815 protein-coding genes, 20 tRNA genes, 1 other RNA gene, 8 pseudogenes and 1 riboswitch (2 of these 845 only partly in view) are annotated in these 902,560 nt (G+C 66.3%); of the genes and pseudogenes, 476 read left to right on the plus strand and 368 right to left on the minus strand.

Translation table 11 applies throughout. The annotated features are described in order from the left end of the window. A protein-coding gene (locus tag ACSDHM_RS04045) for an alpha/beta hydrolase family protein (protein WP_151354644.1) crosses the window boundary here: on the plus strand, positions 1-930 show its 3' end. Its footprint begins 1,059 nt before the window's first position; 930 of the gene's 1,989 nt are visible here — the last part of the coding sequence; the start codon falls outside the window, past its left edge; it ends in the stop codon at positions 928-930. A 56-nt stretch (positions 931-986) separates the two neighbouring features. Here ACSDHM_RS04045 and ACSDHM_RS04050 read toward each other — a convergent pair whose 3' ends face one another. Together ACSDHM_RS04050 and ACSDHM_RS04055 are read right to left on the minus strand one after the other, a co-directional pair. Further along, entirely contained in the window at positions 987-2,741 is a 1,755-nt protein-coding gene (locus ACSDHM_RS04050) for a peptide MFS transporter (RefSeq protein ID WP_151354645.1), read from the minus strand. A gap of 79 nt (positions 2,742-2,820) precedes the next feature. After that, positions 2,821-3,969, minus strand: a complete 1,149-nt coding sequence (locus ACSDHM_RS04055) for a DUF1624 domain-containing protein (RefSeq protein WP_439426677.1) — start codon at positions 3,967-3,969, stop codon at positions 2,821-2,823. 200 nt (positions 3,970-4,169) lie between these two features. On the opposite strand from ACSDHM_RS04055, the gene ACSDHM_RS04060 reads away from it, so the two are divergent. The 3 genes from ACSDHM_RS04060 to ACSDHM_RS04070 all read left to right on the plus strand — a co-directional run bounded on the left by ACSDHM_RS04060 (position 4,170) and on the right by ACSDHM_RS04070 (position 9,829). Further along, a complete protein-coding gene (locus ACSDHM_RS04060; RefSeq protein WP_072168689.1) occupies positions 4,170-6,134 on the plus strand; it encodes an OPT family oligopeptide transporter in 1,965 nt (654 codons plus the stop codon). Positions 6,135-6,365: 231 nt separating this feature from the next. Beyond that, positions 6,366-8,444 carry an alpha/beta hydrolase family protein gene (locus tag ACSDHM_RS04065; RefSeq protein ID WP_072166932.1) on the plus strand — a complete coding sequence of 693 codons (2,079 nt, stop codon included), beginning with the start codon at positions 6,366-6,368 and terminating at the stop codon, positions 8,442-8,444. 140 nt (positions 8,445-8,584) lie between these two features. Then, entirely contained in the window at positions 8,585-9,829 is a 1,245-nt protein-coding gene (locus ACSDHM_RS04070; protein WP_088496843.1) for a DUF819 family protein, read from the plus strand. An 87-nt stretch (positions 9,830-9,916) separates the two neighbouring features. Here ACSDHM_RS04070 and ACSDHM_RS04075 read toward each other — a convergent pair whose 3' ends face one another. From ACSDHM_RS04075 to ACSDHM_RS04095, 5 genes are read right to left on the minus strand one after another with little or no spacing between them, the layout of a single operon-like run. Then, the gene (locus ACSDHM_RS04075; protein WP_088496150.1) at positions 9,917-10,396 is read right to left on the minus strand and encodes a hypothetical protein; all 480 of its coding nucleotides are present in this window, start codon (positions 10,394-10,396) and stop codon (positions 9,917-9,919) included. 46 nt (positions 10,397-10,442) lie between these two features. Next, entirely contained in the window at positions 10,443-10,703 is a 261-nt protein-coding gene (minE, locus tag ACSDHM_RS04080) for a cell division topological specificity factor MinE (RefSeq protein WP_005408532.1), read from the minus strand. A 2-nt stretch (positions 10,704-10,705) separates the two neighbouring features. Further along, the gene (gene minD, locus ACSDHM_RS04085) at positions 10,706-11,515 is read right to left on the minus strand and encodes a septum site-determining protein MinD (protein ID WP_072166930.1); all 810 of its coding nucleotides are present in this window, start codon (positions 11,513-11,515) and stop codon (positions 10,706-10,708) included. 35 nt (positions 11,516-11,550) lie between these two features. Continuing rightward, entirely contained in the window at positions 11,551-12,396 is an 846-nt protein-coding gene (gene minC / locus ACSDHM_RS04090; RefSeq protein WP_049413254.1) for a septum site-determining protein MinC, read from the minus strand. Beyond that, a complete protein-coding gene (locus tag ACSDHM_RS04095) occupies positions 12,342-12,938 on the minus strand; it encodes a GNAT family N-acetyltransferase (RefSeq protein ID WP_019659316.1) in 597 nt (198 codons plus the stop codon). Before ACSDHM_RS04095 ends, minC begins: the two co-directional genes overlap by 55 nt. 151 nt (positions 12,939-13,089) lie before the next feature. Between ACSDHM_RS04095 and ACSDHM_RS04100 the strand changes: the two genes are divergently transcribed. The 4 genes from ACSDHM_RS04100 to ACSDHM_RS04115 all read left to right on the plus strand — a co-directional run bounded on the left by ACSDHM_RS04100 (position 13,090) and on the right by ACSDHM_RS04115 (position 16,712). Then, complete coding sequence (locus ACSDHM_RS04100; protein ID WP_072166929.1) at positions 13,090-14,286, plus strand: sensor histidine kinase; 1,197 nt, start codon at positions 13,090-13,092, stop codon at positions 14,284-14,286. Then, a complete protein-coding gene (locus ACSDHM_RS04105; protein WP_006424175.1) occupies positions 14,286-14,927 on the plus strand; it encodes a response regulator in 642 nt (213 codons plus the stop codon). The genes ACSDHM_RS04100 and ACSDHM_RS04105 overlap by 1 nt, the downstream gene beginning before the upstream one ends. Before the next feature lie 235 nt (positions 14,928-15,162). Beyond that, entirely contained in the window at positions 15,163-16,236 is a 1,074-nt protein-coding gene (locus tag ACSDHM_RS04110; protein ID WP_005415686.1) for an SRPBCC family protein, read from the plus strand. A 104-nt stretch (positions 16,237-16,340) separates the two neighbouring features. Then, positions 16,341-16,712, plus strand: a complete 372-nt coding sequence (locus ACSDHM_RS04115; protein WP_061480384.1) for a DUF423 domain-containing protein — start codon at positions 16,341-16,343, stop codon at positions 16,710-16,712. A 409-nt stretch (positions 16,713-17,121) separates the two neighbouring features. Here ACSDHM_RS04115 and ACSDHM_RS04120 read toward each other — a convergent pair whose 3' ends face one another. Genes ACSDHM_RS04120 through ACSDHM_RS04140 form a run of 5 tightly spaced genes read right to left on the minus strand, consistent with a single transcriptional unit; the run spans position 17,122 to position 19,820 of the window. Next, positions 17,122-17,931: a M15 family metallopeptidase gene (locus ACSDHM_RS04120; protein ID WP_439426678.1), complete on the minus strand. Its 810-nt coding sequence runs from the start codon at positions 17,929-17,931 to the stop codon at positions 17,122-17,124. A 9-nt stretch (positions 17,932-17,940) separates the two neighbouring features. Further along, positions 17,941-18,534 carry a PH domain-containing protein gene (locus tag ACSDHM_RS04125; RefSeq protein ID WP_072166927.1) on the minus strand — a complete coding sequence of 198 codons (594 nt, stop codon included), beginning with the start codon at positions 18,532-18,534 and terminating at the stop codon, positions 17,941-17,943. 3 nt (positions 18,535-18,537) lie between these two features. After that, positions 18,538-18,717, minus strand: a complete 180-nt coding sequence (locus ACSDHM_RS04130) for a DUF4177 domain-containing protein (RefSeq protein WP_005415690.1) — start codon at positions 18,715-18,717, stop codon at positions 18,538-18,540. Beyond that, positions 18,714-18,893, minus strand: a complete 180-nt coding sequence (locus tag ACSDHM_RS04135; protein ID WP_005415691.1) for a hypothetical protein — start codon at positions 18,891-18,893, stop codon at positions 18,714-18,716. The genes ACSDHM_RS04130 and ACSDHM_RS04135 overlap by 4 nt, the downstream gene beginning before the upstream one ends. Before the next feature lie 45 nt (positions 18,894-18,938). After that, a complete protein-coding gene (locus ACSDHM_RS04140) occupies positions 18,939-19,820 on the minus strand; it encodes an SPFH domain-containing protein (RefSeq protein ID WP_061480381.1) in 882 nt (293 codons plus the stop codon). 137 nt (positions 19,821-19,957) lie between these two features. On the opposite strand from ACSDHM_RS04140, the gene purT reads away from it, so the two are divergent. After that, positions 19,958-21,145 (plus strand): formate-dependent phosphoribosylglycinamide formyltransferase, encoded by a 1,188-nt coding sequence (purT, locus tag ACSDHM_RS04145; protein WP_088496145.1) that lies wholly within the window; start codon positions 19,958-19,960, stop codon positions 21,143-21,145. A 376-nt stretch (positions 21,146-21,521) separates the two neighbouring features. Beyond that, positions 21,522-21,932: an immunity protein YezG family protein gene (locus tag ACSDHM_RS04150; protein ID WP_439426679.1), complete on the plus strand. Its 411-nt coding sequence runs from the start codon at positions 21,522-21,524 to the stop codon at positions 21,930-21,932. A gap of 68 nt (positions 21,933-22,000) precedes the next feature. Here the strand turns inward: ACSDHM_RS04150 and ACSDHM_RS04155 are convergent, their stop codons facing one another. Next, positions 22,001-23,209: an endonuclease/exonuclease/phosphatase family protein gene (locus ACSDHM_RS04155; protein WP_353080156.1), complete on the minus strand. Its 1,209-nt coding sequence runs from the start codon at positions 23,207-23,209 to the stop codon at positions 22,001-22,003. 37 nt (positions 23,210-23,246) lie between these two features. Further along, complete coding sequence (locus ACSDHM_RS04160) at positions 23,247-24,002, minus strand: arginyltransferase (RefSeq protein ID WP_188241181.1); 756 nt, start codon at positions 24,000-24,002, stop codon at positions 23,247-23,249. 156 nt (positions 24,003-24,158) lie between these two features. Between ACSDHM_RS04160 and ACSDHM_RS04165 the strand changes: the two genes are divergently transcribed. Next, positions 24,159-24,719 carry an EF-hand domain-containing protein gene (locus ACSDHM_RS04165; protein ID WP_061480377.1) on the plus strand — a complete coding sequence of 187 codons (561 nt, stop codon included), beginning with the start codon at positions 24,159-24,161 and terminating at the stop codon, positions 24,717-24,719. Positions 24,720-24,770: 51 nt separating this feature from the next. On the opposite strand, the gene ACSDHM_RS04170 is transcribed toward ACSDHM_RS04165, so the two are convergent. From ACSDHM_RS04170 to ACSDHM_RS04185, 4 genes are all read right to left on the minus strand, one after another. Continuing rightward, positions 24,771-25,988: an RNA polymerase sigma factor gene (locus ACSDHM_RS04170; RefSeq protein ID WP_061480376.1), complete on the minus strand. Its 1,218-nt coding sequence runs from the start codon at positions 25,986-25,988 to the stop codon at positions 24,771-24,773. 182 nt (positions 25,989-26,170) lie between these two features. Beyond that, positions 26,171-26,665, minus strand: coding sequence for a pathogenicity-like protein (locus ACSDHM_RS04175; protein ID WP_088496141.1), 495 nt, complete (start codon positions 26,663-26,665; stop codon positions 26,171-26,173). 4 nt (positions 26,666-26,669) lie between these two features. Further along, positions 26,670-27,590, minus strand: a complete 921-nt coding sequence (gene tesB / locus ACSDHM_RS04180; RefSeq protein WP_005408551.1) for an acyl-CoA thioesterase II — start codon at positions 27,588-27,590, stop codon at positions 26,670-26,672. A gap of 127 nt (positions 27,591-27,717) precedes the next feature. Beyond that, entirely contained in the window at positions 27,718-28,494 is a 777-nt protein-coding gene (locus ACSDHM_RS04185) for an enoyl-CoA hydratase/isomerase family protein (RefSeq protein WP_072166921.1), read from the minus strand. 34 nt (positions 28,495-28,528) lie between these two features. On the opposite strand from ACSDHM_RS04185, the gene ACSDHM_RS04190 reads away from it, so the two are divergent. After that, positions 28,529-28,975, plus strand: a complete 447-nt coding sequence (locus ACSDHM_RS04190) for a copper chaperone PCu(A)C (protein ID WP_334272259.1) — start codon at positions 28,529-28,531, stop codon at positions 28,973-28,975. Positions 28,976-29,047: 72 nt separating this feature from the next. Here ACSDHM_RS04190 and ACSDHM_RS04195 read toward each other — a convergent pair whose 3' ends face one another. The 3 genes from ACSDHM_RS04195 to uvrA form a co-directional block, all read right to left on the minus strand. Further along, positions 29,048-29,773, minus strand: a complete 726-nt coding sequence (locus ACSDHM_RS04195; RefSeq protein ID WP_439426680.1) for an enolase — start codon at positions 29,771-29,773, stop codon at positions 29,048-29,050. Between the two features lie 95 nt (positions 29,774-29,868). Beyond that, positions 29,869-30,276, minus strand: a complete 408-nt coding sequence (locus tag ACSDHM_RS04200) for an acyl-CoA thioesterase (RefSeq protein WP_061480767.1) — start codon at positions 30,274-30,276, stop codon at positions 29,869-29,871. Then, entirely contained in the window at positions 30,276-33,269 is a 2,994-nt protein-coding gene (gene uvrA / locus ACSDHM_RS04205) for an excinuclease ABC subunit UvrA (protein ID WP_061480766.1), read from the minus strand. The genes ACSDHM_RS04200 and uvrA overlap by 1 nt, the downstream gene beginning before the upstream one ends. A gap of 339 nt (positions 33,270-33,608) precedes the next feature. Between uvrA and rplU the strand changes: the two genes are divergently transcribed. The 3 genes from rplU (at position 33,609) to cgtA (ending at position 35,429) form a co-directional block, all read left to right on the plus strand. Then, a complete protein-coding gene (gene rplU, locus ACSDHM_RS04210; protein ID WP_005408557.1) occupies positions 33,609-33,917 on the plus strand; it encodes a 50S ribosomal protein L21 in 309 nt (102 codons plus the stop codon). Positions 33,918-33,935: 18 nt separating this feature from the next. Continuing rightward, a complete protein-coding gene (gene rpmA / locus ACSDHM_RS04215) occupies positions 33,936-34,199 on the plus strand; it encodes a 50S ribosomal protein L27 (protein WP_005415704.1) in 264 nt (87 codons plus the stop codon). Positions 34,200-34,376: 177 nt separating this feature from the next. Then, positions 34,377-35,429, plus strand: a complete 1,053-nt coding sequence (cgtA, locus tag ACSDHM_RS04220; protein WP_439426681.1) for an Obg family GTPase CgtA — start codon at positions 34,377-34,379, stop codon at positions 35,427-35,429. 216 nt (positions 35,430-35,645) lie between these two features. Here the strand turns inward: cgtA and rpsT are convergent, their stop codons facing one another. Further along, on the minus strand, positions 35,646-35,915 hold the full coding sequence (gene rpsT, locus ACSDHM_RS04225) for a 30S ribosomal protein S20 (RefSeq protein ID WP_005408560.1): 270 nt from the start codon (positions 35,913-35,915) through the stop codon (positions 35,646-35,648). A 117-nt stretch (positions 35,916-36,032) separates the two neighbouring features. Here rpsT and murJ point away from each other — a divergent pair, with 117 nt between their 5' ends. From murJ to ACSDHM_RS04260, 7 genes are all read left to right on the plus strand, one after another. Further along, positions 36,033-37,637, plus strand: coding sequence for a murein biosynthesis integral membrane protein MurJ (murJ, locus tag ACSDHM_RS04230; protein ID WP_151354802.1), 1,605 nt, complete (start codon positions 36,033-36,035; stop codon positions 37,635-37,637). 75 nt (positions 37,638-37,712) lie between these two features. Continuing rightward, positions 37,713-38,660 (plus strand): bifunctional riboflavin kinase/FAD synthetase, encoded by a 948-nt coding sequence (locus tag ACSDHM_RS04235; protein WP_069139084.1) that lies wholly within the window; start codon positions 37,713-37,715, stop codon positions 38,658-38,660. Next, entirely contained in the window at positions 38,657-41,488 is a 2,832-nt protein-coding gene (gene ileS, locus ACSDHM_RS04240; protein WP_227836624.1) for an isoleucine--tRNA ligase, read from the plus strand. Before ACSDHM_RS04235 ends, ileS begins: the two co-directional genes overlap by 4 nt. Next, positions 41,488-42,012, plus strand: coding sequence for a signal peptidase II (lspA, locus tag ACSDHM_RS04245; protein ID WP_005408564.1), 525 nt, complete (start codon positions 41,488-41,490; stop codon positions 42,010-42,012). Before ileS ends, lspA begins: the two co-directional genes overlap by 1 nt. A gap of 27 nt (positions 42,013-42,039) precedes the next feature. Then, a complete protein-coding gene (gene ispH, locus ACSDHM_RS04250) occupies positions 42,040-42,990 on the plus strand; it encodes a 4-hydroxy-3-methylbut-2-enyl diphosphate reductase (RefSeq protein ID WP_111201649.1) in 951 nt (316 codons plus the stop codon). 200 nt (positions 42,991-43,190) lie between these two features. After that, positions 43,191-45,074 (plus strand): M61 family metallopeptidase, encoded by a 1,884-nt coding sequence (locus ACSDHM_RS04255; protein ID WP_439426682.1) that lies wholly within the window; start codon positions 43,191-43,193, stop codon positions 45,072-45,074. Then, the gene (locus ACSDHM_RS04260; RefSeq protein ID WP_227836626.1) at positions 45,071-45,760 is read left to right on the plus strand and encodes a lysoplasmalogenase; all 690 of its coding nucleotides are present in this window, start codon (positions 45,071-45,073) and stop codon (positions 45,758-45,760) included. The genes ACSDHM_RS04255 and ACSDHM_RS04260 overlap by 4 nt, the downstream gene beginning before the upstream one ends. Positions 45,761-45,819: 59 nt before the next feature. Here the strand turns inward: ACSDHM_RS04260 and ACSDHM_RS04265 are convergent, their stop codons facing one another. The 5 genes from ACSDHM_RS04265 to ACSDHM_RS04285 are packed head-to-tail and all read right to left on the minus strand — an operon-like array spanning position 45,820 to position 51,827. Beyond that, entirely contained in the window at positions 45,820-46,527 is a 708-nt protein-coding gene (locus ACSDHM_RS04265; RefSeq protein WP_072166914.1) for a hypothetical protein, read from the minus strand. Further along, a complete protein-coding gene (locus ACSDHM_RS04270; protein WP_111007992.1) occupies positions 46,524-47,480 on the minus strand; it encodes a hypothetical protein in 957 nt (318 codons plus the stop codon). Before ACSDHM_RS04270 ends, ACSDHM_RS04265 begins: the two co-directional genes overlap by 4 nt. A 44-nt stretch (positions 47,481-47,524) precedes the next feature. Next, entirely contained in the window at positions 47,525-50,323 is a 2,799-nt protein-coding gene (locus ACSDHM_RS04275) for a TonB-dependent receptor plug domain-containing protein (protein ID WP_188241175.1), read from the minus strand. Positions 50,324-50,334: 11 nt separating this feature from the next. Beyond that, a complete protein-coding gene (locus ACSDHM_RS04280) occupies positions 50,335-51,303 on the minus strand; it encodes a FecR family protein (protein ID WP_072166911.1) in 969 nt (322 codons plus the stop codon). Beyond that, on the minus strand, positions 51,300-51,827 hold the full coding sequence (locus ACSDHM_RS04285; RefSeq protein ID WP_088496450.1) for an RNA polymerase sigma factor: 528 nt from the start codon (positions 51,825-51,827) through the stop codon (positions 51,300-51,302). Before ACSDHM_RS04285 ends, ACSDHM_RS04280 begins: the two co-directional genes overlap by 4 nt. A gap of 236 nt (positions 51,828-52,063) precedes the next feature. On the opposite strand from ACSDHM_RS04285, the gene ACSDHM_RS04290 reads away from it, so the two are divergent. The 3 genes from ACSDHM_RS04290 to ACSDHM_RS04300 all read left to right on the plus strand — a co-directional run bounded on the left by ACSDHM_RS04290 (position 52,064) and on the right by ACSDHM_RS04300 (position 56,165). Beyond that, on the plus strand, positions 52,064-54,937 hold the full coding sequence (locus ACSDHM_RS04290; RefSeq protein WP_439426683.1) for an autotransporter domain-containing protein: 2,874 nt from the start codon (positions 52,064-52,066) through the stop codon (positions 54,935-54,937). Between the two features lie 97 nt (positions 54,938-55,034). Further along, positions 55,035-56,039: a 2-hydroxyacid dehydrogenase gene (locus ACSDHM_RS04295; RefSeq protein ID WP_439426684.1), complete on the plus strand. Its 1,005-nt coding sequence runs from the start codon at positions 55,035-55,037 to the stop codon at positions 56,037-56,039. 50 nt (positions 56,040-56,089) lie between these two features. After that, positions 56,090-56,165, plus strand: a tRNA-Thr gene (locus tag ACSDHM_RS04300). Between the two features lie 64 nt (positions 56,166-56,229). On the opposite strand, the gene ACSDHM_RS04305 is transcribed toward ACSDHM_RS04300, so the two are convergent. Continuing rightward, positions 56,230-56,562, minus strand: coding sequence for a hypothetical protein (locus ACSDHM_RS04305; RefSeq protein ID WP_072166894.1), 333 nt, complete (start codon positions 56,560-56,562; stop codon positions 56,230-56,232). 20 nt (positions 56,563-56,582) lie between these two features. Beyond that, positions 56,583-57,218 (minus strand): GyrI-like domain-containing protein, encoded by a 636-nt coding sequence (locus ACSDHM_RS04310; RefSeq protein WP_072166893.1) that lies wholly within the window; start codon positions 57,216-57,218, stop codon positions 56,583-56,585. A 353-nt stretch (positions 57,219-57,571) separates the two neighbouring features. Between ACSDHM_RS04310 and cyoA the strand changes: the two genes are divergently transcribed. From cyoA to cyoD, 4 genes are read left to right on the plus strand one after another with little or no spacing between them, the layout of a single operon-like run. Further along, a complete protein-coding gene (gene cyoA / locus ACSDHM_RS04315) occupies positions 57,572-58,612 on the plus strand; it encodes a ubiquinol oxidase subunit II (RefSeq protein ID WP_005415723.1) in 1,041 nt (346 codons plus the stop codon). 2 nt (positions 58,613-58,614) lie between these two features. Then, the gene (gene cyoB / locus ACSDHM_RS04320; RefSeq protein WP_088496440.1) at positions 58,615-60,612 is read left to right on the plus strand and encodes a cytochrome o ubiquinol oxidase subunit I; all 1,998 of its coding nucleotides are present in this window, start codon (positions 58,615-58,617) and stop codon (positions 60,610-60,612) included. Next, positions 60,609-61,247 (plus strand): cytochrome o ubiquinol oxidase subunit III, encoded by a 639-nt coding sequence (cyoC, locus tag ACSDHM_RS04325; protein ID WP_005408583.1) that lies wholly within the window; start codon positions 60,609-60,611, stop codon positions 61,245-61,247. Before cyoB ends, cyoC begins: the two co-directional genes overlap by 4 nt. Then, positions 61,247-61,588, plus strand: coding sequence for a cytochrome o ubiquinol oxidase subunit IV (gene cyoD, locus ACSDHM_RS04330; protein ID WP_005415725.1), 342 nt, complete (start codon positions 61,247-61,249; stop codon positions 61,586-61,588). The genes cyoC and cyoD overlap by 1 nt, the downstream gene beginning before the upstream one ends. Positions 61,589-61,746: 158 nt before the next feature. On the opposite strand, the gene ACSDHM_RS04335 is transcribed toward cyoD, so the two are convergent. Next, a complete protein-coding gene (locus tag ACSDHM_RS04335) occupies positions 61,747-63,804 on the minus strand; it encodes a putative bifunctional diguanylate cyclase/phosphodiesterase (RefSeq protein WP_252745493.1) in 2,058 nt (685 codons plus the stop codon). Positions 63,805-63,955: 151 nt separating this feature from the next. Between ACSDHM_RS04335 and radA the strand changes: the two genes are divergently transcribed. From radA to ACSDHM_RS04355, 4 genes are all read left to right on the plus strand, one after another. After that, a complete protein-coding gene (gene radA, locus ACSDHM_RS04340) occupies positions 63,956-65,332 on the plus strand; it encodes a DNA repair protein RadA (protein WP_439426685.1) in 1,377 nt (458 codons plus the stop codon). 202 nt (positions 65,333-65,534) lie between these two features. After that, on the plus strand, positions 65,535-67,391 hold the full coding sequence (locus ACSDHM_RS04345; protein WP_088496954.1) for an ATP-binding protein: 1,857 nt from the start codon (positions 65,535-65,537) through the stop codon (positions 67,389-67,391). 49 nt (positions 67,392-67,440) lie between these two features. Further along, a complete protein-coding gene (locus ACSDHM_RS04350) occupies positions 67,441-69,747 on the plus strand; it encodes a tetratricopeptide repeat protein (RefSeq protein WP_065178089.1) in 2,307 nt (768 codons plus the stop codon). 92 nt (positions 69,748-69,839) lie between these two features. Beyond that, positions 69,840-70,298, plus strand: coding sequence for a hypothetical protein (locus ACSDHM_RS04355; protein ID WP_088496956.1), 459 nt, complete (start codon positions 69,840-69,842; stop codon positions 70,296-70,298). Between the two features lie 41 nt (positions 70,299-70,339). On the opposite strand, the gene ACSDHM_RS04360 is transcribed toward ACSDHM_RS04355, so the two are convergent. After that, positions 70,340-71,134 carry a cytochrome C assembly family protein gene (locus tag ACSDHM_RS04360; RefSeq protein WP_005415730.1) on the minus strand — a complete coding sequence of 265 codons (795 nt, stop codon included), beginning with the start codon at positions 71,132-71,134 and terminating at the stop codon, positions 70,340-70,342. A gap of 122 nt (positions 71,135-71,256) precedes the next feature. On the opposite strand from ACSDHM_RS04360, the gene ffh reads away from it, so the two are divergent. From ffh to ACSDHM_RS04410, 10 genes are all read left to right on the plus strand, one after another. Further along, positions 71,257-72,633 (plus strand): signal recognition particle protein, encoded by a 1,377-nt coding sequence (ffh, locus tag ACSDHM_RS04365; RefSeq protein WP_005408591.1) that lies wholly within the window; start codon positions 71,257-71,259, stop codon positions 72,631-72,633. Between the two features lie 148 nt (positions 72,634-72,781). Continuing rightward, on the plus strand, positions 72,782-73,858 hold the full coding sequence (locus ACSDHM_RS04370; protein WP_072166886.1) for an NAD(P)H-dependent flavin oxidoreductase: 1,077 nt from the start codon (positions 72,782-72,784) through the stop codon (positions 73,856-73,858). Next, positions 73,855-74,667, plus strand: a complete 813-nt coding sequence (locus ACSDHM_RS04375) for an aminotransferase class IV family protein (RefSeq protein ID WP_072166885.1) — start codon at positions 73,855-73,857, stop codon at positions 74,665-74,667. The genes ACSDHM_RS04370 and ACSDHM_RS04375 overlap by 4 nt, the downstream gene beginning before the upstream one ends. 87 nt (positions 74,668-74,754) lie before the next feature. Continuing rightward, a complete protein-coding gene (gene rpsP / locus ACSDHM_RS04380; RefSeq protein ID WP_005415733.1) occupies positions 74,755-75,015 on the plus strand; it encodes a 30S ribosomal protein S16 in 261 nt (86 codons plus the stop codon). Positions 75,016-75,059: 44 nt separating this feature from the next. Further along, positions 75,060-75,572 (plus strand): ribosome maturation factor RimM, encoded by a 513-nt coding sequence (gene rimM, locus ACSDHM_RS04385; protein ID WP_005415734.1) that lies wholly within the window; start codon positions 75,060-75,062, stop codon positions 75,570-75,572. An 8-nt stretch (positions 75,573-75,580) separates the two neighbouring features. Then, positions 75,581-76,339 (plus strand): tRNA (guanosine(37)-N1)-methyltransferase TrmD, encoded by a 759-nt coding sequence (gene trmD / locus ACSDHM_RS04390; RefSeq protein WP_005415735.1) that lies wholly within the window; start codon positions 75,581-75,583, stop codon positions 76,337-76,339. A 154-nt stretch (positions 76,340-76,493) separates the two neighbouring features. Beyond that, positions 76,494-76,895, plus strand: a complete 402-nt coding sequence (gene rplS, locus ACSDHM_RS04395; RefSeq protein WP_005415736.1) for a 50S ribosomal protein L19 — start codon at positions 76,494-76,496, stop codon at positions 76,893-76,895. 82 nt (positions 76,896-76,977) lie between these two features. Further along, positions 76,978-77,358 carry a DUF6404 family protein gene (locus ACSDHM_RS04400; protein ID WP_072166884.1) on the plus strand — a complete coding sequence of 127 codons (381 nt, stop codon included), beginning with the start codon at positions 76,978-76,980 and terminating at the stop codon, positions 77,356-77,358. Positions 77,359-77,436: 78 nt separating this feature from the next. Next, on the plus strand, positions 77,437-77,871 hold the full coding sequence (locus ACSDHM_RS04405; RefSeq protein WP_227836634.1) for a DUF1801 domain-containing protein: 435 nt from the start codon (positions 77,437-77,439) through the stop codon (positions 77,869-77,871). A gap of 38 nt (positions 77,872-77,909) precedes the next feature. Beyond that, complete coding sequence (locus ACSDHM_RS04410) at positions 77,910-78,317, plus strand: DUF1801 domain-containing protein (protein WP_072166882.1); 408 nt, start codon at positions 77,910-77,912, stop codon at positions 78,315-78,317. A 68-nt stretch (positions 78,318-78,385) separates the two neighbouring features. On the opposite strand, the gene ACSDHM_RS04415 is transcribed toward ACSDHM_RS04410, so the two are convergent. Further along, on the minus strand, positions 78,386-79,858 hold the full coding sequence (locus tag ACSDHM_RS04415) for an MATE family efflux transporter (RefSeq protein ID WP_151355313.1): 1,473 nt from the start codon (positions 79,856-79,858) through the stop codon (positions 78,386-78,388). Positions 79,859-79,920: 62 nt separating this feature from the next. Here ACSDHM_RS04415 and ACSDHM_RS04420 point away from each other — a divergent pair, with 62 nt between their 5' ends. Both ACSDHM_RS04420 and ACSDHM_RS04425 read left to right on the plus strand, forming a co-directional pair. Continuing rightward, positions 79,921-80,160 (plus strand): hypothetical protein, encoded by a 240-nt coding sequence (locus ACSDHM_RS04420; RefSeq protein WP_439426686.1) that lies wholly within the window; start codon positions 79,921-79,923, stop codon positions 80,158-80,160. 9 nt (positions 80,161-80,169) lie between these two features. Then, positions 80,170-80,577 (plus strand): RNA-binding S4 domain-containing protein, encoded by a 408-nt coding sequence (locus ACSDHM_RS04425; protein ID WP_005415742.1) that lies wholly within the window; start codon positions 80,170-80,172, stop codon positions 80,575-80,577. Between the two features lie 219 nt (positions 80,578-80,796). On the opposite strand, the gene katG is transcribed toward ACSDHM_RS04425, so the two are convergent. The 4 genes and pseudogenes from katG to ACSDHM_RS04445 all read right to left on the minus strand — a co-directional run. Next, on the minus strand, positions 80,797-83,034 hold the full coding sequence (gene katG, locus ACSDHM_RS04430) for a catalase/peroxidase HPI (RefSeq protein ID WP_439426687.1): 2,238 nt from the start codon (positions 83,032-83,034) through the stop codon (positions 80,797-80,799). 147 nt (positions 83,035-83,181) lie between these two features. Continuing rightward, positions 83,182-83,781, minus strand: a complete 600-nt coding sequence (locus tag ACSDHM_RS04435; protein ID WP_061479156.1) for a DUF937 domain-containing protein — start codon at positions 83,779-83,781, stop codon at positions 83,182-83,184. Positions 83,782-83,987: 206 nt separating this feature from the next. Further along, positions 83,988-86,579, minus strand: a complete 2,592-nt coding sequence (mutS, locus tag ACSDHM_RS04440; protein WP_072166879.1) for a DNA mismatch repair protein MutS — start codon at positions 86,577-86,579, stop codon at positions 83,988-83,990. A gap of 131 nt (positions 86,580-86,710) precedes the next feature. Next, positions 86,711-86,821, minus strand: a pseudogene (locus tag ACSDHM_RS04445) (ribonuclease inhibitor); the annotation flags it as partial. A gap of 437 nt (positions 86,822-87,258) precedes the next feature. Between ACSDHM_RS04445 and ACSDHM_RS04450 the strand changes: the two are divergent. The 7 genes from ACSDHM_RS04450 to ACSDHM_RS04480 all read left to right on the plus strand — a co-directional run bounded on the left by ACSDHM_RS04450 (position 87,259) and on the right by ACSDHM_RS04480 (position 105,158). After that, positions 87,259-88,947: a ShlB/FhaC/HecB family hemolysin secretion/activation protein gene (locus tag ACSDHM_RS04450; protein WP_439426688.1), complete on the plus strand. Its 1,689-nt coding sequence runs from the start codon at positions 87,259-87,261 to the stop codon at positions 88,945-88,947. A gap of 21 nt (positions 88,948-88,968) precedes the next feature. Beyond that, a complete protein-coding gene (locus tag ACSDHM_RS04455) occupies positions 88,969-101,673 on the plus strand; it encodes a hemagglutinin repeat-containing protein (RefSeq protein WP_439426689.1) in 12,705 nt (4,234 codons plus the stop codon). Continuing rightward, on the plus strand, positions 101,673-102,191 hold the full coding sequence (locus ACSDHM_RS04460; protein ID WP_143592499.1) for a hypothetical protein: 519 nt from the start codon (positions 101,673-101,675) through the stop codon (positions 102,189-102,191). Before ACSDHM_RS04455 ends, ACSDHM_RS04460 begins: the two co-directional genes overlap by 1 nt. A 177-nt stretch (positions 102,192-102,368) precedes the next feature. Further along, positions 102,369-102,635 carry a hypothetical protein gene (locus tag ACSDHM_RS04465; protein WP_143592500.1) on the plus strand — a complete coding sequence of 89 codons (267 nt, stop codon included), beginning with the start codon at positions 102,369-102,371 and terminating at the stop codon, positions 102,633-102,635. A 257-nt stretch (positions 102,636-102,892) separates the two neighbouring features. After that, positions 102,893-103,297 carry a hypothetical protein gene (locus tag ACSDHM_RS04470; RefSeq protein WP_088496389.1) on the plus strand — a complete coding sequence of 135 codons (405 nt, stop codon included), beginning with the start codon at positions 102,893-102,895 and terminating at the stop codon, positions 103,295-103,297. A 470-nt stretch (positions 103,298-103,767) separates the two neighbouring features. Continuing rightward, positions 103,768-104,139 (plus strand): ribonuclease toxin immunity protein CdiI, encoded by a 372-nt coding sequence (gene cdiI / locus ACSDHM_RS04475; RefSeq protein WP_141239355.1) that lies wholly within the window; start codon positions 103,768-103,770, stop codon positions 104,137-104,139. A gap of 674 nt (positions 104,140-104,813) precedes the next feature. Beyond that, positions 104,814-105,158, plus strand: a complete 345-nt coding sequence (locus tag ACSDHM_RS04480) for a DUF596 domain-containing protein (protein WP_065196596.1) — start codon at positions 104,814-104,816, stop codon at positions 105,156-105,158. Between the two features lie 18 nt (positions 105,159-105,176). Here the strand turns inward: ACSDHM_RS04480 and ACSDHM_RS04485 are convergent, their stop codons facing one another. Then, entirely contained in the window at positions 105,177-105,368 is a 192-nt protein-coding gene (locus ACSDHM_RS04485; RefSeq protein ID WP_088496390.1) for a hypothetical protein, read from the minus strand. A 29-nt stretch (positions 105,369-105,397) separates the two neighbouring features. Between ACSDHM_RS04485 and ACSDHM_RS04490 the strand changes: the two genes are divergently transcribed. The 7 genes from ACSDHM_RS04490 to ACSDHM_RS04520 all read left to right on the plus strand — a co-directional run bounded on the left by ACSDHM_RS04490 (position 105,398) and on the right by ACSDHM_RS04520 (position 112,274). Continuing rightward, on the plus strand, positions 105,398-105,877 hold the full coding sequence (locus ACSDHM_RS04490) for a hypothetical protein (protein ID WP_146257850.1): 480 nt from the start codon (positions 105,398-105,400) through the stop codon (positions 105,875-105,877). A 180-nt stretch (positions 105,878-106,057) separates the two neighbouring features. Next, positions 106,058-106,939: a DUF2628 domain-containing protein gene (locus tag ACSDHM_RS04495; RefSeq protein WP_065196528.1), complete on the plus strand. Its 882-nt coding sequence runs from the start codon at positions 106,058-106,060 to the stop codon at positions 106,937-106,939. A 55-nt stretch (positions 106,940-106,994) separates the two neighbouring features. Beyond that, complete coding sequence (locus ACSDHM_RS04500) at positions 106,995-107,249, plus strand: hypothetical protein (RefSeq protein WP_138952904.1); 255 nt, start codon at positions 106,995-106,997, stop codon at positions 107,247-107,249. Between the two features lie 143 nt (positions 107,250-107,392). Then, positions 107,393-107,785 (plus strand): hypothetical protein, encoded by a 393-nt coding sequence (locus ACSDHM_RS04505; protein ID WP_065196526.1) that lies wholly within the window; start codon positions 107,393-107,395, stop codon positions 107,783-107,785. A 210-nt stretch (positions 107,786-107,995) separates the two neighbouring features. Continuing rightward, complete coding sequence (locus tag ACSDHM_RS04510) at positions 107,996-110,218, plus strand: methyl-accepting chemotaxis protein (RefSeq protein WP_088496410.1); 2,223 nt, start codon at positions 107,996-107,998, stop codon at positions 110,216-110,218. 168 nt (positions 110,219-110,386) lie between these two features. Then, positions 110,387-110,755 carry a glycine zipper 2TM domain-containing protein gene (locus ACSDHM_RS04515; protein ID WP_005415760.1) on the plus strand — a complete coding sequence of 123 codons (369 nt, stop codon included), beginning with the start codon at positions 110,387-110,389 and terminating at the stop codon, positions 110,753-110,755. A 4-nt stretch (positions 110,756-110,759) separates the two neighbouring features. After that, complete coding sequence (locus ACSDHM_RS04520) at positions 110,760-112,274, plus strand: hypothetical protein (protein WP_181503444.1); 1,515 nt, start codon at positions 110,760-110,762, stop codon at positions 112,272-112,274. Between the two features lie 51 nt (positions 112,275-112,325). Here the strand turns inward: ACSDHM_RS04520 and ACSDHM_RS04525 are convergent, their stop codons facing one another. From ACSDHM_RS04525 to ACSDHM_RS04545, 5 genes are all read right to left on the minus strand, one after another. Beyond that, positions 112,326-113,447: an ABC transporter permease gene (locus tag ACSDHM_RS04525; protein ID WP_439426690.1), complete on the minus strand. Its 1,122-nt coding sequence runs from the start codon at positions 113,445-113,447 to the stop codon at positions 112,326-112,328. Next, positions 113,444-114,631, minus strand: a complete 1,188-nt coding sequence (locus tag ACSDHM_RS04530) for an ABC transporter permease (RefSeq protein WP_439426691.1) — start codon at positions 114,629-114,631, stop codon at positions 113,444-113,446. The genes ACSDHM_RS04525 and ACSDHM_RS04530 overlap by 4 nt, the downstream gene beginning before the upstream one ends. Further along, entirely contained in the window at positions 114,616-115,629 is a 1,014-nt protein-coding gene (locus ACSDHM_RS04535; protein ID WP_439426692.1) for an HlyD family secretion protein, read from the minus strand. The genes ACSDHM_RS04530 and ACSDHM_RS04535 overlap by 16 nt, the downstream gene beginning before the upstream one ends. Next, positions 115,622-117,028: a TolC family protein gene (locus ACSDHM_RS04540; RefSeq protein ID WP_072166864.1), complete on the minus strand. Its 1,407-nt coding sequence runs from the start codon at positions 117,026-117,028 to the stop codon at positions 115,622-115,624. The genes ACSDHM_RS04535 and ACSDHM_RS04540 overlap by 8 nt, the downstream gene beginning before the upstream one ends. Positions 117,029-117,106: 78 nt before the next feature. Beyond that, positions 117,107-118,000 (minus strand): LysR family transcriptional regulator ArgP, encoded by an 894-nt coding sequence (locus ACSDHM_RS04545; protein ID WP_053498160.1) that lies wholly within the window; start codon positions 117,998-118,000, stop codon positions 117,107-117,109. Positions 118,001-118,106: 106 nt separating this feature from the next. On the opposite strand from ACSDHM_RS04545, the gene ACSDHM_RS04550 reads away from it, so the two are divergent. Continuing rightward, positions 118,107-118,721 carry a LysE/ArgO family amino acid transporter gene (locus ACSDHM_RS04550; protein ID WP_065186715.1) on the plus strand — a complete coding sequence of 205 codons (615 nt, stop codon included), beginning with the start codon at positions 118,107-118,109 and terminating at the stop codon, positions 118,719-118,721. On the opposite strand, the gene map (ACSDHM_RS04555) is transcribed toward ACSDHM_RS04550, so the two are convergent. From map (ACSDHM_RS04555) to ACSDHM_RS04625, 15 genes are all read right to left on the minus strand, one after another. Next, the gene (map, locus tag ACSDHM_RS04555) at positions 118,718-119,500 is read right to left on the minus strand and encodes a type I methionyl aminopeptidase (RefSeq protein ID WP_172412105.1); all 783 of its coding nucleotides are present in this window, start codon (positions 119,498-119,500) and stop codon (positions 118,718-118,720) included. The two genes, ACSDHM_RS04550 and map (ACSDHM_RS04555), sit on opposite strands and share 4 nt — an antisense overlap. Before the next feature lie 10 nt (positions 119,501-119,510). After that, positions 119,511-119,723, minus strand: coding sequence for a ParD-like family protein (locus tag ACSDHM_RS04560; protein WP_005415768.1), 213 nt, complete (start codon positions 119,721-119,723; stop codon positions 119,511-119,513). A gap of 67 nt (positions 119,724-119,790) precedes the next feature. Then, a complete protein-coding gene (locus ACSDHM_RS04565) occupies positions 119,791-120,150 on the minus strand; it encodes a bleomycin resistance protein (RefSeq protein WP_072166862.1) in 360 nt (119 codons plus the stop codon). Positions 120,151-120,292: 142 nt separating this feature from the next. After that, positions 120,293-121,177, minus strand: a complete 885-nt coding sequence (locus ACSDHM_RS04570; protein WP_088496395.1) for a hypothetical protein — start codon at positions 121,175-121,177, stop codon at positions 120,293-120,295. Between the two features lie 3 nt (positions 121,178-121,180). Continuing rightward, positions 121,181-122,245 (minus strand): GNAT family N-acetyltransferase, encoded by a 1,065-nt coding sequence (locus tag ACSDHM_RS04575; RefSeq protein ID WP_088496396.1) that lies wholly within the window; start codon positions 122,243-122,245, stop codon positions 121,181-121,183. A gap of 28 nt (positions 122,246-122,273) precedes the next feature. Further along, positions 122,274-123,674 carry an aspartate aminotransferase family protein gene (locus ACSDHM_RS04580; RefSeq protein ID WP_061479537.1) on the minus strand — a complete coding sequence of 467 codons (1,401 nt, stop codon included), beginning with the start codon at positions 123,672-123,674 and terminating at the stop codon, positions 122,274-122,276. Between the two features lie 64 nt (positions 123,675-123,738). Continuing rightward, positions 123,739-124,455, minus strand: coding sequence for an MtnX-like HAD-IB family phosphatase (locus ACSDHM_RS04585; protein ID WP_061479536.1), 717 nt, complete (start codon positions 124,453-124,455; stop codon positions 123,739-123,741). A 174-nt stretch (positions 124,456-124,629) separates the two neighbouring features. Beyond that, positions 124,630-125,832, minus strand: coding sequence for a DegT/DnrJ/EryC1/StrS family aminotransferase (locus ACSDHM_RS04590; protein WP_439426693.1), 1,203 nt, complete (start codon positions 125,830-125,832; stop codon positions 124,630-124,632). Between the two features lie 10 nt (positions 125,833-125,842). Then, positions 125,843-126,241 (minus strand): DMT family transporter, encoded by a 399-nt coding sequence (locus tag ACSDHM_RS04595; protein WP_134970296.1) that lies wholly within the window; start codon positions 126,239-126,241, stop codon positions 125,843-125,845. Then, positions 126,238-126,597: an EamA family transporter gene (locus ACSDHM_RS04600; protein WP_021202495.1), complete on the minus strand. Its 360-nt coding sequence runs from the start codon at positions 126,595-126,597 to the stop codon at positions 126,238-126,240. Before ACSDHM_RS04600 ends, ACSDHM_RS04595 begins: the two co-directional genes overlap by 4 nt. Before the next feature lies 1 nt (position 126,598). Continuing rightward, the gene (locus ACSDHM_RS04605; RefSeq protein ID WP_439426694.1) at positions 126,599-127,435 is read right to left on the minus strand and encodes an alpha/beta hydrolase; all 837 of its coding nucleotides are present in this window, start codon (positions 127,433-127,435) and stop codon (positions 126,599-126,601) included. 80 nt (positions 127,436-127,515) lie between these two features. Further along, positions 127,516-128,895 carry an ATP-binding protein gene (locus ACSDHM_RS04610; protein ID WP_188241161.1) on the minus strand — a complete coding sequence of 460 codons (1,380 nt, stop codon included), beginning with the start codon at positions 128,893-128,895 and terminating at the stop codon, positions 127,516-127,518. Beyond that, positions 128,892-129,575, minus strand: a complete 684-nt coding sequence (locus tag ACSDHM_RS04615; protein ID WP_008265770.1) for a response regulator — start codon at positions 129,573-129,575, stop codon at positions 128,892-128,894. Before ACSDHM_RS04615 ends, ACSDHM_RS04610 begins: the two co-directional genes overlap by 4 nt. Positions 129,576-129,707: 132 nt before the next feature. Continuing rightward, positions 129,708-130,835: a metallophosphoesterase gene (locus ACSDHM_RS04620; RefSeq protein WP_252745352.1), complete on the minus strand. Its 1,128-nt coding sequence runs from the start codon at positions 130,833-130,835 to the stop codon at positions 129,708-129,710. 73 nt (positions 130,836-130,908) lie between these two features. After that, complete coding sequence (locus tag ACSDHM_RS04625) at positions 130,909-131,358, minus strand: winged helix-turn-helix transcriptional regulator (RefSeq protein ID WP_111202235.1); 450 nt, start codon at positions 131,356-131,358, stop codon at positions 130,909-130,911. Positions 131,359-131,433: 75 nt separating this feature from the next. Between ACSDHM_RS04625 and ACSDHM_RS04630 the strand changes: the two genes are divergently transcribed. Further along, the gene (locus ACSDHM_RS04630; protein ID WP_438914697.1) at positions 131,434-132,651 is read left to right on the plus strand and encodes an MFS transporter; all 1,218 of its coding nucleotides are present in this window, start codon (positions 131,434-131,436) and stop codon (positions 132,649-132,651) included. A gap of 99 nt (positions 132,652-132,750) precedes the next feature. Here the strand turns inward: ACSDHM_RS04630 and ACSDHM_RS04635 are convergent, their stop codons facing one another. Next, positions 132,751-134,166, minus strand: a complete 1,416-nt coding sequence (locus ACSDHM_RS04635) for a diguanylate cyclase (protein ID WP_439426695.1) — start codon at positions 134,164-134,166, stop codon at positions 132,751-132,753. Between the two features lie 286 nt (positions 134,167-134,452). Here ACSDHM_RS04635 and ACSDHM_RS04640 point away from each other — a divergent pair, with 286 nt between their 5' ends. Together ACSDHM_RS04640 and ACSDHM_RS04645 are read left to right on the plus strand one after the other, a co-directional pair. Further along, the gene (locus ACSDHM_RS04640; protein WP_088496951.1) at positions 134,453-136,702 is read left to right on the plus strand and encodes a TonB-dependent siderophore receptor; all 2,250 of its coding nucleotides are present in this window, start codon (positions 134,453-134,455) and stop codon (positions 136,700-136,702) included. A gap of 140 nt (positions 136,703-136,842) precedes the next feature. Beyond that, positions 136,843-137,823, plus strand: coding sequence for a cation diffusion facilitator family transporter (locus ACSDHM_RS04645; protein WP_065179784.1), 981 nt, complete (start codon positions 136,843-136,845; stop codon positions 137,821-137,823). Positions 137,824-137,861: 38 nt separating this feature from the next. On the opposite strand, the gene nfi is transcribed toward ACSDHM_RS04645, so the two are convergent. Further along, a complete protein-coding gene (nfi, locus tag ACSDHM_RS04650; protein ID WP_227836645.1) occupies positions 137,862-138,536 on the minus strand; it encodes a deoxyribonuclease V in 675 nt (224 codons plus the stop codon). Positions 138,537-138,630: 94 nt separating this feature from the next. On the opposite strand from nfi, the gene gpmA reads away from it, so the two are divergent. Together gpmA and ACSDHM_RS04660 are read left to right on the plus strand one after the other, a co-directional pair. Beyond that, positions 138,631-139,380, plus strand: a complete 750-nt coding sequence (gene gpmA / locus ACSDHM_RS04655; RefSeq protein ID WP_005415787.1) for a 2,3-diphosphoglycerate-dependent phosphoglycerate mutase — start codon at positions 138,631-138,633, stop codon at positions 139,378-139,380. Positions 139,381-139,589: 209 nt separating this feature from the next. After that, a complete protein-coding gene (locus ACSDHM_RS04660) occupies positions 139,590-141,683 on the plus strand; it encodes a M13 family metallopeptidase (protein WP_088496911.1) in 2,094 nt (697 codons plus the stop codon). A 68-nt stretch (positions 141,684-141,751) separates the two neighbouring features. Here the strand turns inward: ACSDHM_RS04660 and ACSDHM_RS04665 are convergent, their stop codons facing one another. The 4 genes from ACSDHM_RS04665 to ACSDHM_RS04680 all read right to left on the minus strand — a co-directional run bounded on the left by ACSDHM_RS04665 (position 141,752) and on the right by ACSDHM_RS04680 (position 147,527). After that, positions 141,752-142,369: an HD-GYP domain-containing protein gene (locus tag ACSDHM_RS04665; protein ID WP_088496912.1), complete on the minus strand. Its 618-nt coding sequence runs from the start codon at positions 142,367-142,369 to the stop codon at positions 141,752-141,754. A gap of 45 nt (positions 142,370-142,414) precedes the next feature. Beyond that, the gene (mfd, locus tag ACSDHM_RS04670) at positions 142,415-145,879 is read right to left on the minus strand and encodes a transcription-repair coupling factor (protein WP_439426696.1); all 3,465 of its coding nucleotides are present in this window, start codon (positions 145,877-145,879) and stop codon (positions 142,415-142,417) included. A 149-nt stretch (positions 145,880-146,028) separates the two neighbouring features. Then, complete coding sequence (locus ACSDHM_RS04675; protein ID WP_438914694.1) at positions 146,029-146,574, minus strand: GNAT family N-acetyltransferase; 546 nt, start codon at positions 146,572-146,574, stop codon at positions 146,029-146,031. A 95-nt stretch (positions 146,575-146,669) separates the two neighbouring features. Beyond that, the gene (locus ACSDHM_RS04680; protein ID WP_438914693.1) at positions 146,670-147,527 is read right to left on the minus strand and encodes a 23S rRNA (adenine(2030)-N(6))-methyltransferase RlmJ; all 858 of its coding nucleotides are present in this window, start codon (positions 147,525-147,527) and stop codon (positions 146,670-146,672) included. Positions 147,528-147,562: 35 nt separating this feature from the next. Here ACSDHM_RS04680 and creB point away from each other — a divergent pair, with 35 nt between their 5' ends. The 7 genes from creB to ACSDHM_RS04715 all read left to right on the plus strand — a co-directional run bounded on the left by creB (position 147,563) and on the right by ACSDHM_RS04715 (position 155,452). Then, a complete protein-coding gene (creB, locus tag ACSDHM_RS04685) occupies positions 147,563-148,288 on the plus strand; it encodes a two-component system response regulator CreB (RefSeq protein WP_438914692.1) in 726 nt (241 codons plus the stop codon). Positions 148,289-148,291: 3 nt separating this feature from the next. Beyond that, a complete protein-coding gene (gene creC / locus ACSDHM_RS04690; RefSeq protein WP_334271681.1) occupies positions 148,292-149,752 on the plus strand; it encodes a two-component system sensor histidine kinase CreC in 1,461 nt (486 codons plus the stop codon). Positions 149,753-149,833: 81 nt separating this feature from the next. Beyond that, complete coding sequence (creD, locus tag ACSDHM_RS04695) at positions 149,834-151,153, plus strand: cell envelope integrity protein CreD (protein WP_252745364.1); 1,320 nt, start codon at positions 149,834-149,836, stop codon at positions 151,151-151,153. Between the two features lie 10 nt (positions 151,154-151,163). Then, positions 151,164-151,574, plus strand: a complete 411-nt coding sequence (locus ACSDHM_RS04700; RefSeq protein ID WP_012479575.1) for a hypothetical protein — start codon at positions 151,164-151,166, stop codon at positions 151,572-151,574. Between the two features lie 155 nt (positions 151,575-151,729). After that, a complete protein-coding gene (locus tag ACSDHM_RS04705) occupies positions 151,730-153,322 on the plus strand; it encodes a M20/M25/M40 family metallo-hydrolase (RefSeq protein WP_151355047.1) in 1,593 nt (530 codons plus the stop codon). A gap of 200 nt (positions 153,323-153,522) precedes the next feature. Beyond that, a complete protein-coding gene (gene gltX / locus ACSDHM_RS04710) occupies positions 153,523-154,926 on the plus strand; it encodes a glutamate--tRNA ligase (RefSeq protein ID WP_439426697.1) in 1,404 nt (467 codons plus the stop codon). Between the two features lie 34 nt (positions 154,927-154,960). Further along, positions 154,961-155,452: a Fur family transcriptional regulator gene (locus ACSDHM_RS04715; protein WP_005415799.1), complete on the plus strand. Its 492-nt coding sequence runs from the start codon at positions 154,961-154,963 to the stop codon at positions 155,450-155,452. A gap of 94 nt (positions 155,453-155,546) precedes the next feature. Here ACSDHM_RS04715 and ACSDHM_RS04720 read toward each other — a convergent pair whose 3' ends face one another. The 4 genes from ACSDHM_RS04720 to ACSDHM_RS04735 form a co-directional block, all read right to left on the minus strand. Further along, positions 155,547-156,701 (minus strand): HlyD family secretion protein, encoded by a 1,155-nt coding sequence (locus tag ACSDHM_RS04720; RefSeq protein ID WP_439426698.1) that lies wholly within the window; start codon positions 156,699-156,701, stop codon positions 155,547-155,549. Between the two features lie 10 nt (positions 156,702-156,711). Beyond that, complete coding sequence (locus tag ACSDHM_RS04725) at positions 156,712-158,385, minus strand: MFS transporter (protein WP_227836651.1); 1,674 nt, start codon at positions 158,383-158,385, stop codon at positions 156,712-156,714. Then, positions 158,385-158,951 (minus strand): TetR/AcrR family transcriptional regulator, encoded by a 567-nt coding sequence (locus tag ACSDHM_RS04730; protein ID WP_005415802.1) that lies wholly within the window; start codon positions 158,949-158,951, stop codon positions 158,385-158,387. The genes ACSDHM_RS04725 and ACSDHM_RS04730 overlap by 1 nt, the downstream gene beginning before the upstream one ends. Before the next feature lie 254 nt (positions 158,952-159,205). Then, positions 159,206-161,413, minus strand: a complete 2,208-nt coding sequence (locus ACSDHM_RS04735) for a TonB-dependent receptor (protein WP_439426699.1) — start codon at positions 161,411-161,413, stop codon at positions 159,206-159,208. A 135-nt stretch (positions 161,414-161,548) separates the two neighbouring features. Between ACSDHM_RS04735 and ACSDHM_RS04740 the strand changes: the two genes are divergently transcribed. Together ACSDHM_RS04740 and ACSDHM_RS04745 are read left to right on the plus strand one after the other, a co-directional pair. Beyond that, entirely contained in the window at positions 161,549-161,962 is a 414-nt protein-coding gene (locus tag ACSDHM_RS04740) for a MerC domain-containing protein (RefSeq protein WP_005415804.1), read from the plus strand. Between the two features lie 110 nt (positions 161,963-162,072). Continuing rightward, positions 162,073-162,252 carry a 30S ribosomal protein THX gene (locus ACSDHM_RS04745; protein ID WP_004150462.1) on the plus strand — a complete coding sequence of 60 codons (180 nt, stop codon included), beginning with the start codon at positions 162,073-162,075 and terminating at the stop codon, positions 162,250-162,252. Between the two features lie 132 nt (positions 162,253-162,384). Here the strand turns inward: ACSDHM_RS04745 and ACSDHM_RS04750 are convergent, their stop codons facing one another. The 3 genes from ACSDHM_RS04750 to ACSDHM_RS04760 form a co-directional block, all read right to left on the minus strand. Continuing rightward, positions 162,385-163,635 (minus strand): ectonucleotide pyrophosphatase/phosphodiesterase, encoded by a 1,251-nt coding sequence (locus ACSDHM_RS04750; protein ID WP_439426700.1) that lies wholly within the window; start codon positions 163,633-163,635, stop codon positions 162,385-162,387. Positions 163,636-163,884: 249 nt separating this feature from the next. Continuing rightward, positions 163,885-164,376, minus strand: coding sequence for a methylated-DNA--[protein]-cysteine S-methyltransferase (locus ACSDHM_RS04755; protein ID WP_439426701.1), 492 nt, complete (start codon positions 164,374-164,376; stop codon positions 163,885-163,887). Then, positions 164,373-165,851 carry an AlkA N-terminal domain-containing protein gene (locus ACSDHM_RS04760; RefSeq protein WP_353080173.1) on the minus strand — a complete coding sequence of 493 codons (1,479 nt, stop codon included), beginning with the start codon at positions 165,849-165,851 and terminating at the stop codon, positions 164,373-164,375. Before ACSDHM_RS04760 ends, ACSDHM_RS04755 begins: the two co-directional genes overlap by 4 nt. 533 nt (positions 165,852-166,384) lie before the next feature. Between ACSDHM_RS04760 and ACSDHM_RS04765 the strand changes: the two genes are divergently transcribed. The 4 genes from ACSDHM_RS04765 to ubiM all read left to right on the plus strand — a co-directional run bounded on the left by ACSDHM_RS04765 (position 166,385) and on the right by ubiM (position 169,812). Then, positions 166,385-167,548, plus strand: coding sequence for a hypothetical protein (locus ACSDHM_RS04765; protein WP_061479514.1), 1,164 nt, complete (start codon positions 166,385-166,387; stop codon positions 167,546-167,548). Positions 167,549-167,607: 59 nt separating this feature from the next. Further along, entirely contained in the window at positions 167,608-168,153 is a 546-nt protein-coding gene (locus tag ACSDHM_RS04770; RefSeq protein WP_088496919.1) for a DUF4019 domain-containing protein, read from the plus strand. Between the two features lie 11 nt (positions 168,154-168,164). Next, the gene (locus tag ACSDHM_RS04775) at positions 168,165-168,554 is read left to right on the plus strand and encodes an MAPEG family protein (protein ID WP_072166838.1); all 390 of its coding nucleotides are present in this window, start codon (positions 168,165-168,167) and stop codon (positions 168,552-168,554) included. Between the two features lie 79 nt (positions 168,555-168,633). After that, the gene (ubiM, locus tag ACSDHM_RS04780) at positions 168,634-169,812 is read left to right on the plus strand and encodes a 5-demethoxyubiquinol-8 5-hydroxylase UbiM (RefSeq protein ID WP_088496920.1); all 1,179 of its coding nucleotides are present in this window, start codon (positions 168,634-168,636) and stop codon (positions 169,810-169,812) included. A gap of 11 nt (positions 169,813-169,823) precedes the next feature. On the opposite strand, the gene ACSDHM_RS04785 is transcribed toward ubiM, so the two are convergent. Continuing rightward, positions 169,824-170,045: an RNA-binding S4 domain-containing protein gene (locus ACSDHM_RS04785; protein WP_014036469.1), complete on the minus strand. Its 222-nt coding sequence runs from the start codon at positions 170,043-170,045 to the stop codon at positions 169,824-169,826. Positions 170,046-170,313: 268 nt separating this feature from the next. Between ACSDHM_RS04785 and ACSDHM_RS04790 the strand changes: the two genes are divergently transcribed. The 6 genes from ACSDHM_RS04790 (at position 170,314) to ACSDHM_RS04815 (ending at position 179,915) form a co-directional block, all read left to right on the plus strand. Beyond that, positions 170,314-172,260 carry a DEAD/DEAH box helicase gene (locus ACSDHM_RS04790; RefSeq protein WP_053497041.1) on the plus strand — a complete coding sequence of 649 codons (1,947 nt, stop codon included), beginning with the start codon at positions 170,314-170,316 and terminating at the stop codon, positions 172,258-172,260. A 218-nt stretch (positions 172,261-172,478) separates the two neighbouring features. Next, positions 172,479-174,902, plus strand: coding sequence for a putative bifunctional diguanylate cyclase/phosphodiesterase (locus ACSDHM_RS04795; RefSeq protein WP_439426702.1), 2,424 nt, complete (start codon positions 172,479-172,481; stop codon positions 174,900-174,902). A gap of 108 nt (positions 174,903-175,010) precedes the next feature. Continuing rightward, positions 175,011-176,675 carry a sensor domain-containing diguanylate cyclase gene (locus ACSDHM_RS04800; RefSeq protein ID WP_334271688.1) on the plus strand — a complete coding sequence of 555 codons (1,665 nt, stop codon included), beginning with the start codon at positions 175,011-175,013 and terminating at the stop codon, positions 176,673-176,675. Positions 176,676-176,709: 34 nt separating this feature from the next. Further along, positions 176,710-177,432: a pseudouridine synthase gene (locus ACSDHM_RS04805; protein ID WP_019659152.1), complete on the plus strand. Its 723-nt coding sequence runs from the start codon at positions 176,710-176,712 to the stop codon at positions 177,430-177,432. Between the two features lie 134 nt (positions 177,433-177,566). Beyond that, positions 177,567-178,637, plus strand: a complete 1,071-nt coding sequence (locus ACSDHM_RS04810) for a sensor domain-containing diguanylate cyclase (protein WP_151355428.1) — start codon at positions 177,567-177,569, stop codon at positions 178,635-178,637. 117 nt (positions 178,638-178,754) lie between these two features. After that, a complete protein-coding gene (locus ACSDHM_RS04815; protein WP_061479505.1) occupies positions 178,755-179,915 on the plus strand; it encodes an AAA family ATPase in 1,161 nt (386 codons plus the stop codon). A 30-nt stretch (positions 179,916-179,945) separates the two neighbouring features. Here ACSDHM_RS04815 and ACSDHM_RS04820 read toward each other — a convergent pair whose 3' ends face one another. After that, entirely contained in the window at positions 179,946-180,893 is a 948-nt protein-coding gene (locus ACSDHM_RS04820; RefSeq protein ID WP_005415820.1) for a DMT family transporter, read from the minus strand. 79 nt (positions 180,894-180,972) lie between these two features. On the opposite strand from ACSDHM_RS04820, the gene ACSDHM_RS04825 reads away from it, so the two are divergent. Next, positions 180,973-181,587, plus strand: coding sequence for a Pr6Pr family membrane protein (locus ACSDHM_RS04825; RefSeq protein ID WP_072166832.1), 615 nt, complete (start codon positions 180,973-180,975; stop codon positions 181,585-181,587). Here the strand turns inward: ACSDHM_RS04825 and ACSDHM_RS04830 are convergent. After that, positions 181,508-182,380, minus strand: a complete 873-nt coding sequence (locus tag ACSDHM_RS04830; RefSeq protein ID WP_111008399.1) for a DUF72 domain-containing protein — start codon at positions 182,378-182,380, stop codon at positions 181,508-181,510. The two genes, ACSDHM_RS04825 and ACSDHM_RS04830, sit on opposite strands and share 80 nt — an antisense overlap. Continuing rightward, on the minus strand, positions 182,377-182,820 hold the full coding sequence (locus tag ACSDHM_RS04835) for a VOC family protein (RefSeq protein WP_439426703.1): 444 nt from the start codon (positions 182,818-182,820) through the stop codon (positions 182,377-182,379). Before ACSDHM_RS04835 ends, ACSDHM_RS04830 begins: the two co-directional genes overlap by 4 nt. Before the next feature lie 110 nt (positions 182,821-182,930). Here ACSDHM_RS04835 and ACSDHM_RS04840 point away from each other — a divergent pair, with 110 nt between their 5' ends. The 3 genes from ACSDHM_RS04840 (at position 182,931) to ACSDHM_RS04850 (ending at position 186,898) form a co-directional block, all read left to right on the plus strand. Then, positions 182,931-184,493 (plus strand): serine hydrolase, encoded by a 1,563-nt coding sequence (locus ACSDHM_RS04840; protein WP_088496926.1) that lies wholly within the window; start codon positions 182,931-182,933, stop codon positions 184,491-184,493. A 155-nt stretch (positions 184,494-184,648) separates the two neighbouring features. Further along, positions 184,649-186,481, plus strand: a complete 1,833-nt coding sequence (smrA, locus tag ACSDHM_RS04845) for a multidrug efflux ABC transporter SmrA (protein ID WP_061480683.1) — start codon at positions 184,649-184,651, stop codon at positions 186,479-186,481. 180 nt (positions 186,482-186,661) lie between these two features. Further along, positions 186,662-186,898, plus strand: coding sequence for a hypothetical protein (locus ACSDHM_RS04850; RefSeq protein ID WP_088496928.1), 237 nt, complete (start codon positions 186,662-186,664; stop codon positions 186,896-186,898). 84 nt (positions 186,899-186,982) lie between these two features. Here the strand turns inward: ACSDHM_RS04850 and ACSDHM_RS04855 are convergent, their stop codons facing one another. Continuing rightward, complete coding sequence (locus tag ACSDHM_RS04855; RefSeq protein ID WP_072166826.1) at positions 186,983-188,791, minus strand: DUF885 domain-containing protein; 1,809 nt, start codon at positions 188,789-188,791, stop codon at positions 186,983-186,985. Between the two features lie 112 nt (positions 188,792-188,903). Between ACSDHM_RS04855 and ACSDHM_RS04860 the strand changes: the two genes are divergently transcribed. Further along, positions 188,904-189,260 carry a GFA family protein gene (locus ACSDHM_RS04860; protein ID WP_072166825.1) on the plus strand — a complete coding sequence of 119 codons (357 nt, stop codon included), beginning with the start codon at positions 188,904-188,906 and terminating at the stop codon, positions 189,258-189,260. Next, the gene (locus tag ACSDHM_RS04865; RefSeq protein ID WP_111008401.1) at positions 189,257-190,069 is read left to right on the plus strand and encodes a DUF4349 domain-containing protein; all 813 of its coding nucleotides are present in this window, start codon (positions 189,257-189,259) and stop codon (positions 190,067-190,069) included. The genes ACSDHM_RS04860 and ACSDHM_RS04865 overlap by 4 nt, the downstream gene beginning before the upstream one ends. A gap of 31 nt (positions 190,070-190,100) precedes the next feature. Here ACSDHM_RS04865 and ACSDHM_RS04870 read toward each other — a convergent pair whose 3' ends face one another. Both ACSDHM_RS04870 and ACSDHM_RS04875 read right to left on the minus strand, forming a co-directional pair. Beyond that, positions 190,101-190,394, minus strand: coding sequence for a hypothetical protein (locus ACSDHM_RS04870; protein WP_005415831.1), 294 nt, complete (start codon positions 190,392-190,394; stop codon positions 190,101-190,103). Between the two features lie 68 nt (positions 190,395-190,462). Next, entirely contained in the window at positions 190,463-191,407 is a 945-nt protein-coding gene (locus ACSDHM_RS04875) for a LysR substrate-binding domain-containing protein (protein ID WP_088496930.1), read from the minus strand. Positions 191,408-191,522: 115 nt separating this feature from the next. Here ACSDHM_RS04875 and ACSDHM_RS04880 point away from each other — a divergent pair, with 115 nt between their 5' ends. Next, positions 191,523-192,395: a DMT family transporter gene (locus tag ACSDHM_RS04880; protein WP_439426704.1), complete on the plus strand. Its 873-nt coding sequence runs from the start codon at positions 191,523-191,525 to the stop codon at positions 192,393-192,395. A 158-nt stretch (positions 192,396-192,553) separates the two neighbouring features. Here the strand turns inward: ACSDHM_RS04880 and ACSDHM_RS04885 are convergent, their stop codons facing one another. Together ACSDHM_RS04885 and ACSDHM_RS04890 are read right to left on the minus strand one after the other, a co-directional pair. Next, positions 192,554-192,685 carry a hypothetical protein gene (locus ACSDHM_RS04885; RefSeq protein ID WP_439426705.1) on the minus strand — a complete coding sequence of 44 codons (132 nt, stop codon included), beginning with the start codon at positions 192,683-192,685 and terminating at the stop codon, positions 192,554-192,556. Between the two features lie 291 nt (positions 192,686-192,976). Then, the gene (locus tag ACSDHM_RS04890) at positions 192,977-193,879 is read right to left on the minus strand and encodes a peptidylprolyl isomerase (RefSeq protein ID WP_353080181.1); all 903 of its coding nucleotides are present in this window, start codon (positions 193,877-193,879) and stop codon (positions 192,977-192,979) included. 136 nt (positions 193,880-194,015) lie between these two features. Here ACSDHM_RS04890 and ACSDHM_RS04895 point away from each other — a divergent pair, with 136 nt between their 5' ends. Both ACSDHM_RS04895 and ACSDHM_RS04900 read left to right on the plus strand, forming a co-directional pair. Further along, complete coding sequence (locus ACSDHM_RS04895; protein WP_004150914.1) at positions 194,016-194,381, plus strand: PadR family transcriptional regulator; 366 nt, start codon at positions 194,016-194,018, stop codon at positions 194,379-194,381. After that, the gene (locus tag ACSDHM_RS04900) at positions 194,378-195,367 is read left to right on the plus strand and encodes a sensor domain-containing protein (RefSeq protein WP_061480675.1); all 990 of its coding nucleotides are present in this window, start codon (positions 194,378-194,380) and stop codon (positions 195,365-195,367) included. The genes ACSDHM_RS04895 and ACSDHM_RS04900 overlap by 4 nt, the downstream gene beginning before the upstream one ends. Positions 195,368-195,477: 110 nt before the next feature. Here ACSDHM_RS04900 and ACSDHM_RS04905 read toward each other — a convergent pair whose 3' ends face one another. Together ACSDHM_RS04905 and ACSDHM_RS04910 are read right to left on the minus strand one after the other, a co-directional pair. After that, positions 195,478-196,785, minus strand: a complete 1,308-nt coding sequence (locus tag ACSDHM_RS04905) for a polyhydroxyalkanoate depolymerase (protein WP_061480170.1) — start codon at positions 196,783-196,785, stop codon at positions 195,478-195,480. A gap of 93 nt (positions 196,786-196,878) precedes the next feature. Next, a complete protein-coding gene (locus ACSDHM_RS04910) occupies positions 196,879-197,469 on the minus strand; it encodes a class I SAM-dependent DNA methyltransferase (RefSeq protein ID WP_439426706.1) in 591 nt (196 codons plus the stop codon). 187 nt (positions 197,470-197,656) lie between these two features. Between ACSDHM_RS04910 and ACSDHM_RS04915 the strand changes: the two genes are divergently transcribed. Then, entirely contained in the window at positions 197,657-198,112 is a 456-nt protein-coding gene (locus ACSDHM_RS04915) for a CopD family protein (protein WP_053497082.1), read from the plus strand. A gap of 275 nt (positions 198,113-198,387) precedes the next feature. Here the strand turns inward: ACSDHM_RS04915 and ACSDHM_RS04920 are convergent, their stop codons facing one another. From ACSDHM_RS04920 to ACSDHM_RS05035, 24 genes are all read right to left on the minus strand, one after another. After that, positions 198,388-199,347 carry an acetyl-CoA carboxylase carboxyltransferase subunit alpha gene (locus ACSDHM_RS04920; RefSeq protein WP_072166817.1) on the minus strand — a complete coding sequence of 320 codons (960 nt, stop codon included), beginning with the start codon at positions 199,345-199,347 and terminating at the stop codon, positions 198,388-198,390. A gap of 113 nt (positions 199,348-199,460) precedes the next feature. Next, positions 199,461-200,330 carry a hypothetical protein gene (locus ACSDHM_RS04925; RefSeq protein WP_088496935.1) on the minus strand — a complete coding sequence of 290 codons (870 nt, stop codon included), beginning with the start codon at positions 200,328-200,330 and terminating at the stop codon, positions 199,461-199,463. A gap of 56 nt (positions 200,331-200,386) precedes the next feature. Then, complete coding sequence (dnaE, locus tag ACSDHM_RS04930; RefSeq protein WP_072166815.1) at positions 200,387-203,974, minus strand: DNA polymerase III subunit alpha; 3,588 nt, start codon at positions 203,972-203,974, stop codon at positions 200,387-200,389. Between the two features lie 237 nt (positions 203,975-204,211). Continuing rightward, on the minus strand, positions 204,212-204,871 hold the full coding sequence (locus ACSDHM_RS04935) for a ribonuclease HII (RefSeq protein ID WP_049416727.1): 660 nt from the start codon (positions 204,869-204,871) through the stop codon (positions 204,212-204,214). Next, complete coding sequence (lpxB, locus tag ACSDHM_RS04940; protein WP_227836671.1) at positions 204,868-206,070, minus strand: lipid-A-disaccharide synthase; 1,203 nt, start codon at positions 206,068-206,070, stop codon at positions 204,868-204,870. Before lpxB ends, ACSDHM_RS04935 begins: the two co-directional genes overlap by 4 nt. A gap of 53 nt (positions 206,071-206,123) precedes the next feature. After that, positions 206,124-206,915 (minus strand): acyl-ACP--UDP-N-acetylglucosamine O-acyltransferase, encoded by a 792-nt coding sequence (gene lpxA / locus ACSDHM_RS04945; protein WP_005415844.1) that lies wholly within the window; start codon positions 206,913-206,915, stop codon positions 206,124-206,126. A 16-nt stretch (positions 206,916-206,931) separates the two neighbouring features. Further along, on the minus strand, positions 206,932-207,390 hold the full coding sequence (fabZ, locus tag ACSDHM_RS04950) for a 3-hydroxyacyl-ACP dehydratase FabZ (RefSeq protein ID WP_005415845.1): 459 nt from the start codon (positions 207,388-207,390) through the stop codon (positions 206,932-206,934). Then, positions 207,387-208,409: a UDP-3-O-(3-hydroxymyristoyl)glucosamine N-acyltransferase gene (gene lpxD / locus ACSDHM_RS04955; protein ID WP_252745321.1), complete on the minus strand. Its 1,023-nt coding sequence runs from the start codon at positions 208,407-208,409 to the stop codon at positions 207,387-207,389. The genes fabZ and lpxD overlap by 4 nt, the downstream gene beginning before the upstream one ends. A gap of 447 nt (positions 208,410-208,856) precedes the next feature. Beyond that, a complete protein-coding gene (gene bamA / locus ACSDHM_RS04960) occupies positions 208,857-211,220 on the minus strand; it encodes an outer membrane protein assembly factor BamA (RefSeq protein WP_188241143.1) in 2,364 nt (787 codons plus the stop codon). Positions 211,221-211,294: 74 nt separating this feature from the next. Then, entirely contained in the window at positions 211,295-212,653 is a 1,359-nt protein-coding gene (rseP, locus tag ACSDHM_RS04965) for an RIP metalloprotease RseP (RefSeq protein WP_061480177.1), read from the minus strand. Positions 212,654-212,708: 55 nt separating this feature from the next. Continuing rightward, entirely contained in the window at positions 212,709-213,899 is a 1,191-nt protein-coding gene (locus ACSDHM_RS04970) for a 1-deoxy-D-xylulose-5-phosphate reductoisomerase (protein WP_439426707.1), read from the minus strand. A 2-nt stretch (positions 213,900-213,901) separates the two neighbouring features. Next, positions 213,902-214,738: a phosphatidate cytidylyltransferase gene (locus tag ACSDHM_RS04975; protein ID WP_061480179.1), complete on the minus strand. Its 837-nt coding sequence runs from the start codon at positions 214,736-214,738 to the stop codon at positions 213,902-213,904. Next, positions 214,735-215,502: a polyprenyl diphosphate synthase gene (gene uppS, locus ACSDHM_RS04980; RefSeq protein ID WP_049412139.1), complete on the minus strand. Its 768-nt coding sequence runs from the start codon at positions 215,500-215,502 to the stop codon at positions 214,735-214,737. Before uppS ends, ACSDHM_RS04975 begins: the two co-directional genes overlap by 4 nt. A gap of 5 nt (positions 215,503-215,507) precedes the next feature. After that, positions 215,508-216,062: a ribosome recycling factor gene (gene frr, locus ACSDHM_RS04985; RefSeq protein WP_005415853.1), complete on the minus strand. Its 555-nt coding sequence runs from the start codon at positions 216,060-216,062 to the stop codon at positions 215,508-215,510. 96 nt (positions 216,063-216,158) lie between these two features. Then, positions 216,159-216,887, minus strand: coding sequence for a UMP kinase (gene pyrH / locus ACSDHM_RS04990; RefSeq protein ID WP_005415854.1), 729 nt, complete (start codon positions 216,885-216,887; stop codon positions 216,159-216,161). 120 nt (positions 216,888-217,007) lie between these two features. Then, positions 217,008-218,543, minus strand: a complete 1,536-nt coding sequence (locus ACSDHM_RS04995; RefSeq protein WP_005415855.1) for a GGDEF domain-containing protein — start codon at positions 218,541-218,543, stop codon at positions 217,008-217,010. Positions 218,544-218,802: 259 nt separating this feature from the next. Next, entirely contained in the window at positions 218,803-219,678 is an 876-nt protein-coding gene (tsf, locus tag ACSDHM_RS05000; protein WP_053463562.1) for a translation elongation factor Ts, read from the minus strand. Positions 219,679-219,802: 124 nt separating this feature from the next. Next, positions 219,803-220,609, minus strand: coding sequence for a 30S ribosomal protein S2 (rpsB, locus tag ACSDHM_RS05005; RefSeq protein WP_005408748.1), 807 nt, complete (start codon positions 220,607-220,609; stop codon positions 219,803-219,805). 219 nt (positions 220,610-220,828) lie between these two features. Then, positions 220,829-221,527, minus strand: coding sequence for a fimbrial biogenesis chaperone (locus tag ACSDHM_RS05010; protein ID WP_334271697.1), 699 nt, complete (start codon positions 221,525-221,527; stop codon positions 220,829-220,831). After that, positions 221,527-221,853, minus strand: a complete 327-nt coding sequence (locus ACSDHM_RS05015) for a hypothetical protein (RefSeq protein WP_245884942.1) — start codon at positions 221,851-221,853, stop codon at positions 221,527-221,529. Before ACSDHM_RS05015 ends, ACSDHM_RS05010 begins: the two co-directional genes overlap by 1 nt. A gap of 42 nt (positions 221,854-221,895) precedes the next feature. After that, on the minus strand, positions 221,896-222,933 hold the full coding sequence (locus ACSDHM_RS05020) for a Csu type fimbrial protein (RefSeq protein WP_072166810.1): 1,038 nt from the start codon (positions 222,931-222,933) through the stop codon (positions 221,896-221,898). Next, positions 222,930-225,302, minus strand: a complete 2,373-nt coding sequence (locus ACSDHM_RS05025; protein ID WP_188241140.1) for a fimbria/pilus outer membrane usher protein — start codon at positions 225,300-225,302, stop codon at positions 222,930-222,932. The genes ACSDHM_RS05020 and ACSDHM_RS05025 overlap by 4 nt, the downstream gene beginning before the upstream one ends. Positions 225,303-225,309: 7 nt before the next feature. Beyond that, entirely contained in the window at positions 225,310-226,059 is a 750-nt protein-coding gene (locus tag ACSDHM_RS05030; protein ID WP_072166808.1) for a fimbrial biogenesis chaperone, read from the minus strand. Further along, positions 226,059-226,589: a Csu type fimbrial protein gene (locus ACSDHM_RS05035; protein ID WP_072166807.1), complete on the minus strand. Its 531-nt coding sequence runs from the start codon at positions 226,587-226,589 to the stop codon at positions 226,059-226,061. The genes ACSDHM_RS05030 and ACSDHM_RS05035 overlap by 1 nt, the downstream gene beginning before the upstream one ends. 230 nt (positions 226,590-226,819) lie before the next feature. On the opposite strand from ACSDHM_RS05035, the gene map (ACSDHM_RS05040) reads away from it, so the two are divergent. The 8 genes from map (ACSDHM_RS05040) to ACSDHM_RS05075 all read left to right on the plus strand — a co-directional run bounded on the left by map (ACSDHM_RS05040) (position 226,820) and on the right by ACSDHM_RS05075 (position 237,275). Beyond that, complete coding sequence (gene map / locus ACSDHM_RS05040; RefSeq protein WP_032955117.1) at positions 226,820-227,605, plus strand: type I methionyl aminopeptidase; 786 nt, start codon at positions 226,820-226,822, stop codon at positions 227,603-227,605. Between the two features lie 2 nt (positions 227,606-227,607). Further along, a complete protein-coding gene (locus ACSDHM_RS05045) occupies positions 227,608-230,235 on the plus strand; it encodes a [protein-PII] uridylyltransferase (protein ID WP_111007616.1) in 2,628 nt (875 codons plus the stop codon). Continuing rightward, the gene (dapD, locus tag ACSDHM_RS05050) at positions 230,235-231,314 is read left to right on the plus strand and encodes a 2,3,4,5-tetrahydropyridine-2,6-dicarboxylate N-succinyltransferase (protein ID WP_439426708.1); all 1,080 of its coding nucleotides are present in this window, start codon (positions 230,235-230,237) and stop codon (positions 231,312-231,314) included. The genes ACSDHM_RS05045 and dapD overlap by 1 nt, the downstream gene beginning before the upstream one ends. A 2-nt stretch (positions 231,315-231,316) precedes the next feature. Continuing rightward, positions 231,317-232,183: a hypothetical protein gene (locus ACSDHM_RS05055; protein ID WP_111007614.1), complete on the plus strand. Its 867-nt coding sequence runs from the start codon at positions 231,317-231,319 to the stop codon at positions 232,181-232,183. Between the two features lie 31 nt (positions 232,184-232,214). Beyond that, positions 232,215-232,586 (plus strand): arsenate reductase, encoded by a 372-nt coding sequence (locus ACSDHM_RS05060; RefSeq protein ID WP_172412123.1) that lies wholly within the window; start codon positions 232,215-232,217, stop codon positions 232,584-232,586. Further along, positions 232,583-233,710, plus strand: a complete 1,128-nt coding sequence (dapE, locus tag ACSDHM_RS05065) for a succinyl-diaminopimelate desuccinylase (protein WP_072166803.1) — start codon at positions 232,583-232,585, stop codon at positions 233,708-233,710. The genes ACSDHM_RS05060 and dapE overlap by 4 nt, the downstream gene beginning before the upstream one ends. 377 nt (positions 233,711-234,087) lie before the next feature. Beyond that, positions 234,088-235,779, plus strand: a complete 1,692-nt coding sequence (asnB, locus tag ACSDHM_RS05070; RefSeq protein ID WP_072166802.1) for an asparagine synthase B — start codon at positions 234,088-234,090, stop codon at positions 235,777-235,779. A gap of 101 nt (positions 235,780-235,880) precedes the next feature. Continuing rightward, positions 235,881-237,275 (plus strand): cation:proton antiporter domain-containing protein, encoded by a 1,395-nt coding sequence (locus ACSDHM_RS05075; protein ID WP_439426709.1) that lies wholly within the window; start codon positions 235,881-235,883, stop codon positions 237,273-237,275. 82 nt (positions 237,276-237,357) lie between these two features. Here ACSDHM_RS05075 and ACSDHM_RS05080 read toward each other — a convergent pair whose 3' ends face one another. Continuing rightward, entirely contained in the window at positions 237,358-239,685 is a 2,328-nt protein-coding gene (locus ACSDHM_RS05080; RefSeq protein ID WP_439426710.1) for a penicillin acylase family protein, read from the minus strand. A 123-nt stretch (positions 239,686-239,808) separates the two neighbouring features. Here ACSDHM_RS05080 and bfr point away from each other — a divergent pair, with 123 nt between their 5' ends. Continuing rightward, a complete protein-coding gene (bfr, locus tag ACSDHM_RS05085) occupies positions 239,809-240,297 on the plus strand; it encodes a bacterioferritin (RefSeq protein WP_111202195.1) in 489 nt (162 codons plus the stop codon). Between the two features lie 252 nt (positions 240,298-240,549). Here bfr and parC read toward each other — a convergent pair whose 3' ends face one another. Continuing rightward, on the minus strand, positions 240,550-242,793 hold the full coding sequence (gene parC, locus ACSDHM_RS05090) for a DNA topoisomerase IV subunit A (protein ID WP_072166797.1): 2,244 nt from the start codon (positions 242,791-242,793) through the stop codon (positions 240,550-240,552). Positions 242,794-242,852: 59 nt separating this feature from the next. Then, positions 242,853-243,734 carry a helix-turn-helix domain-containing protein gene (locus ACSDHM_RS05095; protein ID WP_180890278.1) on the minus strand — a complete coding sequence of 294 codons (882 nt, stop codon included), beginning with the start codon at positions 243,732-243,734 and terminating at the stop codon, positions 242,853-242,855. 172 nt (positions 243,735-243,906) lie between these two features. Here ACSDHM_RS05095 and emrR point away from each other — a divergent pair, with 172 nt between their 5' ends. Genes emrR through emrB form a run of 4 tightly spaced genes read left to right on the plus strand, consistent with a single transcriptional unit; the run spans position 243,907 to position 248,630 of the window. Then, on the plus strand, positions 243,907-244,350 hold the full coding sequence (gene emrR, locus ACSDHM_RS05100; protein ID WP_005415875.1) for a multidrug efflux system transcriptional regulator EmrR: 444 nt from the start codon (positions 243,907-243,909) through the stop codon (positions 244,348-244,350). Beyond that, complete coding sequence (gene emrC, locus ACSDHM_RS05105; protein WP_072166795.1) at positions 244,347-245,840, plus strand: multidrug efflux transporter outer membrane subunit EmrC; 1,494 nt, start codon at positions 244,347-244,349, stop codon at positions 245,838-245,840. Before emrR ends, emrC begins: the two co-directional genes overlap by 4 nt. Before the next feature lie 11 nt (positions 245,841-245,851). Then, entirely contained in the window at positions 245,852-247,033 is a 1,182-nt protein-coding gene (gene emrA, locus ACSDHM_RS05110; RefSeq protein ID WP_061480663.1) for a multidrug efflux MFS transporter periplasmic adaptor subunit EmrA, read from the plus strand. 7 nt (positions 247,034-247,040) lie between these two features. Beyond that, positions 247,041-248,630, plus strand: coding sequence for a multidrug efflux MFS transporter permease subunit EmrB (gene emrB / locus ACSDHM_RS05115; RefSeq protein WP_072166793.1), 1,590 nt, complete (start codon positions 247,041-247,043; stop codon positions 248,628-248,630). A gap of 157 nt (positions 248,631-248,787) precedes the next feature. Here emrB and ACSDHM_RS05120 read toward each other — a convergent pair. Together ACSDHM_RS05120 and ACSDHM_RS05125 are read right to left on the minus strand one after the other, a co-directional pair. Next, positions 248,788-248,872 (minus strand) — tRNA-Leu (locus tag ACSDHM_RS05120). Positions 248,873-248,922: 50 nt separating this feature from the next. Then, positions 248,923-249,822, minus strand: a complete 900-nt coding sequence (locus ACSDHM_RS05125) for a LysR family transcriptional regulator (RefSeq protein ID WP_439426711.1) — start codon at positions 249,820-249,822, stop codon at positions 248,923-248,925. Positions 249,823-249,921: 99 nt separating this feature from the next. Between ACSDHM_RS05125 and ACSDHM_RS05130 the strand changes: the two genes are divergently transcribed. Next, positions 249,922-250,668, plus strand: coding sequence for a sulfite exporter TauE/SafE family protein (locus ACSDHM_RS05130; protein ID WP_088496950.1), 747 nt, complete (start codon positions 249,922-249,924; stop codon positions 250,666-250,668). An 84-nt stretch (positions 250,669-250,752) separates the two neighbouring features. On the opposite strand, the gene ACSDHM_RS05135 is transcribed toward ACSDHM_RS05130, so the two are convergent. Together ACSDHM_RS05135 and ACSDHM_RS05140 are read right to left on the minus strand one after the other, a co-directional pair. After that, positions 250,753-250,837: transfer RNA gene (locus ACSDHM_RS05135), tRNA-Leu, on the minus strand. A gap of 205 nt (positions 250,838-251,042) precedes the next feature. Further along, a tRNA-Leu gene (locus ACSDHM_RS05140) sits at positions 251,043-251,127 on the minus strand. Positions 251,128-251,255: 128 nt separating this feature from the next. Between ACSDHM_RS05140 and rnr the strand changes: the two genes are divergently transcribed. From rnr to rlmB, 3 genes are all read left to right on the plus strand, one after another. Continuing rightward, positions 251,256-253,721 carry a ribonuclease R gene (rnr, locus tag ACSDHM_RS05145; protein ID WP_088497682.1) on the plus strand — a complete coding sequence of 822 codons (2,466 nt, stop codon included), beginning with the start codon at positions 251,256-251,258 and terminating at the stop codon, positions 253,719-253,721. A 123-nt stretch (positions 253,722-253,844) separates the two neighbouring features. Continuing rightward, on the plus strand, positions 253,845-254,327 hold the full coding sequence (locus tag ACSDHM_RS05150; protein ID WP_439426712.1) for a GFA family protein: 483 nt from the start codon (positions 253,845-253,847) through the stop codon (positions 254,325-254,327). A 94-nt stretch (positions 254,328-254,421) separates the two neighbouring features. Next, positions 254,422-255,165, plus strand: coding sequence for a 23S rRNA (guanosine(2251)-2'-O)-methyltransferase RlmB (gene rlmB, locus ACSDHM_RS05155; RefSeq protein WP_005408775.1), 744 nt, complete (start codon positions 254,422-254,424; stop codon positions 255,163-255,165). Between the two features lie 81 nt (positions 255,166-255,246). On the opposite strand, the gene ACSDHM_RS05160 is transcribed toward rlmB, so the two are convergent. From ACSDHM_RS05160 to ACSDHM_RS05170, 3 genes are read right to left on the minus strand one after another with little or no spacing between them, the layout of a single operon-like run. Then, a complete protein-coding gene (locus tag ACSDHM_RS05160) occupies positions 255,247-256,686 on the minus strand; it encodes an efflux transporter outer membrane subunit (protein WP_111007607.1) in 1,440 nt (479 codons plus the stop codon). Beyond that, complete coding sequence (locus ACSDHM_RS05165) at positions 256,683-258,641, minus strand: MacB family efflux pump subunit (RefSeq protein ID WP_227838069.1); 1,959 nt, start codon at positions 258,639-258,641, stop codon at positions 256,683-256,685. The genes ACSDHM_RS05160 and ACSDHM_RS05165 overlap by 4 nt, the downstream gene beginning before the upstream one ends. Beyond that, positions 258,638-259,876, minus strand: a complete 1,239-nt coding sequence (locus ACSDHM_RS05170) for an efflux RND transporter periplasmic adaptor subunit (RefSeq protein WP_439426713.1) — start codon at positions 259,874-259,876, stop codon at positions 258,638-258,640. Before ACSDHM_RS05170 ends, ACSDHM_RS05165 begins: the two co-directional genes overlap by 4 nt. 204 nt (positions 259,877-260,080) lie before the next feature. On the opposite strand from ACSDHM_RS05170, the gene ACSDHM_RS05175 reads away from it, so the two are divergent. From ACSDHM_RS05175 to ACSDHM_RS05185, 3 genes are all read left to right on the plus strand, one after another. Then, complete coding sequence (locus ACSDHM_RS05175; RefSeq protein ID WP_005415886.1) at positions 260,081-260,809, plus strand: response regulator; 729 nt, start codon at positions 260,081-260,083, stop codon at positions 260,807-260,809. A 6-nt stretch (positions 260,810-260,815) separates the two neighbouring features. Next, entirely contained in the window at positions 260,816-262,225 is a 1,410-nt protein-coding gene (locus tag ACSDHM_RS05180; protein WP_072166784.1) for an ATP-binding protein, read from the plus strand. Positions 262,226-262,401: 176 nt separating this feature from the next. Further along, the gene (locus tag ACSDHM_RS05185; protein ID WP_088497688.1) at positions 262,402-265,428 is read left to right on the plus strand and encodes a ligand-binding sensor domain-containing diguanylate cyclase; all 3,027 of its coding nucleotides are present in this window, start codon (positions 262,402-262,404) and stop codon (positions 265,426-265,428) included. Between the two features lie 332 nt (positions 265,429-265,760). Here ACSDHM_RS05185 and rnt read toward each other — a convergent pair whose 3' ends face one another. From rnt to ACSDHM_RS05260, 15 genes are all read right to left on the minus strand, one after another. Further along, on the minus strand, positions 265,761-266,345 hold the full coding sequence (gene rnt, locus ACSDHM_RS05190; RefSeq protein WP_188241231.1) for a ribonuclease T: 585 nt from the start codon (positions 266,343-266,345) through the stop codon (positions 265,761-265,763). A 230-nt stretch (positions 266,346-266,575) separates the two neighbouring features. Next, on the minus strand, positions 266,576-267,097 hold the full coding sequence (locus tag ACSDHM_RS05195; RefSeq protein WP_072166783.1) for an HvfX family Cu-binding RiPP maturation protein: 522 nt from the start codon (positions 267,095-267,097) through the stop codon (positions 266,576-266,578). 25 nt (positions 267,098-267,122) lie between these two features. Further along, positions 267,123-267,878 (minus strand): HvfC family RiPP maturation protein, encoded by a 756-nt coding sequence (locus tag ACSDHM_RS05200; protein ID WP_439426714.1) that lies wholly within the window; start codon positions 267,876-267,878, stop codon positions 267,123-267,125. Further along, the gene (locus tag ACSDHM_RS05205) at positions 267,871-268,746 is read right to left on the minus strand and encodes an HvfB family MNIO-type RiPP peptide maturase (protein WP_072166781.1); all 876 of its coding nucleotides are present in this window, start codon (positions 268,744-268,746) and stop codon (positions 267,871-267,873) included. Before ACSDHM_RS05205 ends, ACSDHM_RS05200 begins: the two co-directional genes overlap by 8 nt. Beyond that, complete coding sequence (locus ACSDHM_RS05210; RefSeq protein WP_334271801.1) at positions 268,733-269,086, minus strand: hypothetical protein; 354 nt, start codon at positions 269,084-269,086, stop codon at positions 268,733-268,735. The genes ACSDHM_RS05205 and ACSDHM_RS05210 overlap by 14 nt, the downstream gene beginning before the upstream one ends. Positions 269,087-269,323: 237 nt before the next feature. Continuing rightward, entirely contained in the window at positions 269,324-270,031 is a 708-nt protein-coding gene (gene phoU, locus ACSDHM_RS05215; protein ID WP_005415893.1) for a phosphate signaling complex protein PhoU, read from the minus strand. Positions 270,032-270,107: 76 nt separating this feature from the next. Then, positions 270,108-270,938: a phosphate ABC transporter ATP-binding protein PstB gene (pstB, locus tag ACSDHM_RS05220; RefSeq protein WP_049411272.1), complete on the minus strand. Its 831-nt coding sequence runs from the start codon at positions 270,936-270,938 to the stop codon at positions 270,108-270,110. Positions 270,939-270,957: 19 nt separating this feature from the next. Further along, complete coding sequence (gene pstA / locus ACSDHM_RS05225; RefSeq protein WP_005415894.1) at positions 270,958-271,821, minus strand: phosphate ABC transporter permease PstA; 864 nt, start codon at positions 271,819-271,821, stop codon at positions 270,958-270,960. Continuing rightward, the gene (pstC, locus tag ACSDHM_RS05230; RefSeq protein ID WP_012479635.1) at positions 271,821-272,789 is read right to left on the minus strand and encodes a phosphate ABC transporter permease subunit PstC; all 969 of its coding nucleotides are present in this window, start codon (positions 272,787-272,789) and stop codon (positions 271,821-271,823) included. Before pstC ends, pstA begins: the two co-directional genes overlap by 1 nt. Positions 272,790-272,871: 82 nt before the next feature. Continuing rightward, a complete protein-coding gene (gene pstS, locus ACSDHM_RS05235) occupies positions 272,872-273,960 on the minus strand; it encodes a phosphate ABC transporter substrate-binding protein PstS (protein WP_057495933.1) in 1,089 nt (362 codons plus the stop codon). A 408-nt stretch (positions 273,961-274,368) separates the two neighbouring features. Next, positions 274,369-275,385 (minus strand): phosphate ABC transporter substrate-binding protein PstS, encoded by a 1,017-nt coding sequence (pstS, locus tag ACSDHM_RS05240; protein WP_072166779.1) that lies wholly within the window; start codon positions 275,383-275,385, stop codon positions 274,369-274,371. A gap of 222 nt (positions 275,386-275,607) precedes the next feature. Further along, complete coding sequence (locus ACSDHM_RS05245; RefSeq protein ID WP_049411264.1) at positions 275,608-276,819, minus strand: OprO/OprP family phosphate-selective porin; 1,212 nt, start codon at positions 276,817-276,819, stop codon at positions 275,608-275,610. 196 nt (positions 276,820-277,015) lie between these two features. Next, complete coding sequence (gene nth / locus ACSDHM_RS05250) at positions 277,016-277,705, minus strand: endonuclease III (RefSeq protein WP_049411262.1); 690 nt, start codon at positions 277,703-277,705, stop codon at positions 277,016-277,018. Then, positions 277,705-278,058 (minus strand): hypothetical protein, encoded by a 354-nt coding sequence (locus ACSDHM_RS05255; RefSeq protein WP_111202186.1) that lies wholly within the window; start codon positions 278,056-278,058, stop codon positions 277,705-277,707. The genes nth and ACSDHM_RS05255 overlap by 1 nt, the downstream gene beginning before the upstream one ends. Positions 278,059-278,062: 4 nt before the next feature. Then, positions 278,063-278,845 (minus strand): enoyl-CoA hydratase-related protein, encoded by a 783-nt coding sequence (locus tag ACSDHM_RS05260; protein WP_134972739.1) that lies wholly within the window; start codon positions 278,843-278,845, stop codon positions 278,063-278,065. A 167-nt stretch (positions 278,846-279,012) separates the two neighbouring features. Between ACSDHM_RS05260 and ACSDHM_RS05265 the strand changes: the two genes are divergently transcribed. The 3 genes from ACSDHM_RS05265 to ACSDHM_RS05275 all read left to right on the plus strand — a co-directional run bounded on the left by ACSDHM_RS05265 (position 279,013) and on the right by ACSDHM_RS05275 (position 281,561). Next, positions 279,013-279,714, plus strand: coding sequence for an FKBP-type peptidyl-prolyl cis-trans isomerase N-terminal domain-containing protein (locus tag ACSDHM_RS05265; protein WP_005408797.1), 702 nt, complete (start codon positions 279,013-279,015; stop codon positions 279,712-279,714). A gap of 144 nt (positions 279,715-279,858) precedes the next feature. Then, positions 279,859-280,662, plus strand: coding sequence for a CoA pyrophosphatase (locus ACSDHM_RS05270; RefSeq protein ID WP_188241130.1), 804 nt, complete (start codon positions 279,859-279,861; stop codon positions 280,660-280,662). Next, positions 280,659-281,561 (plus strand): sulfurtransferase, encoded by a 903-nt coding sequence (locus ACSDHM_RS05275; protein ID WP_072166777.1) that lies wholly within the window; start codon positions 280,659-280,661, stop codon positions 281,559-281,561. Before ACSDHM_RS05270 ends, ACSDHM_RS05275 begins: the two co-directional genes overlap by 4 nt. A gap of 303 nt (positions 281,562-281,864) precedes the next feature. On the opposite strand, the gene ACSDHM_RS05280 is transcribed toward ACSDHM_RS05275, so the two are convergent. Further along, complete coding sequence (locus ACSDHM_RS05280; protein ID WP_111007601.1) at positions 281,865-282,431, minus strand: N-acetylmuramoyl-L-alanine amidase; 567 nt, start codon at positions 282,429-282,431, stop codon at positions 281,865-281,867. Positions 282,432-282,503: 72 nt separating this feature from the next. Here ACSDHM_RS05280 and ACSDHM_RS05285 point away from each other — a divergent pair, with 72 nt between their 5' ends. Next, complete coding sequence (locus tag ACSDHM_RS05285) at positions 282,504-283,031, plus strand: alpha/beta hydrolase (RefSeq protein ID WP_024958728.1); 528 nt, start codon at positions 282,504-282,506, stop codon at positions 283,029-283,031. Positions 283,032-283,176: 145 nt separating this feature from the next. After that, positions 283,177-285,315, plus strand: coding sequence for a bifunctional 23S rRNA (guanine(2069)-N(7))-methyltransferase RlmK/23S rRNA (guanine(2445)-N(2))-methyltransferase RlmL (rlmKL, locus tag ACSDHM_RS05290; RefSeq protein ID WP_188241127.1), 2,139 nt, complete (start codon positions 283,177-283,179; stop codon positions 285,313-285,315). Between the two features lie 121 nt (positions 285,316-285,436). On the opposite strand, the gene ACSDHM_RS05295 is transcribed toward rlmKL, so the two are convergent. From ACSDHM_RS05295 to ACSDHM_RS05325, 7 genes are all read right to left on the minus strand, one after another. After that, positions 285,437-285,910 carry a hypothetical protein gene (locus ACSDHM_RS05295; protein ID WP_088497693.1) on the minus strand — a complete coding sequence of 158 codons (474 nt, stop codon included), beginning with the start codon at positions 285,908-285,910 and terminating at the stop codon, positions 285,437-285,439. A gap of 29 nt (positions 285,911-285,939) precedes the next feature. Beyond that, complete coding sequence (locus ACSDHM_RS05300; protein WP_005415908.1) at positions 285,940-286,269, minus strand: DUF3325 domain-containing protein; 330 nt, start codon at positions 286,267-286,269, stop codon at positions 285,940-285,942. Further along, positions 286,266-287,903, minus strand: coding sequence for a PepSY-associated TM helix domain-containing protein (locus ACSDHM_RS05305; RefSeq protein ID WP_072166774.1), 1,638 nt, complete (start codon positions 287,901-287,903; stop codon positions 286,266-286,268). Before ACSDHM_RS05305 ends, ACSDHM_RS05300 begins: the two co-directional genes overlap by 4 nt. Continuing rightward, positions 287,900-288,214 carry a DUF3649 domain-containing protein gene (locus ACSDHM_RS05310; RefSeq protein ID WP_053498676.1) on the minus strand — a complete coding sequence of 105 codons (315 nt, stop codon included), beginning with the start codon at positions 288,212-288,214 and terminating at the stop codon, positions 287,900-287,902. Before ACSDHM_RS05310 ends, ACSDHM_RS05305 begins: the two co-directional genes overlap by 4 nt. A 244-nt stretch (positions 288,215-288,458) precedes the next feature. Further along, on the minus strand, positions 288,459-289,745 hold the full coding sequence (locus tag ACSDHM_RS05315; protein ID WP_439426715.1) for a DUF445 domain-containing protein: 1,287 nt from the start codon (positions 289,743-289,745) through the stop codon (positions 288,459-288,461). Between the two features lie 124 nt (positions 289,746-289,869). Then, on the minus strand, positions 289,870-290,748 hold the full coding sequence (locus ACSDHM_RS05320) for a hypothetical protein (RefSeq protein WP_061478525.1): 879 nt from the start codon (positions 290,746-290,748) through the stop codon (positions 289,870-289,872). Between the two features lie 63 nt (positions 290,749-290,811). Further along, positions 290,812-292,164 carry an aspartate aminotransferase family protein gene (locus ACSDHM_RS05325; RefSeq protein ID WP_088497696.1) on the minus strand — a complete coding sequence of 451 codons (1,353 nt, stop codon included), beginning with the start codon at positions 292,162-292,164 and terminating at the stop codon, positions 290,812-290,814. A gap of 104 nt (positions 292,165-292,268) precedes the next feature. Between ACSDHM_RS05325 and ACSDHM_RS05330 the strand changes: the two genes are divergently transcribed. Together ACSDHM_RS05330 and ACSDHM_RS05335 are read left to right on the plus strand one after the other, a co-directional pair. Continuing rightward, a complete protein-coding gene (locus tag ACSDHM_RS05330; RefSeq protein WP_439426716.1) occupies positions 292,269-293,765 on the plus strand; it encodes an aldehyde dehydrogenase in 1,497 nt (498 codons plus the stop codon). 243 nt (positions 293,766-294,008) lie between these two features. Beyond that, positions 294,009-295,310, plus strand: coding sequence for an MFS transporter (locus tag ACSDHM_RS05335; protein ID WP_072166939.1), 1,302 nt, complete (start codon positions 294,009-294,011; stop codon positions 295,308-295,310). On the opposite strand, the gene ACSDHM_RS05340 is transcribed toward ACSDHM_RS05335, so the two are convergent. The 3 genes from ACSDHM_RS05340 to ACSDHM_RS05350 form a co-directional block, all read right to left on the minus strand. Then, entirely contained in the window at positions 295,291-295,752 is a 462-nt protein-coding gene (locus ACSDHM_RS05340) for a bacteriohemerythrin (protein ID WP_049416324.1), read from the minus strand. The genes ACSDHM_RS05335 and ACSDHM_RS05340 overlap by 20 nt on opposite strands. Positions 295,753-295,837: 85 nt before the next feature. After that, entirely contained in the window at positions 295,838-297,181 is a 1,344-nt protein-coding gene (locus ACSDHM_RS05345; RefSeq protein WP_049416322.1) for a diguanylate cyclase, read from the minus strand. 95 nt (positions 297,182-297,276) lie between these two features. After that, on the minus strand, positions 297,277-298,839 hold the full coding sequence (locus tag ACSDHM_RS05350; RefSeq protein ID WP_227837375.1) for an MASE1 domain-containing protein: 1,563 nt from the start codon (positions 298,837-298,839) through the stop codon (positions 297,277-297,279). 459 nt (positions 298,840-299,298) lie between these two features. Here ACSDHM_RS05350 and ACSDHM_RS05355 point away from each other — a divergent pair, with 459 nt between their 5' ends. Continuing rightward, entirely contained in the window at positions 299,299-299,787 is a 489-nt protein-coding gene (locus ACSDHM_RS05355; RefSeq protein ID WP_070489551.1) for a hypothetical protein, read from the plus strand. A 160-nt stretch (positions 299,788-299,947) separates the two neighbouring features. Here ACSDHM_RS05355 and ACSDHM_RS05360 read toward each other — a convergent pair whose 3' ends face one another. Next, complete coding sequence (locus tag ACSDHM_RS05360) at positions 299,948-301,540, minus strand: MASE1 domain-containing protein (protein ID WP_072166938.1); 1,593 nt, start codon at positions 301,538-301,540, stop codon at positions 299,948-299,950. Between the two features lie 222 nt (positions 301,541-301,762). Then, the gene (locus tag ACSDHM_RS05365; RefSeq protein WP_088497697.1) at positions 301,763-303,040 is read right to left on the minus strand and encodes an NAD(P)/FAD-dependent oxidoreductase; all 1,278 of its coding nucleotides are present in this window, start codon (positions 303,038-303,040) and stop codon (positions 301,763-301,765) included. A 161-nt stretch (positions 303,041-303,201) separates the two neighbouring features. Between ACSDHM_RS05365 and ACSDHM_RS05370 the strand changes: the two genes are divergently transcribed. From ACSDHM_RS05370 to ACSDHM_RS05380, 3 genes are all read left to right on the plus strand, one after another. Further along, on the plus strand, positions 303,202-303,963 hold the full coding sequence (locus ACSDHM_RS05370; protein ID WP_188241122.1) for a gamma-glutamyl-gamma-aminobutyrate hydrolase family protein: 762 nt from the start codon (positions 303,202-303,204) through the stop codon (positions 303,961-303,963). Continuing rightward, complete coding sequence (locus tag ACSDHM_RS05375; RefSeq protein ID WP_049416306.1) at positions 303,960-305,357, plus strand: glutamine synthetase family protein; 1,398 nt, start codon at positions 303,960-303,962, stop codon at positions 305,355-305,357. Before ACSDHM_RS05370 ends, ACSDHM_RS05375 begins: the two co-directional genes overlap by 4 nt. A gap of 91 nt (positions 305,358-305,448) precedes the next feature. Next, on the plus strand, positions 305,449-306,558 hold the full coding sequence (locus tag ACSDHM_RS05380; RefSeq protein WP_005415924.1) for a polyamine ABC transporter substrate-binding protein: 1,110 nt from the start codon (positions 305,449-305,451) through the stop codon (positions 306,556-306,558). Positions 306,559-306,601: 43 nt separating this feature from the next. Here the strand turns inward: ACSDHM_RS05380 and ACSDHM_RS05385 are convergent, their stop codons facing one another. Next, on the minus strand, positions 306,602-307,990 hold the full coding sequence (locus ACSDHM_RS05385) for a flavin-containing monooxygenase (RefSeq protein WP_439426717.1): 1,389 nt from the start codon (positions 307,988-307,990) through the stop codon (positions 306,602-306,604). A 291-nt stretch (positions 307,991-308,281) separates the two neighbouring features. Between ACSDHM_RS05385 and ACSDHM_RS05390 the strand changes: the two genes are divergently transcribed. The 4 genes from ACSDHM_RS05390 to ACSDHM_RS05405 all read left to right on the plus strand — a co-directional run bounded on the left by ACSDHM_RS05390 (position 308,282) and on the right by ACSDHM_RS05405 (position 312,634). Continuing rightward, positions 308,282-309,418: an ABC transporter ATP-binding protein gene (locus tag ACSDHM_RS05390; protein WP_111007597.1), complete on the plus strand. Its 1,137-nt coding sequence runs from the start codon at positions 308,282-308,284 to the stop codon at positions 309,416-309,418. After that, the gene (locus ACSDHM_RS05395) at positions 309,415-310,347 is read left to right on the plus strand and encodes an ABC transporter permease subunit (protein WP_049469494.1); all 933 of its coding nucleotides are present in this window, start codon (positions 309,415-309,417) and stop codon (positions 310,345-310,347) included. The genes ACSDHM_RS05390 and ACSDHM_RS05395 overlap by 4 nt, the downstream gene beginning before the upstream one ends. Beyond that, a complete protein-coding gene (locus ACSDHM_RS05400) occupies positions 310,344-311,186 on the plus strand; it encodes an ABC transporter permease subunit (RefSeq protein WP_005415928.1) in 843 nt (280 codons plus the stop codon). The genes ACSDHM_RS05395 and ACSDHM_RS05400 overlap by 4 nt, the downstream gene beginning before the upstream one ends. Before the next feature lie 83 nt (positions 311,187-311,269). Then, positions 311,270-312,634, plus strand: coding sequence for an NAD-dependent succinate-semialdehyde dehydrogenase (locus tag ACSDHM_RS05405; RefSeq protein WP_439426718.1), 1,365 nt, complete (start codon positions 311,270-311,272; stop codon positions 312,632-312,634). 75 nt (positions 312,635-312,709) lie between these two features. On the opposite strand, the gene ACSDHM_RS05410 is transcribed toward ACSDHM_RS05405, so the two are convergent. From ACSDHM_RS05410 to ACSDHM_RS05435, 6 genes are all read right to left on the minus strand, one after another. Further along, positions 312,710-313,732 (minus strand): magnesium and cobalt transport protein CorA, encoded by a 1,023-nt coding sequence (locus ACSDHM_RS05410; RefSeq protein WP_065195776.1) that lies wholly within the window; start codon positions 313,730-313,732, stop codon positions 312,710-312,712. Between the two features lie 6 nt (positions 313,733-313,738). Continuing rightward, the gene (locus ACSDHM_RS05415; protein ID WP_439426719.1) at positions 313,739-314,995 is read right to left on the minus strand and encodes a lipoprotein N-acyltransferase Lnb domain-containing protein; all 1,257 of its coding nucleotides are present in this window, start codon (positions 314,993-314,995) and stop codon (positions 313,739-313,741) included. Further along, a complete protein-coding gene (locus ACSDHM_RS05420) occupies positions 314,992-315,873 on the minus strand; it encodes an HlyC/CorC family transporter (protein ID WP_005408827.1) in 882 nt (293 codons plus the stop codon). Before ACSDHM_RS05420 ends, ACSDHM_RS05415 begins: the two co-directional genes overlap by 4 nt. A 64-nt stretch (positions 315,874-315,937) precedes the next feature. Further along, positions 315,938-316,504, minus strand: coding sequence for a hypothetical protein (locus ACSDHM_RS05425; protein WP_425520594.1), 567 nt, complete (start codon positions 316,502-316,504; stop codon positions 315,938-315,940). Positions 316,505-316,611: 107 nt separating this feature from the next. Next, positions 316,612-317,097: an rRNA maturation RNase YbeY gene (gene ybeY, locus ACSDHM_RS05430; protein WP_072166760.1), complete on the minus strand. Its 486-nt coding sequence runs from the start codon at positions 317,095-317,097 to the stop codon at positions 316,612-316,614. After that, positions 317,094-318,080 carry a PhoH family protein gene (locus ACSDHM_RS05435; RefSeq protein WP_005415936.1) on the minus strand — a complete coding sequence of 329 codons (987 nt, stop codon included), beginning with the start codon at positions 318,078-318,080 and terminating at the stop codon, positions 317,094-317,096. The genes ybeY and ACSDHM_RS05435 overlap by 4 nt, the downstream gene beginning before the upstream one ends. 441 nt (positions 318,081-318,521) lie before the next feature. Here ACSDHM_RS05435 and ACSDHM_RS05440 point away from each other — a divergent pair, with 441 nt between their 5' ends. Genes ACSDHM_RS05440 through ACSDHM_RS05450 form a run of 3 tightly spaced genes read left to right on the plus strand, consistent with a single transcriptional unit; the run spans position 318,522 to position 321,531 of the window. Then, positions 318,522-319,478 (plus strand): HlyD family secretion protein, encoded by a 957-nt coding sequence (locus tag ACSDHM_RS05440; protein ID WP_072166759.1) that lies wholly within the window; start codon positions 318,522-318,524, stop codon positions 319,476-319,478. 20 nt (positions 319,479-319,498) lie between these two features. Continuing rightward, positions 319,499-320,422, plus strand: coding sequence for an ABC transporter ATP-binding protein (locus ACSDHM_RS05445; protein ID WP_439426720.1), 924 nt, complete (start codon positions 319,499-319,501; stop codon positions 320,420-320,422). Beyond that, a complete protein-coding gene (locus ACSDHM_RS05450) occupies positions 320,419-321,531 on the plus strand; it encodes an ABC transporter permease (protein ID WP_171958405.1) in 1,113 nt (370 codons plus the stop codon). Before ACSDHM_RS05445 ends, ACSDHM_RS05450 begins: the two co-directional genes overlap by 4 nt. A gap of 79 nt (positions 321,532-321,610) precedes the next feature. Here ACSDHM_RS05450 and miaB read toward each other — a convergent pair whose 3' ends face one another. Together miaB and ACSDHM_RS05460 are read right to left on the minus strand one after the other, a co-directional pair. Then, positions 321,611-323,029 (minus strand): tRNA (N6-isopentenyl adenosine(37)-C2)-methylthiotransferase MiaB, encoded by a 1,419-nt coding sequence (miaB, locus tag ACSDHM_RS05455; protein ID WP_072166757.1) that lies wholly within the window; start codon positions 323,027-323,029, stop codon positions 321,611-321,613. A 195-nt stretch (positions 323,030-323,224) separates the two neighbouring features. Next, complete coding sequence (locus ACSDHM_RS05460; protein WP_088497707.1) at positions 323,225-323,845, minus strand: glutathione S-transferase family protein; 621 nt, start codon at positions 323,843-323,845, stop codon at positions 323,225-323,227. An 80-nt stretch (positions 323,846-323,925) separates the two neighbouring features. On the opposite strand from ACSDHM_RS05460, the gene ACSDHM_RS05465 reads away from it, so the two are divergent. The 8 genes and pseudogenes from ACSDHM_RS05465 (at position 323,926) to ACSDHM_RS05500 (ending at position 329,983) form a co-directional block, all read left to right on the plus strand. Beyond that, positions 323,926-324,894, plus strand: a complete 969-nt coding sequence (locus ACSDHM_RS05465) for a helix-turn-helix transcriptional regulator (RefSeq protein WP_072166755.1) — start codon at positions 323,926-323,928, stop codon at positions 324,892-324,894. 312 nt (positions 324,895-325,206) lie between these two features. Then, positions 325,207-325,320: pseudogene (locus ACSDHM_RS05470) on the plus strand (lytic transglycosylase domain-containing protein); the annotation flags it as partial. Positions 325,321-325,395: 75 nt separating this feature from the next. Then, complete coding sequence (locus tag ACSDHM_RS05475; RefSeq protein WP_434556928.1) at positions 325,396-325,860, plus strand: lytic transglycosylase domain-containing protein; 465 nt, start codon at positions 325,396-325,398, stop codon at positions 325,858-325,860. Positions 325,861-326,054: 194 nt separating this feature from the next. After that, the gene (petA, locus tag ACSDHM_RS05480) at positions 326,055-326,675 is read left to right on the plus strand and encodes a ubiquinol-cytochrome c reductase iron-sulfur subunit (protein WP_004151998.1); all 621 of its coding nucleotides are present in this window, start codon (positions 326,055-326,057) and stop codon (positions 326,673-326,675) included. After that, complete coding sequence (locus ACSDHM_RS05485; RefSeq protein WP_005408840.1) at positions 326,675-327,934, plus strand: cytochrome b; 1,260 nt, start codon at positions 326,675-326,677, stop codon at positions 327,932-327,934. The genes petA and ACSDHM_RS05485 overlap by 1 nt, the downstream gene beginning before the upstream one ends. Beyond that, on the plus strand, positions 327,927-328,676 hold the full coding sequence (locus ACSDHM_RS05490) for a cytochrome c1 (RefSeq protein WP_088497709.1): 750 nt from the start codon (positions 327,927-327,929) through the stop codon (positions 328,674-328,676). Before ACSDHM_RS05485 ends, ACSDHM_RS05490 begins: the two co-directional genes overlap by 8 nt. A gap of 134 nt (positions 328,677-328,810) precedes the next feature. Beyond that, complete coding sequence (locus ACSDHM_RS05495; protein ID WP_005415948.1) at positions 328,811-329,446, plus strand: glutathione S-transferase N-terminal domain-containing protein; 636 nt, start codon at positions 328,811-328,813, stop codon at positions 329,444-329,446. Positions 329,447-329,530: 84 nt separating this feature from the next. Next, positions 329,531-329,983 (plus strand): ClpXP protease specificity-enhancing factor, encoded by a 453-nt coding sequence (locus ACSDHM_RS05500; RefSeq protein ID WP_005412806.1) that lies wholly within the window; start codon positions 329,531-329,533, stop codon positions 329,981-329,983. A gap of 85 nt (positions 329,984-330,068) precedes the next feature. On the opposite strand, the gene ACSDHM_RS05505 is transcribed toward ACSDHM_RS05500, so the two are convergent. The 4 genes from ACSDHM_RS05505 to ACSDHM_RS05520 form a co-directional block, all read right to left on the minus strand. After that, the gene (locus ACSDHM_RS05505; RefSeq protein WP_072166752.1) at positions 330,069-330,419 is read right to left on the minus strand and encodes a DUF3301 domain-containing protein; all 351 of its coding nucleotides are present in this window, start codon (positions 330,417-330,419) and stop codon (positions 330,069-330,071) included. 67 nt (positions 330,420-330,486) lie between these two features. Continuing rightward, positions 330,487-331,476, minus strand: a complete 990-nt coding sequence (locus tag ACSDHM_RS05510; protein WP_072166751.1) for a DUF2272 domain-containing protein — start codon at positions 331,474-331,476, stop codon at positions 330,487-330,489. A gap of 117 nt (positions 331,477-331,593) precedes the next feature. Further along, positions 331,594-332,445, minus strand: a complete 852-nt coding sequence (gene nadC, locus ACSDHM_RS05515) for a nicotinate-nucleotide diphosphorylase (protein ID WP_438915152.1) — start codon at positions 332,443-332,445, stop codon at positions 331,594-331,596. Further along, a complete protein-coding gene (locus tag ACSDHM_RS05520; protein WP_005415953.1) occupies positions 332,442-332,711 on the minus strand; it encodes a Trm112 family protein in 270 nt (89 codons plus the stop codon). Before ACSDHM_RS05520 ends, nadC begins: the two co-directional genes overlap by 4 nt. Positions 332,712-332,769: 58 nt before the next feature. On the opposite strand from ACSDHM_RS05520, the gene purE reads away from it, so the two are divergent. From purE to ACSDHM_RS05535, 3 genes are all read left to right on the plus strand, one after another. Further along, a complete protein-coding gene (purE, locus tag ACSDHM_RS05525) occupies positions 332,770-333,273 on the plus strand; it encodes a 5-(carboxyamino)imidazole ribonucleotide mutase (protein ID WP_005412808.1) in 504 nt (167 codons plus the stop codon). Next, on the plus strand, positions 333,270-334,418 hold the full coding sequence (locus tag ACSDHM_RS05530; RefSeq protein WP_438915153.1) for a 5-(carboxyamino)imidazole ribonucleotide synthase: 1,149 nt from the start codon (positions 333,270-333,272) through the stop codon (positions 334,416-334,418). Before purE ends, ACSDHM_RS05530 begins: the two co-directional genes overlap by 4 nt. Before the next feature lie 125 nt (positions 334,419-334,543). After that, a complete protein-coding gene (locus tag ACSDHM_RS05535) occupies positions 334,544-334,885 on the plus strand; it encodes a carboxymuconolactone decarboxylase family protein (RefSeq protein WP_438915154.1) in 342 nt (113 codons plus the stop codon). 114 nt (positions 334,886-334,999) lie between these two features. On the opposite strand, the gene ACSDHM_RS05540 is transcribed toward ACSDHM_RS05535, so the two are convergent. Then, positions 335,000-335,578 carry a superoxide dismutase gene (locus tag ACSDHM_RS05540; RefSeq protein WP_032954072.1) on the minus strand — a complete coding sequence of 193 codons (579 nt, stop codon included), beginning with the start codon at positions 335,576-335,578 and terminating at the stop codon, positions 335,000-335,002. A gap of 120 nt (positions 335,579-335,698) precedes the next feature. Between ACSDHM_RS05540 and grxD the strand changes: the two genes are divergently transcribed. The 11 genes from grxD (at position 335,699) to ACSDHM_RS05595 (ending at position 349,074) form a co-directional block, all read left to right on the plus strand. Then, positions 335,699-336,019: a Grx4 family monothiol glutaredoxin gene (gene grxD, locus ACSDHM_RS05545; RefSeq protein ID WP_005415957.1), complete on the plus strand. Its 321-nt coding sequence runs from the start codon at positions 335,699-335,701 to the stop codon at positions 336,017-336,019. Beyond that, entirely contained in the window at positions 336,016-336,792 is a 777-nt protein-coding gene (locus tag ACSDHM_RS05550) for an SDR family NAD(P)-dependent oxidoreductase (RefSeq protein WP_088497715.1), read from the plus strand. Before grxD ends, ACSDHM_RS05550 begins: the two co-directional genes overlap by 4 nt. Before the next feature lie 250 nt (positions 336,793-337,042). After that, the gene (locus tag ACSDHM_RS05555) at positions 337,043-340,228 is read left to right on the plus strand and encodes a TonB-dependent receptor (protein ID WP_088497716.1); all 3,186 of its coding nucleotides are present in this window, start codon (positions 337,043-337,045) and stop codon (positions 340,226-340,228) included. 253 nt (positions 340,229-340,481) lie between these two features. Continuing rightward, complete coding sequence (gene ppnN, locus ACSDHM_RS05560; RefSeq protein WP_088497717.1) at positions 340,482-341,870, plus strand: nucleotide 5'-monophosphate nucleosidase PpnN; 1,389 nt, start codon at positions 340,482-340,484, stop codon at positions 341,868-341,870. Between the two features lie 161 nt (positions 341,871-342,031). Further along, positions 342,032-342,547 (plus strand): GspH/FimT family pseudopilin, encoded by a 516-nt coding sequence (locus tag ACSDHM_RS05565; protein ID WP_088497718.1) that lies wholly within the window; start codon positions 342,032-342,034, stop codon positions 342,545-342,547. Further along, positions 342,544-343,017: a type IV pilus modification protein PilV gene (gene pilV / locus ACSDHM_RS05570; protein WP_061478493.1), complete on the plus strand. Its 474-nt coding sequence runs from the start codon at positions 342,544-342,546 to the stop codon at positions 343,015-343,017. The genes ACSDHM_RS05565 and pilV overlap by 4 nt, the downstream gene beginning before the upstream one ends. A gap of 2 nt (positions 343,018-343,019) precedes the next feature. Next, positions 343,020-344,180, plus strand: a complete 1,161-nt coding sequence (locus tag ACSDHM_RS05575; RefSeq protein WP_061478492.1) for a PilW family protein — start codon at positions 343,020-343,022, stop codon at positions 344,178-344,180. Between the two features lie 2 nt (positions 344,181-344,182). After that, the gene (locus tag ACSDHM_RS05580) at positions 344,183-344,698 is read left to right on the plus strand and encodes a pilus assembly PilX family protein (protein WP_072166745.1); all 516 of its coding nucleotides are present in this window, start codon (positions 344,183-344,185) and stop codon (positions 344,696-344,698) included. An 11-nt stretch (positions 344,699-344,709) separates the two neighbouring features. Continuing rightward, positions 344,710-348,456 carry a pilus assembly protein gene (locus tag ACSDHM_RS05585; protein ID WP_088497719.1) on the plus strand — a complete coding sequence of 1,249 codons (3,747 nt, stop codon included), beginning with the start codon at positions 344,710-344,712 and terminating at the stop codon, positions 348,454-348,456. 38 nt (positions 348,457-348,494) lie between these two features. Continuing rightward, entirely contained in the window at positions 348,495-348,917 is a 423-nt protein-coding gene (locus tag ACSDHM_RS05590) for a type IV pilin protein (RefSeq protein ID WP_061478489.1), read from the plus strand. Positions 348,918-348,997: 80 nt separating this feature from the next. Continuing rightward, positions 348,998-349,074 (plus strand) — tRNA-Asn (locus ACSDHM_RS05595). A gap of 75 nt (positions 349,075-349,149) precedes the next feature. Here ACSDHM_RS05595 and ACSDHM_RS05600 read toward each other — a convergent pair. Further along, positions 349,150-349,722: a GspH/FimT family pseudopilin gene (locus ACSDHM_RS05600; protein WP_439426721.1), complete on the minus strand. Its 573-nt coding sequence runs from the start codon at positions 349,720-349,722 to the stop codon at positions 349,150-349,152. Between the two features lie 92 nt (positions 349,723-349,814). Between ACSDHM_RS05600 and uvrB the strand changes: the two genes are divergently transcribed. From uvrB to ACSDHM_RS05615, 3 genes are all read left to right on the plus strand, one after another. Further along, the gene (gene uvrB, locus ACSDHM_RS05605; RefSeq protein WP_439426722.1) at positions 349,815-351,839 is read left to right on the plus strand and encodes an excinuclease ABC subunit UvrB; all 2,025 of its coding nucleotides are present in this window, start codon (positions 349,815-349,817) and stop codon (positions 351,837-351,839) included. A 106-nt stretch (positions 351,840-351,945) separates the two neighbouring features. After that, positions 351,946-352,020, plus strand: a tRNA-Val gene (locus tag ACSDHM_RS05610). Between the two features lie 98 nt (positions 352,021-352,118). Further along, a tRNA-Val gene (locus ACSDHM_RS05615) sits at positions 352,119-352,193 on the plus strand. A gap of 126 nt (positions 352,194-352,319) precedes the next feature. Here ACSDHM_RS05615 and ACSDHM_RS05620 read toward each other — a convergent pair. After that, a complete protein-coding gene (locus tag ACSDHM_RS05620) occupies positions 352,320-352,622 on the minus strand; it encodes a hypothetical protein (protein WP_053500528.1) in 303 nt (100 codons plus the stop codon). 182 nt (positions 352,623-352,804) lie between these two features. Between ACSDHM_RS05620 and ACSDHM_RS05625 the strand changes: the two genes are divergently transcribed. Beyond that, positions 352,805-352,945, plus strand: coding sequence for a hypothetical protein (locus ACSDHM_RS05625; RefSeq protein WP_171955946.1), 141 nt, complete (start codon positions 352,805-352,807; stop codon positions 352,943-352,945). Between the two features lie 96 nt (positions 352,946-353,041). Here the strand turns inward: ACSDHM_RS05625 and ACSDHM_RS05630 are convergent, their stop codons facing one another. Then, the gene (locus ACSDHM_RS05630; RefSeq protein ID WP_053500526.1) at positions 353,042-353,326 is read right to left on the minus strand and encodes a hypothetical protein; all 285 of its coding nucleotides are present in this window, start codon (positions 353,324-353,326) and stop codon (positions 353,042-353,044) included. A gap of 176 nt (positions 353,327-353,502) precedes the next feature. On the opposite strand from ACSDHM_RS05630, the gene ACSDHM_RS05635 reads away from it, so the two are divergent. The 21 genes and pseudogenes from ACSDHM_RS05635 (at position 353,503) to ACSDHM_RS05735 (ending at position 375,508) form a co-directional block, all read left to right on the plus strand. Then, on the plus strand, positions 353,503-354,174 hold the full coding sequence (locus tag ACSDHM_RS05635) for a response regulator transcription factor (protein WP_049415866.1): 672 nt from the start codon (positions 353,503-353,505) through the stop codon (positions 354,172-354,174). A 1-nt stretch (position 354,175) separates the two neighbouring features. Then, the gene (locus tag ACSDHM_RS05640; protein WP_134971327.1) at positions 354,176-355,519 is read left to right on the plus strand and encodes a sensor histidine kinase; all 1,344 of its coding nucleotides are present in this window, start codon (positions 354,176-354,178) and stop codon (positions 355,517-355,519) included. Between the two features lie 59 nt (positions 355,520-355,578). Continuing rightward, a pseudogene (locus tag ACSDHM_RS05645) lies at positions 355,579-357,978 on the plus strand (DNA internalization-related competence protein ComEC/Rec2). 3 nt (positions 357,979-357,981) lie between these two features. After that, positions 357,982-358,644 (plus strand): MotA/TolQ/ExbB proton channel family protein, encoded by a 663-nt coding sequence (locus tag ACSDHM_RS05650; protein WP_061478482.1) that lies wholly within the window; start codon positions 357,982-357,984, stop codon positions 358,642-358,644. A 3-nt stretch (positions 358,645-358,647) separates the two neighbouring features. Beyond that, positions 358,648-359,070 carry an ExbD/TolR family protein gene (locus ACSDHM_RS05655; protein ID WP_005415977.1) on the plus strand — a complete coding sequence of 141 codons (423 nt, stop codon included), beginning with the start codon at positions 358,648-358,650 and terminating at the stop codon, positions 359,068-359,070. Next, positions 359,067-360,815 (plus strand): lipid A export permease/ATP-binding protein MsbA, encoded by a 1,749-nt coding sequence (gene msbA / locus ACSDHM_RS05660; protein ID WP_049438204.1) that lies wholly within the window; start codon positions 359,067-359,069, stop codon positions 360,813-360,815. Before ACSDHM_RS05655 ends, msbA begins: the two co-directional genes overlap by 4 nt. Continuing rightward, the gene (lpxK, locus tag ACSDHM_RS05665) at positions 360,815-361,834 is read left to right on the plus strand and encodes a tetraacyldisaccharide 4'-kinase (RefSeq protein WP_072166738.1); all 1,020 of its coding nucleotides are present in this window, start codon (positions 360,815-360,817) and stop codon (positions 361,832-361,834) included. Before msbA ends, lpxK begins: the two co-directional genes overlap by 1 nt. 75 nt (positions 361,835-361,909) lie before the next feature. Further along, positions 361,910-362,683, plus strand: a complete 774-nt coding sequence (gene kdsB, locus ACSDHM_RS05670) for a 3-deoxy-manno-octulosonate cytidylyltransferase (RefSeq protein ID WP_088497722.1) — start codon at positions 361,910-361,912, stop codon at positions 362,681-362,683. Next, positions 362,680-363,168, plus strand: coding sequence for a low molecular weight protein-tyrosine-phosphatase (locus tag ACSDHM_RS05675; RefSeq protein ID WP_053500514.1), 489 nt, complete (start codon positions 362,680-362,682; stop codon positions 363,166-363,168). The genes kdsB and ACSDHM_RS05675 overlap by 4 nt, the downstream gene beginning before the upstream one ends. After that, positions 363,165-364,577 carry a hypothetical protein gene (locus ACSDHM_RS05680; protein ID WP_053500512.1) on the plus strand — a complete coding sequence of 471 codons (1,413 nt, stop codon included), beginning with the start codon at positions 363,165-363,167 and terminating at the stop codon, positions 364,575-364,577. Before ACSDHM_RS05675 ends, ACSDHM_RS05680 begins: the two co-directional genes overlap by 4 nt. Further along, a complete protein-coding gene (gene uvrC / locus ACSDHM_RS05685) occupies positions 364,574-366,418 on the plus strand; it encodes an excinuclease ABC subunit UvrC (RefSeq protein WP_088497723.1) in 1,845 nt (614 codons plus the stop codon). Before ACSDHM_RS05680 ends, uvrC begins: the two co-directional genes overlap by 4 nt. An 18-nt stretch (positions 366,419-366,436) precedes the next feature. After that, positions 366,437-367,063: a CDP-diacylglycerol--glycerol-3-phosphate 3-phosphatidyltransferase gene (gene pgsA, locus ACSDHM_RS05690; protein ID WP_005412825.1), complete on the plus strand. Its 627-nt coding sequence runs from the start codon at positions 366,437-366,439 to the stop codon at positions 367,061-367,063. 235 nt (positions 367,064-367,298) lie between these two features. Further along, positions 367,299-367,374 (plus strand) — tRNA-Gly (locus tag ACSDHM_RS05695). A 227-nt stretch (positions 367,375-367,601) separates the two neighbouring features. After that, positions 367,602-368,708 (plus strand): NAD(P)/FAD-dependent oxidoreductase, encoded by a 1,107-nt coding sequence (locus ACSDHM_RS05700; protein WP_439426723.1) that lies wholly within the window; start codon positions 367,602-367,604, stop codon positions 368,706-368,708. Between the two features lie 155 nt (positions 368,709-368,863). After that, positions 368,864-369,181, plus strand: a complete 318-nt coding sequence (locus tag ACSDHM_RS05705) for a helix-turn-helix domain-containing protein (protein WP_053501247.1) — start codon at positions 368,864-368,866, stop codon at positions 369,179-369,181. Beyond that, a complete protein-coding gene (locus ACSDHM_RS05710) occupies positions 369,174-370,457 on the plus strand; it encodes a type II toxin-antitoxin system HipA family toxin (protein ID WP_088497726.1) in 1,284 nt (427 codons plus the stop codon). The genes ACSDHM_RS05705 and ACSDHM_RS05710 overlap by 8 nt, the downstream gene beginning before the upstream one ends. 114 nt (positions 370,458-370,571) lie before the next feature. Further along, positions 370,572-370,647: transfer RNA gene (locus tag ACSDHM_RS05715), tRNA-Gly, on the plus strand. Positions 370,648-371,252: 605 nt separating this feature from the next. Next, complete coding sequence (locus tag ACSDHM_RS05720; protein WP_439426724.1) at positions 371,253-372,716, plus strand: efflux transporter outer membrane subunit; 1,464 nt, start codon at positions 371,253-371,255, stop codon at positions 372,714-372,716. Continuing rightward, a complete protein-coding gene (locus tag ACSDHM_RS05725) occupies positions 372,713-373,852 on the plus strand; it encodes an ABC transporter permease (protein ID WP_439426725.1) in 1,140 nt (379 codons plus the stop codon). Before ACSDHM_RS05720 ends, ACSDHM_RS05725 begins: the two co-directional genes overlap by 4 nt. 10 nt (positions 373,853-373,862) lie before the next feature. Further along, positions 373,863-374,591, plus strand: coding sequence for an ABC transporter ATP-binding protein (locus ACSDHM_RS05730; protein WP_329846507.1), 729 nt, complete (start codon positions 373,863-373,865; stop codon positions 374,589-374,591). Continuing rightward, entirely contained in the window at positions 374,588-375,508 is a 921-nt protein-coding gene (locus ACSDHM_RS05735; RefSeq protein WP_439426726.1) for an HlyD family secretion protein, read from the plus strand. Before ACSDHM_RS05730 ends, ACSDHM_RS05735 begins: the two co-directional genes overlap by 4 nt. Positions 375,509-375,512: 4 nt before the next feature. Here the strand turns inward: ACSDHM_RS05735 and ACSDHM_RS05740 are convergent, their stop codons facing one another. After that, positions 375,513-375,962, minus strand: a complete 450-nt coding sequence (locus ACSDHM_RS05740; protein ID WP_088497731.1) for a hypothetical protein — start codon at positions 375,960-375,962, stop codon at positions 375,513-375,515. 131 nt (positions 375,963-376,093) lie between these two features. Between ACSDHM_RS05740 and ACSDHM_RS05745 the strand changes: the two genes are divergently transcribed. From ACSDHM_RS05745 to ACSDHM_RS05775, 7 genes are all read left to right on the plus strand, one after another. Next, positions 376,094-376,169 (plus strand) — tRNA-Gly (locus ACSDHM_RS05745). Between the two features lie 142 nt (positions 376,170-376,311). Then, positions 376,312-376,387: transfer RNA gene (locus ACSDHM_RS05750), tRNA-Gly, on the plus strand. A gap of 66 nt (positions 376,388-376,453) precedes the next feature. Next, positions 376,454-376,527: transfer RNA gene (locus ACSDHM_RS05755), tRNA-Cys, on the plus strand. 382 nt (positions 376,528-376,909) lie between these two features. Next, on the plus strand, positions 376,910-377,614 hold the full coding sequence (locus ACSDHM_RS05760) for a hypothetical protein (RefSeq protein WP_439426727.1): 705 nt from the start codon (positions 376,910-376,912) through the stop codon (positions 377,612-377,614). A 406-nt stretch (positions 377,615-378,020) separates the two neighbouring features. Further along, complete coding sequence (locus tag ACSDHM_RS05765; RefSeq protein ID WP_439426728.1) at positions 378,021-378,596, plus strand: hypothetical protein; 576 nt, start codon at positions 378,021-378,023, stop codon at positions 378,594-378,596. Positions 378,597-378,733: 137 nt separating this feature from the next. After that, a complete protein-coding gene (locus ACSDHM_RS05770) occupies positions 378,734-379,849 on the plus strand; it encodes a tyrosine-type recombinase/integrase (RefSeq protein ID WP_439426729.1) in 1,116 nt (371 codons plus the stop codon). A 115-nt stretch (positions 379,850-379,964) separates the two neighbouring features. Next, positions 379,965-380,636 carry a hypothetical protein gene (locus ACSDHM_RS05775; RefSeq protein WP_439426730.1) on the plus strand — a complete coding sequence of 224 codons (672 nt, stop codon included), beginning with the start codon at positions 379,965-379,967 and terminating at the stop codon, positions 380,634-380,636. A 55-nt stretch (positions 380,637-380,691) separates the two neighbouring features. Here ACSDHM_RS05775 and ACSDHM_RS05780 read toward each other — a convergent pair whose 3' ends face one another. The 14 genes from ACSDHM_RS05780 to ACSDHM_RS05845 all read right to left on the minus strand — a co-directional run bounded on the left by ACSDHM_RS05780 (position 380,692) and on the right by ACSDHM_RS05845 (position 386,828). Continuing rightward, entirely contained in the window at positions 380,692-381,027 is a 336-nt protein-coding gene (locus tag ACSDHM_RS05780; RefSeq protein ID WP_439426731.1) for a hypothetical protein, read from the minus strand. A 425-nt stretch (positions 381,028-381,452) separates the two neighbouring features. Beyond that, on the minus strand, positions 381,453-382,397 hold the full coding sequence (locus ACSDHM_RS05785) for a phosphoadenosine phosphosulfate reductase domain-containing protein (RefSeq protein ID WP_439426732.1): 945 nt from the start codon (positions 382,395-382,397) through the stop codon (positions 381,453-381,455). After that, positions 382,394-383,161, minus strand: coding sequence for a hypothetical protein (locus tag ACSDHM_RS05790; RefSeq protein ID WP_439426733.1), 768 nt, complete (start codon positions 383,159-383,161; stop codon positions 382,394-382,396). Before ACSDHM_RS05790 ends, ACSDHM_RS05785 begins: the two co-directional genes overlap by 4 nt. Continuing rightward, positions 383,158-383,397, minus strand: a complete 240-nt coding sequence (locus ACSDHM_RS05795) for a leucine zipper domain-containing protein (RefSeq protein WP_164232462.1) — start codon at positions 383,395-383,397, stop codon at positions 383,158-383,160. The genes ACSDHM_RS05790 and ACSDHM_RS05795 overlap by 4 nt, the downstream gene beginning before the upstream one ends. Beyond that, positions 383,397-384,110 (minus strand): hypothetical protein, encoded by a 714-nt coding sequence (locus ACSDHM_RS05800; RefSeq protein ID WP_439426734.1) that lies wholly within the window; start codon positions 384,108-384,110, stop codon positions 383,397-383,399. The genes ACSDHM_RS05795 and ACSDHM_RS05800 overlap by 1 nt, the downstream gene beginning before the upstream one ends. After that, the gene (locus ACSDHM_RS05805; RefSeq protein WP_439426735.1) at positions 384,107-384,499 is read right to left on the minus strand and encodes a hypothetical protein; all 393 of its coding nucleotides are present in this window, start codon (positions 384,497-384,499) and stop codon (positions 384,107-384,109) included. Before ACSDHM_RS05805 ends, ACSDHM_RS05800 begins: the two co-directional genes overlap by 4 nt. Before the next feature lie 7 nt (positions 384,500-384,506). Beyond that, entirely contained in the window at positions 384,507-384,995 is a 489-nt protein-coding gene (locus ACSDHM_RS05810) for a hypothetical protein (protein ID WP_015994725.1), read from the minus strand. Beyond that, complete coding sequence (locus ACSDHM_RS05815) at positions 384,992-385,231, minus strand: hypothetical protein (protein WP_439426736.1); 240 nt, start codon at positions 385,229-385,231, stop codon at positions 384,992-384,994. The genes ACSDHM_RS05810 and ACSDHM_RS05815 overlap by 4 nt, the downstream gene beginning before the upstream one ends. Then, complete coding sequence (locus ACSDHM_RS05820; protein ID WP_014646648.1) at positions 385,228-385,554, minus strand: hypothetical protein; 327 nt, start codon at positions 385,552-385,554, stop codon at positions 385,228-385,230. The genes ACSDHM_RS05815 and ACSDHM_RS05820 overlap by 4 nt, the downstream gene beginning before the upstream one ends. After that, on the minus strand, positions 385,551-385,823 hold the full coding sequence (locus ACSDHM_RS05825; protein ID WP_439426737.1) for a hypothetical protein: 273 nt from the start codon (positions 385,821-385,823) through the stop codon (positions 385,551-385,553). Before ACSDHM_RS05825 ends, ACSDHM_RS05820 begins: the two co-directional genes overlap by 4 nt. Positions 385,824-385,838: 15 nt before the next feature. Then, positions 385,839-386,090: a hypothetical protein gene (locus tag ACSDHM_RS05830; RefSeq protein WP_439426738.1), complete on the minus strand. Its 252-nt coding sequence runs from the start codon at positions 386,088-386,090 to the stop codon at positions 385,839-385,841. A gap of 71 nt (positions 386,091-386,161) precedes the next feature. Then, positions 386,162-386,311 carry a hypothetical protein gene (locus ACSDHM_RS05835; protein WP_180860014.1) on the minus strand — a complete coding sequence of 50 codons (150 nt, stop codon included), beginning with the start codon at positions 386,309-386,311 and terminating at the stop codon, positions 386,162-386,164. After that, positions 386,308-386,607, minus strand: coding sequence for a hypothetical protein (locus ACSDHM_RS05840; protein ID WP_439426739.1), 300 nt, complete (start codon positions 386,605-386,607; stop codon positions 386,308-386,310). Before ACSDHM_RS05840 ends, ACSDHM_RS05835 begins: the two co-directional genes overlap by 4 nt. Beyond that, positions 386,604-386,828, minus strand: coding sequence for a hypothetical protein (locus ACSDHM_RS05845; RefSeq protein ID WP_049456195.1), 225 nt, complete (start codon positions 386,826-386,828; stop codon positions 386,604-386,606). Before ACSDHM_RS05845 ends, ACSDHM_RS05840 begins: the two co-directional genes overlap by 4 nt. Positions 386,829-387,088: 260 nt before the next feature. Here ACSDHM_RS05845 and ACSDHM_RS05850 point away from each other — a divergent pair, with 260 nt between their 5' ends. Then, positions 387,089-387,613, plus strand: coding sequence for a DUF4124 domain-containing protein (locus ACSDHM_RS05850; protein ID WP_439426968.1), 525 nt, complete (start codon positions 387,089-387,091; stop codon positions 387,611-387,613). Positions 387,614-387,652: 39 nt separating this feature from the next. Here ACSDHM_RS05850 and ACSDHM_RS05855 read toward each other — a convergent pair whose 3' ends face one another. The 3 genes from ACSDHM_RS05855 to ACSDHM_RS05865 all read right to left on the minus strand — a co-directional run bounded on the left by ACSDHM_RS05855 (position 387,653) and on the right by ACSDHM_RS05865 (position 388,949). Beyond that, positions 387,653-387,967 carry a hypothetical protein gene (locus tag ACSDHM_RS05855; RefSeq protein WP_439426740.1) on the minus strand — a complete coding sequence of 105 codons (315 nt, stop codon included), beginning with the start codon at positions 387,965-387,967 and terminating at the stop codon, positions 387,653-387,655. Beyond that, entirely contained in the window at positions 387,939-388,493 is a 555-nt protein-coding gene (locus ACSDHM_RS05860) for a helix-turn-helix domain-containing protein (protein ID WP_439426741.1), read from the minus strand. The genes ACSDHM_RS05855 and ACSDHM_RS05860 overlap by 29 nt, the downstream gene beginning before the upstream one ends. Before the next feature lie 225 nt (positions 388,494-388,718). Beyond that, on the minus strand, positions 388,719-388,949 hold the full coding sequence (locus ACSDHM_RS05865) for a hypothetical protein (RefSeq protein WP_439426742.1): 231 nt from the start codon (positions 388,947-388,949) through the stop codon (positions 388,719-388,721). Between the two features lie 68 nt (positions 388,950-389,017). On the opposite strand from ACSDHM_RS05865, the gene ACSDHM_RS05870 reads away from it, so the two are divergent. The 27 genes and pseudogenes from ACSDHM_RS05870 (at position 389,018) to ACSDHM_RS06000 (ending at position 421,419) form a co-directional block, all read left to right on the plus strand. Beyond that, positions 389,018-389,548, plus strand: coding sequence for a hypothetical protein (locus ACSDHM_RS05870; RefSeq protein ID WP_015994734.1), 531 nt, complete (start codon positions 389,018-389,020; stop codon positions 389,546-389,548). A 425-nt stretch (positions 389,549-389,973) separates the two neighbouring features. Then, on the plus strand, positions 389,974-391,035 hold the full coding sequence (locus ACSDHM_RS05875; RefSeq protein ID WP_439426743.1) for a CHC2 zinc finger domain-containing protein: 1,062 nt from the start codon (positions 389,974-389,976) through the stop codon (positions 391,033-391,035). A gap of 171 nt (positions 391,036-391,206) precedes the next feature. After that, on the plus strand, positions 391,207-392,607 hold the full coding sequence (locus tag ACSDHM_RS05880) for a VapE domain-containing protein (protein ID WP_425604379.1): 1,401 nt from the start codon (positions 391,207-391,209) through the stop codon (positions 392,605-392,607). Between the two features lie 425 nt (positions 392,608-393,032). Continuing rightward, positions 393,033-393,542 (plus strand): terminase small subunit, encoded by a 510-nt coding sequence (locus tag ACSDHM_RS05885; protein ID WP_439426744.1) that lies wholly within the window; start codon positions 393,033-393,035, stop codon positions 393,540-393,542. Beyond that, on the plus strand, positions 393,539-395,629 hold the full coding sequence (locus ACSDHM_RS05890; protein ID WP_439426745.1) for a phage terminase large subunit family protein: 2,091 nt from the start codon (positions 393,539-393,541) through the stop codon (positions 395,627-395,629). The genes ACSDHM_RS05885 and ACSDHM_RS05890 overlap by 4 nt, the downstream gene beginning before the upstream one ends. Beyond that, entirely contained in the window at positions 395,626-395,955 is a 330-nt protein-coding gene (locus ACSDHM_RS05895) for a hypothetical protein (protein ID WP_439426746.1), read from the plus strand. Before ACSDHM_RS05890 ends, ACSDHM_RS05895 begins: the two co-directional genes overlap by 4 nt. Positions 395,956-396,112: 157 nt before the next feature. Beyond that, positions 396,113-396,310: a primosomal replication protein PriB/PriC domain protein gene (locus tag ACSDHM_RS05900; RefSeq protein ID WP_235304015.1), complete on the plus strand. Its 198-nt coding sequence runs from the start codon at positions 396,113-396,115 to the stop codon at positions 396,308-396,310. Further along, the gene (locus ACSDHM_RS05905; protein WP_439426747.1) at positions 396,307-397,833 is read left to right on the plus strand and encodes a phage portal protein; all 1,527 of its coding nucleotides are present in this window, start codon (positions 396,307-396,309) and stop codon (positions 397,831-397,833) included. Before ACSDHM_RS05900 ends, ACSDHM_RS05905 begins: the two co-directional genes overlap by 4 nt. Next, the gene (locus ACSDHM_RS05910; protein WP_439426748.1) at positions 397,830-400,136 is read left to right on the plus strand and encodes a ClpP-like prohead protease/major capsid protein fusion protein; all 2,307 of its coding nucleotides are present in this window, start codon (positions 397,830-397,832) and stop codon (positions 400,134-400,136) included. The genes ACSDHM_RS05905 and ACSDHM_RS05910 overlap by 4 nt, the downstream gene beginning before the upstream one ends. Before the next feature lie 82 nt (positions 400,137-400,218). Beyond that, positions 400,219-400,578, plus strand: coding sequence for a DUF2190 family protein (locus tag ACSDHM_RS05915; protein ID WP_439426749.1), 360 nt, complete (start codon positions 400,219-400,221; stop codon positions 400,576-400,578). A gap of 78 nt (positions 400,579-400,656) precedes the next feature. Beyond that, the gene (locus ACSDHM_RS05920; protein WP_171953907.1) at positions 400,657-401,088 is read left to right on the plus strand and encodes a structural protein P5; all 432 of its coding nucleotides are present in this window, start codon (positions 400,657-400,659) and stop codon (positions 401,086-401,088) included. A gap of 53 nt (positions 401,089-401,141) precedes the next feature. Next, positions 401,142-401,429 (plus strand): hypothetical protein, encoded by a 288-nt coding sequence (locus ACSDHM_RS05925; protein ID WP_262227092.1) that lies wholly within the window; start codon positions 401,142-401,144, stop codon positions 401,427-401,429. Continuing rightward, the gene (locus ACSDHM_RS05930; RefSeq protein WP_439426750.1) at positions 401,426-401,917 is read left to right on the plus strand and encodes an endopeptidase; all 492 of its coding nucleotides are present in this window, start codon (positions 401,426-401,428) and stop codon (positions 401,915-401,917) included. The genes ACSDHM_RS05925 and ACSDHM_RS05930 overlap by 4 nt, the downstream gene beginning before the upstream one ends. Next, positions 401,914-402,249 (plus strand): head-tail joining protein, encoded by a 336-nt coding sequence (locus ACSDHM_RS05935; protein ID WP_439426751.1) that lies wholly within the window; start codon positions 401,914-401,916, stop codon positions 402,247-402,249. Before ACSDHM_RS05930 ends, ACSDHM_RS05935 begins: the two co-directional genes overlap by 4 nt. After that, positions 402,242-402,724 carry a hypothetical protein gene (locus ACSDHM_RS05940; protein ID WP_439426752.1) on the plus strand — a complete coding sequence of 161 codons (483 nt, stop codon included), beginning with the start codon at positions 402,242-402,244 and terminating at the stop codon, positions 402,722-402,724. Before ACSDHM_RS05935 ends, ACSDHM_RS05940 begins: the two co-directional genes overlap by 8 nt. 13 nt (positions 402,725-402,737) lie before the next feature. Beyond that, on the plus strand, positions 402,738-403,538 hold the full coding sequence (locus tag ACSDHM_RS05945) for a hypothetical protein (protein WP_439426753.1): 801 nt from the start codon (positions 402,738-402,740) through the stop codon (positions 403,536-403,538). A gap of 53 nt (positions 403,539-403,591) precedes the next feature. After that, a complete protein-coding gene (locus ACSDHM_RS05950; RefSeq protein ID WP_439426754.1) occupies positions 403,592-404,260 on the plus strand; it encodes a hypothetical protein in 669 nt (222 codons plus the stop codon). Further along, positions 404,253-407,999: a Laminin subunit alpha-2 gene (locus tag ACSDHM_RS05955; protein WP_439426755.1), complete on the plus strand. Its 3,747-nt coding sequence runs from the start codon at positions 404,253-404,255 to the stop codon at positions 407,997-407,999. Before ACSDHM_RS05950 ends, ACSDHM_RS05955 begins: the two co-directional genes overlap by 8 nt. Next, a complete protein-coding gene (locus ACSDHM_RS05960) occupies positions 407,999-408,415 on the plus strand; it encodes a hypothetical protein (RefSeq protein ID WP_439426756.1) in 417 nt (138 codons plus the stop codon). Before ACSDHM_RS05955 ends, ACSDHM_RS05960 begins: the two co-directional genes overlap by 1 nt. A gap of 3 nt (positions 408,416-408,418) precedes the next feature. Further along, positions 408,419-412,024: a hypothetical protein gene (locus ACSDHM_RS05965; RefSeq protein WP_439426757.1), complete on the plus strand. Its 3,606-nt coding sequence runs from the start codon at positions 408,419-408,421 to the stop codon at positions 412,022-412,024. After that, the gene (locus ACSDHM_RS05970; protein ID WP_439426758.1) at positions 412,021-413,019 is read left to right on the plus strand and encodes a hypothetical protein; all 999 of its coding nucleotides are present in this window, start codon (positions 412,021-412,023) and stop codon (positions 413,017-413,019) included. Before ACSDHM_RS05965 ends, ACSDHM_RS05970 begins: the two co-directional genes overlap by 4 nt. 3 nt (positions 413,020-413,022) lie before the next feature. Then, positions 413,023-413,409: a hypothetical protein gene (locus ACSDHM_RS05975; protein ID WP_439426759.1), complete on the plus strand. Its 387-nt coding sequence runs from the start codon at positions 413,023-413,025 to the stop codon at positions 413,407-413,409. Positions 413,410-414,192: 783 nt separating this feature from the next. After that, positions 414,193-415,218 carry a hypothetical protein gene (locus tag ACSDHM_RS05980; RefSeq protein ID WP_439426760.1) on the plus strand — a complete coding sequence of 342 codons (1,026 nt, stop codon included), beginning with the start codon at positions 414,193-414,195 and terminating at the stop codon, positions 415,216-415,218. A gap of 370 nt (positions 415,219-415,588) precedes the next feature. Beyond that, positions 415,589-415,864 (plus strand): annotated as a pseudogene (locus tag ACSDHM_RS05985) (DNA adenine methylase); the annotation flags it as partial. A gap of 753 nt (positions 415,865-416,617) precedes the next feature. Next, positions 416,618-419,506: an autotransporter family protein gene (locus ACSDHM_RS05990; RefSeq protein ID WP_439426761.1), complete on the plus strand. Its 2,889-nt coding sequence runs from the start codon at positions 416,618-416,620 to the stop codon at positions 419,504-419,506. A gap of 510 nt (positions 419,507-420,016) precedes the next feature. Continuing rightward, positions 420,017-420,931 (plus strand): ADP-ribosylglycohydrolase family protein, encoded by a 915-nt coding sequence (locus ACSDHM_RS05995; protein ID WP_439426762.1) that lies wholly within the window; start codon positions 420,017-420,019, stop codon positions 420,929-420,931. Between the two features lie 218 nt (positions 420,932-421,149). After that, positions 421,150-421,419, plus strand: a complete 270-nt coding sequence (locus ACSDHM_RS06000) for a hypothetical protein (protein WP_005415995.1) — start codon at positions 421,150-421,152, stop codon at positions 421,417-421,419. Between the two features lie 22 nt (positions 421,420-421,441). On the opposite strand, the gene ACSDHM_RS06005 is transcribed toward ACSDHM_RS06000, so the two are convergent. Continuing rightward, on the minus strand, positions 421,442-422,518 hold the full coding sequence (locus ACSDHM_RS06005; protein ID WP_072166719.1) for an alpha/beta hydrolase family protein: 1,077 nt from the start codon (positions 422,516-422,518) through the stop codon (positions 421,442-421,444). Between the two features lie 184 nt (positions 422,519-422,702). On the opposite strand from ACSDHM_RS06005, the gene ACSDHM_RS06010 reads away from it, so the two are divergent. Beyond that, complete coding sequence (locus ACSDHM_RS06010; RefSeq protein WP_088497733.1) at positions 422,703-423,536, plus strand: AraC family transcriptional regulator; 834 nt, start codon at positions 422,703-422,705, stop codon at positions 423,534-423,536. 3 nt (positions 423,537-423,539) lie between these two features. Here the strand turns inward: ACSDHM_RS06010 and crcB are convergent, their stop codons facing one another. Both crcB and ACSDHM_RS06020 read right to left on the minus strand, forming a co-directional pair. Further along, positions 423,540-423,932 carry a fluoride efflux transporter CrcB gene (crcB, locus tag ACSDHM_RS06015; RefSeq protein ID WP_088497734.1) on the minus strand — a complete coding sequence of 131 codons (393 nt, stop codon included), beginning with the start codon at positions 423,930-423,932 and terminating at the stop codon, positions 423,540-423,542. A gap of 81 nt (positions 423,933-424,013) precedes the next feature. After that, a riboswitch (Fluoride riboswitch) is annotated at positions 424,014-424,077 on the minus strand. A gap of 22 nt (positions 424,078-424,099) precedes the next feature. Then, complete coding sequence (locus ACSDHM_RS06020) at positions 424,100-424,501, minus strand: helix-turn-helix domain-containing protein (protein ID WP_061478466.1); 402 nt, start codon at positions 424,499-424,501, stop codon at positions 424,100-424,102. Positions 424,502-424,612: 111 nt separating this feature from the next. Between ACSDHM_RS06020 and ACSDHM_RS06025 the strand changes: the two genes are divergently transcribed. After that, complete coding sequence (locus ACSDHM_RS06025) at positions 424,613-424,816, plus strand: hypothetical protein (protein ID WP_061478465.1); 204 nt, start codon at positions 424,613-424,615, stop codon at positions 424,814-424,816. 359 nt (positions 424,817-425,175) lie between these two features. After that, a complete protein-coding gene (locus tag ACSDHM_RS06030) occupies positions 425,176-425,412 on the plus strand; it encodes a hypothetical protein (RefSeq protein ID WP_005416001.1) in 237 nt (78 codons plus the stop codon). A 9-nt stretch (positions 425,413-425,421) separates the two neighbouring features. Here the strand turns inward: ACSDHM_RS06030 and ACSDHM_RS06035 are convergent, their stop codons facing one another. Further along, positions 425,422-426,471, minus strand: a complete 1,050-nt coding sequence (locus tag ACSDHM_RS06035; RefSeq protein WP_111007589.1) for a 4Fe-4S dicluster domain-containing protein — start codon at positions 426,469-426,471, stop codon at positions 425,422-425,424. Then, positions 426,468-426,755 carry a hypothetical protein gene (locus ACSDHM_RS06040; protein ID WP_014036651.1) on the minus strand — a complete coding sequence of 96 codons (288 nt, stop codon included), beginning with the start codon at positions 426,753-426,755 and terminating at the stop codon, positions 426,468-426,470. Before ACSDHM_RS06040 ends, ACSDHM_RS06035 begins: the two co-directional genes overlap by 4 nt. Positions 426,756-426,933: 178 nt before the next feature. On the opposite strand from ACSDHM_RS06040, the gene ACSDHM_RS06045 reads away from it, so the two are divergent. Further along, positions 426,934-427,374 carry a group III truncated hemoglobin gene (locus ACSDHM_RS06045; protein ID WP_088497761.1) on the plus strand — a complete coding sequence of 147 codons (441 nt, stop codon included), beginning with the start codon at positions 426,934-426,936 and terminating at the stop codon, positions 427,372-427,374. Positions 427,375-427,418: 44 nt separating this feature from the next. Continuing rightward, entirely contained in the window at positions 427,419-428,828 is a 1,410-nt protein-coding gene (hemN, locus tag ACSDHM_RS06050; protein ID WP_072166936.1) for an oxygen-independent coproporphyrinogen III oxidase, read from the plus strand. Between the two features lie 21 nt (positions 428,829-428,849). On the opposite strand, the gene ACSDHM_RS06055 is transcribed toward hemN, so the two are convergent. Further along, positions 428,850-428,936 (minus strand) — tRNA-Leu (locus tag ACSDHM_RS06055). A gap of 131 nt (positions 428,937-429,067) precedes the next feature. On the opposite strand from ACSDHM_RS06055, the gene ACSDHM_RS06060 reads away from it, so the two are divergent. From ACSDHM_RS06060 to ACSDHM_RS06075, 4 genes are all read left to right on the plus strand, one after another. Further along, entirely contained in the window at positions 429,068-429,502 is a 435-nt protein-coding gene (locus ACSDHM_RS06060; protein WP_088497736.1) for a BLUF domain-containing protein, read from the plus strand. Positions 429,503-429,645: 143 nt separating this feature from the next. Further along, complete coding sequence (locus tag ACSDHM_RS06065; protein ID WP_072166707.1) at positions 429,646-430,932, plus strand: nucleotide sugar dehydrogenase; 1,287 nt, start codon at positions 429,646-429,648, stop codon at positions 430,930-430,932. A 55-nt stretch (positions 430,933-430,987) separates the two neighbouring features. Then, on the plus strand, positions 430,988-432,610 hold the full coding sequence (locus tag ACSDHM_RS06070; RefSeq protein WP_061478458.1) for an FMN-binding glutamate synthase family protein: 1,623 nt from the start codon (positions 430,988-430,990) through the stop codon (positions 432,608-432,610). 100 nt (positions 432,611-432,710) lie between these two features. After that, entirely contained in the window at positions 432,711-433,172 is a 462-nt protein-coding gene (locus ACSDHM_RS06075) for a GNAT family N-acetyltransferase (protein WP_088497737.1), read from the plus strand. Positions 433,173-433,211: 39 nt separating this feature from the next. Here the strand turns inward: ACSDHM_RS06075 and ACSDHM_RS06080 are convergent, their stop codons facing one another. Then, on the minus strand, positions 433,212-434,459 hold the full coding sequence (locus tag ACSDHM_RS06080) for a TIGR03862 family flavoprotein (RefSeq protein WP_088497738.1): 1,248 nt from the start codon (positions 434,457-434,459) through the stop codon (positions 433,212-433,214). After that, a complete protein-coding gene (locus tag ACSDHM_RS06085) occupies positions 434,446-434,880 on the minus strand; it encodes an FKBP-type peptidyl-prolyl cis-trans isomerase (protein WP_188241105.1) in 435 nt (144 codons plus the stop codon). The genes ACSDHM_RS06080 and ACSDHM_RS06085 overlap by 14 nt, the downstream gene beginning before the upstream one ends. A gap of 70 nt (positions 434,881-434,950) precedes the next feature. Here ACSDHM_RS06085 and ACSDHM_RS06090 point away from each other — a divergent pair, with 70 nt between their 5' ends. From ACSDHM_RS06090 to ACSDHM_RS06105, 4 genes are all read left to right on the plus strand, one after another. Then, entirely contained in the window at positions 434,951-435,316 is a 366-nt protein-coding gene (locus ACSDHM_RS06090; RefSeq protein WP_188241104.1) for a DUF6164 family protein, read from the plus strand. A gap of 252 nt (positions 435,317-435,568) precedes the next feature. Then, the gene (locus ACSDHM_RS06095) at positions 435,569-436,336 is read left to right on the plus strand and encodes a sulfurtransferase (RefSeq protein ID WP_061478453.1); all 768 of its coding nucleotides are present in this window, start codon (positions 435,569-435,571) and stop codon (positions 436,334-436,336) included. 190 nt (positions 436,337-436,526) lie between these two features. Further along, positions 436,527-437,522 (plus strand): LLM class flavin-dependent oxidoreductase, encoded by a 996-nt coding sequence (locus tag ACSDHM_RS06100; RefSeq protein ID WP_072166700.1) that lies wholly within the window; start codon positions 436,527-436,529, stop codon positions 437,520-437,522. Between the two features lie 69 nt (positions 437,523-437,591). Beyond that, positions 437,592-438,089 carry a pyridoxamine 5'-phosphate oxidase family protein gene (locus tag ACSDHM_RS06105; RefSeq protein ID WP_005416015.1) on the plus strand — a complete coding sequence of 166 codons (498 nt, stop codon included), beginning with the start codon at positions 437,592-437,594 and terminating at the stop codon, positions 438,087-438,089. 112 nt (positions 438,090-438,201) lie between these two features. Here ACSDHM_RS06105 and ACSDHM_RS06110 read toward each other — a convergent pair whose 3' ends face one another. Next, the gene (locus ACSDHM_RS06110) at positions 438,202-438,861 is read right to left on the minus strand and encodes an exopolysaccharide biosynthesis protein (protein ID WP_053501113.1); all 660 of its coding nucleotides are present in this window, start codon (positions 438,859-438,861) and stop codon (positions 438,202-438,204) included. Beyond that, positions 438,845-440,149: a hemolysin family protein gene (locus ACSDHM_RS06115; protein ID WP_439426763.1), complete on the minus strand. Its 1,305-nt coding sequence runs from the start codon at positions 440,147-440,149 to the stop codon at positions 438,845-438,847. Before ACSDHM_RS06115 ends, ACSDHM_RS06110 begins: the two co-directional genes overlap by 17 nt. Before the next feature lie 292 nt (positions 440,150-440,441). Between ACSDHM_RS06115 and ACSDHM_RS06120 the strand changes: the two genes are divergently transcribed. Next, positions 440,442-441,068, plus strand: a complete 627-nt coding sequence (locus ACSDHM_RS06120; protein ID WP_439426764.1) for a DUF47 domain-containing protein — start codon at positions 440,442-440,444, stop codon at positions 441,066-441,068. 13 nt (positions 441,069-441,081) lie between these two features. Beyond that, a complete protein-coding gene (locus tag ACSDHM_RS06125) occupies positions 441,082-442,203 on the plus strand; it encodes an inorganic phosphate transporter (protein ID WP_049464772.1) in 1,122 nt (373 codons plus the stop codon). Between the two features lie 390 nt (positions 442,204-442,593). Here ACSDHM_RS06125 and ACSDHM_RS06130 read toward each other — a convergent pair whose 3' ends face one another. The 3 genes from ACSDHM_RS06130 to parE all read right to left on the minus strand — a co-directional run bounded on the left by ACSDHM_RS06130 (position 442,594) and on the right by parE (position 446,842). Further along, a complete protein-coding gene (locus tag ACSDHM_RS06130; RefSeq protein ID WP_353761761.1) occupies positions 442,594-444,087 on the minus strand; it encodes a S10 family peptidase in 1,494 nt (497 codons plus the stop codon). A 110-nt stretch (positions 444,088-444,197) separates the two neighbouring features. Beyond that, positions 444,198-444,776 (minus strand): GNAT family N-acetyltransferase, encoded by a 579-nt coding sequence (locus ACSDHM_RS06135; protein WP_072166935.1) that lies wholly within the window; start codon positions 444,774-444,776, stop codon positions 444,198-444,200. Between the two features lie 176 nt (positions 444,777-444,952). Continuing rightward, entirely contained in the window at positions 444,953-446,842 is a 1,890-nt protein-coding gene (gene parE / locus ACSDHM_RS06140) for a DNA topoisomerase IV subunit B (RefSeq protein WP_061478449.1), read from the minus strand. A 172-nt stretch (positions 446,843-447,014) separates the two neighbouring features. Between parE and ACSDHM_RS06145 the strand changes: the two genes are divergently transcribed. The 10 genes from ACSDHM_RS06145 (at position 447,015) to truD (ending at position 454,908) form a co-directional block, all read left to right on the plus strand. Next, positions 447,015-447,248: a hypothetical protein gene (locus tag ACSDHM_RS06145; protein WP_005408997.1), complete on the plus strand. Its 234-nt coding sequence runs from the start codon at positions 447,015-447,017 to the stop codon at positions 447,246-447,248. A gap of 400 nt (positions 447,249-447,648) precedes the next feature. After that, entirely contained in the window at positions 447,649-449,313 is a 1,665-nt protein-coding gene (locus ACSDHM_RS06150; protein ID WP_005408998.1) for a CTP synthase, read from the plus strand. An 89-nt stretch (positions 449,314-449,402) separates the two neighbouring features. Then, positions 449,403-450,233, plus strand: coding sequence for a 3-deoxy-8-phosphooctulonate synthase (kdsA, locus tag ACSDHM_RS06155; RefSeq protein WP_049412800.1), 831 nt, complete (start codon positions 449,403-449,405; stop codon positions 450,231-450,233). After that, on the plus strand, positions 450,230-450,577 hold the full coding sequence (locus ACSDHM_RS06160) for a hypothetical protein (RefSeq protein WP_072166696.1): 348 nt from the start codon (positions 450,230-450,232) through the stop codon (positions 450,575-450,577). Before kdsA ends, ACSDHM_RS06160 begins: the two co-directional genes overlap by 4 nt. Next, entirely contained in the window at positions 450,577-450,906 is a 330-nt protein-coding gene (locus ACSDHM_RS06165) for a hypothetical protein (RefSeq protein WP_151354697.1), read from the plus strand. The genes ACSDHM_RS06160 and ACSDHM_RS06165 overlap by 1 nt, the downstream gene beginning before the upstream one ends. A gap of 96 nt (positions 450,907-451,002) precedes the next feature. After that, positions 451,003-452,295: a phosphopyruvate hydratase gene (gene eno / locus ACSDHM_RS06170; RefSeq protein WP_053500065.1), complete on the plus strand. Its 1,293-nt coding sequence runs from the start codon at positions 451,003-451,005 to the stop codon at positions 452,293-452,295. A gap of 4 nt (positions 452,296-452,299) precedes the next feature. Continuing rightward, the gene (gene ftsB, locus ACSDHM_RS06175; RefSeq protein WP_005416028.1) at positions 452,300-452,653 is read left to right on the plus strand and encodes a cell division protein FtsB; all 354 of its coding nucleotides are present in this window, start codon (positions 452,300-452,302) and stop codon (positions 452,651-452,653) included. Continuing rightward, positions 452,650-453,348 (plus strand): 2-C-methyl-D-erythritol 4-phosphate cytidylyltransferase, encoded by a 699-nt coding sequence (gene ispD / locus ACSDHM_RS06180; protein ID WP_005416029.1) that lies wholly within the window; start codon positions 452,650-452,652, stop codon positions 453,346-453,348. The genes ftsB and ispD overlap by 4 nt, the downstream gene beginning before the upstream one ends. 34 nt (positions 453,349-453,382) lie before the next feature. After that, complete coding sequence (gene ispF, locus ACSDHM_RS06185) at positions 453,383-453,880, plus strand: 2-C-methyl-D-erythritol 2,4-cyclodiphosphate synthase (protein WP_061480165.1); 498 nt, start codon at positions 453,383-453,385, stop codon at positions 453,878-453,880. Next, a complete protein-coding gene (truD, locus tag ACSDHM_RS06190) occupies positions 453,877-454,908 on the plus strand; it encodes a tRNA pseudouridine(13) synthase TruD (protein ID WP_072166692.1) in 1,032 nt (343 codons plus the stop codon). Before ispF ends, truD begins: the two co-directional genes overlap by 4 nt. 70 nt (positions 454,909-454,978) lie before the next feature. Here the strand turns inward: truD and ACSDHM_RS06195 are convergent, their stop codons facing one another. Beyond that, entirely contained in the window at positions 454,979-455,518 is a 540-nt protein-coding gene (locus ACSDHM_RS06195; protein WP_072166690.1) for a Smr/MutS family protein, read from the minus strand. 209 nt (positions 455,519-455,727) lie between these two features. On the opposite strand from ACSDHM_RS06195, the gene surE reads away from it, so the two are divergent. From surE to ACSDHM_RS06220, 5 genes are all read left to right on the plus strand, one after another. Next, complete coding sequence (gene surE, locus ACSDHM_RS06200) at positions 455,728-456,507, plus strand: 5'/3'-nucleotidase SurE (RefSeq protein ID WP_005416031.1); 780 nt, start codon at positions 455,728-455,730, stop codon at positions 456,505-456,507. Beyond that, complete coding sequence (locus ACSDHM_RS06205) at positions 456,504-457,181, plus strand: protein-L-isoaspartate(D-aspartate) O-methyltransferase (protein WP_005416032.1); 678 nt, start codon at positions 456,504-456,506, stop codon at positions 457,179-457,181. Before surE ends, ACSDHM_RS06205 begins: the two co-directional genes overlap by 4 nt. 18 nt (positions 457,182-457,199) lie before the next feature. Further along, positions 457,200-457,814, plus strand: a complete 615-nt coding sequence (locus ACSDHM_RS06210; RefSeq protein ID WP_439426765.1) for a YqaA family protein — start codon at positions 457,200-457,202, stop codon at positions 457,812-457,814. Beyond that, on the plus strand, positions 457,811-458,593 hold the full coding sequence (locus ACSDHM_RS06215) for a peptidoglycan DD-metalloendopeptidase family protein (protein ID WP_005416034.1): 783 nt from the start codon (positions 457,811-457,813) through the stop codon (positions 458,591-458,593). The genes ACSDHM_RS06210 and ACSDHM_RS06215 overlap by 4 nt, the downstream gene beginning before the upstream one ends. 192 nt (positions 458,594-458,785) lie before the next feature. Next, positions 458,786-459,274: a hypothetical protein gene (locus ACSDHM_RS06220; protein ID WP_072166688.1), complete on the plus strand. Its 489-nt coding sequence runs from the start codon at positions 458,786-458,788 to the stop codon at positions 459,272-459,274. 28 nt (positions 459,275-459,302) lie between these two features. Here ACSDHM_RS06220 and ACSDHM_RS06225 read toward each other — a convergent pair whose 3' ends face one another. Both ACSDHM_RS06225 and yhbY read right to left on the minus strand, forming a co-directional pair. Further along, on the minus strand, positions 459,303-459,677 hold the full coding sequence (locus ACSDHM_RS06225; protein ID WP_061480160.1) for an Mth938-like domain-containing protein: 375 nt from the start codon (positions 459,675-459,677) through the stop codon (positions 459,303-459,305). Between the two features lie 13 nt (positions 459,678-459,690). Further along, complete coding sequence (yhbY, locus tag ACSDHM_RS06230) at positions 459,691-459,996, minus strand: ribosome assembly RNA-binding protein YhbY (RefSeq protein WP_019658872.1); 306 nt, start codon at positions 459,994-459,996, stop codon at positions 459,691-459,693. 65 nt (positions 459,997-460,061) lie between these two features. On the opposite strand from yhbY, the gene rlmE reads away from it, so the two are divergent. The 15 genes from rlmE to ACSDHM_RS06305 all read left to right on the plus strand — a co-directional run bounded on the left by rlmE (position 460,062) and on the right by ACSDHM_RS06305 (position 475,487). Beyond that, positions 460,062-460,694 carry a 23S rRNA (uridine(2552)-2'-O)-methyltransferase RlmE gene (rlmE, locus tag ACSDHM_RS06235; RefSeq protein ID WP_005409014.1) on the plus strand — a complete coding sequence of 211 codons (633 nt, stop codon included), beginning with the start codon at positions 460,062-460,064 and terminating at the stop codon, positions 460,692-460,694. Positions 460,695-460,763: 69 nt separating this feature from the next. Beyond that, entirely contained in the window at positions 460,764-462,698 is a 1,935-nt protein-coding gene (gene ftsH / locus ACSDHM_RS06240; protein WP_005416038.1) for an ATP-dependent zinc metalloprotease FtsH, read from the plus strand. Positions 462,699-462,800: 102 nt separating this feature from the next. Next, a complete protein-coding gene (locus tag ACSDHM_RS06245) occupies positions 462,801-462,986 on the plus strand; it encodes a hypothetical protein (protein ID WP_049482998.1) in 186 nt (61 codons plus the stop codon). A 678-nt stretch (positions 462,987-463,664) separates the two neighbouring features. Further along, a complete protein-coding gene (gene folP / locus ACSDHM_RS06250) occupies positions 463,665-464,561 on the plus strand; it encodes a dihydropteroate synthase (protein ID WP_164093503.1) in 897 nt (298 codons plus the stop codon). Next, positions 464,561-465,514, plus strand: a complete 954-nt coding sequence (miaA, locus tag ACSDHM_RS06255; protein ID WP_227837856.1) for a tRNA (adenosine(37)-N6)-dimethylallyltransferase MiaA — start codon at positions 464,561-464,563, stop codon at positions 465,512-465,514. Before folP ends, miaA begins: the two co-directional genes overlap by 1 nt. A gap of 96 nt (positions 465,515-465,610) precedes the next feature. Continuing rightward, on the plus strand, positions 465,611-465,886 hold the full coding sequence (hfq, locus tag ACSDHM_RS06260) for an RNA chaperone Hfq (RefSeq protein ID WP_004152891.1): 276 nt from the start codon (positions 465,611-465,613) through the stop codon (positions 465,884-465,886). Positions 465,887-465,900: 14 nt separating this feature from the next. After that, positions 465,901-467,211 carry a ribosome rescue GTPase HflX gene (gene hflX / locus ACSDHM_RS06265; protein WP_439426766.1) on the plus strand — a complete coding sequence of 437 codons (1,311 nt, stop codon included), beginning with the start codon at positions 465,901-465,903 and terminating at the stop codon, positions 467,209-467,211. A 116-nt stretch (positions 467,212-467,327) separates the two neighbouring features. Next, positions 467,328-467,828 (plus strand): CinA family protein, encoded by a 501-nt coding sequence (locus ACSDHM_RS06270; RefSeq protein WP_176698757.1) that lies wholly within the window; start codon positions 467,328-467,330, stop codon positions 467,826-467,828. A 34-nt stretch (positions 467,829-467,862) separates the two neighbouring features. After that, on the plus strand, positions 467,863-469,545 hold the full coding sequence (ubiB, locus tag ACSDHM_RS06275) for a 2-polyprenylphenol 6-hydroxylase (RefSeq protein ID WP_072166933.1): 1,683 nt from the start codon (positions 467,863-467,865) through the stop codon (positions 469,543-469,545). Positions 469,546-469,727: 182 nt separating this feature from the next. Next, positions 469,728-470,363 carry a transcriptional repressor LexA gene (lexA, locus tag ACSDHM_RS06280; protein ID WP_005416045.1) on the plus strand — a complete coding sequence of 212 codons (636 nt, stop codon included), beginning with the start codon at positions 469,728-469,730 and terminating at the stop codon, positions 470,361-470,363. A 204-nt stretch (positions 470,364-470,567) separates the two neighbouring features. Beyond that, positions 470,568-471,605: a recombinase RecA gene (recA, locus tag ACSDHM_RS06285; protein ID WP_005416046.1), complete on the plus strand. Its 1,038-nt coding sequence runs from the start codon at positions 470,568-470,570 to the stop codon at positions 471,603-471,605. A 110-nt stretch (positions 471,606-471,715) separates the two neighbouring features. Continuing rightward, the gene (gene recX / locus ACSDHM_RS06290; protein WP_061480154.1) at positions 471,716-472,207 is read left to right on the plus strand and encodes a recombination regulator RecX; all 492 of its coding nucleotides are present in this window, start codon (positions 471,716-471,718) and stop codon (positions 472,205-472,207) included. 109 nt (positions 472,208-472,316) lie between these two features. Further along, a complete protein-coding gene (gene alaS, locus ACSDHM_RS06295) occupies positions 472,317-474,965 on the plus strand; it encodes an alanine--tRNA ligase (protein WP_439426767.1) in 2,649 nt (882 codons plus the stop codon). Positions 474,966-475,112: 147 nt separating this feature from the next. Further along, the gene (gene csrA / locus ACSDHM_RS06300) at positions 475,113-475,316 is read left to right on the plus strand and encodes a carbon storage regulator CsrA (protein WP_004152909.1); all 204 of its coding nucleotides are present in this window, start codon (positions 475,113-475,115) and stop codon (positions 475,314-475,316) included. 78 nt (positions 475,317-475,394) lie between these two features. Further along, positions 475,395-475,487: transfer RNA gene (locus ACSDHM_RS06305), tRNA-Ser, on the plus strand. A 119-nt stretch (positions 475,488-475,606) separates the two neighbouring features. Here ACSDHM_RS06305 and ACSDHM_RS06310 read toward each other — a convergent pair. Then, positions 475,607-477,937 (minus strand): TonB-dependent receptor, encoded by a 2,331-nt coding sequence (locus tag ACSDHM_RS06310; protein ID WP_227837800.1) that lies wholly within the window; start codon positions 477,935-477,937, stop codon positions 475,607-475,609. Between the two features lie 223 nt (positions 477,938-478,160). Here ACSDHM_RS06310 and ACSDHM_RS06315 point away from each other — a divergent pair, with 223 nt between their 5' ends. After that, the gene (locus ACSDHM_RS06315; RefSeq protein WP_061480151.1) at positions 478,161-478,643 is read left to right on the plus strand and encodes a hypothetical protein; all 483 of its coding nucleotides are present in this window, start codon (positions 478,161-478,163) and stop codon (positions 478,641-478,643) included. 68 nt (positions 478,644-478,711) lie between these two features. Here the strand turns inward: ACSDHM_RS06315 and aceE are convergent. After that, positions 478,712-479,050 (minus strand): annotated as a pseudogene (gene aceE, locus ACSDHM_RS06320) (pyruvate dehydrogenase (acetyl-transferring), homodimeric type); the annotation flags it as partial. A gap of 327 nt (positions 479,051-479,377) precedes the next feature. Here aceE and ACSDHM_RS06325 point away from each other — a divergent pair. The 4 genes from ACSDHM_RS06325 (at position 479,378) to ACSDHM_RS06340 (ending at position 485,598) form a co-directional block, all read left to right on the plus strand. Beyond that, positions 479,378-479,893, plus strand: a complete 516-nt coding sequence (locus ACSDHM_RS06325; protein WP_072166673.1) for an RNA polymerase sigma factor — start codon at positions 479,378-479,380, stop codon at positions 479,891-479,893. After that, positions 479,890-480,912, plus strand: a complete 1,023-nt coding sequence (locus ACSDHM_RS06330) for a FecR family protein (RefSeq protein WP_188241241.1) — start codon at positions 479,890-479,892, stop codon at positions 480,910-480,912. The genes ACSDHM_RS06325 and ACSDHM_RS06330 overlap by 4 nt, the downstream gene beginning before the upstream one ends. A gap of 140 nt (positions 480,913-481,052) precedes the next feature. Then, on the plus strand, positions 481,053-483,992 hold the full coding sequence (locus ACSDHM_RS06335; RefSeq protein WP_188241242.1) for a TonB-dependent receptor: 2,940 nt from the start codon (positions 481,053-481,055) through the stop codon (positions 483,990-483,992). Between the two features lie 10 nt (positions 483,993-484,002). Next, entirely contained in the window at positions 484,003-485,598 is a 1,596-nt protein-coding gene (locus tag ACSDHM_RS06340) for an alkaline phosphatase D family protein (protein WP_088497753.1), read from the plus strand. 109 nt (positions 485,599-485,707) lie between these two features. Here the strand turns inward: ACSDHM_RS06340 and ACSDHM_RS06345 are convergent, their stop codons facing one another. From ACSDHM_RS06345 to ACSDHM_RS06360, 4 genes are all read right to left on the minus strand, one after another. Continuing rightward, positions 485,708-487,816 carry a phosphocholine-specific phospholipase C gene (locus ACSDHM_RS06345; RefSeq protein ID WP_227837792.1) on the minus strand — a complete coding sequence of 703 codons (2,109 nt, stop codon included), beginning with the start codon at positions 487,814-487,816 and terminating at the stop codon, positions 485,708-485,710. 8 nt (positions 487,817-487,824) lie between these two features. Further along, positions 487,825-490,203, minus strand: a complete 2,379-nt coding sequence (locus ACSDHM_RS06350; RefSeq protein ID WP_439426768.1) for a TonB-dependent receptor domain-containing protein — start codon at positions 490,201-490,203, stop codon at positions 487,825-487,827. 115 nt (positions 490,204-490,318) lie between these two features. After that, positions 490,319-491,245: a c-type cytochrome gene (locus ACSDHM_RS06355; RefSeq protein WP_227837788.1), complete on the minus strand. Its 927-nt coding sequence runs from the start codon at positions 491,243-491,245 to the stop codon at positions 490,319-490,321. After that, complete coding sequence (locus tag ACSDHM_RS06360; RefSeq protein ID WP_439426969.1) at positions 491,242-492,588, minus strand: c-type cytochrome; 1,347 nt, start codon at positions 492,586-492,588, stop codon at positions 491,242-491,244. The genes ACSDHM_RS06355 and ACSDHM_RS06360 overlap by 4 nt, the downstream gene beginning before the upstream one ends. A gap of 182 nt (positions 492,589-492,770) precedes the next feature. Between ACSDHM_RS06360 and ACSDHM_RS06365 the strand changes: the two genes are divergently transcribed. Further along, on the plus strand, positions 492,771-493,889 hold the full coding sequence (locus ACSDHM_RS06365; protein WP_088497757.1) for an alpha/beta hydrolase: 1,119 nt from the start codon (positions 492,771-492,773) through the stop codon (positions 493,887-493,889). 81 nt (positions 493,890-493,970) lie between these two features. Here the strand turns inward: ACSDHM_RS06365 and ACSDHM_RS06370 are convergent, their stop codons facing one another. Both ACSDHM_RS06370 and ACSDHM_RS06375 read right to left on the minus strand, forming a co-directional pair. After that, on the minus strand, positions 493,971-495,110 hold the full coding sequence (locus tag ACSDHM_RS06370) for an MFS transporter (protein ID WP_088497758.1): 1,140 nt from the start codon (positions 495,108-495,110) through the stop codon (positions 493,971-493,973). Positions 495,111-495,279: 169 nt separating this feature from the next. Next, positions 495,280-495,981 (minus strand): pirin family protein, encoded by a 702-nt coding sequence (locus tag ACSDHM_RS06375; RefSeq protein WP_005416106.1) that lies wholly within the window; start codon positions 495,979-495,981, stop codon positions 495,280-495,282. A 140-nt stretch (positions 495,982-496,121) separates the two neighbouring features. On the opposite strand from ACSDHM_RS06375, the gene ACSDHM_RS06380 reads away from it, so the two are divergent. Further along, positions 496,122-497,042 carry a LysR substrate-binding domain-containing protein gene (locus ACSDHM_RS06380; RefSeq protein ID WP_188241248.1) on the plus strand — a complete coding sequence of 307 codons (921 nt, stop codon included), beginning with the start codon at positions 496,122-496,124 and terminating at the stop codon, positions 497,040-497,042. A 577-nt stretch (positions 497,043-497,619) separates the two neighbouring features. Here the strand turns inward: ACSDHM_RS06380 and ACSDHM_RS06385 are convergent. The 10 genes from ACSDHM_RS06385 to ACSDHM_RS06430 all read right to left on the minus strand — a co-directional run bounded on the left by ACSDHM_RS06385 (position 497,620) and on the right by ACSDHM_RS06430 (position 503,579). Beyond that, positions 497,620-497,696: transfer RNA gene (locus ACSDHM_RS06385), tRNA-Arg, on the minus strand. Positions 497,697-497,728: 32 nt separating this feature from the next. Continuing rightward, positions 497,729-497,805, minus strand: a tRNA-Arg gene (locus tag ACSDHM_RS06390). A gap of 58 nt (positions 497,806-497,863) precedes the next feature. Next, positions 497,864-497,940: transfer RNA gene (locus ACSDHM_RS06395), tRNA-Arg, on the minus strand. Further along, positions 497,931-498,857 (minus strand): alpha/beta hydrolase family protein, encoded by a 927-nt coding sequence (locus ACSDHM_RS06400; protein ID WP_088496464.1) that lies wholly within the window; start codon positions 498,855-498,857, stop codon positions 497,931-497,933. Before ACSDHM_RS06400 ends, ACSDHM_RS06395 begins: the two co-directional genes overlap by 10 nt. After that, positions 498,854-499,663, minus strand: coding sequence for a bifunctional hydroxymethylpyrimidine kinase/phosphomethylpyrimidine kinase (gene thiD / locus ACSDHM_RS06405; protein WP_252744887.1), 810 nt, complete (start codon positions 499,661-499,663; stop codon positions 498,854-498,856). Before thiD ends, ACSDHM_RS06400 begins: the two co-directional genes overlap by 4 nt. A gap of 127 nt (positions 499,664-499,790) precedes the next feature. Continuing rightward, positions 499,791-500,459: a YoaK family protein gene (locus ACSDHM_RS06410; RefSeq protein WP_053500054.1), complete on the minus strand. Its 669-nt coding sequence runs from the start codon at positions 500,457-500,459 to the stop codon at positions 499,791-499,793. A gap of 12 nt (positions 500,460-500,471) precedes the next feature. Continuing rightward, a complete protein-coding gene (locus tag ACSDHM_RS06415) occupies positions 500,472-500,978 on the minus strand; it encodes a hypothetical protein (protein WP_439426769.1) in 507 nt (168 codons plus the stop codon). Beyond that, on the minus strand, positions 500,975-502,375 hold the full coding sequence (locus ACSDHM_RS06420; RefSeq protein ID WP_005409049.1) for a PhoH family protein: 1,401 nt from the start codon (positions 502,373-502,375) through the stop codon (positions 500,975-500,977). Before ACSDHM_RS06420 ends, ACSDHM_RS06415 begins: the two co-directional genes overlap by 4 nt. An 84-nt stretch (positions 502,376-502,459) precedes the next feature. Next, positions 502,460-502,939: a peroxiredoxin gene (locus ACSDHM_RS06425; protein WP_049411307.1), complete on the minus strand. Its 480-nt coding sequence runs from the start codon at positions 502,937-502,939 to the stop codon at positions 502,460-502,462. Positions 502,940-503,018: 79 nt separating this feature from the next. After that, entirely contained in the window at positions 503,019-503,579 is a 561-nt protein-coding gene (locus ACSDHM_RS06430; protein WP_005409051.1) for a glycine cleavage system protein R, read from the minus strand. A 164-nt stretch (positions 503,580-503,743) separates the two neighbouring features. Here ACSDHM_RS06430 and dapA point away from each other — a divergent pair, with 164 nt between their 5' ends. Together dapA and ACSDHM_RS06440 are read left to right on the plus strand one after the other, a co-directional pair. After that, positions 503,744-504,637: a 4-hydroxy-tetrahydrodipicolinate synthase gene (gene dapA / locus ACSDHM_RS06435; protein ID WP_061480294.1), complete on the plus strand. Its 894-nt coding sequence runs from the start codon at positions 503,744-503,746 to the stop codon at positions 504,635-504,637. 32 nt (positions 504,638-504,669) lie between these two features. Next, positions 504,670-505,185: a hypothetical protein gene (locus ACSDHM_RS06440; RefSeq protein ID WP_005416115.1), complete on the plus strand. Its 516-nt coding sequence runs from the start codon at positions 504,670-504,672 to the stop codon at positions 505,183-505,185. Positions 505,186-505,383: 198 nt separating this feature from the next. On the opposite strand, the gene fdxA is transcribed toward ACSDHM_RS06440, so the two are convergent. Beyond that, a complete protein-coding gene (gene fdxA, locus ACSDHM_RS06445; protein ID WP_005409054.1) occupies positions 505,384-505,707 on the minus strand; it encodes a ferredoxin FdxA in 324 nt (107 codons plus the stop codon). A gap of 194 nt (positions 505,708-505,901) precedes the next feature. Here fdxA and ACSDHM_RS06450 point away from each other — a divergent pair, with 194 nt between their 5' ends. Then, positions 505,902-507,326, plus strand: a complete 1,425-nt coding sequence (locus tag ACSDHM_RS06450) for a sugar porter family MFS transporter (protein WP_188241249.1) — start codon at positions 505,902-505,904, stop codon at positions 507,324-507,326. A 350-nt stretch (positions 507,327-507,676) separates the two neighbouring features. Here ACSDHM_RS06450 and ACSDHM_RS06455 read toward each other — a convergent pair. Then, a tRNA-Glu gene (locus ACSDHM_RS06455) sits at positions 507,677-507,751 on the minus strand. Between the two features lie 52 nt (positions 507,752-507,803). Between ACSDHM_RS06455 and pcnB the strand changes: the two genes are divergently transcribed. The 6 genes from pcnB (at position 507,804) to pgi (ending at position 513,405) form a co-directional block, all read left to right on the plus strand. Next, on the plus strand, positions 507,804-509,177 hold the full coding sequence (pcnB, locus tag ACSDHM_RS06460; RefSeq protein ID WP_049411322.1) for a polynucleotide adenylyltransferase PcnB: 1,374 nt from the start codon (positions 507,804-507,806) through the stop codon (positions 509,175-509,177). Between the two features lie 3 nt (positions 509,178-509,180). After that, entirely contained in the window at positions 509,181-509,666 is a 486-nt protein-coding gene (folK, locus tag ACSDHM_RS06465) for a 2-amino-4-hydroxy-6-hydroxymethyldihydropteridine diphosphokinase (protein ID WP_072168338.1), read from the plus strand. A 34-nt stretch (positions 509,667-509,700) separates the two neighbouring features. Next, positions 509,701-510,516, plus strand: coding sequence for a 3-methyl-2-oxobutanoate hydroxymethyltransferase (panB, locus tag ACSDHM_RS06470; protein WP_014646749.1), 816 nt, complete (start codon positions 509,701-509,703; stop codon positions 510,514-510,516). Then, positions 510,513-511,352 carry a pantoate--beta-alanine ligase gene (gene panC / locus ACSDHM_RS06475; RefSeq protein ID WP_061480289.1) on the plus strand — a complete coding sequence of 280 codons (840 nt, stop codon included), beginning with the start codon at positions 510,513-510,515 and terminating at the stop codon, positions 511,350-511,352. Before panB ends, panC begins: the two co-directional genes overlap by 4 nt. 161 nt (positions 511,353-511,513) lie before the next feature. Then, a complete protein-coding gene (gene panD, locus ACSDHM_RS06480; RefSeq protein ID WP_006432456.1) occupies positions 511,514-511,894 on the plus strand; it encodes an aspartate 1-decarboxylase in 381 nt (126 codons plus the stop codon). Further along, entirely contained in the window at positions 511,891-513,405 is a 1,515-nt protein-coding gene (gene pgi / locus ACSDHM_RS06485) for a glucose-6-phosphate isomerase (protein WP_072168337.1), read from the plus strand. The genes panD and pgi overlap by 4 nt, the downstream gene beginning before the upstream one ends. A 102-nt stretch (positions 513,406-513,507) precedes the next feature. Here the strand turns inward: pgi and ACSDHM_RS06490 are convergent, their stop codons facing one another. Both ACSDHM_RS06490 and ACSDHM_RS06495 read right to left on the minus strand, forming a co-directional pair. Further along, positions 513,508-514,071: a response regulator transcription factor gene (locus ACSDHM_RS06490; protein ID WP_005409063.1), complete on the minus strand. Its 564-nt coding sequence runs from the start codon at positions 514,069-514,071 to the stop codon at positions 513,508-513,510. Next, a complete protein-coding gene (locus ACSDHM_RS06495) occupies positions 514,068-515,294 on the minus strand; it encodes an ATP-binding protein (RefSeq protein WP_049414674.1) in 1,227 nt (408 codons plus the stop codon). The genes ACSDHM_RS06490 and ACSDHM_RS06495 overlap by 4 nt, the downstream gene beginning before the upstream one ends. Positions 515,295-515,408: 114 nt before the next feature. Here ACSDHM_RS06495 and ispG point away from each other — a divergent pair, with 114 nt between their 5' ends. The 3 genes from ispG (at position 515,409) to ACSDHM_RS06510 (ending at position 518,252) form a co-directional block, all read left to right on the plus strand. Beyond that, complete coding sequence (gene ispG / locus ACSDHM_RS06500) at positions 515,409-516,674, plus strand: flavodoxin-dependent (E)-4-hydroxy-3-methylbut-2-enyl-diphosphate synthase (RefSeq protein ID WP_049414673.1); 1,266 nt, start codon at positions 515,409-515,411, stop codon at positions 516,672-516,674. Next, entirely contained in the window at positions 516,655-517,434 is a 780-nt protein-coding gene (locus ACSDHM_RS06505) for a phosphatase PAP2 family protein (RefSeq protein ID WP_088496460.1), read from the plus strand. The genes ispG and ACSDHM_RS06505 overlap by 20 nt, the downstream gene beginning before the upstream one ends. Positions 517,435-517,604: 170 nt before the next feature. Further along, a complete protein-coding gene (locus ACSDHM_RS06510; RefSeq protein WP_005416124.1) occupies positions 517,605-518,252 on the plus strand; it encodes a response regulator in 648 nt (215 codons plus the stop codon). A 98-nt stretch (positions 518,253-518,350) separates the two neighbouring features. On the opposite strand, the gene eda is transcribed toward ACSDHM_RS06510, so the two are convergent. The 5 genes from eda to zwf all read right to left on the minus strand — a co-directional run bounded on the left by eda (position 518,351) and on the right by zwf (position 524,350). Further along, positions 518,351-519,010 carry a bifunctional 4-hydroxy-2-oxoglutarate aldolase/2-dehydro-3-deoxy-phosphogluconate aldolase gene (gene eda / locus ACSDHM_RS06515; RefSeq protein ID WP_049429315.1) on the minus strand — a complete coding sequence of 220 codons (660 nt, stop codon included), beginning with the start codon at positions 519,008-519,010 and terminating at the stop codon, positions 518,351-518,353. Positions 519,011-519,215: 205 nt separating this feature from the next. After that, entirely contained in the window at positions 519,216-521,132 is a 1,917-nt protein-coding gene (gene edd, locus ACSDHM_RS06520; protein ID WP_439426770.1) for a phosphogluconate dehydratase, read from the minus strand. Between the two features lie 58 nt (positions 521,133-521,190). Continuing rightward, positions 521,191-521,913 (minus strand): 6-phosphogluconolactonase, encoded by a 723-nt coding sequence (gene pgl, locus ACSDHM_RS06525; RefSeq protein ID WP_049413491.1) that lies wholly within the window; start codon positions 521,911-521,913, stop codon positions 521,191-521,193. Further along, positions 521,910-522,917 (minus strand): glucokinase, encoded by a 1,008-nt coding sequence (gene glk / locus ACSDHM_RS06530; RefSeq protein ID WP_072168335.1) that lies wholly within the window; start codon positions 522,915-522,917, stop codon positions 521,910-521,912. Before glk ends, pgl begins: the two co-directional genes overlap by 4 nt. After that, on the minus strand, positions 522,914-524,350 hold the full coding sequence (zwf, locus tag ACSDHM_RS06535; protein WP_072168334.1) for a glucose-6-phosphate dehydrogenase: 1,437 nt from the start codon (positions 524,348-524,350) through the stop codon (positions 522,914-522,916). Before zwf ends, glk begins: the two co-directional genes overlap by 4 nt. 352 nt (positions 524,351-524,702) lie before the next feature. Between zwf and ACSDHM_RS06540 the strand changes: the two genes are divergently transcribed. After that, positions 524,703-525,785 (plus strand): ABC transporter ATP-binding protein, encoded by a 1,083-nt coding sequence (locus ACSDHM_RS06540; protein ID WP_072168333.1) that lies wholly within the window; start codon positions 524,703-524,705, stop codon positions 525,783-525,785. 113 nt (positions 525,786-525,898) lie between these two features. Here ACSDHM_RS06540 and ygfZ read toward each other — a convergent pair whose 3' ends face one another. Then, positions 525,899-526,774 carry a CAF17-like 4Fe-4S cluster assembly/insertion protein YgfZ gene (gene ygfZ / locus ACSDHM_RS06545; RefSeq protein WP_439426771.1) on the minus strand — a complete coding sequence of 292 codons (876 nt, stop codon included), beginning with the start codon at positions 526,772-526,774 and terminating at the stop codon, positions 525,899-525,901. Positions 526,775-526,813: 39 nt separating this feature from the next. On the opposite strand from ygfZ, the gene ACSDHM_RS06550 reads away from it, so the two are divergent. The 10 genes from ACSDHM_RS06550 to ACSDHM_RS06595 all read left to right on the plus strand — a co-directional run bounded on the left by ACSDHM_RS06550 (position 526,814) and on the right by ACSDHM_RS06595 (position 533,844). After that, positions 526,814-526,984 carry a DUF1674 domain-containing protein gene (locus ACSDHM_RS06550; protein WP_005409075.1) on the plus strand — a complete coding sequence of 57 codons (171 nt, stop codon included), beginning with the start codon at positions 526,814-526,816 and terminating at the stop codon, positions 526,982-526,984. 56 nt (positions 526,985-527,040) lie between these two features. Beyond that, complete coding sequence (sdhC, locus tag ACSDHM_RS06555; RefSeq protein WP_005416132.1) at positions 527,041-527,433, plus strand: succinate dehydrogenase, cytochrome b556 subunit; 393 nt, start codon at positions 527,041-527,043, stop codon at positions 527,431-527,433. Next, positions 527,430-527,816 (plus strand): succinate dehydrogenase, hydrophobic membrane anchor protein, encoded by a 387-nt coding sequence (sdhD, locus tag ACSDHM_RS06560; protein ID WP_005409077.1) that lies wholly within the window; start codon positions 527,430-527,432, stop codon positions 527,814-527,816. The genes sdhC and sdhD overlap by 4 nt, the downstream gene beginning before the upstream one ends. A 31-nt stretch (positions 527,817-527,847) precedes the next feature. After that, on the plus strand, positions 527,848-529,638 hold the full coding sequence (sdhA, locus tag ACSDHM_RS06565; protein WP_014036803.1) for a succinate dehydrogenase flavoprotein subunit: 1,791 nt from the start codon (positions 527,848-527,850) through the stop codon (positions 529,636-529,638). 66 nt (positions 529,639-529,704) lie between these two features. Next, positions 529,705-530,490 carry a succinate dehydrogenase iron-sulfur subunit gene (locus ACSDHM_RS06570; RefSeq protein ID WP_005409079.1) on the plus strand — a complete coding sequence of 262 codons (786 nt, stop codon included), beginning with the start codon at positions 529,705-529,707 and terminating at the stop codon, positions 530,488-530,490. Between the two features lie 98 nt (positions 530,491-530,588). After that, positions 530,589-530,837, plus strand: a complete 249-nt coding sequence (locus tag ACSDHM_RS06575) for a succinate dehydrogenase assembly factor 2 (protein ID WP_049413478.1) — start codon at positions 530,589-530,591, stop codon at positions 530,835-530,837. Beyond that, positions 530,788-531,237, plus strand: a complete 450-nt coding sequence (locus tag ACSDHM_RS06580; protein ID WP_072168330.1) for a hypothetical protein — start codon at positions 530,788-530,790, stop codon at positions 531,235-531,237. The genes ACSDHM_RS06575 and ACSDHM_RS06580 overlap by 50 nt, the downstream gene beginning before the upstream one ends. Positions 531,238-531,260: 23 nt before the next feature. Beyond that, complete coding sequence (locus tag ACSDHM_RS06585) at positions 531,261-532,502, plus strand: lipoprotein-releasing ABC transporter permease subunit (RefSeq protein ID WP_005416136.1); 1,242 nt, start codon at positions 531,261-531,263, stop codon at positions 532,500-532,502. Beyond that, on the plus strand, positions 532,495-533,208 hold the full coding sequence (lolD, locus tag ACSDHM_RS06590) for a lipoprotein-releasing ABC transporter ATP-binding protein LolD (protein ID WP_032954095.1): 714 nt from the start codon (positions 532,495-532,497) through the stop codon (positions 533,206-533,208). The genes ACSDHM_RS06585 and lolD overlap by 8 nt, the downstream gene beginning before the upstream one ends. A gap of 186 nt (positions 533,209-533,394) precedes the next feature. Then, positions 533,395-533,844: a DUF6491 family protein gene (locus ACSDHM_RS06595; RefSeq protein ID WP_065195830.1), complete on the plus strand. Its 450-nt coding sequence runs from the start codon at positions 533,395-533,397 to the stop codon at positions 533,842-533,844. A gap of 78 nt (positions 533,845-533,922) precedes the next feature. Here ACSDHM_RS06595 and ACSDHM_RS06600 read toward each other — a convergent pair whose 3' ends face one another. The 3 genes from ACSDHM_RS06600 to ftsY form a co-directional block, all read right to left on the minus strand. Continuing rightward, complete coding sequence (locus tag ACSDHM_RS06600) at positions 533,923-534,192, minus strand: oxidative damage protection protein (protein WP_438915199.1); 270 nt, start codon at positions 534,190-534,192, stop codon at positions 533,923-533,925. A gap of 5 nt (positions 534,193-534,197) precedes the next feature. Beyond that, positions 534,198-535,322: an A/G-specific adenine glycosylase gene (gene mutY / locus ACSDHM_RS06605; protein WP_088496297.1), complete on the minus strand. Its 1,125-nt coding sequence runs from the start codon at positions 535,320-535,322 to the stop codon at positions 534,198-534,200. An 84-nt stretch (positions 535,323-535,406) separates the two neighbouring features. After that, positions 535,407-536,693 (minus strand): signal recognition particle-docking protein FtsY, encoded by a 1,287-nt coding sequence (gene ftsY / locus ACSDHM_RS06610; RefSeq protein ID WP_439426772.1) that lies wholly within the window; start codon positions 536,691-536,693, stop codon positions 535,407-535,409. 129 nt (positions 536,694-536,822) lie between these two features. Between ftsY and ACSDHM_RS06615 the strand changes: the two genes are divergently transcribed. Continuing rightward, positions 536,823-537,122: a hypothetical protein gene (locus tag ACSDHM_RS06615; protein WP_088496299.1), complete on the plus strand. Its 300-nt coding sequence runs from the start codon at positions 536,823-536,825 to the stop codon at positions 537,120-537,122. 153 nt (positions 537,123-537,275) lie between these two features. Here the strand turns inward: ACSDHM_RS06615 and htpG are convergent, their stop codons facing one another. Continuing rightward, positions 537,276-539,168, minus strand: a complete 1,893-nt coding sequence (gene htpG / locus ACSDHM_RS06620; protein WP_088496300.1) for a molecular chaperone HtpG — start codon at positions 539,166-539,168, stop codon at positions 537,276-537,278. Positions 539,169-539,669: 501 nt separating this feature from the next. Beyond that, positions 539,670-541,021 (minus strand): IS3 family transposase gene (locus ACSDHM_RS06625; protein WP_141653571.1). Its coding sequence is split into 2 segments (ribosomal slippage): positions 539,670-540,574 and positions 540,574-541,021, totalling 1,353 coding nucleotides; the frame shifts between segments, so codons are not numbered across the junction. A 222-nt stretch (positions 541,022-541,243) separates the two neighbouring features. On the opposite strand from ACSDHM_RS06625, the gene rsmD reads away from it, so the two are divergent. The 6 genes from rsmD (at position 541,244) to ACSDHM_RS06655 (ending at position 546,055) form a co-directional block, all read left to right on the plus strand. Then, positions 541,244-541,822 carry a 16S rRNA (guanine(966)-N(2))-methyltransferase RsmD gene (gene rsmD, locus ACSDHM_RS06630; protein WP_072168325.1) on the plus strand — a complete coding sequence of 193 codons (579 nt, stop codon included), beginning with the start codon at positions 541,244-541,246 and terminating at the stop codon, positions 541,820-541,822. Between the two features lie 26 nt (positions 541,823-541,848). Then, a complete protein-coding gene (coaD, locus tag ACSDHM_RS06635; RefSeq protein WP_005416145.1) occupies positions 541,849-542,358 on the plus strand; it encodes a pantetheine-phosphate adenylyltransferase in 510 nt (169 codons plus the stop codon). A gap of 59 nt (positions 542,359-542,417) precedes the next feature. Then, the gene (locus tag ACSDHM_RS06640) at positions 542,418-542,909 is read left to right on the plus strand and encodes a hypothetical protein (protein WP_005409092.1); all 492 of its coding nucleotides are present in this window, start codon (positions 542,418-542,420) and stop codon (positions 542,907-542,909) included. 132 nt (positions 542,910-543,041) lie between these two features. Further along, positions 543,042-543,323, plus strand: a complete 282-nt coding sequence (locus ACSDHM_RS06645) for a YfhL family 4Fe-4S dicluster ferredoxin (RefSeq protein ID WP_004153175.1) — start codon at positions 543,042-543,044, stop codon at positions 543,321-543,323. After that, entirely contained in the window at positions 543,320-545,050 is a 1,731-nt protein-coding gene (gene ggt, locus ACSDHM_RS06650) for a gamma-glutamyltransferase (protein ID WP_439426773.1), read from the plus strand. The genes ACSDHM_RS06645 and ggt overlap by 4 nt, the downstream gene beginning before the upstream one ends. Positions 545,051-545,167: 117 nt before the next feature. Then, complete coding sequence (locus ACSDHM_RS06655; protein ID WP_072168323.1) at positions 545,168-546,055, plus strand: MBL fold metallo-hydrolase; 888 nt, start codon at positions 545,168-545,170, stop codon at positions 546,053-546,055. A gap of 41 nt (positions 546,056-546,096) precedes the next feature. Here ACSDHM_RS06655 and ACSDHM_RS06660 read toward each other — a convergent pair whose 3' ends face one another. Next, positions 546,097-546,390: a PsiF family protein gene (locus tag ACSDHM_RS06660; protein WP_049413317.1), complete on the minus strand. Its 294-nt coding sequence runs from the start codon at positions 546,388-546,390 to the stop codon at positions 546,097-546,099. A gap of 185 nt (positions 546,391-546,575) precedes the next feature. Beyond that, positions 546,576-547,208, minus strand: a complete 633-nt coding sequence (gene upp, locus ACSDHM_RS06665; RefSeq protein ID WP_188241255.1) for a uracil phosphoribosyltransferase — start codon at positions 547,206-547,208, stop codon at positions 546,576-546,578. Between the two features lie 217 nt (positions 547,209-547,425). Here upp and ACSDHM_RS06670 point away from each other — a divergent pair, with 217 nt between their 5' ends. Genes ACSDHM_RS06670 through ACSDHM_RS06685 form a run of 4 tightly spaced genes read left to right on the plus strand, consistent with a single transcriptional unit; the run spans position 547,426 to position 553,043 of the window. Next, positions 547,426-549,939, plus strand: a complete 2,514-nt coding sequence (locus ACSDHM_RS06670; protein WP_219629295.1) for a TonB-dependent receptor — start codon at positions 547,426-547,428, stop codon at positions 549,937-549,939. Beyond that, positions 549,939-551,054, plus strand: a complete 1,116-nt coding sequence (locus ACSDHM_RS06675) for a phytase (protein ID WP_439426774.1) — start codon at positions 549,939-549,941, stop codon at positions 551,052-551,054. Before ACSDHM_RS06670 ends, ACSDHM_RS06675 begins: the two co-directional genes overlap by 1 nt. After that, the gene (locus ACSDHM_RS06680; protein WP_439426775.1) at positions 551,051-552,418 is read left to right on the plus strand and encodes a metallophosphoesterase; all 1,368 of its coding nucleotides are present in this window, start codon (positions 551,051-551,053) and stop codon (positions 552,416-552,418) included. Before ACSDHM_RS06675 ends, ACSDHM_RS06680 begins: the two co-directional genes overlap by 4 nt. Positions 552,419-552,428: 10 nt before the next feature. Then, positions 552,429-553,043 carry an inorganic diphosphatase gene (locus ACSDHM_RS06685; RefSeq protein WP_439426776.1) on the plus strand — a complete coding sequence of 205 codons (615 nt, stop codon included), beginning with the start codon at positions 552,429-552,431 and terminating at the stop codon, positions 553,041-553,043. A 19-nt stretch (positions 553,044-553,062) separates the two neighbouring features. On the opposite strand, the gene ACSDHM_RS06690 is transcribed toward ACSDHM_RS06685, so the two are convergent. After that, positions 553,063-553,647 carry an SMI1/KNR4 family protein gene (locus ACSDHM_RS06690; RefSeq protein ID WP_053499158.1) on the minus strand — a complete coding sequence of 195 codons (585 nt, stop codon included), beginning with the start codon at positions 553,645-553,647 and terminating at the stop codon, positions 553,063-553,065. Between the two features lie 109 nt (positions 553,648-553,756). Between ACSDHM_RS06690 and ACSDHM_RS06695 the strand changes: the two genes are divergently transcribed. Together ACSDHM_RS06695 and ACSDHM_RS06700 are read left to right on the plus strand one after the other, a co-directional pair. Continuing rightward, on the plus strand, positions 553,757-555,172 hold the full coding sequence (locus ACSDHM_RS06695; protein ID WP_088497190.1) for a cryptochrome/photolyase family protein: 1,416 nt from the start codon (positions 553,757-553,759) through the stop codon (positions 555,170-555,172). 139 nt (positions 555,173-555,311) lie between these two features. Beyond that, entirely contained in the window at positions 555,312-556,007 is a 696-nt protein-coding gene (locus ACSDHM_RS06700; protein WP_005416156.1) for an OmpA family lipoprotein, read from the plus strand. Positions 556,008-556,210: 203 nt separating this feature from the next. On the opposite strand, the gene ACSDHM_RS06705 is transcribed toward ACSDHM_RS06700, so the two are convergent. Then, complete coding sequence (locus tag ACSDHM_RS06705; RefSeq protein WP_439426777.1) at positions 556,211-557,242, minus strand: LysR substrate-binding domain-containing protein; 1,032 nt, start codon at positions 557,240-557,242, stop codon at positions 556,211-556,213. Between the two features lie 147 nt (positions 557,243-557,389). On the opposite strand from ACSDHM_RS06705, the gene ACSDHM_RS06710 reads away from it, so the two are divergent. The 6 genes from ACSDHM_RS06710 (at position 557,390) to ACSDHM_RS06735 (ending at position 565,217) form a co-directional block, all read left to right on the plus strand. Then, the gene (locus ACSDHM_RS06710; RefSeq protein ID WP_049414419.1) at positions 557,390-557,617 is read left to right on the plus strand and encodes a hypothetical protein; all 228 of its coding nucleotides are present in this window, start codon (positions 557,390-557,392) and stop codon (positions 557,615-557,617) included. Next, positions 557,614-558,384 (plus strand): SDR family NAD(P)-dependent oxidoreductase, encoded by a 771-nt coding sequence (locus tag ACSDHM_RS06715; RefSeq protein ID WP_053499154.1) that lies wholly within the window; start codon positions 557,614-557,616, stop codon positions 558,382-558,384. The genes ACSDHM_RS06710 and ACSDHM_RS06715 overlap by 4 nt, the downstream gene beginning before the upstream one ends. A gap of 91 nt (positions 558,385-558,475) precedes the next feature. Further along, positions 558,476-559,699, plus strand: coding sequence for an efflux RND transporter periplasmic adaptor subunit (locus ACSDHM_RS06720; RefSeq protein WP_049414417.1), 1,224 nt, complete (start codon positions 558,476-558,478; stop codon positions 559,697-559,699). A 127-nt stretch (positions 559,700-559,826) separates the two neighbouring features. Continuing rightward, positions 559,827-562,997: an efflux RND transporter permease subunit gene (locus ACSDHM_RS06725; protein WP_072168316.1), complete on the plus strand. Its 3,171-nt coding sequence runs from the start codon at positions 559,827-559,829 to the stop codon at positions 562,995-562,997. Positions 562,998-563,064: 67 nt separating this feature from the next. After that, a complete protein-coding gene (locus tag ACSDHM_RS06730; RefSeq protein WP_072168315.1) occupies positions 563,065-563,802 on the plus strand; it encodes an SDR family oxidoreductase in 738 nt (245 codons plus the stop codon). Next, positions 563,796-565,217, plus strand: coding sequence for an efflux transporter outer membrane subunit (locus ACSDHM_RS06735; RefSeq protein ID WP_072168314.1), 1,422 nt, complete (start codon positions 563,796-563,798; stop codon positions 565,215-565,217). Before ACSDHM_RS06730 ends, ACSDHM_RS06735 begins: the two co-directional genes overlap by 7 nt. Before the next feature lie 43 nt (positions 565,218-565,260). Here ACSDHM_RS06735 and ACSDHM_RS06740 read toward each other — a convergent pair whose 3' ends face one another. Beyond that, positions 565,261-565,638, minus strand: a complete 378-nt coding sequence (locus tag ACSDHM_RS06740; RefSeq protein ID WP_049414413.1) for a VOC family protein — start codon at positions 565,636-565,638, stop codon at positions 565,261-565,263. A 141-nt stretch (positions 565,639-565,779) separates the two neighbouring features. Here ACSDHM_RS06740 and ACSDHM_RS06745 point away from each other — a divergent pair, with 141 nt between their 5' ends. Next, on the plus strand, positions 565,780-566,043 hold the full coding sequence (locus tag ACSDHM_RS06745; protein ID WP_049414598.1) for a hypothetical protein: 264 nt from the start codon (positions 565,780-565,782) through the stop codon (positions 566,041-566,043). A 19-nt stretch (positions 566,044-566,062) separates the two neighbouring features. Here the strand turns inward: ACSDHM_RS06745 and ACSDHM_RS06750 are convergent, their stop codons facing one another. The 3 genes from ACSDHM_RS06750 to hchA form a co-directional block, all read right to left on the minus strand. Beyond that, on the minus strand, positions 566,063-566,920 hold the full coding sequence (locus ACSDHM_RS06750; RefSeq protein WP_353762436.1) for an endonuclease/exonuclease/phosphatase family protein: 858 nt from the start codon (positions 566,918-566,920) through the stop codon (positions 566,063-566,065). A 240-nt stretch (positions 566,921-567,160) separates the two neighbouring features. Beyond that, positions 567,161-567,865, minus strand: a complete 705-nt coding sequence (locus ACSDHM_RS06755; protein WP_072168312.1) for a PA1136 family autoinducer-binding transcriptional regulator — start codon at positions 567,863-567,865, stop codon at positions 567,161-567,163. Positions 567,866-567,869: 4 nt separating this feature from the next. Next, on the minus strand, positions 567,870-568,742 hold the full coding sequence (hchA, locus tag ACSDHM_RS06760) for a glyoxalase III HchA (protein ID WP_072168311.1): 873 nt from the start codon (positions 568,740-568,742) through the stop codon (positions 567,870-567,872). A gap of 379 nt (positions 568,743-569,121) precedes the next feature. On the opposite strand from hchA, the gene ACSDHM_RS06765 reads away from it, so the two are divergent. After that, positions 569,122-570,345 (plus strand): cytochrome P450, encoded by a 1,224-nt coding sequence (locus ACSDHM_RS06765; protein WP_439426778.1) that lies wholly within the window; start codon positions 569,122-569,124, stop codon positions 570,343-570,345. A gap of 17 nt (positions 570,346-570,362) precedes the next feature. On the opposite strand, the gene ACSDHM_RS06770 is transcribed toward ACSDHM_RS06765, so the two are convergent. Beyond that, complete coding sequence (locus ACSDHM_RS06770) at positions 570,363-572,384, minus strand: esterase/lipase family protein (RefSeq protein WP_439426779.1); 2,022 nt, start codon at positions 572,382-572,384, stop codon at positions 570,363-570,365. A 146-nt stretch (positions 572,385-572,530) separates the two neighbouring features. Between ACSDHM_RS06770 and ACSDHM_RS06775 the strand changes: the two genes are divergently transcribed. Further along, positions 572,531-572,992 carry a methyltransferase family protein gene (locus ACSDHM_RS06775; protein WP_065179498.1) on the plus strand — a complete coding sequence of 154 codons (462 nt, stop codon included), beginning with the start codon at positions 572,531-572,533 and terminating at the stop codon, positions 572,990-572,992. Between the two features lie 14 nt (positions 572,993-573,006). On the opposite strand, the gene ACSDHM_RS06780 is transcribed toward ACSDHM_RS06775, so the two are convergent. The 3 genes from ACSDHM_RS06780 to ACSDHM_RS06790 form a co-directional block, all read right to left on the minus strand. Then, positions 573,007-573,489, minus strand: coding sequence for a hypothetical protein (locus ACSDHM_RS06780; RefSeq protein WP_439426780.1), 483 nt, complete (start codon positions 573,487-573,489; stop codon positions 573,007-573,009). A gap of 218 nt (positions 573,490-573,707) precedes the next feature. Continuing rightward, positions 573,708-573,959, minus strand: coding sequence for a helix-turn-helix transcriptional regulator (locus tag ACSDHM_RS06785; RefSeq protein ID WP_439426781.1), 252 nt, complete (start codon positions 573,957-573,959; stop codon positions 573,708-573,710). Further along, positions 573,956-574,210: a hypothetical protein gene (locus ACSDHM_RS06790; RefSeq protein ID WP_439426782.1), complete on the minus strand. Its 255-nt coding sequence runs from the start codon at positions 574,208-574,210 to the stop codon at positions 573,956-573,958. The genes ACSDHM_RS06785 and ACSDHM_RS06790 overlap by 4 nt, the downstream gene beginning before the upstream one ends. A gap of 64 nt (positions 574,211-574,274) precedes the next feature. On the opposite strand from ACSDHM_RS06790, the gene ACSDHM_RS06795 reads away from it, so the two are divergent. After that, entirely contained in the window at positions 574,275-575,012 is a 738-nt protein-coding gene (locus tag ACSDHM_RS06795) for a hypothetical protein (protein WP_439426783.1), read from the plus strand. 16 nt (positions 575,013-575,028) lie between these two features. Here the strand turns inward: ACSDHM_RS06795 and ACSDHM_RS06800 are convergent, their stop codons facing one another. Together ACSDHM_RS06800 and ACSDHM_RS06805 are read right to left on the minus strand one after the other, a co-directional pair. Further along, the gene (locus ACSDHM_RS06800) at positions 575,029-575,892 is read right to left on the minus strand and encodes a hypothetical protein (protein WP_439426784.1); all 864 of its coding nucleotides are present in this window, start codon (positions 575,890-575,892) and stop codon (positions 575,029-575,031) included. Continuing rightward, positions 575,889-576,221, minus strand: coding sequence for a hypothetical protein (locus ACSDHM_RS06805; protein WP_439426785.1), 333 nt, complete (start codon positions 576,219-576,221; stop codon positions 575,889-575,891). The genes ACSDHM_RS06800 and ACSDHM_RS06805 overlap by 4 nt, the downstream gene beginning before the upstream one ends. A gap of 92 nt (positions 576,222-576,313) precedes the next feature. On the opposite strand from ACSDHM_RS06805, the gene ACSDHM_RS06810 reads away from it, so the two are divergent. After that, positions 576,314-576,532, plus strand: a complete 219-nt coding sequence (locus ACSDHM_RS06810; protein ID WP_439426786.1) for a hypothetical protein — start codon at positions 576,314-576,316, stop codon at positions 576,530-576,532. Between the two features lie 8 nt (positions 576,533-576,540). Here ACSDHM_RS06810 and ACSDHM_RS06815 read toward each other — a convergent pair whose 3' ends face one another. Continuing rightward, positions 576,541-577,305 (minus strand): DNA cytosine methyltransferase, encoded by a 765-nt coding sequence (locus ACSDHM_RS06815; RefSeq protein WP_439426787.1) that lies wholly within the window; start codon positions 577,303-577,305, stop codon positions 576,541-576,543. A 144-nt stretch (positions 577,306-577,449) separates the two neighbouring features. Between ACSDHM_RS06815 and ACSDHM_RS06820 the strand changes: the two are divergent. After that, a pseudogene (locus ACSDHM_RS06820) lies at positions 577,450-577,830 on the plus strand (DnaB-like helicase C-terminal domain-containing protein); the annotation flags it as partial. A 131-nt stretch (positions 577,831-577,961) separates the two neighbouring features. Continuing rightward, complete coding sequence (locus ACSDHM_RS06825) at positions 577,962-578,591, plus strand: hypothetical protein (RefSeq protein ID WP_439426788.1); 630 nt, start codon at positions 577,962-577,964, stop codon at positions 578,589-578,591. Here ACSDHM_RS06825 and ACSDHM_RS06830 read toward each other — a convergent pair whose 3' ends face one another. Then, positions 578,592-578,828, minus strand: a complete 237-nt coding sequence (locus ACSDHM_RS06830; RefSeq protein ID WP_439426789.1) for a hypothetical protein — start codon at positions 578,826-578,828, stop codon at positions 578,592-578,594. A 34-nt stretch (positions 578,829-578,862) separates the two neighbouring features. Here ACSDHM_RS06830 and ACSDHM_RS06835 point away from each other — a divergent pair, with 34 nt between their 5' ends. From ACSDHM_RS06835 to ACSDHM_RS06905, 15 genes are all read left to right on the plus strand, one after another. Continuing rightward, on the plus strand, positions 578,863-579,258 hold the full coding sequence (locus ACSDHM_RS06835; RefSeq protein WP_439426790.1) for a Ref family recombination enhancement nuclease: 396 nt from the start codon (positions 578,863-578,865) through the stop codon (positions 579,256-579,258). Next, a complete protein-coding gene (locus ACSDHM_RS06840; protein ID WP_439426791.1) occupies positions 579,240-579,782 on the plus strand; it encodes a hypothetical protein in 543 nt (180 codons plus the stop codon). Before ACSDHM_RS06835 ends, ACSDHM_RS06840 begins: the two co-directional genes overlap by 19 nt. Further along, on the plus strand, positions 579,779-579,994 hold the full coding sequence (locus ACSDHM_RS06845; protein WP_439426792.1) for a hypothetical protein: 216 nt from the start codon (positions 579,779-579,781) through the stop codon (positions 579,992-579,994). The genes ACSDHM_RS06840 and ACSDHM_RS06845 overlap by 4 nt, the downstream gene beginning before the upstream one ends. Beyond that, entirely contained in the window at positions 579,981-580,514 is a 534-nt protein-coding gene (locus ACSDHM_RS06850) for a hypothetical protein (protein WP_439426793.1), read from the plus strand. The genes ACSDHM_RS06845 and ACSDHM_RS06850 overlap by 14 nt, the downstream gene beginning before the upstream one ends. Before the next feature lie 129 nt (positions 580,515-580,643). Next, positions 580,644-581,420: a hypothetical protein gene (locus ACSDHM_RS06855; protein ID WP_439426794.1), complete on the plus strand. Its 777-nt coding sequence runs from the start codon at positions 580,644-580,646 to the stop codon at positions 581,418-581,420. 235 nt (positions 581,421-581,655) lie between these two features. Next, a tRNA-Tyr gene (locus ACSDHM_RS06860) sits at positions 581,656-581,740 on the plus strand. A gap of 80 nt (positions 581,741-581,820) precedes the next feature. Continuing rightward, positions 581,821-582,336: a glycoside hydrolase family 19 protein gene (locus tag ACSDHM_RS06865; protein ID WP_439426795.1), complete on the plus strand. Its 516-nt coding sequence runs from the start codon at positions 581,821-581,823 to the stop codon at positions 582,334-582,336. Beyond that, entirely contained in the window at positions 582,333-582,662 is a 330-nt protein-coding gene (locus ACSDHM_RS06870) for a hypothetical protein (RefSeq protein WP_439426796.1), read from the plus strand. Before ACSDHM_RS06865 ends, ACSDHM_RS06870 begins: the two co-directional genes overlap by 4 nt. Continuing rightward, complete coding sequence (locus ACSDHM_RS06875) at positions 582,659-582,874, plus strand: hypothetical protein (protein WP_043034789.1); 216 nt, start codon at positions 582,659-582,661, stop codon at positions 582,872-582,874. The genes ACSDHM_RS06870 and ACSDHM_RS06875 overlap by 4 nt, the downstream gene beginning before the upstream one ends. A 1-nt stretch (position 582,875) precedes the next feature. Then, entirely contained in the window at positions 582,876-583,358 is a 483-nt protein-coding gene (locus ACSDHM_RS06880) for a lysis system i-spanin subunit Rz (RefSeq protein WP_439426797.1), read from the plus strand. A 283-nt stretch (positions 583,359-583,641) separates the two neighbouring features. Beyond that, positions 583,642-584,829: a phage tail tip fiber protein gene (locus ACSDHM_RS06885; protein ID WP_439426798.1), complete on the plus strand. Its 1,188-nt coding sequence runs from the start codon at positions 583,642-583,644 to the stop codon at positions 584,827-584,829. Then, a complete protein-coding gene (locus ACSDHM_RS06890) occupies positions 584,829-585,218 on the plus strand; it encodes a hypothetical protein (protein ID WP_439426799.1) in 390 nt (129 codons plus the stop codon). The genes ACSDHM_RS06885 and ACSDHM_RS06890 overlap by 1 nt, the downstream gene beginning before the upstream one ends. Positions 585,219-585,526: 308 nt before the next feature. Further along, entirely contained in the window at positions 585,527-585,955 is a 429-nt protein-coding gene (locus ACSDHM_RS06895; RefSeq protein ID WP_439426800.1) for a hypothetical protein, read from the plus strand. A 158-nt stretch (positions 585,956-586,113) separates the two neighbouring features. Continuing rightward, positions 586,114-586,689, plus strand: a complete 576-nt coding sequence (locus tag ACSDHM_RS06900; RefSeq protein ID WP_439426801.1) for a hypothetical protein — start codon at positions 586,114-586,116, stop codon at positions 586,687-586,689. A gap of 72 nt (positions 586,690-586,761) precedes the next feature. Beyond that, entirely contained in the window at positions 586,762-587,694 is a 933-nt protein-coding gene (locus tag ACSDHM_RS06905; protein ID WP_439426802.1) for an SOS response-associated peptidase family protein, read from the plus strand. Between the two features lie 104 nt (positions 587,695-587,798). On the opposite strand, the gene ACSDHM_RS06910 is transcribed toward ACSDHM_RS06905, so the two are convergent. Further along, the gene (locus tag ACSDHM_RS06910) at positions 587,799-588,641 is read right to left on the minus strand and encodes a hypothetical protein (protein WP_439426803.1); all 843 of its coding nucleotides are present in this window, start codon (positions 588,639-588,641) and stop codon (positions 587,799-587,801) included. A 248-nt stretch (positions 588,642-588,889) separates the two neighbouring features. Between ACSDHM_RS06910 and ACSDHM_RS06915 the strand changes: the two genes are divergently transcribed. Then, positions 588,890-589,402 carry a hypothetical protein gene (locus tag ACSDHM_RS06915; RefSeq protein WP_439426804.1) on the plus strand — a complete coding sequence of 171 codons (513 nt, stop codon included), beginning with the start codon at positions 588,890-588,892 and terminating at the stop codon, positions 589,400-589,402. A gap of 3 nt (positions 589,403-589,405) precedes the next feature. Here ACSDHM_RS06915 and ACSDHM_RS06920 read toward each other — a convergent pair whose 3' ends face one another. Together ACSDHM_RS06920 and ssrA are read right to left on the minus strand one after the other, a co-directional pair. Further along, positions 589,406-590,611 carry a tyrosine-type recombinase/integrase gene (locus tag ACSDHM_RS06920; RefSeq protein WP_439426805.1) on the minus strand — a complete coding sequence of 402 codons (1,206 nt, stop codon included), beginning with the start codon at positions 590,609-590,611 and terminating at the stop codon, positions 589,406-589,408. A 163-nt stretch (positions 590,612-590,774) separates the two neighbouring features. Then, positions 590,775-591,128: a transfer-messenger RNA gene (gene ssrA / locus ACSDHM_RS06925) on the minus strand. Positions 591,129-591,348: 220 nt separating this feature from the next. Here ssrA and ACSDHM_RS06930 point away from each other — a divergent pair. Further along, positions 591,349-591,921: a hypothetical protein gene (locus ACSDHM_RS06930; protein ID WP_334271454.1), complete on the plus strand. Its 573-nt coding sequence runs from the start codon at positions 591,349-591,351 to the stop codon at positions 591,919-591,921. A 75-nt stretch (positions 591,922-591,996) separates the two neighbouring features. Here the strand turns inward: ACSDHM_RS06930 and smpB are convergent, their stop codons facing one another. Beyond that, positions 591,997-592,500 (minus strand): SsrA-binding protein SmpB, encoded by a 504-nt coding sequence (gene smpB, locus ACSDHM_RS06935; protein ID WP_005416174.1) that lies wholly within the window; start codon positions 592,498-592,500, stop codon positions 591,997-591,999. A 57-nt stretch (positions 592,501-592,557) separates the two neighbouring features. Here smpB and ACSDHM_RS06940 point away from each other — a divergent pair, with 57 nt between their 5' ends. Both ACSDHM_RS06940 and ACSDHM_RS06945 read left to right on the plus strand, forming a co-directional pair. Beyond that, complete coding sequence (locus tag ACSDHM_RS06940; RefSeq protein ID WP_061477941.1) at positions 592,558-592,983, plus strand: type II toxin-antitoxin system RatA family toxin; 426 nt, start codon at positions 592,558-592,560, stop codon at positions 592,981-592,983. Between the two features lie 3 nt (positions 592,984-592,986). Next, complete coding sequence (locus tag ACSDHM_RS06945; RefSeq protein WP_439426806.1) at positions 592,987-593,244, plus strand: RnfH family protein; 258 nt, start codon at positions 592,987-592,989, stop codon at positions 593,242-593,244. 34 nt (positions 593,245-593,278) lie between these two features. On the opposite strand, the gene ACSDHM_RS06950 is transcribed toward ACSDHM_RS06945, so the two are convergent. Continuing rightward, positions 593,279-593,671 (minus strand): outer membrane protein assembly factor BamE, encoded by a 393-nt coding sequence (locus ACSDHM_RS06950; RefSeq protein WP_005409234.1) that lies wholly within the window; start codon positions 593,669-593,671, stop codon positions 593,279-593,281. 103 nt (positions 593,672-593,774) lie between these two features. On the opposite strand from ACSDHM_RS06950, the gene fur reads away from it, so the two are divergent. Next, positions 593,775-594,191, plus strand: coding sequence for a ferric iron uptake transcriptional regulator (gene fur, locus ACSDHM_RS06955; protein WP_014646807.1), 417 nt, complete (start codon positions 593,775-593,777; stop codon positions 594,189-594,191). A 58-nt stretch (positions 594,192-594,249) separates the two neighbouring features. On the opposite strand, the gene ACSDHM_RS06960 is transcribed toward fur, so the two are convergent. Then, positions 594,250-595,494 (minus strand): SGNH/GDSL hydrolase family protein, encoded by a 1,245-nt coding sequence (locus ACSDHM_RS06960; protein WP_439426807.1) that lies wholly within the window; start codon positions 595,492-595,494, stop codon positions 594,250-594,252. Between the two features lie 97 nt (positions 595,495-595,591). Between ACSDHM_RS06960 and ACSDHM_RS06965 the strand changes: the two genes are divergently transcribed. Beyond that, complete coding sequence (locus ACSDHM_RS06965) at positions 595,592-596,509, plus strand: LysR family transcriptional regulator (protein WP_111007561.1); 918 nt, start codon at positions 595,592-595,594, stop codon at positions 596,507-596,509. A gap of 134 nt (positions 596,510-596,643) precedes the next feature. Here ACSDHM_RS06965 and recN read toward each other — a convergent pair whose 3' ends face one another. Continuing rightward, positions 596,644-598,305, minus strand: coding sequence for a DNA repair protein RecN (recN, locus tag ACSDHM_RS06970; RefSeq protein ID WP_111007560.1), 1,662 nt, complete (start codon positions 598,303-598,305; stop codon positions 596,644-596,646). Between the two features lie 115 nt (positions 598,306-598,420). Here recN and hrcA point away from each other — a divergent pair, with 115 nt between their 5' ends. From hrcA to dnaJ, 4 genes are all read left to right on the plus strand, one after another. Beyond that, positions 598,421-599,485, plus strand: coding sequence for a heat-inducible transcriptional repressor HrcA (hrcA, locus tag ACSDHM_RS06975; RefSeq protein WP_005416180.1), 1,065 nt, complete (start codon positions 598,421-598,423; stop codon positions 599,483-599,485). A gap of 63 nt (positions 599,486-599,548) precedes the next feature. Then, positions 599,549-600,064 (plus strand): nucleotide exchange factor GrpE, encoded by a 516-nt coding sequence (gene grpE / locus ACSDHM_RS06980; protein ID WP_061477936.1) that lies wholly within the window; start codon positions 599,549-599,551, stop codon positions 600,062-600,064. A 181-nt stretch (positions 600,065-600,245) separates the two neighbouring features. After that, a complete protein-coding gene (gene dnaK / locus ACSDHM_RS06985; RefSeq protein WP_005416183.1) occupies positions 600,246-602,168 on the plus strand; it encodes a molecular chaperone DnaK in 1,923 nt (640 codons plus the stop codon). 154 nt (positions 602,169-602,322) lie between these two features. Further along, positions 602,323-603,447, plus strand: a complete 1,125-nt coding sequence (dnaJ, locus tag ACSDHM_RS06990; protein WP_072168303.1) for a molecular chaperone DnaJ — start codon at positions 602,323-602,325, stop codon at positions 603,445-603,447. 122 nt (positions 603,448-603,569) lie between these two features. On the opposite strand, the gene ACSDHM_RS06995 is transcribed toward dnaJ, so the two are convergent. After that, the gene (locus ACSDHM_RS06995; RefSeq protein WP_065179663.1) at positions 603,570-604,367 is read right to left on the minus strand and encodes an AraC family transcriptional regulator; all 798 of its coding nucleotides are present in this window, start codon (positions 604,365-604,367) and stop codon (positions 603,570-603,572) included. A 72-nt stretch (positions 604,368-604,439) separates the two neighbouring features. On the opposite strand from ACSDHM_RS06995, the gene ACSDHM_RS07000 reads away from it, so the two are divergent. From ACSDHM_RS07000 to ACSDHM_RS07010, 3 genes are all read left to right on the plus strand, one after another. Then, positions 604,440-605,639, plus strand: a complete 1,200-nt coding sequence (locus ACSDHM_RS07000; protein ID WP_072168302.1) for an MFS transporter — start codon at positions 604,440-604,442, stop codon at positions 605,637-605,639. A gap of 562 nt (positions 605,640-606,201) precedes the next feature. After that, positions 606,202-607,110, plus strand: coding sequence for a pyridoxal kinase (gene pdxY, locus ACSDHM_RS07005; protein ID WP_061477932.1), 909 nt, complete (start codon positions 606,202-606,204; stop codon positions 607,108-607,110). Further along, a complete protein-coding gene (locus ACSDHM_RS07010) occupies positions 607,107-608,231 on the plus strand; it encodes a prephenate dehydrogenase (protein WP_088497661.1) in 1,125 nt (374 codons plus the stop codon). Before pdxY ends, ACSDHM_RS07010 begins: the two co-directional genes overlap by 4 nt. A 259-nt stretch (positions 608,232-608,490) precedes the next feature. On the opposite strand, the gene ACSDHM_RS07015 is transcribed toward ACSDHM_RS07010, so the two are convergent. The 5 genes from ACSDHM_RS07015 to ACSDHM_RS07035 form a co-directional block, all read right to left on the minus strand. Then, positions 608,491-608,685, minus strand: a complete 195-nt coding sequence (locus ACSDHM_RS07015; RefSeq protein ID WP_005416191.1) for a hypothetical protein — start codon at positions 608,683-608,685, stop codon at positions 608,491-608,493. Between the two features lie 70 nt (positions 608,686-608,755). After that, positions 608,756-610,528, minus strand: coding sequence for an ABC transporter transmembrane domain-containing protein (locus ACSDHM_RS07020; protein ID WP_072168300.1), 1,773 nt, complete (start codon positions 610,526-610,528; stop codon positions 608,756-608,758). Next, a complete protein-coding gene (locus ACSDHM_RS07025) occupies positions 610,521-611,117 on the minus strand; it encodes an IMPACT family protein (RefSeq protein ID WP_072168299.1) in 597 nt (198 codons plus the stop codon). Before ACSDHM_RS07025 ends, ACSDHM_RS07020 begins: the two co-directional genes overlap by 8 nt. Positions 611,118-611,157: 40 nt before the next feature. Continuing rightward, entirely contained in the window at positions 611,158-612,147 is a 990-nt protein-coding gene (locus tag ACSDHM_RS07030; RefSeq protein WP_088497660.1) for a hypothetical protein, read from the minus strand. Then, complete coding sequence (locus ACSDHM_RS07035; RefSeq protein ID WP_229298559.1) at positions 612,144-612,662, minus strand: RNA polymerase sigma factor; 519 nt, start codon at positions 612,660-612,662, stop codon at positions 612,144-612,146. The genes ACSDHM_RS07030 and ACSDHM_RS07035 overlap by 4 nt, the downstream gene beginning before the upstream one ends. A gap of 247 nt (positions 612,663-612,909) precedes the next feature. Here ACSDHM_RS07035 and ACSDHM_RS07040 point away from each other — a divergent pair, with 247 nt between their 5' ends. Then, the gene (locus ACSDHM_RS07040) at positions 612,910-615,750 is read left to right on the plus strand and encodes a bifunctional diguanylate cyclase/phosphodiesterase (protein WP_088497659.1); all 2,841 of its coding nucleotides are present in this window, start codon (positions 612,910-612,912) and stop codon (positions 615,748-615,750) included. A gap of 19 nt (positions 615,751-615,769) precedes the next feature. Here the strand turns inward: ACSDHM_RS07040 and ACSDHM_RS07045 are convergent, their stop codons facing one another. Beyond that, positions 615,770-616,363 carry a TIGR00730 family Rossman fold protein gene (locus ACSDHM_RS07045; RefSeq protein ID WP_005416197.1) on the minus strand — a complete coding sequence of 198 codons (594 nt, stop codon included), beginning with the start codon at positions 616,361-616,363 and terminating at the stop codon, positions 615,770-615,772. Between the two features lie 244 nt (positions 616,364-616,607). Continuing rightward, positions 616,608-618,104 carry an aminotransferase class III-fold pyridoxal phosphate-dependent enzyme gene (locus ACSDHM_RS07050; RefSeq protein WP_072168296.1) on the minus strand — a complete coding sequence of 499 codons (1,497 nt, stop codon included), beginning with the start codon at positions 618,102-618,104 and terminating at the stop codon, positions 616,608-616,610. Between the two features lie 210 nt (positions 618,105-618,314). On the opposite strand from ACSDHM_RS07050, the gene queA reads away from it, so the two are divergent. From queA to fabV, 6 genes are all read left to right on the plus strand, one after another. Next, on the plus strand, positions 618,315-619,382 hold the full coding sequence (gene queA / locus ACSDHM_RS07055) for a tRNA preQ1(34) S-adenosylmethionine ribosyltransferase-isomerase QueA (RefSeq protein WP_252744699.1): 1,068 nt from the start codon (positions 618,315-618,317) through the stop codon (positions 619,380-619,382). A 129-nt stretch (positions 619,383-619,511) separates the two neighbouring features. After that, the gene (tgt, locus tag ACSDHM_RS07060) at positions 619,512-620,642 is read left to right on the plus strand and encodes a tRNA guanosine(34) transglycosylase Tgt (RefSeq protein WP_014646826.1); all 1,131 of its coding nucleotides are present in this window, start codon (positions 619,512-619,514) and stop codon (positions 620,640-620,642) included. 137 nt (positions 620,643-620,779) lie between these two features. Continuing rightward, entirely contained in the window at positions 620,780-621,124 is a 345-nt protein-coding gene (gene yajC / locus ACSDHM_RS07065) for a preprotein translocase subunit YajC (RefSeq protein WP_005416201.1), read from the plus strand. A gap of 61 nt (positions 621,125-621,185) precedes the next feature. Beyond that, the gene (gene secD / locus ACSDHM_RS07070) at positions 621,186-623,042 is read left to right on the plus strand and encodes a protein translocase subunit SecD (RefSeq protein ID WP_072168294.1); all 1,857 of its coding nucleotides are present in this window, start codon (positions 621,186-621,188) and stop codon (positions 623,040-623,042) included. A 16-nt stretch (positions 623,043-623,058) separates the two neighbouring features. Continuing rightward, positions 623,059-624,039 carry a protein translocase subunit SecF gene (secF, locus tag ACSDHM_RS07075; protein WP_049413603.1) on the plus strand — a complete coding sequence of 327 codons (981 nt, stop codon included), beginning with the start codon at positions 623,059-623,061 and terminating at the stop codon, positions 624,037-624,039. Between the two features lie 853 nt (positions 624,040-624,892). Next, positions 624,893-626,152 carry an enoyl-ACP reductase FabV gene (gene fabV / locus ACSDHM_RS07080; protein WP_072168292.1) on the plus strand — a complete coding sequence of 420 codons (1,260 nt, stop codon included), beginning with the start codon at positions 624,893-624,895 and terminating at the stop codon, positions 626,150-626,152. A gap of 112 nt (positions 626,153-626,264) precedes the next feature. Here fabV and ACSDHM_RS07085 read toward each other — a convergent pair whose 3' ends face one another. The 3 genes from ACSDHM_RS07085 to ACSDHM_RS07095 all read right to left on the minus strand — a co-directional run bounded on the left by ACSDHM_RS07085 (position 626,265) and on the right by ACSDHM_RS07095 (position 630,155). Next, positions 626,265-628,334 carry an EAL domain-containing response regulator gene (locus ACSDHM_RS07085; RefSeq protein WP_072168347.1) on the minus strand — a complete coding sequence of 690 codons (2,070 nt, stop codon included), beginning with the start codon at positions 628,332-628,334 and terminating at the stop codon, positions 626,265-626,267. Between the two features lie 91 nt (positions 628,335-628,425). After that, entirely contained in the window at positions 628,426-629,610 is a 1,185-nt protein-coding gene (locus ACSDHM_RS07090) for an NAD(P)/FAD-dependent oxidoreductase (RefSeq protein ID WP_061477923.1), read from the minus strand. Further along, positions 629,607-630,155: a YaeQ family protein gene (locus ACSDHM_RS07095; RefSeq protein ID WP_072168291.1), complete on the minus strand. Its 549-nt coding sequence runs from the start codon at positions 630,153-630,155 to the stop codon at positions 629,607-629,609. Before ACSDHM_RS07095 ends, ACSDHM_RS07090 begins: the two co-directional genes overlap by 4 nt. Positions 630,156-630,279: 124 nt before the next feature. On the opposite strand from ACSDHM_RS07095, the gene ACSDHM_RS07100 reads away from it, so the two are divergent. Beyond that, positions 630,280-631,149 (plus strand): pseudouridine synthase, encoded by an 870-nt coding sequence (locus ACSDHM_RS07100; RefSeq protein ID WP_072168290.1) that lies wholly within the window; start codon positions 630,280-630,282, stop codon positions 631,147-631,149. A 13-nt stretch (positions 631,150-631,162) separates the two neighbouring features. On the opposite strand, the gene ACSDHM_RS07105 is transcribed toward ACSDHM_RS07100, so the two are convergent. Next, a complete protein-coding gene (locus ACSDHM_RS07105; protein ID WP_072168289.1) occupies positions 631,163-631,651 on the minus strand; it encodes a YaiI/YqxD family protein in 489 nt (162 codons plus the stop codon). Positions 631,652-631,953: 302 nt separating this feature from the next. On the opposite strand from ACSDHM_RS07105, the gene ACSDHM_RS07110 reads away from it, so the two are divergent. From ACSDHM_RS07110 to ACSDHM_RS07125, 4 genes are all read left to right on the plus strand, one after another. Further along, a complete protein-coding gene (locus tag ACSDHM_RS07110; protein WP_005416210.1) occupies positions 631,954-632,163 on the plus strand; it encodes a cold-shock protein in 210 nt (69 codons plus the stop codon). A gap of 188 nt (positions 632,164-632,351) precedes the next feature. Then, positions 632,352-633,041 carry a glutathione S-transferase family protein gene (locus ACSDHM_RS07115; protein WP_072168288.1) on the plus strand — a complete coding sequence of 230 codons (690 nt, stop codon included), beginning with the start codon at positions 632,352-632,354 and terminating at the stop codon, positions 633,039-633,041. Between the two features lie 32 nt (positions 633,042-633,073). Further along, positions 633,074-634,639, plus strand: coding sequence for a protein adenylyltransferase SelO (locus ACSDHM_RS07120; RefSeq protein ID WP_088496769.1), 1,566 nt, complete (start codon positions 633,074-633,076; stop codon positions 634,637-634,639). Between the two features lie 659 nt (positions 634,640-635,298). Beyond that, complete coding sequence (locus ACSDHM_RS07125) at positions 635,299-635,835, plus strand: adenine phosphoribosyltransferase (protein ID WP_088496767.1); 537 nt, start codon at positions 635,299-635,301, stop codon at positions 635,833-635,835. A 92-nt stretch (positions 635,836-635,927) separates the two neighbouring features. On the opposite strand, the gene dbpA is transcribed toward ACSDHM_RS07125, so the two are convergent. Together dbpA and ACSDHM_RS07135 are read right to left on the minus strand one after the other, a co-directional pair. Continuing rightward, positions 635,928-637,304, minus strand: coding sequence for an ATP-dependent RNA helicase DbpA (gene dbpA, locus ACSDHM_RS07130; protein ID WP_072168284.1), 1,377 nt, complete (start codon positions 637,302-637,304; stop codon positions 635,928-635,930). Between the two features lie 153 nt (positions 637,305-637,457). After that, positions 637,458-638,537 (minus strand): YeiH family protein, encoded by a 1,080-nt coding sequence (locus ACSDHM_RS07135; RefSeq protein ID WP_439426808.1) that lies wholly within the window; start codon positions 638,535-638,537, stop codon positions 637,458-637,460. A gap of 101 nt (positions 638,538-638,638) precedes the next feature. On the opposite strand from ACSDHM_RS07135, the gene ACSDHM_RS07140 reads away from it, so the two are divergent. Continuing rightward, a complete protein-coding gene (locus ACSDHM_RS07140) occupies positions 638,639-639,514 on the plus strand; it encodes a LysR substrate-binding domain-containing protein (RefSeq protein ID WP_072168282.1) in 876 nt (291 codons plus the stop codon). A gap of 166 nt (positions 639,515-639,680) precedes the next feature. Then, positions 639,681-641,564 carry an ATP-binding cassette domain-containing protein gene (locus ACSDHM_RS07145; protein WP_061477914.1) on the plus strand — a complete coding sequence of 628 codons (1,884 nt, stop codon included), beginning with the start codon at positions 639,681-639,683 and terminating at the stop codon, positions 641,562-641,564. A 356-nt stretch (positions 641,565-641,920) separates the two neighbouring features. On the opposite strand, the gene ACSDHM_RS07150 is transcribed toward ACSDHM_RS07145, so the two are convergent. Both ACSDHM_RS07150 and ACSDHM_RS07155 read right to left on the minus strand, forming a co-directional pair. Further along, the gene (locus tag ACSDHM_RS07150; protein WP_005416218.1) at positions 641,921-642,382 is read right to left on the minus strand and encodes a c-type cytochrome; all 462 of its coding nucleotides are present in this window, start codon (positions 642,380-642,382) and stop codon (positions 641,921-641,923) included. A gap of 9 nt (positions 642,383-642,391) precedes the next feature. Then, a complete protein-coding gene (locus ACSDHM_RS07155; protein WP_061477913.1) occupies positions 642,392-642,775 on the minus strand; it encodes a c-type cytochrome in 384 nt (127 codons plus the stop codon). A 205-nt stretch (positions 642,776-642,980) separates the two neighbouring features. Between ACSDHM_RS07155 and ACSDHM_RS07160 the strand changes: the two genes are divergently transcribed. From ACSDHM_RS07160 to ACSDHM_RS07170, 3 genes are read left to right on the plus strand one after another with little or no spacing between them, the layout of a single operon-like run. After that, positions 642,981-644,126, plus strand: coding sequence for an efflux RND transporter periplasmic adaptor subunit (locus ACSDHM_RS07160; RefSeq protein WP_049411461.1), 1,146 nt, complete (start codon positions 642,981-642,983; stop codon positions 644,124-644,126). Next, positions 644,123-647,644, plus strand: coding sequence for an efflux RND transporter permease subunit (locus ACSDHM_RS07165; RefSeq protein WP_439426809.1), 3,522 nt, complete (start codon positions 644,123-644,125; stop codon positions 647,642-647,644). Before ACSDHM_RS07160 ends, ACSDHM_RS07165 begins: the two co-directional genes overlap by 4 nt. Continuing rightward, positions 647,641-650,727: an efflux RND transporter permease subunit gene (locus ACSDHM_RS07170; RefSeq protein ID WP_065185171.1), complete on the plus strand. Its 3,087-nt coding sequence runs from the start codon at positions 647,641-647,643 to the stop codon at positions 650,725-650,727. The genes ACSDHM_RS07165 and ACSDHM_RS07170 overlap by 4 nt, the downstream gene beginning before the upstream one ends. 252 nt (positions 650,728-650,979) lie before the next feature. Here the strand turns inward: ACSDHM_RS07170 and ACSDHM_RS07175 are convergent, their stop codons facing one another. The 6 genes from ACSDHM_RS07175 to ykgO all read right to left on the minus strand — a co-directional run bounded on the left by ACSDHM_RS07175 (position 650,980) and on the right by ykgO (position 655,477). Further along, on the minus strand, positions 650,980-652,200 hold the full coding sequence (locus ACSDHM_RS07175; RefSeq protein ID WP_088496762.1) for a TraB/GumN family protein: 1,221 nt from the start codon (positions 652,198-652,200) through the stop codon (positions 650,980-650,982). Positions 652,201-652,204: 4 nt separating this feature from the next. After that, positions 652,205-652,735, minus strand: coding sequence for a GNAT family N-acetyltransferase (locus ACSDHM_RS07180; protein WP_005416225.1), 531 nt, complete (start codon positions 652,733-652,735; stop codon positions 652,205-652,207). Positions 652,736-652,749: 14 nt separating this feature from the next. Beyond that, the gene (locus tag ACSDHM_RS07185; protein WP_005416226.1) at positions 652,750-653,637 is read right to left on the minus strand and encodes a carbon-nitrogen hydrolase; all 888 of its coding nucleotides are present in this window, start codon (positions 653,635-653,637) and stop codon (positions 652,750-652,752) included. A 162-nt stretch (positions 653,638-653,799) separates the two neighbouring features. After that, positions 653,800-654,837: an agmatine deiminase family protein gene (locus ACSDHM_RS07190; protein WP_005416227.1), complete on the minus strand. Its 1,038-nt coding sequence runs from the start codon at positions 654,835-654,837 to the stop codon at positions 653,800-653,802. Between the two features lie 39 nt (positions 654,838-654,876). Continuing rightward, entirely contained in the window at positions 654,877-655,206 is a 330-nt protein-coding gene (locus ACSDHM_RS07195; RefSeq protein ID WP_019336279.1) for a hypothetical protein, read from the minus strand. A 145-nt stretch (positions 655,207-655,351) separates the two neighbouring features. Further along, on the minus strand, positions 655,352-655,477 hold the full coding sequence (gene ykgO / locus ACSDHM_RS07200) for a type B 50S ribosomal protein L36 (protein ID WP_005409283.1): 126 nt from the start codon (positions 655,475-655,477) through the stop codon (positions 655,352-655,354). A 197-nt stretch (positions 655,478-655,674) separates the two neighbouring features. On the opposite strand from ykgO, the gene cmk reads away from it, so the two are divergent. The 8 genes from cmk to galU all read left to right on the plus strand — a co-directional run bounded on the left by cmk (position 655,675) and on the right by galU (position 663,961). Further along, positions 655,675-656,352, plus strand: coding sequence for a (d)CMP kinase (gene cmk, locus ACSDHM_RS07205; RefSeq protein ID WP_061477909.1), 678 nt, complete (start codon positions 655,675-655,677; stop codon positions 656,350-656,352). Between the two features lie 198 nt (positions 656,353-656,550). Further along, positions 656,551-658,236, plus strand: coding sequence for a 30S ribosomal protein S1 (gene rpsA, locus ACSDHM_RS07210; RefSeq protein ID WP_005416230.1), 1,686 nt, complete (start codon positions 656,551-656,553; stop codon positions 658,234-658,236). 87 nt (positions 658,237-658,323) lie between these two features. Then, on the plus strand, positions 658,324-658,629 hold the full coding sequence (locus tag ACSDHM_RS07215; protein WP_005409286.1) for an integration host factor subunit beta: 306 nt from the start codon (positions 658,324-658,326) through the stop codon (positions 658,627-658,629). A 77-nt stretch (positions 658,630-658,706) separates the two neighbouring features. After that, entirely contained in the window at positions 658,707-658,991 is a 285-nt protein-coding gene (locus tag ACSDHM_RS07220; RefSeq protein ID WP_061477908.1) for a LapA family protein, read from the plus strand. 6 nt (positions 658,992-658,997) lie between these two features. Further along, entirely contained in the window at positions 658,998-660,176 is a 1,179-nt protein-coding gene (gene lapB / locus ACSDHM_RS07225) for a lipopolysaccharide assembly protein LapB (protein ID WP_005416232.1), read from the plus strand. 3 nt (positions 660,177-660,179) lie between these two features. Further along, on the plus strand, positions 660,180-661,169 hold the full coding sequence (locus ACSDHM_RS07230) for an MraY family glycosyltransferase (protein WP_072168278.1): 990 nt from the start codon (positions 660,180-660,182) through the stop codon (positions 661,167-661,169). A 3-nt stretch (positions 661,170-661,172) separates the two neighbouring features. Next, positions 661,173-663,086, plus strand: a complete 1,914-nt coding sequence (locus ACSDHM_RS07235; RefSeq protein ID WP_032954120.1) for a polysaccharide biosynthesis protein — start codon at positions 661,173-661,175, stop codon at positions 663,084-663,086. Then, positions 663,083-663,961, plus strand: a complete 879-nt coding sequence (gene galU / locus ACSDHM_RS07240) for a UTP--glucose-1-phosphate uridylyltransferase GalU (RefSeq protein WP_072168277.1) — start codon at positions 663,083-663,085, stop codon at positions 663,959-663,961. Before ACSDHM_RS07235 ends, galU begins: the two co-directional genes overlap by 4 nt. A 478-nt stretch (positions 663,962-664,439) precedes the next feature. Here galU and ACSDHM_RS07245 read toward each other — a convergent pair whose 3' ends face one another. From ACSDHM_RS07245 to ACSDHM_RS07255, 3 genes are all read right to left on the minus strand, one after another. After that, complete coding sequence (locus ACSDHM_RS07245) at positions 664,440-665,648, minus strand: acetyl-CoA C-acyltransferase (protein ID WP_005409292.1); 1,209 nt, start codon at positions 665,646-665,648, stop codon at positions 664,440-664,442. A 69-nt stretch (positions 665,649-665,717) separates the two neighbouring features. Continuing rightward, positions 665,718-668,090: a 3-hydroxyacyl-CoA dehydrogenase/enoyl-CoA hydratase family protein gene (locus tag ACSDHM_RS07250; RefSeq protein ID WP_439426810.1), complete on the minus strand. Its 2,373-nt coding sequence runs from the start codon at positions 668,088-668,090 to the stop codon at positions 665,718-665,720. A 39-nt stretch (positions 668,091-668,129) separates the two neighbouring features. Further along, complete coding sequence (locus ACSDHM_RS07255) at positions 668,130-668,783, minus strand: TetR/AcrR family transcriptional regulator (RefSeq protein WP_061477903.1); 654 nt, start codon at positions 668,781-668,783, stop codon at positions 668,130-668,132. A 342-nt stretch (positions 668,784-669,125) separates the two neighbouring features. Between ACSDHM_RS07255 and ndk the strand changes: the two genes are divergently transcribed. The 13 genes from ndk to ACSDHM_RS07320 all read left to right on the plus strand — a co-directional run bounded on the left by ndk (position 669,126) and on the right by ACSDHM_RS07320 (position 685,947). Beyond that, positions 669,126-669,551, plus strand: coding sequence for a nucleoside-diphosphate kinase (gene ndk / locus ACSDHM_RS07260; RefSeq protein WP_005409295.1), 426 nt, complete (start codon positions 669,126-669,128; stop codon positions 669,549-669,551). A 10-nt stretch (positions 669,552-669,561) separates the two neighbouring features. Beyond that, positions 669,562-670,767, plus strand: coding sequence for a 23S rRNA (adenine(2503)-C(2))-methyltransferase RlmN (gene rlmN / locus ACSDHM_RS07265; protein WP_005409296.1), 1,206 nt, complete (start codon positions 669,562-669,564; stop codon positions 670,765-670,767). After that, positions 670,754-671,548 (plus strand): type IV pilus biogenesis/stability protein PilW, encoded by a 795-nt coding sequence (gene pilW, locus ACSDHM_RS07270; protein WP_439426811.1) that lies wholly within the window; start codon positions 670,754-670,756, stop codon positions 671,546-671,548. The genes rlmN and pilW overlap by 14 nt, the downstream gene beginning before the upstream one ends. 18 nt (positions 671,549-671,566) lie before the next feature. Further along, a complete protein-coding gene (locus ACSDHM_RS07275) occupies positions 671,567-672,436 on the plus strand; it encodes a RodZ domain-containing protein (RefSeq protein ID WP_049413003.1) in 870 nt (289 codons plus the stop codon). 65 nt (positions 672,437-672,501) lie between these two features. After that, positions 672,502-673,140, plus strand: coding sequence for a YfgM family protein (locus ACSDHM_RS07280; RefSeq protein WP_111007939.1), 639 nt, complete (start codon positions 672,502-672,504; stop codon positions 673,138-673,140). Beyond that, on the plus strand, positions 673,140-674,348 hold the full coding sequence (gene bamB, locus ACSDHM_RS07285) for an outer membrane protein assembly factor BamB (protein ID WP_439426812.1): 1,209 nt from the start codon (positions 673,140-673,142) through the stop codon (positions 674,346-674,348). The genes ACSDHM_RS07280 and bamB overlap by 1 nt, the downstream gene beginning before the upstream one ends. An 18-nt stretch (positions 674,349-674,366) precedes the next feature. After that, complete coding sequence (gene der / locus ACSDHM_RS07290) at positions 674,367-675,764, plus strand: ribosome biogenesis GTPase Der (protein ID WP_005413118.1); 1,398 nt, start codon at positions 674,367-674,369, stop codon at positions 675,762-675,764. Between the two features lie 184 nt (positions 675,765-675,948). Next, positions 675,949-677,085, plus strand: coding sequence for a molybdopterin-synthase adenylyltransferase MoeB (gene moeB / locus ACSDHM_RS07295; RefSeq protein WP_353080079.1), 1,137 nt, complete (start codon positions 675,949-675,951; stop codon positions 677,083-677,085). Positions 677,086-677,303: 218 nt separating this feature from the next. Further along, on the plus strand, positions 677,304-679,136 hold the full coding sequence (locus ACSDHM_RS07300) for a monovalent cation:proton antiporter-2 (CPA2) family protein (protein WP_353080078.1): 1,833 nt from the start codon (positions 677,304-677,306) through the stop codon (positions 679,134-679,136). A 379-nt stretch (positions 679,137-679,515) separates the two neighbouring features. Beyond that, positions 679,516-680,394, plus strand: a complete 879-nt coding sequence (gene folD / locus ACSDHM_RS07305; protein WP_180868502.1) for a bifunctional methylenetetrahydrofolate dehydrogenase/methenyltetrahydrofolate cyclohydrolase FolD — start codon at positions 679,516-679,518, stop codon at positions 680,392-680,394. A gap of 536 nt (positions 680,395-680,930) precedes the next feature. Beyond that, positions 680,931-682,388, plus strand: a complete 1,458-nt coding sequence (gene guaB / locus ACSDHM_RS07310; protein ID WP_032958143.1) for an IMP dehydrogenase — start codon at positions 680,931-680,933, stop codon at positions 682,386-682,388. Between the two features lie 103 nt (positions 682,389-682,491). Beyond that, entirely contained in the window at positions 682,492-684,057 is a 1,566-nt protein-coding gene (gene guaA / locus ACSDHM_RS07315) for a glutamine-hydrolyzing GMP synthase (RefSeq protein WP_005413109.1), read from the plus strand. 669 nt (positions 684,058-684,726) lie between these two features. Further along, a complete protein-coding gene (locus ACSDHM_RS07320) occupies positions 684,727-685,947 on the plus strand; it encodes a hypothetical protein (RefSeq protein WP_439426813.1) in 1,221 nt (406 codons plus the stop codon). Positions 685,948-686,039: 92 nt separating this feature from the next. Here ACSDHM_RS07320 and ACSDHM_RS07325 read toward each other — a convergent pair whose 3' ends face one another. From ACSDHM_RS07325 to ACSDHM_RS07340, 4 genes are all read right to left on the minus strand, one after another. After that, positions 686,040-686,630 carry a hypothetical protein gene (locus tag ACSDHM_RS07325; protein WP_439426814.1) on the minus strand — a complete coding sequence of 197 codons (591 nt, stop codon included), beginning with the start codon at positions 686,628-686,630 and terminating at the stop codon, positions 686,040-686,042. A 34-nt stretch (positions 686,631-686,664) separates the two neighbouring features. After that, positions 686,665-687,291, minus strand: a complete 627-nt coding sequence (locus ACSDHM_RS07330) for a hypothetical protein (RefSeq protein WP_439426815.1) — start codon at positions 687,289-687,291, stop codon at positions 686,665-686,667. Positions 687,292-687,679: 388 nt separating this feature from the next. Further along, positions 687,680-690,142, minus strand: a complete 2,463-nt coding sequence (locus ACSDHM_RS07335; protein ID WP_439426816.1) for a hypothetical protein — start codon at positions 690,140-690,142, stop codon at positions 687,680-687,682. A 535-nt stretch (positions 690,143-690,677) separates the two neighbouring features. Further along, positions 690,678-691,409, minus strand: a complete 732-nt coding sequence (locus tag ACSDHM_RS07340) for a hypothetical protein (protein WP_439426817.1) — start codon at positions 691,407-691,409, stop codon at positions 690,678-690,680. Between the two features lie 739 nt (positions 691,410-692,148). Here ACSDHM_RS07340 and ACSDHM_RS07345 point away from each other — a divergent pair. Beyond that, positions 692,149-693,054, plus strand: a complete 906-nt coding sequence (locus ACSDHM_RS07345; RefSeq protein WP_439426818.1) for a hypothetical protein — start codon at positions 692,149-692,151, stop codon at positions 693,052-693,054. A 66-nt stretch (positions 693,055-693,120) separates the two neighbouring features. Here the strand turns inward: ACSDHM_RS07345 and ACSDHM_RS07350 are convergent, their stop codons facing one another. From ACSDHM_RS07350 to ACSDHM_RS07365, 4 genes are all read right to left on the minus strand, one after another. Beyond that, complete coding sequence (locus ACSDHM_RS07350; RefSeq protein ID WP_439426819.1) at positions 693,121-694,485, minus strand: reverse transcriptase domain-containing protein; 1,365 nt, start codon at positions 694,483-694,485, stop codon at positions 693,121-693,123. Then, entirely contained in the window at positions 694,482-695,081 is a 600-nt protein-coding gene (locus ACSDHM_RS07355) for an SLATT domain-containing protein (protein ID WP_439426820.1), read from the minus strand. The genes ACSDHM_RS07350 and ACSDHM_RS07355 overlap by 4 nt, the downstream gene beginning before the upstream one ends. A gap of 290 nt (positions 695,082-695,371) precedes the next feature. Continuing rightward, positions 695,372-695,728 carry a hypothetical protein gene (locus tag ACSDHM_RS07360; protein ID WP_119007842.1) on the minus strand — a complete coding sequence of 119 codons (357 nt, stop codon included), beginning with the start codon at positions 695,726-695,728 and terminating at the stop codon, positions 695,372-695,374. 548 nt (positions 695,729-696,276) lie between these two features. Next, the gene (locus ACSDHM_RS07365) at positions 696,277-697,194 is read right to left on the minus strand and encodes a LysR family transcriptional regulator (protein WP_439426821.1); all 918 of its coding nucleotides are present in this window, start codon (positions 697,192-697,194) and stop codon (positions 696,277-696,279) included. Positions 697,195-697,290: 96 nt separating this feature from the next. On the opposite strand from ACSDHM_RS07365, the gene ACSDHM_RS07370 reads away from it, so the two are divergent. Next, positions 697,291-698,130, plus strand: a complete 840-nt coding sequence (locus ACSDHM_RS07370) for a type 1 glutamine amidotransferase domain-containing protein (RefSeq protein ID WP_439426822.1) — start codon at positions 697,291-697,293, stop codon at positions 698,128-698,130. Between the two features lie 88 nt (positions 698,131-698,218). Here the strand turns inward: ACSDHM_RS07370 and ACSDHM_RS07375 are convergent, their stop codons facing one another. Next, positions 698,219-698,794 (minus strand): 5' nucleotidase, NT5C type, encoded by a 576-nt coding sequence (locus tag ACSDHM_RS07375; RefSeq protein WP_439426823.1) that lies wholly within the window; start codon positions 698,792-698,794, stop codon positions 698,219-698,221. 398 nt (positions 698,795-699,192) lie between these two features. Between ACSDHM_RS07375 and ACSDHM_RS07380 the strand changes: the two genes are divergently transcribed. From ACSDHM_RS07380 to ACSDHM_RS07400, 5 genes are all read left to right on the plus strand, one after another. Continuing rightward, positions 699,193-700,545 carry a DUF1963 domain-containing protein gene (locus tag ACSDHM_RS07380; protein WP_180884447.1) on the plus strand — a complete coding sequence of 451 codons (1,353 nt, stop codon included), beginning with the start codon at positions 699,193-699,195 and terminating at the stop codon, positions 700,543-700,545. A gap of 91 nt (positions 700,546-700,636) precedes the next feature. Next, on the plus strand, positions 700,637-701,368 hold the full coding sequence (locus tag ACSDHM_RS07385) for a hypothetical protein (protein ID WP_049430479.1): 732 nt from the start codon (positions 700,637-700,639) through the stop codon (positions 701,366-701,368). A 78-nt stretch (positions 701,369-701,446) separates the two neighbouring features. Next, positions 701,447-701,926, plus strand: a complete 480-nt coding sequence (locus tag ACSDHM_RS07390; protein WP_227837161.1) for a hypothetical protein — start codon at positions 701,447-701,449, stop codon at positions 701,924-701,926. Between the two features lie 313 nt (positions 701,927-702,239). Beyond that, the gene (locus ACSDHM_RS07395) at positions 702,240-702,782 is read left to right on the plus strand and encodes a hypothetical protein (RefSeq protein WP_172412144.1); all 543 of its coding nucleotides are present in this window, start codon (positions 702,240-702,242) and stop codon (positions 702,780-702,782) included. 505 nt (positions 702,783-703,287) lie between these two features. Continuing rightward, complete coding sequence (locus ACSDHM_RS07400) at positions 703,288-704,070, plus strand: 3-hydroxybutyrate dehydrogenase (RefSeq protein ID WP_072168959.1); 783 nt, start codon at positions 703,288-703,290, stop codon at positions 704,068-704,070. Here ACSDHM_RS07400 and ACSDHM_RS07405 read toward each other — a convergent pair. Next, a complete protein-coding gene (locus ACSDHM_RS07405) occupies positions 704,067-704,438 on the minus strand; it encodes a DUF4180 domain-containing protein (RefSeq protein ID WP_072168958.1) in 372 nt (123 codons plus the stop codon). The two genes, ACSDHM_RS07400 and ACSDHM_RS07405, sit on opposite strands and share 4 nt — an antisense overlap. A 143-nt stretch (positions 704,439-704,581) precedes the next feature. On the opposite strand from ACSDHM_RS07405, the gene ACSDHM_RS07410 reads away from it, so the two are divergent. Further along, positions 704,582-705,868, plus strand: coding sequence for an alpha/beta hydrolase family protein (locus ACSDHM_RS07410; protein WP_072168957.1), 1,287 nt, complete (start codon positions 704,582-704,584; stop codon positions 705,866-705,868). 53 nt (positions 705,869-705,921) lie between these two features. On the opposite strand, the gene ACSDHM_RS07415 is transcribed toward ACSDHM_RS07410, so the two are convergent. From ACSDHM_RS07415 to ACSDHM_RS07425, 3 genes and pseudogenes are all read right to left on the minus strand, one after another. Beyond that, on the minus strand, positions 705,922-706,380 hold the full coding sequence (locus ACSDHM_RS07415) for an SRPBCC family protein (RefSeq protein ID WP_088497286.1): 459 nt from the start codon (positions 706,378-706,380) through the stop codon (positions 705,922-705,924). A gap of 2 nt (positions 706,381-706,382) precedes the next feature. Further along, on the minus strand, positions 706,383-706,697 hold the full coding sequence (locus tag ACSDHM_RS07420; RefSeq protein ID WP_005416268.1) for an ArsR/SmtB family transcription factor: 315 nt from the start codon (positions 706,695-706,697) through the stop codon (positions 706,383-706,385). 11 nt (positions 706,698-706,708) lie between these two features. Then, a pseudogene (locus ACSDHM_RS07425) lies at positions 706,709-707,018 on the minus strand (SRPBCC family protein). A gap of 233 nt (positions 707,019-707,251) precedes the next feature. Between ACSDHM_RS07425 and ACSDHM_RS07430 the strand changes: the two are divergent. After that, entirely contained in the window at positions 707,252-707,839 is a 588-nt protein-coding gene (locus ACSDHM_RS07430) for a TetR/AcrR family transcriptional regulator (RefSeq protein WP_061477881.1), read from the plus strand. Between the two features lie 92 nt (positions 707,840-707,931). Further along, entirely contained in the window at positions 707,932-708,432 is a 501-nt protein-coding gene (locus ACSDHM_RS07435) for a hypothetical protein (protein WP_289852633.1), read from the plus strand. 11 nt (positions 708,433-708,443) lie between these two features. Here ACSDHM_RS07435 and ACSDHM_RS07440 read toward each other — a convergent pair whose 3' ends face one another. The 3 genes from ACSDHM_RS07440 to ftrA all read right to left on the minus strand — a co-directional run bounded on the left by ACSDHM_RS07440 (position 708,444) and on the right by ftrA (position 710,549). Next, complete coding sequence (locus tag ACSDHM_RS07440) at positions 708,444-708,860, minus strand: chemotaxis protein CheW (RefSeq protein ID WP_439426824.1); 417 nt, start codon at positions 708,858-708,860, stop codon at positions 708,444-708,446. A gap of 148 nt (positions 708,861-709,008) precedes the next feature. Then, the gene (locus ACSDHM_RS07445) at positions 709,009-709,452 is read right to left on the minus strand and encodes a BLUF domain-containing protein (protein WP_088497288.1); all 444 of its coding nucleotides are present in this window, start codon (positions 709,450-709,452) and stop codon (positions 709,009-709,011) included. A 95-nt stretch (positions 709,453-709,547) separates the two neighbouring features. Beyond that, positions 709,548-710,549, minus strand: a complete 1,002-nt coding sequence (gene ftrA / locus ACSDHM_RS07450) for a transcriptional regulator FtrA (protein WP_439426825.1) — start codon at positions 710,547-710,549, stop codon at positions 709,548-709,550. Between the two features lie 338 nt (positions 710,550-710,887). Between ftrA and ACSDHM_RS07455 the strand changes: the two genes are divergently transcribed. From ACSDHM_RS07455 to ACSDHM_RS07495, 9 genes are all read left to right on the plus strand, one after another. Then, on the plus strand, positions 710,888-713,464 hold the full coding sequence (locus ACSDHM_RS07455) for a TonB-dependent receptor plug domain-containing protein (RefSeq protein WP_439426826.1): 2,577 nt from the start codon (positions 710,888-710,890) through the stop codon (positions 713,462-713,464). A gap of 151 nt (positions 713,465-713,615) precedes the next feature. Continuing rightward, positions 713,616-714,197: an FMN reductase gene (gene msuE / locus ACSDHM_RS07460; protein WP_439426827.1), complete on the plus strand. Its 582-nt coding sequence runs from the start codon at positions 713,616-713,618 to the stop codon at positions 714,195-714,197. 156 nt (positions 714,198-714,353) lie between these two features. Continuing rightward, the gene (locus ACSDHM_RS07465) at positions 714,354-714,716 is read left to right on the plus strand and encodes a DUF3088 family protein (protein ID WP_065197036.1); all 363 of its coding nucleotides are present in this window, start codon (positions 714,354-714,356) and stop codon (positions 714,714-714,716) included. A 14-nt stretch (positions 714,717-714,730) separates the two neighbouring features. Beyond that, positions 714,731-715,708 (plus strand): MsnO8 family LLM class oxidoreductase, encoded by a 978-nt coding sequence (locus ACSDHM_RS07470; RefSeq protein ID WP_072168947.1) that lies wholly within the window; start codon positions 714,731-714,733, stop codon positions 715,706-715,708. A 19-nt stretch (positions 715,709-715,727) separates the two neighbouring features. Further along, positions 715,728-717,071 carry an LLM class flavin-dependent oxidoreductase gene (locus ACSDHM_RS07475; RefSeq protein ID WP_439426828.1) on the plus strand — a complete coding sequence of 448 codons (1,344 nt, stop codon included), beginning with the start codon at positions 715,728-715,730 and terminating at the stop codon, positions 717,069-717,071. Between the two features lie 4 nt (positions 717,072-717,075). Then, a complete protein-coding gene (locus ACSDHM_RS07480) occupies positions 717,076-718,296 on the plus strand; it encodes a M20 aminoacylase family protein (RefSeq protein WP_439426829.1) in 1,221 nt (406 codons plus the stop codon). Continuing rightward, positions 718,293-718,844: a GNAT family N-acetyltransferase gene (locus ACSDHM_RS07485; protein ID WP_065185134.1), complete on the plus strand. Its 552-nt coding sequence runs from the start codon at positions 718,293-718,295 to the stop codon at positions 718,842-718,844. The genes ACSDHM_RS07480 and ACSDHM_RS07485 overlap by 4 nt, the downstream gene beginning before the upstream one ends. Continuing rightward, positions 718,841-720,586: an ABC transporter permease subunit gene (locus tag ACSDHM_RS07490; protein WP_188241286.1), complete on the plus strand. Its 1,746-nt coding sequence runs from the start codon at positions 718,841-718,843 to the stop codon at positions 720,584-720,586. The genes ACSDHM_RS07485 and ACSDHM_RS07490 overlap by 4 nt, the downstream gene beginning before the upstream one ends. Before the next feature lie 16 nt (positions 720,587-720,602). Further along, entirely contained in the window at positions 720,603-721,580 is a 978-nt protein-coding gene (locus ACSDHM_RS07495) for an ABC transporter substrate-binding protein (RefSeq protein WP_072168942.1), read from the plus strand. A gap of 59 nt (positions 721,581-721,639) precedes the next feature. Here the strand turns inward: ACSDHM_RS07495 and ACSDHM_RS07500 are convergent, their stop codons facing one another. Next, positions 721,640-724,759: a discoidin domain-containing protein gene (locus ACSDHM_RS07500; protein ID WP_439426830.1), complete on the minus strand. Its 3,120-nt coding sequence runs from the start codon at positions 724,757-724,759 to the stop codon at positions 721,640-721,642. A gap of 515 nt (positions 724,760-725,274) precedes the next feature. Between ACSDHM_RS07500 and ACSDHM_RS07505 the strand changes: the two genes are divergently transcribed. After that, positions 725,275-725,772 carry a helix-turn-helix transcriptional regulator gene (locus ACSDHM_RS07505; RefSeq protein ID WP_111007959.1) on the plus strand — a complete coding sequence of 166 codons (498 nt, stop codon included), beginning with the start codon at positions 725,275-725,277 and terminating at the stop codon, positions 725,770-725,772. A gap of 27 nt (positions 725,773-725,799) precedes the next feature. On the opposite strand, the gene ACSDHM_RS07510 is transcribed toward ACSDHM_RS07505, so the two are convergent. After that, positions 725,800-726,876, minus strand: a complete 1,077-nt coding sequence (locus tag ACSDHM_RS07510) for an MBL fold metallo-hydrolase (protein WP_439426831.1) — start codon at positions 726,874-726,876, stop codon at positions 725,800-725,802. 104 nt (positions 726,877-726,980) lie between these two features. Between ACSDHM_RS07510 and ACSDHM_RS07515 the strand changes: the two genes are divergently transcribed. Then, the gene (locus ACSDHM_RS07515; RefSeq protein ID WP_072168938.1) at positions 726,981-727,592 is read left to right on the plus strand and encodes a TetR/AcrR family transcriptional regulator; all 612 of its coding nucleotides are present in this window, start codon (positions 726,981-726,983) and stop codon (positions 727,590-727,592) included. Here ACSDHM_RS07515 and ACSDHM_RS07520 read toward each other — a convergent pair. Both ACSDHM_RS07520 and ACSDHM_RS07525 read right to left on the minus strand, forming a co-directional pair. Beyond that, a complete protein-coding gene (locus tag ACSDHM_RS07520) occupies positions 727,589-729,535 on the minus strand; it encodes an EAL domain-containing protein (protein WP_188241289.1) in 1,947 nt (648 codons plus the stop codon). The two genes, ACSDHM_RS07515 and ACSDHM_RS07520, sit on opposite strands and share 4 nt — an antisense overlap. A 96-nt stretch (positions 729,536-729,631) precedes the next feature. Continuing rightward, positions 729,632-730,348, minus strand: coding sequence for an SDR family NAD(P)-dependent oxidoreductase (locus ACSDHM_RS07525; protein ID WP_072168936.1), 717 nt, complete (start codon positions 730,346-730,348; stop codon positions 729,632-729,634). Between the two features lie 249 nt (positions 730,349-730,597). Between ACSDHM_RS07525 and ACSDHM_RS07530 the strand changes: the two genes are divergently transcribed. Continuing rightward, positions 730,598-731,401: an APH(3')-II family aminoglycoside O-phosphotransferase gene (locus tag ACSDHM_RS07530; protein WP_072168935.1), complete on the plus strand. Its 804-nt coding sequence runs from the start codon at positions 730,598-730,600 to the stop codon at positions 731,399-731,401. Here the strand turns inward: ACSDHM_RS07530 and ACSDHM_RS07535 are convergent. Then, on the minus strand, positions 731,374-731,799 hold the full coding sequence (locus ACSDHM_RS07535) for a DoxX family protein (RefSeq protein WP_439426832.1): 426 nt from the start codon (positions 731,797-731,799) through the stop codon (positions 731,374-731,376). The two genes, ACSDHM_RS07530 and ACSDHM_RS07535, sit on opposite strands and share 28 nt — an antisense overlap. Positions 731,800-731,943: 144 nt before the next feature. Here ACSDHM_RS07535 and ACSDHM_RS07540 point away from each other — a divergent pair, with 144 nt between their 5' ends. The 3 genes from ACSDHM_RS07540 (at position 731,944) to ACSDHM_RS07550 (ending at position 734,669) form a co-directional block, all read left to right on the plus strand. After that, entirely contained in the window at positions 731,944-732,534 is a 591-nt protein-coding gene (locus ACSDHM_RS07540; RefSeq protein WP_072168972.1) for a TetR/AcrR family transcriptional regulator, read from the plus strand. Then, entirely contained in the window at positions 732,531-733,565 is a 1,035-nt protein-coding gene (locus ACSDHM_RS07545) for a heparan-alpha-glucosaminide N-acetyltransferase domain-containing protein (RefSeq protein WP_439426833.1), read from the plus strand. The genes ACSDHM_RS07540 and ACSDHM_RS07545 overlap by 4 nt, the downstream gene beginning before the upstream one ends. Positions 733,566-733,664: 99 nt before the next feature. Then, positions 733,665-734,669, plus strand: coding sequence for an aminoglycoside phosphotransferase family protein (locus tag ACSDHM_RS07550; protein ID WP_111007962.1), 1,005 nt, complete (start codon positions 733,665-733,667; stop codon positions 734,667-734,669). Positions 734,670-734,787: 118 nt separating this feature from the next. Here the strand turns inward: ACSDHM_RS07550 and ACSDHM_RS07555 are convergent, their stop codons facing one another. The 7 genes from ACSDHM_RS07555 to amaB all read right to left on the minus strand — a co-directional run bounded on the left by ACSDHM_RS07555 (position 734,788) and on the right by amaB (position 741,430). After that, positions 734,788-735,675, minus strand: coding sequence for a DMT family transporter (locus ACSDHM_RS07555; protein ID WP_005416295.1), 888 nt, complete (start codon positions 735,673-735,675; stop codon positions 734,788-734,790). Between the two features lie 29 nt (positions 735,676-735,704). After that, a complete protein-coding gene (gene murB / locus ACSDHM_RS07560; protein ID WP_439426834.1) occupies positions 735,705-736,766 on the minus strand; it encodes a UDP-N-acetylmuramate dehydrogenase in 1,062 nt (353 codons plus the stop codon). 8 nt (positions 736,767-736,774) lie between these two features. Beyond that, on the minus strand, positions 736,775-737,830 hold the full coding sequence (locus ACSDHM_RS07565) for a quinone-dependent dihydroorotate dehydrogenase (protein ID WP_061477858.1): 1,056 nt from the start codon (positions 737,828-737,830) through the stop codon (positions 736,775-736,777). A gap of 8 nt (positions 737,831-737,838) precedes the next feature. Next, complete coding sequence (locus ACSDHM_RS07570; protein WP_439426835.1) at positions 737,839-738,609, minus strand: class I SAM-dependent methyltransferase; 771 nt, start codon at positions 738,607-738,609, stop codon at positions 737,839-737,841. Between the two features lie 4 nt (positions 738,610-738,613). Then, a complete protein-coding gene (locus ACSDHM_RS07575; protein ID WP_005413144.1) occupies positions 738,614-738,898 on the minus strand; it encodes a DUF4190 domain-containing protein in 285 nt (94 codons plus the stop codon). Positions 738,899-739,058: 160 nt separating this feature from the next. After that, the gene (locus ACSDHM_RS07580; protein ID WP_188241294.1) at positions 739,059-739,898 is read right to left on the minus strand and encodes an SDR family NAD(P)-dependent oxidoreductase; all 840 of its coding nucleotides are present in this window, start codon (positions 739,896-739,898) and stop codon (positions 739,059-739,061) included. Then, on the minus strand, positions 739,898-741,430 hold the full coding sequence (gene amaB / locus ACSDHM_RS07585; protein ID WP_005416301.1) for an L-piperidine-6-carboxylate dehydrogenase: 1,533 nt from the start codon (positions 741,428-741,430) through the stop codon (positions 739,898-739,900). The genes ACSDHM_RS07580 and amaB overlap by 1 nt, the downstream gene beginning before the upstream one ends. 183 nt (positions 741,431-741,613) lie before the next feature. Between amaB and ACSDHM_RS07590 the strand changes: the two genes are divergently transcribed. Together ACSDHM_RS07590 and ACSDHM_RS07595 are read left to right on the plus strand one after the other, a co-directional pair. Continuing rightward, positions 741,614-741,690: transfer RNA gene (locus ACSDHM_RS07590), tRNA-Arg, on the plus strand. A gap of 78 nt (positions 741,691-741,768) precedes the next feature. After that, positions 741,769-742,233: a GNAT family N-acetyltransferase gene (locus ACSDHM_RS07595; RefSeq protein WP_188241335.1), complete on the plus strand. Its 465-nt coding sequence runs from the start codon at positions 741,769-741,771 to the stop codon at positions 742,231-742,233. 26 nt (positions 742,234-742,259) lie between these two features. On the opposite strand, the gene ACSDHM_RS07600 is transcribed toward ACSDHM_RS07595, so the two are convergent. After that, positions 742,260-742,619, minus strand: a complete 360-nt coding sequence (locus ACSDHM_RS07600; RefSeq protein ID WP_069139920.1) for a response regulator — start codon at positions 742,617-742,619, stop codon at positions 742,260-742,262. Continuing rightward, entirely contained in the window at positions 742,609-743,772 is a 1,164-nt protein-coding gene (locus ACSDHM_RS07605) for a two-component system sensor histidine kinase NtrB (protein ID WP_425520599.1), read from the minus strand. The genes ACSDHM_RS07600 and ACSDHM_RS07605 overlap by 11 nt, the downstream gene beginning before the upstream one ends. 151 nt (positions 743,773-743,923) lie before the next feature. Here ACSDHM_RS07605 and ACSDHM_RS07610 point away from each other — a divergent pair, with 151 nt between their 5' ends. The 5 genes from ACSDHM_RS07610 to ACSDHM_RS07630 all read left to right on the plus strand — a co-directional run bounded on the left by ACSDHM_RS07610 (position 743,924) and on the right by ACSDHM_RS07630 (position 750,069). Then, on the plus strand, positions 743,924-747,031 hold the full coding sequence (locus ACSDHM_RS07610; RefSeq protein ID WP_088497308.1) for a response regulator: 3,108 nt from the start codon (positions 743,924-743,926) through the stop codon (positions 747,029-747,031). Further along, on the plus strand, positions 747,028-747,852 hold the full coding sequence (locus ACSDHM_RS07615; protein WP_053499919.1) for a CheR family methyltransferase: 825 nt from the start codon (positions 747,028-747,030) through the stop codon (positions 747,850-747,852). Before ACSDHM_RS07610 ends, ACSDHM_RS07615 begins: the two co-directional genes overlap by 4 nt. After that, positions 747,852-748,427 (plus strand): chemotaxis protein CheB, encoded by a 576-nt coding sequence (locus ACSDHM_RS07620; RefSeq protein WP_438914656.1) that lies wholly within the window; start codon positions 747,852-747,854, stop codon positions 748,425-748,427. The genes ACSDHM_RS07615 and ACSDHM_RS07620 overlap by 1 nt, the downstream gene beginning before the upstream one ends. Further along, positions 748,424-749,557, plus strand: a complete 1,134-nt coding sequence (locus ACSDHM_RS07625) for a hybrid sensor histidine kinase/response regulator (protein ID WP_072169055.1) — start codon at positions 748,424-748,426, stop codon at positions 749,555-749,557. The genes ACSDHM_RS07620 and ACSDHM_RS07625 overlap by 4 nt, the downstream gene beginning before the upstream one ends. An 83-nt stretch (positions 749,558-749,640) precedes the next feature. Next, a complete protein-coding gene (locus ACSDHM_RS07630; protein ID WP_005416313.1) occupies positions 749,641-750,069 on the plus strand; it encodes a BLUF domain-containing protein in 429 nt (142 codons plus the stop codon). A 15-nt stretch (positions 750,070-750,084) separates the two neighbouring features. Here ACSDHM_RS07630 and ACSDHM_RS07635 read toward each other — a convergent pair whose 3' ends face one another. After that, the gene (locus tag ACSDHM_RS07635) at positions 750,085-750,405 is read right to left on the minus strand and encodes an ArsR/SmtB family transcription factor (protein WP_439426836.1); all 321 of its coding nucleotides are present in this window, start codon (positions 750,403-750,405) and stop codon (positions 750,085-750,087) included. Between the two features lie 74 nt (positions 750,406-750,479). Between ACSDHM_RS07635 and ACSDHM_RS07640 the strand changes: the two are divergent. The 3 genes and pseudogenes from ACSDHM_RS07640 to ACSDHM_RS07650 all read left to right on the plus strand — a co-directional run. After that, positions 750,480-750,929 (plus strand): annotated as a pseudogene (locus tag ACSDHM_RS07640) (YeeE/YedE family protein); the annotation flags it as partial. After that, positions 750,926-751,363, plus strand: coding sequence for a DUF6691 family protein (locus ACSDHM_RS07645; protein ID WP_088497312.1), 438 nt, complete (start codon positions 750,926-750,928; stop codon positions 751,361-751,363). The pseudogene ACSDHM_RS07640 and the gene ACSDHM_RS07645, both read left to right, overlap by 4 nt. A 43-nt stretch (positions 751,364-751,406) precedes the next feature. Then, positions 751,407-752,459 (plus strand): linear amide C-N hydrolase, encoded by a 1,053-nt coding sequence (locus ACSDHM_RS07650; protein ID WP_049413806.1) that lies wholly within the window; start codon positions 751,407-751,409, stop codon positions 752,457-752,459. On the opposite strand, the gene ACSDHM_RS07655 is transcribed toward ACSDHM_RS07650, so the two are convergent. After that, positions 752,456-753,235 (minus strand): DUF6491 family protein, encoded by a 780-nt coding sequence (locus ACSDHM_RS07655; RefSeq protein WP_227837194.1) that lies wholly within the window; start codon positions 753,233-753,235, stop codon positions 752,456-752,458. The genes ACSDHM_RS07650 and ACSDHM_RS07655 overlap by 4 nt on opposite strands. 81 nt (positions 753,236-753,316) lie before the next feature. Between ACSDHM_RS07655 and ACSDHM_RS07660 the strand changes: the two genes are divergently transcribed. Both ACSDHM_RS07660 and ACSDHM_RS07665 read left to right on the plus strand, forming a co-directional pair. Then, positions 753,317-754,012 carry a helix-turn-helix transcriptional regulator gene (locus ACSDHM_RS07660; RefSeq protein WP_072169059.1) on the plus strand — a complete coding sequence of 232 codons (696 nt, stop codon included), beginning with the start codon at positions 753,317-753,319 and terminating at the stop codon, positions 754,010-754,012. Positions 754,013-754,179: 167 nt separating this feature from the next. Beyond that, positions 754,180-755,130 (plus strand): DMT family transporter, encoded by a 951-nt coding sequence (locus ACSDHM_RS07665; protein WP_439426837.1) that lies wholly within the window; start codon positions 754,180-754,182, stop codon positions 755,128-755,130. Between the two features lie 9 nt (positions 755,131-755,139). Here the strand turns inward: ACSDHM_RS07665 and ACSDHM_RS07670 are convergent, their stop codons facing one another. After that, complete coding sequence (locus tag ACSDHM_RS07670; RefSeq protein ID WP_439426838.1) at positions 755,140-755,463, minus strand: hypothetical protein; 324 nt, start codon at positions 755,461-755,463, stop codon at positions 755,140-755,142. Positions 755,464-755,490: 27 nt separating this feature from the next. On the opposite strand from ACSDHM_RS07670, the gene thrA reads away from it, so the two are divergent. The 3 genes from thrA to thrC are packed head-to-tail and all read left to right on the plus strand — an operon-like array spanning position 755,491 to position 760,222. Then, the gene (gene thrA / locus ACSDHM_RS07675; protein ID WP_072169061.1) at positions 755,491-757,995 is read left to right on the plus strand and encodes a bifunctional aspartate kinase/homoserine dehydrogenase I; all 2,505 of its coding nucleotides are present in this window, start codon (positions 755,491-755,493) and stop codon (positions 757,993-757,995) included. After that, positions 757,992-758,906 (plus strand): homoserine kinase, encoded by a 915-nt coding sequence (locus tag ACSDHM_RS07680; RefSeq protein WP_072169062.1) that lies wholly within the window; start codon positions 757,992-757,994, stop codon positions 758,904-758,906. The genes thrA and ACSDHM_RS07680 overlap by 4 nt, the downstream gene beginning before the upstream one ends. A 29-nt stretch (positions 758,907-758,935) precedes the next feature. Beyond that, on the plus strand, positions 758,936-760,222 hold the full coding sequence (gene thrC / locus ACSDHM_RS07685) for a threonine synthase (protein WP_072169063.1): 1,287 nt from the start codon (positions 758,936-758,938) through the stop codon (positions 760,220-760,222). Between the two features lie 57 nt (positions 760,223-760,279). On the opposite strand, the gene ACSDHM_RS07690 is transcribed toward thrC, so the two are convergent. After that, on the minus strand, positions 760,280-761,032 hold the full coding sequence (locus tag ACSDHM_RS07690) for a Crp/Fnr family transcriptional regulator (protein WP_005416324.1): 753 nt from the start codon (positions 761,030-761,032) through the stop codon (positions 760,280-760,282). A 127-nt stretch (positions 761,033-761,159) separates the two neighbouring features. Here ACSDHM_RS07690 and hisS point away from each other — a divergent pair, with 127 nt between their 5' ends. The 18 genes from hisS (at position 761,160) to cueR (ending at position 781,841) form a co-directional block, all read left to right on the plus strand. Beyond that, entirely contained in the window at positions 761,160-762,554 is a 1,395-nt protein-coding gene (gene hisS / locus ACSDHM_RS07695) for a histidine--tRNA ligase (RefSeq protein ID WP_072169064.1), read from the plus strand. A 440-nt stretch (positions 762,555-762,994) separates the two neighbouring features. Next, a complete protein-coding gene (locus tag ACSDHM_RS07700; protein ID WP_088497315.1) occupies positions 762,995-763,303 on the plus strand; it encodes a YerC/YecD family TrpR-related protein in 309 nt (102 codons plus the stop codon). Between the two features lie 34 nt (positions 763,304-763,337). After that, entirely contained in the window at positions 763,338-764,249 is a 912-nt protein-coding gene (gene hisG, locus ACSDHM_RS07705) for an ATP phosphoribosyltransferase (RefSeq protein WP_049438529.1), read from the plus strand. Further along, complete coding sequence (gene hisD, locus ACSDHM_RS07710; RefSeq protein ID WP_439426839.1) at positions 764,246-765,541, plus strand: histidinol dehydrogenase; 1,296 nt, start codon at positions 764,246-764,248, stop codon at positions 765,539-765,541. The genes hisG and hisD overlap by 4 nt, the downstream gene beginning before the upstream one ends. Then, the gene (gene hisC, locus ACSDHM_RS07715; RefSeq protein WP_088497317.1) at positions 765,538-766,632 is read left to right on the plus strand and encodes a histidinol-phosphate transaminase; all 1,095 of its coding nucleotides are present in this window, start codon (positions 765,538-765,540) and stop codon (positions 766,630-766,632) included. The genes hisD and hisC overlap by 4 nt, the downstream gene beginning before the upstream one ends. Continuing rightward, positions 766,629-767,702 (plus strand): bifunctional histidinol-phosphatase/imidazoleglycerol-phosphate dehydratase HisB, encoded by a 1,074-nt coding sequence (gene hisB / locus ACSDHM_RS07720; protein WP_088497318.1) that lies wholly within the window; start codon positions 766,629-766,631, stop codon positions 767,700-767,702. Before hisC ends, hisB begins: the two co-directional genes overlap by 4 nt. Beyond that, positions 767,699-768,301, plus strand: a complete 603-nt coding sequence (hisH, locus tag ACSDHM_RS07725; protein WP_072169069.1) for an imidazole glycerol phosphate synthase subunit HisH — start codon at positions 767,699-767,701, stop codon at positions 768,299-768,301. Before hisB ends, hisH begins: the two co-directional genes overlap by 4 nt. Further along, a complete protein-coding gene (gene hisA / locus ACSDHM_RS07730; RefSeq protein WP_072169070.1) occupies positions 768,298-769,032 on the plus strand; it encodes a 1-(5-phosphoribosyl)-5-[(5-phosphoribosylamino)methylideneamino]imidazole-4-carboxamide isomerase in 735 nt (244 codons plus the stop codon). Before hisH ends, hisA begins: the two co-directional genes overlap by 4 nt. Next, entirely contained in the window at positions 769,026-769,802 is a 777-nt protein-coding gene (hisF, locus tag ACSDHM_RS07735) for an imidazole glycerol phosphate synthase subunit HisF (RefSeq protein WP_046985961.1), read from the plus strand. The genes hisA and hisF overlap by 7 nt, the downstream gene beginning before the upstream one ends. Then, a complete protein-coding gene (gene hisIE / locus ACSDHM_RS07740) occupies positions 769,792-770,412 on the plus strand; it encodes a bifunctional phosphoribosyl-AMP cyclohydrolase/phosphoribosyl-ATP diphosphatase HisIE (RefSeq protein WP_111007965.1) in 621 nt (206 codons plus the stop codon). The genes hisF and hisIE overlap by 11 nt, the downstream gene beginning before the upstream one ends. Before the next feature lie 148 nt (positions 770,413-770,560). Next, positions 770,561-772,150, plus strand: a complete 1,590-nt coding sequence (locus ACSDHM_RS07745) for a calcineurin-like phosphoesterase C-terminal domain-containing protein (protein WP_252744944.1) — start codon at positions 770,561-770,563, stop codon at positions 772,148-772,150. 35 nt (positions 772,151-772,185) lie between these two features. Continuing rightward, a complete protein-coding gene (locus ACSDHM_RS07750; protein WP_005409434.1) occupies positions 772,186-772,470 on the plus strand; it encodes a hypothetical protein in 285 nt (94 codons plus the stop codon). Positions 772,471-772,554: 84 nt separating this feature from the next. Beyond that, positions 772,555-773,577 carry a glucokinase gene (locus ACSDHM_RS07755; RefSeq protein ID WP_088497321.1) on the plus strand — a complete coding sequence of 341 codons (1,023 nt, stop codon included), beginning with the start codon at positions 772,555-772,557 and terminating at the stop codon, positions 773,575-773,577. A gap of 51 nt (positions 773,578-773,628) precedes the next feature. Further along, positions 773,629-774,627, plus strand: coding sequence for a N(4)-(beta-N-acetylglucosaminyl)-L-asparaginase (locus tag ACSDHM_RS07760; protein WP_072169076.1), 999 nt, complete (start codon positions 773,629-773,631; stop codon positions 774,625-774,627). Further along, positions 774,624-775,361, plus strand: a complete 738-nt coding sequence (locus ACSDHM_RS07765; RefSeq protein WP_088497322.1) for a copper homeostasis protein CutC — start codon at positions 774,624-774,626, stop codon at positions 775,359-775,361. The genes ACSDHM_RS07760 and ACSDHM_RS07765 overlap by 4 nt, the downstream gene beginning before the upstream one ends. 392 nt (positions 775,362-775,753) lie before the next feature. Beyond that, on the plus strand, positions 775,754-778,711 hold the full coding sequence (locus ACSDHM_RS07770; protein WP_439426840.1) for a TonB-dependent receptor plug domain-containing protein: 2,958 nt from the start codon (positions 775,754-775,756) through the stop codon (positions 778,709-778,711). A 161-nt stretch (positions 778,712-778,872) separates the two neighbouring features. Then, on the plus strand, positions 778,873-781,374 hold the full coding sequence (locus tag ACSDHM_RS07775) for a heavy metal translocating P-type ATPase (protein ID WP_439426841.1): 2,502 nt from the start codon (positions 778,873-778,875) through the stop codon (positions 781,372-781,374). A gap of 11 nt (positions 781,375-781,385) precedes the next feature. After that, the gene (gene cueR / locus ACSDHM_RS07780; protein WP_088497331.1) at positions 781,386-781,841 is read left to right on the plus strand and encodes a Cu(I)-responsive transcriptional regulator; all 456 of its coding nucleotides are present in this window, start codon (positions 781,386-781,388) and stop codon (positions 781,839-781,841) included. 77 nt (positions 781,842-781,918) lie between these two features. Here the strand turns inward: cueR and ACSDHM_RS07785 are convergent, their stop codons facing one another. Beyond that, entirely contained in the window at positions 781,919-782,113 is a 195-nt protein-coding gene (locus ACSDHM_RS07785) for a heavy-metal-associated domain-containing protein (RefSeq protein ID WP_049438338.1), read from the minus strand. A gap of 189 nt (positions 782,114-782,302) precedes the next feature. After that, complete coding sequence (locus tag ACSDHM_RS07790; protein ID WP_151354897.1) at positions 782,303-785,377, minus strand: TonB-dependent receptor; 3,075 nt, start codon at positions 785,375-785,377, stop codon at positions 782,303-782,305. Between the two features lie 761 nt (positions 785,378-786,138). Here ACSDHM_RS07790 and ACSDHM_RS07795 point away from each other — a divergent pair. The 6 genes from ACSDHM_RS07795 (at position 786,139) to ACSDHM_RS07820 (ending at position 796,063) form a co-directional block, all read left to right on the plus strand. Further along, positions 786,139-788,604: a GH92 family glycosyl hydrolase gene (locus ACSDHM_RS07795; RefSeq protein WP_439426842.1), complete on the plus strand. Its 2,466-nt coding sequence runs from the start codon at positions 786,139-786,141 to the stop codon at positions 788,602-788,604. A 96-nt stretch (positions 788,605-788,700) separates the two neighbouring features. Continuing rightward, complete coding sequence (locus ACSDHM_RS07800) at positions 788,701-789,750, plus strand: LacI family DNA-binding transcriptional regulator (protein WP_061479246.1); 1,050 nt, start codon at positions 788,701-788,703, stop codon at positions 789,748-789,750. A 121-nt stretch (positions 789,751-789,871) separates the two neighbouring features. Beyond that, positions 789,872-791,128 carry an L-fucose:H+ symporter permease gene (gene fucP, locus ACSDHM_RS07805; protein ID WP_227837248.1) on the plus strand — a complete coding sequence of 419 codons (1,257 nt, stop codon included), beginning with the start codon at positions 789,872-789,874 and terminating at the stop codon, positions 791,126-791,128. A 7-nt stretch (positions 791,129-791,135) separates the two neighbouring features. Beyond that, a complete protein-coding gene (locus ACSDHM_RS07810) occupies positions 791,136-792,131 on the plus strand; it encodes a carbohydrate kinase family protein (protein ID WP_439426843.1) in 996 nt (331 codons plus the stop codon). Beyond that, positions 792,128-793,354 carry an AGE family epimerase/isomerase gene (locus tag ACSDHM_RS07815; protein WP_111007967.1) on the plus strand — a complete coding sequence of 409 codons (1,227 nt, stop codon included), beginning with the start codon at positions 792,128-792,130 and terminating at the stop codon, positions 793,352-793,354. The genes ACSDHM_RS07810 and ACSDHM_RS07815 overlap by 4 nt, the downstream gene beginning before the upstream one ends. 90 nt (positions 793,355-793,444) lie before the next feature. Next, the gene (locus tag ACSDHM_RS07820; RefSeq protein ID WP_111007968.1) at positions 793,445-796,063 is read left to right on the plus strand and encodes a beta-mannosidase; all 2,619 of its coding nucleotides are present in this window, start codon (positions 793,445-793,447) and stop codon (positions 796,061-796,063) included. Between the two features lie 86 nt (positions 796,064-796,149). On the opposite strand, the gene mtnC is transcribed toward ACSDHM_RS07820, so the two are convergent. The 5 genes from mtnC to ACSDHM_RS07845 all read right to left on the minus strand — a co-directional run bounded on the left by mtnC (position 796,150) and on the right by ACSDHM_RS07845 (position 801,677). Next, entirely contained in the window at positions 796,150-796,845 is a 696-nt protein-coding gene (mtnC, locus tag ACSDHM_RS07825) for an acireductone synthase (protein WP_061479251.1), read from the minus strand. Positions 796,846-796,848: 3 nt separating this feature from the next. After that, positions 796,849-797,406 carry a 1,2-dihydroxy-3-keto-5-methylthiopentene dioxygenase gene (locus ACSDHM_RS07830; RefSeq protein ID WP_065177596.1) on the minus strand — a complete coding sequence of 186 codons (558 nt, stop codon included), beginning with the start codon at positions 797,404-797,406 and terminating at the stop codon, positions 796,849-796,851. A 92-nt stretch (positions 797,407-797,498) separates the two neighbouring features. Continuing rightward, positions 797,499-798,140, minus strand: a complete 642-nt coding sequence (locus tag ACSDHM_RS07835) for a methylthioribulose 1-phosphate dehydratase (protein WP_072169086.1) — start codon at positions 798,138-798,140, stop codon at positions 797,499-797,501. 551 nt (positions 798,141-798,691) lie between these two features. Further along, a complete protein-coding gene (locus ACSDHM_RS07840; RefSeq protein WP_053500013.1) occupies positions 798,692-800,119 on the minus strand; it encodes an amino acid permease in 1,428 nt (475 codons plus the stop codon). 82 nt (positions 800,120-800,201) lie between these two features. Further along, entirely contained in the window at positions 800,202-801,677 is a 1,476-nt protein-coding gene (locus tag ACSDHM_RS07845) for an amino acid permease (RefSeq protein WP_005416354.1), read from the minus strand. A gap of 132 nt (positions 801,678-801,809) precedes the next feature. On the opposite strand from ACSDHM_RS07845, the gene ACSDHM_RS07850 reads away from it, so the two are divergent. Beyond that, complete coding sequence (locus ACSDHM_RS07850) at positions 801,810-802,424, plus strand: NUDIX hydrolase (RefSeq protein WP_080376960.1); 615 nt, start codon at positions 801,810-801,812, stop codon at positions 802,422-802,424. A 109-nt stretch (positions 802,425-802,533) separates the two neighbouring features. Here ACSDHM_RS07850 and serA read toward each other — a convergent pair whose 3' ends face one another. Continuing rightward, positions 802,534-803,775, minus strand: a complete 1,242-nt coding sequence (serA, locus tag ACSDHM_RS07855; RefSeq protein ID WP_439426844.1) for a phosphoglycerate dehydrogenase — start codon at positions 803,773-803,775, stop codon at positions 802,534-802,536. 169 nt (positions 803,776-803,944) lie between these two features. Between serA and ACSDHM_RS07860 the strand changes: the two genes are divergently transcribed. The 3 genes from ACSDHM_RS07860 (at position 803,945) to ACSDHM_RS07870 (ending at position 807,532) form a co-directional block, all read left to right on the plus strand. Further along, the gene (locus ACSDHM_RS07860; RefSeq protein ID WP_005416357.1) at positions 803,945-805,333 is read left to right on the plus strand and encodes an FAD-binding oxidoreductase; all 1,389 of its coding nucleotides are present in this window, start codon (positions 803,945-803,947) and stop codon (positions 805,331-805,333) included. A 62-nt stretch (positions 805,334-805,395) separates the two neighbouring features. Continuing rightward, complete coding sequence (locus tag ACSDHM_RS07865) at positions 805,396-805,695, plus strand: DUF2388 domain-containing protein (RefSeq protein WP_065196996.1); 300 nt, start codon at positions 805,396-805,398, stop codon at positions 805,693-805,695. 40 nt (positions 805,696-805,735) lie between these two features. Beyond that, entirely contained in the window at positions 805,736-807,532 is a 1,797-nt protein-coding gene (locus ACSDHM_RS07870; protein WP_072169006.1) for a DUF7844 domain-containing protein, read from the plus strand. Here ACSDHM_RS07870 and ACSDHM_RS07875 read toward each other — a convergent pair. Together ACSDHM_RS07875 and ACSDHM_RS07880 are read right to left on the minus strand one after the other, a co-directional pair. After that, positions 807,510-808,586 carry an ATP-binding protein gene (locus ACSDHM_RS07875; protein WP_072169005.1) on the minus strand — a complete coding sequence of 359 codons (1,077 nt, stop codon included), beginning with the start codon at positions 808,584-808,586 and terminating at the stop codon, positions 807,510-807,512. The two genes, ACSDHM_RS07870 and ACSDHM_RS07875, sit on opposite strands and share 23 nt — an antisense overlap. After that, positions 808,586-809,302: a response regulator gene (locus ACSDHM_RS07880; RefSeq protein WP_005416361.1), complete on the minus strand. Its 717-nt coding sequence runs from the start codon at positions 809,300-809,302 to the stop codon at positions 808,586-808,588. The genes ACSDHM_RS07875 and ACSDHM_RS07880 overlap by 1 nt, the downstream gene beginning before the upstream one ends. A 129-nt stretch (positions 809,303-809,431) precedes the next feature. On the opposite strand from ACSDHM_RS07880, the gene ACSDHM_RS07885 reads away from it, so the two are divergent. The 4 genes from ACSDHM_RS07885 (at position 809,432) to ACSDHM_RS07900 (ending at position 814,915) form a co-directional block, all read left to right on the plus strand. After that, entirely contained in the window at positions 809,432-810,580 is a 1,149-nt protein-coding gene (locus tag ACSDHM_RS07885; protein WP_227837224.1) for an efflux RND transporter periplasmic adaptor subunit, read from the plus strand. 36 nt (positions 810,581-810,616) lie between these two features. Continuing rightward, a complete protein-coding gene (locus tag ACSDHM_RS07890; RefSeq protein ID WP_227837226.1) occupies positions 810,617-813,766 on the plus strand; it encodes a multidrug efflux RND transporter permease subunit in 3,150 nt (1,049 codons plus the stop codon). Next, positions 813,747-814,139 (plus strand): nuclear transport factor 2 family protein, encoded by a 393-nt coding sequence (locus ACSDHM_RS07895; RefSeq protein WP_069138645.1) that lies wholly within the window; start codon positions 813,747-813,749, stop codon positions 814,137-814,139. The genes ACSDHM_RS07890 and ACSDHM_RS07895 overlap by 20 nt, the downstream gene beginning before the upstream one ends. 83 nt (positions 814,140-814,222) lie before the next feature. After that, a complete protein-coding gene (locus ACSDHM_RS07900) occupies positions 814,223-814,915 on the plus strand; it encodes a COG3650 family protein (protein ID WP_088497770.1) in 693 nt (230 codons plus the stop codon). A 162-nt stretch (positions 814,916-815,077) separates the two neighbouring features. Here ACSDHM_RS07900 and yeiP read toward each other — a convergent pair whose 3' ends face one another. The 5 genes from yeiP to ACSDHM_RS07925 all read right to left on the minus strand — a co-directional run bounded on the left by yeiP (position 815,078) and on the right by ACSDHM_RS07925 (position 818,649). Further along, positions 815,078-815,644 carry an elongation factor P-like protein YeiP gene (gene yeiP / locus ACSDHM_RS07905; RefSeq protein WP_005409468.1) on the minus strand — a complete coding sequence of 189 codons (567 nt, stop codon included), beginning with the start codon at positions 815,642-815,644 and terminating at the stop codon, positions 815,078-815,080. Between the two features lie 48 nt (positions 815,645-815,692). Then, positions 815,693-816,463: an SDR family oxidoreductase gene (locus tag ACSDHM_RS07910; RefSeq protein WP_065196763.1), complete on the minus strand. Its 771-nt coding sequence runs from the start codon at positions 816,461-816,463 to the stop codon at positions 815,693-815,695. 100 nt (positions 816,464-816,563) lie between these two features. Further along, complete coding sequence (locus ACSDHM_RS07915) at positions 816,564-817,460, minus strand: hydroxymethylglutaryl-CoA lyase (RefSeq protein WP_227837228.1); 897 nt, start codon at positions 817,458-817,460, stop codon at positions 816,564-816,566. Continuing rightward, a complete protein-coding gene (locus ACSDHM_RS07920; protein ID WP_072169000.1) occupies positions 817,457-817,858 on the minus strand; it encodes a VOC family protein in 402 nt (133 codons plus the stop codon). The genes ACSDHM_RS07915 and ACSDHM_RS07920 overlap by 4 nt, the downstream gene beginning before the upstream one ends. Positions 817,859-817,860: 2 nt before the next feature. Further along, positions 817,861-818,649, minus strand: coding sequence for an enoyl-CoA hydratase/isomerase family protein (locus ACSDHM_RS07925; protein WP_188241348.1), 789 nt, complete (start codon positions 818,647-818,649; stop codon positions 817,861-817,863). Positions 818,650-818,768: 119 nt separating this feature from the next. On the opposite strand from ACSDHM_RS07925, the gene ACSDHM_RS07930 reads away from it, so the two are divergent. The 3 genes from ACSDHM_RS07930 to ACSDHM_RS07940 are packed head-to-tail and all read left to right on the plus strand — an operon-like array spanning position 818,769 to position 821,130. Next, positions 818,769-819,023, plus strand: coding sequence for a FeoA family protein (locus tag ACSDHM_RS07930; protein ID WP_049464336.1), 255 nt, complete (start codon positions 818,769-818,771; stop codon positions 819,021-819,023). Continuing rightward, a complete protein-coding gene (gene feoB / locus ACSDHM_RS07935; RefSeq protein ID WP_072168999.1) occupies positions 819,020-820,885 on the plus strand; it encodes a ferrous iron transporter B in 1,866 nt (621 codons plus the stop codon). The genes ACSDHM_RS07930 and feoB overlap by 4 nt, the downstream gene beginning before the upstream one ends. Next, positions 820,885-821,130, plus strand: a complete 246-nt coding sequence (locus ACSDHM_RS07940; RefSeq protein WP_065177612.1) for a DUF6587 family protein — start codon at positions 820,885-820,887, stop codon at positions 821,128-821,130. Before feoB ends, ACSDHM_RS07940 begins: the two co-directional genes overlap by 1 nt. 67 nt (positions 821,131-821,197) lie before the next feature. Here ACSDHM_RS07940 and ACSDHM_RS07945 read toward each other — a convergent pair whose 3' ends face one another. After that, complete coding sequence (locus tag ACSDHM_RS07945; protein ID WP_072168998.1) at positions 821,198-821,659, minus strand: DUF4304 domain-containing protein; 462 nt, start codon at positions 821,657-821,659, stop codon at positions 821,198-821,200. A 143-nt stretch (positions 821,660-821,802) separates the two neighbouring features. On the opposite strand from ACSDHM_RS07945, the gene dapB reads away from it, so the two are divergent. From dapB to ACSDHM_RS07970, 5 genes are all read left to right on the plus strand, one after another. Further along, positions 821,803-822,522 carry a 4-hydroxy-tetrahydrodipicolinate reductase gene (gene dapB / locus ACSDHM_RS07950; protein WP_072168997.1) on the plus strand — a complete coding sequence of 240 codons (720 nt, stop codon included), beginning with the start codon at positions 821,803-821,805 and terminating at the stop codon, positions 822,520-822,522. Positions 822,523-822,830: 308 nt separating this feature from the next. Then, positions 822,831-823,958, plus strand: coding sequence for a glutamine-hydrolyzing carbamoyl-phosphate synthase small subunit (carA, locus tag ACSDHM_RS07955; protein WP_072168996.1), 1,128 nt, complete (start codon positions 822,831-822,833; stop codon positions 823,956-823,958). 149 nt (positions 823,959-824,107) lie between these two features. After that, a complete protein-coding gene (gene carB / locus ACSDHM_RS07960) occupies positions 824,108-827,350 on the plus strand; it encodes a carbamoyl-phosphate synthase large subunit (RefSeq protein WP_188241349.1) in 3,243 nt (1,080 codons plus the stop codon). After that, entirely contained in the window at positions 827,347-827,823 is a 477-nt protein-coding gene (gene greA / locus ACSDHM_RS07965; protein WP_005409483.1) for a transcription elongation factor GreA, read from the plus strand. The genes carB and greA overlap by 4 nt, the downstream gene beginning before the upstream one ends. A 4-nt stretch (positions 827,824-827,827) precedes the next feature. Then, a complete protein-coding gene (locus ACSDHM_RS07970; protein WP_088497767.1) occupies positions 827,828-828,745 on the plus strand; it encodes a phosphoglycerate mutase in 918 nt (305 codons plus the stop codon). A 99-nt stretch (positions 828,746-828,844) separates the two neighbouring features. Here the strand turns inward: ACSDHM_RS07970 and ACSDHM_RS07975 are convergent, their stop codons facing one another. Beyond that, positions 828,845-829,885 (minus strand): DUF1176 domain-containing protein, encoded by a 1,041-nt coding sequence (locus ACSDHM_RS07975; RefSeq protein ID WP_072168994.1) that lies wholly within the window; start codon positions 829,883-829,885, stop codon positions 828,845-828,847. Between the two features lie 158 nt (positions 829,886-830,043). Between ACSDHM_RS07975 and recJ the strand changes: the two genes are divergently transcribed. The 10 genes from recJ (at position 830,044) to ACSDHM_RS08025 (ending at position 846,143) form a co-directional block, all read left to right on the plus strand. After that, positions 830,044-831,801, plus strand: a complete 1,758-nt coding sequence (recJ, locus tag ACSDHM_RS07980; RefSeq protein WP_439426845.1) for a single-stranded-DNA-specific exonuclease RecJ — start codon at positions 830,044-830,046, stop codon at positions 831,799-831,801. A 143-nt stretch (positions 831,802-831,944) separates the two neighbouring features. Continuing rightward, positions 831,945-834,857 carry a VIT domain-containing protein gene (locus ACSDHM_RS07985; RefSeq protein ID WP_336357218.1) on the plus strand — a complete coding sequence of 971 codons (2,913 nt, stop codon included), beginning with the start codon at positions 831,945-831,947 and terminating at the stop codon, positions 834,855-834,857. Between the two features lie 78 nt (positions 834,858-834,935). Continuing rightward, positions 834,936-835,184 (plus strand): hypothetical protein, encoded by a 249-nt coding sequence (locus ACSDHM_RS07990; RefSeq protein WP_172412160.1) that lies wholly within the window; start codon positions 834,936-834,938, stop codon positions 835,182-835,184. Then, positions 835,107-836,232, plus strand: a protein-coding gene (gene prfB, locus ACSDHM_RS07995) for a peptide chain release factor 2 (protein ID WP_111008336.1) whose coding sequence is annotated in 2 segments (ribosomal slippage) — positions 835,107-835,181 and positions 835,183-836,232 — 1,125 coding nt in all. Because the reading frame shifts where the segments join, the coding sequence is not laid out codon by codon here. The genes ACSDHM_RS07990 and prfB overlap by 78 nt, the downstream gene beginning before the upstream one ends. Positions 836,233-836,391: 159 nt before the next feature. After that, positions 836,392-837,174 carry a helix-turn-helix transcriptional regulator gene (locus ACSDHM_RS08000; RefSeq protein ID WP_019661470.1) on the plus strand — a complete coding sequence of 261 codons (783 nt, stop codon included), beginning with the start codon at positions 836,392-836,394 and terminating at the stop codon, positions 837,172-837,174. Between the two features lie 700 nt (positions 837,175-837,874). Further along, positions 837,875-839,260 (plus strand): NAD-dependent succinate-semialdehyde dehydrogenase, encoded by a 1,386-nt coding sequence (locus tag ACSDHM_RS08005; RefSeq protein WP_111007658.1) that lies wholly within the window; start codon positions 837,875-837,877, stop codon positions 839,258-839,260. Positions 839,261-839,323: 63 nt separating this feature from the next. Beyond that, positions 839,324-840,964, plus strand: coding sequence for an acetolactate synthase large subunit (locus ACSDHM_RS08010; protein WP_439426846.1), 1,641 nt, complete (start codon positions 839,324-839,326; stop codon positions 840,962-840,964). A gap of 146 nt (positions 840,965-841,110) precedes the next feature. Further along, positions 841,111-842,622 (plus strand): lysine--tRNA ligase, encoded by a 1,512-nt coding sequence (gene lysS / locus ACSDHM_RS08015; RefSeq protein WP_072168989.1) that lies wholly within the window; start codon positions 841,111-841,113, stop codon positions 842,620-842,622. Positions 842,623-842,826: 204 nt separating this feature from the next. After that, positions 842,827-843,972 carry a response regulator gene (locus tag ACSDHM_RS08020; RefSeq protein ID WP_049435901.1) on the plus strand — a complete coding sequence of 382 codons (1,146 nt, stop codon included), beginning with the start codon at positions 842,827-842,829 and terminating at the stop codon, positions 843,970-843,972. Continuing rightward, positions 843,969-846,143 (plus strand): response regulator, encoded by a 2,175-nt coding sequence (locus ACSDHM_RS08025; RefSeq protein ID WP_227837238.1) that lies wholly within the window; start codon positions 843,969-843,971, stop codon positions 846,141-846,143. The genes ACSDHM_RS08020 and ACSDHM_RS08025 overlap by 4 nt, the downstream gene beginning before the upstream one ends. A 70-nt stretch (positions 846,144-846,213) precedes the next feature. Here ACSDHM_RS08025 and ACSDHM_RS08030 read toward each other — a convergent pair whose 3' ends face one another. The 5 genes from ACSDHM_RS08030 to betI all read right to left on the minus strand — a co-directional run bounded on the left by ACSDHM_RS08030 (position 846,214) and on the right by betI (position 853,032). Next, entirely contained in the window at positions 846,214-847,086 is an 873-nt protein-coding gene (locus ACSDHM_RS08030; RefSeq protein WP_439426847.1) for a crotonase/enoyl-CoA hydratase family protein, read from the minus strand. Between the two features lie 161 nt (positions 847,087-847,247). Next, positions 847,248-848,924, minus strand: a complete 1,677-nt coding sequence (locus ACSDHM_RS08035) for a long-chain fatty acid--CoA ligase (protein ID WP_065177624.1) — start codon at positions 848,922-848,924, stop codon at positions 847,248-847,250. Positions 848,925-849,146: 222 nt separating this feature from the next. After that, positions 849,147-850,829, minus strand: a complete 1,683-nt coding sequence (betA, locus tag ACSDHM_RS08040; protein ID WP_072168986.1) for a choline dehydrogenase — start codon at positions 850,827-850,829, stop codon at positions 849,147-849,149. A gap of 101 nt (positions 850,830-850,930) precedes the next feature. Further along, positions 850,931-852,403, minus strand: coding sequence for a betaine-aldehyde dehydrogenase (gene betB, locus ACSDHM_RS08045; protein WP_336357402.1), 1,473 nt, complete (start codon positions 852,401-852,403; stop codon positions 850,931-850,933). Between the two features lie 38 nt (positions 852,404-852,441). Continuing rightward, positions 852,442-853,032, minus strand: a complete 591-nt coding sequence (gene betI / locus ACSDHM_RS08050) for a transcriptional regulator BetI (RefSeq protein WP_065177626.1) — start codon at positions 853,030-853,032, stop codon at positions 852,442-852,444. A 170-nt stretch (positions 853,033-853,202) separates the two neighbouring features. Between betI and ACSDHM_RS08055 the strand changes: the two genes are divergently transcribed. Continuing rightward, complete coding sequence (locus ACSDHM_RS08055) at positions 853,203-854,753, plus strand: BCCT family transporter (protein WP_061479285.1); 1,551 nt, start codon at positions 853,203-853,205, stop codon at positions 854,751-854,753. Between the two features lie 146 nt (positions 854,754-854,899). Here the strand turns inward: ACSDHM_RS08055 and acnA are convergent, their stop codons facing one another. Both acnA and ACSDHM_RS08065 read right to left on the minus strand, forming a co-directional pair. After that, the gene (gene acnA, locus ACSDHM_RS08060; protein WP_072168982.1) at positions 854,900-857,653 is read right to left on the minus strand and encodes an aconitate hydratase AcnA; all 2,754 of its coding nucleotides are present in this window, start codon (positions 857,651-857,653) and stop codon (positions 854,900-854,902) included. A gap of 377 nt (positions 857,654-858,030) precedes the next feature. After that, positions 858,031-858,390 carry an outer membrane protein assembly factor BamE gene (locus ACSDHM_RS08065; RefSeq protein ID WP_439426848.1) on the minus strand — a complete coding sequence of 120 codons (360 nt, stop codon included), beginning with the start codon at positions 858,388-858,390 and terminating at the stop codon, positions 858,031-858,033. Between the two features lie 183 nt (positions 858,391-858,573). Here ACSDHM_RS08065 and ACSDHM_RS08070 point away from each other — a divergent pair, with 183 nt between their 5' ends. From ACSDHM_RS08070 to acnB, 3 genes are read left to right on the plus strand one after another with little or no spacing between them, the layout of a single operon-like run. Then, on the plus strand, positions 858,574-858,798 hold the full coding sequence (locus ACSDHM_RS08070) for an AbrB/MazE/SpoVT family DNA-binding domain-containing protein (RefSeq protein WP_005409505.1): 225 nt from the start codon (positions 858,574-858,576) through the stop codon (positions 858,796-858,798). 6 nt (positions 858,799-858,804) lie between these two features. Further along, positions 858,805-859,203 (plus strand): type II toxin-antitoxin system VapC family toxin, encoded by a 399-nt coding sequence (locus ACSDHM_RS08075; protein WP_005416402.1) that lies wholly within the window; start codon positions 858,805-858,807, stop codon positions 859,201-859,203. Positions 859,204-859,247: 44 nt separating this feature from the next. Beyond that, the gene (gene acnB / locus ACSDHM_RS08080) at positions 859,248-861,839 is read left to right on the plus strand and encodes a bifunctional aconitate hydratase 2/2-methylisocitrate dehydratase (protein ID WP_072168981.1); all 2,592 of its coding nucleotides are present in this window, start codon (positions 859,248-859,250) and stop codon (positions 861,837-861,839) included. 144 nt (positions 861,840-861,983) lie between these two features. On the opposite strand, the gene ACSDHM_RS08085 is transcribed toward acnB, so the two are convergent. The 6 genes from ACSDHM_RS08085 to ACSDHM_RS08110 all read right to left on the minus strand — a co-directional run bounded on the left by ACSDHM_RS08085 (position 861,984) and on the right by ACSDHM_RS08110 (position 869,348). Beyond that, positions 861,984-863,459, minus strand: coding sequence for an XVIPCD domain-containing protein (locus ACSDHM_RS08085; RefSeq protein ID WP_353080024.1), 1,476 nt, complete (start codon positions 863,457-863,459; stop codon positions 861,984-861,986). Further along, positions 863,456-864,094, minus strand: a complete 639-nt coding sequence (locus ACSDHM_RS08090) for a hypothetical protein (protein ID WP_439426849.1) — start codon at positions 864,092-864,094, stop codon at positions 863,456-863,458. Before ACSDHM_RS08090 ends, ACSDHM_RS08085 begins: the two co-directional genes overlap by 4 nt. A 413-nt stretch (positions 864,095-864,507) precedes the next feature. Next, positions 864,508-865,581: a protein-glutamate methylesterase/protein-glutamine glutaminase gene (locus tag ACSDHM_RS08095; protein WP_188241355.1), complete on the minus strand. Its 1,074-nt coding sequence runs from the start codon at positions 865,579-865,581 to the stop codon at positions 864,508-864,510. Further along, positions 865,578-866,174, minus strand: coding sequence for a chemoreceptor glutamine deamidase CheD (cheD, locus tag ACSDHM_RS08100; protein ID WP_014037083.1), 597 nt, complete (start codon positions 866,172-866,174; stop codon positions 865,578-865,580). The genes ACSDHM_RS08095 and cheD overlap by 4 nt, the downstream gene beginning before the upstream one ends. Continuing rightward, on the minus strand, positions 866,171-867,040 hold the full coding sequence (locus ACSDHM_RS08105) for a CheR family methyltransferase (protein ID WP_049416359.1): 870 nt from the start codon (positions 867,038-867,040) through the stop codon (positions 866,171-866,173). The genes cheD and ACSDHM_RS08105 overlap by 4 nt, the downstream gene beginning before the upstream one ends. Before the next feature lie 37 nt (positions 867,041-867,077). Then, positions 867,078-869,348: a methyl-accepting chemotaxis protein gene (locus tag ACSDHM_RS08110; RefSeq protein ID WP_188241356.1), complete on the minus strand. Its 2,271-nt coding sequence runs from the start codon at positions 869,346-869,348 to the stop codon at positions 867,078-867,080. Between the two features lie 618 nt (positions 869,349-869,966). On the opposite strand from ACSDHM_RS08110, the gene ACSDHM_RS08115 reads away from it, so the two are divergent. Further along, positions 869,967-871,318 (plus strand): IS3 family transposase gene (locus ACSDHM_RS08115; RefSeq protein WP_439426583.1). Its coding sequence is split into 2 segments (ribosomal slippage): positions 869,967-870,414 and positions 870,414-871,318, totalling 1,353 coding nucleotides; the frame shifts between segments, so codons are not numbered across the junction. A gap of 209 nt (positions 871,319-871,527) precedes the next feature. On the opposite strand, the gene ACSDHM_RS08120 is transcribed toward ACSDHM_RS08115, so the two are convergent. The 29 genes from ACSDHM_RS08120 to ACSDHM_RS08260 all read right to left on the minus strand — a co-directional run. Beyond that, entirely contained in the window at positions 871,528-873,906 is a 2,379-nt protein-coding gene (locus tag ACSDHM_RS08120) for a methyl-accepting chemotaxis protein (RefSeq protein ID WP_439426850.1), read from the minus strand. Between the two features lie 101 nt (positions 873,907-874,007). After that, positions 874,008-874,391 (minus strand): hypothetical protein, encoded by a 384-nt coding sequence (locus ACSDHM_RS08125; protein WP_061480764.1) that lies wholly within the window; start codon positions 874,389-874,391, stop codon positions 874,008-874,010. Positions 874,392-874,526: 135 nt separating this feature from the next. Beyond that, positions 874,527-875,018, minus strand: a complete 492-nt coding sequence (locus ACSDHM_RS08130; protein WP_072166946.1) for a chemotaxis protein CheW — start codon at positions 875,016-875,018, stop codon at positions 874,527-874,529. A gap of 205 nt (positions 875,019-875,223) precedes the next feature. Further along, positions 875,224-875,997, minus strand: a complete 774-nt coding sequence (locus tag ACSDHM_RS08135; protein ID WP_005416413.1) for a flagellar brake protein — start codon at positions 875,995-875,997, stop codon at positions 875,224-875,226. A gap of 160 nt (positions 875,998-876,157) precedes the next feature. After that, positions 876,158-878,407: a methyl-accepting chemotaxis protein gene (locus ACSDHM_RS08140; RefSeq protein WP_227838166.1), complete on the minus strand. Its 2,250-nt coding sequence runs from the start codon at positions 878,405-878,407 to the stop codon at positions 876,158-876,160. 372 nt (positions 878,408-878,779) lie between these two features. Next, positions 878,780-880,768, minus strand: coding sequence for a chemotaxis protein CheA (locus tag ACSDHM_RS08145; protein WP_334271982.1), 1,989 nt, complete (start codon positions 880,766-880,768; stop codon positions 878,780-878,782). Positions 880,769-880,813: 45 nt separating this feature from the next. Continuing rightward, complete coding sequence (locus ACSDHM_RS08150; protein WP_005409521.1) at positions 880,814-881,179, minus strand: response regulator; 366 nt, start codon at positions 881,177-881,179, stop codon at positions 880,814-880,816. Next, positions 881,176-881,484, minus strand: a complete 309-nt coding sequence (locus ACSDHM_RS08155; RefSeq protein ID WP_061478730.1) for an STAS domain-containing protein — start codon at positions 881,482-881,484, stop codon at positions 881,176-881,178. Before ACSDHM_RS08155 ends, ACSDHM_RS08150 begins: the two co-directional genes overlap by 4 nt. A 289-nt stretch (positions 881,485-881,773) precedes the next feature. Further along, positions 881,774-883,033: a chemotaxis protein CheW gene (locus tag ACSDHM_RS08160; RefSeq protein ID WP_334271981.1), complete on the minus strand. Its 1,260-nt coding sequence runs from the start codon at positions 883,031-883,033 to the stop codon at positions 881,774-881,776. Further along, entirely contained in the window at positions 883,030-883,812 is a 783-nt protein-coding gene (locus ACSDHM_RS08165) for a ParA family protein (RefSeq protein ID WP_069138615.1), read from the minus strand. The genes ACSDHM_RS08160 and ACSDHM_RS08165 overlap by 4 nt, the downstream gene beginning before the upstream one ends. Before the next feature lie 4 nt (positions 883,813-883,816). After that, positions 883,817-884,833 (minus strand): flagellar motor protein MotD, encoded by a 1,017-nt coding sequence (gene motD, locus ACSDHM_RS08170; RefSeq protein ID WP_088497671.1) that lies wholly within the window; start codon positions 884,831-884,833, stop codon positions 883,817-883,819. A 1-nt stretch (position 884,834) separates the two neighbouring features. Beyond that, a complete protein-coding gene (locus ACSDHM_RS08175; RefSeq protein ID WP_049413360.1) occupies positions 884,835-885,575 on the minus strand; it encodes a flagellar motor protein in 741 nt (246 codons plus the stop codon). A gap of 90 nt (positions 885,576-885,665) precedes the next feature. Next, positions 885,666-887,525, minus strand: a complete 1,860-nt coding sequence (locus ACSDHM_RS08180; protein WP_439426851.1) for a chemotaxis protein CheA — start codon at positions 887,523-887,525, stop codon at positions 885,666-885,668. 2 nt (positions 887,526-887,527) lie between these two features. Next, entirely contained in the window at positions 887,528-888,133 is a 606-nt protein-coding gene (locus ACSDHM_RS08185) for a protein phosphatase CheZ (protein ID WP_032129220.1), read from the minus strand. Beyond that, entirely contained in the window at positions 888,133-888,525 is a 393-nt protein-coding gene (gene cheY / locus ACSDHM_RS08190; RefSeq protein WP_005413247.1) for a chemotaxis response regulator CheY, read from the minus strand. Before cheY ends, ACSDHM_RS08185 begins: the two co-directional genes overlap by 1 nt. 57 nt (positions 888,526-888,582) lie before the next feature. Then, the gene (locus tag ACSDHM_RS08195; protein ID WP_053498623.1) at positions 888,583-889,326 is read right to left on the minus strand and encodes an RNA polymerase sigma factor FliA; all 744 of its coding nucleotides are present in this window, start codon (positions 889,324-889,326) and stop codon (positions 888,583-888,585) included. Continuing rightward, positions 889,323-890,210, minus strand: coding sequence for a MinD/ParA family ATP-binding protein (locus ACSDHM_RS08200; protein WP_072166952.1), 888 nt, complete (start codon positions 890,208-890,210; stop codon positions 889,323-889,325). Before ACSDHM_RS08200 ends, ACSDHM_RS08195 begins: the two co-directional genes overlap by 4 nt. Continuing rightward, the gene (gene flhF, locus ACSDHM_RS08205) at positions 890,197-891,825 is read right to left on the minus strand and encodes a flagellar biosynthesis protein FlhF (protein ID WP_414607989.1); all 1,629 of its coding nucleotides are present in this window, start codon (positions 891,823-891,825) and stop codon (positions 890,197-890,199) included. The genes ACSDHM_RS08200 and flhF overlap by 14 nt, the downstream gene beginning before the upstream one ends. Before the next feature lie 145 nt (positions 891,826-891,970). Next, on the minus strand, positions 891,971-894,031 hold the full coding sequence (gene flhA / locus ACSDHM_RS08210; RefSeq protein ID WP_439426970.1) for a flagellar biosynthesis protein FlhA: 2,061 nt from the start codon (positions 894,029-894,031) through the stop codon (positions 891,971-891,973). 44 nt (positions 894,032-894,075) lie between these two features. After that, entirely contained in the window at positions 894,076-895,206 is a 1,131-nt protein-coding gene (gene flhB / locus ACSDHM_RS08215) for a flagellar biosynthesis protein FlhB (RefSeq protein WP_088497675.1), read from the minus strand. A gap of 207 nt (positions 895,207-895,413) precedes the next feature. Further along, entirely contained in the window at positions 895,414-897,546 is a 2,133-nt protein-coding gene (locus tag ACSDHM_RS08220; protein WP_439426852.1) for a putative bifunctional diguanylate cyclase/phosphodiesterase, read from the minus strand. Between the two features lie 278 nt (positions 897,547-897,824). Then, the gene (gene fliR, locus ACSDHM_RS08225; RefSeq protein WP_005416431.1) at positions 897,825-898,616 is read right to left on the minus strand and encodes a flagellar biosynthetic protein FliR; all 792 of its coding nucleotides are present in this window, start codon (positions 898,614-898,616) and stop codon (positions 897,825-897,827) included. Between the two features lie 13 nt (positions 898,617-898,629). Then, the gene (locus ACSDHM_RS08230) at positions 898,630-898,899 is read right to left on the minus strand and encodes a flagellar biosynthetic protein FliQ (protein ID WP_005413254.1); all 270 of its coding nucleotides are present in this window, start codon (positions 898,897-898,899) and stop codon (positions 898,630-898,632) included. Positions 898,900-898,958: 59 nt separating this feature from the next. Next, positions 898,959-899,738 (minus strand): flagellar type III secretion system pore protein FliP, encoded by a 780-nt coding sequence (gene fliP / locus ACSDHM_RS08235; RefSeq protein WP_180870867.1) that lies wholly within the window; start codon positions 899,736-899,738, stop codon positions 898,959-898,961. Position 899,739: 1 nt separating this feature from the next. Beyond that, positions 899,740-900,138, minus strand: coding sequence for a flagellar biosynthetic protein FliO (fliO, locus tag ACSDHM_RS08240; RefSeq protein WP_181357910.1), 399 nt, complete (start codon positions 900,136-900,138; stop codon positions 899,740-899,742). 17 nt (positions 900,139-900,155) lie between these two features. Then, a complete protein-coding gene (fliN, locus tag ACSDHM_RS08245) occupies positions 900,156-900,491 on the minus strand; it encodes a flagellar motor switch protein FliN (protein ID WP_005409543.1) in 336 nt (111 codons plus the stop codon). After that, complete coding sequence (gene fliM / locus ACSDHM_RS08250; protein WP_439426853.1) at positions 900,488-901,492, minus strand: flagellar motor switch protein FliM; 1,005 nt, start codon at positions 901,490-901,492, stop codon at positions 900,488-900,490. The genes fliN and fliM overlap by 4 nt, the downstream gene beginning before the upstream one ends. A 10-nt stretch (positions 901,493-901,502) precedes the next feature. Next, positions 901,503-902,018: a flagellar basal body-associated FliL family protein gene (locus ACSDHM_RS08255; protein ID WP_005416435.1), complete on the minus strand. Its 516-nt coding sequence runs from the start codon at positions 902,016-902,018 to the stop codon at positions 901,503-901,505. Positions 902,019-902,145: 127 nt separating this feature from the next. After that, positions 902,146-902,560 carry the 3' portion of a flagellar hook-length control protein FliK gene (locus ACSDHM_RS08260; RefSeq protein ID WP_353761820.1) on the minus strand. The gene runs 755 nt beyond the window's last position, so the window shows 415 of its 1,170 coding nt (coding positions 756-1,170); its start codon lies beyond the right edge, outside the window; the stop codon is at positions 902,146-902,148.

The raw sequence follows: 902,560 nt of genomic DNA on the forward strand, positions 1-902,560 counted from the left end.
GAAACCTGGTCGGGCTCGAACCCGGGCGATTTCTACGTGTACGACACGGTGGCGCGCAAGGCTGATCACCTGATCAGCCGCAGCGACTGGATCGACGTTGACCGTAGTGCCAGCGTGAAGCCGATTGCACTGAAGGCCCGCGATGGCCTGCCGCTGCATGGCTTCCTGACCCTGCCGGCCGGCAGCGACGGGCGCAACCTGCCGATGGTGGTGATGCCGCATGGCGGCCCGTTCGACATCTTCGATTCCGGCCAGTACGACCGCGAAACGCAGATGCTGGCCGCGGCCGGTTATGCCGTGCTGCAGGTCAACTTCCGTGGTTCGGGCAACTACGGCCGGGCCCACACCCAGGCCGGTGCGCAGCAGTGGGGCGCGGCAATGCAGGACGATGTCACTGATGCCACCCGCTGGGCAATCAGCGAAGGCATCGCCGACGGCCGTCGCATCTGTATCTACGGCGCCAGCTACGGGGCCTACTCGGCGATGATGGGTGCCGCCCGCGAACCCGGGTTGTATCAGTGCGCGGCGGGCTATGTCGGGGTTTACGACCTGCCGATGATGTACACCCGCGGCGACATCCAGGACCGGGGTTCAGGCGTGACCTATCTGCGCGAATGGCTGGGGGATCCGGCCAAGCTGGGTGCGGTGTCGCCGGTGAACCTGGCCGAACGGATCAAGGTGCCGGTGTTCCTGGCCGCCGGTGGCGAGGACAAGCGCGCGCCGATCCAGCACACCGAACGCATGGAAGCGGCGCTCAAGCGCGCCGGCACGCCGGTGGAAAGCCTGTACTACAAGACCGAAGGCCACGGCTTCTACACCGAGGCCCATCGCAGCGAGTACTACGACAAGTTGCTGGCCTTCCTGGCGCGCAGCCTGGGTGGCAAGACCGCGACGGCCGCGCCTGCGACCGGCAAGGACAAGGCGCCCTGAGCTGACAGGGCGGCGGATGAACGTTCCGCCGCCCTGGTTTTCCGCAAGCGCGGGGTTTACTTCACCCCGTGCATCATCTTCTTCAGCAGCGGTGCGGCGATGAAGGCCGCCAGTGCGCAACCCAGGCCGATCCACATCAGCAGCCAGAACAGGTGCGCGTAGGCGCCGGCTGCGGCCACCATGTCCAGCGATTCGCCTTCCGGCACCTCGATCGCGGCCAGCTTGCCGAACAGCGCGGCCAGCGTCTCCGAGAATGCGGTGGCCAGGAACCAGGTGCCCATCATCAGGCTCATCACCCGCGGCACGGCCAGCTGGGTCACTGCCGACAGGCCGACCGGCGACAGGCACATCTCGCCGCTGGCGAGCAGGAAGTAGGCCAGCACCAGCCACCACACGCTGGCCATCTCGCCCGTGGCGCCCACCTGCTGCGCCGCCAGTGCCAGCGGCACGAACGACAGTGCGCCGATCACCAGGCCCCAGGCCGACTTCACCGGCTTGCCCGGCTCCCAGCCGCGGCGGTCCATCCACGTCCACATCGCGGCGAAGACGGGCGCCAGCAGCACCAGGAACAGGCCGCCGAGATAGGTGAGCGAGCCGGCGGTCTGCGGGATCACCAGGCAGTCGCGCACCAGCAGCACCAGCATCAGCACGACGATGGCGGCGAAGAACGTGCGCGGTGCAGACGAGCCCGGGCGGCGCTCGGACAGCCGCGCGCTGATCACGAAGCCCAGCGGTGCCAGCAGCAGCGAGAGGATCGACCACGGCAGCGGCGTGCCGCCGGTGATCACCAGCGAGGGCACGATGTCCTTGGTCAACAGGCGGTCGGTGAAGGTCACCCACGAGCCGTAGGACTGCTCGTACATGGTGAAGAACACCAGCGCCAGGAAGATCAGAACCATCAGCGCGATCATCTGCTGGCGCTGCACCGGCGTGCACTTGCTGCCGGTGAACCAGGCGAACCAGACCAGCACGCCGCCCAGCACCACCAGCATCAGCATCAGCGCCAGGCTGATTTCACCGCCCAGCGCGAACGCGCCGTTGCCGGCAGCCCACATCAGCCACGCCACCGGCAGCACACCCAGCACCGCGCACAGATAGATGAGCCATTCGCGCGGCAGTCCCAGCACCTTCTGCTTCAGCGCGGCCGGTTGCGGCGGTTCGGCATGGCCCTGCAGGTACTTCTGGCCCCACAGGAACATCGCCAGGCCGGCCAGCATGCCGATGCCGGCAGCACCGAAACCATACTTCCAGCCATAGGCCTCACCGAGGAAGCCACACACCAGCGAAGAGAACAGCGCGCCGAGGTTGATGCCGGCGTAGAACAGCGAGAAGCCCGAGTCGCGACGGGGGTCGTCCTTGGCGTACAGCTTGCCGACGATGGTGGAGATGTTCGGCTTGAGGAAGCCGACGCCCATGATGATCAGCGCCAGGGACAGGTAGGTCACCGCCAGTGCGGAGGTGTCGCGCACCACTTCGCCGTTCACCCGGTACGCGGCGTGGCCCTCGAAGGCCATGCCGAGGTGGCCGAGCACCAGCAGGATGCCGCCGAACAGCACTGCCCGGCGCATGCCCAGCCAGCGGTCGGCCAGCATGCCACCGAACACCGGGATGCAGTACACCAGGCCGCCATAGGCACCGAGCAGGTCCAGGCCGGCCTTGTCGCCGAACAGGTGGTACTTGGTCAGGTACAGCAGCAGCAGCGCCTTCATGCCGTAGAAGGAGAAGCGCTCCCACATTTCGGTGAAGAAGCAGACGTAGACGCCCTTGGGGTGGCCCAGGAAGTCGTCGGAAGCGATAGCGGTGGAATTCATCGCGGAATTATAGGCCTGTGACCTGATCCGCTTTCAGTAGATCCACGCCATGCGTGGATTGCCGGACTGGCCTGGGCGATCACAGGTATCGCAACCAAGGCAGATCGCGCCTTCGCGCTTTGAACCGCGCGAAGGCCCGCGTCGGCGGGTACAGCACCACCGCCAGCGCACAGGCCACCAGCAGCAGGCCGCTGACCGAATCCAGGGCATACAGCTCGCCATGGGTCGGCCCCCAGGCCGCCAACGCGGCCAGGTACAGCCCCTTCAGTACGTACAGGTGCAGCAGGTAGAAGAACATCGGCGCAGCGCCGATATCGGCCAGCGGCTGTAGTGCCCGCGCCAGCGGCGGCCATTCGTACAGCCGCAGCAGCAACACTCCCACGCCCAGGGTCAGCAGCAGGAACTGCAAGGACGGCGGGTACTTGGTGACGTTGAAGATGCTCAGCCAGGTACGCAGCGTGGTGGCCTGGTACTGCCACGGTGCATCCCCGTACTGGTTGGCCAACCGCAGCAATGCGAACAGGGCCAGCGCGCTGACGCCTGCCCACAGCAGCCAGCGCTGGCGCTGCTCCGGCGCGCGCGCGCGGCCAAACCAGGGCCCCATCAGATAACCCAGCGCAATCACCCCGATCCACGGCAGTACCGGATAGGAGGTGCGCAGGCGCAGCGTGCCAGCCTCGATCCAGTCGCGCTGGTGCAGTACTTTCCACAGCACCGCCAGCAGGCCATTGCCTTGCACCCGCATGCCGTCGAACAGGTTGTGCGCGGCCACCACCGCGATTGCCAGCATCAGCAGCGCCTGGCGTGGCAGCCACAGCAGGCCGGCCAGCGCGATCATGCTCAGCCCGATGGCCCAGATCACCTGCAGGTACAGCGTGTCCGGCGGCAGCTGGAAGGTCCAGGCGAAGTTCACCAGGGTCAGTTCCAGCACCACCAGGAACAGGCCGCGCTTGAGCAGGAACGCGGCCGTGGCCCGGCGCGGATCCGCCTGGCGCTGGCCGTACAGCCAGGCCGACAGGCCGGTCAAGAGGACGAACACGGGTGCGCACAGGTGGGCCAGCAGGCGGCAGGCGAACAGCGCAGGAGAGACTGTCGCTGCATCCATCGGGTCGCTCACCTGGTGCTGCAGGAAGAAGGTCTCGCGCACGTGGTCCAGCAGCATCAGCAGCATCACGGTGCCGCGCAGCTGGTCGATGGAGGCCAGGCGAGGGGAGGGGGAAGGGGGCATGCGATGCAGTAAGAACAAGGTAGCATTAAGATATAACATATCATTTGCGGCGCGCCCATCCGGACTTTGCCGGGTCGGTCGATTGCCGGGCCACGTGTTGGCCCGTTGCGCTGCAGCGCACGCCCCCATCCTTTGGCACGCTGGACTTGATCTGCCCTGAACGCTAGCGTGACAGGGATTTTTTGCCAGCAGGGGCTTCCATGAACCACGACGCTGCGCCCAAGCAGCTCACCTTCCGCGCAGTGGCCCTGGCCATCGTGCTGGCGGTGGTGCTGTCGGCCGCCAACGCCTACCTCGGCCTGTTCGCAGGCCTGACCATCGCCACCGCCATTCCCGCCGCGGTGATTTCCATGGGCGTGCTGCGCCTGCTGGGCGGTGGCTCCATCCTTGAAAACAACATCGTGCAGACCGGCGCTTCGGCCGGTTCGTCGATCGCCGCCGGCGTGATCTTCACCATCCCCGCGCTGGTGATCATGGGCTACTGGCCGGACTTCAAGTACTGGTGGGTGCTGGGCATCGCCGGCCTCGGCGGCCTGCTGGGCGTGCTGTTCTCGGTGCCGCTGCGCCGTTCGATGATCGTCGAAGACCCGCTGCCGTTCCCGGAAGGCAAGGCGGCTGCGGAAGTGCTCAAGGCCGGTGAGAACCCGGGTCCGGGCCTGAAGATCCTGGGCCTGTCGGCGGTGATCGGCGCCTTCGTCAAGCTGGCCGCGGAAAGCGGCATGCGCCTGATCCCGGACGCCTGGGCCACCTCGGCCTATGTCGGCAGCTCCAAGGTCACCGCCTTCATCGGCACCAACCTGTCGCCTGCACTGCTGGGCGTGGGCTACATCGTCGGCCTCAACGTCGGCATCGTGGTGGTGTCCGGCTCGATCCTGACCTGGCACATCGCCATTCCGATCTACCAGGCGTTCTTCATGAACACCGATCCGGCATTGGCCGCGTCGGTTGCCGCGGCTTCCTCCACCGAGGCCGCGTTCGCCATCTGGGGCGCGAAGATGCGCTACCTGGGCGTTGGTGCGATGCTGATCGGTGGCATCTGGACCCTGATCTCGCTGCGCAAGTCGCTGCTCAACGGCGTCAAGAGCGGCTTCGCCGCGGCCCGCAAGAGTGGCGGCCCGGTGCTGGCGCACACTGAGCGCGACCTGCCGATGAAGTGGATGCTGGTCGCCCTGGTGGCGTTCGTGCTGCCGCTGCTGGCCCTGTATCAGGCCATCGTCGGCCAGTGGCACGTGTCGATCCCGATGACCCTCATCATGATCGTCGCCGGCTTCCTGTTTGTTTCGGTCTCGGCCTACCTGGCCGGCCTGATCGGTTCGTCCAACAACCCGGTCTCGGGCATCACCATCTCGACCATCCTGTTCGCCTCGGCCGTGCTGGTCGTGCTGCTGGGCGCTGACGGCCTCAAGCCGGTCGGTGCCGGCGGTGCACCGCTGGGTGCGGTGGCTGCGATCATGATCGGTGCGGTGGTGTGCTGTGCCGCTGCGGTCGGTGGTGACAACCTGCAGGACCTCAAGGCCGGTTACATCGTCGGTGCCACCCCGTGGAAGCAGCAGCTGATGCTGGGCATCGGTGCGTTCTCGTGCGCGCTGATCATGGCCCCGGTACTGAACCTGCTGGCCACTGCCTACGGCATCGGCGTGAAGTCCGAGCTGCACCCGAACGCGCTGGCTGCGCCGCAGGCCAACCTGATGGCCTCGGTGGCCAAGGGCCTGTTCGGTGGTGAACTGCCGTGGACCTTCATCGGCATCGGTGCTGTGGTCGGTGCTGCCATCATCGCCTTCGACAGCTGGCTGAAGTCACGCAACGCGCGCTTCCGCGTGCCGGTGCTGGCCGCCGCCATCGGCATCTACCTGCCGCTGGAACTGATGGTGCCGATCTTCCTCGGCGGCCTGATCGCCCATCTGGTCGAGCGCTTCCACAAGGTGCGCGCCGATGACGAAGAAGGCCGCGACCGCGTGCACAAGCCGGGCGTGCTGTTTGCCGCCGGCCTGATCACCGGTGAGGCACTGATGGGCATCGCCATCGCGATTCCGATCGTGATCAGCAGCCGTGCCGACGTGCTGGCGGTGCCGTTCCACCTGCCGGGCGCACAGTGGATCGGCCTGGCCGTGCTGTTCCTGGTCGGCTGGTTGATCTACCGCACCGGCAAGTACGCCAAGGCGTAAGGGGCGGGCTCTGACCCTGGGTGCAACGGGTAGTGCCGGCCGCTGGCCGGCAACCACGGAACCTCCAAGGGCCTTGGTGTTGCCGGCCAGCGGCCGGCACTACCGCAAAACCCCGCTTCGGCGGGGTTTGCTGTTTCTGGCGATTGCCCGCCTGCAGCCATGACCGATGGCCTTGGCAGCCCCGGCCATGCGGGCCTACCATCGGTTTTTTGCCGTCCTGCGGAGACCCCGATGAAACTGCGTCATGCCCTGCTGCCACTGAGCTTGCTGGCCGCCCTGCCCAGCGTCGCCGCTGCCCGCGGCCTGGAAGTCCGCGACATGGTGGCCATGGACCGCGTCTCCGCGCCGGTACTGACCGCTGACGGCGGCACCGTGGTGTTCGCCAAGCGCAGCGTGGACGCCAACCTGAAGGCCTCGACGGCGCTGTTCGCGCGCAACCTGCGCACCCGCGACGCAGCGCCGCCGAAGCAGATCACCCCGGCCGGCTGGAACGTCAATTCCGCTTCGCTGTCGGCCGATGGCCAGACCGTGTATTTCCTCAGTGCCAGGAACGGCAGCCAGCAGCTGTACGCGCAGCCGATCAGCGGCGGCACCCCGCGCCAGCTGACCGACTTCCCCGTCGACGTGGACAGCTACCGTGTGTCGCCGCAGGACGACCGCGTGTTGTTCAGCGCCGGCGTGTTCCAGGCGTGCGCCTCGGACCTGGCCTGCACCGAGAAGAAGCTGAAGGAAAAGAAGGACGCCAAGGCCAGCGGCCAGGTGTGGGATTCGCTGTTCGTGCGCCATTGGGACACCTGGAACGACGGTCGCCGCAATACCCTGTTCGTCGCTCCGCTGCCGGCAGCCAAGGCCGGTGCAGTCAAGGGCGCTTCGGCGCTGAGCGCGACCATCGATGGTGATGCGCCGTCCAAGCCGTTCGGCGGCAATGACGACTTCGTTTGGTCGCCGGACGGCGCCAGCGTGGTGGCCAGCATCCGCGTGGCCGGCAAGCAGGAGCCGTGGTCGACCAACTTCGACCTGTACCGCTTCGACGCCGCCGGCAAGCAGGCGCCGGTCAACCTGACGGCCTCCAACCCGGCCTGGGATGCCGGCCCGGTGTTCAGTGCCGACGGCAAGACGCTGTTCTACCGCGCGATGAAGCGCCCGGGCTTCGAGGCCGACCGCTTCGGCCTGATGGCGATGGACGTTGCCAGCGGCAAGACCCGCGAGATTGCCCCGCAGTGGGATCGTTCGGCCGGTGGCATCACCCTGTCCGCCGACGGCGCCAGCATCTACACCACTGCCGATGATCTCGGCGAACACCCGCTGTTCCAGATCGACGTGGCCAGCGGCAAGGCCACCAAGCTGATCGGCGACGGCAGCGTGACCGCGGTCGACGTGGCCGGCAACAGCGTGGCGATCACCCGCAACAGCCTGAAGAGCAACGACCAGGTGCTGGTCGGCCTGCTGCCGGCCACGGGCGAAGCCATCGGCGAACTGCGCGCGCTGACCCCGGCCGCAGGCGAGGTGCTGAAGGACGTGTCCTTCGGCGACTACGAGCAGTTCGAGTTCAAGGGCTGGAACAACGACACCGTGCACGGCTACGTGGTCAAGCCGCACAACTACCAGGAAGGCAAGTCCTACCCGGTGGCGTTCCTGATCCACGGCGGCCCGCAGGGCAGCTTCGGCAATGGCTGGAGCTACCGCTGGAACCCGCAGACCTACGCGGGCCAGGGCTACGCGGTGGTGATGATCGACTTCCACGGCTCCACCGGCTATGGCCAGGCATTCACCGATGCGATCAGCCAGCACTGGGGCGACCGCCCGCTGGAAGACCTGCAGAAGGGCTGGGATGCGGCGCTGAAGAAGTACGCCTTCCTCAACGGTGACAAGGCCTGCGCGCTGGGCGCCAGCTACGGCGGCTTCATGGTCAACTGGATCGCCGGCAACTGGAACGGCCCGTTCAAGTGCCTGGTCAACCACGACGGCGTGTTCGACCAGCGCATGATGGGCTACGCCACCGAAGAACTGTGGTTCACCGAGTGGGAACAGGGCGGCACGCCGTACCAGAAAGCCGCCAACTACGAGAAGTTCAACCCGGTCAACCACGTGGCGGACTGGAAGAAGCCGATCCTGGTCATCCACGGCCAGCAGGACTTCCGCATTCCGGTCGAGCAGGGGCTGGCCGCATTCACCGCCGCCCAGCGCCAGGGCATCGAATCGAAGTTCCTGTACTTCCCGGATGAAAACCACTGGGTGCTGAAGCCGAACAACAGCATCCTGTGGCATGACACCGTCAATGCCTGGCTGAAGCAGCACATCGGCAATTGATGATTGCAGCGCCGCCCTTAGGGGCGGCGCATTTGTTTCACCATCTGCGTTACCGGTGGGTGCCGACCGTTGGTCGGCACGCCTTCCTGATCTGCCGCCAACAGCAGCCGGCCAGCGGCCGGCTCTACCAGAGCGCCTGCATGCCTTCGACTGCCCTGATCCAGAACGACATCGTCGTCTTCGGTTTGATCGCCGCCACCCTTGGCGCCGTGTTCTGGACCGCCTCGCGGGAGCAGGGCCTGTGGAAGCGCGTCTACACCTTCGTGCCGGCACTGCTGCTGTGTTACCTGATTCCCGGCATCTACAACACTGTGGGCCTGATCGACGGGCAGAACACCCGGCTCTACAACCCGATCGCGCGCGACATCCTGCTGCCGGCGGCGCTGATCCTGCTGACCCTTGCGGTCGACATCAAGGGCATCCTGCGGCTCGGCCCGAAGCTGGTGCTGATGTACCTGGGGGCCTCGGCCAGCATCATGCTCGGTGCGGTGGTGGCGTTCCTGCTGATGCGTGCCGTGCATCCGGAAACCGTGGCCGGCGACACCTGGGCCGGCATGGCCGCGCTGGCCGGCAGCTGGATCGGTGGCGGCGCCAACATGCTGGCGATGCGTGAAGTGTTCGACGTCAATGCGACCACCTTCGGACAGTTCGCGGTGGTCGACGTGGGGGTCGGCTACGTATGGATGGCCGCGCTGATCTTCCTGGCCGGGCGCGCGGCGAAGATCGACGCGCGCAGTGGCGCCGATACCTCGGCCATCGATGAGCTGAAGGAGCGCATCGCGCGCTTCCAGGCCGAACACGAGCGCATTCCCAGCCTCACCGACCTGATGCTGATCGTGGCGGTGGCCTTCGGCGGTGTCGGCCTGGCTCACGCCATTGGCGCACCGCTGGCGGCGTGGTTCAAGGCGAATGTCAGCTGGGCTGCGCAGTTCAGCCTGGACGCGCCGTTCGTGTGGGTGGTGGTGCTGTCGACCACGCTCGGCCTCAGCCTCAGTTTCACCCGTGCGCGCAACCTGGAAGGTGCGGGCGCATCGCGCCTGGGCTCGCTGCTGCTGTACTTCCTGATCGCCTGCATCGGCATGCAGATGGATCTGCTGGCGCTGCTGGATCGCCCGTGGCTGTTCCTGCTGGGCATCATCTGGATCAGCGTGCACATCGTGCTGCTGTGGTGCCTGGGCAAGCTGCTGAAGGTGCCGTTCTTCTATTTCGCCATCGGTTCGCAGTCGAACATCGGTGGCCCAGCCTCGGCGCCGGTGGTGGCCGCGGCGTTCCATCCGGCCCTGGCGCCGGTCGGCGTGCTGCTGGGAACGATGGGTTATGCCACCGGCACGTACCTGGCCTACATCGTCGGCATTACCTTGCGGACGCTGGCCGGGCAGGGCTGATGGGGTAGTGCCGGCCGCTGGCCGGCAACCTCATGAACCCGTGAAGCATCACCTGGTTGCCGGCCAGCGGCCGGCACTACCGATGCATCACGCTAGCGGCAATCCGCGTTCGATCAACCACGCCTTCGCGTCTTCGGCGTCCTGTTCAAACCACGCTTTCGTAGATCCCAGCCGATACGTATACCCCCAAGCATCCATGTCGGCCATCAGCCGCTGGCTGCCGACACCGGGCAGCTGCCCGGCCAGCACGATCTGCAGGTAGCAGGTCGCGTCTTCCTCGGCCACCGAGTCGGTGGCATCGGTATGCACCTGCGCACGCCGCTCCGGTGGCAGTACGATCAGGTGGCAGGCCTCATGCAGCATCGAGTGCACGGGCGTGTCATCGCGCACGTACACGTTGCTGGCGATGATGCCGGCCTCTGGCTCGCCCCAGTAACTGCCGGGAATCGGTTCGCCGGGCGCCACGTGGTGCAGCCGAAGGCCATGCGCGGCGAGCAGGCGCTGCGCGTCGGCGAAGGCGATGTCGCCCACGCAGGTGATGTCCACGGCGGTTGTCGTATCGGTCATGCGGGTCAGGCAGCCCCGCCCATGCAGGCACGGGCGGGGCAGGGGATCAGGGTTTGTCCGGGCCTTCGGGCAGCGCCACGGAAATGTCCAGCACGTCGTGCTGGCCATCCTTCACCAGGTCGACCTTCACCGCATCGACGTCGATGTTCACGTACTTCTTGATCACTTCCAGCAGCTCGCGCTGCAGCAGCGGCAGGTAGTCCGGGCCACCGCGGTGGCTGCGTTCCTGCGCGATGATGATCTGCAGGCGGTTCTTGGCGGTTTCGGCGGTGGTCTTCTTCGCTTTGAGGAAATCAAACAGGCCCATGCTTACCCTCCGAACAGCTTGCTGAAGAAGCCCTTCTTCTCGACGTTGGTGAAGCGCATCGGGCGTTCTTCGCCGAGGATGCGCGCGACGGCGTCTTCATAGGCCTGGCCCGCAGCGGATTCGACATCCAGGATGACCGGCTCGCCCTTGTTGGAGGCGTTGAGCACGTCGCCCGACTCCGGAATCACGCCGATCGCCTTCAGGCCGAGCACTTCCTCGACGTCGGCGATGCTCAGCATCTCGCCGCTTTCCACGCGCACCGGGGTGTAGCGGGTCAGCAGCAGGAAGGCCGGCACGTCCTGGCCGGACTCGGCCTTGTGGGTCTTCGAGTCGAGCAGGCCGATGATGCGGTCGGAGTCGCGCACCGACGACACTTCCGGGTTCACCACCACCACCGCGCGGTCGGCGAAATACATCGCCAGGAAGGCGCCCTTCTCGATGCCGGCCGGGGAGTCGCAGATGATGTACTCGAAGCCGTCGGCGGCCAGGTCCTTCAGGACCTTGCCCACGCCTTCCTGGGTCAGTGCGTCCTTGTCGCGGGTCTGCGAGGCGGCCAGCACGTACAGGTTGTCGAAGCGCTTGTCCTTGATCAGGGCCTGCTTGAGGGTGGCTTCGCCGTGCACGACGTTGACGAAGTCATACACCACGCGGCGTTCGCAGCCCATGATCAGGTCGAGGTTGCGCAGGCCGACGTCGAAGTCGATCACCGCCACCTTCTTGCCGCGCCGCGCCAGGCCGCAGGCCAGGCTCGCGCTGGAAGTGGTCTTGCCGACGCCGCCCTTGCCGGAGGTGACTACGATGATTTCAGCCAAAGGACTTCTCCTGATGATTCTGTTTGGGGGCTGCGTCAGTCCAGCGCAGCGATCTTGATCTGGTCCTGTTCCAGCCAGACCTGCACGGCCTTGCCGCGCAGGTTGTCCGGGACATCGTCCAGTACCTTGTAATGGCCGGCAATGGCGACCAGTTCCGCATGGAAATCACGGCAGAAAATGCGTGCCGCGGTGTTGCCCTGGGCTCCTGCCAGCGCGCGGCCGCGCAGGGTGCCGTAGATGTGGATGCTGCCATCGGCGATGACCTCGGCGCCGGCGCCGACGGTGGCCATCACGGTCAGGTCGCAGTTTTCCGCGTACAGCTGCTGGCCCGAACGCACGTTGCCCAGCTGCATGCGGCCCGGCTTCGGTGCAGCCGCGTCGGCCACCTTGGCCACCGGCGTTGCCGGGGCCGGCTTCGGTTCGGCACGGGCTGCGCGGCGCGGCTCCGGTGCAGGCGGCGGCGGGGCCGGTTCGGCCTCGGCACGCTCGTACTGCGCGCGGAACTTGGCCAGCAGCGGCAGGCCGAGCTGCTGCGAGAGCAGGTCGATTGCGCTGGTGCCATAGGCCAGCGCCACCGGCAGCACGCCGGCGCTGCGCAGGCCGTCGACCAGCGCCTGCGCGGTGGCCACATCCGGCACCTGGCTCAGGCCGCCGAAGTCGAGGATCACCGCGGCGCGGCCGAACAGCTTCGGGGCGCGGGTCACGCGCTCGCGCATTTCCTGCACGAGGCGTTCGACATCAAGGGTACGGATGCGCAGGTTGGCGATGCCCACCTGGCCGATCTTCAGTTCACCGGCCTGTTCGTAATCGAAATTCACCGCCACGCTCAGGTCCCCGTCGGCCGCTGTGCCTGCGCCGGCAGCTGCCGTGCGCGTGTCCATGCCACATCCGGCAGCTTGCCGCCGTAGGTCTCCTTGACCCAGGGGTAGCTGCACAGTTCCTTGGCCAGCATGCTGGCGCGCACATCGACCTGCGGCATCGTGTTCTGGCCCAGCTCGCGGAAGCCGAAGCTGCCGTGGAAGAGCAGGGCGGCATCGGCGCCATGGTCGAGGAAGACTTCGCAGGTCATCTGCGGGTAGCGCAGCTCGGCGAAGCTCTGCGCGTCGGCATAGAACGCACGGCCGACGCCGCCGCCACGACGGCGGCTGGCGACCACGATGCGGTCGATATAGAAGAACGGGGCGTCCAGCTGCTGCTTGAACCAGGCGAAATTGCTGCTGTCGTGCTGGCTGTCGCTGCCAAAGCCGATCAGGAAGCCGGCCAGGTTGCCGTCGCGCTCGGCGACGCGGAAGTACTCAGCGGTTTCATAGAACAGGCGCAGGCGGGCCGCATCCAGGGGAAGGATGGCCAGGCCAGCATTGTTGTTCAAAGCCAGGACGGAATCGAGCTCGTGCTCGCGCACGTCGCGGATGACAATCGACATTGTGACTCCGTGGGGTAACGCGGTTGGTCCATCAAGGGACCCTGCGCACGATTATTGCATGCCCGGGGTGGGCTGCGGCATGAACAGGCGACCGCAGGGGCATGACTTCCGTGGGAGTGCGCGATGCAGGCCGGGCCCGTAGAGTGCTGGCATGTTGGGAGTCCTCAGCCATACCCGCGTCCTCCGCCTGGCCGGCCTGTTCACCTGGGTCATGGTCGGCCTGCCGCTGGCGTACTCGCAGTTCGAGAACCTGCACAGCCGCGCTGACATGGGCGGCTGGGCGATCCTGCTGTTCGTCGCCTACCTGTCCTTCGGCACGGCCTACTACTGGCTGACCCGCATCCTGCGCAGCGACAGCCACACCAGCTGGCTGGACCGCGGCCTGCTGCTGTTGCTGACGGTCTCGGCGCTGGGGGTCAGCTTCCTCAGCGGGTCGGGCCTGGGCAGCATCCTGATGATGGTGGCCGCCGGGGTCATTCCGTGGATGCTGTCGGTACGGCTGGGCGTGCTGTGGCTGCTGGTCAGCCAGCTGGCCGTGGCTCCGGTCTATTACCTGCTGCTGCGCTTCCCGCTGTTCGAAGCGGTGATGCAGTCGCTGCTGTATGGCGGCTTCTCCATGTTCATCTTCGTGACCAGCCTGGTCGCGCGGCAGCAGACCGAGGCCCGCGACGAGCAGCGCCGGCTCAATTCGGAACTGCGCGCCACCCGCGCCCTGCTGGCCGAGAGCGCGCGGGTCAACGAGCGCACCCGCATTTCGCGCGAACTGCATGACCTGCTGGGCCACCAGCTGACCGCGCTGACCCTGAACCTGGAGGTCGCCGGGCACCTGGCCGAGGGCCAGGCCCTCGATCACGTGAAGCGCTCGCACGCGCTGGCCAAGCTGCTGCTGGGCAACGTGCGCGAGGTGGTGAGCCAGCTGCGCGAGACCGGCGCGATCGATCTGGCTGCGGCGCTGCGCCCGCTGACCGAGAACGTGCCCTCGCTGGACATCCAGCTGGAGATCGAGGATCCGCTGAACGTGGAGGACCCGCAGCGGGCCCACGTACTGCTGCGCTGCACCCAGGAGATCATCACCAACGCGGTGCGCCACGCCAGCGCCCGCCACCTGTGGATCAAGGTGTACCGTGAAGCCCCCGATCGGGTGGTGGTCGAGGCCCGCGACGACGGCGTCGGCGCGGATATGGTCAATGTGGGCAATGGCTTGCGCGGCATGCGCGAGCGCCTGCAACAATGTGGTGGCCAGCTGCAGATCGAAACCCGCCCCGGTGAGGGTTTCCGGCTGCGGGCGACGGTGCCGGCAACGGTGCTGGTGGCGGCCCTTACCAAGGTTCCTGAAGGAGTGCGTTGATGATTCGCGTCTGCCTGGTCGACGACCAAACCCTGGTGCGGCAGGGAATCCGCTCCCTGCTGGCGCTCGACGACGGCATCGAGGTGGTGGCCGAGGCCGGCGACGGCCGGCAGGCGGTCGAGCTGATCCCCCAGGTACGCCCCGACGTGGTGCTGATGGACATGCGCATGCCGGTGATGTCGGGGCTGGAGGCCCTGCAGGTGCTGTCGAGGCAGGAACAGCTGCCGCCGACCATCATCCTCACTACCTTCGACGACGACCAGCTGGTGCTGGCCGGGCTCAAGGCCGGTGCCAAGGGCTACCTGCTCAAGGACGTCACCCTGGCACAGCTGGTCGGTGCCATCCGCACCGTGGCCGACGGGGGATCGCTGGTGCAGCCGGCGGTAACCCAGCGCCTGCTGTCCGGCCTGGAGCACATGCGCAATGAATTCGTCAGCCTGGACCGCCCGGACCCGCTGACCGACCGCGAGACCGAGATCCTGCGGCTGATGGCCAGTGGCTTCTCCAACAAGGAGATCGCCAATTCGCTGGGCGTCGCCGAGGGCACCATCAAGAACCACGTGTCCAACATCCTTTCCAAGCTGGGTGTGCGCGACCGTACGCGTGCCGTATTGAAGGCGTTCGAACTCCAGCTGGTCTGAGAAAAAATCTTTCAAGTACAAAGACTTGGGTCGTAGTCCGGGGTTTCCGCCAGGGTTGCCCCCTACTTGCCGGGTAGCGGTATGCGTTACCCTTCGAATCCTTTGTCCATACAAATACGCAGCCGGCAGGGAAACCGGTGCGCCAATCCCGATAAACAATGCCCGCGAAGCCTGCTAGGATTGGCGCTTCGCTTCAATCAACCCGGCCGTGGGATCGGCCCCGGAGACTCTCTGAATGACCCGTATTATCGAGTTCCTGATCGCCTTGGGGATCGTGGCTGGCCTGTTCGTCATCATTGGCGTATGTCTGCCGGGCGAGCGTCACATCACCGAAAGCATCGAGACCAACCGCAAGATGACGATCGTGTACGACACGGTCAGCAGCCTGCGCCGCTTCAAGGACTGGAACCCGCTGGTACTGCGTGATCCCGCCGTTGACCTGAAGCTGTCCGGCCCGGCCTCGGGTGTCGGTGCCACCCTCGACTTCACCTCCAAGGACCTGGGTACCGGTTCCTGGAAGATCACCGAAGCCGAAGAGAACAAGCGTGTTGTGATCGCCATCGAGGACGCCACCAAGGGTCACGACAAGGTCACCACCTTCAACCTGGAGCCGACCGGCAAGGGCGGTCGCAACGTCAAGATCACCCAGGACTACTCGGTGAAGTACGGCTTCGACCTGTTCGGCCGTTACGCCGGCCTGTATGTCAGCCGCCAGATCGGCGATGACATCAAGATGGGTCTGTCGCGCATGGCCAACATGCTCGCAACCGTGCCGAACGTGGACTACCGCACGCCGGAAGCCCCGCTGACCGACCTGGCCATCGTTGAAGTGCCGGCCGAGAACCTGCTGGTGGTCAACGCCGGCAACGTGGACCGCGGTCAGGACACCATCACCAAGTCCATCAAGGACAACCAGGAGTGGATCAAGCGCGTGATGGAGGCCAATGGCCTTGAAGCTGCCGGTCCGTTCCGCATCATCACCACCGACTTCGGCCAGGAGAAGTACGCTTTCGACATCGCCCAGCCGGTGAAGAAGAAGGGTGCTGAAGGTGCTGCTGCCGACGAGCTGACCGTCAAGATCGACGGTGGCGCTCCGGTCAAGTACGTGCACGTTGCTCCGCACCGTTCGGCGCATGCGGCCTACACCGGCCACATGGCGGGTCTGGACGTGGCGCGCAACGGCCTGCGTGCCTGGGCCGTGACCTCGGGCAACGAAGTCATCGACCGTCCGTACGAAACCTGGAAGGACGGCATCGACAAGTCGTTCACCCCGGAAGGTACCTACGACATCTACTGGGCCGTCAAGTAATCCCCGGCTGACCCATGTAGTGTTGGACACGAAAACGCGCCGCTCATTGCGGCGCGTTTTTTTTCATCCGGCGCCCGTCAAGGGGCGCTGCGCAAGGAGCCCTCATGTTCAATCTGGAACGTCGCGCACGTAAGCCTTCCCTGCTGGCCTGCCTGGGGGCGCTGTTGGCTGCCGCCTCGATCGGCCTGTCTGCCTATGCATCGCATGGCGTGGCCGACCCGTTGGCGCAGCAGCATCTGAACATGGCGGCGCTGTATGCGTTCGCGCATGGCGCGGTGCTGGTGGCGCTTGGGCCGCGCGCGCAGGGCGCGATCGCACACCTGGCGCTGTACGTGCTGCTGCTGGGTGTCCTGCTGTTTTCCGGCAGCCTGATGGGTGGGGCGTTGTGGCAGTGGCCGACGCGGATGGCGCCGATCGGTGGCACCAGCATGATGGCCGGATGGGTGTTGCTGGCGATCAATGCGTTGAGGCGGTGACGTTCGCAGGGCTGTCGCTCCGATCCATGCCGATGCGATCGTGATGGTTCATGGGCGTTACTTTTCTTTTCGCGCGAAAAGAAAAGTAACCAAAAGAAACGCGCCGCCGGCCGCGAGCCGGTGCTGCGCACCGGTCCCCTGCGCTCCTCGGCCCGTCGAGGGACGGTGCGGAGAGCAGCCGAGCGTGGCTCGGCTCTACAGAATCGCACGCACCTCTTCGCCCTCGCCGGGCCTGCGGTGCTCGGCTCGCTTGAAGGCGGACCCAACAGCCGCGCGCTGATCCGTTGTAGAGGCTTCGAGCGAAGCGACCGGCTTCTGTCTTTGCCTTCTTGTTCCATCTCGTGGTGGGCGCGCGCGGAATCCGCCCGGACAGCTCCATGAATTTCGCCTTGCGGTCGCCACGAGGGGCTCAGCCGTTGGCCGGTCTCCAGCACCAGTGCCAGGGTTCGTAGACGATGCCGTGCGGGTTGTCGCGCGGGTAGCTCAGCTGGAAGCCATGCGCGCCGGCATGCACCTGTAGCCAGGCGAACGCATCGGTAGCGTCGAACGATTCCTCGGCCGGGGCGTCGCCCGGCGTGCCGATGTCCAGCGCATGGCCGCTATGGTGTTCACTGAACCCCGGCGCGGCATTCACCTTCAGGATCTCCGTCACGCTCAGCCCGCGCGCTCGTTTCCGTTCGAAGATGCCCAGCTGGTAGGCATGGCTGCGGAAGCCGGAGATTGCATCCAGTGCGATGCCATCGCGCGCTGCATGCAGGCGCATCCGCCGCCAGCCCTGTGCAGCGCCGCGGCGCAGCCACAGCGGGCGGGCGAAGCGGTCGCGCCCAGCGAAGTGCAGCAGGCACGGTTCGGGTTCCAGCGGCAGGCCGCTGTCGTCGGCATAGCGCTGGGCATCCAGGCCGAGCTGCTGCAGGCGCTGCTGCAGGCCGGCGAGGGGCAGCCACTGCGCTTCCAGATTTGCACCGAATGGCCGGGCCGCGGCTGCATCCAGCAAGGCCAGTGCTTCCTCGGCCCCGGGCTCGCGCGCCAGGCTCGGCACCATGGCGTGCACGCCGTGTTCCACCACCGCCGCCAGGTAACGGCCATCGCATTTGCGCCGCAGCACCCAGTTCGCTCGTGACAGCAGGCGCGCGTCGAGATTGCTGCGCGCACGCAGCAGGTCTGCGGGCCACAGTTCGATGGCTTCGGTATTGATCAGCAGGGGCAGGCGTCGTTGCATCGCCGCAGCTTACTGCCGCGGGCCCGGCACGGCCACCTTGCGCAGTGCTTCCAGCAGCGCCTGTGGCCGATCGAGACTGAGCAGCAGGGTGCTGCCATCGCGGACCGGCAGGGCGAGGACGCGCGCGCGGTTGGTGACCAGCGCGAAGCCCTTGGCGCCGCCCTGCAGGCGAAAGTGGCCGGAATAGAAGCCCGGCATTGCGTAGCCGTTGGTCTTGAAGCGGATGCCATAGCGGGGGTCACGCTGCAGGTCGACCACCTCGGCCTGGTCCAGCCGCAGCTGCGCCACCGGAACGCGGCGGCGGTACATCGTCGAGCGCACATCCAGCACGTTGTCGGCCAGTTCCACCCGGCGACGGAAGAATGCTGCGCCCAACCCGATGCCGAGTACCGCGATCACCAGCAGACTCCAGGCGGCACTGCCGCCCATCCGGAACCAGGGCGGCGACAGCGTTACTTCGATCCAGGGGGCACTGGCCGGCGCCTTGTACAGCTGCGCATACAAGCAGGCCACGAAGGCGGCGAGCAGGGGCAGCACGATCCACAGCACGCGCAACGGCGAGCTCTCGGCCACCTCGTACTGTTTCGGATCGCTGGCGCCCATGGCTCAGGCCTCCTTCTTGAACACCAGCATCGCCGGGCGCATCGGTGCGGGGATGATGATGTTGACCAGCTCCCAGCCCAGTTGGCCTTGGCGGCTCAGTTCGCTCTGGATGTCCTCGGCCTTGAGCAGGCCCATCATGGACGTCTTGACCTCGATCGTCTGGTAGCTCCAGCGCTTGCTCATTCCTTGTCCTCTGAAGATGGCGTGGGTTTCGGCAGGCGGCCTGCCTTGCGCAGGGCGTCGCGCAGCACATACTCGATCTGCGCGTTGAGGCTGCGCAGCTCGTCGTCAGCCCAGCGTTGCGCGGCGGCCAGGACGTCGGCATTGATGCGCAGCGGGTAGGCTTTCTTCTCACTCATGCAAGCTCCTGGCGGGGCGGTGGGGCGCCCCGTTGCGAGGGTGGTTCAGTACAGCGAACCGGCGTTGACGATCGGCTGGGTGCCGCGGTCCGAGCACAGCACGGTCAGCAGGTTGCTGACCATGTGCGCCTTGCGTTCCTCATCCAGCTGCACCACGCCGTTCTTCTGCAGTTCGGCCAGGGCCATTTCAACCATGCCGACCGCACCGGCCACGATGCGCGTGCGTGCAGCGATCACTGCGTTGGCCTGCTGCCGCTGCAGCATCGCCTGGGCGATTTCGGCGGCGTAGGCGAGGTGGCTGATGCGTGCGTCGATCACCTGCACGCCAGCGTCGGCCAGGCGTTCGGCCAGCTCGTTCTTCAGGTGCTGCGAGATCTCGCTGGCATGGCTGCGCAGCGCCAGCTGTCCCTCCTCGTGCTGGTCGTAGGGATAGCTGGTGGCCATCGCGCGCAACGCCGATTCGGACTGGATGTGCACGAAGCTTTCGTAGTCGTCCACGTTGTAGACGGCCTCGGAGGCATCGACCACCTGCCAGACGATGACCGCGGCGATCTCGATCGGGCTGCCGTCCAGCTCGTTGACCTTCAGCTTGCCGCTCTCGAAGTTGCGCACGCGCTGGCTGACCCGGCGCTTGGCATAGAAGGGGTTGTTCCAGCGCAGGCCGTTGTCCTTGACGGTGCCGACGTACTTGCCGAACAGGCTCAGCACCGCCGCCTGGTTGGGCTGGATGGTGTACAGGCCGGCCAGGATGAAGACCGCAGCGAAGATCACCAGCATGCCGGCCAGCATCAGCAGCAGGTTCGGTGAGCCGGAACCGGTCCTGGTCGTCGCCCCGAGTACGAACAGTGCGGTACCCGCCAGCGCGACCAGCAGGGATCCGGCCAGGGTGCCCAGGCCGTTGAGGGAGGCAAGCGACTTCTCTTTCATGGCGGTACGTCCTTGAGGGTTCGAATTGAAGATATCAAATTGATATCACTTGTCGACTACCGTTCGTCGGATGCCATGGTCAGGGTGCGCGGCCAGCTAGAATGCCCACCCGCCTTCACGTCGCTGCTGGAACCGCCATGGCCAAGCTTGGAACTCCGTTGTCCCCCTCCGCCACCCGCGTGCTGCTGCTGGGCTCGGGCGAACTCGGCAAGGAGGTGGCCATCGAGCTGCAGCGGCTGGGCGTGGAAGTGATCGCCGCTGACCGCTACGCCGATGCCCCGGCCATGCAGGTCGCCCACCGCTCGCACGTGATCGACATGCTCGATGCGATGGCGCTGCGCGCCCTGATCGCCCAGGAGCAGCCACATCTGGTGGTGCCGGAGATCGAGGCCATCCATACCGAGACCCTGGTCCAGCTGGAGCAGGAGCAGGGCCTGCGGGTGATCCCGACTGCGCGCGCCGCACGCCTGACCATGGATCGCGAAGGCATCCGTCGCCTCGCCGCCGAAACCCTGGGCCTGCCGACCTCGCCCTACCGCTTCGTCGATACCGAGGCCGAATACCGCGCTGCCGTGGCCGCCATCGGCCTGCCGTGCGTGGTCAAGCCGGTCATGTCGTCCTCGGGCAAGGGCCAGAGCACCCTGCGCAGCGAAGCGGACATCGCTCCGGCCTGGGAGTACGCACAGACCGGTGGCCGTGCCGGTGCCGGCCGCTGCATCGTCGAGGGTTTCATCGACTTCGATTACGAGATCACCCTGCTGACCGTGCGCCATGCCGGTGGCACCTCGTTCTGCGCGCCGATCGGCCATCTGCAGAAGGACGGCGACTACCGCGAAAGCTGGCAGCCGCAGCCGATGTCGAGCGCGGCGCTGGCGCGTGCCGAAGAGATCTCGCGTGCGATCACCGATGACCTCGGTGGCTGGGGCCTGTTCGGTGTCGAGCTGTTCGTGAAGGGTGATGAGGTGTGGTTCAGTGAAGTGTCGCCGCGCCCGCACGACACCGGCCTGGTGACGCTGGTATCGCAGGAGCTGAGTGAGTTCGCGCTGCACGCGCGCGCCATCCTTGGCCTGCCGATTCCGGTGATCCGCCAGAGTGGTCCGTCGGCGTCGTGCGCGCTGTTGGCACACGGCGAGGGTGTGCCGTACTTCAACAACGTCGCCGCCGCGCTGCAGGTACCGGATACCGCCGTGCGCCTGTTCGGCAAGCCGAGCGTGCATGGCCACCGCCGCGTCGGTGTCACCCTGGCGCGCGCGGAAAACATCGACGAAGCACGCGCCATCGCGCGTGACGCCGCCGACGCCATCGGCGTCGAACTGCGCCCCTAAACCGATAGCGCCGGGCCATGCCCGGCGGCCGCATCCCGGTAGGTACCGACCGTTGGTCGGTACAGATTTCTGTGCGGTAGCGCCAGGCCGCACCCGCCGGCTTGCCATGAACTGTGTGAGTCTTCTGTAGAGCCGAGCCCACGCTCGGCTGCTTTTCCATGTGACGCTTTCAGCCCGACAATGGATCACATCTTCAGTCATGCGCGACGGCCTGCTGGGGCTATTGAGTGCCAGGTGCTGCCGTTAGAGGGTTTGCTGCAAAGACGTAGAGCGCTAGGCCGCAATTGCGAGCTGAAAGCGACATCTGGTTGAGCGTCAAAATCCTGCGTGTTTTATCTTCTGACGGATGAATGCCAAAGACATCTCAGGAGAAGGCTTGGACGAGCGGCTTACATCAGCGCTACCTGCCTTGTATCACCGAATTGGCCAATCACTGATTGATGCCGTGCCTACCGACCAATGCGAGATCTGGCTGAACTTCGAGATCATCAAGAATGTCTGGTCGGGTTGGGCGTTCTACCGCAAGCCGTCAGGCTCATACGGCTATCTAGAAATTCCAGATGATGCTGAAGCAGCGCTTCTGGAGATGCATCAGTTCTTTGCGCAATGGCACCATGCACTCTGGACGAGTTTGACGTTTCATCTGGATCCAGAGAACAAGATGGAGATCGAGCTCGGATATGAGCAGCTTTCCGAGGATGAGTTCATCGATTCCCCGGGCCGGGAGCAGGCTTGGCAGGACCGGTATCTCGGGGCTGACGCTCAGATTGACTGGCAGAGCTACTAAGCTTGGTTGGTTGCAGTAGCCGAGCATGGGCTCGGCTCTACAACATCTTCAGCAATCGGCCATTCCGGTTACTGCTTCACGTCCACCCACACCAGATGGTGGTCGCTGCCGTCGGCGATCTTCGCTTCCGGGCTTTCATTGGCCGGCCAGAAGATGCCGCTGCCCACGTATTCGAAGCCGGTCGAGGGCAGCACGTAGTCCAGGCGCATGGTGCCGGACTTCGGGCCGAAATCGCCGGTGGCGTGGAACGGTGCGCCCTTGCGTTCGATGCCCTTGGCCGCATAGGCCAGGCTGGTCTGCTCACCGCCGACGCTGCGCGGGGTGGGGTAGCGCAGCACGCGCGCGTTCTCGATCAGCTCGACGATCGCCTCGTGGCGGCCATCGCCATCGACCGGGTCGTTGTTCAGATCGCCGAGGATCACGAAGCGCGCGTCCTGCGCCAGGCCGCCACACTGGCCCTTGTCGTCGCACAGCCAGGGCTTCTCACCCTTGGACAGGTATTCCTGCCACAGGCGCAGTTCGTCGTGGTTACGTGCCGCGTTGCGCTTTTCCGGGCCGTCGAACACCGGCGGCGTCGGATGCGAGACCAGCGCGTGGACCACGCCGCCCGGGGTTTTCACCGGTACGTCCCAATGCGACTTCGAGGACAGGCGCAGCTGCGACCACACGTGGTCGTTGTAGAAGCTCTGGCCGGTACGCGGATCGACCGGGCGGATGGCACCGGGCATCGCACTCCACTTCAGCAGCTGGAAGCTGCGCACCTTGGTTTCATCGATCGGGTAGCGCGACAGCACCAGCATGCCGTACTGGCCCGGGTGCAGGCCGTAGCCCCACGCGTCATTGCCACGGCCGCGGCCTTCGCCGCCGACCACGCCGTTGTTGTCCAGGTCCAGGCCGCTGGGCACACCGGTGTTGACCGGCGCCAGGTAGCGGTAGGCAAAGTGCAGCGGCTTGCCGCCGCCGGGCTGGGCGACTTCCAGGTAGCGCTTCTGGAACAGATCGGCGGCGCGATGGGCATCGTCGAAATCGAATTCGTTCAGCAGCACCAGGTCCGGGCGCACCTGCTGCAGCACGGCGGCGATCTTGCGTGCGTGCTCGCTGTCGCCCTCCAGTTCCTTGATCAGGCCACCGGCATCATCGGAGTACAGCGACGTGTTGTAGGTGGCCAGGCGCAGCGCAGTGGACGGCTTCTCAGTCATCGCGGGGGACGTGGCAAAGGCGGGGGCGGTGGCGCCGCAGAGCAGGGCCAGGGCGAGGATCAGGGGTTTGGCGTTCATCCCCCTATTCTGCACCCGGCCCGGTGTCAGCGGTTTGTCAGCGCCCGTCCAGTTCGTTGTCGAAATCGTGCCAGCGGCGGCCGTCGTAGGCCTCAAGGGGATGGAAGCGGCGCTTGTAGTCCATCTTCTGGTGCCCGCGGATCCAGTAGCCCAGGTACACGTGCGGCAGCCCCTCGCGGCGCGCCCACTCGATCTGTTGGAGGATTGCGAAGGTACCCAGCCCGCGCGCGGCGTGTTCCGGGTCGAAGAACGTATAGACCGCCGACAGGCCATGCTCGGTGACGTCGGTCACCGCCACCCCCAGCAGCTGGCTGGGCTGGCCGTCGTGGCCGGGCAGGCGCATCTCCATGAAGCGGGTGTGCGACCAGCTGCCGATCAGGAACTGCTCGAACTCGTGCGGGCCGTGGTCGTCCATGCCGCCATTGGCGTGGCGGTGGGTGAGGTAGCGGTGATACAGCGCGAACAGGTCGTCGCGGGCGGTGGCGGCAGTGATCCGCACCTCCAGGTCGTCATTGCGGGCGGCACAGCGGCGCTGGCTGCGGTCCGGGGCGAAGCGTGCCACCGGGATCCGGACCGCCACGCAGGCCTGGCAGTGCGCGCAGTGCGGCCGGTAGACCAGGTCGCCGCTGCGGCGGAAGCCCCAGCTCAGTGCCAGCGGGTACAGGCCACCCAGCCGGCGATCGTGCGGGTCCAGCACCAGGTCGCGCGCCACCCGGTCGGACCAGTACCCGCAGGGGTGCTCGCCGGTCTGGAAAAGCCGCAGTTCGTCGTCTCTGTCGCCATGTATCGCCATGGGCACAGCATAGCCCCAGCCTGTCGCAGAGGCGGCGACTGTCCGGCGGATGAATGGAATCGGCAGTGGCGTCAACCGACGTCGCGCCCGGGCGTTGTTGTCCCCCGAGGGTGAAGTGATCACCCCGACGCTGTTCCCATCCCCAGGAGTGACCTCATGATCCGTACCCCCCTGCTGCTGGCCCTGCTGCTGGGCACCTCCGCTTCCGGAATCGCGCTGGCCGCCGACACCCCGGCCATGCCCGCGCAGCGCCCGGCCAAGCTGGACACCAATGGCGACGGCGTGATCGACCGCAGCGAGGCGGCTGCCAATCCGCGCCTGGCCGCGAAGTTCGACGAGCTGGACAAGAACAAGGACGGCAAGCTCTCGCGCGATGAGCTGCCGCGCTGGCAGCATGGCCGCCGTGGCCACGGCGGTGAGCGCTGGGCCAGGCTGGACGTCAACAAGGACGGCCGCATCAGCCGCGACGAGGCCAAGGCCGATCCGCGTCTGGCTGCGCGCTTCGACCGGCTCGACCTCAACAAGGACGGTTACCTGGACAAGGCCGACCGCGAGCTGCGCATGAAGCAGCATCGTGATGCCTGGTTCGCTGCCGCCGACACCAACAAGGACGGCCAGCTGAGCAAGGCCGAGTTCGACGCAGCCAAGGGCCCGATGCACGGCGGCCCGCGCCAGGGCGGTCCACGCGATGGCGGCGCACCGAAGCCGCAGCGCTGAGTGTCAATGCGGTGATCGGAGACAACGCCGGCGCAGTGCCGGCGTTGTCGGTTACAGGTGGCCGTTGCGCATCAGCACATACACCACCAGGGCGATCACCAGCAGGTTCGCCCCGATGATGCCGGTGCGACCGTACATGGATTCGAATTTCCAGTTGGTTCCGCGGCGCCCACGCCGCGCCGAATCGCGCGCGATCATCGGCGCCATCACCCGTTGCAGCGGCACCAGGCACTGGTAGTTGACCACACCCAGGCCCAATGCCAGCAGCAGCATCTGGCTCCAGATCGGAGCCTGCAACAGTGCCGCCAGCAGCATCGCCAGGCACCAGACCAGGCCTGTACCGGTGTTGAGGCGGACAAAGTGCCGAACCTGCGCGCGTTCGCGTTCGGTCTCGGTATAGGACATCAGGAAGCGTGCACCGAGGTAGCTGCCGATCGCGCCGCCGGCGACACCGGCGAGGATCGCCCCCCAGCTTGCCACTGGCAGCACATGCAGTTGGCCGAGCGTGGCGGTCAGGGTGCCCATTGCGGTACCACCGGCTACGCTGGCGCCGCCCAGGCCGAGCTTGCTGCCACCGATGCCGACGCCGGTGCCGAGCAGGATCGCGGCGCTGGCGGTGCCGGGCGCGGCCACCAGCATCATCGACACCACGGCGGTGGCGAAGGCGGCGCTCGGCGCGCTGCTGCGGGCGAATTCACCGAAGCGCTGCAGCAGGCCGTCGCGCACCAGCGCGCGCGCGCGCGAAAGGCGCTTGCGCACGGCGGCGTCGCTGAGCCCGAGCAGGTCGGCCACCTGCTGCGAGCGCTGGCCTTCGCGGTAGTACAGCAACAGGACTTCGCGGCTGTCGGCGGGCAGGGTGGAGATGATGTCCTCGGCGGCGATTTCTTCCTCCACCCGCTGCAGGCGATCGGCTGCGCCCGGGGACGGATCTGCGGCCATCCCCATCGCCACCTCGGCCGCCTCGCCGGTCAGTGGACGGCCACGCTGGGCGCGCAGCCAGTCGCGGGCCAGGTTGCGGGTGATCTGCCGCAGCCAAGGCAGGAAGCTGGTCGCGCTGCGTAGCTGGTGCAGCTGCTGCCAGCCCTTCACAAAGGCCTCCTGGGCGATGTCCTCGCTGGCCTGGCGGTCCCGGGTGATGGCCAGCGCGATGGCGGTGACCGTGTTCTGGCAGGCCAGCACGATGCGGCCGTAGGCGTGCTGGCAACCGCTGGCGGCGGCGGGCAGTTCGCGTTCCAGGGTCTGGTCGATCGATGCGGCGAACGTCGTCATGGCGGCGGCTCTCCTGCGGGGATTGTGTCCCATGACGGAGCCGCGCGCGAAGTGTGACCAGCATTCTGTGCGGTAGTGCCGGCCGCTGGCCGGCATCCTCATGACAAAAAGGGGACGGAGGGGATTAAGTCGTTTGTGCCACAAACGACTTAATCCCCTCCGTCCCCTTTTTCACCCGCGAATCACTTCGAGGGCTGGATGCGGACCCGGACTTCGTCCTCTTCCGGGGCGGCCTGCGGGGCCGGTTGCGCCTGCTGCGGCTGGGCCTGCGGGGCGGGTGCCGGGGCACCACGATGGCGCAGGCCGATGACCAACGCCACGCCAGCAATCACCACCAGCAGGGCGATGCGGATGCGCCAGGCCCAGCTGCGGCCGCCGCTGCCCGTTCCAGGCGCGTCGCGGAAGGCGAACTCGGCCGTGGGGTGGTCGCGGCGGGTGGTATCGAGCAGGCGCGCCTCGCGCAGGATTTCGCGCGCGCGCGGCTGATCGTCGGCGCGCACGATCCACACCGCCGGATAGGCACTGGCGTTGCCCAGGTCGGTATAGCTGAACTGGCCGCGGCGGCGGGTCTTGTAGGAGCGCCCGTTGGTCACCTTGACCTCGATGCCATGCCCGCGCAGGAGCTCGGCCACGCCTTCGACGGTTTCCACGCGCTGGCTGCTGAAGATCTGGCGCATGGGTTTACTCCTTGGCCGGCACGGCAGCGGCCGCGGCCTGGTCGGGAACGACGCGGATCAGGCCTTCCTGCGCGGTGCTGGCCACCAGCACGCCGTTGCGGGTGAAGAACTGGCCGCGGGCCAGGCCGCGCGAATCCTGCGCGCTGGGGCTGTCCAGCGAATACAGCAGCCAGTCGTCGGCGCGGAACGGGCGGTGGAACCAGATTGCGTGGTCGAGCGAGGCCATCTGCACGTGCGGGTGGTAGTAGCTGATGCCGTGCGGGAAGGTTGCCGTGCCCAGCAGGTGGAAGTCGGAGGCATAGGCCAGCAGCGCCTGGTGCAGCTCCGGTGCATCGCCGACCGGCTCGCTCAGGCGCAGCCACACCTGGTGGTAGGGCGGGCGCTTGGGCGGGTTCAGTTCGTCGCGCGGGTAGACGTGGCGGAACTCGAACGGGCCGCCACGCGACAGCCAGCGCTGCACCTTGATCGGCAGTCGCTCCAGCACCTCGGCCGGCAGCGGGCGATTCGGTTCGATGTCTTCCGGCTGCGGCACCTCGGGCATCTTGTGCTGGTGCTCGGCGCCGGTCTCGGCCTGCTGGAACGAGGCCGCGCAGAAGAAGATCACCTTGCCGTGCTGGATCGCGGTGACCCGTCGCACCGAGAAGCTGCCGCCATCGCGGGTGCGGTCCACGTCGTAGACGATCGGGTGGTCGATGTTGCCGGCGCGCAGGAAGTAGGCGTGCAGCGAGTGCACGTGACGGCCATTGTCGACCGTGGCCTGCGCCGCAGCCAGTGCCTGGCCCAGCACCTGCCCACCGAACACGTACTTGGTGCCGATGTCGCGGCTCTGCCCGCGGAACAGGTTGTCCTCCAGCCGCTCCAGCGTGAGCAGGTCGATCAGCTCGGAGACGACGGGTTCGGGCGTGTCGTTCAAGGGGGCGGCCACAGCAGTGAAGAGGCCCCGATTATACCGGTGCGGGCCAGCCCATCATCGGTAGTGCCGGCCGCTGGCCGGCAACCTCATGATCCTCCTGGGGCGCTTGCGGTTGCCGGCCAGCGGTCGGCACTACCGTCTATTTGCCCAGGCGCGCCACCAGGGCCTGCAGGGCGTTCTGTGCGTCCGGGGCGAACCAGGCCTCGACGAAGCGGTCGAGCTGGATCAGGTCCGGGTGCAGCGCTTCGTGCAGGTCGGCGCGAGCGATGGCGCGGGTCAGCAGCATCGGCTGCCGAGGCTGCTTCAGCAGGTTCTGCAGCCAGGCCACGGCGCGGGCCACCACCAGGTCGCCCTCAGCCAGCTCGTCGACCAGGCCGATCTGCAGCGCCTGTTCGGCCGGTACCAGCGAACCGGTGGTCAGCAGCACGCCGGCGCGGTGCACGCCTACCGCACGGCGCAGCAGGCGCTGGATGCCCTCCGGCGCGATCAGGCCCACCTGCACCTCGTTCAGGCCGATGGCATACGGCCGCGACGGATCGGCGCTGCGCGCCATTACCCGGTAGTCGCAGCACAGGGCCAGCACGCAGCCGCCGGCCGGGGCGTGGCCGGTGATCGCCGCGACCACCGGGATGCGGCTCTCGGCCAGTGTGCGCACGGCGCCAAAGAAAGCGTTCCAGGTGTCCAGCAGCTTGTGCTTGTCATCGCCATGCGAGAGCAGGTGCGGCACGTCCATTCCACCGGTGAAGATGCGCTCGCTGCCGGACAGCACGATGCCGTGCGCGTCTTCGGCCATGGCCAGTTCGATGGCATGGATCAACTGCCGGCACAGATCGGTGTCCAGTGCATTGACCGGCGGCCGCGCCAGGCGCAGTTCGCGGATGGGGCCGTGGTTGATCACCTCGATGAGCGTCGTCATGCTGCGGTCTCGTTGCGAAGAAGGAACCTGGGCGATGATAACCAAACCATTCGTTGGCGTACTGTGGGTGCTGTGTGCGGCCGCAGCATCGGCTTCGGCTGCGGAATCACGCTGCGTCACGATGGAGCAGGGTTGGGCGCGGTTGCCACCGAATCCGGCGATGCCCATGACTGCCGGCTATGGCGTGATCCACAACGGCTGCAGCAGGGCAGTGGTGATCACCGGTGCGACCAGCAGTAGTTTCGGCGACGTGTCGCTGCACGAGACCACGATCGTCGATGGGGTCAGCCGGATGCGCGCGATCGAGCGCCTGCCGCTGGCAGCCGGCGCGCGTGCCGAACTCAAGCCCGGTGGCCTGCACCTGATGCTGATGCAGGGCCGGGGGGCGCTGAAGGAGGGGCAGGCGCTGCCGCTGCAGTTGCAGCTGGAAGGTGGTGGTGAAGCGAGCGCGACGCTGGCCGTGCGCAGGGCTTCGAAATGACGAACGGGTAGTGCCGGCCGCTGGCCGGCAGCACAGGAAATGCCGGCCAGCGGCTGGCGCTACCGCAGGGTCTTACGACCAGTCGTACGAGAACAGCACCGTGCGGCTCACCGGCTCATACAGCATCACGATCGCGTCGGGGCCGGTGGCGCACCAGTTGTAGCCGGCGACTTCGGCGACGGCGAAGAACTTGTGGCCATCGCGGCGGATGATGGCCAGTTCGGCATCATCTGGAGCATGCCGGTCGTTGGCGGCGTCGGTGAATTCCAGGGTGAAGGCGGCCGGAATATCGGCCGTTTCGATCCAGTTGCCACAGGAAATCTGTCCCCCCAGCGTATCCAGATAATCGCGCTCGCTGGCCTCACCCTTGCCATAGCGCGAGTAGCAGGCGAGGCGGCCATGCGTGGCGTGGTAGTGGCGGGCCTTGGCGTAGCTGTCGCGCATCTGCGCAATGTGTTCCTGCGCGTCCTTGTCCTGTACTGCGTCGCCGATGAAATAGCCCTCGTTGCCGAGGAAGCGCATCTGGTTGCCGGTGGTCAGCTCGAAGGCGATCCAGTTGGTGGCGGTGAAATCGTTGTGGTGTTCTTCGGTGGTTTCGCCGATGCAGCCGTCGTACGGCTCGATCGGGCACAGCATCGTTGCCACCTGGCCGGCCAGTTCCGGGCGCAGCGCACCGAGGTCGATCTTCAGCAGCGGCAGCAGGTGCTTGCCGAGCCACGTCTGGTCGGCGGGGAAGACATCGGTAGGGAAGGGGACCATGCCGGGCCGCAGGTCGCGCAGTTCAGTCTGGTGGATCATCTCAGTCCTTTGAATGGGTTCGGTAGTGCCGGCCGCTGGCCGGCATGCGCGAAGCGTCTGGAGGTTGCCGGCCAGCGGCCGGCACTACCTTACCTTCAGGTGGAAGCGCTGCGGATCGCCTCAGGCAGCGGCGCGCTCCTGCCGGTCTGCGTATCCATCCAGACCACCACCACGTTGCCGTCGGAATACAGCTTCGACGCGTCCTGCTGGTCGACGATGCGGTGGCCGATGGTCACGCTGCTGTTGCCCAGGCGCTCGACGAACAATTCGACCACGATGTCGTTGGGCCACACGATCGGCAGCCGGTAATTGACGTTGGTCGCGGCCACGACCGGGGCGATGCGGTCGGTCATCGACACGCCGTCCACGCCCAGCATCCAGCGCACGCGCGCTTCTTCCAGGTAGGAAATGTACTTGGCGTTGTTGACGTGGCCCATGCTGTCCATGTCACGCCAGCGCACGCTGATCGGGATGCGGGCCAGGATCTTGTGTTCGCTGCTCATCAGGCGTCCTTCTTCTTCGACGTGCTCTTGCTGGCCTTGCCGGTGCTCTTGGCGGCCACGGCCTTCTTCGCCACCTTGGCAGGCTTCTCGGGCTTCACCTTGCGCGGCGGGCGGGCGTCGGGCTTGTTGGCCACGGCGGCCGGCTGCTCGGGGCGCGCGCTGGTGGAGGGCAGCATGCGGGCCAGGAACTGGCCGGTATACGACTGCGGGCAGGCCGCCACGTCTTCCGGCGTGCCGGTGACCAGGATGGTGCCGCCGCGGTGGCCACCCTCCGGACCCAGATCGACGATCCAGTCGGCGGTCTTGATCACGTCCAGGTTGTGCTCGATCACCACCACCGTGTTGCCTTCGTCGCGCAGCTTGTGCAGCACGCCCAGCAGCGCTTCGATGTCGTGGAAATGCAGGCCGGTGGTCGGCTCGTCGAGGATGTACAGGGTGCGGCCGGTATCACGGCGCGACAGTTCCTTGGACAGCTTCACGCGCTGCGCTTCGCCACCGGACAGCGTGGTCGCGCTCTGGCCCAGCTTGATGTAGCTCAGGCCGACGTCGACCAGCGTTTCCAGCTTGCGTGCAATCGACGGCACCGGCTCGAACAGCTTCAGCGCATCCTCGACGGTCATTTCCAGCACGTCGTTGATGTTGAAACCCTTGTACAGGATCTCCAGCGTCTCGCGGTTGTAGCGCTTGCCGTGGCAGACATCGCACGGCACATACACGTCCGGCAGGAAGTGCATCTCGACCTTGATCAGGCCATCGCCCTGGCAGGCCTCGCAGCGGCCACCACGCACGTTGAAGCTGAAGCGGCCCGGCGAGTAGCCGCGTGCACGCGCTTCGGGCACCTGTGCGAACAGTTCGCGCAGGGGAGTGAACAGGCCGGTGTAGGTGGCCGGGTTCGAACGCGGGGTGCGGCCGATCGGCGACTGGTCGATGTCCACCACCTTGTCGAACAGGTCCAGGCCATCGATCTCCTTGTACGGGGCGATCGGGTGCGAGGCGCCGTTGATCTCGTTGGCGGCCAGCGAGAACAGGGTGTCGTTGATCAGGGTCGACTTGCCGGAGCCGGACACACCGGTCACGCAGGTCAGCAGGCCCGACGGAATCGCCAGGTCCACGCCCTTGAGGTTGTTGCCGCTGGCCCCGCGCAGGTGCAGGGTCATCTTCGGGTTCGGCTTGTGCCGGCGCGCCGGGATCTCGATCGCGCGCTTGCCCGACAGGTACTGGCCGGTCAGCGAGCGCGGTGCCTCCAGGATGTCCTGCAGGGTGCCCTGGCCGACGATCTCGCCGCCATGCACGCCCGCGCCCGGGCCGATGTCCAGCACGTAGTCGGCCAGGCGGATCGCGTCCTCGTCATGCTCGACCACGATCACCGTGTTGCCGAGGTCGCGCAGGCGGGTGAGGGTGCCGAGCAGGCGTTCGTTGTCGCGCTGGTGCAGGCCGATCGATGGTTCGTCGAGCACGTACATCACGCCGACCAGGCCGGCGCCGATCTGGCTGGCCAGGCGGATGCGCTGCGCCTCGCCACCGGACAGGGTGTCGGCCTTGCGCTCGAGGGTCAGGTAATCCAGGCCCACGTCGACCAGGAAGCCGAGGCGTTCGCCGATTTCCTTGACGATCTTCGCGGCGATCTCGCCGCGCCAGCCCGGCAGGCTCAGCTCGCTGAAGAACTTCAGCGCCTCGTCGATCGGCAGCACCACCAGCTCCGGCAGCGGGCGGTCGGCCACGAACACATTGCGTGCAGCCTTGTTCAGGCGCGCGCCATGGCATTCCGGGCAGGGTTGTTCGCTGATGTACTTGGACAGCTCTTCGCGCACCGCCGGCGATTCGGTTTCCTTGTAGCGGCGCTCGAGGTTGGGAATGATGCCCTCGAAGCGATGCTTGCGCTGGGTGCGGCCACCGGCTTCGGTGAAGTAGGTGAAGGTGATCGCTTCGTCGCCGCTGCCGTACAGCACGGCCTGCTGCACCTTGTCCGGCAGCGAGTTCCAGGCCGCGTCGACATCGAACCGGTAGTGCTTGGCCAGCGAAGCGATCAGCTGGAAGTAGTAGGCATTGCGGCGGTCCCAGCCGCGCACCGCACCGGCGGCCAGCGACAGCTCGGGGTGCACCACCACGCGCGAAGGATCGAAGAACTCGGCCATGCCCAGGCCATCGCAGCCGGGGCAGGCGCCCATCGGTGCGTTGAACGAGAACAGGCGCGGCTCCAGTTCCGGCAGCGAGTAATCGCAGACCGGGCAGGAGTATTTGGAGGAGAACAGGGTCGGCGCGGTTTCCGTGTTGTCCAGGCTCTGCACCGACGCCATGCCGTCGCCCAGCTTCAGCGCGGTCTCGAAGCTCTCGGCCAGGCGCTGCTTGATGTCCTCGCGCGGGCGGAAGCGGTCGATCACCGCCTCGATGGTGTGCTTCTGGCGCAGCGCCAGTGGCGGCACCGCGTCGATCTCATGCAGCTCGCCGTCCACGCGCACGCGCACGAAGCCCTGCGCACGCAGCTGGTCGAATACCTGCGCGTGCTCGCCCTTGCGGTCGCGGATGACCGGGGCCAGCAGCATGTAGCGCTGTTCCGGGTCCAGGGTCAGCACCTGGTCGACCATCTGGCTGACCGTCTGCGCTTCCAGCGGGTAGCCGTGGTCCGGGCAGCGCGGGGTGCCGACGCGGGCGTACAGCAGGCGCAGGTAGTCGTAGATCTCGGTGATCGTGCCGACCGTCGAACGCGGGTTGTGCGAGGTCGACTTCTGCTCGATCGAGATCGCCGGGGACAGGCCCTCGATGTGGTCCAGGTCCGGCTTCTCCATCACGCTCAGGAACTGGCGCGCATAGGCCGACAACGACTCGACATAGCGGCGCTGACCTTCTGCATAGATGGTGTCGAACGCCAGCGAGGACTTGCCCGAGCCGGACAGGCCGGTGATCACGATCAGCTTGTCGCGGGGCAGGTCGAGGTCGAGGTTCTTCAGGTTGTGCGTCCGCGCGCCGCGGATGCGGATGAAATCCATCGCCATGGGGGATCCGGTTGTGGGGGCGTTGGCTGGGTGCCGGGCCAGCAGGGAACGGCAATCGGTCAGCCTACCGAGGTGACCAGATGGGGGCAATGGGCGACAATGCCAGCCCGGTGTCTCACCTTGTGAGACGGGCCGACAGCTTTGTGTAGAGCCGAGCCATGCTCGGCTGCCTGGACCCCGGACCGTTCAGCCGGGCATGGCGCGGCCCGGCAGGGCCCGGCCTCCAGGCCCTCCAGGGGTTGACTTGACCCGCGCCCGATGATCTGCGTACAATCCCGCTCCTGTCCGCCCTCGATGGCGGCAGCTCAGACCACAATAACTACAGAGGAAGGCCTGGTCATGTACGCAGTACTGGTCACCGGCGGTAAGCAATACCGCGTGGCGCAGGGCGAAAAGCTCCGCATTGAAAAGCTCGAAGTCGAAGTCGGCAGCGAGATCAAGTTTGACAACATCCTGATGCTGGGTGACAGCGACGGCGTGAAGCTGGGCGATGCGCTGAAGGGCGCTGCCGTCACCGCCAAGGTCCTGTCCCAGGGTCGTGCTGACAAGGTCCGGATCATCAAGTTCCGTCGCCGCAAGCACCACATGAAGCGTCAGGGTCACCGTCAGTACTACACCGAAATCGAGATCACCGGCATCGCCGGCTAAGCATCAGGAGAAGCAGTCATGGCACATAAAAAGGGCGTAGGCTCCTCGCGCAACGGTCGCGACTCCAACCCGAAGTACCTGGGCGTCAAGATCTTCGGCGGCCAGGCCATCGAAGCCGGCAACATCATCGTGCGTCAGCGCGGCACCCAGTTCCACCCGGGTTCGGGCGTTGGCCTGGGCCGTGACCACACCCTGTTCGCCCTCGTGGATGGCAAGGTGGAGTTCTCGGTCAAGGGCGCCAAGAAGCGTCGCACCGTCAGCATCGTCTCGGCCGACGCCTGATCCAGGCATCGCCGGCACCCGTGCCCCGGCATGGGAGTGCTGCATGAAGAGCCCCGCTTCGGCGGGGCTTTTCGTTAGAGTTGAAGCAAGACCGGCTGGGCCGGGTTGCCGGCCCACGGCCGGCATGACATTCAAGGTGGCGGCCAGCAGGCCGCGCCCATCGCAGGCATCGAAACAATGAAACTGGTAGACGAAGCAGAAATCGAAGTGTTCGCCGGCAACGGCGGCAACGGCTGCATTGGCTTCCGTCGCGAGAAGTTCATTCCGCTCGGCGGCCCGGACGGCGGCGACGGCGGTGCGGGCGGCAGCGTGTACATCCGCGCCGACGAAAACCTGAACACCCTGGTGGACTTCCGCCATGAGCGCATCTTCAAGGCGCAGCGCGGCGAGAACGGCATGGGCCGCCAGGCCTATGGCAAGGGGGGAGAAGATCTGACCATCACCGTGCCGGTCGGCACGGTGGTGATCAACGTCGCCACCGATGAAGTCATCGGCGACCTGACCCAGCACGGCGATCGCCTGCTGGTGGCCAAGGGCGGTCGTGGCGGCCTGGGCAACATGCACTTCAAGAGCTCGACCAACCGCTCGCCGCGCCAGGCGTTGCCGGGCGAGCCGGGCGAGGAGCGCACGCTGAAGCTGGAGCTGAAGCTGCTGGCCGATGTCGGCCTGCTGGGCTTCCCCAACGCCGGCAAGAGCACCCTGATCCGCGCCGTTTCGGCGGCGACGCCAAAGGTGGCTGATTACCCGTTCACCACGCTGTACCCGAACCTGGGCGTGGTGAAGGTGGAGAACCACCGCAGCTTCGTGATCGCCGACATTCCGGGCCTGATCGAAGGCGCGGCCGATGGCGCCGGCCTGGGCGCGCAGTTCCTGCGCCATCTGCAGCGCACCCGCCTGCTGCTGCACCTGGTGGACATCTCGCCGATGGAAGGTGGCGTGGACGGCATCTCGCCGGTGGAGCAGGTGCGTGCGATCGAGCGCGAGCTGGAGAAGCACGACCCGGAACTGCTGAAAAAGCCGCGCTGGCTGGTGCTGAACAAGGCCGACCTGATGTTCGAAGACGAGGCGCAGGCCGCGGCCGAGCAGATCGTTGCCGAGCTGGGCTGGAAGAAGCCGTGGTTCCTGGTCTCCGCACTGGGGCGCGAAGGCACCTTCCCGATCATGAGCCGGATCATGGCCTTCTTCGATCGCCAGAAGGAAGAAGAGCAGGAAGCCCGCGACGCGCAGTAATGCTGTTGTGGTTCCATGCGAAAAACCCGGCTTCGGCCGGGTTTTTTTTGTTCCCCGGTAGTGCCGACCGCTGGCCGGCATTCCTCGGGGTTGCCGGCCAGCGGCCGGCACTGCCGGATCGCGCGGACCCCGTGGATCGCTGGCAACAAAAAAACCCGGCCGGGGCCGGGCTTTTGTCTGCAGCCCAACCCCGAAGGGTGGGGCGGCAACGCCGGATCAGGCGGCCTTGAGGGCCTTGATGCGGTCGTTCAGGCGGCTCTTGTGGCGAGCAGCCTTGTTCTTGTGGATCAGGCCACGCGCGCTGAAGCGATCCAGGATCGGCTGGGCAACGGCGAAGGCGGCTTCGGCGCCGGCGGCATCGTTGGCGTCCAGCGCCTTGATCACTTTCTTGACAGCGGTGCGCAGCATCGAGCGCTGAGCCACGTTGCGCGCGTTGCGCACGACGGTCTGCTTGGCGCGCTTCTTGGCGGACTTGATATTGGCCACGGTGGTGGTTTCCTGAAAAAATCGGTGTTATGGGAACAGCAAGCTAGCTAGTATGATGGCGTAAGAAATGCACGTCAAGTCGATTGTCAAGAGGGACGCTGAGTGAGTTCACCCAAGTTGTTGCGGGGCCTGCTGTCGTTCAGCAGCATGACCATGGTCTCGCGCGTTCTCGGACTTGTCCGGGACTTCGTGGTGACCACCACGTTCGGCACCAACGCCATCACTGATGCTTTCTGGGTCGCCTTCAGGGTACCCAATTTCCTGCGCCGGTTGTTCGCCGAAGGGTCTTTCGCCACCGCTTTCGTGCCGGTGTTCACGGAAGTGAAGGAAACCCGCAGCCACGCCGAGCTGCGCGAACTGATGTCCCGCACCGCCGGCACCCTGGGCGGGGTGCTGATGCTGGTCACCGCACTGGCGCTGATCTTCGCGCCGCAGCTGGCCTCGGTCTTCTCCAGTGGCGTTGATACCGACCCGGTCAAGCAGGGCCTGCTGGTCGACCTGTTCCGCCTGACCTTCCCGTTCCTGCTGTTCGTCTCGCTGACCGCACTGGCCGGTGGTGCGCTGAACAGCTTCCAGCGCTTTGCCATGCCGGCGCTGACTCCGGTCATTCTCAACCTGTGCATGATCACCGGCGCGCTGTGGCTGGCACCGCGGCTGGGCGGCACGCCGGAAAAGCAGATCCTGGCGCTGGGCTGGGCGGTGCTGGCCGCTGGCATCCTGCAGTTGCTGTTCCAGCTGCCCTCGCTGAAGGGCATCAACCTGCTGACCCTGCCGCGCTGGGGCTGGCGCCACCCGGGCGTGCGCAAGGTCATGACGCTGATGGTGCCGACCCTGTTTGGTTCCTCGGTGGCGCAGATCAACCTGCTGCTGGATACGGTGATCGCGGCCAAGCTGACCGACGGCTCGCAGTCCTGGCTGTCGCTGGCCGACCGCTTCCTGGAGCTGCCGCTGGGCGTGTTCGGCGTGGCCCTGGGCACGGTGATCCTGCCGGCGCTGGCCCGCCACCATGTCAGCACCGACCGCGAGGGCTTCTCGCGTTCGCTGGACTGGGGCCTGCGCATGACCCTGCTGATCTCGGTGCCGGCCATGCTGGGCCTGCTGCTGCTGGCCGAGCCGCTGATCGCGACCATCTTCCAGCACGGCCAGTTCAGCGCCTTCGACACCCGCATGACCGCGCTGTCGGTGTACGGCCTGAGCTTCGGCCTGCCGGCATTCGCCCTGCTGAAGGTGGTGCTGCCGGCCTTCTACGCCCGCCAGGACACCAAGACCCCGGTGCGCGCCGGGGTGGCGGCGCTGGTGGCCAACATGGTGTTCAACTTCGCCCTGCTGGCCGTGCTGTACCAGGTGATGGTGCCCGACGCGCTGAAGGTGCAGGGCGTGATGGCGGCGATCGGCAAGCAGCCGGGCCTGCACCTGGCACTGGGCATCGCCAGCGCGCTCTCCAGTTACCTGAACCTGGGCCTGCTCTGGTACTGGCTGGGCAAGACCGATGTCTACCAGCGCCGGCCAGGCTGGGGCGGCTATCTGCTGCGCCTGGTGCTGGCCTGCGCGGCCATGGTTGGCGTGCTGTTGGCCCTGCTGCACTGGCTGCCGGGTTTCTCCGCGATGCGTGTGTGGGAGCGGATCGGTGCCCTGGCGTTGCTGGTCGGCGGCGGCGGCGCGACCTACGCGGTGGCCATGCTGGCGATGGGCTTCCGCCCGCGCGACCTGCGCGGGCATTGATCGCAGCCCGTGGCGGCTATACTTCAGGGTTACACCATTGAAGCGGCGGCCCCGGTCGGGCCGGAACGAGAGTTGATGAGCAGGCTGTTCAGAAGCGTCGAGGGCGGGGAGCTGTTCCCCAACGGAAGCGTGGTCTGTATCGGTGCATTCGACGGCCTCCACCTGGGCCATCGTGCGCTGGTCCGCCACGCGGTCGCCCGCGCGCGCGCCTTGGGCGTGGCCGCAGTGGCCGTGGCATTCGAACCGCTGCCGCGTGAGTTCTTCGCGCAAGGCACGCCGCCGCCGCGGCTGACCCTGGCGCGCAGCAAGGTCGAGATCCTGCGCGAGCTCGGCGTCGATGCGATCGGCCTGCTGCGTTTCGATGCCGCGATGGCGGCGATGCCGGCCGAGACCTTCGTGCGCCAGTTGCTGGTGCACCGGCTGGGCGCCCGCGAAGTCTGGATCGGGCCGGAGTTCTGCTTCGGCAACCGCCGCCGCGGTGATCTGGCGCTGCTGCAGGAGATGGGCGCCGAATTGGGCTTCAGCGCCGGCGAGATTGAAGCGGTGGACCTGCATGGCGAGCGCATCTCCAGCACCCGCATCCGCCAGCTGCTGCAGGGGGGCGATTTCGCCCGCGCCAACGATCTGCTCGGTCGCCCGTATGCGATCAGCGGGCGCGTGGTGCGCGGTCGCCAGCTTGGCCGTACGCTGGGCTTCCCCACCGCCAACCTGCGCTTCCCGAAGACCCCGGCACTGTCGGGCATCTACGCAACCTGGGTGCACGGCGTGTTCGACCAGCCGTGGCCGTCGGTGTCCAGCTTCGGCACCCGGCCGACAGTGGACGGCGTGGAGCCGCTGCTGGAGGCCCACCTGTTCGATTTCCAGGGCGACCTGTACGGGCGCCACATCGACGTGGAGTTTGTCGCCAAGCTGCGCGACGAAGAGAAATTCAATGATCTGGCGGCACTGACCGACCAGATGCACCGCGACGCCGAACAGGCGCGCGCCCTCCTTTCCGAACATAGATTGCGAGCCACTGCGTGAGCCAGGACTACAAGACCACCCTGAACCTGCCAGCCACCGAATTCCCGATGCGCGGCGACCTGCCCAAGCGCGAGCCGGGCATTCTGGCGCGGTGGGAAGCGCAGGGGCTCTACCAGCAGCTGCGTGACAACGCCGCCGGCCGCCCGCTGTTCGTGCTGCATGACGGCCCGCCGTACGCCAACGGCCGCATCCACCTGGGTCACGCGGTCAACAAGATCCTGAAGGACATCATCGTCAAGTCGCGCTACCTGGCCGGCTTCGATGCGCCCTATGTGCCGGGCTGGGACTGCCATGGCCTGCCGATCGAGATCGCGGTCGAAAAGAAGTGGGGCAAGGTCGGCACCAAGCTCGACGCCGTCGAATTCCGCCAGAAGTGCCGCGAGTTCGCCGAAGAGCAGATCAACATCCAGCGCGTGGACTTCAAGCGCCTGGGCGTGACCGGTGACTGGGACAACCCGTACAAGACCCTGAGCTTCGACTTCGAAGCCAACGAGATCCGTGCGCTGTCCAAGGTCGTGGCCAACGGACACCTGGTGCGCGGCGCCAAGCCGGTGTACTGGTGCTTCGACTGCGGTTCGGCGCTGGCCGAGGCCGAGATCGAGTACCAGGAAAAGGAATCGCCGGCGATCGACGTGGCCTACGCCGCGCGTGACGCGCAGGCCATCGGCCAAGCGTTCGGCGTGGGCGTGCCGGCCGACGTCGAAGTGGCTGTACCGATCTGGACCACCACGCCGTGGACGCTGCCGGCCTCGCTGGCGGTGTCGCTGGGTGCGGAAATCAACTACGTGCTGGCCGAGGGCCCGGCCCACAACGGCAAGCGCCGTTGGCTGGTGCTGGCCGCGGCCCTGGCCGAGCGCGCGCTGCAGCGCTACGGCGTCGAGAGCGTGGTGCTGCACGGTGAAACCACCGGTGCGGCACTGGAGAACCAGCTGCTGGCGCATCCGTTCTATCCGCAGCGCGACATCCCGCTGCTCAACGGCGACCACGTCTCCGACGAGGACGGTACCGGTGCGGTGCACACCGCCCCCGGTCACGGCCAGGAAGACTTCGTGGTCAGCCAGAAGTACGGCCTGCTGGACAAGTACAACGCCGGGCAGGTGACCCCGATCGACGGCCGTGGCGTGTACCTGGAATCGACCCCGCCGGCCGGTGAGGTGGTGCTGGCCGGCCAGCATCTGTGGAAGGCGCAGGAGGCCATCGTCGGCGTGCTGCGCGACAGCGGCGCGCTGCTGGCCTTCCACCCGATCCGCCACAGCTACCCGCATTGCTGGCGCCACAAGACGCCAGTGGTGTTCCGCGCCACCCCGCAGTGGTTCATTTCGATGGACAAGGCCAACCTGCGTAGCGATGCGCTGGCTGCGATCGACACTGTCGGCTGGTTCCCGACCTGGGGCAAGGCGCGCATCCAGAGCATGGTCGACGGTCGCCCGGACTGGACCATCTCGCGCCAGCGCACCTGGGGCGTACCGATCGCACTGTTCACCCATCGCCAGACCGGCGAGATCCACCCGCGCTCGGTGGAGCTGATGCAGCAGGTTGCCGACCGCGTCGAAGCCGAGGGCATCGATGTGTGGTACTCGCTGGACGCCGCCGAGCTGCTCGGCGCCGAAGCGGCCGACTACGAGAAGGTCACCGACATCCTCGACGTCTGGTTCGATTCGGGCGTGACCCATGAAGGCGTGCTCGCCGCGCGTGGCTTCGGCAAGCCGGCCGACCTGTACCTGGAAGGCTCCGACCAGCACCGCGGCTGGTTCCAGTCCTCGCTGCTGACCGGCGTGGCGATCGACAAGCGCGCGCCGTACAAGCAGTGCCTCACCCACGGCTTCACCGTGGACGAGCACGGCCGCAAGATGTCCAAGTCGCTGGGCAACGGCATCGAGCCGCAGGACATCATGAACAAGCTGGGCGCGGACATCCTGCGCCTGTGGATCGCCTCGGCCGACTACAGCAACGAGATGTCGCTGTCGCAGGAAATCCTGAAGCGCAATGCTGACGCCTACCGCCGCCTGCGCAACACCGCACGCTTCCTGCTCGGCAACCTGGACGGTTTCGATCCGGCCCGGCACCTGCAACCGCTCGAGCAGATGGTCGCGCTGGACCGCTGGATCGTGCATCGCGCCTGGGAGCTGCAGGAGAAGATCAAGGCGGCTTACGACGGCTACAACATGGCCGAGATCGTGCAGCTGCTGCTGAACTTCTGCAGCGTGGACCTGGGCTCGCTGTACCTGGACGTGACCAAGGACCGCCTGTACACCATGCCGACCGATTCACACGGTCGCCGTTCGGCGCAGAGCGCGATGTACCACATCGCTGAAGCGTTCACCCGCTGGGTGGCGCCGATCCTGACCTTCACCGCCGACGAGCTGTGGGGTTACCTGCCGGGCGAACATGCCGGCCATGTGCTGTTCACCACCTGGTACGACGGCCTGGCGCCGCTGCCGGCGGAAGCCCAGCTCAACGCCGCCGACTTCGACCAGCTGCTGGCCGTGCGCGAGCAGGTGGCCAAGGTGCTCGAGCCGATGCGCGCCAACGGTGCGATCGGTGCTGCACTGGAGGCGGAGATCACCATCGCTGCCAGCGAAGAGCAGGCCGCGCGCTGGCAGCCGCTGGCCGATGAACTGCGTTTCCTGTTCATCAGTGGCGACGTGCAGGTGCGCCCGGCGACCACCGACGAGGTGTTCGTCAGCGCCCAGCCGACCACCAAGGCCAAGTGCGTGCGCTGCTGGCACCACCGCGCCGACGTCGGCAGCAACGCCGACCATCCGGAACTGTGCGGCCGCTGCGTGAGCAACGTGACCGGCGCCGGCGAAGTGCGGAGCTGGTTCTGATGGCCGCGCCCCGTCCACATCCGAACGCCCTGGTCTGGCTGCTGCTGTCGGCGGCCATCATCGGCCTGGACCAGTGGTCCAAGGCCTGGGTGCTGTCGAGCCTGCCGGAGTTCCAGCCAGTGGTGGTCATCGACGGCTTCTGGAACTGGTACCGCACCTACAACACCGGCGCGGCATTCAGTTTCCTGAGCGACGCCGGTGGTTGGCAGAAGTACTTCTTCACAGCGCTGGCGATCGCCATCAGCGGGCTGATGGCCTGGTGGCTGCGCGGTACCGCCCGCGGCAACTGGAAGGCTGCGGTGCCGTATGCACTGATCATCGGCGGCGCCATCGGCAACGTGATCGACCGCCAGGTGCACGGCCACGTGGTCGATTTCATCCAGTGGTACGTGGGCAGCTACACCTGGCCCTCGTTCAACATCGCCGATTCGGCCATCGTGGTGGGTGCCATCGGCATCGCCCTGTTTGGCCTGTTCGACGGCAAGTCCGCCAAAAAGGCGGATAATGCCAATCCGAAACCGTAAGCCGGCCGCTGCCGGGAGATTGAACTGATGGATGTGCTGCTCGCCAACCCGCGTGGTTTCTGTGCCGGTGTCGATCGTGCGATCGAGATCGTCAAGCGCGCGATCGAAACGCTGGGCGCGCCCATCTACGTCCGCCATGAAGTGGTGCACAACCGCTTCGTGGTCGACGACCTGAAGCAGCGCGGCGCGATCTTCGTCGAGGAGCTCGATGAAGTGCCGGACAACAACACGGTGATCTTCAGCGCGCATGGCGTGTCCCAGGCCGTGCGCCAGGAGGCCGAGCGTCGTGGCCTGAAGGTGTTCGATGCGACCTGCCCGCTGGTGACCAAGGTTCACTTCGAAGTCGCCCGCCACTGCCGTGCCGGCCGTGACGTGGTGCTGATCGGCCATGCCGGTCACCCGGAAGTGGAAGGCACCATGGGCCAGTGGAACCGCGAAGCCGGTACCGGCCAGATCTACCTGGTCGAGGATGTCGAGCAGGTCGCCACGCTGCAGATCAACCAACCGGACAACTTCGCCTACACCACCCAGACGACGCTGTCGGTGGACGATACGCGCGGCATCATCGATGCGCTGCGCGAGCGTTTCCCGGCGATGCAGGGCCCGAAGAACGACGACATCTGCTACGCCACGCAGAACCGCCAGGACGCCGTACGCGATCTGGCCAAGCGCTGCGACCTGGTGCTGGTGGTCGGTTCGCCGAACAGCTCCAACTCCAACCGCTTGAGCGAGCTGGCCCGCCGTGAAGGCGTGGAGTCGTACCTGATCGACGGTGCACACGAGATCGACCCGGCGTGGGTGGTGGGCAAGCAGCACATCGGCGTGACCGCCGGCGCCTCGGCGCCGCAGGTACTGGTCGATGGCGTGCTGGCACGCCTGGCCGAGCTGGGTGCCACCGGCGTGGGCGAGCTGGACGGCGAGCCGGAATCGATGGTGTTCGCGCTGCCGAAGGAACTGCGGCTGCGGTTGGTCGACTGACCGGGAAGCGCGTCATCCACGCATGGCGTGGATCTACCGAAACCGCTCTGGTGGGTGCGAACCAGCACAAGGTGGGTGCGAACCTTGGTTCGCACGCCTTTGGCATGCACTGATGGGCGCACCGCCCATGACCTTTGGCCATGGGGCAGGGCACCGCACAGGCCTAGCATCGGAGGATTCTCCGCTGCTGGAAGTTGCCGATGAAGACTCGTGCCCTGGTGATGTCCGTGCTGTTCGCGCTGGCGGCCACGCCCGCGCTGGCGCAGGCCTCGCCGCCGGGGGATGCCGCAGCCGCCGGCCTGCTGCGCATCGATGTCGACGCGCGTGACCTGGCCCGGCGCATCTTCAAGGTGACCGCCACCGTACCGGTCAAACCCGGTCCGATGACCCTGCTGTACCCGCAGTGGATTCCCGGCAACCATTCGCCCACCGGCCCGATCGACAAGCTGGCCGGCCTGCGCGTGACCGCCAACGGCAAGCCGTTGGCCTGGCAGCGCGACCAGTACAACGTCTATGCGTTCAAGGTGGACGTGCCCGAGGGCGTCAGCGAGATCGTCGCCCACTTCGATTTCCTGTCCTCGCAGGGGGGCAGCCAGGGGCGGGTGGTGATGACCCCGGAGATGCTCAACCTGCAGTGGAATGCCAACTCGCTGTATCCGGCCGGCGTCGATGCACGCGACCTGCAGGCGCAGGCCAGCGTGACCCTGCCCAAGGGCTGGTCGTTTGCCACTGCGCTGGAAACCGCGCGACGCGACGGCGATACCGTGGTGTTCAAGCCGATCTCGTATGACCATCTGGTCGATTCGCCGTTGTTTGCCGGCGAGCACTACCAGCGCATCGATCTCGATCCGGGTGCAAAGGTGCCGGTGCACCTCAATGTGTTTGCCGACGAGGCCAAGTCGCTGAAGCCGAGCGAGGCACAGATCACCCTGCACCGCGCGCTGGTGCAGCAGGCCGACAAGCTCTACGGTGCGCGTCACTACAACCACTATGAATTCCTGCTGGCGTTGACCGACCGTCTTGGTGGCATCGGCCTGGAGCATCACCGTTCCAGCGAGAACAGCGCCGACCCGGGTTACTTCACCGAGTGGGACGACAACGCCTGGATGCGCGATCTGCTGCCGCACGAGTACACCCATTCCTGGAACGGCAAGTACCGCCGTGGCGCTGACCTGGCCACCGCCAACTTCAACACGCCGATGGGCGACAGCCTGCTGTGGGTGTACGAAGGCCAGACCCAGTTCTGGGGGCAGGTGTTGGCGGCACGCTCTGGGCTGTGGTCGGTCGCGCAGGCACGCGACATGCTGGCCAATGTGGCCGCGACCTATGATCGCGGCCGCCCGGGCCTGGCCTGGCGGCCGTTGCAGGACACCACCAACGACCCGACCATCGCCCAGCGCCGGACGTTGCCGTACCGCAACTACCAGATGAGCGAAGACTATTACTCCGGTGGCCAGATGCTGTGGCTGGAAGTGGAGGGCAAGCTGCGCGCGCTGAGCGGCAACCGTCGCAGCCTGGATGACTTCGCGCGTGCGTTCTTCGGCGTCGGCAACGGCGACTGGGACGTCAACCCGTACACCTTCGACGACGTGGTGGCGACCTTGAACGGCATCGCGCCCTACGACTGGGCGACGTTCCTGCGCGGGCGCCTGGACGGCCACGGTTCGTTGACCGGGGGGCTGGAACTGGCGGGCTGGAAGCTGGTCTACCGCGATACCCCGAACGACGCCTACAAGGCACAGGAGAAACGCGCCAAGGCGGCGTTGCTGGCGTACTCGCTGGGCGCGACCGTGCTCGACAGCGGCACGGTCGGTGACGTGATCTGGGACAGCGCGGCCTTCAACGCCGGTCTTGCACCCGGCATGAAGGTGATCGCGGTCGGCGGGCGCGAGTACAGCAGCCAGCGCTTGAAGGATGCGGTGGCGACAGCGGCCAAGGACAAGGCGCCGATCGTGCTGCTGGTGAAGCAGTTCGACCGCATCGAGACGATGAACATCGACTACCACGGTGGCCTGCAGTATCCGGTGCTGGAGCGCATTGCCGGCAAGCCTGATCGCCTTGCGGAGCTGTGGAAGGCGCGATGACAGCGCGCGTGCGCGACGTCGGGATCCTTCTGATGGCGGTCCTCGCCATCATCGGCGCGTTCCTGCACGGTGACGGGCGCTGGCTGCATTGGCTGGCGAAGCCGGCGACCACGCTGCTGATCGCTGCCATCGCGTGGCGGGTGCGTGATCCTGCGCAGCCGTCCTACCGGCGCGCGGTGCTGGCCGGCATGCTGCTGTCGTGCATGGGTGACATCGCGCTGATGCTGCCGATGGACGCATTCGTACCGGGGCTGGTAGCGTTCCTGCTGGCGCACCTCTGCTACATCGTGGCCTTCCGTGAGGGCCTGCGTGCCGGGCGTGGCCTGCTCGCCGCCAGCGTCCTGCTCGGCGCGTTCGCTGTACTCAATGTGCTTGGGCTGTGGCCGCACCTGCCTGCACCGATGCGTATGCCGGTGCTGGCGTACGTGATGGTGCTGGCCTCGATGGCGGTGTTGGCCTTGGCACGGCAATGGCGCCGGCCACAGCCCGCTGCCGTGGAAGCCAGCAGTGCACGCTGGGCTGCCGTCGGTGCGCTGCTGTTCGTCGCCAGCGATTCGCTGCTGGCCTGGGACCGCTTCGCCGGCGGCCTGCCACTGGCCAGCCTGCTGGTGCTGTCCACCTACTACGGCGCACAGTACGCCATCGCCCGCTCGGTGAAACAGCAAAAAGGGGACGGAGGGGATTAAGTCGCAGACGGCACCAAGGCGTAAACGACTTAATCCCCTCCGTCCCCTTTTTGCGTTGACTATCGTCGGTTCGCGTTGCCGGAACGGCCCTGTGCGTCGAACGAGAGTCGTGCGGACTGGCGATCGCCGGCGACCTCGTCCGGCAGCCACACCAGCCTGCCACCCTTGCGCACGATCACATAGACGTGGCCGACGTCACCCGGCGTGGCCATCAGCGCGTTGCGCTGCGCCTGCAGCGCCTGGGCGACGCGTGGCACCGCCTCGAAATCGATGTTGGCCAGCGCCGTGCTGCTGCGGCGCAGGGTGATGGTGGGCGCGAAGCGCTGCGGATCGACCGGGTCGCCCTTGCGCCACTGGCCGTGCTCGAAGTGGTAGCTGTCCACGTGCGTAGGTTGCTGCGGATCGACCAGGTCCAGATTGATGCGGCCATCATCGTAGAAGTGGATGCTGTGGAACACCATCAACCGGTGCCCGGCCAGGGCTGGCATCTGTTCCAGTGCCTGGCGGGCGGCCAGCAGGTAGTCCGCATCGAACAAGCGGTTGCTGCGTTCGGGCATCGGCATCGGCCGCGGTTCGGGAATCGGTGCGAGCGAAGCAGGCCGCTCGCGCGGTGGAGGCGTGGTGATCGGCGTGGTTGCGCGGTCATCCTGCACCGAATGACCCATCGTTTCGGCAAGGGTCTGCAGTGCCCCGCCGGCAACGGCGACGCCGGCCAGCAACAGCAGCACCATCGAAAATACCAGTCGCGTCGAGGGGGGCTGCTTCATACACCCTCCAGGCGAACGTTGCCGCGATCTTCCGGGTCGTACAGCAGCGTGACCTGCTCGCGTGGAAGGTTGGCCAGCTCGATCAACGGGATGAAGCGGCGCACGCTCACCTGCTGTATGCCACCTTCGCGGTCGGTGTACTCCAGCTGGAACTCCACCTGCGGCTGCTCGTTGAGGTAGGTGCCGGTCTGGCGCAGCTTCAGCACCTTCGCATCCACGCCGATGCCGCGGTACTTCAGCGCGTCTCCGCGTGCATCGGCATGCAGCACGCGCCCCAGGACGCGCAGGCCCAGGGCGTAGCCGCACAACACCAGCGGGCACACCAGCAGTGGGTGGCCGAAGGACAGGAACGTCCAGCCCAGGCCCTCGCTCTGCAGCCGATAGGCGAGCACGTAGGCGCTGGCAACCACGACGATGCCGATGACCGCGCCGGCGCCGCGGCGCCAGAGGCTGGCGACATCCAGTTCGGGCTGGGCACCGTCCAGCACCACATTGGGGAACGCACCCGGCATCCGGCTCAGGCGAACCTCGATGCGCTGGCCGGCCACGAAACGCTGCAGCTGCGGTTTGCTGTCCACCACCAGCATCTGCTCGTTGATCGGCGTGCCGGACAGGTTCTGGAAGCCCAGTTGCAGCTTCCACTGCGCGAAGCCGCGCACGTGCACGCCGGTCTGCTCGGCCTGTTCGATCAACGCCTCACGTGGCTCACCGTCGGCCAGGATGGTGCGCACCCGATGCAGCGCGCGCGGTGGGCCCAGCAGCAGGTAGTGCAGGAAGGCGAGCAGCAACGCGAGCCACAGGGCCAGCGACAGCGCGAGCAGCAGCAGGGCCAGCCATGGCGCGCTGCGGTCGGCCAGTGGCACCGGCCACGACGTGCCGAAGTAGAGGATGCAGGGGAAGGGCAACGCGAAGAACAGCAGGAACGCGCCCCAGAACCAGAGATAGGCCTTCATGGGGTGGTGGGGACCGATGGAACAGGGCGCGTAGGGTACTACGCTCAGCGGATCTGCAGGGTCAGCAGGAAGTAGCGGCCGAGTGGATCGTCCAGCCCCGGCATCTGGCCGCCATTGCCGACCAGGTAGTTCACCGGTTGCGTGTCGAGCACGTTGTGCACGTCCAGCGCGGCGACCACGCGCGGCCCCAGCCGCCTTGCCAGATGCAGGTTCCAGCGCAGCTGCCGCGGATTCATGCAATGGTTCTGCTCGCGCTGTTCTTCCGGGCACTCCGCACCGGGCAGCCAGGCACGCGTGCGTCCCACCTGGTTGCCGCGCAGGGCGATGTCCCAGTTGCTGTTCTGCCACTGCACATTGAGCACGGCGGCCATTGCTGGCGTGACATGGCCACGCAGGTCCACCGTCGCTTCGTGGCCACGCTCGCGGCGCAGTTCCTGCTGTTTCAATGCATCGACGGAGAACAGCCACTGGCCGGTGCTGCCGGTGTCGATGTGGTACTCCCCGCGCAGAACAAGGTTGCGCGACGTGGTGCGGCCGATGTTGTCGAAGGACAGGCGCAGGTTGTACAGGCGTCCATCCTCGTCCAGCTCCCAGGTGCTGCGGTTCCACACCGCATCGGCCGGTTGCAGGGCCAGGATTTCATTGCGCAGTTCGACGATGTTGTGGGTCAGCGACAGTGAAAACGCATCGGTCGGTGTCCAGGTCGCACCCAGGGAATGACTGCGCGACCGCTCCGCTTTCAGCGCATCGTTCTCCACCACGTCCACGGTTACGCTGCAGCGTCCGTTGCCGTTGCTCTGCGCGCAGTCGGGCAGTGCACTGGAGGCGGGTAGTTCGATCGCGCTGAAATAGCCCGGCGGCCGCCGTTGCTCGAACAGGCTGGGGGCCCGGTAGCCGCGCCCGGTGGCAAGCAGGAATGACCACTGCGGTGTCGGGCTCCAGCGTACGCCCACGCGGGGCGAGAAAGCCTGGTAACCGCCATCGCGGTCCCAGCGTGCTGCCAGGTCCATACGCAGCGTGCGCGCCAATGGCAGGCCGAGTTCGGCGTAGGCACCGCCACTGCGGCGTGACAGGTGGCGTTGTTCCTGTGGCAGGCCCAGCGCCAGGTCGCCCTGGCTCAGCAGCGCGTCGGGATGCGACGTCCAGCGTTCCTGGCGCAGGTCGATGCCGGTGGCCACTTGTGCAGCACCGCCGGCCAATGGCATCAACTCGCGCTGCATGCCCCACCAGCCCTGCCACTGCTCGGTGCGCCCGCGGTTGCGGATCGACGGGAACAACTGCGCGGCGGTCTCTGCCGGCAATGAGGTGAAGCCGGGCAGGAAATCCAGCGTCTCGGCCGCGCGCAGCAGTGGTTGGGCGCGCACGGTGCCGGACGTCGTCAGAGTGACATCGCTGCGCTGTGCGCTGATGCCGGCATCCCAGCTGCGGCGGCCCTGGTCGTGGCCGATGCCGAAGGTGACGTCGGCATCGGTGGCACGTACATGCGGACGCACGTTGCCGGCTTCGCGCAGCACGCTGTTGAAGGTGAACCCATAAAGTCCGATGGCTACGGCGGTCGGGCCGAGGTCGAAGCGCTGCCGGTTGTGGCTGGCCCGCGCCTCGGCGTAGGCATAGCGACCCTCGCCGCGCTCATGCCGATAGCGCAGGTAGGCCGAGGCGGTGTCCGAGGCCGGTTGCAGCGAACGCGGGCGTGCGCTGTCGAACCAGCAGGCACCATCGCGCCGTTTCAATGGCCCTTCGCAGCGCGTTGCCGGCCAGTAGCGTCCATCGCGGAACGCGCCGATCAGGTACTGCGAGGTTTCCGCATGCCATTCGCGGCGATCGCCGGCCACGTGGCCGATGCGATGCAGGTCGATGCCAGCGAACCAGCGGTCCCCTCCGTCGCGCACGCCACCGGTGGCCGCCTGCAGGCGATACTGGCCGGCGTCGCCGCGCCCGCTCAGGCCGGTCTGCAGCATGGCTTCAGGGCCATCGGCCTGGTCACGCAGGATGATGTTGACCACGCCGGACATCGCGTCGGCACCATAGATGGCCGACGCACCGCCACGCACCAGTTCGATGCGCTCGACGAAGCTGAGCGGGATGCCCCCCAGGTCGGTGAGTCCGCCCTGTTCCAGCGACACCATCGGATAGCGTGGCAGGCGCCGGCCATTGACCAGGAACAAGGTCGCACGCGGTCCCATGCCGTCCAGGCTGGTGGTGGTGGCCGCACCCACCGGCAGGTACTGCGAATCGCCACTGCGCGAGGTGCTCATTGCCGGGTGGCCGTTCATGCCCGGCAAGTGCCGCAGCAGGTCGAACAGGCTGCCGTAACCGCTGCGCAGGATGTCATCGCGGTCGATGATGGTCACCGGCAGCGTGGTCTGCACGGAGGTGCGCGGCAGCCGGCTGCCGGTGACATGGATCGGCGCCAGCTCGACCTGCGGTGGCGTCTCGGGCACCCTGCCCGGCGACGGTGCCGCGGGCATCGCACGCGTCGCGACCGGCGGGGGCGATGGCGGTGCTGGCCGGGTGCGGCGGACGACGAATCCGCCGGCAGGCGTGCGCAGGATGGTCACCGGCATGCCGGCGACCAGTTCCTTCAGGGCCGCGGCCGCATCGCGTTGGCCATGGGTGCCGGCCGTACGCAGGCCATCCAGTTCACGCGCATCGAACAGCAGGGCGATGCCACTCTGGCGCGCCCATTGCTGCAGGGCAGGTGCGAGCGGGCCTGAACCCACATCGACCTCCAGGGTGCCGGCCTGTTCGGCTGCATCGGCAGAGGGCAGCGCGGCAAAGCTCAGCGCGAAGCAGAACAGGGTGCGGAGCAGCCCCTCCCGCAGCGCGCCCGGTACTGCCTTCACTGCAGGCCTCCTCAGTACGTGCGGCGCAGTTCCAGCGCGCCATCCGGTCGCGTCTGGCCAGCCACCGACCAGCCCAGTTCCAGCGCCGACAGCAGTTCCTGCGCATCGCCGGCACGGAAGGTGCCACTCACGGCCAGGCTGGCGATCTCGGGATCGGCGATCACCAGCGGCGTGCGACCGTAGCGGTTCATGCGCTCGACCACGATCGACAGCGGCGTGGCATCGAACACCAGCTGCCCTTGCAGCCAGCCTTCGGCAGCGGCATTGGACGACAGCGCCGGGCCGGGCTGGAAGCGGCCCGAGGGCAGCACCTGCAGCTGCTGGCCGGGTGCCAGGGTGTGCTGGGCCCCGCCATTGCTGACTTCCACCGCACCTTCCAGTAGCGCGACTTCGACCAGGCCGTCGTTCAGGCGCTCCACCTGGAAGGTGGTGCCGATGTCGCGGATGGTGCTGTCGCCGGCGCGCAGCTGCAGCGCCTTGCTCGACGGTGCGACCTGCAGCTGCAGGCGGCCCCGTTCCAGCACCAGGTTGCGATGGCGCCAACCGAATCGGGCGTGCAGCGTGGTGCCCGCATCCAGCGTGGCCACGCTGCCATCGGCCAGCGTCTGCTGCCGGGGCTGGTGGGAATCGTTGGCATAGCGCAGCGCTGTGGGGTTGCCGTCGATGGCGACCATCCAGCCGATCCCGATGGCCAGGCAGACGCCTGCGGCGGCGGCCACTGCCGGCAGCCAGCGACGCTGCGCCGGCCGTGCCGCACGTGCTGCGGCGGTGCGCAGCCACGGGTCGGCGGCCAGTTCTTCGCCCCGCTGGAACAGGGTCTCGGCCTGGATCCAGGCGCTGACATGGGCCGGGTCCTCGGCCAGCCAGTCCTCGAACGCCTCGCGCTCGCCCGCCGTGCAGTCCGGAGCCTCCAGCCGCGCCACCCAGGCGCTGGCGCGTTCAAACAGCAGGGTGTCTTCCCTGGGTCTGGCGTGACTCATCCGTTGTCCCTGTCGTTGTGCAGCGGATCCGATCCGAGTTCCTGGCGCAGGCCCTGCAGGGCGCGGGCGATATGTTTTTCCACGGTCTTGGCGGTGATTCCACAGTGCCGCGCGATCTGCGTATAGCTCATGCCGGTGATCCGGTTGAGCAGGTACACCTCGCGCGCGCGCTCGGGCAGCTTGAACAGGGCCTGCCGCAGCAGGGACAGCATCTGCCCGGACTCGGCCTGGCGCAATGGATCGGGCGACGTGCTGGAGGGCTCGTCGCCGCCATCGTGTTCGGCGAGGGACAGGTGTGGCCGCGACTGCGACGAGCGGCCGCGGTCTGCCAGGCGGTTGCGGGCGATACGATACAGCAGCAACCGCAGCTCGTCGGCACTGTGCGCGCGATAGCGGATCAGCCGCTCCATGCAGTCCTGCGCGATGTCCTCGGCATCCTCCGGCCCAACGCCGCGCGTGCGCAGGAAAGCGCACAACGGCGCGCGCTCTTCCCGTACGAACGCAATGAACGCGTCCGCCGGCACGGACAGGTCCGGCGCGCGATGGATCAGAGGAGAGGGGGCGGACAGGGCTGGCCTCGGGCGTCGGTGGCGGGTGCGTCTTCGAGTTTTACGCGACGATGACCGGATGGGGAAGAGTGTGCATGGCCCCTGATTCCATTGTGAATGCATTCATGTTTCGGGGCCTGGTGCGCTGGGGGAGTTTGCGCCGCCCGGACGTTGAACTCCTGACCCGTGTGTTGCGGGTGGAGAGAGAACACATGAAGCATTCGAAGTTGAGCCTGGCCTTGGCCGGGCTGATGGGCATCTCCGCCATGGCGGCGGTTGATGACCTCATGGCAATGAATTATCACGTGCGGGACGATCGCGTCTTCCTCAGCGGCGGCGTCACCGTTGCCGATGTGGTGGCGCTGCCCGCGCTGCTGGCCAAGGCACAGGCTGAAGGCCGTCCGATCCGCGAGGTCGTGCTGCGCACATCCAATGGTGGCGCGCTGATCGCCGGCGAGTGGCTGCAGGCGGTGATCCGCACCCAGGGCCTGGACACCATCGTGTCCGGCCACTGCATCTCGTCCTGCTCGATCATGCAGTCCGGTGGCGTCAACCGTTACCTCGGCGGCGATCTGCCACTGGTCGACTCGGTGCAGATCCATGCCGCCAGCAGTGGCGGCAAGATCACCTATGCGCCGTCAGCGCGCATGACCCAGATCTACACAGGCAACTACGGCGGCGGGATGGATGCGGGCCTGTTGCACAAGGCGCTGTATGAAGTGGTTCAACCCAATGGCCTGCTGGTATTCCGCGACCCGGCGCGCACCACGGGTACGTCGGTCACCTTCGATCCGGATGGCAGCGGCAGCAAGCTGGAGTCGTTCCCGGGCCAGGACATCCGCGGCAACAACATCATCAACACGGCAGGCTATCGCGATCCGGGCGACACCCTGCATGTCACCAGCAACGTCAGCGGCGACATCAACCCGGGCTACCTGCGCACCGCGCGCCAGCTGCAGGCCTTCGTCGACGACGATTTCGCGCGCTGGAACACCGACTGGGCCAGCACCTACATCAACTACGCGGTGAGCCTGTACAACGTCTCCACGCGGGGGCCGAACGGCATCGGCACGCAGTCGCTGCAGCAGCTGCTCGCCGATCCCGACCTCCAGGAAGAGCTGCGCGGCCAGTTGCGGCTGGCCGATCTGGATGCGTCCACCCTGGGCAGTTCGGCGGGCGTGATCCGTGTCAGCAACGGCGCCACCTGGCGCACCGCCGAAACCACCGGCGCCGATTTCATTCTGGTGGACAACGGCACCATCGCACTGGAGGGTGGTGCGCTGCGCACCCCCGAACTGCGGGTGATGCCGGGCAGCATCGTGGTCGGCCACGGTGATATCGCATCGGTCGGCACCGACAGCGATGCGTTGCTGGATGGCACCGGCCCGTCCTACCGCGAAGACGGCTTCAACCGCCTGCGCGTGTTCGGCACGCTGATGCCGCGTGGTGGTGATCTGGTGACCCACGGCTACGTCAACATCATGCCCGGCGGGCAGGTGCTGTTCGACGTTACCGAAACCGGTGGTACCGGCAGTGGCCGCCTGCGCGTGGGCAGCTTCTACGATGGCGGCTCCGAGGAGGGCGCGCTGGTGATCGCGCAGGGCGCACACCTGGCGTTGAACGTCGCCCAGGGCTTCTATGCCGGCACCTACCGTCGCGACCTGGTGGAAGGACCGATCTACCAGGGGGGCTTCCAGGATGCCGTGCGGCTGGGCGATGCCGGTTACAGCGCCAGCATCACGGCCGGTGAAGTGTTCCGCCCGCGCCACAATTCGCTGCTCAGCTTCAACGTCAACCAGACCGCCGATGGCCTGTGGTTGACCGCCAATCCAGGCTTCGATCAGCTGGGCCTGTTCACCAATGGCACCTCCGGCGACGGCCTGGGGCGCGCGCTGGCCGCTGCATCGGACCGCCAGGACAGCGGCCTGAAGTCGTTGCTCGGCGCGCTGCAGTTCGCTGACCGTGATGTGATCGCACAGCAGGCTGGCGCCTTGCGCGGTGATGCGCACGCCAGCCTGCGACTGGCCGATAATGCACTGATCGGCCGCATCGGCAACGTCGTGCAGCAGCACCAGGCAGCGATGCGTAGTGGCGGCGATGCCGATGGCCTGGCCTCGCAGGCGGCGCAGTCGGTCTCGGCGCAGCCGGGCATGCGCCATGGCAGCCTGTTCAATCAGCTGGCCATGCATCTGGTCGAGCCGGCGGGCGACGCTGCTGGCGACAGCCGGGTGGCGGGGCGCAGCCATGGCCTGTGGGCACGCGGTTTCGCCAGCCATGGCCGCATCGATGCCGACGGCGGCGTGGCCGGCCTGAGCCATAACATCGGCGGCATCGTGGTCGGTGCCGACACCCGCGTGGCCGATGACCGCGTGACCCTCGGCGTGAGCGTGGCCGCCGCCGACATGTCGACCAAGGCCAGCGACGGCTCCGGCTTCAGTGGCGACGTACGCGCGCTGGATGTGGGCGGCTACCTGGATGCGACCTATTCGCGGGGCTACCTGTCGGCGGCCGTGCGCTACACCGACCTGCGGCATGACACCCGCCGCGGTGTCGGCGGCATTGATGGGCTGCAGCAGCCTCTGCGCGCGAAGTACAGCAACGATGCGATCTCCGCACGTGTTGAACATGCGTTCTCGTTCACCACCGGCAATGGCCTGGTGATCCAGCCGCTGCTGCCGGTGGTGGACTACGCGCGCACTTCGGCCACCCGCTTCAACGAGGGGCAGGGCGCCGGTGCGCTGGTTGGCCGCAGTGGCAGCCTGGAGAGCATTCGTGTGGGTGCGGGCCTGCAGCTGTTCAAGACCTTCGAAGGCAACAACGGCGAGCGCATCACCCCGCGCGCGCGCGTGGTCTGGCAGAAGGAGCTGGGTGACGCCCAGGCCCGCTACAGCACCGGCTTCGCCGCAGCTCCGGACCTGCTGTTCGGTGCCAGCAGCCAAGCCGTGGGTGAGCAGGTGCTGGCCTGGAATCTGGGCGTGACCAGCCGTGCCAGCGAGCGCCTGTCGATCATGGCCGACTACGTGGGCGAACGCCGCGATGGGCAGATCCAGAACGGCGTGATGCTGGGCCTGGGCTACCGGTTCTAAAGGGCACTCGGCCCCGGCGATATCCGTATCGCCGGGGCCATCCCATCAGGGCAGGTGCTGCGGTATGGTCGGCAGGGAATTCCCGCCAGGCCCGTCCATGCAGATCGCCGTTTTCAGTGCCCGCCCCTACGATCGTCGCTTCCTCGACGAGGCCAACCAGCGCGATGCGGCCGGGCAGGGCTTTGCATTCGTGTACTTCGATGCCGCGCTGGACGTGCATACCGCAGCGCTGGCACAAGACTGCGCCGCCGTCTGCGTGTTCGTCAACGATCGCCTGGACGCGCCGGTTCTGCACGCGTTGCATGCGCTGGGCGTACGCGCCATCCTGCTGCGCTGCGCCGGCTTCAACAATGTGGACCTGGCCACCGCGAAAGCGCTGGAGCTGTTCGTCGCACGGGTGCCGGCCTATTCCCCCGAAGCCGTGGCCGAGCACGCGCTGGCGCTGGTGATGACGCTCAACCGGCAGACCCATCGCGCCTACAATCGCGTGCGCGAGGGCAACTTCATGCTCGATGGCCTGCTCGGCCGCACCCTGCATGGGCGCACGGTCGGCATCGTCGGCACCGGCAAGATCGGCCTGGCTACCGCGCGCATCTTCCGCGGCATGGGCTGCACCGTGCTGGGGCATGACCCGTATCCATCGCCGGCCTTCGCCGGCGTGGGCGACATGGTTGGGCTGGATGAACTGCTGGCGCGCGCCGATATCGTGTCGCTGCATTGCCCGCTGACGCCCGATACCCAGCACCTGATCAACGACGCCTCGCTGGCGCGGATGAAGACCGGCGCGATGCTGGTCAACACCTCGCGCGGCGGGCTGGTCGATACCCATGCGGTGATCCGCGCGCTGAAGTCGCGGCGGCTGGGTCACCTGGCCATCGACGTCTACGAGCAGGAAAGCGCGCTGTTCTTCCAGGACCTCTCCGGCGAGATCATCGACGACGAAGTCTTCCAGCGCCTGATGACCTTCCCCAACGTGCTGGTGACCGGCCACCAGGGCTTCTTCACCGTAGAGGCGCTGCAGGAGATATCGGCAATCACGCTGGGGAACCTGCGGGATTTCGCCGAGGGGCGGGTGTGTGCGAACCGAGTGGAGGCGGGCTGAGCCAGATGGATTGACCGTCGGGGCGCGCAGCCCGTAAAATCGCGTGCTCCGCCGGAATAGCTCAGTTGGTAGAGCGGCGCATTCGTAATGCGTAGGTCGCAGGTTCGACTCCTGTTTCCGGCACCAGTTGTAGAAAAGCCCCGGCCTTTGGTCGGGGCTTTTTGTTTGGCCGATTAGCGGCGCGACGCCATCAACGCCGCGTCATACCCGCATCCTTCGCCAGCCACCACGCCAGCTGCCGGAGATAACCACCTGCTGCTCCCGCCGATGCGCCGATCATCAGGCGTGCAAGCACTCTGATCCCGCGCGCGGCCCGCTCCCGCACCCGAGGCAGTACCGCCACCACCTGCGCACCCAGCAACAGCATCAGCACGTCCAGCCCCAGCGCATCCACCACCGGCAGCAACGGCAGCAGATCCGGATTGCAGGCCAGCACGATCACCAGCGCAGCACCCAGCACGGCCATCAGGCGGCGCCCGGCGGGCACGGTGGTCCAGTGCAGCAGTCGGCTGATCAGGCGCATGGCATTCCTTGTGCCTTGTGTCATCTGCGGGAATCCTCATCAGGCCCGATCGGCCGCACCGGCTGCCGCAGCACGGTTTTCAACCGCGCCGCCGCGGTCCTGCGTGGGTCGCTGAGGTAGATCTCATGATGGGGCCCGGCAAAGGTGTATCCCAGTGCGGGCATCACTTCGTCATGCAGCTGCGCCAGGATGGGGCCTTCGTCGTCGTAGGCGCCCACGTGCAAGGTCTGCAGGCTGGGGCCCTCGGCAAGGAGTTCATGGCGAAGGCTGGGCGGAGCCTCTCCCAGCTTCGTGCGCGCCTTGCTGATCGCGGACTGCCACTGTGCAGGGCCGATGCCCTCGGGCGTGCGGATCATTACGGTCCAGGCCCACTCATCCTTGCGCCGCGCGGCGAAGCTGGCCGGGTCCTCGGCGCTCCACAGCGCTTCCAGCGGTGGCACCACGTAGTCGCGCCCTTCGGCCTTCAGCGCGAACTTCAGTGCATAGCTCACCGAATACAGCCACTGCACGGCCTGCAGGTAGGCGGGGGCCGTGTTCGGGTCGCCGCGACCATCGACCATCACGTAGGGCAGGGGCGGTACGTCCACGGTCACGAACCGGCCCATCGGGGCCTGATAGAGCGCCCGGTCGCGCTTCCTGAAGTCGATCTTGTCCACGGGCCTTCCTCCTGCGCCGAGCATCCCACGCCAGGCACCTGCCAGCACGCCTGAACAGGTTCAGATGACTTTGCCGAACGAGGGCGGAGCGCCGGCCACCACTCGATGCTAGGATGCCGCCCCCGGCTGTTTTGCCCGCCGCGCCTGCGCGGTGCGACAACGTGTCGCAGCCAGAATCGGGCCTTTCCTGCGCTCGATCATTGTCAATGCCTTTCTTAAATGGTGGGTGACGGCCTAAAATTGAAAGGCTGACTCGCCCCCACCTCCCTGCCTGTCTTCCGGACCGGTGGGACCGGCTTTGGCTGGAACAGGCAGGGACGGGGAACGGCATTCCCTCGCAATTGGATCGACCGATGATTCCGTTGAAAACCCTTGGGCGCTGGTTGCGCCCGGGCCTGCTGCTGTCGTTGCTGGTGATGCTCACCGGCTGCGATGCCGTGGCCATCCTCAGTCCGAAGGGCCAGATCGGCCAGGATGAGAAGACCCTGCTGATCACGGCCACCGTGCTCATGCTGCTGGTCGTCATCCCGGTCATCATCATGACCCTGACGTTCGCGTGGAAGTATCGCGCCTCCAACACCAAGGCCCGTTACGAGCCGAAGTGGTCCCACTCGACGGCGATCGAGGTGGTGGTGTGGTCCATTCCCTGCATGATCGTGCTGGTGCTGGCGGTCCTGACCTGGCGTTCGTCGCACGCACTGGACCCGTATCGTCCGCTGGATTCGGACGTCAAGCCGGTCACCATCGAGGCGATCTCGCTGGACTGGAAGTGGCTGTTCATCTATCCGGAAGAGAAGGTGGCGGTCGTCAACGAAATCAAGTTCCCGGTCAACACGCCGCTGAACTTCAAGATCACGTCCGATTCGGTGATGAATGCATTCTTCATCCCGCACCTGGGCAGCATGATCTACTCGATGGCTGCGATGGAGACCAAGCTCCACCTGATCGCCAACGAGACCGGTGAATTCCCGGGCATGTCCTCGCACTACAGCGGCGCGGGCTTCGCCAAGATGCACTTCACCGCCTACTCGGTCACCGATGCCGAGTACCGCCAGTGGCTGGACCAGGTCCGCGCCGGCGAGCAGACCCTGGACAAGGCCTCGTTCAAGGCCCTGGGTGAAGCACGCAACGCCGAGTGGTATCCGGTCACTTACTTCGGCAAGACCGAAGAAGGCCTGTTCGACTGGGTCATCGCCAAGCACATGGGCGACAACAAGCATTACGGCATGAAGCACTCGCATGCTGGTGCCGCCGCTGCCGATGCCGCCACCCATGAAGCGCACGAGGGCCACGCCCCGAGTGACGCGCATGATTCCAAGGAATCGGGTGAAAACCTGGATGCCACCGAACACGAACACGCAGGCCATGCCGGCCACGCGGGTTCGGGAGAATGAACATGTTGGGAAAACTCTCTCTTGAGTCGATCCCCCACGATCCGATCGTGCTGACCACCCTGGTCGGCGCGGTTCTTGGTGGCCTGGGCGTCGTCGCCCTGATCACCAAGTTCAAGCTGTGGGGCTATCTGTGGAAGGAGTGGTTCACTTCGGTGGATCACAAGAAGATCGGCGTGATGTACCTCATCGTCGCCTTCGTCATGCTGCTGCGCGGTTTCTCCGACGCCATCATGATGCGTACCCAGCAGGCCATCGCCGTCGGTGGTTCCGAGGGTTACCTGCCGCCGCACCACTACGACCAGATCTTCACCGCCCACGGCGTGATCATGATCTTCTTCGTGGCGATGCCGCTGATCACCGGCCTGATGAACCTGGCCGTGCCGCTGCAGATCGGTGCGCGCGACGTCGCGTTCCCGTTCGTCAACTCGCTCAGCTTCTGGCTGTTCGTGTCCGGTGCGGTCCTGATCATGCTGTCGCTGTGGATCGGTGAGTTCGCTGCCACCGGCTGGCTGGCGTTCCCGCCGTTGTCGGGCATCGAATACAGTCCAAGCGTCGGCATGGACTACTACATCTGGGGTCTACAGGTGGCGGGCCTGGGTACCACGCTCAGTGGTATCAACTTCTTCATCACCATCCTCAAGATGCGCACCCCGAGCATGAAGCTGATGCAGATGCCGGTGTTCACCTGGACCGCCCTGGTGACCAACGTGCTGATCGTCGCGGCCTTCCCGGTGCTGACCATCACCCTGGTGCTGCTGACCCTGGACCGTTACCTGGGTACGCACTTCTTCACCAATGACGGTGGCGGCAACGCCATGCTGTACATCAACCTGATCTGGATCTGGGGTCACCCGGAGGTGTACATCCTGGTCCTGCCGGCGTTCGGTGTGTTCTCCGAAGTCATCGCGACCTTCTCGCGCAAGGCGCTGTTCGGCTACAAGGGCATGGTCTACGCCACCGCCTGCATCGGCGTGCTGTCGTTCATCGTGTGGCTGCACCACTTCTTCACCATGGGTTCGGGTGCCAACGTCAATGCCTTCTTCGGCATCACGACGATGATCATCTCGATCCCGACCGGCGTGAAGATCTTCAACTGGCTGTTCACCATGTTCCGCGGTCGCGTGCACTTCACCAGCCCGGTGCTGTGGACCATCGGCTTCATGGTCACCTTCGTCATCGGCGGCATGACCGGCGTGATGCTGGCGATTCCGGCCATCGACTTCGTGCTGCACAACAGCCTGTTCCTGATCGCCCACTTCCACAACGTCATCATCGGCGGCGTGGTGTTCGGCATGTTCGCCGGCATCACCTACTGGTGGCCGAAGATGTTCGGCTTCCGCCTCAATGAGTTCTGGGGCAAGTGCGCGTTCTGGTGCTGGTTCATCGGCTTCTACGTGACCTTCATGCCGATGTACGTGCTGGGCTTCATGGGCATGACCCGCCGCCTGCAGAGCACCGTGAACCCGGCCTACGAGCCGCTGCTGCTGGTTGCTGCCTGCGGCGCGTTCATCGTCGGCGCCGGCATCCTGTGCCAGATCATCCAGGTGGCCGTGTCGATCCGCGACCGCAAGAAGACCGTCGACCTGACCGGCGACCCGTGGGATGCCCGTACGCTGGAGTGGGAAACCTCCTCGCCGCCGGCCTTCTACAACTTCGCGACGCTGCCGGAAGTCACCGAGCTGGACGATTTCTGGGAGCGCAAGCAGCGGGGTGAAGCCTGGCCGAAGCCGGCCAAGTACACCGACATCCACATGCCGCGCAACACCGGCACGGGCGTTGTCATCGGTGCCTTCAGCCTGGTGTTCGGCTTCGCGATGATCTGGCACATCTGGTGGCTGGCCATCGTCGGCTTCGTCGGCATGATCGCCACGTTCATCTACCGCACCTTCGACCAGGACGTGGACTACTGGGTCCCGGCCGCCGAGGTGGAACGCATCGAGAACGAACACCGCAAGCACCTGGAAGCCCAGGGCCTGGTGAAGTCGGAGCTGAAGGCATGAGCACCAATACCTCGACCCTGAGCCACGGGCACGCCGCGCATGCGGCGGCCCATGGCCATGACGACCACGAGCACCACGATACCGGCGGCAACACCGTCTTCGGTTTCTGGGTGTACCTGATGAGCGACTGCCTCATCTTCGCCTCGCTGTTCGCCACCTACGTGGTGCTGGCAGGCGGTACCGATGGCGGTCCCACCGCGAAGGACCTGTTCGAGCTGCCGTTCGTGGCGTGGGAAACCGCGCTGCTGCTGACCTCGTCGCTGACCTTCGGCCTGGGCATGATTGCCATGCACCGCAAGCAGATGGGCCAGATGTACCTGTGGCTGGGCATCACCTGGCTGCTGGGCTTCGGCTTCATGTGCATGGAAGTGTGGGAGTTCCAGCACCTGATCCATCAGGGCTACGGTCCGGACCGCAGTGCCTTCCTGTCGGCGTTCTTCGCCCTGGTCGGTACCCACGGCCTGCACGTCAGCGCCGGCCTGTTGTGGCTGCTGGTGATGTTCGTGCAGCTGAAGAAGTACGGCCTGACCCCGACCAACAAGACCCGCATGGCGTGCCTGAGCCTGTTCTGGCACTTCCTGGACCTGATCTGGATCGGCGTGTTCTCCGTCGTCTACCTCAATGGAGCGCTGTAATGGCACATGACAACCATGCACACGACCACGGCACCGGCGGCGAAAGCCACGGCAGCGTGAAGTCGTACCTGATCGGCTTCGTGCTGGCGGTGGTGCTGACCGTCATCCCGTTCTGGATGGTGATGTCGGGCGATTTCTCGCGCACCGTCAACGGTGTGGTGATCGCGGTCACCGCGGTGCTGCAGATGCTGGTCCACCTGGTGTTCTTCCTGCACTTGGACCGCTCTTCGGAAAGCCGCTGGAACGTCAACGCTGCGGCCTTCACCGTCGTGGTGATCGGCATCATCGTGATCGGCACCCTGTGGGTCATGCACAACATGAACGTGCACATGATGCACTGACGTCCTCGCGACGTTGCCACGCAGAAAGGCCGCCCCCGGGCGGCCTTTCTGGTTTTCCGTTGTCCGGTAGTGCCGGCCGCTGGCCGGCAATTGCGGGACGCCGGCCAGCGGCCGGCTCTACCCGTGGTTCCATCCCGTGCGTGGAGGAGACGCTCGCCTCATCCCACCCGGCGCAGGAACTCTTCGGCCTCCATCGGCCGGCCCAGATGGTAGCCCTGCAGCTGGTCGCAGCCGAGCTCGCTCAGGTACTCGCGCTGCGCCTGGGTCTCCACGCCTTCGGCCACCACCTGCAGCTGCAGGGTGCGGCCCAGCGCGATGATCGATGAGACGATGGCGGCGTCCTCGTCATTGCGTTCCAGGTCGTGCACGAACGCACGGTCGATCTTCAGTTCGGTGGCTGGCATCCGCTTGAGGTACAGCAGGCTGGAGTAGCCGGTACCGAAATCATCGATGGCGATGTGCACGCCCATTGCGGTCAGGTCGCTGAGGATCGCCAAGCTGGCATCGACGTCCTTCATCGCCGTGGTCTCGGTGATCTCCAGGGTCAGCCGTGCCGGTTCGATCCGGTGCCGCTCCAGCACCTCGCGCACGCTGTCCAGCAGTGCCGGCGAGGCGAACTGCAGCGGCGACAGGTTCACCGCCATTGTCCATTCCGCATGCCCGGCATCGTGCCATTCCCGCAGTTGCGCGCAGGCCTGGTCCAGTACCCAGTCACCGATCGGCAGGATCAGGCCGCTGCGTTCGGCGATCGGAATGAACACATCCGGCGCCAGCAGCCCCAGCTCCGGGTGCTGCCAGCGCAGCAGCGCCTCGGCGCCGGTGGCCGGTGCGCCCGCGGCCGGAAATTTGGGCTGGTAATGCAGGATCAGTTCGTTGCGGGCGATGGCCTTGCGCAGGTCCTGCAGCAGGCGCAACTGGCGATTGGCACTGAGCTGCATCGAGGGCGTGAAGAAGGTATAGCCGTTCCGCCCGGTTTCCTTGGTGTGGTACATCGCCGCATCGGCGTGCGCCATCAGCTCGCGCTCGTTGCTGGCATCATCCGGGTACAGGGCGATGCCCAGGCTCGCGCTGACCTGCAGTTCGGCCGCATCCAGCGTGAACGGCTCACCGGCGGCGGCAATGATGCGCTCGGCCACCACGACCGCATCGTCGGGAATGTCGATGGCCAGCACGATCACGAACTCGTCGCCGCCGAGGCGGGCGAACGTGTCCTGCGGGCGCAGCAGGCCGCCGATGCGCTGTGCCACCGCCACCAGCAGGCGGTCGCCAAGCTGATGACCATAGGCATCATTGACCGCCTTGAAGCCATCCAGGTCGCAGAACATCACCGCCACCGCATGATTGCGGCGCCGCGCCTTCTCGATGGCCTGCTCGATGCGGTCCTGCAGCAGCATGCGGTTGGGCAGCTGGGTCAAGGGATCGTGCAGCGCGGCCTGGATCAGCTTGTCGTTGGCGTGCGCCAGCGAATCGGCCAGCAGCCCGGTGCGCACGCGCATCTGCCGGTCGAACAGCGAGGCCACCAGGGCGATGCCCAGCGTGGCCACGGTGGTGACGATCACCAGCACCGCCAGCCAGCGCGTGTCGATGCCGCCACTGCCGACGGCGCCACAGAGGCTGCCTTCGGGGAAGCGCGCCGCCGCCATGCCGGTGTAATGCATGCCCACGATGGCCAGGCCCATCACCAGCGATGCGAGCGCGCGCAGGCGCAGGGTGTGGCGCTGCTCTGCGCGCAGGCGGAAGGCGATCCACAGGGCGGCGCCAGCGGCACCGATGGCCACCGCGATGGAGGCGGCAAACCAGCCCGGGTGGTAGTCGATGCCGGGCTGCATGCGCATCGCAGCCATGCCCAGGTAGTGCATGGTAGCGATGCCCAGGCCCATCAGCACGGCCCCGGCCAGCAGCCGGCGCCACGGCAGGCTGGGGCGCGATACCAGCCACAGCGCATAGGCCGAGGCACCGATCGAGACCGCCAGCGAGTACAGGGTGATGCTGAGGTCATAGCCCACCGGGATCGGCAGGTCGAAGGCGAGCATGCCGATGAAGTGCATGGACCAGATGCCCAGGCCCATGGCCGCCGCGCCTCCGGCCAGCCACCAGCGCGCCACGCGCCCCTCGGCGGTGGCCAGGCGCCCGGCCATGTCCAGCGCCGTGTACGAAGCAAGAATGGCCACCAGCAGGGAGATGATGACCAGGCTCTGACTGTAACTGCCAGTCATGTTGAATCCAGTGGGGGAGGAAGGGGGGCGCCCGCAAGGCGCACGCCCGCGACCCCTATCGGCGCGGGTGGGCAGGACTTGAGCGGTCGCAGCAGCTGCGACCCGGCTCGGCTATCCTGCCACGCCTGTTCCCGTTGCTGGAAATCCTCCGATGGCCAAAGCCCGCACCGCCTACGTCTGCAATGAATGCGGCGCCGAATTCAGCAAGTGGCAGGGCCAGTGCACCGAGTGCAACGCCTGGAACTCGTTGTCGGAAATCGTGCTGGAGAGCGCGGCGGCGGCCAAGGCGCCGGCCTCGCGCCGGGCGGGCTGGGCCGGCAAGATCGATCCGCCGAAGATCACTGCGCTGAAGGATGTGGAGCAGACCGAGCATCGCCGGGTCTCCACCGGCATCGGCGAGTTCGACCGTGTGCTGGGCGGCGGCCTGGTCGAAGGCGCGGTGGTGCTGGTGGGCGGCGACCCGGGCATCGGCAAGTCGACGCTGCTGCTGCAGGCGGTGGCGAAGATGGCCGCTGAACTGCCTGTGCTGTACGTCACCGGCGAAGAGTCACTGGCGCAGGTGGCTGGCCGTGCGCATCGCCTGGAGCTGCCGCTGGACGGCGTCAATGCGCTGGCCGAGACCGGGGTCGAGTCGATCCTGCAGCATGCCTCCAGGGCTGGGCCGCGGCTGATCGTGGCCGATTCGGTGCAGACCCTGTGGACCGAGAGCCTGACCGCTGCGCCCGGTTCGGTCAGCCAGGTGCGCGAGAGCGCGGCGCGGCTGGTGCGGTGCGCCAAGGAAACCGGCACCGCCGTGTTCCTGGTCGGCCATGTGACCAAGGAAGGCGGCATCGCCGGCCCGCGCGTGCTGGAACACATGGTGGACGCGGTGCTGTACTTCGAAGGCGAGAGCGGCAGCCGCTTCCGCCTGTTGCGCGCGTTCAAGAACCGCTTCGGTGCGGTCAACGAGCTGGGTGTGTTCGCGATGGGCGACAAGGGCCTGAAGGAGGTCTCCAACCCCTCGGCGATCTTCCTGTCCGGCGGCAGCACCCATCAGCCGGGCAGCTGCGTGATGGTCACCCGCGAGGGCACGCGGCCGCTGCTGGTGGAGGTACAGGCGCTGGTCGACGCATCGCCGCTGTCGAACCCGCGCCGTGTCGCGGTCGGCCTGGAGCAGAATCGCCTGGCGATGCTGCTGGCAGTGCTGCATCGCCATGGCGGTGTACTGGTCGGCGACCAGGACGTGTTCGTCAATGTGGTCGGTGGCATCCGCGTCCAGGAGACCGCCGCCGATCTACCGGTGCTGCTGGCGGTGTTGTCGTCGCTGCAGGATCGGCCGCTGGCGGAGAAGACCATCGCCTTCGGCGAGGTGGGCCTGTCCGGCGAGATCCGCCCGGTGCCCAATGGCGAAGACCGCCTGCGCGAGGCCGCCACCCATGGCTTCAAGCGCGCCATCGTGCCCAAGGCCAATGCGCCCAAGGGCGGTTCGGTGAAAGGCATGGAGGTGATCGCGGTGGAACGCCTGTCCGAGGCCATCGACGCGGCGTGATGCCAGCCCTGTAGAGCCGAGCCCACGCTCGGCTGCTTTCTGTGGAGTCGAGCCATGCTCGACTGGTGGTCGAACAGCAGCCGAGCATGGGCTCGGCTCTACAAGTGCCCAATGCAGTAACGGTCAGCTTCACTGTGCTAGTTTTTCCCGCTCGACGAAGTCGCCCTCTGGCGTCTTTCCGTGCCCAGGAGTAAACGATTACATGCAGGACACCGCACTCACCACCCCCAACGCCGAGATCCGTCGTGCCGGGGTCGATCTCAATGGACTGATGACGGTGCTGGGCAAGCACCTGTATTCCACCCCGGTGGTGGCGCTGCGTGAGCTGGTACAGAACGCGCATGACTCGATCATCCGCCGCCGCATCGAGCAGCCCGGCGTTGACGTGCCTTCGCGCATTTCGGTGCAGGTTGATGCCGGTGCCGGCGTGCTGCGCATCACTGATACCGGTGCTGGCCTGACCCGCCAGGAGATCCACGATTACCTGGCCACCGTCGGCGTCGGCTACACCCGTGGCCTGCGCCAGGGCGGAGAGGACGATGAAGGGCTGATCGGCATGTTCGGCCTCGGCTTCCTGTCGGCCTTCGTGCTGGCCCGCCGGGTCAGCGTGCGCACCACCTCTTACCAGACGCCGGATCTGGGCCATCTGTACGTGTCCAGCAACGCCGAGCAATACACCGTCAGCGAAGTGCCTGCACGCGCGGTGGGCACTGAGGTGGAGCTGGAGCTGCATCCGGACTTCCTGCCGCTGGCCAACGAGGCGCGCCTGCATGAGGTGCTGGGCCGCTACTGCGCGTTGCTGTCCGAGCCGATCTTCATCGGTGCTGCGGGCGAGGCGCTCAATCCCGAGCCGCCGCCGTGGCGCGGCCAGGGGGAGGTCGCCGTGCATCCGGTGCAGGCCCGCCGGCAGGCGCTGCAGTTCGCCGCGCGGTTCGAGCACGATTTCGAACCGATCGTCACCGTGCCGTTGCGTGCCGATGGCAACAGCGATGCCACTGGCCTGCTGTGGGTGCAGGACGGCGCCACCTATGGCACCAGCGACAACCGCAACCTGTCGGTGTTCGTGCGTGGGATGCTGCTGGATGACGACGCGCGCGACCTGCTGCCGCCGTGGGCCGGTTTCATCGGCGGGGTGATCGAATCCTCGCGGTTGACGCCCACCGCCAGCCGCGAAGACCTGCAGCGCGATGACCAGTACCGCGCGGTGCAGCATGCACTGCTGGAGGCGCTGATCGACGGCCTGGCCGACGTTGCGAAGCAGCAACCGGAAGCCTGGCGGCGCGTGCTGACCCGCCACAACGAGGCGCTGCTGGGTGCGGCACTGTGCGATGACCGCCTGTTCGAACTGCTGATGGAGCATGTGCGGGTGCCGACTTCGCAGGGCGACCTGCCGGCCAGTGCGCTGCCGGCGCGCGGTGCCGTGCATGTCATCCTCGACAACGGCGGTGGCTTTGAAGAGATGCTGTTCCGCGCGATGGGCGTACCGGTCGCGCATGGCCATCGCTACGCGGTGGTGCCGTTCCTGCGGCGCTGGGCCCAGGCCAAGGGCCTGCGCCTGGTCGAGCTCGGCACCGAGCAGGGCAACCGCGCACTGTTCCGCAGTGATGACAGCCTCGACGAGGCGCAGCTGGCGTGGCTGCGCGAACAGCTGGGCGACGGCGAGCAGCTGCTGCCCGCACGTTTCAGCCCGGAGGCGCTGCCGGTGGTGGTGGTGCCCGACCGCGAGGCCGAGCTGAAGCAACGGCTGGAAGACGACGAGAACGACAAGCGCGTCTCGATGGCCGCGCTGCGCCTGGCGCGACAGTTCACCGCGCGCATCGAATCACGCGCACCGTCGCGGCTGTATCTCAATCTCGACAACCCGGCGGTGCAGGCACTGCTGCGCGCCCAGCGCGAGGGCCACCCACAGGCCGAGGCCGCAGCCCGCCTGCTGCGCTCGCTGAAAGTCATCGTCGCCGCGCAGGGCCGCCCGCTGGCACGCGCGACTGCTACGCCGGGCCCGGATCTCAATGGTGCCTTCACCGATATCGCCGGTGCCCTGCAGCAGATGCTGCGCTGAGCACCGCACCTTCTCATCCAGCCTTCGCTAGACAGGAGCAATTACCCCCATGGACATCTGGAACTGGGTCGAAAAGCTGCAGGGTGACCTGCGCCAGGCCGGCCAGGCGCAGAACGCGCACCTGCTGAACCGCCTCGCCGACGAGGTCAGTGAACTGCAGATCGACCGCGTCGATGCGCTGCTGCCCGAAGCACGCGCCCTGGGCAAGGCACTGGACAACCCGTGGGTTGACGTCTATGTCGGCCACTGGGCGCTGCGCAACCGCGTCGGCAACCGCGTGGAAGGCGAGAGCGCACTCGGCGAAGCCGTAGCGCTGTTCGAGCGCGCGCACCGCGAGGACACCCTGGAATGCCCGCAGTCGATCTGCGTGACCCAGGACCTGGCCGCTTGCTACGGCAACATCGACGGCCCGGGCTGGGTGCCCGAGCGCATCGAGGTCTGCGACGAAACCCTTGGCCGCATCGATCCGAGCTGGGCCTGTTTCCAGTGCCTGAGCTGCGAGAAGGCCGATGCGCTGCTCGATGATGGCCGTGGCCAGGCGGCGCTGGATTACCTGCAGGTGCAGGCCGATGCCGTGGAAGCCTGTGGCAAGGAAGTGTTCGACAGCTTCCCGGAGATGCAGATCAAGATCCTGCTGGGCATGGGCCGTGCCGATGAGGCACTGGCGCTGATCGAAAAACGGGAAGCCGAAGTTGCTGCGTCCGGAGAGTACGAGCCGGCCAACTGCACGGTGCCGCGTCGCTTGTCCAAGGCCTGGGCGCTGGCCCAGCTTGGCCGCGACGAAGAGGCGCTGCAGCAGCTGGTGCCGTGGAGCGAGCTGACCCCGAACTACTGGCGGCTGTGGGCAAACACCGCCGCAGCACTGTGCCAGCGTGATCCCGCGCGCAATACGTGGGATCTGGGCACGCGCTTCAACACCATCATCGAGCACTTCGCACGGGTCGGTTCGCACCGCCTGCTGATCGAAGTCGCGGCGTTGAGCCTGGAACTCGCCCTGCAGCGTGGCGCGCGCTGGGTCGCACTGCGGCAGCTCGAACTGGCCCGCACCCATCTGGCGCAGCTGCGCCAGGATCGGGGTGCCGCGGCGCTGGTGGCCGGCCTGGCCGCGCGCATCGAGGCATTGCCGGACGTCGCGCCGCTGCCGGTGCCGGCGGGCGAGCTGCTGGCATGGCTGGACGCGCAGGGCGAACAGAACCAGTCGCGCGATCCCGAGCGCGAAGCGCAGTGGTTGCTGCAGGCGCATGCCGAGCTACCCGATGACGAGGCGCTGGCCGACATGGCCGCCTCGGCACTGAATGCCTGCGGCGCGCAGGCCGAGGCGCGGTCGCTGCTGTGGCGGTTCGTACGCGGCCATGTGCAGCACGATGGCCCCGCGGCCTACACGCTGATGCGCTGGCTGGCCGAACAGGGCGACGACGACGGACTGCGCCAGCTGGCCGATCTGTATCGCGGCAGCGTGCCAGTGTTCGCGCACTGGTGCGAGGTGCAGCGTGCACGCCGCGTGTCCGACTGGCCGGCGCTGGAGCAGGCGGCCCGATCGCTTCTGGAGCTGTCTCCGGGCTCGCACGGCGCGCGCGGCACGCTGGCGCGCATGTACATGGAAACCGGCCGTTTCAGCGAGGCCCAGGCCTGTTATGCACAGCTGGTGGAGCTGCTGGACGAGCCCAATGCCGCGCATTGGGACCACATGAGCGCAGCCAGCGCCGCGCGCGACTGGGACGCCGTGCGCCGCTCGGCGGCGGCGCTTGGCATGGAATTGTCCAGCCAGGACGGCGTGGTAGAGGAGCCGTGGGGCTGGGTGATCATCCGCAGTGAAGAAAACGGCGAGCCGATGGAGTACTACGCCCGTCGCAGCGGTCCGGTGACCGCGCGCATCGTCGAGAACGCGCCGTCCAACCGCGCCCAGCAGGTGGGCGACTGGGTGGTGTTCGATGCCGCGCTGGTGCATCCGGCACCAGAGGAGGAGGAAGCACGCGAGCATTTCATCCCGACCTATGCGCAGGTGCATGTGCTGGAGCGCGGCGGCTTCGCCCGCAGCTGGATGATCGATGGCGCGCACCCGGGCGAAGATGCCTGGAATGCCTTCGTCGAGGCGGCCGAAGCACAGGGCTGGAAGGTGTGGTCACACAGCCGGCCGGACTACACCGTCACCGACCCCGATGTGGAAGAGGGTACGCTGCCCGGCCTGCTGTTCACCGTGGCCCAGCCGCAGGACCACGCACCGCTGGCACTGCACCGCTTCCTGCAGCAGCACACCGCGACGTGGCCGCATCCGCATTGCTGGCTGCGCCTGGCTGAAGCCTGTGACCAGGATCGCCAGCCGCATCTGGACGTGATCGAGCGTTACGGGTTGTAGGCCGGATATCGGGTAGTGCCGGCCGCTGGCCGGCAGCACCGGGAGATCCTGTATTGCCGGCCAGCGGCCGGCACTACCTCAGGGAAAAATACATGCGAAAGACAGGGATGTTGATGATCGCCGGGCTGCTGCTGGCCCCTGCCGTGCAGGCGTCACCCGCCTGCCAGGAACCAGAGGCGGTGGCCCGCGCCTTCTACGCGGCAACGACGGGCGATGGTGATCTGCTGGAGCCACCCCCGGCGCTGGTCAGCCCTGCCTTCGGCAAGGCACTGCGTGGAGAGCGCGCCTGCCAGCAGCGCGAAGAGGGCATCTGCACCATCGATTCGGATCCGTGGCTGGATGCGCAGGACGGTGACATCGAAACCCCGGTGCGCTACAGCTGGAAGGAGGCTTCGGCCTCCGCCGGCCAGGTCGAGATGCGCTATTCGGTGTGGAAGAAGGCCTACCTGACCCGCCTGCCGATGGTGCGCCACGGGCAGGGGTGCTGGCAGGTTGATGACATCGTCACCAACAGTGGTCGTTCGGTGCGGAAGATCCTGGCCCAGCCTTGACGGTAGCGCCGGTGGGTGCCGACCGTTGGTCGGCACACCGCCTATCGCGAATGCCCGAACACCAGTTCGATCACGAACTGGCTGCCGAAGAAGGCCAGCAGCAGCAACAGCATCGCCGCCAGCGTCCAGTGCACCGCCTTCATGCCGCGCCAGCCGTAGCGCCGGCGGCCGATCAGCAGCACGCCGAACACGATCCACGACAGCACGCTCAGCACGGTCTTGTGCACCAGCTTCTGCGCCAGCAGGTCGTCGACGAACAGCACCCCGGTGACCAGGGTCAGGGTCAGCAGCGCGAAGCCGACGGTGATCACCCGGAACAGCAGTGATTCCAGGTCGGCCAGCGGCGGCAGTGCCCGCAGCCAAGGCCGGAACTCGCGGCGGCGCAGCGCGCGTTCCTGCAGCCACAGCATGATCGCCAGCAACGCGGCGATGCTCAGCGTGGCGTAGGCCAGCAGGGCCAGCCAGGCGTGGCTGGCCAGGCGCCAGCCCAGTACCTTGCTCGGTTCGTGGCCGTAACCATGGTAGGCCAGCAGCAGCACGGCGGCCAGCGGGAACACCACCACGCCCAGCGCCGACATCCGCCCGCGCGCGCCGACCAGCGACGTCAGCCAGGCCATGCCCAGGCCGACCAGCGACAGTGCGGCGAAGAAGTGCATGTCCGGCCCGCCGTTGGTGCGCATCGCCACCATCACGTGGTAGCCGCCGTGCAGCAGCATGGCGGGCAGGGCCGGCCACAGCCAGATGGGGGAGCCGGTCGTCTCATCGCGGCCAAGCGCGCGCACCAGCAGGGCACTGGCAGCCAGGTAGAGCAGGACGGCGATGAGAACGATTGTCATCGTTGCAGTTTCGCATACCCCCGTGATGCTGGCGACGGCCCCGTGGCCGCAGTCCGGGGAGACAGCCGGACCCGTTATACTGCCTGCCTTATTGTCCCCCGCTTTCAGACAGGTTGCGCCGCATGTTCGAGTCCCTGACCCAGCGCCTTTCCGGCACCATCGAGCGCCTGCGTGGCCGTGGCCGCCTGACCGAGGAGAACATCCGCGAGGCGACCCGCGAAGTGCGCATCGCGCTGCTCGAGGCCGACGTTGCGCTGCCGGTGGTGCAGGCCCTGATCGAGCGCATCAAGGTGCGCGCGGTCGGCCAGGAAGTGCTGAAGTCGCTGACCCCGGGCCAGGCGCTGATCAAGGTCGTGCGCGACGAGCTGACTGCGGTGATGGGCGCCGAAGCCAGCGACCTGAACCTCAATGTGCCCGCTCCGGCCATCATCCTGATGGCGGGCCTGCAGGGCGCCGGCAAGACCACCACCGTGGGCAAGCTGGCCAAGCACCTGAAGGAAAAGCGCAAGAAGAAGGTGATGGTGGTCTCGGCCGACGTCTACCGTCCGGCCGCGATCGAACAGCTGAAGACCCTGGCCGAGCAGGTCGGCGTGCTGTTCTTCCCGTCCAGTGCCGACCAGAAGCCGGAAGCCATTGTCCGCGCCGCCATCGACGATGCACGCAAGTCGTTCGTCGACGTGCTGCTGGTCGATACCGCCGGCCGCCTGGCCATCGACGAAGCGATGATGGCCGAGATCAAGGCCCTGCACGCTGCGGTGAATCCGGCCGAAACGCTGTTCGTGGTCGACGCCATGACCGGCCAGGACGCGGCCAATACCGCCAAGGCCTTCGGCGATGCCCTGCCGCTGACCGGCGTGGTGCTGACCAAGACCGACGGTGACGCCCGCGGCGGCGCCGCGCTGAGCGTGCGCTACATCACCGGCAAGCCGATCAAGTTCGTCGGTGTCAGTGAAAAGCCGGAAGGCCTGGACGTGTTCCACCCGGACCGTATCGCCAGCCGCATCCTCGACATGGGCGACGTGCTGTCGCTGGTCGAGCAGGTCGAGCAGCAGGTCGACAAGGACAAGGCCGCCAAGCTGGCCGAGAAGGTCGCCAAGGGCAAGAAATTCGACCTGAACGACATGCGTGACCAGCTGGAGCAGATGCAGAACATGGGCGGCATCGGCGGCCTGATGGACAAGCTGCCGGGCCTGGGCAACATCCCCGACCATCTGAAGCAGCAGGTCAGCCAGGGCAAGGAAGTGCCGCGCATGATCGCCATCATCAGCTCGATGACCAAGAAGGAACGGCGCAATCCGAACCTGCTCAACGGCTCGCGCCGCGCGCGCATCGCCAAGGGCTCGGGCGTGACGCCGGCCGACGTCAACAAGCTGATGAAGCAGTACATGCAGATGGAAAAGATGATGAGCAAGATGGCCGGCGGTGGCATGAAGGGCATGTTGCGCAGCATGAAGGGCATGATGGGCGCCATGGGCGGCCGCGGCATGCCGTTCCGTTGATGACGGCCCCGTCCGCAATCTGATGTAGCGCCCGGGCCCACGCTCGGGCGGCGGCGCACAAGCGCCGCAGCAGGCCGTCGGGCAGCAGGCTCGACTCTTCCCCTGTCCTGCGCGCACCATGGGGGCCTGTCCGAAACGATGGGCCGTCATGCAGAGTTCCGCTGTAGCTTCCCGCGCCGAGGCGTTCTGCCGGCGCTTTGGCGTTTCCGTTCCGATCCTGCTGGCACCGATGGCCGGTGCCTGCCCGGTACCGTTGTCGGCTGCGCTGGCCAACGCCGGCAGCATGGGCGCAATGGGCGCGGTGTTGTCCTCTTCGGCCGATATCGGTCGCTGGATGGATGACTTCCGCGCAGCCTCCAGCGGTCCGGCGCAGGTGAACCTGTGGATGCCGGACCCTGTACCTGCCCGTGACGTTGCCGCCGAGGCCGCCAGCCGCGCCTTCCTCGCGCAATGGGGCCCGGAGGTGCCGGCCAGCGCCGCCGACGCCACGCCGGCCGACTTCGAAGAACAGTTCGCCGCACTGCTGGCGGCGCGTCCTGCGGTGGCCTCGACCATCATGGGCGTGTTGCTGCCGCGCCACGTGCAGCAGTTGAAGGACGCCGGCATCGCCTGGATCGCCTGTGCCACCACCTTGTCCGAAGCGCGCGCGGCACAGGACGCCGGCGCCGACGCGGTGGTGGCGCAGGGCGCGGAGGCCGGCGGCCATCGTGGTTCCTTTGATCCGGCGATGGCCGAGCGCCAGCTGGTGGGACTGTTTGCGCTGCTGCCGCGCCTGGCCGATCAGCTGCAGATTCCGGTGATTGCCGCCGGCGGCATCGCCGATGGCCGTGGCATCGCTGCCGCACTCACCTTGGGTGCCAGTGCGGTGCAGATCGGCACCGCCTTCCTGCGCACGCCGGAAGCGGCGATCGCTTCGGCGTGGGCCGATGGGCTGGCCGCCAGCGAACCGGAAGATACCTGGCCGACCCGCGCCTTCAGTGGTCGCCTGGGCCGTGGCCTGGCGACGCCCTATGTGCGCGCCGCTGCCGCAGAAGGCGCCCCCGCGCCGCGTCCATACCCGGTGCAGCGCGGCCTGACCGCCCCGATGCGCAGGCAGGCGGCGCAGGACAATCGTCTCGCAGCGATGCAGGCCTGGGCCGGGCAGTCGGCGTGGATGGCACCGGCGCAGCCGGCCGCCGACGTGCTGCGCGGCATGTGGGAACAGGCGCAGGCACTGCTGCCATGATGGTGAGCTGCAACGGCCGGGCGGCGCAGGTGAAGGATCTCCTGCCGGCGCTGGTGAATTACGGCCACTTCACCTCGCTGCAGGTGCGTGGTGGTGCAGTGCAGGGGCTGGACCTGCATCTGGCGCGGCTGTCACAGGCTACGCGCGAACTGTTCGGCAGCGAACTGGACACGGTGCAGGTACAGGCATGGATGGCGCAGGCATTGCAGCAGTCAGGGCAGGTCGATGCCTCGCTGCGGGTGACGGTGTACTCGCGCCGCTTCGATTTCCGCAATCCGCTGGCGGCGGTGCCGGTGGACGTGCTGGTGGCGGTGTCAGCGCCGGTGACGCTGACCGTCGCCAAGCGCGTGCGCAGCGTGGCCTGGCAGCGTGAACTGCCGCAGATCAAGCACGTCGGCACGTTTGGTTTGTTCGCCGAACGCCGCGCGGCGCTGGCGGCCGGATTCGACGATGCGCTGTTTGTCACCGCCGATGGCGACGTGAGTGAAGGCAGCACCTGGAACCTGGCCGTGCACGATGGTGAGCGGCTGCTCTGGCCACAGGCGCCGGCCCTGCGCGGGACTGCCGAGGCACTGCTGAAGCAGCATTGGCCGGGACCTCAGGTCACTCAGCCGCTGCCGCTGGCCGATCTGGCCGGCGTGAAGGCGGCTTTTGCCTGCAACGCCAGCGGCCTGTGGGCGCTGGAGGCCATTGACGGGCATGTCCTGCCCGGCTCGCAGGCGCTGGCTGAACAGGGCAGGGTGGTGCTGGCGGCGGTGGCCTGGCAGGGATTGGGGTCAGCCCGCTTTTGCGGCACAAAAGCGATCTGACCCCCCGGGGTTGGCCCGGCCGCGATCTGCCGCTATAATCGCCCGCTTACCTCGCCATCCTGGCGACTGGGCAATAGGAAAAACACCATGGTCAAGATCCGACTGACCCGCGGCGGCGCCAAGAAGCGTCCGTTCTACCACATCATCGTCACCGACGTGCGCAGCGCGCGCGACGGCCGCAACATCGAGCGCGTTGGCTTCTACAACCCGGTCGCCCAGGGCGCCGAGAAGCGCATCGAGCTGGACCTGGCCCGCGTTGACCATTGGGTCAAGAACGGCGCCCAGCCGACCGACAAGGTCCGCAACCTGATCAAGGAAGCGACCAAGTCCCAGGCCGCTGCGGCCTGATCCTGACGGGCCACGCTTCGGCGTGGCCCTCTTGGTTGACGCAGATGAAAGATATCGAGCGCCGCATCCTGCTGGGCAGGGTTGTCGGCGCTTTTGGTGTGCGCGGCGAAATCAAGCTCGAGTCCTGGACCGAGCCTCGTTCCGCCATTTTCCGTTACCAGCCGTGGATCGTGCGCAGCCCGTCCGGCGTGGAAACCACGGTTGAGGGTGTACGCGGCCGCGACAGCGGCAAGCACCTGGTGGCCCGTTTTCCCGGGGTCGAGGATCGCGATGTGGTCGAAGCGATGCGCGGCACCGAGATCTACGTGGCCCGCAGTGCCCTGCCGCCGCCGAAGCCCGATGAGTATTACTGGGTGGACCTGGAAGGCCTGGATGTGAAGACCACCGAGGGCGTTGCCCTGGGCCAGGTCTCGCATCTGTTCAGCACCGGCGCCAATGACGTGGTGGTGGTCCGGGGTGATCGCGAGCGGATGATTCCGTTCGTGCAGCCGGACTTCGTCAAATCCGTCGATTTCGAGGCCAACCTGATCGTGGTCGACTGGGACCCCGAGTTCTGAGTGTGAGCATGCGTTTCGACGTCATCACCCTGTTTCCCGAGTTCCTCGCCCAGTCCGCTGGACTGGGCGTGGTCGGGCGCGCGCAGGAGAAGGGACTGTTCAGCCTGCATGGCTGGAACCCCCGTGATTACGCCGAAGGCAACTACCGCCGGGTGGACGACCGTCCGTTCGGTGGTGGCCCGGGCATGGTGATGCTGATCGAGCCGCTGCAGGCCTGCCTGCAGGCGATCCGAGAGGCCGATCCCACCCCGGCGCGGGTGATCTACCTCAGCCCGCAGGGCGCGCCGTTGACCCAGGCCAAGGTGCGGGAACTGGCGGCGCTGCCGCGCATGGTCCTGCTCTGTGGCCGCTACGAGGGCATCGACGAGCGTTTCCTGGAGGCCAATGTCGACGAGGAAATCTCCCTCGGCGACTACGTGCTGTCCGGGGGCGAGCTGGGCGCGGCGGTGATCATCGACGCCGTGGCCCGCCTGCAGGACGGTGCCCTGAACGATGCGGAGTCGGCGGCGCAGGACAGCTTCGAGGGCGACCTCGGTCTGCTCGACTGCCCGCATTACAGCCAGCCGGCCCAGCACCCGCTGGGGGACGTGCCGGAGGTTCTGCGCTCGGGCAACCACGCTGCCATCGCCGCCTGGCGCCGCCAGCAGTCGCTGCTCCGGACCGCCCAGCGGCGCCCGGACCTGCTGGATGAACAGGCACTGGGCAAGGCCGACCGCAAACTGCTGGAGCAGGGCCGCCAGGCCCGGAACCAGAAGGCCAGCCCCTAGCGCAGGGCTGGCTTTATCGGCTATCATGGCCAATTCCCGCCAGCCCCGGTTGGCGCGCGCAGTACCCAAAACAAACGTGCAGCACAGTCCGGTGACTGCATGAGCCCACGTTGTCGATATGACACGCCCACCCGAACAAGAATCGGTGTAACCCATGAGCAAGCTGAACAAGTCCATCGTCGCGGAATTCGAATCCGCCCAGATCACCCGTGAACTGCCGAAGTTCAGCCAGGGCGACACCGTTGTCGTCAACGTGAAGGTGAAGGAAGGCAGCCGCGAGCGCGTGCAGGCCTACGAAGGCGTCGTCATCGCCACCAAGAATGCCGGCCTGAACTCCTCGTTCACCGTCCGCAAGATCTCGCACGGCTACGGCGTCGAGCGCGTTTTCCAGACCCACAGCGCCATCATCGACTCGGTCGAAGTGAAGCGTCGTGGTAAGGTCCGCGCCGGCAAGCTGTACTACCTGCGTGGCCTGGAAGGCAAGGCTGCCCGCATCAAGGAAGACCTGGCTGCCGCTGCTGCCGCCAAGGCTGCCCGTCTGGCCGACAAGGCCTGATAAACAACTTCGGTTGTTGCCGCGACGGCCACCTTCGGGTGGCCGTTTGCGTTTCCGGCATCGCATCGGCCACGATCAGGTGATGAGCGACATCAACCCGCGCTATCCTGCCGTGATCCAGTCGGCGCTGCGCTTCCTGGACGGCCAGGGGCTGGCGCGCGTGCAGTCGGCACCGCTGCTGCATCGCCTGCTGTGGCGCCTGGGCATTGCACTGCCGCCGCCGATCCTGGCCGGATTTGCTACCAACGCGTTGGTGCAGGGCCTGCTGTTCGGGCTGTTCTGGACCGCGCTGATGTGGCTGATGCTGTGGCAGGGCAGCGAGCGCCCGCTGGCGCTGTTGCTGGTGGCCGGCCTGTCGGCTGGCGTGCTGTTCGGCATGGTGATGGCGGCGCTGATGCGCTCGCTGCGCCGCCACCGCAAGCTGCCGGACTGGCGACGGTTCCGCGCACGGCAGGCAGACTGAGCCGATGGCGCACTGCGCCGTGACCACACGGCGGGCCCGCGCTAGGCTGCAGCTTCATCCCGATGCCCGTGCCGTGCGATGCCTGCCAAGCGAACCGCACCTTCCACTGCGCCCACGCTGCTGTCCGGTGGCAACCCGCAGATCGCCAAGGGCGAGGGCGATGCGCCGGTGCAGGCATACATCGCCGCCATGCCGGACTGGAAACGTGCGATCGGCGCGCGACTGGATGCATTGATCGAGCAGGCCGTACCTGGCGTGCACAAGGCGGTGAAGTGGAACTCGCCGATGTATGCGGTTGCGCCGGGCGAAGGGTGGTTTCTCAGCTTCCATTGCTTCACCCGCTACATCAAGGTGGCGTTCTTCCGCGGCGCGGCACTGGCGCCAGTGCCGCCCGAGCCGTCCAGGAGCGCCAATACGCGTTACCTGCACATCTTCGAAGATGCCCCGTTGGATAAAACGCAGTTCCGCGACTGGGTGCGCCAGGCCGCCGCGTTGCCCGGCGAGCGCATGTAACCCCGACGTTCCGATTCCCTTCCCGACGAGAGCCGCTGATGGTCACGCATGCACCGAACCCTGCCGATGCCGGAACACCGGCCGCTGAACTGATCGACGCGCGCATCGCCGAACTGGGTGACTGGCGCGGCGAAACACTGGCACGCGTGCGCGCCTTGATCCATGAAGCCCTGCCCGACGTGCAGGAGACCTGGAAGTGGCGCGGCACGCCGGTGTGGGAGCAGGACGGCATCCTGTGCACCGGCGAAACCTACAGGCAGGCGGTGAAACTGACCTTCGCCCACGGCGCGGCGCTGCCGGACCCGAAGGGCCTGTTCAATGCCAGCCTGGACGGCAACACCCGGCGCGCGATCGATATCCATCAAGGCGCGATGCCGGATGCCGCTACGTTCAAGGCGCTGCTGCGCGCGGCGGCGACGTTCAACGCGGCGAAGAAGAAGCGCTGACCGTCTTCTGTAGAGCCGAGCCCATGCTCGGCTGACAGGCCTGTGCGGACCAACGGTCCGCACCCACCTCAACGTGGCGGCGCTGGCTCCAGTGCCGCATCCGGGTCGGCCACCGGCGAGGGTGGGCAGGCGGGAATCTCCGAGGGCGTGGCCAGCGCTTCGGCATGCGAGGGCTTGCCCATCATCTTCGCCTTGCGCCAGCCACCCCAGCGGTAATACGCCAGCGACAGCAGCATCGACACCAGCGAGCTGACCGGGAAGCTCCACCAGATCGCATCGGCGCCCCAGTAAGGCTGCAGCAGTTCGGCGAACGGCACGCGCACGCCCCACAGCGAGCCGGCCAGGATCAGCAGCGGCGGAATCACCGCGCCGGTGGAGCGCACCACGCCGGAGATCACGAAGCTGACGCCGAAGAACAGGAACGAGCCGATCACTACGTGGTTGAGGTGGCGCGCGATCTCCAGCGCCTGGCTGGCCGGTGGCAGGAACAGCGCCAGCAGCTGGCGATCGAACACCACCAGCGGCAGGATCAACGCGCCGGTCAGCAGGAAGTTGAACAGCACGCCTTGGCGCGCGGTGCCGCGCACGCGGTCCCAGCGCTGCGCCCCCACGTTCTGTGCGGCCATCGAAGAGCACGCTGCACCGATCGCCATCGCTGGCATCTGCAGGTAGTTCCACAGTTGCAGGGCAGCGCCGTAGCCCGCGCCGGTGTCGGTCCCGTACTGGTTGACCATGGTCATCAGCAGGATCACCGACAGCGAGATCAGCACCATCTGCAGGCCCATCGGCACGCCCTTGACCACCAGCGCCTTGAGGATGGTCATGTCGAGCTTGAACAGGCGCATGTCGGCGCGGCCCAGCCACAGGGTGTGGCGCTTGTGCCGCATGTACAGCAGCAGGCCGGCCAGCGACAGCGTCTGCGCGACCAGCGTGGCCCACGCCGAGCCGGCGATACCCAGCGCAGGGAACGGCCCCATGCCGAAGATCAGTACCGGGTTCAGCACGATGTCCAGCGCCACCGACACCATCAGGAAACGGAATGGCGTGCGCGAATCACCGGCACCGCGCAGCGCGGCGGTGAGGAAGGCGAACGCGTACAGCGTCGGCATCGCCAGGAAGATGATCTGCAGGTAGGCCTCGGCCAATGGCAGCGAAGCGGCCGGCGTGCCCATCGCCGCCAGCAGCGGATGGGCCATGAACCAGCCGGCGAGGGCGATGATCACCGACAGGCCGATGAAGAAGGTGGCGCTGGTGCCGACCACGCGCCGCGCCTGCGCGATGTCGCGCGCGCCGATCGCCTGGCCGATCAGGATGGTGGAGGCCATGCCGAAACCGAACACCGAGCCGATCAGGAAGAACATGATGTTGTTGGCGTTCGCGGTGGCGGTCAGTGCCGCCTCGCCCAGGAAGCGCCCGACCCAGACCGCGTTCACCGAACCGTTCAGCGACTGCGCGATGTTGCCCGCCAGGATCGGCAGGGAGAACAACAGGAGATTGCGCCCGATCGGGCCGGAGGTCAGGTCAAGCGGCGCTTTGGCCATGGAGTGGTGATCGAATCCCGGGAGGCGCACACTAGCACCAAGCCAGTTTGCGGGATGTGGCAATGCATCAACGACTGCAGGTGGAGCGGAGGTTGGCGCTGGCCTTGATCGGCGCTGTATTGGCCGCATGTTCGATGGACGACCGGCTGGGTGATACCCAGATCCGGCCAACCGACCGTCCCGAGTGCCTGGTCGGCAGCCAGCGCCAGGACCTGGCCTCCGGGATGCGGCCATTGATCGGCGGCACCGGCTGCCGCGCCGACCCGGACAACCCGCGTCCCCTCAACAAGCCACTGGAGTAGCCTGCCCCCATGCCCGAGCTTTCCCCGCTGTCACCCAGTGTCCGCCTGGACATCTGGTTGTGGGCGGCCCGTTTCTTCAAGACCCGCAGCCTGGCCAAGCAGGCGATCGAGACCGGCAAGGTCAGCGTTGCCGGGCAGCGTCCGAAATCCTCACGCGCGGTGCGCGTGGGCGAGCAGCTTCAGGTCGACCGTGGTGAAGAGCATTTCGAGGTCCAGGTGCTCGGCCTGAGCGATCAGCGCGGGCCCGCAGCGACGGCGCAGCAGCTGTATGCCGAGAGCGAGGCCTCCAAGGCACGTCGTGCCGAACAGCGTGCGCTGCGCATCGCCGCGCGTGACGGGTTCCAGCCGCCGGAGCACAAGCCGGACAAGCGCGCACGCCGGTTGATCCGCGCGCTGGGGGACATCGACGCGCTGTGACGCAGCCCCGGCGTTCGCCGGCGACATCACCTTCCGGGATACGCCGCAGCGCGGTGGCAGCGGCTTCAACGAGAGCTCGCCGGACCGTGCCTGCGTCCAGGCGCTGCGGGACGCCAGCCGAAATGGCGTACTGCTGCGGAGAGCATGCGAACCGACGCTTCGCACCCGGTGGAGCGCGCCGGTAGCGCCGGGCCATGCCCGGCGACTACCCCGATCGCCTCAACCGTGCAGGTCGTAGCGGTCCAGTTCCATCACCCGCGTCCAGGCGGCGATGAAATCCTGTACGAACTTCTTCTCGCCATCGGCGCTGGCATAGACCTCGGCCAATGCGCGCAGCACCGCGTTTGAGCCGAACACCAGGTCGGCGCGGGTACCGGTCCAGCGCACAGCGCCGTCGGTGCGGCCACGGCCTTCGTAGCTTTCGCGGCCGGTGGCCTTCCACTGCGTACCCATGTCCAGCAGGTTGACGAAGAAGTCGTTGCTGAGCGTGCCTGGGCGCGTGGTGAACACGCCGTGCTTGCCACCATCGGCATTGGCACCGAGCACGCGCAGGCCGCCGACCAGCACGGTCATCTCCGGCGCGGTCAGCGTAAGCAGCTGCGCCTTGTCGATCAGCAGCGCCTCCCCGGGCACGCTGTAGGCGCCCTTCAGGTAATTGCGGAAGCCATCGGCGACCGGCTCGAGCACCGCGAACGATTCGACGTCGGTCTGTTCCTGGCTGGCATCGGTACGGCCCGGGGTGAACGGCACGCTGACCTCATGGCCACCGGCCTTGGCCGCCTGTTCGACACCTACGCCACCGGCCAGCACGATCAGGTCGGCCAGTGACACGTGCTTGCCGCCGGCATTGAAGCTGGCCTGCACCTTTTCCAGCGCGGCCAGCACCTTGGCCAGCTGCTGCGGCTGGTTCACCTCCCAGTCCTTCTGCGGCGCCAGGCGGATGCGCGCACCGTTGGCGCCGCCGCGCTTGTCCGAACCACGGAAGGTCGAAGCCGACGCCCATGCGGTGGACACCAGCTCGGCGACGCTCAGGCCCGCTGCGGCGATCTGCTGCTTCAGCGCGGCGATGTCCTTGGCGTCGATCAGCGGGTGCTGTGCTTCCGGCAGCGGGTCCTGCCAGATGAACTGTTCGGCCGGAATTTCCGGGCCGAGGTAACGTGCGCGCGGGCCCATGTCGCGGTGGGTCAGCTTGAACCAGGCGCGGGCGAAGGCATCGGCGAAGGCCTGGGGCTCGGCGAGGAACCGGCGCGAGATCTTCTCGTAGGCCGGATCCATGCGCAGCGACAGGTCGGTGGTGAGCATGGTGGGGCGGTGCTTCTTCGACGGGTCGTGCGCGTCGGGAATCACCGCTTCGGCGTTCTTGGCCACCCACTGGTGGGCACCGGCCGGGCTCTTGCTCAGCTCCCATTCGTTGCCGAACAGGATTTCGAAGAAATCGTGGCTCCACTGCGCCGGGGTGCGCGTCCAGGTCACTTCCAGGCCGCTGGTGATGGCGTCGCCGCCCTTGCCGCTGCGGAAGCTGCTGGCCCAGCCCAGGCCCTGGTTTTCCAGCCCGGCGGCTTCCGGTTCCTTGCCGACGTTGTCGGCCGGGCCGGCACCGTGGGTTTTGCCGAAGCTGTGGCCGCCGGCGATAAGCGCGACGGTTTCCTCGTCGTCCATGGCCATGCGGCCGAACGTATCGCGGATGTCATGCGCGGCCAGCACCGGATCCGGGTTGCCATCCGGCCCCTCCGGATTGACGTAGATCAGGCCCATCTGCACTGCGGCCAGCGGGTTTTCCAGCGTGCGCGAGTGCACGTCGCCGTCGGCATCGTCATCGGATACGAGCACGCCATGGTTCTCTTCAACGCCTTCCGAGCCATGCTTGTAGCGCACGTCACCGCCCAGCCAGGTGGTTTCGCGGCCCCAGTACACATCCTGGTCCGGCTCCCAGGTATCGGGGCGGCCGCCGGCAAAGCCCAGGGTCTTGAACCCCATCGATTCCAGCGCGACGTTACCGGTGAGGATGAGCAGGTCGGCCCAGGAAATGGCCTGGCCGTACTTCTGCTTGATCGGCCACAGCAGGCGCCGGGCCTTGTCCAGGCTGACATTGTCCGGCCAGCTGTTGAGCGGTGCGAAGCGCTGCTGGCCACGACCGCCGCCGCCGCGGCCGTCGCCGATGCGATAGGTGCCGGCACTGTGCCAGGCCATGCGGATGAACAGGCCACCGTAGTGCCCGAAGTCGGCCGGCCACCAGTCCTGCGAATCGGTCATCAGCGCCTTCAGGTCCGCCTTCAGCGCGGCGTAGTCCAGCCCCTTGAAGGCCTTGGCGTAATCGAAGCCGGCATCGAGCGGATTGGAGCGCGCCGAATGCTGGTTGAGCAGGTCCACGCGCAACTGGTTCGGCCACCAGTCGCGGTTGGTCGTCGCGTCGCCGACGACGGCATGGTTGAACGGGCACTTCGCTTCGCTTTTCATGGGTCTCTACCTGTGGACTGGCGAAAGGTGGAATCGGGGGAGGCCTGACCACGATAGGTGGCGCCTACCAATGGGTAAATTCGATTGATTCAACCGATGCGATAGTGGTGAACTATGGAGCCGTCCGACTAGGACGGTCGTGTCCGATCAACGCTTCAGCAGACCCGCGCCCAGCTTCATCAAGTCACTGGCTCCGAACTGGCCGTCGCCGTCCTGGTCCAGGACGCCGCCGAGCAGGTTGCCGATGCCGCCGGACTGCTGCGTTTCCTGGCCCAATGCCTGGCTCAGCTGGCCTGCGTTGCCACCCTGGGCGAAGCGCTGGGCCAGGAAGGACATGACGATGGGGGCGAGGATTGCCAGCAGCTTGCCCGAAGTGCCGCTGTCGAGACCGGTCTTCTGCCCGAGCAGTTGTGCCGCCTGCGGTTGCTGGCCACCGAACACGTGGCCGAGGATGCCGGCGCCATCGGTGGCGCCGCTGCCGCCCCCGCCCATCACCGCGCCCAGGATCCCGCCCAGGTCGAAACCGCCGCCACCGCTGTGGTCGCGCTGCAACGCGTTGAGCAGCGACTGCGCGCCCTGCGGCTCACTGGCGTTCTGCCCCATCGCGCCGAGCAGCAGGGGCAGGGCGCTGCCGACGGCCTGGGCGGTCTGGCTGCTGTCCAGGCCGAGTTGCTGGGACACCTGCTGCAGGCCCTGGCCCTGCTGCAGCTGCTGGAAGAGGGATGCAGCGAGCGATTCGGTGTTCATGGCAGTCTCTGTTCTGTGAAGGAAGGACGGCCCGAGCATAACGCTGCGTGCACTACGGGAATGCGAAGGCAGCCGAGCATGGGCCCGGCTCTACAGACAGAGCGCGACGGGGTCGTTGTGGAGCCGAGCATGGGCTCGGCTCTACAGGCAGGGCGTGAGTTGTAGAGCCCTGCCCGCGCTCGGCCCAGGCCTGCCAGCGGGCGCGGTTACAGCAGCGTCTTCAACCGGTACAGCGCCTCAAGCGCCTGCTTCGGCGTCAACTCGTCCGGGTCGATCGCCGCCAGCGCTTCCTGCGCCTTGCTGGACGGCGCGCTGAACAGGCCGAACTGCTGCGGTGCATCCAGTGCCTGCGGTGCCAGTTCGGCCGCGTGGCTTTCACCGCCGCGCTGTTCCAGCTCGGCCAGGCGGCGACGCGCCTGCGCCACAGTAGCCCGCGGCAGGCCGGCCAGTGCCGCCACCTGCAGGCCGAAGCTGCGGTTGGCCGGGCCATCCTTCACCGCGTGCATGAACACCAGCGCTTCACCGTGCTCGACTGCATCCAGGTGCACGTTGGCAATGCCGCTGCGGCCGCCCTCGTGTTGTTCGTCGGCCAGCGCGGTCAGCTCGAAGTAGTGGGTCGCGAACAGCGTATAGCAGCGGTTCTGGTAGGCCAGGTGACGTGCGACCGCATCGGCCAGCGCCAGGCCGTCGTAGGTAGAGGTGCCGCGGCCGATCTCGTCCATCAGCACCAGCGAATGGGCGGTGGCGTGATGCAGGATGTAGCTGGTCTCGGCCATCTCGACCATGAAGGTCGACTGCCCGCGGGCGAGGTCGTCACCGGCGCCGATGCGGGTCAGGATGCGGTCGATCGGGCCGATCACCGCGCGGCTGGCCGGCACGAAACTGCCGATATGGGCCAGCAGCACGATCAGCGCGTTCTGCCGCATGTAGGTCGATTTACCGCCCATGTTCGGGCCGGTGATGACCAGCATGCGACGGTCGGGATGCAGGTCCAGGTCGTTCGGTTCGAACGGCTGCTCACGCACCGCTTCGACCACCGGATGGCGGCCACGCTCGATCTTCAGGCACGGTGCCGTTTCCAGTTCCGGCCGCGACCAGTCCAGCGCCTGCGCGCGCTCGGCGAAGGCGGCCAGCACGTCCAGTTCGCTCAGCGCAGCGGCGCACTGCTTCAACGGTTCCAGCTGTTCGCCGAGGGTGTCCAGCAGCTGCTCGTACAGGTATTTCTCGCGCGACAACGAACGGTCGCGCGCGGACAGCACCTTGTCTTCGAACGCCTTCAGTTCTTCGGTGATGTAGCGCTCGGCATTGGTCAGCGTCTGGCGGCGGGTGTAGTGCACCGGCGCACGGTCGGACTGGCCCTTGCTGATCTCGATGTAGTAGCCATGCACGCGGTTGTAGCCCACCTTCAGGGTGGGAATGCCGCTGCTTTCGCGTTCGCGCTGTTCCAGATCGACCAGGAACTGGTCAGCATGGGTGGACAGGCGGCGCAGCTCGTCCAGCTCTTCATCGAAGCCGTCGGCCAGCACGCCGCCGTCGCTCAGCTTCAGTGGCGGCATTTCGGCAATGGCGCTGGCCAGCAGCTGCGCGCACGCGTCATGCTCGCCCAGCGCGGCGTGCAGGGCCTGCAGGCGCGGCGAATCCAGCGGCGCCAGCACCTCGCGCACGGCGGGCAGCAAGCCCAGGCCATCGCGCAGGGTGGAGAAATCGCGCGGGCGCGCCGAGCGCAGCGCGACGCGGGTGAGGATGCGTTCCAGGTCGCCCAGGCGGCGGAACTGTTCGCGGATATCGGCGTCGCTGCCGCGGTCGATCAGGGTTTCCACCGCATGGTGACGCTGTACCAGAACCTCGCGCAGGCGCAGTGGGCGGTGCAGCCAGCGCCGCAGCAGGCGGCCGCCCATCGGCGTCACCGTGCTGTCGAGCACGCCCAGCAGGGTATTACGGGTATCGCCGTCGACGCGCGTGTCCAGTTCCAGGTGGCGACGGGTGGCGGCGTTCATCGCGATCGCCTCGCCAGCGGTTTCCATCGCGATCGAGGTCAGGTGCGGCAGGCGCTGCTTCTGGGTCTCCTCGACATAGCCGAGCAGGGCACCTGCGGCAGCGGTCGCGCGCGGCTTGTCATCGATGCCGAAGCCGCTCAGGTCATGCAGCTTGAAGAAGTTCAGCAGCTGGCGGCGGCCGCTGTCGGCGTCGAACAACCAGGGGGCGCGACGGCGCACGCCGGTGCGCTGGCGCAGGAATTCCGGCCAGTTTTCTTCGTCGGGCACCAGCAGCTCGGCCGGCTCCAGTCGGGCCAGTTCGGCTTCCAGGGCGTCGTCGGTTTCCACTTCGTTGACCAGGAAGCGGCCACCGGCCAGGTCGGCCCAGGCCAGGCCGTAGCCCTGCTTCGTGCGCGACAGCGCCATCAGCAGGGTGTCACGGCGCTCGTCCAGCAGCGCTTCGTCGGTGACGGTTCCGGGGGTGACGATGCGCACCACCTTGCGTTCGACCAGGCCCTTGGCCAGCGCCGGGTCACCGATCTGCTCGCAGATCGCCACTGACTCGCCCAGCGCCACCAGCCTTGCCAGGTAGCCCTCGTAGGCATGCACCGGCACGCCGGCCATCGGAATCGGTGCGCCGCCGGAGCTGCCACGCTGGGTCAGGGTGATGTCGAGCAGGCGCGCGGCCTTGCGCGCATCGTCGTAGAACAGCTCGTAGAAGTCGCCCATGCGGAAGAACAGCAGCAGGTCCGGGTACTCGGACTTGGCTGCGAAGAACTGCTTCATCAGCGGGGTATGTTCGGCGGACTTGTCTTTGGACATGGGACTCGTGGATCAGGGCATCCGGCCGCGCCGGAGGGCAGCGGCAGCGGAGCGCGTACAGGGCCGTCCATGGTAACTGCTGGGGCGCAGGGCTGCCGCCACCGGTGGCAGGCCGGTACGGCACGGAAAGGGCTCGGCCCGAGCTGCCACGCCTCGCCAGCCATGAACACGCGGTTGATCTCCGCGTACAGGCTGGCGATGTCATCGATGGCGGCGCCTTCAATCTGTAGGACGATGGTCATGCGCCGACTGTAGCGTGACCCGCGCGCAGGGCGTGTGCGGCTGAACGGAATCGCTTTGCGGGCGTGGGCCGTGCACCGCATACTTCGCGGCTGCACTTCGCTGCACGGCTGTCGTGCAGCAGCATGCGCCGCTTTGCAGGCACGAGGCGAACGCTCGTTCCGCAACCTGCCAGCGCTTTGCCGCGAGCCTTTGCACCGGGCTGACGCGCGCCCTCCGGAAATTCATCCTTCAGAAACTCCCGCGCCGGCCGATCTGTACTCCGGCATTGCGCCTGTCGCGCGATGCCGTGGCTGTCCATGGTGGCGCAGCCTCGGTTCACGTTCCTGCAGCACCGCGGCTGGCACCGCGGGCGCTGGCAGAACGATTTCGAATGGAACGTAGCGTGGAAACAGGGAAGAAGCACCCGGGGCCGAGGCTCCATCGTGGTTGGTCATTGATGCTCGCCGTTGCCGCATGGCCGGCGACCGCCCAGCAGGCCGGTGATCCCGCCGCGCAGGAACTGCTGCGGCAGCAGGAGCGCGAACGCGTGCTGCGCGAGCAGCAGGAACAACGCCCCGACGTCCGCCTGGAGCGGGACGCGCAGAAGGAGGGCGACCGCCTGCCGGCGCGGGAGCACCCGTGCGTACGCATCGATCGCATCGTGCTGGAAGGCGAAGGCAGCCAGCGCTTCGGCTGGGCACTGGCGGCGGCCGACCCGACGGACGATCCGGCCACTGGCCGTTGCCTGGGAACCGAAGGCATCAACGTGGTGATGAAGCGTGTGCAGAACGCGATCATCGCCCGTGGCTATGTCACCACGCGCGTGCTGTCGGCACCGCAGGACCTCAACCAGGGCACGCTGGCGTTGTCGGTGGTGCCGGGCCGGTTCCGCGAGGCCGTGTTCTCCGATCCGCAGGGACGGCATCCGGTCCTCGCCAATGCACTGCCGATCCGCAGCGGCGGCCTGCTCAACCTGCGTGACATCGAGCAGGGCCTGGAGAACCTGCAGCGCGTGCCCACCGTCAGCGCCGACATCAAGATCGCGCCGGCCGACGGCGAGGGCGCGGCGCCGGGCCAGAGCGACCTGCAGATCGACTGGACGCAGCGCTCGCCGGTGCGCGCCAGCGTCACCCTGGACGATGCCGGCAGCCGCGGCACCGGCAAGCTGCAGGCCAACGCGACGCTGTCGCTGGACAATCCGCTGGGCCTGAACGAGCTGTTCTACGTCAGTGCGGGCCGTGGCGTGTTCAACGGCCGCGGCAAGGACACCGACAGCTGGACCGCGCACTACGACGTGCCCTACGGCTACTGGCTGTTCGGTGCTACTGCCAGCGCCTACGACTACAGCCAGAACGTGGTCGGCGCCTTTGAACGCTATGAGTACAGCGGCCGCAGCCGCAACGCCGAAGCGCGGGTGGACCGGCTGCTGCTGCGCAATGCCAAGGTCAAGTTCAGTGCCTACGCACGCGGCTGGCAGCGCGAGTCGAAGAACTACATCGACGATACCGAGATCGAAGTGCAGCGCCGCCGCACCGCTGGCTGGGAACTGGGCCTGACCCACAAGCAGTTCATCGGCACTGCCACGCTCGATGCCAGCGTGGCCTACCGGCGTGGCACGGGCGCCTTCCACGCACTGCGTTCGCCGGAAGAGATGGCGCAGTTGTGGGACCCGACGTTGCCGCTGGAAGGCACCTCGCGGATGAAGCTGATCACCGCCGACGCGCAGTTCAGCGTGCCGTTCCAGCTGGGCAGGCAGCGCCTGCGCTACACCGCCGCATGGCGGGCGCAGTGGAACCGCACACCGCTCTCGCCACAGGATCGCTTCGCCATCGGTGGCCGCTATACCGTGCGCGGTTTCGACGGTGAAAGTTCGCTCAGTGGCGAGCGTGGCTGGTCGCTGCGCAACGATCTTTCGCTCGGTATCGGGGGCGGCCAGGAGTTCTACGTGGCTGCCGACTACGGCCGCATTGGCGGCCCATCCGCGCAGTGGCAGTCCGGCCATGACCTGGCCGGCATGGCACTGGGCCTGCGCGGCGGCTGGCAGCAGCTTTCCTGGGATGGCTTCGTGGGTTCGGCGCTGCACAAACCCGCCCATTTCCCCGCCGACTACACCACATTCGGCTTCAGCCTGGCCTGGCGCTACTGATCCGCCACAAGGACACGTGACATGAACACTATCTATCGTCTGGTTTTCAACCGCGCGCTGCGCGTCTGGCAGGTGGCTTCGGAGCTGGTGAAGGGCGGCGGTGGCCTGGTCGGCCATGTGCCGGGCCGGCAGAGCGTCGCGCTGTCGCCGCTGGGTTTCGCACTGATGTGCTCACTGGGCTGGGTCAGCCTGGGAACGCCTGCGCTGGCGCAGTCCGATGCGCGCATCATTTCCGATCCGAATGCGCCGGGCCGTGAACGGCCGACGATGGTGACCGCACCCAATGGCGTGCCGATGGTGAACATCACCACGCCGTCGGCGGCGGGTGTGTCGCGCAACCGCTATTCGCAGTTCGACGTGGGCCGCGATGGCGTCATCCTCAACAACGCCCGCGGCCAGGTGCAGACGCAGCTGGGCGGCTGGGTGCAGGGCAACCCGTGGCTCGCCACCGGCAGTGCACGGGTCATCCTCAATGAAGTGAATGGTCCGGCCAGCCGGCTCAACGGCTATGTGGAAGTGGCCGGGCAGCGCGCCGAAGTGATCATTGCCAACCCGGCCGGGATCCAGGTCAATGGCGGCGGTTTCCTCAATGCCAGCCGGGTGACCCTGACCACCGGCACGCCGATGTTCACGGGTGCAGGCGCACTTGAGGGCTATCGGGTCACCGGTGGCGCGATCCAGATCGATGGCGATGGCCTGGACACCAGCCGTGCCGATTACACCGACCTGATCACCCGTTCGTTGCAGGTCAACGCCGGCATCTGGGCCAACCAGCTGCAGGCGACGCTGGGCAACAACGTAGTCAGTGCCGACCACAGCCAGGCCAGCGCGACCGCGGCCAGCGGCGAGGCACCGGCCTTCGCGCTGGACGTTGGCGCGCTGGGCGGCATGTTCGCCAACAAGATCTGGCTGGTCGGCAACGAGCACGGCGTGGGCGTGCGCAATGCCGGCAGCATTGGCGCACAGGCCGGCGAGCTGGTGGTGACGGTGGATGGCCGGCTGGAAAACACCGGCGCCCTGCAGTCGCGGCAGAACATGCGCGTGCAGGCCAGTGGCGATCTTGCCAATGGCGGCACCATCGCGGCCAAGCGCGAAGTTGCGATCACCGCCGGTGGCACGCTGGACAACAGCGGCGGCACGCTCAATGCACAGCGCCTGCAGGTGGAGGCGCACGGGTTGCGCAACCATGGCGGCGCCATTGAACAGACCGGCGCGCAAGCGCTGGCGCTCAAGGCCGACGCAGCCAGCAACCGTAGCAATGGCCTGTTGGGTGCACTGGATGCCGTAGCGTCAGGTGGTAACGGGAGCAGCGCTGGCAGCGGCACGTCGCCCGGCAATGGCGGTGGAACACCGGGAACCGGCACGCCGGGAACGCCGGGAACCGGAGGCGGCAATGGCGGCTCGGCGGGTACGCCGACGTCGCCGGAGCTGCCCCTGGCCGAGGGCCTGATCGCCATCGCCGGTACGCTGGACAACGACGGCGGCAGCATCAGCAACGGCGGCACGGTGTCACTGGTCGCACGCAACGGTCTCGACAACAGCGGCGGTCGCCTGGGAGTGAGCGCGCTGCAGGCCGGGGGTGAGCTGCGCAATGACGGCGGCATGCTGCAGGTGCATGGCGATGCCGCGTTGCAGGTGGGCCTGTTGTCGAACCAGAAGGGTGCGCTGAGCGTGGCCGGCGACCTGTGGCTGGATGCGCAGTCGCTCGACAACCGCGGTGGTGAACTGCGCCACGCCGGCAAAGCGGCATCGTCGTGGACGGTGCAGGGCCTGTTCAACAACGACGGTGGTCTGCTGGCCACCAATGCCACGCAGCTGGCCTTGCGCGCAGGCCAGGTCGGCAATGCCGGTGGCCGTATCGAACATGCCGGTGGCGATGGTCTCGCGTTGGGTACGGGCGACTGGGCCGGCAGCGGTGGGCGACTGAGTACCCTGGGCCGCCTGCAATGGTCGGCCGGCAACGCCGATCTGCGCAACGGTTCGCTCAGTGCGGCCGGGTTCGAGATCCTGGCCGCGACGCTGGACAACCGGGGCGGCAGCCTGCTGTCGCTGGGTAGCGGGGCCAGTTCGGTGAAGGCCACGACGCTGGACAACAGTGCCCGCGGCACGTTGGCCGGCAACGGCGATCTGGCACTGGTCGCGACCACGCTGGACAACAGCAACGGCCTGGTTCAGCAGGCTGGCACCGGCACCCTGAGCGTGCAGGCCGATACGTTGCGTGGCAGCGAAGGGCGCCTGCTCAGCAACGGCGCGCTGGTGCTGTCCGGCGGGGAGTTGGACGTGAGTGGTGGTACGACATCGGCGCAGAGCGTGCAGATCCACGCCGGGGCACTGCGCAACCGCCAGGGCCAGATCGTCTCGCAGGGTGTCTCGGCGCTGGCGCTGGACGTGCGCCATGCGTTCGACAATCAGGGCGGCCAGATCGTCGGCAACGGAGGCCTGCGCATCGACGCCGGTCGCATCGACAACCAGAAGGGCACGCTGCAGTCGGCCGGCACGCAGGGTGTGGCGCTGACGGTGCGCGGCACGCTGGATAACAGCGGCGGCGCGATATCCGGCAATGGCCAGGTGCAGCTTCAGGCCGACAGCCTGGTCAACCAGGGTGGCAAGGTACTGGCCGCAGGCAGCGCTGCATTGCAGGTGCAGGTCCGCGAGCTGCTGGACAACAGCAACGGTGGCCGATTGGCCGGTACCGGTGATGTGCAGCTGCAGGCAGCGCGCCTGGACAACCGCGGCGGCGCGATCGAACACGCGGGCAGAGGCACCTTGCAGATCCGGGCCGACAGCCTGCAGGGCGCGGCGGGCCGGATCCTCAGCCAGTCGTCGCTGACGCTGGAAGGGGGCGAGCTTGTGCTCGGCGCCGGCAGCGTTACCCAGGCCGAGCGCACCGCCATCGATGCGCAGCGCCTGGACAATGCCGGCGGCAGCCTCAGTGCGACTGGCAGCGAGGCGCTGCTAGTGCGTGTGGCGCAGGCATTGGACAACAGCGGCGGCACGATCGCCGGCAACGGCGCGCTGGATGTTCAGGCCGGTGAACTGATCAACCGCAAGGGCACGCTCAGCGGTGCCGGAACGGCTGACAGCACGCTGCAGATCGTCGCTGCGCTGGACAACCACGAAGGCACGATCGCCAGCAATGCCAATCGCCTGACGGTCACTTCCGCACGGCTGGACAACAGTGGCGGCAGCATCCGCCAGGCCGGCAACCAGGGCCTGGACATCACCACCGGCCGCCTGGACGGCAGCAAGGGCACGCTGGTCTCCTCGGCCACGCTGACCCTGCGTGCTGGCGACGTGGATCATCGTGACGCGACACTGGGCGCCGATCGCCTCGACCTTGAGGCCACCACGCTCGACAACGCCGGTGGCCGCATCATCGCCAGCGGCGAAGGCGCCAGTCGCATCAAGGCCACGACGCTGGGCAATGCCGGTGGCACGCTGGCCAGCAATGGCGACCTGGCCCTGCTGGCACAGGTGCTGGACAACCGTGCAGGCAGGATCCAGCACGCGGGGAGCGGCCAGCTGCAGGTCTCGGCGAAGACCCTGCTGGGCAACGGCGGCAGCGTGCTCAGCAATGGCAGCTTCGCGCTGGACGGCGCCAACCTCGATCTGACCGCGGCAACCACCTCGGCGCGCCGCGTCGACATCACCGCCGATACCCTGACCACCGCCGGTGGCACGCTCACCGCAACCGGTGAAGACGCGCTGCGCCTGCGCGTACAGGGTGTGCTGGACAATCGCGGTGGATCGCTGGCCAGCAATGGCGCGCTGGCTGTCACCGCGCAGCAGCTGATCAATGCACAGGGCACGCTGCAGGGTGCAGGCGCGGGCCACTCCACGCTGGCGATCGGCCAGGCGCTGGACAACCAGAAGGGCCGCATCCTGCTCGGCGGTGCCGGCACGGTCACCGCGGCCAGCCTCGGCAACCAGGGCGGCACCGTGCATGCGGGCGGCAGCGCGCTGGTGCTGGGCGTTGACGGTCGCCTCGACAATGGCGAGCAGGGGCTGCTGTCCAGTACCGGCACGATGACCCTGGGCGCCGACAGTCTCGACAACCGCCACGGCACCCTGGTCGCTGGCAAGGACCTGAGCGCGACCACGGCGGCAGGCGTAGACAACAGCGACGGCGCGATGCAGGCCGGCGAACGGCTGCAGTTGCAGGGCAACGGCCTGCTCAACCAGCGCGGCACGCTGCTGGGCGGCCAGCTGGACATCGATACCCGCGGCCAGCGGTTGGACAACCGCGCCGGCACGCTGGGCACGCAGAAGGGCGCGCTGAGCGTTCGCAGTGGCGCGATGGACAACCAGGGCGGTCGCGTGCAGTCGGCGGCCGACCTGGCCATCAACACGGCCGGGCAGGACATCGACAACCGTTTCACGGCCGGCAGCGGTGGATTGCTGGCGGCCGGGAAGCTGCAGCTGGATGGTGGCGCGCTGGACAACCGTGGCGGCGCAGTCAATGCACAAGGCGATGCGCGCTTGCTGCTGGCCCGCGTCGACAACAGTTCCGGTGGAACACTTGCCAGCGCCGCGAAACTGTCGCTGCAGGCGGCGAGCCTGGCCAATGCCAGTGGTCGCGTGCAGGCCGGGCGCAACCTCGACCTGACCCTGGACGGGCACCTGGACAACGCCGACGGCGCGATCGCGGCCGGCCAGCTGCTGACCCTCACGGCCGCCAGCGTGGACAACCGCAACACCCGTGGCGGCGACGGCACGCGTGGCCTGCAGGCGGGCCAGCTGCAGTTCGGTGCACAGTGGCTGGACAACAGCCAGGGCCAGGTCGTCACTGATGGCGGTGCGCGGCTGCAGATCAACGGCCAGCTGCAGAACACCGGCGGCGTGATCAGCACCGGCGGCAACCTGGACAGCCAGGCGGACAACGTCGCCAACAGCGGCGGCCTGCTGCGCGCCGATGGCAGCCAGACCCTGGTCGCACGTGCGCTCAGCGAAGACGGCCAGGTGCATGCGCAGCGTGACCTCGGCCTCACCCTGCAGCAGGGCATGCGCCAACGTGGCGAATGGATCGCCAACGGCACGCTGTCGCTGAACCTGTCCGGCGACCTCGACAACCAGGGTGTGGTGCGCGGTGGCAACCTCGACCTCAACGCCCAGAACATCACCAATGCGGCCTCGGGTGAGATCTCCAGCCAGGGCACGACCCACCTCAATGCCCGTGGCCAGCTGACCAACCGGGGCCTGATCGATGGCGCGCTGACCCACCTGGAGGCCGGCGAAATCGACAATCTTGGCACCGGGCGCATCTATGGTGATCGCGTGGCGATCTCCACCGGCGTGCTGAAGAATCGCGCCGAAGAGGCCGGTGGTGCCACCCGCGTCGGCACCGTGGCTGCACGCGAGCGCCTGGACCTGGGCGTGCGCGAGCTGCAGAACACCGGCAAGGGCCTGATCTACAGCGGCGGTGATGCTGCCATCGGCGGCACGCTGAGTGCCGATCGCATCGCCAGCGGCATTGCCGGGCGGATCGACAACATCAGCTCGGTCATCGATGTCACCGGCAACCTGTCCATCGATGCGCAGGTGGTCAACAACATCCGCGAGAACGTGGTCATCACACAGACCACCACCGTGAACGCTCCGGTGCGCATGGATCGACCCGCCTGGTGGCGCAACGGCAAGAATGGCACCGAGGACATTCGCAGCACCAGTCACTATTCGGCGCACGAGGTGTACTACCTCAATCCGACCGATATCCTGGAAGACACGCCGCATATCACGCCGGATGGCTTCACCGTGCACCGTGCGGTGGTACGACTGACCGCGCAGACCAGTGCCTACTTCTTCGGGCGCGGTGGGCTGTATGCCGCGCTGGGTGAGCGTGCGCGGCTGAACGTGCAGGACGGCACGGTGGTGATGTACTACGTCGGCCGCCAGGACAACCAGGTCAATCCGGACCAGGTTGCCGCTGGTGCCGACGATCCGTTTGCCGAGCTGGCCACCCTGCATCCCGATTCGCCGGCATTCCGCTACGTCGATGACAAACTCACCTACTCGTCAGCGTATGGCACCTGTACGACCAACTGCGTGCAGTTGTGGACCTACAAGGACTACGATCCCGACCGCATTCTGACCAGCCCACAGTTTGCGGGCGGCAACTCCACCAGTGCCAACGAGCAGTATCGCCTGGCCACGCGCACCGTGACCGAAGATGTGTTGCAGCCGAGCGTCGGTGCCGATGCGGTCATCCGGTCAGGCGGTGCGATGCGCATCCGCAGCGATAATCTGCGCAACCACTACGGCAGCATTGCCGCCGGCGGCGATCTGGACATCATCGGCCTGACCGGCGCGGCAAAGGTGGAGAACCTGGCGGCCACGCTGTATCGCACGCACCAGTTCTCCAACGTCAGCCACACCTTCGGCGGGGATGTGATGACCTGGAGTGCTCCGGCCATTTCCGAGGTGACCGGTAAGATTGGCGGCCGCATTGTCAGCGGCGGCTCGTTGAGCATCGACGTCGGTGACCTGAGCAACCTCAACCAGGGACGGAACGCACCGAACGTGCAGAACGGTTCGGCCATGGCCAACCTCAACGTGCAGGGGCCCACGGCGCTGCCGGATGGGCCGGGCCATGGCGGTGCGCAGGGGCCGGGCCAGTCCGCCGGCACCGGTGCCGAACGCGCGCTGGCACAGGCGGCCGATGGTGCCAGTACCCAGCAAGGGAGCAGCGTCGGCGGCGTGAGCGGCAACACCGGTACGTCCGGGCCGCGCGTGGTCGCAGCCAGTGGAGGATCACCGGATCGCATCGCGATGGGTGCACCGGACACGCGCGCGCCGAGCGCCAGCCTGTTCAACGTCAATCCCAACGGCGGCCACTATCTGGTCGAGACCGATCCGCGCTTCACCGACCACAAGACCTGGCTGAGTTCGGACCATCTGCTGGGCCAGATGGGCTACTCGCCCGATACCGTGCAGAAGCGGCTGGGTGATGGGTACTACGAGCAGAAGCTGGTGCGCGAGCAGATCGGCCAGCTGACCGGTCGCCGCTTCCTCGACGGCTACGCCAGTGACGAGGCGCAGTACCGCGCGCTGCTGGAGGCCGGTGCCACGGTCGCCAGCGAATGGGGCCTTCGCCCCGGCGTGGCGCTGACCGAAGCGCAGATGGCACAGCTGACCAGTGACATTGTCTGGCTGGTCGAGCAGACCGTCACCCTGGCCGATGGCAGCACCACCACCGCGCTGGTGCCGCAGGTCTACCTGCGCCTGCGCCCGGGCGACCTGGACGGCAACGGTGCACTGCTGGCCGGCGCCAATGTCGATATCAAACTGGGCAATGACCTGGTCAACACCGGCAACATCGCCGGGCGCAAGCTGGTGACCATCGATGCCGGCAACATCGAGCATCTGGGCGGCAGCATTTCCGGCCAGTACGTCGGGCTGTCGTCGGACAAGGACATCCGTGTTGTGGGTGCCGCCGTGACGGCCACCGATGCGCTGTCGGTCAAGGCTGCGGGCAATGTCACGGTGGCCTCCACGGTGGAGACACAGCAGGGCGGTGGCACCTACCAGTACGAGACCAACCGCATCGATCGGGTCGCCGGTCTGTATGTAACCGATCCCAGTGGCGACGGCATGCTGTCGGTGGTGGCCGGTGGTGACATCAGCCTGCAGGCCGCACAGATCCGCAACGCCGGCGCCGACGGCCTGACCCAGCTGGCCGCAGGCGGCACTCTGGATGTTGGCGCGATTGCGCTGGAGGAACGCCGCGACGCCACCTTCGATGAACGCAACCATCAGCGCAGCAGCAGGACGACGCACGCTGCCACATCGGTGCAGGGCGCTGGCGATGTGGTGCTGGCGGCCGGCAAGGACATCAACCTGGCCGCCGCGCAGATCAAGGCGGCGGGCGGTCTGGCATTGCAGGCCGGTGGGGACATCAACAGCCAGGCGCTGGTGGACAGCGAGAGCCGGGATTTTGCGAACGCGGGCAAGCGCAGCTCGCTGCAGGTCAGCCAGCGTGATGAGACGGTGCGCGGTAGCACGTTGCAGACCGGGGACAATCTGCTGCTGAGCGCAGGCCGGGACGTGAACCTGACAGCCGCGTTGGTCGACAGCAATGACGGCGCGGTAAGCGTGGCCGCGGGCCGCGACGTCAACCTGCTCTCAGCCAACGAGATGCACGACTACAGTCTGGACAGCTACGACAAGAAAAAGAAGGCGCTGTCTAGTACCACCACCACGCGCAGCGTCGACGCCAGCGACAGCTATGCCATCGGCACGGCGATCCAGGGCGAGCGCATCAACATCACGGCTGGCCGCGATCTGACTGCGGTAGGTGCGGTGGTCGATGCCACCGGCAACGTGATTCTGGGGGCCGGTAACAATGTGCTGATCACTGCTGCCGAAGATCATCACAGCAGTGAGTCCAGCGAGAGCAAAAAGAAATCCGGCGTTACCGGAGGCTTCGGCAACGGCGTGGCATCGGTCGGCTACAGCAGCGCGAAGAACAGCAGCACCCGCGCCGAGCAGTCCACCACCCAGGTGGGATCGGCGATCGCCTCGCGCGACGGCAATGTGCTGATCAATGCTGGCAACACGCTGACGATCGAAGCCTCGGACGTCGCCGCAGGCGAGAACCTGACATTGGTGGGCAAGGACATTGCGCTGCTGGCGCGACAGGACACCACGGACAGCCAATCCAGTCAGGCCAGCAAGTCCAGCGGCTTCTCGGTGGGCGTGACCTACGACCCGACCAAGGCCTACCGCAGCGCCCGCGATTCGACCACCGACGGTATGGCCGATAGTGGCTCGGCGATGGGGCGGATCACCCGCACCGCCGAAGGCGCCGCCTCCGGCCTGCGCGCGGCCACCACGTCGACCGTGGTGACTGCCGGCAGCCAGCGCACCAACAGCGAACAGAGCCATTCGACCAGTGATGCCCGCGTCAGCCAGTTGGCTGCAGGCGGCGATCTCACGTTGATTGCCAACGGCGGCTCGATCCTCAGCCAGGGCACACAGATGTCGGCCGAGGGCAACGCTGTGCTGCTGGCCACCCAGGACATCGTGTTCGACGTGGCCCACAACACCGAGCGCAGCGACAGCAGCAGCCGCGGCAAGGGCTGGGGCTTTGCCAACAACACCAGCGGCCTGCCGTTCGGTACCAACAACTCGCAGAGCCAGGGCAGCGGCAGCAGTGACACCATCACCGGCACGCAGTTGTCGGTCGGCGGCGGCGTGCGCATGGCCACCACCGAAGGCAGCATCCGCCTGACCGCAGCCAACATCGCGGCCGAGAAGGACGTCAGCATCCGTGCCGCCGGTGATCTGCTGGTGCGCAGCGGGCAGGATACGGTCAGCAACGCCAATACGTCCGACAGCAAGGCGATCGGCACGGTACAGATATCGGATACCGAGAAGTTCTCCGGCTGGCACCGCGAGCAGCACCAGGACGACAGCGCGCAGGTGTCACAGGTGGCCAGCAGCATCGGCAGCCTGGGCGGCAGCGTGAGCCTGACCGCCGGGGGCAAGTACACGCAGACGGCCAGCAACGTGGTGGCCGCCAAGGACGTGAACATCACCGCCGCCGAGATCGAGTTGCTGACCGCGGACGAAAGTGGTCACTACTCGCAGAGCGACAAGGACCTGAAGATCGGCGTGTTCGCGCGGGTGAAGTCGCCGTTGATCGACCTGATCAACAACGTGGACGCGGCCCGTCAGTCCGATGATCGCCTGCAGAAGATGCAGGGCATGGCAGCGGGCGCCAACGCGTACCAGGCAGCCAGTGCGATCTCGGCGCTGTCCGGCCGAGGCGGCAGTGGCGAACTGTTCCGTGCTGAAGCAGGCATCGGCTTCAAGACCGCCAACAGCAGTGCCGATGGCAGCAGCAGGGTGTCGCGTGGCTCCACCATCCAGGGCGGCGGCAACGTCAACCTCACCAGCACGACGGGCGACATTCACGTGGTGCAGGGCAATCTGAGTGCAGGCAACACCCTCAGCCTGGATTCGGCCGGCGACATTCTGCTGGAAGCAGGCAAGGCGCATGTGGCCGACCGCAGCAAGAGCAGCAATGCCGGCGCCGAAGTCGGCGTGGGCGTCTCGGTAGGGGCGCAGACCGGCGTGTACGTGTACGCCGAAGCGAGTGTTGGCAGCAGCAAGGCCAATGCCGAGAGCAGCACCTGGCAGAACACCACGCTGACCGGCAAGAACATCTCGATGAAGGCCGAGGGCGATACCACGCTGCGTGGCGCCACGGCGACCGCTGATCGCATCGACGTCAAGACCGGCGGCACGCTGACGATCGAGTCGCTGCAGGACATCGCCGAGAGCATGTCCAGGAACAGCCAGGTGGGTGGCCGCGTGCAGGTGTCGTTCGGTACCGCGTGGAATGCCGACGGGTATGCGAGCGCAGGCAAGGCCAGCGGCAGCTATCAGGGTGTCGGCCAGCAGAGCGGCCTGTTTGCCGGCAACGGCGGCTACCACGTCGATGCCGGCCACGTGAATCTGGTGGGCGGTGCGATTGCCAGCACCCATGCGGGCAACAGTGAACTGACTGCGGGCTCGCTGACGTTCACTGACCTGCAGAACCACATGGACTACACGGCCAGCTCCGGCAGCATCAGTGGTGGTGCGGGCGGGCAGATGGATGGCTGGGCGCCCAAGCCGGGAACGGCCGCACCGCGAGGTGCTCCGGGCCTGCCGATGATGGAGAAGGGCAGCGACAGCAGCTCCACCCTTGCCACCTTGACCGAGGGCAACATCACCATCGGTGGCAAGCAGACGTCGGCGGCCGAGCTGGGCATCAACACCGACGCCAGTGGAGCGCATCGTGCGCTGGAGGCATTGCCGGATGCGAGCAAGCTGCTGGCAGACCAGCAGGCGATGGCGGCTGCGGCGGGGACGGTGATGGCCGCCAGCCAGCAGATTGCATGGGACGTTCAAGCCTATCAGAGCAAGAAGGCAACCCAGGCGTACTACGATGGCCTGTCAACCGATGATAAAAAGGCGTTCAACGCGCTTAGCGCAGCGCAACGCGATAAGGTGCTGACCGCAAACAGCCAAGCTTATAACGATGCGAAGAAGTGGGGTGATGGCGGTGAGTACAGCCGTGCCCTGAGCGCAGTGACGACGGCTGTGGTAGGGGGCGTAGCCGGCCAGGGCGCCGGTCAGGTCGCGTCCAATGCGCTGGCGCCCTATGCCGCTTACTTCATCGGCAGCAAGCTTGACTCGAACCACGGCAGCGATCCCAATGCGACTCTGCAATTGCTGTCGCACGCGGTATTGGGTGCACTGCTGGCGGAAGCCAATGGTGGCAATGCGGGAACCGGAGCGGTCTCTGCGGCTGGCGGCGAGTTGGCCGCGAAGGTGCTGACTAATACGTTGACCGGGGGAGATCCTTCCAGGCTGAGCCCGGAGCAGAAGGAGATGGTGCTGGCGTTGTCGCAGGCGGTGGGAGCACTGGCGAGTGGGTTGTCAGGGCAGGATCTGGCTGGGATTGCGTTGGATGCGGGGATTGCCAAGAATTCGGTTGAGAACAATTTCCTTGGCAATGACGATCATGCTCGGATGGTGCATCTCCGCGAGAAGGCCAAGCGGCAGGGGGGGCTGGATAAACAGGAATCCTTGGAACTGGTTCTGCTTGATGCTGCGGACCAGATGAGTGCGGGGTTGCTCCGGAAGGCGTTGGCAGGAGAGACCCTGACTGAGGTTCAAGCCGCAGATCTCGCGACTTATATCAATCGTTACGAACTGCAAAACGGTCCGCTAGACCTTCCGGAGCTACAGAAGCAGTTCCTCGCCAACAGTGGTTCTCTGAATCCTGGCGAATTGCAGGGAATCAACCCGTCGCAGTCCTATGGGCGACCCTATGTCGGTTTGGGGGCTGACCAGAAGGCATACAAGGATGCAAACTATTCGTGGTTTGAAGATTTAATCTATCGTGGCAAAGGGACAAACGAGCGCCTGTACGATGCTGCGTTGAAGCAGTCTGGGCTTGAAATAACTCGTTCCGAAGACTTGCTTCCCTCAGCAATGCAGCTTAGGAACTTCTTCGCTGTACATGACGCTCAAGCTTCAAGTGCTATCGCCAGTGCCGCGTTCATTGCCGCAACGTTGGGTGGCGCGAGCGAAGAGAATCGACGAGCGCTGACGTTGACGATGGGGGCCTTGGCCAACATCGGAGCAGTGAGATTTGTGAACAGGACTGGGCTTTTGCCTCAGACGGGCGGTCTTGGTGTAACGCGGCCACGAGCGCTCAGACCAACTGATGAGGCGTCGACAACGAATTCCGTGCCGGCTGGGTACGAGAAGGGCTTCTCTCGTCCGGAAAATTCCAATCCGCCAAAGTTACAGGTAACCAATGACGGTGGGGGTCTCAGTGCTCCAGGAAATCCAGTTCAGCGTGGTGTAGTGCTTTCGCGAGTCAATCTGGCCAACGGACGGACACGAACAACGCCTTTGCGCGACTCAGGGGCTCCGGTTTCTGCGGGCTTTCAGCATGTTCTAGATGGGCACTTTGGAAAGTCACCAACTGGAAATAGATCCATCTTCAGTATTAATCCGGATGAGCTCAAGGTGGTTCTACAAAGCGCGGTTGTTGTTCGCTCTCCTGTCTATGAAATTCCTGGAGGACAATACGTTCGTATTGTTGATGTTGGAAGGCCGATTGGGATATCTTCACTGAAGGATGGGGGGCAGCCAACCTCCGTCATCAAAGTGTTTACAGATAAGGCGGGAAACTTGATTACAACGTTTCCAATAAAGGGTGGAGAGTAATGGCTCGCTTGTCGGGAATTTTGAGGAATAGACTGATTTCAGGTCTTTCGAGCGTAAATAATAATTCGGGTGCGAGGGGTGTTGTTGAGGCACTGATCCAATGGGTTATGGAATGCGAGGGCGAGGTTCGCAGAGAACCATTCCTAAGCTATGGCTTTGACTTGATTGTGAATATGGATGGTCGATTGGATGAATATCCATTCGCGGAGATCGGGGAAGCGGATGTTGGGCGCGTGCATTCGCGTGCGACCCAGTTGAGAAACGCAAGTGATGACGGTGTCGCGCAGTTTGTCAGAGATCTGATGGAGGAGTTGGTCGCCGTCGAGATTGACAGGGTGTGTTCCCGCTGCGGGGAGGCGTATATGCGGGCATATATGGGGTTGATCAGTTTTACGCCCGCATTTCAGTGTGATGTATGCGGCTATGGCGAATTCTTGAATGGTTCGGCTTTGAGAGGTGAAAGGCTTCGATTCATTACATTGAAGGAGCTTGAGTCTTTCGGGATTTCTTGGCTGTAGATTGCATGCGATTCCTGTCATCTTTGAGTGTATCTGCAGTAATCTCATTAGAAAGGATGGTGTGAGTATGGGCTTAATAAATCGTTCTAGCTTGAGTAATGTCACTGGCGCGAAGTGGACCGTGGATACAATTTCACCAAATGAGCGTTAGACTGAGAAAGTGTAGATTAAGTTAAAGTGATTAATGATTGGTTGGATGGTCTTGATGTAAGGGGATTTATTGGTAGTGTGGGGCTTCTTGATGTTGATGTGATCTGGTGGAATTGTTTTGACTATCTTCCCGGTCTTTCGCTTGAAGAGAGGAGGCAGTTCTTCCGATGGGGGTCGGGTGCTGTTTTAAGTGAAGGGAGGGCTAGGCTCGAAGATGTGAATGGTTTTTGGGGCGGTACCGTTAATGAGCAGACTGAGCGTTTCATGGCGGCTTGGCCGCCTGAGTTGGACTGAGATCCGGACATGTTCTGGGTTGCCAAGCCTGGATATGGCTGGGTTCCTGGCGGTTTTGTCTGGAAGCTGGAAGATGGTAGCTATTTCAGTCCGTAGATCTAAGTGCTGCTGGGGGGGGCGGATCGAAGAAAAATGAATCCGAAACATGGACGAGGGTCTTAACCCAGTCGGTCGCTGACGGAATCGGAGAGGGTTTATTGATGAGTGACTCGTTTGAGATTGCCATGGAGGTCGTCCCGTGGGTCAACGAGTCCTAGGTGCTGGAATCGATCGGTCGCACGGCTGAGTCCGTCTCGCGGACCGAGCTGGATGGCGAGCCGATAGCGGTTGGCGACTGGCTTGCGGGAAATGTCGATGACTTCCCGTGCAGTTCTTGCATGATCCAGGAGATCAATGGTTTTAGGCTGGAATTCGCCGTTCATATTCCTACGTTGCTGATTCGCGTCTTTAGATTCGACAGAACGGTAATTATAGATTTCTCATTCGAGATGGATTGGTCGGATGTTGCCGTGGCCATGCCCATACTCCATAGGCATTTCCAGCAATTGAAGTTGCTAAGTGAAGCGCGCACTGTGTTTGGAGGGATGGAGCCGGCGCAGGATCTGGACACTAGATTTTTCACTGATGATGCGCGCGGCCCTTTGGGGAGTTCCATTGTCTGATCTGGAAGGGAATCGCCGCTCCGTGAGGGCTTAGGCTTGATCTCTTAGGGGATTTCAACCACTGGCGATTGCGGCAAGGGTGATTCACAAGGGTTGGGTACTACGTGAAGCTGAGTGGGATCGGTTCTACGGGTGGGGGGCGAAGTCCCGGTTGATCGATCCGATCATCAACGTCGACGCGGCTCGAAATCCCAATGATCGCCCGCAGAAGATGCGGGGCGCGCAATAACATCTCGATGAAGGCCGGGGGCGATACCGCGTTGCGTGGTGCCACGGCGACCGATGATCGCATCCTATAATGTCAGATAGGAAGGTTTTGGTGCTCGGCCAGGAAGCTGCTGTGAAGGGTTACAAGGACGCTGTTGCTGCGGGGAAGAGGATATATGAGTCCAATGCGGGAGGCGTCTCTTTCGTTGTGTACATCGATGATGCCGGTGTAGTTAAAAATTTCCACCCTAAGTGAGGTTGGTATGAGTGATCAGTTGTTTGGATCTTGGATGGATAAGAGGGATTCTGATTGGGTGGTTTTTGCTTACTTTGATTGGATTTATTCTTCGGGAGTGTTTATTCAGATGCTCGAGTGTTTATCAAGGGGCTGGGGTTTTGGCACCGATGATGTTGACTGTAGATTCCCAGATAATAGTAGCTTCGACGTGGATGATCACTTTTCTGGGGTGGAATTTTCATATGGGCTCAAGTATGACCCGGACGTTGTGATTGTTAGTGATGAAGAGTTTAGTCGATACCTGGGTATGGCATGTCTCAAGTATATAGAAAGAACTCCGGGATCGGCTGAGTACGTTCGCTCAATGCTGTGCCGGAATGAGCTGGGAAATGGCTAATCCAGACTGCGGCCCTGCTGATGATTGCAGCATCGTTGATGCGGGCGCTGTGGCTGGCGCTGTTGCCATCGCTGATGAGCCGTCTGCTTACGCATTACTGGCGAGCTCGCTGTGCCTGTGCCATCGCCAGAAACTTATTGGGTGCTTTAGGGTAGGATTTGGCCGGGATCGCGTTGAATGCGGGGATTGCCAAGAACTCGGTTGAGAATAACTTCCTTGCTGAGGATCAAGCTCGAGTAATGAAGCAGCAACTCGACGAGTATGGCAGCGACACGTCATGCCAAAAGATGGTGCGTGACGTTGCCAAGCAACTGTCGGAGCGAATGGACTGTGAGCTGCTCTCGGTTTGTACAGCGAACTCGGCGAGCCCTGCGTGTCAGGCGTTTGTGAATGCGGCTGTTTCGTACAAGTATGGGTTCGTGGCCCGGAGAGCTTGGACTGTTCGATGATTCAAACGGAGGCGGTTCTGGCGCTCTCTAAAGCGGTGGGAGCGCTGGCGGGTGGGTTGTCGGGCAGGATCTGGCGGGGACCGTGTTGAATGTGAGGATTGCCAGGAACTTGTTTGAGAACAACTTCCACGCAGGGGATCAGGCGAGCGCAATCTGGTGCGAGTTGGGCGACTGATGTGCGGGACAAGTCGATAGGTAATGGGGGCAAGTAGGGGTGAGGCTAGAATGAGGGATGAAGTCTATTCTGCAGTGATGAATTCTTCGTTTGGGTTGTCTCTTGGTGCCGTCTGGCAGCACATGACGATGGAGATGGGGGATGTTGGGATTTCTGGAAGGAGGGGCGCGTTCTTCGAGTTGATGGGGCGTTTGCTGAGAGAGCGGAAAGTAAAACTCGCATCGGACGGGAGGACCTTGGAGGGTGACTGGCGGGAACAATTGTTGTTCATCTCAAAGGCATGGCTTGAGAGTCCTGGCGAAGATGATATTGATGGATTCGGCCTTTGGTTCTTGATCGATGCTCCGGCGGGCTTGGTTTGGATTGGCGCAGATGGCCGTGAGCATTGGACGTAGCATTCCAGTCCAAATCGATCACACCTCACCATCGATGGCAAACAGATGTTGGCGGCTGAGCTGGGCGTCAACATCGATACCAGCGCAGCGCGCGGTGAAGGCATTGCTGATGGAAGTACTTTGCTGATGGACAGGCAGGCGACGGCGGCTGCCGCAGGTACGGTGACGGCCACCAGCCAGCTGATTGCCAATGGTGTTTGCAGTGCGCATGTGAGCCGGTTCAGAAGAGAGGGGGCGGGATGAGTGTTGGTGATATGGGAGATTTCAAAGAAATTTCTGTTCAGGCTGCATATGTGTTGATGTGCGTTTTCCTGCAAAATTATTTGGATAGGGGTAGTAATCAGGACGCTCTTGTTGATCTATTATCTTCGGCGCGCTCTTTTTTGTGGGCAGATGACCTGCCCAACGATCCGGTAATGTGGGATGACTGGCGCGACGCGTTTGCAGAGGTCAACACCGCTGGGGGCGCACTTAATGCTGAATTCTGTGTCGCACAAATGAGTTCATCGGGTGGGTGTTTGACGTTGCTGAATTCGTTCTCAGTAATGCTGGTATTCCTCGAGGCGATTTTTGATCGATCCGGTGAGGGTCTTCCACTGTTCGAAGTTATTGGGCGTCTCACGTCGCCTTTAAATGATTCCAGTTGCCTGAATGATTCCTCTGTCTGGGTTGAGTGGATGGAGTCGGTTGGAAAGGTTAGGTCGCAGGGGTTTGGGTAGCGGCTTCTCTGATGGCAATAGCGATTGAATGGGGTGGGGCGGGCGATGCAAGAGGATCTTGAATTCGGTTGTGAATTCGAAGTCGAGATTCTTGCCGGCCGCAGTAGGCCTCATGTTGAGGTGACAGAGGAGCCTGCCTGGAGCAAGGTTTAGTTTCGTGGCGAGTTTGGATAGAGGATAATGAAAGTAAGGATTGAACCCACCTTCGGCAGCGCCGTCGGTGAAGCGGTGCAGAGCACAGATGCAACGTCAGATGGGTTGAGCGAGAAGGAAGCACTGGCGATCGTGGTAGGTGACAGGTTCCGCGCCTATCTCCGTCACTGGAGGCTGTACGAAGCAAGCGGCAGGGCGCCAAGGCGATGGAACTGGCCGGCATTCCTGTTCTCGTCACTCTGGTTCTTCTTCCGGCGCATGCATGCGTGGGGCGCGATCTGGTTCATCCTTTCGCCGTTGCTGATGACCACCTTCGTGCTGCTGGGGCTGCCATGGTTGTCCTTGCTCTCTTTCCTGGTGTTTCGCGTACTTGCAGGAATTCTGGCGAATCCGCTGTACCTGTCGCATTGCCGAAGGATTGTCCGCAAGGTTGATGCCGAGCATCGCGGGGCACATCGGCGGCACCTTGAGCTGCAGAAGGCTGGTGGTGTCAGCTACACCGCTCTGGTGATCGCCTTGGCGGTAACGGCCTCACAGAACACCCTGATCAAACTGATCGTTGGTTCGATATCAGAGCCAACGCCCACGCAGTCTGCTGTGCACGTGGCGGCGAACCCGCCGTATCTGCCGGACCCGCAGATGGAGGAAGCAGAGCGGGTGGCGTACCAGGAGCAAATGCGTGCGATCACAATGACGGCGTGGCCAGCAGGTGTCCCCATCGAGGGCAATGCCTGCATTGTCGAGCTGCGACTGGCGCCCCCGGGGCGAGTGCTGGAGGCCAATGTTCTGGAGCCGTGCACGTTGAACGACGCCCAACGCGAGATGATGCTGGGTGAAATCAGGCGCACGGACTTCACGATCGAGGGGAAGATGCGGTTCTTCAACCGGCATACCCTCATTGGATTGTGATCGCTGACATCCGGCGAGAGTCGCTCTGGAAATGGTGCATGCAGGGAGATTATTGGTGAAAGAACAGCTCTTGACGATCGAGGAAGCTTACATGGCGATGTTCTACTTCCTCCAGATCGACTATTCCCGCGGCCCCAGCGATGAGATCGGGGGGCTGCTGGGTTCACTTGGCTGGAGTCTTAAGGAGGATCGAAGCCCCACGGATCCAGGTGCGTGGGAGGACTGGTTGGACGCGGTGAGAGCGTCCATGGGGAACAGCGAGGAGGGCATAAAGGATATGAGTGCTACCTACACTGATCTGAAGCGGTAGCCGGATTGTTGCGAGCTCCCATGGGTAAGGTGGGCAGGGGTAGTCCGTATGAATCAGGAATTCTTCAGGACAGAAATGAAGCCGAAGACGAAAGTGGCCATGCCGAGTCATGAAGCTGTTGGCTTCAGATTGATGGTTCGATAATGAGCATTTCGCTGTTTCTGGAAGTCGAAGCCGGTGCCGATCTGGGTGCCGTGCTGCACGCCCTGGATTCGATCCAGGCCGAGTACTCCGACGGTACTGACGGTCTGCGTGGATATCTTCCAGCATCCAACACTGGCTTCGGGTTCGGCATCGTCGACCCGCCGGAAGCTGTCGTAGCGGAAGGGATTGAGGCCTCGTGGCAGGTGGGCCTGCTCGGCTCGTTTCATTTCCGCGCGAGCGGGTTTGAACGTGCCTGGGAGGAAATATGCCACTTCATCAAGCGTTACGCCGCGACGTGCGAGTTCCAGTTTGTGCTCTCCTTCCAGTTCGAGAGCGTCTATGCGGCAAGTCTCGGGAAGGCTCTGGTCTTCCCGGGGCCTGTTGCCCTGTAATGCCAGATAGCGGGGCGGCAGGCCCCGGCCTTATCCTATTCTCGGTACACGTGGCGATATGCCTTCTGGATATAACGCCCTCGTGGGTCGCCCGCTTTCACACCTGTCTGCACAGTTCCAGAGTTTTGGATCGATATAATAATATCGCCCTATAAAGTTTCCCTTGCCTGCGCCGCCATCGATCATACGGCCATGATCAAGGGAATTGAGATGCTCGCCTTACGCAACCTCCGAGTGGGATCCCGGCTGGGTGCCGGGTTCGGTTTGCTGCTGCTGTTCATCGTGGCCATCGTCGGCCTGGCGCTGTACGGAAACCATCTGAAGTCTGCCCAGTTCTCGAAAGTGGTGGACGTCAACATGGTGAAGATGCGGCTGTTGAACGAGATGCTGGATACCAACAACGCAGTGTTGATGCACCGCAGGCTGATGGTGATCAAGCGCGGCGAGGATTTCGACAAGGATTATCAGAAAGCGCAGGAGCTGTCGCAGACCTACGATGGTATCTGGGCCAAGTACATCAAGATTCCACGCGACGCCACCGGCGATGCCCTGGTTGCGAAAATCGACGCGGCACGCAAGGCGACAGACGCCTCCACCCAGCATCTGCACGAGCGCATGAAGGCGGGTGATTTTGACGGTGCGGCCAAGGAACTGCTCGCCGAGCACGGACTGGCTACCGCATGGAACGAGACGATCTCGACCCTGCTGCGGCATCAGGAGACACTGACCGCGCGCAGCCGCGAGGAATACCGTTCAACCGAATCCTGGACCGGCACGCTGTCGATCGTGTTCGGCGTGCTGAGCCTGATACTGGGCTCGCTGGCCGCGTGGGCCATCACCCGCAGCCTGACCCGCCCGCTGGAAGGTGCGGTGAAGCTGGCCGACGGCATCGCCAACGGGCGGCTGGACAACAGCATCGACGCGTCCGGCAACGATGAGGTGACGCAGCTGCTCAGGTCGATGCAGCACATGCAGGCGCAGTTGCAGTCGGTGATGGCGGCGCAGGGCGAGTTGGCCCGTCAGCACGATGCAGGCAGCCTCAGCTATCGCATGGACGAAGGTGCCTTCCCCGGCGACTACGGGCGCATGGTGCACGAGACGAATGCGCTGGTCGGCTCGCACGTGCAGGTGCAGAACCGGCTGATCGAAGTGATGAAGCATTACGCCCGTGGCGACCTGTCGGTGGACATGGATCCGCTGCCGGGCGAGAAGGCGGCGATCACCCAGGCAATGGACGAGACCAAGACCAGCCTGTCGGCGATCAACAGCGAGATCCGCCGGTTGGCGACAGCGGCCGCGGCAGGCGACTTCAGCCTGCGCGGTGACGAAGGTCGCTTCGCCTACGATTTCCGCGACATGGTGGCCGGGCTCAATCGTCTGATGCAGACCACCGACGAGAACCTGGTACAGGTGTCGACGCTGCTGCAGGCTATTTCGCGCGGTGACCTCACCGTACGCATGCAAGGTGATTTCCACGGCGTGTTCGCCCGCATGCGCGATGACTGCAACGCCACCGTCGATCAGCTCAAGCAGATTGTCGGCCGCATCCAGTCCAGTGCGTCCAGCATCAACCTGGCAGCGGGCGAGATTGCCTCGGGCAACACCGATCTGTCGCGGCGTACCGAGCAGCAGGCGGCGAACCTGGAAGAGACGGCGGCGTCGATGGAGGAACTGACCTCCACCGTGAAGCAGAACGCCGAGCACGCACGCCAGGCCAACCAGCTCGCCATCGGCGCGCACAGTGTCGCGTCACAGGGCGGCGAGGTGGTCGGCCAGGTGGTCACCACGATGTCGGCCATCGAAGCCTCGTCGAAGAAGATCGCCGAGATCATCAGCGTCATCGACGGCATCGCCTTCCAGACCAACATCCTGGCCTTGAACGCGGCGGTGGAAGCCGCGCGTGCCGGCGAGCAGGGCAGGGGCTTTGCGGTGGTGGCCAGTGAGGTGCGCACGCTGGCACAGCGCTCGGCCGGTGCGGCCAAGGAGATCAAGGGCCTGATCGAGGATTCGGTCGGCAAGGTCGCCGATGGATCGGCGCTGGTCCGCCAGGCAGGCACCACAATGGGCGAGATCGTGGCGTCGGTGCAGCGCGTGACCGACATCATGGCCGAGATCTCTGCCGCGTCGCAGGAGCAGAGCTCGGGCATCGAACAGGTCAACCAGGCGGTGGTGCAGATGGACGAGACCACGCAGCAGAATGCGGCGCTGGTGGAAGAAGCCAGCGCGGCGGCACGCTCCATGGCGGAGCAGGCCAACCTGCTGGCCGAGGCGGTATCGGTGTTCCGCACCGGTGCGGCAACCGCGGTTGCAGCCGTGCGTCCGGCCCTGGCTGCGGTGGCCGCGACGGTTACTCCGGTGCGCAGGCCGGCGGCACTGTCGCCGCGCATCGAGCCGACACTGGCGGCCAATGCCGGTGGTTGGGAAGAGTTCTAGCTGGAACGTGGCATGCCGGTAGGGAGACGGCGCCCATTGCGATGGCTGATCGCGATGGGCGCAACTTTCTTCCTGAACGCGCGATGGCCGATGAGGTGGCGGACACGCGCATTTCACTTCCGGTTGCCAACCGCAGGAGGAAACTTGCGTCATACCGGAACTCAGGAGATGGCCATGAAGACCTCGACCCGATTGCTTGTGCTGGGCACCCTGCTGGCGGCTTCGTCGGTGGCCGGCGCGCAGACCTATGGCCCGCGCGATGAGGGACGCAAGTTCAATGACGGCAGCCGCGTGGTCTGCAAGAACGTGGAAGTGCAGCGCAACTCGCGCGATCCGAACCGCATTGCGGGTACGGCCACGGGTGCAGTGATCGGCGGCCTGCTGGGCAACCAGGTGGGCGGCGGCAATGGCAAGAAGCTCGCTACCGTGGCCGGTGCCGTGGCCGGTGGTGCGGCCGGTCGCCAGATCCAGGGCAACAGCCAGCAGAAGAACGGCGACCGCGTGGTCGAGCGCCGTTGCGAGCGCGTCTATCGTTGATCGGTTGCCGACAGCGCCCGTTCCCCCCTTGCACATCGCAGTACTCGAACGCCGGCCCCGCGCCGGCGTTCTTCGTTCCGGACCTGTATCGCTGACTCCGGCGTCGTGCCTATACTGCGCCGACTCAACGGATGAATGTCCAGTGAACGAATCGGCTCCAGCTCCCCAACCGGCACCGCTCGCAAGGCATGACCCGATACCGGAAGCGACTGCCCATCCCCATCGGGTGCGTGATCGCACCGATGAACTCGAGCTCTTCATTTCGGGCCTGCTGGCGTTTGCGCTGCTGGCCGTGCCGGGTTATCTGTTCGACGCCTGGGCGCGCAGCAGCCTGCACACCGAAGGCATGTACTTCCAGATGCTCTGGTTCGGTTTCAGCATCAGTGTCGGCATGTGCTATGTGCTGGCAGTGGCCTTGATCATCCACCTCACGGTGCGCGGCTACTGGATCGGGCTGATCGGCCTCAGGTCGCATTTCCCCGATGGCATTGACTGGGACCGCCTGCCAAGAATGGGGGCGGTCACGCGCGCCTTCCTGCAGGCCCGGGACGGAGGCCTCGATGGCAGCATCGAACGTGCCGACCGGCTGGCGACGATGCTGTTCTCGACCACCCTGCTTGCCGTACAGACATTGGCGGGCACCCTGGTATTGGCCGTCCTGACGCTTGGTGTGTCGATGGTGATCGGCGCGCTGTCCGGCGGCGCCGATCATGTCGCCATGCTCGCCCTGTGCACTGTGCTGGCCGCAATGTTGGCGCTGGCTGTTACCCCCGGGATCCTGGAGAAGATCGTGGCGCGGCGGCAGGCGCGCGGGCAACCCCATGAGCGACCGCAGCGACTGCTGCAGGGCATGCTGGCGGCACTGCAACGGGTTCCGCTGTTGCGCCTGATGCAGACCATGCAGCTGACCATGCAGAGCAACCTGCGCTCGCGTTCGTTCATGGCGGCCTACCTGTTCGCGGTGCTGGTAGCGATGCTGCTGGCGGCCGTGCAGGTGATGGCGTCGTTGAAGTTCTCGCTGTTCAACCGTTACCAGATCGTCACGGAAGCGGCGGTTGAGCACGGCATGCTGAGTGCGCATTACGAATCGATGCGTTCGGCGCATGACCAGCTGCTGCCGTACCCGATGATCCCGTCGGACACGATCAGCGGTGCGCAGCTTCGTTTGTTCATTCCGCATCGCCCGCAACGCGACAATCCGCTGGCGCGCCAGCATTGCACCGCACTTCCGGACGCGCGCAATGAGGCCACCGGGCAACAGGCCGCCAATGCCGCAGTGGAGTGCCTTTCCCGGCTCTGGCAGGTCAAGCTGGACGGCGCCCCGGTCGACCTGCATGGCTTCGTGCCCATGGAGCGGCGTGACCTGGATATGCGCGGCCTGGTGGGGTACCTGCCTACCCGGGGGCTCGCACCCGGACGCCATGACCTGGAACTGGTGTGGAATGCTGCAGGCGGCGAGCGGGGGGCCGGACGGCGCCGCGCGTTCCGCATCCCGTTCTGGTATGCCCCGGATCCATAAACGATGGATCAAAGCGGCCATGCCGCGCCGCTTGAACAGGCCGCTTACGACTTAATTCCCTCCGTCCCCTTTTTTGGCGAGGAGGCGCCAGGTGGCGAGGCTACCGTAGAGCAGCAGCAGGACGGTGAGGGTGATCAGTTCGTGGCTGATGTCGGCCAGGCGGGCGTCCATCTGGTTCAGGCGCACCATCAGGTTGATGCCCGAGGTGGTCGGCAGCAGCTGTGCCAGCCAGACCAGCGGTTGCGGCGTCATCACCGCCGGCCACGACAGGTTGGCCAGGAAAAACAGCGGGATGGAGGTGGCGATGATGTACTGGAAGGCGCGCTCGCGGGTGCGGAAGAAGCTGCCGACGAACAGGCCGAAGACCACGGTGGTGGCGATGAACAAGGTGCCGCCCAGCAGCTGGCCCATCGGGTTGCCGCCGCGCGGATAGTCCTGCACCCAGGCAGTGAAACCGGCGTACCAGAACAGGCCGAACAGGCCGATCAGGCCGAAGCCCAACGCCATGCCGGCCAGCGTCGGCAGGTCGAAGCGCAGGCGCCGGCCCAGTGCGAGGCGGCGGCCGCCGAGCAGAACGCCGATGCCCATCAACAGCGTCTGGTGCACGATCAGCTCGGCCACGCCGGGCACGATGGCGCTGCCATAGCCTTCCTGCGTGTTGTACAGCGGGCGCTGCACCAGGGTGACCGGCGGTGCCTGCGGCGCACCCATGAAGGCGGCCTGGCCGACCACCGCATCACGCCCGAACGCACCCAGCGCATCAGCTACGCTGCCCAGCACCCAGCTGGCGCGGCCCAGGTAGGCACCGTTGCCAAGCAATACCAGCTTGGCCGGATGGCCGCGCAGGATGTCGCGCTCCAGGTTGGCCGGGATCACGACGATGCCTTCGGCGTGGCCGGCTTCGAGCTGCTGGCGTGCGCTGTCGACGTCCGCCGGTTGCCCGACCACGCGCGCAACGCGCAGTGCGTCGAGCTTGCGCAGCAGCTCGCGGCTGGTCGCGCTGTGGTCTTCGTCCACCACCAGCACCGGCAGGTTGCCGGCCACCTGGTGCCGGTAGGCGGCTGGATAGAAGAACGAATACAGGATCACCGCACCGACCATCACCACGATCGCGTAGCGGTCGCACAGCACCGCCATCAGGGTCTGCCGCAGGCTGCCCCAGAGCATGCTCATGCGTCAGCCCCTGCGGATTGTGCGGCGGCAGGCGTGCGTGCAAAGGCGATCAGGCGCAGGCCGCCGATGCCACCGGCCACCACCGTCATCAACAGCAGCGTAGCCAGCGGCCATGCGGAAACCTGCAGCGGCGAGCCGATGAACTGCTGCTGGGTCTGCAGCTTGATGTAGGCGCTCAACGGCAGCAGCTGGTGCCAGACGCGGGTAAACAACGGCCCGTCCAGCACCGGGAAGGTAGCGCTGGAGAACGCCAGTGCGGTGCCGATGCTCAGACCGACCGCAGACAACGCGGTGCCCATGTCGCGGGTGACGCCGACGAAGAACAGCGCGTAGGCGGCCGTGGCCAGGTAGAACAACGGCTGCGCGAGCAGCAGCAAAAGCACGCTGCCGGCCACACCATCGCCGCGCAGCCACGCCAGGTAGCCGATGCCGAGCGCGCCATACAGCGAGAACAGCAGGAGGTACGGCGCGACCTTGCCGGCAATCGCCGACCACGGCGTGCGAGCCAGCCAGGCGGGCAGGGTGCCATCGCGGATCTCGCGGCCGAGGCTGCCGGCCACGGCAAGTGCCAGTACCAGTGACAGCACCGCCGGGAAGATCAGTGGCAGCAGGAACAATTCGTAGCTGCGCGCCGGGTTGTAGAGGATGTCCGACTGCACCGCGATCGGCGCCGCGCGCAGCTTGCCCGGGCCGACCTGCAGGCCGATGCGCTCGCGCAGCAGGCTTGCGTTCCATGCGGAAACCGCGTCGCCGATGTCGCGCGACGCCGACTGGCCGGTGGTCATGTAGGTGGCGTTGTAATAGGCGAACACCGTGCCCTGGCGCCCACGCAGCGCCTGCCGGGTGACATCGCGCGGCACCAGCACGATGGCGAACACGTCCAGGCTGCGCAGCTGCGATCGTGCCTCCTCCAGGTCCGCTGGTTGGCTGGCGACGCGTACGCCGGGACTGGCGTCGAGCATGCGCAGCAGCAGGCGGCTGTCACTGCTGTGGTCAAGGTCGACCACAGCAATCGGGATATCGCGCATCACCGACGGCATGAACATCCATGCCATCACGACCAGCATCAGCAGTGGCAGCACGGTGACCAGCAGCAGGTCGGCACGGTTGCCGCGCAGCGACTGCAGCTCGCGCCGCCACGAAGCGGCGAAGCCGTTGCGGTCCGGGCTCAGTGCTGGGGCCATGCGAACAGCACGCTCATGCCGGGGCGGAAGCCCTCGATGCGGCGTACCGGGCGCACCCGCACCTCGAAGCTGCGGACGTCATAGCCGGACGACTGGCGGGTGGTACGCCAGGTTGCGTAGTCGCCGGCCGGATTGATGAAGTAGACCTCGAACTCGCCATCCAGGCCCAGCGCCGGCACGCTGCCCTGCAGCTTGCTGCCGACCTTCAGGCCCTGCATCTGCGATTCGCGCAGGTTCATCGCCACCCACATGCGGTCGATGTCGACCAGGGTGAACACGGGATAGCCGGCTGGCACCAGCTCGCCCGGGTCGGCCATGCGCTTGTTGATCTCGCCCGCCACCGGCGCGCGTCCTTCCACTTCGGCTCGCGCGGCGTTGACCTCGGCCACCGCGCCCTGCGCCTGCTGTACCTGGCCCTGCGCGGCACGCTTGTCCTGCTCGCGGGCGCCGGCCAATGCCATGTCGTACTGCGCGCGGGCGGCGCGGGCCAGTTCGCGCGAACTGGTGGCCTGGGCATGCGCTTCATCGCGCTTCTGCCGGGTCATCACCCCTTCGTTGAACAGGTTCTGCACGCGCCGGTAGGTGGCTTCGGCCAGTGTCGCGCCGGCTTCGGCGCGCTTCCAGTTCGCTTCGGCGGCGCGGATGTCTTCGCTGCGCGCGCCTTCGTCGGCCTTGTCGGCCACCGCCTGCGCAGCCGCCAATGCGCCGTTCGCCTGCTGTTCCTTGGCAGCCACTTCGGGGCTGTCGAGCAGGAACAGCACCTGCCCGGGCTGCACGCGATCGCCCTCGCGCACCTTCAGCTCGGCCACGCGTGCGGTGATCTTGGCGGCCACGTTGATCGTGTCCGCATCGGCCATGCCCTGGATCTGGTCGGCCGGGCTGCGCCAGGCCAGCCACAGGCCGAGCACCACCGCGACCAGCAGGACCACCAGCAGGATCGGTCCCAGCCGCCGCTTGCCGGGGGGCGTCGTCGCATCGTCGTGCAGCACATCACTCATGGTCGATCACCTCGTCCGCACGCCGCCGGAATTCTTCGAAACGGTCCATCTGTCCACTGATCTCCAGCAACTGTGCCAGCGCAATGTCGTATTGGTAGGCGGCCTGTGCGCGCTCGACACGGGCGCCGCCCAGGCCGAGCCGCGCATCGATCACATCCAGCGAGGTGGCCTGGCCTTCGCGGAATGCCAGCTCCTGCAGGCGCAGGTTTTCCTGTGCCTGGGCGATGCTGCTGTCGAGCAGCACGAACTGCTGGCGCGCGGTCTCAAGTTCGTTCCAGGCCTTGCGCACGCCCAGTGCGACCTGGTTCTCGGCCTCGCGCAGGCCCGCTTCGGCCTGCTCCTGCTGCGCACGCGCGGCGCTGATCTGCGCCGGCCGCGAGTTCGGTGACAGGAAGGTGTACTTCAGCCCGATGCCGAACGCCCAGTCCGGGTCGGTCAGCATTTCGTCGCGGCGGCGGAAGTCGTACTGGCCGAAGGCGAAGATCTGCGGCTTCAGCTTGGCCTGCTGCACGCGCACGCCCTGTTCGGCCTGCGCAACCATCGCGCGCAAGCGCGCGATCTGCGGCTGGCGCGCCTGCGCGGTGCGCTCGAAGCTGGTCACCGGTTCCAGCGGCACGCGCTGCACGAACAGCGGCGACACCGGCTGCACCTCGCCACCACTGCGCAGCAGCGTGGCCAGCGCGGCCTTCAGCGTAGCCAGATCGTTCACCGTCTTCTGGTATTCGCGCTCGGCCTTGTCGCGGGCCACGGTGGCCTGCAGGCGCTGGGCGCGGGTGGCAAAGCCCTCGCGTTCCAGCTTTTCTGCATCGGACAGGTGGCGGTTGAGGCCGTCGCGCACGTCGCGGCGCACGTCCACCGCCTGCTCGGCCAGGCGCTGGCCGAAGTAGGCCTGAGCCAGCTGCACGGTCAATGATTGGCGCTGCGCCTCGCGCTCGGCGTTGGCCTGCTCATGGGCGGCGCTGGCCGCACGTTGCGCGGCCGGGATCACGCCGCCGGTGTACAGCGGCAGCACCGCGGTCACTACCGGGCGTGTACGCCAGTCGCGCTCGGTGAACGACAGCGGCGAATCGATACCGAAGGCTTCAGCCACGGGCGCCAGCGAACCCAGTGGCAGGGTCAGGGTCTTCTGGAACTGCAGGCGGCGCACTTCGCCGGTGATCTCCGGCAGGCGCAGCAGGCGCGTGGCGTCCTGCAGGTCCTGCTTGTTGCGTACCGCTGCATCTGCGGCCGCCAGCGCATCGGAGACCTGCTCCAGGCGTTGGCGTGCCTGTTCCCAGTCCAATGCGGGGGCGTCGTTGCTGTTCTGCGCGGACGCAGCGGTTGGCAGGCAGGTCGCCAGCACCAGCGCCAGCGCGGCCTTCGCGCGGTGCATCCTTGTACGTCGGCCGATCACGCCCATGCCGTCCCAGTGGTAAAGAAGTGCGCAAACGGTAGTGCGCGCGGCGTGAAGCCCGAGTCTGCGGTCATCCGATTGTCCTCAACGAAGGGTGCCGCTGGCTGCAGTGCGCAGCGCCTGGGTGATGTGCTGCAGCGTGCTTGAGCGCACGGCGGCATGTTGCCAGTACAGCGGCACATCCAGCCAGCGGCGGGGTTCCAGTACCACCACGCGGCCGGCGCGCACGGCGGGCGCGACCAGGGTTTCCGGGGCCATGCCCCAACCGAGTCCGCACGCGGCGGCTTCGACGAAACCGGTGGAAGAGGGCAGGTAGTGTAGCGGCGGCTGCAGTCGCGCGCGGGTCAGGCGCCGCACGAAACGCCATTGCAGTTCATCCTTGCGGTTGAACACCAGCATCGGTGCGCGCGCCAGGGCCGCGGCCTGCATGCCATCGTTGAAGTACTGGCGGGCGAAGCCGGGCGAAGCGATCGCGTGGTAACGCATGGCGCCGAGCGGGTGCACGTTGCAGCCCTTCACCGGCTGGCTTTCGGCGGTCACTGCGCCGAGCACGCTGCCATCGCGCAGCAACTGCAGGGTGTGGTCCTGGTCGTCCATGCGCAGGTCGAACAGGTAGCCATGGCGCTGGTGCAGGTCGGCGATGGCGGGCACGAACCAGGTATCAAGCGAGTCGTCGTTGACCGCCAGGGGGATGGGCGTACGGGCAGCGTCGTTGCCACGCTCGGGTAGCAGCTCGGCCAGCGCCTCGGCTTCCAGTGCCTGCATCGGGCGTACCCGGCGCAGCAGCGCTTCCCCCGCTGCGGTCGGTCGGCAGGGTGCCTGGCGCACCACCAGGACCTGCCCGAGCCTGTCTTCCAGCGCCTTGATCCGTTGCGACAGTGCTGATGGGCTGATCGACAGGCGGCGTGCCGCGGCCTCGAAGCTGCCTTCTTCCAGCACCGCAGCGAATGCGGCCAATTGTGGATGTACCAGATCCATGCCGGTGCCCCTTCAGTTTTCCTGCACAGGATAAAGAAAAATCAGATTGTCTAAACATCGCCATTGGCCTCACCCTGCGTGTCCCCTCGCTGCCTGGCCTGTCCTGATGTGGATCGCCGCTACCGCCGCCGGCCTGTTCGCAGGTGCCGGCCTGATCATCGCCATCGGCGCACAGAATGCCTTCGTGCTGCGCCAGGGCCTGCAGCAGCGGCATGTGGGCAGGGTGGTGCTGGCCTGCGCCGGCGCGGACATCGCGTTGATCCTGGCCGGCGTCGGTGGCATGGGCGCGCTGGTGCTGCAGTGGCCGTTGCTGCTGCAGGTGCTGCGCTTCGGTGGTGCGGCGTTCCTGCTCTGGTATGGCGTGCAGGCGGGACTGCGTGCGTGGCGCGGTGGTGGCGTACTGGCCGCCACCGAGGCGCAGGGCGGCAGCGGACGGCAGGTGCTGCTGACCTGCCTGGCGTTCACCCTGCTCAACCCGCATGTCTATCTGGATACGGTGGTGCTGCTGGGCAGCCTGTCCACGCGTTACCCGGGTGACCTGCGCTGGGCGTTCGCCGCCGGTGCGTGCGCCGCCAGCGTGGCCTGGTTCTGCACGCTGGGCTATGGCGCGCGCCTGTTGCAGCCGGTGTTCCGCAGGCCGGACGCCTGGCGGGTGCTGGATGGGGGCGTCGCGATCTTCATGTTCTGCCTGGCAACAGTGCTTCTGTTGCGTCCGCTCTAGGCCGTATCCACCGCGCACAATGGCGTTTCGCCGGGGCGCAGGGTCAGTACGCGCACACCGTTGCGGGTGACCGCCACCGTGTGCTCGAACTGCGCCGACAGCTTGCCGTCGCGGGTGTAGACCGGCCATTGGTCCGGCTGCTGGCGGATGGCCGGCTTGCCCTGGTTGAGCATCGGCTCGATGGTGAACACCATGCCCTCCTCCAGCACCCTGCCGGTGTTGGGATGGCCGTAGTGCAGGATCTGCGGTTCCTCGTGCATTTCCTGGCCGATGCCATGGCCGCAGTATTCCTTCACCACGCTGTAGCCGTGGCTGCGCGCGTGGCGGGCGATGGCGTGGCCGATGTCGCCCAGGCGTGCACCGGGGCGCACCGCAGCGATGCCTTTCCACATCGCCTGGTAGGCGGTCCGCACCAGCCTGCGCGCGGCGTAGTCGACCTCGCCCACCAGGTAGGTGGTGCTGGAGTCGGCGATGTAGCCGTTCTTCTCCAGGGTGATGTCGAGGTTGACGATCTGGCCGTTACGCAGCACGTCGGTGGTGCTGGGTACGCCGTGGCAGATCACGTTGTCGATCGAGGCGTTGAGCACGTACGGGAAGCCGTACTGGCCCTTGCTGGCCGGCCGCGCCTGCAGCTCGTCAACGATCATGCGTTCGACGAAATCGTTGATCTCCATCGTGCTGCGGCCCTGCAGTGGCAGCCGGTCGAGCGCGGCGAACACCTGCGCAAGCAGGCGCCCGGATTCGGCCATCAGCGCGATCTCGTCGGGGCGCTTGATGATCGCCATCTGCTCAGACCTGTCCCGGTGCCAGCAGCGGCGGCTGCACGCCGGCAGCCCGCAGTTCGCTGGCGACGATGTCCTGGAAGCTCAGCGTGGGATTCATTTCGCACAGCATGCCGACCCGGATCCAGAAGTTGGCCTGGGCGTTGATCGAGCGGCTGGAGACGGTGCAGGCACGGCGCAGCTGGTCGTGCAGGGTGTCATCGATGTTGACGATGCCCATCGGCGGTCCTGGAGTGGGAATATACGAAGCGTATATGTTTCGTATATCCTCCTCAAGCCCGCGTTGTTCAGTCCAGGTGGGTGGCAAAGCGCAGGCGGTTGCCGTCGGGGTCGCGCAGCAGCATTTCGCGGCTGCCCCAGTCGGTGTCATGCGGTGGCTGCTCGATCGGCACGTTGGCGGCGCTGAAGGCGCGGTACAGGCTGTCGACGTCGTCGACGATGAAGTACACCGCGCCGCCGACCTCGCAGTCACCGCTGTGCTCGGTGAGGAAGATCGTCTGGCCATCGCGGGTGAGTTGGGCGAACAGCGGGAAGCCGGACTCGAAGCGGTGTTCCCAGTCGACCACGAAACCCAGCCCCTGCACGTAGAACGGCAGGGTGGTGTCGGCGTGGCGCATGCGCAGTTGCGGGATGACGGTCTGGGGCATGGCGGCGGCTCTTGGGGACAGGAGCCCAGTGTAGTGCCGGCCGCTGGCCGGCATTCCTGTGAGCCCGGGAACAACGAGGTTGCCGGCCAGCGGCCGGCACTACCGAAGCCACGCCGGCCAACGGCCGGCATTGCCGACGCGGTCAGCAGGCCGTCGGTGCGGCGGCGATTGCCGCCAGCAGCTCGCGGTTGACCTGCTGGTGACGCGCCTGCCAGACGGGAAGATCATCGGCGCTGATGTCCGGTTGGCCATCCAGCGACGACAACCAGCGCTTGAAGCGGCTCTGGTAGTTCGCCAGCGAGACTTCGCCGGTGATGTCACTGCCGACCAGGCCACCGGCGCGCAGTGCTTCGATCACCACCAGTGCGTGTTCCAGCTGGAAGCGGCCCTGGTCCCAGTTGCTGCGCGCAACGTCCTCGGCGAATACATCCTTGTCGATCGACAGGTAGGTCGGCTGTGGGGATGTGGCCTGCTCGGCGGCGAACGCGGCGACCAGTGCTTCCGGGTGCTCGAAGCGTCGGAACGCACGGCCCATGCCGAGGCGGTGGCCCCAGCCCACGTCCACGTCCATGCACCAGTACGTCAGGCATCCACCCATCAGCGGTCGCCAGTGGTTCTCCCAGGCATGACCGAGGCCGATGTCGCTGGAAGTGATGCCGAGCACATGGATGTGCGAGATCTGCGGCAGCTTGCTGGCGGCGTTCACCCACGAGCCGCAGTGCATGCCGAGCGGGAACCGCATGTTGTCCGGATGGTTGTCCAGCACCACCAGCTGGAACGGGGCCTGCCCATGCATGCGGCGCAGCAGTGGCAGGGTGAGGTGGTGGAAGTCGCCGCTGCCGAGCATGACGGTTCCGAGCTGGGCCGGCAGTGGTGCCAGCACGTCAGCGGCGAAACGGTCGAGGGTGGCATTGCTGCAGGCGAAGCGCAGCGGATCGTGCCACTGCGGCAGAGCCAGGGTCTGCGCCTGTGGCAGCGGCAGCACGCCACCGTCCAGGTCCAGGATCAGCGGGGAACGCAACGGCATCGTTCAACCGCCTCCATCAGGTTCGCCCTGCAGGTGCGGGGCCAGCTTGCGCAGGGCGGCGCGCAGCAGCGGGGAGCGTGCGTGGATCGCGTGCCGGGTGGAGGTGAAGCGGGCGCCCAGCTCGGCCTTGATCCGCGAGTCGGTCCAGCCGGCCACGTAGTGGCTCAGGCCGTGCTGCAGCGCGTACTCGAGGTTGTGCATCCAGCTGACCGCGTACAGGTTGTGCTCGCGCGACTGCGGGTACGCCAGGCCGATGTACTTGTCCACCAGCTTGCCGGCATGCACGTAGCACAGATTCCAGCCGATCAACCGGCCCTGGTGGCGGTACAGGAACATCCGTCCCTGGCCCTGGCTGTCGGCCAGCAGGTACTGGAAATAGGGTAGGTCGAGCTGGTCGAAATGCACCGCGCTCTGCGCGTATACGCCCAGGTACAGCGCGTACAGTTCGGCCTGCAGTTGCGGGTCGGCCAGGGCCGGGTTGCCGGTGGCGATGCAGTCGATCTGCAGGTCATCGCGCGAACGGAGCTTGCGACGGATGTTCTTGCGGCGCGACGATGACAGGCGGCCGAGATAGTCGTCGAGCGAATCGAAATCGATCGCCACCCAGGCCAGCGGCATGCCTTCCAGTTCGACGAAGCCGCGTGTCAGCAGCGCCTGCAGGAAGGCGCCGCTGTGTGCGTTGGCGGCGTCGTCCAGCAGCGGTGAATCGATCGCCAGGTCCTTCACCACCAGCAGCCGGGCATCGCCGATCGCGTGACGCGTCACGTCCTCGGCCAGCGCCTCCGGGGCAACGTGTGCCGGCAGCGGGGTGTACTCGGTGCTGGTGGCACCGACGAAGCGCGTCTTCCAGGTGATCCACGGCCGCCACAGGCGCGACAGCGGCAGGCCGAGCAGCCTGCCGCGCAGTTCGTCATCCATCGTGGTGGTCAGGTCCAGCGGCGCACGGAAGGTCGGCAGGCCGCTGGGAAGGCGGCCTGCCTCGAATCCGAGCGGCGGGTGGGCCAGGAAGCCCTCCAGCAGCGCGGCCGGTTCCAGCGCGGTGCTGGATGCGCGTGACGTCATTTCCATCGGCACGGGAACCGGCAGCGCATCGACCTCAGCCCTTGGCCTTGGTCAGCGCCTGGTCGAGCAGGGTGATCGCCAGGTCGATCTCTTCGTAGCTGATGTCCAGCGACGGCGCGAAGGTGATCACGTTCTTGTACCAGCCACCCACGTCGAGCACGAGACCCATGCGCTTGCCGTCGTGCAGCAGGTCACCGGCCAGGCCGATGTCGACCATGCGGTCCAGCAGCTCCTTGTTCGGGGTGTAGCCGTCGGCCTGGCAGATTTCCGCACGCAGCGCCAGGCCCAGGCCGTCGACGTCGCCGATTTCCGGGTGGCGCTTCTGCAGGCCGCGCAGGCCGTCGAGGAAGTACGCGCCCTTTTCCGGCACGGTGCGCTCGTAATCCATTTCCTTGCCCAGCTTCAGCACTTCCAGGCCCAGGCGGGTGCCCAGTGGGTTGGAGTTGAAGGTGGAGTGGGTGGAGCCCGGCGGGAACACGGTCGGGTTGATCAGCTCTTCGCGCGCCCACAGGCCCGACAGCGGGTTCAGGCCGTTGGTCAGCGCCTTGCCGAACACCAGCACGTCCGGGGTCACGCCGAAGTGCTCGATCGACCACAGCTTGCCGGTGCGCCAGAAGCCCATCTGGATTTCATCGACGACCATCAGGATGCCGTACTTGTCCAGCACGCGCTTGAGGCCGGTGAAGAAGTTGCGGGGCGGGATGACGTAGCCACCGGTGCCCTGGATCGGCTCGACGTAGAACGCGGCGTACTCGGCCTGGCCGACCTTGGGATCCCACACGCCGTTGTACTCGCTTTCGAACAGCCGCTCGAACTGCCACACGCAGTGGTCGGAGTACTCGTCCGGGGTCATGCCCTTCGGGCGACGGAAGGGGTACGGGAACGGGATGAACATCGCGCGCTCGCCGAAGTGGCCGTAGCGGCGGCGGTAGCGGTAGCTGGAGGTGATCGACGACGCACCCAGGGTGCGGCCGTGGTAGCCGCCCTCGAAGGCGAACATCAGGCTCTTGCCGCCACGCGCGTTGCGCACGATCTTCAGCGAGTCTTCAATGGCCTGCGCACCGCCAACGTTGAAGTGCACGCGGCCGTCGAGGCCGAACTTCTCGTGCATGTCCACGGCAATGGTCTTGGCCAGCTGCACGCGGGTCGGGTGCAGGTACTGGCTGGCGACCTGCGGAAGGGTGTCGATCTGGTCCTTCAGTGCATCGTTCAGGCGCTTGTTGCTGTAGCCGAAGTTGCACGCCGAGTACCACATCTGCAGGTCGAGGTAGGGCACGCCTGCGCCGTCGAACATGTAGCTGCCTTCGCCGCGCTGGAAGATCTTAGGCGGATCGACGTAGTGGACGGTATCGCCGAAGGAGCTGTAGCGGGCTTCGTCGGCCAGCAGCTGCGCATCGGAGGCAGCGGCGGCGGCGTTCTTGTCAAAAATGTTCATGCAGTTCGGTTCCGTGAAGGACGTTCGAAAGGGGTAACAGGGGAGCGCGCCTGGAAGGGAGTGCTCAGGCGGTGGCCAGCAGCAGGGGCAGTGCGGCGGGCTGCGGGCTGGCGTCGAGACGACGTGGCTGCAGCAGGCTGCCATCGAGCAAGCGCGGCAGCAGTGCGATTGCGTCGTGGAAGGTGTCGATGGCGGCATGCTCGATGCCGGCATGGGTGCAATGGGTGATCAGGCGGCGCTTGGCGAACACGAAGTCGGCATCTTCGGATACGCAGAAATCCGAACTGCCGTCGCCGATCATCAGCACGCGCGGTGCTTCGTTGGCGCGCGCCTGCGCGGCGCAGGTGCATTTGCAGGTGCCACTGCGGCAGCCTTCGGCCTGGTAGGGCGATTCCAGTTCCCAGTGGTCATCGCACCAGCGCAGGTGGTTGGCCACCACCGGCAGCTGCGCCAGGCCGTGGTTGGCGAGAATGCGATGGATCGCATAGTCCAGGCCGTCACTGACGATGCGCAGCGGAACGCCCAGCTGTCCGGCACGGCTGACAAAGGCGGCGAAGCCCGGATCGATCTGCACCTGGTCCAGATGGGCATCGAGCGTGGCCGGGTCCAGCTTCAGCAGCCGCACCTGGCCCTGCATGCATTCACGCGAGCCGATCTTTCCCGCCTTCCACTGGTCTTCCAGTTCCTGCCAGCCCGGCTGGCCGTACTTTTCCAGCAGCGAGTCGATGACATCTTCGAGGCTGATGGTGCCGTCGAAGTCACACAGGATGCTCCAGCGCATGGGCAGGTCCGTCGATGAAAGAAGCGTCCGGCACGATGCCGGGGCAGGCTCAATGTAGGCAGGCCGCCTTTCTCGTTCCTTTCCTGTTGAAAGGCTTTTTTTACGGGCTGGGAAAGCGTTCAGGAAGATGCATGGATGAATGCCCGGCGCGCAGGCCACGCATGCATGTGCGGGTCAGACACGGGCCAGGACCTGCAGTATTTCGGCCGTCTCCTCACGGGTCTGCCAGGCGCTGTTGCCAAGGGTGAGCATGCGTGCGGCGAAGTCACGTGCATTGGGCACGTCCTCCTGCGGCACGATGCCACGCAGGTAGGCGTAGTCGGGCAGGGCATGGATGAACATGCGGCTGGCACCGAGGCCGCGCGGCCACAGGTCGTCCAGCGCGGCATCGCGCGCGCGCTGGCTGGGCAGCAGCAGCATCAGCATCGGCCAGGTGCCGCCGGTGCCGGCCAGGCCATCGACCACCTCCACCGCTGGCAGTTGTGCCAGCTGCACGCGCAACTGCAGTGCGCGCAGGCGCCCGGCCTGCAGGAACGCCGGCAATCGCCGCGCGGCATGGGCACCGATGTTCTGTCGCCATCGACTGACCCGGTGCTGCGGTATGTCCAGCGGGAAAACATCACCGACCGCGTCTTCCAGATCGCCACGCTGCAGTGCGTTGCGCAGCGGATTGCCGTACACCAGCGACAGCAGCGAGGGGCGATAGCAGGCGGCAAGGCCAAGCAGCTGCACACTGCGAAGCAGCTCCCAGCGCAGGTTGAAGCGCACGTGTTCGGCGGCATGCTCGGCCAGTTCGGCGCGCAGTTCGTCATCGCGGCTGACCAGCAGGCCGCCTTCGTGCAGGCTCAGCCCCTTGCCGGCGGCCAGGCTGAAGAATCCGATGTCGCCACGCAGGCCGACACTGCTGTTGCCCACCCGTGCGCCCAGCGCCTGTGCGGCATCTTCGATGACCCAGGCGCCGGCGCTGCGGGCGATGTCGCAGGCCCGTTCGACATCGGCGATGCGACCGCCGAGGTGGGTCGGCAGGATGGCCAACGTACGCGCATCGGCCAACCGTTCGAGCTGGCCGGGATCGAAGTCGAAGTGGCCGCGCCGGGTATCGCACAGCTGCACGCGCAGGCCGAGGCTGTGCACCGCGATCGGCACCAGCGGGCAGGTGTAGGCCGGCATGATCACCGTGTCGCGCCTGGGCGCGCGCTTGCGCAGGGTGCGCAGGGCGATCAGCAGCGCGTGCGTGCCGGAACAGGTCAGCTGCAGCGGCGGCGTGCCCAGCTGGTTGGCCAGGATCCCGCGCAGGTCACCGCCACCGGGAAGGAAGTCGGTGGCCTGCATCGGCAGGCCGGCGGTCGGTGGCAGTTCGCGCGCGAACAGGCTCATCGCAACGCGCTCACGAAGCGTTTTCGGTGGGACTGTGCGGGTCGTCCGCTTCCGCGCGGGCGAGGCAGACGATGCCGGCCACGATCAGCACCGCACCGACCAGGTGGTGCAGGGTGAGAGGCTCTTTCAGCAGCCACGCCGAGAGCAGCAGTACGCTGATGACCTCCAGGTGCGAGGCCGCGAACGCCGGGCCGATCGGTGCATGCCGCAGCAGGCTCATCCAGGTGAAGAATGCACCCACGTAGCCCAGGATGGCGCCGTACACCCATGGTTGCGACAGCACGCGCAGCAGCCAGGTGGTGTTGGCCTCGACCGGCAGCGCAGCATCGCCGGCGTACTTGAAGCACAGCTGGGCCAGGGTGTCGAAGGCCATCAGCAGGGGGAAGCCGATCACATACAGGCGCCTCACGAGCCGGCCCCCACCACTGCCACGCCCGCGGTGACCAGCAGCATCCCGGTCACCCGCAATGGCGTGAGCTTCTCGCGGAACAGGATGCGGCCGGCGATCATCAGCGCCACGATGTTGATCGAGCCCAGCAGCACGCCCTTGGACAGCGGAACCAGTGACAGGAAGGCGATCCAGGCGACGAACTCAAGCACGTAACAGGCGATGCCGATCCACAGCCAGGGGCGGCTGAGCATGTGCTTCCAGCGCTGCAGTCCCTCGCCCTCCTGCGGGTCGCTGGCGGCGGCCTTGAAGGCGAGCTGGCCACCGGTATCGAGCACGACATTGGCCAGCCACAGCAGCGTGGCAAGTGCCCCCATCTCAGGCCACCGCCTTGAGGACGCCGCTGCGTTCACCGATCCCGGTGAAGAAGCGTGCGCTGCGGCGGATCACCTCGCGGCGTTCGCGGTCGATCGTGATCATGTGGTAGCTGTCCTCCAGCACCACCAGTTCCTTCGGGCCACTGACCCGCGACATCACCAGTTCGGCATTGCCCATGCTGGCCACGTCGTCTTCGCGCGCGTGCATCACCAGGCACGGGGCGGTGACCTGGTGCAGGTGGCGGCGGGTCCAGTTGCTCAGCGCCCGCATCTCGGCCAGCGCGTGCCAGGGATTGCCCGGAAGGCCGGCCGCCGCGCTGTCGCCGGACAGCATGGCGGCGCTGACCTGCGCACGCAGGCGCTCGTCGCGCAGGCCGTACGGCGGTTCTTCCATGAACATGCGGTCGCGGCCGATGTTGAAGCGCTTGAACCACGGCAGCAGGAACGAGAGGCGGGCGACGGTGGGTATGTTCCAGCCGTCGTAGCGGAACGTGGCGCCATACACGCCGACGCCGGACACCCAGTCCGGTCGTCGAGCAGCAAGTGCCAGCGACAGCACCGCGCCCATCGACAGGCCACCGACGAACAGCTGGTCGACCTTGCCGCGCAGGCTTGCCGCCGCATCTTCCACGCCCTGGTACCACTGTTCCCAGGTGGTCGCCAGCAGGTCATCCACGGTGCCGCAATGGCCGGGCAGCTGCACGCCGTGTACGGTGAAGCCGGCGTTGTTCAGCCCTTTGCCCAGCATGCGCATTTCCGCCGGGGTACCGGTCAGGCCGTGGACCAGCAGCACGCCCTGCGGGCCACCGGGGAGGAAGAAGTCGTGCGAGTCGGTCACCTGGCGGCTCCGGGACGGCAGTGGGGAGGGTCAGGATCGCAACCGCGATTTTCGCCAGCCTTTCAGCGCCCCGGTCCGGGTCAGGGGCCCTTCAGCAGCGGCAGCGTGATGGCGACCTTGAGCCCGCCGCCGGGGCGGTTGAGGAAGGTCAGGCGCCCGCCGAAGTGCTCCACCGCCTCGTGGGCGATGGCCAGGCCCAGGCCGGTGCCGCTGGCGGTGGTGCCGGGGGCGCGGAAGAAGCGCTCGCCCAGCCGCGGCATCACGTCCTCGGGTACGCCGGGCCCGTTGTCCTCCACGTACAGTTCGACGTCGTTGTCATCCAGCGCGTGCACGCCGACGGTAACGGTCGCATCGCGGCCGGCATAGCGCAGCGCATTGTCGATCAGGTTGTCCAGTGCTTCCTGCAGCTGGGCACCGTTGCCGAGCACGCGCAGCGGCTGGGGGCTGCCGCGGTAACCCAGATCGATGCCATCGCGGATCGCTTCAGGCACGCGTGTACCGACCCACTGCGGCACCCGTTCGCACAGGTCCAGTGCCTCCACCGTCTCCGGCACGGTCTGGGCCCGGCTCAGCGCCAGCAGCTGGGTGCTGACCCGCGCGGTGCGCTGGTTGAGCCGGCGGATGTGCTGCAGTGCCTCGCGCACCGTGTCCGGGTCGCCATGCGCCAGTGCCTGGTCCACGTGCAGGGCCATGCCGGCCAACGGCGAGCGCAGCTGGTGCGCGGCGTCGGCGATGAAACGGTTCTGCAGGGTGATCATTTCCGCCTGGCGGGCAAACAGATCGTCGATGGTGCTGATCAGTGGCTGGATTTCCTCCGGCACGTCGGCGTCGGAGATCGGCGCCAGTTCGCCGCGGCGCTGTGCCAGGCGGGTCCTCAGCGGGGTCAGGATGCGCAGGCCATGGGTCACCCCGAACCAGACCAGCGCGGCAGTGCCCAGCGCCAGCATGGTCATCAGCGGGATGATGATCATCAGGATCTCGCGCGCGCGCTGGCGTCGTTCGGCCATGCTTTCGGCCACGGTCACCGCCAGCTGGTCCTGCGGATCGTTCATCGCACGCGTGCAGACGGTGGCCATGCGCACCGGCTGGCCGTTGAGAATGCCATCGTACAGGGTGGGGTCCACGCCGGTGCATTCCTGCGAAGGCGCGTAGGCACTGAAATCTGCATTGCCGCTGAGCGTCCCCTGGCGGCTGCTGTCGACGTTGAAATAGCGATGGCCGTCGGGTTCGTACTCGATCAGGAAGCGCGCCTGCGGAGACAGGTCGCTGGTCACCGGCATGGTGCTCAGCATCTGCGCGAACGAGTGCGTGTCGTCGATCAGGTTGCGGTCGTGGATGCGGTTGGAATAGTCCAGCGCAACGTAATAGGCCAGGATCGTATTGAAGGTGAGAAGGCCCAGCATCGGCAACGCCAGGAAGGCGAGCAGGCGCCGGCGCAGGCTGGGCGGTCCACTGATCACGGGGCGCTGTCGTCCTGCGCATCTTCCAGCATGTAGCCCAGCCCGCGCACGGTGCGGATGCCCATGCCGCCCGGCTGCAGCTTGCGGCGCAGGCGGTGCAGGGCGATGTCCAGGCCGTTGTCGGTCAGGTCCTGGCCCCAGTCGCACAGCGCTTCCACCAGTTGCGCGCGTGACACGATGCGCTCTGCACGCACCGCCAGCGCCGACAGCAGGCCGAACTCGCGTGCGGTCAGTTCAAGTGATTGGTCGTCGATCCATACACGGTGCCCGGCCAGGTCCAGGCGCAAGCGGCCGATGCGCAGGTCCGGATTGCCATTGCTGGTGACCCGCCGCAGCTGTGCACGCACGCGGGCTTCGAATTCATCCAGTGCGAACGGCTTGACCAGGTAGTCGTCGGCACCGAGGTCGAGCACGCGCACCCGCTCGGCCAGGCCGTCACGCGCGGTCACCACCAGCACCGCCAGGCCATCGCCACGCTGGCGCAGTCGTTGCAGCACGTCGCGGCCATCCAGTTGCGGCAGCCCCAGGTCCAGCACCAGCAGTGCATACTGGGTCGAGCCCAGTGCTGCATCGGCGTGCGCACCGTTGTCGACGTGGTCGACCACGTGCCCCTGCCGGCGCAGCGAGGCGCACAGGCCGGAGGCGATGTCCGGGTCGTCTTCAGCAATCAGAACGCGCATGCGCGGGGCTCCTGTAACGGTCAGGCCCACCGGCTGGACGGGGCGGGCCTCTCGGCTGCCGAAGGGTAGCCGCAAACCGGGTGAAGGTGGAGCGCGCCGGCACCTCCCGGCGCCGTCACGCTGTCCCTCCATTCAGTCCTGCAGCCCCGGCTCACCCAGCGCCAGCGGCATCCGGGAGCCATCCAGCAGGCCACGGCTGAGCTTGCCCTCCTCGATGAACAGCAGTTCGCCGTTCTCGCCGTTCTTGATGCTGCTGTCGATGGCGATCACGCGGTCGCCGTGGAAGCTGCTGACGTGTGGCATCGACGTATGGCCGACCACGATGCGCTTGAGCTGCAGGCGGTCGAGCACGGCCTGCACACCCGCGGTGTCAAGGCGGCCATCGAAATAGCCGCGGTACCAGATCGGGCTGGTCTTGCCGTCATACAGCGGTGCGGTGGCCGGGTCGGCCTTCACTTCGGCCTTGGGCAGGCCCAGCGAGGCCTGGTAGGCCGCGTTGGTGCGTGCCGGGTCCAGCGCCAGCTGCACCGCCTCGGGCGAGATGCCGCCGTGCAGGAACAGGGTATCGCCGATCTTCAGCAGTACCGGTCGGGTGCGCAGCCACTGCCCGATCACCGAGTCGGCGCCATACAGCTGCGGGTAGCTGCGGCCCAGCAGCTGGGCGCTGCGCAGGTACTTGGGGTTGACGTAGCGCAGGTCGTCGTACAGCACCATGGTTTCGTGGTTGCCGAGCACGAAGTGCACGGCGCCACCGGCGGCGGCCGCCTGCTGCTGCAGGCCGTAGAGCAGCCAGAACGCCTCGGTCACCTGCGGGCCGCGGTCGAACACGTCGCCGGCGATGACCAGCGTGTCCTTGCCCAGCGCCCAGCGATCCTCCGCGTCGATCACGTGATGGGCACGCAGCAGGCGCACCAGCAACCCGTACTGGCCGTGAATGTCGGACAGCGCGACGATGCGCGGTGTGGCCGGCAGCACCGAGACCGAGGCTGCATTCGGCGCAGCCACATGCACGGTGTGTTCGTAGCCGCAGCGCGGTGCGATATCGGTCCCTGTTGCCCCGGAGGCAAGCGTGCGCGATTCGACCTTGTCGGCGCAGATCCACTTGGCCTGCACCCGGTCGCCCTGGCGGAACACATAGGGGCCATCGGCCTGCACGTGGTCGGCGGGCGCGGCAACCTCGCGGGCCTGCGTGGTTCCGGCGCTGCAGGCCAGCAACGGCAGCAGCAGGGCGGTCATCAGGGAAGAGCGATAGCGCGACATCGTCGTTGTCCGGCGGCGGAAACATCCGATGCTAACCGGCGCGACCGGGTCGCGGTGTGCGCGAATGGGCGGGTCAGGCGCTGTGCCCGTCGTCCCTGAGCTTGCGCACACGGGTGGCGGCGGCCTGCAGGGGCCGACCGTCGCGCCCGCGCGGCTGCATGTACGGCAGCGGTCGCCGCGTGCTGGATTCGATCAGCTGCGAATGAGCCTCGCCCGCGTCGAAGCGATGGCGTTCACCCCATTGGCGCAGCGCGACCAGCACCGGGAACAGCGCCTGGCCCGCGGCGGTGAGCACGTATTCCTGGTAGGCCGAGCCGTCGGAGGCCGGTTGCAGTTGCAGGATGCCGGCCTCGACCAGCCTGCGCAGGCGATCGCTGAGGATGTTGCGGGCGGCGCCCAGGCTGCGCTGGAAGTCGCCGAAGCGGCTGACGCCGTCGAAGGCATCGCGGATCACCAGCAGTGCCCAGCGATCACCGAGCAGGTCGGCGCTGCGGGCAACGGGGCAGGGGCTGTCTGCGTGCATGGCGGTCTCCGTCCTATGTGGTTGCAGTTTAAAACCAAAGTAGCTAGCCTGCATCTGGTTTCAATATGAAACCAGATGACGAATGCCATGCCGATTCCACGCCCCCTGCTGGTGCTGCTTGCGGTTGCCGCCGGCGCCAGCGTTGCCAACGTCTATTACGCGCAGCCGCTGCTGGATCAGCTTGCACACGCCTTCGCGCTGGAGCGGGCGGTTGCCGGCGCGGTGCTGGCCGCGACCCAGGCCGGCAGCGTGCTGGCATTGCTCGGGTTGTTGCCGCTGGCTGATCGCGGTGACCGGCGGCACCTGCTGCGGCTGCAGCTGGCGGCACTGGTCGCGGCCCTGCTGTGGCTGGCAGCGGCACGCACGGCCGGTTGGCTGTTGTCGGGCCTGCTGCTGGCCGGGCTGTTGGGCACCGCGCTGACCCAAGGCTTGATCGCCTACACGGCAGCGATGGCTCCGGCCGCGCAGCGCGGGCGCGTGGTGGGGGTGGTGCAGGGCGGGGTGTTCATCGGGTTGCTGCTGGCGCGCGTGCTGTCCGGCACGGTGGCGGCCATTGCCGGCTGGCAAGCAGTCTATCTGCTGTCGGCAGCGCTGATGGCGACCCTGGCCGTACTGCTGTGGCGGCGCCTGCCGGCGGTGCCGATACCCGTGGTGCCGCCGCGTTGGCGCGACCTGATCGGCTCGATGCTGGGCATGCTGCGCCGGGATCGAACGCTGCGCGAGCGCGGTCCACTGGCGTTGCTGCTGTATGCCGGACTCAACGTGTTCTGGGCGGCGGCCCCCTTGCCGCTGTCGGCCCCACCGCTGCAGTGGTCCACTGCGGCCATCGGTGCGCTCGGCCTGGCTGGGGTGGCAGGTGCATTGATGGCGTCGCGGGTCGGGCACTGGATGGACCGCGGTTTTGCCGATCGGGTCAGTCTTGGCGCGCTGCTGTTGATGCTGGTCGCGTGGTGGCCGCTGCTGGGCCTGCCGCAGTCGCTGTCGTTGCTGCTGCTGGGCGTGATCGTGCTCGATCTGGGTGGGCAGGCGCTGCATGTCTCGAACCAGGCGCTGCTGCTGCGCGCGCCGGGCGAGCAGCATGGACGCCTGGTGGCGCTTTACATGCTCTTCTATGCGGTGGGTAGTGGTGCCGGTGCGGCTGCCGGGCCCTGGGTGCAGGCCCGGCACGGCTGGCCTGCCGTGTGCCTGCTGGGCGCCGGCATCGCACTGCTGGCGCTGCTGTGGTGGGCAGCGTGGCGGAGGCGGGCGGTGAAAGCAGCGGCTGCCGCGCGAATCGGTAGAGTCGACTGTTAGTCGACTGCTCCTCGTTCCGACGGCGAAAAGCTCCGCGCTGCGCGCGGTAGTACTAACAGTCGACTCTATCCGCCACCGGGATTCTTCATTTCCGCCAGTTCAGCGCTGCAACGCGCGCCGCCCCGGCGCTTCCTGCAGGTCGGCGCTGGCCACCACCACGCGGTTGCGGCCGCTGCGCTTGGCCTCGTACATCGCCGCGTCGGCACGTGCCATCAAGCGTTCGTAGTCCGGGTGGCCATCATGGCCGGCCACGCCGATGCTGGCAGTCAGCGACAGAACCTGGCCGTTGGCCAATGCCACTGGCGACTGCGCGATCTGCCGGCGCAGGCTCTCGGCGATCACCGAGGCCTGTGACTCACTGGCGGCAACCAGCACCACCACGAACTCCTCGCCGCCGTAGCGGAACAGGTAGTCGCTGCCGCGGGTCAGCTGGCCGAGCAGGCCGGCCACGTGCTGCAACGCGCGGTCGCCGGCATCGTGGCCGTGGCCGTCGTTGATCGCCTTGAAGTGATCCAGGTCGAGCAGCAGCAGCGAGAACGGCGTGCGGTTGCGCGTGGCCAGCTCGATCTCCCTGCGCAGCACGGTAGGCAGGAAGCGGCGGTTGAGCAGGTTGGTCAGAGCATCGCTGCCGGCATCCAGTTCACCGATGCGTTCGAACAACAGCGTCATCAGGGTACGGATGGCGGCCAGGTCCTCGCGGATGGCCGGCAGCACCGCCAGTCGCTGCGCCGGGGTGTCATGGTTTGCCCGCTGCAGGTTGCCGTCGATGCGGGCCATCAGTTGGCCGACCTGCTGGGTTTCGCTGCTCTCGCCGAAGCTGGGGATGCCCTTGTGGGTGAACCACAGGCCGAATTCCGAGGTCGCCAGGCTGGCGCTTTCGCTGGCCTGCACGTGGCCGGCGAGTGCGTACAGCAGGGCGTTCTCCCAGTCCAGCAGCAGTGCACGCTGGCGCTCGCGTTCAGTACCGACATTCTGCACCAGCGAGAACAACCGGTAGGCAGCATCGGCGCGGGTGGAGCGCTCACGTGCATGGGTGTAGGCCAGGGTCATGCCTTCCATGGCGATGTCCATGATCGCGCTGAGGCAGTCGATGGCGGCGAACGCGGTGGCGCTGTCGGGCGCGTCGTCGCGCAGGCGCACGAACAGCTCGTGCTTGAGTACGCGCGCGCCGCGGGTGACCAGGTCGACCGGAATGCCGACCCGGGCATGCACATCGCCGATCACCCGTTGCGAGGCAACGGTGGCGGCAATGCCGTCGGCATCGGTGCTCAGCAGCTGCACCAGCCAGCGCTGCATGGCCGGTTGCAGGCGTTGCTTGACCTGATCGTGGGACAGGAAGCGGCGTGCACGCCCGTCCTGCAACAGCACTTCGTAGAAGCGTTGGGCCAGCGCCGGCGGGGCATCGGTTGCGGCGGCGTGCAGCAGCGCGGTGGCGGCAGGGCCGGCCTGTTGCAGGCAGTGCTGCCAGGCCTCGGCCAGCGGCTGGCTGGCATCGTCCAGTTGGGGTGGTTCCACGTCGATCTCTGACTGCGTACGGCAAACCACGGGTATCGGCCGCGGTGGCGTGCGGTTGATGGTGGGCAAGCCGGCCAGTTTAAGCGCGATGCAGCGTCGTCCGGCACGCAGGCCACATCACGCCTGCGGTAGCAATGAGCGAACGCATTTGAGAATCACTCGCATTGATGGGAGAATGCGCGCACGGATCGGGCCGCAGGCGACTGCAGCGACGCTCCGCCTCCCCCTCGTCGTTGCCTCAAGCCCTTTGCCAGAGGCCCCGTTGCCCTGCCAGAAGGTCCAGATCATGTCTCCTGCCGTTGTCCTCTCGCCGCGCCCGCTGGCGCTCGCCGTTGCCGCCCTGCTGGCGGGCAGCGCCCTGACCGCCCAGGCTGAAGCCGACGCCACCGATATCGACACGGTGCACGTCACCGCCTCGCAGATTGCCCGCCAGGCGTTGGGTACCTCGACCATCACCGCCGAGGACATCGCCAAGCGCCCACCGGCCAACGACATCGCCGAACTGCTGCGCACCATGCCGGGCGTCAACCTCACCGGCAACAGCGCCTCGGGCCAGTATGGCAACAACCGCCAGATCGACCTGCGCGGCATGGGCCCGGAAAACACCCTGATCCTGGTCGACGGCAAGCGCATCGGTGCGCGCGATGCCGTGCGCATGGGCCGCAGTGGCGAGCGCAACACGCGCGGCGACACCAACTGGGTGCCGGCGGAGATGATCGAGCGCATCGAAGTGCTGCGCGGACCGGCGGCGGCACGCTATGGCTCCGGTGCTTCCGGTGGCGTGGTCAACATCATCACCAAGCGCCCGACCGGCGACCTGACCGGTGCGGTCGACCTGTACGGGCTGGTGCCCGAACACAGCGCCGAAGGTGGCAGCGAGCGCGTCGGCCTGCAGCTGAGTGGGCCGATGACCGACACGCTGTCGTTCCGCCTGTACGGCAACCTCAACAAGACCGACGCCGATTCACTCGATCTCAACCGCCAGTACGCCACCCAGCCGAACGCAGTGCCACCGGCTGGCCGCGAGGGCGTCAAGAACCGCGACATCAACGCGCTGCTGCGCTGGGACGTGACCGCCGACCAGGTGGTCGAGTTCGAGGCCGGCACCAGCCGCCAGGGCAACATCTATGCTGGTGACCGCGCGGTCAGCACCACCGGCACTTCGACCGGCATCGATCTGGCCGCCCTGGCCGACGGCAAGGCGGAAACCAACCGCATGTACCGCAACACCGGCGCGATCACCCATCGTGGCCGCTGGGGCGATGTCACCTCGCGGGTGACCGCTGCAGTTGAAGCGGTGAACAACTCGCGCATCAACGAAGGCCTGGCCGGTGGCCCGGAAGGCAGCTTCAACGGCACCGACTGGTCGACCTCGCGCCTGCGCAACTACCAGCTGGATGGCGAAGTGAGCTTCCCGACCACGCTGGGCGGCGCCGAGAACATCTGGACGTTGGGCTTTGAATACCTGGACAGCCGGCTGACCGACCCTTATTCGATGAGCCAGTCCAGCAGCAGCGGCGGTGGCATCCCGGGGCTGTCGGCCGATCGTGCGCGCGGCAAGGCCGATGCGCAGACCACGGCGGTGTTCGTGGAAGACAACATCTACCTGGGTGAGCGCTGGATCGTTACCCCGGGCCTGCGCTTTGACCACCACAGCCAGTTCGGCAACAACACCAGCCCCAGCCTCAATGCGCAGTTCCGCATCAACAGCGACTGGGTGGTGAAGGGCGGCATCGCCCGCGCGTTCAAGGCGCCGAACCTGTACCAGTCGAATCCGGACTATCTGTACTACACCCGTGGCAACGGCTGCCCGAATGCGCTGCCGAGCCTGGGCGCCGGTTGCTACATGCGCGGCAACGCAGACCTGAAGGCGGAAACCAGCCTGAACAAGGAACTGGGCATCGAGTGGGCACCGCAGAGCGGCTGGCAGGCGTCGTTGACCTACTTCCACAACGATTACAAGGACAAGATCCAGGCCGGCTACACCCAGATCGGGCTGACCGCCGACACCAAGGGCCGCATCTTCCGCTGGGAGAACGCGCCGAAGGCGATCGTGCAGGGGCTGGAAGGCAACCTGGTCATTCCGCTGCTGGGCGAGCAGGGCAACCGCCTGAAGTGGAGCAACAACTTCACCTACATGGTGGAAAACGAGAACAAGACCACGCACCAGCCGTTGTCGGTGATCCCGAAGTACACGATCAACACCATGCTGGACTGGCAGGCCACCGACAGGCTGTCCGTGCTGCTGACCGGCACCTTCTACGGCAAGCAGGAACCGGCCACGACCAACATCAACAACGACCCGCGCTGCACCGGCAGCTGCGATGCATCGATCGCGCTGCAGGATCGTGGCGCGTACAACATCTGGGGCGTGAGCGCGCGCTACAAGGTGACCGAGACGGTCAGCTTCGGCTTCGGCGTGAACAACCTGGCCGACAAGCGCCTGTTCCGCGAGGCCAACAGCAGTGATGCCGGGGCGGCGACCTACAACGAGCCGGGCCGCGCGTACTGGGCCAGCCTGCGCTTCGGCTTCTGACCGCAGGCCGGCGTCGATCTGCAGCCCTCGCCGGGCCATGCCCGACGAGGGCTCGTGTGGCCTGCAATGTTATAAACATCGTAATAGTCTCCTCCGCCGGCACCGCGTAGCCTGCACCGCATCGCAAAGGAGCTGTTGCCATGGGCCACGACCACGATCACCTGCCATCCCAGATCCGCCACGAGAAGCCCTTGTGGTGGGCACTCGGCCTGACCACCACCTTCCTCGTCGTCGAAGTGGTGGGCGCGTTCTGGACCAACAGCCTGGCGCTGTTGTCCGACGCCGCACACATGGCCACCGATGCGCTGGCGCTGATGATCGCGCTGGTCGCGGTACGGTTGAGCCGGCGCCCGCCGGATGCGCGCCGCACCTACGGCTATGCACGGCTGGAAGCGTTGGGCGCGATGATCAACGGTGCCATGCTGTTCGTGGTCGCCGCCTACATCCTGTGGGAGGCGGTCGGCCGCTTCCGCCAGCCGCAGGAGATCGCCTCCTCCGGCATGCTGGTGATCGCGGCTGCGGGCCTGGTCATCAACCTGATCTCGATGCGCCTGCTGCAGGCGGGCAGTGGCGAGAGCCTCAACGTGAAGGGCGCCTACCTGGAAGTGTGGGCCGACATGCTCGGCTCGGTGGCAGTGATTGCGGGCGCATTGTTGATCAAGTGGACCGGATGGAAACCGATCGACCCGATCCTGGCCGTGCTGATCGGCCTGTGGGTGCTGCCGCGTACCTACGTACTGATGCGTGAGGCGATCAACGTACTGCTGGAAGGCGTGCCCAAGGGCATGGACGTGGACAGGGTGCGCGACAGCCTGTCCGGCCACGCCGCAGTCCTGGACGTGCATGACCTGCACGTGTGGGCGCTGGCTTCCAGCACCCCGGCGCTGACCGCGCACATTGTGATGCGCGAGGGCACCGATGCCGATGCGCTGCGCCGTGAGCTGGGCGGACGCCTGCATGATGACTTCGGTATCGAGCACGTGACACTGCAGATCGAAGCGGACCACTGCGGCGAAGCCTGTGGCGGGCCGGCGCCGGCCAAGGGCGGCGGACACGAGGGCCATGAGGGCCACGACCACGGCGAGGACGCGCAGGGCCATCGTGGCCATGTGCATCGTTGATCGAAGATGACGCGCGCGCCGGGAGACGCCCGGCGCAGCTATTCGTCCCGCCGCGAGGCCAGCCGATCCGCCAGCCGGGTTGGCTCCGGCAGCCGATAGCCACGCAGGGTGTGCTGCACCCAGCCCAGCGCGGTATCGGCACTGACCCGATGGCCACCGGCCACGAACAGCGGCTTGCAGCGCACCTTGCTGCGCAGCACCCAGCCCAGTTGCTCGTCGCCATCCAGCAGCGGTGTATGCGCACCAGCTTCGGCGCCCGGTTCGACGAACCTTCCCACCAGTTTCGATTTCGCCACGCCGATGCTCGGCAGATCGGTGACCACGCCCAGATGCGCGGCGACGCCCAGCCGGCGTGGATGGCTGATGCCGTGGCCATCGACGAACACCAGGTCCGGCGTTCGTGGCAGCAGTGCCAGTGCGGCCAGCAGTGCCGGCAGCTCGCGGAAGCTGAGCAGGCCGGGGATATAGGGCATCACCGTGGGGATGCGCGCGATCTCCTGCGCCACGGGCTGCAGCGTCCTTGGATCCAGCAGCACCGCCGCGGCGCGGGTAATGGCACCGTTGTCCTCGAATCCGACGTCCAGCCCGGCCAGCCAGCGCACCTTGCGTGGCAGGCGGTCCTGGCGTTCCACGCGGCCGGCCAGCTGCAGCTGTTGCGCTCGAGCGGCGGTGACGCTGCCTTCCCAGCGCCCGGGGTCGATCACCGTATTCATTGGCTGCAGCATCGCATGCGTGGCGCCACGGCACGGTGAGCGGCCGCCGGGGCTACAATGGCGGCCTGCCTTTCCTCGCGTTGGAGACCCTGCAGTGACCCGTAGACTCGTACTGTTGCGCCATGGCCAGAGCCAGTGGAACCTGGACAACCGCTTCACCGGCTGGGTCGATGTCGACCTGACCGAGCAGGGGCGCCGGGAAGCGGCCGCCGCCGGCCGCCTGATGCGCGAGGAAGGCCTGCAGTTCGACGTCGCCCATACCTCCGTGCTGAAGCGCGCCATCCACACCCTGCAGGGTGCGCTGGCCGAGCTGGAGCAGGACTGGCTGCCGGTGAACAAGTCCTGGCGCCTCAACGAGCGCCACTACGGCGGCCTGCAGGGCCTGGACAAGGCCGAGACCGCTGCCAAGCACGGCGAAGAGCAGGTCAAGGTGTGGCGTCGTTCGTACGACATCCCGCCGCCGCCGATGGACCTGGAAGATCCGGGCCACCCGATCCATGACCGCCGTTACGCCGGCCTGGACCGCAACGCGCTGCCGGGCACCGAATCGCTGGCCACCACCCTGGACCGCGTGCTGCCGTACTGGCACGACGCCATCGCGCCGCAGCTGAAGGACGGCAAGACCGTGCTGGTCACCGCCCACGGCAACTCGCTGCGTGCGTTGTACAAGTACCTCAACAACGTCTCGCGCGAGGAAATCCTCGAGCTGAACATCCCGACCGGCATCCCGCTGCTGTTCGAACTGAACGATGACCTGACCGTGCAGTCGTTCCGCTACCTGGGCGACCCGGAAGCGGCGCGCAAGGCCGCCGAAGCCGTAGCCAACCAGGGCAAGGCGAAATAAGAAACAGAAGGCCGGCGCAAGCCGGCCCTTCTTTTTGTAGAGCCGAGCCCACGCTCGGCTGCTTTGGGCCTTTGCCGCAGGAAGCATGAACCCGGAACGGAGAGCAGTCGAGCATGGCTCGACTCTACAGAAGGACGCTCTGTGACCTTTGGCCGGTCCCCAACCTCACGCCCCCGGCTACCCTGTGAAATTACCCGCAGGAGAGCCTCATGAACGTCCGCAACCTGGTCCCGCTGGGCCTGACCATCGCCATCGCTGCCTCGCTGGCCGCCTGTGGCAAGAACGAAACCGCGCCGGCGGCCAGTGCCGACGCCAAGCCGGCCTTCGACCTGTCGCAGATCAAGACGCCGCTGATCTCGCTCAACAGCGCCGACCTCGATCCGGCCATTTCGGCCTGTACCGACCTCAATGGCTTCGTCAACAGCAAGTGGCTGAAGGCCAACCCGGTGCCGGGCGACCAGACCACCTGGGGCAGCTTCGAGATCCTGCGCGAGCGCTCGCTGGAAGTGCAGCACGCGCTGGTGCAGCAGGCCGCCGCCAGCCAGGCCAAGGCCGGCTCGGTGGAAGCCAAGATCGGTGACATCTGGAAGACCGGCAACGACGAGGCCAAGATCGAAGCCGCCGGCCTGGCGCCGCTGCAGCCGCAGCTGGACAAGATCACCGCGCTGAACGACACCGCCGCCATCACCCAGTACCTGCGCGACAGCCAGGCCGAAGGCAAGGGCGTGTTGTTCTCGCTGTTCGCCAATGCCGACTACAAGGATTCGGCCAACGTCATCGCCTATGTCGGCCAGGGCGGCCTGGGCCTGCCGGAGAAGGGCTATTACTTCGACGATGCGCAGGCCAAGATCCGCGACGCCTACGTGGCCTACATCGCACAGGTGCTGACCCTGTCCGGTGTGGACGCGGCGCAGGCCGCCGAGCAGGCCAAGGCCGTGATGGCCTTCGAAACCCGCCTGGCCAAGGCCTCGATGTCGCGCATCGAAATGCGTGACCCGGCCAAGCGCTACAACCCGCTCAGCGCCGCCGACGCCGACAGGCTGACCCCGAACTTCAGCTGGACCGCGCTGTTCGACACCCTGAAGGTACCGGCCGCGCAGAAGTTCTCGCTGGCCCAGCCGGGCTTCTTCGGTGAAATGGACAAAATGCTCGCCGACGTGCCGGCCAGCACCTGGCAGGCCTACCTGCGCTTCCACACCATCGACGATGCCGCGCCGTACCTGAGCAGCCAGTTCGAGAAGGCCAACTTCGATTTCTACGGCACCACCCTGCGTGGCCAGAAGGAAATGCAGCCGCGCTGGAAGCGCGTGCTGGAGTCGGTCAACGGTGGCATGGGTGAAGCCTTGGGCCAGCTGTACGTCGACGCCGTGTTCCCGGCCGAGTCGAAGGTGGCCATGCAGCACCTGGTGGAGAACCTGTCGCAGGCATTGAAGGCGCGGCTGGAGCAGCTGCCGTGGATGGGCGAGGAAACCAGGAAGAAGGCACTGGAAAAGTGGGCCAGCTTCACCCCGAAGATCGGTTACCCGGACAAGTGGCGTGACTGGTCGGGCCTGCAGACCAACGGCGACAGCTACCTGGGCAACATGCAGGCAGCACGCGCGTTCAACTACCGCCACATGCTGGACAAGATCGGCAAGCCGGTGGACAAGACCGAGTGGGGCATGACGCCGCAGACCGTCAATGCGTACTACAACGCCACCAAGAACGAGATCGTGTTCCCGGCGGCGATCCTGCAGGCGCCGTTCTTCGACGCCAAGGCCGATCCGGCGCTGAACTACGGCGGCATCGGCGCAGTCATCGGCCACGAGATGATGCACGGCTACGACGACTCGGGCAGCCAGTTCGCCGCCAACGGCAACTTCGACAACTGGTGGACGGACGCCGACCGCAAGGCCTTCACCGAGCGTACCGACCAGCTGGTCGCGCAGTTCGACGGCTACGAGTCGGTGCCGGGCGTGTTCGTGAAGGGCAAGCTGACCCTGGGCGAGAACATCGGCGACCTGGGCGGCCTGACCGTGGCCTATGACGCGCTGCAGATGGCGCTGAAGGAAGACCCGAAGGCCAATGTCGAAGTTGACGGCTATAGCCAGGATCAGCGTTTCTTCATGAACTGGGCCACCGTGTGGCGCCGCAACTTCACCGATGGTGAGCTGCGCGTGCGCCTGAACACCGATCCGCACGCGCCGGCCAACTTCCGTGCCAACGGTGCGCCGTCGAACATGCCGTCCTTCGCTGCGGCGTTCCAGTGCAAGGCGGGTGATGCGATGGTGCGCGCCGACGACAAGCGTGTGGTGATCTGGTAATCGATCACCCGTGACGCGTGGAGCGAAAGGCCCGGCGAACGCCGGGCCTTTCGTTTGCCCGGCCGATCTCAGGCCAGCGCCGGTTCCCGCTCCAGCATGCGATGGAAGCGTTGCAGCACGTACGGATCCACCAGCCCGCCGGCCTGCTCGTCGATGATCCGCAATGCGGCCTCATGCTCCATCGCGTCGCGATACGGGCGCACGCTGGTCATCGCATCGTAGGCATCGGCGATGGTGACGATGCGCGCGCCCAGCGGGATGGATTCGCCGCGCAGCCCATCGGGGTAGCCGCTGCCATCGAAGGCCTCGTGATGGGCGCGGATCAGCCGCGCCACCGGCAAGGCGTCGCTGCGGCCGGTGGCCAGGAAGATGTGTTCGCCGCGTACCGGATGCTCGCGCATGATCGCGCGCTCCTCGTCGGTATGCCGGCGGGGTGCCAGCAGCACGTCATCGGGTATGCCGATCTTGCCGATGTCATGGAAGCGCGCGGCCAGGCCGATCTGCGCACGGGCCTCGTCATCAAGATCGCAGTGCGTGGCCAGGCGCTGCGCGAGCAGGCCAACGCGGTCGCAGTGGTGGCGGGTGTAGGCGTCGCGCATCTGCAGCGACATCGAGAGGGCATCGATCAGGCAGGCCTGCGCGTGCATCAGGTCGGGGGCGGGTACGGCGTCAGGGAACATGGTCATCCGCCCGCACCGGGTGGGGACCGGTGCGGGGTGTTCGGGGGGCGATCAACCCGGGGCAAGTGTGGTCAGAAGGGCGCGGGCCGCATTGAAGCGGTCTTCCGGCAACGGCAGCGGGTGCTTGATGCGCAGCTTGTCGGGCCCTTCCATGGCATAGAGGTTCGGTTGTTTCTGGATCAGCTGGATCACCGCCATCGGATCGATGTTCGGCTTGGACTCGAACACGATGCGGCCGCCGTTCTCGCCCAGGTCGAGCTTGCGGATGCCCAGCGTATTGGCTTTCAGCTTCAGCTCGGCGATGGCGAACAGGTGCTTGGCTGCATCCGGCAGCAGGCCGAAGCGGTCGATCATCTCCACCTGCAGTTCGCGCAGTGCATCGCTGTCGCGCGCGCTTGAAATGCGCTTGTACAGGGTCAGGCGGGTGTGCACGTCCGGCAGGTAGTCTTCCGGGATCAGTGCCGGCACATGCAGCTCGACCTCGGCGCCGCGCACTTCCTCACCGGCATCCAGGTCGGGCAGCTTGCCCTGCTTGATGCTGCGTACCGCGCGTTCCAGCAGCTCCGTATACAGGCTGAAGCCGACCTCGGCCATCTGCCCGCTCTGGTCCTCGCCAAGCAGTTCACCGGCGCCGCGGATTTCCAGATCGTGCGTGGCCAGGGTGAAGCCGGCGCCCAGCTCGTCCATCGAGGCGATCGCTTCCAGGCGCTTCTCGGCGTCGGGGGTGATCGCGCGACGGTCGGGGGTGATCAGGTAGGCGTAGGCACGGTGGTGCGAACGGCCCACGCGGCCACGCAGCTGGTGCAGCTGGGCCAGGCCGAAGCGGTCGGCACGGTTGATGATGATGGTGTTGGCGTTGGGGATGTCGATGCCCGATTCGATGATCGTGGTCGACAGCAGCACGTTGAAACGCTGCTTCTGGAAATCCAGCATCACCTTTTCCAGTTCGCGCTCGGGCATCTGCCCGTGGGCGATGCCGATGCGTGCCTCCGGCACCAGCTCGGACAGCTCGCGCTGCATGCGGCCGATGCTCTCCACGTCGTTGTGCAGGAAGTACAGCTGGCCACCGCGCGCCAGTTCGCGCTGGAAGGCTTCGCGCAGCAGCGCGTTGTCCCACTGGGTGATGAACGTCTGCACCGCCAGCCGGTTCGGCGGTGGCGTGGCGATGATCGACAGGTCACGCAGGCCGGCCATGGCCATGTTCAAGGTGCGCGGGATCGGCGTGGCGGTCAGGGTCAGCAGGTGCACATTGGCGCGCAGCGCCTTCAGCGCCTCCTTCTGGCGCACGCCGAATCGCTGCTCCTCGTCGACGATGACCATGCCCAGGTCCTTGAACTTCACGTCCGGCTGCAGCAGGCGATGGGTGCCGACGATGACGTCGATGGTGCCAGCGGCCACCTTCTCCAGTTCGGCCTTGATTTCCTTGCTGGTCTTGAAGCGCGACAGCACTTCGACCTTCAGCGGGTAATCGGCGAAACGGTCGCGGAAGTTGCGGTAATGCTGCTCGGCCAGCAGCGTGGTCGGCACCAGCACCGCCACCTGCTTGCCGGCACTGGCCGCAGCAAATGCAGCGCGCACCGCCACCTCGGTCTTGCCGAAGCCGACGTCGCCGCAGACCACGCGGTCCATCGGCTGGCTGCTGGTCAGGTCGCGCAGGGTGGCATCGATCGCGGCCAGCTGGTCGGGGGTTTCCTCGAACGGGAAACCGGCGGCGAACGGCTCGTACATCGCGCGGTCCACCTGCAGTGCCAGGCCGGCACGCGCCTGGCGGCGGGCCTGGATCTCCAGCAGTTCGGCGGCCACATCGCGCACCTTCTCGGCGGCCTTGCGCTTGGCCTTGCTCCACTGCTCGCCACCGAGCGAATGCAGCGGTGCGGTTTCCGCCGAAGCACCGGAGTAGCGGCTGATCAGGTGCAGCTGGGCGACCGGTACATACAGGCGGTCGCCCTTGGCATATTCGATCTCGAGGAACTCGCCCGGCATGCCGCCGACGTCCATCGCGATCAGGCCACGGTAGCGGCCGACGCCATGGTCCTCGTGCACGATCGGCGCACCCTCGGTCAGCTCGCCGAGGTCGCGGATGATCGCCTCCGGCTCGCGACCGGCACGGCGCGTGCGGCGGGTGCTGCCGGCGCGCTCGGGGAACAGCTGGCGCTCGGTCAGCACCGCGATGCGCGGATCGTCCAGCGCGAAGCCATCTTCCAGCGGCGCCACTGCGATCGCGAAGCGCGCATCGCTAGCGAGGAAACCGGGCAGGTCGGCCACCACCGGCGGCTTCAGCTCGGCGGCCTGCAGCACTTCCAGCAGTGCCTCGCGGCGGCCGGGCGAATCGGCGGCGATCAGTACCCGGCCCGGGTAGTGGCCGAGGAAGGATTTCAGCGCATCGCCGGCGGGGGCTTCGCGTGCGGCCACCGGCAGCGGGGGCAGCGGCTGGTCGCCCAGCGCGTGCGCGTCGGCGATGCGTGCGTGGTCGGCGGCCCATACCTCGATGCGCGGGGCATCGTTCAGGCGCTCGCGCAGCAGCTCCGGCGACAGGTACAGCGCCGACGGCGGCAGCAGCGGCCGTTCCACATCGTGGCGGCGCTGCTCATAACGCTCGCCGGTCTGCGCCCAGAACGCCTCGGCGGCTTCGCCGGCACCGGCACAGACCACTGGCAGGCTGCCGCTGGGCAGGTAGTCGAACAGGGTTGCGGTGCGCTCGAAGAACAGCGGCAGGTAGTACTCGACGCCGGCCGGCGCCAGCCCGGATTTCAGATCCTGGTACAGCGCGCTGCGCCGGGTATCGACATCGAAGCGCTCGCGCAGCGTGGCCAGCACGCGGGCGATGCTGGCCTCGTCCATGGGCACTTCGCGGCCCGGCAGCATGTGCACGGCCTCGACCTTGTCCAGCGAACGCTGGCTTTCCGGATCGAAGGCACGGATCGAATCGATGTCCTCGTCCAGCAGTTCCACCCGCAGCGGCTCGTCGGCGCCCATCGGGAACACGTCGAGCAGGCCACCGCGCACGGCGAAGTCACCCGGATCCATCACCTGCGGCACGTTGCGGTAGCCGGCGCTTTCCAGGCGGCGCTTCTCGGCTTCCAGATCCAGGCGCTGGCCGACCTTCAGGTCGAAGCTGCCACCAATGACGTAGCTGCGCGGGGCCAGCTGCTGCAGCAGGGTCTGCACCGGCACGATCACCAGGCCACGCTTCAGCGTGGGCAGGCGGTGCAGGGCAGCCAGGCGCTGCGAGATGATGTCCGGATGCGGGCTGAAGCGGTCGTAGGGCAGGGTTTCCCAGTCCGGGAAGGCGACCACCGGCAGGGCCGGGTCGCCACCGAGCAGGGTCTGCAGGTCGGCTTCGAGCTGGTTGGCGCCGTGGTTGTCACGGGCGATCACCAGCAGCGGAGCGTCGTGCACGCGCGCTGCCTGGGCCAGGTACCAGGCCAGTGCGGTGGGCGAGGCGGGGGCGCGCCACCAGGCGCGGAGCTGGCCGGCGCGCGGCAGCGGCGGGGCGGGGTATGAGGTACGCGACATGGACCCCGGATTTTAGCAGAAGCCCGATCCGGCTCCTGTGCGTCGTGCCGGCCGGCTGCCGGCAGCCTCATCTGCCGTTGGCAGAGCGGAATGCCGGCCAGCGGCTGGCACTACCGGGAGACGTGGCCGGGCAGGGCCCGGCGCATCCGTCAGTTGTCCAGCTCCAGCACCATCCGGACCAGGCCTTCGGCGCCGGTCGGGTGCGGCACCGGCCTGAAGCCCAGCGACGCGGCCAGCTGCTTCATCGGTTCGTTCTCAGCGGCTACGTCGCCGTACAGGCGGTCCAGGTACTTGCCACGGCCCCACTTCACCAGCTTGCGCATCAGCTGCCGTCCCAGGCCTTGCCCGATCAGGAAGCGGCTGATCAGGATCGCGTACTCGGCTTCACGGGTGCCGGGGATGATCGAGGCCCGGGCGACCGCGCCGACCACCGCTTCGCCAGCGGGCAGGGACTCGGCTGCGACCAGGGTGATCTCGGTCTTGGGGTTGGGGTGGGTCAGGCGCTGGGTGGTTTCCGGCGACAGCTCGGTCACCGCCTGCAGGAAACGATCACGGATTTCTTCCGGCCCGAACAGGCTGAATGCCGCTTGCAGCGGTGCGCCATCTTCCGGGCGGATGGGGCGGATCAGCAGCTCGTGGCCGCTGGGAGCCTTGAAGATCTCATGCCAGGGCGGCATGCGGTTGCGAGTGGCCATACCGGGTGATTCCTTGGTGGTCCATCGATTGTGGCATCACCGGGGCTGCGTTCCGTGAACGAAAGGCTCACGGCGGTACAGCCTCGTGAAGGCCGTTATTCGGGGGCTTTGAGCCAGTCCAGGCGGGTGCTGGCCCCGGGTTCGCCCAGGTGCTGGCGCAGCGCCGGCAGGGCCGGGCCGACCACGCGGTCGAACTGCCACGGCGGGTTGAGCAGCAGCATGCCGCTGCCGTTGAGGCGCAGCGGTGAGTCGTCCGGGCGCACCAGGAACTCGATCGTCATCGCCGATTTCACCGGCAGGGCGGTGGCCTTGCGCAGGAAGTGCAGGATGGTGCGGCGCTGCTTGATCGGGAACCAGACCGCGCAGGTGGCCTGCGGCCAGCGTGCCAGGGTCTCGGCCAGGGCGGCCAGGATGTTCTGGTATTCGGCGTCCTGGGCCTCGTACGGGGGGTCGATCAGGACCAGGCCACGGCCGATCTTGCTGCCGTTGAACCTGGGCGGCAGCAGCGAGCGCAGCAGGGCGTAACCATCGCCGGGGCGCACATCGACGCGGCTGTCATGGGCGAACAGGGCCTTCAGCGTGGCCGCTTCGGCTTCCTGCAGCTCGCAGACCGCCATGCGGTCCTGCGCACGCATGGCCTGTGCGCTCAGCAGCGGCGAGCCCGGGTAGTTGGTCAACGCGCCCACCGGATTGTCGGCCTGCACCGCCTTCAGGTAGCGCTCGACCACCTCCGGCAGCTTGGGCTGGGCCATCAGCCGCATGATCCCGGACTCGGCCTCCAGGGTCTTGCGGCTCTCTTCGCTGGCCAGCAGGTAACGGCCGGCACCGCCGTGGGTATCGAGCACGAAGAACGGGCTGTCCTTGCGCTTGAAGCTGTCGATCAGGGCCAGCTGCACGATGTGCTTGAGCACATCGGCGTGGTTGCCGGCATGGAAGGCGTGGCGATAGTTCATGGGCGGCAGTGTACGGGGCGGCGGCCGCAGCGGCTATGCTGCGCGCCATGACAGCTCCCGTTGCCCATGTCCTGGTCGTCGAAGACGAAGCCGCCATCGCCGAAACCGTGCTTTATGCGCTGCGCAGCGAGGGCTATGCCGCCAGCCACTGCCTGCTCGGTGGCGAGGCCCTGAAGCGCCTGCAGGCCGGGGATATCGACGTGGTGGTGCTGGACGTTGGTCTGCCCGACCTGGGCGGTTTCGAGGTGTGCCGGCGGCTGCGCGCGCAGCCCGGGTCGGCGGCCCAGCTGCCGGTGATCTTCCTGACCGCCCGCAACGATGAAGTGGACCGCGTGCTGGGCCTGGAACTGGGCGCCGACGATTACATGACCAAGCCGTTCTCGCCGCGTGAGCTGGTGGCGCGGGTGCGTGCGCGCCTGCGTCGCGCGGCACCGGTCGCGGCAGCCCCCGGCGCCGATGCGGGCTGGCAGGAACATGGCGCCTTCGCCATCGACCGCGAAGGCCGGCGCATCCGCTTCCGCGGCCACGCGCTGGACCTGACCCGCTACGAGTACGCGTTGCTGGAGGCGCTGCTGCAGCGGCCGGGCGCCATTCTCAGTCGTGCCCAGTTGATGGATCGCGGCTGGGACAGCAGCGCCGACAGTGCCGACCGTACCGTCGACACCCATGTAAAGACGTTGCGCGCCAAGCTGCGCGCCGCCGGTGCAAGCGACGATCCGATCCGCACCCACCGTGGCCTTGGCTACGCGCTGGAGGTCTAGCCGATGCGCCTGGTCCTGAAGCTGTTCCTCGGTTTCTTCCTGATCACCGGCATCGCCGCGTTCTTCGTGATGCGCGTGTTCGTCAACGAAGTGAAGCCGGGTGTGCGCCAGGCGATGGAATCGACCCTGGTCGATGCCGCCAACGTGCTGGCCGAGATGGCGGCGGCCGATGTCAAGGACGGCACCATCCGCAGCGGCAGCTTCACCCGCAACCTGGCCAAGGCGCGGCAGCGTGACCTGAAGGCGATGGTCTGGCGCTTTCCCAAGCGCTCACTGGACTACCGGGTGACCATCACCGATGCCAAGGGCATCGTCATCTACGACTCGCTGGGCCGCGACCTGGGGCGTGACAATTCGCGCTGGAACGATGTCTACCGCACCCTGCGTGGCGAGTACGGCGCCCGCTCCAGCCCGGAAGTGCCAGGCGAAGAAGGCGATACGGTGATGCATGTGGCGGCGCCGGTATACGACCCGGCCGATGGCCGCACCCTGATCGGCGTGCTCAGCCTGGCCCAGCCCAACCGCAGCATCGATCCGTTCATTGCGGCCAGCCAGCGCGCCATCATCGAGCGCGGCGCCTGGCTGATCGGATTGTCGGCGCTGGTCGGCGTGCTGGTGACGATGTGGCTCACCACGGGCCTTGGCCAGCTCAGCCGCTATGCACGGGCGGTCAGCGCCGGCGAACCGGTGCCACCGCCGCGGCGTCGCCGCGACGAGATCGGCGACCTGGGGCAGGCACTGGAAACGATGCGCCGCAAGCTGGAGGGCAAGGCCTACGTCGAGCAGTACGTGCAGTCGCTGACGCATGAAATGAAGAGTCCGTTGGCGGCGATCCGCGGTGCCGCCGAGCTGCTGCAGGAGCCGCTGCCGGAGGCCGACCGCGTGCATTTCGCACGCAGCATCGTTGATCAACAGGAGCGGCTGACCGAGACGATCGACAAGCTGCTGGCGCTGGCCGAAGTGGAACAGCACGGCTGGCTGCAGACCCGCGATCCGATCGCGCTGCCCACGCTGCTGGCCGACGCAGCGGCGGCCGCGCAGGTGCGCGCGCAGGCGGCCGGCGTGCAGGTGCGCATCGGCAGCGTGCCCGACATGCGCGTGCAGGGTGATGCCTATCTGCTGCGGCAGGCGTTGCACAACCTGATCGACAACGCCATTGCTTTCTCACCGCCCGGCGCGGACATCGCGCTGCAGGCCGAGGTGGACGGGCCGGGCGTGCGCCTGCAGGTAGCGGATCGCGGTGCCGGCATTCCCGACTACGCGCGCGAACGGGTGTTCGAACGCTTCTATTCGCTGGCCCGCCCCGGCAGCGGCCGGCGCAGTTCCGGCCTGGGCCTGCCGTTCGTGCAGGAAGTGGCTCGCCTGCATGACGGACGCGCCAGCCTCGACGCCCGCGATGGCGGTGGCACGGTGGCAGGCCTGTGGCTGCCGTTGGGTGCTGCGGGCCAGCGCCCGCGCCGCTGACTTCACACTCGCTTCAAATTCGCCACAAACCCTGCTCACCGCAGCGGTCCATCCTGCAGCTCTCTCCAACGAGGATGGACCATGAAATCCCTGAAGATGCTGCTGCGGTTCGCCATTGTCGGCGGGCTGATCCTGTTGTTGCTGGTGCCGCTGATGATGATCCGCGGGGTGATCACCGAACGCAGCCAGTACCGCGACGAGGCCTTTGCGCGGGTGGCCGACAGCCGTGCGGGCACGCAGCAGCTGGTGGGCCCGGTGCGGGTGGTGCCGTGGGTGGAACGCAAGCAGGTTGAACTGGTTGACCCGCTGGGCGTCAAGAAGACCGAGGTGCAGGTCACCGAGGGGCACTGGCTGCAGATGCCGGCGTCGCTGGCGGTAAGTGGCGAGATGCTGCCGAGCCAGCGCGAAGTCGGCCTGTTCAAGGTGCCCGTGTACAGCTGGAACGGCCAGATGAAGGCGAGCTTCGCCGCTGACGACTATCCGGTGAAGGCAGGGCGCACGTATGGCAAGCCGTATGTGGCGGTGGGAATTTCCGATGTGCGCGGCCTGGTCGGTACACCGAACCTGCGCGTGGATGGCAAGCAGCTGCGCCTGCTGCCGGGCGTCGGCGTGGCCAGTGAAGTCGGCCGTGGCCTGCATGCGCCGGTGGCCGGTTTCGCTGCGGATCAGGGCGGCACGCTGGCGGCCAGCACCGTTGAACTGGAGCTGCGCCTGGATGGCAGCCGCATGCTGTCGGTGGTGCCGGTAGGCGATGACACCCACATCGCGCTGCGTTCGAGCTGGCCGCATCCGTCGTTCAGCGGTGCGTTCCTGCCCAACGAGCGGCGCGTTGATGCACAGGGATTCGACGCGCGCTGGGCGGTGTCCTCGCTGGCCTCCGACGCACAGCGGCAGCTGCGCAATGAAGGTTCGGTCGACTCGCAGGCGGTTACGGTGTCGCTGGTCGATCCGGTCGATACCTACACCCAGGCCGACCGTGCGTCCAAGTACGGCGTGCTGTTCGTGCTGCTGACCTTCGTCGGCTTCATCCTGTTCGAGCTGATCAAGTCGCTGCGCATCCACCCGCTGCAGTACCTGATGGTCGGCCTGGCGCTGGCAATCTTCTTCCTGCTGCTGATCAGCCTGTCCGAACACATCGCGTTCTGGAAGGCCTACCTGGTTTCGGCGGTGGCCTGTATCGGCCTGCAGGCGGTGTACCTGGCCAACGTGCTGGGCCATTGGAAGCGCGGCCTCGGCTTCGCGGCCCTGCTGACCGTGCTGTACGGCGCGTTGTATGGCCTGCTGGTGTCGGAGAACAACGCACTGCTGATGGGGTCGCTGCTGCTGTTCGTGATCCTGGCGCTGGCGATGTGGGTGACCCGCCGGGTCGACTGGTACGCGCTCGGCGCGGACCTGAAGTAAGGAGCACGCCATGGGCTGGCGCCAGGGATTGCGGCAACGGGCACGGCAGGGCATTCCGGCCCTGCTGGAAGTGGATGCACTGCTGCAGGCACATGGCGTGCTGGCGGCCCTGCCGGGGGCGCGGATCGCCCCCGGCCTGGTCCGCTTCCAGCTGGCGGCGGTGACCTGCGAAGGATTGCAGGGGCAGGGATTGCGTTGGCTGCAGGGTGCGCGGCAGGGACGCGGCGCGGTGGCCGGCCGGGTGCCGCGCTACCGGCCATGGAAGGCCGGCGCGGAGGCATTGGCCGAGATCGGCATCGGCGGCCTTCCGGATGACTGGCCGGCACACGCGGCGGTGTACGGCTGCAGCAGCATCGACCGGCGGCACTGGTTGCTGTTGCTGCCGGAGCGGGCGCAGTTGTGGTTGGGATGGAGCGGGTGATTCGGCTTTGCGGGTACGACCCAATCACTCTCCTGTGGGTGCGAACCTTGGTTCGCACGCTTCCGCGCCGTCCATGACCGATGGGACGGTATCGCCGCGCCCCGGCTGGCTAGACTCGATGGGTTGATGATCGAGCCGAAGGGCAGGGGTGCGATGTGTTGAAGTGGGGCGTGCTGGCCGCAGCGCTGGTGATGGGTGGAAATGCAGGGGCGCAGCAGCGCGAGACGGTGGACCTGGACATGGTCAGCCGCATCCGCCAGGAGGCGTTCCACCGTTCGCAGGTGATGGACACCTTCAGCTATCTCACCGAGCGCATCGGCCCGCGCCTGAGCAATTCGCCGGCGATGGGCCGCGCCAATGCGTGGACCCGCGGCAAGTTCAACGAATGGAAGCTGGACAACGTCCACGACGAAGCCTTCGATGATTTCGGCCGTGGCTGGGAATTCACCTCGGCGAGCGTGGAAATGCTGGGTGACCGCGTGCAGCCGCTGCATGCGCTGCCCAAGGCCTGGACCCCCGGTACGAAGGGCCCGGTCGAAGGCGAGCTGATGCAGGTCGACATCAAGAAGCCCGAAGACATCGAGAAGTACCGCGGCAAGCTGCGCGGCAAGATCCTCCTGCTGGGCGAGGCACGCGAATACAAGCGGGGCACCGAGCCCGATTCGCACCGCCACGACGCCACCTCGCTGGAGGGCCTGCAGGAGTTCACCCTGCCCAAGGACAAGGACGCCACCGCCGAGCGCGCCAAGCGGGTCAAGGAATACCAGGAACGCCAGCAGCTGGCGGCCAAGGTCAATGCCTTCTTCGTGGAAGAGGGCGCGCTGGCCTCGATCAGCATCAGCAGCTGGGACAACGGCATCATCCGCGTTGCCGGCGGCGGTTCGCGCAAGGCCGGTGAGCCGGTGGGCATCCCCGAACTGGCGATGATCAGCGAACACTTCAATCCGCTGGTGCGCGCGCTTCAGGCCAAGCAGACGGTGCGCCTGCGCGTGGATGTAGCGGCGCGCTTCACCGACGAGGCCGACCAGCCCGGCTACAACACGCTGGCCGAGATCCGCGGCAGCAGCAAGCCCGATGAAGTGGTGATGATCGGTGCGCACCTGGATTCGTGGCACAGCGGCACCGGTGCGGCCGACAACGCCGCCGGCGTGGCGGTGATGATGGAGGCGATGCGCATCCTCAAGGCCACCGGCGCCAAGCCCAGGCGCACCATCCGCGTGGCGCTGTGGAGCGGCGAGGAGCAGGGCCTGATCGGCTCGCAGGCCTATGTGGCCAAGCATTTCGGTCGCTTCCCCGAACCCACTGACGCGGCCCAGAAAGCGCTGCCGGCGTCGCTGCGCGAGCCGACCGGTGCACTGCAGAAGACCCGCGATTACAGCAAGTTCCAGGTCTACTTCAACATGGACAACGGCTCGGGCCGCTTCCGTGGCATCTACGCGCAGGAAAACCTGGCGGCGATGCCGATCTTCGAAGCCTGGCTGGCGCCGTTCCATGACGTGGGCGCCACCACCGTGGCCACCCGCAACACCGGCAGTACCGACCACATCAGCTTCGATCGCATCGGCCTGCCGGGCTTCCAGTTCATCCAGGACCGGCTGGACTACTTCACCAACGTCCACCACAGCCACCTGGACACCTGGGACCACGCCGAACCGGAAGACCTGAAGCAGGCCGCGGCCATCGTCGCTTCGTTCGCCTACAACGCCGCAATGCGCGAGCCGTCGTTCCCGCGAAAGGCAGAACCGTAAAAGGGGACGGAGGGGATTAAGTCGTATCTGCCCCTCCGCTTCCCGGTTACAGCACCCCAGGGCTGGGCAATCGCGACTTAATCCCCTCCGTCCCCTTTTTCCCAGGGCTGGGCAATCGCGACTTAATCCCCTCCGTCCCCTTTTTCCGTCGGGGGCGGTGGGCTGGTAAAATCGGGGGATTCCCGTTCCTCGAGCCGTCCATGACCTGCCGCACCCGCTTCGCCCCCAGTCCCACTGGCTACCTGCACATCGGTGGTGCCCGCACCGCGCTGTACTGCTGGCTGGAGGCCCGTCACCGCGGCGGCGAGTTCGTGCTGCGCATCGAGGACACCGACCGCGAACGCAGCACCCAGGGCGCAATCGACGCCATCCTGGAGGCGATGGAGTGGCTGGGCCTGGACTACGACGAAGGCCCGATCTACCAGACCGACCGCGTCGCCCGTTACCGGGAAGTGGCCGAGCAACTGATCGCCGAGGGCAAGGCGTACTACGCCTACGAGACCCGCGAGCAGCTGGATGCCATGCGCGAGGCCGCCATGGCCAGGCAGGAAAAGCCGCGCTACAACGGCGCTGCGCGCGATCTGGGCCTGCCCTACCGGGACGACCCGAACCGCGTCATCCGCTTCAAGAACCCGCTGGAAGGCACGGTGGTGTTCGATGACCTGATCAAGGGCCGCATCGAGATCGCCAACAGCGAGCTGGATGACATGGTCATCTTCCGCCCGGACGGCTACCCCACCTACAACTTCGCGGTGGTGGTGGACGACTGGGACATGGGCATCACCGAGGTCATCCGCGGCGACGACCACATCAACAACACCCCGCGCCAGATCAACCTGTATGAAGGCATCGGCGCGCCGGTGCCCAAGTTCGGCCACATGCCGATGATCCTGGACGAGCAGGGCGCCAAGCTGTCCAAGCGCACCGGTGCGGCTGACGTGATGCAGTACAAGGACGCCGGCTACCTGCCCGATGCGCTGCTGAGCTACCTGGCCCGCCTGGGCTGGTCGCATGGTGACCAGGAGCTGTTCAGCCGCCAGGAACTGATCGACCTGTTTGACGTGAAGGACTGCAATTCCAAGGCCTCGCGCCTGGACATGGCCAAGCTGGGCTGGGTCAACCAGCACTTCCTGAAGACCGAGGAGGTGGCCGCGATCGTGCCGCACCTGGTCTACCAGCTGCAGAAGCTGGGGCTGGACGTGGCCGCCGGCCCGGCTCCGGAGGATGTGGTGATCGCCCTGCGTGAACGCGTGCAGACCCTGAAGGAAATGGCCGAGAAGGCCGTGGTCTGGTACCAGCCGCTGACCGAATACGATGAAACGGCGGTGGCCAAGCACTTCAAGGCCGGTGCCGAGGTGGCGCTGGGCAAGGCCCGCGAGCTGCTGGCCGCGCTGCCGGAATGGACCGCCGAGTCGGTGGGCGTCGCCCTGCACGACGCGGCCGCAGCGCTGGGAATCGGCATGGGCAAGGTCGCCCAGCCGCTGCGCGTGGCCATCACCGGCACCCAGGTCAGCCCTGACATTTCCCATACCGTTTACCTGGCCGGCCGCGAGCAGGCCTTGAAACGCATTGATGTGGCCATCACCAAGGTAGCAACGGCCTGAGGCATCCTTGCCAGGCCCGAACCGGAGAACACGCATGCCCGCCAAGACCGCCACTGCCTGTACCGCCCCGCACCACCACGTCCACGACGCATCGGATTTCGTGGCGGTGGTCGAGCGTGTCTCGCGCGAACGCGGGCTGCGCCTGACCCCGATCCGCGCCAATGTGCTGAAGCTGATCGCCGAGGCCGGCAAGCCGGTCAAGGCCTACGAGCTGCTGGAATGGGTGCGTAACGGCAAGGGCGTGGGCGCTGATGCCCCGCCCACCGTGTACCGCGCGCTGGACTTCCTGATGGCCAATGGCTTTGTGCACAAGCTGGAGTCGGTGAATGCCTTCGTGGCCTGCCATCATCCAAGCAGCGCTGCGCATTCGGTGCCATTCCTGATCTGCAACAGCTGCCACAGCGCAGTGGAACTGGAAGACCGCGAGATCGTCAGCCAGCTGGAGAAGCGCGCCAAGGAGCTGGGTTTCCAGCCGCAGGCGCAGACGCTGGAAGTCCACGGTCTCTGCGCGCGCTGCGCGGGGTAACGCAATGGTAGTGCCGGCCGCTGGCCGGCATCCTGAGTGGGGTCAGATCCCTTTGCCATTGGCAAAGGGATCTGACCCCGTTTCATGACAAGGGCTAGTCCTTCGGTTTGCCTGCGGTATCCACCCGCACGATCACCGACATGCCGGGCCGCAGCTGCGCGGCCAGCTTCTGGCCTTCATCGATCGATATCCGCACCGGCAGCCGCTGCACCACCTTGGTGAAGTTGCCGCTGGCATTGTCCGGGCGCAACACGCTGAACTCCGATCCGGTGGCGGGCGCGATCTCCTGCACGCGGCCCCTCAGCACCTGGCCCTGGAACGCGTCGACCGAGAACGCGGCCGGCTGGCCGATCGCCATTCCCCAGGTCTGGCCTTCCTTGTAGTTGGCCACCACCCACAGTGTGTCAGGTACCAGGAACAGCAGCTGCGAACCGGCGGCGACATACTGGCCCACGCGCACGCTGGCTTCACTGATCTGGCCGTCGCGCGGTGCGTGGATCACCGTGTTGGCCAGGTCGATGCGGGCCAGTTCCAGCTGCGCCTGTGCGCTTTCCACCTGGGCCTCCAGGCTCTTGCGCGCGACCTGGGTCGACACCAGTGTTTCCTCGGCGATGCGGATCTGCGCCTGCGACTGCTGCACGCTGGCCTGCGCCGAGGCTTGGCTGGTGCGGAACTTGTCGCGGTCATTGATCGACACCAGCTGCTGCGCGGCCAGTTCCTCGTAGCGCTTCAGCTCGTTGCGCGAGCGCTGCAGTTCGGCCTGCCCGGCCGAGAGCGTGGCGCGCGCGGAGGCGATCTGCGCACGGTTCTGCGCCTGCGACTGGTCGGAGTTGGCCAGCGCCGCGCGCGCACTGTCGAGCGTCGCCTGCGCCTGGGCGACGCGTTGGGCATAGATGCGGTCATCGATGCGCAGCAGCGGCTCGCCCTGCCTCACATGCTGGAAATCCTTCACCAGCACTTCGGTCACATAGCCGTTGACCTGTGGCGCCATCACGGTGATCTGGCCGCGCACATAGGCGTTGTCGGTCACCATCACGCTGCTGGTGAACGGCCACAGATGCCAGGCGCGCAGGATCAGCGCAATGCCCAGCAGGGCCACCACCACCATCACCACCACGCTGCGCGCGCTGGGCTTGAGATACTTCGGCGCGACTGCCGGTTCAACGGGCGTGGGCGCAGGTGCCGCGTCGGTCGGCGGCGGTGGAGTCACATTGTCGGCGTCGTCGGATCGGGGCGGAACGGGGGGCATGGCGGAGGACTCAGCGGTGTGCGGCCGGGGTGGCCGCAACGGGTGAAGTGGGGTGGCGCTTGCGCCATTGCTTGAGCACGGCGGTGCGCAGCGACAGCAGCAGCAACCAGCACAGGAAACCGATCGCCAGCCAACCGCTCAGGGTGAACACATCATTGAAGCCGCGCACATTGGCTTCGCGGCGCGTGGTCTGCGCCAGCTGCGCGCTGCCCTGCGCGCTGCGCAGCACCGGGTCGGTGATCTGTGCGCTGTACAGCTGTTGCTGGATGCGCAGGCGTTGTGCCACCACCGGATCGGCGGGGTCGAGCTGGCTGGTCAGCGCGCTGGAGTACAGTTGCTCGCGATGCAGCTGGAAGGTGCCCAGCACCGCCGAGCCGGCCAGGCCGCCCAGCGTCTGCGTGATCGACAGCGTCACCAGGAAGGTGACGATGTGGTCCACCCCCTGCTTCAACGCCGCCGAAATGCCGAGCATGATCAACGGGCCCATGAACATGCCGGCGCCGACCGAGGCCAGGAACTGGCTGGCGTAGAAATCGTGCGGCCGATCCATGCTGGTGCGGTGCTGGTCGAAGAAGGCGGCAGCGCCCAGCAGCAGGATCGCCATCAGCAGCTGGGCGATCAGCCGCTTCGGGCCGAAGGTCAGCGAGGCACCGGCGATGCCCACGATCACCCCGGCCAGGATCACCACGAACAGCGGCCGCATCTGGTCAGGCCCCATGCCGAGCGTGCGCATCAGGTTGACCACGCCATAGGACTGCTCGGTGGTCAGGAAGCGGATCAGGAAGGCGCCGACGATGAAATGCAGCACCGGCAGCGTCGACAGCCAGCGGATCTGCAGCAGTGGATTGCGCCGGTAGTGCTCGATGATCAAGGCGGTGGTGGACAGCACGATCGACGCGACCAGGGCCCAGCCCAGCCACGGCGTGTTGAGCCACCAGCGCGTGTAGCCCTGCGCCAGCACGATCACCAGCAGGGCGACGGCCGGGGCGAGCAGCGCGAACGTGAGGAAGTCCAGTGGCTCGAACGCCTTCACCTGGATGCCCGGCGGCAGCTTCAACACCACCACGGCGGCGAACGCACACAGCGCCAGCCCGGCTTCAAACGAATAGAGCTGGTGCCATTGGCCGGTATCCACCAAGCCTGGTGAAACGATCCAGGCGATCGGCACCGCCAGCTGCGAAAGGCCGACGCCGACCACCAGCAGATTGCCGGTGAAGCGCCGCGGCAGCGCCTGCAGCATGTACAGCGTGCCCAGTGTCGAACAGGCCGCGCCGGCGAAGCCGCTGGCGGCACGGGTCAGCATCGTGGTCTCGAAGCTGCCGACGAACAGGTGCAGCACCGCCAGCGCCGCATACAGGCCCAGCCCGATCTCGGCGAACAGACGGATGCCGTACTGCTGGCGGAACTTGAAGGCCAGCAGGTTGGCGGTGACGTTGACCATGGCATAGGCCGCTACCAGCCAGCTGCCCTGGGTCGGGGTCAGCGCCAGCTGGCCCTGCAGGAACGGCAGGTTGGCGGTGACCAGCGCATTGCCGAGGCCGCCGGTGATCGCCACCAGCAGCGATACCAGCGCATAGGCCGCACGCCGGTACGGCGGGTGCCAGGGCATCGACGCCGAGCCGGGCATGGTCGGCTTCTCGTGCTCCTCCCAATCCGGAACCGGCTTCAGATACGGCTGGACCATCAGCGCGCCTCGCTGGTTGCTCCCTGGAGACCCCCGCGCAGCAGCTGCAGGGCGCGCCCGGCGAGGTGGGCGCGCTCGTCGCGGGTCTTGCCGCGCAGGGCTGCGCCCAGCATGCCCGAGATCAGTGAAATATCCGTCTTCTCCAGATCGGCACGGCACAGTCCGGCGGCCTTGGCGCGGGCGATCGGCTCCTCCAGCAGGTCGCGCACGGTCTCGCGCGCCGCGCGCATGGCCGGCACGTCCGAATCAACCGCCCGCCAGTAATCGGCCAGTGCGGGCGAATCGATGATGCGCTGGGCCATGCCCTCGAACACCTCGAACAGCGCGTCGTCGCGGTCACCGAGCTGTTCGACCTGGCGCCGGATGCGATCAACCGTGCGCTGCAGCAGCGCCTGGATCAGCGCGGTGCGGTCGGGGAAGTTGCGGTACAGGGTAGCGCGGCCCACCTGGGCGCGTTCGACCACCAGGTCCAGTGGGGCAGTGACACCGTGTTGGCCGAACACATGATCGGCGGCGTCGAGGATGAGGGCACGGCGGGCAGCGGCATCGGCACGTTGGGCAGTCATGGAATTATTTTCGGACAAAAGTGTCCGATTGGCGAGACATTGGGTGACGGGATTGTCCGCTTGTTGTGGTACGCACATCTTTGTGACGGGTGTGTGAGCGGGGGCGCCGCGACCTCGCTCACGCATAAAGGAACGGGGGGCCAGACGGCCCCCCGGGAGAGAGAATGGTATTCGTGGTGCGGCCCCGCCATGCGTTGAAAGGGCGAGTGGGGGCAGAGCCCTTTCCCGCGGAAAGGGATCCCCCCTGCATCCGATCAGAAGAACGCGCGGATGCCGAATGCGACCCCACGGCCCGGCAGCGGCGAGTAGTCGCGCAGCAGCGAGGTATGCGGGCGCACTTCGCGGTTGGTCAAGTTGCTGCCATCCAGGAAGACTTCGTAGCTGTTGCTGGCGTTGCGGTCCCAGCGGTAGGCCAGGTGCGCATCGACCAGGGTGTAGCCATCGCTCGGTGCCTCGTTCTGCGCCACGTCCTTCTGGCGGCTGTAGCGCACCGCACCGACCGAGGCGCGCCAGCCGTCCTTCGACCAGCGCAGGTCGGCGCCGACGCGGGCCGGGGCGATGCGCGGCAGGTAGCCGGTGTTGGCCAGTTCCACGTTGTAATTGTGGTTGTGGTCGCCGTGCGGCACGGCGATGTCCAGGTTGCGGCTGCCGCTGCCATCCAGCTTGGCTTTCACGTAGTCACCGAACACGCGCAGGTCCCAGTCACCGGCGCCGCCCTCGAACAGGTGCACCAGCGCTTCGGCCTCGGCGCCGCGGAACACCGCGTCCTGCTGGGTCCAGGCGCGCACCGGCAGCCCCTCGGTAACGCCGGTGTCGGCCAGGTAGATGAAGTCCTTGAACTTCGTCTGGTAGACCGAGGCGGAGAAGTCCAGGCGTTCGCTGTGGGTGTGGATACCCAGTTCCACGCGCTGGCCGCGCTCGGTCTTCAGGTTGGCATCGCCGATTTCCAGCGAGCGGGTGGCGATGTGCGCGCCGGCGGCATACAGCTCCTCGTTGGTCGGTGCACGTTCGGAGCTGTCCACGCCGATGCGCAGGTCAACCGCATCGTTGAGCTTCCAGATGCCAGCGGCAGACAGGTTGGTGGCGCCGAAGGTGCGGCGACGGTAGTCACCGGTCGGGTCCAGCTTGACCTGGTCGTGGCGGCCACCCAGTTCCAGCTTGAACGGGCCAAACTGCTTTTCCTGCAGTACGAACAGGCCGATGTTCTTCGTGCCGGTATCCGGAACGAACGCCTCTTCGCCCTTGGCACCGAAATCACTGTTGCCGAACTGCAGGCCGAAGGCGCCGTCCCAGCCGCCGATCTGCTGCTGTACCGCTTCCAGGCGTGCCTCGATGCCGCGGTTGGTGAAGCGGGTGGACGGTGTGCCGGCCTCCAGCTCCACGTGCTCGTAGTCGGTGTAGGCCACGCGCGCGTTGATGTTCTTCAGGAACGAGACCGGGTCGTAGATGCCGGCCTTGGTCTCGAAGCGGTTCTGCACCATGTCGATGCGCACGTCGTGTTCGTCACCGCCTTCCTCTTCATCACCATGGTCGTGACCATGGTCATGCCCATGATCATCACCGTCGGCGTGCACGTGCGCGCCGTTGGGAATGCCATAGTTGGTGCGGTAGGTGCTGGCCGACACGCCGAAGTAGCCGCCGTCGCCCAGCCAGGTTGCGCCGACGCCGCCGGCGCGGGTGCGGATGGAGCTGTTCTCGAGGCGGCCGCGACGCGGCTCTTCGCCTTCCTCGCCCGCGTGATCATGGTCGTGGTCGTCGTGGTGGTCTTCCAGGCTGTCGATCACCGCATAGCCGGGAATGCGGTAGTCGTCGCCATTGCGCACCAGGCCGTCCACATGAAGCACGACATTGCCGCTGACGCCATCGAGGCGGAACATGCCGCTGCGCTCGTTGTTCACCGAATTGCCACGCAGCTCGGCGCGGCCGCTGAGCGGGCGCTCGGGCAGCTCGCGCGCGATGCGGCCATCGACCACGTTGACCGCCCCACCGATGGCACCGCTGCCGAACAGCAGCGTGGCCGGGCCCTTCAGCACTTCGATCTGGTCGGCCAGGAACGGTTCGATGCTGGTGGCGTGGTCGGCGCTGACCGTGGACGCATCCATGTTGCCCATGCCGTTGGACAGCACGGCCACGCGCGGGCCTTCCTGGCCACGGATGATCGGGCGGCCGACGCCGGGGCCGAAGAAGGTGCTCTGCACGCCGGGCAGCTTGGCCACGGTATCGCCGAGGGTGCCGGCCTTCTGTTCGTCCAGGCGCTCACCGGCCAGCACCTCCACCGGGCGCGCAAGGGATTCGGCATCGCCCTGCAGCGGCGACGCGGTGACCTGCACCGAGGACAGCTCGGTCAGGTGGCGGTCACGATGGGCGGTGTCCTGACCGGCTGCAAAGGCGACGGACGGCAGCAGGGCGGCGAGGGCCAGGGCCAGGGAATGCGGCTTGAGCCGTGCGGTGTGGGCGGGCATGGATGGGTCCTTTGTTACACTGTATCAATCGCGGGGCGCACGAATCCCGTCGATGGGACAGGGGGAGGGAAAGCGTGCGGGTCGGAGAGGGATGTTATATTATTCCATAACGATTCGCCGACCCTGCTGGAAGTCATGTCCTTGTCCTCACGCCTGCGCCACCTGCTCGACCGTTTCGGTGCCACCGGTTCGATGCTGTGCGCGGTGCATTGCGCAGTCATCCCGGTGCTGCTGGCGGCAGCGCCCTCGCTGGGCCTGTCGTTCTGGCTGAGCGACGGCGTCGAACAGGCGCTGGTGCTGTTCGTGACCCTGCTTGGGCTGTTCAGCCTGGTCTGGGGTTACCGCCGCCACGGCGCGCTGCGTGCGCTGGGCTTCCTGATCCCCGGCCTGGTCGCGCTGTGGGCCGGCGTGCTGTACGAGCCGCTGCATCACAACGCCGTGCCGCATGCGGTGGTGATGACCATCGGTGGCCTGCTGGTGGGCGTTGCCCATCTGGTCAACCTGCGCCTGAACCACGGCCACGTACACGACGCCAGCTGCGCGCACTAGGCGCTCCGTGATAGGATTTTTGATCGTGCGCGGGGGCGCCCAGCAAGGCGGCCCCGCCGAACCCGTGTCAGTACGGGGTAACCAGATTTCACACTTGAGGAGTTGAAGACATGGGTAAGGGTGACCGCAAGACCGCCAAGGGCAAGCGCTACAACGCCAGCTACGGCAACGCCCGTTCGCATACCGCGAGCAAGGTCGCCGTAGGCGCCGCCGCCCCGGTTGCCAAGAAGACCGTGGCCAAGGCTCCGGCGAAGAAGGCCGTGGCGAAGAAGGCCGTCGCCAAGGCCTGATCCGGCCGCGCGACTGGTCCAAGGAAGAACGCGGCGCCTGGCGCCGCGTTTTTTTATGCACGATTTTGCAGAGCCGAGCCCATGCCCGGCTGGCGCAATGCAGCCGAGCGTGGGCTCGGCTCTACAACCGGATCAGCGCAGCGTCTGCTTCAGCGTTTCCGGGTTGCCGTCGTTCGGCGCGGCCGGCACCTGCAGCAGGTGTGCCAGCAGTGGATAGACATCGACATTGTCGAAGCCATCGATCACCAGGCCCTGGCGGAACGACGGGCCACTGGCCACGAACACCGCGCGCATGGACGGCAGCGCGTTGTCGTAGCCGTGCGAGCCGCGGTCCTGCTGTTCGCGCTTGGCGATCTTTTCCTGATGCAGGGCATCCCAGCCTTCATCCATCATGCAGACAATGGCGGGAATGCGCGGATGGGTGCCGTAGTGCAGGCGCGCCGGCAGTTTTTCTTTCTTCCAGCATTCGTAGTGCGCGTGGCGGCCGAGCAGAGCGCGTTCGGCGGCGGCTTCATGGCCGACCACTGGTGCGAAGCCGACCGACTGGCCCTGGCTGACATTGCGCGCAATCGCCGGGTCGACCATCGATTCGGTGGCGATCACCTGGCCGACCGGCACGCTGGCCATGCCATGGTCAGAGACCACGATCACGTTGGTGGTCGCGGCCAGGCCGCGCTGCTGCAGTCCATCGAGCACTTGGCCGACGATCTGGTCGGCGCGCACGATGGCGTCGGCATACTGTTTCGATTCGGGGCCGTAGTTGTGGCCGGCCTTGTCCACGTGTTCCATGTACAGCGTGGTCAGGCGGGGGGCATCGGCGTCGGTCTGTGCAAGCCAATCGAGCACGATGCCGGCGCGCTGTTCCAGCGGTTCCTTGCCGTCGTAGATGCGCCACTGGCTGGGGCGTACGCCACGGATCTCCGATTCACTGCCCGGCCATGAGGTGGTGGCCGACCGAACGCCGGCATTCTCGGCGCCGACCCAGATCGGTTCACCGCCCCACCAGCCACTGGTGGTCACCGCTTCGCGATTGCTCAGCTCGAACCGGCCCAGGGTTGCATCGTCCATGCTGTTGTTGACGATGCCGTGGTGGTCCGGGCGCAGGCCGGTGACGAGGGTGTAGTGGTTGGGGAAGGTCAGTGACGGATAGGACGGGGTCATCCAGCGTGCACGCACGCCGCCGTCGATCAGTCGCTGCAGGTTCGGGGTCAGGCCGCGATCCAGCGCGTCGGCACGCAGGCCATCGATGGAGATCAGCAGCAGCTTGGGCGGTGCCGCCGCAGCGACGGGTGTGGGAACGGAGGCGGAAGGGGCAGGCGCGGTGGTGCAGGCGGCCAAGGGCAGCAGCAGCGCCAGCGCGCAGGTCAGGCGTACGGAAGTCATCCGCGCATGATAGTGCGAGGTAATGACGCGCCCAAGACACGGCTCACTATTGCGCGCCGTCTCCGCGCATTTTTCCTTATCCCCGCGCCTGTCGGCGCCCCCCTTCAACAAGCAGGGGGCTTTTCTCCAGACGTATTCCTGATGCTTCCATCCACGCATGGCGCGGACCCACCCTGGCTCCCCGCAGGAAGCCCGCTGTTGCTGTTGCTCTAGCCTCTGCGGGTGCCGGGCGCAGCCCGGCCAGCCCTCTCAGGCGAACAGCGGGGCCTGGCGCTGTTCCAGCCGCAGCAGCGCGGCCTTGGTTTCCAGGCCGCCGCCGAAGCCGGTCAGTGCACCGTTGCTGCCGATCACGCGGTGGCAGGGCAGGATGATCGGCAATGGATTGCGGCCATTGGCCGCGCCCACCGCGCGGGTCGCGCTGGGTTGGCCCAGGTGCTGCGCCAACTGCAGATAGCTCCAGGTCTGGCCGAACGGAATCAACGCCAGCGCCTGCCACACGCGCAGCTGGAAAGGCGTGCCGCGTGGTGCCAGCTGCAGGTCGAACCGGCTGCGTTCACCGTGCAGGAACTGCAGCAGCTGTTCGTGCGCTTGGGGCAATGCGCCCGGCGCGTGATGCCAGCCGTCGCGCCCGCGCGCGGGGTGGCGGTTCTCCGGGAACAGCACGTGCGCAAGACCACGCTCGTCACCGGCGATGGTCAATACGCCGATCGGGCTGTCGAAACGATCGAACAACAGGGTCATGTCGGTTCTCCAACGAACGTGCCGGACAGGTGCCACAGGTGCAGCACCGCGTAGGCGCGCCACGGGCGCCACGGTTGCGAGCGCGCTTCGGTCGCACGTTCGCTCAGGCGCTGGCCCTGGGCGTGGCCGAGCACCTGCTGCAGTACAAGATCGCCGGCCGGGAAGGCATCGGGCTGGCCGAGTCCGCGCAGGGCAATGTACTGAGCGGTCCAGGGGCCGATGCCGGGCAGTGCAACGCAGCGGGCCACGAATTCCTCCAAGGCCTGGCCGGGCCCGAAGTCGAGCAGGCCGCTGGCGCAGGCGGCGGCCAGGGCGCGCACGGTGGCCGCGCGGCTGCGCGGCAGGCCAATGGATTCCAATGGTGCCTCGGCCAGTACCTCGGGCGCGGGGAACTGGCGATCGAATTCCGATGGCATGCCCGGCAGGTGTGCGCCGTAGGCATCGACCAGGCGCCGCGCGAAGGTGGTGGCCGCGGCCACGCTGACCTGCTGCCCGAGTACCGCGCGTACGCCCACCTCGAAGCCATCCCAGCCGCCGGGCACGCGCAGTCCGGGGCGTTCGGCGATGCCACGCGCGAGCAGCGGTTCTTCGCCCAGCGCGGCATGGACCTGCTGCAGGTCGGCATCCAGATCAAACACCCGACGCACGCGGCGCACGATGTCGGGGATCAGGCGCGGATCCACCGCGCCCAATTGCAGGCGCAGTTCCGGCCGCTTCGAATCGGCGGTGACGCGCAGCAGGGTGGGGCGCTCCGGCGTGCCCAGTACGCGCTGGTAGCTGTCTTCGCCGATCAGTTCGATGCCGGGCAGGCTGCGTTTGCGCAGGAAGGCCAGCATGCGTGGGAAGTCCAGTGGTGGACGGTAGCCCAGGCGCAGCACCAGGCCGCCATCATCTGCAGCCAACGGTTGATGCTGGCGACGCAGGGCGGTCGGCGCCATCCCACAGCCCTGCAGGAACGCGGTATTGAAGCGGCGCAGGCTGTTGTAGCCGGCAGCCAGCGCGACGTCGGTCACCGCCAGCGTGGTTTCGGTCAGCAACTGTTTGGCCAGCAACAGGCGATGGGTTGCGTGGATCTGCCCGGGCGTCGCGCCGAGATGTTCGACGAACAGGCGCTGCAGTTGGCGCGCGCTGAGGCCGAGCTTCGCTGCAAGATCGGCCACCGGCTGCTCCTGCAGGAAGCCTCCCTGGATCAGCGCCAGTGCCCGCTGCACGGTCTGTCCGGCCAGGGCCTGCTGGGCCTGCGGTGCCAATTCCGGGCGGCAGCGCAGGCAGGGACGGTACCCAGCGGCCGCGGCGGCCGCGGCGGTCGGAAAGTAGGTAATGTTGCGCGGCTTCGGTGGCGGTGCCGGGCACACCGGGCGGCAGTAGATGCCGGTGCTGCGCACGGCGGTGAAGAACACGCCGTCGAAGCGTGCGTCGCGGGCCAGGCGGGCGCGGTCGCAGGCGGCGGTGTCGAGGGCCAGGGCGGTGTCCATGGCGCCAGTCTAGGCCCGCGCGGGCGGCGATACTCGCCACATTCGGACATGGATGCTGAAGGGGGTCTGGCTGGGCTGCGCCCTGCACCCGCGGAGGCCAGAGCAACAACAACAGCGGGCTTCCTGGGGGAGGGCGGGGTGGGTCCGGTGGCAGGGGACGCTGCAAGTCCCCCTCCGGGGCCCGGCCCAGCCGCTGGCGGCTGGGCGTTCGGGCGCTTGCGAAGCAGTGCTTCGCAAACAAAGCGCCCTCACCCATGTAAGCTCGGTCGCGCCATCCATGGCGCTCACGCCCCTGCCACCGGATCCACCCCGCCTTCGACAGTTTCCCGCGGCCTGCCGGAAGGGCATCCCGCTCTGGTAGGTGTCGACCTTGGTCGACACGGTAGATCCACGCCATGCGTGGATGGGGTGGTGGAAGACGCTGTAATGAAATGGATGGAACCAGGGGTCAGAAGGGGTTCAGTGCCACGCGCTGAATGCGTCCCCCGGACGGGTAGACTGTGGCTCCTGCTCACGTGAAGACTGGTTGCCCGATGTCCGCCAAACGCCGCTGGTTGCCCCTGTTGTGCCTGGCCCTGGCGGGCTGCAGCCAGCTGGAAAATCCAGGCAATGTGACCGCTGCTGACAAGGCTGCGCGGGCGCCGGCCAGCGATGGCGAGAACATGGTGTCGATCAATGCGGCCGATGCACCGCCACCGCCAGCGCCGCCGCGCAGCCAGGCGGATCGGCCGTGGCCGCAGGCGCAGCTTGAGAATGGCCGTGCCTGGGTCAGCTGCAGCACGGAATATGCTGGCGATGCCGGCGACGGTGTCGAGCTGGAAGGCCTGCAGCGCGAGCAGATCACCCAGGCGCTGGCCCCGTGCGCCGAGCGCGGCCTGATGCGCGTGCGTTACGCCGGCAAGATCAATCCGGGCTTCGCCGAGATGATGTGGCGACTGGCCGTGGTTGCTGACGAGCAGAAGATCCACAAGCGCATCCTCGATCTGGATTCCAGCGGGGGGCAGGTGGAGTCGGCGATTGTCGCCGGTGACAGCATCGGTGAATCGGGCTGGACCATCTGGGTGCGCGAAGGCTCGATCTGCCATAGCGCCTGCGTGTTCGTGCTGGCCGCCGGCGACAACCGCCTGCTGTCGGGCAAGGTCGGCATCCACCGCATGATGCGCATCAGTTCCAAGGCCACCTCGCGCGCCGAGCTCAACCGCGAGCTGCACGAGGTCTACGACAACGTGAAGGACTACCTGCAACGCAACGGCGTGGCGGTCGGTGTGGCCGATCTGATGATGACCGTGCCCAACCGCAGCCTGCGGCTGCTGACTCCGGACGAACTGCGCCAGTACGGCCTGGATGGCACCAATGCGGTGCAGGACGATCTGGAACGGATCAAGCAGATGCGTGCCTGCGGCGACGATTTCGTGCAGCGCAAGGACGCGTTCCTGGTCGCCTTCGACCAGCAGTGCAAGCGCGAAGGCGCCGACATGGAGTCGATCAACAGCTGCGGCCAGGCGTTGAAGCAGCGCTTCGGCTTCCCGGACGCGGTCTGCCCCGACGAAAGCCCGCTGTCGGAGATCGATGTGGCGACGCTGCCACCAGCGCCGCCGGAGCCGCCGCCGGTGGCCGAACAGGCGCCAGCAGAGACCGGCACGCCGGCCGCGCAGGCCGATGCGGCGGCGGTGGAAGGCAACGCCCACGCGCGCTGACGAACCGCTCACTGCGCTGGCGTAGACTGCGGTCCTTTCCTCCAGAACCGGCGGTGTCCATGAAGCGCGTGCTCCTGCTGCTGTCCCTGCTGCCCCTGACTGCGTTGGCGCAGGTACCTGCGCCGGCCACGCCGGCACCGGCACCCGCGCGCCCGGCCCCGGCATCGCCGGCGGCCGCGAAGCCCGCCACTGCAGGTGCCCCGGCGTTGACCGCTGCGCAGCAGGCCCAGGTGCAGAAGCAGGACGCGGAAATGGGCGCGGCTGCGTTGAAGGCGGCACAGCTGGTCGATGCCAACCGCGCCGGCGAATTGTGGGATGGCGCTTCGGCCGTCGCGCGCCGTGCGGTGCCGAAGGCCACCTTCGTCAGCCAGTTGGCCGCCGAGCGCACGCGCCTCGGTGCGCTGGCCGGGCGTGGCCAGCCGACCATCACCCGGGTCAAGTACAGCCCCGGCGCCGCAGTGCCGGAAGGGCTGTACATCAACGTCAGCTTCCCGACCCGTTTCGCCAACAGCGCGCAGCCGGTGCGCGAGCTGGTCTCGTTCCGCTTCGACGAAGACCAGGTCTGGCGCCTGGCCGGTTACAGCCTGCGCGCGTCGGCGCCCTGAGGAGATGAACGATGGCAACTGAGCTGACGATGCTGGCCTGGTCGGTGCTGCTGGGCTTCGTCTACATCTTCGCCACCTCCACCGTGGTCACCCGCGAGCGCGGGATGAAGTGGAATGCCTCGGCACGGGATGGCAATTCAAAGCCGCTCAGCCCGCTGGCCGGCCGCCTGCAGCGTGCGCAGTCCAACTTCCTGGAAACCTTCCCGTTCTTCGCCGCTGCCGCCATCGCAGTGGTCGTGGCCGGGCGCAGCAACGACACCACGGCGCTGGCTGCGCAGGCCTACGTCTGGGCGCGTGTGGTCTACCTGCCGCTGTATGCCGCGGGCGTGCCCTACGTGCGCAGCCTGGTCTGGCTCGTATCGCTGCTGTCGATCCTGGCGCTCGTGTTCGCACTTCTGTAAGTCGGCCTGATCCAGATCAAGGCCGCTCAGGCGCGCGGCGCTATGCTGGCCCGGACTGAATCAACGGCAGGAGGCGCGCATGCGCAGGATGGACGTGGTGGTGGTCGGCGCCGGACCGGCGGGCCTGTGCTTCGCGCGCGCGCTGGCCGGCAGTGGCCTGCAGGTCGGGCTGGTCGAAGTGCAGCCGCGCCAGGCCCTGGCCGACGCCGCCTTCGATGGCCGCGAGATCGCGCTGACCCATGCCTCGCGGCAGAGCATGGAGCAACTGGGGCTGTGGCAGCGGCTGCCGCAGGCCGAAGTCGCCGAGCTGCGCGATGCCAGGGTGATGAACGGCGGCTCGCCGTTCGCGTTGACCTTCGCCAGCAGCCAGGTTGATGGCCAGCCGCTGGGCTGGCTGGTGCCCAACCACCTGATCCGCCGCGCCGCCTGGGACGCCGTGCAGGGCCAGGATGGGCTGGAGCTGTTCGACGGGCGCAAGGTGCTGGGCGTGCAGGCCGATGCGCAGGGCCAGGTGGTCAGACTCGATGACGGCAGTCAACTGCACGCGCGCCTGCTGGTCGCGGCTGACAGCCGCTTCTCCGCCACCCGCCGCATGCTTGGCATCGGTGCGCAGATGCGCGACTTCGGCAAGTCGATGCTGGTATGCCGCATGCAGGTCGAGCGCGACCATCACCATACGGCCTGGGAGTGGTTCGCCTACGGCCGCACCATGGCGCTGCTGCCGCTCAACGAGGGCCAGGCATCGGCGGTGATCACGCTGCCGCCGCGGCAGATCGAAGAACTGCTGGCGATGGACGAGGTGGCTTTCGGTGAGGCCATCAGTGCCTGCTTCGAGCATCGGCTGGGCCGCATGCAGCCGGTGGCCACACCGCAGGCGTATCCGCTGGTGGGGGTGTACGCGCACCGTTTCGTCCGCGAGCGTTCCGCGCTGATCGGCGATGCCGCGGTGGGCATGCACCCGGTCACCGCGCACGGCTTCAATCTGGGACTGGCCAGCGCACAGCGGCTGGCACAGGGCATCGTCGCGCAGCAGCGGCGCGGTGCCGACATTGCCGCCGCCGGCATGCTGGCCAGCTACCAACGCGGTCATCGGTTGGCGTCGCGGCCGCTGTACGAGGCCACCAACGCGATCGCCAGCCTGTACACCGACGATCGTCGCCCGGCACGCCTGCTGCGGGCCGCGGGCCTGCGGCTGGCGCAGGGCGTGGCGCCGTTCAGGCAGCTGATCGCCTCGCACCTGACCCAGCGCGTGGCCTGAACACCCTCGGATCAGCCAGCGGCCAGCACGCGGATCTGGCTGTCGGCGAACTCGACCACCTGGCCTGCGCGGATCTTGCAGGCCTTGCGCAGTTCGACCTCACCGTCGACCCGCACCTGGCCCTCGCTGATGACCATCTTGGCCTCGCCGCCGCTGGTGACCAGGTCGGCCAGCTTCAGCAGCTGCTTGAGTTCGACGTAGTCGCCGTCGAGGTCGAATTCGAGAATCTGCATGGAGCGAGGGGTCCTGGAAAGAGGGCGCAGGCCAGCGGCCGGGCCGGGGAGAGGGCGCGTATTGTGCGCCAGCACGGGGCACGACGGCACGCACATGGAAAGCTGTACGCCTCGTTCAGGATCAATGCGGTATCATTCCGCTCTGAGCGAGTGAAATCTCCTCCGACCGAGCAGCGCCAGGGCACGCGATAAGAAGGGCGCCCAAAGCGCGGACCATCACCCTTTTTATCGCACTGCCAGGAAGACGGCAGTGCCTTCGGAGTTCCCCATGTCCCAAGATTCCCAAGCGCCGCTGCAGTTCGCGCAGCTCGGCCTGTCCGAGCCCGTGATGCAGGCGGTCACCGCCATCGGCTACGAAACCCCGTCGCCGATCCAGGCCGCCACCATCCCGGCGATGCTGGAAGGCCGCGATGTGCTGGGCCAGGCCCAGACCGGTACCGGCAAGACCGCTGCGTTCGCACTGCCGGTACTGTCCAACATCGACCTGCAGCAGATCAAGCCCCAGGCCCTGATCCTGGCGCCGACCCGCGAACTGGCCATCCAGGTTGCCGAGGCATTCCAGTCCTATTCGTCGAAGATCCCGGGCTTCCGCGTGCTGCCAGTGTACGGCGGCCAGCCGTACGGCCAGCAGCTGTCGGCCCTGCGCCGTGGCGTGCACATCGTGGTCGGTACTCCCGGCCGCGTGATCGATCACCTGGACCGCAGCACCCTGGACCTGTCCGAGCTGAAGACCCTGGTGCTGGACGAAGCCGATGAAATGCTGCGCATGGGCTTCATCGACGATGTCGAAGCCGTGCTGAAGAAGCTGCCGGAGCAGCGCCAGGTGGCCCTGTTCTCGGCCACCATGCCGCCGCAGATCCGCCGCATCGCGCAGACCTACCTGCAGGACCCGGTGGAAGTGACCATCGCGGCCAAGACCACCACCTCGGCCAACATCCGCCAGCGCTACTGGTGGGTGAGCGGCATGCACAAGCTGGACGCGCTGACCCGCATCCTGGAAGTCGAGCCGTTCGACGCGATGATCATCTTCGCGCGCACCAAGGCCGGCACCGAAGAACTGGCCAGCAAGCTGCAGGCGCGTGGCCTGGCCGCTGCCGCCATCAACGGTGACATGCAGCAGGCCCAGCGCGAGCGCACCATTGCCATGCTGAAGGAAGGCAAGCTGGACATCCTGGTCGCCACCGACGTGGCCGCCCGCGGCCTGGACGTGGAGCGCATCAGCCACGTGCTGAACTACGACATCCCGTACGACACCGAGAGCTACGTGCACCGCATCGGCCGTACCGGCCGTGCCGGCCGCAGCGGCGAGGCGATCCTGTTCGCCACCCCGCGCGAGAAGGGCATGCTGCGCCAGATCGAGCGTGCCACCCGCCAGCCGATCGAAGAGATGCAGCTGCCGAGCGTGGAAGCGGTCAACGACACCCGCATCAACAAGTTCACCTCGCGTATCAGCGAAACGCTCGGCGCCGGCGGCCTGGACTTCTACCGCCAGCTGCTGGAGCGCTTCGAGAACGAGCAGAACGTGCCGGCCATCGAGATCGCCGCCGCGCTGGCCAGGATGCTGCAGGGCGATACCCCGTTCCTGCTGCAGCCGCCGGTGCGTGCCCCGCGTGAAGAGCGCGCGCCGCGCGAGCGCTTCGACCGTGGCGACCGCCCGGAGCGTGGCGATCGCTTCGACCGCAACGAGCGGGGGCCGCGCTTCGAGCGTGGCCCGCGTCGCGACGACGCCGAAGGTGGTTTCGAGCCGCGTCCGCGCCGCGAGGTTCCGCCGCGTGGTGCGCCGGAGCAGGGCATGGAGACCTACCGCATTTCGGTGGGCCACCAGCACGGCGTGAAGCCGGCCAACATCGTCGGCGCCATCGCCAACGAAGCCGGCCTGGAAAGCCGTTTCATCGGCCGCATCGACATCCACGACGACTTCTCGCTGCTGGACCTGCCGGCACAGATGCCGCCGGACGTGCTTTCGCACCTGCAGAAGGTGTGGGTGTCCGGCCAGCAGCTGCAGATGCGACCGCTGGCGGCCGGTGAAGAGATCAACCCGGCCCCGCGTCCGTTCAAGCCGCGCTTCGACAAGCGTGGTCCGGGCGGCCCCGGTGGCCCGCGTCGTGGTGGTCCGGGTGGTCCGGGTGGCCATGGGGGCGACCGCGGCGGTGACCGCGACAGCCGCCCGCCACGTCGTGATGGCTTCAAGCCGCGCGGCCCGCGCAGCTTCTAAGCCGCACCCACAGCCGTCCAGAGCGACGCCGGCCCCCGGGCCGGCGTACAGGAAAAGGGGACGGAGGGGATTAAGTCGTTTTCGGCATAGGCGCATGGCCTGCCATAGACGACTTAATCCCCTCCGTCCCCTTTTTCGCACGGTCAACACATTGCCGGTCATAGGCTGGTCCGGTTCCAAAGGAGGTTGTCACCGCAGCACATTCGGGGGGATCCGGGATGGGTAGGAGTGGCACGGACCAACAGAGCCGGCGGGTGCCGATGACCCGGGGGCTGGGACTGCGATTTGCGTTGTTGACCGGCATGGCGATCGGACTGGTCGCACTGTCGGCGTTGATCCAGGAACTGCAGGCGGCCTCCACCGCCTGGATCGCCGGCCAGGGGTACTGGTCGCGCGGTCAGCAGGATGCGACCGCCGCGCTCAGTCGCTACCTGGCGCGCGGTGATGCCCAGGACCTGGACGATGCACGCCAGGCCCTGCAGGTGCCGTTGGGCGATCTGCAGGCGCGCTTGGCGCTGGAACAGGCGGAGCCTGACGAAGAGAAGGCCCGGCAGGGCTTCCTGCAGGGGGGCAACGCGCACGCCGACATTCCGCGCCTGGTGTTTTCGTTCCGCTACGCGCGCGATATCGGTGCCTTCCGCGAAGCGACCGCGTTATGGCGGCAGACCGACGGGGACCTGATGGCGCTGCAGCGCCTGGTCGATGAGTTGCAGCGGCGGCACGAGGGTGGCCCCGTACTGGCAGCCACGCGTGACCACTACCTGCAGCAGCTGCGCGACCTGGACCAGCGGATGAAGGTGCAGAGCCAGGCGTTCTCGCAGGCGCTGCTGCGGATGGCGACGCTGGTGAGGCTGGCCACGTTGATGGTCGCGGGCCTGTCGGTGCTGGCGATCAGCCTGATGGCGGTGGCCCTGGCGCGCCGCGTCGGCAAGGACCTGACCGAACACGAGAGCCGCTTCCGCGCAGCGTTCTACCAGGCCAACGTCGGCATGCTCAAGCTCGATACCGAAGGCAAGGTGATCGAGGCCAACCAGGCGATGGCCGACATCCTCGATCATCGCCGCGACGTGCTGCTGCAGCTGTCGCTGGCTGACCTGCTGATGGACGGCGAGCTGGTCATTGACGGGGTGGGGCGCATCGATTGGGACCGCCAGCTGCGGCCGAGCGAACTGCGCTTCCGCCGTCGTGATGGCAGCCTGGTCTGGGGCCGCTGGAGCGGCACCGGTGTGCGCAGCGCCGGCGGTGGCCTGTCGGTGTTCGCGATCATCGAAGACGTCAGCCAGAACCATGCACTGGCGCGCGAGATCGAGCACCACGCCAGCCATGACCCGCTGACCGGCCTGATCAACCGGCGCGAGATCGAGCGCCTGCTGGAACGCGCGCTGTTGCAGGTGCGCAGCGAAGGTGGTACGCACGCGCTGTGCTACATCAACCTGGACCATTTCAAGCTGGTCAATGACAGCTTCGGCCATGCCGCCGGCGACCAGATGCTGCGCAGCTTCGCCGATTACCTGGTGGCGGCGGTGCGCGATGGTGACTGGGTGGGCCGGCTGGGTGCGGACGAGTTCGCGGTGTTCCTCGCCCATGCCGGGCAGGACGAGGCCAAGCGCGTGCTGCAGCGCGTGATCCGCAATCTGGGGCAGGCGACGTTCCCGGTGAGCGAGGGCAGCCCGCAGTTGAGCTGCAGCATCGGCGTGGTCGAGGTCAGCGCCGATGCACCGGATGTGAACTGGTTGATGAGCGCCGCCGACAGTGCCTGCTATGCGGCCAAGCAGGCCGGGCGCAACCGCGTGCACTGCTTCAACGAGAACCGCATGGCGCTGGAGGAACGGCGCCGGGAAGCCGAGCGGCTGCAGGGCGTCAGCCTGGCCATGGCCGAGAACCGCATGGTGCTGTATGCGCAGCGCATCGCCCGCGTCGGCGATCCCACCTACCTGCACTATGAGGTGCTGGTGCGCATGCGCGGCAGCGATGGCAGCCTGCACCTGCCGGGCCAGTTCATGCCGGCGGTGGAGCGCTATGGCATGGCCGTGGCGCTGGACCGGCACGTGCTCGGCCTGCTGTTCCGGCACCTGCAGGTGTGCCCGGCGCATGTGCGGCAGCTGGGACTGTGCAACGTCAACGTGTCGGCGCAGTCGATCGCCGAACCCGGCTTCCTCGCCTTCGTCTGCGACCTGCTGGAGCGCAATCGCGCGCTGGCCTCCAAGCTGTGCTTCGAAATCACCGAGACCGCCGCAATCAGCAACCTCAGCCAGGCGCGCGCGTTCATCGATGCGGTGAAGGCGCGCGGCTGCCGGATGGCGCTGGACGATTTCGGCTCCGGGCTGTCCTCGTTCGGCTACCTGCGCCAGCTGCCGGCCGACATCCTGAAGATCGACGGGGCCTTCGTGCGCGACATGGATACCGATCCAGTCAGCCACGCCACCGTGCGCGCGATCAGTGAACTGGGGCGCGAGCTGCAGATGGAGGTGGTGGCCGAATGGGTAGAGACCGCCGAAGTCGCCGCCGCGCTGACCCGGCTTGGGGTGCAGGGCCTGCAGGGCTATGCGGTCGAGCGGCCGCAGCCACTGGAACGGATGACCCTGGCCGACCTGCGGCCGGTGCGTCTGGTGGCCGTGAAAGGTCCTCCCGCCGCAGGTTGAACGCCGTCGGCGACTTTGGTCTACACATGCGTTGCAGCCGCGGCTGCGATAATGCCCGCCAGGGGCGACGCGCAGTGGGCGCGGGCGTAAGCAGGAACAGGACGTGGCGTGGGCGGCAGGCAGTGGCAGTACGGAACAGGGGCGGTGCTGGTCGTGCTGCTGGTGTGGTTGGCGACGCCGTGGCCACTGTGGGCCGCTGCCGTCGAAGCCGGCCGCGATTACCTGCTGGTCGGCGCAGCCACCGATGAACCCACTCCACATCGCGCATGCACGCCGAACATGCTGGCCGGTCACCGGCAGCAGGTGCAGGTGCCTGCGCCGCCGGGCGGCTGGTCGGGGCAACCGCAGGCCCTGGACGTGTTCAATGTGTTCGCTGGCGAAGTCCGCGTGCAGTATGGCGATCGCGAGATCTGCGGCAACATGCATGATGCCCGTACCCGAGACTCACGCTTCCGCGCAGGCATCGGGCTGGTGGCGGTGCCGCCAGCGGGCAGTCACGATCCATTCCTGGTGTCGTGGCAGACGCCGTTGAAGGCGCGTTGGGTACCCACCCTTCGGCTGGGCGCGCCCAGTCCCGTGCAGCAGAACGATACCGCCCGCCTGCTGGTGCGCGCGGCCTGCATCGCCGTGGCGATCGCACTGGCGTTGTCGGCACTGATGGCCTTCCTCACCACCCGCGACCGCAGTTTCCTGGTCTACATCGCCGGTACCACCGTGCTGGTGCTGTGGCAGGCCATCCTCGGTGGCCTCTGCGGCTATCCGGAACCCTGGCTGCCGGTGGGCGAGCGCGGTGCCTGGTGGCTGCTGGTGTTGACTGCGGCCACGCAGGCCCTGGTGCTGCCGGCGCTGTGGCGGCTGAATGGCGGTGATCGCCTGTTGCCGCGTTCGCGTCCGTTCCAGCTGGTGGCGCTTTGGGGATTGCTGGTGTTGGCTGCACTGGTGCCCTGGCTGCCATGGGACAGCCTGGCCTGGGTGGCGCAGGGCCTGCAGGTGTCCTATCTGCTGGGCTGTGGCCTGGCGTTGATGGCCGGGGTGTGGGCACGGCTGCGCGGTGACCGCTGGGCGCAGGCGGGGCTGGCGGCGCTGGCGCCGATGCTGGTGTTGATCCTGGCCGACGCCTGCCGCGCGGCGTGGTTGCTGGAATACCGCGTGGAGGCCCTGCAGCTGGCGGTGACCTGGCTGCTGATGATGGCCGCCTACGCACTGAACCAGCGGCTGGGTCGCCTGCGCCAGCAGCGCGATGAACTGCGCCAGCTGGCCGAGACCGATGGCCTGACCGGCCTGCCCAACCGCCGTGCCGGCCTGCAGCAGCTGGCACGCCACCTGGAGCAGGTTGACCGCGAACGTGGCCCGCTGGTGATCGGCTTCCTCGATATCGATCTGTTCAAGGACATCAATGACCGCCATGGCCACGCCGTGGGGGACCAGGTGCTGGTGGCGGTGGCGCGTGCATTGCGTGCCGCGGTACGCAGCCAGGACCAGGTAGTGCGGATGGGCGGCGAAGAGTTCCTGCTGCTGATGCCGGGCATGCCCCGCGAGGCGGCGTCGGCGCGCCTGGATCGCCTGCGCCGGCACATCACGGAGGCGGCCCGGGCGCTGCAGGTGCCCGGCCTGGAGGTCACCGCCAGCATCGGCCTGGCGCAGTGGCGGTCGGGCGAGGACGATCTCGCCGCGCTGCTGCGCCGGGCCGACCATGCCATGTACGTGGCCAAGCGTGCCGGCCGCAACCGGGTGTTCGACGGCGAAGAACTCGATCCACCCGGCCTGGCATGAAGCGCGGCGGGCGGCGATGCCGGATAATAGGGCGATGACCACCCGACTCAACAAACACATCGCCGACACCGGCTTCTGCTCCCGCCGCGAGGCCGATCGCCTGATCGCCGCCCGCCGGGTCACCGTCAACGGCCATCCGGCCGGCACCGGCGCGGTGGTGGGCGAGGAAGACCAAGTGCTGGTGGATGGCCAGCCACTGCGCGCGCGCGTGGCCCGCAAGCCCGGCGCCCGCCGCCACGTCTACATCGCGCTGAACAAGCCGGTCGGCGTCACCTGCACCACCGAGACGTCGGTCAAGGGCAACATCGTCGACTTCGTCGGCCATGAACAGCGCATCTTCCCGATCGGCCGCCTCGACAAGGACTCCGAAGGCCTGATCCTGATGACCAGCAACGGCGACATCGTCAACCAGATCCTGCGTGCCGAGAATGGCCACCAGAAGGAGTATCTGGTGGCGGTCAACAAGCCGGTCACCGATGAGTTCCTGCGCGGCATGGCGCGTGGTGTGCGCATCCACGACCAGATGACGCTGCCATGCAAGACTTCGCGCATCGCCAAGTTCGGTTTCCGCATCACCCTGCAGCAGGGCCTGAACCGGCAGATCCGCCTGATGGCCGCCGAGTTCGGCTATCGCGTGACCCAGCTGCGCCGCGTGCGCATCGACAACATCAAGATTGGCGCGCTGAAGCCGGGCCAGTGGCGCAACCTGACCGAGCAGGAGCTGCAGGGCCTGCTGCCGAAGCAGCTGGACTGGTAGTGCCCGCCGCTGGCCGGCTGCAATGGGCGCGCGAGGTATCCGGGATGCCGGCCAACGGCCGGCACGACCTGCCATGCGGATTGCGCACCGGCTTCCGCTAGACTTCGCGGTGACCTGCCGGAACGTGACGTTGCATGATCAAGCCCGACAAGCCCGCCAACGAAGCCCTTCGGCTCGAGGCGCTGTACCGCTACCGCATCCTCGATTCGGAGCGTGAAAAATCCTTCGACGACCTGGTGGTGATCGCCAAGGCGGTCTGCGGCACCTCGATGGCGGCGGTGACCCTGATCGATGTCGAACGGCAATGGTTCAAGTCGATCCAGGGCATCGATGCGGCGGAAAACCTGCGCAGCGAATCGATGTGTGGCCATGCCATCCTGCAGCCGCAGCAGATCATGGTGGTCGAGGATGCGCTGCAGGATGTGCGCTTCCACGACAATCCGGTGGTGGTCGGCGATCCGCACATCCGCTTCTATGCCGGCGCGCCGCTGATCAGCTCCGACGGCTTGCCGCTGGGTACGCTGTGCGTGTTCGACGCACAGCCGCAGGACCTGGCCAGCGACAAGGCCGAGGCGCTGGCCGCACTGTCGCGGCAGGTGATGCTGGTGATGGAGTTGCGCCGTTTCGCGCTCGACATCCAGAACCACATGCTGGAACGCGATGATTATGAGCGCCTGCTGTCGGAGTACCACGACGTGCTGCTGGCGCAGAACGCCGACCTGGCCGAGCAGAGCCGCACTGATGCGCTGACCGGCCTGCCGAACCGCCGCGCGATGGCAGCGGCGCTGGACGAGGCCGTGGCGATGACCGGGGAGCAGCCCGCTGAGGCCTGCGTCGCGCTGCTGGACATCGATCATTTCAAGCACATCAACGACTTCCAGGGCCACGCCACCGGCGACCGCGTGCTGGCCGAACTGGGCGCGCTGCTGCGGTCGCACTTTGCCGGCCGTGGCATGGCGGCGCGCTATGGCGGCGAGGAGTTCGTGGCAGTGATGCCCGCAACCGACCTGCGCACCGCCGAACTTCAGTGCGAGTTCCTGCGCCTGGCCGTGGCCGACCTGCCACTGGGCTTCCCGGTCACGATCAGTATCGGCATCGCCCAGCACCAGCCCGGTGAAAGCGTGGACGACACGCTGGCACGTGCCGACAAGGCGCTGTACCGGGCCAAGGGCAATGGCCGCAACCGGGTGGAAGTAGCGGGCTGAAGCGCCCCGCCCGGTAGATCCACGCCATGCGTGGATGCTCTTCCCGATTCACATCGCGTCGCAGCGCCTGCGATCAAGAGCGGGCAGCATGACGCCCTGTTTTCCCGGACGCCGACCATGTTGCAGACCCTGGCCATCGCCCACTATCGCTCGCTGCACGGGTTGGTATTGCCGCTGCAGCAGTTGAATGTGGTGACCGGCGACAATGGCAGTGGCAAGTCCAGCCTCTACCGCGCGCTGCGCCTGCTGGCCGAGACCGCGCAGGGCGGCGTCGCGGCGGTGCTGGCCCGCGAAGGTGGGCTGGGCTCGGCGCTGTGGGCGGGCCCGGAAAAAATAGACCGTCGGGTTGCTGCCGGCGAAATCCCCTTGCAGGGCGGCCCACGCCAGGAATCGGTGGGATTGAAGCTCGGCTTCACCACCGACGAATTCGGCTACGCCATCGATCTCGGCTACCCGCCGCCCAGCCGTTCGGCGTTTGCGCTGGACCCGCAGATCAAGGCCGAGGCGATCTGGGCGGGGCCGTTCCTGCGCAGCGCCAACCAGCTGGTCGATCGTCGCGGGGCGATGGTGCGGCAGCGCCATGCGCGCGGTTGGGATCTGGTGGATGACCGGTTGTCGCTGTTCGACAGCCTGTTCACCCAGGTCGGCGATCCGCAGCGCATGCCCGAAACGATCACCCTGCGTGAGTACATCCGTTGCTGGCGCTTCTATGACCATTTCCGCAGCGATGGCGATGCCCCGGCGCGGCAACCGGCGATGGCCACGCGCACGCCGGTGCTGCATCACGATGGCCGGGACCTGGCGGCGGCCTGGGTGACCATCCTCGAGATCGGCGACCCGGTTGCGTTGGCACGCAGCGTCGATGACGCGTTCCCGGGCGCCACGGTCGATTTCGAGGCGCTGGATGGACGCCTGGCGCTGCGCTTCCACCAACCTGGGTTGCTGCGGCCATTGTCGATGGCCGAGCTCTCCGACGGCACGCTGCGCTTCCTGCTGCTGGCGGCGGCGCTGCACACACCACGCCCACCGCCGCTGATGGTGCTCAACGAACCGGAGACCAGCCTGCACCCGGACCTGCTGCCGGCGCTGGCGCGGCTCATCATCGCAGCCAGTGCGCGCAGCCAGGTATGGGTGGTGTCGCACGCCAGCCGGCTGATCGCGGCGTTGGAACAGGCGCCAGGGTGCCATTCGCTGCATCTGTACAAGGAACAGGGCCGCACGCTGTTGAGCGGGCAGGGCCTGCTGGATGCGCCGGCCTGGCATTGGCCGCAGCGCTGATGCGGCCATCCACGCCATGCGTGGATGCACTCAATCGGCGATGTTGCGCGCTTCGGCCGTGCCGAGGATTTCCGGATGCTGCACCGGCTTGCGGCGGTTCAGCAGCGGATGCAGGAACACCGCGCCGACGATGATCGCCACGCCCAGGTAGAACCACGGGGTGACTTCGTGCTGCTCGCGCAGCAGCACCACCGCCAGTACCACCGCATAGACCGGCTCCAGGTTGGTCACCAGCTGCACCGTGTAGGCGCTCAGGTGGCGCAGTGCGACCAGGGCCAGGGCGAACGGCAGCAGCGTGCAGAATCCGGCCAGCACCAGCAGCAGGATCCCGTCGTGCAGATTCGGGACCACCCACAGCGGGCTGGCCAGCGCCGGCAGCAGATAGGGCATCAGCGGCGCCAGCAGGGTCAGTGTGAGGGTGCCGGCACCCAGCTCCAGCGCGGTGACCGTGAGCGGATCGGCATGGCTGACCATGCGCTTGTTGAGCGAACCGAACACCGCCACCAGCAGCGCCGAGATCGCGCCGATCAACACACCCAGGCGCATGCCATCGGGCACGCCACCGACCACCAGCGCAACACCCGGCAGCACCGCCAGGCCAAACGCCAGCTCACGCAGCTGGAACGGCCGCTTGGCCACCCACGGCTCGATGATCGAGGTGAACACCGGTGCCAGTGCGATGCAGGTGGCAGCCACCGAGGCATTGGCCAGCTTCACCGCGCCGTAGAACGTCAGCCAGTGCAGGGCGACCAGCGCGCCGATACCGGCGTAGCCGGCGACCAGCCGCGGGGGCAGGGTGCGCAACCCGCGCCAGACCCGCGGCAGCAGGGCCAGCATCGCCGTCACCAGCAGCATGCGCCACCACACCAGCGGCAGTGCGGGCAGGGTGATCAGCTTGCCGAGGATGGCCGTGATGCCCCACAGCAGGACACAGAAATGGATCTGCCACAGCGCTTTGCGGGTGTCGGGTGTGCTCATCGGCCTATTGTGAGGCAATCGTATGGTCGCCGGCGACGCCTGTGGCATGCTCGCTGAAACTCCTCAGGGGAACCCTGCAATGGCTGCCAACCGCTCCGCCCTGCGTGCATGGGCAGCACTGACTGCACTGGTGGCCGCCACCGCCTTGCTGCTGCAATACCTGTTGCTGCTACGCGGCCCCGGGGCGGCTGCCGGGGTCGGCATGGCGACACTGCGCTTCGTTGGTTACTTCACGATTCTCAGCAACCTGGCGGTGTGCCTGGGATGCGTCAGGCTGATCCGTGCGGGTGTGCTGGACACGACTGTCGCCGCGGTGATCGCGTTGTGCATCGGGGTGACCGCGTGCATCTACGTGCTGGCGTTGCAGGGGCTGTGGCAGCCCACCGGGCTGCAATGGTGGGTCGATGCCGGCCTGCACTACGCTGTGCCGGCGCTGTATCTGCTGGGGTGGTGGTGGCTGCTGCCGCATGGGGCGCTGCGCTGGCGCGCGCTGGGCGGTGTGCTGCTGGTACCACTGGTCTACCTCGGCTGGGCGATGCTGGTCGCTGCAATGACCGGACAGGCGCCGTATCCGTTCCTCGAACTGCAACGCCTGGGGCTGGCGGCCTTCCTGCTCAACGTGCTGCGCGTTGCGGGCGTGTTCGTGGTGGGGTGGACCCTGCTGTGGGGGCTGGACCGCTGGCGCCGTCGATGAGGCGCTGCAGGGCCATCGCTGCGGCCGGGTTGCGGGCCTTGCCGGCACCGATGCACAGCAGGTAGACCTCGCGCGGGGTTTCCGGGGCGGGCGCGGCCAGGCAGGGCAGGTCGTCCACCGGCTCGCCGCGTGACCAGCGTCGTGCGCGTTCAGCCCAACGCTGCTGCACGGACGCAGGCAGGCCCTCGTTCAAGCGGGCCTGGCTGCGCTTGATCCGCGCGTAGACGAAGCCCGCACTGACATCGCCATGCAATGGCGCCTCGTCGCTGTCCTCGATCACCAGCGCCACGCCGTGGCGGCGCGCGGCGGCGACCAGAGCCGGTCCATGTGCCTCGGCGTTGCGCACTTCCAGAGCGTGCTGCAACGGCACGCCCTCGAGCTGCTTCGGCAGCTGCGCCATGAGCGCTTCCAATGCATCGGCGTCGGCCGGATGGTACGGATCGAACTGCCACAGCAGCGGGCCGAGCCGGTCACCGAGCGCAAGTGCCGCCTGCAGGAACGGCGTGGCCGCTTCCACGGTGCTGGCCAGGTCGCGGCGCTGCACCAGGTAGCGTGGCGCCTTCATCGAGAAACGGAAGCCTTCCGGCGTCTGCGCGGCCCACTGCGCGCACTGGGCCGCAGTCGGCGTGCGGTAGAAGGTGCCGTTGATCTCGATGCAGCGCAGGGCGCGGCTGGCATGGGCCAGTTCCTCGCGCTGCGGCAGTCCCACCGGATAGAACATGCCGCCGCGCCACTCGGGAAATACCCAGCCGCCAATACCGCAGCGGATCGCCATCTGGCCGGCAGCGGTCACTGGCTGTGGTCCTCGCGCCAGGGGTCGTAGCTGCCGAACCACCACAGGTAGCCTTCAGGATCGGCACAGGCATAGCCGCGGCCGCCGTAGTCCTGGTCGGCAATGTCGATGACGATGCGCGCTCCAGCCGCCTTGGCCCGCGCATAGTGCGCATCGACATCGGTGACGATCACGTAGGCACTCTGGGTCTGGCGGCCGCCGACTTCTCCGGGCAGGACCGCGTGTTCGCTCCACGCGCTCTGGTTGTTGGCCGAGCCGAGCATGATCATGCCGTTGCCGAAGGTGAGCTGGGCATGGAAAACCGTATCGCCATCGGCATACACGGCCTGGGCATGGAAGCCGAAGGCCCGTTGCAGCCAGTCGATGGCGGCCAGCGCGTCGCGGTAGCGCAGGCACGGAATGATGGTGGAGCCGTTGCTTGGTTGGCCGTTGCCGCCCATGACACCCCTCCTATGGCACGGGGCAGGGTGCATCGGCGACCGTTACCATCCTGCGAAACCCCGGTGACGGCCTGCACATGGCCGCTACCCCTGTTCGGAGATGGTGCTCGATGAAAACCTGGATCGGAGGAGCCGTGCTGCTGGCGTGCACGACCATGGCCAATGCGGCGACCCCGCAGCAGCTGCAGGACCTGGATGCGACCGTCGAGCGCGTGCGCACGCAGTTCGACGTGCCCGGCATCGCCGTGGCCGTGGTCAAGGACGGCCAGGTGGTGCTGGAACGTGGCTGGGGCGTGCGCGAGCAGGGCAAGCCGGAACCGGTGCAGGCCGACACCCTGTTTGCCATCGCTTCCAATACCAAGGCGTTCACCGCCACCTCGCTGAACCTGCTGGCCGAGGACGGCAAGCTGAAGATGGATGACAAGGTGATCGACCACCTGCCGTCGTTCCGCATGTCCGATCCGTTCGTGACCGGGCAGATGACGATCCGCGACCTGCTGTCGCATCGCAGCGGGCTGAGCCTGGGCGCCGGTGACCTGCTGTTCTGGCCGGCTACCTCCTACAGCAACGCCGAAGTGGTGGAGCGACTGGGCAGGGTGCCGCTGAAGGGCGGCTTCCGCGAAAGCTATGCCTACGACAATATCCTGTACGCGGTCGCCCAACAGGTGATCGAGCGCGTGTCCGGCATGAGCTACCAGCAGTTCCTGCAGACGCGCATCTTCGACAAGGTGGGGATGGCCGGCACGCGCTACAACGCCGACCACCTGAAGCCAGGTGACAAGGCGGCGGTCGGCCACGCCAAGTACGATTTCAAGGACCTGCGCACCGTTGCACCGCTGACCTGGTCGAACAATGCCGGCGCCGGTGGCATCTATTCCAGCGCGCACGACATGGCGCGCTGGATGCAGGTGCAGCTGGCAGAAGGCAAGCTGGCTGACGGCACGCCGTTGTTCAGCGAGAAGAGCCAGCAGCAGATGTGGCGGATGATCACCCCGCAGTCGATCCCGGCGCCGAGCGTGCCGGAGCTGGCACCGGCGCGGGCCAACTTCGCCGGCTATGGCGAAGGCTGGAGCCTGAGCGACTACCGCGGGCAGAAGCTGGTCTGGCACACCGGTGGCTGGCCGGGCATGGTCTCGCGGTTGACCCTGGTGCCAGGCGAGAAGCTGGGCGTGGTGGTGCTGACCAACCAGGAAGTGGGTGCGGCGTTCAATGCGATCACCCTGAGCGTGCTTGACGCTTACCTGGGCGGAGAAAAGCACGATTGGGTGGACGCCTATGCCAAGGCCGTGGCCAAGGGTCAGGACAAGGCCGACGAGGCCTGGGCCAAGCACCAGAGCGCACGCGACAAGGGCAGCAGGCCATCGCTGGCGCTGGCCGGCTACACCGGCAGCTTCCGTGACCGCTGGTATGGCGACATGCAGATCAGCGCCGAAGGCAAGGGTCTGCGCCTGCGCTTTGCGAAGACCGCGCAGCTGAGCGGGCGCCTGGAGCACTGGCAGCACGACACCTTCATCGTGCGCTGGGACGACCGTTCGCTCAACGCCGACGCCTTCGTGAACTTCAGCCTGGACCCGGACGGCAAGGTACGCGAGGTGCGCATGCAGCCGATTTCCGACCTGACCGATTTCAGTTTCGATTTCCAGGACCTGCTGTTCACCCCGGTCAAAGAATGAGGGTAGCGCCGGCCGCTGGCCGGCAACCTCATGATCCCTGGAAACGTCGCGAGGTTGCCGGCCGGCGGCCGGCACTACCGGCGCCACGGCATCGTCGGCCGGCGTACACATCCGGCGTGGGATACTCCGCCGGCTATTGATGGCGAGGGAATGCGATGTTCCGTTGGTTTGAATCCCTGATCCCGGTTTTCCCGCCCGTGGATGGGCGCATGCCACCGCGCAAGGTGCTGCCGTTCTACCTGCACTACCTGCGCCCGGTCTGGCCGGTGCTGCTGGCGACCCTGATTGCCGGTCTGCTGCTGGCGCTGGTGGAAGTGGCCATGTTCGACTACCTGGGCCGCATCGTCGACATGGTCGCCGAGCAGCCCGGTGCCGATTTCTTCAAGCGCCATGCCAATGAACTGGGCTGGATGCTGTTCATCACGGTCATCGCGCGGCCGATCCTGGTGGGCCTGCACAACCTGCTGGTCAACCAGGCGATCGTGCCCGGCCTGAGCAACCGCTCGCGCTGGCTGATGCACAACTACGTGGTTCGGCAGAGCCTGAGCTTCTTTCAGAACGACTTCGCCGGCAGTGTCGCCAACCGGGTCATGCAGACCGGTACCTCGCTGCGCGAGTCGGCGGTGCAGATGGTCGATTCGCTCTGGTATATCGTGGTCTATACCGGCACGGCGCTGTACCTGTTCGCGCAGGCGGACTGGCGGTTGATGGTGCCGCTGGTCCTGTGGCTGCTCGCCTATGCGGTGATCATGGTCTACTTCGTGCCGCGCGCGAAGGAACGGGCCTGGATTGCGTCCGAAGCGCGCTCCAAGGCGATGGGCCGTATCGTCGATGGCTACACCAACATTCCCACGCTGAAGCTGTTCGCCCATGGCGGGCGCGAGCAGGCCTACGTGGCCGAGTCGATCCAGGAGCTGGCGGTCAAGCACCGCGCGCAGACCCGGGTGACCACCGGCATGGACCTGACCATCGCCATCGTCAACGGGTTCCTGATTGCCGGTACCTGTGGGCTCGCGCTGTGGCTGTGGAATGGCGGCCACATCACCGTCGGCGCGATCACCCTGGCGACCGGCCTGGTGATCCGCATCCACAACATGTCCGGCTGGATCATGTGGACCATCAACGGCATTTTCGAGGACATCGGCACGGTGCAGGATGGCATCACCACCATCGCCCAGCCGCTGACCGTGCAGGACCGCGAGGACGCGGTGCCGCTGCAGGTGACCCGTGGTGGCGTGCAGTTCCAGGACATCCACTTCCATTACGGCAAGAAGGGCGGCGTGATCGCCGGCCTCGACCTGGTGGTGAAGCCGGGCGAGAAGATCGGCCTGGTCGGTCCTTCCGGTGCCGGCAAGTCGACCCTGGTGAACGTGCTGCTGCGCCTGTACGACCTGGAAAGCGGCCGCATCCTGATCGACGGCCAGGACATCGCCTACGTCACCCAGGAAAGCCTGCGCCAGCAGATCGGCGTGGTCACCCAGGACACTTCGCTGCTGCATCGCTCGATCCGCGACAACCTGCTGTACGGCCGCCCCGATGCGACCGAGGAGCAGCTGCGTGCTGCCGTAGCCAAGGCGCGTGCCGAGGCCTTCATCGATACGCTGGTGGACGGGCAGGGGCGCCGTGGCTACGACGCGCATGTCGGCGAGCGCGGCGTGAAGCTGTCCGGTGGCCAGCGCCAGCGCATCGCCATTGCCCGCGTGCTGCTGAAGGATGCGCCGATCCTGGTGCTGGACGAAGCGACCTCGGCACTGGACTCGGAAGTCGAAGCGGCGATCCAGGACAGCCTGGATGAGCTGATGGGCGGCAAGACGGTGATCGCAATCGCGCACCGGTTGTCGACCATCGCGCGCATGGACCGGCTGGTGGTGATGGACCAGGGCCGCATCGTCGAGACCGGCAGCCATGCCGAACTGATTGCGGCCGGTGGCCTGTACGCGCGCTTGTGGGCGCGACAGACCGGTGGTTTCGTGGCTGCGGAGCAGTGATTGCTTCAAGGCTTTTTGAACGGGGCACGGAGGCGGAGCCCAGGCAACTGCTTCGACGCATCGAGATCTGATGCGGACGTAAAGCGCCACGCTGTGGTGCAATCCGCGCGTTGCTTTTGCACAACTGACGCTAGATGTTCGGCTCGTCTTTCGTCCTCAATTCAGCGGGAGGGAGTGGAAATGAGAATCACGGATTTCCTGGTGATGGACGGTGAGGGTGACCAGATCCCTGCTGATCCGCATGGCCACCATGTGGCTTTCAACTGTTTCGAGTGCGGATATCCGGTCGTGGCTGGCTCATTGGAAAACGAGCGTGGCAGTGATGAGGATTGTCCTGCAGCGTGTCGTGGTTGTGGTGCCGAGTACTTCGTGGATCTGCGGCTGGGCTCAAAGAAAATGTACATCCATCTGCTCTGACCCGGCAGCAGCCCAAGCCGGGGCGAACAAAGAAAGCGGCCCGGGTTTCCCCGGGCCGCTCCGCTTCGTCTCACACCGTCCCGATCACTCGATTGGCTGGTCCAGCATCAGCTGGCGGGCGAAACGCACCGGCGGCGCGCCGTAGGACAGCACCTGGTCGTGGTACGCCTTCAGGTTGAACTTGTCGCCCAGCTTCTCCTGCACTGCCTTGCGGGTGTCGAAGTGTTCCTGCGCACCGACGAAGTAGGTCGGCAGCTGTGCCGACGTCAGCTGCGCGCGCACCCACTTGCCGGCCGCTTCGCTTTCCTGCTGGAACGCGTCGTGGGTCATCAGGTGCATCGCCTTTTCGCGATCCCAGTTGTCCACGTGCACGCCCTGGTCGAGGATCGCGTTGGAGATGGTGCGCAGGTAGAACTTCAGCTGCACCAGGTGGAACAGCGGATCATTGTTGAGGTAACCCTGCTCCTGCATCATGCGCTCGGTGTAGACCGCCCAGCCTTCGGCGAACAGGCCCGAACGCAGCACCGCACGCAGGGTCGAGGGGAACTTGGCCGAGTGCCAGCCTTCCAGGTAATGGCCCGGAGTACCTTCATGGATGCTCAGCAGGTGGATCATGCGCGAGTTGTACTCACGCAGGAACGAGTCGACCTGCTTCTCGCTCCAGTCGTCCGGAATCGGCGACACGGCGTAGAAGGTCTTCAGGTTCTTGTCCAGCGGGCCCGGCGAATCGCAGTAGGCCACGGCCACGCCACGCTGGAATTCCGGCATCAGGATGATGTCCACCGGCGCATCGGGCAGCGTCATCAGATCGTGCTCGCGCACGAACGCGGTGGACTGCTCCAGCGCGGCCTTGGCATCGTCAACAACCTTGTCGCGTGCCGGCTTGTCGGCGTAGGCCAGTTCCAGCGCGGCCTCGATCGCCTTCTGCTGCTGCTCGTCGGTCGGCTGGGCCGGCATCTCCGGTGCACCCGGCTTGTCCTTCAGCACGGTCTGCGCGATGCCGTACATGTCCTCGCGCACGCGCTTGAGTTCGGCGCGCGCACGCTCACCGATCTCCTGGCGAGACAGCGAGGAGCTCAGCGCGAATTTCAGCTTCTGGTCGTACTTCTCCGCACCGATGCGGAAGTCGCCCTTGGCGTTCGGCACCAGGGTCTTGTCCAGCCAGGTCTGCTGCTCGTCCACGGCCTTCTTCAGGCCGTCGATGGCCGCCTGCAGGCGCTGCTGGTCGGCCTGCGGCAGTTCGCCGATGTGCGGGGTGATGAAGGTATCGACGATGCTGAGGATGCCCTTGTTCTGCTTGGCAACGGTCTCGGCATGGATCTTCGGCACGCGGGCCGGATCCAGGTTCTCGCGCGCCTGGGCGAAGATCGCCGGCAGCTTTTCCATGCGCGCGGTGGCCGCCTTCAGGCGCTCCGGCAGCGGTGCGAACTCGCGCGCCATCAGGCCGTAGATCGCGCTGCCGGCGATACCGTTGTACAGCTGCGGGTCCCACTTGCCGGACTGCAGCACTTCAGCGTTCCAGATTTCCGACTGCAGCTGGTTGCGCAGGATCGCCGCGTCCACCTGGTTCTCGCGGCCCAGCTTGGCCACTTCGATCTTGTCCAGCTCGCCCAGCAGCGCCTTGTAGGCGGCCACGGTCTTCTGCTGGCCGGCGGCGCTCAGGTCGTCCAGCTCGCTGTCGTAGCGGTGGTCACCGATCTGGGTGGCGCTGACCGGCGACAGCTGCATCCAGGTGTCCATGGCGCGCTTGGACAGATCGGCGAAGGCGGCATCGACCGCCGCGTCACCTGCCTGCTGGCTGGCGGCCGGGGTGGAAGCGTTGGTCGGGGCGTCGGCCGGCTGGCAACCGGCCAGCGCGGCGACCAGGGCGAGGGCAAGAAGATGCGGGCGCATCGGCATTCCTGTACGGGGTCAAACCCTGAGCATAGGGCCCCGTTGCTGCTTTGTCCCCGTGCCATAGGATTACCATGGGCCGATTCAAGGACCCTCCAAAGGAGCGCAGGACATGGAATACCAGGGAAGCTGCCATTGCGGCAGGATCGCATTCACCGTGCAGGCCGAGGCGCCGATCAGCGACGTCATCGACTGCAACTGTTCGATGTGCCGGCGTCGCGGCAGCCTGCTGTGGTTCGCCCCGCGTGCGGCGTTCCAGCTGGCCACCGATCCGGCTGACGTGGCCACCTACCACTTCAACAAGGCCCACATCGACCACCACCACTGCCGCGAATGCGGTATCGCGCCCTACAGCGAAGCGGTCGATCCGCGTACCGGCACACCGATGGTGGCGGTGAACGTGCGCTGCGTGCCGCAGGTCGATCTGGCGGGCCTTTCGGTGACCTCCTACGACGGAGCGGCACTGTGAGGCCGGTGCGAGCGTGGACGCGCAGGGCGGCGCTGCCGGTACTGCTGCTGGCGCTGGGCGCCTGCGCCAAGCAGGGCGACATGGTGGGGGATGCGGGCGCCACGGCCGCCGAGGCTGCCATCGCTTCGCCGGAAGGCGCCTTCCTGGCCTACGAACATGACGTGCAGGTGCAGCTGGAAGCGGCGCAGATAGCACCGCGCATCCAGCAGATCGCTCAGGCCTGCCAGAGCGCGAAGTTCGGCGACTGTGCAGTGTTGCAGGTCGAGCAGCACGGCGGCGAGCAGCCCAGCGGCGAGGTCAAGGTGCGCGTCGCGCCGAAGGGTACCGAGCCGCTGATCGCGATGGCTGGTGAAGGCGGCAAGCTGCAGTCGCGCAATACGCGCGCCGAGGATCTCGCGCAGGCGGTGGCCGACACGGCATTGACCAAGGCACGGCTTGAAAAGGAACACGCCCGCCTGCTGTCCTACCAGGACCGCAAGGACCTGAAGATCGAAGACCTGATGGCGATCACCACGCGCCTGTCGGAGATCGAGGCGGGTGTCGAGCAGGCCGACAAGGATGCCGCGCAGCAGCGCCGGCGCATCGATACCCAGCTGGTGGCGATCCACTTCGACACCACCTCTGGCCAGCGCAGCCGCAGCGAGATCGGTGAGGCGCTGAGCGAGTCGGGCGGCATCCTCAGCACCAGCATCGCGTTCCTGATCCGCGCTGCGGCCGCACTGCTGCCGGTGGCCGTGCTGGCCTTGATCGCGGCCTGGGGTGTGCGGGCATGGTGGCGTCGCCGCCGCAAGCTACCGCCCAACCGCTGAGGTGAAGGCTGATGCCGGCCGTCAGCCGGCATCAGCCCTCGTCGGTCTCGTACTCGACGAACACATCCAGCTCCAGCGCCAGTTCCTGCACCGCATCGCGCACCTTCTGCGCGGTGCTTTCATTGCCGACTTCCACTTCCAACTCGTGGATGCCCGGGCCGATGTCATCGGACAGCCCGGCCGAACTGGAATCGTCGTCGTCCATATGCGGCATCAGGTCGTCGGTTTCCTCGACATGTTCGATGCCGTCCAGGCCGAGCAGCAGGTCGCTGATGGCGCGGGCGTCGTCTTCGGTTCCGGTGATGCGCAGTCGCAGCATGGCCATGGCATAGGTACGTTGTGGGTTCGCCAGCAGCCTAGCCAGCGTGAGGCAAAGAACGGGTGAGGGCGCAGTCAGGCGTGCGTCGCCGGCCGCCCGAGCAGGCTGTCCGGCAATGCCGGGACCGGCGTGCGCTCGTCCTGCGCCTGTTCCAGCAACCAGTCGATGAACAGGCGCGCGGCCGGGCTCGGCGGTTGCCCTTCTGCGTGCACCACGTGGTAGGCATAGCGTGCCTTCAATGCCGGACCGGGCAGGCGCACCACCTCGTAGCGCTGCAGGTAGGGCTGGGCGATGTGGGTGCGCGCCAGCACCGCGCCCATGCCATACACCGCCGCACGCATCGCGTCGGTGCTGTCGGCGAACGTGTGCATCGGCGGCAGGGGCGACGGTGGGCGCACACCGGCGTGGCGGAACCAGTCACGCCAGCCCTGCGGCGACAGGTCGGTCAGCAGCGGCAGGCCGGCGATGCGCGCCGGATCAACCAGTGCTTCGACCCCGGCCAGCGCCGGTGAGGCCACCGGGAACAGGAAGTCATCCATCAGGTGCTGTGCACGCAGGCCCGGCCATTGGCCCAGCCCGTAGCGGATGCCGACTTCCGGTCCGTTGTCGTCGTAGCGGTCCAGCCCGCTGCCGGTGTGCAGCTCGATGCGGATGTGTGGATAGGCCTGGGTAAAGCGTGGCAGTCGCGGCAGCAGCCAGCAGTACGAGAGCGAGCGCAGCGTGGTGATCCGCAGCGGCACGCTGTCGGCATCCGGTTGCAGGTGATGGGCCACCGCCGCGACATCGGTGAAGGCGGCGCTGGCGGCGTCGGCCAGCTGCCGGCCCTCGGCGGTCAGGCGCACGCCGCGGGCGTGGCGCAGGAACAGGCGAACTTCAAGTACTTCTTCCAGGCGGCGCACGTGGTGACTGACCGCGCTGGCGGTCAGGTGCAGCTCCTGCGCGGCCTGGGCGAAATTCTGGTGGCGTGCGGCGACCGCGAACACGGCCAGTGCGGGGAGCAGGGAAGGACGGAGCAGCATGTCGAGCCTCAAACCATATTTGTGGCTGACAGCGATACTACGCGCTTGTGCGGCGGGCGTCTGCGCCTGATCCTGTCTGCCTTGGCGAGGAACAGACGATGGACGGAGGCAGGACATGAATGCGATCCCACAGGCGGCCGAGCGCGACTGGCGCACGCCGCTGGAATTGACCCTGCTGGGCGCCATCTGGGGCTGCTCGTTCCTGTTCATGCGGGTGGCGGTGCCGTCGTTCGGCCCATTCGCGCTGGTCGAGGTGCGGCTGGCGCTGGGCGCGCTGGTGCTGCTGCCGTTCCTGTGGCGCGCCCGCGCGCAGTTCCCGCCGCGGCGCTGGCTGTGGCTGGCGCCGATCGGCCTGATCAATTCGGCGCTGCCGTTCGTGCTGTTTGCCTATGCCGCCGAGCAGGCGCCGGCTGCGATCGGTGCGATCTGCAATGCGATGACGGTGCTGTTCGCCGCGCTGATCGCGTTCCTGTTCTTCGGCGAGAAGATCGGCATGCGCCGTGCCGGGGCGCTGCTGGTCGGCTTCGCCGGCGTGGTGGTGCTGGCCACGGCCAAGGTCTCCGGCCTGAGCATCGGCACCGCAGTGCTGGCCGGTGCGGCGGCATCGCTGCTGTACGGCCTGGGCGTGAACCTGGTGAAGCGGCACATGACCGGGTTGCCGTCGGCCGCCGCCGCGGCGGCAACGCTGTCGTGCGCCTCGCTGTGGATGCTGCCGATGGCGGTCAGCCACTGGCCGCAGGCGGCGATCCCGCTGAAGGCCTGGGGCGCTGCGATCGCGCTGGGCGTGGCCTGTACCGGCTTGGCGTTCCTGATGTTCTATCGCCTGATCGGCCGTATCGGCCCGTCGCGTGCGTCGACGGTGACCTACCTGATTCCGCTGTTCGGCGCGGCATTTGCGTGGTTGTTCCTGGGGGAGGCGGTGACGCTGCAGATGTTGATTGCCGGTGCGTTGATTCTGGGTAGCGTGGCGGTGAGTCAGAAGGGCTGAGGCGTTGGTGTTTTGCGCGTGGCGCGTGCTGAAGGTGCTTCATTGTTCATGGGCGTCACTTTTCTTTTCGCGCGAAAAGAAAAGTAACCAAAAGAAACGCGCCGCCAGGTCGCGAGCCGCCGCGCTTCGCACGTCGGTCCCCTGCGCTTCTCGGTGAATCAGGGGACGGTGCCGAACTCGCTGCGCTCAGACATCGGCACCTCTTCGCCCCTGATTCCCCTGCGATGCTCGGCTTGCTCAAGGCGGACCCAGTTCAAAGGCCACAGCTGCACCCAGTAGATCCACACCATGCGTGGATGCTCTTGCTGTTGATCTTGACCTTCCAGTCCGCCTTGAGCGAGCCGAGCACCGCAGGTCCGGCGAGGGCGAAGAGGCGCGGGTGTCTGAGCGCAGCGAGTTCCCGCGCCGTCCCTCGACGGGCCGAGGAGCGGAGGGTACCGGTGCGCAGCACCGGCTCGCGACCGGCGGAGCGTTTCTTTTGGTTACTTTTCTTTGCGCACAAAGAAAAGTAACGCCCATGAACAGCGAAGTACCTTCAGCACGCGCAACGTGCAACGCGCAACGCGCAGGAAGCCAGGCTCCTACCGCACCGGCACCGGAATATTGCAGAGATCGATATGCCCCGCCGGGCGCTTGTAGAAATCATCCACGCGGTTGCGCCGCGCCTCCACCGTATCGGCAAAGGTCTTCGAGTCGGTACGCAGTACCTGGATCGGCGTGCGCTCGGCCGCCGGCACATCGCTGGCGCGGCGGATCGACATGATCGGCGTACGCAGCTTCGGGTCGGTGTAGAAGCCCATCGGCGCCGGTCCGCGCGGCGTTGCGCTGAGCAGCTCCATGCCCTTCAGCACGCGACCAACCAGCGTGATGTTGCGGTCGAGCTGGCGCGGTGACTGCCCGGTCACCACGTACAGTTCGGCGCCGATGCTGCTGTCTTCCTCGTTGCTGCGGCCGGCACCGAGCATGCCGTAGCAGTGCGCCAGCCAGGTCTTGCCGGCCTGCGGGTCCTGGCCGACCGGGAAGCCGTCGACGAATCCGGTCTGCGCGGCCCAGCCATCGCGATCCGGCAGCACGTTGACCTTCAGGCCGGCGCTGGCGCGCTCGAACTCGGCCGGCAGCTTGCGCGCGGCGCTGCCGAACGGCCTGGCCTTGGCTGCGTCATCGGCGTCGGCATCGCCGAACTGCACCACGAAGTTGTCCTGCGAGCGGTAGATGCTGGTGCCGTCCCAGAAGTGCTCGTGGGCGAAGGTCTGGATGTTGGCGACATGGCGGGGGGCGAACTGCGGCGCCAGCTCGATGATCACCCGCCCGGCCGGCAGGTCCATGTACAGCAGGTTGGCCGGGTCGGGGGTGCGCCAGTCGCTGGCGGCCGAAGCGTCCAGGATCTGCTGCGGGCTGCGGTAGGGCGTGGCCGCGCCGGCCATGGCGGGCAGCAGGCAGGCGAGGGCAAGGGCGGTCAGGGCAAGGCGACGACGGTGCGGCATGGGAACCCCGGAACATGAACAAGGCTTCGATTCTGCGCGAGCAATTCGGTCACGCCAACCGGCGGAGTGACTAACGACACATTCGCTATACCGAACTTCGCACTACTGTGGACTTCAACGTAGTGGAGGGCCGGCCATGTCCGAGGACGATGTCCACCTGAAGAAGTTCCAGAAGGAGCTCAGCGCCGGAACGGTGTCGCTGGCCCTGCTGGCGGTGCTGGCCCGGGCCGGGGAGCCGCTGTACGGCTACCTCATTGCCAAGGAGCTGGAGCGGGTGGGCGAGGGCGTGCTGAGCGGCAAGCAGAGCGCGCTGTACCCGGTACTGCGCAACCTGGAGGGCGCCGGCCTGCTGGAAAGCCATGTGGAGCCGTCCAGCAGCGGGCCGCCGCGACGCTACTACCGCATCAATGAACGTGGCCGCGAGGTGCTGGCGCAGTGGCGCCAAGCGTGGCAGGCCACCCGTGATTCCGTCGATTCCGTGTTGGAGGGGGTACCGCAATGAACGACCCGAGCCTGGCAGGCCGTGCCCTGCCCACCACCATTCCGCAGTACCTGGCGCAGCTGCGCGCGGCGCTGGAGGGCGCCGATCCGGCGATGGTGCAGGACGCGCTGTACGACGCCGAGGAATACCTGCGTTCGGAGCTGGCAGCACAGCCCGGCCGCAGCGAGGCCGAGGTGATCGCCGATGTTGCCGGCAGCTATGGCGCGCCGGACGAAGTGGCCGACATCTACCGCGAGACCGAAGTGACGGTGAACCGCGCGCTGCGTACGCCGCGTGCGGATACCGCGCCGGTACTGCGTGCCGCCGCCGAAGCCAGCGGCGTCGAACCGGCTGCGCCGCCGCCGGCGCCAGTGCAACGCTCACTGCTGGCGCGCTTCTTCGGCGTGGTGGCCGATCCGCATACCTATGGCGCGCTGTTCTACATGCTGCTGTCGCTGGCCACCGGCATCTTCTTCTTCACCTGGGTGGTGACCGGCCTGTCGCTCTCGCTCGGCCTGTTGATCCTGATCGTCGGGATTCCGCTGACCGTGCTGTTCTTCGGCTCGGTGCGCGGGCTGGCGCTGCTGGAAGGGCGGCTGGTGGAAGCATTGCTGGGCGAGCGCATGCCGCGCCGTCCGCGCTACACCGACCGTAGCCGCACGTGGCTGCAGCGCATCGGCGACATGTTCACCGATGGCCGTACCTGGCTGACCCTGCTGTACTTCGTGCTGATGCTGCCGTTGGGCGTGGTCTACTTCACCATCGCGGTGACGCTGCTGTCGCTGTCACTGGGGTTCATCTGGGCGCCGGTGGCCGCGCTGTTCAGCGGTGACATTCCGGGTGTCTACGTCGATGGCGTGAACGTGCTGCCGATGGCCGCCTCGCCGCTGGTGGGCATCGTGATCGCAGCCGTGGGCGTGCTGCTGCTGCTGTTGACGATGCACCTGGCACGGGGCATCGGCAAGCTGCACGGGCTGATTGCCAAGAACCTGCTGGTGCGGTTGTAACAGGCCAGGGGTCGGATCCCTGTTCGCAGAACAGGGCTCTGACCCCGGATCCCATCATGCTGGGTCAGAGCTCTTTCCGTTGGAAAGGGATCCGACCCCACCGCGGGGAGTTACCCCGCCTTTCGCCGCAACGGAGTGACGTTGCTCTTCTTCTTCGTGGCCTTTGCCGCCGGTGCCTCGGCATGCGCAGCGAAGAAGTCGCGCACCTTCGGGTACACCACTTCGCGCCAGCGACGGCCGCTGAAGATGCCGTAGTGGCCGGCGCCTTCGACGATGAAATGCTCGCGGCGGTCAGCAGCAATGCCGGTGCACAGCGCCTGCGCTGCTTCGGTCTGGCCGAGGCCGGCGATGTCGTCCAGTTCGCCCTCGATGCTCAGCAGCGCGGTATCGCGGATCGCCGACGGATCGACCTTCTCGCCATTGACCACCCACTCGCCACGCGGCAGCAGGAAGTCCTGGAACACCACGCGGATGGTATCCAGGTAGTACTTGGCCGGCATGTCCAGCACCGCGTTGTACTCGTCGTAGAAGCGACGGTGCGCGTCGGCGTCTTCCAGGTCGCCCTTGACCAGGTCGGTGTAGAAATCCCAGTGCGAACTGAAGTGGCGGCTGGGGTTCATCGACAGGAAGCCGGCGTGCTGCAGGAAGCCCGGATACACGCGGCGGCCGGCGCCGGGATAGCTGGCCGGCACGGTGTGGATGACGTTGTTCTCGAACCACGACAGCGGGTTCTGCGTGGCCAGGTTGTTCACTGCGGTCGGGCTGCAGCGTGCATCGATCGGGCCGCCCATCATCACCAGGGTGCGCGGTGTCGGCTCGCCACGGCTGGCCATCAGCGAAACCGCGGCCAGCACCGGTACCGTCGGCTGGCACACGCTGACCACGTGCAGGCGTTCGACGCCCAGATGGCGGATGAACTCCTGGATGTAGGCGATGTAATCGTCCAGGCCAAACTCGCCTTCGTTGGCCGGCACCATGCGCGCGTCCACCCAGTCGGTGACGTACACACGGTGGTCGCGCAGCAGCGTGCGCACGGTATCGCGCAGCAACGTGGCGTGGTGCCCGGACAGCGGTGCCACGACCAGCACGAACGGCTGGTTGAGCATGGTGTGCAGCTGTTCGGCTTCATTGCTGTGGCGCTTGAAGCGCAGCAGCTTGCAGAACGGCTTGCTCACTTCCTCGTGCACGACGATCGGCACGCGCTCGCCGTCGACCTCGATTTCGTTGATGCCCCACTCGGGCTTCTCGTAATCCTTGCCGATGCGGTGGAACAGCTCATTGACCGCCGCCAGGCGATCGGCGCCGGGCATCTGCGACCACCAGTGGCCCGGGTTGGCGAAGAATCTGGCGTTGGCCTGGGCCTGGTGCACCCAGGGGGCGAGCAGGTTGCGGGTCAGTTCGTGCAGTTGATAGAGCATGACGACCGAATATGTATGGTCATATGTTGCCGCGCAGCATATCCCATCCGGGTGTCCCGCAGGTTAAGTTGGCTGAAAATAATGAATCTGGATTCACATCCGTTCCAGCGCGGCGGCATCGCCTGCCAGGGCGGGGCCGAGCCAGCAGTGCGACCCGACCGGCTGCAGGCCGTGCCGGGCCAGCGTCCGCCGATACCAGCGTGCTGGGCGGGCCTGGAAGCCGTCGTGGTCGCCTTCGAACGCGTCCTCGGCGGCGAAGGTCTCCAGGAAGGCCACACCGCCGGTCAGCTCGGCCACGCCGGACAGGCCGGCGCGCAGCTCGCGGTCGGGCACGTAGTGCATCACGTCCGAACACACCAGCAGGTCGACCGGCGCGCAGGGCCGCAGCCAGGCGAAGTCGCCGAAGCGGGCCAGGTGCAGGTTGCGGGTGCGGCCGTAGCGGCGCGCAGCGTACTCGCTGCTGTCGAAGCCCAGGTATTCGACCTTCGGACGCAGCTTCAGCAGCGGCGCACGCCAGGCGCCTTCGCCGCAGCCGATGTCCAGCACACTGCGGATCGGTCGTTCCAGGTAGTACTCGGCACTGGCCACCGCCAGGGCCACCTTGCGCGCCAGGCGGGCGCTGCCGCCGATGTCGGCGCGGCGGTACCAGCGTTGGAAGTAGGCGGCGTCGTAGGTCTTGTCCATGGGGCGGTGCGCGTTCGGGGAAAACGGCGCCTATCGTACGGTGTTGCGCCCCCGGGTGTGGCGGACCCGCAGTAGAGCCACGCCATGCGTGGCTGTCCTGATGCGGCGATTGGACGCGGCAGCCACCCAGGAGGTGGCTCTACTGCGACAATGGGCGCCCATCTACGCCAGCCGCCGGAGCGAGCGCATGCAGAGCTACTACTGGGTCAAGACCTTCCACATCGTATTCGTGGTGGCGTGGATGGCCACGGTGTTCTACCTGCCGCGCATCCTGGTCAACCTGGCCGAGACCGCAGGCCAGCCGGCGGTGACCGAGCGCCTGCAGCTGATGGGCCTGCGCCTGTACCGTTTCGGCCACTCGATGTTCGGCTTGGCCTTTGTGCTGGGCCTGGTGCTGTGGCTGGGCTACAAGGTCATCCCGGATTTCCCGACCATGGTCGCGCCGGGCGGCGCTGGCTGGCTGCACGCCAAGCTGGGCCTGGTGGTGGTGCTGCTGGTGTATTTCAGCTGGATCGGCCGTCTGTTGAAGGGCGTGGCCAAGGGCAGGGCGCTGCCGTCGTCGCGCGCGCTGCGCTGGATCAACGAGATCCCGCTGCTGGCGTTCATTCCGATCGTGTGGCTGGTGCTGGCCAAGCCGTTCTGAACGGGGCGCGCAGCGCATCGCACAGATGCATCCACGCATGGCGTGGATCTACTGGGTGCAGCTGTGGCTTTTGATGTTCAGGTCCGCCATGAGCGAGCCGAGCATCGCAGGTGAAACAGGGGCGAAGAGGCGCCGATGTCTGAGCGCAGCGAGTTCGGCGCCGTCCCCTGATTCACCGAGAAGCGCAGGGAACCGGTGCGTGGCACCGGCTCGCGTTCGGCGGCGTGTTCTTTGGTTACTTTCTTGCACGAGCAAGAAAGTAACAAGCCGATGAATCAGGCCGCTTCGTACGTACCGTAACTGCGCAGGCGCGCGTAGCGCTGCTCCAGCAGCTGTTCGGTGGACAGCTTCTCCAGCGCGTCCAGCTCGTTCAGCAGCACGGCCTTCAGGCGCTTGGCCATCTGCGTCGGGTTGCGGTGGGCGCCACCGGTGGGCTCGCGCACGACCTTGTCGACCAGGCCCAGGCTCTTCAGGCGCGGCGCGGTCAGGCCCAGCTGCTCGGCCGCTTCCTTGGCCTTGCCCGCGTCCTTCCACAGGATCGAGGCGCAGCCTTCCGGGGTGATGGTCGAGTACACCGCGTATTCCAGCATCACGGTGCGGTCGCCCACGCCCAGCGCCAGCGCGCCGCCGGAGCCGCCTTCACCGATTACGGTGCAGATGATCGGCACCTTCAGCTCGGCCATCTCGATCAGGTTGCGCGCGATGGCCTCGGACTGCCCGCGCGATTCGGCGTCGATACCCGGCCAGGCGCCGGCGGTGTCGATCAGGGTCAGCACCGGCAGGCCGAAGCGCTCGGCCATCTTCATCAGGCGCAGCGCCTTGCGGTAACCCTCCGGCTTGGGCATGCCGAAGTTGCGCTTGATCTTTTCCTTGGTATCGCGGCCCTTCTGGTGGCCGATCACCATTACCGCGCGGCCATTGATGCGGGCCAGGCCGCCCATGATCGCCTTGTCGTCGGCGAAGGCGCGGTCACCGGCCAGCTCCTGGAACTCATCGAACATGACGCGGATGTAGTCGGCGGTATACGGACGCGACGGGTGCCGGGCCAGCTGCAGCACCTGCCACGAGGTCAGGTTGCGGAAGATCTGCGCGGTGCGCATGCGCAGCTTGTCCTGCAGCGCGTGCACTTCCGCCTCGACATTGACCGCCGGCCCGGCACTGGCGTTGCGCAGTTCCTGGATCTTGGCTTCCAGGTCGGCGATGGGTTGCTCGAAGTCGAGGTAGTTCGGATTCATCGGAAGCCGTCGTGTAAAGAAGGGGGCAATTCTAGCCGAATGCGTGCAAACCACCCGTACGCCTTCGTCTGGAAGGCGACGGTAGCGCAGCCGGGCAGGCGGCGCCAGTCAGCTCAGGGCACCACCAGGGCGCTGCGGCCCATCAACTGGCTGCGCCGGGAAACGAAGTCGTTGTAGGCCTCGTTGGCCTCCCGGCCCAGGCCGCTGCCCAGGGCGGCGGTAGCCGAGGTGAAGGCCATCTGCGCGTCGAAGTCCTGCTTGCGCAGGGCCTTCTGTTCATCGGCGGTGGTGGCCTTCAGCCAGCGGGCATAGACCTCGCGCAGCGGCGCGGCGTGCGCCTCGAAGGCGGGGTCGAGTGCCGGCAGGCTGGCCGGGGCCGGTTCCAGGCTGAACGCCGGGGCCACGTAGCCGGCCGGCTGTTCGCGCTTGAATGCACCGGGTTCGCCCATGCCTTCTTCGACGTAGGCGATGAAATCCGGTGCCGTGAACACCTTGGCCACGATCTGGCCGCCGCTGGCGTCGACGTGGGCCACCACCTTTTCCGTCGGGAAGGGTTCGCGCACGCCGTAGGTCCAGGTCTTGTCGATGAACAGTTCGTGGCTCTTCTCGAACGGGCCCTCGAAGTCGACGCCGCCCAGCTCGATGCCGGCCTTGCCGGTGCCGAAGTTCTTCAGCTTGCTCTCGTCGGTGACATAGACCTCGCGAGCGATCACGTACTCGCTCAGGGTCGGGTTGATCAGGCCGCCGCGGCCATCGACGTAGACGATGAAGCGCACATCGCCGAGCGTGTCGGTGTGCAGGCGATGCTCGCCAATGGCCAGCGAGACCGGGCGCGAGCCGTGCGCAGCCACTGGCAGGTCCTGGCCGTCGATGCTCAGCGCCAGCGGCGTGTCGGTCGGATTGTCGATCTGGAACTCGATCTTCGACGGCGAGCAGGCGGCCAGCGCCAGTGCGGCAACGAACGGGAACAGCAGGGTCTTCATCGGCAATCGTCCTTGATGACTGGAACGGGAAAAACAGGAACACGAAGCAGCCAGCCTCAGCTGGCCCACGGCGGGCTGTAGCGCACCTTCAGCGTACGTACGGCCGGGTCGGCGCGCAGCGCCTCCATCAGCTTGGAATCGATGCGCACTGCGCTCTGCCCGGAGACATCCAGCATGCCGGCGACACCGCCGTGCGGGCCCTTCAGCAGCAGGTCCAGGCGCAGCGGCGTGCGCCCCGGGCGATGGCGGTCGAGCAGGGCATTGATGCGCTCCCAGACCGGGCGCTGCTGGCGCAGGTCCAGGCGCAGCGACAGCCGCGTGGCGTAGTTGGCGCACACTTCGTCGAAGTCCCAGCACTGGCGGATGCGCAACGCGAAGCCGCCGTTGAATTCGTCCTCACGCAGGCCACCCTTCACCACCAGGATGCGGTCCTTGGTCATCAGGTGGCCGAACTCGGCCATCGCATCGGAGAACGCGCTGCACTCCACCCGGCCGCGACCGTCCTCCAGCTGGATGAAAATCTGGCTTTCGCCCTTGCGGCGCACGCCGACCACCTGGCCGGCCAGCACGGTCTGCACTTCCGGGCGCCAGCGCTTCTCGCCGCCACCGCCGCCGCTGTTGGCGCTCCAGATTTTCTCCACCGAACCCAGGTCGTTGCCTACCAGATCGCGCACATCGTCGCGCCAGGGATCGAACGGGTGGCCGCTGAGGTAGAAGCCCAGCGTATCGCGCTCGCCGTTGAGGCGCTGCAGCAGCGGCCATTCTTCGGCTTCCGGCAGGTCCAGCTGGATCGAAACGGTGCTCGGATCGGGCCCGCCAAACAGCGAATTCTGCCCGGACGCACGCTCGCGTGCCATCTGGTCGGTGGCCTTGATCACTTCCGGCAGCTGCAGCATCAGCGAGGCACGGTTGCGGCCGAGTTCATCGAGCGCGCCACAGTTGATCATCGCTTCCAGCGTGCGCCGGTTGAGCTTGGCCGAGCCGACGCGGGTGCAGAAGTCCAGCAGATCCTTGAACGGTCCGCCCTTCAGTCGTTCCTCGACCACCGCTTCGCAGGCGCCCTGGCCGACGCCCTTGATCGCGCCCAGACCGTACTGGATCGTGTCCGGCGTGACCGCTTCGAACATGAAGGCCGACTGGTTCACCTTCGGCGGCAGCACGGTCAGGCCGAGGTTGCGCACCTCGTCGAGGAAGCCAACCACCTTGTCGGTGTTGTCCAGGTCCGAAGACAGCGTGGCCGCCATGAACTCTGCCGGGTAATGGCGCTTCAGCCAGGCGGTCTGGTAGCTGACCAGTGCGTATGCAGCGGCGTGCGACTTGTTGAAGCCATAGCCGGCGAACTTCTCCATCAGGTCGAAGATTTCGTCGGCCTTGGGGCCGTCGACGCCGCCCTTGGCTGCACCTTCGCGGAAGATCTCGCGATGCTTGGCCATTTCCGCCGGCACCTTCTTGCCCATCGCGCGTCGCAGCAGGTCAGCGCCGCCCAGCGAGTAGCCGCCGACGATCTGCGCCATCTGCATCACCTGCTCCTGGTACACCATGATGCCGTAGGTGTCCTTCAGGATCGCTTCGGTGCGCGGATCGGGATAGATGATCTCTTCCTGGCCGTGCTTGCGCGCGTTGAAGGAGGGAATCAGATCCATCGGGCCGGGGCGATACAGCGACACCAGCGCGATCAGGTCTTCGAAGCGGTCGGGGCGCGCGTCCTTCAGCAGGCGGCGCATGCCCGAGGACTCGAACTGGAACACCGCGCCGGTGTTGCCGTTGGCGAAGATGTCCTTGTAGGTGGGCGCATCGTCGAGCGGGATCGCGGCAATGTCGACCGGCGGAATGCCCGCGCGTTCGTGACGCTTGTTGATCGCCTTCACTGCCCAGTCGATGATGGTCAGCGTGCGCAGGCCGAGGAAGTCGAACTTCACCAGGCCCACTTCTTCAACGTCGTTCTTGTCGAACTGGGTGACCGGGTTCTTGCCGAGCCCATTTTCGTCGTGTTCGGCGTACAGCGGGCAGAACTCGCTCAGCGGCTCGGGCCCGATCACCACGCCACCGGCGTGCTTGCCGGCGTTGCGGGTCAGGTCTTCCAGCTGCAGCGCCAGATCGATCAGGTCGCGGACATCGTCCTCGGTCTCATAGCGCTGGATCAGTTCGGCCGAGGCCATTTCCGAGCTCGGGCCTTCCTTGCCCTTGCCCAGCGCATCCTTCAGGTGGATGCCCAGGATGTTCGGGATCAGCTTGGAAACACCGTCGACCAGGCCATACGGGAAGCCGAGCACGCGGCCGGAGTCGCGCACCACCGCCTTGGCGGCCATGGTGCCGTAGGTGATGATCTGGCTGACGCGCTCGCGCCCGTACTTGCGGGCGACGTAGTCGATCACCTCGTCGCGGCGGTCCATGCAGAAGTCGATGTCGAAGTCGGGCATCGACACGCGTTCCGGGTTCAGGAATCGCTCGAACAGCAGGTTGTACGGCAGCGGGTCCAGGTCGGTAATCTTCAGCGCCCAGGCCACCAGCGAGCCGGCACCCGAGCCGCGGCCGGGACCGATCGGGATGCCCTGGTTCTTGCCCCACTGGATGAAGTCGGCCACGATCAGGAAGTAGCCGGGGAAGCCCATCTTGATGATGGTGTTGAGCTCGAACTCCAGGCGCTCGAAGTACTCCTCACGGGTCTTGCCCGGCGCCAGCGGATTCTTCTCCAGGCGCTCTTCCAGGCCGTCGCGCGACATCTTCTGGATCCAGGTGTCCAGGGTCTCGTCGTCGGGCACCGGGTAGTTGGGCAGGAAGTAGGTGCCCAGCCGCATCTCGATGTTGCAGCGCTCGGCCAGCGCCAGCGTGTTGTCGATCGCATCGGGGATGTCGGCGAACAGCGCGCACATCTCCTCGGCCGACTTCAGGTACTGCTGGTCGCTGTACTCGCGCGGACGCTTGGGATCGTCCAGCACGCGGCCGGTGGAAATGCACACGCGCGCTTCGTGCGCGCTGAAATCCGACGGCGACAGGAAGCGCACGTCATTGCTGGCGACCACCGGCAGGCCGCGCTGGCCAGCGGCCATCAGCGCGAACTGGTTGAAGGTTTCCTCGCCCTCGCGGCCGGTACGGGTCAGCTCCAGGTGCAGGCCATCGCCGAATACGCGCTGCCAGTCGGCCAGCTGCTGCTCGGCCAGTTCATGCTTGCCGTCCAGTGCCAGGCGCCCGGCCAGGCTCTGCCGGCCGGCCAGCGCGAACAGGTTGGCATTGCCGGCCTTCAGCCAGTCCGGGTGGATGGCCACGCCGCCTTCCGGGCGATGGCCTTCCATCCAGGCGCGGGTCAGCAGCCGCGACAGGCTCAGGTAGCCCTCGCGGTCGCGGCACAGCAGGGTCATCCGCCACGGGTCCTGGCCTTCCTCTGCGATCAGCACGTCGGCACCGGCGATCGGCTTGATGCCGACGCCTTCGGCGGCCTTGTAGAACTTGACCAGGGCGAACAGGTTGTTGAGATCGGTCACCGCCAGCGCGGGCAGGCCGAGCTCCACCGAGCGCGACAGCAGGTTGGCCTGCTTGGCCTTCTTCGGGTCCGCCTGGTCCGGCTTGGCCGGCACACGGATGGTGGAGTCCGCCAGCGAGAACTCGGTGTGGACGTGGAGATGTACGAAGCGGGAGTTGGACATGCCGGACCAGGTTGGAGCGCGCGGGCCCCGGGTGCTGACGGAGGTTCGTCGCCGGGGTCGGGAAGCGCTGGAATGCCCGGTCAGGGTAGCGAGGGCAGGGGGTTGCCACAAGGCTTGACAGGGGCACGGCGTGGCGCCGGATTCAGGCGTGCGGGAGGCCGCCTTCTGTAGAGCCGAGCCCATGCTCGGCTGTCCACAGCAGCCGAGCATGGGCTCGGCCCTACAACTCCAGCTGGCTCAGGCGATGGCCGCCGCCTGCGCCAGGTCCAGGCACTCACGCACCGGTGCGAAGCTGCGCCGATGCTCCACGCAGGGGCCGTGCTCGCGCAGGGCGGCCAGGTGGGCCGGAGTGCCGTAGCCCTTGTGCTGCTCGAAGCCGTATTGCGGGTGGCGGGCATGCACATCCTGCATGTAGCGGTCGCGCGAGACCTTGGCCAGGATCGATGCGGCCATGATTGCGCGGTCGATGCCATCGCCGCCGACCAGCGCCTGCGCCGGCAGCACCAGGCCCTTGGGCACCACATTGCCGTCGATGCGGGCGAAGCCGGCCACATGGGCGACCGCTGCAACGACGTCACGCATGCCCTGCAGGGTGGCCTGGTAGATGTTCAGGCGGTCGATGGTGTCCACGTCCACCAGCACCACGTGCCAGGCCAGGGCACGCTCGATGATGCGGTCATGCAGCTGCTCGCGGCGGGCCGCGGTGAGCTGCTTGGAGTCGTCCAGGCCGTTGATCCGTGGCCGCGCCGGGTCGAACACCACCGCCGCCACCGCCACCGGCCCGGCCAGCGGGCCACGCCCGGCCTCGTCGACGCCGGCCACAAGACGCTCCGGCTCGACCACGGCCACGCCGTCGAACAGGGTCAGGCTGGCTGCGGCGGCGTGACGGCGGCTCATGCCTGGGCCTGGTCGCGCATCAGCAGCTCGCCGACGGCATCGGCGGCACGCGCCGAGGCGTTGCGTCGCAGGCGTTCGTGCAGGCGCACGTAAGTGTCCTGCAGGTCGCTCACCCGCTGCGGGTGGTCGAACCACTGCTGGATGGCCGCGGCCAGCCTGTCCGGCGTGCAGTCGTGCTGCATCAGTTCCGGTGCCAGGTCCTGCCCGGCCAGGATGTTGGGCAGGGCGAAGCGGTCGACCTTGATCAGGCCAAGCGCCTTCACCAGTCGATAGGTCAGTTCGTTGACACGGTAACCGACCACCATCGGCCGCTTCACCAGCATGGCCTCCAGGGTCGCGGTACCGGAGGCCAGCACCACCACGTCGGCGGCGATCATCGCGTTGCGCGCCTGGCCGTCCAGCACGTGCGAGTAGGCCACCGGCAGCGCCGAGCGCGACAGCTGTTCTTCGATCAGCTGCCTGCAGGCCGGGTTGGCGGCAGGCACCACCACGTGCAGGCCCGGAATGCGTTCGGAGACCTGCCAGGCCGCTTCGAAGAACGGCTCGCCCAGGCGCGAGATCTCGCCGAGGCGGCTGCCCGGCAACACCGCCAGCACCTTGGCCGAGGCCGGCAGGCCGAGCGCGGCGCGTGCTTCCTCGCGGTTGCCCTGCAGCGGAATGTCATCGGCCATCGGGTGGCCGACGAAGCGCGCGTCGATGCCGTGCCGGGCATAGATCGGCGGCTCCATCGGGAACAGGCACAGCACCAGGTCGGCGCTGCTGCCGATCTTCTCGGCGCGCTTTTCGCGCCAGGCCCAGACTGACGGGCTGACGTAATGCACGGTGCGCACGCCGCGCTGTTTCAACCAGCGCTCGATGCCCAGGTTGAAATCGGGGGCGTCGATGCCGATGAACACGTCCGGCTGCCAGTCCAGCGCACGCTGGCGGAACGCCGAGCGCAGCTTGAGCAGGCGTGGCAGGTGGCGCAGCACTTCGGTCAGGCCCATCACCGCCAGCTCGCTGGCATCGTGCCAGGTCTGGCAGCCGGCGCTGCGCATGGCATCGCCGCCGATACCGGCGAACTCGGCATTCGGGAAGCGCGCCTTCAGTTCACGCACCAGGCCCGCACCGAGCAGGTCGCCGGAGGCTTCACCGGCAACCAGCGCGATCCGCAACGGGCGCTCGCTGAGCACCCGCTGTGCGGGAACGCTGCCGGCCATCGAGGCCAGCGGGATCACCGCGGCGCCGGCCGGCGCCTGGCCGGTCGAGCTGCTCATCGCAGCAGGGGCCTCTCGGCGTGCTCGATGAAGTCCAGCATCGCCTTCACGTCGTCGCTGTCACGCGCCTGTTCGGTCAGCTGCACCTTGGCCTCTGCCAGCGGCAGGCCCGCGACGTACAGCGTGCGGTACGCACGCTTGATGGCCGAAATGCGGTCAGCGTCGAAGCCGCGCCGCTTCAGGCCTTCGCTGTTGATGCCACGCGGGCGTCCCAGCGAATCGGTGCCGACCATGGTGAACGGCGGTACATCACCATTGGTCAGCGCGCCCATGCCGAGGAAGGCATGCGCGCCGATGCGGCAGAACTGGTGGGCACCGGCGAAGCCGCTGATGATCACGTAGTCGCCCACGGTCACGTGGCCAGCCAGAGTGGTGTTGTTGGAGAACACGCAGAAGTTGCCGACATGGCAGTCGTGTGCCACGTGCGTGTAGGCCAGCATCCAGTTGTCGTTGCCGATGGTGGTGATGCCGCCGCCGCCGCCGGTGCCACGGTTGAGCGTGACGAACTCGCGGAACACGTTGCGATCGCCGATCACCAGTTCGGTACGCTCGCCGCCGAACTTCTTGTCCTGCGGCTCGCCACCGATCGCGGCATGGCCGACGAAGCGGTTGTCGCGGCCGATCCGGGTCGGGCCGTGGATGCTGCAATGGGGGCCCACCACCGTGCCGGCACCGATTTCAACGTCGGGGCCGATCAGGGTGAAGGCGCCCACCTGGACATCGTCGGCCAGGCGTGCGGCCGGGTCGATGACGGCGGTGGGGTGGATCCGCGGTGCGTTGTCAGTCATTGCTGCCTCCAGTGGATCAGCCCTTGGCGCCGGCACACATGACCTCGGCCGACGCGACGACTTCGCCGTTGACCTTGGCTTCGCCGTAGTACCAGCCCATGTTGCGGATCAGGCGCTTCATCTGCACGTCCAGCATCAGCACGTCACCGGGCACGACCTGCTTGTTGAAGCGGGCGTTTTCCACCTTGACCATGTAGAACAGCTTGGACTGCGCATCGCGGCCGAGCGTGAGCTGGGTCATGACACCGCCAGCCTGCGCCAGCGCTTCGATGATCAGCACCCCGGGCATGATCGGGCGGCCCGGGAAGTGGCCCTGGAAGAACGGCTCGTTGATGCTCACGTTCTTCTGCGCCAGGATCCGCTTGGCCTCGACGTCGAGTTCGAGCACCCGGTCCACCAGCAGGAACGGGTAGCGATGTGGAAGCAGTTCCTGGATCTGGCAGACGTCGATCGGAAGCTGCAGCGAATCGTTCATTCTTTCTCCTTGCCAGCAGCCAGAACGCGGCGAGCCAATGCGTCCAGCTGCTTGAAGCGCGCGGCGTTCTTGCGCCACGTGCGGTTGTCGGTCAATGGGGTGCCGGACGAGTACTCGCCCGGCTCATGGATCGAGTTGCGGACCACCGACTTGCCGGTGATCACGACCTTGTCGCAGATCTCGAGGTGGCCGACCACGCCAACGTGGCCGCCGAGCAGGCAGTAGCGGCCGATCTTGGCGCTGCCGGCGATGCCGGTGCAGCCGGCAATGGCCGAGTGCGCGCCGATCTGCACGTTGTGGGCAATCTGCACCAGGTTGTCCAGGCGAACGTCCTCGGCAAGGACGGTGTCTTCCAGCGCGCCACGATCAACACAGGTATTGGCGCCGATCTCGCAGTCATCGCCGATGCGGACGCCGCCGAGCTGCGGCACCTTGATCCACTTGCCGGCGTCCATCGCCAGGCCGAAGCCATCGGCGCCGAGCACGGCACCGGGATGCACGCGCACGCGCTTGCCCAGCCTGACCCGGGTGACCAGGGTGACCCGTGCGATCAGCTCACAGCCGGAATCCAGGCTGCAGTCCTCGCCGATCACGCTGCCGGTGCCGATGATGCAGTTCTCGCCGACGACGCTGCGCGCACCCACCGAGACGAACGGGCCGATATGGGCGCTGGCCGCGACCTGGGCGCTGGGATCGATCACTGCGCTGGGATGGATGCCCGGCGGGCGGGTCGGCGCGATGTCGAACAGTGCGGCAATCTTGGCGAAGGTGGTGTACGGGTCCTTGGCGACGAGCGCGGCGCCGGGAGCGGACTCGGCGTCGTCGGCACGCAGCACCACCAGCGAGGCCTGGCTGTCGGCCAGCTGGGCGCGGTAGCGCGGGTTGGCAAGGAAGGTCAGCTGGCCAGGACCGGCATGGGCGAGGGTGGCCACGCCATGGATGGCGGTAGCGGGATCGCCATGGACCTGCAGGCCGAACTGCTCGGCGAGTTGCTGGGCGGTGTAGGTGGGAGTGTTCACGGCGGGAGTTTAACGTGTGACGCCATTTCGGTCATGCAGGGTCAAAAGCGGCGCCTGCCTGATGTCCCGGGGTGATGGCGCAGGGGGCTGCCCAGGACACGCCGTAAACCCATCCCTGGGGGCTCGATGGCGCCATTCATGGCGCCAACGGTCCTGGTCAGCCCCCTGCGCCATCACCAGATGATTTCACGCGAGCGCGGGAAGTAACGGCGGCGAGCAAGTAAAACGAAAACGCCGGGCAATGCCCGGCGCTTCGCGCCCCGTCTGGTGGAGAGCCCCCCTTTGTTAAGGGGGGCGCGCCCCTGGGAATCGCAGGAGCGATTCCCAACGTTGCTATGCAACGGCCCGAAGGGCGCATGCCATGGATGGCATGCGTAGCGGCGCGGGAATAGGTGAATGCGGGGGGCAATTCACCGGAGGTGGGTCAGTTCTGAGGAACAGAGTTCCTCAGAACTGGCCACCGAACGTGAATTGCAGCCGCTCGATCTTGTCGCCGTCTTCCTTCTTCAGCGGGAAGGCATAGCTGATCGAGATCGGGCCGACCGGGGCGCGCCACAGCAGGGCGACACCGGTCGACACGCGCAGCTCGTTGGCCTTGAAGTTGTCCACGCCGGTATACACGTTGCCGAAGTCGACGAAGGCCGAGACACGCGCCGACGGGCTGTCGAACAGGCGCGGGAAGTAGGCTTCGACCGAACCGACGGTTTTCAGCGAGCCACCCAGCGGCTGGCCATCCGGATAGCCGTCCGTGGCCTCGCGCGGGCCCAGGGTGTTGTCCTCGAAGCCGCGCACCGAGTTGGTACCACCGGCATAGAAGTTCTCGTAGAACGGCAGCCCGCTGGCAGTGACCGAGCGCAGGTTGCCATCCTTGTCCGGCACCATCGCGGTCTTGTCCTTGCCGTAGCTGTCACCGTAGCCGATTTCGGCACGAGTGTTGATCACCAGCGACGGCATGATCGGCCAGTACTTGCTGATCTGGTAGTTCAGCTTGTAGTACTCGATGGTCGAGCCCGGCAGCGTGGTTTCCAGGCCGACGCGCTGGTAGGTGCCGCGGGTCGGCATGAAGTAGTCGTTGCGCGAGTCGCGTGCCCAGCCCAGCTCGGTGCGCCAGGCATGGAAGGTCTTGCTGCCGAGCACGTTGATGTAGTCGATGATCGACTGCGGGGTGGAGCCCTGGTAGGTGGTGATCTGGTTGCTGTCGATGCCGAACATCAGCGAGACGGTGTCGGTCTCGGTCAGCGGCACGCCGAACACCACCTGCGCGGCACCGTTGGTGCTGTTGTACTGCGCGGTGTTGAAGTCGGAGTAATCCAGTTCGCGCCAGGACAGGTTGTAGCCCAGCGACACGCCGTCATCGGTGAAGTACGGATTGGTGTAGCTGAAGCCGTAGCGCTGCAGGTAGCTGCTGCGCGAGGCTTCGACCGACACGCGGTTGCCGCCGCCGAGGAAGTTGTTCTGCGACAGCTGCACCGACGTGGTCATGCCGTAGGACTGCGAGTAGCCCAGGCCGAACACGAAGCTGCCCGAGGTGGTTTCCTTGACGTTGTAGACGACGTCGACCTGGTCGTTGCTGCCGCTGACGGCCGGGGTCTCCACTTCCACCGATTCGAAGTAGCCCAGGCGCTGCAGGCGGATCTTGGAGCGGTCGATCGCGGCCTGCGAGTACCAGCTGTTCTCGAACTGGCGCATTTCGCGACGCATCACTTCATCGGACGTGCGGGTGTTGCCGCGGAACAGGATGCGGCGCACCGACACGCGCGGGCCGGGCACGACCTGCATGTTGATGGCCACGGTCTGCTCGGCGCGGTTGGTGGTCGGGATCGGATTCACCTTGGCGAACGCGTAGCCGATGTTGGACAGCGAATTGGTGATGGTGTCCGAGCTGAATTCCAGCAGGGCACGCGAGAACGTGTCGCCGGACTTCTGGATCACCATGCGCTCGACGTCCTCCTGCGGGAGGATGGTGTCGCCGCTGACCTTGATCTCGGAGATCTTGTACTGCGCGCCCTCGGTCACGCCCGCGGTCAGGAACATGTCGCGCTTGTCGGGGCTGATCGAGACCTGGGTGGAATCGATGCTGAAATCGACGTAGCCGCGATCCAGGTACCAGGAATTGAGCTTTTCCAGGTCGCCGGACAGCTTTTCCTTGGAGTACTGGTCGTCACGGCGGTACCACGACGCCCAGTTGTGCTCCTTGGACTCCCAGGTCTCCAGGATGTCCTTGCTCTCGAACTTTTCGGTGCCCACCAGGTTGACGTGGCGGATCTTGGCGGCCTTGCCTTCCTTGATGGCGATGGCGATGTCCACGCGGTTGCGGTCCAGCGGGCTCACCGTCGGGGTGATGTCGACGTTGTACTTGCCACGGTCGTTGTACTGGCGGCGCAGTTCCTGGGTCACGCGGTCCAGGCTCAGGCGATCGAAGGTGCCGCCCTCGGTCAGGCCGATGTCGGACAGGCCCTTGAGCAGCTGGTCGGACTTGATGTCCTTGTTGCCGGTCACGGTCAGTTTGTTGATCGCCGGGCGTTCCTTGACGGTCACCACCAGGATCGTGCCCTGGCGGTCCAGCTGCACGTCTTCGAAGAAGCCGGTCTTGTACAGGGCGCGGATCGTCTCGCCGACCTTGTTGTCGGTGATCGTCTCGCCGCGTTCCACCGGCAGGTAGGTGAACACCGTGCCCGAGCTGATGCGCTGCAGGCCATCGACGCGGATGTCGCTGACAGTGAAGGGCTCGGCTGCCTGGGCCAGGGCGGGAGCGCCGGTGACGGCGGCGAGGGCGAGGGCCAGCAGGCGGCGATTGGGGAGTCGCGTCATGTCACGTCCGGTAGGAAGGTCGATTTCATTGGTGCGGGATGCCGACGCTGTAGACGGCAACAACGTGGAAAAGTTCATCGCGGGACCAGGCCGAGGATGTCGTTGTAGAACGCCAACCCCATCAGCCCGGCCAGCAACGCCAGGCCGATGTATTGGCCGGCGGCGATGGCACGCTCGCTCAGCGGGCTGCCCTTGACCAACTCGATAAGGTAATACAGCAGGTGGCCGCCGTCCAAGATCGGGATCGGCAGCAGGTTGATGATGCACAGGCTGAGCGACAGCAGGGCAAGGAACTGCAGGAACCAGTCGAGGCCGCGCTTGGCCGAGACATTGGCCACGCGGGCGATGGTGACCGGCCCGGAAACGTTCTGCAGCGAGGCCTTGCCGGTCACGATGCGACCCATCATGCCCAGCGAGTCGGCGGCCAGGCGGCCGGTCTCGCGCACCGCCACGGTCACCGCATCCAGCGGGCCATAGCGCAGCAGGGTGTCATAGGCGGGGCTGTAGCTGGTGGGGAAGCCGACGCCGATCTGCCAGACCGGATTGCCCTTGCCGTCCTTGCCCTGGCGCGGGGTGACTTCCAGCGCCAGGCGCTCGCCGCCACGCAGGACCTCGATCATTCCCGGCCCGCCGGCACGGCCCAGGGCCTGGATCTCGCCGATCACCTGGTCGACGCTGTCGATGCGCTGGCCGTCGATGGCCACGATCAGGTCGCCTGGCTGCAGTTGCCCTGCCACCACGGAGTCCGCAGTCAGCGACTCCACTTGCGCCGGCTGCAGCCACGACTGCCAGTGCAGGCCAGCCAGGATCGGCACCCGCCGCTCATCGAAACCCGCCGGCAGCTGCGACAGCGGCAGGGTGCGCGTGCGTACCTGGTCGGCCGTATCCAGCACTTCCAGCTTCACGTCGCGGCGGTCCATCGCGGCTGCGGTCAGCGCCATGCTGGCCTCGCCGAGGGTGACCACCTGGCGGTCGTCCACGCGCAGCACGCGGTCGCCGCTGGCCAGGCCGGCACTGGCGGCGATGCCGCTGACACGGCCGATGGTGGGCGAGTAATCCTGCTTGCCGATCACGAACATCGCCCACAGCAGCAGGATGCACAGCAGCAGATTGGCGATCGGGCCGGCGGCAACGATCGCGATGCGCTGCCAGACGGTCTTGTGGTTGAAGGCCTGGCCGCGCTCGTGCGGGTGCACTTCGACCTCGCGTTCGTCGAGGAACTTCACGTAACCGCCCAGCGGGATGGCGGCGATGGCGAACTCGGTGCCGTGCCGGTCGCGGCGCGACCACAGCGGCCGGCCGAAGCCGACCGAGAAACGCAGGATCTTGACCCCGCACAGGCGCCCGACCCAGTAGTGCCCGAACTCGTGAAAGGTGACCAGCAGCCCGAGGCTGACGATCATCCACCAGACCGATCCGATGAAGTCAGTCATGCAGGCTCACAGTGGTGGGCAAGGGCGGCGGCGTCATGCTGGGCGAGGCGGTCGTTCAGGCGGCGTCGATGGCGTTCAGGGTGAGCTGGCGTGCCCGCTGGTCGGCGGACAACAGGACCTCCAGTGTATCGGCTGGCTGGGTCGGCAGTGTTGAAAGAGCGTTAGCAACCAGCTCCGGGATCGTCAGGAAACCGATCCGGCCCTGAAGAAACGCTGAAACCGCCTCTTCATTGGCAGCGTTCAGCACCGCCGGCGCGGTGCCGCCGGCCTGCATCGCCTGCCAGGCCAGCGCCAGGCAGGGGAAGGCGTCGGTATCCGGGGCCTCGAAATCCAGGCGGCCCTGGGCCAGCAGGTCCAGCCCGGCCACGCCCGATTCGATGCGCTGCGGCCAGCCCAAGCCAACGGCGAGGGTGGTGCGCATGTCCGGCAGGCCCATCTGGGCCAGGGTCGAGCCATCGACGAACTCGACCAGCGAATGGACCAGGCTCTGCGGGTGCACCAGCACCTCGATGCGCTCGCCGGGCACGCCGAACAGGTGGTGGGCCTCGATGACTTCCAGGCCCTTGTTCATCAACGTCGCCGAATCGACCGAGATCTTCGGCCCCATCGACCACTTGGGGTGGGCAACTGCTTGGGCGGGGGTGACCTGGGCCAGTTCGGCGCGACTGCGGCCACGGAACGGGCCGCCGGAGGCGGTCAGCAGGATCCGGCGCACGCCGGCGCCGTCGACACTGGCATCGCGCGAGCGCAGGCACTGGAAGATCGCGCTGTGCTCGCTGTCGATCGGGATGATTTCGGCACCGGCACGTTCGGCCGTCCGGGTCAGCAGTTCGCCGGCCAGCACCAGCGATTCCTTGTTGGCCAGCAGGATGCGCTTGCCGGCGGCGGCGGCAGCCAGGGTCGAGGACAGGCCGGCCGCGCCGACGATGGCCGCGACCACGGTATCGCAGGCATCGCTGGCGGCCAGCTGGTCCAGCGCGGCCTGGCCGGCATGGGCCTCGGTGGTGAGTCCGGCCTCGCGCAGGCCGTCACGCAGCTCGGCGAACAGCGATGCGTCGGCGATCACCGCGTGCGCGGGTCTGTGCTGGCGGCACAGCGCCAGCAGCGCCTGCACCTGGCGGCCGGCAGCGAGCACCGTGGCCTGGTAGCGGTGCGGGTGGCGGGCGATCACGTCCAGCGTGGAGGTGCCGATCGAGCCGGTAGCGCCGAACACGGCGACCCGGCGCAGGTCTGCAGCAGCATTCATGGTCAGAACCCGAAGATTTCCTTGCCCAGCGCGAACACCGGCACGGCGGCGAGGACGCCGTCGACCCGGTCGAGCACGCCACCGTGGCCCGGGATCAGGTGGCCCGAGTCCTTGGCGCCGGCATGGCGCTTGATCAGGCTCTCGAACAGGTCGCCCAGGACCGAGGCGAACACCGCCACCACCGCGGTGATCAACAGGCCGGGCAGGTGTGCGGCATCGATGCCAGCCAGCCAGCCCAGGCCGAGGGCCACGGCGACACCGGCCAGCAGGCCGCCGAACAGGCCTTCCCAGGTCTTGTTGGGGCTGATCCGCGGCGCCAGCTTGTGCTTGCCGAAATGGCGGCCAGCGAAATAGGCGCCCGAGTCGGCCGCCCACACCAGCGCCAGCGCAGCCAGCAGCCACAGGTGGCCCTGCTGGCCCGGCGGATCGCCGCCGGCATGGATCAGCACCAGCGCGGCCCACGCCGGCACGATGGCCAGGGTACCGGCCAGCATCTTCAGGATCCGCGAGGGTGCCGACGGCTGCGCGCCGAAGTTGAAGAAGCGCAACCAGACCAGCGCGGCCAGCCACCAGGCAACGCCGGCCAGCGTGGTTATCTGGAACAGGACCAGGGTGCTGCCATCGGCCCAGACCAGCAGCACCATCAGCAGCAGGTTCAGCACCAGCAGCACGGTGCGCGCCAGGGTGTCTTCGATACCGGCCAGCTTCAGCCATTCCCACAGGCCGATCAGCAGCACGGCGGCGGCGGCGGCGGCCAGCCATTGCGTGGGCAGCAGCAGGATCGCCGCAATGGCTAACGGCGCCATGATCAGCGCGGCAAGGACTCGGGTCTTGGTCATGGGCTGGAAGTCTCGGTGGCCAGTGCGGCAATCTGGGCGCTGGTCAGGCCGAAACGACGCTCGCGACCGGCATAGGCGTCGAGCGCCTGCTGCAGCTGCCCGGCGTCGAAGTCCGGCCACAGGGCCTCGGTGAACCACAGTTCGGTATAGGCGAGCTGCCACAGCAGGAAGTTGCTGATGCGGGTGTCGCCGCCGGTGCGGATGAACAGGTCCGGCGGCGGCAGGTCGGCCAGGGCCACCTGGCTGCCCAGCAGCGATTCATCGATCTGCTCGGGCAGAAGGCGACCGGCCGCCACTTCGACGGCCAGGGCGCGCGCGGCGCGGGCGATGTCCTGGCGGCCACCGTAGCTGGCGGCGATCGACAGGGTCAGGGTGGTGTTGTCGGCGGTGCGCTGCTCGGCCAGCTGCATGCGGCTGACCAGCCCGGCGCCGAAGCGCTCGCGTTCGCCGATGAAGCGCACGCGCACGCCACGCCGGTGCAGCTCGTCCACTTCGCGGTCGAGTGCACCGAGGAACAGCTTCATCAGCGCGTCCACTTCCTCCTGCGGCCGGCCCCAGTTCTCGCTGGAGAAGGCGAACAGGGTCAGTGCCGGGATGCCCAGTTCAAGGCAGCGCTCGATGGTGCGGTTGACCGCGCGCGCGCCGGCACGGTGGCCGATCACGCGGGGGCGACGGCGCTGCTGTGCCCAACGCCCATTGCCATCCATGATGATGGCAATGTGGCGGGGCAGGGAGGCAGGCAACGGAGGCGGGACTGAAGGCATCGACTTCAGACCGACAGCAGTTCTTTTTCCTTGTCGGCAACGACCTTGTCGACGTCCTTGATGTTGGCGTCGGTCAGCTTCTGGATGTCGTCTTCGCCGCGCTTCTTCTCGTCTTCGCTGATCGCCTTGTCCTTGACCAGCTTGGCGATTTCCTTGTTCGCGTCCTGACGGATGTTGCGGATCGCGATCTTGGCGCCTTCCCCTTCCTTCTGCACCTGCTTGACCAGCTCCTTGCGGCGCTCTTCGGTCGGCGGCGGCATGTTGATGCGGATCGCAGTGCCCAGCGTGTTCGGAGTGAACTCGGCGTTGTAGAGACCCTTTTCGATCTCCTTGATCATGCCTTTGTCGAACGGGGTGACCAGCAGCGAGTGCGCGTCGGCGTTGGAGATCGACGCGACCTGGTTCAGCGGGGTGCTGGCGTTGCCATAGGCGCTGACCGTCACGCGGTCCAGCAGGGCCGGGGTGGCGCGGCCGGTCCGGATGGAGGTGAGGGTGTGCTTCAGAGCGTCAATGCTCTTGGCCATGCGCGTCTGCGCGTTGTTCTTGATGTCGTTGAGCATCGCCCGGTCCTGGATGTATCTGGAATCGGGCGATTATAGGCGAATACGGGACGCTGCCGGGCCTGAATCGGCCCGGTTGTCGCTTTGCGCTCAGGGTCAGGCCGGGTCGCGGCCCTGGACCAGGGTGCCGATGTTCGCGCCGTTGAGGATCTTCAGCAGTTCGCCCGGCTGGCCCATGTCGAACACGCGCATCGGCAGGTCGCTGTCGCGGGCCAGAGCGAAGGCCGCCGTGTCCATCACTTCCAGGCCGCGGCGGATCACTTCGTCGTAGCTCAGGCTGTCGAAGCGGACCGCATCGCTGTGCTTGTTCGGGTCCTTGTCGTACACGCCATCGACCTTGGTGGCCTTCAGCAGCAGGTCGGCGCCGATCTCGATCGCGCGCAGGGCGGCGCCGGAGTCGGTGGTGAAGAACGGGCTGCCGACGCCGGCAGCGAAGATCACCAGGCGGCCCTTTTCCAGGTGGCGGATGGCGCGGCGGCGGATGTAGTCCTCGCACACGTCGTTGATCTTGATCGCGCTCATCACCCGGGCCTTGGCACCCAGCTTCTCGAGGGCGTCCTGCATGGCCAGGGCGTTGATGACGGTGGCCAGCATGCCCATCTGGTCGCCGGTTACGCGGTCCATGCCGCCGGCGGCCAGACCGGCGCCGCGGAAGATGTTGCCACCTCCGATCACCAGCGCGACCTCGGCACCGGCCTGCTGGGCTTCGATGACCTCACGGGCGAGGCGATTGATGATCTTCGGGTCGATGCCGTAGTCCTCGTCTCCCATCAGCGCCTCCCCGGACAGTTTCAGAAGGATGCGGCGATAGGCGAGCTTGGACATGGGGACCTCGGGTGCGTGGAAATCGCGGGCGATTCTACGCGCATGCGGCGTTGTGCCAAAGTGTTTTGTGCACTGCGGCGCAGAATCCGGTGGTTCGCCCGATCAGCCGGGGCGTCCCGTTCAGCCCAGTTCGGCGCTGGCCGTGGCCGACAGCTCGTCATGGCCCAGCGCACCCGGCGAGCGGGCGATCACCCGGTTGCGGCCCAGGTTCTTGGAGCGGTACAGCACGTCGTCGGCGGCGCGCAGCAGGTCCTGGACGTCGGCGAAGCGCTCGTAGCCGCCCTGGGTGGCCACGCCGGCGGAGAAGGTGACGAACAGCGGACCACCCTCCAGCTCGGCCATCGGCGTGGCGACGATGTTGGCCAGCACCCGGCGGATCACGTCCAGGGCCACGCTTTCGCTGGTGTTGGGCAGCAGCGCGACGAACTCCTCGCCGCCGAAGCGGGCCACGGTGTCGCTGTTGCGCAACTGGCCCTGCAGCTTGCCGGCGAAGGCGCGCAGCACCTCGTCGCCGGTCAGGTGGCCGTGGGCGTCGTTGATCTTCTTGAAGTCGTCCAGGTCGATGAAGGCCACCGACAGTGGCCAGCCCTGGCGGCCGGCACGCAGGAATTCCTGCTCCAGCACCGCTTCCAGCTGGCGGCGGTTGAGCACGCCTGTTAATGCATCACGATGGGCCTGGTCGGCCAGGCGCTTGGCGCGCGCCTCGAATTCGTCGGCACGGCGGCGTGCCTGGTCGGCATCCTGCAGTTCGCGCAGGTTGCGCAGCGTGGCCAGTTCCTGCGCGTGATCGATCAGCTCGCGCACCCGCGCCGGCGAATTGAGGCCGGCATCGAACAGGCTGGCGATGTCGGGCAGGGCCTCGCTGATGCGGGCCAGCACCTGGTCGAAGCGCGCGCTGTCCAGCTCCAAGCGGTCGTGCACCTGCTGCAGGGCGCGCTCGCGCGCGGCATCGGCATCGTTATCCAGCCAGATGTCGGCCACTGCGCCGGACAGTTGCACGCAGGCCTGGAATGGCGATTCGGCGGCGTCCTCGTCCTCGCTGTGGCTGATGCTCTCCACCAGGTAACGTGGCAGGCCCCATTGCTCGGCCACCCAGGCGCCGACGTCGGCGTGGCTGCAGCCCAGCGCCTCGCGCTCGCGGGAAACCAGGTCGATGTTGTCGCGTGCCTCGCGCAGCAGTGGCAGGTAGCGCTCCGACTCGGCCTGGGCCAGGCACAGCACGCCCAGGTCCTGCAGCAGTCCGGCCAGCATCAGCTCCTCCAGCCGGCGCAGGCCGCGCGCCTGGCCCAGCTGGCTGGCGGCCAGGGCACTGAGGATGCTGCGCTTCCACGCGCGCTGGCGCAGGTCATGATCGGCGCCACCGCCGGTCAGGCCCTGGGTGACGGTGAAGCCGAGGGCGAGGCTGATCGTGGCGTTCAGGCCCAGCATGGTCAGCGCCTGGCCGAGGTTCTCGATGCGGCGGCGGCTGGCATACAGCGGCGAATTGGCGATGCGCAGCATGCGAGCGCTCAGCGCCATGTCGATGGCGATGATGTCGGCGGCGGTGGCGATGTCCGCTTCCGGGTCCTGAGCCAGTTCGATGATGCGCAGGGCAATACCGGGTGGCGAAGGCAGGTTGCGGCAGAGCGCCAGGGCAGCTGTCAGCTCGGGAGGCATGTCGGGTCGTTCAATTCCATTGGGACAAGAATACCTAGGAATGCATCACAGTCCGCGATTTTCGTTCCTGCTAAGTGACTGAGGATTCCCTGCGACTGAGTATCGGCTTGATTCGAGCGCAACGCAAAGGTGCCGGTTGTGCGCACCAACGGTGCGCACCCACCGATGGGCCATGGGTTAATCCCTGGGCCCATGCATAAAAAAAGAGCCGCGGTTTCCCGCGGCTCCTTCTGGTCGCTTCACAGCCGGAGGGCTGGAATCAGACCTGCATCGCCTTGGCAACTTCGGCGGCGTAGTCTTCCACCACCTTTTCGATGCCTTCGCCGACGATCAGCAGCTTGAAACCTGCCACGTCCGCACCAGCGGCCTTGACCACCTGCTCGACGGTGGTGTCGCCCAGCACGTAGGTCTGGCCGTACAGGGTCACGTCGCTGACGATCTTGTTGATCTTGCCGCTGATGATCTTTTCCAGGATGTCGGCCGGCTTGGCCTTGTCCTTCTCGGTCATCTTGGCCAGCTCGATTTCCTTTTCCTTTTCGACGAACTCGGCCGGAACGTCCGCAGCCTTGTTGTGCGGCGGCTTCAGCGCGGCCACGTGCATCGCCAGGCCACGGGCCAGCTCGACGTCGCCGCCGATCAGGTCGACCAGCACGCCAACCTTGCCGTTGGTGTGGACGTAGGCACCGATGTTGCCGGTGGTGTCGACCTTGACCATGCGGCGGATCTGGATGTTCTCGCCCAGGGTCTGCACGGCGGTGGCGCGGGCTTCTTCAACGGTGCGGCCGTCGGCCAGCGTGGCGGCCTTCACGGCTTCGACGTCATTGGCGCCCGATGCCAGGGCAGCGGCGGCGACGGCGTTGACGAAGGACTTGAAGTTGTCATCGTTGGCGACGAAGTCGGTTTCCGAGTTGACTTCGACCAGCACGGCCTTGCCGCCGTCCTGGGCCAGGCCCAGACGGCCTTCGGCGGCCACGCGGTCAGCCTTCTTGTCGGCCTTGGCAGCGCCGGACTTGCGCATGGCTTCAGCAGCGGCGTTGATGTCGCCGTTGGCTTCGGTAAGCGCCTTCTTGCATTCCATCATGCCGGCGCCGGTGCGCTCGCGCAGTTCCTTGACCAGGGAAGCAGTGATTTCCACGGGATTACCTCACGAAAGAAAGGGGTTGGGCCGGCATGGTGGCCGGCCCGTGTGACACGGTCCTGTCACGCGCCAGGGGCTGCGTGCAGGGAGGGTGGACGCTGGGCGTCCACCCGGGCCTGGATCAGGCCTGGGCGTCGTCGCCCTTCTTGGCAGCCTTCTTGGCCGGAGCGCGGCGGGCCGGCTTCTCTTCGCCTTCAGCAGCGGCTTCCGCGAACTCTTCCTCGCGCACCGAAGCGGCGTGCGGCGCAGCGGCCTTGCCTTCCAGCACGGCGTCGGCAGCGGCGCGGGCGTACAGCTGCACAGCGCGGATGGCGTCGTCGTTGCCCGGGATGGCGTAGTCCACCAGTTCCGGGTTGTAGTTGGTGTCGACCACGGCGATGACCGGAATGCCCAGCTTCTTGGCTTCCTTGATCGCGATGTCTTCGTGGCCGATGTCGATCACGAAGATGGCGTCCGGCAGGCGGTTCATGTCCTTGATGCCGCCCAGCGAGGCTTCCAGCTTGTCGCGCTCGCGACGCAGGCCCAGCACTTCGTGCTTGACCAGCTTCTCGAAGGTGCCGTCGGTTTCACCGGCTTCCAGTTCCTTCAGGCGGGCAACCGACTGCTTGACGGTACGGAAGTTGGTCAGGGTGCCGCCCAGCCAACGCTGGTTCATGAACGGCATGCCGCAACGCTCGGCTTCTTCCTTGATGGTTTCACGGGCGCTGCGCTTGGTGCCCAGGAACAGGACGGTGCCGCGCTTCTGGGCAACCGACGAGATGAAGTTCATCGCATCGTTGAACAGCGGGACGGTCTTTTCCAGGTTGATGATGTGGATCTTGCCGCGGGCGCCGAAGATGTACGGAGCCATCTTCGGGTTCCAGTAGCGGGTCTGGTGGCCGAAGTGGACGCCGGCTTCCAGCATCTGACGCATGGTGACCTGGGGCATTGCAATACTCCTGATATGGAACCAGCGATTCCGCCCGCGGGATAGGTATGCGGGACGCGTGGAAGCGCGATCGGTTCCGGGGTTGGGCTTCCCTGTTGCCTCCGTGGCCGAACTCCTCGCGGAGCACCCCGGCACGGATGGGGGCAGCAGGTGTGGATTCACCGGTGACGTCCGGTGTGGACGGGCTCCCGCGCACGCAGGCGGCAGGAATCCGGTCGATTATAGCCCGCTGGGGGCGTCCGCTGCAATTGCAGGGTCAGATGCGGCCAGATCGACCTCGCGGCCGTCCTGCAGACGGGCCCGGAAGTGGCCGCCCACATAGCCATCGGGGCGGGCGGGCAGGGGCCAGCGGCGTTCATGGCCTGCGAGGATATAGCCGGCCAGCCCGGCCACCAGCAGCGACGATTGGCCGTCGGCCGCTATGAACTGCAGATCGTGCAGGCGGCCATGCAGCGTACTGGAATTGCTGAGTCGCAGCATGGCCTGAGGCCCATGTGCCTCGACGCGGGCCTGCAACCGGGCATGCAGCGCTGGCGCCGCTGGGCCGCGGAACAACGGCAGCGAGTAGCGGGGCAATCCCGGCAAGGCCGGCGCCAGTACGATCCGATAGGCCTGTTCACCCACGGATGCTGGCGGACCGCCTGGCAGCAGCCAGACGCGCTGGGTGCTGCCAGGGGGCAGGTCCAGCCGCGCAGGGCTGACCCGGATCCGGTCGCTGGGCTGCAGTCGTTCGGCGTCCAGTTGCTGCTCCCAGGCCAGCACCTGCACCTGGCCCTGCCAGCGGCCGGGCCCCGGATTACGCAGCCACAGTTCGGCGCGGCCGCCTTCGGCGGGTAGCTGCAGGGTGGTCGGCAACAGCTCCAGCGCCGCCGAGGGCTGCGCCAGCAGCAGTCCAAGCAGGATCAGCAGCGCGCGCATCAGTAGATGAGGGTCACGGAGGGCATTGCGCTGTCGTCTGTCGTCGGTGGTGCGAGGTCGCGGACCTGGGGCGGCACCTTGGGGTCGTCACTGCGCTGGTGTGGCGCCGCGCAACGGGGAGCGCCGGCATCGTCGCTGCAGGATTCGACCACGGTCAGCCGGATCTGCAGCGTGCTGCTGCGCGGTTCGGCGCGGGCCGGCGTGCTGGCGACCAGCATCGCCCCGATCAGAAATGCGCGAATCACCTGCCCACCGTGCTGAAAGATCTTGCTGCGCGGTATCGGCTGGATGCGCCGCAACTGTAGCGCCGAGCCCGCGCTCGGCACGGCCTTCGTCCGGTGGGTGCAGACTGTTGGTCGGCACGCAGGTCAGTAGGTGATCGTCACCGTCACCAGGTCGTTGTAGGTGCCGGCCGGGGGCTGGCCGGTGACCGGCGGTACCCGGCCGTAGATGGTCAGCTGCTGTGCGCTTCCGGTGCCGGTGCTGCTGGCCGTGTCAACCGTCAGGGTGTTGCCCCAGCGCTGGCTTCGTGCCGGATCCCGGTACAGCTCGTAGGGGAGGTAATAGGTGCTGTTGCCGATGGTGGTGGCCATGCGCCGGGTGGTGGTGGCGGCGGGATTGTTCTGGCCGTTGTTCAGGCCGACCTGGAAGGCGGTGTTCTTCAGGCAGGTCAGGGTCAGGGTGGCGGTCTGGTCGATGTTGGCCGGGATGCCGCCGGTGACGTTGCCGAAATTCATGTTGGTGGTGACGTAGCTGCCGCATTGCGGCAGCACGTTGGCGGTGGCGGTGAAACTGAAGGCCGCGCTCGCGCTGTTGGTACCGGTGGCGCCGCCGTTGCAGGTGGCGGGAACGGTGGCGGTGCCGAGCAGGACTTCGTTCCAGGCCCAGGTCAGCACCACGCTGGCGCCGCTGAAGGTGCTGCTGTACGCGCCGGAGGCCAGGACCTGGTTGGCCGGAATCTGACCGAACAGCTGCACAGTCTGCGCACCACTGCCGCCGGTCAGCAGCGGTACGTTGTAGCTCATGGTCAGCTCCTGCGCTGGCGGCGTGCCGCGCGGGACCAGGCCAGTGACCTGGCCGAAGCTGGCGTTGTTATATAGCTGGAAATTCATCGTGTCGCTGGTGGAGGTGGCCATCGTGCGGGACGTGGAACTGCTGCCGCCGCCACTGCCTGCGCCGATGCCCACGCAGACGCGCACGCCGGTGGTGGCCAACAGGCTCAGCGCGGCGGTGGTGCAGGTCACCGTGATGTTGAGGTTGGCCGTGCTCGGGCCGGGTGCATTGCTGTTGATGTTGCCGAACGGCAGGGTCGGATCGGCGACCGCCGTGCAGACCGCGGTGGCACCGGCCGGCGCCGCTGCCAGCAGGCCGGCCCACAGCAGCAGGACGAGCAGCAGCACCTTCATGGCGCCACCTCCGGAATGCACTGCTGCGGTGCCGGCTTCGGGCGGGCACCGGACGCCACCACCTTGGGCAGGTCCGGTACCTTCACCCGGCACGGGCCATGGCTGGTGGTGACGTACAGCACGCTGCCGGCGGCGACGTCTTCCAGATAGAGCAGGCCGTCGTAGCCGACCGTGGCCTGGCGACCGTCAGGCAGCTGCACCTCGCTGCCCGCCTCCAGAGGCTGGCCGTCCATCGCCAGCAGGGTCAGGCTCAGTGACGACCGCGAACGCAGCTGGAAGGTCACGCGGGTGCCGGCGCGCTGGCGCGGCGTGACCCAGTCCTCGATGCGGTCGGCACGCATGTCTTCGGGCAGGTCCAGGGTGTCGATCGAGACCCGGTTGCGCTGCCAGGACAGCAACGGACTGACCAGCAACAGGCCGCGATCGTCGGTGACACCGATCAAGCGGTTCTCCAGCCGCACCGGGACGCCGCCGACGCCATTGGTGCTGATCACCGCGAAGGCATCGGATACCTCGCGCGTGGCGAAGGCGTGCCCGCCCATCCACACCAGGCTGCCGCTGGCACTGGCGTAGGCATAGTTGAGCCCGCCCTGGCGCGAGGCACCGAAAGAATAGCGGCCGACATCGTTGAGGATGCCGACCTCGGCCAGGCCGCCGTTGCCGTCCTCGCCGTGGCGCAGCTGCGCGCGCCAGCCGACGCCGCCGGCGCTGCCATCGCCGGGCACAGGCTGGGTCACGTCCGCGACCCAGCTCTGGCTGTCGCCGTTGCGCTGGCTGGAGAGGCTGGCCTGGCGATTGTTGCCCAGGCTGGCAGTCATCGACAGGTAGATGCTGCGGTCATCGCTGCGGTCCAGGTTCTGGTTCACCGACAGGTAGGCCGACCAGCGTTGGCTCCAGGTGCGCGACCAGAACAGGCTGGCATAGCGGTTGTCGTCGCCGTTGGGGTAGCGCAGGCGCAGATAGCTGGCGCTGAGCGTGCCCAGCCGCAGCAGGTCCAGGCCGACCGTGGCCTGCTCGCTGATGCTTGGTGGCAGGTTGCCCTGCAGCGCGCCCAGGTCGCGGTAGTCGCCGTGGCTGCGCACGCTGCGCAGATTGACGTTGAAGCGACGGTTGTTCCAGCTGTAGCCCAGCGCCCATTGCCCACCCTGCAGGCCGTGGTAGTCACTGTGCGCATAGGCGGCATTGAACACGCCGGCGGCGCCGAGCAACCACCAGCCGCCAATGCCGCCCTGGGCCAGGCCGCCGCCGCCTTCGGCATGCGCCTCGCCGGTGAACGTGTCGGTGACACCGCCGCGCCAGCTGGCGCTGGCCACCGTGCGATCGTCATAGGCGAAGGAGCGCTCGCCGAAATCCCGGCGCAGGTGGCCGACGCCGACCGACCAGTCCGACAGGCCCTTGGCCAGCAGCTGCTGGGTGCCGTAGAAACTGAAGTCCAGCGTCTGCATGCGGCCGAATGCGTCGGTCACCACCACCTGCGCGCTGCCGGTGCCGCTGATGCCGGGCTGTGCTGCGAGCTGGAAGGGACCGACCGGCACCTGCCCGCTGTACTGGCGCAGGCCATCGACATACAGCTCGACCGTGGAGGGCACCACGGCCTGGCCGAGGAAACTCGGCGTGGGCGTCAGCACGCGGTAGGGCTGCAGGCCATAGTTGCGGCCGATCTGCAGGCCACCCAGGCGCACGGGGCGGGTCCAGTCGACGAACCCGCTGTAGAAATCGCCGATCTCCAGGGTCGTTGCGCTATCGGGGAAATCCAGGCTCCAGCGCGTGTCCAAGCGCACGCTCTCGCCGCGCCAATGGCGGTCGCCGGGTTGCTGGTAGCGGCGGCTGATGGCGGTGTTCTCGAAAGTGCCATTGCCGATACCGAATACGCGCAGCTCCGAGCTCAGGCTGAGGTTGCCGAGCGTGTCCACCCGGCTGCCGTAGACGTTGTAGTTGAGCAGCACGCCGGGCGAGGCGCTGCCGGTGGGGGCGCGCGTCTGCGGGCGGCTGAGCACGGTGGTGGGCAGTGTCAGCTGGTCCAGCGGCACGTCCAGCGCCAAGGTCTGCATGTGGGCGTCGTAGCGCACCACCGCACCGCTGATCTGGTCCAGGTAGACCGGTGCATCGCCGCTGGCGTTGAAGCCGAGCTGGCGCAGCACTTCGGGGCTGGCCTGCAGCCGGCCACGGTTCTCGATGAACGGCAGCAGGCCGCGCGGCGTGCTGTTGAGCGACACATCCAGGTACAGCGTCTGGCTGGCGGTCAGCGGGGTGGGGGGGGGCAGGATCGCATCGGCCGACACGCCGGATACATCAGCCGCCGTGGCCACGCCGGACACATCGGCGGCCTCGGTCGCCGCGGGAACCAGGGCAGCCAGCAACGCGCCCATCATGGCCTCAGCGAGCCGGTGGGGGCGACAGTGGCGTCTGTTCCGACTCGCCATTGAGCTTGGCCGTGATCTGGTCGTTGTCGCGGTCGATCGCCGTGCGTTCGATCGGCCAGCGCATCACCTGGCCGGGCAGTACGTAGCCCAGCAGCCCGGGATGGACGATGCGTGGGCGCGTGGCGCTGCCCAGCGCGAGATCGGCGATCTGAGCGTAACTGTTGCCCGAATTGGCTACTTCGACGCCGTTGCGGCCGTCCGCCAGCTTTACCAGCCGGGCCTGCAGCTGCGGCGCCAGCGTGCCGGCCGAGGGCTGCACGAACACCGGGATCGAATAGCGCAGGACGAACTGCATGCCACCCGCGCGGATGGCCAGGTCGGGCACCTCGTCAACGATCAGGCGGTAATGTTGCTGTGCCGCTGGCGGTTCCTTGTCCGCACGCATGACCCGCACCAGCTGCTGCTGTCCGGCGGCCAGTTCCTGCATCGGCGGAGTGGCCATCAACGCATCGGTGGGCAGCAGCTGTTCCTGGCCGTCCTGCTGCACCCAGCGGAACACGCGTACCTGCAGCTTCACCGGCGAGGTGCCGCTGTTGGTCAGCCACAATTCGCCGGCACGCTGGCGGGCTTCCAGCTGCAGGCTGGTCGGGGCCACCTGCAGGCTGGTGGCGCCGGCGGCCGCGATGGCAAGCAGGTACAGGGCGAGCAGCGCCACGCCGGTGGCGCGCCACGGGCGGGATCCGGCCATGCGGGCGTGCTCCATCAATAGGTGATCGTGGCGGTAACCGTATCCAGGTAGCTACCGGCGGCCGGGTTGTTGGTGCTCAGGTTCAGGATCTGGCCGTAGACGATGTAGGGCACGGCCAGGCCGGTGCCGATGCCGGCCTGGGTGTTGGTGCCGGTTGTGGCGCCCCAGACCAGGGTATGTGCGGCATCCTGGTAGAGCTGGTAGCCGACATAGTTGTTGGCGGTCACCGCCGCATTGGTGTTCTTCATCCGCCGGGTGGTGACGTCGTTGGCGGTGCTGGCATTGGCGCCCGCATTCAGTGCAATCGTGTAGGGCGTCAGTGCCGAGCACTGGGCGGTCACCGTGCCCTGGCCCAGGGTGGGCGTGGTGGTGGTTGATGCCGCGGTGCCGAAGTCCACGTTGGTGGCGGCCGCCGCCGTGATGGTGCAGGCCTTGGTGACCACCAGGGTGACATTGAAGGTGGTGGTGTCGGCGGCCAGTGCCGGGCTGGACAGCAGGAACCCGGCCACGGCCCATGCCAGCGGGGATCGAACTGGGGATCGCATGAACAACCTCCCTGACCCGAAGGTCCGTTGAACAAGGCGAAGACGGCACGTTCGGTGCCGCTTTGACGACGGTGGATCCAGCTTAGGAGGCGTAAGTGTCTGTAATCCGTGATAATTAGGCAGACGAAAGAGCGGAGACCATCACGCTTTCACTTTCCTTGCCGGAACCGTGCATCACCCGGATCGGCAGTTGGGTGGCGTTCGTTCAGATTGCGGCCGGATCGGCGATAATGGGTGCCATGAGCGTGAATCTGAAAACCCCGCAGGAAATCGAGATGATGCGCATCGCCGGCCGCCTGGCCAGCGAAGTGCTCGACATCGTCACCCCCCACGTCAAGCCCGGTGTCACCACCGAGGAACTGGACCGCATCTGCCACGACCACATCGTGAACGTGCAGGGCGCGATTCCGGCCAACGTCGGCTACCGCGGCTTCCCGAAGACCGTGTGCACCTCGGTCAACAATGTCATCTGCCACGGCATCCCCAGCGAAGGGAAGGTGCTCAAGGATGGCGACATCATCAATATCGACGTCACCGTCATCAAGGACGGCTGGCACGGCGACACCAGCCGCATGTACTTCGTCGGCACCCCGTCGGTGATGGCGCGCCGCCTGGTGGAAACCACGTACGAAGCCATGTGGCGCGGCATCCGCGCGGTGCGCCCGGGCGCCACCCTGGGCGACATCGGCCATGCCATCCAAAGCTATGCCGAAGGCGAGCGTTTCAGCGTGGTGCGCGAGTACTGCGGCCACGGCATCGGCAAGGTCTACCACGACGAGCCGCAGGTGGTGCACTACGGCCGCCCGGGCCAGGGCCTGGTGCTGCAGCCGGGCATGACCTTCACCATCGAGCCGATGATCAACGAGGGTACCCGCTACAACAAGGTGCTGCCGGATGGCTGGACCGTGGTGACCAAGGACCGCAAGCTGTCGGCGCAGTGGGAGCACATGGTCGCGGTCACCGAGACCGGCGTCGACGTGCTGACGCTGTCGCCGGGCGAGTCGCAGGTCTCCTGACGATGCTGCCGGCGAGTTCGCTGCTGGACACGCCGGCCGCGTCGCTCAACGACCCGGATTGGGCTGCTGCCGCGCGCCAGGCGCTGCAGCAGGCCGACGCGCGCCTGTATCGCCGCTTCGACCAGGGCGACAACATCGAGCGCCTGCTGGCGCTGCGGGCGCGCGCGGCCGACCATCTGATCCGCTTGGCCTGGCAGCGTTGCCTGCCGGCCGACAGCGGCCTGTCGCTGTTCGCGGTCGGTGGCTATGGCCGGGGTGAACTGTTTCCGCGTTCGGACATCGACCTGCTGGTGTTCGGCGACCCGCCCGCACAACGGGCGCATGAAGCGGCATTGGCACGCCTGTTCGCGCTGCTGTGGGACTGCGGATTGGCGGTCAGCCATGCGGTGCGTTCTGCATTGCAGTGCCGCGAGGCGGCGGCTGACCAGACCGTGCTGACCGCGCTGATCGAGGCGCGTCCGATCCTGGCCGATGATGCGGCGCGCCGTGCGCTGCGCGAGGCCATCGACGACCGTGAGCTGTGGCCGGCGCGTGCCTTCTTCCTGGCCAAGCTGGAAGAGCTGCGCAACCGCCACCAGCGCTTCGGCGACACTGCCGACAACCTGGAGCCGGATCTCAAGGATGGTCCCGGCGGCCTGCGCGATCTCAACACGCTGGGCTGGATGGCGCTGCGCGCCTTCGGCGTACGCGACCTGGAAGCGCTGGTCGGCCTGGGCCACCTGGGTGCCGACGAAGCGGCTGCGCTGAAGCGCGAGCGTGCGGTGCTGGCGCGGCTGCGCTTCGGCCTGCACCTGGTCGCGCGCCGCCCGGAAGAACGGTTGCGCTTCGATTACCAGAAGACCCTGGCCGCGCGCCTGGGCTTCGAAGACGATGCCGAGAATCTCGGTGTCGAGAAAATGATGCAGGGCTTCTACCGCGCCGCGCTGGTGGTGCGCCGGATCAGCGACCGCCTGCTGCAGCGCTTCGAGGAACAGTTCGATGGCGAGGCCCAGCCGGAACCGCTGACCGTGGGCTTCTCCCTGCGCCGCGGCTACCTGGCCGCCAACGAGGCCGACTGGCCGCGCGGTGACATCGGCCAGGTGTTCGCCCTGTTTTCCAGCTGGGCCAACAATCCACAGGTGCGAGGCCTGCATTCGCTGACCGCGCGCGCGCTGGCCGAAGCGCTGCCGTTGTTGCCGGCCTACGACCAGGCCGATGCCGATGCACGCGAGCAGTTCCTGTCCCTGCTGCGCGGCCAGCGTCCGGTCGACACGCTTTCGCGCATGGCGCGGCTGGGTGTGCTTGGCCAGTGGATCCCCGCGTTTGCCCAGGTCAGCGGGCGCATGCAGTTCGACCTGTTCCATGTCTATACGGTCGACCAGCACACGCTGATGGTCCTGCGCAACATCGGCCAGTTCGCCAGCAGCCGTGCCGACGAACGCTTCTCGATCGCGCACGAAGTGTGGCCCCGCCTGCGCAAGCCGGAACTGCTGCTGCTGGCCGGCCTGTTCCATGACATCGCCAAGGGCCGCGGCGGCGACCACTCGGAGCTGGGTGCGGTGGACGCGCGTGCGTTCTGCCAGGCGCATGCGCTCAGTGGCACCGATACCGAGCTGGTGGCATGGCTGGTCGAACAGCATCTGCGCATGTCGGTGACCGCGCAGAAGCAGGACATCGCCGATCCGGTAGTGATCCATCGCTTCGCCACCCTGGTCGGCAGCCGCGACCGCCTGGACTACCTGTACCTGCTGACCTGTGCCGACATCGCCGGCACCAGCCCGAAGCTGTGGAATGCCTGGAAGGACCGCCTGCTGGCCGACCTGTACTTCGCCACCCGGCGCGCGCTGCGCGAGGGGCTGGAGCATCCGGTACCGGCCGCCGAACGCGTGGCCGAGGCACGTGACAGCGTGCGCGCACTGGTGCGCGAGCAGGGTTACGACGACGCCACCATCGATCGCCAGTTCGCGGTGATGCCGGATGAGGGCTTCATTCGTCTGCGCCCCGAGCAGCTGGCCTGGCAGGCAGCTGCGCTGGTGCCGGTGAAGCAGGGCCAGGTGCTGGTGAAGGTGCGCCGGATCAGTGTGGATGACCCGGCGCTGGAAGTGTTCGTGCACTCGCCCGACCGCGACGGCCTGTTCGCCGCGATCGTGATGACCCTGGACCGCAAGGGCTATGGCATTCACCGCGCACGCGTGCTGGACGGTCCGGCCGATACCATCTTCGATACCTTCGAAGTGAACCCGGCCGACACGTTTGCCGATGGCAGCAGTGCCAACCTGGAGGCGGCGCTGCGCGAGGCACTCAGTGGTGACCTGTCGCGCCTGCGGCCGTCGCGCCGTGTGGTACCTCGGCAACTGCGGCACTTCCGCTTCGCCCCGCGCATCGAGTTCCGCGATGAACCGGGCGCAACCCGTTTTGCCCTGGTCGCTCCCGACCGTCCCGGCCTGCTGGCCGATGTGGCGTTCGTGCTGCGCAACCAGGGCCTGCGCGTGCATGATGCGCGCATTGCCACGTTCGGCGAGCGCGCCGAAGACACCTTCGTGATCAGTGACGAACACGACCTCCCCCTGACTGAACCTGCCCGGCAGCAGCTGCATGACGCAATGCTGGCCTGCCTGGACCCTGATCGAAACGCCGGAGACCCCGCCTGATGGCCACCAAGCCCGCCAAGAAGACCGCCGCGACCCCCAAGAGCGCAGCGGCCCGGAAACCTGCTGCAGCCGCACCGGCCGCAAAGAAGGCCACTGCGCCGAAGAAGGCCACCGCGGTGAAGGCCCCGGCGAAGAAAACGGCTGCGGTCAAGCGTGCTGTGAAGAAGCCGGCCCCGGCCAAGAGCGCCGAAGCCGTCCGCGCCGAAACCATCGCCCGCAAGTCGCTGCGCAAGCCGTCGGCACCCGGCGTGGAAGAACTCAGGTTCGGCATCGAGAGCGCCTTCGAGCGCCGCGCCACCTTGACCCTGCATGAGCTGGAAGGCTCGACCAGGCCGCTGGTCAACCGCGTGATCGACGGTCTCGAGAGCGGTGAATTCCGCGTCGCCGAGCCGGACGGCCAGGGCGGCTGGAAGGTCAACGAGTGGCTGAAGAAGGCCGTGCTGCTGTATTTCCGCGTCAACGACATGGCGGTGGTCGATGCACGACCGGCACCGTTCTGGGACAAGGTCGAATCGCGCTTCGCCGGCTACGACGAAGCGAAGTTCCGCCGGAGCGGCGTGCGCGTGGTGCCGGGCGCGATTGCCCGCCGCGGCTCGTACTTCGGCAAGGACGTGGTGTTGATGCCGAGCTTCACCAACATCGGCGCCTACGTCGGCGAAGGCACCATGGTCGACACCTGGGCCACGGTGGGTTCGTGCGCGCAGATCGGCAAGCACTGCCACCTGTCCGGCGGTGCCGGCATCGGCGGCGTACTGGAGCCGCTGCAGGCCAGCCCGACCATCATCGAGGACCACTGTTTCATCGGTGCGCGTTCGGAAGTGGTGGAAGGCGTGGTGGTCGGCCACCACAGCGTGATCGGCATGGGCGTGTTCCTCAGCCAGAGCACCCGCATCTACAACCGTGCCACCGGCGAGATCAGCTACGGCTACATCCCGCCGTACAGCGTGGTGGTGTCCGGCTCGCTGCCGAGCAAGGACGGTACCCATTCGCTGTACTGCGCGGTGATCGTCAAGCAGGTTGATGCCAAGACCCGCAGCAAGACCAGCGTCAACGACCTGCTGCGCGGCCTGGCCGACTGAAGATGACTGCGCCGGAGGATCTGGCGACGTCCGCGATCTACCGGCATCCGTCCGGCACCCTGTTCGGGCGGATGCTGCCGCGCCTGCTGCACGCCCCGCGCTGGACCCGGTTGCGCCGCGCGCTGTCGCGGCGCTGGCCGATGCCGGTGCTGGCCAGCGATGTGCGCGACGTGGTGTACGTGAGCTGGTGGGTCGACGTAGGGCGCGCGCCAACGCCTCCGCCGGGCCACCACTACGTGGTGCATGCCGGACGCACGCCTTACACCATCCTCAGCTACCGGCACGGCCATTTCGGGCCGGTGCTGGCGGGACCGTTGCGCTGCTTGATGCCGTCGCCAAGGCAGAGCAACTGGCGCTGGTACCTGCGCCGTGACCATGATCCAGGCGGGGCCCCGGTGGTGCTGTTCGATCGCAACGTGATGGACCAGCTGGCCTTCGTCGCCGGCGCGCGCGCTTTCAGCGATGCCATGCAGCCCCACCTGTCCACGCGCTTCGAGCATGTGGTGCGCGCCGATGGCGATGGGCACACCCTGATCGAAGGCGGGCAGGGCAGTGCGCCTGCCCTGCACCTGCAGTGGCGGGCCGCTGCGGGCTGGGAGGACGGGGCGTGGCGGGGGGCCTTCGGTGGCCATCAGGCCCTGCTGCGCTTCCTGACCTGCCAGGATGAGGCCGTTGCGCGCACCTGTGACCGGCACTGGGCCAGCACCCGCATCGCGCTGCCGGTGGATGTCGACAGCCTGCAGCCGCTGCAGCTGGAAGGCGAACTGCAGTGCCCGCGCCTGCAGGCGATGGACGTGGCGCTGCACGAGGGGCTGGCCTTCCGGCTGCCAAGGGTACCGTTCCGGGTCGTGTCCGAGCGCCTGTTGTGAGATTCTGGGCCTCTGTTTTCCAGCATCACAGATGGCCATGAGCACCACTGTCTACGGTTTGAAGAACTGCGATACCTGCAAGAAGGCGACCAAGTGGCTGGACCGCTTCGGCGTGCCGTACACCTTCGTTGACTACCGCGACAACAAGCCGAGCCCGGAAACACTGCTGGCGTGGGCTGAGCAGCTGGGTGGCCTGGCCGCGATGGTCAACAGGTCCTCCACCACCTGGCGGCAGCTGCCGGACAACCGCAAGGCCGCCGATTCCGAGGCCGAATGGAAGCTGCTGCTGCGCGAGTACCCGCAGCTGATCAAGCGCCCGCTGGTGGTCACCGCCGACGGCACGGTCAGCCAGGGTTTCAGTGACAATGGCTTCAAGGCCCGCTTCGGCGTGGGTGACGCGTGAGCGCGGTCCTCGACCTGACCTGCGAGCTGATCGCACGGCCCTCGGTGACGCCCGATGATGCCGGCTGCCAGGCACTGCTGGCGGCACGCCTGAAGCAGGCCGGGTTCCAGTGCGATCACCTGCGGCTGGGCGAGGTCGACAACCTGTGGGCGACCCATGGCCAGGGCGCGCCGGTACTGGTGCTGCTGGGCCATACCGACGTGGTGCCGACGGGGCCGCGCGAGGCCTGGACCAGCGATCCTTTCACGCCGACGATCCGTGATGGCGTGCTGTATGGTCGCGGCACCGCCGACATGAAGGGCAGCGTGGCGGCGTTCGTGGTGGCGGCCGAGCAGTTCGTTGCCGCGCATCCCGATCACCCCGGCACGCTGGCGGTGCTGCTGACCAGCGACGAGGAGGGCGATGCCATCGATGGCGTGCGCCACGTCGCACGGCTGTTCGCCGAGCGCGGCCAACGCATCGACTGGTGCATCACCGGCGAGCCGTCGTCGACCGCGACGCTCGGTGACCTGCTGCGCGTGGGTCGTCGTGGCAGCCTGTCGGCCAAGCTGCGGGTGCAGGGCGTACAGGGCCATGTGGCGTACCCGGAGAAGGCGCGCAACCCGATCCACCAGGCGGCGCCCGCCCTGGCCGAGTTGAGCGCACGGCGCTGGGATGACGGCTACGAGAGTTTCCCGCCGACCAGCCTGCAGGTCTCCAACATCCATGCCGGTACGGGCGCCAACAATGTGATTCCCGGCGAGCTCGAAGTGGATTTCAACATCCGCTACAACCCGCACTGGGATGCGCCGAAACTGGAAGCGGAGATCACCGCGCTGCTGGATCGGCATGCCCTGCAGTACACGCTGAAGTGGCATCGCAGCGGCGAACCGTTCTACACCCCGGAAGGCACGCTGCGCGCCACCGCGCGCGCGGTGCTGGCCGAGCACATCGGTCGTGCCCCTGAGGAAAGCACTGGTGGCGGCACCTCCGATGCGCGCTTCATCGCGCCATTGGGCGCGCAGTGCATCGAAGTGGGGCCGGTCAACGCCAGCATCCACCAGGTGGACGAGAACGTGCGCGTGGACGAACTGGAAGCGCTGCCCGGGCTGTACCAGCGGCTGGTGGAGCGGCTGCTGGTGTGAGGCATGGCACCGGGCACGGCCCGGCGCTACCCCTGTGGGCCGACTGCTGGGTGCCGACCGTTGGTCGGCACACCTTCACCTGGTTGCCAACGCAACGGTTGCGCCGTGCCGGAAACCGGGGTAGGGTCGATGCCATGTCGATCCGCCTGGCCACCGCCGTCAATAACAACTACCGCAATAATCTGCGCGCGAATAATCGTGCGCGGCCGATGCGGGACTGCGCCCTGGGTAGATAGACAGCAACACACGCCCGGACACCAGAAAACCCGCATCGGTCGATGCGGGTTTTTTTTGTGCCCGGGCGCAGCCCCACCCGGGCCTGGATGGCCGGTCGAACACCCTCCCACCCGTGAAATTCCCCCAACAGGAGCTCCCCCATGTGTTCGATCTTCGGAATCTTCGGCCTGCAGGCCGGTGACGATCTTCCGGCCCTGCGCCGCCATGCGCTGGAACTGTCGCAGCGCCAGCGCCACCGCGGCCCGGACTGGAGCGGCGTGTATCTTGACGAAGGTGCGCTGCTGGTCCACGAGCGGCTGGCCATCGTCGACCCGGCCGGCGGCTCGCAACCGCTGCTGTCGGCCGACGGCCAGCTGGCGCTGGCGGTCAACGGCGAGATCTACAACCACCAGCAACTGAAGGCCGCACTGACCACCGCCTATGACTTCCAGACCGGTTCGGACTGTGAAGTAATCAATGCGCTGTACCGCCAGGGCGCTTCGCCGGCGCAGTGGCTGGAGCAGCTCAATGGCATCTTCGCGTTCGCGCTGTGGGACCGTGGTGCCGGTCGTGTGCTGGTGGCGCGCGACCCGGTCGGCGTGGTGCCGCTGTACTGGGGCCACGATGCCCAGGGACGTCTGCGAGTGGCCTCGGAAATGAAGGCACTGGTCGATACCTGTGCCGACGTCGCGCAGTTCCCGCCGGGCCACTATTTCGACAGTGCCAGCGGTGAGCTGGTGCGCTACTACCAGCAGCCGTGGCGCGACTACGCTGACGTGCAGGGTCGCCAGGCCGATCTGGCCGAGCTGCGCCAGGCCTTCGAGCATGCGGTGGAACGCCAGCTGATGAGCGATGTGCCGTACGGCGTGCTGCTGTCTGGTGGCCTGGACTCGTCGCTGGTGGCGGCGGTGGCCGCGCGCTATGCACGCCGTCGCATCGAGGATGGGGGGCAGACCGAAGCCTGGTGGCCGCGCCTGCACTCGTTCGCGATCGGCTTGAAGGGCTCTCCCGATCTGGCCGCCGCTGCAATCGCCGCCGAAGCGCTGGGCACCGTGCATCACGGCTTCGAGTACACGTTCGAGGAGGGCCTTGATGCACTGCCGGAAGTGATCCGCCATATCGAAACCTACGACGTCACCACCATCCGCGCATCGACGCCGATGTTCCTGCTGGCACGGCGGATCAAGGCCATGGGGGTGAAGATGGTGCTTTCCGGCGAGGGCAGCGACGAGATCTTTGGTGGCTACCTGTATTTCCACAAGGCGCCGGATGCGCGTGAATTCCACGACGAACTGGTACGCAAGCTCGACGCGCTGCACAACTACGACTGCCTGCGCGCCAACAAGTCGATGATGGCCTGGGGCGTGGAGCCGCGTGTGCCGTTCCTGGATCGCGAATTTCTCGATGTGGCGATGCGCTTCGACGCCGCGCACAAGATGGTCGGTGCGGGCTTTGGTGGCCGCCGCATCGAGAAGGCGGTGTTGCGCGAGGCGTTCGAAGGCTACCTGCCGGACAGCATCCTGTGGCGGCAGAAGGAGCAGTTCAGCGATGGCGTTGGCTATGGCTGGATCGACGGGCTGAAGGCGCATGCCGAAGCTCAGGTGAGCGACCGTGTGCTGGCAGCGGCCGACAAGCGCTTCCCGCACAACCCGCCGCAGACCAAGGAGGCCTACTACTATCGTCATCTGTTCGAGCAGTTCTTCCCGAGCCGTGCGGCCGCCGAGACCGTGCCGGGTGGCAAGTCCATTGCCTGCTCGTCGCCGGCGGCGATCGCGTGGGATGCCAGCTTCGCCGCAGCTGCAGATCCGTCGGGGCGCGCGATCGCTGGCGTGCACGAGCAGGCACTGGCGTAAGCCCCGAAAAAGGGACGGAGCGGGACCGGGGCGCTTGTGCCACTAACGACTTAATCCCCTCCGTCCCCTTTTTGTATGATCGCCCCCCTGCACATTGGGGAATGTTCATGGACGTACACAGCGGGGGCCCGGCGCCACCGACGAAGTGGGGATGGCGCTACCTGGCCTGGGCCGGGGTCCCGCTGCTGGCTGGCGTGCTGCTGGCCCGTTATGCCGGGCCGGCGGCGCCCGAGGCTGTTGCCCGCGCCACGGCCACGGCCACGGCCGAAGCCACCTGGGTGCAGCATCTGGCGTCGCCGCTGGGCCTGTTCCTGCTGCAGCTGCTGGTGCTGTTGCTGGTGGCCAAGGGCGCAGGCGCGCTGCTCAAGCACTTTGGACAACCGGCGGTGATCGGCGAGATGGCCGCCGGCCTGATGATGGGCCCATTGATGCTCGGCAGCCTGTTGCCGCCGCTGCATGGAGCCCTGTTCCCGCCCAGCTCGCTGGGCCCGCTGGGCATGCTCAGCCAGTTGGGTGTGCTGATGTTCCTGCTGGTGGCCGGTGCCGAGCTGGACCTGGCGGCGCTGCGTGGACGCCGGCGTTTTGCCTTTACGGTCAGCCATGCCGGCATTGCGGTGCCGTTTGTGCTTGGCGTCGCCCTGGCGATCTGGCTGTACCCGCAGCACGGTCCGCAGGGCGTGGGCTTCACCGCATTCGCACTTTTCGTTGGCATATCGATGAGCATCACGGCCTTCCCTGTGTTGCTGCGTATCCTTGCCGACCGCGGTATCACGCAGGCGCCACTGGGGCAGACCGCGATTGCCTGCGCTGCATTGGGTGATGCCACCGCGTGGTGCCTGCTGGCGCTGATCGTGGCGGCTGCACAGGCCAGCGGATGGCTGCCGGCCAGCCTCAACCTGCTGTGCGTAGTCGCCTTCGTGGCGCTGATGCTGGGGCTGGTGAAGCCGTGGTTCGCCCGCCAGCAGATCGCGCCGGGTCGTGAGGGACGCTGGCTGCTCGGCATCCTGCTGCTGTCGCTGGCCAGTGCCCTGGTCACCGAGATGCTCGGCATCCATGCGCTGTTCGGTGCGTTCGCGGCTGGCGTGGCGGTGTCGTCAAATGTGCAGTTGCGCGAGCTGCTGATGGCGCGCGTCGAACCGTTCGCGGTGACGCTGCTGCTGCCGCTGTTCTTCGCCATGACCGGGCTGCGCATGCGCGCCGATACGCTGCAGGCCAGCGATGTCCTGTTGTGCGTGGTGGTGATCGCGGTAGCGACGACCGGCAAGCTGCTGGGCACCTTCAGTGCCGCACGCAGTGCCGGCATGCCCACCCGTGAGGCGTGGCGGCTGGGTGCACTGATGAACACCCGTGGCCTGATGGAGCTGATCGTGCTCAACCTGGGTTACGAACTTGGCCTGCTCGGTGACCGGCTGTTCGCGGTGCTGGTGATCATGGCGCTGGTGACAACGGCGATGACCGGGCCACTGTTGAACCTGATCGAGCGGCGCAGGGGCTGAGCGTTGAACGGTAGTGCCGGCCGCTGGCCGGCAACCTCATGATGCTGGATGCACCTGCATGGATGCCGGCCAGCGGCCGGCACTACCGCGCTGGCACCAGCGTCATGGTGTGCTGCGCCTTGCCCGGCAGGAACGGCGTCGGCCGGCCATGCACCCAGTCTTCGTGGCCGGCACCCCAGTAGGGCGACAGTGGATGCCCACTCTGGCCGCCGGGCATGTGCACGATGCCGTCGGCCTCGTGGCCCGGCGAAACCACCATGCGCTCGGAAGCGCCGAAGTTCGGCGTCTGCACGCGCGGCATGTCGCGGTCGCCGGGCAGGTGGTCGGCCGGCATGCACAGCCAGCGTTTGGCGATGTCCGGCAGCGCCCGTGCGATGGGATGGCAGATCGCCGCGGTATTGCGTTCGCCCCAGCTGCGTTTGGCCAGCGGTCCCTGCCTGGTCAGCTCACTTTCGGTACGGCGTGCGGCGTCGATCAGCAGTGCATCCCAGCTGTCGAAGGCCGGTGGCAGAAGATTGGCCGGCCGCTGCTGCAGCATCGGCCAGGCCACCCCTTCCAGCTGCGCCAGGCGCGGCTCCAGATAGTCATCGCCCAGCTGCGCATTGGCCGGTGCCAGCAGTGCATCGGACAGTGTCTTCATCACCTGCGTACGGAACTCACGCACCACCCGGTAGCTGACAGAGCTGGCCGAGGCACGGCCGCCCCATTGATGGCTGGCCTCCTTCAAGCGCTTCAGTGCAGGGTCGTCACTGCGTTCGATGACGTCGTGCAGCAGCGCCCACCAGCGCTGCAGGAACACCGCGCGATCGTCGAGCTGGATCGCCAGCAGGTCGTGTTCGTCGAAGCGCTCCTGGATCGCCAGCAGGTCGCGGATCTGCCGCGCACGGGCGCCAAGGTCATAACCACCGTTGCCGACATTGGCCAGTGCCTCGCCGTCGAGGACGCGGCCGTTGGCGGTCCACAGGCGATGGTTCGGTGGGTCGATCAATGCCGGCGAGGCGTCGCTGCGGATCGGCCAGGGGGCGCAGTCCTGGTTGTGGGCGGCGTTGAAGCCGGCCGGCGCGCAGCCCGGACCGCGATCCGGGCGGGCGCCGATCAGGCGCCAGGCGATGCGTCCGCTGCGGTCGCCGACCACCAGGTTCTGTGCGGGAATGCCGGCGTGGTCGGCGAACTGCAGGGCCGCGTCCAGGTCACCGGCGCGGGCCAGGTCACCGAAGTCCAGGCGCACCGCACCGGGCAGCTGGGCGACCCAGCGCAGCGCGTCGCCGCTGCCATCGGCATGCGTGTGCAGGATCGGCCCCCAGGCGGATTCGCGCACCGGGAACACCACGTCGGCCTGGCCGGCCACCGCAATCCGCTCTTCATGCACGGTCACTGCGGCATTGGCCGGTTCGGTGCGGTAGTCCGCCGTGTCGATGTAACTGTTGGTGAAACCCCAGGCGACGTGCCCGTTGCTGCCGACGATCACGGCCGGAAGGCCCGGCAGCGAGAAGCCGGTGACGTCGACCTGTCCGCCCGCGGCCTGCGGGTCGGGGTAGCGCAGGCGCACGCGGAACCACAGACCCGGCGCGCGCAGGCCCAGGTGCATGTCGTCGGCGACGATCGCGCGACCGTCGGCGGTGAGCGCGCCGGCCACGGCGAAGTTGTTGCTGCCGATGACATCGGCCTCTTCCTGCCCGGTGCCCGGCTTTCCCTTCAGCGTGCGCAGGTCCAGCTGGCTGGCATCGGGCAGCGTGGCGTTGCCGGTGGGTTCGCCGAACAGCGGCGCATCCCATTCCGTGCCGTCGTGGGCGATCAATGCGTACAGCGCCGGCGGCACCACTGCGCGGATGCGGCTCAGTGCAAGCTCGGTCTGGTTGCCGGGGTCCTGCAGGTCGGCGTACATGGCCAGCCCGGTCAGCACGCTGTCGCTGGCCTGCCACGGTTGCGGCGACTGCCGCAGCAGCAGGTAGGCCCATGGCCGCACGGAGAGGCCGGCCAGGCCCTCATTGACCCCACCGACATAGGCGCTCACGGCGTCGACGTTGTCGCCCAGCGCAGCCTGCATGTTCGCCTCGGTGCGCGCGCGCAGCCGATGCACGCGCATGCGCTTGTCGGCATCGATCGCCTTCGGGCCAAACAGTGCGGACAGTTCGCCGGCGGCGCTGCGGCGCATCAGGTCCATCTCGAAATAGCGTTCCTGCGCATGCACGCGGCCCAATGCGCGCATCGCGTCGGCCTGGCTGGTGGCGGTGATGGTGACCACGCCCAGCGCATCGCGCTCGATGGTGACCGGCCTGGCCAGGCCGGGCAGCGCATGCTCGCCGTCCAGGTCGGCCAGGCTGCCGCGCAGCAGCAGCCACAGCACCAGTGCGGTGACCAGCACGATGGCGACCAACACGCCCAGCACCCAACGCCATGTACGTCGCATCGCACGTCCTTTCCGAACTCGTGGGCCGATTGTAGCCGCAGGCGCAACTGCGACTGATTCCGATTAGATCACCGTATTTTGAAATGCGGCACCCTATGCCGCATCGATTCACAGGAGCCCCCCATGAAAGGCAACCCGGACGTCATCGCCTGCCTGAAGGAACTGCTGCGCGGCGAGCTTGCTGCCCGCGACCAGTACTTCATCCATTCCCGCCGCTACGAGGACCAGGGCCTGTTCGCGCTGTACGAACGCCTGAACCACGAGATGGAAGAGGAAACCCAGCACGCCGATGCGCTGCTGCGCCGGATCCTGTTCCTGGGCGGCGACCCGGACATGCGCCCGCACGCCACCGAGCCGGGCAAAACCGTCGAAGAGATGCTGCAGAAGGATCTCGACACTGAATACGCCGTTCGGAACAATCTGGCCGCCGGCATGAAGCTGTGCGAGGAGAAGGGCGACTACGTGAGCCGCGACATCCTGCTGGCGCAGCTGAAGGACACTGAGGAAGACCACGCCTGGTGGCTGGAACAGCAGCTGGGCCTGATCAAGCGCATCGGCCTGGAGCTGTACCAGCTGAGCAAGATCGACGGCACCGGCGCCGCGGCGCACTGAGCCGGCACCGCTTTTTGTAGAGCCGAGCCAATGCTCGGCTGCGTTCCGGTAGAGCCGACCAGCGGTCGGCTCTACCAGAAGAAGTACAGCGTTCTGTCGCCCGCCAGCACCGGAGCACCGCCAGCCAGCCTTCGCCCGCCAGCCGCTCCACCGCCTGCCAGCCGACAACGAAAAAGCCGGGGAATGCCCCGGCTTTTTCGTGTCCGGGGTCAGAGCCCTTTCCGGTGGAAAGGGATCCGACCCCCGTGCTCCTCACTCCACCGACAACCCTTCCACCTTCTGCCAGCCGCGCGGCAGAAGGTGGCCGCGGGTGGCGCGGGCGCCGAGGTAGGCGTCGAGCTCGTTGAACTTCAGCCCCATCGTGCGCTGACCGCTGCGCACCTGCAGGGTCTGCCCCGGGCTGATCGCCACGATGGCGACCACGCGTTCGGTGGCGAGCTTGGCCTTCGGGATCTCGATGATCTTGTTGCCCTTACCCTTGTCCAGTTCCGGCAGGTCGTTGGCGGCGATCGCCAGCAGGTTGCCGGAGCTGGTCACTGCCACGATGCGGTCGGTGGCGACGTTGGCCACTGCCGACGGGGTCAGCACCGACGAACCGGCCGACAGGTTCAGCATCGCCTTGCCGGCCTTGTTGCGGCCGATCAGGTTCTCGAAGCGGGTGACGAAGCCATAACCGTGGCTGGAGGCCAGCACGAAGCGGGTGTCCGGCTCGGCGCTGGCCAGGGTGACGAAGCTGGTGCCCGGTGCCGGCGAGAAGCGGCCGGTCAGCGGTTCACCATTGCCACGCGCGGAGGGCAAGGTGTGCACCGGCGTCGAGTAGGCGCGGCCCTCGCTGTCGAGGAACGCGACCTGCTGGGTGCTGCGTGCGCGCACCGCGCCCTGCAGTCCGTCGCCTTCACGGTAGGACAGGGCAGATGCATCGACGTCGTGGCCCTTGGCGGCACGGATCCAGCCCTTCTCCGACAGCACCACGGTCATCGGCTCGCTCGGCACCAGCTCGGTCTCGTCGATGGCCTGCGCCGCCTGACGCTGCACCAGCGGCGAACGGCGTGCGTCGCCGAACTTCCTGGCGTCGGCAGTCAGTTCGTCGCGGATCAGCTTCTTCAGCTTGGCCTTGCTGTCGAGGATGCCGAGGATCTTCTCGCGTTCCTTGGCCAGCTCGTCCTGCTCGCCGCGGATCTTCATCTCTTCCAGGCGGGCCAGCTGCTTCAGCTTGGTTTCCAGGATGTACTCGGCCTGTTCCTCGGACAGGCCGAAGCGCGCGATCAGCGCCGCCTTCGGTTCGTCCTCGGTACGGATGATGTGGATCACCTCGTCCAGGTTGAGGAAGGCGACCAGCAGGCCTTCCAGCAGGTGCAGGCGGCGCTCGACCTTCTGCAGGCGGTGCTGCAGGCGGCGGGTGACGGTGTTGCTGCGGAAGGTCAGCCATTCGCTGAGCAGCATCTTCAGGTTCTTCACCTGAGGACGGCCGTCCAGCCCGATCACGTTGAGGTTGACGCGGTAGCTGCGCTCCAGGTCCGTGGTGGCGAACAGGTGGCCCATCAGTTGGTCGGCGTCGACGCGGTTCGAACGCGGCACCAGCACCACGCGCACCGGGTTGGCGTGGTCGGATTCATCGCGGATGTCTTCCAGCCACGGCAGCTTCTTGGCGCGCATCTGTGCGGCGATCTGCTCGATCACCTTCGACGGCGACACCTGGAACGGCAGCGCCGTGATCACGATGTTGCTGGCTTCCTTGGTGAAGGTCGCGCGTGCACGCACGCTGCCGTTGCCAGTCTCGTAGATGTTGCGCAGGTCATTGGCCGCAGTGATGATCTCGGCGCTGGACGGGTAGTCCGGGCCCTGCACGTGTTCGCACAGGTCGCGCACGCTGGCGTCGGGATTGTCCAGCAGGTGCAGCAGCGCGCTGACGATCTCGTTGAGATTGTGCGGCGGCACGTCGGTGGCCATGCCCACGGCGATGCCGGTGGTGCCGTTGAGCAGCAGGTGCGGCAGCCGCGCCGGCATCCAGGTCGGCTCCTGCAGGGTGCCGTCGAAGTTCGGTGCCCAGTCGGTGGTGCCCTGGCCCAGTTCGCCCAGCAGCACTTCGGCGATCGGGGTCAGCTTGGATTCGGTGTAACGCATCGCCGCGAACGACTTCGGGTCGTCACTGGAGCCGAAGTTGCCCTGGCCCTCGATCAGCGGGTAGCGGTACGAGAACGGCTGCGCCATCAGCACGAGTGCTTCGTAGCATGCACTGTCGCCGTGCGGGTGGTACTTACCGATGACGTCACCGACGGTGCGCGCGGACTTCTTCGGCTTGGACGCGGCATTCAGGCCCAGCTCGCTCATCGAATAGATGATGCGGCGCTGCACCGGCTTCAGGCCGTCGCCGATGAAAGGCAGGGCACGGTCCAGGACCACGTACATCGAGTAGTCGAGGTAGGCGCGTTCGGCGTACTCGCGCAGCGGCAGTTGTTCGAATCCGTGGAACACGGGGCGGGCAAGTTCGGTCATGCGGCGTTGTTACCTATGTCGGGAGGCGGCGACGGCGGTCGCCGCTCGCAATCCTGTGATTATCCGGATGCGGCGGGGGATGCCAAGCCGCGTGCAGGGTCCAGCCCGGTTTCCAGGCCGTGGCCGGCCCGCGCCAGGTAGCGCCCCGGTGGCAGCCCGAAGTGGCGGCGGAACACGGTGACGAAGGCGCTGGCGCTGCTGAAGCCCAGTGCATGGGCGATGTCGGCGACGCTGCGGCCATCGGTCAACTGGCGCAGGGCTTCGGAGAGCCGGGCCTGCTGCCGCCACTGAGCGAAGCTGAGCGTGGTCTCGTCGCGGAAGTGGCGGGTCAGGCTGCGCGGTGACAGGCCGGCCCAGTGCGCCCATTCGGCCAGGCTGCGTTCGTCGGACGGGTCGGCCAGCAGCTGCGAGGCGATCTTCAGCAGGCGCCGGTCATGCGGCATCGGCAAGTGCATGCGCTGGCGTGGCGCTGTGCGGATCTCGTCCGCCAGCACCTCGATGATGTGCTGGCGTTCGGAGGTGGTGTCGTAGCCCGGTGGCCAGTCACAGATGCGCTCGGCGAGCGCCTGCGCCAGCTTGGACAGGCCCAGCACGCAGGGATCGGAGGGCAGGGTGGCACAGACCGGAGCCGCCAGCGCCATGCCCCAGCCACGCAGGGGGCCGTCGAGGGTGACCGTGTGCGGCTCCAGCGGTGGCATCCAGCCGGCCGAGCCCGGCGCCAGCGACCAGGTGCCGTGCGAGGTACGGGTGGTCAGAAGGCCGCGCTCGACGCAGATCAGCTGCGCGCGCTGGTGATGATGCCAATCCACTTCACGGACCAGCCCTTGCGGGCTGTCGAAACGGAAACCGACCACCGGGGGACCGTCGTTGCGCTCGAACCAGTCCAGTGCTTCGTCCCTGAGCAGGCGTTTGGGAGTAGGGATTTCTGCCTTGTTCATCATGTCTGCTGGCTGAAATGTGTCATCCATTGGCTGGATTGTACTACCGGGCCACCTGACCAGGTCATTAAGGTAGGCGCCTTCACCGATCCAGCCCACTGCTGCAACACAGCATTCGATGCCAGATCAAATATTTCCATTGAGAAATATTTTTTTTGGAAGAGAATGCTCCCCCATGATCTGTCCTGCAACCACTCCCCCCAGCTTCGGCCTGCTGCTGCGCCAGGTGCGCGACGGCCTGGTCCGCCAACTCGACGCGTCCATGGCTGAAGAAGATCTGGGCATCGGCTTCACCCACTACATCGGGTTGAAGGTGCTTTCGAACATGGCGCCGTGCACCGCCAACGAACTGGCCCAGGCCATCGATCAGGTGCCCAGCGCGGTGACCCGGCTGCTGGACAAGCTCGAAGCGCTGGGCTGCGTCCGCCGCGAACCGCATGCGCAGGACCGGCGGGCATTGCAGATCGTGCTGACCGACGAAGGCCGCGCGCTGTGGGCGCGCTTGAAGCTGCGTGGCGACGCGGTGATGGATTACGCCCTGCGTGATCTTTCCGCCGACGAGCGCACGCTGCTGCTGTCCCTCCTTACCCGAATCCGCGATTCACTGACGACCCCATGAACCCGATCCCGCATTCCACTTTCCGCCGGTCCGGGCGCGCGCTGCTGGTGTCAGCGCTGGCCCTGGCCCTGGCCGCCTGTGCCAGCAGTCGTGGCCTCAACCCGCAGGGCCACGTGCTTGACGTGGACAGCCTGCACAGCGAACGCACCCTGGCCGACACCGACCTGAGCGCCACTGGCTTCCCGGCGCAGGACTGGTGGAAGGCACTGGGTGATGCGCAGCTGGACGCGCTGGTCGCAGAGGGCCTGGCCGGCCACCCGAGCCTCGACGCCGCCGATGCCCGCCTGCGCCAGGCCCAGGCCCAGGTCGGCACCGCACGTGCCGACGAACTGCCGAGCCTGTCGGTGTCCGGTGGCTACACCGGCCTGCGCCTGCCCGAATCGATGGTCGGCAGCGAGATGGGTGGCCGTTACGGCGGCAGCAGCCAGGTCGCCTTCGACTTCAGCTACGGCGTGGACCTGTGGGGCGGCAAGCGCGCCGCCTGGGAAGCCGCCGTGGACGGTGCGCACGCCGCCACCGTTGAAGCGCAGGCTGCACGCCTGAACCTGTCCACTGGCATCACCCAGGCCTATGCCGACCTGGCCTACGCGTGGCAGCTCAACGACGTGGCCGAGGAAGAGCTGACCCGTTCGCAGAAGTCACTTGAACTGACCCGCCAGCGCCGCAGCGCCGGCATCGACAGTGATCTGCAGGTGCGCCAGGCCGAGGCCCGTGTGCCGGCCGCGCAGCAGCAGGTGCAGGCCGCCCAGCAGCGTATCGACGCCGCCCGCACCGCGCTGGCCGCGCTGGTCGGCAAGGGCCCGGACCGTGGCCTGTCGATCCAGCGCCCGCGGCCGCTGAATCCGGTGGCACTGCAGCTGCCGGGCGTGCTGCCCAGCGAGCTGCTTGGCCGCCGCCCCGACATCGTCGCCGCACGCTGGCGCGTTGAAGCGGCCGACAAGCAGATCAAGGTTGCCAAGACCAAGTTCTACCCGAGCTTCAACCTGACCGCGCTGGCCGGCGTGGTCGCCCCGAACGTGGGCGACCTGCTGAAGAGCAGCTCCACCTTTGCCTATATCGGCCCGGCGCTGAGCCTGCCGATCTTCGAGGGCGGGAAGCTGCGCGCCAACCTGGCCAATACCGATGCGCAGTACGACCTGGCGGTGGCCAACTACAACCAGACCGTGCTCGATGCGCTGCGTGATGTGGCCGACCAGGTCAACGCGGTGCGCTCGCTGGCACAGCAGGCGCAGTCGCAGCAGCAGGCGGTGGACACCGCACGCGCTGCCTTCGACCTGGCCCAGCAGCGCTACCGCGCCGGCATCGGCAGCTACCTGGACGTGCTGACCGCGCAGTCCACCCTGCTGCAGTCGCAGCAGCAGCTGGCCGGCCTGCAGTCGCAGCAGGTGCAGTCCTCGGTGCGCCTGAGCAAGGCGCTGGGCGGTGGTTTCCAGCCCACTGACGCCGACCGCGCACCGATCGCCTCCCATTCCGATTCCTCGCATTCCTGAAGATCTCCGACATGAGCCAGACCCAAGACACCGCGGCCCCGGCCGCCCCCAACCGCCGCGGCCACCTGCTGCGCGGCCTGTTCGTGATCGTCGTGCTGCTGCTTGCCGCTTTGGCGCTGTGGTACTTCATGTTCGGCCGTTGGTTCGAAGAGACCGACGATGCCTACGTGCAGGGCAACCAGGTGCAGATCACCCCGCTGGTGGCCGGCACCGTGGTCGCCATCAATGCCGATGACGGCATGCGCGTGGAGCGCGGCCAGCTGCTGGTGCAGCTGGACCCGTCCGACACCGCAGTGGCGCTGCAGCAGGCCGAAGCCAACCTGGCCAAGACCGTGCGCCAGACCCGCGGCCTGTACCGCAGCGTAGAAGGCGCGCAGGCGGACCTGAACGCCCGCCAGGTGACCCTGAAGCGCGTGCGCGAAGACTACGCCCGCCGCAAGGACCTGGCTGCCACCGGCGCCATCTCCAACGAAGAACTGGCCCACGCCCGCGACGAGCTGGCCGCGGCCGAAGCGGCCGTGGCCGGTTCGCGCGAGACCGTCGAGCGCAACCGCGCGCTGGTCGACGACACCGTGATCGCCACCCAGCCGGATGTGCAGGCCGCCGCTGCGCAGCTGCGCCAGGCCTTCCTCAACAACGCCCGCGCCGGCATCGTTGCACCGGTCTCCGGCTACGTCGCCCGTCGTTCGGTGCAGGTCGGCCAGCGCGTGCAGCCGGGCAATGCCCTGATGGCCGTGGTGCCGACCGAGCAGATGTGGGTCGAGGCCAACTTCAAGGAAACCCAGCTGCGCCACATGCGCCTGGGCCAGGAAGTGGAGCTGAAGTCGGACCTGTACGCCGGCGACGTGAAGTACAAGGGGCGCATCCAGAGCCTGGGCCTGGGCACCGGCTCGGCGTTCTCGCTGCTGCCGGCACAGAACGCCAGCGGCAACTGGATCAAGATCGTGCAGCGCGTACCGGTGCGCATCGCCATCGATGCCAAGCAGCTGGCCGAGCACCCGCTGCGCATCGGCCTGTCGATGAAGGCCGAAGTGAGCCTGCGCGACCAGAAGGGCGAAGTGCTGCCGAGCACCCCGGCCAAGGGCACGGTGTTCGACACCGACGTGTATGCCAAGCAGCTGCATGATGCCGACGAGGTGATCCACACGATCATCCAGGGCAACCTGCCGCAGCAGCAGGCGAAGGTGGGCTGAGGTCGCCATGTCCGCACAAGCTCCAGCCGCGCCCGGCGCTCCGGGCGCACCGGCGGCGCCGGCTGCGGCCTCCGGGTTCCTGCCGCCCAGCGTCGCCCTGTGCACCGTAGGCCTGGCGATGGCGTCGTTCATGCAGGTGCTCGACACCACCATCGCCAACGTCTCGCTGCCGACCATCGCCGGTAACCTCGGTGCCAGTTCGCAGCAGGCGACCTGGGTCATCACTTCGTTCGCGGTCAGCACGGCCATCGCGCTGCCGCTGACCGGCTGGCTCAGCCGCCGCTTCGGCGAACGCAAACTGTTCGTCTGGGCGACCCTGGCCTTCGTCATCACCTCGCTGCTGTGCGGCCTTGCGCAGAGCATGGGCATGCTGGTGGTGTCGCGTGCGCTGCAGGGCTTCGTGGCCGGCCCGATGTACCCGATCACGCAGTCGCTGCTGGTCTCGATCTATCCACGTGAGAAGCGCGGGCAGGCATTGGCACTGCTGGCGATGATCACGGTGGTGGCGCCGATCTGCGGCCCGATCCTCGGTGGCTGGATCACCGACAACTACAGCTGGGAATGGATCTTCCTGATCAACGTGCCACTGGGCATCTTCGCCGCGCTGGTGGTGGGCAGCCAGCTGAAGGGACGCCCGGAGCAGATCGAGAAGCCGAAGATGGACTACGTCGGCCTGATCACGCTGGTGATTGGTGTCGGCGCGCTGCAGCTGGTGCTCGACCTGGGCAACGACGAGGACTGGTTCTCGTCGATGAAGATCGTGGTGCTGGCCTGCGTGGCGGTGGTGACGCTGACGGTGTTCCTGATCTGGGAACTGACCGACAAGGATCCGATCGTCGACCTGAAGCTGTTCCGGCACCGCAACTTCCGTGCCGGCACGCTGGCAATGGTGGTGGCCTACGCGGCGTTCTTCAGCGTGGCGCTGCTGATTCCGCAGTGGCTGCAGCGTGACATGGGCTACACCGCGATCTGGGCAGGCCTGGCGACCGCACCGATCGGCATCCTGCCGGTGATCATGACGCCGTTCGTGGGCAAGTATGCGTCGCGCTTCGACATGCGGATGCTGGCCACCGTGGCCTTCATCGTGCTGTCGATGACCAGCTTCCTGCGCTCGAACTTCAACCTGCAGGTGGACTACATGCACGTGGCCGGCGTGCAGCTGATCATGGGCATTGGCGTGGCGCTGTTCTTCATGCCGGTGCTGCAGATCCTGCTGTCGGACCTGGATGGGCGCGAGATCGCGGCGGGCTCTGGCCTGGCGACGTTCCTGCGCACGCTGGGCGGCAGCTTCGCGGCCTCGCTGACGACGTGGCTGTGGGCGCGGCGTACCCAGGTGCACCATGCCGACCTGACCGAGCATATCTCGGCCTATCAGCCGGGCATGCAGGACCAAGTGGCGGCGATGGGGCAGGGCGACCTGCAGCACGGCGCAGCGGTACTGAACAACATGATCAACCACCAGGCATCGCAGATGGGTTTCAACGACATCTTCTTCCTGCTGGGTTGGATCTTCCTGGCGATCATCACCTTCCTGTGGCTGGCCAAGCCGCCGTTCGGCGCAGGCGCGGGTGCGGCGTCCGCGGGCGGTGGGCATTGATCGACCATTGGCGTTGAAACGCAGAATACCCCGCCGCAAGGCGGGGTTTTTCTTTTGGTAGATCCACGCCATGCGTGGATGGATCCCGGGGTCGTGTGGGTTCCCGAATCCCGGAAACGAAAAAACCCGCTTTCGCGGGTTTGATCATCTTGAGTCGTGGTGCCCAGGAGAGGACTCGAACCTCCACGGTTTTACCCGCTAGTACCTGAAACTAGTGCGTCTACCAATTCCGCCACCTGGGCGACTCAGGAGAAGAATTGTGCGGCACGGCAGAGAGTGTGTCAACAACATTTCACACTTTTTTCTGCGGTCGCACGCCCAGGTGGTGCAGCAGGCTGCGCATCGCCGGTGACAGCTGCGCCCACCCGGCGAAACAGGCGCACAGGCGGCGTTGTGCCCACGCATCGGCAAGCGGCACCGCAACGGTATGCGTACTGCGTCGATGCTGGCGCGCGATGCTCCGCGGCACGATGCCGACACCGATGCCGTGGCCGACCATGATGCAGACACCCTCGAAGGTCTTCATGCGGATGCGCACATCCAGGCGGCGCCCGATGTCGCGGGCCTGGTCTTCGATGTAGAACTGAAGCGCATTGCCATCGGCGAGGGCAACGAAGGTCTCGCCGGCGGCATCGGCGAAGGTCACGCTGCGCAGTGATGCAAACCGGTGATCGGCAGGCAGCAGCATCACCAGCGGATCTTCGGCCACCACATGCTGCTGCAGGCCGGTGGCGTCGACCGCATCACTGATGATGCCGGCCTCGGCCTGGCCAGCGCTGATTGCACGCACGACTTCGGGGCTGGTGCGTTCCAGCAGTTCGACGTGCAGGTGGGGTCGTTCGGCCAACCACGGTGCGAGCCGCGAGGGCAGGTAGCTGGTCAGTGCTGCGGTGTTGGCATACAGATGCAGGGTGCCGCGCGCCCCCTGCGCGAATGCCTGCAGTTCGCCGCGCAGCTGCGCCTGCTGTTGCAGGATCAGGCGTGCATGGTGGGCGAGGGCGGCGCCGGCTTCAGTCAGGCTGACGCCACGTGGATGCCGGTTCAACAGCAGGATGCCGGCATCGGCTTCGATCGTGCGCAGCCGCTCGCTGGCCGAACCCAGGGCCAGGTTCGCCTGCGTTGCGCCGGCAGTGATGCTCCCCGCCTCGGCGATTGCCAGGAACAGGCGCAGGTCGGCGATGTCCATCCGCATGTGATGCCCTCGTCGCAACGCCCGAGCCTTCGGGTCAGCCGAAGGCAGGGCCGGGAAGACCGCATTGTGCGCCGGGCGACGGCCCGATCCAATGAAGGCATGAATGAATCGATGTACTTCTATGGGCTGCTGGTGGTGGTGTTCGTGCTGGCCGGCGTGGTCAAGGGCGTGACGGGCATGGGGCTGCCGACGGTGGCGATGGGCCTGCTCGGTGGCGCGCTGTCGCCGGTGGCGGCGGCGTCGATGCTGTTCATCCCGACCTTCGTCACCAATGCGTGGCAGCTGCTGTCCGGGCCGTCACTGGGCCACATCGTGCGGCGCCTGTGGCCGATGATGCTGGCCGTGGTGGTGGTGACGCTGGGTTCGGCAGCGTTGCTGGTACGGGTCGATCGCAGCGGGTCGCGCGTTGCGCTGGGCGTGGCCCTGATGGTCTATGCCGCCTATGCGTTGCTTGCGCCGGTGTTCCGCGTGCCGCAGCGGCGCGAGCGCTGGCTGGGGCCGCTGGTGGGCGCGCTGTCCGGCGTAGTGACCGGCGCCACCGGCGTGTTCGTGATGCCGGCGGTGCCGTACCTGCAATCACTGGGGTTGCAGCGCGAAGAACTGGTGCAGGCGCTCGGGCTGGCGTTCACCGTATCGACGATTGCACTGACCACGGGCCTGGTGCTGCACGGTGCGTTCGGCATCCAGCAGCTGGGCTTGAGTGCACTGGCGGTGGTGCCGGCACTGCTGGGCATGTGGCTGGGGCAGGTGATCCGGCAGCGCATCAGTGCGCGGCTGTTCCGCGCCTGCTTTCTGGGTTTCCTGCTGCTGCTCGGGCTGGAGCTGGTGCTGCGGCCGCTGCTGTGACGCCGGCCGCCCCGGGGAGGCGTGGCAATGCCGGATGACAGGCATGAAAAAACCCGCTTTCGCGGGTCTTTCTCATTCTCGACGTGGTGCCCAGGAGAGGACTCGAACCTCCACGGTTTTACCCGCTAGTACCTGAAACTAGTGCGTCTACCAATTCCGCCACCTGGGCGTCGAGGAGCGAGATTATGGGGTGTTGTTACGCGGGTGTCAACAATTTTTGTGGGCCTGGGGGTGGATCCGGTTTCGCCTGCGAGATGGGCTACGACCCCATCTCACTCGCTTGGGGTCAGAGCCCTTTCCTTCGGAAAGGGATCCGACCCCGCTACCGGATCGCAGGCAAAAAAAATCCCCGCCGAAGCGAGGAGTTTTTTCGTTGGTGCCCAGGAGAGGACTCGAACCTCCACGGTTTTACCCGCTAGTACCTGAAACTAGTGCGTCTACCAATTCCGCCACCTGGGCGTTCCAGAGGCGCAATTGTGAAGATGAATCCGGGAGCTGTCAACGACTTCCTGAAATTATTTCATCCAACGCCTCCAAGGCGGGCGCTGACCCGTTCTGCACGCCGTCAACGGCTACCATGTAGGGCGATGACTACCAAAAAACCAAGCAAGGGCGGGAGCAAGTCCCGCAGCCAAGGCCCGAAGAAGGGCCCGAAGGCGGGCGCAGCCCGCACCACCAAGCCGGGCAAGCCGTTGCCGGGCTGGTTCCCCGAATTGAATGAAGGCGGTGCGCCGCCACGCGGCCGCAAGGTCCGCACCGCTGATGCGGCAGCACCCGGCCCGGCCCCGGGCCGCAAGCTGCCGCCGACCGGCAAGGTGATCGACGATCCCTATGCCGCCCGCGAAGCAGAGAAATACGAACAGCCCATCGCCAGCCGCGAGGCCATCCTGGCCCTGCTGGAGCGTTGCGAAGGGCCGCAGACCGCCGAGGAACTGGGGGCACGCCTGGGCCTGACCGCACCGGATCGGGCCGAGGCGCTGTCGCGCCGGCTTGGTGCCATGGTCCGTGATGGCCAACTGGTGCAGAACCGCCGCGGCGGCTTCGCCCCGATCCAGACCCTGAACCTGGTCACCGGCGTGGTGATCGCCAACCCGGAGGGGTTCGGCTTCCTGCGCCCGGTCGAGGGCGGCGACGACCTGTTCCTGCCGCCGTATGAAATGCGCAAGGTCATGCACGGCGACAAGGTGCTGGCCCGCGTGACCGGCATCGACCACCGTGGCCGTCGCGAAGGCAGCATTGCGCGCGTGCTCGAACGCGGCATGACCCGCCTGATCGGCCGCTTCAGCGTCGAGATGGGGATCAATTACGTGGTACCTGACGACAAGCGCGTGCAGCGCAACGTGCAGGTACCGCCGGACCAGACCGGGGGCGCGCGTGATGGCCAGCTGGTGGTCTGCGAACTGACCCAGGCCCCGGACAGCCGCCGCCCGCCGATCGGCCGCATCATCGCCGTGCTCGGCGACAAGCTGACCGCATCGCTGGTGGTGGAGACCGCCATCCACGGCCATGAACTGCCGTTCGAGTTTCCGCAGGAGGTGCTGGACGAAGCCGCCTCGGTGCCGCTGGTGGTCGAGCCGGCAATGATCGGCGATCGTGTCGATCTGCGCAGCACGCCGCTGGTTACCATCGATGGCGAGGATGCCAAGGACTTCGACGACGCGGTGTACTGCGAGCCGAATGCCGATGGCTTCCGCCTGGTGGTGGCCATTGCCGATGTTTCGAACTACGTCCGCCCCGGCACACCGCTGGACGAAGAAGCGCAGAAGCGTGCCACCTCGGTCTACTTCCCGGGCTTCGTGGTGCCGATGCTGCCGGAGACGTTGTCCAATGGCATCTGCTCGCTGATGCCCAAGGTCGACCGCATGTGCTTCGTCTGCGACATGCAGATCGACCGCGATGGCCTGGTCACGCATTCGCGCTTCTACGAGGCGGTGATGAATTCGCACGCGCGCCTGACCTACACCCAGGTGTGGAAGGCGGTGGGCGAGGACGATGCCGATACCAAGGCCTGGATGGGTGACCTGCTGCCGCAGGTGCAGCGCCTGCACCAGCTGTACAAGGTGCTGTCAAAGGCACGTGCCAAGCGCGGTGCCATCGAGTTCGAAAGCAGCGAGGTACGCTTCGTGCTGGACAACCGTGGTGAAGTCACCCAGGCCGGCATGCTGGTGCGCAACGACGCGCACAAGCTGATCGAGGAATGCATGATCGCGGCCAATGTGGAGGCGGCGAAGTACCTGCTGTCGCGCCATGTGCCGGCCCCGTACCGCATCCACGAGAAGCCGCCGGAAACCAAGTACGCCGACCTGCTGGAATTCCTCAAGGAGTTCAAGCTGAGCCTGCCACCGTGGTCGAAGGTGCGCCCGGGTGACTACACCAAGCTGCTGAAGAAGATCCGCGACCGCCCCGATGCGACGCTGCTGGAGTCGGTGTTGCTGCGCAGCCAGAGCCTGGCGATCTACAGCCCGGAGAACCACGGCCACTTCGGCCTGGCGCTGGAGGCCTACGCGCACTTCACGTCGCCGATCCGTCGCTATCCCGACCTGCTGGTGCACCGCGCGATCAAGCATGCGCTGTCCGGCAAGCCGCTGGACAAGTTCACCTACAACGCCCGCGAGATGGCCGCGCTGGCGCTGCAGTGTTCCGAGCGTGAGCGCCGTGCCGACGAGGCCGAGCGCGAGGTCGACGAGCGTTACCGCGCGGCGTGGATGGAAAAGCACGTGGGCGGCCAGTTCGACGGCGTGATCAGCGGCGTGACCAGCTTCGGCCTGTTCGTGGAACTGGACGAGTCGAAGGTGCAGGGCTTGGTCCACGTGACCCAGCTGCCGCAGGACTATTACAAGTTCGACGCGACCCGCAAGACGTTGACCGGCGAGCGCCGCGGCGGCAGCTACCGGCTGGGCGACCGCGTGCGCATCCTGGTGCTGAAGGCCAGCATGGAAGAACGCAAGATCGACTTCCGCCTGGTGGAACACAAGGGTGAGGACGAGGGCGATGGCCTACCGCCGCTGCCTGAGCGGGGCAAGCCGGCCAAGCGGACCAAGAAGCAATATTGAAAGGCGTGCCGACCAACGGTCGGCACCCACCTCACCCGGTAGGTGCCAACCGTTGGTTGGCACGCACCGCTCGTCAGGTAGGTGTCGACCTTGGTCGACACGATCTTCCGGAGGAAAGCAGCAATGCAAGGCCAACCCGAATACAGCGGCGGTTGCCAGTGCGGCGCGATCCGCTTCCACGTGCGTGGCGCGCTGACCGACAGCTCGATCTGCCATTGCCGGATGTGCCAGAAGGCCTTTGGTGCCTACTACGCGCCGCTGGTGTCGGTACGCGGTGTGCAGTTCAGCTGGACCCGCGGCCAGCCGCGCTATTTCCAGTCGTCCAACGTGGTGCGGCGTGGCTTCTGCGCCGACTGCGGTACGCCATTGACCTACGAAGCGCCCGATGGCGTGGCGGTGGCTGCTGGCGCGTTCGACGAAGCCGAACGCCTGCCTCCGACGATCCAGTACGGGGTCGAACGCAAGCTGCCCTTCGTCGACAGCCTGGCCAGCCTGCCGGTACGGCGTACCGAGCAGGACATCGCGGCCCTGGACTTCCTGGCCACGATCGTGTCCCACCAGCACCCCGACCACGACACGCCGCACTGGCCACCGCGCAGCCGGTGAGGTTTGTGTAGAGCCGAGCCCATGCTCGGCGGCCTTGAAGCGCGGCCGCCGCCGATGCTCTACCATAGCCACCCCCTTTCCGGTCCCCGCCCGCATGAGCAAGAACAGCCAGTGGATCGTCGGCGTCAACGCCGTCGCCTCCTCCATCGAGAACGACGCCGAGAACGTCCGCGAAGTGCTGGTCGAGGCCGGAGCGAAGAACCCGCGCCTGACCGAGATCGAGGAAAACGCCCGCCGCAAGGGCATCGACGTGCGCAAGGTGAACAGCCAGGCGCTGGACGGTGTGGGGGGCTCGGTGCGCCACCAGGGCGTGGCCGCGCGCTATGCCGCCGCCCGCACCTACAGCGAGAACGAGCTGGAAGGCCTTGTCACTGCGGCCGAGGGCAAGGCGCTGCTGCTGGTGCTGGACGAGGTGCAGGACCCGCACAATCTGGGTGCCTGCCTGCGCTCGGCCGCTGCGGCCGGTGCGACTGCAGTGATCATCCCCAAGGACAAGTCGGCCACGGTCAACGCCACCGTGCGCAAGACCTCGGCCGGCGCCGCCGACCTCATCCCGGTGGTGGCGGTAACCAACCTGTCGCGCTGCCTGAAGGACCTGCAGAAGCAGGGCGTGTGGATCTACGGTCTGGCCGGTGAGGCCACCGCGTCGCTGTACCAGCTGGACCTGAAGGGCAACATCGCGCTGGTGCTGGGCGGCGAGGCCGATGGCCTGCGCCGCCTGACCCGCGAGAACTGCGATGGCCTGGTCAAGATCCCGATGCCGGGCGAGATCGAGAGTCTGAATGTTTCCGTCGCGGCCGGCGTCAGCCTGTTCGAGGCCGTGCGCCAGCGCGGTTGATCTGTTGAGCCGAGCCCACGCTCGGCTATCGCATACCCGATCAGGAAAGCAGCCGAGCATGGGCTCGGCTCTAAGAAGCCGCTACCCCGCGCTGCCACCCAGTGCCTTGAACAGGGTCACGTCGTTGTTCAGCTGGCCCTGGCGCACGCGCGCCAGCGACAGCTCGGCATCGCGCCGGGTCTGCTGCGCTTCCAGCCAGGTGCGCAGATCGGTAGCACCCACGCGATAACGCACTTCCTGCGCGCGCTCCACTTCCACCGCTTCCTCGTACGAAGCCTGCGAGGCAGCGACCTGGCGCGCCAGCTGCTCGCGCGCGGACAGGGCGTTGTCCACTTCCGAGAGCGCGGTGTACAGCGTCTTGCGGAAATTGGTCGCGGCGATCTGATAGCTGGTGCCGGCGATATCGGTATCCAGCTGCGCGCGCTGCAGGTTGAGGAATGGCAGCGAAAGGCCGGCACCCAGCGTGGCCACCGGATTGCGCAGTACATCGCCCAGCGAGGCCGCACTGGAACCGAGGCTGCCGGTCAGGCTCAGCGCCGGGTAGTACTGGGTGGCGGTGACCCTGATGGTCTTCAGGCTGTTGCGCAGGCGGAGTTCTGCCGCACGCAGGTCGGGGCGGCGGCCGAGCAGATCGGCCGGCAGCCCCTCGACAATGCGCGGGCTGTGTGCGCCCAGCAGGTCCTGCGGTTCGTCCTGCTGGGGCCAGGGCGTGCCGTCCAGCAGCACGGTCAGTGCGTTGCGCACCTCCACCCGCTGCTGTTCCAGCGCGCTCTGCGAGGCGCGCTGCGATTGCAGGTTCTGCAGCGCCTGGCGCACTTCCAGGCGCGATACCGCACCGGCGTCGAAGCGGGCCTGCACCAGTTCGCGGGTGCGCTCCAGCCGCTCCAGGTTGGCCTGGCCGGTGGCGATCGACTGGTTCAGGTAGGCCAGGTTCCAGTACTGGGTGATGGTGTCGCTGATCACCAGCAGGGCGGTATTCTGCCGGTCTTCCTCGCTGGCTTCGGCTTCCCAGCGGGCGATGTCGCGCTGGGTGCGCAGGCGTCCCCACAGATCCACCTCCCAGCCCAGCGATACGCCGGTGGAGTAGCTGCGGCGCCATTCGTCGGCCTGGTCGGTGGCGCGGCTGGCATTGCCGCTGACGCCCGATGACGAAGGCTGCGGCCACAGCGCGTTGCTGGCCAGGCCGGCCTGCAGGCGCGAACGCTGCACGGCCAGGCCGGCGGCGGCCAGGTCGCTGTTGGCGGCCAGCGCCTGCGCCACCAGGCGGTCCAGGCGCTCGTCGCCGAAGCCGGTCCACCAGGTGTCCTGGCGGATGTCGTGGCCCGGTGTGTCCAGGCTGCTGCGCGGGTCGTCGGCCGGTGCGTTGAGGGTGGCATCGCCACGCCCATACTGGGCCGCCACGTCGGGATCGGCCACCGGATAGCGGCCGACAGAGGCGCAGCCAGACAGGGCGAGCAGAACGGCACCCGCCAGCAGCCGGCGCGAGGGGGCAGGGAAGGGCAGTCGGGTCATCATCTTCATTCGCGTGCCAGGGCCTCTACCGGGTCAAGCTGCGCGGCGTTGCGCGCGGGCAGGAAGCCGAATGCCACGCCGATCAGGGTCGAGCAGGCGAAGGCGGCAACAATCGAGGCGGTGGAGAACAGCACCTGGAAGTCGCTGGCGAAGCGGCCGATCATCGAGCCCAGCAGCAGGGCCAGGCCGATGCCGAGCACGCCACCGAGCAGGCACACCAGCACCGCTTCGATCAGGAACTGCTGGCGGATATCACCTTGTCGTGCACCGACGGCCATGCGCACCCCGATCTCTCGGGTGCGCTCGGTCACCGACACCAGCATGATGTTCATCACGCCGATGCCGCCGACCAGCAGCGCGATGGCGGCGATGGCGCCGATCAGCAGGGTCATCGTGCGCGTGGTCTGTTCGATGGTGTCGCGGATCTCCGCGCTGTTGCTGAGGAAGAAATCCTCGGTGCCGTGGCGCATCGTCAGCAGGCGGGTGATCGCTTCCTGAGCGGCATCCATCGGTGTGTTGTCGTCCACGCGCACGGTGATGCTGGAGACATGGCTCTGGCCGAGCATGCGCGACATCACCGTGGTGTAGGGCACCCACACGCTGAGGCTGGTGCTGCCACCGAAGCCGAAACTCTGGCGCTTGGCCACGCCGACCACGCGTGCCGGCACGTTGCCGAGCAGGATCACCTGTCCGACCGGGTCGACATCGGGGAAGAACTGGGTCTGGGTGTTCTCGTCGATCACCGCCACCTGGCCCAGGCCCTTGACTGCATCGGCATCGAAGAAGCTGCCACTGAGCAGAGTCACGCCCTTGACCCGGAAGAACTGCTCGCCGACGCCGCTGACCTGGGCGGTGGACGACTGGTTGCGGTAACGCGCGGTGACCGAGGTCGACACGCTGGGCGTGGCGCTGTCCACGTAGCTCTGCTTTGCCAGTGCATCGGCATCGCTGGCCTTGAGCGTCTGTACCCGCGCCGAGCGCATGTCGCCAAAACCGCGGCCGGGGTAGACGTCGATGGTATTGGTGCCGAGCGCGCTGATGTTCTGCAGGATCTGCTGCTGCGAGCCGTTGCCCAGGGCCACCACCGAGACCACCGAGGCGATGCCGATGATGATGCCGAGCATGGTCAGGAAGGTGCGCAGGCGATGGGCGTTCATCGCCAGCAGCGCCATGCGGAACGCTTCGGTGAAGCGGTCGCGGGCCGCCCGCCAGCTGTTGCCGTGGGCGACGCCGGTACTGGCTTCGCGCTGGGCGCGGTAACTCGGCGCATCCGGATTGGCGCGGTCGGCAATGATCTCGCCATCGCGGATCTCGATGATGCGCTGCGCGTGCTGGGCCACGCTCATGTCGTGGGTGACGATGATGATGGTGTGGCCTTCGGCATGCAGTTCGCCGAGGATCGCCATCACTTCCTCACCGGATTTCGTATCGAGCGCGCCTGTTGGTTCGTCGGCCAGGATCACCTCGCCGCCGTTCATCAGGGCGCGTGCGATCGACACGCGCTGCTGCTGGCCACCGGAAAGCTGGCCTGGCTTGTGATGCATGCGGTCGCCCAGCCCCAGCCGCCGCAGCAGTTGCTCGGCACGCGCGTTGCGCACCGGCCCGGGACTGCCGGCGTAAACGGCCGGCACTTCCACATTGCCGCGCGCGTCGAGGTCGCCGAGCAGGTGGTAGCGCTGGAAGATGAAACCAAAATGCTCGCGGCGCAGTTCGGCCAGTTCGTCCGGCTCCATCTTTCCGGTTTCGCGGCCGGCCACTTGGTAGCTGCCGCGAGTGGGACGGTCAAGGCAGCCGAGGATGTTCATCAGCGTCGACTTGCCCGAGCCGGACTGGCCAACGATGGCGACCATCTCGCCGGCGTGGATGTCGAGATGGACGTCGCGCAGTACGGCGATCACATCGTCGCCGGCCGGGAATTCACGTCGCAGGTCGCGCAGGCGCAGCAGCGGCGCCGTCGTGCTCATCGGCGCCCCATGCCCGGGCCACCGACCCGCATCTGCATGCCGCCGCGGTTGCCGCCGGTGCTGGCACCGGCCGCACCGGCTTCGCCGACCACCACGCGCTCGCCTTCCTTCAAGCCGGACAGGATCTCGGCCGAGGCGCCGTTGTTGATGCCCACGGTGACCTTGCGCGGCTGCGGTTGGCCCTCGTCGTCCAGCACCCGCACCATCCGCTCATCGCCACGGCGCTTCGGTCCCAGTGCCACCGCCGGCACCATCAGCACGCCCTTGGCCTGCTTGAGCAGTACCGAGACCTGCGCGGTCATGTCGATGCGCAGCGTGCCGTCCGGGTTTTCCACATCAAACAGCGCGTTGTAGTAGACCGCGCTGCTGGAGCTGGAGCTGGAGGAGCTGCTGGAGCTGGACGAATTCTCGTTGGCGATCGAGGCCGGCGCCGGATTGATCTGGCGCAGCGTGGCGTGATACTTGCGGTCCGGGTCGCCCAGGGTGGTGAAGTACACCGGCATGCCGGGCTTGATCTTGACCACGTCGGCCTCGGAGATCTCGGCATTGACGGTGACCACGTCCAGCCGCGCCAGCATGACGATGGTCGGTGCGGTCTGGTTGGCGTTCACGGTACGGCCTTCCTCGGCCAGCACCGCGACCACGGTGCCGTCCATCGGCGCGGTGATGCGGGTGTAGGCCAGGTTGGCGCGGGCGGTGCCCAGCTCGGTTTCGCGGCCCTTGATCTGCGCCTCGTAGGACTGCAGTTGGGCGCGGGCGGTCTTCAGCTGTGCTTCGGCGGCATCGTATTCCTGGCGCGAGGTGGCCTCGGCGGCCAGCATCTGCTGCTGGCGCGCGAACTCCAGTTCGGCCTGGCGCAGGGTGGCTTGCTGCACCGCGCGCTGGGCGATGACCTGGTCCAGCGAGGCCTGCGCGTTGAGCACCTGGTTCTGCTGGGTGGTGGCATCGATCTCGGCGATCAGGTCGCCTTCCTTCACGCTGTCGCCCAGCTGTACCTTCAGCGATTTGATCTGGCCCGAGGCCTGCGCGCCGACGCTGACCAGCTTGTAGGCGTCGATCACGCCAGTGGCATCCACCGTTTGTTCGATGTCACCGCGGCTGACCGGCGAGGTTGCCACCGCCGGGGCGGCGGGCTTGCGCAGCAGCCACCAGGCGGTCGCGGCGACGATCAGGGCGAGCAGGGCGATCAGCATCAGGCGACTCCGGTGGGTCGCTGGCAGCAGGCGGAACGTCACGTCGTGGCTTCACTCTCGAGGCCGCGAAGGCGGCGTTGATGGGCATTGTGAAGACCGGGCGATGGACGGCTCAATCCTCGGGGTATGTCTGTATGTAACACTGTCGGTGAACAGGCGTAACCACAGGTATCCCGCCCGCGGGTGGATACACTGGTACGCATTGCCCCGGATGCGGTTCAGCTGCCGACACGGGATGATCGCGACATGGAGACTGAAAACCCGATGCATCGACTGCTGATCGTCGACGACGACAACGACATCCGCACGCTGCTGGCCGAGCAGCTCGGCCGCGCCGGCTACCAGGTGAGCACTGCGGCCGATGGCACCGCCATGCGCCAGCTGCTGGACCGCGAGCACGTGGACCTGATCGTGCTGGACCTCAACCTGCCGCGCGAGGATGGTCTGACCCTGTGCCGTGACCTGCGTGCGCGTTCGAACACGCCGGTGATCATGCTGACCGCGCGCGCCGAGCCGATCGACCGCGTGCTGGGCCTGGAAATGGGCGCCGACGACTACCTGGCCAAGCCGTTCGAGCCGCGCGAGCTGCTGGCGCGCATCCGCAACGTGCTGCGCCGGACCGAGGCGCTGCCGGCCAACCTGGAACCGCTGGCGGTACGCCGCGCGCGTTTCTCGCGCTGGGTATTCGACCTGGAGCATCGCCACCTGGTCGATCCGGATGGCCGCGTGGTGGTGCTGTCCGGCGCCGAGTTCCGCCTGCTGCGGGTGTTCATCGCCCACGCCAACAAGGTGCTGTCGCGCGAGCAGCTGGTCGCGCTCAGCAGTGGCCGCAACTACGAGGCTCAGGACCGCGCGATCGACCTGCAGGTCAGCCGCCTGCGCAACAAGCTGGGCGACGATGGTGGCCCGGATGGACTGATCAAGACCGTGCGCAACGAAGGCTACGTGCTGGCCTCGTCGGTCAACCTGGAATAATCCGCGATGAAGCGCCTGCGCCATTTCCTGTCCTCGATGGTCGGGCGGTTGTTCGTGATCCTGCTGCTGGGCATGGCGGTGGCTGCGATCGGCGCGACCATGCTGGCCACCTCCAAGCGCCAGCAGGAGTTCGAGCGGCAGAACCTGAACCGCATCGCCGACCGCCTGCAGGGCTACGTCAACCTGCTGGACGGCAATCCGGAGCTGCGCGAGCGCCTGCTGGCGATCGGCGGGCCGAGCGTGCGCGCGCTGCAGCCGGGCGCACGCCTGGGGCGTGCCGACACGGCGCTGATGGAAGTACTGGAAGACCGCCCCGGGCCGGTGTCGCGCGCGCACGTGCACTTCGCTTCGTTCCGCTCCTGCATTCCCAAACTGCAGGAGCTGCTGCCGCCGCCGCCGCCGGGCCACCGGCGGCCGCCGCGCGAACGCGACCCCGCGTTCATCCCGCCCAGATGCCGTGCAGTGGACGTGACCCTCAACGACGGCACGCTGCTGAAGCTGGCACTGGACTCGCCGGCGGTGGCGCACAACGGCATCCTCGCCGTGGACCCATGGTTCCTGACCCTGCTGGTGCTGGCGATTGCCGTGCTGGCCTATATCGTCGCGCGCATGGCCAGCGCGCCGCTGCAGGAACTGGCCGCAGCCGCAGAAGACCTTGGCGATGACCTGCAGCGCGACCCGTTGCCACTGCGCGGGCCGCGCGAAGTGCAGCGTGCCGCCGAAGCCTTCAACGCCATGCAGCACCGCCTGCAGCGGCACCTGGCCGAACGCACGCAGATGCTGGCGGCGATCACCCACGACCTGCAGACGCCGCTGACGCGGCTGCGCCTGCGCCTGGAGAATGTCAGCGACGAGGCCCTGCGTGAGCGCCTGATCGGCGACCTGGCGGCGATGCAGGCGCTGGTGCGCGAGGGCCTGGAACTGGCGCGCAGCGCCGAGAGTGCCGAGCAGCGCGCCGCACTGGACCTGGATTCGCTGCTGGAGAGCATTGTTGAGGACGCCGCCGAAGGCGGCGGTGATGTGGTCTTCGAAGGGGGCAGTGGTTCGGTGCTGATGTTGCGTCCGTTGGCCATGCACCGGCTGTTCTCCAACCTGGTGGACAACGCGGTGATGTACGCGCAGCGGGCACGGGTGCGGGTTGAGCGGAGCGGCGGTGCAATTACCGTGGTGGTGGCCGATGACGGCCCGGGCCTGGCCGAAGAGCAGCTGGAGGCGGTGTTCGATCCGTTCGTGCGGGTGGAGACCTCGCGTTCGCGCGAAACCGGCGGGGCCGGCCTGGGCCTGACCATCGCGCGCGCCCTGGCCGAGAAGGACGGCGCCCGGCTGTGGCTGCGCAACCGGGCCGAAGGTGGCCTGGAGGCGGTGGTGCAGTGGCCGGCCAGTGCCCAGGTGGTGGCGCCCGGCCGCGCCGGCTGAGTCGGCGCGCTGCGGACGGTGACGCCGGGGCCGCGGTTTGGCCTATCATCTGCGCATCTCCCCAGTCTCCCCCCGATGAGCCAGCCCGTTCCTGCCGGCATGCCATTGCACGCTGCCCGGCCGTTCCCGCACGCTGCCGCGTCCTGCAGCCGCACCTGGCCGCCGCCGCTGCGGTGATGGGCGGGCAGGGGGACAAGAGGCGCTGGGTGGAGCGCCGCGCATCAGGATTCAGGCGGGCACTGCGGCAGGGCCTGTTGTGGCTGCTGCTGGCCCTCGCGCTGCCGTTGGCTGCGCAGGAAGGCGCGCCCCCGCTGCGCGACTACGCCATTGATGTATGGACCTCGCGCAATGGCCTGCCGCACAACTCGCTGCGCGACATTGCGCAGACACCGGAAGGCCATCTGTGGTTCGCCACCTGGGAAGGGCTGGTGCGCTACAACGGCCTGGATTTCACCGTGTTCGACCGCAGCACGCGCCCGGGCCTGCGCGACAACGGCATCGGTGCTCTGTTCGTCGACCGCCAGGGCGGACTGTGGATCAGCGATTCACGCGGCAACGTCAGCCACCGTGGCAGTGATGGCCAATGGCGGGTCTGGGAGCACCAGGCCGATACGCCGCAGGTGTTGATCCAGTCCATGCAGATGGACAGCCAGGGGCGGCTGTGGCTGCTGTACGAAGGCAAGGGCATCGGCTACCTGACGCCGGACAGCGGCATTGTCTACCAGGCGCCGGCGGCGGACCTGCCGATGGCGATGAGCTTCACCAGGCTGGTGGTCGACGCGCAGGACCGGGTCTGGGTCGGTACGCTGGACGGGCTGGTGCTGCGCGACAACGATGGCGTGCTCAAGCGCGCCCCCGCCGCATGGGGGCTGGGTGCCGGCAGTGGCCTGTCGTGGCCCTACCGTGCGCCGGATGGCGCGTTGTGGATCGTCGCCGGTGAGCGCCTGTACCGGGTGGAGGACGACCAGCTGGTGCTGGTGCACCGCCTGCCGGGCCAGCTGCACATGACCTCGATGCTGCAGGACCGGCACGGTGACCTGTGGCTGGGAACCGAGAACCAGGGCCTGCTGCGCATCTCCGCACATGGCCTGGAGCGACTGCCGGCCGGCCTGAACCTGCCGGGCGGACGCGTGGTCAGCCTGCGCGAGGATGCCGAAGGCAGCATCTGGGTGGGCGCCAACGGCGGGCTCTATCGCCTGCGCGAAACGCTGTTCAGCAGCTACACCGAGCGCGATGGGCTCAGTGGCGACTACGTGCGCACGGTATTCGAGGATCGAGATCGCCAGCTGTGGGTCGGCAGCGCCAGTGGCTTGGACCTGCAGACGCCGGATGGCCGGTTCCGTGCCGTGCCGCTGCACAACCGCGGTGGCAAGGCACCGTCCGTCCTGAGCCTGGCGCAGGGGCCGGATGGTGATCTGTGGGTGGGCACCTTCGGCGATGGGGTCTACCGGCTCGGCCGCGACGGCCACCTGCGCCACAACTACGCGGCAGCCGACGGCATGCCGGGTGGCAACATCCGTGCGATCAGCGTTGATTCCCAGGGCGTGGTCTGGGCCGGCACGCAGAAGGGCGTGGTGCGCATCGACGGCGACCATGTGCAGGTCTCGAACGTGCCGGGCATGCCCGGCGGCCTGATCACCGCGCTTGAGCATGACCATCAGGGCAACCTGTGGATCGGCACCATCGAAGGCATCCGCGTGCTGCGCGGCGACCACGTGCAGTCGATCGATCTGGCGCCGCTGGGCGGTGGCCGCAGCGTGTTCGGCTTCCACCAGCTGGGCGACGCGATGTGGATCAGCAGTGATCGCGGCCTTTACCGCTGGCGCAATGGCAGGCTGGCACGGGTCGGCCTGGAGCAGGGCATGCCGGTGGATGCGGTGTTCCAGCTGGTGCCGGATCGCCTTGGCAATGTGTGGATCAGCAGCAATCGCGGCGTGTTGCGCACCGATATGGCCACCCTCAACGCCGTGGCCGATGGCCGCACGCCGCGGGTGGCGGTGGAGCGTTACAACGAGATCGACGGCATGGCCAATGCACAGGCCAACGGCAGCTCCAGCCCATCGGCGATCCTGCGCCAGGACGGCACGTTCTGGGTGGTCACCGCAGGCGGCCTGAGCACGGTCGACCCGCAGCGCCTGCAGCGTTTCCGCGAGCGGCCATCGCCGCCAGCCGCGATCGAGAGCGTGCAGGTGGATGGCGCGCCGGTGCATTGGGAAGGGCCGGATCGCAACCATGTTCCCGGGGGGCGCCGGTTGGCGGTGAGCTATGTCGGCCTGAGCTACCTGATGTCCGACCGGATCCGCTACCGCACGCGGCTGGACGGGCTGGATGCCGGCTGGGTCGAGCGCGGCCCGCAGCGCAGCGTCGAGTTCGTCGGACTGCCGCCGGGCGACTACACCCTGCATGTGGCGGCCGCCCATCCCGGCGGCAGCTGGGGCCAACAGGAGGCGGTGTGGAGCTTCACCGTGGAGCCGTTCTGGTGGCAGCGCCGCAGCGTGCAGGTGCTGGCGGGGATGCTGCTGCTGGCTGGCCTTGTGGCCCTGTACCGGCTGCTGCTGCAGCAGCTGAAGGCCAGCAATCTGCGCCTGGCACGGCGGGTGGACGAAGCGACCTTCGACCTGCAGGCCAAGACGGTGCACCTGCAGGCGCTGAACCAGGAAAAGACCGAACTGGCCGAGCGCCTGGCGCGCCAGGCCGAAGCCTTCGAGCGGCAGGCCCGCGAGGATGCCCTGACCGGCCTGGCCAATCGCCGCGCCTTCGACGAAACGCTGGCGCGTGACTTCGCCCGGTCACAGCGCAGTGGTCATCCGTTGTGCCTGGTGGTGCTCGACATCGATCACTTCAAGGAGGTCAACGACCGCCACAGCCACAGCATCGGCGATGCCGTGCTGGTGCAGGTGGCGTCATTGATCGCAGCGGCCTGCCGCGACTCCGACCTGCCGGCGCGCACCGGCGGCGAAGAGTTCGCGCTGCTGCTCAACGACACCCGCCTGGAGGAAGCCGCACAGCTGTGCGCGCGCCTGCGTGGCCTGTTCCATGATCATCCCGATTGGGGCGGCGTGGCGGGCCTGCGTGTCACCTTCAGCGCGGGCCTGGTAGAGCTGGATGCCGACGACCGCACCCCGGCACTGCTGTACCAGCGCGCCGACCGCGCGCTGTACCGTGCCAAGAGCGACGGCCGCGATCGCACGAGCATCGGTTGATCACATCCACGCATGGCGTGGATCTACTGGAGTGCCGCACCAAGCGGCGGTGCCGACCAATGGTCGGCACCCACCAAAGGAGTACCCACCACAGAGGTCGTCGGCAGCCCCAACGAGCGCAGCGATCCGCTGTTGCTCCTGCTTTTCTGATCTTTCCGTGGCACCCAGCAACGTGTCCGTGGCCGGACGGGTGGGCTGCGCAGGGGCGTGAGCCGCATGGATGCGGCGACCGAGCTTACATGGACGTACTTGCAGCGTCCCCTGCGCAGTCCACCCGCCCGGCCCAACTGATGATTCGCTTCACGCCACGAGGGGCTCCGCCGTTGGCCGCTTCACCGCGGCCAGGCGTTGGCGATGGTGCAGAACAGCCGCGCGGTCTGCTCGGTGTCATACACCGCGCTGTGTGCCTCGTTGGCATCCCAACCCAGCCCGGCGGCGGTGGCCGCACGCGCCAGCACGGTCTGGCCGTAGGCGATACCGGCCAGGGTGACCGTGTCGAACACGCTGAACGGATGGAACGGGTTGCGCTTGTGGCCGGTGCGGGCCACGGCCGCGTTGACGAAGCCGAGGTCGAAATGCGCGTTGTGGCCCACCAGGATCGCGCGCTGGCAGCCGTACTTCTTCATCGCCGCACGCACCGGAGTGAAGATGTGGTCCAACGCCGCTTTTTCTTCCTTGGCCAGCCGGAACGGGTGGTCGAGGATGATGCCGGTCACTTCCAGCGACTTCGGATCGATTTCCAGGCCCTCGGCCGGGACCACGTGGGCACTGGCGGTGTGGCCGGGGTAGAGCAGGCCGTTCTCGTCCATCTCGATCGGCACCGCAGCGATTTCCAGCAGCGCATTGCGCTGGCTGTCGAAGCCACCGGTTTCCACATCCACCACCACCGGCAGGAAGCCGCGGAAGCGTTGTGACATCGCGCGCTGCGCCTGGGGTACTGCGGAATCGGGAGCGGCGGCAGGTGCGGAGGGGGAGTCAGTCATGCGTGAATTCTAGCAGAGCGACCCTGAGCGCCCGGCCAGCCTTCTGCGCATGGGTTCCCTGCGTGGGCGTGTGTCGACCAAGGTCGACACCTACCGGGCACCGCACGCTCAGGATTCCGGTGCCAACCTTGGTTGGCACACGGCGCACCGATCATGGCCGGCATCTAGCGCACCGCAGGCCGTGCCGTCGTGACCGATAGCTGCCACCGGGCCAACCAGGCGTCCACGCTCAGCTTGCCGGCGCCAGTGAAGATCAGCGGCAGCAGCATGGCCATGAACAGCACCGGCAGCTTGAAGTTGCCGTAGCCCTGGTCGCTGATGGCATACCCCATCGCGAGGTCACCCAGCGAATTCCATTGCATCGGCCAATGCACCGCATAGGTCGCCACCACGGTCAGCACCAGCAGGCTGGCGGCGGCGAAGCGGGTACCGAAACCAAACAGCAGGCAGGCCGCGCCAACCAGTTCGAACCAGGTGGCCAGCTGCCAGTTCAGGGCAGCAGGCAGTTGGTTGAACGGGAACGGGAAGGCGTCCTGCAGGTCGGCGAACCAGTTCTGGCCGTGCAGCTTCTCACGGCCGGATTCGAAGTATTCCCAGGCCAGCAGCAGGCGCAGGCCCAGCGGCGCCACCCAAGGGGCGAGACGGTCCAGCCGGCCGCGCGCGGCGGCCAGGAGCGGCAGGTTCATCGTTGGATCTCCAGTGGAAGAGGCGTCAGGGCGGGGGTGCGAGCGGGCCGATCACGCCGGCCTGCAGGAACTGCAGCAGCAGTGCAGCACCGGGCTCGGCCAGTGCGTCTTCGGCCAGGCCGTGCGAGGTGGCCAGCTGCTGCAGGTACGTGTGTCCTTCCAGGCCGGGCCGTTCGCCGATGCTGGCCAGCAGGTGTACCGCCAGCGGGCTGAGCGCGGCGAATCGCACTTCACCGTCGGCTTCGCGGCGGACCAGCAGGCCGGTGGGTTCTGGAAGGGGCTGGGTCGGCGCATCCTCTGCACCGAGACGGTGCACCGGCCATTGGTACAGCAGCGGCCATGCCAGCGGCGAACGCCGCAGCGGCACCCGAAGTGGATCAGTATCGCCAGGCGCAGGAAGCGGTTCGGCCTGCAGCTGGTACAGCGCGGTTTCCACCCACTCGTAGTGCGCCAGTTCGGCCAATGCCGGGTGCGGCAGCTGTGGCTGCGCCTGCAGCCACTGCACAAATTCAGCGGCCAATTCGGTGAACAGCGGTGTCTGGCAGCGATGCGTGGCGAAGTAGTGGCGCACCAGGGCGCTCCAGGCCGGTTCGCCAAGCAGGCGCACGCAGACCGGGAAACCGTTGCTCAACAGGCCGAGCAGGTTGTTGAACAGCAGGTGCCGGTATACCGCGACCCGGCGTGGATCCAGGCCGGCCGGCGCAGGTACCGCCTGCGGGTCGCGCAGGTGTGCGGTGAACGCGTGCTGCTGCGCGCGCAGGGTGTCGGCGGAATCAATCATGTGCCATCCCGGCGTGCGTGGCCTGCAGGCGGCGGATGGTCTGCAGTTCGCCCTGCAGTTCTGCATAAGGCGGGAAATTGAAATCGCGTTCGAGCAGGGTGGGGCGCGGGCCGATGCGTGCATAGGTACGTGCCAGCAGCGCCCAGACCGGATCGATCACCGCGCTGCCGTGGGTATCGATTTTCAGGTCCGGGGCTTCATCCAGATGACCGGCCACATGCAGGCAGACGATGCGCTGCGCAGGCAGGCCGGCGATGAAGGCATCGGCATCGTAGCCGTGGTTGCAGGCGTTGACGTAGACGTTGTTGACGTCCAGCAGCAGGTCGCAGTCGGCTTCGGCGAGCACCGCATTGGTGAACGCCAGCTCGTCCATCGCCGGTTCCGGTGCCAGGTAGTAGGACACGTTCTCCACCGCGATACGGCGGCCCAGCAGGTCCTGCACCGTGCGGATGCGCGCGGCGGTATGGCGCACGGCTTCGTCGGTAAAGGGAATCGGCAGCAGGTCGTACAGGTGGCCGTCGTCGCTGCAGTAGCTCAGGTGCTCGCTGTACAGCGGCACGCGGTGCTTCTCCAGGAACCGGCCGACCTGTTCCAGCAGCTGGGTATCCAGCGGTGCACTGCCGCCCAGCGACAGCGACAGGCCGTGGCAGCTCAGCGGATGGCGCTGCGCCAGTTCGGCCAGGGCATCACCGGCCGGGCCGCCGACATGGATCCAGTTCTCCGGTGCGCATTCGAGGAAGTCGAAGTCGCCTTCCGGGGCGTCACGCAGGTCCTGCAGCAGCGCCCGGCGCAGGCCCAACCCGGCGGCCGCCGCACGAAGCGGCGACCGCGGGTGGACGAGGCTGGCGCGGACGTCAGTGCTTGCCACCGCACTTGCCTTCGCCGCACTTGCCTTCAGCCGACTTCGTGTCGCCGGCCTTGGCCTTGGCGCCCGCTGCGCCGGCAGCCTTGCCCTGGTCGGCACCGCACTTGCCTTCGCCGCTCTTGCCATCGGCACCACACTTGCCTTCGGCGTGCTTGGTTGCGTCAGCGGCCATCTTGGTGTCGGCGGCCTTGGCATCGGTGCTGGCCTTGGCTGCCTGGCCGGCCACAAGGTAGCCCTGGGCGAGGTCGCTCATGCTCAGCGCCGAGGCGCTGGCGGTCATGCCCAGGCCGGCGGCCAGGGCGGTAGCGGTCAGCAGGGACAGGGTCTTGTTGGAACTGCTCATCGGTCTTACTCCTGGGTGGTGGGCAGGTGCCCGGGGTGAAACGATGGTGCAGCGATCCTACTCAACGAATCCTCGCCAAGAACTCAAATTTTCGTGAGATTTGTTACAGAAGCATCCGGAAGGTCTGCGCCGGGCAAGCACGGCGCCCACAACGCGGGCGGAACACCGCAAAAAAGGAAGGCCGCTGTCACAGGACAGCGGCCACCTTGGAGTCGACTCCGGTGTTGCAGTGCAGCGTCAGGGCTGGCCGGTGCTGGAGGTCTCGTCACGCTTCTCACGCGGTGGCAGCGGCTGCTCGCCGTGCACCAGGAACCACACGTTCTCGGCGATGTTGGTCGCGTGGTCGCCCACGCGCTCCAGGTTCTTGGCCATGAACAGCAGGTGGGTGCACGGGGTGATGTTGCGCGGGTCTTCCATCATGTACGTGAGCAGCTCGCGGAACAGCGCCGTGTACTGGGCGTCCAGGCGGGCGTCGTCCTCGCGCAGTGCCAGTGCGGCCTCGGCATCGTTGTCGCGGTAGGCGGCGATGGCACGGCGCACCTGCTGCGCGGCCAGGCGGCCCAGCGCGCGCAGGCCCTGGATCTGCGGCAGCGGCGGCACCTTGCCCAGCGCGATCGAGCGCTTGGCCACGTTCGCTGCATAGTCGCCGATGCGCTCGATGTCGGCCGGGATGCGCAGGCCAGCGAGGATCTCGCGCAGGTCGCGCGCCATCGGCCCACGCAGCGCCAGGCGCATCACGTCGTGGCTGATCTGCTGCTCAAGCGCGTCGATCGCTTCGTCGTTGGCGATGATGCGATGGGCGGCGTTCTCATCGCGTTTCTCGATCACGTCCATCGCCGCTTCGAGCTGGGCGACGGCCATCTCGCCCATGCGCACGATTTCGGCCACCAGGCGCTGCTGCTCCTCGTCGTAGCTCTTGACGATGTGGTCGTTGGGAAGGTTCATGGTTGTTCCGCTCTGTAGAGTCGAGCCATGCTCGACAGACGTTGTCTGGAGAGTCGAGCCACGCTCGACTGAGGTTTCAGCCGAAGCGACCGGTGATGTAGTCCTCGGTCTGCCGCTGCGACGGCTGCGAGAAGATCACTTCGGTGCGGTCGTGCTCGATCAGGTCGCCCAGGTACATGAAGGCGGTGTAGTCGGACACGCGCGCAGCCTGCTGCATGTTGTGGGTGACGATCACGATCGTGTACTCGTGCTTGAGTTCTTCCACCAGCTGCTCGATGCGGCTGGTCGAGATCGGGTCCAGCGCCGAGGTCGGCTCGTCCAGCAGCAGCACCGACGGGCGCAGGGCCACGGCACGGGCGATGCACAGGCGCTGCTGCTGGCCACCGGACAGGCCCAGTGCGCTCTGCCCCAGCTTGTCCTTCACTTCGTCCCACAGTGCGCCCTGGCGCAGCGCCTGCTCGACTCGGTCGGCCATGTCGGCCTTGCTCAGCTTCTCATGGTGGCGAATGCCGTAGGCCACGTTCTCGAAGATGGTCATCGGGAACGGCACCGGCTTCTGGAACACCATGCCGACCTTGCTGCGCAGGCGGTTCATCGGATACTTCGGCGACAGGATGTTCTCGCCGTCCAGCAGCACCTCGCCGCGCGCTTCCAGCTTCGGGTACAGCGCGTAGATGCGGTTGAAGATGCGCAGCAGGGTCGATTTGCCGCAACCGGAAGGACCGATCAGCGCGGTCACGCGCTTCTCCGGGATTTCCAGGTTGATGCCCTTCAGGGCGTGGAACTTGTCGTAGTAGAAGTCCAGTCCGCGCGCGGCAAGCTTGACCGGAGCCGGGGTGTGCAGGCTCTCGTGCGAGGACGGCACGGCGATGCGCTGCATCGGCACGGCGTTGGAAAGGTCGTTCATGGCGTTATCCACGGAAAGGTCAGTCATGGGAGATACGGTTGCGCAGCAGGATGCCGCGGGCGGCAAGGCTGACCAGCAGCACGAAGACAGTCAGCACCAGGGCACCGGCCCAGGCCAGTACCTGCCAGGATTCATACGGGCTGCCGGCGAACTGGTTCATCACCACCGGCACCGAAGCCATCGGCTGGAAGATGTTGTTGTTCCAGTACTGGTTGCCGAAGGCGGTGAACAGCAGCGGAGCGGTCTCGCCGGAAATGCGGGCCAGCGCCAGCAGGATGCCGGTGATGATGCCGGCCGAGGCACTGCGGTACAGCACCTGCACGATCACCTTCCACTGCGGGATGCCCAGCGACAGGGCCGCTTCGCGCATCTGCGAGGGCACCAGGCGCAGCATTTCGTCGGTGGTGCGTACCACCACCGGCAGCACGATGAAGGCCAGCGACAGGGCGCCGGCGAATGCCGAGAAGTTGCCCCCGGTCTGCATCACGTACAGCGTGTAGACGAACAGGCCCAGCACGATGGACGGCGCCGACAGCAGGATGTCGTTGACGAAGCGGACCACGGTGCCGGCCTTGCGGGCGTTGCCATACTCGGCCAGCCAGGTACCGGCCAGCACGCCCAGCGGGGTGCCGATGCCGATGGCCAGTGCACACATCACGGCACTGCCGAAGAAGGCGTTGGCGAGGCCGCCGTCCTGCATCGGCGGCGGGGTCATCTTGGTGAACAGATCCCAGTTGATGCCGGCCAGGCCCTTGGCAGCCAGGGTGAACAGGATCCAGCCCAGAAAGAACAGGCCGAACAGGGCGGTGGCGCAGGACGCAGTGATCGCAACGACGTTGCCGATGCGGCGGCGCAGGTACAGCGAATCAGCGGTGGTGGACATCAGTTGCCCTCCTTGCGGGACAGGCGCATCAGCATCAGGCGGGCGATGGCCAGCACCACGAAAGTGACGATGAAGAGGACGAAGCCGAGCAGCAGCAGGGCCGAACGGTAGGTTTCAGTGGCTTCGCCGAAATCATTGGCGATCAGCGCGGCGATGGTGGTGCCCGGTTCCAGCAGCGACGGCGACAGGCGCACGCTGTTGCCGATCACGAAGGCCACCGCCATCGTTTCGCCCAGCGCGCGGCCCAGGCCGAGGAAGATGCCGCCGATGACCGCCGAACGGGTGTAGGGCAGGACGATGTCCCAGCTCACTTCCCACTTGGTGGAGCCCAACGCGTAGGCCGATTCCTTCAGACGGGTGGGCACGGTCAGGAACACCTCGCGCATCACCGAGGAAATGAACGGAATGACCATGATGGCCAGCACGAAACCGGCGGTGAGCATGCCGATGCCCAGCGGCGGGCCCTGGAACATCGGGCCGATGACCGGCCATTCGCCCAGGGTCTCGTTGAGGAACGGGGTGACGTACTCGGTCATCACTGGCACCAGCACGAACAGGCCCCACATGCCGTAGATGATCGAGGGGATGCCGGCCAGCAGTTCGATGGCGGTACCGACCGGGCCACGCAGCCAGCGCGGCGCGACTTCGGTGAGGAAGAAGGCGATGCCGAAGCTGACCGGCACGGCGATGACCATCGCGATGACGGCGGTGACCAGGGTGCCGTAGATCGGAGCCAGGGCGCCGAACTTGTTTTCGACCGGATTCCAGTCGGCGGAGAAGAAGAAGCTCAGCCCCTGCATCTGCAGGGCATGGCGACCGCCCCACAGCATCGACAGCGCGGCGCAGGCCAGGGCGATCAGGACGAAGATGACGGTGCCGACCAGCACCCATCGGAACAGTTTGTCGTTGCGGGCATCACGCGCATCACGCGTGGACGGGGCGGCTACAGGCTGGGCGATGGCATTCATGGGGACGGCTGGGCCAGGAAGGGGCGGGGCGGCACGGCGTGGAACAAGCGGTGCCCGCGCGGGGCGGGCACCGTCGAGTCCATCACTTCAGGTCGGTCGCCCAGTAGGCCTCGATCTGCTTGACCAGTTCGGCCGGCAGCGGCACGTAGTGCAGCTCGTTGGCCTGGGCCTGGCCGTTCTCGAAGGCCCACTTGAAGAAGGCCAGGGTGTCCTGGTTGCGTTTGGCGTCCTTCGGCTGCTTCTGCATCAGCATGAAGTTGGTGGCGGTGATCGGCCACGCCTGCTCGCCCGGGGCGTTGGTGATGACCAGGTTGAAGTCCTTGGCGCTGGCCCAGTCGGCGCTGGCGGCCGCAGCGGCGAAGGTTTCCGCGCTCGGCTCGACCCAGTTGCCGGCGGCGTTCTGCATGGCGGTGTACGGCATGCCGTTCTGCAGGGCATAGGCCAGTTCGACGTAGCCGATCGAGCCCTTGATCTGCTTCACGTAGGACGCAACGCCTTCATTGCCCTTGCCACCGACGCCGTCCGGCCACTGCACCGAGGTGCCTTCGCCGACCTTGCTCTTCCACTCCGGGCTGACCTTGGACAGGTAGTTGGAGAAGTTGAAGGTGGTGCCCGAACCGTCCGAACGGTGGACCAGGGTGATCTTGCCATCCGGCAGCTTCACGCCCGGGTTGGCGGCGACGATCGCCGGGTCGTTCCAGGTCTTGACCTTGCCCAGGAAGATGTCGGCCAGCAGGGCGCCGCTCAGGCGCAGCTTGCCGGCTTCCAGGCCTTCGATGTTGACCACCGGCACCACGCCGCCGATGGCCGACGGGAACTGCGCCAGGCCGGCCTGGGCCAGCTCCTCGCTGCTCAGCGGCTTGTCGGACGAACCGAAGTCGACGGTCCCGGCCTTGATCTGGGCGATGCCGCCGCCGGAGCCGATCGACTGGTAGTTGATCTTGGCGCCGGTGCTGGCGTTGTAGTCAGCCGACCACTTGGAGACCAGCGGGAAGATGAAGGACGCGCCCGCGCCGGACACTTCGGCGGTCACCTTGGCACCGGCGGCGGCCGGAGCGGCGGTACCGTCGGCAGCCGGCTGCTGCGCGGCCTGCTTGTCGCCACCGCAGGCCGACAGGCCCAGGGCGATGGCCAGGGAAAGGGCGGCAAGGCCGGCCGAGTGCAGTTTCATGGTCACTCCATAGCGGGGAAGAGCCGACGTGGTCGGCGGATGCGGCTATGAAATGATGTTTTTGTTACAGCCGTATTACGACCATGACAGAGGTGTACTGGATCACGTTCTGACAAGGGTTTCACAGGGTTGGCGCCGATCCGGCCGGGACCCGGAAACCCCGGATCTGCGCACTGATATGACGGCGGGTTGGTCCTTGCAGCGTCAATGCGCGACAGCTCCCTGCCCACGGTAGGTGCGGACCGTTGGTCCGCACGCTCCAGAGCGCAGCCGAGCGTCGGCTCGGCTCTACAGAGGCAGGTGCATCCCCGAAAACAAGAAGAGCGCGAGATCTCGAGGATCTCGCGCCCGGGTGGGAGCGGCGGGGGAGAGAGGACCCGCCGCCCCCGTTCCTGCAGGGGAACGCGCTTACTTCAGGTTCTGCGACCAGTAGGTCTCGATCTGGCGGACCAGGCTGTCCGGCAGCGGCACGTAGTCCAGCTGGCGGGCCTGGGCGTCGCCGTTCTTGTAGACCCAGCGGAAGAACTCCTGGGTCGCCTTGCCATTGGCAGCATTCTTCGGCGTCTTCTGCACCAGGATGAAGTTGGTGGCGGTGATCGGCCAGGACTCGGCGCCCGGCGCATTGGTCATCACCAGGTAGAAGTCGCGGGCGTTGGCCCAGTCGGCGCTGGCAGCGGCGGCAGCGAACGAGGTGTCGCTCGGCTGCACGAACTTGCCGGCGGCATTCTTCATCGCGGTGTAGGAGAGCTTGTTCTGAAGCGCGTAGGACAGTTCGACATAGCCGATGCCGCCCTTGATCTGCTTCACATAGGCGGCAACACCTTCGTTGCCCTTGCCGCCGATGCCGGCCGGCCACTGCACCGAGGTGCCTTCACCGACCGAGCTCTTCCACTCCGGGCTGACCTTGGACAGGTAGTTGACGAAGTTGAAGGTGGTGCCCGAGCCGTCCGAACGATGCACGACGGTGACCTTGGCGTTGGGCAGGGTCACGCCCGGGTTCAGTGCGGCGATGGCCGGGTCGTTCCAGCTCTTGATCTTGCCCAGGAAGATGTTGGCCAGCACGGCGCCGTCCAGCTTCAGCGCGCCCGGCGCGATGCCGGCCACGTTGACTACCGGCACCACGCCGCCGATCACCGACGGGAACTGCGCCAGGCCTGCAGCAGCCAGGTCTTCCGGCTTCAGCGGCGCATCGGAAGAGCCGAAATCAACGGTCTTGGCCTTGATCTGGGCAATACCGCCGCCGGAACCGATGGACTGGTAGTTGACCTTGTTGCCGGTTGCGGCGCTGTAGTCGGCCGACCACTTGGACATGACCGGGTAGATGAACGATGCGCCCGCGCCGGTGATGTCGGCGGCGTTGGCGGCGAACACGGACGATGCAGCCAGGATGGCGACAGCGGCGCGCGATTTGAAGGCGTGGATCACGGGGAGACTCCTGGGGTGGTGGTCGAAGGGCGGTTGCCCGACGTTTCGGTGCACATTCCATAACGGTTGCGTGACACGTCCGCGTCTGTCATATGACGCGGGCGTGACACGCGTCATGAGGGATGTCACGTCCGCTGCGCCGGCAGGGCGGCACGGGTACCGCTGCAACGACGAAGGCACGGCCGGGGCCGTGCCTTCGCGGTTCAATGCAGGTGGCTGGACTTACCAGAAGAACTGCGCGCGGGCTTCCAGGATGTTGGGATCGTCGTTGACGAAACCGCGCGCCGTGGAGCTGTACTTCTTGCTGTCGACCATCACGTAGTTGAGCATCAGCTTGAAGTTGGAACGCAGGTACCAGTTGGCGCCCACGGTCCAGATGTCCATCTTGCCACCCAGCACGCCATCGACGATCGGCGGGCGACCGGCGACCGGATTGGCGGCGAGGTTGCCGTCATTGAGGTCCATGTGGTCGTAGCGCACGCCCAGCTGCCACTGGCCGCCGGCCGGGTTGTTCGGCAGGCCGGTGCCCGGAGTGCCGCCCTTGTAGCTCCAGGTCTCGCCGGTGACGTTCCACACGCCGCTGATGTAGTAGCCGTCGCTGGTGTAGTTGTCGTGGTCGTAGCGCTTGGCCTTGCTGGTGTAGTACTCGGCCTGGGCCTTGAACGGGCCCTGGAAGTACATCGCTTCGGCACCGATGGTGCTGACGCGGTCGGTGTCGGTCAGGTTTCCGCTGTCAACCAGGCGGGCAGTGGCGAGGTCGGCATTCGGACGCGCACGCACGCGCAGGGTGTCGGCGTCGGCGTCGTAGTTGACGTAGCTCAGACCGAAGTGCAGGACCTGGCCCTTTTCATTGATCGGGGCCCAGGTGCCACGCGCGCCGTAGCCGCTGCCGTGGGCCAGGTTGCGGGTCAGCTCGCGGCCGAAGGCGCTGGCGGTCACCGACCAGTTGTCCTGGCCGTAGCTGTACGCGCCGCCCAGGCGGCGGGCGATGGCATAGGTATTGGTGACCGCTGCCTTGGAAATGAAATCGTTGTTCTTGGTGCTGGACAGTTCTTCCAGGCTGTTGGGCTGCTTGAACTGGCCCAGCTGCAGGAAGTGGTTGGCGTTGCCCAGCAGCTTGTACTTCACGTTGGTGTCGAGGAACTTGTCGGCCTTGGCGTCATAGCCGACCACCCACTCCACGTTGCCCGGGCCCTTTCCCTTCAGCACCAGCTCGGCGCGACGCAGTTCGAATTCGCTGTTCTTGCCGTTGCCGGCGTCGCCACCGTTGAGGTCGACCACATCGTTGTGGAACCAGTTGCCGTCGGCCTGGACCAGGCCTTCGAAGGTGATTTCCGAACCGCCGATCACGTCGATGGCGACTTCGGCGTGTGCAGCCGGCACATACAGCGCAGCAGCCACGGCCACCGTCAGGAGTTGGTGATGCAGTTTCATGGAGAGGAGCCTTGCAGGCAGGTGGGAAGATGCGCGCAGGCTAGAAGGTAAAGATTGCGTAAATGTGACAGTTCACGCGCGGCAGACATCCGCCGCAGGCCCCGTCACGGCAGGGCCTGCCATTGAAACCGCTTGCGTATGACGCCCGGATTGCGACCCGGTTGCAGTAGATCCACGCCCTGCGTGGATGCTGCCGTCACTCGGCCGTGGTCTTATCCTTGAACCGGCACAGGTCGGCGATCACGCAGCCCGGGCAATCCGGCTTGCGCGCCTTGCACACATAACGCCCGTGCAGGATCAGCCAGTGATGTGCGTCGAGCAGGAACTCGGCCGGAATCACCTTCACCAGCTTGTCTTCTACCTCGCGCACGTTCCTGCCCGGCGCCAGTCCTGTGCGGTTGGCGACGCGGAAGATGTGCGTGTCCACCGCCATTACCGGCTCGCCGAACGCGGTGTTGAGCACCACGTTGGCGGTCTTGCGCCCGACACCCGGCAGCGCTTCCAGCGCTTCGCGATCGCGGGGCACTTCACCGCCATGCTTCTCCAGCAGGATCGCGCAGGTCGCGATCACGTTCTTTGCCTTGGCGTTGAACAGCCCGATGGTGGCGATGTACGGCTTCAGGCCATCCTCGCCGAGCGCAAGGATCTTCGCCGGCGTGTTGGCGACCGGGAACAGTCGACGCGTGGCCTTGTTGACGCCGACGTCGGTGGCCTGCGCCGACAACGCCACCGCTACCAGCAGCTCGAACGGCGAGCTGTACTCCAGTTCGGTCTTCGGGTGCGGGTTGAGTTCGCGCAGGCGGGTGAACATCTCCACCACGTCGGCGCGCGGCATCGTGCCGCCACGCCGCGCCGGGGCGCGTGCGGTCTTCTTCGTGGTGGCCATTACTGTTCCTTGCCGCGGGCGCGGGCCTTGGCCCGGGCCAGAATCGCGGCTGCCGCAGCGGGCAGGGCGGGCTTCACGTCCGGGGCTGGTGCCGGGGTGCGGCGTGCATCGCGCTCGGCCTCGCGGCGGGCCAGGCGCACCGCACGGGCGCGGTAGCGTTCGCGTGCAGCCCAGGCCGCGCGCAGTTGCTGCTGGGCCTGGCACAGGCGTTGCGGAAGGTCGGGGTGGTCAGGCAGCAACCGGTCGTCGCCGGCACGGACGACGTAGTCCATCAGCCCGGCCTGCAGGGCACCATCGAGATCGTCTGCCTGGACCCGGGCGAACAACTGCGCGGGGTTGGGTCGGGATGCCATGGCGTCAGCGGTTCTGGAAGGCCGGCGCGCGGCGTTGCAGGAAGGCGCTGGTGCCTTCGCGCATGTCCTCGGTGGCGAACAGCAGGCCGAACTGCGCACTTTCGTATTCCAGCCCGGCCTCCAGGCTGCATTCGCCGCCCACGTGCACCGCGTCGAGCAGGCCACGCAGGGCCAGCGGGGCTGAGCGTGCCAGCTGGTGGGCGACGTCCTGCACGCGGTTGTCCAGCGCGTCGGCCGGCACGACTTCGTTGACGATGCCCAGTTCCAGCGCACGCGCGGCGTTGATCGGCGCCCCCAGCAGGCACAGCTCCAGGGTGGCGGCGCGGCCGCACAGGCGCAGCAGGCGCTGGCTGCCGCCGAAGCCGGGGATCAGGCCGAGGTTGATTTCCGGTTGGCCGACCTTGGCGGTATCTGCGGCGATGCGCAGGTGGCAGGCCATCGCCAGTTCCAGGCCACCGCCCAGTGCGAAACCATTCACGCGTGCGATGACCGGCTTGGGCATGCGCTCGATCTGGCGCATCAGCGCCTGGCCCAGCAGCGAGAAATCACGTCCCTGAACGGCGCTGAGAGTGTTCATTTCCGCGATGTCGGCACCGGCCACGAACGCCTTGGGGCCCGCCCCGGTCAGTACCACGACGCGCACCTCCGGATCGGCGGCGGCGTCCCTGAAGGCATCGGCCAGGGCCTGCAGGGTCGCGGCGTTGAGGGCATTGAGCTTGTCCGGGCGCTGGACGGTCACGGTGCGGATGGCGCCGTCGTCAGCGACAGCGATCAGGGCATCGGCCACGGGGAAACTCCTGGAACGTTAAAAAGAAGTGATATTGAACTCTGCAAACGCAGACGGGTCATAGCCTGCATCGTGAGTAGCGGTTACACGTTGCGCCCGTTATCCTAACCCGTCGCCTCAGGGCGGCGCAGAACGTCCCTGAGTTACCACCCCTGGAGAACTGTTTGATGAAGTTGCGTTCTATCGCGGTCGCCGTCGCGGCCCTGGCCCTGACGGGCAATGCCTTCGCCCAGGACGTCTCGTCCGAAAAGGGCAAGCTGAGCTACTACTTCGGTTACGACTACGGCAACAACCTGGCGGAGCTGACCGGTCGTGGTGAGCAGCTGGACATCAACTCGGTGGTGAAGGGCCTGCAGGATGCCTACGCCAAGAAGCAGCCGGCGATCACCGCCGAGCAGCTGAAGCCGGCCGTTGAAGCGTTCCAGAAGCGCGAGCAGGGCCGTGCCCAGGCCGCCAAGGCCGAGTACGAAAAGGCGGCTGCCGAAAACAAGACCAAGAGCGACCAGTTCATCGCGGCGAACAAGGCCAAGGCCGGCGTGCAGTCCCTGCCGAGCGGCGTCCAGTACCGCGTGATCGAGGCCGGCAAGGGCGCCAAGCCGACCCAGGCCAGCACCGTGCAGCTGGAAGTGGCCGGTCCGTTCCCGTACGGCCAGCGCCCGACCGAAGCCCGCCCGGCCCAGCAGATCCCGTCGATCAAGGTCAGCGAAGTCGAAATGAAGGCCATGCGCGAGACCCTGCTGCAGATGCCGGCAGGCTCGAAGTGGGAAGTCACCCTGCCGCCGGACCAAGCCTACGGTGCCGATCCGCGCACTCCGTTCCCGCCGAACGTGGCTGTGCAGTTCGAGATCAAGCTGGTCAGCGTCAAGTAAATCGAAGCAGCAAACCAAACGCGCCGGTGACCCCACCGGCGCGTTTTTGTTTGCGCAGTGCGCGACCTGTAGCGCTGCGCCATGGGCGTCGTATCGTCCCGCGCAAATTCAGCCCGATCGCGCTACTGTTGGCGGGTGCAAACAATGGAAGAAACGGCGCGTGTTGTCGCAAGTCCCTGCATCGGAGTGTGCATGCTGGATCCGCACCGGCAATGCACCGGCTGCGGGCGGCATATCGATGAGATCGCGCGGTGGTCGTCGATGAGCAACGAGGAACGCAGCCGCATCCTGCATCGCGTGCAGCCCCTGCGCGAACAACTGCAGCAATCGCTGCGTGGCTCGCTGGCCGACCACGAGCGACTGATGCGGGCGCTGCACCCCTTGGCCCAACCACCTGCGGGCGACGGCTGGAACCGCAGTGAGCTGGTCGACCTGCTACCGCCCGGGCCTCCGGTGGAGGCTGCGGTGCTGGCCGGCATCGTGCCGCGCGCCAACGGCGCACAGGTGATCCTCACCCGTCGCACCGAAACACTGCGCACCCATGGTGGCCAGGTCGGATTCCCCGGTGGCCGCACCGAACCCGATGACCGCGACGCGCTGGCGGCCGCGCTGCGCGAGAGCCAGGAAGAAATCGCATTGGCGCCCGGCCAGGTGCAGGCGCTGGGCTATCTCGATCCCTTCGTGACGATCACCGGCTACCGGGTCACGCCGGTGGTGGCGGTGGTCGATCCGGAGTTCGTGCCGGTCCCGCAGCCCAGTGAAGTGGCCGAGGTATTCGAGGTGCCGCTGGATTACCTGATGGCGCCCGACAGCCTGCGCCAGGTCGAAATCAATCATCGCGGCCGGGTTCGCCACGTCCTTGAGTATGGCTGGCCGGGCCAGCGCATCTGGGGGGCGACCGCCGCCATTCTCTACAACCTGCGTCGCCGCCTGGAGCAAGTGCAATGAAGCCGATCGATCCGCCGTGGACCACCCTGGTCGATGTCGCCACCCTTGCCGCTGCGCTGGGCGACGGCGTGCGGGTGGTCGACGCGCGCGCCACCGCCAGTACCGCCGTGCGCGTGGTCGATGCGCGTGCTTCGCTGGCCGACCCGCAGGCTGCGGGCGGCCAGTACCTGGCAGGGCATATCCCGACTGCGGTGCATGCCGATCTCAACCGTGATCTGTCCGATCTCAGCCGCGTCGGCCATGGTCGCCACCCATTGCCGGACAGCGATGCCTTTGCTGCGAAGCTGGGGCAGTGGGGCATCGGCCCCGACACCCAGGTCGTGGTCTACGATGGCAGCGACGGCAGCATGGCCGCCTCGCGCCTGTGGTGGCTGCTGCGCCTGATCGGTCACACCCGGGTGGCCGTACTCGACGGCGGCATCGCCGCGTGGCAGGCCGCCGGCCACGCGTTGGAAAGCGGACAGGCTGGGGTGAACGCGCTGCCTGATTACCCAGGCCGTTTCGACACCACCCAGATCGCCAACGCCGATGAAATCACCGCGCGGCTGAAGCATGCGCCGGGCTGGCTGGTCGACGCGCGCGCGGGTGAACGCTTCCGTGGTGAAGTGGAGCCGCTGGACCCGGTGGCCGGGCATGTGCCGGGCGCGGTCAACCGCCCGTTCGCATTGAACGTGCTCGACGGCCGCCTGCGCGACGCACAGGAGTTGCGCGCCGAACTGCAGGGCGTGATCGGCAACCGCGATCCGCAGCAGGTGGTGCTGATGTGCGGTTCCGGCGTGACCGCCTGCCACCTGCTGCTGGCGATGGAAACGGCCGGCCTGAGCGGCGCACGCATCTATGCCGATTCCTGGAGTGGTTGGGTGAGCGACAGCAGCCGCCCGGTGGCGACCGGCGCCTGAGCCGCGCGGGGTCGGATCCGTTTTCCAACGGAGAACGGCTCTGACCCCATCAACCGAAAATCGGGGTCAGAGCCCGTTGCGTAGCAACGGGAGCCGCCCCCGTGTCGATTCGAAGGATCGCGGAGAACTGTCGAAGGCGGGGTGGGTCCGGTTGCGGGGGTGTCCGCGGCATGGATGCCGCGGCCAAGCCGCCATGGATGGCTTTACGGCGTCCCCCGCAATCGGATCCACCCCGCCATCCCCCGGAATGCCAGCTCTTGACGTTGACGTTGCCTCTGCAGGTGCAGGGCGCAGCCCTGCTGCTTACTCCAACCCCTGCAGCGGCACCTTCGCCAGCACCCGTGCCCACGGGAACAAGGGCCCCGGATCGCGCTTGCGTGCCACCCTCAGCGTCGGATCATCGCTGGCCGGCACCTGCTCCAGATCCAGCTGGTCGTGCCCGGCAATCCGCCGCAGCGACGGATAGCGCGCCACCAGCGCCAGCAGCAGCCGCTCCAGCGCTTCCAGCTGTGGCTCGGTGTAGGCCTCGTCCATCGCCTGGTGGCGGCTGTCGAACCAGTCCGGATAGCGCCCGCGGTTGACCAGCTCGATGCCCAGCGTATGCGCGTTCATGCCGCGCACGTGATGGGCCACGCGTTCCGGCGCCACGTACTGCACCACGCTGCCATCGCGGTCGATGTAGAAGTGCCCGCTGTTGCCGGCGCCGCTGTCGTACAGCACGCGCTCGCCGTACTCGCGGGCCATCGCCAGATCGGGCAGCTCGGTGCAGTGGATCACTACCATTTCCAGCGAGGCGGGATCCCGCAGCGGCAGTCGGTCGTGATAGGGCAGGGGCTGCAGCTGCAGGCCGGGCAGGAGCGGGTTGGGCATCCGGCGATGCTAGCATTGCGGCATGAACCTGCCTTCCCTTTCCTCGCCGGCCCGCGCCCACGGAGCACGCGCATGAGCCGCGGCCACTGCATCCTCTCCCATGGCTTCGAGAGCGGCCCGGAGGCGACCAAGGTCACCGCGCTGGCCGAGGTGGCGCAACGCCTGGGCTGGACCCACGAGCGCCCCGACTACACCGACCTGGACGCGATGAGCGAGGTCAGCCGGGTGGGCGACGTGCCGACCCGCCTGCGCCGTCTGGTTGAACGCGCCGCCATCGCGGCCCGTCAGGGGCCGGTGGTGCTGGCCGGCTCCAGCCTGGGCGCCTACATCTCCGCCATCGCCTCGCTGCAGGTGCCGGTAGCCGGCCTGTTCCTGATGGTGCCACCGACCACCATGGGCCCGATGCCGGCGCTGGACGCCGCTGCGGTGCCGACCACGGTGGTGCAGGCCTGGCATGACGATGTGGTACCGGCTGCCGGCGTGATTGCCTGGGCGCAGGCGCGTTCGGCGCAGTTGCTGCTGGTTGACGACGGTCACCGCCTGGAGCGCCACGTGGAGGCCTCCGCGCAGGCCTTCGAGCGCCTGCTGCGGCAACTGTGAAGCCAGGGCGCACGGCGCGCCCGCCCGCATTGACTACAATGGCAGCCCCGCCGCCCCCGGCGCGGGCCTGCCGGCCGTGCCTACGGCCCTCCTTTCCGACCGGCCCGGCCCCTGTGCCGCGCCCGACCACCTGCGAACCGATCCCGTGAAATTCTTCGTCTCCTGCGCCAAGGGCCTGGAATACCTGCTTGCCGATGAACTGTCGGCCCTGGGCCTTGGCAAGGCCACCGCCACCATTGCCGGCGTCAACGCCGACGGCGAACTGGCGCAGGCGCTGCGGATCGTGATGTGGTCGCGCCTGGCCAGCCGGGTGCTGTGGCCGATCGACGAGTTCGACTGCCCGGACGAGCAGGCCCTGTATGACGGCGTGCGTGCACTGCCGTGGCACGAGCACATCTCGCCGGAGATGACCCTGGCGGTGGATGCGCACGTGTCCGGCGACAAGATCACCCATGCACGCTTTGCCGCGCAGCGGATCAAGGATGCGATCGTCGACCGCATGCGCGACGAAGGCCTGGAGCGGCCCTCGGTCAATACCGATCTGCCCGACGTGCGCGTCAACCTCTCGCTGCGCAAGGGCCGCGCCTCGCTGTCGATCGACCTCGGCGGTGGCCCGCTGCATCGCCGCGGCTGGCGCGGTGCCGCCCACGAGGCGCCGCTGAAGGAAAACCTGGCCGCCGCGCTGCTGCTGCGCGCGCAATGGCCGCGCCTGCATGCCGCCGGCGGTGGGCTGCTGGACCCGATGTGTGGCAGCGGCACGCTGCTGATCGAAGGCGCGCTGATGGCCGCCGACGTTGCCCCAGGCCTGATGCGGCATGGCAGCCTGCCGCCGAGCCGTTGGCTGGGCTTCGACAAGGCGGCCTGGAAGTCCATCCAGAGCGAAGCACGTGAGCGCGAAGCGGCCGGCCTGGCCGCGCTGAAGCCGGTCATCCACGGCAGCGACATCGACCCGGCTGCGATCCAGGCGGCCCGCGAGAATGCCGAGGTCGCCGGCGTCGCCCACGCGATCCGTTTCACCCGCGCCGATGTCGCCGACCTGGCCGCGCCGGAACAGGAGATCGGTGCCGTGGTCTGCAACCCGCCGTACGACGAGCGCCTGGCCGCCGATCCAGCGTTGTATCGTGCACTGGGCAATGCCTTGCAGAAGGCGGTGCCGCAGTGGCGCGCCAGCCTGCTGTGTGGCAATGACGAACTGGCCTTTGCCACCGGCCTGCGCGCCAGCAAGAAGTACCAGATGTTCAACGGTGCGCTGGAATGCGCGCTGATCGTCTGCGATCCGATCGCTGTGCCGGGCCGTGATCCGGCACAGCCCCGCGAGCTGAGCGAAGGCGCGCAGATGGTGGCCAACCGCCTGCGCAAGAACCTGAAGAAGTTCAAGAGCTGGCGTGCCCGCGAGGACATCACCTGCTTCCGCGCCTACGACGCCGACCTGCCGGAGTACGCGGCGGCCATCGACGTCTACGAGGAAGAGGCTGGCAGGCGGCGTACCTTCCTGCATGTGCAGGAATATGCGGCACCGGCGGCGATTCCCGAGAACGACGTGCGCCGCCGCCGCAATGAGCTGCTGGCCGCCGCGCGCGAAGTATTCGGCGTGCCGCCGGAGCAGGTGTCGATGAAATCGCGCGAGCGCGGCAAGGGCGGCAGCAAGTACGGCCGCTTCGAGCAGCGCGACGAGTTCATCGTGGTGCGAGAGAACAACGCGCTGCTGCAGGTGAACCTGTTCGACTACCTCGATACCGGCCTGTTCCTTGACCACCGCCCGCTGCGCCGGATGATGGCCGAGCAGGTGCGTGGCAAGCGTTTCCTGAACCTGTTCTGCTACACCGGCGTGGCCAGCGTGCAGGCCGCCGTGGCGGGTGCCGCCAGCACGACCAGCGTCGACCTGTCGGCTACCTACCTGCAATGGTGCTACGACAACCTGGCGTTGAACGGACAGGGGGGCAACCAGCACCTGCTGGTCCAGGCCGACGCGATGGCGTGGCTGGAAGGCGACCGTGGCCAGTACGACGTGATCTTCTGTGACCCGCCGACTTTCTCCAACTCCGCACGCGCCGATGACTTCGACGTGCAGCGCGAACAACTGAAGCTGCTGCGTGCGGCGGTGGCGCGGCTGGCACCGGGTGGCGTGCTGTACTTCTCCAACAACTTCCGCCGCTTCAAGCTGGAAGAGAACGCCATCGCCGAGTTCGCCCAGTGCCGCGAGATCACCGCACGCACGATTGGTCCGGATTTCGAGCGCAACGCGCGCATCCACCGCGCGTGGGAACTGAAGCGGTTGGGGTAAGCCCGGTAGTGCCGGCCGCTGGCCGGCAACTGCGTCAGAACCGTGGAAGGTCCGCGGGATGCCGGCCAGCGGCCGGCATTACCGCGTCTGGTCCGTAGATCCACGCCATGCGTGGATCGGCCTAAAGCACCAACAATCGCCCCGGCGCATGGGCCAGGGGCCAATGGCCCTGTTCGTACAGCGCAAGCACAGGCTCCCAGTGTGCCGGCAGGCCGAGATGCATCTCCAGCAGGCGTTGCCGGAAGGCGAACATCGCCCCATCGCGCGCCACCAGCTGCAGGTCATGTGCACCACAGCGCAGTGCCGGCAGATCCAGTGCCGAAAGCGCGCGCATCAACGTGCGGTTGAGTTCGCGTCGGGCGTCGGCGAGTTCGGCTGGATGGGGCAGGGCGCCGTGAAACGGATCCGAATCGCCCAGTGTGGTGGGCATCCATTCGAAACCATCGGTATCGATGGTCCGCAGTGCTTCGGCCAGCGACCGAACGGCGACGACGCCGGCCGTTATGGGCAGTGTTTCACCCAACCGGGAAAAAAAGCCGATTCCAGAAATCCGCTGCAGCATGCTATCCATACGGGCATTGTAGATCCACGCCATGCGTGGATGCCGCTGTCCCCGTCCTGCGGCTACAGCAATTCCAGCACCAACCCCAGCACCGGCAGCGCGATCGCCAGCGGCGCAATCCATGTTGGACGATACGGGTACAACCCGAACGACAGCGTCACGCCGGCCAGGGTCATTGCCCCCAGCCACAGCACCGGGCCCATCGCCCAGCCGTGGTCGGCCACGCACAGTGCGAACGCCGCCGCCAGCAGCGCCCAGCCCAGCACCCGCCACTGCATCCGCCGTGCGGGTGCGGCCGCGGCCTTGCCATGCAGGTCGTGCTGGTGCTTTTCCATCGACAGCGACAGCGCGGTGAACGCAGAGAACGACAGCGCCAGTGCCAGCAGCATCATGCGCTGGCCTCCGCTTCGGCCGCTTCCGCAGTGTTCACCGATGCCTTCGGTGCAGCCGCAGCGGCCGCACGTTTCTTCTTCTCGGCCGCACTCAGCGGTGGCGTCCAGCGCTGCATGCGCCAGCCGCACAGCGCCAGCATCGCGCCGAACGCGATCATCGAAAGATCGACGCCGGCCAGTACCCAGTCGCCGCTGCGCAGTGTGATGCCCAGATGCGCGTGCGTGGTCAGCGCATTGACCACCGGCACCAGCGCGAACGCGGCCGCACCCAGATAGAGCTGCCACGCCCACATCATCCGCTTCGGCCAGATGAAGGCGGCCAGCAGCGCGCCGCCCCAGGCGTAGAAGAACACGTTGGCCTCGGCACTGGAGCGCTCGGCGATCTGCAGCGGCAGCAGGCGGTTGCCCCAGAAGTACGCCGCGAAGGCGATCGGCAGGCCGGCCACGGTGCCGATGTTCAGCGCATCGACCAGGCGCAGGCCGAATCCGGTACGCCCGTTCTTGGCGTGCCTGGGACGCTCCTTCACCGCCCACAGCACCACGCCGCTGGCGACCATCAGGCAGCCGACCAGGCCGGACAGGAAGAACAGTGCGCGCAGGCCCCAGTCGGCGAAGCGCGCCAGGTGCAGGCCATACAGCACGCCACGGGTGGCGGTGGCGCCGCCGGACGGCGGCGTCTCTTCCAGCAGCGCACCGTTGACCATGTTGTAGCGCAGCGCCGGGGTGTCGGTGGACAAACGCCTGCCGTCGCGTTGGCGGATGTCGATCACCGCATTGGCAGCGCCCGGGTTGGACACGGTGAAGCCGGCCACTTCCACGCCGTGCCAGTGTGCACGCGCGCTGTCCAGCAGCTGTGCGATCGGCAGCGGCGTGGCGCGGCCTTGTGCCGGCGCGGTCACCTCTGGCATGCCGCCGAAGGCTTCGCTGAAGAACTTGTCCTCGTCCTGCGGGTAGGCAACTTTCACCCCCCACGGCAGGTACATGATCATCAGAGTGACGATGCCGGTGTAGGTGATCATCGCGTGGTACGGCAGGGCCATCACCGCGCTGACGTTGTGGAAATCCAGCCAGGACCGCAGGCCCTTGTCCTTGCGGAAGGTGAAGAAGTCCTTGAAGATTTTCTTGTGGGTGATGACGCCGGTGATGATCGCCACCAGCATGAACATCGCGCAGAAACCGACCAGGTAGCGCGCCCAGTACACCGGGATGTAGTGCAGGTCGAAGTGCAGGCGGTAGAAGAAGTCGCCGCCACGGGTCTCGCGCGCCTTCAATGCCTGGCCGGTGTTCGGGTCGAGCGTGGCGTCGCCGAAGCCACCGCGACGGCCACGACTGGGGTCAGCCAGTTCCGGTGGCAGCCGCCAGAACAGCTGCATGGCCGGGTTGCGCGGCTGCGGCAGGGTGACGAACCAGTTCTCGGCGTGGCTCGCATTGGCCTGCAGGTAGTCCACCGCGCGCTGCGCGGCCACGTCGATGCTGACGTTGCTGGACGGCAGCTCCGGGCGCATCCAGCGACTGATTTCCTCGCGGTAGTAGCTGGCCGTGCCGGCCATGAAGATCAGCAGCAGCAACCAGCCGACCAGCAGGCCCGTCCAGGTATGCAGCCAGGCCATCGACTGGCGGAATCCGTTCTTCATGCCCAGGCTCCCAACAGGCGTGCGACCGCCGCCATCAGCAGGGCGGGGGCGAGGATGCCGACCCAGGCCCGCAGCGCGCTGCGGGTGGCGAAGGCCCACAGCGCCGCGCAGGCAGCCACCACAATGGCCAGCAGCATGCCGGTCAGCACGGTCTGGCCGCGCGCGCCGGGCAACGCCACCGCGCAGAACACGCTGGTCATCGAGGCCAGCGCATAGCCGCCGAAAATCGCGGCCAAAGCGCGTGACAGCACGCCCCAGCGCGGGTTGGAGAACAAGGTGCGGGGGCTGGCGGGGGTGGGCGAGCGGTCCACGGCGTTCCTGAAGGTAGGAGAAGGGATGGAACGCGTCCGCGGCCCCCTTGCGCCCTGCGCATGTCGCCCAGCGTGTCCCATCGACGAAGCACTGCCCGCGCAGACGGGCAGCCCAGAAGTCGGGGCAGTACACGGGCGATGGGCACGTCTTCGTGCCCGTTTGGCTAAGCGTACAACCGATCAGTAAATGATATGTATTCGCATTTTATGAATCAAGCGTGCTGATCGTGGGCGTTGGCCGGGGCTAGAACCTGAACACCACGGTTGCCGCATGCAGCAGCAGGCCGATCAACCCGCCCACCAGGGTGCCGTTGAAGCGGATGAACTGCAGGTCGCGACCCACGCTCAGTTCCAGTTGCTCGACCAGGTGCCGCTCGTCCCAGCCCTTCACGGTCTGCGCGATATGCGTGGTCACGCCCTCGCGCAGGCGCCCGGTCAGGCGCTGCGCACCTTCCAGCAGGTGCTGGTTGAGGGCCTCGCGCAGGGCCGGGTCGGCCTGCAGGCTGCTGCCCAGCGACGCCAGGCTGCGCTGCAGGTGGCCGACCAGTGCCGAGTCCTCGCGTTGCAGGTCGGCGCGCAGGCTGGCATGGATGCGCGCCCACAGCCCCTGCACGTAGTCCTGCAGGGCGGGGTGGTCGATCATGTCCTGCTTGAGCTGTTCGATGCGCTCGGCCAGCGCCGGGTCTTCGCGCAGGCGCTGCACGTAGTTCTGCAGCCAGGTCTCATAGTCCTGGCGCAGCGGATGCTGCGGCTCGGCCAGCACCTGTTGCAGTTCTTCCAGTACCGCCCGCGCCAGGCGTTCGGCCAGGCTGTCGCCGATCTCGTCGATCGGCTTGACCCAGTTCACCGTGCTCGACAGCGTCGGCCATTCGCGCTGGATGTAGCGCACGATCAGCTGCGAGGCGCGTTCCTTCACCTCCGGCTGCTCCAGCCAGCGCCCCAGCCGCTGCAGGCCCTCGTCCAGCACGCGCTGGTGGCGTCCCTCGGCGGTCAGCAGGGCCAGCAGTTCACCGGCGGTGGCAGCGGCATTCCACTGCCGCAGCTGCTGCACCACGAAGGCGTGCAGTTGCCGGCGTACCGCGGTTTCGTCGAAGAAATCCAGTGCCTGCAGCGCCCAGCTGCGGGCCATGTCGGCCAGCATCCGCGAGCGTGCCGGGTCGGACAGCCAGCTGCCGAGACGGCTGGCCGGATCGAACACCTGCAGCTTGGCCAGCAGCACACCTGGCTCCAGGAACTGGTCGCGCACGAACAGCGCCAGGCTGTCGCCGATGCGCTCCTTGCTGCGCGGGATGATCGCGGTGTGCGGAATCGGCAGGCCCATTGGCCGCCGGAACAGCGCAACGACCGCGAACCAGTCGGCCAGCGCGCCGACCGCAGCGGCCTCGCAGAAGGCCGAAACCCAGGCCCAGATGCCGCGTTCGCCGTACCAATGGCTGACCGCGAATCCGACCAGCATCAACAGCAGCAGGCCCAGTGCGAGGGCCTTCAGGCGCCGCAGCTGGGCGCGGCGCGGATCGTGGGCAGGCGTCATTGCACGAGTCTAACCGCAGCCTGGTGATGCCTGCCTGTAGAGCCGAGCCCATGCTCGGCTGCCTTGCGCGCGGCAAACCGCAGCCGAGCATGGGCTCGGCTCTACATGAGAGGCTCGCGCGTTTTTAAAGCGCTTCCAGTTGCTTGCGCAGCGCGGCCAGCTGCGCGCGCAGGGTGTCGTTCTCGCGGGTCAACGCGACCACGCGGCGGCGCAGGGCCGGGGCATCCTCGCCCAGCTGTTCCAGCGCCAACAGCACTTCGGCGTCGCGGCTGGCGATCTCGTCCTCGCTGGGTTCCTCGAAGTCCATCTCGGCCGCGTCCGGCTTCGGCGCGCGCGGCTTGCGCTTGGATTCGCGCACGCGCTTGGCCGCCTGCTTCAGCTCGTCCTTGCCACCGGCGGCGGCGGCGCGCTGCTCCTCTTCGGGCAGGTCGGCCACGGCCGCAGCGGCGCTGATCGAGATCACGCCGGCCTTCACTGCCTCCACCACTTCGGGGGCAGCCTGGGCGTGGATCCGCTCGATCATGCCGACCTGGCTGGTACTCAGCTTGGCTTCGCGGGCCAGCTCGGCGCGGCTGAGCTTCGGTGCCGGCTCCCACGGCGGGCTGTCTTCGCCCGCCTCATCGGCGATTTCGGCGGTACCGTCGCTCTCGCGCTGCAGCTGCGCCTGCTCGACCTGCTTGCGGGCGGCCAGGATGTCGCGCTTGCGCAGCGCCAGCACGCCGCGCTGGAAATCGGACACGCTGCGACGGCCCAGATGCTGTTCGATCATCCACAGGTGCACGTCTTCCATGCTCTGGAAGCGCGTGTTCTGCACGGTGTTGAAGGGCAGGCCATGCTTCTGGCAGATGCCGAAACGGTTGTGACCATCGACCAGCACATTACCCCACAGCACCAGCGCATCGCGGCAGCCTTCGGCCAGGATGCTGCGCTCCAGCGCGTCATGTTCGTCCGCGGTCAGCGGGTCGATGTAGGCCTTGAGTTCTTCTTTGACGACGATATCCATGGGCACGGCAGCGAGCAGGAGCGGAACCGCCCATTGTACCCGCTCGCCACCACCGGCCCGGGCTCAGGCGGTGGCCCCGATCATCTCGCCCAGCGTGCCGGTGATCTGGTCGATCTGTGCCTTGTCCACGATCAGCGGCGGCGACAGCGCGATGATGTCACCGGTACAGCGCACCAGCAGCCGGCCATCGTGGAAGCAGCGCCGGAACACCTCGTAGCCGCGGCTGCCAGGTGCATCGCGGCGCGGTGCCAGCTCGACCGCGCCGACCAGGCCGAAGTTGCGGATGTCGATCACGTTGGGCAGGCCCTGCAGCGCGTGCAGCCGTTCCTGCCAGTACTCGCCCAGTTCGATGGCGCGCTCGAACAGGCGCTCCTCGGCGTAGACGTCCAGTGTTGCCAGCGCTGCGGCGCAGGCCAGCGGGTGCCCCGAGTAGGTATAGCCGTGGAACAGCTCGATGGCCTGCGGCGGGGCCTGCATCAGCGTGGCATGCACGGCGTCGCTGGCCAGCACGCCGCCCAGCGGCACCGCGCCGTTGCTGACCGCCTTGGCAAAGGTCAGCAGGTCCGGGGTGACCCCGAAGCGTTGTGCGGCGAAGGGCATGCCGACCCGGCCGAAACCGGTGATGACCTCATCGAACACCAGCAGGATGCCGTGGTGGTCGCACAATTCGCGCAGGCGCTGCAGGTATCCGGGCGCGGGCAGGATCACCCCGGCGGAGCCGGCGATGGGCTCGACGAAGACGGCGGCAATCGTCGAGGCGTCATGCAGCGCGATCAGCCGTTCCAGGTCGTCGGCCAGCTCCGCGCCCTGGCGCGGCAGGCCCCTGCTGAACGCGTTGCGCTGCAGGTCCAGGGTGTGGCGCAGATAGTCCACGCCCCCCAGCTGCAGGCCGAACGCCCTGCGGTTGTTGGGCAGACCGCCCAGTGCCATGCCACCGAAACCGACGCCGTGATAGGCCTTCTCGCGGCTGATGAAGCGCGTGCGCTGGCCCTCGCCACGCTGGTGGTGGTAAGCCAGCACGATCTTCATCGCGGTATCCACCGCCTCCGAGCCGGAGCTGGTGAAGAACACATGGTTGAGCGGGGCCGGAGCCAGTGCGGCCAGCCGCTGTGCCAGCGCGAAGGCCGGCGGCGAGCCCATCTGGAAAGCGGGCGAGTAGTCGAGCGTGCGTGCCTGCGCGGCGATGGCCTCGACGATGCGCGGTCGCGCGTGGCCGGCGTTGCAGCACCACAGGCCGGCGGTGCCGTCAAGGATCTGTCGGCCATCGATGTCTTCGTAGTGCATGCCTTCGGCGCGGACCAGCATGCGTGGTGCCGCCTTGTACTGGCGGTTGGCGGTGAATGGCATCCAGTAAGCGTCCAGTGACTCGGGGCGCTGTGTGGCCAGGTCGTGCAGGTCGCTCGCGGAACGCTTCATGCCAGCTCCATCGGGTCCGATGCGATGAATGTAGCGCAGCCACGTCACGGCGGAGTCGCGGTGACCCCGGTATAACCAAGGTTCGTTGAATGCTGGAGCTTCCCATGGCCGATTTTCCCGACCGCAGCCATTGGCAGGCGCTGGCCCTCCAGCTGTCGATGCCAGGCCAGGCCTTCATCGATGGCCGCTATGTCGATGCAGCCAGCGGCGCCCGTTTCGACTGCGTCAGCCCGATCGACGGTCGCGTACTGGGGGCGGTCGCCGACTGCGACGCGCAGGACGTGGAGCGCGCGGTACTGGCCGCGCGGCGCAGCTTCGAGGCGGGGCACTGGTCGCAGGCAAGCCCGTCCCATCGCAAGCGCTTGCTGCTGGCCTTGGCGGCGTTGGTGGAAAAGCACGCCGACGAGCTGGCCCTGCTGGAAACCCTGGACATGGGCAAGCCGGTGCGTGATGCGCGCCGCATCGACCTGCCAGGCGCGGTGCGCTGCCTGCGCTGGACCGCCGAGGCCGTCGACAAGCTGTACGGCGAGATCGCGCCGACCGGCCCGCACGAACTGGGACTGGTCACGCGCGAGGCCGCCGGGGTCGTGGCCGCGATCGTTCCGTGGAACTTTCCGCTGCTGATGGCCTGCTGGAAGATCGCGCCTGCATTGGCCATGGGCAACTCGGTGGTGCTCAAGCCGTCCGAGCGCTCGCCCTTGAGTGCGTTGCGGCTGGCGGCGCTGGCCGCCGAAGCGGGCCTGCCAGAGGGCGTGCTGAACGTGCTGCCGGGGTACGGTGCGCGCGTCGGTGAGCCGTTGGCCCTGCACATGGATGTGGACGTGCTCGCCTTCACCGGCTCCACCGCCACGGGCGCGAAGCTGCTGCAGTGTTCCGGGCGATCCAACCTCAAGCGGGTCTGGCTGGAGTGTGGCGGCAAGAGCCCGCATGTGGTGTTCGCCGACGCCCCTGATCTGGACGCCGCCGCGAAGGCGGTGGCACAGGGTATCTTCTTCAACCAGGGCGAGGTCTGTACCGCAGGTTCGCGGCTTCTGGTACAGCGTTCGATCCGCGAGGATTTCGTGCATCAGGTGGTTGCCTATGGCCAGCACATGCACCCCCGCCATCCATTGGACCCCGATGCGCCGATGGGTGCGCTGGTGGATGCCGCGCACCTGGACAAGGTGATGGACGATATCGCGCGCGCCGAAGGCGAGGGCGCCCGGTTGCTGCTGGGTGGGCGGCGCGCCGAAGTGGAAGCCGGCGGCAGCTACGTCCAGCCCACCGTGTTCGACCAGGTGCGTCCGGAGCAGGCACTGGCGCGCGAGGAAGTGTTCGGGCCGGTGCTGGCCGTGCTGGGGTTCGAAGACGAGGCCGAAGCGGTGCGCGTGGCCAATGACAGCCGCTACGGCCTGGCCGCCGGCCTGTGGACACGGGACCTGGGGCGGGCCCACCGCGTCGCGCGCCAGCTGCGCGCCGGCAGCATATGGGTGAACGGCTGGGATGGCGGCGACATGACCGCTCCGTTCGGTGGCTACAAGCAGTCCGGCAACGGGCGCGACAAATCGCTGCATGCGTTCGACAAGTACAGCGAGATCAAGGCCACCTGGATCCAGTTGTAACGACGCGACTGCTGGACGGCTGTTCGCTCTCTGTAGAGTCGAGGGATGCTCGACTGCCGTTCGTTCTTCTGTAGAGCCGAGCCATGCTCGGCTGCATCTCGCGAAGAGAAGAACCGTCGAGCATGGCTCGACGTTACAGAGGCGCCTGGCCCCTCGTTGGCATCGGTGTCGGCTGAAACCATCGTGCCGTACCGCCGCCTGCCCGTGGCAGAATCGGGCGATCTGCCATTTCCCATGTTGCCGATGTCGACGATCACCGCTGCCGCGCCGCCCGTGAATTCCCCCCGTCGTGTTCTGCTGGCCAGCCTGATCGGTACCACGATCGAGTTCTTCGACTTCTACATCTACGCCACGGCCGCGGTGCTGGTGTTCCCGCACCTGTTCTTCCCGGACAGCAGCGAACAGGCAGCCTTGCTGCAGTCGCTGGCAACCTTCGCGGTGGCCTTCATCGCACGCCCGGTTGGCTCGGCAGTGTTCGGCCATTTCGGCGATCGCATCGGCCGCAAGGCCACCCTGGTGGCTGCGCTGCTGACCATGGGGCTGTCCACGGTGCTGATCGGCCTGCTGCCGACGCACGCACAGATCGGGCTGTGGGCGCCGGCGCTGCTGGCGCTGTGCCGTTTCGGCCAGGGCCTGGGTCTGGGCGGGGAGTGGGGCGGGGCAGTGCTGCTGGCCACCGAGAACGCACCGCCGGGCAAGCGTGCCTGGTACGGCATGTTCCCGCAGCTGGGTGCACCGCTCGGCTTCCTGCTGTCGGCCGGCATCTTCCTGGTGCTTGGCCGTTGCCTGAGCCAGGCCGACTTCCTGCAATGGGGCTGGCGCATTCCTTTCGTGGCCAGCGCGCTGCTGGTCGGCCTCGGCCTGTGGGTGCGGTTGAACATCCACGAGACCCCCGACTTCAAGCAGGCGCTGGAGCGCAAGGCGCCGGTGCGGCTGCCGATGTGGACGGTGCTGCGTGACCACCCGGTGCCGATGCTGCTGGGTACCCTGGGCGCGTTCGCCACCTTCGTGCTGTTCTACCTGATGACCGTGTTCAGCCTCGGCCACGGCACGGCCGTGCTGGGTTACAGCCGCGAGCAGTTCCTGCTGATGCAGATGGCCGGCATGCTGTTCTTCGCGCTGGGCATCCCGCTGTCGGCGCGCTATGGCGACCGTTGGGGGACGCGCCGCACGATGATCGTGGCCAGCGTGCTGATCATCGGTTTTGGCGTGCTGTTCGCGCCGCTGTTCCAGCCGCACAGCCCGTGGATGGTCACCGCCTTCCTGTGCCTGGGCCTGTTCCTGATGGGCCTGACCTATGGCCCCTGCGGTACCTTCCTGGCCGAGATCTACCCGGTGGAGGTGCGCTACACCGGCGCATCGCTGTCATTCAACCTGGCCGGCATTCTGGGTGCGGCACCGGCGCCGTACCTGGCCACCTGGCTGGCCGAACGCTTCGGCCTGGTCGCGGTCGGCTACTACCTGTGCCTGACTGCGGCAGCGACGCTGTGCGCGCTGGTGGCACTGCACCGGCGCGCGCTGCGGTTCAGCCAAAGAAGCGCTTGAGCGTGCGTCCCAGCCAGCCACCGCCTTGGTGCTCGCGGGTGAACTGGTTCAGGTGCGCCTTGACCTGTTCGGCATAGGCCTGATCATCGCCGCGGATGTGGTTGAACAACCAGCGCGAGAGCATGGTGCGCAGTTCGTCGCTGATGTCCTCGCCGGCCTGGAAGCGCAACCGGTACTCGGCCACGCGCTTGATGAAGATCTCATGCACGCGCTTGTGCGCTGCACAGAACGGGTAGCCCGCCTCCTCCATGAGCTCTTCCTCGAACGCGAAGTGCGACATGGTGTAGTCGACGACTTCGTCGATCACTTCACCCACCGCTGCACGCTGCAGGCTGGTCTGCGCCACGTGCAGGTGGTTGAGCATCTCGATGATGCGGCGGTGTTGTTGGTCGATCACATCGATGCCGATGTTCAGATCGTCCTGCCAGACCAGTAGTGCCATCCCCGGCTCCCCTTCATGCGTATGTCGGGGCCGACTGTAGAGCTGCCGTGCGGGAACGGCGTTGATCTGGATCAAAGCGAGCCGGTCAGGTCAGCGCAGGCTCGCGTGGACGCAGCGGGCTGGCCACCGTGGTGCAGCTGACCCGGTTGCGGCCACCGGCCTTGGCCAGGTACAGCTGGCGGTCGGCCTCGGAGATCAGCCGGTGCAGCGCATCGCGCTGCGGGCGCAGGCAGCACAGGCCGATGCTGACCGTCATGCGCAGGGTAGCGGTGCCGATGTCCACCTCCAGTGCGGCGATGCGCTGGCGCAGCTCCTCGAAGTACAGCAGCGCCTCGTCCTGTTCCATGTCTGGCACCAGCAGGCAGAACTCCTCGCCGCCGAAGCGCGCGATCAGGTCGTGGCTGCGTGCATGCGCGGTCACCGCGCCGGCCACCGCGCGCAGCGCGTCGTCGCCTGCTTCGTGGCCATGGGTGTCGTTGATGTGCTTGAAGTGGTCGATGTCGATCATCGCCACCGCCACGCATTGGCCGTGCAGCTGCAGCTGCGGCAGCTGGCGCTGGCTCTGCTCCAGGAAGAAGCGCCGGTTGGGCAGGCCGGTGAGGAAGTCGCGGGTGGCCAGGTCCTGCAGGGTGCCGATCAGTTCCAGCTGGTCCACGTTCTGCGAGACGCGGCAGAAGAACTCCTCGCGCGAGAACGGCTTGCGCAGGAAATCGTTGGCGCCGTTCTTCAGGAAGCGCGGGATCAATGAGGCGTCGGTATTGCCGGAGATGCCGATCACCGCCACCTTGTCGCGCGAGCGCAGGGTGCGCAGGCGACGGGTGAATTCCACGCCTTGCATGCCGGGCATTTCCTGGTCGACCACCGCCAGGCGGATCGCCGGATGCGCCTCGATAGCAGCCAGGCCCTCGTTGCCGTCGGCGGCTTCGTGCACCTCATGCCCATACATCCGCAGCAGGGCGGCGGCATAGCCACGTGCGGACGGCGAATCGTCCACCACCAGCGCGGCGATGCGCCGGTTGCGTTCCAGCCGCTGCACCAGCCACACCAGGTAGTCGATGCTGCCCGGGGTATTCTTCAGCACGTAGTCGATGATCTGCTGCTGTAGTACGCGCTTGCGCAGGTCCTCGTCGTAAACGCCGCTGACCACCACCGTCGGCAGGTCGCGCTTGAGGAAGAACTCGACCACTGCATCGCGGTCGCCGTCGGCCAGCACCAGTCCGGTCAGCACCAGGAACCAGCCCCCGCCTTCGCTGAGCAGCCGGTCGGCCTCGGCCAGGGTGGAGGCAATCACCACCGGCAGTTCCAGGCGCTGCTCGATGGCTTCGCGCAGCATGCCGGTGAACGCACGGGAGTTTTCGACCAGCAGGATCCGCTGCGGCAGCGGATCGGCCAGGTCGCCATCGACGGCGGCCTGCGGCAGCACGGGCATGATGCGGTGGCTCACGAGGGAGGGGCTCGGCACGGATAGCGGCGGTTTCGGGTGTAACTTTAGCGGGGCAGTATGCCCTGCGTGTCGTTCGGCGATCAGGCGGGCGATGTGAATGACGCCGCTGTGCCCGCAATGGATTCGTGCAGGACGAACCGGAGCCGGTTGCCACGGCAATGCACCGTACCGCCGTAGGCCATTATCCGGCCGGCCAGACGCTCCGTGGCCTGCTGAACGGTCCCACTCGACAGCGTGCAACTGCGGTCAAGCAGGCCCACGACCACCACAATGCCGCGGCGGTCGCCAGCCTGGCCGCTCCGGGCGCGCACGCTGACCTGTCCCGACTCCAGCTCCAGCAGCAGCGACACCGCCTCGATCAGCGAGCGATAGATGGCGAGCTGCAGGTCAACAGTCAGCATGCAGGGGTTCCCCTCCAGCCGGGGCGGTATCACGCGATGGGAGTTGTCCCAGTTCTCGCACGCGCCGCCAACGCGCAGCGCGATATACAGCCCAACCTGCTCCAGCCCCGTGGGGTAGACCAGACTGGCCTGTTCACGGAACAGCCGCGAGTGCACGGATGAGGCGTGCTGCAGGCTGTTGGCCACCGCATGATGCCCCTGCGCCTTCAGCCAGCTGACCATCTCGCCGAGCGAGCTGTCCATGCCTTCGCCGAGTTGCCTGAGATGGGAGGCGCGCTCGCGAAGTTCACGCTCACGGATCTGATGCGAACTACGTGCCAAGCGCAATGTGGTTTCCTCAGCCAGTCCACGGGACCGTGCACGTTCGTGGTGATAGCTGATGCTGGATCCCAGGGCGAGCAGTGCGACACTCATCACGGCCATGTTCTGCTGGGTGGCGAAGGTGCCCAGGTCGAACGAGGACGGTAGGCCGGTGCTGGGAGTGGCGAAATGGAGTGGAAGGTTCAACAGCGGAATCGCGATGGCAGCGCCACGCCACCCATGCATGAAGGTCAGGGCGATCGCCGGTAGGGAGGACAGCAGCACCAGGTGGGTGCGTGTGGTGTGGGCGCTGATGGCCGTAAGCTGCATGCACAGGGCCAGGACCAGCATCACCAGGATGGCCGTGACCGTAGGTGCAGCAAAGCGGCGCGTCCAATTGGGGGCCGCGTCTCGTCGCGACCAGAGGAATGCCAGTGGCACGAGGGTAATGATGGCGGCGAAGTGGCCAAAGATCGTGCGATCAACTGCGCTAAGCAGGTTGCTCGGCGGCGGGTTCGACCACAGGGCGAATGAAATGCCCATATTGAGAACCGGGACGAACAACGCCGTGCAGAAGGTCAGCGACAGCAGCCAGAGGCCGGCGGCGGACTCCGATGGCATTCTCATGCGGTGCAGGTGGACCACCAGCATCGCCATCGGCATCAGCAGCGTCGAGGCCAGGATGACCCAGGCCAGGCCGTAGCTGTCGATCATGGGGATGCGCAGGGTTGCGAAGTAGGTGTACTCGCCAAGCAGCAGGTAGGGCCACAGGCGGGTCGGGACGATCAGGAGTGCCGCTGCCCGGATGCCCGCTGGCAGGAAGAACTGATCCAGCGAGAACTGACGCGAGACAAGGCAGCTCAAAGCGTAGACGGCCGCGAGTGCGATTCCGACGGGTCGGATCCGGAAGCTCAGTTCAATTGCTTCTTTGAATCGGTCCAAGCCCCGCCTCTTGCCTCCCGGCCAATGATGACTGGCCACGTCCGTAGACATTATCGACAGTCGGAGAAGGGCGCAATCGAGGTGTCTGGCCTCCCTTTGCGCTGCAATTGCCGGCTTCCTGCGCTTCGTGGCCCTACACGGTCAGCAGTGCGTCGGCATAGCCACCAGCGGACGGTGAATCATCCACAATCAGCGCGTCCTCGGTTCGATCACGTTGCAGCCGTTGCACCCGCTACATTCGGCAGTTGATGCTGTCCACTGTGTTCACTATCGCGCAATCGACAATGTCCTGCTGTTACACGCGCCTGTCCAGGTCATTTGTCGCAGATGCAGCTGACCCGCACCGTGGGCGGGTTTCGCTACGGGTATTGGCGATTTCGGACGCTGCATCGGCGTGGCATGGGTTTGCATCGATCCAGTCGATTATGTCCCATGGGCTTTACGGAGTCCGCCCGGTATATGCTGATGCGATTGGGGGTAGCATCCTGCTTGATCCGTATTGCATCCAACCTGGAGGTTAGTGTGGGAAATTTCCGAATTCATGCATTTGCTGGTGCGTTGATGTTGGTGCCGGTATCCGTTCTTGCTTTTGCCCCAAGTGACGACCATGGAATCAAGATGGCCGGCCAAGGACTCGGCCAGTCGATTCCGCAGGCACAGGACCTGAGCGTGGATCCCGGCTGGTTGGTCTATGGGTTCGAGCGCGATGGTATGGATTATTTCCAGGTAAACGATCTCGCGGGCCACGTGCACATCGTGATCGGCAATGCTGCGGGCACGTTCTGGGTACTGCCGGCAGGTGACCCATCTGCGAAGGTGTCGTTGCCTGAGCAGCGCCTGCCTGTTCCCGCCAAAGCCACCAGGACGGTTGTCTATCGGTCCCCCGCATTCACGCTGGTCAGATATGCAAGCGGAGCTGATGTCTTGTGGGCGGTAGAGGCACCCTGATACCGCCTGTTGCCGGGATATCGGAGAGCTTCAGTGTCAGACTGCATGGGCACCCGGATGTTCGCCGGGTGCCCATGACGCCTTTGGCCAGCGGGATGAGCGGGACGTTCATGCGATACCGCTGCCTTGGTTCGATCCGATCGCTTGACTGTGAAATGCGCTACTGCAGCGCAGAGGGTGCAGGGCAGCTGTACCGTGATGGAGCACTGGGCTGTGTCTCAAGTTTTGTTTCACGGTCGAGGAACAGGATCCTGACCCGGTTGCGATAGCAGTCAACGGTCCCGTCATAGGGCAGGGTTCGCCCGGTCAGCCGCTCGAACGCTGCCATGGTTGTCTGCTGGGAAAGGCGCCGACGCGACTCCAGCAGCGACACGACCATGAGGATTCCGCGCCTGGAGCCCATTCCGCCGCATCTTGCACGAATGCGAATCTGTCCACCTTCATGCTTGAGAAGAATGGAGACTGCATCAATCAGTGTCCGGTAAGCGGCCAACTGCAGTTCCACGCTCAGGTTGCAGGGGTCGCCTTTCAGATCAGGGCGGAGAACGCGCTCCGTCAGCGTCCACGACTCACGGATGCCACCAGCCTGCAAAGCCACGTAAAGCCCAAGATGCTCCAGACCCGAGGGATAGACCATGCTTGTCTGTTCGCGAAGGAGCCGCGAATGTACATTCGAAGTATGCAGAAGGCTGCTGGCCACTGCGTGATGTCCCTGGGCCTTGAGCCAGTCGGCCAGCTCCACCAGTGAGGTATCAATGCCGTCGCCGAGCTTGCGAAGGTGCAGGGCACGCTCACGCAGCTCCATCTCGCTGGCCAATTGCGAGCTCCTCGCAAGATGGATGGCGTCCCTTTCCCCCATCTCGCGCAGCCTGTAACGATGGTAGAAGTGGGTGATGCGTGATCCGAGCAACAGCAATACGATGCCGCTGATCGCCATGATCTGCTGGGTGATGAAGGCCGCGGGATCGAATGCGGTGGGATGGGTGTTGGGCGTGGTCAGGCCGATGACCATGTTGAGCACCGGTACTGCAAGGGCGGCACCCTTCCAGCCATACAGGCAGGTAAGTGCGGCCGCGGGGAGTGCCAGCAGCAGCAGGAGCGTTGCCTTCAGCGCAACCCAGTCTGCGGGCAGTTGAGTTGCTGCTATCCCGATCAGGAGCATCGATGAAAGTGCCGCCAGCATCGGGGTCTTTCGTCCAGCGTTCCACTCCTGCCCCAGGTCCTGTCGCGCCCACAGCATGGCGATGGGGGCCACCGTCAGAATGCCGATGAAGTCGCCCACGCTGTAACGCGCCGCACTGGTCAGGAAGGGCGTGGAAGGGGGTGTTGGCCAGAGCAGATGGGAAAAGCTGAGGTTCAGCAGCGTAACTACGACGCTGGAAGCGGCGGCAATCAACAAAAGGCCGATCGTCTGCGACTCCGCCATCAGTCGCCGTTGCAGCTTCACAATCAACATCACTGCGGGCATGAGGAACGCGGAGGCAACAATGACCCATGTCAGGCCGTACTTCTCGATCATTGGCACGCGGGACTGTGCAAAGTACGCATATTCGCCCAGCAGCAGATACGGCCACAGGCGCGGCGGGCACAACAGTACGGCCGCCACCCGGATGCCGGCTGGCAAATAGAACTGATCCAGCGACAGCTGTCGGGTTGCCCAATAGGCAACTGCATAAAGCAAGGCAAGCATCAGGCCAGCCGGACGAATGCGCACCTTCAGCAACAATCCTTCTTTCCACCAGTCCAATCGCACGTCCCCCTCTCCTACGTGTCCCCTGTCAGCTTCCATTCGCCGCGAGGCCCGGTTTCTCAGGACGTTATCGGTCTGCGAACGATTATGCAATTGCACAGCGGCGCATTTAGGGAGTTGACCAACCATCCATCACAGATGTTGCGTGAAAATCTGTGACGTGTGCAGCACGATCAGCGCTGCGGTGCGCCTGTCAGAGCGTTCAATCCAGGAGATGCGGAATCTTCACCACAACGCATCCCGCAGCTTGTACCAGGACATCGCCGCCACCAGCAGCGGCGTGCGCAGCAGCCGGCCGCCGGGGAAAGGCGCATGCCGCAGGCGCTGGAACACGTCCAGGCGCTCGCTCTGGCCGGCAATCGCGGCGGCGATGACCTCGCCGGCCAGCCCGGCGGCGGCCACCCCATGGCCGGAGAACCCCTGCGCGAAGTACAGGTTGCCGTCCAGCCGGCCCCAATGCGGAGCGCGGTTGCGGGTGATGTCCACGTAACCGCCCCAGACCTGCTCCAGCGGCACGTCGGCCAGTTGTGGAAACACCTGGTGCATGCGCCGCTGCATCACCCTGTGCAGGCCGGGTGGGGGCAACGCCGAGTAACTGGCGCGGCCGCCGAACAGCAGCCGGTGGTCGTGGCTGAGGCGGAAATAGTCCAGTGCCCACGCGGTGTCGGCCACGGCCATGTTGTTGCCGATCAGGGCGCGGGCGCGCTCGGCCCCCAGCGGCGCGCTGGCGCCGATATAGGTGCCGACCGGCATGATCCGCCGTTCCAGGTCGGGCAGCAGGCCCTGCAGCCAGGCATTGCCGGCCACCACCAGATGCGCAGCGCGCACGCTTCCCTGCGCGGTATGCAGGGTGGGCTGCGGTCCGCGCTGCACGCGGGTCACTGCGGAGTTCTCGTGGATCACCACGCCGGCCGCACGTGCCGCATCGGCCAGGCCACGCGCATAGGCCAGCGGGTGCAGGTGCGCGCTGTGCGGATCGAACATCGCGGCGCGGTAGCGCGGGCTGTCCAGCTGTGCGCGCAGCGCATCACGGTCCCACCACTGCATCGGGTAGTCGTAGTGGCGCTGAAGATGCTCGCAGTTGGCGCGCAGGTCGCGCTCATGGCGCTCGCGGATGGCGACGCTGGCGTGGCCCTCCACCCAATGGCAGTCGATACCATGGCGGTCGATGCGCCTGCGCATCGCCTGTACTGCGTCGCGCGACCAGTCGAACAGGTGGCGCGCATCGTTACGGCCGAGCTGACGCTCCAGTTCGTCCACCTCGCAGCCATAGCCGACCAGCACCTGGCCACCATTGCGGCCGGACGCGCCCCAGCCGATCCGCTGTGCGTCCAGCACCACCACGCGTTGGCCACGCACGGCCAGTTCCAGTGCGGCGGTCAGGCCGGTATAGCCGGCGCCCAGCACCGCAACGTCGGCCTGCACCTGCCCCTGCAACGCGGGCAGTGCGGGCGGTTCGGGCAGGCTGGAGGCATACCAGCTGGGCGGAAAGGCGGCGCTCACTGCAGGCCTCGTGGGTGCAGTGCGGGCGGGCGGAGCAGGGCAGGTCGATCAGCGTTCACCCCGGTAGTTTCGCCGATGCATGGCAGCTGTGGTGTGACGGCAGCGACTTGCCGCCGTTGCCAGGCGACGGGTAACGTGTCGGCACGCCAAGGAGTCTTCCCATGCGCCGCCTGCCCTGGGTGGGCCTGCCCACCGACAGCACCGTGCTCGGCCACCACCGTTTCGCGGTGGCCGGCGAGAAGTATGTGCGCGCGCTGGCCGAGGCGGCCGAGGTGACCCCGGTGGTGTTGCCGAGCCTGCAGCCACCGTTGCCGGCCAGCGACTGGCTGCTTGGGCTCGATGGCCTGCTGTTGACCGGCGCGGTCAGCAACATCGAACCGCAGCACTACGAAGGCGGCCGCAGCTGGCCAGGCAATCCGCATGACCCTGCCCGCGATGCCAATGCCTTCGCGCTGCTGCACGAGGCGCTGGCGCTGGACCTGCCAGTGCTGGCGATCTGCCGGGGCTTCCAGGAGTTGAACGTCGCACTGGGCGGCACCCTGCATCCGCAGGTGCATGCGGTGCCCGGCCTGGCCGACCATCGCGACGACCCGCAGGCGCCGGTGGACGTGCAGTATGGGCCGGCCCATGCGGTGACCCTGGCCGCCGACGGCTGGCTGGCGCAGTGGCACGGCAGTGGCCGCGCGCAGGTCAATTCGGTGCACGGACAGGGCATCGCCCGCCTCGCGCAGGGCCTGCAGGTCGAGGCCATGGCCGATGACGGACTGGTCGAGGCGGCGCGCAGCCTGCACCATGGATTTGTGCTCGGCGTACAGTGGCATCCGGAGTGGCGTGTCACGCAGACGCCGTTCTATCACGCTATTTTCCGTGCGTTCGGCCAAGCTTGCCGGCAGCACCAACAGAACCGACTGGATTCCCGATGAGTTCCCGAACGCGCCCGCGCAAGACGGCCACGCCCCCCGCACCGCAGGAAAGCAGCCTGCTGCGCTGGCTGAAGGAGCGGCGCATCACCGAGGTGGAATGCCTGGTGCCGGACATCACCGGCAACGCCCGCGGCAAGATCATTCCTGCCGACAAGTTCTCGCACGACTACGGCACGCGCCTGCCGGAAGGCATCTTCGCCACCACCGTCACCGGCGAGTTCCCTGACGACTACTACGAGCTGACCTCGCCGTCGGACTCGGACATGATGCTGCGCCCTGACCCGGATACGGTGCGCATGGTGCCGTGGGCAGCCGATGCCACCGCACAGGTCATCCACGATTGCTACACCAAGAGCGGCGAACCGCACGAGCTTGCGCCGCGCAACGTGCTGCGCCGCGTACTGGCGGCTTATGCGGAACTGGGCCTGCGCCCGGTGGTGGCGCCGGAGCTGGAGTTCTTCCTGGTGCAGAAGAACACCGACCCGGACTTCCCGCTGCTGCCACCGGCCGGTCGCTCGGGGCGCCCGGAGACCGCGCGACAGTCGTACTCGATCGACGCGGTCAACGAGTTCGACCCGATCCTCGACCTGATGTACGACTACGCCGATGCGATGAAGCTGGACGTGGACACGCTGATCCACGAATCCGGCGCAGCACAGCTGGAGGTGAACTTCACCCATGCCGATGCGATGGACCTGGCCGACCAGGTGTTCCTGTTCAAGCGCACCATGCGCGAGGCGGCGATGCGCCACGGGGTGTACGCCACGTTCCTGGCCAAGCCGATGGAAAACGAGCCCGGTAGTGCCATGCACATCCACCAGAGCCTGGTGCGGGTGAGCGATGGCAGCAATGTGTTCGCTGGCGAGACCGATGCTGAGGGCGAGTTCAGCCCGGTGTTCGGCCACTACCTGGGCGGCCTGCAGAAGTACGCGCCGCAGGCGATGGCGTTCTTCGCGCCGAACGTGAATTCCTACCGGCGCCTGGTGTTCGGCGAAGTCTCGCCGAGCAACGTGCACTGGGGCTTCGACAACCGCACCTGCGGCCTGCGCGTGCCGCTGGATACGCCGGAAAACATGCGCGTGGAGAGCCGTTTCGCCGGCTCCGACGCCAACCCCTACCTGGCGATGGCCGCGACCCTGGCCTGCGGCCTGCTCGGCATCCGCGAGCGGCTGGCGCCGGACGCGCCGGTGACCGGCAGCGCGAAGGAACTGGGCTACAACCTGCCGCGCTCGCTGGGCGAGGCACTGGACGGGCTGGAGCAGTGCAGCGAGCTCCAGGCCCTGCTGGGCGAGCGTTTCTGCCGCGCCTACATCTCGGTCAAGCGCAAGGAATACGAGACCTTTTTCCGCGTCATCAGCTCGTGGGAGCGCGAGTTCCTGCTGCTGAACGTCTGAGCATCTGGAATAGAAAAATCCGCCGCCGGGGGGTAGGCTGGCACCCGTCGCCGGCCCCGCCGGCCCCCCTTCCCGCATTCTGGAGCACCCGATGAAGCTGCGTATCCTCACGCTCGGCCTGGCCTCCGCCATGCTTGCCGCCTGTGGCGGTGGCAACGGCGGCGCGCAGGACAGCCAGGTCCTGAACGTCTACAACTACAGCGATTACATCGCCGAGGACACCATTCCGACCTTCGAGAAGGAGAGCGGCATCAAGGTGACCTACGATGTGTTCGACAGCGATGAGATGGTCGAGACCAAGCTGCTGGCTGGCAACAGCGGCTACGACGTGGTGGTGCCGACCCTGAACTTCTTCGGCCGCCAGATCCAGGCCGGCGTGTTCCTGCCGCTGGACAAGAGCAAGATCCCGAACCTGGCCAACCTCGATCCGGCGGTTATGAAGCGCATCGCCACCCAGGATCCGGGCAACCAGTACGGCGTGCCGTACATGATCGGCACCACCGGCATCGGCTACAACGTGGACATGCTGAAGCAGCGCTTCGGCGGCAGCACCGATATCGCCAACAGCTGGGACCTGGTGTTCAAACCGGAGAACATCAGCAAGATGAAGGACTGCGGCGTGACCATCCTGGACACGCCGGCCGACATGATCCCGATCGCGCTGCATTACCTGGGCCTGGATCCGCACAGCGGCGACCCGGCCGAGCTGCAGAAGGCGGCCGACCTGCTGAAGTCGATCCGCCCGTACGTGCAGAACTTCCACTCCTCGCAGTACGTCGGTTCGCTGGCCAATGGCGGCACCTGCCTGGTGGTCGGCTGGTCGGGTGACATCATCCAGGCCCGCGACCGCGCCGAGGAAGCCAGCAATGGCGTGCACGTGGCTTATTCGATCCCGAAGGAAGGTGCGCCGCAGTGGTTCGACATGCTGGCGATCCCGAAGGACGCCAAGCACCCGGAAGCGGCTTACAGGTTCATCAACTATCTGCTGGAACCGAAGGTCGCCGCGGCCAACACCAACTTCATCCACTACGCCAACCCGATCCCGGCCGCGACACCGCTGGTGGACGAGGCGATCCGCACCGACCCGACGATCTACCCGCCGGCCGACGTGGCCGAGAAGATGTTCACCTACTCGATCAACACGCCGGAGACCGACAAGCTCTACACCCGGCTGTGGACCGAGGTGAAGACCGGCCGTTAAGCCGGTCTGGCGCCGCCGGGCCTTGCCCGGCGGCCGCCTTGCTTCACCGCTTCACCGTGCCGGAATCGGTACCGTCGGCCTGGTCAAGGTGCCTCAGGATGGCCGGCAGCAGGTCGCGTGCATCGCGGCCGCCGTTGCACAGGAACGACGAACTCATCCGCTGCAGGTTGTGCATGCCGATGAAGAACAAGCCCGGTTGCGGGGAAACGCCAAACTCGCCCAGCGGATAGCCGTGGGCATCCAGCGCGCCCTGCACATCGAGCCAGGGCCACTCGGCGACGAAACCGGTGGCCAGCACCACCGAGCGGATGCCTGCCGCCTGCAGATCCAGTTCATCCGGGGCTATGTCCGGCTCCCAGTGCAGATAGACCTCTTCGGGAATGTAGCGGGCATCGTCGGTGCGCGGCTCGGGCCGCGTGGCGTAGTACGCGCTGGCCAGCGAATCGAGATAGGCGTACTCGGCCCGCGTCGCTTCAATCGCGGTGCGAAGCTGCGGGCGGACATCGGCGAAGCGGGCGGTGTTTCCATTGAATTCCTGCAACCGTCCCAGCAACCTGATCCCTGCGCGGTGCATCGCCAGCAGGCTGATCGAACTGCCCAGGCCGGCGCCTCCCTTGCCGGAAATCAGGGGGAACTCCGCGGTGCGGGCCTTGCGCAGCGCGTCCGGCTCGCCTGCCAGTACGGCCGCCGATTGGCTTACGTGTTGATGGATGCGCCCGGCCATGTCCCAGCAGGTCATCGAGTCCTTGCCGCGCAGCCGACGGGTGTGCGAATGACGATCGGCCAATGACCAGTACACGCTGCGACCAGCGTCGCACAGGTCCTGGGCGATCTGTGCGCCGGATTGGCCGCCGCCGATGACCAGCACCGCGCCCGGGGGTAGCTGGCCGGGACTGCGGTAGTCGCTGGAGTGCAGCACGGTGAGGCCTGCTGCGGGCGCGAAAGGGGCCCGGGGCAACCGCGCCCGGCGGTATTCACCGGTGGCGACCACCACCGCCTGGGCATGGATCAGCCCCCGGCTGCTGTCGATGGCATAGCCACCGGACTCCGGCCCGACCCGATGGACCACGCACCCCTCGCTGATCGGCAACGCGCGCTCGTCGGCATAGTCGCGCAGCCGTCGGATCACTTCCGGGGCCCCCATGAACCCTTCCGGGTCATCCCCGGCATAGGCATGGCCATGCAGGGCCATCGTCGCGTTGGCGGTGTTGGTCTGGAACGAATCCCAGCGCCGCCGCCAGCTGGCGCCCACGGTTTCGGCCTCCAGCACGCGATGCTCGACGCGGGCCTCCTGCAGGAGCGCGCTGAGCGACAACCCGGCCTGGCCGGCGCCGATGATGACCAGCGGCAGCCGTGCAGGCAGGCAGCCCGGCAGGCGGGGCGGGAAAGGGGAGGGGCTGTCCGGGGAAATCACCAGGGGCGGTCCATGCAAGGCCTAGATGCGGGACATTGCGCGGGGAATGTCCGGGGCTTTCAATGGATCCCGTTCTGAAAAATGTTGCAGATCGGGCTGCCGCCCGCAGTGTCTGGCCGGGACGGCTGCAGGGTCGTCCAGGGGAGCCCGGGCCGTGGGGCGGACAGGCCACCATCGCGGGGAAAACCGACACGCCCTCGGGGGCCCTGGGCGGGCCAGCGGCCGCTTCCACCCACTCCCGTCATATCCCCTTCGGCCCCCGGCCGTTAGAATGACCGCCGCTGTCCACCGCCCGCTCCCGGAGCCCCCATGCCCGTTGAAGCCCAGCCGGTAGCCACCGTCGTCGACACGACCGGTGCGCCCGGCTATCTCTCCATTCGCGACCTGCGCAAGGAATTCGACGGTTTCGTCGCCGTCGACGACGTCAATCTGGACGTGCGCAAGGGCGAGATCTTCGCCCTGCTCGGTGGCTCCGGCAGTGGCAAGTCGACCCTGCTGCGCTGCCTGGGCGGCTTCGAGACGCCCACCAAGGGCAGCATCACCCTCGATGGCCAGCGCCTGGACGCACTGCCGCCGTACCAGCGGCCGGTCAACATGATGTTCCAGTCCTATGCCCTGTTCCCGCACATGACGGTGGAGCAGAACATTGCCTTCGGCCTGAAGCAGGATGGCCTGGGCAAGGACGCGATCGGCAAGCGCGTCGGCGAGATGCTGGACCTGGTGCAGATGGGCCACCTGGGCAAGCGCAAGCCGCACCAGCTGTCCGGCGGCCAGCAGCAGCGCGTGGCGCTGGCGCGGTCGCTGGCCAAGGGGCCGAAGCTGCTGCTGCTGGACGAGCCGATGGGCGCACTGGACAAGAAGCTGCGCTCGCAGATGCAGCTGGAACTGGTCAGCATCATCGAATCGTCGGGCGTGACCTGCGTGATGGTCACCCACGACCAGGAAGAAGCGATGACCATGGCCACCCGCATCGCGGTGATGGATGCCGGCTGGATCCAGCAGGTCGGCAAGCCGGACGAGGTCTACGAGCAGCCGGCCAACCGCTTCGTTGCCGAGTTCATCGGTTCGGTCAATCTGTTCGATGGAGTGATCGACGAGGACCTGCCCGAGTATGTGACCGTGCGCTCGCCGCTGTTCCCGGCGCCGATCTACATCGCCCATGGCATCACCTGTTACGAAGGGCAGCCGGTCGCATTCGCGCTGCGCCCGGAAAAGGTGATGATCGGCAAGGACGAGCCGGAAGGGCACACCAACAAGGCCCAGGGCGTGATCGAGGACATCGCCTATTTCGGCAGCCATTCGGTCTACCACGTGCGCCTGCCCAGCGGTGCCAAGGTGCTGGCCAATTTCGCCAACTCGCAGCGCTGGGCCAGCGATGGCCTGACCTGGGGGGACAGCGTGTGGGTGCACTGGCGCGACAACGACGGCGTGGTGCTGACCTCATGAGCGTCGCCGGCCTGAAGCGCTGGCTGCCGGGGCTGCGTGCCACGGTGATCGGCATTCCGTACCTGTGGCTGCTGCTGTTCTTCGCGGTGCCGTTCCTGATCGTGCTGATGATCAGCTTCTCGCTCAGCCGGGTCGGCTCGCCGCCGTACACCTGGCTGCTCCAGTACGCGGACGGCGGCTTCTCGCTGAAGCTGAACCTGGAAAACTACCTGGCGCTGTTCCGCGATTCGATCTATGCGCAGGCTTTCCTCAGTTCGATCAGGATCGCGGCGATCTCCACCTTCCTGACCCTGCTGATCGGCTACCCGATGGCCTATGCCATCGCGCGCCTGTCGCCGGCCGCGCGCAACGTGGCGATGATGCTGGTGGTGCTGCCGTCGTGGACCTCGTTCCTGATCCGCGTGTACGCGTGGAAGGCGATCCTGGACCGCAATGGCCTGCTCGACCAGTTCCTGCAGTTCACTGGCCTGCAGACGCTGATGACGTCGATGGGGCTGCCGAAACTGCAGCTGATCGATACGCCGACGGCCGCCTACATCGGCATCGTCTACTGCTACCTGCCGTTCATGGTGCTGCCGCTGTACGCCAACCTGGTCAAGCATGACCACCGCCTGCTGGAAGCGGCCTACGACCTCGGCGCCAAGCCGTGGCAGGCGTTCCTGCGCATCACCTTGCCGCTGTCCAGGGCCGGCATCATCGCCGGCTGCATGCTGGTGATGATCCCGGCGGTGGGTGAGTTCGTGATCCCGGAAATGCTCGGTGGTTCGGAGACGCTGATGGTCGGCCGCCAGCTGTGGAACGAGTTCTTCAACAACCGCAACTGGCCAGGCGCCTCGGCGATGGCGGTGGCGATGATCCTGTTGCTGCTGGTGCCGATCCTGCTGTTCAACCGTTCCCAGCAGCGCCTGCTGGAAGGGAAGCAGGCATGAGCCCGCGTACCGCCAAGGGCCTGGGTCTGGGCGTGCTGCTGCTCGGCTTCGCCTTCCTGTACCTGCCGATCCTGCTGTTGATGTTCTATTCGTTCAACAGTTCGCGGCTGGCGATGGTCTGGGCCGGGTTCTCCACCCGTGCCTACAGCGACCTGTTCGCCGACCGTGCGCTGATGGATGCGATGTGGACCAGCCTGGTGGTGGCGTTCTGGACCGCCTGCACCGCCACCGTGCTGGGTACGCTGGCGGCGATGGTGATGACCCGTTTCAAGCGTTTCCGGGGCAAGCCGCTGTTCGGTGCGCTGGTCACCGCGCCGCTGGTGATGCCGGATGTGATCCTGGGCTTCTCGCTGATGGCGCTGCTGGCCTCGATGGGCGCGATTCCCGGCTTCCCCGCGCGTGGCCTGGCCACCATCTGGATCGCACACGTGACCTTCACCCTATGCTTCGTCACCGTGGTGGTGTCCTCGCGCCTGCAGGAAATGGACCTGTCGCTGGAAGAAGCGGCGATGGACCTCGGTGCCAGCCGGTTGACCGTATTCACCCGCATCACCCTGCCGATCATCGCGCCGGCTCTGGTGGCGGGCTGGCTGCTGGCCTTCACGCTGTCGCTGGATGACGTGGTGGTGGCCAGTTTCGTGGCCACGCCGGGCTCGACCACGCTGCCGATGAAAGTGTTCGCCTCGGTGCGCATGGGCATCAGCCCGAAGATCAACGCGTTGGCCACGCTGCTGGTGTCGGCCGTGTCGATCGCTGCAGTGATCGGCTGGTACATCAACGCCCGCGCCGAGAAGCGGCGCCAGCGTGACCTGCAGCTGGCACGGCAGGACAACGGCTGAGCACACGGTCTGTCGACAGCGCCGGCAACATCCGGCTCACGGCCGGCGGCGCACAATGGGGGTCACTTTGATGGAGACCCCCCATGACCGTCGAGATCATCGACCCGGCCACCGGCCAGGTGACCTACCGCCATGAACTGATGGGCGCTGCTGACATCGAGCAGCGCCTGCAGGCCGCCGCCGATGCGTTCCCCGGCTGGGCCGAGCGTTCGCTGCAGGAACGCGGCGCGATCCTGCGCCAGATCGCGGCGCAGCTGCGCACGCGCCGCGACGACCTGCAGCAGGCGATGACCCACGAGATGGGCAAGCTCAAGGCCGAAGCGCTGGCCGAGGTCGACAAGTGCGCGGCGGCCTGCGAGTACTACGCCGACCATGCGGCCGACTATCTCAAACCGCAGCTGATCGACACCGAAGCGCAGCGCAGCTATGTGCGCTACGAGCCGATCGGCTGCGTGTTCGCGGTGATGCCGTGGAATTTTCCGATCTGGCAGGTGTTCCGCTTCCTCGCACCGGCGTTCATGGCCGGCAACGTGGCCCTGCTCAAGCACGCCAGCAACGTGCCGCAGTGTGCCGACCTGATCCTGGCGGTGTGCCGTGATGGCGGCCTGCCGGACGGCGTGTTCGACGTGCTGCACATCGACAACGACCAGGCCGCCGACGTGCTGCGCGACGCACGGGTGAAGGCGGTGACGCTGACCGGCAGCGAGCGGGCAGGGCGCTCGATCGCCTCCAACGCCGGCAGCCAGTTGAAGAAGTCGGTGATGGAGCTGGGTGGCAGCGATGCCTTCGTGGTGCTCGACGATGCCGACCTCGACAAGACGGTTGCGGCAGCGGTGAAGTCGCGCTTCGACAACAGCGGGCAGACCTGCATCGCGGCCAAGCGGTTCATCGTGGTCGAGGCGGTAGCCGATGAATTCACCCGTCGCTTCGTTGAAGCTGCGGCCAAGCGCCAGTACGGCGACCCCGATGAGCGGGGCACCACGCTGGCGCCGATGGCCCGTGCCGATCTGCGCGATGAACTGCACAAGCAGGTACAGGCCAGCGTGGCCAAGGGGGCGCGTGTGCTGATAGGCGGCGAGCCGATTGCCGGCACCCATGCCGGCTATCCGGCCACGGTGCTCGACCAGGTCGGCCCGGGCATGCCGGCCTACGACGAGGAACTGTTCGGTCCGGTGGCTGCGGTGATCCGGGTCGCTGATGAGAGCGAGGCACTGCGCGTGGCCAACGACACCCGCTTCGGCCTCGGCGGCAGCGTGTGGACGCGCGATCCGGTGCGCGGCGAAGCTTTCGCACAACGCATGGAATGCGGCGCCGCGTTCGTCAACGCGATCGTCAAGAGCGATGCGCGGCTGCCGTTCGGCGGCAGCAAGCAGTCTGGGTTTGGCCGGGAACTGGCCGACCACGGCATCCATGAGTTCATGAACATCAAGACCGTTTACGTAGCTTGATGCCGAATGGCAATGCCGGCCGCTGGCCGGCATTGCCCTGGTTGCCGGCCAGCGGCCGGCACTACCACCAGCGGGTCACAACCACTTTGCGCGCTTGAACAACCGGTACAGGCCCACGCAGACGCCGCCCACACCAACGATCATCAGTGGGTAGGCCCACGGTTGGCTCAGCTCCGGCATGTGGCTGAAGTTCATCCCGTACCAGCTGGTGATCAGCGTCGGTGCCGCCAGCAGCGCGGCCCACGCACCGAGGCGCTTGACCGTCTCGCCCTGCGCCAGCGTCACCAGCGACAGGTTCACGCTGAGCGCGGTGCCCAGCATCTCGCGCAGGGTGTCGATCACATCGCTGATGCGTACCGCGTGGTCGTGCACGTCACGGATGTAGAGCTTCACTTCGTCCGGAACCAGCTCGCCCTGGTAACGGCGCAGCTGGGCCAGCACATCCTGCAGCGGCGCCACCGCCATCCGCATCTTGTTCAGTTCGCGCTTGAGCTCGTACAGGCGTACCACGGTGCTGCGCTTGTAGTTCTCGGCGAAGATGTCCTTTTCCAGCAGGTCCAGGGTGTCGCGGAAGCGGTGCACGATCGGCAGGTAATTGTCGACCACGAAGTCGGTCACCGCGTACAGGCAGTACGACGGGCCCATCTTCAGCAGCTGCGGCTCACGCTCGACCCGAGCACGTACCGGCGCGTAGGAAAGCGAGGCGCCGTGGCGCACCGTTACCAGGAAGCGCGGGCCGAGGAAGGCATGGGTTTCGCCATACTGGATGCGCTCGTCGACCATCTGCGCGGTGGTCACCACCACGAACATTGAATTGCCGTAGGTCTCGACCTTGGGCCGCTGGTGGGCGTTGCGCGCATCCTCGATGGCCAGGTCGTGCAGGCAGAACTCCTCCTGCAGTTTCAGCAGCACATCGTCGTTGGGGTCGTACAGGCCAACCCAGACAAAGCCATTGCCACTGGCAATGACATCGCTGATGGCGTCCAGGGTGATGTCGTGGCGTTTGCCCTCGTCATCGTAGTGGACGCAGTTGATGACGCAGGCGGGGTTGGCTGAAGCCGGGGCGGAAGCGGAGGCGGGCAATGACATGCCCGCCATCGTGCGTCAGCGCCGTGTTTCGGACAAGTGAGGATGGCGCCCCAGTACCCACGCCAGCGCGACGTGGACGGGCAGCAGCAGCACGATCCACTGCACGTTGTACTGCGCCTGCAGGCTCAGCCAGTGCAGCACCAGCGCCGCCACGGCCTGCACTGCCAGCAGCCACAGCACGACCCTGAACATGCGGCCCGGCACGCGCCGGCGCAGCAGGCTGATTGCTCCGGGCAGCAGCAGCACGGCCACCGGCGAAAGCAGCAGCAGGTTGCGGTTGGCCCAGGCGGCGTAGTGGATGCTGAAGCCCCACAGGAACACCAGCAGGCTGCCGGCGATGGCGCACAGCAGCCAGAACGGCAGGGCCAGCCCGGCCAGCAGGCGCGGGCGGTTGCGCAGCACCAGCACGCCGCCGGCCACGGCCAGACCAAGCAGCAGCCACGGCCACCAGCGACGCGCGAATTCCTTCGGCTCCGGATCGATGCGGTGTGGCAGCAGTTCCTGTTCGGACTGCACCAGCGGCCGGCCATCACTGTTGCGTGCCTGGCGCAGCGCATCGGCCAGGCGCATCGGCACGAACGCTTCCTGCCAGCGCGACAGCGGCTGGTCGGCAAACGGCCCCAGGCCGACATCGAAGCCCAGCCACATCCACGGGGCGGGCGAGGCCAAGCGCACCGACTCGCTGCGGTAGGTGTTGCCGCGCGAACGCCCCGACAACTGCGACTGCAGGCCACCGCCCAGCGCCTTGTCCACCGTGTCGCGTACCATCGTGGCGCAGTTGGCGGTGTAGTAGTCGTAGTGGTAGCGCGCGTTGTCCGGCTTGGCCCGCTCGGCCAGGTCAGCGGCCAGGGCACGCGCCTGGTCGGGGCGCAGGTCCAGCCACTGCACGCTGGCACCGCGGCCGGTCTCGTCGTAGTACGACAGGTCCTGCTGCAGCGGTAGCGCCACCAGGTAATACATCATGTCGCCGCGCACGAAGCGGCTGATGAAATCGTCCTCGGACGGATCGAAGTAGCCGAAGTTGTATGAGGTCGCTTGGCCGCTGAGCGGATCGATCACCACGATGGCATCATGCCCGAAGCGTTCGAAGAACACGGTGCCCGGCTGCATGGTCACCACGCCGATACGCGGGACCGGGGCCTCGGCGTTGGCGGTGGCAGGTGCGGGCACGGCTGCCGCCGGCTGCGCGAAGGCGGCCAGTGGCAGGGCCATGGTCATGGCCAGCACACACAGTGCCAGCCACGCCGTCAGGATCAGACTGCGGCGCTTCAAGCGTCGTCCTGCGCGTCCGGCGGCAGCACGGTCACGTGGAAGGCCTGCACCCGGCGCGCATCGGCGCGGGCCACGCGGAACATGAAGCGGTCCAGCGCCAGCTCATCGCCGACTTCCGGCAGATGGCCCACGGCCTCGGTGACCAGGCCACCGATGGTGTCGTAGTCCTCGTCGGAGAACGTCGCGCCGAAGCGCTCGTTGAAGTCGCCGATCGGGGTCAGCGCGTCGACCACGTACTGGCCGTCGGACTGGATGGCGATCTGCGCGGACGGATCCTCGGCCTCGTCGTGCTCGTCGTCGATCTCGCCGACGATCTGCTCCAGCACGTCCTCGATGGTGACCAGGCCGGCGACACCGCCGTACTCGTCGACCACGATGGCCATGTGGTTGCGCGACAGGCGGAACTCCTTCAGCAGCACGTTCAGCTTCTTCGCCTCCGGGATCAGAACCGCCGGGCGCAGCAGCTCGCGCACGTTGGCCGGGCCGTTGTCGGCGACCACGCCGCGCAGCAGGTCCTTGGCCAGCAGGATGCCAAGGATGTCGTCCTTGTTCTCGCCGTGCACCGGGAAGCGCGAATGGCCCGATTCGACCACCTGCTTCATCAGTTCCAGGAAGGGCGCTTCGACCGGCAGCGAGACCATCTGCGAGCGCGAGATCATCACGTCGCCCACGGTCAGCTCGGCCACCGAAATGGCGCCTTCCATCATCTTCAGGGTATCGGCGGCGATCAGACCCTCTTCCTGCGCGGTGTGCAGGACAGCGACCAGCTCGTCGCGGGTGTGGGGTTCGCCGGAGAAGGCCGAGGTCAGGCGTTCAAGCCAACCGCGCTTCTTTTCACTGTGCTCCGCAGGGGAGCTACTACTGTCGTCTTCTGACATCTCTGGAAAAAAGGCACCCGGCAGGCCGGGCGTTGGCCCAAGTCTAGCAGGATGTGGCGGCCTGTCAGTGACCGTCGCTGCCCGGTCCGGTGATCGGCGGCGGGGCCAGTTCAGGCCGGGCAGGGGCTTCTTCTTCAGGCAGGTCCAGGCTGTAGGTACAGCCGGCCAGCGTTTTCCCCGGATGGGAGGCCACGGTGGAGACGCTGAGGATGATCGACTCGATCTGGGCCTCGCCGCTCTGCGGGTCGGTCACGTCGCGGCTGACCAGCTCGCGGCCGGCCATGAACTTGCCGTCCTGGTCGTAGCCGGTCTCCAGCGCCAGCCGCTTGGCCAGAGGCCGAGGGTCGGCCTGGTCGAGGACGGCCATGATGCTGGCGCCGGCCACCGCTACCCGCTCGGTCTGTTGGCCGAAGACGGTGATCGGGCTGGCCAGCCGGTACTCGCTCATGAACTGGTTGCCCTGCGGCAGCGGCTGCAGGCCCCGGGCCACGGCCTTCAGCGGATCGGCCAGCAGCGGCGCCAGCGCTGTCTGCTCGGCCACGCCCTGGCGGCATTCGATCAGCGCCGGCAGATCCAAGGCAGCGGCCGGGGCGGACGCGACGAGCAGCAGGGGCAGGGCAATACGCAGCAGCACAAAGAAATTCCCGTTGTAGAGCCGAGCCCATGCTCGGCTGCATTTCGGTCAGGTTTGCGGGGGGCGATGCGTTGGAGCCGAGCGTAGGCGCGGCTGTATAGGCCTTAGCGCTCGCCCGCGTACGGGTCGTCAATGCCCAGCTCGGCCAGGATCTCGCGCTCCAGCTGTTCCATCGCCTCGGCCTCCTTGTCGTCCTCGTGGTCCCAGCCAAGCAGGTGCAGCACGCCGTGCACGGTCAGGTGCGCGTAGTGGGCATTGAGCGCCTTGCCCTGTTCGTCGGCTTCACGCGCCACCACCGGTGCGCAGATCACCAGGTCACCCAGCAGCGGGAACTTGACGCCCTTGGGCAGACCTTCGGGCACTTCGGCCGGGAAGCTGAGCACGTTGGTGGCGTAGTCCTTGCCACGGTAATGGCGGTTCAGCGACTGGCCTTCCTTGGCATCGACCACGCGGATGGCCAGGTCGGCCTCGCGGATGCGGCCCTTCAACGCAGCGGCCACCCACTTGCGGAAGCTCACTGCCGCCGGCAGCCCGGTACGCGGCAGGGCATAACTGACGGCGACGTCCAGTCGCACGGGACCACGGGTCATGGCGTCGCTCCAGGCTGGATCTGATGCAGGTCGCGGCGGTCGTAGGCGCTGACGATGCGCGCCACCAGCGGATGCCGGACCACGTCGCGGGATTCGAAGAAGGTGAAGCTGACGCCCTCGACCTCGCGCAGCACATCGATGGCGTCGCGCAGGCCGGACTTCACGTGCTTGGGCAGGTCGGTCTGGGTCAGGTCACCGGTGACCACCGCGGTGGAGCCGTAGCCCAGGCGGGTCAGGAACATCTTCATCTGCTCGATGGTGGTGTTCTGCGCCTCGTCCAGGATCACGAACGCATCGTTGAGCGTGCGGCCGCGCATGTAGGCCAGCGGCGCGATCTCGATGACGTTCTTCTCCAGCAGCTTGACCACCTTTTCCACGCCCATCATCTCGTACAGGGCGTCGTACAGCGGTCGCAGATAGGGGTCGACCTTCTGGCTCAGGTCGCCGGGCAGGAAGCCCAGCTTCTCGCCGGCTTCCACCGCCGGGCGCACCAGGATCAGGCGCTGCACCCGTGACTCGTTCAGTGCTTCGACCGCGCTGGCCACGGCCAGGAAGGTCTTGCCGGTTCCCGCCGGGCCGATGCCGAAGTTGATGTCATGCGTGGCGATCTGGTGCAGGTAGCGGCCCTGGTTGGCGCCGCGGCCGCGTACCGTGCCACGCTTGACCTTGATCGCCACGTCCTGCGCTTCGTAGGAGCGCTCGGCGATCTGCTCGACGTTGGCCTGCGCCAGGCGCAGGTGGATGGCGTGGTTGTCGAAGGTGGTTTCGCCGGCTTCGGCGTACAGCGCTTCAACCAGCTTCTGCGCCTCCACGATGGCTTCGTTGGGCCCGCTGATGCGGAACACGAAGCCACGATTGGCGATCTCCACGCCGAGCTTCAGCTCGATCTGGCGCAGGTGCCCATCGAAGGGGCCGCACAGGTTGGCCAGTCGCTCGTTGTCTTCCGGCGACAGGGTGAAGTCTCGATGATCGATGCTTTTCATTGCTTGGGGTGGGGCGGGGTCGCCGTCCACCGCGATGGACTCGGGGTGACAAGGTTACGCGCGTACCGGGCATGCGGCCAGCGGCGGGCCGATACGCGGTTTTCCACACCCGGTGTGGACGGGGGGCGCGAAAAGCTGTGGATAGGCCTTCGCAGTGCTTGTGCCACAAGGCGGATGAGGTGGTGGTGAAAAAACCGTCACGGTCGGCCGGCGCCTGTGACGGCAGCGCATCTTCCGCTGCCAGGCACCCAGTACGGCTGCCCCCGTCCGGTTCTCCACACCGGCTGTGGAATGATGCTGAATCAAGCTGTGGATAGGTGGCGAGGAACCTTGCAGCAAAAGGCCTGTCCGCGCGTGGCGAAAAAACCGTCAGGGCTGATCGGAATCATTGAGGGTGCACGGGGCAGGTGGCACCGTGTCGCCGTCGCAGGAGGGAATGGCATGGGCATCGGCAACGGGATGCGTGGACTCGGGCTGGTGGGCATCGGCCTGCTGGCGGGCTGTGGGCAGTCAACGCCAACGGCGCTGGGCACGCTGGAGTGGGACCGGATCACGGTGCCGGCGCCGGCGGCCGAGGTGATCGCCACGGTGGAGGTGCGCGAGGGCCAGCGGGTCAAGGCCGGGGCCGTGCTGATGCAGCTCGACCCCGCCCGCGGCGACGCGCAGTTCGCGGCGGCGCAGGCCGACACGGCGCGCGCGCAGGCCCAGCTGGAAGAGCTGAAGCTTGGCCCGCGCCAGGAACAGATCGCACAGGCCCAGGCACAACTGGCCGCGTTGCGCGCGCAGTCTGCTGAGGCCACTGCCTACTATCGTCGGGTGCAACCATTGGCACGCCAGCGCCTGATCGCCGCCGCCGAGCTGGACCGTGCACGAGCGGCCGCCGGCAATGCCGCGGCCAGCGTGCGTGCCGCCGAGCAGGCCTGGCTGGAACGGGTGCACGGCAGTCGCGCGCAGGACATCGCCCAGGGCCAGGCGGCCGCCGACGCCGCACAGGCGCAGCAGGTGGTGCAGGGCGTCAACCTGCAGAAGCTGCAGCTGCGCGCACCGCGCGATGGCGTGATCGATGCCTTGCCCTACCGGCAGGGTGACCAGGCACCGATCGGGGCGCCGCTGGCGGTGATGCTGGTCGGCGAGCGCCCCTATGCGCGCGTCTACCTGCCGCAGCCGCTGCGCCTGCAGGTCAAGGTCGGTCAGCCGGCGCAGATACAGCTGGAGGGAGGAAGCACCGTACTGAAGGGCCATGTGCGCGCGATCCGCAGCGAGCCTTCATTCACCCCGTACTACGCACTGACCGGCGATGACGTCGAGCGCCTGAGCTACCTCGCCGAGATCGACGTGGATGCAGCCAGCGACATGCAGAAGCTTCCGGCCGGACTGCCGGTGCAGGTGCGCTTCTGAACACCGGTGCGGACATCGCGGTGCATGCGCAGGGCCTGACCCGCCGCTTCGGTGAACTGCTGGCCGTGGACAAGGCCGACCTGACCGTCCCGCGCGGGCAGGTGTACGGCTTCCTGGGCCCGAACGGGTCAGGCAAGTCGACCACCATCCGCATGCTGTGCGGCCTGCTGGAACCCAGTGCGGGGCAGATCGAGGTGCTGGGCCTGGCGGTTCCCGAGCAGGCCGAAGCACTGCGCCGGCGCATCGGCTACATGACCCAGCGCTTCTCGCTGTACGAAGACCTGTCGGTACGCGAGAACCTGGAATTCCTCGCCGCCATCCAGGACCTGCCGCGCAACCAGGCCCGGCAACGGGTCGATGCGCTGCTGCAGCAGTACCGGTTGCAGGACCGGCAGCCGCAGCTGGCCGGTACGCTCAGCGGCGGGCAGAAGCAGCGCCTGGCCCTGGCCGGCGCCGTGGTGCATTCGCCCGAACTGCTGTTCCTGGACGAGCCGACCAGCGCGGTCGATCCCGAGTCGCGCCGCGATTTCTGGGAGGCCCTGTTTGAACTGGCCGACGCGGGAACCACGGTGCTGGTGTCGACCCATTACATGGACGAAGCCGAGCGCTGCCATCGCCTGGCGATCCTTGATCGCGGCGCACTGGTGGCCGACGGCACGCCGGCCGAGCTCTGTTCACGGCTGCAAGGACGAACGCTGCAGGTCACGTCATCGCAGCCACGCCAGGCCAGCCGCGTGCTGGCCGAGCTGCCCGGCGTGCTGAGCGTGGCGCAGATCGGCACCCATCTGCGCGTGCTGTGCAACGAAGGCGCAGCGGATGTCGCGGCGCTGCGGCGCGCGCTGGCCAGCGCCGACCCGCAAGCGCATATCGAAATCGTGGCGCCGAACCTGGAGGACGTGTTCGTGGCCGCCACCCGTGGCCGTGGCAGGGAGCCAGCGGCATGAACCTGCGCAGGCTGTGGGCGATCATGCTCAAGGAGCTGCGGCAGCTGCGCCGCGACCGCATCACGCTGGCGATGATCGTCGGCATTCCGGTGATGCAGCTGCTGCTGTTCGGGTATGCGATCAACCTCAACCTGCGCCACCTCGATGCGGGTATCGCCGACCAGGCCAACAGCGCCGCCTCACGCGCGCTGGTGCAGGACATGGTCGCCACCGGCGTGATCACGCCACGCAGCGAGGCCTACACGCCGGACCAGCTGATGCAGGCGCTGCGCCGCGGCGAGATCAGCGTCGGCATCGTGGTGCCGGCGGACTTCGAGCGTCGCCGCTTCGATGGACGCGAAGCGGTACAGGTGCTGGTCGATGGCAGCGACACCGTGGTGCAGAGTGCGGCGATCCAGCTGGCGCAGGTGCCACTGGATACGCGCCCGACCAGCAATACGCGGCCGCTGCGCGAAGGCAGCATTGCCGGTGGCCAGGTCAGCGTGACCAGTTTCTACAACCCGCAACGGCGCTCGGCGGTGAACATCGTGCCCGGCCTGATCGGGGTGATCCTGACCATGACCCTGGTGATGTTCACGGCGGTGGCGGTGGTACGCGAGCGCGAGCGCGGCAACATGGAACTGCTGATCGCCACGCCGGTATCGCGCAGCGAACTGATGGTCGGCAAGGTGCTGCCCTATGCAGCCATCGGCCTGCTGCAGACCACGCTGGTGCTGGTGCTGGGCACCTGGCTGTTCCAGGTGCCGATCCGCGGCAGCCTGCTCGACATCTACCTGGCCGCAGTGCTGCTGGTGCTGGCCAACCTGGCGCTGGGCCTGCTGATCTCCACGCGCGCGCGTTCGCAGTTCCAGGCGATGCAGATGACGCTGTTCCTGTTCCTGCCGTCGATCCTGTTGTCGGGTTTCATGTTCCCGTTCGCCGGCATGCCGCGGCCGGTGCAGTGGCTGGCCGAAGTGCTGCCGCTGACCCACTTCCTGCGTCTGGTGCGCGGCATCATGCTGCGCGGCGCCTCGCTATGGGAGCTGTGGCACGACGCGCTGGCGCTGCTGGCCTTCATCGTGGTGATGATGACGCTGGCGATCCTGCGTTTCCGCAAGCGCCTGGATTGAGGCCTGTCATTCGGTAGTGCCGGCCGCTGGCCGGCATCATTTCCGGTGGGTGCCGACCGTTGGTCGGCACACCCTAGCCTTATTCCGCCACCACGCGCCCACGCAGCGAGTTGGTAAGCGCTTCGGTGATCAGCACATCCACGAACTGGCCGATCAACCGCGCAGGCGCCGGGAAATTCACCGACCGCATGTTCTCGGTCTTGCCGGTCAGTTCGTTCGGGTTCTTGCGCGACGGCCCTTCCACCAGCACGGTCTGCACGGTACCGACCATCTTCTGCGAGATGCTGGCGGCGTGCGCATTGATGCGCTCCTGCAGGCGCGACAGGCGAGCGTGCTTCTCGGCATCGCTGATCGTGTCCTCCAGATCGGCCGCCGGTGTACCCGGTCGACGCGAATAGATGAAGGAGAAACTGTGGTCGAAGCCGATGTCCTCGATCAGCTTCATGGTCTTCTCGAAGTCGGCATCGGTCTCGCCGGGGAAGCCGACGATGAAGTCCGAGCTGATGGAAATGTCCGGGCGCACCGCGCGCAGCTTGCGGATCTTCGACTTGAATTCCAGCGCGGTGTAGCCGCGCTTCATCGCCGACAGCACGCGGTCGCTGCCGGCCTGCACCGGCAGGTGCAGGAAGTTGGCCAGCTGCGGAACGTCGCGGAACGCGTCGATCAGCGAATCGCTGAACTCGAGCGGGTGCGAGGTGGTGAAGCGGATGCGGCCGACCCCATCGATCTCGGCGATGGTGCGGATCAGCAGGCCGAGGTCGGCAAACTCACCGTCTCCATATGGGCCGCGATAGGCGTTGACGTTCTGGCCGAGCAGGTTGATCTCGCGCACGCCCTGCGCGGCGAGCTGCGCCACTTCCACCACCACGTCCTCGAACGGGCGGCTGACTTCGGTGCCGCGGGTGTAGGGCACCACGCAGAACGAGCAGTACTTGGAACAGCCTTCCATGATCGACACGAACGCCGAGGCACCTTCGGCGCGTGGCTCGGGCAGGCGGTCGAACTTCTCGATCTCGGGGAAGCTGATGTCCACCTGCGGGCGCTTCTGCTCGCGCCGCGCGCGGATCAGTTCCGGCAGGCGATGCAGGGTCTGCGGGCCGAACACAAGGTCCACGAACGGGGCGCGCTTGATGATCGCTTCGCCTTCCTGCGAGGCAACGCAGCCGCCCACGCCGATGATGACCTCGCGGCCCTTGTTCTTCAGGCCCTTCCACACGCCGAGTTGGCTGAACACCTTCTCCTGCGCCTTCTCGCGGATGGAGCAGGTGTTGACCAGGATGACGTCGGCGTCGTCCGGGCTGTCGGTCAGTTCCAGGCCATCGCTGGCGGCAAGCACGTCAGCCATCTTGGCCGAGTCGTACTCGTTCATCTGGCAACCGTGGGTCTTGATGTACAGCTTGCCCTTGACCTGGTCGGGCTTGCGCGGACCAGCGGGCAGGGCAACGAGCGGGGTACCGCCCGGGGTGGCGGGCGGAAAGACGTCTGGCGTCCCGGTCATGGCGCTTAATCCATTCGGGTGGCGGGAAAGCGGGCAATTCTACCCGCATCCCGCGCCAGCCGCCGCGCCCTTGTAGAGCCGAGCCCACGCTCGGCTGCTCTTCCCGCTTCCCATGGGGCAGCCTGGCATGGCCTGGCTCTACTGAAGCCAGCCGAGCGTGGGCTCGGCTCTACAAGGAAAGCCAGCCGGCGCTGCTTATGCCGCCGCCAGCTCCGCATCGATCTGCCGCGAACGGTCGAAGGCGGTCATCGCGCTCATCCGTGCGATGTAATCAGCCGTGGCCGGCGCAGGCTGCACCAGACCGAAGGCCGTGGTCCAGGCCAGCGCATTGCCCCACAGCACGTCGGCGGCACTCATCGTCTCGCCGAGCAGGTAGCGACCCTGTGCCAGCTGGGCCTCGACCACCTGCAGCACGGTCTCGGCGTCGTTGTACGGCGACATCATGCGCGGCGGCGGCTCGCGGTGCATCGCCTTGTCGATCATCGCCGGCTCGAAACAGGCACCGTAGAAGGCCATCCAGCGCAGGTAGGGCCCGCGCAGGGCATCGCCGATCGGCGGCGCCAGCCCGGCTTCCGGATACAGGTCGGCCAGGTACAGATAAATGGCCACCTGTTCGGTCACCAGCGCGCCGTTGTGGACGATGGCCGGCACCTTGCCCATCGGGTTGATGGCCAGATAGGCCGGGGCCAGGTTGGCGCCGGCCTTCAGGTCCAGCACCTGCATGCGGTAGTCGGCACCCAGCGCTTCGAGCAGGGCCACGGCGCCGCTCGAGCGGGATCGGGCGGCGTGATAAAGGGTGATCTGGCGTGAGGTCATGGCATTGCTCCTTGCGGTGGGTGGTGAACTGGAAGCCATCCTGGGGCACCATTGCGGACGACTTCTGTCCTCGATTCTTCATGCGCCATACCGCCCATCGACTGCTGCGCCTGATCGCCCTGCTGCAGGCCCGCCGCCAGTGGTCCGGGGCTGAGCTGGCCGAGCGCATGGGCGTGGACCGGCGCAGCATCCGGCGTGATATCGAGCGGCTGCGCGAACTGGGCTATCCGGTCCGGGCCTCGTCGGGGGTCGGTGGCGGCTATCAGCTGGGGGCCGGGGCACCGGTACTGCCGATGCTGCTGGACGAGGAAGAGGCGACCACCCTGGCGATCGCGCTGCGGGCCGCGTCCGCGACCGTCGCTGGCATCGACGACACCGCCCGGGGCCTGTTGTCCAAGCTCGACCCGCTGGTGCCGACCCGTCGCCGCCAGCAGGCCGGCGAGGTGCATGCGGCGACGGCCACCCTGTCCGACCTTCCCTCCACCGACGCACGCCTGCTGGGACGGCTGGCCCAGCATTGCCGGCAGGCGTCACGGCTGGCCTTCGAGTACCGCAGTGCGCAGGAGGCGGTGACCCAGCGCGAGGTCGAGGCGCAGCACCTGGTCAACTATGGGCGGCGCTGGTACCTGCTGGCCTGGGATCTGGGCCGGCAGGACTGGCGCACCCTGCGCGTGGACCGGATGGGCGCGGTGCGCGAATGCGCCGGGCCGGGCATGCATCGACGCACGCCCGCGCCCCCGGACGTGATGGTGCGGCAGGCGGTCAGCCAGGCGCCCTTCGCGCTGCAGGCCATCGTCCGCCTGGCCGGCAGCCGCACCGAGCTGGAAGGGCGCATCCCGCCGTGGTGTGGGGTGCTGGAGGCTGATGGCGCCGACCATTGCCTGTTGCGCATGGGCGCCGAGAGCGGCGGCATGATGCTGGCGCAGATCCTCAGCCTGGACCGGGTGCCGGTGGCGTTGTGGACCACACCGCCGGGCCTGCGCGATGAGCTGGCACAGCGTTTGGCCGGATTGGGCCAGGTGCTGGCTGTGCCGCCGGTCACAGGCTGAGCCGCGTCGCTTGGCAAGCCCCGGCGAAGCTGGGACACTCGCGGCATGAAGGGGATACTGGGGACAACGGCGATCATCATCGCTGCGCTGACCGCTGCGCCGGCCAGCGCCGGCACCCTGTACAAGTGCCAGGGCGCCGACGGGGTCACCAGCTACGTGAGCAAGCGAGTGGCCGGCGCGCGCTGCAGCAGCATCAGCTACAGCCGCGATACCCGCCCGGCACCGCGCCCCGTGGTGGCCGCACCGAAGCCTGCGCCGACCTCGGTGGCCAGCATCGAACGCAATCCGGTCGCTGTGGCGGCCAGCGCTGCTGCGCCCGCTGCGGTCGCGCCGACGCCTGCTGCACCCGCGCCTGCCGCGGCACCGACGGCCTCGCGGGCCGGGCGGATGGTCAGCGGCCACGTCTATTCCTTCATGAAGGATGGGGTGCGCCACTACACCAGTGCGCGGCCGACCCAGGTGGCCAACCTCGGTCCGGTGCGCACCATCCGCTACAGTTTCATGGAGCGCTGCTACGCGTGCGGCGTCAACCCGCGCGTGGACTTCGGTTCGGTGCGCCTGAACACCACCGCGTTCCAGGCCGAGATCACCTCGGCGGCACGCGAGTTCGGCGTCGAGGAGGCCGTGGTGCGTGCCATCATCCACGCCGAATCGGCCTACAACCCGACCGCGCTCAGCCGCGCCGGCGCGCAGGGGCTGATGCAGCTGATGCCGCCGACAGCCGCGCGCTTCGGGGTCAGCGATTCCTATGATGCGGGGCAGAACATCCGTGGTGGCGTGCAGTATCTTGCGTGGTTGCTGAAGCGCTTCAATGGCGACCTGACCCTGGCCGCGGCCGGCTACAACGCCGGCGAAGGCGCGGTCGACCGCCACGGTGGCGTGCCGCCCTACAGCGAGACCCAGTACTACGTGCGCCGGGTTGGGCAGCTGGCCGAGCGTTACCGCACCGCCCTGAGTCACCAGTAGGTGCCGACCGTTGGTCGGCACTCCTTTGAAAGGTAGTGCCGGCCGCTGGCCGGCAACCCCGTAATCAATGTTGTTGCAATGCGTTGTGTGGCGCGCGACGGTTCCGCTACACTCGCCCATGATTCAATGCGGCTCTGGCCCCCACCGGATCCGCTGGCAGCCTTAAAGCTACCTAATCAATATCGGAGTGCCGGATGGCCAACGATGGGGTACACGATCCAGTCAACACCGGACGTCGGCGTTTTCTTTCTGCCACCACTGCTGTGGTTGGCGCCGTCGGCGTCGGATTCACCGCCGTTCCTTTCATCAAATCCTGGAACCCCAGTGCCCGCGCCAAGCTTGCCGGTGCACCGGTCGTGGCCGACATCAGCGCCCTGCAGGAAGGCCAACGCCTGATCGTGGAGTGGCGTGGCCAGCCGATCTGGATCGTCAAGCGGTCCAAGGCGATCCTGGATGCACTGCACGGGCTGGATGGCCGCCTCAAGGACCCCGAGTCCGGCGAGAAGGACCAGCAGCCGGACTACGTGCTGAAGCAGAACCCCGAGCTGCGCTCGATCAAGCCGGACATCTCCGTGCTGGTCGGCCTGTGCACGCACCTGGGCTGCTCGCCGGAAATGGTCGCCGAGATCCGGCCCGAGCCCTATGACCCGCAGTGGAAGGGGGGCTACTTCTGCCCCTGCCACAAGTCGCGCTTCGACATGTCCGGCCGCGTCTTCAAGGATGTGCCGGCGCCGATCAACCTGAAGGTGCCCGCGCACCACTACCAGGACGACAACACCATCATCATCGGTGTCGATCCGCAGGGGGCTGCCTGATGGCCAATATCCTCAGCCGTACCGCCAGCGGCGTCGCCGACTGGGTCAATGCCCGCGCGCCGGGCCTGATGCCGGTCTATCGCAAGCACGTCAGCGAGTACTACGCGCCGAAGAACTTCAACATCTGGTACTACTTCGGCTCGCTGGCACTGCTGGTGCTGGTCAACCAGATCGTCACCGGCATCTTCCTGACGATGCACTACAAGACCAGCGCCGCGGAGGCGTTCGGCTCCATCGAATACATCATGCGTGATGTGGAGTGGGGCTGGCTGATCCGCTACATGCACTCCACCGGCGCCTCGCTGTTCTTCATCGTGGTCTACCTGCACATGTTCCGCGGCCTGCTGTACGGCAGCTACCAGAAGCCGCGCGAGCTGGTGTGGATCCTGGGCATGCTGATCTACCTGGTGCTGATGGCCGAAGCCTTCATGGGCTATGTGCTGCCGTGGGGCCAGATGTCGTTCTGGGGCGCCAAGGTGATCATCTCGCTGTTCGGCGCGATACCGGTGATCGGCAACGGCCTGACCGAATGGATCATGGGCGATTACCTGCCCAGTGACGCCACGCTCAACCGCTTCTTCGCATTGCACGTCATCGCACTGCCGCTGGTGCTGCTGTTGCTGGTGGTGCTGCATCTGGGCGCGCTGCACGAAGTGGGGTCGAACAACCCCGATGGCGTGGAGATCAAGAAAGGACCGAAGGGCAACCGCTGGTCGCCGAATGCGCCGGCCGACGGTATTCCGTTCCACCCGTACTACACGCTCAAGGATGGTGTCGGCGCCGGCTTCCTGCTGATCATCGCCGCCTTCATCATCTTCTTCGCACCGGGCTTCGGCGGCCTGTTCCTGGAACACGACAACTTCACCGAGGCCAACCGCCTGGTGACCCCCGAACACATCAAGCCGGTCTGGTACTACACGCCGTACTACGCGATGTTGCGCGTGGTACCGAACAAGCTCGGTGGCGTGCTGGTCATGTTCTCGGCCATTGCGATCCTGTTCCTGGTGCCGTGGCTGGACAAGGCCAGGGTAAAGTCGGTGCGCTACCGCGGCTGGATCTCGAAGGTGATGCTGGGCGTGCTGGCGGTGTGCTTCGTGTGGCTGGGCGTGATCGGCTCCGGCCCGGGCACCGACGTGCATGAAACCTACATCGGGCGGGTGCTGACCTTCCTGTACTTCGCGTTCTTCATCACCATGCCGCTATGGACAAGGTTGGACAAGACCAAGCCGGTACCGGAGAGGGTGACCACGCATGACTGAGCGCTGGATTGTCCGGCTGGCCCTGACGGCCACCCTGATGCTGGGCAGTTTCCTGGCCTCCGCCGCCGAGGGCGGCACCAAGCTGCTGCAGGCCGGCAACGACCTCGGTGACCGCGCCTCGCTGCAGCGGGGTGCGCAGCTGTACATGAACTACTGCTCCGGCTGCCATGCGCTGAAGTACCTGCGCTACTCGCGGATGGCGCAGGACCTGGGCCTGACCGAAGAAGAGGTGATGAACAACCTCAACTTCACCGGCTCGGCGATCGGCGACCCGATCCCGGTGGCGATGCCCAAGGAGAACGCGGAGAAGTGGTTCGGCAAGATGCCGCCCGATCTCAGCCTGATCTCGCGCGTGCGGGGCAGTGACTGGGTTTACACCTATCTCAAGTCGTTCTATCTGGACAGCAGCCGCCCGCTGGGCTGGAACAACGCGCTGTTCGCCAACGCCTCCATGCCCAACCCGCTGTGGGAGATGCAGGGGCTGCAGCATGCGGTGCACGGCAAGGCGGAAGCGCCCGGCATGGACCCGCCGGTGACCGGCCTGAAGATTGAAACGCCGGGATCGGTCGATGCCGGGCAGTACGACCAGGCCGTGCGGGACATCACCAACTTCCTCGAATACGCCGGCGAACCGGCCGCACTCAAGCGCCAGCAGCTGGGCGTGTGGGTGATCCTGTTCCTGGCCCTGCTGACCTTCCTGCTGTATCTGCTGAAGAAGGAATACTGGAAGGACGTTCACTGATTCTGGCGCCGGCCATCGCGTGGGCCTATTGGCTTTTGTGATGGTCGGTTGCACACTCGGGGAGGAGTCGACCGCTGGCACGGTGCCGGCGGCGCCGATGCGGCAGGCGGTCTCCTGTCGTGGGAGAGCCTTTGATGGCGGCGAGCGTACGCATGCGCAATACACTGACGCTGTTTTCCTCGAACGACGACGTACTGTGCCACCGTGTACGCCTGGTCCTGGCGGCCAAGGGCGTCACCTTCGACTTCGTTCCGGTCGATCCGCAGAACCCGCCTGAAGACCTGATCGACCTCAATCCGTACCACTCGGTGCCGACCCTGGTCGAACGCGAGCTGGTGCTGTACGCCGCATCGGTGGTCAGCGAATACCTGGATGAGCGCTACCCGCATCCGCCACTGATGCCGGTCGACCCGCTGTCGCGTGCGCGCATCCGCCTGGCCATGCTGCGCATCGAGCACGACTGGGTGCCGCAGGTGCAGGCCATCCAGCTGGGCAACAAGACCCAGGCCGAGGCCGGGCGCAAGCGCCTGAAGGAACTGCTGACCGCCTCGCTGCCGCTGTTCAAGGCCAGCAAATTCTTCCTCAATCCGGAAATGAGCCTGGCCGACTGCGCGATGGCGCCGATCATCTGGCGCCTGCAGTCGCTGGATGTGCCGCTGCCGAAGGATGGCAAGGCGATCGAGGACTACGGCAACCGCATCTTCCGCCATCCCGGATTTGTCCGCAGCCTGACCGAGCAGGAAAAGAAACTGCGCGATCTGCCGGTCTGATCCGTCCCCGCGTTACCCGTCTGCAGGCCGACCGGCGTGCAGACGATCCGCCCCGGCGGGGCGCCGGGCGCGTACACTTCACGCATGACCGAAGACTTCTTCCACATGACCAGCCACCGCCCGTACCTGCTGCGGGCGCTGGTGGAATGGATCAACGACAACCAGCTGACCCCGCACATCCTGGTCGACGCCGGCGTCCCCGGCGTGCAGGTCCCGCCTTCGGCGGTCAAGGATGGCCGGGTCGTGCTCAACATCGCCGAACGTGCTGTCGTGCGGCTGATGATCGACAACGAAATGGTGAGCTTCTCGGCCCGCTTCTCCGGAACCAGCTACCCGGTGCAGGTGCCGATCAGCGCCGTGCTGGCGGTCTACGCCCGCGAGACCGGGCAGGGCATGGCATTGCCGGATGACATTCCGGGCAACGAAACCGCACCGACCAGCGATGAGCTGCTGCACGAGGAAGGCACGCCGCCGGACGACACGCCGCCGGCCAGTCCGCCACCGAAGGGCCGCCCGAACCTGCGCGTGGTCAAGTAACCATTCTGACGCCGCCCGATGGGCGGCGTTTTTCTTTGCCCGTTTGGCGGTGGGTGCCGACCGTTGGCCGGCACATCTTCAAACCCTAGGCATCCTCGGCATCCTCCGCATCCGGCCGGATCTGGCTGATCCGCGCGGCACCGGGGCCGGTGAACGAAATCAGCTGGTCGCCACGCAGCACCATGCGGCCCACGTGGCGATCGATGCCATCGTAGGAATACTCGAACTTGAAGGTGCGCTCGAAACCGAGCCGGCCATCCTCGCCACGCGACAGTCGCAGGCCGGTGGCGTGCACCGCCTGGTCCAGCCACTGCACGTCGGCGGCGCGGCAGGCATTGCGTCCCAGCTCGACCGCGCGCTCGGCGGCCGAGCGTGCGGCGTTCCAGAAGAAGTAGATGATTCCGCCGGCAATCAGCAACAGCAGCAGGGTAGGCATGGCGTCAGCCGTCAGAGGTCGATCCGGCAAAGATGGCGGCGAACGCGCGCTGGATCAAGCACGGGTATCACCGGCTCGGCGGTGGCTGGCCCGTCATCGGTGCTGCGGGCGCGTTGGCCGGTACGGCCTGCATCGGCGCTGCGGAGGGTGACGGCATCACCAATGGCGCGGTCGCGGTCAACTGCAGCAGGGCCGCCCAGTCCTGGCGGTTGAAGCTGCATTCGTCCTCGCGGCCCGGCGTGCAGCTGGGGTCGATGCCGGTGCTGTTGCGTTCGCGTGCCGGGGGCAGCTTGATCAATCCGGTACGGTCCAGCGGCAGCAGGCGCATTGCCACGGTGTTCATCACGTTGCCACCGACCAGGTACAGGGTCTGGTCGCCCCCCAGGTTGGCAGCCACCACCACTTCGCAATGCGATTTCCAGTGGCCCACCGAACCGTTGCCCAGCGCCTGCACCAGCCCGCTGTAGCTGAGCGTCGTGCTGCGGTCGCGCAGGAAGCACAACAGATCGCCCGGTGCGGGCTTTGCGGTCGCGGGATCGACCAGCCGGTACGGCACGCCCGAGGGGCCGCCCTGGTACGCGGCACGGATGTAGTCGATGTGGCGCGGCGACGTGTTGAAGCCGGGAACGCCGGCCTGCACCATCACCCAGGAAATGAAAGCGGCCGACCACGGATTGTCGATCAGGAAGGCGCGGCAGTCGCTGTCGGTGTAGCGCGTACCCAGCGGTGCCACGCAGCTGCTGGCACCGGCGATGCTGCCCATCGCGTTGAGCGTGCCGCTGTTGCGCCAGTAGCCGGCCACGCGCTGCCAGGCAATCAGCCCGTTGTCGGCCAGGTGTTCGTTCTCGGCCTCGGTGACACTCAGACTCGCCGCGCGGCCATCGCGATCGATGAAGGGCCGGAACCAGAGCCGGTGTTCATTGCAGGCGGTATTGCGGATGGCCACCGCCAATGGGCTCAGGCCGAAGCGGGGAGGGACATCGCAGGCTTCAGCGGCTGCGGCGGACAAGGGGGCTGCCGCGAGCAGCAGACAGGCAGGCAAGAGCATCCGGCGCATGCGCGGCTCCTGTGGGGGATGCCCGCAGCGTCGCAGAGGCTGGCGTAGCCGAGCCGTGAAGGCGCCCGGGTCGTGTAGAGGCGAGCCTACGCTCGGCTCCACAAGGTCGCGTAGGCCTCAAGCCGGCGGCGGGCCCAGCTTCAACGACAGATCGATGGCCTGCACATGCTTGGTCAGCCCGCCGATGGAGATGCAATCGACGCCATCCTCGGCGATCGAACGCAGGCCGCCCAGGCCGACGCTGCCGGAGACTTCCAGCGGAATGCGCCCGGCCGTGATGCGCACCGCCTCGCGGCGCAGGTCGGGACTGAAGTCATCCAGCAGGATGCGTTCGCAACCGGCTTCGAGCGCCTGGCGCAGCTGTGCCAGGTCTTCGACCTCGACCACCAGTGGCAGCGCAGGCCACTGCCGGCGTGCGGCGGCCACCGCCGCGGCCAGCGAACCGGCAGCACGGATGTGGTTCTCCTTCACCATCACCGTGTCGTACAGGCCGAAGCGATGGTTCTCGCCGCCGCCGCAGCGCACCGCGTACTTCTGTGCCAGGCGCAGGCCGGGCAGGGTCTTGCGGGTGTCGAGGATGCGGGTACCGGTACCGGCCACCGCAGCCACGTAGCGGGCAGTGGTGGTCGCGGTGCCGGACAGCGTCTGCAGGAAGTTCAGCGATGTGCGCTCGGCACTGACCAGGCTGCGGCTGCGCCCGTGCAGCAGGGCCAGCACGGTGCCGGCGGTGACGGCATCGCCTTCGGCGATGTGCCATTCAATGCGCACGTCAGGGTCGAGCGCGCGATGGGTGGCGTCGAACCAGGGCCGCCCGGCGATCACCGCATCCTGCTTGCACAGCAGGTAGGCGCTGTCGGCCTGGTCGGGGAGCAGGGCGGCGGTGACGTCACCGCTGCCCAGGTCCTCGGCCAGCGCGCGCGCGACATCGGCGGCGACAACGGCCGCATCCGGCGTCGGCAGCGTGCTCATGCGGCCGGGAAGTCGGCGATCTGGGCGGTCGGAATGGCTTCCTCGGCCAGCAGCACCGGGATGCCGTCGTCGACGCGGAACACCTGCTTGCGGTCACGGGTGACCAGCGCCTCGCGCAGCGGCTGCGCCAGCGGGTTGCCATCGGCCTTGGTCACCGTGCCGGCGGAAATGGCCTTGTTGAGGGCTTCCAGGCCCTTGCCATCCAGCAGGGACAGGGGCTGGCGGGTGTCCGGGGACACCAGCAGGTCGAGCAGCTTGCGATCCATGGTTCTTCGTCTTGCGTGGAAGACGGCTAGAATACGTCTTTAAGGCAGGTGACGGCCAATGACCCCCAACCCGATCGCGCCGCTTGTCGGCATCGTCATGGGTTCCCGTTCCGACTGGGAAACCATGCAGCACGCCGCCCAGAAGCTTGAAGCCCTGGGTGTTCCGTTCGAAGTGAAGGTGGTGTCCGCGCATCGGACGCCGGATGTGTTGTTCAGTTACGCCGAGCAGGCGGGCCCGCGTGGCCTGCGCGCGATCATCGCCGGTGCCGGCGGGGCCGCGCACCTCCCGGGCATGATCGCGGCCAAGACCGCCGTGCCGGTGCTGGGCGTGCCGGTGCAGTCCAAGGCCCTCAACGGAATGGATTCCCTGCTGTCGATCGTGCAGATGCCGGCCGGCATCCCGGTCGCCACCTTCGCCATCGGCAACGCCGGCGCCTCCAACGCCGCGCTGTTCGCGGCGGCGATGCTGGCCAGCGACCAGCCGGCGATCGGCCAGGCGCTCGATGCCTTCCGTGCACGCCAGACCGAAGACGTGATGGCCCACGACGATCCGCGCCAATGAGCCTGACTGTCGGCATCCTGGGCGGCGGCCAGCTCGCCCGCATGATGGTCCTGGCCGGTGCGCCGCTGGGGCTTCGCTTCGAACTGTACGACCCGGCCGCCGACGCCTGCAGCGGCCCGCTGGCGCCGCTCACCGTGGGCGCCTTCGATGACCGCCAGGCCCTGGCGGACTTCGCCGCCAAGGTCGATGTGGTCACCTTCGATTTCGAGAACGTACCTGCCGACAGTGCAGAGTTCCTGGCCGACCGCGTGCCGGTCTATCCGCCGCCGGCCGCGCTGGCGGTGGCCCAGGACCGGTTGAGCGAGAAGACCCTGTTCCAGCAGCTGGGTATTCCGCTGCCGGCCTTCGCCGACATCCGTAACCGCGACGAGCTGGCGGCGAAGGCGGCTGAGTTCGGCCTGCCGTGCATCCTCAAGACCCGCCGCCTCGGCTACGACGGCAAGGGTCAGTTCCGCCTGCGCAGCGAAGCCGACATCGACGCCGCATGGGATGCGCTCGGTGCCCAGGTGGAGCGCACCGGACTGATCCTGGAGGGCTTCGTGGCCTTCCAACGCGAGGTCAGCGTGGTGGCCGTGCGTGGCCGCGATGGCAGCTTCGAAGCCTGGCCGGTCACCGGCAACTGGCATGTCGACGGCGTGCTGTCGGCCAGCGTGGCACCAGCGGTGCTGTCCGACGCCGAGCAGCAGGCAGCGATCGGCTATGCCCGCCGCGTCGCCGAGCACCTGCAGTATGTGGGCGTGTTCGCACTGGAGCTGTTCTGTCGCGACGGCGAACTGCTGGCCAACGAGATGGCACCGCGCGTGCACAACTCCGGGCACTGGACCATCGAAGGCAGCGAGACCTCGCAGTTCGAGAATCACCTGCGTGCCGTGCTGGGCCTGCCACTGGGCAGCACCCGCATGCTCGGCCATGCCTGCATGCTGAACTGGCTGGGCGCGATGCCCGATCCGGCGCCGGTGCTGGGTCAGGCCAGTGGCCATTGGCACGATTACGGCAAGGAGCCGCGCGAAGGTCGCAAGGTCGGCCACGCCACGTTGCGCGACGATGATGCCGCTGCATTGGCCGATGCGCTGGACCAGGTCGGCCTGGAGCTGGACCGCCAGGCCCAGGTGGCGCCGGCAGTGCACGCGCTGCGCAACCGCTGAGCCCGGGCGTGCCGGCCAATGGCCGGCACAACCCTGTATGCCTGCAACGGTGTGGCGCGCCGGTGCAGGCATCGGCGCACCATTGCCGGTGGTAGCGTGGAGCTCCTTTCACAGGAGTCACGACCATGCTTGACTGGAATGCCTACCGCAAGGAACTGAAGGGCCGCATCGGCGAGATCGGCAAGCTCTCGCCGGACACGGTCAAGGGCTACGCCACCCTGGCCAATGCCGGTGCCCAGACCAACCACCTGGATGCCAAGACCCGTGAGCTGATCGCATTGGCGGTGGCGGTGACCACCCGCTGCGACGGCTGCATCACCGTGCACGTGGACGCTGCGCTGACGCAGGGCGCCAGTCGCGAGGAAATCGCCGAAGCACTGGGCGTGGCGGTGTCGCTCAATGCCGGCGCGGCGCTGGTGTACTCGGCGCGGGTGATGGACGCGGTGGCTGCGCACGAGAACGCGTGACGCTCCGCTCTGCATTTCGGTAGTGCCGGCCGCTGGCCGGCAACCCCGGCATCCTTGTGCGTCCAGTGGGTTGCCGGCCAGCGGCCGGCACTACCCCGGGACCGAGCCGCTGCCTCAGCGCAGCTGGCTCTCGGCGAATTCCCAGTTGACCATCTGCCAGAAGGCATCCAGGTAACGCGCGCGATCATTCTGGTAATCGGTGTAGTAGGCGTGCTCCCAGACATCGCAGCACAGCAGCGGGGTGCTTTCGCCGGTCAGTGGCGTGCCGGCGTTGCGGGTGGCCTGGATGCCGAGCTGGCCACCGGGGTGCTGCACCAGCCACACCCAGCCCGAGCCGAACAGGCCCAGCGCGGTGCGGTTGAATTCCTCACGCAGGCGCTGCGCATCACCGAACTGGCGCTTGACCAGCTCGCCCAGCCGGCCCTGCGGCTCGCCGCCGCCGCGCGGGCGCAGGCACTGCCAATAGAAGCCGTGGTTCCAGGCCTGGGCGGCCGCATCGAACAGCGTGCCCTGGGCATGGCGCACGATCTCTTCCAGTGACGCCTCCTCCCACTCGGTGCCGAGAGTGCCGGCGTTGACCGCGTCAACGTAGGCGCGGTGGTGGCGGCCGTGATGCAACTCAACGGTCTGCGCGGACAGGTGGGGCTGCAGGGAGCCGGGGAGGTAGGGCAGGGCAGGCAATTCGACGGGCATGGACAGGTTCGTGGCCAGGGGACGGCGGTAGCCTGTTCCATCTGCTTACAATGGCGGCTACCGTGGGCAGTCTAGCCGACCATCACGGTCGGTTTGTCCGGCGAAGCAAGGAGTGTGGTTGTGGCGGTAATGCAGCAAATCCAGGCCGAGGTCGATCGTTACCCGCTCGTGCTGTTCATGAAGGGCACCCCGCAATACCCGATGTGCGGCTTTTCCAGTCGCGCCGTGCAGGCGTTGATGGCAGCCGGCGCCGTCACCCTGCGCACTGTCAACGTGCTCGAAGAGCCGGAGATCCGCGCGAACCTGCCGCGCTTTTCCAATCTGCCGACCTTCCCGCAGCTGTTCATCAACGGTGAGTTGATCGGCGGCTGCGACATCGTCATGGAACTGTTTGAATCCGGCGAGCTCAAGCGCATCGTCGAAGAGGCGACCCAGGGATGAGTGCCTGGCCGTCGACGTCACCGACTGACGGGGCGATCGATGGCCGCCCGTTGCAGGATCGCGTCGTACTGGTCGCCGGCGCCGGGGGAGGGCTGGGCAGTGCCGCGGCGGTCGCCGCAGCCGCAGCCGGTGCCACCGTGGTCCTGCTGGGACGCAAGCCGCGCCGGCTGGACCGGGTCTATGCCCAGGTCCAGGCGGTCGGTCCGGAACCGCTTCTGTACCCGCTGGACCTGGAAGGCGCCAGTCCCGATGACTATGCCGAACTGGCCCAGGCCCTGCAGCGCGAGCTGGGGCGGCTGGATGGACTGCTGGTCTGCGCCGCGCATTTCCCCGGGCTGACTCCGTTTGAACTGGCTGACCCGGCCAGTTTCGCCCGTGCGGTCCATGTCACCCTGACCGCACCGGCCTGGCTGGCCCAGGCCTGCCTGCCGCTGCTGCGGCAACGCGAGGATGCCGCCATGGTGTTCGCGGTCGATGCCCCCGACCGGGTGGGGCAGGCCTATTGGGGGGGGTATGGCGTGGCCCAGCACGGCCTGCGTGGCCTGATCGCCAGCCTGCACGATGAACTGGGCCGCAGTCCCATCCGGGTCAGCGGCCTGTACCCCGGCCCCCTGCGCACGGCGCTTCGGGCCCGCGCCTATTCCGTGGACCAGGACCCGGCTGCGCAAGGCCCGGAAGCCGCGGCGGCCGCCGCGGTGACCCTGCTGTCCGCCGCTGGGAGCACCTGGCGCGGGCAGATTCTCGATGCCAGTGAGACGCCCCGGGAAAGGTGAGCCCTGTGGAAAGACGGAGTGAAGAACCCGTCACGATTGCGTTGCGAACCGGTGCCGTTTGTCGCACAACCGTCACAATGATGGCGTAGCGTGTTAATCTAGTGTTAACCGTTAGGGCTGCCTTCAGCCGAGCGGTAGGGAACCCCAGATAACTCTCCGATCAGCCACCCGCAGGGCTGCTTGGATGCGCTTTTTTTCCGCCATCGCCAACTCGCATCGAGGCTACCGAAAAATGACCCACCCACTCCGGATGTCCAAGCTTACCCTTGGTCTCGTGGCTGCACTTGCTGCCGCTCCCGCCTTCGCCCAGAGCACCTCTGCCGGTGTCGGCGGCCAGGTCGTGTCCCGCAGCGGCCAGCCCGTTGCCGGCGCTGAAGTCACCATCACCCACACCGAGTCGGGCACCGTTTCGCGTGCGACCACCGATGCGGCCGGCCGCTACAACGCGCGCGGCCTGCGCGTGGGTGGTCCGTACTCGATCACCATCACCAAGCCGGGTGAAGGCACCAAGACCGAAGATGGCGTCTACCTGGGCGTGAACCAGACCGGCACCATCAATGCCACCCTGGCCGGCGACCTCGCCGCGACCAACCTGGACACCGTGCAGGTCACCGCTGTCGGCGGTGGTTCGGAAGTGTTCAGCGCCACCAAGATGGGCTCGGGCACCAACATCAGCCAGCAGCAGATCGAAGTTGCGCCGTCCATCGGCGGCAACATCCAGGATCTGATGCGCCTGGATCCGCGCGTGACCTTCATCGATCGCGCCTCGGGCTCGATCTCGGCCGGTGGCCAGAACCCGCGCTTCAACTCGATCAACATCGACGGCGTCTCGGCCAGCGACACCTTCGGCCTGGAAGGCAACAACATGCCGACCCGCCGCCAGCCGGTCGCGATGGAAGCCATCGAAGCCCTGGACATCAACCTGTCGAACTACGACGTCAGCATCGCTGCTGCCGCCGGTGCCACCGTCAACGCGGTGACCAAGTCGGGTACCAATGAATTCCACGGTTCGGTATACGGCACCTACCGTGATGGCGACTGGTTCGGCGACAACCCGGAAGGCCAGCCGTTCAAGGGCTTCACCAAGGAAGAAACCTACGGCATGACCCTGGGCGGCCCGATCGTCAAGGACAAGCTGTTCTTCTTCGCCAACTATGAAAAGTTCAAGCAGGCCGCCCCGGGTGCCGACCTGAGCGGCACCGCGCTGGGCAAGGCCAATCCGCAGTTCACCCTGGCCGACGTGACCCGCGCGCAGCAGATCGCGCAGAACTATGGCTTCAATGCCGGCGGTCTGGAAAGCAACGGCGACACGGAGATGGAAGAGTACGCGCTGAAGCTGGACTGGAACATCAGCGAGAACCACCGCGCCAACATCCGTTACAGCAAGATCGACCAGAGCAAGCTGCGCATCAACGGCATGACCACCAGTTCGGCCTCGCTGAGCTCGTACTGGTACCAGCATGACAAGACCAACGAGAGCTACGTCGCCCAGCTGTTCAGCGACTGGACCCCGAACTTCTCGACCGAATTGAAGGCGTCGTACCGCGAGTACTCGGCGATCCGCAACGTCTCCACCGACGCGCCGAGCATCCGCATCTACTTCGGCGGCAACGAGGCAGCGCCGTCGGGCGACTCGCTGTACCTGGGTACCGAGGTCAATTCGCAGGACAACATCCTCGAGACCAAGGCATGGAACTACTACGCCGCCGCCACCTGGACCCTGGGTGACCACGACGTCAAGTTCGGCGCCTCGTACGACACCAACGACATCTACAACTACTTCGGCGCCAACTCGTGGGGTGCCTACACCTTCTACGGCCTGGACAACTTCGCCGCTGGCCGCTGGAGCAGCTACAACTACAACCCGGAGCGCACCCCGGGCTCGATTCCGGCTGACTACAAGTACAGCAACCTGGCCCTGTTCGTGCAGGACACCTGGTATGTCAACAACAACCTGACCCTGACCCTGGGCGTGCGTGCCGACCGTGCCGACACCAGCCCGGCCCCGACCTACAACGCTGCAGCCTCGACCTTCTTCGGTCGCGACAACAGCGAGGTGCTGAGCAACAAGTTCCTGATCCAGCCGCGCGTCGGTTTCAACTACACCTTCGACAGCGAGCGTCCGACCCAGCTGCGCGGCGGCGTGGGCCTGTTCCAGGGTGATGCGCCGCAGGTGTGGCTGAGCAACAGCTACTCGGCCACCGGCTTCAACAATTCGGTGTACGCCTACACTGCCTACGATCGCACGCTGCCGTTCAGCGGGAACAAGGACAGTCAGCCGGTCCCGACTACCCCGGGCTCGAACCGTCAGAACGTCAACTTCGTCGGCAGCGACTTCAAGATGCCGTCGGTGTACAAGGCCAACCTGGCCTTCGATCATGAAACCCCGTGGTACGGCATCGTGGCTTCGGCCGAGCTGCTGGTCACCAAGGTCAAGGATGCCCTGTACTACAGGAACCTGAACCTGGGCCCGGTGCAGCAGCTGGGTCCGGACGGTCGTGAGCTCTATTACGCTGCGTCGCGCAACGGCAACCTGTGGACCAACAACGATGCCCGCTTCGGGCGGAATCGCGGCTACGACGCCGTCTACGAAATCGCCAACACCGACAAGGGCCGCACCTCGCAGTTCACCGTGTCGCTGAGCAAGCCGTGGTCGGACGCCAGTGACTGGTCCTGGAACATCGGTTACACCTACACCGACGCTACTGAAGTGGGTTCGCTGACCAGCTCCACCGCAAGCTCGGGTTGGAACTACCAGTACGCCTTCAACGCCAACAGCGAAACCGAGAACACCTCGCGCTACCAGATCCGTGACCGCCTGTCGGGCTCGCTGAACTGGAAGCACAAGTTCTTCGGCGACTACGAAACCAAGGTCGGCCTGGTGTATGAGGGCCGCAGCGGCCGTCCGTACAGCTACGTGTACGTGAACGATGCCAACGGCGACGGCCGCTCCGCGAACGACCTGTTCTACGTGCCGAACCCGGGTGAGGTTCTGTTCGGCAATCTGGTGGGCAGCAACTTCACCCCGGATGCGGCTATGGAGAAGTCGTTCTACGAATGGCTGGCGGCCAACCCGCAGCTGGCCAAGTACGCAGGTGGCTACGCTCCGGCCAACCAGTTCCGTACCGGCTGGATCAATACCTTCGATATCCGTATCAGCCAGCAGCTGCCGGGCTTCATGAAGGGTCACAAGTCGGAAGTGTGGCTGGACATCCAGAACGTCGGCAACATGCTCAACAAGAAGTGGGGCAACATCTACGACTACGGCTTCTTCGCCGATGCGCGCGTGGCTACCCTGCAGGGCATCAAGGACGGCAAGTACGTCTACAACTTCCGCGGTGCTGACCTGCCGACGGTGGCCAACAACGACGCAGATGGCTTCGACGTCGGTGTCTCGCAGTGGTCGCTGCAGCTGGGCTTCCGCTACCAGTTCTGATGCACTGACGTAGCGTGGCTGTAAACGGAAACGGCCGGGGAAACCCGGCCGTTTTCCGTTCAGGCGAAAGTTCTTGCAGGGCGTGGGGCAACGGCGTAGCATCCAGAAATGTGCGCGGTGCCAACGCCGCCGATGCGGTCCCGAAATGGCGGACGCGGGCGGTACACATCCAACGGTCGGGCTTCCCGGCCGTTTTGCTTTTTAAGGGGGCGGCAGTACAGTCGGAAACCTTGAAGGAAGCGAAAAATTGGACATGACCACGAACGAAAAATCGGCCCGTGCACTGCCGGTGCAGGATGCCCGGATCTACCCGCGCGGTGGGCTGGATGTGTTGTCGCGGGCCGAGGTGGCACGCCTGCGCGATGCCTCCGCCGGCGGCATGCATGAGCTGCTGCGCCGCTGCGCGCTGGCCGTGCTGACCAGCGGCAGCGCCTCCGACGATCCGCGCGCCGCGCGCGATCTCTACCCTGATTTCGACATCCAGGTAGCGCAGCAGGATCGCGGCGTGCGCATCGATCTGGTCAACGCACCGGCGATGGCCTTCGTCGACGGCGAGATCATCCGCGGTGTCGCCGAACTGCTGTTCGCCGTCGTGCGCGACCTGGCCTACATGGCCATCGAAATGGGCCCGGCCTACGCGGCCGAGCTGGAGTCATCCGAGGGCATCACCAACGCGGTGTTCGGCCTGCTGCGCAACGCGCGCATCCTCAATCCGGGTGATCCGAACCTGGTGGTGTGCTGGGGCGGACACTCGATCTCGCGCGACGAATACCTGTACACCAAGCAGGTGGGCTATGAACTGGGCCTGCGCGGCCTGGACATCTGCACCGGCTGTGGCCCGGGTGCGATGAAGGGCCCGATGAAGGGTGCCACCATCGCCCACGCCAAGCAGCGCCGTACCGTGACGCGTTACATCGGCCTGACCGAGCCGGGCATCATCGCCGCCGAGTCGCCGAACCCGATCGTCAACCACCTGGTGATCATGCCGGACATCGAGAAGCGCCTTGAGGCCTTCGTCCGCATCGGCCACGGCATCATCGTGTTCGCCGGTGGCGTCGGTACCGCCGAAGAGATCCTGTACCTGCTCGGCATCCTGCTGCGCGAGGAGAACAAGGACCTGCCGTTCCCGCTGATCCTGACCGGCCCGACGGTAGCGGCACCGTACTTCGAGCAGATTGATCGCTTCATCCGCCTGACCCTGGGCGATGCGGCTGCCGATCGCTACGAGATCATCATCGGCGACCCGGTGGCGGTTGCGAAGAAGATGGCCAACGGCATCAAGCGCGTGCGCGAGCACCGTCTGGCGCAGAAGGACTCGTTCTTCTTCAACTGGTCGATCGAGATTCCGTGGGAGTACCAGCAGCCGTTCGTACCCACCCACGAAGCGATGGCCGCGCTGGACCTGCACCATGGGCGTGCCCCGCACGCGCTGGCGGCCGACCTGCGCCGCGCGTTCTCGGGCATCGTCGCCGGCAACGTGAAGGAAGACGGCATGCGCCGCATCGAGCAGTTCGGGCCGTTCCAGATCCACGGCGACCCGGACATGATGCAGGCGCTGGATGCGCTGCTGCGCGCCTTCGTCGAGCAGCGCCGGATGAAGATCTCCGGCGAGTACCAGCCCTGCTACCAGGTGCTGGCCTGAACCCGGGCCGGCGTGATGGGGATCGCGCCGGCACTGGCAGGGGAGGACGGGTCGTCAAGCCTTTGACGCCCGTCGCCCCGGATTGACCGTTCATCCTGCCGCCGCTTGCCGGTGGCGGGGCGATGGCCCATCGTGGCCACCAACACGCTGGGGAGCGTCCAATGTCTTTGCGCCGGGAAAACGGCTTCACCTTGATCGAGCTGATGGTCACCATCGCCGTGGTGGCGGTCCTGGCTGCGATCGCCTTTCCAAGTTTCCAGAGCACGATCCGTTCGAGCCGGGTGAGCTCGACCAACAACGAGGTCCTGGGCCTGCTCAGTCTTGCCCGCAGCGAGGCGATCCGCAGCAACCGCGGTGGCGGCGTCTGTGGAAGCAGCGACGGTGCCAGCTGTGATGGTGGCTGGTCGGGCGGCATGCTGGCCTTTGCCGATGCCAATGGCGACGGTGCGCTGTCGGCAGGTGAAACCGTCCTGCGCTTCGTCAGTGGCAATCCCAAGCTGAAGATCACTGGGCCGGCCACGGAGATCGCCTTTGACGGGCGCGGCCGTCGCCGCGCCAGCGCCGAGCAGGATGTACGGCTGGAGCCGGACGTCTGCAGCAAGGGCGCACTGCACAAGCGCACACTGACGGTGAACGCCTCCGGGCAGATCCGCAGCACTAAGGAAGCCTGTCCATGACCACCCGTACCTTCCGTGCGCGCCAGGCCGGGGGCTTCACCCTGCTTGAAGTACTGATCGCCATCATCGTGTTGGCGTTCGGCCTGCTGGGTTTTGCTCTCTTGCAGACCATGAACGTCCGATTCGTGCAGAGCGCCAATTATCGAACCCAGGCCACCAACCTTGCGTACGACCTGACCGAGCAGATGCGCAGCAACCGCTTCCAGGCGGCCTGGTACACCGGCGCGTCGTTCGCGGCAGGCAGCAAGACCGCCGCCACCGCGTGCACCAGCGATACCGGCGACGTCTCCATTGAAAAGAAGATCGCGCGCTGGCAATGCCAGGTGGTGAAGGCGCTGGGCGACGATGCAGGCGCCAATGTCACCTTCAATGGCGGCGTGGTCAATGTGGCGATCACCTGGGGCGACCAGCGCTGGGATCCGGATGACCCGGACAAGGCCACCACCTTTGCATTGGCTACGGAGCTGTGAGCATGCGCCTGAACCGACGTGCCACCATGGCCGGCCTGTCGCTGGTGGAACTGATGATCGCCCTGGTAATCAGCCTGGTGCTGATGCTGGGGGTGGTGCAGGTCTTCATGGCCTCGCAGGCTGCCTCGCGACTGTCCGAGGGGGCCTCGCGCGTGCAGGAGAACGCCCGTTTCGCGCTGGATTTCCTTGAGCGAGACATCCGCATGGCCGGGCACATGGGCTGCGTGAACGACCAGGCCCACGTGGTGAAGAACCAAGGCGATCCGGTATCGCATCTGGGTGCATCCTCGGGCGATGGCAGCCCGCTTGATTTCAGCGTTTCCATCCAGGGCTTCGATGCACCGGGAACCGCGCCGGGCGGGAGGCTCGCACTCGGGGCGACATGGTCCGCACCGTCAGCGTTGCCGGCAGCGATCACCCGGCTCAGCCCTGCGCCGGCAGGCGGAAGCGATGTGCTGGTACTGCGCTACCTGGCCCCTGAGGGGGTGCCGGTGACCGGCATTTCGTCCAGCGGCGGCAATGCGCTACTGGACATGGACAGCACCCGGGTGGCCAGGCTCACCTCGGGGGGCGTGGCGGCACCGACCTTGTTCGGCATCGCCGACTGTGCCCATGCGGACATCTTCGCCGGTACGTTGAGTGCGGCACGTGTGACCGCGCCCTCGCTGGACCTGTCGCGCTATGCCGCGCAGCCGACCGGGCAGACGATGCTCTATCGCGCCGAGTCGATGGTCTATTACGTCGGCATCAATCCGGAGACCGGTCAGCCGGGCCTGCGTCGTGCGCGCGCCAACAGTGCTGGCGCCTATGCGGTCAATGAAGAACTTGTGGAAGGCATCGAAAGCCTGCAGCTGCTGTATGGCCTGGACAGTACCGCCAACATCAGCCTGGGCACGCCGCCGGCCGGCAACATCACCCGCCTGGCCGCCGCGACTGGCGTCAGCAGCAACGCTAACGCTGCCGGTGCCGCGCAGTGGCTGCGGGTGGGGCAGGTGCAGGTGGGGCTGCTGGCACGCAGCCCGACGCCGTCGTCTTCGAGCACGCCGGCCAACCCGCTGTCGGTACTCGGCGTTGGCTTTGCCAGCAGTGACAAGCCTGACGGCCGCTACCGCTCCAGCTATGAAGTCTCGATTGCACTGCGCAATCGCCTGTTCGGGAACTGATCATGACGACCTTCTCACGTTCGTTCAGGCCCGCCTCCGCTCGCACCCAGCGCGGCGCCGTGCTCTATGTCGCGTTGATCATGCTCATCCTGCTGGCGCTGCTCGGCATTGCGGGCATGCAGGTGGCCGGCATGCAGGAGAAGATGGCAGCGAACTACCGCGCCGCCAACCGGGCCTTCCAGAACTCGGAGGGCGTGGTGCGTGCGGCCGAACGCTCGGTGGAGAAAATCGCCAACCGTCAGGATGTGGGGAACGACAGCCTGGTGCAGTCCAGCACTCTGTCGCGGGTCTGCGATGACGGCTTCGATCCGGCCATCTGGGCCGAAAGCCGCCGCAACCAGACGCGTCCTGCGGTCAATGTCCGCCAGATTGACAGCTGTGTGATGGGCGAATCGTCGCTCGACATGGGCCGTCCGCTGGAAGACGTCACGCCGATCTACCAGATCACCGGCTTCGCGACCGACGATGCCGATGCGAGCTCGTCGTCGGTGGTCATCGATACCGTATTCAAACTCTGAGGACGCAGGCCATGGCTTCGCGCAAATTCCGTTTCATGGCCGCAGGCGGCGCCGCACTGGCGCTCGGGGGCGGCTATGTCATCTACAGCCTGATGGCGGCCCAGGCCCAGGGCACGCTGGCGCAGGCGCCGCTGAACATCCAGGTGCAGACGCCGCCGGCCTTCCTGATGGCGCTGGATGATTCCGGCTCGATGCTGTGGGAAACATTGAACAACACGCGCGATGGCGTGTACCGCTGGGATGGCAGTGGCTTCTACAACCAGGGTGCCGTCAACGGCTACGATGGGTCTGGGCAGCGCTACCTGTACGTCTTCCCCAGCTATGGACGCGACGACCAGGCGGCCATCCCGCCGCTCGACAGCTTCGGTTTCGCCCGATCACCGGACGTCAACCCGTCCTACTACGACCCGCGTGAGATCTATCCTGGCTGGAAGACCGGCTTGTCCGATACAGCCCTTGCCAACTATCTGGACATCAGGGCGTCCAGCGCGCCGCTGGACCCGCGTCCGGGCAATGCACCGAACAAGATCGCTGGCGCGCTGGACCTGACTGTGGACTCGCTGCTGACCAGCATGGACACCGGCGGGCGGACCGGCGCGAACTGGCGCTTCCGCTTCCGTTCCGGCATGACGCTGCCGGTCGGAACCCGTATTGAGCGTGGGCGATGCAACCTGAGCGGGGGGGCTGTCCGGCAGGAAGGCTCGTTCGACAACGTGACGCGCCAGACTACCATCAGCAGCTCAAGCTGCGATGCTGCCGTCGGCTTCTATCCGGCTACGTTTTTCCTGGCAGATCCGTCTACGCTGCCGGCGGAATATGGGTACACCGCGGCTCCTGTTGCCGTTGCAAATCCTCCGGGCGGCCGGCCGGGTACGTTGTACAAGTACGAAATCAAGCTTGCGAACTTCGGCAACAATCAAGCGAAGTACAACGCTGCCATGCAGAGCTTCGCCAACTGGTTCAGCCTGTACCGGACGCGACGCGAAGCGCTGATCGGTGCGGCTACGAATGCGCTGTACGACACGACCAATCTGCGCGTGGGCTGGTTCCGTATCAATGGCCGCCGCGCGGTGACCATGTTCAACATGACCAACGAGCCGGAGAAGCAGCAGCTGCTCAGCCAGATCATCGGCGAAATGCGTGCCAGCAGCAGTACGCCCAATCGTTCCGCCGCACAGTACCTTGGCGAACAATTCCAGCGCACGGATCAGAACGCGCCGGTGCTCCTGTCATGCCAGAAGAATGCGGGCATGCTGTTCACCGATGGCTATATCAATGAGTCCGGCAACACGACGCTGATGAAGGATCTCGTAGCGCCGTACTACAACAGTTCTCTCGTGCCGGGCAAGGAGACCAATTCCGTGCCGGTGCCGGCCGAGTGCAAGGGGCCGAATCCAAATCCGTCGCTGGATTGCAAGACCCACCTGCACATGAATTTCTACGGCGTGACGCTGGGCACGCAGGGCAAGGAGTTCGGCGTCCGGTACCTGCCGGATCCAGTGCGCCCGTGGGTGCTCAGCCCGGACCCGTACGTCGTCAAGCCCAACTTCCCGACGACGACGCAGGACCTCAAGCCCGAGGCCGTTGATGAGCTGTGGAACGCGGTCTATGACACCCGTGGCGAAATGGTCAACGCCACGCGCCCGGCCGAAATCACCGCAGCCATGCGCCGTATCATCAGCAACGTCGCCCAGGGCGCCACGCCGTCCGGCTCGCGTTCGCTGACCGGCGCACGCATCGGCGTCGGCTCGTTGTCGGTGGAGCCGTTCTACGAGGCCACCAACAACGGCACCGACTGGTACAGCAAGTTGCGCGCCTTCAAGCTGAGCGTCGAGCCGTCCACCCGCAAGATCGTTTCGGAAGAGGCCTGGGAAGCATCTGCGAAGATGCCGGCGCCTGCATCACGCCGCATCCGGTTCTGGCGCAACGGCGCGCTGGAAGACTTCACCGGCAGCAATGTCAGCCTGGCCAATCTGTGCACCAAGTCGTCGACGCTGTATCCGGGCATCCTGATCTGCAGCGCGTCCGAGCTGGCTGGCCTAGCCACCGATTCCGCCACGGCCGTGGCCTACCTGCGTGGTGAAACCTCCAGCGAGAAGCGCAACGGCGGCAAGCTGCGTGATCGCAGCACGGTACTTGGCGACATCATCACCTCCACCCCGGTGCTGAGTTCGCCTCTGGATGACTATGGGTTTGGCCGCCTTCCGGGCACGATGGGCAGCAGTTACGCCGCCTACATGACCACCAAGCGCAATGGTCGCCGCTACATGGTCTACGCCGGCGCCAACGACGGCATGTTGCATGCCTTCGATGGTGGCATGGGCGCCGACGGCCAGATGGACGCCGACGGGGGCAAGGAGCGGTTCGCCTACATTCCCTCGACCGCGTTGGGCCACATGGGCAACCTGTTGCTGCCTAACGACCCCACCAACCAGAACGCCCAGCGTTTCCAGCACCGTTACTACGTCGATGGCCCGGTGACGATCAGCGACACCTACGGCAGCAACGGGTGGACCACGTCACTGGTGGGCACGGCCGGTGCCGGCGGCCGCAGTGTGTTCGCGCTGAATGTGTCCGATCCGGGCAACTTCGGCGCCACCGGCTCCCTGCTGTGGGAGATCAGTGACCTCGACGCTTCGCTTGACGATGCTGTGCGCGCCAACATCGGCCATGTGCTGGGCAAGCCGGTGATCGTGCCGGTGAAGAACGCCGACGGTTCGGTGGGCTTCAAGGCGATCTTCGGTAACGGCTACGAGAGTAGGAGTGGCAAGGCGGTACTGTTCGTGGTTGACATGGTGGCAGGCCGCACGCCGACCATCCGCATGATCGAGGCGATCGAGTCGGGTACCAACCTGCCGTCGGGCAGCAACGGGCTGGGCAACATCGTGGTGGTTGATCGCTGGGGTGGAACCGGGCAGAACGCGCGGGTGCGCGATGGCCTGGCCGATACGGTCTATGGCGCCGACAAGCGTGGCGTTATCTGGAAGTTCGACCTGCGCGGGACTACCGCGCCAACCGTACCGTTGTTCACCACCAATACCCATGTCGATCCCGCCGACCGCCGGACCTACCGCCAGCCGATCACCGGTGGCATGACGGTGACCACCGGGCCGTCCGGTGGCGTGATGCTGATCTTCGGCACCGGCAGCTTCTCCTACTACGGTGACGAGAACGATACGGCGGTGCAGGCGTTGTACGGTATCAACGACACCGCAGCGGGCCAGCCGACGACGACGCTGACCTCGGCAAACCTGAGCTCGTATACGGCCGAGATTGGTTCCGGCGTGCGGACATTGCGTGGCGGGACCGTGCCTACGGTCAGCCGCGGCTGGACCGTGGTGCTGGCCAACAAGGAGCGTGCGGTCGGTAATCCGAGGATCGTGTCCGGCGTGGTGTTCTTCCCGACCTATATTCCGTCCGACGCTCAGGGTTGCTCGGTGGACGGTGCGAACTGGCTGCTCGGCCTGCAGGCCAGCACCGGCCAGGCCGCGATGTCGCAGGTGCGCTTCGGAGCCCCCGACGGCCGATCGCCGGGGGCGGGTACGGCCGGCGTTGCTCTCAACACGGGCGGCAACGCGCCGGTGAGGGACGTGACGACGTCGGTGGTGCCGCGCTTGGCGCCGCCGGACAGCACTCCCGGCAATCCGCCGCCGCAGCCGCCCGGTGAGGCGTGCCTGATGCAGATCTCGGTGGCCGGTGCTGATCCGATGTACCTGCCATACCCCTGTGGCCGCCAGTCCTGGAGGCAGATCCAGTGACCGGCGTCCATCCTTCCCCGGCAGCAGGAGCCCGTGCAATGCGCCAATCTTTCGCGGCGGGTCGCCTGGCCCGCGGTTTCACCCTGATCGAGCTGATGATCGTGGTGGCGGTCGTGGCAATCCTCGCCGCGATCGCCTACCCGAACTACAGCGAACATGTGCGCAAGTCGCGACGGGCCCAGGCTAAGGCCGACCTGGTCGAATACGCACAGTTGGCCGAGCGCTTCCACACGGTCAACAACACCTATGTCGGTTTCAAGTTCCCGGGCAACGCCGATTCGATCAACTCCCCGCGCGAGGGCGGCACGGCGGCCTACACTCTGTCCATGCAGACCGCGCAGTCGACATTCACCTTCACCGCCACCGCGGTCAACGCGCAGGCGAAGGACAAGTGTGGAAACCTGACGCTCAACCAAGCCAACGTGAAGACCGCCAAGACCACGCTGTCCGAGTGCTGGTGACACTGCCGCAAACAGAGAATGCAAGCATGTGAACGGGAGTGTTGCACTCCCTGTTCGACGTGATTACAATGCGCGTCCCCGCCCGAATAGCTCAGCCGGTTAGAGCACTTGACTGTTAATCAGGGGGTCGTTGGTTCGAGTCCAACTTCGGGCGCCAGACGTTACACATCAAAGGCTTGCGGACTTTCGCAGGTCTTTTTTGTTGCCTGCTTGAGAGCGCAGGGGCGTCGTTTCAACAGGCTTGTCCAGTCCGCGTGGTGGACGAACGCATCCGCCCACTGTTGCTGACAATGATCCGCGCGTGCTCGCGCCCCCTCACGCAGACGCGCAGCGTCAGGTTGCTGCCGGGGCTGCGGCCATCCGGCTGGAAATAGAGTTGCGGTCGCCCGCTGTTGCTGGCGGCATTGATCGTGACGTCCGGACGGCCGCCCTGATGCAGGACAATGGCATCGGCCGTGGATGGGGGCTGCCATGCGCCTGCGGCCCGGTAGGCAATCCAGCCCTGGCTCCAGTCGTCCCCGCAGCGCTGGCCGTCCGCGCTGGCGCAGAGGCCGATCAGTTCGCGACGCATGATGGCCTGGGTGCGTGCCGTTGCCAGGGCGGCCTGCAGGCTGAACCGGGTGGCTTCCGCGCGCTGGTGCAGCAGCAGCGCCTGCAGCGAGGGCCAGCCGGCGGCCAGCAGCACGGCCAGTACCGCCGTGACGACCAGGATTTCGATCAGGTGCATGCCGCGCGACGCGGCGCAACCGGAAGAGCGGTGAGTGCGCATGCATCCAGCCTCCGCGCCCGGCTGTGCGGCCACCATCGGGAATCCCCGTAGCGGTCTGCCCGGCAACCCCTCAGCCGGCCGTCACTCCTCGCCCCGTATACTCACCCTTCCCGGGAACTGGCAACACCATGAGCGACAGTTTTGAACTTGTCTCGCCGTATTCGCCGGCGGGCGACCAGCCAGATGCCATCGCGAAGCTGACCAGCAACTTCGAGGCCGGCATCGCCAAGCAGACCCTGCTGGGCGTGACCGGCTCGGGCAAGACCTACACCATCGCCAACGTCATCCAGAACATTCAGAAGCCGACGCTGATCATGGCGCCGAACAAGACGCTGGCGGCGCAGCTGTATGGCGAATTCAAGGCGTTCTTCCCGCACAACGCGGTGGAGTATTTCGTCAGCTATTACGACTACTACCAGCCCGAAGCCTACGTGCCGTCGTCGGACACCTTCATCGAGAAGGACAGTTCGATCAACGAACACATCGAGCAGATGCGGCTGGCCGCGACCAAGACCCTGCTGTCGCGCCCGGACGCGATCGTGGTGGCCACGGTGTCCGCGATCTATGGCCTGGGTGCGCCGGAAGACTACCTTTCACTGCGCCTGATCCTGTCCAAGGGCGAGCGCATCGACCAGCGCGACCTGATCAACCACCTGACCCAGCTGCAGTACACGCGCAATGAGTACGAGCTGCAGCGCGGTACCTTCCGCGTGCGCGGCGAAGTGATCGACGTGTTCCCGGCCGAGTCGGACAGCGAAGCACTGCGCCTTGAACTGTTCGATGGCGAGGTCGAGAAGATCACCCTGTTCGACCCGCTGACCGGCGAGACGCTGCGCAACATGCAGCGCTTCACGGTCTACCCGAAGACCCACTATGCGACCACGCGCGAGCGCGTGCTGGCGGCGATCGAGACGATCAAGGTAGAGCTGAAGGAGCGGCTGGAGCAGCTCTACGCGCAGAACAAGCTGGTGGAGGCGCAGCGCCTGGCGCAGCGCACGCAGTTCGACCTGGAGATGATGGCCGAGGTCGGTTACTGCAACGGCATCGAGAACTACTCCCGGCACCTGACCGGCAAGAATGCCGGCGAGCCGCCACCGACCCTGTTCGACTACCTGCCGCCGGATGCGCTGCTGGTGATCGACGAATCGCATGTGACCATTCCGCAGATCGGCGCCATGTTCAAGGGTGACCGCTCGCGCAAGGAAACCCTGGTTGAGTTCGGTTTCCGCCTGCCGTCGGCGCTGGACAACCGCCCGCTGCGCTTCGAGGAATGGGAGGAGCGGTGCCCGCGCAGCATCTACGTGTCGGCCACGCCCGGGCCCTATGAACTGCGTGAAGCCGGTGACGAGATCACCGAACTGGTGGTGCGCCCGACTGGCCTGATCGACCCGGTGGTGGAGATCCGGCCGGTCGGCACCCAGGTCGACGACCTGATGAGCGAGGCCAACGCGCGCATCAAGGCGGGCGACCGCGTGCTGGTCACCACGCTGACCAAGCGCATGGCTGAAAACCTCACCGAGTACCTCACCGAACACGGTATCCGCGTGCGCTACCTGCACTCGGACGTGGATACGGTCGAGCGCGTGGAGATCATCCGCGACCTGCGCCTGGGCAAGTTCGACGTGCTGGTCGGCATCAACCTGCTGCGCGAGGGCCTGGACATGCCCGAGGTATCGCTGGTGGCGATCCTCGATGCCGACAAGGAAGGCTTCCTGCGCTCCACCGGCTCGCTGATCCAGACCATCGGCCGCGCCGCACGCAACGTGCGCGGCAAGGCGATCCTGTACGCCGACAAGATCACCCGCTCGATGCAGGCGGCGATCGATGAGACCGACCGGCGCCGTGCCAAGCAGGTCGAGTACAACGAAGAACATGGCATCGTGCCGCGCTCGGTGGCGCGCCCGATCGTCGATGTCCTTGAAGGCGCGCGTTCGGATGCCGCCGAGAAGGAAGCCAAGAAGGGTAAGGGCAAGGGCCGGGCGGGTGTGGCCGAAGAAGTGGCCGACTATCGTTCGCTGTCTCCGGCGCAGCTGGCGACCCGTCTCAAGGCGCTGGAACAGCAGATGTACCAGCACGCCAAGGACCTGGAATTCGAGGATGCCGCACGGGTGCGTGACCAGATCCGGCAGCTGAAGGAAGCCAGCCTGGGCTGAACGTGGCAGTGCAGCATCATCTTCACAAAAGTATTGCGCTTCACGGCCCGCATCCGTAATATACGCGGCCTGCACCGACGCAATCGCGGAAATGCAGAAGCAAAACGGGCGGTTAGCTCAGCGGTAGAGCACTACCTTGACATGGTAGGGGTCACAGGTTCGAACCCTGTACCGCCCACCACGAAACCCTCGGAAGAGGGTTGTCGTGAACTGCAAAGCCCGGCCCTGGCGCCGGGTTTTTACGTAGCAAGGCCAGCCTTCGGGCGGCAAGAACAAGATGGGCGGTTAGCTCAGCGGTAGAGCACTACCTTGACATGGTAGGGGTCACAGGTTCGAACCCTGTACCGCCCACCACCTGCTCCCGGCGTTGCCGGTGAAGCGGTGGAAACGATGAAAGCCGGCCCCGGGGCCGGCTTTTTTCGTTCCGGCGAGCCTGGCGTTCCCGCGAAGCTGCATCCGTGCCGGTTCATTGGCATGAAATCAGTGGGTAATGCTGATCGAACGCTGGATGCGCCACTGGCCGTCGACGCGTTCCCACAGCTGCGCCACACCTACCCGGGCCAGCGCAGGATGAGGGCTGGCGCCAGTGTCGTCTGTCGATTGCTGGCTGCCCAGCCGCAGCACGCGGTCCTGGCGCAGGTGATAGAGCTGAAGGGGCTGCGCTTCATGCATGGCCTGCCGATCCTCGGTGCGCAGGATCTGGCTGCGCAGGGCATCCTCGGTGGGCCCGCAGCCGTCGCCGAACAGGCTGGAGAACAGCAGGATCAGGGCAAGCATCGGCATGGCACGGTGCTCCAGCGGGAAAGTGCGTGCAGGCTGGCATGGTCGGCCGGGCACCGCAGCCGGCCTGCGACGAAGGCGGGGATTGGGCCGCCAAAGGCAGGCAGATGGCGATGAATCCGGGCCGCGCAGGCGTAGACTCGGCGCTACTGCGCAACTGCGCAATTACTGCAAGGAACTGCCGCATGAGTGATCACGTCCCGGTGTCCAGGCCCAATCCGCTCATGGAACGCCTGTTCGGCGGCAACATGCTGGAAGGCACGTTCAAGGCAGTGATCTGGGTCGCAATCCTGAGCGCGCTGCTGGCGTGGACCACGCTGCGCTGAATGACGCTGCCGCGCCGGGCCTGCCGGGTGGCGGGACCTGCTGACCCGATGACTCCCGCTGCCACCGGTGCGGCGGCAGTGCCTGTGCGGGTGCTGTCAGGCGCTGAAGGCCTGGCGCAGGCTGCGCAGGGTGGCCTGGCGATGTTCCCTGGCCGTTGGCTCGCCCATCTCCAGCTCCTGCAGGCGCAGTCCGACCAGAGTCATCGACAACGCATAGCCGCGTGCCGCGTCGGCAACGCGTGACAGGCCCACTGCACGGCGGGCCAGTGCATTCACATGTTCAAGGTCGGGCATCAGTCCCAGATAGGCGCGTTCTGCGCTGTCCAGGTCCGGTGCACGCAGGATCGCATGAGCTTCTGCGGTGGGGGAGACGGAGGCCATGGGGGTCCTTGTCAGGGGCAGCGACAGCATCGTTCGGCCACATTGCGGGTGATGGCTGCGCATGCTGAAGGGGCAACATTGTCAGAACATTGCGCCTGCAACCGCTGGCATGCATGGGCGCAAAACCATGGCCCCAGGCACTATGATCGGCAGCGTTTCCGGTTGACGAGTCCCTGATGCGCATCCTCCTGGTCGAAGACGATCCTGATCTGTCCCGCGCCCTGCAATCGGGCCTGGAGCGGCAGGGCGTGGTCGCCGACGTGGTCGGCAGCCTGGCCGAGGCCGCGCTTGCGTTGCGCGAACCGGTGCACCAGCTGCTGCTGCTCGATCGACAGTTGCCCGATGGCGATGGTGCTGGATTCGTCGCGTCGGCGCGTGCGCTGCGGCCGAACCTGGCGGTGATCATGCTCACCGCCAAGGGGACGCTGTCGGACAAGGTCGAAGGCCTGGACGTCGGCGCCGATGACTATCTGGTCAAGCCGGTGGCGATCGAGGAACTGATGGCACGCATCCGCGCGGTATCGCGCAGGCCTTCGGCGATGGTGACGCCCAGCCTGCGGCTGGGGCGGCTCGAGTTCGATTTCGAATCGCTGCAGGCACAGGTGGAGGGCCAGCCCCTGGCATTGCCACGTCGGCAGGTGCTGGTGCTGCAGGCGTTGGCGATGCGGCAGGGCCGCACGGTGACCCGCAGTGCCCTGGAGGCTGCAGTGTACGGGTTCGATGATGAGATCCAGTCCAATGCGCTCGATGCGCATATCTCCAAGCTGCGCAAAGCGCTGCAGCAGGCCGGGGCGGGGGTGGAGATCCACGTGATCCGCGGCGTCGGCTACCTGCTGGCGGAGGCCTGAGATGGCCCGTCCGATCCGTTCGATCACCCTTGGCCTGGCTTGGCGCCTGTTCCTGGCACAGGCCTTCACCGTACTGTTCGCGGTGGTCGCGTTGATCCTGACCTGGGGTGACAAGGACTCCTGGGGCATGGACATGTTCGTTGCCGAGGCGGTGGCCAAGGCGGTGCACAGCGAAGGCGGCCGCCTGGTGCTGGACCAGGCGCGCTGGGACAAGCTCGATGCCAACGCCGGGGGAAATCTCTGGTTCGCCGCGGTGGATGACAAGGGCATGTGGCTGGAGCGCGGCACCATCCCAGCGATCCACGCGCCGATGCTGGCGCGGCTGCCGACCGTGGGCGCCACGGAACTGGGCTCGCTGGTGCCCCCTTACCTGGACGTGGCGCGGGTGATGATCCGCAACGAGGACGGGCGCCGCATCACCGTGATGGTCGGTGGCGCGCCCAAGGGCGGGCTGCTGGATGGCGCGCTGATGGTGCTGCGCCTGATCGGCCTGTGGTTCTTCCTGCCACTGATCGTGGTCACCCTGCTGGTGATGCCGACTGTGATCCACCGTGCCATGCGCGGTGTGCGCCGTTCTGCGCAGCAGGCCAAGGAACTGGACATCGGCCAGCCCGGTGCCCGGCTGGATGCGCGGCTGGTCTCCACGGAAGTGGCGCCGCTGGTGGAAGCGTTCAACGATGCCATCGACAAGGTGCAGCAGGGCTACGCCGCGCGCGACAAGTTCCTCGCCGACGCGGCGCACGAGCTGCGCGTGCCGATCGCCGTGGTGCAGGCGCGCCTGGCGCAGCTGCCACAGGGTGAGTTGAAATCGCAGTTGCTGACCGACGTGGCGCGGCTGGGCAATGTTGCCGAGCACCTGCTCGATCTGCAGCGCCTTGACCGCAATGTCGGCGCATTGCAGCAGCTGGACCTGGCGCTGCTGGTGCGTGAGGCCGCCGCGGACCTGGCGCCGTTGGTGGTCGGCGCCGGCTATGGATTCGAAGTGGACGCGCCGGAATCGCCGGTGTGGATCCACGGCGACAGTCTGGCGCTGGGGCGGGTGATTGCCAACCTGGTGCACAACGCGATCGTGCATGGTGGTGGCCGTGGCACCATCTGCGTGCGGTTGGATGCGCGCGGCTTGCTGGAGGTCAGCGATCAGGGCGCGGGCATTCCAGTGAGCGACCGCGAGGCGATCTTCGAGCCGTTCCATCGCCTGCGCGCGGCGGGCAGCGGCAGTGGCCTGGGCCTGCACCTGGTGAAGGAGATCGTGCAGCACCACGGTGGCTCGGTCAGTGTCGGTGAGGCTGCGGGAGGCGGCGCAAGCTTCCGGGTCAATTTCCATCGCGGCAGCGTCCGGCGCTGACGCGTTTGCGGGGCAAGTCCCGATAGGCAACCTGCCGCCGGTAGCGGCAGGCTGGACCCATGGCCGTCGAGCGTTCCCCTTCTCCCTTGCTGGGCAGTGGCGCCGCTGCGGCGCTGGCACTGGGGGCGCTGGCCTGCGTGCAGCTGCCACAGCTGCCGCCGCTGTGGGGCTGCATGGTGATGATCGTGCTTGGCATGGCGGGGTGGGGCCTGCGTTGGCGGGGGCGCCTGCCCGCGGTCGTGCTGCTGGGCGCCGGATGGACGGCGATGCACGGGCACTGGGCAATGCAGGAACAGCTGCCGCCAGGCCAGCCAGCACGGGATGTGGTGGTCAGTGGACGGGTCATCGACCTGCCGGACCATGGAGCCGCGCACACCCGCTTCCTGCTGCAGGTCAGCGAGAGCAGCGAACTGCCATCGCTGCGCGGCAAGCGCCTGCAGGTCACGTGGAACGATGCCTGGCGTGCCGCTGATGGCACCGACGCCGGGCGTGGGCGCCATCAGGTCCTGGCCGGCGCGCAGTGGCATCTGGCCCTGCGCGTGCGGGCGCCGCGTTCGCGGATCAATCCCGGTGGTTTCGACGGTGAACGCCATGCGCTGCTGCGCGGCGTGTCCGGCAACGGCACGGTGCGGACGCCGGCCAGCGCGTGCGAGCTTCAAGCCGCGCATGGCCTGCCGGCATGGCGTGAACGCACCAGCGCCGCCATCGCCGTGCAGGTGGCCCATCCAGCTGCGCGCTTCGTGCAGGCGCTTGCCCTGGGCGATACGCGTGGCCTGTCCGACGCCGATTGGGATCAGTTGCGGGCGCTGGGCCTGACCCATCTGGTGGCCATTTCCGGGTTCCATGTCGGGGTGGTGGCGGGACTGGGGGCGTTGCTGTGCCGAGGGCTGTGGTGGCTGTGTCCGCTGCTGGCCCGGCATTGGCCACGCCCCCAGGCGGCGGCCTGCGCTGCGGCCCTGTCCGCAGCGGGCTATGCGGTGCTGGCTGGCGGTGAATTGCCGACCGTGCGCACCGCACTGATGATCGGGCTGGTGGCGCTGGCGCGTAGCGGGCGGCGCCCACTGGGTCTCGTGCAGGGGCTTGCCCTGGCGGCGCTGGCGCTGCTGCTGCCGGCGCCCCTGTCAGTGCTGTCCGCGGGCTTCTGGCTCAGCTTCGGCGGCGTCCTGTGGCTGGTCTGGTGCCTGCCGCAGTGACGTCCGCGTGGGGTGGTCGCCAACCTGCGCGGGTTCCTGGCCGCACAAGGGGTGGCCAGCGTCGGCCTGTTGCCGCTGGGCATCGCCTTGTTCGGTGGCACCGCCTGGCTGGGGCCGCTGGTGAACCTCCCGGTCATCCCGTGGTGGACATTGCTGGTGGTGCCCTTGTCACTGCTGGGCACCGCCCTGCAGGTGCTGCATGACGGCGCCGGGTGCTGGGCGTGGCGTGCAGCGGCGTGGTTGTTCGAAACCAGCTGGCAGGCCCTGCAGCCACTGGCGGCGCATCCACAGGCGATGTGGTGGTTGGCCGAGGCACCGGCCTGGGCAGTGCCGGCGGCGCTGCTGGGCGTGTTCTGGTGGCTGCTGCCACGTGGTGCCGGGGGCGGGCTGGCTGGCCTCCTGCTGTGCCTGCCGCTGCTGTGGCCATTGCGCGAGCGGCCGGCCGAGGGGGAGCTGGAACTGCTGGTACACGACGTCGGGCAGGGCACGGCGGTGTTGCTGCGCACCGCGCGGCATGCGCTCTGGTACGACGTGGGACCGCCGATCGGGGGTGAGGGCAGTGAGCGGGTCCTGGTTCCGTCATTGCGCGCGCTGGGGCAGGCACGGCCCGACCGCGTGCTGATCAGTCACGACGATCTCGATCATGCCGGCAACCTGCCGAGCCTGCGCCTTCAGTTGCCGGAGCTGCCCCTGTTGGCGCCGCCGGGCAGCGCGATCGCCGGGGCCGGGCGCTGCCAGCGCGGCCTGCGCTGGCGCTGGGACGGCGTCGACTTCCAGGTGCTGCACCCCGATGCCGGCAGCCAGCGGGCTGGAAACGAGGACAGCTGCGTGCTGCGCGTGGCCAGCGCGCATGGTGGGGTCCTGTTGCCCGGGGACATCGGCCGCCCGGCCGAACAGGCGCTGCTGCGGGCGTCTCCGGCGGCGCTGAAGGCGGATGTGGTGCTGGTGCCGCACCATGGCAGCGGCGGCAGCTCCAGCGCGCCCTGGGTGGCGGCGGTGTCAGCCCGGCTGGCGCTGGTTTCGGCAGGGCACCAGAACCGCTTCGGCCACCCGCGCCGGGACGTGGTCCGGCGCTGGCAGGCGCAGGGAGCCGAGGTGGTGTCCACTGCGGAGTCCGGGGCGATCCGCGTATGGCTTGGCGCACAAGGGCTGCAGCTGCGTGAACAGCGTATCCATGCATCCCGGTGGTGGGATGCCGCTGGGCGGGCGCGGTCGGCTGTTATCCTATCGCCGATCAAACAAGCGGCCGTTGGGCCGGAGGGTTGAAACGTGTGGGAACTGGTCAAGGCCGGTGGCTGGCCGATGGTGCCGCTGCTGCTGTTGGGCGTACTGGCTTTGGCGATCATCCTGGAGCGTTTCTGGTCCCTGCGGCGGACTGAAGTGCTGCCGCCCGGCCTCGGCCAGGAAGTGCGCAACTGGGCCGCACGCGGCAAGCTTGACCCGGCGCACCTGCAGACCCTGCGTGCCAACTCGCCGCTGGGGGCATTGCTGGCGGCCGCGCTGGAAGCCCGCAATCGTCCGCGCGACCAGATCCGCGAGCGCATCGAGGACACCGGCCGCCACCTGGTGCACCGCATGGAACGTTTCCTCAACGCGCTGGGCACCATTGCCTCGGCCGGCCCGCTGCTGGGCCTGCTGGGCACCGTGATCGGCATGATCCAGATGTTCCTGGGCATCCTCGACCATGGGGTGGGCGACGTGAACCAGCTGGCCGGCGGTATCGGCAAGGCGCTGGTGTGCACCGCCACGGGCATGATCGTGGCCATTCCGGCACTGATGTTCCATCGCTACTTCAAGGGCCGCATCCACGGCTACGTGGTGGAAATGGAGCAGGAAGCCAGTGCCCTGCTGGACACACTCGACGGTCGCCCCGGGGTGATGAACCCGGTCGCGCCGGCGCGACCGGCCAACGCCGCTGCGGCGAAGGCCTGATCGATGCGTATCGGCAATGACCGCTCCCAGGATGAACCGCATATCGATCTGGTCCCGCTGATCGACGTCATCCTGGTGCTGATCATCTTCTTCGTGGTCACCACCACTTTCGATGCGCGCTCGACGCTGCAGGTGCAGCTGCCTACCGCCAGCCAGCAGCCCAACAACGAGCCGCCGCGTTCGCTCAGCGTGCTGATCAACGCCGAAGGCCGTTATTTCATCAATGACCAGGAAGTGCTGCGCAGCGACGTCGAGTCGGTCAAGCAGACCATCGCGTCCGTGGCCGGCAGTGACCGCAGCCAGCCCGTACTGCTGCGCGCCGACGCACGCACTCCCTACCAGGCCGTGGTGACTGCGCAGGACGCGCTCGGTCAACTCGGTTTCCGTCGTATCGCCATTGCAACTGCGCCAGAGGTGCGTCCATGAGTTCCCATCACGCGCCGGTGTGGCCGATCTACAAACGTCTGCTGGGCTACACCCGCACCTACTGGGTGTTCATGGTGGGCGCGGTCATCGCCATGGTGGTCGAGGCCCTGGCCGGCTACCACTTCACCAAGCTGATGGAGCCGCTGGTCAACGAAGGTTTCGTCGACCCGCAGCCGCGCGCGGCCGTGGTGCTGCCGCTCACCATCCTCGGCCTGTTCCTGATGCGCAGCGTGGCCACCTGGGTCAGTGACTACACGCTGGCCAAGACCGGTCGCAGCGTGGTCCGCGACCTGCGCGAGCAGGTGCTGCAGAAGTACCTGCACCTGCCGTCGTCGCACTTCGATACCGAAGCGACGCCGGTGATGGTCAGCCGCCTGAACTTCGATACCGAGCAGGTCACCCAGGCCAGTGCCGACGCGCTGAAGACCGTGGTGGCCGATACCCTCACCATCGTCGCGATGCTGGCGGTGATGCTGCAGATGAGTGTCAAGGTCACGCTGGCGATGCTGCTCGTGGTGCCGCTGATCGGTGGCATCGTGTCCTACGTGGGCAAGCGCTACCGGCGCATCAGCCGTGGCATCCAGGACGGCATGGGCACCATGGCGCAGACTGCCGAGCAGTCGCTGGCCGCGCAGCAGGAAGTGAAGGTGCACGGCACCCAGCAACATGAGATCTCGCGCTACTCGCGCCTGGCCAACCGCATGCTGGCGCTGAACATGAAGGTCGAGGTCACCCGCGCCGCCGCCTCCAGCGTGGTGCAGTTCCTGGCCGCACTGGCGCTGGCGGTGATCGTCTGGGTGTCGACCCGCGAAGCCCTGGCCGGCCGGCTCAATGCCGGCCAGTTCATGGGCCTGATGACATCGATGATGGCCATCATTCCATCGCTGCGCCGCCTGACCAGCGTACAGACCTCGATTTCGCGCGGTGTGTCCGCTGCCGAGCGCCTGTTCGGCATCCTCGACATGCCAGTGGAGCGCGACCAGGGGCAGCGACGCGTGCAGCGCGTGCGGGGCGAACTGGCGTTCGACCACGTCATGCTGCGTTACCGCGAGGACAGCGGCATCGCCCTGGACGACATCAGCTTCGTTGCCAGGCCAGGCACGGTGACGGCCATTGTCGGCCGTTCCGGCAGTGGCAAGACCAGCCTGATCCGGCTGGTGCCACGCTTCTACGAGCCCAGCGGCGGTGTCATCACCCTCGACGGCGTGGCACTGGACGACTACCCGCTGGCCGACCTGCGCCGGCAGGTGGCAATGGTCGGGCAGAAGGTCATGCTGTTCGATGACACCATCGCTGCCAACATCGCCTATGGCATGGAAGCGACCGACGAGCAGATCCGCGCGGCGGCCGAAGCCGCCAACGCGTGGGAGTTCATCGCACGCATGCCGCAGCAGCTGCAGACCCCGGTGGGCGAGAACGGCGCGCTGCTGTCCGGTGGCCAGCGCCAGCGCCTGGCCATTGCCCGCGCGATCCTGCGCGACGCCCCGATCCTGATCCTCGACGAAGCCACTGCGGCGCTGGACAACGAATCCGAGCGCCTGGTGCAGGACGCGCTGCAGCGCCTGATGCCCGAACGCACCACGCTGGTCATCGCGCACCGGCTGTCGACCATCGAGCATGCCGACCAGGTACTGGTCATGGATCATGGCCGCATCGTTGAACGCGGCACGCACAAGGAGCTGCTCGAACTGGGCGGTCTGTACCAGCATCTGCACAGCATGCAGTTCCGCGAAAGGCAGGACTGATGGCCGGCAAGGGCACCCAGACCCCGCCGTACTGGTATGACGGCACCCCGGTTCCGTGGGCGATGCGCCTGCTGGCGCCGCTGTACGCAGGTGTCACCGCGCTGCGCCGGCGCGCCTATCGCCGTGGCTGGCGCAAGCGCCATTCGCTGCCGGTGCCGGTCATCGTGGTCGGCAATATCACGGCTGGCGGTACCGGCAAGACGCCGCTGACCATTGCGCTGGTCGAACGCCTGCGTGCGGCCGGCTGGAAGCCGGGCGTGGCCAGCCGCGGCTATGGTCGCGAAGACGCCGACAAGCCGCTGTGGGTGCAGGCCGATACGCCAACCGCGAAGGGCGGTGACGAACCGGTGCTGATCGCCTGGAAGACCGGCGTACCGGTGCGCGTGGACAGTGATCGGGTTGCTGCGGGCAAGGCGCTGATCGAGGCCGGCTGCGATGTGATCGTCTGCGACGACGGTTTGCAGCACTACCGGCTGGCGCGCGACATCGAGATCGAAGTGGTCGATGCCCAGCGTCGCTATGGCAATGGCCGGATGATTCCGGCCGGGCCGTTGCGCGAGCCGGTCAGCCGCGCCAGCGAGTGCGATTTCCGCGTGGTCAACCTCGGCCAGGCCGATGAGGAAACCGCGGCACAGGCCTGTGGCTTCGGCCAGTGGCCAATGGCCCTGCACATCGACAGTGCGCAGCCGCTGGCCGGTGGCCGCGCGCGCCCGCTGGCGTACTTCAAGGGCCAGCGCGTGCACGCGGTGGCCGGCATCGCCCATCCACAGCGCTTCTTCGACATGCTGCGCGCGCGCGGGATCGGCGTGGTGCCGCATGCATTCGCCGACCACCAGGCCTACCAGCCGCAGGACTTGTCCTTCGGCAGCCAGCTGCCGGTACTGATGACCGAAAAGGATGCGGTGAAATGCCGGGCGTTCGGCAACGACTGGCACTACGCGGTTCCGCTGCGCGCCGAGTTGCCCGCCGCGTTCTGGGTGGCGCTGACCGATCGCCTGGACAAGCTGCGACCGAACTGAGCGGCGCCGCGGCGCTTGCATTCACGCGCCGCTGGCCGCATTCCCGTTGTAACGAGCCTGCCGAGAACCGCCCGCATGACCGAATTCGTCGTCGCCATTCCGGCCCGCTTTGCCGCCTCGCGGCTGCCGGGCAAGCCGTTGCGCCCGCTGGGCGGTGAGCCGCTGGTGCTGCATGTGGCGCGCCGCGCGCTGCAGGCCGGTGCCCGCGAGGTCTGGGTGGCGACCGACGACCCACGCATTTCCGATGCACTGTCCGGGTTGGCCGAGGTGAAGGTGGCGATGACCGCGACCACGCATGCCTCGGGCACCGATCGCCTGGCCGAGTGCGCACGCATTGCCGGCTGGGCCGATGACACGGTGGTGGTCAACCTGCAGGGCGACGAACCGTTCGCGCCGGCGACCGGCATCCGCGCGGTGGCAGATGCGTTGGTCGCTGGCACTGCGCCGATGTCGACTCTTGCCACGACCGTCGAGGACGCACACACCCTGTTCGACCCGAACGTCGTGAAGCTGGTGCGCAACGTGCGCAACGAGGCGATGTACTTCAGCCGCGCGCCGATCGCCTGGCACCGCGACGGCTTCGCACGCAGCCGCGACACGCTGCCGGACGGCCACGACTGGCTGCGCCACATCGGCATCTATGGCTATCGCGCCGGCTTCCTGCAGCAGTTCGCGGCGATGCCGCCGGGCCAGCTGGAGCAGGTCGAATCGCTGGAGCAGCTGCGCGTGCTGGAAGCGGGCTACCCGATCAGCGTGGCGATCTCGCCCGAGCCGTTCCCGCCGGGCATCGATACGCCCGAGGACCTGGAGCGCGCCGAGGGGCTGCTGCAGGCGATGGCCGCGCGATGAGGCTGCTGGTCGTCTGCCTCGGCAACATCTGCCGTTCGCCGATGGCCGAAGGGGCGCTGCGCGCACGCCTGGATGCCTCGCCGCTGGCCGGGCGGGTGCAGGTCGATTCGGCCGGTACGGGCGACTGGCACGTGGGCGAGCCGCCGGACCGCCGCGCGATCGCCTGCGCGGCCGGACACGGCGTGGACATTGGCGGCCTGCGCGCACGTCAGCTGCAGGCGGTGGATTTCGACCGTTTCGACTGGATCCTGTGTGCCGACGAGACCAACCTGCGTGATGCCGGGCGCCTGGCGTCGGCGACCCAGCGTGAACGGCTGGCGTTGTACCTGCCCTGGTCCGGCGGGCAGGGGCGGGTAGCCATCCCTGACCCCTACACCGGCGGCAGCGATCATTTCGAACAGGTCTGGTCGCTGGTCGACGATGCTGCAAAACGTGCGGTGGCACGACTGTTGCATGACGCCGACTCCGGCATAATCAGGTCATGAACGTCCAGCCCGTCCCGGACCTGCCCGAATTCGCCACCTGGCTCAATGCCACCCCCTGCACCCTGACCGAACTGCGCGGCCGGCCGGTCGCGCTGCTGTTCGTCAATGCGGCCTCCGCCTGGAGTGCGCAACGCCTGGCCGAGTTCGGTCAATGGATGTCGCGCCACCCGGGCAAGCTGCAGCCGCTGGTGCTGCAGGTGCCGCGTTTTGATTTCGAACGCGATGCCACGGCCGCACTGAAGCTGCTGCGCCGTCAGGGCCTGAGCATGCCCGTGCTGCTCGATGCCGACTGGGATGGCTGGCGCCGCTTCGGCGTTACCGCCTGGCCGACGATGGTGCTGCTGGACGCGCAGGGCCGCGAACAGCAACGGCTGGTCGGGCAGGGCGCGCCCGGTGAACTGGAGCGCGCCTTGAACGCGCTGTGCCAGGGTGCACCTTCGGCGCCGCCGCGTGGCGGCAGCGAACTGCATCCGGAACCGCGCCAGGCCCTGCGCTTCCCGCAGGGCCTGGCGGTCAGCACCGAACGCCTGTACATCGCCGACAGCGGCCATCACCGCATTCTCGAATGCAGCCATGGCGGCCGCATCCTGCGCCAGTTTGGCCTCGGCACCGCCGATTTCATGGACGGCAACCTCGCCGAAGCGGCATTCCACCGCCCGCAGGCGTTGGTGCTGGAGCGCGATTCGCTGTACGTCGCCGACACCGGCAACCACGCGGTGCGCCGTATCAACCTGCTGACCGGCATCGTCGACACGTTGTGCGGCAACGGGCGACCCGGTGCGCCGGTGGAAGGCCCGGTCGCGCAGGCGCGGCAGGTCTCGCTGGACCATCCGGTTGGCCTGGCCATCGCCGACAATCAGCTGCACATCGCGATGGCCGGCGACAACCGCATCTGGAGCTATCACCTGGGTCAGCGCAGCCTGCAATGGCGCGCCGGCAGTGGTTCCATCGACGAGCGTGATGGCAGTGGCCATCTGGCTGCCTTCGCGCAACCGACCGCGCTGGCCGTGGTGCAGCAGGTGCTGTACGTCGCCGATGCGTTGGGATCCTCGATCCGTGCACTGCAACTGCGTGGTGACCTGGTGCAGACACTGGTCGGGCAGGGGCCGTGGCGCTTCGGCAGTGAAGACGGCCCGCGCGCGCAGGCCAGCCTGCAGTTCCCGCAGGCGATCGCACTGGGCGCGGACGCCCCGCTGCTGTGGATCGCCGACACCGGCAACGGTCGCCTGCGCACGCTGCGCCTGGGCGGCGGTGAACTGACCACCCAGCCGCTGCCGCGCCGCCTGCACGGCCCGGCTGGCCTGGCCGTGGGCGCAGGTGCGGTGTGGATCGCCGAGACCGACGCCCATGCCGTGCTGCGATTCGACCCCGACAGCGGCGTGCTCAGCGAAGTCCCGATCAGCGAATGACCGACGTTCCCGCCCCGGCCTTCGACGGCAAGGCCTTCGCGGCCCAGCTCAGCACTGCCCCCGGCGTGTACCGCATGTACGCGGCCGACGACACCCTGCTGTACGTGGGCAAGGCGCGCGCGCTGCGCAACCGCGTCGGCAGCTATTTCAACGGCAGCCCGAAGAACGCGCGGATCATGTCGATGATCTCGCAGATCACGCGCATGGACGTGACCGTGACGCGCTCGGAAGCCGAGGCGTTGCTGCTGGAGAATCAGCTGATCAAGTCGCTGTCGCCGCGCTACAACGTCTCGCTGCGCGACGACAAGACCTACCCGCATGTGCTGCTGACCCGCGAGGACTGGCCGCGCATCGCCCTGCATCGTGGCCCGCGCGCCATTCCCGGCCGCTATTTCGGGCCGTATCCGGGCGTGACCGCAGTGCGCGAAACGCTGAACCTGATGCACAAGCTGTTCAAGCTGCGCAGTTGCGAGGACAGCGTGTTCCGCAACCGCTCGCGGCCGTGCCTGCAATACCAGATCGGCCGCTGCAGCGCGCCCTGCGTGGAGCTGGTGCCGGCGCCGGACTACGCCGAGTCGGTGCGCCGCGCTGCGCTGTTCCTGGAAGGCAAGAGCGACGAACTGACCCGCGAGCTGGGCGAGCAGATGCAGGCCGCCAGCGAGGCGCTGGAGTTCGAGCAGGCCGCGCGCCTGCGCGACCTGATCTCCTCGCTGCGCAGCATGCAGACCCGCCAGTACGTGGACGGCCGCGCCGCCGACCTGGACGTGCTGGCGGTGGCCATGCAGGGTTCGCAGGCCTGCGTGCTGCTGCTGGCCTTCCGCGATGGCCGCAACCTCGGCACCCGCCCATTCTTCCCGCGCACCAACGGCGAGGAGAGTCCGGAGGAAGTGCTGGCCGCGTTCGTCTCGCAGTACTACATCGAATTCGAGCCGCCGCGCGAGATCCTGCTGGACCGCGAAATTCCCGACGCCGACCTGCTGGTCGCCGCGCTCTCGGCCTCGGCCGAGCGCAAGGTGCAGCTGAAGTGGAACGTGCGCGGTGAACGCGCCGGCTATGTGGAGCTGGCCAGCCGCAACGCGCAGCTGACCCTGGCCACCGAGCTCAACAGCCGCAACGCACAGCACGCACGCAGCGACGCACTGCGCGAGATGCTGGGCTTGGCCGAGCCGGTCAAGCGGGTCGAGTGTTTCGATATCAGCCACACCTTGGGCGAGGCTACCGTGGCCTCGTGCGTGGTGTTCGATGCGGCCGGCCCGGTGCGTGCGCAGTACCGCCGCTTCAACATCAGCGGCATCGAGCCGGGCGACGACTACGCCGCGATGCGCCAGGCCATCGACCGCCGCTTCCGCCGCGCGGTGGAAGAGCAGGGCGTGCTGCCGGACGTGCTGCTGATCGACGGTGGCGCCGGCCAGCTGGCGCAGGCGCAGGCCGCACTGGCCGACCTGGGCGTGGAAGGCGTGCTGCTGGTGGGCGTGGCCAAGGGCGTGGAGCGCCGCGCCGGCCACGAAGCGCTGGTGATGCCCGATGGCCGCGAGCTGCGCCCGGGCGCGGCCAACCCGGCGCTGCAGTTCATCCAGCAGGTGCGCGACGAGGCGCATCGCTTCGCCATCACCGGCCACCGTGGGCGCCGCCAGAAGGCACGGATGACCAGCAAGCTGGAGGATATCCCCGGCATCGGGCCGCGCCGCCGCGCCAGCCTGCTCAAGCATTTCGGCGGCCTGGTGGGCCTGAAAGCCGCTGGTGAAGCGGAAATCGCCAAGGTGGAAGGCATCAATGACGCCCTCGCGGCACGTATCTACGCTAACCTGCACGGGTTGGCCACGCCCGATGCGGCCGAGTAGAGAGAGAAGCACGCAAGCATGAAGTTGACCCTGCCCACCTGGCTGACGTTGTTGCGGATCGTGATGATCCCGGTGCTGGTGCTGGTGTTCTACCTGCCCTACACCTGGACCAACTTCGCTTCGGCGGCGATCTTCGGCCTGGCCGCGATCACCGACTGGCTCGACGGCTGGATCGCACGCCGTTACCAGCTGGAGTCGGCCTTCGGCGCGTTCCTCGACCCGGTTGCGGACAAGCTGATGGTGGCAGTAGCGCTGTTCCTGATCGTGCAGGGCCATCCGACGCCGTGGATGGCATTCTGGGCGGCGGTGATCGTCGGCCGCGAGATCGCGGTATCGGCGCTGCGCGAATGGATGGCCGAGCTGGGCCAGCGCGCCAAGGTGCGCGTGGCGATGATCGGCAAGATCAAGACCACCGCGCAGATGGTCGCGCTGCTGTGCCTGCTGTATTCGGTGGCACCGAACGTGCCGGTGGAAGACATCTGGATGGGCTGGCCGGTGTTCCACATCGGCGACTGGACCCTGGCGATTGCCGCCGTGCTGACCCTGTGGTCGGGCCTGCAGTACCTGCACGCGGCCTGGCCGAGCCTGCGCGATGACGAGCGTGCCGCGCGCGAGCGTGCACGGCAGAAGAAGCTGGGCAACTGAGCCCGGGGTCGTATCCCTTTCCGAAGGAAAGGGCTCTGACCCCATTGATGCGCCCATCCACGCATGGCGTGGATCTACTGGAAATGCTGCATCCACGAAGGATGCGAATCTATCGGTTTGCGGGGATGCTGTAGTAGATCCACGCCATGCGTGGATACGCGGTGCAAGGCGCCTCGCAGGCCTCGAAAAAACCGCTTGACGCCATTCCCAGAACAGGTAGAATTTCGCCTCCCAAGCGGGAATAGCTCAGTTGGTAGAGCGCAACCTTGCCAAGGTTGAGGTCGCGAGTTCGAGTCTCGTTTCCCGCTCCAGATTCAAGAAAAACGCTCCCGGAAGGGGGCGTTTTTCGTTCTGCGGTCGTCCCGCCGGCAATCAGTCTTCGTCCTGCGCCGATGCACGCGAACGCATGCCGGTGATGTCTGAAATCCGCCATCCCTCGCCAACAGTCCACCGCTTCATCCCCACTTCACCCACACCCCATCGCCCTACCATCCGCGCTGGCGAACCTGCATCTCCGATTCTCCACGGCGATGCAGCCATGCCCCAAACTCCCTCCGCCTACGACCACGATGTGGTCATCGTCGGCGCCAGCTTCGCCGGTGCCGCCTGCGCGTTGGCTGCTGCTCAATACGGCTTGCGCGTCTGCGTGCTGGAACGCAAGACCGACCCCGGCGAGCGCCTGCACACCACCGGCATGATGGTGAAGGAAGCGGTGGAGCAGACCTGGCTGGGGCGCATGCCCGAACATCTGGTGCAGCGGGTCGCCAACGTGCGCCTCTATGCGCCGAACCTGCGCAGCGTATTGCTGGCCGCACCGGGCTATTACTTCCTCACCACCGATACGCCGAACGTGATGCGCTGGCTGGCCAGCGAACTGCGCGCGAACGGTGTCGACCTGCGCCTGCAGCAGTCCTTCACCGAAGCTCGCCGCTGTGGTGACGGCTGGCAGGTCGAAGGGACAGGGCGCTGCGCCTATCTGGTCGGCGCAGATGGCGCACGCTCACGCGTTGCCCAGCGCACCGGGCTTGGCCAGGTGCGTGACAACCTCTACGGCGTCGAGCGTGAGTTCGCCGGCCTGCAGGTGACAGAGGGCGACGCGTTGCATTGCTTCGTCAGCAAGCGCTTTGCACCGGGCTACATCGGCTGGGTCGCGCAGAATCCGACCGGCCTGCAGGTCGGGCTGGCCCTGCGTCATGATCCGCGACAGGCGCGGCCGCTGGATATTGATGGTTTCCTTGAGCATGTGCGCGATGTGGTCGGCATCCCGCCATCTGCGCGTCCCTCGGCCACCCGCGCTGGCCTGGTGCCCTGCGGCCGACCGGATGGGCCGATCACCGGCCAACGCGTGATCCTGACCGGCGACGCGGCGGGCATCGTCTCGCCGCTCTCCGCAGGGGGCATCCACTCCTCGTGGCGGCACGGCTGGGCGGTCGGCGAGGCGATGGCCCGCCATCTGCGTGGGCAGGGGCCGGAAGCGGAACGGGTGGCGCGGCAGGTGGCGCCGGCATTCCATGGCAAGCGCCTGCTGCGCTGGGCGATGGATCATCTGCAGGCCGAATGGCCGTTCAACGCACTGCTGCACACGGCGACCACGCGGCGCATTGCCGAGCAGGTCTACTTCCACCGCCGCGGCCTGCGCACGTGACGTGCGCTTTGCCAATGTAATTCCAGAATTCTGTATTTATATAACTGAATTCCCAAATAAAACACAGAATTCGGGAATTAAATCAATTGAATGGAATTGGGATTAATTCTATTATTTTGGGTGTTAAACGGCATAGAGAGGGGATGATACGCGCTATGTTGGATTTAAGCTTCAGCAAGCCCAGCGAGGTCGTCAAGCGACTCTGCGGGCGCTTGCGCACAGAGCGCATGGCGTTGGGCATGACACAGTCGGATCTGGCCGGGCGTGCCGGCATTGGTACCAACACCGTGTCCAACCTGGAGGCCGGGCGCAATGTTGGCTTCGAGGCGGTGGTCCGCGTGGCGATGGTCCTTGGTCGGATCAACGAGCTCGAAGGCCTGTTCCAGCCAAAGTTGGACAGCATCGAAGACATTCGGCGCTACGAAGAGGCTGCGAACCGCCTCCGGACGAAGAGGAAGCCCCGTAATGCCTGAACAGGTGAAGGTCTTCTACGAAGGGTGGGGAGAGCGATGGCACTGGGGAACGCTGATCTCCAGCATCGCCCTGACCGGTCGGCCGCTGATCGCGTTCGAGTACAGCAACGAGGCCCGGCGAAGGGGACTGGAACTGTCTTCGTACAAGCTGCCGCTGGCCGGCCCTCCGTTGCGGCGGGATTTTCCGGACCATCAGCTGCAACTGCCCGGGCCTGTGTATGACGCGTTGCCAGACGGCTGGGGCATGCTGCTGATGGACCGCATGTTCAGGCGCCGCGGAATCAACGCTGCACGCATTGGCCCGCTCCAGCGGCTGGCCTATATCGGTGGCAACGCGATGGGGGCCATGACGTTTGAGCCCGTGGCGCCCGAAGGTGAGGCGCCGAAGGTCCATATACCGCTCGAGCAGCTTTCCGCGGAAGTGCAGCAGGTGCTCCACGGAGAAGGTGGTGAATTCCTGCAGACCTTGCTGCTGGTGGGTGGTTCGCCCCAAGGTGCAAGGCCCAAGGCCCTGGTCTATCGCGATCCGCGATCGGGCGCGTTCACCACGGCCGTCACGCCCGGCTTCGAAGCCTGGTTGATCAAGTTCCCGGCCAGAGAAGAGCATGCCGAGGTGTGCGCCATCGAAATGGTCTACGCCGAGTGCCTGCGCAGGTGTGGCATCGAGACCCCGGACACGCAGTACTTCAGCCTGCCCAACGGGCTGGCCGCGTTCGCCAGCAAGCGCTTTGATCGCCACGATGGGTTGCGTGTGCCGATGCAGAGTCTTGCTGCATTCACGGGCGCCAACTACCAGACGGCGGGGTCGCTGGACTATGTCAACTTCCTGCGCGCGACCCGGTTGTGCACCAATGACGTGCGGCAAATGGCCGTGGCCTTCGAACGTGCGGTCTTCAACGTTGCGTTCAACAACCGGGACGATCATCCGAAAAACTTTGCCTACATCATGTCGCCGGATGGGCAATGGCGTTTGGCTCCGGCCTACGACGTGACCTTCTGCGAAGGACCCAACGGATATCACCAGATGGACGTCATGGGGGAGGCACTGGAGATTTCCCGTGCTGACCTGCTTCGCCTTGCCGAAGAGGCAGAAGTGCAGCACGCGGACGCCAGTCTGGCGATTGGCAGCATTTGCGACGTGGCCAGCCAATTCACGGAAATCGCCAACAGCATGTACTCAAACGCTATTGCCCAAGACACCTTGATCATGATCCAGGGGCGCATCAACGAGAACGTAGCTCTGTTGCGGGAAGTCCGGCGTGGCCTGCGGACCTGAGGGCCGGGTCCAAGGGCCTGAACGCCGCCCCACAATGCGGCCGAAAATTCCTGTTGACGCCGTGCAGCAATATCGACACAATAGCGCTCCTTCGACGCAGGTCGAACGAAATCTGCGGGAATAGCTCAGTTGGTAGAGCGCAACCTTGCCAAGGTTGAGGTCGCGAGTTCGAGTCTCGTTTCCCGCTCCAGATTCAAGAAGAACGCTCCCGAAAGGGAGCGTTTTTCGTTTGTCACACCGGTTGCACCACCACCGCGCCAGCGTGCCTTGCCGGGCAGGGCGCTGCACCAGGTCCGGGCATTCTGCCGGTCGAAACCGGGGCAGCGGTTGTCCTGCGGGATGTAGACGTAGGGAACGTCATCCTCGTAGGTGAAGTGGTAGTAGTAGGTGCGGTCCTTCCCATACAACCAGTAGTTCGACGAGCCGTCGTTGATCGCATACGGCTCGAAGGTGAGGATCGAGGATTCGGCGGGAATGAAGTTGCTGCGCTCCATCAGTAGCAGCAGGGCGTTCGAGACCAGTGGGGTGGTCAGGACGAGCACGATCACACCGACAGTCGCTGTCGTGATCGAGCCAATCAGCAGCCAACGGCGAGGGTGTTTCACGGTCGTGCAGCATCGAAGCAAGGAATTACCGCAATGTGCAATACGCCGTGAAAGTCGTCCAGTGTTCCGTGCGGGGAACGCATTGAAAGCGTAGTGAAAGTCTGGGTCGGCGTTGCCTGAACCGCACGCGTGCTGTGACCTTTTTCGGACGATTTCTCCATGTTCGCTCCACAATCGCACGGTAGCCTTCATGCTCCTTCTACACGTTGGCGGGCTGGTGGTCAGGCGTATCACTCCAGTGGCAGTGCCCAGGACCGGGCGCGGACTCTTCCTGCAGGCAGTGCTGCGCCCGGGCACGCTGCTGACCAGCCTGGCGCTGGCAGGTTGCATGTCGGTGCCGGCTCCGGACCTGCCTGACCGCACACCCAGCACCTGGACCCAGGTGCCGCAGGGGCAGGGTGTGGCGGTGGACGCCAGGCAGTGGTGGAAGGTGCTGGCCGACCCGGCGCTGGACGGCCTGGTCGAGCAGGCCATCGCAGGCAACCTTGATCTGCAGCAGGCCACGTTGCGCCTGCAGGCAGTGCGGATCGTCGCCGGCGCCTCGGATTCGCGCTTCCTGCCGGAAATCTCGGCCAGCGCCAAGCAGGTACAGGACGCCGCCGCGGTCGACACCTATTTCCATGCAGGCATCGAAGCGATCTGGGACCTGGGGCTGTTCGGCGCCGCCGAGAGCGCGCAGCTGAGCGCGCAGGCCTCGGCCGGCAATGCCGAGGCGTTGCGCAATGCCGCGCAGGTGGCGGTGATCGCCGACGTGGTGCGCAGTTATCTCGACCTGACCGTGGCCCAGGCCCAGCAGGACCTGCTGGCCCGACAACAGGCCGTGGACGACCGCGGCGAACAGCTGGCGCTGGTCCGTCAGCGGCTGCGCCTGGATGAGCCGGGCGAGCTGGAACGCCTGCGTGCACGCCAGGCCGCCACCCGTGCCGCCATCGCACAGGCTCGGGAAAACGCCGACAACGCGGCCCGCGCGCTGGCATTGCTGCTGGGCCGTGACGGCCCGGATCCGGCCTGGCGCGCGTATCGCACGCCGCCGACGCTGGGTGCGTTCACGCTGCAGCAGGTCCCTGCGGATCTGCTGCGCCACCGCCCGCAGATTTTGCTGGCCGAATCGGAGGTGATGCAGGCAGCGGCCAGCAAGGGTTCGGCGCGCGCAGCGATGTATCCACGGGTCAGCCTTGGCGGCTCCATCCTGTACGCGTACAACCTCACCCAGAACGCCCGCTCCAATTCCGACTCCAGCCCGTCGATCGGCCCGTACATCGATATTCCGCTGTGGGACTGGGGCCAGCGCCGCGCGCGGTTCCATGCCGACGAGAAGCAACTGGACGCCGCCTTGCTCGGCTACCGCAAGGCCGTGCTGGAAGGCGTTAGCGAAGTGGAAGGTGCACTGGGTAGCCTGGCGCGCCAGGACAGCAGCATCCAATCGCTGCGTGCGGCCAATGATGCCGCCAACCAGCAGGTCAAGCGGCAGGCGCGGCAGGTGCAGCTGGGCCTGTCCAGCGAGTTCGACAGGCTGGATACGCAGCGTGCCGCATTGGCCTCGCAGGCCGACCTGATCGGTGCGCAGGGCGCGCGCGTGCTGGCCTTTGCATCGCTGTACCGCGCCCTCGGCGGTGCCCCGCTGCCTGCCGAGGGTGAGGGCGAACCACAATGATCGCACTCGCGCGCAAGACCCTGGCCTATGAGTGGCGCCGGTTCCTGCCGGTGGTGGTGGCGATGTGTTTCGCCGGTGTGCTGTTGATCGTGCAGGCCGCACTGGTGCTGGGCATCTTCGGTACCGCCGCGATCTACGTGAAGGCGTCCTCGGCCGATATCTGGGCTGGTTTCCCCGGCACCCAGAGCGTCAATTACGGCCATGCGATCAGCGCGGATGTGGAAAGCCATCTGCGCATGGACCCGGATGTCACCCGCGTCGAGCCCTACGAGTGGGTCGATGGCGAATGGCGGTCCAGCGCGCAGGGCACCGGCAATGTGTCGGTGTACCTGTCCGGTATCTCCACCCGGGACGACGCGATGATGTTCGCGCGCATCCTCCCTGCCAACCTGCGCGCGCAGCTGCGCGAGCCGGGTGCGGTGATCGTCGACAGCGCCGATCTGGATACGCTGGGCGTGGACCTGCAGAACAACCGTGCCTGGATCAATGGCAAGGCGGTGCGCGTGGTCGCTGCACAACCGGGCCTGCGGGGCCTTGGTGGTGTCAACGTACTGGCCTCGCTGGACACCGCGCGCGCCATCGCCGGCACCGACCCACACGCGGGAAGCACCTATTTCGTGGCGGGCCTGCGCTCGCCGGACCTGGCCGACCGCGTGCGTGACCGCCTGGCCGCGTCGATGGGCCAGGCCGCACCGGTCGAGTTCTGGACCGCGCCGGCGTTCGCCAGCCGTTCGCAGCAATACTGGCTGTTCGACACCGGCGCCGGCATCGCGGTGCTGTTCATGGCCGTCATCGTCTGCTTCGTCGGCGCGGTGATCACCAACCAGTCGTTCGCCTCGGTAGTGGCAGGTTCGGTGCGCGAGTACGCCACGCTCAATGCGCTCGGTGCAGGCCGCTATGCGCTGGCACGGGTGGTGTTCGAGCAGGCATTGCTGATCGGTGGCGTAGGCATGCTGCTGGCGGCGGCGTTCAGCACGGTGGTGCTGCTGATCGCGCAGACCCAGCGCGTACCGGTGCAGCTGACGCCGATGGTGATCCTCGGCTGCGTGGCGCTGGTGGCGGTGATGGCCATGCTCTCCAGCATCATGGCGGTGCGCAGCGTCGTCCGCTCCGATCCATCGTTGCTGCTGCGTTGAGGACCGGCCGATGACTTCCACACGCGCCATCGCCCCGACCCTGCAGGCCGAAGCATTGGAAAAAGGCTTCATGTCCGGTGATGTGCAGGTGCCGGTGCTGCGTGGCCTGTCGCTGGACATCTATCCCGGCGAGCTGACCCTGGTATCCGGCCCGTCCGGCTGCGGCAAGAGCACGCTGCTGTCGCTGCTGTCCGGCCTGGCCGCACCCGATGGCGGTCGCGTGCATGCGCTGGGCCAGGACGTGGGCCACATGACCCGCAGTGAAGTGGAGCGTTTCCGCCTGCACCATGTCGGCTTCGTGTTCCAGGGCTTCAACCTGTTCCCGGCACTGACTGCGTTGGAGCAGGTACAGCTGCCACTGGGCTACCGCGGCATGCGCAATCGCGAAAGCGAGCCGCTGGCCCGCATGGCTCTGGAAGAAGTCGGCCTCAGCCACCGCAGCCACATGCGCCCGGCGCAGCTGTCCGGTGGCGAGAAACAGCGCGTCGCTGTCGCCCGCGCGTTCGCCAAGTCGCCGACGTTGATCTTCGCAGACGAACCCACCAGCGCGCTGGACGCCGAGAACGGTCAGCGCGTGATCGACATCCTGCATCGCTACGCACGTGCGCAGGGCGCCACCGTGCTGTGCGTGAGCCACGATCCGCGCCTGATCCGGCATGCCGATCGGGTGATCGCCATGGAAGACGGCATGGTCCGTGACGACCGCCGCCAGAACGAAACCGTAGAGTCCGCCCCATGACCAAGACGTCGCATCTGCTTCCCCTCAGCCTGGCCCTGTCCGCGGCACTGCTGCTCGGCGCCTGTTCCAGGGAAGCGCCCACCGCCGCATCGGCCTCCTCAGGCAAGGCGGGTACTGCCGCCGCCGGCAAGGTCGCCGTGGCGCGGGGCATCATTGACGTCGAAGGTGGCCTGATCGCACTGGCACCGCCGGTGGATGGCTCGATCACTGCAGCGCCGGTGAAGGAAGGCGCCACGGTGAAGAAGGGGCAGCTGCTGCTGTCGCTGGATGGTGCCCTGCTGCAGCAGGAGGTGGCGATGGCCAGCGCCGATCTGGCCTTGGCCAATGATCGCCTGAAGGGCAGCCAGGCGCAGCTGCGCGAACTGGAGCGCAACGCCACCCGACTGTCCACGGGCGCCAGCGAAGGTGTGTCCTCGAACCAGCAGGCCGATGCGGCCAAACAGCAGCTGGCCGGTGTGCGTGCCGATGTCGACGTGGCCGGTGCGCAGGTCGACCTGGCGCAGCACAAGCTGGAGCACGCGAAGCTGAGACTGCAGCAGATGTCGTTGAGCGCGCCGGAAGACGGCACCGTGGTCGGCCAGGTGCCGGGCGTCGGCGCCTTCGTGCAGGCGGGCAAGCCGGCGATCTCGTTGTTGCCGGCGCGCCCGCTGCAGGTGCGCGCCGAACTCAGCGCCGCCTACGCCGATGCCGTGCAGGTGGGCATGAAGGCTACTGTCGTGCCGGATAGTGATGGCGCGGAGAACACGGGCACGCTGCCGCCTGCACGCGTGGTGCGCATCAGTCCGGTGTTCGCGCAGGCACGCCTGCCTGAAGATGCAGGGCGTGGCGTGGCCAAAGTGGTGGAGTGCGTGCTGGAGTTCGATGGGCAAGCCAAGGCGCGCTTCGGCCAGCACGTGCGGGTGGAGTTCCGGAAGTAGGTCTCTAGCGCTGCGGCGGGGGAGTCTGTGGTGACCCGCGCCGGCAGAGCGCCCGCCACGCGCTCACCGCCGACACCACGCACAGCGCCAGCAGCAATCCCACGTCCAGCAGCAGCAACCACAGCAGGTGCATGCCTTGTACCGGAGGCTGGTGCATCGCCGACAGCATCCACGGTATCGACCAGACCAGCAGCAGGGCGAAGGCGATCAGCAGGCGCAGCCACAGTCGTTTCAGTCGCCACGGCCGCACGATCAACGCGGCCACCACCAGTTCAACCGTTCCCAGCAACGCGAACACGATGACCGTGCTGGTCGGGTAGGGCAGCTGGGCGCCTTCCAGGCGATGCAGCAGCCAGTAGTCTGGGGTAAAGCCAGCATTGACAAGTGCGGCGATCAGCGCCAACCAGGTCAGCGCGACCAGCAACCAGAACAGGCGGACGTAGCGTCTCGGCATCGGCGGTGTCCGTGCTTGGGCGGGGCAGCGTACCCCAACCCGGACGCTCGTGACCGCATGATGTGAAGACTGTTGACGGCGTGAAGGAATTTGGACACAATAGCGCTCCTTCGACGCAGGTCGAAGAATCTGCGGGAATAGCTCAGTTGGTAGAGCGCAACCTTGCCAAGGTTGAGGTCGCGAGTTCGAGTCTCGTTTCCCGCTCCAGATTCTACAGGGCCCCGGTAGGGGCCTTGTTTTTCTCCCGCCCCGGCAAGGCGGGGCACGTTGGGCCACAAGGCTTTACGCGCAGTCAGAAAGGTGAAATCGCTGGCGTGTTTTCCGGATTTCCGGTAACATGTCGGCTTACGCGGGAATAGCTCAGTTGGTAGAGCGCAACCTTGCCAAGGTTGAGGTCGCGAGTTCGAGTCTCGTTTCCCGCTCCATGTTCCGACAGGCCCCATCTTGGGGTTTTGTCTTGTCAGGGCTAGGTTCCTGGCGCGCAGTACGTTGGCCTCATGGCAGAGTGGCTATGCACCGGATTGCAAATCCGTTTACAGCGGTTCGATTCCGCTTGAGGCCTCCAAATAAACCCTTGATTCGTCAAGGGTTTTTCTTTGCCTGGCGTTCGGCGGAAGGTGTGGAAATCGCCTGATTTGGGCATGAAATCATTGGTCTGCCACCCATTCTCGGGTGGCGAACTCGCGTCAACATGTGTCGAGTGCGTTTACGTGAGTTCTGTTCGGCCTAGCGTTTGCCGAGGATGGTAGGTGGCCGATGTCGTTGGGCCACACGGGGGATGCCGATCCGTGGCCGGGGCCGCAACGCAATTTGTGGAACATGCATACAACAGATGGGGGTCACAGCCTCCGTTGTGCTTTTGTTCAGTCTTTGCTAGAACTATCTTTCGTTGTTGGTGTCGTACAATCGCGTTCTAAGTCTATGCGGCACACAGGAGCGGTAACGGAATGTCTAAAAGTCTGGATGGATTTCAGGTTGCGTTGTTCTTCAGCCAAGGTAACTCATACAGTGCTGAGGACGTCTGTGAAGCCGCGACTGGCTCGTTGCCCGATACCACTGAGCGTCAGAAAGCCACTGGTGTGACCATTGCAACGGTGACTGAAGGTTCCTTGCAGATTCGTTTTGTCTTAAATGCAATTCGCTGCGATATTCACTTCATCGTGCAGCCCAGACCGGGTGACGACATGCCCTTTTCGAGCACCATGAGCTACCGAGAAGTCTCGGAAATGGCTCAACCTGTGGTGGTGAAAGCAGCTAATTACTTGTCGAAGTTGCAGAGAGTCGGTCTAGTTGTCGCTAGGGTTGAACGATGCGCTTCTCCAGCCGCGGCATTAAATGCTTTGAAAAATTCATTGCCTTTCACCTTTGATGTTCCGCCATCATCGGAAGATGTATCTGTTCAATACAACATTCGTCGCGAAGTCGTTTCTGGTAATCATCGGTTGGAGCTAAACCAGCTTCACAATAAATCGATTGGTACTGCCCAGATGATTCAGGTTGGGCCCGATGGAGCCAATGTGAAAACGTGGGCTGCCTTCCGCGAATCGCTGGATGTAAATACTACCGGGATTGGGCCTGAATTGGATGGAGGACGGCTTTCCGCAGCCGTCAATGCCATTTTCAAGACAATGGACGCAGCGATGGTGAAGTGATGAGCGCGACTCCTGAGCGACAGTCGTTAGCAGTGTGGTTAACTGGAGTGTCAAGAACCCAAGAACGGGCCTCTCAAATTGTGGCTGTCGCGAACTGCGTTCTCCAGGCCATGAGTAGAGATCCTGAGGTCAACCAGCGATCTCTTGCGGTCGCAGCCGCCTTTTTGAGCTCATTGGAAAAGCGTGGGCTGGAGGTCGCGCCTGTGCCGTCTCGAGATGCAGACGGTGATGTTGTTTTTACTTGGTCCAATGGAGCATTGCGTGGCAGCGCGATGATTACACAGACCGGAATTTCGAGCATTGTCAGTGAGGGGCGCGATATTGCCTATCTGACAGAAGAAGTGCCTTTGACAGAGAAGGCTGTTGAAGACTCGTCGTTCATTGCAATGTTGGGAGTAGGTCAAGGATGGCACCCGAATCACCAAAGTTCATCTCTGACGTGGACACTGTCTGGCGACAAATATTTGAGCCCAGAATGCTCCAGGAAGCCGTTAACGTCATCGGCGTGGCATACCCATCTCAGTTCATTTTCCAGGAAAAAGACGGCCGACGAGTTGAGTCAGTCGTCTGGAAGGAAGAGTCTACTGTTGAAGCATGTCACAAGCTCGGAGTAGAGAAGGCTGCGCGAGATGCTGCTGCGAAAAAGCTCAAGAGGCCAGATATTGCGGATGACGAAGTTCCTCGTTACGTAGGATTCTTCCCCGCCCAGGTGGGGCGTCTGAGGGGAACCATGCAAGAGGACGACTACTTCTGCGAGCCGGGTGTTTTTGAGGTGGAACACGAGCCTGAGAATGATGTGTTTGCTCATTCCCACGTAGTCTTGTTGGATGGCTTCGTGGAGATAATGAGGGCGAGGATGGTGCCTAGGCTGGGCGAAAAAATGGCTTCCATTCTAGATTTGAAAAAGGCCAGGCAGCACGCGGTGAACATGATTACAACGGTGGTGGAGCGCGGGGGGTTGTGCAGAATGCCAGCGCCCTGAAGTTTCTCCTTCGGTGCTGACAGTCAACTTGGTTACTTCAACCCTGATTAGTGCGTACGATCATCGGGCTGGCTGCCGTTGCAAATCAAAAGCTGCCGTTAAGATGTGGGTGGCACCTTTACGTGAGTTGAGTAGGGATGGCAACCAAGCGTCGCCGGGGCGACTCCTGGCAGTACACGATCAAGCGGGCAAGACTCCTGCCCCAGCCGGTCTACCTGAGCTTTGCCTCGGAGGCGGAAGGCGACGAGTACGTACGTCGCCTTGAGGCGCTCCTCGACCGTGGAGTGGTGCCGGAGGAGCTGGCAAACACCAAGGCAGCAGCGAAGGATCTACGCAGCCAGGTCAGCGAGTATCGGAGCGCGCAGCACATCTCTGTTGATGACGAGCAGTTGCTGCCCGTCCTCCTCTCGCGGCTGCCAATCGGCATCACCTTGCCGCAGCTGACTTTTACGTGGGCGACCGAGTGGGTCACCGCCATGAAGCGTGAGCAGAACCTCGCGCCGTCGACTATTCGGCACTACGTTGGTGCCCTGTCGCGCGCCCTGGACTGGCTGGCTGCGCACGGCGCACTGCCAATGAATCCGCTGCGGCTTCTGCCCAGGGGCTATTCGACGTACACGGCTGACGACAAGGTAGCTGTGAAGCGTATCGACGGGGAAGCGAAAGCTGATCAGGAGCGTGATCGCCGTCTGGAGCTTGGTGAGGAAGAACGCATCCGCGAGATCCTGGCCGGCGCAAAACCGCCGGGGCGGCAGCGACCGCTCGACCTGCCGCAACGGGAGGCGCTGATACTGATGTTCGACATGGCGCTGGAAACAGCCATGCGCATGCGCGAGATCTACACGCTCGAGCGCAGCCAGCTCGATGTAGCGCAGCGCACGATCTTTCTGGACAAGACAAAGAACGGGAGCAAGCGTCAGGTACCTATGACCTCAGTTCTGCTGGCGAAGCTTGCCGCATATGAGGGTGACTACGATGGGCGGCTTTTCCCATTCTGGGCTGGCGAGCGTAGCCCGCTGGCCCTGCGGCGAGTATCGAGCAAGCTGTCGCGACAGTTTGAGCGTATCTTTGTTGCGGCCGGGTGCGCGGATCTTGGCTTCCACGATCTGCGCCACGAAGCGACGAGCCGACTGTACGAAAGGACCTCGCTGACGGACATCCAAATTGCGAAGATCACTGGGCATCGTGATCCGCGACAGTTGAAGCGCTACGCTAATCTTCGCGCCTCCGATCTGGCAGATCAGCTCTGGTAAAGCGCCGACAAGAGGTTCGCCAACATCAGGTCGCTTAGACAAGCGTCTAAGCGTTTAACTCAGTGCCGGGCGGAGCCACCGCCTAGAATGCGCAGAAATTTACCCGGGGGGGGGAATGAAGGTCCTCAAAGCTTTGGCCTATATCCTGACAGCCAGTATCGGTGTGGGCCTGGTCTGGTTGTCGGTTTGGCTGTACATGAATCGCGTTTTCGCAGATCCGACAGCATTGCCGCCTAAGGACGGTCTAGCCGCCCAGGCTGCCTGGGCGCAAGCCATTCTGTCGGTCTTCGCTGTGCTGGCTGCAGTCTGGGTGGCGCGGGTGCAAGCCAAGCAGAGTCAAAAACTCATTAGTGATGAATTGGCTCGCGTACGAGAGAAAGAAGCGCAAGAATCAGCCGAGAGGCAGAGCTTGGCATGCACGGCGCTTCTGAGCGTCTTCGATAAACTCACGCGTGTCATCGCGCTACTCTGCGAAGATGACTACGAAAAATGGGAGCAAGCCCTGATACTGCTGCGGTCCGGTTCTTCTCAAGCGACCAAGAATTTTCAGCGAGTTGCTCCGGTCCTCAACAGTACACCGAGTGGCGCCCTTCACTGCTTCAACATCGAGCAGTCGCTTCTGAGGTTCGAAAACGCTGTGACAGAGTACTTCCAGCCTTTGGTGACGCGGGATGTATTCGGTAGTCTCGTATTCGGGGAAATCACCGATCCTGGTGTCGCCAAGGAAGTGGCAGCAAGAATCCAGCACGATGAACAGGCACTCTTGAAGCATATTGGGAGGTTGTAGCGCCGAGCCGACTCTGCAGCAGATGTAAGCCCGGCAGGCTTCATTGGAGGTCTGCTTAGCGTTGCGATCGCTGCTGATCGGCCTGCTCGTAGGCGCGGAGGTCGGGCAGCTTGGTGCGACGCGACTTGCTTGCACGTCTTGTCGACCCAGGTGCGGGTGAGTTGGCTGCAGGCTGGGTGCCAATCGCCGACTTCTTTCGCTCAGCAGCTTGCCTGCGCCCTTCCGAGCGCAGGAAGTCGATCAGGTCCTCACGCAGCATGACCGTGTGTTTCTGGTTCAGCCGCACGGCTGGCACCTCGCCCTTGTCCACCAGGTCTTTCATCGCTTCCAGGCCGAGCCGCAGCATCCTTGCCGCGCCTTCCAGGCCCATGGTGTCGTCAATGTCGTCCACGACCTGCTGTCGCTTAGCGCTCAAGGGTTGCTCCTGTCATCTTCGCGGTAACGGGATGGGGACCAGTCACAGCTCTCGTCTGCAGGGATGTGGCCGAACATGCCACTGCAGCGTCGGCAGTGCACGCAGTCGCCGCAGGTCTTGCCCTCGGGCAGATCCATATCGTCGCCAGTGCGGCCATACGGCTTTCGCTCAGCCATGGGTGGGCTCCTTCTTGCACTGTTTGCACTGGGCACTGTGGGGCGCCCGAATAGAGAACCTGGTGCCGCGCACATGCTCCCCTGGGCGGAGCACGATGTGGCCGCAGTCCAGTTCGCACTGAAAGCGACCCTCAAGCACGGATACACCGGGACTCGCAATGAACTTCGCGTTCACCACTACGCGCACTGGATGCACGGTGAGCAGCTGGTCAGCCATGGGCGGGGTCACGCAGCGCTCCTTTCGCAAAGGCCGAGGTCAGACGTGCAGCCGCCGCCGGCCTGGGCCTGGAAGAACAGATCAAACTGGCGGCCGCCTCGGCTGGTGCGGCTCCATTCGACCAGCGTGTCGATCCGCGAGTAGGTGCCGGGGCGCTCCACATCGGTGGGGTCGGTGACTGCCGGGAAGAACGTGGCGCTGCGGCGCTTGTTGGCCGAGGCGACGATCTCTTCCCACTGGCGGATGCGCTCGATGTGGTCAGGGAACAAGTCCGCGATGTTCCTCAGTTCGCTCTTGCGGCAGTTGATGCAGGGCATGCAACCCACGCGCCCCATGCCGAGGGCGTAGAGCGGGTTAGGTGAGATGCCGTGTCGGCGGTGCTGGTCCCATACCTGCTGGACCGTCCAATCGAAGATTGGCCGCCACACGTAGCAGCCGGATTCATGCCGATTGAAGCGCGGTTGCTTGGCACGGTTGGCGGATTCCTCCGCTCGGATGCCCAGCCACTGCAGCACCGGCCCGGCCTTTAGCATCGGTCCGACCACCTGGGTGGTGATCGGGATCGTCTTCAGTTCCTCGGTGCAGAACTGCGCCATTCGCGAAGGGAATCGCCCCTTGCTGATGCAGAGATCCAAGAAGGGGTTGCCCGTGGGCTCGTGCAGCGCTGCAGCCTGCTGCACGATGTCATCAGGGATTCCTTCGCCGGGCCAGCGCGCCAGGATGTATGCGCGATGCTGATCCAGCTGCCGGGTGAAGTCGGCGCGCACGGTCTCGACCTCGGGTCCACCCGTCTTGTGCGCAAGCTCTGCCACGTAGTCGTATACGCGCTGATCCTCGTTGCCAGTGTCGGCGAACACAGCACGGAACGGCCGGCCAAGCTCGATGGCGCGCAGATACACAGCCGTGCTGTCTTTGCCACCCGAGACGTTCACCAGGTGCTGCACGCGGTTCATTGGCCCACCGCCAGGCGGTCGAGCAGGGCCAGCAGCGCATGCTTCGGCATCCAGTGGGATACCTCTGCGTAGTCGCAACTACCGAACAGCCATCCGTTGTTCCACTCGATGTCGTCCGCGTCGTGCCGACTTTCGCCGACATCCCAACTGCCCTGAACGCTGTTCGGGGTGTTATAGCGGTAGCGCACCACCACGTCCCCGCTCTCGCCATAATCTTCCTCACTCGGCAGCCGATCGTTGACGCTTACCCACAACGGCCCCAGGTCCACGGCCTGCGCGGGCGGGGCTGCGAGTGATTCGCCGCCAGTCAGCTGTTCCAGCAGCCAATCGAAGGCACCGTTGACGCTACAACCGCAGTGGATCAAGTCCTTGGCCTGGTCCAACAGGTCTTCGTAGTCGATGACCGGCTCCCGCACCGGCTGGCGGGCGGCGAGGACAGCAGCCACGTCCTGCGCGAACGCCAGCAGTCCGCCGCGATCCAGCAGGCGCACGCCGTCCTCCCGGCTTTCCTCGGCGTGCACGTCGGCCAGCGACAGCACGCGGTCCAGATCCAACGCATCCTGACCACCCGGGGAGGGCTGGGCGGAGAGGGCGGCATGTAGCGACCGCAGGCGTTCGGCGTGTGACTCGTTGCCGCCTTCGGATAGCGTGCTTGCTGCATCCATCAGCCACCACAGCAATTCTGAATCGAACTGCCCCGCCTGCCCCAGCCTCACCCTCCCACCGGGCTGCACGTCCGCCAGTGTCTTGTTGTCGTTGCTCATGCCTGCATGTCCTTTCTGTTCGCGGGAAGGCGCGCCAGGCGCAGCGATTCCCAAGTGAGGGGATATGGACCACGCTTCACCCGCGTGTCTGCTGTGGTCATCGACACGCCCAGTTCTTCAGCGATCTGGCGCATCGTGTAGCGCTTGTTCTCGACCACGCGGGCGTAGAGCGCGGCCTTTGCTCTGCCGGCCTTGACCCGGTATCGGTGGTGCCGCTCGCTCAGCGTTGGGTCCATCAGGCTGCGTCCGGATGGGCAGCTGCGCCATTCCACGCGTGCATGGCAGCGATGGCGAGGGGCCGCACGAACCACGCAGCGAGGCCGTCTTCCGTCTCGCCTAACCACGCCAGACGCCAGTCCTCTCCAGGTGCCTCCGGGTTCCAGTCGTGCAGTTCCTGTGCGGCGTTGTAAACGCCCGCTCCGATGCCCTCTTCGGAAAATTCGCCCTCGACCACGACCAGGTCGAATCCCTGCGCGAGGAACAACGGCCGCAACGACACCTCGCGACCGTCAGCCCACATTGGCACATCCGGATGGCACGGGATCTCGCCGTCAGCGTTGCGCGCCGGGAGCCGACTGGGGTGGTACAGGCCGCGCCACGGGTCCGCTGGATCGACAGCGGTGCGGGACTGATTCCTGACCAGCTCCAGTAATTCGGTCGCCTGCGCCAGCCGGGCACGGGTGGTATCGCAGAGCGGCGTGTCGCCGTCCTGCATGCTGCTGCGCAGAGTCGCTACATAGGCGGCTACGGGGGCTTCGAACACGCGCAGATCTTGCAAGCGCGGCAAGCGGTGGTGCAGATCCCGCAGCGCGGTCTGGGCCTGCGCGAGGGTGATGGCCTTCGCCTGGTTGGGCAGCCACACGGCCTCGACAGCGATCGCGCTGATCGTTTCAAATGCGTCGCGCAGAACGGGACAGTTCGTAGGAAGAAGCGTGAGGTTCGCGGTCATCGGCGGGCCTGCTTGAATTGGGTATCGGTGTTGACGAACGCGCCTGCGAGCGGCGCTATCTGGGACGCCTGCTCGGCGCCAGCGGAGCGAAGGGGGAAGGGCGCTGCATGGCGATAGCGCCGGTTCGGGTCGGAGGCGAACCGGCCGGCGTCGATGCGAATCACCTGGTACTCAGGGAAAGCCTCATCAGGAAGCACTTCGCGTGCTTCCTCGATCAGCGCGACAAAGCGCGCCTGCCACTCGACCGGCATCGACTGCAGGGTGCGTCGCGGCACCACGTGATAGGCGGCGCGGCTGAGGCCGAAGGCGTGCCAGACGGGGCCATCGGAATAGGTACTGCCGGGCCTGCCGGGTTCGGTGGAGGTCGCGGCGTGGGATTCGCTGCTCATGCGTGCCTCAGTCCATCTCATGGGCTGCCATGCGCTCTGCATAGCTGCCGTGGTTGGCGGTGTGCCGGCTCATCAGCGGGCGAAGCGGGGTGTGCCCCAGCACTTCGATGTGCCCGCCCGCTGCGAGGAAGGCGTCCAGGTCGTCGGCCAACTGCTGCCGGTCAAGTTCCCTATGTCGAATCGTGGTCGCCGCGTCACTGACCCCGGTGAGCGGACCTACCACGCAGGTCGGTCGCTCCCGCGCGGGTGCCGCGCGCAGCGGCGCGATCGCATGTTGCGTGTGGCTGGAGAGGCGCCAGATCCCGCGCACGCCGGAGCGGTGGCAGATGGCCTGGCCGCTGCGTGCCAACCCCTTCAGCGTGTAGCCGATAGCCTGGTGGGTGCTGTTGATGCGGCCAGCGGTCTTGATCTGTTCGACCGTAGCGCCTTGCGGGAACATGGACAGGACCTTACGCACTTCGGCGGCCCGGCCGATCTGCTGCGGGCGGGCGCTCATGCGCGGGCCTCCGCGAGCAGTTCGCGCATTGCGCAGCCGTGGTGCAGCACACGCGATGAGTGGTGAGCAACGGCATCCGGATTGTTGGTCAGGACAAGTGTGTCCTGCAGCGGATACGCAGTGTGTCCGTCCCAGTCGTCCAGGACCTCCTGCAGGCCGAAGTGTGTTCGCAGATCCTGCGCGTTGGTGGTCTTGCCGCAGCGTTGCGGCCCGTAGATGACAACAGAACGGTTCATGCGGCGATTCCTCGCGTGCGGCGCGTAGCGCGGTTGTTGGGGGAGATCGAACGAACGCGCACGCCTTGGCGGTCGAGCCAGCGGTGTGCGGCCTGTGCGGCAAGTCGGTTGAGAGAAAACGAGACGCCACCGAGGGTGAGTGAGTGGTGCGATACCCCCACGCTCCGGCTGGCGCTGGCGGCTACCTTCAGAAGCGACTCGCGCGGGGCGGCGGTGTAGAGGCCGGCCCATAGCCAGCCTTGGCACACCATCAGCACAAGCGACTCGCCCTGGTGGCCGGTGGCGAACTGCTGCTCGACGGGCAACGTTGGCTGCGCGCTCATGCCGACAGCGCCAGGTCACGGGCCTTGGCGATCTCGGCCTCGGCGGCGGCGATGCCGATGGCGGTCAAGGTCGCCTTGCGCGGTAGCTGCGGGTCGTCGTACCTGATCAGCACGCGCTCATCCAGCCAGTTCATGACGCGACGCGTGAACAACTTCTCGGGGCGGTTGTGGGGTGCAAACCCGTTGGCAGTGCGGTGGAGGGAGTGATCCGAAGCGCCATGCGCTGCGAGCAACGCGGCTTTTTCCTTCGGCTTGAGTGGAGCGGACATGGGTTGTTCTCCTGGTCAGGCAGCGATGGGCGTGGAAGGGGAGTCGGCGGCGATCTCGGCCAGGACCTCGCCGCGATGGCGGGCGAGCAGGGAGATCGGGATGCGCAGGTGTGCCAGGCTTGCATCCGTCCAGCGCAGCTCTGCCAGCGCGGCCTTTTCCATTGGTACCGGGCGGGTGGCGAGGCCACACCTGTGGCACTCGATGTGCACCAGCGGCGGGCAGGGGGCGCCCAGGCGATGGCCGGTAGGGGCGCCTTCGGTCACCACGATGTGAGGTCGATGGCCGGGACCACACAGCGGCACGGACGGGGGGAGCGGGCGAGAGGTCTGGCGCATGGTCAGCCCCTCACCGATGTGCTGATCGCCCACCGGGCCTTGGCCGCATCACGGTCAGCATGCGCCTGGTGGATCTCCGCGATACGCAGTGGCACGACAACGGCGGCCATCAGCGCGACGGCTGCCCAAGCGAGGCGGAGGGGCCGGCTCATGCTGCGCCTCCGTTGGCATGCTCAGCCAGGAACGCTTGGACCTTCGGGGCGAGAGCGGTTGGCAGATCGAAGCAGGCCGAGCCAAGCCATATAGCGGCAGGGGTGCCGGTATCCGCATCAGCGGTATCTACGCTCGGCATCTGGCCGGGATTGGCGCAGGCGAACGCAATGGTTCGGTGCGTCTTGTTCTTCCCAACGAAGGTGTAGAGCGACATGCGCCAGGAGCTGTCACTGTCCCGGTGGACGCTGAGGTTCGCGCCGAAGCACTTCGCAGTGAATTCGACTTTGGCGCTCATGCCCGCACCTCGGCCGACATGTCACGGGAGCAGGCCTCCAGCCGGAGGCTGGCGACGCCCATGCGCCGGGACCGGCGCAGCTGGTTGCGGCTGTGTTCGCCCTTGCTGCGAGCCCAGAGGGTCCGGGCGGTGCTGTGATCACGTGCTGCCACCGCCCGCAGGGCCTTCACGGCCAACAGCGGCAGCAGGCAGGGACTTGGATCGGCATAGCGATGGGACATGGCGCGCTCCTGTTCGAAGGAGGGCGCCGGCGGGTCAGGTGCCGAGGGGGCGGCTGCTGCCGGTAGGGGGAGGGGCCGGCAGGGTGGCGACCCGCCGGTCGCCCGCCGGCTGATGGCCGGCGGAACGATTTATCCCACAGCTAAATTTCGATTGCAATAGCTGTCAGCTAAATTTTGGCACGTGGCTGGAAATAAGCCTGGCTCGCCTGATAATTCCTAGGAGTACAGGGGCCATGGAGGCTGACATGTGGAGCAGGTTGATGGTGCTAGGGGTTGCGCTTGCATGCGCGCCATGGGCTTCGGCCGAGGTGTTCAAGTGCAAAGGGAGGAGTGGCGAGACGGTCTACTCGCAGGCGCCATGTTCCGCAGATGCGGCCCCAATGAAGCTGCGGTCGAACCGCGCTGCCACGGAGAGTTCGGGCGAGGCTGCAAATCGCGCGGCGGTGTACCAAACGACAGAGCTTGCTGATGCAGGCATCGCCGAACGCAACTGTTTGTCTTCGGAGCAGAGCAGGATCTACGGCCCGGTCAACGCCCGAGGGCAGGATGTGTCGCGTCAGATCGCCGCGCTGAACCGTGAACTGGCTACGGCAAGGAACAACCTTGCCGGCGCCACTTATGCGTCGGGGATACGGTCTCAGATTGCTAGCTTGCAGCAGGCCCAGACAGCTGACAGGATTTCTGCGGACAGCCAGATGACCGAGGCAAGGAAGCGGTGCGGTGACGCTCGGGCTGAGCGAGAGCGAGCAACGCGGGAAAAATACTCGGGTGCCAGCACGCCGTAAGTGTGGGCGCTTTGCGCGCCCACTTGCTCTGGTTCAGGGTCACGCGTCCTGGATGGAAACGTCCCGGATGAAGCCAGCCTCATCTAACGGAACTCCGTCCATGCAGCATTCCCTCGCGGCTTCCATTTCTCGGTGCAGACGCACCAACGCGTCGTTTTCAAGGCAGTCGATGCCTGGCGTGTTGAACGTTGCCTGATCAATCAAGCAACCCAGGTTGTAGTGATCGCGGAGCCAGCGGATACGCCGGAGGATGCTGTCTCGCGTCACGCCATCGATGGTTGATGGCCTAGGGTTCTCGACCAGACGCAGCTTGGGCCTTTGCCAATCACGCCTTGCGACGCGCTGAGCGATCACCTGGGCCAATGCTTCGAGTGTCCCCGCGGCTGGGGGCTCCTTTTTCTGCTTCTCCATCCTTCTCCCTGAGCCTTTGCGCAAGCGCCTTGCTGAAGTCGATCAGGTTGTCGGGCGTTACCGTTGCCTCACCTCGCTGATAGAGGTACTCGTAGGCATAAGCCAGCGGAGTACCGTCTTCTTCATTGCTGAAGTCATCAATTCCGAGGTTGGCGAAGGTTAGCCTCACAAGCCTAATCGCGGAGGCGATGATCTCAGGGTCGATTCGCAGATCCTGAGAACCAGCAGCGGCCCCAGCACCAGCGTCGTCGTCGGACCTCGGCTGGTCCAGCCAGCCATGGGATAGCCCGGCCGCGCGTTCAATCTTGCGCGCAACGTCATCCCCCATCTTCTTGCCGTTCAATAGCTGGTTCAGATAGGAAGGCGCCATGTCCAGGTGGATGGCGATCGCTTTCTGCGTCCCCAACTGGGGTTTTAGCGTGGCGACCAGGGCCTGGAGGTTGAGGTGTCTGGCGGTGATGGCATCCATACGCCAAGCGTAGCTAGTAGCTAAACAGGGAAGTTGCGCTGAGCGCTTGACAACGCGGTTTAGCTGCGGGCTAAATACTGGCCCTATGGACCTACTCACCTTCATTTCGGACCCCGAACGTAAGCGGCGCCTCGCTGCCTTGACCGGCAGTTCTGAGGGATACCTGTGGCAGTGCGCGACCGGATGGAGGAACAAGAAGCCCAGCCCGGTCTTGGCGCGAAAGATTCAGCTGGCATCGGTCGAGATCGGTGTCGCGCTGGGTTGCGAGCCGTTGGCGCTCGCCGCAATCCGTCCCGACATTTGGCCGGCTGAAACTGCATGACCGCCTCGGCAGACATGAGCCAGGTTTGCGGGCGCAAACAGCACCGCTACCACTCCGCCGACGCCTGCTGCGGCGTCATAGGTACGGACAGCGGTGAAGCGCATGCGCTGCGGGAAACTGATGATCTCTGTCATGCGGTCAATGTTCTCCCCGCCGCAGTCAGCTTTTCCACGATGATCGATGGCGCATTTCAGGGGGCCGCATGACGTGCCGTCGCTCTGACCTCTACTGGCGGGACGCGCTGCACAACGCAGTGACCCGTGCTCCTGGGGGGCTGCAGGACGCGGCCGCGCACATTAGCAAGCGCCGTGGCAAGTCGATCTCGGCGGAAACGCTGAGGAAGAAGCTCAGGGGCGTCGATGGCGAGTCCGTTTCGATGGAGATGGCCGAGATCCTGACGGACTACCTGCAGCTATTCGTCGGTACGCAGGAGATTGCAACTGACTGGGTCTGCTCTCTTGCTGCCCAGTACGACCTGATGGTCGATTACGTACCGCCGCCGCCGCAGGGTGGTTGGCCTGACGAGCTGGCCGCGATCCAGGCGAAGCTGCTGGAACTGCACAAGCTGACGGGGGCGTTGGCTGGTGCGGGCATCGACGCGATAGCGGATCAACGCCTGAGCGTTCCCGAGGCAGATCGAATCCAAGACCTTTCGCGCGAGGTGCGCAAGCTCTGCTACCGCTTGGAGCGCAATGCGTGCCGTGCGGCTGGGCAGCTGGGGACGGAGGACTGACGTGGGTACGGACCACGCCCGTCGATCTCGGTATCGAAGGCGTGGAATAGCCAGCGCATCCGCGCGTCGGGCCATGGAGCTTGCCGCACTTGCGTTGACCGATGCAGTGCCAGGGCTAGTGGGTGATGAAGCACTGGCAGAGCGTGAGCGAATTCGCCAAGAAACCGAGCGTAGAGATAGCGCCCAGCGCCAGCTCGATGAAGGAGGTATCCGTTGGGTGTGAATCGATGTCTGCACCAGGCACTGCTGATCGCGCGGCAGCCGCGCGCAGAATGGCGCACACAGATCGACCAGATCGCAGAAGCCTGCCAAGCGCCTGGCGTATGCACCGGTGGCATTGGCTGCCGGCAGCGAATCGCCGAGTATCTGCGGGTGCAGTGGTGGATGATTGAGCGTCGCGAATCAAAAGCCGCGAGGCGCCGCTGATGGCGAACAGTTCCGTAGACACCGATGCAATACGCGAGTCGGCAAACATCGCCGATGTCATCGGCCGTTACGTCAAGCTGAGGCCAGCCGGTCGCGGGGAGTACAGCGGGCTATGTCCATTTCACGACGAGTCCTCGCCGAGCTTCACTGTCAACGAAGTTAAAGGCTTCTACCACTGCTTTGGCTGCGGCGCGCACGACGACGTGATCGGCTTCCTGGTGCATCACCTGAAGGTCGGATTCCTTGACGCATGTGCACAGCTCAGTGGCGGAAAGTTGGGCGTCGCGGCAGAGCGCGAGAAACTCCTGAGCCAAGAGTCCTTGCGGGTGAAGTGGGTGCCCATCCTACCCGTGCCTGATGATGCGCCCGAACTGCTGACTGACAGCGGCTGGACGGTGCCGATCTGGAACGCCAAGCGCGACAAGCTCCGCAGGATGAAGCCGGCCAGGGTGTTTCCCTACCGCAACGCTGAAGGGCAGATCCTTGGGTACGTGCTGCGTTGTGAGTTCATCGACCACGACAGCCGCAAGCTGAAGAAGTGGACGCCCCAAGTGACCTGGTGCGTCGGACCGGCCGGGCAGAAGCAGTGGTGCCTTGAGAGCTTTCCCGGGGCGCGGCCGCTGTATGGGCTGGATGCCCTGGCTGCGAAACCCGACGCGCCGGTGTTGATCCCAGAGGGAGAGAAGTGTCGGGACGTGGGGGCGCGTGCATTCCCCGGCTATGCGGCTATCAGCTGGTCGGGAGGCGGAAAGGCCGTCACGAAAGCGGACTGGTCGCCACTGGCCGGTCGGGATTGCGTGCTCTGGCCCGATGCTGACCTCCCTGGGCGGCAGGCAATGCTTGGGTGGAGGAACGACGCCAACCAGTTCAAGCCGGGGGTCGCCCAGCTGCTCAAGCGTGCAGGGGCGAGATCGATCCGGTTTGTGGATGTGACCGGCCAGCCCGATGGTTGGGACATCGCAGATGCGTTGGAGCGCGACGGCTGGACGCCTCGACAGCTTGCGGCTTGGGCCGCAAACCGCGTGATTGAACTCGACGTGGTGGCTGCCAATGGCGCATGACAGGAGGCTGGAGGAGCGAGTGCTGCACTCCAATGCGAAGCTCGCCAGGGCTTACCGAATCGCGGCCCAGGCAGCCCTAGATAACCCATATGAGCACTCTCGGCGCTTGCGCCTGGAGCGGGCAAGAGAATACCTGCGCCTGGCGCGGGGCTACGAAAAGGCAATGCGGCAATGAGCGTGGGGACAAGGCGCAGGATGACAGTGATCGATGGCGGCGGTGCGCCACCGCCAGGCGGTGGCGGGGTAGATCCCAATGCCTGGAAGGAGCACCTCACCAGAAATCGCGATGGGAATGTCGAAGGCACGCTGCACAACCTGATTCTGATCATGGAGAACGACGATCGGTTGAAGGGGCTGTGGTGGCTCAACGACTCCAGCAACCAGGTGAAGCTGCACCGAGATCCACCATGGACAGGTGGCAGCAGGGACGAGTTCATCGACTCGGATGCCTACGAGCTGGCGGCGTGGTTGCAGCATCCGGATCGCTACTGGATGAAGTGCAGTGATGACCTGGTGTTGAAGGCTGTCATCGCGGTTGCGCGCCGGCACCGCCGTCATCCAATCAAGGACTACCTGGGTGCCCTGCAATGGGATGGCGTCCCGCGCGTCGAGCGCATGCTCGTCGAGCTGTTTGGTGCGGCGGACAATGCCTACAGCTTGCGCGCAGCGCAGTGCTTCATGGTAAGTGCCGTGGCTCGCATCTTGTGGGTAGACGCCAAGCAGCCCAGCGTGGGCGCACAGGTGGATTTCATGCTGGTGCTGGAAGGTGAGCAGGGCAAGCGGAAGTCAAGCGCCCTGCGCGCGATCTTCGGCAGCGAATGGTTTGTCGAGACCAGCGAATCCCCAAGCGGTAAGGACTTCTACCAGGTCATCCAAGGGGCCTGGGGCGTCGAGATCGGCGAGATGGACTCCTTCTCGAAGGCCGATGTGACAAGCGTAAAGACCGCCATCACCAGACGCGTGGACAAGTTCCGTGCGCCCTACGAGCGCGTGCCCCGATCCTACCGCCGCGAATGCGTGTTCGCCGGCACCACGAACGAGCATCAGTACCTACGCGACCCGACCGGTGGGCGGCGCTTCCTCCCCGTGCGAACCGACGGCGACGTGCAGATTGCCGCGATCGCAACGTTGCGCGACCAGCTGTGGGCGGAGGCTGTGACCATGTTCAACGCCGGGTTCGAGTGGTGGGAGCTGCCGGCAGACGCGAAGGAAGAGCAGGCCAGCAGGTATGTGGGCGACAGCTGGGAGGGGCGAGTCGAGCAGTGGCTCGACCTTCGGATGGAGCCGAGCAAGTACCCGACACGACTGGCGATGGCGCCGCAGATCGACTGGGCGACCACCGACAACCTTCTGACGTACGCCATCGGCTTGGACCCTGGGAAGCACGGCAAGCCCGAGCAGATGCGGGTCGCCTCGATCATGAAGACGCTGGGCTGGGAGCAACAGCGCAGGCGCTGGCCCGACGACGGCGGCCGGGAGCCACGGTGGTTCAGGCCTGGCCTCGCAATCGATGACTGGCTGGCAACCGTACAGAGGTCAAGGCAGGAGGCCCCCAGTGGACCTGACTTCTGACCAGACCTCTCCAGCTTCGTCCACACCCGTCCGAACCACTGACCAGACCTGCCGCCTACTGCGACAGCGCTGTCCTGACCGTCCACACCATTTCTCGCGCGCGTACATGTACCAACACATCGCCCCAGTTCTCCATTACTCAATTCAAAAAAATAGGTGTGGACGGTATGGACAGTGTGGACAGCGTTGTAACGGCGCGGGTTCCGGGCGTCCAGACCTTGCCTTGATGGTTTGGACGGTGGGGACGGCTGGCATGTTCCACGCGAATCATCGTGCGGTTGGTCGGCCGGAAGGGGCAGGGGGGAGAGGGCAGGCCGATGGGTCCTCCCGGGCCTCAGATTCCACGGGTATTCGGTCGCGCAGTTTTTCGCTAGTCATGACGCAGTTCCAAGGGGGTTGTAGTGGTTTCTGATCTGAGCAGTCCGATGAAGCAGGGTGCATTCGGCGATCTGGTGGGCATTTCCCAGCAGGCAGTCAGCGACCTGGTGCGTCGCGGCGTGCTGGCTGACGGTGCAGCTGGTGACGAATGGCTGCTCGCTTACTGCGACCATCTCCGCGAAGTCGCTGCAGGCCGTGGCGGAGAGGCTGGGAAAGACCTGACCGCCGAACGCGCCAGGCTGGCGCGTGAGCAGGCTGACCGCTTGGCAATGCAGAACGCTGTCACCCGGGGCGAGCTGGCGCCAGCGCACCTCATGGAACAGGTTCTGTCGAAGGTCGGCGCGCGAGCGGGTCGCATTCTTGAAACCATCCCGGGGACGTTGCGCCGTCGATTGCCGCAGCTCACAGCTGCCGATCTCGATGTGGTCACGCAGATTGTCGCCAAGGCCAGGAATCTCGCGGCATCCATGCGTCTGGCTGATGTGGACGCAGATGACGATGCAGATTCGGATGCCGTTGCGGCTACGCCCGTCGCTACCGAGGACGATGACCAGTGACCTTGTTGCGAGGAATCGAAGCCAGCCAGCTGCAGGCCGTAGAGCGGCATCTGCAGCGCGGATTGGCCTCATGGGCGGTGCAGGAGCCCATCACGCTGGAGGCTTGGGCTCGGGAGCACTTCTACCTGTCTGCTGAGTCAAGCTATGTTGAGCAGAAGTGGACACCATGGCCGTTCCAGCGCGGCCTGATGGCGGTGATCAGCAACGACGACGTGGCCGAGGTCTCGGTAAAGAAGTCGGCGCGTGTGGGCTATACCAAGATCCTCCTGGCCTTCCTTGGCTACAACGCAGAGCACCGGCGCCGGAACCAGTGCATCTGGCAGCCGACTGACGACGACTCTGACGACTTCGTCAAGTCGGAGCTGGAGCCTATGCTGCGTGACGTGGAGTGCATGCGGGCGGTGTTCCCGGCCTACCTGGCCCGGCACAAGGACAACACCCTGCAGCAGAAGAAGTTCATCGGTTCGCTCCTGCGCGTGCGCGGCGGCAAGGCCGCGAAGAACTACCGTCGAATCTCCGTGGACGTAGCCCTGCTGGACGAGCTGGACGCCTTCGACAACGACATTGAGAAGGAGGGCGCACCGGACTCGCTGGCCGCCAAGCGCCTGGAAGGCGCCACCTTCCCCAAGCTTGTGGCTGGCAGTACCCCGAAGCTCAAGGGCTTCAGCCTGGTTGATACGCGCTACTCGCAGGCCGATGAGCGATTCACCTACCAGGTGCGCTGCCCTCAATGCGACGCCTTCCACGCACTGACGTGGGGTGGCAAGGACGAATCGCACGGCTTCAAATTCGAGCGAGACGCATCTGGCGGCGTTGTCCACGTCTACCACCTTTGCCCGCGCTGTACGTACCCAATGACGCAGGGCGAGTATCTGCTGGCGGCTGAGCAAGGCGAATGGGTGAACTCGCGCGGTGATGTCTGGCTTCGCGCCGATGGCCGCTTCACCACGCCGGAGGGCCACGTGGTCCAGGCTCCCCGTCATGTGGCGCTCCACATCTGGACCGCCTACAGCCCAGCAGTTGCGTGGGACCAGATTGTCCGGGAGTTCCTGGAGGCGTACATCAAGCACCAGGAAGGCGACGACAGCAAGCTGAAGGCGTGGACCAACACGACTCTGGGTGAGACCTGGGAGGGAGAGGTCGAACGCACGGATGCTGATGAGTTGGCGAACAGGGCCGAGCCGTTCCCGCTCAAGACGATGCCTCGCGACTGCTTGCTGCTCCTGTGCGGCATGGATACCCAGGACAACCGGCTTGAGGCTGGCGTATGGGGTGTCGGGCGAGGGGGGCAAATGTGGACGATCGACCACCGCGTGTTCTTCGGCAACCCTGCACAGATGGAGGTCTGGACCGAGGCTGAAGCGTTCTTGCGTGAGCAGGAATACACACATGCCTGCGGCAGGGCGCAACGGATCTATGCCACCGCGATCGACTCGGGCGGTCACCATGCCGACGCTGTTTACGCCTTCGCACACAAGTTGAAGTCGTTGCGGGTGCACGCGGTGAAGGGCGCGAGCGGCCAGGAGCGGTCCATCGAGAACGGCAACAGCCGCGTCGGCTACCGATTCAATGGGCGAATCGAGAAGCACGGGCCGGTGCTCTGGCACGTGGGCACGAACCTCGCGAAGGATCGGTTCCAGTCGCGGCTGGACGTTGCTGTCCCGGGCCCGGGCTACGTGCATCTGTCAGATCAGCTCTCGCCCGAATGGTTCAAACAGCTGGCGGGCGAGATCCGCGCTACGCGGCGGATGAAGGGTGGGTCCGAGTCCAGGTGGACCGCAACGCGCAAGCGAATCGAGGTCAAGGACTGCCTGACCTACGAAATATGGCTGGAGGAGCGGCTCGACCTGTGGGGGCCCAAGAAGGCGAAATGGTGGGATCAGTTGGAGGAACAGGTGCAGCCGGAAAACGATCTGTTTAGCAATCCGCCGGCTGCGGCATTGCCGGCGGCAGACGTGGCAGCGCCCGCGCCGCCGCTGACCCAGGTCGTGAAAAGGCCCCCGCCGCCCCCGGTGCGGGTCGCACGCGATTCCCGTGAAACGTCACGCGATGACTTTGGGTCGAGCGGTTGGAGTAGTCGCCTATGAGCAACTCGCGCGACATCGATGCTGCCGAGCAGCTGCGTCGCCTGGTGATTCGAGGCATCGTCGAGCAAACCGGCTTGAACGAGGAGCACGCGATGCCCTATGCGACGGCGGTACTGACCGTTCTGCAAACCGAGTATGGGGGTGAGCGTCTGCACATTCCCAAGGCGGCTGTGCAGGACAAGCCAGGTGCACGCGTGGAGGTGATCCGCGCCGAACTAACTAAGGGTCAGAGCTGGCGATTGGTCTGCCGCAGGCATGGGATATCGAGAGCCGCTCTCTATCGCTTGTTCCCTGGCGGATTACCCAAACCATCGAAAGCGAGCTGAGAATTCAAGGTCCGTCTCACCTTCCGACAAAGATTGAGACGGCCGCCTTGTAAGTGACTGATTTTGCGGGGGCGGATTCTTGATCGTCTCACACGGCTGGTAACGGTTGAGACGACCTCGTCTCCAAACTATCTCCATGCCGACACCCGCTCAAATCATGCTGCAGACGTACCTGGCCGCTGAGGCTGCGGTACTGAAGGGTCAGTCCTTCCGCATGGGGGAGCGGCAGCTGAATCGTGCCGACCTGGCGGAGATTCGCGCAGGCCGGCGCGAGTGGGAAGCCAAAGTGAACGCGCAGGCGCGAGGCGGTAGCCGCATGTCCGTGGCTCTTGCCGATTTCCGGGGGGGCGAGTGAACCGCCTCGACCGCGCCATCGCCGCTGTGGCCCCCGGCTGGGGCGCAAAGCGTGCCATGGCGCGCGCGCGAATCGCTGCCTACAGCAGCGCTTACGACGGGGCCACGCCCAGCCGCCTGCGGGAGGCTGCTCGTGAGTTTGGCTCCGGTAACACGGCGGTCGCCAGTGGCGCGACGCGAATCCGCACGCAGGCGAGGCACCTGGACCGGAACCACGACATTGTGGTGAACGGCTTCAATCAGATGGTCCAGAACGTGATCGGCCGGGATGGGATCGGCATCGAGCCGCAGCCGCGCGACGAGAACGGGAACATCGTGGAGTCCCTGGTCGATCAGATCACCCCGCTGCTGCGGGACTTCTGGAAACGCCCGGAAGTCACCTGGTGCCATGACTTCGGTGCGGCACAGCGGCTGATGACCCGGACCCTGTTCCGAGACGGGGAGTGCTTGTATCAGGACCTGATCGGGCCGGTGCCGTACCTCGACCATGGCACTGTTGTGCCCTACAGCATCGAGATGATCGAGCCCGACCTTCTGCCTATGGATCTGAACGATCCCGGTCGGAATATCATGCAGGGCGTGGAGCGGAACGCATGGAACCGCCCCATCGCGTATCACCTCTACAAACAGCATCCCGGCGACCCGAACGCTGTCATGCCCGAAGTGAAGCGCGTGAGCGCAGACTTCGTTCACCACGCGAAGATGGTTGATCGGATCGGGCAGGTGCGCGGTGTCAGCCTGCTGGCGTCTGTTCTGACTCGTCTGGATGACCTCAAGGACTACGAGGAATCCGAGCGTGTGGCCGCCAAGATCGCGGCGAGCATGGCGGCGTTCATCATCAAGGGTGATCCGCAGAGCTATGGCGAGAACGAGACAGTTCCGGAGCGGCGCAGTATGCGGTTCCAGCCCGGCATGGTGTTCGATGACCTGGTGAAGGGCGAGAGCGTTGGGACGGTCGACACCAATCGCCCCAACCCCAACTTGGAGACCTACCGTAACGGGCAGCTGCGTGCTGTGGCCGGCGGTATGCGAGTGTCGTTCTCATCGCTGTCGAAGAATTACAACGGAACCTATTCCGCGCAGCGGCAAGAGCTGGTTGAGCAGTACGGTGCATACGGCGTTCTGGCCTATGAGGTGATCTCACAGATTGTCCGGCCGATCTACGAGCGCTTCATCCAGGCAGCGATCGCGTCCGGCGAGCTGGTCGTTCCGCGCGGCGTTTCGATGACCACGGTGACCGATGCGATGTACATGCCGCCGGTGATGCCGTGGATCAATCCGGTCCATGAGGCGACCGGCCTTCGCATGATGATTCGCGCCGGCATCCGCTCGCTCACCTCGGTCATCAGCGAACGCGGCGGGCGCATGTACGACACGCTGGAAGAGATCCGCAACGAACGTCAGTGGGCGCGTGACCTGGGAATCACCCTGGACAGCGACCCGGGCCAGGTGAGTGACGCAGGTGTGGCCCAGGCCGGCGCCGATGCCGGTTCCATTTCAACCCCTTCTGAGGATGTGCAATGAACCACCTCGCCCGCAATGGCACGGCAGCGGCGCTTGGCGCTGTGTTGGCCGCGACCTTTGCATTCGACGCAAGCGACATCGAGGCGCTGCAGCCGGAGGCCAAGGGAAAATCGGTCCTCGCACTGAGCACTACCAGCGGCGGTGAGGCCGAGCTGCTGATCTACGGCCCGATCGGCGACTACTTCTGGGGTGAGGGCGTCACTGCCGCCAGCGTGGTCGAGCAGCTGGCCGGCACCACCGCGAGCGTGATCAACGTGCGGATCAACTCGGACGGCGGCGTCGTAACCGACGGGTTGGCCATCTACAACGCGCTGAAGCAGCACCCGGCCACGATCAACATGACCGTGGATGGCGTTGCCGCCAGCATCGCCAGCCTGATTCTCATGGCCGGAAGCACCCGTCGCATGCACGAGAACACCATGCTGATGTTGCATGGCCCTCAGGGCGGTGGCTGGGGCTTTGCCGGCGACCTGCGCGAGCGGGCCGATCAGATCGACGTGTACGGGCGCCAGATGCTGGTGACGTACTCGGGCCGGGCCAAGAACCCGGCCGACATCGAGACGATGCTGACCGATCGCAAGGACCACTGGCTGACCGCGTCCGAAGCGCTGGCGCTGGGCCTGGTCAGCGAGGTCATTCCCGACGTGCAGCCCGAGCCTGCGGACTCCGTCGCCGCAGCTGCGCTGCTGTCCTATGTGAGTGCGATCTCCGGCACCGAGGGGGCCGTGCACGCCTTGCTGCGCAAGCACATCCAGGCAACCACCACCGCTTCAGCCTTCGCCTCGCTCCGCGAGGTTCACCAGCGGGCCGTTGTGGCCCACCTTGAGGAAACCAGCATGAAACAGCAGTGCCAACTGATCATGGCGCAGGCGGGCACCGCTCCGGCTGCACCGACCCCCGCCGCCCCGGCATCGCCCGTGCCCGCCGCTCCGGTACTGCCGGTCGCAGCCGCTCCTGTCGCGGCTGCGACCTCGGCGCCGGCTGCAACGGTCGAGCAGGTGATGGCGGCAATCTCGGCCCGCAACGCAGTCATTCGTACCGTCTTCGCCGGATTCCGTGAGGTCAGCGGCGTCCAGGCGCTGGAGGCGGAGTGTCTGGCTGATGCTGCGATCACCGAAGACGTGGCGCGCGCCAAGCTGCTGGCGAAGCTCGCGGCGAGCGGACAGCCGCTGGCCGGCGGCTTCAGCATCACGGATGTGGTGCCGGAGGAGGACAATCAGCGTCGCGCACAGGTCAACGCGCTTCTGGCTCGTGCCGGCGTGTTGACCGGTGCAGACGCCGAATCCGCGCGCAATGGCAACCCCTACGCGCACACCACCCTGCTGGCGCTCGCCGAGCGCTCCCTGATCCAGGCCGGCGTGAACACCCGTGGCATGGACCGTGAGCAGATCGCACGCGGTGTTCTGGCAGTTCAGACCACCAGCGACTTCCCGGTCCTGCTGGAGAACGTGCTGCACCGGGTTCTGGTCGGGGCCTACAACCTGCAGCAGTTCACCTGGACCCGATTCTGCGCAACCGGCACGCTGTCCGACTACCGTCCGCACAGCCGCTACCACCTTTCCTCGTTCTCCGACCTGAAGCCGGTCAACGAAGCGGGCGAGTATGAGAACGGCGTGTTGGGCGACGGCGAGGCCGAGACCATCAAGGGCGCTCGCAAGGGGCGCATCTTGCAGATCACCCCGGAAGTGCTGGTGAACGACGACCTGGGCGCGTTCGTGCGCATCACCACGGCGCTGGGCCAGGCCGCTGGCCGCACGATCGAGAAGGACGTCTACGACGTGCTGGCGCAGAACGACGGCATGGGCCCGACCATGAAGGATGGAAAAACCCTGTTCCATGCGGACCACGGCAACATTGCCACCGGCGCCGCCGTGTCCGTGGATTCCTTCGACGCGATGCGTCAGCTGATGGCGCTGCAGAAGGACCCAGGTGGCAATGACTATCTGGATATCTCGTTGTCGCGCTTCCTGGGAACGGTCGCAATGCATGGCCGCGCGACCCTGGTGAACAACAGCGAGTACAACCCGGACGTGACTGGCCGGTTCCAGGTCAACAACACCTCCCGTGGCACCTTCAGCGACATCATCACGTCCCCGCGCCTGGGCACGGGTAAGGCCTGGTACGGCTTCGCCGATCCGAATGTGGAGCCGGTGATCGAAGTCGCGTTCCTCAATGGCGTGCAGACGCCGGTACTGGAGCAGGAGACCAACTTCCGCACGGACGGTCTCAGCTGGAAGGTCGTCCACAAGTACGGCGTGGGCGCGGTGGGCTGGCGCGGCGCTTCCCGTAACCCGGGCGAGTAACCGGCAACCCGGCTGCGGTTTCCCCGCTGCAGCCGTTAGCTCCTACTTCATCCATGCAAGACGCCAACTGAGGACCATCATCATGGCGAAGAACTACAAATTTCCGGGGGCGGTGATCGACATCGTCGCGGCGTCCGACCTGGTCAGTGGTCAGGCATCCATCGTCGGCCAACTGTTGGCCGTCGCATTGGTGGACATCCCCGCCGGCGCCAAGGGCAGTGCCCAGATCGAGGGTGTGTTCGAACTGCCGAAGCTCACCAGCGCCAACATCGCTGCGGGTGCTGGCCTCACCTGGGATGCCCAGGGCCGGCAGCTGATCGTCACCGGCGCCGATGCTGGCGACCTGGAGGGCTGCGCCGTGGCTATTGCTGCCGCTGGCAATGGCAGTGCAACCGTGCTGGCAAAGCTGACCCCGGGCTCGGGTTCGGTGAAGTCGGCGTAAGTCTTGGCCGGCACCGCTCACATACGCCTGGGTGGCGTGAGCGGTGCCGGTTCTTCCAAAGCGACAACGGGGGATCGCATGAGCGCCACCAGCACGCCGCGCGGCGTACGCAACAACAATCCTGGCAACATCGATCGCACCAGCACGCCGTGGCAGGGTGAGGATCGCTCCGCCGCCGCCATCGCGCGCGAGCAGCGTTTCTGCGTGTTCCTGACCCCGCAGGCCGGGTTCCGCGCCTTGGCGAAGACGCTGCTCACTTATCAGCGCAAGCACGGCCTGCGCACGGTGAAGGAGATCATTGGCCGCTGGGCGCCGCCGGTGGAGAACAACACTTCGGCGTACGTCCAGGAAGTTGCCAAAGCGGTCGGGGTGAGCCCGAGCGAGATCATTAGGCTGGACAACACCGTGACGTTGGAGCGGCTGGCCACCGCCATCGCCAAGCACGAGAACGGCGGACTGTTCTGGCGACGCGAGGTGATCGCGGCCGGCGTCGCTGAGGCGCTCTCGTAATGGTCGGGGGCGAGGTGAATGCGCACGCACCTTGGTGGGCCGCTGGAAGTGTAGTGGCCCTCTGGCTCTTGCGAGAGACCTGGACGGTGTTGCTCTCGCGCAGGAAGGAGCGCACTGAGACTGACGCCAATGTTGAACTTCTGAACGGGCTTGTCCGCCGTGTGGACTCGCTGGAGAGCTCCCTTACCGCAACCACCGAGAAGCTCATGGAAGAGATCAAGCTGCGCATGGCGGCTCAGGAGGAGGCGCATAGGCTGCGTCTGCGCATCATGTCCCTCGAAGCGGCGATGCGAAGCGTGGGTGCGATTATCCCCCCCGAAAGTCCGGTGGTGTCGGCATGATCCGCGCCCTCATCATCGCCGTCCTTCTGCTGGTGGGTGTCATTGTCTGGCAGCGTGGCTCGGTGTCCATCGCTCACCGTGCGGCCGACAAGGCTGTGTCGAGCCGTGACGCCATGAGGCGGGAGCGTGACGCTGCCCGAGCTGAGGCCGATGCCGCCAACGAAACCCTGAAGGTCGAGCGTGGCAGCGCCATCGCCGCAAACAACCTGGCGTCCAAGTACGAAAAGGAAAAGAACGATGCACAGAAGGCATCTGATCGCCTCGTCGCTGATCTTCGCGCTGGCAACCAGCGCCTGCACCAGCGCTGGCAAGCGTCCGTCGCCACCGCAGAGCTGTCCGCGGCCGCCGCTGCCGGCAGCCAGCTTGATGGTCGAGCCGACGACCGAATTGAAAGTGCGGGCCGAGCTATTGGCGCCGCCGCACAGTGCGACGCCCAGGTGAGGGCGCTGCAGGCTTACGCGATGCTTTGCTCTGGAGGTGCGCGGTGAGCGAGGTCGACTTCCTCCGCGATCTGGATAGCAACTTGCACGCCGCTTTTTCGCTGGCGGGCATGGCGTCGCAAGGTCGGTACACGGCCAAGGATGGTCGGACGATCGAGGGCGCGCGTGCCTATGTGGAGCGTGACGTTGAGACCATCGGTGAACTGCGCCAGTTCAGGTCAGGCCGTGTGGAGATCGCGTACCTGCGTTCGGACGTAGCGCCTGATCAGGGCGATCGCTTCGAGTTGGTTTCGATCGCGTTCGGTACTGAGGTCTTCGTCAACAGCAAGAAGATCAGCGATGACGGCTCACAGAGCCGCTGGCTGGTGACCCGTGGCTGACCTGGCAGAGCCGCTTTCGTGGCAGCTGGTGGAGTTCCTGGCTGCTCGCGTCCGCCTGATCTCGCGCAGCAATGGCTTCCGCACCGACATCGGCGCGGGCGCCGTAATCATCGATGAAACCGAGATCGGCGAGGACAGTACCGAGCCAGCAACGATCATCTCTGTCCGCCAGCTATCGCGCAGTGGTGGCGGTGTGGCCCAATCCGCCTCCGATGCGGCCATCACCATCGAGTTCGAAGTTCCGCGCGGCAGCGATGAGGCGAATCCCAGGCTACTCGTTCACCGCGCGCGCCACGACCTGATCCGCGCCCTGACGTTCAAAGAGAAGTCGCTGCCGCTGGGGGTGACCAGCTTCGAGCTGCTGGAAACCCAGCTGGCGACCCTGGAGGACGATGCCGGGCATACCGCCGTAGTCGCTCAGATCACCGCGCGGGCTGGTCTGACCGAGACCTTTGAGCCCGTGTCCAACCAGTAAAGGAACCAGAACCATGGCACAGCCAAAAGTCCGCAAGTTCGCAGGTGACCTGCGCTTCTGGGAGCACGGCGCGAACGGCGCCCGCATTCCCGTCATCCCGGAGCCGGCTGACAAGTTCGGCAACCAGCCGCTGGAACAGTCGTCGTTGACGTTCAGCTACGAAGCTGGCGACTCGGTGGAGATCAAGAGCAAGCGCCGCGACGCACGCTACCAGCAGATCATCCACAAGGATTCCAACCCCGGCGTCACCAGCGTCTCGATTACCGCGCTTGAAGTGCCGACGGCCATCCTGGCCCGCATGCTGTACGGCACGCTGGTGGCCACCCAGGTCGCCGCCGGCACCGCGACGGACGTCTCCGTGAGTGTGGCTAGCGTGGACACTCCGGTGAAGCTGCCGCACAACTTCCTTCTGGCCGATACCGAGCCGACTTTCAAGAAGGGCGCGGTCGACTTGGTCAAGGGCGCGGATTACACCCTCGACTCGGTGCATGGCCTGCTGATTCCGAAGTCCGGCGGCCAACTGCAGGCTGGCGATACCGTCGTGGCGAACTACAAGTACGACGCGTATCTGGAAACCGCTATCAGCGGCGGCACCACGCCGAGCAAGTCCTTCCAGATCTTGGGCGACATGCAGGACCGCATCAGCGGCGACGAGGGCTTGCTGACCATCCCGAACGTCGACCTGACCGTGGACGGCGATGTGGACTGGTTCAGCGATGAGCCAATCCAGGTGACCCTGACCGGCCCGGTGATCTTCCAGGCCGGCGAGGCCGATCTCTATACGTTCAAGATCGCGGCGCAGTCGGCGGGCTGAACGAGCTGTTGCCTTCGGCAAAAGGGAGGGCGCCCGAACGGCGCCCTCCAAGCATGAATCAGGAACGTTCAGTGGCGTCCAATCGCAACAACAACCTGCTCAAGTACTACGTCAGCGGTCGGCGGGCAAAGGGCTTTCACGGCCTCACCGATCTGGCTGGCGGCGTGCTGAACCGGTACGACCTGTCGGTGCAGCGCGCCTTTGTTGGGCTGCAACGCCGGGCTGGGCCGGCCACTGCACAGGAGGTGCGTGCCTCCTACAACATTCGGGCCTCGGCTCTGCGCGGTAAGTACCGAGTGGAGACAGGGGAGCGAGGTTACAGCACCGGCAAGCGAGGCAAGGATGATTTCCTCTCCATCTGGGCAAGTACGCGGCAGATTTCGCTGATCGAGTTCGGTGGTCGTTGGGCCGGCCGTAAGTCCAAAGGTGCGACAGCAAGCATTGGCCTGGGCGAACCGAAGACCTACGACGGTGCCTTCATAGCCACAATCAAGGGTCGCAGGGCCATCCGGGTACGCAGCTGGGATCGGGCGCAGCAGAAGCGCCACGGCCGTGGCCCGGTGCGCATCCTGCGTGGACCCAGCCCGTTCGAGATGCTCTCCGGTGCTGATGGCAATAGTCGGGCCCTAGCGGCGCGGCGTCGCCTGATCGACCGTTTCCACACCACCTATCTGACTGAGTTGCGCCGTCAATGGCGCGTTAACGGGAACACCAATGGCTGATCGGCTGGAAGAAGCAATCCGCGTTGTCATCGAAACTCGGGGCCGCGAGGGTGTGGATGAACTGCGCGCGGCGTTCGATGATCTGGGTGACGTATCGGTCGAGACGGCTGGGAAAGCCTCGAAGCTTTTGGACTCGCTGACCGGCCTGAACGCAGCAGCTGCGAAGGCGGATGCGTACGACGGGATGCTGGCAAACCTTGCCGAGCTGGAGCAGCAGTTTGACGCCAACCAGAAAGCCGCGCTGGCTCTCAGCCTCGGAATCGGCGAGATGGAGAAGCCCTCTCGCGAGGTGCTGGCTGCCCAGCGTGAGCTGCGCAAGGAGGGCGAGCGCCTGCAGAAGGCGCTCCATGAACAGTGGGATGCTGTCGCCAAGGCCGATAGCGAGCTGTCCTCGCTGGGCGTCAATACCGCCAACCTGGCCGACCACCAGCAGCGTCTGCGGGTCGAGGCGACCCGTAGTGCCGCAGCACTCAGTGAGCAGGCCCGAGCCGCAGCGGCTGAGGCCGAGGCGGGGCGTCGGCGCAAACAGCAGATCGATGAGGGCGAGGCTGCCTTCCGCAAGCAGGCCAACACCAGCAAGGCGGCGGCAAAGGCGTTGGCCGATTACCGGGAGCGCGCTGATGACGCCGCAGCCGGCAGCGGTGACCTGGCGTCGGCCACCGAGAGCACTGTTAGCTGGTTTGGCAGGCTCAAGGCGGTAGCAGCTGGCGCGATTGCATTTGTCGGTCTGAACCGAGTGGTCGATGGCATCAAGGCCATCGTGAAGGAAGGCAGCGACGCCGAGCAGGAGCTGGCGCAGCTGGAAGCGGCCCTACACGCCACGGGACGCACCAGTGAGTTCACCGCGCAGAGCCTGGCCGCCATGCGCCAGCAGCTGCAGAGTGGGCTGTTTGACGATGGGCAGATCAGCGCCGCCCAGGTGCGCCTGCTGTCATACACCAATATTGTAGGCGAGCAGTTCCCGGCAGCGATGCAGATCACCATCGACCAGGCCCAGCGGTTGGGCATGTCGCTGGAGCAGTCGGCCGAGGTTGTGGGCAAGGCGCTGCAGACGCCGTCTAAGGCTATGGAAGGCCTGAGCAAGCAAGGCTTCGCGCTGGACGACAGCCAAAAGGCGCTTATCAAGAGCCTGGAGGCCACGGGCCAGGTCGCGCAGGCGCAGTCCATTATTCTGGACCTGCTTGCAGAGTCGTACGGCGGAGCGGCAGCAGCAGCGAAGGTGGGTACCATCGCGGGCCTGTGGAAGGCTGCCACTGATCGGTTCAAGGACTGGAAGCAGGAAGTTGCCGACCAGGGAGTGCTGACCTACTTCAAGGACCAGCTGAACACGCTTCTGACCACGCTGGATCGCCTTGCGGCCGATGGCAGCCTGTCGCGCTGGGCCAAGCAGACCGCCCAGGCCATCATCACCATGGCTGAGGCGGTGAAGGGCACGACCCAGTGGGTTGTGGACCATGCGCGCGTGATCGGCCTGATGGCCGCCGCGTACGCTCAATTCAAGATCGTCGGCGCGCTCATCCAGCTGAACGCCTGGCGTGCCTCCCTGATTGCGACTACAAACGCTCAGATCGCCAACAACGCAGCGGTTGCCAGCGGAAGCCGTGGCATCGGTCGGTTTGGCGCGCTGTTGCGTGGTCTGCCCAAGATCGTGCCCATTACCGTCGCTGTACTGGGGCTGGAAGCGGCCATGGGCGGTCTGGATGTCCTCAAGACCGTGGCTCAGGATATCTGGAAGCAGCACGACCCGGCGCTGAAGCGTGCCGGTGAAGCGCAGCGGGCCTACATCAGCCAGGTGCGCGACTCCGCGCTGCAGCTGCGTCAGCAGGCGGTGTCTTTCGTCGCATACCGTGACGTGGTCATCAAGTCAGCCGAAGAGGTTGCGAAGCTGGGCGAGGCCGAGCGGCAAGCCTACGAAAAGCGGCTGTCTGGTCTGGAGCAGTACCTCACCGCGCAGGAGGGGTTCCTGCTGATGCAGCAGAAGGCCGGTGTTGCGACGGCAGAGCAGCTGCAGCAGCTGGGCCAGGTCACACAGCGGTTGCTGGACGTCTCCACGGGCTTTGCATCCCTGCAAACAGGTGTGAAGACCGCCGCTGATGCTCTATCCAACGGCATTGGTGGCGCTGCTCAGCAGGTTGTGGCGCAGCTTGAAGGGATTGATGGCAACGCCAAGCTGGCGGCTGAGTCCATCCGTAAGATGTTCTCCGGGCTCAACTTTGCCGATACGGCCAGCCTTGCCTCGGTAGGCGAAGCGCTGGGCTTCATCGCCACGCAAGGTGCTGCGGCCCAGCAGAACGTGCGTGATGGCCTTCTCGCGACGCTGCAGCAGCTGTCGGGTGAAGAACTCGCCCGGTTCCAGGGTGCGGCGCAGGCGGCATTTAGCTCGCTGCCACAGGGGGCAGTGAACGCTGCGGCGGTGCTGCAGACCACTCTGCTTGCCGCGATGACCAAGCTGGGCGTGGCCTCGGGCCAGCTGGGGGTCAGCTTCAGCCAGGCAGGTCGGGATGCCATCGCTGCGTTCGGTGCCGTCACAGAGAACGCCATTGCGGCCGGCACGCAGATTGAGGCTGCGTTCAAAGCTGCCTTGGGAAATGTGGCAACACTGGACGAGGCACGTACCTTAGGCAGCCTGCTACAGGCTGCGGGCGAGCAAGGGCGCGTCGGCTTTGACTCAGCAGCGAGGTCGGCGGCCGCCTTGAGCGCACGGATTCGCGAGATCCAGGCCGGCCTCAACCCGCTTGCCGATGAGTTCAAACGGCTTGGTATCCAGTCGCAGCAGTCTCTGGATGCGGCCCGTGACTCTGCTTGGGAAGCCTTCGAGACCATCCGGCAGGGAGCGGCCAGTGGCAAAGCATCTGTCGAGGATGTCCGTCGTGCGTTCAGGGCGTACGCCGATACCGCAAAGGCAGCTGTCGCCGATAGTGATGCCTGGCGCCGGAGCCAGGTACAGTCCCAGCTGGACGTTCAGGGCGCGATCTACGACACCGGCGATTCGATGGAGCAGCTTGGGGCGAAGGGCGCCGCTGCGATGGGTCGAGTCGAGCAGGGTGCTCAGAAGGCGACTGACGCCATGCTCGACGTTAAACGCGCATCGGATGAGGCCGCGACCGGCGTTGAACGGGTCGCTGAGGGAGCTTCTGCGGCCGGAGGCAGCTTGGCGAGCGCCTCAAGTGCCGCTCAGGGCTTCTCGCTGAGCATGGGTGAGATTTCGCAGAAGACGAGAGACATGTTGAGCCAGATGAGTGGCCCGAACAGCCTTCAGCAGTTCGCCAACATCTGGAATTCGCTGTACGCGCAGCGACAGGAGCTTGCCAAGTACACCGAAGAGCAAAAGCAGTTGCTCGAAGGCATGGACGAACTCGCAGGCAAGCGAAAGGAGCTGGCCGAGCGCTTTGACCTGGTCGGCGCCAGCGAGCTCGATAGCGTGGTTCAGCTTGAGAACGAAATCGAAGCGAAGCGGCTGGAAAAGGAAAGGGCCGCGAAACAGGCGGCCGAGGAGCGCCGGAAAGCTGCTGTCGCTGAGGCGGAAGCACAGGCGAAGGCCGATGCCTCCCGGATCAAGGCGGGTGAGGCGAAGGAACAGGTTCTGGTCATCGACTGGAAGGCGCCTAGCAAAGAGATCGTCGCTGGCGCGACTGCAGCCGAGCAGCAGCAGGCCGAGCGCATCGCGAACATGGTTGCGCCACTGGTGCTCCGCAGGGTTCAGCAAAGCCGATCCGTGTCTGTGCGGGGGAGGCGCTGATGACGCGCATCATTCTGGGGGCTATCGACCTTCCTGCCGATCTCCAATGGTCCGACGAGTTCACGGCCTGGCGCGTCGGCCAACAGGCGCGTACGAGCCTGACCGGCGCCCTGATCGTCCAGGAGTCAGCGCGACAGGCCGGCCGCCCGATCACATTGAAAACGACCCGCGACGGGACTGCCTACGTCGGGGTGGTGTCTCTGCCCACTCTTCGGGCCCTGCAGGAGAGCGAGAGCGAGGCGCGCGCAGCGCCCATCGATCTCATCATGCCCGCGCACAACGGCGGCGAGCGAGCGTTTCAGGTGCGCTGGCGCCGAACCGATGGTCCAGCGATTGAGGTTGAGCCCACCCGGTTTGCTGTGCCGGCTCTGGATGCCGATCTGTTCTCCATCACTCTTCGCCTCATGACGGTGTAACCAATGACCATTTCTGCAACCGACATCAAGCTGCGTCAGTCGCAACGCCTGACGGACAATCCCGACGGCGGCGGCCGTATGGTCCAGGCTGAGATTGTCGACGGGACAATGAACAACCTTTTCCCTGACATCGGTGACGAGGAGCGCACGACGGGTCGAGCCACGCTACGCAAGATGTTCGTCCACGTCGATACCGCCAACACTGACGTGCTGAAGGATGCGATCGGCGTGCTGATCGATCCGCCAGCTGACCCGCGCGTAACGGTGAGCATGTTCGCGACGGGCTCCTATGCTGATGTACGTGCTGATGCTAAGAATCGAGTGGAGAGCTACATCACTCGAGGTACTGAGTCTCGCTTCATTCTGATGGGCAACCACTTCATCGGTCAGATGACAATGCTCGTCTATACGACCGCGGATGCTCCGAGCCCGGACATCAACGACAACCTCTCGTTGCTCACGCTCGCCAGTTCGGGTCACGACGAGGGCGAGCAGTATGTGCGCGTCAAGTCCGTTCTTTCGCGTACCACCCGCACGTTTACCGACGACCAGGGCGCATTCGAGCGCGACGTGCTGGTCATTGAGCTGGTGAATGCCCTCCTGCGCAACTTCTATGGGCAGGAAGTGGTCCGGTACACCGCGACGAAGCCGGCAACGCGGGTATACGAGACGAATGTCGTTGACGCGACGAGCTACCACAGCGTCAAGCGCTTGGCCGCAGCAGGGAAGCCGGGTGACCTTTCAGTCCAGATCGATACACCATACGTGCCGATCGTCCCCACCTCCACGGCCGAGACCCCGGTGAGTGATGTCCTGGCTGGTATGGGGACGATGAGCCACGTGCCCTCAGGCCCTGCGGGCAGCCTCGGCCAGCAGTTCACCGCCAGTTTTCAGGCTGGCGTGCCTGTGACCCGTTACCTGGGCACTGGTATCGCCGTGGGCAGTGTCAAGGTGATGGCGGGAAGCGTGGAGCTGACTGATGATGGAAGCGGCGGCCTGGTTTCCGCCGCTGCGACCTCCTGGGGAGGTACGGTTGATTACCAGGCGGGCGTAGTGGCCGTCACTCACGCTACGGGGACCGGCGGGCTGAGCATGAGCATCACCGCGACTCCGGCCGGGTCGATCCCGATGCAGGGATACACGGACGAGATTGCAGTGACCCAAAACAATCAGGGCATGGTGTGGCTGCTGCAGGCCACCCCACTTCCGGCGCCCGGCACCGTTACCGTGGACTATCGCGCCTTGGGCCGCTGGATTCGGCTCTCCGACAACGGCAAGGGTCAGCTCGTCGGCAAGCCCGGTCAAGGAAGCGGCACGGTCAATTACATGACCGGTTCCATCGTCCTCACTGCTGGCGCGCTCCCAGATCTGAAGAGCAGCATCATCGGCGCGTGGGGCACACCCGTAATCGCTGAGTCGCGCACCGGGGATGTCGCGACTCAGGCTCCTTCGCTACAGTTCGTCTTGGGTGAGGGAGCGGCGGTACCTGGAAGCGTCCGCATGACGCTCCGCATTGGCGGTGCAGATGTACTGGTCACGGATAATGGCGCCGGCGGGCTGCTGATTGCAGGGCAGGTTCGTGGTTCGATCTCCTACTCTACCGGTGAAGTCTCCCTCAGGCCCGTGACACTTCCGGACGCCGACAGCCAGCTGGCGGTCACGTACGACGCGGGGCGCCCGTTGAACGCATCACCTCAACCCGTTCCGGACGGTTCGGGCATCGTGTCGTTCACGCTTCCCCAGGGGCCTGTCCGCGCCGGGTCTGTCCTGTTGGACTGGATCATCAGCGTTCTGCGCGACCGAGATGATATTGGCTCGGCACCGCAGCCGATGCGTGTGATCGCCAAAGACGATGGAAACGGCAACCTCATCGCTGTTTCAGTGGGTGACACCGTTACCAGCACAGTGCTTGGGGCGGTCAACTACAGCACCGGCGCGGTCACGCTACAGGCCGGCAAGTTCATGGTGCGCCAGGTGTCCTACCCGCAGTACGAGATTCGCTCGGGTCGTCTCAAGGTGGTGGGGTATGGCCGTATCGATGTGCTTGCGCAGTTCTCCGCTGGAACTATCGTGTCCGTGAGCTGGCTGCTTGCCGGTGATACGGCGCCGGAAGCTCAAGAGAGTCTGCCGCTGCCGGCGATGCAGCTGCAGCTCACGCCAACCATCAGCGACAGCGTCGTTCCCGGAAGCGTTCGGTTTACGTTCCGTGGCAGGACCTATGTCGATCGCAGCGGCGGCCTGTATCACAGCATCGACCCGGGCACGGGGGCTGGCATCTACGCAGGCACAATCGACTATACCTCCGGTGTGGTCAACATGACGCAGTGGGTGCCGGGCGGAAACAACACCGTTCAGGTCCTCTCGTTGCTGACCCGAATCGCCGACCCTGGTGTGGCGTTCACCTTCTTCCGTGCGCCGGGGTCGCCGTTGCGCCCGGGGATGTTCACGCTCAGGGCGAATCGGCTGGACGGCGAGCTGATCACAGCCACTGCCGACATCAACGGAGACATCTCCAGCCCTCAGATGCGGGGCAAGGTCGATTGGGAGAGCGGTGTCGCCAAGGTTCAGTTCGGCCAGTTGGTGCCGGTGGCTGGCAATGAGGGACAGCCGTGGTTTGATCCAAGCTTGGTGGAAGGTGACCAGGTGTGGCGTCCGGCGCTGGTACTGCCCGGTTCCATCTACATGGGCGCTGTGGTCTATCGGTCCATTCCGCTGTCCGAGGTTGTCATCGGCCTTTCTTCCGTCCGCCTTCCGAGCGACGGGCGCGTTCCGGCATTCAAGGCTGGGCAGACTGTGCTCGTCCACCACACGGCAAAGCACACAATCGCGGCACCTCAGGCCGGTCAAGTGGTGGCGTTCGGCCGTACCAGAATCGCAGCCGTGGAAGTGCGTGATTCGAAGGGGGTACCAATCGATAGCGCCTGGTACTCCATCGACGTGAGCGCAGGGAGGCTGGTCTTCAGCGACCCGTTGAACCTTTCCGCGTATCAGCTGCCGGTTGTGATCAGCGAGCGTGTTGAGGACCGCAGGCTGGTCGTTCAGCCTCAGATTACGGGTGAGATCGAGATCAACACTGGCCTGTCGCATGACTACCCGGCTGGGGAGGCGATGATCAGCTCGGCCCTCCGCCTGGGTGAGGCAAATGGGTCGCTGGACTTGCAGGCGCGGGTGGTAAACCTCTTCGATCAAGCGGCCTGGACGGGTGTCTGGAGCGACGTGCTCATCGGAAGCGCTGCGCCAGGCACATTCAACGACACCGACTTCCCGCTGGTAGTTGCCAACAGCGATGCGATTACCGAGCGGTGGGCTATTCGATTCACCAACGCAACAGCCTTCGAGGTGATCGGTGAGACGGTCGGCACCATCGTGACCGGGAGCATCAGCGCCGATTGCGCACCCGTGAATCCGCGCACTGGCCGGCCGTACTTCACCATTCCTCGCGCCGGTTGGGGCTCAGGCTGGTCCACCAACAACGTAGTGCGATTCAACACGGTGGGTGGCCTGGCACCAGTCTGGATGGTTCGCACCACGCTGCCGGGCACACCGGAGAGCGTTACGGATTCAACTCGCTTTCAAGTCATCGGCAATGTCGCAGGAGTTCAAGCATGAGCCTCACCCCAACGGTCTATCGAAGCACCGATCCAGGTGCACCACTTCTGTCCGGCACTGCTGGGGCGCTACTCACGGTTCTGGACGCAATCCTTGTTGACGGCTATGGCCTGGGCGAAAGCCGGAAGGCAGGTATGGGCTGGACCAAGGGTTTCTCGGGCTCCGGACTGAGGGCGTACAGGGGCTCGCCGATTACGGGGTCCGGCTACTACCTTCGTGTAGATGATACGGCCGCCCGGTCGTCTCTGCTTCGCGGGTATTCGAGCATGAGCGACATCAACACCGGGACCGATCCTGTTCCGTCCGACACCATGAAGTCCATCGGCTCCCGTTGGGACAAATCAAACAACGCCAGCGCCGAGGCGCGGCATTGGGTCGCCGTGGGGAACGAGCGGTTCTTCTACTTGTTCATCGATACGGCCGGCCTCTTCGCATCACAGGGTACTCAAGGGACGTATGGACACTACGCAGGCGACATGATCTCGATGCGTCCAGGTGACCGCCACAACTTCTGCGTGTCCTATAAGGGCAGCGATTCAGAGGCGACCAGCACCATTGGTTACGCGTTCAAGGCTCAGAGCGGCTGGTCAAATTCTCCGAGCAGCGATCCGGTCACGTCGGCATTCGTCGGTCGATCGTTTACCGGCACGCCCGGTTCAGTGCGTGTACTGCTCAGCGCGCCCGGCCAGAACAGCGGCGGTCTGGTAGGCAGCTTGTCTGCCTTCCCCGCATATCCTTACCCGGGCAACGGAGGTCTGCTGTATGGTTCGATCGATGTGCTTGAGGGCGCCTACCAGCCTCGGGGCCGCTTGCCGGGAATCTACGCACCGATTCATCGTCGCCCGTTTCCGGACCAAGGGCAGATTACCGATGTTGAGGGACTTCCTTTCGGTACCGTGTTGATGGCAAAGCACGTAAGCGGCGAGACCATGTCCGGTTTCCAGGACTCCTACACGGGGCAGATTCTGATCGACATGACGAACGCCTGGGAGTAGCCGATGGCGATCGCAGCGACAAAATTTGGCTTCCGCTGGGGCGCAGCCACGTTCAAGTATCGCGGTGGCTCCAACCGGATCGAAGCGAAGTGGTCTACGAGCCAATACTGGGCCGGGCGCGCACACCTCGCCGGTGAGGCGCCAAAGACAAGTGATCCGCAGGAGCCAGACGGCAGATTTCGTATCCTCAATCAGCCTGCGCGTGGGCGCGTGCTGGTGCTTGAGCGAGGGTCAGGCATCTGTGTTGCATCCGTGCTCAGCAAGGCGGACGGAACGTGGCGAGTGGATCGGTTGAGCGCTGCCTATCACTACACGGTTATCGGCTTTGACGACAACGGTGCGCAGAACGCTGCGATTCAGGACTGGATCGCGCCGGCGACCGAAGGCTGATGGATGAGCGCACCTGGTAACCGGGCCGGACTCAACCTCGGGCCGCTGTGGGAAGCCGGCGGCCGGTGGGTTGGCCTCAATCTGGGGGTCGATTGGTGGTCGGAAGAGCCACCTGAGCCGCCGGCGCGGGATCTGCGAGCGAGCATCGCTTTTGCCTGGGCCCCGGCTCGATCTGACCGCGCCTTGACTGTCGTGAGCTGGGGCCAGTCCGAGGTAGCGCGTCTGAGTGTATCGCCTAGCTGGGAGCGGGCGGAGCCCCGCACTTCCGCGTCGCTGGCCGTGGGTTGGGGCCTGTCTGCGCTCCTGCGGCAGTCGGACACCCTGGCATGGCGCGGTTGGCAGCCCCTCGTCAGGTATTCACTGTCGGCGTCCTGGCGGCCATTGGACCGATGCGGTATGCAGTTGGACAGTCCATGGGGAGTAGGCGGCCTGACCAGCCGCTATGCGGATCTTCCATGGCGACAGCAGGCCATGGTCGGGCGGGGTGTGGCTGCGGGATGGGTGCACAGACCAACTATCCGGGAACGTTGGCAGGCGCCATGGCAGCAGCCACAGGAGAGGCGACGTGGCAGTCGACTGCCTTGGGGAAGCGCGGCAAAGGTTCCTTGGATCGTTCGCCCTCCAGTAATTCCGCCAGATCCGGACCCCGAACCACAGCGCCCCCCGGGTGCAAGAGTAGGACTGAATCTGGGCTGCCCGGTGATGGATGGGTTCGGGGTTGTTCCTTTGAATCTTGGTGTCGTCGCTTGCTACGCGGTGCGCCCGCAACGTAGGACCTATGTCGTGATCAACACAGTTTCCTTTGTCCGCCTTCCAGATCGAACCCCCATCGAGCTGACCCGGATCTCGCTCAGCTCAAGCCGTAGTGCGTGGGGGTGGACCTTTGAATTCGAGCTGGCCGATCCGGGGCAGCTGTCGCTGTTGAAGCCAACGGCGGCCGGGCCCCGTCAGTTCGAAGTCGTTCTCAACGGCTACACATGGACCGGCATCGTGGAGAGCTTCCAGAAGCAACGAGAGTTCGCAGACGGCGGCGTCCGGTGCAGTGGGCGCTCACGCACCGCCCTCCTGGCCGCACCGTATGCGCCTGCTCGGGTAAAGGTCGCCAACGAGGCAAGGAGCATGGCGCAACTTGTGGCAGAGGAACTGGTGGATACCGGCTTTACCAGCCACTACAAGACGGTCGACTGGACCGTTCCCCCTGGCGCTTGGTTCTATGACGGTAGCGCGCCGTTGGATGCCATCAGTGCGCTGGCCGAGGCGAGTGGCGCCGTTGTTCAGTCCGATCCGAAGGACCTTGCGCTGCACGTTCGCGCGAGCTATCCGGTCAGCCCTTGGCTCTGGCGCGACACCCAGCCGGACCATGTGTTGCAGGAGGACATCGTGCTGACGGAGAGCCTCCAGATGCGGAGCGCGCCGCTGTACGACGCCGTTATCGTGACTGGCGAGCTGGCCGGCAAGGGCGTGACCTGCAAGGTGAGAAAGGCTGGCGAGGCCGGGCAGCTCTTTGCTCAGCAAGTAAGCAGCCCGCTCATCAGCGTGGCGGCCGCCGGGGCGGAGCGAGGGCGGAATGTTCTATGTGATCGAGGGGAGCAGGCTGCGGTGGACCTGACAGTGCCACTGTTTCCGAAGCCGCTGATGTCGGGCGAGGTTGGCGCAATCATGCCCTTAGATTTAGTGGAAGTGGTCGGGGCTGAAGGCACCTGGCACGGGCAGTGCGACTCGCTGCGCATTGAGGTCGTGATCGATCAGCAGGCCGTTGTGATTGAACAGACCGCCACTCTGGAGAGGCACTACACCGATGCGGACTGACCTCTGGGATCAATTTGGCGAGCTGGTAAGCAGCAGTCCTCGCTTGCTCGCGACAGTTACCGCTCACAACAGTGACGGTACCAGCACTTTGACCACTTATGACGGGGTGCAGATGCGGGCCTTTGGTCAGCTCCAGTTGTCCATTCCATACAACGTGTGGGTCAGAGGTGGACGCCTGATTGAGGCCGCACCCAACATGCCGGTCATCGAAGTGACCATCTAGCAAGACAGGGCGCCGCCCGGATGCCGGCAAGCATCCGGGCGGCGCCGCAACACAGGTGATCTCAGCACCTGGCATTGGCCGTGGCCCCGTCGCCCTCGCGAGAGCGGCGGGGTTGTCGGCTTCCCCTATCGCAAATACTGAGAACCCATGCCCAAGCCAATCATCTCTTGGCCGGGCGGCAAGCGCCGCCTACTGAAACACCTCTATCCACACTTCCCAATCCACGACTGCTACGTCGAGGCATTCGCCGGCGGCGCCGCGTCGCTACTCATGAGGCCGTACCCAGCCCAGATGGAAGTGCTCAATGACATCAACGGCGAGCTGGTATCCCTGTATCGCTGTGTGCGCCATCACCTGGATGAGTTCGTGCGCATGTTCCGCTGGTCCTTGGTTTCGCGGCAGATGTTCGAATGGGCGCAGATGGCATGCAAGCGGCGCTTCTCAGTCGCCTTCACTCTATGGAGGGAGTACTGGATGCCGAGGGACAGAAATGTCGTCAAGGCAGAGCCACTGCCTCGCGCTCTCCAGTCCGTAAGCCACTAGCGAGCCCATGCAGATGTTGTCAGCGTTTACTCGCCACGTATGCCTACGATTAGCAGCAGACACGCACGCCTCAGCCACTCTGCCGCTAGGCGTCTAAATCCACACGCGCGAGTATAGAAGCGGTAGGCGCATCCGCATCTCTCGTTTCTTTCACGAAAGATCCACGCAGGCCATAGGAATCTTAACTCTACATGAGTCGCGCTTTGAGCGCGGCAAGCCAACAAAGGAGATTCAGACGTAATGGATGGTATGACCTCATTGGGTTGCGATGGCACTGCCGTCATTGGCGTCGACAAATCAAATGCTGTGAAGCAAGCCTGCGTGAGAGGCACCGTAGCGTCATCGGTGCTATGTCGCAAGTTGGCGCCTATCGCTGTTGCAGTTGGAATTTCCTGTGCCGCAACCGCAAATGCAGTTGAAGTCCTCGGTCCTATCACCGTAGAGAACGGGGCCGAGTTTCATCTGCTAGATGGCGACGTCTTGACGTATTCGGGATCCGGATACGCCCTGTCGGTATCCGGGGACGGGAGCAGAGCGTCCGTTGAGGGTGCCTCGATTGAGTTGGGAGCTAGGGGGAGTGGAATCAGGGCTCTTTCCGGAGGACGTGTCAAACTCCTGTCGAGCGAACTTTTGATGGGAAATTCGCTGACCGGGGCAAACTACTCATTGTCTGCTTCAGGAGTCGGTAGCGTAATCGATTCTGAGGGTGTAACGATTCGCACAAGCAGGAATTCACTCAATGGTGGCAATATTGAAGCTTCTGCAGGTGCTGTAGTGAGTTTTCGCGGCGGAGAGATAGCTGTGGAGGGCGCGTCTGGAACAATCGCTGAGGCACGCGGAACGGATTCGAGAATTTCGATTGAGTCTTCAACTATCCGATCGGACTCAGGCGGTAGGTTGCTGGCGAGCCAGGGCGCGAGCTTGTACCTGACGGACAGTCTTATCGATCTTGGAGCCGGTGGAGTTCAAGCGGGAGTCTCGGTGTCTGGCGGCGGTAGTCAAGTTGTTGTCAAAGACAGCCGATTGGTGGGTGGATGGTTTGATGTTTCGAACGGCGGATCGCTATCCCTTATAGGCGTAAACGCCAGCTCAAAGGGTGGAGGTCTGCGGGTGCTTGGAGGCTTGTCGCCTGTCGTTTATTCACGCGCAGTGGTCCAAGGCGGCTCCTTCGAAAATGTTGGGGGGATCGGAGTCAATGTAAATCGCTTAGGTGAGTTCACTGGTGTTGGTGCGGCGTTCACCGTCACGGACGGCGAGTCCAACTTCTGGCTGTCCAATGACTCTTCAAAACTGACGCTGGATGATGTGGCTGTAACCAATTTCAGTGATGCTGTAGGTCATGGGGTTGACATCATAGCGGGCGCTGCGTCGATTTCAGGCTCATCTATCGAGACTCGTGGGAATGGTGTGTTTGGAGTGCGCGTCACTGGATCGACGGGTAGCTTAAGTAGCTCGCTGCGCTTGTCGCGCACTGCTCTAAATCTCTATGGTGATGGTGGCGCTGGAATATTAATAGGTGGTGGAACCTCCTCTGCTGATATCGCTTCTGTATCAATACTCGCTGAGGGGCAGGGTTCTGTCGGGTTGCTGCAAACAAATACAGCTACTCTCGCATCGGTGGATGATCTGCGAATAAACATGTCTGGACCAGGGGCGATTGGTTACAGGTCCTATTTGACAGTTGCTGGGGACTACTGGAACCGCGCATCATTCCAGAGTTCATCGTTTCGCGTTGCGGATGGTGTGGCGCTGTGGGTGCAGGGTGACAACCATGACTTGATATTGAGTGATGTGGAGATTGACGCGGCGGGTGGTCGGGGTGTTGCTTTCCGCGTAAGTGATCTTGCATTTACAAATGGATCCACATTGGCGACTAGAACGGCAAATTTGACGGCTATTGCCAGCTCAATCAAGGGTAATGTTAGTGTGGAGAGCACCAGCTCCGACGTTGCTATTCGTTTGCTGAATGGGACGTCGCTGTTTGGAGATATTTTAAGTAGGAACGGCGCGCTTGCTCGATACACGCAGCTTGACGCGACAAGTGCCTGGAAGATCAGATACGAGTCAAACATTGGCGATTTTGATCACGCCGGCAGTGTGGAATTCTCACCACAGTCAGAAGGATTTGGTTCGATTACGGTTCATGGTAACTACCGATCGCTGGATGGTAGCTGGTTGCTCAACCGTGCGCTGGGAGGGGACGACTCGCCTGGTGATCGCGTTGTGATCGAGGGTGACGCGGAGGGAAGGGGCTTCATCTCGGTGCGTAACGTCGGAGGCCTTGGTGGTCAGACGTTGAATGGCATCGAGGTAATCTCTATCAAGGGAAATTCAGATGCGCACTTTGATCTAAAGGGGCGAGCTGTGGCGGGGGCGTATGAGTACTTTCTTCGCAAAGGCCGGGCTTCAAATCCCAACGACGGCAACTGGTACCTGACATCCGAATACACTGATCCGGTTGATCCGGTTGATCCGGTTGATCCGGTTGATCCGGTTGATCCGGTTGATCCGGTCGACCCCATTGGGCCCGTTGCTCCGGAGTTTCCGGTCGATATTGATCCTGTTCCACCGACCCCAAAAGTCCAGCGTCCGGAAGGTGCTAGCTACCTGGCTAACCAGAAAGCTGCAGCTGCGCTGTTTAGACTCTCTTATCGCGACCGATTCTCAGCGGCGGCGGATGAAGCTGAGGGGGCGCACTCGATCAATGCCTGGGCGAGGGTTACGAGCGAGCATCCTCGCTTCATGGGTCTGCGTTCGCAGATTTCCTCAAATACAGATTTGTACTCTGCAGTGGTTGGCATTGGCCGGACCATCACGACCGGCGGGCAGTCGGATGTTGACGCGGGGTTGATGATTGGGATCGGGCGCTCCAGCAGTCTTGCGAGGTCGTTGATCACGGGCTACCAGTCTCGAGCTGTAGCCAATGGCACGAGTCTGGGGGCCTACGCTAGCATGCGCACCCCGCAGCAAGGTCCCGGTGCCGGGTACATTGACCTTTGGGCTCAGACCTCAAGATTTAAGAACTCCGTTGCAGGTGAGGCGCTGACCCCTGAGCGGTATGACACTCGCTCAACCAGTGTTTCTGCCGAACTTGGATATTCTCTTAAATTTTTGGCTTCTGGCGCTTCGATAATTTTGGAGCCAGAGGTTCAGTTTGTCCGCACCGTTATTTCAGGTTGGAGTCTCACAGAGAAGACGGGCACACCTGTCCTCTCTGGGCGCTACTCGGGAACGCAACGCCGATTCGGATCGCGGCTTTATGTCATACCGAAGCAGGAAAGCACCGTGACGGTGAGTCCATATCTGGCCTTCAATCGATGGGATACTGGACCAGCAACGCCTGTAGTGATGAGTGATGTTGTTTTGCCAGGGTCGGGCCCGCGACGAACAAACGAGGTCAAGCTCGGCTTGGAGCTGTCAAAGCAAGCAAGTTGGCAGGCGCGAGGTGAGCTTGTGCGAACTGTGGGTGAGATGGGCTACCGTAGTGTCAGTGGGCAACTAAGCATTTCTCACTATTGGTAGTGACTGTTTGCGGTTGCGCGCTACGCGATCCGGGCAAGATTGACGGCCATTTGCCGTCCGGGCTGTCCTCCTTAAAGCCCGCCACAACGGCTGTCGAAGTACCATCGCGCAGCTTTGCGCAGGCGCTCATCTGCGCGATCCATAACCTTTTCCAACGCGCCTAAGAGTGCCAGAGTTCGGACGGCGGTGGGTGAGGGTGGCGCGCAGCGTTCGGCGCAGAGCAATGGCGTTGGTTCGGTTCAATCAGAGGTTCAAACAAGTCTATTTTTGCTAAGTTCAGTTACGGTAGGTGTCAATTCGGGTGTCATTTTTTCTAAGTGTTTGAATTGAAAAGATTGCGCGCGGATTGCAAATCCGTTTACAGCGGTTCGATTCCGCTTGAGGCCTCCAATTGAAAAGCCCTGACTCCGGTCAGGGCTTTTTTGTTGGCTGCGATCGCTTTCGCGCTCGCACGATCGTTGCGCGGCTGGCGGTCAGTCATGGCGGCGGCGGCGGCGCTACACTTGCCTGATGAACCAGATTGATCACTTCCGCGGCGCCTTGCTCGGCCTCGCGTGCGGCGATGCCGTCGGTACCACGCTGGAGTTCAAGCCTCGTGGCAGCTTCACCCCGATCACCGACATGGTGGGTGGTGGGCCGTTCCAGCTGCAGCCGGGGCAATGGACCGACGATACCTCAATGGCGATGTGCTTGGCCGAGAGCCTGGTGCGTTGTGACACCTTCGATGTGCACGATCAGATGAACCGCTACGCCAACTGGTACCGGCATGGGTACTGGAGTGCGACCGGCGAGTGCTTCGATATCGGTATGGCAACGCGGGCTGCCATCGACCGGTTCCTGCAGGACGGCCAACCGCTGGCGGGGAGTGACGACCCACGCAGCGCCGGCAATGGCTCGATCATGCGTTTGGCGCCGGTGGCATTGCGCTACGCCGGGACTCCCGATCTGCAGGCAATAGCCGAGCTGAGTTCGCGAACGACCCACGCTGCGCAGGAGTGCCTGGAGGCGTGCCGCTTGCTTGCCGTCGCGCTGGAGCGGGCATTGGCAGGTGGCACCCGTGACGCGGTGCTGGATCTCAGCAATGTCCCCGTCGAGAGCGCGCGGCTGCAGCAGATCGCGGCGGGCGGCTACCGCGGTGCCACGCGTGAGCAGATCCGTGGCAATGGCTATGTTGCCGACAGTCTGGAAGCTGCACTCTGGTGCTTTGATCGCCACGACACCTTTGAAGCCGTCGTACTCGAGGCGGCCAATCTTGGCGAGGACGCCGACACCACGGCCGCCATCGCGGGGCAGCTGGCGGGTGCATTCCATGGTGCGCGCGGAATCCCCGGGCGGTGGTTGCAGAGGCTGGCCCTGCGTGCCGAAATCCAGGCGCTGGCCGATGTGCTGCACGCCTTGAACCAGGGCAGCGACCGCGCTGCGTGAGTCGGGTTCCCTGCCTGTGAACTGCGCCGGCAGGGCGCTCCCTGCGGCCGCCATTTCCGACGCCGCGCTGCTTCACCTGCAGCCGTTCGACGCGCCCCGGTCGCCAGTCTCAGCCGGCCACGACATGGAAAGGCGCTATGGTCGAGTTCCACGTCTCAGGGAGCCGCAATGGCGAGCAAGGACATCACGCGTCGTTCCAGCCACGGAGCGAAACGGAAATGAGCAAAGTCACGGCAGATGTGCGCTGGTTGACCTTCCGCTTGAAGAACGGGCAATCCATTGGCCCGGATCGGCTGAAGGACGGATGGGTCATCGCCTCGGAAACCGCCCGCTGCGGGGTGCGCCGCGAGCATATCGAAGGGTCGGGCCTGGTGTATGCCCTGTACGCGCCGGCCAACCTGGCCTCACCACGGCGCGCGGAAATGCGCATGCGCGAATTCCTGATGAGCTCGGGCTACACCTTCACGATGGGCACGCTGGGCGGCTGACCTGCGCGTGGGCCGCGATTGCTCAACGCTGCGCGGCCTTCAACGCCTCGATGATCTGCGCGCCGGAGAAGCCACAATGGCCTTCGCCAACGGGCGGCAGCACCTGTGGCAGCGGACGGGCGCCGGCCCGTGCGGCCGTCTGCGGATACACCGTCTGCATGCGCGGCACGATCGTCGGGTCGTTGTTGTTGAACTGGATCACCAGTGGTCGCCTCAACGCACCGCTCAATGCCAGCTCCCTGCGGACAGCGGCCTGCGCGGCAGGCACGGCGTCGATACGTTGCACGCCGGCATTGAACGCCATGTCGTCACCGAAGCCGCTGTAAGCCACACCTCTGTTGCCCACCGGCATGCCGCCACTGCGCGTGGCCAGTTCGTGCAGGACCAGTGCATGCAGGCTGATCGTGCCGGCCAGTGCATCAGCGGACACCTGCAGCCGCTGTGCCAGCAACGCGGCATGCGAGGGGCTGCGTTGCAGCGCATTGGAGATGCCCTGGTACAGTTCGCCCTGTGGCAGCGCAGCCGCGTCGCGTGAGACCAGTCCCGCAGCCGGCAGGCCTTCGGCCTTGGCAAAGAAGTAATCGAAAGCGACCAGCGTGGTCAGCAGATCACTCGCGATCTGTTCGCCACTGAGATTGGCGCCGCATAGCGACACGCCACCAGCGTAGTGTTGCGGGAACCGTTCGAGGCTGGCGAGGGTCACGGCGCCGCCCATCGAAAATCCCAGCATCCAGATATGGCGCACGTGCTTGAGTTCAGCCACTGCATGTCGGCGCAGGCGTTCCATGTCGGTGATCGCATCGGCCACCGCCCAGCCCTGACTGGCATAGGCGCTCTGCGCGACGGCGTAGCCTGCCGCCAGCAATGGCGCGGTGCCGTCATTGGCAGCCATCGGCGTAGCACGTGGCATGCCTACCGGCTCGTAGCCGTGCGCCAGCATCACCAGGTCACCGTTCCAGTCGGCCGGCACGTCCAGGCGCCACGGCGCGCCCTGCAGCTCGCCGCTCAGCGTGCGTGCCGCCGTTGGCGCTGACGCCAGCAAGGTCGTCGAAGGCAGCAGCAGGCCGAGGGCGAGGGCGCATCGAAGCAGGGCGGGCATCGGGGTCATTCCATGCGGGAATGACCCCGAGCATAGATGCCAGCGAAATGTTGCGCGCGCTGCACTGCCGCAGGAAGGGCGGGCTGGGGGGCGCCCGCTCCCAGAGTTGATCACGTCCGCTAAGGGGGTGATTCCGATACGATGTGTCGCCTTGATCTCTTTCTACTTTACCCAGGGTCCCGTCATGGTCGACCGTCTTGCCATTCTGCTTGAACGCTTTGCGGTTACCGCCTCGGTGTTCCATGCTGGCGCGTTGTGCGGCATCAACACGCTGGCGGGCGAGGATGACGCCGGGCAGCTGCATCTGGTGCGACGTGGCCCGCTGCAGGTCAGCCATGGCCAGCAGATCGTCCAGGTCGAGGTGCCGAGCCTGCTGCTGTACCCACGGCCGATGCCGCATCGATTCAGCACCGATCCGCAGCATGGCGCCGACATGGCCTGCGCCAATCTGCATTTCGAGGGCGGGCGGCTCAACCCGATCAGCGCGGCGTTGCCCGATTTCATCTGCCTGCCGCTGGCCGATCTGTACGGCGGCAACGCAGCGCTGGAGCTGCTGTTCGAAGAAGCCTTCGAGCAGCGCTGCGGGCGTGCGGCGATGGTCAACCGGCTGTTCGAGGTGGTGATGATCCAGGTGCTGCGGCAGCTGATGGAAGGGGGCGAGATGCGTGGTGGCCTGTTTGCCGGGCTGGGGCATCCGCGGCTGCGGCTGGCGCTGGTGGCGATGCATGAGGCGCCCGCACAGTCCTGGACCCTGGAAGACCTGGCCGAGGTCGCCGGCATGTCACGCAGCGTCTTTGCTGCCAGTTTCCGTGAGGCGATGGGCACTACCCCGGGCCAGTACCTGCAGGGCTGGCGGGTGGGCCTGGCGCAGCAGGCGCTGCGCCAGGGGCGCCCATTGAAGCGGATCGCTGACGACGTCGGCTATGGCAGCGAAGCCGCACTGTCGCGTGCATTCAAGGCACATACCGGACAGTCGCCGCGGGAGTGGCGCGGACAGGCCCGCGCCGGCGCGGGCTGAGCCTCAGCCCAGCACCAGCCGGGCCAGTTTCATGCCACCGAACAGGCCGACCAGGCCCAGTGCCACCGAACCGCCGGCATACAGCGCCGCCAGGCCATGCTGGCCGCGCTGCAGCAGCAGTCCGATTTCCAGTGCGTAGGTGGAAAATGTGGTGTAGCCGCCGAGGACGCCGGTGGCCAGCAGAAGGCGCAACTGCGGCGAGGCGCCATTGCGCAGGGCGAAGGCTTCGACCAGCACGCCCATCAGCAGTGCACCGCTGATGTTGATCAGGAAGGTCGACCATGGCCACGGGCTGCCGACCGCTACCCGCGTACCGATCAGGTTGCAGGCATGGCGAAGGCAGGCGCCGAGCCCGCCGCCGATGAAGACCAGCAGATAATTGTTCAATGCGTGCATCACGTGCCTCGGTTGCGGGTTCGCTGATTCAATGGCGAACGCCGACGGCAGGCACGGCCCGCCATCGACGAAGACCGGTTCGTCCTGGCAGGAGCCATCAGCCCTTCCGGGCGGTTATCGGGGGAGCCCCATCCCCATCCGCGACCATGCTACCAGTGGCAGTGCATTCACGTCATCGAGGTCGTCAGTACCCGGATGACCTTGCTGCGGCTGAAGCCGTCCATCAGCAGTTCGAAGGCCAGCAGGTCCAGGGCCGCATGGCGGCGATGGTCGATCTGCAATCCCTTCTCCTCCACCAGATGGCTGACCAGTTCGTAGGCGTCCTGCCAGACATCCAGGTGGGCCTGGCTGGGGATATAGGTATTGCCCCGCTCACCGACGCCAAGCCCGCTCACGCCGTACAGCAGTTCACGCGCGTCCAGTTTGGCCGCATCGGCGATGCGGAACAGCTGTTCGGCCTTCACATGGGCGGGGCTGACATGGTCGTTGAGCCAGTTGCTGATGGTTGCCGTCGTCGAATCGGCGGCGCGGGCCAGATCGGCCGGGCGAGGGTGCCCGGCTTTCTTCATGGCAATGGCGAGTCGTTGGCCGAGAGTATTCATCTATGCAAGCCAGCTTAACGCGTGGATCGCAAAGTTCCCTTGTTCCAAGAATAAGTCTGGTTAACAGAAGGACCGACCGTGACCGAATTCTGGAGCAAGGGGCAGGTACGCGCCCGGCTGGGTTTCCGGACCGATGCCGAACTGGCGCGCTTTTTTGGCATAAGCCGATCTGCCGTGTCGCAATGGCCCAAGAACTTCCCGATTCCTGCGCTACGCCAATACATCCTGCATCAGCGCTATCCCAACCTGTTCCCCGCGACTGAGGCGACGCAGGGCGAGTAAGCCCCAACTACGCCGCCTTTTGTCGCATATAGCACTCTAAACAGTATTTGCTAAGTATGCTTAGCAATATTGGAAACTTCGATGAAACGGGGCTGGCCCATCGATGGCGCCTACCAGGGCGGGACCGGGGAAATCGGGGCAGTGTGTCGGGTCCGACCCATCCGGGCACCCCGTCTCCCCGTATGTGGTTTCGTGAACGATTAATAATTTCGATCACGAAAGTCGCGGTATGTAATTGACCTGTCGTGAAATCTATGACTAATTGGGATCAACCGGACGTGAAGCCCGGGAGTCTTTCAGTAGCTCGCAAGTGAGTCGGTAGACCGTCAACGATGCAGAACAAGTCCAACGGAGGTCGTATGGAATACGGCATGCATGGCTTGGCTGAACGGGTACGCCGCGAACTGGAAGCCAGTTATCACAAACACGGATGCGGTCCGGCGTTCTGGGATACCTACCAGCAGGTGCTGGACCGCCTGGTCCCGCAAGGGACCGAGCGTACCGAAGTTACCAATGAAATGGCGCTGATCATCGAGCAGCTGGGCATCGTCCGACGCGCGCAGCTGGTGCCGCCGCACGCCAACGGGCCGCGTTGATCCGTTGATTCAAAGCAGGCGCCAGGCGCCGCAGGCCAACAGCGCCAGCAGTATCGACAGCAGTGCCAGGGTCCGCGGTCGCCACCATTGCCGCGGTTGCCCGGCCATGGCCTGCGGACTGCAGTAGCGCACCAGCCCCGGGCCGAAACCGGCCTGGTCCTGCTGCCGCGAGCAGGCCTCCAGGCAGGCGCCGCAGGCCAGGCAATCGGCCTGAGGTCCCTGGCGGATATCCAGTTGCATCGGGCAGGCGCTGACACAGGCAGCGCAATCGGTGCAGTCGCCCAGGCGGTCGGCGCTGAAGGTGGGCATCGGTCCGGCCAGCAGCGGGTGTGCAGCGCGGAACACGTAGTCCTGCGCGGTGGTCGGGTCGAGCAGGCCACGGCCGCGTCCGAGCACGCCCCCCAGCCCCGACGGACGCATGCCGCGCGGTTCGCCGCGGCGCGCGTCGTACAACATGCGCGGTGTATGCGGATCGGTCAGCAGCGGCTGCAGGCGCGCGAACGGGCACAGCGAACGGCACACCTGCTCGCGCAGGAAGCCGGCATTGCCCCAGGTGGCGGCGGCATAGAACAGCACCCAGAACGTTTCCCAGCCGCTCCAGCCGGCATGCGGCGCGGCGGCCACCAGTTCTTCGATCGGGCTGAACAGACCGACGAACGTGATGCCGGTCCACAGCGACAGCAGCCCCCATGCCAGCTGGGTGGCAGGGCCCACGCCGGGCGCTGGCAAAGCCCGGGCCATGGCGCGCGCAATCCAGTCGAAGGCGCGGCGCCATAGCGTCTGCGGGCAGGCGTGGCCGCACCAGATGCGGCCGGCGAGGTGGGTGAGCAGCGCGAGGCCCACCGCCAGCACCGCCAGCAACCCGATCAGCACGCCGACATCGCTGGGCCACAATGTCCAGCCAAACAGGTCAAAGCGCCGTGCGTTGATGTCCAGCAGCAGGGCCTGCCGCCCATTCCAGCGCAGCCATGGCAGGGCATAGAACAACGCCAGCAAGAGCATGCTGAGCGCGGCGCGCCAATGCCAGCGGCGTGGGATTCCGGTGCAGGGCGTACTCATCCCAGCGGCAGCTCGTCGTCGTCGTCGCTTGGCATCGGTCGCTGCAGGTACCAGGTGACCGCGCTGGACAGTGCGGTCACCGACCAGAACATGAAGAATCCTGCCGTATAGCCCAGTTCGCGGCTGATCGCCGTACCCGGAAAGCTGATCGCCTGCAGACGCAGCGGGTCGACAAAGGCGAAGAACACCACGCTGGCCAGGCCTGCAGCGATGAAGCTGGGCCAAAGGATGGCGCCCCAGTGCTGGATCAGCTGCTGGCGGCGGCTGGGAGAGGGTCTGTTCATGCTGTCCCGGATCGGAATGAGGGCGGCGCGTATACTCCGCCGAGGCTGGCGCAGCATCCGCAGGGCATGCTTCCTGCACGCGTGCCAGCCTAGGTGCAGCGGACTGCGCCGACATTGATCTGGATCAACGGCGGTGCCGGCCAGCTACGGCACACTGCCGGCAAGCTTTGGGTACCCGATGAACGCAATATCGCCACCTGTGCTGCCCGTCGCCTCGCCCGGGCTGTGCACCGAGCAGGAAGTGACCCGCCTGGTCCACGATTTCTATGCGCGCGTGCGCGAGGAAGAGCGGTTGGGGCCTGTGTTCGAGGCACACGTCCGCGACTGGCCGGAACACCTGGCGCAGCTGGTCGATTTCTGGTCGGCAATGCTGCGCGGTACGCGCCGCTTCAAGGGCTCGCCGATGTCCAAGCACATGGCCATCGAGCTGGACAAGGACCTGTTCGACCGCTGGCTGGTGCTGTTCCGGATCACCACCGCCGAGTGCGGCAACCCGCCCATGCAGGCGCTGGCCAACGACGTCGCCGCGCGCATCGGTGACACCTTCTGGAAGCGCTACCAGATGCTGCGCTGGCCGCAGGTCGGCCTGCCGGTGCTGGGAATCCCCACCCGCGATTGATCTGGGTCAAGGCGGTGGCGTCCGCCCGGCGCGATGCTGGCGGCATGGACACGTTCTCTCCCGCCGCCGGTGGCCTGGCCTGGACCTTCGACCCCGACCTGCTGCGCCGGCATGACCGGCCCGGGCCGCGCTACACCTCGTATCCGACCGCGCCTCATTTCCACGATGGCTTCGATGCGCCGGCACTGCGCCGGGCAATCGCCGACAGCAACCAGCTGGCCCGCGCGCTGTCGCTGTACGTGCATGTGCCGTTCTGCTCCAGCCCCTGCTTCTACTGCGGCTGCAACCGGGTGATCACCCGCGACCGCGGCCGTGGCCACAGCTACGTCGCGCGCGTGCTGGCCGAGGCCGACCTGCTGGCGCCGCAGTTCGAGGACGGCCGTGAGGTCATCCAGCTGCACCTGGGCGGGGGCACGCCGAACTTCCTCGAGGCCGAGGCGATGACCACGCTGGTGGAAGGACTGCGCCGGCGCTTTGATTTCAGCGATTCGCCGCAGCGCGATTTCTCGATCGAACTCGATCCGCGCTTCATCGATACCCGCGATGTCGCCATGCTGGCGCGGCTGGGCTTCAACCGCGCCAGCCTGGGCGTGCAGGATTTCGACCCACAGGTACAGGAAGCGATCAACCGCGTGCAGGGCGTGCAGCAGACGCTGGACATCCTGCAGGCCTGCCGCGACAGCGGCATGCGTTCGGTCAACGTCGACCTGATCTATGGGCTGCCGGGACAGAGCCTGGAAGGGTTTGGCCGCACCCTGGAACGGGTGCTGGCATTGCGCCCGGATCGCCTGGCGGTGTACGGCTACGCACACCTGCCGCATCTTTTCCGCGCACAGAAGCAGATCGACGAACGCCGCTTGCCTTCGCCGGAAGACAAGCTGGCGCTGCTGGGCCTGGCGGTGGAGAAACTCTCTGCGGCCGGCTACCAGTACATCGGCATGGATCACTTCGCATTGCCGGAAGAAGATCTGTCACGTGCGCAGCGCGCCGGGCAGTTGCATCGCAATTTCATGGGCTATACCACCCACGCCGACACCGATCTGCTCGGCCTGGGCGTGAGTGCGATCAGCCACATCGGTGCCACCTACAGTCAGAATCCGCGCGACCTGCCGTCGTGGGAGGATGCCGTGGACCAGGGGCAGTTGCCGGTGTGGCGCGGCGTGGCGCTCAGCGCCGACGACCAGCTGCGCGCAGAACTCATCCAGCAGCTGATGTGCCAGGGCGAGGTGGACGGTGCGGTGCTGGGCCAGCGCCATGGCGTGGATTTCGAGCAGTACTTCGCCGAAGACCTGCGTTCGGTGCAGCGGCTGCAGGAAGATGGCCTCGCCGAGTACCGTGACGGTGTAGTGCGCGCCAGCGAGCCTGGACGGCCGTTGCTGCGGCTGCTGGCGATGTGCTTCGACCCGTACCTGCGTGCCGCCTGCGAGCAGCCGCGCTACTCGCGTGCAATCTGACGTTCGTCGTGAAAAGTGCGATGGTGCCCGGAGCCGGAATCGAACCGGCATGGGGTTGCCCCCGGCGGATTTTAAGTCCGATGCGTCTACCAGTTTCGCCATCCGGGCCTGCAGCGCGGCGCCGATTGTAGCCCAGCTGCAGCATCCCGACCGGATTGCAGTGGAGCGGCGGTGTGCTTAACTGTCGCTCCCATTCATGTCATAGTCCAAAGCCTCGTTCCCAGGGGGGGAGCCACCCGATGTCGCTGCACGCGATTGCCTATGCCAGCGAGGCCCGCGCCGACCTGCAGACAACCGATCTTGACCGCCTGCTGGCCGATGCCACGGCATTCAACCGAGTAGCCGGTGTCACGGGTGTGCTGATGTTCGATGGCAGCCGTTTCCTGCAGTACCTGGAAGGCCCGGAGGATGGCATCGATTCGGTGTACCAGCGCATCGCCAATGCGCGCAGCCATGGACAACTGAAGGTGCTGTGCCGCGCGCCGGTGGCGCAGCGGGCATTCCCGCGCTGGTCGATGGGGACCCGGCGCATTGATACAGAACTGCTGGTACAGATCGTCGACGCCTCATGGCCGGGCTTCGTGCTTGGCGGCGGTGGCTTCGAGCGCCTGCTGCAGGCCTGGACCGGCGCCGATGGCGAACTGGAGCCGGCCGCGGTCGCACTGGGTTCCTGACCCCACCTTGGCGGCCGGGCACCCGGGCCGTTAGGCTGTAGCCTTTCTGGCATGGATCTTCCCGGAGTGGCAAAGCGAATGAGTAGGTCGGCCATGCCCATGGCAGTACGCATGCGATTTCAGCCGTTGCATGGGATGCGGCGTTGAGCGCGCCGCTTGCGGCAGCAGCGTCGCCGCGCTTCGCGGTGATCGGGCTGGGCTACGTGGGCCTGCCACTGGCGGTGGCCTTCGGCCGGCACTGGCCGACGCTCGGCTTCGACATCGATGCTGATCGCATCGCCGAGCTCCGCGACGGCCAGGACCATACGCTGGAAATGGAGGCCGATGAGCTGGCCAGTGCGCAGCAGTTGCAGTACGGCAGCGATCCGGCTTTGCTCGATGCCTGCAATGTCTACATCGTTACCGTGCCGACCCCGATCGATGCCTATGAGCAGCCCGATCTGGAGCCGCTGCGTTCGGCGACGCGGCTGATCGCCAGCCACCTGCGTGCGGGTGACCTGGTGATCTACGAATCCACGGTGTACCCCGGCACCACCGAAGAGGTCTGCGTGCCGCTGCTGGAGCAGCTTTCCGGGCTGCGCTTCAACGAAGACTTCTACTGTGGTTACAGCCCGGAGCGGGTCAGCCCCGGCGACCGCCAGCGGCGCCTGGCCGATATCCGCAAGATCACCTCGGGGTCGACACCGGAAGTGGCTGCGGTGATTGATGGCCTGTACCAGCGCATCATCGCCGCCGGTACCTTCCCGGCGCCGTCGATGCGTGTGGCCGAAGCGGCCAAGGTGGTGGAGAACATCCAGCGTGACGTCAACATCGCGCTGGTCAATGAGCTGGCGCTGATCTTCGACCGGCTCGGCATCGACACCCAGGATGTGCTCGACGCCGCCGGCAGCAAGTGGAACTTCCTGCCATTCCGGCCGGGCCTGGTTGGCGGCCACTGCATCGGCGTGGACCCGTACTACCTGCTGCACAAGTCCGAGAGCGTGGGTTACCACCCGGACCTGATCCACACCGCGCGGCAGGTCAACAACCGCGTCGGTGAGCACGTGGCGTCGCGTGTGCTGGCAATGCTGGCCGAACGTGGCCGCGCACCTGCGCAGTCGCGTATCCTGGTGCTGGGCGTGACCTTCAAGGAGGATTGCCCGGACCTGCGCAACAGCCGCGCGCTGGAACTGGCGCAGCGCCTGCGTGATGCCGGCGCACAGGTGGAGGTCAGCGACCCGTGGGTCGGCCCGGCGGCATTGGCTGACGCGGGCGTGCACTGGCTGGCCGAGCCGGTGGCGGGGAGTTACGACGCCGTAGTTCTGGCAGTGGCCCATGCCCGATTCAAAGCCATGGATGACGCCGCAATCCAGGCGCTGCTGGCGCCCGGCGGCATCGTCTACGACGTGAAATCGGCCTGGCCGCGCAACGTGGTTGACGGTCGCCTGTAAACGCCGGTGATGGCCGGCGCGGTAGACTCGCAGGCAGTTGCAACCAAGGAACGCCATGCACCGGTATATCGTCTACCTGCTCGCCATCCTGATGTTTCCCATCTGCCTGTGGTTGGCCACGATCTGGCCGGCCTGGTACTGGGGCGTCGGCCTGACTGCCGCGATGGTGGCGCTGGGGACCTGGGATCTGCTGCAGAAGCGCAGCACGCTGCGCCGCAACTATCCGGTGATGGCGCATTTCCGCTATGGCCTGGAATCAATCGGCCCGGAAATCCGCCAGTACTTCGTGCAGAGCGACCTGGAGGACGTGCCGTTCTCGCGCCAGCAGCGTGCGCTGATCTACCAGCGCGCAAAGAACGAAATGGACACGGTGCCGTTCGGTACCCTGCGCAGTACCTATGCGGTGGATTACGAGTGGATCAACCATTCGCTGGCTCCCACCTCCATCGCCAAGCATGATTTCCGCGTGCTGATTGGGCCGAACTGCGCCAAGCCTTATTCGGCCAGCGTGTTCAACATCTCGGCGATGAGCTTCGGTTCGCTCTCGGCCAACGCGATCCGCGCACTGAACGAAGGTGCGCGGCGCGGTGGCTTCTACCACGACACCGGCGAAGGTTCGATTTCGCCCTACCACCGCGAGATGGGCGGCGATCTGGTCTGGGAGATCGGCTCGGGCTACTTCGGCTGCCGTGACGAGAAGGGTGGTTTCAGCGAAGAGCGCTTCGTCGCCAACGCTACCCACGACCAGGTCAAGATGATCGAGATCAAGCTGTCGCAGGGTGCCAAGCCGGGCCACGGCGGCGTGCTGCCGGCACCAAAGGTGACCGCCGAAATATCGGTGACCCGTGGTGTTCCGATGGGCGTGGACTGCGTATCGCCGTCGCGTCACTCGGCATTCTCGACGCCGGTCGAACTGTTGCAGTTCGTGGCCCGGCTGCGCGAGCTGTCCGGTGGCAAGCCGGTCGGTTTCAAGCTGGCCATCGGACACCCCTGGGAATGGTTCGGCATCGCCAAGGCGATGCAGGAAACCGGGCTGCTGCCGGACTTCATCGTGGTCGATGGTGCCGAGGGAGGCACCGGCGCGGCACCGGCTGAATTCGTCGACCATGTCGGCGTACCGATGCATGAAGCACTGCTGCTGGTGCACAACACCCTGGTCGGCCTGGACCTGCGCGAGCGCATCCGCATCGGCGCCGCTGGCAAGATCACCAGTGCGTTCGACATCGCGCGCACCATCGCGCTGGGTGCCGACTGGTGCAATGCCGGCCGAGGCTTCATGTTCGCGCTGGGCTGCATCCAGTCGTTGAGCTGCCACACCGACAAATGCCCGACCGGCATCGCGACCCAGGACCCCGCGCGCTGGAAGCATCTGGATGCACCGGACAAGGCCACCCGTGTGTACAGCTATCACGAGCACACACTGCATGCCTTGAAGGAACTGTTGTGCGCGGCGGGCCTGAACGATCCGGCCGAGCTGGGGCCGGAGCACATCCTGCGTCGCGTGTCGCCGGTGGAAATCCGTTCGCTGGCGTCGCTTTACCGCTACCTGGAACCGGGCGAGCTGCTGCACAAGGTGCCCGACCATGCGGTATTCCATGCCTTCTGGGCCGATGCGCGCAGCGACTCGTTCCAGCCGCCGCCGAAGATCCAGGCTCTGCGCGCCAGCAAGTCGCGGTAGTGTGATGTTGTAGAGCCGAGCCCATGCTCGGCTGCTGTTCTCATCGCGAGGTCGGAACGAAGAACAGCCGAGCATGGGCTCGGCTCTACGAGGAGATGTCATGCAGTTCAGGACCGGCACCATGGATGACGTGGCCAAGTTGTGGGCGTTGCGCACGCGTTGCGTGCGCGAGACCTGCAGCAGCCATTACCCACCCGCGGTCATTGCGCCCTGGTCGGCGTCGCCGCCGCCCGCGCAGTACGCGCGGCTGCTGGGGCAGGGCGGTTGCGTGGTGGCCGAGGACGGGCAGGGTGGCCTGCTCGGCTTCGGCGTCTTTGATGTCGATGCCAATGAAGTCGATGCGTTGTTCGTCGATCCGGATCATGGCGGCCTGGGCATTGGCCAGGCGCTGATGCAGCGCCTGCTGGCGATGGCTGATCGTGAGCGTGAGGTGGTGCTGTCGGCCTCGCTCAATGCGGTGCCGTTCTATCAACGGCAGGGCTTTGTCAGCGTGCGTGAGGAAGCCTATGCGCATCCCAGCGGTGTGGCGTTGGCCTCGGTGAGCATGCGCAGGCCGTGGTGACGTGGCGTCGAGCATGGGCTCGACGCTACGCCACAGGCGTCACCGCTCCGCCAACCAACCGATCACGCCTTCGGCGGCACGCCGGCCACTGGCGTAGCACGCGGTCAGCAGGTAGCCGCCGGTGGGGGCCTCCCAGTCCAGCATTTCACCGGCGCAGAACACGCCAGGAACGGCCCGCAGCATCAGGCCGTCATCCAGCGCATCCAGGCGCACGCCACCGGCGGTGCTGATCACCTCGGCCATTGGCCTTGGGCGCAGCAGGCGCAGCGGCAGGCGCTTGAGCGTGGCGGCCACAGCCGGCAGGTCGTTGCCGGCCTCCCTGCCAAGAATCTCGAACACGAGTGCGGCCTTCACCGCATCCAGACCCGCCTGGCGGCGCAGGTGCTCGCCGAAGCTTCGGCCCTTGCGCGGACGTGACAGGTCGGCCAGCAGGCGCGCCTCGTCGCGACCCGGCACCAGGTCCAGCCACAGCATTGCGTGGCCATCGCGGTTGATGGTCTCGCGCAGGTCGGCGGCCAACGCGTAGACCAGGCTGCCTTCAATGCCATATTCGCTGGCCACGCACTCGCCTTGCAGCGACCGCGGTTGTCCAGCCAGGTCGATCCAGTGCGCGACCACCGGCTTCAATGGTGCGCCGGCATTGCGCTGGGCAAAGAACGGCGTCCAGTCCACGTCGAAGCCACAATTGGCTGACTGCAGCGGCGCGATGTCCACGCCACGCGCCTGCAGTGGCACGACCCAGGCGCCGTCGCTGCCCAGCTGCGGCCAACTGCCGCCGCCCATCGCCAGTACCGTGGCATCGGGGTGCACATCGATTTCCCCCGCCTCGGTGGCAAAGCGCAGGGCGCCGTCGTCGCTCCAGCCGATCCAACGGTGGTTGGCGTGCAGGCGCACGCCCTGTTCCTTCAACCGGCGCACCCAGCCGCGCAGCAGCGGCGCCGCCTTGCGGTCGACCGGGAACACGCGGCCGGAGCTGCCCACATAGGTTTCCACGCCCAGGCCGGCGGCCCAGTCACGCAGTGCCTGTGCGTCGAAGCCGTCCAGCCAGTTGCCGACCACAGCGGCCTGCTCGCGGTAGCGGCTGTCGAACAACGGCCGCGGATCGGAATGGGTGAGGTTGAGGCCGCCCTTGCCGGCGATCAGGAACTTGCGGCCAGGCGACCCCTTGGCCTCGTACAGGTCGACCTCCAGCCCAGCGGCACGCAGGCGTTCGGCGGCGAACAGGCCGGCCGGGCCGCCGCCAATGACGGCGACCCGATGGGGCATGGCGGCATTACGGTTTGACATCGAGCAGCTCGACGTCGAACACCAGCGACGAGCCCGCCGGAATCGGGCCGACCTTGCGGTCCCCGTAACCGTAGTCCGGCGGAATCATCAGCGTGCGCTTGCCGCCGACCTTCATGCCGGCCACGCCCTCGTCCCAGCCGCGGATGACCTGGCCGGCGCCGAGCGCGAAGGTGAACGGCTTGCCGTGCTTGAAGGAGCTGTCAAAGGTCTTGCCGTGCTTGGTCTCGGTACGGTTGTCGTAGATCCAGCCGGTGTAGTGCACCGTGACCTTGCTGCCGGCGATGGCTTCGGCGCCGGTGCCTGGCACGGTATCGATCCGCTCGAAGGTGGTCAGCGTGCCGCCGGGCGGCGGGCCGGATGGTTCGGTCGAGCAGCCAGCGGCGGCGAGGGACAGCAGCAGGGGAAGCAGCAGGCGGCGCATCGGGCGTCTCCAGAAGGGCGCGGGGCGAGGGCGGCAAGGGTAGCGCATCGGCGCCGGGTATCATGGGGCCATGGCAAAACTCCTGCTCAATCTGCGCAACGTCGGCGACGACGAATATGCCGATGTCTGCACGCTGCTCGATCAGCACGGCATCGCCTGGTATCGCACCGAACCCAGCCCGTGGGGCATTTCCAATGGTGGCCTGTGGCTGCGCGACGACGCTGATCATCCGCGTGCGAAGGCGCTGATGGCGGAGTACCAGGCGGCGCGCGGCGTGCGCGTGCGGGCTGAACGCGAGCAGGCATTGCGTGATGGCACGGCCGAGACCTTCGGCAGCCTGTTCCGGCGGCGGCCGGCCTATGTGGTGCTGGTGCTGCTGGCGATGGCCGGCGCGGCGGCGCTGGTGCTGCTGCCGTTCCTGCTGTTGCGGGGGTAACGGGTTTCGGCCGGGTTGCACCCGGCACCCGCAGAGGCAACGGCAACGTCAAAAGCGGGTTTCCGTGGGATGGCGCGGCGGTGTGGGCAGGCGGGACATGCCGTAAACCCATCTTTGGGGGCCAGATCAAACGGTCCCGCCTGCCCACACAGCCCCGCCTCTGACAGTTCCCGTGATCTGAAGTTGATCCACACCATGCGTGGATGAACGGGCAAATCTGACCTTGGGGCGGTCTGGCGCTAAAATGGCGGGATGATCGCCAACACCGCTGCCTATCATTTCGCCGTCATCGACGCTCCCCAGGCCCTGTGCGACCAGCTGCTGGCCCGTGCCGGGACGGCGCAGCTGCGCGGCACGATCCTGGTGGCCGGCGAGGGGCTGAACCTGTTCCTGGCGGGGGCGCCGGAGGCGGTCGAGGGCTTCTATGCAGCGCTGCGTGCCGATGCGCGTTTCGCCGGCATGCGGGTCAAGACCAGCCTGAGCGAGCACCAGCCGTTCGCGCGGCTCAAGGCCAAGGTCAAGGACGAGATCATCAGCTTCCGTCGCGATGACGGCCAGCCGTTGGACTATCCGCGCGCACCGTCGGTCGATCCGGCCACCGTGCAGCGTTGGCTGCGGCAGGGGCATGACGATGCCGGCAAGCCGGTGGTGATGCTCGATACCCGCAACCTGCAGGAAGTGGAGTACGGCACCTTCAAGGATGCGCTGGTGTTGCCCATCCGCAAGTTCACCGACCTGCCCGAGGCGCTGGCGCCGCATCGCGATGCGCTGCGGGACAGCACCGTGGTCAGTTTCTGCACCGGCGGCATCCGCTGCGAGAAGGCCGCGCTGTGGATGGTCAATGACGGCATGGACAATGTGCTGCAGCTCGATGGCGGCATCCTCGGCTACTTCGAGGAAGTGGGCGGCGAAGGCTACGAAGGCCGCTGCTTCGTGTTCGATGAGCGCGTGGCGCTGGATGCCGAGCTGAAGCCGATGGTCGACCAGCCGCTGCCCGAACCGCGCCCCAGCGCGTTCTGACTGCATTTCTGTAGAGCCGAGCCCATGCTCGGCCGCTGTTGGTCGACGAAAGGCAGCCGAGCATGGGCTCGGCTCCACGATCCGGTGGGCGCTGAACCTGCCCTACGGGAATCAGCATCCCGCCACCGTCACTGGCCGCTGCGCCCGGCCGCCCCCATGCAAGGGTGATCCTGTGACGGAAAAACGCCTGATGATCCCGTTGTCGATCCTTGACCTGGCCCCGGTCTGCGAGGGCAGTGACACCACCGCCGCCTTCGCCAACATGCTGGAACTGGCGCAGCACGCCGATGCGCTGGGCTACCGCCGCTACTGGCTGGCCGAACACCACAACATGCCCGGCATCGCCAGTGCCGCCACCGCCGTGCTGATCGGCCATGTTGCCGGTGGCACCCGACGCATCCGTGTCGGCGCGGGCGGCATCATGCTGCCCAATCATGCCCCGCTGCAGGTGGCCGAGCAGTTCGGAACGCTGGCCTCGCTGTATCCGGACCGCATCGACCTTGGCCTGGGCCGTGCGCCGGGCACCGATCAGCCGACCGCGCGAGCACTGCGCCGCTATTTCGATAGCGCCGACCAGTTCCCGCAGGACGTGCGCGAGCTGCTGCACTACTTCGAGCCGGTCCAGCCTGGACAGGCAGTGCAGGCCGTTCCGGGTGGTGGCCTGCGGGTGCCGACCTGGATCCTCGGTTCAAGCCTGTTTGGCGCACGCATGGCCGCCTCGATGGGCCTGCCGTATGCATTCGCCTCGCATTTCGCGCCGGACGTGATGGACGAAGCGCTGGCGGTGTACCGCCGCGAATTCCGCCCCTCGGCCACGTTGAAGCAGCCGCACGCGATGCTGGCCCTGAATGTTGTTGCCAGCGACAGCGAGGCCGAGTCGCGTCGCCTGTTCACCAGCCAACAGCAGAGTTTCGTCAACCTGCGCCGCGGCCGGCCGGGCAAGATCCCGGCGCCGATCGACGACATTGAAGCCTTCTGGGAGCCGCACGAAAAGCTCGGCGTGGAACGGGCCCTGGCCTGCACCGTGCTGGGCGATCCGCAGCAGGTGGCCGAGGGTATCGCCGCTTTCGTTGAGCGGCACAAGCCTGACGAGCTGATGCTCACTGCCAACCTGTATGACCACCGTGCGCGCCTGCGTTCCTTCGAGCTGGCGATGAACGCCTGGCATGGCCGCCACGCGGGCTGAACAATCGCGTCACGGCCCGTTGCGGCCGATCCGCGTCTGATGGGAGCTCCCCTTTCTGGAGTTCCCACCATGGCCGAGACCCGTGCCGAACACATTGCCCAGCTGGCTGAACTGATCAAGGACGTGGAGGTGGCGATGTTCACCACCACCGGCGTCGATGGGCGGCTCTACAGCCGGCCGTTGGCCACCCAGCAGGTCGCCTTCGACGGTGACCTGTGGTTCGTGATCACCGCCGACAGCCCGAAGGTGGCCGAGATAGCGCTCGACCCGCGCGTCAATGTGGCCTATGCCTCGCCATCGAAGAACACCTATGTGTCTGTGGCGGGGCGGGCGCGGGTTGTCGATGATCGCGCGAAGATCGAAGAGCTGTGGTCGCCGGCGATGAAGCTGTTCTTCCCCGCCGGCAAGGAAGATCCCAACCTTCGCCTGATCCACGTGCGCGCCGATAGCGCCGAATACTGGGATGGCCCGGGCACCTTGCTGGGCAAGGCCTTGAGCTTCGTGCTGTCGGCGGTGCAGGACGATCCGGCACCGCTGGCGGACAACGGATTCGTCGACCTTCGGTGATTGCCGCATCCACGCGTTGCGTGGATCTAGCGGATGCCGGTAGTGCCGGCCGTTGGCCGGCAACCCTGGAAACGTGGCAGCCGGCCATCGGCCGGCTCTACCGGATGCCGCTTCAGAACCAGCGCTGGAACAGCTCCACTGTATAGCCCACCAGCTGCCCGGAACTGAAGCCGAAGAACGCGATCGCCACCAGCGCTGCGATCCAGTTGAACAGCATCAATGCACCATCGCGCTCCAGCAGCGCCAGCGAGAACAGCAGCAGCTGGAAGCCGAACAGGAAGTTGGTGAACGGAATCGGCAACGACAGCAGGATGCCCAGCAGCACCAGCAGCAGGCCGCTGAAGGCGTGCGCGGGCAGCGGTGTCAGCAGCTGCGGCAGGCGAGGCTTCAGCATCCTGTCCAGCCGCCGCAACGGGCGATCGATACGGTCCAGGAAGCGGTGCATGGTGCCGCGCTTCGGCCCGCGTCGGGCAATGAAACCGGGCAGCCAGGGCCGGCGCAGGCAACACAGCATCTGCAGTCCGATCAGGACCACGAGTGGGCCGCTGACCGCACCCCCCATGCCCGGGATCGGGATGAACGAGGGCAGGATCGCCACGAACAGGAACACGCCAAACGCGCTCTGCTGCAGGTTGCTGAGGATCTGGCCGAGCGGCATGTGCTCGGCGGGATCGCCGGAGGCGAACATCTCCAGCAGGGTGCGGATGCCCTCGTTGCGGTAGGTCGGGCGCTGCGCGCCCTGGCCCTGGCCGGCCTCAGGCGGTGAGCTCATCGGCCTGCTCGTCGGACAACGTGCGCAGCAGCAGCTTGTCCACCCGCGCACCGTCCAGGTCGACCACCTCGAAGCGCCAGCCGGCCCAGTCGAAGTACTCGCCTGCGTGCGGGATGCGGCCGAAGTAATGGATGCACATGCCGGCCAGCGTGTAGTAGTCGCCATCCTCGGCATCGGGCAGGTCGTTGCTTCCGATCAGCTCGCGCAGGTCCTCGATCGGCAGCGAGCCGTCGACCAGCAGCGAGCCGTCCTCGCGGGTCACCACCAGTGCGTCTTCATCGGCATTCTCCACCGCCTGCAGGCGGCCGACCACGGCGCCCATCAGGTCGCTGATGGTCACCAGGCCCTGGATCTCGCCGTACTCGTCCACCACCAGCGCCATCGACTGCTGCTCCTCGCGGAAGATCTCCAGCAGCTTCATCGCGTGGGTCGATTCGGAGACGTACAGCGGTTCGCGCAGGGTCTGGAACAGCGCGTTGTCGCCGCGCGCCATGCGCGTGGCCAGCGATTTCAGCTCCAGCACGCCGACCACGTCCATGTCGTTGTCGCGGTACACCGGGTACCGCGAGAACTCGTGCTCGGCCATGATGTCCAGATTGCGCTCCAGCCCGGCCTGGGTGTCGAGCCAGGCAATGCGGTTGCGCGGGGTCATCAGGCTGTCGGCGGTGCGGTCGCCCAGGCGCATGACGCGGTTCATCATGTCGCGCTCGTGGGCGTCGATCACGCCAGCTTCGTGGCTCTCGGCCACCAGCATCCGGATCTCTTCTTCAGTCACCTGCGCGGCCTCGTCCTTGCCCAGGCCCAGCACCTTCAGTACCAGCTGGGTGGTCTTGGACAGGAGCCAGACGAAGGGCAGGGCCAGCTTGGCCAGCCAGCTCATCGGCATCGCGACCAGGCCGGCAATGGCCTCGGAGCGGGTCAGGGCCAGACGCTTGGGCACCAGTTCGCCGAAGATCAGCGTGATGAAGGTGATCAGCGAGACCGCCAGGGCGGTGCCTACTTCGCGCGCGTACGCAAAGCCGGGCATCAGGCCCTGCAGCCAGCCGGCGATCGCGTCGCCGATCGCATCACCACCGAGGTAGCCGGTCAGTACGCCGATCACGGTGATGCCGATCTGCACCGTGGACAGGAAGCTCTCCGGCTTCTCCGAAAGCTCCAGCGCCTTGGCGGCGCGCTTGGAGGTGGCGGCCATCTGCTTCAGGCGGCTCTTGCGCGAGGTCATGACCGACATCTCGGACATGGCGAAGAAGCCGTTCAGTAGAACCAGCGCGAAGACAATCAGGATCATTTCAAACACGGGCGTCGTCCCCGGTTGGTGGCAGGGAGGGCGGGTGCTTGCGATGGCGGCTGGCGCTCAGGAACAGGGTCCGGCGCGGCGCTGGGGGATAAGGGTCGTCGTCCATAGGATGCGCCCGAAGGCGCGCTGGCATCTTAGCAAAGGGGCGTGGCAGGGTGGCAACCGCCTGTTCAGGTTCGGGGTTCCAAGCCCCGGAAAGGGGGCGGGGATACCCGTGATGGTCATCTAGCCGTCATAATTCGCTCTGGTGCCGTCCTTCCCGCGACGGCTGACAGGTTTCTCAATGTTCTCTCTGCAGACCATTTTCGGTTCCGGCAAACAGTTCTACACCCTGCTTGATGAGGCTGCCGTCGCGGCTTCCGATGCCGCCAAGGCGCTGCATTCCATGCTGCGCGAGGCCGATCGCCAGCCCGCGCTGGACGCCTTCAAGCTGGCCCGCCTGCGCGAACGCGCGGCCTCGGACAAGATCAGCCAGGCGCTGGTGCACAGCTTCATGACCCCGATCGAGCGCGAAGACATCGAAGCGCTGGGTTCGGCCCTGTACAAGATTCCGAAGCAGATCGAGAAGTTCGCCGATCGCTATTCGCTGGCCACGACCCACCTGGAGCACATCGACTTCGCGCCGCGCGCGGCGATGCTGGAACAGGCCGCCGGCGTGGTGGTGGAGATGGTGGCCGACCTGCGCCACATGAACCTGGACCGGATGACCGCGCTGAACGAGAAGCTGCGCTCGCTGGAGAACGAGGCCGACCGCCTGATGCTCGAGCTGTACCGCGACATCTACTCCGGTCGCCTGGACAACCTGCAGATGTTCCTGCTGAAGGAATTCTTCGAGATCCTGGAAAAGGCCATCGACCGTTGCCGCGAGGCCGGCGTGGTGGCGTACCAGATCGTGTTGAAGAACAGCTGACGGACGCCGCCGCATGTTGACCCTTGTCCTGGTGGTGATCCTGGCCGCACTCGTCTTCGAGTTCATCAACGGCTTCCACGACACCGCCAACTCCATTGCCACCGTGGTCGCGACCAAGGTGCTCTCGCCCGGCTGGGCGGTGATGCTGGCCGCCTTCATGAACCTCATCGGTGCGCTGACCGGCACTGCGGTGGCGCTGACCATCGCCTCGGGCCTGCTCAACACCAACGTGGTCGAGGTTACTCCGCAGGTGATCCTGTGCGCCCTGCTGGGCGGCATCATCTGGAACCTGATCACCTGGTGGAAGGGCCTGCCGTCCTCGTCCTCGCACGCCCTGATCGGTGGCCTCTGCGGTGCCGGCCTGGCCGCGGCCCACAACAACTGGGACGCGCTGATCTGGTCGGAGCGCCTGGGCAGCTGGGCGCAGAACAAGGGCCTGCTGTGGAAGGTGTTCGTGCCGATGATCACCTCGCCGATCGCCGGCTTCCTGCTCGGCATCGTGGTGATGGTGCTGCTGTGGGCGCTGATCGCCGGCCTGGCCAAGGTCGGTGGCGCCATCGGCCGCCTGGCCCGTCCGCGCATCGTCAATGCCTTCTTCGGCAAGGCGCAGATCGCCTCGGCGGCCTACATGGGCTTCGCCCACGGCCACAACGACGCGCAGAAGACCATGGGCATCATCGCGATGACCCTGATTGGTGCCGAGGCCACCGGCGCACTGGATGACCTGCCGTCCTGGCTGGCCTTCATGCACCCGGACGCCCACGCCGGTGACGGCATCGCGATGTGGATCGTGCTGACCTGTGCGGTTGTGATGGCCGCCGGTACCGCTTCGGGCGGCTGGAAGATCATCAAGACCCTGGGCCACAAGATGGTCAAGTTGCACCCGATCCACGGCTTCGCCGCGGAGACCAGCTCGGCCACCATCCTGACCCTGGCGGCCCACTTCGGCATGCCGGTCTCGACCACACACAGCATCTCCACCGCGATCATGGGCGTGGGCTTCGCCAAGAACCCGCGTTCGCTGAAGTTCGGCGTGATCGAGCGCATCGTCTGGGCCTGGATCCTGACCATTCCCGCGGCAGGCGGCTGTGCGTACCTGATCCTGAAGCTGTTCGAGCTGTTCGGCTGGACCTGATCGCCACGCCAAGGTGCACACGAAAAAGCCCGCCGGATTCCGGCGGGCTTTTTCATGGGAAGAACATTATTTCTGCACCCATCGTGTCGACCAAGGTCGACACCTACCAAAAGCAGAATCAGGTTCGGATCCCGTGCCGACCAACGGTCGGCACCCACCAACGGTCGGGACCCACCGACGGCTCGCAGAAATCTGTCGAAGGCGGGCCGGGGTGGGCAGGCGGGGGCGCAGAGCGCCATGGATGGCGCTCTACGAGGCACGCAGGAGCGGTTTTTGCCGTCCCCCGCCTGCCCACCTCGGCCCGCCAACCCACGGAAACTCTGCTTTTGACGTTGCCGTTGCCGTTGATCCGGCGGGTGCCGGGCCAGCGGCAGGCCCGGCCGACCCTCCTCAATTGCGTTGGAACAGCGCCTGCACATCCCTGCGGAACGCCGCCTGGCTGTCCGCCCGGCTGTAGAACATGTGCCCGCCCGGATAACTGCGCACCTGCACCCGCGGATTGCTGCCCATCGTCGGCATCTGGTCCACGGTCAGGATCGAACCCATGAACGGGCACGACAGGTCGTTCCAGCCATGCACGATCAGAACCTGCAGGTGCGGGTCGATCGCCACGGCCTGGCGCAGCTGGGTCACCGCGCCATCGCGCAGTTCGCCATTGCGGTCCCACAGCCGGTTCACGTCGTAGTTCAGCGCCTGGTACCGCGCATCCACCTTCCAGCCGACCACGCGCGTCACGAAGTCGACCATCGCGGTGGTGGTCGGCGCGATGATGCTGTCCAGCAGCGGATCGTTGGCGCGCTGCTCCGGATCGTTCGGGAATGGATCGAACGCGGTCACGTTGGAATCGTAGCGGCTGCCCAGCGTGCCCTTGTCGCGGAACACTTCACGCAGGTAGGCCTGGGTTTCCAGCCGACCACCGGCACGGCGCACGAACTGCGGGTCCAGCCCGGTCAGTTCGGTCACCCGGCGCAGCATCGCCTCGGTCGCCTGCGGATCGCTGCGGCCCTTCATCAACGCGGTGGCGTAGTCGCCACGGGTGTACTCCACCACGTCGCGCATCGCTGCATCGGTCAGCTTGCCCTGGCGCTCCAGGTGCGCGGCGGCGATCGACGGCAGGGTCTGCATCCACGCCATCGGCGAGACATCGGCGTTGTCTTCCAGGGTCGGGCTCAGGTACGGCGAGACCAGTACCAGGCCGTTCATCGCCACTCCCAGCCGGGTCTGCAGGTAGTGGGTGATGCGCGGGCCACGGTAGCCGCCGTAGCTCTCGCCGGTCAGGTACTTGCGCGACGCCATGCGCTGGTTGCGCAGCAGCCAGTCGTAGATCGAGCGTGACAGGTATTCGATGTCGGCGCTGGGGTTGTACAGCGCCTTCTTCGCTTCATCGTCGCCGATGCGCGCGCGGCTGAAGCCGGTGCCGACCGGATCGATGAACACCAGATCGGTGAAGTCCAGCCAGGTGCCGGGGTTGTCATGCAGGGTGGCGGGCGCCGAGGCGCTGTCGCCTTCCGAACCGAAGGTGACCACCTTGGGCCCGATCGCGCCCATGTTGAGGTACACCGACGAGGCACCGGGGCCGCCATTGAGCGCGAACGTCACCGGCCGGTCCTTGCCCGGCATCGTGTACGCAGTGAACACCACATCGGCGATGACCTTGCCCTTCCCATCGCGCACCGGCAGGGTGCCGACGGTGGCGGTGTAGTCCAGGGTGCGGCCGGCCAGGCGCATGCTCTGGCGCGCCGACGCATCGGCGGGCAGCGCAGGCGCGTCGGTCCTGTCGTCTTTCGAATCGGGCTTGGTGTCAGCGGCGGGCGCGGCCAGCACGCTGGTGGGGGCGATGAGCAGGCCGACGCAGAGCGCGGCAGTGTGCAGCAGGGACTTCATGGCACCGGATCGGCAGCGGAAGGGGGTTCCGATGCTAGGCCGGTGGAGTGCCGTGCCGTATGTGTCCAAAGGCATGGCCACGTTCTGCAGCGGCTTGTGGCCAGATTGGATCAAACGGGCAGGGCGGCTGCCGCTTCGTCGTTGGCCAGCAAGCCATAGACGGCCGAGTCCGAAAGCTCGCCTTGGATGCGCCAGCGCTGGCGCAGCACCCCCTCGCGGTGGAAGCCGAGGCGGTCAAGCACATGTGCCGAGGGTACGTTGCGTGGATCGATCTCGGCTTCGATGCGGTGCAGGTGCAAGGTGCGGAACAGATAGCCCAGCATCTGCTGCAGGGCCTCATGCATGTAGCCCTGGCCCTGGCGGTCGGGCGCCAGCAGATAGCCGATCTCGGCCCGCATGGCCTCACGATCAATGGCGAATGCGACGCAGACGCCCAGCAGTGGGCCGTTGGGTGATTCGCGCAGGGCCAGCTTCAACTGGGTGCCGATCGCGTGCGCGGCAAGGTCGTCGTCGATCTGTTCGCGGGCTTCGGCCGGTCGTGTCCAGGCCGGATGGTTCCACCAGCGCATCACGTCCGGATTGGATTGCAGCGCGAACAGCGCGGCCGCGTCGTCACGGCGGATCGGGCTCAGCACCAACCGCGCGCTGTGCAGCGGCAGGGCGGGGAACAGCAACGAGTGGCTGGCCAATACGATGGTCCACACGGGTGGACGCGCATTATGGCTCCGCCGGGTTTGCCGATGGCGGCGTAATGCCAAGGGCGCATGAACCGGTAGTGCCGGCCGCTGGCCGGCGGATCTGCCCTGATCACGCGGATGCCGAGGGTGCCGGCCAGCGGCCGGCACTACCGGATGATGGGGCTGGATCAGACTTCCAGCGACGCCAGGTCGCCCTTGCTCTCCAGCCAGCCCTTGCGGTCGGACGCGCGCTTCTTGGCCAGCAGCATGTCCATCAGCGAGCGGGTCTGCTCGCCATCGTCCACGGTCAGCTGTACCAGGCGGCGCGTATCCGGGTGGATGGTCGACTCGCGCAGCTGCGGCGGATTCATCTCGCCCAGGCCCTTGAAGCGGGTCACGTTGATGGCGCCCTTGATTTTCTCGCGTTCGATCTTGTCCAGCATCGAGCGCTTTTCTTCTTCGTCCAAGGCATAGAACACCTGCTTGCCTACGTCGATGCGGAACAGCGGCGGCATCGCCACGAACACGTGGCCGGCATCGACCAGCGCCGGGAAGTGCTTCAGGAACAGCGCGGTCAGCAGCGTTGCGATGTGCAGGCCGTCGGAGTCCGCGTCGGCCAGGATGATCACCTTGCCGTAGCGCAGGCCACTGATGTCGTCCTTCCCCGGATCGCAGCCGATGGCGATGGCCAGGTTGTGTACTTCCTCCGAGGCCAGCACGCTGTTGGACGAGACTTCCCAGGTGTTCAGGATCTTGCCACGCAGCGGCATGATCGCCTGGAAATCCTTGTCGCGGGCCTGCTTGGCGCTGCCGCCTGCCGAGTCACCTTCCACCAGGAACAGCTCGGTGCGCGACAGGTCCTGGCTGATGCAGTCTGCCAACTTGCCGGGCAGGGCCGGGCCCTGGGTGACCTTCTTGCGGACGACCAGCTTCTCGGTCTTCAGGCGCGCGCTGGCACGCTCGATGGCGATCTGCGCGATCTTCTCGCCCAGCTCCACATTCTGGTTGAGCAGCAGGCTGAAGGCATCATGGGCGGCACCTTCGATGAAGCCGGCCGCCTGGCGCGAGGACAGGCGCTCCTTGGTCTGGCCGCTGAACTGCGGGTCGGTCATCTTCAGCGACAGCACGAACGACACGCGGTCCCACACGTCTTCCGGGGCCAGCTTGACGCCACGCGGCAGCAGGTTGCGGAAGTCGCAGAACTCGCGCAGCGCCTCGGTCAGGCCAGTACGCAGGCCGTTGACGTGGGTGCCGTGCTGGGCGGTGGGGATCAGGTTGACGTAGCTTTCCTGCACCAGCTCGCCTTCCGGCAGCCAGGCCACTGCCCAGTCCACGACCTCGGTGTCCTTCTTCAGGCTGCCGACGAACAGCTCGGCCGGCAGCATCTCGCGATCACCCAGCTCCAGCTTCAGGTAATCGCGCAGGCCGTCTTCGTAGTACCAGGTATCGACTTCACCGGTGGCTTCATCGGTCAGCTTCACAGTCAGGCCCGGGCACAGCACGGCCTTGGCGCGCAGCAGGTGCTTGAGCGCGCGCACCGCGAACTTCGGCGTATCGAAGTACTTCGGGTCCGGCCAGAAGCGCACGCGGGTACCGGTGTTCTTCTTGCCGACGCTGCCGACCACTTCCAGCGGCGTGGCACGGTCGCCGTTGCGGAAGGTGATGCGGTGTTCGGCACCGTCGCGCTTGATGTGCACCTCCACCAGGGTCGACAGCGCATTGACCACGCTGACGCCGACGCCGTGCAGGCCGCCGGAGAAGGTGTAGTTGTTGTTGCTGAACTTGCCGCCTGCGTGCAGGCGGGTGAGGATCAGCTCGACACCCGGGATCTTCTCCTCCGGATGGATGTCCACTGGCATGCCGCGGCCGTCATCGCTGACCTCCACGCTGCCGTCCTTGTACAGGGTGATCTCGATCGAGCGGGCGTGGCCGGCGAGGGCCTCGTCCACCGAGTTGTCGATCACTTCCTGCGCCAGGTGGTTCGGGCGCGCGGTGTCGGTATACATGCCGGGACGGCGCTTGACCGGGTCAAGGCCGGACAGGACTTCAATATCGGCGGCGTTATAGCGGGCGTTCATCTGTCTTCGAAAGCTTGGAGCGACGGGCAAGTGTGGGGTCTGGCACGGGATTTTGCACGCCTGCGGTTCAGCCTCGGCGGCGGGGAGGGGGTAAAATGGCAGCCGCTGGAATCTGAATGCCGGCGACCCCCGTTGGGTCGAAACATCCAAGCCATACCGCGAGGAGGACCTCATGAAGAAGTTGCTGACCATTGCGATCCTGGCCGCTGCCGCCGTTGCAGTGCCGCTGGTGGTGGCGCAGAACGCCGGCCAGCCGGCCCCGCAGCAGGGTGGCCAGGCCGACAAGGCGCAGGCCGAAGCCGATGCCAAGGCCAAGCGCCGCGCCCAGGCCAATGCCGAAATGAAGGCGCAGGGCCAGCCGGCCCCGCAGCAGGAAGAGGAAGAAGAGGCGCGGAAGAAGAAGTAATTCTTCCGCCCTCCGAAGCCCTTGCCGCAAGGGATTCGCCCCCCGACGCCCCGCCCAGCGGGGCGTTTCTTTTGAGTGACGGCCGCAACTGCCCCTTGGGTTGGCGCCCATCAATCTGTAAACTATGGCTTTCCGGGAGTAAGTGCGTGTCCACCCTTTGCGAATGGGCTGGCACTACCATGCGTGGTCGCCAGCAATGCGGGTCGCAGGTGACGGTCGATTTGACCGGCACGGCCGCCCCGACCTCGCAGGGTGGTCCCCGTCCGGCGCCTGCCGCCGCACGGCCCAGCACCTCCCTCGCTGCCCCAGCGAACCGGAAAACCCCCTTCAAGCTCCATGCCCGCCCTCCGGGTGCGCGTGGTGCTGCCGTTTTCCATTTCCAGACAGGATGCTTGCAGCCATGACTCCCTTGATTTTCGTAACCGGCGGCGTGGTGTCCTCGCTCGGCAAAGGCATTGCCGCTGCGTCACTGGCCGCCATTCTCGAAGCCCGTGGCCTGAAGGTCACGATGATGAAGCTCGACCCGTACATCAACGTCGACCCGGGCACCATGAGCCCGTTCCAGCACGGTGAGGTCTACGTCACCGACGACGGCGCCGAGACCGACCTCGACCTGGGCCACTACGAGCGCTTCGTGCGCACCCGCCTGAGCCGCAAGAACTCGGTCACCACCGGCCGCATCTACGAGAACGTGATCCGCAAGGAGCGCCGTGGCGACTACCTGGGCGCGACCGTGCAGGTCATCCCGCACATCACCGACGAGATCCGCCGCTGCATCGATGAAGCCACGGAAGGTTACGACGTGGCGCTGGTCGAGATCGGCGGCACCGTTGGCGACATCGAGTCGCTGCCGTTCCTGGAGGCGATCCGCCAGGTGCGCACCGAACGTGGCCCGGAGAAGGCGCTGTTCATGCACCTCACTCTTGTGCCGTACATCGGCGCCGCCGGTGAGCTGAAGACCAAGCCGACCCAGCACTCGGTGAAGGAGCTGCGTTCGATCGGCATCCAGCCGGATGTGCTGCTGTGCCGCTCCGAGCAGGCTGTGCCGGATTCGGAGCGCCGCAAGATCGCCCAGTTCACCAACGTTTCCGAGCGTGCGGTGATCAGCGTGCCGGACGTGGACGTGCTGTACCGCATCCCGTCCGGCCTGCATGCACAGGGCCTGGACGAAATCGTGGTGAACCAGCTGAAGCTGGCCGACAAGGCCGGTCCGGTCGATCTGTCGATGTGGGAAGACGCGGTCGATGCGACCCTGCACCCGCTGGACGAAGTGACCATCGCCGTGGTCGGCAAGTACGTCGATCACCAGGACGCCTACAAGTCGGTCGGCGAAGCACTGAAGCACGGCGGCCTGCGCCAGCGCACCAAGGTCAACCTGAAGTGGCTGGAAGCACAGGACCTGGAAGGCACCGACATGGCCGCACTGGCCGATGTCGACGGCATCCTGGTGCCGGGTGGCTTCGGTGACCGTGGTTTCGAAGGCAAGGTGCTGACCTCGAAGTTCGCCCGCGAGCAGCAGGTGCCGTACTTCGGCATCTGCTACGGCATGCAGGCGGCGGTGGTCGATTACGCGCGCAACGTGGTTGGGCTGGAAGGTGCCAACAGCACCGAGAACGATCGCCAGTCGCCGAACCCGGTGATCGGCCTGATCACCGAATGGCGCACCGCCACCGGCGATGTCGAGAAGCGCGACGACAAGAGCGACCTCGGCGGCACGATGCGCCTGGGCCTGCAGGAGCAGCGCCTGAAGCCGGGCACGCTGGCCCGCGAGCTGTACGGCAAGGACGTGGTCGCCGAGCGCCATCGCCACCGTTACGAGTTCAACAACCGCTACCGCACCCAGCTGGAAGATGCGGGCCTGGTGATCGCCGGCAAGTCGATGGACGACACCCTGGTGGAAGTGGTCGAGCTGCCGCGCGACGCCCACCCGTGGTTCCTGGCCTGCCAGGCGCACCCGGAATTCCTGTCCACGCCGCGTGACGGCCATCCGCTGTTCATCGGTTTCATCCGTGCCGCGCGCGAGCGCAAGGCCGGCGGCAAGCTGCTTTCCGAAGCGCGCGCCTGACTTGTGAATGGGGGCTTCGGCCCCCATCCTGCATGCTTCAACCCCCAGCGCACCGGCCCGGCCGGTGCTGCGGACAACAAGGAAACGCCATGAAACTGTGTGGATTCGAGGTCGGGCTGGACCAGCCCCTGTTCCTGATCGCCGGCCCCTGCGTGATCGAGTCGATGCAGCTGCAGCTCGATACCGCCGGCAAGTTGAAGGAGATCACCGACAAGCTCGGCGTCAACTTCATCTTCAAGTCCAGCTTCGACAAGGCCAACCGTACTTCGGGCACCGCGTTCCGTGGCCCGGGCATGGAAGAGGGCCTGAAGGTCCTGGCCGAGGTCAGGAAGCAGATCGGCGTGCCGGTGCTGACCGACGTCCACGAGTACACTCCGATGGATGAAGTGGCCTCGGTGGTGGATGTGCTGCAGACCCCGGCCTTCCTGGTCCGCCAGACCGACTTCATCCGCAAAGTGTGCTCGGCCGGCAAGCCGGTCAACATCAAGAAGGGCCAGTTCCTGGCGCCGTGGGACATGAAGCCGGTCGTGGAGAAGGCCAAGGCCACCGGCAACGAGCAGATCATGGTCTGCGAGCGCGGTGCCAGCTTCGGCTACAACAACCTGGTCAGCGACATGCGTTCGCTGGCGGTGATGCGCGAGACCGGTTGCCCGGTGGTGTTCGACGCCACCCATTCGGTGCAGCTGCCGGGCGGGCAGGGCACCAGTTCCGGTGGCCAGCGTGAGCACGTGCCGGTGCTGGCCCGTGCCGCCGTGGCGGTGGGCATCTCCGGCCTGTTCGCCGAGACTCATCCGGACCCGTCCAAGGCGCTGTCCGATGGTCCCAACGCGTGGCCGCTGGACCAGATGGAGGCCCTGCTCGAGACCCTGATGGAACTCGACGCGGTGACCAAGAAGCACGGTTTCTCGCGCTTCGCGTGAGTCGTGACCCGTGGATGGCGCTGGAAACCCAGCGTCACCGCCGGCACTGGAGACAGTGGCCGTGGGGTCTGCTCGCGCTGGGGCTGTCCGTGGTGTTCACCGTGGGCATGTTCTGCCTGGTGCTGATCGGTGCTGCATCGGTGCGGCCACCGGGTGATGGCAGCAGCGCGCCCGATCTTCGGGCGTACTTCATTGCGCTGCTGGTGGCAGAGCTGGTCGGCGCCGTGGGGTGCGTCGCTGCCGCCGTTCTGGCCTGGCGCCTGAACCGTGGCAAGGTGGCCGCCGGGTTGGCGATCGTCCTGCTGTCGCTGTGGCTTGGTGCCCTGTTCTACGGGCTGTTCTGATGAATGCGACCCTGGCAACCCGTGATCGGCCCTGGGGCCTGATCGCGCTGGCGCTGGCTGTTCTTGCCTGGGCCGGCCTGATGGCAGCTGTATTCGCCTTCGCCGCCAGTTTCGGTTCGCCCGGGGATGGCAGCCATGGCATGCAGGCCATGCAGTACTGGATCCTGGCTGCACTGACCATGCTCGTGCTGTCCTTTGTTGGCAGCCTGGTGGCGATGGTGATGGCCTGGCGTTGCCGCCGCGGCGGCGTATTGGCCGCCATTGCCGGTGGCCTGCTGGTGGTACTGGTGTCGTTGATCCTGATGGTGATCGGGGCCAGTCTGGCCTGACGGCGCCTGCGCCATTTGGCAAGTGGCAGGCAGCCGGGGATAATCACGCGGCATTCGTTTTGTCGCCCCCTCTCCAGACAGGTAACCGGCCCGACCATGAGTACGATCCGCAGCATCCACGCCCGTGAAATCCTCGACAGCCGTGGCAATCCCACGCTGGAAGCCGAAGTCATCCTGGAGGACGGTTCGTTCGGTCGCGCCGCGGTTCCCTCCGGCGCCTCGACCGGTACCAAGGAAGCGGTCGAGCTGCGTGACGGCGACAAGACCCGTTACCTGGGCAAGGGCGTGCGCAAGGCCGTGGACAACGTCAACACCACGATTGCCGCCGCGCTGAAGGGCTTCGAAGCCACCGACCAGGCCGGCCTCGACCGTCGCCTGATCGATCTGGACGGCACCGAGAACAAGGGGCGGCTGGGTGCCAACGCGCTGCTGGGTGTTTCGATGGCCGCCGCGCACGCCGCCGCCGCATCCAGCAAGCAGGCGCTGTGGCAGTACCTGGCCGCCCGGACAGGCGTGACCCCGTCGCTGCCGGTGCCGATGATGAACATCATCAACGGCGGCGCGCATGCCGACAACAACGTCGACTTCCAGGAGTTCATGGTGCTGCCGGTGGGCTTCACCTCGTTCTCCGAAGCATTGCGCGCTGGTACCGAAATCTTCCATTCGCTGAAGTCGGTGCTGAAGGGCCACGGCCTGAGCACGGCGGTGGGCGACGAAGGCGGCTTCGCGCCGGACTTCCGCAGCAACGTCGAAGCGCTGGACACCATCCTCGAAGCGATCGGCAAGGCTGGCTACACCGCCGGTGAAGACGTGCTGCTGGGCCTGGACGTGGCCTCCAGTGAGTTCTTCGAGAACGGCAAGTACAACCTGGTCGGCGAGAACAAGCGCCTGACCTCCGAGCAGTTCGTCGACTTCCTCGCCGACTGGGCCGCGCAGTACCCGATCATCACGATCGAAGACGGCCTGGCCGAGAACGACTGGGCCGGCTGGAAGCTGCTGACCGACCGCATCGGCAAGAAGGTGCAGCTGGTCGGTGACGACCTGTTCGTGACCAACCCGAAGATCTTCCAGGAAGGCATCGACTCGGGCACCGCCAACGCGATCCTGATCAAGGTCAACCAGATCGGCACCCTCAGCGAAACCCTGGAAGCGATCGCCATGGCCGACCGCGCCGGCTATGCCGCCGTGGTCTCCCACCGCTCGGGCGAAACCGAAGACACCACCATCGCCGATATCGCGGTGGCCACTACCGCCACCCAGATCAAGACCGGCTCGCTGTGCCGCAGCGATCGCGTGGCCAAGTACAACCAGCTGCTGCGCATCGAGGAAGCCCTCGGCGCCGGCGCGCGTTACGCCGGTCGTGACGCGTTCGTTTCGCTGAAGCGCTGAGCCGATGCGCGACTGGCGCTGGATGCTGCTGGTGCTGGCCCTGTTGCTGGGCTGGCTGCAGTACCGCTTCTGGTTCGGTCCGGGCAATTCGGGTGAAGTGATGATGCTCGAAGCCCAGGTCGCCAACCAGGAACGGGACAATGAGGGCCTGCAGCAGCGCAACGACGCGCTGGCCGCCGAAGTGAAGGACCTCAAGGAAGGCCAGTCCGCCATCGAGGAACGCGCGCGCAGCGAGCTGGGCATGATCAAGCCCGGCGAGAAGTTCTACCGCGTGGTTGAGGATGCGCCGGTCCGTCCGGCGCAGCCCGCTGCAGGCGTCACTGTCCAGGCCGGCGATCACCCGGCGGACGTGCCATGAGCGCGGCGATCTGGGTGGTGGTTCCGGCTGCCGGCCGTGGCGCCCGCTTTGGTGCGCCGCTGCCCAAGCAGTACCTGCAGGCGGGCGGGCAGATCCTGCTCGCCCATACCCTGGACGCGCTGCTGGCGCATCCGGCCGTGGCCGGCGCAATGGTGGTGATCGGCCAGGACGACGGCGACTGGCCGGGCTGGAGCGAATGGGCCGGCAAACCGGTGCTGACCTGCATCGGCGGCGCGACCCGTGCCGCCTCGGTGCTGGCCGGGCTGCAGGCACTGCCGGACTCGGTGCGCGCCGACGAATTCGTGCTGGTCCACGACGCCGCGCGACCCAACCTGTCGCTGGCTGATCTTGGCCGCCTGCTTGAAGTCGGGCGTGCCGATCCGGTCGGGGCGATCCTGGCCGCACCGGTGCGCGACACCCTCAAGCGTGCGGGCGACGACGGTGGCATCGATGGCACCGAACCGCGCGAGCGGCTGTGGCGTGCGCTGACACCACAGCTGTTCCGCCGCCACCAGCTCAGCCGCGCGCTGTCTGACGCCGCCGCTGCCGGTGTTGAAGTCACCGACGAGGCCATGGCCATGGAGCGCCAGGGCCAGCGCCCGCTGCTGGTGGAAGGCAGCGAGGACAACTTCAAGGTCACCACCCCGGCCGATCTGGACCGGTTCGAATTCGTACTTTCCCGCCGCGCCGGCTGACTGCCTGCGCGGCCCTGCTGCAAGGGCTGCATCCATGAGCACCGCACCGTTCCCGCCCGTCCGTATCGGCCAGGGCTACGACGTCCATGCCTTCGGTGAAGGCGATCACATCATGCTCGGCGGGGTGAACGTGCCGCACAGCTGCGGCGTGCTGGCGCACAGCGACGGTGACGTGATCCTGCACGCCTTGTGCGATGCGATGCTCGGTGCGTTGGCACTGGGCGACATCGGCCAGCATTTCCCGCCGAGCGATGATCGCTGGAAGGGCGCCGACAGCAGCGATTTCGTGCGCCATTGCGACAGCCTGCTGCGCGAGCGTGGCTGGCGTGTTGGCAACACCGACATCACCGTGATCTGCGAGCGGCCGAAGGTTGGCCCGCATGCGCTGGCCATGCGTGAGCGCATTGGTGGGTTGCTGCAGCTGCCGCTGGACGCGGTCAGCGTCAAGGCCACCACCTCGGAGAAGCTGGGCTTCACCGGCCGCAGTGAAGGCATCGCCGCGCAGGCGGTCGTGTTGCTGGTGGCGGCATGATCCCGCTGCCGTTGGCGTTTGGTGCGCCGCTGTTGACGGCGCGCATCCGCACCACGCCGGACGATTTCCAGGTGGATGAACTGCCGGCGTTCGAGGCCACCGGTGAAGGCGAGCACCTGCTGCTGCACATCCGCAAGCGCGGCGCCAACACCGTGCATGTGGCCAAGCTGCTGGCCAAGTGGGCGGGCCTGCCGGAAATGGCGGTGAGCTACGCAGGCATGAAGGATCGCCATGCGGTCACCACCCAGCGTTTCAGCGTGCACCTGCCCAAGCGCATCGCGCCGGACCTGGCCGAGCTGGCCAGTGACGAGATCGAAGTGCTCGAAGCGACCTGGCACAACCGCAAGCTGCAGCGTGGTGCACTGGCCGGCAACCGCTTCAGGCTGGTGCTGCGCGAGGTGCAGGGCGATGCTGCGGCGATCAGCGAGCGCCTGCAGCAGATCGCCGGGCGCGGCTTGCCGAACTGGTTTGGCGAGCAGCGCTTCGGCCGCGACGGCGGCAACGTGCCGGCGGCATTGGCGATGTTCGGTGGCCGCCGCATGCGCAAGGACCAGCGTTCGCTGCTGCTGTCAGCCGCGCGCTCGGCGCTGTTCAATCGTGTGCTCGCCGCGCGCGTGGAGCAGGGCAACTGGGATCAACCGCTGGACGGTGAAGTGTGGATGCTCGATGGCAGCCGCAGCGTGTTCGGCCCCGAACCCTACACCGACGTGCTGGCCGAGCGCCTGGCGCGTTTCGACATCCATCCCAGCGCTCCGCTGTGGGGCGAAGGCGAGCTGCGCAGCGCCGACGCTGCACGTGAGCTGGAGCTGGCCGCGCTGGACGACGAGGAATCGAAGGCGCTGCGCGCTGGCCTGGAAGACGCACGGCTGAAGCAGGAGCGCCGCGCGCTGCGCCTGCGCCCGGCATTGCTGCAGCATCAGTGGCTGGCCAGTGATGTACTGGAACTCTCGTTCGCGTTGCCGCCGGGCTGCTACGCCACCGCCGTGCTGCACGAACTCGGCCCCGTCGAAGACGCCGCGCAGGCCTGATAGAAAAAGGGGACGGAGGGAATCAAGTCGTTTGTGGCACAAACGACTTGATTCCCTCCGTCCCTGTTTCTCAACGCCGTGCCAGCAGCACCAGCACCGCGCCGGTGCCGCCTTGCCCGGCCGGCGCCGAATGAAACGCCAGCACGTCGTTGCGCAGCCGCAGCAGACGATCGACCAGGTTCTTCAGCACCGGTGCACCGCCATCGGATTGCAGGCCCTTGCCGTGGATGATGCGCACGCAGCCATACTCGTGTGCATGCGCTTCCAGCAGGAACTGGCGCAGCAGGGTTTCCGCCTGCGCGGCGGTGGCGCCGTGCAGGTCCAGCTCATCCTGCACCGAATACTGGCCGCGCTTGAGACGCTGGAACAGGCGCGGTGGCAGGTTGTCGCGGCGGTAGCTGGCCACGTCGCCCGCTTCCAGCGGCGTACTGTCGCGCAGCAGCCGGGCGAACTCGCCCGCGGCTTCGGCGTCGTCGCGTTCGGCCATGCGTGCGCGCGGCTTCGGCCGGGGCGCAGCAGGCGCCGGTTCGGCATCCTTGCGCAGCGGCGTCACTTCACCGATGGCCGCACGGAACAGCGCGGCCGGATCTTCGTCTTCAGGGTGCGACATGCGCACAGGGTAAACCGCCGGCGCGGGTCTGCCTATGACGGCTCGATGTCGGTCGTGACCGCCGGCAGGGTAGGACCGGCGGCTCGCATGCGGCACAATAGACGATGCCCTTGCAGGGTCGACGGCTTCCGCAGGGGAGTACGACGGTCCCGCCCACACTGCACGGTGACGGAATCGAATTCTTGGAAAATCAAGCGGTTAAATCGAAGATGCGAATCCTGGTCAGTAATGACGATGGTGTCGACGCCGCAGGCATCCGGATGCTTGCTTCGGTCCTGCGCGAGGCCGGACACGAAGTCACGGTGGTCGCGCCTGACCGCGATCGCTCCGGTGCCAGCAACTCGCTGACCCTGGACCTGCCGATCCGGCTCAAGCGCATCGACCATTACACCGTCTCGGTGGCGGGCACGCCGACCGACTGCGTGCATCTGGCGCTGACCGGCCTGCTTGAATTCGAGCCGGACATCGTCGTGTCAGGCATCAACAACGCCGCCAACCTCGGCGACGACGTGATCTATTCCGGCACCGTCTCGGCGGCGATGGAAGGCCGCTTCCTCGGCCTGCCGGCGGTGGCGGTCTCGCTGGTCACCCGCAACCACGATCCGAAGCACTTCGACACCGCCGCGCGTGCCGCAGTGGAGATCGTCGCCCGGCTCAAGGCCGATCCGCTGCCGGCCGACACCATCCTCAACGTCAACGTGCCGGATCTGCCGTGGAGCGAGGTCAAGGGCTTCGAGGTCACCCGCCTCGGCAACCGCCATCGTGCCGAAGGCTGCATCGCGCAGAAGGATCCGCGCGGCAACGAGGTGTACTGGATCGGCCCGGCCGGGCGCGAGCAGGACTCCGGCCCGGGCACCGACTTCCACGCGGTGCGCACCGGCCACATCTCGATCACCCCGATCCAGGTGGACCTGACCCGCTACCAGGCGCTGGAGAAAGTGGCCAGCTGGGTGGGTGGCCTCAGCGCCGCGCTGGACCGGCCGGCATGAGTCCACGCCTGCGACTGCAGCCGGAAGCTGTCGGCATCGGCATGACCTCGCAGCGCGTGCGTGACCGTCTGGTCGATCGCCTGCGCGAAGCTGGCATCGTCGACGAGTCCACCTTGAACGCAATCCGGGTAGTGCCGCGCCACCTGTTCATCGATGAAGCACTGGCCTCGCGTGCCTATGAGGACACCGCGCTGCCGATCGGCCATGGCCAGACCATCTCGCAGCCCTGGGTGGTCGCCCGGATGACCGAGGCAGTGCTCCAGGTCGCGCCGAAGCGCGTGCTGGAAGTCGGCACCGGCTCGGGCTACCAGGCCGCCATCCTGGGCGCGCTGGGCCTGGAGGTCTACACCGTGGAGCGAATCGGTGACCTGTTGCGGCAGGCACGCAAGCGCTTCCGCGCACTGGGCATGAACATCCGCACCAAGCATGACGACGGTCGCGCCGGATGGGCCGAGCACGGTCCGTTCGATGCCATCGTGGTCACCGCCGCGGCGCCTGCACTGGTCGATGAACTGGTCGGGCAGCTGGCTGAAGGGGGGCGCCTGGTGGCGCCGGTGGGTGGCCCGGGCGGACAGTCGCTGGTGCAGCTGGACCGCAAGCCCGATGGCAGCATCGAACAACGCGTGCTGGCGCCGGTCACGTTCGTGCCGCTGCTGTCTGGCATGCTCGACTAATCCACGGAGCAGGGTTGCATGAAGATTTTCGGGCCGCTGTACGAGCGGGCGATGAAGTGGGCGGCGCACGAACGCGCGCCGACCTATCTGACGGTATTGAGTTTCTTTGAAGCGATCATCTTCCCGGTGATGCCGGAAGTGATGCTGGCACCGATGTGCGTGGCCCAGCCCAAGCGTGGCTGGTGGTTCGCCACCCTCAGCCTGGCGGGCTCGATGGTCGGCGCGCTGATGGGTTACGCGCTGGGTCATTACGCTTTCGAGGCGATCAAGCCAGTGTTCGAGGCGCTGGGCATGCTTCCAGCGATCGAGCAGGGCATCACCACCGTGCAGGCGAAGATGGCCGAATCACCGTGGGCGGTGTTCACCTTCCTGGTGCTGGGCGGCTTCATGCCGATCCCGATGAAGGTCTTCACGTGGGCATCGGGTATCGTCGGCGTACCGATGCCGCAGTACCTGTTGAGCATGTTGATCGGTCGTGGCAAGCGCGTGTTCGTGCTGGCCGCGGTCATCCGTATCGGTGGTGCGCGTGCCGAAGCGGCGCTGCGTCGCTGGATTGAACCGCTGGGCTGGATCGCCACCGTGCTGGTGGTGGTGCTGATCGCCTGGCTTGTATGGAGGTCGAAGTTCGCATGAATCCTGATCGTCTGAGCAAGGGAGTGCGCATCGGCGCGCTGGCGTTGCTGGTTTCCACACTGGCCGCCTGCGGTACCGCCACCGTGGTCCGCCCGGGCGGCGGCAACGCTGGTGGCGTGACCACGCCGAAGACCTCGGTACCCAAGCCTGGGCAGACCGTGGTGGTGCGCAAGGGCGACACCATCTATGCGCTGGCCCGCATCCATGACATCACCCCGGCCGACCTGATTGCCTGGAATCGTCTGGACAACCCGTCGACCATCTACCCCGGCCAGGTGATCCGCCTGTATCCGCAGGGGGCCACCAGCGGCCGTGCGCCGACCACGGTGGTCACCCCGCCGCGTTCGGCTGGCAGCAGTGGCGGCAGCACCGCGCCGGCCCCGGCGCCGGTCGGGCCGGTCAAGAGCAACATCGCCTGGCGCTGGCCAGCCGATGGCGCGATCGTCGGCCGCTACGTGGCCGGTGACGCGACCAAGCAGGGCGTGGACATCGCCGGCACCAGCGGCCAGCCGGTCAAGGCAACCGCCAACGGTGTGGTGGTGTACTCCGGTGCCGGCCTGGTCGGCTACGGCGAACTGATCATCATCAAGCACAGCGACCAGTGGCTGTCCGCCTATGGTCACAACCGCAAGCGCCTGGTGAATGAAGGGCAGAGCGTGAAGGCTGGCGAGCAGATCGCCGAAATGGGCCGCACCGGTGCGAACCGCGACATGGTCCACTTCGAGATTCGCTACAACGGCAAGCCGGTCGATCCGCAGCAGTACCTGCCGGCACGGTGACGCGGTTGGAACAGGGAATGCCGGGCCATGCCTGGCGTTCCTGACCTGTAGAGTCGAACCATGCTCGACTCGCTGTACGCTGGCCGCCGCGAGTGGCCATCTGCGATCTTCAGTGGCGCATCTCAAGCTTCCCGGCAAGCCAGGGAAGCGGCATGCTTCAACGGAACCAGCCCCCCCCCGATCCGGTGCCGCATGTCTCGACCAACAGCCCTTTTCGTGCTGCTCATCGTCGCGCCTTTGGCGACCGCCGCCAGCGATCCACGTGACGTGGTCACCCGTCTCTACGACGCCATCCAGGCGCCGACGTCGAACGAAACGGCCATTTCTTCGCTGCTGGGCGATGCACTGCGCTCAGCGGTCGATGCGCAGCATGCTTACGAGCGGGCCTGTACCGCGTTGGCCGCGCACGATGAGAAACCGCACATGCTCGACCAGAGTCCGTATCTGCTGGCGCCGGATCGACCGGACACGGTAGCGGTGGGAATGCCCGAATCGAGGGGTGACGCGACCTGGGTCCGCGTCGACATGGCAGTGGGCGACTATCGCTGGACCGACCGGGTCCTGCTGCAGCGGCAGGACCGCGACTGGAAGGTCATGGATATCCGATGGGGGCAGGGCGGCCACCTGATCGGCCGGCTCCAGGAGTTCTCGGCACTCCGCTGCGCGCCTTCAGGCCGCTAGCGGCCGGAGGCGCCGGTGGCTCGAGAACTCAGCCTTCCAGGATGAAAGCAGCCGCAACCTTGCGGCCTTCGCCGGCCAGGATGTTGAAGGTGCGTGCAGCAGCCGGATTGTTCATCACTTCCAGGCCGATGCCGCGGGACAGGCAGGCGGCCATTACCACCGCCGGCGGGAACACCTGGCGGTCACCGGTACCCAGCACGATCAGCGCCGGATTCAGCGCCAGGATCGGCTCGAGGTCCGCCAGCTGCAACGCAGCGGCACTCGCCACCGGCCAATGCGCGACCAGCTGGTCCGGGGTCAGGAAGAAGCTGCCGTCCAGCACCTGGTCATTGACCTTGGCCGAGCGGCCATCGGCGGCGCGCAGGCTGTAGGCGTAGTCGGGCGGTTCGTGGTTCAGCTGCATGACGGTAGGGCGATCAGCCGCGCGGCAGCACGATCTGGCGCTGTTCCCTGCTCGGGCGGTACAGCACGGCGACGTGGCCGATGCGCTGCACCAGCGCGCTTTCGGTGGCTTCGACGATCTCGCCGATCATCACGTCACGGGCCTCGCGGTCTTCGGCAGCGACCTTCACCTTGACCAGCTCGTGGCGCTCCAGCACTTCGTTCAGCTCAGCAATGAAGGCCGGGGTCACACCCTTGCCGCCGGTCTGCAGCAGGGCCTTCAGGTCGTGGGCTTGGCCGCGCAGGAAACGGGTCTGGGAGGCGGTCAGGGCGATGGACATGCAGGAAAAGACGGTTGAATGGGGCGATCAGGGTATCATGAGGACCCCATCAGCCCCTATTTTCAATGGCTACCCGCAGCAAAAGCAGCCAGCGCTGGCTCAAGGAACACTTCTCCGACCCCTTCGTGAAGAAGGCCCAGGCCGAAGGCATGCGCTCGCGTGCCGCCTACAAGCTCGAAGAGCTGCTGGAACGTGACCGGTTGCTGAAGCCGCACATGGTGGTGGTCGACCTCGGCGCGGCCCCGGGCGGCTGGTCTCAACAGGTGCGGAGACAGATCGGCGATACCGGCCGGGTGCTGGCCCTGGATATCCTGGACATGCCGCCGCTGGCCGGCGTGGAGTTCCTTCATGGTGACTTCAGGGAAGAAGCCGTCCTATCGCAGTTTGAAGCCATGCTCGGGGACCAGCCGGTAGACCTTGTGCTGTCGGACATGGCCCCCAATAAGAGTGGTGTGGGCGCGGTCGACCAGCCGCGGATGATGCATCTGGCGGAGCTGGCCCTGGATTTTGCCGACAACCACCTCAAGACCGGTGGGGCGTTCCTGATCAAGCTGTTCCAGGGTGAAGGCTTTGACGACTACGTGCGCGACATGCGCCGCCGGTACGACAAGGTCTCCATCCGCAAGCCGGAAGCCTCGCGCAAGCGCTCTCCCGAGGTGTACGCCTTGGGTCAGGGAAAACGCGCCCACATGAAGTAAGCTCGCAATGTACGCAAGTTCGACCCCCACGCAACGCCAGCACTGAGAGGAACACCGGAGCCAATGAGGATGAACGACTTGACCAAGAACCTCCTGCTATGGGTGGTCGTCGCCGTCGTGCTGATGGTGGTCTTCCAGAGCTTCTCGCCGAAGTCCTCCGGAGCCGGCGCGCAGGGTGCGTCGTACTCGCAGTTCCTGGACCAGGTGGACAGCGGCAACGTGCAGAAGGTCGCCTTCGGCGGCGACATGCGCGGTGGCACCAGCCAGCTGACCTACACCACCCGCGGCGGGCAGACATCCACCATCACCGCACCGTTCGATCGCGACCTGATCAACGTGCTGCGCACCAAGAACGTGGAGATCGTGCAGGAGGAGCCGTCCAGCGGCATCTCCCTGGGCGCGATCCTGATGAATTTCCTGCCGGTCATCCTGATCATCGGCTTCTGGTTGTTCATCATGCGGCAGATGCAGGGCGGGGGCGGCGGTGCCAAGGGCGCGATGTCCTTCGGCAAGTCGCGCGCCAAGCTGCAGGGCGAAGACCAGATCAAGGTCACCTTCGCCGACGTCGCCGGCTGCGATGAGGCCAAGGAAGAAGTGGGCGAGCTGGTCGACTTCCTGCGCGACCCGTCCAAGTTCACCAAGCTCGGTGGCAAGATTCCGCGCGGCGTGCTGATGGTCGGGCCGCCGGGTACCGGCAAGACGCTGCTGGCCAAGGCCATTGCCGGCGAAGCCAAGGTGCCGTTCTTCTCGATCTCCGGTTCGGACTTCGTGGAAATGTTCGTCGGCGTCGGCGCCAGCCGCGTGCGTGACATGTTCGAGCAGGCCAAGAAGCATGCTCCGTGCATCATCTTCATCGACGAAATCGACGCCGTCGGTCGCCACCGTGGCGCCGGCCTGGGCGGCGGTCATGACGAGCGCGAGCAGACCCTGAACCAGCTGCTAGTCGAAATGGATGGTTTCGAAGGTGGCGAAGGCGTGATCGTGATCGCCGCGACCAACCGCCCGGACGTGCTGGACCCGGCGCTGCTGCGTCCGGGCCGTTTCGACCGCCAGGTCGTGGTTGGCCTGCCGGACGTGAAGGGCCGCGAGCACATCCTGAAGGTCCACATGCGCAAGCTGCCGCTCGCCGACGATGTCGAGCCGATGGTGATCGCGCGGGGTACCCCGGGCTTCTCCGGTGCTGATCTGGCCAACCTGTGCAACGAGGCGGCCCTGTTCGCCGCGCGTGGCAACGAGAAGGAAGTCCGCATGGACCACTTCGACCGTGCCCGCGACAAGATCCTGATGGGTGCCGAGCGCCGCTCGATGGCCATGAGCGAAGAAGAGAAGACCCTGACCGCCTACCACGAAGCCGGCCACGCCATCGTCGGCCGCCTGGTGCCCGAGCACGACCCGGTCTACAAGGTCACGATCATCCCGCGCGGCCGTGCGCTGGGCGTGACCATGTACCTGCCGGAAGGCGACAAGTATTCGATGAACCGCGTGGCGATCAAGTCGCAGCTGTGCTCGCTGTACGGTGGTCGTGTGGCCGAGGAGCTGATCTTCGGTGCCGACAAGGTCACCACGGGCGCTTCCAACGACATCGAACGCGCCACCAAGATGGCCCGCAACATGGTCACCAAGTGGGGCCTGTCCGACCAGCTCGGCCCGATCGCCTATGGCGAAGAGGATGACGAGGTGTTCCTGGGCCGTTCGGTCACCCAGCACAAGAGCGTGTCCAACGACACCGCGCGCCGCATCGATGAGGAAGTACGCAAGATCCTCGACGAAGCCTACGCGCGCACCACCGAGCTGATGACGGCCAACCTGGACAAGCTGCACGCGATGTCCCAGCTGCTGCTGCAGTACGAGACGATCGACGCGCCGCAGATCGACGCCATCATGGAAGGCCGCGATCCGCCGCCGCCAGCCGGCTGGAGCAAGTCGAACAAGGATGGTGGCAACGACAAGGGCGGCGACGCCCGTCCGCTGCCGCCGATCGCGGGCCCGGCCGAATCGCACTGACGGCCCGCTGCGCGTGACACCAGACGAGGCCGGGGCAACCCGGCTTCGTCGTTTCCGGGCTACCGGCCCATTCCGAAGAACCGAACTGACGCTGGAGCCCGCATGTCCGCCCCGAAGCCCGAACCGATTTCCCACACCGCCGAGATGGTGATCGCCACCGTGGTCGGCGTCGGTGTGGGCCTGGGGGCCGACAACCTGCTGCTGGGCTGCGTGGTGGGTATCGCCGTTGGCATCGTGCTGAGCATCGCCAAGACCCTGTACGTGGACCGCAAGCGCCGCCGCCGTTGAGGGGGTGTCGGCAGGGCTGCGCCCTGCACCCGCGGTAGTGCCGGCCGCTGGCCGGCAACCTCAACAGCAACAGCAACAGCGGGCTTTCCGTAGGATGGCGGGGCGGTGTCGGAGTGCGGGGGCGCTGCAAGTACGTCCCTGTAAGCTTGGCAGCCGCATCCATGCGGCTGACACCCCGCCCTCCGACACCGCCCCACCTCTGACAGATTCCTGCTGCTGTTGGTGGCTGTCGACCTTGGTCGACACGGTAGATCCACGCCATGCGTGGATGAATCTCTGTCAGATATCGAAATCAATATGGGGTCAGATCCGTTTTCCTCCGGAAAACGGATCTGACCCCGGTATTTGTTCCAACAGATCGCGGAAATCTGTCGAAAGCGGGGTGGGTCCGGTTGCGAGAGTGTCCGCGGCATGGATGCCGCGGCCAAGCCCCCATGGGTGAGGGCGCTTTGCTTGCGAAGCACTGCTTCGCAAGCGCCCGAACGCACAGCCGCCAGCGGCTGGGCCGGACCGCGGAGCGGGGTTCACGGCGTCTCCCGCAGCCGGACCCACCCCGCCTACCCTCAGGAAACCAGCTTCTGCTGTGGCCTGGGCTTTTGCTGTGGCCGTTGCCTCTGCGGGTGCAGGGCGCAGCCCTGCCGAACTAAACTACCCACCGTTGTCCCTGCAGGATTGCCCATGTTCGATACCTCGCCCCAGCTCGACTGCGCCGGCCGCATCCTGCGCCTCGACCGTGCCCAGGTCATGGGCATCGTCAACGTCACCCCGGACTCCTTCTCCGATGGCGGCGCGCACGACACCACCGAGGCCGCAGTCGCTCATGGCCTGAAGCTGGTCGAGGAGGGCGCGGACCTTCTCGATATCGGCGGCGAATCGACCCGGCCGGGCGCTGCGCCGGTATCGGTGGAGGAGGAACTGCGCCGGGTGATTCCGGTGATCGAGCAGCTGGCCGCACGCACCCGGGTGCCGATCAGCATCGACACCTTCAAGCCGGAAGTGATGCGCGCGGCCGTGGCGGCTGGCGCTGGCATGATCAACGACATCTTCGGCCTGCGTCAGGAAGGGGCGCTGGACGCCGCCGCTGCAACCGGCGTGCCGGTGGTGCTGATGCACATGCAGGGCGAGCCAGGCCACATGCAGGTCGATCCACATTACGACGACGTGGTCGCCGAGGTGCACGGCTTCCTGGTGCAGCGTCTGTTCGCTGCCGAGATGGCGGGCATTGCGAAGAAGAACCTGCTGATCGATCTCGGTTTCGGTTTCGGCAAGACCACTGCCCACAACATGACCCTGCTGGCACGCTCCGAGCGGTTCCTGGAGCTGGGCGTGCCGATGCTGGCCGGCCTGTCGCGCAAGCGCAGTCTCGGTGAACTGACAGGTCGCGATACGCCGTCCGAGCGGGTAGCGGCCTCGGTGGCCGCGCACCTGATCGCAGTCCAGCGTGGCGCGCGCATCGTACGCGTGCATGACGTGGCGGCCACCGTCGATGCGCTGAAGATCTGGCAGGCAGTCGAGGCCGTGCCAACGCCGCGCGCCGACGCCACGCCGACGATCCGCTGGCCGGACGAAGACTGATGGGCATCGACCGGCGGCCGCTGGCGATCGCCGTGATGGGGCCGACGGCCAGTGGCAAGACCGCCACGGCGATCGCCCTGGCACGGCAGCTGGATGGGGAAATCGTCAGCGTCGACTCGGCACTGGTATACCGCCACCTGGACATCGGTTCGGCCAAGCCCGATGCGACGGAGCGCGCGCAGGCGCCGCACCATCTGCTGGACCTGCGTGACCCCTGGCAGACCTACTCGGCGGCCGAGTTCGCCGCCGATGCCGGGCGGGTCGTGGCCGACATCGTGGCGCGTGGCAGGACGCCGATCCTGGCCGGTGGCACTGGCCTGTACTTCCGGGCGCTGCTGCAGGGCCTGTCGCCGATGCCGGAGGCCGACCCGGCAATACGCGAAGCGCTCAGCGCCGAGGCGGCCGAGCGTGGCTGGGCGGCACTGCACGCCGAGCTGGCCAAGGTCGACCCGGCCGCCGCCGCACGTATCCATGCCACCGATCCGCAACGCATCCAGCGGGCGCTGGAGGTCTATCGCCTGACCGGTATCCCCATTACTGAATGGCAGCGCCGGCCGGGCGTAGCGCCATTGCCGGTGCGCACCCTCAAGCTTATCCTCGCCCCACGCGACCGTGCGGTTCTTCACCAGCGCATCGAGGCGCGCTTCGACGCCATGCTGGGGCAGGGGTTTCTCGACGAGGTGCGGGCATTGCGCGCGATGCCGGAAATGGCTGCCGTGGCGGCGCCCCTGGACCTGCCGGCAGTGCGTGCGGTCGGCTATCGGCAGGCCTGGGAGTACCTGGACGGGGAGGAGGATGCCGCCCGTTTCCGTGACAAGGCGATCTTTGCCACCCGGCAACTGGCCAAGCGCCAGCTGACCTGGCTGCGCGGCGAGCTTGATGCGCGCTGGTTCGACCCCCATGTTGATGGTGAGCGCTTGGCCAGCGCGGTGTCGACCTTCGTCGCACGCTGAATCCCCGCCAGCCGTGTAACATCATCGGTCGGCGGGCGGCTCGGGGGCCGCGGCAACCGTCGGCAACCCAATAAGAACAATAATCAGGAGTGTGCAATGTCCAAGGGGCAATCGCTGCAGGATCCTTTCTTGAACGCACTGCGGCGCGAACGCGTGCCGGTTTCGGTGTACCTGGTGAACGGCATCAAGCTGCAGGGCACGATCGAGTCGTTCGACCAGTTCGTGGTTCTGCTGCGCAACACGGTCAGTCAGATGGTCTACAAGCACGCCATTTCCACCGTCGTTCCGGCACGCAACGTGAAGGTCGGTCCGGGCGGCGGTTACGTGCAGTCGGGTGAAGGTGGTCAGGCAGGTGATGAAGCAGACGAGTAATACCGGAGCGGTGAATGTTTGACCGCTCGAAAAAGGGTGAACACGCCCTGTTGATCCAGCCCCATTTCGGCAAGCTGGAAGACGATGTGCTCGAAGAATTCGGTGATCTGGCCCGCTCGGCCGGGGCCAGCATCGCCGCGACGATCACTGCGCGCCTGGACCGTCCGAATCCGTCGACCCTGATCGGCAGCGGCAAGCTGGACGAGATCAAGGCAGCGGCCGACGCCAGCGGGGCCGACCTGATCCTGGTCAACCATGCATTGAGCCCGGGCCAGGAGCGCAACCTGGAACGTTTCCTCGAGCGCCGCGTGATCGACCGCACTGGCCTGATCCTGGACATCTTCGCCCAGCGTGCGCACAGCCACGAAGGCAAGCTGCAGGTCGAACTGGCACAGCTGCGCCACCTGGCTACGCGGCTGGTGCGCGGCTGGACCCATCTGGAGCGCCAGCGCGGCGGTTCGATCGGCCTGCGCGGCCCGGGTGAAACCCAGCTGGAAACCGACCGCCGCCTGCTGCAGAAGCGGGTGGAACAGCTGCAGAAGCGCCTGGAAAAGGTCGAAGTGCAGCGCACCCAGATGCGCCGTGCGCGTGTGCGCAGCGAGCTGCCGCGCGTGGCCCTGGTGGGCTACACCAACGCCGGCAAGTCGACTCTGTTCAACGCCATGACCGGCGCTGAGGCCTATGCCGCCGACCAGCTGTTCGCAACGCTGGATCCGACCGTGCGCCGCATCGCGGTGCCGGGGGGCAACGTGGTGCTGGCCGATACCGTCGGCTTCGTCCGCGATCTGCCGCATGATCTGGTCGCGGCGTTCCGCTCGACCCTGTCCGAGGCGCGCGAGGCCGACTTCCTGCTGCATGTGGTCGACGCTGCCGATCCGCACCGCGAGGAGCGCATCGCCCAGGTCGACGAGGTGCTGACCGCAGTCGGTGCCGGTGACCTGCCGCAATTGCTGGTGTTCAACAAGATCGACCGCATCGACGGCGCCGACGTGCGCCACGATGGCCAGGACGGTATCCCGGATGAGTCGCGTCGTGAGCGGGTCTGGATTTCCGCGCGTGACGGGCGGGGGCTGGAGCTGCTGCAGGCGGTGCTGGGCAAGCGCCTGGGCCTGCAGCATGTCTCCGGCGAACTGCGCCTGCCGCCGGATGCCGGCCGCCTGCGCGCGCGCCTGCACCAGCTGGAAGTGATCCGCAGTGAGCAGGCTGATGAGGAAGGCTGGATGCTGCATGTCGACTTGCCGATTGCCGAAGCCGAGAAGCTGGCCGGCAGTGCCGATGGCGCCCCGATCCGCGCGCTGCTGCCGGAAAAACCGCCGGAGTGGTGAGGTAGCGGCCGATGCCCGGTAGTGCCGGCCGCCGGCCGGCAGCGCAACCATCCCGAATGGGCGCGACATCTGGCTGTCATCTGCGGTACAACGTGCAGGTTCTTCACCCCACCGTCATGCCGATGTCCATCCCCACCGACGCTGAACTCAATAGCCAGTCCGCCGCGCTTGGGCAGCGCCTGGAGCAGGCCTCGCTGCAGCTGGTGACCGCTGAAAGCTGCAGTGGTGGCTGGATTGCAAAGTGCATGACCGACATCGCAGGTTCGTCGGCATTCTTCGACTGCGGCATGGTGGTCTACAGCTACGAAGCCAAGCAGCGGCTGTTGGGCGTGAGGGCGCAGACCCTGGAGCAGTACGGTGCGGTCAGCCGCGAAACCGTGCTGGAGATGGTGTCGGGTGCGCTGGTCAATTCCGGTGCCGGCATCGCGGTGGCGGTGACCGGCATTGCCGGACCGGGCGGTGGCAGCCCTGGCAAGCCGGTCGGCAGCGTCTGGATCGGCTGGAAGCGGCGCGGCGGCTACGCCCGCGCCGAGCTGTTCCAGTTCGAGGGCGACCGCGAAGCCATCCGCCGGCAAACCGTAGCGGCGGCATTGCGCGGCATCGACGCCCAGCTGTGACATGCTGCTCCGGTAATCGTCCGGAGCACGCATGATGTGGGAAACGCTGGGCACGGTCCGTGACCTGGGCCGACTGCAGGAAATTGCGGTCGTCCTGATCCGCTATGGCTTCGGTGACGTGGTGCGGCGCATCGGCCTGGCCACCACGCTGGAGCGCGCAGGGCGCCTGTTGCACTGGAACGAGGATCGCCAGGAACTGCTGCGGATGACCGCGCCGGTGCGCGTACGCAGCGCGATGCAGGATCTCGGCCCGACCTTCGTCAAGCTCGGGCAGGTGCTGGCGACGCGCGTTGACCTGCTGCCGCCGGAATGGATCGCCGAGCTGTCCGAACTGCAGAACGCGGTACCCGCGCTGCCGTATGCCGATATCCGCGAGCAGCTGGAGGCCGACCTGGGTGCCTCGCCCGCAGACGTGTTCGCCTTCCTCGATGAAATCCCGATGGCCGCCGCATCGCTGGCGCAGGCCCATCGTGCACGGCTGCACGACGGCCGCGAAGTAGTACTGAAGGTGCGCCGCCCCGGCATCCGTGACGTGGTTGAAGCCGACCTGCGGTTGCTGGCGCGCCTGGCCGAAATCGTCGAGGCGCGGCTGCCGGACCTGCGCCGCTATCGTCCGGCCGAGGTCGTGCAGCAGTTCACCGTGTCGCTGCGACGCGAGCTGGATTTCGCCGCCGAATGCCGCAACGCCGAACGCATCGCGCGCAACTTCCACGGCCGTGACGACATCCTGATCCCCGGGGTGCACTGGCAGTGGACCTGCGAAAGCCTGAACGTCCAGGACTTCGTCAATGGCATTCCCGGGCGTGACCTGGCCGGCGTCGATGCGGCGGGCCTGGATCGCCGCGAACTGGCTCGGCGCGGTGCCGGCATCGTGCTCAAGATGGTGCTGGAGGACGGCTGCTTCCACGCCGACCCGCACCCCGGCAACATCCTCTACCTGCGTGACGGCCGCATCGGCGTGATTGACTTCGGCATGGTCGGCGCGTTGTCCGAAGTGCGCCGCTTCCAGGTCGCGCAGCTGCTGCACGGGCTGGTCGAGCAGGATCCGCAGGGCGTGGCCGATGTGCTGCTGGACTGGGCCGGCGGCGTGGAAGTTGACGAGAACCGCCTGCAGCACGACATCAGCCAGTTCGTTGACCAGTATCGCGGCGTGCCGCTGAAGGACCTGCGCATCGGCCTGATGCTGGGCGATATCACCCAGCTGCTGCGCAGCTACAGCCTGACCCTGCCGGCCGATCTGGCGCTGATGATCAAGGCCTTCCTGACCTTGGAAGGCATGGGCCGCCAGCTGGACCCGGATTTCGACATGGCCAGTGCCGCGCGCCCGTTCCTTGAACGGGTGGTGCTGCAGCGCTATGCGCCCAGGGCGCTGCTCAAGCGTGGCCGACGCAGCCTGCTGGGCCTGGTCGACTTCGCCGGGGAATTGCCGCGCGACCTGCGCAAGCTGGTCCAGGCCGCACGCCGCGGCCGCCTCCAGCTGAAGGTGGAAACCACCGCGCTGCAGGGCTTCGGCGAACAGGTGAATCGGGCAGCGAACCGGCTGGTGATGGGTATCGTCACCGCCGCACTGATCATCGGGTCCTCGATCGTGATGCACAGCGTTGGCGGGGTCTCCAGTCGCTGGCTGCTGGCGCTGGGGGTGTGCGGGTTCATCGGCGCCGGCTTCTGTGGCGTGTGGATCCTGTACTCGATATGGAGGAGCGGCAAGCACACATAGTGTGCTTGCCGCAGCGGTTCCCCACTGGAACCGCGGAATCGCTGCGCGATTCCGGTAGGGCCAATCGCTGGTCGGCTGCTTTTTGCCTTTGCCGCGCGGCCATTGGCCCAACTGCCGAGCATGGCGCGGCACTACAGACCCGGCACTTGCAGTTGTGCGCATTAGTAGTAATACTACTAATCATGGACCTGACCGACACCCAGCAGGCGATCCTGCAGTTGATCGCCGAGCGTATCGAGAGCGAAGGCGCACCGCCGTCGCAGACTGAAATCGCACGTGCGTTCGGCTTCAAGGGCGTGCGCGCGGCCCAGTACCACCTGGAAGCCCTGGAGCAGGCCGGTGCGATCCGTCGCATCCCGGGCCAGGCTCGCGGCATCCGTCTGGTGCAGGCACCGCCGGTCGAAAAGCTCGCCGAGCCGGGCCTTCCGGACAGCGTGCTGCGCTTGCCGGTGCTGGGCCGGGTCGCTGCCGGCCTGCCGATCGGTGCCGACATCGGCTCCGACGATTTCGTGGTGCTGGACCGGGTGTTCTTCTCGCCAGCGCCGGACTACCTGCTGAAAGTGCAGGGCGACTCGATGATCGACGAGGGCATCTTCGACGGTGACCTGATCGGCGTGCACCGTACCCGCGACGCCCGTTCTGGGCAGATCGTGGTGGCCCGCATCGATGACGAGATCACCGTCAAGCTGCTGAAGATCGCCAAGGACCGCATCCGCCTGCTGCCGCGCAATCCCGATTACAAGCCGATCGAGGTGCTGCCGGACCAGGATTTTGCGATCGAAGGCCTCTATTGCGGCCTGCTTCGGCCCAATCGTTGACCCGCTCCATAGTGCATTACCCCGCGGTCTTTTGTGGCGATTCTCTGGTTCCACTGAGGTTGGTACGGATGTCCGATAATTCTTTTAAGAGCGCCGGGCAGAATCTCAGCCTGTGCGATACGTCCGACTTAAAGTGAACCCATGGCAAAGAAGACCCCCAAAGACAGCACCCCCAACGACATGACCTCTGCAAGGACCAATACGATGGACGAGAACAAGAAGCGGGCCTTGGCTGCTGCTCTGGGCCAGATCGAGAAGCAGTTCGGCAAGGGCTCGGTGATGCGCATGGGCGACCGCGTGGTCGAGCCCGTCGAAGCCATCCCGACCGGTTCGCTGATGCTCGACATCGCACTGGGCATTGGCGGTCTGCCGAAGGGCCGTGTCGTTGAGATCTACGGGCCGGAATCCTCGGGCAAGACCACCCTGACCCTGCAGGCCATCGCCGAATGCCAGAAGATGGGCGGTACCGCAGCTTTCATCGACGCCGAGCACGCGCTTGACCCGATCTACGCCGCGAAGCTGGGCGTTAACGTGGACGACCTGCTGCTGTCGCAGCCGGACACCGGTGAGCAGGCGCTGGAAATCGCCGACATGCTGGTCCGTTCGGGCTCGGTCGACATCCTGGTGGTCGACTCGGTCGCCGCGCTGACCCCGAAGGCCGAAATCGAAGGCGAAATGGGTGACCAGCTGCCGGGTCTGCAGGCCCGCCTGATGAGCCAGGCGCTGCGTAAGCTGACCGGCAACATCAAGCGTTCCAACACCCTGGTGATCTTCATCAACCAGCTGCGCATGAAGATCGGCGTGATGATGCCGGGCCAGAGCCCGGAAACCACCACCGGTGGCAACGCGCTGAAGTTCTATGCCTCGGTCCGCCTGGACATCCGCCGTATCGGTGCGATCAAGAAGGGCGATGAGATCATCGGCAACCAGACCAAGATCAAGGTCGTCAAGAACAAGCTGGCGCCTCCGTTCAAGCAGGTGATCACCGAGATCCTGTACGGCGAAGGCATCAGCCGCGAGGGCGAGCTGATCGACATGGGCGTGGATGCCAAGCTGGTCGAGAAGGCCGGCGCCTGGTACAGCTACGGTGAAGAGCGCATTGGCCAGGGCAAGGACAATGCCCGCGGCTACCTGCGCGACAACCCGACCGTCGCCGCCAAGCTCGAGGCCGAGCTGCGTGAGAAATTCCAGCCGGCCGAAGCGGCCCGCGAGGAAGGCGACGACGAAGGCGACGACGAGTAAGGCTTGCTGTGGGGCAGGGCGGCGCCGTCAGTGACGTCGCCCTGTCCCGCAGGTTCGAATCGCCCAGGGATGGGCAGGGCGCCAAGGACGGCGCCACCCTTGGAGCACCGATGTCCGACGCCGAAGACATTCCCACCGGCCGCAAGCGCCGGCAGCGTGAGCAGACTCCCGTCCAACGGGCGCTGGGCCTGCTGGTCCGCCGCGAGCACTCGCGCAAGGAACTCACCCGCAAGCTGACCGCCCGTGGCATCGAAGACGAAGCCGCGCAGGCCGCTGTCGCCAAGCTGACCGAGGCGGGCTGGCAGGATGACACCCGTTTTGCCGAGAACCTGGTGAGGATGCGCGCCAACACCGGTTATGGGCCGATCCATGTCCGCGCCGAGCTGGGGACCCACGGCCTGGACAGTGCCGCGATTGCTGCAGCGATGGACAGCTACGAAGGCGACTGGCAGGAGAACGCCCGTGATCTGGTCCGCCGACGCTTTGGCGAGGCCGGTCCGCAGGACCTGACGCAGCGGCGCAAGGCCGCCGATCTGCTGGCCCGACGGGGCTTCGACGGCGACAGCATCCGCCGTGCGACCCGCTACGACCCGGATGACTGAGACTGGCGGCGCCGGGCCTGATACCCTTTAGGTTTTCGGCGGTCCCTCGCGACTCTGGCCAACACGGCCGGTGGTCCGGGTCCGCCGGCCCGCAGACTGCCAGCCCCCAATGAACGCATCCGCCAAATTCACGACATCCCAGATCCGCAGCGACTTCCTTGAATTCTTCAAGGGCAAAGGCCACACCATCGTGCCCTCGGCGCCGCTGGTGCCGGGCAATGATCCGACCCTGCTGTTCACCAACTCCGGCATGGTGCAGTTCAAGGACGTGTTCCTCGGCGCGGAGAAGCGTAGCTACGTGCGCGCGGCCGACGTGCAGCGCTGCCTGCGCGCGGGCGGCAAGCACAACGATCTCGACCAGGTCGGCTACACCGCACGCCACCACACCTTCTTCGAAATGCTGGGCAACTGGTCGTTCGGCGACTACTTCAAGAAGGACGCGATCGCCTGGGCCTGGGAACTGCTGACCCAGGTCTGGAAGCTGCCGGCCGAACGCCTGCTGGTCACCGTCTACCAGACCGATGACGAAGCCTACGAGCTGTGGCGCGACATGGTCGGCGTGCCGGAAGAGCGCATCGTGCGCATCGGCGATAACAAGGGTGCGCCGTTCGCTTCGGACAACTTCTGGCAGATGGCCGACACCGGTCCGTGTGGTCCGTGCACCGAGATCTTCTACGACCACGGCGACCATATCGCAGGCGGCCCCCCGGGTTCGCCGGATGAAGACGGCGACCGCTTCATCGAAATCTGGAACCTGGTGTTCATGCAGTTCGACCGCCAGCCCGACGGCACCCTGGTGCCGCTGCCGGCGCCGTGCGTGGATACCGGCATGGGCCTGGAGCGCCTGGCTGCGATCCTGCAGCACGTGCACACCAACTACGAGATCGACCTGTTCCAGGCGCTGATCCGCAAGGCCTCCGAGCTGACCGGCACCACCGACCTGGAGAACAAGTCGCTGCGCGTGATTGCCGACCACATCCGCGCCTGCTCGTTCCTGATCGTCGACGGCGTGCTGCCGTCCAACGAAGGTCGGGGTTACGTGCTGCGCCGTATCATCCGCCGCGCCCTGCGCCACGGCTGGATGCTGGGCGTGCGCCAGCCGTTCTTCAGCAAGCTGGTGCCGACGCTGGTCGAGCAGATGGGCGAGGCCTATCCGGAACTGCCGGCGGCGGTGGACACGGTCACCCGTGCGCTGCAGGCCGAGGAAGAGCGTTTCGCCGAAACCCTCGATGCCGGCATGAAGATCTTCGAAGACGTGGCCGGCAAGGCCAGCAATGGCGTGATCCCGGGCGTTGACGCCTTCCGCCTGTATGACACCTATGGCTTCCCGCTCGACCTGACCCAGGACATCGCCCGCGAGCGCGACCTGACCGTCGACATCGCCGGCTTCGATGCCGCGATGGAGCAGCAGCGCGAGACCGCGCGCGCGGCCGGCAAGTTCGGTGGCGGCGTGACCCTGCCAGCCGAGCTGGTGGCGACCCTCAGCCCGACCCAGTTCCTGGGCTACGACCGCCTGCAGGCCGACGGCCTGGGCGTGCTGGCCCTGCTCAAGGACGGTCGTCCGGTGCAGTCGGCCGATGCGGGTGACGCAGTCATCGTCATCACCAACCAGACCCCGTTCTACGCAGAGTCCGGCGGCCAGGTCGGCGACACCGGCGTGCTGACCGGCAACGGCGTGCGCCTGGTGGTGGAAGACACCCAGAAGTTCGCCGGCCAGTTCCATGGCCATGTCGGCACCCTGTCCGGCGGCGGCCTGAAGGTCGGCGACGTGCTCTCCGGCCAGGTTGATGGCGAGCGCCGCGGCGCCACCATCCTCAACCATTCGGCCACCCACCTGCTGCACGCCGCCCTGCGCGAAGTGCTGGGCACCCACGTGCAGCAGAAGGGCTCGCTGGTCGCCCCGGACCGCCTGCGTTTCGACTTCTCGCACTTCCAGCCGATCAGTGCCGACGAACTGGCGGTGATCGAGCGCAAGGTCAACCAGCAGGTGCGCGCCAACAACGCCGCCGAAGTGCACACCATGGGCATGCAGGAAGCGCTGGACTTCGGCGCGATGGCCCTGTTCGGCGAGAAGTACGGCGAGCACGTGCGCGTGCTGAAGATGGGTGACTACTCCACCGAGCTGTGCGGTGGTACCCACGTCAACCGTACCGGCGACATCGGCCTGTTCAAGATCACCTCCGAGGGCGGCGTCTCCGCGGGCGTGCGCCGCATTGAGGCCGTCACCGGCCAGGGCGCGCTGGACTACGTGGACGCCGAAGAGGCCCGCCTGGCCGAGGCCGCTGAGCTGCTCGGCGGCAGCGCCGCCGACGTGGTCGAGAAGATCCGTGCCCTCGGCCAGCGCCAGAAGCAGCTGGAGCGCGAACTGGAGGCCGTGAAGGCCAAGGTTGCTGCGGGTGCCACGGCCGACCTGTCCGGCCAGGCCGTCGAGGTCGCTGGCGTGAAGGTGCTGGCTGCCCGCCTGGAGGGCTTCGACGCCAAGGCCCTGCGTGACGCCATGGATCGCCTCAAGCAGCAGCTGGGCGACGCGGTGATCGTGCTGGCCGGCGCCCAGGACGGCAAGGCGGCCCTGGTCGCAGGCGTGAACGGCAGCGCAATGGGCAAGGTCAAGGCCGGGGAACTGTTGTCCCATATCGCCGGTCAGATCGGGGGCAAGGGCGGCGGACGCCCGGACCTCGCCCAGGGTGGTGGCGAGGACGGGCCCGCCCTTGCCACTGCGCTGGCTGCCGTCGTCGAATGGGTCAGCCCCCGCCTGTGATGAACCTGGCCGTCCCCCTCCTTGTAGGAGCGGGACGGCTGACGGTACCATTGCGAATCTTTTCCCTTTGTCGTGGTAGCGCTTCTTGACGGAGCGTCAAGCCGGTGGGGGATACCCTTCCACACGGTTCCATGGAGACTTACAAAAATGTTGATCCTGACTCGCCGCGTCGGCGAAACCCTGATGATCGGAGACTCGGTGAGCGTCACCGTGCTTGGCGTCAAGGGTAACCAGGTGCGTATCGGCATCACCGCGCCGAAGGACGTCGCTGTGCATCGCGAAGAGATCTATCAGCGCATCCAGCGTGGTGATGAAGCCGGTGGCACCGGTAGCGAAAATTCTGCCGAATAACGCTTTACCTTCGCACTCGATTAACGTTATGATTCACGCCCCGCTGAGGTGCGACGCACCAGACGCGGAGAAAACCCCGGAGTGATGCCCGAGTGGCCGAAGGGGCTCCCCTGCTAAGGGAGTATAGGGTCAAAAGCTCTATCGAGGGTTCGAATCCCTCTCACTCCGCCAGATACAAAGAAGCGCCTGCAGATCCTCGATCTGCAGGCGTTTTTCTTTGCGCGGATGCAGGGTCCCGGCGTGCCATCCAGCGATCATAGATCGCTGATGGCGACCGAATCAGGCTCTCCTCAGAGCTTTAGCGTCACACCCACCTGGAAGCCCCGCCCCGGCAGCGGCGCGATGTACTTCAGCGGCGAGTTGTGTGGACGCGCTTCCTCATTGAGCAGGTTGCTGCCGTTGACGAACACTTCCATGCCGGCGATGTAGCTGCTGCGCACCGGCAGTTCGCGGCTGACCTGCAGATCAACCAGGTTGAACGCGTCCAGCGGGATTTCCTCGCTGACGTTGCGGCCGAGGTACTTCTGCGTGTCGTAGTAGGTGCTCGACAGCTGCGCCTTCCAACCTTCGCGCTGCCATTGCAGGTTGGCACCGTAGCGGTTGGTCGGCATGTTCGGGAGGTACTCGCCATCGTTGTGGGCGCGCAGCGGATCGGGGTGGTCGGCCTTGTTCTTCACCAGATCGGCGAAGGCAGAGATGTTCAACGTGCCATACCGGCCCAAGTCCAGCACCTGAGATGCGTCGATCTCGAAACCCTTCACCGTGGTGTCGGTCTGCTTCCAGTACTTGAGCGGCAGACGGTTGGCGGTCTGCAGGCCGGAATGGCCGAGGTAGAGATAGTTCTCGTACTTCATCCGGTAAGCGGTGGCCGACAGCTCGAAACCGCCGATGTGGAACAGGCCGGTCAGCTCCAGGTTCTTCGCGCGCTCAGGCTTGAGGTTCTGGTTGCCTTCTTCCTGGGTCATCACCGAATAGTGTGCGTTGCTGGCATACAGCTCGTTGATCTCCGGTGCGCGCTGCGAGGATGCGTAGCGCACCTTGGCGGCGAACAAGGGGCCTAGCTCGACATACGATCCGAGGGTGTAGCTGTTGAGCCGGTAGTCGCGGTCCTGCAATTTCGTGTTGGCGGCATTGCGCGCTGTCTTGAAGCGGCTTGGTTGCAGGTCATGGTCAACGCGCTCGTGGCGCACGCCTGCATCGAAACTGGCCCAGCCGAAGTCCAGCGTCTCCTTCAGGAACACCGCGTTGCTGCGGGTGTCGACGTCGGGCAGGTAGCGCAGTGAACCGCTGCCGGTGACCTGGCGCGACTGGTGGCTGAAGCCGAGCAGGCCGCTGAGCGGACCGATGCGCTGATGGCTCAGAAGCAGCTCGGCCTGGGAGCTTTCGAAGTCGTAGTCATTGGCCTTGGATGCACCGAGGCGCTCGCCCGACGTGTTGTCCAGCCTGGAAACTCGCAGCTCCGCGCGCTCGAACCACGGCAGCGGATCGCGCAGCAGGGCGTCCAGCGCGTAGCGTTCCTGCTTGATCACCACGCCCACCGGCAGGCCATCAGCATAGTTCGAACCGAACGACAGGTTCTGCATCGAGAATCCCGGCACGCCGTATTCGCTGTCCTTGGCATCGATGCTGACACCCACGTAGCCACGGTCGAAGAACAGCGTCGAGCCGAAGGCCACCTGCGAGTTGCGTGCGTAGCTGTTGCCCAGCCGGTGATGGTAGTCGGGCGTGACATCGTTGTTGATCTGCTTCTGCACGTACGACGGCGTGCCGGGCACGTAGGCCGGGTTGGCCGGATTGATGTAGGTGCGGTGCTGCCAGACCGAGGTCGGATGGTTGGTGTAGAACGAGAAGTCACCATCGGCCCAGTCCGGATTCTCGCTCATGAACTGGTCGATGTAGGGCTGCGAGGCCTTGTTGTAGATCTGCTGGACGCGCGCCTCTTTCTGGCAGCTGTCGGCCAGCGCCGAGTTGACGCCGCCGGTCGGCGGGAACAGGCGGGTGTTGCAGACGTCGGCCTTGCTGTTGCCCGGGATGTCGTAGTGCGAGATGCGCTGGCGCGAGACCTGCAGGTTGGTCGAGAGGTTGCGCTGGTTGTTGAAGTTCATGCGGAAGCCCTGCGCGTCGGCGGCATTGAAGCCCTTGCGCAGGACCAGCTCCATCGACTGCTCCGTGTCTTCCAGGCTGCGCGGGATGAGGCCCGAATCGATCTCCACGCTGCCGCCGATCGCATTGCCGCCATAGCGCACGGTATCGGAGGACTTGTTGACGATGACGCTGCGCACGAACAGTGGATCGAACGGAATGTTGATGTCGCCGCTGATCGCGTTCATGCCGAGAATGGACTGGCCATCCTGCAGGATCTGCACGCGGTTGCCGCTGAGGCTGCGGATGACCGGGGCGCCCGCGTTCGGCCCGAAGGCGCTGCTCTGCACGCCGGAGACATGTTCGAGCAGGCTTCCGAGGGTACGGTTCTGCGCCTGTGGATTGTCGACGGTGACCCGGCTGTCGACGCGCGAGGGCGGGGAGGCCTGGACCTGGAGGGTGGGAAGGGTAGGCGCGTCCGCAGCGTGGGCGGTGTGGACAGCGAGCAGGATGGCGGCAGCAAGCAGGTGGCGACGCATAGCAGGACTCGTGAAATAGGCGTGAAATGTTATAACGTAACGATCTGTATCGACAAGGACGTGATGAGGCCTTGCCGCCAGACCTGAATCGCGGGAGGCGCGAACGAGGTTGCCGCGCGTTCAGCGCCCTGCCTTGTGCGGGGCCCCGATGCTGTGCACGATCCGAAGCGCTGCGCCCCACAACGCGTCACGCAGCACCTTCTTCACTGGAACGGAGCAACGTATGAAGCTGTTGTCCGCTGTGTTGTTGTGTGCGTGTTCGCTGCCGGCCGGGTTGGCGCTGGCGGTGGAAGCGTCCCCGTCGCCGCTGCTGGGGCGTTGGTCGCTGGACACCGCGACCTCGGCACTGCCCGAGGCGCAGCGTCCGAAGCGGGTGGTGCTGGAGTTCAAGGACGCCGGTGGTGGGCGCTGGAGCTCGCACGTGGATATCGTCCTGCATGATGGCAATACCATGAAGTCCGACGGCACGCTGGCGCTGGACGGTACGCCGGGCCCTTTGTCCGGTACCTATGGCGCGGACAAGGCCAACCTGAAGCTGCCGGCGCCGAACACCCTGGTGATGCAGCTGGTGGACCACGGTACGCCGGCCTCCACCCGTATCTACACCGTGGCCGATGACCAGGCGACGATGACCGAGACCAAGGCGTTCTACGCTCACGACGGGACGCCGATCCTGCAGACCAACCTGTTCAAACGCATGCCGTAGCGATCCTGCGTTCACCACGCCCGCACAACGGGCGTGGTGAACACCGCCGCCTTACACCGGGGCCGGGTCGCGCTTGCCGGTGTCGATGCCATACCTGCCCATGGCGTCCTGCATCCAGCACGCAGCACCATGACCATCACGTTCCAGCGGATCATCGCGTTCAGGCGGCGCTCGACGGCCAGGTCGCCCGGATAGGCCGGCTGGCGTTCGGGCGGGATGGTATTGACGTAGGCCGTCCATGCGCAGGTATGCAGGTCGCCGTGCTGCGGGGCGTCCAGCCCGCTCAGCTGATCGATCAGGTAGTGCGCGCGTGGCCGGCCACCGGCCTGCATCACCGCCTGCAGCGATTCACGCCACTCCCGCGTTTCCAGCGGGTCGGTATCGAAGGGGATCAGAAATTGGTTCATGACTGTCTCCGGAGGGCGCCGCTCGGACGTCTGCCTAGGCGACAACACCATCAGGGCGCACAGCACTGGAGCGGGGTCGCCACGGCAATGCCGTGACGCGAAGGGCGGACGTGGCAGCCACCGAGGAGACAAGCGTAGGCCCGTCCTCGCGCCTTCGATAGGCGGGCCCGGCTTCGGTTTCTGGCAAGCAAGAGTTGGAGCAGCGCGCCGTATCGTGCGCCGACGTGCCGGGCGGGGAATGCCTGGTGCGTTCGTCTGCTGCAACGCCCCTGTCATCAATGGCCGTCACCCTGCTGGGCTTTCCAGCCTCGGGGTGGTTGGCCGGCCGTGAACAGCGTGAGGATCTGGGAGAAGAGCTACGAACTGCGGCGCCGGCTGCTGCGTGGCTTCTTCCTGCGTCGCGGTTCGGCCAGCGAGGATGCCGAAGACCTGGCGCAGGAGGTCTACCTGCGGCTGCTGCGCAGCACCGGCGAGGATGCCGACGCGGTCGAGAACCCGGAAGCCTACCTGTTCACCGTGGCGGCCAACCTGGCGCGCGAACATGCACGAGCGCGGTCGTCGCTACCGCCGCTCGAGGACGTCGATCTGCTGGCCGAAGTGCTGAAAAGCGAAGAAGACATCGAGGGCGAATTCGAGCGTGCGCAGCGCTGGAACGATATCCGCAGCACCATCGCGCGGTTGCCGGCGACCACGCGCCGGGTGATGGAGCTGCATTACCGCGACGGGCTGGACTGCCCGGGAATCAGCCAGCAGCTGCAGGTGTCGGTGCACATGGTGCGCAAGCATATCGGCAAGGGGCTGGAGGCCTGCAGGAAGGCGCTGGGCGCCAGGGAGCTCACATGAATCGGTATCCATCACGCAGGCCTGACGACGCGATCGAACGTGAGGCGGCGCACTGGTTCCTGTGCAATCGCGAGGGGGGGCTGGACAAGGCCGGGCGTGTCGCGTTCCTCGACTGGATGAAGCGCTCGCCCGAGCATGTTCGCGCCTACATGCGCGCGCTCGCGTTGCACCGGCAGGTGGGCGAGGCGCTGCAATCGCCGTTGGCTGATGCGGCGCTGGTGCCACCGCAGCAGGTCGCCGCCAAGGTGGTGCCGCTGTTCGGTCGTGCGCACGCGCCGCCCCGCGCCGCGCTGCGTCGCGGTCGCGTGCGCTGGTGGACGGTCTCTGCCGCGGCCTGTGTTGCCCTGCTCGGCGTGGGCCTGGTTTCGCAGATGATGCCCACCCAGCAGCTCTACAGTGCCGGGCATGGTGAACTCCGCGACCTGGTGCTGCCCGACCAGACCCAGGTGCGGCTCAACGCGGACAGCCGACTGCGGGTACGCATGAGCTGGTTCAGTCGAAGGGTGGAGCTGCTGCAGGGGGAGGCCACGTTCGACATCGCCCGCGACCGCCGTCCGTTCGAGGTGGAAGTGAACGGCCTGGAGATCCGGGATATCGGCACTGTATTCGATGTATCGCGACGGCTGCAGAGCACCCGCATCGGCGTGGTCTCCGGCGAGGTCGAGGTCTGGAGCCAGGGCGCGGGTGCCCGCCGCCTGGCCCAGCTGGAGCAGGGCCGGGTGGTGCAGGTCGACGCGCGAAGCCATGCCGTCGAGCCAGTGGACATGCCGCTGTCGATGCTGCTGGACTGGCAGCAGCGCAAAGTCTCCTTCCTCGATGAGCGGCTCGATGAGGTGGCAGCTGCCTTCAACCGGCACAACCAGGTGCAGGTGCGCGTGCTGGACGAAGGCGCAGCATCGGCGCGGTTGTCCGGCAGCCTTGATGCGCATCGCATCGGTGCGCTGCAGGCCTTCCTTGAACGCGACCCACGCTTCGTGGTGAGGCGCGAAGGCGACACAGTGCGGGTCGGCAGTCGCTGAGGCCCGTGTGGTCGTGGACTGTCAGAAAAAATTCATCGAATCCCTGTTCTCCACTTCGGTGGATGCGGGCTCTTACTTGGGAGAAGCCGCTGCCAAGTCACGCGGCGACCTCGCAGCCTTTTCTCTTCCAAGGACCCGTGATGCGCAACACGCTCTACCTGTCGATCATCCTCGCCCTGTCTCCCTGCAGCGTGCCAATGGCGGCCGCGGCCGCGGCCACTGCCGATGGCCTTGAAGCCCGCGTGTCGGCGGCGATCGCGGCGCAACCGCTGGCACGTGCGCTTGAGCAGCTGTCGCGCAGTTCCGGCGTGCAGTTCCTGTACTCGGGCAGCGGTGAAGCGCACATGGCCGGGGCTGTGCCGCGGGGCGCCACCGTCAAGCAGGCGTTGGACGCACTGCTGGCGGGTACCGGCCTTGGCTACACCGTGGTGGATGGCAATGTCATCGCCATCGATCCGGCACCCGCACGCAATGCGCCGAAGCCAGCCGCGCCGATGCCGCGCGAGGCCGGGGCGGTGCTGGCGCCGACCCTGGGCACGGTGAAGGTGATTGCCGCGCATGAGGTCATCGACCAGAAGAAGTCGTCGCCGGTGATCAAGGATTCGGTGGTCTACGACGAGATGGACAGCTACGGCGACGAGACCTTGGCCGAGAGCCTGATGGCCGCTCCAGGCCTGAGTGCAGTGGAGGATGCCGGCGAACCACGCTATGTGACCGTGCGCGGCGTGCAGGCCAACCTCAACTACACCACCATCGATGGCATCGCGATCGCCAGCGTGGGGGGCAGTGGCTCCGGGGAGCGCATGAACAATCTGCAGCTGATTCCCAGCGACATCGGTACCCGAACCGACATCTACAAGAGCTTCAGCGCGGAGCAGGCACCGGATGCGATCGGCGGTGTGATCGACATCATCAGCCGCAGCGCCTTCGACCGGTCGGGCAGGTACGTGTTTGCCGATGTGGCAGGCATCTATTCCACAGCCGAGACCAACGTCGAGCGCAGTGCCGGCGGCAACCACGAGACCCTGGGCCATTTCGGCAAGAGTGCCAAGATGGTGTTCTCCAACCAGTTCGGCGCCGACCAGGAATTCGGCATCGTTGCGGTGGCACGCTATGAGCAGCGTTCACGCAACAGCGTCAAGCGCTGGGTGGAGTCGAACTACTACTACAACGACGCTGGAAAATACCTCACCGACGGCACCACGGGTCCGGACGAGGCCAAGGGTTGGAACGGCCTGCGTGCGCCTGGCAACTTCAGTACCGGCACCTATACCAACTTCATCACCAACTTCGGTGGCTCCGCCAAGCTTGAGTGGAAGCCCTCGGATGATCCGTTCTACGCATCGCTGCTGCTGTACTCGTACCGGTTCTACGAGAACTCGACGATGAACAAGACGGATCTGTATGGCAACGCCAAGTTTCCGATCCGCAACCAGACCGAGGACAGCGGTACCACCCAGATCAACAGCATCTACATCAAGAACCGCCACGACCGCTGGGACCGCAGCAACCGTGGCGCCATCGCCAGCTTCAACTGGGACATCGGCGACCGTTCGCGCCTGACCCTGCGTGGTGGCCACACCGAAGAGACCTTCCACAACAACCAGGTCTACTGGGGCGTGCGCGCCTATCCAAGCAATCTGTTCGTCGACTACGAGAATGACAGTCACGGGTTCCCAAACGCGGTAGCGGTTTCTGATTCCAGCCTGCTGACCAGCTCCGCGTTCAAGCTCAATCCGGCGCAGGCCTATGTCTCCCCACGCGATGCCAAGGAGAGCATCGACAACCTGCGCGCGGACTTCAGCTACAACATCGACGCCGATGCGCGTGGCTTCGGCCTGGCCACCGGCGCCGAGTACCGCCACCTGAAGATCTGGCAGGACATCGACTTCGACTACTTCAAGAGCAGTGCCACGCTCAACGATTACCTGTATCCGGGTTCGACGCTGCTGGGCAGCGTGCCGGGCTTCCCGCTGATCGACAACCGCAAGTGGAACGAGGAACTGCTGCCGAAGCTGGGCAACAACAATGCGGCGTATCCGAATGCCAACTTCACCAGCGACTACAAGTACGTGGAGGACATCACCAATGCCTATGTGTCCGCTCACTACGCCTGGGACCGGCTGCTGCTGATCGGCGGCCTGCGTTACGACCACACCCGCTTCAATGCCTACAGCCCGTTCAGCGATGATGGCGGCAGTACGTATACCTCCGCCTTCCGCAACACGAGCGGTGGCTACAACAACCTGCTGCCTTCGTTGAATGCGACGTTCAAGCTGAGCGAGGACCAGCGCCTGCGCTTCTCCGCCAGCCGTACGCTGGGCCGGCCGACGCCGAGCAACATCGCCCAGGCCACCAGCACCAGCTGTGGCGATGACGAGGAGGGCAGGGGCTTCTGCACCATCAAGCAGGGCAACGCCAACCTGCAGCCGCGCCGTTCCACCAACGTCGACCTGGCGTGGGACCTGTATTTCAACGGCAACAATGGCCTGGTCTCGGTGGCGCTGTTCGACAAGGTGATCAAGGACGATATCTACACCCTGACCACGTTCGAGAACGTGGGGGACACCCGCTACCGGGTCACCCAGCCGATGAACACCGACGAGTCGAAGCTGCGTGGCGTTGAGTTCGCGGTGGCCAATCGCAATCTGCAGTGGGGCCGCCAGCGCTTCGACATGTACTTCAACGCGACGCGTCTGGAAGGCCAGACCAACTACCGCATCACCGATGGCACCGAGCGGCGCCTGGACCGCCTGCTGTACCAGCCGGACTGGTCGCTCAATGGGTCAGTGATCTGGCGCATGCCGTGGAAGAGCTCGCAACTGCGCCTGTCCGGAACCTACCGCAGCCGGATGCTGGTCGACTTCGGTGACACCGAATGGCTGGATTCGTACTACGACCCATACATGACGTTCAACATGGCTTTCAGCCACAAGGTCGGCAAGCACGTAACGCTGAAGTACGAGGCCAAGAACCTGTTCAACACCCAGCCAACCTACAGCACCGGTCCGAACGGGCGTTTCCGAACCGAGATCGACGACTACGGCCGCTTCTTCTATTTCCACATCATCTACAACTGAGGGGGCATCCGTGGAGACGATCAATCGCAGGCGATTCCTGGCCTTGGCCGGCCTGTCGGCCGCAGGGGCCTGGATGGGCACGGCGCGCGCACTGGCCGCGCAGACCGACGCCACTGCACTGAACCCACGCAACCTGCTGGCCTCGCCGCGCTTTGCCAGCACGCCCTTCACCCTGGGCGTGGCCTCTGGTGATCCCTCGGCCGATGGCATGGTGCTGTGGACACGGCTGGCGACCGAGCCACTGGTGTTCGGTGGTGGCATGCCGGCCCGGCCGATGGTGGTCGAGTGGCAGCTGGCAGCAGACGAAGGCATGCGCAAGGTGGTACGCCAGGGTTCGGCCCTCGCGCATCCCGAACTCGGCCACGCGGTGCACGTGGAGCTGGACGGGCTGGCGCCCGGACGGCCCTACTGGTACCGCTTCACCGTAGGCGGCCACGCCAGCGCAGTGGGTTGTACGCGCACGCTGCCGTCAGCCACGGCAGCGGTGGACCGGGTGCGCTTTGTGGTGGCTGGTTGCCAGCACTACGAAGAAGGCCACTACACCGCGTGGCGACGCATCGCCGAGGAACCGCTCGATTTCGTCTTCCACTATGGCGATTACATCTACGAAGGCGAAAGCCAGCCGGGCCCGCGGAAGATGAACGGCCAGCCGTTCACCAACCTGCGCAACCACGTCGGCCCGCAGATCTATACGCTGGATGATTACCGCCGCCGCTACGCCCAGTACAAGAGCGACGCCGACTTGCAGGCCGCGCATGCGTCGGCCCCCTGGTTCGTCACCTTCGATGACCACGAAGTGGACAACAACTGGGCCGGCGCCGAAGACCAGGACGATACGCCCAGCGAAGTGTTCCTGCTGCGGCGCGCGCAGGCGTTCCAGGCCTACTACGAGAACATGCCGCTGCGCCGTACGGCATTCCCGCGCGATGGCCACATACAGATGTACCGGCGCGCACGCTACGGCACGCTGATGGATCTGCACCTGCTCGACACCCGCCAGTACCGCAGCAAGCAGGTGAACATGGCGCTGCGTGAGGAGGTGGAATCGCCGGAGCGCAGCATTGTGGGGGCGAAGCAGGAACGCTGGCTGTTCGACGGCTTGGCCGATGCGGCGCCGCGCTGGCATACCATCGCCCACCAGGTGGCGCTGGGCAACTACATGCGCGAGAAGGACGGGGTAGTGCAGTCGTCCGACGACCAGTGGTCGGGCTATCTGGACAGCCGCCGACGCCTGCTCGATCACATCCAGAAGGTGGGCTTCGGCAACGTGGTGACCGCTTGCGGCGACGCGCATCGCCACTACGCCAGCGATCTGGTACAGGACCACCGTGACTCGGGTGTGGTCTCCAGCGAGTTCCTCGCCACCTCGATCACTTCCGGTGCCGACGGCCAGGGCGTGGACGCGTATGCCATGAACCAGCTTGCGCACAGTCCCTACCTGAAGGCGACCACCGACAAGCGTGGCTACGTGCTGTGCGATGTCACCCGCGATGCGTGGATCGGCGACATGAAGACGCTGGATACCGTAATGCAGCCGAATGGCGCGCTGCAGAGCTGGAAGCGCTATGCGGTGGAGCACGGCCGGCCGGGGCTGCAGGAGGCCTGAATCTGCCGATCTGCCCCGTAGAGCCGAGCCCATGCTCGGCTGCTTCTCGCCCTGGTCGCATTGCCCCGACAAAGCAGCCGAGCATGGGCTCGGCTCTACAGAGGGCTCCTCAATCGTGCTCGAACCGCAATGGCTCGCTGCCCATTGCCGGGTCACTGGTGCCGGGGCGCCCATCCTCGGCGCGGCCGGCCAGTCGCAGTGCACTGTCGCCCGCACCGATGCGCAGGTCGTACCACCCTGCGGTGGGCGCCCCGTCCCACGCCACCGTGGCCTCAGCATGCGCCGGCAGCACCAGCGCCTGCTCCGGCATGTGCCCGGCATAGGCGCCGGCCTGCACCCGCACATTCTGCGCGCTGTTGTGCAGATTGCGCAGCTGCAGCCGTAGCTGGCCGTCCGCGCGCTCGATCGAAGCCTGCACGGCAGGCGCCTTGACCGCACCCTGGAAGTGGCGGTGGAAGCCGTTCGGACCAAGCAGCCAAAGGTCATAGCGACCCTGGGCGTCCAGCGGCCAGCGCTCGCGCAGTGGCGTACCTGGCAGCAGCGTGTAGCGGCGTGGTACCGCATCCAGCCGCAGCCGATCGTAGACATGCAGCACGGCCGCCGCGCCTTCGCAGGACAGCGTCAGATCCACACCCGAGGCATCGACTGCGGCAATCGATGCCTGCGGACGATAGGGCAGGGCGCGCGCCGGGCGTACACCGCTTTCCTGTTTCGCTGGTTTCAGCCCCTCTGGCAGCGTGGGCACGGTGCGTCCCGGCAAGGCAGCGGCGCGTGCGGCAACCGCACTCACGTCGGGCAGGCCGCGGACGAACGGGCGGGTATCGCGCTGGGCAAAGTCGAACGCAGTGCTGAGGTCGCCGCAGACCGCGCGGCGCCACGGCGAGATGTCCGGTGCGGCCACGCCAAAGCGGCGCTCGATCAGCCGTATGACCGAGGTGTGGTCGTACACCTGCGAATCGACCCAGCCGCCGCGACTCCACGGCGAGATCACGTACAGGGGCACGCGCGGTCCCAGACCGTACGGGCGCCCGCGCAGTTCGGCGAGATCGTACTTTTCGTCACCCGGTGCCGGGTGCCGGTGGTACTCGCCTTCGGTGCTGACCGAGGATACACCCGCCCAGCCACCGTCCACCGGCGAAGGCGGGGCAGGGGGCGGCATGTGGTCGAAGAAGCCATCGTTCTCGTCGAACATCAGCAGCAGGGCGGTGCGGCTCCACACGTCCGGATCGGCGGTCAGCGCATCCAGCACGCGTGCGGTATAGGCCGCGCCCTGTGCCGGGCTGGACGGGCCGGGATGTTCGCTGCCGGCCGCGTCGGCGATGATGAAGCTGACCTGCGGCAGGCGCCCGTCAATGACGTCCTGGCGCAGCTGCGTCAGGCCCCGCGTGCTGACCCCGCGAGCGCGCAGCTGCGGGTCATGCCCTGGCGCCGCGCGGTGGGCCTGACGGAAGGCCTCGAAACCCGCCAGCGGGTTGTCGGTGAAGTTGTCGGCCATGTCCTGGTAGATCTGCCAGGACACGCCGCCCCTCTGCAGGCGCTCGACATAGCTGGTCCAGCGGTACGACGCCGGGTGCCCACCCTGTTCAGGGAAATTGTCGTGCGAGTTGGCGATCACCGGGCCACCAGCGTGGGCCTGCGGATCGTTGTGGCCGGTCCACAGGAACACCCGGTTCGGGTTGGTGCCGGCCTGCATTGCGCAGTGGTAGGCATCGCAGATCGTGAAGGCATCGGCCAGCGCGCACTGGAACGGCAGGTCGCTGCGCTGGAAGTAGCCCATCGAATGGTTCTGCTTGGCCTTCGGCCATTGCCCCATGCGACCTTGGTCCCAGGCGCGCTGCGCATCGGGCCAGGTATGCGGCGTGCCTTCCACGCGCATGTAGCCGAAATGCGCGGCGGTATCCAGCGGGAACGGCGCGATCGCGCGCTTGCCGCTGGCATCGGGCTGCAGCCACAGGCTGCGGACGCGGCCACCAGCTTGCAGCGCGGCGGCCGGGGCGACGAACCGATCACCGAAGCCACGTACGCCCGGCAGCGTGCCGAAGTAGTGGTCGAACGAACGGTTCTCCTGCATGAACACCACGATGTGCTGCAGGTCTTCCAGGCTGCGCGTCTGCGCGGCGGGGGCGATCGCGGCGGCCCGGGCGATGCTGGGCAGCAGTGGAGAAAAGCCGGCGGCAACGCCGGCCTGCAACAACCGGCGTCGGCCGATATCGGTCACGGGCTCACTCACAGGTCCACGCGGAAAGAGATGCCGACGGTGCGCGGAGCGCCGATGAAGGCGTTGTCGCGGCCGTCCACCCCTGCAAGATACCGCTTGTCGGTGAGGTTGCTCACCACCAGGTTGGCGCCCATGCCCTTCAGGCGCGGCGACAGGCCTTGCAGGTCGAAGCCGATGTTGGCGTTGAACACGGTGGCCGACGGCAGCTTGTTGACGTTGGCGGCGTCGAGATAACGCGTGCCCAGGTAACGGCCGGACAGGCCGAAGTTCCAGTTCTCACCCTGCCAGTCCGCCGACAGGACGAGGGTCTGTTCGGGCTGGCCGATCACCTTGGCGCCGTCGACGATGCCCAGCTGGGTATCACGCGCGGCATCGCCACTGCCCAGGTACTTGGAGCGGTTGTAGGTATAGGCGGCGTTGAGGCGCCAGCCGTTGTCCCAGCCATAGCCGAACGCCGCTTCCAGGCCGTTGCTTTCCACGCCGCCGAAGTTCTCGTAGACACCGTCGGTCTCGCCCAGGTAGTCAATGCCGCTGACGAAGCCGGCCGGCAGGTAGACGATGCGGTTGTCGAACTTGATGTTGTACAGCGTGACCGAGGCGGTCAGCGGCCAGCGGCTGATGCGCATGCCCACTTCAATGTTGTCGGCGGTCTCCGGCTCGACGTTGCGGAAGCGCTGCGGGTCGGTCTCGCCGAGCACGCCGGAAGGAATCGCGGCGAAGTTCTGCGAGAAGCCGGCGAACAGCTCCATGCCTTCCACGCCCGGCGCCCAGGTCAAGCCGGTGGACAGCAGCGGGTCGGACCTGGAATCGGATCTGACGTGCTCGCTGGCACCGATCACGCGGCAGCGCGACTGGTCGACGAAGAACTGCTTCACGCCCAGGCGTGCGCTGAACGGCCCGAACCTCGCCACGTCCTCGACGTAGTACATCTGCTCGTCAACCTTGTACTTGTCCTCGAACTGTACCCAGTACGGCTGATGGTCGAAGGCGATATCCTGGCCGACGTTGAGCAGGCGATGCCAGTCGCGGCGTGCCGATCGGTCCAGCTTCTCCACCCACAGGCCGCCACGGATCGTGTTGTCGACCGTGCCGAAGGTCTGCCGCCACTCGACGTCGGCGGTCACGCCCATGCGGTCGTTGTCGTAGTGGGTGTGGCGATACGACTGCGCGCCCAGCACGTTGCCGGCGTAGCAGTTCGGATCATATTCGGCAGTGAAACCCAGCCGCGGTGTGCAGTTGGCCAGGCGCTGCGCGGCGCTGCCGTCGGGATTGACGAAGAAGATCTGGCCACGATTGCTGCCGCCGTACACGGTCTTTCCACCGATGTACTCCGATTCGGGGCGGCCGGCACCGTCATCGCTGACCTGCGCCAGGTACGGTGGCAGCCAGTCGCCGCGGCCTTGCATGCGGTGCCCGTAGGCGGCCACCGAGGCCTTGAAGCCGTTGCCAGCGTCGAAGGCCGCGCGCAGGTAGCCGAAGGTGTTCTCGCGCAACGCACGCGAGCCGGAACGGTAGTTCTGGTCCAGGTAGGGAATGCCGGTGAGGGTACCGACCAGGTTGTCGCGATCCGGATTGGTCGCGAAGCCCTTCGGTGAGACGCTGGTGTATTCCGGCTCGTCCGCATCGTTGTAGGACAGGTAGCCGGTCAGCGTCCAGCGGTCCAGTTCGGTGATGAACTTGCCGGCGATGTGGTCGTTGCTGGCGTGCCCGGTGCCGTCGATCCAGTCGTGCACCTTCGACGAGGAGGCGCTGACCCAGGCGCGGGTGTGGCCGCCGAGCAGGCCGGTGTCGTAGCGCACGTAGTACTTGCGCGCATCGTTGTCACCGGCACCGACCACGAAGCGCAGGCGGCTGTCCTGCAACGGGTCGCTGGTGAGGAAGTTGAGCGTGCCGCCCAGCGCTTCGTTCGAGCGCGAGGAGATATCGGCGGTGCCCTGGCTGACTTCCACCGTTTCCAGGTCGAGGGTGTCGATGTAGCGGTTGGCCAGCGAGCCGCCGCCGTAACCGGAACCGCCGTTGGGCAGGCCATCGATGGTGGTGCCGATCTGCTGCGTATCGCGGTTGGTGACGAAGCCACGCATGCTGATCTGCGTGCCCCACACCGACGAACCGGTGGCATCGGCCTCGCTGACCACCACGCCGGGCACCTCGTTGAGTGCATCGTTGACGCTGCTCATCACGGTCTGCCGGTTCAGCGTTTCCGCGCGCACCGAGGTCTTGGCGTAGCTGGTGGCCTGGCCGATCACCTGCACCTGGTCCAGGGTACGGGCATCAGTGCTGCGCGCCTCGGCCGCGTCACCCTGCGGTGCTTCGGCCAGGGCGTCCAGTGCGGGGGCGATCAGCAGGGCAAGCAGCGAGACACGGGGAAAGCGCGCAGACGTTCGCATCGAGACCGGACCTTCAGCAGAGGGAAGCCCCGGAGTGTCGGCAGCGCCAATGACATCGGCATGACGCGAAGATGCAGGAACCGTGTTGTGTGACGGCCCGCAGCTGCTGCCTGCATCAGTACCGCGCGTCCTTGGGTTTCGGGTCGCGCGGCCAGTCCTTGCCCTTGTTGGCGAAGTCCGGCCGCGGCTGGTTGATGAAGTAGCTGGCGATGTCCACCGCATCCTGGTCGAGCATCACCTGCTGCCCCAGCGGAGGTTCGCGGGTCACTGCCGGTGGCATGTTGTGCTTGACGAAACCGGCCGCCTTGTACAGGCGCGCCATGCCGGCGCCGATGTTGAAACTGTGGTCGCCCCACAGCGGCGGGAAAGCGATGTCACCACTGGCGTCGCGCCGGCCTTCGCCGTTGTCGCCGTGGCAGGCAGCGCACTGCGCGGCGTACAGCGCCTGGCCGCGGATCGGATCCGGGGCCAGCGTGCTGTCGATGGGCCCTTCGCTTGGCGCGGCGACTTTTGCACCGTCCGGCACTGCACTGTTTAGCCACGCCATGTAGTCGAGCATCGCGCGCATCTGTGGCGCGTCCTTCGGCAGCGGCTTGCCGTTCATCGAACGCTGCAGGCAGCCATTGATGCGTTCGGTCAGGCCGATCACCTTGCCAGGCCGCGGCATGTAACGCGGATAGGCGCCGCCACCGGTGTTGAAGTAGTGGTTGCCGAAGGGACGCTTGCCCTCGGCCATGTGGCACGAATTGCAGTTCAGATCGTTGCCGACGTTGTCCGGCAGCAGTCGTGCGGTTTCGTTGAGGATGCGGCGGCCGAGCATCACCGACTCGGCATTGCCGAGCCCGGCGATTTCTTCGGCGCTCGGCGCATGGTAGGCGCCGACCACCTTGCCCTGTGCATCGAGGATATCGATCGTGCCGGTCACGGCGGCATCCAGATCCGGGTACAGATGACGGTAAGCGAGGGTACCGGCGCCGGCCAGCAGCACCAGGGTGATCGCACTGCCGATCAGCAGGCGGGAACGCGTGCGCGAACGCTTCATTGTGCGGCCTCCTGCGGAACGTAGTGCACCGGCTTGACGCGCACCACCCGGCGCATGCGCGCCACGTCGACCTCGCTCACTGCGCTGGCCTGATTGCCCCAGCTGCTGCGGATGAAGGTCAGGATCTGTGCCAGCTGCGCATTCGGCAGCTGCTCGAAGCCTGGCATGGTGAAGGCCATGCGGTCGTGCGGGGTCTGTGGCGTGCGGCCGCCGATCAGGGTCACCTGCACCAGCGAGCTGGGATCGTCGGCGAACACGATCGAGTTGCCGGCCAGGGCCGGATAGACGCGAGGCATGCCGCGGCCGTCGGCGCGGTGGCAGGCCTGGCAGTGCTCGGCATAGGCCAGCGAACCGGCCACGCGGTAGTCGCCGCTGCGCAGTGCGGCGGTGGTGGTGTCGGTGCCGGGCGACCACTGTGCGCTGCGTCCTTCGCGGGCGGGCAGCTGCTTCAGGTAGCGTGCCATCGCCAGCAGGTCCGCGTCGGACAGGTACTGCGTGCTGTGCTCGACCACGTCGGCCATGCCACCGAAAGCCGCAGAGCGTTCGGTGCGGCCAGTGCGCAGGAAATCGACGATCTCACCTTCGCTCCAGCTGGCCAGGCCGGTCGATTCGCTGCGCAGGTTCTTCGCGTACCAGCCTTCCAGCACCGAACCGGACAGGAACTGGCGGCTGCCATCATCGGCCATCGCCTTTTCCTGGAACGCCAGGCCGCGTGGCGTGTGGCAGGCACCGCAATGCGCCAGGCCTTCCACCAGTTCGGCACCACGCTGCTGGCCGGCGTCCAGCGACGGATCCGGGCTGAAGCTGCGTGGGCGTGCGAACAGCAGTTGCCACCATGCCAGAGGCCAGCGCATGTTGGCGGGCCATGGAATCGTGCTGTCGGCGTTGTCCTGCTTCACCGGCTGCACCGAGCCCATGAAATAGGCGTACAGCGCCTTGATCTCGGCGTCGCGGGCAATCACGTACGAGGCGTACGGCATTGCCGGATACAACGGCTGGCCATCGTGGCGGATGCCACGGCGCACCGCGCGTTCAAAGTCGGCATAGTCGTAGGCGCCGATGCCGGTTTCCGGATCGGGGGTGATGTTGGTCGAGTAGATCGTCCCCATCGGCGTCTGCATGCCGAGGCCACCGGCGAACGGCTTGCCGCCCGGCGCGGTGTGGCAGGCCGCACAGTCGGCGGCGCGCGACAGGTACTGCCCCTGTGCGATCAGCGCCGGGTCGTGGATGTCGACCTGCGCGGCCTGCCGAGGTGCGAACCAGTAGGGCGTGCTGCGGGCGATGCCATAGGCGGCGGCCAGCGTGGCGGCCAGGGCAATGGCGAGCTTGAACGAGGTGCGCATGGGGGCACTGTGGGCAAGCATGCCGGCGTATTCATTGATCCGGATCAATGCCGAGGTCGATCGCGCCATTGTGACAACCTGAATCGATCCCGCATTGTCATCAAGCCGTCATCCACGCGCGATAGATGGCCCACGCCCGCGTCGTTAACCTGCCACGCTGTCGCATCCTTTCCCGATTGCCCATGAAGCGCCTGCTGCTGTTGTTGCTGGCGTGCGCCGGCCTGTGGCTGGCTGCATGCTCATCCTCGATCAACGCCTCGTCCACCTCGCTTGCCGACCGGCTGATCGCGCCAGGCGGCGTGTCGACCCTGCTCGATCGCCCGCGCATCGCCGCGGCCATTGCCGGGCTGCCCAACCGGCATGGCTTCGCAGCGGGTCGCGATGGCGTGCCGATCTTCTGGCGCGCGTTCGACCCCGGCGACTACGGCGCGCACTACCACTACCTTCCGCAGCGTCATGAGAACGGCCTGCCTCTTGATACCGGCCTGAGTCTGGCCGTGCCGCAGCCGTTCCGCGCGCAGGCGCCACGCGGCACCGTGGTGCTGCTGCACGGGTGGATGATGAATGGTGATTCGATGCTGCCATGGTCGCTGCAGCTGGCCGAGTCCGGCTACCGCGTGGTCACGCTCGACCTTCGCAACCATGGCCAGTCCGGTGCAGGTCCGTCCGGCTATGGCACCTATGAATCGGATGACGTCGTCGATGTCATCGGCGAGCTGCGCGCGCGCGGCGAAGTGACCGGCCCGCTGTACCTGTTCGGTGTGTCCTATGGTGCGGCCACGGCGGTGTTCACCGCCGACAAGCTGGGTGACCAGGTAGCCGGTGTGGTGGCGATGGAATCGTTCGCCAATGCCGGTGCGGCGATCCGCACGATGATCCCGCACCTGATGGGACTGCAGCCGGAGGGGCTGAAGGCGCAGGCGGTGGCGTCGTACGCACGCTGGCGCTATGGGGGCCAGGACATCAACCAGGTGATCGCCGCCGCCAGCCGCCGTATCGATGTCGATCTGGACCGCGTCGACGTCGCGCGTGCGCTGGCCGATACCCGCGCCTGCGTGCTGTTGCTGCACGGTCAGGGTGACCAGCACATTCCGGTCAGCCAGGGCCGGCAGCTTGCGCAGGCCAACCCGCGCGCGCACTACATCGAAATGCGTGGAGAGGACCACATCACCCTGCCGCTGCGGCTGGACCTGCTGGCCGGCGTGGTCGATGACTGGATGGCGCGCGACCAGCACCACCCGCAGAGCGCGTGCCCAGCCCCACAGCTGCCGGCCCAGGCCGAATGGCTGGCACACGGCTGAAAAAAGGGGACGGAGGGGATTAAGTCGTTTGCAGCACACTCGGGGCAGGTGCGACTTAATCCCCTCCGTCCCCTTTTTCTGTCAGGCCACGCGTCGGGCCAGTGAGCGGGCGGAGGCGGCTACGCCCAGCAGCAGTACGGCGACGCACAGGAAGGCAAAGCCGAGGCTGGTGGCGTGCGCCACTGCGCCGATCGCAGCCGGGCCAGCGAGGATGCCGGCGTAACCCAGTGTGGTCACGGCAGTGATGGCGATGCTTTCCGGCATCACCCGCTGCTGGCCTGCCATCGAGAACAGCGCCGGCACGATGTTGGCGCAGCCCAGCCCGACCAGTACGTAGCCGGCCAGCGCCACCGGAAACGAGGGCACCAGCGTGGCCAGGGTGAAGCCTGCCGCGGCCGTGATACCGCCAAAGACCAGGGTGCGGGTGCGGCCGAGGTGCTCGACGATGCCGTCACCGAACAGGCGCATTGCCGTCATCGCCAGGGTGAACAACGCGAAGCCGGCCCCGGCCTGGTCACGCGGCACCTGCCGCACTTCGGCCAGGAACACGGCGCTCCAGTCCAGCATCGAGCCCTCGGCGAGGAACACCACGAAGGCCAGTACGCCGATGAACAGCACCACGCCATGCGGCAGTGCCAGCAGCGGGCCTTCGTGCAGGATCCGTTGCGGACGCCAATGCGGCGCCGACAGCATCGCAACCAGCAGAAGTGCCACCACCGAAACCAGCGCGGCCAGCCACAGCGGCGTGCCGAGGATCAGCAGCCCGGTCATGCAGCCAGCACCGACGAATCCACCGATGCTGTAGAAGGCGTGGAAGCCGGACATCATCGCGCGCCCGGCATCGCGCTCGACCGCCACCGCCTGCATGTTCATCGCACAATCCAGTGCACCGACGCCGGCACCGAACACGAACAGCGCCGCGCCCAGCGACACCGGCGAGGTTGCCAGCACCAGCAAGGGTAGGGCGCACAGCATCATCGCGCAGGTGATCACCATCACCCGGCGGCAACCCAACCGCCCCGTCAGTGCACCTGCCAGCGGCATCGCCAGCAGCGAGCCGAGCCCGAGGCACAGCAGCACGGCGCCGAGGCTGGCGTCGGTCAGCCCGGCCTTGGCCTTGGCGTAAGGCACCATCGGCGCCCACGCGGCGGTGGCGAATCCAGGAATGAAGAAGGCGGCACGGGTGGCGTGCTGCTGGGCACGCGGAGATGAAGGCGTCATGCGAGAGCGGGTCCGGATAAACACTGTCATGAAAGCGTTTCCAGTCGCATCGGGCAAGGGGCATTCGGGTCACCGAAGGCCGAATACGATTGCGGGCCGTCCATCAGGCGCAGCGGGCCCGGCGATGCCTTTCCGCATCGCCGGGCCACGTCTTCAGGACAGGGCGTGTTTACAGCGGCAGGTCGAACACCAGCACTTCGGCGTCGTTGCCGTTTTCCAGGGTCAGCTGGGCTTCGTCACTGACCTGCAGCGCGTCACCGGCTTCCAGGGTGATGCCGTTGACCTGCAGCTGGCCACGCGCCACCTGCACATAGGCGCCACGGCCGTTGCCGAGCGCATGGTGCAGCTTCTGGCCGCCATCAAGAATGGTGGCGAAGATGCGGGCATCCTGGTGGATGCGCAGCGAGCCCTCGGCACCGTCCGGCGAAGCGATCAGGCGCAGCTGGCCGCGCTTGCTGTCCGGCGTGAAGTGGGTCTCCTCGTAGGACGGCGCGATGTTCTCGGTGTCCGGGAAGATCCAGATCTGCAGGAAATGCACGGTCTCGTCGGCGGAGTGATTGAACTCGCTGTGGGTGACGCCGCTGCCGGCGCTCATGCGCTGCACGTCGCCGTAGCGCAGCACCGAACCGGTGCCCATCGAGTCCTTGTGTTCCAGTGCACCGCCCAGCACGTAGGAGATGATCTCCATGTTGCTGTGGCCATGGGTGCCGAAGCCCTGGCCGCCGATCACCTTGTCTTCGTTGATCACCCGCAACGGGCCGAAGCTGACGTAACGGGGGTCGTAGTAGTTGGCGAAGGAGAAGGTATGGCGCGAGGACAGCCAGCCATGCTCGGCCAGGCCACGGGTAGCGCTCTTGCGGATCTGCAGCATGAGGGAATCTCCTTGTTCGATGGTTTCGATGGGGCGGGGTGGACCAGTGACCGCTGTGTTTCCCCGTTGGAGAGAAGTATCCGCTTGCGTCCGGGGTTTGAAAAACGGATAGTTTTGACGACCATCATCGAAAAATTCGAATGCTTAAGCTCAGCCTCGATGCCCTGCAGATCCTGGATGCCATCGACCGCCGTGGCTCCTTTGCCGCCGCCGGCAAGGCCCTGCACAAGGTGCCCTCGACGATCTCCTATACCGTGGCCAAGCTGGAGGAGGATCTGGGCGTGCAGCTGTTCGACCGGGTCGGCCCACGTGCAGAGCTGACCGCGGCCGGGCGCGCGCTGCTGGACGAAGGCCGACACCTGCTGCGCGCGGCCCGCGAGCTGGAGCTGCGGGTGCGCCGGGTGGCGTCGGGTTGGGAGACCGAACTGACCCTGGCGGTGGATTCGGTGTTCCCGACCTGGCTGCTTGGGCCGGATATCGCCGCATTCCGTGAGGCCGAGGCACCAACCCGGTTGCGGTTGATCGGCGAGGCCCTGTCCGGCACCTGGGAGGCTCTGCTCGACCGCCGTGCCGACCTGTTGGTCGGCGCGCCGGGCGAGGGGCCCAGTGGTGGTGGCTATGTGGTCGAGCCGCTGGGCACGGTGGCGTTCGTGTTCGCGGTGGCACCCGATCATCCGTTGGCCAACGTGCAGGGCGTGCTGGGCCGTGAGCAGCTGGTCGAGCATTGCGCGATCGCCGTTTCCGATTCGGCGCGCAGGCTGCTGCCGCGCACGGTGGGCCTGTTGATGGGGCAGGAGATGCTGACCGTGCCCGACATGGCCAGCAAATTGAAGCTGCAGTGCGAAGGCGTGGGCTTCGGCTTCTTGCCCGAGCCATGCGCGCGTGCTGCGGTGGCGCGTGGCCAGCTGGTGATCCGCGAGGTGGAGGAACACAAGCCGGAGGAAACGTTCTGGCTGGCCTGGCGCACCGGTGAGGATGGCGCGGCACTGCGCTGGTGGCGCGAGCGCCTACGCAGGCCGGAGCTGCTGTCGCAGTGGTGGCAGGCGATGGCCAAGGGGTAGGGGATTGGCAGGGCTGCGCCCTGTACCCGCTACGATCCAGAGCAACAGCAACAGCAACAGCAACAGCAGAAGCTGGTTTGCTGAGGGATGGCGGGGTGGGTCCGGTTGCGGGAGACGCCGTAGACCCGTCCATGGGGGCTTGGCCGCGGCACCCATGCCGCGGACACTCCTGCAACCGGACCCACCCCGCCTTCGACACATTCCTGGGGCTGTTAGTGTGTGTCGACCTTGGTCGACACGATAGATCCACGCCATGCGTGGATGCTTTTCGATCTTGATTCGAAATATTCGATTCCGACGGAGATTCATCCACGCATGGCGTGGATCCATCAGATCGCTGAAATCTGTCAGAGGTGGGGCGGCATGGGCAGGCAGGACCGTTGGCGGCATGGATGCCGCCATCGAGCCCCCATGGATGGGTTTACGGCGTGTCCTGCCTGCCCATGCCGCCCCGCCATCCCTCGGAATGCCAGCTGTTGCTGTTGCTCCGGCCGTAGCTTCTGCAGGTGCAGGGCGCAGCCCTGCCGAAAAACACACATAAAAAAACAGCAGGCCGAGGCCTGCTGTTTCGGTGTAATGGTGCGCCCGGAGAGATTCGAACTCCCGACCGCCTGGTTCGTAGCCAGGTACTCTATCCAACTGAGCTACGGGCGCCAATTACATAAACTTGTTGTGCCGACTGTGTATGGTGCGCCCGGAGAGATTCGAACTCCCGACCGCCTGGTTCGTAGCCAGGTACTCTATCCAACTGAGCTACGGGCGCGCGGTACACAATCAAATTTTAAAACATTTCCAGCGGCGGATGCTGAAAACCTGTCGAGTGGTGCGCCCGGAGAGATTCGAACTCCCGACCGCCTGGTTCGTAGCCAGGTACTCTATCCAACTGAGCTACGGGCGCCCTGCGACAGGAGCGGAATTATGCGGATGTCGGCGCACACCGTCAACAGTTTTGTGAAAATTTTCATCCAACTGAATGAAAAAGCTGTCCGCCACGGCATCCGGTGCCTTCAGCCAGGCGAAATGATCGGCGCGCGTGCCCAGTTCCTGCGCGGACAGCACGCGCAGCTTCGCGTCCACATTCGGCAGCTTTGCGAGCAACGCCTGCATCGATCCGGTCGGAGCCAACCAGTCGTGTTCCATCAGTACGGCCTGTGCGCTGCCGTGCACGCGCGCCATCTGTGCGTCGAGGTCTTCACCCATGCCCGCGGCAGCGTAGTGGTTGTTCAGCCCGACGCGTGCCCAGTCGGCGATCAGTCCGCGTGCTTCGGTGCCACCGAAGCCGAGGCGACGGCCATGCAGCACGCCCTGGCGCTGCGCGATCCACGGCAGGAAGCGGTAGACCAGTGGCAGCAGCCAGCCGCGCGGTGGCGGGAATCCACGCCAGAACGGTGAGCCGCTGGCCGCCAACCACAAGTGATGGAAGTGCAGAGGGTTGCGGCCGGCATGCACGCAGGCCAGCTGCCCGCCCAGGCTGTGGCCACCGATGATCCAGGGCAGGGGGCCTGCTTCCTCGTCTGCGGCCGCCATGACCGCTTGGCTGGCCGGCAGATCCTGCTCGAGTACCTCGCGGTAGCCCCAGTCCTGCGCGCGCGACGGGCGTAGCGAGCTGCTGCCGTTGCCGCGCCACTCATGCAGGTAGACCGCCACGCCCTTCGCTGCCAGCGCCTGTGCCAGCGGCAGGTAGTGGCGCGCGGCCACACCCAGCGCTGGCAGCCACAACAAGCGGGCGATGGGCTGTGCGGGCATGCAGGCCATCACTTCGTAGCGATGCCCGTCGCTGCACTGCACTGGAAGGAGGGCCGGCGTCAGGTTCATGCGTGCGGTGCCGCGCCGAAGTGGTCGAGCACCCGTACCTCGCTGCGGCCGGGGGCATAGCCCTGCTGCAGGCCGCGCGCAACGTAGTCGATGCCGGCTTCGCAGGCGTTGGCCAGGCTCAGGCCGTTGCACAGCTGCGCGGCGATGGCCGAGGCCAGCGTGCAGCCAGTGCCGTGTGCATCCAGCGGCAGGCGGGCGTGGATGAATTCTTCGCTGCTCACGCCGTCGAAGTAGCGGTCGATTACGCGGTTGCCTTCCTGCAGGTGGCCACCTTTCAGCAGCACCGCATCGGCACCCAGGTCGAGCAGGGCGGAGGCCACCTGTTCGGCGTCATCGCCGTTGCCGATCTTCCGTCCGGCCAGCAGCTCTGCTTCCGGCGTGTTCGGGGTGATCAGCGTGGCCAGCGGGATCAGCCGCTCACGCATTGCCTGCAGAGCGTTGTCTTCCAGCAGGCGCGCGCCGCTGGTGGCGACCATCACTGGGTCCAGCACCACGTGTGGCGGGTGATGGCGCTCCAACGCATCGGCGACGGCATTGATCACCTCGGTGTTGGCCAGCATGCCGAGCTTCACCGCATGGATGTCGAAGTCATCGAAGCAGGCATCCAGTTGTGCACGCAGGAAATCGATCGGCGGCACGTGCACGGCGATGACGCCACGGGTGTTCTGTGCGGTCAGTGCGGCGATCGCGGAGAGTCCGTGCACGCGATGTGCTGCAAAGGCCTTCAGGTCGGCCTGGATGCCTGCGCCACCGCCGGAGTCGGAGCCGGCGATGGTGAGGGCGGATACGGGAGTGGTCGGGCTCATCAGGCGATTGTGCCGTGGTCCCGCAGGGGAGGGTAGATCCACGCCATGCGTGGATGCCTTTGATCCGTCAGGCGGGGTCAGATCCCTTTTCAGCAGGAAAAGGGATCTGGCCCCCGCAGCGCGGCCCTCAATGCCGCCAACGCGCCCACTGCTGGTACACCACATAGCCCAGGCCGGTCAGGCCGGTGAGCAGGGCGGGAGCAAGCAGGGCGTCGTACTGCCAGCGCGCGAACAGCCAGGCGCCGATCACGCCGCCGGCGAGGAAGCCACTGATGATCAGGCCGCTGAGGGTCAGTCGTCGTACCTGCAACGGCAGCCCGCGCAGCAGGTGGCCCAGGCCGATGCCGAGATCGGTGAACATGCCGCTGAGATGGGTGGTGCGTACCACCGCGCCGCTGAAGGTCGTAGCCATTGCATTCTGCAGGCCGCAGGCCATGGCGGCGGCCAGTGCGCCCCAGATCTGGTGCTCTTCAAACAGCGGAATGGCCACCAGCAAAAGAGCCGATTCCAGCGCCAGTGCCACGCCGTAGCGCCGGCCCAGCTGCAGGGTGCTGTCCTGGATCAGCAGGCCGCTGAGCATCGCGCCCAGCGAGAACGCGATCAGCAGGCCCCACAGGTGGCCGACCGCGCGCCAGTCGCCCTGGGCCAATGCCATGCCGAGCTGGCTGGTGCTGCCGGTCATGTGGCTGACCGCCTGATGCTCGAACCCGAGGAAGCCGACCACGTTGACCATGCCGGCCACGCACGAGAGTGCGACCGCGCCGATCCAGACCCAGGTGGGCAGGCGTATTCCCATCGGCGAGGCCCCTCAGGGCCCGCCGAAGCCGCCGTTGAACTGCAGCTCGCTGAAGGTGTTGCTGGCCGGGTCGAACACGGCGCCCCAGAACTGTGCGCCGCCATCGCAGACGCGGATCGCTTCGCGGGCCGGATTGACGCCGCTGTCGTCAGGCAGGTGGAAGGCGTTGATGTAGATCAGCCGCTTGCCGGCGCTTTCGATGCCGACGTACTGGCGGTCGAAGCCCAGCACCTTCGGGACCTGCGCTTCCAGCGACGACAGCTTCGCCTCCAGCTGGTCGACCTGCTGCCGGCTGGGCGCCCAGTAGCCCGACACCCGCCCGGCCTCGCGGCCGGGGCTGGGGCGCGAGCAGGTGTCGAGCACCTGCGCGGCGATGATCGGGCGGGTGACCACCCAGGACTGGCCGGTGCGCTCGGCGGTGGGCACGCTGGCCGGGCCGCGCGTGGTCGTACAGGCACCGAGCACGGCGGCGAGGGTGATCGCAGCCGTGGGCAACAACAGGCGCGTGCAGCGGTTCACAACACCTCCGAAGCGTAATCGGCCAGGCGCGAACGCTCGCCACGGCGCAGGGTGATGTGCGCACTATGCGGCCAGTTCTTGAAGCGGTCCACCGCGTAGGTCAGGCCCGAGGTGGTCTCGGTCAGGTACGGGGTGTCGATCTGCTCGACGTTGCCCAGGCACACGATCTTGGTGCCGGGGCCGGCGCGGGTGATCAGCGTCTTCATCTGCTTGGGGGTGAGGTTCTGCGCCTCGTCCAGGATCAGGTAGCGCGACAGGAAGGTGCGGCCGCGCATGAAGTTCATCGAGCGGATCTTGATGCGGCTGGCCAGCAGGTCGTTGGTGGCCTGGCGGCCCCATGTGCCGCCTTCCTGGTTGTGCGTGAGCACTTCCAGGTTGTCGGTCAACGCGCCCATCCACGGCGTCATCTTCTCTTCCTCGGTACCGGGCAGGAAGCCGATGTCTTCGCCGACGCTGACCGTGGCGCGGGTCATGATGATCTCGCGGTAGCGCTGCTGGTCCATTGTCTGCGCCAGGCCGGCGGCCAGTGCCAGCAGGGTCTTGCCGGTGCCGGCGGTGCCCAGCAGCGTGACAAAGTCGATCTCCGGGTCCATCAGTGCGTTGAGCGCGAAGTTCTGCTCGCGGTTGCGTGCGCTGATGCCCCACACGGCGTGGCTGCCGTGGCGGAAATCATCGACCAGCGACAGCACCACCTTGCCATCGCCGACCACGCGGCTGACGCGCAGTTCGACTTCATCCTCGCCCGGCAGGTAGACGTACTGGTTCGGATACCACTCCTCGCCGTCCTGCGCCTGGATTTCGTAATGCGAGCGGCCCTTGTCGCTCCAGCTGCGCAGGTCGTCGCCGTGGCGTTTCCAGAAGTCTTCCGGCAGCTCGGTAGCGCCGGTGTAGAGCAGGCTGAAATCGTCCAGCGCGCGATCGTTCTCGTAGTCCTCGGACACGATGCCGGCGATGGCGGCCTTGATCCGCAGGTTGATGTCCTTGGAGACGAACACCACCGGCAGGTCGGGGGTTTCTTCCTTCAGGGCCAGGATCGCGCCGAGGATGGCATTGTCCGGAATGACCTTGCCAAAGCTCTTGCCCGCGTCGAAATGGCTGGTCTGGAAGCGCAGTTTGCCGGCGCTCTGCTTGCCGCGCAGCTGCAGGCCGTTGGGGCGCTGCAGCGGAATGCCGTCGGCCAGGTTGTCCAGGCCCGATTCCTGCACCAGCTCGTTGAGGAAGCGGCTCACCTGGCGGGCGTTGCGGCTCGCTTCGGAGGTGCCCTTCTTGCCGTTGTCCAGCTCCTCGATCACCTGCATGGGCAGGTAGATGTCGTGCTCCTCGAATTTGAACAGCGCGGTCGGATCGTGCATCAGCACGTTGGTATCCAGCACGTAGATGCGCTTGCCTCGGGTCATCGTCGATTCCTGGTTACGGACAGGGAAAAACCACCACGGCCTGCTGCGGGGCAGGGTGATGGCAGACACAGTAGGCAGTGGGACTCACTTGGACTGGGAGGCCTTCAGTTCGGCGAGAACGGCATCGGCATGGCCGGCAACCTTGACCTTGCGCCAGGACTGCACGATGCGGCTGTCGGGGGAAATCAGGAAGGTACTGCGTTCGATGCCACGTACCTGCTTGCCGTACATGTTCTTCATCCTGATCACGTCGAAGGCGCTGCACAGCGCTTCGTCGCCATCGCTGACCAGCGGGAAGTTGAAGCCCTGCTTGGCACAGAAGTTGTCGTGCGACTTCACCGAGTCGCGCGAGACGCCCAGCACGACGGCGCCGGCTTTCCTGAACTTCGGCAGCAGGGCGTTGAAGTCGATGCCTTCGGTGGTGCAGCCCGGGGTGCTGTCCTTGGGATAGAAGTACAGCACCAGCCATTGGCCGGCATAGTCGCCGAGGGTGGCCTGGTCGCCGCCGGACAGGGCCAGTGGCAGGGAGAGGGTGGTGCTGTCCAGGGTGTCGCCGTTGTTCATGAGGTCCTTCTGTCGAGCCTGGGTTCTTGCCATTACAGCTACATGAAACGCCACGCGCCCGTGAGAGACGCGCGAAGAATCAGAACTTCATCGGATCCATGATCGCGTCCAGGTTCAGGTGATCGCAGAACTCGAGGAAATCGTCGCGCAGCGCGGCGATGTGCATGTTGGCCGGCACGCCGATGGTGACCTGTGCGCTGAACATTTCCGCGCCGGTCTGCATGGCGCGGTAGCGCGTGCTCTGCAGGTTCTCGATGGTGATGCCCTGGCGGTCGAAGAAGTCGGCCAGCTGGAACAGGATGCCCGGCTTGTCGGCGGCGATCACTTCGACGATGTACGGCAGCAGGTTGGACTGCGCCTGCTTGGCGGCGGTGCGGTACCAGACCAGCTTCAGGCCTTCCTCGCGCTCCAGCCGGGTCAGCATCGCCTCAAGCTTGGCCACCGAGTCCCAGGAGCCGGTGGCCAGGGCGGTGACCGAGACATCGCGGCCGACCGTGGCCAGGCGTGCATCCACCAGATTGCAGCCGCTGTCGGCGATGCGGCGGGTGACGGACAGCAGGGGGGACTCCGGATGCGTCGTATAGGCGTTGATCAGGAGGTGGTTTTCGCTCGGCGCGGGGCGCGGGGTGGTGTCGGTCAAGGCGATTCCGGGTAATGCATGCGTTAGTCTGAATGCCCGCCAGAGGCGGGGATCCACCGGTGTCCAGCATACTTGCCCGTGCTTTCGCGCCGCAAGTAACATTCAAGTCGCCCCCGGCCTTTCGTGGCGGGCGTTTTCCCTTCCCAGCCAAGAGCAGCACGTCCTTGTCCCTTTCCGGCCTCATCACCGCGCTGGCGACCCCGTTCCGGGCCGACGGCGCCCTCGATCCCGACGGTTGGCAGCGCCTGCTGCACCTGCAACTGGAAGGTGGCGTCCATGGCGTTGTCGTAGCCGGCTCTACCGGCGAAGCGGCAACCCTCACCGACGCCGAGTACGACCTGCTGCTGGCCAGCGCGGTCGAGCGCATCGGCGGTCGCATTCCGGTCATGGCCGGTACCGGCCTTTCGGGCACTGCCAAGACCATCGAACAGACCCGTCGTGCCGCCGCCCTCGGCGCCAGCCACGCGCTGGTGGTCACGCCGCCGTACGTGCGCCCCACCCAGGCCGGCCTGATCGCGCACTACCGTGCGGTGGCCGACCAGGGCGGGCTGCCGGTCGTGCTGTACAACGTGCCCGGCCGTACCGGTTGCGACATGCAGCCTGAGACTGTGGCCGAGCTGGCCAGCCACCCCAACATCGTCGGCATCAAGGAGGCGGTGGGCGACACCGGCCGGGTGCAGGCGCTGCTCGCTCTGCGCAGCCCACAGTTCGCCGTGCTCAGCGGGGACGACGGTACGGCCGCGCGTTCGATCCAGGCCGGTATCGACGGCCTGATCTCAGTGGGTTCCAACGTGCTTCCCGGTGCCTACCGCCGGATGTGCGAGCTGGCCGCCGCACACGACCACGAAGCCACCGCGTCGTGGGATGCGCGCCTGCATCCCTTCCATGATTTCTGCGGCGTCGAACCGAACCCGATCCCGGTCAAGGCGCTGCTGCGCCGCATCGGCATCGGTCACGACCTGCGCCTGCCACTGCTGCCGTTGTCGGCAGCGCATCATCCGGCTGCCGACCATCTTGCCGGCGACATCGCCGCCCTCGAAGCCCTTTCCAGCCACTGACCTTCCGTCTTGGTCTGACCCAGGAGATTCACATGCGTCAATCCGTTTCCACCGTCCGCGTGCTGTCCTATGCCCTGCTTGCTGTGGCGGTCGCTGCCGGCACCACCGGCTGCTTCAAGCGCGGCGCCAAGGGCGACTACGCCCTGGCCCCGGAAATGCGTCCGCTGGAAGTGCCGCCGGACCTGAACCTGCCCAATGCCACCACCGACAACAAGGTGCCGACGTTGGCCTCGGCCACCAAGCCGGCGGCGCCGGTTGCTGCGGCTCCGGCAGCCGGCAGCACCGGTTTCACCATTGCCGGTGGCAAGGATGAAGCCTTCGCCAAGGTCGGTACCGCGCTGGAAGGCGTGGAGGGCGTGACCATCGCCAGCCGCGCGCAGTTGCTGGGTTCGTACGACGTGGCCTACGAGGGCAGCAACTTCCTGGTCCGCGTAGTGGCCGTCGATGCCGGCGCCTACATCTCCGCGGTTGACCCGCGTGGCCTGCCGGCCACCGCCGAAGCGCCGGTGAAGCTGATCGCCGCGCTGAAGGCGAAGCTCGCCCAGTAAGGGCTGGTCGGGTGGCTGCGGGCCTTGGTCCGCACCCGCTCTGGTAGCGGCCGACCTTGGTCGGCGCTTTTGTGCCAACCAAGGTTGGCACCTACCAGGTCGCGCGGTTGGCACCGGCCGGAGCGCACGGTTGGGGTCTGCCGAAGAACAGAAAAGGGCGCCCATTGGCGCCCTTTTCGTTACCGCCGTGGGCGCTTCTCAGCGCTCCAGCAGCTTCAGCTTGTCCGGCTTGCCATCCCATTCGCCGGCGTCGGCGGGCGGGTCCTTGCGCACGGTCAGCACCGGCCACTCCTTCGCCAGCTCGGCGTTGAGGGCAACGAAGCCTTCCTGTCCGGCAGGAACGTCGTCCTCCGGGAAGATCGCATTGACCGGGCACTCCGGCTCGCAGAGGGTGCAGTCGATGCACTCATCCGGGTCGATCACCAGGAAGTTCGGGCCTTCGTGGAAGCAATCCACGGGGCACACTTCCACGCAATCGGTGTGTTTGCACTTGATGCAGTTTTCGGTGACGACAAAGGGCATGGGCTTGGGGGTGGATCGATTCCTGAACCCGCCAATTCTAGAACAGGTTGGCCCCCGGTGTCGGCGCGGGGCGGAAAACGGGCGTCTGGCAGGCGCGACCGTGGGAGTCATTGGCGGCACGGCGGGGGCTGTGCGACGCTGCGGGGCACTCGGTCGCCCACCGTGGCCGGACTCCCTTCCCAGCAGGATCGTCCATGTCCCAAACCCAGCCCAGCACCGCGCCGCATGGCGGTGAGAACACTGCATTCATCGTCCTGATCAGCTGCGTGGCCACCCTTGGTGGATTCCTGTTCGGTTTCGACAGTGGTGTCATCAATGGCACGGTCGATGGCCTCCGCCAGGCCTTCAACTCCAGTGAGGCGGCGCTCGGTTTCGAAGTCGCCTCGATGCTGCTGGGCTGTGCGATCGGCGCCTTCCTGGCCGGGTGGCTGGGTGATCGCCTGGGGCGCCGCGGTGTCCTGATCGTGTCCGCGCTGATGTTCCTTGTCTCGGCGCTCGGTGCCGGCGCGGCCCACGCGTCCTGGCTGTTCATCGCCGCCCGCGTGCTGGGCGGTTTCGCGGTGGGCGCGGCCAGCGTGATGTCACCGGCCTACATCGCCGAAGTCGCCTCGGCGCGTTACCGCGGCCGGCTGGCCACGGTGCAGCAGATGGCGATCATCTGCGGTTTGTTTGCGGCCTTCCTCAGCAATTACCTGCTGGCGCGTGCCGCCGGCGCCTCGACCGCGCCCCTGTGGCTGGGCCATGAGGCCTGGCGCTGGATGTTCTGGATGCAGGCGCTGCCCTCGGGGCTGTTCCTGCTGTTGTTGCTGGTGATCCCGGAAAGCCCGCGCTTCCTGGTGTTGAAGGGGCGGCAGGGGCAGGCGAGGGCGGTGTTGACGCGGCTGTACGGCGAGGCCGCGGCCACCGCCAAGCAGGCCGAGATCGAAGCCAGCCTTGCCCAGGACCAGCACAAGCCGCGCTTCGGCGACCTGCGCAACAAGACCACCGGCAAGCTGCGCCCAATTCTCTGGGTGGGTATCGGCCTGGCCATCTTCCAGCAGCTGGTCGGCATCAACGTGGTGTTCTACTACGGCGCGGTGCTGTGGCAGGCGGTGGGTTTCTCGGAAAGCGACGCGCTGCTGATCAACGTGTTGTCCGGCGCGCTGAGCATCGGTGCCTGCCTGCTGACGGTACTGCTGATCGACCGCATCGGGCGCAGGCCGCTGCTGTGGATCGGTTCGGTCGGCATGTCGGTGGCGCTGGTGCTGATGGTGGTGGCGTTTGCCAGCGGCAGCCTTGCCGATGGGCGCCTGCAGCTGTCCGATGGCATGGGGCGGCTGGCGCTGGTTGCAGCCAACGTCTACGTGGTGTTCTTCAACATGTCCTGGGGCCCGGTGATGTGGGTGATGCTGGGCGAGATGTTCCCCAACCAGATCCGCGGCCCGGCGCTGGCGGTGGCGGGTGCGGCGCAATGGACCTCGAACTTCGCGATCACCGTGACGTTCCCGATGCTGCTGGCCGGCATCGGCCTGGCCGGCGCCTATGGCATCTACGCCGTCGCGGCGATCCTCTCGATCGTCTTCGTGGTCCGCTACGTGCGCGAGACCAAGGGCAAGGAGCTGGAGCAGATGGAAGGCTGACGGCCGGCCTGTGTTTCAGCGCCTGCTTTCTTCATGGGGAGGCGGCAGGCCAGCCGATCCAAGACAGTACGTCGGGATTGAATTGGCTGCGGATGAGCGAGGCTGTTCGTGCCGCATTCGCGGGAAACTGTCAGGAGGGGGCGGGCCACCCTGGCCTGGACCGTTGGCGCCATGGATGGCGCCATCGAGCACCATGGATGGGCTTTTGCGTGTCCAGGCCAGGGTGGCCCGCCCCCTCCCACGCAGGAACAGAGAGGCGCACAAGCGGCCAATCCGACCGCAATCACTGCAACCCCGGAAAACAGAAAAGCCCGCACAAGGCGGGCTTTTTCGGTTCCTGCTGCGGCGACTGGCGCTCCCTAGGGGACTCGAACCCCTGTTTTAGCCTTGAGAGGGCCACGTCCTAACCACTAGACGAAGGGAGCGTAACTGTGTCGCTGCCGAGGCAGGAGCGCTAGTATATGCACCTCGATGCCATTGGGCAATCCCGAAACTTCAACCGGAAGCGCCAACATCATTTCCCCTGCTACATCACCGTTCAGCCTGCGCGTCATCCCGCGCGACCAGCACACGATCTCCCGCAAGGACATCAGCCCGAACGCCCTGCGCGTGCTTTATCGCCTGCGCGATGCCGGCTTCGGCGCCTACCTTGTCGGCGGCGCGGTGCGCGACCTGCTGGTCAATGGCCAACCCAAGGATTTCGACGTGGCCACCGATGCCACGCCCGAACAGGTCAAGCAGCTGTTCCGCAACTGCCGCCTGATCGGTCGTCGGTTCCGCCTCGCCCACGTAGTGTTCGGCCGCGAAATCATCGAAGTCGCCACCTTCCGTGCCAACAGCGATGACGGCAGCGGCGACCGCGAGATGGAAAACGGCATGCTCGTGCGCGACAACGTGTACGGCACCATCGAAGACGACGCGGTCCGCCGAGACTTCACCTGCAACGCCCTGTACTACGCCATCGAGGACTTCTCGGTGCGCGACTACACCGGCGGCTTCGAAGACGTCCAGGCGCGCCTGATGAAGCTGATCGGCGATCCCGAGCAGCGTTATCGGGAAGACCCGGTGCGCATGCTGCGTGCGGTGCGCCTGGCGGCCAAGCTCGGCTTCCAGATCGAAGAGGGGACCGCTGCGCCCATCCCGCACCTGGCCGGCCTGCTCAATGAAGCCGCGCCGGCGCGCCTGTTCGAGGAAGTGCTCAAGCTGTTCCTGTCCGGGCACGGCGTGGCCAGCTTCGAAGGCCTTGAGCGTTACGGCCTGCTCGACGTGCTGTTCCCGGAGAGCGCCAAGGCGCTGAAGTCCAACCGCACCGGCGCGCTGCGCCGCATGCTGGTCGAAGGCCTGGCCAACACCGATGCCCGCGTGGCCAACGACGAGCCGGTCTCGCCGGCGTTCCTGTTCGCGTTGCTGCTGTGGCCGGCGTTCTGCCGCGCACAGGCGACCCTGCTCAAGCAGGGGGTGGCACCGGAAGAGGCGCAGCGCCGCGCCGCCGACCGGGTCACCGTGCAGCAGCTCAGCACCATCGCGCTGCCGCGCCGCTTCTCGCTGCCGATGCAGGAGATCTGGCTGCTGCAGTCGCGCTTCAGCTCGCGCCAGCGCAAGCGCGTGTTCCGTACCCTGACCCACCCGCGCTTCCGCGCCGCGTTCGATTTCCTCAGCCTGCGCCAGGTCGCTTCGTCCGAGCATGCAGTGGATGTCGAGTTCTGGCGCGAAGCACAGGCGCAGTCCGGTCGCGAGCTGGAGTCGTCGCTGGATGCGATGCACAGTGAAGACGGCGATGACGAGAGCGGGGCACCGCGCAAGCGCCGCCGTCGCCGTCGACGTCCCGGTGCTGCTGCGGCGGGCGAGTAAGCGATGACCCTCGCCTGGATCGGCCTCGGCGCCAACCTTGGCGACGCGGCCGCGACCGTGGGCGCGGCGATTGCCGCGCTGGACGGCCTGCCGGGAACGCGCCTGCGACAGGCCTCGCGGCTCTATGCAACCCCGGCCTGGGGCAATGAAGACCAGCCGCCGTTCGTCAATGCCGTGGCTGCGGTCGAAACCACCTTGGCGGCCGATGAGTTGCTGCATGCCATGCTGGCGCTGGAGCGGGGCTTTGGCCGCGTGCGCGATCCGGCGGTGCACTGGGGGCCGCGCGCGCTGGACCTGGACCTGCTGCTGTATGGCACGCAGGTCCTCGATCAGCCCGGTCTGCAGGTACCCCATCCCTACCTGCACGAGCGCGCCTTCGTGTTGGTGCCGCTGGCCGAAATCGCGCCTGATCTGGCCATTCCCGGTCATGGCAGCGTGCGGGATGCAGTGGTGCGGGTGGATGCCTGCGGGATTGCGCCGATAGGGTGATAATGACCGGGTTATCTCCCCCGGTTATCAGCACATGAGCACCCACGCAGACAGCAAGCCCTGGACCGTTCCCGCCCTGGCCGAGGCCAAGCGCAATGGCCAGAAGCTGGTCATGTTGACCGCCTACGACGCCGGCTTCGCCCGCACCTTCGATGCCAACGGCGTCGATCTGATCCTGATCGGCGATTCGCTGGGCATGGTCGTGCAGGGTCATGATTCGACCCTGCCGGTGACCGTGGCCGACATGGTCTACCACACCCGCGCCGTGGCCCGCGTGCTGCAGCGTGCGCTGCTGGTGGCCGACCTGCCGTTCGGCGCCGATGCCACCCCGGAACGCGCGCTGGATGCCTCGCTGCAGCTGCTGCAGGCCGGTGCCGAGATGGTCAAGATCGAAGGTGCCGGCTTCAAGGTCGACATCATCCGCTACCTGGTCGAGCGCGAGATTCCGGTCTGCGCGCACCTGGGCCTGACCCCGCAATCGGTGCTGCGCCTGGGCGGCTTCAAGATCCAGGGCCGCGGCGATGCTGCGCGCCAGCTGGTGGAGGATGCCAGGGCCGTGGCCGCCGCAGGCGCCAGCATCATGGTGCTTGAATGCGTGCCGACCCCCGTCGCCGCCGAAGTGACCGCTGCGGTGGATGTGCCGACCATCGGTATAGGTGCTGGCCCGCAGTGCGATGGCCAGGTGCTGGTGCTGCACGATTTCCTCGGCCTGGACAGTGGCCATCGCCGTCCCAAGTTCGTCAAGGATTTCCTTGCCGAAGGCGGCTCGGTGGCCGGTGCCACCCGCGCATTTGCCGACGCCGTGCGCGACGGCAGCTTCCCCGACGAACAGCACGCGTACGCCCAATGATCCAGACCTTCAACGAGCTCGGCGCGCTGCGCGGGCAGATCGCCCAGTGGAAGCGCGAGGGCCTGCGCGTGGCGCTGGTGCCGACCATGGGCAACCTGCATGGGGGCCACCATTCGCTGGTGGCGCTGGCCCGCCAGTACGCCGACAAGGTGGTGGCGAGCATCTTCGTCAACCCGACCCAGTTCGGGCCGAACGAGGACTTCAGCCGCTACCCGCGCACGCCCGAGGCCGACGTGGCCGGGCTGGAGCAGGCTGGCTGTGATGCGGTGTGGCTGCCCAGCGTCGAGGCGATGTACCCGCTGGGCGTGGACAAGACCACGCGCATGCACGCGCCGGGCGTGAGTGAAGTGCTGGAAGGTGCCAGCCGTCCGGGGCACTTCGATGGCGTCTGCACGGTGGTGGCACGCCTGTTCCTGCAGGTGCAGCCGGACGTGGCCGTGTTCGGTCGCAAGGACTACCAGCAGTTGGCCGTGATCAAGCAGATGGTGGCCGAGCTGTCGTTCCCGGTCCAGATCGTCGGCGCCGAGATCGTGCGCGACGAGGATGGCCTGGCCAAGAGCTCGCGCAACCAGTACCTGAGCGCTGAACAGCGTCCGGTCGCGACCACCATCCACCGGACCCTGCTGGGCATGCGCGAAGGCTACGTGGCCGGGCAGGCTCGTGAACGCATCGAGGCCGAGGCCACTGCCGCATTGCAGGCGGCCGGTTTCCAGGTTGACTACGCGGTGCTGCGCACTCCGGAGCTGGCCGAGCCGACCTTCGACGGCGGCGGCCGGGTGGCGCTGATCGCCGCACGGCTGGGTACCACCCGGCTGATCGACAACCTGGAGTTCTGAGTTCCGGCGGTGCCGCGCGATGCATGGGGTCAGATCCCTTTCCCAGGGAAAAGGGATCCGACCCCGGTTTCACCGCCTACCTGAACAGGTTGCCGGCCGTAATGCCCGGCGCTGTGCGGGTGCTAGAATCCGCTCTTTCCTTTGCCGTTGCAGCGCCCCCCATGCACCTGTCCCTGCTCAAGACCAAGATCCACCGCGCCACCGTCACCCATTCCGAGCTGAACTACGAAGGCTCGATCGCCATCGATGACAACCTGCTGGCTGCCACTGGCATCCGCGAGTTCGAACAGGTGCACATCTGGGACGTGACCAACGGTGCGCGCTTCTCGACCTATGCCATCCGCGCCGAAGCCGGCAGCGGCGTTGTCTCGCTCAACGGTGGCGCCGCGCGCCACGTGCAGGTCGGTGACATCATCATCATCGCCGCGTTCGCCAGCATGACCGAGCAGGAAGCTGACAGCTTCAAGCCGAAGCTGGTGTACGTTGATGGCAACAACCAGATCACCCACACCAACGACACGATCCCGACCCAGGCCGCATGACAACGAACAACGGATTCGACTCGCTGCATTCCCACGCCCAGCGCCTGAAGGGCGCAAGCATTCCCAGCCTGCTCGCCGCCGAACCCGGCCGCGTGCAGGACCTGGCGCTGCGGGTCGGTCCGTTGTACGTCAACTTCGCCCGTCAGAAGTACGATGCCGCGGCGCTGCAGGCGTTGCTGGCGCTGGCTGCCGAGCGTGATGTCGGCGGCGCCATCACCCGCCTGTTCCGCGGCGAGCAGGTCAATCTGACCGAAGGCCGCGCCGCGCTGCATACCGCGCTGCGTGGCGACGTGGTCGATGCGCCGGTGGCGGCCGAGGCCTATGCCACCGCGCGCGGCATCCGCCAGCGCATGGGCGTGCTGGTGCGCGCGCTGGAAGACAGCGGCGTGACCGATGTGGTCAGTGTCGGCATCGGGGGATCCGACCTCGGGCCGCGCCTGGTCGCCGATGCGCTGCGCCCGGTCAGCGGTGCGCGCCTGCGCGTGCATTTCGTGTCGAACGTGGACGGCGCCGCCATGCAGCGCACGCTGGCCACGCTGGATCCGGCGAAGACCGCCGGCATCCTGATCTCCAAGACCTTCGGTACCCAGGAAACCCTGCTCAACGGCCAGATCCTGCACGACTGGCTGGGTGGCAGCGAGCGCCTGTATGCGGTCAGCGCCAATCCGGAGCGCGCCGCCAAGGCCTTCGCGATCGCCGCCGATCGCGTGCTGCCGATGTGGGACTGGGTCGGTGGCCGTTATTCGCTGTGGTCGGCGGTGGGTTTCCCGATCGCGCTGGCAATCGGCTTCGAACGTTTTGAACAGCTGCTGGAAGGCGCTGCGCAGATGGATGCGCATGCGCTGGATGCACCGCTGGAGCGCAACCTGCCGGTGCTGCACGGCCTCACCGACATCTGGAACCGTAACCTGCTGGGCCATGCCACGCACGCGGTGATGACCTACGACCAGCGCCTGGCGCTGCTGCCGGCTTACCTGCAGCAGCTGGTGATGGAGAGCCTGGGCAAGCGCGTGCAGCGCGACGGCCAGCCGGTCACCGTCGACACCGTGCCGGTGTGGTGGGGCGGGGCAGGGACCGACGTGCAGCACAGCTTCTTCCAGGCGCTGCACCAGGGCACCAGCATCGTTCCGGCCGACTTCATCGGCTGTGTGCACAACGATGATCCGTATACGATCAATCACCAGGCCCTGCTGGCCAACCTGCTGGCGCAGACCGAAGCGCTGGCCAATGGCCAGGGCAGCGAAGATCCGCACCGCGACTACCCGGGGGGCCGGCCGAGCACGCTGATCCTGCTCGACGCGTTGACCCCGCAGGCGCTGGGTGCACTGATCGCCATGTACGAGCACGCTGTATACGTGCAGTCGGTGATCTGGAACATCAACGCCTTCGACCAGTTCGGTGTCGAGCTGGGCAAGCAGCTGGCCAGTGGCCTGCTGCCGGCGCTGCAGGGCGAGGATGTGGCGGTTGCCGATCCGATGACCCGCGAGATCCTGGCGCAGTTGAAGGGCTGATGCCCGGGTAGTGCCGGCCGCTGGCCGGCATCCAGGCGATGCTTCAATCGTTCACGAGGTTGCCGGCCAGCGGCCGGCACTACCGGTGCACGACGTGGCGTCTCACCGGCTCGGATCGCGTTCCGGGCTGGGCCGCTTGGCCAGCTTGCGCTGCAGCGAGCGCCGGTGCATGCCGAGCAGGCGTGCGGCCGCTGACACGTTGCCGCCGGTCTCGTGCATCGCCTGCTGGATATGTTCCCACTGCAGGCGGCTGATCGGCGTCATCGCATCGGGCACTTCCATTTCGCCGTCGTCGGCCGGGCCGTCGTCCTCCTCGCCAAGCGCGCGCAGGATCATCGGCACCGTGGCCGGCTTCGGCAGGTAATCATCCGCGCCCAGCTTGATCGCCTCCACTGCGGTGGCGATGCTGGCATAGCCGGTCACCAGCAGGATGCGCATGTCCGCGCGCAGTGCGCGCAGCGGCTGGATCAGCGCCAGGCCGGAATCGCTGCCCAGCTTCAGGTCGATCAGCGCGAACGCCGGCGGATGCTGGCGGGCCAGTGCCAGGGCACTGGCGGCATCCTGTGCGGTCTGTGTTTCCAGGCCCTTGCGGGCCAGGCTGCGCTGCAGGGTACGCAGGTACAGCTCGTCGTCGTCGACCAGCAGACCAAGGGTTGAGGCGCTCATGGGGTTTCCTCGCGTGGGGCCAGCGGCAGGCGGAAGCCGACGCGGCTGCCGGCCCCCTGGGCCGGGCGCATCCACATCTCGCCGTCGAGGCGTTCGATGGTGGCATGGGACAGGGCCAGGCCGACGCCCATGCCCTCGCTCTTGCTGCTGCCGAACAGCTTGCCCGGCAGCACGGCGGCACGGGCGTCGAAACCATGGCCGTAGTCGCGTACTTCGCCGATCAGGTCGTCGCCCTCGATGCGCAGGTCCAGGTCCACGCGCGGCCGGCCGGCCTTCTCGCCGGCATCGGCGGCATTGTTGAGCAGGACCATCAGCAGGTGGCCTACGCCCGGGTCGAGCGGCAGCCGCAGCGGCGCATCGTCGTTGCGATGCAGGTCGATGGTCGGTCGCACCAGGCGCCATTGCTCCAGCACCTGCTGGGCGCTGGAATGGCTGCGGCCCGGCGCGTCGGCCGAGGCCGGGGCGGCCAGTGCCAGCACGCGCTCACGGCACTGCACCAGCAGCTCGCGCAGGGTCTCCATGTCTTCGCGCACTTCCGGCTCTTCGCTGCGCTCGGCGACATCGTCGGCGAGCAGGGTCATGGTCGCCAGCGGCGTGTTCAGTTCATGTGCCACCGAGGCGGCATGGGTGGCCAGCGCGACGATGCCCTCGTTGCGGGCGAAGCGCTCACGCAGTGCCGACAGTTCCAGTTCGCGCTCCCGCAGGGCCAGTGCCAGGCGGGTGGAGAAGGCCAGCACCACTGTGGCGGAAATCAGGAAGTTGGCGACCACGCCCCAGCGATTGAGGTCCTGTGCGCGGAAGTAGCCGTCCGGCAGCGCCTGCCCGAAGATGCCGCTGGCGGCGTAGCCGAGCAGGCAGGCCAGCGCGACCGCCAGTGCCCAGCGCAGGGGCAGGGCGAAGGCGGCCAGCGCGATCAGGATCAGGAACAGTGAACTGAACGGGTTGGCCATGCCGCCGCTCCAGCCCACCATCCAGGTCAGGATGATCACGTCCACCAGGATATGGCCGAATGCGGTCAGCGGCGCAGTGTCGGCCGCTTCCGGGCGCAGCTGGGTGTAGACGTTGAACAGGGCCAGCACCGCCACGCCGGCCCACAACGGCAGCTGCGGCAACGGCAGGCCCAGCACCCAGGTCGCGACCAGGATGGTGGCGGCCTGGCCGCCTACGGCAAGCCAGCGCAGGCTGCACAGGGTACGGAGAAACGGGGCGTCGGGACCGGTCATTCACGCTCATCGTATGCGTTCATGCGTGTACATGCCTGCGACAATCGGCCGCAGCCGTGCCGCAGGCTGAATGCGAGTCACCCCGAATGCGGGAGTGGGCGGTAGAATGCGCCCATGCACGACGCCGTCACCCGCCCGACTCCCCCCTCCGATGCCACCGCCTGGCCCCGTCGCCAGACCCATGCCGTCCAGATCGGCGGGGTCACCGTAGGCGGCGGCAAGCCGGTGGTGGTGCAGTCGATGACCAACACCGATACCTCCGATGTGGCCTCCAGCGTGAAGCAGGTGGCCGAGTTGTGGCGTGCCGGCTCGGAGATGGTGCGGTTGACCGTCAACACCGTGGAAGCCGCTGCGGCCATTCCGCGCATCGTCGACAAGCTGGCGATGATGGGTATCGATGTACCGCTGATCGGTGACTTCCACTACAACGGCCACCAGCTGCTCACCGCCGAACCGGCATGTGCGGAAGCGTTGGCCAAGTACCGCATCAACCCGGGCAATGTCGGCTTCGGCAAGAAGAAGGACCTGCAGTTCGCCCAGTTGATCGAGTTCGCGATCCGCTACAACAAGCCGGTGCGCATCGGTGCCAACTGGGGCTCGCTGGACCAGGCCCTGGCGGCCAGGCTGATGGACGAGAACAGCCTGCGCGAGCAGCCCTGGGACGCCGGCCGCGTGCTGCGTGAGGCGCTGATCCGTTCGGCGCTGGATTCGGCCGAGCAGGCCGTGGAACTGGGCCTGCCGCGCGACCGGATCGTGCTGTCGGCCAAGGTCAGTGGCGTGCAGGAACTGATCGCGGTGTACCGCGACCTGGCCCAGCGCTCGGACTTCGCCCTGCACCTGGGCTTGACCGAAGCCGGTATCGGCAGCAAGGGCATCGTCGCCTCGTCGGCAGCGCTGAGCGTGCTGCTGCAGGAAGGCATCGGTGACACCATCCGCATCTCGCTGACCCCGGAACCGGGCCAGTCGCGCACGCAGGAAGTGATCGTCGCCCAGGAACTGCTGCAGACCACCGGCCAGCGCGCCTTCACGCCGCTGGTCACGGCCTGCCCGGGCTGCGGTCGCACCACCTCCGAGTTCTTCCAGGAACTGGCCAAAGTGGTGCAGAACCATGTGCGCGAGAAGATGCCGCTGTGGAAGATCCACCACCCGGGGGCGGAGAACATGACCCTGGCGGTGATGGGCTGCATCGTCAATGGGCCGGGTGAGTCGCGCCATGCCAACATCGGCATCTCCCTGCCGGGCACGGGCGAGACGCCGGCAGCACCGGTATTCGTCGATGGCGAGAAGAAGGTGACCCTGCGTGGCGACAACATCGCCCAGGAGTTCGTCGCCCTGATCGACGATTACGTCGAACACAAATATGTCCGAAGCGCCGGATAAGCCTGCGATCCTCGCCGCTCCGGAGTCGGCCTCCGGTTTCCGCCACTGGATGGCGCGCAACGCCTGGCGCCTGGTCCTGCTGTTCGGTGGCGTACTGCTGCCGTTGGCGGGCTTCGTCGCCCTGGCTGACGAAGTGCACGAATTTGAATCGTTCCATTTCGATGCGCCGCTGCTGTGGCAGATGCATGGCCTGCATTCGCCATGGCTGGACCGCTTCTTCGTGCTCATCTCGAAACTGGGCTACGAGTGGTTCCTGATCCCTGCTGACGTGCTGATCATCGGTGCGCTGCTGGGCTACCGGCGCTGGCGCGAGGCGACCTTCGTCGCGGTCAGTTTCGTGGGATCGGCGTTGCTGAACATGGGCAGCAAGCACTTCTTCCAGCGCCAGCGCCCCAGCCTGTGGGAGTCGATTGCGCCGGAATCGACGTTCAGCTTCCCCAGCGGGCACGCCATGGGCTCGATGACCCTTGCCGTGACCCTGGTGCTGCTGGCCTGGAATACACGCTGGCGCTGGCCGGTACTGCTGCTGGCGCCCCCGTTCAGCCTGCTGGTGAGCGTCTCACGGGTCTATCTGGGCGTGCATTATCCCTCGGACATCCTGGCCGGATGGTGTGCCGCGCTGGTTTGGGTGGTAGGGTGCTATCTGGTCATGTTCAGTCGCCGGCATCCTTGGCGACGTCGGGATTCGCCGCCAGCGACGGCCAGCGAAGCATCATCACAGGGGGGTGACGTGGATGACCCTTCCGGGGCGTCTACGTAATAGATCAGTTGTTTCGTTGCAGCAGGTTCTGCAAGACAGGGGGCAAGCACAACGCGCGTTACTGTGATGCGCAAGGCAGAACGCCTGGATCGCGTCCCGAACGCGCTTGCAGGGGTATCGGCGTCCTGCCTAGCTTGACCTGCAATGGCCGCATTCGAAGAGGTACGTGAATGACGATTCGAGTCTACCTGGTGGATGACCATGCGCTGGTCCGCACCGGGATGAAGATGATCCTGTCGGGGGAGACCGACATCGAGGTGGTGGGCGAAGCCGAGACCGGTGAAGACGCACTGCGCGACGTCCGCCAGCTGCTGCCGGACGTGGTGCTTTGCGACCTGCACCTGCCCGGTGTGAGTGGCATGGAAGTGACCGAGCGCATCGTCCGCAGCCACCGCAACACCCGCGTGGTGATCGTGTCGGTGCTGGAAGACGGGCCGCTGCCGAAGCGCTTGCTGGAGGCGGGGGCCGCGGGCTACATCGGCAAGGGCTGCGATGCACAGGAGCTGCTGCGCGCGGTGCGCGATGTGGCCATGGGCCGTCGCTACCTGGGCACCAGCATCGCGCAGAACCTGGCCCTGTCGACGGTGGAGGGCAATGGATCGCCGTTCGACAGCCTGTCGCCGCGCGAACTGGAAGTAGCCTTGCTGCTGACCCAGGGCCTGCGCCAGGAAGACATCGCGCGGCGCCTGAGCCTGAGTGCGAAGACGGTGAACACGCACAAGGCGCGGTTGTTCGAGAAGATGGGGATCCACGACAACATCGCGCTGGCGCGCATGGCCAGCCAGTACGGGCTGGTGGATCCGGCGCGGCCGTTGTAAGGGTTTCGGCCTTCTGTAGAGCCGAGCCCATGCTCGGCTGCTCTCCATTCCGCTGGAGTGGAGCCGAGCATGGGCTCGGCTCTACACCTGCTTCGGGCTCAGTGGCCGCGCACGCGCTTGATGATCTTCGCCGCGTCGGCGGCGCTGGCGCGCACCTTGTCCCATTCGCCGTCGGCGATCCAGTTGCCCGGCACCATCCACGAACCGCCGATGCAGACCACGTTCTTCTGTTCAAGGTACTCGGCGGCGGTGTTCTCGGTGATGCCGCCGGTCGGGCACAGCTTCAGGTCCGCCACCGGGCCGGCCAGTCCCTTGATCATCGCCAGCCCGCCCACGGCTGTGGCCGGGAACAGCTTGCACACGCGGAAGCCGCGGGCGTAGAGCGACAGCAGCTCGGTCGGCGTCGCCGCACCCGGCACCACCGGCAGCGGCGCAGCGGCAAGCGCATCAGCCAGCGCCGGCGGCGTACCCGGCGTCACCAGGAAGTCCGCACCCGCATCGATCGACTGCTGCATCTGCTCCACGGTCAGCACCGTGCCTGCACCCACCACCACATCGGGCAGCTCGCGCTTGAGCATCGCCAGCGCTTCCATCGCCACCGGCGTGCGCAGCGTCAGCTCGATCGCCGGCAGACCACCTTCCAGCAGCGCCGCACTGACCGCCCGCGCCTGGTCCAGCGTATGAATCGTCACCACCGGCAGGATGCCCGCCGCATGCAACAGCTCCGCCGCCTTCACCTGATGTTGTTCGATACCCATGCTTTTGCCCTTGCCTTTGCTCTTCTTGGTTCAGTGGCCGCAGCGCAAATGACGCGCCGGGAATTGTCCAAGGGCAGTAGGGCGCCCTGGCCGGGACCGTGAGCGGCATGGATGCCGCGATCGAGCCCCCATGGATGGGTTTACGGCGTGTCCCGGCCAGGGCGCCCTACTGCCCAAGCCGGGAAGCCTGCCGCGGCTTTTCGCGTCAGGCGTCTTTCGCCTCATGCGGCGCCGCCGCCGCTGCCGCATCGTGCCCCAGCTCATACTCCGCGTCGTAGTCCCACGGCCCGCCATCGGCCGCCGCCGGCCCGCACGAAATCGAAATCGCCCCCTGGTCCGCCGGACCCACCACGCGACGGTTGATCGCAAACAGATTGCGGCCCAGGTCATGCGCGGCCGGCGCGGTGTTCGGCGCCAGCGGACGTGCTGCCCATTCCGCCGCGTCCACCAGCACTTCCAGCGTGCCGGCCTCGCCGTCGAGGCGGATCATGTCGCCCTCGCGGACCTTGGCCAGCGGGCCACCGCGCGCCGCTTCCGGCGTCACATGGATGGCCGCTGGGATCTTGCCCGACGCACCGGACAGGCGGCCGTCGGTGACCAGCGCCACGCGCCGGCCCTGGTTCTGCAGCAGGCCCAGCAGCGGTGCCAGCGAATGCAGTTCGGGCATGCCGTTGGCACGCGGGCCCTGGTAACGCACCACCGCCACGAAGTCCTGCGGCAGCAGGCCACCGGCGTGCAGCTTGTTCAATACCTGCGGTGCATCGACCACCACCGCCGGTGCTTCGATCGTCCGGTACTGCGGTTTCACCGCTGACAGCTTGATCAGCGACTTGCCGAGGTTGCCGCGCAGCAGGCGCAGGCCACCCTGGTGCTCGAACGGATTGTCGACCCCACGCACCACTTCGTCATCGGCACTGTGTTCCAGGCCCGGCAGGTAGACCAGCCGGCCGTCACGCAGTTGCGGCTCGCGCGCATAGTCGGCCATGCCGCCACGCGCGACGCTGACCAGGTCGCCGTGCATCAGGCCCGCCTTGATCAGCTCGCCGAACACGAAGGCCGGGCCGCCAGCGGCCGCGAAACGGTTCACGTCTGCCTCGCCGTTCGGATAGACACGGGCCAGCAGCGGAATCAGCTGCGACAGTTCGTCGAAGTCGTCCCAGGTCAGCACGATGCCGGCCGCACGCGCCACCGCGATCCAGTGGATGGTGTGGTTGGTCGAACCGCCAGTGGCCATCAGCGCGATGACCGCGTTGATGATCGCGCGCTCGTCGATGATCCGGCCCAGCGGGCGGAAGTCGTCGCCCAGTGCGGTGATGTCCAGCGCGCGTTCGGTTGCCTCGCGGGTCAGGGCGTCGCGCAGCGGCGTGCCCGGATTGACGAACGAGGCGCCCGGCAACTGCACGCCCATGGCTTCCAGCAGCACCTGGTTGGAGTTGGCCGTGCCGTAGAAGGTGCAGGTGCCCGCACCGTGGTACGACGCGGACTCGGCTTCCAGCAGCTCTTCGCGGGTGGCCTCACCGGCGGCGTAGCGCTCGCGCACTTCGGCCTTCTGCTTGTTCGGGATGCCCGGGGTCATCGGGCCGGCCGGTACGAACACCGCCGGCAGATGGCCGAAGGCCAGCGCACCGATCAGCAGGCCCGGCACGATCTTGTCGCACACGCCGAGGTAGACGGTGGTATCGAACATGTCATGGCTGAGGCCGATGGCCGTGGCCTGGGCAATGACATCGCGCGAGAACAGCGACAGCTCCATGCCACCACGGCCCTGGGTGACACCGTCGCACATTGCAGGGACGCCGCCGGCGACCTGTGCAGTGGCGCCCAGCTCGCGGGCGATGTCGCGGATCTGTTCGGGATAGGTCTCGAACGGCTGGTGGGCCGACAGCATGTCGTTGTAGGCGGTGATGATGCCCAGGTTCGGCGTCATGCCGCCGCGCAGGCGGCTCTTGTCGGTGCCGCCGCAGGCGGCGAACCCGTGGGCGAGGTTGCCGCAACTCAGGCGGCTGCGGAACGGGCCCTCACGCAGGGAGGCATCGATCGCGGCCAGATAGGCGGCGCGCGAGGCGGCGCTGCGGCGGATGACGCGCTCAGTGATGGCTTGCAGTTGAGGATGGAGGCTCATTGGCTACCGGCGTTCGTGGTGGCGAGAGGCAAGCGGCGGCACGGCGCCGCCGCCGACATCAATCAGCCCAGTGGACGCGCAGGCGCGCGCCTTCCAGGTTGATCGCATTGAGGATCGGATACTGCTGGGCATCGTTGCTGTCCAGCGCCTGGCGCAGTACCTGCAGCTTCTGCTTGCCGCGCAGCAGCAACAGGCGCTGGCGGCACTGGCGCAGGCCGTGCGGGGTCAGCGTGATGCGCAGCGGCCACTGGTTCGCGCCTGGGCAGCCAGTGGCATCCAGCGCGGCGTAGGGCAGGGTGCTTTCCAGTGCGCGTGCGAGGTCTTTCGAGCCCGGGAACAGCGAGGCGGTGTGCCCGTCGTTGCCCATGCCCAGCGCTACCAGGCTCGGCGGCTGGCTGTGCTGCGCCTGCAGGTTGGCGGTGTACACGCATTCGGGCAGTGGCTTGCCGATCCGTACCAGCGGATCGAAGTGGGCGCCCTCGGTACGCTTGAGCAGGTGCTCGCGCACCAGCCAGGCGTTGCTGTCGCGATCCTGCGGCGACAGCCAGCGCTCGTCGGCCAGGCTCACTTCAACCCGGTCCCAGTGCACGTCCAGCTCGGCCAGTGCCTGGTAGACCGGGGCCGGCGTGGTGCCGCCGGACAACAGGATGCGGGCGCGGCCCACTTCATTGATGTCGTGGTTGAGGGTGCGTGCCATCTCAGCGGCCACCGCTTCGATCCAGCCGTCGGCGTCGCCGTGCTGGATGAACTCGATGCGATCGTCGTGGAAGCTGGGGTTCATGCGGCAACTCCTGGTGCGTCACGTTCGGCGTCGGTGGCATAGGCGGCGGCGCCCAGCAATCCGGCGTGGGGATGCATCACTGCCAATGAGGGCACGCGCGCCATGATCGAGGAGAAGCGGCCCTTGTGTTCGAAGCGCTGGCGGAAACCGGAGTGCTGCAGCGAATCGAGCATCTTCGGGGTCAGGCCGCCGGTCAGGAACACGCCATCCCAGGCGCCCTGGGTGAGCACCAGGTCACCGGCGATGGCGCCGAACACGGCGCAGAACACGTCCACGGTGCGCATTGCCTGCGGATCACCGTGCAGGGCGCGGGCGGTCACGTCCACCGGCTGCAGCTGGCCCGGGTCGATACCGGCCATCTCGCACACGGCGCGGTGGATGTTGACCAGGCCGGGGCCACAGATCAGGCGCTCGTTGGAGACGCGGCCGAACTGTTCGGACAGGATCTCGAGGATGCGGATCTCTTCCGGGGTTCCCGGCGGGAAACTGACATGGCCGCCTTCGGTTTCCAGCGGGTAGCAGCGGCCGTGGCGCATGATCAGGCCGCCCACGCCGAGGCCGGTACCCGGCCCGATCACTGCGTAGTTGCGCGGCTGGCCCGGCTTGCCCGGTACCCAGGCGGCACCGCCGACCTGGACCACGTCCTCGGGCTGCAGCAGTGAGATTGCCATCGCCTGTGCGGCAAAGTCGTTGATCAGGTGCAGTTCGTCGAAACCGAGCATCGCTGCGGTGCGGCTGCGCGAGATCACCCACGGATGGTTGGTGATGCGTGCTTCATCACCATCAACGCGACCGGCCACTGCGAACACGCCGCGGCTTGTGGTGGCACCGATCTGTTCCAGATGGTGGCGCGCGGCATCACCCAGCGAAGGGAACTCCGCCACCGCGTACTCGCGGATGCTGTCCTTCTGCAGAGGTGCGTCCTGCGAGGTGTCAGCCAGGGCGAAGCGGGCATTGGTGCCACCGATGTCGGCCACCAGCACCGGCTGCGAACTGGCGCTCATGCCGACGCTCCGCTGTCCGGTGCGTCCACGTCCTGCGGCAGGAACTCGCCGGCATTGCTCGGGCCCCATTGGCCGGCGGGGTAGGGCTCCAGCGGCAGCTTGGCGTCCTTCCACGCGTCGGCGACGCTGTCGATCCAGGCCCACGCTGCACGCACCTCGTCGTCGCGCACGAACAGCGTGTGATTGCCATTGAAGGCATCCAGGAACAGGCGCTCGTACGCGATGCGGCGATGCAGGCCGGTTGGCACTGACAGTTCCAGTTCCAGCGGATGCAGTTCCAGCGCGCCCCATTCCGGGCCGGCCAGGCTGCTCATCAGGCCCAGTTCGATGTTTTCCTGCGGCTGCAGCTGGAACACCAGGCGGTTCGGTGCGGCCTGCGCGCGCTGCGGGCGCTCGAACAGCCAATGGGTGACCGGCTTCAGCGTGACCACCACGCGGGTGGTGCGCTCGGGCAGGCGCTTGCCGGTGACCAGATGGAACGGCACGCCGCTCCAGCGCCAGTTGTCGATATGCGCGGTGACACCGGCGAAGGTTTCCACGTCGCTGCCTTCCGGCGGCTGGTAAGCCTGCGCCGGCTGGCCGTTGATGGTGCCAGCGGTGTAGCGGCCGCGGATGCTGTCACGCGCGGCGTGCTTCGCGTCGAGCGGGCGAAGGGCGCGCAGCACCTTGACCTTCTCGTCACGGATGCGGTCGGCTTCCAGCGACGCCGGCGGCTCCATCGCCACCATGCACAGCAGCTGCAGGATGTGGCTCTGCACCATGTCGCGCAGCGCGCCGGAGCGGGCGTAGTAGGCGTCACGGCCGTCCACGCCTTCGCTCTCGGCCACCAGGATGTGCACCGATTCGATGTAGTTGCGGTTCCACACCGCTTCCAGCAGCGTATTGCCGAAGCGCAGCGCGATCAGGTTCTGCACTGCCGCCTTGCCCAGGTAGTGGTCGAGGCGGAACACGCGGTCCTCGTCGATCCACTGGCCGATGGTGCTGATGATTTCCTCGGCGCTCTCGCTGTCGCTGCCGATCGGCTTCTCCAGCATCAGGCGTGCCGGCGCGGCGAGGGCGCCGCCCTTGGCCAGGCCTTCGCAGGTGGAAATGTACAGGCCCGGCGGAATGGCGAGGTAGCTGACGCACTTGCGGTGCACCAGGTCGGAGACCGCAGCGGCAACCGAGTCGACGTCGCGCAGGTCCACCGAACGGTAGTCGATACGGCGCAGCAGGGCAGCGATGTCGTCCTGCGTGGCCATCGGCATGGCCTGCTGCAGGCGCGGCCGCAGGATGTCATGGAAGGCTTCGGTGTCATGCCCGGACAGGGCCAGTGCGCGGATGCGGAAGTCCTCCGGCAGCAGGCCGTCGCCAAGCAGGCGAAGCAGCGAAGGGAACAGGTAGCGCTGGGCCAGATCACCTGTGGCACCGAACAGGAAGAGGGTGTCGTGCATCGCTCGAGTTTCAGATCCGGGTGACATCGTTGTCAATCGCTTCATGGCTGGGTTCGGGGGACATCCGCGCAACTGCCTGTCCGAGGTTCGTCAGGGGCGATCTCCGGTGTTGCGGAAGACCGTTCCATTCGAAACCACTACCTCGGCGGAACCTTCGTTCAACCGCCGACGCAGATCGGTGCGCACCGATCATCGGATAGTGCCACGTGAAAACGTTTACATGGCAGAATGGGCAACTGTATTCGATTGCAGTGCTCGCCGTCATGCGGCAAGCGCGCAATCATCACTGCCATCGGGAGGGCCGAGGCAGTCCCAAAAGACAGCCCGGCTTCGGGCGGACCGGATAGGTGATATGGCAAAAGTGCAGTTGCAGGGTGTGCGCAAGGTCTATGACAACGGCCAGGTCGCGGTGAAGGACGCCAGCTTCGAGGTCGCCGATGGCGAGCTGATGGTGCTGGTCGGTCCGTCCGGCTGTGGCAAGTCGACCCTGTTGCGGATGGTGGCGGGCCTTGAAGAAATCAGCGGCGGCACGCTGACCATCGGTGATCGCGTGGTCAACGACGTGGCGCCGAAGGATCGCGACATCGCCATGGTGTTCCAGAGCTACGCGTTGTACCCGCACATGACCGTGGCCGAGAACCTGGCCTTCGGCCTGAAGCTGCGCGGGCATGACAAGGCGACCATCGACAAGCGCATTGCCGAGGCGGCGCAGACGCTGGGCCTGACCGAGATGATGGACAAGCTGCCCAAGGCGATGTCCGGTGGCCAGCGCCAGCGCGTGGCACTGGGCCGGGCGCTGGTGCGCGAGCCGGCGGTGTTCCTGCTCGACGAGCCGCTGTCCAACCTCGACGCCAAGCTGCGCCACAGCGTGCGTACCGAGATCGCGCAGCTGCACCGCAAGCTGGGCACCACCATGATCTACGTGACGCACGACCAGGTCGAAGCGATGACCCTGGGCCAGCGCATCGTGGTGCTGAAGGACGGCATCATCCAGCAGATCGATACGCCGATGGCGCTGTACGATCGCCCGGCCAACCTGTTCGTGGCCGGTTTCCTCGGCAGCCCGGCGATGAACGTGCTGCGTGGCACGCTGCAGGGCGATGCCGGCGGCGTGAGCGTGGTCGACGGCGAATGGCGTGCACCGCTGGGCCAGGCGACGATCGATCCGGCGTGGCTGCAGAAGCCGATCGCGGTGGGCGTGCGCCCGGAGCACCTGCAGCCGGCGGCTGCCGATGATGCGCATGCATTCACCGCGCGCATCGAAGGCATCGAGCCGGTCGGCAACGAGATCTTCGTCAATCTGAGCAGTGGCCAGCATGCGCTGACCATGCGCGTGGCACCGCAGTCGCTGCCAGCAGTGGGCGAGCAGATCCGCGTGGCGATTCACCCGCAGGGCCTGCATTTCTTTAACGCAGAGAGCGGCGAGCGCCTCTGATTCTGTAGAGCCGAGCCCATGCTCGGCTACTTCGTTGCAGTGCGGACCAACGGTCCGCACCCACCGGGTCGGTCAGTAGATCCACGCCGTGCGTGGATGAGGGCGCGTCAGATTCAGCGGGCCAGGCCATCCAGCAGCGGCACGCGCTGCGCAATGGCATCACCCACCTGCAGCTCGGCGTCGCCAGCCTCCAGCGGCAGCACCGCCAGCGCCAGGTCACCGGCCACGCTGGCGACCGTGCCCAGCGTCGCGCCGTCCTGCAGCACGCCATCGCCGGCCTGTGCCGGTGCCGCGGTATGCAGCAGCTGCACCGCGCGCTTGGCCTTGCCGAGGAAGTGGGTGCGGGCGACGATTTCCTGGCCTGGGTAGCAGCCTTTCTTTACGCTGTAGCCATTCAGGCGGTCCAGGCCCAGCTGCTGCGGGGTCCACACTTCGCGCTGGCTTTCGTCCAAGCGCGGCAATCCGTAGCGCAGGTCGGCCTGGCGCCAGGCGAGGGCGAAGGCGGCCTCATCGGTTTCGCTGCCGGATGCAACGGCATCCGTCGCCCCGATGCGCAGGGTGCGCGGCAGGGCGTCGCTGCCCAGGTCCAGCTCCCAGCCGTCACCTGCAGCGTGCGCGATCGCGGCGCCGCTGGCAGCCTCGGGTGCAGTGAACGCACCGGCCACGGCCAGATCGCTGCGCACCTGTACCTTCACCTTGCGACGGAACACGAAGCGCTGCAGTTGCGACGCAATCGCATCGGCATCGCCGTCGGCCAGCACCAGCATCACGTGATCGTCGGCCAGCCGGAGCAGCTGGAACACTGCCAGGGTGCGGCCCTTGGCACTCAGCCAGGCGCTCCACTGCCAGTGCAGCAGGGGCAGGGCGGTGACATCGCTGCTGAACTGGGCGTGGGCGAAGGCGGCCGCATCCGGGCCCTGCAGGCTCAGCAGCTGGTGGCCGGGCAGGCGCGGATATCCGACGAAAGCAGGGGGCAGGTTGTCAGGCACGTGAACGAGGTCTAAAATTTGTGCGTTGCGAGACCGAACATGATAGGCCAAACAACCCCCACTCCCGACGACGAATCTGAAGCCCCGCTGGTCCCCGCGGCACCCGTGCCCGTGGAACAGGAAAAAGCAGAGGAATTCGGCGGCCGCGGCGGACTTGATCCGGTGCGGTATGGCGATTGGGAGAAAAACGGACGCTGCATCGATTTCTGATCAGCATTGAGCCAACGCGGCCGCGTGCCGCCCAGCCGAGACAACGAGCCCAGCGAATGGCGACCAGACAACGCCCACTTTCCCCGCACCTTCAGGTGTATCGCTGGCAGATTCAGATGGCCACCTCGATCCTGCATCGAGCCACCGGCATCTTTCTGTCTGTTGGTGCCCTCATCATCGCTGCCGGCCTGCTGGCCCTGATGATGGGGCCCGAGTCCTGGAACTGCTTCACCGGCCATGCCGGGGCCTGGTATGGCCGCGTGTTCCTGTTCGCGTGGACATGGTCGTTCGCCTATCACCTGTGCAATGGCATCCGCCATGTGGTGCAGGACTTCGCCATCGGCTTCAGCATCCCTGCCTTCATCCGCAGCAGCTGGCTGTCGGTCATCGGCAGCCTGGTGATCACCCTGCTGGTGTGGGCCTATGTGATGTTCGGAGGTGCCGCGTGAGCAAGTTCCGTACCCCGCTGAAGAACGTGCGCGGCCTGGGCTCGGCCAAGACCGGCACCGAGCACTTCGTGCACCAGCGCCTGACCGCCGCCGCGCTGGTGGTGCTGGGCATCTGGTTCCTGGTCTTCGTGCTGGGCCTGCTGGGCTCGGATTACGCGACCGCCGCCGCCGCCGTGGCCAAGCCGTGGAATGCAGTGCCGTTGATCGGCCTGCTGATCGCCATGTTCTGGCACGCGCAGCTCGGCATGCAGGTCGTGCTGGAAGACTACATCCACGAATCGCTGCTGGCCCTGGTGCTGCAGACCGCGGTGAAGTTCGTCGCCGTGCTCGGCATGATCGTCAGTGTGTTTGCGGTGGGCCGCATCGCCCTCGGCGTTGCCTGAGCCCAGGCACCTACACAGGAATCCAGATTAGATGTCCGCTTACAAGATCACCGAACACAAGTACGACATGGTCGTGGTCGGCGCCGGCGGTGCCGGCCTGCGCGCCACGTTCGGCCTGGCCGCCAAGGGCCTGCAGACCGTGTGCCTGACCAAGGTCTTCCCGACCCGTTCGCACACCGTTGCCGCCCAGGGCGGTATTTCGGCCGCACTCGGCAACATGGGCGAGGACGACTGGCGCTACCACTTCTTCGACACCATCAAGGGGTCGGACTGGCTGGGCGACCAGGACGCCATCGAGTACATGTGCCGTGAGGCCATCCCGGCCATCATCGAACTGGAACACTACGGCGTGCCGTTCTCGCGCACCGCCGAAGGCAAGATCTACCAGCGTCCGTTCGGTGGCATGACCACCAAGTACGGCGAAGGCCCGGCGGCGCAGCGTACCTGCGCGGCGGCCGACCGTACCGGCCACGCGATGCTGCATACCCTGTACCAGCAGTCGCTGAAGCACGATGCGCGCTTCATGATCGAGTACTTCGCGCTCGACCTGATCTTCGACGACGAAGGCGCCTGCCGCGGCGTGCTGGCCCTGGACATGTCCGATGGCACGCTGCACCTGTTCCGCGCCCAGGGCGTGGTGCTGGCCACCGGCGGCTACGGCCGTGCCTACTTCAGCGCCACCTCGGCGCACACCTGCACCGGCGACGGTGGCGGCCTGGCCATGCGTGCCGGCATCGCCATGCAGGACATGGAGTTCGTGCAGTTCCACCCGACCGGCATCTACGGCGCCGGCTGCCTGATCACCGAGGGTGTCCGCGGTGAAGGCGGCATCCTGCGCAACAGCAGCGGCGAGCGCTTCATGGAGCGCTATGCACCGCACTACAAGGACCTGGCCTCGCGCGACGTGGTCAGCCGTTCGATGACCATCGAGATCCGCGAAGGCCGCGGCGTCGGCGAGCACAAGGACCACATCCTGCTCGACCTGACCCACCTCGGCCCGGGCGTGATCGACGAGAAGCTGCCGGGCATCGCCGAGAGCGCCCGCATCTTCGCCGGCGTCGACGTGCACAAGCAGCCGATCCCGGTCATTCCGACCGTGCACTACAACATGGGCGGCATCCCGACCAACTACCACGGTGAAGTGGTGCAGAAGGTCGGCGACAACGACAACGCCGTGGTGCCGGGCCTGTACGCCATCGGCGAAGCGGCCTGCGTGTCCGTGCACGGCGCCAACCGCCTGGGCTCGAACTCGCTGCTCGACCTGGTGGTGTTCGGCCGTGCGGTGGCCAACCGCTGCGCCGAGACCATCAAGCCGGGTGCCGCGCACAAGCCGCTGCCGGCCGATGCCTGCGACAAGGCGCTGGGCCTGCTGGACAAGCTGCGCCACGCCAACGGCGATACCCCGACCTCGGTCATCCGCGATCGCATGCAGCGCACCATGCAGGCTGACGCGGCCGTCTTCCGCACCAGCCAGACGCTGAAGGAAGGCTGCGAGAAGATGGACAAGATCTTCGACTCGTTCCAGGACGTGAAGGTCTCCGACCGTTCGCTGGTCTGGAACTCGGACCTGATCGAGACCTACGAGCTGAACAACCTGCTGCTCAACGCGGTGGCGACGATCAACTCGGCCGAACAGCGCAAGGAAAGCCGTGGTGCGCATGCGCACGAGGACTATCCGGACCGCGACGACGTCAACTGGCAGAAGCACACCCTGGTCAGCGTCGACGAGAAGGGCAAGTGCAGCTTCGACTACCGTCCGGTGCACATGTACACGTTGACCGACGACGTGTCCGTGGTGCCGCCGAAGCCGCGCGTGTACTGATCCGACCCCGCCTACCATGCAATCCGCGCCCACGGGCGCGGGCCGCCTGAGCCAACGAGAGCAGCCATGGCCGAGTTTTCACTCCCCAAGAATTCCAAGATCACGAAGGGCAAGCACTTCCCCGTCAAGAACGGCGGCAAGAACGTGCGCACCTTCAAGATCTACCGCTGGAGTCCGGACGACGACAGCAACCCGCGCACCGATACCTATGAAGTCGATCTGGACGCCTGTGGCCCGATGGTCCTGGACGCCCTGATCAAGATCAAGAACGAGATCGACCCGACCCTGACCTTCCGCCGTTCCTGCCGCGAAGGTATCTGTGGTTCGTGCGCGATGAACATCGACGGCACCAACACCCTGGCCTGCACCCGAGCCATCTCGGACTGCGGCAAGAAGGAAGTGCCGATCTACCCGCTGCCGCACATGAACGTGGTCAAGGATCTGGTTCCGGACCTGACCCACTTCTACGCGCAGTACGCCTCGATCAAGCCGTGGATCCGCACCCAGACCCCGGCACCGCCGGACCGCGAGCGCCTGCAGTCGCCGGAAGACCGCAAGAAGCTCGACGGCCTGTACGAGTGCATCCTGTGCGCCTGCTGCTCGACCAGCTGCCCGAGCTACTGGTGGAACGGCGAGCGTTACCTGGGCCCGGCGATCCTGCTGCAGGCCTATCGCTGGATCATCGACTCGCGCGATGAGGACACCGGCGCGCGCCTGGACGATCTGGAAGATCCGTTCAAGCTGTACCGCTGCCACACCATCATGAACTGCGCCCGGACCTGCCCGAAGGGCCTGAACCCGGCGCTGGCGATCGCCGAGATCAAGAAGCTGATGATGGAGCGCCGCGCCTGATACAGGCCTGGCAGTACCCGGTGGAGCCACGTCACGTGAGGCTGCACCACCCAGTAGAGCCACGCCATGCGTGGCTTTGCTGTATCTGGAGAAGCACGATGGAAGACGATGTCCTGCTGAAGAAGCTGCGCTGGCGCTGCCGCCGCGGCATGCGCGAACTGGACCAGCTGTTCGGCCGCTACCTGGACCGTGAGTGGAGCACTGCACCGACCGGAGAGCGCGAGGTTTTCCTGTTCCTGCTCGACTGCGAGGACGATAAGTTGTGGCGCTGGTTCATGGGCTATGAGGCCTGCCCGCATGCGCACGCGATCCCCCTCATGCAGAAGATCCTCGCCCTCAAGCCTTGAGTGGCGCCCCTCGCGGCTGCAGGCTGCCGCCCAGTTGGCGGTGCTGCTGGCCGCGCCCTGGTTGTTGCGCGCCTCGGATCTGCCTGCGCGGTTGCTGATGCCCGCGCTGCTGCTGGCCTGGGGCGTCGGCTTGGCCGAACTGGCCTGGCGCCAGCGCAGGCCGCGCGTGCAGGTGCTTCTGCCTCCGCTTCCCGAGGCATTGCAGGTGGCCGGACGGGATGTCGATACGCCACGGCTGGTGGTGCGTGGCCCATGGTTGTTGTTGCTGTGGCGGGAGGATCGGCGCCGCCGGCGCCTGCTGTTCTGGCCGGATGTGCTCGATTCAGGGCAGCGACGTGAACTGCGACTGGCCGTGGCCACACGCAGCGTTTCCCGTCGGCCCCGGTCAATGGCACCATAAGCTGAATTGACCGGCGTGCCTGCATGTTCAAACCCATTCCCGTGGCCATCGGCCTGCGCTACCTGCGCGCCAAGCGCCGCAACGGCTTCATCTCCTTCATCTCGATGGCATCGATCCTGGGCATCGCGCTCGGCGTTACGGTGCTGATCACCACCCTGGCGGTGATGAGCGGTTTCCAGAAGGAAATCCGCAGCCGCCTGCTGCAGATGACCGCCCATACCACCATCAGCCGCGATGGCGAGCCGATGCCGGACTGGATGCGGGTGGTTGATGTCGCCCGCAAGGATCCGCGCGTGGCGGGTGCCGCGCCGTACATCGAGATCCAATCGATGATCAGCGGCCCGCGCGTGCAGGGCGCGATCATCCAGGGCATCGATCCGGCGCTGGAGCCGAACGTCTCGGTGATCGACAGGAAGGTCACCAAGGGCAGCTATGACAGCCTCAAGCCGGGCAGCTTCAACCTGCTGCTGGGCAAGGAGCTGGCGATCTGGCTGGGCGTGGACGTTGGCGACCAGGTGCTGGTGACCTTTGCCGAAGTGCAGGGCACGCCGGCCGGTGCGGTGCCACGGATGAAGCGCTTCACCGTCAGCGGCATCTTCGAGGCCGGGTACAACGAGGTCGATCGCGGCGTCGGCTTCGCCAACATGCAGGACCTGGAGCGTGTTCTGCGCAGTGACGGCGCCACCGGCGTGCGGCTGAAGCTGCACGACATGGACCGTTCGCTGGAAGTGGGCGTGGACCTGGCGCAGAGCCTCGGCGGTGCCTACCGCGTGAGTGACTGGACGCAGCAGAACGCCAACCTCTACCACTCGCTGCGCATGGAGAAGGTGGTGATGGGCATCCTGCTGTCGCTGATCATCGCCATGGGGGCCTTCAACCTGGTGTCCTCGCAGGTGATGCTGGTGACCGACAAGCAGGCCGACATTGCCATCCTGCGCACCCTGGGCCTGACCCCGGGCGGGGTGATGCAGGTGTTCATGGTGCAGGGCTCGTTGATCGGCATCTTCGGCACGCTGGCCGGCCTGATCGGCGGCATCACCCTGACCCTCAACCTGGAACGCATCCTCGGCGCCATCGAGAGCGTGTTCAACGTCAAGCTGCTGCCGGAGGATGTCTATTACATCACCGGCCTGCCGACCGACATGCAGACCGGCGACGTGGTGGCGATCACCGTGGTCGCGCTGCTGATGAGTTTCCTGGCCACCCTGTATCCCGCCTGGCGGGCAGCACGCACCCAGCCGGCGGAGGCCCTGCGTTATGAATAAGGTCGTCAACCGCGGCGATGAAGTGATCCGCGCCGAAGCGCTGGGCAAGACCTATGCCGAAGGGCGCATGCAGACCCCGGTGTTCGATGGGCTGGACCTGACCGTGACTGCTGGCGAGACGGTGGCGATCATCGGTGCCTCCGGTGCCGGCAAGAGCACGCTGCTGCACCTGCTGGGCGGCCTGGACATTCCGACTGCCGGCGAAGTGTATGTGACCGGCCAGCGCATGTCGGCGCTGTCGGATACCGCGCGCGGCCTGCTGCGCAACCAGGCGCTGGGCTTCGTCTACCAGTTCCATCACCTGCTGCCGGAGTTCACCGCGCTGGAAAACGTGATGATGCCGGTGCTGCTGGCCGGCACCGCCGTGGCCGAGGCGAGCAGCCGGGCCACCACGCTGCTGGAAGCGGTCGGCCTCGGCCATCGCCTGGACCACAAGCCGGGCGAGCTGTCCGGCGGCGAACGCCAACGTGCCGCAGTGGCGCGCGCGCTGGTCAATCATCCGGCCTGCGTGCTCGGCGACGAGCCGACCGGTAACCTGGATGACCGCACTGCCGGCACCGTGTTCGAGCTGATGCTGGAACTCAACCGCGCGCGTCATACCAGCCTGGTGCTGGTGACCCACGACCGCAGCCTGGCACGGCGCCTGGACCGGGTGCTGGAGCTACGCGAAGGGCGCCTGCACGCACTGGCCCACGCCGACGTCTGAGCGCTGGGACCGCTCTGGTAGAGGCCGGCCTTGGTCGGCTGCTCCTGCAGGGCAAGCGCCAACCAGGTTGGCGTCTACCGTGGTCCGGCCAGTAGCCGCCGACCGGCGGCTGAATGGGGCGCGAGCCGTCGCGCCGGCGTTGCCAGCCCAGGCGCATGATGGCGACAGTTCCCCGAGGAGATCGCCATGAAGACCCCGATCCTGATGGCCGGACTCTGCCTGGCACTGGCCGCCTGTGCGACCACCGGCCGGCTCAGCAGTACCGAGAAACTGGATCTGTACCGTGCCCACGCCGGCGCGCCGCAGAATGACATGCAGTTCTTTGGCAGCCTCAATGGCTGGACCGAGCTGGGCGACAGTGCGCTGGCGGTGTGGACCCGTCCCAGCGAAGCCTATCTGCTGGAGTTGAATGGCCCCTGCCAGGACCTGCCATATGCGACCGCCATCGGCCTGACCAGCAGCATGGGCCGTGTGTCGTCGCGCTTTGACAAAGTGCTGGTGCGCGACCCCACCGGCGGCCCGCGCCTGCCGTGCTTCATCAACAGCATCCGCAAGCTGGATGTGAAGGCGCTGCGCGCGTCCGAGCAGGAGCTGCGCCAGGCGCAGGTGCAGGAGCGCGAGGAAAACGCGAAATAGCGCGGTAGTCCCGGCCGCTGGCCGGCATCGCGCAGATGCCAGATTGCCGGCCAGCGGCCGGCACGACCTGCCCGTCTGTCAGGTTTCCGGGGTGAAGCCGGCCGGCTTTTCCGCGTCCTTCTCGAACAGGAACTTGACCAGTTCGCCTTCAAGGAACGCACGATGTTCCGGCGTGCGCGGCGACAGCCGGTTCTCGTTGATCAGCATGGTCTGGTGGGCCAGCCACGCGGCCCAGGCCTGCTTGCCGATGTTGTTGAAGATGCGCTGGCCCAGCTCGCCGGGGTAGGGCACGAAGTCCAGGCCCTCGGCATCGCGTTGTTCGTACTGGCAGAAGACGGTTCGGTGCATGGCATTCACTCGTGGTTGCGGGGTTTGCTGGAATTTCGTTTCGGCGTCTTGATCGTGGCGCCGTCGAGCAGTTTGCGGATCGGTGCCGGCAGGCCCAATGCGGGTAGCTCGTCGTTGGCGACCCAGCGCAGCGTGGGTTCTTCCACGCGCAGGCCGCGCACCTTCCGTGACAATACCTGCAGGTGCAGCCTGTAGTGGCTGAAGGTGTGCTGCAGCACCGGCAGTTCCTCTGCATCTTCCAGCGAGCCGTCGACATGTGCGTCGAACCAGTCCTGCAGGTCGCTGCCGGCCTCGGCCTGCGGCAGCGTCCACAGCTGCGCCCAGATGCCGGTGTCCGGCCGCTTCTGCAGCAGCACGCGCTGCTGGGCGTCGCGCAGCAGCAGTGCAACTGCTTCGCGTTCGGGCAGGGTCTTGCTGGGCTTGGGCGTGGGCAGTTCAGCGGTGCGGCCTTCGCGCCGCGCCACGCATGCGTCCTGCAGCGGGCAGATCACGCAGGCCGGCTTGGCCCGGCTGCATACCGTCGCGCCCAGGTCCATCTGCGCCTGGGTGTAATCGGCCATGCGCCCGGCCGGCACCTGCGTGACGTGCGCGTCGGCAATCGCCCACAGTTGTTTCTCGATGGCCGGCAGGCCGGGGAAGCCGTCGATGCCGTGATAGCGGCTGAGTACGCGCTTGACGTTGCCGTCGAGAATCGCGAGCGGGTCGTTCCAGGCTTGGCTGAGGATCGCGCCAGCGGTGCTGCGGCCGATGCCGGGCAGGGCATGCAGTGCATCGAAATCGCGCGGCAGGTCGCCGTCGTGCAGTTCCACGCAGCGCTTTGCCGCGGCATGCAGGTTTCGTGCGCGGGCGTAGTAGCCGAGCCCGGCCCACTGCGCCATCACTGCGTCATTGCTGGCGGCAGCGAGGTCGGGCAGGGTCGGGAAGTGCTGCAGGAACCGCTGGAAGTACGGGATGACCGTGGCCACCTGGGTCTGCTGCAGCATGATTTCCGACAGCCAGACCCGATAGGGGCTGCGCGGGTGCTGCCAGGGCAGATCATGGCGACCGTGGTCGTCGAACCAGTGCAGCAGGCGGGCGACGAAGTCGTCTTCCTTGGCAGTGTCGGCGCTGGCGTGCGGCTGGCGGGGCATGAGTGTTCCGGAAGGAGGCAGCCACCCATGGGGTGGCTCTACCAGATCGCAGTAGAGCCACGCCATGCGTGGCTGCACGGTGTATCAGGCGCCCAATGCTTCGGGCAGCAGGGCGTCGACGAAGGCTTCCGGGTCGAACACGCGCAGGTCTTCCGGGCGCTCGCCAATGCCGGCGAAGCGGATCGGAATGCCGAACTCGCGGGCCAGTGCGAACACCACGCCGCCCTTGGCGGTGCCGTCCAGCTTGGTCACCACCAGGCCGGTCACGTTCACTGCGGCATTGAACTGGCGCAGCTGCGACAGCGCGTTCTGGCCGGTGGTGCCGTCGATCACCATCAGCACTTCGTGCGGGGCGGTGGGATCGATCTTGCCGAGCACGCGGCGGATCTTGCCCAGCTCGTTCATCAGGCCTGACTGGGTGTGCAGGCGGCCGGCGGTATCGGCGATCAGCACCGAGGTGCCGCGGGCCTTGCCGGCCTGCAGTGCGTCGAATGCCACCGAAGCGGCATCGGCGTTCTGCCCCTGCGCGACCACGGCCACGCCGTTGCGCTCGCCCCAGGCCTGCAGCTGGGCCACGGCGGCGGCGCGGAAGGTATCGCCGGCAGCCAGCATCAGGCTGTGGCCGTCATCCTTGAAGCGCTTGGCCAGCTTGCCGATGGTGGTGGTTTTGCCGACGCCGTTGACGCCGACGGTGAGCACCACGAAGGGCTTGGCGTTGCGGTCGATCACCAGCGGCTTGGCCACCGGCTGCAGGATTGCGATCAGCTCGGCGCGCAGCGCGGTCAGCAGCGCATTGGCGTCGGCGAACTCGCGCGACTTCATGCGCTTGCGCAGGCCCTCGACCAGATCGGTCGTGGCGCCCACGCCGACGTCGGCGGTGATCAGGGCGGTTTCCAGCTCGTCCAGCAGATCGTCGTCGAGCTTGGGGTTGCGCGAGAACAGGCCGCCGAAGCTGCGCGCGATGACGCTGTTGCGCAGGCGTTCGCGCCAGCCGGGCTTGCCGGCGGGCGCCGGAAGGGCATCCACCAGCGCCGGCAGATCGGTGGCCGGGGCGGTTGGTTCCTCGACCGGAATGACCGGAGCCAGAGGAGCCAGCACAGCGGCCGCGGCGAGCGTTTCAGCCTGGACGTCCTCGGGCGCAATGGCCGGCTGCGCAGCTGGCACGGCAGGCACTTCGGCGACGGGGGGCTGTACGGCGACGGTGGCCGGTTCCGGTGCCTTGGCTTCGACCACCGCGGCGGTGGGTGCGTCTTCGGCCGGGGCGGCCGGCGGGAACGCCGCCGCCAGCTCTTCAGCCGAGTAGTGCTGGGTCTTGGGCGCCTCCGTGGTGGGGGCATCCTGGGGCTTCTTGCGGCGGAAAAAACTGAGCATTGGCAAAAGGCGCTGAAATCAGAGGGATATGCTACCACTCGGGCCTGTCGGGCCGATGTGGACTCAAGATCGCGGCCGGCCGGCCGCTAACCGGTCCGGAGGGTTGCGCGGAGCGGCCCGGAGACCGCCATGAACAACGTGATGGGAATCGCCCTAGGCGGCATGCGTGCGGCCCAGCAGGGCGTGCAGGTTGCAGCGCACAACGTGGCCAATCTGGCGACCCCCGATGCGCAGCGCCTGCAGTTGCAGCGCGGTGCCACTGGACAGGGCGGGGTGCAGGCCTCGGTGACTGCCGCCGGCGTCGATGTCGGTGCACTGCTGGGAGATCTGCTGGCGGCGAAAGCCGAGGTAGTGGCCTTCGCCGCCAATGCCTCGGTGATCCGCCGACACGATCAGATGCTGGGCTCGCTGCTGGATCGGGAGACCTGAGCAACACCGCTTTGGCCGGTGCCAACCGCTGCCCCTGGCAGGTGCCAACCTTGGTCGGCACTCATGGAGCAGTCGAGCATGGCTCGACTCTACAAATGCGCGTGAACCAGGGTTGGCCTCCATCGGGACGCTGCCCGGCACCCGATCTGTCGATCAGGCCGACAACTCCAGCAGCAGCTTGTTCAGGCGCGCCACATAGGCACCCGGGTCCTTCAGGCTGTCACCGGCGGCCAGTGCGGCCTGGTCGAACAGCACCCGGCCGAGGTCGTCGAAGCGCGCGCCATCGGCTTCGGCGTCGAGCTTGGCGATCAGCGGATGGCCCGGGTTGATCTCCAGCACCGGCTTGCTGTCCGGCACCTTCTGCCCGCTGGCTTCCAGGATCTGGCGCATCTGCAGGCCCAGGTCCTGCTCGCCGATGGCCAGCACCGCCGGCGAATCGGTCAGGCGGTGCGAGACGCGCACCTCGGCCACTTCGTCACCCAGGACCGTCTTGAGCCGCTCGACCAGGCCCTGCTTGTCCTTTGCTGCCGCTTCCTGTGCCTGCTTGTCCGCATCGGTTTCCAGTGCGCCCAGGTCGAGATCGCCACGGGCGATGTCGACGAAGCCCTTACCGTCGAAATCGGTCAGGTAGCCCATCAGCCACTCGTCGATGCGGTCGGTCAGCAGCAGCACTTCCACGCCCTTCTTGCGGAACACTTCCAGGTGCGGGCTGTTGCGTACCTGGCTGTAGCTCTCGCCGGTGAGGTAGTAGATCTTGTCCTGGCCTTCGGTCATGCGGCCGATGTAATCGGCCAGCGACACGCTCTGCGCATCGCCGTCGCCGCGGGTGGAGGCGAAGCGCAGCAGGCCGGCCACCTTCTCGCGGTTGTTGTAGTCCTCGGCCGGGCCTTCCTTCAGCACCTGGCCGAACTCCTTCCAGAACGTGGCGTACTGCTCGGGCTTGTCGGTGGCCAGCTTCTCCAGCATGTCCAGCGAACGCTTGGTCAGCGCCGATTTCATCGAATCGATGACCGGGCCGGACTGCAGGATCTCGCGCGAGACGTTCAGCGACAGGTCGTTGGAATCGACCACGCCCTTGATGAAGCGCAGGTACAGCGGCAGGAACTGCTCGGCCTGGTCCATCACGAACACGCGCTGCACGTACAGTTTCAGGCCCTTGGGCGCATCGCGGTGGTATAGGTCGAACGGCGCGCGGCCGGGCACGTACAGCAGCGAGGTGTACTCCAGCTTGCCCTCGACCTTGTTGTGGCTCCACGCCAGCGGGTCGCTATGGTCGTGCGCTACGTGCTTGTAGAACTCGGTGTACTCGGCGTCGCTGATCTCGGTGCGCGGGCGGGTCCACAGCGCGCTGGCGCGGTTGACGGTCTCCCACTCGACGGCGGTGCCTTCTTCGCCACCTTCCTTCGGCATCTGGATCGGCAGACCGATATGGTCCGAGTACTTCTTGAGGATGCTGCGCAGGCGCCAGCCATCGGCGAAGTCGTGCTCGCCGTCCTTCAGGTGCAGCACGATGCGGGTACCGCGCTCGGCCTTGTCGACGGTGGCCACTTCGAAATCGCCTTCGCCACGCGAGCTCCAGCGCACGCCTTCGGCTGCAGCCAGGCCGGCGCGGCGCGAGGTCACTTCCACTTCGTCAGCGACGATGAAAGCGCTGTAGAAGCCGACGCCGAACTGGCCGATCAGCTGCGAATCCTTCTTCTGGTCGCCGGACAGCTGCCGCAGGAAGTCGCCGGTGCCGGACTTGGCGATGGTGCCGAGGTGGGCGATGGCTTCGGCGCGGCTCATGCCAATGCCGTTGTCTTCGATGGTGATGGTGTGGGCGGCGGCGTCGAAGCTGACGCGCACGCGCAGCTCGCTGTCGCCTTCCAGCAGCGCCGGCTGGGTCAGGGCCTCGAAGCGCAGCTTGTCAGCGGCGTCGGCAGCGTTGGAGACCAGCTCGCGCAGGAAGATTTCCTTGTTGGAGTACAGCGAGTGGATCATCAGCTGCAGCAGCTGCTTGACTTCGGTCTGGAAGCCAAGGGTTTCGGTCTGGGTGGTCTCGGTCATCGATAGGGCTCCATGTGCAATGCCGCGCCAGCGCGTGCGGCCTCGCCAAGGGGTAGGGATGATTGTCCCGAAATCAAGGGGCTGGTCGGCAGGGCTTGCAGCCCTGCACCTGCAGAGGCAACAGCAACAGCAACAGCAACAGCGGGCATTGCGTGGGATGGCGGGGCGGTGTGGGTTGGCAGGACACGCCGTAAACCCGTCCATGGGGGCTCGATGGCGCCATCCATGGCGCCAACGGTCCTGCCAACCCACACCGCCCCGCCTCTGACAGGTTCACTCGGCTGTTGGTAGGTGCCGACCGTTGGTCGGTACATCTGTCAGATATCGAATGAATTCATTTGTGCCGACCAACGGTCGGCACCCACGAGAGCAGAAAGCCGTTCCGACAGATCGCAGGAAACTGTCGAAGGCGGGGTGGGTCAGGTTGTGGGGGTGTCCGCGGCATGGATGCCGCGGCCAAGCCCCCATGGTGAAGTGACCCCCGAGACTTGGACGGTGGGGTCAGGCGGCTGCTTGGGCCTGTTCCCGGTACTTTACCGGGCTTAGCCCCTTCAATTTCAATCTGATTCGCTCTTGGTTGTAGTACTTGATGTACTCCACCAGCCCGGCCTCCAGGCTTTCGATGCTGTCAAAGCTGTTCAGGTAGAAGAACTCCGACTTCAGCGTCCCGAAGAAGCTTTCCATTGCCGCATTGTCCAAGCAGTTGCCACGTCGGGACATGCTTTGCTTCAACGAGTGCTTTTCCAGCATGTGCCGGTAGTTCTCATGCTGGTACTGCCAGCCCTGGTCGGAGTGGATCATTGGCCGCTCATCCGGCGAAAGCTTCTTGATGGCCTCCTCCAGCATCTGACCTACCAGATCGAACACAGGCTGGCGCTTGATCTGATAAGCCACGATTTCACCGTTGTAGAGGTCCATGATCGGCGACAGGTACAGCTTCATGCCTTGCACCTTGAACTCGGTGACGTCAGTCACCCACTTCTGGTTGGGCCGCTCGGCATGGAACTGGCGATTGAGGTCATTGCCAACCACAACATTGGCGGCCCCTTTGAAGGACCGGTAGCGCTTCACGCGTACCCGTGATTTCAGGCCCATCTCCCCCATCAGGCGCTGTACCCGCTTGTGATTGGTCCGATGGCCCTGATTGGCCAGTTCCAGCGTCACCGTGCGATACCCATAGCGCCCTTGGCTTTGATCGTAGATTGCCCGGATGCGCTCGCACAGGGCTGCCTCATCCTGATCCGGATGGGCCAGGACATGGTTCTGGTAATAGAACGTACTGCGTGACAGCTCTGCCGCTTCGAGCAGAAGCGACAGCGTATGAACCTGCCTCAATCCTTGGATGGCTTGCGCTTTGCGTCCTGCGCCGCCTGCTCTTCCCGGATCAAGGCATCGAGTTTTTTTAGGTAGTCGGTCTCCGCACGCAGATAGGCAACTTCCTTGAGCAGCTCATCGCGGCTCATTTCCTCAGGTGGCTTGGACGAACGGGTCTTTTTCATCGGCTTTCGGGGCGGCGGCGGAGGTGGTGCCAGCGCTTGGGCACCGCCTTGAGCATACAGGCGACGCCACCGACCCACCGCGCCGGCATCGCCAATTTGAAAGTAAGTGGTGGCCTCCCGCCCGGACATGCCGTCCTGGCCCATCTTCTTCAGGACAGCCAGCTTGAATGCGAGGTCATAGGACTGGGACTGGCGATGAAATCCCCGCCAACCATGCAGCCGATAGGTCGCCACCCAGCGCCTGACCGTGGAGAACTCCAGGCCGTAGCGACGAGCAACGGCTTTGACCGATGTGGAGGTCTTGCAGGCCTGTTTGGCGACCTGCAGTTTGAAACGCGCGTCGTATCTGTTCATGTATCCCTCGGGGTCGGATCTGATGTCCAACTCCCGGGGGTCACTTCATGGACGGGTTTACGGCGTCCCCCACAACCTGACCCGCCCCGCCAACCCACAGGAAACCAGCTTTTGAAGTTGCTTCGGCCGTTGCTTCGGACTCTGCGGGTGCCGGGCAAAGCCCGGCCGAACTACAATCCCACTCATGCTGAAATTCTTGAATACCTCCCGCCGGGGGCGCCAATGAGCGGCCGTGGGGGCAACGACGGGCAGGTCCGCATCATCGGCGGTCGCTGGCGCAATACCCGCCTGCCGGTGCCGACCCTGCCGGGACTGCGGCCCAGCAGCGATCGTGTGCGCGAAACCCTGTTCAACTGGCTGATGCCCAAGCTCGGCGGGGCCCGTGTGCTGGACCTGTTCGCCGGCAGCGGCGCATTGGGCCTGGAAGCGGTCTCGCGCGGTGCCGCCCACGCCACCCTGGTCGAGCGCGATGCGCAGCTGGGACGCAACCTGACCGCCGCCGTCGCCAAGCTGCAGGCCAGCGACCAGATCAGCGTCGTGCAGGCCGATGCCCTGCGCTGGCTGCAGGGTGCGCCCGCGCAGCAGGCCGATCTGGTGTTCATCGACCCGCCGTTCGCCGATGGCCTGTGGCAGGACGTGCTGGCCCAGCTGCCGCGGCACCTGGCCGCCGACGCCTGGCTGTACCTGGAGTCGCCGGCCGGCCACGTGCCGGTGCTGCCGCAGGGCTGGCTGCTGCACCGCGAGGGCGGCACCCGTGAGGTGCGCTTTGCCCTGTACCGCCGTGCCACTGCTACACTTTGACCTCATCTGAACATCTGCTACCGCCCATGACCGTGGCCAACCGCCGCATCGCCGTCTATCCCGGCACGTTCGACCCGATCACCAACGGTCACATCGACCTTGTGAGCCGGGCCGCGCCGCTGTTCGAAAAGGTCGTGGTCGGCGTGGCGCAGAGCCCGTCGAAGGGCCCGGCGCTGCCGCTGGAACAGCGCGTGCAGCTGGCGCGTGGCGCCCTGGCCCACCATGGCAATGTCGAAGTCATCGGCTTCGATACCCTGCTGGCCCATTTCGTACGTTCGGTCCAGGGCGGGGTGCTGCTGCGCGGCCTGCGCGCGGTGTCCGACTTCGAGTACGAGTTCCAGATGGCCAGCATGAACCGCCACCTGATCCCCGAGGTCGAGACCCTGTTCCTGACCCCGGCCGAGCAGCACAGCTTCATTTCGTCCTCGCTGGTCCGCGAGATCGCGCGCTTGGGCGGCGACGTGTCCGGTTTCGTGCCGGCCGCGGTGCTCGAAGCCCTGCGCAAGGTCCGCGAAGCGAAGGCGGCACAGTCGTAAGCCCGCCGTACCTGCACCCCATTACGTACAACACCACGCACCATTCCGGGAGGAAATCCATGAACACCACCATGCGCGCGATGCTGATCGCTTCGTTGGCCCTGGCCTTCACCGCCTGCAAGAAGGAAGAGGCCGCTCCGGTCGACGAGGCCAAGCAGGCCCTGGTCGCCCCGGCCAAGGACGACGATGCAGGCTGGAAGAAGTACCTGCAGGAAGTGGCCATCCAGAACATGGGCAACATCACCAACAGCCCGTTCCTGTACTACCTCTCGCCGGAATCGGATCCGGACTTCCAGGCCAAGTACGAGCGCCAGACCGAGAGCGCGACCCAGGCCGTGGCCCGTGGCGTGCAGCCGGGCAACATGCTGGCCTTCGGTTCGTCGGCCTCGGGCAAGATGGCTGACATGATCCAGGCCGTGTTCAAGGACGTGTCGCCGGATTCGATGAAGGGCGTGCGCGTCGTCTTCATCGGCCAGTCGGCCGACAACGCCCGCGTGCAGGCTGCGATCCAGCCGACCGGTGCCGAGTACATTTTCGTCGAAGCCAAGTAATACCGAGCCATGGCGGCCATGCTCCGGCATGGCCCGGGCGGCGTCCTGCCAGGGCGCCGCTGATGACCTGACCGGCCCGCGCGCCCGCGCTGGCCGGTCCTTTGTCCCAAGGCGCGGGCGAGGAGTATCGCCATGTCGCTGAAAATCAACGAGCTCTGCGTCAACTGCGACGTCTGCGAGCCGGCCTGCCCGAACCAGGCCATTGCGATGGGTGAAACCATCTACGTGATCGACCCTGCGCGCTGCACCGAATGCGTGGGTCATTTCGACGAGCCACAGTGCGTGGTCGTCTGCCCGGTCGAGTGCATCGACCCGGATCCGGAGATCGTGGAAACGGAAGACCAGCTGCTGGCCAAGCTGCGCCAGCTGCAGCACGATCACCCCGAACTCTATGCGGAGCCCCCATCCGAATGAAGACGCTGATCGTCCGCCCCCTGTTGCTGCTCGGCCTGCTGCTGAGCCCGATGGCCTGGGCCGACAGCCCGGCCCGTGCCGAGCGCCCCGACGGCGCAGCCATTGCCAGCGGCCACGCGCTGGCCACCCAGGCCGGTATCGATATCCTGGCGCAGGGCGGCAACGCCTTCGACGCTGCGGTGGCGGTCTCGTCCACGCTGGCGGTGGTCGAGCCGATCAGTTCCGGACTCGGCGGCGGCGGCTTCTTCCTTCTGCACGACGCGGCCACCGGCAAGGACGTGATGCTGGATGCACGCGAGACCGCACCGGCGGCGGCCACGCCGCAGGCCTTCCTCGACAAGCAGGGCAACCTGGACCGCGACCGCTCGGTCAACGGTGCGTGGTCGGCGGGTATTCCCGGCCTGCCCGCAGCGCTGGTCGAACTGTCGGCCCGGCACGGCAAGCTGCCGTTGTCGGCCTCGCTGCAGCCGGCGATCCGCATCGCACGCGAAGGCTTCCCGGTGTACGACCGCATGGCCAAGGGCTACGCGTCGCGCCGTGAAGTGATGGAGCGCTATCCCGGCACGCGTGAAGTCTATCTGCGCAACGGCAAGCCGATCGCCAGCGGTGACCTGTTCAAGCAGCCGGAGCTGGCGCAGACGCTGGAGCGCCTGGCCGCTGGAGGTTTCGACGGCTTCTACAAGGGCCAGACCGGAAAGCTGTTGCTGGCGGGCGTCAAGCAGGCCGGCGGCAAGTGGACCGCCGAAGAGCTGGCCGGCTATCGCGTGAAGCAGCGCGAGCCGATCGTGTTCAACTACAACGGCTGGAAGATCACCACCGCGCCGCCGCCGTCGTCCGGTGGCATCGCGCTGGCCAGCATGCTGCAGATCCTGGAAGGCTGGGACATCAGGAAGATGGATCCGGCGCACCGTACCCACCTGGTGGTGGAGTCGATGCGCCGTGCCTACCGCGACCGTACGTTCTTCCTCGGCGATCCGGACTTCGTGCAGATCCCGCAGAAGGTGCTGACCAGCAAGGACTACGCACAGGGCCTGCGGGCGACCATCCATCCGGAAAAGGCCACGCCCAGCGACCTGCTGTCGGGCAACCCGACGCCGCTGGAAGACGACGAGACCACGCACTTTTCGATCATCGACCGCGACGGCAACCGCGTCGGCGCCACCCAGACCGTCAACCTGCTGTACGGCTCGGGGCTCATTCCCAAGGGCACCGGTGTGCTGCTGAACAACGAGATGGACGATTTCGCGCTGAAGCCGGGTACGCCCAATGCCTTCGGCGTGATGGGCTACGAGGCCAATGCGCAGAAGCCGGGCAAGCGCATGCTCAGCTCGATGACGCCGACCTTCATGGAAAACAGCGACAAGGTGATCGTGCTGGGCACCCCGGGTGGCAGCCGCATCATCACCATGGTGCTGCTGGGCATCCTCGGCTACGACGCTGGCCTGGACGCGCAGCAGGTTGCCGCGCTGCCGCGCTACCACCACCAGTGGCTGCCGGACCTGATCGAAGCCGAGGATGATGCGTTCGACGCGGCGACGGTGAAGCAGCTGCAGGCGATGGGCCACAGGATCGACCTGCCGGGCGATGTCGCCGCCGGCGGTCGCGGTTCCAGCCACGTGTGGGGCAACCTGCAGACCGTGGAATGGGACCGCAAGGCGAACAAGCTGTTCGGTGGCAGCGACCCGCGCAATCCGGTGGGCAGTGCCCAGGTCGTGCCGGCCCACTGATGTGGTGGTGCCGGCCACTGGCCGGCAATCCGCAGATCACCAGGACCCCGCCAACCGGCGGGGTTTCCTGTTTCCTTTCTAGCGATTATTTAACGGTCCGGCGCCGATAATCGACGCATGAAACTCTGGTCTATTCGTGGAAACTCGCAGCGCCTGGACGGCGGCGCGATGTTCGGCAACGCGCCGCGTGCGTTGTGGGAAAAATGGGCGGCTCCGGACGAGCTCAATCGCATCGAGCTGGCCTGCCGTGCGCTGCTTGCCAGTCCGCTGGAAGGCAAGACGGTACTGTTTGAAACCGGTATCGGTGCGTTCTTCGACCCGCGCATGCGAGAGCGCTACGGCGTGCAGGAAAGCCAGCACGTGCTGATCGATTCACTGCGCGAAGCGGGTTTCGAGCACGAGGACATCGACGTGGTGGTGCTCAGCCACCTGCACTTCGATCATGCCGGTGGCCTGCTTGCCGCATGGAGCGAAGGGCGTGAGCCCGAGCTGCTGTTCCCCAACGCAACCTATGTGGTTGGTGCGCAGCATTGGCAGCGCGCCGTGCAGCCACACCCGCGCGATCGGGCCAGTTTCATACCTGAGCTGCCCGGCCTGCTGCAGGCCAGTGGCCGCCTGGAAGTGGTGGATGGCGAGTACTCGAAGGCGCTCGGCCGCAGCGTGCGCTTCAGCTACAGCGATGGGCATACGCCGGGGCTGATGCTGGCCGAGATCGTTGGTCATGCGCATGCCGGTGAAGATGCGCACGGTGGCGTGGTGTTCTGTGCCGACCTCATCCCAGGTCGTTCATGGGTGCACGTGCCGATCACCATGGGCTATGACCGCAATGCCGAATTGCTGATCGACGAGAAACGGCAGTTCCTTGAGGACAAGCTGGCGCGCAACGTGCGGCTGTTCTTCACCCACGACCCGCAGGTGGCGCTGGCGCAGCTGGGCCGTGATGACAAGGGACGTTTCGTGACCCTGCACGAACAGGGCGAGCTGAAGGCGCGCGCCCTGGGGTAATGGCAGAGCCGAGCGTGGGCTCGGCTCTGCATCACTCGTCGTTACGACGCCTTCAGGCAGCTGCTCATGAAGGTCTTGCGCGCATCGCCTGCCAGTTTCTTCGCGCCCGCGTCAGCGTTGCACTTGCGCATGCGTTCCTGCTGCGTATTGACCGGCTTGGTTTCGGCGGCCTGGCCACTGAGGCAGGAGCTCTGCGCGGTCTTGTAGGCATCCCCCTTCAAGCCCTTGTTCTTGGCCGAGCATTCGGCCATGCGTTGCTGCTGCGGGGTGGTGGCGTTGGCAGCCAGGGGCAGGCCGGCCAGCAGGACGGCGGCCAGCAGGAATGAGGCCTTCATCGCGAGCTCCAAGGGTGGCGGGTGCGCGGAGCATTCGCCTCCGGCCGGCAAGGCCACGTGAAGAATCACGCGTCGGCCACACCCGCGTCCACGGGCGTTCACGTGCCGCGGCGAAGCGCGCCCGCGAACGGTTGTCGGGTCAGAGCCCTCTCCTGCGGAGAGGGATCCAACCGCGGTTCGCCGGATCAGCCGACGCGGGTGCCGAAGATGCGGTCACCTGCGTCGCCCAGTCCGGGCAGGATGTAGCCCTTGTCGTTGAGCTGGGCATCGATGGCCGCAGTGTAGATTTCCACGTCCGGGTGCACGGCCTTCACTGCTTCGATGCCTTCGGGCGCGGCCACCAGGAAGATGCCCTTGATGCGACGGGCGCCGGCGCGCTTGAGCATGTCGATGGTGGCGACCAGCGTGCCGCCGGTGGCCAGCATCGGGTCGAGGATCAGTGCGTCGCGCTCTTCCAGGCGGCCGGTCAGGCGCTCGAAGTAGGGCACCGGCTGCAGGGTTTCTTCATCGCGCTGCAGGCCGACCACGCTGACACGGGCTGCCGGGATCAGCGACAGCACGCCGCTGAGCATGCCCAGGCCGGCACGCAGGATCGGCACCACAGTGATCTTGGCGCCGGCAATGCGCTGTACCGTCACCGGGCCGGCCCAGCCGGCCAGGGTGTGCGGCTCGGTATCCAGGTCGGCGGTGGCCTCGTAGGCCAGCAGCGTACCCAGCTCGTTGGCCAGTTCGCGGAAATCCTTGGTGCTGAGCGCAGCGTTGCGCATCAGGCCGATCTTGTGCTGCACCAGCGGGTGGCGCACTTCGACGATCTTCATGGTCGGGAAGGGGAATAGGGAGAGAGGCCGCCATTTTGCCGGATTGGCGGGGCGAAGCCCAAACCGGGCCCGGGGCCGCTGTACATGAAATGTGCAGAGGCATGTCACGGCCATGCAACCTTGCGGACATACCGTGCAGACCCATTCTTAACAGGAATGGGGATTCCCAGTGCATATCAAGACTCCGTTGGCCGTTGCCATCACCCTGACCCTGGCGATGGGGGCTGCGGCACCGCTGCAGGCCGCCGGGCAGCAGGCGGTAGCCGCTACCGGCGCCGTGGCGGCCGACGCGGTCGACCTGGACCGTATCGAGGTGCGCGCCCAGCTCGAATCGCAGATCCGCGCGGTCGACCTCAAGCGCGGCAGCGACGCCATCGAAGACGCGGTGTCCTCCGATGCCCTGGGCCAGTACCCGGACAAGAACGTGGCCGAATCACTGCAGCGCCTGCCGGGCATCAGCGTGACCCGTGACCAGGGCGAGGGCCGTTTCGTGGTCATCCGTGGCCTGGACGCCAATCTCAACAGCGTCAGCGTGGATGGCATCGCCGTGGGCACGCCGGAGGATTCCAGCCGTGCCGCGCCGCTGGACGTGATTCCGTCCGATTCCACCGAACGCCTTCGCGTGGTGAAGTCGCCGACCCCGGACATGCCCGGTGATGCCATCGGTGGTGCCGTGCTGGTGGAATCGGCCTCGGCCTTCGACCGCGACGGTCGCAGCCTGCGTGGCAAGATCGAGGGCAGTCACCAGCAGCTGTCCGGCGAGACCAGCCCGAAGGCGGCCTTCAACTACAGCGAAGTGTTCAACGACACCTTCGGCGTGGCGCTGGGCGTGAACTACCAGAAGCGCAGGTTCGAGTCGGACAACACCGAAGTGGAGTACGACGGCGAGGACGATGCCGCCCCCGGTGACGTGACCGCGATCAACCTGCAGCACCGCAAGTACGAGATCGAGCGCAAGCGCATCGGCGCCAACCTCAACCTCGACTGGCGGCCGGACGAAGACAGCCGGTACTACCTGCGCACGCTGTACAGCCAGTTCGACGATGCGGAGACCCGCCAGCGCGTGATCTTCAACTTCGACGACGCGAAGATGGTCAAGACCGGCACCGACCAGTACCGCCTGGATGGCATGCCGAAGGATTCGATCGACAAGCGCATGCGCTACCGCACCAAGAAGGAAAACACCTTCGCGGCCAGCCTGGGCGGCGAGAACAAGTTGACCAACGCCGTGGTCGATTACCGGATCGGCTACACCCGTACCGAAGAGCGCGTGAACGACGAGATGGAGGCGCGTTTCAAGCTCAACGGCAAGGCGTTCAACGGCAGCCTGGACCAGAGCAGCCGGCTGCCCAGCTACAGCTTCGACAACCCGCAGTGGCTGGACAACAGCAACTACGCGTTCGACCGCTTCGTGCTTTCGCCCAAGCAGGTGAACGACAAGGAGCACAGCGCGCAGGTCAACGTGCGCTTCGACGGCGACAGCAGCAGCATCAAGTTCGGTCTGCTGGGCCGCTGGCGCGACCGCGACGTGAATGTGGATGAGCGCGAACTGCGCGTCGGCCCGAAGGTGACGCTGGCGGGCTGGACCACCTCCTCGCCCGAACATCGCCACGGCAACTTCGGCGACGGTATGGATTCGGCTGCGATGCGTGCCTTCTGGGCAGCCAACGGCAGCCAGTACAGCGCCCGCCCGCAGGACGTTGGCGGCAATGCGATGACGTCGCTGGAAGAGGATTACGTGGCCAGCGAGGACATCTTCGCCAGCTATGCCATGGGTACCTGGGACGTGGGTGCGCTGCGCATCATCGGCGGCGTGCGCGTGGAGAACACCCGCTTCAAGGCGATCGGCAACCAGGTGGACGTGGCCGCCAACGGCCGCAGCTTCACCGTCACCCCGCGCGTGGCCAACAGCAGCTACACCAACGTGCTGCCGGGCCTGCACCTGCGCTATGACGCGGCTGATGACTGGGTGCTGCGCGCCTCGGCCAACAAGACCGTATCGCGCCCGTCCTTCGGCGACGTCTCGCCGCGCGTGGGTTACAGCCGCGGTGACGAGGAAGTGCGCCTGGGCAACCCGGAACTGGATCCGTACGAGTCGAAGAACATCGACCTGTCGGTGGAGAAGTACATCGGCAGCAGCGGCATCGTTTCGCTGGGCCTGTTCCACAAGTCGATCGATGGCTACATCGTCGAAACCGTGCGCACCAATGATCCGGCCTACGGTGGATTCGATGTGACGCAGCCGATCAATGGTCGCAAGGCCACCGTGCGTGGTGCGGAGTTCAACTGGCAGCAGCAGCTGGCCTTCCTGCCGGACGGCCTGGATGGCCTGCTGGTCGGCGCCAGTGGCACCTGGCTGGATACGAAGTTCGATGCCGGCATCAAGGACCGTGCGGGCGAGGACTTCACCCTGCCACGCGCCTCCAAGCACGTCTACAGCGCGCACATCGGCTATGAGAAGTACGGCTTGAGCACGCGCCTGGCGGCCGTGTACCGCAGCGAGTACCTGGACAGCATCGGCAAGGGCCGCGCGTTCGATATCTACGTTGCGCCGAATACCCAGCTCGATTTCTCGCTTGACTACAGGTTCACCCCGCGCGTGAGCGTGTACTTCGAAGCGCAGAACCTGCTGGACAAGCCGTTGGAGCTGTACCAGGGCACACGTTCGCGCACCCTGCAGCTGGAAGAGTACGGCCGCACCTATGCGCTGGGCCTGAAGGTGGCGCTGTGATGGGGCGTGGCGTCACTGTCCTGGCCGCCGCGCTGGCGGCTACGCTGGTCGCCGGCTGCATGCCGGCCACCGGCAGCGATCCGGTTGCGGGAGCGGCCGCGCCGGCCGCCGCGGGCGAGCGCGCGGTGACCACCATCGCCGAAGCCTTCCTGTCACCGATGACCCCGGCCGACAACATCGACTCGCCGGCGGCCTGGCGCGCGCCGGACGGCGCACTGTGGCTGATCGCCACCGCCAAGGCCACCGACAAGCTGGTGGTCTACGACGGCAGCACCGGCCAGCACCTGCGTGACGTCGGCAGCAGCGGCACCGCACCGGGGCAGTTCGATCGCCCAAACGGTATCGCGGTGATCGACGACCTGCTGTGGATCGTGGAGCGCGACAATCACCGCGTGCAGGTACTGCGCCTGCCGGACTTCACGCCGCTGGCGACGTTCGCTGCGGACGACCTGCGCAAGCCTTACGGACTGTGGGTCGACCGTCGTGCCGATGGCTACAGCGTCTACGTCACCGACTCCTGGGACAACGGCGAGGATGCACAGGGGCGTGACGTCCTGCCGCCGCTGGCCGAGCTGGACAAGCGCGTGCGCCAGTATCACGTGACCCGCAATGGTGAGAAGGTCGACGCGAAGCGGGTGGCCAGCATCGGCGATACCACCGAGGCGGGAGCGCTGCGCGTGGTCGAGTCGATCTGGGGCGATCCCGAGAACGATCGCCTGTTGATTGCCGAAGAAGACGAGAGCTACGCCAGCGAGTTCAAGGTCTACACCCTGGCGGGCCGCTTCACCGGCACCACCTTCGGCCGCGACGTGTTCAAGGCGCAGGCCGAAGGCGTGACCCTGCGCACCTGCGGCAAGGATGGCTGGTGGATCACCACCGAACAGGGCAAGCAGCGCAGCGTGTTCCATCTGTTCGACCGGCACACGCTGAAGCCGGTCGGCGCGTTCCAGGGCAATACCGTGGCCAACACCGACGGCATCTGGATGATGCAGCAAGCCAGCACGCGCTTCCCGCACGGCGCGCTGTATGCCGTACACGACGATCAGGGTGTGGTGGCCTTCGACTGGGAAAGCATCGCCAAGCAACTGGCGCTGCCGCTGGAGTGTGGTGCATGAGCCGGCAGCTCGTGATGCGCACGCTGGCCCTGGGCCTGCTGCTGGCGCTGCCGTCGCTGTCGATCGCGGCGGCCGAACCGAATACCCAGGTGCCGGCAGGTAGTCGCCACTACGCAGCGACGACGGTGCCGGACCGCATCGTCGCCTCGCCGGCGGCCGATTCCAGCCATGGGTTCGCAGTGGCCTGGCGCACCGATGGCAGCGTGCAGGCGCCGCTGCTGGAGATCGCAATGGCCGCAGATTCGCCGGCCATCGAAGGCATCCGCCAGGTTCGTGCGACGACCCGCGCGCTGCAGACCGAGAACGGCCTGTCGCACCACCATCGTGCAGATATCGATGGCCTGCAGCCGGATACCCAGTACGTCTACCGTGTGCAGGGCAACGGCAGTTGGAGTGCATGGAACCAGCTGCGCACGCTGGCTGCCGCCGACCAGCCGCTGACCCTGCTGTACTTCGGCGATACCCAGAACAAGAACGTCAGCCATGTCAGCCGCGTGATGCGTGCCGCGCAGAAGGCCGCACCGCAGGCACGCATGAGCCTGTTTGCCGGCGACCTGGTCAGCGGCGGCGACAACATGGATGACAGCGAGTGGGGCGAATGGTTTGCCGCCGTCGGCTGGCTGGCGCAGGAAATGCTGGTGGCGCCGGCCATAGGCAATCACGAGTACTTCGAGGAATTCGAGGACACCCCGCAGGAGCGCCGGGTGCTGGGCCGCCACTGGCCGGTCACGTTCGCGTTGCCGGGCAATGGTGCCAGCGCTGCGCAGCAGAGCAGCTACTGGTTCGATGCGCAGGGCGTGCGCGTGGCGGTGGTCGATGGCACTTCGGCACTCGACCTTGGCACGGCCAAGGCACAGGCGCAATGGCTGGACAAGGTGTTGACCGGCAATCCGCAGCCGTGGACCATCGTGTTGCTGCACCAGCCGTTCTACTCGCCGCGCGAAGGGCGCGAGAACGCCGCGCTGCGTGAGGTGCTGTTGCCGGTGGTACGCCGCCACAACGTCGATCTGGTGCTGCAGGGCCACGACCACACCTATGGCCGTCGTGGCGAGGGGCAGGCCGCAACGCCGCAGTACGTGGTGACTGTAGCCGGACCGAAGCAGTACCGCCTGTCCGATGAAGCGCGCAGGACGATGAACCCAGTGGCCGAAGACACCCAGTTGTTCCAGGTGTTGAACATCGACCCGCAGCGCCTGCGCTATGAAGCGCGCACCGTGACCGGCCGTCTCTACGATGCCTTCGAACTGCGCCGCGATGCCAAGGGGGGAAAACAGCGCATGGAGCTGACCGAAGGCCGCATCACGCCGCGTGATTGCCCGCGTGCGCAGACCGCCAAGGGTCGCGCCGATCGCTGCTGGGAATGAGGACACGCCGATGACCACGCCCCGTCGCATCCTTCCTCTCGCTGCCATCGGCGTCGCTCTGCTGTTGCTGACCAGTGCGGTGACCGCTGCCGATACCGTGCTGCATCCGTTCCTGGTGGCCCAGCCAAGGGAAGCCCCGCAGGAGGTGAATCTGGCGGTGGAGATTCCCGCCGGCAGCGTGACCAAGTACGAGATCAAGGAAGACGGCCTGGTGCATGTGGACCGCTTCCAGTCGATGCCGGTCGCCTATCCGGCCAACTACGGTTCGATGCCGCGCACGTTGGCTGGCGACAACGATCCGCTGGACGCGCTGGTGCTGACCCGTGAACCCCTGCATCCGGGCGTGATCGTACGCTTCCGGCCGATCGGCTACCTGAAGATGATCGACGGCGGCGAGCACGACGAGAAGATCATCGGCGTGCCGACCGACAAGGTTGACCCGACCTACGCCAACATCCGCGACCTGGCCGATCTGCCGGAGATCGAAAGACAGCGCATCGAAGCGTTCTTCCGGGTCTACAAGGACCTGCCGGCCGGGCGCAACGCGGTGCAGCTCAACGGTTGGGGCAACGCCGCCGAGGCGCGGGCGCTGATCAGCGAAGCGATGAAGCGCTTCGAAAGGTAGATCCGCGCCATGCGTGGATTCAGTCCAGCAACGTCTCGATGAACGATTCGGCCTGCAGGCGGTCGCCCAGTACCCGGGCCACCGCCTGTACGGCTGCGTCCTGGTGTTCAGGGCGGATGCCGCCATCGTCATCGTCGTTGTAAAGGTCATCGCCGGCATCGAGGTACACCGTGCCTGCTGCAGCCAGAGCTGCCATCAGGGTCGGCACGTCGGCAGCCATTTCGTCGGCATCCAGCAGGCCGGCACCGTGATGGCTGAACAGCACACGGCCGTCGTCCAGATCGAGGATGAACGGATCAGCGCTGCGATCGGCAATCACCAGCCAGTTCGAGGGCCAGTCGTTGATCCGTTCGCCGCTGATGCCATGCCATCGATAGCCGGCCTGATGGCTCCACAGGCGTTGCAGCGGCGGTATCCAGACATCAAGGCCGGGAACGGTGATGCCGGCGGTGCCTACCCGGGCATTGATCACTTCGCCCAGCGGCCCGACCTGCGCGTAGAAGCGTGCCAGTACCGGGGGCAGCGGGAACGGGCCCTGCCAGTCGCTCTCGTGCTGGGCATGCAGCAGCCCGAAGCGGGCGAATGAGGCGTGAAGATCATCCATGTCAGAGTCCATCGGGTAGCGGCCGTGCAGCCTAGCAGACGGCGTCTGCGCGCATCGCCTTCACCACCGCTGGCTATCATGTGCGCCTTCCACAACGAAGGCATTGCCTGTGTCGGTAGCGTTGGTATGGTTCCGCCGTGATCTGCGGCTGCAGGACAATCCGGCCCTGCAGGCCGCGCTGGATGCCGGTCACCATGTGGTGCCGGTCTACATCCACGCGCCGCATGAAGAGGGGGAGTGGACGCCGGGTGCCGCCTCCGATGCGTGGCGCCACCGTTCACTGGGTGCCTTGGATGCCGACCTGCGCACGCGCGGCTCGTCGCTGGTGCTGCGCAGTGGTGACAGCCTGCCGGCCCTGCAGTTGCTGATCGAGCAGACCGGCGCCGAGGCGGTGTACTGGAACCGCAAGTACGAGCCGGCCACCCAGCCTCGCGACGCCACCATCAAGCGCACGCTGCGCGAGCAGGGCGTCGACGCGCAGAGCTGCAATGGCAGCCTGTTGTTCGAGCCCTGGGACATCGCCACCCAGCAGGGACAGCCGTACAAGGTGTTCACGCCGTACTGGCGCAACGTGCTCAGTCATTGGCGCCTGCCGGCACTGCAGGCCGCACCGCAGGCACTGGCGACGCACGCGGTCGACAGCCTCGCAATTGATGATCTACAGCTTGCACCGACGCTGGATTGGGATACCGGCTTCTGGGAGCACTGGCAGCCGGGCGAAGCCGGTGCGCTGGAGGCGCTGTCGGTGTTCGAGGACGGCGCCTTGCGCGGTTACCGCGAGCAGCGAGACCTGCCCGATCGCGTGGGCACCTCGCGGATGTCGCCGCACCTGCATTTCGGTGAGATCGCACCGTGGCGCATCGCGCATGCGCTGGAAAGACGGCGCAGTGCCGGCACCGATGCCGACATCGACGGCTATCTGCGGCAACTGGGCTGGCGTGATTTCGCCTACCACCTGTTGCATCACTTTCCGAAGACGCCCACGGACAACCTCAATCCGCGTTTTGACCGCTTCCCCTGGGCGGCGCCGACTGCAGCGCAACTGCACGACTGGCAGCGCGGCAACACCGGCGTGCCGATCGTTGATGCCGGACTGCGCGAGCTGTGGCACACCGGCTACATGCATAACCGGGTTCGGATGATCGTGGCCAGTTACCTGTGCAAGCACCTTCGCGCGCACTGGCTGCATGGCGCGCGCTGGTTCTGGGACACCCTGGTCGATGCCGATCTGGCCAACAACACGATGGGCTGGCAATGGGTGGCCGGGACCGGCGCCGATGCCGCGCCGTACTTCCGGGTGTTCAACCCGGTCACCCAGGCCGAGAAGTTCGATCCGCAGGCCCGCTACATCAGCCGCTGGGTGCCCGAGCTGGCGGCGCTGCCGGTGAAGGCGCGGTTTGCGCCGTGGCAGCATCCTCTGCTCCTGGCCGCACACGCGCCTGACTACCCACGCACGCCGATGGTGGACCTGGCAGAGGGCCGCGATGCTGCGCTGGCGGCATACCGCCAGTCGGGGGCGGGGTAAAGGGTGACCCGAGCGATCCGGTCAGTTAGCTGAACGCGGCCCTGTCGGCGCACCGGATCATCATCCCGACATCGCATTCGGCTGTTTATCCTCTCTGCGCCCGCAAGCCGCCGGCCGACCGGAAACCAAGGAGAACCTCATGATCCGCAACACCACCCGCAACGTCGCACTGGCCCTGATGAGTGCGGCCGTCCTGTCGGCCTGCGCCACCGGCGGCTCCTATGTGCAGAGTGACCAGTACGGCAACCCGACCGAACAGCAGAACCGGACCGGCCGCAACGCGCTGATCGGTACCGCCATCGGCGTGGCGGCCGGCCTGCTGACCGGCGACAGTGCTACCGAGCGGCGCCAGCACGCGCTGATCGGTGCCGGTATCGGCGCACTCAGCGGTGCCGCCGTCGGCCAGTACCAGGATCGCCAGGAACGCGCACTGCGCGAGCGCACCGCCAACACCGGCATCGATGTGCAGCGCCAGGGCGACAACATCATGCTGAACCTGCCGGACGGCATTACCTTTGACTTCGGCAAGGCGACCCTGAAGCCGCAGTTCTATGGCTCGCTCAACGGCGTGGCCGGTACGCTGCGTGAGTACAACCAGACCATGATCGAGGTGGTTGGCCACACCGACAGCATCGGCAGCGACGCGGTCAACAACCGCCTGTCGAAGGAACGCGCCGACTCGGTCGCGCAGTACCTGATCGGCCAGGGCGTGCAGAGCGTGCGTATCGAAACGCTGGGCGCCGGCAAGGCGTACCCGATTGCCGACAACAGCACCGACGCCGGCCGCGCCAAGAACCGCCGCGTCGAGATTCGCGTGATTCCGCTCAAGCAATAACGCGTAGCGTTGCTGCTTGAGCCGGTCCGGCCATCGGCCGGAACGAAAATGCCGCCCTTGCAGGCGGCATTTTTTGTGGGTGCCGAGCGTTGCTCGGCACGCCGACAGCGCATGCAGAGTCGAGCCGCGCTCGACTCCCTCTGTAAGCCATGCCGACCAAGGTCGGCATCTACCAGGAGATGGATAGGCGCTCTTGTTGCAGGCTACGCCGCCGAAGCGGCCACTTTCTCCAGGATCCGCTTGCCACTGTTCTCCAGCGCGGCATCTTCCTGTGCCTTCTGCTGCTGCGCCAGCTTCGCGCCGGGGCACTGCGCCAGCATGTAGTTGGCATCGAAGTTGAGCTTCTCGACCAGGAAGTCGACAAACGCACGCACCTTCGGCGAGACCAGGCGGCCGCCGGCGAATACGGCATTGAAGTCCACTTCCGGGCCGGTCCAGCCGGCCAGCACGCGGCGCACCATGCCCGATTCGACGAACGGCTTGGCCATCACATCACCGGTCAGCAGCAGGCCTTCCCCACAGACCAATGCACCATTCAACGCAGACATGTCGTTGGCGGTCATCAGCGGGGTGACCGGGAAGTCGCGCAGTTCGCCCCCGTTCTCGCCCAGCTGCCAGGTGAAGCGCGGCGAGTTGCCGGTATGGTACGGCTTGCGCATCGCCAGGATGCGATGGAACTGCAGCTCTTCCGGATGCAGCGGTTCGCCATAGCGCTCAATGTAGGCCGGACTGGCGAACACCTGCGTGCGCAGGCTGCCCAGCTTGCGCGCGACCAGATTGGAATCGGGCAGGGCACCCACGCGCAGTGCCAGGTCCGCTTCACCGGCGATCAGGTCCAGCTTCTCGTTGCCCATGTGCATGTCCAGGCGGATCTCTGGATACTGCGCATGGAACTGGCCCAGCAGCGGCGCAATCCAGGTGATGCCGATCGAGTAGGGCACAGTGAAGCGCAGCCAGCCGCGCGGGCCGGACTGCAGCTGGCTCACCGCGCTCTCCGCTTCTTCCAGCTCGCGCGCGATGCGCTGGCAGTGCTCGTGATAGATCGAACCGGCTTCGGTCAGGCCGAGGCGGCGCGTGGTCCGGTGCAGCAGGCGCGCGCCCAGGCGCGTTTCCAGCTCCTGCACTTTGCGGCTGACCGTGGTCTTGGGCAGGCCGAGCGATTTGGAAGCAGCAATGAAGCTGCCTTGCTCGACCACTTTGACGAAGATCAGCGTCTCGTTGAGATCGTGGGACATGGTCGGGGGTCCTGGACGTCGGGGATGGGACAATCGTGACAGAACGATTGGACCGGGTGCGGGATGATTATTCCCCTTAATCAGGACTAATCAAGTAAAGGTTTGAGGTCTATCGTGGCGCCATTCGTTAATTGGAGCCCGTCCGCCATGAGCCTGCGCAACATTCTTGCCCGACTCCGGAACGCCGGCCAGAACACCCTGGACCTGGCGATGACCGTCGAAGCCCGTCCGAGTTCCTTGGTACACAAGGACTTTCGTGAGTTTACCGCGCCCATGCGTCAGCAGCGTGGCGGTGCCATCCGCCTGGTCCCGCACAAGGGCGACCGCCTGCGTCGAATCGGGACTATCCCGGATTTGGGAGGAAATGTCCCGTGAATGGGATACTGACGCCCGAAGTCCTGGTCCTTGGCGGTACCGGTGCCGTCGGCCAGGGCGTGGTCGGCGCGTTGCTGGAAGCCGGCAGCCCGGTGCTGGTGGTTGGCCGCGATCCGGGCCGGCTGGCCGCGCTGCATGAGCAGTTCGCGGATGAGCCCGGACTGGAGACGCTGCTGGGTTCGCTCAGCGATGACGGCTCGGCACGCGCGCTGGCCGAACGCATCGCGCAGCGCCCGCGTCCGTTGGCCGCCGTGATCGCGGCCATGGGTGGCCCCTACCGTCGCGGCCGGGTGATCGACCGCAACGGCGATGAGCTGCTGGGCGCGATGCAGGCCGACCTGATGCCGCACGTGCACGCCGTGCGCCACCTGCTGCCGCTGCTGCAGGACAACGTGCATGCGCGCCGCTACGTGATGATCGGCAGCCCGGCCAACGCCAAGCCCTGGGCGGGCTACGGCGAGACCTCGATCACCACCGCCGCACTGCGCATGTACGCGCAGGTGGTGCACCAGGAAGCGCAGGCGCTGGGCGTGCGCGCGCAGATGCTGGAAGTCTGCAGCCCGGTGTGTACCCCGGCCAACGCGGCCAATGCCTGCATCGAGTGGCCCAGCTCGCTGCTGGTCGGTCGTCGTGTGGTCTCCCTGCTTGATGGGTGCCGAGACAACCGCGCCATCGTCCGCTGCGACAGCAGCGATGCCGAATTGCCGCGTGGCCTGCTGCACCTGGAAGTTCCTCCGCTGTGGCGCGACACCGCAGGCATCGCTTGACCTCGACCATGGTTGAGGTCGCAGTATTCGCCGCCGATTTTTGCAACACGTTCTCATATCGCTGTACCACCCCTCCGTACGGATGCATGCCATGACTTCCCCCAATACCACCCCACATCGTTTCGGCCATCGCATTGCGATGGCCGGCGTGTCGATCCTCGCCGCGGCCGTGCTTGCAGCCTGCAGCGGCGGCCATGCCGAAGAAGGCGGTGCACCGCCGCCGCCGCAGGTCAGCGCCGCGCCGGTGCTGGTCAAGCAGGTCAGCCAGTGGGACGAGTTCAGTGGCCGCGTCGAAGCGGTGCAGAGCGTTGAACTGCGTCCGCGCGTTTCCGGCTACATCGACAAGGTCAACTACGTTGAAGGCCAGGAAGTGAAGAAGGGCGAAGTGCTCTTCACCATCGACGCGCGCAGTTACCAGGCCGAGTACGATCGGGCAGCCGCCGAACTGGCCCGCGCCCGTACCCAGGCCACGCTGGCCCGCAGCGAGTCCGAGCGCGCCAAGCGGCTGTCCGAGCAGCAGGCGATCTCCACCGAGACCGCCGAGCAGCGCCGTGCGGCTGCCGACCAGTCCGGCGCCGCCGTGCAGGCCGCGCAGGCAGCATTGGATGCCGCCCGCCTCAATCTTGAGTTCACCAAGGTGCGGGCACCGATCGACGGCCGTGCCGGCCGCGCGATGGTCACCGCCGGCAACCTGGTCACCGCCGGCGACAGCGCCAGCGTGCTGACCACGCTGGTCTCGCTGGACACGGTGTTCGTCTACTTCGATGCCGACGAAAGCACCTTCCTGCGCTACGCCCAGATGGCACGCAAGGGTGAGCGCCCGAGCGAGCGTGACAGCGCGCTGCCGGTGAAGGTCGGCCTGTCCGGTGAAGAAGGCTACCCGCACACGGGCAAGGTCGACTTCCTCGACAACCAGGTCGCCCGCAGTACCGGGACCATCCGCGTCCGCGCGCTGCTGGACAACGCCGATCGCCAGTTCACGCCGGGCTTGTTCGCCCGCGTGCAGCTGCTTGGCAGCGGCCAGTTCCAGGCGCTGCTGATCGACGACAAGGCCGTGCTGACCGACCAGGACCGCAAGTACGTGTACGTGGTCGACAAGGATGGCAAGGCCCAGCGCCGTGACATCCAGCTCGGCCGCACCGCCGACGGCCTGCGTATCGTCGAGCACGGCCTGGCCGCCGGTGACAAGGTGATCATCGATGGCGTGCAGAAGGTCTTCATGCCGGGCATGCCGGTGCAGGCCAAGGCGGTGGCGATGCAGCCACAGCCGGCGCCGGCACCGGGCCGCGATGCCACCGCTGCCCTGAAGCACTGATCCGCCGTCTCCTGATCCGCGTTTCCGCTTAGCTGCCGGCGCCAGCGGCAGCCTTCCCTGCCTTCGTCATCCCGGCGAGGGGCGGGGTGGCTGTTGCCCGCCGAATGCCTTTCCCAGGAATTCCTCCATGGACTTTTCCCGCTTCTTCATCGACAGGCCGATCTTCGCGGCGGTGCTGTCGATCGTGATCTTCGCCGCAGGCCTGATCACGATTCCAATCCTGCCGATCAGTGAGTACCCCGAAGTGGTGCCGCCGTCGGTGGTCGTACGCACGGTGTATCCGGGCGCCAACCCCAAGGTCATTGCCGAGACCGTCGCCACGCCGCTTGAAGAGGCCATCAACGGCGTCGAAGGCATGATGTACCTGAAGTCGGTGGCCGGCTCGGACGGCGTGCTGCAGATGACCGTCACCTTCCGCCCGGGCACGGACCCGGACGCAGCGGCGGTGAAGGTGCAGAACCGCGTGGCGCAGGCGCAGGCGCGCCTGCCCGAGGACGTGCGCCGGCAGGGCGTGACCACGCAGAAGCAGTCGCCAACCTTCCTGATGGTGGTGCACCTGACCTCGCCGCAAGGCAAGTACGACACCCTGTACCTGCGCAACTACGCCCGCCTGCACGTCAAGGATGCGCTGGCGCGTATTCCGGGCGTGGGTGATGCGCAGATCTTCGGTGGCGGCGACTACGCCATGCGTGCCTGGCTGGACCCGGACAAGGTGGCTTCGCGCGGCCTGACCGCCAGCGACGTGGTGCGCGCCATGCGCGAGCAGAACGTGCAGGTGTCGGCCGGCCAGCTTGGCGCCGAACCGCTGCCGGACAGCAAGTTCCTGACCCTGATCAACGCCCAGGGCCGGCTGAAGACCGAGAAGGAATTCGGCGACATCGTGCTCAAGAGCGGCACCGATGGCGAGATCGTGCGCCTGTCCGACGTGGCCCGCCTGGAACTGGGTGCGGGCGACTACACCCTGCGCTCGCAGCTGGACGGCAAGAACGCGGTGGGTATCGGTATCTTCCAGTCGCCGGGTGCCAACGCGCTGGAAATCCGCGATCAGGTCATCTCGACGATGGACGAGATGCAGAAGACCATGCCGGCCGATGTGAAGTACGAAGCGGTGTATGACACCACCATCTTCGTGCGCGACTCGATCAAGGCCGTGGTCTCCACGCTGCTGGAAGCGATCGCCCTGGTGGTGCTGGTCGTGATCCTGTTCCTGCAGACCTGGCGTGCGTCGATCATTCCGTTGATCGCGGTGCCGGTGTCGGTGGTGGGTACGTTCGCCGCGCTGTACCTGCTGGGCTTCTCGATCAATACGCTGAGCCTGTTCGGCCTGGTGCTGGCGATCGGCATCGTGGTCGACGACGCGATCGTGGTGGTGGAGAACGTTGAACGCAACATCGAGGAAGGCCTGTCACCCACCGCCGCGGCCCACCAGGCCATGCGCGAAGTGTCCGGCCCGATCGTGGCGATCGCGCTGGTGCTGTGTGCCGTGTTCGTGCCGATGGCCTTCCTGTCCGGTGTCACCGGCCAGTTCTACAAGCAGTTCGCGGTCACCATCGCCATTTCCACGGTGATCTCGGCGATCAATTCGTTGACCCTGTCGCCAGCCCTGGCCGCGCGCCTGCTGAAGGCCCATGGCGCTCCGAAGGACGGCCCGAGCCGCCTGATCGACCGCCTGTTCGGCTGGGTGTTCCGTCCGTTCAACCGCTTCTTCAAGTCCAGCTCGGAGAAGTACGAGCGTGGCGTGGCCCGCATCCTCGGCCGCCGCGGTGCGGTGTTCGTGGTCTACGCGATCCTGCTGGTCGGTACCGGCGTGATCTTCAAGCTGGTACCGCCGGGCTTCATTCCGACCCAGGACAAGCTGTACCTGATCGCCGGTGTGAAGCTGCCGGAAGGTTCGTCGATCGCCCGCACCGATGAAATGCTGCGCAAGGTCGCCAAGATCGCCCAAGAAACCGATGGCGTCGCTCACACCATCTCGTTCCCCGGTCTGAACGCGCTGCAGTTCACCAATACGCCGAACACCGGTGTGGCGTTCATCCCACTCAAGCCGTTCGCCGAGCGCCATGGCCGCACCGCCGCGCAGATCAATGCCGAGATCAACCAGAAGATCGCCGGCCTGCAGGAAGGCTTCGCGTTCGCGATGATGCCGCCGCCGATCCTCGGCCTGGGCAATGGCAATGGCTACCAGATGTTCATCGAGGACCGTGGCAACCTGGGTTACGGCGCGCTGCAGAATGCCGTGCAGGCCATGCAGGGCACCGTTGCGCAGACGCCGGGCATGGCCTTCCCGATTTCCAGCTACCAGGCCAACGTGCCGCAGCTCGATGCCGAGGTCGACCGCGTCAAGGCCAAGGCACAGGGCGTGCAGCTCACCGAGCTGTTCGACACGTTGCAGACCTACCTGGGTTCGGCCTACGTCAACGACTTCAACCAGTTCGGCCGCACCTGGCAGGTGATCGCCCAGGCAGATGGTCCGTACCGCGAGACGGTCGAGGACATCGGCAAGCTGCGTACCCGCAACGACCGCGGCGAGATGGTGCCGATCGGTTCGATGGTCACCATCAAGCAGACCTTCGGCCCGGACCCGGTGCTGCGCTTCAATGGCTATCCGGCAGCGGACCTGGCCGGTGAAGCCGACCCGCGCCTTCTGTCGTCGGCCGAAGCGATGACCAAGCTGACCGAGATCGCCGGCAAGGTGCTGCCGGTGGGCATGACCACCGAATGGACCGACCTGAGCTACCAGCAGGCAACCCAGGGCAAGGCCGCCTTCATCGTGTTCCCGGTGGCGATCATGCTGGCCTTCCTGGTGCTGGCCGCGCTGTACGAGAGCTGGTCGCTGCCGCTGGCGGTGATCCTGATCGTGCCGATGACCCTGCTGTCCGCGTTGTTCGGCGTGTGGCTGACCGGCGGTGACAACAACGTGTTCGTGCAGGTCGGCCTGGTGGTGCTGATGGGCCTGGCGTGCAAGAACGCGATCCTGATCGTCGAATTCGCCAGAGAGCTGGAGATGGGCGGCAAGGGTATCGTTGAAGCCGCGCTGGAAGCCTGCCGCCTGCGCCTGCGCCCGATTGTGATGACCTCCATCGCCTTCATCGCCGGCACGGTGCCGCTGGTGCTGTCTCACGGTGCAGGCGCCGAAGTGCGCTCGGTGACCGGCATCACCGTGTTCGCTGGCATGCTGGGTGTGACGCTGTTCGGCCTGTTCCTCACCCCCGTGTTCTACGTGGCCCTGCGCAAGTTCGTCACCCGCAACGGTGGTGGCCAGCTGGTGCAGCACGGCGAACCGACCATCCATCACTGACAGGGAACGTTGCTGACACTGGCCGCCCGGTCGGTGTCGGTTTTCCCCCTCATCAAGGCATGACTCCATGAACTCCCATCAGAACAAGATCGCACTGGTTACCGGCGCCACCCGTGGCATCGGCGCCGAAACCGTACGCCAGCTGGCCAGCAACGGCGTGCATACGCTGCTGGCCGGGCGCAAGCGTGAGGCCGCCGTGGAGCAGGCGCTGAAGCTGCAGGCCGAGGGCCTGCCGGTGGAAGCACTGCAGCTGGACGTCACCGACAGCGCCAGCATCGCCGAGGCGGTGCAGCAGGTGCGCGAGCGCCACGGCCGCCTCGACATCCTGGTCAACAATGCGGGCGTGTTGCTGGAAAATCCGGCGCAGCGGCCGTCGGAGCAGTCGTTGGACACCTGGCGCCGCACCTTCGAGACCAACGTCTACGCACTGGTCGCGGTGACCCAGGCCTTCCTGCCGCTGCTGCAGCAGGCCAAGGCAGGCCGCATCGTCAATGTCTCGAGCATCCTCGGTTCGCAGACCCTGCATGCCGATCCGGCGTCGGGCATCTACGACATGAAGGTTCCGGCCTACAACGCCTCCAAGGCCGCTGTGAACAGCTGGACCCTGGCACTGGCGCACGAACTGCGCAACACGCCGATCAAGGTCAACACCGTGCACCCGGGCTACGTGAAGACCGACATGAACGGCGGCCACGGCGAAATCGAAATCGCCGAAGGCGCGCGCTCCAGCGTGCAGATGGCGCTGATCGGCCATGAAGGCCCGAACGGCAGCTTCACCTACCTGGGCGAGGTGCTGCCATGGTGATCCGCACGTTGGCGATGGCCGTCTCCAGCCTGGTGCTGGCGGGCTGTGTCAGCGTCGGCCCGAACTACAAGGCCCCGGTGCAGGAACCGGTGGTCCTGCAGGGTGCACAGCAGCCGGTGTTCAGTACCGCTTCGCCGGTCGCCAGCTGGTGGGCGCAGTTCGATGATCCGGTGCTGGAACAGCTGGTGCACGGCGCACTGTCGGACAACCTGGACCTTCGCGTGGCCGTGGCCCGCGTCAGCCAGGCCCGCGCGGTGTTCGTGGAAAGCCGCCTCGACCAGGCTCCGCACGTCACCGCTGGCGGCAGCTACGACCGCCGCAAGCAACCCGATCCGCAGCTGGGTGGGCAGCGGGTGTTCAGTGAAAGCTACCAGCTCGGCTTCGACGCCGGCTGGGAGCTGGATCTGTTCGGCCGCAAGCGCCGTGCTGCTGAAGCCGCGCGCGCCGACCTCGGTGCCGAGCAGGCCAACCTGGCCGATGCGCAGGTCCTGGTCGCCGCTGAAGTGGCACGCAATTACTTCGAGCTGCGTGGTACGCAGAAGCGCATCGCGGTGGCCCAGCACACGCTGGAAAACCTGCGCGATACGCAGAAGCTGACTGAGGCGCGCTGGGAGCTGGGCGCAGGCAGCGAGCTGGATGTGCAGAGCAGCCGTGCCCGCCTGAAGGCGATCGAGGCTGACATCCCGTTGCTGGAAGTGGCCGAGGCGCAGTCGCGCAACCGGCTGGCCGTGCTGCTCGGCCAGCGCCCGGAAGTGCTGACTGACATGCTCGCGCCGCACGACGTACCGGCCTTCGCCAAGGCACTGCCGCTGGGCGATACCCGCGAACTGCTGCGCCAGCGTGCCGACGTGCGCGTGGCCGAGCGTCGCCTGGCGGCTGCGACCGCACGCGTGGGCGTGGCCACGGCGGACCTGTTCCCGCGGTTGTCGCTGTCCGGCTTCGTCGGGTTCCTCGGCGGCGATGCCAGCGGCCTGGTCAATGGCAGCAACAAGGCCTGGTCGCTGACCCCGTCGCTGAGCTGGGCGGCATTCGACTTCGGCACCGTGCGTGCACGCCTGCGCGCCAGCAAGGCTGAAGCCGAAGGCGTGGCCGCGCAGTATGAGCAGGCGGTACTGCTGGCCCTGGAAGACACCGAGAACGCGCTGACCCGCTATTCCAAGCAGCAGGCACGGTTGGCGATCGTGGTCGAGCAGGCGCAGGCGGCACGGCGTGCCGAATCGCTGGCGCAGATTCGCTATCGCGAGGGCTCCGAGGACTTCCTGACCCTGCTGGATGCGCAGCGCACGCAGCTGGCAGCCGATGATGCGTTGGCGGCGGCCGAGTCCGAGGTCAACGTCAGCGTGGTGGGCGTGTACAAGGCGCTGGGCGGCTGGGGGCAATCACCGCAGCAACCGAGCGTGGCGCAGGTGCAATGACTCCAGGGGGGACGGAGGCCGTGGCTTCCGTCCCTTTGCTCTTTCAGGGCCACTGATTGGCCGGCACCTCGCGCTCGCGCATGCGCACGATGCAGAAGCGATGGCCGCTCGGTGCTTCCATCACCCACCAGCGCTTGACGAAGCCTATCCGTCGCGCGCCGAGCTTCTCCAGGCGGTCGGCTTCGGCATCGATGTCGTCGCTCTCGATGTCCAGATGCACCCGTGACGGGTGATCGACCCGCTGGACCTCAACGTCCAGGCCCGCCGGTGCGCCCAGCAGGTCGGCATACTCGGCGCCCCCTTCGGCACGCGCCGCCTGTGCCTGCAGGCCGAGCGCGGCGGCCCAGAAACGGGCGCCTTCGTCGGCGGGAAGGTCCTGGCAGTCGATGATGAATCCAGCCAGCCGGCTCTGGTGTGCCATGTGCTGCTCCGCACTTCGAGGGGTACGCGGCAGGGTAGCGCGGTGCATTCCGCGTACGTCTTCACCTTCGTGACGTTTCTGACTCTGCCGGATTTCGGGCCCGCCGTGTAACTAGTGGGTCAGGCACTCGGGAGGAAGGCGATGGCGGACGGAAGGCGGGATACCCAACGGATGTTGTTCGGCGATCCGGGTCCACCGGGTGCGGGGCTGTCAGTGGCAGTCGTGGTACTGCTGGTGCTGGCGACGATGGCCGCAGCGGTCGGCTTCCTGCGCCTGCAGGATTCGATGCTGGGACTGGGCCTGATCGGCGTGGCGGTGTTCCTGGCGATAGGGGCCCGCATCTGCCAGGCGCGCGATCAGCATCAGGCCCTGTATCGCCTGCTGTCGCGGCAGCCGCCGCTGTAGCTGCGGCTGCCGTGCGGGGTCAGTGCTGTGGCCAGTCCAGTTCGACCACCAGCGGGAAATGATCCGATGGCAGCACGCCATCGATGCGGCGGTCATCGGTCAGGAAGCTGCGCGCGTGGAAACCGCGCACCAGCACCCAGTCCAGCTGCGCGGTGGCCTTGCCAGTGAAATCGTGGAAGGTCAGTCGCGGGCCCTGCGGTGTCTTCACCTGGGTACGGGTGTCGTGCAATACGCGGGTGAATGCCTTGTAGGTGTCGCCGCCGGGTTCGCTGTTGAAGTCACCGGTCAGCACCACCGGCAGGTCGGCCGGCAGGCCGGCCACGCGCCTGCCGATCAGCTCGGCACCTTTCACCCGACGTGGTTCGTCCTCGTCGCGGTAGGGCAGGTGGGTATCCATGAAATAGAAGCGGCGGCCGTCATCGATGCGGCGGAACAGCGCCCAGGTGACCATGCGTGGATACAGGTTGCCCCAGGTGATGCTGCCGGGCACATCGGGCGTATCAGACAGCCAGAAGTTGCCTGATTCCTCGATCGCCAGCACCTTGCTGTCGTAGAACACGCCCATGTGCTCGTCGCCGCTGCCGCCGCGGCGGCCCTCGCCGAACCAGCGGTAGCCGGGCAGGTGCTGGGCAAGGTAATCGGCCTGCTCCTGCACCAGCTCCTGGGTACCGATCACCGCCGGGTGCGCATCGAGGATGACCTTCACCATCGCATCGCGACGATCGGGCCAGCGCTTGCCGGGCTCGGTATCGGCCGGGGTGCGCACATTGAACGACATCACCTTCAACGGCGCAGGGGCTGCGGCCCAGGCGCTGGTCGCAGGCAGGGCAAGCGCCAGCAGGGCACAGAGTAGGGGGCGACGGAAACGCGACAACATCGTGGAATCCCTCCATTCCATGAAAACGGTTTCACAGAGCATGCCACGAATGCGCGGACAGCGTTATGCAGGGATGGGTGGCTCGCGGATGCCGGGCGGGCGATGAACGTCCCACCCGGTGGACCGCGCACCGGCGATCACGGGTCGTAGCTCATCCCGTCGCCTGCCTTCTGCAATCGCGCAGATGCCCAGCGCGTATGCAGCACGCTGATCAGGCAGCAGGAAGTGTCTCCATCCTGATCAGTCTTCAATCTCGCCACGGCGGCCTGCCGCGCGCACTGCCTGAGCGGTGGTGGCCACGCCAAGTCGTTGCCGTGCTCGCCGCAGGTGGTTCTCAACGGTGCGCGCAGACAGCCCCAGCGTGGCCGCTATCTCTGCCTGGCGCCGTCCAGCGGCGACCCAGCGCAGCACCTCGCGTTCGCGTGCGCTCAGCGCGCCCGCGCGGATGTCGGCCGGCGCTTCGGCCAGACGCCGCGCCGCACGGAAGGCGGAGGTGCCGACCATGTCCAGCAGCACACGCGCGCTGGCGGATGCATCAATCGAGGTGCCGGCAAAACTGACCGCACCCTCCAGACCGGTCGGGCCGAACACCGGAACCTGCAGCCCATGCAGGCCATCGCCGCGCGGCTGCTTCACCACCTGATAGCGTTCGCCGCGCACGCCCTGGCGCTTGCTCCAGAAGAACGGCGCAGTGCTGTCCAGCACATGACGGTTGACCGGGCAGGCATGCAGGTAGCGGGCGAGTGCGGTATCGCTGCCGTCACCGAACCAGTCACCTTCGATCCAGTACACGCGCTGTGCGCCGCGCTCCAGCCCGGTTCCGGTGGCAAACACCAACAGGCGGTCGTAGCCCAAGGGTGAGGCGGCGGCGCGCAGCACGCCGCCCACCGCAGGCAATGACCGAGCCTGTTCCAGTTCCAGCAGCGCGGGCACCAGCGCAGGCATGGGCTCAGCGCCCCGCCAGTGCATCGAGCAGCGTACGCGCGGCCAGCTTGCCCAACGCATTGCCGGCCAGCGGGCTGTCGCCGGTCAGCAGCAGGCGATCCTGCAGCACGCTGCCATCGATGCCCTCATTGACGATCTGCACGCCCTGCTGGGCCAGTCGTTCGCCGAAGAACCAACGCAGCTGCCCGGGCATGTAGCCGATCTCCGGTGTCTGCCGGTCCATTGCGTCGGGGAAGGCGCAGATGCGGTAGCCGCGGAACAACGAGTCACCCTCGGCTTCGTCGACGCCCGCTGCCAGCAGCGCCGCCGGGCCATGGCAGAGGGTGATGATGTGGCGCTGCTCGGCCATGGCCCACTGCAAGGTGGCCTTCACAGCGCGGCTTTCCGGGAGGCCGATCAACGCGCCGTGCCCACCGGGAATGAAGACAGCGGCGTAGTCCGAATCGGTGCCCAGGCCGGCCACCACCTGGTCCAGCTGCAACGGCTGGCGGAAGCGTGCCTGGTAGCGTTCGTACAGGGCGCCGATCTCGCTGTCCTTGTGTGGGAAGGCCCACCATTCGAACTTGACCGGGTTGCCGGACAGCGTCGCCACGTCGATGTCGAAGCCGGCCTTGTCCAGGTGGTACATCGGCAGCAGGGTTTCCACCGGATGGTTGCCGGTGGAGAACAGGTGGCCATTGGCGGTCGGCAGATAGCGCTCGTCGGCGGCGATCATCAGCACCTTCCAGCGACCATCGCGGCGCGCATCCGGATAGTCGGCGCCGGACAGGTCGCTCTTGGGCGAGGTGAACTGCGAGAGCGAATACGGCGACGGGAAGAAGGCATCGCGCTCGGCCGGATCGGGGCTGGGCTGGCGGCTGGGCTCTTGCGTGTTCATGCAGACCTCCGTTGGGGGAAAGTGAGCCCAGCATAGGAGGCCGGACGCGCAGGCGCGATGAGGGATTCCCCTCAATCGGCCGCAACCAGGATGCTGCAGTGCGCCACCCGGCCGGTTGGACAGCGGGATTATGTCGTGTTATCTAGCCGGTGCCGGGATAATCCCGGCATAACCACACAGCAAGCAAAGGAATGAAAATGAAAAGATTCGCCCGAGCATTGCGCGTCACTCTGAATATTCATCCGAACGAAAAGAGCAGCGTGTGGAATACCTGGCCTCTGTGGGTCGAATTCTGATCCTGCGGGCCAAACCCGCGATCTAGCGGTAGCAAGACGAAGGGACTCGTCTTTCGAGTCCCTTCCTGCCGGAGACGCACTGCATGCAAGGGATGTCGAATGAAGGCAGCGCCATTGCTGCCGAGCGCCTGGCTGCGCGCGTGGAGCGCGAAGGGCCGGTGCTGAAACTGGAAACCGGCGGTATCGGGGTTTTCTGCCCGGAACTGGCCGGCAAGGTCGATAAGGAGAATTCCGAGCACCTGTTCGTGGTCGAGTCGCTGGCCGACCTGTTCCGCCGGCACGAACGCGTGCGCTGGAGCGAAGTGCGCAGCCTGATTGCCACGCGCAGTGCTGAACTCACCAGTGCACAGACTCTGGAGGCGTTGCAGTCGCGCATGCGGCAGGCATTGGACGCACTGTGCGGGCGCGAGCTGGATGCCACGCCAGCCGTGTGGAAGGTGATGGCGCATCCGCTGGTGCCACTGGTGATCGATGGGCTCGACGCACGCGGCACCGCAGCCATCGAACGCGCCCTGCATCTGCGCTACACCACCCAGGTCGAGCAGGTCATCCATCGGCGCCACCTGCTGCGCAACTTCCTCATCGGCCGTGCCGAATCACGGGCGATCGCCGCCGAACTCAAGCGCCGGGTCCGCAGCGGACGTTCGGCGCTGGACTACGCGCAGTCATTGCTGAGCCTGCGAGAGCGCATCGGCCTGGACAAGGTCACCTACCTGGTCACCGTGCAGCTGATCGCCATTTCCGGCGTGCCCGGCATGATGGCCGCCTGCCTGCTGTTGGCGATGCAGATGCATCCACACTGGCGCCAGCGCATCGAGGAGGAATTCGCGCCGCTCTCGGATGCGGAGATCCATGCGCTGCCGATCGCCAGGATTCCCTGCACGATGCGCTTCCTGAAGGAAGTGATGCGGCTGTACTCCACGCCCTTCAACAACCGCCGGGTGGCCGCCTGCGATCTGCAGGTGGAAGGGCAGGCCATCGCCGAAGGCACAGTGTTCGAGTTGAGTTCGTTCATCCAGCACCGCTCGGCGAAGTACTGGGATGACCCGCTGCAGTTCGATCCTGATCGCTGGTTGCCCGAACGGCGCAAGCGTACCGCCGGCATCTATGTGCCTTACGGCTTCCCAACGCGTTCCTGCGTGGGGTCGGCGGTCGGCAATGCACAGCTGGTACTGCTGTGCGCGCTGCTGGCACGCGAGTTCCGCTTCACCCCCAGCGCCGACTATCGGCCCGAGGTGCGCATGGAGGGCTTTGCGATTCCGGCGGCGCTGCATGGCACGTTCTCGCGTCGTACGGCCGGTGCCTGATCTGTCGGGACGGCGGCTTACTTTCCCGTTCGCCCGTGTGCCTGCATGTCCTCATGCAGGATCCGCCGCAGCTCGACGATGGCCGGCGTAGCTTCCTGCACGCTGTGTCCGGACACGATCACCTTCTCCGAATCCGCGTGCGGCAGGTGTGAACTCCAGTAGGGCACCAGCCCGTCATCGGTCTTCTCAAGTGGGCCATCGGCCTTGGCGCGGGCGATGATCGAGTGGTAGTGCACCTTCGGTGACATCGGCAGGTCAGCCACGGCGCGGACGAACGGGTCGTCCTTGTCCAGGTTCTGGATGCTGTTCATCTGGTAGCCGTGCTTGCCGTCATTGCGGTCGATCTGGCCGTCGTTGGCAATGGTGGCGACGTCTTCCAGCACGGTCAGTGGCAACCGCACCAGCCGGCCGATCCATCGGCCGAGGCGGGTGCCCGCCACGTCGGTGCCGCGATGCGGCGTGGCGATGAACACCACGCGGGACACTTCCGGTTCCGGCAGGAAGGTCAGCACCGGTGCGCCTTTGGTGCGCAGCAGTTCGCGCTGGGCGGGCGTCATCTGCGCGGTGGCCAGCAGGGTGTCGACCAGGTGGTCGCCGGAGGAGGAGATCATCAACCGTGCGATGACCCCGCCCATGCTGTGCCCCACCAGCACCATGTCATGCGAGGCCTGCGCCTTGCCGCTGGGGTCGAAGTGCTTGAACACTTCAGCCAGCGTGTGGCGCATCGCATCGTGGCTCATCGCGATGGGCATGTTGGTCGGGTAATAGAACTGCCAGACCTGGAAGTCCCGGCGGATCTCGTCGTCGCGCAGCAGTTCGTTGGCCACGTTGACCCAGGCTTCCGGACTGCTGGCCAGGCCATGGATCATCAGCAGCACGCGGCGGTTCGGGTCATAGGGCTGCATCATGTACAGATGCGGCGTGTCGATGCCGCCCTTGCCGCCGAACAGCGTGCGCAGCGACTGTCGGCTGAAGTTGGAGCGGGCCAGCCACAGCGCATAGCCGGCAGTGAAGTTGGCCGCCAGTGGCACCTGCTGGCCGTGCAGGGTCACTTCCGAAACCTGGTAGGGATCGTGGATCTCCAGCTCCGGCTCGTCATCGTGCAGCACCTCCCACAGGTTTGTCCCCGAGAAGCGCAATAGCACCGTCATCGATGGCGAGGGCATCTCGCTCCAGCTCTGCGTGGCCGAAGTGCTGGCCTGCGTTGCCTGCGCCGCTGCCGGAGGCGTGGTGGCCGTGCTGCCGGCCGGGTCATCCATCACTGCCACCAGTTCGGCACCGAAGCCATCGCGGCGATGCACGCTTCGCAGCGTGCCGGTGAACGACAGCGAGGCGGCGGGTACCAGCTCGCTGGGGGTACGCTGGTCCAGCGCCGATGCTTCGTCTGAAGGGGCCAGCACGAAGGTCCAGCGGCCCAGCTGGAAATGGCTGGCCTGGCCGTGCACGCGCCCGGTGGCATAGGCGTTGTAAAGCTGCACCGAGGCTTCCTGCACCGCCAGGTTGTAGTAATCGCGCACCTGGGTCTGGCGGTCTTCGAAGCCGCGCTGGTTCGCCGTGCGCTCGGTGAAGAACAGATAGGCATAGGCCTGGCGCGCGACCTGCATCCACGCATCGAGGCGTGGCTGGAAGTCGGCATCCAGCTCGGTGACGGCGGTCTTGGCACGGCCGGATGCCGAGTACTCGCGCTTTGGCGCCGGCAGGGTCATCGCATACTGCAGCCACAGCTCGGCCAGGCTGGAGCGCTTGTCTTCCTCGCGCACCACGATGCTGCCTTCCATCGCCTCGATGCAGGGCAGGCCGGGCTTGGCACAGACGCCCTCGTCGAGCCCGGCCACGCGCAGGGTCTCGATGGTCGCCGCGCTGAGCTTGCCGGAGGTCAGGATGTCACCGCGCTTGAGCGCGATGTACTGGCCGGGCGTGACCGAGGCAACCTGCACCGACGGCCCGAACTGGCGCAGCGTCGCGCAGCCGCCCAGGGTGAGCAGCACGGTGATGATGAGGGTCGTGCGGCCGATGAAGCCCAAGCCCGTGGTAGCCATGCGATCCTCCTGCGCGGTGGCGCCACTCTAGCGGTGGGCCTGTCAAAGCGGAATAGACCGGACGGTCGGTTTGGGCCTGGCCGCCTTGGGTGATTCAGCCATTCCCGTGTGACACTGCGGCCAATGAAAAGGACACGGTGATCGCGATGGTCTGGCTGGAAACGCGTATTCCCCCGCCCGTGGTAATGCTGCTGTTCGCCGCTATGGGCTTTGCAGCACGCTGGCTGTGGCCGGGTTTGCACCTTCGGGTGCCGGTGCCGGTTCTGCTGGCAGGGGTGACGGTGACGCTGGGTGTCGTGCTCAACTTGCTGCCCAAGATCTCTTTCCGACGCGCCGGTACCACCGTCAATCCTCTGCGACCTTCGGCGTCGAGCGCGCTGGTTACCAGCGGAATCTATCGCCGCACCCGAAACCCGATGTATCTCGGCCAGGCGCTGGTCCTGTTTGGTGCCATGGTGTACCTGCAGAACCTGATCGCGCTGCTGGTGGTGCCGCTGTTCCTGGCGTACATCACTTGGCTGCAGATCCTGCCGGAGGAGCGGGCACTGATGGTCCGCTTTCCCGAGGCGTACGCGCAGTACCGTCATCGCGTGCCACGCTGGCTGTAGCGTCGGCTACGCCATCAGCGGCTGATCTGGCACTTCACCGCCGCCGAATAGCCCTCGTAGTCGTCACCCGCGATCACGTGCAGGGTGTGGCGCTTGTCGATGCGCTTCACGTAGGAAGGTTCCTCGGTATTGGCATGCTCGTTGACCTCGGTCACCGACCAGGCCCTGGCCAGGCGCTTGGGATCGACGCCGTTCAAGTACACGAAGAGGCCTTTCTCGCCTTCGGCCACATTCACATCGGCACTGGTGACCGTGCCACCAAACAGCGCGACCGGCTTGTCCTCCGGCTCGAACGTGCCGCCCGGCTTCTTGGCCAGGCCGGCCGCCTGCAGCGCATCGATGGCGTCGGCCGCACTGAAATCCGAGCCTGCCTTGCAGGCCAGCAGCGCCTCCAGCGTGGCGATGCCGGGCGGCGCGATGGCCGGGGCTGCGGCGTGCGTGGCTGGGGCTGCGGCGAGCGCGGTGAGGAGCAGGGACATCGCGAGGGGGGCTTTCATGGCAGATCCTTCTGGCGGTCGCGGATGGAGGGACTGCTGTGTTGGAGGTGTCATCCCGATTATGCGCCACACGTCCTGCGCGACGTGCAGGCACAAAAAAGCCGGAACCCCAGTTGACGGGAGATCCGGCTTCTTGCGGCCTCGACAGGCCTTACAGATGGTGGAGGTGGGCTCTACCGTAGTTGCGCCTCGGGCCTTTGTACTGCGTGGTCAGGCTCCTATGCAGCGTCCGCGATACCCCCACCCATACCCCCGGTGTCGCCGGTCTGGTCGCGCTGCTCCATCTGCTCCTGAATCCAGGAATCGATCTCCGATTCGACCCATCGAACGGAGCTCCCCAGGTGGACCGGTTTCGGGAACTTCCCGGCCGAAATGCGCAAGTACAGGGTCGACTTGGCCATCCCAACCCGGGCCAGCACTTCAGCACGGCGAAGGAGGCGGCTGGGGGTGACTGCGGTGCTCTCGTTCATACTTCCTCCTTCGGCACGCCGGCGGCGGCCAGATTGGTGCCGCGGCGGCGGCGTTTCGATACGGGGGCCATGATCCGGTCGGCTTCGGCCCGGTCCCCACGGGAGAGCTCGATCAAGGCTAGGCCCCGGGCCTCCCACGCGCGCACGGTGGCCTTGCTGGCCTTGCTGAGGTCGACCCCAGACAGGCTTGGCAGCACGTGGCCCACCTCGTGGAAGTCGGGCACGTCGGTGTCGTGCAGAAGATCAGCCACAGCGAAACCCTCCTCGGCGGATGCCCGTGGCAGAATGCCGGCCAGTCCATAGGGGGAACTGCAGTTGGCCGAATTCCAGTATCTGACTCCATGCGTTGAGAACAGCGCTGCCTGCAACCTTGATTGGACCGCTCTCTCCGCATTGGGCGGATGGGCTGCGGCCATCGTTACGCTGATCGCGGTGTGGGTAGCGCTGCGTAGTGCAAACGACCAGAAGAAGGCTGCCGAGCGGGCAGTACAGGCAGAACGCGAAAAATCTGAGGAGCTTCAGAGGCGAGAATGGAAGCGAATCGATGATGAGAACAAGCGCAGGGCTGTGCATTTGGCGCACGCGTTTGCGAAGGAGCTGGTCTTCGCGCGAAGAAAGCTTGTGCCATCTCTCATTGACTGGGATCCAGCAAGGTTTTATCCCGGTACTTCCGCCGTGATTCTCGAATCGTTCGTCGCCAGTCAGCCATTCCCAGACCTGGTCTTTCTGCGGAGTTGCGCGGATCAGCTCCAGGGTTTTGAGGATGAAGATGTTTTTGCACTGCTGTCGGTTCTGACTGCTTGGCAGTTCTACAATCAAAGTCCTGGGCTGTCGATTGATGACGTAAAGGGTATGCCCGCCAGTGATTTGACTAGGGCAGTCACCATGCGCGTCAAGTTCGGCTTGGAGCTGTTGGACGTTATTGATGGGACCATCAATAAGTTGGCCCGATACTACGAGGGACACAAGTCCATCACTGGCGTCGCGTCTGAGGCGCTTCCTGAGCGTACCGCCAAGCGCCTTCAGCAGCTTCGGGACAGTCTCGCCTCCTGACGTGTGAGTCATACCGTCACTGACCATTGCCCACCGCCTTGCTGTCGATCAGGGCCAGCAGTTCTTCACCCATTCGCCGCTGCGAGTCATTGATTCCATGGCCAGCGCAGTTGGCGACCCAGCTTGCCAGCTTGCGGAATCGGCCCAGGTCCGCGGCCCGCGCGGGCGGGGCTTCGTAGGCGCGCTCGATCCGACCCAAGCCCTGCCTCTCCGCCTCGACGTAAGTCTCGTCCGCGTCGCCGCTGAGCCAAACCGAATGCTCCGCCGATTGATGGCGCTGGATGTAACGGTGTGCAACAACCACCGGCTCCCCCACCGGCTGGCGGGCGGCGAGTGCTGCTTCCAGCGCGGCGCGCATGCACGGTCGATCCTCGCCACTATCATCTGGGTGCGCCCAGTAAGCAGCATGCGCGGCTTCGACCATTGCATCGGTCACCAGCGCCCCCTGACCACCCGGGGAGGGCTGGGCGGAGAGGTGCGGGAGCGCATCGGCAAGAAGCAGCGCAGCTTGTTCGCGCGCATCTTTCAAGGTGGCGGAGCTCTCGGCGCAAAGCAGGCTTTCGGCCATCGCTTCGATTGCCGCATCCTGACCACCCCGGGAGGGATGAACCTGTAAGCCTTCCTTACACGTTGGCGGGGAGGGCTGGGCGGAGAGGGCGGCGACGCGCACAAGAACTGGAACCTCGCCGTTCGGGCCTTTGGATGCCACCTTTGCGGCGACCTGCATTGCATCCGTGAGGTTGCGTTCCTTCTCGATGGTCACGCCCTCGGCCATACGTAAACCGTTGACGAACCGGGCGAAGACGAAGGGAGGTTGATCCCCCAGCCTCACCCTCCCACCGGGCTGCACGTCCGCCAGGGTCTTCTTGTCGGTGGTCATCCGTTCTTCTCCAGTAGGAAGTTGGTGTCGATCTGCCAGCCGGCCTCACGGGCCCCGAGCAGGCGCAGCTCGTTGGTGTCGAATTCGTCCAGACCGAGCATCCTGGCGGCCAGCTCGATGTGGTTCGGTGAGATGGGCCGGTCTCGGTAGAACAGGTCGTAGACGTTGTGCTTCGAGCAGCCCCAGACGTCAGCCAGGTCCTGCATGCGCTTGCCTTCCTCCAGGAGGTGGCGCTTCAGGTGCGAGCGCACGCTGTCGATCGAGCGGGGAACGCGGATCGGACGACTGCCGGCGGCCATGCCGTTGTTGGCGTGCTGGCGTCGGTTCATAAGGCAGCCCTCACAAAGGGGACCCTGTGCAGGCTGCCATTGACCAACGCGCAGCTTCCGGCGAGCATCGGCCAACCAGCAAGGAGCGCGTTATGAAGCCAGAGATCCAGACTGATTCGTTGAGCACTAGCTACTACGGCCAAGATATCTACGTTGAGGCCTGGCAGCCGAATGGCGGGAAGGCGTTCGTGCACCTGGTGCAAGCCGGTGAGCTCCCTGACATTGATAACCCCGACTGCGGCGAGCACGACACGCTCGAAAAGGCCCTGCACGCCGGCCTGCGGTTCGCGACGTCCCTGATCGACAACTAGGGCTGTGCTCATGCGGCCTCCGCCAGCGGCAAGGCGACCGGGTCCAGGTTCGCGTCGATCAAGGCGTAGAACGGCGGTGGGCTGACGCTGTTGCCGCACATGCGGACCTGGGCCGTGGTCTTCAACGTGGTGCCGTCGGCCGTCCGGTCGATGATGTAGGTCGGCGGGAAGCCCTGCGCACGGAACAGCTCATGTGGCTTGAGCATCCGCAGGCCGATATCCACGATCACGTAGGGCGTGCCCTTTATGACCACGGTGACCAGCGCCAGGCGGTCCTTGGTGGTGACCGTGTCCACGGGGTCATGCAGCCCCACGGCGATGCCGCTGCCGTAGTACTTCACCAGGAACGCGGCAACTCGCAGGGCACCTGCCTCCTGCTCGGGGGACAGTTGTGCCAGCTCCGCCGCCGCAACGGCATGCCCGCCGTTGCCACTGGCAGTGACCGTGCCGACCGGCGAGTGAGCATCCTTGCTGCCAGCTCCCCAACGTTGGACGCCGCCAGATCGACCTTCGCCGTGTGCGGCCTGGACCATGAAGGCACTGGATACCGCGTGGTGTTCCGTCTGAGCGGCTACTGTGGTGAGCGGCGTGCGCGCATCGGCGCCGATCATGTTCCGTCGCAGCGTGACCAGCGAGGCGGCGGCCACACCGAGAGCGTGCGCTGCGCCGGCTGGCCTGGCTGCACCAGCGCCGGAAGTGATCGTCGGCACGGGCTCGGTGGCCGCCGTGCCGATGCTGTCGCCGCGGAACTTCACCAGATGCGGCGCGGCCACAGCGTGCTTTACACCGCCCGCGACAATCGTGCCCAGCGGCTGCTGCAGGTCGAGTGCACGCGGGGCCTGGCCCTCGCGCTCGCCATAGCCGGTCTGGACAAGTGTGGGGGTTACTACCGAGAAGTGCCCAAGGTGCCGGGCGGCTTGGGCCTGATCGTTGTGGACTACCTGCAGCTGCTGACCGGCAAGGGGAAGTCGGAGAATCGGAACGATGAGGTGTCGTACATCTCGCGCCGCCTGAAGGGCTTGGCGAAGGAGCTGAATTGCCCGGTCATGGCGCTGTCGCAGCTCAACCGCGGGGTCGAGGCGAAGACCGACAAGCGCCCGGGCATGGCCGACCTGCGCGAGTCCGGCGCGATCGAGCAGGACGCCGACGTGATCGCGTTCCTGTACCGGGACGACTACTACAGCAAGGAAGCCTGCGGCGCGCCCGGGATCTCGGAGTTGATCGTTGCGAAGAACCGCCAGGGCGAGACCGGCACCTGCTACCTGCAGCACCGCCTGCAATGCAGTGCCTTCGATGACTACACCGGCCCTCGGCCGAACTACAGCCTGAAGGGCACATCCACCGTTGGCGGTAGCGATGACGACTTCGACGTGCCGGCTTCTGGCCGACGCCACCGTAGCCGGCGCGACCTTGCTGCAGGAGACGACGCATGACCGTGATGACAGCAGCTGCGCGGAAGATCCGCGCGAAGCGGGCCAGTCGGCCCATCTATGCGACCTGCATGCGCCTGGTCGATCCGGCCACGGGTGAGGAAATTGGTGCGTTCGCCCCGAGCAACGACATCGATCGCAGGCTGGCCAAGGACCGTGGGTACCGGGTCGGGCATGAGTATCGGCTGGATATCAAGGCTTCCCGCAATGCCGCTTTCCATCGGCTGGCCCATGTCATTGGACACCTGCTGGTCGACAACGTTGAGGCGTTCCGTGACCTGGACGCGCATGCCGCGCTGAAGAAGCTGCAGCTGGATTCGGGTATCTGCTGCGAGATGGTGGAGATGGACGCCAGCCCGGTCATCTCGGCGCTGCTGGATGCCGCCGAAGCGGTGCTGGGCGCCGGCGCGCGCAGGGTGCTGGCGGCGGTGCTGCCGGAGATCCGGACCATCCCGGTGAAGGTGGCCCAGTCGCTGGCCTTCGATTCGATGGAGGAGGAGGACTTCGCCTCCTTCTTCAAGGGCATCACCGCCTGGATCGGTGACCACTACGCGCACGTCATGCTGGACGACGTGCGCGCGGACTACTGGCGGATGGTCAACGGTCGGCAGCAGGGGAGAGCGGCGTGATCACTCTCCTAGAAGTTCGGAAATTGACTTCATCCCTGGTTCTGGCTCGGGCTGCTGCTTTTTACGGAGCAGGTCCTCATATCGACGGGCCCCCTCTTTCGTCAGGCCAATGGGATCTCGGCTCGCATAGTCGAGTGAAACCAGCCGGTCGATCATCGGTGTGTGCATCGGCGGCTGGCCAACGTGCAGGTAGGAAAGCGAATCCAGAAGGAGCTGTTCGTCTCGAAAGAGCTTCATTGGTTGAACTTCCGTGTGATGTGGAGGCTGAAGCATGAGGCGCGGGCGATCCACAGGCAAGAAGACCAAAGCCCAGCTCGCCCGGCTCGACGCCATCAAGGACATCGGATGCATCGTGGCCTACAGCCTTGGGATCCGGTTCGGCGAGAAGCCTGTGCCGGCCGAGGAGCACCACCTGACCGTCGGCGGGAAGCCCGGCCAGAAGCGGCGCGGCCATGACTTCACGATCGGCTTGAACCCCTGGTCACACCGCGGGGAGCCCTTTGGAGGCATGTCCGCTGCGCAGTGCGAGGAACTGTTCGGCCCGTCCTATGCCCGCCAACCCCGCAAGTTCCGGCAGGAGGTCGGCAGCGATGACTACCTCTTGGACCTGCAGAACACCCTGATCGAAAAGCACCTGGAGAAGACCTCATGGCGACCAGCCGCCTGATTATCAGTATCGACCCCGGCCTGACCGGGGCCATTGCGGTGCTGGCCGACAGTACGCCCGGCCCGGTGATCGACATGCCGCTGCTGACCGTGGGCGAGAACCAAGAGGTCGACGCCCGGGCAATTGCTGTTTTCATCCGCGCTGCCAAGGACATGAACCCTGGCGCCGCTGTGTCCGGAGTCATCGAACGCGTCCGGGCGATGCCACCGAAGCGCGGTGCCGACGGCAGAGAAGAACGCCGGGCGGGCCCTCAGTCGTCCTTCAACTTTGGCGACCACTACGGCAAGGCCAAGGCGGCATTCGAGCTGCTGGGCATTCCCTACTTGCGCGCGGAGCCGGCTAGCTGGAAGCGCCGCTTCGGCCTGATAGGCCAGGACAAGGACGCGGCTCGGCTGCTTGCCATCCAACGCTTCCCGGCCGCCGCGTTCCAGCTCCAGCGAAAGAAGGACAACGGCCGCGCCGATGCGCTGCTGATCGCCCTGTGGGCCGAGCACCAGCTGGCCATGGGCCAGGCGGCCGCATGACCGGCGCCGAGCTGCGCCTGCAGAAGCGCTACCGGGCCTACCTGCAGAAGCACGGCCGCTGCTCCGTCTGCCAGTTCCGGGCCACCGGCGCTGCAGGGTTCCACTGCAAGGGCTGGCCCGACCGGGCCGGCACCTGCGACACCGACAGCAAGCTGCCGGTTTTTCGATTCGATGACGCCGTACTGGAGGGCATGCGCGATGCGCAACACTGATCCGCTGACCGAAGAACTGCGGCGCTGGGGCCACGCCCAGGTGAATCGATTTGCGCTGAGCCGCGCCAACAGGAGCGTGCATGTCCTGGACAAGGTCCGTGACCACGCCCCGCTGACGCGGGAGCGGGCTATCCAGGATCTGGTCGGCCGCGACGGTACCGACCGACGCCGCCTGATGGCGGCTGGCGCCGGCGTGAAAGGCCTGCGCAGTGTGCCACTGTGGGCTGCAGATCCGATTCGTGCCTCAAATGACGCAGATCATCCTCACGATAACCCTGAGATCGCCGTCGATGTTGGCGTTCCGGATGAGCTGCGTTGGATTGACCGGGCTCTGGCATCGATGGAGCGGCAGTACCCTATGCGGGCGCTGATCCTACGGACCGAGTACACCGTGTCGGCCAGCCAGACCGTCAAAGCCAGAATGGTGGCGGAGCAATACGGAGGCAATTTGACCTTGCGACAGTACCGTTACGAGCTTTCCAAAGCGCTAGACTGGTGCCGCGGCCGGGATGCCGCATGACAAGGATTTCTAGTGAATCAGCCAACAAATTCTCAGGTGGATGGCGTTGCGTCGTCCTCACCTCCGACAACACCCGCGCCTCAGAAGCCTAGAAGCGAGCTAGGTGAAAAATGGCGGGCTTTCGGACGCATGTGGCTTGAACCGTTCAATGGCTCGTTGACCGTCCTCCTAGCAGTAATGTACGCGCTCGGTCTTGCCGGCCTTAGTGGTGCAGTGGGTATTCTTTCTCAGACGGTCTTGGCTATTGGGTCAGGGGTTCTGGGTGGTCGTATCGCAAATGCTGTTTCTGTAGTAAATAGTGAGGCTATTCTCAAGGCTCGCGGCACTGTTGCAGTGCGCAGCCTGAACCTGATGCTGCGCAACGTTGGCGCTTTGGATACCAGGGTTGGGAGCTTCTTGAGAGAAGCGAAGGCTCCGTTGGAGGCAAAGAACTACGAGGAGATCCGGGAAATGTGCCGCGTGCTCTCCGAGGAGGGCGTTACCTCGATTGAGAACTGGGTGGACATTGTCCCAGAGGCGAAAGCTGCGAGCGTCGTCGGCCACTTGACTGAGCTGAGAGACGCGATCAATCAGCTTGAGGCGGAGAAGATCGCCATGCAAGAGCAACTGAATGATGCTGCTGTAGCTGGTGCGGAGGCTGAACAAAATCTTCGGGATCAGATCGCAGCGAAGGATCAACGGATCAACACCCTCGAAAACGCCTACACGCAGTCGGTTGCGTCAGTTCTGTCGCGTCTTTCTTCGGGCGATCGTACAACAGAGAAGCCAAAATCTGCGCTGGAAGCCTATTTGGAGGCCTCCTCAAACCAGCGCTTCACGACACTTCTTACTCCCAACGGAAAGAGGGGCGTTCACATTAGACCGAAGCCGTCTAGCGCTCCGCCTCCACCCAAGCCGCAGGCTTGACAGTGACGTCACTGATCTGCATCATTTTGGCACTGTCAAGAATTGTCCCCGAAGCCCCGGCCCTGCGTCGGGGCTTCTGCGTTTCCGCAACCCGAACACCGATCAACCACCGCGCCGAAACCCTCTCCGCTCGCCGTGAGGCGATTGGGGCTGGCGACAACGCAGGCGGGCGGTCTGCGCACGGCCCTTGGAGGCCGGGCAGCGCCTAGGCAGCGGTGGTGATCGGCCCTACAACGGGATGAGTTGCCAGATGGGCGCTGGGCCGGACTGTAAATCCGGCGTCTCCGACTCGCGTGGTTCGACTCCACGTCATCCCACCACCTACACCCGCAGCCCCCCGGACCAACCACATCGTCGCGCACCAGCCGGTTGCGGGGCGGGCACCTATGCAGGAGAGACCATGGTGAGCACCGAAACCGTAGCCGCCGCCATGGGCGCCGGCCAGTACGCCAAGCCGCTGGAGGACGTCTGCATCCAGTTCGGCATCGTGACCGCGCTGCAGAAGGCACACTTTCTGGCACAGGTCGCGCACGAATCCGATGGATTCCGCACGGCGACCGAATACGCGTCGGGCCGGGCCTACGAAGGGCGCGCCGACTTGGGGAACGTGCAGCGTGGCGACGGCGTGCGCTTCAAGGGACACGGCCTGATCCAGCTGACCGGGCGTGAGAACTACGCGGCATTCAGCCATGCCATGGGGCGCGGCGATTACTTCCTGCGAGAGCCGGAGGCGGTGGCGATGCTCCCGTGGGCCGCGGTAGCTGCGGGCTGGTTCTGGAAGCGCAGGGGTCTGAACTCCCTGGCCGACCGCGACGACGTGGTGGCTGTGACGAAGCGCATCAACGGCGGCACCAACGGGCTGGAGGACCGGAAGCTCCGGCTGGCGCAGGCCAAAAAGCTGTTCGGTCTCGCATGACGGCCGCCAGGAAGAAGGCCGCGAAGCTGTCGCCAGTGGACCAGCTGCAAGGCGTGCTGGTGGTGCTGGAGAGTCAGAAGGCCAAGAACCCCACCGCCGAGCTGCTGCTGGCCATCCGCGAGATGGTCAGCGACGCGCTCGCTGTCCTGCAGGAGCCTGACCCGACCAAGCAGCGCATCGCATTCGTCCTGCTGGCGGTGCAGCAGTCCACCCAGGTGGCCATCAAGGAAGTAAGGGGCAAGCGCCTCACCCGCGTGACCATCATCGACCAGCCCCTCTACCACTGGGCGCTGGAGGAAATTCATTCACTGGCAGGTGCCGCATGACCTTCGCCACCCGCAACATCGGCGCCGCGCGCGTCGGCATCGCCGTGCTGGTGCTGTTCCTGCTGGGGATGGCCATGGCCGCCCTGATCGCGGTGGCCATCCCGCCGGAGAACAAGGACTCCTTCGGCATGCTGATCGGCGGCCTGAACAACGCCACCGGCATGGTCATTGGCTACTTCTTCGGAATGACCCGTAAGGGTCCAGGGGCATGACGTGAAGCGCATCGCAATCTACCTGCTGGTGTTCGTCGCATGGTCCGCTGGCATGTTCGGTGCTGGCTGGGCCTGGCGCGGTGATCGGGCTCAGACCGGGGAAGCCCGACAGCAAGCCAGCACCAGCGCTGGGCAGGTCCAACAGCTCAGCGAGACCCGTGCTGCAGAGCACAGCCAGGCCGAAGCGCTGGCCACCATCGGAGCCAAGCATGAAGAAGACCGCACTGCGGCCACGGCCGTCCCTGCTGCTGTTGCTGCTGGCGTGCGTGATGGCAGCCTCCAGCTGCGCGACGACCTCGCCACCTGCAACACCGCTCGCCTGTCCGAAGCCGCCGCCGGCGCCCTCAAACGTGACCAGGCAGCCCAACTACGAGCAGAGGTCGCGGGCGCTCTTGTTCAAATCGGGCGAGACGCCGATGACCACGTCCGTGCATGCCAAGCCGTGATCACCGCCGACCGCGCCAGCGACGACGCAGCGCCTTGACGAGGATTGCCGTGAGCGCTCCAGCGACGCCAGAAGCGGCCGCCCCGACCAACGTGAAGATCAGTTGCCAAAGTAGTTCAGACATTTCGAGGTTGTTCCGTTCAAGGGGTGAAGCGACGTTGGCACGGGTCTCCACACGGATTCCCGACTATTTGCGTGTAGGGCCTGCGTCTACAGGTTGCCGGGTGCCACTCTGGCTTCCCACTTCCGCGATTTCCGGTCGCCTCCGCATGGTGGCCTCGCTCCAGAGCCCTTCCCACTTGCAGAATTTCCGCCCCCGACCATGGCCAAGACCACACCCGCCCGGGCAGCGCCGTTGACACCGAAACAGCAGCGGTTCGTCCAGGAGTACCTGCAGGATCACAACGGCACCCAGGCGGCCATCCGCGCCGGGTACAGCGAGAGCACCGCGAGGCAACAGGGCTCACGGCTTCTGACCGAGTCGAGCACGGACGTGACCGAGTACGACGCGTACTTCTCCGGCCTCATCAACAAGAGCGCGCTGGGGCAGGAGCTGCTGTCCGAAATCGAGAGCATCAGCAGCATCGTGCCGTTGATCTGGGACGCAGATGCCACGTATGAGCCGGGCCAGACCGTGGTGCACAACGGCAAGATCTGGTTGTGGACCGACGCCGACCCCGGCAATGAGGAACCGCCAGGCACGAAGTGGAAGAGCGTGGGCGACGCTGTGGCGGAGGCCGGTGCGTTGGTCGGGCGGATCGACCAGCTGGAGCTGGACGTTACGGAGATCGACGGCAAGGTTACCGCGGTGGGCAACCGGGTGGACGGCCTGGTCGCGCAGTACAGCGCCGAGCATGCGGGCGATGAGGACTGGAACGCAGGCGATGAGGACTCGTTTGCCGGCACGATCACCACGCTGACGGTCATCGCCAGTGGCGACTATGCGCTGGGCCGGCGCGTGGATACCACCGAGGCGGCGGTGGGCGAAACCCGGGCGATGGTGCAGGCGACCAGCCAAGCCTTGGTGGATGTGAATGGCAAGATCAGCGCCTCCTACAGCCTGAAATTGCAGATCGCCGCCAACGGGCAGTACTACGCGGCCGGTATGGGGATTGGCATCGAGAATCAGCCGGACGGCAGCTACCAGAGCCAGGTGCTGTTCACGGCCGATCGCTTTGCGTTCGTCAACCTAGTCAACGGGCAGCTGACCTCGCCGTTCGTGATTCAGGGCGGCCAGACCTTCATCAACCAGGCGCTGATCGGCACCGCGTGGATCGCCAGCGCCAAGATTGCCGATGCGGCGATCACCAACGCGAAGATCAGCGGGGTGATCCAGTCCGATGACTACGTCGCAGGCCAGACCGGCTGGAGGATCGACAAGGCCGCTGGCGGCGGATTCCAGTTCAACGGAATGGTGGCCGGCGGGTATCGCCTCAACATCACCAACCAGGGCGTCTACATCTACTACCCGAACGGCAACCCGGCCGTCGAACTTGGAGTGCTGCTGTAATGGCCGATGTGGGTCTGCGAGTGAGGAGCGAGAGCGGGTATGTGGAGACTACGGTCACCACGCGCCTGACCAAGATCATCGGGTCATACACGTTCCCGCTCTACAACCCGGTCAACTCCAACAACAAGTGGATCGCGCCGCCCGAGGCAAACGGGGGGCTCATCGTCAATGACTTTTCCGGCGGTGAGCCCTTCTACTACTTCACCTGCGAGGGCCAACGATCAGTGTACGGAATGCTGGTTCCATCGGTGACCATCTCCGGGAACAGCATCAACTGGAGCTGGGACCCTGACGTGGTGAACTTCCACGTCAGGATGGAGATGTTTCCGAGCAAGCCCACGACGGATACCGTCGGCGGCATCACCCTTCACTACGGGATCTACAGCTGATGGCCGTCGGACTTCGCGTGCGGAACCAAGGGACCGGGCAAATCCAGATTGGGGCCGGCTACCGGAACCTGCAGTTGGCCGAGTCTGGAACCCGGGATACAGGAACATTCTCCGGTGGCGCGACCGCTGGATCCCCTCCCTTTGCGTCTTGGCCAGGGCGAGGGGTTCTTGCCTCCACCAACGGGACAACGAATCTCCACGTCTGCCGCTACATCAATGATTCCGTTGGGACCACCACGGGGTTTACTCTGGTTCAGAGCGGCGTGACGTGTTACGTGTATGCGTCAAGCCAAGCGCCGAACAAGACGATGGAGTACTACACGTTCAGTGCTGCTCAACGTGAAGCATCCGGCCCCGTCGGACTACGGATGCGCGGTGAGGATGGCTCTGTGTTCTACGACTCAAGGCGGAAGGGCCTTCGCGTGCTCCAGGTAGTGCCGTTGCCCACGGTCGCAGGGCCTCCGGTCCAAATTGGCCAGTTCTTCCCTGGCGTGAAGATTGGCATTGCCATTCCATCGCCGCGTTTCTACTACTTCGCACAGTCGCAAGACCGCTGCACGATGACAGCCGACTACTTACACATGACCAGCGACAACCGGATCTTCATCTCCAGACTGGAAGTGATGCAACAGACGTTGATCACCAACACCTTCCCGGTCGGTGGTGTGACGATGGGGCCGCAGAACGCCACGATCTTCATCGTGGACCTGACCGAGGTGCCGCTGGGGTTCGGTTGATGGCGGAGTCGCACGGATGGTGATCGATCTTGATTGGGAAATGCTCGATTTGTGGCTCTAAAGTCTCCTCACCTTGAATTGGATCACAACGAGGATAGTCAGGGCTCTGTAGCATCGGCTTGCGGGCAAGACGCTCGTAAGGATAGAAAAGGATCATCGTGAAGCTTTCAACCGTTCTATTGTCGCTCGGTCTTTCGGTGTCGGCGGTTTGCTCCGCTCAGTCGACTGCCTCGAATGGAGAGCCGGTTCTTCCTGTTGATGCTCGCGAAGTTGCCAGTCTGCTGGCATCTCCGTTAGACGCTCGGCCATCAGGTTTTACAAGTCGAGAGACTTTCAGGTTCTTCAACTCAAGTCAGAAGGGGCACTTCTCATATCACGAGATGCCTCAGAACTGGGGGAAGCTCGGCTGGCGCAACGAAGGCTCGCTGGGCTTCGTTTCCACGACATACTTCGAGAACGCGCGGCCCATGTACATCTGTGCGATGTACGATCCATCGTGGAACAACCACATTGTCAAGTACTTTAGCTCGAATGATCCGGGCTGTGAGGGTTATCATCCGATTGAATGGGGCTATTTTGAAGGATACCTCTCTTCAACTCAGGTTCCTGGCACGGTGCCGCTCTATCGCTGCTACATAGAGGCGACAAAGGATCATTTCGACACTCACTCGTCGAATTGCGAGGGTGAGCCTGCGGCAAAGCTGGAGCTCGTGCTCGGTTACATCTTCTTGTGATACCAACGCCGCTTAGCCAAGTGCTGAGCGGCTTCACTCGATCACGACAATGGGCGCGGTCAGATTGCGCCCATGTGCTATTCCGCCCAGATCACCGCCGCGTATCAGAAGCTGGTTAGGATGACCGGCGCCACCCTGTCGCTGCAGGAGTTCGCTGCGCTCTATGCCCATGACCCGGGCAAGAAGCGACCCAAGACCCCGAAGGCCATGGACGACGCTTTCCGAGGCGGGGCAAGCCCGGCAGAGCTGGCGGTGTGGGCCGAGGTCGAGCAATGGAACAGGGCCGAAGCCACCATCCTGGAGCAGGAGCTGTTCGCCAACCGCAAGCGGCTGGCCGACGCCGAGCGGGCGCTCCAGGTGAAGGAGACGAAGAAGGCCCGGGAGGACGTTCGGATTGCCGGCAACAAGATCGAGCGGGCCAAGGCGCGGCTGGCAGACCTGCAGCGCGTCGAGCCGAAGGATCGCGACAGCCGTATCTTCCCCGGCGTCTACGCCCCGGTGATCGTCTCCGAGGGCGGAAAGCTGGTCATCAAGCCGATGCGCTACCAGTGCCGCCTGGCCGGGAAGCCGGCCAACTACGACCAGCGCTTCCCCGGCACCTACAACGCCCGCCGCGACAGCCTGGAGAAGTTCTGGGCGCCGGCGTTCGGACACACCCGCGGCCTGATGGTGGTCGACACCTTCTACGAGAACGTCGAGGGCCCGGACGGGAAGAACCAGGTGGTGCAGTTCACCCCGCGGACGGGCGAGCCGATGCTGGTCGCGTGCCTGTGGTCGCACTGGAAGGACCCGGCCGGCAAGGAGCCGGATCTGCTGTCGTTCGCCGCCATCACTGACGACCCCGAGCCCGAGGTGGCCGCCGCCGGCCACGACCGGACCATCATAAACATCAAGCCCGAGCACGTGGATGCCTGGCTCAACCCAGACCCGGCCAACCTGGACGCCCTGTACCGGATCTTCGACGACAAGCGGCACCCGTTCTACGAGCATCGCTTGGCTGCGTAAGCGGACACCCACATACATCCAGGCCATTTTGGGGTTCGACCACGTCGTGAGCCCCGACTGATTGTCAGCCACCACTTGGTAGATTAGGAGTTCTTGCCGTTTGGTTATTGTCGATTCTGCCCAGCTCTCGTCAACAGCGTTATGGCCTTTGACAACTCCGAATTATCACTCATTGCGGAGGCCAGTCGATTGGACGTCTCAAAGAGAATTGTCCGAATGGCTGTCGCATACTCAAGACACTCTTCGTCCTCGAGTGCATGAATTCCTTCGCTGAGAGCGGTGTGTAGAAGCGATATAGGGTTCTGGCCATTGATCAGCAAGGACGTCGGGATTGCGTGCTTGATCGATTGCAGTGACTTGGAGAATTGGGTTTCCTTCTTCGCTCTTTCAAGGTCATCAATCACCGGGTCATTGGGTAAGGTCGCGCGAAGCACACGAATGAACTCGTCAAATAGCCGCCCCTTCTGGTTCTCTATGACCCTCCGGTAGTATGCAAACGCGCCAACTCCCAAGCCCAGGGACTCTGCTCGGCGTCCCTTCAAGAATGCGTCGCGGTCAGGCCCTACCAGTGTCATCGCCTTTGCTGGGATTGGAGGGCCGAATGCCGGCTCCTCGCCAAACTTCATCGCCTGAAACGTTATCCCGCCCTGGTCCCCAATCATTCTCTTTATCTGTAATGCGAATACCTTGGAGGAGCTTGAGCAATCGCAGCAGACGTAATGGTAGTAAGCTCTCGATATGTTGAGTTCATCAATACGGCCCAGGACGTTGTAAGTTGATGTCGTTCTGAAGAAGCGATCGCCGCCGCAGTGTTCGGAAGAGCAGTGAAGGCGGATCCGTGGTAGCGCAGCCTGAAGGCCGGAGTGAATTGGGTTTATGAACCATTTCTCAATGTCTAAAGAAACGCCGGGTGGGACGTTGGCGAGAAGATTGGCGAGACTTTCCATATCTGTTCTGAAATCGACTGGTTCGTCCTAGATTAGCCTCTAATGGACGGCCATCACCAGTGCGGGTCGAGTAGTTGAACGGCTTGTGGGGTACAGAATGATCTTTGCCCTCTTTGCCCTCTTTGCCCTCTTTGCCCTCTTTGCCCTCTTGACCTGATGCGGCGCGCTGGGGGCCTTGCATGCCTTCATCCATGCGTTTGTGATGGCATTTCGCAGGATCTGCGACGGCCGGCCGTATCCTTTCGGGCATGCTCCCCTCGCACGGCTACCAAGGCTTCCGCACCGCCCCCATCCCCTCTGGCTGGGTCCAGACCGGCGAGCGCTGGGCGCTTTGGTACAACGGCCGGGAGACGGCCGGCGTCGAACCCGATGGCGGGCCTGGGGTGCGCCTATGGCTGGAAGGCCACAAGTTTTGGGAAGTGAAGGAAGCGCGCGCCGCCAACGTCCGCCAGGCGAAGCGCTACGCCGAGCGCTGGTGCGCCGCCAGGCTGTATCCCGATCTGCCCCTGCGCCAGGCGGTTGCCCGGCTGACCGACAGCACCCTGATCCAGCCCGAGCCGCCGCTGCCCGGCCTGCCGCCGACCCGCGAGCAGCAGCAACAGGCCCGGCGCCTGGCCGAGGCTGGAGCGAACGAGGTCGAGCGGATCAAGGCGGCGCTTGAGCCGCGCAAGCCGCCGGCAGAGACGAAACCCCGAGCGAGGGACGCTCGCACCAAGGCGTGGGTGAGGGCAGGGCTGCAGCAGCTACGGCGCGGGGTGTAGGCGTCAGGCAACCCGCAGCTGCACCACATTCCCATCGCGCAGCCGGTCCAGGTAGTCCGCCCACTCCTGAATCATCCGGATCCGTTCATCGAGATGGGTCGTGCGGTTGTAGGCGCGTCCGTTCGGGTCGCGCACGGCATGCGCCAGCTGGTGCTCGATGATGTCCGGGCGGAAGCCCAGCACCTCGTCCAGCAACGTGCGCGCGGTGGCGCGGAAGCCGTGACCCGTCACAGTGTCCTTGTCGAAGCCCATGGCGCGCAATGCTGCCAATACCGCCACCTCCGACATCGGACGATCCTTCTTACCCCTGGCGGGGAACACGTACTTTCCCGACTCGGTGTAGGGCTTCAGCTCGCGCAGGATCTCAACGGCCTGGCGCGCCAGCGGCACGATGTGAGGCTGCCGCATCTTCATACGTGCTGCCGGGATCGACCACAACCCCGCATCCAGATCCATCTCCGCCCACTCGGCCTGCCGCAACTCCCCCGGACGCACGAAGACCAAAGGCGCCAGCTTCAGCGCCGCGCTGACGATACCGGCACCACGGTACGCGTGTAGGGCGCGGAGCAGGCCGCCCAGCTGGACCGGGTCTACCACCGCGGCGTGGTTCCGTTCTGGAGGCGGGACCAGGGCGCCGCGTAGGTCCCCGACGGGGTTCCGCTCGGCTCGGTCGGTCGCCACGGCGTAGCGCATGACCTGGCCGCAGTTCTGCATGACGCGGTGCGCGGACTCGAACGCCTGGCGCTCCTCCATCTTGCGGGCGATCTTCAGGAAGTCAGAGGCCTTCAGATCGGCAGCGCGCAGCTTCCCGATGTGGGGAAAAACGTCATTCTCGAACCAGGCCTGGACCTTCTTGCTGTACGTCGGCACCCAAGGGCGGGCCTTAAGCCACTCCCGGGCAATCGCCTCGAAGCTGGAAGCAGCATCCACGACGGCGGCCGTCGCTGCGGCCTTCTTGTGCTCGCCGGGGTCCACCCCGCTGCGCAGCAGACGCCGGGCATCGTCTCGCGCGTCTCTGGCGCTGGCCAGGCTCACGTCGGGGTACAGGCCCAGCGCAAGCACCTTCTCCTTGCCCCCGAAGCGATACTTCCAGCGCCAGCTCTTGGCGCCGGCAACAGTGACGTAGAGGTACAGGCCGCCGGCGTCGGACAGCTTCTGCGGCTTGTCGGCTGGCTTCGCGCGGCGGATCGCGAGGTCGGTCAGGGGCATGGGGGTATCGGCTTTTTGTGGGCGGTGCGATACCCCTAGATATACCCCCACCGTCTCATAGCCTGCAACGGAACGGCATGGACAACCATGGAAAACGAAAAAGCCGGAACCCCTTATTTGACGAGGGATTCCGGCTTTTCGTCGACCCTTACGGACCCGGTATTGGTGGAGGTGGGCGGAATTGAACCGCCGTCCGAAGGCACTCCATCCCCAGCACTACATGCTTAGCTCACCGTTGGATCTCGTCCCCGAACAGCACGGTGCGCAAAGCGCATCCGGGAACCAGCCTGTTGTGTTCTAGTGCCGGACTGACAGGCAGCCGTCCAGCGCGATTCCATGATAGTGACTCTACACCGCGAGCATGGACACAAGCGGTTTCGAGGCTTAGGCCTTAAGCGGCCAGAGCGTAGTTGTCGTCGTTGGCAACTAGAGTTTTGCAGCTGGATTTACGAGGAAAGCTACCCCCTCGGCATGCGCCAGGCGACTTCACAACCCCCGTCGAAACCAATGCACCCCCGGTTTCTTCAAGTTCTGCAAGGTACAAGGCCTGTTTCGTGTCGCCACGGTCAGTGCCTGCCCAACAGTGGCAATGCTACGGCAAAACAGCTGAACAGTCACCTTGGCAATCCACAACAAGTTGTAGAGCCTCCGTCATAGCGGATTGGTAACGTCATGGGCACGAATTTGCGACACACTGGCGGCGACCATCCGGGCCAGGACAAACACGGAGACTGTGGGTGACCGAGGCAAGCCAACAACGCAGCCTGCGACAGCTGGTCGGACCCGTCGGGGCCGACTACCAGCGGCGCGCGCTGCCGCCTGGTTGGGTCTGGGCCGTGCTGGGTGTGCTGCTTGCGGCCACCGCGCTGACCGAACTGCCGGCCACAGCGGCCGCAGCACTGGTCGCCAGTGCGGTGGTGGTGCATTGGTCGCAACGCGGTCGCATCCATTGGCTGGGCTGGCGTCTGCCCGGCATGGCGGTGTTGGCGGCCCTGCTGTGGGGGCCGGAAGTGCTGTCGCAGTGGTTCGAGCACGGGCTGGCCGTGGTCCTGATGTCGCTGGCCAGCCTCAGCATCGGCGTGCATGTGTGGCAGTCGCGGCAGCTGGCGCGCCAGTTGCAGGGCGCTGCCGATTCGCTGGATGACGCCCAGTTGCTGGCCCTGTTGCCGGCCGATGCGGCCCAGATGGCACAGCAGTGGCGCGCGGGCGATGACCGGCATGCCCCGGAACTGGCAGTGGTGATGCACCTGGCCGTGATGCACGCGGCGCTGGCACCGCGCATGCGCGGGCAGGGCATGCTGGCGGGGTGACCCGCCTTTTGTAGAGCCGAGCCTGCGCTCGGCTGCCCTTCTTGCCGAAGCCGAGCATGGCTCGGCGCTACAGCCTTACGCGTCGCGGTTGCCGCGACGCATCACACGCTGCTTCTCGATCGCCCAGTCGCGGTCCTTGGCGGCATCGCGCTTGTCATGGGTCTGCTTGCCCTTGGCCAGCGCGACTTCGAGCTTGATCTTGTTCTTGCTCCAGTACATCGCAGTGGGCACGATCGTGTAGCCATCGCGCTCGACCTTGCCGATCAGCTTGTCGATCTCGTTCCGGTGCAGCAGCAGCTTGCGCTCGCGCCGGTCATTGGCCACCACGTGGGTGGAGGCCTGGATCAACGGGGTGATCTGTGCGCCGATCAGGTAGATCTCGCCGCGCTTCACATAGGCGTAGGCGTCGATGATGTTGCCGCGGCCTGCGCGGATCGACTTGACCTCCCAGCCCTGCAGGGCGAGGCCGGCCTCGAAGCGCTCTTCGATGTGGTACTCGTGGCGGGCACGCTTGTTCAACGCGATGGTTTTGTTGGCCGTCGCGCTCTTTGCTTTATCCTTGCCGCTGTTCTTGCTCATTTCCGTATTGTCTCCGATTCGGGCCCGCCCGGTCGATTGCCGAAACGTCCTGTATTCATGCCTACTATCCGCCGCAGCGCCCTGGTCGAACATTCGGCCGCGCGCATGTTCGACCTGGTCAATGATGTCCAGGCCTATCCGAGCCGTTTCCGCTGGTGCTCGGCTGCCCAGATCATGGAGCAGGGCGAGGACCGCCTGGTGGCGCGCCTGGACCTCGGCCTGGGCTCTTTCAGCACCTGGTTCCAGACCGAAAACACGCTGCGGCGACCGCACAGCATTGATATGCAGCTGCGCGATGGCCCGTTCAAGCAGCTGCACGGCCGCTGGGAATTCCATGCGCTGGCCGAGGATGCCTGCAAGGTCACCCTGACCCTGGAGTTCGAACCCAGCTCGCGCCTGCTCGGTCCGGCGCTGGCGATCGGCTTCCAGGGGCTGGCCGATCGCATGGTCAACGATTTCGTCCGCGTCGCCGACGAGGGCTGAGCGATGATCGAAGTCGAGGTGGTACTGGCCTGGCCGCAGCGGGTGCTGTCGTGCCGACTGAAACTGGAGGAGGGTGCCACCGTGGCCGACGCCATTGCCGCTGCGGCGCTGGAAGGCAGTGCCGATTGTCCCGCCGTCGCCGTGCATGGCGTACTGGCACGCCCGCACCAGGTTCTGCTGGACGGCGACCGCATCGAACTGCTGCGCCCGCTGCTGGCCGATCCCAAGGACAACCGCCGGCGTCGCGCGCTCGGCGGTTGATTCCGGCAGCCGTACCTGCGGACGGGCAGGGGGCTCAGCGGCCCTTCTTCTTCTTGTCCTTCGGCAGATTGCGGCCGAACTGGCGCACGGTCTGCTGGGCCAGGGCCTTGTCGTTGCCCGGGAAGTAATCGCCTTCCCAGCGGGTCACGGTGTCATTCTCGAAGAACACCACGAAGTTCTTCACTTCGGTACGGCCCAGGCGGTTCACGCGCTGGCTGGACGTGTAGTCCCAGCGCTGGGCGTGGAACGGGTCGGGAATGGACGGGGTGCCCAGCAGCGCGGTGACCTGCTGCTTGCTCTGCCCGACCTGCAGCTTGGCCACGGCATCTTCCCGGATCAGGTTGCCCTGATAGATGGGTTGCTTGTAGATGATGCCGCACCCGGTGGTGGACAGGGCGACGGCGGCGACCAACAGGAGATTGCGCATCGGGACTGGCGGTTGGGGAAATCAAACCGATGATACACTCCCGGCGTGCCACCGCGACCCAATCCGAGGCAGCTGGCGCTAAATCGCCAATGAACGGAGACCTATGGAAACCCACGACCTGCGTAAAGTCGGCCTGAAGGTGACCCATCCGCGGATGCGGATCCTGGCGCTGCTCGAGCAGCGCAATGCCCAGCACCACCAGCATCACATGACCGCCGAAGACATCTACCGCCAGCTGCTCGAGCATGGCGACGAGATCGGCCTGGCGACCGTCTACCGGGTGCTGACCCAGTTCGAGGCTGCCGGCCTCGTGCTCAAGCACAATTTCGAGGGCGGCCAGGCGGTCTACGAACTGGACCGTGGCGGCCACCACGACCACATGGTCGACGTGGACAGTGGCAAGATCATCGAGTTCGAAAGCCACGAGATCGAGGAGCTGCAGCGCAAGATCGCCGCAGACCATGGCTACGAGCTGGAAGAGCACTCGCTGGTGCTGTACGTGCGCAAGAAGCGCAAGTAAGCCGTTCCGGCCAGCTGGATGCGACGAAACCCCGGGCCTGGCCGGGGTTTTTCGTTGCTTACGGTAGATCCACGCCATGCGTGGATGGCCCCATGAGCACCTCAAGATCGACCGCCTCGGCCATGGCCCGGTTGCCGGCATCACCCGGGTGGAGGTGGTCGCCGGAGTCGTAGGCGGCGGCCATCCGTGAGGGATCGGCCGGGTCGCGCAGCGCCGCGTCCAGGTCGATCACTGCGTCGAACGGGCTGTCCGTGCGCAGCCAGGCATTGATCCGCTGGCGCAGGGCATCCTTGTCCGGGTGGTAGTAGTCGTCCAGTGGCGTGCCGGGCAGGGCGTCGGCAAACGGCGGCAGGGTGGCGCCAATGATCCGCACGCCACGATGGCGGGCCTGTTCTGCCAGCGCGCGATACCCCGCCTGCAGTTCGGCCAGCGTGGGCCGGGCTTGGTTCCGGGCGAATGCGGTACCTGGCCAGCTGATGTCATTGATGCCCATCAGCACGATCACACTGGATACCGCAGGCTGGTCCAGCGCGTCGCGCCGGAAGCGGACCAGGGCGGATTCACCCATGCCGTCGCGCAGCAGCCGCCCCCCGGAAATGCCGGCGTTCACCACGGCTATGCCCCGCGCTGCCAGGCGCGCGGCCAGATGATCGGTCCAGCGCTGGTCCTGGTCGAGGCTGGCGGTGGCACCGTCGGTTATCGAATCCCCGATCACCACCACGCTGCGCGCGTCGGCGCCGGCCTCGACGTCAATTCCGGTCAGCAGCAGGCGGGCGGTGGTGCTGCTGGCTGCGTTCAGGGCCTGGGCCCGGCTCTGGTCGCCGGGGGCGATCCAACTGGTCTGGCGGCCTGCCCAATGGAACGTCTGAACGGTTGCCGGCCCCGGCACAAAGACGCTGACCTGCACTGCCTGGCGGTCATCCGTGGCCAGCGGGAGCGGATCGCTCAGCTGTTCCTCACCGGGCCCGATCAACACCCCGGGCTGGCCGCCGAAGCTGAGCGGTTGCGGGATGGCGCCCGCGCGTGCGGCCACGCTGGCTGCTCCGATCCGCAGCGGCTGGGTGCCGTAGGCATTGCTCAGCCGCACCCGCAGCCGCGGGCCGCCCAGGCTGATGCGCGCCGTCTGGCGGAAGGTCTGGTCCTGCAGTGTGGCCGGGACCAGGGTCGGGAACAGGAAATCCGCGTTCCAGACCGGCTGCGGGCTGGCCTGCCAGCTGGCGACCCAGTGCGGGGCGGATGCGGCACTGGCGGCGCCGGACACGGCGAGCAGGGCGGTGGCGGTGAGCTGGCTCAAGCGGTTCATCGGGCAGTCCCGAGTGGAGGGACCGCCATGGTGATTCCGTGCTTATCTGTGAACTAGACTGCGCATGGACAATCATCTGTGAACTGGATTCATTGCCATGGCGCGACCTGACATCAACCGATCCGGCGAACTGGAAGTGTTCGTGCGCGTGATCGAGACCGGTGGCTTTTCCGCTGCGGCCCGCACGCTGGACATGACGCCGTCGGCGGTCAGCAAGCTGGTGGCGCGGCTGGAGCATCGGCTGGGCACGCGCCTGCTGCAACGCTCCACCCGCCAGCTGCAGCTGACCCCGGAAGGCTGCGCGTTCTATGAGCGTGGCCTGCGCGTGCTGGCCGACCTGGAGGAGGCCGAGCGTTGTGCCAGCGCCCATGCCGAGCCGCGCGGGCGGCTGCGGGTCAACTCCAACGTGCCGTTTGGCCGCCATTTCCTGTTGCCGCTGCTGCCGGCGTTCCTTGAGCGTAACCCGCAGGTGGGCGTGGACCTGACCCTCAACGACGAGGTGATCGACCTGCTTGAGCAGCGCACCGACGTGGCAGTGCGGGCCGGGCCGCTGAAGAGCTCCAGTCTGGTGGCGCGACGGCTGGGCGCGACGCGGATGATGATCGTGGCTGCACCGGCCTACGCGCAGCGGCACGGGCTGCCACGCACTGCCGAGGAACTGCAGTCGCACAACCGGCTGGACATCGGCCACGCGCGTGCGATGCAGGGGTGGCCGTTGCTGCAGGAGGGGCGCGAGCGGATGCTGCTGCCCAGTGGCAATGCCCGCGCCAGCAACGGCGATGCGCTGCGCCAGCTGGTGCTGGGCGGGCTGGGCATGGCGCGGCTGGCGGCATTCCAGGTGCAGGAGGACATTGCTGCCGGGCGCTTGCTGCCGGTGCTGGAAGAGGCCAATCCCGGTGACCTGGAAGAGGTGCACGCGGTGTTCCTGGGGCAGGGCGGTTACCTGCCGCTGCGGGTGCGCGCGTTCCTCGATTTCCTGGTGGAGAACGTGGATCTGGCGCGGCCGTTGGGGTGATACGGGTAGTGCCGGCCGCTGGCCGGCAACCTCACGATCATCGTCCACCGGTGTTGGGTTGCCGGCCAGCGGCCGGCACTACCGTGCGGGTGGGTTGTAGATCCACGCCATGCGTGGATAACCGTGAACAGGCCTCAGGCCTGCAGCAGCTTGCGGGCGGCGGCGCGCGCTTCCTTGCTCACTTCCACGCCGCCGAGCATGCGCGCCAGCTCTTCCTCGCGCGCCTTGTTGTCCAGCTTTTCCACTGCGCTCTGGGTCATGCCTTCCACCGGGGCCTTGCTGACCCGGTAATGGGCATGGCCCTTGGAAGCGACCTGCGGCAGGTGGGTCACGCACAGTACCTGGCGCTTCTCGCCGAGCGCGCGCAGCTTCTGGCCGACGATGTCAGCCACCGCGCCGCCGATGCCGGAGTCGACCTCGTCAAACACCATGGTCGGCACGGCATCCAGGTCCAGCGCGGCCACTTCGATGGCCAGCGAGATACGTGACAGTTCACCGCCCGAGGCCACCTTGCGCAGGGCGCGCGGCGGCTGGCCGGCGTTGGCCGCCACCAGGAACTCGACGCGCTCGGCACCCTGCGGGTCGGGCTTGCCGCTGTCCTGTGGCTCCAGTTCGATCAGGAACTGGCCGCCGCCCATGCCCAGCTCGGCGATGATGCTGGTGGTGGTGGCCGACAGTTCGGCGGCGGCGCTGCGGCGGCTGGCGGTCAGCACTTCAGCCTGTACGCGCCAGGCGGCGGCGGCCTTGTCGATCTCGCCGGCCAGGCGCTGCAGGCGCTCGTCGGCGCCACGCAGCTGCTCCACTTCGGCATGCATGCGCTCGCGCTGCGCGCCCAGTTCGTCCATCGGCACGCGGTGCTTGCGGGCCAGGTCGTGCAGGCGGCCGAGGCGGCGCTCGTTCTCCTCGAACTGTTCCGGGTCGGCGTCGAGGTCGTCGTGCACGCGATCAAGCAGCGACAGGGCTTCGTGCAGCTGGATCGAGGCGTTCTCGATCAGGCCGTCCACCTCGCCCAGGCGCGGGTCGTGCTCGACCAGCCGCGACAGCTCGTGGCGCACTTGCTGCAGCAGGTCCAGCGCGGAGCTGCCGTCTTCACCGTTGAGCTGGTTGCTGGCCGCCTGGCAGGCGCTCAGCAGGGCGCTGGCGTGGGCCTGGCGGCGGTGGCTGGCACCCAGTGCGGCGATCGACTCCGGTTCAAGGTCCTCGCGGTCCAGTTCGCGCAGCTGGTGCTCCAGGAAGCCGATCCGGTCACTGACGTCGCCCTGTTGCGACAACGCCAGCGATTCATCGACCAGTGCCTGCCAGGCCGCGGCGGCATGGCGCACCTGGCGGCGCTCGTTCTCGTTGCCGGCATAGGCATCCAGCAGGGCCAGCTGCGACGGGCGCGCCAGCAGCGCCTGCTGTTCATGCTGGCCGTGGATCTCCACCAGCAGCGAGGCCAGGTCGCCCAGCTGTGCCAGCGTCACCGGGCGGCCATTGATCCAGGCCCGCGAGCCGCCGTCGGCGCGGATTACGCGGCGCAGCTGGCATTGGTCCTCGTCGTCCAGCTCGTTGTCGGCCAGCCACTGGCGGGCGGCCTGCAGCTGCTCCAGCGCGAACTCGGCGGAAAGCTCGGCGCGTGCGGCGCCATGGCGGACCACGCCGCTGTCGGCGCGCAGGCCGGACAGGAAGCCCAGTGCGTCGACCATCAGCGACTTGCCGGCGCCAGTCTCGCCTGAAACCACCGTCATGCCTGGCCCGAACTCCAGTTCGGTGGCGCGGACGACGGCGAAATCCTTGATCGAAAGATGTCTGAGCATGGGTAAGGGGGTGTCAGCAGCCGCGCAACGCTAGCACGCGGGCGCGGGAGGTCCAATGACTTGCCAAGGCGATGCGCCGCCATTATCTAGTGTCCGTGTCTCACAGGTTGATTCCATGCACGGTTCTCCCGACCAGCTTGCCCCGCGTGCGCGCCACCTGCTGCGCACGCTGATCGCGCGATACATCCAGGACGGCGAGCCGGTCGGCTCGCAGACGCTGGCGCGCGTGGCCGGCCTGGAGGTCAGCCCGGCCACCATCCGCAACATCCTGGGCGACCTGGAGGATCTGGGCCTGCTGGCCTCGCCACATACCTCGGCCGGCCGCGTCCCGACCGCGCATGGCTACCGGGTGTTCGTCGACAGCCTGCTGCAGATGCAGCCGCCGGGCGAGGGCGAGCTGGCCCGGTTGCGCCAGGAACTGGCCGGCGGCGGCAGTACCCAGGCCCTGCTCGGCAGCGCCTCGGAGCTGCTGTCGGCGATGAGCCACTTCGTCGGCGTGGTCAGCGCCCCGCGGCGTGAGCAGTTCGCCTTCCGCCAGATCGATTTCGTGGCGCTGGACGGGCGCCGGGTGCTGGCGATCCTGGTATTTGCCGACAACGAGGTGCAGAACCGGGTGATCGAGACCCGGCAGGAGTTTGCGCCAGGCCAGCTGGAGCAGGTCGCCAATTACCTCAATGCGCATTTCGCCGGCCTGCCGATGGCCGAGATCCGTACCCGCCTGCTGCTGGAGCTGCGCGACGCCCGGTCCGAACTGGAGCAGTTGCTGGCCCACAGCATCGAACTGGCCGAGCAGGCCCTGCAGCCGGCGGCCGACGACATGCTGGTGGCCGGGCAGACCCGCTTGATGGGCGTGCAGGACCTGTCCGACCTGGAGCGCCTGCGCGAACTGTTCGAGCTGTTCTCCAGCAAGCGCGAAATCCTGCAGCTGCTGGAGCGGACCATCCAGGCGCCGGGGGTGCGCATCTTCATCGGCGAAGAGACCGGAATGATGCCGCTGCAGGGCGTCTCGCTGGTCACTGCCCCTTACACCGCCAATGGCCAGGTGCTGGGCGTGCTGGGCGTGATCGGTCCCAAGCGGATGGCCTACGACCGGGTGATCCCACTGGTCCAGGCCACCGCCGATGTGCTTGGCGCGGCCTTTTCGCCGGCCGGACGCACGCCGGGAACATCCGACGCTTGAAACGCAGCATCCCGCCCACACTAGGGTGGGTGGAGGCGGAGAGTGACCGCCAGGGACCCAGACATGAACCACGAACATCCAGATATCGAATCCCAGCAGAGTGCCGCCGATGCGGCTGCCACCGCCGGCGTCAACGACGAAGTCGAGCGCCTGCGCGCCGAAGTCGAGCAGGTCAAGGCCGATGCGCTGCGTGAGCGCGCCGACCTGGAAAACCAGCGCAAGCGTGTTGCCCGTGACATCGAGCAGGCCCGCAAGTTCGCCAACGAGAAGCTGCTGGGCGAGCTGTTGCCGGTGTTCGACAGCCTGGATGCCGGCCTGAAGGCCGCCGGCGACGACCCGCACCCGCTGCGCGAAGGCCTGGAGCTGACCTACAAGCAGCTGCTCAAGGTCGCTGCCGACAACGGCCTGGTCCTGCTGGACCCGATCGGCCAGCCGTTCAACCCGGAGCACCACCAGGCCATCAGCCAGGCGCCGACCCCGGGCGCTGCCCCGGGCAGCGTGGTGACCGTGTTCCAGAAGGGCTACCTGCTCAACGAGCGCCTGCTGCGGCCGGCGCTGGTGGTGGTGGCCGCCGACTGACCCTGCCGGGCCGGGCGGCGGGAATCACCTGCGACCCGGCCCGACGCTGAACGCGCCGGGCGACCGGAAACACAGCGTTCGGGAGGTGGCTTGAATGTTCCACGGGCCTCCCCCACATCGTATTCATCCACCGGCCGAACGGCCGGACTGACCCCAACAAGCATCCTCAGGAGTCTCCCCCATGGGCAAGATCATTGGTATCGACCTCGGCACCACCAACTCGTGCGTGGCGATCATGGACGGCGGCAAGGCCCGCGTCATCGAGAATTCGGAAGGCGATCGCACCACCCCGTCGATCGTCGCCTACACCAAGGACGGCGAAGTCCTGGTCGGTGCCTCGGCCAAGCGCCAGGCCGTGACCAACCCGAAGAACACCTTCTACGCGGTGAAGCGCCTGATCGGCCGCAAGTTCACCGATGGCGAGGTGCAGAAGGACATCGCCCACGTCCCGTACAGCATCCTGGCCCATGACAATGGCGATGCCTGGGTCGCCACCAGCGACGGCAAGAAGATGGCCCCGCAGGAAATCTCGGCCAAGGTGCTGGAGAAGATGAAGAAGACCGCCGAGGACTTCCTCGGTGAGAAGGTCACCGAAGCGGTCATTACCGTGCCGGCCTACTTCAACGACAGCCAGCGCCAGGCGACCAAGGACGCCGGTCGCATCGCCGGCCTGGACGTCAAGCGCATCATCAACGAGCCGACCGCGGCTGCGCTGGCCTACGGCCTGGACAAGGGCGACAACAAGGATCGCAAGATCGTGGTGTACGACCTGGGCGGCGGCACCTTCGACGTCTCGGTGATCGAGATCGCCAATGTCGACGGCGAGAAGCAGTTCGAAGTGCTGGCCACCAACGGCGACACCTTCCTGGGTGGCGAAGACTTCGACAACCGCGTCATCGAGTACCTGGTTGAAGAATTCAACAAGGACCAGGGCATCGACCTGCGCAAGGATCCGCTGGCCCTGCAGCGCCTGAAGGATGCTGCCGAGCGCGCCAAGATCGAGCTGTCCAGCGCCCAGCAGACCGAAGTGAACCTGCCGTACGTCACCGCTGACGCGTCGGGTCCGAAGCACCTGAACATCAAGCTGACCCGCGCCAAGCTGGAAGCACTGGTGGACGACCTGATCAAGAAGTCGATCGAGCCGTGCCGCGTCGCCCTGAACGATGCCGGCCTGCGTTCGAGCGACATCAGCGAAGTGATCCTGGTCGGCGGCCAGACCCGCATGCCGAAGGTGCAGCAGGCGGTGACCGAGTTCTTCGGCAAGGAACCGCGCAAGGACGTCAACCCGGACGAAGCCGTGGCACTGGGTGCGGCGATCCAGGGTGGCGTGCTGGGCGGCGACGTCAAGGACGTGCTGCTGCTGGACGTGACCCCACTGTCGCTGGGTATCGAAACCATGGGTGGCGTGTTCACCAAGATCATCGAGAAGAACACCACCATCCCGACCAAGGCCTCGCAGGTGTTCTCCACCGCCGAGGACAACCAGTCGGCCGTGACCGTGCACGTGCTGCAGGGTGAGCGCGAACAGGCCCGCTTCAACAAGTCGCTGGCCAAGTTCGACCTGTCCGGCATCGAGCCGGCCCCGCGTGGCCTGCCGCAGGTGGAAGTGTCCTTCGACATCGACGCCAACGGCATCCTGCACGTGTCGGCCAAGGACAAGAAGACCAACAAGGAACAGAAGGTCGAGATCAAGGCCGGTTCGGGCCTGTCCGAGGAAGAGATCGCGCGCATGGTCGCCGACGCGGAAGCCAACCGCGAGGAAGACAAGAAGTTCCAGGAACTGGTGCAGGCCCGCAACCAGGCCGACGCCCTGATCCACGGCACCCGCAGCGCCATCACCGAGCACGGCAGCAAGGTCGGCGGCGATGTCATCGGCAAGGTCGAGGCGGCGCTGGCCGACCTGGAAACCGCGATGAAGGGCGACGACAAGGCACAGATCGAAGCCAAGTCGAAGGCACTGGAAGAAGCTGGCCAGTCGCTGTTCGCCGCTGCTTCGGCCGACCAGGGCGGTGCCCCGGGTGCCGACGCCGGCAATGCCGGCAAGGCGCAGGATGACGTGGTCGACGCTGAGTTCACCGAAGTCAAGGACGACAAGAAGTCCTGATCCGGACCGACGCGGGACGCTGGCCACCAGCGTCCCGTTGTCGCATCAGGGTCCTGACCGCCCACCGGCGTGTCGGGGCGCCCGACGCAAGAGCGGACCTGGTTCCGCTCTTCCGCTTTGACGAATCCCGACTTTCCGGAACCCGATTCACGATATGAGCAAGCGCGATTACTACGAAGTGCTGGGCGTTGCCCGCACCGCCACCGACGACGAGCTGAAGAAGGCGTACCGTCGCTGCGCGATGAAGTTCCATCCGGACCGCAACCCGGGTGATGCGGCGGCCGAGGCCTCCTTCAAGGAGTGCAAGGAAGCCTACGAAGTGCTGTCCGACGGCAACAAGCGCCGCATGTACGACAGCCACGGCCACGCCGCGTTCGAGCACGGCATGGGCGGCGGCGGCCCGGGCGGCCCGGACATGAACGATATCTTCGGCGATATCTTCGGCAACATCTTTGGCGGTGGCGGCGGTGGTCCGCGCCAGGCCCGTCGCGGCGCCGACATCGGCTACGTGATGGAGCTGGATCTGGAAGAGGCCGTGCGCGGCGTCGAGCGCCGCATCGAGATTCCGACCCTGGCCGAGTGCGGCGACTGCGATGGCAGTGGCTCCGAGGACGGCAAGGTCGAGACCTGCAACGTGTGCCATGGCCGCGGCCAGGTGCGCATCCAGCGCGGCATCTTCGCCATGCAGCAGGCCTGCCACAACTGCGGCGGCCGTGGCCAGATCATCGCCAAGCCCTGCAAGACCTGCCACGGCAACGGCCGCGTCGAGGAAGACAAGGTGCTGTCGGTGAAGGTGCCGGCGGGCGTCGATACCGGTGACCGCATCCGCCTGCAGGGCGAGGGTGAAGCCGGGCCGGCCGGTACGCCGCCGGGCGACCTGTACGTGGAAGTGCGCGTGCGCGAGCATGCGATCTTCCAGCGCGATGGCGACGACCTGCACTGCGAAGTGCCGATCCGCATCTCGCAGGCGGCACTGGGTGACACCGTGCGCGTGGCTACCCTCGGCGGCGAAGCGGAGATCCGCATTCCGGCCGAGACCCAGACCGGCAAGCTGTTCCGCCTGCGCGGCAAGGGTGTGCGTTCGGTGCGCAGCCGCAGCGAAGGCGACCTGTATTGCCGCGTGGTGGTGGAGACTCCGGTCAACCTCACCACCGAACAGCGCAAGCTGCTGGAGCAGTTCGAAGCCACCTTCGTCGGCGAGGAAGCGCGCAAGCATTCGCCGAAGTCGGCCACCTTCATCGACGGCGTGAAGGGCTTCTGGGACCGGATGACGTCCTGAGTTTTTCAACCGAAGCGTTAAGCGGAAGCGCCGGGCCATGCCCGGCGTTCTCGTTTGCGATCTGCGATGGTTTCCGCCGGGCATGCGCCGCGATGGTGGATCCACGCCATGCGTGGACGGCGTTACCGGAAAAACGCCGCAGGTGTCTGCCCCAGCTGGCGCTTGAACATGCTGGTGAACGCGCTGGGGCTGTCGTAGCCCGTCGCCAGCGCGACATCGATGACCTTGTCACCGACCGCCAGCCGTTCCATCGCGGCCAGCAGCCGTGCCTGCTGCCGCCACTGGCCGAAGGTCATGCCCAGCTCGGTGGCGAAGCGCCGCTGGATGGTTTTCACGTCCACCTCCAGCGCCTGTGCCCAGTCCTGCAGTGTGGCGTCGTCGCCGGGGTGCTTCTGCAGGTGTTGGCAGATCCGCAGCAGGCGCGGGTCGCTTGGCGCAGGCAGGTGCAGAGGCAGCACGTCCATGCGATGCAGTTCGTCCAGCAGAAGGCGCACCACGCGGCCATCGCGGCTGTCCTCGATGTGCTCGCCCTTGACCAGCGTGGCGGCCTGCAGCAGCTCGCGCAGCAGGGGCGACACCTGCACCGCGAACGGCTCGGTCGGCAGGTGCGGGGCAAACGGCGGGTCGATGTACAGGCTGCGCATGTGCACGGCGGCGATGCAGTCCACCGCGTGCACCATGCCGGCCGGCATCCAGATCGCGCGGTTCGATGGCACCACCCAGCGCCCGACTTCCGACCGCACCACCATCAGGCCGGAGATGGCGTAGACCAGCTGGTGGCGCTGATGCTTGTGACCAGGGATGTGGGTACCTACGGGGTACTGGGTGACCCGATAGGTGACCGGGCGATGCAGTGGAACCTCCCGCCAGGGCGCGGCCGGATCGACGTCACTGGCTATGTCCTTTTTGCGATAGGGCATGACCTGAACGCGGCAGAAGGGAGGGAAGGGCAACCGTAGCATGCGGGGCTCGCCCCCAACCTGACTGCGTCCATGTCCACCCTGGCTTCTCCCGCAACGACCTCACGCCCGGCGGCCCCCGGCGTGCTGGCCGCCATTTCCACCTCGCACGTCGTCAACGACATGATGCAGTCGCTGATCCTGGCCATCTATCCGGTGATCAAGGGTGGCTTCAGTCTCAGCTTCACCCAGATCGGCCTGATCACGTTGACCTATCAGCTCACTGCGTCGATCTTCCAGCCGTTGATCGGTGTAGCCACCGACCGCCGCCCGGCACCGTATTCGCTACCGATCGGCATGGCCTCGACCTTGTGCGGCATGCTGCTGCTCGGCTTCGCGCCGAACTACGCGATGGTGCTGCTGGCAGCGGCAATGGTCGGCATCGGCTCGGCGATCTTCCATCCGGAGGCCTCGCGCATCGCGCGGCTCGCCTCGGGCGGCCGTCATGGCTTCGCGCAGTCGGTGTTCCAGGTGGGGGGCAATTTCGGTACCGCGTTGGGCCCCCTGATTGCGGCGGCAGTGATCGTGCCGTACGGCCAGCATGCCGCGTCGTGGTTCGCAGGCGCGGCCCTGATCGGCATCGCGCTGCTGACCTATGTCGGCCGCTGGTACGCGCTGCATCTGGGCACGCCGCGCCCAGCCAGTACCGCCTCGATGGCGCCGCGCCATCCACCACGCACGGTGGCCAAGGTGCTGGCGATCCTGCTGGTGCTGATCTTCAGCAAGTACTTCTACATGGCCAGCATCGGCAGCTACTTCACCTTCTACCTGATCCACCATTTCGGCATCCCGGTGGCGCAGGCGCAGCTGCACCTGTTCGCGTTCCTGGTGGCGTCCGCCGCTGGCGGCTTCCTCGGCGGCCCGTTGGGTGACCGGATCGGCCGCAAGCCGATCATCTGGACCTCGATCCTCGGCGTGGCGCCGTTTGCGTTGATGCTGCCGCATGCCGATCTGCTGTGGACCACGGTGCTCGCGGTACTGATCGGCTTCGTGCTGTCCTCGGCATTCTCGGCCATCGTGGTGTACGCGCAGGAGATGATGCCGCACCGCATCGGCATGGTGTCCGGCCTGTTCTTCGGTTTCGCGTTCGGTATGGGCGGGCTGGGTGCCGCCGTGCTCGGCCTGTTGGCGGACAGGACCAGCATCGAGTACGTCTACCAGCTGACCGCGTTCCTGCCGTTGCTGGGCATCGTGGCGGCGTGGCTGCCGCCGTCGCGGCCTGCTGCTCGCTGAGGGGGTTGGGTTGCAGGGCTTGCAGCCCTGCACCCGCAGAGGCAACGGCAACAGCCGAAGCGCGCTATCCGTGGATTGGCGGGGTGGGTCCGGTTGCGGGGGACGCCGTGAATACGTCCCTGCAGGCTCGGTCGCGCCATCCATGGCGCTCACGCCGCCGCAACCGGACCCATCCCGCCTTCGACAGTTTCCTGCGATTTGTCGGAACGGTGTACTGCTCTGGTAGGCGTCGACCTTGGTCGACACGGTAGACCCATGCCATGCGTGGATGAATTCATTCGATATCTGACAGATGTGTCGACCAAGGTCGACACCCACCAACAGCCGCAGTTACCAACAGCCGCGTGAACCTGTCGAAGGCGGGGCGGTGTCGGAGTGCGGGGTGTCAGCCGCATGGATGCGGCTGCCAAGCCTACACGCACGTACTTGCGGCGTCCCCGCATTCCGACACCGCCCCGCTACCCCACGGATAGCTCGCTTTTGCCGTTGCCGTTACTTGCAGCTTCGGCAGGTGCAGGGCTGCAAGCCCTGCCGAAAACCCCCTTGGGCGTAGAATGCGACCATGAGCGAATCCCTTGATAACCACCTGGTCCACGGCCGCCGCCAGCGGCCCGACGGCCCGTCGCCGATCGATGTCATCTCGGTCCAGTCGCAACTTGTCTACGGCCACGCCGGCAACAGCGCTGCCGTACCGCCGATGCGCGCGCTGGGCGTGCGCGTGGCAAGCATTCCGACGGTGCTTCTCAGCAACGCGCCGTTCTACGACACCACGCGTGGCCGCGTGCTGCCGGCTGACTGGTTCGCCGACCTGCTGCTGGGCACCCACGAACGCGGCCTGCCGCAGCGGGCGAAGATGCTGGTCTCCGGCTACTTCGGCAGCACCGCCAACGGTGCCGCCTTCGCAGACTGGCTGGACGACATCCTGCCGGGCTGCCCGCAGCTGCGCTATTGCCTGGACCCGGTGATTGGCGACACGCACACCGGCCCCTACGTGGAACCCGGGCTGGAAGCGATCTTCGCCGAGCGCCTGCTGCCGCATGCCTGGCTGGTGACGCCCAACGCTTTCGAACTGAATCGCCTGACCGGCATGCCGGCGCTGGCCGAGGCCGATGCCCTCGCCGCCGCGCGCACGCTGCTGGATCGCGGCCCGCATTGGGTGATCGCGCACAGCGTGGGCGGCACCCCGGGTGAACTGGTGACCCTGGCCGTCGGCCGCGAGGAAACCTGGCGCTGGACCTCGCCGCTGCTGCCGGTGGACGTGGCCGGTACCGGCGATGTGCTGATGTCGCTGGTGGTGTCGTTCCTGCTGCGCGGCGAATCGATGCAGCAGGCGATTTCGCGTGCGATTGCCGGCACCCATGCGGCGCTGGAGGCGACCCTGGACAACGGCTTCGAGGAATTCGACGTGGTCGCCGCCGCGCCGGCGGCGCTGGCCGAAGGAATGCGCTTCCGCGCCGAACGCGTGGCATGAGCGGCCTGGACCCACGCACGCCGCGCACGGTCGGCATCATCGGCAGCGCTGGCGCCTACGGGCGCTGGCTGACCCGCTTCTTCCAGCAGCACCTGCAGCTGCAGGTGATCGGCCACGATCCGGCCGACCCAGGTTCGCACACGCCGGAACACCTGCTGGCGCAGGCCGATGTGCTGGTGTTCTCGGCACCGATCCGGCACACGCCGGCGTTGATCGCCGAGTACGTGCGGCAATCGGCGGGCCGCGAGCAGGGCAGGCTGTGGCTGGATGTGACCTCGGTAAAGGAGGCGCCGGTGCAGGCGATGCTGGCCTCGCAGGCCGAAGTGGTTGGCCTGCACCCGATGACCGCACCACCGAAGGCGCCGACCCTGAAGGGGCGGGTGATGGTGGTCTGCGAAGCGCGGCTGCAGCTCTGGCAGGCGTGGGTCGATACGCTGTGCGCCGCGCTGCAGGCCGAGTGCGTGCGGGCCACGCCGCAGCACCACGACCAGATGATGGCGCTGGTGCAGGCGATGGTGCATGCCACCCATCTGGCCCAGGCCGGCGTGTTGCGCCAGTACCAGCCGCAGCTGGGCGATCTGGCTGCGATGATGCCGTACCGTTCGGCATCGTTCGAGCTGGATACGGCGATCATTTCGCGCATCCTGTCGCTCAACCCGGCGATCTACGAAGACATCCAGTTCGGCAACCCGTATGTGGCGCCGATGCTGGAGCGGCTGGTGGGCCAGCTGCAGGCCCTGCAGGCGCAGGTCGGGCAGGGGGACGATGGTGCACGTGATGCCTTCCGCGAGCAGCTCCTGTCGGCCAATCGCAGTGCTTTCGGTGAGCAGGCGCTGGCGGACGGCAACTATACGTTCGAACGCGTGGGCTATCTGCTGGCCGATCTGACCGAGCGCAACGCGCTGTCGGTGCACCTGCCGGAAGACCGGCCGGGCTCGCTGCGTGAGCTGCTGAATGTATTCGAGCAGCATCGCATCAGCCTGGCCTCGATCCATTCCTCACGTACGCCCGGCGGCGAAGTGCACTTCCGCATCGGGTTCATCGCCGGCAGTGATCCGGCCGCGATCACCCGGGCGGCTGCGGAAGTGGATGCCAGCGGCATCGGGCGGGTGCTCGGCTGACCACATTCATCCACAGGTGGTGTGGATGGATCCTGAGCAAATGTGTGGATAACCTCGCTCAGCCCTTGCTGGCAAAGGCTGTCAAGATGCCTGGCGAAAAATTGGCCACGCTTCTTTGTTGGGTCGAGCCATGCTCGACTCCTTTTGGCGACAAGCGTGTCGACCCAGGTCGACACCTACCAGAGCGGAGGATGGAGATCCGGTAGCGCGAGCGCGGAGCAGCACGAATGCGGTAGCGCCGGGCCATGCCCGGCGAACCTCAAATCGTCAACCGCAGTTCACCACCACTGGTGGTGAACTCGCGTCCATTGCGCACCAGCTGGCGCCCGTCATCCAGCTCATAGCGCGGCGTGGCTTCGGAGTGGTGCCCGCTGCCGTTCGCCTCGGGCTTGAATTCGATGATGATGTGGCTTTCGCCATTACTGTCGACGGCGGGGAACTGACGGAACGACATCGCGTACCTCCTTCAGCGGATGCTGCGGGTGCGCGGCCAGCTTGGTCTTGCCGATGTTAGCCGGCCGTCATCAATCGATGAACTGCAGTCGTGCCAGTTCAGCGTACAGTCCGCCTTCGGCCAGCAGCTGCGCATGGGTACCTTCGGCGACGATACGGCCCTGGTCCATCACCACGATGCGGTCGGCCTTGAGCACGGTGGCCAGGCGGTGGGCGATGACCAGCGTGGTGCGACCGGCCATCAGCCGCTCAAGTGCCTGCTGCACGCCATGCTCGCTCTGCGCATCCAGCGCGCTGGTGGCTTCGTCCAGCAGCAGGATCGGCGCATTCTTCAGCAACGCGCGGGCGATCGCCACGCGCTGTTGCTGGCCACCGGACAGGCGCGCACCGCGTTCGCCCAGTTCACTGTCGTAGCCTTGCGGCAATGCTCGCAGGAAGCCATCGGCCTCTGCTGCACGTGCGGCGTCCTCGACCTCGGCGTCGCTGGCCTGCAGCCTGCCGTAGCGGATGTTGTCGCGTGCACTGGCTGCGAACAGCGTCGGCTGCTGCGGTACCAGTGCCAGCTGCGCGCGCAGCTCGGCCGGATCGACCTGGCGCACGTCGATGCCATCCACGCAGATGCGGCCGCTGGCCGGATCGTGGAAGCGCAGCAGCATGGACAGCACCGTGCTCTTGCCTGCGCCCGACGGGCCGACCAGGGCCACGGTCTCACCCGGGCGGACATGCAGATTGAAGTGGTCCAGCGCGGCCTGGTCCGGGCGCTGCGGGTAGTGGAACACCACGTCGTCGAACTGGATTTCGCCGCGTAGCGGTTGCGGCAGTGCATGTGGCTGCGCGGGCGCACGGATCTCGATGTCTTCCTGCAGCAGCTCGCTGATACGGCCCATGCCACCGGCCGCACGCTGCAGCTCGTTCCACACTTCGGCCAGGGCGCCCACCGAGCCGCCGCCGATCAGCGCGTACAACACGAACTGGCCCAGCGTGCCGGCACTGAGGCGGCCGTCGATGACATCGTGCGCGCCCAGCCACAGCACGCCAACGATGGCGCCAAATACCAGCAGGATGGCGCTGGCGGTAACCAGTGATTGCGCACCGATGCGCCGGCGTGCGGCACCGATGGCATCGCCCAGCGCCTTGTCAAAGCGCCCGCGCTCATAGGGCTCGCGCGCATGCGCCTGCACCGTGCGCACGGCGCCCAGCGTCTCGCTGGCCAGGCTGTTGGCATCGGCGATGCGGTCCTGGCTGCTGCGCGCAACCGTGCGCAGCTTGCGCGCGCCGATGATGATCGGCAGCACCGCCAGCGGGATGCCGAGCAGTGACCACGCGGCCAGCCGCGGGCTGGTGACGAACAGCATCGCCAGGCTGCCGACCACGGTGACGCTGCTGCGCAGGGCGACCGACATGGTCGAACCGACCACGCTGCGCAGCAGTTCGCTGTCGGCGGTCAGGCGCGAGACCAGTTCGCCGCTGCGGCTGCGGTCGTGGAAACCGGCGCCGAGCTGGATCAGGTGTGCGTACAGGCGGCTGCGCAGGTCGGCGACGACCTTCTCGCCCAGCAGCGACACGAAGAAGAACCGTGCGGCCGTCGCCAGTGCCAGCACCACCGCCACCAGCATCAGCAGGGCGAAGGCACGGTTGATCTGGCCACCGCTGGTGAAGCCGTGGTCGATCATCTGCTTCACGGCGGGGGGCAGGCTCAGCGTGGCGGCCGAAGAGACCGCCAGGGCCAGCAGCCAGGCGGTGAACAACCCGCTATGGCGGCGCACGAACGGCCACAACGTCCGCAGGCTGCCGAGGCGGCGCAGCGGCGGGGTCGAGGCAGGGGCGTCGTCCTTGTCAGTCATCCTGGGTGTCGTCTTGTATGCGGATACGGTCACGGGTGGCGTCGCGCAGGCGGATTTTCAATGCATCGACCTGATCGGCCGGCAATTCGGCCCGCAGGCACACGCCGTTGGCATCGAACCGTTCATCGAGCTTCCCGGCGCCGAAGGCGGGCAGGGTGGCGTGCAGGGTGCCCAGGTCCTCGAAGCCGGCCAGCAGCTGCAGCCGGGCCATCGCCACCAGGGGCAGGCGGGGGGCGGTGCGCAGGCACTCGGCGGCAGCGCCACCGTAGGCGCGCACCAGTCCACCGGCGCCCAGCTTGATGCCGCCGAACCAGCGCGTCACCACCACCATCACGCGGTCGAACCCCTGGCCATCGATCGCCGCCAGGATCGGTCGTCCGGCCGTTCCGGCGGGCTCGCCATCGTCGCTGGAGCGGTAGTCCTGGCCGTACCGGTAGGCCCAGCAGTTGTGGGTCGCGTCGGCTGCTGCAACCTGCTGCAGGATCGCCATGGCCGCTGCGGCGCTGTCGATCGGCGCAGCATGGGCGATGAAACGACTGTGTTTGACTTCCAGCGTGTGGCTGACAGGCTGGGCGAGGGTATCGAGCATTCCCGTCATTCTACGGGGTCGCCGGAGATCACGTTCTGCTTCAGTCGTCCAGCAACGGGCGCAGGTCGCGCGGCAGGCGTGCTTCCGGATACTGTTGCACGTAGCGCTCCAGGCTGGCGCGGGCCAGATCGCGCTGGCCATCGTCGCGACGCGCGCGGATTTTCTGCAGCCACTGCCGGCGCGGCAGTCGCGCGTCGGCGTCCACCTCGGCCTGCACGGCATCCGCGCTCAGGCCCGCATCGCTGCCGCGGCGCATGACGCCCGGTGCGGAACGGCTGGGCGCCTCACGCTTCATCGAGGTGATCTCCACCCGATCCAGCGCCTGCGCCCGCTCGGCCTCGGTGGCATTGGCTGCCGGTGCCGCCGCCGTGCGTGCTTTCATTGCCCCGGACGCTGCTGGCGCGAATGCCGGTGCGGGTGCCGAGTAGGCGGTCGGTGCAGGTGGCGCGGGCGGTGCTGCAGCCGGAGCGGACGGGAGCGTCGCAAAGGAGGTGTCGGCGGCCGCATCCGCAGCCATGGATCGTGCGGCCTGGGCCGGCACTTCAGCGGTCTTGGCCGGCGCAGGCTTGTGCGCACGCGCGATGGCCGGTGCCGGGGCAGCGGAAACAGGGGCGGACTCGGGTGCTGCCGGCGCAGCGGCTGGTTCCGCAACCGCCACTGCGCTGTGGGCCGAACCACTTCCAGCGGCCTGATCGGCAGTCGCGACGTCTTCTGCCGCAGCCGGTGCTGCGGCAACAGCAGTCTCGCCCGCCGGAACCGGCGGCGGTTCAGGACGCAGCTGCCAGGCGATGCCGATGGCGAACACCATCGAAGCGGCGATGCCGAACACCGCTGGCCAACGCGGGCCTGTGCGCTGCTTGCGCGGCGCCTCGGGAGAGGCGGCAACATCTGTACCCGGAGCGTCCACGGCGGCACGCGCCGCAGCCAGGATGGCGGCGTCCAGTGCGGCCGGTGGTGCCTGCTCGGCGCGACGGCCGAGCAGCCGGGCCAGCTCGCGTTCTTCCGGCGTCAGCGGTTCGTCTCGGTTCATGCGTTCAATCCCGCACGCAGCTTGTCCATCGCATAGCGCAGCCGCGATTTCACGGTTTCCCGGCCTACGCCGGTGATCTGGCCGATCTCCTCCAGGCTCAGTTCCTGATCCAGCCGCAGTTGCAGCACTTCGCGCTGCTCCGGCGGCAATTGCTCCATCGCCAGCTGGATGCGGCGACGTTGTTCGAATTCGGAAAGTTCGGCTTCCGGGGTCTGCCCGTCCTCGATCGCGGCCAGGCGCAGGTCGGCGTCGGCCGGCGCGGCAGGGCGATGGCGGGCGGCGCGCCAATGGTCGTTCAGGCGGTTGTGGGCGATGCGGAACAGCCAGGTGCTGAACGCCGCTTCGGGCTGCCACCCGGCACGGGCGCTGATCACCCGCTGCCAGACGTCCTGGAAGATCTCCTCGGCCAGCGCGTTGTCGCGCAGTTGGCGCAGCAGGAAGCCGAACAGTCGTTTGCGATGGCGCGCATACAGGCTTTCGAACGCGTGCAGGTCGCCGCCGGCCCAGGCCAGCATCAAGGCTTCATCGGTTGGCAGTGCGCTGGCTTCCACGGCGTACAGGGTAAGGCCTGCAGGCGATGGCGCATAGCCGGTGGCAGGGGCGGGCAGGGCGAGGGTCATGGCTCGGAAGGGGCTGCGGACAGCAGGAAAAACGTACGGGCGCACGATTCGGGGTTTACGGGCTTCCATTGCCCCCCGGGTGGCGCGCTATGCTCGTCGGCTCAGGGGAGGCGACGCATAGACGGCGCCAAGAGATTGTCATTTGTCCACGCATGCTGAACCGGCGGAAGAGCCACCACACGAGGCCGTGCTGAGCACGGCGCTGGTGCGCGCGTTGCATGCGCTTTTGCCGGAAACGGCTGTGGTCCGCGTCGGCTGGGACGACCCGCAGCTCGGGCGGGGTCAGGACGGGTGGCCGGCCGATGGGGCGGCAGGCGCGTTCACTGCGCCGGGCATCGGCGACGGCTGCCATGGCTGGGAACATGACGGTGCACGCCTGCAGCTGTCGGTGGAAGGCGCCGTGCCTTCCGCGGCGTGGTGGGGGCTGGCCCGTCAGGCCATGGAACTGGCACTGCAGCGTGGCCGCCAGGCCGGGCAGATCAAGGCGCTGGAAGAGGCTGAACGGTTGCAGCAGGCGCTGTTCCAGATCGCCGATCTGGCCGGCGCCGATCTGGAGATGTCGGAGATGCTGCGTCACGTGCACGGCGTGCTCGGCACGCTGATGTATGCGGAGAACTGCTACATCGTTGAATACGATGATGTGCGTGACCAGATCCGCTTCCTGTACTTCGCCGACCAGGTCGACGATTTCGTCGCCGACCCGTCGCAGAGCCATGACGCCGCCGAGATGCCGCGCAGCCTGACCGTCGCGCTGCTGCGCCACGGCAAGCCGCTCAGCGGACCCTCGCGCGAACTTCTGGCACGCGTGGTCGAGCAGGAGCACGACCCGCAGCGTGGCCCCGAGAGCCTGGACTGGCTGGGTGTGCCGATGCTGCGCGATGGCCGGGTATGCGGCGCAATCGTGGTGCAGAGCTATGAGCTGGCGGCCCGTTATGGCGAGGCCGAGCGGGCGTTGCTGGGCTTTGTCGCGCAGCACGTGCAGACTGCGATGGATCGGCGCCAGGCGCAGGTCCGGCTGGAGCAACAGGTGGAGCGGCGCACGCTGGAACTGCAGCGTGCCAACCGCAGCCTGCAGGATGAAGTGGCGGAGCGCCGGCGCGCCGAGCAACTGCAGACCGCGCTGTACAACATTGCCGAAATGGCGATGTCGGCCGACAGCCTGGCCCAGTTCTACGGGCAGGTGCATGGCGTGGTCGGGCGCCTGCTCGATGCGCGCAACTTCTATATCGCGCTGGTGAACGGAAGCGGCAACGGCCTGGACTTCGTCTATTCGGTGGACGAGCACAATGCCAGCCGTGCACCTCGTCCGTTCAGTCGCGGCCTGACCGAATACGTGGTGCGCAACCGGCGGCCCCTACTGGCCTCACGCGCCCAGATCGATGCGCTGCTGGCCAGTGGCGAGGTGCGTGAATCCGGCGCGCGCTCGCATTGCTGGCTGGGCGTGCCGCTGCTGCGCGATGACGAGGTGGTCGGTGCGATCGTGGTGCAGAGTTACAGCGAGAACAGTACGTTCAGCGTGCACGATCAGCGGCTGCTGACGTTCGTTGCGCAGAACATCGGAACCGGGTTGGCGCGCCAGCGCGACCAGCAACGGCTGCGTTTGGCGCATGCCGAACTTGAAAAGCGCGTGGATGAACGCACGCGTGAGCTGGCCGAGGTCAACGAGAAGTTGCTCGGCCAGATCGGCGAGCGCCTGCGGGCCGAGCAACGCCTGACCCATCAGGCCATGCACGATGCGCTGACCGGCCTGCCCAACCGGCTGCACCTGCTCGATCGCCTGCAGGATGCGCTGGCGCTGGCCAAGCGCGAGGGTGGGCCGGTGTTCGCCGTGCTGTTCCTCGACCTGGATCGCTTCAAGCTGGTCAACGACAGCATCGGCCACGCCGCGGGTGACCGCATGCTGGTGGAGGTCGCCAAGCGCATCGTATCGATGGCCGGCGCCGATGACGTGGTGGCACGGCTGGGCGGTGATGAATTCGCGGTGCTGCTGCAATGCCCGCAGGGCCTGGCACAGGCGCTGGATTTCGGCCAGCGCTTGTTGCTGGCATTGCAGGAATCGATATGGATCGCCGGCCGCGAGCTGTTCCCGTCCGGCAGCCTGGGTATCGCGTTGTGGAATCCGCGCTACCGTACCGGCGAGGAACTGCTGCGTGATGCGGATGCGGCGATGTACCGGGCCAAGGCACAGGGCCATGACCGCTGCGCGATCTTCGACGAGGACATGCGTGAACAGGCCATGCGCAGCCTCGACCTGGAAGCCGATCTGCGCCGCGCGATCAACAACCGTGATTTCGTTCCGTTCTTCCAGCCGATCGTGCGCCTGTCCGATGGCGAAGTGGTGGGACATGAGGCATTGCTCCGCTGGCAGCACGAGCGTCGTGGCCTGCTGTTGCCCGGCGCGTTCCTGGAGCTGGGAGAGGAAAGTGGCCTGATCGAACAGGTCGACTGGCTGATCTACGAGCAGGTCATCGCGCGCCTGGCCGAAGGTGGGCAGAGCTATGTCTCGGTGAACGTTTCGCCGCGCCATTTCCGCTCGGCCGAGTTCAGCGACCGCCTGTTCGGCCTGCTCGACGCGTGTGGCGCCGATCCGCGCCGGCTGCGGCTGGAGATTACCGAGGTCGCGCTGCTGGACGATGCGCCGCACACGCTGCGCATCCTGCAGGGCCTGCGCGAGCGTGGCATCCAGGTGCAGCTGGACGACTTTGGTACCGGCTTCTCTGCGCTGTCCTACCTGCACCGATTCCCGATCAGTACATTGAAGATCGACCAGAGTTTCATCGCCGGCCTGCACGGGCCGGAAGTGCAGAGCACGCGCGCGCTGGTCGAAGGCGTGCTGTCACTGGCCCGCACTCTGGGCATCGAAACCATTGGCGAAGGCATCGAGACCGAGGCGCAGCGGCAGACACTGCGCGAACTCGGTTGCGACTATGGCCAGGGCTACCTGCTGGGCCGTCCCGCACCGTGGGCGCGGACGCTGGCGTGAGCCACCGCGACGGTTCACTTCAGCGCAGAGCCGAGCGACGTTTCTCGTCGATCCACTTCGAGGCCTGCGCCGGCTGGTAGTTCTGCATCCACACCAGCATTTCCTCGATGTCCGAGCCGTACCAGAGGTCCTGGCGCTGGTCCGGATGCAGGAAACGCTCTTCCACCATGCGGTCGATCATGCCGATCAGCGGCGCGTAGAAACCTTCCACATCGAGGAACGCGCACGGCTTGTTGCCGATGCCCAGCTGGCGCCAGGTCAGCATCTCGAAGATCTCTTCCATGGTGCCGAAGCCACCGGGCAGGGCAACGAAGCCATCGGCGAGGTCGAACATGCGCGACTTGCGCTCATGCATCGAGCCGACGATCTCCAGTTCGGTCAGGCCGCGGTGGGCCACTTCCCAGTCGGCCAGCTGGCGCGGGATCACGCCGGTCACCTCGCCGCCAGCGGCGAGCACGGCGTTGGCCACGGTGCCCATCAGGCCAACGTTGCCGCCGCCATACACCAGGCGCAGGCCATCGCGGGCGATGCGATCACCCAGGGCAATGGCGCGTTCGGTGTAGGCCGGCTTGCTGCCAGCGTTGGAACCACAGTACACACAGATCGATTTCATGGATCTTCTGTCTCTTGACCGGAAACGAAAACGCCCCGTCACCGACCGCAAGGCGGTCAGAGACGGGGTGCCCTTGGATTATGAGCCCTTCTGTAGCCATGCTCGGCTGCTCTTCGTTCAGATCGCGGCAAAGGCCAGCCGAGCAAGGGCTATGCCGGTCGTCCTGGCCGGCACCCTTCGGGCCGTCGCCAGCGACGTTGGCAGCGGCTCCTGCCGCTGCCTTTGGCTCTACGCAAGCGGCGGCTTACGCCGCCGCAGCCTGCTCGCGGCGCGGGCCTTCACGCAGGGCGCGGCCGACCATGCCCACCAGCAGGTCCAGCTCCTCGCTGTCCATGCCGAAGTGCGGGGTGAAGCGCAGCGAGTTTTCGCCGCCATGGATCACGTTGATGCCGTGCTGGCGCAGCCATTCCTCGGTGGAGTTGGCGCCGTAGCACTTGAACTGCGGGGCCAGCTCGCAGGAGAACAGCAGCCCGGTGCCCTGCACCTTGGTGATCAGCCCGCCCAGCTCGTTCTTCAGCTGTTCCAGCTTGCGCACGGCCTCGGCACCACGTTCGGCGATGTTGGCGCGTACCTGTGGGGTCAGCTGGGCCAGGGTGGCGCAGGCCACGTCCAGCGCACGCGGATTGCTGGTCATGGTGTTGCCGTAGATGCCCTTGCGGTACAGCTGCGCGGCGTGCTCGGTCACCGCCAGCACCGACAGCGGGTACTGCGCGGCGTTGAGCGCCTTGGAGTAGGTCTCCATGTCCGGCGGGTCAAGCCCTTCGAAGCCCGGGTAGTCGACCACCGACAGCACGCCATGCGCACGCAGGCCGGCCTGGATCGAGTCCAGCAGCAGCAGGCTGCCGTGTGCACGCGTCAGCTCACGGGCAACGGCATAGAACGACGGCGGCACCGAACGGCCCGGGTCACCTTCGCCCATCACCGGTTCGAGGAACACCGCTTCGATGAACCACTGGTTGCGCGCGGCATCCTCGAACACCTTGCGCAGGCCGGCCTCATCGTACGGCGCCACGGTGATCACCGAGTCCTCGCCCCGGTAGCTGGCCAGGTGCTGCATGTAGCTCTTGCGGCTGGAATCCGAATAGAGGGCAGGGCGGTCGGTACGGCCATGGAAGCTGCCCTTGACCACCACGCGCTTGATCGCAGCGCCGGCGTGACGTGCACCCGGATCGGTCTGCAGCTTGGCGTTGACGTCGGCGATGCGCGCGGCCAGGCCGACGGCTTCGGAGCCGGAATTCAGGCACATGAAACGGGCGAACGGGCAGCCGCCACGGCGGTGGCCGATCTCGGCGCGCAGGGCGGTGATGAAGCGCTGCTGCGACAGGCTGGGGGTCATGATGTTGGCCATCACCTGTGGGCGCGCCATGGCTTCCAGCACGGCGTCCGGGGTGTGCCCGAAGCCGAGCATGCCGTAGCCGCCGGCGTCGTACAGCACGGCGCCCTTCAGGGTGACCACCCATGGGCCGCGCGCGGCCAGCGCCACGTAGGGGGTCACCGCGTCATCGGCATAGAAATTGACGAATCCGTCCTGCATCGCGTCGATCTGTGCCTGTTCGTCCTGCGCCAGCAGCGGCCCCAGGTCGGCCTGCACGCGCGCGAATTCCTCGGCGGCGGCGTCCACTGCGGCGATCAGCTGCGGGTGGTTGGCGGACAGGGCGGTCAGGGTGGCATCGTCCAGGCCGGTGGTGAGGCGGGTGCCGGGCTGGTTGCGCAGGGGGGCGAGGCGTTCGATGAAGCTCATTGCAGATCTCCTGAAACAATGGGTCGCACGGGCCATCAAAAGCAAAACGCGCGTCATCACGCGCGCTTGGGGCAGGCTCGTGCAGCGGACTTCCGGTTCGATGCTAGCACTTGTTTTTTTGCGCGATAACCCCGCAGAAACCTGCTGCATAGCAGCATTTTGCGCGACGTTCGCCGCGAAGTGCGCCGGCTCGCAGACGCTGGACGTACAATGCGCGCCATTGTCGACCTGTTGCCGCCCACCGCCTTGAAGAAGTCCGATTTCCATTACGACCTGCCGGCTGAACTGATCGCGCAGGCTCCCCTGGCCGAACGTTCCGCCAGCCGCCTGCTGGTGGTACCGCCGGCGCCCGGTGCCTTCACCGACCTGCAGGTGCGCGACCTGCCGTCGCTGCTGCAGCCGGGCGACCTGCTGGTGTTCAACGACACCCGCGTGATTCCGGCGCGCCTGTTCGGGCAGAAGGCCAGCGGCGGCCGCGTGGAGATCCTGATCGAGCGCCTGCTCGGCGCTCAGCAGGCGCGTGCGCAGGTCGGCGCCAGCAAGTCGCCGAAGGCCGGCAGCCGCATCGCGCTGGATGCCGGTGGCGAAGCCGAGGTGCTGGGCCGCGATGGCGAGTTCTACGTGCTGCAGTTCCATGTGCCGGAGTCGCTGGAGCAGTGGCTGCTGCATGCCGGCCGCCTGCCGTTGCCGCCCTACATCCAGCGCGAACCGGGCGTGGACGACCGCGAGCGCTACCAGACCGTGTTCGCGCGCGAAGTGGGCGCGGTGGCGGCGCCGACCGCCGGCCTGCATTTCGACGAGCCACTGCTGGCGGCGCTGAAGGACAAGGGCGTGGAGTTCGGCCACGTCACCCTGCACGTGGGCGCGGGCACCTTCCAGCCGGTACGCGCCGATGACCTGAAGGACCACGTGATGCACCGCGAGTGGCTGAACGTCGGCGCCGAACTGGTGCAGCAGGTGCGGCGCACGCGCGCCGCCGGCGGCCGGGTGATCGGCGTCGGCACCACCGTGGTGCGCGCGCTGGAAAGCGCGATGCGCGATGGCGAACTGCTGCCGTTCGCCGGCGAGACCCAGATCTTCATCACCCCGGGCTACCGCATACGCAGCGTCGACGCGATGGTGACCAATTTCCACCTGCCCGAAAGCACGCTGCTGATGATGATCTCGGCGTTTGCAGGCAAGGACCGCGTGTTCGAGGCCTACCAGCACGCGATCGAGCAGCGCTACCGCTTCTTCAGCTACGGCGACGCGATGCTGCTGTTCCCGCAGGCGGGCTGAGCAGGCAGGGCACCTTGGAAGGGCAGAGCGCCTGGGAAGCCGGGGTACTTATGGGTGCGTGGGTGCGCACCTTGGTGCGTACGCCTTCTTGGGAGACAATAGACAACTATTTGCCCGAATGACCGCTCCATGTCCCGACTGCAGTTCCAGCTCCAGACCCGCGACGGCCGTGCCCGCCGTGGCCGCCTGACCTTCCCGCGTGGCACGGTGGAAACGCCGGCCTTCATGCCGGTGGGGACCTATGGCTCGGTCAAGGGCATCCTGCCGGACCAGGTGCGGGCGCTGGGCGCCGAGATCATCCTCGGCAACACCTTCCACCTGTACCTGCGCCCGGGCCTGGACATCATCGCCGACCACGGCGGGCTGCACGGCTTCTGCCGCTGGGATGGCCCGATCCTGACCGACTCCGGTGGTTTCCAGGTGTTCTCGCTGGCCCATCGACGCAAGATCACCGAGCAGGGCGTGACCTTTGCCTCGCCCACCGACGGCGCCCGCGTGTTCCTCGGTCCCGAGGAGAGCATGAAGATCCAGAAGGTGCTCGATTCGGACATCGTGATGATCTTTGACGAGTGCACCCCGTACCCCGCCACCGAAGACGTTGCCCGCCGTTCCATGGAGCTGAGCCTGCGCTGGGCCCAGCGCAGCCGCAACGCGCATGACGAGCTGGGCAACGACGCGGCCTTGTTCGGCATCGTCCAGGGGGGCGTGCACACCGACCTGCGCAGCCGCTCGGCCGACGCCCTGCAGGCGATCGGCTTCGACGGCTACGCCATCGGCGGCCTGGCCGTGGGCGAGCCGGAGCACGAGCGCAATGCCATGCTCGACCACCTGGATCCGGAGCTGCCGGGCGACCGGCCGCGTTACCTGATGGGCGTGGGCCGGCCGGAGGACCTGGTCGAGGGCGTGGCGCGCGGCGTGGACATGTTCGACTGCGTGATGCCGACCCGTAATGCGCGCAACGGCCACTATTTCACCTCGTTCGGCACCGTTCGCATCCGCAATTCCCAGTACGCGCGGGACATGGACCCGATCGAGCCGGGCTGCGGCTGCGTGGCCTGCACCGGCGGTTACACCCGGTCCTACCTGCGCCACCTGGACCGCTGCAACGAGATGCTGGCGCCGATGCTGGGCACCCTGCACAACCTGTTCTATTACGAAAAGCTCATGGCCGACATCCGTGCCGCGATCGAGGCGGGAACCTTCCTGGCCTTCCGCGAGTCCTTCTACGCGGCACGCGGAGCGGTGGCCCCGCCGCTGTAACCCCGACGCCCCCCCCTGCCGAACGGCCCAAGGACGAACGCCCGGGGCCGTGGCATACTTCAAGGCTGACCCAGATCCGCGGTCGACACCCCCGCCCCCTCAAGGGACGGGAGCGCCGCCCAACCAAAGGACCAACGATGAACCTGCTTGCTTTCCTGATTCCCGCCGCCCACGCCCAGGCCGCCGGCGGCCAACCGCAGGGCATGGGCCTGACCACGCTGCTGTTCCCGATCATCCTGATCGCCATCATGTACTTCCTGATGATCCGCCCGCAGATGAAGCGGCAGAAGGAGCACAAGGCCATGCTGGAGAAGATCAAGCGCGGCGATGAAGTGCTGACCAACGGCGGCATCGCCGGCAAGGTCACCGACATTGGCGACCACTTCATCACCGTCGAAGTGGCCGACAACGTGCGCATCCGCGTGCAGAAGGGCGCTGTCGGCAGCGTGCTGCCGACCGGCACCCTGGATTCGGCCAAGTAAGCCACTCCCTTTCCGAAGCACAACCGCGGCGCCGGGGATGGCGCCGCGCGGGACCCAAGCAATGCTCGAATTTCCACGCTGGAAGTACGTCGTCATCCTGATCGTACTGGCGCTCAGCGCGCTGTATGCGCTGCCCAACATCTACCAGAAGGACCCGGCCATCCAGATCACCGCCAACCGTGGCGGGCAGATCGACGATGCACTGCGCGACCGTGTGCTGGCCGACCTGAAAAAGGCCGGCATCGCCACCATCGGTGCCGAAAAGGAAGGGGAAAGCCTGATCGTCCGCCTGTCGGACCTGAAGTCGCAGTCCGCTGCCAGCGACGTCCTGCGTGACACCGTCGGCGAGAAGTACACCGTGGCGCTGAACCTGGCTTCGACCGTGCCCGACTGGCTGGCCAACCTCGGCGGTCGCCCGATGGTGCTGGGCCTGGACCTGCAGGGCGGCGTGCATTTCGTGCTGCAGGTCGACCAGAAGGCTGCCCTCGACAAGCGCCTGGATGCCTATACCGAAGACGTGCGCAGCACCCTGCGTGACGCGCGCATCGCCTACCAGTCGGTGGAACGCCGCGCCGATAACAGCATCGTGGCCAACCTGAGCCCATCCGCCGGCGATGACGCCGCGCAGCGCGCCCGCGCCGCGCTGGTCAAGGCGCAGCCGACCCTCGGCTATGACGTCAGCGGCAACCGCATCACGGTCACCGTGCCGGAGACCGAGATCACGCAGATCGCCAACGGCGCCATCGAGCAGAACATCAACACCCTGCGCAACCGCGTGAACCAGCTCGGCGTGGCCGAGCCGATCATCCAGCGCCAGGGTGCCGACCGTGTGGTCGTGCAGCTGCCGGGCGTGCAGGACACCGCCGAAGCCAAGCGCATGATCGGTGCCACCGCCACCCTGGAGTACCGTGCGGTGGTTGAAGGCAATGCGCAGGACGCCATCAACTCCGGCCGCATTCCGCCGGAAGCGAAGGTCTACCAGCAGCGTGACGGCCGCGGCCCGATCCTGCTGAACAAGCGCGTGATCGTCACCGGCGACCAGATGGTCGGTGCGCAGGCGGTGACCGATTCGAACAGCGGCTCGCCGGCCGTCAGCGTGACGCTGAACAACGTCGGTGGCCAGCGCATGTTCGACTTCACCAGCGCCAACGTGAACAAGCCGATGGCGGTGGTCTACACCGAGCGCGTGCCAACCGTAACCGTCGTCGACGGCCAGGAAGTGCGTGGCTTCAAGGTCAACGAGGAAGTGATCTCGGTGGCCAACATCAACGGCGTGTTCGGCAAGAACTTCCAGACCACCGGCCTGCAGAAGAAGGAAGCCGAAGACCTGGCCAAGCTGCTGAAGTCGGGTTCGCTGGCTGCGCCGATGGACTTCGTCGAGGAGCGCGTGGTCGGCCCGAGCCTCGGCGCCGAGAACGTCAAGAACGGCATGCGCGCGGTGGTGTTCGCGTTCCTGTTCACCCTGGTGTTCTTCAGCGTGTACTACCGCATGTTCGGTGTGATCACCTCGGCAGCGATGCTGTTCAACCTGCTGATCGTAGTGGCGGTGATGTCGCTGTTCGGTGCCACCATGACCCTGCCGGGCTTTGCCGGCCTGGCGTTGTCGGTCGGCCTGTCGGTGGACGCCAACGTGCTGATCAACGAGCGTATCCGTGAAGAGCTGCGAGCCGGCGTGCCGGGCAAGACGGCGATCGTGACCGGTTACGAGCGTGCCTCGGGCACCATCCTCGACGCCAACCTGACCGGCCTGATCGTCGGTGTGGCGCTGTTTGCATTCGGTACCGGTCCGCTGAAGGGCTTCGCGCTGACCATGATCATCGGTATTTTCGCCTCCATGTTCACCGCGATCACCGTGTCGCGTGCGCTGGCGACGCTGATCTACGGCCGCCGCAAGAAGCTCCAGAACGTGGCCATCTGACGGGACGACACGCACAATGAAACTGTTTCCGCTGCACATCCTCCCGAACGACACCAAGATCGACTTCATGCGCTGGCGCCATGTCGCCATGGCAGTCACCATCGTGGTGTTCCTGGCCTCGGTCGCCATCATCGGCATCAAAGGCTTCAACTACGCACTGGACTTCACCGGCGGCACCCTGATCGAAGCCCGCTTCGACAAGGCGGTGGATGTTGAGCAGGTCCGCACCAAGCTCGAGCAGAGTGGCTTCGAAGGCGCCCAGGTGCAGAGCGTCGGCGGCAACACCGACCTGCTGATCCGCCTGGCCCCGCACGGCGAGCATGCTCCGGGTACCGGCGATGCCGCCCACGAGGACAAGGCCACGGCCGCTGCCGTGGTGAAGGCGTTGTCCACTGCCGACAATCAGGCCACCGTGCTCCGCAACGAGTTCGTGGGCCCGCAGATCGGCAAGGACCTGGCGATGAATGGCCTGTATGCCACCATCTTCATGCTGGCCGGCTTCCTGATCTACATCGCGGTTCGCTTCGAGTGGAAGTTCGCGGTCACCGCGAGCATCGTGGCGATGTTCGACCTGATCGTGACGGTCGCTTACGTGTCCCTGCTGGGCCGTGAGTTCGACCTGACCGTGCTGGCCGGCCTGCTGTCGGTGATGGGCTTTGCGATCAACGACATCATCGTGGTCTTCGACCGCGTCCGTGAGAACTTCCGCAGCCTGCGCGTGGACTCGATGGAAGTGCTGAACCGTTCGATCAACCAGACGCTGTCGCGTACGGTGATCACTGCCGTGATGTTCTTCCTGTCGGCGCTTGCCCTGTACCTGTACGGTGGCAGCTCGATGGAAGGGCTGGCCGAGACGCACATGATCGGCGCGGTGATCGTGGTGCTGTCCTCGATCCTGGTGGCGGTGCCGATGCTGACGATTGGTGTGCTGCGCGTGAGCAAGCAGGACCTGCTGCCGAAGGCGAAGGACGTCGAGGCCCTGGCCCGTCGCCCGTAAGCGTTCGCGCTGCACGCAACACACAGAGAACCCCGCGCAAGCGGGGTTTTTGTTTGCAGGGCTTGCAGCCCTGCACCCGCGGTAGTGCCGGCCGCTGGCCGGCAACAGCAACAGCGTGTATTCCGTGGGTGGGCGGGGCGGTGTCGGAGTGCAGGGACGCCGCAAGTACGTCCGTGTAGGCTTGGCAGCCGCATCCATGCGGCTGACACCCCGCACTCCGACACCGCCCCACCTCTGACAGATTCCGGCGGCTGTTGGTAGGTGTCGACCTTGGCCGACACATCTGTCAGATATCGAATGAATTCAACCGTGTCGACCAAGGTCGACACCTACCAGGGCCGCACGCCGTTCCAACAGATCGCGGAAGTCTGTCGAAGGCGGGGCGGGTCCGGTTGAGGGGGCGTGAGCCGCATGGGCCCGAGGCATGCCTCGGGCGGGTTGGGCAGGACGCCCAACCCCGGTCTTGCCGTGTGCGCAGGACAGCGCACACGAGCAAGCGGCGACCGAGCTTACATGGGTGAGGGCGCTTTGGTTGCGAAGCACTGCTTCGCAAGCGCCCGAACGCACAGCCGCCAGCGGCTGGGCCGGGCCCCGGAGGGGGACTTGCAGCGTCCCCCTCAACCGGACCCACCCCGCCCACCCCCAGGAACCCAGCTTTTGACGTTGCTCTGGCCCTGGCCGTTGCTCAGGCCTCTGCGGGTGCAGGGTGCAACCCTGCAAAAGAAACACCACCCTACGCCAGCGTCGGTTGTGCAATCTTCCCCCGCGCACTACGATCCTGCGGTTCGCGCGCGTGCGCGCCCGTACTCCTGCTGAGCGCCCCGTGCGCCGCATCTGCCAACCCGAGGTATCCATGGTCATCAAACCGCGCGTCCGCGGCTTCATCTGCGTCACCACCCACCCGACCGGCTGCGAGGCCGCGGTCAAGCAGCAGATCGACTACATCCGTGCGCGCCCGCCGATCCAGAACGGTCCCAAGCGTGTGCTGGTGATCGGCGCCTCCACCGGCTACGGCCTGGCCGCACGCATCACCGCTGCCTTCGGCAGTGGCGCTGCCACCCTCGGTATCTTCTTCGAACGACCGGGCAGTGAAACCAAGCCGGGTACCGCGGGCTGGTACAACTCGGCCGCGTTCCACAAGTACGCCGACGAAGCCGGCCTGTATGCCAAGAGCATCAATGGCGATGCCTTCTCCGATGAAGTGAAGGCGAAGACCATCGAAATGATCAAGGCCGATCTGGGCCAGGTCGACCAGGTTGTCTACAGCCTGGCCGCGCCGCGCCGCAAGCACCCGAAGACCGGCGAGATCATCAGCTCCACGCTGAAGCCGATCGGCGAGCCGATCACCCTGCGCGGGCTGGATACCGACAAGGAAGTGATCACCGAAACCACCCTGCAGCCGGCCACCCCGGAAGAAATCGCCGGCACCGTCGCGGTGATGGGCGGCGAGGACTGGCAGATGTGGATCGATGCACTGGCCGATGCCGGCGTGCTGGCCAATGGTTGTACCACCACGGCCTTCACCTACGTGGGCGAAGAGATCACCCAGGCGATCTACTGGAATGGCTCGATCGGCGCGGCCAAGAAGGACCTGGACACCAAGGTGCTGGGCCTGCGCGAAAAGCTGGCGAAAATCGGCGGCGACGCGCGCGTGTCGGTGCTGAAGGCCGTGGTGACCCAGGCCAGCTCGGCCATTCCGACCATGCCGCTGTACCTGTCGCTGCTGTTCAAGGTGATGAAGGAAAAGGGCACTCACGAAGGCTGCATCGAGCAGCTCGACGTGCTGTACGACATCCTTTACGGCGGCAAGGCTGATGGCACGGCGGTTGATCGCCTGCGCCATGACCTGGTCGATGGCGGCGGCCACACCGTCGCGCTGGTCGATGAGGAAGGCCGCCTGCGTGCGGACTACAAGGAAATGGCCGCAGACGTGCAGGGCAAGGTGGTCGCGCTGTGGCCGCAGGTGACCAACGAGAACCTGTACGAAATCAGCGACCTGGCCGGCTACAAGGCCGACTTCCTGCGCCTGTTCGGTTTTGGCGTGGAGGGCGTCGACTACGAGGCCGACGTCAATCCGGACGTGAAGATCGAAAATCTCGTCGACATGACCTGATCAAGCAGAAGGCCGGCGAAAGCCGGCCTTCTGGTTTGTGTAGAGCCGAGCCATGCTCGGCTGCTCTTCGCTTGAGTCCCGCAGCCGAGCATGGCTCGGCTACAGAGAGGCATCACCCGAATTCGAAGCCCATCTCCGGCAGCGCCGGGCCGACGAAATCGCCCTGCACGTAATCCACGCCGGCACTGAACAGCAGCGTCATCGAGTTGGCATCGCTGACGAATTCGGCAATGGTGCAGATGCCCGCTTCCTGAGCACGCGCGGTGATCTGGCTGATGCGGTCGATGTTCTCGCGGGTGGCGGCCAAGTCGCTGGTGAAGCCCCGGTCCAGCTTGAGGAACTGCGGCTGGAAGTGGGCCAGCAGCTGGAACGAGTCCAGCCCGGAACCGAACTGCTCCAGGCCGATGCGGCAGCCCAGTGGCGCCACTTCGGCAAGGAACTGCTGTGCACTGCGCAGGTGGGTGAACACCTTCGCTTCCGGTGCATGCAGCCACAGCCGTTCGCCGGGCACGCCCTGTGCCTGCAGCTCGCGGCGCAGGGTGGCGATCATCTGTGGGTCATCGAACGATTCCGGCGTGACCTTCACCAGCACCTGGGTGGCATGACCCGCACGTGCGCGTTCACCCAGCACCGCGATCGCCTGCGAGACCACCCAGCGGTTGATGTCGGCCAGCAGGCCGTGTTCCTCGGCGATGCCCAGGAACGCGGTCGGGCTCAGCAGCTCGCCATTGTTTTCCAGGCGCAGATAGGCTTCGTACAGCTCCAGTGGTTCGCCCTGCAGGTTCAGCACCGGCTGGTAGTGAAGCTGGAAACCGTCGCCGGCCAGCGCCTCGCGGATGCGCGCCACCCAGCGCTGCACACGCTCTTCCTCGACACGGTCGGCAGCAGCCGGGTCGAAGATGCGGCAGGTGTTACCCAGCTCGGCTGCAGCCTGGGTGCATTCGCTGGCGCGCGCCAGCACCTGGCCGATGCTGGCGATCTTCTCACCGACCTGCACGCCACCGATGCTGACCGTCACCGTGGCCGAGCGTGCGCCGATGCTGAAGACGTGTGCGGCGTAGGCTTCTCGGATGCGCTCGGCCAGCGCCACGGTCTGTGCGTAGGGCCCGGCCTGCAGCACGGCGAAATTGTGCTCGCCGAAACGGGCCAGTTGCGCGTCCTCGCCAACCACTTCGGCCAGCAGGGCGGCGAGGGCGCCGATCAGGGTGTCGGCCGAGGCCAGGCCGATATCCGGCAGCAGGCGCGCGTAGTGGTCCGGCTCGATCAGCAGCAGGCCGAACTGGCCCTCGCTGCGCCCGGCCTGGGCCACCGCGCTTTCCAGCTGCAGCATGAAGGTCGGGCGATTGAGCAGGCCGGTGACCTGGTCGCGCTGGCGCAGGTCCTCGACCTCGCGTGCCAGTTCGGGGTCGAACTCCATGCGGCGGCGGAGCACCACCTGCAGGCAGGACTCGCCCTCGTAGGTGGCCGCCGCAAATTCCATCGTCGCCGGGAACGCACTGCCGTCCTGGTGGCGCGCGTCGAGCTGGTACTGGGGCGGCGGCGCCTCGCCACGGCTGAGGCCCTTCAGCAGCTGCTTGAAGCCCTCCACGTGCTGGGCGGCGACCATGTCCAGCAGCGAAATGCCTTCGATGTCGTCGAAATGCTCGTAGCCGAACATCTCCAGGTAGGCGTCGTTGGCGCGGATGTGCATGCCTTCATGCACGTAGGCGATGGGGTCGCGCGAGGAGGCGATCAGCGCGTCGCAGCGGCGCTCGGTCTCGCGCATCTGCGCCTCGATGCGGCGCAGGCCGCGGCGTGCCTGCAGGTCGACCCACTGGTCGCGGACCACGGCGAGCAGGTGCTCGGGGCGCTGGCGCAGGGCGAGGGCACGGATGCCATGGCTGCTGGCCTGCACGAGTTCGTCCTCGTCGATGCGCTCGGCCAGCAGCACCAGCGGGATGTCCTTGCCGCTGGCAGCGATGTGCTGGGCTGCCAGCTGCAGCGGAATGCCCTGCGACGGCGAGGCCAGCACCAGGTCGATGGCCTGGCTGGTCAGCACCTGGGCCAGCTCGGTTGCATCCTGTGGGCGCCACGGGCGTACCGCGATGCCGCTGTTGCGCAGGGTGCTGACGATGGCTTCGGCATTCTCGCCGCTGTCATCGACGATCAGCAGGCGGATGGTGATGTCGTTCGCGTTCTGCATGCACTGCTCCCCAATCTGCGAATCTAGATACACGATGCGCGGCGAACCGTCCATGCGCGTCCCCCTTGCGCGCATGGAACGGCGAAGTGGTTCACACCACGCCGCCCGCTGCGTGCCCGCTTGCCCAGGCCCATTGGAAGTTGTAGCCGCCCAGCCAGCCGGTCACGTCCAGCACCTCGCCAACGAAGTGCAGGCCGGGGACGCGCTTGGATTCCATCGTTGAGGATGACACTTCGGCGGTGTCCACGCCGCCCAGGGTGACCTCGGCGGTGCGGTAGCCTTCGGTGCCGCTGGCCACCAGCGGGAATGCGCCCAGCAGCTGCGCAGCCTGGCGCAGCACCGGCTCGTCCAGCTGGCGCACGGGGCGGTCGGGCAGCCAGTGCTCGCACAGCCGCTGTGCCAGCCGCTTCGGCAGTACCTCGCCCAGCACCGTGCGCAGCTCGGCGGCGGGGCGGTCGCGCTTCATCTGGCGCAGCCACTCGCCCGCATCCTGGCCCGGCAACAGGTCCAGCTCCAGCGCATCGCCGGGCTGCCAGAACGAAGAGATCTGCAGGATGGCCGGGCCGCTCACGCCACGGTGGGTCAGCAGCATGAAGTTCTGGAAGCTCTTGCCGTTGCAGCGCGCCTCGATCGGCAGTGCGACGCCGCTGAGGTCGGCCAGCCGCTCCTGGTGCTTGCCGCTGAGGGTCAGCGGTACCAGCCCGGCGCGGGTCGGCAGCACCTGGTGACCGAACTGGCGGGCCACTTCATAGCCAAAGCCGCTGGCCCCCATGCTGGGAATCGACAGGCCACCGGTGGCAACCACCAGCGAGGCGCAATGGAACAGGCCGTGCGTGGTGTGCACGCGGAAACCATCGCTGCCATGCTCGATGCGCTGCACGCTGCAGTCGGTACGGATCTGTACGCCGGCCGCCTGGCATTCGTCCACCAGCATTTTCACGATCTGCTTGGAGGAGACATCGCAGAACAACTGCCCCAGTTCCTTTTCGTGATAGGCGATGCCGTGCTTGTGCACCAGCTCGATGAAATGCCAGGGTGTGTAGCGGGCCAGCGCCGACTTGCAGAAATGCGGGTTGGCCGACAGGAAGTTGGCCGGTGTGGTGCCGGTGTTGGTGAAGTTGCAGCGGCCACCGCCGGACATCAGGATCTTCTTGCCGACCTTGTTGGCATGGTCGATCACCTGCACCTGGCGGCCGCGCTGGCCGGCAGTGATCGCGGTCATCAGCCCGGCTGCGCCAGCGCCGATGACCACCACGTCACAACGGATCGTGCTCATGCCTTGGCGCGCTTGCGCCAGGTCGGGATCACGTCGAGCTGCATCTGATCGTTGAGCAGCTGCACTTCACCGTCCTGGATCAGCACGCTCCAGCGCATCGCGCGCTGGATCTGCTGGCCCCACAGCTCTACGAAGGCACCGTCGAGGTCGACCACCGAGAGGTTGTCGAAGCGCGCCAGGCCCTTGCTCTGCTTGCCCCACCAGATCTCCGAGGCGTTGCCGCCATAGTTGACCACCTGCACCTGGCGGCTGCGGTTGCTGGCCTTGCGGATGCGCGATTCGTCCGGATGGCCCAGGTCGATCCACTGCAGGATGTCGCCGGTGTAGTCGTGTTCCCAGAGGTCGGGTTCGTCATCGGTGCTCAGGCCGCGGCCGAACTCCAGGCGGTCGCCGGCGTTCAGCGCGAAGGCGAGCAGGCGCACCATCAGGCGCTCGTCGGTCTCGGACGGATGCTGGGCCAGGGTCAGGTTGTGGGTCGCGTAGTAGCCGCGATCCATGTCGCTGATCTGCAGTTCGGCCTTGCGGATGGTGGCGGTAAGAGCCATGGGGGATCCGTGGACTAAAGAGGACAATGATAGAGGTTTGCTCCGGGGGTGTCCGTGGCCGGGCTGTCTGCGCAGCGTCAACGGTGGCACGCTTGCGTTCTTTCCCGTGGCCGGAGTGGACGCCATGACCTTGCCCAGCCGACTGCAGTTGCCGCCCGGGCCCTGGGCCACCCTGCTGGATGGCCTGTGTGCACGTTTCCCGCGCATCGCGCGCGCGCAATGGCAGGATCGCTTCGCGCGTGGCCGTGTGCTGGATGCGCAGGGCAGGGCGCTCACTGCGGACATGCCCTGGCAGGTCGGGCGGGAGATCCAGTACTTCCGCGAGGTGGCCGACGAACCGGTGATTCCCTTTGTCGAGACCATCGTCCATCTGGATGCGCACCTGCTGGTAGCCGACAAGCCGCATTTCCTGCCGGTGACACCTGCGGGTGGGCATGTGCGCGAGACGCTGCTGGCGCGGCTGGTCGCCCGCACCGGCAATGCTGATCTGGTACCGCTGCACCGGCTGGATCGGCTGACGGCCGGGCTGGTGCTGTTCTCGACCCAGCGAGGGTCGCGCGATGCTTACCAGCGCCTGTTCCGTGAGCGGCGCATCGAGAAGACCTATGAGGCCCTGGCACCGGCGCTGCCGGGGCTGGCATTTCCGTTGCAGCGGGACAGCCGGTTGGTGCCGGGCGAGCCGTTCTTCCGCATGTCCGAAGTGACCGGTCAGCCCAATGCGCGCAGCCGGATCGAGCTGATCGAGGCCGAAGGGGCGATCTGGCGCTACCGGCTGCTGCCGGAGACCGGCCGCAAGCATCAGTTGCGCGTGCACATGGCCATGCTGGGGGCGCCGATCTTGGGTGACGACCTGTACCCGCAGCTTCGGCAACGGCCACTGAATGTGGCCGAGTCACCGCTGCAGCTGCTGGCGCGGGGCCTGGCCTTCGACGACCCGTTGAGTGGCGCACGACGGATGTTCAGCAGCGGCCGCAGCCTGAGCCTTCCGGCATAGGGCGGCCAGGCGCTCAGCGGGCCGGGCGTCGCGCCAGCCAGCGGTCCAGCTCGGCGGCGAACAGCTGCCGGTCGCGGGGTCCCAAGGGCGGCGGTCCGCCGGTCTGGACCCCGGCGCCGCGCAGTTCCTCCATGAAATTGCGCATCGACAGCCGCTCGGCCATGTTGTTCGGGGTGTACAGCTGGCCGCGCGGGTTCAGCGCCACGGCCTTTTTCTCCAGCACCAGCGCAGCCAGTGGGATGTCCTGGGTGACGACCAGGTCTCCGGCGGCGACCCGCTCGACGATGGCGCTGTCGGCCACGTCCAGGCCCTGCGGCACCTGGATCGAGCGCAGCCAGCGTGAGGGCGGGGTGCGGATCCACTGGTTGGCGACCAGGGTCAGTTCGATCCCCACCCGTTCAGCCGCACGAAACAGGATGTCGCGAATGACAGTGGGACAGGCGTCCGCGTCCACCCAGATGCGAGAGGGCGCGTATTCAGCGGGGGTTTCAGCTTCAGTCATTTCCCCAGTGTAGGGTAGGAAAAACCTGAATGGGGGCTCGGGGTTAGCCGCGAACGGCTGCCAACCCTTGTCACGCCTAGCGGGTGACCTGTTCCCATGAACGTCGGGACTATCGCTTTTTGCGGAAAACACGCGTATCGTGCGACCCACTGTGTTTGCTAGGGTCACCGTGAATCGTGGCCTGGTGCAGTTGATCTCACGATCCGCTCATCGATCCGCTTTACCAACGCCTGCAACTCAGTCTCGGCCCCGATACCCGGTGGCTGCGATTTTTTTCAACATGTGTTTCAGGAGTTAGTAAAATGTCTGAACGTCAGACCGGCACCGTCAAGTGGTTCAACGACGCCAAGGGCTTCGGCTTCATCACCCCGGAAAGCGGCCCGGACCTGTTCGTGCACTTCCGCGCGATCCAGGGCACCGGCTTCAAGACCCTGCAGGAAGGCCAGAAGGTTACCTTCATCGCCGTCCAGGGTCAGAAGGGTATGCAGGCTGACCAGGTGCAGGCGGTCTAATCCGTCTGCTACCGTTGGGTAGCCAGAGAACGCCGGAAGCGAGAGCTTCCGGCGTTTTTTATTGCCCGCTGTTTTTTGTAGAGTCGAGCCACGCTCGACAGTTCTCAAAGACAGTGGAGCATGGCTCGGCTCTACAAAGGGCATGCAGCCGGCGCGGTAGGATGGAGACCTTCCCGAGGACCGTCCCCATGCGCATCGTTCATCACCTGGAAAACTCCCGTTCCCTGCGCGTGCTGTGGATGCTGGAGGAGCTGGGGCTGGACTACGAACTGCGCCGCTATCCGCGTGATCCGAAGACGCTGCTGGCGCCGCCGGAACTGCGCAACGTGCATCCGCTCGGCAAGTCACCGGTGCTGCAGGATGGCGAGCTGGTACTGGCCGAGTCCGGTGCGATCCTCGACTACCTCGCTGACCGTTACGACACGCAACGCCAGCTGTCGCCGTCACCGATGCCGGCTGACGGGGCCGAACGCATCGCTTACCGCTACTGGCTGCACTACGCCGAAGGCTCGGCGATGCCGCCGCTGCTGCTGACCCTGGTGATGGGCCGCATACGCAACGCGCCGATGCCGTTCTTTGCGCGCCCGATGGCACGCAGCATTGCCGACAAGGCCGAGCGCGGCTTCATCGGCCCGCAGCGGCGGCTGCATCTGGACTGGATGGAGCGCCGCCTGGCTGAAAGCCAGTGGTTTGCCGGCGAGCGCTTCAGTGCGGCCGACATCCAGATGAGCTTCCCGATCCAGGCTGCTGCCGCGCGCGGTGGCGGTCTCGACGACAAGCCGGCGCTGCGCGGCTTTCTCAAGCGTATTGGTGAGCGCCCGGCCTACCAGCGTGCCGAGGCCCACGGCGGCCACCTGCAGGCGCTCAGCGGCAATTGAGGCGGGCGGCCGTCGTCCCCATCTTCAGTACCATGGATACCGACAGCCTCCGTTTCGACAACCGCCTGCTGCACACCCTGCCGGGCGACCCCGAATCCGGCCCGCGCAGGCGCGAAGTGCTGGGCGCGGCCTGGTCGCCGGTGATGCCGACCCCGGTGGTGGCGCCCACGTTGCTGGCGTGGTCGCCTGAGGTTGCCACGATGCTCGGCTTCGATGCTGCCGAGATCGAGAGCGAAGGCTTCGCCGATGTATTCGGCGGCAACGCGCTGTACGCCGGCATGCAGCCATGGGCCGCCAATTACGGTGGCCATCAGTTCGGCCATTGGGCCGGCCAGCTCGGCGACGGACGTGCGATCTCGCTGGGCGAGCTGGTGGCACCCGATGGCCGCCACTGGGAGCTGCAGCTGAAGGGGGCCGGGCCGACCCCGTACTCGCGCGGTGCCGATGGACGGGCAGTGCTGCGCTCGTCGATCCGCGAGTTCCTGTGCAGCGAAGCGATGCACCACTTGGGGGTGCCGACCACGCGCGCGTTGTCGCTGGTCGGTACCGGCGAGGAGGTGGTGCGCGACATGTTCTATGACGGCCACCCGCGTGCCGAGCCTGGCGCCATCGTGTGCCGGGTCTCGCCGTCGTTCCTGCGTTTCGGTTCCTTTGAGCTGCCGGCCTCGCGTGGCGAGACGGCCTTGCTGCAACAGCTGGTGGACACCTGCATCGCCCGTGATTTCCCCGGGCTGGAGGGGCAGGGCGAGGCACTGTATGGCGACTGGTTCGCGCAGATCGCGGTGCGCACCGCCGAGATGATCGCGCACTGGATGCGTGTCGGCTTCGTGCATGGTGTGATGAACACCGACAACCTGTCCGTGCTCGGTCTCACACTTGATTACGGCCCCTATGGCTGGGTCGAGGATTTCGATCCGGAGTGGACGCCGAACACCACCGACGCCCAGGGGCGCCGCTACCGCTTCGGCACCCAGCCGCAGGTGGCGTACTGGAACCTGAGCCGATTGGCGCAGGCGCTGTCGCCGCTGTTCGCCGATGTCGCACCGCTGCATGCGGGCCTGGCGGCCTACCAGTCCACCTTCGTGGCCTGCACGCGTCGCGATGCTGCATCGAAGCTGGGGCTGGCTGCTGCCGACGATGACGACCTGCAGCTCTACCAGCGCTGGCAGCAGCTGATGCAGGAGGGCGCCATGGACATGACCCTGGCCTGGCGTGCACTGATGCGCATCGACCCGTCGGCAGCGGACGCTACGGTTCTGGACGCGGTGTACTACGACGAGGCGCGCAAGCATTCGGTGCAGGCGCCGTTGCAGCAATGGCTGCAGGACTACGCAGCGCGCCTGCGTAGCGATCCGCTGTCGGCCCGCGAACGCTTGGCGAAGATGGCAGCGGCCAACCCGCTGTACGTGCTGCGCAACTGGCTGGCCCAGGAGGCGATCGACCGCGCAGAGCAGGGTGACCTCGGCGGTGTGCATGCGCTGCAGGACGTGCTGCGCGACCCATACACCGAACGCCCGGGGCTTGAACACTTCGCCGGCAAGCGCCCGGCGTGGGCCGACAACCGCGCCGGCTGCTCGATGCTGTCCTGCAGTTCCTGAGGGTGGGTTTCGGCAGGGCTGCGCCCTGCACCTGCAGAGGCCAAGTCAACGGCCAGAGCTGGATCCCGTGGCTTGGCGGGGCGGTGTCGGAATGCGGGGGCGCTGCAAGTACGTCCCTGTAAGCTTGGCAGCCGCTTGCACGTGTGCGCAGTCCTGCGCACACGGCAAGACCGGGGTTGGGCGTCCTGCCCAACCCGCCCGAGGCATGCCTCGGGCCCATGCGGCTGACACCCCGCACCCCGACACCGCCCCACCTCCGACAGATTCCGGCGGCTGTTGGTAGGTGTCGACCTTGGTCGACACGGTAGATCCACGCCATGCGTGGATGCTTTTCGTTCAATTCTCGAAATATTCGATTTCGATTGAGATTCATCCACGCATGGCGTGGATCCACGACAGATCGCAGGACTCTGTCGAAGGCGGGGTGGGTCCGGTGGCGGGAGTGTCCGCGGCATGGATGCCGCGGCCAAGCCCCCATGGACGGGTTTACGGCGTCTCCCGCCATCGGATCCACCCCGCCATCCCACAGGAAACCAGCTTCTGCCGTTGCCGTTGCTTGAAGCCTCCGCAGGTGCAGGGCGCAGCCCTGCCGACACCCCCAACAGGCAGCCGGCGCCCGGAACAGGTACCCTATGCCGCCATCAGACAGCCAATGTGACATGACCGACGCCCTCGTCGCTCCGCAGTGGGCCTCCCGCCTGCGCGACATCGCCGACTTCCCCAAGCCCGGTATCCTGTTCAAGGACATCATGCCGCTGCTCGCCCACGGCGAGGACTTCCGTGGCGCGATCACCGCGATGGCCGACCGTTGGCGCGACCAGAAGCTGGACGCGGTGGTCGGCATCGAATCGCGTGGTTTCATCCTCGGCGCCGCGATGGCACTGGAGCTGGGCGTGGGCTTCGTGCCGGTGCGCAAGCCGGGCAAGCTGCCGGGCCAGGTGCTGCGCGAGGAATACACGCTGGAGTACCGCAGCGACTGCATCGAAGTGCACGCCGACGCGCTGCCGGCCGGGGCCCGCGTGGCGATCATCGACGACGTGCTGGCCACCGGCGGTACGCTGGTCGCTGCGCTGTCGCTGGTGCGCCGCCTGGGTGTTGAAGTGGTCGGCGCCGGTGTGCTGGTCGAGCTCGATGGCCTGGGCGGCCGGGCCCGCTGGGAGGCGGGCTTGCCACTGCACACCGAACTGGTGTTCTGATCGAAGGGTGAATGCCAACCAGGGTTGGCATCTACCAGAGCGAAGGGCCGGGAGCCGGTCGTTGCCAACCGTGGTTGGCAACGCGGCTTCAATCACATCATCCGTACGCGGAAACGACGGCCCTTGATCTTGCCGGCTTCCAGCCTGGTGACGGCCTTGTTGGCCTGTTCACGCGCGATCGCCACATAGGAGCGGGTCGGGAAGATCGCGATCTTCCCGATGAACTTGCTCGACAGGCCGGCATCGCCGGTCAGTGCGCCGAGGATGTCGCCCGGGCGCAGCTTGTCGGTCTTGCCGCCGTCGATGCGCAGGGTGCGCATCGCCGCCTGCGGCAACTCGGCCGGGCGCGAGGTCGCCAGTGGCGTCTTCTGCCAATCCAGCGGTTGCCCCATCTGCGCTTCGATGGCTTCGGCGCGGGTCTTTTCGCGGCCAGCCACCAGGCTGATCGCCAGGCCGCTCGCACCGGCACGGCCGGTACGGCCCACGCGGTGCTGGTAGCTCTCCACGTCGGTCGGCAGCTCGTAATTGATCACCGCCGCCAGCTCTTCCACATCGAGGCCGCGTGCAGCCACGTCGCTGGCCACCAGCACGTTGCAGCTGCGGTTGGCCAGCAAAAGCAGCACCTCCTCGCGGTCGCGCTGCTCCATGTCGCCGTGCAGGGCGAGTGCGGAGAAGCCGAACTGCTGCAGCGAGTTGGCCACTTCGTCCACATCCTTGCGGGTGTTGCAGAACACCACCGCCGATTCCGGCGCGTACTTCAGGAGCAGGCCGGCCAGCGCCTTCTGGCGATGCGCCGGTTCCACCTCGCAGAACAGGTGGCGGATGGCCGGTGCCTGGTCGGCGCCTTCCACGGTCACCTCCACCGCGTCGCGCAGCAGGTCACGCGCCATGGCGCGGATGCTGTCGGGGAAGGTGGCGGAGAACAGCAGGCTCTGGCGATCCCTGTGGGTGCGGCCGGCGATCTCGCGGATGGGCTCCTCAAAGCCCATGTCGAGCATGCGGTCGGCCTCGTCCAGCACCAGCGTGCGCACCGCGCCAAGATTCAGCGCGCGCTTGCGTGCCAGCTCCTGCACGCGGCCGGGCGTACCGACCACCACGTGCGGATCGTGGCCTTCCAGCGACGCCAGCTGCGGGCCCAGCGGCACGCCACCCACCAGCAGCAACAGCTTCAGGTTGGGAATGCCGGTGGCCAGCTTGCGGATCTGCTTGCCGACCTGGTCGGCCAGTTCGCGGGTCGGGCACAGGACCAGCGCCTGCACGCGGATCAGGCTGGGGTCGATGGCCTGCAGCAGGCCCAGGCCGAAGGCGGCGGTCTTGCCGCTGCCGGTCGGCGCCTGTGCGATCACATCGCGGCCATCGAGGATGGCCGGCAGGCTCTGCGCCTGCACGGGGGTGAGGGTGGTGTAGCCGAGGGCGTCCAGGCCGGGCTGCAGGGCCGGGCTCAGCGGCAGGGTCGAGAAATCAGTCATGGCGCATTGTACCTGCCTGCGCGGCTGGTCCCGCCTGGTGGGCCCGGGGGCGGATCCCTTTCCTCAGGAACGGGATCTGACCCCAACAGTGCCGTCATCCACGCATGGCGTGGATCTACGGGTGGGCGCCGACCCTGGTCGGTACGCTCCTGCTCAGCCCAGCACCGCCAACACACCCTGGTGGATCGCCAGGCCACCGAACAGCAGCCAGGCGAACAGGATCAGCGCCAGCAGCAGCGGTTTCAGGCCCGCCTGGCGCAGCGCCGAGACGTGGGTGGTCAGGCCCAGCGCGGCCATCGCCATCGCCAACAGCACCGTGTCCAGCTGCACCAGCCCGGCCTGCAGGCCGGCCGGCAGCAGATGCAGCGAGTTGAAACCGGCCACGGCCACGAAACCGAACGCGAACCACGGCACCACGATGCGCGCCTTGCTGCCGTCGGCGCTGGCCTTGCCGCCACGCGCCAGCCACAACGACAACACGACCAGGAACGGCGCCAGCAGCATCACCCGCACCATCTTGGTGATCACCGCGGTATCGGCGGCGGCTTCGCTGACCGCGCGGCCGGCGGCCACCACCTGCGCCACTTCGTGCACAGTCGCACCAGTGAACAGGCCGTACTGCCGCGCGTCCATCGCCAGCCAGCCGTGCGACTGCACCAGCGCGTACAGCGCCGGGTACAGGAACATCGCCAGCGTGCCGAACACCACGACGGTGGAAACCGCGACAGTGACCTGCGCAGCGCGGCCGCGCACCACCGGTTCGGCGGCCATCACCGCTGCCGCACCGCAGATCGCGCTGCCGGCGCCGATCAGCATTGCCGCCTCGCGTTCCATCTTGAACACACGAACGCCCAGCCAGCAGGCCAGGCCGAAGGTGCTGGCGACCACCAGCACGTCCATCAGCACGCCGCTGACGCCGACATGGCCGATGTCCTGGAAGGTCAGGCGCAGGCCGTACAGCACGATGCCGGCGCGCAGCAGCCAGTGCTTGGAGAAGCCGACACCGGCCGCGCTGCTCGGCGCCAGCCGCGGGTAGAGGGTGTTGCCGACCACGATGCCGGCGACGATGGCGACGGTCAGTGCACTCAGGCCATGCGCCTGCAACCAGGGAAGCTCGGCCAGGTACAGCGATGCCGCCGCGATCAGGCCCACCAGCAGTAGACCAGGCAGGCGCGGCTGCCAGCGCTGGCGCAGGGCGGGCAGGGACCAGGGGGAGAGGGCGGGGGCGTTCATGGCAGGGCAGGGCTGTGGTGACGAGGCAAGCGTGCGCCTTCGTTCATGACCTGTAAAACGAATACTATGGGTAAAAGCTACCTATAAGATGGGTAATCTGCATGCGCCTGACCCTACGCCAGCTTCAGGTTTTCGTTGCCATCGCCGACCACGGCAGCACCACCGCCGCCGGCCAGGCCATCGCGCTCTCGCAGTCGGCCAGCAGCGCCGCCCTGCAGGAGCTGGAGGCGCACTTCGGCACCCCACTGTTCGACCGCATCGGCCGCCGCCTGGCCCTGAATGGTCATGGCCGCGCGCTGCTGGAGCCGGCGCGCACCCTACTGGTCAACGCCGCCGATCTGGAGCGGCAGCTGGCCGCCGGCGGCGACCCGTCGCAGGGCGCGCCGCTGCGATTGGTGCTGGCCGCCAGTACCACCATCGGCAACTACCTGCTGCCGCAGCGCATCGCTGAACTGCTGCGGCAGGCGCCGCAGGCCGAAGTCGACCTGCGCATCGACAATAGTGCTGGCGTAGTCGGCGCCGTGCAGCGCCTGGACGTCGACGCCGGCCTGATCGAAGGCCCGTGCCATGAGCGCGGTTTGCAGGTCACGGCCTGGCAGCAGGATCCGCTGGTGATCGTCGGCGCCGCCGACGTTCTCCCGCGCTGGTCGCTGGACGAACTGCGCCGCGCCCGCTGGCTGCTGCGCGAACCGGGCTCCGGCACCCGTGAAGCAGTGGAACAGGCCCTGCTGCCGCACCTGCGTGGCTTCGCCCAGACGCTGCAGCTGGGCAATACCGAAGCGATCAAGCAGGCCGCGATCGCCGGCCTCGGCCTGGCCTGCCTCTCGCGTCACGCGCTGGAAGAGCCGCTGGCGCTGGGTCGTCTGCGCGTGCTCGAAACCCCGTTGCCTCCGCTGCAGCGCACGCTGTGGCTAGTACGCCACCCCGGCAAGCAATGGCTGCCGGGGTTGCAGGCGCTGCTGGGGGAGGTGGGGTAGCCGGGATCCATCCGCACAGCGCGAATTCCACGACGGGATCCGCGCCCCGCCGTCCCACAGGAAACCAGCTTTTTGACGTTGCCGTTGAGGCTGCCGGCCAGCGGCCGGCACTACCGCGGGTGCCGGGTGCAACCCGGCCGACGCCCCCAACCCGTACAATATCCGGATGCCTCTGATTACTCTGCAGAACGTCGACTTCAGCGTCGGCGGCCCGTTGTTGCTGGAAAAGGCCGAACTGTCGATCGAGCCGGGTGAACGCATCGCCCTGATCGGCCGCAACGGCGCCGGCAAATCCACCTTGCTCAAGCTGCTGTCCGGCGACCACAAGCCCGATGACGGCGAAGTCCGCGTGCAGCAGGGCGTGCGCGTCACCCGCCTGGAGCAGGAAGTGCCACATGGCGCCGCCGGCTCGGTGTTTGACGTCGTCGCCGATGGCCTCGGTGAACTGGGCCAGTGGCTGGCCGAATTCCATCACCTCAGCCACGCCGAAGTATTTGATGGCGAAGCCCTGGGCAACGTGCAGGCCAAGATCGACGCCGCCAACGGCTGGGGCCTCGATCAGCGCGTCAGCGAAACCCTGACCAAGCTCGACCTGGACGGCGAGGCCGAGTTCGGCCGCTTGTCCGGCGGCATGAAGCGCCGCGTGCTGCTCGCCCGTGCGCTGGTGTCCAGCCCCGACGTGCTGCTGCTGGACGAACCGACCAACCACCTCGATATCGAAGCCATCGACTGGCTCGAAGCGTTCCTGAAGGGTTGGAGCGGCAGCGTGGTGTTCGTTACCCATGACCGCCGCTTCCTGCGCGCACTGGCCACCCGCATCGTCGAGATCGACCGTGGCCAGGTCACCAGCTGGCCGGGCGACTGGGCCAACTACGAGCGTCGCCGGGAGGAACGCCTCAACGCGCAGGCGCAGGAAAACGCGCGCTTCGACAAGCTGCTGGCGCAGGAAGAAGTCTGGATCCGCCAAGGCATCAAGGCGCGCCGCACCCGCGATGAGGGCCGCGTGCGCCGCCTGAAGGCGATGCGCGTGGAGCGTTCGCAGCGCCGTGATCTCAGCGGCAACGTCAAGATGGAAGCCGCACAGGGCATCAGCTCTGGCAAGAAGGTCATCGACGTCAAGGATATTTCGTTCGCCTTCGGTGAGCGCACCATGGTCCGCGACTTCACCACCACCATCATGCGCGGCGACCGCATCGGCCTGATCGGCCCCAACGGCAGCGGCAAGACGACGCTGCTGAAGCTGCTGCTGGGCGAGCTGCAGCCGGCCAAGGGCGAAGTCAACGCCGGCACCAACCTGCAGATCGCCTATTTCGACCAGTACCGTGCGGTGCTGCGCGAAGACTGGAGCGCGATCGAGAACGTGGCCGAAGGCCGCGATTTCCTCGAGTTCAACGGCAAGCGCAAGCACGTGCATGCCTACCTGCAGGACTTCATGTTCACCCCGGAACGCGCGCGTGCGCCGATCACCCGCCTGTCCGGTGGCGAGCGCAACCGCCTGCTGCTGGCCAAGCTGTTCGCGCAGCCGTCCAACCTGCTGGTGATGGACGAACCGACCAACGACCTGGACGTGGAAACCCTGGAGCTGCTGGAAGAGCTGCTGGGCGAGTACACCGGCACCCTGCTGCTGGTCAGCCATGACCGTGACTTCATCGACAACGTGGTGACCTCCACGCTGGTGATGGAAGGCGACGGCGTGATCGGCGAGTACGTCGGTGGCTACAGCGACTGGCAGCGTTATGCGGCCAGCGTGGCAGCGCCTGCCGCGACCCCCGCCGCCAAGCCGGCAGCCGCAGCACCTGCCGCGCCGGCTGCTGCCACCCCGGCTGCGCCCAAGCGCAAGCTGGCCTACAAGGAAGCGCGCGAGCTGGAGCAGCTGCCGAAGACCATCGAGAAGCTGGAAAGCGATGTCGAAGGGCTGACCTCGGCGATGAACGATCCGTCGTTCTACACCCGCAGCAGTGCCGAAGTGACCGCGCACACCCAGCAGCTGGCCAAGGTGCAGGCCGAGCTGGATGCCGCGTACGCGCGCTGGGAAGAGCTGGAAGGCTGAGCGGCTACCACGGCCGTCTCGCCCTGCGGGCGGCTGTGGTTTTTGATCTGATTCCGCCTTGAAGCGAGCCGAGCACCGCAGGTCCGGCGAGGGCGAAGAGGCGCGGGTGTCTGAGCGCAGCGAGTTCCCGCGCCGTCCCTCGGTGGACCGAGGAGCGCAGGGTACCGGTGCGTAGCATCGGCTCGCGGACGGCGGAGCGTTTCTTTTGGTTACTTTTCTTTGCGAGCACCGCACTGCAGGAGCAGAGCGGAACGGCATAGCCGGCCCGCAGGGTGACGCACAAGGATGTGCGTCATCAAGAAAAGTAACGCCCATGAACGCATCAGATTGCAGCAGTCATGATCCGCGCAGAGCGGTCATTTGACCCCGTGCAGATCCCGCAACTGGCTCGGCCGGCTGCCGAAATACGCCGCCAGATCGGCGATGTCCTGATCGCTCAGGTCCTTCGCCTGCGGCGTCATCAGCGCATGCTGGCGGTCGCCGGCGCGGTAGGCCTGCAGCGCATGCGCCAGATAGTCGCCGTACTGGCCACCCAGTTTCGGATAGGTCGGATCGATCGGCGCATTCCCGTCGGCCCCATGGCAGTCGATGCAGCTCTGGTTGGTGGCCTTGCCCTTCACCTTGGCGCGGGCTTCACCGGCGGCCTCGCGGCCTGCCGGCAGGCCAGCGGAGGACGAAGAACCGTGTTCGCCGCTGGCATGGCCCGGGTCGGCGGCGGATTTCTCGCTGTTTTCCACCTGCGACTGCGAACAGGCCGCCAGCAGCAGGGCAACGGACAGGGCGATGGCGTGACGCATCGGATGCGCGGCTTTCGACATGGGCGGGCCTTACTTGACGGTGGACAGGTAAACAGAGAGATCGGCGATCTCCTGTTCGCTGAAACTCATCGACTGTGCCTGCATCGTCGGATGCCGGCGCTTGCCCTGGCGGTACTCGGTCAGGGCCTGGGCCAGGTACTGCTGGGTCTGGCCGCCGATCTTCGGCACCCGGTAGCTGGGGTAGGCGTTCTTGTAGCCGGTGATGCCGTGGCACCCCTGGCAGGTGTAGGCCAGGACACGGCCATTGTCGAAGTTGCCGGTGGGCGTGGCAGGCGCCGGCGCGGCGGCAGGCGCCGGGGCGGGTGTGGCAGGAGCGGGAGCGGGCTGTGCGGCGGCCCCAAGGGGCAGGAGGACGGCCAGAGCGAGACAAGCGGCGAGCGGCTGCGGGCGCATGGTGTCGTTTCCGGGGATTCGGGTCTGGTCGTTCCGGCGTGGGGTACGGAACGCCCCGAGTATAGCCTCAGGTTTCATCTAGCTGAAATGGGGGCGGGCCGACCAGCGGCGTGAAGACACCATGACCTTTGGGATATGGTGTTGCCGTGAAGTGGTGCATTACTTTGCTACCACACCTGTCCACGCATCCTCCAGGGACCCGACGATGTCGCACCCAACCTTCCTGTCCGGCCGTCGCAGCGGAATCTGCGCTGCCGCACTGCTGATCTCCACCTCCCTGCTGCTGGGCGGTTGCGCCGCAGGGCCCAATTCCGAAGCCAAGGCTGCCGAGACCAAGGAGGAGAAAAAGGTCGACGCCGTCCCGGTCGAAGTGGCGGTGGCCAGCCATCGTGCCGTCGCGGCCAGCTACACCGGTACCGCTGCACTGGAGCCACGCGCCGAGTCGCAGGTGGTCGCCAAGACCTCCGGCGTAGCCCTGGCGGTGCTGGTCGAGGAAGGGCAGCGGGTCACCGCCGGCCAGCCGCTGGTGCGGCTGGACCCGGATCGTGCGCGCCTGGCCGTGGCGCAGAGCGAAGCGCAGATGCGAAAGCTGGAAAACAACTACCAGCGCGCACAGAAGCTGGTCGGCCAGCAGATGGTCAGCGCTGCCGATGTCGACCAGCTGCGCTACGACCTGGAGAACGTCCGTGCGCAGTACCGCCTGGCCACGCTGGAGCTGTCCTACACCACGGTCGTGGCACCGATCTCGGGTGTGATCGCCTCACGCTCGATCAAGACCGGCAACTTCGTGCAGATCAATACACCGATCTTCCGCATCGTTGACAACTCGCGGCTGGAGGCCACGCTCAACGTACCCGAACGTGAGCTGGCCACCCTGCGTGCCGGCCAGCCGGTGACGCTGGCGGCCGACGCACTGCCGGGCCAGAGCTTCACCGGCACCGTTGACCGCATCGCGCCGGTGGTGGACTCGGGCAGCGGCACGTTTCGCGTGGTCAGTGCCTTCGATGGCGCCGCCCACGCGCTGCAGCCCGGCATGTTCGGCCGCATCCGCATCGATTACGACCAGCGTGCCGATGCGCTGGTGGTGCCGCGCCTGGCGTTGCTCGATGACGGTGAACCTGCGGTGTTCCGCGTGCGCGAAGGCAAGGTCGCACGCGTTCCGGTCAAGCTGGGTTACGCCGAGGGCCCGTGGGTGGAGATCCGTGATGGCCTGGCGGCCGGTGATCAGGTGGTCACCGCCGGCAAGGTCGCCCTGCGCGACGGCACCACGGTGCAGGTGATTGCCGATCCGAAGGCGAAGGCGGTCGCGGCGGCCGCCAAGCCCGCAGACAAGGCCGGGAGCAAGCAATGACTGCCCCGGGCCACGACCACGGTGCCTCGCCGGCGAGCGACGGCGCCGCCGCCGGCATGCGCGGCGGCCTGGTGGAATTCGCCACGCGCCGCCGCGTGACCATCGCCATGTGCACGGTCACCCTGCTGCTGTTCGGCCTGATCGCGCTCGGCAACCTCAAGGTCAACCTGCTGCCCGACCTGAGCTACCCGACGCTGACCGTGCGCACCGAATACACCGGTGCGGCGCCGACCGAAATCGAAACCCTGATCACCCAGCCGGTTGAAGAAGCGGTGGGCGTGGTCAAGAACCTGCGCAAGCTGAAGTCGGTCTCGCGCACCGGCCAGAGCGATGTGGTGCTGGAGTTCGCCTGGGGCACCAACATGGACCAGGCCAGCCTGGAGGTGCGCGACAAGATGGAAGCGCTGAACCTGCCACTGGAGGCCAAGGCCCCGGTGCTGCTGCGCTTCAATCCGTCCACCGAGCCGATCATGCGCCTGGTGCTGTCCAACAAGGTCGCGCCGACCAGCGATGCCGATGCGGTCCGCGAGCTGACCGGCCTGCGCCGCTATGCCGATGAAGACCTGAAGAAGAAGCTGGAGCCGGTCACCGGCGTGGCAGCAGTGAAGGTGGGCGGTGGCCTGGAAGACGAGATCCAGGTCGACATCGACCAGCAGAAGCTGGCGCAGCTGAACCTGCCGATCGACACCGTCATCAAGCGTCTCAAGGACGAGAACATCAACATCTCCGGCGGCCGCCTGGAAGAGGGCTCCCAGCGCTTCCTGGTGCGTACCGTCAACCAGTTCGCTGACCTCGAGGAAATCCGCAACCTGCTGGTCACCACCCAGGCCGCCAACGGCAGCGCAGTGGATTCGGCGCTGCAGCAGATGTTCAACATCGCCGCGTCGACCGGTTCGGCGGCAGCCATCGCGGCGGCGTCGGCGGCACAGAGCGCATCATCCGGCGGCGGCTCCAGCGTGGTCGCCAACGGCGTGCCGGTGCGCCTGAAGGACGTGGCCACCGTGCGCCAGGGCTACAAGGAGCGCGAAGCGATCATCCGCCTGGGCGGCAAGGAGGCGGTCGAGCTGGCCATCTACAAGGAAGGTGATGCCAACACCGTGTCGACCGCCGAAGCGCTGCGCAAGCGCCTGGAGCAGATCAAGGGCACGTTCCCGTCCGATGTCGAGCTGACCACCATCGAGGACCAGTCGCGCTTCATCGAGCACGCCATCGCCGACGTCAAGAAGGATGCGGTGATCGGTGGCCTGCTGGCGATCCTGATCATCTTCCTGTTCCTGCGCGATGGCTGGAGCACGTTCGTGATCAGCCTGTCGTTGCCGGTCTCGATCATCGCCACGTTCTTCTTCATGGGCCAGCTCGGCCTGAGTCTGAACGTGATGTCGCTGGGCGGCCTGGCCTTGGCCACCGGCCTGGTGGTGGATGACTCGATCGTGGTGCTGGAGAGCATCGCCAAGGCCCGCGAGCGTGGCCTGGGCATCCTGCAGGCGGCCATTGCCGGCACCCGCGAAGTGAGCATGGCGGTGGTTGCCTCGACCCTGACCACCATCGCCGTGTTCCTGCCGCTAGTGTTCGTCGACGGGATTGCCGGACAGCTGTTCCGCGACCAGGCGCTGACCGTGGCGATCGCCATTGCGATCTCGCTGCTGGTGTCGATGACCCTGATCCCGATGCTGAGCTCGCTGAAGGGGCGGCCACCGCTGGCGTTCCCGGAAGAGGCGCCGAACGCAGCATGGCAGCCGCAGAAGCGCTGGCAGAAGCCGGTCGCGCTGGGCCGCCGTGGCGTGGTTGCCAGCGTGCGCTGGAGCTTCTATGCGCTGGCCTGGCTTGTCGTGCGCGTGTGGCGTGGCGTGGTGGCAGTGGTCGGCCCGGTGATGCGCAAGGCCAGTGATCTGGCGATGAAGCCCTATGCAGGCGCCGAGCGAGGCTACCTGCGCCTGCTGCCGAGTGCGCTGGCGCATCCCGGCAAGGTGCTGGGCGTGGCAGCCATCATCTTCGTGGCGACCATGGCGCTGGTACCGATGCTTGGCGCGGACCTGATTCCGCAGCTGGCGCAGGACCGGTTCGAAATGACGGTGAAGCTGCCGGCCGGCACGCCGCTGAAGCAGACCGATGCGCTGGTGCGCGAGCTGCAGCTGGCGCACGGCAAGGGGGAGGGCGTGGCCTCGCTGTATGGCGTCAGTGGCAGCGGCACCCGGCTGGATGCCAGTCCGACCGAAAGCGGTGAGAACATCGGCAAGCTGACTGTGGTGATGGAAGGTGGTGGCAACGCGCGCACCGAAGCAGCAATCACCGAGCGCCTGCGCGGCACCATGAGCCAGCACCCGGGCGTTCAGGTCGACTTCGCGCGGCCGGCATTGTTCAGCTTCTCCACGCCGTTGGAAATCGAACTGCGCGGGCAGGACATGGCCACCCTGGAAGTGGCCGGGCAACGCCTGGCGGCGATGCTGCGCGGCAATGCGCACTACGCCGACGTGAAATCGACGGTGGAAGAGGGCTTCCCGGAAATCCAGATCCGCTTCGACCAGGAACGCGCGGGTGCGCTGGGCCTGACCACCCGCCAGATCGCCGACGTGGTGGTGAAGAAGGTGCGCGGCGACGTCGCCACCCGCTACAGCTTCCGTGATCGCAAGATCGACGTGCTGGTGCGTGCCCAGGAAGGTGACCGCGCCAGCGTCGAGAGCATCCGCCGGCTGATCGTCAATCCGGGCAGCAGCCGCCCGGTCACCCTGGACGCAGTGGCCGACGTGGTCGCCACCACCGGCCCCAGCGAGATCCATCGTGCCGACCAGACCCGGGTGGCGGTGGTATCGGCCAACCTGCGCGACATCGACCTTGGCGCCGCCATGCGCGAAGTGCAGCAGATGGTGGCCGAGCAGCCGCTGGGCGCGGGCGTTGGCCTGCACATCGGTGGCCAGGGCGAGGAGCTGGCGCAGGCGGCGAAGTCGCTGATCTTCGCCTTTGGACTGGCGATCTTCCTGGTCTACCTGGTGATGGCCTCGCAGTTCGAGTCGCTGCTGCACCCGTTCGTGATCCTGTTCACCATCCCGCTGGCGCTGGTCGGCGCGATCCTGGCGCTGATGCTGACCGGCAAGCCCATCTCGGTGGTGGTGTTCATCGGCCTGATCCTGCTGGTCGGCCTGGTCACCAAGAACGCGATCATCCTGATCGACAAGGTCAACCAGCTGCGCGAAGCCGGCGTGGCCAAGCATGAGGCGCTGGTGGAAGGTGCGCGCTCGCGCCTGCGCCCGATCATCATGACCACGCTGTGCACGCTGTTCGGCTTCCTGCCGCTGGCGGTGGCGATGGGCGAGGGCGCCGAAGTGCGTGCACCGATGGCGATCACCGTGATCGGTGGCCTGCTGGTGTCGACGCTGCTGACGCTGCTGGTGATCCCGGTGGTGTACGACCTGATGGATCGTCGCGGCGACGCCTACTACCGTGAGCGCGGCCGCAAGCACGCCGGCGAGATCGAGCCGGGCGCAGCAGGCAGCGCGGCGGGTGTGGAGGAGCCGGCATGAGCGTTGCCGAGTTCTCCATCCGCCGCCCGGTCACTACCATCATGTGCTTCGTGTCGCTGGTGGTGATCGGCCTGATCGCTTCGTTCCGGCTGCCGTTGGAGGCGCTGCCGGACATCTCGGCGCCGTTCCTGTTCGTGCAGATCCCGTACACCGGTTCGACGCCCGAGGAAGTGGAGCGGACCATCATCCGCCCGGTCGAGGAGTCGCTGGCGACGATGACCGGCATCAAACGCATGCGCTCATCGGCCACCTCCGAGGCGGCGCTGATCTACATCGAGTTCAGCGACTGGGACCGCGACATCGCCATTGCCGCGTCCGACGCGCGCGAGCGTATCGATGCGATCCGCAGCGACCTGCCCGACGACCTGCAGCGCTACAACGTGTTCAAGTGGTCCAGCAGTGACCAGCCGGTACTGAAGGTGCGCCTGGCCAGCACCACCGACCTGACCACTGCCTATGACATGCTCGACCGTGAGTTCAAGCGGCGCATCGAGCGCATCCCGGGTGTGGCCCGCGTCGATATCACCGGTGCACCGCCGAACGAGGTGGAGATCGCCATCGATCCGAACCGGCTCAACGCGCATGGGTTGAGCATCAACGAGCTGAGCGAGCGCCTGCGCACGCTGAACTTCTCGATCTCGGCCGGTCAGATCGACGACAACGGCCAGCGCGTGCGCGTGCAGCCGGTGGGCGAGATCACCGACCTGCAGGAAATGCGCGACCTGGTGATCAACGCCAAGGGCCTGCGCCTGGGCGATATCGCCGACGTGCGCCTGAAGCCGGCGCGGATGAACTACGGGCGCCGTCTGGACGGCAACCCGGCGGTGGGCCTGGATATCTTCAAGGAGCGCAGTGCCAACCTGGTGGACGTCTCGCGTGCGGCGCTGGCCGAAGTCGAGGCGATCCGCGCGCAGCCGTCGATGCGCGACGTGCAGATCAAGGTGATCGACAACCAGGGCAAGGCAGTGACCTCGTCACTGCTGGAGCTGGCCGAAGCCGGTGCGGTCGGCCTGATCCTGTCGGTGACGGTGCTGTTCTTCTTCCTGCGCCATTGGCCGTCGACGCTGATGGTGACCCTGGCCATTCCGATCTGCTTCACCATCACCCTGGGCTTCATGTACTTCGTCGGGGTGACGCTGAACATCCTGACCATGATGGGCCTGCTGCTGGCCGTGGGCATGCTGGTCGACAACGCCGTGGTGGTGGTGGAGAGCATCTACCAGGAGCGCGAGCGCATGCCGGGGCAGCCACGGCTGGCCTCGATCATCGGCACCCGCAACGTGGCCATCGCGCTCAGCGCCGGTACGCTGTGCCACTGCATCGTGTTCGTGCCGAACCTGTTCGGCGAGACCAACAACATCAGCATCTTCATGGCGCAGATCGCGATCACTATCTCGGTCTCGCTGCTGGCCTCGTGGCTGGTCGCGGTCAGCCTGATTCCGATGCTGTCCGCACGCATGGCCACACCCAAGCTGGTGCACTCGCAGACCGGCCTGATCGCGCGCCTGCAGCGGCGCTATGCACAGTTGCTGGACTGGTCGCTGCATCACCGCGGTTGGAGCCTGCTCGGCATCCTGCTGGTGGTGCTGGTCAGCCTGGTGCCGATGAAGCTGACCAAGGTCGACATGTTCGGTGGCGAGGGCGGCAAGGACATCTTCATCGGCTACATGTGGAAGGGCGCCTACACCTACCGGCAGATGTCCGAGGAAGTGGCGCGCGTGGAGAGCTGGATCGACCAGAACCGCGAGCGCCTGCACGTCAAGCAGGTGTACTCCTGGTACAGCGAGCAGGAAGGCAGCTCCACGGTGGTCACCCTGGACGAGAAGTACGCCAAGGACATCAAGGCGCTGCAGGAAGAGTTGCGCAAGGGCCTGCCGAAGTCCGCCCGCACCGACTATTTCGTCGGCAACCAGGGCGGCGATGGTGGGGGTGGCGGCAACCAGGGCGTGCAGGTGCAGCTGGTGGGCGATTCCAGCTCGATGCTGCAGGAGATCGGCCAGGAAGTGGTGCCGTTGCTGGCGCAGCGTGCCGAACTGCGGGACGTGCGCATCGACAATGGCGAGAAGGGCGGCGAGCTGAAGGTGCGCGTCGACCGTGAGCGTGCCGCAGCGTTCGGCTTCAACGCCGAACAGGTGGCCAGTTTCGTCGGCCTGGCGCTGCGCGGCGCACCGATGCGCGAGTTCCGCCGCGGTGACAATGAAGTGCCGGTGTGGGTGCGCTTTGCCGGCGCCGAGCAGAGCAGCCCGGAAGACCTGGCCGGTTTCAGCGTGCGTACCGGCGATGGCCGCAGCGTGCCGCTGCTGAGCCTGGTCACCGTGGACGTTGGTTCGTCGGCCACCCAGATCGGCCGTACCAACCGTCAGACGACATTGACCATCAAGGCCAACCTGGCCGGGAAGGTCACCGCGCCGGACGGGCGCAAGGCGATCGAAGCCGTGCTCAAGCCGATGAACTTCCCGGCCGGCTACGGCTTCACCTTCGATGGCGGCGACTACGGCAACGATGATGAAGCCATGCAGCAGATGGTGTTCAACCTGCTGATCGCGCTGGTGATGATCTACGTGGTGATGGCGGCGGTGTTCGAGTCGCTGCTGTTCCCGGCGGCAATCATGAGTGGCGTGCTGTTCTCGATCTTCGGCGTGTTCTGGCTGTTCTGGATCACCGGCACCTCGTTCGGGATCATGTCCTTCATCGGCATCCTGGTGCTGATGGGCGTGGTGGTGAACAACGGCATCGTGATGATCGAGCACATCAACAACCTGCGGCGCAGCGGCATGGGCCGTACCCAGGCGCTGGTGGAAGGCTCACGCGAACGCCTGCGCCCGATCATGATGACCATGGGCACGGCGATCCTGGCGATGGTGCCGATCTCGCTGACCGACACGCAGATGTTCGGCAATGGCCCGGAGTACTCGCCGATGGCGCGTGCGATTGCCGGCGGCCTGGCGTTCTCGACCGTGGTCAGCCTGCTGTTCCTGCCGACGATCTACGCGGTGCTCGATGACCTGCGTAATGCCGTGACGCGCCTGATCCGCCGTGCGCGTGGAGTGGAAATGGTAGAGCCGGGCGCTGCCCGGCTGTAACGCACGTCAACGTGTTGTGGTGTGGGGGAGGCCGGTCGTAGTGGGGCGGTCTCCCCCTTTTTTTGCTCGCCGCGTCTGCTTGCCTCTGTAGAGCCGAAGGCAGCGGCAGGAGCCGCTGCCAACGTCGCTTGCGACGGCCCGGAGGGTGTCGGCCAGGACGGCCGGCATAGCCATGCTCGGCTGCTGTTCGCCGCGTTGCGGCATCGCCCGGGCATGGGCTCGGGCGCTACAGATTCTGTGGCCGGTTGAGGCTTACCCCGCCACCTTGCCCCACACCTTGAACGTGGTCAGCCACAGGCCTAGCATGCTGCCGATGTTGGTCAGCATGAAGGTCAGCACCACGCGGGTAACGCGATTGCGGTACCAGCCCTTCAGGCTCTGCGCATCGTCGCGCAGCTTCAGGAAGTCCTCGTAGGCTGGCTTGCGCACACGCGCTTCCACCAGTGCCGAGAAGGCGCCGGTCGGGATGCTCAGGCGGAACGGCTTGAACGGGGCCACCGCGATCGCGGTGAGGATGCTCAGCGGGTGACCGCCGGCCAGAAGGCAGCCCAGGCCGGCCAGGCCGCCGGTATACATCGCCCAGGTTGCCAGCAGCTCGGTGCCTACGCCCAGGCCGCCGCGGTAGAAGCCTACGCCGATGCCGGTCGCCACGATCGCCAGGATGCCCAGCGTGAACCACGGGATGTTGCGCTTCTTCGGCACCGCCTCCAGCTCGGCGCGCAGCGGCGCCGGTGCCTCGGTGTCGGTTTCCAGGTGGCGTGCCAGACCCGCCAGGTGGCCGGCTCCGACCACTGCCAGCACTTCGCGCTGGTGCGGGTCGTGTTCTTCGCGCAGGCGGGTGGCCATGTAGCGGTCGCGCTCGCCGATGATGGTTTCGTACAGCGCCGGGCTCTCGCTGGCGAACTCACCGAAGCTCGATTCCAGCATGTCGCCCTGTTTGAGCTTCTCGATCTCGTTCTCGCCCACTTCCTCGGACGAGAACAGGCCGGCGCCGAGGCCGGCAACCAGCTTCAGCTTGCCGAAGAAGCCCAGCCGTTGCGACGCGCGGCGGAAGGTCAGGCCAACCTCGCGGTCGATCAGGTGCACCGGCAGGTTGCGTTCGCGGGCGAGTTCCACCGCACGTTTCAGCTCGGCACCGGGCTCGATGTCGAGTTGCTCGGCCAGGCGGCGCTGATAGGCGGACAGAGCCAGGTTGGCGGCGAACAGGGCGACGCGGCCCTTGCGGATCACCTCGACCAGGTCGAGCTTGGCGAGTGTGTCGGGGTCGCTCAGCGCCTGCAGGCGCTGCGGGTCCAGCTCGACGGCAACGGCATCGAAGCGGCCGCTGTCGATGGCTTTTTCAACGGCCTCGACGCTGGCGCGGGAGACGTGGGCGGTGCCCAGCAGGGTGTAGCGCACGCCGTCGCGTTCGACGACGCGCACCGGCTGGCCGGCGAACAGGTCGTCGCCGGTCTCGGGAAGGGTTTCGGTCATGGGTTCATTCATTGGAGGGTGCGGTGTCGGCGCCATCGCCGAGCGCGCGCTGCATCTGTACGGTGTCCAGCCAGCGGCCATGCTTGCGGCCGAGGCCACGGAACACGCCCACCAGCTCGAATCCGAAGCGTTCGTGCAGCTTGATCGAGGCGGTGTTGGTCGGTTCGCCGATCACCGCCACCATCTGCCGGTAGCCACGTGCCACGCAGGCGTCGATCAAGGCCTGCAGCAGGCCGGTGCCGACACCCTTGCCCTGGAACGCGGCATCGACGTAGACCGAGTTCTCCACGGTCCACTGGTAGGCAATGCGGGTGCGATAGGTGTTGGCATAGGCATAGCCAGCCACCTGGCCGTCGATCTCGGCGACCAGGTAGGGGAAGCCACGATCGATGATGTCGCGCATGCGGCGCAGCATCTCGGTCGCGTCCGGGATGTCGTACTCGTAGGTGTTGACGAAATCGGTCACTTCCACCGCGTAGATGGCGGTGATCGCGTCGATGTCGGCCGGGCCGGCATCACGGATGAGGACGGCCATGCGCGGGCTCCGGCTCAGTCGATGTAGCGCTTGAGCAGGTCGCCGTATGCATCGATGCGGCGATCGCGCAGGAACGGCCAGATGCGGCGCACATGCTCGCTGCGCTGCAGGTCGACGTCGCACAGCAGCACGGTGGCCTCGGTGCCGGCCTCGGCCAGGAACTCGCCCTGCGGGCCGAGCACGTGGCTGTTGCCCCAGAACTGGATGCCCGACGCGCCCAGCGGCGACGCCTCGTGGCCGACGCGGTTGCAGCTCAGCACCGGCAGGCCGTTGGCCACGGCGTGGCCACGGTGGCTCAGCACCCAGGCGTCGCGCTGGCGGGTCTTCTCGTCCTGCACGTCGTCCGGGTCCCAGCCGATCGCGGTCGGGTACAGCAGCAGCTCGGCGCCGGCCAGCGCCATCAGGCGCGCCGCTTCCGGGTACCACTGGTCCCAGCACACCAGCACGCCCAGGCGGCCCACCGAAGTGTCGATCGGCTTGAAGCCGATGTCGCCCGGGGTGAAGTAGAACTTCTCGTAGAAGCCCGGGTCGTCCGGGATGTGCATCTTGCGGTACTTGCCGAGCAGGCTGCCGTCCTTTTCAAACACCACCGCGGTGTTGTGGTACAGGCCGGCAGCGCGGCGCTCGAACAGCGAGCCGACCAGCACCACGCCATGCTTCTTCGCCAGTGCGCCCAGGCGCTCGGTGCTTGGGCCCGGAATGGATTCGGCCAGGTCGAATTCGTCCACCGATTCGTGCTGGCAGAAATACGGGCCGTTGTGCAGTTCCTGCAGCAGCACCAGCTTGGCACCCTGCGCAGCCGCCTCGGCCACGCGTGCTTCGATCACCGCCAGGTTGGCGGCGGCATCACCGTGGTTGCGCTCCTGGATCAGGGCGACGGTAAGGGGGCTGCGCGAGTTCATGCGGGGCGTTCCTGCGGGGGAAAACCTGCATGTTAGCGCGGATGGGCGGCGACGGCGTGTTGCGCGCTGAATGGGTGATGGTCGTGCCGGCCGCTGGCCGGCATCCCCATCAATCCGTCAGGCATTGCCTGGTTGCCGGCCAGCGGCCGGCACTCCCTTTTCTCAGACCTTCAACAACCCGGCCGGCAGCTGCATGGTGATGCAGTGCAGGCTGCCGTTCTGCCAGATCAGCGAGCGGCAAGGCACCTGCACGATCTCGCGACCCGGATGCGCCTGGGCCAGCACATCACGGGCCAGGTCGTCGGCCGGGTCGCCATAGGCCGGCATCAGCACCGCGCCGTTGACGATCAGGTAGTTGGCGTACGACGCAGCAAGACGGCGGCCTTCGTCGATCACCGGCCGCGCCCACGGCAGCGGGAACAGGCGATACGGCTGGCCGTCCTTGGTGCGCAGCGCGGCCAGCTCATTGCCCATCGCCTGCAGCTCGGCGTAGTGCGAATCGCTCTCGTCGTCGCAGGCCTGGTAGACGATGCTGTCAGCGGAGGCGAAGCGGGCGAGGGTGTCGATGTGGGCGTCGGTGTCGTCGCCTTCCAGGTAGCCGTGGTCCAGCCACAGCACGCGGTCCTGCTGCAGCCAGTCGGCCAGGTCGGCGCTCAGGCTGGCGCGGTCGCGGTCCGGGTGGCGTTCGTGCAGGCACTTCCAGGTGGTCAGCAGGGTGCCTTCGCCGTCGGTTTCGATGCCACCGCCTTCCAACGCGAACGGAATGCTGCGCACAGGGGCGTCGTTGAACACGCCAGCCTGGTCGAGCACGCCCACCAGCTGGTCATCCAGAGTGGCGTCGAACTTGCCGCCCCAGCCAGTGAAGCGGAAGTCCAGCAGCTGGAAACCGCCGTCGGCGCGGCGCAGGGTGATCGGGCCGGAGTCGCGCAGCCAGGTATCGTCGTAGGCGGCCGTGGTGAAGTGGACCTTGTCCATGTCGATGCGGTTGGAGCGCAGCCGCATTTCGGCATAGGTCTCCACATCGTCGTCGGCCACGCAGATCAGCACCGGCTGGAAGCGGGTGATGGCCGCGACCAGGGCGATGTAGGTCTCTTCCACCTGGCCCAGGCGGTCGGCCCAGTCGGTGTCGGCGGTGGGCCAGGCAATCAGGACGCCGCTCTGGGCTTCCCACTCGGCAGGAAAACGAAGGGTCTGGTTCATGGTCTCGCTACACAGGCCCGCCCACGGCGGGTAAAGGGATCAACGGATCGGTGGTTTCGGGCCGATTTCGTTCGGGTCCGCCTGGTTGGCCACCACGTCGATCACCTTCTGCTTCTCGAAGTAGACGGTGAACTGCGGGTACACCCAGCGGTTGATGGTCGGCCACTGCCGCTTCTGCCCGCCACGCGGCTGCAGTTGTTCGCTGGGCGCGCCGAACTGCGCCTGCACCTGCTGCATGCTCTGGCCGCGCACGGGCAGGGCACCGGCCGGCTTTTCGCGGGCACGGTCGACAAGCAGGGTATCGGCCAGTGCCGGTGTGGCGGCGGCCAGGGTGGCCATTACGGTCAGGGCGGACAGGTAACGCTTCATCTCGATCTACTCCCCAGTGGTCAAGAAAGGCGATTACAGCAAAAACGGCAGGAAAAAGCCGCATAAACAAAAAACCGCCCGAAGGCGGTTTCTTGCATCGGGTCGGCCCCGCGTAGGGCCAGCCGCAGCCGGAAGGCTGTGAGGCTTAGCGCTGACGCGCCTTGAAACGCGGGTTCGACTTGCAGATGACGAAGATCTTGCCACGACGACGCACGACCTTGCAGTCACGGTGACGGGCCTTCGCCGACTTCAGGGAGGACAGGACTTTCATGGCATACCTCGGCGTAAACAGTAGTTGTTCGGGTGGAGCGTGGCCGCGATATGCGAAAGACAATCGGCAGTTGACGCTCGTTCAAGCCCGCCATTCTACCGGGCTTTTCCTCATGGTTTCAAGTGGTTGCACAAAAGATCCCGCTGGGGGCGTCTGGCAGGGGCTAGAATGGCCTCTTCACACGCTCTGGGACCCCCATGAATCCACTCGCTCCCGTCCTGACCATCGACGGCCCATCCGGGGCCGGCAAGGGTACCATCAGCCGCATCATCGCGCGCAGGCTGGGCTGGCATTACCTGGATTCGGGCGCGCTGTACCGGGCGGTGGGCGTGGCCGCAAGCTGGGCCGACATCGACACCTCCGACGCCTCCGCGCTGGTCCGCTGCACCTTTGACACTCACGTTCAGTTTGTCGAGCAGGGCGATGCCATGCGAGTCATGGTCAACGGCACCGATGCCACCGACGAGCTGCGCCTGGAGACCACCGGGGCGCTGGCCTCGGCCATTGCCGCCATCCCGGAGGTCCGGGCCGCCTTGAAGGAGCGGCAGCGCGCATTCAGGGAACTGCCAGGCCTGGTCGCCGACGGCCGCGACATGGGCACGGTGATCTTTCCGGACGCTCCCTACAAGGTCTTCCTGACCGCCAGTGCCGAGGAGCGCGCCGAGCGCCGGCATAAGCAGTTGAAAGACAAGGGGGTTTCTGTTAACTTTGATGACCTCCTGCGCGAGATCATGGCCCGCGACGCCCGTGATGCTCAGCGTACCGTGGCGCCCCTGAAGCCGGCAGACGATGCTGTCCTCATCGACACCACAGGCATCGGCATCGATGATGTCGTTGCCCGAGTGATGGATCTGCTTCCGGTTCCGGCTGCCTGATCCGTTCGCGCGGGAGCACTGCCAGCCGCATCGGCAGTGGTCGCGCATAGCAGTGCTGTACCAGCCCCGTCGCGCAATGATGCGTGGCGGTTTTCCTACTACACACGACCTGCGTTTCCGGGGTCGACCAACAGGCGGGCGGTCGCCATTCCCCTGAAGGGGACGCCTCCGACCCATGTGTCCAACAGAGTAAATCTAATGACCGAATCATTTGCCGAACTGTTTGAAGCCAGCCAGGCCAACCTGGCCAAGCTGAAGCCGGGCGCCATCGTCAGCGGTACCGTTGTTGAAGTCCGCGGCGACGTCGTGGTGATCAACGCTGGCCTGAAGTCCGAAGGCATCGTGCCGATCGAACAGTTCCGTAACGACGCTGGCGAAATCGACGTCGCCGAAGGCGACATCGTCAAGGTCGCCCTCGACTCGATCGAGAACGGCTTCGGCGAAACCGTCCTGTCGCGCGAGAAGGCCAAGCGCGCGATGGTGTGGGACGAGCTGGAAGAAGCGTTGGAGAAGAACGAAACCATCACCGGCCGCATCAGCGGCAAGGTCAAGGGTGGTTTCACCGTGGACATCAAGGATGTCCGCGCCTTCCTGCCGGGTTCCCTGGTCGATGTGCGCCCGGTGCGCGATCCGGCCTACCTGGAAGGCAAGGAACTCGAGTTCAAGCTCATCAAGCTGGACCGCAAGCGTAACAACGTCGTGGTCTCGCGCCGCGCTGTCGTCGAAAGCGAGCACTCGGAAGAGCGCGAGCAGCTGATGGACAAGCTGCAGGAAGGCGCGATCCTGAAGGGTGTCGTCAAGAACCTGACCGATTACGGCGCGTTCGTGGATCTGGGCGGTATCGACGGCCTGCTGCACATCACCGACATGGCGTGGAAGCGCGTGCGTCACCCGTCGGAAGTCGTGAACGTCGGCGACGAGCTGGACGTCCGCGTGCTGAAGTTCGACCGCGAGCGCAACCGCGTTTCGCTGGGCCTGAAGCAGCTGGGCGAGGATCCGTGGGACAACATCGGTCGTCGTTACCCGGCCAACAGCCGCGTCTTCGGCAAGGTCTCCAACGTCACCGATTACGGCGCGTTCGTTGAGATCGAGCCGGGCGTCGAAGGCCTGGTGCACGTCTCCGAGATGGATTGGACCAACAAGAACGTCAACCCGTCCAAGGTTGTCCAGGTGGGTGATGAAGTCGAAGTGATGGTGCTGGACGTCGATGAAGAGCGTCGCCGCATCTCGCTGGGCATGAAGCAGGTTGCCGCCAATCCGTGGGAAACCTTCGCTGCCACCCACAAGAAGGGTGACAAGGTGTCGGGCCAGATCAAGTCGATCACCGACTTCGGCATCTTCATCGGCCTGGACGGCGGCATCGACGGCCTGGTCCACCTGTCCGACATCAGCTGGAACACCACCGGCGAAGACGTCGTTCGCAACTTCAAGAAGGGCGATACCCTGGACGCCGTCGTCCTGGCCGTCGATCCGGAGCGCGAGCGCATCTCCCTGGGCGTGAAGCAGCTGGAGCAGGATCCGTTCGGCCAGTACATGGCTGCCAATCCGAAGGGTTCCAAGGTCGAAGGCGTGGTGAAGGAAGTCGACGCCAAGGGCGCGATCATCGAGCTGGCTGACGGCATCGAAGGTTACGTCTCGGCCCGCGACATCGCCAACGAGCGCGTTGACGACGCCACCCAGCACCTGAAGGTCGGCGACAAGGTCGAAGCCAAGTTCGTGGGCATGGACCGCAAGGGCCGTACCCTGCAGCTGTCGATCAAGGCCAAGGACGACGCTGAAATGCGCGAAGTGCTGGAGGAATACCAGTCCTCTTCGGCTTCCAGCGGCACCACCCAGCTGGGCGCGCTGCTGCGTGCACAGCTGAACGGCAACAAGTCCGAGTAATCGGCCTTAGGCTGTTTGATGTTTCCTGGACGGCCCGGGCATTGCCCGGGCCGTTTCAGGCTGAGATGCCCCTGATGTGAGCCGGTAATGACCAAATCCGAACTGATCGAAATCCTTGCGCGCCGCCAGGCGCACCTGAAGGCCGATGATGTCGATCTGGCGGTGAAGTCGTTGCTGGAAATGATGGGCGGATCGCTGTCCGCCGGGGATCGCATCGAAATCCGTGGATTTGGCAGCTTCTCGCTGCACTATCGTCCGCCGCGCCTGGGTCGCAACCCGAAGACCGGCGAATCGGTTGCCCTGCCGGGCAAGCATGTCCCCCATTTCAAGCCGGGCAAGGAACTGCGCGAGCGGGTCAGCAGTGTGCTGCCGCTGGACGCCGATCCGGCCTGAGCCTGCCGTCGCGCCACCGCGTGCGAATCCAGCCGCGAGTCGGATAAGCTACGGACTCCTGCCACTGGAGCTGTCGCATGAAGGTTTTTCGTCTGCTGGTCCTGCTGGCGGTACTCATTCTTGGGTTGATCATCGGTGCCATGAACATGGACGAGATGACCATCAACCTTGTTTTCACCCAACTGAAGACCTCGGTCGGCGTGGCAATCATTGCCGCATTGCTGATCGGCGTCATCGTCGGTGCTGGCCTGGTGCTGGTGAGCGTGGTCATTCCGCTCTACGGCCAGCTGCGTCGCGCCAACAAGTCCGCTGCCGCTTCGCCGGCACCGGTTGCTTCCCCCCAATCTTTTGATGGACGTTGATCGAAGATGGATTTCGTCACCGAGTGGTTCTGGTTCTTCCTGTTCGTACCGCTGGCCGCACTGGCCGGCTGGGTGATCGGGCGGCGTGGTGGCCAACGCCACGGTGACAGCCAGGTCAGCCGCCTGTCGAGCACCTATTTCCGTGGCCTGAACTACCTGCTCAACGAGCAGCCGGACAAGGCCATCGAGCTGTTCCTGCACATCGCCGAGCTGGACAAGGAAACCTTCGAGACCCAGGTCGCGCTGGGCCATCTGTTCCGCCGTCGTGGCGAGGTCGACCGCGCCATCCGCCTGCACCAGGGCCTGGTCAATCGCCATGACCTGAGTGACGCACAACGCGTGCAGGCCCTGCTGGCCCTGGGCGAGGACTACATGAAGTCCGGCCTGCTGGACCGTGCCGAGACCGTGTTCACCGAGCTGGCCCAGCTGGATCAGCGCGCACCGCAGGCGCTCAAGCACCTGATCGGCATCTACCAGGCCGAGCGTGACTGGGAAAAGGCGATCGACAACGCCACCCGTTTCGAGGATGTCACCGGCGAGCCGATGGGCAAGCTGATCGGGCAGTTCGAGTGCGAACTGGCCGAGCGATTCCGTGGCGCCGGCAAGCTGGAAGAGGCGAGGGCAGCGATCGCCCGCGCCTATCAGGCCGACGCGATGTCGGTGCGCGCCGGCATCATCGAGGGCCGGTTGGAAACCGACGCAGGCAATCCTGAGGCCGCCGTGCGCGCCTTCGAGCGCGCCGCGCGCAACGATCCCGAATACCTGCCGGAACTGCTGCCGGCGTTGATGCAGAACTATCGCAAGGTGGGCGATCTGGCAGGTGCGCGCGCGTTCCTGTCGGAGATGACCGAGCATTACCGTGGCATTGCCCCGGTGCTGGCGCTGACCCGGCTGATGGAGGAGCAGGAAGGCGTGGCCCCAGCGCGTGCCTACCTCGGCCGCCAGCTGAAGGATCGCCCGTCGGTGCGTGGCGAGTCCGCGCTGATCGACCTCACCCTCGCCGAGGGCGCCGATTCCACCGCCACCCTGCATGACCTCAAGCACATCACTGACCAGCTGCTGGTGCGTAACCCGGCCTATCGCTGCACCCGCTGCGGCTTCGGTGCGCGTACCCACCACTGGCAGTGCCCGAGCTGCAAGGAGTGGGGAACGGTCAAGCCACTGCTGAACTACGCGGTGCTCTGATCCATGCCCTGGCTTGTGATGGGCGCGCTGCTGGGGCTCGCCCTGCTGAGTGCGGTGCTGACCTGGGCTGCACGTGGCTATGCGCTGCGCCAGCAGTTGATGGACCAGCCCGGCGAACGCCGCAGCCATAGCGTCGCTACACCGCGCGGTGGCGGCATCGCCATCGTCATCAGCCTGCTGGTGACTGCAGCCGTGGCCATCTGGGCCTGGCCCGAGAGCACGCCGACAGTACTGGTGGCCAGCCTTGGGCTGGTGCTGGTGGCCGGTATCGGCTGGTGGGACGACCACAAGCCCCTGCCAGCGATGCGTCGCCTGCTGGTGCATTTCATCGCCGCGACGCTGCTGGCCGGCCTGGTGAAGGTGAATGGCGGCAGCTGGCTGTTGGCGGCGCTGGTGCTGCTGTTCACCGCCTCACTGATCAACATCTGGAATTTCATGGACGGCATCAACGGCATTGCCGCCAGCCAGGCCGTCGTGGCGATGCTGGGGCTGGCGCCGGTGCTGCCGTGGCCGTACTCGCTGGCTGCCGTGGCCCTGGGCCTGGCCTGCCTTGGATTCCTGCCGTTCAACTTCCCTCGGGCCCGGATCTTCATGGGCGATGTCGGAAGCGGCGCGTTGGGGTACGCGGTCGCAGCGGTGCTGGCGCTCGCCAGCGTGCGTACCGATATCAACTGGATCCTGCTGCTGGTCCCGGTTTCGCCGTTCCTCGTGGACGCGGGCTTCACACTGCTGGCGCGCATCATTTCGGGACAACGCTGGATGGAACCCCATACCCAGCACGTCTACCAGCGCGCGGTGCAGGCAGGAGCCAGTCACCCCCAGGTGACAGGGATGTACTTTGCTTTGGGCCTGTTCAGTATTACAGTGTTCAATGTCTGCTCCAATTTGCAGCCGAGGTGGGAGGCTGCCGTGGCGATCGCGTGGTTCACCGCGCTGAGCGTCCTCTGGCTCCTCCTGCGCAATGGAATGCGCTACCGACAAGGAAATACCTGACTTATGGCTTCACCCTGGCGGGACAGAATCCTCGGCCTGATGCCGCGTTCGGCCATCGTCTGCCACGACCTCTTCATGGTCTGGGCATGCTGGCAGTTGCTCCATGCAGGGCGTTACTCGATCCTGCCCAACGCTCCGGCGCTGCCCCTGTGGAACGTCGATACCACCCTGGTGCTGCTGCTGCAGGGCCTGGTGTTCTGGCGCGTGGGCCTGTATCGCGGGCTATGGCGGTTCGCCAGCGTCAGCGACCTGCTGAACATCTTCAAGGCCAGCTTCATCGGCATGGTCGCCATCGTCCTGGTGCTGATGTGGAAGCGCTTCGACGGCGTGCCGATGTCGGTGCTGGTGATCTACCCGTTCGCGCTGTCGGCCCTGCTGGGCGCACCGCGCCTGCTGTACCGGGCCTGGAAGGATTACCAGGCACTGCAGTCCGATTCCAGCGCCCGCCGCGTGCTGATCCTCGGCGCTGGCCAGGCGGCGGAAACACTGGTGCGCGACCTGCGTCGTTCCGGCAACTTCGAGCCGGTCGGGCTGCTCGACGATGCACCGCACCTTCGGGGTGCCAAGCTGCAGGGCCTGCCGATCCTCGGCACCCTGGATGACGCCCCGACGGTGGTCCGCGAGACCGCTGCCAAGCTGCTGGTCATTGCCATGCCGTCACTGGACGCCGCAGGCATGCAGCGCGTTGTCGCGATCTGCGAAAGCACCGGTGTGCCGTTCCGTACCGTGCCCAAGCTCAGCGACATCCTGCAGGGTCAGTCGCTGCCGGGCCAGCTGAAGGAAGTGGCGATCGAAGACCTGCTGGGCCGCAAGCCGATCATGCCGGACTGGAACCTGATCCGCGGCTGGTTGGGTGGGCGCACTGTGATGGTTACCGGCGCCGGTGGTTCGATCGGCTCGGAGCTGTGCCGCCAGTGCGCGCGGCACGGTGCTGGTCGCATCATCCTGCTGGAGATCAGTGAACTGCTGTTGTTGACCATCGAAGGCGAGCTGCGGCGCAGCTTCCCCGATGTCGAGATCGAGGCGGTGCTGGGCGACTGTGGCGACCCTGCCGTGATCCGCCACGCGCTGTCACTGCACCCGGTCGATACCGCCTTCCATGCCGCCGCCTACAAGCACGTGCCGGTGCTGGAGCGCCAGCTGCGCGAAGCGGTGCGCAACAACATCCTGGCGACCGAGAACGTCGCCCGCGCGTGCCTGGAAGCCCGCGTGGAGCATTTCGTGTTCATTTCCACGGACAAGGCGGTCGACCCGGTCAATGCGCTGGGTGCGAGCAAGCGCTACGCCGAGATGATCTGCCAGAGCCTGGACCAGAAGTCCACGCACACCCGTTTCGTCACGGTGCGCTTCGGCAACGTGCTGGCGTCGGCCGGCAGCGTGGTGCCGCTGTTCCGCGAGCAGATCCTGCGCGGTGGTCCGGTCACGGTCACCGACCCGGAAGTCAGCCGTTACTTCATGACCATCCCCGAGGCCTGCCAGCTGATCCTGCAGGCGGCCGCGTCGGCGTCGCATGGTGCGATCTACACCCTGGACATGGGCGAGCCGGTGCCGATCCGCGTGCTGGCCGAGCAGATGATCCGCCTGACCGGCAAGCAGCCGTACAAGGACATCCAGATCATCTACACCGGCCTGCGCCCGGGCGAGAAGCTGCACGAGACCCTGTTCTATTCGGACGAAGACTACCGTTCGACCGCCCACCCGAAGATTCTCGAGGCCGGCGTGCGTACGTTCTCGCGCGACCTGGTGCTGGGCAATGTTCCGCGCCTGCGCGAGGCGATTGCCAGCTACGACACTGCCAGCATCCAGGAAATCCTGTTTGCGACGATGCCGGAATTCTCGCCAATCGAACAGGATGCTTACATTTCATCCGCTAAAGTCGTGCCCTTTCCGGCACGTGAGGCAAACAGGCACCAATGAGCAAGCGAATTCGCAAGGCAGTTTTCCCGGTGGCAGGACTGGGAACGCGTTTTTTGCCAGCAACCAAGACTGTGCCGAAGGAGATGCTGCCGATCATTGATCGGCCGCTGATCCAGTACGCCGTTGATGAAGCCATCGAAGCCGGCTGCGACACGCTGGTGTTCATCACCAACCGCTACAAGCACGCGGTCGCCGATTATTTCGACAAGGCCTACGAGCTGGAGCAGAAGCTCGAGCGCGCCGGCAAGCAGGAGCAGCTGGAGCTGATCCGGCATGTGCTGCCCAATGGCGTGCGCGCGATCTTCGTGACCCAGGCCGAGGCGCTGGGCCTCGGGCACGCAGTACTGTGTGCCAAGGCTGTGATCGGTGACGAGCCGTTCGCGGTGCTGCTGCCCGACGATCTGATCTGGAACCGCGGTGCCGGTGCGCTGAAGCAGATGGCCGACCTCAATGAAGCCAGCGGTGCCAGCGTGATCGCGGTCGAAGACGTCCCGCACGAAAAGACCGCCAGCTACGGCATCGTCGCCACTGAGGCGTTCGATGGCCGCAAGGGCCGCATTTCGCAGATCGTCGAGAAGCCGAAGCCGGAGGACGCGCCGAGTGACCTGGCAGTGGTCGGCCGCTACGTGCTGAGCCCGAAGATCTTCGAGCTGCTGGAACAGACCCGGACTGGTGCCGGCGGTGAGATCCAGCTGACCGATGCGATTGCCGAGCTGCTGAAGACCGAAGAAGTCGATGCCTATCGTTTCGAGGGCACCCGCTTCGACTGCGGTACGCACCTGGGGCTGGTGGAGGCGACGATCCGCTTCGCGCTGGACAACCCGAAGCTGGCCGGCCCCGCGCGGGAGAAGCTGGCGGCGATGCTGGCGGAGTAAGGGATTTAGCAAGCGCTCCGTCAGCGCTTTGATTGATACATGGGGGAGGGGGCGGATGGCCCTCTCCAAAACACGCCAAAGCCCTTCCATGGTGCTCGATGGCGCCATCCCTGGCGCCAACGGTTTTGGAGAGGGCCATCCGCCCCCTCTCGACAGTTTCCTGCGGGCGCGGACGGGAAGGGCGGAATCAAAGGCAGAAGCAAAAGCAAAAAAGGCAGCCATAGGCTGCCTTTTTTGCTTGTTGGGGTCAGAGCCCTTTGCGTAGCAAAGGGCTCTGACCCCGGCTCTTGGCTTGCCTTTGCTCACCCTTCCGCCGAGCGGAATGCCGGGTGGCGCGGGTGGGTGAGGCTGACCGGGACTGTCAGCGGCATGGATGCCGCTGCCAAGCCCCCAGGGACGGGTTTACGGCGTGTCCCGGGCAGCCTCACCCACCCGGGCCCCACAGCCAACCAACAATCAGCCGGAAACGCTTTGAACCTTACAGCGCCTCGAAAATACCCGCCGCACCCATGCCGGTGCCGATGCACATCGTCACCATGCCGTACTTCTGCTGGCGACGACGCAGGCCGTGCAGCAGGGTCGCGGTACGGATCGCGCCGGTCGCGCCCAGCGGATGGCCCAGGGCGATCGCGCCGCCCAGCGGGTTGACCTTGCTCGGGTCCAGGCCGCAATCGCGGATCACTGCCAGCGACTGCGCGGCGAAGGCTTCGTTCAGTTCAATCCAGTCCAGCTGGTCCTGGGTCAGGCCGGCCTGCTTCAGGGCCTTCGGGATCGCGGCGATCGGGCCGATGCCCATCACTTCCGGGCGCACGCCGGCCACCGAGAAGCTGACGAAACGGGCCAGCGGGGTCAGGCCGTAGTCCTTGATCGCCTGCTCCGAGGCCAGCAGCACGGCACCGGCGCCATCGCTCATCTGCGACGAGTTGCCGGCGGTGACGGTGCCGCCGAACTGGCCGTTGCGGAACACCGGGCGCAGCTTGGCCAGGCCTTCAGCGGAGGAATCCGGGCGCGGGCCCTCGTCGGTGTCGGCGATCTTGTTGCGGGTGATGATGCGCTGGCCATCGGCCAGGTCCGGCAGGTGCGAGACGATCTCGTACGGGCTGATTTCGTCCTTGAACTCGCCGTTCTGGATCGCCGCCATGGCCTTCTGGTGCGAGGCCAGGGCGAACGCGTCCTGGTCTTCGCGCGAGACCTTCCACTCTTCGGCCACCTTCTCGGCGGTGATGCCCATGCCGTAGGCGATGGCGACGTGGTCGTTGTCGAACACGCTCGGTGCCATGGCGATCTTGTTGCCCATCATCGGCACCATCGACATCGACTCGGTGCCGCCGGCCAGCATCAGGTCGGCGTTGCCCAGGCGGATCGCGTCGGCGGCCTGCGCCACGGCCTGCAGGCCAGAGGAGCAGAAGCGGTTCACGGTCTGTGCGGCGATGGTGTTCGGCAGGCCGGCCAGCAGCACGCCGATGCGCGCCACGTTCATGCCCTGCTCGGCTTCCGGCATGGCGCAGCCGATGATGGCGTCATCGATGCGGTTGACGTCCACGCCCGGGGCCTGGGCGACGACGCTGCGCAGCACGTGCGCAAGCATGTCGTCGGGGCGGGTGTTGCGGAACATGCCCTTGGGCGCCTTGCCAACCGGGGTACGGGTGGCGGCGACGATGTAGGCGTCCTGGATTTGCTTGGTCATTGCAGTGATCTCTTGAATAGGGGTTGGAAGAGGTTGCCGGCCAGCGGCCGGCACTACCGATGTCTTCCGTCAGTTCCGCAGCGGCTTGCCGGTCTTGAGCATGTGCGCGATGCGGGCCTGGGTCTTTTCCTGCTGGGCCAGTTCGACGAAGTGCTTGCGCTCCAGGGTCAGCAGCCACTCTTCGTCGACCAGGGTGCCGCGATCGACCTTGCCGCCGCACAGCACGGTGGCGATGCGCTCGGCGATCTCGTAGTCGTACGGGCTGATGAAACGGCCTTCCAGCATGTTGACCAGCATCATCTTGAAGGTGGCGATACCCACGTCACCGGCGACCTGGATGCGGCGTGCCGGCAGCGGCGGACGGTAGCCGGCTTCGGCCAGGGCGCGTGCTTCGGCCTTGGCGATGTGCAGGGCCTCGTACCTGTTGAACACCACCTTGTCGGTGCTGCGCAGCAGGCCCAGCTCCTTGGCGTTGACCGCCGAGTTGGACACCTTGGCCATCGCCACGGTCTCGAAGGTCTTCTTCAGTTCGGCGAACACGTCGCCACCCGGGCCCGCAGCCTGCGAGGCGCGCACCGCCAGTTCCTTCAGGCCGCCACCGGCCGGCAGCAGGCCGACACCGGCTTCGACCAGGCCGATGTAGCTTTCCAGGAAGGCCACGGTCTTGGCGCTGTGCATCTGGAACTCGCAGCCACCACCCAAGGCCAGGCCGCGCACGGCGGCCACCACCGGCACCAGCGAGTACTTGATGCGCTGGCTGGTGCGCTGGAAGTTGGCGACCATCTCTTCGAACTGGTCGACCTTGCCGGCCTGCAGCAGGCCCAGTGCACCGGCCAGGTCGGCACCGGCGGAGAAGGGTTCCTTCTGCTGCCAGATCACCAGGCCCTGGAAGTCCTTCTCGGCGCGGCTGACGCATTCCTGCAGGCCATCCAGCACCTGGTCGGACACGGTGTTCATCTTGGTCTTGAAGCTGACCACGGCGATGCCGTCAGCGTCGTGCCACATGCGCAGGCCGTCGTTCTCGAACACGGTCTCGCCCGGCGCGAACTTCTCGCCCAGCAGCGGATCCGGGAAGCGCTGGCGCTGGTACACCGGCAGCGACGAGCGCGGCAGCTTGGCGTTGCGCGACGGGCTGTAGCTGCCCTCGGCGGCGTGCACGCCATCGCGGCCATCGAACACCCAGTCCGGCAGCGGTGCGTTGCTCATGCTCTTGCCGGCCACGATGTCATCGGCGATCCACTGCGCGACCTGCTTCCAGCCGGCGGCCTGCCAGGTTTCGAACGGGCCCAGCGACCAGCCGTAGCCCCAGCGGATGGCCAGGTCGACGTCGCGCGCGGTCTCGGCGATGTCGGCCAGGTGGTAGGCGCTGTAGTGGAACAGGTCGCGGAAGGTCGCCCACAGGAACTGCGCCTGCGGGTGCTGGCTTTCCCGCAGCTTGGCGAACTTCTCGGCCGGGTTCTTGATCTTCAGGATCTCGACCACTTCCGGGGCGGCGGTGCGGTCGGCCGGGCGGTAGTCCTGCTTCTCCAGGTCCAGCACGACGATGTCCTTGCCGACCTTGCGGAAGATGCCGGCGCCGGTCTTCTGGCCCAGCGCGCCCTTGGCAATCAGCGCGTCCAGCCACTTCGGGGACTTGAAGAATTCATGCCACGGGTCATTCGGCAGGGTGTCGCCCATGGTCTTGATGACGTGCGCCATGGTGTCCAGGCCGACCACGTCCGAGGTGCGGTAGGTGGCCGACTTCGGGCGGCCGACCAGGGGGCCGGTCAGGCCGTCCACTTCGTCGAAGCCCAGGCCGAACTGCTGGGTATGGTGGATGGTCGACAGGATCGAGAACACGCCGATGCGGTTGCCGATGAAGTTCGGGGTGTCCTTGGCGTACACCACGCCCTTGCCCAGGGTGGTGACCAGGAAAGCTTCCAGGCCTTCCAGCACGGCGGCATCGGTGGTGGTGGCCGGGATCAGCTCGGCCAGGTGCATGTAGCGCGGCGGATTGAAGAAGTGCACGCCGCAGAAGCGGTGGCGCAGCTGCTCGGGCAGCACGTCGGCGAGCTTGTTGATGCCCAGGCCCGAGGTGTTGGAGGCCAGCACCGCGTGGTCGGCCACGAACGGGGCGATCTTCTTGTACAGGTCCTGCTTCCAGTCCATGCGCTCGGCGATGGCCTCGATGATCAGGTCGCAGTCCTTCAGCTGCTCCAGGCCGGACTCGTAGTTTGCCGGGGTGATGGCTTCGGCAAGCGACTTGCTGGCCAGCGGCGCGGGACTCAGCTTGCCCAGGTTGGCGATCGCCTTCAGCACGATGCCGTCGGCCGGACCTTCCTTCGCAGGCAGGTCGAACAGCACGGTGTCGACGCCGGCGTTGGTGAGGTGGGCGGCGATCTGGGCACCCATGACGCCGGCACCCAGCACGGCGGCGCGGCGGACTAGCAGGGAATTGGACATGGTGTAGGGCCTTTGTTGGTCAGCAGTTACTGGGTGGAATCAAACGGAAGCGGGCAGGGCGCTGGCGCGTGCGGCGGCGCGGAACCCGGCTTCGGCGAAATGGATCAGTTCGTGGGCGGCATGGGCACGATGCGCCGCTTCGGTGACACCGGCGGGACGCTTGATCAGCCCGAAGTCGGCCATGGCATAGGTGAGCGAACCGGCCAGGAAGTCCAGGCGCCAGTACAACTCTTCCTTGCTCAGGCCGGGCACGCATTCGCCGATGGCCTTGCCGAATGCACGCAGCACGTGGCCGTAGTGGTCGGACAGGAACTTGCGCAGGTTGTCGTTCTTCTCGGCATAGGCGCGGGCGATCACGCGCACGAAGGCGCCGCCGTTCTGGCGGTCCTGGGCCAGCGCCAGGGCCGGCTCGACGAAGGCGGCCAGCACCGGGCGCAGTTCGCCAGGGTGCTCGGCGCGGGCGCGTTCGAGCTGAGACAGGCGGGCGCCGGTCATCTCGTCCATGCGGCGGCGGAATACCTCGTTGACCAGGTTTTCCTTGGAACCGAAGTGGTAGTTGACCGCCGCGATGTTGACGTCGGCCTGGCTGGTGACCTGGCGCAGCGAGGTGCCGGCGAAGCCGTGCTGTGCGAACAGTTCCTCGGCCGCGCCGAGGATCCGGTCCTTGGTCGAGAAGTGTGCGGGCTTGGCCATCGGTGGGCGGACCTTAATCAAACGATTGTTTGATACTAGAACCAGACGGTAGCGTATGGCATTTTGCAGTGCAGCAAAATTGCCCGGGCCGGTCAGATTTCACTCAGGTGGGTGAATGGGTGGATCTGAACCTGTAGAGCCGAGCCCATGCTCGGCTGCTCTTTCCAAAGGTCAGCCGAGCATGGGCTCGGCTCTACAGGAGGGCCGCAGGCCCTCTACCACCCAGCCGCGTTATCTTTTACAATTCGCCTACGTTTATCAGGCTAAGCCCGCGTCCCGACGCGGGTTTTTTTCATGTTACCCTTCGGGCCATCAGCGGCCCGATTCCATTGGAGACATCCCATGGCGCTGGAGCGCACCCTTTCGATCATCAAGCCGGACGCCGTTGCCAAGAACGTCATCGGCGAAATCTACGCCCGCTTCGAGAAGGCCGGCCTGAAGGTCGTGGCCGCCAAGTACAAGCAGCTGTCCCGCCGTGAAGCCGAAGGCTTCTACGCCGTGCACCGCGAGCGTCCGTTCTTCAACGCGCTGGTCGAGTTCATGATCTCCGGCCCGGTGATGATCCAGGCCCTGGAAGGCGAGAACGCCGTCCTGGCCCACCGCGACCTGCTGGGCGCCACCAACCCGAAGGAAGCCGCGCCGGGCACCATCCGCGCCGACTTCGCCGAATCCATCGATGCCAATGCCGCCCACGGCTCGGACTCGGTCGAGAATGCCGCGATTGAGATCGCCTACTTCTTCGCCGCCACCGAAGTCGTCTCGCGCTGAGAGTAATGCCGTGAACGAGGTCGTACAGTCCCCCGCCATCCAGCCGCTGCCGAAGTCGGCACCCACGGCTGGCAAGCAGAACCTGCTCGACCTCGATCGCGCGGGCCTGGAGAAGTTTTTCGTCGAGGTCCTCGGCGAAAAGAAGTTCCGTGCCCATCAGGTGATGAAGTGGATCCACCATCGCTACGTCACCGACTTCGATGAAATGACCGACCTCGGCAAGGTCCTGCGCGCCAAGCTGCAGGCCCATGCCGAGGTGCTGGTTCCCAACATCGTGTTCGACAAGCCCTCCGCCGACGGCACCCACAAGTGGCTGCTGGCGATGGGCGTGGATGGCAAGAACGCCATCGAGACCGTGTACATCCCGGACAAGACCCGTGGCACGCTGTGCGTGTCCTCGCAGGTCGGTTGCGGCCTGAACTGCACGTTCTGCTCCACCGCCACCCAGGGCTTCAACCGTAACCTGACCACCGCCGAGATCATCGGCCAGGTGTGGGTTGCCGCACGCCACCTGGGCAACGTGCCGCACCAGATGCGCCGCCTCACCAACGTGGTGATGATGGGCATGGGCGAGCCGCTGATGAATTTCGACAACGTCGTGCGCGCCATGAGTGTGATGCGCGACGACCTGGGCTACGGCCTGGCCAACAAGCGCGTGACCCTGTCGACCTCTGGCCTGGTGCCGCAGATCGACCGCCTGTCTGCCGAAAGCGACGTGTCGCTGGCGGTGTCGCTGCATGCGCCGAACGACGCGCTGCGCGAGACGCTGGTGCCGCTCAACAAGAAGTACCCGATCGCCGAGCTGATGGCCTCGTGTGCACGCTACCTGCGCGCCAACAAGCGCCGCGAGTCGGTCACCTTTGAATACACCCTGATGAAGGGCATCAACGACAAGCCTGAGCATGCCCGGGAGCTGGCCCGCCTGATGCGCCAGTTCGACAACGCGGTGCAGGCCAAGGATTCGGGCAAGGTCAACCTGATCCCGTTCAACCCGTTCCCGGGCACCCGCTACGAGCGTTCGGAAGAAGCGCACATCCGCGCCTTCCAGAAGATCCTGCTCGACAGCAACGTGCTGACCATGGTCCGCCGCACCCGTGGCGACGACATCGATGCCGCCTGTGGCCAGCTCAAGGGCCAGGTGATGGACCGCACCCGCCGCCAGGCGGAGTTCAACAAGACGCTGCAGGCGGGGAAGGGGAGCGATGCCGCGGCCTGACCGCCTCTGGCTGGTTCTGTTCGCGGGCGTGCTGGCCGTTGCGGTCGGCGGCTGCAAATCCCATCCCAAGGCCAAGCTTGGGCCGAGCCAGGCGCCGGTCTATTCGGTGGCTGACCCGGAAAGCGTGCGGCGCGAAGTGCGCTGGCGCGACCTGTTGACCCTGGCGACCCGTGACATGCAGGTCGGCAATCTCGACGCCGCCGAGCGCAAGGTGCGCGAAGCGCTGAAGCTGGCGCCCGAGGCGCCCGAGGCGCCCGATGCGCTGGTGCTGCAGGCCGGCATCGATGACCGTCGTGGCCGCACCCGCCAGGCGGGCGAGAATTTCCGCAAGGCCGCCGAGCTGGCGCCGCAGCGCGGGGACGTGCTCAACAACTACGGTGCCTGGTTGTGCCAGCAGGGCCAGCCGGCCGAATCGCTGGTCTGGTTCGACCGGGCGCTGCAGGCGCCGGGCTATGCCACCCCGGGCGAAGCGCAGGCCAATGCCGGCAGCTGCGCACTGGACGCTGGGCAGCTCGAACGTGCCGAGCGCGACCTGCGCGCGGCACTCGTCGCGGCGCCGGCCAACCCGGTGGCGCTGGAGTCGATGGCCCAGCTGAGCTTCCGCCAGGGCCGCTACATGGAGGCCCGGGCCTTCGCCGAACGTAGGATTGCGGCTGCACCCGCAACGCGTTCCGTGTTACAACTTGCGTCTCAAATCGAAGCGAGGCTGGGCGATCAGGCGGCATCTGATCGCTATCTGCAGCGGATTCGACAGGAATTTCCGCAGGAAGCGGGCTCCTAACTCCAGGGTTGATGCATTGTGATTGATGACCAGACTGTGAGCGCTCTCGAGACTGCGGCCGGCTGCGGCACCCGCCTGCGCCAGGCCCGTGAAGCGGCCGGACTGACCCTCGAAGATGTCGGCTCGCGCCTGCGCATGCCGGTCCAGGTGGTCAAGTCCCTGGAAGAGGAACAATGGCAGAAGCTGGGGGCGCCGGTGTTCGTGCGCGGCCAGCTGCGCAGCTATGCGCGCCTGCTCGACGTGGACGTGGGCGAGCTGCTGGAGCAGGCCCAGGTCGGCCCGGTGGTTCCGCCCACCCTGGTCAGCCATACCCATACCCCGCGTGCGCGCCGCATCGCCGAGAACCTCGGCCGGCGCGTGCTGTATGTCGGCATCACCGCCGTGCTGGCGGTGCCGGTGTGGTTCGCCACCCGTGGCCACTTCGACGGCAGCGCGACCCCGTCGCCGAGCACCGCCTCGCTGGACGTGATCCCGGCCGCCGTGCCGGTCACGCCGTCCGCAGCCGGTAGCGAGACGGCCGCCCCGGCCGAAGCAGCCACGGCCCCGGCCAGCAAGCCGGCGGCCACCCCTTACGTCGCCTCGCTGGCCCCGGTGCCGCGCCCGGCGCCGGCCCCGGCTGCCGGCAATGCGCTGGAAATGCAGTTCAGCGGCGACAGCTGGGTCGACATCGGCGGCCCGGACGGCAGCACCGTCGAGAAGGCACTGATCAAGTCCGGCGAGACCCGCAGCTTCACGCCGGGCCAGGTGACCCGGGTGACCCTGGGCAACGCCTCGGCGGTCCAGGTTCAGCAGAACGGCGCTATCGTCGATCTGACCCCCTACCAGCGAGCCAACGTGGCACGCTTTCAGGTATCCTCTGAAGGCTCCGTAGTCCCGGTTTCGCACTGAGGCGCGGTTTCACCACCTTCGATTAAACCCAATGGTCCCTCCCGACGGGCGGGGCGAGAGTACGCATGGCGATCGACGATCTGCTCGACGAGCACGAACAAAGTGAACGCGTCCGCAGCTGGCTGCGGAAGAATGGCGCCAGCATCCTCGGTGGCGTAGTCATCGCCATCGGTGCCATTGCCGGCTGGCAGTGGTACCAGAAGGATCAGGGCAGCAAGCTGGCCTCGGCCAATGTCGAGTACCAGAAGGCCCTGCAGGGCCTGCAGCAGAACAAGCTTGACGACGCCGCCAAGGCGGTCAAGGCGCTCGAAGCCGGCCCGTCCAGCATCTACGGCGACCTCGCGGCGCTGCAGCTGGCCAAGGCCCAGGTCGACGCCGGCAAGAACGAAGAAGCACTGGCCACCCTGCGCAACGTGAAGGTCGAAGGCGACCTGCAGCGCGTGGTCGACCAGCGTGTGGCCCGCCTGCTGGTGGCCACTGGCAAGAGCGACGAGGCCATCAAGCTGCTGGGCAGCGCCACCGACAGCAGCAGCCTGGAAATCCATGGCGATGCGCTGATGGCGCAGGGCAAGCGCGATGAGGCCCGTGCACAGTACGAGAAGGCGCTGAAGACGCTGGACGTGGCAGCGCCGCAGCGGCGCCTGCTGGAAACCAAGGTTATGGACGCCGGCGGCACCGTTGCCGCCCCTGCGGAGTCGGTTTGATGAGTCAGAAGGTCATGATCACCCGCGTCGCCACCGTGCTCCTGATGGGCATGGCCCTGACCGGCTGCGGCACCATGAAGGGCTGGTTCGCCGGCAAGGACGCGGCGGCGAAGAAGGCACAGGAACCGGCTGAGCTGGTCAAGTTCGAGCCGACCGTGAAGGTCAGCAAGATCTGGTCGGTCAACCTCGGCAAGGGCGAGCGTCGCATCGGTGTGCGCCAGGGCCCGGCGGTGGCCAACGGCCACGTGTTCGCTGCGGCGATCACCGGTGGCGTGCACGCCATCGACCTGCAGACCGGCAAGAAGGTCTGGACCTGGGAGCCGAAGAAGGAAAAGAAGAAGGCCAGGCTGCGCTTGTCCGGCGGCCCGGGTGTCGGTGAGAACCTGGTCGTGATCGGCACGCTGGATGGCCAGGTCATCGCGCTGGACATCAACGACGGCAGCGAGAAGTGGCGCGCCCGTGTTCCGGGTGAAGTGATCGCCGCGCCGGCCGTTGCCCAGGGCATGGTCTACGTGCGCAGCAACGACGGCCGCGTGACCGCCTTCGATGTCGGCAACGGCACCCAGAAGTGGTTCAACCCGAGCGAGCTGCCGGCGCTGACCGTGCGCGGCAACGCGCCGGTGGTGACCGGCCCGGGCGTGTTGTTCATCGGCAAGGACGAGGGCGCGGTTGCGGCCCTGGCCCAGCAGGATGGCCGCACGCTGTGGGAACAGAACCTCGGCAACGGCGAAGGCCGCACCGAGCTGGAGCGCATGGCGGACGTCGACGGCGCACCGGTGCTCGATGGCAACACCCTGTACGTGAGCAGCTTCAAGAACCAGACCATGGCCATCGAAGGCCCGACCGGTCGCCCGCTGTGGGCGCGCGACCATGGCGGCGCAGGTGGCGTGGCGGTGTCGTCGGGCAATGTGTTCGTGACCGACAACAAGGGCGGCGTGTTCGGCCTGGACAAGGCCAGCGGCGCAGCCATGTGGTCGCAGACGGCACTGGCCCGTCGCTCCCTGACCGGCCCGGCACTGCACGGCGACTACGTCGTGGTCGGTGACTACAAGGGATACGTGCACTGGTTGCAGGCCTCCGATGGTGCGATGGCGGCACGGGCAAAAAGTGGCGGCGACGCCCTGCTGGCCCAGCCGGTCGTCGTAGACGGTGTGCTGCTGGTGCAGAACGTGGATGGCAAGCTGACCGCCTTCCGGTTGGCAAACTAAAAAATTGGAGTAATCGCGATGCTGCCTCTGGTCGCCCTGGTTGGACGGCCGAATGTCGGCAAGTCGACTATTTTCAATGCGCTTACGCGCACCCGTGACGCGCTGGTCCACGACCAGCCCGGCGTCACCCGCGACCGCAACTACGGTGTCTGCCGCCTCGACGAGGACAACCATTTCCTCGTCGTGGATACCGGCGGTATCGCCGGGGAAGACGAAGGCCTGGCCGGCGCCACCACGCGCCAGGCGCGTGCGGCCGCGGCCGAAGCCGACCTGATCCTGTTCGTCGTCGACGCCCGCGAGGGCACCTCGGCGCTGGACGACGAGATCCTGGCCTGGCTGCGCAAGCTGTCGCGCCCGACGCTGCTGCTGATCAACAAGATCGATGGCACCGACGAGGACAGCGTGCGTTCCGAGTTCGCCCGTTACGGCTTCGGCGAGATGCTGACCGTCTCGGCCGCGCATCGCCAGGGCCTGGACGATCTGTTGGACGAAGTGATCCAGCGCCTGCCGGAAGAAGGCAGCGGTGAAGAGCTGGACAACGACCCGAACCGCATCCGCATCGCCTTCGTCGGCCGCCCGAACGTGGGCAAGTCGACCCTGGTCAACCGCATCCTCGGCGAGGAGCGCATGATCGCCTCCGACGTGCCGGGTACCACCCGCGACTCGATCGCGGTGGACCTGGAGCGCGACGGCCGTGAGTACCGCCTGATCGACACCGCCGGCCTGCGCCGTCGTTCGCGCGTGGACGAGGTCGTCGAGAAGTTCTCGGTAGTCAAGACCATGCAGTCGATCGAGCAGTGCCAGGTGGCCGTGCTGATGCTCGACGCCACCGAAGGCGTGACCGACCAGGACGCCACCGTGCTCGGTGCCGTGCTCGACGCCGGCCGCGCGCTGGTGATCGCCATCAACAAGTGGGATGGCCTGACCGAGTACCAGCGCGAGCAGGCCGAGACCATGCTGTCGCTGAAGCTGGGCTTCGTGCCGTGGGCCGAATCGGTGCGCATCTCGGCCAAGCACGGCTCGGGCCTGCGTGAGCTGTTCCGTGCGGTGCATCGTGCGCACGAATCGGCGAACAAGACCTTCACCACCAGCGAAGTGAACAAGGCGCTGGAAGTGGCCTACGAGACCAACCCGCCGCCGACCATCCGCGGCCATGTCTCCAAGCTGCGCTACGTGCACCCGGCCGGTTCCAACCCGCCGACCTTCATCGTGCACGGCACGCGCCTGAAGGAGCTGCAGGAGTCGTACAAGCGCTACCTGGAGAACTTCTTCCGCAAGCGCTTCAAGCTGATCGGCACGCCGGTGAGCTTCATCTTCCGCGAGGGTACCAACCCGTACGAGGGCAAGAAGAACGTCCTCACCGAGCGGCAGGTCAAGGCAAAGCGGCGCTTGATGAAGCACGTCAAGGGCAAGTGATTCACGGGAAGGCGGCCGCAGGGCCGCCTTCTTCGTTCGCGCTCCCACCGGTAGTGCCGGCAGCTGGCCGGCAACCTCGCGTCGTCCGGTGCGTTCATGGCCATGCCGGCCAGCGGCTGGCACTACCCCATGTTTGCAGGTATCGGTCAAGGCGGCCTGCCGCCACGTGCGCGATAATGCGGCCATGAGCATCCAAGAGCTTTCCCCCGCGCAGGCACGCGAGCGCCTGGCCCATGGCGCCGTGCTGATCGATGTGCGCGAGGCGCACGAGCGGGCCGGCGGCATGGCCGAGGGCGCGCGCGGCGTGGCCAAGGGCGAGCTGCAGGCCGACCCGGCCGCGCATCTGCCGCAGCGCGACCAGGAGATCCTGCTGATCTGCCAGAGCGGCAAGCGCTCGGCCGATGCCGCGCAGTTCCTGTTGGAGGCCGGGTACGCCCAGGTCGCTTCCGTGACGGGCGGTACCGTGGCCTGGCGCGAGCAGTCGCTGCCACTGGTGCAGCCGCTGGCCAGTGCCGCCGACCGCGATTTCTTTGATCGTTATTCGCGGCATCTGCTGCTGCCACAGGTGGGCGAGGCCGGCCAGCGCCGGCTGCAGGATTCGCGCGTGTTGGTGCTGGGTGCGGGCGGCCTTGGTGCGCCGGCCGGCTTCTATCTGGCCGCCGCCGGGGTAGGGCACCTGCGCTTCGCCGACCACGACCGCGTGGAGCGCAGCAACCTGCACCGGCAGATCGTGCATACCGAAGCCAGCGTCGGCCAGCTGAAGGTCGATTCGGCGCGCGAGCGCCTGCTGGCGCTGAACCCGTCGATCGAGGTCGAGGCTGTGCCCGAGCGGGTCACCTCCGACAACGTGGATGCGCTGCTGGAGGGCGTGGATGTGGTGCTGGATGGCTCGGACAACTTCCCGCTGCGCTACCTGCTCAACGACGCCTGCATCAAGCACGCCAAGCCGCTGGTGTACGCCGCCATCGAGCGCTTTGACGGCCAGGTAAGCGTGTTTGACGCTGGCCGCCAGCGTGGCGTGGCGCCGTGCTACCGCTGCCTGTTCCCCGAGCCGCCGCCGCCGGAGTTCGCGCCGAACTGTTCCGAGGCCGGTGTGCTGGGCGTGCTGCCTGGCCTGGCCGGCGTGCTGCAGGCCACCGAGGTGCTGAAGCTGCTGCTGGGTATTGGCGAGCCGCTGGTTGGGCGCCTGCTGCGCTTCGATGCGCTGGGCATGCGCTTCCGCGAGACCGGCATCCGCCCGGACCCGCATTGCCCGGTGTGCGCGCCGGGCGTGCCGTTCCCGGGGTATATCGATTACGCCGCGTTCTGCCGAGGTGGTTGAACCCGGCCGGGGCATCATCCACGCATGGCGTGAATCTACCGACGCATTAGTAGATCCACGCCATGCGTGGATGGATGTATCGGGTTTCGGGATGATGCTGGGGATCGCTCCCTGCATCGTTCCATCGCCAAGACAATCCGGCGCAACATGCGTGCTATTGCCGTCATCGGCATTGCTCTATTGTTGAACCCGATTCTGGATCTCGGGGAACACACCGCATGGCGGTAGAAGCAGCGACCAGCGAGCTGGTCAAGGTCGTCGCCCTGTTGGGCGCGGCGGTGGTGATGGTGCCTTTGTTCCGCCGGGCCGGCCTGGGCTCGGTGCTGGGCTACTTCGCCGCTGGCCTGGCGATCGGACCGTTCGGGCTGGGCTGGTTCTCCGACCCGCAGGCCATCCTGCATACCGCCGAGCTCGGCGTGGTGATGTTCCTGTTCGTGATCGGCCTGGAAATGCGGCCCTCGCACCTGTGGAGCCTGCGCAAGGAGATCTTCGGGCTGGGCACGCTGCAGATCGTCACCTGTGCGCTGGTGCTGACCAGCATCGCCAAGCTGTTCGGGCTGCCGTGGCAGGTGGCCTTCATCGGCGCCACCGGCTTCGTGCTCACTTCCACTGCGGTGGTGATGCAGCTGCTGGCCGAGCGCGGTGACATCGCGCTGCCGTCGGGGCAGAAGATCGTTTCGATCCTGCTGTTCGAAGACCTGCTGATCGTGCCGTTGCTGGCGCTGGTGGCCTGGATGGCGCCGGGCGCGGGCAGTGCCGGCGGCGAGGGTTCGCGTTGGCTGTCGGTGGCGATCGGCGTGGGCGCCATTGTCGGCCTGGTGCTGGTCGGCCGCTTCCTGCTCAATCCGCTGTTCCGCGTGTTGGCCGAGTCGAAGGCGCGCGAGGTGATGACCGCCGCCGCGCTGCTGGTGGTGCTGGGCGCCGCGCTGTTGATGCAGCTGTCCGGCCTGTCGATGGCGATGGGCGCGTTCCTGGCCGGCGTGCTGCTGAGCGAATCCACCTTCCGCCACCAGATCGAAGCGGACATCGAGCCGTTCCGCGGCATCCTGCTGGGCCTGTTCTTCCTCAGCGTCGGCATGGCGCTGGACCTGGGCGTGGTGGCTGGCAACTGGCAGCTGATCCTCGGCCTGGTGCTGGCGTTGATGGCAGCCAAGGCGCTGTGCATCTACGTGGTCGCGCGCATCATGGGCAGCGATCACGCGCAGGCGCTGGACCGGGGCGTGCTGATGGCGCAGGGTGGCGAGTTCGCCTTCGTGCTGTTCTCCGCAGCCGCCTCGGCCGGCGTGATCAACCTGGAGATCAATGCCAACTTCACCGCCGTGGTGGTGCTGTCGATGGCGCTGACGCCGCTGGTGGTGCTGGTCTACAAGCGCATCGCGCCGAAGCCGACGGTGAACATGGATGGCGTGGACGAGGCCGACGGCCTGTCCGGCAGCGTGCTGCTGATCGGCTTCGGTCGCTTCGGCCAGGTCGCCAGCCAGTCGCTGCTGGCGCGCGACGTGGACGTGACCATCATCGACAACGATGTGGAGATGATCCAGAGTGCGGCGCGCTTCGGTTTCAAGATCTACTACGGCGACGGTACGCGACTGGACGTGCTGCATGCCTCGGGCGCGGCGACCGCGCGTGCGATTGCGGTGTGCGTGGACAAGGCCGAGGCGGCTGATCGCATTGTTGAGCTGGTGTCGCACGAGTTCCCGCAGGCCAAGCTGATGGTGCGCTCGTTCGACCGCGAGCATTCGCTGCGGCTGATCCATGCCGGCGTCGATTTCCAGATCCGCGAGACGTTCGAGTCGGCGGTGCTGTTCGGCCAGGCCGCGCTGGTGGAACTGGGTGCGGACGAGGACGATGCGATCGAAATTGCCGAGCAGATCCGTCGCCGCGACGCCGAGCGCTTCGAGCTGGAGATTGCCGGTGGTGGTCTGAATGCCGGCGCCAAGATGGTGTTCGGCAATTCCGGCCAGGGCGTGCCGACGCCGACGCCGTTCACCGCGCCGAAGCGGGCAAGCAAGACGTTGAACCCGCAGGACGTGCCGGAAGAGGAAGAATAAAGCCCGGTCGTGCCGGCCGCTGGCCGGCAGATGCGGAAACGTTCCGACGTCATGGGGGTGCCGGCCAGCGGCCGGCACTACCCGTGTGGGGAATTGCCGGAGCCGGTGGTTGGTAGTGCCGGCCGCTGGCCGGCAGATACGCGAACGTTCCGACGTCATGGGGTTGCCGGCCAGCGGCCGGCACTACCGTGTGGGGAATTGCCGAAGCCGGCGGTTGGTCGTGCCGGCCGCTGGCCGGCAAATGCGCAAACGTTCCGGCGTCATGGGGTTGCCGGCCAGCGGCCGGCACTACCAGGCAGGTGGGGGATCGCCAAAGTCGGTGGGCGAGGGGGCCTGAATCAGGGACAATAGCGTCCCCGCCGCCCCACGCCTGCCCCCGATGACCGATTCCGCCCCCCAGCATCCTGCCCGCATCCTTGATGGCCGCCGCATCGCCGAGGACCTGCTCGACAGCCTGAAGGTGCGCGTCGACGCCCGCGTGGCCGCCGGCGGCAGCCGCCCGGGCCTGGCCGTGGTGCTGGTCGGTGGCGACCCGGCCTCGACGGTGTACGTGCGCAACAAGCGCCGTGCCGCCGAGAAGGTCGGCATCGAAGCACATGACTACGATCTGCCGGCCGGTACCACCGAGGCCGAGCTGCTCGAGCTGATCGACCAGCTCAATGCCGACCCGAAGATCCACGGCATCCTGATCCAGCTGCCGCTGCCGGGCATCCCCGACGCGCGCCGGCTGATCCAGCGCATCGACCCGCGCAAGGACGTGGACGGTTTCCACCCGGAAAACGTCGGCCACCTGGCCCTGCGCGAGTTCGGCCTGCGCCCGTGCACCCCGCGCGGCATCACCACGCTGCTGGGCCACACCGACCAGCCGGTGCGTGGCCGCAACGCCACCATCGTGGGCGTGAGCAACCACGTCGGCCGCCCGATGGGCCTGGAGTTGCTGATTGCCGGCTGCACCGTGACCAGCTGCCACAAGTTCACCCCCAAGGACGTGCTGGAACAGGCCGTGCGCAACGCCGACATCCTGGTGGTGGCGGTGGGCCGCCCGGGCATCGTGCCGGGCGAGTGGGTGAAGCCGGGCGCGGTGGTGATCGACGTCGGTATCAACCGGTTGGATGACGGCCGCCTGGTGGGCGACGTCGGGTTTGAGGCGGCGGCCCAGCGGGCCAGCTGGATCACCCCGGTGCCGGGTGGTGTGGGCCCGATGACCGTGGCCACGTTGATGCAGAACACCCTGGAAGCGGCGGAAGCGCTGAGCTGACCTCACCTGGGGCTGTTCTCAGGTGCCTGAGGGATAGTGCGGACCAACGGTCCGCACCCACCAAAGGCGCTTCAGGGCTGGCTCGGGTGATCCTCTCAAGGTGGGTGCCGACCGTTGGTCGGCACAATGCCGGTGCACAGGTATATGAAGGCAGTGCGGACCAACGGTCCGCACCCACCAAAGGCGCTTCAGGGCTGGCTCGGGTGATCCTCTTAAGGTGGGTGCCGACCGTTGGTCGGCACAATGCCGGTGCACAGGTATATGAAGGCAGTGCGGACCAACGGTCCGCACCCACCAAAGGCGCTTCAGGGCTGGCTCGGGTGATCCTCTTAAGGTGGGTGCCGACCGTTGGTCGGCGCAATGCTGGGGCACAGGTGTCTGAAGGGTAGTGCGGACCAACGGTCCGCACCCACCAAAGTGGTAGGCGGGCCCCTGAACCAATCGCCGCCGGCGCGACACTGCGTCGCATCTACCCCCTGCCACGCGGCGCGAAAACAGGGTAAAATGTCGCGCTTCCCCACATCTCGGGTATGCCGATGCTGCGCATCCAGGCTGAAGCACTCACTTACGACGACGTCTCGCTCGTCCCCGCCCACTCGACCATCCTGCCCAAGGACGTCAACCTCGAAACGCGGTTGACCCGAGACCTGAAGCTGAAGCTTCCGATCCTGTCCGCAGCCATGGATACCGTCACCGAAGCCCGCCTGGCCATCGCCATGGCCCAGCTCGGCGGCATGGGCATCATCCACAAGAATCTCAGCCTGGAACAGCAGGCCGCGGAAGTGGCCAAGGTCAAGAAGTTCGAGGCCGGTGTCATCCGCGACCCGATCACCGTCGGCCCGGAAACCACCATCCGCGACGTGCTGGCCCTGACCCAGGCGCACAACATCTCCGGTGTGCCGGTGGTGGGCAGCGACGGCCAGCTGGCTGGCATCGTGACCCACCGCGACATGCGCTTCGAGACCGAGCTGGACGATCCGGTCCGCCACATCATGACCAAGAAGGATCGCCTGATCACGGTCAAGGAAGGCGCCGCGTCTGACGAAGTGCTGCAGCTGCTGCACCGCAACCGCATCGAGAAGGTGCTGGTGGTCAATGACTCGTTCGAACTGCGTGGCCTGATCACCGTCAAGGACATCCAGAAGAACACGGACTTCCCGAACGCTGCCAAGGATCTGTCGACCCGCCTGCTGGTCGGCGCTGCCGTCGGCGTGGGTGGCGATACCGATCGCCGCGTGGAAGCGCTGGTCGCCGCCGGCGTGGACGTGATCGTGGTTGATACCGCGCACGGCCACTCGCAGGGCGTGCTGGACCGCGTCAGCTGGGTCAAGAAGAACTTCCCGAACGTGCAGGTCATCGGTGGCAACATCTGCACCGGCGAAGCCGCACTGGCGCTGCTGGACAGCGGCGCGGACGCAGTGAAGGTCGGCATCGGCCCGGGCTCGATCTGCACCACCCGCGTCGTCGCCGGCGTCGGCGTGCCGCAGGTCACCGCCATTGACCTGGTGGCCGAAGCGCTGCAGGACCGCATCCCGCTGATCGCCGACGGTGGCATCCGCTACTCGGGCGACATCGGCAAGGCGCTGGCCGCCGGTGCCTCGACCATCATGGTCGGCGGCCTGCTGGCCGGTACCGAGGAATCGCCGGGCGAGACCGAGCTGTACCAGGGCCGTTCGTACAAGAGCTACCGCGGCATGGGTTCGCTGGCTGCCATGGAGAAGGGGTCGAAGGACCGCTACTTCCAGGACGCCGCCACCGCCGACAAGCTGGTGCCGGAAGGCATCGAAGGCCGCGTGCCGTACCGCGGCCCGGTGGGCGGCATCATCCACCAGCTGATGGGCGGCCTGCGCGCCACCATGGGCTACGTGGGCTGCGCCACCATCGACGAGATGCGCAGCAAGCCCAAGTTCGTGAAGATCAGCGGCGCCGGCCAGCGTGAGAGCCACGTCCACGACGTGACCATCACCAAAGAGCCGCCGAACTACCGCGCCTGACGCGGGCCGAGCAAAGAGGAACGGGGAAGCACTTCCCGTTCCTCTTTCTCCATCTGCCGCCGTAAATCTGATTTCGTTTTCCCTACTGCATTGCCGGGGCGCCATGACCAACATCCATAACGACAAGATCCTCATCCTCGATTTCGGCGCGCAGTACACGCAGCTGATCGCCCGCCGCATCCGCGAGCTGGGCGTCTACTGCGAAATCTGGGCGTGGGACCACAACCCGGCCGAGATCGCGGCGTTTGGCGCCAAGGGCATCATCCTGTCCGGCGGCCCGGAATCGACCACGCTGCCGGGTGCCCCGGCCGCGCCGCAGGAAGTGTTCGACAGCGGCCTGCCGATCTTCGGCATCTGCTACGGCATGCAGACCCTGGCCGCGCAGCTGGGCGGTGCCACCGAAGCCGCTGACCAGCGCGAGTTCGGCCACGCCGAAGTGAACGTGATCAACCCCGATGCACTGTTCAAGGGCCTGAGCGACCACGGCGGCGAGCCGAAGCTGAATGTCTGGATGAGCCACGGCGACCATGTCTCCGTTGCACCGCCGGGCTTCACCATCACCGCCACCACCGACCGCATTCCGGTGGCCGCCATGGCAAACGAGGAAAAGCGCTGGTACGGCGTGCAGTTCCACCCGGAAGTGACCCACACCCTGCAGGGCCAGGCGCTGCTGCGCCGCTTCGTGGTGGATGTGTGCGGCTGCCAGACCCTGTGGACCGCCGCCAACATCATCGACGACCAGATCGCCCGCGTGCGCGAACAGGTGGGCGATGACGAAGTGATCCTGGGCCTGTCCGGCGGCGTCGATTCGTCCGTGGTGGCCGCGCTGCTGCACAAGGCCATCGGCGAGAAGCTGACCTGCGTGTTCGTGGATACCGGCCTGCTGCGCTGGCAGGAAGGCGACCAGGTGATGGCGATGTTCGCCGAGCACATGGGCGTAAAGGTGGTGCGCGTGAATGCCGCCGACCGCTACTTCGCCGCGCTGGAAGGCGTGAGCGACCCGGAAGCCAAGCGCAAGATCATCGGCAACCTGTTCGTTGAGATCTTCGACGAAGAATCGAACAAGCTGAAGAACGCCAAATGGCTGGCGCAGGGCACCATCTACCCGGACGTGATCGAGTCGGCCGGCAGCAAGACCGGCAAGGCGCATGTGATCAAGAGCCACCACAACGTGGGCGGCCTGCCGGAGCACATGAAGCTGGGCCTGGTGGAGCCGCTGCGCGAGCTGTTCAAGGACGAAGTGCGCCGCCTGGGCGTTGAGCTGGGCCTGCCGCGCACCATGGTCTACCGCCATCCGTTCCCGGGCCCGGGCCTGGGCGTGCGTATCCTGGGCGAAGTGAAGCGCGAGTACGCCGAACTGCTGGCCAAGGCCGATGCCATCTTCATTGATGAGCTGCGCAAGGCGGACTTGTACGACAAGACCAGCCAGGCGTTTGCCGTGTTCCTGCCGGTGAAGTCGGTGGGCGTGGTGGGTGATGCACGGGCTTATGAGTGGGTGATTGCGCTGCGTGCGGTGGAGACGATTGACTTCATGACGGCGCATTGGGCGCATCTGCCGTATGAGTTCCTGGGTACGGTGAGCAACCGGATCATCAATGAGTTGCGGGGGGTGTCGAGGGTGGTTTATGACATCTCGGGGAAGCCGCCGGCGACTATTGAGTGGGAATGAGTTGAACGAACGAGGGCGCCGAGAGGCGCCCTTTTTCTCATATGTAGGTGCCAACGCAGTTGGGATTTGACCCTCTGATAAGTCCGATGGACAAGGCGCAATCCTGCGTGAAGTCCGCTCGCGCTGTCAGGGCCGACATGGATGCGGTCCTTGATGGCTTTTTACCGGGGAGTCAACCTGCGGTGCGGGGGCGGAGCTCTATCCGACGGGTTGGTGCACGGGCGATGGCACTTATCGCAGGATGTGATGCCTGTTTGACTCCAGTTGACCTTGGGCGTCTGTATCCTGCCGTCAGGTGCTGGCCCTGTTGATCTCCAGGGTCGCCCTTTGGCCCGGTAGAGCCCTGTGGGAGGGCCTGCCGGGCGAGCTTTTCTATGGGGATGCCAACAGCGGTCATGCGGGCCCTGCAGGTAGGCAGTGCCGGAGTAGCTTTCCGTGCGTGTGATCTCAGGCGGCGTGGATCTGACAGTGACTTGAAGGTTCGCCTGCGCCCCCGCGCCGTTGTAGTGACCGTCCGGACATCGCCTACTGGAAATGTGCCCTGATGATCAATTTTGGCTCTGGTCATCTATAGTCATGCAGTCGTCCGCCACGCCTATCAGGAGCGGAGCATGGCGGCAGTGAGCCAATATAAGGAGTGGCAGAGCCGTGGACAGGGAAATTTGGCGAATGGGGCGCAAGGTTGCGCGGGAGAAGGGGCGTCGCTACAAAAACTGGGAGCTGGACTTTGTCCGCGGCCTGCACCAGGGGCGGGCATTGAGTAGCCTTGCCGCTGATCTGACGATTTCCACGGGGATTCCCGTTCGCCTTATGTCCATCTGGTTGGACAAGAATGCTTGGGTGACGTGGAAAGATTCGGCTGGACATTTGGTGAGCCGTCGTGAGCTCGCCGACCTTGCGGTGGTAGTGCGACAGCCCATGGGGGGAAAGGTCGCGCAATGGATGTGGCTTCTGCAGGCAAAGCGGACGATGCATCTCCTCGATTCATACGTCGGCAGCAGCAGTCTCCATGAACTGGACCTGCTGCATCGCATGCCTGACTTTTCATTGCTGGAAGGCGATGGGAAAACCCGTCGGCTCATTGCTAGCAATATTGCGCTGGCGAACGAGTTTGCGATTGGGAAGACGCCTGCCGGCGTGTCGCCTTGGCCATGTCCGGGCGTGGTGCCCTGGACGTTTTTGGATTTCGATAGCGACGTGAAGGATGCAAGCTCGGCCGCTCGCAATCATTTCAGCCCGGTGTCGGCTCGATGGTTGGGAACGCCGTCTGCTCCAGCGGGAAGTTGGGCAGAACAGTGGTTGAGGGCTGGGGGCGGCGCCAGTCCGTTGCTGGCGTCCTACACGGCCTGCCTGCTTGGCATCATCTCTGGGCAACAGGTGGCCTGGCGCCATCCAGGCCATGCAAGCGCGTGCCGCACCTTTGCCCCAGGCGCACCGCTGGATCCGTCGGTCTACCCTCAATGGCACCGCTTGTATACCGCGCTGATGACGCGTTCCGTAGGAGGGGTTTCGGGTCACGCTAAGTCGTCAGGCAACCCCTCCGGCTCTGTTCTTCAGTTCAGTCAGTTGATGGCCCAAGAGGCATCGAGCGTGCGCTGGTTGGACTCCGGGTTCGGGTTCCCGGACTACAGGCCCGTGGGATGGCTCTCTGGGGCTCAGTCCTCGTTCAGCGGCCAATGGGCGATCGCGGGCCTTTCAGAACAAGAGGCTCGAGAATCACTGCGAATGTTCGATGGCCTGGAGACGTCGTCATGGCCGGAAGAGATGCTCGCGTCCGAGCAAAACAACGATGGAGGCGAGCCTCCCGAGATGAGCGAGTCGGACTCGGATGATGGGTACAACGGCGGAATGCAGGTCTTGTTCGTCGATTTGTTGAGGCCGCCAGGATGATCCGGCCTGGTCCATTCCTGACGATTCTTGTCGGGAGTTAGAAAGGCCTTGGGCAGTGGAATCGACGACCGGCGTCCGCGGCGCGGCAGTGATCAGGCAGGGTGATCGGAGTCCTTTCCGAACGAGGGAGAGGGGTCTGTGTCGTCGTCTGTGTCGATAGGCGTTTCGGTACTGGCCAATCCTCGCAAAGCTGACATGGAGGTGGTCTGCGCGAAGTCGCGGTCCGCCTGGGACTTGATCATGTCCGTAGGCACCAGCGTCAAGATCACCGTCCACACCTGCCATAGCGTCAGGGCGACCAGAATGACGAAAGAGATCGTTCTTGATGCCTCCACATGCCTCAGCACCAGTGGGACCTGCCGGGCCATGGGCACGATGATGCCGGCGACGAGAACTATGCCGAGGATCATTGTCGAGTGGGCGAGCGGGGTGAACAGCTTGCGAAAGCGTTCACCGCTATCTTCGCCAGCCTTCTTGCTTTCTCCCAACGAAAGCCGCAAGCGGTCTGGGTAAACAATGGCTAGCCAGGCGCCAACGACCGCGAAGATGATGGCCGCGGTCGTTCGCAGTGCCTCAAAGAGCGGCCATTGCTGGGCAAACGGAATCCATCGGCCGTACCACATCGCGCCGCCCGGCAGCAGGGCGGTCAGTCCAACAGCTGCCCCGCACAGGATGATTCTCATTCGAGGCGTTCTTTCAGTAGAGCTGTGCGCCGCCTCATGAGCTTCTCCAAGAGCGTCTTCGTGTTGATGGATCCATCCTGGTTACGGATGCCGTCCAGGCGGACCTCGCCGCGCGCCGTCGCCCCGCTGAGCCAGCCACTCGGCTCTCGCCTTTGAACTGGAAACCGTAGTCGTCCCAATCCAGGTCTTGGGCTCGCTGTCCCCAATTATCGACGAGCTCCTGAACCTCCTTCTTTGTCAGCCGCATGCTCAAACTGGAATTGACCTTTGCCGTTCGCGGCGCCTGCTTGGGGGCACCCATCCCCATGAGGCCAAGTCCCTTTTGCCAAACGCTGCGCTGCTCGACCGTCTTGAACTCGATCGTGGTCCGCCGATGAACCTTTCGAATATCATCGTAGCGCTTGACGATGATATCGTTGATACCCGGTTTGCTGTAGAGAGCGGTTCTGAAACGGGGATGGAACTGAGAGCTTGGCTCGTCCGTTTTGACCTTGCGATATCCAAAGACGGTAATTGCGTCAGGATCTGCGGGATCGGGCGGCAGTTGCACCGCCTGTGTGGACTGCGTGGTCAGGAACTGTTCGCAGTAGGCCTGGAAGGGGCCCTGTGCGGTGACCGGGCTGTCGATGCGTAGGGTCGCGAGAAGTTCATTGCCAGGCAACAGCCAGAAGAAGGTGGGAAAGCCGGGAATGGTGCCACTTTGACGTCGTTAAGATGCATCGTCTCCTTGCCGACCTTGTTTATCAGGGGGCTTTGTGGGGGCTCTATCAACTGAAGTATGGGCGACGCCTGGGCAAGCGTACGGCTCAGAATAGTGTGTGGGTCTAGTGATCGATAGAGCTGGAGGTATCCGTGAACGAGGCACGCCTGTGTTCCTCCTCCGCGATTGACGATCCGGTGTCTAGCGGAGCGCCAGTGACGCGACTTTGCAGTGCAAAGAGGCAAGCGGCTCGATAGCCCCCCGCCTACGGCGGAGCTCCCAGAGCGCGTATTCCGATAGCGCGGCGAAGGACCAGCGATATGTCGCTTGGGTCGAATGCAAGATTCGGTCAGTGGCGTATCGGAGGGATCTCGGTATTACCAAGCGCTAGTGTCATCACCGGCTCGTTGAAGGCAGCAAGTCCCCAACGGGTGAGGACATCGTGTAGGGCTTCCGACAGTAGTGACGAGGGCAGCTCGCGAATGCGGTCGTAGCGCGTGCCCCAGCGGAGCGCGATTGCACGTTCGCCATTGCCCCGCAACAGATTGATTATTCGGGTTTCCAGCTGTGCACGTCCAGGCCGATAGCGCGCTTGATAGTCCAGTGCTTCCCGCATCGTCTTGTGCGCCAAGTAATAGCACTGTGCAAGGGATAGATGCTCCAGTTGCATGCGGAACAGACTGCGAGCATCGTCCATGTTCGGGGACGGCAAGTCGCGGTCAGTGAGGACATGTTCAAGGTATGTCACCATCTCCTCGACACCGAGATCACGAGCGAGGGCGGCAGCGTGGTCGCGCCATGCTTCTGGCCACTGCGCTTGAGGCAGGTCGCGGATACCACGCTGCAATGCGAGAGTGTTCGGGGAGATGCGCCACACCACGCGTGTCAGATATGCGGTCAGGCGACCGCTCTCGTCGAAACCCATGACGCCAGCAGGCGTCGATGCGTCCGCGGCGAGTACCCCTTTCTTCATCAAACCAAATAATGTACCAATGAACTTGTTGGTCGGTTCGAACCTCTGACCAGATTCAGCCAGAGGCGCCAGCGTCCAGCGGACGTGATCGAGTGGACTCGCGCGCAATAGGGCGATCAGGGTCGCCGCTTCAAGCAGAGTCAGCTCCTCAGGACGAATGCGAGTCGATTCCGGCTGTGGATAGCCTGCCAGTACTGCTGCCAGCTTTTCCTCGGGCGTATCCGGAACTTCGGCAAGGTCCTTCATCTGACGTGCGATGGATGAATTGGCACGCGACAGCGAGACTGTGGCGATGCTTGCTAGGACAGTCTTACCGCCGTCAATTTCCGCTAGGTCCGCCCCCCATTTTTCCAAGAGCATCTGGCCTGTTGCGCCTGGTGTCGCATGCAGCCAGTCCAGTGCTCCGTTAAAAAGGGCTATCGGGTCTTCTAGACTTTCGATATCGATGTAGAGCGATTCCAAGGGCGTGGTGTATTGATCGTCTTCAGCTGGCGGGACATCAGCGGCCCTTTCCGCGAGTTCGGCGAGCACTGCCCCAGCTCCGGTCAGGTCATTCGAGTGAGCCGCATGCGCCAGGTAGATAGCTCGACTGATCCACCATGGCAATCCATGCGCGGGAGTCGCGCGCAGGTACTCAATCTGCACGGGCTCAGGATCGAGATGTAGCGTCGCGTCTGCGGCCATCAGCAGTCGCCAGTGTTCGCGCACAGGGCCGTCCAGGTGGGCCGCAATCTCGCGCCAGCGCCGGACAAAGTCGAAGCCGAAGTGCCCGAACCGCAAAACGCCGTCGAGACCGGACGCAGAAATCCAAGGACTCCAGCAATCGAGGTCCTCGCCGCTTTCACCGTGCTTGTCCCAGGCAAGCGAGACTAGCGTCGCGGCGGCATCACGAAGTCGGTCCTGCTGACCCGTCTCCAGCGCTACCTGCAGGAGAAACTTCGCAACTACGGTAGGGTCATGGCCATTGGTCGTCGGCGAGACTCCAGGCAAGAACGCAGCGAGCTGATTCAAGACAGTCTCGTAGGCGTCTGTCTCGCCTGTACGCGCTCGATGCAAGGCCATCATTGCGCGCATCTCCGCTAGGGAGGCGCGGTTGCGATCATCGATCTGCGTATCGCGGCCCACCAACTGTTCGAGCGATTCCATCACACGCTCTACGTCCCCCCACTGCGCCAGGTGCATCGCATGGACATAGGCCTCATGGAAGACCTTCTCCTGGCGTGCTCCCGGAAGCGTCCGAATCAGGTCGCCTAGGAGTTTGGGGTCGAATTTTCCGGCTAGGCGCTGCTTGGTCGCAACGATCGCGTGCGGCAGTGCCCAATTGGGGTACAACTCGCGTGCACGAGCAGCCTCCGGCACCACCGCCTCCGCGTAGGTACCGATCACTTGGAAGAACGCGTTGAAGGCAAACATTGGGGGGCGCTCTGGCGCGAGCGCTGCGGTGAGCAGCGCCTCGACTCGCGCCCGACGTGCGGCCACGCGTTGCGCCACGTCGGTATTTCCGAGTCCCCCGCGTATCCGCTGCCCAGAAGAGCCGCCCAAGACCCAGGCCAGCATGGCCAGGGCCTCTGGATGTGTTCCGACGTTGGCCTCGCTCAACAACACTTCGGCGCCGGCATCGTCGTCCTGCATGCCGAGACAGAAGCCATGCTTGGCGCGCTCAGTCGGACTGGAATCGGCCCGGGCCGCATAGCCTGAAGCCGCCCGGGCATAGTCCTTCGAAAACAGGGCGCGATCGGCTTCGCTCCAATGCGCGGGTGGCGCGGCATTGGGTGATCGTGCAGAGAGCACCTCTCCCAGCGTGGGAGAAGCACTTGATGGTGGCGGGCGTTGGGGCATCGGCGGCTCGTCTGTCCTGTTGGTCAATTGCTTGAGCCAGAGGGCAGAGACCCCCGACTCATGCAGCAACCACAATACATGCCGAGTGAGGCCGTCGCGACCGCCTGGCTAGAGTGCGCTTCTTCCTTGGAAAGCGGGAACGCTGGCCCCTGCGGCTTCAAGGACACCAGACCCTGGGTCCTTCGAGCGAGTCTCGCCTGATCGGCGAGCCGACCCGGGTGAAATCCCTATCAACGGCTACCCTGTACTGGCCGACGGACCCATCGGCTCGGGTGAGGGCGTATCGAATTCGTGGGTTTGCTCGAGGGGCGCGGCGATGAAGTGTCCTGGGAGGGGGTGCCCAATCCCAAAGAGCTCGCCCGGCGAGGTACATGAAACCTCGCCGGGCGATTGCACCCTGTCGGAACCAAGGTCGTCGCCGCTATAGAGCCAGGGTGATTCGCTGCGGACGCATCCCATGAGATAAGTGCTATCGGATGGTCAGATGGATTCGCCTGCTGCCATCCTAGCGTTCGCAGGGCAGGGGAGAACGCGTCTATCGAGTGCTGCCATCTTCGTTGGGGCAGTGCAGCGGGTGATGTTCATAGTGGTCCGCAGTGAACTCCCACATCCGGACTCCGTTCAAGACGTAGACACGACCGAACACGGCAAAGATGGCTGGCAGCCGTGAATCCGTTAGGAAGTATCGGGCGGCGGTATCGGGGACGACGTGAGGAACAGGCCAGTTGTCGTAGATCAGGAGCCAGGTTTCATCACCTCTGTCATAACCGGGAAGGGTGACCGACCCGGCCTTGCCAAGGGCGAAGTAGGCCATCGCGTCGGCCCACTCTCGCTCGGGGCTGTCACCGACCCATCCATCGCCAGGTTCGTCAGCTTCGATCTCCTTCAAGAGGCGCTTGGTCGATCTTTCCCCTTCGCCCGGGGTGGCGTGCGAAACAAAATGTCCGCGGCTGTCATCGCCCTGCTCGCGAAGCGCCGACTTCTTCGCCTCATTGGTCGTTATGGCTTCGACATGTTCGATGGCGATGCGTTTTTGGCCATCAGTGATGAGGAAGTCCGGACGGTCGCCGTGATCGACTAAGAGAGGAAACTGAAAGCGTGACGCAGGGATCGAGAGCAGCAAATGGGCGATGGCGTAGCGTTCCACATGCTCGGACCGTCGTCCCTCTGTGCGTAGGGGTACTTCGATGTCCAGTTGCGAGATGAGCCGCCGAAGCTCGTGAATGTCGCTGGCACGAGCCAGCGGCAGCCGTTGTTGCGTCCGCATTGTCAATTCCTTTCGTGCGCGGTGTACCCAATTGCGATCATTCGAGTCCAGCCTGCCATTGTTGCAAGAGGTGTCAGCGTCGCGGTAAGAATGCCGTGGAAGATTGGCTCCGGCCAGAGGTGCGTCTCGCAGGCGTTTGATGTCCAGCGCTGCAGGGCCACGAACCGGTGGCGGGCAGGTCGCGTCGAACTGGCGCGAGATGACTTGGCCGACGGCACCGGCTCTAGGAGGGTAGTCATGTTGCCACGCATTCCCTCCAGGGCATACCGCGGCCCAGAAGGCAGATGCGAGGAGGTCTGCCGAGCAAGCCGACGCGCTCGCAGCGCGGCCGACTGCGCTATCCTAGGCCCTGATTGATGGTAGGCTGATGCCCCGCAAGCCCGCGTCAGCAAAGGTCTTGCGCTTCTGACGGTAAAAGCGACGGTAAGGGCCTCTGTCGATCAAAGCCAAACCCTTTAGCCACGCGGACTTGCGTGGTCTGTTGATGATCGAGTGGGAATGAGTTGAAAGAACGAGGGCGCCGAGAGGCGCCCTTGTTGTTTACATGGCTTCGTGGATACATTTCGAAAATGTTCTAAAGTGGAAAGAACTTGGGCGATCCAGAACTTCGGGGCAAGTTCTGGCGGGGATTGCGGATCGGACACGGGCTAGGAGAAAGGGGTTTAGGATGCAGCATCCCCACGAACTATCATTGGCGATCGCAAATTCTCGAGGAGGCGTTCAGAAAAAGGCTCGATTGATGATCTTCCGTGCGGAAGGAGGGGTATATCCGTTCGGTACTTTTTTCTGTGAGGACGGCTTCTTTCATGCGGATGAAGATATCGCGTTTTCTGTCGTAAGGTGCGGCGGATGGAGGTCGGTTGCCGACGAATTGCCATTTTCGGAATTTGCATGGGCATCTCCCGCGCAAGTCCGAATATTGGGGTCATTACTATTCTGTCAGGTGATTGACGAAGCTTGGGTGCGGCTGTACCCAGTAATTGGTCGGCATTTGGTTTTGGAGCCGGACGAACTCGATCTGGCGGACGTTAATGTCGTCCAGTTGATCAGATCTCGCATTTCGAATTCTTCGGATTTCCTATTGAATCCGAACGGAGCTGCAGGTACTCCCGCATCCATTGGTTGTGCGAGATATGATCTGCTGAGCTCGGAATCCGTAGCGATGAGCAGATTCCCAAGCTCATATCGTAGTATCGATCCGAGAAATCTCGTCCTTATGCGCGGCATTCAGGCGCTGGTAAAGTCTGACATGCTTGGGTGCCATCAGGAGTTTGGCGAGGAGTCCGTCCTCTCCATTTATATCGCGATGGATGCTTCGTTCTCCCTTATCCAGAGGGAGCTAATCAAGGCAGGGAACCTAAATCCCTCCGCGAACGACGCCGCTAGATGGTTGCACAGAGTCTTTGACGAACCCTATGGCTTTGATGCACCTGGTGATTTTGAGAAATATCTTGGTGAGTTCTATGAGAGCAGGATATCTGCAATACATCCGGCCAGTCGCTTTGGGGACTGTCCATTCCCTCCGGCGATTTGGGGTGATGCGATTCATCTAAGATCTATTCTTCGTCAGGTTTTTTCCTATCTTGTGCATGGAGCGCATTTTGATGACTTTGATTCTGCGGTTTCAAGGTTTCATTGCGCGTGATTTAGTGTCTAGGGGCTGAAGGAGTAATTGATAATTAATTATCAATTACATGAAATTTTAGAAATTCTAGTACGCGTGCACGATGTCGGACTCCAAGTCTCTCACTGCCTTTGTAATTTTTAAAGTGAGGAGTCGGTCTACTTTCTCGTCTGACATTGCGGCTACGCGGTCTCCAAGCCACATTGATAGGCGCTCGCGCTTCTGTGTGGCGCTAAGATTGTCGAAGTTTGGGATGTAGCTCCCAGCCTCCAGGCTCTTTCCGCTGAGCTCATAGTATGTCTTGATAAGGGACTTGGGTTTGAATTTATCCTTTAGCCCAAAGCGATTCATTAGCTTGGAGATTGTCCAGTTCACGGCGCGCAACTGTGATGTTTCTGTGATCTGTGAAAAATAGCAAACCCATCCGAGTCTTTTGTTGTTGAAGGTGCATCCCGTGATTCTTAGGTTTATTTTCCACTTGCAGTATGCGAGGGCTCTGGATCTCTCAGCATCGCTCCGAGCTGCTGAGGCCTTGTGCTTGTAGGCTGTAAGAATTTTCGCAATTGAAGATTCAAATCTCAGTATGCTCTCGCGTCGAATTCGAATTCGATTGCTGCTGATGAGGTAGCCTAAAAAGCTGAACTCTTGGCTTAGTTTATCTATCTTTGTTTTTGAGTCTCCTCCTGGCTCATGGGCCTTGAGGCCCATTTTCTTAAGCCTAGTAATGATCTCACTGGCGGTCGGCGCTGCCTGATCATTTGACGTCAGAATGAGTATGTCGTCGACGTATCTGCAATACCAGATTCCTTCAATCGAATTGAAGTGTTTATCTACTTCAATCATTGATATCTCGGCCAGTAGATTGGAAACTGCGAGGCCTTGGGGCACACCTATTGTGGTAGGCTTTAGGCCCTTCGATGTTTTTGATTCTGGCACTGTCGGTGTCGTGATGGCACTTCGGATTAGAGATCGAATTTCGATTTTCCTGATTCTCTTCCAAGTGCTTCCAAGAACTAGCTTGTGCGGAATGGATGGATAAAATCCTTGAAGATCTATCTTCGCGAACTCGGAAAATTCGCCGGATGATAGTTTCCCCTTGAGTGTCTCGATTGCGATGTGGGGCAATTTAAGCTTGGCTTCGGGATAGACGTCGCCCAAGCATTCGCAAAGTGCGCGCAATGTTATACGGTCTCGGACGGTTGGAATTGAAATTTGTCGCGGCTTTGAGTTGTAGCCTTTTGATATGAGCTTCTCTTTATAGGCCGTAAATTTGTACTTACCTTGGATGATCTTTGAATGAATTAACGAAATTTCATCCCCGAGTCTTTCTCCTAGGGTCGAAGGCTTTACTCGGTCGATTCCGATGGCTGATGACTTTGATATACGCTCCGCGTATATCTCGATCAAGTGATCCTTCGAGAACCTGGCTCTGAAACTCTCAGGGGCCTTCATTGGCAAGTATCCATTGCGCAGTACGCTGCAATTAAAGGGGTGGCATAGAGGCTGATTATCAATATGTACCTAAGTATTATTGATGCGATGCCTCTTGCGTACTCAATTTTAGTGGGAATTCTGCTTGTCAGGCCAGTGGATAACACCCGCGCCAAGATGTCATCCATTGATGTATGATTCTCGCTGTCCCTGAGCAGTCCGGCGTATAAATCTTGCTCTGCGAGAGTTGGGCCGGTTGGCTGGATGTCGTTGTAAAGTTTCTGCAAATGCAAGTAGTTCCCTCGCATCAGCATGGCACGGCCTCTGAAATCCCTGTTCGTTACAGATAGTGAGATTGCTAGCAGGCCAATTGAAAGTATGGCGCCCAGTATGTCGGTGTTATCGCCAAGTATAGTTGGATATCTGATGCTCAGAATGGCTAGGATCGAGCTCAGAATTGCGTACCAGACCAAAAGGAGTTGCGAATGGAAATCCATTCTCTCCAATCGTTCGTGGGCTTTTATTCGAGCCTTGTACGTGAACCAGATTTTGTCCCTCACGACCCTCTCCAAGAAAAAGAAAAGAGGGGGCAGGGAGTCTTGGTTACCGTTGAACATCCCAAAGGATCAGTAGGCCGGAGCCCAACAGCCGAAGCTGTTACTTATTAGTGCCGCCCTCGCCTAGGCGAGAGGAAATGCCTGCCCCCGAGGCCGATCTTACGGTTAAATCTTCTGAATAGGAAGATGGGTGTCCAAGCCAAAGTGGGGCGGGCACATGGTGCGATCACTCGGTCTAAGCTGCCATAGTCGGGGGGCATCTAGGACGCTTGCCTACTCCTACAGCTATTGCAAATGAAGTGAACCTCATATCGTCGGTAATAGTGGCATGGGGCAGATGAGCGCCACACCTACTCCGGCCTAACCTCCCGACAAGCCCACTCAACCAACCCCCGGCAAGCCAGAAATAGCCCATCCACAACCCCCTCATCCAAATGCCGCTCCGGGTCCGCAGCCACCCGGCAGCGGTCTGCCGCGTGCAGCAGTTCCAGTACCGTCAACGCGCCCACCATTGCGCGCTCAGTCCTTGCCAGGCTCACGCGGCGACCGGGTGACACATCGGTTTCTGGCCAGGGGTGCCCATCAGCCCCCTCGCAGCCGCGCATGCGCTTGAGGATACCGAGCAGGGAGTTCAGGTCGGGCAGGGGAGTGTCGTCGTTGATGGGCTCAACAACGGTGTACGAGGAGAAGGTGTCGGATTCGTTCATGGCGCGGCTTCCGTGGCTGTGCTTAACAGCGCCACCGTGAAGAGGTGGCGGACGATGCGTGGCTGCAAACCGGAAGAAGCGATGTCATAAGCCGGTGGGCCCGAAAGCCCCCACGCACCGCCCGCCAGAAAGGCCGACGGATTGCCCGCCGGCACCGGTTAAGGACGGTGCCGACGGGCAAGCGCAAACTACAGACATCGCTTTCTTCGGGTTTGCAGACCCGAGCCACCCGTTTTCGGTGGCGCGCCATGGTGTTTACGCAGCCGCTCCGAATGCCAATAGAAATTCGCGAAGGAATCGTTGAATCCGAGAGCGAAGAACTATTGTTGCACGCACCATTCGTGCAGCACGCGACGCCAGTAGACGCATTCGCGCAACCGCCCTGTCAATTGCGGATCAAAGTGGCGCAATCGCCCATGCCACAAGCAAATAGCGCGATAGCCTTCTTTGCAACGGTTCTTAATCCGCACCGAATGGCAACGGCGCCCGATCAACCGCACACCCCGAAAATCGGTTCAAACCCGACACCGCCAGCGAGCCTTGGGGCTTCAACCGACGCCAGCCTCAACCGCATTCCCCACCAGCAACTCAATCATCGCCCGCGCCGCCGCCGACTGCCGCCGGTGCGGCGCATAGATCACCGAGAACGGCCGCGACCGCCCACGTAGCTGCGGCAGCACTTCCACCAACTGCCCACGCTGCAACCGCTCGCGCACGATGAACTCATAGCTCTGGCAGATGCCGATGCCCTGTTCGGCCAGCGACACCACGCCCAGCACATCGTCGGAAGTCTCGATGGACGAACGCGGCAACCAGTCCACGTCGCGCCCGTCGTCGCGGAACATCCACGGGGCCAACCGCCCAGTACGCGGCATCACAAAGGGCAGGCACAGGTGCTGCTGCAGATCGTCCAGCGTCTGCGGCGTGCCGCGGCGCTGCAGGTAGTCCGGCGCGGCCACCAGTAGAAGTGGGGCATCTTCCAGCTTGCGCGCCACCAGCCCGCTGTCCGGCAGCTGGCCCAGGCGGATGGCCAGGTCGAAGCCTTCGGCCACCAGGTCCACGTTGCGGTTGGTGATGTTCAGTTCCACCTGCACCTGCGGGTACTGCTGCGCAAAGCGCGCCAGCACGGGCGGCAGCCGGTAGTGACCATAGGTGGTGGGCACGCTCAGGCGCACGCGGCCGGCCAGCGCACCGTCCTGGGCCAGTACGTCGCGCTCGGCGTCATCCAGCAGGCCGAAGGCGGTGCGCACCTGTTCCAGATAGAGCCGCCCGGCGTCGGTCAGGCCCACGCGGCGGGTGGTCCGCTGCAGCAACTGCCGGCCCAGCCGCGCTTCCAGGCGGGTGACCGCGCGGCTCAGCACCGAGGGCGTGGTGGACAGCGCCACCGCGCCGGCCGTGAACGAGCCGTGCTCGACCACCGCCAGGAACACCTCCACATCGCCCAGGTAGTCGAACTTGCGGCTCATTTGGCTCTCCGGGGAACAGATGTTTTGCGATGGAGCCAATTTATCGCCGCTGGGGTGATGAATAAAGTGGCGGCCATTCCCCGATAGGAGCTCCCCATGAACCTGATGACCCGGCTGGCCGCAGCGCTGGCCCTGACCCTGGCCGCCAGCGGTGCGCATGCCGCCAATGTGCTGGTGGTGCTGTCCGACGAAAACCACCTGGACCTGAAGGACGGCAAGGTACTGTCCACCGGCTTCTATCTCAACGAGCTGATGCAGCCGGTCAAGCTGCTGCTGGACGCGGGCCATGAGGTGACCTTCGCCACGCCGCAGGGGCGGGCGCCCACGGTGGATGCGTCCTCGGTGACGCCGGCGTACTTCGGCAACGATGCCGCGCAGCTGACGCTGCACAAGAACCTGATGGAGAAACTGGCACTGACCTCGCCGACGGCCTCGCCGGTGGTCAGCCTGGCGCGCGTCGAGCAGCAGGGCTACGCGCGTTTCGATGCGGTCTACATTCCCGGTGGCCACGCGCCGATGCAGGACCTGCTGAAGAGCCCGGCGCTGGGCCGGCTGCTGGCCGACTTCCACCAGCGCAACAAGACCACCGCGCTGGTCTGCCACGGGCCGATCGCGCTGCTGTCCACGCTGCCGGATGCTGCGGGTCTCGTGGCAAAGCTGGAAGCCGGTGCGATGCCGGCCACGCCGAAGTGGATCTACAGCGGCTACCAGATGACGGTGATCAGCAACCAGGAAGAAGCGCAGGCCAAGCCGCTGCTGGGCGGCGGTGAGATGAAGTTCTACCCGCAGACGGCGCTGCAGCGTGCGGGTGCGAAGTTCAGTAGCAACACCGCGCCGTGGACCGGGCATGTGGTGGTGGACCGCGAGCTGATTACCGGGCAGAACCCGGCGTCGGCGCTGGAGGTGGGGCAGCGGTTGGTGGAGCGGTTGAAGTAGGGCTGCACAGCAGGTTGCCAGCTCTGGGCCGAGGGGCCAGCGCCTCGGCCTGTCTATGGAAGTGCCAACGTGGTCGGAAGAGAGGGCATCAGCCCTTCGCGAGCGCTGCCCCTGACAGATCTTCAATCTGGGAAAGCGCGTGACGCGTCGCAGTCCAATCGCCGGCGTGCCTGATCGCCACGCCTCCGGCCGCTGTCCAGGCATCACAGTTCGCTTCGAAATCGTCGATCAGAACATCGCCTGGCTGGTGCATGAAAAGAGGCTTGTGCCTGCCGCCGAGCACAGGCAACACCAGGCAGGTTGCTGACAGGTGCTCGCGGACCCACTGCCGCTTCTGCATGGCAGCGAGTGGATAGTTCGATTTCGGGCAGGCCGTGAGAATCACCGGGTTCAAGTGGTGGATGCTGTGGAAGAACTCTACTGCGCCGTGCATTGGCGGAAGGTCGCGGAAGAATGATGGGTGGTTGTTGATGTGCCCCCACATTTCATCATCGGCAAGCACGCGGTGGTCCAGGCCAAACAGGGCGGGAAATGCCGCGTCGAAGTCGGCCATTACGCCATCAAGATCTACGTAGATGGTGCGTCTGGATGCACTCGATCCACCGGTGTGCTGGTTCGCGAGCGGGTCCATCATCGGTATTGACTTCACATCATCAGCGTTCATTTACGCGCTCTCCTCTCAAGAGTGGGCTTTCTTCTTCATCGGTTCCCCAGTAGCGGGGCAAAGTGTTTGGCGATTGCGACAGACGTGGCGGCAATCGCGATGCCGACTGCGCCGGCACGGCTGAAGGGGGCGGCGACCCACGGATGCCGCAATCGGCATGCTGGAAATGCGGCTTATGTCGCGGCGCTTCTTCAAAGGCCTGCCGGGTGGCTGACCTGGCCCTTGGGCAAGGTGCACGGCCCGCAGCTGCTGGCTCATTCCGCCAACCAAGGAGCAATCTGGCGCGCTGGTGAGTGGATCATCGCCGGGCGCTACAGGCAGGCCGGGTAGTGATATACCTGTGGTGCTCGATCCAGACTCAAAAGGACGTCACTGAAATGGATGCTCAGGCAGATTCAATGTACCACGCCGACCAGCGCGACCACCATGCCGAAGCCGTGCTTGAGGCCTTCTTCGCCAAGCACCGAACCCCGGCCCTGGTGCTGCAGCGTTTCTACCCGCCGGCGGCATTCCCCAGGGTTCGCAGCCGTCTAGGCGGTCTGCCGCAATTGCCCGATGGGATGGATTGGCCGGTTGGCGAGAGTTACGGCGAAGCGGCGCCGATGCACTTCCTGGCGCAGATCGATTGCGCCGAGCTGCCACGCGTGGATCCCGATATGCCCTCGCAAGGCATGCTGTTCTTCTTCGCCATGAACGACGAAGAGCAGATATGGGACACGGACGAACCGCAGCAACGCGTGCGTGTGCTGTACGCGCCCGAGGTCGCGGTCGATCAGCACGTGCGTGCGCTGCCGGACGGCATGCGGCCGATTCTGGATGAAGGTCCCTCGGACCATGCGCACCGCAATCCTGCATGGCTGCTGCCTGAGGAAGATGGGCCGTGCGTGCATGTTCAATGGCCCTTGGTGGCGCGGCACATGGATACCTGGCCGGATGAGCTGGAGCTGCCGCCGGGTGAGGAGGATCGGCCGTATTACGAGATCTACCCCTCGCGCCGGGACGAAATGCGGCTGGGTGCGGTGGTGGCGGCCACGGGCCTGTTTCCGCGCGCGGACGCCGCCACGGAATGGGAGCGCCCGCAGTCACCTGCGTGGACCTTTCCGGTGCAATGGTTGCGTTACCAGACCGATTTTCCCCAGGTAGGCATCATCATTGACCGCCTTTCACGGGTGATCGGCAATGAACGGCGTGCAGGCAAGCGCGGGAAAATCGATTACGCCGACGTACGCGCGTGGGTGAAGCGCGCCGCCGCCATTGGTCTGGATGAAGCCCCGGATGATGCAACGCGGGAGGCATTCCGTGAATGGATTATCGGACAGATCAGCGACGACTTCGAGCGTATGACGCTGACCGACCTGGGCATGGGCCGGGCGTTCACCAAGGGACTGCTGGCGGCGGTTGCCTACGCGGCAGGGTCACCCGTTGCGGCCGCACGCATTCCTGCACTGATGTACCGCCACTTGCAGGACGAACATCTACCGTTTGATGAAAGCCTGGGCATGTTGCCTGATGGCCGCAAGCGCTGCGCCGAGGCGCGCGTGCACCAGATGCTGGGGCACGTGCCGCGCTTGCACGGCATCGTGCCCGACGTGGAAGGCGAGGGCGACGCGGTCTGCCTGCTGCAGTTGGCGTGTGATCCGGCGATTGACCTGGTCTTTGGTGATTGTGGCCAGGCCACGTTCTGGTTGAGTCGTGAGGATCTGCGCAACTGCAGGTTTGACCGTGTCGTGGGTGTGGTGGAGTCGCACTGATTGGGCATGGCAAGCCCGGCATGGCACCATGACGGGCTGGCCTCGTCCCTTCGGGCGGGGCCGTTTTCCCAGGGAAGCCCTCGAACACGACATGCGAACGTCCTTCTTCATCCTCTCCGCCCTGTGCCTTGGCTTGCTGTCCGGCTGTGCCAGTGGCCCGGAGGAGCACGCCTCAAGCCGCGAGATCACCAGTGCGTTCGTGGCCGACGACGGCCAGCTGTACCTGCTGCCGCGCTATGACGAGCCGATGCGTTTCAATGCCGCGCCGTTCCGTGAGTACCGCGCGCTGATGGACAGCCCGCTGCGCGAGGCGGTGGCCTGCGCCCAGATGTACTTCCATGAGGACTGGCGCGACCCGGCCAACAAGGCCAAGGTGCACGGCAGCTATGCGCTGCTGCTGCGGCCGGAGCAGGTGACGGCGGAGCAGGCCGCGCAGTTCAAGCTGGAGCGGATTGAGGTCCCCCCGCGTGAAGCCAAGGCCGTGGAGGAGCGGGCGCGCTACTACCTGCCGATGGACCGGACCCGCTATGCGCTGGCGTTTGACCGGGCCTGCAATCTTTCAAGGAAGGGCGGCAGCTATTACAGCGCGCTGTTCGAGGGCGACGGCGAGCGGGTGAAGTTGCCGGATGCTGCGGCGCTGGCGGAGAAGGGAAAGCTGGCACAGCCGATCAATGCGCGGGCGCAGCGGATCCTGCCGGAGCGGGAGGACAAGCCGGGTGTGGGTTCGGCGGCGGGCAAGGTGCTTGGGGCGGCGCTGATTCCTGTGGCGGTTCCGGTGTTTGTGTTGAGCCTGCCGTTCCTGGGGCCGGATCATTGGAAGTGATGGGGCGCTGAGGAAGAGCATCCACGCATGGCGTGGATCTACTTGGGCATCGCTTGAAAGTTCATCCTGGAGATCTGTGTGTCCAGCACGCTGGAAACTGTTTTGAAGACCGTGGGTTTCATTGTGCTCGCGGCGCTTCCGTTGGTGATCCTCTGGTTCACCCTTCGGCGAATGGCAGCAAGTGCTCGCTCGTCCGTGAACTCGGGGCTGCGTTTGCATGCTCCGCGCCGGATTTCCGGCAGGTCCATGACCTTGGTGATGGTGGATGGCAAAGAGGATCGCGAGCACTACTTCTTCGATGCGGCGTCCTTTTACCTGCAGCGTGGGCCGGTGCCTACGGCGGTTCCGCTTTCGCAGATCACCTCAGTCACGCGAACGTCCGACAGGATCTACGGGCGCTATGTCTGGCAGGTGTGCTTCAGCAGAGCATCGGGTAGAAAGTGCGTGACGTTCACCAACAACCTGTCGCTGTTCAACCGCGACTTCCTGCTCTTTCTGGAGGCGGTGCGAAAGGCCAACCCGCTCGCGACCGTTGATCGAGCGAGCGTTCTCTTCTAGAGCGTGTTTGAAGTTCGGTATGAACAGTGTCACTGAAATGGCATCACAGCGCGCAGCCCATGTTCGACCGATGTGATCGATGAGAGATGGGCGTTTGTTGCGCGGTATCTGATGCCGAAGCATTCTCATGCGTGGCAGTGCAAGTATGATCTGCGATGAACACGCAAAGCCCGTAACATGGAACGAGGTCCGCTCGTTTCTGCGTGCGATGCGAAGCGTGGGCCTTGTCACCCGTGACGAAGACGCATTTGAGGCAATTGTCGAGACGATTTACGTTTATGGCATGCGGTCAATCTCTGCGGAGTAGTTCCTGATGATGTGCCGATCCACGCTGGACGTATCCCTGATTCACGCCTATGCGCTTCCTCTCGGCATATGCGTGGCAGCAGCCGTGGTTCTGATCACAATATGGTTTGCATCCCGCTCTGGCGGGGTGCCAGCCAGGAATATTGCGCTCGGCTCGGCGCTGGCCGTTGTTGTCGTAGTTGCCTTTGGCCTCGTATATCAAGCGCGGACAGCGTACATCGCCGTTACAGATGGCCAGCTGATTGGGTCAGCAGCGTTTGTCCGACTGCAGCTCCCGCTTTCCAGTGTCTCGTGGCAGGACGCTTCCGATGCTTCAAGGATCACGCTGCCTCACCGGCAACTTGGAACGAGCACCGGTGGCGTTGAGCTTGGCAAGTTCCGCATGCACAGCGGTCGCAACGTCTTCGTGCTGCGCACGGAGCGTAGCTCTGTTCTCGTCAAAGCCAGAGGGGATACTGACTTGATTCTGGACCGACGTCTTCACGAACAGCTCAAAGCATGCATGGATCAGGTACGTGAGACCGGCGGCCATCGAGGAAGATTGCAATGATCAGCAGGAAGTACTGGTTTACCAGGAAAAAGTACGGATGGGGTTGGGGGATGCCGTGCGCGTGGCAGGGCTGGCTGGTGTACGCAGTCGCATTCGGCCTGCTGCTGGCGGGTCCGTTTCTGTTCTCTCCATTTCGCGAGCCCATCGCGTTTCAGCTCTACACGTGGGCCGTAGTGTTGGTCCTCGTCCTCATCTGCTGGATGAAAGGCGCCCCCCCCGGTTGGCGGTGGGGGGAGTAGAACGGCTGCAGAAGCTATTTTCGGACCTGTTCGATTTCGATCCGCCGGGCAAAGCATGGATGCATTGCCCTATGTGGGAGTCGGACAGTATCGCTAGCAGGCCACGACTGCGCCCCCTCTGAGGTGTACCGTTTTGAATGAACGCTGGACACTTCCCTCCGCGGGTACCCAACGCGTTCTAACCGTTGATTGACCAAGGTAGCGTCGCTTAAAGGGGCGCGCCGGTGAAGCTACACTGGCCACCTACGCCCAATGGAAGCTCACCCATGTTCAGTGGAAAGGTTGCGGTGGTCACCGGCTCCACCAGCGGTATCGGTCTTGGCATCGCCACGGCGCTGGCGCGGCAAGGTGCCGATATCGTGCTGAATGGCTTCGGCGATGCGGCGGAGATCGAACGCATCCGTACCCGCCTGGAAGCTGAGTTCGGCGTGCGGGTGGTGCACGATGGCGCGGACCTTTCCCGGGGCGAGGCGGTGCGCGGGATGATCGACCGCGCCGTGGCGACGATGGGCCGCATCGACATCCTGGTGAACAATGCGGGCATCCAGCACACCGCGTCGATCGAGGAATTCCCGGTCGACAAGTGGGATGCGATCCTTGCGCTGAACCTGTCGGCGGTGTTCCATGCAACGGCGGCGGCGCTGCCGCACATGAAGCAGCAGGGCGCCGGCCGCATCATCAACATCGCGTCGGTGCACGGGCTGGTCGGCTCGGTGAACAAGTCGGCCTATGTGGCGGCCAAGCATGGCGTGGTGGGCTTCACCAAGGTGACCGCGCTGGAGAATGCGGGCACCGGCATCACCGCAAACGCGATCTGCCCAGGCTGGGTGCGAACGGCGCTGGTCGAGCAGCAGATCACCGCGTTGGCGGAGAAGGAAGGCACGGATCAGGAGTCCGCCGCTCGCGCGCTGTTGGCCGAGAAGCAGCCTTCGCTGCAGTTCGTGACGCCCGAGCAACTGGGCGGGATGGTGGTGTTCCTGGCCTCGGATGCCGCTGCCCAGATCACCGGCACGGCGCTGCCGGTGGATGGGGGCTGGACGGCGCGCTAGCTGGCCGACACGGGAAGACGCGCCAGCAGGGCATCCCAATCGGCGACAAAGCAGCCGTCGCGGCCGCGGTTGCACTCGGTGATCCATGCATCCAGCGACGGGCTTTGTGCGCGGTAGGCGCTGACGTCGCCCAGTACGGCGAAGTGCAGGCGGTAGTTCACCAGCATCTGCAGCCATTGCCCGGCCATGCCGGAGCGCAGCTCGAAGAAGTCCGCCGAAAGGCGTTGCACCGGCACGGCGATCCACTCGGCCTGGTGCCCGAGGGCATCGCCGACCAGGTTGCGTAGGGCGCCGGCATCGAGCATCGGGCCCTGCGGCTCCACGCGCAGGATGCGGGTGGTGCCGATGTGTTCCAAGTGTGGGTGCATGGCGTTCTGAAGTCCGTATCGTCCTTCCAGTATGGCTATGGCAGAAGGCGACGGCGAGCGGGTGCAGCATGAATCTGGCGAACGAACGCGCTAGGCTGCGCCCGGCGCCTGCGCGACGCGGGTTTACTGTAATGGGGACGGGCATGGCAGGGTGGAAGAGTCGTTCGTTGTTGAGCGCGGTGCTGGTGTGTTCGGGCCTGCCGGTTGCAGCCGCCGAGCTGTGCACGGTCAGTGCCTACGGTGACGGGCAGGGCAACATCGTGGTGCTGGGCGCACCCGCCGCGGCACCGGCCACGGGGCAGCGTTATCTGATGCTGGACGGGCGACGTGGCGCCACCGGCGATGCCAACGCGCCGGTGAGCTGCAGCGGCGATGTGGTCAGCGTCAGCTCGCCTGCGGGGGCCACGCAGCGCTGGCAACGACTGCCCACCCGCGATACCGATGCAACTTTCACCAGTGCCGGAACCAAGCTGGTCGGGCAGTTGATCGAACCCGCCGGTCCGGCCGATCCCAATCGGCCGCTGGTGGTGCTGGTGCATGGCTCGGAACGCACGATGGCGGTGGCGGCGATCTACCAACGCATGCTGGTGGCGCAGGGAATCTCGGTGTTCGCCTACCAGAAGCGTGGCACCGGCGATTCGGAAGGCGAGTACACGCAGAACTTCGAGCTGCTCGCTGACGACGCAGCGGCGGCGCTTGCTAAGGCGCGGGAACTGGCAAAAGGTCGCTTCGGCCGTGCCGGGTACTTCGGTGGCAGCCAGGGCGGTTGGATCGCGCCGCTGGCGGCCACGCGTTCGCAGGCGGATTTCGTGGCGATCGGTTTCGGGCTGGTGGTCTCGCCCATCGAGGAGGACCGCGAGCAGTTGTTCGACGAGGCGCACCGCCTGCAACTGGATCCGGCGGCCATGAAGCAGGTCGGGCAGCTGTCAGAGGCCACCGCGCAGCTGATGCGCACGCATTTCAGTGAAGGTTTCGAGGCGCTGGCCAGGGTGCGTGCGAAGATCGGTGACGCGCCGTGGGCAAAGACGATCAGTGGTGAATACAGCGGTGACATGCTGCGCATGAGCGACGCTGACCTGCGCCGGATCGGTCGCGCGCGCTTCGACAACCTGGAGCTGATCTGGGACTACGACGCCGAGGCTGCGCTGCGCCGCCTGAAGGTGCCGTTGCTATGGGTGCTGGCCGAACAGGACCGGGCCGCACCGATTGCGGCCACGCGCACCATCCTGGGGCGCCTGCGCGCGTCAGGGCGGCCGATCGAGACCTACCTGTTCCCCGACACCGACCATGGCATGGTCGAGTTCCGTACCGATGCCGAGGGCAACCGCGTGTCGACGCGGATCACCGACGGCTATCTGCGCCTGCTGGCGGATTGGATCAAGCAGGATGTGCACGGACAATACGGGCGCGCGCGCACAGTGAGCGATTGAGCGGATGGTGGCGCAGGCGGCGGATGGCGCTCCGCCGCCGATAGCGGCACGACTCAGCTCGGCTTCGCAAACACATCCAATCCCTTGCCGGTCTCCAGCAGCGACTTCAGGCTCGACAGCACGATCGGCCAGCCCTGGCGGATGCCGGTATCCATGCCGCTGCCGGGTTCCAATTCGTCGTGGGTGACGGTAAGCCGCACCATGTCCTGGTAGGGCACGATCTCGAAGGTCACACGGCTGTAGGCGTCCGGGTCGTCGGCCTGCGAGGCGGCGGCCCAGGTGATGACCAGCCGCGAGGGCGGGGTGCTTTCCACCACTTCGCCGACCAGCTCGACCGAGCGCGTTTCGTCGGCGCGCACGTGCTGCCAGCGCGAGCCGGGTTTCCAGTCCGAGACGTTCTCGTGGCCCCAGTAGCGACTGGCGATCTCGGGGCGGGTGATGGCCTCGAACACCTTCTGTGGCGTGGACGCGATGTAGATCACGTGGATGAAGCGGGTGGTCTCTGCGGACATCGTCATTCTCCTTCCAGTTCGCGTTTCAGGTCATGCAGCAGGCTCAGGCGCTGCTGCTCGAACTTGCGTACCCAGCGCTCGTAGACTTCATGCAGCGGCACCGGGTTGATGAAGTGCAGCTTCTCGCGGCCACGGCGCACCGTGCTGATCAGGTTGGCGTCTTCCAGCAGGCCAAGGTGCTGGGTGACCGATTGCCGGGCCATGTCCAGGTGTTCGCAGAGCTGGCCCAGGGTCTGGCCGTTGTCTTCGCAAAGCAGGTCCAGCAGCGTTCTACGCGTGGGGTCGGCCAGTGCCTTGAACACCTTGTCTGCATTCATGCGGGGCGTCTTCAGTTCCAGTTGTCGATCCTGATGTCGTGTGGATTGGGCTGACCCTTGCCGGTTTCCAGCAGGGCCTTGAGGCTCAGCAGGAAGACCGCCCACTTGGTGCTGCAGTGGGAGGTGAACTCGACGCGTTCCTTCCAGCCTTCGTGGGTGAACAGGACGATGCAGTAGTCGCCTTCCTGCTTCAGCGCGAAGCGCACGTGGGTGCCGATCCATTCGGCAGGGCCGGCCAGGGACGCCTGGTGGGGTGGCCAGTGCTTGATACACCTGGCTTGCGGGGACCTTGATGCCGACCCGGTGTGCGATATCCACCATTGCAGGTTCCTCGCATGGGCCGGCAGGCGCCGCCCTTGAGTGGACTATATGCAGGTAAATACCTGCATGTCAAAACCGGCCACGAACGCCCGGATGTGGTAGTGCCGGCCGCTGGCCGGCATCCCGGTGGAGTTGGGTGCGTGCAGTGGCCGGTCAGCGGCCGGCACTACCAGATGCTGCCCACCCGGCTGCGGGGAGTTGACAGCGCTTCAACCTACTAGTAGGTTGGCTGCATGAAAGAGTCGCTCTCGCCCAAAGCCCAGGAGATCCTGGCCCACGCCCGTTCGCTGCTGGAGGCCGGTGGCTACAACGGTTTCAGCTACGCCGACGTGTCGGCGCGGGTGAACATCAGCAAGGCCAGCATCCATCACCATTTCCCCAGCAAGGTGGACCTGGTGCGCACGGTGGTTGAGCTGTACCGGGCCGAGGCGCGCGAAGGCCTGGCGCTGCTGGACCGGCAGCTGGACGACCCGCTGCAGGAGCTCAACGCCTATGTTGACTACTGGTCGAGCTGTATTGCCGGTGGCACGTCTTCGTTCTGCATCTGCGCGATGCTGGCGGCAGAGGCGCCGATGATCCCTGCGGAGATTGCCGAAGAAGTACGCGGGCATTTCGAGGATTTGAGTGGCTGGTTGGCGCTCACGTTGGAAAAGGGCGCGGCGCTGGGTCAACTGCGCCTGCAGGGTCCGGTGGCCGATGAGGCCAAGGCGTTCATGTCATCGGTGCATGGCGCGATGCTGGCCGCGCGCGGTTTCGGCGATGCGGCGACGTTTGCTGCGCTGGCACGGCTGGCCATCGCGCGGGTGAGCGCGGCTGCCTGATAGATGTGTGGTGGGCCTGCGGCAACGTAGGCCTTTTCTTTGGTTCAGAAGTCTACCTACTAGTAGGTTCAATCAATCCTTGGAGATGTTCCATGTCGCACTCTCTGTCCACGCTGGGCGTGATCCACACGGCCGTCAGCCTTGTACCGGTGTTCGCCGGCCTGTATGCCTTCATTCGCCATCGCGCGATCGACCCCGCGACACGCTCCGGCAAGCTGTACCTGCTCGGGCTTGTGCTGTCGGTGGCAACGTCGTTCACCGTCTCCAGTACGGGCGGGATCAACCCGGGCCACGCATTCGGAGTGATCGTGCTGCTGATCGCCTTCGGCGGCGTGCTGGCCGGCCGGCTGCGCTGGCTGGGTGGCGCCGCACCCTACGTGTCGACGTTTGCGCTGTCCTTCAGCTTCCTGCTGTCGCTGGTGCCAGGCGTGAATGAAACGCTGACACGGTTGCCGGCAGCGCATCCGATTGCTGCGGCGCCGATGGCGCCGGTGGTGCTGCACACGTTGCTGGGATTGGCGGTGGTGTTTGTGATCGGCTTTGCCGCGCAGTGCTGGCGCATGCGGTTTGAACCGGTTCGCAGGCGCCCTTGAGCAGAGGCGCCTTAGTCCCGCACCGCGAGCGCGGCCAGCAGCGACTGCGGTTCGATCAGCGCAGCCGAACGTGTGGCATCCACCCGAACGTTCTCGCTGCAGAAATTGAACACCCGACCCTCGGCAGGCGCGGATACGTCTGGCGTTGCGTCCGGTGTTTCGATTTCCAGCACTTCATCTACCGCCAGCGCCAGGGTTGCGGTGCCGGCGGTGATCAACAGCATGGCTGGGCTGCCGCCATCGAATGCCGGTTGCCCGCTGAGCCTGCGCAGGTCGGCCACCGGCAACGGCTGCCCCCGTACCTCCAGGCTCCGCCTGCCATGCTGGTCCGCAGGGCCGAAGGTCTCGGGGCCGCGTATTTCCACGGCCAGCTGTACGTCGATCGCGAACAGGGCGGTGCCTGCACGCAGGACGACAACCTCGAACAACTCGGCGGGCGAGGGACGTGTTTCCGTTGAAGGTTGAGCGGGTACAGGCATGCTGTGGATCTGGCAGGAACGATGGGTAACGCGGCTTGAATGATGACGTGTGCAGGGAGTACGCGGCCGCGTGGGACTACGCGCGCAGGGCGGCGGTTCAGCTGGATCCGACGGACGCATGGTGCGCACTGAGCGGGCCGATGCGCGGAAAGTGCGGACGCAGCAGGCCGACGAGCTGATCCATGCCCGGAACGGCATGGCCAAATTCGTCCCATCGCGCATTGACCAGGCCGGACACCACGACCTGCCCGGTGTCGATGCGGGTCATGGCCCAATAGGGAACAGCACGCGCGCTGATGGCCATGTCCAGTACCGGCACGACGGCAGCATGCGAGCGACTGTCATGGATGCGGTGCTTGACCGCCTCCAGGCCGTCGGGCGGACCTTCGACGTACTGGAAAAACCGCTGCCCGTCGACGAGCAGCGCTCCGGTAACGTCCACGCGACGGTTGAACGTGGCAGAGCGGGAGACGATCTGCCGGAGCATTTCATCGGAAAGCCCAGCCGACATGTGGCTGGAGTAGGCAAATGCGTGGAGCATGGAAGGGGCTTCTTGTGACGCCCGTCACTATACGTGGGTCGCCATAGCCTGCCGTGAGCCTTTCCTCACGCATCACCGGGGAGTGATGCGTTGGATCAGCAGCCCACCAACCGATCCGCGCCAATTCCGCCGCGATGCTGGCTGCGGTATTGGGTAGGACTGGCGTCCACCTGGCCGCGGAAGTGCCGGCGGAACGACTCCTGCGAACCAAAGCCGGCCTGCTCGGCAATCCACTGCAGCGGCCGGTCGGTGGTTTCCAGCAGCTCGCGGGCGAATGCCACGCGCTCGCGGATCAGCCAGTCGATGGGTGACAGGCCGGTGGCTTCCAGGAACTGCCGCTGCAGGGTGCGCTGGCTGAGCGCGGCCTGCTCGGCAAGACTGCCCAGCGAGTGCGGCTCGCGCAGGTTGCGGCGCATCCATTCCATCAGTTTTGCCAGACGCGAGGGCTCGCCATGGGGAATGGCGCGGCTGACGCGCTGGCTGCGCCCGGCATCACGCCATGGCGCCAGTACCAGCCGCTCGGCCACCAGGTTGGCCACGCGCGCGCCGTAATCCTTGCGCACCATGTGCAGCATCATGTCCATGCCGGTGGCCGAGCCGGCCGAGGTGATGACGTTGCCGGTGTCGACGTACAGCACGTCTTCGCGCACATCGATGCGTGGGAAGTCGCGCGCCAGCGCTTCGGTGAGGCGCCAGTGGGTGGTGGCCTGGCGGCCATCGAGCAGCCCAGCCCAGGCCAGCACGAAGGCGCCAGAGCAGATCGAGGCGATGCGTGCGCCACGGACGTGGGCGCGGACGAGTGCATCGAGCAGTGCCTGCGGCGGGCGTTCGCTGGGTTCGCGCCATCCGGGAATGACGATGATGTCGGCGTCATCAACAGTGCTGAGATCGTAGGGCAGCTGCACCTGTGCATTGCCGAGCATGCGCAGTGCACCGGGTTCACCCGCGCACAGCTGGGTGCGGTACCAGGCCACGCCGAGTTCCGGCCGCACAGGCGCGAACAGGCCTACCGCGCAGCCGAATTCGAACAGCCCCTGGCCGTGGCAGGCAACGATGGCGACGAGCGGTGCGGTGGGATCGGCGGGTGGGCTGGGCATGGCTTGATGCTACGGATGCAGATGCGTGGCGCTGCGTGGTGCGAGGGCATGAGGTGATGCCGGGCAGGCATATGGAGCGGTCGCTCCCCTCTTGTAGAGCCGAGCCCACGCTCGGCTCAATACCGGCAGGGGGGATGCATCTGACGCCGTCGCGTAGAGCAGCCGAGCGTGGGCTCGGCTCTACAGACAGCAGTGCACCGGCAATGCCGCCTAACGTCATTACCAGCGGTCATGTGGGTGGCCGGATGTTACGGCTGGGTGACGCGATCCCGCCTGTCGCACCAGGTGAACAGGCCCTTGAATGGAAGCGTGTTTCCGGCCCACTCCCACGAGTCCCCATGCCTGCCGCCCATGCCCCTGTGCTGAACACTCTCGCCGTCCTGATCGCCAGCGTTCTGGCTGCAACGCCTGGCCATGCGGCTGACGCCGATGCGGATCCTGCTGCCACCGCCGCGACGGCCAACGTGGCAGCGTCCACGCTGGATGCGGTGGTCGTTACCGGGTCGCGCACCAGCACGCGCACGGTGAAGAACAGTTCCACCCCGATCGATGTGATTTCCGCAGAGGACCTTGCTGCGACCGGCCAGGCCAACCTGCTGGAAGCGTTGCAGCGCAGCCTGCCGTCGCTGAGCCAGATCGGTGGCTACCAGAGCGACCAGGAGAGCCTGATCCGTGGCTACCAGCTGCGCAATCTCTCGCCGGGTTACACGCTGGTGCTGGTGAACGGCAAGCGCCGCAATGCCAGTGCCTATGTGAGCGGTGCCAACGGCGGCGGTTTCCCCGGCCATGCCTGGGCTGACCTGGCGTTGATTCCAGTCTCGGCGATCGACCATGTGGAAGTGCTGCGCGATGGCGCGTCGGCCATCTATGGTTCGGACGCGATCACCGGCGTGGTCAACGTGATCCTGAAATCGCAGGCACACGGTGGCGAGCTTTCCGTGGAAAGCGGGCAGAGCATTGATGGCGATGGCGCGCGCACCAGCGTGCGTGCCAACGTGGGCCTGCCGTGGGGCGCCGATGGCTTCGTCAACCTGTCGGGCGAAACCACGCGGCAGCACCACGCGATCCGTACCCGCCGCTATATCGATGGCTACCTGAGCTATCCGGCGGTAGATGCCAACGGCAATCGGGTAGCGCTGCGACCGAACAACCGGTTGCCGGCCGGCGCATCGCCGAACCCGGCCGAGGCCAACCGCAATGCCGAGGCCAACACCATCCTCAGTTCGCCATCGTATGCGCTGAAGGCGTTTGCGGTGAACGTGGGCCATGGCTTGGGCGAGAGCGCGCAGTTCTACGCCAATGCCACCGCCAGTGATCGCACCGCGCAGGCGATCCAGAATTTCCGCCTGCCGGCGACCATCTTCACCACCTACAAGGCGCCGGGTGTGCTGAGCGTGTTTCCCGATGGCTTCCTGCCAGTGCTGGAAACCAAGGAGAAGCAGTACACCGGCACCGCAGGTGTGAAAGGCCAGATCGCGGGTTGGGACTACGACGCCAGCCTGACCGGCAACCGCAGCACGGTACGCACCTATACCCGCAATTCGGTGAACTACTCGCTGCCGTACCCCGGTTCGCCCACTGACTTCTATGATGGCAAGCTGGACTACCAGCAGGGCATCGCCAACCTGGACCTGCGCCGTGGCTTCGAGGTGGCGGCATTCGCTTCGCCGCTGGAAGTGAGCGCCGGCGCCGAGTACCAGCACGAACAGTACGAACGCGGCGCCGGGCAGTGGGAGTCCTACATCGGCTTCGGTGCCGCCGCGTTCGTGGGCTACTCCACCGCCGATGCAGTGAAGGCGACGCGCAACAGCAAGGCGGTCTATGTGGGCGCGGCCAGCAACATCACCGCGCGCTGGTACCTGGATGCCGCTGCACGCTGGGAAGATCATTCCGACTTCGGCAGCGTGTCCACGGGCAGACTGACCACGCGCTTCGACTTCACCGACGCGTTGGGTGTACGCGCGACGGTCAGCAATGGCTTCCATGCGCCCAGCCTGGGCGCGCAGTTCTACCAGGCCACCGGCAGCTGCCCGTGCGGTACCACGCTGGTGGCACAGGTGTCTTCGCCGGCGGCGATTGCGTTGGGTGCCACACCGCTGAAGCCGGAAAAGGCCACCAACTACAGCCTGGGCGTGACCTGGGACCCGAGCCCGGCGTTCCACCTGGCCGTGGATGCCTACCAGATCGACATCCGCGGCCAGCTCGGCCAGTCCAGCCAGATCGGTTACAACGCGCAGGACCCGGCGCGTATCACCGACAACAGCGGTACGGTGTTGAGTGCGGCGCAGAAGAACACCATCGATGCGCTGCTGGGTTCAGCCGGCATCAGCATCCTGCCGGGTGATGCGTTCTACGCCAGCTACTTCACCAATGTGGGCGATACCCGCACACGCGGTGTGGAGCTGACCCTGGAAGCGAACCAGGAAACGGCGTGGGGCAAGCTGCGCTGGAGCTATGCGGCCAACGTCGGCCGCACCACGATCCGGAAGGTCAGTGATATTCCGGCGGCGCTGCAGGGGCTGCCCAACATCAACCTGCTGACCAAATCCAGCGAGTACGCACTGCGCTTCCGCACGCCCAGCTACACCCAGGTGGCGGGCTTGGGCTGGCAGAACGGGCGCTGGCGCTCGAATGTCGACTTCACCTACTACGGCCCGATCAAGCGCCTGAACAACGGCGTGGAATACAGGCAGCCGCCGGTGCTGGTGACCAACCTTTCAGGTGCGGTGGAGCTGGGTGCGGGCTGGAGCGCGGCGCTGGGCGTCAACAACGTGTTCGACAAGCGCACGCGCAAGGTGCCGGAGTACGCGCGCAGTGCTACCGATGTGGCCAGCATCGAGACGACGTGGGATTCGGGCGATGTGCTGAGCCGGATCGGGACGTTCTGGTACGGGCGGATCAATTACCGGTTCTGAGGTGGAGCAGCCGAGCATGGCTCGGCTCTACAAAGGCAACAGCAGCCGAGCATGGCTCGGCTCTACAAAGGCAACAGCAGCCGAGCATGGCTCGGCTCTACAGAACGCGAAAGGCGGCCGGACGGGGTTCGGCATCATCGAGGAGCAGTTCATGTCTTCTGCATTGAAGGTGGTTGCAGTGGTGGGGTCACCGACCAGCTCGGCGACGTCGCGCACGTTGCTGCTGGTGCAGCACCTGTTGGCGTCGTTGCAGCAGCGGGTACACGCCAGCGTGGAGGTGGTGGAGCTGGCGCCGATCGCGCGCTCGCTGGGGCAGTCGTTGTCTCGCGATGAGGCGGAGCCTGCGGTGGAGCAGGCGTTGCAGACGATCGAGGCGGCCGAGCTGCTGGTGGTGGCCGCGCCGGTGTATCGGGGGTCGTATCCGGGGCTGTTCAAGCACCTGGTCGACTTCATCGAGCTGGAGGCGCTGGTGGATACACCGGTGCTGCTGGCGGCGACCGGGGGCAGCGAGCGCCATGCACTGGTGATCGACCACCAGTTGCGGCCGTTGTTCAGCTTCCTGCAGGCGCACACGCTGCCGATCGGGGTGTATGCCACGCCGGCCGACTTTGATGGCGAGCACCTCAACAGTGCAGCGTTGCAGGCCCGCATCGCGCTGGCGACCGAGCGTGCGGCCGGGCATCTGGCTACGCAGGCGCTGGCGGTAGCGGCGCCACTGCGACGCATCGCCTGATGCCATAACCGGCGGCGCTTTGCATATGGCCAAGGCGCATCTGCGTGGCCGGATCTGACCGCCGATTGTCGCCTGGCACCGCCACCGCAAGCACCGGCATCCCTAGCATCGAAATCGAAGCGGCATCGCATTGCCGGCCCTGATGAGGACACTCCCGTGGCGTTGGACGCAGCAAGCAAACCCATCCTGTTCCTGCTCGACCGCGAGTTCGAGGATGGCCAGATTCCTGGCCAGCGCTTCTTCTGCCGGCACAGCCTGCTGCTGGAAGGGGCGCTGTCGAGCATCGACGGCCTCGACGCGCAGCTGGACGTACGTCGCATTGGTTTCGCGCGGCCACGCCGCGAGGTGATCGCCGAGATCGGCGAGCAGGACCAGTCGTTGCCCAAGCTGGTGCTGCCGCAGGGCGTGCGCAGCGAGCTGGCCAGTGGCGCGCATCAGGACCGCCAGTACATCTCCGGTGCCGAGCCGATCCTGGCTGCGCTGAACGGATTGCTTGGCATTCCCGTGGCCCACCCCTGAGCGAGGACACGACCTTGAGCTATCTGATCAGCGTCTTGGACAAGAGCCCGGTGGCCGAAGGCGCCTCGCCAGAGCAGGCGCTGCGCAACAGCCTGCAGTTGGCGCAGCGCGCCGAGCAGCTGGGCTATCACCGGTACTGGTTTGCCGAACATCATGCCGCGCCGGCGCTTGCCAGCCCGGCGCCGGAAGTGCTGGCCGCCTGGGTGCTGGCGCAGACCCGTCGCATCCGTATCGGCAGTGGCGGGGTGATGCTGCGCCACTATGCGCCGTACAAGGTGGCCGAGAGCTTCAACCTGCTGGCGGCGTTGGCACCGGGGCGCGTGGATCTGGGCGTGGGCAAGGCGCCCGGTGGCCTGCCAGCATCGACCGCCGCGCTGGCGGCGGGACGCCCGGCATTCGCCGATTTCGACCAGCAGCTGCGCGACCTGGAGGGCTATCTGTCCGGTGCCGCGACCGAGGCGCTGGCGCGCCCGATTCCACAGCAGGCGCCTGAGCGCTTCCTGCTCGGGGCCAGCCCACAGAGCGCGAAGCAAGCAGCCGAGCTGGGCTGGCGCTTCGTGTACGCCGCGCACTTCGATGGCGACCCGAAACATATCGAGGCTGCGTTCGACGCTTACCGCAGCGTCTCCTCGCAGCCCCCGCTGCTGGCCACGGTGGCCTTCGCCGCACCGACTGCCGAAGCAGCAGCGCGTCATATCGGCGCGCTGCGCGTCTACAAGCTGCACCTCGGTCCGGGGCAGGCGGTGAACCTGCCCAGCCCCGAGGCGGCTGCCGAGTACGCGCGCCAGGTGGGCGTGGCCGACTTCCGCATCGAGGAAACGCGCCCCAGCGTGCTGTCCGGTGATGCGCAGCATGTGCGCGGCGAACTGGACGCGCTGCACCGGCGTTTCGGCGTGGGCGAATTCATCCTCGACGCGCCGGTGGCCGACCTTGACGCACGCCTGACATCCCTCGAACTGCTGTCGCCTGCGCCGCGCGCGGCGGTGGCCTGACCTGCAGGAGCGATTCCCAATGAGCACGACCCCGCGCCACATTCCGTTCGGCATCATGCTGCAGGGCCCCGGCAGCCACATGCATGCCTGGAAGCATCCGTCCAATCCGGCTGATGCCAGCGTCAACCTGCAGTTCTACATCGACATTGCACGCACGGCCGAGGACAACGGTATCGCCTTCGGCTTCGTGGCCGACGGGTTGTATATCAACGAGAAGTCGATCCCGCATTTCCTCAACCGCTTCGAGCCGATCTCGCTGCTGTCGGCGCTGGCCACGGCAACGAAGAAGATCGGCCTGGCGGGTACGCTGTCGACGTCCTACAGCGATCCGTTCACCGTGGCCCGCCAGTTCGCCTCGCTGGATCTGCTCAGCGGCGGCCGTGCCGGCTGGAACGTGGTGACCTCGCCACTGGAGGGTTCGGGCCGCAACTATGGCCGGCCACACCCGGAACATGCGCTGCGCTACCAGATCGCCGACGAGTATCTGGAGGTGGTGCAGGGGCTGTGGGATTCCTGGGACGACGACGCCTTCGTGCGCGAGCGCGACAGCGGTATCTTCTTCGCGCCGGAAAAGTTCCGCCGCCTCGACCACAAGGGCCGCTTCTTCCAGGTGGAAGGGCCGCTCAACATCCAGCGTTCGCCGCAGGGCCAGCCGGTGATCTTCCAGGCCGGTTCGTCCGACGACGGCATCGCGCTGGCCGGCAAGTACGCCGACGCGGTGTTCACCCACTCGCCGTCGCTGGAGGAAACCCGCGCGTTCACCCGGAAGGTGAAGAATTCGGCGATCGCGCATGGCCGCAGCGGCAATGACGTGAAGATCTTTCCGGGCATCGGCCCCATCGTCGGCCGTACTGCCGAGGAGGCTGAAGCCAAGTACCAGGCGATTGCCGCACTGGCAACGCTGGAGGATGCGCTGGCCTATCTCGGCCGGTTCTTCGACCACCACGATTTCAGCCAGTACGATCCGGACGCGCCCTTCCCGGAGCTGGGTGACATTGGCAGCAATTCGTTCCGCTCCACCACCGACCGCATCAAGCAGGATGCGCGTGAGAAGGGCCTGAGCCTGCGCCAGGTGGCATTGGAGGCAGTGAGCCCGCGACCAAACTTCATCGGTACACCGGAGCACGTGGCCGATGAGCTGATCCGCTGGTTCGATGCCGGTGCCAGCGATGGCTTCATTCTCGGCTTTGCCGCGCAGCGCGAGGGCCTGGACGATTTCGTGACCCAGGTATTGCCGATCCTGCAGGCGCGGGGCTACCACCAGCGCGCGCTGGAAGGGCAGACGCTGCGCGAGCATCTGGGCCTGCCGTACAAGGCCAGCCGGTATGCGACCGACGCCGAACCGGCGCGGAAGGTGGGGTAGGGCAATGAGCGGAGAAACCGCAGTAGCACCGGGCCAGGCCCGGCGGAGTTCCCCAGCGACTGGCGTGTTGCCCGAAATCGCAGCACGCGCCGAGGCCGCCATTGCGATCCGCCATGACCTGCACCGGCACCCGGAGCTGGCCTTCGAGGAGCATCGCACCAGCGCACGTGTGGCCGAACTTCTGCAGCAATGGGGTTATGAAGTGACCACTGGCCTCGGCGGTACCGGCGTGGTCGGTACGTTGCAGCGTGGGCAGGGCAGTCGTCGGCTGGGGCTGCGTGCCGACATCGATGCGCTGCCGATCCGCGAGGACTCCGGCCTGGCCTACGCCAGCCAGACCGAGGGCCTGATGCATGCCTGTGGTCACGATGGCCATACCGCCATCCTGCTGTCCGCCGCGCATTACCTGGCCCATCACGGCAATATCGACGGCACCCTGCAGCTGGTATTCCAGCCTGCAGAGGAGACGGGTTCGGGCGCGTCGAAGATGATTGCCGATGGCCTGTTCGAACGCTTCCCGGTGGATGCGATCTATGGGCTGCACAACTGGCCGGGCGCGCCGGTGGGGCACTTCGGCTTTGTCGATGGCCCGGCGATGGCGTCGGTGGACTGGGCGCGGCTGAAGGTGATCGGCAAGGGCAGCCACGGTGCCGAGCCGCAGGGCAGCATCGACCCGATCCTGGCGGCAGCGCACATCGTTACCGCGCTGCAGAGCGTGGTGTCGCGCAATGTCGATCCGCGGCAGATGGGCGTGGTCACCGTCGGCTCGATCCACGGCGGCCAGGCCGCCAATGTGATTCCGGACGTGGTCGAGCTGAAGCTGACCGTGCGCGCCTACCTGCCCGAGGTGCGCGACACGCTGCGACGCCGGGTCACGGAACTTGCCGAGCAGACCGCCGCCGCGTTCGGCGCGCGCGCCGAGATTGAATTCCCGCGCGGCTTCCCCAGCGTGATCAACCACCCGCAGCAGACCGCCTACGTCCGCAAGGTGGCGGTGCAGGGCTTCGGCGCCGAACAGGTGGTGCCCGACTTCGCACCGCGCACCGCCAGTGAGGACTTTGCCTTCCTGCTGCAGGCGCGGCCCGGCAGCTTCGTGTTCGTCGGCAACGGCGACAGCGCACCGTTGCACAGCCCACGCTATGTGTTCAACGACGCCGCCATTGCACCCGCTGCCAGCCTGTGGGCACGGCTGGCCGAAGACTATCTGGTGAAGGACGTGGCATGAGCAGCAACGAACGCTTCCTCTACACCTCGGTGGATGACCCACTGGCGCGGCCGCTGTTCGACGGCCTGGAGCAGGAGTACGACAGCCGCTACGCCGACGTGCGTCGACGCATCGGTGGCAGCGCCCGCGAGGAGCTGCAGCGCTATCCGGCGCAGGCCTTTGCGGCCCCGGTGGGCGCCTTCGTGCTGCTGCTGCGCGACGGGGTGGCGATTTCCGGCGGTGCGTTCATGCCGCACCGTGATCCGGATACCGCCGAATTCAAGCGCATCTGGACGCTGCCCGGGCTGCGTCGCCAGGGCATTGCGCGGCGCGTGCTGCAGGAGCTGGAAGAGCAGGCGGCGCGGCAAGGGTATCGGCGGGTGTTCCTGACGACGGGCTTCCGCCAGCCTGAAGCTGTTGGCCTGTACCTCAGCCATGGTTACACCGCGCTGTTCGATCTGGATGCGGATCCCGAAACCATTGCGCACCTGCCGTTCGAAAAGCACCTGCGGGCACCGGCGCCCCCCATCGTGCCTGCACAGACCCAGCTGCAAGGAGCCCACGCGTGAGCACGCCTTCGACCGCGCTGGATGGCATTGCAACCCGGCCGGCGCCAGCGCCGGCGCTGAAGATCGTGCCGGCCCGGCATCCGCTGCAGGTCTTCGGCACGGTGCTGGCACTGGCGCTGATCCTGATCGGGCTGCAGTCCGTGCTGGGCAATCCGCGCTGGGGCTGGGGCACCTTCGCCGAATGGTTCTTCGCGCGCCCGGTGCTTGAGGGACTGGGCCGCACGCTGCTGCTGACCGCGCTCGGTACTGGCCTCGGCTTCGCCTTGGGCACGTTGCTTGCGCTGGTCCGCGTCTCCGGCTCGCCGCTGCTGTCGGCGGTGTCGTGGGGCTACGTTTGGCTGTTCCGCTCGATCCCGCTGCTGGTGCTGTTGCTGCTGCTGAACAATCTGGGCTACCTGTACAGCACCATCGAACTGAGCGTGCCGTTCACCGGCATCAACCTGTTCTCGTACCCGACCACGCAGCTGATCGGTGTGTTCACTGCCGCGGTGCTGGGCCTGACCCTGAACCAGGCCGCGTTCTCGGCCGAAGTGATCCGCGGCGGCATTCTGTCTGTTGACCACGGCCAGTACGAGGCCGCGGCCGCGCTGGGCCTGCCACGTGGCCGCCAGGTGCGCCGCATCATCCTGCCGCAGGCGATGCGCTCGATCCTGCCGGCCGCGTTCAACGATGTGATCGGCCTGGCCAAGAGCACGTCGGTGGTCTACGTGCTGGCGCTGCCTGAGCTGTTCTACACGGTGCAGGTGATCTACCGCCGCAACCTGGAGGTGGTGCCGCTGCTGATGGTGGCCACGGTCTGGTACCTGGTGATCCTGACCGCACTTTCACTGCTGCAGCGACGGGTGGAGCAGCGCTTCGCGCGCGGCCAGCTGCAGCGCGAGCGCTCGGCATCGCACGTGTCATCGCCGCTGCGCGTGCAGAGCGATGCTGCGCAGCGCTCGATCCACCGCCCGCGCATCGCCCCCCAGGTCGAAGCGGGCGAGGGCGCGGCGGTATCGCTGCACGGCGTAGGCAAGGTGTTTGGCGACCAGCCGGTGCTGGAGGATGTGAACCTGGACCTGCGCGCCGGCAGCGTGACGGTGCTGATCGGCCCATCGGGCGCCGGCAAGTCCACGCTGCTGCGGCTGATCAACCACCTGGAGCGTGCCGACAGCGGCTATGTGACCGTCGGCGGCCAGCTGATCGGCTACCGCCGTGACGGTGACACCCTGTACGAACTGCCTGAGCGTGAGATCCGCCGTCGGCGTGCCGAGGTGGGCATGGTGTTCCAGGGCTTCAATCTGTTCCCGCACCTGACCGCGCTGGAGAACATCATCGAGGCACCGATCGCGGTGCGTGGCGTGCCCCGTGTGCAGGCCGAACAACAGGCGCGCACGCTGCTGGAGCGGGTCGGCCTGGCCGACAGGGCCGATGCTTTCCCGCGCCAGCTGTCCGGTGGCCAGCAACAGCGCATCGCGATTGCCCGCGCGCTGGCGCTGCAACCGAAGGTGCTGCTGTTCGACGAACCCACCTCTGCGCTGGACCCGGAACTGGTGGCCGAAGTGCTCAGTGTGATCGAAGAGCTGGCCCGCTCCGGCACCACGCTGGTAATTGTCACCCATGAATTGAGCTTCGCCCGCCGCGTGGCCGACCACGTGGTGATGATGGACCAGGGCCGGGTGATCGAGCAGGGCACGCCCGAGGCTCTGTTCGAGCGCCCGCGCCAGCAACGCACCGCCGATTTCCTGGCCAAGACCCTGTAACCCCGGAAGGAACACCATGAGCCCTGCAGCGCCGCGTCGCCCCTCGCGCAGCACCCTGTTGATCGTGGCGGTGCTGGTCATCGGCATCGCCGGCATCGTCTACTCGCGCGTGCGCCAGGCCCCGGAGGCTGCCACTGTGGCCGCGACCAGCCTGGCCGGTACCAACACCGCCGTGCTGAAGGGCACGCTCGACCCGAAGGCGCAGGCCCTGATTCCTGCGGGCTACCGCTTCGTCACGCCGGGCGCATTCACCGTGGCGACCCATCCGGGGCAGCTACCGCTGGCCGACTACGGCGCGGACAGCAAGGACGTGGTCGGCATCGAGCCCGACATCGCGCGGCTGATTGCCGATGCGTTGGGCCTGAAGCTGGTGATCGTGCCGGTCGCGTGGGCGGACTGGCCGCTGGGGCTGGAATCGGGCAAGTACGATGCGGTGCTGTCGAACGTGACGGTGACCGAAGAGCGCAAGAAGAAGTTCGACTTCTCCAGCTACCGCTACGATCTTCTGGGCATCTACACGCGCAGCGATGGGCCCATCCAGAAGATCGAGAAACCCGCTGATGTGGCCGGGCTGAAGGTCGTGGTGGGCGCCAGCACCAACCAGGACCAGATCCTGCGGCAGTGGGACCGGCAGAACATTGCGGCCGGCCTGAAACCGGTGGAGTACCAGTACTTCGATGACGCCGTGGTCGGCCGCTTGGCGGTGATCACTGGCCGCGCCGATGTCTCGTTCGAGCCCAATGCCACCGGCGCCTACTCGGCACGCGATGGCAAGGTGCGGCGCGTGGGCCTGTTCCCCGGTGGCTGGCCGAACGCTGCGGCGATCTCGGTGGCCACGCGCAAGGGCAGCGGCCTGGCCGATGCGGTGACGCAGGCGTTGAACACCCAGATCGGCAGCGGCACCTATGCGCAGGCATTGAAGCGCTGGAACGTGGCCGAGGAGGCGGTGCCGCAATCGCAGACCAATCCGCCGGGGTTGCCGACGCTGCAATGACACCGGGCGTGGCCCGGCGCTACCGCTGCTTCTGTAGAGCCGAGCCATGCTCGGCTGCTCTACCAACGCGCCTCCAGCGTTCTGAATGGTCTTGCCAGGCGCACGCCCTCTGCATCGAACGCGGTAACGTCGCGCCCATCCACACGCACGGTCTTCGGCATCGTCCGCGCCGGCCACCAGACCTTCACCGCCGTCCCACTGCGCAGGCCCTTGCCCAGCGTGATCGATAGCGTGCCGTCGCGTTGCCGTGCCTGCATCTGCAACGTGCCATACGCGGTGGGCAGGCCTTCCACCGCCAATCCATCGCCCGCCACCCACGAGGGGGGCGTGCCCGGCAGCAGCGAGAGCACATCATCGTCTTCGCGCATCAGCATGCCGAACAGCGTGCGGCCGTATTCGGCGCCGATCCAGGTGTGCGGCATGTCGCCCAGGTAGCGCGGGAAGCGCAGGCGCGAATGCACGACCTCGGCCAGCACCTGCCACTGAAGCGGGCGCAGGTCATGCAGCAGCCCCTGCAGCAGCTCATCGGCGACCTGCGGCTGGCCCAGGTGCACATAGCTCAGCACATTGCGGATCTCGTACGGGGTGTACGCATACAGCGCACCGGGCTGGCTGCGCTTGCGCACATCGTCCAGATAGCGCGCGAAGGTGGTCCGCAGCGCCTCGGCGGGCAACACGCTCTGTGCGCCGGTCGGGTCCAGTGCGATCGAAACGCCGGTGGGATCGCCATCGCCCAGGTCGGCCGAGGAGGGAATGAAGTCGATGCCCTTCCACGCCATCGTCGCCCGGATCGAGGCACGCAGTGCGTCGTAGAGCAGCTTGTATTGTTCGCGCGCCCAGGCTGCGGTCTGGTGGTCGCCGAGCGATTCGGCCAGCCAAGCGCCGTCGTGCCACCCCTTCAGGCCCCAGTAGTCGTCCCAGTAGCTGTGGGTGGGCGACGGATAGCCCTCATGGCTGATCGACGGCGCAAGAATGCCCGCGAACCGTTCCGGCGAAGGCTGGTCAGCCCTGTAACCGGGCACCAGCGTGCGCTCGCGCAGCTCCTGCAGGAAGCGCAGCGCGGCCTTCACCTTCGGCAGGTAGTCACGCACCGACTCGGGTCCGCCGTCCAGGCGCGCGACATCGGCCACCAGCGCGACGTACTGGCCCTGACTGTCGTACTCGATGTCCGATCCAAAGCCGGTGTTGACGCTGCCATCGTCGTTGAGGATCGGTGAGACCAGGCCGTTGGCATGCACGCCGTGTTCGCTGTACCAGGCCAGGTAGTCGCGCGCCACGCGGGCTTCGCCCATCCGCAGCAGCACCGCCGAGGTGGCCATGCCGTCGCGGATGAAGGAACGGTTGTAGTTGCGCGGGCCGGGCTGCATGGCTGGACCGGTCTGGTTGATCAGCATGTAGGCGGCCTGCGCGCGCAGCATGTCCACCAGCGACGGATCGGGCAGGCGCAGGCCGACCTGGCCCAGCCGTGCCTGCCAGTCCGCAGACGCCTGCGTGGCCAGTGAATCAAACGCCGCATTGGCATCGCGGGGCAGCGTGGCCAGATCCAGCGCAGGCGCTTCGGGCAGCACGCCATTGGCATCGGCGGCGGCGGTGCCCAACGGGAACGCGACCACGATGGCATCGCTGCTTCCCGGCGCCAACGAGACGCGGTAGTTCAACGCAGCCGAGGCAAGCCCCTGGTCATCACGCGCCTGTTGCGTGGAAGGCAGCTGGCCGGCAGCGAGACTTGCGGTGATCTCCGTTGCGCCATCCTTGCCGAATGGCGCCGCGCCGGATGCGGTCACTGGAGTAAGCGACTGCAGCAGCGTGCGGCCATTGATACGCAGGGCCTGCCCATCGATGGTCACCTCGCGGATCGGGGACAGCCCGCCGTTCTGCCATGGCGGATTCATCTGCATCGGGCGCACGACCAGGCTGAGCGTGCCTTCGATCTTCGTGCTTCCCGTGTTCTGCAGGCGATGCCGCAGGAAGGTCACCGGCTGGCCATCGCGCTCAATGGCGAACACTTCACTGCGCAGCTGCAGGCCGGGTTGCGGTGACCAGGTGGCGGAGGGCATCGGCTTCCAGCCGTCGCGCAGGGCATGCTGCATGGCCTGCCCGGCGGCGCCGGCGGTTTGGCCATCGGCATTGCGCCAGATGGGCTGCATCAGCGGTGCGCCCTTGAAGGCTTCCAGGTTGCCGTACTCGTCGAAGATCGACTTCTGTCGTCCTGCATGCACACCCACGGCCGTCCAGTAGGTCTGCTGCATCTGCAGCGAGGCCGGGAACAATGCGCGCTGGGCGCCGCTGGCGACGATCTGATACTGCTTCATCGGCGTCATCACGGCTTTCGGACCGAGCAGGCGCAGGCGTGCGATCTGCGGCGCAGCGCCGTCCACGCTCAGGCGGAAAGCACGCAATGGTTGTGCTGCAGTGGCGGCCAGCCAGCTTTGACGGTGACTGGCCGCCTGTGCATCGTGTGCGAGGTCCTGCCAACGGCCCCGTGCATCCTGCGCCTGTAGTCGGGCAGCGCCTCGTGCGCCATCGGCCCAGTCGACCACCAGGCCAGCCGTTGATTGGGCCTGCGGCAGCGTGATCTCGAACGTATGGGATCCATTTGCCCCGGCCGGCATCGCGACGGTGCCGCCGCCTTGCCAGAGCGCCGCCGCCTGCGCTGCATCGATACCGCTGACGCGTGCGCTGAGCGTGCTGTCCAGCGGCTCCATCTCGAAGATCGACACGCCCCAGTCGGAAGTGCGCTGCGGGCTGGCCAGCCGCAGGTAGCGCGCCTGCCGTGGCGCGAAGTACAGCGTTTCCACGTCGCCCAGCGAATCGGCCATCGTGTACGCGGTCTGCCACTGCCTGCCGTCCAGTGAGGTCTGCAGTGAATAGCCTTCCGGGTTGGAGACATCCCAGGTGAGCCGCGCGCCGGCCAGCATTGCAGGCGCGCCGAGATCGATCTGGAACCAGTGGCCCGGACTGAATGCACCGCCGGTAACGGTCTTCGGGTTGCCGTCGATCAGGTGGCTGATCGCCATCGCCGGCACCTGCTGCGAGGAACTGCTGGCCTGCCATTGGCTGCGCGGGGGAAGGGTCTGTGCCTGTGCGCTGGAGGCCAGGGCGGCCAACAGTAAGGCCGCAGCAGGGCGCAATTGAAAAAGCGGTGTGGAGACCTTGGAGCGTTCGGCGCGCAACGTCATTACGGACAGCCTCGCAGGTTCGGCCGGAATCGGGCGAGCGCTACGCTAGCAAGGGATGTAATCGGTTACATGACGCACTGCAGCGCCGCTGGACGCTGCCGCTGCCATCACGGGAGGCCTGACGTATGTGGCTCTGGACGCGTAGCGCGAATTGGCTAGGGTCACGTCCAAAGTCCTTTTAAGCGGGTTGTCATTTGACAACCAATGTGAGCCGTGTGCAGACTATGGAGAACAAGGAATGTCTCGAGCGCGTCATCCAGACAAGGACATCGAAGCGGCGTTGCAGTTCGCGGAGGATCGTGGGTGGAGGCTCCGTATGGCGGGCGGCCATGCGTGGGGCCGGATGTATTGCCCTTACAACGACACTGATTGCCGATGCGGGGAGTTCTGCATCGTGAGCATCTGGAGCACACCACGTAGCGGCAGCCATCATGCAAGAGCCTTGCGGCGTGTGGTCGAGAACTGCAGTCGTGAGCAATGAGATCACGCTTCGTCAGAAGCGAAGGGGGTCAATCATGGAATTCAACTTCACCCTGAAGTACCGCTTGCCGGACGCAGGTATTGAAATCGGCGTCCTCGAGCAGCGCCTGGCCGAAGGCGGCTGTGACGACGCGCTTGTGGGCCTTGGGCTGCCGGGACGGCTGGCCTTGGCGTTCTGCCGCGAAGCAGATAGCGCAGGGGCTGCCCTGCGTTCGGCGCTGGACGATGTGCAGCGGGCCGTGCCCGGTGCCGAACTGGTTGAAGTGAGCCCCGATCTGGTTGGGCTCACTGACGTCGCAGACCTGCTCGGAATGTCGCGCCAGAACATGCGGAAGCTCATGCTGGCCAACCCGCAGTCGTTTCCGTCCCCCGTGCATGACGGCTCGACCTCGATCTGGCATCTCGTCGACATTCTCGGTTGGCTGCGAGCGCGCGGCAGCGGGAAAGTCACGACGGAAATGACCGAGCTCGCCGCCGCTGCGCTACAGATCAATCTGGCCCGGGAAGGGCGCAGGCTTCACCCGAAGACGTAGCGGCGGCCAGAATCGGAGCCGACCGCATTACAGCTCCACCGTCTCCCACCAGCGCGTACCCGCCTGCGGCGCCTGCATGTCCAGTGCTTCGCCCATCATCGGCGTAGCCACTGGAACATTGTTTGCAGCGGCCAGCGCCGTGATGCGCTCGAACGGCTGCTGCCATGCATGCAGGGCCAGATCGAAGGTGCCGTTGTGGATCGGCAGCAGCCACTTGCCGCGCAGGTCCAGGTGCGCCTGCAGCGTCTGTTCCGGTTGCATGTGCACGAATGCCCAGCGCGGGTCATAGGCGCCGGTCTCGATCATGGTCAGGTCGAACGGACCGTATTTCTCGCCGATGGCCTTGAAGCCGTCGAAGTAGCCGGTGTCGCCGCTGAAGAAAATGCGGAAGTCACCGTCCTGGATCACCCATGAAGCCCACAGGCTGCGGTCGCTGTCACCCAGCCCGCGGCCGGAGAAGTGCTGGCCCGGGGTCGCGGTCAGGCGCAGGCCGTTGGCTTCGGTGGATTGCCACCAGTCCAGCTGCTCGACCTTGCGCGCATCCACCCCCCACGCGATCAGCTGGTCGCCGACGCCGAGCGGTGCAATGAAGCGCGCGGTCTTGCCGGCCAGCTGCATGACCGCGGCATGGTCCAGGTGGTCATAGTGGTTGTGCGAGAGGATCACACCGGCGATCGGCGGCAGCGCGTCGATGCTGATCGGCGGTGCATGGAAGCGTGCGGGCCCCATCCACTGCACCGGCGAGGCGCGCTCGGAGAACACCGGATCGGTCAGCCAGTACTGGCCACGCAGCTTCAGCAGGATCGTGGAGTGCCCCAGCCGGAACAGGCTGCGATCCGGTGCGGCGTCCAGCGTGGCGCGGTCCAGCGGCTTCACCGGAATCGGGTTCGCGGGCACGGTGCCCTTGGGCTTGTTGAACAGGAACGTCCACCAGATCTCCGCGCCGTCGCGCAGGCCCATCGCCGGACGGGGCAGGGCATTGCGGAACTTGCCATCACGGTACTGCGGCGAATCGGGGAAGTCGGGAAGGGACCAGGACTTGCAGAAGGTGTAGGTGGTCACGGCGAGGATTCCGAGCAGTAGGACAAGGAGCAGGCGCTTCATGGGCGACGTCCGCTGAGTACACTGCACAGTGTAGTTTCGTGTTTTTCAAAAGTACACTGTCGAGTGTAAAATGGAGGCATCCGTTCAGTTATCCGGTTTCCGCCATGTCCCGTGCCCCGCAACGCCTGACCGACCGCAAACGTGACGCCATCGTGCGCGCGGCGGTGGAGGAGTTCCGTGCATCGGGCTACGAGGCGACCAGCATGGACCGCATCGCCGAGGCGGCGGGGGTCTCCAAGCGCACCGTCTACAACCATTTCCCGAGCAAGGAAGCACTGTTCTCGATGATCCTGGAGGAGCTGTGGGAGCGCAGCGTGGCCAGCGACGCACTGCCATACCGCGCCGACCAGCCGCTGCAGACGCAGCTGCTGCAGTTGCTGGGCCAGAAGCTGGACCTGCTCAGCGATGGGAATTTCATCGATCTGGCGCGGGTCGCGATGGCCGAGATCATCCATTCACCGGAGCGCGCGCAAGCCATCGTCTGCCGCATGGGCGAGAAGGAAAGTGGCGAGAGTGCCTGGATCCGCGCAGCAATTGCCGATGGCCGCCTGCGCGAGGTGGATCCGGACTTTGCCGGCCACCAGTTGCATGGGCTGGTGAAGAGCTTCGCGTTCTGGCCGCAGGTCACGATGGGGCAGCCACCGTTGACCGCGCAGGAACGTGCGCGCGTGGCCGAATCGGCGGTGGCGATGTTCCTGGGGTTCTACGCGGTCTAGCCGGCTGCGAAGCGACGGAACTCGTCGGCCGGCAGCGCCGCCGAGTACAGGTAGCCCTGGCCGACATCCACCCCGAGTGCGCGCAGCTTCTGTTCCTGGGCCAGGGTCTCGGTACCCTCGGCCACCACGATCGCGCCGCAGCGGTGCGCGACCTCGACGATGAAGCGCACGATCGACTGCGACTTGGCGTCGGACAGCGTGGCGATCAGCGCCTGCTCGATCTTGACCTCGGCGATGGCCAGCTGCGAGAGCAGGATCAGGGTTGAATAGCCGGCGCCGAAATCATCCAGCGACAGGGTGACCCCGGCTGCCAGCAGCTGTGCGATGTTGGCATCGACCACGTCGCGCTCGACGATTTCGGTCCATTCGACGATCTCCAGGCGCAGCATCGCACCGGGGATGTCATGCAGCTGAAGCAGCTCCTGCAGGCGCAGGCCGAAGTCGGGCAGGCGCAGCGATTCGGCTGAAACATTGACTGCAATGGTCAGCGCCGCGCCGTCCCGCCGGCAGTGCTGCAGGAAGTGCACCGCCGACCGCAGCGTGGCCCATTCCAGGTCTGCCAGCCGCCCCTGGCGGCGCAGCAGCGAGATCACCCGCATCGGGGCAATCGGCCGGCCTTCGCCGTCGCGCATGCGCAGCAGTGCTTCGGCGCCGACCAGTTGGCGATCCTGCAGGCGATGCTTGGGCTGGTAGCACAGCGGCGCATTGCCCTGCTGCAGCCAGTGCTCAAGGGCAACCTCGATCAGGGCGTCGATCTCGCTGTCGCGCTGGATCGGGTCATCGAAGAACACCACGCCCGACTCGATCGCGCTCAGTGCCACGGTGATGGCGCGGAACGGAAGATGTCCTTCGTCGGCATCAGCAGGGGGCTTCAATTCAACCACTGCACAGCGGAACAGCGGCCGGAAGCCCGGCCAATCGCGGCCGACCCGATCGGCCAGGTTGCTGGCCAGCTCGGTGATCTGCGGTTGCGTGCGCAGTGTGGACAAGGTCAGGCCGCGCACCAGGATCGCCAGCGCGGCATCGCCGAACTGGTAGATCTCCAGCTGCGCAGCCGGCAGCGACGGCAGCAACCGATGCACTTCCTCGGTGCTGTCGCGCTGCCACAGGCCGTTGTCCTGCAACGGCCCGTAGCGCAGGCGCAGATCGCGCAGGTTGCCCATCTCGGCCACGATCAGGCAGGCCTTGCCGGTGCCGTCGTTATCCCGCCAGTACTGTTGCAGGCGTTCACCGAGCGCACGCATGTTGGGCAGCCCGCTGATCGGATCGATGCGGAGCCAGGCCTGTTCGCGCTGGCGTTGCGCATCGATCTGGGCATCGTTGTAGACCAGCGCGAACACGGCGCCGAGCACGAGCAGCGAGACCGGCAGTGCCAGCGCGCGCTGGATCGCCAGCTCGGCCACCGGCAGTTGATCGGCGCCAATGATCGCCACACCCAGCGCCAAACCCAGAGCGGTTACCCCGATGCGCACGGACCATGCCTGCAGGATCATGCGCGGCGAGAGCTCGTTGAGCATGCGCGGGTACAGGTGCCTGCGCAGCCAGACGCCCGCCACCATCTGCAACACGGCCTCAAGGCTGGCAGGCAGGAAGAACGGGATACCGACGAACTGGTAGCGGGCCAGCAGGGCGGCAGCCAGGCAGGCCAAGCCGCCGCGCCAGCCGCCCAGCAGGCCACTGACCAGCAGGATGTCGAAGCCCAGGTGCAGTTTGACGACACCCTGGGAATAACGGGCCACGAACCAGGAATTGAACAGGTAGATCAGGCCCAGCGCTACGCCGACATACAGGCGACGGCCTTCTATGGCGTGCCCGGCGCGACGGGTGGCGATCAGCAGCACGCCGATCATGCCGATCACTGCCGTGGCCTGCAGCAGATACAGCGGCAGGCTGGGCAGGGCGCTGTCCAGGACCTGGGCCGAGACCCGTGAAAGCGCATCCATAGCAGGTTCCCGCCTGTGACCGACGGCCAGTGACGAGCAGGGTAAACCACGACCGCGCGCGCGGCCACTGAGGGTGCTCTGCCGCGGCCGGCAAGGTCAGTAGCGCGGGTCGGCGATGGCGGGCAGCACCAGTTCGCGCACGAAGCCGGAGGATGACAGCTGCAACAGGGCGCTTACCATGGCCACGACATCGTGGACCGGCACCTGCTCACCGTCGCCGCGCGCTGCGGCCTCGGCCACCGGCACCGACAAGGCGTCGTCGGTGTTGAGGTAGCCCAACTGCAGGCTGGTCACCGCCAGCCGGCGATCGCGGAAGCCTTCGCGCAGCGCATCGGCGATGCCGTTGAGGGCGAACTTCGAGGCGCCGAACGCCACTTCCGGGCGGCCACTGCGAGGCAGGGCCGAGGTCGAACCGGTCAGCACCAGCTGCGGGCGCGCTGCGCCCAGTACGCGGGGCAGCAGGCGTTGCAGCAGTAAAAGGGTCGCGGTGATGTTGACGTCGACCAGCTTCGTGAGTGCAGCATCGCTTTCATCGAGGAAGGCGTACTCGTCGCTGAAGGCCTTGTCTTCCCAGATACCCAGGTTGTGGATCAGCACATCGATATCGGCCGGTGCCTGCGCTGCGATGTGGTCGGCAGCCACGGTCGGCCGGGACAGGTCTGCTTCGATCCATTGCAGGGTGACGCCGTCAGCGCAGGCGATGCCGCACGGGCGGTTGCGCGAGACACCAATCACAGTGTCACCCCTAGCACAGAGGCCTTCCACGAACGCGCGTCCCAGGCCCTTGCTGGCGCCGATGACCATCAATTTCATGTTGCTTCCTCGTTGTACTGCGGCAGCCACGATCGGCTGCCAGAACGGTGCCCCACTTGGCGAACGCGCGCAGGCCGCCGCGTTCGGCGGTAAGGGTCGAGGCCGTGTCGTCGAACTGGCACCGGCACCGTGGCAGCAGCCGTCGCTGCTGCAGGCGCTGGGGCGTAGTGGCTGCCGGCCGCCCGCGGGTCGATGTGCGCCAGGATGAGCGAGAATGCACAGGGTCACCGGCAACAGGAATCTCCTGGCATGGACGAGCACAACGCCACCCCTGATGGCATGCCGCTGCCGTTGGCGTGGCAGAAGGCGTTGGCCGATGCGCGCATCGAGCGGCAGTCGATGGGTGTCTCGCGGGCCGACGTTGCCCGCGTGCTGCGGCCGGGCCGCCCCGATGCCTTCCTCAAGTCGGAACTGATCGACGCCTTCAGTGAGCTGGGCGATGAGATCGCGCGCCTGCGCTGGTTGCAGGCACAGGGACAACCGGCGCCAACGGTGATTGCCACGGCCGAAGAAGCGGGCCGGCACTGGTTGCTGATGAGCGCGCTGCCTGGCCGCGATCTGGCTTCGTCGCCGGAACTCGCGCCGCAGCAACGGGTGGAGATACTGGCCGACGCGCTGCGCGGGCTGCATGCGTTGCCGGTAGCAGCCTGTCCGTTCGATCAGCGGCTGGCCTCGCGCCTGCCGGCCGCGCAGGCACGGGTCGAGGCGGGGCGCGTGGATGCCGATGACTTCGATGACGAACGCCTGGGACAGAGTCCACAGCAGGTCTTCGCCCAACTGTGCAGCACCCGTCCCGATCATGAAGATCTGGTGGTCAGTCATGGCGATGCCTGCCTTCCGAATCTGATGGTGTCCGAGGGGCGTTTCAGCGGGTTCATCGACTGTGGGCGGCTGGGCGTGGCCGACCGTTACCAGGACCTGGCGCTGGCCGCGCGCAGCCTGGTCCACAACTTCGGAGATACGCGTTGGGTCACGCCGTTGTTCCAACGCTACGGCGCTGTGGCCGACGAGCGCCGGTTGGCGTTCTACCGGCTGCTCGACGAGTTCTTCTGAGCCCGCGCGCGGCTGGCGATGGCCGCGCAGATCAGGCCACCGACCACGCTCAGGTGTTCCAGTACGAAGAACAGGGCCAGCTGCTGTTCCGCGCCGTGCTTGGTCCAGAAGGCATGCACGATGGCAATGGTCAGCAGCATGAATACCGCCAGCGCGCCGCTGCCCAGCCAGAGCAGGCGATCAAGCAGCAGGCACAGTGAGCCACCCAGCAGCACCACGGCGCTGGCGAGGTTGAACAGCACAGGCGGTTGCAGCCCGGCCGCCTGCATTTCGGCCACGCTGTTGTCCCACGCCAGCAGCTTGGCCAGACCCGATGACAGGAACACCACCGCCAGCAGCAGGCGGGCCAGGAACCACAGCACGCGGCTGTCGAGCAGGGCGGTGATCATCCGTGGCATGAAGTCTCTCCGGGTTGGGCTTGGAACGGGCCACGCAGCATCGGGCCTCAACCGCAGTTGAGGTCAAGGGCCGGCTGAACGGAACTCGCTGATGAACGGGTTGCCATCTTCAAGTTGGACGAACGTTCGTTCACTATTGGCGCCATGAACCGAGCCGACCGCAACGCGCAACGCATCGAGCAGATCCTGCAGGCCGCCCTGCAGTGCTTCCTCGCCAAGGGATTCCACCAGACCAGCATGCGTGACATCGCGCAGGCGGCCGGCGTCAGCCTGGGCAATCTCTACAATCACTTCCCCGGCAAGGAAGCGATCATCCTTGCAGTGGCCGTGGCCGAGGGCGAAGAAGTGGCGCCGTTGCTGCAGCGACTGGCCGCGGCCGACGGTGATCGCACGCAGGTGCTGGCGTTCCTGCAGGACTTCCACGCACTGTGCAGCCAGCCGGAATGGGCGACGCTCGCCGTCGAAGTGCTGGCCGAGAGCGCACGCAATCGGGCCGTGGCCGAGGCATTTGCGGCCAATCGCAGGCAATTGCAGGCTGTGCTGGCCGAAGCCCTGCAGCAGGTGGCACAGCGTGAACGTCGGCGTCCCGTACTGGCCCCGGCACTGCAGGCGCAGGTGCTGCTGGATGCCATCGAAAGCGATGCGCTGCGCCGGGGGCTGGGCGAAGCCGGTGGCACCGATGAGGCTCCGTTGGACCCAGGCCTGCTCGCGCTGCTGCTCGGTGCACGCGCATGAGCGCGGTTGAGCGGCGATTGCACGGCCTTGATCTGGCACGGTATCTGGCGCTGGCAGGCATGGTGCTGGTCAATTTCCGCCTGGCGATGGCCGTGCCGGCAGAGGGTGCGAGTTGGCTGGCCGGCTTCTTCCATCTGCTGGAAGGCAAGGCCTCTGCGACCTTCGTCACCCTGGCCGGACTTGGCCTGGTACTGGCCACGCAGCGCCTTGGCTGGATGCCGGCCGGCGCGCAGACCTGGCGGCGCGCGCTGTTCCTGCTGGTGCTGGGCCTGCTCAACCTGACCCTGTTCCCGGCCGACATCCTGCACTACTACGCGGTGTATTTCGCGCTGGCGGTGCTGTGGCTGCGTGCGTCGCCACGGGTGCTGCTGGCCAGCATCGCCGGCCTCGCGGCCGGGTCGTCCTGGGCACTGCTGCACTGGAATTACAGCCAGGGCTGGAACTGGCAGACGCTGGAGTATGCCGGTCTCTGGCAATGGCCGGGTGTTGCGCGCAACCTGTTGTTCAACGGCTTCCATCCCTTGCTGCCCTGGATGTGCTTCTTCCTGCTGGGCATGCTGCTGGCGCGCCTGCCGTTGTCACAACCGCGGGTGCAGCGTGCGTTGCTGCTGGTGGGCCTGCTGCTGATCGGCGCAGGCCAGGCCGTGCAGCACCTTGCGCAGGGAACGCCCTGGCAGCCGTGGCTGGGAACGCAGCCGATGCCGCCGGGACCGGCCTACGTGTTGACCGGTGCGGGGGCAGCCTGCAGCGCGATTGCCGCGTGCCTCTGGATCAGCCGCCGTTATCCGTGGGATTGGCTGGAACCGCTGACTGCAGCAGGGCGAATGACCCTGACCCTCTACGTCGGCCACATCCTGCTGGGCATGGGTACGCTGGAATGGTTGGGGCTGCTCGATGGCAGCGCGTCGCTACCGACCGTGCTGCTGTGGGCGCTGTTGTTCCTGATGCTGGCCACGGGCGCAGCGTGGCTGTGGTCGTGGCGGTTCACGCGGGGGCCATTGGAAGCGGTGATGCGTCGCGTCGCCGGCTAGCACATTGGTCGCGCAGGCACGATGTTGTGACGGACATGTCTGTGTCGTGGCGGGCACATCTGCGATAGTTGTCGCAGATAACACTTTCCGCTTGCATCCATGTCATCCGCTTCGGCGCAGCATCTCGGCGAAGTCCTCCAGCAGTCCTATGGCATCACCGCGACCGCTGTGGTGCCACGCCCGGTTGGCGCCGATGCCAACGCCAGCGTGTATCGCATCGATGCACGGCGCGGGCAGTGGTGGTTGAAATGCCGCAGCTACCAGGTGGCCCCAGCCGTCTGGGACACCCTGCATTGGCTGCGCGGCACGCTGGGTGTCGAGGAAATCGTTGCGCCCTGGCCGGCGCTGACCGGCGGGGCATCGGTGCAGCGCTGGGGCCTGCAGTTCACCCTGTTCCCGTATGTGGAAGGCCAGTCCGGTTTCGAGGCGGCATTGAGCCGCACGCAATGGCAACGGTTGGGCGAGGTGCTGCGGCGCCTGCACGAGGCGTGCCCGCCACCGGCGCTGCAGGAAGCGCTGCCAAGCATCCGGATGGAAACCGCAGCGCTGGAGACCGTCGGGCAGTGGCTGGCCGGCGAAGGCCTGGCTGCTGCCAAGGATGGGCTGGGCCGTGCCTTCGTCTCCGTCTGGGACCAGCAGCACGCGCGCATCGCGGCGCTGCACGCGCAAGCACTGCAGCTGCACGCGGCGTTGCAGGATGTGCCGGTGCGGCTGCACCTGTGCCACACCGACCTTCATGCCGGCAATCTGCTGATGGGCAATGACGGCGGCCTGCACCTGATCGACTGGGATGGCCTGTCGCTGGCACCGCGCGAGCGCGACCTGATGTTCATCGGTGGCGCTGTCGGCGGGCGCTGGGGCCGCGAGAACCCGGTGGGATTCGAGGAAGGCTATGGCAGTGACCGCGGCGACCCTCGCTGGATCGCCTGGTACCGTCACTGGCGCATCCTGCAGGACCTGATCGAGTTCCAGCAGGTCCTGCTGGGCAGCGATGGAGAGGACCGGTCGCCGCAGCTGCGCCGGCAGTCGCTGCATTTCCTCAGCGAACAGTTCGCACCGGGCAATGTGTTCGACGCGGCCGAGCGGGTGTATCGCGCGCTGTAGATCCACGCCATGCGTGAATGAACCCTGCGCGCTCAGTCAACGGTGGAGGCGCGAAGAGCAGCCGAGCGTAGGCTCGGCTCTACAGAGGAGTGCAGCGTCATCCACGCGTGGCGCGGATTTACTCGGCGGGCTTCGCCGCTGACGAGGCGGCTGCGCTGGCGGCGCGGCGCGAAAGTACGGCCTCGCGGTGGGCAATGTAGGCGTTGGCGGCGAGGATGATGCCGGCGCCGATGATCGTCCAGCGGTCCACGCTTTCATTGAACAGCAGCCAGCCGAACAGCGTTACCAGCGGCAGCTGCAGGAAGCTGATCGGGGTCAGCGCCGAGACTTCACCCAGGCGAAGCGCCCGCGTCCACAACAGCTGGCCGATGGTGCCGAGCACGCCGGTGGCCAGCAGCCACAGCCAGGCCATGCCGCTCGGCCAGACCCAGACGAACAGCGCCGGAACCAGCGACAGCGGCACCCAGAACACGTAGGTGTAGAGCACCACGGTATCGGCGCTGTCGACGCGGGTGAGCTGCTTGATCTGGATCGCCACCAGCGAACTGAGCACCGCGGCGGCCACGGCGACCAGGCTGCCCGCAGTGAAGCCGGCGGTACCGGGTCGCACGATCACCAGCACACCGATGAAGCCGACCACGACCGCGGCCCAGCGGCGCACGCGCACGGTTTCACCCAGCCACAGCACGGCGGCGATGGTGACGAACAGCGGCGTGGAGTATGAGAGCGACACCGCCTGCGCCAACGGCAGGTGGCCCAGTGCCCAGAACGCGCACAGCATCGAGCCCAGGCCGATCGCACTGCGCACGAAATAGCGCGGCAGCTGTTGCGTCTTCAGCGGAGCACGGCCCGGCCGCAGCAGCATCGGCAGCAACGCCAGCAAGCCGAAGGCATTGCGGAAGAACGCCACTTCCTGGGTTGGCACGTACCGGGTGGCGTAGCGGATCGCGACCGCCATCAGGCCGAATGCCATCGTGCTGCCAAGCATCAGCAGCGCCGCCCGCATCGGGGCGCTTGGGGAAAGGGCGGGGGTGTTCACCACTGTGCGCCGAGCAGGCGGGGCTCCGGTTCGATCGGCACGCCGAACTTCTCCAGCACCGAGGCCGAGATGCGGCGCGCCAGCGCCAGCAGCTCAGCACCGCTGGCATTGCCGTGGTTGACCAGTACCAGCGCGTGGCTGGGGGCCACGCCGGCATCGCCTTCGCGGAAGCCCTTCCAGCCGCAGGACTCGATCATCCATGCCGCCGAGACCTTGCGCTTGCCGTCCTGCTCGGCCGGGAACACCGGCAGGTCGGGGAAGTGCTGCAGCAGCACGTCGACCTGTTCCAGCGGCAGCACCGGGTTCTTGAAGAAGCTGCCGGCGTTGCCCAGTACATCCGGGTCGGGCAGCTTGCGGCGGCGGATCGCGATCACGGCATTGGCAACGTCCACTGCGCTCGGCAGCTCCACGCCCTGTGCCTGCAGTTCCTCGCGGATGCCGGCGTAGTCCATGCGCAGATCGTGCAGCAGTGGCAGCTTCAGTTCGATGGCGGTGATCAGGTAACGATCCGGTTGCTGCTTGAACACGCTGTCGCGGTAGGCGAAGCCACACTGTTCGTTGTCCAGCCGTACCCAGGCCTGCTCCTGGCAGTCCCACGCTTCGACCGCCTGGATGAACTCGCCGACCTGCGCGCCATAGGCACCGATGTTCTGGATCGGCGCGGCACCAGCGGTGCCGGGAATCAGGGCCAGGTTTTCGAGGCCAGACAGACCTTCCTGCAGCGACCACATCACCAGTCCATGCCACGGCACGCCGGCACCGGCACGGATCACCGCATGGTCGGCGCGGTGTTCAAGGAAACTGATGTCACGGTTGCCGAACACCAGCACGGTGCCGGGCAGGTCCTCGGCGATCAGAACGTTGCTGCCGCTGCCCAGCACCAGCAGCGGGCCGCTGGCCACCTCGGGCAATGCCAGCACGTCCGGCAGCAGCGCGGCATCGTGCAGTTCCAGCAGCTGCGCGGCGCTGGCCTGCACATGGAAGGTATTCAGCGCCTGCAGCGGCGCATTGCGGGTGAGCGTCCAGCGCAGCGGGGCGTTGCCGTCGATGGTATCCATGGGCGCGCTCACAGTGGGGCCACCGCGCCGCGGCTCGGCGCTTCACGGCGGCGACGGATCGCCTCCACGCATTCGGAAACCAGCGCCGGTCCACGGAAGATCAGGCCGCTGTAGCACTGCACCAGTGCGGCACCGGCCGCCATCTTGGCTACCGCATCGGCGCCGGACAGGATGCCGCCGACACCGACCAGCGGCACCGATTCGGGCAGGCGCGCGCGCAGGCGGCGCAGCACCAACGTGGACTGCTCCAGCACCGGTGCACCGGACAGGCCGCCAGCCTCATTGGCCAGCGGGTCGCCGGCCACCTTGCTGTGGTCGATGGTGGTGTTGGTTGCGATCACGCCGTCCACCTGCAGTTCGCCCAGCACGCGGGCGGCGGCGTCGATATCGCGTTCGCTGAGGTCCGGCGCCACCTTCACCAGCATCGGCACGCGTCGGCCGTGGCGGGCAGCAAGGTCTTCCTGGCGGTCGCGCAGCTGGCTGACCAGCTGGCGCAGCGCGGTCTCTTCCTGCAGCTCACGCAGGCCGGCGGTGTTGGGCGAGGAGATGTTGACGGTGATGTAATCGGCCAGCGGGTAGACCTTGTCCAGGCAGGCGATGTAATCGTCCACGGCCTGTTCGTTGGGGGTGTCCTTGTTCTTGCCGATGTTGATGCCGAGCAGGCCGCGGCGGTTGCGCGCGCGCTCGACGTTGCGCACCAGCGCGTCCACGCCCGCATTGTTGAAGCCCATGCGGTTGATGATCGCGTTGTGTTCCGGCAGGCGGAACAGGCGCGGTTGCGGATTGCCGGCCTGCGGGCGCGGGGTGATGGTGCCGATTTCGACGAAGCCGAAGCCGAGCGCGAACAGTGCATCGATGTGCTCGCCATTCTTGTCCAGGCCGGCGGCCAGGCCGACCGGATTGGGGAAGGTCAGCCCGAACACCGTGCTGGGCATCGGCGCGATGCGTGCGGCCAGCAGCGGCGTGGTGCCGGTGCGATAGGCCAGGTCCAGTGCGGACAGGCCGAGGCCGTGGGCGCGTTCGGCGTCGAGCGAGAACAGGAAGGGGCGGGCAAGCGAATACATGCGTCGGTTCAGTCCAGCGTGCCGAGGAAGGCTCGGGTTCGATATTCAAAAGCGACCTGGCCGTCCACCGCATGGGCGGCGAACAGGTCCTGCAGAGCGTCGATCATCGGCGCGTGGCGGGGATGACCGGGTTGGGGGGCGTAGGAGGAGGACAGCAGGCGCCCGCGCAGGGCGTCGAAGTCCAGATGCTGCACGTTCGGCAGCTCTACCCTGCCGCGCAGGCCGGGGCCGAACCAGGCCTGCATGGTGGCATCGTCCTGGTAGCGCTCGGCCACAGCGGTGTAGTCGGTGCCGTAGTCCAGCAGCAACTGTTCGTAGCCGATCAGGAACGGGCTGGCATCGAGCAGGCGCGAATTCCAGTAGATCAGTGCCTGGCCACCGGGGCGCAGGATGCGCTGCCACTCGGCGCGCACCGCCACGGTGTCGAACCAATGGAAGGCCTGCGCGACGCTGACCAGATCGATGCTGGCGTCCTCCAAGCCGGTGGCCTCGGCACGGCCATCGACAGCGGAGAAGTCCGGATACTGCGGCGCCAGCCACTGTTCGGCGGCGGCGCGCATGGCAGCGTTGGGCTCGACCGCCACCAGCGGATGACCGCTGGCCAGAAACAGGCGACTGGAAATACCGGTGCCGGCGCCGATGTCGGCGACCACGGCCTCGCGGCTGACGCCCATCGGGCCATGCAGCCACTCCAACAGGGCGGGCGGATAATCGGGCCGGTAGCGGACGTAGTCGGCGACGCGGCTGCTGAAGCGTTCAGTGCTGTCGGAGGCGGTCATGGCGTCAGTTCGACACTGCCGCCAGCCATGCCAGGCCGCCGAAGAACAGGATGAAGACCAGGATGGCGGCAAGTACGGCGCCGACCATGACCCAGCCCAGCACCAGGCCGGTAACGGCCAGGCCGTCGCCTTCCAGTTCATGCGGGCGGCGGCGGATCTCGGCGCGGGCCATGTGGCCGGTGATGATGGCGACGATACTGGCCACGAAGGGCAGGACGGTCCAGCTGGCGATGCCCATGACCAGGCTGACCACGGCCAGGGCGCTTGTCTGTCGGGGTGCCACGCTCATCGGGTCCTCCTTGGCAGTGTGCACATGATAGTGCCTCTGCCCGGGCAATCCCATGGGCAGTGCCCTGTAGAGCCGAGCCCATGCTCGGCTGCCCCCTTGGGCTGATGCGGGATCGACCGCGTCTTGCGTGCAAGCCGAGCATGGGCTCGGCTTTACAAATTCAGCCCATCAACACCTGACCGCCATCCACGTTGAGCACACTGCCGGTAACCCAGCGCGCCAGTGGCGAGCACAGGAACAGGGCCGCGTCGGCTATCTCGCGCGGATGGCCGAAGCGGCCGAACGGGATCTTCGCCAGGGTGCCGTGGTATAGCGCTGGATCCTCGATGCGGCGACGGTCCCAGAGCCCGTCATCGAACTCGATCGAGCCCGGTGCGATGGCGTTGACCCGGATCCGGTCCTTGGCCAGTGCCAGCGCCTGCGAGGTGGTGTAGTGCGAAAGCGCGGCCTTGGCAGCGGCGTAGGGTGCGCCGCCGGGACGCGGCTGCTGCGCGGCAATCGACGACAGATTGAGGATGCAGGCATCGCCGGACGCACGCAGCCAGGGCAGGGCCAGGCGCGAGGCACGCACGGCCGCCATCAGGTCGATCTGCAGGCTGGCGGCCCAGCCCTCCTCATTGTCGGCCATGCCGTAGCCGGTGGCATTGTTGACGAGCACATCGATGCCGCCGAGGGCATCGGCGGCGGCCTGCAGCCAGGCCTGGATCTGGCCGGGATCGGCCAGATCGGTGGAAAACGCATGCAATGGCGTGCCCTGCGCCTGTGCATCGGCGCGCAGGGCCTCCAGGCCGGCCTGGCCGCGCGCGCAGACCGAGACCTGTGCACCGGCACCAGCAAAGGCCAGTGCCATTTCACGACCAATGCCCTTGCTGCCGCCGGCAATGAGCACGCGGCGGCCGCTGAAATCGAGGATCGGAGCCCCTGCGGGGATCCGACCCTGGGCATGGGTCAGATCCCCGGAGGGACTCTGACCCACAGACGTGTCCGCGTCGTTTGCCATCACAGGTCGAACTTGATGCCCTGCGCCAGCGGCAGCGAATCCGAATAGTTGATGGTGTTGGTCTGGCGGCGCATGTAGACCTTCCAGGCATCCGAACCAGACTCGCGGCCGCCGCCGGTGTCCTTCTCGCCACCGAAGGCGCCGCCGATCTCCGCACCGGACGTGCCGATGTTGATGTTGGCGATGCCGCAGTCGCTGCCGGCGGCCGACAGGAACTTCTCGGCGGTCTTCAGGTTCTGGGTGAAGATCGAGGACGACAGGCCCTGCGGCACGCCGTTCTGCATGTCGATGGCTTCGTCGAGGGTGTCGTACGGCATCACGTACAGGATCGGTGCGAAGGTCTCGTGCTGGACCACGGCGTCGCTGTTCTTCAGGCCCGTGACGATTGCAGGCAGCACGAAGTTGCCGGCGCGGTCGATGCGGGTGCCGCCGGTCTCGATGGTGCCGCCGGCCGCCTTGGCCTGGGCGATGGCATCGAGGAACTGCTGCACGGCGCCTTCGCTGTTCAGCGGGCCCATCAGGTTGGCGGCATCGGTCGGGTCGCCGATCTTGCCTTCCACCTGCTTGTAGGCCTTGACCAGGGTGGCCAGCACGTCGGCGTAGATCGAGCGGTGCACGATCAGGCGGCGGGTGGTGGTGCAGCGCTGGCCGGCGGTACCCACGGCGCCGAACACGATGCCCGGCACCGCCAGCTTCAGGTCGGCGGTTTCGTCCAGGATGATCGCGTTGTTGCCGCCCAGTTCCAGCAGGCAGCGGCCGAGGCGGCGTGCGACCTTCTCGTTGACGGTGCGGCCGACCTGGGTCGAGCCGGTGAAGCTGATCAGCGGCACGCGGCGGTCATCGACCATCTTTTCCGACAGCGCGGTGCCGGCATCGTTGATCAGGAAGAAGATGTCCGGGAAGCCCGCTTCGCGCAGGGCATCGTTGCAGATCTTCAGCGAGGCGATGGCGGTCAGCGGCGTCTTGTTGGACGGCTTCCAGATGCACACGTCGCCACAGATCGCCGCCAGGAACGAGTTCCAGCTCCACACCGCGACCGGGAAGTTGAAGGCCGAGATGATGCCGACCAGGCCCAGCGGGTGGTATTGCTCGTACATGCGGTGGCCGGGGCGCTCGGAATGCATGGTGTAGCCGTACAGCATGCGGCTCTGGCCCACGGCGAAATCGGCGATGTCGATCATCTCCTGCACCTCGCCATCGCCTTCCGGCTTGCTCTTGCCCATTTCCAGGGCAACCAGCGAACCCAGGGCGTCCTTGTGCCTGCGCAGTGCTTCACCGCACAGGCGCACGGCTTCACCGCGGCGCGGCGCCGGCGTGGTACGCCAGACCTTGAAGGCTTCCTGGGCGCGGGCGACGACGGTCTCGTACTCGGCCTCAGTGGTGGCGCGGACCTGCGCAATCGGCTCGCCAGTGGTCGGGTTGACTGGGGTGATCAGCTCACCGCTGGTCGCGCTCGACCACTCCCCGTTGCCCAGGTACGTGCCAGCGTTGATCGCGTCCAGGCCAAGGGACTTGAGCAGCTCGGAAGACATGCAGACTCCTGTGTTTCGTTACGTTGTTTGGCGCCATCGCGGGCAGGTGGGAGACGCGATGAACTGAATCGCCGATGGTAGCAGAGCGCCCCGACCGGCCATGGTGCAACGCGCCAGGGGAACCGGGTGGAACATGAATGCTTGGAGGGCAGGGCACGTTGCCTGTAAACTTCCCGGCTGCATGGCCCCGTAGCTCAGCTGGATAGAGCGTCCCCCTCCTAAGGGGAAGGTCGCCCGTTCGAATCGGGCCGGGGTCACCATGTTCGCGGCGCCACGTCCGCGCGCTGCCCGCGAGGTCACTCGGATATGCTGGCGCCTCACCTCGCGATCCGGCCGCCATGGACCACCGCCTGCAGCCCGTGCAACCCCACGACTACGCGCTCATCGCCGGGTGGCTGGATTCGGCCGCAGGCACGCTGCGCTGGGCTGGACCGGGCGTGCCCTATCCACTGCGACCCGAGCAGTTCGAGCAGGTATTGCAGCTGCGCGAACGCCCAGGATGGCTGCTGCTGGCAGAAAACGGCATGCGCGTGGGTTTCGGCCAGGCCTGGCGCACCCAGCCGGGTACGATGCATCTGGGCCGTCTGCTGGTTGCCCCGCAGGCGCGGGGCCGCGGTCTCGGGCGTGGGTTGGTGCAGGCGCTGATCGAGCAGGCGTTCCAGTCTGATGCCGTTGAACGGCTGACCTTGCGGGTCTATCGGGACAATGCCGCCGCAGTTGCGTTGTACCGGTCCTTCGGCTTCGAGCCGGTGAACACTGCATCCACGCCGGCGCTGCTGTTCATGCAGCGGGCCCGGCGCTGAGCATGGCCACGCAGGCCGGTACGCCTTCAGTCCTGCCTGAGCAGTTCAACCAGCTGGCGCAGGCGATAGGGCTTGGGCAGGAACTCCACCTGCTCCGGAAGCGGCGGCAGCTGCGAACGCGCATAGCCGGAGGACAGGATCATGCGTGCATGCGGCTGCTCACGCGCGACGTGCTCGCTGAGTTCGATGCCGGACATGCCGTTGGGCATGCTGACATCGCTGAACACCACGTCGAAGCGTGCGTCGCCCTTCAGCAACGCAGCCGCTTCATGCCCGTCGGCGGTGGTGGACACCTCGATGCCGAAATCGCGCAGGGCCATGCCGATCATCTCGCGCAGATCGTTCTGGTCCTCCACCATCAGTACGCGGATCGGGTCATCGGTCATGGGTAAATTCCTCGGTTGCGGGTAGCAGCAGGCTGACCGTGGTGCCGACACCGGGCGTGGTGGACACATCGACGAAGCCGCCGCTCTGGGTAGTGAATCCGAACACCTGGCTCAGGCCCAGGCCGCTGCCCTTGCCGATGTCCTTGGTGGTGAAGAAGGGCTCGCTGGCCCGCTCGGCGACGTCGGCGGCCATGCCGTGGCCTTCGTCGCAGACGCTGAGGGTGACATAGCCGCGTTGCAGCATGGTGTCCGCATCCGGATCGAGGCGATGTTCCAACGCGGTGCCGATCAGGATGCGGCCGCCATCGGCGGTGGCCTCCACGGCATTGGCCACCAGGTTCGCCAGGGCGGTTTGGAGCTGCATCGCATCGGTGCTCACCTGCGGCAGGCCCGGGGTGAGATGGGCTTCCAGTACCACCGTGGGCGGGCAGGCGCGTTGCAGGTCCGGCAGCCACTGCCGTACCAGCGCATTGATGTCCACCGATTCCCGGATCAGGGTCTGGCCGGTGCTGAAGGCCAGCAGCTGGCGGGTCAGCAGCGCGCCGCGGTCGGTGGCTGCCTGCGCGGCATCCAGCAGCTCGGCTGCGCGTGCATCGTCACTGCTGACACGCAGCGACAGCAGGTCCAGGGCGTTGCCGATGGTGGTCAGCAGGTTGTTGAACTCATGTGAGAGGCCGCGGCTGAGCCGGCCAACCGTCTCGAACTGCTGGGTATTGCGCAGCGCACGCTGGGCATCGCGCAGCAGCCGCTGCGCTTGCCACTGCTCGGTGATGTCACGGGTGATCTTGACGAAGCCGAGCAGTTCGCCGGCTTCCACGACCGGTTCGATGACCACGCTGGCGCGGAACGACGATCCATCGCGGCGAACGCGCCAGCCCTCACTGGCGACATGCCCCTGCTGCGCTGCGACGCGAAGCAGGCGCTGCGGTTCGCCGGCCTCGCGGTCGGCGGCCAGGTAGAAGCGGCTGAAGTGCGTTCCCACCACTTCATCGGCTGAATAGCCTTTGATACGTTCGGCGCCCGGGTTCCAGCTGCACACGATGCCTTCAGGATCAAGCAGGTACAGCGCATGGTCGCGCACGCTGTCGATCAGCAGTCGCAGTTGTCGGGAAGGGTCCGTCAGCACGGACGTCGTAGAAGCGGCTGCGTCCACGTGTAAATAAGTGTTACCCCTGTGAGGGACGTGAAGCTAGGCACTCAAGTGTGAAGGATGCGTGCACACCTGACACGTGCCATTTGTCCTGTGCGGCTGAATGCGACACGGAGTACCATCTTCCACCCTTTGCCTTCTGGAACCGACCTGCATGCGTCCTGGTGCGACTACGCGTGACCGCTGGATCTGGATGACGTCCGCCGTGCTGCTGGCCGCGACCATCGTGTTGGAACTGGTCGTCCCGCTCGGCTATGCGGTATGGCTGGCCTACTTCCTCGCGGTCGGCGTGACGGTGTTCCAGCGCAGTGCACGCGCGCCGTTCGTGGTCGCGATGATCGCCTGTGTCCTGCTGGTGATCGGCTTCAACGTTGCGCCAGCCAGCAACAATTCGTCGTTCTCGCTAGTCAACCGTACCGTCGGTGGCTGCGCCTTCCTGATGATCGCACTGATCGTCTCGCGCGCGATCCAGGCCCGGCGCCAGGCGATGCGCGCGCTTTGGCTGCAGGAGGCCGAGAACGCGGTGGCGCTGAGCCTGCGCGGTGACCTTGGGCCGGAGCAGATCGCCGAGGCGGCAGCAGCAAGCCTGGCCGGGCAGCTGGATGCAGAGGTCGGTGCGGTCTATCGCCTGGACGGCGGCCGGCTGCAGCTGACCGGTGGCGTGGCGCTGCCCACTGGGACGCCGGCCTCCCTGGCCCTGCACGAAGGACTGGCCGGGCAGGTTGCGCGGGACGAACGCATCCGCCACCTGCACGGCGAAGACGCTGCCGTGCTCGAACTGCAGACCAGCCTGGGCCGGCTGCCGGTGCGCGAGCGCATCCTGGCGCCAATCAGCAGCGATGGTACGGTGGTCGGTGTCATCGAGCTGGGCCGCGCGCGGGCGGGTGAACAGCGTGATCTGGATCGCGAGCTGCTTGAGCGCTGCGCCGACACCATCGGCATGGCACTGCGCGCATCGCTGCTGCGTGCGCAGCTGGTGGTGCTGCTGGAAGAGTCGCAGCGCCAGGGCGAGGAGCTGCAGGCCCAGCAGGAAGAGCTGCGTGTGGCCAACGAGGAACTGGAAGAGCAGAGCCGCAGCCTGTTGCAGTCGCAGAGCCACCTGGAAGAACAGCAGGCTGAGCTGGAACAGAGCAACGTGCAGCTGGAAGAGCGCACCCACGAGCTGGAGGCGCAGAAGCAGGCACTGCTGGTTGCGCAGAGCCAGCTGGTGCGCAACAGCAACGAGCTGGCGGCGACCTCGCGCTACAAGTCCGAATTCCTGGCCAACATGTCGCATGAGCTGCGCACGCCGCTGAACAGCTCGCTGATCCTGGCCAAGCTGCTGGCCGACAACAAGGACGGCACGCTGACCGAGGAACAGGTGAAGTACGCGCGTGCGATCCTGTCGTCCAACAACGACCTGCTGGCGCTGATCAACGACATCCTCGACCTGTCGCGCATCGAGGCCGGTCATGTCGAACTGTCCGATGAAGTGGTGGTGGTCGAGAGCGCGCTGCAGCGCCTGCGCGAGACGTTCGAGCCGATGGCGCGGCAGAAGGGCCTGGCCCTGCAGATCGAAGCCGACGCCCTGGCACCGACCCAGATGGTGGTTGACAGCCAGCGGCTGCAGCAGATCCTGAAGAACCTGCTGGCCAACGCGGTGAAGTTCACCGAGCATGGCAAGGTCAGCCTGCACGTGCGTGCCGGCGGCAACGGTCGCATCCGGTTCGAGGTCTGTGACACCGGCATCGGCATTGCCCGCGAGCAGCTGGACGTCATCTTCGAAGCGTTCCGCCAGGCCGATGGCAGCACCCGCCGTCGCTACGGCGGCACCGGCCTGGGCCTGTCGATCTCGCGCGATCTGGCCGAGCGCATGGGCGGCGGCATCCAGGTCGACAGTGAGCCCGGGCGCGGCAGCTGCTTCATCCTGGAGCTGCCGTTGCAGGGTGCGCCCGCGGCGAGCGCAGCCGACGCTGCCGAGGTTCCCGTGGCTGCGCCGCCGACGGCGCCGGCCGTGCTGCCGGCCGCGCCCGCACGCGCTGCGACCGCGGCAGCGCCGGTCACTGCGATGGCCGGCGTAGCCGACGACCGCGGTCGCCGCCAGCGTGCCGGGCGCCTGATCCTGGCGGTCGAGGACGATGCCACGTTCGCCGAAGCGCTGGTGGCGCTGGCCCATGAACTGGACTTCGACTGCGTGGTGGCGGGCACGGCGGAAGAGGCGCTGGCGCTGGCCAGCGAACTGCGGCCGAACGGCATCCTGCTCGATATCGGCCTGCCGGACGTGTCGGGCCTGAGCGTGCTGGAACGCCTGAAGCGCAACCCGGACACGCGCCACATCCCGGTGCATGTGGTCTCGGCCACGGACCGCAGCCAGGTGGCGCGTGAGCTGGGCGCGATCGGTTTTGCGATCAAGCCGACCACGCGCGAGCGGCTGGTGACGGCCATCGAACAGCTGGAACAGACCAGCCAGCGCGACATGCGGCGGCTGCTGATCGTGGAGGACGACAACGAGCTGCGCCACAACCTGGAACTGTTGCTGGGCCGCGACCAGCTGCAGATCGTCGCCGTAGGCACCCTGGCCGGCGCACTGGAACAGCTCAGTACGGTCACGTTCGACTGCATGGTGATGGACCTGTCGCTGCCCGACGGCAGTGGCTACGACCTGCTCGAGCACATGGCCGGCAACGACGATGTCGGTTTCCCGCCGGTGATCGTCTATACCGGCCGCGCACTCAGCCGCGAGGAAGAGCAGCGACTGCGCCGCTATTCCAAGAGCATCATCATCAAGGGCGCGCGTTCGCCCGAGCGCCTGCTGGACGAGGTGACCCTGTTCCTGCACAGCGTGGAGGCCAACCTGCCCAGCGACCAGCAGCGCCTGCTGCGCGAGGCCCGCCGTCGCGACACCGTGCTCGACGGTCGGACGGTGCTGCTGGCCGAGGACGACGTGCGCAACATCTTCGCACTGTCCAGCGTGCTCGAACCCCTCGGCGTCACGCTGGAGATCGCGCGCAATGGCCAGGAAGCGGTGGATCGCCTGGCCGAGCGCGAGGTCGACCTGGTGCTGATGGACATCATGATGCCGGAGAAGGATGGCCTTGCTGCGATGCGCGAAATCCGCGCGCAGCGCCACCTGCGGGACCTGCCGATCATCGCGCTGACCGCCAAGGCCATGCCGGACGACCGTGAGCGCTGCCTGCAGGCCGGCGCCAACGACTACATCGCCAAACCCATCGACGTCGACAAGCTGGTCTCGCTGTGCCGGGTCTGGTGCTCGCGGCAATGAACGAGCAGGCCCTGTTCGACCTCGAGCTGAAGGTGCTGCTGGAAGCGCTTTACCAGCGCTACCACTACGATTTCCGCAGTTATGCGGTGTCGTCGCTGCGCCGGCGGATCCGCCAGGCCATGCAGCGCTATGAGTGCGAGCGGCTGGCCGACCTGCAGCACCGCCTGCTGCACGAGCCGGACCTGTTCGCGCAGGCGATGCAGTTCTTCACCGTGCAGGTCTCGGAGATGTTCCGCGACCCGGCCTATTTCCGTGAGCTGCGCGAGCAGGTGGTGCCGGTGCTGCGCACCTACCCGTCGGTGAAGCTGTGGGTGGCCGGTTGCAGTACCGGCGAGGAAGTGTGGTCGCTGGCGATCCTGTTGCACGAGGAAGGCCTGCTGGAGCGCAGCATCGTCTACGCCACCGACATCAATCCGGCAGCCCTGGCCACCGCCGAGGCCGGCGCCTATGGCATCGACCGGATGGCCCAGTTCAGCCGGAACTACCTGGCGGCCGGTGGCAGCGCCTCGCTGTCTGACTACTACGCCACAGCCTACGATGGCGCGGTGTTCGATCGCCAGCTGCGCCGCAACGTGGTGTTCGCCGACCACAGCCTGGCCACCGACACCGTGTTCTCCGAGGTGCATCTGGTGTCGTGCCGCAATGTGCTGATCTATTTCAACCGCGATCTGCAGGACCGCGCGGTGGGCCTGTTCCGTGAAGCGCTGGTGCATCGCGGATTCCTTGGCCTGGGCAGCAAGGAGTCGCTGCAGTTCGGGCGCCACCACGGCGCGTTCGAGACCTGCTCGCGGGAGCATCGCCTGTACCGGAAGGTTGCCTGATGGCACTGCCGACACGACCGGCGGTGCTGGTGATCGGGGCCTCGGCGGGTGGGGTCGCGGCGCTGCAGGCGGTGCTCGGCGCGCTGCCCGCGGCTCTGCCGGTGCCGGTGCTGGCGGTGCTGCACCTGCCACGCGACCGCAGCAGCCGCATCGCCGACGTGCTGGCGCCGTACTGCGCGCTGCCGGTGCGCGAGGCCGAAGACAAGCAGCCGCTGCAGCCTGGCACGGTGACCTTTGCGCCACCGGACTATCACCTGCTGGTGGAAGACGCCGGTTCGCTGGCGTTGTCGGTGGACGCACCGGTGCTGTTTTCCCGCCCGGCCATCGATCCATTGTTCGAGTCGGCTGCGGCCGTGTTCGGCGCGCAGGTACTGGCCCTGCTGCTGACCGGTGCCAGCAGCGATGGTAGTGAAGGGGTGGCCGCGGTGCGCGCCGCCGGCGGCCGCGCCTGGCTGCAATGTCCCGAGGAGGCCGAGGCATCGATGATGCCGGCCTCCGCCCTGCAGCACGCCGGCGCCGATGCCGTGCTGCCCCTCGAACTGATGTGCCGTCGCCTGAAGGAGCTGTTTGCATGAACCTGTTGCCGCCGGACCCTGCGCAGTCGCAGACCCCGGTCAACCTGCTGATCGTCGATGACGTGCCGCAGAACCTGGTGGCCATGCAGGCGCTGCTTCAGCGCGAAGGCGTGAACCTGCTGCTGGCCGGCTCGGGCGCGCAGGCGCTGGAACTGCTGCTCGAGCATGAGGTGGCGCTTGCCCTGCTGGACGTGCACATGCCGGAGATCGATGGCTTCACCCTGGCCGAGCTGATGCGCGGGTCACACCGCAGCCGGGATGTGCCAATCATCTTCCTGACTGCCTCGCCGGACGACCCGCTGCGCGCGTTCAAGGGCTACGAAACCGGCGCGGTCGACTTCCTGCACAAGCCGGTGGCGCCGCAGGTGATCCTGAGCAAGGTCAATGTCTTCATCGAGCTGTACCAGCAGCGGCAGCTGCTGAAGGCGCGCAACGAGGCGCTGGAGCGTTCGCTCAAGCTCAACGAGACGATGGCGGCGGTGCTCACCCACGATCTGCGCACGCCGCTGTCGGCGATCCTGCTGTGTGCTGACAAGCTGGCGCTGGAGCTTCCTGCGGGCAATGACGGCGCGCAGCAGACCCTGAAGCACCTGGAGGCCAGCACGCTGCGCATGGCGCGCATGGTCGAGCAGCTGCTGGACTTTTCGCGGATCCGCAGCGGCGGGCTGCGCCTGCAGGCCAGCGCCTGTGATCTTGCCGAGGTCACGCGTGCGGTGGTGGCCGAAGCGGGCAGCGCCCACGGCCACGCACGGGTGCATCTGGATATGCTGGGCGATACCCGCCTGCAGGGTGATCTGGATCGGCTGGGACAGGTTGCCGCCAACCTGATCGGCAATGCGCTCACCCATGGCAGTGAGGCGAGGGTGGAGGTGGACGGCCGTGATCCGCGCAGCGTGCTGCTGCGGGTGAGCAACGCGGGACGGATCGACGACGCGCTGCTGCCGCGCCTGTTCGAGCCGTTCAAGGCCAGCTTCCATCCCAGCAATGGCCTGGGGTTGGGCCTGTATATCGTCGATCAGTTCGTGCGCGCGCACGGCGGGCATATCGCAGCGCGCAATGAAGCCGGTCAGGTGGTGTTCGAAGCCCGGTTGCCGAGGCGCGTAGAGGCGCTGCCGGCGGCCGCTACCTGAATTCTTCAGGAAACACCCGCGGGCACTGAGACGGACTCGTCCGCAGCTGCTACCGTGGCTGTACATCTTGTCAAGGAAGCGCCATGCCACTGCGTGCCATCGCCTACGTCAGCCAGGCGCTGCCGGATCTTTCCGCTGAACGGCTGCGGGCGCTGGTCGATGATGCAGCCCGTTTCAACAAGATGGCGGGCGTGACCGGTGTGCTGCTGCATGACGGCGGGCGATTCCTGCAGTACATCGAAGGGCCGCCGGATGGTATCGATTCGGTGTACGAACGCATCCTGCAGGCCGGTAGCCATATCGACATCATCGAACTGGCGCGTGGCCGCCTCGGCCAGCGCCAGTTTCCGTACTGGTCGATGCGCGCGTTGCCGGTGGAGGAGGCGCTGCTGCGGCAACTGTCTTCCAGCGACTGGTCAGGTTTCACCCGCGCGTTGCATGGTGACCTGTCGGCGCCGACCCCGGTGGATCTGCTCGATCAGGTCGTGCAACCGGTGCTGCACGCAGGTTGAACCCGCGTGGAAGGTTCAGCGCGCTACATTTCCGCAGTAGGCGGCGTGCAACGCCTGCAATACGCCCAGCGCCGGCCCTTCCACCACCCGGTAGTGGATCGCCTGCGCTTCGCGCCGGGTCGCGACGATGCCAAGTCCGCGCAGCACCGCCAGATGCTGGGACAGCGCTGATGCGCTGAGCCCGGTCAGTGCCTGCAGTTCCGGTACTGGCGCCTCGCCTTCAACCAACCGGCACAGCACGCGCAGCCGTGCAGGATGGGCCAGGCTTTTGAGCAGCGCCGCGGCCTGGGCGGCATGCCCGGCCATCGCGGCAGTGTCGAGCTCGATGCGGGTCATGGTTGACCTTTTGTTTTAGAAGAAGCTAATTTAGAAAAAGCTAATTCAAAAGGCAAGCGAATGAACGGAACAACTGGAGGCAGGTCATGACCGTGCCGTGGGCCGCCGTCGCGGGGGGGGCGTTGATCGGTGCGGCGGCGGTGGTGTTGCTGGCGACCACGGGCCGGGTGGCCGGCATCAGCGGCATTGCCGCTGGCAGCGTGCGCGCAACGCCGGGCGAGCGCGGCTGGCGCTGGGCATTCCTGCTCGGCCTGCTTGCCGCTGCCGGGGGTGTGCTGTACTGGCAGGCCGTGCCAGGCCAAGCGCCCCGCGACCTGTTGCGTGACGCCTTGCCGGCGTGGCAGCTGGTTGGCGCCGGCCTGCTGGTCGGATTCGGTACGCGGTTGGGCAACGGCTGCACCAGTGGTCATGGGGTGTGCGGCGTGGCCCGCGGCTCAATGCGGTCACTGCTGGCGGTGGTGGTGTTCATGGCCTGCGCAATGTTGACCACATTCCTGATCCGTCATGGCGGGGGCTTCGCATGAGCCGCGTGATGGTGGCCGCCGGCGCGGCAGGGGCGCTGTTCGGCGCGGGCCTGGCGCTGGCCGGCATGACCGATCCGCGCCGCATCCTCGGTTTCCTCGACATCGCCGGCGATTTCGATCCCACCTTGGCCTGGGTGCTGGCCTCGGCACTGCTGGTCAGCGCGGTCGGCCAGCGCTGGGTGCTGCGGCGCCCGCAGCCGTCATGCGCAACGCGCTTCCAACTGCCCGCCGCGCGCGCTGTCGATGTACGCCTCGTGCTGGGCGCGGCATTGTTCGGAATGGGTTGGGGCTGGGCAGGCTATTGCCCGGGCCCTGCCATCGCCGGGCTGGCGGTGGGATCGCGCGAAGCGCTTTGGTTCGTGCCGGCGATGCTTGCAGGTTTCTGGCTGCACGATCGCCTGGTTCGCCCGGGCTTCACCGCTGTGTCACCCTGAATCGGGTCATATCCACGGATCACGGGGAAAGGAGCGCAACGACATGGCACGGATGAAGTGGAAGGAAAGGGCACTGCTGGCGGTCGCGCTGGCTGCCGCAGTGGCACCGGCGCTGGCCTGCACGCGCGCGGTCTACCTGGGCGACAACGGTGATGTGATCACCGCTCGCTCCATGGACTGGAAGGTTGATGTGGCGACCAACCTCTACGTGCTGCCGCGCGGCATCGCGCGCACCGGCCAGGCCGGGCCGAAGTCGCTGGCCTGGACGGCGCGCTACGGCTCGGTGGTGGCCACCGGTTATGACGTATCGACCACCGATGGCATGAACGAGAAAGGCCTGGTGGCCAACCTGCTGTGGCTGGTCGAATCGGAGTATCCGAAGCAGCGCGGCAACAAGCCGGGCCTGGCCATCTCACTATGGGCGCAGTATGTGCTGGACAACTTCGCCACCGTAGACGAGGCGGTCGCGGCGCTGCAGCGCGAGCCGTACTCGATCGTCACCGACAAGGTGCCGGGCGAAGACCGCCAGGCCACGCTGCACCTGTCGCTGTCAGATGCCAGTGGCGACAGCGCCATCGTCGAATACATCGGCGGTCGCCAGGTGATCCACCATGACCGGCGCTACCAGGTGATGACCAACTCACCGATCTTCGAGCAGCAGCTGGCACTCAACAGCTACTGGCAGCAGATCGGCGGCACGGTGATGCTGCCGGGCACCAACCGCTCAGCCGACCGTTTCGCGCGCGCCTCGTTCTACATCAACGCCATTCCCAAGGCGGAAGACCCGGTGGTGGCGCTGGCCAGTGTGTTCAGCGTGATCCGCAACGCCTCGGTACCGTATGGCATCACCACCCCGGGCGAACCGAATATTTCATCCACGCGCTGGCGCACCGTGGCCGACCACAAGCGGCGGTTGTACTTCTTCGAATCGGCACTGACACCGAACACCTTCTGGGTCGACCTGAACAAGGTCGATTTCGGCGGCAAGGTGCTCAAGCTCGATCTCGGTCCGGACCAGCGCAATACCTTTTCCGGCGACGCGCTGGGCCACTTCGTGCCCAGCGCACCGTTTGCGTTCCTCGGCGTCGACGGTTAGTTCGACGCCTGGCTGGAAGCCGGATAGACCGCCTGGATCGTGCAGCCGCCGCGGGTGTACTGCGGCAGCGGCGCCAGCGCGTCGTTGCGCAGGTCACCATTCTCGAATCCGGCGGTGAGGATGCGATCGCCCGGATTGCCACAGATCAGGCCGTTCTGCATGCCGGAGTGGAAGCTCAGCTGTGGCGCACGGTCGAGCTGGCGGCAGTGGCTGCCAAGCTCCACGCGATAGTAGCGGTGACCCCCATTGCGATGCGGATTGGTCTCCACCAGCATGCCCTGCGGGTCGGACGACCACGCGCGCACGTTGCGCGTGGCAAAGCAGTACGACGGCGAACCACCGAAACTGCGGCGGATGTCCCTGCGCTCGCGGATGGTCAGGGCGGGCAGGGTGGCCATGCGCAGGCGATCGCTGTCGCGGGCAACGCTGGCGTAGTCGCGATCCTGCACGGGGGTCACCGCGCTGATCGCGCAGCTGCGGCCATCGACCACCAAACGCTCGCTGGGGCGACCGCAGGCCCAGCCGGCGGGTGCTTCAAGTTTCAGCGTGGTGGCACCGCGGACGCCGGGACACTCTTCGCTGAAGTCGATCCGATAGGCCTGGCCCGAGGCGGCTCGCAGGGCGATTGAACGCGATGAAGCCTGCTCCACTTCCTGGACGCCGACCGCGTCCATGCAGTGCGGGGCCGGTGGCGTACGTTCCTGCGCGGAGGCCGAGGCGGTGAGCGCCAGGCCGAGGCTGGTGGCAAGCACCAGGGACAGCTGCTGATGGGTCATGACCTGCACTCCCTGCGTTGGATGACGGATCGACTATAGCAGCGGTTTGCACGGCCGTTGTTACACGCGCACACTGCCCGGATGGGCGCCATCTTCCATCTGCGGCACTACGGGCAGGCCACCGGCCTGGACCGCCATGACTACGCGCAGTGGGTGCTTCCGCTGCAGGGCGAACTGCAGTTCGAGATGGAAGGGCGCGGCGGCCGGCTGGACCTGCTGCAGGGGGCATTTGTGGCCGCCGGCGAAGCACATGACCAGATGGCGGACGGCCCCAATGGTTTCGTGATCGTTGATTGTCCTCCAGGCGTGCTGGATGACGGCACGCAGGAGCATCTGTGCCGCCAGCGCTGGCTGCATCTGCCGCTGGCATTGCGTCTGCGCCTGGCCGAGGTGCAGGCAGGGCAGCCGATGCCGGCGTTGCTGCCGCAGTTGCTGCAGGTATTTGCACCGGCGGGCAGTGGGGCGCGCATGCAGGGCCTGTGCGCGGCGGTGCAGGCCGATCCCGGCCGGGCCTGGCCGGTTGCCCGGATGGCCGGATTTGTCGGTGTCAGCGAGGGCCGGTTGCACGCATTGTTCCAGCGCGAGTTCGGGCTGAGCCCGCAGGCCTGGCTCAGTGCGTGCCGCTTGCGTTGGGCCAAGCATCAGCTGCGCACCACTGCCGCGCCGATCAGCGATATCGCACTGGCTGCAGGTTATTCCGAGCAGAGCGCACTGACCCGTGCGCTGCGCCGCGAATGTGGCCAGACCCCCGCTGCGTGGCGCAGGGGTGCCGGCTGAGTTGTAGAGCCGAGCCGATGCTCGGCTGCCCTTGTCTGCACAACGGCGAATCGCAGCCGAGCATGGGCTCGGCTCTACAGAGGTGACAAGGCAGCAGCCTGGGTCAAGAGCGCCCAGCGGCCAGCGCTTACACTGCGCGGCCCGTTCCATCCGCCCGGACAACCCGAATGCGCAACAACCCGATGGCCGTGGGCATCGCCAATGGCGTGGCCGCTGGCGCACTGTGGGGCGTGGTCTTTCTCGCGCCTGCCGTGCTTCAGTCGTTCAATGCGTTGCAACTGTCCGCCGGCCGCTACCTGGTCTATGGCCTGATGGCAGTCGCCCTGCTGCTGCCGCGATGGAAGCGGCTGGCACCGCGGCTGGGCCGTGCCGAATGGCTCGGCCTGCTGTGGCTGAGCCTGGCAGGCAACCTGGTGTATTTCCTGCTGCTGGCGACCGCCGTGCAGTGGGCCGGTGGCGCTGCGGCATCGCTGATCGTTGGCCTGATTCCGGTGGTGGTCACCCTCGTTGGCGTGCGCGAGCAGGGCGCTGTACCACTGAAACAGCTGCTGCCGGCACTGGGGCTGTGCGTGCTGGGGGTCGCCCTGGTGGGTTGGGAAGCGCTGATGTCCGAGCACCTGGCCACCCCGTGGCGGCAGCGCCTGATCGGGCTGCTGTGCGCGTTCGGTGCGCTGTTCTCGTGGGCGCTGTATTCGATCGGCAACAGCCGCTGGCTGGCGCGCAGGCCGGACCTGTCCAGCCATGACTGGTCGCTGCTGACCGGCGTCACCACCGGCGGCCTGGCCCTGCTGCTGGTGCCGATGGCCTTCATCGGGCACACCGGCAGCCATACGGCGGCGCAATGGAGCGGGTTCTGGGCGATCAGCGCCGGCGTGGCAGTGGTGGCCTCGATCCTCGGCAACGCATTCTGGAACCGTGCCAGCCGCCTGCTGCCACTGACCCTGACCGGCCAGATGATCGTGTTCGAGACCCTGTTCGCGCTGCTGTACGCCTTTGCATGGCAGCAGCGCTGGCCCTCGCTGCTGGAAGCGCTGGCAATCGTGTTCCTGGTGGCTGGCGTGATGCTGTGCGCGCATGCGCATCGCACACCACGGGCGATCGCCGAACATGCCGGCTGAATGCAGTCGTCAAGCGTGCTGATGCCGGCTTTGTCTCAGTTGCAACCAAATGTCGGCACGTTGGCCGATGATCGCTGCATCGGTTTTTTGCATCGCAGCACTTGACAGCGGCAGGGCGCACAGTGTTTTCTGTGCGCCATGGTCCTTGATGCCGCCCACGCCAGTCTGATCGCCCCCGCCATTGCGGGCCGTTCGACTGCGCCGGCCGCGACCATCACCACCATTACCACCACCACCGTCACCACTGCCCTGGTGCGGCCCGTCGTCTTCGTGTAACTCCCGAAAACCACGGCCCCGCACCCTACAGGTGGCGGGGAAACTCGACACCTGCATGCGACGGGGCCTCCTACCGAGGTCTGCATGTCTCCCCACGCCCCCGCTCATTCCGTTGCCCCGGCCGACCTGGCTGCCGCGTTCACCGTCGTGCACAAGTTCGGCGGCACCTCGGTGGCCGATGCCGAACGCTATCGCCATGTGGGCGGCCTGTTGCTGGCCCGTCCCGAATCGCTGCAGGTCACTGTCGTCTCGGCGATGAAGGGCGTCACCGACGCGCTGATCGAACTGGCCCAGCTGGCGGCCAAGGGCGATGGAGGCTGGCGTGAGGCCTGGCATGCCCTGCGCGCACGCCATCGCGGCGCTGCCGTGGCGCTGCTGGGCGAGCAGGTGGGCGAGACGGTCGAATGGATCGACGCCCGCTTCGATCAGCTGGCCGAAGTGCTGGCCGCGCTGGAAGTGATCGGCGAGCTGCCGCGCGAGGTGCTGGACCGTGTGCAGGGCTTGGGCGAAGTGTTTTCCGCACAGCTGCTCGGCACGCATCTGCGCGCGCTGGGCGAAGACTGCGCGGTACTCGACGCGCGCGATGTGCTGGTGGTCGGGCATGGCGAACTCGGCGTGGATGTCGACTGGGAAGCCAGTGCCGACCGCCTGGCCAAGTGGCGCCTGCAGCATCCGCAGTCGCGCCTGGTTGCCACCGGATTCGTCGCACGCGATCGCGATGACCGCATCACCACCCTCGGTCGCAACGGCAGCGACTATTCCGGTGCGATCTTTGCCGCGCTGTTCAACGCTGACGAGCTGCACATCTGGACCGATGTCGATGGCGTGCTGTCGGCGGACCCACGGCTGGTGCCCGAGGCGGTGCAGCTGGAAGCGCTGAGCTACGACGAGGCCTGCGAACTGGCGTACTTCGGCGCCAAGGTGGTGCATCCGCAGACGATGTCGCCGGCGATCCGACTCGGCCTGCCGATCTTCATCCGCAATACGTTCCAGCCGGCGCATCCGGGTACGCGGATCAGCGCCGAGCGCTCGCCGCGCGGGCCGGTGAAGGGCCTGACCCTGAGTCCCGGGCTGGCGCTGCTGAACCTGGAGGGCACTGGCCTGATCGGCGTGCCGGGTACCGCCGAGCGTGTGTTTGCCGCCCTGCGCCAGGCGCAGGTCTCTGTGGTGATGATCTCGCAGGGTTCCTCGGAACATTCGATCTGCTGCGTGGTGCGCGCCGCCGAAGCTGCGCGCGGCCGCGAGGCACTGCTGCACGCATTTGCGCACGAGCTGTCAGCGGGACAGGTGCAGCGCGTGCAGGTCAGTGAGGGCGTCAGCGTACTGGCTGCGGTCGGTGACGGCATGGCCGGGCAGCCAGGTGTGGCGGCGCGCCTGTTCGAGGCACTGGGGCGTGCGCAGGTGAACATCCTGGCGATCGCGCAGGGCTCGTCCGAACGCAACATCTCGGTCGCCGTGGATAGTGCCGATGCCACCCGTGCGTTGCGCGCGGCGCATGCAGGCTTCTGGCTGTCGCCGCAGACCTTCGCGGTCGGTGTGATCGGGCCCGGCAACGTTGGCGCCGCACTGCTGGACCAGTTGCTGGCCGCGCGCCCGCAGCTGCTGGCCAAGGCCAATGTGGATCTTCGCCTGCGTGCGCTGGCCTCGCGTTCGCGCATGCGCCTGGAAGTGGACGGCCTGCATGCGGACTGGCGCGAGGCCCTGCGGGACGCGGGTGAATCCAGCGATCTTGATCGTTTCACCGAGCACCTGCTGGCTGCGCACCTGCCGCATGCGGTGGTGATCGACTGCAGTGGCAGTGCCGAGGTGGCCGAGCGCTACGAGGGCTGGCTGGCGGCAGGCATCCATGTGGTCACCCCGAACAAACAGGCGGGTGCCGGGCCGCTGCCGCGCTACCAGCGCATCCGCGCCGCCGCAGCGGCCAGTGGTGCGCGCTTCCGCTACGAGGCCACGGTGGGCGCGGGCCTGCCGGTGATCACCACGCTGCGCGATCTGGTCGATACGGGTGACGAGGTGCTGGCCATCGAGGGCATCTTCTCCGGCACGCTGGCCTGGCTGTTCAACCGCTTCGATGGCAGCCAGCCGTTCTCGCAGCTGGTCGCGCAGGCGCGGTCGATGGGCTATACCGAGCCGGATCCGCGCGATGATCTGTCCGGTGTGGACGTGGCACGCAAGCTGGTGATCCTTGCACGCGAGGCCGGCCACGCGCTCAGCCTGGAACAGGTACAGGTGGAAAGCCTGGTGCCGGCACTGCTGCGCGACGGCAGCGTGGATGACTTCATGGCACGGCTGGGCGAGTCCGACGCCAGCCTGCTGCAGCGCCTGCAGGATGCACGGGCGCGTGGCGCGGTGCTGCGCTACGTGGCACGGCTGGGCACCGACGGCGCCTCGGTGGGCCTGCAGGAACTGCCGGCCGACCATGCCTTCGCCAACCTGCGGCTGACCGACAACGTGGTGCAGTTCCGTACCCGCCGCTACTGCGACAACCCGCTGGTGGTGCAGGGACCGGGCGCTGGACCGGAAGTGACGGCGGCGGGCGTGTTCGCCGACCTGCTGCGGGTAGCCGCTGGCGAGGGAGCACGCCTGTGATCGCACGTGCATTTGCGCCCGCCTCGGTGGCCAATGTGGCGGTGGGCTTCGACATACTGGGGCATGCCATTGCAGGCGTTGGCGATACGGTGAGCGTGCGGCGTATCGATGAGCCGGTGGTGCGCATCGAGGCGATCCGCGGCAGTGCGGTCGAACTGCCGCTGGAGGCGGCCGGAAACACGGCAGGTGCGGCGTTGATGTCGCTGCGCGCAGGGCTGGGCCTGCACTTCGGCTTCGCGGTGGAGATCGACAAGGGCATTCCATTCGGCTCCGGCATGGGGGGCTCGGCAGCCTCGTCCGTCGCTGCGCTGGTTGCTGCCAATGCATTGCTGGATGCGCCGCTCTCGCGCGAGGCGCTGTACCCGTTTGCACTGGATGGCGAGGCCGTGGCCAGTGGGGGCCGCCATGGTGACAACGTGGGGCCGCTGCTGCTCGGCGGGCTGGCGTTGTGCACGGCTGACCGCCTGCTGACGATCCCTGTGCCAGCCAGTTGGCACAGCCTGCTGGTGCACCCGCACGCGGTGCTGGAAACCCGTCTGGCACGCCAGGCGCTGCAAGGCAGCTATGCGCTGGGTGAATTCGTGGCGCAGAGTGCGAATCTTGCGCTGGTGCTCAGCGGCTGCCATCGCAGCGACGCGGCGCTGGTGCGCGCTGGCCTGCGCGATGTGCTGGTGGAGCCGCGACGGGCGGGTCTGATCGGCGGCTTCGAGATGGCTCGCGATGCGGCGTTGTCAGCCCGTGCAATGGGCGCGGGCATCTCCGGTGCCGGCCCCAGCGTATTCGCCTGGTTCGAAGATGCCGACCAGGCCCACGCTGCCGCGGCGCCGGTGCAGGCCGCATTCGCTGCTGCCGGCTTCGACAGCGATGCCTGGGTGTCGCCGCTGGATGCGCCGGGAGCCCGGCTGTGCTGAATCCTTCTCCCTCTTTGGATACTGAACCCATGCAATTCGTTTCGACCCGCGGCCGGTCCCCGGCCGTTGGCCTCAGCGCGGCCATCGCTGCAGGCTTGGCACCCGATGGTGGCCTGTACGTGCCCCAGGCACTGCCGGCGCCACGTGAGCTGGAAGCCGGTGCGACCCTGGCCGATACCGCTGCAGACCTGCTGGCACCGTTCTTCGCCGGGGATGCGCTGGAGGCCGCATTACCGTCGATCTGCCGCGAGGCGTTCGACTTCCCGGTGCCGCTGCGCGCGCTCGGTGACGGTGACCACGTGCTGGAACTGTTCCATGGACCGACGGCGGCGTTCAAGGACATTGGTGCGCGTTTCCTGGCCGGTACGCTGTCGCGGCTGCAGGCCGGCAAGGACCGCGAACTGACCATCGTCGTCGCCACCTCTGGCGATACCGGCGCCGCCGTTGCCGCGGCCTTCCATCGCCAGCCAGGCGTACGCGTGGTGGTGCTGTATCCGGATGGCCGCGTGTCACCGCGCCAGGCGCACCAGCTCGGCTGCTTCGGTGACAACATCCAGGCGCTGTGCGTGGCCGGTGCCTTCGACGACTGCCAGGCCATGGTCAAGCAGGCGCTGGCCGACCGCGAACTGCAGGCACAGGTGCCGCTGAGCTCGGCCAACAGCATCAGCCTCGGTCGCCTGCTGCCGCAGATGAGTTACTACGCACATACGGCACTGAGCCACTACGCGTTGCATCGTCGCCGGCTCAACCTGGTGGTACCGACCGGCAACCTGGGCAACGCAATGGCCGCAGTGCTGGCGCGCGCGCTGGGCGTGCCGATCGGACAGATCGTGCTGGCCACCAATGCCAACGCCGTATTGCCGGCGTACTTCAACGGTGGCGAGTACCACCCGCAGGCCAGCGTGGCGACCGTGGCCAATGCCATGGATGTGGGGGCGCCCAGCAACTTCGAGCGCCTGCGCTGGCTCTACCAGGGTGACGATGCCGAACTGCGTGCTGCCTTCCGGGCGTTTGCGGTGGATGACGTGACCATCCGGGCCACCATTGCCGCCGCGCATGCCAGCAGGGGCGAGCTGTTCTGCCCGCATACGGCTACGGCGGTGAAGGTGCTGCAGGACCTGCGCGCCCGTGGTGCCAAGGGCGACTGGGCGGTGGTGGCCACCGCGCATCCGGCCAAGTTCGAGGCCGTGGTCGAGCCGTTGATCGGCGAACCTGTGGCCGTGCCGCCGGCATTGGATGCGTTGTTGCAACGGGCGGCGCACGCCGAACCGTTGGCCGCCGATTACGCGGCGTTGCGCGAGGTGTTGTTGCGTTGATCGGAGATGGATGGGATTGCCGGCCGCTGGCCGGCAATCCCAGCAACCGCAGTGCGGTCAGATCAACCCTTCACCGGCCAGCGTGCGCAGCCCGTCCTCGTCGAGGATCTCCACTACGTTCAGGTGGGGCAGGGCAATCAGCCCTTGCTGGCGCAGCTTGGTGAAGGTGCGGCTGACCGTTTCCATGGTCAGGCCCAGATGGTCGGCGATGTCGCCTCGGCCCATCGGCAGCGACACGCGCAGGCCGTCGCCGCCCAGCCTGGCTTCACGCGCGGCCAGGCGCAGCAGGAAATCAGCCAGCTTCTCGGCCGGCTGCAGGCGTGCCAGCGCCAGTGCAGCGTCCTGCGCGGCATCCAGTTCCTGGCAGGCACGCTGCAGCAGCTTGCGCTCCAGGTGCGGGAAGCGGCTGCGGAGCGCCTTCATCTGTGGCAGCGCGACGCGGCAGACACGGCTGTCGGCGATGGCTTCGATGTCGTAGCGGTGATGGTCGCTGCCGCTCAGGCCCAGGTAGTCGCCGGGCAGCACGAAGCCGTTGATCTGGCGGCGGCCGTCGGCCAGGGTGCGTACCAGGCGCAGTGCGCCGGCAGTCAATGTATAGACATGGTCGCGTTCTTCACCCGTGCGGGCCAGCGTGCTGCCCATGCTGACCTGCTGCGAAACGGTGACCTGTTCCAGCGCCTGCACTTCATCGGGCGACAGCGCCGAGCACACCGCAAGGTGGCGAACCGAGCAGTGCAGGCAGTCCAGCGTGGTGCAGGACGGCGAGGCGGGATCGTTGGTGGCGGGCGGAGCGCCGGAAGGCCGTGACATGTTGCGGGGGCGTATCGCGGGCGGGGGAGGGCCTTATGATACTTCAAGCGGCCGTTCGACCCTGCCCGAGGCGGGGGCGCTAGAATGTCGCCCCCTCCCACGTCCCGTTCCAGCAGGAGTTCCGCCCGTGATCAAGCCCCGTACCCCGCCCGGCACCCTTGAACTGCTGCCGCGCGAGCAGATTGCGTTCCAGCGCATGCTGGACGTGATCCGCCGCAACTACGAGCGCTTCGGGTTCCTGCCGGTGGAGACGCCGGTGTTCGAGCTGTCCGACGTGCTGCTGACCAAGTCCGGCGGCGAGACCGAGCGCCAGGTGTACTTCGTGCAGTCCACCGGTGCGCTGGCCAATGCGGCCGAATCGGGCGACCGTTCGCTGCCGGAGATGGCGCTGCGCTTCGACCTGACCGTGCCGCTGGCACGCTACGTGGCCGAGCACGAACACGAACTCACCTTCCCGTTCCGTCGCTACCAGATGCAGCGCGTTTACCGCGGCGAGCGTGCTCAGCGCGGCCGTTTCCGCGAGTTCTACCAGTGCGACATCGACGTGATCGGCAAGGACAGCCTGAGCGTTCGCTATGATGCCGAAGTGCTGGCGGTCATCCACGCCGTGTTCTCGGAACTGCGCATCGGTGACTTCAGCATCCAGCTGAACAACCGCAAGCTCATGCGCGGCTTCTTCGAGAGCCTGGGCGTGGCCGAAGGCGAGCGCCAGCTGGCGGTGCTGCGTGAAGTGGACAAGCTGGACAAGCGCGGCGCCGATTACGTGCGCGAGACGCTGGTGGGCGAGGGCTTCAACATCCCGGGCGAGCAGGTCGAGAAGATCCTGGCCTTTGTGGCCGTGCGTTCGCAGGGCCATGCCGATGCGCTGGCGCAGCTGGCCACGCTTGAAGCCGACGGCGGCTCTTCGGAAATCCTGCGCACCGGCGTGGCCGAGCTGCGCGAAGTGCTGCAGCTGGTGCAGGCGCTGGGTGTGCCGGAGAGCGCGTACTGCCTGAATTTCTCCATCGCGCGCGGCCTGGACTATTACACCGGCACCGTCTACGAGACCACGTTGACCGACCATCCGCAGATCGGCTCGATCTGTTCGGGCGGCCGCTACGAAGACCTGGCCAGCCACTACAGCAAGTCCAAGTTGCCGGGCGTGGGCATTTCCATCGGCCTGTCGCGCCTGTTCTGGCAGCTGCGCGAGGCCGGCCTGATCGATGGCATCGAGGCCAGCAGCGTGCAGGCGCTGGTGGCGCTGATGGACGAGCAGGGCATGCCGCAGTCGCTGGACATCGCCCGCCGCCTGCGCGCCGGTGGCATCAATACCGAAGTGCAGATGGAGCCGAAGAAGATCGGCAAGCAGTTCCAGTATGCCGCCAAGGCGGGCATCCGCTTCGTGGTGCTGGCCGGTGAGGACGAGCTGGCGCGCGGCGTGGTGGCGGTGAAGGACCTGGTGCGCGAGCAGCAGTTTGAAGTCTCCCGCGATGAGCTGGCGAGCACTTTGCAGGTGGAGCTGGAGCAGTCCAAGGTGATGTAACGGCCACTGGCAGCATGCAACACTTCAAGGAAACGCCCACCAACCGGTGGGCGTTTTCGTTTCCGGGCCCCGGCCGTCCCGACAGCTCGCGGCCAACCGTCGAAGGCGGGGTGGGTCCGGTTGAGGGGGCGTGAGCCGCATAAATGCGGCGACCGAGCTTACATGGGTGAGGGCGCTTTGCTTGCGAAGCACTGCTTCGCAAGCGCCCGAACGCCCAGCCGCCAGCGGCTGGGCCGGGCCCCGGAGGGGTACTTGCAGCGCCCCCCTCAAGCGGATCCATCCCGCCAACCCTCGGAAACCAGCTTTGCTGTTGCTCTGGCTCTTGCCTCTGCGGGTGCAGGGCAGCAGCCCTGCCGTACCCCAACTGACGATTTGACGCACTGCGCAAGAATGCGCTAATGTACTAACGCGCTATTACATTGATGCATGGAAACAGCCCCGTGAAAGCCCGCCCCGAGATTGCCGCCAAAGACCCGAAGGCCGACCTGGAAGCCCTGGCCCTGGCGTTTGCCGCCCTGCGCGAGCCGGAGCAGGTGGAAGCCTTCCTGCGCGATCTGTGCACGCCGGCCGAACTGGAAGCCATGGCCGACCGCTGGAAAGTGGTGCCGTTGCTGCAGCAGGGCGTGCCGTATCGCGAGATCCACGAGCGCACCGGCGTGAGCGTGACCACCACCGGACGGGTGGCGCGCACGCTCGAGCATGGCCATCGAGGCTATGCCGCCGCCATCGACCGCCTTGCTTCGCGCTGATCCGCGCCCCGTTCCGAACTTCGAGACCTCCCCCATGAGTGCAACCCAGGCAGCGCCGGCACGAGACCGGCTGCGTATCGCCATCCAGAAGAGTGGCCGGCTGGCCGAGCCCGCCCGCAACCTGCTCAGCGCCTGTGGCCTGAGCTGGCGCGAAAGCCGTGACAAGTTGTTCTGCTACGGTGAATCGCTGCCGGTAGACCTCCTGCTGGTGCGCGACGACGACATCCCCGGCCTGATCGCCGACGGCGTCTGCGACCTCGGCATCGTCGGCCGCAATGAACTGGACGAGCAGGCCGCGGCACGCCGCCAGATCGGCCTGCCTGACGCCTATCAGGCGCTGCGCGGGCTGGGCTTCGGCCAGTGCCGGCTGATGCTGGCGGTGCCGGAGGAATGGCAGTGGCAGGGTCCGGCGCAGCTGGCCGGTACCCGCATCGCCACCAGCTACCCGGCCATCCTCACGCAGTGGCTGGCGGAGCAGGGCGTGGACGCGCAGGTGGTCGAATTGTCCGGTTCGGTGGAAATCGCCCCGCGCCTGGGCACTGCCGACCTGATCTGTGATCTGGTCTCGAGCGGTGCCACGCTGCGCGCCAACCAGTTGACCCCGGTACACAACCTGCTCGACAGCGAGGCGGTGCTGGCCGGTGCAGTACGAGTGCCGGATGATGCACGCGCTTCGCTGCGCGCGATGCTGCTGCGCCGACTCGATGGCGTGGTGCAGCGCCAGGACCGCAAGCTGCTGATGTTCCGCGCCAGCGAGGACCGCGTCGACGCGCTGGCGCAGTTGCTGGCCGATGCCGAGCCGCTGGTGCGGTTGCCGGCCGATGGCGGTGCGCTGCGCCTGCAGACCATGTGCCCTGGCCCGCTGAGCTGGCAGCGCATGGAGGAACTCGAGCGCGCGGGTGCGCAGGGCCTGATGGTACTGAGCGTGGAGCGGTCGCTGGCATGAACCGTCTGATCTGGTCCCGACTTGATGAGGCCGCGCGCAGCGCGGCATTGACCCGCCCGGTGCAGACCGTGGCGCAGCAGACCCGCGACGCGGTGGCGACGCTGATTGCACAGGTGCGCGCGCAGGGCGACGACGCGCTGCGTGCGATCACCGCACGCTTCGATGGTGTCGAACTGTCGTCCTTTGAAGTGAGCGAAGCCGAGTTCGCGGCGGCCGAAGCCGCTGTCCCCGCCGAACTGCGCCAGGCCATGGTGGACGCGGCCGAGCGCATCGCCCGCTTCCACGCCGCCGGCATGGGCAAGGGATACGCAGTTGAAACCGCACCAGGCGTGGTCTGCGAACGCATGCTGCGTCCGATCGGGCGGGTGGGCCTGTACGTGCCGGCCGGCAGCGCGCCGCTGCCGTCTACCGCGCTGATGCTGGGCGTTCCGGCACAGCTGGCCGGCTGCCCGCAGGTGGTGCTGTGCACGCCGCCGCGAGCCGATGGCAGCGCAGACCCGGCCGTACTGGTGGCGGCGCGGCTGACCGGCGTGCAGCGCGTGTTCAAGCTGGGCGGCGCGCAGGCGATCGCCGCGATGGCCTATGGCACCGCCAGCATTCCCGCCTGCGACAAGCTGTTCGGGCCGGGCAACAGCTTCGTGACCGAAGCGAAGCAGCAGGTCGCACAGGAGGGCGCCGCCGCCATCGACATGCCGGCCGGTCCTTCGGAGGTGCTGGTGATTGCCGATGCCGGTGCCAATCCGGCGTTCGTGGCCGCCGACCTGCTGTCGCAGGCCGAACACGGCCCGGATTCGCAGGTGCTGCTGCTGACCGACGATGCCGGGATGCTGGCGGCGGTCGAGGCTGACGTCGAGCGCCAGGTGGCCCTGCTGCCGCGCGAGCAGATTGCGCGCCAGGCGCTGTCAGCGTCGCGCCTGATCCAGGTTGATTCGTTGGACGAGGCCTTCGCGATCAGCAACCGCTATGCGCCGGAGCACCTGATCCTGGCGCTGCGTGATCCGCGTGCGTGGCTGGACAAGGTGCAGGCGGCCGGCTCGGTGTTCCTGGGTGATTACACCCCCGAAGCACTGGGTGACTACTGCAGCGGCACCAACCACGTACTGCCCACCGCCGGTGCCGCACGTGCCTACAGCGGCGTGAGTGTTGCCAGCTTCCAGAACCTGATCAGCGTGCAGAGCGCCAGTGCCGCCGGCCTGGCCGCGATCGGCGGCTGCGCGCGCATCATCGCCAGCGCCGAAGGCCTGGATGCCCACGAGCGTGCGGTGGCATTGCGCATGGAGGTGGCGGCATGAGCGCGGCTATCGAGGATGTGCTGGCGCTGGTACGCCCGGATCTGCAGGCGTTCGCCGGCTACAGCTCGGCACGCAGTGCGGCGGTGCAGGGCGAGGTCTGGTTGAACGCCAACGAGTCGGCCTGGGCCAATCCGGCCGATGCGGCTGGCAGCAGCCGGCGCTATCCGGAGCCGCAACCGTTGGCGTTGCGCGAAGGCTTGGCGGCGCTGTACGGCGTGACGCCGCAGCAGCTGCTGGTCGGCCGCGGCAGCGACGAGGCCATTGATCTGCTGGTACGCGCGCTGTGCGTGCCGGGTCGCGATGGCGTGCTGGTCACGCCGCCGGTGTTCGGCATGTACGCCGTCTGCGCGCGCCTGCAGGGTGCCGCATTGATTGAAGTGCCGCTGGTGGACAGCGAGGATGGCCTGCGCGCCGATCTGGATGCGGTGATCGATGCGGCCAAGGCGCAGGGTGCCAAGCTGGTGTTCCTGTGCGCACCGTCGAACCCGGCCGGCAGTGACATCGCCTTGGAAGAGGTCGAGCGTGTGGCGGTTGCGCTGCGCGGGCAGGCGCTGGTGGTGGTGGACGAGGCCTATGTGGAGTACGCAGGGCGCGCATCGGCCACCACGCTTCTGGCCGCACACGCCAACCTGGCGGTACTGCGCACCTTGTCCAAGGCGCACGCGCTGGCTGCTGCCCGTATCGGCACCCTGATGGCCGCCCCGGAGCTGATTGCTGTGCTGCGCCGCTGCCAGGCGCCGTACCCGGTGCCGACGCCGTGCGCGGAACTGGCGGTACAGGCGCTGCAACCCGCCACGCTGGCCAGGACCGCCGAACGCGTAGCCACGGTGATTGCCGAGCGCGAACGCCTGCGCGTGGCGCTGCTGGGCCTGCCCGGCGTGCGTCGCGTCTACCGCTCATCCGGCAACTACCTGCTGGTCCGCTTCGCCGATGCCCAGGCCGCGTTCGATACGCTGCTGGCTGCGGGCGTGGTGGTGCGTGACCAGCGCGCCGCGCCGCAGCTGGGCGATGCCCTGCGCATCAGCATCGGCAGCCCCGAAGAAAACGACCGCGTGCTTGCGGCCCTGTCGGCGCGGAGGGCCGCAGCATGACCCCGATCCTGTTCATCGATCGCGACGGCACCCTCATCGAGGAGCCGGCCGATTTCCAGATCGACGCCTACGAAAAGCTGCGCTTCGTGCCGCAGGTGATCCCGGCCCTGCTAAAGCTGCGTGATGCCGGCTATCAGTTCGTGATCGTCACCAACCAGGACGGCCTGGGCAGCGACAGCTACCCACGCGCCAGCTTCGATGGCCCCAACGACCTGATGCTGCAGATCTTCGAGAGCCAGGGCATCACCTTCCGTGACGTGCTGATCGACTGCAGCTGGCCGCAGGACAATGCGCCGACCCGCAAGCCGGGCATCGGCCTGATGACTGGCTACCTGCAGGACCGCAGCATCGACTGGGCACGCTCGGCCATGGTTGGCGACCGCATCACCGACCTGCAGTTCGCCGACAACCTCAACATCCGGGGCTTCCAGTTGCGTACCGAACAGTTCGGTGGCGAATGGGACTGGCCGGGCATCGCGCACGCGCTGGCCGACGCGCCGCGCACCGCCGTGGTCCAGCGCAACACCAAAGAAACGAAGATCCGCGTTGAGCTGGACCTGGATCGCGCCGGTGATGCGCGCATCGCCACCGGCCTGCCGTTCTTCGACCACATGCTCGAACAGATCGGCAAGCACGGCGGCTTCGCCCTCGATATCCAGGCCGAGGGTGACCTGCACATCGATGAGCACCACACCATCGAGGACACCGGGCTGGCCCTGGGCCAGGCCCTGCGCGAGGCGCTGGGCGACAAGCGCGGCATCGGCCGCTACGGCTTCACCCTGCCGATGGACGAGACCCTGGCCAGCGCCGCGCTGGACTTCAGCGGCCGCCCGTACTTCGTGTTCGAGGGCGAGTTCAAGCGCGAGCGGGTGGGCGACATGCCGACCGAGCTGGTGCCGCACTTCTTCCGTTCGCTGTGCGATGCCAGTGGCCTGAACCTCAACCTGCAGGTACGCGGCGACAACGATCACCACAAGGTGGAGGCCTGCTTCAAGGCGCTGGCGCGCGCACTGCGCCCGGCGCTGGCCCGGCAGGGCACGGCACTGCCGAGCACCAAGGGGGCATTGTGAGCGACGTCGCGCTGATCGATGCCGGAGGTGCCAACCTGGGCTCGGTGCGCTACGCACTGGAGCGCCTGGGCGCGACGGTGCGGCTGGTGCGCGACGCGGACGGCCTGGTGGGGGCGCGGCGGGTGATCCTGCCCGGCGTCGGCGCCGCCAGTCCCGGCATGCAGCGATTGCACGCGCAGGGCCTGGTGGAGCCGTTGCAGCGGCTGGAGGTGCCGCTGATGGGCATCTGTCTTGGCATGCAGTTGCTGTTCGAACGCTCCGAGGAAGCGGGCGTAGAGACACTGGGACTGATTCCGGGCGTGGTGCGCAAGCTGGTGCCGGCCTGTGGCATCCGCGTGCCGCACATGGGCTGGAACCGCCTGCTGCCGCTACGTGAGTCGCTGCTGTTGCAGGGTGTGCCGGAACGCGCCAGCGCCTACTTCGTACACAGCTATGCGGCACCCTTGAATACCCACACCGTCGCTGCCTGCGACCACGGCGGGCTGTTCACCGCCGTGGTGGAGCAGGGGCGTTACTACGGCGCGCAGTTCCATCCCGAACGTTCCGGCGAAACCGGCTCGCTGATGCTGCGCAATTTCCTCGAGGGCACTGCTGCATGAGTTTCATCGTCTACCCCGCGCTGGATATCCGCGATGGCCGCGTGGTGCGGCTGCGCCAGGGCGACTACGCGCAGGAAACCTCCTACGGCGACGATCCGCTGCCGCGCGCGCAGGCGTTCGCCGCGCAGGGCGCGCAGTGGATGCATCTGGTCGACCTGGATGCTGCACGCGCTGGTGGCTATACGCTGGCGCCGCTGCTGGCGGCGATCCGCGCGCAGGCGCCGCTGCAGGTGCAGACCGGTGGTGGCGTGCGTGGCCGCGACGATGTGGCGCGCATCCTTGATGCTGGTGCCGGCCGCGTGGTGGTCGGTTCGCTGGCGGTGCGTCGTCCCGATGAAGTGGTCGGCTGGCTGGAGGAATTCGGCGCCGAGCGCATCACGATTGCGCTGGACGCGCGCCAGGACGCACAGGGGCAGTGGCAGCTGCCGGTGCACGGCTGGACCGAGAACGCCGGGGTGACCCTGGATGACCTGGCCCAGCGCTACGCGCGCGCCGGCATGCGCCATCTCTTGTGCACCGACATCGCCCGCGACGGCATGCTGGCCGGGCCCAATATCGGCCTCTACCAGCACCTGTCGGCCTTGCTGCCGGGGGTGGCGGTGCAGGCGTCCGGCGGCATCCGTGACGTGGCCGATGTGGCCGAGGCGCGTGCCGCCGGCTGCGGTGGTGCGATTCTCGGCAAGGCCCTGCTGGAGCAGCGCATGGACCTGGCGGAGGCGCTGGCATGTTGAGCCGCCGCATCATTCCCTGCCTCGACGTGCGCGATGGCCGCGTGGTCAAGGGCGTGCGCTTCCGCGACCACGTCGACATGGGCGACATCGCTGAGTTGGCGCAGCGCTATCGCGACCAAGGGGCGGACGAGCTGGTGTTCTATGACATCGGCGCCAGCCCCGAGGCGCGTTCGGTCGACGTTGCCTGGATCGAGCGCATCGCGCGGCTGATCGACATTCCGTTCTGCGTGGCCGGGGGCATCGACAGCGTGGAAACCGCGCGTCGCGTGTTGTTCGCCGGTGCCGACAAGGTGTCGATCAACTCCCCCGCGCTGGGCCGCCCGGAACTGATCACTGAACTGGCCGACGAGTTCGGCGTGCAATGCGTGGTGGTCGGTGTCGATTCGGTGCGCGAAGCGGATGGCCAATGGCGGGTGCGCCGCTTCAGCGGAGACCCGGACAAGACCCAGGCGGTGCCACTGCGCACCCTTGACTGGATTGTCGAGGCGCAACGTCGGGGCGCCGGTGAGATCGTGCTGAACTGCATGGACAGCGATGGCGTGCGCCGCGGCTACGATGTCGCACAGTTGCAGCAGGCGCGGGCACTGTGCCAGGTGCCACTGATCGCCTCCGGTGGCGCCGGTGCGATGGAGCACTTCGCCGAAGCCTTTGACCAGGCCGACGTCGATGGTGCGCTGGCGGCGAGCGTGTTCCACAGCGGCGCCATCGCCATTCCGGAATTGAAGCGCTACCTGCGCGGACAGCAGATCGAGGTGCGGGATGTCTATTGAAGTCAGGCCTTCGTTGGACGCATTGCAGGCACTGGACTGGGGCAAGGGTGACGGCCTGCTGCCGGCCGTGGTGCAGGATGCCGATACGCTGCAGGTGCTGATGCTGGGCTATGTCAGCGCAGGATCGCTGGCGGCCACGCTGGCCGTCGGCCACATGACGTTCTTCAGCCGCAGCAAGCAGCGGTTGTGGACCAAGGGCGAGCAGTCCGGCAACGTGCTGGTGGTGCAATCGATCAGCGTCGACTGTGACGCCGACACGCTGCTGGTGATGGCACGGCCGGCCGGGCCGACCTGCCACACGGGTGCGGAGAGCTGTTTCGACCAGGCGCCGAAGGACTTCCTGGGCGGGCTGGGCCAGTTGGTCGCGATGCGTGAGGCGCAGCGCCCACCGGGCAGCTATACGACCCGCCTGTTCGAGGGCGGCATCCGCCGCATCGCACAGAAGGTGGGTGAGGAGGGGGTGGAGACCGCGCTGGCGGCGGTTGCGCAGGATGACGAGGCGCTGCTCGGTGAGGCTTCGGACCTGCTGTACCACCTGCTGGTACTGCTGCGCGCGCGCGGTCTGTCGCTGGACGATGCGCGGGCGGTGCTGGAAAAACGCCATCGTTGAAGCGTGGTAGTGCCGGCCGCTGGCCGGCAACCTCATCATCTTCGGGCATCGAGGGGCTGCCGGCCAGCGGCCGGCACTACCCGCTGGAAATGCAGGCGGGCATCGCTCGGCTCTACAATACCGCGTCTCTTTCTGCTGGATCTCTCCCATGAAACTGCCTGCCGCCTGGCTGTGCTGCCTGTTGCTGACCTCGCCGGCCTGGGCTGCGGACACCGTGGTCACCGGCAAGGTCTATCTGGAGCGTGACGGCAAGCCGGGCCGCGGTGCGACCGATCCGGGCCTGGCCGGGGTGCAGGTCTCCAACGGCGAGGCCATCGTCAAGACCGCCGCCGACGGCAGCTACAGCCTGCCGGTGCGCGACGGCCAGACCGTGTTCGTGATCAAGCCCGATGCGTATTCGTTCCCGAAGGCGGCAGACGGCCTGCCTTCGTTCTGGCGCCACTTCCGCCCGAACGGCTCGCCGGCGCTGAAGTACGGCGGCATCGCCGCCACCAGCGATGTCACCCGCAACTGGGATTTCGCGCTGCAGCCGGATCGCCATGACAGCCGTCGCGGCTTCCAGATGCTGGTCTTCACCGACTCCCAGACCGCCAGCCTGAAGGACATCGGCTACTACCAGCAGTCGATCGTGTCGCCGCTGGTCGGCCAGACCAAGGCGCGCATGGGCACCACCTTGGGTGACATCGTCAACGATGACCTGACCCTGTATCCGGCAATCAACAAGGTCACTACGTCGCTGGGCGTGCCGTGGTTCCATGTGCCGGGCAATCACGATCTCGATTTCGATGCCGCCAGCGATGAGCATTCGCTGGACAGCTGGCGCAATATCTACGGCCCGGATACCTACGCGGTGGAAGAGGGCGGTGCCAGTTTCGTGTTCCTCGATGACGTGGTGTATGACCCCAACGCAAGGCCGAAGTATGTCGGTGGCCTGCGCGAAGACCAGTTCGCTTTCCTTGCCAGCTACCTGAAGGGCCTGCACAAGGACCGCCTGCTGGTGCTGGGCATGCACATCCCGCTGTTCGACGCCGCGCCGGGGCGCGAGACCTTCCGTCATGCTGACCGCCAGCGCCTGTTCGACCTGCTGAAGGACTTCCGCAACGTGCTGGTGCTCAGTGGCCACAGCCACACCCAGCAGCACGTCTACCACGGCAAGGCCGACGGCTGGAACGGTGACAAGCCGCTGCACGAATACAACGTCGGTGCCAACTGCGGCGCGTTCTGGTCGGGGGTGAAGGATGCCGCCGGCGTGCCGGACAGCACCATGAGTGATGGCACGCCAAAGGGCTACGCGTTGCTGGACATCGCCGCCAATGGCAGCTACAGACTGCAGTACCGGGTGGCCGGCAAGCCGGCCAGCGAGCAGATCGGCCTGCATGCGCCGAAGGTGCTGCGCCAGGGGGCCTATCCGGCGTGGGGTGTGTACGCCAACGTCTACATGGGCGAGGACGCCAGCGTGGTCGAGTACCGCGTTGATGGCGGCGCATGGCAGCCGATGAAGCAGGTCAGCCAGCCCGACCCGCGCCTGATGGTAGAGAACGTGGCCGACGATCTGGCTGACAGCCTGCGTGGCTACGACCGCTCGCCGGAGGCCACCGCTTCGCCGCACCTGTGGCGTGGGGCGTTGCCGACCGACCTGGCCGTGGGCAGCCACAAGGTAGAGGTACGCTCCACCCAGCCCGATGGCGTGGTGTTCACCGCCACCACCCGCTACAGCCTGCAGACTGCCCAGCCCTGACACGCCGCAAGGCCTCTCCAGCGAAAGGACCCCGCATGGATATCCGCTTCATGGCCGGCACCACGCCGGTGACCCTCAGCCGCCACTGGTTCACCGGCGCGATGCTGCTGCAGAGCGCCACCGAGAAGGTCTGGGTGCAGCATCCGCTGCATCCGGGCACCCACTTCTCGTTCTCGCTGGTACAGTCGTGGCTGCGCCACATCGCCGGCCATGAGGTGCTGGTCGAGCGCACCCGGCCGCTGTTGTTCGCCGGCTTCCGCCCGCAGCGCCTGCGCGTGCTGGTTGATGGCGTGCAGGTAGCCGAACAGGAAGGCATGTAGGCCAACCTGAACCGCCGGCGCGCTAGGCAAAGCCGCTCCGATGCCTGAGAATCGGGGCGATTCAATCGATCCAAGCAGGCCAGCGTGACCATCGCAGCAGCGTCCCCGGTTTCCACCGACTCCGCCCGCGGCGGTCTTCCGCGCAGTCTCGTTGTCGCCGATGTCGGCGGCACTTTCGCCCGTTTGGCGCTGGCTGAAACGCAACCCGGCCAGGCACCACTGCTGGGCAGCCATCGCACCTACGCCTGCGCCGAGCATCCCAGCCTGGCCGCGATCCTTGCTGATTTCACCGCAGGCCTCGGCCAGCCGGTACAGGCCGCCGTGGTCGCCATCGCCGGCCTGCTCGATGGCGATGTGCTGATCAATTCCAACCTGCCGTGGACGGTCTCGCTGTCGGCCACGCGGGTGCAGTCCGGGCTGCATGAGCTGCAGCTGATCAATGATTTTGAAGCGGTGGCGTTGGCCATTCCCTACCTGCAGCCTGACACCCTGGTGCCGCTCAATGGCGATGCTGACCCGGCGCAGGCGTTCCCGGCGCTGGTGCTGGGCGCCGGTACCGGTCTGGGTGCAGCATTGCGCTTTGCCGACGGCGAGCGTCCGGTGCTGGCCAGCGAGATCGGCCATGCCGCGCTCGGCGCCGGCAACGCGCTGGAACTGCAGGTGCTGGACAAGCTGCTGCAGCGCTGGCCGCACGTGGACAACGAGCGCGTGCTGTCCGGCAGTGGCCTGATGAACCTGTATCCGTGCCTGTGCGAATTGCGCGGCGTCACTCCGGTGTGGAGCAGTACCGAGGCACTGATCGGTGCCGCGCGCAGCGGTGAGGATGCGCTGGCGGTGGAAACGCTGCAGGTGTTCTGTGCCTGGCTGGGCAGCCTGGTAGGCGACGCAGCGATCGCGGTGGGTGCGCGTTCGGTGTACCTGGCCGGGGGCATTTCCGCGCATGTGCAGGATTTCCTGGCCGATGGTCGCTTCCGTGAGCGCTTCCTCAACAAGGGCGTGCTGACCGAGGTGCTGCGCCAGGTGCCGGTATGGCGCGTGGAGCATGGCCAGCTGGGCGTTCTCGGCGCAGCGGTCTGGTACGCCGCACGGCAGCCCACGCACGACTGATCGGCGTGGCCGGCATCGGGCCGGCCGTGTATTGCAGACTGGGAGGGGAAGATGGTGGATCGCAGGCAGTTCCTGCAGGCCGGCGCACTGGCCGCAGGCATGGTGGCCTTGCCGGGCGTGCAGGCGCGCACGCAGGGTGGGGCCAGGGTGGTTTCGACCTGGGACTTCGGCGTGCCGGCCAACCAGGCCGCGTGGAAGGTGCTGGCGCAGGGTGGCAGCGCACTGGATGCAGTTGAAGCCGGTGCACGCTGGGCCGAGAGCGAGTTGTGCAACCCCACCGTCGGCCATTGCGGCAACCCGGATCGCGACGGCGTGCTGAGCCTGGACGCCAGCATCATGGATGGCGATGGCCGTTGTGGTGCGGTGGCCGCGCTGGTCGACATCCTGCATCCGGTGTCGGTGGCCCGCAAAGTGATGGAAAACAGCCCGCACGTGCTGCTGGTGGGCGAGGGCGCGCAGCAGTTCGCGGTGCAGCAGGGCTTTGAACGCAGGCACCTGCTGACGCCGCAGGCCGAAGCGGCCTGGCGCGAGTGGCTGAAGACCGAGAAGTACCAGCCGCAGATCAATGCCGAGCGCCGTGGTATTCCCGGCAACAGCGACAACCACGACACCATCGGCATGCTGGCGCTGGATGCCAAGGGCCATCTTGCAGGTGCCTGCACCACCAGCGGCATGGCCTGGAAGCTGCACGGCCGGGTCGGCGACAGCCCGATCATCGGCGCCGGCCTGTATGTCGACAACGAAGTGGGCGCGGCCACTGCTTCGGGCGTGGGTGAGGAGATGATCCGCAACGCCGCCTCGTTCCTGGTGGTCGAGCTGATGCGCCAAGGGCGCTCGCCCGCGCAGGCCTGCCGCGAAGCCATCGACCGCGTGGTGCGCAAGCGCCCCGAAGCGAGCAGAACATTGCAGGTGTGCTTCCTGGCCATGAACAAGCAGGGCGAGGTGGGTGCCTACGCGTTGCACCGCGGCTTCGTCTACGCCGTGTGCGATGGACAGCGCCAGGACGACCTGCGCGACTCGCCGTCGATCTACATGAGCACTCAGGCGTGAGCACGCGGCTGACCCTGGAGATCGCCAGCAACTCGCTGGCCTCGGCGCTGGCCGCGCAGGCCGGCGGTGCCGACCGCATCGAACTGTTCGAGAACCTGGCCGAGGGTGGCACCACGCCGTCGTTTGCCACCATCGCGATCGCCCGCGAACGCCTGTCGATTCCGCTGTTCGTGCTGGTGCGCCCGCGCCCGGGTGATTTCCACTACGACGCATTGGAAACCGAACTGATGCTGCGTGACATCGCGCAGTGCCGCGCGCTGGGCTGCGATGGCGTGGTGATCGGTGCGCTGGATGTGCAGGGCGGTATCGACCTGGCGTTGTGCCGTGAACTGGTGCAGGCCGCCGGGCCGCTGCAGGTGACTTTCCATCGTGCCTTCGACGCGGCCCGCGATCTGCCGGCGGCGCTGGAGCAGGTGATCGGACTGGGTTGCCAGCGCGTGCTGACCTCGGGCGGCCAGGTCAGCGCAGAGGCCGGCGCCGATGTGCTGGCGGGTCTGGTCACCCAGGCGGCGGGACGTATCACGGTGATGGCCGGCGCCGGGCTGGGCCCGGCCAACATCGCCGCCGTTGCGCGACGGACCGGCTGCACCGAACTGCACGCCTCGGCCAAGGGCCTGCGCCGCTCGGCGATGCAGTTCCAGAACCCGGCTTTGCGCGGCCTGGACCCGGACTGGAGCCAGACCGCCACCGCGACCGTGGCCGCGCTGCGGCAGGCGCTGGACGGCGCAAGGTAGCCCGCTTCTGCTGTAGAGCCGAGCCAACGCTCGGCTGCGCTTTGCGGCAAACGACATCAGCCGAGCACGGGCTCGGCTCTACAGTCGCACGCGACGACGCGGACAAAACCGTTCCGCGCGCGGTTGTCGCGATCGTGTCATTGACGTGTGCGCTGTTCTCTCAGCGATGTTTCGCAACCCTTTGATTGTTCTTGATACCTGCGGCTGATAGCGGCATTGCCTAGGGTGTTGCTGCATCGCCGCATGCCCGGCGTGGTTCAGCTGTGCTTTAGTTTGGATCGATCCACAGGGGAGGTGCCATATCGGTCGTGAACCGATCCAGGCGCCTGGATCCGTCGTAGTGCCGCGCCACCGTCCGCCCGTGCGTCCACATCTTCGAAGAGCAACCACCCATGGCTCAGATCGTCCACAAGCGTCGTCACCTGCTGTCCCAGGCACTGGTCCTGGCCCTGTTGCCCCTGGCCGCGGGTGCACAGGAAGCGGCCAGTTCGTCCACCAAGGACTTGGATGCGGTCACCGTTACCGGTTCGCGCATCAAGCGCGCCGCGGTCGAAGGCCCGGCCCCGGTCAACGTGATTACCACGCAGCAGATCCAGAAAGAGGGCTTCGTCAGCGTGTATGACGCGCTGAAGACGCTCACCGAAGCGACCGGCACCGTTGAAGCCGCCTCGCAATGGGGCTCGCACACGCCCAACGCCAGTGGCCTGAACCTGCGCGGCATGGGCCCGAACCGCTCGCTGCTGTTGGTCAACGGCCGTCGCGTGGCCGATTACCCGCTGCCGTATGGCGGTGAAACCAACTTCTCCAACTACGGCAACATTCCCGCTGCCGCGGTCGAGCGCATCGAAGTACTGACCGGCGGCGCCTCGGCGATCTACGGTTCGGATGCGATCGCCGGCGTGGTCAACGTCATCCTCAAGACCAACTACGACGGCGACGAAGTGCGCGTGCGTGGCGGTACCTCCACCGAAGGTGGGCGAGATACCTGGGACCTGTCCTGGGCCGGCGGCAGGACCGGCGACAACTGGAGCGTGACCTACGCGCTGCAGTACACCAAGCGCGATCCGCTGTTCGGACGCGACCGACCGCAGATGGACGACGCCGACGACGCACCGTATCCCTCCTGGAACATGGAGCAGCGCAAGGTCGGCTTCCGCCCCACCTCGGGCCTGGCATTGATCGACCCGACCAACGGCCAGCGCCTGGCACCGCCTGCAGGCACCTGCGAGAAGTTCGACGGCGAGTACTACACTGCCGATCGGCTGGTCTACAACTACGCTACCAACACCATCACCAACACCGGCCGCCTGTGCGGCATGAGCGCCGACTACGCCAACTGGCTGCTGACCGGTGGTGCCGAGAACGTGTCCGGCAACCTGTATGCCACCTTCGATTTCAGCAGCGACCTGCAGGCCTGGACCAACCTGGCGGTGTACCGCTCCGAAGCGATCTGGGGCACCAACCCGCCCAGCGTCTCGCTGATCGACGACGACAACGGCTATTACTGGGATGCCAACCGCAACCGCCCGATCCTGGGCGTGCGCCAGTTCACCCCGAACGAAGTCGGCGGCCTGGACACCCTGCGCAACACCAACCGCGAGCTGTCATGGGACTGGAGCGCGGGCCTGCGTGGCCGCCTTGCCGACCGCTTCGACTGGAGCGCCACGGTGGGGCGTTCCTACTATCGCGTGGAAGAACGGCAGAACGTGGTGGACGAGCAGAAGTCGTACGACTTCTTCCTCGGCCCGCGCCTGGGCACCACCGCCGACGGCGAGGCGATCTACGCGTTGAACGAATCGCGCTGGTGGAATCCGCTCACGCCGGACCAGTACTGGCAGATGGGCACGGTCGCCAGGAACCGCGCGTCATCGTGGGTCAACCAGGCCTCGGCGGACATCACCGGCGAGCTGTTCCAGGGCTGGGCCGGCCCGATCTCGTTCGCCGCCGTGGCCGAAGTCGCGCAGCAGGGCTATCACCTCAGCCCGGACCCGCGCGCCGGCATCGACTTCGATCTGCAGAACGTCGATCGCGGTGGCGGCGAGCGCACCCGTTACTCGGCCGGCGTCGAGTTCAAGATCCCGCTGCTGGAGAGCTTGACGGCCACCGCCGCCGCCCGCTACGACCGCTATGGCAACTACAAGGCCGATGACAGCAGTGAAGCGCTGGATATCGGCAGCCAGAAGGAGACCACCTGGAACGTCGGCCTGGAATGGCGCCCGGTCGAATCGCTGCTGGTGCGTGGCTCGTATGCCACCAGTTTCCACGCGCCGGACATGCACTACCTGCTGGGCCAGCCGAGCAGTTCCGAAGTGCAGACCTATGACCGCCTGCGCTGCATCCAGAGCGGTGCCTACCTGGTCAACAACTGTGGCGTGGGCAACACCGATGTCTGGTACACCTTCGACGTGAACCGGCGTGGCACGCCGCTGCTGCGTTCGGAAACCGGCGATTCGTGGACGGTCGGCTTCGTCTGGGACGTGATGCCGAACCTGTCGTTCAGCGCCGACTACTGGGCGATCAAGCTGGAAGACATGATCGTCGACGTCGGCGCCGACGAGGTGCTGGCCAGCGAGGCCGGCTGCCTGACCGGCAAGAACATCGATGGCACGCCGTGGGCCAATCCGGCCGGTGGCGACTATTGCGCCGGCATCCTGGCCCGCGTGAACCGTGACAGCAGCGGCCGCCTGGTATCGATCGAGCGCGGCCCGTTCAACCTGGCCAGCCGGGAAGTGCGCGGCATCGACCTGACTGCACGCTATCGCCTGGAAACCGCGCAGTGGGGCAGCTTCCAGCTGGGCCTGAACTACACCAACCAGATCTCGACCAAGGAACAGCGCTACGCCAACGACCCGAACCCGGAACGGCGCGACCGGGACCTGCGCAGCAAGCTGCGCGCGAGCCTGGCCTGGCAGCGCGGCAACTGGAACGCCAACGTCTATGCCGACCGCGTGGGTTCGGTGCCGGGCGTGCGCTATCACTGGGGCACCGACCGCCTGGACAATCCCGGCGGCTGCCTGCCGTTCGCCGACGGCTACGTGCCCAGTGACAGCCCGTCGCTGAACTGCCTGGAACCGGCACAGCTGCCGGATGGCTCGGTGAACCCGAACCCCAACGCGGGCCAGCAGACCTCGCGCTACTTCGGCCGGGTCGGCCCGTTCATCACCTGGAACGTCAACGTGGGTTACCAGGTGACCGAGCACGCCAAGGTCAATGTCTACGTCAACAACGTGTTCAATTCGGCCAGCTGGAACCACAAGGACCCGTACAAGCTGGACTATGACTTCGCCCCGACCCGGTTGCTGAGCGCGGTCGGCCGCGAGTTCGCATTGGAGTATGTGTTCACCTTCTGAGGAGACCGACCTCCGCCGCTGGATCCACGCCATGCGTGGATGCGGAAACGGGACGCCGGGGGCGGCGCTCCCTTCAGGCATGCGGACAGGCTGGATTTGACCTTCCCACGATGGCAAGGTTTAGCCTGTCCGCATCCAGAAGGAAACCCGGGAATCCGATCATGAGCACGCCGCGCGCCGCTGCCGCCCCCGCCAGCCCCTCCACCATCAGCCTGCCCATCGAGGGCATGACCTGCGCCAGCTGCGTGGGCCGGGTCGAGGCAGCACTGTCCAAGGTCGAGGGCGTGGGCAGTGTCTCGGTGAACCTGGCCACCGAGCGGGCGGACATTCGTCCGTCGGGCCCGGTGGATCGCGCGGCGCTTGTCCAGGCAGTGGAGCGGGTGGGCTATGACGTGCCCGTGGCGACCACCGAGCTGGCGGTCGAAGGCATGACCTGCGCTTCCTGCGTGGGCCGTGTCGAACGCGCGCTGTTGGCCGTGCCCGGCGTCAGCCAGGCCAGCGTCAACCTGGCCACCGAGCGCGCCACGGTGCGTGGCATGGCGGACGTGGCTGCGCTGGTCGCCGCGATCGACAAGGCCGGCTATGACGCACGTGTGATCGAGGCGGGTGTGCAGTCCGATGATCAGGCTGCGGAAAAGAAGGATGCCGAGCGCGCCGAACTGAAGCGCGACCTGATCGTGGCCACCGCGCTGGCACTGCCGGTGTTCGTACTGGAAATGGGTTCGCACCTGATCCCCGGCATGCACGCATGGGTGATGTCCACCCTCGGCATGCAGGCCAGCTGGTACCTGCAGTTCGTGCTGACGCTCCTGGTGCTGGCCATCCCCGGGCGCCGCTTCTACCAGAAGGGCTTCCCGGCGCTGCTGCGGTTGGCCCCGGACATGAATTCACTGGTGGCGGTGGGCACCGCCGCGGCGTTCGGCTATTCGGTGGTAGCGACCTTTGCACCGCGGCTGCTGCCGCCGGGCACGGTGAACGTCTACTACGAAGCGGCGGCGGTGATCGTCGCGCTGATCCTGCTCGGCCGCTTCCTCGAGGCCCGGGCCAAGGGCCGCACCTCCGAAGCGATCAAGCGCCTGGTCAACCTGCAGGCCAAGGTGGCCCATGTGATCCGTGACGGCCGCGCGGTCGAAATCCCGGTCAATGAAGTGCAGAGCGGCGACCTGGTGGAAGTGCGCCCGGGCGAGCGCGTGCCGGTCGACGGCGAGGTGGTTGAGGGCCGCAGCTACATCGATGAATCGATGATCAGCGGCGAGCCGATTCCGGTCGAGAAGCTGCCGGGCAGCAGCGTGGTGGGTGGCACGGTCAACCAGAAGGGCGCACTGACGGTGCGGGCCACGGCCGTGGGCGCGCAGACCCTGCTGGCGCAGATCATCCGCATGGTCGAACAGGCGCAGGGCTCGAAGCTGCCGATCCAGGCGGTGGTCGACAAGGTCACGTTGTGGTTTGTGCCGGCGGTGATGCTGGCCGCGCTGGCGACCTTCGCGGTCTGGTTGATCTTCGGACCATCGCCGGCACTGAGCTTCGCGCTGGTCAATGCGGTGGCGGTACTGATCATTGCCTGCCCGTGCGCGATGGGCCTGGCCACGCCGACCTCGATCATGGTCGGAACCGGTCGTGGCGCCGAAATGGGCGTGCTGTTCCGCAAGGGCGAGGCCCTGCAGCTGCTGAAGGACGCGCAGGTGGTGGCGGTGGACAAGACCGGCACGCTGACCGAAGGCCGCCCGCGCCTGACCGATCTGGAGATTGCTGCCGGCTTCGATCGCAACAGGGTTCTGGCGGCAGTGGCCGCGGTGGAGTCGCGCTCGGAGCATCCCATCGCCCGCGCGATTGTTGATGCCGCGACCGGGCAGGGCATCACGTTGCCGGGCATGGTCGACTTCGAATCGGTCACCGGCATGGGTGTGCGGGCCAGTGTCGAGGGTGCACGCGTGGAGGTCGGTGCCGATCGCTTCATGCGCGACCTGGGCGTGGACATCACTGCATTCGCAGCATTGGCGGCGGAACTCGGCACGCAGGGCAAGTCACCGATGTACGTGGCCATCGATGGACGCTTGGCCGCGATCATTGCGGTATCCGATCCGATCAAGCCGAGCACCCCGGCAGCGATCGCGGCGCTGCATCGGTTGGGCCTGAAGGTGGCGATGATCACCGGCGACAACGCCGGGACCGCGCAGGCGATCGCGCGCCAGCTCGGCATCGATGAAGTGGTGGCCGAGGTGCTGCCGGAAGGCAAGGTCGAGGCAGTGCGTCGGCTGAAGGCCACGCATGGGCACGTCGCCTTCGTCGGCGACGGCATCAACGATGCCCCTGCGTTGGCTGAAGCCGATGTCGGCCTGGCCATTGGTACCGGCACCGATATCGCGGTGGAGTCGGCCGACGTGGTGCTGATGTCGGGTAACCTGCAGGGCGTGCCCAATGCCATTGCGCTGTCCAAGGCGACGCTGGGCAACATCCGGCAGAACCTGTTCTGGGCGTTCGCCTACAACACCGCATTGATTCCCGTCGCGGCCGGCGTGCTGTACCCGGCCTGGGGCGTGCTGCTGTCGCCGGTGTTCGCGGCCGGTGCGATGGCGCTGTCCAGTGTGTTCGTGCTGGGCAACGCGCTGCGCCTGCGCCGCTTCCAGCCGCCGATGGCGGATGCCCACGCCACGACCCATTGAAGGAGAACCGCATGAACATCGGTGACGCCGCCAAGGCCTCCAGCGTGTCGGCGAAGATGATCCGCTACTACGAACAGATCGGCCTGATCCCCGCGGCCGATCGCACCGAATCGGGCTACCGGGCGTATTCGCGGGCGGACATCCATCGCCTGCGCTTCATCCGCCGCGCGCGCGATCTCGGCTTCCAGGTGGCCGAAATCAGTGACCTGCTGGGCCTGTGGAACGACACCGCGCGGCACAGTGCCGACGTCAAGCACCTGGCCGAGCAGCACATCGCCGACCTGGAACAACGCATCCAGAGCATGCGGCAGATGGCCGACACGCTGAAATCGCTGATCCGTTGCTGTGCAGGCGACGAGCGCCCTGAGTGCCCGATCCTGGAGCGGCTGGGTGAAGACGATGAGGCTCCGCTGTCGGTCGATGCAGCGAAGACCGGCGCGGTGCGGCGGCGCGCGCGCAAGCGCTGAGTTTCCATGTCGCGTACAAAAAAGCCCGCCCGGTGACAGTGCACGGGGCGGGCTTCGCTGTGGCAGAGGCCAGGGGATCAGGCAGTGCGCGGCGGGAAACCCGCATCGTTCAGCGCGGCGAACACCTGCTCCTGTGATGCGGTGGTCTGCACCTTGACCAGGCCGGTCGGCGGATCGGCCACCACACTGGCGTTCGGATCGATCTGCTGGATGGCGCGGGTCACGCTGCGCGCGCAGCCGCCGCAGGTCATGCCGTCAACATGGAATTCCATCTGTAGCTCCTTCGGTGCTCGTGAGATGAAACCAGTGTGCACCTTCCAACGATGGCAGGGTCAAGCAGGTGGCTGAACGGCGGCGCAGGCACCCATGAAAACGGCAGCCGCCTGTACCAGCGCGGCTGCCGTGGAGGACCATTCCCGCCGGGGCGGGCAAGACTGCGCCGGGCCAGGCCCGGCGCTGCCTCAGAACTTCCAGTTCACGCCGAAGTACAGCTGGCGGCCGGCGTACAGGTTGGACAGCAGGCGGGCCTGGCTGTCGTTGCCGATGTAGCTGCGCAGCTCGGACTTGGTGGCGTTCAGTACGGCGGCGGTCACCGTCCAGTCCGGAGTGAGGTTGTAGGCCACGTTCAGGTCAAGCTGGCTGTAAGGCTTGGTGTAGGTGGTCATGCCATTGTTCAGGCCGCCGACCACTTCACCACGACGGTTGTACGAGGCGCGCGCCAGGAACTTGTCGTTCTCGTAGAACACCGTAACGTTGGCCTGGTTCTTGGCACTGCCGACCAGCGGCGAGGAGCCGATTTCCTCGCCATCCAGCACGATCGAGGCCAGGTTGGTGTCGTTGTAGGTGTAGTTGGCCTGCACGCCCAGTCCGAAGTCGAACGTGTACTGGCCATACAGTTCCACGCCCTGGGACACGCCATCGCGGCCATTGGCCTGGGTCTCGTACTTCTGCACGGTGACCGACTGCCCGCCGACGTTCATCTGCTGGTCGCGCACCACCGGCACGGTGAAGTTGTCCACGTTCTTGCGGAACACCGAAACACCTGCGACCGCGCCCGGCTGGAAGTACCACTCCAGGCCCAGGTCGAACTGTACCGCCTTGAACGGTTCCAGCGCCTTGTTGCTGCCCGAGCCGTACCAGCCGGGCGTGTCGGTGCCGCCGGTGACGCGGCGGTCGTTGGCGTACTCTTCGCTGATGTAACGCAGACCACCGGGATAGGCGATGCTGGTGTAGCTCGGGCGCGCGACCACCTTCGATGCCGCGCCACGCAGCACCAGGTTGTCGGTGATGTCCCAGGCAATGTTGAAGCTGGGCAGCACGTCGGTATAGGTCTTTTCCAGCGACGACAGGGCATACACCTTGTCGCGCACCTGCGGGTCGGGCAGGCGGACGAAGCCACCCTGGCAGCGCAGGTTCGGGTCGGCGGCCGGATCATCGCAGCTCATCGGCGCGCCGCTGGCGTTGTCGACGAAATAGTCGTTGAAGCGCTCGACCGAATCGCTGGACTGGGCGAACTGCTTGGTCCGCACCACGCGCACGCCGATGTTGCCGCGTACCCGCTCAGTGCGGAAGTTGGCCTGGAAGTAGCCGGAATGGATCTTCTCGTTGACGTCGTAGACGAAGTCTTCTTCGGTACGGTTGTGCGAGCCACCGTAGGTCTTGTTCAGGTAGTCGATGTAGGCCGGGTAGTTGATGCCCGGGAACACGTTGGCGTTGAATGCGCCGGTGATGTTGCTGATCGGGTTGGACAGGAAGAAGCCCGGTTGCGCATCGCCTGCGGTCGGATCGCAGCCGGCCTGGTAGCGATTGTTGTCATAGTCGGACGGATCCAGGCCCGGGCACACCCAATAGGTGTTGCCGGTGTTGCGGTGGACCTTGCCATCGCGGTACTTGGCGCCGAACTGGATCGAATCCAGCCAGCCGGCCTCGAACAGCTTGGTGACGTCGGCCTGGAAGTAGTTCTGCTTGACCTCGGTCTGCATCCACGACGAATCGGTCGAGCCGGTATCGACTTCGGCCACGCCCGCCATCAACTGCTGCTGCAGGTCCGGCGAGAACTGCACCGACGGCGTGCCGGTCAGGTCCCAGGCGGTGTACTGGTTGCCGGACTGCCACTGGTTGCCAACCTTGCGGCGCGGCTTGGCCGACATGCGGAAATTCATCGACGGACCACCTTCGGACCAGGTGCGGCCGCCGGTGAACGAGGCCTTCCACAGCGGGCTGATATCCCAGTCGATGGTCAGGTCGGCGGTCTGCGACAGTGCCTTTTCCTTGCTGTATCCACCGGTGAGCTGCGGAGTGGGGATGGTGCAGTCGTCCGGGCCCCAGCCACCGGGTTCCAGGCCGGCTGCCGCTGCTTCTTCCTCACTGCAGTAATAGGTCTTTCCGGCCAGCTTCTGGTACTGCGCACCCGTGACGATGCTGCCACTCGGGTCGAAATCCAGGCCGTTGAGCAGGCGGCCGCCGGCCCAGTTGCCGTCCTGGTTGTAGCGGGCCAGGTTCCACTCCGGCACCTTCAGCATGTTCTGGGTGTAGTCACCCTGCAACTCGAAGCGGAAGTAGTTCGCTGTCATCGTGACGTTGTCGACCGGCTTGAACTGGAAGGTCAGCTGGCCGCCCTTGCGCTCGCGCTTCTCTTCCTTCACCGCGAAGTTCACCGAGGTCGGCATGAAGAATTCGCTGTAGTTCTTGCCAGCCTGGTTGTTGAAGCCGGACTGGCCCCACCAGTAGTGGATGCCATCCTGCTCCAGCAGGTTGCCGTTGGCATCGCGGGCCGTGGTGCCATTGCCGTACCACTGGTAGTCCTCGGTGCTGGCTTCCATGGTGCGGGTGGTGCGCTTCTGCTGGGTCACGCCGACGAGGACGCCGAAGCGCTCATCCTTGCTGTGCCACGAGTACAGGGCGGACGCCTGCGGATCGACATCGTGGCTGGTATCGGAGGTGGTGCCCTCCAGGTTCACGTAGCCGGAGTTGGATTCCATGTCCAGCGGGCGACGGGTATGCAGGATGACCGTGCCGCCGATGCCGCCTTCGTCGATGCGTGCTTCCGGCGACTTGAACAGCTCCGCGCTGGACAACATGTTCGATGGCAGCAGGGTGTAGTTGAAGGAGCGTGTCGCTTCGTTGTTGGTCTCTGACGAGGCGACGAAGTTGCCGTTCAACTGGGTCAGGGTCAGGTCCGGCGCGAGGCCGCGCACACTGACGCTTTTGCCTTCGCCGCCGCTGCGGGTGATGACCACGCCGGGCACGCGCTGCAGTGCGTCGGCCACGTTCTTGTCGGGGAACTTGCCGACGTCCTCGGCGGTGATCACCTCGACCACCGCGTTGGCGTCGCGCTTCTGCTCGAGGCTCTTTTCAATGGCGTAGCGGTAGCCGGTGACCTGGACGCTGTCCAGAGTGGTGGCGTCCTGCGAGCCGGTGGAAGCGGCCTGTTGCGCGGCGGCGCCACCCGGAATGACGGCGGCGGCCAAGGCCAGCGCGATGGCCAACGACAATGCGTCCTGGCCATGCGTACGTGTTGAATGCTTCATTCCCATCTCTCCCTCTCTCATGGATTGATCCGGTGACGTGGCACGGACAACTTGAATCGATCTAATTTGAAGTGACTTTGTCGCTGTCGCCAAGCAACTGCCAGTGGCGCCGCGCGCGTGGCCTGGTACGTCCTGTTGCTGCTCCCCCAACTCCCGGCCATCGCAGCGTCGTCTTGGATCGATCTAAGCGATGGGCGGGCGATTTTTAGCACGGGTCGCCCGCAGGCGCATGCTGCTGCGCAATATGGTACTGGCGTGGCGAAGGGATGACGGTTTGCTGAAATCAGTGAAATCGTTTTCGTGCGCAGGGGAGGGTGGGTCGGCAGGGCTGCGCCCTGCACCCGCGGTAGTGCCGGCCGCTGGCCGGCAACAGCCAAAGCCAAAGCCAAAGCGGCTCTGGGTTGTCTGTGGCTTGGCGGGGCGGTGTCGGACTGCGGGGACGGGTTTACGGCGTCCCCCGCAACCGGACCCACCCCGACTCCCCACAGGAAACCGGCTTCTGCTGTTGCTTCTGCTGTTGCGGTTGCTGTTGCTCCAGCTCGTAGCAGGTGCAGGGCGCAGCCCTGCCGAACACCCCATCTCATGCTGCGCCGCAGAATGCATTCGGCTGAACCTGCATGCTCTACTTGAATCGATCTAAATTCACGGTCTGGTGGGTCGGGCGTCATTCCAGGGGGAGCTCTCTGCAGGTCAGGGCAGGGCTCAGCGGAACGGTGCCGAACGCCCCCGGCCGTCTGCCTCCGCGTCATCGACTACAGGAACCCGACATGCGCCCAGTGCCGTCCGCTCCCGCCGTCCCATTGTCCTCGCGCCCGCTGGTGCGCCTGGCCTGCCTGCTCGCGCTGTCGTCAGTGCCGGTGCTGCTGCAGGCTGCCCCGGCAGCGCTGGAGCGCGAGGTCAACACCTTCATCGGCAGCAAGGACGACGGCAACACGTTCCCGGGTGCGTCGGCACCGTTCGGCCTGATCCAGGTCAGTCCGATCGGCAGCCACTACTCGGGCTGGCGCTATGACGACGAGAAGATCCGCGGGTTCGGCCACTCCTTCCTGTCCGGCGCGGGTTGCTGGGAACAGGGCGGGCAGGTGTCGGTGCTGCCGGTGACCGGCTCGATCGGTCCGGGTGGCGATTTCGATACCGGCAATGCCAAGCAGTTCGACCACAAGGCCTATGCGTCGGCTTACACCCACGATGGCGAGGTCGGCCAGGCCGGCTACTACAAGGTGCGCCTGACCAGCTACGGTGGCATCGATGCCGAGGCGACCGCGCGTACCCGTGCCGCGGCCGAGCGCTACACCTTCAGCCAGCGCAGCGGCGATGGCCACGTCCTCGTCAACGTCGGCCAGGCCAACGAGCGCCATTCGGTGATCGGCAGCGTGGTCGATGTGGTCGGCGACCGCGTGGTCGAGGGCAAGCTGGTCACCAAGAGTTTCTGCGGCGGTCATCAGTACACCACCTGGTTCCGCATCGAGTTCGACCGTCCGTTCAAGGCGCATGGCACCTGGGGCGAGGGCGGTGGCCTGCCGGGCGCGCGCCACAGCATGGAAGGCGAGCAGAAGCCGAACGGTGCCTGGCTCAGCTTCGACCTGGCCAAGGGCCAGTCGGTGACAGCGGTCAGCGCGATCTCGCACGTGGATGCCGAAGGCGCGCGCACCAACCTGCGCGCGGAGGGCATGCAGGGTGGGGCGCTGCTCGGCTTCGACCGCATGCGCGCGCTGTCCCAGCAGGCCTGGCGTGAGCAGTTGGGCCGGGTGCGCGTGCAGGGCGGCACCGCCGATGACCGCACCGTGTTCTACAGCGCGGTCTATCACGCGCTGCTGCAGCCGATGACCGGCAACGACGCCGACGGCCGCTACCGTGGTTATGACGACGGTATCCACCGCGCTGATGGCTGGACCTATTACCAGTACTTCTCGCTGTGGGATACCTACCGCGCGCAGAACCAGTGGCTGGCGCTGACCCGCCCGGACGTGGCGCGCGACATCGGCCGTACCCTGCTGGCGATCGACGAACAGGTCGGTTGGCTGCCGCGCTGGGGTTATGCCAACTTCGAGACCAACATCATGACCGGCGATCCGGTCACGCCGTTCATGGTCGACCTGTGGCGCTTCGGCGCGCTCAAGGGCCGTGAATCGCAAGCCTGGGATGCACTGCGCCGCAATGCCTTCGGCACGCCACCACTGAACTCGCGCATGGCCGGACGCTCCGGCAACCCGACCTACCTGGACAAGGGCTATGTGGCCTACGACCGCGCGTTCCCGTCCAAGGGCATGGATGTCGATCCGCACCATGGTGGTTCGGCCACGCTGGAATATGCGCTGGCCGACTGCGCGCTCTCGCAGATGGCCGATGGCCTGGGCCATGCGCAGGATGCGGCGACACTCCGTGAGCGTGGCCGCAACTGGCGCAAGGTGTGGGACCCGCAGGTGCGCGATGCCGAGACGGGTTTCACCGGCTTCCCGCGCCCGCGCACCGAGGATGGCCAGTGGTACACGCCGGCCGATGGCCACTACAGTCCGCGTTCGCACCACGGTTTCCATGAGGGCACGGCGTGGCAGTACCAGTGGCTGGCGCAGCAGGACGTGCCGGGCCTGGTCGAAGCGATGGACGGCCGCGAACAGGCCGGTCGCCGCCTGGATGCGTTCTTCGCGATGGACGCGCTGCAGGCCGATCCGCTCAATGCCGCCCGCAAGGCGTGGGTGGTCGGGCCGTACAGCTACTACAACCAGTTCCGCTACAACCCGAACAACGAGCCGGACCTGCACTCGCCGTGGCTGTACACGCTGATCGGCCAGCCGTGGAAGACCGCGGCCGTGGTGCGTGCCGCGCAGCAGTTGTTCACCAATGCCCCCAATGGCGTGACCGGCAACGATGACCTCGGCACGATGTCGGCCTGGTACCTGTTCAGCGCCATCGGCGTGTACCCGGCGGTGCCGGGCAGCGGCCAGTTCCTGCTGCACACGCCGCGCTTCAGCAAGGTCGAAGTGGACATGGGCAATGGCCGGACCCTGCGCATCGACGCGCCGGGTGCCGATGGCCGCCGCCTGCAGTACGTGCAGGGTGTGCGGGTCGACGGCCAGCCGCATGCACCGGTGTGGCTGGACTGGGACCGCCTGCAGCAGGGCCCGCGCCTGCAGTTCGCACTCGACGCGAAGGCGCCGGAGCTGGGCTGGGGCACGGCGGTGAAGGACCTGCCGGTGTCCTGGTGCGCGGCACCGGGCAGCCAGCTGCGCTGAGCCGGACTGTGCCGTTCGCGCTGACCCAGCGAACGGCACGGCACGACACGGCCCTGATCCATTAGGCTTGAGCCTCCAGCGGAGTCCGGGAAGACGATGAACGACAACGGCAACAGTCCCAGCAAGCGCGCCGGCAAGGCGGTGACGGTGACCGACATCGCGCGCGCGATCGGCGTGTCACGGGCAACCGTGTCGCTGGTGCTGCGTGGCAGCCCGCTGGTCAACGTCGATACCCGGGCCAAGGTCGAGGCCGAACTGCGCCGCCAGCGTTACGTCTACAACCGCGCGGCGGCCAACCTGCGCCGTCGTACCTCGTCGAGCATCGCGCTGGTGATCAACGATCTCTCCAACCCGTTCTTCGCCGAGTTCGCATCGGGCGTGGACGAGGCGTTGGGCGGGCGTGGCTACGTGACCCTGCTCGGCAGCACGGGTGAATCGCCGGAGCGGCAGCAGGCGGTGCTGTCCACGCTGATGGAGCACACCCCGGCCGGCCTGATCCTGTCGCCGGCCGAGGGCAGCGATACCGCACAGCTGCGGCAGGCACTGGGCGCCAATGCCAACGTGCTGCTGTTCAACCGCGAACTGGCCGGGGCCGACTGGGACTTCCTGACCCTGGACAACCAGCACGGCGCCTATCTGGCCACGCGCCACCTGATCGAGCGCGGCCATCGCCAGATCGCCTTCTTCGGGGGCCACGCCGCATCCAGTTCCTGCCACCAGCGCCGCGCGGGTTTCCAGCAGGCGCTGGCCGAGGCCGGCCTGTCGCTGCCGCCGGGCTGGATGATCGAATCGGCCCCGAATCGCTTGGAAGCGGCAGCGCGCACCGATGAGCTGTTCGCCGATGGCCATCGCCCAAGTGCGGCGGTCTGCTACAACGACACCGTCGCGCTTGGCCTGATGCTGGGCTTGAACTCGCGCGGTATCCGTCCGGGCGGTGATTTTGCCGTGACAGGCTTCGACGATATTTCCGAGGCGTCGGTCGCGGTTCCGCCGTTGACCACGCTCACCGCCGACCCGCGCGAGCGTGGCCGCCAGGCTGCCGCGCTGCTGCTGCAGCGGCTGGACGAACCGGACGCGCCGCCACGGCGCACGGTTGCGCCGGTGCAGTTGCGCATCCGCGAAAGCAGTGCCGCACGACCGAACTGATTCCTTCTGCATACCCCCTTCCACGCAACAACGACCTTCCGCGCATCGAGGCGCGTACCGCATGCCGATCTCCGCAACGCCCCGTCCATCGGGTTCTTCTTCCAGCGGCACCGCGACGGTGATGAACGCACGTGCCGCACTGGCGGTGGCCACCACGATCTTCTTCATGTGGGGCTTCCTGACCAGTCTGAACGATGTGTTGATCCCGCACTTGAAAGCGGTGTTCGAGCTGAACTACACGCGCGCGATGCTGGTGCAGTTCACTTTCTTTGGCGCGTACTTCCTGATGTCGTTGCCGGCAGGCCGGCTGGTGGCCCACCTTGGTTACAAGAAGGGCATCATCGCTGGCCTGCTGATCGCCGGTGTCGGCGCGCTCGGCTTCTGGCCGTCAGCGGCGTTGCGCACGTACGACGCGTTCCTCGCTTCATTGTTCGTGCTGGCCACCGGCATCACCGTGCTGCAGGTTGCTGCCAATCCGTACGTAGCGCTGCTGGGGCCTGAACAGACCGCCTCGAGCCGCCTGACCCTGGCCCAGGCGCTGAATTCGCTGGGTACCACGCTGGCACCATTGTTCGGAGGCTTCCTGATCCTCAGCACCACGGTGAAGAGCGGCGACGAGATCGACGCCCTGCCCGTGGCCGAGCAGGTGGCCTATCGCGCCGCTGAAGCGCACTCCGTGCAGGGGCCATACGTGGGCCTGGCGATCGCGCTGGTGCTGCTGGCAGTGTTCGTCTACCTGTTCCGCCTGCCCAGTCTGGCCGAGACCACCGAGAAGGCCGATACGAATCATCACACGTTGCTGGATGCGCTGAAGCAGCCGCACGTGTTGTTCGGTGTGCTGGCGATCTTCTTCTACGTGGGCGCCGAAGTCTCCATCGGCAGTCTGATGGTGAATTATCTCGCCCTGCCGGAGATCGGTGGCATGAGCGAGCAGCAGGCCACGAAGTATGTGTCGGCCTACTGGGGATGCGCGATGGTTGGCCGTTTTGCCGGTTCCTGGCTGTTGGCCAAGTATTCGCCGCGGCGTCTCCTGGCTGGCTTCGCTGTCGCCAATGTGATTCTGCTGGGCGTGACTCTGGCCGCCAGCGGCAAGGCGGCCATGTACGGCATCGTGGCCACGGGCCTGTTCAACTCGATCATGTTCCCGACCATCTTCTCGCTGGCAATCGAACGCTTGGGGCCGCTGACCAACAAGGCGTCAAGCCTGCTGATCATGGCCATTGTCGGTGGTGCGGTGATCCCGCTGCTGCAGGGCATGCTGGCCGATCGCATTGGCCTGCACTTGAGTTTCTTGCTGCCTATCGCCTGCTACCTCTACATTATTTTCTACGGTCTGGTGGGCTCGCGCCCGTCGACCCGCATTCCGCAGGGAGGCTGAGTCCGGAATGGGTGCCATCGTTTGCTTCGGCGAAATTTTGATCGATCTACTAGCGCAGCCGCCGGCCTCGGCCGACACGCCGCGCGCCTTCCTGCAGTACGCCGGTGGTGCACCGGCCAACGTTGCCGTTGCGGCCGCCCGGTTGGGTGCGAAGACGCAGTTCGTCGGCACGCTGGGCCGCGACATGTTCGGCGACTTCCTGGCCGACAGCCTGGTCGAGCACGGCGTGGGCACGGATTACATCGTGCGTACCGATGCGGCCAAGACCGCACTGGCCTTCGTCGCACTGGATGCCAGCGGCGAGCGCAGCTTCAGCTTCTATCGCCCGCCGGCAGCCGACCTGCTGTTCCGTGACAGCGACTTCCAGGCCGCGTGCTTCGACAGCGCGCAGTGCTTCCACGTCTGCTCCAACAGCCTGACCGAGCCAGCCATCGCCGAGGCGACCTTCGCCGGCATGGATCGCGCGCGTGCGGCTGGTGCGGTGGTCAGCCTCGACCTCAATCTGCGTCCGGCGCTGTGGCCGGCGAACGAGGACCCGACACCGCGCCTGTGGCAGGCGCTGGAACGCGCCGACCTGGTCAAGCTGTCGCGCGAGGAGCTGGACTACCTGGCCGCGCCGCTGGGTGCCGATGGCGAGGCTGCGGTACTGCGGCGCCTGCTCGCTGCGCGCGTGCGCTGGGTGATCGTCACCGACGGTGCGGCCACGCTGCACTGGTACACGCGCGACAACCACGGCACGGTCACCAGCTTCCGCGTGGCTGCCGTCGATACCACCGCGGCCGGTGATGCCTTCGTCGGTGGCGTGCTGGTCGGCTTGCTGGAGCGCAGCGGCGCCGGTGCCGGTTTTGCCGCCTTCTGCCAGGACCCGGAGGCGATCACCGCCACGCTGCGCTTCGGTGCTGCGGTCGGTGCGCTGGCTGTTACCCGCAAGGGCGCGTTCGCCGCGATGCCCTCGCTCGATGAAGTGCAGCAGCTGCTGCAGTGCCAGGACATTAACGCATGAGCACCTCCCCCGACTTCCGTTCGCCCGCGTTCCTGCGCGCGCACATCGCCGATACGATGGCGTTCTACCATCCGCGGTGCATCGATCCGAACGGTGGCTTCTTCCACTACTTCCGTGACGACGGCAGCATCTACGACGCCAACCATCGCCATCTGGTGAGCAGCACGCGTTTCGTCTTCAACTACGCGATGGCCTACCGCGAATTCGGCAACGCCGAGTACCGTGAGGCGGTCGAGCACGGCGTGCGCTACCTGCGCGAGGTGCACCGCAACCCGGCCACCGGCGGTTACGCCTGGACCCTGCGCGACGGCAAGGTCGAGGACGACATGAACCACTGCTACGGCGTGGCGTTCGTGCTGTTGGCCTACAGCTGCGCACTGAAGGCCGGTCTCGAACAGGCCCGCGCATGGATGGACGAGACCTGGCAGCTGCTGGAGGCGCGCTTCTGGGAGCCCCAGCACGGCCTCTACAAGGACGAAGCCGATGGGCAGTGGAATTTCACCGGCTACCGTGGCCAGAACGCCAACATGCACATGTGCGAGGCGATGCTGGCCGCCTTCGAGGCCAGCGGCGAACAGCGCTATGTGGAGCGCGCGCTGCAGCTGGCCAACAACATGACCCGTCGCCAGGCCGCCAAGGCCGGTGGCCTGGTGTGGGAGCACTACGATTCCAACTGGGAGATCGACTGGGACTACAACCTGGACGACCCCAAGCACCTGTTCCGCCCATGGGGCTTCCAGCCGGGCCACCAGACCGAATGGGCCAAGCTGTTGTTGATCCTGGACCGCCATGTGCAGGTCGACTGGCTGGTGCCGACCGCGCAGCACCTGTTCGACGTGGCTGTGGCGCGCAGCTGGGACGAGGCGCGGGGTGGCCTGTACTACGGTTTCGCGCCGGAGTCGCGCCGGCAGCCGGGCATGGATGGCGCCCCGATCGGTGGCGACAGTTTCGTCTGCGACGACGACAAGTATTTCTGGGTGCAGGCTGAGACGCTGGCGACCGCCGCACTGATGGCCAAGCGTACCGGCGATGACCGCTATTGGCAGTGGTACGAGCGTATCTGGGCGTATTCGTGGGAACACTTCGTCGATCACCGGTACGGCGCCTGGTTCCGCATCCTCGATGCCGACAATCGCAAGTACAGCGACGAAAAGAGCCCGGCCGGCAAGGTGGATTACCACACCATGGGTGCGTGCTACGAAGTGTTGAACGTGGTGCGTTGAGGTTGGTGCGCCGGGCATGGCCCGGCACTGCCATGAACTGGACTTGCAGGTAGCGCCGGGCCATGCCCGGCGGAAAAACAGGAGCATCCCGTGCATCGCCTTCCCCTCGTTTTCCGCCTGCTCCTGCTGCTGATCGCGGCGTCCGCCTTCCCGGTCGCTGCCACGCCGCTGCAGGCACAGTGGGAGTTCCGCATGCTGCCCGGCGACGCGCAGGGCGCCGCTCACCCAGGTCTGCAGCAATGGCGGGCGGCGACGGTGCCGGGCAGCGTGCACACCGACCTGCTCGCTCACGAACTGATCCGTGATCCGTATGTCGGCGCACCAGAGGCCGAACTGCAATGGATCGGCCTGGCCGCCTGGGAGTACCGCGCGCGCTTCGACGTGGATGCGGCGACGCTGGCCAAGCCCAATGCCGAGCTGCGCTTCGACGGTCTGGATACCTACGCCGACGTCAGCCTCAACGGCAAGCCGCTGCTGCGTGCGGACAACGCGCACCGGACCTGGCGCGCGCGCGTGAATGGGCGCCTGCGGGCCAGGGACAATGAACTGCAGATCGTGTTCCGTTCGCCGATCCGCACCCTGCTGCCGGGCGTGCAGGCAATGCCGCACAAGATCGCTGGCAACTATCCGTCGCCGTATGGCGATGAGCCGAAGGACGCGATGGTCGGCAACTTCGCGCGCAAGCCGGCCTACCACTTCGGCTGGGACTGGGGTCCGCGCTATGTCACCGCCGGCGTCTGGCGCGGAATCGATCTGCAGGCTTGGGACGCGCACCGCCTGACCGATCTTGCGGTGCGCACGGATGCATTGAGCGCGGAGCAGGCGAAGCTGGCCGTGCTGCTGCAAGTAGAGCAGGGCGACGCTGCCGGTTCTGCGGTGGTCAATGTCGATGTGCGCGATCCGCAGGGTCGCAGCGTGGCCCAGGTGCAGCGCACGGTGCTGCTGAAGCCCGGCCAGAACAGCATCGAGGTTCCGGTTGAACTGGCCGATCCGCGGCGCTGGTGGCCAGTCGGCTACGGCGCGCAGGACCGCTACACGGTGCAGGCCCGCCTGGACCAAGGTGGCGCGCCGGAGCTGGCGCGCGAGCAGCGCATCGGGCTGCGCACGGTCGAACTGCGCCGCGAGGGAGACCGCAAGGGCGGGCAGGGCTTTGCCTTCGTCATCAACGGCGTGGAGATCTTCGCCAAGGGCGCCAACGTGATTCCGTTCGATGCCTTCCCCGCGCGCGTCGATGCCGCACGCCTGCGCCAGGTGCTGACGGCCGCGCGCGACGCCAACATGAACATGCTGCGCAACTGGGGCGGCGGCTACTACGAGGAGGACGCGTTCTTCGACATCGCCGACGAACTGGGCCTGCTGGTGTGGCAGGACTTCATGTTCGGCGGCGGCATGCAGCCGGGCTACGATCCGGCGTTTCGTGCCAACGTGGTGGCCGAAGCACGCGACAACGTGCGCCGTCTGCGCCACCACCCCAGCATCGTGCTGTGGTGTGGCAACAACGAGGAAGAAACCGCCTGGAAGGACTGGGGCCATGGTCGCGACCTGAAGGCGGCCGACCCGGCGTTTGCAGCGAAGGTCTGGCAGGGCTATGTCGACCTGTTCGGCAACGATCTGCGCGCGGTGGTGGGCGAGGAAGGGCTGGGCGTGCCGTACTGGTCCAGTTCACCGAGCAACGATCTTGACGAAAAGGCCAACGACTCGACCCGCGGCGACAAGCACTACTGGCAGGTCTGGGGCAATCCGGCGCTGCCGGTGCAGGCCTACCTGCGTGAGACGCCGCGCTTCATGTCCGAGTACGGGCTGCAGGCGTGGCCGTCGGTGGCGACGGTGGACCAGATCGCCACCCGCGCCGAGCAGCGCATCGACAGCCCGGTGATCCGTGCGCACCAGAAGTTCATGGCGGGCGAGGGCAACAGCCGCCTGCTGCACTACATCGAGCTGGGCTACGGTACGCCGAAGGACTTCGAGGACTTCGTCTACCTCAGCCAGGTCATGCAGGCCGATGGCATCGCTCTGGCGGCACTGCACCATCGCGCCTCGCGCCCGTACACGATGGGCTCGCTGTACTGGCAGCTCAACGATGTCTGGCCCGGCGCCTCGTGGTCCAGCGTGGACTATTTCGGCCGCTGGAAGGCGCTGCACTTCGCCGCGCGGCGTTTCTTCGCGCCAGTGACGGTGGCAGCGCTGCGCGACGAGGGCAGCACGCGGGTGCGCCTGATCAACGACGGTGCCGCACTGGATGCGCGCTGGCGTCTGCGGGTGATGGACGTGGAGGGGAAGGTGCTGCGTCGTCGCGAGGAAACGGTGACGTTGGCGGCGGCGGGTGTCACCCCGATGGGCGATTTCAGCGATGCGGAGCTGCTGGCCGGTGCCGACCCGATGCGTACGGTGGCGGTGTTCGAGTTGCTGCAGGACGGCAACGTGAGTGCGCGGCAGGTGGTCGGTTTCGTTGAAGCCAAGGACCAGGTGTTGCCGCGGCAGAAACTCAAGGCCACGTTGTCCATCGAAGGGGACCACTATCGTCTGCGGCTGGAAAGCGCGGCGTATGTGCGCGCGGCGTGGATCGACTTCGGCGCGCTGGATGTGCAGGTCGAAGACAACCTGCTGGACCTGCTGCCGGGTGAAACCCGCGATATCGCGGTGCGCGGCCCGGTGGATCTGGTTACCCTGCGCGAAGCGCTGAAGGTGAAGACCCTCAACGACCGTTGAGCAAAAAAGGGGACGGAGGGGATTAAGTCGTTTGTGGCCCATGTGTGCCACAAACGACTTAATCCCCTCCGTCCCCTTTTTCTTGCTTACAGCTGGATCTGCTGGAAATTCTCGACCCGTTCGTGGCCGTTGGCGGCCTGCCCGGTACGCGGCATCGGGTAATCATCCAGGCGATCGATCAGGCGGGTCTGCAGCCCGGCTTCGCGGGCGGCATCCAGTTCTTCCACCACATCGGACAGGAACAGGATCTCGCCGGCCGGTACGCCGATGGCCTGCACGATGCGGCGGTAGCTGTCGGCCTCGCGCTTGCCGCCGACTTCGGTGTCGAACCAGCCCGACACCAGCGGGCTGAGGTCCCCGGCATCGCTGAAGCCGAAGAACAGCTTCTGCGCCGGCACCGAGCCGGAGGAGTACACGTACAGCGGCAGCCCGGAGGCGTGCCAGCCCTTCAGCACCGGCGCTACTTCCGGGTAGAAGTGCGCGGTGTAGTCGCCACGGCGGTAGCCTTCGTCCCAGATCAGTCCCTGCAGCGCCTTCAGTGCGGTGTGCTTGCGGTCCTGGTCGATCCAGCCCTGCAGCGTCTCGGCCACGAGGCTGTCCTGGCAGGCACCGCCGATCTCGGTTGCCACCGCATCCAGCCAGCGGCGGACGTCCGGCTGCTGGCCATGCTCGGCGACAAACGCGGGCAACGCCTTGCGCGCATAGGGGAACAGCACGTTCTTGACGAACGAGATGCTGCTGGTGGTGCCTTCGATATCGGTCAGGATGACGCGGGCTTGCATGGATCAGGACGCCTGGGTGGGTACGTAACGAGGGAACTTCTGCGCGATGTCGGTGCCGGTGAAGTGACCGACCCAGCCATCCGGCTCGGTGAAGAAGCGGATCGCCACGAAGCTGGGTTCCTCGCCCATGTCGAACCAGTGGGTGGTGCCATCGGGCACGGCGATCAGGTCATCCTTCACGCACTCGATCTCATAGACCTTGTCACCCACGTGCAGGGTGAACAGGCCCGAGCCGGCGACGAAGAAGCGCACTTCGTCTTCCTTGTGGAAGTGCTCGTCGAGGAACTTCTTGCGCAGCTCGGCGCGATTCGGGTTGTCCGGGGCGATCGAGGCCACGTCCACGCTCTTGAAGCCGCGCTCGGCGACCAGGCGGTCGATGTCAGCGCGGTAGGCGGCGAATACTTCCTCCTGGCTGGCGCCCGGTGCGACGGGCGCGGTGGCCTGCCAGCGCTCGAAGGTGACGCCGATCTTCTGCAGCTCGGCAGTGATGACCGCGCCGTCCTGGGTGTCCAGCAGCGGCGAATCGGGGCGGGTGTCGTCGTAGATGCGCAGTCGGCTCATGGCGGCAGCTTGAACGTCTCGGGGGGAAGACAGGGTAGCAGGGTGGGTGTAGGGCGCAGATTCCGGATCGGCATCTGCACCTGCGCGCCGGTTCAGCCGCGCAGCCTGCGCAGCTCCAGTTCGCAGTGGAACAGGAACTCGAACGCTTCCAGGTGGCGGCGTGCCTCGGCCATGTCGCGGCCCCAGGCGTACAGGCCGTGGCCATCGATCAGATAGCCCCACAGGTTCCGCCGGTCGAGCAGGTCATCGACCTGCTTCGACAGCACGTTCATGTCCTGGGTGTTGGCGAACACGGGCACATCGATGGCCATTTCGTGGGTACTGTTGCCGGCGAAGGCCTTCAACAGCTCGTAGCCTTCCAGGCGGACATGACCCTGCGGCGCGTACAGGCGCGAGGCGATGGTCTGCACCGGCGAGTGCGTATGCAGCACGCAGCCGACCTCCGGGAAGCGGCGGTACAACTGGGTGTGCAGCAGGGTCTCGGCGGACGGGCGCAGCGGACGGCCGACGGCCTGGCCGTCGAAGTCCACCACCATGATGTCGTCCTCGATCAGGCGGCCCTTGTCCTTGCCGGACACCGTGATCGCCGCGTGGCGATCGTCCAGGCGGTGGGAGAAGTTGCTGCTGGTGGCCGGGGTCCAGCCGGCATGGGCCAGTTCGCGGACGTTGTCGATCAGCAGCTGGGCCAGTTCGCTCAGGCGCGCGGTGTCGTAGGGGAAGGTGGGGGCGTTCATGCCGACGATTTTACTGGATTCGGCCAACGGCTGAGCCCCTCGTGGCGGGTCGTGTAGAGCGGTTCATGGGGTTGGCGGGGCGGGCGGGTCGTGCAGGGGACGCTGCAAGTACGTCCCTGTAAGCTCGGTCGCCGCATCCATGCGGCTCACGCCCCTGCACGGCCCACCCGCCCCGCCTCGGACAGGTTCCGGCGTGCGGCCGGCCACGGAGTGAAGAAGGAAGAGCGAAAAGCGGGTCGCGGCGCTACGCTTGCTCGCAGCCGAGCATGGCTCGGCTCTACAGAAGATTCGTCCCGATACATTCGTTTCCGGGAACGCTTCATCCACGCATGGCGTGGATCTACCGGACGCGCCGGGAGACTGTCAGGGGCGGGGAGGCATGGGTTCGCGGGGGTGTCAGCCGCATGGATGCGGCTGCCAAGCCTACATGGACGTACTTGCGGCGTCCCCCGCGAACCCATGCCTCCCCGCCAAACCCACAGTCCCGCTCTTGCCGTTGCTCCGGCTTCAAAGGCGGGTGCAGGGCCGCAGGCCCTGCAATGCAGAAAACCTCACTTACCCCGCAGACGGCTGTGCCTGAAGCCGTAGCAGAAATAGATCACGAAACCGACGAAGGTCCAGACGCCCATCAGCATCCAGTTGTGCATCGTCATCGCCGACAGCAGGGCCAGGCAACTCAGCACGCCCAGGCTGCAGATCAGCCAGGCCATCGGCATGCGGAACGGGCGCGGCAGGTCCGGCTGGGTGCGGCGCAGGATCAGCACGCCGGCACACACCGCCGCGAACGCGATCAGCGTGCCCATCGAGGTCAGCTCGCCCAGGATGTCCAGCGGGAACAGCGCCGCCAGCAGCGCGATGCCGATGCCGGTGATCACCGTGTTGATGTGCGGGGTGCGGTACTTCGGGTGGATCCTGGTGAACACCGGCGGCAGCAGGCCGTCGCGGCCCATGATCATGAAGATGCGCGGCTGGCCGATGATCATCACGAGGACCACCGAGGACAGGCCGACCAGCGCGCCGACCTCGACCACCCAGCGCAGCCAACCCAGCTGCGGATGCGCGGCCACCGCGGTCACCACCGGTTCGTCGGTGCCCAGCAGCTGGAACGGCACCAGGCCGGTCATCACCGCGGCCATCGCGATGTAGAGCACGGTGCAGACCACCAGCGACAGCATCATGCCGATCGGCATGTCGCGCTGCGGATTCTTCGATTCCTGCGCCGCCACCGACACCGCCTCGAAGCCGATGTAGGCGAAGAACACCATCGCCGCGCCACGCAGTACGCCTTCCATGCCGTACTTGCCGGGGCCTTCGTTGGCGGGAATGAACGGGGTCCAGTTGCTGGTGTCCACATACTTCCAGCCGACCACGATGACCAGCAGGATCAGGCCGGTCTTGAGCACGACCATCGCCATGTTCATTGCCGATGACTTGCTGATGCCGACGTAGCACAGCCAGGTCAGCAGCAGTACCAGCGCAGCGGCCGGCAGGTTGGCGATCGCGCCGGTGGGGCGCAGCTGTGCATCGAGTGGGGCACTGACCAGCGCCGCCGGTAGATGGATGTCGAACTGGCTGAGCAGGCTGAGGAAATAGCCGGTCCAGCTGACCGCCACCGCCGACGCAGAGACGCCGTATTCGAGCACCAGCATCCAGCCGATGAACCAGGCCGACAGTTCGCCGAAGGTGGCGTAGGTATAGGTATAGGCGCTGCCGGAGACCGGCACCATCGAGGCGAACTCGGCGTAGGCCAGCGCGCAGAAGGCGCAGCAGATGGCGGCCAGCACGAACGACAGCATGATCGCGGGGCCGGCGTGGTTGGCGGCGGCCTGGCCGGTGATGACGAAGATGCCGCCGCCGATCACGGCACCGATGCCGAGGGCGGTCAGGCCCCAGGGGCCGAGGTGGCGGCGCAGGCTCAGGCCGTTGGCGTCTTCATGGGCGGCATGCGGGTGCTTGGTGGCCCACAGTTGCTTGAACATGTGTGGTGGTCTTGTCGAAGCGCGCCGTGTCTGGCGCGCGGGGAAAACGGACGGGCCGGCACAGGGCCGGCCCGTAGGCGGATCAGGGTGACTTGGCCAGCTTGCTGTTGCGCATGCCATAGCCGAGATAGATCAGCATGCCCAGCACGGTCCAGCCGACGAACAGGTGCCAGTGCACCACGAACGCCTGCCAGAACAGGAACAGGCAGGCCGCAGCGCCAAGCGGGCAGATGATCCACACCGCCGGCACGCGGAACGGGCGATGGATCTCCGGCTTGGTATAGCGCAGCACCAGCACGCCGATGCAGACCGTGGCGAAAGCCAGCAGGGTACCCATCGAGACCAGTTCGCCCAGCACGTTCAGCGGCACCAGGCCGGCCAGTGCGGCGGCGATCACGCCGACCACGATCGTGGCCCAATAGGGCGTGCGGAAACGAGCGTGGACCTTGCCGAAGAACTTCGGCAGCAGGCCGTCGCGGGAAATGGTGTAGGCGATGCGGGTCTGGCCCATCATCATCACCAGCACCACCGAGGACAGGCCGGCGATGGCGCCGATCTCGACCAGGGTCTTCAGCCAGGACAGGGTCGGGTAGGGCTCCAGCGCGGTGGCCACCGGCTTGTCGGTGCCCAGCAGGTGGTACGGCATCATGCCGGTCAGCACCGCGCAGACGATGATGTAGACGATGGTGCACACGGCCAGCGAGCCGAGCAGGCCGATCGGCATGTTGCGCTGGGGATCCTTGGTTTCGCCGGCGGCGGTGGAGACCGCATCGAAACCAATGTAGGCGAAGAACACGATGGTGGCCGCGCGGAAGATGCCGCTCCAGCCGAACTCACCCGGCACGCCGGTGTTTTCCGGAATGAAGGGCTGCCAGTTGGCCGGATCGATGTGGGCCGCGCCGATGCCGATGAACAGGCAGATGACGGTGACCTTGATCGCCACGATGATGGCGTTGACGAACGCCGACTGGGTCACGCCCACGTACAGCAGGCCGGACACCGCCGCCACGATCAGCACCGCCGGCAGGTTGAACAGCTTGCCGGAGGAGACGAACTCGCTGCCGGTCCAGGCGATGGGCGCGGCGCTGAGCAGGTCCGGGAAGGGCATGTGCAGCGTGGTGGTGATGAAGCTGATCAGGTAGGCCGACCAGCCCACCGCGACCGACGCCGAGGCGAACAGGTACTCCAGCACCAGGCACCAGCCGATGAACCAGGCCATGCCTTCGCCGAGGGTGGCATACGAATAGGAGTAGGCACTGCCGGAGACCGGCATCATCGCCGCGAACTCGGCGTAGCACAGGCCCGCCAGGGCGCAGGCGAAGCCGGCCAGCACGAACGACAGCATCACCGCCGGGCCGGCGTGGTTGGCCGCGGCCTGGCCGGTCAGCACGAAGATACCAGCGCCGATCACCGCACCCACGCCAAGCAGGATGAGGTGTTTAGCCGTGAGGGTCCGTTTCAGCGTGGCTTCGCCGTCCAGGCTGCCTTCGATGGGTTCGCCGGCATCGACGTGCCCGGCCGGCTGGACCGGCTTGACCCTCAACAGAGCTTTCAGCATGCAGTACTTCCTAATGATCGGATGGGGTGGGCCGCCGATACGTTGCCGGCAACCTTGAACGGTGAAGGCCGTGCGAACGGCCCGCTGTACCTTAGCCAAAGCTGAAGCCAACGCACAAGCGCAATCGCAACAATGAACGGCGATAATGAGCAGTATTTTTCCGAACCGCCCCCATTCATGCGCCAGACCGCCGAAACCCTTGCCGTGCTTGACGATCGCCTACGCGGCCTGTTGCGGGACTATGCCCGCCGCGAGCCCGCCCACGACGCACTGGCTGCCGAATTCGGCACATTGCTGGACGATCCAGAAGATCCGTTCCGTCGCGAACGGCTGGCCGGGCATTTCACCGCCAGCTGCTGGCTGGTCAGTGCCGACGGCCAGCGCCTGCTGCTCACCCATCACCGAAAGCTGCAGCGCTGGCTGCAGCTGGGCGGTCACGCCGACGGCGACCGTGATCTGGCGCAGGTGGCGCTGAAGGAAGCCGAGGAGGAGTCCGGCCTGAGCGGCCTGGTACTGGAAGACCCGGCCATCTTCGATCTGGACAAGCACTGGATTCCCGAGCGCAAGGACGTGCCGGGGCACTGGCACTACGACGTGCGTTTCGTGATCCGGGCGCTGGGTGGCGAGGCCTTCGTGCTCAGCGAGGAATCGCTCGACCTGGCCTGGCGGGCGGTGACCGAAGTCGCGGTCGACCCCGAATCGGATGAATCGATGCAGCGCATGGCGCGCCGGTGGTTGGCGCGCTAGCAACCTGTAGAGCCGAGCCGATGCTCGGCTCGATGCAGGCCGGAACCGCAGCCGAGCATGGGCTCGGCTCTACACGTGCAAGGCGGGACGCGCGTCAATACAGCGCGCGTCAATACAGGATGCGCGTACGCAACGTTCCTGGAATGGCGGCCAGTTCGTCGCGGACGGCGGCGGCCTGTTCCTCGCTGGCGGTGATGTCGATCACCACGTAGCCCACCTTCGGGTCGGTACGCAGGAACTGGCCGTCGATGTTGACGTTGTGGCGCGAGAAGATCTCGTTGACCCTGGACAGCACGCCCGGCACGTTCTGGTGGATGTGCAGCAGGCGCAGGCTGTCTTCGTGTTCGGGCAGGGTCACTTCCGGGAAGTTGACCGCCGACAAGGTGCTGCCGTTGTCGCTGTAGCGCACCAGCTTGGCCGCCACTTCCACGCCGATGTTGTCCTGCGCTTCCAGCGTACTGCCACCGACGTGCGGGGTCAGGATCACGTTGTCGTGACGGGTCAGCGGCGATTCGAAGATATCGCCGCTGCCCTTCGGCTCGACCGGGAACACGTCCAGCGCGGCGCCACCGACGTGGCCGCTGGCCAGCGCAGCGTCCAGCGCATCGATGTCGACCACGGTGCCGCGGGCGGCGTTGATCAGGTGCGCGCCCTTGCGCATCTTCGCCAGCTCGGTGCTGCCGATCATCCACTGCGTGGCCGGCGTCTCCGGCACGTGCAGGGTGACAATGTCGGCGCGTGCCAGCAGGTCGTCCAGGCTGGCCGCTGCACGGGCATTACCCAGTGCCAGCTTGGTTTCCAAGTCGTGGAAGATCACCTGCATGCCCAGCGATTCGGCGAGCACGCCGACCTGGGTGCCGATGTGGCCATAACCGATGATGCCCAGCGTCTTGCCACGCACTTCATGGCTGCCGCTGGCTGACTTCGACCAGCCGCCGCGATGGCATTCGGCGTTCTTCTGCGGGATGCCGCGGGTCAGCATGATCGCCTCGGCGATCACCAGCTCGGCCACGCTGCGGGTATTGGAATAGGGCGCATTGAACACCGGGATGCCGGCCAGTTCGGCCGCATCCAGGTCGACTTGGTTGGTGCCGATGCAGAAGCAGCCCACCGCGATCAGGCGCTTCGCCTCGGCCAGCACCTCGGCGCTGAGCTGGGTGCGCGAACGGATGCCGACAATATGTGCCTCGGCGATGCGCGCCTTCAACTCGTCCTCGGGCAGCGCCTTGGTGTGTGCCTCGATCTGGCTGTAGCCGGCGGCGCTGAACACCTCCACGGCGGTCTGGCTGACCCCCTCCAGCAACAGCACGCGGATATCCTGCTTCGGGAACGAGGTCTTCTTCGGCGACATGGGGCAACACGGCCAGTGGGACAGGGGCCAACCACTATGCCAGATCACGGCGCTCATGGTGCAGTGCGCAATTGGTTGCATCCGTAGCTATCTGCCTGTCTGCAGGGCTGGACGCTGGCGCGTGCCGCTGGCACGCTTGCCCGTTCTTCACGCCCCGCGCTGGACCGTCATGACCGATTCCCGCATTGCCTCGCTGCAGCAGGCCTGTCCCGGCCTGAAGCTGAAGACCGACCCGGCCGACCTGGAGCATTACGGGCGCGACTGGACCCGGCGCTGGACGCCGGCGCCGCTGGCGATCGCACTGCCGGCCACGGTCGAGGAGGTACAGGCGGTGATGCGCTGGAGTGCCGCCGAGGGCGTGGCGGTGGTGCCGTCGGGCGGCCGCACCGGCCTCTCGGGTGGCGCGGTGGCGGCCAACGGCGAGCTGGTGCTCAGCCTGGAGAGGATGAACAGGGCGCTGGACTACGACGCGGTCGATCGCACCCTGGTGGTGCAGGCCGGCATGCCGCTGGAGGCCGTGCACAACGCCGCGCTGGACCACGGCCTGATCTACCCGGTGGATTTCGCCGCGCGCGGCTCGTGCACGATCGGCGGCAACATTGCCACCAATGCCGGCGGCATCCGCGTGATCCGCTACGGCAACACCCGCGAGTGGATCGCCGGGCTGAAGGTGGTCACCGCCAGTGGCGAACTGCTCGAGCTCAACAAGGGCCTGATCAAGAACTCCAGCGGCTATGACTTCCGCCAGCTGCTGATTGGTTCGGAAGGTACGTTGGGGGTGATCGTCGAGGCGACGGTGAAGCTGACCGATCCGCCGCCGGCCAGCAACGTGATGCTGCTGGCCGTACCCAGCTTCGAAGTGCTGATGCAGGTGTTCGCCGCGTTCCGCGCGCGCCTGCAGCTGCAGGCCTTCGAGTTCTTCACCGACCGCGCGCTGGAACATGTGCTGGCGCACGGCGCGCAGGCGCCGTTCGACGAGGTGCACCCGTACTACGTGGTCACCGAGTTCGCCGCCAACGACGAAGCGCAGGAAGCGGCGGCGATGGCGGCCTTCGAGGACTGCATGGGCAACGGCTGGGTCAGCGACGGGGTGATCAGTGCCAGCGACGCCCAGGCCGCCCAGTTGTGGCGCCTGCGCGAAGGCATCACCGAATCGCTGGCGCGCTACAAACCCTACAAGAACGACGTCTCGGTACGGATCTCGGCGATGCCGGCGTTCCTGGCAGAGACCCAGGCGCTGATCGGGCAAGCCTACCCGCACTTCGACGTGGTCTGGTTCGGCCACATCGGCGACGGCAACCTGCATATCAACGTGCTCAAGCCCGACGACACCAGTGACGCCGATTTCGTGGCGCAGTGCGAGCACGTCACCAAGCTGCTGGCGCAGGTGCTGGCGCGTTTCGATGGCAGCATCTCGGCCGAGCATGGCATCGGCCTGGTCAAGAAGGGCTACCTGGACAGCACCCGCGGCCCGGCCGAAATCGCGCTGATGAAGGCGGTCAAACGCGCGTTCGATCCCCAAGCGCGGCTGAATCCCGGCAAGCTGTTTGACGCCTGAGCCGGGCAAATCCTTCACGCACCCGTTACGCTCCACCCATCCTCACAACCGGCTTCGAACCGATGACCCGTCCGCTTCTGCTGCTCGCCCTGCTGTCCCTGCCGCTGGCCGGCTTTGCTTCCAGCTTCGCCGGCACCTCGGCCGGTTCTGCCACCGGTGCTTCCTCCGGCTCCTCGGGCAGCAGCTCGGGTGACGACAAGGTGGTGCTGGCCGCGCGCGACGATGCCGCTGCGTTCGTTGCCAGCGACGGCCAGATCCGTGGCGCCCGCCTGCAGGCCGCACTGGCCCACCTGCGTGAGCAGAGCGCCGCCGCGCAGCAGCAGAGCGACCTGGAACTGGCCCGCACACTGCTGGCGCGTTGATCCGGCCTTCGGGTAGTGCCGGCCGTTGGCCGGCAATTCCATGACATCTGCACGGAACGCCGCCACGCTTGGCGTGGCTCTACTGCTGACCGCCCACGTCGCGTCTGCAGCTGATCGCCTGCAGCTTGATCCGTCCGGTCTCGATCCGGCGCAGCAGCGGCTCGCCAGCCAGACCCTGGCCGACGTGCAGTCACTATTGCCGGACGGCCTGCTGGCTGCGTTGCCGGCGCAGGTACGGGTGCGCTGGACGGATGACCTGCCGGCCGATGTGCATGGCCGCACCTTCGCTGGCCGTATCGCGTTGCGCCGGAGTCTGCTGGGCGACAGTGCGCCGGGCGCCCGGCGCGCACGCCGCAGCGCGCTGGTACACGAACTGACGCACGTCGCCGACCGTGGCGGTGCGAACTGGTCGCAGAGCATGCGATGGCGTGACCTCGCGGGTTGGCAGCGCAAGCCCTGGCATCTCGGCCGTGGCGACAACGACTTCCGTGACCGCAGCCCCGATGCGTATGAACTGAAGGACCCGGCCGAGTACCTGGCAGTGAACGCCGAGCATTTCGTGCTCGACAGCGAGTTCGCCTGCCGGCGCCCGGCACTGGCGCGGTGGTACCAGGCCCATTTCGGAACCCCGCCATCGCTGCCGCAGTCGCACTGCGCGACCGCGTTGCCCTTGCTGCAGGCCGAATCGGAAGAGGGGGCGGCATCGCTGCTGCAGCTCGACCCCGCGCGTGTCTACGCCGTGGATTACCTGTTCGCCGAAGGCAGCGCGCAGCCGATGAGCCGCTGGGGCCACAGCATGCTGCGATTGGTGATCTGCAGGCCCGGGCGCGCACCGGGGCCGGACTGCAGGCTGGATCTCGAACACCACCGCGTGCTGTCCTTCCGCGCGTTCGTGGGCGACGTGCAGATATCCAACTGGCGCGGCTTGACCGGCGGCTACCCGTCGCGGCTGTTCGTGCTGCCGCTGCAGCAGGTGGTGGACGAGTACACCAAGGTCGAACTGCGCGGCCTGCAGTCGCTGCCATTGCGGCTGCAGCGCGATGAGATCGCCAGCCTGCTCGAGCGCACCGCCCAGGTGCACTGGAGCTATGACGGGCGCTATTACTTCGTCAGCAACAACTGTGCGGTGGAGACCGCCAAGCTGCTGCAGGCCGGAGTGCCGCGGCTGGGCGAGGCCGGGCTGGCCCAGCTGAGTCCGCGTGGTCTCAAGCGCCGGCTGGCGCGGCTGGGCATGCTCGACGAGCGGGTACTCACGGACCGCAACGCCGCGCAGGCACAGGGCTATTACTTCGCTTCCGCGCGCGACCACTATCAGCAGTTGTTCACAGTGGCAGCGACCCAGCTGAGCTTGCCCGCGCGCGATGTGCGCGGCTGGTTGAAGCTGCCGGCAGAACAACGGGCACCGTGGCTGCTGAAGGGCGACCTGCGCGCCAGTGCCGGCCTGCTGTTGCTGGAACAGGCCGCACAGCGGCGTGCCGAGCTGCGGGCACGCGATGTGCTCAAGCGGCAGCTGCTGGCTGCTGCCAACAGCGCGGAAACCCGCAGCCTGCGCGGCCTGCTGGCGCAGAGTGGGCAGTGGTTGCGCCCGGGGACGCTGCTGCAGGACGGCGGCTATGGGTTGCCGCTGGGCGACGAGCAGGTACTGCTGTCTGCGGCCGTGGCCACTGCCAGTGCGCACGCGGTACCGGCATGGCAGGCATTGCGTGTGCAGCTTCGCCAGCAGTTGCCGGCGCAGCAGCGTGAGGAAATGGATGCGATCGACGCCAATCTGGCCGCGCTGGGAGCACACCTGCGCACGCAGGCCGCTGGTCCGGCTACTGGCGCGGCAGTTCGATGACGAAACGGCTGCCGCCGCAGCTGCCGGGCGTGCAGTAAGCATGGCCACCATGTGCATCGGCGATGGCCTTGACCACCGCCAGGCCGAGCCCGCTGCCACCGCCCTGGCGCGAACGTGAGCCGTCGGCGCGCATGAACGGAGTGAAGATGTCGGCATGCAGTCCGGGATCGATGCCCGGGCCTTCATCCTCGATGGCCACCTGCACATGGCCCGGCGTGTCATGCACGGCGATCCGCACCTTGCCTGGGCTGGCATAGCGACGCGCGTTTTCCAGCAGCGCCAGCAGCGCCTGGCGCAGGCGCGTGGGATCACAGTGCGCGTTGTGTTCCTCGCGGCTGGTTTCCAGTTCCAGCACGAAGCCCGCAGCGCGGAACTGCGGGTCGACCAGCGTCATCACCGAATGCACCTCGGCCACCACGTCGGTGCGTGCGCGACGCACGTCCAGCCGCGCATTGTCGGACAGGCTCAGCACGCGCAGATCTTCGATCAGTCGCGACAGCCCTTCGACCTGGGCGAGCAGGCTGCGGAACTGCGACTCGTCCGGCTGGAACACGCCCTCGGCCAGTCCCTGCAGGCGGCCGCGCAGGATCGTCACCGGAGTACGCAGCTCATGTGCGATGGCCGCATGCCACATCGCGCGCTCGCTCTCCATGTGCTGCAGGCGGCGCGCCATCGCATTGAAGTCCTCAACCAGGGTTGCCACTTCGCCCGGAGAATTCTCCTCGACGCTGGCGCGCGCCCCAAGGTCACCGCTGGCGAGCGCACGCACGCTGTCCACCAGCGAATTCAACGGCGACAGGATGCGGTGGGCGAGGCGGAACGAGGCGGCGATGGCCAGCGCCAGGCCGGTCAGGATCACGCCCACCATCCATGCCAGCTCCGGCCCGGTCGGCAGCCAGCTTTCCGGCTCTTCGGTACTTCCGGGGAAGAACTCGACCAGCACCGCGTACAGCAGCCACGACGACAGGATCATCATCACGATGACGCCGATCACCATCAGCGACATCGAGACGATGATGTGGCGGCTGAGCCCGGAACGGCGCAGTCGGGCCATCAGCGGTCAGCCATCAACCGGTAGCCGACGCCGCGCACACTGGCCGGAACATTGACCATGCCCACTTCGTCCAGCTTGCGGCGCAGCTTGCTGACATGGCTGTCGACAGTGCGCTCCAGCGCTTCGCTTTCCGGCAGGCATTCGTGCATCAGCTCGCTGCGGCTGAAGATGCGGGTCGGTGCCAGCGCCATGCAGTGCAGCAGCTTGAACTCGGTGAGCGTGAGCAGCACTTCGTGACTATAGCCTTCGCCCTCCACGTGCACGGCGTGGGTGGCCGAGTCGATCAGCAGCGGGCCGACGCGCAGCGCAGTGGGCGCGTCCACGCGCGAGGCGCGCAGCGTACGCCGCAGCACCGCGCGCACGCGCGCCGCCACCTCGGCCGGGTTGAACGGCTTGACCACGTAGTCGTCGGCACCCATGCGCAGCGCGGTCAGCTTGTCCAGGTCCTGGTCCAGCGCGGTCAGCATGATCACCGGCGTCTCACCACGCTGGCGCAGCTGGGTCAGCACGCTCCAGCCATCCAGGCGTGGCAGCTGTACATCGAGCAGGACCAGGTCAGGACGGGCGCTGCGATGCAGGTCCAGTGCGCTATGGCCATCGGCCGCGCGCAGCGTGCGCAGTCCTTCCCGTTCCAGGTAGGCGCTGAGAATATCGGCGATCTCGGCCTCATCCTCGACGATCAGGACCAGGGCGGCGAGGGCGGGGGAGGCATGCATGCAGGGGCGGGGCCGTAAGGTGCTTGCCTCCATCGTATCTCCACAGTTCCTCCATCGAAACCCCATCATTGCCACGCACACTGCGCGCTTCAGAACCTATCCGCCGCCTGCGCGGCATTGTGCACAGCAATGAGAACCTTCAGGACTCCGGTCGCGTTGATCGCGGCCCTCGCCCTGGCCATGACGGCCTGCTCAACCCCCGAAGCCACTCCCGAAGCCGCACCGCGTGTCAGCGTGGTCACCGTCGGCCCGCAGGTGGTACAGCGCGATGACGAACTGCCCGGCCGCGTGGCTGCCGTGCGCACCGCACAGATCCGTGCCCAGGTGAGCGGCATCGTGCAGCGCCGCCTGTTCGACCAGGGGGCCGAAGTGAGCGCCGGCCAGGCCCTGTTCCAGATCGATCCGGCGGCGTTCCGTGCAGATGTTGATTCGGCACTGGCAGCCCTTCAGCGCAGCGAAGCGGCGCTGGGCCGCAGCCGCGTGCAGTCGCAGCGCCTGCATGCACTGGCCGCCGCACAGGCCGTCAGCCAGCAGCATCGCGACGATGCCAGTGCCGAGTACGAACAGGCCCGTGCCGCGGTGAACGAAGCGCGCGCGATCCTGGCCCGTCGCCAGCTTGACCTGCGCTATGCCACGGTCAGCGCGCCGATTGCCGGCCGCATCGACCAGGCGCTGGTGACCGAAGGCGCACTGGTGGGCGTGGCCGATGCCGAGCCGATGGCAGTGGTGCAGCAGATCGACCAGGTCTACGTCGATGTGCGCCAACCGGCGGCGCAGCTGGAGTCTCTGCAGCGCAGTGCCGCCGGTGGCGGCGAGCTGCCGGTGACGATCATCGGTGCCAGCGGCAAGCCACTGCCCGAACGCGGCCAACTGCTGTTCTCCGGCATCAATGTCGATGCGCGAACCGGTGATGTCATCCTGCGCATCCTGGTCGACAACCCGCAGCGACAGCTGCTGCCCGGCATGTACGTGCGCGCGAGGGTGCCACGTGGCGCGCCGGCCAGTGCATTGACCGTGCCACAGCAGGCGGTGCTGCGCAGCGCCGGTGGCCAGGCCTATGCCTGGGTGATCGGCGCCGACGGCAAGGCGGTGATCCGCACGCTGGAAGTGGACGGCAGTGTCGATCGCCAGTGGCTGGTGCGCACGGGCCTGAAGGCCGGCGAGAAGGTGGTGGTCGAGGGCCAGGAGCGCCTGCAGGAAGGCGTGGTGGTCGATGCGCGCGACTGGCAGATGCCGGTCGCCAGCGCCGGTGCAGTGCAGACCGGCAGCAAGGGCTGAGCCTGTTCCGGGCCGGTCCCTCCAGGAAAATCCAACATGGCACGTTTCTTCATCGATCGCCCGGTGTTCGCCTGGGTGCTGGCGATTTTCATCATCCTGGCCGGCGTGCTGGCGATCCCGCAGCTGGCGGTGGAGCGCTATCCAGCAGTCGCCCCGCCCAGCGTTAGCATCTATGCCAGCTACCCGGGTGCCAGCCCGCAGACGCTGAATGATGCCGTGGTTGGCCTGATCGAGCGCGAGCTGTCCAGCGTCAAGCACCTGCTGTACTTCGAGTCGTCGGTGGACACGTCCGGCGAAGCGTCGATCACTGCCACCTTCAAGCCCGGCACCAATCCGGAGCTGGCGCAGGTGGACGTGCAGAACCGGATCAAGGCGATCGAACCACGGCTGCCGCGCAGCGTGCGCCAGAATGGCCTGTTCGTGGAGGCCGCTGATTCCGGCTTCCTGATGCTGGTCGGCCTGCGTTCGCCCGATGCCAGCGTCAGCGAGGCCGCGCTGGGCGATTTCATGGCGCGCAACATCATCGAAGAGCTGCGCCGTATCGATGGCGTCGGCCGCGTGCAGTTGTTCGGTGCCGAGCAGGCGATGCGCGTGTGGCTGGACCCGACCCGGTTGACCGGCTACGGCTTGACCATGGGCGATGTGGCCGCCGCCATCGAGCAGCAGAACCTGGAGATTTCGCCAGGACGCATTGGTGATTCGCCGGGTGTTCCAGGCCAGCGCATCACCGTGCCGCTCAGTGCCGACGGCCAGTTGTCCACGCCGGAACAGTTCGCGGCGATCGTACTGCGTGCCGGCGCCGACGGTTCACGGGTGGTGCTGGGTGATGTCGCCCGCGTCGAGCTGGGCGCGCAGAGCTATGCCTGGGGCACCCGCGAGGACGGCCATCCAGCCACTGCGGCCGGCGTGCAGCTGCGCCCGGGCGCGAACGCGGTGCGTACCGCTGCGGCGGTGCGTGAGCGCATGGCTGAGCTGGCGCCGCTGCTGCCGCGCGGGGTGGAAGCGAGCATCCCGTTCGACACCGCGCCGTTCGTGAAGATCTCGATCCAGAAGGTAGTGCAGACCCTGCTGGAGGCGATGCTGCTGGTGTTCGCGGTGATGTACCTGTTCCTGCAGAACTGGCGTTACACGCTGATCCCGGCGCTGGTCGCACCGATCGCGCTGCTGGGTACGTTCGCGGTGATGCTGGCGCTGGGCTTCTCGATCAACGTGCTGACCATGTTCGGCATGGTGCTGGCCATCGGCATCATCGTCGACGACGCGATCGTGGTGGTCGAGGGCGTGGAACGGATCATGGCCGAGGAGGGCCTGCCGCCGCGCGAGGCCACCATCAAGGCGATGCGTGAACTGACCGGCGCAGTGATCGGCATTACCCTGGTGCTGACCGCGGTGTTCATCCCGATGGCGTTCGCCAGCGGTTCGGTGGGCGCGATCTACCGTCAGTTCACCGTGGCGATGGCGGTGTCGATCCTGTTCTCGGCGCTGCTGGCCCTGAGCCTGACGCCGGCGCTGTGCGCGACCCTGCTGCGCCAGGCCAACCACGGCCATCACGGTCGCGGCGGGCTGTTCGGCGCCTTCAACCGGGGCTTCGAGCGGATGACCGGGCATTACCAGCGTGGTGTGGCGACGGTGCTGCAGCGGAGCGGGCGGGTGATGGGCGTGTTCGCCGCACTGGTGGCGGCGTTGCTGCTGGGCCTGCACTGGCTGCCGGGCGCATTCCTGCCGGAAGAAGACCAGGGCTATTTCATGACCTCGATCCAGCTGCCGGCCGAGGCGACGGCCGAGCGTACGCTGGCCGTGGTCGAAGCCTACGAACGGCACGTGGCCTCGCGTCCGGGCATCGGCTCCAACCAGTCGATCCTCGGCTACAGCTTTTCCGGTTCCGGCCCGAGTGCGGCGCTGACCTACACCATGCTGAAGGACTGGGGTGAGCGCGCAGGCGCAACCGCGGCCGGTGAGGTGGAGGCCGCGCAGCAGGCGATGGCCACGATTGCCGAGGGCGAGGTGATGAGCGTGATGCCGCCGGCCATCGACAGCCTGGGACGTTCGTCCGGCTTCTCGCTGGCGCTGCAGGCGCGCACCGGGCAGGGCCAGGCCGAACTGCGCGCGGCCCTGCAGCAGCTGCTGAAGCTGGCCGAAGCCAGCCCGCTGCTGTCGGAGGTGCATGCCGATGGCCTGCCGGCCGGCACCAGCGTGCGGCTGGACATCGACCGGGCCAAGGCCGAGGCAATGGGCGTGGGCTTCGAGCAGATCAGCAGCACGCTGTCGGCAGCCATGGGCTCGCAGTACGTCAACGACTTCCCCAACAAGGGACGGCTGCAGCAGGTGATCCTGCAGGCCGATGCGCCGCACCGGATGGAGCTGGAAGACGTGCTGAAGCTGTACGTGCGCAACAGCGAGGGCGGCATGGTGGCGTTGTCCGAGCTGGTCACCCCGCACTGGACCGAAGCGCCGTTGCAGCTTCAGCGCTATCTTGGCTTCCCGGCGCTGAACCTGTCCGGCGCCCCGGCCTCTGGCGTGTCGACCGGCCAGGCCATGGCGGAGATGGAGCGGTTGGCCGAAAAGCTGCCGTCCGGTTTTGCCCTGCAGTGGACCAGCCAGTCGCTGCAGGAGCGTGAGTCGGGGGCGCAGGCGCCGTGGCTGCTGTTGTTGTCGATGCTGGTGGTGTTCCTGGTGCTTGCCGCGCTGTACGAGAGCTGGTCGATTCCGTTGGCGGTGCTGCTGGTGGTGCCACTGGGCCTGCTTGGCGCGGTCGCCGCGGTGCTGTTGCGCGGCATGCCCAACGACGTGTTCTTCAAGGTCGGCATGATCACCGTGATCGGGCTGTCGGCGAAGAACGCGATCCTCATCGTCGAATTCGCGCGCCAGCTGCAGCAGCAGGGGCGCGGTCTGGTTGAAGCAGCGCTGGAGGCGGCGCGGCTGCGCCTGCGCCCGATCGTGATGACCTCGCTGGCGTTCGCGCTGGGCGTGGTGCCGCTAATGCTGGCGCAGGGCGCGTCGAAGGAAACCCAGCAGGCGATTGGAACCGGTGTGTTCGGCGGCATGGTCAGTGCGACCGTGCTGGCGGTGTTCTTCGTGCCGGTCTTCTATGTAGTGGTGCAGGGCGCGCGGCAGTGGATCGCGCAGCGCCTGCGCAGACGCCGGCCGATGCCGGGAGGAACCGTGGATGGAACGGAACATCGTTGAAGATCTGCATGAGCAGCAGTTATTGGCGCTGGAGCAGCGCCTGTGCGCAGCGCTGCTGGAGAACAATCACGATGCGTTGAACGCGCTGGTATCGCCAGCCTTGTTCATGATGGACGGCCACGGTGGCCGCATGCTCGATCTGCCGTGGCTGGGTGATTGGTTGGCGGGTAGCCTGCAGGTGCGAGGCCTGCAGCTGCACGCCGTTGAAACGCTGCTGTGTGGTCGGCTGGCACTGCTGTCCAGCAACGTGCGGATGTCGGTCTGGCAGCAGGGCCGCGAGCGCGAACTGAAGCTGCGCCTGTTGCGGGTCTGGACCTGCAGTTCCGGCGGCAGTGGCGCGCAACTGCTGTCGATGGCGGTGCTGGCCGCATGAGTGCGGTCAGGCCGTTTTCAGGCCCCGCTCACCGCGAGGTGGTAGGGTCGAGCATTCCTGTAGTGTCGACAAGGAGTCGAGCCATGCGTGTAGTTCCCAGTCTGTTGGCAGCGTCCCTGGGGTTGGTCCTGGCCGCGTGCCAGCCGGCCCAGGCACCCGCGGCGGGCAGCAATGACGCCTCGCCTGCCACGCTGCAGCCGAGCGCCAACACGGAAGGTGGCAGCGAGACCGCCTACCAGTGTGGTGATCTGAGTGTGGGCGCGACCTTCAATGGCGAGGATGCTGCCACGCTGGTGATCGGCGAGCGTCGCTTCGCCATGACCTCCGAGCGCGCGGCATCCGGCGCCAAGTACAGCGATGGCCTTGGCAACAGCTTCTGGACCAAGGGCAGCGATGATGGCCTGCTGAGCCTGAAGGGCGAGCCGGATCGCGAGTGCCATGCGGTGGAAGCCACCGAAGGCGATGGCAGCGCCGGCAATGCCGCGTTCCGTGCCACCGGCAATGAACCTGGATGGCTAGCAGTCGTCGATGGCGATATGCCGGGCCTGCAGGTGGAAGTTGACTACGGCGAGCGCCGCTTTGACGTGGCCAGGCCCACCCAGGGCGCTGATGGATGGAGCGGCAAGGCGTCCGACGGCACCGACGTCAAGCTCAGCTTCCAGCGCACCACCTGCCAGGATGACATGAGCGGCGAGGCATTAGAGGCCAAGGCGATGCTGACTGTCGGTACCCGCCAGTACCATGGCTGCGGCAACTTCGGTGCGAAACAGCCGTAAGTTTCCTGTAGAGCCGAGCCCACGCTCGGCTGCAGCACCTGTCCAACCCACCGCAGCCGAGCGCGGACTCGGCTCTACACAACTGCTGTCAGCGATGCGCCGCTTGCTGCCTGCGGCGAACTTGCCGCAGGCAGCGATCGGCAGACGATCGGCGCAGGGTGCTTAGTCGGCACGGCCGGCGAATTCGCCGGTGGCGGTGTTCACCAGCACGCGCTCGCCGTTGACGATGTACTCCGGCACCATGATCTCGATGCCGGTGTTGAGCTTGGCCGGCTTCGGGCGCTTGGTGGCGGTGCCACCCTTCAGTTCCGGCGGCGTCTCGATCACTTCCAGCACCACGGAGGCCGGCAGCTGGATCGCCACCGGCTGCTCGTCGATCACCTGCACGTAGATGCCGGTCAGGCCGTCGGTGATGTAACCGGCGTCGTCGCCGATCACGTCCGCGTCCAGGGTGTACGGGGTGTAGTCCTCGTCATCGAGGAACACGAAGGCATCGCCGTCCTTGTACGAATAGGTGGACTGGCGGCGCAGCAGTTCGACCTCGACCAGGTTGTCGTCGGCATCGAAGCTGGCGTCGAGCTTGTTGCCGCCCGGCACGCTGTACATGATGAAGCGGAAGCGGACGTTGCCGCCGCGACCCTGCGGCGAGCTGCGCTCGATGTCGCGGATCTGGTACACGCCGTTGTTGTACTCGACGACGTTGCCCTTCTTGATGTCGTTGGCTTTCATGGTGATCTAGGTCGTTGGGGGAGGGCGCCGTCCCGGCGCCCGGGGGAATCACTTCGGAGCGAGGCGGGTAGCGCCGTCCAGGCGGATGGTCTCGCCGTTGAGGTAGGTGTTGCCAAGGATGAAGCCGACCAGGCTGGCGAAGTCTTCCGGCTTGCCCAGGCGCGACGGGAACGGGATCGAGGCAGCCAGCGACTGCTGCACGGCTTCGGGCATGCCATCGACCATCGGCGTCCAGAACACGCCCGGGGCGATGGTATTGACGCGGATCCCGAAGCGCGACAGTTCGCGTGCCATCGGCAGCGTCATCGACACCACGCCGCCCTTGCTGGCGGCATAGGCGGCCTGGCCGATCTGGCCTTCATAGGCGGCGATGCTGGCGGTGTTGATGATCACCCCGCGCTCGCCATCGATGCCGGCCTCGTTGTGCTGCATGCGGTTGGCCGCGGCCTTGGCGACATTGAAGCTGCCGACCAGATTGACCATCACCGTGCCCTGGAAGCCGGCCAGCGGCATCGGGCCGTCCTTGCCCAGCACGCGGCCGGCGCCGAGGATGCCGGCGCAGTTCATTGCCACGTTCAGGCCGCCGAGGAAATCGTGGGCCTGGTCGATGGCCGCAGCCACGGCGGCCTCATCGCTGACGTTGACGTTGAAATAGCGGGCGTTGTCGGCACCCAGCCCGGCAACGGCGGTCGCACCCTTGTCGTCGTTGAGATCGAACAGGGCCACCTTGCCGCCCTGGGCGACGAGGTGCTGGGCCACGGCCAGGCCGAGGCCGGAGACGCCACCAGTGATCACGGCACGTACGGAAGACAGCTGCATTGAACGGTCCTGCAGGTTCGAGAACCGCCGATTCTAACGGAAGCCGCGACCGTCGCTGTTGTGCACTGCGCCGCCGCAGCAGGGCGGCGCAGTGCGGCGGTCAACCTGCGGCGGCCAGCGCCTGCCCGGTGCGGCTGGCGGTGGCGCGACCGAGCAGGCCGGCCAGCCAGCGGCCGGTCTCGGCCAGTGCCGGCAGGTCCACGCCGCTGTCCAGGCCCAGGCCCTGCAGCAGGTAGACCACGTCTTCGCTGGCCACATTGCCGCTGGCGCCCTTCGCATACGGGCAGCCACCGGCGCCGGAGACGGCACTGTCGACCACGCGCACGCCTTCTTCCAGGCAGGTGGCGATGTTGGCGATGGCCTGGCCGTAGGTGTCGTGGAAGTGCACGGCCAGTGCCGTCATCGGAATCTCGGCCGCCACCGCCTGCAGCATCGCCCGTGCCTTGCGCGGGGTGCCGACGCCGATGGTGTCGCCCAGCGAGATTTCGTAACAGCCCATCTGGTGCAGCGCGCGCGCCACGCGCACCACGTCGGCCAGCGGCACCTCGCCCTGGTAGGGGCAGCCGAGCACGGTGGAGACGTAGCCGCGCACGCGCACGCCATCGGCGGCGGCGCGGCGCAGGATGGGCTCGAACCGGGCGAGCGACTCGTCGATGCCGGCATTGGTATTGGTGCGGTTGAACGCCTCGGACGCGGCAGTGAACACCGCCACCTCCTCGACGCCGACCGCACGGGCGCGGTCGTAGCCCTTTTCGTTCGGTACCAGCACCGGGTAGTGGACACCCGGCCTGCGCTGGATGCCGGCATAGACCTCGGCGGCGTCGGCCAGTTGCGGGATCCACTTCGGGCTGACGAAGCTGGTCGCCTCGATGCTGCGCAGGCCGGTGGCCGACAGGCGGTTGATCAGTTCGATCTTGTCGGCGGTGGACACCGACTGCTTTTCGTTCTGCAGGCCGTCACGCGGGCCGACCTCGACGATGCGGACGTAATCGCTCATGCGGCTGCCCCATCGGCGGGGCGGTGGCAGACCGCTTCGATGTTGTTGCCGTCCGGGTCGAGCACGAAGGCCGCGTAGTAATCCGGGTGATACCACGGGCGCAGGCCCGGCGCGCCGTTGTCGCGGCCGCCGGCGGCGAGCGCGGCGGCATGGAAGGCATCCACCTGCGCACGGCTGGCGCAGGCGAAGGCCACGTGTACGCCGTGACTGGCGGTGCCGCCATTGCCGAGCCAGAAGAACGGCTTGCCGTCGCTGCCGAAGCCGACGTGGTCGTGGTCGCCGGTCTGTTCGGCGGTCACTTCCATCACCACGCCGATCTGCAGCGGCGCCAGTGCCTGCAGGAAGAAGGTCCTGCTGCGCGCCAGGTCGGCGCTGGTCAAACCAAGATGATCGAGCATGTTCAGGCTTCCGTGACCCAGTGGGGGGCGCGCTTGTCGAGGAAGGCGCCCAGGCCTTCCTGGCCCTCGGCGGAGACCCGCAGGCGCGCGATCAGGGCCGCATTATCGCGATCCAGTGCGTCGCGGTCATGGCTGTCGCGGACCTGCCGCACCAGCTGCTTGGCGGTGGACGAGGCGATCGGGCCGGCCTTGTCGAGCAGGGCCAGCTGGCGTTCCAGCGCCTCGTCCAGGCGCTCGGGTTCGACCAGTTGATGGACCAGGCCGATGCGCAGCGCGGTGTCGGCATCGAAGTGCTCGCCGGTGGCGAACCAGCGACGGGCCTGGCGCGGGCCGATGGCCTCGATCACGTAGGGCGAGATGACGGCGGGCAGCAGGCCCAGGCGGCTTTCGGTCAGGCCGAAGCGGGCCGCGGTGCTGGCGATGGCAATGTCGCAGCAGGCAACCAGGCCGACGCCGCCACCGAAGGCCGCGCCGTGGACCCGGGCCAGGGTCGGCTTGGGCAGCTCGTCCAGGGTGCGCATCAGCCGCGCCAGGGCAAGCGAGTCCTCGCGGTTGTCGGCCTCGCTGGCCGCGGCCATGCCACGCATCCACTGCATGTCGGCACCGGCCGAGAAGGAAGCGCCGTGACCGGCGACCACCACGGCCCGGACCGAATCATCGCCGCCGCCGGCTTCCAGTGCGGCAGTCAGCCGGGCGATCAGGCTGGCGTCAAAGGCGTTGTGCAGCTCCGGCCGGTTCAGCCAGAGGGTGAGGACAGCGCCACGGCGCTCGATCTGCAAAGCATCGTTCATGGGATTCCAGGGTCACTCCATACCTGTATGGATCATAGCGGGCCATTGGTCATGGGCCATGACGCGACGCGGGAATGTTAGAATCGAGAACCATTTACATCCAGCAGAGAACACGCTAGATGACGCTGTCCGAACTGCCGCTGCACACCTCGGCCGTGGTCGAGTCCGTGCAGGACCTGCATGCCAACGATGCCATTGCCCGCCGCCTGCGCGAGCTGGGTTTCGTGAATGGCGAGGAAGTACGCCTGGTGGCCAAGGGCCCGGTGGGGGGCGAGCCGCTGCTGGTGCAGGTCGGGTTCACCCGGTTCGCGCTGCGGATCAGTGAAGCCAAGCGCGTCGTGGTCGACGCCGTCAGTCAGGAACGACGCGCATGACCGCCATTGTCTCCGCCTCACCGCTGCGCATCGCGCTGGTCGGCAACCCCAACAGCGGCAAGACCGCGCTGTTCAACCAGCTGACCGGCAGCCGGCAGAAGGTCGCCAACTACACCGGCGTCACCGTCGAGCGCAAGGAAGGCCGCCTGCGTGCGCCGTCCGGCCGCGAATTCGCCGTGCTCGACCTGCCGGGCGCCTACAGCCTGCATCCGGCCAGCCTGGACGAGGCGATTACCCGTGACCTGTGCCGGGGCTTCTACCCGGGCGAAGCTGCGCCGGACGTGCTGCTGTGCGTGATCGACGCCACCAACCTGCGCCTGCACCTGCGCTTCGCGCTGGAGCTGCGTGAGCTGGGCAAGCCGATGGTGGTCGCCCTGAACATGGTCGATGCGGCCCAGCGCCGTGGCATCCAGGTGGACGTGGCCGCGCTGGAGCGCGAGCTGGGCGTACCGGTGGTGGAGACCGTGGCGGTGCGCAAGCAGGGTGCCAAGGCCCTGGTCGAGCGCCTCGATGCGATGGTGCCGCACCTGGATGCGCCGGTGCCGGGCCCGGAAGGTGGCATCGATTACCACGGCAAGGTGCGCGAGATCCTGTCGGTCGCCGTGCGGATGCCGGCGCGGACCGCGAAGATCGACGACGCGCTGGACCGCTGGCTGCTGCACCCGGTGTTCGGGCTGATCAGCCTTGCAGTGGTGATGTTCCTGATCTTCCAGGCGGTGTACGCCTGGGCGACGCCGTTGATGGATGGCATCGAGGCTGGCTTCGCCTGGCTCGGTGCTCTCGTTGGCAGCGTGTTGCCGGAGGGCCCCCTGGCCAGCCTGCTGACCGACGGCATCATCGCCGGCGTCGGTGGCGTGGTGGTGTTCCTGCCGCAGATCCTGATCCTGTTCTTCTTCATCCTGGTGCTGGAGGAATCCGGCTACCTGCCACGTGCGGCGTTCCTGCTCGACCGCATGATGGCCGCCGCCGGCCTGTCCGGCCGCTCATTCATCCCGCTGCTGTCCAGCTTCGCCTGCGCGGTGCCGGGCATCATGTCCACGCGCAGCATCCAGGACCCGCGTGACCGCCTGGCCACCATCCTGGTCGCACCGCTGATGACCTGCTCGGCGCGCCTGCCGGTGTACGCCCTGCTGATCGGTGCATTCATTCCGCAGAAGACGGTGTGGGGGGTATTCAACCAGCAGGGCCTGGTCCTGTTCGGCCTGTACGCCGCCGGCATCCTCAGTGCGCTGGCGATGTCGTGGATCATGAAGAAGTGGCGCCGCGACAAGAGCGAGCATCCGCTGATGCTGGAGCTGCCGTCGTACCGCCTGCCACATGTGCGTGACCTGGCGGTGGGCCTGTATGAGCGCGGCATGATCTTCCTCAAGCGTGTCGGCGGCATCATCCTGGCGCTGACCATCCTGCTGTGGGTGCTGCTGTCGTTCCCGGCGGCCCCGGCCGATGCCACGATGCCGGCCATCGACTACAGCTACGCCGGCCGGATCGGCCATGCGATGGCGGTGTTCTTCGCACCGCTGGGCTTCAACTGGCAGATCTGCATCGCGCTGATCCCGGGCCTGGCCGCGCGTGAGGTGGCGGTATCTTCGCTGGCCACCGTGTATGCGCTGTCGGCCGCCGATGACGATGCCGCCAGCCAGGCGCTGACCCCGTTGATCAGCGATGGCTGGTCGCTGGCCACGGCCCTGTCGCTGCTGGTCTGGTACATCTACGCCCCGATGTGCATCTCGACGCTGGCGACCATCAAACGCGAGACCAACTCGTGGAAGCAGATGGGCTTTGCCGCGTTCTACCTGTTTGCCGCGGCTTACGTGGCCGCGCTGATCACCTATCAGGTGACCAAGGCGCTGGGAGGCGGCTGATGGATACCGGGCTGCTGATCCAGTACCTGATCATCGCGGTGGCCGTGCTGGTCAGTGCCTGGGTGGTACTGAAGAAGCAGTTCCCGGGTACCGTGCGCACGCTGCGCGGGGCCTTGGCGCTGGCCCTGCTGAAGCCGGGTCGCGCGGCCTGGCTGCAGGCGCTGGGGCGGAAGATCGCGCCGCCGGCCAGCGGTGGTGGCGGTGCCTGTGGGGGGTGCGACAGCTGCGGGCCGACCAAGAAGTAGCGTCCAGCCATGCTCGACCGCGGCTGTCCGGAGGTCGCGAACTTTCGACCCGCACGCTTTCCAGGGTTCAGACCTCTCTGCGGATGATCGCGCGGAAGTTCCCGTCCTGATTCAATCGCCGCACCGATTCGCGGTTTCCATGGGCTGCTGCGAAACCCGCCACGTCGGCCAGGGCATCGAGCAGCAGGGCCTTCAACGCGTCGCGGTTGCCGGCCTCCAGCAGATCTTCAAGGTCCTGCTGGATGAAGGTCCGGCGCAGGCCTGGCGTTTCTTCGATCCGCCAGTCGACATGGGGCGTGGGAATGCTGGAGCGGTACCGGAAAGCCGTTTCAAGATCGTCAGGCGCGAGGGGATACGCGAGCAGCTCTGGAAAGTAGAGTCCAGCATTCACATAGAAGCCCCGGCTTTCGCTGGCGCGCTGGTGATTAACGACAAGCAGGGCGGCATCCAGCAAGCGGTAGCGCGTGGTCGACGTCCCGGCATAACCGGTCTTCCTGGCGCATTTGCTGAAGACGGTCGAGGATTTCATGGGTTTTGCCCGGGCTGAGGGAAGGGCCACAGACTTGAAGGGGAGCGTTGCCGCGTCCAGTGGCAAACCCGTCACCGCAGGGGCAAGCAGCATCGCAGCGATGGCGCTTGCCGGAGCGGGCGTGCTGCCGCTAGCCTGCAGGCATGAACCAGACTCCCCTGCGATTGCTCATTCACGGTGCCTCCGGGCGCATGGGCCAAGCCCTGCTGCGGCTGGCCGCCGAACATTCCGAAACCCTGCAGATCGTGGCCGCCGTGACCGGTCGCGCGCCGGCCCAGCGCGTAGTCGACGGCGTGCCGTTCTTCGCGGCCAGCGAACTGCCCGGTGCGCCGGTGTTCGACGTGGCCATTGACTTCAGCCTGCCGGAGGGCTTCGACCCGCTGCTGGCGCTGTGCGTGGATCGCGGGGCAGGACTGGTGTCGGGTACCACCGGCATTTCCAGCACGCAGCGCCAGGCGTTGGATGCGGCAGCGGCGAAGATCCCGCTGGTATGGGCCTCGAACTTCAGCCTGGGCGTGGCCGTACTGGACGAACTGGTGGAGCGCGCGGCGCAGGCGCTGGCCGGCTGGGACTGCGACATCGTCGAATTGCACCACACCCAGAAGAAGGACGCGCCATCGGGCACTGCACTGACCCTGGGCGCGGCCGCCCAGCGGGGCGGGGCGGAGCCGCATTACGCCAGCCTGCGCGCCGGCGACATCGTCGGCGAGCACCTGGTGCAGTTCACCGGGCTGGGCGAGCGCATCGAGCTGGTACACCGGGCCACCAACCGCGACATCTTCGCCCGCGGCGCCCTGTTCGCCGCCCGCCAGCTGCAGGGCCGGGCCCCGGGCAGCTACCGGGTGCGGGACCTGCTGGCGTAAGGCGGTAGTGCCGGCCGCTGGCCGGCAACATTGGGTGACGGGAGCCAATGGGGTTGCCGGCCAGCGGCCGGCACTACCGGGTGGCGGGTGCCGCATACCCGGCCGGATCGAAATGAATGCGCAATCGCCTGTTCATGAAGCGCGATAACCGCTGGCGCGAGCGCCCCGGCAGCGCTACAATTCGCACTCGCCGAATCACGAAAGCCGGACCGGTCCCAGACCGTACGTCCGCGCTTTTTTGCAACCGGATTTCCGTGAAGCGCAGGCGTGACTTCGGCAGCCCCCTCGGTAGCCAAAGTGAGATTCCCGTGACCCAAGCCGCAATCCTCGTCCTCGAAGACGGCACCGTATTCGAGGGCGAATCCGTAGGCGCGCCCGGCCTGTCCGTCGGTGAAGTGGTGTTCAACACCGCCATGACCGGCTATCAGGAAGTGTTGACCGACCCGTCCTACGCCCGGCAGATGGTCACGCTGACCTATCCGCATATCGGCAACACCGGCATGACCGACCAGGACGATGAAGCGTCCAAGGTGTGGTCGGCCGGCCTGATCGTGCGCGACGTTCCGCGCCGTCCCAGCAACTGGCGCAGCCAGGTGTCGCTGCAGGACTGGCTGATCCAGCGTGGCGTGGTCGCCATCGCCGGCATCGACACCCGCAAGCTGACCCGCATCCTGCGCGAGAAGGGCGCGCAGAACGGTGCGCTGATGGCCGGCGACATCGACGTGGAAAAGGCACTGGAAGCCGCCCGCAAGTTCCCGGGGCTGAAGGGCATGGATCTGGCCAAGGTCGTCACTACCGAGAAGACCTACACCTGGACCGAGGGCCAGCTGGACCTGGATGCCAACGCCTTCGTCAGCGTGCCGGCCCGGTTCAAGGTCGTGGCCTACGACTTCGGCGTGAAGACCAACATCCTGCGCATGCTGGCCGAGCGCGGCTGCGAAGTGACCGTGGTGCCGGCGCAGACCCCGGCCGCCGAGGTGCTGGCACTGAAGCCGGACGGCGTGTTCCTGTCCAACGGCCCAGGTGACCCGGAGCCGTGCGACTACGCCATCGAAGCGATCAAGACCTTCATCGACGTGAAGGTCCCGACCTTCGGCATCTGCCTGGGCCACCAGCTGCTCGGCCTGGCCTCGGGCGCGCAGACCATGAAGATGGGCCACGGCCACCACGGTGCCAACCACCCGGTGCAGGACCTGGACAGCGGCCGGGTGATGATCACCTCGCAGAACCACGGTTTCGCGATCGATGAAGCAACCCTGCCGCCGACCCTGCGCGTGACCCACCGTTCGCTGTTCGACGGCACCAACCAGGGCGTCGCCCGCACCGACGTGCCGGCGTTCTCGTTCCAGGGCCACCCGGAAGCATCGCCGGGCCCGCACGACGTCGGTCCGCTGTTCGACCGTTTCGTGGCGCTGATGGAGCAGGCCAAGGCGTGATCAGTACGCCGCCGGCCCCCCGGTGGCGTCGCGATGGACCGTAAACCCCGCATCGCTGCTGCCACTGGCGCGGCGCTGCGGATCAAGATTCCTGATCGACAGCGTGCGATCACTCCCCCTTGTCACGCTGTACTGACTTAGAGAAGAAAATGCCCAAGCGCACTGACCTCAAGACCATCCTCATCATCGGTGCTGGCCCGATCGTCATCGGCCAGGCCTGCGAGTTCGACTACTCCGGTGCCCAGGCCTGCAAGGCCCTGCGTGACGAGGGTTACCGCGTGGTGCTGGTCAACAGCAACCCGGCCACGATCATGACCGACCCGGAGATGGCCGACGCCGTCTACATCGAGCCGATCAACTGGCAGACGGTCGAGAAGATCATCGCCAAGGAAAAGCCCGATGCGCTGCTGCCGACCATGGGTGGCCAGACCGCGCTGAACTGCGCGCTGGACCTGGCCGACAACGGCGTGCTGGAGAAGTACAACGTCGAGCTGATCGGCGCCAAGCGCGAAGCGATCCGCATGGCCGAAGACCGCGAGCTGTTCCGCGTGGCCATGGGTGAGATCGGCCTGGAGTGCCCGACCGCCGCCGTCGCCCACACCCTGGACGAAGCGCTGGAAATCCAGACCCGCGTCGGCTATCCGACCATCATCCGCCCCAGCTTCACCCTGGGCGGCAGCGGTGGCGGCATCGCCTACAACCGCGAAGAGCTGGTCGAGATCGTCAGCCGCGGCCTGGAGCTGTCGCCGACCACCGAAGTGCTGGTGGAAGAGTCGGTGCTGGGCTGGAAGGAATTCGAGATGGAAGTGGTCCGCGATACCGCGGACAACTGCATCATCGTCTGCTCGATCGAGAACCTGGATCCGATGGGCGTGCACACCGGTGACTCGATCACCGTGGCGCCGGCGCAGACCCTGACCGACAAGGAGTATCAGCGCCTGCGCGATGCCTCCATCGCCGTGCTGCGCAAGATCGGCGTCGACACCGGCGGCTCGAACGTGCAGTTCGGCATCAACCCGAAGACCGGCCGCGTGGTCGTCATCGAGATGAACCCGCGTGTGTCGCGTTCCTCGGCGCTGGCCTCCAAGGCCACCGGCTTCCCGATCGCCAAGGTCGCCGCCAAGCTGGCCGTGGGTTACACCCTGGACGAACTGAAGAACGAAATCACCGGTGGCCTGACCCCGGCCTCGTTCGAGCCGTCGATCGACTACGTCGTCACCAAGATCCCGCGCTTCGCCTTCGAGAAGTTCCCGGCCGCCGATGCCCGCTTGACCACCCAGATGAAGTCGGTGGGCGAGGTGATGGCGATGGGCCGCACCTTCCAGGAGTCGGTGCAGAAGGCCCTGCGTGGCCTGGAAACCGGCAAGGTCGGCTTCGACCCGACCGGTCTGGACCTGGGCAACGAAGACGACCTGCAGACCCTGCGTCGCGAGCTGAAGGCGCCGGGCCCGGAGCGCCTGTTCTATGTGGCCGATGCGTTCCGCGCCGGCATGAGCGTGGAAGAGATCTATGCACTGTCATTCATCGATCACTGGTTCCTGGACCAGATCGAGGAAATCATCGCGGCGGAAGGCGAAGTCGCCGCCGGTGGCATCGACGCACTGGACGCTGCACGCCTGCGCAAGCTGAAGCGCGCTGGCTTCTCCGACGCGCGCCTGGCGCAGCTGACCGGCACCAACGAAGCCGCCATCCGCGCGCTGCGTCGTGCGCACAAGGTGCGCCCGGTCTACAAGCGCGTGGACTCCTGTGCCGGTGAATTCTCCACCGGTACCGCCTACCTGTACTCGACCTACGAGGACGAGTGCGAGGCCGCGCCGAGCAACCGCGACAAGATCATGATCCTGGGCGGTGGCCCGAACCGCATCGGCCAGGGCATCGAGTTCGACTACTGCTGCGTGCACGCGGCGTTGGCGCTGCGCGAGGATGGCTATGAAACCATCATGGTCAACTGCAACCCGGAAACCGTGTCGACCGACTACGACACCTCCGACCGCCTGTACTTCGAGCCGCTGACCCTGGAAGACGTGCTGGAGATCGTCGAACTGGAACAGCCGAAGGGCGTGATCGTGCAGTACGGCGGCCAGACCCCGCTGAAGCTGGCGCGCGCGCTGGAAGCCAACGGCGTGCCGGTGATCGGCACCAGCCCGGACTCGATCGACCTGGCCGAAGACCGCGAGCGCTTCCAGCAGCTGGTCGACACGCTGGGGCTGAAGCAGCCGCCGAACCGCATCGCCCGCAATGATCAGGAAGCCCTGCTGCTGGCCCGCGAGATCGGCTACCCGCTGGTGGTGCGCCCGAGCTACGTGCTGGGCGGCCGTGCCATGGAAATCGTCTACGGCGAAGCCGACCTGGCCCGCTACGTGCGCGACGCGGTGAAGGTGTCCAACGATTCGCCGGTGCTGCTGGACCGCTTCCTCGACAACGCCGTGGAGTGCGACGTCGACATCATCGCCGACAAGGATGGCAACGTCCTGATCGGTGGCGTGATGGAGCACATCGAAGAAGCCGGCGTGCACTCGGGCGATTCCTCCTGCTCGCTGCCGCCGTACTCGCTGTCGGCTGAAACCCAGGCCGAACTGCGCCGCCAGGTGGTGGAGCTGGCCAAGGCCCTGAACGTGGTCGGCCTGATGAACACCCAGTTCGCGATCCAGACCAGCGACGAAGGTGCCGACACCATCTACCTGCTGGAAGTGAACCCGCGTGCCTCGCGCACCGTGCCGTTCGTGTCCAAGGCCACCGGCATGCCGCTGGCCAAGATCGCCGCCCGCTGCATGGCTGGCAAGACGCTGGCCGAGCAGGGCGCGACCAAGGAAATCGTGCCGGACTACTACTCGGTGAAGGAAGCGATCTTCCCGTTCGCCAAGTTCCAGGGCGTCGACCCGATCCTCGGGCCGGAGATGCGCTCCACCGGTGAGGTGATGGGCGTGGGCCGCAGCTTCAACGCCGCCTTCGCGCGTGCGCAGGAAGCCGGCGGCATCAAGGCACCGCCGGTCGGCAAGGCCTTCGTTTCGGTCCGCGATCCGGACAAGAAGCGCGTGCTGCCGGTGGCCAAGGCGCTGCTGGCGCGTGGCTACAGTCTGGTCGCGACGCGTGGCACCGCCGCGTGGCTGCAGCAGCACGGCATGGACTGCGAGATCATCAACAAGGTGGTCGAAGGCCGTCCGCACATCGTCGACTCGATCAAGAACGGCGAGATCGTCTACATCGTCAACACGACCGAAGGTCGTTCGGCGATCAACGACTCGTTCTCGATCCGTCGCGAGGCGCTGCAGCATCGCGTCACCTACTCGACCACCATTGCCGGCGCCAAGGCGCTGGTGGATTCACTGGAATTCCGCGGCACCGGCCCCGTCTGGTCGCTGCAGGAGCTGCACAAGGAGTTGAATGCATGAGAGCCCCCATCACGATGAAGGGCGCGCAGAAGCTGCGCGACGAACTGGATCACCTGAAGTCGGTCAAGCGCCCGAAGGTGATCGCGGCCATCGCCGAAGCACGTGAGCATGGCGACCTGAAGGAGAACGCCGAGTACCACGCCGCGCGCGAGGAACAGGGCTTCATCGAAGGCCGCATCAAGCAGCTCGAAGGCGAGCTGTCGCACGCCGAGATCATCGACGTGAGCAAGCTCAATGCCGGCTCCAAGGTGGTGTTCGGTGCCAGCGTGACCCTGGCCGACGTGGAAACCGACGAAGAGAAGAAGTACCAGATCGTTGGTGACCTGGAGGCGGACATCAAGCAGGGCCTGATCGCGATTTCCTCGCCGGTGGCGCGCGCGATGATCGGCAAGCTGGAAGGTGATTCGATCGTGATCGACGCCCCGGCCGGCCAACGCGAGTACGAGATCGTCAGCGTCAGCTACGTGGACTGACCCGGTGGCAACGGCGACCCTGCTGTTGCCGGCACGCAGCCGCTTTGCCGCGGCTGCGCTGCCGGACGATGTGGCACGCGCGCTCGGTCGTGCCACGACGGTGCAGGTCGTCCCGGGCGAGCGCGCGCAGCTGACACGCCATTTCTCGGTTGCCGCGCCGCACTGGCCGGTGGCCGCGTTGACCCGCCAGCGCGACGTCGGCGATGCCGCCGGCGCCAGCTGGCTGCGTGCCGATCCGGCCTGCATGGTGCCGGACATGCACGGCGCGCGGATGATGGCCTACGGCGAAACACTGCGGCCGACGCTGGCCGACAGCCTCGCCCTGCTGCCAGTGCTGCAGCCGCTGTTTGCCGATGCCGGCTTCGTGCTCGACGCACCCGATCCCTCGCGCTGGTACCTGCGCCTGCCGATCGACCTGGCCCTGCCGGACTTCGACAGTCCGGAAGAGGTGCTCGGGGATGACCTGTTCTCGCACCTGCCGGAAGGCGAGGGCGGCCGCCGCTGGCGGGCGCTGATGACCGAGGCGCAGGTACTGCTGCACAACCATTCCTGGAACCAGCAGCGCGCCGCGCAAGGACAACAGCCGATCAATTCGCTGTGGTTCTGGGGCGGTGGCGTGATGCCGGTATCGGTCAGCACGCCGCACGCACAGGTGCGCAGCCGCGATGCCCTGCTGCAGGGCCTGGCCCTGGCGGCCGGTGTGGCCGTGGATGGCGAACAAGCGGTGGATGCACTCGTTGATCTGCGCCAGCTGCGTTCGCTGCAGCAGCTCGGCAACGATGCGATCCGGCCGCTGCTGGCCGCGCTCAAGCGTGGCGAACTGCAGCGGCTGGTACTGGACTTCGAGGATGGCCTGCAGTTCCAGCTGGACCGTGGCCAGCGCTGGCAGTTCTGGAAGAAGCCGCGCCAGCTTCACGACTGACCGGGGTCGGATCCGTTCTCCATCGGAAAACGGCTCTGACCCCCCAGGGTTTGTCGGGGTTGCCGGCCAGCGGCCGGCACTACCGCAGATAGCGGCGCCTCAACGGACCTCGCTCACCACCGTTGGCAGCGTCCAGTGCCCGCCCGCGACGCCCCGGCACTGCCCGGTAGTGAACTCGCTGCTCTTCACGAATCGCGCGCCATCCCAAGCCCAGTCGTGGCCGGAGAAGCAGTCACCGATGCCGCGCCCACGGAAGCGCCCGCGTAGCGTCGCGTCATCGCGATCAAAGTCCTCCGCGTTGGAGGTCACGAACTTCGCCTGGTACGGTGCTTTGTCCTGCACTACCCAGTAGCCGCTGCTGAAGTTGTAGGCACCCACGAAGCAGCTGGTGCTTGCCAGCACATGCTGGGCGTCCAGTCGCTGGATCTCGATCTCATCTGTCCCGCCATCGCTCAGGCGGCCGCACTCATCCGGCTTCGGTAGGCTGGCGATCAGTGCCTTGCGCAGGCCCGGTGCGATCGCCAGTGCCGCGTCGGAGGCGCGCGGTGCCACCAGCGTGCCGCGCATGATCACTGGCACCGGCAACGCCGCAGGCACGCTCGCTTCAGCCTTGTCTCCACGCCGCACCAGCGCACCGGGCGTGCCCAGCCGGCCTTGGGCCTCGTCCATCTTCAGCAGTACGGCCGCTGCACCGCTGTCGGAGATCGGCCACGCCTTGGCCTTGCCGTCGATAATCTCGATGCGTGCCTGGCGCGGCAGTGCGGCGACCAGTGCATCGGTCTGTGCCTGCTGCAACAACACTGTGTCCCCGTCGCCGGTGTCGCGCACCGGGCCCAGGTCCTTGCCGTTCAGGTGCAGGCGCAGCGCCCCGGTCGGCGTCGGGCTTTCGCCATCCTCGCCATTGCGCAGCCGCGCGAGCACCTTCGTACCCGGGCCGCCGGCGCGCTCCAGCATCAGGCTGAGCAGGTTGCCCGCAGCTTGCGGGCTGTAGCCAGCCGCGCGGCAGGTGCGGGTGTTGTCACAGGCCAACGACCAGTCGTTGTGTTCGAATTCGACCCCGGGCCTGGGTTCAGGCGTCGCGGAGTGAGCGGCCGGGGCCACGGCGAGTGCCATCAGCGCGGTCAGCAGGGTGCGGGTCATGGATGGAAGTCCGTTCCAGGGCAGGCAAGCATGGAAGATGCGGTCGTGAAATCCAAATGCTGCTGGCCGAAGAGCCAAGGGGCCTCGTCAGCGGCGGCAGCCGACCGGGGGAGCGGTGCACGTTATGATGTGCGGGTCTTTTGTAACCGGCGATGCCGATGTCCCTTGCCGCCGATGCTGCGCAGCCGCCCTCTGATATACCGCTGATCCGCCGCCGCGATGCGGTCGTGCCCGGCAGCTGGCCAGAGGGCACGCTGCCATTGCTGGCGCGACTCTATGCCAGCCGCGGTGCGGGTACACCAGAGCTGGCGCTGCCGAAACTGGGCAGCCTCCACGCGCCCGAGCTGCTGACCGGTATCGATGATGCAGTGGGCCTGCTGATCGAGGCCATCGCCAACGACAAGCGCATCCTGGTGGTTGGCGATTTCGATTGCGATGGCGCCACCGCCTGTGCGGTCGGCGTGCGTGGCCTGCGCATGCTCGGCGCGCAACACGTCTTCCACGCGGTACCGAACCGCATGGTGCATGGCTATGGCCTGTCGCCGTCGCTGGTGGAGGAGCTGGCCGCGCTGCAGCCGGACCTGCTGGTGACCGTCGATCACGGCATCGCCTGCCATGCGGGCGTGACCGCGGCCAAGGCGCGCGGCTGGCAGGTGCTGGTCACCGACCATCACCTGCCCGGGCCGCAGTTGCCGCCGGCCGATGTCATCGTCGATCCCAATCTCGACGGTGATGCCTTCCCCAGCAAGTCACTGGCCGGCGTCGGCGTGATCTTCTACGTGCTGATGGCGCTGCGCCGGCAGATGCGCGAGGCCGGTGTCTTTGCCGATGGCAAGGGGCCAGACCTCACCACGCTGCTGGATCTGGTGGCGGTGGGCACCGTTGCGGACCTGGTAGCGCTGGACCCGAACAACCGTGCGCTGGTCAGCGCAGGCTTGCGCCGTCTGCGCGCAGGGCAGGGCTGTGTCGGCCTGCGTGCGCTGATCGAAGCCAGCGGCCGTGATGCCGCGCGGCTCACTGCCACCGACATCGGCTTCGCACTCGGCCCGCGCCTGAATGCCGCAGGCCGGCTGGAAGACATGGCGCTGGGCATCGCGCTGCTGTTGACCGAAGACCCGCGCCAGGCGCGCGAGATCGCGCAGACGCTGGAGCAGATCAACTCAGACCGCCGCACGGTGCAGCAGTCGATGACCGATGACGCCGAGCAGGCATTGACCCGGGTAGTGCTGGACATGGCCGGTCAGCGACCGGTGGCCGCCTGCCTGTTTGATGCCGACTGGCATCCCGGTGTGGTCGGCCTGGTCGCTTCGAAGATGAAGGATCGCCTGCATCGCCCGGTGATCGCCTTCGCCCCGGCCGAACCCGGCGCCGATACCCTGCGCGGGTCTGCGCGCTCGATTCCCGGGCTGCACATCCGTGACGCCCTGGCGCTGGTCGATGCGCGCCATCCGGGCCTGATCGAACGCTTCGGCGGCCACGCCATGGCGGCTGGGCTCAGCCTGCGGCGTGACCACGTTGATGACTTCAAGGCCGCCTTCGTCGCGGTGGTGCTGGAGATGCTCGATCCGGCGGCACTGCAGCAGCAGGTGCTAAGTGACGGCGAGCTGGCGGCGGACGAGCTGGACCATCGCCACGCCGATGCGTTGCGCCTGGCCGGCCCGTGGGGCCAGGGTTTCCCCGAGCCCCTGTTCGACGGCCACTTTGAAGTAGCCAACTGGCGCGTTTTGAAGGAGCGTCACCTGAAGCTGGAACTGCGCCTGCCCGGCGTACCCGGCACCATCAACGCCATCCATTTCGGCGGCTGGCACGGCAACGCGCCGAGTCGCCACGTGCATCTCGCCTATCGGCTCGCCTGCGACGACTATCGCGGCGGCAGCGCCATCCAGCTGATCGTCGAGCACTGCCTGCCCGCCTGAGAAAAAGGGGACGGAGGGGATTAAGTCGCTTGTGCCTTGTTTGCCAGTTGCGACTTAATCCCCTCCGTCCCCTTTTTGGGTCTCCCAACCCCGTTACGGCTGCTGGTGCGTTCAACGATCCACGATCCCACTGGAGTCCGGTCATGGTCTTCGCCCGTTGCTGCACCGTGTTGTTGCTGGCCCTTGCGGCCTGGCCCGCTGGCGCACAGTCGCCGCCGATCTCCCGGCCGCAGGCCGCCACCCCGCTGCTGATCGCGCCGGCGGCTGAGCAGGCGGTCCAACTGCAACACGCCCGCATCGAGGGCGAGATCCAGGCCGGCATCGCCCAGACCCGGATCACCCTGGAATTCCACAACCCGAACCGGCGCGTGCTGGAGGGCGAGCTGCAGTTCCCGCTGGCCGAGGGCCAGCAGATCAGCGGCTTCGCGCTGGATATCAACGGCGAGATGCGTGACGCGGTGCCGGTGCCGAAGGACCGCGGCCGCCAGGTGTTCGAGGAGATTGCCCGCCGCGGCGTTGACCCGGGCCTGCTGGAACAGACCGCCGGCAATCAGTTCCGGCTGCGCATCTACCCGCTGCCGGCCGGTGGTAGCCGGCGCGTGCAGCTGGTGATCCGCGAGCCATTGGCCTTCGCCGGCCAAGGCTGGCAGTGGACGCTGCCGCTGCAGTTTGCCGCCGGTGCAGCCTCGGTTGAACTGAAACTGCAGGCACCTGGCACGACCACCGCAGGTACGGCGCCATTCCGCATCAGCGCGGGCCAGCTGCAGTGGCAGGGCGAGGGGGCGCAGCTGCCGAAGCAGCTGCAGTGGGATCTGCCGGCGACCCGCCAGGCACAGGTGCAGGTGGCGCCCTGGCAGGATGGCCACTATCTACTGGCGCAGCTGCCGGTGGCGGCCAGCAGCACGCCGCGCAGACTGCCGAGCGAAATCGGCCTGCTGTGGGACGGCTCCGGTTCGGCGGGACAGCGCGAACGCACGCGCGAGTTCGCCCTGCTGGATCGCTATTTCGCCGCGCTGGGTGACGGCACCGTGGCCTTGACCGTGCTGCGCGATCGCGCCGAGCCGGTGCGTCGCTTCCGCATCCGCGCCGGCAACTGGAGTGAACTGCGCGCAGCCCTGCAGGCCGTGCGCCCGGACGGTGCCAGCGCGCTGGCACAGTGGCAGCCGCAGCCGGGCGTGAAGGAATACCTGCTGGTCAGCGATGGCCTGCTGACCTATGGGCCGGAACAGCTGCCGGCGATGGCGTCGGATCAGCGCCTGTTTGCGATCAGCAGTGCCGGTGCGCGCACTGATGCCGTGCGGCTGCGTGGTTGGAGTGAGGCGCATGGCGGTCGCTTCGTTGCGCTGGGCAAGGATGTCGATTCGGCGGCGCGCGCGCTGCTGTCGTCGCCGCTGGATGTGCAGGTCGATGCGGGGCGCGGCGTGCAGGACGTGGTGATCGATCGTCGCAGTGAAGCCCAGGGCTGGCTGTGGCTGCATGCACGACTGGCGGCCGACGGTGTGCCGATGCGGGTGCGCGTGGGTGGCGGCGAATGGCAGGCGCTGCCCGCCACGCAGAAGAGCGACGACGGAGAGCTGCTGTCCGGCCTGTGGGCGCAGGCGCGCCTGCAGCAGCTGGCCGCCGACCGCCGTGGCAACCGCGAGGCGATGCAGCGCCTGTCCCAGCAGTTTGGCCTGGTGGGGCCGGATACCTCGCTGATCGTGCTGGAGACGTTGGAGGACTACCTGCGCTATGCGATCCGCCCTTCGGACACGCTGCGCGCGGAGTACGACGCCAGGTTTGCAGTGCAGGTCAGGGATCGCGCCGCTGCTGATCGCCAGCGCCTGGATGAAGTGGCCGCCCGCTGGAAGGAGCGCCAGCAGTGGTGGAACCGCAGCTGGCCGAAGGGTGCGCCGCCGCGGGCCAGGGAAGCAGCGCTGGACGTTGCTTCGGCCGACTATCCTGCCGAGTCAGCGCCGATGGCGATGCTCGTCGCACCGGCGCCCGCGGCACCGCCCGCGCCTGCACCGATGGCCGCGGCGGCAGAACAGCGCATGCAGGCCAGCAGCGCACGCGCGCGTCGTCCGGCGCCCGCGTCGGAGAATGCACTGGATTCGATTGTGGTCACCGGCGGCTCGGTCGATGCCGCTGCAGCCGCCAACGATGGCCAGCTCGGCATCCAGCTGGCGGCCTGGCAGCCGGACTCGGCCGTCGCCCGGCGCCTGCGCCAGGGGCCGCCATCGCAGCTTTATGACCGCTATCTGGCCGAGCGCGATGCCCACGCCGACAGCAGCGCCTTCTTCCTCGATGTGGCCGACCTGCTGCTGGAGCAGGGCCAGCGCGAGCTGGCACTGCGGGTGCTGTCGAACCTGGCCGAAATGGATCTGGACAACCGCCACCTGCTGCGCGTGCTCGGTTACCGACTGATGCAGGCCGATGCTCCCGCACTGGCGGTGCCGGTGTTCGAGCAGGTGCTGGCGATGGGCCAGGAAGAACCGCAGAGCTTCCGCGACCTGGGCTTGGCGCTGGCAGCGGCCGGCAAGCCACAGCAGGCACTGGCGCCGCTGTACCAGGTGGTGGTGCGGCCGTGGGACAGCCGCTTCGATGGCATCGCCCTGATCGCGCTGGATGAGCTGACCAACCTGGTGGCCGGCAGCACGCCCCGGCTGGATACCACCGGCATCGACCCGCGCCTGTTGCAGGCGATGCCGCTGGACCTGCGCGTGGTGCTGTCGTGGGACGCCGACAACAGCGACATGGACCTGTGGGTGACCGACCCGAACGGCGAGCGCGCCTACTACGGCAACCGGATGACCTACCAGGGCGGGCAGATGTCGCAGGACTTCACCGGCGGCTATGGCCCCGAGCAGTTCTCGCTGCGCAACGCCAAGCCGGGCAAGTACAAGGTGGAGGCGAACTACTTTGGCAGCCGCCAACAGCTGGTGACCGGTGCGACAACCCTGATGCTGCGGCTGACCACCCACTGGGGCACGCCGAAGCAGAAGGATCAGATGGTGACGATGCGGCTGAAGGACCGTGCTGAGACCGTGCTGGTGGGTGATTTCGAGGTGAAGTAGTCAACTGCCCCAAGTGGCCGTCCGAGGGTGGGCCAAGGAAGACCCTCGTCGACGCCGCTCTGGGCAAGGAGGTCCTGTGTGGGGTCGGCCGCGGCCCGGCCGGCTCCCCGCGCCAAGGCGGGCATCGCCTGCCTGAATGCAGCGCCAGTGCATCATGCTGGAGCCCCGGCGCAGGCCCAGGCCCTCATTCCGGGCATCCCCGGCCTGCGGTATCATTACCAGTCATCTTTTGAATGCATAACCGCCGACATGATCGAACTGAATCCTGTCCGCCAGCGCATCACCGATCTGACCGATCGCGTGCTGTCGCTTCGGGGGTATCTTTGACTACGACGCCAAGAAAGAGCGTCTTGAAGAAGTAACGCGGGAGCTGGAAAGCCCCGACGTCTGGAACAACGCCGAGTACGCCCAGAACCTGGGCCGCGAGCGTTCCAGCCTGGAAAAGACCGTGGGCGGCATCGCCTCGGTGCTCGATGGCCTGAACGACGCCACTGAACTGCTGGAGCTGGCCGAGTCCGAGCAGGACGAGGAGACCGCACTGGCGGTGGTCGCCGACCTCGACAAGCACCAGGCGCACGTGGAGAAGCTGGAGTTCCAGCGCATGTTCTCCGGCGAGATGGACAATGCGGCCGCGTTCGTCGATATCCAGGCCGGTGCCGGTGGCACCGAAGCCCAGGACTGGGCCGAGATCCTGCTGCGCATGTACCTGCGCTGGTGCGAGTCGCGCGGCTGGAAGACCGAACTGATGGAAGTCTCCGGTGGCGACGTCGCCGGCATCAAGTCGGCCACGCTGCGCGTGGAAGGCGACTATGCCTACGGCTGGCTGAAGACCGAGACCGGCGTCCACCGCCTGGTGCGCAAGTCGCCGTTCGACTCGGACAACCGCCGCCACACCAGCTTCACCTCGGTGTTCGTGTCGCCGGAAATCGATGACAACATCGACATCACCATCAACCCGGCCGACCTGCGTACCGACGTGTACCGTTCGTCCGGTGCCGGTGGTCAGCACGTGAACAAGACCGAGTCGGCGGTGCGTATCACCCACATCCCGACCAACATCGTTGTGGCCTGCCAGACCGGCCGCAGCCAGCACCAGAACCGCGACAACGCGATGAAGATGCTGGCCGCCAAGCTGTATGAACTGGAGATCCAGAAGCGCAACGCCGAGAAGGACGCGGTGGAAGCCACCAAGTCCGACATTGGCTGGGGCAGCCAGATCCGCAACTACGTGCTGGACCAGAGCCGTATCAAGGACCTGCGTACCGGCATCGAGCGTTCAGATACGCAGAAGGTGCTGGACGGCGACCTGGACGAGTTCGTCGAGGCCAGCCTGAAGGCCGGTTTGGCCGTGGGCTCCAAGCGCGCCGATGCCTGATCGACGCGCCTGCGCGTATTTCGTCACCCTCGTGCGCAACGCCGAGGGTGGCTGATCACGCTTCCGGTAGAGCCGAGCCCATGCTCGGCTGCTGTTGGCGCAGTAGCAGACGCGTCGAGCATGGCTCAACGCTACAACTACAAAGGGTAGGACGGGCCGATGATGCGCAGCGAAAGTGAACGCAAGGAACTCGGCGGCTTCCTCAAGGCCTGCCGCGCCCGTGTCGACCCTGCCACGCTCGGCCTCCCGGCCGGGCGCCGGCGCACCCCGGGCCTGAAGCGCGAGGAAGTGGCGCTGGCGATCGGGGTCAGCGTCAGCTGGTACACCTGGATCGAGCAGGGGCGTGAAGTGCGCGCCTCTCCCGAAGTGCTTGAGCGCCTGGCACAGGTGCTGCGCATGAGTGACGACGAACGCGCCTACGCGTTCGCGCTGTCCGGCTACGGCGTGCCGCTGGAATCGCCGGACGAGAGCGTGACCGACGGCCTGCGCCAGCTGGTGGAGGCGATGCAGCCGATCCCGGCCTACGTACGCAATACCCGCTTCGACATCCTGGCCTGGAACCCGGCCATCGCCGATCTTTTCGTGGACTACAGTCAGCTGGCGCCGCATGAGCGCAACACGCTGCGGCTGATGTTCCTGTACCCGCCGTACCGCACGCTGATCCTCAACTGGGAAGAAATGACCCGCGGGCTGCTGGCGGGCTTCCGCGCGGCGATGGCGCAGGCCCCGGACAAGGCCCCGTTCCTGGCGCTGGTGGAAGACATCGCCGCGCACAGCGAAGAGTTTCGCCAATGGTGGCCGGAGCACGACGTGCGTCGGTTCGATGAAGGTGCGAAGAAGCTCAACCATCCCACGCGGGGGTTGCTGGACCTGCAGTACGTGGCGCTGGTGCCGGAGAGCCGGCACGACCTGTCACTGGTGACCTACCTGCCGCGAAAGTAGGGGTTTACGGCAGGGCTTGCAGCCCTGCACCTGCTCAACGCAACGGCCAGAGCCAGAGCTGGATTCCGTGGTTTGGCGGGGCGGTGTCGGAGTGCGGGGACGCCGCAAGTACGTCCGTGTAGGCTTGGCAGCCGCATCCATGCGGCTGACACCCCGCACTCCGACATCGCCCCGCCTTCGACAGGTTCACGCGGCTGTTGGCAACTGCGGCTTTGTTCCGCGCGGCTGTTGGTAGGTGCCGAGCTTGGTCGACACGATTTTTCTCTCAGATATCGAATGAGTCATCCACGCATGGCGTGGATCTACTGTGTCGACCAAGGTCGACACCCACCAACAGCAACGCAGAGCGCCGTCCCGACAGATCGCAGAACTCTGTCGAAGGTGGGGTGGGTCCGGTTGCGGGGGCGTGAGCCGCATGGATGCGGCGACCGAGCTTACATGGATGTACTTGCAGCGTCCCCCTCAACCGGACCCACCCCGCCAACCCACGGAATGCCAGCTTCTGCCGTTGCCGTTGCCGTTGCCTCGGCTTGGCTTGAAGCCTCTGCGGGTGCAGGGCGCAGCCCTGCCGATAACCCCATTCACACAGGTAAGTGCAGGTCACAGGATAAGCAGACGCCTTGTTGCCTCCGCCAATCGGGTCCACATTCCTGTGCAGAAGACGGGCCGCTGCCCGTTGCCGAGACAACAGGAGCCCTGCATGTCCGCTGCCCCCACCACCGCCATTTCCCGCGATCCGGCCACCGGCCAGCAGATCGCCAGCCATCCCTTCGCCACCGATGCCGAGCTGGAAACAATCCTCGATCGCGGCCAGGTCGGCTTTGCGGCCTGGAGCGTCAAGAGCCTCGAACAGCGCGCAGACGTACTGCGTGCGATGGCCGCCGTACTGCGGCGTGACCGCGAAAAGCTGGCCGCGCTGGCTACCGCCGAGATGGGCAAGGTACAGGCCGAATCGCTGGCCGAGATCGAGAAGTGTGCCGTGCTGTGCGACTGGTACGCTGACCACGGCGCGCAGTTCCTGCGCGACGAACCGACCCAGGTGCCCGACGACAAGGCCTACGTGTCCTACCTGCCGCTGGGCGTGGTGCTGGGCATCATGCCGTGGAACTTCCCGTACTGGCAGGTGATGCGTGCGGCGGTGCCGATCCTGATGGGCGGCAACGGCTTCCTGCTGAAGCCGGCCGAGAACATCGTCGGTACCGCGCAGCTGCTCGACGCGGCCTGGCGCGATGCCGGCCTGCCGGAAGGCACCTTCATCGCCGCCAACATCAGCCGCGAGGGCACCAGCCGCGCGATCGCCGATGATCGCATCGCCGCAGTGACCCTGACCGGCAGCGTGGCCGCAGGCCGCAGCATCGCCGCCCAGGCCGGGCAGGCGCTGAAGAGGGTGGTGCTGGAGCTGGGGGGCTCGGATCCGTTCATCGTACTGGCCGACGCCGATCTGGACGCCGCCGTTGATGCGGCGGTAGCCTCGCGCTTCCAGAACACCGGGCAGGTCTGCATCGCCGGAAAGCGCATCATCGTCGAAGACGCGATCTACGATCGTTTCGTGGCGCAGTTCTGCCAGAAGGTGCAGGCACTGACCATCGGCGATGGCCGCGACCCGGCCAACCGTATCGGCCCGATGGCGCGCCAGGACCTGCTGGAGCAGCTCGATGCGCAGGTACGGGCTTCGGTGGAGGCCGGTGCGCGGCTGCTGGTTGGCGGCCACCCGCTGGATCGCCCGGGAGCCTTCTATGCACCCACCGTGCTGGCCGACGTGGAGCCAGGCATGCAGGCCTTCGATACCGAGACCTTCGGGCCGGTGGCCTCGATCAGTCGCGCCCGCGACGCCGACCATGCGGTGGAACTGGCCAACCAGAGCGAATTCGGCCTGAGCGGCAACCTGTGGACCGGCGACCGCGCGCGGGCCATGCAGCTGGCGCGCCGGCTGCAGACCGGCGGCGTGTTCGTCAACGGCTTCTCCGCTTCAGACCCGCGCGTGCCGATCGGCGGCGTAAAAAAGAGCGGCTTCGGTCGTGAGCTCTCGCACTTCGGCATCCGCGAATTCGTCAACGCGCAGACGGTGTGGTTCGACAAGCGTTGACGCGCAGCTTCCCTCCTTCCTGCAACGATCCACCATCAGTCCAGCGAAAAGGACGGCATTCCAATGTCCAAGGGTTCAGATCTGCTTGTCGCCGCGCTTGAGAACGAAGGCGTCGAGCGCATTTTCGGTATCCCCGGCGAGGAAAACCTCGACGTGGTCGAGTCGCTTCGTCATTCCAGCATCGAGCTGGTCATCACCCGCCACGAGCAGGCAGCGGTGTTCATGGCCGCCACCTATGGCCGCCTGACCGGCAAGCCCGGCGTGTGCCTGGCCACGCTCGGTCCGGGCGCGCTCAACTTCACCACCGGCGCCGCCTATGCGCTGCTCGGTGCGTGGCCGGTGATCATGATCACTGGCCAGAAGGGCATCGTCGCCAGCAAGCAGGCGCGCTTCCAGATCGTCGACATCGTCGGCACGATGAAGCCGTTGACCAAGCAGGCACGGCAGATCGTCTCGGCGCGCACGATCCCGACCATCGTCCGCGAGGCGTTCCGTGTCGCCCAGGAAGAGCGGCCGGGCCCAGTGCTGCTGGAGCTGCCCGAAGACATCGCCGCCGATGAGGTCGAAGGCGTGGCGCTGGTTCCGCCGCACGCGGTGGATCGTTCCATCGCCAGTCCGGAAGCGTTGGATCGGGCGGCAGAGACCATCCGCAGTGCAAAGCGACCGCTGCTGATGATCGCTTCGGCGGCGTCGCGGCCGCAGTCCAGCGAGGCGCTGTCGGCGTTCGTGCTGCGCGCCGGTATTCCGTTCTTCACCACGCAGATGGGCAAGGGCGCGGTGGCCGGCGGCTCGGGCCTGTACATGGGCACCGCAGCGCTCACCGAGCGCGATTACGTGCACATGGCGATCGACCAGGCCGACGTGATCGTGACCATCGGCCACGAGGTCACCGAGAAGCCGCCGTTCGTGATGCGCCCGGGCGGGCCGACTGTGATCCATATCGGTTACTCGCAGGCGGCGGTGGAACAGGTGTACTTCCCGCAGGTGGAGGTGATCGGCGACATCGGCCGTTCGCTGACCCAGCTGGCCGACCGCATCGAAGGCGGGGTGCCGAATGCCGCCGCGCTGCTGCCGCTGCGCGCGACCATCCTCGAGCATCTGGCCGACCGTGCCGAGGAGGCCCGTTTCACCCCGCAGCGGCTGGTGCACGACGTGCGCCAGGTGATGCCGCCGGACGGCATCGTGGCGCTGGACAACGGCATGTACAAGATCTGGTTCGCTCGCAACTACCGTACCCAGGTGGCCAACACATTGCTGCTGGATAACGCGCTGGCGACCATGGGCGCGGGCCTGCCATCGGCGATCATGGCCTCGATCCTGTATCCACAGCGCCGGGTGCTGGCGGTGTGTGGCGATGGTGGTTTCATGATGAACAGCCAGGAGCTGGAGACGGCGCGCCGGCTGGGGCTCAACCTGGTGGTGCTGATCCTCAACGACGGCGCCTACGGCATGATCCGCTGGAAGCAGGCGGTGGATGGCTTCACCGACTACGGCATGACTTTCAGCAACCCGGATTTCGTGAAGTACGCCGAGGCCTATGGCTGCAAGGGGCATGAGGTGACCGCCATCGAGCAGTTCATCCCGACCCTGCAGGCGGCATTCAACGAGGGCGGGGTGCACCTGGTGTCCGTACCGGTCGACTACTCGGAGAACCAGCGGGTGCTGGTGGACGAGCTGCGGCAGGCGTTCCCCGGGAACGCGTAGGCGCCGATCCGCTGATGGGGTCAGATCCCTTTGCAGCGCAAAGGGATCTGACCCCTCTCCAGGCCGGGGCAGGGCGGTTTTGGTATGCTGTGGAGCCGGCCGCGCCGGGCGCAAGATCCCCCTCACTACACGATTCCCGCAGATCCATGAGCGAAGCTACCGATACCCCCCCCGTCGACGAGAACAAGTTGATCGCCGAGCGCCGTGAGAAACTCAAAGCGCTGCGTGGGCAGGGCATCGCGTACCCGAACGATTTCCGTCGTGAGGACTTCGCCGGCCGCCTGCAGGAAGAATTCGCCGATGCCGAGCAGTGGACCGCCGAGGCGCTGGAAGGCAACGGCCGCCAGGTGAAGATGGCCGGCCGCCTGATGGCCAAGCGCATCATGGGCAAGGCGAGCTTCGCGCAGATCCAGGACGAGTCCGGCCGCATCCAGCTGTTCCTGCAGGGGGCCGTGCTGGGCGATGCCTACACCGCGTTCAAGGGCTGGGACGTGGGCGACATCATCGCCGTCGAAGGCGGCCTGACCCGGACCAAGACCGGCGAGCTGTCGGTCAAGGCCGAGTCGATCCGCCTGCTGACCAAGTCGCTGCGTCCGTTGCCGGACAAGTGGCATGGCCTGGCCGACGTCGAGCAGCGTTACCGCCAGCGTTACGTCGACCTGATCGTCACCCCGGAGTCGCGCGCGGTCTTCATCAAGCGCTCGAAGATCATCCGCGCCATGCGTGCGTGGCTGGACAACCGCGACTTCCTGGAAGTCGAAACGCCGATGATGCACTACATCCCCGGCGGCGCGGCGGCCAAGCCGTTCACCACCCACCACAACGCGCTGGACCTGGACCTGTACCTGCGCGTGGCGCCGGAGCTGTACCTCAAGCGCCTGACCGTGGGCGGCCTGGAGCGCGTGTACGAGATCAACCGCAACTTCCGCAACGAAGGCGTCAGCACCCGCCACAATCCGGAATTCACCATGATGGAGCTGTACGAGGCCTATGCCACGTACAACGAGATCATGGACCTGACCGAAGGCGTGATCCGTGACGTGGCCAGGACGGTCAACGGCAGCACCGAGGTCGAGTGGGACGGAGCGAAGATCGACCTGGGCCCGGCGTTCCGCCGCTGGCGCATGGACGAAGCCGTGCGCCACCACAACCCGGAAATCTCGGTTGCCGACTGCACCGACCGTGACGCGCTGCTGCGCCATTGCGAGCGCTTGAACATCCGCGTCAAGCCGTCCTACGGCTGGGGCAAGCTGCTGCTTGAGATCTTCGAGGCCACCGTCGAGCACACCCTGATCCAGCCGACCTTCATCACCGACCATCCGGTGGAAGTCTCGCCGCTGGCCCGTGCCAACGACAATGATCCGGGCTACACCGACCGCTTCGAGCTGTTCGTCAACGGCAAGGAGCTGGCCAATGGCTTCTCCGAGTTGAACGACCCGGAAGACCAGGCCCAGCGCTTCCAGGCCCAGGTGGCCGCGAAGGAAGGTGGCGACGATGAGGCCATGCACTACGACGCCGACTACATCCGTGCGCTGGAGTACGGCATGGCCCCGACCGGCGGCCTCGGCATCGGCGTCGATCGTCTGGTGATGCTGCTGACCGGCAGCAGCTCGATCCGCGATGTGCTGCTGTTCCCGTACATGCGTCCGGAGCAGTAAGTCGCGTTTTTGACTCCCGATTGTGCGCGCCGTCCCGAAACGAGACGGCGCGATTGACGCGTCCCGCACTCGGCGTATCGTAATTGCACTACCTTGACGCCTGTTATGGCTTGATCGGCGTCAGGGGAGGGCACGGTGTGGGGAGTCCGCTTCACATTGTGATGACGATCATGAATCGGGACGCATGACACGGGAGTCAGGCCGATGCAGGGTGCGAGCGTTCGCAGCGGCAGAGTATCCTCGCCTGCTGATGATCCAGCGTGGTCGAAAAACCAGGCAGAGTACGCGTTGAATATCGTCATCGTTGATGACCAGACTTCCGCCCGGACGATGCTGCGTCACGTCATCGAAGACATCGCGCCGGAACTGAGCGTGTATGACTTCGGCGATCCGCTGACCGCATTGGCCTGGTGCGAAGCCCATCCGGTCGACCTGCTGCTGCTCGATTACCGTATGCCGGAGATGGATGGGCTGGAGTTCGCCCGTCGTTTCCGTCGCCTGCCCAAGCACCGCGACATTCCGGTGATCCTGATCACCGTGGTCGGTGACGAGCCGATCCGCCAGGCGGCACTGGAAGCCGGCGTCATCGACTTCCTGGTCAAGCCGATCCGCCCGCGCGAACTGCGTGCGCGCTGCTACAACCTGCTGCAGCTGCGCCAGCAGACCGAGAACGTGAAGCAACGGGCGCTGTCGCTGGAGCAGCGCCTGCTGGCCAGCATGCATGAGGTCGAAGAGCGGGAGCGCGAAACGCTGTCGCGGCTGGCGCGCGCGATCGAGTTCCGTGATGCCGGCACCAGCGCCTACCTGGAGCGCATGGCACGTGTGGCCGGCCTGATTGCCGAACAGCTCGGGCTGCCCGAGGAGGAGGTGCGCCTGATCGAAATGGCTGCGCCGCTGCATGACATGGGCAAGATCGCCATTCCCGATGCGGTGCTGCTCAAGCAGGGCAAGCTCAACGAGGAGGAGCTGGCGATCATGCGCCGGCACCCGCGGATTGGCCATGAACTGCTGAGCGGCAGCCAGAATCGTTTCATCCAGGTTGGCGCGTTGATCGCACTGCGTCATCATGAGCGCTACGACGGCAGCGGCTATCCTGATGGGCTGGTCGGCGATGCGATTCCGCTGGAAGCGCGCATCGTGGCTGTCGCCGATGTTTTCGACGCCCTGATTTCGCCCCGTCCGTACAAGGAAGCATGGACCATGGAAGCCACCCTGGCTTATCTCTACGCCCAGCGTGGCCGGCTGTTCGATCCCCGATGCGTGGACGCGCTGCTGCGCGGCCGCGAACAGCTGGACCAGATCTGCGCCGAGCATTCGATGGCGTCCGCGCGCCCGGGGCTGGGCGCGTGAAACGGCTGTTGTCGCAGCTGCGGCTGCGCCTGTCCCAGCGCCAGGACAGCGAACACGGCCAGCAGATCGTCCGTATTGTCCTGATCAGCTTGATCCTGGCCTACGTGCTGTTGCCGGCGCCGCGCCACGACCTGCCGCACACGCAGTACGTGGGCGTGCTGGCGATCGTATTGACCGGCCTGAGCCTGTCGCTGCTGTTGTTCGGCTGGCTGCTGTGGCGGCCGGCGCGTTCCGATCCCCGCCGCGTGCTGGGCATGCTCGCCGACTATGGCCTGATCGCTGCCGGCATGGTGCAGATGGGCGAGCCCCTGGCCTGGGTCTACATCGTGGTGATGTGGGTGACGGTCGGCAACGGCATGCGCTTCGGCCACCACTACCTGTACGTGGCGGTGGCGATGGCGATGGTGAGCTTCGGTTGCACGGTGCTGCTGACGCCTTACTGGCAACAGAATTTCCGTCTGGCCATCGGCCTCTGGCTCGGCCTGGCGGCGGTGCCGCTGTACTTCTCGACGCTGCTGCGGCAGCTGACCGAAGCGATGGCCGAGGCGCGCCGTGCCAGCGAGGCCAAGAGCCGTTTCCTGGCCAACATGAGCCACGAGTTCCGCACGCCGTTGAACGGCCTCAACGGCATGACCGAAGTGCTGGCGACCACGCGCCTGGACGATGAGCAGCGCGAGTGCCTCAACACCATCCAGGCGTCGTCGCGCAGCCTGCTGGCGCTGGTGGAGGAAGTGCTGGACATCTCGGCCATCGAGGCCGGCAAGCTGCGCGTGGTGGCCGAAGACTTCGCCGTGGCCGACGTGATCCAGGCGATCGGGCTGATCCTGTTGCCGCAGGCCAAGGCCAAGCGCCTGGAGTACCGGGTGACGGTGGCTGACGGTGTACCGCCACGCGTGCGCGGGGACGTCGGGCACCTGCGGCAGATCCTGCTGAACCTGGCCGGCAACGCGGTCAAGTTCACCGATCACGGCCGGGTCGAAATCCGTGTCAGCGTGGTGCAGGCCGATACCAGTGGCGCGGTGCGGCTGCGCTTCGACATCCTCGACACCGGCATCGGCGTGGCCCCGGCCATGCGTGCGCGGCTGTTCGATGCCTTCGAGCAGGCTGACGTCAGCATGGCGCGTCGCCACGAGGGCACCGGGCTGGGCACAACCATCGCCAAGGGCCTGGTCGAGGCGATGGACGGTGACATCGGCTATCTGGAAAACCCGCCGCGCGGCAGCCACTTCTGGGTCGAGTTGCCGTTCGCGCCGCCGCAGCCGCAGGTGCCGGGTGCGGTGCCGAGCCTGACCGGCGACGACGACGTGGGGCCGGGCGGCAACGTGATCGCATTTGCCGACCCGTTCCTGCGCCATCGCGCCCGCGTGCGCAGCATGCAGATCCTGGTGGCCGACGACCACGAGGCCAACCGCATGGTCCTGCAGCGCCTGCTGCAGAAGGCCGGGCATCGCGTGCTGTGCGTGGATGGCGGTGAGGCGGTGCTGGATGCGCTGGCCGACAGTGAGTTCGACGCGGTCATCGTCGACCTGCACATGCCGGGCATGAGCGGGCTGGACATGCTGAAGGAGTTGCGGGTGATGCAGGCCGGCGGCGGACCGCGCACGCCGGTGCTGGTGCTCAGCGCCGATGTCACGCCCGAGGCGATCCAGCGCTGTACCCAGGCTGGGGCGCATGCGTTCCTGGCCAAGCCCGTGGTGGCGGTGCGCCTGCTCGATACCCTGGCCGAGATCGCCAGCAACGCCCAGCTGAAGACCATGGCCGCACCGGTGGTGCGACCGATGGCGCTGCAGGATGGGGTGCTCGACAGCAGCGTGCTGGACGAGCTGGCCTCGCTGGGCATGGGCGAGGGCTTCGAACGTGAGTTCATCCGCCAATGCCTGGAGGACGTGGCGGGCTGCATGGGCAAGGCCGAGCAGGCCGGTGAGGCCACGCAGTGGGATGTGTTCCGCGAACAATCCCACGCGATCAAGGGCGTGGCCAGCAACCTTGGCCTGATGCGCGCGTCCAACCGTGCCGGCGAGCTGATGCGGATGGCCGACTGGCAGCTGAAGACCGAATGGCGCCAGCGCCTGGGCATCCTGCAGGAGGCGATCAAGGAAGGCCGGCGCGCGCTGGAGGCACGGGCCGAACGCCGGCTGCGCGGCGCTGCCGACGATGGCGAGGCGCGTTGAACCACGGCAGGGTGCATAAAAAAAGCCCGGTGGCCAACCGGGCTTGAACCCATCCTGGGGGAGGGATGAATCAGGCCGCGTCGAGGCTGGCGCGACGGGTCTGGGCCTTGATCAGGCGGTCCATGGTGCGCAGCGAACGGTCGCCGAGGGCCAGGGCGGAATCGACCCATACCTTGGTGATCTCCAGCAGTTCGTCGTAGCTGACCGGCTGGGCGATGGCGCGTGCGGCGTTCATCGCCAGATAGGACTGCGGTGTGCGCTGCTGCTGGCGGATCAGGTCTTCCACCGCCGCCCGGCCTTCGCCCTTCTTCACCAGCACGTCGACCACGCCCATCGCATGCATCTCCTCGGCGCTGTAGACCCGGCCGTCGAGGATGATCTTCTCGGCCAGGTGGGGGGACACGCGCCTGCACAGGAAGGAGTACGCACCCATGCCCGGGAACAGGCCGAACAGCACCTCCGGCAGGCCCAGTCCGCTGCCTTCCTCGGCGACGATGGTGTGGCAGGCCAGGGCCATTTCCAGGCCGCCGCCGAGGGCGTCACCCTGGATCAGCGCGATCGAACGGACGTCGCCGCCGAACCCGGTGTGCAGGTGGTGCACGCCCTCCACGCAGCGCTGGGCATAGTTCAGCAGGAGGTCGCGGTTGCCTTCGCGGATCAGGCGGGTGAACAGGTCCAGGTCGCCGCCCAGGTTGTAGGCGACGGCATCGGAGGCCAGCACGAAATGCCGCAATGTTCCGCTGTGGCGTTCGGCAGGGCTGCGGGTGATGGCCGCCATGTAGCTCCACATCTCGTCGAGCATGTCCTTGCGGCAGCAGGGGCGGATCCCGGTGGCGGCATCGGCGTGCATGAACAGCCAGTGGGCAGCGCCGCCGGCGCTGTCTTCGGTGCGGATGGTGGCGAACGGTGAGCCGCTTGAAGGCAGCTTTTCGATGGTACTCATGGAAGGGTCCTCGGCATGCGGCCCGCAGTGTCAGGTGGGTGGCCGGCGGGCCGAACGGTCCACACACGCGGCGATGCTACACCGCCCCAGGGGCGTCGCATGCGAAAGGGCCCGGGACGTTTCCGCCCCGGGCCCTGCATCGTTCAAATTGCCGCAAACCCTTACTGGGCGGGCGTATCGCGGAGTTCGCGACGGAGGATCTTGCCGACATTGGTCTTCGGCAGCTCCTTTCGGAATTCAACGATTTTGGGGTGCTTGTAGCCGGTCAGGTTGGCCCGGGCATGCTCCTTGACCATTTCGGCGGTCAGGTTCGGGTCCTTCTTCACGATGACCACCTTGACCACTTCCCCGGACTTTTCGTCCGGCACGCCGACCGCGGCCACTTCCAGCACGCCCGGCATCATCGCGATCACGTCCTCGACTTCATTCGGGTACACGTTGAAGCCGGACACCAGGATCATGTCCTTCTTGCGGTCGACGATGTAGAAGAAGCCGTGTTCGTCCATCTTCGCCATGTCGCCGGTATGCAACCAGCCGTCGGCATCGATCGCCTTGGCGGTTTCCTCCGGGCGCTGCCAGTAGCCCTTCATCACCTGCGGGCCCTTGATGCAGAGCTCGCCGACCTCGCCCAGCGGCAGGATGGCGCTGTTGTCGTCCTTGATGCAGGCATCGGTGGACGGGATCGGCAGGCCGATCGAGCCGTTGTATTCGGTCAGGGTGAGCGGGTTGATGCAGGCCGCCGGCGAGGTCTCGGTCAGGCCATACGCCTCCACCAGGGTCACCCCGGTGACCTTCTTCCAACGCTCGGCCACGGCGCGTTGCACCGCCATGCCGCCGCCCAGGGTGACCTTCAGCGAGGAAAAGTCGACCGTGTCGAAGCCGGGGGTGTTGAGCAGGCCATTGAACAGCGTGTTGACGCCGGTGATGGCGGTGAAGCGCACCGACTTGAGCTCCTTGACGAAGCCCTTCATGTCACGCGGATTGGTGATCAGGTGGTTGCAGCCACCGAACTTCATGAAGACCAGCCCGTTCGCGGTCAGTGCGAAGATGTGGTACAGCGGCAGGGCGGTGATGATCCACTCCTTGCCCATCTCGATGCCCGACGCACTGATCCAGGCCGAGGCCTGCTGCATGTTGGCGATCAGGTTGCGGTTGGTCAGCATCGCGCCCTTGGCCACGCCGGTGGTGCCGCCGGTGTACTGCAGGAATGCAATGTCGTCGTGGTCGATCTCGACCTGGGGCAGGCTGTGGCGGCTGCCGATCTTCAGCGCCTGGCGGAAGCGCACCGCGCCCTTGAGATGGTAGTTGGGCACCATCTTCTTGATGTACTTCAGCACGAAGTTGACGATCACGCCCTTGGCGCCAAGCAGGTCGCCCAGGCCGGTGGTGATCACGTGCTTGACCGGCGTATCGGCGATGACCTGCTCGACGGTGTCGCCGAAGTTGTCGACCACCACCAGTGCGGTCACGCCGGCATCGATCAGCTGGTGCTTGAGCTCGCGCGCGGTGTACAACGGATTGACATTGACCACGGTCAGGCCGGCGCGCAGCACGCCGAAGGTGGCCACCGGGTACTGCAGGCAGTTGGGCATCATCAGGGCGACGCGGTCACCCTTCTTGAGCTTGAGCTCTCCCAGCAGGTAGGCCGCGAACTGATTGACCAGCGCGTCGGTCTCGCCATAGGTGAGGACCTTGCCGAAGCTGGAGTAGGCGGGACGGTCGCGGAATTTCGCGACGGAAGCGTCGAAGACCGAAGCTACCGAATGGAACTCGTTGACGTCGATCTCGGCGGGAACGCCTTTCGGATAGCTCTGCAGCCAGGGACGATCCAGACTCATATTCCCCCTCCAGGAATCGTGATGTATTAGGTTCCGGCCCTGAGCGTATCGACAACGGCCGGTCATTGCAGCATACCCCGCCGTAGGGAAAACGCGAAGAGGCCCCGAAGGGCCTCTTTGCTGGGTAGTGCCGGCCGCTGGCCGGCATCTGTGCTCGATCGGGATTCCGGTTGGTGCCGGCCAGCGGCCGGCACTACCGTGGCGCCAACCGGGCCGCTTGCGTCAGCCCTGCTTGCGCACCGGTGCGCCGTTGGCCTTGTAGTACGGCGCAGTGCTGCGGGCCAGCGGGGTGCGGCCGCGGATCACGTCGGCCAGCTTCTCGGCCATCATGATGGTCGGCGCGTTGAGGTTGCCGGTCACCACCTGCGGCATGATCGAGGCATCGACGATGCGGAGGCCTTCCAGGCCGTGCACGCGACCCTGGCCATCGACCACCGCCATCGGGTCATCGGCATGGCCCATCTTGTTCGAGCACGACGGGTGGTAGGCGGTCTCGGCATGCTCGCGCACGAATGCATCGATCTGCGCGTCGGTCTGCAGTGCACTGCCCGGCGAGATCTCGCGGCCGCTGTACGGGGCCAGCGCCGGCTGCGCGAAGATCTCGCGGGTGATGCGGATCGCCGCGCGGAATTCGCGCCAGTCCTGCTCGTGCGACATGTAGTTGAACAGGATGCTCGGATGTTCGCGCGGGTCCTTCGAGCGCACATGGATGCGGCCACGGCTGGGCGAGCGCATCGAGCCGACGTGCATCTGGAAGCTGTGCGCCTTGATCGGGTTGGAGCCGTTGTAGTTGATCGCCACCGGCAGGAAGTGGTACTGCAGGTTCGGCCAGTCGAACTCGGCGTCGCTGCGGATGAAGCCACCGGCCTCGAACTGGTTGCTGGCGCCGATGCCGGTGCCCAGGAACAGCCACTCGGCACCGATCGCCGGCTGGTTGTACAGCTTCAGCGCCGGCGCCAGCGACACCGGCTTCTTGCATTCGTACTGCAGGTACATCTCAAGGTGATCCTGCAGGTTGGCGCCGACGCCGGGCAGGTGGTGCACCAGGTCGATGTCGAGGCTGCGCAGCAGGTCGGCCGGGCCGACGCCCGAGCGCTGCAGGATCTGCGGCGAGGCGATGGCGCCGCCGCACAGCAGCACCTCGCGGCGGGCGGTGGCACGCTGCGGCTGGTCGTGGTGCAGCCACTGCACGCCCACCGCGCGCTTGCCCGAGAACAGGATGCGGTCGGTCAGCGCGTGGGTGACGATGGTCAGGTTCGGGCGTGGCTTGGCCAGGTCCAGGTAGCCGCGGGCGGTGCTGGAGCGACGGCCGTTCGGGGTCACCGTGCGGTCCATCGGGCCGAAGCCTTCCTGCTGGTAGCCGTTGAGGTCGTCGGTGCGCGGGTAGCCGGCCTGCACCCCGGCCTCGACCATCGCAGCGAACAGTTCGTTGTTGCCGGCCTTGGGCGTGGTCACGCGCAGCGGGCCGTCACCGCCGTGGTAGTCATTGGGGCCGATGTCGCGGGTTTCGGCCTTGCGGAAGTAGGGCAGGCAGTCGAGGTAGGTCCAGTCTTCCAGGCCCGGCATGCTGGCCCAGTTGTCGTAGTCCATCGCGTTGCCGCGGATGTAGCACATGCCGTTGATCAGCGACGAGCCACCCAGGCCCTTGCCGCGGCCGCAGTCCATGCGGCGGTTGTTCATGAAGGGCTCCGGATCGGTCTTGTACGCCCAGTTGTAGCGCTTGCCCTGCAGCGGGAAGGCCAGCGCCGCCGGCATCTGGGTACGGAAGTCGAGCCGGTAGTCCGGGCCACCGGCTTCCAGCAGCAGCACGCTGACATCGGCATCTTCGGTGAGGCGGGTCGCCAGCACGTTGCCGGCCGAACCGGCGCCGATGATGATGTAGTCGTACTCGTTATGGGTGCTCATGGGTGTCTCCTGCAGGCCGGGGCGCGCTGCATGCAGGCGTCCCGGCGGAATGTCGGATCGGCGCGGAGGCCGGACGATGGGGCGTGCTCGGGGCGCGCCGGTCAGAACACGCTGGCGTAGTCGCCCAGCTCGACCTGCACCGACTTGATGCGGGTGTAGTGGCCGAGGGTGGAGATACCGTTCTCGCGGCCGACGCCGGATTCCTTGTAGCCACCGACCGGCATTTCGGCCGGCGATTCACCCCAGGTGTTGATCCAGCAGATGCCGGCTTCCAGGCGATGGATGATGCGGTGGGCGCGGCTGATGTCCTTGCTGACCACGCCGGCGGCGAGGCCGAAGGTGGTGTCGTTCGCACGACGCACCACTTCGTCTTCGTCGTCATAGGCGAGGATGCTCATCACCGGCCCGAAGATCTCTTCCTTGACGATGGTCATGTCATCGCGGCAGTCGGAGAACACGGTCGGCAGCACGTAGGCGCCGTTGGCCAGCGCGCCTTCGGTGGCACGGCCGCCGCCGGTCAGCAGGCGGGCACCTTCGGCCTTGCCACTGTCGATGTAACGCAGCACGTTTTCCATATGCGGGAAGCTGGTCAGCGGGCCGAAGTTGGTCTCGGCGGCCATCGGGTCGCCGATGCGAATGCGCTTGACGCGCTCGACGACGGCCGCCTCGAATGCGGCCAGCATGCTGCGCGGCACGAACACGCGGGTGCCGTTGGTGCAGACCTGGCCGGAGCTGAAGAAGTTGGCCATCACCGCGATGTCGGCGGCGCGGTCCAGGTCGGCGTCGTCGCAGATCACCAGCGGCGACTTGCCGCCCAGTTCCATGGTCACTTCCTTCAGCGACGAGGACGCCGCGCTGGCCATGACCTTCTTGCCAGTGGCGACGCCACCGGTGAAGGAGATCTTTTCGATCACCGGGTGCTCGGTCAGCCACTGGCCGATCTCGCGGCCCGGGCCCTGCACGACGTTGAACACGCCGGCCGGCACGCCGGCTTCGGTGTAGATTTCGGCCAGCCGGATCGCGGTCAGCGGGGTCACTTCGGACGGCTTGAACACCATCGCGTTGCCCGCGGCCAGCGCCGGTGCCGACTTCCACATGGCGATCTGGATGGGGTAGTTCCAGGCACCGATGCCGGCGACCACGCCCAGCGGCTCGCGACGGGTGTAGAAGAAGCTCGATTCGCGCAGCGGCAACTGGATGCCTTCGATGGCGGTGGCCAGGCCGGCGTAGTACTCGACCACGTCGGCACCGGTGACGATGTCCACGGTGGTGGTCTCGGCCAGCGCCTTGCCGGTGTCCAGGGTTTCCAGGTGGGCCAGTTCGTCGTTGCGCTCGCGCAGGAGCTCGACGGCGCGGCGCAGGATGCGCGAGCGCTCCATGGCGGTCATCGCGGCCCACACCTTCTGGCCTTCGGCTGCGCTCTGCACGGCGCGTTCGACGTCGGCCTGGCTGGCGACCTGCACCTCGGCGATCACCTCGCCGGTGGCCGGGTTGATGGTCTTGAAGGTCTTGCCGCTGGTGGCATCGACGCGCTGGCCGTGGATGTAGAGCTGTTGGACGGGCAGGGTGGACATGGGGCGTACTCCTTGGAAGGGGGCGGGTGCTGAAGCGCTTATAGCGCGGCAGCCTGCAACTGGAAGTCGATGTAGCCGTAAGCGATGCGCCGGGACTTCTCGGCGTTGAACTGGCCGCCGACCAGGCTGCCGCGCAGCCATAGGCCATCAATCATCGCGGCCAGGCCGCGGGCGGCCAGGCGGGCCTGCGGATGGGGCAGCAGGCGGTTGAACTGGTGGCACAGGTTGGAGAACAGGCGCTGGTCGTTGGCGCGCTGCAGCCGGGCCAGTTCCGGCTGGTGCATGCTGGCGGCCCAGAAGGTGAGCCAGACGCGCATCGCGGTGCCGTTGATCTGGCTGTCGTCGAAGTTGCCATCGACGATGGCGCGCAGCTGCTCGCGCGGGTTGTCGCTGGCGTCGGCGCGGTAGCGGGCGACGGCGTCCTTCAGTTCGCGCAGGATCTGCCGCATTGCAGCATTGAGCAGGCCGTCCTTGTCGCCGAAGTAGTGGGCGACGATGCCGCTGGACAACCCCGCCTTCTTCGCGATGGTGGCGACGGTGGCATCGGCCATGCCGATCTCGTCGATGGTCTGGAAAGTGGCCCGGATCAGCTGTTCGCGCCGTACCGGTTCCACGCCTTTCTTCGGCATTGTCTCTCCACGGTTTGCGACCCGAAGGATCGGGCTGCCCGCCATTATGCTTTTTATTGATTGAACGTTCAATCAATAAACCCTAGGATGCGCTCGCGCCCCACGCCATGGGCCCGGTTTACCGGTCCGGCCCCGCCCATGTGCTCCCTCGGACTTGATGAGACGACCCCATGTCTTCCCTGGCTCATCCCAAGCGTTCGCCCCTGCGCTTGAACCGTTTTGTCTTCCTCAGCTCCTCGGTGTCGATCGGCATCCTCGGGCTGCTCACCGTTCTCTATCCCGAAGGCAGCGAGCACTGGCTGCAATGGGCGCAGGCCGAGGTCTCGGCCGCGTTCGGCTGGTGGTACATGCTGCTGATCGTGCTGTGCCTGGGCTTCGTGTTGTGGCTGGCGTTCTCGCCGTACGGCCGCATCCGCCTGGGCCACAACGAGGAATCACCGGCCTTCGGCTACGTGGCCTGGGTCTCGATGCTGTTCTCGGCCGGCATCGGCATCGCGCTGCTGTACTACGGCGCCTACGAGCCGCTGGATCATTTCCTCAATCCGCCCGGGCAGCCCGGCGGCACCGTGGCCGCCGGCCGCGAGGCGATGGTGCTGACCTTCCTGCACTGGGGCCTGCATGGCTGGGCGCTGTATGCGCTGGTCGGCGTGGCACTGGGCTATTTCGCCTATCGCCGGGACCTGCCGCTGGCGCTGCGCTCTGCGTTGTACCCGGTCTTCGGTGAGCGCATTCATGGCCGCATCGGCGACATGGTCGATGGCTTCGGCATCCTGGCCACGCTGATCTCGATGGTGACCAACCTCGGCATCGGCGCGCTGGTGGTGCAGTCCGGCCTGGTCTACCTGTTCCACATCCCGGATACGCCGCAGGTGCTGGTGGCGATCGTGCTGGTGATGATGGTGGTGGCCACCATCGGCGTGGTCGCCGGCGTGGAAAAAGGCATTGCCTGGCTGTCCAACCTCAACGTGCGCCTGCTGTGCGGCCTGCTGCTGTTCGTGCTGGTCACCGGCCCGACCCTGCACCTGTTCGACGGCCTGATCCAGAACACCGGCGACTACCTCGGCGCGTTCGTGCGCAAGAGCTTCGACATGTACCTCAACGACCCCAAGGGTCGCGAGTGGATGGGGTCGTGGACGCTGTTCTACTGGGCGTGGTGGATCGCCTGGGCGCCGTTCGTCGGCCTTTTCGTGGCGCGCATCTCGCGCGGCCGCACCATCCGCGAAGTGATCTTGGGCGTGTTGCTGATCCCGCTCGGCTTCACCCTGGCCTGGCTGTCGATCTTCGGCAACACCGCCATCGACCTGGTGCTCAACCATGGCCAGGCGATCCTGGGTGACGTGGCCCAGCACGATGCAGCGATGACCTTGTTCAAGCTGCTGGAATACCTGCCTGCGGCGCCGTACGTGGCCGGTGCTGCGGTGGTGATCGGCTTCGTGCTGTTCCTGACCCCGGTCGACTCGGGCACGCTGATGATCGCCAACCTGTGCACGCGTCGCGTTGACGATGGCGTGGAAGATGGCCATGACGCGCCGATCTGGCTGCGCGTGTTCTGGGCCGCCGGCATCACTGTGGCCAGCGTCGGCCTACTGCTGGCTGGCAATTTCAGCGCGATGCAGACCGCGGTGGTGCTGTGCGGCCTGCCGTTCTCGTTCACCCTGGCGTTCTACATGTGGGGCCTGTTGAAGGCCCTGCGCACCGACCCGGATGCGCCGCGCCGGTGATCGCTTCTGTAGAGCCGAGCCCATGCTCGGCTGCTGTTGGCGCAGAAGCAGCCGAGCGCAGGCTCGGCTCTACAAGGGCATCGCAAACGCAAAGGGCCGGATCCGCAAGGATCCGGCCCTTTCCTCAATCGGGCGCAGCCGCGCCGTTACTTGGCTGCCAGCTGGCGCAGCACGTACTGCAGCAAGCCACCATGGCGGAAGTACTCGACTTCCTTCGGGGTCAGCAGCATCACCGAGACCTCAAAGGTCTTCTTCGTGCCATCGGCCTTGGTCGCGGTGACCGTGGCGCGCTTGCTGGCACCGTCCTGCAGGCCGGTGATGTCGATCACTTCCGAGCCGTCCAGGCCCAGCGTCTGTGCGTTCTCGCCGTTGCGGAACTGCAGCGGCAGCACGCCCATGCCGACCAGGTTGGAGCGGTGGATGCGCTCGAAGCTCTCGGCGATGACCGCCTTCACCCCCAGCAGCAGGGTGCCCTTGGCCGCCCAGTCACGCGACGAGCCGGTGCCGTATTCCTTGCCGGCCAGCACCACCAGCGGCACCTTGTCGGCCTTGTACTTCATGGCCGCATCGTAGATCGCCAGCTTCTCCGGCTGGCCACCACCGGCCGGGTAGTACAGGGTGTTGCCGCCTTCCTCGCCACCGAACATCAGGTTCTTGATGCGGATGTTGGCGAAGGTGCCGCGGACCATCACGTCATCGTTGCCGCGACGGCTGCCGTAGCTGTTGAAGTCGGCCGGCTGCACGCCGCGCTCCTGCAGGAAGCGGCCTGCCGGCGAGTCCTTCTTGATGTTGCCGGCCGGGGAAATGTGGTCGGTGGTAATCGAGTCGCCGAACAGGCCCATCACGCGTGCGCCGTGCACGTCGTCGATGCTGCCGGTCTGCATGGTCATGCCATCGAAGTAGGGCGGGTTCTTGATGTAGGTGGAGGCGTCGCTCCACGCGTACAGGTTGCCGTCCGGCGAGGCGATGGTGTTCCAGCGGGTATCGCCCTTGAACACATCGGCGTAGTTCTGCTTGAACATCTCCGGGCCAATGGTGGCGGCGATGACGTCGCCGATTTCCTTGTTGCTCGGCCAGATGTCGCGCAGGAACACCGGCTGGCCGTCGCTGCCGGTGCCGAGCGGCTGGGTGGTCAGGTCGATGTCGGTGGTGCCGGCGATGGCATAGGCCACCACCAGCGGCGGGCTGGCCAGGTAGTTCATCTTCACTTCGGGGTGCACGCGGCCCTCGAAGTTGCGGTTGCCTGACAGCACCGAGGTCACCACCAGGTCGCCGGCGGCGATGCCGGCGCTGACTTCGGTCGGCAGCGGGCCGGAGTTGCCGATGCAGGTGGTGCAGCCGTAGCCGACCACGTAGAAGCCGATCTTCTCCAGCTCCTTCAGCACACCGGCCTTTTCCAGGTAGTCGGTGACCACGCGCGAGCCCGGGCCGAGCGAGGTCTTGACCCACGGCTGGCGGTTCAGGCCCTTGGCGGCCGCATTGCGGGCCAGCAGGCCGGCACCGATCATCACCGCCGGGTTGGAGGTGTTGGTGCACGAGGTGATGGCCGCGATCACCACCGCGCCATCCTTCAGCCGCACCTTGCGGCCTTCGATCTCGATGTCGGCGAAGCCTTTGGCCAGCTGCTCGTTGCCGACGGCGGCGCCGCCGCCTTCGTTGACGAAGGTGGCAACGTCCTCGCTGCGCTTGTCACGGTTGGCGGTCATGCCGACCAGCGCTTCGCGGTAGTTCTTCTGCACGTCTTCCAGCAGGACGCGGTCCTGCGGGCGCTTCGGGCCGGCCAGCGACGGCTTCACCGTGCCCATGTCCAGTTCCAGCGTGCTGCTGTACTGGGCGTGCGGGCTGCCCGGTTCGTGCCACAGGCCCTGCGCCTTGGCATAGGCCTCGACCAGGTTGATCTGCTCTTCGCTGCGACCGGACAGGCGCAGGTAGTTCAGCGATTCGGCGTCGATCGGGAAGATGCCGCAGGTGGCGCCGTATTCCGGGGCCATGTTGCCGATGGTGGCGCGGTCGGCCAGTGGCAGGTGCTGCAGGCCGTCACCGTAGAACTCGACGAACTTGCCGACCACGCCCAGCTTGCGCAGCATCTGGGTGACGGTCAGCACCAGGTCGGTGGCGGTGGCGCCTTCGGGCAGCTTGCCGGTCAGCTTGAAGCCGACGACCTGCGGAATCAGCATCGACGATGGCTGGCCGAGCATGGCGGCCTCGGCTTCGATGCCACCCACGCCCCAGCCGAGCACGCCGATGCCGTTGATCATGGTGGTATGGCTGTCGGTACCGAACACGGTGTCGGGGTAGGCAATGTCCTTGCCATCCTTCTGCGCGGTCATCACCACGCGGGCCAGGTTCTCCAGGTTCACCTGGTGGACGATGCCGGTGTTGGGCGGCACCACCTTGAAGTTGTCGAAGGCCTTCTGTCCCCAGCGCAGGAAGCCGTAGCGTTCCTGGTTGCGCTGGAACTCGATCTTGCCGTTGAGGTCCAGCGCGTCGGGCTTTCCGAACACATCGACCTGCACCGAGTGGTCGATGACCAGTTCGGAGGGAATCTGCGGGTTGATCTGCTCCGGCTTGCCGCCGAGCTTGACGACGGCGTCGCGCATCGCGGCCAGGTCGACCACGCAGGGCACGCCAGTGAAGTCCTGCAGGACCACGCGCGCCGGCATGAAGGCGATCTCGGTGTCCGGCTCGGCCGCCGGGTTCCAGCGGGCCACGGCTTCGATGTGGTCCTTGCCGACGGTGATGCCGCCGTCCTCGTGCCGGAGCAGGTTCTCCAGCAGGATCTTCATCGAGTAGGGCAGGTGGGAGATATCGAAGCGCTGGCCCAGCGTGGGCAGGCTGAAGTAGTCGTAGGTCTTGCCACCGACATTCAGCTGGCTGCGGGTGGAGAACGAATCGCTCATGCGGGTTAACTCCTTCTTGCGGATGGCTTGCAGTGGCCCGCGCATGGGCAGGCCTGCTTGCGGTGGCCGGCAGTCCGTGCCGCCGGGCAGAAGGCCAGTATCGCCGATGCCGTCGGGGCCGCAGAACTGCGGGCTCAGAACGCAAGGTTATAAATTCGTATGTAGTTTTCGTGTCATGGCGCCGCCGGACTTAGTGCGGGCTGACAGGCTCGAGGCAGTGCCGTATGGCGCCGGGGGACAGGTGGAGGGCAGCATGGGGGGGGCTGCAGGCGCTGGGGGCGGAGCCGTGCTGAGCGATGGTCATCGTGGCGGTCGAGGCGTTCTTGACCGGGCACGGGGGGCGCGCCGCCGACGGGCAGCGCGCCAGTCAGTGGCGATCAGCCACCCAGGAACGGATTGCCGGTCTTGGCGGGAGCCGCGCCCTTGGATTTCACCTTGAGTACGTTGTCCTTGTCGAACTCAAAGACGGTCGATTCCTGCACGTTCTTTCCGAAGTGCTTGATCTTGGCGTAGTCGTAGTACCAGACCTGGGTGTCGCCAAGCTGCTCACGACGCGTCGGCGCTCCAAACTTCTCGCGGACCTGGTCCTGGGTCGCCTTGCCCACCTCCAGCTCGTCCAGTTGCTTCTGGGTGATCTCAGTGCCGGTGGTGTGGGCCGCGAACGGATTGGCGTGGGCCGGGCCTGCGGCCAGGGCCAGGGGGGTGGCCAGAGCCAGGGTCAGAATGAATGCGCGCATTGAACGTCCTTTTATGAGAGAGGGGGCGTGCGGTGCCGGAGTGTCCCGGCCCGGTACAGCGAGGGCTGCCCGGCCAGTCTAGCGGTCGAATGCGACTGGTTCTGGTTCAAGGTCACAATTCGCCCGATTTGAGGTGTTTACGTCAGGTATGTATAATTCATACATACTTTTTGAGGCCTACCCATGGAAGCCACCGTTGCAGAACGCGGACAGATCACCCTGCCCAAGGCGGTGCGCGATGCCCTCGGCCTGACCAAGGGCACGCTGCTGAAGGTCGAGCTGGACGGCAGCCGCATCATCCTGCGCAAGAGTGTTGACGATGCCATTTCACGGGCGCGCGGCAAGTTCGCGCTGGACGGCTTCGAGTCGTCCGACGCGGCCGTGCGCGCGGTGCGTGACGAGGAGTAAGCCGTGATGATCGCCGTCGATTCGCCGGTACTGGTCGAACTGCTCAGCAACGGCCCGCAGGCCGATGCCGTGGAGGCCATCCTCCGGCAGAGCCTGGTCGGTGGCCGCGTGGTGGTCTGTGGCGCGACTCTGGCCGAAGTGTGCGCATCGCTGCGCGGTGGTGCCGAAGTGCTCGAAGCACTGGAAGAGATGGGCGTGCACTTCAACCCGATGGAGGCCAAGTCGGCGCTGCGCGCCGGCGAGATGCACCGCCGTCATCGCCAGCGCGGTGGCAGCCGCCGCAGCCTGGACGAATTCATGGTCGGCGCCCATGCACTGCTGCAGTGCGATGGCCTGATCACCTGGAACGATACGTTTTACCGCGACTACTTCAAGGGCCTGAAGCTGATCGTGCCGCACGCCTGAGCCCACTTTTGATTTTTCAACCTACGCATTACCCGGGAGTTGTCATGTTGGAAGCCTACCGCCACCACGTCGCCGAGCGCGCTGCGCTTGGCATCCCGCCGCTGCCGCTGAGCGCGCAGCAGACGGCCGATGTCATCGAACTGCTGAAGAACCCGCCGCAGGGCGAGGCCGAGTTCCTGCTCGACCTGCTGACCCACCGCGTGCCGGCCGGCGTCGATGACGCAGCCAAGGTCAAGGCGTCGTACCTGGCGGCGATCGCCCTGGGCAGCGAGCAGAACCCGCTGATCAGCCGCGAGCGCGCCACCGAACTGCTGGGCACCATGCTTGGCGGCTACAACGTTGCACCGCTGGTGCAGCTGCTGGACGACGCCAGCGTCGGCACCATCGCTGCCAACGGCCTGAAGAAGACCCTGCTGGTGTTCGATGCGTTCCATGACGTGCAGGAGAAGGCGAAGGCCGGCAACGCCAACGCCCAGGCCGTGCTGCAGAGCTGGGCCGAGGCTGAGTGGTTCACCAGCAACCCGGAAGTGCCGCAGAGCCTGACCGTCACCGTGTTCAAGGTGCCGGGCGAAACCAACACCGATGACCTGTCGCCAGCACCGGACGCGACCACCCGCCCGGACATTCCGATGCACGCCCTGGCGATGCTGAAGAACAAGCGCGACGACGCGCCGTTCACCCCGGAAGAAGACGGCAAGCGCGGCCCGATCCAGCAGATCCTGTCGCTGAAGGACAAGGGCCACCTGGTCGCCTACGTCGGCGACGTGGTCGGCACCGGCTCCTCGCGCAAGTCGGCCACCAACAGCGTGCTGTGGTGGACCGGCGATGACATTCCGTACATCCCGAACAAGCGCGCCGGTGGCGTGTGCCTGGGCGGCAAGATCGCCCCGATATTCTACAACACCATGGAAGATGCCGGTGCGCTGCCGATCGAGCTGGACGTGTCGAAGATGGAGCACGGCGATGTCATCGAGCTGCGTCCGTACGAAGGCAAGGCGCTGAAGAACGGCGAAGTGATCGCCGAGTTCCAGGTCAAGTCCGACGTGCTGTTCGACGAGGTGCGTGCCGGTGGCCGCATCCCGCTGATCATCGGTCGTGGCCTGACCGGCAAGGCGCGCGAAGCGCTGGGCCTGGCCCCGACCGACCTGTTCCGCCTGCCGGTGCAGCCGGCCGATACCGGCAAGGGCTTCTCGCTGGCGCAGAAGATGGTCGGCCGCGCCTGTGGCCTGCCGGAAGGCCAGGGCATGCGCCCGGGCACCTACTGCGAACCGAAGATGACCTCGGTCGGCTCGCAGGACACTACCGGCCCGATGACCCGTGACGAGCTGAAGGACCTGGCCTGCCTGGGCTTCTCGGCCGACCTGGTGATGCAGTCGTTCTGCCACACTGCCGCTTACCCGAAGCCGGTGGACGTCAAGACCCACCACACCCTGCCGGAGTTCATCTCCACCCGTGGCGGCGTTTCCCTGCGCCCGGGCGACGGCGTGATCCACAGCTGGCTCAACCGCATGCTGCTGCCGGACACCGTCGGCACCGGCGGTGACTCGCACACCCGTTTCCCGGTGGGTATTTCGTTCCCGGCCGGCTCGGGCCTGGTCGCCTTCGCTGCCGCCACCGGCGTGATGCCGCTGGACATGCCGGAGTCGGTGCTGGTGCGCTTCAAGGGCAAGATGCAGCCGGGCGTGACCCTGCGCGACCTGGTCAATGCGATCCCGCTGTACGCGATCAAGTCGGGCCTGCTGACCGTGGCCAAGGCGGGCAAGAAGAACATCTTCTCCGGCCGTATCCTGGAAATCGAAGGCCTGCCGGATCTGAAGGTCGAACAGGCGTTCGAACTGTCCGACGCCTCGGCCGAGCGTTCGGCGGCCGGTTGCTCGGTGCGCCTGAACAAGGAGCCGATCATCGAGTACCTGACCAGCAACATCACCCTGCTGAAGTGGATGATTGCCGAGGGTTACCAGGATCCGCGCTCGCTGCAGCGCCGTATCGAGAAGATGGAAGCGTGGCTGGCCAACCCGCAGCTGCTGGAGCCGGATGCGGACGCCGAGTACGCCGCCGTCATCGAGATCGACCTGGCCGACATCCACGAGCCGATCGTGGCCTGCCCGAACGACCCGGACGACGTGAAGACCCTGTCCGAAGTGGCCGGTGCCAAGATCGACGAGGTGTTCATCGGTTCGTGCATGACCAACATCGGCCACTTCCGCGCCGCTGCCAAGCTGCTGGAAGGCAAGCGTGACCTGCCGACCCGCCTGTGGGTGGCCCCGCCGACCAAGATGGACGCCTCGGAACTGACCAAGGAAGGCGTGTACGGCACCTTCGGTGCTACCGGCGCTCGTATGGAAATGCCGGGCTGCTCGCTGTGCATGGGCAACCAGGCGCAGATCCGCGAAGGTTCCACCGCGATGTCGACCTCGACCCGCAACTTCCCGAACCGTCTGGGCCGCAACACCAACGTGTACCTGGGTTCGGCGGAACTGGCGGCGATCTGCTCGCGTCTGGGCCGCATCCCGACCAAGGAGGAGTACATGGCGGACATCGGCGTGATCAACGCCAATGGTGCGGAGATCTACCGCTACATGAACTTCGACCAGATCGAGGAATACCAGGACGTGGCCAGCACGGTCGCTGCCTGATGCGGTAACGGAAAACCCCCGGCTCGCGCCGGGGGTTTTTTGTGAGCGGACGACGCATGGTAGTGCCGGCCGCTGGCCGGCATCCCGTTGAAATGAAAAATCCCCGGTGAGAGCCGGGTTTTTCATTGTGCCCGGCCAGGTGGCCTAGCCCATCCGCCTCGCGGTGAGGACCTGCTCGTGGGCGAGGTCCTGCTGGGCGACCTGCTGTGCCTGCGAAATCTGCTCGGCCTTGGCGAGCGACTGTTCTACGGGCGTATTGACGGCCTCACTGATTGGAACCGACGCCCGCAGGTGTGCTGGATTGTCGAGCGCTCCCTGCACAACGAACATGCGAGAGACTGAGCCATCGCTGGGTGAATTGCCCAGTACAACATGATCGACGTGTTCCAGGCCGCTGCCCTTGGCCGCCGCAAGCAGGCCGGCCGTCACGCGCTCACTGGTTTCATCGAAGCTGCGCCCGTGCCTGGCATCCACGGTGGATACACCATCGCGAATCTGCCGGTAGAGCGCATGGTCTGGATGGCCTTCCTTCCTGGGATCCAGGCCTGCCTTGTCCAAGGTTGATTCAATGCTCTCCTGTAAAGGGTTCTTGGGAGAGAAAGCGGGATTGCTGAGAGAGGGCGAGCCCTTGCCGGTTGCATCCGGGATCAGTTGCTCCCCCGGCTTGAGCGCATTCTGGGCCCGCTGCTCCGCTTCAGCCTCGCGGCGGGCGTATGCACCGGCTTCCTCGACACCGCGCAGGAAATTGATACCGTCGCGCAGCAGACCGGGCCCGCCGCCGACAAGCACGGTCGCACCCGCACGCAGTTGATGAACATCACTGCGGTAGTCGGCAATCCGGCGCAGGTCCTCAGGATCCCTGACCCGCGCCTGTGGGTTGTCCAGTACAGATTGCACCGGACCCTTGTCGGTCATGCGATCAAGGAAATGAACCAATCGATGGGAATCGCCCAACTGGACCGCCACCGCGGCGGACATGACATGGCCGCTCTTCATCCCGGGTGTTCCGATCGAGGCGATGCGCTGGCCGTGCTCGGCGTTGCGCAGGATCTCCAGTTCCCTGGGCAGCGCATACATCTCGACCTTGCCGTAATGGGGACCGCCGGCACTGACCAGGTCGCCTGCCATCACATGGTTGGTGAAGGGTGCCGCGTTGGCTGGCTGGCCTTCAGGAAGGCGATATGCCAGCCCGGCGGCACCGTAGGGATTGAACGCGTCGCCGGGGAGGTTGTAGTGGTGTGCAGTGATCTGCGCGAGCGCGCCGCCCAAGGAGTGGCCGGTGACGTGTACTGGCCCGGCTCCCCTTTCTTCGGCCAGCCTGAGGGCTTGCTTTGTCAGCGCCAGCGCGTCAGTCAGTTGCGCGTTGAATCTGGCGGTGACCATCGCGGCGTCGATGCCGCCATCAAGCATGGGCTGACGATCAAACTCGGTACCGCGATGGGCGACGATGACTTCCTTTGTATTGATGTTGAGGTAGACAATACCCTGATATCCGCTCCCAGAGTCACGACAAGCGAGGACCTCATACTTTGTTCCGCCGACGGTGATGTCGGAACTGACGGGCGGAAGCGGGTCCTTATAGACATCGTCCGAAAGCGCCGCGCTTTCTTTAGGATTCATTGCGATGCTCCTTCAATCCGTGTGGAGACTTCGATTGGAAAGTATTCCTCGCGCTTCTCTGGGGGCATCTTTTCGTACCAACTTGAAGGCTCGGTTGGCGTCCGCTCTGTCGACTGTCCTGTGGTCAAGGGCGGCAATGCGCGCTTTACGTAAGCAGTGAAGGTTCTCCCGCCCTCAATTTCCGTGAATAGTGCTGCGACGGACGCTCGGATTGGGCGATCATCGATGATGAAGGGGAATGAAGCTTCCACAAGCACGGGTGTCCAAGTGCACGGGCCACGACCGTAATAGTCGGCAACTTCCATACCGTCGTTGAAAACAGCACTGCTGAATTCAGTTGCACTGAGGCGCTGTGCCTGAACCTCAACCTTGTGCTGGTTCGGCTCGTACTGCACCCCCTCCCAATTGTTGACCGGAGGCAGACAGAGTGGGTCTATCTCATACGTGACGAAGACCGAAGGAACGGGGACATCCACGGGTGCATCGTGGACCCGAATCACAATCGGCAGCGCATCCCTGGGCGCAGCATTCTCGCGATAGACCGGGAACGAGCGTTCCTTGTTGCAGCCTGCAACAACCAGTGTGATCAAGGCGATCAACGCAACATGAGCAAGGCTGGGGACGGATTTCAGCATGAGCGGTCCACGTCGCTGCAGGATTGTCCTTGATCCTTGGAACATGCGGTCTCATCACGAACGACGGCGCCACATCCGGGCAAATGCGACAGGTTGCGCAGTGGGTATTGTCCGTTACCCGGACTTCCCAACCTGTGTACCCGAGCAGCGCGGCCTTGCGGGGTAACGTTCATCGGCGTTCCATTGCTGTGCGATACCTGACTATACGACCCGCTCCAGCCGCGCTCCAGTCGGTGTCCTGCGGGCCTCCCGTTTGCCGCGCATGGCTTGCGGCAGGATCAGATCTCGATCAGCGCCGTTGAAACATCAATGGTCGAAAGTGCTGGCGGCGGATCGGCAATTGAGCCTGACGTCTCTTGGAGGTGTCCAGCAGGGAGCGGAGCCGAGCGTGGGCTCGGCTCTACAGGGGCCTGTCAGCCGCGGGCGAGGGCGAGCAACCGCTCGGCGACCCGCTCCAGCGGCACCTGTTCCTCGGCAGCGCCCAGCTTGAACGCGGCGCCGGGCATGCCCCAGACCACGCTGGTGGCCTCGTCCTGCACCAGTGTGGGCGCGCCGGCCTGGCGCATCTCCAGCAGGCCGCGCGCGCCGTCGTCACCCATGCCGGTGAGGATGGCACCGATGGCATTGCCACCGGCGCTCTGCGCGACCGAGCGGAACAGCACGTCCACCGCGGGCTTGTGCCGGTTCACCGCCGGGCCGTCGTCGATGCGGCAGCGCCAGCGCGCACCGTCGCGGATGATGCGCAGGTGCTTGCCGCCGGGCGGCAGGTAGGCGTGGCCGGGCAGTACTGCTTCGCCGTCGCTGGCCTCGCGCACGGCCATCGCCGAATGGCGGTCCAGTCGCTCGGCGAAGGCGCTGCTGAAGCTGGCCGGCAGGTGTTGGGTCATCACCACGGCGGGTGCATCGGCAGGCATGCCTTCCAGCACCACGCGCAGCGCTTCGGTGCCACCGGCCGACGAGCCGATCGCGATCAGGCGGTCGGTGGTGCGGAACTGCGGCGAGGCAGCACGCATCGCCGGCGTTGCGTCCAGCGTGAGCTTGGGGGCGCTGGCACGCACCAGCGGGCGCACGCGCGAGCGCGCCGCCATCTTGACCTTGGCGATGATCTCCTCGGCATAGCCCTGCAGGCCACGGGCCACGTCCAGCTTGGGCTTGGAGACGAAATCCACGGCGCCCAGCGCCAGTGCCTGCAGGGTGGTGTCGGCGCCTCGCTCGGTCAGCGAGGAAATCATCACCACCGGCAGCGGATGCAGGCGCATCAGGTTTTCCAGGAACGCCAGCCCGTCCATGCGCGGCATTTCCACGTCCAGGGTGATCACGTCCGGAAGCAGGCGCTTGATCTTCTCGCGCGCCAGCAGCGGGTCAGCCGCGGTGCCGACCACGTCGATGGCCGGGTCGCTGGACAGGATTTCCGTGAGCATCTGCCGCACGACGGCGGAGTCGTCGACGATCAGGACCCGGGAGGGGGCGTTGCCGGTGAAGGTCATTCGAACAGCTCCACGCCACCGGTGACCGGCGCCTTGGACAGGCGCGCACGCACCGCCGATTCGGTGGCGGCCACCTCGGCCTCATGCGCATGCGGCAGGCGCTGCACCACCACGCGGCCGGTATCGGCGAAGAACCAGATCTTGCGCGGATGGATGCCGCACAGGTCCTCGGCAATGATCGGAATGTGCTCGGCCTGAAGGTACTGGCGGACGAACTCGGCGTTGCGGGTGCCAACCGGGTTGCTGGTGAAGCCCTTCAGCACGTTGGCGCCACCGAACACCTTGGCCTCGATGCGCTTGCGGTGGGCACCACGCTTGAGCATGTCGTTGATCAGCAGTTCCATCGCGTAGCTGCCGTAGCGCGCGGGCGCGCCGTCACCGGCGTTGCCCTCGGGCAGCAGGAAGTGGTTCATGCCGCCGATCTTCAGCACCGGGTCGCGCAGGCAGGCGGCTACGCACGAGCCCAGCGTGGTGGTCAGCGCGGTGGTGTCATCGACCACCAGGTACTGGGTGGGCAGCAGCTTGGCGGCGATGGTCTGGAAGCGCGCATCCTGGTAGCGCATCACATCGTCGGTACGCAGCGAAGCATTCATGCGCCGGCCTTCGCCGCACGGCGGTACAGGGTGCGGCCGCAGGGCTGGATCAGGTCGGCGGCGTGCAGATAGTTCTCCGAATGGCCGGTGTAGAGCAGGCCGTCATCGGCCAGGTGCTGCACCAGACGGCCGAGGATCGCGCGCTGGGTCGGCTTGTCGAAGTAGATCATCACGTTGCGGCAGAACAGTGCGTCGAACGGGCCACCGACGTCGTAGCGCGGGGCGAGCAGGTTCAACGGGCGGAATTCGATCAGCTCGCGCAGCGCAGGCAGTACGCGGCACTGGCCCTCGTTGGGGCCGCTGCCACGCTGGAAGTAGCGGCGGCGCAGGTCCGGATCGAGGCTGGCGACGCGATCGATGTTGTAGACGCCGCGGCCGGCGGTGGCCAGCACCTGGGTGTCGACGTCGGTGGCGATGATGCGCACCGGCGGCTTCAGGGTGCCAAAGGCCTCGCACGCGGTGATCGCCATCGAGTAGGGCTCTTCGCCAGTGGACGCTGCGCACGACCACAGCAGCAACGGCGTGCGGCTGGAGCGCTGCTGCAGTTCTTCGCGCAGCTTGTCGAAGTGGTGCGGTTCGCGGAAGAACGAGGTCAGATTGGTGGTCAAGGCGTTGGTGAACGCCTGCCACTCGTCACCATCTTCCTGTTCCAGATGGTCCAGGTACTGCTGGAAGCTGCGCATGCCCAGCGTGCGCAGGCGGCGCGACAGGCGGCCGTAGACCATGTCGCGCTTTGCCGGCGCAAGCGCAATGCCCACGCGCTGGTAGATCAGGTCGCAGACGCGGCGGAAATCACGGTCGGCGAACTCGAATTCGCGTGGGCCGGTAACGATGGGAGTAGGACTTTGCACGGGGGACGTGTCCATCGGCGGGGGCGGCGGCCGAAGCCGCCACGGGTGGGTCTCAGAATTCCTGCCAGTCGCTGTCGCTGGCGGCGAAGGTGCTGGCGTTGCTGCTGCGACGTACCGGCGCGGGGGTGCTGGTCGGCTGCGGACGTGCCACGGTGGTGATGCGCGCCGGTTCCACGCGCTCGGCGACAGCCTTCACTGCGGCCGAGACCTGGTTGTCGAGCCGGAAGATCGCCACGGCATCTGCAAGCTGTGCGGCCTGGTCTTCCATCGCACGTGCGGCAGCGGTGGCTTCCTCCACCAGTGCGGCGTTCTGCTGGGTGGTTTCGTCCATCTGCACCACGGTCTGGTTGACCTGCTCGATGCCCGCGCTCTGTTCCTGCGAGGCCGCGGAGATTTCGGCCATGATGTCGGTGACGCGCTGCACCGAGGCGACGATCTCGCCCATGGTGGCGCCGGCCTTGTGCACCAGCGCCGAGCCATCGTTGACCTTGCCGACCGAGTCGTCGATCAGGCCCTTGATCTCCTTGGCGGCAGCGGCTGAGCGCTGGGCGAGGGTGCGCACTTCGCTGGCGACCACGGCGAAGCCGCGGCCCTGTTCACCGGCACGCGCGGCTTCCACGGCGGCATTCAGCGCCAGGATGTTGGTCTGGAACGCAATGCCGTCGATGACGCTGATGATCTCGGCGATCTTCTTCGACGAGGCTTCGATGGCGGACATGGTGGTGACCACCTGGCCGACGACCTCGCCACCTTGCGAGGCGACGCCATGGGCGCCGATGGCGAGCTGGTTGGCCTGGCGGGCGTGCTCGGCGTTCTGGCGCACGGTGGAGGTCAGTTCCTCCATCGAGGCGGCGGTTTCCTCCAGGTTGGCGGCCTGCTGCTCGGTACGGCGCGACAGGTCGCTGTTGCCCGAGGCGATCTCGCCGGCGGCCAGGGTGATGCTGGAGGCGCTGGCCTGGATCTGGCCGACGATCTGGGTCAGCTGCGCGACCGTGGCGTTGGCATCGTCGCGCATGCGGGCGAACACGCCCTGGTAGTCGCCGTGCATGCGCGCGGTCAAGTCACCTTCGGCGATGGCCGACAGCAGCTGCGACAGCTTGCCGAGGTTGTCATCGCTGACCGCCATCATCGCGTTGAGGTTTTCCAGCATCAGGCGGAAATCGTGGTCGAAGCGCTGCGCATCGCCACGGCGGCTGAAGTCGCCGGCAGCGGCGGCGCTGGCCAACTGCTTGATCTCGGCGTTGATGCGGCCGAGGTTGGCCTTGACGGTGTCGACGGTGGTGGTCATCGCCGCCTTCTCGCCCGGGTAGCGGGCGATGTCGCGGCTCAGGTCACCGACCGCGTACTGCTGCACCACGTCCAGCACATCGTGCAGGGTCTGCACGTGGCTACCCACCAGGGCGTTGGTTTCCTGCACCATCAGCCCGTATTCGCCGGGGAAGGCGCTGGCGTCGATGCGGTAGCTGAGTTCGCCACCGTCGTGGCGGCGGGCCATTTCGCGCTGGCCGGTGATGACCGCATGCAACTGCTGCTGCATGCCGGCCATGGCGTCCAGCAGGCGACCGGTTTCATCGTGCGGCTGCGGTCCGATGTGGCTGTCGAGCTTGCCGGCGGCGATGCCTTCGGCGACGGCTGTGGCCTGCTTCAGCGGTACCGCGATGCGGTTGCCGATGACCCAGCTCAGGGCCAGCACGATCAGCACCAACACGCCGCCGGCAACGGCCATGATGGCGGTGAACACCAGCGCCTGCTTCTGCACGTCGTCCATGTAGACGCCACTGCTGACCACCCAGTTCCACGGCGCGAACAGTCCGGCGTACGCGACCTTCTCCACGTCGCCCTTGCTGCCCGGCTTGGCCCAGCGGTAGTTGACGAAGCCGCCACCGGCCTTGGCCGCTTCGACCTGGTCGTAGTAGATGCGCACACCATCGTCGGTGCGGAAGTCCTTCATGTCTTTGCCGACCAGGTCCTTGCGGAACGGGTGCATCAGCAGCCGGTAGCCGGTGTCGTAGACGTTGAAATAGTAGGTATCGTTCTCTGCACGCATCACTTCCAGTGCCTGCAGCGCGGCGCGCTTGGCAGCCTCTTCGCTGAGTTCGCCGGTACTGGCCAGACGGTGGTAGTGCTGGAGGATGCCGTAGCTCAGCTCGACCTGGGTCTTCAGTGCGGCCTTGCGGGTCTCGGTGAGATCCAGGTACTGCATGCGGGCGGCGATCACCGAGAGCGCGATCACGCCGAGCGCGATGAGCAGCGTCAGCAGGTTGAGCTTGCGCCGGACGGAAAGATTGCTGAAGTAGTGTTGCCAGCGATGCAGGAGATTCATCGAGCAGGACCAGGTCGAAGCGGGCGGGCGGCGCCGTGCCGGTCACGGCGGGACAAGCGGTGACAACCCCGTTATCGGCCGTCAGGGCGGGGGATTGAGGTGCGGTGTCCGAACGTATTCAGGTTTCCGTGCAGCGGCGGCTGCGGCGCTGCCTGCGGCAGGCTGGTTTTGAAGCAACAGCAACAGCAACAGCAACAGCAACAGCAGTTGGTCGGCGCTGGATTGTCAGTAGGTGGCTGGGCCGGGGTGGGCAGCCAGGACACGCCGTAAACCCGTCCATGGGGGCTCGATGGCGCCATCCATGGCGCCAACGGTCCTGCCTACCCACCCCGGCCCAGCCCTCTCGGCATTTCGGTGTCGGACGGAAAGAGCGTTGGGGTTCCAGGTGGAAAGAGGGGTCAGATCCGTTTTCCTGCGGAAAACGGATCTGACCCCGGAAGTGACCTGGCTTTTGTTTTTTGCTCTTCTTTCTTCAATCCGGGGTGGACGCGCACGGAAACTGTCCGTGGCCGGGAGGGTGGGTTGCGCAGGGGTGTCCGCGGCATGGATGCCGCGGCCAAGCCCCCATGGTGAAGTGACCCCCGGGAGTTGGACATCAGATCCAACCCCGAGGGATACATGAACAGATACGACGCGCGTTTCAAACTGCAGGTCGCCAAAGAGGCCTGCAAGACCTCCACATCGGTCAAAGCCGTTGCTCGTCGCTACGGCCTGGAGTTCTCCACGGTCAGGCGCTGGGTGGCGACCTATCGGCTGCATGGTTGGCGCGGGTTTCGCCGCCAGGCCCAGTCCTATGACCTCGCATTCAAGCTGGCTGTCCTGAAGAAGATGGGCCAGGACGGCATGTCCGGGCGGGAGGCCACCACTTACTTTCAAATTGGCGATGCCGGCGCGGTGGGTCGGTGGCGTCGCCTGTATGCTCAAGGCGGTGCCCAAGCGCTGGCACCACCTCCGCCGCCGCCCCGAAAGCCGATGAAAAAGACCCGCTCGTCCAAGCCACCTGAGGAAATGAGCCGCGATGAGCTGCTCAAGGAAGTCGCCTATCTGCGTGCGGAGACCGACTACCTAAAAAAACTCGATGCCTTGATCCGGGAAGAGCAGGCGGCGCAGGACGCAAAGCGCAAGCCATCCAAGGATTGAGGCAGGTTCATACGCTGTCGCTTCTGCTCGAAGCGGCAGAGCTGTCACGCAGTACGTTCTATTACCAGAACCATGTCCTGGCCCATCCGGATCAGGATGAGGCAGCCCTGTGCGAGCGCATCCGGGCAATCTACGATCAAAGCCAAGGGCGCTATGGGTATCGCACGGTGACGCTGGAACTGGCCAATCAGGGCCATCGGACCAATCACAAGCGGGTACAGCGCCTGATGGGGGAGATGGGCCTGAAATCACGGGTACGCGTGAAGCGCTACCGGTCCTTCAAAGGGGCCGCCAATGTTGTGGTTGGCAATGACCTCAATCGCCAGTTCCATGCCGAGCGGCCCAACCAGAAGTGGGTGACTGACGTCACCGAGTTCAAGGTGCAAGGCATGAAGCTGTACCTGTCGCCGATCATGGACCTCTACAACGGTGAAATCGTGGCTTATCAGATCAAGCGCCAGCCTGTGTTCGATCTGGTAGGTCAGATGCTGGAGGAGGCCATCAAGAAGCTTTCGCCGGATGAGCGGCCAATGATCCACTCCGACCAGGGCTGGCAGTACCAGCATGAGAACTACCGGCACATGCTGGAAAAGCACTCGTTGAAGCAAAGCATGTCCCGACGTGGCAACTGCTTGGACAATGCGGCAATGGAAAGCTTCTTCGGGACGCTGAAGTCGGAGTTCTTCTACCTGAACAGCTTTGACAGCATCGAAAGCCTGGAGGCCGGGCTGGTGGAGTACATCAAGTACTACAACCAAGAGCGAATCAGATTGAAATTGAAGGGGCTAAGCCCGGTAAAGTACCGGGAACAGGCCCAAGCAGCCGCCTGACCCCACCGTCCAAGTCTCGGGGGTCACTTCATGGACGGGTTCACGGCGTCCCCTGCGCGACCCACCCTCCCGGCCCGAGCGAAGGAAATCCGCAGCTTTCCGTGACCACCCCGAGGGGCTTCGCCGTTGGCTGGATATCCAGATACCCCGTAAACAAAAACGCCCCAGCACGGGGCCAGGGCGTGTTCGTGGATCAGGTCAGGCCGGCATCAGAATTCCTGCCAGTCTCCGTCGGCCAGTTCGGTGGCCATCGGGCGACCGCCAGCGGTGCGGCGGGCCGGCGGTGCGACCGGTGCCGGGGCGGCCGGCGCGGTGGCTCGCGGGGCCGGGGCTGCGGCGACGCGCGGGGCGGCGACGACCTCGGCCTCGTCGACCACGAAGATCGACACCGCTTCGCTGAGATGGCCGGCCTGTTCTTCCATCGCACGCGCGGCAGCAGTGGCTTCCTCCACCAGCGCAGCGTTCTGCTGGGTGGTCTCGTCCATCTGCACCACGGTCTGGTTGACCTGCTCGATGCCGGCGGACTGTTCCTGCGAGGCCGCGGAGATTTCGGCCATGATGTCGGTCACGCGCTGCACCGAGGCGACAATCTCGCCCATGGTGGCGCCGGCCTTGTGCACCAGCGCCGAGCCATCGTTGACCTTGCCGACCGAGTCGTCGATCAGGCCCTTGATCTCCTTGGCGGCGGCGGCCGAGCGCTGGGCGAGGGTGCGCACTTCGCTGGCAACCACGGCGAAGCCGCGGCCCTGTTCACCGGCACGCGCGGCTTCCACGGCGGCGTTCAGTGCCAGGATGTTGGTCTGGAACGCGATGCCGTCGATGACGCTGATGATTTCGGCGATCTTCTTCGACGAGGCTTCGATGGCGGACATGGTGGTGACCACCTGGCCGACGACCTCGCCACCCTGCGAGGCGACACCGTGCGCGCCGATGGCGAGCTGGTTGGCCTGGCGGGCGTGTTCGGCGTTCTGGCGCACGGTGGAGGTCAGTTCCTCCATCGAGGCCGCGGTTTCTTCCAGGTTTGCGGCCTGCTGCTCGGTCCGGCGCGACAGGTCGCTGTTGCCGGAGGCGATCTCGCCGGCGGCCGAACTGATCGCGCGGCTGGATTGCTTGATGCGGGTGACGATCTCGCTCAGCTGCGCGGCGGTGGCGTTGGCATCGTCACGCATGCGGGCGAACACGCCCTGGTAGTCGCCGTGCATGCGCACGGTCAGGTCGCCCTGCGACAGTGCCGCAAGCAGGCCGGAGATCTGCTCGATGCTGCCGGCGTTGGCGTCCAGCAGGCCGTTGATCTGCTGCGCCAGCTGCAGGAAGAAGCCTTCCTTGTCGGTGGCGTCAATGCGACCGGACAGGTCGCCGGCGGCGGCCTGGGCGATCACGCGGGCCACTTCCGCTTCAACCTGCGCTTCCTGGGTACGGTCGCGCCATTCCACCACGTAGCCGACGGTGTCGCCGCCTTCATTGCGGATGGTCGACACCACCTGGGCGAACTGGGCATCGCCGTACTGCATCGGGCGACGCGCGACACCGTGCGCCTTCAGGTTGCCCAGCAGGGTCTGGTCCATCTCGCCACGGTGCTCGAGCACGGTGACCGGCTTGCCGATCAGCGAGGTCTGGGCGTCGAAGTCCGGCAGGTCGCGGCGCACTTCGTCCTGGTACTGGCTCAGGGTCTGCTGCAGGGCGCGGTTGCTGTAGACGATGGTGTTGCTGGTGTCGGTCAGGTACACGCCGGTCGAGCTGTAGTCCAGCGCGGTGCGGATGCGCAGGTTCTCGCGGGCGACGGCCTGGTCGGTTTCGATGCGCTCGCGCAGGTCGCGCTGCATGCGCTGCATGGCCTGCATCAGTTCGCCCACTTCGTCCTGGCGGCTGACGTCGATATGGCCATCGAGCTTGCCACCGGCGACGTCGTTGGCGACCGAGACGGCGCCACGCACGCTGCCGACCAGTGCGCGTGCGAACAGCCACACCAGCACCAGGCCGAGCGCGGCGCCGCCCAGCAGGGCGATCACGGTCAGCACGGCCGAGGCGGAATAGGTGGAAGCGGCCTCTTCGCGCGAGGCGCGGGCGAGGCGGTTGTCTTCGGCGATCAGCGCTTCCAGCGCCGATGCAGCCTTGCGGTGCTTGGTACGGGTTTCGCCGACGAAGGTATCGATGGCGTCGTCCGGCAGGTCCAGTTCCAGCATCTCGGTGACGCTGTCATAGGACGCCAGGGCATCCTTCCATTCCTTGGCGAAGGTGTCGAACAACTTCTTCTGTTGTGCGTTATCGACCAGCTTCGGATAGTCCTTGATCGACTTGTCCATGCTGGTGCGCAGGTCGACGGCCTGCTTGCGCGCATCGGCCTTGACGTCGTCGCTGGCGCGGATCAACTGCTGGTAGGCGGCATTGCGGTACTCGCTCAGCATGCCGCGCATCTCGCCGGCGAGGCGGATGCTTTCCATGCGTGAACCGGCCAGCTCGGTGGTGACGTTGTTCAGCGAATGCAGGCCGCGATAGGCGACGATGCCCTGCAGCAGCATCACCAGCAGGAGGACGCCGAAGGTCAGCAGCAGCTTCGGCATCAGTTTCAGGTTGTTGATCCACGGCATTGGCGTTGCGAGCTCCTAAGGCAGACGCGCCCGGGCATCGGGCCCGGTTGCAGCAGAAACCACGCCGGCACCAGGTCCGGCGTAGTTCGACGGACAGCGGATTACTTGATGTTGGCCAGCTTCAGCCCAGCCGGCGAGCTGACTTCGATTTCCGCGCGCGAGGCGTCGCGCTGGATCTTGCCGATCACGCAGACGGTCTTGCCTTCCAGGGTTTCCAGCGGGAAGGAGAACTTGCCGCGGTTCTCGCCGGCGATGCGGGCCGAGAAGGTGTGGCGCGGGAAGGCACCGCCCATGTACAGGAAGGTCGGCTGGCCTTCGGAACCTTCTGCGTAGCGGGCCTTTTCAACCTTGCCACAGACCATGCCGTCCTTGCCGACCGAACGCGGCGCCATTTCCGGCGGGATCATGTCGGCCGACTGGGCGAAAGCGGAGGTGGCGGTGGTGGCCAGGACAGCAGCCGAGACGAACGCAAACAGGGACTTCATCGAGGGTATCTCCGGGGATGGTAACGATCGGGCCGGTCCTGCGCGCTCCTGCGCGACCGGCTTCTGTCCCCCTATCGGCACCGCCGAAGGGAACTGAAGGGTTTTGTGACTGGAACGTGAAGCAGTTCCGGTTGCTCAGGCGGCGACGTCTTCGGCGGGGCTGGCCTGGCCCATGTCGGCGCTGTCGAGCAGGGTCTCGATGTCCAGCAGGATCAGCATGCGATCGTCATGGGTACCGATGCCGGAGATGAAGCGGGTATCGACGGCGGCACCGAATTCCGGGGTCGGTCGGATCTGCTCGGCCGACAGCGGGATCACGTCGGAGACGCTGTCGACGACGATGCCGACCACGCGGTCGTCGACGTTCAGCACGATCATCACGGTGAAGGCGTCGTAGCGGGCGTTGTCCAGGCGCAGCTTCAGGCGCAGGTCGATCACCGGGACGATGGTGCCGCGCAGGTTGATCACGCCCTTGATGTAGTCCGGGGCATCCGGCACGCGGGTAACCGCATCATAGCCACGGATTTCCTGCACCTTGAGGATGTCCACGCCGTAGTGCTCGTCACCAAGCGTGAAGCTGAGGAATTCGCCACCGGTGCTGGCGGCGGAGCTGGTCTTGTCGTTCATCGAGGGGTCCTGGTTCTGCCGGAAGTCCCGGTGTCAGGCTCGATATCGGCTCCGCTGGGGGGGACTTTAGGTGCCCGGGGAAAGGCATCCACGCATGGCGTGGATCCACCGGAGATCGGTAGTGCCTGCCGCTGGCCGGCAATGGCCGTACCCGCATTGTCGCGAAGTTGCCGGCCAGCGGCCGGCACTACCTGTTGGCCGGGCCTTAGAGCTCGCCGTTGCGGCGTGCCTTGCGTTGGCGGTCGATGCGGAAGATGTAGCGCTGGATGGCGCTGTCGGCGCCGCGCGGCAGGCTGTCGAAGCGCATGCCCACGCGCTTGACCTCGATGCCGTTGGGCTGGCGCTGGGGCAACAGGTTGCAGACCACCAGCGCGATGTCCAGGTCGGGGCCGTCCGGCAGCGACAGCTGCGCCGGATAGCGCTTCTGCAGACCAAATACCGCGCAGTCATTGGGCACCACCACGGCCAGACCGCCACCGCTGATGTCCACCACCCGCATCGACAGCGCTTCGGCCCGCGCTTCGCCGGGTGGCAGCAGCAGCTGCGGTGAATCAGTGACTGGCGTCTCCAGCCGATACAGCTCGCGGCGCTGCAGGTGCACCAGTTCTTCCGGAAGCGGGGCGCGGAAGGCCACGTGGCCGTCGTTGTCCACGCGCTGCAGTTCGTGCAGGCGGAAGCGCACCAGCACCCGTTCGAGCTGGGCGAAGCACAGCAGGTGATCGGCCTGCTCGGCGGCGCGGTTGGAAGCTTCCTGCGGGCTGCCATCGAGCAGCAGGTAGTCCTCGTCTTCGTCGAGGTCGAGCAGCGCAGTGGGGAACGAACGGTCGCGGCCGTCGATGTGCGCGTTGATCAATGATCGCTGGTCGATCAGCGAGCGCAGCAGCTGGCGCAGCTGACGCGGATTGCGGACCAGGAAGCGCTCGTCAGCGGCGTCGGCCGCGTGGACATCATGCACTGCAGTGTCGTTGCCGTCGGACATGGAATCTACGGTCAGGGGCGGGCGCCAGCACGCATTGGCGCGAGGCTCGATGGGGATATCGGCCTCTGCACCGGATTATGAAGTGGGATTTGCATCACTTTCCACGCGTAAGGGGTCAGATCCCTTTCCCACGGGAAAGGGATCTGACTCCGTGGTTCTGTCAGAACTCCTGCCAGTCGCCGTCGGCGGCCAGTACCGGCTGCGCCGTCGAGCTGCGCAGGGGGCGCGCGGAAGCCGGCTTTGCCGAAGGCGCGGCGGCTGCGACCTGGCGCGGTACCGGTGCCGCCAGCGGGCGTGCCGGAATGGCCGTCGTGCCGTGCGATGCCAGCCGGAAGCGGGCCACGGCTTCACCCAGCTGCACGGCCTGATCCTCCATCGCACGTGCGGCGGCGGTGGCTTCCTCCACCAGTGCGGCGTTCTGCTGGGTGGTCTCGTCCATCTGCACCACGGTCTGGTTGACCTGCTCGATGCCCGCGCTCTGTTCCTGCGAGGCCGCAGATATCTCTGCCATGATGTCGGTCACACGCTGCACCGAGGCGACGATCTCGCCCATGGTGCTGCCGGCCTGGTGCACCAGGCTGGAGCCCTCGGCGACCTTGCCGACCGAGTCGTCGATCAGGCCCTTGATTTCCTTGGCGGCAGCGGCCGAGCGCTGGGCGAGGGTGCGCACTTCGCTGGCGACCACGGCGAATCCGCGACCCTGTTCACCGGCACGCGCGGCTTCCACGGCGGCGTTCAGCGCCAGGATGTTGGTCTGGAAGGCGATGCCGTCGATGACCGAGATGATCTCGGCGATCTTCTTCGACGAGGCTTCGATGGCGGACATGGTGGTGACCACCTGGCCGACCACTTCACCGCCCTGCGAGGCGACACCGTGCGCGCCGATGGCGAGCTGGTTGGCCTGGCGGGCGTGTTCGGCGTTCTGGCGCACGGTGGAGGTCAGTTCCTCCATCGAGGCTGCGGTTTCTTCCAGGTTGGCGGCCTGCTGCTCGGTCCGGCGCGACAGGTCGCTGTTGCCTGAGGCGATCTCGCCGGCGGCCAGGGTGATGCTGGAAGCGCTGGCCTGGATCTGGCCGACGATCTGGGTCAGCTGCGCGACCGTGGTGTTGGCATCATCACGCATGCGGGCGAACACGCCATTGAACTGGCCTTCCATGCGCGCGGTCAGGTCGCCGGTGGCGATCGACTGCAGCAGCTGCGAGAGCTGGCCAAGGTTGCCGTCAGCCACCTGCATCATGGTGTTGAGGTGCTCGATCATCAGCTTGAAGTCGTGCTGGAACCGCTGTGCGTCGCCGCGCTGGCTGAAGTCACCGGCGGCGGCCGCCGCAGCCAGGTGCTGGATCTGCGAATTGATGGCCAGCAGGCTGGCCTTGGCCGCGTCCATGGATTCGTGCAGGATCGCGCGGCTGCCGGGCAGGCGGCGTGCATCCGGGCTCAGATTGCCGATGGCGTACTGGTTGAGTACTTCAATGGCATCGACGATCGCATCGAGGTGCTCGAAGATCACCGTGTTGATGCCGTTGGCCAGCTGGCCGTAGACACCCGGGAAATCTTCCGGGATGCGATGGCTGATGTCCGGGCCAGCGTGCATCTGTGCCATCAGCTGTGTCTGCTCGCTGAAGCGTCGCAGCATCGCCGTCATCTCGGCGGTGGCAGCGAGCATCCTGCCGGCTTCATCGTTGCTGGTGGCCTGGGTGCTGACGCTGAGATCACCGCGGGCAACGGCCTGGATGGCATGCACGGCCTTGCCGAGTGGGCCGGTCACTGCACGCGAGATGACGATGGCCAGCGCGGCAGCGACCAGCGACAGCAGCACGATGCAGCCGATGATGGCAATCATGCTGGTGCGGTGGGTGGCGTTGGCGTCGGCGATCTTGCGGTCCATCTGGCCGGCGATGTGGGTGCCCAGTGCCTTCATCGCAGCGAACAGGTCGCGACGCGCCGGGCGTGACTGTTCGTCGGAGATCTGCCGCGCCAGGACGCCGTCACCGGCGGTCACGGCGTCGCGCATCGCCTTGTTGGCGGCGAAGTAGCGGTCGAGCTGTGCGCTGGCTGCGCGATACAGTTCACGCTCCTTGTCCAGCGCCGGCAGCGCCGCGTACGCCGCCAGTTCGTCATGCACGGCCTTGGCGGTGTCGTTCATGCGCTTGTTGTAGTCGGCCACCTTTTCCGGCTGGTCGAGCATGCTCAGCTGGGCCAGTTCGTAGGTGCGGAACTCGCCGAGCTGCGAGCGGGCCTCGCCCAGGTGCTGGACCGAGGGGATATCGTTGCCAGCCATGTCGCGCAACTGCGCGTTGGCCTCGCTCAGGCGCACCAGTGCGAAGGCGCCGAGGATCAGGGTCATCAAGGTGGTGAGGGTGAACCCCACGGCCAGCTTGCGGGCGATGGGCAGATCTTGGAACCACTTCATGCAGGGTGCTCTAGGTGGGCAGAGTGCCGGCGTCTGTGCGCCGGTTTGGGGGTGGTTGCAGAGCGAACGGGGGTGCCCGGTGGGGTTCGGTGACGACCGTCAAAGCGAAATAACGGCGCCGTCCGCGCGGACTTTATGGACGCAGATCACATTCGGTTGCGTAGGGATGACGGCACGAAAGTGCTGGTCTGGCGGGGCTTGCGCTCGGATGACGTGGTTGCGCGCGAAACCATCGCCTCGACGGAGTTCACAGAAGGGATGGGGTCAGATCCCTTTTCCCTGAAAAGGGATCTGACCCCGGCTGGAATGGAGCACACAAACAAAAACCGCCGTCCCGAAGGGCGGCGGTCCATGACCCGCATGCGGCGTGGATCAGGCGGCCTGCGGCATCCGCAGTGAGCGCACCAGTCCGCCGATGTCAACGATCAACGCGACGCGGCCGTCGCCAAGGATGGTGGCACCGGACACCCCGCCGATACGGCGGTAGTTGTTCTCGATGTTCTTCACCACCACCTGCTGCTGGCCGACCAGTTCGTCCACTTCCAGCGCGATTTTCTGGCCATCGCCTTCCACCACCACCACCAGCGATTCGCTGCCCGGTGCGCGGTTGCCGTAGCCGTAGTACTCGCTCAACGACAGGATCGGCAGGTACTCGCCTCGCACGCGCAGCACGCGGCCTTCGCCGGCCATGCTGCGGATATCCTCGGGCTGCGGCTGCAATGCCTCAAGCACGTAGGCAAGCGGCAGGATCAGGGTTTCGCCGGCCACGGCCACAGTCATGCCATCGAGGATGGCCAGGGTCAGCGGCAGGCGGATCAGCGTGCGGGTGCCGGTACCGAGGCTGCTTTCGATCTGCACCTCGCCGCCTAGTGCCTGGATGTTGCGGCGGACCACGTCCATGCCGACGCCGCGCCCGGACAGGTCGGTGACCGCATCGGCGGTGGAGAAGCCAGGCTGGAAGATCAGGTCCCAGACCTGCGAATCGGTCGGGTTGTCCGGCACGGCCAGGCCGCGTTCGTGGGCCTTGGCGAGGATCTTGGCGCGGTCCAGGCCACGGCCATCGTCGCTGACTTCGATGACGATATGGCCGCCTTGATGCGAGGCCGCCAGCGTGATCGTGCCGGTCTCATCCTTGCCTGCACCGCGACGTACGTCGGGCATTTCCAGGCCGTGGTCGATCGAGTTGCGCACCAGGTGCACCAGCGGATCGGCGATCTTTTCGATCAGGCCCTTGTCCAGTTCGGTGCCTTCGCCGACGGTGCGCAGGCGCACCTGCTTGCCGAGGCGGCTGGACAGGTCGCGGACCAGGCGCGGGAAGCGGCGGAACACCGCATCAACCGGCAGCATGCGCACGCCGATCACCGCTTCCTGCAGGTCGCGGGTGTTGCGTTCAAGCTGGTCCAGCCCGGCGAACAGGCTCTCGGCGTGGACCGGGTCCAGCGCATGCGAGACCTGCTTGAGCATGGCCTGGGTGATGACCAGCTCGCCGACCAGGTTGATCAGCGCATCGACCTTGTCGACGCTGACGCGGATCGAGGTTTCCGCTTCCTGGCTGGCACCACCGCTGGCGGCAGGCGCGGCAGGTGCAGACGCTGCCGCTGCGACCGGAGCGGGAGCCGCAGCGGCCGGCGCCTGCGTGGCCAGGCTCGGCGGCGCGGCGGGACGGATGTCCAGCTCGCAATCGTCCAGCACCCAGGCGAAGGTATCTTCGATCTTGCTGCGCGGCACCTTGCCGACCAGGCCCAGATCCCACGCAAGATGGGCTTCGAGCGGATCAAGCTGGGCGAAGCCCGGCAGGCGTTCCATGCGCGCAGCGACCTGCAGCGAACCGAGGTGTTCCAGTTCGCGGATGATGCGCAATGGATCGTTGCCGCTCATGAACAGCGACGGCGCCGGGGTGAAGCCGATCTGCCAGGCCTCCGGCGTATCGTCCACCTTGGCTGCCGCGGCCGCCGGGGCGCTCGCTGCGGCCTGGCCGGAAAGAACCGCTTCCAGGCGCGCTTTCACCGCAGCGACTGCGGCGGGATCTGCGGCTTGGCCGTGTTCGGCTTCGCGCAGCAGGGCGCGCAGCACGTCCACCGAGGACAGCATGGCGTCGACGGCGTGGCCTTCCAGGACCCGCTTGCCGGCGCGCAGCTCATCGAGCAGCGTTTCCAGCACGTGGGTCAGGCCGGCGATCGCGTCGAAGCCGAAGGTGCCGGCGCCGCCCTTGATCGAGTGGGCGGCGCGGAACACCGAATTGATGATCTCCGCGTCCTGCTGCCCCGATTCCAGGGCCAGCAGGCCAGCCTCCATCGCATCGAGGCCTTCGCGGCTCTCCTCGAAGAAGGTGGCGTGGAAGCGTTGCAGGTCCATGCTCATGGCAGTGGTGATCCGGAAGCGAGGAGGGGGAGCGGCGCCGGGCGATCAGCCCAGCACTTTCTGCACGGTGGCGACCAGCTGTTCGGGATTGAACGGCTTGACCAGCCAGCCGGTGGCACCGGCGGCCTTGCCTTCGGACTTCTTGTCGGCGGCCGATTCGGTGGTCAGCATCAGCAGCGGGGTGAACTTGTAGTCCGGCAGCTGGCGCAGTTCGCGGATCAGCGCGATGCCGTCCATGTTCGGCATGTTGACGTCGGTCACCACCGCATTGAAGCGCTGGCCCTTGGCGCGACCGAGCGCGACCGCGCCGTCTTCAGCTTCTTCGACGGCAAAACCGGCCGAGGTGAGGGCGAAGGACACCATCTGGCGCATCGACGCCGAATCGTCCACCACCAAGATACGTGCGCTCATGCAGCGTTCTCCACAGATTTCAGGTTGTCATGGGTTACGTCCAGGCCCAGGGCCTGGGTGACGCCCAGCAGGCGCGCGGCGTCACTGAAGGTTGCAGTGCAACCGTGGAAGCCGGTGCCCAGGCCTGCCTCGCGGCGGGCCTGCACGAACGCACACAGCACCTGCACGGCGGCCGTGTGGATGCGGGCGACCTGGCTGGCATCCAGGGTCAGCTCGCCAGCCTGCTCCACGAGGGGGGCGAGGCGGTTCTTGAGCTCGGTAGTGCTCTCGATGCCGAGATCCCCACCCAGTTCGACAGTGCTCATCGTTGCTCCGGACAAACGGTTCCGTGATCCATAACGGCACCCCAGTGGGGTTCTTTAGAAGAATCGACGCGGTACGTCGATGCGGTCGCTGTCCAAAAGGGGACGGAGGGGATCAAGTCGCAAGCGAGCTGGCTCTACTGCAGTCCCCTCGGCAACGGTGACCGCGCAGTGGGGACGTAAGGTGTTGATCCAACGGATCAACTCCTTGCGTCCCCGACAGGCACCGCTTCGGTGCAAAGCACCGAGCCACTTGCGACTTAATCCCCTCCGTCCCCTTTTTCTTGGCGGCTCAGCTCAACAGCCGGGTGGCGTCGAGCAGGATCATCGGCCGCTGGCTGACCCGGGCCACGCCGCGGAACAGGTCGTTTGAGATCTGGCAGATGCGCGCGGTATCGGGCGGTTCGATCTGCGAATCGGTGAGGTTGGCGACATCTTCGACCGCTGACACGCGCAGGCCGATGGTCTCGCCGTCCTCCTCCAGGACCACGATGCGGGTCTGCGCGTCGTCCTCGGCGGCGGCGGCGCCCAGGTGCAGGCCCAGATCCATCACCGGGACCACCTGGCCGCGCAGGTTCATGATGCCGAGCATGGCCGCTGCAGTGCCACGCAGCGGCAGCAGGGGCACCGGCAGCACCACTTCCTGCACCTTCAGCAGTTCCAGCGCATAGGCCTGGGTGCCGCAGCGAAGGCGCAGCCAGCGCGAAGTGCGTTCGCCGGCGCGTCGGTTCTGCGGGTGCGGGCTGCGAGCCGGTTGGTGGGCCTGCGCCTGCAGCTCCTGCCAGGTGCCGGGACGGTTGCCTGCCGGGGCATCGGCGGCGACGCGCGGCGGCGGAGTGGCGGTGCGCGCGGCCGGGGCCGGGGCTGCAGGTGCAACCGTCGGGGCCACCGGTGCTGCGACCACGGCGGGCGGTGGCGTGGCTACGTCTTCGCCACCCGCGGCCGCCTCGAACGCGGCCTGCAGGCCGGGGCTGTCGGTGTGGGCGAGGCGATGGCTGTCCGCCGGATCGGTTTCGTAGATCACCTCGTCCGGCAGGTCGTCCCAGGTAGGTTCCGGACCGGCGTTTGCAACGACGGCGGGTGCCGGCGCGGTTTCGTGGATGACCTCCTCAGGCAGGTCATCCCAGGTCGGCTCGCGTCCGGAAACCGCTTCTCCCGCCGGACCCGGCCCAGCGCTAGCGGAGGCGGCAGCGCTCTCGAAGGCCGCTTCCAGCACCGCGTCGTCCGGGCTTGGTGCGGCGGCGACGGATTCTGTTTCGTAGATCAACTCGGCGGGCAGGTCATCCCAGGTGGGTTCGCGCGTGGGTGGTGCGGCGCTCTCGAAGGCGGCTTCCAGCGCAGCGCTGTCCCCGCTCGGCGTGGCGGCGATGGTTTCGGTTTCGTAGATCACTTCGGCCGGCAGGTCGTCCCAGGTCGGTTCGCGTTCGGCGACTGCTTCGATCGCCGGGTCTGGCCCGGCGCCAGCCGGCGACAGCTCGGCAGGGGGCGGCGCGACAATGGCCTCCCCCAGCAGTTCGTCCAGGTAATCATCGAGGATGCCGGTGCTGTTCATGCGGCCTGCTCCAGGGCGCGGGCATCCTCGCCGAGGATCCAGTTCAGCGCACGGCGGTAGGCGGCCAAGCCACGGCCCGGGTAGTCCTCGCCAGCGCTCGGCAGGGTCAGCCCGGCGGCGTTGCTGATGCGGGTATCGATCGGAATGGCGTCTTCCCACACGCGGTTGCCGTGGCGATCCTGCATGGTGCGCAGCGATTCGTTGCCGGCGCGGGTGCGGCGGTCGAACAGGGTCGGCAGGATCGAGATCGGCAGCGGGCGGCGGCGCGAACGCTCGACCATCTCGCCGGTGCGGACCATGCCATCCAGGCCGTGCAGTGCCAGGGGCTCGGCCTGGGTCGGGATGATCAGGCGATCGGCGGCAGCCAGTGCGTTGATCATCAGCAGGCCGAGGGTGGGTGCGCAGTCCAGCAGGATGTAGTCGTGCTGGCCCTGGTGGCGCGCCAGCGCGTTCTGCAGGGCCAGGCCGAGGCCGGGCTGGTTGGCGCTGCGGCGTTCCAGCGTGGCCAGCGCCGACTGTGCGCAGACGTAGTCCAGGCCATGGATGTTGCTGGCATGGCAGAGGCCGGACAGGTCCGCTGGCGGTGTGCCGAACAGCTCCAGCACGCCGGCCGGCGGCGGGTCCACCGGCACGCCGAAGGCGCGGCTGAGCGAGGCATGCGGATCGAGGTCGATCAGCAGCACGCGATGGCCGAGTGCGGCCAGGCCGCGGCCGAGGGCGAGGGTGGTGGTGGTCTTGCCGACTCCGCCCTTCTGGTTGGCGACTGCCCAGATGCGCATCGGATTACTCCTTCATTGCCGGGGGAACGGCGGCGCCGACGCGGCTGCCAGCCGGCACCGGCGGCAACTTCACCGGTGCGATGGGGGAGGTGGGGGCGCTGGCCGGAGTTGCGGCGGCCTGTTTGGTGACGGTGCTGTCGGTGGCGCCGGTGGCTGCGTTCAGGCGCTGGCCGAGCGGATCCACCGAGTGCGACGTGTCGGCCAGGATGATGACCATCACCCGGCGGTTGCGGTTGCGGCCCTGCGCGCTGTCGTTCTCTTCGCGCGGGCGGAACTGGCCATAGCCGACCATCGCCAGCCGCGACGGCTGCACGCCCTGGTCGGCGAACAGGTGCACCACGCTGGCGGCGCGCCCGGCCGACAGTTCCCAGTTCGACGGGAAAGTCGCGGTGGCGATCGGCACGTTGTCGGTGTGGCCTTCCACGCGCACGCTGTTGGGCACGTCGCGCAGCACCTCGGCCAGGCTGGCCAGGGTCTGCCGCGCATGCACGTCCAGCGCGGCCGAGCCGGTAGGGAACAGGATATCGCTGTTGATCTCGACTTCGATCCACAGTTCGGTGCGGCGCACGCTGATCATGCCGCGGTCGATCAGCGGCGCCAGTGCGGCGGTGAGGCGATCGGCAATCGTGTTGAGCTGGCGCTCGGCACGGGCGATCTGCTCCTGGTTGTGCACTGACACCGGCATGCGCATCTGCGAGGCCATCGACGGCAGCAGGGTCGGGTCGTGCGAGGGCGCCGGCGCGGAGGGACCGATCTTGGTGCCGGACTTGATCACCGAGGGGCTGTCCCAGCCGCCGCCCTGCACCTGCTTGTTGCCCACCTGCACCGGGTTGATGGTGCGCGGTGCGCCACCGAAGGCATCGGTCAGCGCGTCGGCCATGATCCGGTACTTGCCCTCGTTCACCGAGGAGATCGCATACATGACCACGAAGAAGGCGAGCAGCAGCGTCATCAGGTCGGCATAGGGGATCGCCCATGCTTCGTGGTTGGCGTGCTCTTCGTGGTGCTTGCGGCGGGCCATGTCAGTGCAGGAAGCCGGAGAGGTTGGTTTCGATGTTGCGCGGGTTCTCGCCCTGGGCGATCGAGATCAGGCCTTCGATGACCATCTCGCGGTCGCGCGTGTTGTGCGAGATCACACTCTTGAGCTTGGCGGCGATCGGCAGGAACAGCAGGTTGGCCGAAGCGATGCCGTAGATGGTGGCGGTGAACGCGGCGGCGATGCCGTGGCCGAGCTTGCTCGGGTCGGCCAGGTTCTTCATCACTGCGATCAGGCCCAGCACGGCACCGATGATGCCCAGCGTCGGTGCATAGATGCCCATTGCTTCGAACACCTTGGCGCCGGCCTGGTCCTGGTGCTCCTGGCTGCCCAGTTCGATTTCCAGCATGTGCCGCATCGATTCGGGCTCGACGCCGTCCACCAGCAGCTGCAGGCCCTTGCGCAGGAACGGGTCCTGCTGTGCTTCCACCTGCGATTCCAGGCCCAGCAGGCCCTGGCGGCGGGCGATGTTGCTCCACTCGACGATCTGCTGGATCAGCTCGCGGCGGTCGCTGTGCGGTGGACGCACGACCCAGCGCACGATGCTGAACGCATGCTTGAACACCGCCGGCGAGGTGTGCAGCAGGATCGCAGCGACGGTGCCGACGATGACGATCACGAACGCTGCAGGCGACCACAGCGACGCCAGGCCGGCGCCCTTGAGGATGCTGCCGCCGACCAGCGAGGCCAGGGCGAGAAAGAGTCCAATGAGGCTGAGTCTATCCATGGATCCGGTATCGGCTTGTATGAATGGGACTTGAGACACCGGTACGGGCTACTGGTGCGACTTCACAGTTTTACGGGTTCAGCAAGCGGGTCAGTCGTGCGGGCTGCGCAGGCCGTCCACATCCAGGATCAGTGCCATGCGACCATCGCCGATCAGGGTTGCACCGGCGTAACCGCGCAGGCCGCGCAGGGCTTTCGGCAGTGGCTTGATGACCACTTCCTCGCGCCCGCGCACCTGGTCCACGACCAGGCCGAAGCGCGCTTCACCGGCCTGCAGCACCACGATCGTCAGCAGGGTCGAGGCGGCCGGCGTCACATCCAGCCACTGGCGCAGATCGACCAGCGGCAGCGTGTGCGAACGGCGGTCGAGCACGGCGCGGCCATCGAACCAGCCCAGCGAGGTGCGCGGCGCGTGCAGCACTTCCATCACGCGCGCCAGCGGCAGCGCATAGACGTCCTCGCCGGCCTGCACCAGCAGGGTCGGCAGGATCGCCAGGGTGAGCGGCACGCGGATCAGGAAGCGGCTGCCACGGCCCAGCTCGGACTGGATCTGGATCTGGCCACTCAGTTCGCGGATGCGCGACTGCACCACATCCATGCCAACGCCACGGCCGGAGATATCCGTGACCTGCTGCTTGGTCGAGAAGCCGGGCAGGAACACCAGGTGCAGGCACTCCTCGCTGCTCAGCCGCGCGGCAGCTTCCGGATCGATCAGGCCCTTCTCACGCGCCTTCGCGCGCAGCTTCTCCGGATCGATGCCGGCACCGTCGTCCTGCACTTCAATGCTGACGTAGTCGCCTTCCTGCTGGGCCGACAGGCGTACATGGCCCATCCGCGGCTTGCCCTGTGCTTCGCGCAGGTCGGGCATTTCCACGCCATGGTCGATGGCGTTGCGGACCAGGTGCACCAGCGGGTCGGCCAGCGCTTCGACCAGGTTGCGGTCGAGCTCGGTCTCGGCACCGATCAGCTCCAGGTCCACTTCCTTCTTCAGCGAGCGGGCAACGTCTCGGGCGACCTTGGGGAAGCGCGAGAAGACCTTGCCCACCGGCTGCATGCGGGTACGCATCACCGCCGACTGCAGGCGCGCGGTGGCGATGTCCAGGGTCGACACGGCGCGGTCCAGTTCCTCGTCGCGCAGGCGCGCACGCAGGGTCTTGAGCCGGTTGCGCGACAGCACCAGTTCGCCGATCAGATTGACGATCGCGTCCAGGCGCTTGGTGTCCACGCGCACGGTATGTTCGGCTTCGGCCAGCGGCTTGGCGGCCGGCTTGGTCGCCGCTGCAGTTGCCGGTGCGGCCGGTGCGGCCAGTGGGCGTGGTGTCGCGATCGGTGCGGGCGCTACCGCAGCGATGGGCTTGGCGCCGGGTGCGGCGCCACCGTGCAGCTGGTCGAGCAGGGCTTCGAACTCGTCTTCGCTGATCAGGCCGTCGTCAGCCTTCTTTGCCGGCGCGACCGCAGTCGGTGCGTTGCCGCCGTGCAGCTGGTCGAGCAGGGCCTCGAACTCGTCGTCGGTGATCAGGTCGCTGCCACCCGCAGCGGGAGCTGTTGCGGCGGCGGGTGCAGCCACGGCACCGCCATGCATGTCGAACTGGGCGATCAGCTCCGGCGGCGCATAGCCCGGCTCGGTGCCGGAGGAAACTGCATCCAGCATCGCTTGCAGGTAGTCCAGCGATTGCTGGGCGGCATCGAAGTGATGGGCCTGCAGCACGGCCTGGCCCGCGCGCGCGATGCCCAGCGCTTCTTCGGCGGCGTGGCACAACTCGACCATGGCGGTGACGCCGAGGAAGCCGGCGCCGCCCTTGAGCGTGTGGTAGCCCCGGAACACCGCGTTGAGCTGCTCGGTGTCCTGTGGTGCCTGCTCCAGCGACACCAGCTGTTCGCCCAGGCGATCCAGGATTTCCTGCGCCTCGATGATGAAATCGGCAGTGATGTCGTCGGATACCGCGCTCATGCTTACAGCCCCAGGTCCGACAGCAGGTCGTCGGCGTCGTTCTGCGAGACCGCGTGGCGGTCCAGTCCCTTCAGTGCCGGCCCGGCCAGTTCCGGATCGGTGCGATGCTGTTCCGGCGGCAGGCCGAGCGCGCCGAAGCCCTCGTGCACGCGGCGGACGATGCCGACCACGCGACGGATGATCTGCCCGGTCAGGTCCTGGTAGCTCTGGGTCAGGGCGATCTCGGTGAGGTTGTGGCGGATGCGCTCGAGCTGTGCATCCTGGCCGGGCTGCAGGCCTTCGGCGCGCAGCTGTTCGGTCAGGCTGCGGCATTCCTCGGCCAGGTCCAGGGTGCGGTGCGTCGCCTGTTCGGTCATCGCCACCACGTGGTCCAGGCGTGCGCAGGCATCGTCCAGTTCGCCGGCCTCGCTGGGCACGGTCGGCAGTTCACCCAGGGCCTGCCCGAGCTCGCGGGCCAGCCGCGAGAGGCCGCTCATCATCGGCTGCGTGCGCAGCGCGACCAGTCCGTCGATGCGTTGCCGCCAGGCGGTTTCGTCACCGGACTCCAGTGCGTCCAGTGCTTCCTGCAGGCGCAGGGCGAGGGCATTCTTGTCGACCGTGGTGTCCATCAGGCGCTGGCCGCCAGGCGTTCGAAGATCTTGCCGAGCTTCTCTTCCAGCGTCTGCGCGGTGAACGGCTTGATGATGTAGCCGTTCACCCCGTTCTGGGCCGCTTCGATGATCTGCTCGCGCTTGGCTTCGGCGGTGACCATCAGCACCGGCAGGGTCTTCAGCTTGGCGTCGGCACGGATCGCCTTGAGCAGCTCGATGCCGGTCATGACCGGCATATTCCAGTCGGTGACCACGAAATCGAACGGCTGGCTCTGCAGCAGCGACAGCGCGGCATGCCCGTCCTCGGCTTCGGCGGTGTTGGTGAAGCCCAGATCGCCCAGCAGGTTCTTGACGATGCGACGCATGGTCGAGAAGTCGTCCACGATCAGGATGCGCATGTTCTTGTTCAAAGCAGAGTTCCTTTGTTGTTCATTCCGGGCGGCCGGGGGCAGCTGCCTCGGGGATGTTCATTCTTCGAGGCCGGCGTCGACGGCCTCGAATACCTTCAGCCGGCCGCGCAGGCGCAGCACCGCCTGGCCGTGGATCTGGCAGACCCGCGACTCGCTCACGCCGAGCACCGCGCCGATCTCCTTCAGATTGAGTTCCTGCTCGTAGTAGAGCGAGAGCACCAGCTGTTCGCGCTCGGGCAGATGGCCGATGGCCTTGCCCAGCTCGCGGCCGAACTCGCTGCGCTCCAGCACCTGCTGCGGGGTCGGGCCACCCTGGGCGACCGTGTCCAGCTCGCCCTGGTCCTCGATGCGCGACTCCAGGCTCAGCACCTGGCCACGCGCGGCGTCTTCCATCAGGCGCAGGTACTCGGGCAGTGGCATCTCCATCGCGGCGGCCACTTCGGTGGCGCTGGCGGCTCGGCCGCTGCTCTGTTCCAGGCGGCGGATGGTGGCCGCAGCATCGCGTGCACGGCGGTGCACCGAGCGCGGCACCCAGTCGCCACGGCGGATCTCGTCGATCATCGAGCCACGGATACGGATCGAGGCATAGGTCTCGAACGAGGCGCCCTGGTCGGCGTCGTAGCTGCGCGAAGCCTCGATCAGGCCCATCATGCCCGCCTGGATCAGGTCGTCGACTTCGACGCTGGCCGGCAGGCGCGCGGCCAGATGGTGGGCGATGCGCCGCACCAGGTCCGAGTGCTGGGCGATGACGTCGTTGGCCGCCGAGCGCTGGACTTCCCTGTACTGGGCCGCGCCTTTCATGCCGCCACCCCGCGCTGCTTGAGGATGCGTTCGAGGAAGAACTCGACGCCGCCGCGTGGTTCGGTGGGCGCCTGCCAGCGGGCCGTGCGGCGCGCGATCTCGGTGATGGCCAGTGCGGACGGGCTGGACGGGTAGGCCTTCACCACCGGCTGCTGGCGCTGCACCGACAGGCGCAGCCAGTCATCCTGCGGCACGCAGCCCAGATAGTTCAGCGAGACATCGGCGAGGAACTTCTCGCAGACGCGGGTCAGCTTCTCGTACAGTACGCGGCCCTCGTTGGGGTCGCGCACCATGTTGGCCACCACCTGGACGCGGTCCACGCCACGTTCGCGCGAGAGCACCTTGATCAGCGCGTAGGCGTCGGTGATTGAAGCCGGCTCGTCACAAACCACCACCACGGTGTCCTGCGCGGCCTGGCAGAAGGTCAGCACGCCGTCGGTGATGCCTGCGGCGGTGTCCACCACCATGATGTCCAGCTCGCGTTCCAGCTCGGAGAACACGTTGACCAGGCCGACGTGCTCGGCCGGGGCCAGCTCGGCCATGTGCCGGCGGCCGGACGCGGCCGGGACCACCAGCACGCCGTTCGGGCCTTCGACGATGACGTCGTCCAGCGAGCAGCGGCCGGCAACCAGGTCGGCCAGCGTATAGGTGGGGTTCAAGCCCAGGATCACGTCGATGTTGGCCAGGCCGAGGTCGGCGTCCAGCAGCAGCGTGCGCTTGCCCATGCCGGCCAGCGCCACGGCCAGGTTGGCCGACACGTTGGTCTTGCCCACGCCGCCCTTGCCGCCGGTCACGGCGATGGTGCGCACAGGGCCGAGCGGCTCGCTGCGGGTGGCCGACAGCGGGAAGGTCTTGGTCAGCTTGGCGTACTCACGCGACGGCATGGTTCAACTCCGGGTTGCAGGGCATATCGGCCGCTCGGCGCAAATCTTCAAGGCGAAGTACGAGATTGGCCGCACTGGCCCGGTGCAGGTCGTCCGGAACGTCCTGGCCGTCGGTCACCCAGGTGATCGGCAGGGCGTGGTCCACGGCCACCGACAGGGCGTTGCCGAAGCGGCCGGTTTCGTCCAGCTTGCTCAGCACAAGGCCCTGCAGGTTGGCGGCACCGAAGCGGCGGACCACCTCGTCCATGTCGCCGAAGCTGGTGTTGGCCGGCAGCACCAGCAGGGTGCGCACCTGGCGCGCGGCGCGCAGCCACTGCAGCTGGGCGGCCAGCGCGCGGTCGCGCGGGCCCAGTCCGGCGGTGTCGATCAGTACCAGCTTGTAGTCCTTCAGGCGTTCCAGCAGCTGGTCCAGGTCGGTGCCGCTGTTGGCCTCGTGCACGGCGATGCCGAGCTGCCGGCCGTAGCCATACAGCTGCTCGCGGGCGCCGATGCGGGTGGTGTCGGTGGTGACCAGAGCCACGTCACGCGGCGCGTGCTTCTCGGCGAACCGCGAGGCCAGCTTGGCGATGGTGGTGGTCTTGCCGGCGCCGGTCGGGCCCACCAGCGCGATCACGCCGCCTTCCTCCAGCGGGTCGACCGGGGCAATCGGCAGCTTGCGCGAGATCAGCCCCAGCATCAGGCCGCGGCCTCGGTGCGCCTCGGTCTCCAGCGGAATCTGCATGGCGACGTCGCGGGCCAGGCCAGCATCGAAGCCGTACTCGTCCATCAGGTCCAGCGCGGTGGCGCGCACCGGGCAGCCGCGCAGGCGCTCGTCGGTGAAGCGGTTCATTTCGCGCTCGATCACCTGGCGCATGCCGGCCACTTCCTGGCGCAGCTGGCGGATCTCGGCGTCGTCCTGGGCGACCACGGTCAGGACCGGGGCTGGGGCGAGCGTCGGCGTCGGCGCGGCTTCGACGGTGGCATCGGCCAACGCCGGTTCGCTGACGGCGACCTCCGGCTGCGTTTCGGACAGGGCTGCGGTCGGCAGCGGTGGCGGCTGCACCGCCGGCGCCACGCTTTCGTGATGCGCCTCGTGCGGCGGATCGATCTGGAAACGGGCGCGGTTGGCCGGCGCGACGAGGGCCGGTGCCGGCGCCGGAGCAACGATGGCCTCGGCGAACGGGGCGAAGATCTGGTCCGGCAGTGCCGGTTCATTGACGGCGGCGCGTGCCAGGGTGGCGGCGAAGCCGGTGCTGCCGCGGGTTGGCACGATCTCGTCGGCGCTGTCGAGGGTGCGGCCGGTAGCGCCCACTGCTGCACGGGCGAGGGCGGCCACCGCCGAGGTGGTGGCGGCAACCGGTTCCGGTGCCGGGGTGCTGCTGCGGCGGCGGGTGACGGCGGCGATCACCGCGTCGGCGGCGGTGCGCGGCTTGGGTGCCGGCGGCGGTGCGACGTCGCGGCGCGAGGCTTCCAGCGCACGCTGCACCGCGCTCTCGTCGTAGTTGGCGGCGGCGACGATCTCGATGCCTTCCTCGATCCGGCGGTTGGACAGGATCACGGCGTCAGGACCATGCTCCTTGCGCACCAGGTTCATGGCCGAGCGCATGTCGGCGGCGACGAATCGTTTGATTTTCATGCTGTGGTCACGAGGCGAAGACGGCGGGGTGGCGGTCGGGGAACTCGGGTGGTCGGTGGTCTGCACGGTGCGGGTTCCCCTTGGTGTCTGTCTGTTGCGTTGGTTCGAAAGTGGTGTCTGTTTTCTGGCGCATCGGCGGGCGGCGTCAGCTGATCGTTCCGACCAGCTTCAGGCGCTTGTCCTCCGGCACCTCGCTGTAGGCCAGGACCGACAGCGACGGAACGCTGTGGCGGACCAGGCGGGCCAGCGCGGCGCGCACCGGGCCAGGTACCAGCACGACCGCGGGCTCGTTGCGGGCTTCCTGCTTGCTGACACATTCGGCCAGGCTCTGGTGCAGTCGCTCAGCGAGTCCGGGTTCCAGCGCGGCGCCGTTGCCCTGCGTGGACTCCTGCAAGACACGTTCCAATTGCGGGTTGAGGGTGAACACCGGCAGCTCCGCCGACATTCCGGCGATCTCCTGCACGATGAAGCGGCCCAGTGCGTTGCGCACCGCGGCGGTCAGCACGGCCGGGTCCTGGCTGCTGGGCGCATGTTCGACCAGTGCCTCGGCGATCTTGCGCAGCTGGCGGATCGGAATGCGCTCGACCAGCAGGTTCTGCAGCACGCGCACCACCGCCGACAGCGGCAGCGCCTTCGGCGTCAGATCTTCGACGAGCTTGGGTGCGCTCTTGGCCAGGTTGGCCAGCAGGTGCTGCACTTCCTCATGGCCGAGCAGCTCGGGTGCGTGTTCGCGGATCAGGTGCGACAGATGGGTGGCGACCACGGTGGCCGGGTCGACCACCGTGTAGCCCAGCGTTTCGGCCTGGGCGCGCTGGTGCGGCTGGATCCAGGTGGCATCCAGGCCGAACGCGGGATCCTTGCCGGCAATGCCCTCCAGTGCGCCGAGCGCGCTGCCCGGATCCAGGGCCAGCTCGCGGTCGGGGTGGATCTCGGCGGTGGCCACCGGCACGCCATGCACCAGCACGCGGTAGCCGTTGGCCGGCAGTTCCAGGTTGTCGCGGATGTGCACCGAGGGAATCAGGAAGCCGACATCCTGGGTCAGCTTGCGGCGCACGCCCTTGATGCGCGCCATCAGTTCGCCGCCCTGGTTGCTGTCCACCAGTGGAATCAGCCGGTAGCCGACCTCCAGGCCCAGCGGATCGACCGGGCGCAGTTCGTCCCAGCTCAGTTCGGCAGTGGGGGCCGCGACGGCCGGGCGCCCGAGCGCAGTGAGCGCGGCAGCATCGGTGCCACTGCCTGTTGCATCGGCAGCCGGTGCCTTGGTCTTGCGATACAGCTTCCAGGCGATGAAGCCAAGGATCGCGGCCAGCGTCAGGAAAGCGACGTTGGGCATGCCCGGCACCAGGCCAACGACGCCGATGATGCCGGCGGTGATCGCCAGCGCGCGGTACTGGCCGAACACCTGCCCGGTCATGGCCTGGGCCATGTCCTGCGAGCGCGAGGCGCGGGTGACCAGCATCGCCACCGCGCTGGACACCAGCAGTGCCGGCAGCTGCGCCACCAGGCCGTCACCGATGGAGAGCAGGGTGTAGGTGGCAGCGGCGTCGCCGAACGGCATGCCATGCTGCAGCACGCCCACGGCCAGGCCGCCGAGCATGTTGATGAACAGGATCAGGATGCCGGCGATGGCGTCGCCGCGGATGAACTTGCTGGCACCGTCCATTGCACCGTAGAAGTCGGCTTCCTCGCGGACTTCCTCGCGGCGCAGCTTGGCTTCCTCGCGCGTCAGCAAACCGGCGTTGAGGTCGGCGTCGATCGCCATCTGCTTGCCGGGCATCGCGTCCAGGATGAAGCGCGCGGTCACTTCCGAGACGCGGCCGGCGCCCTTGGTGATGACCACGAAATTGATGATGGTCAGGATCGCGAACACCACGATGCCGACCGCATAGTTGCCGCCGATCACGAATTCACCGAAGGCGGCGATGACCTTGCCCGCAGCGTCGTGGCCGTTCTGGCCGTTGAGCAGGATCACGCGGGTGGAGGCCACGTTCAGCGCCAGCCGCAGCATGGTCGTGATCAACAGCACGATCGGGAAGATGGTGAAGTCCAGCGGGCGCTTCACGTAGACCACCGCCAGCAGCACCATCAGCGAGATGGCGATGTTGAAGGTGAACAGCGCATCAAGGACTGGCGCGGCCAGCGGCACCACGACCATGGCCAGCAGGGCCAGCACGATCAGCGGCGCGCCAAGGCCCTGGCGGATCATTTCCAGGGCACGGCGGGTGTTGAATCCGGTGGCGGGCTGGGCGCTCACGGGCGGCCTCCCTTGCCGAATTCATCCACCTGGATGTGCGGGGCGTCCGGCATCGGGCCAGTGCGCCAGGCGCGCAGCTGGTAGACGTAGGACAGGACCTGGGCGACGGCCGAATACAGTCTCACGGGGATTTCCTTTCCGAGTTGGCCTTCCCGATACAAGGCGCGTGCCAAAGGCGGGGCAGAGACGATCGCGACCTTGTTGCCGTCGGCCACTTCACGGATGCGCAGGGCGGTCTCGTCCACGCCCAGCGCGACCACGGTGGGGGCGTTCATGGCGCCGCCTTCGTACTTCAGGGCCACCGCGTAATGGGTGGGATTGACCACCACCACGTCGGCGGTGGGTACCGCTTCCATCATCCGGCGGTTGGCCATCTGCTGCTGCAGCTGGCGGATGCGGCCCTTCACCTCGGGGCTGCCTTCGCTTTCCTTCATTTCCCGGCGCAGTTCTTCACGGGTCATCTTCAGCTTGCGCATCCAGTTCCAGCGCTGGTACGGGGCATCGATGGCGGCCAGCACCAGCATGGCGCCGGCGGTGGCCAGCAGCAGGCGCAGGGTGAAGCCGAGGCCGTCGGTGATGGCGGTCTCCAGCGGGTGGTGGATCAGGCCGCGCAGGGTGTCGAAGCCGGACCACACCACCAGCCCGGCAGCGACACCGACGAAGGCCACGCGCAGCAGCGATTTGGTGAACTCGGCGATGGCTTCCGGGCCATACAGGCGCTTGAACCCGCTCATCGGGTTCATGCGGTTGATGTCGGGCAGCAACGCCTTCTGCGACCAGCGCAGGCCGCCCATCACCAGCGGGGCGACGAAGCTGGCCAGCAGGCAGACCAGCACCAGCGGTGCGATCACCAGCATGAACTGCAGCAGCAGATCACCGAAGTGGCCGAACAGTTCCTTCGGGTTCTGCCGCAGGCTCTGCTCGGGGCTGAGCGCCTGCTTCATCCAGGCGCTGGCGCCGCGTCCGATCGAGCCGCTCATGGCCATTACCGCCAGCACGCCGGCGCCGAACACGGCGGCGGTGCCCAGTTCGCGCGAGCGCGGCAGGTTGCCCTGTTCACGGGCGTCGCGCAGGCGTTTTTCGGTCGGTTGTTCGGTCTTTTCGCCGGCGGATTCGTTCTCGGACATCACGGGTACTGCGGCAGGGGTTGCCGGAGGGCGTGCAAGAACTGTTCCACGCATGGCGTGGATCAACCGACGACCCTTTTGTAGAGCCGGGCCTATGCTCGGCTGCGGTTGGGTCCAGGCGCGAAGCGCAGCCGAGCGTGGGCTCGGCTCTACAGGAGGGTGCCGCAGGAATCGTTCCGTGATGGCAGGTGGTCGCGCTGCCCGGCGCTATCCGGGCGGGTGTTGTTGCGGCGGGCTCTGCGCCAGCTCCACCCGCGGCCGCGGCAGGTCGTGCAGCTGCATGAAGCGCGCCGCGTCGACCGGGCGGCCGAGCAGGTAGCCCTGCAGGAAGTCGCAGCCCAGGCGCTCCAGGTAGGCGCGCTGCGCGGCGGTTTCCACGCCTTCGGCGACGATGTCCATGTCCAGTGCATGGCCCAGCGCCACGATCGCCGAGACGATCACCACGTCCTCCGCACTGTGTTCCAGGTCACGCACGAACGCGTGGTCGATCTTGATCTCCGTGGCGGGCAGCCGCTTCAGGTACAGCAGGCTGGAATAGCCGGTTCCGAAATCATCGATGGAGATGCCCACGCCCAGCGCCGACAGCGCCTGCAGCAGGCGAAGGCTGGCATCGGTATCGCGCATGACCGTGCTTTCGGTGATCTCCAGCACCAGGTGGCGCGGGGCAATGTCGTAGCGTTCGATCACTTCACGCACATCCTGCAGCAGGTGTGGCGAACTGAACTGCACCGGCGACAGGTTCACCGACATCGACCAGCCTTCATGCCCGGCGTCGCGCCAGCGCCGCAGTTGCTGGCAGGCCTGGTCCAGTGCCCAGCGACCGATCTCGTTGATCGCGCCGCTGCGTTCGGCCAGGCGGATGAAGCGGTCCGGTGGGATCAGTCCGTGCTCCGGGTGTTTCCAGCGGATCAGCGCTTCGGCACCGGCCACCTTCTGGGTGGCCACGCGGATCTTCGGCTGATAGTGCAGGAACAGCTGCTCGCTGCCGATCGCACGGCGCAGGTCGGCCAGCAGCCGGAACTGCTGCTCGGCACTGTCGTTCATCCAGTCGGCGAACAGCACGAAGGCGTTGCGTCCGGATTCCTTGGCCTGGTACATCGCCGCGTCGGCGAAGGCCATCAACTGGCGCTCGCTGGCAGCGTGGTCGGGGCAGATCGCCACGCCGATGCTGGCGGTCACTTGAAGTTCGTTGTCCGGCAGCAACGGGCCGCTGCCCACCGCCTGCAGGATGCGCCGGGCGAGGGTGGGCAGGTCCTCGTCGTGCTCGATGCGCACCACCAGCACGAATTCGTCGCCGCCCAGACGGGCCAGCATATCGTTGGGCCGGAGCAGCTGCCGGGTACGCTCGGCCACCGCCACCAGCAGTGCGTCGCCGGCCTGATGGCCGTAGGCATCATTGACCTGCTTGAATCCGTCCAGGTCCATGAACATCACCGCGAAACGGCTGCCGCCCTGTTCGGCTTCGGCCAGCGCCTGCACGATGCGCCGCTGCAGCAGCAGGCGGTTCGGCAGGCGGGTCAGCGGGTCGTGCAGCGCGGCCTGGGTCAATTCCTGCTGGGCATCGGTCAACGAGGTGCTCAGCATCGAGTTGCGAAGCCGCAGCAGCTGCGCCTCCACCCGCTGGTCCAGCCACGAGACCACCAGCACCACCGCCAGGATCGCAACCGTCAACACCACCACCAGCATCGCCAGCCACTCGCTCTGCAGGCCATCACCGACCGCGGCGCCGCAGATGCTGCCTTCCGGGAAACGCGCGGCGGCCATGCCGGTGTAGTGCATGCCGACGATGGCCAGGCCAAGCAGGCCGGCGGCCGCCAACCGGTCACCGACGCGGGTGCGCTGCGCGCGCAGGCGGAACGCCACGTACAGCGCGGTCCACGAAGCGGCCACCGCCACCACCAGGGAGAGCAGCAGCCAGCCCGGGTCGTAGTCGATCCCGGGCTGCATGCGCATCGCTGCCATGCCGACGTAGTGCATGCCGGCAATGCCGGTGCCCATCAGCAGGGCACCACCGGCCAATCGAGGATGGGGCAGGGTACGCAGTGAGACCAGCCACAGTGCGAACACCGACGAGGCGATCGCCAGGGCCAGCGAGAGCAGGGTGATGGGCAGGTCGTAGCCCAGTGCAATGGGCAGATCGAAGGCCAGCATGCCGATGAAGTGCATCGACCAGACACCCAGGCCCATGGCGAATCCGCCCCCCAGGCGCCACCACCAGGCGGCTGCCCGGCCCGGGGCGGTGACCGTGCGCCCGGCCATGGCCAGCGCTGTGTACGACGCCATCACGGCGACCAGCAGTGAGATCGCCACCAGCCACGGGTTGTACGTGCCTACCAGCATTCGTCAGTCTCCCGGACCTGCCTGTCGACGGAAACCACGGTGGGGCATGCATGAGGCAGGCCAACGCGAACGGGCGTCGGCCGGGTGCGGCATCCCCCCGGTTGCCGCGCATTCACTCTAACGCGCAGACCGGGGGGGACTTCAAGCGGCAATCCGTGAAATTGCGCCCCTGTAGAGCCGAGCCCATGCTCGGCTGCCACTCCTGCCGAAGGCAGCCGAGCATGGGCTCGGCTCTACAGAAACAAATGCATGGCAAGCAGTAGAACGTGACGACCGGGTCAGCGTGTGACCGCGTCCGCGGCCTGGAAGGCGGCGTCGAACAGGCGCTGTACCGGCGGCCCCATTTCCCCGGCCAGCAGCGCCAGGAGGAACAGGCCCAGCAGCAGCGAAACCGGCAGGCCCAGCTGGATCGGGTTCAGCGCAGGCGCGGCACGCGCCAGGACACCGAAGGCCAGATTCACCGCCAACATCGCCACGGTCAGAGGGATGGCCAGGCTCAGCGCGCCGCGCAGCACGGTCAGCAGGAAGGTCGGGGCGATGCTGAAGAAGGCATGGGGATCCGGCAGCGGGGCGCCAATCGGCAGCGCGCGATAGCTGTCCACCAGCAGCGAGATCAACGCCAGGTGGCCGTTGGCGGTGAAGAACAGCAGCCCGAACAGCAGGTAGAACCACTGTCCGATCACGCCGGAGGTACCACCGCGCAGCGGATCGCTCATCTGCGCGAAGGCCAGGCCGGTGCCCTGCGCGATCAGTTCGCCGGCCATCGCACCGGCTTCGAACACCAGCCGCAGCAGGAAACCGATGGATACGCCAATGGCCAGCTCGCGCGCGATGGTCAGCACCGTAGCCGCGTCGAAGCCGGTCCAGTCCGGCACCGGGGGCAGCAGCGGGGCCAGTGCGATGGCCAGGGTGCCAGCCAGCACCACGCGCACCCGTGACGGGACGGCGCGGGTCCCGACCATGGGCATGGCCATGGCCACAGCGCCGATGCGCAGCATGGTCCACAGTACGGTGCCGATCATGCCGAAGGCCTGAAGGCCGTCGGCAGCCATCTGGGTGGCGGCGTCCATCGAAGCGCGTGTCCTAGCCGATCAGGTGGGGAATTCGCTGGAACAGCAGCGTGGTGAATTCAACCAGGTGGCCGATCAGCAGGCTGCCCAGCGCGAACAGCACTGCGGTCAGCGCTGCCGCCTTGGCAACGAAGGCGATGGTCGGTTCGTTGAGCTGGGTCGCGGCCTGCACGACACCAACCACCACGCCCACCACCAGTACGGTGAGCAGCAGCGGGCCGGCCACCCACAACACTGTGATCAGGCCGCCACGCAGTTCAGTCAAGGCAAGTTCGGGAGACATTCGGATTCCATCTGCTCATGTAGAGTCGAGCCCTGCTCGACTGCGCGTTACGGGGGATATCAGGCCGGATTGAAGCTCGCCGCCAACGTACCCACGGTCAGCACCCAGCCATCGACCAGCACGAACAGCAGGATCTTGAAGGGCGCCGATACCAGCATCGGCGACAGCATCATCATGCCCATCGACATCAGCACGCTGGCAACGACCAGGTCGATGATCACGAACGGGATGAAGATCAGGAATCCGATCTCGAAGGCGGTCTTCAGTTCACTGGTGACGAACGAAGCGACCAGCACCGGGAACGGGATCGCGTCGGGGCTGGCGTAGGTGCCATGCCCGGCGATGCCGGCAAAGGTCATCAGGTCGGTCTCGCGGATCTGCGCCAGCATGAAGCCGCGCAGTGGCTGCGTGGTCAGCGTCCATGCGGTCTGGAAGTCGATGTCGCCGTTGAGGTAGGGCGCCATGCCCGCGCTCCACGCCTTGTCCCAGGTCGGCATCATCACCATTGCGGTGAGGAACAGGGCCAGGCCCAGCAGCACCTGGTTGGACGGCGTCTGGCCGGTGCCCAGCGCCTGGCGCAGCAGGCCCAGCACGATGATGATGCGGGTGAACGAGGTCAGCACCAGCAGCATCGACGGGATCAGGGTGATCGCGGTCATCAGCAGCAGGGTCTGCAGCGGCAGGCTGACCGGCTGGCCGCCGATCTTGCCGACGTTGACGTCCGGCAGAGGGGTGGCCGGAGCGCCGGGCGCGGCGAACGCCAGTGCCGGCAACAGGCACAGGGCAAGCAACAGCAGCCACGGCATCAGGGTGGCGGGACGGGTACGGGGGACACGCATGTCAGGGATCCTTGCGCAGCCGCTGCTGCAGCAGCTGGGCGAAATTCGGAAGATTCTTGAAGTCCGGCACGCGCACCGGCGCCGGTGGCGGCAGCGGTTCGGGCAGGGTGTGCAGGGTGTTGATGCCGCCGGCGGTGACGCCCAGCAGCAGCTGCTGGCCGTTGACCTCCACCACCACCACGCGTTCCTTGGCACCGACACTCAGGCTGGCCACCACCTTCATGCCTTCGGCCGGGCGGAAGCCGCTGCCAGGCATGCGCTTGAGCAGCCAGCCCAGGCCGATCACCAGTGCCAGTACCGCCAGCAGCGCCAGCACCGCACCGAACAGGCTGGGTGCGGCGGCCGCATGCTGGCCGACCTGCGGACCGATCGGCGCGGCGGCCTTGCCGACCGCCAGCAGGGTGGAGGCCAGCAGGCTCAACGCAGTCTCCGGATACGCTCGCTGGGGCTGACCACGTCGGTCAGGCGCACGCCGAAGCGGTCATTGATCACTACTACTTCGCCGTGGGCGATCAGGGTGCCGTTGACGAACACGTCCAGCGACTCGCCAGCACCGCGCTCCAGTTCCACCACCGACCCCTGGTTGAGCTGCAGCAGGTTGCGGATCGGCAGGCGGGCACGACCGACTTCCAGCGACAGGGTCACCGGCACATCGAGGATCACGTCCAGGTTCAGGTCCGGACCATTCGCCTCATCGGCCTGCAGGCTGCTGAACTGGGCCGGGGTCGGTTCGAGGGCGTCGATATCGTTCATTGCGGGTCTTCCTGGATGACGGGTACGCGCGGGCGGGTGCCCGGCGGATGGGTAGCGGTGATCTTCACGGCGTTCATGCCGTTGGCGATGCCGAACTCGCCGGTGAACACGGGGATGTTCTCCACGCACAGCGGCACCTGCGGGCTCAGCTCGATCGGCAGGATGTCGCCGACCTTCAACTGGGTCAGGTCGCGCAGGGTCATGCGCTTGGTGGCCAGTACGCTGGACAGGGTGACTTCGGCGACGTTGAGCTGCTCACGCAGGGTCTTGCCCCAGCTCTCGTCGCGGTCGTTGCGGTCGCTCTGGATGCCGGCGTCGAGCAGTTCGCGGATCGGTTCCAGCATCGAGTAGGGCAGGGTGACGTGGATGTCGCCGCCGCCACCGTCGAGCTCGACGTGCAGGCGGCACACGACCACGTACTCGCGCGGGGTCACGATGTTGGCGAAATGCGGGTTGATCTCCGAGTTGATGTACTCGAAGTCGACATCCATCACCGGTGCCCACGCTTCGCGCAGATCGGCGAAGGTCTGCTTCAGCAGCAGGTGGATCACCCGCATTTCAGTAGCTGTGAACTCGCGGCCCTCGATGCGGGTGGGGTAGCGCCCGTCGCCACCGAAGAAATTGTCGACGATGGCGAACACCAGGGTCGGCTCGAACACGATCAGGCCGGTGCCGCGCAGCGGCTTGAAGCGGATCAGGTTCAGGTTGGTCGGTACATACAGCGAGTGCATGTAGTCGTTGAACTTGATCAGCTCGATGCCGCGCACCGACAGTTCGGCCGAGCGGCGGATCAGGTTGAACAGGCCGATCCGCCACAGGCGCGCGAAGCGCTCATGGACCATTTCCAGGGTCGGCATGCGACCACGGATGATGCGGTCCTGGCTGGCGAAGTCGTACGAGCGCGCTTCGCCTGACGGGGGTTCCGCATCGGTCTCGACCGCGCCACTGTCCACGCCGTGGAGCAGGGCATCGATCTCGTCCTGGGACAGCAGATCATTCATCGGTGGGCCCTTACTGGGTCACGAAGCTGGTGAACAGCAGATCGTCGGCGCCGTTGCTGCCGGTCTCGGCCTTGAGCACCTTCTGCACCTCGGCCAATGAGGCGGCCTGCAGCTTCTGCTTGCCGGCGACATCGGCGATCTGGTCCGGGCTGACCTGCGAGAACAGCATCAGCAGGCGCGCACGGATGGCCGGGGCGTGGGTCTTGATCGCTTCCAGCGCGGCCGGGTCGCGGGTCATCAGCTGAACCTCCAGCTGCAGGTAACGTGGGCCGTCGACCGGGCCATTGAGGTTGACCACGAAGGCCGGATCCAGTGCGAAGTACTGGGCCGGGGCTGGAGTCGCGCTCTTCTTCGGCGCCTGTGCGGTCTTCTCTTCGTGCTTGGACTGGGTGAAGAACCACACGCCGCCACCGGCAGCAGCGGCGGCCAATACGGCTACCAGCGCGGTGATCAGGATCGGACTACGCGGCTTGGCGGCCTTGTCCTTCTCGGCGGTCTTCTTGGTTTTGTCAGCGGCTGCGGCCACGGGGTGAAGCTCCTGAGGGTTGCTTCACCGGGATATGCAAGGGGTGTGCCGAAGGCCGGGCAGCGGGTGCGACGGAATTCCGTCGGAAACCTGTGCCGGTAGGTGCCAACCTTGGTCGGCACGCCTGTCAGGCGTAAGCGTCCAGCAGTCCGCGCTGGCGGATCAACTGCGCCGACGACACGCTGGCGTCGCCCGGCGTCGGTTCTCCGTCGCCGATGATGCCGCTGCCACCGGGCTGGCCCGGCGCATTGCCGCCACCGCCCGGTGCCTGGTGGCTGACATCGGCGTGGGCCAGCTGGAAGCCCTGTTCGCCCAGCAGCTCGCGCAGGCGCGGCAGGCTGCTTTCCAGCGCTTGCCGAACGTCCACGTGCGGGCTGCTGAAGCTGGCATGCACCTTGTCGCCGTTCAACTGCAGGCGCACGTCGACCGGGCCCAGGTCGTCCGGGCTCAGGCGGATGTGGGCGTGACCGATCTTCTGGTCGGCCAGCCAGCCCAGCCGTGCGCCGATGGCCTGGTCGAAGCCATCGTCACCCAGCACGGGC

Origin of the sequence: Stenotrophomonas sp. T8 (genome assembly GCF_051853085.1) — a bacterium.
In the GTDB taxonomy this organism is placed as follows: Bacteria; Pseudomonadota; Gammaproteobacteria; order Xanthomonadales; family Xanthomonadaceae; genus Stenotrophomonas; species Stenotrophomonas sepilia.

Excerpts from the sequence above, each read along its gene's own strand:
- ACSDHM_RS08230 (WP_005413254.1), bottom strand. The coding sequence starts at position 898,899 with ATGTCTCCCGAACTTGCCTTGACTGAACTGCGTGGCGGCCTGATCACA.
- folK (WP_072168338.1), top strand. The coding sequence starts at position 509,181 with ATGACCCTCGCCTGGATCGGCCTCGGCGCCAACCTTGGCGACGCGGCC.
- ACSDHM_RS05435 (WP_005415936.1), bottom strand. The coding sequence starts at position 318,080 with ATGAAAAGCATCGATCATCGAGACTTCACCCTGTCGCCGGAAGACAAC.
- ispG (WP_049414673.1), top strand. The coding sequence starts at position 515,409 with ATGCACGACGCCGTCACCCGCCCGACTCCCCCCTCCGATGCCACCGCC.
- rplS (WP_005415736.1), top strand. The coding sequence starts at position 76,494 with ATGAGCAAGCTGAACAAGTCCATCGTCGCGGAATTCGAATCCGCCCAG.
- ACSDHM_RS05965 (WP_439426757.1), top strand. The coding sequence starts at position 408,419 with ATGACCATTTCTGCAACCGACATCAAGCTGCGTCAGTCGCAACGCCTG.
- ftrA (WP_439426825.1), bottom strand. The coding sequence starts at position 710,549 with ATGCCCAGCCCACCCGCCGATCCCACCGCACCGCTCGTCGCCATCGTT.
- ACSDHM_RS04190 (WP_334272259.1), top strand. The coding sequence starts at position 28,529 with ATGATAACCAAACCATTCGTTGGCGTACTGTGGGTGCTGTGTGCGGCC.
- ACSDHM_RS08180 (WP_439426851.1), bottom strand. The coding sequence starts at position 887,525 with ATGAGCGCGGTATCCGACGACATCACTGCCGATTTCATCATCGAGGCG.
- ACSDHM_RS07405 (WP_072168958.1), bottom strand. The coding sequence starts at position 704,438 with ATGCACCCACACTTGGAACACATCGGCACCACCCGCATCCTGCGCGTG.
- ACSDHM_RS04975 (WP_061480179.1), bottom strand. The coding sequence starts at position 214,738 with ATGACCAAGACCCGAGTCCTTGCCGCGCTGATCATGGCGCCGTTAGCC.
- miaA (WP_227837856.1), top strand. The coding sequence starts at position 464,561 with ATGGGCATCGACCGGCGGCCGCTGGCGATCGCCGTGATGGGGCCGACG.
- ACSDHM_RS05600 (WP_439426721.1), bottom strand. The coding sequence starts at position 349,722 with ATGGTGGCCGCACAGCCGGGCGCGGAGGCTGGATGCATGCGCACTCAC.
- ACSDHM_RS05035 (WP_072166807.1), bottom strand. The coding sequence starts at position 226,589 with ATGCGATCCCCAGTTCGATCCCCGCTGGCATGGGCCGTGGCCGGGTTC.
- ACSDHM_RS07665 (WP_439426837.1), top strand. The coding sequence starts at position 754,180 with ATGCGCAACAACCCGATGGCCGTGGGCATCGCCAATGGCGTGGCCGCT.
- ACSDHM_RS05870 (WP_015994734.1), top strand. The coding sequence starts at position 389,018 with ATGACGTGCCGTCGCTCTGACCTCTACTGGCGGGACGCGCTGCACAAC.
- ACSDHM_RS05320 (WP_061478525.1), bottom strand. The coding sequence starts at position 290,748 with ATGGATATCGTCGTCAAAGAAGAACTCAAGGCCTACATCGACCCGCTG.
- ACSDHM_RS05955 (WP_439426755.1), top strand. The coding sequence starts at position 404,253 with ATGGCTGATCGGCTGGAAGAAGCAATCCGCGTTGTCATCGAAACTCGG.
- uvrA (WP_061480766.1), bottom strand. The coding sequence starts at position 33,269 with ATGGCGATGGATTTCATCCGCATCCGCGGCGCGCGGACGCACAACCTG.
- ACSDHM_RS06000 (WP_005415995.1), top strand. The coding sequence starts at position 421,150 with ATGAGCAAAGTCACGGCAGATGTGCGCTGGTTGACCTTCCGCTTGAAG.
- ACSDHM_RS04355 (WP_088496956.1), top strand. The coding sequence starts at position 69,840 with ATGCGAAAGACAGGGATGTTGATGATCGCCGGGCTGCTGCTGGCCCCT.
- ACSDHM_RS07140 (WP_072168282.1), top strand. The coding sequence starts at position 638,639 with ATGCGCCTGACCCTACGCCAGCTTCAGGTTTTCGTTGCCATCGCCGAC.
- ACSDHM_RS04725 (WP_227836651.1), bottom strand. The coding sequence starts at position 158,385 with ATGGTCCAGCCGTATCTGAAGCCGGTTCCGGATTGGGAGGAGCACGAG.
- ACSDHM_RS06810 (WP_439426786.1), top strand. The coding sequence starts at position 576,314 with ATGAAGCCAGAGATCCAGACTGATTCGTTGAGCACTAGCTACTACGGC.
- ACSDHM_RS07500 (WP_439426830.1), bottom strand. The coding sequence starts at position 724,759 with ATGACGTTGCGCGCCGAACGCTCCAAGGTCTCCACACCGCTTTTTCAA.
- gltX (WP_439426697.1), top strand. The coding sequence starts at position 153,523 with ATGACCTGCCGCACCCGCTTCGCCCCCAGTCCCACTGGCTACCTGCAC.
- ACSDHM_RS04425 (WP_005415742.1), top strand. The coding sequence starts at position 80,170 with ATGCCCGAGCTTTCCCCGCTGTCACCCAGTGTCCGCCTGGACATCTGG.
- ACSDHM_RS05895 (WP_439426746.1), top strand. The coding sequence starts at position 395,626 with ATGAGCAACTCGCGCGACATCGATGCTGCCGAGCAGCTGCGTCGCCTG.
- ACSDHM_RS05625 (WP_171955946.1), top strand. The coding sequence starts at position 352,805 with ATGAGTGATCACGTCCCGGTGTCCAGGCCCAATCCGCTCATGGAACGC.
- hisD (WP_439426839.1), top strand. The coding sequence starts at position 764,246 with ATGAACCGTCTGATCTGGTCCCGACTTGATGAGGCCGCGCGCAGCGCG.
- rpmA (WP_005415704.1), top strand. The coding sequence starts at position 33,936 with ATGGCACATAAAAAGGGCGTAGGCTCCTCGCGCAACGGTCGCGACTCC.
- ACSDHM_RS06495 (WP_049414674.1), bottom strand. The coding sequence starts at position 515,294 with ATGACCGGTCCCGACGCCCCGTTTCTCCGTACCCTGTGCAGCCTGCGC.
- cgtA (WP_439426681.1), top strand. The coding sequence starts at position 34,377 with ATGAAACTGGTAGACGAAGCAGAAATCGAAGTGTTCGCCGGCAACGGC.
- ACSDHM_RS05500 (WP_005412806.1), top strand. The coding sequence starts at position 329,531 with ATGACCGAAGACTTCTTCCACATGACCAGCCACCGCCCGTACCTGCTG.
- emrC (WP_072166795.1), top strand. The coding sequence starts at position 244,347 with ATGAACCCGATCCCGCATTCCACTTTCCGCCGGTCCGGGCGCGCGCTG.
- ACSDHM_RS06945 (WP_439426806.1), top strand. The coding sequence starts at position 592,987 with ATGATCGAAGTCGAGGTGGTACTGGCCTGGCCGCAGCGGGTGCTGTCG.
- ACSDHM_RS06770 (WP_439426779.1), bottom strand. The coding sequence starts at position 572,384 with ATGGCTACCACGGGCTTGGGCTTCATCGGCCGCACGACCCTCATCATC.
- frr (WP_005415853.1), bottom strand. The coding sequence starts at position 216,062 with ATGCTCAACGACATCAAGAACAACGCGCAGACGCGCATGGCCAAGAGC.
- ACSDHM_RS07830 (WP_065177596.1), bottom strand. The coding sequence starts at position 797,406 with ATGAGCCGACTGCGCATCTACGACGACACCCGCCCCGATTCGCCGCTG.
- hisIE (WP_111007965.1), top strand. The coding sequence starts at position 769,792 with ATGTCTATTGAAGTCAGGCCTTCGTTGGACGCATTGCAGGCACTGGAC.
- lolD (WP_032954095.1), top strand. The coding sequence starts at position 532,495 with ATGAATAAGGTCGTCAACCGCGGCGATGAAGTGATCCGCGCCGAAGCG.
- ACSDHM_RS06490 (WP_005409063.1), bottom strand. The coding sequence starts at position 514,071 with ATGAGCGCCTCAACCCTTGGTCTGCTGGTCGACGACGACGAGCTGTAC.
- ACSDHM_RS07860 (WP_005416357.1), top strand. The coding sequence starts at position 803,945 with ATGACCGATTCCCGCATTGCCTCGCTGCAGCAGGCCTGTCCCGGCCTG.
- yajC (WP_005416201.1), top strand. The coding sequence starts at position 620,780 with ATGAACCTGCTTGCTTTCCTGATTCCCGCCGCCCACGCCCAGGCCGCC.
- ACSDHM_RS08145 (WP_334271982.1), bottom strand. The coding sequence starts at position 880,768 with ATGAGCATGGACCTGCAACGCTTCCACGCCACCTTCTTCGAGGAGAGC.
- bfr (WP_111202195.1), top strand. The coding sequence starts at position 239,809 with ATGAAAGGCAACCCGGACGTCATCGCCTGCCTGAAGGAACTGCTGCGC.
- rsmD (WP_072168325.1), top strand. The coding sequence starts at position 541,244 with ATGAGCGGCCGTGGGGGCAACGACGGGCAGGTCCGCATCATCGGCGGT.
- ACSDHM_RS04160 (WP_188241181.1), bottom strand. The coding sequence starts at position 24,002 with ATGGCGATACATGGCGACAGAGACGACGAACTGCGGCTTTTCCAGACC.
- ACSDHM_RS07410 (WP_072168957.1), top strand. The coding sequence starts at position 704,582 with ATGGCAGGGTGGAAGAGTCGTTCGTTGTTGAGCGCGGTGCTGGTGTGT.
- ACSDHM_RS06580 (WP_072168330.1), top strand. The coding sequence starts at position 530,788 with ATGCGCACGCGATCCCCCTCATGCAGAAGATCCTCGCCCTCAAGCCTT.
- ACSDHM_RS04805 (WP_019659152.1), top strand. The coding sequence starts at position 176,710 with ATGACCACCCGACTCAACAAACACATCGCCGACACCGGCTTCTGCTCC.
- ACSDHM_RS08165 (WP_069138615.1), bottom strand. The coding sequence starts at position 883,812 with ATGCGCATCTGGGCAGTCGCCAACCAGAAGGGCGGAGTCGGCAAGACC.
- ACSDHM_RS07570 (WP_439426835.1), bottom strand. The coding sequence starts at position 738,609 with ATGACCGCCTCCGACAGCACTGAACGCTTCAGCAGCCGCGTCGCCGAC.
- ACSDHM_RS04290 (WP_439426683.1), top strand. The coding sequence starts at position 52,064 with ATGAAGCATTCGAAGTTGAGCCTGGCCTTGGCCGGGCTGATGGGCATC.
- yeiP (WP_005409468.1), bottom strand. The coding sequence starts at position 815,644 with ATGAAAGCCAACGACATCAAGAAGGGCAACGTCGTCGAGTACAACAAC.
- ACSDHM_RS06920 (WP_439426805.1), bottom strand. The coding sequence starts at position 590,611 with ATGCCCCTGACCGACCTCGCGATCCGCCGCGCGAAGCCAGCCGACAAG.
- ACSDHM_RS04875 (WP_088496930.1), bottom strand. The coding sequence starts at position 191,407 with ATGCTGCTCCGTCCTTCCCTGCTCCCCGCACTGGCCGTGTTCGCGGTC.
- ACSDHM_RS04730 (WP_005415802.1), bottom strand. The coding sequence starts at position 158,951 with ATGACTGCCCAACGTGCCGATGCCGCTGCCCGCCGTGCCCTCATCCTC.
- ACSDHM_RS07000 (WP_072168302.1), top strand. The coding sequence starts at position 604,440 with ATGTCCACCCTGGCTTCTCCCGCAACGACCTCACGCCCGGCGGCCCCC.
- ACSDHM_RS04510 (WP_088496410.1), top strand. The coding sequence starts at position 107,996 with ATGCTCGCCTTACGCAACCTCCGAGTGGGATCCCGGCTGGGTGCCGGG.
- eda (WP_049429315.1), bottom strand. The coding sequence starts at position 519,010 with ATGGGTATCGAACAACATCAGGTGAAGGCGGCGGAGCTGTTGCATGCG.
- ACSDHM_RS04720 (WP_439426698.1), bottom strand. The coding sequence starts at position 156,701 with ATGCCCCCCGTTCCGCCCCGATCCGACGACGCCGACAATGTGACTCCA.
- rlmB (WP_005408775.1), top strand. The coding sequence starts at position 254,422 with ATGAGCAAGAACAGCCAGTGGATCGTCGGCGTCAACGCCGTCGCCTCC.
- guaB (WP_032958143.1), top strand. The coding sequence starts at position 680,931 with ATGCTGCGCATCCAGGCTGAAGCACTCACTTACGACGACGTCTCGCTC.
- ACSDHM_RS07095 (WP_072168291.1), bottom strand. The coding sequence starts at position 630,155 with ATGGCTCTTACCGCCACCATCCGCAAGGCCGAACTGCAGATCAGCGAC.
- ACSDHM_RS06660 (WP_049413317.1), bottom strand. The coding sequence starts at position 546,390 with ATGAAGGCCTCATTCCTGCTGGCCGCCGTCCTGCTGGCCGGCCTGCCC.
- ACSDHM_RS06655 (WP_072168323.1), top strand. The coding sequence starts at position 545,168 with ATGAAACTCTGGTCTATTCGTGGAAACTCGCAGCGCCTGGACGGCGGC.
- ACSDHM_RS08150 (WP_005409521.1), bottom strand. The coding sequence starts at position 881,179 with ATGAGCGCACGTATCTTGGTGGTGGACGATTCGGCGTCGATGCGCCAG.
- cueR (WP_088497331.1), top strand. The coding sequence starts at position 781,386 with ATGAACATCGGTGACGCCGCCAAGGCCTCCAGCGTGTCGGCGAAGATG.
- ACSDHM_RS05930 (WP_439426750.1), top strand. The coding sequence starts at position 401,426 with ATGATCCGCGCCCTCATCATCGCCGTCCTTCTGCTGGTGGGTGTCATT.
- kdsB (WP_088497722.1), top strand. The coding sequence starts at position 361,910 with ATGACCGAATTCGTCGTCGCCATTCCGGCCCGCTTTGCCGCCTCGCGG.
- ACSDHM_RS07150 (WP_005416218.1), bottom strand. The coding sequence starts at position 642,382 with ATGTCGAAAGCCGCGCATCCGATGCGTCACGCCATCGCCCTGTCCGTT.
- ACSDHM_RS05800 (WP_439426734.1), bottom strand. The coding sequence starts at position 384,110 with ATGACCGCGAACCTCACGCTTCTTCCTACGAACTGTCCCGTTCTGCGC.
- ACSDHM_RS04915 (WP_053497082.1), top strand. The coding sequence starts at position 197,657 with ATGCAGAGCTACTACTGGGTCAAGACCTTCCACATCGTATTCGTGGTG.
- pdxY (WP_061477932.1), top strand. The coding sequence starts at position 606,202 with ATGAGCGAATCCCTTGATAACCACCTGGTCCACGGCCGCCGCCAGCGG.
- ACSDHM_RS06870 (WP_439426796.1), top strand. The coding sequence starts at position 582,333 with ATGACGGCCGCCAGGAAGAAGGCCGCGAAGCTGTCGCCAGTGGACCAG.
- ACSDHM_RS07925 (WP_188241348.1), bottom strand. The coding sequence starts at position 818,649 with ATGAACGATGCTTTGCAGATCGAGCGCCGTGGCGCTGTCCTCACCCTC.
- ACSDHM_RS06540 (WP_072168333.1), top strand. The coding sequence starts at position 524,703 with ATGGCAAAAGTGCAGTTGCAGGGTGTGCGCAAGGTCTATGACAACGGC.
- ACSDHM_RS05045 (WP_111007616.1), top strand. The coding sequence starts at position 227,608 with ATGCTGCCGGCGAGTTCGCTGCTGGACACGCCGGCCGCGTCGCTCAAC.
- dnaE (WP_072166815.1), bottom strand. The coding sequence starts at position 203,974 with ATGTCCAACTCCCGCTTCGTACATCTCCACGTCCACACCGAGTTCTCG.
- mutY (WP_088496297.1), bottom strand. The coding sequence starts at position 535,322 with ATGCCCCGCCAGCCGCACGCCAGCGCCGACACTGCCAAGGAAGACGAC.
- ACSDHM_RS07375 (WP_439426823.1), bottom strand. The coding sequence starts at position 698,794 with ATGAACGCTGATGATGTGAAGTCAATACCGATGATGGACCCGCTCGCG.
- ACSDHM_RS07245 (WP_005409292.1), bottom strand. The coding sequence starts at position 665,648 with ATGACCAAGCAAATCCAGGACGCCTACATCGTCGCCGCCACCCGTACC.
- ACSDHM_RS07540 (WP_072168972.1), top strand. The coding sequence starts at position 731,944 with ATGAACCGAGCCGACCGCAACGCGCAACGCATCGAGCAGATCCTGCAG.
- ACSDHM_RS07690 (WP_005416324.1), bottom strand. The coding sequence starts at position 761,032 with ATGTCACGGCCTTCCGGCGCTCCGCCCGCCACCAACGATCCCGCCTCG.
- ACSDHM_RS07555 (WP_005416295.1), bottom strand. The coding sequence starts at position 735,675 with ATGCGGGCGGCGCTGCTGATGCTTGGCAGCACGATGGCATTCGGCCTG.
- ACSDHM_RS07525 (WP_072168936.1), bottom strand. The coding sequence starts at position 730,348 with ATGAAATTGATGGTCATCGGCGCCAGCAAGGGCCTGGGACGCGCGTTC.
- uvrC (WP_088497723.1), top strand. The coding sequence starts at position 364,574 with ATGACCGACGTTCCCGCCCCGGCCTTCGACGGCAAGGCCTTCGCGGCC.
- ACSDHM_RS07090 (WP_061477923.1), bottom strand. The coding sequence starts at position 629,610 with ATGAGCACGATCCGTTGTGACGTGGTGGTCATCGGCGCTGGCGCAGCC.
- recN (WP_111007560.1), bottom strand. The coding sequence starts at position 598,305 with ATGCTCAGACATCTTTCGATCAAGGATTTCGCCGTCGTCCGCGCCACC.
- ACSDHM_RS04185 (WP_072166921.1), bottom strand. The coding sequence starts at position 28,494 with ATGACGACGCTCATCGAGGTGATCAACCACGGCCCCATCCGCGAACTG.
- ACSDHM_RS08030 (WP_439426847.1), bottom strand. The coding sequence starts at position 847,086 with ATGAGTACCATCGAAAAGCTGCCTTCAAGCGGCTCACCGTTCGCCACC.
- ACSDHM_RS08120 (WP_439426850.1), bottom strand. The coding sequence starts at position 873,906 with ATGCCGTGGATCAACAACCTGAAACTGATGCCGAAGCTGCTGCTGACC.
- hisA (WP_072169070.1), top strand. The coding sequence starts at position 768,298 with ATGAGTTTCATCGTCTACCCCGCGCTGGATATCCGCGATGGCCGCGTG.
- ACSDHM_RS07340 (WP_439426817.1), bottom strand. The coding sequence starts at position 691,409 with ATGCGGACGCAACAACGGCTGCCGCTGGCTCGTGCCAGCGACATTCAC.
- lpxA (WP_005415844.1), bottom strand. The coding sequence starts at position 206,915 with ATGACTGACAACGCACCGCGGATCCACCCCACCGCCGTCATCGACCCG.
- ACSDHM_RS08090 (WP_439426849.1), bottom strand. The coding sequence starts at position 864,094 with ATGCTGAAATCCGTCCCCAGCCTTGCTCATGTTGCGTTGATCGCCTTG.
- ACSDHM_RS07015 (WP_005416191.1), bottom strand. The coding sequence starts at position 608,685 with ATGTCGTTCCGTCAGTTCCCCGCCGTCGACAGTAATGGCGAAAGCCAC.
- ACSDHM_RS04120 (WP_439426678.1), bottom strand. The coding sequence starts at position 17,931 with ATGCAACGACGCCTGCCCCTGCTGATCAATACCGAAGCCATCGAACTG.
- cdiI (WP_141239355.1), top strand. The coding sequence starts at position 103,768 with ATGAGTGATCAGTTGTTTGGATCTTGGATGGATAAGAGGGATTCTGAT.
- ACSDHM_RS06085 (WP_188241105.1), bottom strand. The coding sequence starts at position 434,880 with ATGCGCCGCCTGCTGCTTCCCCTGCTGCTGTCCCTCGCCGCCGCTGGC.
- mtnC (WP_061479251.1), bottom strand. The coding sequence starts at position 796,845 with ATGCAAGCCCGCGTCATCCTGACCGATATCGAAGGCACCACCAGCAGC.
- ACSDHM_RS04400 (WP_072166884.1), top strand. The coding sequence starts at position 76,978 with ATGAGCGACATCAACCCGCGCTATCCTGCCGTGATCCAGTCGGCGCTG.
- ACSDHM_RS08075 (WP_005416402.1), top strand. The coding sequence starts at position 858,805 with ATGATCGCCGTCGATTCGCCGGTACTGGTCGAACTGCTCAGCAACGGC.
- ACSDHM_RS07415 (WP_088497286.1), bottom strand. The coding sequence starts at position 706,380 with ATGTCCGCAGAGACCACCCGCTTCATCCACGTGATCTACATCGCGTCC.
- ACSDHM_RS05060 (WP_172412123.1), top strand. The coding sequence starts at position 232,215 with ATGGCCATGAGCACCACTGTCTACGGTTTGAAGAACTGCGATACCTGC.
- ACSDHM_RS06705 (WP_439426777.1), bottom strand. The coding sequence starts at position 557,242 with ATGTCCCACGATCTCAACGAGACGCTGATCTTCGTCAAAGTGGTCGAG.
- ACSDHM_RS06410 (WP_053500054.1), bottom strand. The coding sequence starts at position 500,459 with ATGGGAATACGCCTGCCCACCTGGGTCTGGATCGGCGCGGTCGCACTC.
- miaB (WP_072166757.1), bottom strand. The coding sequence starts at position 323,029 with ATGACCGGGACGCCAGACGTCTTTCCGCCCGCCACCCCGGGCGGTACC.
- ACSDHM_RS07530 (WP_072168935.1), top strand. The coding sequence starts at position 730,598 with ATGGACGAGCACAACGCCACCCCTGATGGCATGCCGCTGCCGTTGGCG.
- ACSDHM_RS07385 (WP_049430479.1), top strand. The coding sequence starts at position 700,637 with ATGCGAACGTCCTTCTTCATCCTCTCCGCCCTGTGCCTTGGCTTGCTG.
- ACSDHM_RS07325 (WP_439426814.1), bottom strand. The coding sequence starts at position 686,630 with ATGAGAATCATCCTGTGCGGGGCAGCTGTTGGACTGACCGCCCTGCTG.
- ACSDHM_RS06090 (WP_188241104.1), top strand. The coding sequence starts at position 434,951 with ATGGCAAAACTCCTGCTCAATCTGCGCAACGTCGGCGACGACGAATAT.
- ACSDHM_RS05080 (WP_439426710.1), bottom strand. The coding sequence starts at position 239,685 with ATGCGACGTACATGGCGTTGGGTGCTGGGCGTGTTGGTCGCCATCGTG.
- amaB (WP_005416301.1), bottom strand. The coding sequence starts at position 741,430 with ATGTCTTCCGAGCTGCTCAAGTCCCTTGGCCTGGACGCGATCAACGCT.
- ACSDHM_RS07750 (WP_005409434.1), top strand. The coding sequence starts at position 772,186 with ATGGATATCCGCTTCATGGCCGGCACCACGCCGGTGACCCTCAGCCGC.
- ACSDHM_RS07510 (WP_439426831.1), bottom strand. The coding sequence starts at position 726,876 with ATGAAGCGCCTGCTCCTTGTCCTACTGCTCGGAATCCTCGCCGTGACC.
- ACSDHM_RS04815 (WP_061479505.1), top strand. The coding sequence starts at position 178,755 with ATGTTGCAGACCCTGGCCATCGCCCACTATCGCTCGCTGCACGGGTTG.
- ACSDHM_RS07670 (WP_439426838.1), bottom strand. The coding sequence starts at position 755,463 with ATGCAGGTGTCGAGTTTCCCCGCCACCTGTAGGGTGCGGGGCCGTGGT.
- fliP (WP_180870867.1), bottom strand. The coding sequence starts at position 899,738 with ATGCGTGTCCCCCGTACCCGTCCCGCCACCCTGATGCCGTGGCTGCTG.
- ACSDHM_RS06645 (WP_004153175.1), top strand. The coding sequence starts at position 543,042 with ATGTCGCTGAAAATCAACGAGCTCTGCGTCAACTGCGACGTCTGCGAG.
- tgt (WP_014646826.1), top strand. The coding sequence starts at position 619,512 with ATGTCCCGACTGCAGTTCCAGCTCCAGACCCGCGACGGCCGTGCCCGC.
- ACSDHM_RS04255 (WP_439426682.1), top strand. The coding sequence starts at position 43,191 with ATGAAGACTCGTGCCCTGGTGATGTCCGTGCTGTTCGCGCTGGCGGCC.
- ACSDHM_RS06805 (WP_439426785.1), bottom strand. The coding sequence starts at position 576,221 with ATGAACCGACGCCAGCACGCCAACAACGGCATGGCCGCCGGCAGTCGT.
- ACSDHM_RS07845 (WP_005416354.1), bottom strand. The coding sequence starts at position 801,677 with ATGCTGAAAGCTCTGTTGAGGGTCAAGCCGGTCCAGCCGGCCGGGCAC.
- ACSDHM_RS05585 (WP_088497719.1), top strand. The coding sequence starts at position 344,710 with ATGGCTTCGCGCAAATTCCGTTTCATGGCCGCAGGCGGCGCCGCACTG.
- ACSDHM_RS07505 (WP_111007959.1), top strand. The coding sequence starts at position 725,275 with ATGGAATTCAACTTCACCCTGAAGTACCGCTTGCCGGACGCAGGTATT.
- panB (WP_014646749.1), top strand. The coding sequence starts at position 509,701 with ATGAGCACCCACGCAGACAGCAAGCCCTGGACCGTTCCCGCCCTGGCC.
- fliR (WP_005416431.1), bottom strand. The coding sequence starts at position 898,616 with ATGGACGCCGCCACCCAGATGGCTGCCGACGGCCTTCAGGCCTTCGGC.
- ACSDHM_RS06895 (WP_439426800.1), top strand. The coding sequence starts at position 585,527 with ATGGAGTACTACACGTTCAGTGCTGCTCAACGTGAAGCATCCGGCCCC.
- ACSDHM_RS05770 (WP_439426729.1), top strand. The coding sequence starts at position 378,734 with ATGGCAACCAAGCGTCGCCGGGGCGACTCCTGGCAGTACACGATCAAG.
- rpsA (WP_005416230.1), top strand. The coding sequence starts at position 656,551 with ATGACCGAATCATTTGCCGAACTGTTTGAAGCCAGCCAGGCCAACCTG.
- ACSDHM_RS06905 (WP_439426802.1), top strand. The coding sequence starts at position 586,762 with ATGTGCTATTCCGCCCAGATCACCGCCGCGTATCAGAAGCTGGTTAGG.
- hflX (WP_439426766.1), top strand. The coding sequence starts at position 465,901 with ATGTTTGACCGCTCGAAAAAGGGTGAACACGCCCTGTTGATCCAGCCC.
- ACSDHM_RS04835 (WP_439426703.1), bottom strand. The coding sequence starts at position 182,820 with ATGGGCGGCAACGGCCAACCAAGCAACGGCTCCACCATCATTCCGTGC.
- ACSDHM_RS05835 (WP_180860014.1), bottom strand. The coding sequence starts at position 386,311 with ATGAGCCGGCCCCTCCGCCTCGCTTGGGCAGCCGTCGCGCTGATGGCC.
- ACSDHM_RS07915 (WP_227837228.1), bottom strand. The coding sequence starts at position 817,460 with ATGAGCGATTACGTCCGCATCGTCGAGGTCGGCCCGCGTGACGGCCTG.
- ACSDHM_RS04900 (WP_061480675.1), top strand. The coding sequence starts at position 194,378 with ATGAACGACCCGAGCCTGGCAGGCCGTGCCCTGCCCACCACCATTCCG.
- greA (WP_005409483.1), top strand. The coding sequence starts at position 827,347 with ATGAGAGCCCCCATCACGATGAAGGGCGCGCAGAAGCTGCGCGACGAA.
- ACSDHM_RS06245 (WP_049482998.1), top strand. The coding sequence starts at position 462,801 with ATGTCCGCCCCGAAGCCCGAACCGATTTCCCACACCGCCGAGATGGTG.
- ACSDHM_RS05795 (WP_164232462.1), bottom strand. The coding sequence starts at position 383,397 with ATGGACCCAACGCTGAGCGAGCGGCACCACCGATACCGGGTCAAGGCC.
- smpB (WP_005416174.1), bottom strand. The coding sequence starts at position 592,500 with ATGAGCAAGAACAGCGGCAAGGATAAAGCAAAGAGCGCGACGGCCAAC.
- ACSDHM_RS06355 (WP_227837788.1), bottom strand. The coding sequence starts at position 491,245 with ATGAAGCGTTCGCGCACGCGTTCCCGCCTGCTGATCGGCAGTGCGATC.
- ACSDHM_RS04630 (WP_438914697.1), top strand. The coding sequence starts at position 131,434 with ATGACGAATGCCATGCCGATTCCACGCCCCCTGCTGGTGCTGCTTGCG.
- ACSDHM_RS05200 (WP_439426714.1), bottom strand. The coding sequence starts at position 267,878 with ATGATTGATTCCGCCGACACCCTGCGCGCGCAGCAGCACGCGTTCACC.
- folD (WP_180868502.1), top strand. The coding sequence starts at position 679,516 with ATGACCGATTCCGCCCCCCAGCATCCTGCCCGCATCCTTGATGGCCGC.
- truD (WP_072166692.1), top strand. The coding sequence starts at position 453,877 with ATGATCCCGCTGCCGTTGGCGTTTGGTGCGCCGCTGTTGACGGCGCGC.
- ACSDHM_RS07480 (WP_439426829.1), top strand. The coding sequence starts at position 717,076 with ATGAGCGGAGAAACCGCAGTAGCACCGGGCCAGGCCCGGCGGAGTTCC.
- ACSDHM_RS07635 (WP_439426836.1), bottom strand. The coding sequence starts at position 750,405 with ATGACCCGCATCGAGCTCGACACTGCCGCGATGGCCGGGCATGCCGCC.
- radA (WP_439426685.1), top strand. The coding sequence starts at position 63,956 with ATGGCCAAAGCCCGCACCGCCTACGTCTGCAATGAATGCGGCGCCGAA.
- ACSDHM_RS04925 (WP_088496935.1), bottom strand. The coding sequence starts at position 200,330 with ATGAAGACCCTGCTGTTCCCGTTCGTTGCCGCACTGGCGCTGGCCGCC.
- ppnN (WP_088497717.1), top strand. The coding sequence starts at position 340,482 with ATGACCACGAACGAAAAATCGGCCCGTGCACTGCCGGTGCAGGATGCC.
- ACSDHM_RS05840 (WP_439426739.1), bottom strand. The coding sequence starts at position 386,607 with ATGAGCGCCAAAGTCGAATTCACTGCGAAGTGCTTCGGCGCGAACCTC.
- ACSDHM_RS07030 (WP_088497660.1), bottom strand. The coding sequence starts at position 612,147 with ATGAACCGAGACGAACCGCTGACGCCGGAAGAACGCGAGCTGGCCCGG.
- ACSDHM_RS05125 (WP_439426711.1), bottom strand. The coding sequence starts at position 249,822 with ATGCGGATGGACATCGCCGACCTGCGCCTGTTCCTGGCAATCGCCGAG.
- ACSDHM_RS06040 (WP_014036651.1), bottom strand. The coding sequence starts at position 426,755 with ATGAACAGACCCTCTCCCAGCCGCCGCCAGCAGCTGATCCAGCACTGG.
- rlmE (WP_005409014.1), top strand. The coding sequence starts at position 460,062 with ATGGCTACCCGCAGCAAAAGCAGCCAGCGCTGGCTCAAGGAACACTTC.
- ACSDHM_RS07875 (WP_072169005.1), bottom strand. The coding sequence starts at position 808,586 with ATGGCCCGACTGCGCCGTTCCGGGCTCAGCCGCCACATCATCGTCTCG.
- minE (WP_005408532.1), bottom strand. The coding sequence starts at position 10,703 with ATGGGCCTGTTTGATTTCCTCAAAGCGAAGAAGACCACCGCCGAAACC.
- mfd (WP_439426696.1), bottom strand. The coding sequence starts at position 145,879 with ATGTCGCGTACCTCATACCCCGCCCCGCCGCTGCCGCGCGCCGGCCAG.
- ACSDHM_RS06205 (WP_005416032.1), top strand. The coding sequence starts at position 456,504 with ATGAGTCCACGCCTGCGACTGCAGCCGGAAGCTGTCGGCATCGGCATG.
- ACSDHM_RS05760 (WP_439426727.1), top strand. The coding sequence starts at position 376,910 with ATGTCTAAAAGTCTGGATGGATTTCAGGTTGCGTTGTTCTTCAGCCAA.
- ACSDHM_RS05355 (WP_070489551.1), top strand. The coding sequence starts at position 299,299 with ATGCTGATGCGATTGGGGGTAGCATCCTGCTTGATCCGTATTGCATCC.
- flhB (WP_088497675.1), bottom strand. The coding sequence starts at position 895,206 with ATGTCCGAGAACGAATCCGCCGGCGAAAAGACCGAACAACCGACCGAA.
- coaD (WP_005416145.1), top strand. The coding sequence starts at position 541,849 with ATGACCGTGGCCAACCGCCGCATCGCCGTCTATCCCGGCACGTTCGAC.
- ACSDHM_RS06750 (WP_353762436.1), bottom strand. The coding sequence starts at position 566,920 with ATGTTGTCGCGTTTCCGTCGCCCCCTACTCTGTGCCCTGCTGGCGCTT.
- ACSDHM_RS05370 (WP_188241122.1), top strand. The coding sequence starts at position 303,202 with ATGCGCCGCCTGCCCTGGGTGGGCCTGCCCACCGACAGCACCGTGCTC.
- panD (WP_006432456.1), top strand. The coding sequence starts at position 511,514 with ATGCACCTGTCCCTGCTCAAGACCAAGATCCACCGCGCCACCGTCACC.
- ACSDHM_RS06130 (WP_353761761.1), bottom strand. The coding sequence starts at position 444,087 with ATGAAGTCCCTGCTGCACACTGCCGCGCTCTGCGTCGGCCTGCTCATC.
- ACSDHM_RS04270 (WP_111007992.1), bottom strand. The coding sequence starts at position 47,480 with ATGAAGGCCTATCTCTGGTTCTGGGGCGCGTTCCTGCTGTTCTTCGCG.
- purE (WP_005412808.1), top strand. The coding sequence starts at position 332,770 with ATGACCCCCAACCCGATCGCGCCGCTTGTCGGCATCGTCATGGGTTCC.
- sdhC (WP_005416132.1), top strand. The coding sequence starts at position 527,041 with ATGGCGACCAGACAACGCCCACTTTCCCCGCACCTTCAGGTGTATCGC.
- ACSDHM_RS07400 (WP_072168959.1), top strand. The coding sequence starts at position 703,288 with ATGTTCAGTGGAAAGGTTGCGGTGGTCACCGGCTCCACCAGCGGTATC.
- hisB (WP_088497318.1), top strand. The coding sequence starts at position 766,629 with ATGACCCCGATCCTGTTCATCGATCGCGACGGCACCCTCATCGAGGAG.
- ACSDHM_RS07745 (WP_252744944.1), top strand. The coding sequence starts at position 770,561 with ATGAAACTGCCTGCCGCCTGGCTGTGCTGCCTGTTGCTGACCTCGCCG.
- ACSDHM_RS05510 (WP_072166751.1), bottom strand. The coding sequence starts at position 331,476 with ATGCGCCGGATGCTCTTGCCTGCCTGTCTGCTGCTCGCGGCAGCCCCC.
- cyoD (WP_005415725.1), top strand. The coding sequence starts at position 61,247 with ATGGCACATGACAACCATGCACACGACCACGGCACCGGCGGCGAAAGC.
- ACSDHM_RS04660 (WP_088496911.1), top strand. The coding sequence starts at position 139,590 with ATGAACGTCCGCAACCTGGTCCCGCTGGGCCTGACCATCGCCATCGCT.
- ACSDHM_RS05710 (WP_088497726.1), top strand. The coding sequence starts at position 369,174 with ATGCCTGAACAGGTGAAGGTCTTCTACGAAGGGTGGGGAGAGCGATGG.
- rpsB (WP_005408748.1), bottom strand. The coding sequence starts at position 220,609 with ATGCCCCAGGTCACCATGCGTCAGATGCTGGAAGCCGGCGTCCACTTC.
- ACSDHM_RS06115 (WP_439426763.1), bottom strand. The coding sequence starts at position 440,149 with ATGATCCTGATTGTCTTCGCGCTGGTTCTACTGAACGGCTTCTTCGCC.
- ACSDHM_RS06640 (WP_005409092.1), top strand. The coding sequence starts at position 542,418 with ATGAACACCACCATGCGCGCGATGCTGATCGCTTCGTTGGCCCTGGCC.
- hisG (WP_049438529.1), top strand. The coding sequence starts at position 763,338 with ATGAGTGCAACCCAGGCAGCGCCGGCACGAGACCGGCTGCGTATCGCC.
- ACSDHM_RS05010 (WP_334271697.1), bottom strand. The coding sequence starts at position 221,527 with ATGCGCGCGCTGCTGATCCTGCTTGGACTGCTGCTGGCGCAGCCCTCG.
- fdxA (WP_005409054.1), bottom strand. The coding sequence starts at position 505,707 with ATGCCCTTTGTCGTCACCGAAAACTGCATCAAGTGCAAACACACCGAT.
- ACSDHM_RS04405 (WP_227836634.1), top strand. The coding sequence starts at position 77,437 with ATGCCTGCCAAGCGAACCGCACCTTCCACTGCGCCCACGCTGCTGTCC.
- rplU (WP_005408557.1), top strand. The coding sequence starts at position 33,609 with ATGTACGCAGTACTGGTCACCGGCGGTAAGCAATACCGCGTGGCGCAG.
- ACSDHM_RS07840 (WP_053500013.1), bottom strand. The coding sequence starts at position 800,119 with ATGTTCAAGCAACTGTGGGCCACCAAGCACCCGCATGCCGCCCATGAA.
- ACSDHM_RS06145 (WP_005408997.1), top strand. The coding sequence starts at position 447,015 with ATGAAGAAGTTGCTGACCATTGCGATCCTGGCCGCTGCCGCCGTTGCA.
- ACSDHM_RS06030 (WP_005416001.1), top strand. The coding sequence starts at position 425,176 with ATGGAATACGGCATGCATGGCTTGGCTGAACGGGTACGCCGCGAACTG.
- ACSDHM_RS06615 (WP_088496299.1), top strand. The coding sequence starts at position 536,823 with ATGAACAACGTGATGGGAATCGCCCTAGGCGGCATGCGTGCGGCCCAG.
- ACSDHM_RS06225 (WP_061480160.1), bottom strand. The coding sequence starts at position 459,677 with ATGCAGCTGAACCACGAACCGCCCGACTACGCCTACAGCCTGCGCGCC.
- ACSDHM_RS04750 (WP_439426700.1), bottom strand. The coding sequence starts at position 163,635 with ATGACTTCCGTACGCCTGACCTGCGCGCTGGCGCTGCTGCTGCCCTTG.
- betI (WP_065177626.1), bottom strand. The coding sequence starts at position 853,032 with ATGCCGAAGAAAGGCGTGGAACCGGTACGGCGCGAACAGCTGATCCGG.
- ACSDHM_RS05995 (WP_439426762.1), top strand. The coding sequence starts at position 420,017 with ATGAACCAGATTGATCACTTCCGCGGCGCCTTGCTCGGCCTCGCGTGC.
- pgsA (WP_005412825.1), top strand. The coding sequence starts at position 366,437 with ATGAAGTTGACCCTGCCCACCTGGCTGACGTTGTTGCGGATCGTGATG.
- yhbY (WP_019658872.1), bottom strand. The coding sequence starts at position 459,996 with ATGTCCATCGCCCTGACCGCCTCCCAGACCCGTTTCCTGCGCGGCCAA.
- ACSDHM_RS08140 (WP_227838166.1), bottom strand. The coding sequence starts at position 878,407 with ATGAAGTGGTTCCAAGATCTGCCCATCGCCCGCAAGCTGGCCGTGGGG.
- pstA (WP_005415894.1), bottom strand. The coding sequence starts at position 271,821 with ATGTCCACCACCGCTGATTCGCTGTACCTGCGCCGCCGCATCGGCAAC.
- creD (WP_252745364.1), top strand. The coding sequence starts at position 149,834 with ATGAAATCCCTGAAGATGCTGCTGCGGTTCGCCATTGTCGGCGGGCTG.
- ACSDHM_RS05295 (WP_088497693.1), bottom strand. The coding sequence starts at position 285,910 with ATGGCGTGGATCTACAATGCCCGTATGGATAGCATGCTGCAGCGGATT.
- emrA (WP_061480663.1), top strand. The coding sequence starts at position 245,852 with ATGAGCCAGACCCAAGACACCGCGGCCCCGGCCGCCCCCAACCGCCGC.
- ACSDHM_RS05195 (WP_072166783.1), bottom strand. The coding sequence starts at position 267,097 with ATGAACCTGCCGCTCCTGGCCGCCGCGCGCGGCCGGCTGGACCGTCTC.
- ACSDHM_RS04620 (WP_252745352.1), bottom strand. The coding sequence starts at position 130,835 with ATGTCGCGCTATCGCTCTTCCCTGATGACCGCCCTGCTGCTGCCGTTG.
- rseP (WP_061480177.1), bottom strand. The coding sequence starts at position 212,653 with ATGACTGACTTCATCGGATCGGTCTGGTGGATGATCGTCAGCCTCGGG.
- ACSDHM_RS06680 (WP_439426775.1), top strand. The coding sequence starts at position 551,051 with ATGAGCCGGCAGCTCGTGATGCGCACGCTGGCCCTGGGCCTGCTGCTG.
- ACSDHM_RS05095 (WP_180890278.1), bottom strand. The coding sequence starts at position 243,734 with ATGATGAACAAGGCAGAAATCCCTACTCCCAAACGCCTGCTCAGGGAC.
- ACSDHM_RS05180 (WP_072166784.1), top strand. The coding sequence starts at position 260,816 with ATGAAGCGCCTGCGCCATTTCCTGTCCTCGATGGTCGGGCGGTTGTTC.
- ACSDHM_RS04745 (WP_004150462.1), top strand. The coding sequence starts at position 162,073 with ATGGGTAAGGGTGACCGCAAGACCGCCAAGGGCAAGCGCTACAACGCC.
- purT (WP_088496145.1), top strand. The coding sequence starts at position 19,958 with ATGGCCAAGCTTGGAACTCCGTTGTCCCCCTCCGCCACCCGCGTGCTG.
- ACSDHM_RS05280 (WP_111007601.1), bottom strand. The coding sequence starts at position 282,431 with ATGCCCAACCCGCTCCTGCCCGGCCTGCAGCTGCAGCCCCTGCCCTAT.
- ACSDHM_RS07435 (WP_289852633.1), top strand. The coding sequence starts at position 707,932 with ATGTCGCACTCTCTGTCCACGCTGGGCGTGATCCACACGGCCGTCAGC.
- ACSDHM_RS04265 (WP_072166914.1), bottom strand. The coding sequence starts at position 46,527 with ATGAAGCAGCCCCCCTCGACGCGACTGGTATTTTCGATGGTGCTGCTG.
- ACSDHM_RS05185 (WP_088497688.1), top strand. The coding sequence starts at position 262,402 with ATGGGCGGGCAGGGGGACAAGAGGCGCTGGGTGGAGCGCCGCGCATCA.
- ACSDHM_RS06095 (WP_061478453.1), top strand. The coding sequence starts at position 435,569 with ATGATCGCCAACACCGCTGCCTATCATTTCGCCGTCATCGACGCTCCC.
- ACSDHM_RS04415 (WP_151355313.1), bottom strand. The coding sequence starts at position 79,858 with ATGGCCAAAGCGCCGCTTGACCTGACCTCCGGCCCGATCGGGCGCAAT.
- ACSDHM_RS06060 (WP_088497736.1), top strand. The coding sequence starts at position 429,068 with ATGTCGCTGCACGCGATTGCCTATGCCAGCGAGGCCCGCGCCGACCTG.
- ACSDHM_RS07360 (WP_119007842.1), bottom strand. The coding sequence starts at position 695,728 with ATGAACGAATCCGACACCTTCTCCTCGTACACCGTTGTTGAGCCCATC.
- ACSDHM_RS05020 (WP_072166810.1), bottom strand. The coding sequence starts at position 222,933 with ATGAAGGTGCTGCTGCTCGTCCTGCTGCTGTGGGCCGGCCTGCTGGCA.
- ACSDHM_RS04060 (WP_072168689.1), top strand. The coding sequence starts at position 4,170 with ATGAACCACGACGCTGCGCCCAAGCAGCTCACCTTCCGCGCAGTGGCC.
- asnB (WP_072166802.1), top strand. The coding sequence starts at position 234,088 with ATGTGTTCGATCTTCGGAATCTTCGGCCTGCAGGCCGGTGACGATCTT.
- ACSDHM_RS07235 (WP_032954120.1), top strand. The coding sequence starts at position 661,173 with ATGGCTTCACCCTGGCGGGACAGAATCCTCGGCCTGATGCCGCGTTCG.
- ACSDHM_RS07180 (WP_005416225.1), bottom strand. The coding sequence starts at position 652,735 with ATGGCCGTCCTCATCCGTGATGCCGGCCCGGCCGACATCGACGCGATC.
- ACSDHM_RS04885 (WP_439426705.1), bottom strand. The coding sequence starts at position 192,685 with ATGGTGTGGATCTACTGGGTGCAGCTGTGGCCTTTGAACTGGGTCCGC.
- ACSDHM_RS04070 (WP_088496843.1), top strand. The coding sequence starts at position 8,585 with ATGCCTTCGACTGCCCTGATCCAGAACGACATCGTCGTCTTCGGTTTG.
- emrB (WP_072166793.1), top strand. The coding sequence starts at position 247,041 with ATGTCCGCACAAGCTCCAGCCGCGCCCGGCGCTCCGGGCGCACCGGCG.
- ACSDHM_RS08020 (WP_049435901.1), top strand. The coding sequence starts at position 842,827 with ATGCAGGGTGCGAGCGTTCGCAGCGGCAGAGTATCCTCGCCTGCTGAT.
- ACSDHM_RS07835 (WP_072169086.1), bottom strand. The coding sequence starts at position 798,140 with ATGAACGCCCCCACCTTCCCCTACGACACCGCGCGCCTGAGCGAACTG.
- ftsY (WP_439426772.1), bottom strand. The coding sequence starts at position 536,693 with ATGCTCAGTTTTTTCCGCCGCAAGAAGCCCCAGGATGCCCCCACCACG.
- ACSDHM_RS07380 (WP_180884447.1), top strand. The coding sequence starts at position 699,193 with ATGTACCACGCCGACCAGCGCGACCACCATGCCGAAGCCGTGCTTGAG.
- ACSDHM_RS04280 (WP_072166911.1), bottom strand. The coding sequence starts at position 51,303 with ATGAGTCACGCCAGACCCAGGGAAGACACCCTGCTGTTTGAACGCGCC.
- ffh (WP_005408591.1), top strand. The coding sequence starts at position 71,257 with ATGTTCGAGTCCCTGACCCAGCGCCTTTCCGGCACCATCGAGCGCCTG.
- ACSDHM_RS06270 (WP_176698757.1), top strand. The coding sequence starts at position 467,328 with ATGCCGATGTCCATCCCCACCGACGCTGAACTCAATAGCCAGTCCGCC.
- ACSDHM_RS04535 (WP_439426692.1), bottom strand. The coding sequence starts at position 115,629 with ATGAGTGATGTGCTGCACGACGATGCGACGACGCCCCCCGGCAAGCGG.
- ACSDHM_RS05775 (WP_439426730.1), top strand. The coding sequence starts at position 379,965 with ATGAAGGTCCTCAAAGCTTTGGCCTATATCCTGACAGCCAGTATCGGT.
- ACSDHM_RS05820 (WP_014646648.1), bottom strand. The coding sequence starts at position 385,554 with ATGAGCGCGCAGCCAACGTTGCCCGTCGAGCAGCAGTTCGCCACCGGC.
- ACSDHM_RS04295 (WP_439426684.1), top strand. The coding sequence starts at position 55,035 with ATGCAGATCGCCGTTTTCAGTGCCCGCCCCTACGATCGTCGCTTCCTC.
- ACSDHM_RS07880 (WP_005416361.1), bottom strand. The coding sequence starts at position 809,302 with ATGCATGCCTCCCCCGCCCTCGCCGCCCTGGTCCTGATCGTCGAGGAT.
- ACSDHM_RS04450 (WP_439426688.1), top strand. The coding sequence starts at position 87,259 with ATGCTCGCCGTTGCCGCATGGCCGGCGACCGCCCAGCAGGCCGGTGAT.
- ACSDHM_RS07020 (WP_072168300.1), bottom strand. The coding sequence starts at position 610,528 with ATGACTGACAAGGACGACGCCCCTGCCTCGACCCCGCCGCTGCGCCGC.
- dnaK (WP_005416183.1), top strand. The coding sequence starts at position 600,246 with ATGGGCAAGATCATTGGTATCGACCTCGGCACCACCAACTCGTGCGTG.
- ACSDHM_RS04490 (WP_146257850.1), top strand. The coding sequence starts at position 105,398 with ATGAGTGTTGGTGATATGGGAGATTTCAAAGAAATTTCTGTTCAGGCT.
- ACSDHM_RS07230 (WP_072168278.1), top strand. The coding sequence starts at position 660,180 with ATGCCCTGGCTTGTGATGGGCGCGCTGCTGGGGCTCGCCCTGCTGAGT.
- ACSDHM_RS06005 (WP_072166719.1), bottom strand. The coding sequence starts at position 422,518 with ATGCCCGCCCTGCTTCGATGCGCCCTCGCCCTCGGCCTGCTGCTGCCT.
- ACSDHM_RS08175 (WP_049413360.1), bottom strand. The coding sequence starts at position 885,575 with ATGGATAGACTCAGCCTCATTGGACTCTTTCTCGCCCTGGCCTCGCTG.
- ACSDHM_RS07125 (WP_088496767.1), top strand. The coding sequence starts at position 635,299 with ATGACCGACGCCCTCGTCGCTCCGCAGTGGGCCTCCCGCCTGCGCGAC.
- minC (WP_049413254.1), bottom strand. The coding sequence starts at position 12,396 with ATGGACACGCGCACGGCAGCTGCCGGCGCAGGCACAGCGGCCGACGGG.
- ACSDHM_RS04700 (WP_012479575.1), top strand. The coding sequence starts at position 151,164 with ATGGGCTGGCGCCAGGGATTGCGGCAACGGGCACGGCAGGGCATTCCG.
- ACSDHM_RS06720 (WP_049414417.1), top strand. The coding sequence starts at position 558,476 with ATGACTTCCCCCAATACCACCCCACATCGTTTCGGCCATCGCATTGCG.
- ACSDHM_RS06915 (WP_439426804.1), top strand. The coding sequence starts at position 588,890 with ATGCTCCCCTCGCACGGCTACCAAGGCTTCCGCACCGCCCCCATCCCC.
- ACSDHM_RS06875 (WP_043034789.1), top strand. The coding sequence starts at position 582,659 with ATGACCTTCGCCACCCGCAACATCGGCGCCGCGCGCGTCGGCATCGCC.
- cmk (WP_061477909.1), top strand. The coding sequence starts at position 655,675 with ATGAATCCACTCGCTCCCGTCCTGACCATCGACGGCCCATCCGGGGCC.
- ACSDHM_RS05880 (WP_425604379.1), top strand. The coding sequence starts at position 391,207 with ATGAGCGTGGGGACAAGGCGCAGGATGACAGTGATCGATGGCGGCGGT.
- recX (WP_061480154.1), top strand. The coding sequence starts at position 471,716 with ATGTCCGACGCCGAAGACATTCCCACCGGCCGCAAGCGCCGGCAGCGT.
- ACSDHM_RS05265 (WP_005408797.1), top strand. The coding sequence starts at position 279,013 with ATGAAGTTGCGTTCTATCGCGGTCGCCGTCGCGGCCCTGGCCCTGACG.
- ACSDHM_RS06505 (WP_088496460.1), top strand. The coding sequence starts at position 516,655 with ATGTCCGAAGCGCCGGATAAGCCTGCGATCCTCGCCGCTCCGGAGTCG.
- lysS (WP_072168989.1), top strand. The coding sequence starts at position 841,111 with ATGAGCGAAGCTACCGATACCCCCCCCGTCGACGAGAACAAGTTGATC.
- ACSDHM_RS06425 (WP_049411307.1), bottom strand. The coding sequence starts at position 502,939 with ATGAACAACGGCGACACCCTGGACAGCACCACCCTCTCCCTGCCACTG.
- ACSDHM_RS07050 (WP_072168296.1), bottom strand. The coding sequence starts at position 618,104 with ATGAGCTTCATCGAACGCCTCGCCCCCCTGCGCAACCAGCCCGGCACC.
- pstC (WP_012479635.1), bottom strand. The coding sequence starts at position 272,789 with ATGAATGCCATCGCCCAGCCTGTAGCCGCCCCGTCCACGCGTGATGCG.
- ACSDHM_RS04760 (WP_353080173.1), bottom strand. The coding sequence starts at position 165,851 with ATGGACACCGCCCTGGCCCTCGACACCGCCGCCTGCGACCGCGCCCGC.
- ACSDHM_RS05025 (WP_188241140.1), bottom strand. The coding sequence starts at position 225,302 with ATGGGCGCGTTGCTGGCTGCCCTGGTTCCCGCGGCGACCGAGGCCGCC.
- ACSDHM_RS06785 (WP_439426781.1), bottom strand. The coding sequence starts at position 573,959 with ATGAACGAGAGCACCGCAGTCACCCCCAGCCGCCTCCTTCGCCGTGCT.
- glk (WP_072168335.1), bottom strand. The coding sequence starts at position 522,917 with ATGAGCGCCAGTTCGCAGCCGGTGCTGGTGGCCGACATCGGTGGCACC.
- ACSDHM_RS08005 (WP_111007658.1), top strand. The coding sequence starts at position 837,875 with ATGTCCGCTGCCCCCACCACCGCCATTTCCCGCGATCCGGCCACCGGC.
- ACSDHM_RS05305 (WP_072166774.1), bottom strand. The coding sequence starts at position 287,903 with ATGAAGAACGGATTCCGCCAGTCGATGGCCTGGCTGCATACCTGGACG.
- ACSDHM_RS06995 (WP_065179663.1), bottom strand. The coding sequence starts at position 604,367 with ATGCCCTATCGCAAAAAGGACATAGCCAGTGACGTCGATCCGGCCGCG.
- ACSDHM_RS05785 (WP_439426732.1), bottom strand. The coding sequence starts at position 382,397 with ATGAACCGCGTGCAGCACCTGGTGAACGTCTCGGGTGGCAAAGACAGC.
- ACSDHM_RS06600 (WP_438915199.1), bottom strand. The coding sequence starts at position 534,192 with ATGCACCGAACCGTCTTCTGCCAGTACGAACAACGCGATGCCGAGGGC.
- ACSDHM_RS04755 (WP_439426701.1), bottom strand. The coding sequence starts at position 164,376 with ATGACCCTGTTGTTCGATCGTTTCGACAGCCCGATCGGCGTATTGACC.
- ACSDHM_RS05210 (WP_334271801.1), bottom strand. The coding sequence starts at position 269,086 with ATGAGCAGTTCCAACAAGACCCTGTCCCTGCTGACCGCTACCGCCCTG.
- ACSDHM_RS05580 (WP_072166745.1), top strand. The coding sequence starts at position 344,183 with ATGACGACCTTCTCACGTTCGTTCAGGCCCGCCTCCGCTCGCACCCAG.
- ACSDHM_RS04565 (WP_072166862.1), bottom strand. The coding sequence starts at position 120,150 with ATGCCCCAGACCGTCATCCCGCAACTGCGCATGCGCCACGCCGACACC.
- ACSDHM_RS05315 (WP_439426715.1), bottom strand. The coding sequence starts at position 289,745 with ATGACGCCTGCCCACGATCCGCGCCGCGCCCAGCTGCGGCGCCTGAAG.
- ACSDHM_RS08010 (WP_439426846.1), top strand. The coding sequence starts at position 839,324 with ATGTCCAAGGGTTCAGATCTGCTTGTCGCCGCGCTTGAGAACGAAGGC.
- ACSDHM_RS04505 (WP_065196526.1), top strand. The coding sequence starts at position 107,393 with ATGAGCATTTCGCTGTTTCTGGAAGTCGAAGCCGGTGCCGATCTGGGT.
- ACSDHM_RS06035 (WP_111007589.1), bottom strand. The coding sequence starts at position 426,471 with ATGAGTACGCCCTGCACCGGAATCCCACGCCGCTGGCATTGGCGCGCC.
- fur (WP_014646807.1), top strand. The coding sequence starts at position 593,775 with ATGGAAACCCACGACCTGCGTAAAGTCGGCCTGAAGGTGACCCATCCG.
- ACSDHM_RS07550 (WP_111007962.1), top strand. The coding sequence starts at position 733,665 with ATGTCATCCGCTTCGGCGCAGCATCTCGGCGAAGTCCTCCAGCAGTCC.
- ACSDHM_RS06330 (WP_188241241.1), top strand. The coding sequence starts at position 479,890 with ATGAATCGGTATCCATCACGCAGGCCTGACGACGCGATCGAACGTGAG.
- fliM (WP_439426853.1), bottom strand. The coding sequence starts at position 901,492 with ATGAATGATCTGCTGTCCCAGGACGAGATCGATGCCCTGCTCCACGGC.
- ACSDHM_RS05245 (WP_049411264.1), bottom strand. The coding sequence starts at position 276,819 with ATGAAACTGCATCACCAACTCCTGACGGTGGCCGTGGCTGCTGCGCTG.
- hchA (WP_072168311.1), bottom strand. The coding sequence starts at position 568,742 with ATGAACACGCAAGAGCCCAGCCGCCAGCCCAGCCCCGATCCGGCCGAG.
- sdhA (WP_014036803.1), top strand. The coding sequence starts at position 527,848 with ATGTCCGCTTACAAGATCACCGAACACAAGTACGACATGGTCGTGGTC.
- betA (WP_072168986.1), bottom strand. The coding sequence starts at position 850,829 with ATGAGCACCCATAACGAGTACGACTACATCATCATCGGCGCCGGTTCG.
- ACSDHM_RS05945 (WP_439426753.1), top strand. The coding sequence starts at position 402,738 with ATGGCACAGCCAAAAGTCCGCAAGTTCGCAGGTGACCTGCGCTTCTGG.
- ACSDHM_RS06220 (WP_072166688.1), top strand. The coding sequence starts at position 458,786 with ATGTCTCGACCAACAGCCCTTTTCGTGCTGCTCATCGTCGCGCCTTTG.
- ACSDHM_RS05565 (WP_088497718.1), top strand. The coding sequence starts at position 342,032 with ATGTCTTTGCGCCGGGAAAACGGCTTCACCTTGATCGAGCTGATGGTC.
- ACSDHM_RS05970 (WP_439426758.1), top strand. The coding sequence starts at position 412,021 with ATGAGCCTCACCCCAACGGTCTATCGAAGCACCGATCCAGGTGCACCA.
- ACSDHM_RS06965 (WP_111007561.1), top strand. The coding sequence starts at position 595,592 with ATGGCGCGACCTGACATCAACCGATCCGGCGAACTGGAAGTGTTCGTG.
- csrA (WP_004152909.1), top strand. The coding sequence starts at position 475,113 with ATGTTGATCCTGACTCGCCGCGTCGGCGAAACCCTGATGATCGGAGAC.
- rnt (WP_188241231.1), bottom strand. The coding sequence starts at position 266,345 with ATGTCACAACGCTTCCGCGGCTTCCTGCCGGTGGTGGTGGATGTGGAA.
- ACSDHM_RS05150 (WP_439426712.1), top strand. The coding sequence starts at position 253,845 with ATGCAAGGCCAACCCGAATACAGCGGCGGTTGCCAGTGCGGCGCGATC.
- ACSDHM_RS05915 (WP_439426749.1), top strand. The coding sequence starts at position 400,219 with ATGGCGAAGAACTACAAATTTCCGGGGGCGGTGATCGACATCGTCGCG.
- ACSDHM_RS07120 (WP_088496769.1), top strand. The coding sequence starts at position 633,074 with ATGGATACCGACAGCCTCCGTTTCGACAACCGCCTGCTGCACACCCTG.
- ACSDHM_RS06755 (WP_072168312.1), bottom strand. The coding sequence starts at position 567,865 with ATGCCTGCGCTGGTGCCCGCGCTGCTGGAACTGGAACAGGCTCGGTCA.
- ACSDHM_RS05165 (WP_227838069.1), bottom strand. The coding sequence starts at position 258,641 with ATGAGCACGACGGCGCCGCTGCTGCGCCTGCGCGACCTGCGACGTGAA.
- acnA (WP_072168982.1), bottom strand. The coding sequence starts at position 857,653 with ATGAGCGATTCGTTCTCCACCCGCAGCCAGCTGAATGTCGGTGGCAAG.
- ACSDHM_RS05460 (WP_088497707.1), bottom strand. The coding sequence starts at position 323,845 with ATGACCTCACGCCAGATCACCCTTTATCACGCCGCCCGATCCCGCTCG.
- ACSDHM_RS06210 (WP_439426765.1), top strand. The coding sequence starts at position 457,200 with ATGAAGATTTTCGGGCCGCTGTACGAGCGGGCGATGAAGTGGGCGGCG.
- ACSDHM_RS04155 (WP_353080156.1), bottom strand. The coding sequence starts at position 23,209 with ATGAACGCCAAACCCCTGATCCTCGCCCTGGCCCTGCTCTGCGGCGCC.
- ACSDHM_RS05575 (WP_061478492.1), top strand. The coding sequence starts at position 343,020 with ATGCGCCTGAACCGACGTGCCACCATGGCCGGCCTGTCGCTGGTGGAA.
- ACSDHM_RS05270 (WP_188241130.1), top strand. The coding sequence starts at position 279,859 with ATGGAAGAAACGGCGCGTGTTGTCGCAAGTCCCTGCATCGGAGTGTGC.
- ACSDHM_RS04065 (WP_072166932.1), top strand. The coding sequence starts at position 6,366 with ATGAAACTGCGTCATGCCCTGCTGCCACTGAGCTTGCTGGCCGCCCTG.
- rimM (WP_005415734.1), top strand. The coding sequence starts at position 75,060 with ATGAAAGATATCGAGCGCCGCATCCTGCTGGGCAGGGTTGTCGGCGCT.
- ykgO (WP_005409283.1), bottom strand. The coding sequence starts at position 655,477 with ATGAAAGTCCTGTCCTCCCTGAAGTCGGCGAAGGCCCGTCACCGTGAC.
- ACSDHM_RS07010 (WP_088497661.1), top strand. The coding sequence starts at position 607,107 with ATGAGCGGCCTGGACCCACGCACGCCGCGCACGGTCGGCATCATCGGC.
- ACSDHM_RS04350 (WP_065178089.1), top strand. The coding sequence starts at position 67,441 with ATGGACATCTGGAACTGGGTCGAAAAGCTGCAGGGTGACCTGCGCCAG.
- ACSDHM_RS07575 (WP_005413144.1), bottom strand. The coding sequence starts at position 738,898 with ATGAGCGTGGCACCCCGACAGACAAGCGCCCTGGCCGTGGTCAGCCTG.
- ACSDHM_RS07025 (WP_072168299.1), bottom strand. The coding sequence starts at position 611,117 with ATGCTCGATACCCTCGCCCAGCCTGTCAGCCACACGCTGGAAGTCAAA.
- ACSDHM_RS07335 (WP_439426816.1), bottom strand. The coding sequence starts at position 690,142 with ATGCCCCAACGCCCGCCACCATCAAGTGCTTCTCCCACGCTGGGAGAG.
- ACSDHM_RS05450 (WP_171958405.1), top strand. The coding sequence starts at position 320,419 with ATGAACCTGCGCAGGCTGTGGGCGATCATGCTCAAGGAGCTGCGGCAG.
- crcB (WP_088497734.1), bottom strand. The coding sequence starts at position 423,932 with ATGCACGCATTGAACAATTATCTGCTGGTCTTCATCGGCGGCGGGCTC.
- ACSDHM_RS04545 (WP_053498160.1), bottom strand. The coding sequence starts at position 118,000 with ATGGATCTGGTACATCCACAATTGGCCGCATTCGCTGCGGTGCTGGAA.
- ACSDHM_RS08095 (WP_188241355.1), bottom strand. The coding sequence starts at position 865,581 with ATGACCTTCACCGGCAACGCCCCCTCCCGGGTCCTGATCGTCGACGAC.
- ACSDHM_RS06765 (WP_439426778.1), top strand. The coding sequence starts at position 569,122 with ATGCAAGGGATGTCGAATGAAGGCAGCGCCATTGCTGCCGAGCGCCTG.
- ggt (WP_439426773.1), top strand. The coding sequence starts at position 543,320 with ATGAAGACGCTGATCGTCCGCCCCCTGTTGCTGCTCGGCCTGCTGCTG.
- ACSDHM_RS04495 (WP_065196528.1), top strand. The coding sequence starts at position 106,058 with ATGAAAGTAAGGATTGAACCCACCTTCGGCAGCGCCGTCGGTGAAGCG.
- eno (WP_053500065.1), top strand. The coding sequence starts at position 451,003 with ATGAGTACGATCCGCAGCATCCACGCCCGTGAAATCCTCGACAGCCGT.
- dbpA (WP_072168284.1), bottom strand. The coding sequence starts at position 637,304 with ATGACTGATTTCTCGACCCTGCCGCTGAGCCCGGCCCTGCAGCCCGGC.
- ACSDHM_RS06825 (WP_439426788.1), top strand. The coding sequence starts at position 577,962 with ATGACCGTGATGACAGCAGCTGCGCGGAAGATCCGCGCGAAGCGGGCC.
- ACSDHM_RS06910 (WP_439426803.1), bottom strand. The coding sequence starts at position 588,641 with ATGGAAAGTCTCGCCAATCTTCTCGCCAACGTCCCACCCGGCGTTTCT.
- ACSDHM_RS07615 (WP_053499919.1), top strand. The coding sequence starts at position 747,028 with ATGAACGAGCAGGCCCTGTTCGACCTCGAGCTGAAGGTGCTGCTGGAA.
- ACSDHM_RS05495 (WP_005415948.1), top strand. The coding sequence starts at position 328,811 with ATGGCGGCGAGCGTACGCATGCGCAATACACTGACGCTGTTTTCCTCG.
- hisF (WP_046985961.1), top strand. The coding sequence starts at position 769,026 with ATGTTGAGCCGCCGCATCATTCCCTGCCTCGACGTGCGCGATGGCCGC.
- ACSDHM_RS05405 (WP_439426718.1), top strand. The coding sequence starts at position 311,270 with ATGACCGTCGAGATCATCGACCCGGCCACCGGCCAGGTGACCTACCGC.
- ACSDHM_RS08195 (WP_053498623.1), bottom strand. The coding sequence starts at position 889,326 with ATGAAAGGCGCGGCCCAGTACAGGGAAGTCCAGCGCTCGGCGGCCAAC.
- ACSDHM_RS06105 (WP_005416015.1), top strand. The coding sequence starts at position 437,592 with ATGGCCGAGACCCGTGCCGAACACATTGCCCAGCTGGCTGAACTGATC.
- ACSDHM_RS04140 (WP_061480381.1), bottom strand. The coding sequence starts at position 19,820 with ATGAAAGAGAAGTCGCTTGCCTCCCTCAACGGCCTGGGCACCCTGGCC.
- ACSDHM_RS08035 (WP_065177624.1), bottom strand. The coding sequence starts at position 848,924 with ATGAGTCTGGATCGTCCCTGGCTGCAGAGCTATCCGAAAGGCGTTCCC.
- ACSDHM_RS04600 (WP_021202495.1), bottom strand. The coding sequence starts at position 126,597 with ATGGGGGCACTTGCCACGCTGCTGTGGCTGGCCAATGTCGTGCTCGAT.
- ACSDHM_RS05680 (WP_053500512.1), top strand. The coding sequence starts at position 363,165 with ATGAACGTCCAGCCCGTCCCGGACCTGCCCGAATTCGCCACCTGGCTC.
- ACSDHM_RS05465 (WP_072166755.1), top strand. The coding sequence starts at position 323,926 with ATGCGCCATACCGCCCATCGACTGCTGCGCCTGATCGCCCTGCTGCAG.
- ACSDHM_RS07655 (WP_227837194.1), bottom strand. The coding sequence starts at position 753,235 with ATGACCCATCAGCAGCTGTCCCTGGTGCTTGCCACCAGCCTCGGCCTG.
- hemN (WP_072166936.1), top strand. The coding sequence starts at position 427,419 with ATGGACACGTTCTCTCCCGCCGCCGGTGGCCTGGCCTGGACCTTCGAC.
- ACSDHM_RS07300 (WP_353080078.1), top strand. The coding sequence starts at position 677,304 with ATGGCGGTAGAAGCAGCGACCAGCGAGCTGGTCAAGGTCGTCGCCCTG.
- petA (WP_004151998.1), top strand. The coding sequence starts at position 326,055 with ATGGCCAACGATGGGGTACACGATCCAGTCAACACCGGACGTCGGCGT.
- ACSDHM_RS05705 (WP_053501247.1), top strand. The coding sequence starts at position 368,864 with ATGTTGGATTTAAGCTTCAGCAAGCCCAGCGAGGTCGTCAAGCGACTC.
- ACSDHM_RS07280 (WP_111007939.1), top strand. The coding sequence starts at position 672,502 with ATGGCGATCGACGATCTGCTCGACGAGCACGAACAAAGTGAACGCGTC.
- ACSDHM_RS06845 (WP_439426792.1), top strand. The coding sequence starts at position 579,779 with ATGACCGGCGCCGAGCTGCGCCTGCAGAAGCGCTACCGGGCCTACCTG.
- ACSDHM_RS04795 (WP_439426702.1), top strand. The coding sequence starts at position 172,479 with ATGGGTAGGAGTGGCACGGACCAACAGAGCCGGCGGGTGCCGATGACC.
- ACSDHM_RS06020 (WP_061478466.1), bottom strand. The coding sequence starts at position 424,501 with ATGAAGAAAGCCGGGCACCCTCGCCCGGCCGATCTGGCCCGCGCCGCC.
- ACSDHM_RS04895 (WP_004150914.1), top strand. The coding sequence starts at position 194,016 with ATGTCCGAGGACGATGTCCACCTGAAGAAGTTCCAGAAGGAGCTCAGC.
- ACSDHM_RS07495 (WP_072168942.1), top strand. The coding sequence starts at position 720,603 with ATGAGCCCTGCAGCGCCGCGTCGCCCCTCGCGCAGCACCCTGTTGATC.
- ftsH (WP_005416038.1), top strand. The coding sequence starts at position 460,764 with ATGAACGACTTGACCAAGAACCTCCTGCTATGGGTGGTCGTCGCCGTC.
- ACSDHM_RS07185 (WP_005416226.1), bottom strand. The coding sequence starts at position 653,637 with ATGAACTCGCGCAGCCCCCTTACCGTCGCCCTGATCCAGGAGCGCAAC.
- fabZ (WP_005415845.1), bottom strand. The coding sequence starts at position 207,390 with ATGAACGATTCGCTGCAGCTTCCGATCGACGTCTGCCAGATCCAGGAA.
- ACSDHM_RS06960 (WP_439426807.1), bottom strand. The coding sequence starts at position 595,494 with ATGAACCGCTTGAGCCAGCTCACCGCCACCGCCCTGCTCGCCGTGTCC.
- ACSDHM_RS05865 (WP_439426742.1), bottom strand. The coding sequence starts at position 388,949 with ATGACAGAGATCATCAGTTTCCCGCAGCGCATGCGCTTCACCGCTGTC.
- ACSDHM_RS04410 (WP_072166882.1), top strand. The coding sequence starts at position 77,910 with ATGGTCACGCATGCACCGAACCCTGCCGATGCCGGAACACCGGCCGCT.
- ACSDHM_RS05815 (WP_439426736.1), bottom strand. The coding sequence starts at position 385,231 with ATGAACCGTTCTGTTGTCATCTACGGGCCGCAACGCTGCGGCAAGACC.
- ACSDHM_RS08000 (WP_019661470.1), top strand. The coding sequence starts at position 836,392 with ATGATGCGCAGCGAAAGTGAACGCAAGGAACTCGGCGGCTTCCTCAAG.
- ACSDHM_RS05300 (WP_005415908.1), bottom strand. The coding sequence starts at position 286,269 with ATGATGCTGCTGGCACTGGCGCTGTCGTTCTCTGCGTTCACCGCGCTG.
- ACSDHM_RS07800 (WP_061479246.1), top strand. The coding sequence starts at position 788,701 with ATGAACGACAACGGCAACAGTCCCAGCAAGCGCGCCGGCAAGGCGGTG.
- ACSDHM_RS05380 (WP_005415924.1), top strand. The coding sequence starts at position 305,449 with ATGAAGCTGCGTATCCTCACGCTCGGCCTGGCCTCCGCCATGCTTGCC.
- ACSDHM_RS06850 (WP_439426793.1), top strand. The coding sequence starts at position 579,981 with ATGCGCAACACTGATCCGCTGACCGAAGAACTGCGGCGCTGGGGCCAC.
- ACSDHM_RS06830 (WP_439426789.1), bottom strand. The coding sequence starts at position 578,828 with ATGAAGCTCTTTCGAGACGAACAGCTCCTTCTGGATTCGCTTTCCTAC.
- recA (WP_005416046.1), top strand. The coding sequence starts at position 470,568 with ATGGACGAGAACAAGAAGCGGGCCTTGGCTGCTGCTCTGGGCCAGATC.
- ACSDHM_RS06775 (WP_065179498.1), top strand. The coding sequence starts at position 572,531 with ATGGTCTGGCTGGAAACGCGTATTCCCCCGCCCGTGGTAATGCTGCTG.
- ACSDHM_RS07110 (WP_005416210.1), top strand. The coding sequence starts at position 631,954 with ATGTCTGAACGTCAGACCGGCACCGTCAAGTGGTTCAACGACGCCAAG.
- ACSDHM_RS05825 (WP_439426737.1), bottom strand. The coding sequence starts at position 385,823 with ATGTCCGCTCCACTCAAGCCGAAGGAAAAAGCCGCGTTGCTCGCAGCG.
- guaA (WP_005413109.1), top strand. The coding sequence starts at position 682,492 with ATGACCAACATCCATAACGACAAGATCCTCATCCTCGATTTCGGCGCG.
- nfi (WP_227836645.1), bottom strand. The coding sequence starts at position 138,536 with ATGAATACGGTGATCGACCCCGGGCGCTGGGAAGGCAGCGTCACCGCC.
- ACSDHM_RS04735 (WP_439426699.1), bottom strand. The coding sequence starts at position 161,413 with ATGCCCGCCCACACCGCACGGCTCAAGCCGCATTCCCTGGCCCTGGCC.
- ACSDHM_RS07810 (WP_439426843.1), top strand. The coding sequence starts at position 791,136 with ATGGGTGCCATCGTTTGCTTCGGCGAAATTTTGATCGATCTACTAGCG.
- ACSDHM_RS04910 (WP_439426706.1), bottom strand. The coding sequence starts at position 197,469 with ATGGACAAGACCTACGACGCCGCCTACTTCCAACGCTGGTACCGCCGC.
- ACSDHM_RS06100 (WP_072166700.1), top strand. The coding sequence starts at position 436,527 with ATGATCCCGTTGTCGATCCTTGACCTGGCCCCGGTCTGCGAGGGCAGT.
- ACSDHM_RS05390 (WP_111007597.1), top strand. The coding sequence starts at position 308,282 with ATGCCCGTTGAAGCCCAGCCGGTAGCCACCGTCGTCGACACGACCGGT.
- ACSDHM_RS07445 (WP_088497288.1), bottom strand. The coding sequence starts at position 709,452 with ATGCTCCACGCATTTGCCTACTCCAGCCACATGTCGGCTGGGCTTTCC.
- ACSDHM_RS04920 (WP_072166817.1), bottom strand. The coding sequence starts at position 199,347 with ATGAATCCGAACTACCTCGACTTCGAGCAACCCATCGCCGACCTGGAA.
- ACSDHM_RS04525 (WP_439426690.1), bottom strand. The coding sequence starts at position 113,447 with ATGAGCATGCTCTGGGGCAGCCTGCGGCAGACCCTGATGGCGGTGCTG.
- ACSDHM_RS05285 (WP_024958728.1), top strand. The coding sequence starts at position 282,504 with ATGAGCCGCGGCCACTGCATCCTCTCCCATGGCTTCGAGAGCGGCCCG.
- ACSDHM_RS04515 (WP_005415760.1), top strand. The coding sequence starts at position 110,387 with ATGGCCATGAAGACCTCGACCCGATTGCTTGTGCTGGGCACCCTGCTG.
- ACSDHM_RS05810 (WP_015994725.1), bottom strand. The coding sequence starts at position 384,995 with ATGAGCGCCCGCCCGCAGCAGATCGGCCGGGCCGCCGAAGTGCGTAAG.
- flhA (WP_439426970.1), bottom strand. The coding sequence starts at position 894,031 with ATGATCCGCCAGGGCCTTGGCGCGCCGCTGATCGTGCTGGCCCTGCTG.
- ACSDHM_RS06670 (WP_219629295.1), top strand. The coding sequence starts at position 547,426 with ATGGGGGCTGCGGCACCGCTGCAGGCCGCCGGGCAGCAGGCGGTAGCC.
- ACSDHM_RS05790 (WP_439426733.1), bottom strand. The coding sequence starts at position 383,161 with ATGAGCAACGACAACAAGACACTGGCGGACGTGCAGCCCGGTGGGAGG.
- ACSDHM_RS07255 (WP_061477903.1), bottom strand. The coding sequence starts at position 668,783 with ATGGCCAAGCCCGCACACTTCTCGACCAAGGACCGGATCCTCGGCGCG.
- ACSDHM_RS07625 (WP_072169055.1), top strand. The coding sequence starts at position 748,424 with ATGAACCTGTTGCCGCCGGACCCTGCGCAGTCGCAGACCCCGGTCAAC.
- ACSDHM_RS05255 (WP_111202186.1), bottom strand. The coding sequence starts at position 278,058 with ATGGCATCCCGACCCAACCCCGCGCAGTTGTTCGCCCGGGTCCAGGCA.
- ACSDHM_RS05950 (WP_439426754.1), top strand. The coding sequence starts at position 403,592 with ATGAATCAGGAACGTTCAGTGGCGTCCAATCGCAACAACAACCTGCTC.
- ACSDHM_RS07630 (WP_005416313.1), top strand. The coding sequence starts at position 749,641 with ATGCCACTGCGTGCCATCGCCTACGTCAGCCAGGCGCTGCCGGATCTT.
- msuE (WP_439426827.1), top strand. The coding sequence starts at position 713,616 with ATGTCTTCTGCATTGAAGGTGGTTGCAGTGGTGGGGTCACCGACCAGC.
- ACSDHM_RS07105 (WP_072168289.1), bottom strand. The coding sequence starts at position 631,651 with ATGACTGAAGCTGAAACCCCCGCTGAATACGCGCCCTCTCGCATCTGG.
- secD (WP_072168294.1), top strand. The coding sequence starts at position 621,186 with ATGCTCGAATTTCCACGCTGGAAGTACGTCGTCATCCTGATCGTACTG.
- moeB (WP_353080079.1), top strand. The coding sequence starts at position 675,949 with ATGAGCATCCAAGAGCTTTCCCCCGCGCAGGCACGCGAGCGCCTGGCC.
- ACSDHM_RS07155 (WP_061477913.1), bottom strand. The coding sequence starts at position 642,775 with ATGCGCCCGCAGCCGCTCGCCGCTTGTCTCGCTCTGGCCGTCCTCCTG.
- ACSDHM_RS06165 (WP_151354697.1), top strand. The coding sequence starts at position 450,577 with ATGAATGCGACCCTGGCAACCCGTGATCGGCCCTGGGGCCTGATCGCG.
- msbA (WP_049438204.1), top strand. The coding sequence starts at position 359,067 with ATGAGTTCCCATCACGCGCCGGTGTGGCCGATCTACAAACGTCTGCTG.
- ACSDHM_RS08065 (WP_439426848.1), bottom strand. The coding sequence starts at position 858,390 with ATGCGCGCATTCATTCTGACCCTGGCTCTGGCCACCCCCCTGGCCCTG.
- acnB (WP_072168981.1), top strand. The coding sequence starts at position 859,248 with ATGTTGGAAGCCTACCGCCACCACGTCGCCGAGCGCGCTGCGCTTGGC.
- ACSDHM_RS06510 (WP_005416124.1), top strand. The coding sequence starts at position 517,605 with ATGACGATTCGAGTCTACCTGGTGGATGACCATGCGCTGGTCCGCACC.
- ACSDHM_RS07885 (WP_227837224.1), top strand. The coding sequence starts at position 809,432 with ATGAGAACCTTCAGGACTCCGGTCGCGTTGATCGCGGCCCTCGCCCTG.
- ACSDHM_RS06685 (WP_439426776.1), top strand. The coding sequence starts at position 552,429 with ATGACCACGCCCCGTCGCATCCTTCCTCTCGCTGCCATCGGCGTCGCT.
- ACSDHM_RS05075 (WP_439426709.1), top strand. The coding sequence starts at position 235,881 with ATGTTCATGGACGTACACAGCGGGGGCCCGGCGCCACCGACGAAGTGG.
- ACSDHM_RS05340 (WP_049416324.1), bottom strand. The coding sequence starts at position 295,752 with ATGGCACTACTGGTCTGGCAGGACGATCTGAACATCGGCATCGATGTG.
- ACSDHM_RS05990 (WP_439426761.1), top strand. The coding sequence starts at position 416,618 with ATGGGAAATTCGCTGACCGGGGCAAACTACTCATTGTCTGCTTCAGGA.
- ACSDHM_RS05375 (WP_049416306.1), top strand. The coding sequence starts at position 303,960 with ATGAGTTCCCGAACGCGCCCGCGCAAGACGGCCACGCCCCCCGCACCG.
- pyrH (WP_005415854.1), bottom strand. The coding sequence starts at position 216,887 with ATGTCCAAGCTCGCCTATCGCCGCATCCTTCTGAAACTGTCCGGGGAG.
- ACSDHM_RS07895 (WP_069138645.1), top strand. The coding sequence starts at position 813,747 with ATGGAACGGAACATCGTTGAAGATCTGCATGAGCAGCAGTTATTGGCG.
- ACSDHM_RS04175 (WP_088496141.1), bottom strand. The coding sequence starts at position 26,665 with ATGCGCCAGATCTTCAGCAGCCAGCGCGTGGAAACCGTCGAAGGCGTG.
- ACSDHM_RS06450 (WP_188241249.1), top strand. The coding sequence starts at position 505,902 with ATGTCCCAAACCCAGCCCAGCACCGCGCCGCATGGCGGTGAGAACACT.
- fucP (WP_227837248.1), top strand. The coding sequence starts at position 789,872 with ATGAACGCACGTGCCGCACTGGCGGTGGCCACCACGATCTTCTTCATG.
- ACSDHM_RS06710 (WP_049414419.1), top strand. The coding sequence starts at position 557,390 with ATGAGCCTGCGCAACATTCTTGCCCGACTCCGGAACGCCGGCCAGAAC.
- ACSDHM_RS05725 (WP_439426725.1), top strand. The coding sequence starts at position 372,713 with ATGATCGCACTCGCGCGCAAGACCCTGGCCTATGAGTGGCGCCGGTTC.
- ACSDHM_RS05540 (WP_032954072.1), bottom strand. The coding sequence starts at position 335,578 with ATGCCCGTCGAATTGCCTGCCCTGCCCTACCTCCCCGGCTCCCTGCAG.
- pgi (WP_072168337.1), top strand. The coding sequence starts at position 511,891 with ATGACAACGAACAACGGATTCGACTCGCTGCATTCCCACGCCCAGCGC.
- htpG (WP_088496300.1), bottom strand. The coding sequence starts at position 539,168 with ATGACCGAGACCACCCAGACCGAAACCCTTGGCTTCCAGACCGAAGTC.
- creB (WP_438914692.1), top strand. The coding sequence starts at position 147,563 with ATGCTGCGCGCCATGACAGCTCCCGTTGCCCATGTCCTGGTCGTCGAA.
- ACSDHM_RS06150 (WP_005408998.1), top strand. The coding sequence starts at position 447,649 with ATGACTCCCTTGATTTTCGTAACCGGCGGCGTGGTGTCCTCGCTCGGC.
- ACSDHM_RS06380 (WP_188241248.1), top strand. The coding sequence starts at position 496,122 with ATGCTTAAGCTCAGCCTCGATGCCCTGCAGATCCTGGATGCCATCGAC.
- ACSDHM_RS06335 (WP_188241242.1), top strand. The coding sequence starts at position 481,053 with ATGCGCAACACGCTCTACCTGTCGATCATCCTCGCCCTGTCTCCCTGC.
- ACSDHM_RS05555 (WP_088497716.1), top strand. The coding sequence starts at position 337,043 with ATGTCCAAGCTTACCCTTGGTCTCGTGGCTGCACTTGCTGCCGCTCCC.
- ACSDHM_RS05845 (WP_049456195.1), bottom strand. The coding sequence starts at position 386,828 with ATGTCCCATCGCTATGCCGATCCAAGTCCCTGCCTGCTGCCGCTGTTG.
- pilV (WP_061478493.1), top strand. The coding sequence starts at position 342,544 with ATGACCACCCGTACCTTCCGTGCGCGCCAGGCCGGGGGCTTCACCCTG.
- ACSDHM_RS06075 (WP_088497737.1), top strand. The coding sequence starts at position 432,711 with ATGCAGTTCAGGACCGGCACCATGGATGACGTGGCCAAGTTGTGGGCG.
- ACSDHM_RS06120 (WP_439426764.1), top strand. The coding sequence starts at position 440,442 with ATGTTCTCTCTGCAGACCATTTTCGGTTCCGGCAAACAGTTCTACACC.
- ispH (WP_111201649.1), top strand. The coding sequence starts at position 42,040 with ATGGATGTGCTGCTCGCCAACCCGCGTGGTTTCTGTGCCGGTGTCGAT.
- lapB (WP_005416232.1), top strand. The coding sequence starts at position 658,998 with ATGGATTTCGTCACCGAGTGGTTCTGGTTCTTCCTGTTCGTACCGCTG.
- ACSDHM_RS06855 (WP_439426794.1), top strand. The coding sequence starts at position 580,644 with ATGTGGCTTGAACCGTTCAATGGCTCGTTGACCGTCCTCCTAGCAGTA.
- ACSDHM_RS04850 (WP_088496928.1), top strand. The coding sequence starts at position 186,662 with ATGAGAATCACGGATTTCCTGGTGATGGACGGTGAGGGTGACCAGATC.
- ACSDHM_RS04530 (WP_439426691.1), bottom strand. The coding sequence starts at position 114,631 with ATGGCCCCAGCACTGAGCCCGGACCGCAACGGCTTCGCCGCTTCGTGG.
- ACSDHM_RS05475 (WP_434556928.1), top strand. The coding sequence starts at position 325,396 with ATGGAGCGCTGCTACGCGTGCGGCGTCAACCCGCGCGTGGACTTCGGT.
- ACSDHM_RS04590 (WP_439426693.1), bottom strand. The coding sequence starts at position 125,832 with ATGAGCCTGTTCGCGCGCGAACTGCCACCGACCGCCGGCCTGCCGATG.
- ACSDHM_RS08220 (WP_439426852.1), bottom strand. The coding sequence starts at position 897,546 with ATGCTGGTAGGCACGTACAACCCGTGGCTGGTGGCGATCTCACTGCTG.
- ACSDHM_RS07535 (WP_439426832.1), bottom strand. The coding sequence starts at position 731,799 with ATGCCACGGATGATCACCGCCCTGCTCGACAGCCGCGTGCTGTGGTTC.
- ACSDHM_RS05805 (WP_439426735.1), bottom strand. The coding sequence starts at position 384,499 with ATGAGCAGCGAATCCCACGCCGCGACCTCCACCGAACCCGGCAGGCCC.
- ACSDHM_RS04050 (WP_151354645.1), bottom strand. The coding sequence starts at position 2,741 with ATGAATTCCACCGCTATCGCTTCCGACGACTTCCTGGGCCACCCCAAG.
- motD (WP_088497671.1), bottom strand. The coding sequence starts at position 884,833 with ATGGCCCGCCGCAAGCACCACGAAGAGCACGCCAACCACGAAGCATGG.
- ACSDHM_RS04540 (WP_072166864.1), bottom strand. The coding sequence starts at position 117,028 with ATGGGCGTGATCGGCCGACGTACAAGGATGCACCGCGCGAAGGCCGCG.
- ACSDHM_RS05505 (WP_072166752.1), bottom strand. The coding sequence starts at position 330,419 with ATGCCTACCCTGCTGCTGTTGCTGATTGCCGGCGGAATCATCTACTTC.
- ACSDHM_RS05410 (WP_065195776.1), bottom strand. The coding sequence starts at position 313,732 with ATGGCGGGCATGTCATTGCCCGCCTCCGCTTCCGCCCCGGCTTCAGCC.
- ACSDHM_RS07650 (WP_049413806.1), top strand. The coding sequence starts at position 751,407 with ATGGCACGGATGAAGTGGAAGGAAAGGGCACTGCTGGCGGTCGCGCTG.
- edd (WP_439426770.1), bottom strand. The coding sequence starts at position 521,132 with ATGAGCCTCCATCCTCAACTGCAAGCCATCACTGAGCGCGTCATCCGC.
- ACSDHM_RS04740 (WP_005415804.1), top strand. The coding sequence starts at position 161,549 with ATGTCCTTGTCCTCACGCCTGCGCCACCTGCTCGACCGTTTCGGTGCC.
- ACSDHM_RS04625 (WP_111202235.1), bottom strand. The coding sequence starts at position 131,358 with ATGCACGCAGACAGCCCCTGCCCCGTTGCCCGCAGCGCCGACCTGCTC.
- ACSDHM_RS06595 (WP_065195830.1), top strand. The coding sequence starts at position 533,395 with ATGAAGACCCCGATCCTGATGGCCGGACTCTGCCTGGCACTGGCCGCC.
- ACSDHM_RS07920 (WP_072169000.1), bottom strand. The coding sequence starts at position 817,858 with ATGCTCGATCATCTTGGTTTGACCAGCGCCGACCTGGCGCGCAGCAGG.
- ACSDHM_RS04420 (WP_439426686.1), top strand. The coding sequence starts at position 79,921 with ATGCATCAACGACTGCAGGTGGAGCGGAGGTTGGCGCTGGCCTTGATC.
- ACSDHM_RS04580 (WP_061479537.1), bottom strand. The coding sequence starts at position 123,674 with ATGAACATTTTTGACAAGAACGCCGCCGCCGCTGCCTCCGATGCGCAG.
- ndk (WP_005409295.1), top strand. The coding sequence starts at position 669,126 with ATGGCGCTGGAGCGCACCCTTTCGATCATCAAGCCGGACGCCGTTGCC.
- ACSDHM_RS07910 (WP_065196763.1), bottom strand. The coding sequence starts at position 816,463 with ATGCAGCTGTCTTCCGTACGTGCCGTGATCACTGGTGGCGTCTCCGGC.
- ACSDHM_RS06315 (WP_061480151.1), top strand. The coding sequence starts at position 478,161 with ATGAAGCTGTTGTCCGCTGTGTTGTTGTGTGCGTGTTCGCTGCCGGCC.
- ACSDHM_RS06125 (WP_049464772.1), top strand. The coding sequence starts at position 441,082 with ATGTTGACCCTTGTCCTGGTGGTGATCCTGGCCGCACTCGTCTTCGAG.
- ACSDHM_RS05735 (WP_439426726.1), top strand. The coding sequence starts at position 374,588 with ATGACCAAGACGTCGCATCTGCTTCCCCTCAGCCTGGCCCTGTCCGCG.
- ACSDHM_RS05520 (WP_005415953.1), bottom strand. The coding sequence starts at position 332,711 with ATGGATCGCAAGCTGCTCGACCTGCTGGTGTCCCCGGACACCCGCCAG.
- ACSDHM_RS04260 (WP_227836626.1), top strand. The coding sequence starts at position 45,071 with ATGACAGCGCGCGTGCGCGACGTCGGGATCCTTCTGATGGCGGTCCTC.
- parE (WP_061478449.1), bottom strand. The coding sequence starts at position 446,842 with ATGAACGCCCGCTATAACGCCGCCGATATTGAAGTCCTGTCCGGCCTT.
- ACSDHM_RS07195 (WP_019336279.1), bottom strand. The coding sequence starts at position 655,206 with ATGAAGCGTTACCTGTCCGCCCTGACCGTAATGGCCACCCTGGCCGCC.
- ACSDHM_RS04345 (WP_088496954.1), top strand. The coding sequence starts at position 65,535 with ATGCAGGACACCGCACTCACCACCCCCAACGCCGAGATCCGTCGTGCC.
- ACSDHM_RS04775 (WP_072166838.1), top strand. The coding sequence starts at position 168,165 with ATGGCAACTGAGCTGACGATGCTGGCCTGGTCGGTGCTGCTGGGCTTC.
- smrA (WP_061480683.1), top strand. The coding sequence starts at position 184,649 with ATGTTCCGTTGGTTTGAATCCCTGATCCCGGTTTTCCCGCCCGTGGAT.
- ACSDHM_RS04995 (WP_005415855.1), bottom strand. The coding sequence starts at position 218,543 with ATGCCTCCCGAGCTGACAGCTGCCCTGGCGCTCTGCCGCAACCTGCCT.
- ACSDHM_RS04860 (WP_072166825.1), top strand. The coding sequence starts at position 188,904 with ATGGAATACCAGGGAAGCTGCCATTGCGGCAGGATCGCATTCACCGTG.
- ACSDHM_RS05920 (WP_171953907.1), top strand. The coding sequence starts at position 400,657 with ATGAGCGCCACCAGCACGCCGCGCGGCGTACGCAACAACAATCCTGGC.
- ACSDHM_RS04100 (WP_072166929.1), top strand. The coding sequence starts at position 13,090 with ATGTTGGGAGTCCTCAGCCATACCCGCGTCCTCCGCCTGGCCGGCCTG.
- ACSDHM_RS06440 (WP_005416115.1), top strand. The coding sequence starts at position 504,670 with ATGCGTCAATCCGTTTCCACCGTCCGCGTGCTGTCCTATGCCCTGCTT.
- ACSDHM_RS04855 (WP_072166826.1), bottom strand. The coding sequence starts at position 188,791 with ATGCGCCCGCATCTTCTTGCCCTCGCCCTGGTCGCCGCGCTGGCCGGT.
- ACSDHM_RS05030 (WP_072166808.1), bottom strand. The coding sequence starts at position 226,059 with ATGGAGCACGCCCGCATGGCCGGATCCCGCCCGTGGCGCGCCACCGGC.
- ACSDHM_RS07790 (WP_151354897.1), bottom strand. The coding sequence starts at position 785,377 with ATGGGAATGAAGCATTCAACACGTACGCATGGCCAGGACGCATTGTCG.
- carB (WP_188241349.1), top strand. The coding sequence starts at position 824,108 with ATGCCCAAGCGCACTGACCTCAAGACCATCCTCATCATCGGTGCTGGC.
- emrR (WP_005415875.1), top strand. The coding sequence starts at position 243,907 with ATGATCTGTCCTGCAACCACTCCCCCCAGCTTCGGCCTGCTGCTGCGC.
- ACSDHM_RS07220 (WP_061477908.1), top strand. The coding sequence starts at position 658,707 with ATGAAGGTTTTTCGTCTGCTGGTCCTGCTGGCGGTACTCATTCTTGGG.
- lspA (WP_005408564.1), top strand. The coding sequence starts at position 41,488 with ATGGCCGCGCCCCGTCCACATCCGAACGCCCTGGTCTGGCTGCTGCTG.
- bamB (WP_439426812.1), top strand. The coding sequence starts at position 673,140 with ATGAGTCAGAAGGTCATGATCACCCGCGTCGCCACCGTGCTCCTGATG.
- ACSDHM_RS04480 (WP_065196596.1), top strand. The coding sequence starts at position 104,814 with ATGAGGGATGAAGTCTATTCTGCAGTGATGAATTCTTCGTTTGGGTTG.
- ACSDHM_RS07035 (WP_229298559.1), bottom strand. The coding sequence starts at position 612,662 with ATGCTGGCCTGGGCCGGCGGCGACCTGCACGCGTTCGAAAGCCTGTAT.
- cyoB (WP_088496440.1), top strand. The coding sequence starts at position 58,615 with ATGTTGGGAAAACTCTCTCTTGAGTCGATCCCCCACGATCCGATCGTG.
- ACSDHM_RS05335 (WP_072166939.1), top strand. The coding sequence starts at position 294,009 with ATGTCGACGATCACCGCTGCCGCGCCGCCCGTGAATTCCCCCCGTCGT.
- ACSDHM_RS05535 (WP_438915154.1), top strand. The coding sequence starts at position 334,544 with ATGCTTGACTGGAATGCCTACCGCAAGGAACTGAAGGGCCGCATCGGC.
- ACSDHM_RS07645 (WP_088497312.1), top strand. The coding sequence starts at position 750,926 with ATGAGCCGCGTGATGGTGGCCGCCGGCGCGGCAGGGGCGCTGTTCGGC.
- ACSDHM_RS06835 (WP_439426790.1), top strand. The coding sequence starts at position 578,863 with ATGAGGCGCGGGCGATCCACAGGCAAGAAGACCAAAGCCCAGCTCGCC.
- ACSDHM_RS06010 (WP_088497733.1), top strand. The coding sequence starts at position 422,703 with ATGGTCGACCGTCTTGCCATTCTGCTTGAACGCTTTGCGGTTACCGCC.
- ACSDHM_RS07795 (WP_439426842.1), top strand. The coding sequence starts at position 786,139 with ATGCGCCCAGTGCCGTCCGCTCCCGCCGTCCCATTGTCCTCGCGCCCG.
- ACSDHM_RS04820 (WP_005415820.1), bottom strand. The coding sequence starts at position 180,893 with ATGAGCACACCCGACACCCGCAAAGCGCTGTGGCAGATCCATTTCTGT.
- ACSDHM_RS05175 (WP_005415886.1), top strand. The coding sequence starts at position 260,081 with ATGGAGACTGAAAACCCGATGCATCGACTGCTGATCGTCGACGACGAC.
- ACSDHM_RS07975 (WP_072168994.1), bottom strand. The coding sequence starts at position 829,885 with ATGACCCGCACCCTGCTGACCGCGCTGATGGCACTCGCCGTGGCCCCG.
- ACSDHM_RS06885 (WP_439426798.1), top strand. The coding sequence starts at position 583,642 with ATGGCCAAGACCACACCCGCCCGGGCAGCGCCGTTGACACCGAAACAG.
- ACSDHM_RS07365 (WP_439426821.1), bottom strand. The coding sequence starts at position 697,194 with ATGAGCCGCAAGTTCGACTACCTGGGCGATGTGGAGGTGTTCCTGGCG.
- queA (WP_252744699.1), top strand. The coding sequence starts at position 618,315 with ATGCGCGCCATTGTCGACCTGTTGCCGCCCACCGCCTTGAAGAAGTCC.
- ACSDHM_RS07395 (WP_172412144.1), top strand. The coding sequence starts at position 702,240 with ATGATGTGCCGATCCACGCTGGACGTATCCCTGATTCACGCCTATGCG.
- ACSDHM_RS05620 (WP_053500528.1), bottom strand. The coding sequence starts at position 352,622 with ATGCCGATGCTTGCCCTGATCCTGCTGTTCTCCAGCCTGTTCGGCGAC.
- ACSDHM_RS04105 (WP_006424175.1), top strand. The coding sequence starts at position 14,286 with ATGATTCGCGTCTGCCTGGTCGACGACCAAACCCTGGTGCGGCAGGGA.
- ACSDHM_RS07940 (WP_065177612.1), top strand. The coding sequence starts at position 820,885 with ATGGATACCGGGCTGCTGATCCAGTACCTGATCATCGCGGTGGCCGTG.
- ACSDHM_RS04905 (WP_061480170.1), bottom strand. The coding sequence starts at position 196,785 with ATGCTCTATCAACTGCACGAACTGACCCGCAACCTGCTCGCCCCCTGG.
- ACSDHM_RS07890 (WP_227837226.1), top strand. The coding sequence starts at position 810,617 with ATGGCACGTTTCTTCATCGATCGCCCGGTGTTCGCCTGGGTGCTGGCG.
- ACSDHM_RS04485 (WP_088496390.1), bottom strand. The coding sequence starts at position 105,368 with ATGCGCACTGCAAACACCATTGGCAATCAGCTGGCTGGTGGCCGTCAC.
- ACSDHM_RS06575 (WP_049413478.1), top strand. The coding sequence starts at position 530,589 with ATGGAAGACGATGTCCTGCTGAAGAAGCTGCGCTGGCGCTGCCGCCGC.
- ACSDHM_RS05345 (WP_049416322.1), bottom strand. The coding sequence starts at position 297,181 with ATGCCCGTGCTGCCGCAGGCCGCCGTCGATGGCGACCTGGCCGATCCG.
- parC (WP_072166797.1), bottom strand. The coding sequence starts at position 242,793 with ATGACCGAACTTGCCCGCCCCGTGTTCCACGGATTCGAACAACTGCCG.
- ftsB (WP_005416028.1), top strand. The coding sequence starts at position 452,300 with ATGCGCGACTGGCGCTGGATGCTGCTGGTGCTGGCCCTGTTGCTGGGC.
- fabV (WP_072168292.1), top strand. The coding sequence starts at position 624,893 with ATGGTCATCAAACCGCGCGTCCGCGGCTTCATCTGCGTCACCACCCAC.
- map (WP_032955117.1), top strand. The coding sequence starts at position 226,820 with ATGGGTGCCATGAGCGTGAATCTGAAAACCCCGCAGGAAATCGAGATG.
- ACSDHM_RS08055 (WP_061479285.1), top strand. The coding sequence starts at position 853,203 with ATGTCTTCCCTGGCTCATCCCAAGCGTTCGCCCCTGCGCTTGAACCGT.
- ACSDHM_RS07190 (WP_005416227.1), bottom strand. The coding sequence starts at position 654,837 with ATGAACCAGACCCTTCGTTTTCCTGCCGAGTGGGAAGCCCAGAGCGGC.
- ACSDHM_RS06700 (WP_005416156.1), top strand. The coding sequence starts at position 555,312 with ATGATCCGCAACACCACCCGCAACGTCGCACTGGCCCTGATGAGTGCG.
- cyoC (WP_005408583.1), top strand. The coding sequence starts at position 60,609 with ATGAGCACCAATACCTCGACCCTGAGCCACGGGCACGCCGCGCATGCG.
- ACSDHM_RS06365 (WP_088497757.1), top strand. The coding sequence starts at position 492,771 with ATGAAGCGCCTGCTGCTGTTGTTGCTGGCGTGCGCCGGCCTGTGGCTG.
- ACSDHM_RS05740 (WP_088497731.1), bottom strand. The coding sequence starts at position 375,962 with ATGCCGAGACGCTACGTCCGCCTGTTCTGGTTGCTGGTCGCGCTGACC.
- ACSDHM_RS05885 (WP_439426744.1), top strand. The coding sequence starts at position 393,033 with ATGAAGCAGGGTGCATTCGGCGATCTGGTGGGCATTTCCCAGCAGGCA.
- ACSDHM_RS07985 (WP_336357218.1), top strand. The coding sequence starts at position 831,945 with ATGGTCTTCGCCCGTTGCTGCACCGTGTTGTTGCTGGCCCTTGCGGCC.
- ACSDHM_RS06045 (WP_088497761.1), top strand. The coding sequence starts at position 426,934 with ATGAACGCAATATCGCCACCTGTGCTGCCCGTCGCCTCGCCCGGGCTG.
- ACSDHM_RS04935 (WP_049416727.1), bottom strand. The coding sequence starts at position 204,871 with ATGAGCCGCCGTCACGCCGCCGCAGCCAGCCTGACCCTGTTCGACGGC.
- ACSDHM_RS07370 (WP_439426822.1), top strand. The coding sequence starts at position 697,291 with ATGAACCTGATGACCCGGCTGGCCGCAGCGCTGGCCCTGACCCTGGCC.
- ACSDHM_RS04455 (WP_439426689.1), top strand. The coding sequence starts at position 88,969 with ATGAACACTATCTATCGTCTGGTTTTCAACCGCGCGCTGCGCGTCTGG.
- ubiB (WP_072166933.1), top strand. The coding sequence starts at position 467,863 with ATGTGGGAAACGCTGGGCACGGTCCGTGACCTGGGCCGACTGCAGGAA.
- nadC (WP_438915152.1), bottom strand. The coding sequence starts at position 332,445 with ATGAGCACGCTGCCGACGCCGGATGCGGCCGTTGTCGCCGCCGATGTC.
- ACSDHM_RS05875 (WP_439426743.1), top strand. The coding sequence starts at position 389,974 with ATGGCGAACAGTTCCGTAGACACCGATGCAATACGCGAGTCGGCAAAC.
- ACSDHM_RS06080 (WP_088497738.1), bottom strand. The coding sequence starts at position 434,459 with ATGTCAAACCGTAATGCCGCCATGCCCCATCGGGTCGCCGTCATTGGC.
- ACSDHM_RS04550 (WP_065186715.1), top strand. The coding sequence starts at position 118,107 with ATGTGGATCGCCGCTACCGCCGCCGGCCTGTTCGCAGGTGCCGGCCTG.
- ACSDHM_RS08105 (WP_049416359.1), bottom strand. The coding sequence starts at position 867,040 with ATGGACACGTCCCCCGTGCAAAGTCCTACTCCCATCGTTACCGGCCCA.
- ACSDHM_RS07145 (WP_061477914.1), top strand. The coding sequence starts at position 639,681 with ATGCCTCTGATTACTCTGCAGAACGTCGACTTCAGCGTCGGCGGCCCG.
- ACSDHM_RS06865 (WP_439426795.1), top strand. The coding sequence starts at position 581,821 with ATGGTGAGCACCGAAACCGTAGCCGCCGCCATGGGCGCCGGCCAGTAC.
- ACSDHM_RS05130 (WP_088496950.1), top strand. The coding sequence starts at position 249,922 with ATGAATGAATCGATGTACTTCTATGGGCTGCTGGTGGTGGTGTTCGTG.
- ACSDHM_RS08135 (WP_005416413.1), bottom strand. The coding sequence starts at position 875,997 with ATGTCCGACGGCAACGACACTGCAGTGCATGATGTCCACGCGGCCGAC.
- ACSDHM_RS07595 (WP_188241335.1), top strand. The coding sequence starts at position 741,769 with ATGGACCACCGCCTGCAGCCCGTGCAACCCCACGACTACGCGCTCATC.
- ACSDHM_RS08125 (WP_061480764.1), bottom strand. The coding sequence starts at position 874,391 with ATGAAGTCCCTGTTTGCGTTCGTCTCGGCTGCTGTCCTGGCCACCACC.
- rpsP (WP_005415733.1), top strand. The coding sequence starts at position 74,755 with ATGGTCAAGATCCGACTGACCCGCGGCGGCGCCAAGAAGCGTCCGTTC.
- panC (WP_061480289.1), top strand. The coding sequence starts at position 510,513 with ATGATCCAGACCTTCAACGAGCTCGGCGCGCTGCGCGGGCAGATCGCC.
- betB (WP_336357402.1), bottom strand. The coding sequence starts at position 852,403 with ATGTCCACCCTGCCCGTCCAACAGCTCTACATCCACGGCCAGCGCGTC.
- phoU (WP_005415893.1), bottom strand. The coding sequence starts at position 270,031 with ATGAACCTTCCCAACGACCACATCGTCAAGAGCTACGACGAGGAGCAG.
- surE (WP_005416031.1), top strand. The coding sequence starts at position 455,728 with ATGCGAATCCTGGTCAGTAATGACGATGGTGTCGACGCCGCAGGCATC.
- ACSDHM_RS04115 (WP_061480384.1), top strand. The coding sequence starts at position 16,341 with ATGTTCAATCTGGAACGTCGCGCACGTAAGCCTTCCCTGCTGGCCTGC.
- grpE (WP_061477936.1), top strand. The coding sequence starts at position 599,549 with ATGAACCACGAACATCCAGATATCGAATCCCAGCAGAGTGCCGCCGAT.
- serA (WP_439426844.1), bottom strand. The coding sequence starts at position 803,775 with ATGTCGCCGAAGAAGACCTCGTTCCCGAAGCAGGATATCCGCGTGCTG.
- ACSDHM_RS07850 (WP_080376960.1), top strand. The coding sequence starts at position 801,810 with ATGAACGGCGATAATGAGCAGTATTTTTCCGAACCGCCCCCATTCATG.
- ACSDHM_RS05530 (WP_438915153.1), top strand. The coding sequence starts at position 333,270 with ATGAGCCTGACTGTCGGCATCCTGGGCGGCGGCCAGCTCGCCCGCATG.
- ACSDHM_RS07430 (WP_061477881.1), top strand. The coding sequence starts at position 707,252 with ATGAAAGAGTCGCTCTCGCCCAAAGCCCAGGAGATCCTGGCCCACGCC.
- ACSDHM_RS04460 (WP_143592499.1), top strand. The coding sequence starts at position 101,673 with ATGGCTCGCTTGTCGGGAATTTTGAGGAATAGACTGATTTCAGGTCTT.
- ACSDHM_RS06420 (WP_005409049.1), bottom strand. The coding sequence starts at position 502,375 with ATGACCCGAGGCAAGCGCATCTACGTGCTGGATACCAACGTGCTGATG.
- hfq (WP_004152891.1), top strand. The coding sequence starts at position 465,611 with ATGTCCAAGGGGCAATCGCTGCAGGATCCTTTCTTGAACGCACTGCGG.
- ACSDHM_RS07165 (WP_439426809.1), top strand. The coding sequence starts at position 644,123 with ATGACTGCCCCGGGCCACGACCACGGTGCCTCGCCGGCGAGCGACGGC.
- ACSDHM_RS08200 (WP_072166952.1), bottom strand. The coding sequence starts at position 890,210 with ATGCCGTCGCGTGAGTACGCCAAGCTGACCAAGACCTTCCCGCTGTCG.
- ACSDHM_RS04375 (WP_072166885.1), top strand. The coding sequence starts at position 73,855 with ATGATGGTGAGCTGCAACGGCCGGGCGGCGCAGGTGAAGGATCTCCTG.
- katG (WP_439426687.1), bottom strand. The coding sequence starts at position 83,034 with ATGAAAAGCGAAGCGAAGTGCCCGTTCAACCATGCCGTCGTCGGCGAC.
- ACSDHM_RS05055 (WP_111007614.1), top strand. The coding sequence starts at position 231,317 with ATGACTGCGCCGGAGGATCTGGCGACGTCCGCGATCTACCGGCATCCG.
- ACSDHM_RS04675 (WP_438914694.1), bottom strand. The coding sequence starts at position 146,574 with ATGGCCACTCGCAACCGCATGCCGCCCTGGCATGAGATCTTCAAGGCT.
- ACSDHM_RS07870 (WP_072169006.1), top strand. The coding sequence starts at position 805,736 with ATGACATCTGCACGGAACGCCGCCACGCTTGGCGTGGCTCTACTGCTG.
- ACSDHM_RS05635 (WP_049415866.1), top strand. The coding sequence starts at position 353,503 with ATGCGCATCCTCCTGGTCGAAGACGATCCTGATCTGTCCCGCGCCCTG.
- rnr (WP_088497682.1), top strand. The coding sequence starts at position 251,256 with ATGACTACCAAAAAACCAAGCAAGGGCGGGAGCAAGTCCCGCAGCCAA.
- ACSDHM_RS07515 (WP_072168938.1), top strand. The coding sequence starts at position 726,981 with ATGTCCCGTGCCCCGCAACGCCTGACCGACCGCAAACGTGACGCCATC.
- ACSDHM_RS05485 (WP_005408840.1), top strand. The coding sequence starts at position 326,675 with ATGGCCAATATCCTCAGCCGTACCGCCAGCGGCGTCGCCGACTGGGTC.
- ACSDHM_RS07475 (WP_439426828.1), top strand. The coding sequence starts at position 715,728 with ATGAGCACGACCCCGCGCCACATTCCGTTCGGCATCATGCTGCAGGGC.
- ACSDHM_RS04825 (WP_072166832.1), top strand. The coding sequence starts at position 180,973 with ATGGCTGCCAACCGCTCCGCCCTGCGTGCATGGGCAGCACTGACTGCA.
- ispF (WP_061480165.1), top strand. The coding sequence starts at position 453,383 with ATGAGCACCGCACCGTTCCCGCCCGTCCGTATCGGCCAGGGCTACGAC.
- ACSDHM_RS07115 (WP_072168288.1), top strand. The coding sequence starts at position 632,352 with ATGCGCATCGTTCATCACCTGGAAAACTCCCGTTCCCTGCGCGTGCTG.
- ACSDHM_RS08185 (WP_032129220.1), bottom strand. The coding sequence starts at position 888,133 with ATGGACACCACGGTCGACAAGAATGCCCTCGCCCTGCGCCTGCAGGAA.
- ACSDHM_RS07600 (WP_069139920.1), bottom strand. The coding sequence starts at position 742,619 with ATGACCGATGACCCGATCCGCGTACTGATGGTGGAGGACCAGAACGAT.
- ACSDHM_RS04305 (WP_072166894.1), bottom strand. The coding sequence starts at position 56,562 with ATGCGCCTGATCAGCCGACTGCTGCACTGGACCACCGTGCCCGCCGGG.
- ACSDHM_RS05630 (WP_053500526.1), bottom strand. The coding sequence starts at position 353,326 with ATGGCCTCCGTCTCCCCCACCGCAGAAGCTCATGCGATCCTGCGTGCA.
- ACSDHM_RS06690 (WP_053499158.1), bottom strand. The coding sequence starts at position 553,647 with ATGGATGATCTTCACGCCTCATTCGCCCGCTTCGGGCTGCTGCATGCC.
- ACSDHM_RS07930 (WP_049464336.1), top strand. The coding sequence starts at position 818,769 with ATGACGCTGTCCGAACTGCCGCTGCACACCTCGGCCGTGGTCGAGTCC.
- dapD (WP_439426708.1), top strand. The coding sequence starts at position 230,235 with ATGGCCACCAAGCCCGCCAAGAAGACCGCCGCGACCCCCAAGAGCGCA.
- ACSDHM_RS05440 (WP_072166759.1), top strand. The coding sequence starts at position 318,522 with ATGGGCATCGGCAACGGGATGCGTGGACTCGGGCTGGTGGGCATCGGC.
- ACSDHM_RS05490 (WP_088497709.1), top strand. The coding sequence starts at position 327,927 with ATGACTGAGCGCTGGATTGTCCGGCTGGCCCTGACGGCCACCCTGATG.
- ACSDHM_RS06350 (WP_439426768.1), bottom strand. The coding sequence starts at position 490,203 with ATGCGAACGTCTGCGCGCTTTCCCCGTGTCTCGCTGCTTGCCCTGCTG.
- upp (WP_188241255.1), bottom strand. The coding sequence starts at position 547,208 with ATGAAGATCGTCGAAGTGCGCCACCCGCTGGTGCAGCACAAGATCGGC.
- ACSDHM_RS07485 (WP_065185134.1), top strand. The coding sequence starts at position 718,293 with ATGAGCAGCAACGAACGCTTCCTCTACACCTCGGTGGATGACCCACTG.
- ispD (WP_005416029.1), top strand. The coding sequence starts at position 452,650 with ATGAGCGCGGCGATCTGGGTGGTGGTTCCGGCTGCCGGCCGTGGCGCC.
- ACSDHM_RS07320 (WP_439426813.1), top strand. The coding sequence starts at position 684,727 with ATGGGGCGCAAGGTTGCGCGGGAGAAGGGGCGTCGCTACAAAAACTGG.
- ACSDHM_RS05275 (WP_072166777.1), top strand. The coding sequence starts at position 280,659 with ATGAAGCCGATCGATCCGCCGTGGACCACCCTGGTCGATGTCGCCACC.
- cyoA (WP_005415723.1), top strand. The coding sequence starts at position 57,572 with ATGATTCCGTTGAAAACCCTTGGGCGCTGGTTGCGCCCGGGCCTGCTG.
- ubiM (WP_088496920.1), top strand. The coding sequence starts at position 168,634 with ATGCGCAGGATGGACGTGGTGGTGGTCGGCGCCGGACCGGCGGGCCTG.
- ACSDHM_RS05590 (WP_061478489.1), top strand. The coding sequence starts at position 348,495 with ATGCGCCAATCTTTCGCGGCGGGTCGCCTGGCCCGCGGTTTCACCCTG.
- ACSDHM_RS05720 (WP_439426724.1), top strand. The coding sequence starts at position 371,253 with ATGCTCCTTCTACACGTTGGCGGGCTGGTGGTCAGGCGTATCACTCCA.
- alaS (WP_439426767.1), top strand. The coding sequence starts at position 472,317 with ATGAACGCATCCGCCAAATTCACGACATCCCAGATCCGCAGCGACTTC.
- ACSDHM_RS04560 (WP_005415768.1), bottom strand. The coding sequence starts at position 119,723 with ATGGGCATCGTCAACATCGATGACACCCTGCACGACCAGCTGCGCCGT.
- ACSDHM_RS06730 (WP_072168315.1), top strand. The coding sequence starts at position 563,065 with ATGAACTCCCATCAGAACAAGATCGCACTGGTTACCGGCGCCACCCGT.
- ACSDHM_RS06740 (WP_049414413.1), bottom strand. The coding sequence starts at position 565,638 with ATGGCACACCAGAGCCGGCTGGCTGGATTCATCATCGACTGCCAGGAC.
- lpxB (WP_227836671.1), bottom strand. The coding sequence starts at position 206,070 with ATGGCCGGCAGCGTTCCCGCACAGCGGGTGCTCAGCGAGCGCCCGTTG.
- ACSDHM_RS06780 (WP_439426780.1), bottom strand. The coding sequence starts at position 573,489 with ATGAAAGCCCCCCTCGCGATGTCCCTGCTCCTCACCGCGCTCGCCGCA.
- ACSDHM_RS08085 (WP_353080024.1), bottom strand. The coding sequence starts at position 863,459 with ATGAATCCTAAAGAAAGCGCGGCGCTTTCGGACGATGTCTATAAGGAC.
- ACSDHM_RS06800 (WP_439426784.1), bottom strand. The coding sequence starts at position 575,892 with ATGACCACCGACAAGAAGACCCTGGCGGACGTGCAGCCCGGTGGGAGG.
- ACSDHM_RS06570 (WP_005409079.1), top strand. The coding sequence starts at position 529,705 with ATGGCCGAGTTTTCACTCCCCAAGAATTCCAAGATCACGAAGGGCAAG.
- ACSDHM_RS05910 (WP_439426748.1), top strand. The coding sequence starts at position 397,830 with ATGAACCACCTCGCCCGCAATGGCACGGCAGCGGCGCTTGGCGCTGTG.
- ACSDHM_RS04335 (WP_252745493.1), bottom strand. The coding sequence starts at position 63,804 with ATGACTGGCAGTTACAGTCAGAGCCTGGTCATCATCTCCCTGCTGGTG.
- ACSDHM_RS05325 (WP_088497696.1), bottom strand. The coding sequence starts at position 292,164 with ATGAAGCGTTCCGCGAGCGACCTGCACGACCTGGCCACACAGCGCCCC.
- galU (WP_072168277.1), top strand. The coding sequence starts at position 663,083 with ATGAGCAAGCGAATTCGCAAGGCAGTTTTCCCGGTGGCAGGACTGGGA.
- pilW (WP_439426811.1), top strand. The coding sequence starts at position 670,754 with ATGCCGCGGCCTGACCGCCTCTGGCTGGTTCTGTTCGCGGGCGTGCTG.
- ACSDHM_RS04130 (WP_005415690.1), bottom strand. The coding sequence starts at position 18,717 with ATGAGCAAGCGCTGGAGCTACCAGACGATCGAGGTCAAGACGTCCATG.
- ACSDHM_RS06360 (WP_439426969.1), bottom strand. The coding sequence starts at position 492,588 with ATGCGCACCTCGTTCAAGCTCGCCATTGCCCTGGCCGCCACGCTGGCC.
- ACSDHM_RS07900 (WP_088497770.1), top strand. The coding sequence starts at position 814,223 with ATGCGTGTAGTTCCCAGTCTGTTGGCAGCGTCCCTGGGGTTGGTCCTG.
- ACSDHM_RS06745 (WP_049414598.1), top strand. The coding sequence starts at position 565,780 with ATGGCGGACGGAAGGCGGGATACCCAACGGATGTTGTTCGGCGATCCG.
- ACSDHM_RS07775 (WP_439426841.1), top strand. The coding sequence starts at position 778,873 with ATGAGCACGCCGCGCGCCGCTGCCGCCCCCGCCAGCCCCTCCACCATC.
- thrA (WP_072169061.1), top strand. The coding sequence starts at position 755,491 with ATGTCTCCCCACGCCCCCGCTCATTCCGTTGCCCCGGCCGACCTGGCT.
- hisC (WP_088497317.1), top strand. The coding sequence starts at position 765,538 with ATGAGCGCGGCTATCGAGGATGTGCTGGCGCTGGTACGCCCGGATCTG.
- ACSDHM_RS05655 (WP_005415977.1), top strand. The coding sequence starts at position 358,648 with ATGCGTATCGGCAATGACCGCTCCCAGGATGAACCGCATATCGATCTG.
- ACSDHM_RS05420 (WP_005408827.1), bottom strand. The coding sequence starts at position 315,873 with ATGTCAGAAGACGACAGTAGTAGCTCCCCTGCGGAGCACAGTGAAAAG.
- pstB (WP_049411272.1), bottom strand. The coding sequence starts at position 270,938 with ATGAACGACCTTTCCAACGCCGTGCCGATGCAGCGCATCGCCGTGCCG.
- murB (WP_439426834.1), bottom strand. The coding sequence starts at position 736,766 with ATGGATACCATCGACGGCAACGCCCCGCTGCGCTGGACGCTCACCCGC.
- ACSDHM_RS07785 (WP_049438338.1), bottom strand. The coding sequence starts at position 782,113 with ATGGAATTCCATGTTGACGGCATGACCTGCGGCGGCTGCGCGCGCAGC.
- ACSDHM_RS07215 (WP_005409286.1), top strand. The coding sequence starts at position 658,324 with ATGACCAAATCCGAACTGATCGAAATCCTTGCGCGCCGCCAGGCGCAC.
- ACSDHM_RS07865 (WP_065196996.1), top strand. The coding sequence starts at position 805,396 with ATGACCCGTCCGCTTCTGCTGCTCGCCCTGCTGTCCCTGCCGCTGGCC.
- ACSDHM_RS07170 (WP_065185171.1), top strand. The coding sequence starts at position 647,641 with ATGAGCGTTGCCGAGTTCTCCATCCGCCGCCCGGTCACTACCATCATG.
- der (WP_005413118.1), top strand. The coding sequence starts at position 674,367 with ATGCTGCCTCTGGTCGCCCTGGTTGGACGGCCGAATGTCGGCAAGTCG.
- ACSDHM_RS05960 (WP_439426756.1), top strand. The coding sequence starts at position 407,999 with ATGACGCGCATCATTCTGGGGGCTATCGACCTTCCTGCCGATCTCCAA.
- ACSDHM_RS07565 (WP_061477858.1), bottom strand. The coding sequence starts at position 737,830 with ATGTATTCGCTTGCCCGCCCCTTCCTGTTCTCGCTCGACGCCGAACGC.
- ACSDHM_RS07135 (WP_439426808.1), bottom strand. The coding sequence starts at position 638,537 with ATGAACGCCCCCGCCCTCTCCCCCTGGTCCCTGCCCGCCCTGCGCCAG.
- ACSDHM_RS06370 (WP_088497758.1), bottom strand. The coding sequence starts at position 495,110 with ATGACGCCTTCATCTCCGCGTGCCCAGCAGCACGCCACCCGTGCCGCC.
- ACSDHM_RS08110 (WP_188241356.1), bottom strand. The coding sequence starts at position 869,348 with ATGAATCTCCTGCATCGCTGGCAACACTACTTCAGCAATCTTTCCGTC.
- ACSDHM_RS04640 (WP_088496951.1), top strand. The coding sequence starts at position 134,453 with ATGTCTCCTGCCGTTGTCCTCTCGCCGCGCCCGCTGGCGCTCGCCGTT.
- ACSDHM_RS06950 (WP_005409234.1), bottom strand. The coding sequence starts at position 593,671 with ATGCGCAATCTCCTGTTGGTCGCCGCCGTCGCCCTGTCCACCACCGGG.
- ACSDHM_RS07175 (WP_088496762.1), bottom strand. The coding sequence starts at position 652,200 with ATGACCGAAACCCTTCCCGAGACCGGCGACGACCTGTTCGCCGGCCAG.
- ACSDHM_RS06070 (WP_061478458.1), top strand. The coding sequence starts at position 430,988 with ATGCACCGGTATATCGTCTACCTGCTCGCCATCCTGATGTTTCCCATC.
- ACSDHM_RS05730 (WP_329846507.1), top strand. The coding sequence starts at position 373,863 with ATGACTTCCACACGCGCCATCGCCCCGACCCTGCAGGCCGAAGCATTG.
- ACSDHM_RS06215 (WP_005416034.1), top strand. The coding sequence starts at position 457,811 with ATGAATCCTGATCGTCTGAGCAAGGGAGTGCGCATCGGCGCGCTGGCG.
- ACSDHM_RS04585 (WP_061479536.1), bottom strand. The coding sequence starts at position 124,455 with ATGCGCTGGAGCATCCTGTGTGACTTCGACGGCACCATCAGCCTCGAA.
- ACSDHM_RS06940 (WP_061477941.1), top strand. The coding sequence starts at position 592,558 with ATGCCTACTATCCGCCGCAGCGCCCTGGTCGAACATTCGGCCGCGCGC.
- ACSDHM_RS06840 (WP_439426791.1), top strand. The coding sequence starts at position 579,240 with ATGGCGACCAGCCGCCTGATTATCAGTATCGACCCCGGCCTGACCGGG.
- recJ (WP_439426845.1), top strand. The coding sequence starts at position 830,044 with ATGTCCCTTGCCGCCGATGCTGCGCAGCCGCCCTCTGATATACCGCTG.
- uppS (WP_049412139.1), bottom strand. The coding sequence starts at position 215,502 with ATGCCTTCAGTCCCGCCTCCGTTGCCTGCCTCCCTGCCCCGCCACATT.
- ACSDHM_RS05395 (WP_049469494.1), top strand. The coding sequence starts at position 309,415 with ATGAGCGTCGCCGGCCTGAAGCGCTGGCTGCCGGGGCTGCGTGCCACG.
- ACSDHM_RS04075 (WP_088496150.1), bottom strand. The coding sequence starts at position 10,396 with ATGACCGATACGACAACCGCCGTGGACATCACCTGCGTGGGCGACATC.
- ACSDHM_RS05400 (WP_005415928.1), top strand. The coding sequence starts at position 310,344 with ATGAGCCCGCGTACCGCCAAGGGCCTGGGTCTGGGCGTGCTGCTGCTC.
- dapB (WP_072168997.1), top strand. The coding sequence starts at position 821,803 with ATGAACCAGACTCCCCTGCGATTGCTCATTCACGGTGCCTCCGGGCGC.
- ACSDHM_RS07620 (WP_438914656.1), top strand. The coding sequence starts at position 747,852 with ATGGCACTGCCGACACGACCGGCGGTGCTGGTGATCGGGGCCTCGGCG.
- secF (WP_049413603.1), top strand. The coding sequence starts at position 623,059 with ATGAAACTGTTTCCGCTGCACATCCTCCCGAACGACACCAAGATCGAC.
- ACSDHM_RS04165 (WP_061480377.1), top strand. The coding sequence starts at position 24,159 with ATGATCCGTACCCCCCTGCTGCTGGCCCTGCTGCTGGGCACCTCCGCT.
- ACSDHM_RS04195 (WP_439426680.1), bottom strand. The coding sequence starts at position 29,773 with ATGATCCACCAGACTGAACTGCGCGACCTGCGGCCCGGCATGGTCCCC.
- ACSDHM_RS05900 (WP_235304015.1), top strand. The coding sequence starts at position 396,113 with ATGCTGCAGACGTACCTGGCCGCTGAGGCTGCGGTACTGAAGGGTCAG.
- ACSDHM_RS04790 (WP_053497041.1), top strand. The coding sequence starts at position 170,314 with ATGTCCCAAGATTCCCAAGCGCCGCTGCAGTTCGCGCAGCTCGGCCTG.
- ACSDHM_RS04970 (WP_439426707.1), bottom strand. The coding sequence starts at position 213,899 with ATGAATGCTGCTGCAGACCTGCGCCGGGTCGCCGTGTTCGGCGCTACC.
- ACSDHM_RS04840 (WP_088496926.1), top strand. The coding sequence starts at position 182,931 with ATGAAAACCTGGATCGGAGGAGCCGTGCTGCTGGCGTGCACGACCATG.
- ACSDHM_RS05860 (WP_439426741.1), bottom strand. The coding sequence starts at position 388,493 with ATGGATGCCATCACCGCCAGACACCTCAACCTCCAGGCCCTGGTCGCC.
- ACSDHM_RS06550 (WP_005409075.1), top strand. The coding sequence starts at position 526,814 with ATGATAGGCCAAACAACCCCCACTCCCGACGACGAATCTGAAGCCCCG.
- ACSDHM_RS04370 (WP_072166886.1), top strand. The coding sequence starts at position 72,782 with ATGCAGAGTTCCGCTGTAGCTTCCCGCGCCGAGGCGTTCTGCCGGCGC.
- ACSDHM_RS05975 (WP_439426759.1), top strand. The coding sequence starts at position 413,023 with ATGGCGATCGCAGCGACAAAATTTGGCTTCCGCTGGGGCGCAGCCACG.
- ACSDHM_RS07945 (WP_072168998.1), bottom strand. The coding sequence starts at position 821,659 with ATGAAATCCTCGACCGTCTTCAGCAAATGCGCCAGGAAGACCGGTTAT.
- ACSDHM_RS07045 (WP_005416197.1), bottom strand. The coding sequence starts at position 616,363 with ATGAAATCGATCTGTGTGTACTGTGGTTCCAACGCTGGCAGCAAGCCG.
- ACSDHM_RS07760 (WP_072169076.1), top strand. The coding sequence starts at position 773,629 with ATGGTGGATCGCAGGCAGTTCCTGCAGGCCGGCGCACTGGCCGCAGGC.
- ACSDHM_RS05550 (WP_088497715.1), top strand. The coding sequence starts at position 336,016 with ATGAGTGCCTGGCCGTCGACGTCACCGACTGACGGGGCGATCGATGGC.
- ACSDHM_RS06110 (WP_053501113.1), bottom strand. The coding sequence starts at position 438,861 with ATGAGCTCACCGCCTGAGGCCGGCCAGGGCCAGGGCGCGCAGCGCCCG.
- ACSDHM_RS07420 (WP_005416268.1), bottom strand. The coding sequence starts at position 706,697 with ATGAATGCAGACAAGGTGTTCAAGGCACTGGCCGACCCCACGCGTAGA.
- ACSDHM_RS06585 (WP_005416136.1), top strand. The coding sequence starts at position 531,261 with ATGTTCAAACCCATTCCCGTGGCCATCGGCCTGCGCTACCTGCGCGCC.
- ACSDHM_RS04095 (WP_019659316.1), bottom strand. The coding sequence starts at position 12,938 with ATGTCGATTGTCATCCGCGACGTGCGCGAGCACGAGCTCGATTCCGTC.
- ACSDHM_RS07610 (WP_088497308.1), top strand. The coding sequence starts at position 743,924 with ATGCGTCCTGGTGCGACTACGCGTGACCGCTGGATCTGGATGACGTCC.
- folP (WP_164093503.1), top strand. The coding sequence starts at position 463,665 with ATGTTCGATACCTCGCCCCAGCTCGACTGCGCCGGCCGCATCCTGCGC.
- ACSDHM_RS08130 (WP_072166946.1), bottom strand. The coding sequence starts at position 875,018 with ATGAACGACAAGACCAGCTCCGCCGCCAGCACCGGTGGCGAATTCCTC.
- ACSDHM_RS04125 (WP_072166927.1), bottom strand. The coding sequence starts at position 18,534 with ATGGGCGCCAGCGATCCGAAACAGTACGAGGTGGCCGAGAGCTCGCCG.
- flhF (WP_414607989.1), bottom strand. The coding sequence starts at position 891,825 with ATGAAAATCAAACGATTCGTCGCCGCCGACATGCGCTCGGCCATGAAC.
- ACSDHM_RS07250 (WP_439426810.1), bottom strand. The coding sequence starts at position 668,090 with ATGTCCAATTCCCTGCTAGTCCGCCGCGCCGCCGTGCTGGGTGCCGGC.
- ACSDHM_RS04570 (WP_088496395.1), bottom strand. The coding sequence starts at position 121,177 with ATGCCGTTGCGTTCCCCGCTGATCCTGGACCTGGACGGTGGCGTGCTG.
- hrcA (WP_005416180.1), top strand. The coding sequence starts at position 598,421 with ATGCACGGTTCTCCCGACCAGCTTGCCCCGCGTGCGCGCCACCTGCTG.
- ACSDHM_RS04880 (WP_439426704.1), top strand. The coding sequence starts at position 191,523 with ATGAATGCGATCCCACAGGCGGCCGAGCGCGACTGGCGCACGCCGCTG.
- kdsA (WP_049412800.1), top strand. The coding sequence starts at position 449,403 with ATGAAACTGTGTGGATTCGAGGTCGGGCTGGACCAGCCCCTGTTCCTG.
- ACSDHM_RS06195 (WP_072166690.1), bottom strand. The coding sequence starts at position 455,518 with ATGTCGCACCCTGAAGACGAAGATCCGGCCGCGCTGTTCCGTGCGGCC.
- ACSDHM_RS07545 (WP_439426833.1), top strand. The coding sequence starts at position 732,531 with ATGAGCGCGGTTGAGCGGCGATTGCACGGCCTTGATCTGGCACGGTAT.
- nth (WP_049411262.1), bottom strand. The coding sequence starts at position 277,705 with ATGGCCACCACGAAGAAGACCGCACGCGCCCCGGCGCGGCGTGGCGGC.
- bamA (WP_188241143.1), bottom strand. The coding sequence starts at position 211,220 with ATGACGCGACTCCCCAATCGCCGCCTGCTGGCCCTCGCCCTCGCCGCC.
- dnaJ (WP_072168303.1), top strand. The coding sequence starts at position 602,323 with ATGAGCAAGCGCGATTACTACGAAGTGCTGGGCGTTGCCCGCACCGCC.
- ACSDHM_RS04170 (WP_061480376.1), bottom strand. The coding sequence starts at position 25,988 with ATGACGACGTTCGCCGCATCGATCGACCAGACCCTGGAACGCGAACTG.
- thiD (WP_252744887.1), bottom strand. The coding sequence starts at position 499,663 with ATGAGCCCGACCACTCCCGTATCCGCCCTCACCATCGCCGGCTCCGAC.
- ACSDHM_RS06375 (WP_005416106.1), bottom strand. The coding sequence starts at position 495,981 with ATGCTGCAGATCCGCAAGAGCGCTACCCGTGGCCTGGCCGAGCATGGC.
- ACSDHM_RS07350 (WP_439426819.1), bottom strand. The coding sequence starts at position 694,485 with ATGAAGGCCCCTGAGAGTTTCAGAGCCAGGTTCTCGAAGGATCACTTG.
- trmD (WP_005415735.1), top strand. The coding sequence starts at position 75,581 with ATGCGTTTCGACGTCATCACCCTGTTTCCCGAGTTCCTCGCCCAGTCC.
- ACSDHM_RS06725 (WP_072168316.1), top strand. The coding sequence starts at position 559,827 with ATGGACTTTTCCCGCTTCTTCATCGACAGGCCGATCTTCGCGGCGGTG.
- ybeY (WP_072166760.1), bottom strand. The coding sequence starts at position 317,097 with ATGACCCGTGGTCCCGTGCGACTGGACGTCGCCGTCAGTTATGCCCTG.
- ACSDHM_RS04715 (WP_005415799.1), top strand. The coding sequence starts at position 154,961 with ATGCCCGCCAAGACCGCCACTGCCTGTACCGCCCCGCACCACCACGTC.
- zwf (WP_072168334.1), bottom strand. The coding sequence starts at position 524,350 with ATGCACGACACCCTCTTCCTGTTCGGTGCCACAGGTGATCTGGCCCAG.
- fliN (WP_005409543.1), bottom strand. The coding sequence starts at position 900,491 with ATGAACGATATCGACGCCCTCGAACCGACCCCGGCCCAGTTCAGCAGC.
- ACSDHM_RS04680 (WP_438914693.1), bottom strand. The coding sequence starts at position 147,527 with ATGAACTATCGCCACGCCTTCCATGCCGGCAACCACGCCGATGTGCTC.
- ACSDHM_RS05765 (WP_439426728.1), top strand. The coding sequence starts at position 378,021 with ATGGCACCCGAATCACCAAAGTTCATCTCTGACGTGGACACTGTCTGG.
- ACSDHM_RS04110 (WP_005415686.1), top strand. The coding sequence starts at position 15,163 with ATGACCCGTATTATCGAGTTCCTGATCGCCTTGGGGATCGTGGCTGGC.
- ACSDHM_RS04810 (WP_151355428.1), top strand. The coding sequence starts at position 177,567 with ATGATCAAGCCCGACAAGCCCGCCAACGAAGCCCTTCGGCTCGAGGCG.
- ACSDHM_RS06400 (WP_088496464.1), bottom strand. The coding sequence starts at position 498,857 with ATGAACCTGACGCCGGCCCTCCTTCCAGTGCAGTGCAGCGACGGGCAT.
- ACSDHM_RS06890 (WP_439426799.1), top strand. The coding sequence starts at position 584,829 with ATGGCCGATGTGGGTCTGCGAGTGAGGAGCGAGAGCGGGTATGTGGAG.
- lpxK (WP_072166738.1), top strand. The coding sequence starts at position 360,815 with ATGGCCGGCAAGGGCACCCAGACCCCGCCGTACTGGTATGACGGCACC.
- ACSDHM_RS04870 (WP_005415831.1), bottom strand. The coding sequence starts at position 190,394 with ATGGCCATGCTGCGACTGCGCATCACCGGAACCGAAGACGACGCCCGC.
- ACSDHM_RS04235 (WP_069139084.1), top strand. The coding sequence starts at position 37,713 with ATGAGCAGGCTGTTCAGAAGCGTCGAGGGCGGGGAGCTGTTCCCCAAC.
- lexA (WP_005416045.1), top strand. The coding sequence starts at position 469,728 with ATGGACCTGACCGACACCCAGCAGGCGATCCTGCAGTTGATCGCCGAG.
- ACSDHM_RS04770 (WP_088496919.1), top strand. The coding sequence starts at position 167,608 with ATGAAGCGCGTGCTCCTGCTGCTGTCCCTGCTGCCCCTGACTGCGTTG.
- ACSDHM_RS07520 (WP_188241289.1), bottom strand. The coding sequence starts at position 729,535 with ATGGATGCGCTTTCACGGGTCTCGGCCCAGGTCCTGGACAGCGCCCTG.
- cheD (WP_014037083.1), bottom strand. The coding sequence starts at position 866,174 with ATGAATGCTTCGCTGCGTACCGACGATGTGATGCGCTACCAGGATGCG.
- creC (WP_334271681.1), top strand. The coding sequence starts at position 148,292 with ATGCGCCTGGTCCTGAAGCTGTTCCTCGGTTTCTTCCTGATCACCGGC.
- ACSDHM_RS04665 (WP_088496912.1), bottom strand. The coding sequence starts at position 142,369 with ATGACCATGTTCCCTGACGCCGTACCCGCCCCCGACCTGATGCACGCG.
- ACSDHM_RS04645 (WP_065179784.1), top strand. The coding sequence starts at position 136,843 with ATGGGCCACGACCACGATCACCTGCCATCCCAGATCCGCCACGAGAAG.
- uvrB (WP_439426722.1), top strand. The coding sequence starts at position 349,815 with ATGAGCGACAGTTTTGAACTTGTCTCGCCGTATTCGCCGGCGGGCGAC.
- ACSDHM_RS07580 (WP_188241294.1), bottom strand. The coding sequence starts at position 739,898 with ATGGCAAACGACGCGGACACGTCTGTGGGTCAGAGTCCCTCCGGGGAT.
- ACSDHM_RS07085 (WP_072168347.1), bottom strand. The coding sequence starts at position 628,334 with ATGCAGAACGCGAACGACATCACCATCCGCCTGCTGATCGTCGATGAC.
- ACSDHM_RS04360 (WP_005415730.1), bottom strand. The coding sequence starts at position 71,134 with ATGACAATCGTTCTCATCGCCGTCCTGCTCTACCTGGCTGCCAGTGCC.
- ACSDHM_RS08160 (WP_334271981.1), bottom strand. The coding sequence starts at position 883,033 with ATGAACAGCACCGGCATCCTCGATGATTACCTGGACGAACTGCTGGGG.
- ACSDHM_RS07770 (WP_439426840.1), top strand. The coding sequence starts at position 775,754 with ATGGCTCAGATCGTCCACAAGCGTCGTCACCTGCTGTCCCAGGCACTG.
- ACSDHM_RS08155 (WP_061478730.1), bottom strand. The coding sequence starts at position 881,484 with ATGAGCACTGTCGAACTGGGTGGGGATCTCGGCATCGAGAGCACTACC.
- ACSDHM_RS06735 (WP_072168314.1), top strand. The coding sequence starts at position 563,796 with ATGGTGATCCGCACGTTGGCGATGGCCGTCTCCAGCCTGGTGCTGGCG.
- ACSDHM_RS07660 (WP_072169059.1), top strand. The coding sequence starts at position 753,317 with ATGGGCGCCATCTTCCATCTGCGGCACTACGGGCAGGCCACCGGCCTG.
- thrC (WP_072169063.1), top strand. The coding sequence starts at position 758,936 with ATGCAATTCGTTTCGACCCGCGGCCGGTCCCCGGCCGTTGGCCTCAGC.
- ACSDHM_RS06310 (WP_227837800.1), bottom strand. The coding sequence starts at position 477,937 with ATGCGTCGCCACCTGCTTGCTGCCGCCATCCTGCTCGCTGTCCACACC.
- pgl (WP_049413491.1), bottom strand. The coding sequence starts at position 521,913 with ATGAACCCCAGCTTCCACGACGATCGCATCGAGTTCATCCAGCACGGC.
- ACSDHM_RS05850 (WP_439426968.1), top strand. The coding sequence starts at position 387,089 with ATGGTGCTAGGGGTTGCGCTTGCATGCGCGCCATGGGCTTCGGCCGAG.
- ACSDHM_RS07815 (WP_111007967.1), top strand. The coding sequence starts at position 792,128 with ATGAGCACCTCCCCCGACTTCCGTTCGCCCGCGTTCCTGCGCGCGCAC.
- ACSDHM_RS06675 (WP_439426774.1), top strand. The coding sequence starts at position 549,939 with ATGGGGCGTGGCGTCACTGTCCTGGCCGCCGCGCTGGCGGCTACGCTG.
- ACSDHM_RS04135 (WP_005415691.1), bottom strand. The coding sequence starts at position 18,893 with ATGAGTGAGAAGAAAGCCTACCCGCTGCGCATCAATGCCGACGTCCTG.
- ACSDHM_RS07455 (WP_439426826.1), top strand. The coding sequence starts at position 710,888 with ATGCCTGCCGCCCATGCCCCTGTGCTGAACACTCTCGCCGTCCTGATC.
- ACSDHM_RS07355 (WP_439426820.1), bottom strand. The coding sequence starts at position 695,081 with ATGTTCAACGGTAACCAAGACTCCCTGCCCCCTCTTTTCTTTTTCTTG.
- ACSDHM_RS04575 (WP_088496396.1), bottom strand. The coding sequence starts at position 122,245 with ATGGAAATGACGTCACGCGCATCCAGCACCGCGCTGGAACCGGCCGCG.
- ACSDHM_RS04785 (WP_014036469.1), bottom strand. The coding sequence starts at position 170,045 with ATGCAGATTCTCGAATTCGACCTCGACGGCGACTACGTCGAACTCAAG.
- ACSDHM_RS07160 (WP_049411461.1), top strand. The coding sequence starts at position 642,981 with ATGTCGCACCCAACCTTCCTGTCCGGCCGTCGCAGCGGAATCTGCGCT.
- ACSDHM_RS07345 (WP_439426818.1), top strand. The coding sequence starts at position 692,149 with ATGATCTTCCGTGCGGAAGGAGGGGTATATCCGTTCGGTACTTTTTTC.
- ACSDHM_RS05675 (WP_053500514.1), top strand. The coding sequence starts at position 362,680 with ATGAGGCTGCTGGTCGTCTGCCTCGGCAACATCTGCCGTTCGCCGATG.
- ACSDHM_RS04890 (WP_353080181.1), bottom strand. The coding sequence starts at position 193,879 with ATGCCGCACCGTCGTCGCCTTGCCCTGACCGCCCTTGCCCTCGCCTGC.
- ACSDHM_RS04435 (WP_061479156.1), bottom strand. The coding sequence starts at position 83,781 with ATGAACACCGAATCGCTCGCTGCATCCCTCTTCCAGCAGCTGCAGCAG.
- ACSDHM_RS04200 (WP_061480767.1), bottom strand. The coding sequence starts at position 30,276 with ATGAGCAGCGAACACAAGATCCTGGCCCGCATCCCGATCAGCGTGCGC.
- ACSDHM_RS05330 (WP_439426716.1), top strand. The coding sequence starts at position 292,269 with ATGGCCGATTTTCCCGACCGCAGCCATTGGCAGGCGCTGGCCCTCCAG.
- ACSDHM_RS04615 (WP_008265770.1), bottom strand. The coding sequence starts at position 129,575 with ATGCGCGTTCTGATTGCTGAAGACGACCCGGACATCGCCTCCGGCCTG.
- feoB (WP_072168999.1), top strand. The coding sequence starts at position 819,020 with ATGACCGCCATTGTCTCCGCCTCACCGCTGCGCATCGCGCTGGTCGGC.
- ACSDHM_RS05640 (WP_134971327.1), top strand. The coding sequence starts at position 354,176 with ATGGCCCGTCCGATCCGTTCGATCACCCTTGGCCTGGCTTGGCGCCTG.
- ACSDHM_RS05700 (WP_439426723.1), top strand. The coding sequence starts at position 367,602 with ATGCCCCAAACTCCCTCCGCCTACGACCACGATGTGGTCATCGTCGGC.
- ACSDHM_RS04055 (WP_439426677.1), bottom strand. The coding sequence starts at position 3,969 with ATGCCCCCTTCCCCCTCCCCTCGCCTGGCCTCCATCGACCAGCTGCGC.
- ACSDHM_RS05160 (WP_111007607.1), bottom strand. The coding sequence starts at position 256,686 with ATGAAGATGATGACCCGACTGCCCTTCCCTGCCCCCTCGCGCCGGCTG.
- pstS (WP_057495933.1), bottom strand. The coding sequence starts at position 273,960 with ATGAAACTGCACTCGGCCGGCCTTGCCGCCCTTTCCCTGGCCATCGCC.
- ACSDHM_RS07100 (WP_072168290.1), top strand. The coding sequence starts at position 630,280 with ATGACCTTGCCCAGCCGACTGCAGTTGCCGCCCGGGCCCTGGGCCACC.
- mutS (WP_072166879.1), bottom strand. The coding sequence starts at position 86,579 with ATGTCCAAAGACAAGTCCGCCGAACATACCCCGCTGATGAAGCAGTTC.
- ACSDHM_RS08070 (WP_005409505.1), top strand. The coding sequence starts at position 858,574 with ATGGAAGCCACCGTTGCAGAACGCGGACAGATCACCCTGCCCAAGGCG.
- ACSDHM_RS04765 (WP_061479514.1), top strand. The coding sequence starts at position 166,385 with ATGTCCGCCAAACGCCGCTGGTTGCCCCTGTTGTGCCTGGCCCTGGCG.